We start from the raw sequence: 770,577 nt of genomic DNA on the forward strand, positions 1-770,577 counted from the left end.
AACCTCAGAAGCCTGCATTTCGGGATGAAGAATTGTATTATTTGGGGGTTATTCCGGGGGATAAATATTTTTATGCCTTGTTCAAAGGCGCGCGAACCGAAAAAGGCGAAAACCGGAGCAATACGATCGAGGTGTACGATTACGACGGCAATCCGGTCGCTTTGTACCGGTTCGATATACCGCCGTTGTATTTTTATCCGGACGAAAAAAACAATTGTATCTACGCCACGCATCCTTCCTGCATGGATACGTTGCTCCGGTATGATTTATAAATTTTCATTTCTACCCCAAGAATCGACGTTTTCTCATTAAAGCATCGTTAAAATTGACTTTTAACGATGCTTTTATTTTGCTTTTTGCGAAAGGATAATATAACTTTAAAGACAAACCAATATAAGAATGCTTATGGATGAAGTAGAAATGTAAGAGAGAAAGCGTATGTGAAATCAAAATTGATTGAAATAGTTGTATAATTTTATTAATTAAAAAAAATGAGACTGAGAAGTTTAATGGTAATGTCTATTTTGATTGTGAAGGATATATGCAATCCACTAATGATTATACGAGAGTAATCGTTTGTGGCTGATTTCGGTCGAGTGGGGTCGAAGCGTTTGTTGGGAAAGACTCTCTAAATGTGTAAAAATGAAGTTTTCTTTCTTTTGTATTTGTTTGTTCGTCTTCTGGATTTCTTGTTCTACGAATTCCGGGACGAGTGGGGTTTTACGGAATGACAGTCTGTATGTTGTCGATGTCGATCGTGCGGAGCGAGAAAAAGTGTTATTCATGTCTTCGTTATTTCAAAAAGCGAATGCTATTGTTCTGGACACATCGGTGTGGATAGGAAGTCTTGACAAAATACAAGGTTTGAATAATCGCATCTTTATATTAGATAGACATCAAGCTAAAGGAGTATTTGAATTTACGCGTGACGGTGTATTCGTACGGCAGATCGGAAGTCGGGGGAATGGGCCGGGCGAATATATCGTTCCGGGTGATTTTTCACTGGATATGGTGAACGGTCGGATTTATATACTCGACGATCAAAAACAAACGATCAGTCAATACAATATCTCCGATGGGAAATTCCAGAAAACAATTGCATTGGACAAAGAGTCCGGGATTCGGAGCCATCGGATACAGTGGGCAGACGGATCATTGTTTGTAGATCTGTATTGTTTTGATGAGCAACCGGCTACGGATGGTTTGTTGCGGCGAATTGATCTTTCGACAGCAAAGAGTGATGGTGTTTATATGAGTTCGGCATACAATAAACAGTGGCACGATCCGGAACGGATAGATAGTAAAGTTTTTTATCCGGGAGAGAAGAATGCGTACCGATTCGTGAAACAGTTTATGGATACTGTATTTTATATCGGTTCCCAAGGAGTAATGCCTTATATGGCTTTGCAAAGCGAGGATCTGTTACGTCCGCAGGATTTAAAAGTTGTGGATATGAATTCCCGATTACCGCTGGAGGCACAACTTTTTCAGACAAACAAGATCTATGGTATCCATGATTACAGGGAACATAATCATGTTATTTATTTTCGGTATATGAAGGGAGGAACGATTGTTTTTGTTGCGTTCGACACCAGAACGGGGAATACGACGTTATTTGATTTAATGACGGATGACCTGCTTTTTAGTGAAAATGCACAGGCATTAATGCCGCAATTCGGTTGTTCGACAGGTGAGGGTGAATATTATTATTTTAATAATGCCCCTTTTATAAATTTGAAAGGATGGGTTGAAGGTGGGGTGCTGTCTCCGACATTGGAAGGGCTAGATAAATTGAAAGTTTTAAATGAAAATTCGAATCCCGTGATATTTTATTATGAGTATAAGAATTAATGGTCTTTGAAAGGTGTTTAGCCTGGCCGGCGTTTTGATTTAGTGTCGGGGGGGGCGGTATCGTCCTAACGGTAAAAGCATTGCAAAAACGACTTTTTGCAATGCTTTTATTTTGCTTTTTGCGAAAGGATAATGTAACTTTAAAGACAAACCAATATAAGAATGCCTATGGATAAAGTAGAAATGTGAGAAAAAACGTATGTAAAATCAGAGTTTATTTAAATGGTTGTGTAATCTAATGAGAATTAATTTAAAAGAATGAAAAAAAATATTATTTGCCGTAATTTCTTTTATCGTTGTTGTTTTAATCAGTGTTGCGTCGAATAACAGAAATAGTAATATTCAGGACGTTTCTCTCTTGCTGAAAAATGTTGAGGTTTTGACTGCGGGTGAAGAAGGGGGTGCTTCAGGATCTTGCCAAAAAAATGTCCCTAGTATTATGCGTGCCGATTGTGATGGAGATGGGAAATTTGAATCTACGTTTGCGATAATAACAACATATAGTTGCGAGGGAGACGGTTCAGGTCCCTGTAAGTCCGGGACAGTGAGTACTACGTATGATTGTGAGGGATATGTGACCGGTTATTCCGATCTCACTTTGGATATGGATTGTTAGTTATGCATTTGGATTATGTTTATTTTGAATGTTATGCTAAGGGTATGCTGTTTTATTGTCGTCTTTATTTTATGTGCCTGTAACAATCGCACTCGGGGTGAAACTCCTTTAACTGTAAACAACGATTTGTACGTTGTCGATATTGATCACGCTGATAGGGAAAACATTGTGTATTCCGCTGTATTCGGAAAATTGAAAACGGTGGTCTTAGGTGCAAATGACAGTGTCCTGATCGGCGAGATCAGTAAAATGCAGGTGGGTCGTGACGGTATTTTCGTGCTGGACCGGAACCAAACCAAAGGCGTTTATCTGTTTTCGAGTGACGGGGCGTTTGTCCGCCGGTTCGGCAGTGTCGGAAACGGCCCCGGAGAGTATATCGCCCCGTTCGATTTCAGCCTTGATCAAAAAAACGACGAGTTGTTTATACTCGACGGGAGCAAACAACGGATTAATAAATATGATATCGGGACGGGGAAATTTATCGGATATATTACGGTTAACCCCAAAGGCGGTACCCGGAGTTATCATATTCAGTACAATGAAGGGGCTTTGTTTGCGGACGCGTTTTTCGGACAATCTTCCAAAGAGAGTTATTTGCTGCAAAAAATAGATACTGCCACGGGCGTGCAGCAGAACGCTTATCTGAATAACCTCTATAATCAGAGGTGGGAAAATCTGCAAGAAATTGAGCCTACGGTTTTTTATTCCGTCGATCGGGAGTCCTCGCGTTTCGTAGAGCGATTTATGGATACGGTTATCTATGTTAGTTCGAAAGAGGTGAAACCGTATCTGGTAGTCAAAACGGAGAAGTGGATGCGTGCGAAAGATTGGAAAAAATTTGAAAAGGATAAGATGAGTCCGACCTTTCTAATGACACTGTTTTCTGCGGGGAAAATTTTCGGCATAAGCGATTATATCGAAAAGAAAGGGAGTTTTATTTATTTCGGGTATTACGACGGACGCAAAGCCGATGCTGTCGTGTATCATGTTAAAACGAAAGAAACCAAATTGGTCGGAGGCATTAAGGATGATCTGCTTTTTAAAAAAGATGTTTCGATGACGTTGTATACTGTTCTGGGGTGTACGACCGATAAGGGTGTCTATTTTTATGACAATAATCCGTCCGGTAATTTGAAGTCGTGTGCGGTGGACGGTGTTTTGTCTCCGAAACTGGATAATCTGGATGAGTTGAAACAGTTGGATGAAAATTCGAATCCGGTAATATTTTATTACGAATATAAAAATTAGCGGTTCTTGTAGAGAGTTTAGCCTGGCCGGCGTTTTGATTTAGTGTCGGGGGGGCGGTATCGTCCTAACGGTAAAAGCATTGCAAAAACGACTTTTTGCAATGCTTTTATTTTGTTTTTCGCTTCCAAAAGAGTAACTTCACAAAAGTTTGGCAGGATACTGCTATATATAAATGTCTGCGCGGATTATGAGAAAACTTTTATGGGTATTGTCGCTTGCCGTACCGCTCTTTTCGTGCGGCGATCGCGATACGGCCGTTACGGCGAAGCGAGCTTTCCCTCAGGAAAAAAGAATTCAAGCCGTTAAATGTCCGGTGGGTGACGTGATGGATCCTAGTTACATGATCCAAAAAGGGGATTATTTGCTTGTTCGGAGCGGACAGCCAAAAAAACAATTGTTTGTCTTTACTGTGCCGGATTTGCGGTTCGTTTGTGCGACCGGAAATCAGGGGAGAGGCCCGGAAGAATTTTCTACATTTCCTACTTTGGTAGAGTCGCGTACGGATACTTTTTATGTTTTTGGATATGCTCATAGGCATTTGAAAAGTCTTGCGGTGGACTCGGCGGCTCGTGTCCATTTGACGGAGTGTTATGAAATTCCGTTGCACGAAGTTTTTAACCATATGCATTTGATTGATGATTCGGTGCTTTTGTATGAAACGGTTATGCTTCCTCAATATGCGGTTTACAAGTATGATCTGAAAAATCGTAAAAGCATAGACGAACTGAAGATCGAACGGGAAACCCCCGAAAGTGAACTTACGTTCGATACCAGCAGGGGGTATATGGCGGCTAACGATTCGGTAATGATATACGTTTATTTGTATAAAAACCAGATCGATATTTATGATGTAAAGGATTTCAGGCTGAAGCGGCGGATCGTCGGAGTTTATAAACCTCAGAAGCCTGCATTTCGGAATAAAGAATTGTATTATTTGGGGGTTATTCCGGGGGATAAATATTTTTATGCCTTGTTCAAAGGCGAGCGAACCGAAAAAGGCGAAAACCGCAGCAATACGATCGAAGTGTACGATTACGACGGCAATCCGGTCGCTCTGTACCGGTTCGATATACCGCCGTTGTATTTTTACCCGGACGAAAAAAACAATTGTATCTACGCCACGCATCCTTCCTGCATGGATACGTTGCTCCGGTATGATTTATAAATTTTCATTTCTACCCCAAGAATCGACGTTTTCTCATTAAAGCATCGTTAAAAGTCAATTTTAACGATGCTTTAATTTTGCTTTTCGCTTCTAAAAGAGTAACTTCACGAAAGTTTGGCAGGATACTGCTATATATAAATGTCTGCGCGGATTATGAGGAAACTTTTATGGGTATTGTCGTTTGCCGTACTGTTTTTTTCGTGCGGCAACCGCGATACGGTCGTTACTGCAAAGCGGGCCTTTCCGCAGGAGAAAAAGATCCGGGCCGTCCGTATTCCGGCGGGTGAAACGATGAATCCCGGACACATGCTGCAAAAGGGGGATTATCTTCTCATTGAGAGTATTCTGTCTCCGAAAATGTTGTTCGTTTACTCCGCACCCGATTTGCGGTTTGTTTGTGCGACCGGGAATAAAGGAAACGGGCCCGATGAGTTTCCGAGTATCCCCTTTCTGATAGATTCGCAAACCGACAGCATATATGTGTTCGGTTACGGTCTTCGGTATCTCAAGTCGATGGCAGTCGATCCCGCTGCCGGTGTCCGTCTCACCGAACGGTACGCTCTCCCTTTTCACGAGGCTTTTAACAGTATGCATTTGTTGAAGGATTCTGTGCTGGTTTACCAGACCGTTATGCCTCCCCAGTATTCGATTAAAAAGTACAATCTGAGGCAAAACGAGATGATCGGCGAATTGAAAATGGAAAGAGAGAGTCCTCAAGAGGAACTTGCGTGGGATCTTAGCAGGGGCAAGATGGCTGCGAACGATTCCGTGATCGTTTATGTATATCTGTATAAAAATCAGATCGATCTGTACGATCTGGAGACTCTGGAATTGAAAAAGCGGATCGTGGGGGAGTATAAGCTTCAACAGCCGACGTTTAAAGATGAGGAATTGTATTATGTAAGCGCCTTTGCCGGTAAAAAATATTTTTATGCTCTGTTCAAAGGCGAACGGAATGCGGAAGGTAAAAATCCGAGCAATACGATCGAGGTGTACGATTACGACGGCAATCCGGTGGTTCGTTACCGGTTCGATATGCCGCCGCTGTTTTTTTATCCGGACGAGAAGAACAATTGTATCTACGCCACGCATCCTTCCTGCATGGATACGTTGCTCCGGTATGATTTGTAGGACGGCTGCCCGGTCGGCGGGAGGGGAAGTGACGATTACGTATTTTTTTGCTGTGACCGGCTGGAACCGTACAGCATTTTATCGAACTGATCGGAACGTTTGCCGACGGTTTTATTCATCCGGCAGGGTTTTGTATTTATAGAAAAATATCACGGGATTGGCATCGTCCTTCATTTTTTTCAATTTATCCGATTTGTTTAAGTTTTTGGAAAATAGATTCAGGGAAAAGCCCTCCATGAAATTTCCTATTGCATTTGTATTGACATAATAATATACACCCTCGTTACCGGCGCAGCCGAACTTAGGAAACCATACGTGCATATTATCTTTTTCAAAAAGCAGGTCGTCGGCAATCGTGTCGTATAGTTTCGTTTCGTTCGTTTCCGTATCGTACGTAGTAAAAGTCGAAGTCAGGCCGTTGCGATATACGAAGTAGATACGACCGTCGTGTTCGAAATAGCTGTTGATATCGAAAATCTTATTTTTTGAAAATATGTAATCGAATACCGAATGGATTGGAGCGTCTTTTTCAATCGATTCTATATCTTCCGCGGTCATGATATCTTCGCTTTGCAAAGAAAGGTAAGGCATTACCTTTTCGCGGCTGATGTAAATAATGGTATTCATGAATACTTGCATGAACCGTGAAGATTCTTCGTTCACGGTGTAAAAAACATGGTCATGGATATAACTGGGATTCTTCCATCCTTTGTTGTACTGCGTTGCATTTAAAAAAGTACTTTGTTGTTTGCCTTTGCAGGTGTCTAATTTTTGTAATAAAAAGTCCCGTTTCGATGGAGCCAACGTATATACGTCCGTGAAAATAACTCCGTCGTTATATTGGATGTGGTAACTTCTTATTGGATCGTCTTTATTGATTTCGAAATGTCCGAGATACTTGCCCGATGTCATTTCGTATTTATTGATCCGTTGTCTTGGCCCGTCGAGAATGTAGATGATTCTGTTTTTCTGATCCAAGGTGAAATCGAAGGGTTTTATGTATTCTCCGGGACCGGAACCGATGTTTCCTATTTGCTGAATATAGTTTCCGTTGCGCGAATATTTAAAGACGCCTTTGGAAATATTGATGTCCAAAATATAAATGATGCTGTCGTCCGCTTGTATTTTGTCTATATTTCCGATGACTTTCTCTTCCGAGTCGAGAATTATAGTTTCCAAATCACAGAAAATAGATGAGAATACAAACGATCGTTCCTTTGTTGAATGATCGAGGTCGATTGAGTATAAATTTTTGTTTTCCATGAGATTATCGTCCTGCCGCGGGCCTGAGCAGGACGATAATAGAAAACATATCGAAGATAAGCGAATGAAATGATCGAGTACGGATTTAGCGTTTTTTAGATCAAGCATGTTTAACCTTTGATTAGTTGCAATAGATAACTTCTACATTTTGCGATCCCCCCTGTCCGGTTTCCTTGGCAATCGTAGGTGTAATAAGTATATCCTTCCCAGCAACTGCCTCCGTTGCCGGCTTGGCACATATCCGTAAATGTCGTAAGCGTAGTTGCATGATTCCGCTGCAATTCGTTTTGATATTTTAATTGATGTCTTTATGAAGTATTCATTTGTGATATGAATGTATAACAAATGTATAACAAATGCAAATTAATATGTTTCGATTAACAGTTCTGGTGTCAAAGCGAAAATTAGTGGTTTTTGTAAAAAGGTCGGCTTGATTGAGGTTTTGCCTATTTTATCCGTATAAAAAAAAGCCGTAAACGGGCTTCTCCGGATGCGGTTTGCGGGGGGTATTTGTCGTATCGGGAGGTTTTGTTATCTTTACCGGATAAAATTCCGAGGATATGAACGAAGTGCTGAACCGAATTCCGAATATCAAACATACCGGCAGCGGCATGTTTTTCCTGATGGCCGGACCTTGCGTCGTCGAGGACGCGGATATGTTGAAAACCGTGGCCGAAACAGCCTGCCGGATCACCGAGCGGCTGCGTATTCCCTATATATTCAAAGCGTCGTACCGCAAGGCGAACCGTTCGCGGCTCGACTCGTTCAGCGGGATCGGCGATGAAAAGGCGCTGAAACTGCTGGCCGACATCCGGCGCGGATTCGGCGTGCCGGTAGTGACCGATATCCACAACCCGGAAGAGGCTGCGATCGCCGCCGAATACGTCGACGTGTTGCAGATACCGGCTTTCCTGTGCCGCCAGACCGATCTGCTGGTTGCCGCCGCGAAGACCGGCAAGGTCGTCAATATCAAAAAGGGACAATTTCTCGCTCCGGAAGCGATGTCCTTCGCCGCCGGGAAAGTCCGCGATGCGGGCAATCCGAACGTGATGCTGACCGACCGGGGCACGACCTTCGGTTATTACGACCTGATCGTCGATATGCGCGGCATCCCTGCGATGCAGAACCTCGGTTATCCCGTGGTTATGGACATTACCCATTCGTTGCAGCAGCCCAACCAGACGAGCGGCGTGACCGGCGGGCAGCCCGAAATGATCGAAACCATTGCGCGCGCATCGGTCGCGGCCGGCGTCGATGGTCTTTTTATCGAAACGCATCCGAACCCGGCCATTGCGAAAAGCGACGGGGCGAATATGCTGGCGCTGGATCGACTGGAAAGTCTTCTCGAACGGCTGGCGCGGATTCGGGAGACGATCAACGCATTCGGAAAATAGTCTTCGGACGGAGTGCCGCGCGGCGGCGCCCGTTCGTAAAATGACCATAAAAACCTCTTTCCGGACATTGCGCGTTCGCGGGAAGGAAAGTAATTTTGCGGAATGAAAAAAAATTGGAAAGTCATTGCGGTTTCCGCGGGCGGGGTGTTGGTGCTCGCCGTACTCGTTGTTTTGGCGCTGAACCGCAGCGGAGCGCCGTCCGAATCCGACGCCCTCGTTGATGTGCCTCAGGAAGATACGACCGTCCTGCTTTACGGAATCGACGTCGGGAAATACGACCTTGCCGAGAATACCGTGGAATTCGGCGAAACGATCGGGCAGATTTTCGGTCGTTACGGCGTGGGGCCCGGCCTGGTCGATCAGATTGCCCGGAAGTCGGAGCCCGTGTTCAGCCTGCGCGGGATCAAGGCGGGGCAGAAATATACCACCTTCCAGACGAAAGACTCGGCGGCCCGGCTGGCCTATTTCGTGTACGAGGCTTCGATGACCGATTACCTGGTGTTCGACCTGAGCGGGGATTCGGTGCGGGTCTATATGGATACGAAGAACGTGACCGTCAAACGGCGGATGAAGACGGCCACCATTACGTCGTCTTTGTGGAATTGCATGATCGACAATGGGATGAGTCCGATGCTGGCGATGGATCTGTCGGATATTTACGCCTGGTCGATCGACTTTTTCGGGATTCAGGAAGGCGATAACTTTACGGTGATCTATGACCAGAAATACGTGGATACGGTTGAAATCGGTCACGGGACGATCTGGGGCGCGCGATTCGAACACGGCGGAAAGAACTATTATGCGATCCCGTTCATGCAGGACGGCAAAGTGAGTTACTGGGACGAACAGGGGCAGAGCCTGCGTAAGAACCTGCTGAAAGCTCCGTTGAAATACAGCCGGATCAGTTCGCGCTTTTCGGCTTCGCGGCTGCACCCGATATTGCGTATCCGGCGTCCGCACTACGGGGTGGATTACGCCGCGCCTTCCGGTACGCCGGTCGTAGCGGTCGGAGACGGCGTGGTGATCGCCAAAGGATATGGCGGCGGAGGCGGTAATACGTTGAAAATTAAACACAATTCGGGACAGTTGGTTTCGGGCTATCTGCATTTGAAGGGGTATGCGAAAGGGATTAATAAGGGAACCCGAGTGCGTCAGGGACAGTTGATCGGTTACGTCGGTGCGACGGGATTGGCCACCGGGCCGCACCTGGATTTCCGGTTGTGGCGCAACGGGACGCCGATCGACCCGTTAAAAGTGCCCACCGAGCCGGCCGAACCGGTTCGCGCCGCCAACAAGCAGGCGTTCGACGGAGTCCGCGACCGGATCATGGCCGAGTTGAACGGCACGTTGGCCGATAGCCTGAAAGTCACGTCGTTCGCTCCGGCCGCCGATACGTCGCGCGCGGCGAACCCCGATTCGGTGAAACAGACTCCGGCCCGATGATCGACGAACGGATCGCGAAATTTCTCGCGGAGCATCATGTGCTGACGCTGGCGACGGAGGATGAGGAGGGGCCGTATTGTTGCAACTTGTTTTACGTTTACCTGCCGCAGCGCAACTGGTTCGTGGCGACTTCGGCCGCCGATACGCTGCATGTGCGGCAGGCGACGCGGAATCCGCGGGTCGCCGCGTCCGTGGTGCTCGAAACCTCGGTCGTCGGCAAGGTGCGGGGATTGCAGTTGCGCGGTACGATGGCACGGCCGGAAGGGGAGGAGCGTCGGGTCGCCCGGAATGCTTACCTCAGGCGGTTTCCGTTTGCGGCGGTGATGGATCTGGAGCTGTGGATCATCCGCCCCGTTTTTTTCAAGTACACGGACAACCGGCTCGGTTTCGGAAAAAAAATAATATGGGAAAACGATACGAACAGTTGAATTGAATACGCTGAAAGACAAACGAATTACGGTTACCGGAGGAACCGGATTGGTGGGTAGTCACCTCGTTGCCGAACTGCTCCGCGCCGGGTGCACGGTGAGGATGTTGGTACGCGATATAAAGCGGCAACAGTTGTTGCACCGGACGCTGGAGCGCATGGGTGTTTCGTCTTTTTACGACCGGATCGAATTTCGGGAAACGGCGCTGAATAACCCGCATGCGCTGCGTGAAGCGGTGGAGGGAACCGACGTGCTGTTCCACTGTGCGGCGCAGGTTTCTTTCGATCCGGAAAGGTCGGACGAAATTATCGTTGCGAATACCGAACTGGCGACGCATGTCGTGAACGCCTGCCTCGACAGCGGGGTCGGCTTGCTGGTGCATGTCAGTTCCGTGGCGACGCTCGGCCCGGCCCGGCCCGGGGAGAAGCTGGTCGATGAAACGTGCATACCGGACAGTCTGGTCGGATTGTCGGCCTATTCGGTCAGTAAGTTCTATGCGGAAAATATCGTCCGGCGGGGCGCCCTGCAGGGGTTGCGGACGGTTGTCGTCAATCCGTCGATCGTTATCGGCGAAGGGGACTGGAAATCGGGAAGTTCCCAGTTGATCGCATTCGGTGCCCACGGGAACTTTTTCTATACGAAAGGCGTAAAGGGGTACGTGGATGTCCGGGACGTGGCGCGGGCGACGGTTTTGTTGGCCGAAGTGCCGGAAGCTGTCGGACAGCGGTATATTCTTTCCGCCGAAAACCTTCCGTTCAAAGCGTTTTTTTCGATCGTCGCCGAGACGGCCGGCCGCCGTTTGCCGCGCATTTGTATCGGAACCCGTGCGCTGAACCTGGCCGCCGCCGCCGAGCGGGAACTTCGGCGGGTGACCCGGCACAAGCAGCTCCTGTCCGAATCGATCCTGTCCAGCGCCGTCAGCAGTTCGTATTACAGCAATGAAAAGGTGTTGCGGACGCTCGATTTCGAATTTACCCCGGTGCAGGAGACGCTGCGAAGAGTCACCCGGGCCTATCTGGAAGAGAAGAAGAGATGAACCGTATCGCTGTGATTATCGTGGCCGGAGGTAGCGGCTCGCGGATGGGCGCCGAGGTTCCCAAGCAGTTCCTGGTGCTCGACGGGTTGCCGATCCTGATGCATACGATCCGGCGTTTCGCCGAGACGCTGGCGGATGCCCGGACGATCGTCGTACTGCCCGCAGCGCATATCGGCTATTGGCGGAATCTTTGCCGCGAATACGCTTTTACGACGCCGCATGAAGTCTGCGAGGGCGGAGCGACCCGTTTCGAGTCGGTGCGCCGCGGATTGGATCATGCGGGCGATGCCGGACTGGTCGCCGTACACGACGGCGTGCGGCCGCTGGTCGGCCGGGAAGTGATTCTGCGGGCCGTGCGGGATGCGCAGGCCTACGGGGCCGTGATTCCGGTCGTCGTACCGGTCGATTCGCTGCGGCGGATCGCGGACGGGGGCAGCAACATCGTAGACCGTTCTGCGTTCCGCATCGTCCAGACTCCGCAGGTTTTCCGCACGGAAATTCTCCGGAAAGCCTATCGACAGCCTTTTCGGGACTCTTTTACCGACGATGCGAGCGTGGTCGAGGCGGACGGCGGACGGATATATCTTTGCGAAGGTTCTTATATGAATATCAAAATTACTACGCCGGTCGATATCGTGACGGCCGAGGCGTTGCTGAAAGTCCGATAGTACCGCCGCGTCAGTCCGTTCCGCCCGTACCTTGGGTCTTTTTAGAGAATCCGTGGATTACTGTTTGTGCATGAATTTTTTCTTGATCCAGCGCGGGAAGATGATCGCGCCGATGGCGAGGTAGGGGTAGTAAGTTACCCCGCGCCACAGCAGGGCGATCAGCGTGGCCGCTCCCAACTGCATCGCCGGCGAAACGCTGATCAGGTCGCTGCAATAGCTCGAAAATACGTATTCTGCGAAGCCGCTTCCGCCGGGGGTAGGCATCACCAGCATCATGATCCAGATCACCAGCTGCCGCGCGAACAGCAGGAATTGGTCGCTGACTGCGAAAAAGGCCATGATCAGCGCATTGGCCACCAGGTAGCGCGAACTCCACGACAGGAAGGTCGAAGAACACGCTTTCAGCCAAAATTTGTAGTTGTAGCGCCGGATTTCGTGCGACGAGCGGATGATGTCCGTGCCGGTCTGTCCGGCCGCATGGTACCAGCGGCGCAGGAATTTCAGTTTGAAAACTTTCAACAGCAGCCATTTCAGCCCGCGCGGATTGACGAACAGCCCGTACGAAAGCACCAGCACGAATCCCAGTTTCAGGAAATAGCCGGTCAGCGCGATTCCCATCAGGCTGCGCGTAAGCACTCCGGAAGAGGTTGAAACGTCGAAAAGTTCCGACGGGCCGACGATCAGTATCAGCAGCGGGAACATCACGATGAAATAGAGTTCGTCGAGGAACGAGGTGAGCATTACGATCGCCGAGCTGCGCCCGACGCTGATCCCTTCTTTGTGGACGTAGATGATCGCGACGCTGGTGCCCCCGACGGCCGACGGCGTGATCGCCGACGTGAACTCCCACAGCATGATGACCCGGAACGCCTGCCGCCACGAAAGCTGGTTGTTGCTGAGGATGCGGATACGGATGATGTAGCCGATGTCGCGGCCGAACATGAACACCACGGCCATAACGAGCCAGAACACCATGTGCCACGAGAAAGTGATTCCGGAAAACACCTGGATGTCGAAGTCTTTCCACAGCATGTACCCTACCGCTCCCAATCCGATGAGGATCGGATAGAAAGCGTTCGAAAGCCGTATCTTGCTCAACGGGCTTTTCGGCGGATGCTGCGGCTCCGGGGTATTTTCGGGTCGGTTGTTCATTGTCTGTTTACCGGTTGTCCGGGACTTTTCCGGACGGTACCATTTTATTGAGTTTATCCCCGCGTCGTACCGGCGAAGGGGTTTTTACGGAACAATAGACGCCCTGAGGAACCCGTTCGGCGGATTTCAGGGCTACCCGGATGTCTTCGGCCGTGAATTCCAACACTCCGGTCGTCTCTCCGGTGATGAAAACTTCCTCTCCGGCTTCCAGCGGAGCCGCTTCGACCAGGATCTCCGCTACGCCGATCCGGGAGAAGTAATTCGTTACCTTGCCGACGTACACCTTGCGCATCGTGGCGGACGACCCGTAGTGACTGCTCCACTGTCCGGCCCGTTCGCCGAGGTAGTACCCGCCCCAGAAACCGCGGTTGAATACGGTCTGCAGCCGCTGCTTCCATGCCTCGGCCTTTTCCGGGGTATACGTTCCGGCTTCGATCGCCCGCAGCGCTTCGTCGTAGCATTCGACGACCCGTTTGACGTATTCCGCCGAACGGGCCCGGCCCTCGATCTTCAGCACCCGCACTCCGGCCTCCAGGAAACGGTCGAGGAAATCGACCGTGCAGAGGTCCTTCGGCGACATGATATAATGGTTCTCGATCTCCAGTTCTTCGCCGGTATCTTTGTCCCTGACCTCGTAAGCCCTGCGGCAGATCTGGCGACAGCTTCCCCGGTTTGCCGAACAGTTCGTGTGGTGCAGGCTCAGGTAGCATTTGCCGGAGATGGCCATGCAGAGCGCACCGTGCGCGAACATTTCGATTTTGACCGGTTTGCCGTGCGGACCGCGGATATCCCGCTCGAGAATGCCGCGGCGGATCGCCTGCACCTGCGCGAGGCTCAATTCGCGTGCCAGTACCACCACGTCGGCATATTGCGCGTAAAATGCGACCGATTCGATGTTCGACACGTTCAGTTGCGTGGAGATGTGGACTTCGAGACCGATCGATCGGGCGTAGAAAATCGCCGCCTGATCCGATGCGATCACGGCGTCCACGCCTTCCCGTCGGGCCCTGTCCAGAATCCGGCGCATTTCGGGCAGGTCTTCGTCGTATAGGATCGTATTGACGGTCAGGTAAGTGCGGATGCCGTTCTCGCGGGCGGTCGCGACGATCCTTGCCAGGTCGTCCAGCGTGAAGTTGAACGACGACCGGGCGCGCATGTTCAGTTGTTCGACGCCGAAATAGATCGAATCGGCTCCGGCCTGCACGGCCGCCGCCAGCGATTCGTAGCAGCCTACCGGCGCCATGATCTCGATTTCGTCGCGTTTTATCTTTTCCATCGTTTTGCAGTTGGGGCGCGTTGTCCCCGTTTTTTCGAAAGGCCCGTTATTTTTTGCGGTTCAACAGGGTTTCGCTCAGTTCCTGCAGCGGGACGATGCGTTCGATCCCGACTTCCAGGCTGTTGAGGATTCGGTCGGCATTGCGGAAATAGTCGGCGATCGCCTTTTCGGTGATCTTCCGGACTCCCAGCCGGTCGTAGATGCCACGCACGGTTTCGATTTTCTCCGCCGCCGACATGCCGCCGTCGTGCAGCCGCGCGAGCAGTTCGCCGCGGGTGGCCGCATCGGCGGTTTTCAGCGCCGTAGTCAGCAGGAACGTTTTTTTGCCGGCCAGGATATCCCCGCCGATCGGTTTGCCGAATACGGCGGCATCGCCGTACGTGTCGAACAGGTCGTCCTGCAGTTGGAAAGCCAGTCCGACGTTGATCCCGAAGTTGTATAACAGTTCGGCCTGCCACGGTTGGGCTTCCGCGCAGATTGCCCCGAGTTTGAGCGCGCCGGCCAACAGCACGCCCGTTTTCAGCCGGATCATCTCCAGGTACCGGTCGACCGTTACGTCGTCGCGCGATTCGAAGTCCATGTCGTACTGCTGTCCTTCGCAGACGCCGATGGCCGTTTCGTTGAACGTTTCGAGTAGCTGCGGCAGCACTCTCCGGTCGCATCCGCACAACAGTTTATAAGCGTAGATCATCATTGCGTCGCCGGACAGGATCGCCACGTTGTCGTTCCAGCGCGTATGCACGGCCGGTTTGCCGCGACGGGTGTCGGAACGGTCCATGATGTCGTCGTGCAGCAGCGTGAAGTTGTGGAACACTTCGACGGCGAGAGCGGCCGGTTTGGCGCAGTCGATCTCATCGCGGAACAGGTTGCAGGCCATCAGCAGCGCGACCGGACGGATTCGTTTGCCGCCCTCTTCGAGCGAATAGACGATCGGAGCGTACAGCAGTTCGGGCTGCTGCGGATATTTCAGGTTTTTGATTTCGTTCTGAACGATATCGGCCAGTTCGTGGAAAGAGTACATAATGCCGGATTTTAAGGGTCTTCCGTTTGATTCGGATGCAAAGTTAAGAAAAAAACGTTACGGCCGTACCGGGGCGTCCGGCGGAACGTTGCCGCCGGACGCGCAATCTGTCCGGATTGCGAAATAATATCGGCGCGTCGCCGTTATTTTCAAACCGGATGCTTGCAGGGATGATTTTTTTTGTATATTTGAAAGACATTTTACGTGATTCGCAACCATTTGAAATAATTAAATAATTTAAAACCTGATTTAACAGATGAAAAAAGTAGCAGTTGGCGTGGATATCGGAGGTACCAATTCCGCCTATGGTTTAGTCGACGAGCAGGGGAATATTTTGAGCGAGGGCGTATTTCCGACCCGCAATTTCCCGGATTCGGATCTTTATATCGAAGAGTTGTATATCGGAATCCAGAATCTGCTGAAGACGGCCGGAGAAGAGTACGAACTGATCGGAGTGGGTATCGGCGCGCCCAACGGCAACTTTTATAAAGGAACGATCGAATTCGCGCCCAACTTACCGTGGAAGGGCACGGTGAATTTGGTCGAAAAAATGAAGCGTTTCTTCCCGACGCTGCCGGTGATCGTTACCAACGACGCCAATGCGGCGGCCGTCGGCGAAATGGTATACGGCGGCGCGCGCGGCATGAAGGACTTTTTGGTCGTGACGCTCGGCACGGGACTCGGCAGCGGGTTCGTAGCCAACGGCCAGTTGATTTACGGGCACGACGGTTTCGCCGGCGAGCTCGGGCACGTGACGGTCAGCCATACGGGGCGCGTCTGCGGATGCGGTCGCAAGGGATGTCTCGAAACTTATGTTTCGGCGACCGGGATCAAACGAACGATTTTCAAGCTGATGGCCGACAGCATCGAGGACAGCGAATTCCGGCATGTGACGTTTACCGACCTGACTGCCGAAATGATTACCAAAGCGGCGCTCAACGGCGACCCGTTGGCAATCGAAGCGTACGAATACACCGGCATGTTGCTCGGACGCGCGCTGGCTGATGCGGTGAGCATCACCAGTCCCGAGGCGATCTTCCTGTTCGGCGGATTGGCCAAGGCCGGCAAGTATATTTTCGAGCCGACGAAGAAATACATGGAGATGAACATGATGCCGATTTTCCGCAACAAGGTGAAATTGTTGCCGTCCGGTATCGACGGGAAAAACGCCGCCGTTCTCGGGGCGTCGGCTCTCGCATGGCAGCATGTGCAAAACAAGGGATAAATATTCCCATACTGTTATGTGTGCAAACTAGAGTGAGCCTGACAGATACGACTGTCCGGTAAGAGGTCGGGCCTTTCCGGAAATTGGTTTTTGAAAGCCCTCCCCATTCGGGGAGCGGCTTTTTTTACGATTCTACCGAGATTTCTGTTAGTTAAAATACTTTCGCCATAAAAAAATGCCGATCTACCTTTTGTTCGGAATCGCTGTCCTGGAATCTTGGGAATTGCAGAAGCCCAAAGTCCGAACGGTCGAAAAGCAGGAGTTTGCCCACCTGAACTCGCTAACGCTGGAAATCGAGCGGATCGATCTCGCGGCCAGAATCGTAGGGGCGGATCGGATCGCGGATTCTTTTTCGGGCTGTGGCGTTTGAAGGACGCGTATTTGCTCCCCGGTTTGAAATGTTCGGATTTCGATATGCGATCTCTACCGATTGAGGAGTCTATGAACGCGCGGATGCGGGACGGGAAGTAGAGAATTTTCGCGCTTCGGCGATCCTCGTTTCCCGAAAATAACGTATCTTGCGAAGGTCATGTAGGCTGGAATCGGTATCCTGTTTGCTGGGTAACGATCCGGAACGCAAGAAAAATCAAATTTCGAAAGATATGAAAAGTGTTAAGGAAAGTCTGCTGGAGCGCCGGTCGATCCGGCGTTACGAACGCCAGCCGATCGAACCGGAAAAACTGAATTTTATTTACGAAGCGATCCGCAACGCGCCGACCAGTTACAACGGTCAGCAGTTTTCGGTAATCGCCGTTACCGACCAGGCTCTGAAAGAGCAATTGTACGAGATTACCGGACAGAAACAGATCAAGACGTCGGCCGTTTTCATGGTCTTCTGCATGGATTTTCATAAACTGCGGCTCGCGGCCAAACAGAAGGGCGTCGATACGCCGGCGTTCGACGCTACGATCGACGGTTATACGGTCGGCGTGATCGACGCTTCGCTGGCGATGATGAGCGCCGTGACGGCCGCCGAATCGCTCGGACTGGGCTGCTGCTGCGTCGGGTATATCCGCACGGCCGATCCCGAAAAGGTTTCGCAGATGCTGGCGTTGCCGCGGGGCGTTTCGATCGTCTGCGGACTCGCCGTCGGCTATCCGCGCGAGAAGCCCGATCTGAAACCGAAGCTGCCGTTGCCGCTGGTCGTTCACGAGAACCGGTATTGCGCCGATGACCGGATGCTGCCGCTGCTCGATCGTTATGACAAGGAGGTCACCGAATTCAACTGTTGCCGTGCGGGCGACCGTACAGACAACGACTGGGCCTGCCACATCGCCGATTATCACCGCCATTCGATGGAGCATTCGATCCGGGAATACCTCGAAAAACAGATCGGTCTGAAATAATTTCGCATCGTCGCGAAGTGTATAAACCGAACCGGGACGCTCATCGCGAGCGTCCCGGTTTTAATTTCGTCGGTTCAGGCTGTTTTTTCGAACAGGATGTGAATCCATATCGGCCTGTTGCGGCCGTACAGTTTGTACTGAATCTGGTTCAATGCGCGTGCGACGAAACAGAGCGCCCATTGTATTCGGTCGATCTTCGGTCGGACGAGTTTTTCGCCGCAGCGGATGCATCCTTCCTCCTGTTCGTAGCTGCCGTAGGGATATCCGCACAGGCGGTAGATCGCCACCGACAGCGGGTTGGTGACGGCCTGTCCGCGTCCTGTGAGCCGGATCTCGCGGGGCGTCATGCCGGGGAACAGGGCGGTCAGCCGCTGCCGGTCGAAACGGTTCAGGTGGCCGGTCGTCGGATTGACCGCGCCGCACCGTAGGCAACGGGTGCGGTTGGCGCGCAGATCCTGCCGGTAGGGAACGCCGATTACCGCGTAGCGCGATGCGACGCGGACGATCTCGTTGCAGGCCTGCTGCAATTTTTCGGGCGGGACGTGTTCCAGCACTTCGGTGCAGAAAACGGTATCGAACGCATTGTCCGCGAAACGGAGTCCGGTAACGTCGCCCTGTACGGCCGTGATGCCGGGCGCGTCGATTTCGGGTTTCGTAAGGTCGAGCGCTACCACTTCCGGGTACAGGGCGGTGAGTTTCCGCGATAGGTAACAGTCCCGCGCGCCGATCTCGAGCACCCGTTTCCCTTTCGGGGTCAGCGACATCAGGTCTGCGATGCGGAGTTGTTCGCGGACCGTGCCGCGTTGCCTGGCTATATCGAACATAGAGCGTCAGATTTCGAATGTGAAGATGCGCATCGTACGTCCGTCGATCGTCAGCAGCCGTCCGGCCAGTCCGTCGCCGATACCCGCGAGCAGCTTGATCGTTTCGAGCGCTTGCAGCGAGCCGATGACTCCGACGATCGGCGAAAGTACTCCGACGATCGGCTGTTGTACCGGCTGTTCCGGATAAAGAGAACGGTACGATCCGGCTCCCGCCGTGTTGAAGACCGAAACCTGTCCGCCGATCTGCTCGGCAGTACCGTATACCATCGGTATCCGCCGGGCCGAACAGAAATCGTCGATCGCATAACGGGTGGCGTAGTTGTCGGTGCAGTCCACGACGACGTCGCAATCCGACAGGATTTCGTCCGCATTGCCGCCGTCGAGCCGGTCGGTGCGGATTTCGATCCGGCAGGCCGGATTCAGCCGCGACAGCCGTGCCGCGGCGACTTCTGCTTTCGGAGCGTCCAGGTCGGCGGTTGTGTAGAGAATCTGGCGTTGCAGGTTGCTCAGCGATACGGTGTCGTTTTCGACGATCCGCAGGCGGCCGACTCCCGCCGCCGCCAGGTAGTTCAGCGTCGCCGAGCCGAGTCCTCCGGCTCCGACCACCGTTACGCGACTTTCCGAGAGCCGTTGCTGCCCGGTTGCCGAAAACCCTTCGACCAGCAGGTTGCGTTGATAGCGTTCCGTTTCTCGTTCGGTCATGCAGGTTTATTTTTGTTTTTTGTTATAGAGGAACCGTTTGATCTTGTGGGTCGGCGTTTTTTCGAATTCGTCTTTCTGTTCGATGACGGTCGATATTTTCGAGAAGCGGTTTACTTTCGAGTTGACGTAAGCGAGTAGCTCGTGCTTGATGTTTTCCATCCGGATGCCCAGTTCTTCCTTCATCGTCTTGTATTTGCGTTCGAGTTCTTCGCGGTTGAAGTAGACGATCGCCACCAGCTTGCCCATGTTGTCCTCCCTGACCAGCGAGTCGTTGACGAGCGCGTGACTGTTGAGGACGTTTTCGATCTCTTCGGGATAGATGTTTTCGCCGCTCGGGCCGAGAATCATGTTCGACAGCCGTCCCTTGATGTAGAGGTATCCGTCCTGGTCGAATAGGCCGAGGTCTTTCGTGCGGAACCAGCCGTCCGAGGTGAACGAGTCGGCGGTCGCTTCGGGGTCTTTGTAGTAGCCGATCATCACGTTCGGCCCTTTGACGACGATTTCGCCTTCGCCCGACTGCGGATTCACGTTGTCCAGCCGCGCCTGGACGCCTTCGAGCATCGGACCGGTCGACTGGTGGCGTACCATCGACGGGTTGACGCCGGCCAGTACCGGAGCCGTTTCGGTCAGCCCGTAGCCGATCGCGTACGGAAATTTCCCTTCGAACAGGAAGCGCTCGACGGTTCCGTCGAGTTTTGCCCCGCCGATCCCGAAAAAGCGGATGCGGCCGCCGAATAGTTTCATCAGTTTTTTGCCCGCTATGCGGTGCAGCCATTTGCGGCCCCACTCTTTCCGATACAGCCACCGCATCAGGCGGTTGGCCGACAGTTGGCGCAGGATTTTGTTTTTGTATATTTTCTCGATAATCAGCGGTACGCTCAGCATGATAGTCGGCCGTACCTCTTTGAGGATCGGCAGCAGTACGGCGGCGGTGGGCGCTTTGTCGAGATAGATCACCGAGGCTCCCCACATGAACGGCAGCAACATGCCCAGCGAGCATTCGTAAGTATGCGACAGCGGCAGGATCGACAGGAAGACGTCGTTTTGGTAAACCGGTTGCAGGATGCTGACCATCGCCAGTTCGCTGCAAAGGTTTTTGTGCGACAGCATGACCCCTTTGGGCCGGGAAGTCGTTCCGGAAGTATAGATGATGGCGGCGAGGTCTTCCTCTTTCGGATCCCTGATCGTTCCGCGCGGAGCGTCCGAATGGGAAGATATGACCCCGAGGTTCATCGAGCGAATTACGACCTGTAGCTGTGCGATAACTTCCTTGGATACTTTCGTATAGAGTTTGTCGGAAGCGACCAGGGCTTTCGCCTCGGAGTGCAGGATGATGCGGTCGATCTCCGCTCCGGAAAAGTCCGGCAAGATCGGGACGATGACCATGCCCGAAATCGCGGCGGCGAAATAAGCCGCTCCCCAGTTGGGCATGTTGTTGCTCAGCAGGGCGATCTTGTCCCCGTGGCTGAGACCGGATGCGACGAACGTTTCGATCAGGGAGTCTACCCGGTCTGCAAAATCGCGGTACGTGAGCGCCTCCCCGCCGTACATCGAAAAACACTTATTGGAACTGTAAGCGTGGATGCTGTGCTGATATAATTCCAGAAGCGTGTTGAACATAATTGATACGTTTGTTAAAAGCGATAAACACTCCCTAATGTAAAATGCAAATGTAAAGATTTTTGTTTTATAAATCGTACTTTTGCGCAAATAACCCGAACCGTAAACGGCAAAAATGACAAACTCCGAAAAAATCCGCAGGAAGGCTTTGTCGCTCGGATTCGATCTGTGCGGGATTGCCCGCTGCCGTTCGCTGGAGCGGCAGTACGATCGGTTTAAGAATTGGCTCGCCGACGGATGCGACGGCGGCTTGGAGTATTTGCGCCGGAATACCGGCAAACGGTTCGATCCGGGGGCGCTCTGCGAAGGCGCCCGTTCGGTGATCGTTTGCGGGGTCGGCTACCACCGCCCGCCGTCGGCGCACGAGGTGGCTTCCCGCATCGCTTCTTATGCGCATTCGAGGGATTACCATCTGACGATCCGCGAACGGTTGAACGAATTGTCGGCCTACCTGCGGGAACTCGTGCCCGGGGCGTCCGGACGGGTTTTTACCGATACCGCTCCGCTGGCCGAAAAGTCGTGGGCGGTCGAGGCCGGCCTGGGCTGGATCGGACGCAATTCGTTGCTGGCGAATCCCCGGCTCGGCTCGTTCCTGTTGCTGGGCGAGGTAGTTACGACGGCCGAATTGGAGTCGGACGCGCCGTTCGTGCGCGACGGCTGCGGAACCTGCCGCGCCTGCGTGGACGCCTGTCCGGTCGCGGCGATCCGTCCCGACCGGACGATCGACGCGGGGCGCTGCATTTCCCGCCGGACGATCGAAGCCGGCGACGGGGACGAAGGCGATCTGCACGGCTGGCTGTTCGGGTGCGACGTATGCCAAAGGGCCTGTCCTTACAACCGCAAAGCCCCGGTCTCCGTGCACGACTCTTTCGCACCGCTTGCGGAACTGGAACGGTTGGACATCGACGACTGGTTGGGATTGGACGAGGCCGGTTTCCGGCGGATTTTCGGCGAAACACCGCTTGCCCGGTGCGGTTTGCGCCGCCTACAAGAGCGGATACGTAGGCTGAAGTGAAGCCGGACGGATGCCGAGACGTGCGATTTTTCGCGTGCTTCGGAACAAAATCCGGCTTGCCCCTGAGGTTAACGTTTTGCCTGATAACCGATTGTATCCGGGGTGAAAAAAAACGAAAACTCGGGGCCGGCGAATGTTTGTAGGATTCATAATAAAACGTATTTTTGTGAATTGAAAACGGAAGCGTATTTTCAAAATTTAAAATAACAATTTGTAGATATGATGATCTTGTTGCAAGCAACTGAACCGGTGGCTGCCGCCACGGCCGCTGCCGCTGCGGCGACCGAGCAGGCTGCCCAAACGATGAGTTTCGGAGAGCTTTTCCTGGCCGGTGGTTTCCTGATGTGGCCTTTGTTGATTTTAGGGGGCGTGGCCGTGTTTATTTTCTTCGAACGGTTCTGGGCGATCCGCAAGGCTTCCGCCGTGGACGTGAATTTCATGAACCGGATCCGCGAGCAGATTTTCGACGGGAAAATCTCCGCGGCGATCCAACTTTGCCGTTCCACCAACACTCCGATCGCCCGGATGGTCGAAAAGGGGATCGAGCGGATCGGCCGTCCGCTGAGCGACGTGAACAGTTCGATCGAAAACGTAGGCAACCTGGAAGTGTCGAAGCTCGAAAACGGTCTGCCGATTCTGGCGACGATCGCCGGCGGCGCGCCGATGATCGGGTTTCTCGGTACGGTGGTCGGCATGGTGCAGGCTTTTATGAACATGTCGCAGGCGGGAGGAACGGTCGATATGACGGTGTTGGCCAGCGGTATGTACGTGGCGATGGTGACGACGGTCGGCGGTCTGACGGTCGGCGTGCCGGCCTATTTCGGGTATAACTACCTGGTGGCCCGTATCGAGAAGCTGGTATTTCAGATGGAGGCCAACTCGATTGCGTTCATGGATATCCTGAACCAGCCGATCGAACAGTAAGACAACACTTGTTACAAGAATTAAAATCGCACGATTATGGCCATTAAAAGAGGATCGAAAGTAGATGTAGGGTTCAGCGCTTCGTCGATGACGGACCTGATCTTCCTGCTGCTGCTTTTCATGATGCTCTCGACCACGCTGATCAATCCGAACGCCGTGAAGCTGACGTTGCCGAAGAGTTCCAATCAGTTGAAGGAGAAACCGTACACGACGGTTTCGATCAACTCCGATCTGGGCTATTTCATCGAGACGACGCCCGTTTCCTTCGATCGGCTCGAAGAGACGCTGGTCGCGAAACTGACCGGAACGGAAGATCCTACCGTGTCGCTGCACTGCGACAAAAGCGTTCCGATCGAAGAGGTGGTGAAAGTGATGAACATCGCCATGAAGAATAAGTTCAAACTGATTTTGGCAACGAGACCGGAATAACCGATGATTGACTTTCAGCCGGAAGACCGTACGCAGCAGCGCCTCGTAGGCGGAATAGCGACGCTGATTTACGCAGTGTCGGTGTTGCTGTTGTTGTTGCTGTTGAAATTTCAACTGCTTCCGCCTCCCGACAACGGCGAGGGGCTGATGATTAATTTCGGGAATGTCGAGGAGGCTGCTCCTGGAGCCGACCTCGCGATGAACGACCAGGCTGCCGAGGCTCCGCAGCAACCGCAGCAACAGGCTCCGCCGCAGCAGGCTGCCGAGGACGAGCAGTTGACGCAGGACTTCGAGGAGACCGACGTCGTAGTTAGGGAGAAGAAGAAAGACGAAAAGAAAACGCCGAAAAAAGAGGATAAGAAGGTCGAGGCCAAGCCCAAGCCCGAACAGAAGCCGGTGGAGAAGCCGCGCGAGGTGAATCGTAAAGCGCTGTTTCCGGGCCGCACCGAGGGCAGCAAAGCTGCGAGCGAAGGAACCGGAACCGGGGCCGGCAATCAGGGGAACCCGGCCGGAACGCCGGAAGGAAGCCACGAAGGAACCGGGACGGGCACCGGCGGCAATTCGGCGAGCCTGTCCGGGCGATCGCTGGTCGGAATGCTTCCGAAACCCGATTACAGCGCTAAAGACCAGGGACGCGTTGTGATCGAAATCATGGTGGATCAGCAGGGGAAAGTCACTGCGGCGACCTATCGTTCGAAAGGTTCCACGACGCAGAACAGTTCGCTGGTCAATTCCGCGCTGCAGGCGGCCCGCCGCGCGCAGTTCAACGTGGACGAGAACGCTCCGGTTTCGCAGTCGGGAACCATTACCTACAATTTCCGGATGCAGTGACGTCGTTCTCCGCAGAACGGAGTATAGCCGTAACAGCGTATGAGGTATCTGTTGATTTTGATATGTGTCGTTTTCGGAGGCGGGGAGCTTTGCGCCCAGCCTGCCGTCGCCTTCGAGACCAAAACGTACGATCTGGGCGAGGTCGGTGAAAAGGGCGGAGCCGTGAGCCGGGATTTCCGTTTCGAAAATACCGGGGACGCTCCGCTGGTGATTATAAAAGCCGAAACGGCCTGCAATTGCACGAAAGTCCGCTTTTCGCGGAAACCGGTGGCTCCGGGACGGAAAGGTACGGTGACGGTGGTTTACGATCCCGCCAAGCAAGACGGCTCTTTTCTGAAAGCCGTCAAAATCCTGACGAATACGCCCGAAAAGCAGTATATCGTTACGATCCGCGGAAACGTCGTTCCGTAGGAGGAAATTACCGGATATTTGATTATTTTTGTTTTGGCCCGCCCTTTGACGGACGGGTAGGTTATTTAGTGTCGGACGATTGTGGAACTATTGATAAAAAATTGCCTGGTGCTTCCGATGACGGAACAGCCCGGCAGACCGAAATATTACCGGGGCGCGGTTGCCATCAGCGGCGACCGGATCGCGTTGGTGAGCGACTCCCCGCAGCGGATCGAACGTTACGAGCGGGAGCGAGGAGAAGGATTGCAGGTGGCGGACGGCGCCGGACGGCTCGTGATGCCGGGTCTGATTAACCTGCACAACCACGTGTCGATGACCCTGATGCGCGGCTATGCCGACGACCTGCCGCTGATGCCGTGGCTGACCGAAAAGATTTGGCCGTTCGAGGCGAAACTGGACGGCGACGATATTTACAGCGGGGCCGAGCTGGGAATCGCCGAAATGCTGCTCGGCGGTACGACCGCTTTCGTCGATATGTACTGGTATGCCGACCGGGTCGCCGAGGCGGCGATCCGCAGCGGAATCCGGGCGGTCGTCAGTCCGGCTTTCGTCGGGACGGCGTTCGACGGTTACGTCGAACGGACGCAGCGGATGATTGAACGGTATAACGGCGCCGCCGGCGATCGCATCCGGGTTTGGGTCGCTCCGCATGCCCCGTACACCTGTACGCCCGAACAAATCCGCGAATCGCTGAAACTGTGCGAACGCAACGGGGTAGGCGTCAATATCCATGTCGCCGAGACTTTGTCGGAAGTGGAAACGATTCGCGAACGATACGGTAAAACGCCGGTGGAGCATCTACGCGATCTCGGTGTTTTCGATTACCGCGCGTTGGCGGTGCATTGCGTCCACCTGACCGAAACGGATATGGAGATCTTGTCCCGGCAGGGCGTTTCCGTCGTGTATAATCCGCAGAGCAACATGAAGCTCGCGAGCGGGATCGCTCCGGTCGCCCGGTTGCTCGAACGGGGCGCCAACGTCGGCATCGGCACCGATGGGCCGAGTTCGAACAACGACCTGGATATGTGGGACGAGATGCGTACGGGTTCGTTTTTGCAGAAAGTAGCTACCGGAGATCCGTGCGTATTGCCGGCGTACGAAGTGTTGCGGATGGCGACGACGCGGGCGGCCGATGCGATCGGCATGAAGGGCGAGATCGGCGTGCTAGCCGAAGGGGCCCGCGCCGACCTGATCGTGCTGAATCTCGATAAACCGCACCTGACTCCGTGTCACGACCTGGTCGCGAACCTGGTTTACTGCGCGAAGCCGTCCGACGTGGAGACGGTGATGGTCGACGGACGCATCGTGGTGCGGCAGGGTGCACTGGCGAACGGAGATTTCGGAGCGATCCGCCGTGAGGTCGAACGCCGCCTGGGCGTTTTGCAACGGCGCGGGGAGTAGACCGGCGGATTGCGGCCGGTTTGTGTCGGAACCTAACCAAAACTTAAATAAAAAGATGAAGTTACTACGTTTTGCATGCCTGTTTTTAGGCGCGGTTGCCGTTTTTGACGGCGCTTCGGGCGCGGTCGTTCGGCAGGATAATTCGCAGGTGCCGGGCATCCATGCGATTGGAAACGGCGGTCTGTGCGTCTATGGACAGGGCGCCGATATCCTGCAACTGTTCGGTCCGCCTTACTCTTCTCCCGGATTTTTCACGATGAATCTGCAGGGAGATTACCGGGTCGATCTGCAACGCGAGCCTCGGACGGCCGTTTGGCACAGCCTGATTACCGACGGTGGGGCGGAAGTAGCCCGTCAGACCGATTTCGTAACCGTCGGCAGCGATGGTTTCGTCCGCCGTATTCATGCGCAGCGTCCGTTCAGTTACCGGATCACCGTCAGGATGGAAGATCGGTATGCTCCGTATGAGGAGCTGATAACGGTCAGGGAGGATATGTCGGCCGCGGAATTAAAGAATGCGAACCGGCGTTACCGGATCGGCATCGCTCCCGGCGTTCCTTTTTACAGCAGTTATAAAGCCCCTTCGGGTTATCTGTACGAGGTGTTTACGACCGGTTCGGCGACGCTCGTCCCGGGAGCGGGCGGCGATAAAAGTTGGGTGCTGAACGTGACTCCGGGCGACGGAGCCTTGTACGTAGTTGCCGGACCGAACGAACGCCGGCTTGCCGAAAACAGCGCGGCGATCGCTTCCGCATCGCCCGAATCGTTGCAGAAGGCGAGTGCGAAAAGCTGGAAGAAATATGCGGCGAAGCAGCACCGGTTCAAAGCGTCGAACCTGCCGGACGACCGCCGCGACGAATTTTTCCGGGCCGTGGACGACATCGGCGTGCTGATCAAGAGCCAGCAAGGACGCGAAGGCGGCGTACTGGCCGGGATCGTTTACCACATGGGCTACGTGCGCGACCAGTACGGGGTTTCGCGGGCGCTGTTGGCGCTGGGACACAGCGAAGAGGCCCGCGGCATCCTGGAGTTCTACCATAACATATGGAAGGTTTACGGATATATCCAGAATGCGCAGGCGATCGGTTATCCCGGAATTTTCCACCGTCACGAAAACGACGAGACCGAGATTACCGGTTATTTGGTCGTGCAGGCGTTCGATTATTTCCGGAAAACGAACGATGCGGCGTTCCTCGAACGAATTCTTCCGATGCTTGAGTGGGCGACCCAGGCGCAGCAACGCAACCTGATCGACGGTATGCTGCCGTTCAACGGCGACGAGACTTACATTGCCGGCGGCGTCGTGCCGCGCAAGGTGATGTACCACGGTTCGGCCGAGGCGACGCTGCTGTTTATCGAAGGGAGTTCGCGGTTGCTGGATTTCGTCCGTACGCGGTCGCTGTGGAACGAAGACCGGATCGCCGCGCTCGAACGCGACGTGCGGCAATGCAGCGATCGTTACCGCGATAATTTTTACCGGGACGGCAAGCTGTTCATCAACAATCCGCAGCGCGAGGCGAAGGTCAGCTATCCGGCTACGCGTCCCGGCGTTTGCCTGCACCCCGATCATTTCGATTACTTTACCGAGACCTACCATTTCAAAGGGTGTCTTTATTTCTGCGAGGATTGCATGCGCAAAGACAACAGCCGGGTCGAACTGCCGCCCGTAGAGCGTTTCAGTATTCCGTCCGCCTACCTTTTCCCTATCTACATCAATGCGCAGCTCCTTTCCGATTCCGAGAAACGGGCTTTGCTCGACGAGGTGGTCGCGCTTTACCGGAAGACCGGGAAAATCTCGTCGCAGGACCGGATACTGGGCTACGATTTCGGCATGTTCCTATATGCGCTGGCCGACTGCGGGGATCCGCTCGCTGCAGATGTTTACGACCGGATGATGGCCCTGCGCGACGATTCGGGCGCATGGGTCGAATATTATGTCGATGGACAGCCGAGCGGCTGTCGGTGCCGGCCGTGGGAGAGCGGCATCAATATCGAGGCGGCGATCAAATACGCCCGGTAGATGCCTCGGCATGTCCGGATCGAACGAAGGCTTCTTCGTAAGGAGAAGCCTTTGTTATTTTGCGAACCCGGGGCTCATCGGGGAATCAGCGGATTTTTGCGCCGGTCGGCGGCAGCTCGTCCGACGACCGGTTCACTCCGACTCCGAACAGGGCGAAATCGTACCGGACGGGGTCGTCCGGATCGAGCCGCCGCAGCGAGCCGGTGATCTCTTCGACCGCTTTCCAGTCGTTTTGCCGTCGGGTGAGTAGGCCCAGCGCACGGCCGGTATTGCCGGTGTGGACGTCGAGCGGCAAGTAGAGCGCCGAGGGCGGGATCGTCCGCCACAGTCCGAAATCAACGCCGCGACTGTCGCTGCGCACCATCCATTTGAGAAACATGTTCAACCGTTTGCAGGCCGCGCCCTTGTCGATGCTGGAGAGGTGCTTTTCGCAGCGCGTCGGATGATCGCTTTCCCAGAACGTCGTGCGGAACCGCGACAGTACCGTGCGCAGATCGCCCGTGGCGGCGTATGTCTGTTCGAAATAGCCGCCGAGACTTCCGTAGCGGCTGCATAGTCGGCGCAGGGCGCGAATAAAGGCGATGCAGTCCGCTCCGTTGAACGTGCGGTGAACGAAGTTCAGCAGCGCGTTCAGTTCCTGTTCCGACGCATGGACGGTGAAATCGTACGGAGCGTCGTCCATCAGGCGCATCAGCCGGCCGGCATTGCGAACGATCGATTTGCGGTTGCCCCATGCGATCGTGGCGGCCAGAAAACCGCTGATCTCGATGTCCTCCCTGCGTTCGAAGCGGTGAGGAACGGAGATCGGGTCGTCCGCAATGAAGTCGGGCGCGTTGTAGCGGTCGTGCAGGCCGTCGAGCAGCTCTTTGAGTTCGTCGTGTTCCATCAGGGGCGAATCAGTCCGTCGATCATCTGGATTTTGCGGTCGGACATTTCGGCCAATTGTTCGTCGTGCGTCACGATGACGACCGTTTGCCCGAACGTATCGCGCAGCGTGAAGAACAGTTTGTGGATCTCTTCCTTATTTTTGGTGTCGAGGTTGCCGGACGGCTCGTCGGCCAGCAGTACGGCGGGCGAGTTGATCAGTGCGCGGGCGATGGCTACGCGTTGCTGTTCGCCCCCCGACAGTTCGGCGGGTTTATGGGTCAGACGGTGTTCCATGGCCAGCATCCCGAGCAGTTCGGCGGCCCGTTTTTCGACTTCGTGCCGTTCGCGTCCGGCGATGTAGCCCGGAATACACACGTTCTCGAACGCGGAAAACTCGGGCAGCAGGTGGTGGAACTGGAATACGAAGCCGATCTTCGTGTTGCGGAATTTCGAGATGTTCTTGTCCGACAGCGTATGCACGGCTACGCCGTCGATCTCGATCTCGCCGGAAGTGGGCCGGCTCAGCGTGCCGAGGATTTGCAGCAGCGTCGTTTTGCCGGCGCCGCTCGGCCCGACGATCGAAACGACTTCCCCTTTGTCGATCGACAGGTCGATTCCTTTGAGCACTTCGAGCGCACCGAAACTTTTGTGTATATCTTTGGTTTTTATCATGGTTTTGCGGTATTTGCAGCGGTAAAACGGTTCCACAGCGCGATGACCTGCGCGGCTTCGCGAACGTCGTGCACCCGCAGGATCGAGGCTCCCTGGCGCAGGCATTCCCAGTGCAGCGCGGAGGTGCCGGTCAGCGCGTCGTCCGGCGTCGTGTCGAGCGTCCGGTAGATCATCGATTTGCGCGAGATGCCGGCTAAAAACGGAAGCCCCGTGTCGCGGAATGTTTCGCCCATCCGGCCGAGCAGCATGAAATTCTGATCGACGGTTTTTGAAAAACCGAATCCCGGATCGAGCACGATCTGTTCGACTCCGGCGCTGCGCAGCGTTTCGGTTTTTGCTGCGAAGTAACCGCGTATTTCGCCGATCAGATCGTCGTAGTGCGTCCGGCTCTGCATGTTCTGCGGCGTGCCGCGCATGTGCATGGCAATGAATGGCACCCGGTAACGGGCGGCTACGCCGGCGATTTCCGGTTCGGCTTCCGCGCCCGTGATGTCGTTGACGATACACGGGCCGAAGTTTTCGAGTGTTTTTTCCATTACGCCGGCCCGGAAAGTGTCGATCGACACGGCGGTGTCGGGAAATTTTTTGCGGATGATCTCCAACGCCGAGGCGAGTCTGCGGAACTCCTCCCGAGGGGAGACGTCGTCCGCTCCCGGACGCGACGAATACCCGCCGACGTCCAGAATGGCGGCGCCTTCCGATACGGCCTGCCGCACCCGGCGTTCGATCGCATCCGCTTCCTGAGTCCGGCTGCCGCTGAAAAACGAATCCGGCGTCACGTTGACGATCGCCATGACGACGGGGTTTTCAAGGCTGATTTCGATTTTTCCTACGGTCAGTTTCATAATTGGCCGAATAATTCGTGCAATTTCAATACCTGGGGGATGACCAGCGTGCGGTCGTCTGAAACGATCACGTGGTCGGCCCGCGCGATGCGTTCTTCTTCGCTGAGCTGGGCCGCGATCCGCGCCCGTACGGACGCTTCGTCCGTTCCGTCGCGCCGGCAGGTACGCCGGATACGCAGCGCTTCCGGCGCAGCCACTTCGACCGTGGCGTCCATTAGCCGGTCGGCGCCGCTTTCGAACAGCACGGCGGCTTCCTGGATGACGTAATGACCCGTTTGCCGTCCGGCCCATCGCATGAAATCGACCGCGACGGCCGGATGGACGATCCGGTTCAGCCGCTCCCGCAGGAGGCAGTTGCCGAAAATTTGCGCGGCGACCGCCCGCCTGTCCAGGACTCCGTCCCGGTAAGCGGCGCTGCCGAGCAATTCCCGGATTTTTCCGATGACGGCCGGGTCGGTGTTCATCAGCCGCCTGGCTTCGGTGTCCGAGTCGTACACCGGAACCCCCAGCAACGAAAAGAGGCGGCAAACCGTGCTTTTTCCGCTTCCGATCCCTCCGGTTATACCGACCTTAATCATCGCTTCGTTTTGGAAATTCGATTTCGACCGGAGCGGCCACCGATTTGATTTTCAAGTCGGTGATCTGGGACGAAATGGTGTTTTGCAACCAGAACGGCGAGATATCGTACAGGCCCGAGGCCGTCGTCGACGGCGTTACCGCGATGTTGTCCGACGAGATGAACACTCCGTTTTTACGCGGAGCGATCTTGTGCAGCAAGATCTGGTATCCTGATCCTTCCACCTGACACCGCACCGAATAATAGACGCTGTCGATGCGGACGGGGATGTTGATATCGGCCGTATAGGAGTGACTGAGCTTGGTCACGTACCACAAGATCAGCGATAATCCCAGCAGCATGAAGAATACCGGGTTGCTGAGCCTGCGTGCGGTGACTTTCAGGTATAAGGTGAATTTATGCATTTCCCACGTTCGGTTTCTTTGCAAAATAAAGGAAAATTCGGGGAATAAAAAAATATCCGTCCTTGTCCGAAAACCGAAAGAGAAGCGAGATTAGGGTATAGGAAGACAAAAAGGCTTCGCATCGCGAAGCCTTTTTTACCGCCCGGACGGAACGGTTTATTTGTCGAGCGACAGTTTTTCGCTGTTTTTGTTGGTTTTGCCTTCCGCGGCGTATTTTTTGTTCAGTCCTTCCAGAACGATTTGCGTGATGTCCAGCGACGGGTCGGCGTTCATGACCGGGCCGCCCGAAGTCGTGCTGAGAATGATTTTGAAACGGTAGTCGCTGTTGAATTCCTTCAGGTATTCGGTGATGTTGTAGTGGATTTTGTTCAGCATGACTTGTTCCTGTTCGGCCAATTCGTTCATCACTTTGTCGCGGTGCTGAACGAACGACTGCTGTTTTTTCTCCAGATTTTCCTGCATGGTCATCGCTTCCGAACGGGTGACCAGCCCTTTGTCGATCTTGTTCTGGTAATCTTTCAGGTCGGATTCGAGGCTGCGCCCTTTCGAGGTGAGTTCCGCATCCGCTTTTTTGGCTTTGGCTTCGTACTCGGCGCGCAGATCGAGGTACATGTCGTACTTGCTGATCAGCGAATCGACGTTGAAGTAAGCGATGGTCCCGCTCGATGCCGCTGCTGCAGCGTCGCTTTCCGTGGTTTCTGCGGCAGGTTTCGTTTCGCCGCCGGCCGGGGCTTGGTTTTTGTTGCAGCCTACAGTCGTCAGGGCGACCGCAGCGAGAATTAACAGGATCTTTTTCATGTCAGATTTTAAAAATGTGTTTTATAAAATTCGGTTTTGTTTCGTGCTTGCGGATTTTCCGTACCTGTTCGAATCCGTTTGACAGAGCGTGTTTTTCCGTCGATTATTGCGCAAATATATTAATTATTTCTTTTCATTTGCTTATTTTTGCAGGTAAATATGGTAGCGTATTATGTATGAATACATCACGGGTCGGATCGAGACGCTGACTCCGGCGTCGGTCGTCGTGGAAGCTGCGGGCGTCGGGTATTTTTTGAATATCTCGTTGCAGACTTTTTCGCAGATCGGTTCCCGGACGGAGGTGAAACTGTATACCCATTTTGCGGTGCGTGAGGACGCGCAGGTGCTTTACGGCTTTTTCAGCCGCGCCGAACGCGATATTTTCCGGTCGTTGATCGGCGTTTCGGGAGTCGGGGGCAATACGGCCCGGATGATCCTCTCTTCGTTTACGGCCGAGGAGGTCTGCACGATCGTCGCGACCGGACAGGCCGACGTGCTGAAGACCGTCAAGGGACTCGGTCTGAAAACCGCGCAGAAAATCATCGTGGAATTGCGGGATAAGATCGGCGCGGGCAGCGCTGCCGCGACTTCCGTTCCGGTGCAGGGTGCGGCGGGGGAGACTTTCTCCGAGGCGGTGGCCGCGCTGACGATGCTCGGATTTACGCGGCAGGCGACCGAGAAGGCGTTGCGGGCTATTCAGCAGGAATCTCCGGCGGCTTCGGTCGAGGAACTGGTGCGGCTTGCGTTGAAGCGTTTGTGACGCCGGCCGCGGGACGCGGAACGCGGCGACGGAAAGATCGTTCCGTTTTTGCGGCCGGATCGATTTTTTTTACGGAAAATTACGGCAATCCGGCAAATTATTCTATTTTTGTTGCCAAATTCGTGGCATATGTCTATGCTTTCTGACAGTAATGGTTTGTTTTTTAGGGTTTTCGGCAGAAAGCCCCGGCGCTGTTACATGAAAATCGAATAAACATACTATCATATGGATTTATACCTGATCATCGTCATCATTATGCTTGCTCTGGCAGTCTCGGGACTGGTTGTGGGAGTCGCTAACGATGCGGTGAATTTTCTAAATTCGGCCCTGGGTTCCAAGGCCGCACCCCGTTATGTGATCATGACGGTGGCTTCGGTCGGAATCATCGTCGGAGCCATCACTTCGAACGGGATGATGGAAGTCGCCCGCAGCGGCGTTTTCCATCCGGAGATGTTTACATTCGCCGAGGTCATGCTGCTGTTCCTGGCGGTGATGTTCACCAACGTGATCCTGCTGGATATTTTCAATACGCTGGGAATGCCTACTTCTACTACCGTGTCGCTGGTGTTCGGGCTGCTGGGAGCCGCCGTAGGGATCAGTATCTTCAAAATAGCGAACGATGCGCTGGTGACGCTGCCCGACGGTTCGCTGGCCACGATGGCCGACATGATCAATACGGGCAATGCGATGGCGATTATCGGCGGAATCCTGATTTCGGTGGTAATCGCTTTTGTTTGCGGTACGGTCGTGATGTACATCACGCGGCTGATCTTTTCGTTCCGTTACCAGTCGAAACTGAAGTCGTACGGAGCCGTCTGGTGCGGGATCGCTCTGACGGCTATTTCGTATTTCGCCGTTTTCAAAGGGTTGAAAGGGACGCAGGTCATTCCCGCCGACTGGATGAGCTGGATGGAAGGGCATATACCGATGATGCTCGGCGGGCTGCTGGTCGGCTGGAGCTTGATTATGTCGATTCTCAGTATGCTGAAGGTGAATATCCTGCGGATCACCGTGCTGGCGGGCACGTTTTCGCTGGCGCTCGCTTTCGCCGGCAACGACCTGGTGAACTTCATCGGGGTGTTTGTCGCCGGAGTCGACGCTTACGACATCGTCCGGACGACCGGGGATACGAATATGCTGATGGGCGGATTGAACGATCCGGTCGTCGCCAACCTGCTGATCCTGTTCCTTTCGGGAGCGGTCATGGTCGTTACGCTGTGGTTCTCGAAAAAGGCCCAGAGCGTTTCCGACACCGAGATCAATCTGGCGCGCCAGGATGTAGGCGTAGAGCGTTTCGGTTCGACCTCTGCGTCGCGGGCGATCGTCCGCGCCACGATCAACTGCAATAAGAATTACGAGAAATATACGCCCGAGCGGATTCAGCGTTTCATCGCGAGCCGTTTCGTCCCGGTCGCCAATGCCAAGGACAAAGCGCCTTTCGATCTGATCCGGGCGACGGTGAACCTGACGGTCGCCTCGCTGCTGATCTCGATGGCTACGTCGTTGCAACTGCCGCTTTCGACTACTTACGTGACCTTTATGGTGGCGATGGGTAGTTCGCTTTCCGACCGGGCCTGGGGGCGGGAGAGTGCCGTGTACCGGATTACCGGGGTGTTGACCGTGATTGCCGGATGGTTCTTTACGGCATTGGTGGCCTTCACGGTCTCTTTTGCCGTTGCCGTTTTGCTGATGTGGGGCGGGGTGTTCGCCGTGGCTGGACTCAGCGTGCTGTGCTGTTATCTGATGATCCGGAGTACGAAGGCGCATAACCGGAAGTTGAAACGCGAAGCCGAAAAGCAGGCCGAACATAAGGCCGTTACCGACGAAAGTTCGATCGTGGATCGCAGCGTGCGGGAGATTACCGAAATGATGAACAAGGTGACGACGATCTACAACCAGACGCTGATCGGTTTGTTCAACGAAGACCGTAAGCTGCTCAAAAACATGGTTCGCGAATCGGAGGCGCTCTATCAGGTCGCGCACGAACGGAAACACGAAGTGCTGCCGACGCTGCTCGAGTTGCAGGAGAACTATGTCGAAACGGGGCATTATTACGTGCAGATCGCCGACTACCTCGACGAGGTAGCCAAGGCGCTGGTGCATATCACCCGGCCGAGTTTCGACCATATCAATAACAACCACGAGGGATTCCGCGTCGATCAGTTGGAAGATCTCAAACGGGTCAACAATCAGGTAAGCCGGATTTATCTGCATATCAACGAAATGCTGCGAACCAGCCATTTCGAGGAGTTGGACGAAATCCTGCGGATGCGCGACGAACTGTTCGATACGCTCGCTGCGGCGATCAAGAGCCAGATCAAGCGCGTGAAGGCGAAAGCCTCGACCACGCGCAGCAGCATCCTCTACCTGACCATCATCAACGAAACCAAAACGATGGTGCTCCAGAGCCGGAACTTGTTGAAAGCGCAGAAGTATTTCGTGATGAAAAAATAGGCGGCGTCCGTTTTTTTTGCAAAAGATTTCCGCCAACGGGCAATATTTCGGGCCGGACGCAGTTTGATATAATAGCGGGAGGGGCGTGTTGTTTTTGGAGGAAATTAGTCGTAGATTTGTAACCGGTTAGAGTTGCGGCAGTGAAACGAATTTTGTACATATTGGTTCTGGCGGCTGCTTTCGGCGGGTGTAAGGACGACGAGACCTACCTCGATAAGCAGCGTACTTCTTTCGAGAGTTATCTTTCGAGGATGGATTTTTCCTATACGACGCCCAACGGCGTTTACCGGTATGTGGCTAATGCGGATCGGGAGGGGTATGACCGGGAGGTGCCGGTCGAATACGGCGATTCGGTCAGTTTCGATTTCGCCGCCTACTTGTTTTCTTCGTCGATCGGCGCGCTCTACTACACCAACGTGAAAGAGTGGATTCCCGCGAAGGACCTGGAGGTGCTCAATCCGGAGTACTGGGACTTCTCGACGCGGCGGATCAAGCTGGGCAGCGCTTCGCTCGTCAAAGGTCTCGAATACGGCCTGGTGAATAGCCGTCAGAACGATTCGCTGTTGCTGTTCATGACTTCCGACCTGGTTTACGGAACCGAGAACATGGGAGTCGTGAATCCCGATCAGCCGGTCGTGTGGGCGGTAAAAATTAAAAAAGTAGTGAAACCATGATAAAAGTTATTCGGGCGATCCTGTCTGTTTTTATCGTTGCCGTGTCAGTCGCTTCCTGCGCGAAACAGCCTTCCGACGATTTGGGGGGCAGGCAACAGCTCGCCTTCGAGGAATGGATGAAATATTACGGCGACGGAGCCGTCAAACAGTCGACGGGTATTTATACTAAAAAGCTGGATTCCTTGCCCGGTAACGTGATCAGGCATCCGCAGGAAGGCAACTGGATACGGGTAAACTATACGGGGCGGATCCTCAATACGGGAAATATATTCGTTACGCGCGACAGCGCTACGGCGCAGTTGCAGGGCACTTTTCAATATTATACGCATTACGTGCCCGAATATTTCCAGTTTAAGAGCGATAACGGTTCCGTGCCGAGCGGCATGTTGTACGCGCTCGGCGAGATGAATGCGGGGGACGTCGTCCGTGCCTATATTCCTTACGGATTGGCGTACGGGACTTCGGGGACGTCGTTCGGTTCGGGCTACGAAGGCCAGGTCGCTTCCGTTCCCGGGAGCACGCCGATCATTATGGATATGGAACTGCTCGAAATTGTCGCCGATCCGGTGATTGCCGAAAACGAGTTGGTGCAGGATTTCGCTTATAACGAGTGGGGCAAGACGATCGAAGATACGGTGAGGGCCAACATTTACCGCCGGACGTTGAGTTTGGGCAAGGATACGGCTACCGTAAAAGCGGATACGACGGTCAGCGTGTATTACGTGGGACGTTTTATGGACGGTTTCGTTTTCGATACGAATATAGAGGATACGGCCAGAAAGTATAATATTTACAGCTCTTCGAACCGTTACGATTCGATCACCGTGAATACCGGCGGAACGGATACGACCTATGTGAAGGGTTTCTACCATGCGATCGTCGGGATGAAATTCGGGGAAACGGCGCAGACCGTCTTTACGTCGGCCTACGGTTACGGTTCCACGTTGCAGAGTCCCGAGAACGAGACTTGGATCAATCCCTATACGCCGCTGATGTTTACGATTATGGTGATTCCGCCCAATGGGGACGGTACGGCCTACCATCCGTACAGCATCAAAGGGGTGAAAGCGCTGACCAAGGACGAGGATGACGTGTGGATCACGGGTTACGTGGTCGGTGCGGTTGACGGCGCCAGCGTCGAGACGGGAGCCGTCTATTCCGATACGGTCAAGGTCAAAACCAATATCCTGCTGTCCGATATCCGTACTCCGGACGACGCTTCGCGGGTCGTGGCCGTCGAATTGCCCGAAGGAACGATCCGGGATAAGCTGAACCTGGTGGACAATGAGGCCATATACCGAAAAAAAATCGTCGTTCGCGGAAATATCAGGCAGTATCTCGGACAGACCGGTCTGGTCGATGTGACGCAGTATGTCAAAAAATAGGACGATATAAGAACGGACGGAGGGGGAAGGAAAGCGGTTTTCTTCCCCTTTTCCGTAGGGTTATGGCAAACGATTACTTCTCTTTCAAACGGTTTACGGTGTGGCAGCGCCGCGCTGCGATGCGGGTCGGAACCGACGGAGTGTTGCTCGGCGCCTGGTTCGATCCGGGCGGAGACGGCGCGCGGATGCTGGATGTGGGCACCGGTACCGGCGTGATCGCGCTGATGGCGGCCCAGCGGAATCCGTCGGCGCGGATCGACGCCGTCGAAATCGATGCCGGCAGTTGTGCGGATGCCGCGGAAAATTTCGCCGGGTCGCCCTGGGCGGAACGCCTGGCTCTTTTCGGTGAGTCTTTCGTGTCCTTTTGCGGGCACGCTACGCGGAAATACGATCGGATAGTCTCCAATCCGCCTTATTTCGTCGGTTCGCTGAAGTGTCCCGATCCGGGACGTACCCGGGCGCGGCATACCGATTCGCTGCCCCATCCGGAATTGCTGGCCGGAGCGGCCGGGCTGTTGACCGAAAAGGGATGCCTGAGCGTCGTGCTGCCGGCGGACGGAGCGGATGCGTTTACCGGGCAGGCGGCCCGATACGGCCTGTTTCCGGCACGGACGCTTGCCGTTTGCCCGGTGCCGGGGACGGTGCCGAAACGGATGCTGATCGAATTCCGGACATTCCGGGCGGGCGTCGAAACGGAAGTGCTGGCGATTGCGCCGGAAGGCGGAACGGGTTATACGGACCGGTACCGGGCGCTGACCGGAGATTTTTATCTGAAAATGTGAGCGTTTTTCGAAATATAGTGTATTTTTGTTCGTACCGTTTCGGCGAGAATAGCGAATTAAAAACGATAGATTATGAAAAAAGTGTTGGTTTTAGGTGCGTTGTGCGCCTTGGTAACGGGGGCTTCGGCACAGGTTAAAGCTTATAAGGCGGATCAGATGACGAATCCCAACTCGGTGGCTTATGCGCTGCCGCGCACGGTGGTCAAAGTGCGTGTCGTTGCGGAAAAAGAGAGCGTGCGCGTCGGCCCGTATGCCCGGTTCGCTCAGAAATACCTCGGCGTGATCGCTCCGCTGGCCGATAAGGATATCTATACGATCAAGAGTGCGACGCTTTGCGGCGTTCAGGAGGCCGATCCGGCGGAAGTGTACGCGCTGGACAATCCGGACAAAAGTCCGGTGCGGATTTACGATCCGACTCCCGAAGGATTCGTTGCGGCCCCGCTGGACGGCGTGGAACCGGCCGGCATCGCCGGCCCGATACGTAAGGGAGTCCGGATGCGGGGCGCCGGCCCGGATGTGATTTCCTATGTCGAATGCGATACCGCTTTTCTGAAGGTGCCGATCGACAAGCAGAGCACGGTCGAGAAAAGCGCCGAATCGATGGCGGCGGATGCGGCTAACATGATCTTTTCGTTGCGCCGGCATCGGCTCGATCTGGTGACCGGTGAAGCCGGCGAGAATGTGTTCGGCGGCGGTTTGAAGGCGGCTCTGGACGAGATCAGCCGCCTGGAACAGGAATATTTGGCTTTGTTCCTCGGTAAACAGTACCGACAGACGGTCGCGAGGGAATACAATGCGCTTCCGTCGAAAGACGAAAATACTTTGGTCGTATGCCGCTTCTCCGATACGGCGGGTCTGTTGCCCGACAACGACCTTTCGGGCCGTCCGATCACGCTGGAAATGACCCCTGAGAAAAAGGCCGAGGCCTCTCCGCTGGCGAACCGGAACAAGGAGATCAAGGGCGGAGTCTTTTACCGCATAGCCGATATGGTGAACTGCCGGCTGACCGATGGGAACCGTCAGATCGCCCAGGCACGGATGCCGATCTATCAGTTCGGGGTGGTGGTACAGGTGCCGGTTACGGCCGTTAAATAGGGTTCCCGAATGAACGATACCGCATTGATGATCCGCTTGTTGGGACGCCTGAAAAAAGAGATGAACGGCGCTGTGGCGGAAGCGATGCAACGCAGGGGACTGAATTATCCGTTGAATTACGGGGTTTCGGTTCCGACGATCCGAAGCATTGCCGGGGAGTACGGTACGTCGCACTCCCTGGCGATGCTTTTATACCGTCAGCAGGTGCGCGAGTTGAAATTGGCTGCCGCTTTCGTCGACGATCCGCAGCAAGTTACGCCGGATCAGATGCGGTTGTGGGCGGACGGGTTCGCGAATACCGAATTGGTCGAGCAGGTGGTGTATAATCTGTTCCGCAAGGCGCCCGGCGCGGAGCGGGTTGCGCTTGAGTGGCTCGACTCCCCGAAGCCGTTGTTGCGTTACGCCGGTTTGCTGACGGCCGCTTCGACGGTGCGTCCGGAGATGGAACAGACGATGAGACAGGCGTTTTTCGACCGGATCGACCAGCTCGTTTTTCGGGAAATCGACAGCTCCGCCGTCTTGCGCGGGATTGTGACGGCCTTACGGCAGTTGGCCCGTACCGGCCTGTCGATGCGCCGAATGGTGGAAGACCGGATCGCCGTTTACGGAGCGGCTGCGGAAAGTTTGCCGCAACAGGTCGCCGAAGAACTCCGGTGGCAGTTGGAATACCTCGATCCGGCCGGGTAAATTATCTGAAGTCGATTATTTCGACATCCTTGTATTTCTTTTTGTCGAATGTGAATTGATCGGGCGCGACAGCGATGTCGGGCGTGATCTTGCTGATTCTGATTTCGACGGTACCCGCGCCGTCCGTGTCGTAATCGATACCGACGGGCAGTCCGCTCTGCGGATCGAGTAGCAATCGGATCGACCGGTAGCCTGCGCCCTTGACTTTCGGCGTCAGTTCCACCCGTTCCGCCGTCCGTCCGCCGACCGCGACGCTTCCTTTATAGGCGTTATCGAAATCCTGTTCATCCATCTTGAAAAAACGGGAAGGGTTCGACAGGAGCGAATGGTCGTTCGGGTCGGGCTTTTCGATCGTCACCTCGTCTTCGTTGCTGTTGTAGGTGTATAGCAGCTTGCCGTCGCAGAACAGTTCGTAATCGTTTACATGGACGTAATAGCGGTCGCCGCTGACGACGATCCGTCCGGCTACGTCGCTGAACTCGTTCTCCATGCTGGCCGTAAAGAGTATTTCGTACGCTTTGCCGGAAGCGATCTTGTCGGACAGTGTGCGGATCAGTTTCGCGGATTTCTCGTCGGCATGAGCCGTGGTGAGCGTGAAAACGAGCAGCAGCGGCAGGATGATTCTGCGGAGCAGGCTGGATCGGTCGTGTGGTTTCATAACGGAAAAATCAGGTTTGAACTCTCTTCGAAAGCAACGGAATCGGTCGGTTCCGTTGCTCTTTTGTAAAAACGCGTTTCTGCGATTAAAAATTATCGAGCGACTTGAAAATATGTTCCAGCGACAGAATGTCCTGGATCAGTACTTCGCGCGGTTTGCTGCCTTCGGCTTTGCCGACGATGCCGGCCATTTCGAGTTGATCCATCAGCCGGCCGGCGCGGTTGTATCCGATTGAGAAACGCCGCTGGATCGACGAGGTGGACCCCTGCTGGTTCTGTACCACGAAACGGGCGACGTCTTCGAACATCGCGTCCAGTTGCGACAGGTCGTTCGGTTTGCTGCCTGCGGCTCCTGTGTCTCCGCCTCCTTCCGGCGTGTATTCCGGCAGTTCGTAAGCGCCTACGTATCCGCGCTGTCCGGCGATGAATTCGGTGATCCGTTCGATCTCGGGCGTATCGACGAACGCGCATTGTACGCGTATCAGGTCGTTGCCGGTCGAAACCAGCATGTCTCCGCGCCCGATCAGTTGGTTGGCTCCCGGCTGGTCGATGATCGTCCGCGAATCGACCATCGACGTGACCCGGAAAGCGATCCGCGCCGGGAAGTTGGCTTTGATTACGCCGGTGATGATGTTGGTCGTCGGTCGCTGCGTGGCGATCACCAGGTGGATGCCGACGGCCCGCGCCAACTGCGCGATCCGGGCGATCGGCGTTTCGATTTCGCGCCCGGCGGTCATGATCAGGTCGGCGAACTCGTCGATGATTACGACGATGTAGGGCAGGAAGCGGTGTCCCTTGTTCGGGTTCAGCTTTCGGTGGATGAATTTGTCGTTGTATTCGGTGATCTTACGCACCTCGGCGGCCCGCAGCAGGTTGTAACGGGCGTCCATCTCGATGCAGAGCGAATTGAGCGTATAGATCACCTTGTGCGTATCGGTGATGATCGCGTCCTCTTCGCCGGGCATTTTCGCCAGGAAATGACGTTCCAGCTTCGAATAGAGCGTCAGTTCCACCTTCTTCGGATCGACCAGCACCAGCTTCAGTTCCGACGGATGTTTCTTGTACAGCAGCGACGTGATGATCGCGTTCAATCCGACCGATTTGCCCTGTCCGGTCGCGCCGGCTACCAGCAGGTGCGGCATTTTGGCCAGGTCGATGACGAACGTTTCGTCCTGAATCGTTTTGCCGAGCACCACCGGGATGTCGTAGTCCGATTCCTGGAACTTCACCGATTTGATGATCGAGTACATCGAGACGATCTTCTTGTCTTTGTTCGGCACTTCGATGCCGATCGTTCCCTTGCCCGGGATCGGCGCGATGATCCGGATGCCGAGCGCGGCGAGACTCTGCGCGATATCGTCCTCGAGGTTCTTGATTTTCGAAATACGAACGCCAGGAGCCTGTACGATCTCATACAGCGTGACCGTCGGCCCGACCGTCGCTTTGATCTTGTCGATCTTGATCCCGAAATTTTCGAGCGTTTCTTTGATCCGGTTTTTGTTTTCGACGATCTCTTCGCTCGTTACGCTGACTTCGACGCTGTGGTCTTCGAGCAGTTCGATCGGCGGGCGCTGGTACGACGATAGGTCGAGCGTCGGGTCGTACAGCGCGCTTTCGATCTCCTCGTCGCTGAGGCTTTCGTCTCCCGGCAGCCGTTCGACCGTCAGATCGCGTCGTTCCTCGATATCGAGCCCGTCCGGAACGGCCGCGACGAACGCGTCGTCTTTCGCCTCGGCGCCGGAAGTCTCGGGGGTCTCGGCGGTATATGCGGGAGCGGATTGGAACTGCTGCGTTTCCTGAGCCGGCGGGCAGGCGGTCTCCGTCGCCGAAACCGGCGGTTCGGGATACGTATAGGTATCCGTTCCGATGTCCGTTTTGCCGGTCGCGGGAGCGGGCGTTTCTTCGGCTTCATCCCCGCTGGCATACTGGATAACGAATCCGTCTTCGTCTTTTTCCGGCGGCGGTGGCGCCGTTTTGGCGTTCATGTCCGTGATGACGAACCCTGCGTCGTCCACTTCGACTTTCCCGGTGCGCGCCGGTCGGGGTTCTTCTTCCGGCAGAGCCGGCGCTCCGGAACGGTCGACGATCGTAAATCCGTTGTCGTCGATCAACTCGCCCGGATAGAGCGGGGGATCGTCGTCGGCCGAACGCACGATGAACGGATCGTCGTCGTCGATCTCTTTTTTCCCTTTTTTGCTTTTGGTTTCCGGTTTCGCGTCGTCGGTCTGTTTGGCTTCGTGGCTGAGGATGCCGGCCGCGGTCGTCGATACGGCTTCGCCGACTTTACGCCCGTTGTCGACGATCCCTTTGCCGACGCGGTTGATCATCGAGATGGTGTTGCGGTTGATGTAGATGGCATACAGAACGATCGACAACAACAACAACAACCCGGTTCCGATCGTTCCGATCACCGATACCAGCCATTCGGCGATCGAAATGCCGTGCCGTCCGCCCAGTCCGGTGCCGAACACTTCCCAATTGCCCCGGAAAAGGAATCCGAGCGTCAGCGACCCGAGGATCATCAGGATCAGCGTCAGCCGCACCGATTTACGCAGCATCGCCGGTCGGAACCGCATGATCCGCAGCGAAAAGATGATCAGCACGGCCGGAATGCACAGCCCGAACAGCCCGAATCCGTCCGCTACGACGGTTTTGGCCAGGACGGCTCCGAGTTTCCCGCCCCAGTTTTGCACCCGAGCTTCGTTGACGGTTTCTTTGGAAGACATGAATACATGGGTCCAGTCCGTTACCGACTGGTCGTCCTTCCAGAAAAAGAAGAACGACAGCACCGATACCGCCAGGAACAGCGCGAAAAACAGCAAGGCGAATCCGTAGATCCACCGCTTCGTGTCGCTCATGCCCTTGACTTCCGGTTGTTTTGCCGCGTTTTTTTTAACTGCCATAGTTGCAACCCGTTTTCAGGTTTTTATTATCCGCGCCGGATGCTCCGGCGTTTTTTAATCGATGTCCATCGTCCGTACCTGCTCGCTTTTGGCGATCAACCGCTGCCGGTACGTTTCGTCGGCGCTGGTCATAAAATCGTACTGCGGGGTATGTTCCGGCTCCGCCTGCAGGTCGAATCGCCGCAGCAGGGCCTCGGCCTGCCGTTCGATCGCCGCCGCCGGATTCACCAGGTCGACCCGCCGTTCCCCGATTACCCGGCGCATGGCCGCCGACAGGAAAGGGTAGTGCGTGCAGCCGAGTACGATTTGGTCGGCTCCGGCATCGAGCATCGGGCGGAGCAGTTTGTCGACCCGTGCCAGCGCTTCGGGCGTTTGCTCGCGGTTGCTTTCGACCAGTTCGACGAAACCTTCCCCGACCTGCGTCAGGATTTTCACCCGGTCGGCATAGCGTTGCGACGTTTCGCGGAACAGACGGCCGTTCAGCGTCGCCGCCGTCGCCAGAATTCCGATCACTCCGCTGCGCGATGCCATCGCCGCCGGCTTTACGGCCGGTTCGAGCCCGACCAGCGGCAGCGCGTAGTTCCGCCTCAGGTGATCGATCGCCATCGCCGTCGCGGCGTTGCAGGCGACGACGATCAGTTTGACGCCTCGGTCGATCAGCCGCCTGACGGCCAGATCGACGTAAGCGGTCACCTCTTCGCGGTTTTTGTCTCCGTACGGACAGTTTTTCCCGTCGCCGTAGTAGATCAGCGATTCGTGCGGCAGTTTCCGGTAAAGCTCCCTCCACACGGTCAATCCGCCCAATCCCGAGTCGAAAACCCCGATCGGTGCGTTATTCATTGCGCGTCTCTCCTTTTTTACGTTCGATCCACCGGCGTGCGTTGACGAATGCCTCGATCCACGGCGTCACTTCGTCTTCGGTGCGCTCTTCCGGATAGTATGCCCAGTTCCACGGGCGTATCGCCCGTTCCAGGTGCGGCATGATCGCCAGGTGACGGCCGTCGACCGAACAGATGGCGGCCGCGTTGTAATCGCTGCCGTTCGGGTTGGCCGGATACTCGGGATAAAGGTAGCGCACCGGGATGTTGTAGCAGCTCTCTTCGTACGGCAGCCGGAATTTTCCTTCGCCGTGCGCCACCCAGATACCCAGCCGGCTACCCGACAGCGATTTCAGCATTACCGAGTCGTTCGGTTCGATCTGTACGCCGAGGAAGGCCGACTCGAACTTGTGCGAGTCGTTGTGCAGCATTTGGGGTTTTTCTTCGTGCGCCGGCGTGATCAGCCCCAGTTCGACCATCAACTGGCAGCCGTTGCAGACGCCGAGCGACAGTGTGTCGGGACGCGCGAAGAACTTGTCCAGCGCTTTTTTCGCCTTTTCGTTGTACAGGAACGCTCCGGCCCAGCCTTTGGCCGATCCGAGTACGTCCGAGTTCGAGAATCCGCCGGTAAATACGATCAGGTTTACGTCTTCGAGCGTTTCGCGCCCTGCGATCAAGTCGGTCATATGCACGTCTTTTACGTCCATACCGGCCAGGTGCATGCACCATGCCATTTCGCGGTCGCCGTTGATCCCTTTTTCGCGGATGATGGCGGCCCGGATGCCCGACGGTTTGCGGCGGCTCGCTTCGAGTTCCCACTGCGACAGTTTCCCGGTGAAGTTTTCCGGGAATTTGTAGACGAGTTCCTGGTTCTTGTAGTTTGCAAAACGCTGCGCCGCTTTCTGCGGGCCGCTCTGACGGCGGTCGAGCAGGTACGAAGTCTTGAACCATGTGTCGCGCAGATCATTCACCAACAGCGACATTTCCAGTCCGTCGTGCATGAACGCGAACCGGCGCTCCTGGTTGACGTCCCCGATTACATAGGCGTCGACGCCGGCGAATTTCAAGTCTTCGCAGACCTCCACGCCGTTTTCGACCTGCAGCACCAGCGCCGGTTTTTCGCTGAACAACAACCGTACGATGTCGCGTTCGCCGAGCGCCGCGAAACTCAGATCCATGCCGCTCGTGTTATCCGCAAAGGTCATTTCGAGCAGCGCCGTGATCAGACCGCCGGCCGATACGTCGTGTCCGGCCAGCACCTTGTCTTCGGCGATCAGACCTTGTACCGCCGCGAACGCTTTCGAGAAATAATCGGCGGACTGTACGGTCGGCACTTCCATGCCGACGCTGCCGAGCGTTTGCGCCATGCTGCTGCCGCCCAGACCGAAAGCCGAGCGGCTCATATCGACATATACCAATTGGCTGCGTCGGTGCTTGAGTGCCGGCGACACTGCCTTTTTAACGTCCGACACTTCGGCTGCCGAGGTGATAATTACTGTACCGGGGGCGTATACCAGTTCGCCGTCGCGGTATTTCTGCGTCATCGACAGCGAATCCTTGCCGGTCGGAATGTTGATTCCGAGCGCCAGCGCGTAGTCGCTGGCCGCTTGTACGGCCGAATAGAGCCGCGCGTCCTCGCCCGGATTCTTGCACGGCCACATCCAGTTTGCGCTCAGCGATACCGACGACAGCCCGCCGTCGATCGGCGCGAACACGATGTTGGTCAGCGCTTCGGTGATCGCCAGCACCGATCCTTTCGGCGCATTGGCCAGCGCCGCCGCCGGAGCGTGCCCGAGCGCCGTGGCGATGCCGTGCGTTCCCTGGTAGTCGAGCGCTACTACCGCGCAGTCGTTCAGCGGAAGCTGGATGCTGCCGGCGGTCTGCTGCATCGCGATCCGGCCGGTCACCGACCGGTCGACCTTGTTGGTCAGCCAGTCCTTGCAGGCTACGGCTTCGAGCTGCAGCACGTTTTCGAGGTATTTCACCAGGTTGCCGGCCCGGTATGCCGGCTCTTCGAACGTTTCTTCGACCGTGCGGTCGTTCAGCACCGTGCGCGGCGCCTTGCCGAACATGTCTTCCAACTTCAGGTCGATCGGTTTTTCGCCGGTTTTATGGTTGACGAACGTGAACTGCATGTCGCCGGTCGCTTCGCCGATTACGTAGAACGGGGCGCGTTCGCGTTCCGCGATGCGGCGCAGTTTCCCGATGTGTTCTTCCTTCATCACGAGTCCCATGCGTTCCTGCGATTCGTTGCCGACGATCTCTTTGGCGCTGAGCGTGGGGTCGCCGATCGGCAGTTGATCCATGTCGATTCGGCCGCCGGTCGCTTCGACCAATTCGCTCAGGCAGTTCAGGTGGCCGCCCGCGCCGTGGTCGTGGATCGAGATGACCGGGTTCATCTCCTCTTCCGATACGGCCCGGATCGCATTGTAAACCCGTTTCTGCATCTCCGGGTTCGAACGCTGCACGGCGTTCAGCTCGATCGCTCCGGCGTATTCGCCGGTTGCCACCGACGAAACGGCTCCGCCGCCCATGCCGATGCGGTAGTTGTCGCCGCCGAGCAGCACGACCTTGTCGCCCGCGTGCGGTTCGTCCTTGATGCTGTCCTGTTTGCGGCCGTAGCCTACGCCGCCGGCCTGCATGATGACTTTGTCGAATCCGTATTTCTTGCCGTTCTCGAAGTGTTCGAATGTTTGCAGGCTGCCGCAGATCAGCGGCTGCCCGAATTTATTGCCGAAATCCGACGCGCCGTTCGACGCTTTGATCAGGATGTCTTCGGGGGTCTGGTACAGCCACTCGCGGGCTTCGGTCTGCTTTTCCCATTCGCGTCCGCCGTCCAGCCGCGGGTAAGCCGTCATGTAAACGGCCGTTCCGGCTACCGGGAACGCCCCCTTGCCGCCGGCGATCCGGTCGCGGATCTCGCCGCCGGTTCCGGTTGCCGCGCCGTTGAACGGCTCGACGGTCGTCGGGAAGTTGTGCGTTTCGGCCTTGATCGAAATGACGCTCTCGAACTCCTTGATCTCGAAATAGTCCGACGTGTCGTGGGTCGCAGGGGCGAACTGTTCGGCCTTCGGGCCTTGTAGGAAGGCGCAGTTGTCTTTGTAGGCCGAAACGACGCGGCCGGGGTGCTCGTTCGTGGTTTTGCGGATCAGCCCGAAAAGGGTCGTGTCCTTCTCCTCGCCGTCGATGACGAATTGTCCGTTGAAAATCTTGTGGCGACAGTGTTCCGAGTTGACCTGCGAGAAACCGAATACCTCGCTATCGGTCAGCTTACGCCCTACGCGCCGGCTGACGTCCTCCAGGTAGGCGATCTCTTCTTCGCTGAGCGCCAGCCCTTCCTGTTTGTTGTAAGCGGCGATGTCGTCGATGTAAACTACCGGATCGGGCTGCTTGCTGATCGTGAATACCTGCTGGTCGATCGTATGGTATTTCCGCTTCAGCATCGGGTCGAACGCGGCGTTTTCGTCCTGCGCTTCGTCGAATTCCTCAATCCGCAGGATGCCGTGCAGGCCCATGTTCTGCGTGATTTCGACGGCGTTGGTACTCCACGGCGTAATCATTTCGCGGCGCGGGCCGATGAAAATACCTTCGAGGCTTTCGGCCCCGAGGTGTTCGGCTCCGCCGAAAAGCCATTGCAGCCGAGATATCTCTTCCGCAGAAAATTCCGTCGTCGCCTGAACGGCATATACGGTATCGTCTTTCTTGAAAAACAGGATCATCGTTATAGGGTTTAATGTTTATTCGTTTTTATGTCGTCCGGCCGCGCGGTCGCTACCGGCGGGCGATCCGTTTCAACAGCGGCTCGGCCTGTTCGTACGGAATCCGGTATTCGATCGTTCCGATCGCGTAAGGAGCCACCTCGTACGGATTGTACAGCATGGTCACGCCGCTGCTGTCGATGCCCACATTTTCCGGCAAAGGTAATTGATCCGTTCCAACAAACAAAGCGTCTTCGCTCAGAGCTGCGTCCGAAAGGTGCTTCGCGAAATATTGCCGGTTCAGCCGTTGCAGTCCGGCGGTATCGGAAAACAGATCGGCTTTATCCAGCGGCTTTCCGCTTTCCGTATCGAAATTGAAAAACAGGTTGGTCAGCAAACCGTGCGCCCCGCCGGTCAGGGTATAGACGGTGCACCGCAACGACGTTACCTTACCGCATTGACGGATCTCTCCGTGGAAACGCAAGTCGTAAGGAAGACGGGCGGTCTGCGGATCGCGGTTTTTGCGCGCCAATAGCGAGTCGGTCGCCTGCTGCGGCGTCATTCGGGCGTATTCTTCGTCCGTCAGGCCGAAACCGGTTTTAATTCGGTCGGCGATTTTCCGATTGATCGAATCGGCGCTTCGCCCTCCCGCCGCAACCGGATAGCTCACTTCGACATAATCGCTGTCTGCGGTGAAAGTGCTGTGTCCGAAAGTCTCTTGTCGCCACGAAAGCTGCGAACCCGACGGGGAGCATCCCGTCACGGCGGCCAGAATCAGGAGGTAAAACAGGTTTTTCATCGGATTTACTGCTCTTTTTTCGTTTCGATGTATTCGGCGATGTGATGTGCGATGTAGTCGTCCCGGACTCCGTCGCAGTCGATGATCAGCTTTGCCTGCATGTAGTACTTTTCGCGTTTTGCGACATTTTCGCGGATAAAACCGATCAATTCTTCTTCGCTTTTGTCGCGCAGCAGCGGCCGTTTCGCCTTGCCGTGTTCGAGGCGCCCGGCCAGTTTCTCGGGACTCATTTTGAAATAGACCGTCAGTCCCGCGCGGTTCATCGTTTCCATGTTGTCGAAGAAACACGGCGCGCCGCCGCCGGTCGCCACGATGGCCTCCCGTTCGGAGGTCAGCTCGGCCAGCACTTCGCGTTCGGACTGCCGGAATCCGGTTTCGCCTGTTTCTGTGAAGATTTCGGCAACGCTTTTGCCGCAGCGCTGTTCGAGCAGCGTATCCATATCCAGAAACCGGACGCCGAGTTGTTTTGCCAGTGTCCGGCCGATCGTGCTTTTGCCGCAGCCCATGTATCCCACTAAAAATATCAGCATCTTTCGGATCGGTTTTACATTATTCTTCCCCGAACAGGTTCATCTGTTTGGTGTTCTGCTGCTGTTCTTCTTCGGCGGCGATGTCGAACTCGACGGTATCCCCCGCGACGTAATTTTTCGGGGGAGCGGTTTTGCCGGCACCGCCGGCGTCGGGCGCGCTGCTGCGTTCCGGCGCGGTCTTCCCGGTCTCTCCGGAAGTCTCTTCCGCTCCGTTTTCGTCGTCCGGACGTCCGGGCGTCTCCTCCGGCCGCGGTTCCTTGTCGAGCGGTTCGGCGAATACGATTTTATCCACGTCGAGCGTCGTGACTCGTTTCCCTTTCGCCCGGTGGCTCTTCACTCCGATGAACTCGTCGACGTCGATCGTGTCGTCGGGCCGCCCGGCGTTGTGTCCGCCGTAAACGACCTGCAACTGCGGATAGGTGTCGCTGTTGATCGCCACCATGTACGATCCGGCGGTGTCTTCGACGAAATTCTGCATTTTGTTGTCGCTCGATTCGGCATTGAACCGCTTGACGTAGTAGTAGTTCTGTTCTCCGTCGAAATAGACGACCGAATAGATTCGGTCGCTGTCGTATTTTTCGACGCGGATCGTGTCCTCCGGGAAATGCAGGCCCAGGTCGTAGTTCGCCGTGTAATAAAGCCCTTTGCCGGTCATTACGATCAACTTGTCGTCGCCGACGAATTCGCCGAGCAATTCGCCGCGCCCGTCGGTGTTCAGCCGACGGATTTCGTCGTCGTACCATACGTCCACGCCGCCGAGGGTCGATGCGCCGCGCTCCTTCAATACGATCTTATGGATCGCGTAGCGCGAGAACAGGTTGCCCTGCGACTGCCGCCCTTTGATCGCCAGTTCGCTGAAGTTCAGGTCGACGATCAGCTTTTTGAGCCTCGGCCTCGGTTTGAAGTAAACCTTCAGGATTTCGGCTTCGCCGTTCGGGTTGACGCTCATGTACAAGATATCGCTTTTCGGCGTTCCTTTGGTGATGTCGTATTCGCGGTCGCGCGTGATTCCTTTGATCGCGCAACGTTTCATCATCACCGGCCCGTTGCGCCCGTCGCGGTACAGCACGTTGTAGATCGTCCGTTCGTCGTTGCGCTTGAAGATACCTATATAATAAATGTTCTTCGCGAAGAACGCCTTGTCCGACACTTTCGTGATGATGTATTTGCCTTCCTTCGTGATGACGATCACGTCGTCGATGTCCGAGCAGTCGCAGACGAACTCGTCCTTACGCATCGCCGCTCCGATCCCGAAAAATCCCTCTTCGCGGTTGACATACAGCTTGGCGTTCGCCACGACCACTTTCGTCGCTTCGATCGAGTCGAAACTGCGCAGTTCGGTTTTCCGCTCGCAGTTTTTACCGTATTTATCGCGTATCCGCGTAAAGTAGGCGACCGCGTAGTCGATCAGGTGTGCCAGGTCGTGCTTCACCTGCTTGATCTCGTCCTCTACGTTGCGGATGTGTTCGTCGGCTTTGAACGCATCGTAGCGCGAAATGCGGATCATTCGCAGTTCGGTCAGTTTGACGATGTCGTCGAGCGTGATTTCGCGCCGTAGCAGGCGGGCGAACGGTTCGAGTCCCTTGCCGACGGCGGCGTAGGCCGCTTCCCGCGAGGTGCACTCTTCCATCAACTGGTAAATCCGGTTCTCGATGAAGATCTTTTCGAGCGACGACATGTGCCAATCTTGTTCGAGTTCTTCCATCCGGATCTCCAGCTCGCGTTTGAGCAGTTCTTTGGTATGGTCGGCGCAGCGTCGCAGGATTTCGCGGACGCCCATGAAGTGAGGTTTCTCGTCCATGATGACGCAGGCGTTCGGCGAGATCGACACTTCGCAGTCGGTGAACGCGTACAGCGCGTCGATCGTCCGGTCGGACGACTCGTCGTTGCTGACGTGAATTACGATCTCGACCTTGTCGGACGTATTGTCGTCGACCTTCTTGATTTTGATCTTGCCTTTGTCGTTCGCGCGGATGATCGAATCCTTGATCGACTCGGTGGTCGTGCCGAACGGAATTTCGGTGATCGCCAGCGTCCGTTTGTCGATCTTGTTGATCCGGGCGCGCACTTTGACCGCTCCGCCGCGCAGTCCGTCGTTATAGCGCGATACGTCGGCCAGCCCCCCGGTCGGAAAATCCGGGTAAATTTCGAAGTCGCCGCCCCGGAGGTAGGCGATGCTCGCGTCGATCAGTTCGTTGAAGTTATGTGGCAGGATTTTCGATGCCAGTCCGACCGCGATGCCCTCGACTCCCTGGGCCAACAACAGCGGGAATTTGACAGGCAGCGTTACCGGTTCCTGATTCCGCCCGTCGTACGACAGCATCCATTCGGTGACTTTCGGGTTGAACACCACGTCCAGCGCGAATTTCGACAGCCGCGCCTCGATGTAACGCGGGGCGGCGGCTCCGTCGCCGGTCAGCACGTTGCCCCAGTTTCCCTGGCAGTCGATCAGCAGGTCTTTCTGCCCGAGTTGCACCAGCGCGTCACCGATCGAGGCGTCGCCGTGCGGGTGGTATTGCATCGTCGACCCGATGATGTTCGCCACTTTGTTGTACCGGCCGTCGTCCAGTTTCTTCATCGCGTGCAGGATGCGCCGCTGCACCGGCTTCAGCCCGTCTTCGACATGCGGCACGGCGCGTTCGAGGATCACGTACGATGCGTAATCCAGAAACCAGTCCTGGTACATGCCGGTCAGTTTGCGCCGGTCGGGTTTGTCGTCGGTCAGACGTCCGTATTTTCCGGCGCGGGCGTTATTTCCTCCGTCCGTTTCCGCGCCGGCCGGGAGGTCGTCCCGGCGGTTGTTGATATTTTGTTCTTCGTTCATGTCTGGTGTTGTGTTCCTTGCCTGAAAATAGTCCGGATCGCGTTTAAATCAGGTTGTCCACGTAATCGGCCTCGATCCGCAGGTTGCCGATGATGAAGCCCTGGCGTTCCATGCTGTTCTTGCCCATGTAGAATTCGAGCAGATCGGCGACCGGGTCTTCCTTGGTCAGCCGCACTTTGTCGAGCCGCATGTTTTCGCCGATGAACTCTTTGAACTCGTCGGCCGAGATTTCGCCCAATCCTTTGAATCGCGTGATTTCGGGGTTCGGGCCCAGTTGGTCGACCGCCCGTTGCCGCTCTTCCTCGCTGTAACAGTAGCGCGTTTCCCGTCGGTTGCGGACGCGGAACAGCGGCGTCTGCAAAATGTACAGGTGTCCCGAACGGATCACTTCCGGAAAGAACTGTAGGAAGAAAGTCATCAGCAGCAAACGGATGTGCATCCCGTCGACGTCGGCATCGGTCGCCACGACGATCTTGTTGTAGCGCAGGTTGTCCATGTCCTCCTCGATGTTCAGCGCCGCCTGCAGCAGGTTGAATTCCTCGTTCTCGTAAACGATTTTTTTTGTTAGCCCGAAGCAGTTCAGCGGCTTGCCCCGGAGGCTGAACACGGCCTGCGTATTCACGTCGCGCGATTTGGTGATCGAGCCGCTGGCCGAATTACCCTCGGTGATGAAGATCATCGACTCTTCGGCGCGGTCGTTCTTGTCGGTCAGGTGGATGCGGCAGTCGCGCAGTTTCTTGTTGTTCAGGCTCACTTTTTTGGCCATCTCTCGGGCCTTTTTCTGAATGCCCGAGATCGCCTTGCGCTCTTTTTCGTTTTCCTGTATTTTTTTTTGCAGGATATCGGCCGTTTCCGGGTGTTTGTGCAGGAAATTGTCGAGTTCCGTTTTCAGAAAATCGACGATGAAGTTCCGCACCGTAGGCCCGTTCGGGCCCATCTCTTTCGAACCGAGTTTCGTTTTGGTCTGCGATTCGAACATCGGCTCCTCGACTTTGACGCTGATCGCCGCGATCACCGACGTGCGGACGTCTGCCGCATCGTAGTCCTTTTTGTAAAATTCCTTGATCGTCTTGGCGATCCCTTCGCGGAAAGCGGTCTGATGCGTTCCGCCCTGCGTCGTATGCTGACCGTTGACGAACGAGTAGTAGGTTTCGCCGTAGCCGTGCCCGTGCGTGATGACCACTTCGATGTCCTCTCCGCAGAGGTGAACGGGCGGGTAGAGCGGCTCTTCGCCGAGGTTTTCCTGCAGCAGGTCGAGCAGCCCGTTTTTCGAGACGAACGCCTGCCCGTTGACCCTGATCGTCAGCCCGGCGTTCAGGTAAGTGTAGTTGCGTACCATCGACTCCACGTATTCCATGTGAAAGTCGTAGCTGCCGAAAACGCTTTCGTCGGCATGGAACGACACCATCGTCCCGTTCTTTTCGCCGACGCCGCTTTCGGACACGTCCGCGATTTCGTTCCCCTTCTCGAACCGCACGCTGCGGGCTTCGCCGTCGCGCACGCTGCGGATCAGGAAAGCGTCCGACAGCGCGTTGACCGCCTTGATGCCGACGCCGTTCAGTCCGACCGATTTTTTAAACGCTTTCGAGTCGTATTTCGCGCCGGTGTTCATCTTCGACGCCACGTCCACCAGTTTGCCGAGCGGCACGCCGCGTCCGTAGTCGCGTACGGTGACGGTCTTGTCGTCCGCGATCGTGATGTCGATGCTCTTGCCGAAGCCCATCATGTATTCGTCTACGGAGTTGTCCAGCACCTCTTTGATCAGGATGTAGATCCCGTCGTCGGCGGACGTTCCGTCGCCGAGTTTCCCGATATACATACCCGGCCGCCGCCGGATGTGCTCTTTCCAATCCAGTGTCCGGATGTGTTCGTCCCCGTAATCTGCAACCATACCCATAGTCGATTCTCGTGCTCCTATCTCTTTTATTTTTCGTTTATTGTTGTTTTCCGGTCATTTGCAGGTGCGCCGTCCGCATCCGGTTTTCCATTTCGACGGCCAGTTCGCGGGCTTCCTTCGACGCTACGTATTCCGCAGGCAGCGCGTCGAGCACCTTTACCCGGAACGTATGCGGCATCCGCAGCCGCCAGCCGTCGTTCAGGCTCCACGTGCCGTCGATCACGACCGGTTGGATGCCCACGCCGGCATGCTTGGCCACCAAGAAAGCCCCGTCTTTGAACCGTCCGATCTCTCCCGTCTTGGTGCGCGTCCCTTCCGGGAAGACGATCACCGACGTTCCGCGCGACAACCGCTGCCGGCAGCGTTCGAGCATCTGTTTGGCGCTGCCCCGCGAGCCGCGTTCGACCGGAATGTCGCCGTGCATCCACAGCACCCAACCGAAAACGGGCATTTTCTGCACCTCTTTTTTCGATACCCATTTGAACGTCGTGGGCAGTACGTACATCAGCGGGATGTCGAGCATCGACTGATGGTTCGTGACGATCACCCACGGCCGACTGCGGTCGATTTTTTCGGCGCCTTCTATCCGTATGCGCCACCAGGGGCACAACCTGAAAATCCCGTACGACCACATCCGCGAGGCCCAGTGCAGCACCACCCGTTCCCGGTCGAAAAGCACCGTCAGCAAGAATAGGACTGCGAACGGGATGAAACAGAGTAACGTGAACACAACCAAAAGGATGTAGTACAATATAGATCTTACCATAAACGCAGATTTCCCCAAATTTTAGAACCATGCAAGTTTAGCATAAATTTTCGGTTTTTCCGCCGGATTTCCGGATCATTTATCAACAATTAATCACAACCGGTCCCTACGCAAAAGCCTGTCGGGACGCTTACGGGCTTCTCTTCTAATCTGTAAAACGGACTCGGGCGGTTCGTGTTGTCTGCGCCGCGCCGCATCCGGTTTGTGTCGCATACGGTAAAAACTCCGATTAAATTTTGACGATTCGGAAAAATCTCGGATATTTGTGGTTCGATGAAAGAGACTCGGAAAATTACGCTCGAAGAGATACAGCTTCCCATAGCCGGAAAAATCCGCAGCTATGAGGAGTATATAGCTTCCATCCTTCACAGCGACAACCGCTACGTCGCTTCCATCACCGATTACATCCTGAGTAACCGGGGCAAGCAACTGCGTCCGTTGCTGGTGTTGCTGTCGGCGGCGTTGCACGGCGAAGTGGCCGATCGCAGCTACATGGGAGCCTCGCTCGTCGAGATGATCCATACGGCTTCGCTGATCCACGACGATGTGGTGGACGAGGCTTACGTGCGTCGCAGCGCTCCGTCGGTCAATGCGCTGTGGCATTCGCGCACGGCTGTGCTGATCGGCGATTATATTTTCGCCCGCACGTATCACGTGAGCTTGCAAAACGGGGGCTGGGACATGCTGACCGAGGTGACCCGTTCGATCCACGAAGTTTGCGAGGGGGAGCTGATCCAGACCGAACAGACCGAGAAACTGGCGATGACCGAAGCGATCTATTACGATATCATCTATAAGAAGACCGCTTCGCTGCTGGGAGCTTGCGCTGCGGTCGGGGCGATTTCGGTAGGTGCGCCTGCCGACCGCGTGGCGGCTCTCAGGCAGTTCGGCGATCACCTGGGCATCGCGTTTCAGATCAAGGACGATATTCTGGACTATTCGCCGATGGAGGTGACCGGCAAACCGGCCGGAGGCGATATGCGCGAACGCAAGATCACGCTGCCGCTGCTCCGTTTGCTGGACCAGAGTGCGCCCGAACGCCGCCGGAAGCTGGTCGCCAAACTCAGCGACGTGCGTAATTCGCCTAAAAACGTCGATTATCTGTGCAAGGCGGTGCTCGACAGCGACGGCATCGCGTATGCGCGGCAGTGCATGACCGAATACCGGAATCGGGCGCTGGCCTTCCTGGAAGGCTATCCGGAGTCCGACGTACTTCGTTCGCTGCATTTGTTCGCCGATTTCGTTCTTTCGCGCGATAAGTGATTTTGAAATCTTTTACGGGATCGAACGCTCGCCTTTTTCCCGAAAGGCCGCCTGTCCGACGGAACGGTTTGCGCGGCCGACTTGCCGCCGGATCGGGCAACGGGCGGAATTCATGACAAACAGAACATGGAACTCATTCTGAAATATTTTCCGGAACTTACGGCCGTACAGCGGGAACGGTTCGCCGCTCTCGGGGCGTTGTACCGCGAATGGAACGACCGGATCAACGTCGTTTCGCGTAAGGACATCGACCAGCTTTACCTGCGGCATGTGCTGCACGGGCTGGCCATCGCGAAGGTGTGTGCGTTCCACCCCGGTGCGCGGGTGCTGGACGTGGGGTGCGGAGGCGGTTTCCCGGGGATTCCGCTGGCCATCCTTTTCCCGGAGGTTCGTTTCACGCTGGTCGATTCGATCGGCAAGAAGATCCGGGTCGTGCGGGAGATTTCCCGTGCGGCGGGAATTTCGAACGTAGAGGGCGTTCACAGCCGCGTCGAGCAGATGCCCGGAAAATTCGATTTCGTCGTCAGCCGGGCCGTCACCGAAATGAAACCGTTCGTCGGTTGGGTGTGGAACAAGCTGGAACCGGTCGCCGGGGCCGGATCGCTGGCAGGGGGCATACTGTACCTCAAGGGCGGCGACCTGGACGCCGAATTGGATGCGGTGGGCAAACCGTACACGGTGTTCGATATTCCGGATTTCTTCGGCGAGCCGTTTTTCGAAACCAAAAAGGTGGTTTACTTTCCGAAATAGGGGACGGACGGCGCATTTCCCGTATCGGCTATTTCGCTGGTATGCTTATTTTTCTCAAAAAGTTTTTGTATAAATCAAAAATGTTTTACCTTTGCACTCCGTTGCGTGCGAATCGGACGCAGGACAAGAGAAACGAAAATAGATAAAAACATAAAACGCGATGAAAAGGACTTTTCAACCCTCTCAGAGAAAAAAGATCAACAAGCACGGTTTCCGTGAAAGAATGTCTACTGCCAACGGTCGCAAGGTGCTTGCCGCCCGTCGCGCGAAAGGACGCAAGAAGTTGACCGTTTCCGACGACACCCGTTGGAAATAATCGTTCCTGACAGAGAAATGAAGGGGCTGCTAAGCATTTGGCAGCCTTTTTTCGTACCGTAAATATTTTAGGAATTATGTTTGGGTTATCCGGAAAGTATGAGTCGCTGGTCGAAAAGGTCGACCGTTCGCAGCGCCTGAGCCGCGACGAAGCGTCGGTGTTGGCCGGTGCGCCGCTGGCGCTGCTGGGGTTGCTGGCCTCGCGGGTCAAGGAGCGTAAAAGCGGCCGCGAGGTCTATTATAACCGCAATTTCCACATTGAGCCGACCAATATCTGCGTTTTCAACTGCCGGTTCTGTTCGTACCGGCGACCGGCGGGAGCTTCCGACGCGTGGGATTATTCGGAAGAGGAGATCCTCGCGCAGGTGGAAGCGCACCGCGATAGCGGGGCTACCGAGATTCACATCGTCGGCGGAGTGCATCCGCAACACGACATCTATTATTATGCCGATCTGATCCGGAAGGTAAAGCGGATTCTGCCGCAGGCTTCGGTCAAGGCGTTCACGGCGATCGAACTGGCCTATATGATCGACAAGGCGGGACTGACCCCGCACGACGGCCTCGCATTGCTCAAGGAAGCCGGCATGGAGGCGATTCCCGGCGGCGGCGCCGAGATTTTCGACGAAGCGATCCGTGCGCGGATCTGCCCGGAGAAAGGGAGTTCCGAAACGTGGCTTGCGATGCACCGCGAAGCGCACCGGATCGGGATTTCGACCAATGCGACGATCCTGTACGGGCATGTCGAAAACTGGGAACACCGCATCGACCACCTCGACCGGCTCCGCACGCTGCAAGACGAAACGGGTGGCTTCAACGCGTTCATTCCGCTGAAGTACCGCAGCCGGCACAACTCCATGTCCGAAGTAGGCGAAGTGAGTGTCGTCGAAGATATGCGGATGACGGCCCTGGCGCGTGTTTACCTCGATAATTTTCCGCATATCAAAGCCTACTGGCCGATGTTCGGCAAGACGACGGCGCAGATCGCGCTGGCGTTCGGGGCCGACGATATGGACGGTACGATCGACGACAGCACGAAAATCTACTCGATGGCGGGAGCCGAGGACCAGTCTCCGGCCATGACCGCCGCCGATATGGAGCGGCTGATCCGCGATGCGGGATATCTGCCCGTCGAACGCGATACGTTTTACAATCCGGTTAAAAAGTAGTATATTTAACCCGGAATTGACCGGCCGAACCGGTCGTCTTAACCGTACGATATGGACTTTCTGAGAAAACTGGCCCGGAAGATCAACGGCAATCCGATTTCGCGCAATCTGGTGCTGGCTGCCTGTGCGATCATCGTGTTTATGTGCGTTGTGAATTTGCTGCTGAATCTTTTTACTCGCCACGGGCAAGTGCGCGACGTTCCCGATTTCAGCGGGATGACCGTCGAGGAGGCCGTCAAGGCCGGAAAGGGGGCTTCGCTGAAGATCGAGGTCAACGATTCGTTGTATGTCCCGGCCTATCCGGGCGGCGTGATCCTGGAACAGAACCCGTCGGCCGGGGCCCGGGTGAAATCCGGCCGTCATATTTTCGTGACGATCAATTCGTTCCATCAGAAGATGGTGACCGTTCCCTATGTGACCGGATTCTCGTTGCGTCAGGCGAAAAACAACCTGGAGATGGCCGGTCTGGAAATCAAGGAGCTGATCTATAAGAGCGACATTGCGACCAATTATGTGCTGGAAGAGCGTTGCGCCGGTAAGGTGGTGCAGCCGGGCAGCAAGTTGCAGACCGAAATGGGGTCGGGCGTTACGCTGGTCGTCGGCATGGGCGAAGGAGGAAACGTGCAGCAGATCCCGCAGCTAGTCGGGTTTACGGCACGGGAGGCGAAAAGCCGACTTTGGGAAGCCGGTTTCAACGTAGGCAAGATCACTCGCGACGAAGGGATTACGGCCCTGAACGAAGTGGACGCCCGGGTTCATGCGCAGTCGCCCGCCACGGGCAGCCGCCGGACGCTGGGTACGAAGGTGAATTTCTCGCTGACTCTCGACGATAAGAAGCTCGATGCAGGGCGCAAGCAGTCCGACCGGGATGCTCGAAAGGCCGTTCGGGAATTGGCCGACAGCCTGGCTGCGACGGAAAGCGAAGTCGAAGAATAAATATTCCAGTCCGGATGAACGAAGAGGATTTGCTGGGGGACGATCCCGAACTGACCGACGGGGCGGACCCGACGGAGGAGATGTACGAACACTACAGCGTGACGGTCGACAAAGGCCAGAACCTGTTGCGAATCGACAAGTTCCTGACCAACCGGATGGAAGGCGCTTCGCGGAACCGGATTCAGACGGCGGCGGACGCCGGCAATATCCTGGTGAACGGCGTGCCCGTCAAGTCGAGTTATAAAGTCAAACCGCTGGATCGGGTATCGATCGTGATGCCCTATCCGTTGCGGGAAGTGGAGATCATTCCTGAAAACATACCGTTGGACATCCGTTACGAAGACGACGACCTGATTATCGTCAACAAGCCGGCCGGCATGGTGGTGCATCCCGGTCACGGGAACTATTCGGGAACGCTGGTCAACGCGTTGACCTATCATCTGAAAGATCTGCCGCTGTTCCGCGACGGCGATATGCGGGCCGGTTTGGTGCACCGAATCGACAAGAATACGTCCGGTATCCTCGTCGTTGCCAAAAACGAACGGGCGCACGCGCGCCTGGCCAAACAGTTTTTCGATCATTCGATCCATCGGGTCTATCATGCGCTGGTGTGGGGCAATATGGAGGCCGACGAGGGCACGGTCGTCGGAAATATCGGCCGCAGCGTGCGCGACCGGCTGAAAATGGCTGTCTTCCCGGACGGCGACGGCGGCAAACACGCCGTAACCCATTACCGGGTGCTCGAACGGCTCGGTTACGTCAATCTGATCGAATGCCGGCTCGAAACCGGGCGTACGCACCAGATCCGGGTGCACATGGAATACATCGGTCATCCGTTGTTCAACGACGAACGTTACGGCGGCGATCGGATACTGAAAGGAACGACTTTCTCGAAATACAAACAGTTCGTCGAAAATTGTTTCCGGACGATGCCGCGCCACGGATTGCATGCCCGTAGTCTCGGGTTCATCCATCCGGCGACCGGGAAGGATGTTTTTTTCGAGAGCGAGATGCCGGACGATATGCGGACGGTGCTCGACCGGTGGCGGAATTACGTTTCGGCCCGCCCGGAGGAGGGCGGTTGTTGACGGCCGGTGAACAGGGCGAAATGAAACGGGCGGATTTTCTTAATCCGCCCGTTTCGTTTTTTATTCCGTGACGATCACCGGTATCTTGATGTTGGCCGCAATCGTAGGTTGCGGATCTAATGTTCTTGAATATAGCGTATTCAGGCTGATGTAGTACGATCCGATATCCTCCGTGTCCAGCGGCGCGAAAAAGATCAGTTGAAGGTACATGGCTTCCGGGGAGGTCGTACCTTTGTCGTCCTTGTATTTGAGACTCTGCCTGAAAAGGGTTCTGGCCGACGTTCCGTTTTCGTGCATGAACTGCTTGGTCAGGGTAAATCCGAGCGGCGGACGAACCTGCTGGAACAATTCCGAGGTGACGCCTACGGCGGCCATGATCTCGCCCATTTCGATGTCGAGGGTTTTGTTGGCTTCGGTAATCTCGGCGTAATCGGAAACCTTCAGGGTAATGGCAGGCGCGATGCACCGTGTCTGGTAAACTTTCACGAGAGCCGTTTTCAACACGTGGTTGGTCGTATCGTTCCGGTCCGTTAGGTAGATGTTTATATCGACCGGTACGAAGGCTTCGTCGGGTTTCGGGAAGTCGAGTCCGATCGGTTCCATCGTCCAGGTCGCGTTGTCTTTGTCGGTCAGGAAAAAATATCCGGCGAATTCGCCTCCGAGCTTGCAACTGTCGACGATCGCGTCCTCCATGTCGAATTTCGTAGCGCTGCCTTCCGAAATGGCGCACGGCAGCAATCGTACGGAAGTGGCGATCGGCGTGTTGTTCAGTTCGACGTAGGATACGGCCGGCGAAACGTCGATGTCTACCATGTCCCCGGTCAGTTTGATCCGCGTGTTCAGATTTCCGAAAGTCGCGGACGTCAGCGCCACGCGCCGGTTGTCCGCATCGGTATAATTTAGCACCAGCGTGAAGTCGATGTCGCCGTAGTAGGCGCCGTCGAGAATTTCGATCTCGGCGATCCACTGTCCTTCGCAGGTCTCTCCGGCCTGGTTTTTATAAGGCGTTACGCCGACCAGCGAACATTCGGGAATGGTCGTGACGTACGAGGCTTTGGTGATCTGCGAACGGATGGCGTCCAGTCGGAGGTCTTCCGCCTGGACGATATAATTCGATGGGTTGACCCGGAAGGGCACTTTCAGCGTCGATCCGTTCAGGACGGTGATTTCGGACTGTAGCAGCGTGATGCCGGTCGGGTAGGGCCGTTTCAGCGTATCGATGTCGTCTTTCATCTCCTTGCATCCCGGAAGAACGGCGGTCAGCAGGGCTATTCCGCAATATAACAAAGCTTTTTTCATAGTGGTCAAATGAATTACCTGATGCGATCCAGGGATCGTACCAGTTTGTCGTCTTTAACGATTCCCCGGCGAGCGAGCAGGGTCAGGATCGCAGCGACGAGGGGAAAGGCCGCGGTCACCGACAGCGCTACGGGGCCGAAGCCTTCTTCGCCGAACGACTTCAGGTAGAGCGCCGTCACGCCGGCCGTCAGCAACAACAGTACGATTTGCGCCGTGCACAAGCGCTTTTGGAGCCTGCGTTTTTTGTAGCGGAAAACGGTGATTATCTCCAGCACGATCGTTGCGCCCAGCAGCGTCGTGGCTGCGAGAGTCAGCGAGTTGACGATCGGACTGCTGCTGGCCGTCGGGTCGTCGTATCCCCAGACCATGATCCGGAAAACCGAGTTTTCCGGGCCGATCGCATGGGCCAGCGGCAGGAAGAACATCAGCCCCAGCAGCAGCGCCGACAGGAGCAGGTATACGGTTTGAATGCGTTGTATCATTGTGAAACGGATTTGTTTTGAAGTTTTTCATCGATCAGGTAGCGGTTCCTGTCCCCGGAATTCCGGCTGATCAGTTCCCCGATGAAACCCGCCAGGAACAGTTGTACGCCGATGACGACGGCCCCCATCGCTATATAGAACAGCGGTTGATCGGTCGCGCCGCGCACCGGAATCAGGTGCGCCTGTTTATACAGTTTTTCGGCGATGACCCATACGGTCGTCGCGCCGCCGACCAGGAACATCAGCGTGCCCAATCCGCCGAAGAAGTACATCGGACTTTTGCCGAAGCGGGTCATGAACAGGACGGTGATCAGGTCGAGATATCCCTTGATCATCCGTTCCCATCCGAATTTCGACACCCCGTACTTCCGGGCCCGGTGATGCACGACCTTTTCGCCGATTCGTTTGAAACCGGCTTGCTTGGCCAGGAACGGGATGAACCGGTGCATTTCGCCGTAAACCTCGATGCTTTTGACCACCTGGTTGCGGTAGGCTTTCAGGCCGCAGTTGAAGTCGTGCAGCTTGATTCCGGAAGCCAGTCGCGCCGTGCCGTTGAAGAATTTACTCGGCAGCGTCTTCCCGACCGGATCGAACCGGCGCTTTTTCCATCCGCTGACCAGGTCGTATCCCTCTTCGGTAACCATCCGGTACAGTTCCGGGATTTCGTCCGGCGAGTCCTGCAGATCGGCGTCCATCGTGATCACGACGTCGCCCCGGGCCGCTTCGAAGCCGCAGTAGAGTCCGGCCGATTTCCCGTAATTGCGCCTGAACCGGATGGCCCGGACGCACGGATTGGCGTCGTGCAGCGAGCGGATCACTTCCCACGAGCGGTCGTTGCTGCCGTCGTCCACGAAGATGACTTCGTACGAGAAGCGGTTCTCCGCCATCACCCGCTCGATCCATGCGAGCAATTCGGGCAACGATTCCTCCTCGTTGTACAGCGGGACGACTATCGAGATGTTCGGATTGTTTTCTAACATCGTGCTGTTGTTTTTATTCGGATTGCGGGGGCGTCGTGCCGTTTTGTCCGTTGTTCGCACCGGCGAACGGGTCGCCGTGGCGTTTGACGAACAACGATACGATCAGGCCGAGCAGTCCGCCGTAAATAATCATCGTACCCACGCCGCTGAACACGACGAAGAGCGGGTTCCCCATCATTCTCGCCGCGATCGTACCGGCCGACTCGACCGCTTTCTCGTCCCATCCGTTTTCCACGTAGGTCGCGATCGCCAGGTCCATCTGTTGCCGGAAAAATTCCGGGTCGATCCATTTGTAAAGCACGAACATGCCCAGTCCGCCGAGAATCCCGGCGAACAGCGACATCCGCAGGACGAAGGCCATGCTTTGGCCGAACGAAAAGCCGGCGGCTCCGCGCAGGGCCGCCATCCGGCTCGAATAGAAATAGAGAAATCCGGCGATCGAAAAGAAGCCCAGCGCGCCCGCCAGCGATGCGACGCCCGTATGCGAGCGCATCAGGTGACCGGCGATCGCAAGGATCGCATAGGTCAGGCCCATGTAGAACCCGCCGGTCGCCGCCTCCCTCCATGCAATGCTATTGAATGATTTTTCCATCGTAACGATTTTCTGATTGTCGGTTTAAACGAGGTTGCCGATGCCTTCGCGCAGGATCGAGATGTCGTCCGGGTCGGTGCAGTCGACCACCGTCGTCGGGACGTGGTTGCCGTATCCGCCGTCGATCACCGCATCCACCAGTGTTCCGTAACGCTCGTAGATCAGCGACGGGTCGGTCGTGTACTCCTCTTCCCGGCTGTCTTTGACCGAGGCCGTGACCATCGGATTGCCCAGCGCTTCGACCAGCGCGATCGGAATGCCGTTATCCGGAATACGTATCCCCACCGTTTTTTTCTTTTCCAGGAATTTGTCCGGAATTTTTCCCGATGCGTTGAGGATGAAGGTAAACGGGCCGGGCAGGTTGCGTTTCAGCAGTTTGAAGACCGTGTTGTCCACCTTGGCGTATGCCGCGACTACGCTCAGGTCGGGGCAGATGATCGAAAAGTCGGGGCCCGTTTTACCGGTGATCGCGCGGATCCGCTCGATGGCCTTGGTGCTTTTCAGCGAGCAGCCGAACGCGTAGACGCTGTCGGTCGGATAGATGATCACGCCGTCGCGTGCGAGGATGTCCGCCGCCTGCGCGACGGATTTCTCATTCGGGTTTTGCGGATAGATTTTGATGATCATAACCCTGTGTCGTTTTGTCGTGACGGTCGAAATAAAAAATGGGTAAGCTACTTATATCGCACCGCTACAACCGCCTACCCTTGCTGTCTTCCGACCCTGGGGGATTCAGCAGGAGCTGGTCGTATAAGACTTACCCAGGGACAAAATTAAACAATTTCGCTATATTTGCAAAAATATTTTTCCGGATGAAGCGAAAAGGAAAGTATTACCTGCTTGCCGCGTTTGCGGCGCTTGCGGTAACGGTTTGTGTCGGTGGTTATTCCGCATGGCAATACTTTTGGGGCGGGGCGGTGGCCCGCGACGCGGTCGTGCTGGTTCCTACCGGCAGCGATTTCGACCGGCTGACCGATTCGCTGCGGCGCAGCGGCGCGTTGCGCAACGTACGCAAATTCGTGCGGATAGCGCGTATACGCGGTCTGGACGAGACCGTTCGTCCGGGACGTTACAAGCTCGACGCGGGGATGACCTACGCCGCGCTGATCGACCGACTGAAGCAAGGGCTTCAGGCTCCGGTACGGGTTACTTTCAACAATGTCCGGACGCTCGACCGGTTGGCCGGCAGCGTCGGCCGGCGGCTGGAAACCGATTCGGCGACGCTTGCGCGGGCGCTGCTGAGCGATTCTACGGCCCGCGCATACGGATACGCGCCGCAGACCTTCATCGGGATGTTCATTCCGAATACTTACGAAATGTATTGGAACAGTTCGGCGGATGATTTTATTCGGCGAATGAAGAAAGAGTCCGACCGGTTCTGGAAAAACCGCGATGCGAAACTCGCCCGCACGGGCCTCTCCCGCGACGGGGCGATGACCCTCGCTTCGATCGTTTACGAGGAGACCAAGCGCAAGGACGAAATGCCCGTCGTGGCGGGGGTTTATATCAACCGGCTGAAGCGCGGTATGCCGCTGCAGGCCGATCCGACGGTCAAGTTCGCTGTCGGCGATTTCTCGATCAAACGCGTCCTGCATACCCACCTGGCCGTCGATTCCCCGTACAATACTTATAAATACCCGGGCTTGCCGCCGGGGCCGATCTGTATGCCGTCGATCGCCGCGATCGATGCCGTGCTCGACTACGCCGACCACGACTACCTCTATTTCTGCGCCAAGGACGACTTGTCCGGCGCCCATAATTTCGCAAAGACCCTGTCCGAGCACAACCGCAACGCGGCGGCCTATGTATGGGCGCTGAACAGGCTGAAAATCAAATAGATCGTTTAGCTGGCTCCGTTTTTCGGGGCGGGGCTAACGGAATTGCAGACTGCTCCGGCCCATGTCCCGCGACGTCGCCACGGCGATGCCGCGCCGATCGTGGCCGTTGACCGCGCAGTAGAAGTGGTATACCACTCCTTTATATTTCACTACGAACGATTTGTGGGCGAAAAGGTTGTCGTAGGATTCGGACGGGACGATCAGATCGTCGCCCGTCCAGTCCGTCCAGTGGGCCAGATCGTACGAACAGGCGAAACGATTGAAAGCCGCATACGGTTTCCCTTTCCAGAATGCGCCGAAGTAGAACATGACGTACAGGTCGCCCATCTTCTGGATCTGCGCGTCTCCGGTGATCCCTTCGGGATGTTCCAGCACCGGTCGGTCGGAGTAACGCCGCCAGGTTTTCAGGTCGTCCGACAACGCGATCCCGATACTTTCTTTGCCGTCCGCGCTTCCTTTGGCATTGTAATACATGACGAACGGGGCGCCGAGCAGCCGTTTCGGGGCCCGGATCACCGAACTTTTGTACAGCGTGTAGCGCTCCCATGGCCCGGCGTCCGGATCGGCGGGCGTCATGACCGGAGCGTCGAAGCCTTCCCATTCGTGGGGCCGGGCGATCTTCCCGCCGGTGCGGGCCATGCCTACGTTCAACATGCCGGCTTCGTATCCCTGCGTGGCTCCGCCGATGTAGGACAGCCAGTAGCGGCCGTCGTATTTTCCGGCTCGGTAGCTGCCGCCCCAGCGGTAGTCCTGCAACGCGAGGTATCCCCCGCGCTGGGCAGAATCCCAGCTTCCCCCGGCAAACGACAGGATCGGTCCGAGCGTGTTCCATTTCAGTAGGTCGTCGCTTTCGGCCAGCCAAGTCTCGTACCCCGTGCTGTCGAACAACACGTAGGTCATGTACCACTTGCCTTTTTCGCGGAACACGGTCGGGGAGTCCACCATGTCTTCGTCCCGTTCCGGAACCAGGACGAGTCCGTATTTGTAAGGCGTCTTTACCGTTTCGTAAACTTTTTTCATCGTTTCCTGCGGAACGCTTTGCTGCGCCGTCGCGGGTTGCAGGAACGACAGGGCGGCCGCTAATGCCAGCCCGGCGGGGATACGTCGTTTCATAGGTCGTAATATGGATGGATTTGCTGGTTTATCAAGTGCGGTACGGGGCAAGCCGTGTTCCGGTTCCGTAAAGTTAGCATATTTTTTATACCTTAATCAAATAAAAAGGACAGCTCGGCGCCGTTCTTTTATTTTTTCTTTGAAGTCTTATCGGGAATATCCTGATTGGCTATATTGTCAAAAAAATCCGGGATGTTTTGCTGCCTATCTGTCAGCGTTTTATGGGCAAAAATTATTGTCATTCGAATGTCGGACTTTATTTTGATGAAAATCAAAGTATTAATCGCGCGTCGAAAGTCGTCGGACAATAAAAATGTTTGGCCATTACATGAATAATTGTTATGTTTGCGCTGATAAAATACCGTTTCGTACGTTGAAAGCGGGTTTTTCGGGGTTTACGGCATTCGCACCTGGGTCAGGCGCAGAGCCGCGTTCCGGAATATCAAATCGATATTAAGCGGACAAAACTTATCTGACTGCGTGTAAAGACGATTTTCTGGCACGGGGGAATGGAAGGAATGTCCTTTTGTGAAACGGATGACAAGCGAAACCGCTTCGGAGCATTGGTACGCGCTCAAAGTTTTCTACAATAAAGTATTCGAGATCGAAGCTTATCTGAAAGATAAGGCTTTCGAAAGTTATATCCCCCTCAAAACGGTCGAGATGATGTGGCGCGGAGAGAAAAAAATCTGCCGCAAACCGGCCGTTTCTTCCCTGATGTTCGTTCGCGCGACGGAACATGCCGCGATCGGATTGCAGCGGCAGTTGAATAACCGCATTATCGTATACTGCGACCGGGATACGAAGCGCCCTGCCGCGATTCCGGAACGCGAAATGAATATCTTTAGGTTGGTGACCTCTTCGGGCGATCGGGAACTGGAGTATTTCGGCGGCGAAGATACGGTTTATCATACCGGCGACCGGGTACGCGTAACCGAAGGCATCTTCAAGGGCGCGGAAGGTTATATCCGGAGAATCAAAGGGAACAGGCGGCTGGTGGTCTCGATAGAGGGCATCGTAGCCGTTGCCACCTCCTATATTCCGGGGTGTTTTTTAGAAAAGATCTAACGCCGGATCGCCTTTTGCCGTATATTTTATCGTGTTCACTCATCGCATCACAGGTGCGGAACCATTGTTTTAACCGCACAAAAGAACCTTCCGGCCTGAATAAGAATTCGGCGGAGAACTTCTCTCTTTTTGGTAAAATACGTTTTACGGATGCAGCCTGGCAATAGAGTCATTTTAAATACAGCTATTTTATACGCTAAAATGGTTGTTTCCATTTTAGTGGGGTTGATTTCGACCCGTTTGGTTCTTAAGGCGTTAGGAGTAGAAGATTATGGTATTTATAATCTGGTGGCAGGCGTAGTGTCTATGCTGGCGTTTTTAAATACTTCATTGGCGGCGTCTACTCAACGTTTTTTATCTTTTTCTTTGGGAAAACAGGATGTTCGGCATCTTAAAAAAATATTTTACTATAGTTTAATTCTCCATATCGGCATCGGCGTATGTGTTATTTTATTAATAGAGACTGTCGGCATATACGGGATTAAACATGTCCTGACAATCGCGCCGGATAAAATAAGCAATACGCTGTCTATATTGCATTTACTGAGTTGTAGCGTTTTTTTTTCCATCGTAGCCGTTCCGTATATAGCCGTTCTCATCAGCCGGGAGAACATGCTGTTGTTATCTCTGATCGAAATTGCGGAAACCGTTCTCAAATTGCTGGGAGCGGTATATCTATTGACATATCCGGGCAACAGGCTGATCATGTACTCTGCCATCATCGTTGCCGTCATGATCATTTCGCTATTGTTGAAAATGATTATCTGTAGGATGAAATACCCCGAAACTCGTATCGTATTTCAATCATTGAACGACAGAACGCTGTTGCGCGAGTTGACTTCGTTTGCCGGCTGGTATACTTTTGCATCGGTCGGCAGTATGGGGCGGGGACAGGGAATCCCGATGATATTGAATGTGTTTTTCGGAGTGGTCGTGAATGCTGCGTACGGAATTGCCAATCAGGTCAACGGGTTGATGCAGTTTTTTGCTACGGCCATTCTGCAATCCATCAGACCGCAGATCATCAAAAGCGAAGGGGCTCAGGATCGGATCAGGGTAAAGAAATTATCGCTTGTCGCATGTCGTTACATGTTTTTTCTCTGCGCCTTGTTTTCCATTCCGCTGATTATAGAAATGCCTTACGTTCTCCACTTGTGGCTCGGAAACCCGCCTGAGTACACGGTCGGTTTCTGTCGGTTGGTATTGCTGTCCACTTTGCTGTTTATGATTACATGCGGCTTGGGAACTGCCATCGACGCTACCGGCAACATTAAATGGATGTATATTTGGATGGGAAGTTTGCATTTTCTGAATTTGCCGGTAGGTTATTTCTTGCTTAAGGCCGGGATGTCCGCTTACAGCGTATTATGGGTCGTCGTCGGCGAAGAACTCATCTGTATGTGGGTGCGGATCTACTTGGCGAACCGTATTGTCGGGATATCCGTGCGCAAATTCGTCCGACGGGTTATCGTTCCGATTACGATCGTTACGGGGGCGACGGTTCTGGCCGGCATCGTAGCTATTTTTTATATGCATACCGGATTTTTGAGATTGGTCGTCACGTCACTGCTCTGTACCTGTACTTTTTTGATAACGGGTTGGTTTTGCGGAATCGAAAACGAAGAAAAAAGCCGGTTTAAAAATATCATGCACAATATCACCGCACAATTTAAATTGGTCAAACGATGAATGCAGCCCGTCTTGTTAACGGCATTTTATGGCGCATGGAAAAATTCTTTTCCCGTACGCGTATCCGGTGGTTCAAAACTTTGTATATCAATTTTAGAACTCTTCCGTTCAGTCAGGCAATCCGATTGCCTATATACATTTACGGACATGTAAAATTCTATTGTTTATCCGGTAAAATCGTAATTTTCGGACCCATTTCAAGAGGGATGATTAAATTCGGATACCAACAAGGTTCGTTTTCCGCACCGACGAGAAGTGCTATGATTTTGTTGGATCAGGGAACCGAATTGATTTTTAACGGGCCTTGTATGTTCGATTTCGACTATGCTGTCAGATTGACGGGGAAAAGCAATGTAAATATCGGGGCTCATGTAGTATTCGGTCATGATGTGAAAATTTACAGTGAAGAATCGATCACCATAGGGGATTATTGCCGGGTCGCTTTTGGAAGTTGTTTTATAGATACCAATTATCACTATTCTATCGAATTGTCTAATGGCGCTGTCCGTAAAAAGAGCGCTCCTATCGAGATCGGTCGTTATAACTGGATCGGAAACACGTCTACGATCATGAAAGGTACAAGAACCCCGGAGGGAACTATTATCGCATCAAAAGGTTTCTTGAATAAAAATTATGTAAAGCTCGGAGAGGGTGGGACAAATATCGTTTTAGCGGGAAGTCCGGCTAATATTGTACAAAAAGGGTATGCTAGGATACTGTGTCTGGAAATGGAAAAAAATATTAATGAATGGTTTGCGACTCATCCCGGCGAGAAAGAATGTTTGGCGGGCGACTTATCGCATGATTATCGGGTCAATGACGCGTATCGCGATTTATTCAACCGAATATAATGAATAAAAAGATTCGAATCATATTGAGTCGTATCAAATGGGGGCTCGTCAAATGGTATATCGGTCGGAAATACCATGTCTCTTTCGGCCGAAGAGTTGAGGCGTACGATTGCATCTATGAAGGATATCATTCCATCGGAACCGCCAGCTTCATTAGCAGGTCGTATTTAGGATCAGGAACTTACGTTTCGGGGCATTGTGTAATTGGAGATTCGTATATCGGACGGTACTGCAGCATTGCCGACGATGTCGCGATTGGACTTGCGAGTCATCCCTCTGCCGTTTGGGTGACTACTTATCCCGCCTTTTATATGAATTTTAATCGTTGCGTGAATTTTACCTTCCATGCCGGGCCGGAGAAGTATCATCCGTTCAAAAAAGCGTCCGGGCGGTACAACTGCAAGATCGGACACGACGTCTGGATTGGCCGGGGGGCAACAATCGTATCGGGAGTGACGGTCGGCGACGGCGCTATTATCGGAGCGGGCGCTGTCGTATTGAAAGATGTGGCTCCGTATGAAATCGTCGCAGGCGTGCCCGCGCGACATATTCGCTATCGATTTACGGATACTCAGATCAAGGCGCTGTTGCAGATCGAATGGTGGAATAAAGATATGGAATGGCTCAGGGAGCACTATGCGGATTTTGAAAACATAGATATATTTATTGAAAGTTATGCGGACGGCACGTTCTCTCAGAGGTAAAAGACGCTGTCGATTGAAATCTTTTTTACGATTTTTCCCGGAAAAAGTGGCGTCGAACGAACGCCGCAGGGGATTTTATCGAATCGCACGGATGATTCATCGTGTCGCTTAACGATCTGGATAAACAGGCGGATCCCGAGCATACGGACGGCCTGATACGCTGCCGGCAGGAGGCGTAAGGTCGTTGCATATTTTCCGACAATAATCCATACATCATGAAAAACATACTTATTACCGGAGGCGCAGGCTTTATCGGTTCGAATCTCGCGCTCAAACTTTTAAAACGCGGCTATCGAGTCACGGTGCTCGATAGCCTCGCTGCTCAGATTCACGGGGACGATCCGGACAGATCTCCCCTTTACGGCAGTATTAAAAATAAGGTCAGATTCGTTCACGGGGACGTGACCGTCAGGGAAGATTGGGAAAAAGCCTTGAAGGATCAGGATGCGATCGTCCATTTGGCGGCGGAAACCGGGACGGGACAAAGTATGTACGAAATTCAGAAATATACCGGGACCAATATCGGCGGGACCTCGTTGATGTTGGATATACTGACCAATTCGAAACATCGGGTACGAAAAGTGGTCGTCGCTTCGTCGCGCGCCATTTACGGGGAGGGCAGATACCTCAGCCGAACCTACGGTTATGTTTACCCGCTGTCCCGTACGGAGGAATACATGTCGCAGGGCGATTTCGAATGTAAATATCCCGGTGAACCGGCCCCGTTGACCTTGGTCGGAACTACCGAAGATTCGCTGATACATCCGACGTCCGTGTACGGAATCACCAAACATGTCCAGGAACAACTGGTAATGACCGTATGTCCGACGCTCGGCATCGCGCCCGTCGCTTTCCGGTATCAGAACGTTTATGGGCCGGGGCAGTCGCTCAGCAACCCGTACACGGGGATTCTCTCTATTTTTTCGACCCGGATTAAAAACAAAAACGGAATCAATGTTTTCGAGGACGGAAAAGAGAGCCGGGACTTCGTGTACATAGAAGATGTCGTAGACGCAACGATAGCGGGACTCGAAAAGGAACAGGCCGACGGAGAATCCTTCAACGTAGGTACGGGCGTCGCGACGGACGTGCTGACCGTCGCCGAGACGCTGATCGAAAAATACGGGATCGAAGTCCCTGTGACGGTCAGCGGGAACTATCGTCTCGGGGATATCCGCCACAATTACGCCGATCTGACGAAAATCAAAACGAAACTCGGTTTCGAACCCCGGTGGAGTTTCGACAGGGGGATTCGGCAATTTACCGATTGGGTGAATACCCAGGATATCCAGAAAGACCGGTACGAAGACTCCATCGAAGAGATGAAAACGAAAGGACTTTATAAATAGGCGGAACGATGACTCCCAGAATTGGCATAGTGACTGTTTTGTACAACAGCGCCGGCGTATTGCCCGAGTTTTTCGAGACGCTGGGGACGCAGAGATACACCAATTTTATCCTGTATATCGTCGATAATAAATCCCCGGACGATTCGCTTGCCGTCGCGCGGAAACTTTGTGCCTCCGCCCGGTTCGAAACCGTCGTGATCGAGAATGAAGAGAATTACGGAGTAGCCAAAGGAAACAATATCGGCATTAAAGCCGCATTGAGGGACGGCTGCGATAGGGTGTTGTTGTCCAACAACGATATCGTGTTGGTTCCGGATACCATAGAGTGTCTGGTGCGTGCGCTGGAGAGCGGGAAGGCATGGATGGCGGTACCCAAAATTCATTTTCACGGGACGAATAAAATTTGGTATGCCGGAGGGTGTTACACTTATTTCGCCTGTTCGTCGCTTCATTACGGCATTTACCAGGAAGATAAAGGACAGTTCGACAAAAGCAGGTTCGTAGACTATGCGCCTACCTGTTTTATGCTTATCCGGAAAGAATTATTCGAAGAGATCGGATATATGGACGAGGCTTACTTCGTTTACTACGACGATACGGATTTCGTGTATAGGGCCCTTCGGCGCGGACACAACGTATTGTATGTGCCGGAGTCTTTCCTTCAACATAAGGAAAGCACTTCTACGGGCGGAAAGAAAAGCGATTTTACGCTCTATTACGACACGCGTAACAGGATCTACTTCACGCTTAAGCATTATACCGGGATACATTTTTTTCTGAGTAAATTGTATTATTTACTCATACCTTGCATTAAATCCGTTTACCGTTCCACGCCCCACGAAAAAGAAATAAAACGAAAAGCGATCAGAGACGGTTATCGGCTGTACGATGCGGTCCGGCCCGAAAGATCATAGAACGACCGTCCGGCTTACTCCCCGAGAATGCTTTACAGCTATACTTATTCCGTTCCGTACCTTCTCTTATTGTCGTTGTTTATTCTACTGACAGTCGTAGAGTATAACTATGACAATAACCGGAAGATTCGACAATGTGTTCGGATCTGTTGTTGCGCGCTGTTCGTTCTGTTTTTCGGTTTCAGGGGATTCGTCGGTTGGGATTGGGTGAATTATTATCCGGCGTATCAGGAAATCGTTCCTCTTTTTAGCAGGGGCTATCTGAATAATTACGATATCGGGACATTCGAGGGCGGGTTTGTAACGTTCATGTCTGTCGTAAAACTCATATCGTCGAATTATCATTTTTTTATACTCGTATGCGTTGTCATAGACGTCTCCATTTTACACGTTTTTTTCAAACGGCATTCCTCGAATTACGCATTCAGTTTCTTGATTTTTATTGCTTTGTATTTAGGGGCGGAGTTGGATATTTTGAGAAATATGAAAAGTATCGGGCTTTTCCTGCTTTCCGTAAAGTACATTCAGCAAAGGCGGTTTCTCCCTTATTTGCTTTTAATGACGCTGGCTTTCATGTTCCATTCCAGCACCCTGTTTTTGTTCCCGCTGTATTTTGTGCCCCGGACATTGCCCCGGCAGTGTTTCATCGTCGTATTTGTCGTCGGCAATCTCCTTTACCTTTCGCAGATCGCTTACATGGCCCCTTTGATTTCGGAAGGCGGGAGGCTTCTCGGGGGAAAATACGCGGCGTTGACCGGGGCTTATCTCAATTCGGATTTGTACGCGCAGGCAAGAGGCATTTCGATCGGTTACCTCGAGAGGACGCTGACCTTCGTACTGGTCGTTCTTTTTTATAAAAAACTCAATACCCGCGAACATGCCGTTTTCTTGAACATGTTCCTGGTTTATTTGTTTATAAACTTATGGATGAGCGAAATAACGATCCTCGTGGATCGGATAGGTCTCTTGTTTTTACTCTCCTACCTGGTGCTGTGGCCGGCCGTTGCGCGGTGTTTTACATTAAAATCGAACAGGATGCTGTTCGTCGGAGGAATCATGATCTACTCTTTGATCCGGGTATCGATCTGTTCGAACAATATTTTGTATCGATACGACAATGTCCTTCTGACGGGAAGCAATTATCCGGAACGCATGTATATAATGGATAGATACAAAGACCAACTCCTAAATTCAAATTGATGAACGGGAAAAAATGCTTATTGATCAGTCCGGTGGCAGAAAATAACTTCGGAGGCGGAATCGGTTTGAATAAGAGCCGGATTCTTTTGACCGAATTATTCCGGGATAACTTGTACTGTGTAGATTTCCGAATGGGTGTCCTGTCCAATGTGCAGAAATTGCGCTGGACATTGCAAGGTTATACCGTAGGGTTGACCCGGTCCGTGAAAACGGAAGCTTTGGCCGTAATGGCACGCGAAGCCCCCGATTACGTTTTTATAAATAGCTCGAATTACGGATTGCTGGCCAAAGCTATTAAAAAGCGTTATCCCGGTTGCAAAATCGTTACTTTTTTTCATAACGTCGAAATCAAATACAGTTACGACGTGGTGCGCCGGCTGAAAAAAATAGGAAACGTACTCTCTTTTTTCGCATTTGCCTACAACGAATGGATGGCGATTCGATACAGCGATACGATTATCGCCCTGAGCGAAAGGGACAGCGCCCTGTTGCATAAGATATATAAACGATCCGCCGATTTTTTGGTGCCGGTGACATTCGATGACAAGCTGGATTACAACAAACTTACCGAACGCCGGGATCAAAAGCCTCGCGGAATTTTTGCCGGCAGTCTTTTTTTTCCGAATGAGTACGGTGTCCGGTGGTTCGTTCAGCATGTCGCTCCTCATGTAAACGCAGAGATCTTGATTATAGGCAAAGGGTTCGAAACGCTGAAAAACGATTTGGAATGCGATAACGTCAAAGTGATAGGAACCGTGGAAGATGTTTCCGAATATTTTTATCGCGCGGATTTCGTAATCGCCCCCATTTTCGAAGGTTCGGGGATGAAACTCAAAACGGCGGAGGCGCTGATGTACGGGAAAACGATCTTCGGCACCACCGAAGCCTTTTCCGGATACGCGTTGGATTTCGATCGGGTGGGAGGGCTGTGCAATACGGCTCGGGAATTCATCGATAAGATCAACGGTTATCCGTATCCGCAGAGGCGGTTCAACGAGGAAAGCCGAAAAATCTACGAACAAAATTACAGCATGGAACATTCGAGGCATTTATTCAGAATGATCTTTGAGAAAATATGAAAAAAATCTTGCTGATTTCCGCATTTGTTCCCAGCCGCAAGACCGCGGGCCAGAATTATACGCGGCAATTAATCGAGGATTTGAGTGGTCGGTACGAGGTCGATCTGATCTGTTTCAGGAACAGAAGCGAGGCGGAGGGGATAGCCGTTCCCGATACGAATATGCTGAAGTGTATCGTTGTCGACAAAAAGGATAAGTTGTTCAATGCTTTAAAATTACCATTTCTGCATCCGATCTTTACGGCTCGTTTTCAATGGTCGGTCGTCCGTTACATCCGTAAAAACAAGCATCGGTACGACGCGTTGATTTTCAATTTCGGACAGGTATTCGCCTATGCGCTATTTGCCGGACACTCCCGAAAAATAGTCATTACGCACGACGTGATGATCCAGAAATTTTCCAGGCAGAAAAACATATTCGGTTATCTTGAGAATAGGTTCGTAAAATTCAGCGAGAGACTATTATACAAAACCGCGACGCTGATATTTTGCCACAGCCCCAAGGACGAAACGCTCATTCGGAATATTTACGGCGTGAAGGCGCATCACATATCGTTGTATTTCGACGAATTGTTGCTGCGCACCGATTACAAGACGATCGTTCCCAAGGACTATTTTGTAATGTACGGCGCCTGGGGCCGAAAAGAAAACACAGAGGGTCTGACGTGGTTTCTCGACGAGGTGTTTCCCCGTACGCCCCGCCTGAATATAAAAATTATCGGCGGCAACATGCCTTCCGACGTCAGGCGAAAAATAGACGAAACCGACCGGGTCGAATATTTGGGGTTCGTAGAGAATCCGTACGGATATATCGCTGAAGCGCAAGGGCTGATCGCGCCTTTGTTTCACGGAGCCGGCATCAAAGTCAAAGTGGTCGAAGCGTTGGCGCTCGGCACTCCCGTATTGGGAAGCGCGGTCGCATGGGAGGGGATCGATCTCTACCTGCCGCTCGGGGAACATACCCGCATCGTCGACACGCCGGAAGAGTACGTGCGGATTTTAGAAAACCGGCGTCCGGTGACGATTGCCGACAAAATACGTTTAGCACAATCGTTTCGTGCCAAATATCAGACGAAATCCATTTTAAATTATCTGTAACCTAATTAAGGTTTCCTATGATCATTCGAAGTAAAGCGCCTCTGCGGTTGGGTTTAGCCGGCGGCGGCAGCGACGTATCGCCGTATAGCGATCTCTACGGAGGATTGATTCTTAACGCGACGATCAATCTTTATGCTCATTGTACGATCGAAGAGACGCAGAACGGCAAAATCGAGATTATTGCAACCGACATCGGGCAGGCGGCAATTTTCGAATCTTTGCCGGTACTTCCCGTCGACGGAACGCTGAACCTGCATAAGGGGGTCTATAACCGCATTGTGAAAGATTTCCGCGTTCCGGCGCCGTCGTGCCGTATCACTACTTATTCGGATGCGCCTCCCGGAAGCGGACTCGGTTCTTCGTCCACAATGGTAGTCGCCATTGTCAAAGCTTTTGTCGAGTGGCTCAATCTACCCCTGGGCGATTATGAAATAGCCCGGTTGGCCTATGAGATCGAACGGAAAGATCTTGCATTGAGCGGAGGAAAACAGGATCAATATGCTGCTACCTTCGGAGGTTTTAACTTTATGGAGTTTCTCAAAGACGACCACGTTATCGTGAATCCGTTACGCATCAAGAAATGGATCGTCGATGAACTGGAAGCCAGTATATTGCTCTATTATACCGGAGCTTCCCGCAGTTCCGCGGAGATTATCGACGAACAGAAAAAAAACACGTCGCAAGGTAATAATCGGGCTGTCGAAGCCATGCACCGCATTAAACAAAATGCCATAAACATGAAGGAAGCATTGCTTAAGGGGGACATCTCTTCCTTCGCCAGAATCCTCGGACAAGGCTGGGAAGACAAAAAAGCAATGGCGTCGGCCATCAGTAATCCGGTCATCGAAGAGGCGATGGAGCGGGCCGTTCAAGCGGGAGCCATTACCGGTAAAGTCTCGGGCGCCGGCGGCGGCGGATTTATAATCTTTGCGGTGGAACCTACAAAAAGGTTGCAGGTGAAACGGGCATTGAATCAGCTCGATGGCAATATCGTCGAGTTTCAATTCAGCGAAGGGGGAACGCACGGGTGGAAAATTTTTCATTGATAAATAGCGGATTATGAATGTTGAACAGTGTATTGCGGATCAGATTCGGGCGTCGATATCGACCAAGCAGGCCATTTTATCGGACAAGGGGCTGATGCGGAACATTGCGGCCGCTGCCCAAATGATCGTGGATGCGTACGAACAAGGGAAAAAAACGCTCTTGGCCGGTAACGGCGGAAGCGCCGCCGATGCACAGCATATCGCAGGAGAGTTTGTCAGCAAATTCTATTTTGACCGGCCCGGTATTGCTTCCATTGCGTTGACGACCGACACGTCGATCATCACCGCCATCGGGAACGATTACGGCTACGATAAATTATTCTCCCGTCAAATACAGGCCCAGGGATCTGCCGGAGACGTGTTCATCGGCATTTCGACATCCGGAAATTCGGCAAATCTCGTGGAGGCTCTGCGCATGTGCGGGCAAAAAGGAATAAAAACGATAGGACTTACGGGATTTACGGGCGGCGAAATGGATTCGATGTGCGATTTATGTATAAAAGTGCCGTCCGGCGAGACTCCCCGGATACAGGAATCGCATATTCTTATCGGACATATCATCTGTTGCATCGTCGAAGAAAAACTTTTCGGCGACTTAAAGCCGAATCAATGATGCTTACCGCTTCGGTTGTCACATACCATACCTCGCTTCCGGAGGCGGGAGCCGTGCTGGATTGCGTCCTTCGTAGTTCTATCGATAAACTTTACATTATCGACAACTCCCGCAACGATGCCCTGCGCATTTTGGAAAAACGGTCTTCGAAAATCCGGTATATCCACAACGCCAATATCGGTTACGGCGGAGCTCACAATCTCGCTATCCGGGAAGCGATGGAACTCGGTGCGAAATACCACGTTGTTCTGAATCCGGACATTCGGTTTGCGCCGGAAACAATCGAATCCCTCGCCTGCTATATGGATGCTCACGAAGACGTGGGACAAATCATGCCCAAGGTTTTCTATCCGGACGGACGGTTGCAGTATCTTTGCAAACTGTTGCCCACCCCGGCCGATCTGATATTCCGCAGATTTTTGCCGACCGGTTGGGCTAAAAAGAGTCGGGAACGTTTCGAATTACGTTTCTCCGATTACGATAAAGAGAAGAATATTCCTTTTCTGTCCGGTTGTTTTATGTTCTTGCGCGTAGAAGCGCTCTGCAAAGTCGGGTTGTTCGATGAACGTTTTTTTATGTATGGCGAGGATATCGATTTGTCGCGCAGGATGCACCTTCAGTACCGTACGATGTATTACCCCGGAGCATCCATCGTGCATCTGCATGAAGCGGCTTCGTATAAAAACCGGAGAATGCTGCTCATTCACATACGTAATATAATCCGGTATTTCAACAAATGGGGGTGGTTTTTCGATGCCCAGCGTAGAAAGATCAATAGACGGTTGTTGAAAGATCTGAATTATAATCGCTGATATTATATCGGTTGACGGTACGTACCTTGTAATACCCGATTGCCGGAACTGTTTTCAGAACGTGCTATTCATAGCGAGGACGAACGGTTCGGTCGTTCTTTTCGGTGATACGGAAAGCGCTGGCATATTCGCTGCCGATGTCCTTGTCTTTTATCGCGATGCGGGCGTCGGCGGTGTAATCGGCTCGAAGCGAGGGGGCAGGAGGCGGTGCGATCGCTCTTACCGGCCTTGTCGTTGTTTATAGGTTGAATAACAAAAAATCCGGATGGTTTCCATCCGGATTTTTTGTTGACATTGCCGGAGAAGCAAATGACTGGCGGAGCAGACCCTTCGACGGGGGAATAACGTATGCTGGCAGAAATAGCAATATCCCGCGTCTATCATGTGATTCCTCGGGAATGAGTGTCTGATAATTAGGGTTTGATGTCTGTATAACAGCAAGGGTAATAGTTGTTTAAAAGCCGTTCCTGATTTGGGACGGATAGGGTCGCAGGAAGGTTATGCGCCCCTGCTTTTTACCGTTTTTCCTTTCAGGGCCTAAAAAAAATCCTTACATATCATGGATACATAAGGATTTTTCTATCTTTTTCAGCCTCTTTATCAGGGCTTTAAGAGCGGAAAACGAAAACCGAACCTTCGGTTTCAATCCATTATGGATCAATATATTCAGGCTCTTTGTTTGTTCTCAGGTCACTTATAAGCAGTGCTGATCTTACAGCCTATTGTATTCCTTATGCTTGTACAAAAATAGCAAATAAATCGATTATACAAGCAAAACAATCATCAAAATCAACCGAATAAAGTTAATGGAATACATTTACAGAATTTGCGGTTTCTGTGGACGTATAATCATTTCGGGCACAAATACACTATTATTTGTAAGATGTGTGATATCGTGAGTTATGTAGAATTTTATGGCATTGTCTCCACATGGATTTACGCGAAGCGCCAACGACAAGATCAAGCGAGATATGGATCATTTACGGAGCCGGATCGGCGACAAATTCCGTTTAGCGCAGTAAATCGATATATTTTCACTAAAATTATGTCATTTCCGGATTCAGGTTGGCTTGGATGAATCTTAACCCGGGTGGAAGTTGCCCCGGTTTTAATTCGGTTTGTTATCGTTGTCCCTGAAATTCGTTGCCTTTGCGAGCTTATCCCGTTCAAGGATTGACGGTACACCAGCAGACTTCTTCCGAATGCCGGACAAAGAGGTACCTAAAAAATCAACCTGCCTCGGCGATAAGTCTGCAATCGGATTCCCTCTCCGGCCGGATGATTTAGGCCCGTCGCATCGACTCGGCTCCGGAAATCCTTATCGTCTGCCCCCTTTCTGAGCTCTCTCTCTGTGAACTCGCAAAAATGTCCAGCCATATCGGACCGAAGCGCCCGAATGTAAAGTCATGTCAGGACAAGTCGTCTTCCCTGACGTTACTTCACTGCAAGCGTAGCCGGCAGGGGCGCAAACGGGGCAGATTTGTCCATTCGGTGCAGACAGTTGTAGCCGTATATTCGTGCCAGCCTTTTTCCCGGGCACCGCGGGGTTTTCCCTATAAAAAACTCGATAAGGCCCTTTTCTCCTTGAAAAACGGTTTAACAAAATCACCAACGGGTTGCACATGCGCCCAGCAAAGTTAGGTTTTCGTTTAACGAAAACATTTCGGTTTAACGAGTTAAACCGAAACTCGAAATGCTTCGGTGTCGCATTTCTTAACAGACACGACCTTGAATCGGGAGCAGTGTGGATTTGTAGCCAACCAAAACTACGTGCGATTATCCAACGACGGCATATCTGTTAATCCGCCATCCGGACTACTCCAGACTTTTTAAGACTATTCGTGACACCGGGCAGGGAAACATCCCTCGGTTATGAATGAACGATACCTCACGGGAGAAGCAATATCTGCCTACCTGCATATCTCGCTCCGCACGTTGCAGAATTTGCGCGACAGTCGGCAGATACCTTTCACCGTTATCGGCGACCGAAACATCATCTATTCCGAATCCGGTATCCGCGAAACACTTCTCAACAATATGCGGCACATTGAGAAGCCATGCTAATGCAGGCAAAGTACTGACCATTAAATAGGCTAATATAACAAATTGAAAATATGAGCACCCCGGTAGGTCGGGGGATTGCGTTATGCTAATTAACCCTTATTTCTATCTGTATTCGGCCGGGCATATTGGGCGAAAGGCTCTCCTGCCGTTTTCTCAATCGCTGCTTCGTATACTGCCTCGACGCTAACAAATTCTCTGCAGTGGCGGGATAACTCACCATCTATGCCGACGTCGAATCTCAGGCCGAATATCTGTGTCGTAGTCTGGAAATAGTTCGAGTTGGTTTTAACAGAGTCCTCAAAGTATTCCGTGAAGTTACGATACCGTAGGCCTTGTTTGCCCTATGGAAGATTGTCAGAAAGACGAGAGGGATTGTCTGCATTTGCAGACAGCCCCCCTCGTGCGGAAAGTTCGTCCTTCGTCAAAATGTCGGATCCGGCCGGAACTACGATTTGAGAATCGTTTCGAGCCAGCGGTCGATCCGATAGCAGTCGTATACCTCGGCAGGTATGTCCCGGTAGGGAGAGGTCGTGAAGCCGGGCGGCACGACGGGATTCTGCCGGTCCACGATCAGAATATTGTTCGAGTCGTAGAAGTCGTATTCGGCGATATGTCCGTTCGTGGTTATGAGTTTTCTTTTGGCGCCCATCGTTTCGATGCACCGCATCGTGAGGCCCGTTTGCCGGGGATGCTGGATATCGATTACTGCCCGCGATTTGCGGTAGAGATCGAGCAAGCCGGCTTTCGGCAGCGGGGCGAAGCGGAAATCCCTGACCGACGTGCCGCGCAGGTTCTTGTTCTGCAGCTTCATTTTCCAGTACAGAATCCGGCTCTGGAAAAACATGTAGGCGAAGCAGCGTCCGCCGGCCCGCTCGATCTGCCCGGTCACGCGGCGCAGTAGCCCGTACCGGTCGCTGTGAACCGTGCCGACGAACATCAGATCGTAGCGGTAGTCAGGCTCCTGCTGGCCGATTTCCTCGTAATCTCTCAGGTAGAACAGCGGCAGGAAGCGGATGCCGAGCTTCTCGCAGTCGGGTTTGTCGAACGAGAAGGCCCGGTCGAACACGGGCAGGATACGCAGCGCGTTGCGGTTGTTGGCAATCGAGTCCCAATGGTAGATAATCAGCTTCGCCTCGGGATGCAGTTCTTTGATTTTATCGAGATTCTCGACGGAAATGGACTCGCCCTTGATGAAAAAGACGTAGTCGTACTTCCGGTTTTTGGTGCGCTCGATGATCCGGGCATGGTAGCGGTCGATGTAGCGGGCCAGCAGATTCCGGTTGATCCGGATTGCGGCTTTGATCGCGAACGAGTTGGCCGGGCGCTCGTCGAAATAGTCCACACGGGCTCCCATGCGCTCCATCTCCGCGCGGATTTCGTTCTGATAGCCGAACGCTTGCGCGGAGAAGAACAGAATGCTTTTGTTTTCTAAAAACATGATCGTTTATAACTAAAATGGTGCAATAGACGGTTTGCGCGCGGACGCGTTCCGGGAGTCGGTCCGTTTCTCCGGGAAAGGAAATTGCTTTAAGAAGACGAGTCGAAAATTGCTCCGTAGGCGTTACGAGGCGTATCGTTACCGTATCGTTTATGGTACGCAGCGGAATGGAGCCGGAAGGACGGCTTCGTATCGATCGGGACGACTCGTATCGCGGCCCCGACTCGCCGGGCGACAGGATTATGACCAGAAGGGCGGAGGGATTTCGATGCGCCGGAGAACTGCCCGGGACAAAGTCTGCCGCCGACGCGGGGCGGAGCAGAATCTTGCCGGGACGTCCGCCGCTTGTACGGGTAAGTCCGGATTCGTCGGGGGCGACGGGGACGGACTATTTGTACAATCCTTTTCGTTTCATTTCCTCGATCGAATCTTCGTACCGGTCTGCCTGCACCTGCTGGCCGTCTACCCACCGGGCGAACCGCTCGATGCCGGCGTCGAACGACCAGCGGGGAGAGAATCCGAGCAGCCGCCGGGCTTTCGAGATATCGGCAAAATTGTGGCGGATGTCGCCCAGCCGGTAGTTCCCGCTGACCGTGAGAGGTGCTTCGGTGCCGTATTTGTCGATCAGCGTGCGCGCGACCGTCATGACGTCGGTCGCCACGCCCGTGCCGACATTGAATGCCTCGCCGTCGGCCGAGGTCTTTTCCAGACCGAGGATCGTCGCGTCGGCCACGTCGTCGATATAGACGAAATCGCGCGTCTCGCGGCCGTCCTCGAAGATATTGATTCCGTTTCCGTTTTTAATCCGGGTCGAGAAGATGGACAGGATGCCCGTGTAAGGGTTCGACAGCGACTGGCCGGGTCCGTAGACGTTCTGATAGCGGAAGGCAACCGGGGCGATGCCAATCGCGGGACAGACGGTCATCACGAGCTGTTCCTGCACCTGCTTGGTGATGCCGTAGACGGACGTAGGGTGAATCGCCGAGTCTTCGGTCGTCCCGACCAGCCGTAGCGGCTTCGTGCAGCCGGGGTACTTGCACTCGAAGTCTCCCCGTCTCATGTCCTCGTCGGCGCGCGAGAGCGGATAGACGTATCCCATCTCCTCGCTCAGATAGCGTCCCTCGCCGTAGATCGCGCGCGATGCGGCGACAACAACCTTAGATACCGAATGCTTTGTATTCGTGAGTATATCCAGCATCAGCGAAGTTCCGCCGATGTTGACGGCAGTGTATTTCTCGATCTCGTACATCGATTGTCCGGTTCCGGTCTCGGCGGCCAAATGGATCACGGCATGCTGTCCGTCGAGGGCCCGCAGCCAGTCGTCCCGGTCGGTTACGCTGCCGCGCAGGAAGCGCACGCGGTCGCGGATGCTGCGGTATAACGGGGAGGTGTTTTGGGGGTACTTACCGTGAATCTGCGGCGACAGATTATCGAGCACGGTGACTTCGTATCCTTTGTCGGCGAGCTTGAGCGCGACGTGCGAGCCGATAAAGCCCGCGCCGCCCGTGATCAGAATGTTTTTCATAGGAATATTTATTTTCGATGACGATCAAGTCGCATCCGACCGATCAATCGGCATATCAGGTAAAAACGATACTTCAGTTTAAAGCCCACTGTCGTGGTGGAAGAACCTATGCCGCCGGTCGAGGTGTTATGGGTGTGTCGACGATAGAGAATTAATTTCTCGTTCACAATTGTGCTTTTGAAAAAAGCGTTTCCTACCAAATAGAGCCAATTATCGTGGAGACAACATTTGCGATTCGTCGGAAACGGTAGAGCTACTTCCAGAATCTTGCGTCTGAAAGCCATGCAGCATCCCAAATATCCGAATTTGACAAGATTGCCTATGAGCGTTCGATGAACATGCCTCACACGGTAGAAAGAGTCGTGTAAAACGTTTTTGTTCTCGTCGACGATGACGGCATCGTGGACTACCAGATCGAATCCTCCGACCAGACGCTCCATGCAATAGGTGACTTTGGAGGGCATCCATATATCGTCTTGATCCGACAAGAATATGATCGGTTTAGTGGCATGTTTCAGGGCATTTTCGAAATTCGACGTGAATCCCTGTTCTCCCGTGTTGTAGAAAATTTTGATGCGCGGGTCTCCCAAAGCTTTAATCCGTTCGATTGTATCGTCCGATGAATGGTCGTCCGATATGACGATTTCGTCGTCGTCGTTCAATTGAGGTAAGATTGAGTCCAGTTGTTCCCGGATATAATCTGACCCATTATAGGTTGCCATGCATACAGAAACAGACGGTTTCATATAAAAATCAAATGTTTATGAATGATGTTGACCGCCAGTAGCAGAGTGCCGATTCCGATCACCGCCATCTTGGCGGCTATTCGAGGCCGGAATGCGTACATGAACAGCGGATACAGGATAATCTCGACGACGCCCAGTAATTCGGATCCCCGATACCCGAGTAACGAGATGAATGAAAGTGCGGGAAACAGAAAGAGGGCGATTCCTTCTATCTTAATCAATAGCGGGAAATAGGGATTGTGCGCTCCGATCGTGTCACGTTTCCACAGCATGCCGTAATACAGCGCACATCGGAACAAAAAGTACGGATTGAACAGATTGGCATCCGTAAACCCTTGTACGCTTTGTTCCTGAAGACGTTGATACATTTCCAGTTTGAGTCGAATACTTTCGATGGGGATGACGGAAATATCAAACATCGTACTGTGGGCCACGAATCCCAGCGGTACGATACTCCACCAGAGGTATTTGCTTTTGCTTGCAATCGGCCGGTTTTTTAGCACGACCAGCGGTAATAGCAGCAGTGCAGAATAATGGAAAAGGGAGGCTAGCAGAATCAAAGCCGTATAACGGAATATTTTGTGTTCGGCCAGAGGTCGAATGGCCAGCAAAAAAATGCCGGACGCAACTCCGGCTCTGATTTGCGTCATGTCGTGTAGCAGGTACACGTTCGATATGTAAATGACTAACGACAGAAATAATAATGAAGTCAGTCTCTTGATAGCTAAAATCTTGCATGTAACGCCGATGCTCGCGTAAATCACGAATAATAGGACGGGCCACGGACAAACTGCTTTGACCAGAGAGCCGATGAGGGTAAATGTGGGTTCTACCGTAGACGCCTCCTCTGGGTATTGGAACATGTTGAGGTAAGTCTTGTAATCGCTGACGGTATTTCCGTCTCTCAATCCGGCGGCCAATACCATCAGAAATCCGGTCAGCCCGTATATAAAATACAGTTGTTTTCGCTTTATGCTCGATTCGCCCAATGCGATAATGGCGCAGCCAACGAATAGCAACGTAACGATACCTAAAGTATGCATACGTTTGTAATGAGGGGAGCGACTATATTTGCCGACAGCCGTTTTCGATCAACGAACGAAATTTCGGATAAGATGCCTCCCATGTGAATTGTTGTATATTTCGATAGCCAGCCTCTGCGATACGACAGCGCAATTCGTCGTCCTCGAGCAAACGGATGATGTTCTCGGCCAACGCTTGTGAATTTTTGATCGGCGATACCAGGGCCGTTTCGCTATTCCGTGCCATCTCCGAATAACCCGGATTGTCCGTACAAGCAACTGCTGCGCCGCACATCATGGCTTCTCCTACGGTCAGCCCCCAGCCTTCCGACCAACTCGTTCCGATAAAAATAGCCGCTTCGTTATAAATGCGATTGTGCGTCTGCCGGTCGGGGCGCTGTACATAATGATACCATTTGGGTAAATGTCGGGGGCGGGGTGTCGCTCCGAATATGGAAACCTCTATTTGAGGATAGCGTGCTTTGACGATCTCCAATGCATTGAAGCCGTCAGCACATCCTTTCGTTTCCAAAGCGTGATACATCATGGCGATACGGAATTTGTCTCGGTCCGAGCAAGGGATTTCCCTTTTAAAATAATCGAAGTCGAATCCATTGTATATCAATGCGCAACTTTCGCCACACGACTCGACTCGTTCGACGAGCCAACGGGCGATGGCGATCTTTCGCATAGGATAGCGGTAGGATTCCATGACATGCTCAGATGTGTTGCTGCCCCAATTCTCGAATCCCTGTATGAAATAATATTTTCGTTCCGGCAAAATGCCTACATATCGTTCCAGATAACGCGAGGTTTGGACTGCCGTAGCGATGTAAACATCTGCTAAAGGAACGCACTTTTCGACGAGGGACCATACCCAATGTTCCTTAATCCGTTCATGTAGTGGAAACCATTGCCGACCCGAATACCCCTTCCACTTTCGGTAAAGAAACGTGATCAACGATTTGCTCCACTTCAGGCAGGTCACCAGCAGGCTTTGTTGGAATCGAGCTACGTAGGCGGGATAGACCAGTTCGACTTCGTATCCGTCGGCCGCCAGTCGGTTGGCGTATTCATAGACGACCTTGTATCCACCGATTGGAGTGACGCCGGATCGGGGCAGTAGAAATGCTATTCGTCGGGTAGGCATGAAAAATGAGTTTTAACGAATCGGCGACGAAAGAGCGTCGTCGATGAATGTTCGTGATTTTTCTACTTCCGATGCAAGACGCTGCTCTACTTTTTCGTACCGGACGGGATTGCATCCGGGTACCGTTCCGAGTGGAATAAACCGGTCGGTCAATCCTACTTTTTCCAACAAGGAGAGCGCTCGGAGGTCTGCCGGATTGTCCTGCTTGATCGTGTAGAAAGGTCGGTTGAACAGCAACGAGAATGCAGTGCCATGAAAAGAGGTCGTGACCACGAAGGCTGCATGTCGGAAATAGCCGAGGTATTGTTCCGGCGATGCCGTCTGGTCTTTGTATCGCATGGAGAATCCGGTCAGCGGATAGGCGTCGAGTTCCACGATTCGAGCCCCGATCTTTTCGGCGACATTCCGGGCGATCTCAAGCACCTCGCGTTTGTAAGGGCTCAAGTCGTATACGAGGACGTATTTCCGATCTGAGGCCGGGGGCGAGGCGATCTTTTCGAACATTTCGGCGCCTGCCAGAAGCGTGGGGTCGATCGTTGTGTAAACCGGTTTGGCGCTCAGCGGCTGCAACAACTCCTTCAGCGATTCCTCCCTTACGCCGATTGCGGTCATAGGGGCCAAATATTGCCGGAGGCGTTCGCGGTCTTTGTCGGAAAGCGTTCCGCGTCCCATGCTGGCCGCATAGGCGATAACCCTGCATGTTGCGTTTCCTCCAAAGAATACCTCGTCGTAACGCTGCCCGGTAATCGTTTTGTTCCAGATTTGATCGCTCCCTAAAAAAATCGCATCGAAATCGGAAAAATTCGTATGCCGGACATAGGGATGCAGGTCGAAACGGTTCCGTATGAATCGGTCGAATGCTTTGCTCCGCAATATTCTGTGTTTCCATAAAAAAGGCTCGTAGCGCAATTTATATACTATCTCCCGCGGGGTAGAGGCCATCCAGAAGCGAATATTGAACGCTTTGTAGTTTCGAGTCAGATAACCGGGACGATAATCGATTATGTACGTTTCGTGTCCTTGCGACCTAAGATATTCCTGTAGTCCGTATGCCTGTAATACTGCTCCATAATTATGGGCGCAATGGAAAGTCAGGATGCCTATTTTCATCGGTATTATATCGTTATTTTTTCAGAATGTTTTTCACGAAGTTGATCCCTTTAGGACCAAGGTATTGTTTCACTAAATGCTTCGTTTTTCCCGTCGGGTCCGATTTCATGTTCCGCAAAATCCGCAGCGCCTCGCTCTCTTCATCGCTGTTCGTCCAGACTTCGAACAACAGGGGTTTAGGTGTCTTTTCCGGGGTCAGGAACTGTTCATATACTCGTTCGAATTCTTTTTTGTCCGATGCGCACAGATAGGTAAATCCCAAATCTTCCGCATAATGTCTGACTAAGACGCGGGACCGGTTGCCGTAATGGCCGGCTGCGGCGACGTACCGGTCGGCATCGTCGCCGAGCAACATCTGTCCGGGATGGAAATAATTTCTGAACTCGGTGCCTTTCCCATTATTGATCAACATAATGCGGATGTTGTTTCCGACATGCCGGTTGCCGATCGCGTTCATGTCGTAGAAAAACGCGAGGTCTCCGATGAAACAGAAACAGAGTCTGTCGGGGTCGGCCAAAGAAGCCCCTACCAGAGTCGATACCCCGCCGTCTATCCCGAAACCGCCGACATTGGAGTTCGAGACGACCGATTCCGGCATCCGGAACATGTTCCACGAACGTAGCGTATTGAGGATTCCGAAATGCACGACAGCATGTTCCGGTATGCGAGGGGCCATCCGCGAGGCGATCCATACATTGGAAAAAGGCAGATCGGGAATCGTTGCGTACAAATTGTCGTACTCGGTCCGGCATTGCCGCAGAAAGCGGTCGGACGTACCTTCGCCGACGGTGTAATGTTTGAAAAACGACCGTTCCGACATTTCGAACACGTAACGCAACCGACGGAAAGTGTCGCGAATCTCACCGTCTTCGCTCACTCGCCACACTTGGCAACCTTTCATCCGGCCCGCCGTGAAGTAATCGCCCGACACTTCCCCGATATGGATGAGCAAGTCGACTTGTCCCAATCCCGGATCGTACTGTTCCTGTCCGGCGACGAGCGCGTACAACGCTTTGTATTTCCCGTGATAGCCGCTCGTATGGTCGCAAAATACCACGGCATCGCGCGATGCGCAAAAACGATCCACCGCTTCGGTCAGTTCGGGACTCCATCGAGCATGGCTTCCTGCAAAGACGGCGATTCGACCGGCGGGCATTTCCGGGTGAATGTCTCCGTATCCGATCCTCTCGATCATCCGTACCGCAGGAAGGTTCTTGACGCAGAAGCTGCAACTGGCTCCCGTCGCCAAATTGATATGCACGGGACCGCCGCCCTTGCGTTTGAGTTCGAGCAGAGCCGTGTTCACTTTGATCTCGCAATCCCACGCTTCCTTGTCGTCTCTGACGGACGGCAATTCGATTTTCAGTCCGACGACATCGCGCGGGGAGACCGTCCGATCGATGACCTGCGGCATGAGATGTCCCACGTTCGAAAAATCGTGTATCGAGGTGATGGCCAGTACCGGCAATTTCCGATAATACGCTTCTGTCAACCCCGGCATGTAATTGCGCGAAGCCGTGGCCCCGGTACAACTGAGTACGACGGGTTCGCCCGCTTCGGCCGCTAATCCGCAGGCCATATAGGCTGCGGAACGTTCATCCACCGCCGAAAAAATCTCGAACCACGGATCGTATTGTATGCTTCCTACCAGAGCGACATTGGTCGTGCCGGGAGACACGATTACTTTGCGGATTCCGTGCGCCTTGAGGAGCGCGATCACGATCTGGACATTCCGCTCGTTCGTATACGACTTATTCATGATATTTTATATTATATTTTTTCGAACGATTGATTACCAGTCGCATCGGTAGTGGTTCCCTTGGTTGCAAGGCACGATTTCACCTGAAATGCACATGGAAACGTCCGACAGGAGGAAAGCCGCGACTTCGGCCACCTCTTCGGGAAGGAAAACCCGTCCGGCACAGGAAGAGGGCCAATAGAGGTTGCCGTTCTTATCGACCCCCGTCATGTCGGAAGCCGTTACGCCGGGTGCGATCGCATTGACCCGAATCCCCTGAGCGATCAGTCGACGGGCGAGGCCGGTCGTGAGACTGTTGATCGCCGCCTTGGTCAACCCGTAGGGAATGTCGTCGCAATAGAGACCTCTTTCCGAAGTAATAAATAGGATGTTGCCTTGTCCGATTTTCTCTCTGTTCATGTAGTCGATGAAAGTCTGAGTCAGGAAATAGGGGCCTTTGAGGTTCGTGTCGAATTGGCGATCGAACCCCTCCTCAGTCACATCGGCGAACGATTTTTCATGCAGAGATATACCCGTATTGTTTACCAAACAATCAACTCGGCCTCCCAGCAGTCTGTCGGCTTCGGACAGGAAAGCGGCGATACCTGCCGTTCGCCGGACATCGAATACGAGATAAGGACAGTCGCAGAGCCGTTGCGACGCTTCTTGCAGCACTCGCTCGTCCCGTCCGGCGATCAAGACGGACGCTCCTTCTTGCCGACACTTCCGTGCGATGTAAAAACCTAAGCCTCGTCCGCCTCCGGTAACGATCACTTTTTTGCCTGCGAGCCTGTTCTGCGGAGCTGTTTCGACGATGTTCGCCGTAATTCGAACGTTCGGGGTTCCTTTCACTATCCATCGCAGGGCCCGTACAATGGCCTCTTTTATCATTGTTTATTAGGGTGTTAAGTATTCAACGTTTCGGTTTACCCCATTTCGAACGGACCATCGTAACGACGTACATTCTTTCTGTATCGTTCAATCCGGCGTATGCGACCACTCCTGCGGTCACGCATAAGCAAGTTGCAGTAAAAGCTACCAGCCCGACGAAACTATCGGCCGCAATGAAACGGGACAGCAGAACGGCCGACAGCCCCGAAAGAAGTAATACCGGAATGAGCCTCAATATGACGGTTTTCATAAAAAAACCGGCGCTGTACCGGACCACTTTCGTCACGATGCCGATACGAACGAACAACAGCAACATATCCGTCAGTAGAACGACCGCATATACGATAAACGGAGGATAGCCCCATCGCAGAAACAAGTAGGCCAACGGCAGCACGCACAATCGCACCGTCCCGATCCAGAGCGACATTGCCTTGATGTTGCCCGTGGCCAAAACACAAGTCGTCAAAGGGGCGGAGAGCGTATTGAGCATCGCGATACTTAACGAGAATCGGACGAAAATCACCGTATACTCCGGTACTTCTTTCAACCAAATGGACAGTACCAGCGGAGTTTCGACCATCACGGGAAGCGCTAGAAATAGGAAGAGCAGGAATGAATATTTCGATCCCCGGCAGACTAATTCCATCATGTAATCCTTGTCTTCGCAGGCATAAGATTTCGTAATCTGCGGGTTCAGGGCTGTCGTAAAGTCGTTGACGAACTTCATGATGGCTCCTTCGACCTGCAAGGCGATTCCCCGTGCTGCATTGACCGTCACGCCGAAAAACAGATTAAGCAGGAGATTGATACCTTGTCCTGCCAAGATATACGAGCTGGCTCCCAAAAAGTTCAGCCCGGCAAATTGGGAAATCTTTTTATAGTAGGATTTTTCTCGAATCAGCATGTATCGGGTTTCCGGGAAATGTCTCAAGCAGTAAGCGCCGTAAATAAAGCGGACGAACACGGCTACGCAGAGTACGAGCACCGCATAAAGGATTAGCCGGTCGACCGGCGAGATAAGCAGAAAATAAACGATAAGCAGTTTCAACGTCACCTCCAGAATATTGATGTAGGCGAAGACGTTCATTTTCTCGTGGGCGATGATCGTCGCGTTGTAGGGAATACTCAGGATATTGATCAGAAAAGTCAGAACCGAACATTGGTAGACCCAGTTGGCCGCATGCATTCTTTCCGCGGCGATATTCAACTTGGCGTTCAGAAACCACAGACCGACGGTCTCGAACAGCAACAACAGAATCAGCGCTAGGACGATATGAATCGTCATTGCGGCTCCGAATACTTCCTGAGAATGACCCTCCTTTTTTCCGAGTTCGAAAGTCAAGAACCGCTGCGTTGAGGCAACCATCGTGGCGCTGACGACCGAAAAAAATGCGACGAATCCGCCTATGATATCGTATATTCCGTAATTTTCGATGCCGAGCGTATTCAGCACGATACGGGACGTATACAACGTGATGACGAGAATGAGTATCGTCCGGAGATATAGTATGCCTGTATTTTTTGCTATTCGGCGGTTGTTCTCGGCTTTCAGCATTCCCCTTTCCCCTTTCCCCTTTCCCGGTTACCTATTTTGGTACATATCTTCGTAATATTTCTGGTATTCTCCGGAAGTAACGTTGTCGATCCACTTTTGGTTATCGAGGTACCAGCGGACGGTTTTTTCGATGCCTTCCTCGAATTGCAGCGAAGGTTCCCAGCCCAGTTCGCATTTGAGTTTCGAGGAGTCGATCGCGTAACGCAGGTCGTGTCCGGCTCTGTCTGTGACGTAGGTAATAAGTGCTTCGCCGGTACCTTCCGGCCTGCCCAGAAGGCGGTCGACGGTCTTGATGATTACACGGATCAGATCGATGTTCTTCCATTCGTTGAAGCCTCCGATGTTGTACGTTTCGGCGGTCTTCCCTTCGTGGAAGATCAGGTCGATCGCCCGGGCGTGGTCCTCGACATACAGCCAGTCGCGTACGTTCTCTCCCCTGCCGTACACGGGCAGGAGCCTGTTGTGCCGGATGTTGTTTATGAACAACGGGATCAGTTTCTCTGGAAACTGGTTGGGTCCGTAATTGTTCGAGCAGTTGGTGACGATCGTGGGCATCCCGTAGGTGTCGTGGTAAGCCCTCACGAAATGGTCCGAGGAAGCCTTGCTGGCCGAGTAGGGGCTGTGCGGGGCGTATTTGGTCGTTTCGGTGAAGAAGCCGTCCCCGTAGGGTACTCCCCCGCATTCGTTGCCGTTGGGGTCTCTGTCGGGTTTCGTGAGTTCCAGGGCCCCGTACACCTCGTCGGTGGATATGTGGTAGAACCGTTTCCCCTCGTAGTTTCCGTTCCAGTACTCTTTGGCCGCCTGAAGCAGCGAAAGCGTTCCCATCACGTTGGTCCCGGCGAACGTGAACGGGTCTTTGATCGACCGGTCCACATGGCTTTCGGCGGCGAGGTGGATCACTCCGTCGATGTCGTAGTTGCGGAATACCTCCCGCATCTTTTCGTAATCGCAGATGTCCGCTTTGACGAACGTGTAGTTCGGCGCACGCTCGATGTCCGAGAGGTTGGCCAGATTGCCCGCATAGGTCAGTTTGTCGAGGTTGACGATGCGGTAGCCGGAGTATTTGTTTACGAACAGGCGGACCACGTGGCTTCCGATGAAGCCGGCACCGCCGGTAATCAGGATGTTGTGGCTCATAAGTAGAATAAATAATCGATTCGACCGTTGTTGCGATCTATAATATAGATCTTGCTTAGAGAAGTCGGATTGCCGGCCAGCAAGCATCGTTCGGGAGGCGATACATAGTTTTTGTTTCCGCAATGCAACGATTCGGCATTCTCATTTCTTAGAGCGCGTGCTTTTTATGGCGAATCAATTCTTGTTACAGATTTGAGGTTCGTGTTTATTGTGTTTGGTAGATTGAATGTGGCATGTGTACGCCCGCATACTTTGTCATAAGGCTCTACTTAAATTTTACAGCACAAGCCGACCAATTATCATCCCCAGGCTATGACGGAACGGGCAAATCATTCGCTCTCCGAACAACCGATTTTCCGCGATATCTCGTGGACGAGCAATGCCGTTCGTGAAATGAGCAAAGTATCTCGTTACGCGAATTCTTCTATTTTTTCGCCACGCCATCGTTTGTACGCCTCGGGCGCGAGTACCGGAACCGTCAGCACTTTATGATCCGGATCAACGGTCCGCAGTATATGTCTCCGAGAGTAGGCCCGCAGCTCGCCGTCCGCAATAGATGCCATGACGACGGGGAAAGGATAAGTCGCGAAATGGAAAATCGCGGTTTCGTTTCGGGGAAACAACCGGCATAGCTGGTAGGCGGATCGTTCGAAAGCCGCCCAGTACCCGCCTGTGCCATACAAGTGGATGAATCGCTCGTTACTTTGTTCCCGAGCGAGCACTTCCGTTCGGTGAGCTGCCAGGAAGGCCATCAGACGTACTCCCGATGGTTCGGCTTCGGTATTTCGTTGCGGTCTTCCTGCCATGATTTCTGCGTTTTCCATAGGTTGTCGCATACTGGCTTCCCAGACTTAAAGTGATGTTTCGATCGAGTCCGGCTACCGGTTTATTCCGTATCTGTTTTCTATACAAGTCCGAGAACTATACCTGAAGCAGGGACTCGGAAAATTAAGTGTATAAGAGCGTAGCATTCAGTGTCCCAGCCAGCTGTCGTAATCGTCCAGCCACCGGATCAGGCGCAACTTGCTCTTCTTGGGAGATTCTTCCTTTTTCCATCGGTCGACGATCTCGTGGGCCCGTTCGTAATCAAGACTGCTGTCCGTGCATCCGTAAAGTGTGACGAGCAATCCTGCACGTGCCTGTTCCGCTTTGACCAAAGGGAGTATTTTGAGGATCATTCCGATCAGGTTTTCGCACTCGTCCGTAGCTTCGAGTATTGTGTAAGCCGAAAGCAGTATGGAATAGAGTTTGCAGCGCAATACGTCGCTATTCATTTCCAATTTGCCATACTGCCTGATCGTTTCGGAAGCCAACGTACGATCTGCGTCCGTTACACTGTTCGGAGTACAGCGACGCCCCAAAGCCTCGTGTAGGTCTTCCAGCAATTGGTCGTTATCCAGCCGGGTATATACGTGTTTCCCGCTTTCATGCAGAGCGATGATTTCGTACTCTCCCGGACGGACATGCAGCAACGGAACCCACATCCAGTTCTCTACGCATACGACGACATCTTTCCGTCCTCCGCCGGGTCGGATCGCTACGCGTGCCTCAGCACCCTTGAATCTCCCCGCGATAATACGGATGCGATCGCCTTTGGCGAGCCTCTCCGTTTCGGGCATATAGACAGGAAGCTCGTCGCAGTAGGAACGTGCAACCCATTGCAGGTTGCGCATCGCCTCGTCGGACAGGTAAGGATAGTATCCGCGTAGCCCTTCCCGCACTCGCGGCAGGAAGTTGTATTGAGGCAATTCCTGCTTCATCCGATATATCTCGCTTTCCGACGAGCGGACAAAAACGTAGTTGTAAAGCAACGGACGGCGGGTATTGACGAAATGTCCGTCCTCGTTCTTTACTTCCACGTACGAGGGAGCGAAGAACTCGAACTCCGGTTCTCCGCAACGGATGCGGCGGTCCAACTCCCTTTGCAGACCGACGGCCGGTCCCCGGTGACAGGAAGGAAGCGTCAGCACGTACCACCTTACAGCTTGGCTGTTTCTCTTGCTTTCGGATTGTTCAGCTAAGATGGGAGGATAGTCCCTAACATTTTTTTCCGGAGATCCATATCTGCTTCCCGAAAAACGATTGTTTTTTTCAGTTATAGACATTTCTATGCCATACCACTGCTATTATATAAAGCATTGGATAATAATGCATTACTTGTAATAAAGGAGATAAACCTGAAAATTTCAATTCCTTCCTTTATTTCCGTCCTGTTCCATACAAGTCCGAATTATTTTATGCGAACAATTTTTATACGCACAACCTAATCAGACAATTATGATGGTCGTCTCTACACAAGAGACCATACAAGCTGTTAAATGATTGATAATGAACGCATATATTTTATGATGTGTTTGGCCATGTCATTATTTGAAAACGAAAACTCAGATATTTCAAGGAATGCAGAAACTGAATGATGGATAATTATACTCTGACGTAAACAATCGGGTAATACGCAATTATATTTCTATTTATTAGTATGTTACATCGATGCAAAAGGAGTTTTTAACTTTAAAATTTATCCGGAAATTTGGCTGTTAACATTTATTAATATACATTTGTATGGTCTCTTGTGTAGAGACACATTTAGTCAGAATGGTTGTAATTCTTTGATTAGCAGTGTCGATTTTCTGAATTTTCCAACGCAGCCATATAGATTTGAGTCGTTCGCTCGGAAGCGTGGCCCATTCCGGCACTAATGACGGAAATGGGAATATTATGCTTTTGTGCTGCTGTAGCCCAACTATGCCGAGCCACATGTGTCGTCAGGTTTTTACCGATGTTACAGATTGCGGCGATTTCTTTGATGTAACTGTTCATCTTCTGGTTGCTCGGCACGGGCAATAGTTTGCCTTTGACCTGAAGCTCCGGATCGTTCGCATACTTGTCAAGCAGCTTGATCGGATACGGTAATAACGGAATCCGACTCATTACGGCTGTTTTCTCGCGGGGCTTGTGTATCCACTGCGTACCCTGTTCGTCGGTCGAGAGATGCTCGCGGCGCAAATGATCGGTATCGGTGAAGGCCAATCCTGCCAGGCAGCAAAAGACAAACACGTCACGGATGCGGTCGAGCCGATCGTTGGGCATTTGTCTACGGATCAACAGATCGAGCTCCGATTTAGTCAAAGGCGTTTTTACGTTGGTTTTATCGATCTTCATTTTGTAATGCCGGAACGGATTCTTTTCGATCCATTCGTTGCGGATGGCGTAGAGGATTAAAGTTTTTCAGACAGCAAAGCAGGTTCACTGCACCATTGTTATTGCAGTTATGCGCCGTTTGCAGGAAGGTATTGAAACCGTCGATATATTCATAATCCACGAGCGATAGCGGTAAGTCGTCCTTCTCGTACTGTACCCGTGTATACTCCCGCAAGTACCTGAGCAGGCGGTGGTATTTGTTTGCGGTCAGTTGGGTAATGCGGACGCCGACTTCCTTCTGCCGCTTGTCGCAATATTTGGCGAGCTTGGTAAGAAAGGGGCGGGAATCCGCACCGGGACGAAACAGCCGTTCCTTCATGGCAAAGCAGGTCGGCTCTTTGTTTTCTCAGATAAGCTGATCGTATGCCGCGAGGATATTGGCTCGATAGCTGGCAACGATCTGGTTGATCCGCATCGATACCTTGTCGCGGAACGGGATGCGTTCCAGCCGTTGATTCCATTTTTTCGGCTCTACCTGACATTGGGTATAAATCTCGGTGGACTGTCCGTTGGCGGTGATCCGGACGTAGATCGGGGCGACGCCCTTGGTGTTACCTTGGTTTTCTTGCAGAAGAAAACCACGCTGAAAGTCTTTCTTTCCATGACTGCTCGGCTTTAATAGTTATACGTTTGCAGCACAGAAATGTTACTGGTTAAGATGCAGCAATACAGCGAAATAACCCTCAAATCGTGACCTTTTTCCGCTCACGGCCGAGAGGTCGCGAACAAGGTCACGCGAAGCTGCTTTCCATTGCTTTTTCTCTCAGCGGCCCCCCAAATAAAAAATCCTTACATATCATTGATACATAAGGATTTTTCTGTCTTTTGCAGCCTCTTTATCAAGGCTTTAAGAGCGGAAAACGAGAGTCTGACCTACGTCTTCCTTATGTTTTGCTCATCAATGACTTCCCTTTGATTCGCCGGGTTGTTTTTCCAAAATGGGACACCGGCGGGGACATTTTTGCAAACCATTTCCTGATAGGATTTTACCCTCTCGGAAACTGCTTTTCTTCGGTTTACTAATGCAAATATAGTTTTATTTTTTGTGATGTGCTATCAAATCCTGTAAACATTCGTCGTTACTCTTTATGATGTGTGCCCGGAGCAATTTTCTAATCTGACCAATCTGGTAATAATACTTCCCACCCATGCAGGAGTAAGTAATCTTACCGTTTGCTCGCAGTCGTTGCAGTGTTCGTTCGCTGATCTTCAGAAACCGGCAGATATCCTGACTCCCTACCCAATTTTCATCTTCGTTCTCGACAGAGGGCTCCATCGAATAAACGTATTCCGACAACGCCTCCAGTTTATCCATTAGTTGCTTAAAAGCTCTTGATTCAATTGTTATGACCTCCATTTTCTATCCTATAATTAAACGCCCTTAAGGATAGTGTCGATTGATGAAGTAAGGTTAGATGAAGTGGAGAAGAAATTATGATTTCCTTAGTTTTCTTCTTGATAATATATTTTATAAAACTTACGACCATCATTATCAATTCCTTGTTCTATCATATTTCTATCGCCGTGAATGTATATATGAAAATTCTTATCCAGTTTTAGAACACTTTTAAAAGCACGTGCCTGTTTCTTCACGGCTTTAGCTGAAATATCGAATTGATTATTTAATTCAATCTGCTTATTTTCACGATACACATCATCAAATCGCCTGAAAGATTCAATAACTTCGTCGTTTTGAAAAATTGTATTCTCAAAATCAAGCCGATCAAAAGTATCATGAGATTTGAAATAATCTACCGACCTGTTCAACAAATCAATTTGATCAGCTTTGTCTATGTTGTACTCATCCTTTAATAACTCTTTAGAAACAAATTGCTTAGTAATAGTTAAAAATTCATTTGTTTGAAAATAGTCATCGCTCAATGGCTTTACATTTAAAAAAGCATCTTTCCAATAGCGTGTTTCTCCAAACTTATTAGCATTATCTAGAATTAATACTATATAACCATTATCCTGGTTTGCATTAAGAATTAGGCATCCTTTGTCAATTCCTTTCACATCAAAACCATAATCATGGTTTATAAAATAATGGCTATCTTTTCCGTTCATCTTCAAAAAAGGAACAGAAGTCTCGGATTTAAACAATCCTATTGCATCAGTGTAGGTGCCATTATAACACACGTTCCTGAAATACACAACATTAAATTCGCCCTCTTTAATCTTGGGATGTTGAGAATTTTCATATAACAACTTTGCAATACTTTGTGATGTTTCAATAAATGCTAGCTCATGCCGAGCAAATAAATCCGATGCTAATGCATATATTTCATTCATTTCAATGTTTACAGGATGGGTAAATGTAAATAATTCTTCCTGTTTTAATGGTAGAATGAAATATTTTAATAATATTTCTGTAGTTGCCCCATCAATGGCTGATATATCAGAGGATAAAAGGTATCCTTCATCTCTCAATTTATTTCCTATATGGTGAGTAATTATTTTATGAAATTCTATTTCGGTAAAATCGAATGCGGACATATTTATTCCCTTTGTTTCTTTATCTGGTTATACTTTTCCGTTTTAAACTTCTCAAACTCTTGTAGAAGATAAGATCTTATTTTCTCCTTGTTAAGATGTTGATATTCATCTTTAAGGCTTATTGACGATATGTCTATGGAGAACTCTATGTTGTGTAGACGTTTTTTTAAGTATTTACTAAATCCGAATCTTACAATACAACTTCCTTCTGCTACGTGATATGAGAAATCATATCGTGCCTCAATATCAGCCAATTCAACAAATTGATGATTTTCTCTTTCCCTAAGTAGAAAGTTCTCATGAAGATTTTCGCCATCTATATTAAGACTGTTAACATTTCCAGTCATTAATTTATGAACTTCTGCAGGGAGGTCTTTTGTTTTATCAGGAGCAATATCGACATTGGTAAATCGTTGAAATGTAAATACGTCATTTGCTCCTGTAAGACTCATAAAGAAAGAAACTCTCTCTTCATTAGTGAAATTACCATACAAGATTCTTTCTATATCCTTATCTGGTTTAGTGTATTTTTTATCTTTGAATTCTTTTGCTAAATATTTGACGCCAATATCTGCAATATTCATAGTTTCCGGAGATGTATAAATCATTCGAAGATAAGCTTCATCGCCTTCTCCAGTTTTTTCAACTAATATTTCTCCGTCATATTCATTTTTCGTTCTATACCATCCCGAGTTGTAGTTGTTTGTTTCACATTTAAATGTCATTTTAACTTTATTGCGATCTCCATCGACAGTAGCAAAGTTGGTTTGTTTGATGACTTTATAACGAGCACCAGACTCTTCAACCATTTTTTTTAAGTCAATGCTATCCGGAACGATTTCTATCAAATCTCTTCTATCATGCCATTCGATAGTACGAGACTGTATCTTTTGGTTTGCTTCTTTAGTTCTTATGTGTTCTTTTATATACTCAAATTCATTGGGAGAAATGAGCGTCGACAATAAAATTGGATAAGTATCATTTGGTTTACTATTCTCGATGAAGACTCCTTTAAATCTCAGAAAATATTTGATTTTGGACTCATTGAGAGATGGGTGATCCAATACCTCTTGCAATGAGGCTCCATAAGGAACTTGCTTATTAATATCTAATTTTTCCATAGATTTTATCTTAAGAGAGGCTGATTATAATTTACAATATGGAGATTAGTGGTAAATGACGGCTCTTGGAAAATTTGTTTTTTAGCTTCTACTATTGTTTTGTGCTCTGTCTCAAGGTAGTTCGGGAAGCATATTACCGTTGAACCTTGAGTATTACAACCAATCTTATTTGCAATTCCAAAATATTTCATCAAGTCATTTTCATCGAAGTCGTCTATTGTAAACAACATAACCATTGTTTCCTTTTCTTTACTAAGGCGTAGTGGCAAGATGCTGGAATTAATGTATTCAACCGGCATTATTTTCCCATTTCGCAAATTTGTATCAGCCAAGTTCAAGCCATTAATGAAGTAGATGAAGTCAATGTCGTAACCTCTATAAGCAGCTAAAGCATAGCTCATTGCGTTATATAAGAATTCGGCCCTTTTATTATCAACCAAAAATATGCCATCGTGGTTGGTTTCAGTCGTTAATTCAATCTTACCGAGCTTGGTTATAAGGTCTTTATCTCTATCGTTAGAATTATTTAACCAAAACAATACTCCTCGATCAAAACAATTATCTATAAACTCATATCCCTCACAAGTTTTTTGTTTCAATATTGATTTCTTAAATGATTCTATGGCCTTAGCAAGATCTGTATAATAGCTTTTAAATGTGTTTACAATTTGTGCCTGTGATGTAGGGTACGGCGAAGTACTATATTTACACGAGTAAATAACATTTTCAATAGTATTACTAATCATTGGATTATTGTAATGATAATACCCATCAACACCATTTGTTTTCTTTCTGAAGTCAGTATCAATACTGTCGATATCCTCATTCCTCATTATATTTTGCCAGCCAAGCAAACGTAATAAGTCCGCAACAACAGACTCACCAACTTCACCTACTCTTTTAGAATATTCGCCCATATAATTATTTGTTATATTTTAGATCATTGATGCTCCTTACTATTATTATAATGCAGCTATTTACAAATATAGCCAAATACTTTGAAATAATATGAAATAGGCTTACATAATATTAATACACAAGGTCTATCAAAACATATTATTCATCATTAGGCTTATTTTTTCTTTATCTGTTATCCCATAGTAATGCTTGTATATGGCCATTGGTGAATTGCCTGTCATTTCGGCAACTTGGTAGACATGATAGCCTTCATCAAGCATTTTGCAGATGAAACTGCTGCGAGCCGTACTCCAGGTGATGTGATGATTGATGCCGAGCTCGGCACAAATTTTCCGCAACGTTTCGGCAACCATACGGGTTGTGTAATTTACCCTGGTATACATTTTATGCTGCGACATATTCTTTAGCTTGAATATTGGGAACAAGTAGTTCATATAGGCGAGTGGTTTGTATTTCTCGATTAACGCCAACGCTTTCTCTGTCAAAATAACCCTGCATATCTTATCAGTTTTAATACGTTCATACTTAAGGCTGTCGCCGTTAATCATATGCCGTTCGAGATAACAGATGTCTATTCCCGACATTCCACCGGCATAGTAACTGAACAGGAACAGATCGAGATAAAGGTGTTCGCATTTCTTCAAAATGCTTCTATCGACTTGCTCTATCTTCATTATTATTTCATGCGAAACGGCTTTGGTCACGACCGGCGATTCTTTCATGTAAGTTTTAAACTTATCGAATGCTCCCAAATTCACGTTGTATAATTTTTTCTTCTGGGCGTATTCAACGATCTTATAGAGCATATGAAGTTTATAAAACACTCCACCCCGATTTCCATTCTTTGCTCCTTCGCGTTTTGAATAGATGATAAAATCTTCAATAAATTTTTCGGTAATATCCCGGAATAAATAATTTAAAAATGTCTTTCGATATTTTGACAGTGTAAAGCGTTCCAGGCAATTGTGCAGATATTGAAATGTTCTTGCGTTACGTCGGTTGTCAAATTCCCTTCCGTTGCGGATTCTTGTTTGTTCTGCAGTCTCTTTTTCGATTTGTTTTATAATCTCACTTACGGAAGTGTATTTATCCAATACTCCGTTCTTTTTATCGAAGCAATGTGCAAGTTCGATAGGAATCCAATTCTTTCCGGAGTATTCCCATTTCTCGGCAATCTTTAGATATTTCAGTTTCTCCTTTTGAAGTAACCTGTTTTTGGAAATGTTCTCCGCCGAGTTTGGAACAAAGCATTGTTTGTCTTTCTGCCAATCTGAATATGGCCCCGTTATGTAGAGAACTTTCGGAACTCGCGGATAACCTGTTTTGTAAAACACAATCGTTAGTTTAACCAGTTCGATGTCTTGGAGATTGCGTTCTCCCTTGATGATAATTGAAAACATAATGATCGAATTTTTGATTTAGGATTAATACCGAAACCAAAAATCCGGAGAAAAATACAATGATAAAAGGACTAATGCTGATAATGGATAAATTTGTAAGTGATTGGTGATTAATTAGGAATTACAAAAGTTGAATGATCGTATTTTCTCAAAAAAAGTTTGTATTTTTGAAAAAGAATGACCAAAAACGACCAAGATTGTGTACATTTTTCATGGAAGTCAGCTGCCAAAAAACACGGAGTGCGGATTTTAGTAACATGCTGGCTAACAGCACACAAAGCCGATTATTGCTAACAACTTGATAATTAAGTATTAAGTCGTATTAAGTAACATTAATCCATAAGAGTTAGATTAGAATTATAAAAGCATTAAGGCCAAATACTTAAAGTTTGTCTCACATACGAGCCAAAAATATTCCCTATCAGCATTGATTGTTTTCGCCTTGGTTCTAAATAATTAATCATCAATTGCCAAAGCTTTCTTGGTAATTATGAGTGCTATCAATATACAAAACATGTAAGACTACATCACGGGTTGCATTGCCTTTTAAAACGGTGAATGCTATCTGGAAAAGATTCGAGGATTTAATATCAAAATACCGGAGATTGAAAAACGAAAAATCAAAAAGAACTAAACGAGTTCTTGTGTTTAATGAATGGAGAAGACTAACCGGACTTTGTAGATCAGCCAAAACTCTTGCTGAGCTTTTGCATGTTACCCCTCAAGCTATATCAAAGTGTTGTTCTGGCAGGAGTATCATGTGTAAAGGTGTATATTTAAGATATCTGCATCCGGATATGGAGGTAAACATAGATGACTGGTTTGAATATCTTGATCTAATCCAGTATGATAAGATGTGTGGAGAGGAACATTTTTATTTCAAATACAGTAAGTCCAGAAAGAGAGATAAACTGACTGCCAATCAAATTAGATCATTGGAAAGTTCAATAAAAAATAAAGCCTTGGCTCGACTAAATGAGTTTTACCCGCATAATTTAAGAGTAATTGCTAACAACGGGTGGTTCATGGAAATGGATTCAAATCGATATTTCCCGGAAATACTTGAAACAAATGTGGATGGAGAAAGTATAAACGCACTTGACATAGAAATAGCGAACTATTACGAAACAAATCTCAAAGAAATCATCAAAGAACTTTGTGAAAGACACCCCAAAAGAAAAAATCTTATTTCAACACAAATAATGAGCAGCTATAAAAGAGGCCATTATGAATTAGCAATTATAGGAATTTTAGTACAAGTCGATTGGATTTGCAAAGATAATCTTAACAAACACTTTTTCCTCAAAAGAAAGAATGAGAACAAGGAGTATATTCCAAGTATAGTCAATGATTTACTTGATGTGCAGGATGATTATTTTAAGGTATTCATAACGCCGATTTTACATGACTGTCCTATTTTCGTGCATTATTCTCGACTTCGCACATATCCATCTGATTTGAACAGACATGAGATTATTCATGGAACAGATATTGACTTTGGAAATAAGGTAAATTTTCTGAAAAGTTTATCATTGTTGAAATATGTATCGGATATTCTCTATTTTTCTGAATTATGTAAAAAGAATAGAAGGCCACTCGAGAAGTATATCTACCCTAAAAGTGATTGGGTTTAGAATTGGTTTAGTGATTCTAAAAAATAGCAACGGCAAAGAAATATAAGATTTCTTTGCCGTTGCTATTAAAAACTTAGTTTATAAATTCGCACAGAATTTTGTATCTAGTAATTTTTCTGCCAATTTATCCATCTCATTACTCACCGTCTTATCGACGATACGAGCATAGATTTGTGTCGTACTGAGTTTCGTATGACCGAGCATTTTGCTGATGGATTCAATGGAGACACCATTGGCATAAGTAACGGTAGTGGCGAATGTGTGCCGGGCAAGGTGCGAGGTGACGCGTTTCTCGATTCCACAGATTGAGGCGATCTCCTTGAGGTATAGATTGTATTTCGCATTGCTCATTACAGGCAGTAGGAAGTTGCCGTCCCGCCTGAGTTCGTACTTCTTCAGTATGAATAATGGAATGTCGAGCAGTTTTACTTTCGATGGAGTCCCGGTCTTGATACGGTGAGTTTCGATCCACAGAGAACCTTCGTCATCCGTAACGATATTCTTTCCCGCCAGGGCAGCAGTCGTGGAATAATCAAAGCCAGTAAAGCAACAGAACAGAAATATATCGCGGACTTTTTCGAGACGTTTATTGTCGGGTTTGAAATCGATAATCTTTTCCAGTTCAGACTTCGTGAGGTAGCCGCGGTCTTTCTTGACCTTTTTAAGTTTGTGGTTGCAGAACGGATCTTTGGGCATTTGGCCGTTCTTGAAACACATGGTTGTGATGCGCTTGAAAATCCGCATCAACTTCTCCGATGAGTTGGTATCGAGTTTATATTCGATTTTCAAATAAGCTTCGAAGTCCATCACAAAATTGCGATCCACCTGGCAAAGCAGGATGTCATTTTTCCGCATCTTGACTTTTATGAACTCTTTGAGTCGCCGGTAGGTCAGGTCATATTTGTTGAATGTAGACTGGGCCAGGTCAATGCCGATAAGTTTTTCTTGCCGGTCGTTGAATTCCTCGAACACAGTAAGGAGGGTGTTGTTCTTGACATCCGTGCCGAGGAAAGCATCACGCACCATCGTTGCCGTTACCACTTCATTAGCTTCGCAGAGACGGTGGTAATGGGTTATCATCTGACCTTTGATGCTGTCGAGATAGCGGTTGAGTTGAAGAGCTTCTTTAGTCTGGCCTTTTGCTCTGCCAGATTTTGGATCCCAGATTTTTCCAGACACCTCGCTTTTGAGGCTAAACTTCACACGCTCGCCATCAATGGTAATTCGGACGCAGAGCGGTACTTGGCCATTTTCTTTCTGTAACTCCCACCTCGCAAGGAATAGGATTCTGAATGTGCTTTTCATAATTGTTTACCTGTCTTTAATTTAAGATTAGGTAAACCGAATCGAAACAGTTTACTCTTGGCAATGGACTATCTCTCAGTGAGTAACAAGCACAAGTGTCCCACCTGTTATCTCCAAAGTGTCCCACTTTTAGGTTCACTCCGCAGAGTGGGACACTTTCGGGACACTAACCTGTCCGGAAATGGCTTTTCGGTGTCCTGTGATGTCTGGGGAGAAGGCATGAAAAAACCCTCTGAAACATCGTTTCAAAGGGTTTGTCTTGATTTTGTCCTGTTGTTGCTTTGGACTCTGAGCGGAAAACGAGACTCGAACTCGCGACCCCAACCTTGGCAAGGTTGTGCTCTACATTTTCTGAGACCTCATTCCGAGATAGTTAGCAGTCCTTTGTGACCGTTTTTACTTTATATGTAAAACATTCCGTAAAACACGAATGACTGAAAGTATCGTTTGCGGGTTAAACTATGTTGTTCTTTATCTGAAGGTTTGGTCAGATTTTTGTCTAAATCGATTTGCATACGAGCGGCACGAGGATATCCCGGATATTTTCGTAACTCAAACGGTGTTCCCCATCGAATGTCATGCAGTTGCGATAATGTTGCAAATACTCTTCCCTGCAATTTACGACCGTATCGTGTGCGCCGAACAACGCCCATGTTTTTTCAACGGCTTCATCGGTCACTCCGTCGAACTGACGGTGTTCCGTCTCTTCATAACGATCGCAGAGTGCGGAGGTAATCGTGTAAGTCGTCGCGCCGTCCTTACGCGGATTCAGGAACGGACAAATACCTATCTGTTTCCGCATTGTGCGTGAAACATGAAACGCGGGATTGACGATGATTTTCTTGCAGTCGTAGAGTTGCTGTGCGAACATCCCGCCCATTGACGTACCGATAACCATGTCGGGGTGTTCTGATGCGACAAGCGTGTGCAACATTTCCAAAACCTCATCGGGATCTATCGGTAAATCGGGTGCGATTACCCGTGTTTCGGGTAACAAGTCTTGTAAATGTCTTACCGTTCCCGATTCGCCCGACGAAGATAAACCGTGTATGTAAAGTATTGTTTTCATTACCATAAAGATAGCGAAAACAATCGGCTTATCAAAACGAATTATTCGTTTATCTTGTTGATAGTTAATGGAGTTAAGTATTTATAGAGAACATATATTTTCGGTTCGATATCAGGCATGAGTCCCGAACATAAGTTTACCGAAAATGACTAACTCGATTAACTCTGAAGCTTTTGAAATAGAAAAATCGAGCAAATTATTGCATTTTTATTTGTGCGACAAGTATGTATTAATAATTTAATTAGCTGATTTAAAGGCGCTTAATCAATGAATTGATGCGCTACATAAGAAGATGACGGCGATTTTCAATATGTTCTCGTAAGAACAACTGGAGGTCTATGCATTGATCGACCGCTCATTTCTCTATGAGAAAGTCAAGCGGATGTACAAACGGTCGTATCGAGAGAGTTTGAATAGATTACGAAGGATCGATAACCTTAACTTTGCAAAAGCGAGTCGCAATATGCGGTCTTTGATTATGTAATCGGAAAAATATTGTGAGCTTGGTGTATTTCTTCTATCAGTTTGTTCAAACGAGTATTCCTATCCTCTTTATTTTGAATCTCGCATTGCCAAACAATAATTACATTCCAACCGCTTACTTGTAATTCAGAGATATGTCGGACATCTCGTTCAATATTTTTCCCGATTTTCTCTTGCCAAAATTCATAATTTGTTTTCGGCAATGCACCTCGTTTACAGGAGTGTCCATGCCAAAAACAACCGTGAATAAATACTGCTGTTTTATACTTAGGAAGTACAATATCAGGTTTTCCGGGCAAGCCCTTTACGTTTTTTCTAAACCGTAATCCTTTTGAAAACAAAAATTTCCGTACTAAAATCTCCGGTACTGTTTCCTTCCCGGTGATTTTAGACATTATATCGGAACGTTTAGATTTAGGGTAGATGTCGGACATAATTCCTCCTCATCCAGATTATAAGTGAGGTAAGTCAACACCTATTCGCATCGCATTAGAAAATACTAAATTCGCTAATCGCTGAGTAAATGTACCTTTCTGATTTCCCCAAAAAGTAGCACGTATTTTGTTCCTTTTTATTTGGAAATTTATTCCGGACTTAGGATTAAATATATTGTTGTCACCAATATCTATTGTAAGAAATTTCTTCTCCCAACAAATTATTTTATTTTCATCAACAAAGGTGTATTGGTCTTTTTCTGTTTGTTTAAGAGCTGACTTTATATCTTTGGAAGCAACCTCTTTACCTATTACAAAAGCAAAATTCTTATTCACTTTATGTGGCCTTAAACAATCACATTGCTGTGTTATGCATATAAGATATTTGTAGTCGTCTTTATTTTTTTTAATCTCACCGTTTATTTCCTCATAATGAGGGAGTGCTTTTTCTAAGCAGAAAACATCACCGAATCTTATCTTTCTTTTATCTATCGTCTTTGTGTTTTTAGAGAAAGTAAGAAAGTGATTCAATTTCATTAAATGCTCTTCCTCTGGAGCAGTATCATAAGTAGAAATATCGGGAGCCAGTAATCTTACGGATTCTATATCTTCTTTGACTTTATAAGTTATTTGACTATTCCAGCAAGACAAAATGAAATTATAAAATTCCTCATATTGAGTCTGTTGTTCGTAATTTTTAGCATGATGTATCAGGGCAGCTTCATTGATTCCCATAAAACCTCGCCCGAATGCATTAATGCTTTTACGATAGAACTGTTTTAGTTCTAATGATATAAGTGCAGAGAACTTATTAGGCACACTTTCTATTATTTTACTTATAACAGAATATAATTCAGTAGGTTTTATTAACTTTTTATCATCATCTCCATCTTTAGCTTTACTTATAATCGTAATTAAGGAATTATTAATCATTAAAGTATGAAATGGAACATCCGAGATTGGAACAACTTCTACATCATAAGAAATCTCACGAAATTCCATTTCCGAATCGGAACAATAACACTCTAACCATTCAAAAATATCAAATCCGCCCAATAAACTATCTCGTTTTAGATTTACATTTCGACAAAAGTCACTGAATTTTAGATTATCATTTAACCCGTCCTTAATTTCTTTGGAAATGGCCCCTTTCAACCCTCTTCTCTTATCGGTATTTAAGGTATAACCTTTTATGTTTTTGTTAATTATATCTTCTACCTCTGCGTCATTCTCAAAATCATCTTCGATAGAGCGCAACTCTTCCAAGCCTGCGAGAATTTGTTCTTTTTGAAAATTGGCATATTTGAAATATGAGAATATTTTCAATGCGATAGATTCGGTATCTTCAGCATGAGTATATATAGTTATAAATTGTATATGGTTCTCGTCTATCGCTTCCGACAAAATAGGCAGAGCATCTTTATATTTACATGGAGATCCTTCATTTAGTTCCCAGTCTAAAATCAGCAAATCTTTGTTACCTAACAAGTATTTTTTATCATCATTGAATTTTTCAATGGTAACAAATTTATAGATGTCAAGATCACAATCGCCATCTTTCCGAAAAGAATCATAAAGAGACTTAGTGTCTTCAAGTTTATCACCTTCTTGGACGATTTCGTAAGGGGTGACAAATTTGTCATCAATGCAAACGGCAGAAATTATTGAGTTGCGAATAATATCCTGATATGGTGAAGTTGAAGCTGTCATATTTTACGAATTAATTTCATGAGGTTTAATTACAAAGCACGCTCCTTTCAGCAAATTGTAATCTTTATCATTTGTCGCACAAATATCGTATCCGATAGAAGATAAATTCGTCTTTGCCAAATAAAGACCAATACCTCTACCGTCTTTCTTTCTTGTAAAGAACAGAATAAAAATATCTTCTAAGTATCGGTCTTCTATTTTTTCACCATTATTGAGAATTAGAATTTCATCTCCTTTACATGTAATATGAATTCTTCTATTCTCTACCGGAATCAACCAATAGATAGCATTATTGACGATATTGATGAATACCGGTTTTATAATCGACTCAAATGTAAAGAACTCATATTTTTTGAATGACTCATCCACCGTTAATTCTATGTTGTTTCGACTAAATATAGTAGCAAAGAAATCCCGCAAATTATTTTCAATATCAGATCCGGTAATAATAGTTCGTTGTCTTCTCGTTGTTCGATACAACGGTTTCAGCAGCTTATGATTCCCTTCAAGATGCTGGAATGACATCTTTAGTTGATTAAAGTTATATTCAAGCTGTGGATTTTGTTTTGAATATTGTTTGAAAAAATTTATAGCATCCGCCATTTTTGAATACATCACATTGAATTGGTGGTCGATTATTTCAATTGACATTCCTAATTGAGCCAATTCATTTGTTTGATTCAAGCGTTCTTCTATCTTTTTTTGCTGTTCTTTATACCATCCGACTAAATAATCATCATCAATTTCAAATGTAAGTCCTTCAAGATGAGATATAAATGGCGCAAATTTGCCTTCAATCTGATCTTTCGTCTCTTCGGCTAAACGAGTCAAGATAGAAATTGCATGATCCAGATCTTCTTTTGTATTTAAAGATTCGATATCCGTATTTTGCATCTCTTGTTTAAATGCATTAACATAGGATATCTGTTCTGATTTAAAATCATTATCAAATTTATCCGCAAATTCCGAGAATCGTTTTTTATAACTATTTACTAAGCCTGATATCTCCCGCACATTACTTTCATAACGCTTAATATATTCAAGTTTCAAATTTTGAATATCAAAACGCTTTCGGGTTTCACCTATCAAACTATCGCAAGATGATGTTACCGCATAAACACGATTGAAAGATTCTTGATAATATGCGTATTTTTTTTCTTGACTCGAGGAAAGACTTATCCTCTTAGGTTTTATCAATTTTAACTCACGTAACTTGGTTTTTTTTGACTCTAATTCTGAAACAATTTTATTGTACTCATTATAGGCTAACTCTACCTTTTGGGTCTCTTCCTTCAGTTTAATGTACAAGTCATTTATTTCATCCTCTAAAGATTCTATCTCTTGTTGATTGTTTTTGAGATCATTCGTAAACTTAGCTTTAGTTAATTTCCCTCTTTTCTTCTCCGCTTCAAGAATACGTTCTTTCTGTCTCTGAATTTCTGCCAATTGCTCATTTCGAGGGTTTGTTTCATCAGTTGTTTTGTCAATACTCTTAAAATAGGTCAAAGACAAATCAGTAAAGAATTGAATCAAGTCATCTTGAAATTCCCTATATGCTTTATTCGCTATAAACCCTTCTCTACCAGCCTTGTCTGTCAAGCTGCGGTTTTTCTCCCGGCTAATATCTATGTAACCATACATATTACGATGGCTAAAGAAATAATATCCGGCTCCCTTTGAGCGCCTTTCTTCAAATCCTAGAAAATCATAATCCGTTCTTCCATAAGGAAGCACACGAAACCCGTCTCTGTAAATGTATAATCCTCCGAAATTCTCGGTTTTTTTGCCAATGTAGTCCCATTGTTCTGCACTCAATTTGGAGTTTTTGAGGGTTCCTTCATTGAAGCTTAATTCAATATTAAATGAGCCATACGGAGTTTTTCCGGGAGGACGGATAGGTTTAAACGTATGTTGGAAGATTTGATTAAAGACCCGAACCTCCCCAGTAAAAAATCCGTTCTCATCAAATGCACCTTTGAACCAATGGTCTGATATTTTCAAATCTTCAGGGGTAAAAAACTCATCAAGAATATTATATTTACCAACAGAATCATAAATGTAAAATTCAGTATGGAATTCGCTGCTACCTTTAAAAATATTATACAGACCACTAAGAGACTTCCGGAATTCAAGCAATGTCTTGTCGTTTGTTAATTCGACATTCCCACTATCACTAAGTTCAAAAAGCTGTTCATGCGGGTTAAAGATTAGAAACATAGTTCCGTGTGTTTCTTCTTCTGTCAACTTAGAAACTATATCTTGGATAAAAAATTCCGGCACATACGTTTTTGTAACATCAGATAAAATGATTTCTCTGGTATCAATTTGGTCTTTCCACTGGTACTTCCAATTATCTGTTGTCAGATTCTTTGCAAAATCGTTTTTTAATTTCTGAAATTTATCCTCAAAATCCTGAATAGAATCGAACTCACTTAAGGGAATATCTATGTCATCAACAAACAGGTTATAGTTTTCCAAAATACGCCAGTCAATAAAAAGCATTTGACATGATTCGTTTTTTTTCTTGGTCAGCATTAGCATCGGACTACCTAAGTAAGCAACCGAAAGGCGTCCTATTCCTTTCTCTCCCATGGGAATTCTCGGCCGTTTACCAAACCTTTCATCTTGTGTCAAATGAGAAATTCCACGTGCCTTAGAGTCTGTCCCGAGAACAATCCATTTATCCAAAATGTCTTTCCCAGACATTCCGAAACCGTCATCCGAAAGAATAAAAAAAGGAGAATTTAAACCTTTATAGCCGGGAAGATATAGCTCACATTTCAAAGTGTCGGCATAAGCATCATATCCGTTCTTCCATAGTTCCGATATAGCAGTTGGTAAATCGGCTATTTGTCCTTTACCTAACAACTCCACAGCTCTCGCTTTCGTTCTAAATTGAGCCATAATTATCTCGTTTTGTGAGTTTCTATTAATTTACTTCCGATAAGAGCTGCAAATTGTGGAGGAACTGCATTGCCTATCATCTTTGCAATCACTCCCTGACTCTCAGAATAGAATACATAATCTTCCGGGAAACTTTGCAACATCGCTCCTTCACGTAAAGAGATTGCTCGTAACTGTTCCGGATGCCCATATCGACCATTAGAAATACTACAAAACCGAGTGGTTATAGTGGGTGATGGTCTATCCCAATGCATTCTCCCATAAACATCCGTATGCCCTTCATGACTTTTATAACACTCAAGTTGGAGATCGTCATCCCAAGATTCTCGACTACCCCCATTTAACGGAACTTGTTGCAGCCTCTTTTTATTAATTACGGACAAATCTGCGGAAGTATGAATAAAAGAGCTTTTATCTTTATATCCTGCTAATATCGGATAAAACTTGGAATAATCCCCGATAGCATCTCTCACTGTTTTGATATTCTTTTTATTTTCCTTCGGTAGGCTTATCGTCTGTTTAATTCGAGTAGCGATTAATACATATCTGCGCCTATTTTGAGGCACTCCGAAGTACTTTGCATTAATTATGTTCTCATCAAACACATAGCCGCTTTCGGTTAGAAACGCTTTAAATTTCCCTAAAGGACTATCCGGATCTTTTTGCAATCCGGGTACATTTTCTATAAAAATATATCCGGGTCTATAGTAATCAACGAATCCTTGAAAATCATCCAGCAATAATCTTGTTTCACTTGATTTGGTCTTATCCGTGTTCATATTAGAATAGTATTGACACGGGCTACAACCCACAAATATTAAATTGGATTGGTTTCTTCGAATATTAAAGATTTTAGTTAATGACTTTATGTCTAAACTTGAGACATCCGCACATAGATATTTGGCGTCATTATTTTTCTCATATGTAATTTGACAATTAGGATCAATGTCTATCCCTCCCAGCACATTTATGCCTGCTTCTTTAAAACCGCAGGTAACGCCACCCGCGGAACAAAAGAAATCAACCGCTTTTAATGTTCTTTTATTTTTCATTTGTGGGATAAAATAAGTCTCTTAAATCTACCTCCAATACGTTTGATATTTCAATAAACGTATCAATAGTCGGCTGCTTTTCATTGGTGCACCAACGAGATACCGTTGATTCGGTTCGTCCCAATTGTGCTGCCAGCCATTTGTTGGTTAATCTTTTCTCTGCAAGAATAACCTTAATCCGATTGATTGCTTTTTCAGACATATTAATTGTTCTAACGTGCAAATTTATTGTTTCCTTATGACTTGTGCAAGGATTGTGAGGATAACTTATCAACAATCAGATGAATTACTATTTCTCCTCCGTCAACCAATGACATAGTATCGGATCATTTTTGATCCGTTCCGGTTCGTCCTCGACGATCTGACGGGTTTCGGCTTTGATGCGGTCGTAATTCTCCTGCATCCTGTCCACGCCGTCCTCGTCCACAAAATTGGTGATGACGGGTATTTTTTGTAGTTAACGGGTTTCCGCTTTACCCGTTCGTTATCCGCCACAATTTCAGCATGAAAAATTTTCTGCTCGATGCGCTCATCGAAGTTGTCGGTAATCGCACCCACGAACATACCCTATGTGAGCGTTGATATTTTGCTGACGGGTATCAAGTATGAGTGTTAACTTGACTGGAATGAGATGTTTTTCGTTGCATATTCTTATATTGCCTTTTCAATGGCCGTGCGTTCGTTAATAATTTGACAGTCATTTGAATATGACTATTACTATTACATCACCTTCCCAATATCGAAGAATCGTTTTTTGAACCGTTCGATGTCGAAGTTTTCCGGCAAAGAAAAGGTCGTCATCGCTTCGGTCTCGCCCACTCCGGTAATGTATTCTATGGCAAAGATTAACACTCGATCGTCCTCCGTAGATGCGAGCAGATACCGATCGCTATCGTGCTCTTTGATGCAGATCGGGGCGACCCTGTAATACATGTTTTCCCCGTTCGCATCGAGGTATATCAACTCCATGACATGCCTTTCCCGGATGAATTCTTCTATTTCCGCCATTATCCGGCGAACGTATTTCGTCTGTCTGTCGTCTTTCATCATTATTCTTTGTTAAGTCGTCGTTTATCGATACTTTGTCCCGACACATTTACTGTCATTGTATTTCCGCGAATACATCTGCGAGGAATGCATCGATCTTACTGTCGTCGTGTAACGGATCGTTTTCCGACTTAAAATCGTTGTCTTCAAGAATTGCCCGTCGACACCGTTCGGAAATGAACCGGCCGCGACTCCACCCTGCGGGACGATGGTCGCCCTCATCGAGTATCTTACGGCGAAACTCCTCGAACGAACATTTCGCCCACCATACAAGTCCCGACCGGCCTTGCTGGTCGGCGAATTGTTGATAAGTAACATGCAACTCCATCCAGAAATCGTTCAGACGCAGCAGGTCGGGAATGGAGAAGTCGTGGTGCGAACAAAAAACGTGCGTGGCATAACAGACAAGAATGTTTTGCAATGCCGGATGATGCAGCGGGCCTTCGAACCACGGTTGGCCGTCATCAAAGAAGTTCTCTAAACGCAACTTCTTTGCTGTCATATCCGGCTTATCCTCCGGATCGAAACTTTTGCCGCAACGCACATGCGGCTCTCTGTGTTTTTTGTATTCATCGACATACTGGTCGAGGATATTGAGCATACGATCGAAATCCGACCCGTAATATTCGTTTTCTTCCAGCCACAACAGAGAGCTTTTGCCGTTGTACGAATAACGCAGTTTGCTTTCGAACTCCATATCGTCGGTAAACTCCCGGTCGTAATCGACAATCGTTTTTCGGTATAAAATACCTGTGTGGGTATAGAGTTTTTGGGTCAGATCGTACAGTAAGGCATTGACTTTCTCGAACCTTTCGAGTTCCGCAGGCGTTGCGAGAAACATCCCGTTGAGGATCTGCGCCCTTCTTAGCAATAACCGTCCGAGACACTCCTGCTGCGTCTCGGAAAGTCGGGGAAGACGGATAAAGTCATCATCGATTCCGGCAAGGATATCGCTATGTCGGAGTTCGCCTTTTTAACCGGCAAGCGTTTGCGGTCGGCTAAAATAACCGTCTTTTTTATTTCGGCTTCGATTCGTTGTAATTTCTGCCGTTTTTCGATGAACTCTTCGGTCATCTGCAATCTGTTCGTATTTTCTTCCATAACGGTTGTCCTTGTAAAATCCATCCGTTGCATAAAGCAATAAATTGCGCGTGTTTTAAGTGCGTGTCTTATGTTCGTTTATATGTTAAATATAGTGAAATTTAGTGGATTACGCAAATTTATCGACCTATTTGTCAGGCATCGAAACATCAGAAAAGCACCTTCTTTTCCGCTTTTGATGAAGAGTTAACCGAGTTAAGTATTTTCAGCAAAAACGGTATAGAGAAATGATAGAATCAAGGGAAGAACAGGAACAGAAAAGATGCGTCCGTATGTTTAACTCGGTTAACTTTTTCATGGTTTCGTCCTCAATTTATTCTATTTGCAAAATGGCGGAAACGGCGATTTTTTGAGGTGTTTTCATTCAAATTTTTGAATGACATTTAATTATGGATTTCAAAAAATTGTACACCAGTGATTTTTTCTGAGAATCGCTTATTTGTTTTCATTCCTTTCCATCCATAAAGATACGCTCTCCAGCAGAAGATAAAATGCGTCCGTACCTGCCCGATACCCTGAAAAAAGTATCGAAAAAGTTGTCTAAGTGCCATATTTTCAGTAACTTTAATATAACGAGAGTAAGAAATGGTTAAATATTAATTTTCTTATAATCAATGATATAAAGCGATGTTTATTTCTTTTCGAAAAGCGGAAAAACAACAGCGAATCGAAATTTTCAGGCGCGATTTCCGCATCGAAAAACGAGCGAAAACGACGAAATAGAGAAGAAAAATACGAACTATAAAAACGAAACGAATCTATGGCGAAAGGAATGGCGGATTATCTGTGCGAACAGAGCCGATTGGTCGAGCGGGAAATCGCCCGCGACCTCCGCAGAAAAGAACAGGAAAAGTTACAAAAGTTTATCGAAGAGAGCCGCAGGGAGATCGAGCGGACGAACCGCTGGTTGCAGGCGCAGGAAGAGGCCGAACGCATCGAACCTTCGGCGATGTTCCGCCTGTTGAAAGGATGCGGAACTCCCGATAATCTCGGAAAATTCGAGTTCCGTCCAGAGCTGGACGAAATCGCCTCCGCAATGGGACTTTCAGTCGCTTCGACGGCGACGTATATTCTCGTGGGCGGATTACGGCGCAGATGTCCCGAGGGTGTGGGCGTCGCGCATCTGGCCCGTTATGCGGACTCCGGAAACGACGTATCCGCGTGGTCGCGCTGTCTGGCCGAACTGCAAATGTTCGGTTTGATCCGTATGGCGAAAACGAATGCCGCAGGCAGATATTATTACGAACTCAATATGCAGTAAATGCGATGGATATTCGGAAAGACGACGCGCATAAAGCGTTATACGGCGAGCGGTTCTTGCGACTCGCCGAAGAGGGTAAACGATTGCCGGTCATGGACGCGATGCGTTCGCTTGTTTTGGCCTACATGAAAGAGTGCGGACTTAGTGAAACATGGGCCACGCTCTATTATTGCGCCGCCGAAGGGTGGCAGGAGGATCTCGCCGCCTCGGATCTTCCGTTGGCGGATAAAGCCCGAGAGGATCCGCTGATATTCTTTATCAGTGAAATCTGCGAAGAGTACGATCCCGAAATATACGATGAGTACGATATCTCGTGGTTTTCGAAAAACGAGTTCATCGAATATACCGTCGATCTGACCGAACGGAGCGACCCGTCGCTGGCGGGTGCGTTGTGCTACATCTGCGAAATGCTCCGGTAAAACGACAAATTTACGGCTGAAAATACGAACGGCCGGACCTGTTCCGCTCCGGGCGGAATATCATGTGCCGGCAATACCTCGCATGATGAGTGTTTGTTCGTGTGTGAAAATGTTCTATCTTTGTGATGCTTAGTGCACATAGCACGAAGCGGACATATAGAAAGTGTTTTCGCACTGTCCTGAGTGGAAAATGTGGAAGTTTTCAATGACAACGGGACGACGAACAGCACTCATTTCTTGTTTAGAGTATGGCCGGGTGCGCATTCTGCGTATCCGTACCCCATATCTATTCAAGTGTGGGGTATTGCATCGTTTGTTGTTGTCTTTGGTCCTTCCACAACCATCCACTCGACAGACGAAATCAGCTCCACACTTTTTCTTTTTGTATCATATCTTCGGAGGGGCGTGAAGAACAAAGTTTTTCAGTCATGGGATTCTTCAAGAAACTTCTGTCGCAAGACGATTCCCCTCAACAATGGGAAGTGAAAATCAAAGGAACCGTTCAACGTAACGGGGCCATTCCTGTCAACCGTACTTTCATCGTGGACGATATCAAACAGGCGCAGGCTTTTACCGGCTCTAAGCGTCACGAGGTCATCGCCGAATGGTTGCGTCAGAACTATCCGGGCGCGACGTTCAATATTCACGGTTTCGGGGCCGAGGTCAAAGCCGTCAAAGAGTAATCGACAAATATTAAATCAATTTATAAGTTATGAGGAAAATTTTACTTTTCGTCATGGCCGCGGCATTGTTCTGCGGCTGTGAAAAAGACGAACCGAGAATTGATCCTTCCGCTTTCTTTGCATCACTTAAACATGCAGACATTGCGGATGCACAATCGTTATACGTCGCTTCAGGTGTTGCCACCCGTGGAGGGGACGAGGCAGCAGACGTTCAGACCCTTTATAAAATCACATTTAACGGCGAGACGCAGAAAGTCGAATTCGTGAACGAAAACGGAAAACCGACCGATGTGAAGACGAACTACGTGATGAATCTGTCCGATAAATTCTTATTAATCAATGTTAGCGTAGCTACTGGAACTCCGTATGATGTCGACTATGCGTTTGTCGTTCGGAAAAGCGACGGCGCTATATTTGCTCCCGGTCTTCTGGCCGGAGCGGATTATCCTATGCCGCCCATGATGGGTTTCTTTCAGAAACCTTATAACGGAGATGTTGTTGGTGAAGTCGAAGAAAAAGCGTGGAAACTACAAACGGATACCAATAATGACGTGTATTTCCCGAGTGGAGGTATCGCTAAGATTTATGACGATGCTATCGGTAACGTATTCGTTGAAGAGTTGGTTTCCTTCGAAATGCTTTCCAATATTCAAACCAATGGATATATATACGATATGTATACTGTTAATGGTAACGGCGATGTATGGATATTGGGAGAGTTTTCTAACACGTCTTTATGTCGATTGAATTCCGGTACATTTGTGCGCGGAGTCGATTACAAAGGAGAATTCTCTGCAAGAGATGTCTTTACATTGCCCGGTCATCCGAACAACTATTATCGACTTGAAGTTTGGGATCGCAATTGGAGTCTATACAAATATACGGCTCAACAAAATGCACTTACGGAGGAAACGGTTATCGTAGGATCCTACGAAAGCCTTGCCCTTACACCTTCCAATGGGAGGTACAATGTCGTACGTTTGGATGAGTGTGCTGTGGTGTTTGCCGGAAGAGGTGTTTTCGTAGTCAACGGCGAAACGGACGTCCGTTTTTATAATGTAAAATTTCCTGAACGACTCGAAGATAGACCGCATCTGCATTCAGATAAATATTTGTATACTTCGGATAATCAGGGGAATATATTGCGTTTCGACCCGACGACCGGAACTGTGAGTCCGATCTATTCCAATACGCATTATGAAATTAGAAATTTAAGGCTATTTGCCGACGATCTCATGCAGTTTTCGGCGTTCGACCTTCGGACGGGGAAAACGGTTATCGTCGAGGTCGATAACGGACAAGAACGGATTATCGATATGATTGACGGACGAACCGTTATCCAAATGGAACGAATTAATTAATTGATAGGTCGTTCGATTATAATTATACATTGAAAAGATGGGAAAATCAGATTTCGACAAGATCGACGGCCTGGAGGCGTTACGGTCGCTTTTCGGCAGTGACGAGGTCCTGATCGAACACATTCTGGAACACACGCTCTTTTTCGACAAGGAGATGGTACGGGAACAGGCGCGGGATATCCGCGCCCTGATCCGTACCGGGCAGGCCATTCCCGTCCGGTTTACCTCCAACGGCAATTACTTCCTGCAACATGCCGTGAAGACCACCACGCCACGGTTCAAGAACAAAAGCGAGGCCGTTCAGTTTACAAAATACGAGCATGACGAGGACGGACATATCGACGAGACGAAATGCCTGTTCCACCGTGAAACGAAAATCCGCGTAAAGATAGATTCCGACGGCAACTATGCGCCCAAGTGCACGATCCTGCGTTATACGGGACATGCCGTGAGCTGGGGGCAGCGCAGTACGGTCGTGAACTACACGATCGCGCATATCTGGGCCAAGACGGACAATCCGCTGTTCTTCAATTCACTGTGGAATTATGCCTTGCTCCCTACGCATTGTGCGTTCATTACCGACAAGCGGGACGACTCGCACGAACTCGTAGCCCGCGTGAAACGGCTGATCCGGGCCGTCAGTTGGGAACTGTACCATCCGAACCGGTTGATGGACTGGAATCAGGACGTACTGACGGACGATGAGGTTCCCGCGGCTTCCGACCGCAGCGAGGCCAAACGGCTTATCAAAGAAGGCAAGATCCGTTTCCTGCCGAAAAACGAACGACCGCAAAATGCGGACGAACTGCTCGAAGAGGAATTTGAGGAAGAAAAATAAGGAAACTAATTTAAAGGAACGAAATTATGTACAACGAAGAATTAGAAAAATTAATCGACTATGCCTTGACAGACGGAGTGCTGACAGAAAAGGAAAAACAGGTGCTTTTTAAAAAAGCAGAAACGATAGGAGTCGATTTGGACGAATTCGAGATGGTGTTAGAAGCACGCCTTTTTGAAAAGCAGAAAAAGGCACAATTGAATGAAACGAACACAGGTGTCGCTCCGCAATCCAATAAATTCGGGGATGTAAAAAAATGTCCGGTATGCGGGGGAATTGTGCAATCTTTCCAAACTCAATGCGCGGATTGCGGATATAAATTCAGTCATATCGAAGCCAACTCTTCTATCACTAAATTATTTAAAATGCTCGAAGAGGTTGAGGCGAGTCGCAAAGAACAAACGGTGGGGAAATCCGTCGCGAGTATATTTCTACAAGCATACGGTTTGGGTGGAGATAAAACGGATAACAGAAAAAAAGAAATCATTAAAAATTTTCCGATACCGACGACCCAAGAGGATATATTGGAGTTTTTGGCACTTGCTGTTCCGAATGCACGTCAATTGGGAAATTTTTTTACGCGCAAAAACCCCGAGAACATAAAACATAATGAATTTGTCCCTGTTTGGAAAGCGAAATGCGAACAAATCATTATGAAAGCCAGATTCTCGATGAAAGAGAATAAAGAGGTTTTAGATAAGATTAATGAATACTCAAAACAATTGAAAATCAAATAATATGGGCTTGTTCGGCAAAAAATCGGAAGGCGGATTGATGGATGTCATCCGCTGTGATGAAGAAGAATATTTGGTATGGAAATGGCGTCCGAGCGGAAGCGTCAACAGTACGCACAAGGAAAATGCAATCCGCTATGGCAGTAGTCTACGGGTAAAAGACGGAGAAGTCGCCGTATTCGTATATAAACAATCGGACGGTAAGATGCAGGATTTCATTGTCGGACCCTATGACGATACGATAAAAACAGCCAATTTTCCCGTACTGACCAATATTGTTGGACTTGCTTTCGGAGGCGCTTCGCCATTCCAAGCAGAAATCTACTATATAAATCTCTCCGGAAATGTACATATCCGTTTCGGCATTCCGTATTTTGAAATTTTCGACCCTCGTTTTCTCGATTTCGGAGTTCCGATGGCTGTGCGTGGAACCATCACTTTCAATATTACCGATTATAAGGCTTTTATTAAATTAAATCGATTAATCAATTTTGAATTAATCGATTTCGAAAAGCAGGTCAAAGATGCTGTTGTCAAATATGTAAAAGGTTTTATAAGCAATGCGCCGACAGACAATGGTATTCCGGTTCTTCAATTAGAAAGAAAAATTATAGAGGTTAGCGATTTGATCCAACAACGACTTGTTATTGAGTTTGCAAATGATTTTGGGGTTAATTTAAAACGCTTAGATATCTCTGCTATAGAACCGGATAAAGAAAGTGCCGGATATAAAGAGTTGAGAAAGGTTACCGCAGAACAACAAAGTCGGACTATCGATGCACAGACGACGATTGGAATAAAAAATCTTTCGGACACTCAACGTATCAATGCTTCCAATATGGAAGAAACGCTTCGTATTCAACGGGACGAGGCGCAACGTGCCCAACGTTTACAAACGGAAACAAACTTTATGGGCGCACATGCTCTTGATCAGCAAACAGAGGTTTTAAAGACTGCGGCATCCAGTTTAGGAGACATGAGTAATATGGGAAATGGCGGAGGATTAAATCCGGCAGGATTGATGACGGGTATGATGATGGGAGGCGCTATGGGAGGGCAGATGGCCAATATGATGCAACAAATGGGGAATAATATGCAACAGCAACAGAATACCCCGCCTCCGCTTCCGAGTATACAGTTTATGATTGCCGTAAACGGACAACAAAGCGGACCTTTCACAATCGCACAGCTACAACAATTGCAACAGCAAGGGCAATTCACTTCCAGTACGTATGTTTGGAGACAAGGTATGGCGAATTGGGATCTCGCAGGTAATGTTACCGAACTGACAGCGTTGTTTGTTTCCAATACTCCGCCGCCACCTCCTGTATTCTAATAACAAATTAAAAAATTACAATATGAATGATTTTAATTCTATTGATCGCTTAGTCGAGTTTGGCTTAGGTATTGCCGTTGCAAGACAGATGATACGAACAATGAATCAGTCATTTACAAATATGGTGGTCCCAGGTGCAGGGAATCAGCCCTTCATCAATCCCAAAACATATTTTGCGGTTATTGAAGGTAAGCAGGTCGGACCGCTTTTAGTGGATGAACTGAAAAAATTGATTGCAGAAAAAAAGATGAACGGACAATCCTTAATATGGACTCAAGGATTACCGTCTTGGAAATTCGCAAATGAAATTTGTGAAATAAATAAATTATTGATAGAGTTTCCTCCTGAAATCAGCTTATGAAAATCAACATACTACGAAGTGTAATCATTTTTGTCTTTAGTCTGTTATGTAGTTGGGGCTTTGGGGTGTGTTCTTCGGGAAATGCCATAAGAATGCCTATTTCGATTGTCGTTTTCATTTGCGTTTTTGTGCCTATGGCAATGATATTAGCAGTCGAGTTCAAAGAAAAACGAGGTGGCATAATGATTAAAACAATGAGCGGTATTTTGGGATGTTGCTTATTTATTTTGAATGCAATATTTTCATGGGTACGCGCCGAGTTATCTGTTGTGATAATTGTAAATGGCTGTTTATTATTACTTCTATTATTATGTACTGATTTTATATACAGATCGAAGATGTAGATGAAACGGTTGTAATCACAAGGGAAATCATAAGTCGAAATATGAACAGAGAATCATCCGAATTATTAAAATTCGGATGATTCTCTGTTTTTATGGCATCGGTTGTAAAAAATTAGAGAGTTATATTTGATTTATAAATACATTGTAATAAAATGATATTTACTATAAAAACACAATTTAACGCCGCAACCGCGTTGTCGCCACAAGAAGCATTTCGCGCAAAAATCGTTACGCCTCAACGGTTCCTGCACGAACTGGCTGATTTCATGTCTCTGATGTTCGGAGAATCCTTGTCCGGATATATTCAAAAAGACGATTCGTCGTTTTGCCGAAAATTGAATCAGCCGCGTGAGATCCGCTATAAGAGGTTGGTCTCGGTCCTGCGTGCCTACAATCTGTTTATGGAAACGGTAAGGCATCCGCAAATTTTGAGATTCGTGAACGGAGATTTTTTCAACACCGGACAAATCACGGAAGATGAAGCCCGTGACCGGATCGTGCAAGTGTGCCGTATGGGGAATATGGACGAGAAGCTGTTTGATTTACAAAGCCCCGATCCGTTGCGACAGGGAGCCGGATTGTTCCGGCATTTGTTCGAATACCGTTTCGCACTGTATCAATCCATGATGTGGGGCAGCGGTTATTTGTCTGGTGGCTTCGGGTTATCGATGGCATACGCATTTTCCGTCGGACTGTATAAGGAATATTTACAGCCGATGATCGCCCGGACCGATAGCGCGTTGATGTGTCTGATGGGCGAAGATGTCGAACCGCTCGTCATCGGCGATTTGATCGACTTGTACGATTATCCCGCGACCACAGACGACGAATTAATGGAGATAGATTGCAGGTACATATAAGATGTACGAGAATTATATCGAATAGCAACACCCCTGAGATTAATATCTCAGGGGTGTATTTTAATATAGACCGACAATACCTAAATCCAAAGCTTGTTTTGGTGTCGGTTTTTTCATGTAAGGCCAAACAAATAATCTGTTTAGATACCCGAAATCTCCTTCATTATTTAAGGTTAAGATTACTCGTAAAACGAAATATCTAGCTTTGAATTTATTGTCCTTTATATTGGGCCATGACATACCTTGTTCTTCGAGTATTTCCCATTCGTAATTGCCAAGATATTTCAGCCGACAATATTGATTTTGTTTTTTCCATCCAATCGTGATGCATTCATCTTTTTGCATTTCATCTACATTTATCGAGTAGGGGTCAAAGTTCTCTTCATCAGGATTTGATATTGAGTCGGAGAACATTACCCAAGACTCATAACCCAATGCTTGGACACATATATTAAGCGTAGCCTCTTGAAAACTATGATTTTCTTTATATCTCCAAATTCTTTGTAGCGTTGAGGGAGATACAGTTCTATTTCCATGGTCCTCTAAGTATGTTGCAATTTTTTGATAACGATTATCATCCTTTGTCGTCTTGTTTTTCTTCTTCTTCTCCTTCTCTTTCTGTTCCGGTGTCCCGTGATAGGCCTGATAGGCCTTAGTAAGTTTTTGTTTAAGAACTTCACACTCTAAGAGTGTAGGCGATATTCTATTTGATTTTGATTTCATGTTGATTAGCATTTGATGTAAAGCTAATCAAAGGATTTAAAACATCAATGCTCTACGTCTAATGTATATTGTTTTTACTACTTTCTGACTACCCATATTCCTTGTGAAAGTGAAAAGTACCCTATACTTTTGCCATCAGAAAAATTTGCATCAACTATCTGTAAAATATTGATTTATGAAATGAATTTTTGCCGCTTATGTACTAGGAATAATATTGTCATAGAATCTGTACGTGGATTTATGTCGATTGTATGATGTAGTTTTTGACTACCTAATTATTCATTGTAATTTGAGACAGAGCCAAAGTGAAAACTTACAACAGAGTTAATAGAGTTAAGTATTTTCAATAAACATGGCTGGAAAGACAAGAGACAAAAAGGGAAACACTAAAAAGACGAGACGATATAGCTAACTAGGTTAACTGACCCAAACTAGTTGCATGAGAAACTAATCATTTTTATGCAACTAGGTGAAAGTTAGTGGTTTAGAAATAGCAAAACATCACTAGTGATAATCATAAAAAAGTACCAGAATGAAAACATCTAAACGTGCACCACCTGTTATACATTAAACCTGCTTAATGAAACAAGTCTGCATGAATTAAACACCTCGGTTCATGTAGCTGTAAATTAATACGAGGTGGAAACTTAAATCATTACGAGTTATGATTTATGTTAAAAATATTATTTCTCAATTATCTATCATCGAAAGTATGATAGAAGAAATCGATTTCATAGAAGAATTCAATTATGACATTGATGATCCAAAAGATTATGTAACGGATATTCCTATTATTGCACGATGTGCGATGATTATTGAGCAATTGTATGACGTATCACGGACTGTCCGACTGCCATTATGCAGTTTTGATGAAAATGTGTATTATTATACTGGGGCTTTTTGGCAACAAATCGAACGAACGATATTTGGCAAATTTTTATCCCGTGTTGCATGTAACTGTGGTCTTAATAAAAAAATGGCCATCTCAGCATCGATCGTGAAAATGTTGGTACAGCAGTTTCATTCGTATGCTGGTCGAACCGAACCTGAGAACAACGACGATTTCGTAAAAATCAATTTGTCCAATGGAACATTGAAAATCGATAGCGAAGGATGTACTCTCGAACCGTTTTCGGCAGACGACTTTATGAGGTATCAGCTGCCGGTGGCATACGATGAAAACGCGAAAACGAACTTGTTTCAGCAGTTTCTCGACAGAGTATTGCCGGAAAAAGAGTCTCAAGATTTCCTTGCAGAATATATCGGCTATGCGTTGACGAACAATCTAAAACTGGAGCAATGTCTGATGTTGATCGGAACCGGTGCGAACGGTAAATCCGTTGTGTTCGACATTGTAAATGCGTTGTTAGGAAACGAAAATATCACGCATTACACGCTTTCGCAACTTTGTGACGGGAATGGTTATTATCGTTCGATGATTTCCGGTAAGTTACTGAACTATTCATCCGAACTCGGAACGAATTTGTCGGATGTCGATATGATCAAAAAGCTCATAAGCGGGGAACCTGTCGATGCACGCAATCCGTACGGCCGACCATTCACAGTTCGTAAATATTGCAAATTTATGTTCAACACCAATTCGTTACCGACTTCCGTGGAAATTTCGGACGCCTATTTCAGACGAATGAATTTCATGCAGTTCGATGTGACGATACCGAAATCCGAACAAGATCCGGAACTTGCGAAAAAAATTATCGCAAGTGAGCTGAACGGCGTTCTTCAATGGGTACTGGATGGACTCAAACGGTTGTTGGCTACGCATAAATTTACGAAATCTCCGAAAATGGAAGCTGCAAAAGAACAGATTCGTCGAGACCTGGACAGTGTCGCGACATTCATGTCTGAAAGTGGATACACTCCTTCAACGAGTAACCGAATTCTGATGAAAACTCTTCGTGAAGAGTATAACGAATTCTGTAAACTGAACAACTGTCGTCAAGTAGGACACAAAAGTTTCGGACTCCGATTGAGAGCCGCCGGATTCGATGTCGTAGCCGGTACGGGAAACCGGACTTACGTCTGTTGCGAAACAATACAAAAGTCGGCTGTAGACGAGATCGGAGAAATGTTAGATAAATTATCGGTAAAATGACATGTTCGATTGAAAAAGAAGCGAGACCCGAAATTTGGGCCTCCTTTAAAAAAATGGGGTGAATGTAAAATAGCGTAAATATCACTATTACTGCAATTTAATAATACCTACCCTAAGGTGGTAAAGCGTTAAAAACGCACGAAAAGGCATAGTTCGGAAGGAGTTGCGTTACCAAATCGTTACCGCAATCTCTTTCCGGATTTTGCTTTTAATGTATTGGTTTTCCGTTTCTTGCGCCTGATTTCATAACCTCGAATAACTCTAAGTCATGTATCATTGCAAAAAGTTTTTAGAGTTATGGCAAGAAGCACATTCAAAGTCCTGTTTTACCTGAAACGACAGGCCGAGCAGAACGGCAAAGCGCCCATCATGGGGCGTATCACCATCAACGGGACTATCTCGCAGTTCAGTTGTAAACTATCTATTCCACCCAAACTATGGGACACCAAAGCCAATAAAGCGATAGGCAAAAGTGTCGTAGCCCAGCGTATCAACGAGAAACTGGAGAATATCAAGACCAATATCGGCAAGCAGTACCAGCGCATCTGCGACCGAGATTCGTATGTCACTGCCGAGAAAGTCAAGAACGCATGGCTGGGTTTCGGGGACGGCTATCAGCTCCTGCTGCAAACTTTCGATGAGTACCTGAACGATTTCGAGAAAAACCGGGTAGACAAAGACCGCAAAGCCTCCACGCTGGAAAACTACCGTAAGCAGTACAGACGCCTTGCAGCATTTCTGCAATACGAATATAAAGTGGAGGATATTCCCTTTAAAGAATTGAAGCGGGAGTTTATTGAAAAGTACGTGGTTTACCTATCGACAGTCCGGGGTATGTTACCGGGAACATTGCCCAATGCGATAAAGAAACTGAAGCTGATGAGCTATACGGCCTTTAAGAACGGCTGGATCGCATCGGACCCTTTCGCAGGATTTAGAGTGGCGGGTAAGTATCGCGACCGCCGTTTCTTGTCCGAATCGGAATTGCAGGCGGTCATGGACGTGCAAGTTCCCAATTATAAAACTGCCATTGTACGTGATATCTTCGTATTCTGCTGCTTCACGGGATTGGCCTATGCCGATGTACAGAAACTTTCCCATGACGATATTCACACGGATGAGCGGGGCGATATGTGGATTATCGACAACCGGGCAAAGACGGGTACGCAGTTCCGGGTCAAACTCCTGCCTGTAGCCAAAAGCCTTGTTGAGAGGTACAGTCGCTTGCAGTTGCCGAATAATAAGGTGTTCCCGGTCAAGGACGGTAATTCGATGAATATGTCGCTTCGCCATGTTGCCCGTCATGCCGGATTGTCGTTCAATCCGACGATGCATCAGGCGCGGCACACTTTCGCAACCACAGTTACTCTGTCTCAGGGCGTACCGCTGGAGACGGTCAGCAAGATGTTAGGGCATAATACCACCACGCAGATTTATGCCAAGATCACTAACGACAAGATTGGCCGGGATATGGATGCCTTGAGTGAGAAGATTGCGGACAAGTTCAGGATGGATCGGTAAGCTGGACGGAGCAGAGCTTAATCCAAATAAGTTAATTATTTTTTCACACTGTCTCTGTATTCCAACGGAGACATTCCCGTCATTCTTCGGAAGAAACGGCACATGTAGGGCGGGTCATCGAAATGTAGCTCCGCCGCAATATTCTTGACGGACAGGTCGGTATTCTGGAGAAGAATTTTTATGGAAACGATCACTAACCGGTCTATCATCTCTTTGGGAGAAATATTTTCAATCCGATAGAACAGTTTATACAGATAATCCGGGGTTATATTCAACTTGTCGGCATAGAATTTCACGTCATGGTGTTTCGTGTGATATCTTTCCAGCAGCGTGTAGAAATCATTATACAGTTTCCAGCTTCTGTTCTTCGAGAAATTACCAACTTCCCCGATGCCCATACTTCTCATTTCGTTGTCTATGGCGACAAACAGGTTATAAAAGTTATTCCTCACGACATCTTTCGCCTGTTCTATAGTGAAATGGTTAATAACCCAGTCGGTCTGTATGAACCAATGCTTCAGCAGACGGTTCTGCTCCGGCGTCGTGGGAAGTACGGGATACCGGTAGAGCAAATCCCAGAAAGAGGATGCCACCTTGTAGAACATCTCGTCGGCAAGTTCTTCGGGAACGGAAATATAATAAGCGTGGAAATCCTTCGACATTCCAATGGGGATGAACGGCAAATCCCCCGTAAGGACGACTAAAGAGCCGGCAGATACTTTCATTTTGCGGAAGTCTATACTGACCACACCATACCCTCTGTCACATCGGAGCAATGTACAACCGTTGATATCGACAATCTTGCCGACACCTTCTCTCAGATCCGTTTCACCCGACAGACCGTATCGGGTTATTTTCCATAATTTATATTTGGCTCTACTCATATCTGTCGCAAAATTAGCATTTTCCTCACAAAGAAACTTCTTACCGTCCGAAAAAGTACCCGACTTGTCAGAATAAAGGCACATAATGGCATCGCAAAACACGGTAATTTTGCAGCCATGATTCCGATTATAAATTAAAATCAGGTATATGCGACTCAGAACAATCATTTCATCGGCTTGTCTGGCACTCCTGACGGCGTGCGGAAACGAGCGTCCCGCTCCGGAGGAAAGGCGGGCTTATCCCGTATTCAAGGTTACGGCCACATCGGTCGATATAACAGAGTCCTATTCGGCCACGATAGAGGGCCGCCAGGATGTGGAGATCTACCCGCAGGTGTCGGGAACAATATCTGTGTTAAAAGTGAAGGAGGGCGAAAAAGTGAAGAAAGGACAGTCACTCTTCGTGATCGACCAGGTGCCTTATCAGGCAGCATTGAGGACTGCAATCGCCAATGTCCATGCAGCCGAGGCACAGGTCGAGACCGCCCGGCTCGACTATGACAGCAAGCGGATACTGTTCGATGAGAAAGTCATCTCCGAGTATGACCTTTCGACCGCAAAGAACGCTCTCTCCATTGCCAAGGCAAATTTAGAACAAGCCAGAGCGCAGGAAACCGACGCGAGAAACAACCTGTCCTATACCGAGGTCCATTCCCCTGCCGACGGTGTGGTAGGAACACTCCCTTTCCGGGCAGGAGCGTTGGTCGGCCCGTCCATTTCCAAACCGCTGACAACGGTGTCGGACACGAGACAGATGTACGTCTATTTTTCCATGAGCGAAAACCAGCTCCGCAGCCTGTTCCGCCAATACGGCTCGCCCGATGAAACGATCCGCAAGATGCCTGAAATAGAGTTGCAGCTCAATGACGGGTCCATCTACGAAAGCAAAGGGCGGATCGAGACCATCAGCGGTGTCATCAATCCCCAGACGGGTACGGCATCTGTCCGCTGCGTGTTCCCTAACGAGAAACGCCTGCTGTTCAGCGGCGGCGTGGGAAACGTGGTTCTGCCCCACAAAGAGCAGAACGTGTTTGTCATTCCACAGGGAACGACCTACGAGATTCAGGACAAGATATATGTGTACAAGGTCGTCGACAGTGTGGCGAAGTCCGCCGAAATCAAAGTGGACAAACTTAACGACGGCAAAACATACATAGTCCGCAGCGGTTTGCAGGAAGGGGATATTCTGGTCAGCGAGGGTGTGGCCATGCTGAAAGAGGGTACTCCCATATCCATAAAGAACGATTAAAGTGTAAAAGAACAAGTTATGAATCTGAAATATTTTATAGATCGGCCCATTCTCTCTGCCGTAATATCCGTGGGGATGGTGCTGATGGGGGCGTTGGCGTTGTTCTCGCTGCCTGTCGAACAATATCCGGACATCGCGCCTCCGACCGTGGCCGTTTTCACCAACTATCCCGGCGCCAATGCGGAAACCGTGCAGAAAGCGGTTGTCGTACCCTTGGAGGAAGCCATCAACGGTGTGGAGGGGATGACCTATATCACATCGACCGCATCCAACAGCGGCGATGCCGAACTGCTCGTCTATTTCAAGCAGGGGACCAATCCCGACATGGCGGCCGTCAACGTACAGAACCGCGTGGCTACCGCCCAAGGTCTGCTGCCTTCCGAGGTGGTGCAGGTGGGTGTGACCACCGAGAAACAGCAGAACGCCGAGCTGAAAACCTTCGGCATCTACGACCCCGAAGGCCGCTACGATAACAAGTTTCTCGACAATTACATGAAGATCAATGTCGAGCCCCGCATCAAGCGTATCAGCGGGGTGGGCAAATTCATGTTGTTCGGGGCCAATTACAGTATGCGTATATGGTTGAAACCCGATAAGATGGCACAGTACAAATTAGTGCCGTCGGACATATCCGCTGTTCTTGCCTCGCAGAATATCGAGGCGGCGACCGGTTCCTTCGGGGAGAACAACGACAACGTGTTCCAGTACACGATGAAATACAGGGGCAGGCTCTCCACTCCCGAAGAGTTCGGAAACCTTGTCGTCCGTTCACTGCCCGGCGGCGACGTGCTCCGCCTGAAAGAGGTCGCGGATGTCGAACTGGGCAGCGAGGCGTATAATTTCCGTTCGACCATCAACGGCAAGCCTTGCGCCCTTGCCATGGCCTACCAGACGGCAGGCTCCAACGCTTCGGCGGTCATCAACGAGATCGACGCGGTTCTCGAAGAGATGGGCAAGGACTTGCCGGAAGGCCTCGAGTTCGTCACGATAAGCGATACGAACCGTTTTCTCTATGCCTCCATCAGGGAAGTGGCGGTGTCGCTTCTGCTGGCAGTCCTGCTGGTCGTGCTTGTCGTGTACCTGTTTTTGCAGGATATACGCTCGACATTGATTCCCGCCATATCCATATTCGTCTCGATCATCGCGACATTCGCTTTCATGGCAGTGGCGGGGTTCTCCATCAACCTGCTCACGCTCTTCGCGCTGGTGCTTGCCATCGGCACGGTAGTGGACAATGCCATTATCGTGGTGGAAGCCGTGCAGAGCCGTTTCGACGCGGGGTACCGGTCGGCTTATCAGGCGACTGCCGATGCGATGGGCGGCATATCGTCGGCCATTATCGTTTCGACCATGATCTTCATGGCGGTATTCATACCCACCTCGTTCATGGGAGGAACCTCGGGTACATTCTACACGCAGTTCGGTATTACCATGGCCGTCGCGGTCGGCTTGTCCGCCATCAACGCCCTCACCCTGTCGCCGGCTCTGTGCGCGCTGATGCTGAAACCGTATGTGGATGAGAACGGTGAAGGCAGGGATAATTTCGCAGCCCGTTTCCGCAAGGCGTATAACACAGCGTTCAATGCCCTGCTTCATCACTACAAAAACGGTGTTCTCTTTTTCGTCCGTCGCAGATGGGCCATGTGGGGTACGCTCGCGGCAGGTCTGGCGGCGTTGGTATTCCTGATGAAATCCACACCCACGGGACTTGTCCCGGACGAGGATGTCGCCTCTTTGATGATCAGTCTCGACACCAAGCCGGGAAGTTCGTTGCAAGAGACGAACCGTATCATGCAGACAATCGATAAGAAGCTGGCGGAATTTCCGGAAATCGAGTATTCGAGCGGGGTATCGGGATATTCATTCAACGGTGCCGGTCCGTCGATGGGCATGTATATTATCAAATTGACCGACTGGGACAAGCGTAAAGGAGAGGGACAATCGGCGACGGAGCTGTCGGAAAGGCTTTACGGTATCGCCTCCGACGTGCCGGATGCCAACATGTTCGTGATGACGCCTCCGATGATTCCGGGGTACGGCATGGGCGGAGGCTTCGAACTCTACCTGCAGGACAAGGCCGGCGGCGACTTGTCCGAGTTCAAGAATGTATGCGACCGGTTCGTGGAGGCTTTGAACAAGCGTCCCGAAATAGAAGCGGCATACTCGTCGTTCGCAAACAACTACCCGCAATACTGGGTGGACATCGACGCCGCGCAGTGCGAGCGTGCCGGAATTACGACGGCGGAGGTACTGAACGCACTGTCGGGCTATTACGGCGGCTCTTACGCCTCGAACTTCAACCGTTTCTCCAAACTGTACCGCGTGATGGTTCAGGCGGACCCCACGAAGCGTGTCACGCAGGAGTCGCTCAACCATTTCTACGTGCGTGTGGGTGACGGGATGGCACCGCTGTCGCAGTTCGTGAAGCTGACCAAGACCTACGGGCCGCAATCCCTTTCACGCTTCAATCTCTACAATGCCATCGCGATCAACGGCAACGCCGCTTCGGGTTACAGTTCGGGCGACGCGCTCAAAGCCATCAGGCAGACCGCCGATGAAGTGCTGCCCCAGAATTACGGCTACGAGCTCGGAGGTATTTCACGGGAACAAGCGACAACGGGCAATAATGTACTTATCATCTTTGCCGTCTGCATCGTGCTCGTCTATCTTATCCTGAGCGGCATGTACGAGAGCCTGATACTCCCGCTCACGGTCATTCTCTCCGTGCCGTGCGGCCTGATGGGTAGTTTCCTGTTCGCCAAACTGTTCGGACTGGAGAACAATATCTATCTGCAGACGGGACTTATCATGCTCATAGGCCTGTTGGCAAAGACGGCCATCCTCATTACAGACTACGCGGGCGAGCGCCGGCGCAGCGGAATGTCATTGAAACAGGCAGCCGTGGGAGCGGCGAAAAGCCGTCTGCGGCCTATCCTGATGACGGCGCTCACGATGATATTCGGTATGCTCCCGCTGATGTTCGCTTCAGGCGTGGGAGCCAACGGCAATTCCACGCTCGGTACCGGTGCCGTGGGCGGCATGCTGGTCGGAACGCTGGTACTGCTGTTCATCGTTCCCGCACTGTGGATGTTTTTCCAGTCCATCGAGGAACGCATCAAACCGGTAGCTGTCAGACAGGCAGACCCGGCCATAACGGGGGAAATGGAAAAAGTGGCTTTGATGAAGCATCTGAAAGAAATGGATCAAAAAGAGGAAGAATGAAACGGATAATCATAAGTACATTGATATTGGCCGTACTGTCGGGTTGCAGCATTTACAGGAAATACCCGCGGACGGCAGAGGCGGACAGAAACCTGTACGGCAAGGAGTATAGTTCCGAAGACTCGACATCCATCGCGACGCTCTCGTGGAAAGAGTTGTTTACGGATACCTGCCTGCAACGGCTGATCGACACGGCCTTGGTGCACAATACCGATCTGGGTACAGCCCGCCTGCATGTCGAACAGGCCGAAGCCGCGTTGCTGACCGCCCGTTTGTCTTATTTGCCGTCCGTGAACGTGGGGGCAGAAGGCGGACTGGCAGGTTGGGACGGCTCGACATCCAAAACCTACAATATAAACGGGGCTGCAAGTTGGGAAATAGATATATTCGGCAAGATTACGGCTGCAAAACGTGAAGCCCGTGCTTCATTGGAGAAGTCGTATGCCTACCGGCAGGCAGTGCAGACCTCGCTCGTGGCATCGGTCGCTTCGACCTACTACACGCTGCTGATGCTGGACGAGCAGATAATAATTACGGAACAGACCTTGCAGAGTTGGGAGCGGACGGTTTCCACGCTGCGTTCGCTGATGCGGGCGGGAAAAGCCAATGACGCGGCGGTGTTGCAGGCCGAGGCGAACAGGGCGACGCTCGAAGCCTCCCTGCTGTCCATGCGCAAAAGCCTGAAAGAGACCGAAAATGCAATGTGCCTGTTGTTGGCGCAGATACCTGGAAGCGTAGAACGGGGAAAACTTGCCGGACAGACCTTTCCCGATTCGGTGTCTATAGGAATCCCTGTTCAGCTATTGGCGAACCGCCCCGATGTACGGGAGGCTGAAATGTCGTTGGCAAAGGCTTTTTATGCCACGAACGTGGCAAGAGCGGCTTTCTATCCTTCCGTCAACCTGTCGGGAAGTGCGGGATGGACGAACAACGGCGGCGGAGTCGTGCTCAATCCCGGACAATGGCTGCTCAATGCCATCGGCTCACTGACGCAACCGCTGTTCAATCACGGAACGAACATCGCCAACCTGAAAATAGCCAAGGCAGAGCAGGAAATAGCAGCGCTGGCTTTTCAGCAGAAACTGCTTGCGGCGGGCAGCGAGGTGAATAACGCACTGGTAGCTTTGCAAACAGCACGTGAAAGACTGGCGATAAATTCCCAAAGTGTCGTTTCTTTACAGGAGGCAGTTCGGAAGACGGAACTGTTGATGCGCCATTCCTCCGTGAACTATCTGGAGGTGCTGACCGCGCAACAGTCTCTGCTGGATGTCCAGAAATCATTGGCACAGGACAAATTCGACGAGATACAGGGCATCATAAGCCTGTATCACGCATTGGGTGGAGGACAATAAATTTAGGAATCATGAGTATAACATTCGATAAACTCGGTGAAAGGGATTACAAAGGATTTTGCGATGACGTGAAAGAGATTTTCTCCATTGCCGTAGTCGAGGCATTCGGGCCGCCGGAAGACGGCAGGGAAATCATACCAACCGATGAAGTCTGCCGTATTTTGCAAAACATTATGTGTGAGGCATATGCAGTATATGCTAACGGTGTAAAAGTCGGCGGCGTGGCGATAAAGGCAGATGCCTTGACAGGACATAGCTCTTTGGAGTTATTTTATGTATATCCCGAGTATCACGGCAAGGGCTTGGGCTTCCAAATATGGCAGGGAATTGAACGATTATACCCTGCTACAAAAGTCTGGCGTTTGGTCACTCCTTATTTCGAGAAACGGAACATTCACTTCTACGTCAACAAATGCGGATTCAAGATAGTGGAATTTTTCAACAAGGCTCATTGCGATCCCAATTACCCGCTTACGGGAAAAAACAGCCACGATGAATATTTCATATTTGAAAAGGTGATATAATCAAAAAATTTATGTTGAAATATTACAAGATTCGACAGAGCATATTTACCTTTGCATCGTAACCAGTTGAATAAGAACAGATGATAAATTTCCGGAACATTCCATTACCTGAGCACTGGGGCGGTATTATTAAAATACCCCGGCCAGGGCGGTATGTTCGTATGCGTAGTTTCCGATAAAAGGATAATTCACGACTATCATAGGAGATACTGCTTTCGGGCAGTATCTCTTTTTTATTGGCCATTGTTTACTATTCACTTATTAAAACCAGAAAAGATGAAACCGATTATTGGATGTACAATTTCCTTGTACCGCACGATTGGAACAATCAACCAGAAAATGAATTTCATAACCCATGAAGCGATCCGGCGGCGATCGCTTCGCAAACGACAAAAGCGATATGAATAGGATATTTTTTACCGCCGATTTACATTTCGGCCACCGGAACATACTCCGGTACCAAACGGATAGGCCTTTTGCCGACCGGGACGACACCGAGGCTCACGACGCCTGGCTGCTTGACCTTTGGCGGTCAACCGTGGACAAGAAGGATATGGTCTACATCCTCGGCGATCTTACATTCTTCAAAAGCGAAGACGCCCGGCATCTTCTGGAAAAACTGCCCGGACGCAAATACCTCATAACCGGTAACCACGACGGTTCGGTCAAAGCCTACCCGAACTATTTCCAGACCACGGCACAGATACTCGACCTGACGGTCCGTCCGAGCATGTGTTCCCGGCTGACGGAGAACATGGTGCTGAACCTGTGCCACTATCCGCTGCTGACCTGGAACCATAAGCCCCACGGCTCGGTCATGTTGCACGGACATTGCCACGGCAAGCTGGACGAGTATAACAGCCTGTCGCCCGACCTGAGGTTCGACGTGGGCATAGACGGCGAGTTGTCCCGCCGCTGCGGAGGATTTGTCAATGTCGAGGCTGTGTATGAAGCGGTCATGGAAAAAACGAAAGGAGAATCCTTTGCCCAATATGCCAGGCAGAATTATCTGCCCGAATACAGATAGAAAAGGGTTAGTTCGTTTAAAGCGATCCCCGGCCTATGATACGACGGCCGGGGACGTGCTCATGTTTTCAGTTGTTATATCAGGTTGTCTTGGGCCTTCGGTTTGAACTATTCGAAATTTTCGAATAGTTCAAGCCGAATCACTATTCAATGGGGGATCTATCCACATTAGAACGGATCTTCGGTCGGGCGCAGGTTCTTGAGGAAGGTTTCCCGGATGCCAGATTCGGGATAGATGATGTTGCGGCCGCCAATAACGGTGAAAGGGATCTGCCGACTGTTCCGTAGGTTCTGCAGCGTGCGGGGCGAGATATGCAGGTAAGCGCATACTTCCTCTCCCGTGAGGTATCGTTCTTTCATAACCGAGGGGCGGTAGTTGTCGAGGGCTTTCCGCAAAGCCTTTTCCGTTTCACTGATCTGCGAAAAGGCTTTCTTCACCTCTTTGCTTTCGCTGTTCAAAAAATCCCAAGACATGACCTACTTACTTTTAATGGTTTTACTTTTCAGGTATTCTGCCACGTCATTCTCCCGGTAGAAGAACTTGCCTCCTATCGAAGTATAGGGTAACAGTTTCTTGTCCCGGTAAGTTTGAAGGGTACGCTTGGAGACGTTCAACAGCAGGCACACGTCCTGACTGTCCAATCATCCCTCCGATACCTGCGGGTCGAATTTCTGCCGGACCTCTCCGGCGAGGGTCGATAACTCTTCCAGTCGGGCGAGGAGCTTTATCCATGTCCGCTCCCCGAGGCAAACAATTTTATCCATACTTTTTCGATTTTAAATTTTACATGGTAACCGGTTCCAGTTGGGGCTATCTTCCCTGCAGCCGGTTACGGTTGATTGCTCTTATTCTTTTTTACGGTTTCGCTCGACAAACCTTCCTCATAGGTCACGGATACGGTGCGCTCGGTTTTTCATCGGTCATTTACATTTTATGGCCGCTCGATAAAAACGGCCAATGATGTTTTGCCCGCAATATATAACCGTTTCAGGCTGGTTGTAGCGTTTCCCGGCCCGGTGTCATGAATAGTCTTGGATAATCTGGAGAAGTCCGGGGCGATGGATAAACATACAGCCATCGTCGGGCTAAATTCATGACCATTCGCATATAGGTCTGATTGCCTACAAGTCTACGCCTCTCCCGGTTCGAGGTTTTTCCTGTTCTGAAAAATGCGACACCGGAGCAAAAGGAGTTTCGGTTTAACCCGTTAAACCGAAATGTTTTGGTTAAACCAAAACCCAACTTGCTCACGCTCGACGCGTGCCGGGAAATTCGGTACATAAAAGAGATTCAGCCTTTCTGGATTGGGTTACAGAATGGACAATTGGCCGATAAGGCTTCAGGCGACCAAGCTTGATAACCGGCGAAGGTACTGTAAACTTGGAATGAAGAATAATCCTATTCCGCCGAAAAGCACACTGTATCGGCGACATAGCTCGTTTGGGCGATTCGCGGTCGGGTGTATCAGGAGAATACAGTCAGTCGGTGTTCTGTAGGGCTACAATCGTAGTCAATACTACGGTTGTAGCCCTACAGAATGATATTTTTGTCCGGTTACAATAATCTTCCGCTACAGTTTTATAGAATTAGCATGTGATAATTCGATAAAGTCAAAGATAGTTTTTTACTTTACTAATAGTAGAATGGTTGTTTGCAGAGAGGTAACAGGCTGGCATATGCCTTTTGTTTAATTTCATGCAAGTTTACCAAAGTGTAACAATATTAATTAAAAATATTTTCCGTAATTTTGTGCCGCAAGGTTTTCCGGGAATTATCTGTGTCCGGAAACAAAAAGGGAATGCCGTGAGAATCGGCGACAATACCCGTTGCTGTGAGTTTCAGTCCTTATAGGGCAACTCCGCGCACTCTTTGCCACTGGTTTTAAACTGGGAAGGCGCAGCGGAGGAAACGAGTCAGAAGACCTGCCTTGTGATAACGAAGATTTACCCCTGCGGGATCACGGGTGGTAGCTGATTGACTCTATTCGTATATTTTATCGGTTCGTTCCATTAGGTCAATTGCAGAGGTAAATCGCATTATAGAATAATTATGCGAGCGCAATTGACTGAAAAAACATTATTTCATGGCGGAGGGATGAAGTATCCTCTGCCTTTAGAGTGCGGTAAATATAGAACGTGCGGCGATCCCTTAGCGGGGAATGCCGCACGTTTTTGGTGATTGTGCGAGAACTTACGATCCCCATGAAGCTATATCCGCATATCCGAATAAAAGATTCGTCCCGCTATCTTCGATGGCTGGTCGTCTGTTGTTTGTACTTTGCCGCGAACGTGGCGTCCGTTTCGGTTGCCGCCCAGCCGAAAGACACGACGCTTCGTATAAAGCAGGACAGTGTACTCCGTAAATACGAGATCGGGGAAGTGACGGTTTACGGCCGCCGGACCTTGCCGAAGATCATTCCCGCACAGGAGTTGTCGGGCAAAGAGCTCAAACGCCTGAGCGTGGTTTCCGTGGCCGATGCCATTCGTTATTTTTCCGGCGTCCAGATCAAGGACTACGGCGGAATCGGGGGATTGAAGACGGTCAATATCCGGAGCATGGGAACCCAGCACGTCGGGGTGTTCTACGACGGCATCCAGTTGGGCAATGCCCAGAACGGGCAGATCGACCTGGGGCGCTTCTCGCTGGACAATATGGAGGCCGTTTCGCTGTACAACGGGCAGAAAAACGCCATCTTCCAGTCGGCTAAGGATTATGCCTCTGCGGGATCGGTTTACATGACTACCCGGACACCCCGTTTCGATTCTGTCAAAAATTACAACCTGAGTTTTTCTGTCAAAGGAGGGTCGTTCGGTACGATCAACCCGTCCGTGTTGTGGGAACATAGGATCAACGATAAGCTGAGCAGCTCGTTCAATGCGGAATATATGTATACGACCGGACGGTATAAGTTCAGCTATGCGAAGAAGGACGGATACGATACGACCGAAGTGCGGCGTAACGGCGATGTCAGCGCGCTTAGGGTGGAAGGCGGACTGTTCGGAAAGATCAGGGACGGAGAGTGGAAGGCCAAAGTCTATTTCTACGACTCGGAACGCGGCTATCCGGGCGCTTCGGTGCGGGAGGAGCCAGGAAAGTTCAAGCACGAAGACCGCCAGTGGGACCGCAACCTGTTCGTGCAGTCTTCGTTCCGCAAACAGTTCGGTTCGCTTTATACACTCGTGCTGAACGGCAAGTACGCTTACGATTACCTGCATTACCTGTCCGATCCACGGCTCGACGTGACGACCATGTATGTCGATAACCGTTACCGGCAGCAGGAGGTCTATTTCTCGGCCGTAAACGGCTTTTCTTTTTTCGACTGGTGGAAAGTCAATCTTTCCGCCGATTTCCAGTGGAACACGCTCGATGCCGATTTGATGGACTTTGCCTATCCGCAGCGGTACTCCGTCCTGACGGCATTGGCCACGTCCGTCCAGTTCGAAAAATTCAGTATGCAGGCCAGCCTGCTTCATACTTATATCTACGACAAAACCAAAGCCCTCGGCGAGGAAGCTCCGGAAAAGAGCCAGTTCACACCGACGGTCGTTATGTCTTATCGCCCGTGGAGCGCGGAAAATCTGCAACTCAGAGCATTTTACAAACGGATATTCCGTATGCCTACGTTCAACGACCTTTATTATACGTTCATCGGCAACAAGCAGTTGAAGCCCGAATTTACGACCCAGTACGACGTGGGGATCGTTTACAACAAATCGTTCGGTGGTCGCGGGTTGACTTATCTGGATGTATCGGTGGACGGTTATTTCAATCAGGTGGATGACAAGATCATCGCCATGCCCACATCCAATCAGTTCCAGTGGACGATGGTCAACCTCGGGTACGTGGAGATACGCGGTATCGACGCGTCGGTACAATCCGGTTTCCAATTCGGGAAGGTTGCCCTCAATGCCCGCCTGAACTACACTTACCAGAAAGCGCAGGATTTCACCGATCCCGAAAGCCAATGGTACGGCGGACAGATTCCCTATATCCCCTGGCACAGCGGATCGGCTATACTGGGCGGCAGCTATAAAAGCTGGGACTGGAATTACAGCTTTATCTATACCGGCGAACGGTACGAAGCGGTGGCCAATATTCCGGAAAACTATTCGCAACCGTGGTATACCCACGACATGTCGCTGTCCAAAAGTTTTCAGTGGAACCGTGTCGGCATGCGGGTCACGGCCGAAGTCAACAATATTTTCAATCAGCAGTACGAGGTCGTGCAGTGCTATCCGATGCCCGGGACGAACTTCAAAATCAAAATTAACCTGACATTATGAGTTTCATACGACGATTTGCGGTTTTATTGTCGCTCCTTCTCTGCCTCGGTTCGTGCCGAAAAGACGAGCCGGTCCTCCCTTCCACGAATACGAATACGGGAGGTGGATCGACCGGGACCGGCGGAACGGGTCAGGAAGGTCCGATCAAAGGCTTTTTCCTGCTCAACGAAGGCAATATGGGGAGCAATAAAGCCTCGTTGGATTATTATGACGCCGAAACCGGCGTGTATTCCAAGAATATTTATCCGGAACGCAATCCCGGCGTGGTTAAGGAGTTGGGCGACGTGGGCAACGACATTCAGATATACGGCGACAAGCTTTATGCGGTTATCAACTGTTCCCACTTCGTCGAAGTGATGGATGTCCGTACCGCCAGGCATATCGGAGTGGTCTCGATCCCGAACTGCCGTTACCTCGCTTTTAAAGGCCCGTATGCCTATGTCAGTTCTTACGCGGGCCCGGTACAGATCGACCCCAACGCCCGGTTGGGGTATGTGGCCAAAGTGGATACGGCCTCGCTGACCGTGCTCGAAACTTGTGTGGTCGGCTACCAGCCCGAAGAAATGGTCATCGTCGGCGACAAACTCTATGTCGCCAACTCCGGAGGTTACCGGGTCCCCAACTACGACAATACGGTTTCGGTGATTGACCTGAACACGTTTCAGGAAATAAAAAAAATCGAAGTGGCGATCAACCTGCACCGCATGGAACTGGACCACTACGGAAATATATGGGTCTCGTCCCGCGGCGATTACTACGGGACACGCTCCATGACCTTCGTGATCGATTCGAAAACGGACAAAGTGACCGACAAACTGGAACTGCTGCCCAACAGCAATATGACGTTGTGCGGGGATTCGCTCTATGTATACAGTACGGAATGGAGCTATATCACCAATAAAAATACGATCTCGTACGCCATTGTCAATACCAAAACGAAAAAGGTGGTTACCCGCAATTTCATTACGGACGGGACGGACAAACAGATCAAGATCCCTTACGGCATCGCTGTCAATCCCGATACGCGGGAGATCTTCGTGACCGATGCCAAGGACTATATCACCCCGGGGACACTGTATTGTTTCACCCCGGACGGAAAAAAGAAATGGTCGGTGACTACCGGCGACATTCCGGCCCACATCGTATTTACGGACAAACCGCTGCAACCTCTGCAATAATCTTTAAACTAACTTTATATTATGATGAAACATTTAACTAAACTTTCATGGGTACTCCTATTGTCGGGGTGTCTGCTGTTGTCTTCCTGTGACAAGAGCGAAGACGATCCGTTCACGGGAGGGGACAACTACATCACATCGTTCGTTCTGAAAAACGGAGATCAGACGATAACGGCCGCTATCGACGAAGACAAGATCGTGGTGACGGCCCCGGCGACATTCTCCCTGGCTTCGGCGACCGCCGAGGTGACCCTGAGCGAGAACACTTCAATTAAGCCCGACCCTGCGACCATCACCGACTGGAGCAGCGAGTACGTTTTCGTAGTAACCGCTTTCAACGGCGCCACGAAATCGTACACGTATACGATCTCCGATGCGGACAATTCCGTTCCCGGCTCCGTAGTATTGCGGACACAGGCCGAAGTCGATGCATTCGGACAGAGCGGAACGACGACGGTCGAAGGCAACCTGATCATAGGTATGGCCGCCGGACGCGATTCGATCACATCGATCGCCGCGCTGGACAAAATCAAAGAGGTCGGCTACGGGGTCATCATCAAATCGACTTACGCCAACGCAACGCTCGACGGCCTGAGTTCTCTGACGAAAGTCGGCGGAGCCTTGCAGATCGAAACTTCCCGCCTTCTCGACGCCCGTTTCCCGGCACTGGCGGAAGCGATGGGTATCGAGGTAACCTCCACGACCCTCGAAAAGCTTTCCTGTCCCGTACTTACCGGCGTTTCCGGCGGGATGACCTTCTCGACCACGAATCTTTCGGAAGTGGACATGCCCGTACTGGCGACGGTAAACGGAAACGTCTCTTTTACCGTGCCTAAACAGAATGATCCTTCGGCCCTGGCCCGTATCGCTTTCCCCGCATTGAAACAGATAGACGGGACATTCGCCTATTCGGGAATTCCGGACATCGAATCCATCGACCTGCCGGAACTGGTTACCTGCGGAACGGTTAATCTGGGCAATCCCGGCACATCGAAATTGCTGACATCGGTATCGATGCCGAAACTGGAGGAGTGCAAAGGAGAATTACGCTACCACAACCTCTCGGAATTACAACGCGTAGAACTGCCTTCGCTCAAACATGCGGGCAGCCTGGTCGTGTATTATTGCAACAACGTAGGAAGTTTCGATGTTCCCAAGCTGGAGACGGTGGACGGCGACCTCGACCTGGGGCCTTTGGGCAGCCTGTCCCCGGAAGGGCTCGCAGACTTCAGGGCGCTGGCTTCTGTCGGCGGTACTTTCCGCATCGCTTACAGCAAGGCAACATCCGTATCGGATTTGAAGTTGCCGCCGGCGCTGAAAAGTTGCAAGACGTTGAGTTTATTCGACTGTGCTACACTAAAAAATATCGACGTTACCGGAATCGAGATCGGGGAGTTGAATCTCGAACGGGCGACCTTAGTGGATTTGACGATCAAAGGGAACAGCGTTTTCAGCGGCGTGATCCGACTGAAAGCAGAGACCAGCTCGAATCTCGACAATCCGTATAGTGCGGTCTACAACTTCCCGAAATTCGACGGTATTCAGGAGATCGGCGGGCTGAATGTGGCCGATGCTCAGATGCTGAAAAACCTGCAAATCGCCGGTATTTCAAAAATCAACGGCGACATCAAAATCAACGACAACTATGCCATCAATACGCTTACCGTCCGGGATCTGACCGAGGTTACCGGCGACATCTTTACCGCCTCGCTCGCCGGTATCTCTTCGACCGCGGAGTTTGCCTCTATAGAGCGTGTAGGCGGCTATCTTCGTATAGGTGGCCTTTACCCGTTCGCCTGCGAAACGTTGTCATTCCCCGATCTGACCGAGGCCGGCGGCGTCGAGATCGTATTGGACAATATGCCCAGCCGGACGAAAAACCTTAAAATGGACAACCTTACGGGCATAACAGACTCGTTAAAAATCACTACCCAGAATCCCAATGTGTCATTCAATGACGGGGTTACGAACCTTGATGGGTTCAGCGGTCTCACCAATGTTCGCGTGGTGTCGATCAGCGGGACATATGCCTTGACCTCTTACGAAGGACTGAAGAATTGTCTGCCGTCGCTGACAAGCGACGACCAGTGGGACGTAAGCCCTAATTACAATATGTTCGCCCCTACACTGGAACAGATGAAAGCGGGAGAGTGGAATCAACCGGGTATTTAACGAACGTTCATAAAAAGCTAATCCATGAAAAAACTATATAGTATTTTGATTGCGGCCTGCTGTGCCGCACTGCTGACCGGATGCGAAAAAGACGACGAGTCGGCATTCATCGGACAAGACAATTACATTACCTCGTTTAAGCTCGCTTTGGGCGAGAACGGGTTTTCAGCACTCATTTCGGGCGATAGCCTTATCGTCCGTACGGTCGAAGGACGAGAGCTGAACGGGGCAACGGCGACAGTGTCGATCAGTGAGAATGCCAAAATTTATCCCGATCCGGCGGCCGTCAGCGATTGGGACAACGCCCATTCTTTTGTCGTGACTTCCTTTAATGGGAAGCAGCGGATTTATCAGTATGCGGTAAAAAGGGAAAAAGCGGAAGCCGTCAAGAAAGGAAATTTTACGCTGACCACCCAGACGGAAGTCGATGACTTCGGTACTTTGGGTATTGAAGTTCTGGAAGGCAACCTGACCATCGGTGTCGCACGCACGAGTATGGAGGTTGTCGAAGAGGAAGATCCGATCAAAACCCTGCTGCCTTTGGAAACATTGCAGGAAGTCAAGGGCACTATTACTTTCTATACGTTCGGATCGAGCGATCTGACCGGTCTCGACAACTTGCGCCAGGTCGGTTCTATCTCCGTCCCTCTGAATTATACGGGTCTGAAATCTTTTATCCTTCCCGAGCTACAGACCGTGTTGGGCAGCATCTCCATCCCGGGGGTGACCAATGCCATGTCGTTGAGAACGGTCTATATGCCTAAACTGACCTCTGTCGAAGGGGATATGGTTTTCGAAGGAATGCAGAATATCAGCTCTTTCCTCGTACCTGAATTGCGTACCGTGCTGGGCAATATATCGTTGGGCGGCAATGGCGGTACGAATAACCTCGACGTGCTGTCGTTCCCGAAACTCGAAGAGATCGGCGGCCGCCTGTCTTTGTATCAGTTTACCGGAAAAAATATCGACTGCCCGGAATTGGTCCGTTGCGGAGGATTCGTTTGGGATCAGACCGGCGCAACCATCGAAACGCTTACCTTTCCAAAACTCGAAGAATTATCGGGTTCCAGCACACTGGGGAGCAATTTCATGCAACTGAAAAAGATATCGTTCCCTGTGTTGAGCTATATCGAGGCTATCGAACTGCGTTCGATGAACAGCTTGAAAGAGATCGACATGCCTAAACTGAAACAGGTCAATAATCTGTCGCTCGGTTATATGCCTGCATTGGAGAATCTGAATTGTTTGGGAACGCTCGAAGCGGTCAATGGAATTTTGCGTCTGGAGTACCTCACCGGACTGGCGGAACCTTTCGCCATCCCGTCCACGCTGACCACGCTCAACGGACTTGCCATCAGCAATATGCCCGGAGTGACCGAATTGGATCTGCGAGGCACGGGCATCAAAGATATCGAGATCAACAACAGTACCTCTTCCGACCGGTTCAAACTCTCTGCCGACGATGTGGTGGAAGGTTCTCTGACACTTAACGGATTGTTCGAGCTGACAGGCATGAAAGAGGTGAAAGGCGACGTGACGATCAGCATGCCCAACACGACCGAGACTGTCGATCTGCTTTCCAATACGGAAGCGGTTAGGGGTAACTTCACGTTGACCTACAATGCGACGACGGGAGGCATCAATTTACCGGTACTGGCATCCGTCGGCGGCGCATGTACGCTCAAGGTCAAGGCTCCGGTCGCTGCACCGAAACTGAAAACCGTAGGCAAGGGGCTGACTTACGACAAGGGTGGGGTCGATAACGGTACCGTGGCCGAATTTTTCCTGCCGGAGTTGGAAAGTGTCGGAGGAGACTTTTTCATCTATACGGGACATGTTACGTCTTGTCCGCCCAATCCGTCGTCTCCGGTAGCTCAAGGTACGCCGTTCGAGATCAAAATGCCGGTACTTACAACCATCGGCGGACTTCTTAAAATCCATACCAACGAATTGGCATTTACTTCTACGCGAGGCAGTAACCGCCTGGCCGATCTGGACGGCTTTGCGTCGCTGACCAGCGTCAAAGGTGTGGATATTTACCGACAGGCCGCCTTGCGCTCTTTCGAAGGATTGCGCAATGCGATCCATTCCTTTACGGCCGATGACTGGCAAGTACAGCAAACCGGCTATATGCCTTCTTATGACGATTTGGCCGAAGGAGGTAAATACATCGACCCGACACTTTAACAAGTTAAGCGTATGAACAACAGATTTTATTATCTGATCGTATTGGTCGGCTGCATGATATTGAATTTCTCTTGCAGCAAAGAGGAGGAGGGGACACCCCTTCCTCCCACCATTACGTTGGAACAGGAATCCCCTATATACCAGGTCAAGGTGGGCGGTACGCTGACCATCTCCCCGATTGTAGAAAATGCAGGAAGCGATGCAATCTTTCTTTGGAAGATCGACGGCAAGATCGTCGGCCGGGAAAGAACCTTTACCTATCAGGCCGGGAGCGAACCGGCCATGATGTACGTCAAATTCGAAGTGACGACCGATTATGGAACGGCCGAGCAGGAATTCTCGCTCGAAGTCGTACCTTACCTGAAGCCGCAGATAGCGCTGGGTGTTCCCGAAGAGGGATATACCGTCATTGTCGAAGGTGAACTGACATTCACACCGGAAGTAACCAATGGCGAGAATGCACGATTCGTTTGGAGCGTCGACGGTAATGCGGTTGCGGAAACGAAAGACTATACCTTTTCATCCAAAACAGCGGGCAACTACACACTGGCTCTGACGGCGACCAATGAAGACGGTAGCGATAAGGTGGAATTTAAAGTAAAAGTATGCTCGCCCGAAGAGATGCCGTTCACGGCGCTGTTCGAGCAAACGACCTACAACATGTCGCTGGGGCGCACCATTTTCATCCGTCCTTACCGGATCGAAAATGCGTTCGACGCAACCTATACGTGGAGCGTGGACGGGAACGAGGTGGCTGATCTGCCCGCATTCTCCAATCCCCGGGTAGCGTCTCCCGAATGTGCGGCCTGCACTTTCGCTTATACGCCCGATTCGGAAGGGACGCATACGGTCGTCCTGACGATGAAGAACCGTTATGGGACCGTTCCCATGACCTTTACTGTCAATGTTGCTCCGCCGGAGGGGGAATCGCCGCGCGGTTATACGGGAAGCGTCGATTGTAATAAGGTTTATGAATTTACGGCAGCTCCGGGGCAGTTCGTGAACGAACATTATGACGCTTACACACCGGAAGAGGCATGTAATCATGCAATGAAATGCCTCGATGCGAAAGGCTACGTTTCATTGGGAAGCTGGGGCGGATATGTCATTGTCGGATTCGACCACAGCATCAAAAATGACGGAGACTACAACCTACAGATTCTGGGCAATGCGTTTCAGGGTTCGTCGGAACCGGGCATCGTCTGGGTCATGCAGGACGAAAACCGGAACGGACTTCCAGACGATACCTGGTACGAGCTCAAAGGGAGCGATTACAGTAGCAGTACGCAGGATTATGCCGTAACTTACTACAAACCGGCCGGGACGAACCGCCCCGTGGCATGGACGGATAACGTAGGAGGCAACGGCCAAGTCGACTATCTGGGTTTCCATACGCAGGATTACTATTATCCCAACTGGATTAAAACGGAATCTTATACGTTGGTAGGCAGCCGGCTTCAGTCCCGCACCTCCGGCGGCGGGAATGCTTGGGTAAACGGGGAATATGGATGGGGTTATGCCGACAATTTCAGTCCTGTCGACCGCCTGACGGACGATGAAAACCCCAATGCCGACGTTATGGGTAACCATATGCGCATCAGCGATGCCGTTCGTCATGACGGGAAACCTGCCAATTTGAAATACATCGACTTCGTGAAGATTCACACCGGGGTCAACGTAAAGGCCGGATGGCTGGGCGAGAACTCGACGGAGGTGTTCGGCGTGCAGGATTACAATATGATAAAAAATCAATAATAAACACATAGCGGGTTAACATATCCTACAGGGAACCATTGCAAATATCTTCTATAGAAAATGTTGTCCCGCTATGTTTTTAATTCCGGAAATCCCGAAACAAAATGACGATAAGATGCGGGAACGTCTTATCGTTTTTCCCGGAATGGCCAGAGAGGCAAGATTTATACTTGCCTCTCTATTTTTTAACTTTTCGGGGTTCTTAATCGGAATAAATATGATTATTCGAATATTGGCGGGAATGGAGAAGTAATGTACCGTAGGATCGAAAACAGAAAAACAAATAAAAACCTCTCGACATTTACGTTTGATGAGATATTTTATTACCTTAGCCTCAGTTATTTGAAGTCGTGAACCCAAACGCAAAAGACGGAAAATAGAACCGTTGCCTTTTCGTTACCTCGTCCTCCAATAAAAAATGTAACAGCCCGATTTATCGAACTGTTACATTAATTTAAAGGAAATCCCTCCGAGGGTCTCGCTCTTTAAAAGTTTTACCGAACCTCGTCCGATCGGAGAAGTGGATATTCTTCAATGGTTGTTGAAACCGCCTTATGAATTATTGCAGTTACTGAACCTTGTACGTGAAACGGATGACAAAGAGACACGCAATGCTATCAAGGCGCGTTTACCGGCCGTGACACCGAGCGGATTGTTCGAAGTTCGAAGGATCGATGCGTTGATCGCCCATTCCGGTCTGATATGTTTGGATATAGATGCCGGAGATAATCCGGAAGTATCGGATTGGGATGCATTGAAACTCTGTTTGCCGAATCCCGAACATATTCTGTATGCCGGATTGTCTGCAAGTGGACGAGGTCTGTTTTGTCTCGTGCCGATTGCAGACGGGAAACGACATCTTCAGCACTTTCTTGCTTTGGAACGCGATTTTCGGGAAGTAGGTATCGTACTCGATGCGGCCTGTAAAGACGTAACACGTTTGCGCGGATTCTCTCACGATGCCTCTGCATATGTGAATTTCGGAGCGAAATCGTATGAAAAAGTATTTGAAAACTCTGAAAAAACGGCTCGTATTCAATCTGTTTGCCCTACTGTTCACAGTCCGAATGTAAAAACGAAAGAGGTGCAGCAAGTAGAGGTGCCGACTCCTGCACAACTTCTGTTACGACCCACGGATTTGTCCCGGATCAAGGCAGTTTTGGAGCCTCCGAAGACGGCGAAACAACGGTTTCGTGATTTGTTAGAAAAGATCGAGACGAAACATATCGATATTACCGCCTCGTATTGCGACTGGTTCACTGTCGGATGTGTCGTCGCTACATTGTTCGGAGCGGACGGTATATCGTTGTTCCATCGTATTTCGGTTTTTTATCCGAGATACGATCACGAAGAGTGTGAAAAACAGTTCTTCAAAATTCTGCAAGGCGGTTATCGTTCCTCGTTCGATAAAATCGTATCGATAGCGGAACGTTATGGTCTCCGATAAAAGTAAGGAAGGGCATACGGAAGTCGTATGCTCTCCCTTTTTCTCGAATTTTTATACCAAATGCGTCATCGCTTCGTCTATTCGGTCGTTTCCGAACGAATCCAGATAGATCTGCGTCGTCGTCAGGTCGGCATGTCCTAACGATTCCGAAATCAGAGATACATCGACGCCCGCATGTTTCAATACCGAAGCGTACGAGTGTCTGGCTACGTATGTGGTCAAGGGAAAGACCAAACCCAATTCGTCCCCTATTTTCCGAAGTTCTCCGTTTACCGATTTCAATACTTTTTTGATGCGGTCTTTTCGTTGTCGCTCCGTTTTGTGAACGGTCGGATTTAAAATGGGAAATATGTAATTGTCGGTTATTCGCGTGTTTGCGTATTTTTCGATGATCGTTTCCGCTTCGCTATTGATCCTGCAATTCATCTCTTTACGGGTCTTATGCCGAGCGTACACGAGGCGTCCGTTTCGGATGTTCGAATGTCTCAGACCGGCGATATCGCAAAAATTGATACCGGCCATAAAATAGGAAAACAGAAATATGTCTCGTGCGAACTCTGCGCGATCGGATAGGTCAAGCGTCATCAGACGATGTATGTCCGTTTTCGAGATGGCTCGTTTTCGGGTTGAAGTCCATAGGCGGCCGAGTTTGAAACGAATGAACGGATTATCTTCGGAGGAAAAGATCTTTTCTTCCGAAGCTCGGTTGTAAACGGCTCTCAGTACGCTGAATTTAGTGGCGATGCTGTTGTCCCGATTCCCCTTTTGTCTCAAGAACAGTTCGAAATCCCGCAGAAACGGAAGTGTGATATCTTCGAAACGGAGTTCCTGCGGATGAAAACGACGGAGCAGGGAGCGTGTGATGCGGTATTTCGAAGCGGTTCCGTATTGATCGACGGATTCCATTCGTTCGATCGTTCTTCCGAAATAGTCATCCACGGTACAATGGATGCGTTTTTGTACGGGTTCGAATAGCGTTTCGAAATTCACGTCTATTTCCAACGCTTCGAGGCGTCTGATTTTCTTTCGGTAGTCGTTCAGAATGCGGTCTAATTCGTATTGCGTTTCGCTGCAATCCGCACGATCGCACTTCAGGCGTTGCGCCTGCTCGTCCCAATCGGTCGGATCGACGACGAGGCCCGTAGAGACCGTTTTGATTCTGCGTCGATGTGTGAAACGGATGACCAACGGGACACGTCCCTGGCCGTTCATGGCGTCTTTGCGACATACTACCTTGATGTTCATGGTTGTTTGCGTGTTGTGCAAACGACCGTTTCAGCGTTTTTGTGTAAAACATTCTGTAAAACATTTCCGGTAAAAACGGCCTTTTTCGGTGTTTCCCGTTCGTCTTGCCGATTGTCCGATGGGAACGATAGTAGGTTGCGACATCTGTGCAACATACTGACAAACAACAAAAAAAGGCAATCTTTTCAGACTGCCTTCCTGAGCGGAAAACGAGACTCGAACTCGCGACCCCAACCTTGGCAAGGTTGTGCTCTACCAACTGAGCTATTTCCGCAAAATAATAAAACGAACTCTTCTCCTTTCTATCTCTGCAAATCTCTTTCTTCGTGCTCCCTCTTCCCCTTTCTCTGCTGGTGAAGCGCTTCGTTTTGGTGATGCAAAAGTACGATTAAAATTTAATTTTACAAATTATTACGAAAAAAAAATTGCGGTTTTTACCGATTTTATGCCGAAAATTTTTGAGGGATGAAATGAAAGGCAGGGTTTTGTGCCCTGCCTTCGCGCATTCGGTCGTCGTGCGGAAATCCGCCGGCGTTCGTCTTCGGTTCGAAAATTATTTTTTCTCTCCGCAGCCGCAGTTTTTCAACGGAATCTTATCGATACGAGCCTGATGGCGGCCTCCTTCGAATTCGGTGTTCAGGAAAATATCGACGATTTCGCGGGCCGTGTCGGTGCTGATGAACCGCGCCGGCATGGTGCAGACGTTGGCGTTGTTGTGGCGGCGTGCCAACGATGCGATTTCGGGTTCCCAGCAAAGGGCGGCTCGGATTCCCTGATGTTTGTTCAGCGTCATCGTGATGCCGTTGGCGCTACCGCACATCGCGATACCGCGCGGCAGTTCCCCTTTTTCGATGGCCTCGGCCAGCGGGTGGGCATAGTCCGGATAATCGCAGCTCTCTTCCGAGTTGGTGCCGAAATCGTACACGTCGTAGCCTTTCGAGTCGAGGTAACCGATTACGAATTCTTTGAGTTGGTAGCCGGCATGGTCGCTGGCTATTCCGATTTTTTTATTGTCCATAGTTTTAGTTTTAGCGTTTCGGTTTGTAAAGATAATGAAAAGCCCCGCATTTTCTATGCCTACTTGTGTCGTTCGGCCAGTTCTTCTTCCAGGTCGGCGATCGACAGGCCTTGGTTTTCGAGCAGTACGAGCAGGTGGTAGATCAGGTCGGATGCTTCGTAAACCACGTCCGTATTGTTGTTCGCTACTGCCTCGATGACGGTTTCGACCGCTTCTTCGCCTACTTTCTGTGCGATCTTCTTAACGCCTTTGGTGAACAGTTTCGTGGTGTACGAACCTTCCGGCATTTCGCGGTGGCGCTGCTGGATTACGCTTTGCAGCTCGCCGATGAATCCTTCGTTTTCGCGTCCGCCGAAACAGGTTTTCGTTCCCTTGTGACAAACCGGGCCGACCGGTACGACGCGGATCAACAGCGTGTCGTCGTCGCAGTCTTTGACGATGCTTTTGACGTTCAGGAAGTTACCGCTGGTTTCGCCTTTCGTCCACAGACGGTTTTTCGCGCGGCTGAAAAAGGTCACGCGACCTTCGGCCACGGTTTTGTCGTAGGCTTCCTCATTCATGTAGCCCAGCATCAGGACTTGGCGCGTATTGTCGTCCTGGATGATTGCGGGAACCAGTCCCTCACAACGCTTGGTTGTGTTCAATTCACTGAATTTTATCATAATCTGACAGGTATATGCAGTTTGTTCAACTCCTGTTTCAGGCGGGGGATCGGGATCTCCCCATAATGGAAAATACTGGCGGCAAGGGCGGCGTCGGCACGCCCTTCGGTCAATACGTCGGCGATGTGCTGCGCGGTTCCGGCTCCGCCCGAAGCGATCACCGGGATCGACAGCATTTGTGATAGCCGAGCGTAGGTTTCGCACGGGTAGCCGTTTTTCGTGCCGTCGTGGTCCATTGACGTGAATAAAATCTCGCCGGCCCCGCGCCGCTGCGCTTCGGCGGCCCACGAAAACAGTTCCTTGTCCGACAGCCGGTGTCCGCCGTGCGTGGTCACGCGCCACCGGCCGTCGATCTGTTTGGCGTCGATCGCCACGACGACGAACTGGTTGCCGTATTTCGACGCGATATCGCTGATCAGATCGGGGTTATTGACGGCCGCGCTGTTGACGGTCACTTTGTCGGCCCCGGCGGTCAGCAGCCGTCCGGCGTCTTCGACCGACGCGATGCCGCCGCCGACCGTGAACGGGATGTTGATGTTCGCGGCGATGCGCGTCACCAGTTCGGCAAAAGTCCTGCGCCCTTCCATCGACGCGCTGATGTCGAGGTAAACCAGTTCGTCGGCTCCCTCTTCGGCATACCTGCGTCCCAGTTCGACCGGGTCGCCGACGCCGCGCAGTTCGAGGAAATTGATTCCCTTGACCGTCTGCCCGTCCTTGATATCCAGGCAGGGGATGATTCTCTTCGCTAACACCGTTGTTGTTTTTTGTCGGTTCGTACTGTAAGCATGTATTTTTCGAGCTGTTCGAAACGGATCCGTCCTTCGTAGATCGCCTTGCCGACGACGACGCTGCGCAGTCCGTTCCGATCGAGTTCTTCGATGTCTTCCCATGAGCTGATGCCGCCGCTGACCGTAATGTCGATCTCCGGAAACGTTTTTTGGAGTTGCAGATACAGCGGGACGGACGGGCCTGAAAGCATACCGTCCTTGGCGATGTCGGTGCAGATCACCTGTGACAGTCCTGCGTCGCGGAACGATCCGATCAGTTCTTCGACTCCCACCGTAGCGGCTTCGAGCCAGCCGTTGATCGCGATCCGTCCGTCGCGGGTATCTGCGCCGAGGATCATTTTCGCGGAGCCGAATTCGGCCAGCCACTCGCGGAACGCATCGGGCTGCGTGACGGCGATGCTGCCGCAGATCGCGCGGGCGGCCCCACTGCCGAATACGTCGCGCAGGGCTTCGGCGTTTTTGATGCCGCCGCCGTATTGCACTTGCAGCGAGGTCGAAACGGTGATCCGTTCGAGCACGTTCAGGTTGACCGGGTGCGCGGCCTTGGCCCCGTCCAGATCGACCAGGTGCAGCCGCCGGATGCCGCAGTCCTCGTAGCGTCGAGCCGCGTCGAGCGGGTCTTTGTAATAGGTGGTACGGCGGTCGTAGTCGCCCTGCGTCAGCCGGACGCACTGGCCGCCGATCAGGTCTATTGCCGGGATAATTTCAATCATAGCGTTAAAAAGTTTTGTAGGATGCGTTCGCCGACCGAGGCGCTTTTTTCCGGATGAAACTGCGTCCCGAAGAAGTTGCCGCGGTTGATCGCGCCGCTGAACGTTTCGCCGTAAACGGTCGTGGCGATCGTGTCACCGTTGACGGTCGGGGCGTACGAGTGCACGTAGTAGACGTACGAACCTTCGGCGATGCCGTCCAGCAGCGGCGAACGCAGGTTCCCGATGCTGTTCCATCCCATGTGCGGTACTTTGAGCCCTTCGGCCGTGAATTTACGCACTTCGTTGTCGAAAATTCCGATGCACTCGGCATCGCCCTCCTCGCTGCGGCGGCACAGCAACTGTACGCCGATGCAGATACCCAGTACGGGCTGCGTGAGCGAACGGATCGTCTCGACCAGTCCGCGTTCGCGCAGTTTTTCCATCGCGGTCGAAGCTTCGCCGACGCCGGGCAGCAATACCCGTTCGGCCGAACGGATCTCGTCCGGCGACGCGGTGATCCGGTATTCGGCTCCCAGTCGTCCGAGCGCGTTGGCGACGGAACGCAGGTTGCCGGTGTCATAGTCGATTACTGCTATCATAATACTCCTTTACTGCTTGGCAATTCAAATTTGAAGCCGTTGCGGGCGATGGCCATCCGCAGCGCGCGAGAGAAGGCCTTGAACACGCCCTCGATTTTGTGGTGCTCGTTTTCGCCTTCGGCCGCGATGTGCAGGTTGCAGCGCGCGGCGTCGGCGAAGCTCTTGAAGAAATGGCGGAACATTTCGGTCGGCACGTCGCCGATGCGCTCGCGGCGGAACGGGACGTTCCAGTCGAAGTCGATCCGGCCGCCGAAGTCGATCAGCACGCTGGCCCGGCATTCGTCCATCGGCAGGCAGAAACCGTAGCGTTCGATGCCGAGTTTCGATCCGAGCGCCTGGTAAACCGCTTCGCCGAGCACGATGGCCGTATCTTCGATCGTATGGTGTTCGTCCACTTCAAGGTCGCCTTTGACCTCGACGATCAGCGATACTCCGGCATGGTGCACGATCTGTTCGAGCATGTGATCGAAAAATTTCAGTCCGGTGTCGATGTGCGACGACCCGCTGCCGTCCAGGTCGATCGCCACGCGGATATCCGTCTCGCGCGTCTTACGGGCGATTTCGGCGGTGCGTTCGCCGGCGCGCAGGAATTGCCAGACGCGGTTCCAGTCGTCGGTGATCAGCACGCAGTGCTCCGCAAGGCCCCTTTCGGCCAATATCGCGCGTCCCGCTTCGACGGGCTGCAACAAGATTCCCTTTGCGCCGAGATTTCGGGCCAATTCGATGTCGGTCGTGCGGTCGCCGATGACCAGCGAATTTTTCAGGTCGTAGTCTCCGCCGAGATATTTGCCGAACATCCCGGTCAGCGGTTTGCGCGTCGGGGCGTTGTCGGCGGGCATCGAACGGTCGATCAGGATGTCGTCGAAGCGAACGCCCTCGCCTTCGAACGTTTTGAGCATCAGGTTGTGCGCCGGCCAGAACGTCGCTTCGGGGAAACTCGCCGTTCCCAATCCGTCTTGGTTCGTGGCCATCGCCAGCTCGTAACCGAGCGTAGCGATGCGGCTCATGGCCGTGATCGCCCCGGGCATAAATTCCAGTTTTTCGAACGAATCGACCTGGTAATCGACCGGCGGTTCCTTGATCAGGGTTCCGTCGCGGTCTATGAAAAGTACGCGTTTCATCGTTACAGTTTTTTCAGGGTTTCGAGCAGCCGGTCGTTCTCTTCCGGCGTGCCGATCGTGATCCGCAGGCAGCCTTCGCATCCTTTGATCCGCGAGCGGTCGCGAACGATGATGCCCGCCCCGATCAGGCGGTCGTATATTGTGCGCGGTTCGTCCACTTCGACCAGTACGAAGTTGGCGTCCGTCGGGTGGATTTTCCGGATGACGGGGTTTTTCGCGAGTCCTTCCAGCACGCGTCCGCGTTCCGAAACGATTTCGGCGATCTGCGCGTCGGGGGATTTCCGCAACTGTTCGAGGACGATTTTTTGCGTCACGACGTTGATGTTGTACGGATATTTCACGCGGCTCAGCGTATCGACGATCAGCGGTTGTGCGAAAGCCAACCCGAGCCGGAGGCCCGCCATGCCCCATGCTTTCGACAGCGTTTGCAGGATGACGAGGTTCGGGTATTCGTCCAGTTCGGACAGGAAGCCCGGCTGGCCGGCGAAGTCGATATACGCTTCGTCGAGGATCACGATGCCGTTGAAACGGCGGATGACCTTTTCGATCTCTTTTTTCGGAAAACAGTTGCCCGACGGGTTGTTCGGCGAGCAGAGGAACAGCAGTCGGGTGTTCTCGTCGGCCGCCGCCAACAACTTTTCCGCATCCAGCGTGAAACCGGGCTCCAACTGCACCTCGCGCATCTGCACGTCGTTGATCGCCGCCGCCACCTTGTACATGCCGTAAGTCGGGGCGATCGACACCGCATTGTGCCGCCGGGGTTCGCAGAACAACCGGAACACCAGGTCGATCGGTTCGTCCGAACCGTTGCCGATGAAGATCTTTTCGACCGGTACGCCCTTGATTTCCGCCAGCCTCCGTTTCAGGTTTTTCTGATGCGGGTCGGGGTAGCGGTTGTAGTTGTTGTCGTACGGGTTTTCGTTGGCGTCGAGGTAGATGCCCAATTCGCCCTGGTATTCGTCCCGCGCGGTCGAGTAGGGGGCCAGCGTGCGTATGTTTTCTCTGAGTAGTTCGCGGATATCCATCGTTCGTGTCTTTGTCTTGTTTTCGCTACTGTGTGTGCGGCAGGCGTTTCCGCAACCGGTCGCGGCCTGCCGGGCGTTTTTCGCGGCGTCGTTTACCCGAGGCTTTTCAGCCGGATCGTCACCGCATTTTTGTGCGCGTCGAGCCCTTCGGCCCCCGCCATCGTTTCGATGACGTTCCCTATGCCGCGGAGTCCGTCGGTCGTGATCTCCTGGTAGGTGATCTTGCGTAGGAAGCTGTCGAGGTTCACGCCGCTGTAAGCGTGCGCCCAGCCGTAGGTCGGCAGCGTATGGTTTGTGCCCGATGCGTAGTCGCCCGCGCTTTCGGGAGTATAGTTTCCGATGAAGACGCTTCCGGCTGCGGTGATTCTTTCGGCGATTTTCCACGGATTTTCCATCGAGATGATCAGGTGTTCCGGGCCGTAGGCGTTGCTGAATGCGATCAGGTCGTCCTCGCTGTCCATCACGACGATGCGGCTGTTGTCCAGCGCCCGGGTCGCGATGTCGCGGCGCGGCAGTTCGGCCAGTTGTCGTTCCACTTCGCGGACCACCTGTTCGGCAAAACCGCGCGACGGCGTCAGCAGAATCGCCTGCGAGTCGCTTCCGTGCTCGGCCTGCGACAGCAGATCGGAAGCCACGAAAGCGGGCACGGCGCCCGAATCGGCCATTACCAGCACTTCGGACGGGCCGGCCGGCATGTCGATCGCCACGGTCGAGGTGCTGACCTGCTGTTTGGCGACGGTGACGTACTGGTTGCCCGGGCCGAAGATCTTATCCGTTTTCGGGATGCTTTCGGTGCCGTAAGCCATCGCCGCGATCGCCTGCGCCCCCCCCGCTTTGAAAATACGGTCTACGCCGGCCAGCGAGGCGGCATAGAGGATCGCCGGGGCGATGTCGCCGTTTTTATCGGGCGGGGTGCAGAGAACGATTTCTTTGCAGCCGGCTACGCGCGCCGGGATCGCCAGCATCAACACGGTCGAGAATAACGGGGCGGAACCTCCGGGGATATAGAGCCCGACGCGCTGGATCGGCACGGCGCGCTGTATGCACTTGACGCCCGGCATCGTTTCCAGTTCGACCGGTTGCGGACGCTGCGCCGCGTGGAACGCTTCGATGTTGCGGGCGGCAGTCGCGATGGCGGCTTTCAGTTCCGGAGAAACGTTCTCCGTTGCCTGTCCGATCTCGTCCGGCGTGACGATGACCGATTTCAGTTCGATCCCGTCGATCTGCCGCGTCAGTTCGAACAGCGCTTTGTCGCCTCCGGCTTTCACCGAGGCGAGGATATCGGCTACCCGCTGTCCGATCACCGAACGGTCGATCTGCGGGCGGCTGAGCAGCGGCCCCCATTCGCGCGGGTCGGGATTTACCAGGATTTCCATTACAAGATCATTTTTTCGAGTGAGAGAACGAGGATGTCTTCTGCGCCGATCGTCTTGAGCTGTTCGATTTTGCTCCACAACTCGCGTTCGTTGATCACGACATGGATCGAACTCCAGCCTTCCTGAGCCAGCGGAAGGATCGTCGGACTCTTCATGCCCGGCAGGATGCGGATCGCCTCGTCGATTTTTTCGTGCGGCAGGTTCAGCAGCACGTACTTCATGCCGCGGCTGCGCTCGACCGATTCGATGCGGAACAGCAATTGCGACAGGATCTGACGTTTCTCTTCCGACAACGATTGGTTGGAGATCATCACCGCTTCCGAGAAGAGCACTTTTTCGACCTCCTTCAGCCCGTTGGTCACCAGCGTGCCGCCGGAGCTGACGATATCGAAGATGGCGTCGGCCATCCCGACCGACGGAGCAATCTCGACCGAGCCGGCGATCTCGTGGATCTCCGCGTTGATCCCGTTTTCCTTGAAAAAACGCGACAGGATGACGGGGTAGGACGTCGCCACCCGTTTGCCGTTGAAATAGCCGATCCCGTCGTACGCGTCGGCTTTCGGGATGGCGAGCGAAATGCGGCATTTGCCGAATCCGAGCTTGTGGGCGATTTTCACGTCGAACCCTTTCTCTTCCACTTCGTTGAGACCGACGATCCCGACGTCGGCGACGCCCATCGAAACGGCCTGCGGAATGTCGTCGTCGCGCAGGTACAGCACTTCGAGCGGAAAATCGTCGCAGCGCGTCAGCAGCTTACGTTTGCTTTCTTCGATCGATACGCCCGCTTCGGCGAGCAGTTCCACGCTCTCTTCGTTGAGTCGGCCTTTGGCCTGAATGGCAATTCGTAACATATTTTCGTTTTTTAGTTGTTTCGTACCGGATTGAACGATATAAAAAAGAGGCTTCCGTAATCGGGTAAGCCTCTTTCGTGTGATTGAATATCGGTTTCAGTTCATACAAACACGCTGTTGCCTACCGTGACGGACGTAGGTGATGATGATGCACGTGAATGTGGTTAAACTGTGACATATTCCGTTCTTTTATGCCGCAAAGTTAGCTTAAAATTTTAAGAAACAAAACATTTTTCGAAGATTTCGCTGCCGGTAAAGCTCTATTTTCCCGCAGGGCTGTATTTCAGCAGCAGCGATCCCGGCGCTTCGCCGATTTCGAGCGTCAGTCCGTCGGCGAGTTCCTTTCCGGTTTTTGCGGCGATTTTGCCGTCGTTGCCGTTCTGCACGCTGTAAACCTGTTGCGGATCGAGTCCCCTCAGTTTCACGACAGTCGAATCTTGCGGGTTGTCTTTGCGCCGGAACGCAACGACGATGCCCGTGCCGTCCGACGGTTTGTTCAGTTGATAGGCCAGCCATACGTCGTCGCCGGTCAGGTCGCCGAGTCCGGTCAGCGGATAATAATCTTCGTAGAAGTAGGGACGCAGTTCCTTGTATTCGGCGATCACCCGCTGCATGTCGGGAATCGAGCCGCGGATGCTGGTGATCTCCCAGTTGATGACCATCGCGCTGCTGAGGCTCGACCGGAAATTGTAGTCGTCGGTGCCGTAAATGCCGGTGCCGTGCAGCGGCAGGAAGAAGTTCAGCCCGTAAGTGTGGCACTGGTAGCCGTTTACCTCGCCGTACCGGTAGTCGGTGCGCCACAGCGGCGCGCTGCGGCTCATCGTTTCGAGGTCGAGCCGCCGGCCGCCGGCCGCGCAGTTGTCGATCATCAGGCAGGGGAAGCGGTCGAGCAGGTAATCCCAGAATTTATAAAGCCCTTCGACGTGACGGATCTCCTTCATACCGGTGCGGCCCGGTTCGTCGTTGGCTTCCCAGTACGGGCTGATGCCCATGTTGAAGTCCTGCCGGTAGTAGTCGATCCCGTTCTGTTCGAGCAGGTCGCCGATGTATTTGCTCAGCCAGGCGCAGGCTTCCCGGTTGCCGAGGTCGAACAATTGCACCGGATTTTTATCGGAGGACGAGAGCATCCATTCGGGGTGCGTCTTTGCGAGCCAACTGTTGACGATCGCGCGTTCCGGTTCGAACCAGACCATGAACTTCGCCCCGACCCGGTGCGCCGCGTCGGACAGCGGTTTGAGTCCGCGCGGGAAACGGGTGCTGTCGATAATCCAGTTGCCGACGCAGGTCGACCAGTTGCCGCCGGAGAAATCCGGCCCGCCAGAACCTTCGTACCAGCCCGCATCGAGCCAGAACACTTCCGGCACGATGCCGAACTGTTTGTAGCGGTTGATCAGCGCGACGGCGAACTCTTCGGTCAGGCAGCCGTACTCGTTGCACGGGGCCGGATCGCCCCAGTCGAATCCCGCCGAAAGCGGGTATTCGGCGAATTTGCCGTCGATTTTGCGGGTGTGGTGCGCCAGCATGAAGCGGCGGAAACGGTTGTTGCCGTCCATCGGGTCGTCGCCCTGCCAGAACAGCATACAGATCCGCGGCGTGCGGATCGATTCGCCGGGGCGGAGGTATAGCTTCATTTTTTCCATACCGGAGTTCAGCGTAGCGGCTTTGCCGCTTCGCGACAGGGTAGCGTACCAGCCGCCCGTCCAGCCGATGCCGACGACCACTCCTTTTTTATCCGGCGATTCGAGGTTGAAGAACGGGAAGGCGGTGCGGTCGGAAGACCGGCCGTTTTCCGGAGCCATCCGGATCGAATCCCCTGCGCCGAGTTCGGTTAGGATCGGACGGAAATCGGCCCGCGATCCGTAGCTGCCTTCGGCGTGCAACAACTTGAAATCCCCGTCTGCTGCGGCTTCCATCGTATAATCTACTACTTTTACCTGTTCCAGCGTATCGCTGTTTTCAGCGGACGTGTTCGTGAAATTCATTACCCACTCCACTGCATTGAATTCGCGGAACCCGGTCGCATGGCAGTCGGCCCGCAGTCCGGTCGCCGGGTCGAGGTACGAGATCCGGTATTTGACCACCTGCGGATCGTCGCTTTGCTCTTTTTGCATCGTATGCTTCCATTTGCGGATGAATTCGGCCGACGGTTTTCCTCCGTAAACGAACGAAAACGGCGGAACTTTTCCTTTGGCAAACGCAGTCGTAATCCACCGGCCGGCGTCTTCCGGAACGGCGATCCGTTGTTTGACCTGCGCCTGTATGCAAGGAGGCGTTGCCAGTAGTACGGCTGTCAAAGCCGGTAGCAGGACGGCGGTCCTAATCAGCGTAGAGATAGTCATGTTTTATCGTTTGAAGTTAGAGTGCGGCGTTCGCAGCGCAAAAATAGGAAAAAACGGCGGTTTTTACCTGTTTTCTCTTTCCGGAATGCGGTTTCCGAAACAATAGATCATAAAAAGGGTTTCATTCGAACAGTCTTGCAATGTGACGCCGTATTCCCGGATCGTTCCCCGCAGCGTACCGTAGACCGGATCGACAGCGTCGATCCGGATGTCCCGTAAGAAGTCGGTTTCGGGGATTCGGGCCCATTTGTAAAGCGTTTCTTTGGCGCACCAGATTTTACCCGGCAGGTCGCCCTCCGTGCCGAACCGTTGCCGTTCGTCCGGGGAAAGGTATTTCGGAGCGGCTTTCAAAAAGTTCCGGTTACGCAGTTCGATGTCTACCGCGCAGGGAGTCTTTGCGATGATGACTGCAGCGTAACCTTTCGTGTGACTTACGCCGATGTATTCTCCGCTTTTCAGCACCGGCGCTCCGTTCGGATCGTAGCCGGTTTCGGCCTGAGGCGTCGTTTCGTGCAGTAGCGCGTGCCATGCCAGCCACTCTTTGCGACGGTTCCCGGTCGTGAGGCGCTCGGAGGCGTAAATGCGCTCTTGCGGGGTGCACAGCGATCTCAATTCGGTTTCGCTTTCGTCGATTTTCCACAGCGCGATCAGCCCGTTCGGCAATTCGGATCGGTAAATCAGAGGCATGGGCGGACGGTTATTCGGGTTCGACGGTGAACAGGTCGCAAAAACCGGCCGGAACGGAAATTTCCCTGCCGCCCTCGATCTCCAGTCCGGAGAACAGGCCGCGCGCGCGGCCTTCGAAGCCGAGCGAAACGGGGCGGGCTTCCGCGCCGGGATTGCGTAGGGCGATGAAATTCAGACGATCCCGTTCGTATAGCGCATCGGCGCGAACGCCTCCCCGGGCGCCCAGCGTCGGCGCGGCATTTCCGGTGCGCAGCACTTCGCCGAGCAGCGCGTCGAAAGCCGCCTTGTTTTTGAAACTGCCTTCGCCGACGTTGGTTCCGCAGTAATACAGGGTTCCGTCGCCGATCTTTTTGCGGACGATGCAGGCCGTTCCGGGGCGGAAAGCCCCGAGCGTGTCGGCATCCGGAGCGTCCAGTTCGGCATAGCGCAGCGCGCCCCAGAGGATGTCCCCGTTTCGCATCGCGACGGGGACGTAGGGCCCTCCCGATACGCCGAAGTCGCGCAATGCTTTGGCGGCGTCTTCGCTCAGGCGGACGTTGACCCCTTCCTGCGTGTCGAGCTTGAGCCGGAACGTGGAGGTGGTATTTTTTTCGCACAGGTTCCATTTGTCGTCCAGCCCCAGGCCGGGCAGCGTGCGGCTGTGCCGGCCCGTGTCGTCGTTATAGCCTCCTGCGTGCGCTTCGACCAGTAGCGTGCCCCCTTTTCGCACCCAGGCGTCGATGGCTTCGGCTTCGCGTTGGGAAAGGTAGTAGCAGTCGGGGAGGATCAGCACGCGGATGCCGTCCAGTCGTTCCAGTCCTTCCGAATTGACGAAGCGGTAACCGTAACTGTTGCGATAGCAGTATTCCGCATAGGCGTTTACGCCGGCGGCCAGCCCGTCGAAATTGCGGAACATGCAGTAGTGGAAAATTTCGTTGCCGGCGCTTTTCCAGATGCCTATTTGCGGGGCTTGCGGGAAAGAGCGCATCAGTTTATCGGAGACGGGGACCAGTGTCCGGACGAACCGCGAAGCGGCTCGGGTGATCTCGCGGTCGGTTCCGTCGAGCTGCGTGAGACCCCACGCCGGCGCTTCGATGCCCAGCACCTCGGGTCGGTACTGCCAGAAGAGGAATCCTTTGATGCCCAGTCCGATTTGCGGAATGAAGTCGTGCAGCAAATCGTCCATGCCCAGCATGGCCTGATGCGTCGTAATTCCCCCGCCGTTGATATGGCTTTCGACGTTGTAACAGATCTTACCCCGGCCGGCCGACAGCACCTGCGGCGTGAAAAACGGCCCGTTGTTCATCGTGGCGGCGAAAACGTCGCACATTTCGGCTACTGCGAAATCGTCCGTGCAGGTGCTTACCGCATTGAACGGTTGCATCGTGTTGGGGACTACGTGCAGGTAGGCCGCTTGTTCGGGCGCAAGCTCGCGCACCATTTCCAACCGCCATTGAGCTTCGCGGGTCATCGTGTAGCTGTGGAAAAGCCGCCAGTCGATGAAGTCCTTGATCGTTTCCGTGTTGCGGGGCAGTTCGACTTCTTCCCAGTCGTTGTAGCAACGGCCCCAGATCCGGTTGAGGGTTTCGATGTCGCGGTATTTCCGTTGCAGCCAGCCGATGAATTCCGCCCGGCAGTGGTCGCAGTAGCAGACCAGGCGGTCGAGCTGCGCGTCGCGCTGCGGGAACGAAAGTTCCGGTTCGTTCCAGACGTCCCAGAAACGGACTCCTTTGCGGTCGCGGAAATGCAGGATCGCCTGTCGCATGAACGCTTTGCGGGCTTCGAGCGCTCCGGGATGGTTGTAACAGGGGCCCGGGTGGCCGCCGCCCTGACGATGCCCCACCGTATAGGGTTCGATCCTCCGTCCGTCGTTGGCGAGCTGTTTCGCGTCGGGGTATTTTTCATAAAGCCAGACGGGGGCCACGTCGAAAATGGTGTTGAACGTTACTCGCAGTCCGTTTTTTTCGGCGAGGTCTGTCAGACGATCCAGGTCGCCGAAATCGTATTCGTTTTCTCTGCGGTTGTTCCAGCGCCATTGCACCCAGAATTTAACGTCGGTGAATCCCAGTTCTTTCATTCGACTCAGATCCGTTTCCCAGCACTCCGTTTCGGGCGTCGGGGCGCGGTAGTATTGGGCCCCGAACAGGAACGGGTAGCCGTCCGGTACGGTCGCAGCGTTCGGGTGCGAGCGGGCGGACAACGCGCCGGTAAAAAGGTGTGGCAAAAGTAGTAAAAGTGCGAATAGCGGGCGCATGGTTTTTCGGGTTTAGGGTAGGAGCACAAAAATAAGTAAAAACGCCGGAATTACAATTGTTCCGGCGTTTGGAGAGGTATTCCGGAAGGTTCCCGGCTAATATTCGTTCCAGCTTTTGATCCGCACGTCTTCTTTGCTCAGCCGGCAGAACGCATTGATGAATGCGCTGGCGAGCCGGGCGTTGGTAATCAGCGGAATGTTGAAGTCGATCGCGCTACGCCGGATCGTGTAGTCGTTGTTCAGTTCGTCCTTCGACAGATTTTTCGGGATATTGACCACCAGATCGATCTTCTTTTCCTTGATATAAGTAAGCGTGTTGGGCTGTTCGTCCTGATCGGGCCAGTGCAGCACCGTGGCGTGTACGCCGTTCGTTTCGAGGAAGACGGCCGTTCCGCGCGTAGCGAAAATGTCGTATCCTTTGGCTTGTAGTGCCTTGGCTGCCGACAGCATGTCCATTTTCGACCGCGAATCGCCGGTCGACAGCAGGATGTTTTTTTTCGGAATCGTATAGCCGACCGACAGCATCGCTTTGAGGATCGCCTCGTGGAAATCTTCGCCGAGGCAGCCCACCTCGCCGGTCGACGCCATCTCGACGCCGAGCACCGGGTCGGCTTTCTGCAACCGCGAGAACGAGAACTGCGGCGCCTTGATACCGACGTAGTCGAGTTCGAACGCCGATTTATGCGGCACTTCGGGATCGACGCCGAGCATCACTTTGGTCGCGATATCGATGAAATTCACCTTCAGCACCTTCGATACGAACGGGAAGCTCCGCGACGCGCGCAGATTGCATTCGATCACCTTGATCTCGTTGTCCTTGGCCATCAACTGCATGTTGAACGGCCCGGATATGTTCAGCATCCGCGCCACTTCGCGGGCGATCTTCTTGATCCGCCGCATCGTTTCGACGTACATTTTCTGCGGCGGGAAAACCATCGTCGCGTCGCCCGAATGCACGCCGGCGAATTCGACGTGCTCGGAGATCGCGTAGATCAGCATTTCGCCGTTTTTCGCCACCGCGTCGATTTCGATTTCCTTGGCATGTTCGATGAATTCGGTCACCACCACCGGGTATTGTTTCGACACGTTGGTCGCCAGGGTCAAAAAGTGTTCGAGTTCTTCGCGGTTCGACACGACGTTCATCGCGGCGCCGGAGAGCACGTAGCTCGGCCGGATCAGCACCGGGAAGCCCACTTCGTCGACGAAACGGTAGATGTCGTCCATCGTGGTCAGTTCCCTCCATCGCGGCTGGTCGACGCCGATCCTGTCGAGCATCGCCGAAAATTTGTGGCGGTCTTCGGCGTGGTCGATGTCTTCGGCCGAAGTGCCGAGGATCGGGACGTGCTCATTCTGCAACCGCAGGGCCAGGTTGTTCGGGATCTGTCCGCCGGTCGAGACGATCACGCCTTTGGGCGTTTCGAGGTCGGTGATGTCGAGCACCCGTTCGAGCGTCAGCTCGTCGAAGTAGAGGCGGTCGCAGGTATCGTAGTCGGTCGAAACGGTTTCGGGATTGTAGTTGATCATTACCGAACGCAGCCCCTGCCGGCGGATCGTGTTCAGCGCATTGACGCTACACCAGTCGAATTCCACCGAGCTGCCGATCCGGTAGGCCCCCGATCCGAGCACGATCACCGAACGCTTGTCGTGCGCGAATTCGATGTCGTGCGACGTGCCGTTGTACGTGACGTACAGGTAGTTGGTCATCGCCGGGTATTCGGCCGCCAGCGTGTCGATCTGCTTGACGTACGGCGTGATGCCGCGCATTTTCCTGTATTTGCGGATCGTCAGCATATCGGCCTCGATGTTTTTTGCGGTACTTTTGCTCACCATGCGCGCTAACTGAAAGTCCGAAAAACCGCGCTGCTTAGCCTCCAGCAACAGGTCGTCCGGCACGTTGGCGATGTTATTGTGCTGCTCCAGTTCGTTTTCGATCCGGATGATGTTTTCGAGTTTTTCGAGAAACCAGCGGTCGATCCGGGTCAGTTCGTGGATGCGTTCGACGGTGTATCCCTTTTTCAGCGCATGAGCGATCACGAAGATCCGTTTGTCGGTCGGATGGCTCAGCGCGGCGTCGATGTCGTTCACTTCGAACTCTTTGTTCGCGACGAAACCGTGCATACCTTGTCCGATCATCCGCAACCCTTTCTGGATTACTTCTTCGAAGTTGCGGCCGATGGCCATCACTTCGCCGACCGATTTCATGCTCGAACCCAACTCGCGCGAAACGCCTTTGAACTTGCCGAGGTCCCAGCGCGGGATTTTGCAAACGATGTAGTCGAGCGCCGGTTCGAAGCAGGCGGTCGTGCTCTTGGTGACGTTGTTTTTCAGCTCGTGCAGGCCGTATCCGAGGCCCAATTTCGCGGCGATGAAAGCCAGCGGATAACCGGTCGCTTTGGACGCCAGCGCCGACGAACGGCTCAGCCGGGCGTTCACCTCGATCACGCGGTAGTCTTCCGAGTGCGGGTCGAGGGCGTATTGCACATTGCATTCGCCGACGATCCCGATGTGCCGGATGATTTGGATCGCCAGTTTTCGCAGTTTATGGTATTCCGCATTGGAAAGCGTCTGCGACGGGGCCACAACGATGCTTTCGCCGGTATGGATGCCCAGCGGGTCGAAGTTCTCCATATTGCAGACCGTGATGCAGTTGTCGTAGCGGTCGCGCACGACCTCGTATTCGACCTCTTTCCAGCCTTTCAGCGATTTTTCGACCAGAATTTGCGGCGAGTACGAAAACGCTTTGTTCGCCAACGCGTCCAGTTCCTCGTCGTTGTCGCAGAAACCCGATCCGAGGCCGCCGAGCGTATAGGCCGCGCGGATAATCACCGGATAACCCAACTCGTGCGCCACCCGTTTGGCTTCGGAAACGGATGTTACCGCTTCGCTTTTGATCGTCCGGACGTCGATTTCGTCGAGTTTTTCGACGAATTTCTCGCGGTCTTCGGTGTCGATGATCGCCTGCACGGGAGTGCCCAGCACGCGTACGCCGTATTTTTCCAATACGCCGCTTTGGTAGAGCTTGACGCCGCAGTTCAGCGCCGTCTGGCCGCCGAAGGCGAGCAGGATGCCCTGCGGCCGCTCCTTTTTGATAACCTCTTCGACGTATTCGGGCGTCACCGGTAGCAAGTACACCTTGTCGGCGATGTTTTCCGACGTCTGGATCGTCGCGATGTTCGGGTTGATCAGCACCGTGTAAACTCCCTCCTCTTTGAGCGCTTTGAGCGCCTGCGAACCCGAGTAGTCGAACTCCCCGGCTTCTCCGATCTTGAGTGCTCCCGAACCCAGCAGGATCACTTTTTCCACTTTATCTATCGTTTGCATTTTTCGATGTTTTGGATGAACTGGTCGAACAGAAATTCGGTGTCTACCGGCCCTCCGGAGGCTTCCGGATGGAACTGTACCGAGAAGAACGGCTTGCTTTTGTGGCGGATGCCTTCGCTGGTGCCGTCGTTGAGGTTTACGAAATAGGGTTCCCATTCGGGATTGAGCGTGGCGGTGTCCACGGCGTAACCGTGGTTCTGCGACGTGATGACGGCACGGTTCGTACCGACCATCAGCGCCGGCTGGTTATGGCTGCGGTGTCCGTATTTCAGTTTGAAGGTGGTCGCTCCGGCGGCGATCGACAGCAGTTGGTTGCCCAGGCAGATGCCGAAGATCGGCTTGCCGAGCGCAATCGCCTTTTTGATGTTGGCGACCGTGGCCCCGCATTGCTGCGGGTCTCCGGGGCCGTTCGACAGCATCACCCCGTCGTATTCGAGTTGCGTGAAATCGTAGTCCCACGGTACGCGGATCACCGTCGCGTCGCGGTCGCACAGGCAGCGGATGATGTTGTACTTGCAACCGCAGTCGACCAGTACGATCCGGTGCCGACCGTTACCGTAAGTCTGCGCCTGTTTCGTGCTGACCTGCGCGACGAGATTTTCGCGGTTCGGATCGACGAACTGCTCCGGCTCGGGCGTTCCTTCTACGAGCACCTTGCCGAGCATCACGCCGCGTTCGCGGATGATCTTGGTGATCTGCCGCGTATCGACGCCGCAAATGGCCGGAACGTCGTTGTCGGCGAGCCATTTGCCGAGGCTTTCGACCGCGTTCCAATGGCTGTACTCGAACGAGTAGTCGGAGATGACCAGACCCCGGATGTGGATACGGTTCGATTCGAAGAATCGGAGCATCCCGTTTTCTTCGGTAAACTGCGGAACGCCGTAATTGCCCACCAGCGGGTAGGTAATCACCAGAATCTGGCCGCTGTACGAGGGATCTGTTAAACTTTCGGGATATCCGGTCATCGCGGTATTGAAAACGACTTCTCCGGGAACGGAGGTTGCGGCGCCGAACGAGTACCCTTTGAATAGGGTTCCGTCTTCCAGAACGAGACGGGCGGTTTTTTTGTCAGACATTCTATATCAGTAAGTTATGAATTTTCGTAAACTTGCTGAAACGGTCTTCTCTTCAGAATAGTTTCTGAACTGCAAAAGTACGGATAGATTTTCGATTGTGCAAACCGATGCGGAAAAAGTTTTTCGGGAAGAGGTCGTTTTTTTGTCGTGCCGGATTTTTTATCGTGACCGGGGTATTCCGGAGCGAGTATGAAACGTTTCGGTGCAATCCGGTAAAATAATCGTATCTTTGCAGACGCGTCCCGAAGTCCGAAAATGTAAATTCAATCGCCGTAAGATGTTGACCAAAGCCGAAATCGCTTTTATTCGTTCGCTGTCTTCACGCAGGGAGCGCGCCGCCTCGGGGCTGTTCGTGGCCGAAGGGGAGAAATCGGTGCGCGAAATGCTCGCCTCTTCTTTTCCGGTGCGTCGGGTTCTTGCCGTCGGGGACGGTGCGGAATGGTTGCCGTTGCGGGCCGATACCGAACTGGTGCGGGTCTCCCCGAAAGAGATGGAGCGTATCAGTATGCTGAAAACGCCTGCCGGCGTGCTCGCCCTGGTCGAAATTCCGCATTACGCGCAGCCGGAACGTTTCGGGGACGGTGCGCTCGTGCTGGCTCTGGACGACGTGCAGGATCCGGGTAATATGGGGACGATCGTCCGGCTGGCCGACTGGTTCGGTATCCGAGATATCGTCTGTTCGGAAGCGACGGCCGATTGTTTCAATCCGAAGGTAGTGCAGGCGACGATGGGCGCGATTACGCGCGTGCGGGTGCATTACCTGCCGCTGTCCGGTCTGCTGGAGAAGGCGCTGTCGGACGGCATTCCGGTCTACGGCACTTTCCTGGACGGGGACGACATCTACGGCGCGGAGCTCTCTGCGGACGGGATTCTGGTGATGGGAAACGAGGGGAAAGGAATCGGCCCGGATGTGGAAAAATGCGTGTCCCGCCGCCTGTACATTCCGTCTTATCCCGGCGGAACGGCTACTTCCGAGTCGTTGAACGTCGCCGTGGCTACGGCCGTGGCCTGCGCCGAATTCCGCCGCAGGTTGCGTTGATCAGAGCAGTCCGATCCTGTTCAGGAACAGGATGGCGATCACGACCGGAATTACGAATTTTATCAGGAAACGGATCAGCGGAAAAATCTTTACGCCGTATTGCAGGTTGCTGGTAAATTCGTTCCTGAATTTTACGGGGGAAAATACCCAGCCGGTGAACAGGACGATCAGCAGGCCGCCCAGCGGCATCAGCACGTTCGACGACAGTTGGTCGCATAGATCGAAAAGATTCATGCCCGCGACCGAGAGTTTCGAACCGGGCATCATCGACAGCGCGCACAGCGATCCGGTGACCGTGATGGCCGATGCGGTGTAGAAAATAGCCCGCTTGCGGCTGAGGCGCAACTCTTCGGTCATGTATAGCACGATGACTTCCAACAGCGAAATCGACGAGGTGATGGCTGCGACGAACAACAGGAAAAAGAAGACGACGGAGATGATATAGCCGCCGGTCATCTGGGCGAAGACGTTCGGCAGCGTCAGGAAAACCAGCTCCGGTCCGGAAGTGGGGCTGATGCCGAACGAGAAGACGGCCGGGAAGATGGCCAGTCCCGACAGGATCGCCACCGTGATATCCGAAAAGGCCACCATGGCTCCCACGCGGGGCATATTCTCATTTTTGCGTAGGTACGATCCGTAGGTGATCATCGCGCCCATGCCGAGGCTCATCGAGAAAAACGACTGTCCGAGCGCCTGTAAGACGGTCGTGCCGGTGATTTTCGAAAAGTCGGGCTTCAGCAGGAATTCGATGCCGGCCTGCGCGCCGTCGAGGGTCAGCGAGTTGACGGCCATGCCGAGCAGCAGTACGAACAGCATCGGCATCAGGATTTTCGTATAGCGTTCGATCCCTTTTTCGACTCCGGACAGAACGATTCCCGCCGATGCGACCGTAAACAGAAAAGTCCAGATCACCGGCTTCCATCCGCTGGCGACGAATCCGTTGAAGCTGTCGCGGATTTGGTCGGCGCTCCGCCCGTTGAATTGGTTGAAAACGGATTCCTTCAGGAATTCGAACGCCCAGCCGGCGATTACGCAGTAGAACGACAGGATCACGAAGGCCGTGAGGATTCCCATGTAACCGACCAGTTTCCATTTCGATCCGGGAGCCAGTTTGTTGAAAGCCCGCATCGGGTTGCGGCGGGTCGAACGGCCGATGCTGAATTCGGACAGCATGATCGGAATCGAGATTAGAAAGCTGGTTGCCAGGTAGATCAGAATGAATGCGGCGCCGCCGTTCTCGCCGGCCACATACGGGAATCGCCAGATGTTTCCGAGCCCGATGACCGAACCTCCGACCGCTGCGACGGTTCCGAACCTGCTGCCGAATGATCCTCTTTTTGCCATGCCGAATAGTTGTCGTTTTGAAAATAATTAAACAAAGTTATTATTTTTAACGGAATTCGCGTAAAAATATTCGGTGTATTCGTACGCGGCCGGGGCGGCGGCAAAATTCCGATTGTTTGTTACCTTTGCGGCAAATATCCGTCCAAAAGCGATGAGAACGATCGAACTGCTGGCTCCGGCCAAAAATTACGAATACGGATGCGCCGCCGTCGATTGCGGCGCCGACGCGCTGTACGTCGGTGCGCCCGGTTTCGGCGCGCGGGTCGATGCGGCCGTTTCGGTCGGCGACATCGCGCGGTTGTGCGACTATGCGCACCGTTTCGGCGTGCGGGTGTTCGTGACGATGAATACGTTGGTTTTTGCCGACGAACTGCGCGAGGCCGAACGCATCGCCCGCGAAGTATGCCGCGCGGGCGCCGATGCGCTGATCGTGCAGGATACGGCTTTTCTGCGGATGGATCTTCCGCCGGTCGAGTTGCACGCCTCGACGCAGATGTGTACGATGACTCCCGACCGGGCGCGGTTTTGGAGCGACGCCGGTTTTTCGAGGATCATTCTCGAGCGCGCTGCGACCCTGGCGGAGATACGCGGGATTGCCGACGCGGTTCCGGACACCGGGATCGAGGCGTTCGTGCACGGGGCGATTTGCGTCGCGTACAGCGGGCAGTGCTACCTGAGCCGTTCGATGTCGCCGCGCAGCGGCAACCGCGGAGCCTGCTTGCAGGCGTGCCGGCTGCCGTACGATTTGGTGGACGAAAACGGAAAGCGGCTGATGAGCGGGAAGCACCTGCTGTCGCTGCGCGACCTGAATCTTTCGCAGCATCTGGACGACATGGCGAACGCGGGCGTTTCGTCGTTCAAGATCGAAGGACGGTTGAAGGATATCAACTATGTGCGTAATGTCGTCGGCTGGTATTGCAACCGGCTGGACGGACTGATCGCCGGACGCAGCGACTTGCGGAGGGCGTCGCAGGGGGTGAGCGCGCTGGATTTTTCGCCCGACCCCCGGAAGAGTTTTTCGCGCGGCGCGACTTCTTACTATATAAACGGCGCGTCGCGCGGCGCGGCGTCGTTCGATACGCCCAAATCGTTCGGCGAGCCGGTCGGGAAGGCGACCCGCGTTGCGCGGGATTTTGTGGAAGGCGCCGGTCTCGGGGTGCTGGCGGCGGGCGACGGCGTTTGCTTTGCGGGGCCGGACGGCGGTCTGGTCGGAACCCGTGTCAACCGCGTGGAAGGCGACCGGATTTTTTTGAACCGTCCGGGCGGTATCCGGGCGGGAACCGCTTTGTTCCGTAATTACGACCGCCGGTTCGTCGCGGCTCTGAACCGGGCCCGGACGCGGCGGCGGATTCAGGTTGCGGCATACGTGTCGGTCGGGCCGCAGCGGTTGGTGCTGACGTTGGACGACGGCCGGGTGTCGGCCGGGTGCTCCGTCGACGGCGATTTTGCCGCAGCGCACAACCCGTCGCAGGCAGAAGAGACGATACGGACGCAGATTTCGAAGACGGGGGACACGATCTATGCGGTTTCCGGCGTAGAGATTCGTTGCGACGAGCCGCGTTTCGTGCCGGTCGCCGTGTTGAATGCCCTGCGTCGGACATGCATCGAAAAGTTGGACGGAAACCGGAGCGCCGCATATCCGGGACCGGTTCGCCGGCCGGAGAACCGGCAGGCCGTTTTCCCGCAAACGGCGCTGACGGGCGCGGACAACGTGACTAATCCGCTGGCCGAACGTTTTTACCGCGAGCACGGCGTCGAGACCGTCGAAGCGGGATACGATCTGAACGACCGTTTCGACGGCGTGCGGGTGATGCGGATGCGTTACTGCCTGCGCCGCGAGATCGGGCAGTGCCTGCGCGAACGTCCGGATTACCGCGGCCGGCTTTTTATCGAAACCGGGCGTAGCCGTTACGAACTGATGTTTGACTGCAAGCGTTGCGAGATGAGCGTTGTCTGCCGCAACCGAACCGAATAATCCGAAAATTATGCTGAAATCCGATTTGCTGACCCCTGCCCGCTGGAACGATTACGAGTTGCTCGACAGCGGAGATTTTGAAAAACTGGAGCGTTTCGGCCGCTACGTAGTGGCCCGGCCGGAGCCGCAGGCGTTGTGGAACCGTTCGCTGAGCGATGCCGAATGGCGGCAGCGCGCCGACGCCGTGTTCCGCAAGGACAGGCGCAGCGAAGATCGCGGCGAGTGGGTGTGCAAACCGGGGATGCCGGGACAGTGGTTCGTCGAATATGGCGGCGAAGCGATGCGGTTGCGGATGCGGCTCGGGCTCACGTCGTTCAAACATGTGGGAATTTTTCCCGAACAGGCCGAAAATTGGGATTATATATACCGGCAGGTGCGGCGCGTCGGGACTGGGGCGCGGGTACTGAACCTGTTCGCCTATACCGGCGGAGCCTCGCTGGCCGCGCGGGCGGCCGGAGCCGAGGTGACGCATGTCGATTCGGTGAAACCGGTGGTCGGGTGGGCGCGCGAGAACATGGAGGCGTCCGGGTTGGACGGCGTCCGCTGGATCGTCGACGATGCGCTGAAATTCGTGCGCCGCGAAGTGAAGCGAGGCAAAACCTACCACGGCATCGTTCTCGATCCGCCGGCTTACGGGCGCGGCGCGGACGGGGAAAAGTGGGTGCTCGAAGAACATATCAACGAAATGCTTTCGCTGTGCGGGGAGTTGCTCGAACCGCAGAACGGCTTTCTGGTGTTGAATCTCTATTCGATGGGGTTGTCGGCGTTGCTGGCCCGCAGCGCGGTGCGTCAGTTGGTCGGGGCGTGCTCTGCGGAGCAGTTCGGCGAACTCTATTTCACCGATCCGTTCGGCAAGGCGTTACCGCTGGGGGTGTATTACCGGTGTGCCCGGTAGACCGATCGGGGTTTTGACCGGCTCTTTTTTCGGAAGTACTTGCTCCCGGTGCCGTTTAGCCCAGAGCTGGTACGAATTGATGAGGTTCTGCCAGATGACATATGCGGCCGGACCGACCGAAGCGATCGGCGTCAGGTAAGTCTGTGCCATCCAGATCGCCAGGATCGTATTCTTCTGTCCGAGGCCCTGTGCGCCGGCGATCTTGTTGCGATAGCGGCGTCCGATGCGGCGTCCGGCCAGGAACTGGGCGCAGCAGACCGCGAGCGCCAGCAGCGCCATCCAGATTTCATTGACATAGTTCGACGCATCCTGTTTCATGAGAAAGGCGACCGTGTTGCCCATCACGATGGTCAGCGCTACGGCCCACAGGTAGAACGAGATCTGCTGGCGTTCGCGCAGTTGCCGGTGTATGCGGGGCGCGAAGCGTTTCAGCAGCACGGCGATTACGAACGGCAGGATCAGCAGCGGGATCATTTGCCGGCAGACGATCCCGAACGACTCGAAGAACGGCAGCGCGGTCTGCGAGCCGATCAGCGAGAAGACCAGCGGCGATAGCGTGGCGACCGTCAGGTTGCTCAGCAGCGTGTAAGTCGCCAGCACGGCGATGTTTCCGCCGAGCATACCGGTGATTACGGCCGCCGAAGTGGCGGTCGGAGCCATCACGCAGATGAAAGTGCCCTGGGCCAGCAGCGGATCGAACAGCGCGATGATCCCGAACAGCGCGAGACTCCCGAGTATCTGAATCCCCAGCAGGATCACGTGCAGCCGCGTGATGCGCATGTCGTCGAACGACAGCTTGCAATAGGGCACCAGCAACATCAGGAAAATCAGGTAGGGGGTCAGGAAAGAGAGCGACGAGACGAACGGATAGAATACGCCGCCTACGATCATGGCGATCGGAAGCATCCAGTTTTTGAATTGCTGCAGGATTACGTGATTCAGATAGTCGACCATACGCCCGGATTTATCATTCCCTCCGGTGCAAAGTAACGGAGTATTGTCGTGAAATCAAAGGCTTTTTTTAATTTTTTAACAATGTCTCCGGGGGCGGTTTCGGTCGGATTTATGGCACGGATGGTACGGAATTTGTATTATATGAGGTTTCGGGGAAATGCGATTCGGAGTTTCGGGACAAGTTTGATTCCCAAAAGACCTTTCCGTCCGTGCGCGCTTTTCTACCTTTGAACCGATGATTATGGAAGCAAAGCGCAATATCGTATTTTCGGCAGCGGTCTGGGTCGCTTATGTGCTGGTATTCGCCGTGCAGAAGCCGTTTTTTCTATTTTACAACCGCGACGTGTGGACGGAGATGTCCGCCTTCGATTGGGGTCAGGCATTCGTGTCGGGGCTGTTGTTCGACGTGTTGTTGGCGGCCTGTTTCGCGCTCTTTCCGGTGCTGCTGACTTTCTTGCGTTCGAGACTGTCGGAACGAGCGGCCGAAGGCGTGTTGCGTGTCTATTTTCTCGGGACGGCATTGTATATAGCCGCCGTTTTCGCTTTTTCGGGAGTGCTTTTCGAATCGACGATTCTGAAAACGGTGCTTTTCATAGGCTATGCCGCCGCGATCGTCGGGTTGTGTTGGGAGAAGGTCGTTCCGTTGTTCGGCCGCATCGGGGCGCGTCGCCGGACGGAACGCCGCGTGTCGCTGCTGCTGGCCGGTATGCTGCTGTTCTTTTTCGGAGGAGTCGCATTCGGAAACCGGAGTCTTTCGGAGCATTACGCTTCCCGGCCCGGTCTGTATCACCTGCACATCAATCCTTACTACCAGCAGATCGCTTTTTGGGATTAATTCCGTCCGCTCCGGAAACGTTTCGCGGGATGGCCGCTACTTTCCGGATTCGCCGGCCGGTTCCGCAGAAGCGTTTTTTTTCGATTTCTGTTGTCTTTTCAAAGCTTTTCGTTCGCGGATCCGCTCGATCCGGTTGCGCATGTTGCGGATCAGATCGGCGAACGTGTCGAAGCTTTGCCGGTACGAGATGCCGATCCCGCTTTCCTGAAGGCCCTGGTTCTCGTCGAACCGGTCGATCGTGCGCGTGAAGGCCTTGACCTTGAAATTACCGGCCTCGTCGAGCAGCAGGCTCAGCGTTACGTCGCCCGTCAGGCTGTTGGCGGTACGCTTGTTCATCTGTACGCCGTTGCCGGTGTCGTAACTGACGTCGCCTTCGACGATCAGCTTGTCTTTGATCAGTTCCCCGTAAAATTCGGTGCCGAATTCGTCCGAAGTTTCCTCGCTTTTCGGGCGGTATTTCGGCGCCAGTCGGAAACGGTCGGTCGAGAGCAGGCTGCTCAATTGGTTCGACAGGAAGTCGATGCCGGTCACGGTCGCGCCCATGGCGCCGATGTTCAGGTTCTGGTTCGTGTACGAATTGTCGGCATAGAAACTCTGCGTGGCCAGCAGCCACAGGAATTGGGTCGACATCATCTCCTGCGTATTCATCGAGTTCAGGATAACGCTTTGGGTTTCCGGGTCGGCGTTCGGGACGGTCACATCGAACGTGATAGCCGGTTGCGTCAGCCGTTCGGACAGCCGGATGATGCAGTCCACCGGGACGTTGCGCCGAGAGTTCTGCTCCCCGGCCCCGAGCAGCGGGGCCAGCGAGGCCTTCAGCTTGTAGACGGCCGTGATGTCGACCAGCGCGTTGACCGGATCGCCCGTCCACTGGATGTGGCTGCCGTCTTCGATGGCAAACGTGCGCGTAGCGAAATTCTTCAGCGAAAAACGGTAGCTGCCGTCCGTGATGTCGTAGTCGCCGTAGATCGTGAAATCTTTGTTCCGCGGATTGACGTGTAGGTTGATCGTGCCGTTGCCGCGTCCTTTGAGCAGGTTGTCGCCGGCTTGGTCGAGGGTTAGTTGCATTTCGACGTTCGGCTTGACGTTCAGCGCCATCTTGATGTCCATGTTCGACGGCAGGCTGTCCATCCGGCGCATCCTGCGCGCGAGGGCCTGCCGCAACCGGTTCGTGCTGTTCGCTTTTTCCAGACTGTCCCGGATGGCTTTTTGACGCGGGTCTTCGAAGACGATGAAGTCGGCGGCGGAGATATCCGCGCTGTTGCCCAGGGGCATGTAAAAATGCGAGTTGTCGGCGGTCGTCGCGACGATGTTCATGTTGACGCCGTTTTTATTGCCTTGGATCGTGGCGTTGCCCGACGCGAAGATCGTTCCGTAGAAAAGGTCGTTCTGCTGTTCGGTCGTTTGCAGGACGAGCGTGTTCTGCGGCCGCACGTGTATGTCGTAGGCCAGATTGCGCAGGTTCCGGAAGTCGAATTTCATGTCGAATCCGGCGCGGTTTCCCCGGGGATCGGTCAGTTCGGCCGGCTGCAGGGTCATCACGTTGTCGGCTACGTCGATCGTGCCGCCGGTCAGGGCGTAGGGAACGTTCGTATAATCGACCGTCGTTTCGAAACGTTCGACGCGGATGGCGCCGTTCAGAACGGGTTGGAGGTTTCTGCTGCTCAGCGTCAGCCGGGCGCTGGCCTCTCCCTGCGTTTCGCGCAGCACGCCTTTCAGCACCGGAGCGAGCAGTGCCATGTCGATTTTCCGGATGTTCATTTCCGCGCCGTAACGGCGTTCGGTCGGGGAGTAGAAACCGGCCACGATGTTGTCGCCCAGTTTGCGGTCGGACAGCCTGAAACGGGCCCGTTTCGACTGAAAATCCCAGAGGCAGTTGAACTTCGTGTCTCGCCACGGGATTTGGTTGACGCGGATGCTGTCGAAATCGATGTCTGCGTTCAGCACTCCTTCGCCGTATGCAGCGATCAGGTCTGCAGAGCCGTTGGTGTATCCTTCGAACAGGTAGCCCCGGCTCGAAGTGATCTGCGACAACGGCTTCAGGTCGAAGTGTTGCAGGCTCAGCCGAAGGGTGTCCTGGTTACTGCGGGAGGCCGTGCCGTTGACCGAGAGGCGTTGCGGGCCGTTTTCGATCCGGAAGTTGTCTACGACGACCCGCGTGGAGTCGTAGACGATCTGCCGGGCGCCGATTCGCCAGGTCTGGTTGCCGGTCGTGAGCGTGGAAGGATAAAAGTTGATTTTGATCTGCGGAACGCCCGTTTCCGGATTGACCGACAGCGCGGAAGTGGTGCTGAGCATCGCGTAGGTGCCGTTTGCGGTGTTGTTGAACCGCATGGCCAGGTTGACCCGGTTCTCTTTGGCCCCGCCGATGACCGAAAAGTTGGGCATGTACAGGTTTTTGGCCAGCAGGTCGTTCGCCGTTACGAACATCGAGATCGAGTCGCCCTGGTTACGGGCGGACGCCTTCAGGTTCGAGACGAAGAACTGTTCGTTCTCGATGAGTTCCGAGTTCAGCGTCAGCGAGAAGACGTCGCTTTCGGGGTTGAACAGAAAGGCCAGCGTGGTTCCCTGGGCGACTTGCAGGCCAGGAATGAAGATGCCCGCCACGTTGTTGGCTTCTTTTACATTGACGTTCAGCAGGTAGTAGTTGTCGATGCTGGAAGCCCCGTCGGCCGGCGGAATCGTTTCCCGCTCCTGCCCGTCGTGTTCCGAGATGGACGGAAGGTAGGATATCAGCGTGTTTTTGAAGTAAGAAAACATTTTGTTGTAGCTGAGCCTGCCTTTCAGTTCCGCATCGGCGAACGACGAATAGAAACCCAGCAGTTTCCGGTTGCCGTGGTTGTCGGCCAGCATACGGATCCGTCCGGTTTTGACGGTGTCGATGTGGTTGATGTAGGTCATGTCGTCGATCTCGATCGTGCCGTTCAGCTCGTCGAGCCCTATGCCCGAGCCTTGCGCCGTCAGATTGCCCCGCACCACCGAAACCGTGTCCCGCCGGTTGAAATTCAGTTTGTACAGGTCGGCGTTATGCAGGGCCAGATTGAAATTGTAGGCCGGCAGCGAATCGTTGAAGTTCAGTTTGCCATCGAAATCGAACGCGATGTTCGGGTCGGTCGAGACGATGGCGCCGGTGTACTCCTTGTTCTCGAATTCCCCGTTCAGGACGATGTCGTTGTACGCGTATCCGTTGTATTCGAGCAGCGGAATCTGCGCCTGCGCTTTCATCCGCAGCGCGCTGCCGAGCTGTCCCGTCACGTCGGCTTTCAGCGCGATGCGGTCGAGTTTCGGGATGCCGAGCAGCGAGCCGATCCGGAAATCGTTCGTATTCAGCGTCCCGTTGAAACCGGTCGCGCGTTGCGTGGACTGAAGCGGCTTGATATTCAGTTTCAGGTCGGCGCTTCCCAGTTCGCATTGCAGCCGGCCGTCGGCTGCGAAGTCGCTGAATAGACCGTCGAAATGGCCCGTAAATGCGATTCGCCCCATTTTTTCGAGCGTGGCGTAATTCTTTTCGACCGATTTCCGGGCGATGTCCTGCACAATGTCGGCGATGTCGGCGGCCTCGGTACGCAGTTCCTGCACGTCGAACGAGAAATGGGTGCGGTTCACGTCCGGCAGCCCGGTCATGCGGAATTTTACGTCGACCCGCGTGTTTCTCGTTTCGACCGGCCCCACGCTCCCTCTCATGTTCGAGACCGGCCCTTCCACTTGTCCCGAAGCATTGCGGAAGACGGTTTGCCAGTTGCGCAGTCCCTGGGCGAAGTAGGCGATGGTCTGAAAGCTAACGGTCGAGGCGGTAAATTCGGAACGGATATTCACTTTATTCAGGAAATCGTTATACCCTTTCCACGTGTCGTAGTCGAAATAGAGATAGGCCATCCGTACGTCCGATTCGGCGGTCTTTAGCCGGAAATCGTCGAAGTGCATACCCGATCCGGAGATCCGGAAATGCCGCGTCGACAGGTTTTCGATGTGCAGCCCGCAGCGCTCCCGCAGCGTCAGCGAGTCGATCGCGAGGTTCACGCTGTCGTCTGCGACCGATACGTCCCGTACGAGAAGTTTGAAATTCCGAACGTCCAGATCCGTAAAGTTGACGCCGTACTCTTTCGGGCGGACGTCGAATTTCCGGTGGCGGAAATTCATGTCCCGGATCGTTGCCGAAGACGCCGTCAGCCGAAATCCTTTTTTCTTTTGTTTCTTCTCTTTCTTGAATTTCAGCAGGATCTGTTTCAGGTTGCTCGTCCGCGAACTGTCCTGCATCAAGTTGAACCGCACTCCGTCCAGTTCGACGTCCCCGAGCCGCACGGCTCCCGTGAAAACGTTCAGACTGCCCAGCGGGACGACGACGTTGCGCGCATAGAACAGCGTGTCTCCGTGGTAGTCCTCTACGTAAAGGCCTTCCAGCGACAGCCGGTTGAACAGCCGGAAACGCACCTTTTCGACCGAGAACTCGGTTTGGGCTTTTTCGCTGAGCATTTTCAGGCCCTGACCGACGATCAGGTTCTGCACCGATTGCATGTGCAGCAGCAGCGTGACGGCGACCGGCAAAAATATCACAAGCAGGATCACCGCCGACACGAAAGATCGTATTATTTTTATAACTTTGCCCATTCGGAAGCTGCGTGCGGTATTCTGTTGGTTTTCAATCGGAGCCGCTCTGCGTTACGGCGCTTCGCATGTCTCTCTGAAAAGAACTACAAGTTTACTAAATTTATTATAAATAATAAAGCCAAAATGGATATTACGATCTTGGGTATCGAATCTTCGTGCGACGATACTTCCGCCGCGGTGATTCGGGGCCGGACGCTGTTGTCGAACGTTATTGCCAGTCAGGACGTTCACCGCAAGTACGGCGGCGTGATCCCGGAGCTGGCGTCGCGGGCGCATCAGCAGAACATCATTCCGGTGGTCGATACGGCGATCAGGGAGGCCGGCATCGACCTGAAGGATTTGGACGGGATCGCTTTTACCCGCGGGCCGGGATTGCTCGGCTCGTTGATGGTCGGGGTTTCGTTCGCCAAGGGGCTGTCGCTGTCGCTGGATATTCCGATGATGGACGTCAATCACCTGCAAGGGCACATTTCGTCCCATTTCATCGATCTGCCCGACCGGCAGTTGGCACATCCGCGATTCCCGTTCCTGTGTCTGCTGGTGTCGGGCGGTCATTCGCAGATCGTGTTGGTAAAGGATTACGGCGAGATGGAGATCGTCGGCACGACGATCGACGATGCCGCCGGGGAAGCTTTCGACAAATGCGCCAAGGTGATGGGACTGCCGTATCCGGGCGGCCCGGTAATCGACAAACTGGCTAAGGAAGGAGACCCGAAACGGTTCAAATTCGCGAAGCCGTCGGTAGACGGGTTCAATTACAGCTTCAGCGGGCTGAAAACGTCGTTCCTCTATTTTCTGCGCGACGAGATGCGCGAGAACCCGAATTTTATCGGGGAGAACAAAGCCGATCTGTGCGCTTCGCTGCAATCGACGATCATCGAGATTCTGTTGAACAAGCTGGTACGGGCGGCCAGGCATTACGACATACGCGACATCGCGATCGCCGGCGGCGTTTCGGCCAATTCGGGCCTGCGCCGTGCGATTGTCGAGGAGGGCGTCCGTCGCGGCTGGAATACGTTTCTTCCCGAGTTCAAATTTACGACCGACAACGCGGCGATGATCGCCGTCACCGGGTATTTCAAATACCAGCGCGGCGAGTTCGCCCCGATGGACGTTGTCCCCGTGGCGCGGATCAGCCGGATGTGACGGGATCGATTCATTCCGGAGTCCATACGAAAGGGTCGGTATTTTTGCCGATTCTTTTTTTATTTATTTTTCACTTCTTTTGTGTAAAAGAATACGTGTGTTATGTATATATATATCAAAAACCGATGAAAAGTAAAAGAATTATTAAAATCAGTTTGGCTTTGGCCATTGTAGTAGGAGCATATATTTATATCGATCGGAGTCAGTGTAAATCTATGGATTTGTTATTTCAGTCCAATCTTGAAGCATTGGCAGGGGATGAATCGGCGGAACCTGTACAAATTCCTTGTAGTGCCAAAAAAAAGAGTAAATGCAGTTTTTCTGCTAAAGATGCGGATGGAAATACGCATTCTGATACGTGGAAAGATTCTAAACAGATCTAATTTCCAGTTATGTCGTGTTGCCGATATATTCTTAGTATGGGGAAATTAACGGTCATTTTGATCGGGATGTGTGTGCTATGCGGTTGCGAAGGGCGAAAAAACTGGGGCGAAGAAAAGTGGCAAGGTTTGGAGTACCCCTTGACGGCGACTTCTGTGAATGTGGACCGGATTATTTTCACGGAATCCGATTTGATATTTATCGATGACTATGTCATTTTCGAAAATTGGAATAAAGATAAATATTATTCTGTTTTCAGGATATCGCAGGACAGTTTGAAATTTATAGGTTCTTTTTTGACAAAAGGGAACGGGCCTTTCGAGGTGAACGCTTCGAGCATACATTTTTTGAATCGAGACAGCGTCTTGATGATCGTTGCGTATAATCCCCGAGGAAAGTCGTTTGTCATACCCGTGAACAATTTGAAAAACGTATTCGATTTTTCTGCATGGAGCGTGGTCGATTATCCTTATGTAGAATCTTTTGCCTATAATCTTTTACCGGTTACGGATTCGACTTATTTGATGCAGGGGTTCGGCGACAGCGACGATTTGTTTACATTACTGAATACCGGTAGTGAGCGGGTGTCGAGTCTGGGGGTTCGCTATCCGGATAGCGGTAACGAGGTTACTTGTTACAATAAATCTCAAATTTATTCCGGAGACTTGCGCAAACGGCCTTCGGCCAGACAGTTCGTTTATTCCTGTTCTAATTCGAAATTTGTCGAGATTTTTACGCTTGGAGATAGTACGGTGTCGAACAGGGTCAGATTATTCGATCGGTTGCCGATATGCACGCAACGAACCGATGGAACTTATAAAATTGTCGATCATTATGAATCGGGGTATCAATTATCGGTTACAGATGCGTTTATCTACTGTGCCGATCCTAAAATCGATTATTCGGAACGGGAGAGGTCTATAAAGAGAAACGGTTATTCTCCCGGGTATGTAAAAGAGGTATATCTTTGCGACTGGAATGGGAATCCGGTGCATAAATATTTATTGGACAGACCGGTATGTTATATTCAGCCGGATACGGACGATGAGTGGTTGTATGCTTTTTATTTGAATCCCGAGTCGTTCGAACCCGAAATGGTGAGATTTAAATTGCCTGATATTCATTAAATGTAGATTCTATGAAAAAAACAGTTATTTTTTCCGGTTCGGTCGTGTTAGCCGTAGCGGCTTTAGGAGCTTTTGTGCAGTATGATTGTAAAAACAGGTCGGCTGATGATCTGTTGCTTGAAAACGTCGAAGCATTGGCCGGTTCGGAGGGGGATGGCGGTGAGGAAGTTCAGATTCCCTGTGCTCAGGAAAAACGCAGAAGTTGTACTTTCAAATCCGTAGATGCGGACGGTAACGAGTATGTGAATACGTGGAATGATTACGTCAAAGCCGGTTGATTCTTTCGGCTGGTCGTTTATATGCCGGATGTAGGATTCGGTAATAAAAAATGCCGGACAGATTTTAAAATCTGTCCGGCATTTTTTACAGTTTGTAGAACTCTTCCCAGCCTTCGCGCGGCGGCAGGTCTTTCAGCAGCTTGTTGGCCCGTTCGTTGTTGGTGATCACTTTTTTCTTCGGGTCGAACAGCAGTTTCGCGTTCAGGCGCTGCGCCAGCACGCCGAGGTTGAACACTTGGCAAAGCGGCCCGGCGACGTCGAACGGCGACCGTGCTTGTTCCTGTCCCTTGCAGGCCAACAGGAAATTTTTGTAGTGATTCGACGAGCTCTGGGGGACTTCCGGCAACTGTGACGCCATCTCCCTGGCCTTTTCTTCCGGGATGATCGACAGCAGGCTGCCGTGCGAACCGCCCTTGAAGGTCAGTTCCTTGCTATAAATGATTTTGCCCGGATTCAGCTTGGCCGGCTGGATTTGCCCGGTACTCGGGGCCGGAATGTTCGGATCCAGCTCGGATACGCCGTAGCCTTCCGGCACTGGCGGGATGTTCTTCTGTCCTTCGTACCAGGTGACGTCCACCGGCGGCATGTTGCCGCGCGCTCCGAATTTGAACACCAGCGTCGAGGCCTGCGGGAAGAAGAAGTCGTTGTGCCCGTCGATCCGCACCGGGTCGATCTCGTAGGGCAGTCCCAATTCGAGGAATTGGTGGGCGGTATCCAGAATGTGAGCACCCCAGTCGCCGAGGGCGCCCATGCCGAAATCGTACCAGCAGCGCCATTGTCCGTTGACGTAGTCCTTGTTGTAATCGTGGAAACGGGCCGTCATCAGCCAGGTGTTCCAGTCGAGCGTCTGCGGGACCGGCTGTCCCGGAGGGAAACTTTTGATGTTCGTATCCCAGCCGTGCCAGCGACGCGGCGCGTTCATGTGGGCGGTGATCGCCGTAACGTCCTTGATGATTCCGGCGTCTTTCCATGCCTTGAACTGGAAATAATTCCCTTCGGAGTGGCCCTGGTTGCCCATCTGGTTGACTACCTTGTACTTTTTTGCCGCTTTCATCATCAGCTCGACCTCGTAGAACGTGCGTGCCATCGGCTTCTCGGTATAGACGTGCTTGCCGAGCGACATCGCCAGCATACAGATCGGGAAGTGCGAGAAGTCCGGAACCCCGACCGAAACGGCGTCGATCTGGTCGCCCATCTTGTCGAACATCTGCCGGAAATCCTGGAAGCGCGGCACGTTCGGGAATTGCTTCAGCGACTGTTCGGTGTGCGGGGCCCCCATGTCTACGTCGCACAGCGCGACGATGTTGGCCTCGCCCGTTTTAGCGAACTCGCGGAGAATTTCGCCGCCCCGGTTGCCGATCCCGCAGACGGCCAGGTTGACCCGTTCGTTCGGGCCGACGATCCGCGGTTTGGGCCGGGCCGCCGACAACGTGTTTTTCGTCAGGATGGTCGGCAGGGCCGCTGCCGCCGACAGCGCGAGAACTCTTTTCAGAAATTCCCGCCTCGAAAATTCATTGGAATCCATATTTCAGTTGTTTGTATCGGTTATGATTGGGTTTTTCAGTTTATCGTACAGGTAAAACGGTAGGCTCCGCTACCGATCCGGTAAGCGACTCCGGACGACTTTTTGTCCGTGATTTTCCGGATGTTTTTCGCATTTCCTTTGCAGCCGACTGCTTCGACGGCGGCGGACGGCAGCGATACGGTGGCCGTCATGTTGGCAGGGATCTGCACGTTCAGCGTTACCCGGTCGCCGTTGCGCTCCCAGGCGCTGCGGATCTCGCCGCGCTGCGAATCGTAAGACGCCTTCGCCCAGTTCAATCCGTCGACGAAAGCCGGGCGGATCAGCACGTGCCGGAATGCCGGTTGTTCCGGATCGACCTGGATGCCGGCCAGCGTTTTGTACATCCAGGCACTGACGGCGCCCATTGATGGGTGGTTGCGCGATGCGTCGCCGATGTTCCGCAGGACGTCCCACGTTTCGAACAGCGAGGTCGCTCCGCACTGTTCGATCCAGTAGCCCCATGAGGGTAGCGTGGTTTTGGTGACCATCCGGTAGACGGCGTCGGCATATCCGTAGTCGGACAACACGGCCGGTACGACCAGACTGCCGATGAAGCCGAAATCGAGGCTGTAATCGTTGTCCGCAATGCAACAGTTCAGGTTTTCGGCCAATCGTTTCTCGTATTGTTCCGGGACGATACCGACATAGAGCGGCAGCGCATACGACAGTTGCGTGCCGTTCGAATAGCAGACCTTTTCGGGATCGAAAAACAGTTCGTTGATCAGGACTTTCAGCTTTTCGGCTTTCGCTTCGTAAGGGGCGGCTTCCGGTTCGCGGCCGGTCAGCCGGGCCATCTGCGCCATCAGCACGTTATCCCAGTAATAGAAACACGTGGCCATGAAATCGACCGGCGTCTGCGCTTTGTAGAACAGCCAGTCCCCAAGTCCGTGGTTGATCGTGCCGTTCGCTTCCTCGCGCGTTTGCAAGTACTCCAGGTAACGTTTGGCCGCCGGGTAGATCGTTTCGATCGCCCGCGTATCGCCGCTGTATTGGTACAGCAGGTGCGGCGTGATGAAGATCGCGGCGTCCCACATCGGGCCGGCCCAGTTCGAATCCCAGTGCCACGAAGTCGGGACGATACCCGGCACGTTGCCGTCGGCCTCCTGCGCGTCGATCATATCGTTCACCCATTTGGCGTAGATGTTCCGGCTGTCGAAATTGATCATGCCGGCTTCCTGCACCATGTAGCCGTCGGCCATCCAGCCGTTCTTTTCGCGGTGCGGGCAGTCGGTCGGGATGCCGAACAGGTTGCTCAGGTACGAGCGTTTCGAAATGTCGAATATTTGGTTGATCAGTTTGTTCGAACAACTGAAATCGCCGGTCGGTCGCACGTCGCTGTGCATGACTATGCCTTCGAGGTTCTCGGCCGTCAGTTGCAGCGGTACGCTGGTCGTTACCTCGACGTACTGGAAACCGTGATACGTGAACGGAGGCATAAAGGTTTCGGCGCCTTCGCCTTTGAGAATATAGGTGTCGAACTGGCTGATCTCCGATGCGTTCGTCGGGCGCAGGTGCATGTTGATGTTCCTCTGATCGACCCGTCCGGCCGAATCGAGCAATTCGCCGTGCCGCATCGTTACGACGGTTCCGCGCGGCCCCTTCACGCGCAGTCGGCATACTCCGGCGAAGTTTTTCCCCAGGTTGTAGACGTATACCGTGTCGTTGATCTTCTCGACCGATACCGGTTTTACCGATCCGGATGCGGCGACGGCCGCCATTTTCTGCGCTTCGATCAGCGGCGCGGGCGATTGGACGGTCACGGCGGGCTGCCAGGCGCCGTCGTCGAATCCGGGACGGTTCCATCCCGGCTGTTCGAGCCGGGCGTCGTACGTTACGCCGGTGTACAGGTTGTCGTACAGCAGCGGGCCGGTCGCCGTTTTCCACGAAGCGTCGCTGCCGATCGTTTCGGTCGATCCGTCCCGGTAGGTGACATGCAGTTCGCACAGTAGCCGCGGGCGGTCGCGCCACGGAGCCAGATGGAAGTTCCACACGGCCGGAGTTTGTTCGTTATACCAGCCGTTACCGAGCACGACCCCGATGCAATTTTTACCTTCGCCGAGTTGAGCGGTGATATCGTAAGTTACGTAGAGCACCCGTTTCGAGAAATCGGTATAGCCCGGATCGAGCAGATGGTCGCCCACGCGCTCCCCGTTCAGGTAAAGTTCGTAGTAACCCAGTCCGCAGATATAGGCGCGGGCCGAAGCGATCTGCTTTCCGGTCGCGAATTCGCGGCGGAACATCGGGGCGGGCTTATACTGTTTGTCGTGCGAGTCGGTGATCCATTGCGCCTTCCATTCGCCGGGCGTCATCTTGCCGGTTTCGAACCACGATACCGGCGTAGTGACCGGCATACGGCCGTTGTCGTCCCACGTTTCGACTTTCCAAAAGTAACGGGTATGCGACTTCAGCGGAGCGGCGGGGCTGCATACGACCGTCTGGTCGCCGGATTTGATCCGCCCCGAGTTCCATACGTCGGCGTTCCCGGCTTCGAGCTGCTCGGGCGAGGTCGCCACGACGACCCGGTAGGCGCTCTGGGAGACTCCTCCGACCGGAGATTGCAATTTCCACATCAGGCGGGGTTCGGCGACGTCGATCCCCAGCGGCGTAGTCAGGTACTCGCACTGCAGGTCGACGGCCTGCATCGGGGAAAATCTGGCGCCCTGTACCGCCAGGCCGCACAGCATCAGTGCGAAGCTCAACAAAAGTTTCATAGGCTAATTTCGGGTTATTCGGTTCGGTTTCTGCCAAAATTAATCATTTTATCGGAAATTCGTGCCGGATGACCGGCATAAAATCGAAGCGGGCCGCCCCCGATTCGTGAGGACGGCCCGCAAAACGACGGGTTCGGCGTCGGCGAGGTTATTTTTTAACTTCGACCTGTTCGTAACCTTCGATGATATCGCCTACGTGGATATCGTTGTAATTCTCGATGTTCAGTCCGCATTCGAGCCCGTTGTTCACCTCTTTGACGTCATCCTTGAAACGCTTCAGCGAACCGAGCTTGCCGGTGTAGACCACGATGCCGTCGCGGATTACGCGGATGCTCGTATGCCGCGTAATCTTGCCTTCGCGCACCAGACAGCCGGCGACCGTGCCGACCTTCGTGATCTTGAACACTTCCATCACTTCGACCGAACATACGATTTCCTCCTTCATCACCGGGGCGAGCATACCCTCGATGGCGTCTTTGATATCGTTGATCGCGTCGTAAATGATCGAGTAGAGTCGGATTTCGATCTCTTCCTTCTCTGCCAGTTTCCGGGCCGCGGCGGAAGGCCGCACCTGGAATCCGACGATCACGGCGTTCGAAGCGGCGGCCAGGATCACGTCCGATTCGGAGATCGGGCCTACGGCCTTGTGAATCACGTTGACCTGAACTTCTTCTTTCGACAGTTTGATCAGCGAGTCGGCCATCGCTTCGATCGAACCGTCCACGTCGCCCTTGATGATGATGTTCAGCTCCTTGAAATTGCCGATCGCGATGCGGCGTCCGATTTCGTCGAGCGTGATGTGCTTCTGGGTGCGCAGGCCCTGCATCCGCTGCAACTGTTCGCGCTTGTTGGCGATGTCGCGCGCCGAACGTTCGTCGTCCATCACGTTGAACGAGTCCCCGGCTTGCGGAGCGCCGTTCAGCCCGAGCACCAGCACCGGCGTGGACGGGGGCGCTTCGGTGATCCGCGTGCCGCGTTCGTTGAACATCGCCTTCACGCGGCCGGTGTAGATGCCCGACAGCAGCATGTCGCCGACCCGCAGCGTGCCGTTCTGTACCAGCACTGTCGCAACGTAACCGCGCCCTTTATCCAGCGTGGATTCGATCACCGCGCCTTGGGCTTTCCGGTCGGGATTGGCTTTCAGGTCGAGGAATTCGGCTTCGAGCAGCACCTTTTCGAGCAACTTGTCGAGGTTGATGCCCTGCTTGGCCGAGATCTCCTGGCACTGGTATTTACCGCCCCAATCTTCAACCAGGTAGTTCATGGCCGACAGTTCCTCTTTGATCTTTTCCGGGTTGGCTCCCGGCTTGTCGATCTTGTTGATCGCGAAAACGATCGGGACCTGTGCGGCGGCCGCATGGTTGATCGCCTCGATGGTTTGCGGCATCACGTTGTCGTCCGCGGCTACGATGATGATCGCCACGTCGGTCACTTTCGCCCCGCGGGCACGCATGGCCGTAAACGCTTCGTGACCCGGCGTATCGAGGAACGTGATGCGGCGGCCGTCGTCGAGTTTCACGCTGTATGCCCCGATGTGTTGCGTGATACCGCCCGCTTCGCCGGCGATTACGTTCGCCTTGCGGATGTTATCCAACAACGACGTTTTACCGTGGTCGACGTGCCCCATCACCGTAACGATCGGCGGCCGCGGAACGGCGTCTTCATCCGTTTCGTCCTCCGTGTCGATTGCTTCCTGAATCTCAACCGCAACGAACTCGACTTTGAAACCGAACTCTTCGGCCACCACGACCAACGCTTCGGCGTCGAGGCGCTGGTTGATCGAAACCATCAGCCCCAGGTTCATGCAGGCCGTGATGACGTCGGTTACGCTGACGTCCATCATGGTCGCCAGTTCGCTGACCGTTACGAATTCGGTCACCTTCAGTACGCTTTTTTCTTTTTCCTGGCGTTCCAGCTCTTCGTTCATACGGGCCGATACCGCTTCCCGCTTGTCGCGGCGGTGCTTCGACGTTTTGAACTTCGGGCCTTTGGCCGTCAGACGGGCCAGGGTGTCTTTGATTTGCTTCTGTACTTCTTCTTCGCTGACTTCCGCTTTCACCACCGGTTTTACCGCTTTTCCTTTCCGCCTGTCCTTGAAGGCGCTTTTGCCGGAACCCGCCGCGCCCGGAGCGCCGTTCGGCGCAGCCTTCGGCCGGTTGTCCTTGCCGGTCGGCTGGTTTTGCTTCTGCGTAATGTCTACTTTGTCTTTCGAAATCCGCTTGCGTTTCTCCCGTTTGCGGTGGCTGTCCTCGCCCTTCTTCTTTTCGAAGGATTTCACGTCGATTTTCCCCAATACCTTCGGCCCCGACAGTTTGGTGCCTTCGCCCGGACGGAACAGGTTGCTTTCGTCGGCGGCCATCCGCTGGTCGTAGGTCTGGTTCTGGATTACGACTTCCGTCTTATCGGCCGTTGTTTCCGCAACGGTTTCGGAAGGCTTGGGCGCAGCGGCCGGTGCTGCATGGGGGACGGAGGCGGCAACCGGGGCGGCCGCTGCCGGCGTAGCAGGGGCAGTCGGAGCGCTGACGACCGGCTCGACAGCCGGTTTGGGCGCTTCCTGTTTCTTCACGGGAGCTGCGACGGGAGCCGCCTTCGGAGCTTCAGGTTTTTTCTCCGTAGCCGGTGCCGCCGTATTTTTCTTCTTGTGGTTGTCCGATAGATCGATCTTACCCAATATCTTAGGTGTGGCCATTCTCGCCACTTCGTCCTTGACATTGATCACGCCGCTTTTGATAATTACCTCGTTCTTGAAATCGGCGCCGTCGTCGGGGCCGTTCTGCTCGTTCTCCTTGCGGTCGTCCAGCGAAACGGATTCATGCTTCAGGTTTATCTTTTCACGGATATTCACCTTCTCGATGTGCTTGTTCCCGCCGAACTCTTTATCCAGGATGGCATACGCAGCCGGTTCGATGATCGAACTGGGCGAATTGTCCACCTTGATTCCCTTTTTTTCAAGAAATTCAATAATTGTTGTTTGTCCCACTTTTAACTCTCTTGCAACCTGATGGAGTCTAAGTCTTCTTTCATTTGACATATTGCTTCGTTTTTCGGGTTCGGATCTATATCGACTCTTATTTGTTCTTATCTAAGTTGTTTGCCGGACGGTCACCGTAGCAGGTGACCCGCTATCCCGACCAGCGTTCCCAGTACGACGGCGTTCGCCGCGATGACGGGCAACGGCTTGCGGTCGGCGTGCCCCGCCTGAATCGGCATCGGGATCGTCAGCGCGAGGCCTACCACGCCTCCCTCGATCCACCAGGGGATGTGCGGCAAATCCATGTTCACGATCACGATCGAAACGAAAAAGTAGTGCAGGAAAACGGATACCGTCGAGTGCGCCGGCAGTTTCTGCGCGATCATCGGGACGATGTCCGCAATGCCTGCGCCCAGGCCGATGCACATGGATAAAGCGAATGTATTCATTCCTCTTTCGTAACGTTCTGCGATCGTTCGCGGCCGGCTTCCTTCGTCCGGCCCGTTTCCGCGCGCTATTCGAATTCCGATTTCAAAATATTCAGTACCTCCTGCAGGGTTTCGGCGTCGATCCCCGTGCGCTTGGCCAGTTCTTCGGCCGAAAGTTCCAGTACGCTTTTGGCCGTGTCGCGGCCGATGCTCTTGAACTTATCGATGATCGCTTCGTCGATCTCATCCTTAAATTCGTCCAGGCTCACGTCCTCTTCTTCCGATTTCAGGATGTCGATGATCTCCTGCGCGGTCTCTTCCTCCAGGTCGGAACGCTGGGCCAGTTCCGCGACGGAGAGTTCCAGCACGCTCTTGACCGTGTCGCAGCCGATGCTTTTCAGCTTGTCGATAATCCAGCCGTCGATCCGGTCTTTGAACGTATCCAGGGCGATGTCTTCCTCTTCCAGTTCGCGGTAGACGTCGATATCGTATCCGGTCAGCATACTCGCGAGCCGGATATTCAGGCCGCCTTTGCCGATCGCCAGCGAAACTTCTTCCGGTTTCAGGTAGATTGCCGCGGTCTTGGTTTGCTCGTTGAGGTTGATCGACGAGATCTTGGCCGGGTTCAGCGCCCGCTGGATGAACAACTGCGTGTTGGTCGTATAGTTCACCACGTCGATGTTCTCGTTGCGCAGCTCCTTGACGATCGAGTAGATGCGCGATCCCTTCATGCCGACGCAGGCGCCTACCGGGTCGATGCGGTCGTCGTAGGATTCTACGGCGACTTTGGCGCGTTCGCCGGGGATGCGGACGATCTTCTTGATCGTGATCAGGCCGTCGTAAATTTCAGGGACCTCCATCTCGAAAAGCCGTTCGAGGAATTCCGGGGCGGTACGCGACAGAACGATGTAGGGGTTGTTGTTCTTCATCTCCACTTTCGAAACGATCGCCTTGATGCTGTCACCCTTGCGGAAGAAGTCGTTCGGGATCTGTTCCGCTTTCGGCAGCACCAGTTCGTTCTCTTCGTCGTCCAGCACGAGTATTTCCTTTTTCCATACCTGGTAGACCTCTCCGGTAATGATTTCGCCCACTTTTTCGGTGTATTTATTGAACAGATTGGCCTTTTCCAGGTCGAGTATCCGCGAGGCGAGATTCTGCCGCAGCGACAGCACGGCGCGCCTTCCGAAGTCGGCCAGCTTGATCTCTTCGGCCACCTCTTCGCCCATTTCGTAGGTCGGGTCGATTTTGCGGGCGTCGGTCAGCGAGATCTGCTGGTTCGGGTTTTCCACCGTTCCGTCCTCCACGATCGTCCGGTTGCGCCATATTTCGAGGTCTCCCTTTTCCGGGTTGATGATCACGTCGAAATTTTCGTCCGTTTCGTAAGTCTTGATCAGCAAGTGACGAAACACATCTTCCAGAACACCGATCATGGTGCTCTTATCGATGTTCTTAAGCTCTTTGAACTCCGCGAACGTGTTTACGAGATTGAGATTGTCCATATCTGTAATGTAAAATTTTAACAGGCAATACGGCCTTACGGTTTTCCGACCATTGCCCCCGGTACGTTTTGGTTAACTTTACTTTAGCTTTTTTTGTGTATGTTTTATATCCGGTTGCGGCCCTCGCCGGGCCGGCTGCCGTTTCGTTACTTGAATCGCAGGTGTTCGCGGGTCGTCTTGATCTCCGCGAGCGGGATCGTCCGTTCGCGTTCGACCGATACCCGGCGTTTTTTACCTTCTACGGCTACTTTTTCGCTGTAACTCAGCGTAAGCGCCTCTGCGGACGCGTCTTTCAGAACGGCGGTCAGTTTCGATCCGTCTTTCAGCACCGCCTCGACTTCCCGGCCGATCAGCTTGCGGTACTGCCGCAGCATCGTGAGCGGCTGACCTATGCCGGCCGACATGACCGTTAGTTCGAAATCCTCTGCATCCCGGTCGAACGCCTCTTCGACCGCCCGGCTCAGTTCCGCGCAGCGGTCGATTCCCACCGACGTGTCGCTGTCGATCGTAATTTCGATCTCGTTGGACGGCGACTGCCGGATACCGACCAGGAACAGATCCGTTCCGGCCAGTTTTTCGTCGATGATTTCACGTATCCGTTCGGTATCTATCATGGATGTATGATTTGTCGAAAGTTCCGGGGTAGGGTTAATAAAACGGGGGACTCCCGTCCCCCATCTTTCCGCTACGCTGCAAATGTAGCTTTATTTATTGAAAAAAACAACAAATTTCCGTTAATTTTCGTGTCGCGGCGACCAGCGAATACAACGGCCGGACCGGGATCCGGATCAGTCGTATGCACCGGGACGGTCGTTCGGCGCCTGTCGTTATTCGATTTCGTCGTCGCTTTTTTTCGGGTTGTACGGCTTCAGGATGCCCCGTTTGGAGCTTCGGATGAAGTCGAGCACCAGATCCCGTTCGGCAGATTGCGGCACCTGGTTTTCGACCATTTCGCAGGCGCGCGAATAGTTGTAGCCCGATTGGAAAAGGATGCGGAACATCTCCTGGATCTCGTTGATTTTTTCCGGCGAGAATCCCCTGCGACGCAAACCGATGAAGTTGGCTCCGACGAACGACAGCGGGTTGTGGGCCGCTTTCACGAACGGCGGGATATCCTTGCTGACCAACGATCCTCCGCTGAGCATCACGTGGGCCCCGATCCGGCAGAACTGGTGAACCGCCGAGTGTCCGCCGAGGATCGCCCAGTCCTGGACTTCGACTTCTCCGGCCAGCGAAACGCCGTTGACGATCACGCAGTTGTCTCCTACGGTGCAATCGTGTCCGACATGCGCGTAAGCCATGATCAGCGTGTTGCTTCCCACTTTGGTCACTCCTTTGGCCGCCGTACCGCGGTTGATGGTGGCGCATTCGCGGATCGACGTGTTGTCGCCGATCTCCACGGTCGAGTATTCGCCGCGGAATTTCAGATCCTGCGGTACGCCGGCGATTACGGCCGAGGTGTGTATTTTGCAGTTGTTTCCCAGCCGTGCGCCGTCCAGGATCACGGCTCCCGGGCCGATCCAGCAACCGTCGCCGATCACGACATCGGCTGCAATGTATGCAAAAGGTTCGACGGTTACGCCTTCTCCCAATTTTGCATTTTCGGAAACATGGGCTGATTTACTTATCATTATACTCGGATTATGGATTTCTGTTCGGGTTGTCAGTCTTTGTTGCGGGCGATCTGCGCCATCAGCGTCGCTTCGGTCGTAAAACGGTTGCCCACGTAGGCTTTCGCTTCCATGGTGACGATTCCGCGCCGGATCGGTTCGGCCAGTTTCAGTTCGAACTGCAACGTGTCGCCGGGAACCACTTTGTCCCGGAACTTCACGCCGTCGATCTTGAGAAAATAGGTCGAGTAGTTTTCCGGGTCGGGAACGCTGCTGAGCGCCAGAATCCCGCCGCACTGGGCCATCGCCTCGATGATCAGCACGCCCGGCATGACCGGCTCGTTCGGGAAGTGTCCCACGAAAAACGGCTCGTTCATCGTTACGTTCTTGATCCCGACCACGTTCTCGCTGTCCAGGTGCATTACCTTATCTACCAGCAGGAACGGAGGACGGTGGGGTAACATGCCCTTGATCTGTTTGATGTCGTATACGGGAGTCGAGTCCGGCTCGAAATGGAAACGGGGCTTAGCCGCGTCCCGCTTGATGTTCCTGCGGATTATTTTGGCCAGTTCGGTATTGGCGGCATGGCCCGGGCGGTAGGCGACTACGCGTCCGCGGATGCGCATACCGATCAGCGCCAGATCGCCGACCATGTCCAGCAGCTTGTGGCGAGACGGTTCGTTCGGAAAGCGGAGTTGGATGTTGTTCAGGTAGCCTTCGTCGACCTGAACGTCCTTTTTGTTGAAAAGTTCCGACAGCCGGGCGAGTTCTTCGTCCGGGATCTTGTTTTCGACGATCACGATGGCGTTGTCCAGGTCGCCTCCTTTGATCAGGTTGTTCTTGATCAGCGGTTCCAGTTCGTGCAGAAAGACGAACGTGCGGCACGGGGCGATCTGTTCCGCGAAATCCCCGATACGGTCGAGGCGCGCATACTGGTTGCCTATGATTTTGGAGTTGAAATCGATGTTGACGTTGATTGAAAATTCGTCGTCCGGGTATACCGCCAGCTCGACGCCGCGTTCGGGCGCTTCGAAAAGCGTTTTTTCACTCACCGAATAATATTTGCGTTCCTCGTCCTGCTCTTTGAGTCCGGTTCGCGCGATGGCTTCGACGTATTCCCGCGCCGAGCCGTCCATGATCGGGGTTTCCGGAGCGTCGATGTCGATCAGGGCGTTGTCTACGCCGCAGCCCCACAGAGCCGCCATAACGTGCTCGATCGTGCTGACGCGGACGCCGCGTTTTTCGATGGTCGTTCCGCGCGATGTATCCACCACGAAATCGGCCAGGGCTTCGATCGTCGGTTGGGCCTCGAGATCGATCCTTCTGAATTTGATGCCGTGCCCCGCTTCGGCCGGGTTGACGGTCATAGTAACATGAAGCCCCGTGTGCAAGCCTTTTCCCTGAAAAGTGATCGGAGCGTTCAATGTCTGCTGTTTCGGTGACATAACTTTTGAAAAAACATTATTTTGCGCGCAAAGGTATGAATTTTTTGAAAGAAATCGTACTTTTGTTCGGTTTTTATAGGGAAACGATGCAGGAAACAAGCAAACCGGCGCCCCCTGCGCGTCCGGTACCGCCGAATGTCCGGCCGCCGCGGCCGAGGCTGCCTTTCGAAAAAGGCCCCACCGATCTGGGCTCATGGGCTTATGAGCACCGGGTGGGACTGTGCTGCATGATTATCGCTTACCTGGCTTTCGGGATCGTATTCGTTTCGGTAAAAATCGCGATGAACCAGGAGCGCGTCGAGGGAGCGATGTACATCGACCTGACCGATATGCAGCAGGCGCTCGAAACGCTTCAGCAGCAGGTGCCCGAGCAGCAGGACGAGGGGGACGATTTCAGCAATGTCAAAAACCGGATCTCCGATGAGAACGGCCGTTCGGAGTCGGTCGGCCGTACGACGGCGTCGACTGCGGGCGGGGGCGCTTCCTCGTCGAAATCGATCGCCGATTTTATGGAGGGGCTCGACGAAGAGGCTGCGGCCGTAGCCGGACGCGTGAAGGCTTCGCAGGACGCTTTTGCGAAGGGCCGCCGCGAAGAACAGGAGATGATCGCCCGCAGCAAGGCCCAGCGCGAAGCGAAGGAGGGCGAAAAGGAGAGCGGCGTCAAGCAGAAAGGCAGCGTATTGATATCCTACTGGCTGCCGGGCCGCCGCGACGTTTCGCTGTACATGCCGGCCTACCAGTGCGAGGGCGGCGGCGAAGTGACCGTGAACATCACCGTGAACCGCAACGGCAAGGTCGTCTCGGCATCTATGAAAGAGAGCTCGACCAACAGCAGTTGCATCAACGACATGGCCATTCTGGCGGCCCGCAATTCCCGTTTCAACGTGGACGATACGGGTTCCGATAAGCAGAGCGGCACCATCACCTACATTTTCGTGCCGCAGTAATCCCCTTTTTGGAGTTCGACATATTTGACTACCTTTGCGCCGATCAAAAGTGAATAAAGATGTCGTATAATTTGTTGAAAGGAAAGAAGGGGCTGATTTTCGGAGCCCTGAACGAAGACTCGATCGCGTGGAAAGTGGCCGAGCGCGCCGTGGAAGAGGGAGCGGAGATCGTGCTGACCAATACTCCCGTGTCGATCCGCATGGGAACCATCAATCAACTGGCCGAGGCGTGCGGCGCCATCGTCGTACCGGCCGACGCCACCAGCGTACCCGATCTGGAGAACCTGATCGAGAAGACCATGGAGCATTTCGGCGGCAAGTTCGATTTCATCCTGCATTCGATCGGGATGTCCCCGAACGTCCGCAAAGGACGCACTTATGACGATCTGGATTATGATTTTCTGACCAAAACGCTCGATATATCGGCAATTTCGTTCCATAAGGTGATTCAGGTAGCCCGTAAAAAGGATGCGCTGAACGACTGGGCTTCGATCGTGGCGCTGTCGTATATTGCCGCGCAGCGGACGCTGTACGGTTATAACGACATGGCCGACGCCAAGGCGCTGCTCGAGTCGATCGCCCGCAGTTTCGGGTACATCTACGGCCGCGAAAAATTCGTCCGGATCAATACCGTGTCGCAGTCGCCGACGCCGACGACCGCCGGCAAGGGCGTGCTGGGGATGGGCGACCTGATGGATTACGCCGACCGGAACTCTCCGCTGGGCAATGCGACGGCCGACGATTGCGCGGGCTATGTGCTGACGCTTTTTTCCGACTTGACGCGTAAAGTGACCATGCAGAATCTGTTCCACGACGGCGGATTCTCGAGCATGGGTATGAGCCGCCGCGCGATGACGCTGTACGAAAAAGGGCTCGAAGTCGAATACCAGGATATTTCGAAACGGTAAGATTCGTTTCCGGAGTCTGTAAATAAAAAGTGCACCGTCCAAGGGACGGTGCACTTTTTATTTTTATTATTGCTGTCGGCCGGCCGGTTACGCTTGCCGGCTGCGCGGAACAGCCGTTTTACTGCGCATCGTTCCAGTCGTCCGTGCGGAACGGGAACGCGGGCAGTCCTCCGGTATTGTACAGTGTCGTCTGGTCGGGTACGTTGCGGAACGCGTAGCGCACGGCGACCGGATTCTCGACAATCGTCGAGCTGACGGCGATCTCCGGTTGTCCGACGATGTATTCGGCCCGTGCCGGAACGAAAATCTTGTCGGCTCCGGCGATCTCGAAGCCTTTGATCCGTCCCGAATAATCCGGGCCCAGCGTACCTTCGGTCTTGAAACGCACGATCGCCTTGCCGTCTTCGAAACGCACCGATTCGAAGCGCGGGCTTTCGCAGATCAGGCCCTTCTTGCCATAGGTTTTGCTCAGCGCCAGCAGGGCGAGACGTTCGCCTACGGGGATTTTTTGAGACGGGTGAATGCAGGGGCCGCTGCCGATATCGGTCGTCGAGGCCATACCCGAATAGGGGATTTTGTCCATTGCGGCGAGCTGCTGTTCGACGATCAGCGGTACGCTGGTTTTGTCGTCGCCTTCGTAAACGAACGGCGCGATCTGGACGTAGTAGAACGGCATCTGCTGGTTGCCCCACTCGTTTCTCCACAGCGAGACGAGCTGCTGCATATACTGGCTGTACAGGTGCGCGTTTCCGGTGTGGATGTTCGATTCGCCCTGATACCAGATGAATCCCTGGGCCGTGTAGTTGACCAACGGATGGATCATCGCGTTGTACAGTTGTGCGGTCTTATTCGGGGCCTGATGGTTTTTGTCTTTTTCAACTTGGTTTTGTTCTACTTTTTGGGCGGTTTCCATGTCCATCCAGGTTTCGATGCGGGTTCCGCCCCAGTCCGTTTCGATCAGGCCGATCGGAATGCCGAGCACTTTGTATAGGTTCAGGCCGAAGAAATAGCCGACGGCGGTGAATCCGGCGACGCTTTCGGTCGTAGCTTCCTGCCATCCGGTGTCGGTGTTGCAATCGTCCAGCGGCCGGTCGCTCACTTCGCGGCGTACTACGAACATCCGGATGTCGCTGTTCGTCCCGTTCAGAATCGCCTCGTTCGAACCGACTACCGGCTGTCCGGGGAAGCCCGTGACCGGCATCTGCATGTTCGACTGCCCGGAGCAGATCCAGACTTCGCCGATCATCACGTTGTCGAGTACGATCGCTTCGCCGTCGCTGATCCGGATCGAGTAAGGTCCTCCGGCGGCAGGCGTGGCGACCGCCGTCTTCCAGGTGCTGTCGGCGGCAGCCTGGACGGTGTATTTGCGGTTGTCCCACGAAGTGGTGACCGTTACTTTTTTCGACGGGGCGGCTTTGCCCCACAGATTGGCGTTGCACTGCTGTTGCAGCACCATGTTGCTGCCCAGTACGGACGGCAGCGTCACTTTGGCCGACATCCCGGCGGCCGTCAGCAACGACAAGCTCAGAAAGAGGATTTTTTTCATTCCGTTTGATTTGTTTGTGGTTGTTTTATAATGTTTTGTACTTGAAATTCCTGAAAACGACTTCGCCGCAGCCCGCCGCGTAGATCCCCGGCCGCAGGCTCAGGAACTCCCCGGCCATGTTGTGGTGATAGCCCGAGGTTTCGCAGCTTTTGTCTGCCTTCGTCCAATTCCGTCCGTCGGGACTGTACCAGAACGAGACGACGTGCCGGTCGTTCCGCAGCCGGAACCAGACGTGCCGGGGAAGCTGCACGTCGAACGACTCGGCCCTGCCGAGCACGTGGATTGCCAGGCGTCCTTTGTCCAGGCCGATTCCGGTATAGAGTTTCGGATTGTAAAAGAGCACCAGTCCGGCGACTGCTTCCGGCGCGCATTCCGCTTCGACCTCCATTTCATAGGCATGATCTCCGGTAACGAACAGCATCGGACAGGCGTCGGACGGGTCGTTGCCGCGGGCCTGCATCACGAGGGTACGGTTCTCTCGGCGCGCCCGCTGCGGGTCGTATTCCCCGGCGAACTGCCATTGCGTTCCGGTCCGGTCGGTCGAGAAATCGTCCGAGAAAGAAGCGGCGGTTTCCTGTTTCGCCGGCTGTTTTTTCGCAGGACGGGCAACCGCGGCGGGCCAGCCGTCTTCGGTCATGGCGACGGGTTCGATCAGCGTTTGCCTACCCAACGTGTAGAATCCCCGTTCATAGGCGTGGTAAACGACGTACCACTGTCCGTCGGGGGTGTCGATCAGCGTCCCGTGTCCTTTCGAACACCAGCGCTCGTCCGGGGAGTAGGTATGTACCAGCGGATTGTACGGGCTGTTTTCCCACGGGCCGGTCAGGCGCTCGGCCCGCGCGACGACGACCATGTGGCTGGTCGGCGGCCCGGCCGTTCCTCCCTCGGCCGTCAGCATATAGTAGTATTTTCCTATTTTTCGGATTTTGGGCCCTTCGAGGCAGAATCCTTCTACGTCCCACTCCTTCGGAAATTCCCATCCGTCGTAAACTTTTCGTGCGGGGCCGGTCGCCGAAAGCCCGTCGGCGGCCAGCGGAACCAGGTAGCCGTTGCTCATCAGCAGGTAGCGGTTTCCCTCCGCATCGACCGCGTGTCCCGGATCGATCCCGCCGATCTGCAAGTCGACCGGTTCGCTCCACGGCCCTTCCGGGGAGTCGGCCCATACGACCATGTTGGTCGTATGGGCCGGAGTGACCACCGGAAAATAGATGTACCACCGGCCGTTGTGTTTGACGATATCCGGGGCGTATACCGATCCCACGTACCGGTGCAACGCATTGACCAGCGGTTCCCAGCGCACCAGGTCTTTCGATCGGTAGATCAGCAGGCCCGGCGCGTATTCGAACGAAGAATGCACCATATAATAGGTATCTCCGTCTCGGATGATCGAAGGGTCGGGGCGGTCTCCCGCCAGCATCAGCCGTTCGGAATTTACGCCGCGTTCGGCCGCTTTTTCGGCGACGGCGGCGTTCGAAGACAGCAGCAGACTCAGGACGAGCAGCGGGAACAGTTTGCGCATGAGCGTAAAATTTTAGGGAAAAGCGACTTCTTTTTTACGGGCCGCCCGCAAAAAAGACAAACAAATTTAATAAAATTTGTCCGGAATCCGTCAGATTTTTTCGGTAAGTTTCTGGACGACGCGGAAATTGTTGAAAAATTCCTTGGCGAAGACGCGGATTACATTGTAGGCCGGGATAGCCAGTAACATACCCAGCACGCCGGCCAGCGATCCGGCGATCAGGATTACCAGGAAGATCTCCAGCGGGTGCGCTTTGGCCCGGTTCGAATAGAGTACCGGCTGGAGGACGAAGTTGTCCACGCCCTGCGCGAACAGGATCGTCCCGGCGATCCGCAGCGCCATCCCGCCGGTCGAGACGTCGCCTTGCATACCGGTGACGCCGATGAAAATGCCGATCGCGATACCGATCGTGGGACCGACGTACGGGATCACGTTCAGCACGCCGACGATCAGCCCGATCACCAACGCGTTGTGCGGCGAAAGGCCCCAGATCAGCAGGCCGATCGAGACGATCACGGTCATCAGTGCCGATTCGGTAACGATTCCGGTGAAGTAGCGCACCAACAGGTTGGTTACCGAGTCGAGCGCTCGAGAAATGTTCGCTTCGTATTTTTTCGGGAACATGATGATGACCATGTCGTAAAACAGACTGCTTTCCTTCAGGAAAAAGAAAGTGATGAACGAGATCGAGAAGGCCGCGATGACCGCGTTGCCGACCGTATTGACGATCGATGCGAGCAGGTTGTTGATCAGGTTGATGTTCAGCAGCGGCTTGATCTGCTCGGTGATGGCCTGGATGATCGAGAATTCGTCGTCCCGGATGGCGAACGTTTGTTTGATGAAGTGTTCGAGCGACATCAGCGGCTCGTGGAAATAGCCGATGAGCTGCGGGATGTCGAGCGATGAAAATTCATTGATCTTCTGGAAAACGATCGGGACGAACAGCCCGAACAGTCCGACGATGACGATCCAGATCATGAGCAGCGTGCACAGGGCGGCCAGCCAGCGGGGAACGCGCAGCCGCCGCGTCTTGCCGATGTGCAGCCTGCTGAGCAGGTCGGTCAGCGGCTTGCCGATCATCGCCAGCACCGCCGCCGTCAGGATATACGCGACCACGTTGCTGAAGTACCACACGAGGAACAGAACCACTGCCGTGATGACCCCTGCAACGATATACCGGTATATTTTAGACATCTTTATAAATTAGGTCTCAAGAGTAGGAATGTCTTTATCTCTTTTTTTGGGGAGCGGATTCCGGCATAACCCGGCCGAAACTACTGCTTTTTCAGCCGTGCGATCAGCGTTTGCGTACCGACCACCTTGTCGCCGAGCTTGACCCGGATGTCGGCGTCCAGCGGCAGAAACAGATCGACCCGCGAGCCGAACTTGATGAATCCGCACTGCGAATTTTGTTCGACGCGGTGCCCTACGCGGGCGTAAGAGACGATCCGTCGGGCCACCATACCGGCGATCTGGCGGAACATGATTTTTTGTCCTCCCATGTCCACGACCGTCGTCGTCCGTTCGTTGTCTTCCGACGATTTCGGGTGCCACGCCACCAGGAACAGCCCGTGGTGGTGTCGGAAGTAATCGACCGTTCCCGAAACCGGGAACCAGTTGATGTGCACGTTCCAGATCGACATGAAGACCGATACCACGATCCGGTTGTCCTTGAAATATTCTTTTTCTTCGACCTCCTCGAGCGCGACGATCGTTCCGTCCGCCGGCGAATACACGGCTCCGTCGTCCTGCAACAGCGGCCGCGACGGGCTTCGGAAAAAGGAGGTGATGAACAGTACGCCGATCCATGCCGCCACGGATACGATCCATGCCGCCGCTGTCGGCAGCAACCAGAAAGAAAGTACGGCAAGAACGATTGCCAGAGCCGCGGCGCACAGGATGATCGGAGCTCCCTCCTTATGGATTTTCATACTATCTCAGATTGGGTTTCAGAGCGTAAATATAATGCTAAAATAGGTGTAAACAAAAGGCAATGCCAAAATCAGCGCGTCGAAGCGATCCAGGAAGCCTCCGTGTCCCGGAAGAATGTTCCCGGAGTCTTTGATTCCGACCGAACGTTTGAACATGGATTCGACCAGGTCGCCGAAAACCCCGGTAACGGCGACGATTCCCCCGGCCCCGGCCCATGCCGGAACCGAAGCGTCCTGCCACAGCGCGACCAGCATACCCACGCCCACGGCGCAGGCTACCCCGCCGAAGAATCCTTCCCACGATTTGTTCGGGGAGATGCGCTCGAACAGTTTGCGCCGTCCGAACGCCACGCCGAACAGGTAAGCGCCCACGTCGTTGGCCCAGACGATAAACAGGATGCTCAGCAGGACGGCCGGCGAATAGTCGATCGCCGCGCCGCGGACGGCGACCGGAAGGGTCACGAACAGCGCCATCGGTACCGCCGCATAAACGATCCCTGCGATTTCCCATGCGATGTTCGTCAACGGCGACGGCTGTTTGCGATAGAGTTCGGCGATGAACAGGACGAAGACCGCCGGAAGCGCCGCCGCGAGGCAGACCGGCGCAAGCGTGCCCGTTTTTATCAGGAAAGCGAGAACGACGATCGCCGCTCCGACGACGATCGGATATGTCGTGAGCGGCCGCGCGCCGGTAAGCCGCCCGATTCGGTAAAATTCACGCATGATTCCGGCCGTGAGAAATACGCCCAATGCAAGCATACTGTACGGCGACCACAGCACCGTTCCCAGTACGACAATCAGCAGCGCGATGCCGCTCAGCGTCCGGACATACAGCGTTTTATTCAGCAGACGGCTCACTGTTCAACGGTTCTTCGATTTTGACTTCCAGTTCTTTGCGGATTTCGCCTTTGCGTTTGCCGAATATCTTTTCGAGGTCTTCTGCGAAAATGACTTCCCGTTCGAGCAGCAGTTCGGCCAACTGGGTCAGCCCGGCGCGGTGTTTTTCGAGCGTTTCCAGCGAACGCTGGAAGGCTCCGTCGATCAGCTTCTTCACTTCGGCGTCGATCTCCTGCGCCGTCCGTTCGCTGTACGGTTTGGTCAGCGCCATGTCGTTCTGTCCGGTCGAATCGTAGAAACTCAGGTTCCCCACTTCGCTGCTCATTCCGTAGTAAGCGACCATTGCATAAGCCTGTTTGGTCACGCGTTCGAGGTCGTTCAGCGCCCCGGTGGATACTTTGCCGAAGTTCAGCAGCTCCGATGCGCGCCCGCCGAGGATGGCGGCCATCTCGTCGAGCATTTGCTCCTTCGTGGTGATCTGGCGCTCTTCGGGCAGGTACCAAGCCGCGCCCAGCGCTTTGCCGCGCGGGATGATCGTTACCTTGATCAGCGGGTTGGCGTGTTCGAGTACCCAGCTTACTGTGGCGTGCCCCGCTTCGTGATAGGCGATCGTCCGTTTTTCGGACGGAATGATGATCTTGTTCTTGCGTTCCAAGCCGCCGATGATCCGGTCGATGGCGCTGAGGAAATCCTCCTTCTCGACCTGTTTCTTATTGTTGCGGGCGGCGATCAGGGCCGCCTCGTTGCAGACGTTGGCGATGTCGGCGCCCGAGAATCCCGGAGTTTGGCGGGCCAGGAAGTCGCGGTCGAGCTTCGGATCGAGCTTCAGGTTTTTCAGGTGCACGTCGAAAATTTCACGGCGCTCTTTCAGGTCGGGCAGTTCGACGTTGATCTGGCGGTCGAAGCGTCCGGCCCGCAGCAGCGCTTTGTCGAGGATGTCGGCCCGGTTCGTGGCGGCCAGCACGATCACGCCGGCGTTCGTTCCGAAACCGTCCATCTCGGTCAGCAACTGGTTCAGCGTATTTTCTCGCTCGTCGTTCGACGAATAGCCGACGTTCTTGCTGCGCGCCCGCCCGATCGCGTCGATCTCGTCGATGAAGACGATGCAGGGCGCTTTTTCTTTTGCCTGCCGGAACAGGTCGCGCACCCGCGACGCGCCGACGCCGACGAACATCTCGACGAAGTCGGAACCGCTGATCGAAAAGAACGGCACGTTCGCCTCTCCGGCCACGGCTTTCGCCAACAGCGTCTTACCGGTTCCCGGAGGGCCTACGAGCAGGGCGCCTTTCGGAATTTTGCCGCCCAAGTCGCTGTACTTGCCCGGGTTTTTCAGGAAATCGACGATTTCCATGATTTCCACTTTAGCTTCTTCGAGTCCGGCGACGTCCTTGAACGTGATGTTGACGTTCGCATCCTTGTCGAACATCTGCGCTTTGGCCTTGCCGACGCTGAAGATCCCGCCGCCGCCGCCATTGTTGCCGCGCGACATGCCCCGCCACAGGAACCACCAGATTCCGACGAGGATCAGGATCGGGAAGATCAGCGTGAATGCGTCGCCCCAGATGTTGCGGCGCGTTTCGAAACTGAGCGGAACTTCTTGATCGTATTCGGTTTGCGCGTTTTCCAGGTTGTGTTGGAAATAGTCGAGCGACCCGATATTGAACGAGAACTGGGGCCCATGTTCGGTGATCCCTTTGTACTCTTTCCGGTCGGAGTAGGACGCGACCTTGTCGGGTTTCAGGTAGACCTCGGCCGTCTCTTTGTTCACGACGACGATTTTTTGCAGGTCTCCCTTTTCGATCATCTCCTTCACGCCGTCCCATGTGGTCGTGTGCGTCACTTTCTCGTTACCCAGCAGTCCCCACGAGAGGATCACCACGGCCAGGATCATCCAAACCCAGTAGATGTTGAATTTCGGACGTTTGCCCCCCAACTGGGGCATATTGTTGTTATGATTCGGTTTCATGTTTGTTATGTGATGCTTTTATCCAAAAAATCAACGGTCGGCCCGTTGCGATATTGTCTTACGCTTCGGATTCGTAGCGGGTCGCCGGAGCGTCGGCCCAGAGTTGTTCGAGTTTGTAAAAATCGCGCAACTCGGTCTGAAAAATGTGCACCAGCACGTCCCCGTAATCCATTACGACCCATACGCTGTTGGTGATTCCTTCGACGCGCCATACTTTTTCGCCCAAATCGGCCAGCGTTTTCTCTTCGATTCCCCGGGCGATGGCCTCGACCTGCGTAGTCGAGTCGGCGTTGCAGATAACGAAAGCGGGACATACAGCCCCGTCGAAACCGCTCAGATCCAGCGATATGATGTTTTTTCCTTTTTTGTCCTGTATAGCCTCTGCGATTGTATCGATCAGTTTACTCATAGGTTTTTACTTCATTTTAAGGAGGTAAAGATACGAAAAAGTTATAAATTCAAAATTTTTTGCCCGTAGTTATACGGATAACTTCGGAGGGGCGTTCAGGCGCCCTTCCGGAAAACTGCAAATATCCTGCAAAAGATAAAACGGATCAGTTCCGCGCGACGTTCATGACCGATTCTTTCAGCGCGTCGATCAGCGACCGTTTGACGTAGGTGCGGCGAACCGCAATCGTGATTTTGCGCGATGCGGCCCCTTTGGCCAGCGTTTTGACCTGTGGACGGTGTTTTTCGTCGATGTAGTCGGCGACCATTTCCGGAATGATCGTTATCAGGTTCGGGGTGTTGTCCACGATCCGCATCAGGGTTTCGAGCGATCCGCTTTCGAAAGAGTACTGCCGGGCGATGTTTTTCTGGGCTTGGCACAGTTCGATCACCTGGTCGCGCAGGCAGTTCCCTTCCGACAGTAGCAGCAAATGGCGCACGTCGATATCTTCGATACGGATGTTGCTGCGCTGGCAGAGCGGGTGGTCGGTCGACACGTAGGCGAAGAAACGGTCGTTGAAAAGTTCTTCTTCGCGGATGCCTTCGGGCGAAGTGCCCCCGGCCATGATTGCGGCGTCGAGCATGTCGCGGTCGAGCGCGCGGATGATGTCGCCGGTCATCATTTCCCGGATCTGCAGTTCGACCTTCGGGCATTTGCGGACGAAATCCGGAATGAAACGGTGCAGTAGATAAGGAGCGATCGTCGGAATGACCCCGAGCCGCAGCGTTCCCGAAATTTCGTTTTGCAGGTCGGATACGACTTCCCGCACCATGGCGAAAGCCTGTACCGCCTCTTTTGCCTGGCGGATGACCGCCAGGCCCGCGTCCGTCGGCAATACCGGTTTTTTGCTGCGGTCGAGCACGATGACGCCCAGTTCTTCCTCGAGGTTTTTCACCTGCATACTCAGCGAAGGCTGCGTCACGAAACATTTTTCGGCCGCCAGCGAGAAACTGCCGTAGTTGGCTACGGCCAGCAGGTATTCCAGTTGGATGATGGTCATATCAGCAGTGTTGATGTCGGACTGCAAATATTATAAAAAAAAATGATAACTTCCAACTTTCCGGATTTTTTTAACGGCGGTCGGCCGGTTTGATTATTAGATCGTTCTGGCGTACGATTTTCCCTGCCAACTGTCCCGTTCCTCGAGGCGGCGTTCCAGTTCGGCCCACAGTTGTTCATTACGGATCAGTCCCCAGGCCGGGCCTGCATGGAAGCGCGGCGGCGCCTCGCCGGCGAAACGTTCGACGACCAGGTCGGGACGCAGCCGTTCGAGGATGCCGATGAAAAAGTCGATATACTCCTCTTTGCCGAAAAAGCGGAAATCCTCCGGGTGCCGTGCGTACTGCTCGGCCATCGGCGTCTCTTTGAATAACTGCAACTGGTGGAATTTGACGGTGTCGAGCGGCAGCGCGTTGATCCGTTCGGTCTGTTCGGTCATCATCCCCCGGGTTTCGCCGGGCAGTCCGAGGATGAAATGCGCTCCGGTATGGATGCCGCGCGCCGCCGTCGCCTCCACGGCCCGCTGCGCGCAGGCGAAGTCGTGTCCGCGGTTGATGGCCTGCAGCGTGCGGTCGTAGCACGACTCGATGCCGTATTCGATCACGACGTAGTGGGATTCGGCGAGCCGGGCGAAGTAGTCGAGTTTGCGTTCGTCGATGCAGTCCGGGCGCGTGCCGACGATGATCCCGGCTACCTGCGGCACTTCGAACGCCTGCGAAAAAACGGTTTCGAGCCTCTCCAGAGACGCATACGTATTCGAAAAGGACTGGAAGTAGGCCAGGTATTTTTCCGCGGTGCGGTAGCGGCGGCGGTGGAATTCGATTCCCTCTTCCAACTGCTGCCGGACGTTTTTCTGCGGCGTGCAATAGGACGGAGAGAAAGCCGAGTTGTTGCAGAACGTGCATCCGCCGGTCGAGACCGTGCCGTCGCGGTTCGGGCAGGAGAATCCGGCGTTGACCGACAATTTTTGCACGCGGGTGCCGAACAGTCGCCGGAAGTATCCGGAATAGCTGTTGTAACGTCTCGCATCCCCCCAGGGATAGGTGCTGCCGGTACCGGAGGCCGGTTTTGTTTCAGGGCGTTTCATGGATTCTAAGAGTTTGCTGCGGGGCGGCCGAAAACGGTCGGTAGCACTCCGCGAAGCGCGGCGGACGCGAATTCCCCATTGTCGAACGGCGGTCCGCGACCGGTTTACCCTTCGGCCGTTCAGTGGTTGCGCAGCGCTTCGATAAAGCCGGGAAACTGCGTCCAGAGGTGTTCGGTCTGTAGCCACAGTTCGCGGGCGAGAGTCTGGCGCAGCGGCTTTTCGCTCTCGATGTCGGCCAAGTATTCCGGAGTCACTTCGTGGACGTTCGACGTGAACTCGGCGTAAAATACCGGAAAACTTTTTTTGAAGTGAATCAATTCGCCGGCGGGGAGGCTGCCCGTCTGCCGGAATTCGCTCCAGAGCTTCAGGATCTCTTTTTCCGGATATTTGTCGCTGATGTCGTTGACGATTTCGTCGAAAAGTTCGTAGTCTTCGAGCGCCAGGTAGCAAAATGCCAGCGGCTTGGTAGTTTCGAGGTGGTCTTCCGGGTCCATGTCGAGCAGCATCTCCATCATTCCCGCCGCCATTTCGAAGTCGCCGACCAGGAAATGGTCGATCGCCGACCGTTTCAGCAGTTCCAGCACGGATTGGTTCTCCTCTTCTTCCCAGTCCAGCTGCACTTCGTCTTCGTCGGGGATCAGATCCATCAGCTTCTTGACGCCTTCGTACCGCAGGTTGCAGGCCTGTTCCACGTCGCCCTGCCGTTCACAGGTTCTGGACCTGGCCAGAATGGCCGCGAAATCGTAAGCGGCGTCCGTTCCGTGAATCGGATATGAGATGACGTAAGTGTTTTCGGCCGTCGGGACAAACTGGGGTGTATTAGCCATTTAGATAAAGATTAAACGAAAGGGTCTGCACTGTAAACCGCTGCAAAGGTACGATTTTTTGGAAAACGGCAACAAAGTCCCGAACATTATTTGACGGAAAACGGCATTTGCCGCCGCCGTTTTTTGCCGTTTGATGCGTCCGTCCGATTTAATGCATGTTAATATGTTGATAATTAATATACTGTCATCGAAAAGTCCGGCGCTTTGCAATATGGATAAGGGATCGGTTGTTCATCGTACCGGAAAAAATCTTATTTTTGCATACGCATAGCGGTCTGCCGTACAGACCGCCGACCGAACCGCCGCGCCATGAGTCTTACCGACATCAACAACGAATCCAGGTACCTGATCTCGACCGAAGAGGACGAGCTCTGGGGGCTCGTCGTGACCAGCGTGGGTAGCCAGACGATCTCCGCGAAAGAGAATTACCCTCCGTCGAGCCATCCGCAGGGCTATTTTTTCAATGTGGACGAAGGCCGGGTGCTGAGCGAATACCAATTGTTGTATATCACCGACGGCCAAGGTATTTTTACGTACGGCGATTCGCGCGAGTCGCAGCTGATTACCGAAGGAAAGGTGTTTTTTCTTTTCCCCGGCGTATGGCATACATACCGGCCTTTCGCCAATACCGGTTGGAAAGAGTACTGGATCGGGTTCAAAGGGGAGGTGATCGACCGGATCGTCGGCGAAGGCTTCTTCGTGAACCAGGCCCCGGTGTTCAATATCGGACTTAACGAGCGTATCGTCGACCTGTATATCAAGGCTTTCGATATCGCGAACGAGGAACGTTCCGGGTTTCAGCAAGCGTTGGGCGGGATCGTGATGCACATGCTCGGGTTGATGTATTACCGTCACCGCACCCGCGATTTCGTCGACGAGAACATGATCAACAAAATGAACAAGGCGAAGGTGATCATGCGCGAGGGCGTTTACGAAAACCTGTCGGCCAAGGAAGTGGCCGACAGGTTGCATATCGGCTATTCGGGTTTCCGCAAAGCGTTCAAGGAGTTTACCGGAACCTCGCCGGCCCAATATATGCAGGAGTTGAAACTGAACGAGGCGAAGCTGCTGCTCACCACGACCACGCGTCCGGTGAAGGAAATCTCGTACAGTCTGAAGTACGAGAATCCGGAATATTTTTCGATGTTCTTCAAACGGCGGACTTCGATGACGCCCGTCGAGTACCGCAACATCGGGAGCCCGGCGAAGGACGAGGAGGAGCGCATGCCGGAATAATTCGAGTACTAAAGGATTAAAGGAGAGTAAGCAATTTTACGAATCTATGGAAAACAGGAACGAAAAGGTAGAAATCATACAGATTAATATTTCCGGGGAGGACAAGCCGGGGCTGACTTCTTCGCTGACCGATATTTTGGCGCGCTACGATGCGACGATCCTGGATATCGGGCAGGCCAATATCCACCAGACCCTGTCGATGGGCATCCTGTTCAAGACCGATTCCCAGCGGGCCGGCGACATCATGAAGGACTTGCTGTTCAAGGCCTACGAATTGGGCATTCAGGTGCGTTTCAAGCCGATTACCGCCGAACAGTACGAAAACTGGGTGGGAATGCAGGGGAAAAACCGTTACATCATCACGGTGCTCGGCCGTAAGTTGAGCGCGCAGCAGATCGCGGCGGTCACGAACGTGGTGGCCGGGCAGGGATTGAACATCGACTCGATCCTGCGGCTCACGGGGCGTATCCCGTTGGATGTCGATGCGCGCGCTCCAAAATCGTGCATCGAACTGTCGGTGCGCGGTACGCCGCGCGACCGCGAGGGGATGCAGTCCGAATTCATGCGGCTTTCGACCGAAATGGGGATGGATATTTCGTTTCAGGCCGATAATATGTTCCGCCGGACGCGCCGGCTGATCTGTTTCGATATGGATTCGACGTTGATCGAAACCGAAGTGATCGACGAATTGGCCGAGCGCGCCGGGGTCGGAGAGCAGGTACGCGCGATCACCGAAAGCGCGATGCGCGGCGAGATCGATTTCACGGAGAGTTTCCGGCGCCGGGTGGCCATGCTCAAAGGGCTGGACGAGTCGGTGCTCGCCGACATTGCGGACCACCTGCCCTATACCGAGGGGCTCGACCGGTTGATGCATATCCTCAAGCGCATCGGGTTCAAAACGGCGATTCTGTCCGGCGGGTTCACCTATTTCGGCAATTATTTGCGGCAGAAATTCGGGTTCGATTACGTGTACGCCAACGAACTGGAGATCATTGACGGCAAGTTGACCGGCCGTTACCTCGGCGACATCGTCGATGGCAAGCGCAAAGCCGAATTGCTGAAACTGATCTCGCAAGTCGAAAACGTGGACATTGAGCAGACGATCGCCGTCGGCGACGGAGCCAACGACCTGCCGATGCTCAGCGTGGCCGGGCTCGGTATCGCATTCCACGCGAAACCGAAAGTAAAAGCCACGGCCGGACAGTCGCTGTCGACGATCGGGCTGGACGGCATTCTCTATTTCCTCGGTTACAAAGATTCTTATCTGGACGACAAACGGTTTGTGTGACGGGTTCCCGACAGGGGGAAACGTTCCGTTGTTTTCGACGGGTCGCGTGGCCGGATCGGCGACGGGAAGATGCGCTGTGCGTGGCCGGGCGGAGCCTTATCCGGCGCAAAACTTTGTAAACTTGAAAACTTTTTTTGTTTATTAGTTTTATTTCGTATCTTTGGAACCGGATTGTTAAGGTATTGCCATGTTGCTAAAAGATAGAATCGTAGCGGAGTCGACGAATCTGTTTGTCCGTAACGGCGTGAAGTCGGTCCGGATGGACGATATCGCGTCCCGCCTGGGCGTCTCTAAGCGGACGATTTACGAATTGTTCGGCGACCGGGAGTCGCTGATCGTCGAATGCGTGCGGCATTTTTATGCGTCGCAGGACGAAAAACACGACCGGCGTGTCGCATCGGCCCGCAACGTCATCGAGGAGTTTATCCTGCTACTGGAAGATTGGGAAAACATGATGATGACCAACATCAATTTCATGAGCGATCTGAAACGGTTCTATCCCGCCGTCTTCGAGCGGGTCTATTCCGAGATTCGCCAGCGCGGGCAGGAGCGACTGAAAGGATCCCTGAAGAAGGGGATCGACGAAGGGTTGTTTTTCCCGGAGCTCAACCTCGACTTTACGGCCGTCGCGCTGATGGCCTCGATCAATACCATTTTCGCTTCGCCTTCGGTGTACGACGAGGTGCACGTGTCGGTGTCCGATGCCTTTAAGTACATCACGATGTGTTTTTTCAGAGGCATCTCGACCAAAGAGGGGATTCACATCATCGACGATACGTTCCGGAAGCATTTTCCCGGCGGCCTTTTCGGGCAGAACAAAGTTCGGGCGTAAGACGGAGTCGACCTCGATTGTATATAATCCGGGGGGTGGCCCGCTCAGACGCCGAGGATGAAAATCGCGGGGCGTTTGTGAATATCGGGCGTTTTCGCCTTCCAGTCGCGGATCTGCGCGGTGCGGATAAGTTGGTCGGGTTGCAGGATATCCGCCGCGACCGTCAGCAGCGTATTCCCGTTGCATTCTTTCAGAAAATCTTCGAAAAGTTTCAGGTTGCGGTAAGGCGTTTCGATAAAGATCTGCGACTGGCGCTCGGTTTGCGCCCGTTTTTCGAAATGCCGGATCGCCCGGCCGCGTTCGGGTTGTTTGACCGGCAGGTAGCCGTTGAAAGCGAACGACTGCCCGTTCAGCCCGGAGGCCATCAGCGCCAGCAGGATCGACGACGGGCCGACCAGCGGAACCACTTCCACGCCGCGCAGGTGCGCAAGCGCCGCCAGGTCCGCGCCCGGGTCGGCTACGCCGGGCAGGCCCGCTTCCGAGATCACGCCGGCGTCCGTTCCGGCGAGCACCGGGGTCAGCAGTTCGGCCACCGCTTCCGGCGTCGAGTGTTCGTTCAGTTCGGCGAAACGCAGCGAGTCGATCGGCCGTTGTATGCCGGCGCGGCTCAGAAAGCGGCGGGCCGAACGGGTGTTTTCGACGATGAAGTATTCCAGGCGGTCGATTACGGTTCGATTGTATTGCGGCAGCACATCCCATACCGGCGTATCGCCGATCGGGGTCGGCAGCATGTAGATTTTCCCCTTTCCCATTACTCTTTGGTGTAGATCCGTTTGACGCGGGTCGAAATACCCGTCATGATTTCGTAGGGGATGGTTCCCAGTACGTCGGCCATTTCGCCGACCGGCGCTCCTTCGCCGAAGACCGTGACCGTGTCGCCCTCGTGCGCGTCGATGCCGGTGATGTCGATCATGCAGGTGTCCATGCAGATATTTCCGATGATCGGGGCTTTCCGGCCGTTGACGATGAAGCTCCATTTTCCGCAGCTAAGCCGGCGGTTCAGGCCGTCGGCATAGCCGATCGGGACGGTCGCCGTACGCACGGGATGCTCTGCGACGATTCCGTGGCGGCCGTAGCCGACCGTATCGCCGACCGGAACCTCTTTGATCTGGACGATGCGGCTTTTGAGCGCGCTGACCGGCAGCAGGTGCTCCTGGTGGGCGACGCTGATGCCGTACAGTCCGATGCCGAGCCGTACCATGTCGAACTGCGCTTCCGGGAAGCGCTCGATCCCGGCGCTGTTGTCGACGTGCCGCAGGATGTGCCGCTGCGGGAAGGCGGCGACCAGCCGGTCGCTCAATTCGCGGAACAGGGCGATCTGGCCGCGCGTGAAGTCGTCGTGCCGGGCTTCGTCGCTACCGGCTAAGTGCGTGAAGATCGTGCGGATGTAGAGTTCCGGGATCGTTTTCAGCGCGTCGATCAGCGGGTCGATGTCCTGCCGTTCGAATCCGAGGCGGTGCATGCCGGTGTCGAGCTTGATGTGGATCGGATAGTCGGTTTCTCCGTTCCGGCGTACCGTTTCGGCGAACGACTGCAACGACGATCGGCTGTAAATCTCCGGTTCGAGCCGGTAGTCGAGCATCAAGTCGAAGCTGTCCGAATCGGCGTTCAGCACGACGATCGGCATCGTGATGCCGGCCTCGCGCAGTGCGACGCCTTCGTCGGCGAACGCGACGGCCAGGAAGCCGACGCCCTGCTGTTCGAGCATGTTGGCGACTTCGAAAGTGCCGTTGCCGTAGCCGGATGCCTTGACCATCGCCATCACTTGTTCTCCTTCGCGCAGCAGGCTGCGGAAGTAGTTCAGGTTGTGGATCATGTGGTCGAGGTTGACTTCCAGCACGGTCGTATGTATCTTGTCTTCGAGGATGCGGCCGATCCGTTCGAACTGGAAGCGGCGTCCTCCTTTCAGCAGGATGCTTTTTTTCGAAAAGCGCGACCGGTTGACGCCCCGCAGGAAATTTTCGGTGGTCAGGTAGAACTCCTTGCGGCAGTCGAATGCCCCCGCATGTTTGAAAATCTCTTCGCCGATACCGATCAGTTCGGTCACTCCGTTCGCCTTCAGCAGTTCGGCCACCCCGGCGTACAGCCGGTCGGGTTTCAGACCGCTCTGGTCGATGTCGGACAGGATCAGCGTTTTTTCGCGGTGGCCGGCTACCGACGACAGGTATTCCAGCGCGATGCCCAGCGAGTTGATGTCCGAATTGTAGCTGTCGTTGACGATTTTGCAGCCGTTGATGCCGTCTTTGAGTTCTAGCCGCATCGCTACGTTTTGCAGCGAGCGGAGTCCGCCCCGGACTTGCGACATGTCGTACCCCATTACTCCGTACAGGGTCAGCGCTTCGGCCGCGTTTTCGCGCGAGGCGGCGTCAGGGTAGGGCAGTCCGTTCAGGTCGCAGCGGCTCGCGTCGACGGCGATCAACTGCCGGTCGGGATAGCGGGCCGGAACGAGGCGCCGCAACAGCGGGTCGCCGGCATTGTAGATAATCGTCGGCGTGTGGGCGAATAGGTTCAGTTTCTCTTCGGCCTTTTCTTCCGGCGTGTCGAAATTCTCCTGATGGGCGTCGCCGATGTTCGTGATGATGCCGATGTCGGGACGGACGATCCGTTCGAGCGACTGCATCTCGCCCTTGCGGGAGATACCCGCTTCGATCACGGCGATCTGCTCGTCGCCCGCGGTCATCAGCAGCGACAGCGGTACGCCGATCTGCGAGTTGTAGCTTTTCGGACTGCGGAACAGTTTTACGCCCGGCGGGCAGAGCTGGGCGATCCACTCTTTGGTGACGGTCTTGCCGTTGCTGCCGGTGATGGCTACCACTTTGCCGCGGATGCGGTCGCGGAGGCAGGCGGCCAGCCGCTGCAACGCCGCTACCGAATCGTCGCAGCGGACGAATCCGGCTTCCGGGTAGCGTCGGACGTCGACGGCGCCGTCGACGATGAAGGCGCGCACTCCCTTGCGGTATAACGGTTCGATGTAGTCGTGTCCGTCTCGGTTCGTTCCGCGGATCGCGACGAAAAGGGTACCTTCCGGGAGGTTGGCTCGCCGGCTGTCGGTCGTCACGCGGACGACGGTCGTGTCCGTCCCTTCGAATGCGCCCCCGACGCAAGCGGCGATATGTGTCAGTAGATCGTTCATGTTCCGAATGAATTGAAGCGACACAAAAGTACGCCATTTTCCGCAAAAAGTTTTGAACCGTGCGGAATTTTACCGGAATTACCGGCTCGTTGCCTGCGGTTCTCCGATAAAAAAGCCGGAAAAAACGGATCGTCCGTTTTTCCCGGCGTATGCGAACCGGCCGGATGCCTTTAGAAAACGTATCCGAACCCGATGTTCAGGTAGACGTTGTACATGTTGAACCCGATGCTTTTGAATCCTTTTTTGAAGATCGAGTTCGCCGCCCAGGTCAGCTCTCCGTATACCGACAGGTGGCGGTAAGCCATCCATTCGGCTCCGAATTCGCCGCCCCAGTTGAACCGCCGGATGTCGTTATCGAAATTGTACGTGGCCGACTCGACGCCGATCTTGGTTCCGGTCGGATCTCCGTCGCGGATGTATCCGTCGTAGGCGTTTCCGCTGAAGCCGCCCCGCAACAGGTATGAGAAGAAGAACCCCAGTTTCAGTTCCCAACGCGGGGAGACCTGGCGCATTGCCATCACCGGCACGGTCAGGTATTCGTTCTGCACCCGGGTTTTGACCTGTCCGGTGAATACTCCGGAGATCAGCCCTTGTTCGTCGCCGTTGTCCACGTTCATCGTCAGTTGGTAATTCTTCACCTGGGCGCCGGCCGACATCCCCTTCGTTTCGAAACGGAGTCCGCTGATCAGCGCCCATTTCGCAGTCAGGTTTCGGACGACGTTCCCTTCGATGGCGAAAGCCAGCGTCGGCGAGTACGCTTTCAGTTTCCGGATCTCGGCCGGTAGCGGAAGCGGGGTCGTGCCGCCGATGTTGAAACCTGCCTTGACGCGGTATTCGAATTTTTTGAAAGACTGGGCGCAGACGCCGCCGATACACAGCAGCGCGACCGCCAAGCAGATGATGTGTTTTTTATTCATCGTCATAGTTGGGTTGTCGGGTTAGTTTGCCGGTTTCTCTTCGCAGATCACTTCTACGTCGTCCACGAGCAGCGTGCTTCCTACGGCTCCTTTGAAATAGGCTCCGTAACGGCTGGACGAGAAGACGACGGTCAGGTTGTACTTGTAATTCTCCATTTTTTCCTCGTCGAACTGCTTGAGATAGGTGAATTCCACGTCGAAAGGAAGGTAGGTTCCCAGCGGCGACTCGACCGGGTCCGGGACGACGGCCTTGGCGACGATGTTCGGCGAAGTGAGCACGTTGTCGCCGAACAGGCATTCGACGTTGTCGTCCGTCTCGTACAGCACCGCGTAAATCTGGCAGGAATCCCGCTGTTCGGGGATCACCAGGTTGTTGTATTTATCGGTCACGTTGCCGGCCGACACGTAGCTGTAATAACCTTTCAGGCGCAGCGGTTTTTTGCCGAACGGAAGACCGAACCGGGTGGCCTCCATCGGATTTTTGGTAGCCAGCATACCGTCGAACGTTCCGATGAACAGGTTCCCGGCGGCGATCGGCATGTTCAGGGCCGAACCGAACGTCCCGGTCGATTTGGTTTCGAGTTTGGCCGCCAGCCGGCCTCCGTGGGCGATCGGGGTGGAACAAGTCGGAAATTTGCTCGGGACGGATGCGCCTCCGGTCAGCGCGTAACCCGCATTTCCGGACGACCATATCTCTTGGGCCACACCCCCGGCGATGATTTCGTAAGGCTGTTCGTATTTTCCTATCTCTTTCCAGTCTTCGAAACTGAACAGGGTCGGCAGGTCGGTTTCGATCACGCTGACCAAGTAGGATTTGTTCCAGCGCCCATCCTGCGAGGTGACTTTGTAAAGCTTCGGAGTGGTGAAATCGCGGACGGTGCCCGATGCCGGTTCGATGACGGCTCCGGGAGTCAGCTTGAACTCCGGAGCCATCCGGGTAACGTCCGTCGAGCCCGGGACGATCAGGATCATCACCGTGTTGTCGGCGATCTTGGGATCGGTTTTGACGATGTCTCCCGGAACGGTGCATTCGATGATGTCCGCTTCGGCGTTCAGCGGTTCGTCCTTGATGCAGGAAACCGTCAGCGCTGCGGCGCCCAGGAGCGTTAACAATAAGCGTATTTTCATAATTGTCGGATACATTTATCGGATTTTCTCCGCAAAGGTAATTTTAATCAGATATCTCCGCAAATCTTTGTTCCGGGGGGCGCGGAATTTCTCCGGAGATATTTACGGATTCATTTCTTCTGTCCGAGGTAATCGGGGTACGGTAAAATAATCTTATTTATTAAATAACGCATATTTCGGCGATAAGTTACATGTGTGGGTTTATTCGGTTGATACATAGTGTTATAAAAATGAGGCGGATATGGAAATGCCGAATTTCGGACGGAAATGTCCGGATTCGCCGGATCGTTTTCGTCGAAAGTTTGACGCCCTCGGCCGAAAATCATTTTCGGAAATTTGTTAATCGGCGATTTTTTTCCTACTTTGCAAAATGATTACGGAATTATTTTTAACTTAAAATTAACCTTGAAAACTTCCCTTCGGAGGTTTTGTAACCTGATTTAATTAAGATGAAACGAGTCGATTTCAAACCGAAAGGCATTTTGTCCGCGGGCGTTTTCTGGCAGCGTTCGGTTGCCGTCTGCCGGAAAGCGGTTCCCGCATTGATGGTCGCGGCGTTGCTGTTGGCGTCCTGTGGAAAGGATAACGGGGACGATCCCGGTCCGGGACCTAATCCCCCCGACCCGGATCCTACGCCGACTCCGAAAACCGAATACCTGACCTTCGCTACCAAGACGGCGAATCAGATTTCCGTCAAAGAAGTTTCGACCGGCGAGTACGAAATGTCGATGACCGGGACGGACCCCTACATTTTCACCAATTCGTTGGAGCGTACCAATCCGGCGGACTCCTGCATTCTTACCTTTCAGTACCGTTGCGATAAGGAAATTTCATTCTTACAACTGTTTTTCGCCTCGACTCCTTCTTCCGGCGTGTCGGAAGACCGTTCGGTGAAAGTGGACGGGATTCCCGCTTCGCAGACCTGGAAAACCTGGAAAGCCAACGTGAGCGAATCGCTCGTAAAATTCGCATGGGGGAAAGCCGGTAACTGTTTGCGGGTCGATTTCGGAGACAAATCGGGGATTAAACTCTATATAAAAGGGATTCATTTCCGCGGAATGACCGAGCAGGAGAAACAGGAGGCCGAAGAGGAAGAAGAGAACAGCAAGTCCGAAGCGGCGTTCGAAAACAACCTGAAATCCTATCTGTCGACGCTGTATCCGTCCTCTACGTCGGTAACCTCGGTGGAAGCCGGACTGACCAAAATTACCGTGAAAGGGAACTGTTCCGCTTCGGGCAGCTATAGCCTTTGCGAAATTCCGCCTTACGTCGATCTGCTGAAAACGACCAAATTCGAGTTCAAAACGGCTCTTACCGACGGGACGTTCAGCAAGGAAATGGACCGCTATGTCGAACGGGACGGGTTCAAATACGACCGGACCCTTTCGAAATGGGCGATCGTAGAGAACGGCGATACGAAAGATAAATTGGTGTCTCATGCGCGTTACGCTACCGAGATCGCTTCGACGCAACAATTGCCCGCAGCGAAACCCGCCAGCAAAAAGGGGCTCGGCGGATACCATTTGGGCGGTCCCGAGAGCGATCTGGATGATCTGGGGATTACCAGCATCACGATGAACGTTTCTTTCGTCGGCATGATGTCGCTCAGTCCTTCGGGCAATTCCATCGCGCACGAATACGGCGGTAAAACCTACTATTTCGATAAAGGCAGCGTGGAAAACTATGACAAAACGTTGCAGGCGGCCCAGAAACGGAATATCGTCGTTGCCGCTATCCTCCTGGTCGCTCCTTCGAGCTCGGAGGTGGGAAAACTGCTGCTGCATCCGGATTACACTTCGCGGGGGATCTACACGATGCCGAATATGACCAATCCGGAGAGCGTGAACTGTTATGCCGCCGCGCTCGATTTCCTGGCCAGCCGTTATTGCCAGACCGGCAGTCCGTACGGTCGTATCCACCACTGGATCATGCACAACGAGGTCGATGCCGGGCTCGACTGGACGAACATGGGCGTCAAGCCGATCACCATTTATACGGATACGTATCTCAAGTCGATGCGAATGTGCTACAACATCGCTCGGCAGTACGATCCGAATACCGAGGTGTTCGCTTCCTTTACGCATTCGTGGACGGAGGCCGCTTCGGACAGTTACGCTTCCCGCGACATGCTCGATCTGCTGAGGAAATTCGGTACGGCGGAAGGCGACTTCCAATGGGCGGTGGCTTACCATCCTTATCCGCAGGATCTGAACGATGCGAAAACCTGGAACGATAATAAGGCTTCGTTCAACATGAATACGAAGCTGGTGACGTTCAAAAACCTCGAAGTGCTGAGCGCCTGGGCCAAAAAATCGGAAAATAAGTACAAGAAGACGATCAAGCGTTCGGTATGGCTCTCCGAAAACGGAACCAATTCGAGAACCTATGCGGACATGTATCTTAAAGAACAGGCCGCCGGTTTCGCTTATGCCTGGAAAAAGCTGAAAAAGCTCGACGGCATCGACGCGATGCAGTGGCATAACTGGATCGATCATCCCGAGGAATACGGCCTGCGGATCGGATTGCGCAAATTCCCGAACGATCCCGACGATCCGATGGGTAGAAAACTCGTATGGTATGCCTATCAGGCAGCCGGGACGTCAACCGAGGATGCGGTTTTCGAACCTTATAAGGCGGTGATCGGAATCGACAATTGGAATATCATCCAAGAGGTTCAGTAATCCGTTCGAAAAATTACGGGGTTCGGAATTGTTCCGGACAGGAACCGAAGTAAAGCAAAGACGCTGATTGAAAGCGTCTTTGCTTTTCCGTATTCCGAGCGTAGCCGGGCCGCGCCTCCGGCGTTCGTCCGTAAACTGCGGCCCGATAAGTTTTAGGTATTACCTTTGCAGGGAGTCTAAACGATTATTATTTAAAAAAAAAAATTAGGAGCTATGAAAAAAGCGTTTGTTTTGTTGGCCTGCCTGTTCGCGATGCAACTCACCGTTTCCGCCGACGACGGCACGCCGATCGAGGTGAACAACCTGCCGGTAAAGGCGCAGCAATTTCTGAAAGCCTGTTTCCCGGATAACACGGTGTCTTACGCCAAAGTGGAAAACGAGTGGACCGGCAAAGAGTACGAGGTGTTGTTCGAGGACGGCACCAAAGTAAAATTCGACAAAAAGGGAGAGTGGGAGGAAGTAGACGGCGGATATGCCGTTATTCCGGCTAACACCGTTCCCGTTTTGATCAAAAAGCACGTTGCCGAGAAGCATCCGAAGCAGAAAATCGTGAAGATCGAACGGGATCGTAAAGGTTACGAGATCAAGTTGGATAACGGTTTCGAGCTGAAATTTGATACTAAATTCAAGCTGACCGGTTACGACGATTAGCGAAAAGCAACATGAGAAACAGGGCGTCTTTCGAAAGAAAGACGCCCTGTTTTTTTAAATCCGCTCCGGTCGTATCCGGGCGTTTGCCTGTCTCGGTCGCGATTAAAATCTCCAACCGGCGGTAATGGCGAATACGCTGTTGCGCGTGACGATGTCCTTGTCTTTGGCGAGGCTGGTCAGGCCGATGTTGTAGCGGGCGTCCAGGATCAGGCCGCAGTTGAACAAGTATGAAACGCCGACCGGTACGGCAACGTCCGCTTTCTTGTAAGCAGCCTTGACGTCGACGTCGTTGTTTTTGGCTTTGAGCAGAAAGCCCGGCTGGATACCGGCTTTGACGGCCAGTCCTTTTACGAGGTAGAAGTTCGCCAGGATCGGTATGTTCAGGTTATCGGTCTTCACTTTGACGCCTTCGCCTTTGGTTCCCTGACGCGAGTAGAGTACGTCTGCCGACAGGGCGAACAGGTTGCTGAAACGGTAGTCTGCGAATACGCCGGCCGTCAGGCCCGTTTTGTAATCTCCGTCGAGCAGGGTTTGGTTCGACAGGTTGATGCCCACTTTGGGGCCGAATCCGAATCCGGTTTCCTGGGCGGATGCATAGGTAGCTACCGTAAATAAAGCCGCGATCGATAACAGTACTTTTTTCATGACGATTAAGTTTTTTAATTAAACAATTCAAAAGCGTTAAAACACTTGGTGCGCGCCCGCTTTTGTGCGGGACGTTTCGGTTGATTTTAACGACACGCCGGCTTGGTCGTCTTTGTTGAGAGTAGAACGGCCGGAGCTTCGTTTAGTTACAAAGTCCGGTCGTTTTTGAAATGCGTAAAATGTGTTTTTTGTTCGGAACGTATGCTGTAATAGTTTTGTTGTCAGCGTATTGATACGTGTGTTGGAGAAGTGAAAAATTATATTGCGGAACTGTTTTTTCCGGTGCGGCCGTCCGCAGTACTGTGGCGTTCCGGACTTTTCCGTTCGAAAAAACGGGAGCCTGCCGTCAGTCTTCCCGGTCGTTCAGGTAACGGATGTAAAGCGCGTGCGCGATGCCGTCGGTAATGCCGATCGTCGGCACGCAGATGCTGTCCGCATGGACCCGTTCGGCGATGTTCAGGAAGATTTCCGCTGCCGGGATGATGACGTCGGCCCGGTCGGGGTTCAGGCGGAATGCGGAGATCCGCTCTTCGACCGTCAGCGCTTTCAGTTCGTCGTAGATGGCCTTCAGGTCGGCCACGTCGAGCCGGTTGTCGTTCTTATTGCCTTTGAGCCGGTAGAGCTTGTTGATGTTGCCGCCCGTGCCGATGATTTTCAGATCCGGATAATCGGCGGCCAGTACGGCCAGGTCGCGGTTCAGCGACTCGATGTCGGCGAGTTTGACCATGCCGCCCAGCGAGCGTACCGTCCCGATGTCGTACGAGTTGGAACCGATCAGTTTCCCGTTCGAGATGACGCTGACTTCGGTGCTGCCGCCGCCGACGTCGACATAAATGTAATGCCCTTCGCGGCCGAGCAGGTCGGCGATGTGACTGTCGTAAACCATCCGCGCCTCTTCGAGCCCATTGATGATTTCCAACCGGATGCCGGTCTTGTTATGCACTTTCCGGGCGATCTGCATACCGTTCGAGGCGTCGCGCATCGCCGACGTCGCGCAGGCGCGGTAGGCCGTTACGTCGTACACTTTCATCAGCAGTCGGAAAGCCTTCACCGTGCGCAGCAGTTGTTTCTCCTTTTCGTCGGAAATGCTTCCCGTGCCGAATACCTCTTCGCCGAGCCGCAAAGGGACGCGTAGCAGTACGGTTTTGGTCATTTTGTCGGGCGAGTCGCCGTCGTTGACGCTCTTGATCAGCAGTCGTACGGCGTTCGATCCGATGTCGATCGCCGCGAAATTCAGTTTTTTGTTTTGCATGGTTCGGAAAGAGTTTAAAAGTTACAGGTCTCCGCTGAGGTCGTGATAATGCTCGTATAGTTTCTGTTGCGAACGGAACGGCGGTTCCCCGTTGTCGTAAATGCGGTTTCGGCCGGTGCCGTCGACGATCCGCGCCGCCACGTTGTCGGCCAGTCCGAATTCGACGATCGTTTTCAGTTCCCGTCGGATCTCCGGATCGTAGACCGGGGCGTAGGCTTCGATCCGGTGGTCGATGTTGCGCGGCATCCAGTCGGCCGATCCGATATAGTATTGTTCGTCCCCGCCGTTGCAGAAGATCAGGATACGCGCGTGTTCCAGGTAACGGTCGATGATGCCGCGGATTTCGATGCGATCGCTTTTCGGACCGAGTCCGGCGACCAGGGAACAGTTGCCCCGCACCAGCAGGCGGATCCTGACGCCGGCCGCCGAAGCTTCGTACAGTTTCTGGACGATTTTGGCGTCGGTGATGTGGTTGATTTTACACAAGATATAGGCTTCTTTGCCGTTTTTGGCATTGAATATTTCGTTGTTTATCAGCGCGTACAATTTTTTGCGCATCCCTTGCGGCGAAACGATCAGCTTCCGGAAGGCGATCGTTTTGTATGGCTGGTGGATGAATTCGAATACCCGGTCGACTTCCCGGACGATCGTTTTGTCGGCCGTAAAAAGGACGGTGTCGGTGTAGGTGCGGGCGTTTCCTTCGTGAAAGTTGCCGGTGCTGATGCAGGCGACATTGCCTTTTGTCGAGGCGATATGGGTCAGTTTGCAGTGTACCTTCAGTCCTTCGACGCCGAAAAGCACCTGGATGCCGGCGTCCTGCATTTTTTTCGACCAGCCGATGTTCGACGCTTCGTCGAAGCGGGCCATCAGTTCTACCATGACCGTTACTTTCTTGCCGTGCTTGGCGGCGCAGATCAGCGCTTTGACCACTTTGGAATCTTTGGCGAGCCGGTAAACCGTCGTTTTGATGCTGCGCACGTCGCGGCTCAGCGCCGCTTCCCGCAGCACCTTGATATAGTTCGAAAAGCTGTGGTAGGGATAGTGCATAAAAACGTCCCGGCGGCGGATCTCGTCGAGCGCGCTGCCGAGGCTGTCCATCGACGGAACGGGGGCGGGCACCCGCTTTTCGAACTTCAGATCGCTGCGGCTGCAATCCGGGAAAGCCATCAGGTCTTTCATATTGTGGTAGCGCGACCCGCCGACGCAGGCGTCGTAGCGGTCGATGCGGAATTTGCGCTTCAGATAGCGCAGCATCTCTTCGGGCATTCGCTGGTCGTAAACGAAGCGGATCGCTTCCCCCTTTTTGCGGTTCTTGACGCCGCGGGCCACTTTTTCGACCAGTCCTTCGTCGATGTCGCCGTCCAGCGCCATCTCGGCGTCGCGCGTGAATTTCAGCGTGTAGGCTTCGAACGATTCGTAACCCAGCCCGGCGAAGATGAACGGCAGGCAGAAACGCACCACGTCGTCGAGGAAGATGATGCAGGTCGTGTCGCCGTCCGACGGCAGCACGATGAAACGGTCGAACTCGCGGGTCGGCAGTTCGATCAGCGCGAAGTCGCGCACCGGTTTTCCGGTTGCGGCATTTCGGCGAATCATTTTGATGGACAGATAGATGCTTGAGTCCGTCAGTTCGTCGAGCTTCGATCCCTGCGTCATGATCAACGGATAGGTGGCGCTGTTCAGATCCGTCCGGTACACCGTGCGGATGTAGCGCTGCTGCTCATCGGTGAGCTGCTGCTCGTTGACGATGAAAATGCCTTCGGAGGCCAGTTTTCCCTTCAGGTTTTCGAACGTTTCGTCGAATTCCTGCGAATAATCCTTGGTCAGCCGGGTGATTTCGCGCAGCTCGCGGATGGTCGATGCGGGCCGGTTCTGCGGTTCGTTGTCGTATTCCACGATCCGTTTCATCGTGGAGACCCGCACCCGGAAAAATTCGTCGAGGTTGTTCGAATAGATGCCGAGGAACTTCAGCCGTTCCAGCAGCGGAACATTGTCCCGTTGCGCTTCCTGTAGAATCCGGTGATTGAAATACATCCAGCTGATGTCGCGGTCCAGTGTCGTTTTTGCTCCCATGTCAGTCTCCGTCTTTTGATTGCCCGCCACTAAGGTAGGCTTTTCCTTCCGGAAAAAAAAGAGCGCTGCTCCCCGGATTTTGTGCGATGGCCGATCCGGTCGCATTCGTCGGGCAAAGGGGAAATCGGACGTAAGTATAAAGACGTATTTTGCGGTATCTGTGGTTGTTGCGGGGTCTGTATCCGGTCGTTTCTGTTGGCTGTTTCTTAAAATTGTCCTACTTTTGTAAAGCGTCCCGGTCGTTCGGGAAACGCAGAAACGATAGTTCATCCGATTAAGAACATGGAAAATTTTAACGCCACCAGGTATAAGTTGCAGAATGTCGCGACGAAACGGATTTTCGAAGACGAGGGCTGGACGCTCGACGATACGCAGAGTTCGCATCCGTCGCTGATCCGCGCCGTTTACGAATCGCAGCAAATCCATCCGCACGGCGAGGAGCACGGGATTTACCGTTTCGCCGAATGGTTGCCGGTCAAAAGGATGCTGGCCGGTTCGTGCGCGCCGGTAACTTACAAGAGCAAAGGACTTGCGCAGAAACTTGGGCTTAAAAATCTGTATATTACGTTCAACGGTTATTTCCCGGAGATCGGGGCCCGGATGTCCACCTGCTCGTTCAAAGAGACGGAGGCGTATTCGGTTTGCGGAAGGCTGAACGGCAGCCACAAGGACAAAGTGCTGGTGGTGGCTTCGGCCGGCAATACGGCGCGCGCTTTTGCCAAAGTCTGTTCCGATAACCGTATTCCGCTGCTGCTGAGCGTGCCGGAAGACAACATCGACGCGCTGTGGTTCGACGCGCCGCTGAACGATTGCGTGAAACTGATCGTTTCGCAGAAGGGAAGCGACTATTTCGATGCGATCCATCTGAGTAACCTCGCCCTGCAATCCGATAAATTTTTCGCAGAAGGCGGCGCCAAGAACGTGGCTCGCCGCGACGGGATGGCGACCACGGTGCTTTCGGCCGTAACGCATATCGGCCGGATTCCGGACTACTATTTCCAAGCCGTAGGCAGCGGAACCGGAGCGATCGCCGCCTGGGAAGCCAACCTGCGCCTGATCGAGGACGGTCGGTTCGGCAATCACAAAATGCGGCTGATGGTGTCGCAGAACGCGCCGTTCGTGCCGATGTACAATGCATGGAAAGCCCGCTCGCGCGAAATGCTGCCTTACAACGACGACTGCGCCCGTATCGACGCCGAAGAGATCGACGCCAAAGTGCTGTCGAACCGCAAGCCGCCCTACGGGATCAAAGGCGGGCTCTTCGATGCGTTGACCGATACCGGCGGCGATATCCTGGTTGCGACCAACGAAGCAGCGCGCGCCGCTAAAGAGCTTTTCCTGGAGTGCGAAGGCGTGGATATTTACTCCGCTCCGGCCGTGGCGCTGGCTACGCTGATCCAGGCGGTGCGCGACGGCGAGGTCGATCCGGAAAAGATCGTTATGCTGAACGTTACCGGCGGTGGGGAGAAACGCTTTATGCAGGGCAAAAAATTACATTACCTGAAGCCGTCGGCTGTCTTCCCGATCGATCCGGATGCAAAAGAGGTGGCCGAAAAAGTAGGTCGCCTGTTTTCGTAGCGAGGCGCGACTTATATAAGAACGAAAAACGACCGGCAGTCTGTCGGTCGTTTTCCTTTTTTTCGTAATTACGGGATTTCGCCCGCCGGAACGTTTTCCTGCCTGGGAAATTTTTCCAGATAGACGAGCCGCATTCCGGGATAGGCCTCTCTTTCGGGGAAAGGACGGTAGCCCAGCCGCCGATAAAGAGCCAGGTTCCGAACGCTGCTATGGCTTGTGAAGAGTTCGCATCGGTGGATACTCTTTTTCGATCGATCCGAGCAGTTCGGTGCCGATCCCTTTTCTCCGTTGTTGATGCCCGACGATCAGTTTGCCGATGAACAGCGTGCGACCGTCCGTATGCGCGCGGACGGAGCCGACGATTCTGCCGCAGCCGTCGGTCGCTTTCAGTACGACGCCCGTTTCGAATTCCGCTCGCAGCTCTTGCAGCGTTTGCAGCAAAGGGGGAATCCGGAAGTCGTTCAGCAATTCGGCTTCGCTTCGGTAAGCGAGGTATTGCAGATCCAGGATCTGTTGCAGGTCGCATCTTTCCGCCCGGGTTATCGTCGTCATATCCGTATTCACGTTCGAAGCGCCTGCACGACTCGTGCAGGCGCTTCGAACATAGGGTGAAAATATTATTTCTTATAAATGTCCGGAATCTCGGGACGCCCGACGCCTACGGTCACGTTGACGCGCCAATCCACGTTGTTCGTGTACAGGTGACGGAAATCGAACGGCTGTTGCGCCCATACGCGGAAGATATTGCCTTCCTGCCAGGTATTTCCGGCCGAGGTGTAGTCGCACATCCGCAGGATGTGTTTGTTGCCCGCTTCGTCCTTGCACGGTACGTCGAACGTCATCCAGATCGCCGGCGTTTCCGGGTTTTCGACCAACTGAACGTCGATGTAGTTGTCCGTGTCGCGCATGAATTCGTAGCGGTACATCGGCGGTTCGGTCACGCCGTCGCGACGCGGAATCAGCCGCGAGTCGAACGCCAGGACGATCGGCCCGCGGACAATGGCGGCGTCGCCTACGCCCGACGGCGCATCGACCACGCGCGCGCGCATGTCCAGTTCGACCTCGATCTTATCGTTGTCGTTCCAAGTGCGTTCGATCGAAGCGTACGTGCCCGGCAGGATGTAACCGTCGTAAGGTTCTCCGTTGATCTTGATGGCAGTGCGCTTGCTCCACTGCGGGATGCGCAGTTCGAGCGCGAAGGCTTCGCTTTGGGGCAAATTCACGGTCGCCGCCACGTTCCCCTGTACCGGGTATTCGCTTTCCATATTGATTTTCAGCGGTTGTCCGGAAGGCGTCTTGACGGTGCTGTTCATTTTGCCGTACAGGTTGATTGCGGCGCCGTCGGCGGTGGTCATCACGGCCCAGGAGGGAGTGATCATCAGTCCGCGCGGACCGTTGGCTACGCAGCAGCTCATCACCACGTCCGGGAACTGCTGGTGGCTGTGTACCCGTTCGCCCATCAGGCCGGCGTAATACGACCACCATTCTCCTTTCGGCGACATCGAGGCGAGCAGGGCGTTGTAAAGGCTGGTTTCCAGTTCGTCCGCATAGCGGCTGTCGCCGGTCAGGCGCAACATTTGATACAGGAACTTCATCCAGGTTGCCGTCACGCAGGTCTCCATCCCCTGATACATCGGTTCGGTTTGGCGCATCTTGCCATGGCACCAGATTTCGGCCATCGAACCCGATCCGACGATCATGATTTCGTCGCGGATGATCGTGTTGATCAACTTGTGGCAGGCCTCGAAATAGAGCGGATCGCCCGTAATGCGGTACATTTCGCACAGCCCTTCGAAACACGACATCATTTCGTAGGCTTTCGGCGCGCCGCTCATTTTCCATAACGGAGTGCCCGACACGGCTTCCTGAACCAGCCGTAGTCCGGTCGGCGTCAGCTTGTTCGGCGTGTCCCACGACTTGATGATATATTCGGCGAAATCGAGGTAGCGTTTATCCCCGGTTTTCTGGTACAGCAGCGCGATCGGTTCCAATACCGAGCAGGAGGCCAGCCCTTTCCAGCCGATCCATCCGGTCGCGGCGATGTTGACCCCGCTTCCCGGACCGGTTTCTGAGATCAGGTTGTCGGCCACTTTACAGGCGGCGTCGAGCACGCTTTTGTCCTGCGTCTGGTCGTAATAGGCCAGCAGGCCGAGCATGACGTATTTACGGCCCCAAATATCCCATTCGCCGAGGTGGTTCTCGTCGAGATAGGTACCGATGTATCCGTTTTTGTCCTGCGTGGCGATCAGTTCCTGCACGGCTTTATCTACCACGGCGCGGTTCTCGGCGGTCGGCGCATAACCGTAGCCCTGCATGGCCGCCGTGTACCATTTACCCCAGAATTCGGAGCGGAAGCCCCAATTTCCGTCCGGTTTGTCGCGGAACGGCTGTACGACCCGTTCGATGTCTTGGGCCATCAACCGGTTGTCGATGCACAGGTCGAGTTTTTCGCCCAGGTAGCCGCCGAAATGGGTGGCTCCGTAAGCGGCCGGTTCGAGCACGTTGCGTACTTTGATCGTGGAGGCCGGCGCGGAAGTTTTTTTCTCTTTCCCGTAAGCTTGGGGGGCGAGCAGCGCTGCGGCTGCGGCGAGAAGTAAAAGTTTTTTCATAAGGTTGATTCGGTTCTTCGTTTATTGTACAAAGATAAAAAATTGTACGGAGTTATTCCAGATAAGACAAAATGTTTCCGCTGATCTGCTGTAACGAGATTTCGCACAGCTTCGTGTTGTATTGCGCCGAGAGAATGCGTTCCTCGGCGTCCAGCAGGCTTTTCTGGGCTTCCCGCATCTCGATGCCCGACAGGTCGCCGAGCAGGTAGCGCTCCATTGCGATTTCGTGGTTCTCGGTCGCTGCGACGAGGTTCTCCTCTTCGAGTTTCAGCAGTTCGAGGTTGTTGCGGTAAGCCTGCCAGAAGTCGGCCAGGTCGGCCCGCAGCGACAGTTCGAGCTGTTGCCGGGTGAGCTCGGCGTTTTCGATCTGGATGCGGGCGTTGCGTTGTTCGCGCCGTCGGTTGCCGTCGAACAGCGTGATGCCGAGCGTCGCGCCGACGTCCGGGCCCCAGGTTTGCCGCTGCCGGTTGGCGTTGTTGCCGTAGCGGTTCAGTTGGTAACCGTATCCTGCGTTCAGTTTGACGTAAGGATAGTTTCGCGCTTGGAGCGTTTTCAGATCCAGTCCGGCGAGCGCCGTATTGCGGTCGGCTTTGAGCAGCGAGGCGTTCGTTTGCAGCATCCGCTTGAGCAATTCACCTTCTTCGAGCCGGCTGTTGACCCGGATCAGCGAGTCGCAGATTTGCAGCGGAGCGTTGACGTCCGGGCCCGCCATCAGTTCGTTCAGCCGGATCAGCGACGCCTGCACCAGTTCCTGCTGGTTGATATACTGCGAACTGTCGGCATTGAAATCCACGCGCGCTTGTTGCAGGTCGAGCCGCGAAAAGTTACCGATCCGGTAGCGGGCTTCGACGATCCGCAGCCGCTCTTTCGACAGCGAGACGGCGTAAAGAAAATTTTTCAGCCGGATTTTCTGCTGTACGTAATTGTAATATTCGGCGGTCAGTCCCGCTACGAAATCCTCGATAGCGATCCGCGCATTGACTTCGCCGAGACCGCGCAGTTCCTCCAATCGCTTGTAATTGGTTTGCACCCGGAATCCGTCGAAAAGCGTCCAGCCGAGGTCGAGTCCCGCGTTTACCGTTTGGTCGTAAACTCCGGAAACGCTGCCGCGTTCTCCTTCGGCGCTTTCGGTGCGGTTTTCGCTCAGGGCGCCCGAATAACCGGCCGCCAGGTCGAGCGACGGCAGGCGGCCGGCATTGGCCGCCGTCACGTTGTTCGCGGCGATCTGTTGTTCGTTTTTCGAAATGCGGATCGCGTAGTTCTTCTCGAGTCCCTCCTGCAGGCAGGTTTGCAGCGTGTAGGTCTGCTGTGCCGACAACATTCCGCACAGACATCCCGCTGCGATCGACAAAACGTATTTTCTCATGCTTGCTTTTTTAATCGGTTCGTGGAGACATAGGTGTATATGGCCGGGACGATGTACAGCGTCATGATCGTCGAAACCAGCATGCCGCCCACCACGGCGATCCCCATTGTGATCCGTCCGTTGGCTCCCTCGCCGGTGGCGAAGGCGAGCGGCAGCAGCCCGAGAATGGTAGAGGCGCTGGTCATCAGGATCGGGCGCAGGCGTTGCAGCGCCGCTTCTTCGATGGCCTGCATCTTGGCGACGCCCGTTCCCTGTTTCTGGTTGGCGAATTCGACGATCAGGATACCGTTCTTGGCGACCAGGCCGATCAGCATGATGATCCCGATCTGGCTGAAAATATTCATCGTCTGCCCGGTCGCGAACATAAATATCAGCGCTCCGGCGACAGCCAGCGGTACGGTCAGCATGATGACGAACGGGTCTTTGAAACTTTCGAACTGGGCGGCGAGGATCAGGTAGATCAGTACGATGGCCAGCACGAAGGCGAACATCAGGCTCGACGAACTTTCGCGGAACTCTTTCGAGTCGCCGGCCAGCGCGGTGCGGAACGTGTCGTCTAGTACCTCTTTCGCGATTTTGTCCATCTCGTCGAGTCCCTGACCGATCGTTTTGCCTTCGGCCAGGCCTGCGGAGATCGTGGCCGAAACGAAACGGTTGTAGCGGTAGAGCTGCGGCGGCGCGATGCCTTCGGCCAGGCTCACCAGGTTGTCCAACTGGATCATCTCGCCTTTGTCGCTGCGGATATAGATCGATTTCAGGTCGACCGGCTTGTTGCGCTGCTGCCGGTTGATCTCGCCGAGTATTTCGTATTGTTTCCCGTTCATGTAGAAATACCCCATGCGCTGGCCGCTGAGCCCGTATTGCAGCGTCTGCGCGATGTCGCGGGTGCTGACGCCCATCAGGTTGGATTTGTCGCGGTTGATCGAAATGCGGGCTTCGGGTTTGCTGAATTTCAGGTTGACGTCGGCCATCTGGAAAGTCGGGTTGTCGTAGACCCTGGCCATGAACTCCGGCAGTACCTCCTGCAATTTTTCGAGGTTGGTGGCTTGTAGCACGTACTGAATCGGCATCGATCCGCGTCGGCCGCCGAAAGTCGATTGTTGCTGCACGAACGCGCGGGCCATCGTCTTGCTTTTGACCGCTTTGGATAGCTGTTCGGCGATATCCATCTGCGACCGTTGGCGTTCGGTGATGTCTTTCAGCGCGATCTGCACGTTTCCGCTGCCGCTCGATACGCGGGCCGTGACGGCCCGGGATTCGGGAACCAGCGTGTCGACCAGCCGGTTGATGTCCTCGGTATAGTCGCGTATGTATTCGTAAGTGACGCCTTCCGGTCCGCGCGTATTGATCGTAATCATCGAACGGTCTTCCAGCGGCGCCATCTCGGACGGAATCCGGCTCCACAGGACGTAGATGATGCCGACCATCGCCAGCACGATCGGGAAGGCGAGCACCCTGCGGCGCAGGAACGCCGCCAGCGTGCGGCTGTAAAAACGGTTCATGCCGACGAAGAACGGTTCGGTCTTGCGGTAGAACCACCCCGGCCGGTCGCGGTGCTTCAACAGCTTGGTCGCCAGCATCGGTGTGAAAGTCAGCGCCGAGAATGCCGAAATGATCACCGCGCCGGCCACTACGAGGCTGAATTCCCGGAACAGCCGGCCGGTCATGCCCTCCATGAATACGATCGGGAAAAAGACGGCCACCAACGTGATGGTCGTCGAGATGACGGCGAAAAAGATCTCCTTAGCTCCTTCGATACCGGCCTCCTTCGGACTCATGCCGCGTTCGATGCGGATGTAGATATTTTCGGTCATCACAATCGCGTCGTCGACGACCAGTCCGACGGCCAGCACCACGGCCAGCATCGACAGCACGTTGATCGAGAATCCGGCCAGGTACATCACGAAGAACGATCCGATCAGCGAGACGGGGATTACTACGCACGGCACCAGCGTCACGCGCCAGTCGCGCAGGAACAGGAAAATGATGACGATCACCAGGAAGAAGGCTTCGTATACGGTGCTTTCGACTTCGTTGATCGAGGCGCGGATGAATTTCGTGTTGTCGAATCCGTAGCTGGTTTCCACGTCTTCGGGCAGATCCTTTTTCATCCGTTCCATTCGTTCGTAGACCGCGTCGGCGATTTCGATGTGGTTGGCTCCGGGCTGCGGGATCACGACGACGCCGACCATCGGCACCCCGTTCATCTTCATGTAGCTGCGGGTGTCCTGCGGGCCGAGCTCCGCCCGTCCGATGTCGCGGAATCGGATGATTCGGTTGTTCTCTTCTTTGATTATGAGACTGTTGAATTCTTCTGCGGAGTGCATCAGTCCGAGCGTGCGAATGGTCAGTTCCGTGGTGTTTCCCTCGATGCTGCCCGACGGGAGTTCGACGTTCTCGCGGTCTACGGCGTTTTTCACGTCGACCGGCGTAAGGCCGAAACCGGCCATTTTGACCGGGTCGAGCCACAGCCGCATCGAGTAGCGCTTTTCACCCCAGATCGAAACGCTGCTGACGTCGCTGATCGTTTGAAGTTGTTCTTTAACCGTCAGGTCGGCGATTTCGCTCAGTTCCAGCAGCGAGCGTTTGTCGCTGCGGATGGCGACCATCAGGATCGGCGAAGCGTCCGCATCGGCTTTCGATACGGTCGGCGGATCGCAGTCGCGCGGCAGGTAGCGTTGTGCGCGCGAGACTTTGTCGCGCACGTCGTTGGCGGCGGTTTCGAGGTCGACCGACAGTTCGAATTCGACCGTGATGCGACTCGATCCCTGGCTGCTGACGCTCGACAGCGAGCGGATGCCGGGGATGCCGTTGATGTTTTGTTCGAGCGGCTCGGTAATCTGGTTCTCGATTACGTCGGCGTTCGCACCCGGGTAGGAGCACGAGACTGAAATGATCGGGTTGTCGACGCTCGGATACTCCCGCACGCCGAGGTAATTGTACCCGATGAGGCCGAACAGCAGGATGATCACGGTCATCACCGTGGCGAGCACCGGCCGCCGGATACTGATTTCTGAAATATTCATACGGCGGCGGAATTAGTCGATACGGTCGAGTTTCACTTGCAGTCCGGTACGCAACTGCAACGTTCCAGAGGTAATCAGCGTGTCGCCCGTCTGCAATCCGCTGACCACTTCGACCTGAGCGTCGGTGCGCAGTCCGGTTTCGATCTGCACCGGCTGGGCTGTTCCGTTCCTGTACAGGAAGACCTTGTCTACGCCCAGTTCCGGGACGACGGCTTCGGTCGGAATGACAATGGCGTTCAGTACCTTGCGCGTTTGCGCATACACGTTGGCGAAGCGGCCGGGCATCAGTTTCCGGTCGGCGTTCGGATAGAGCGCTCTCACCGGAAGCAGGTGGTTGGCGTCGAGGCTCGAACCGATGGCGTAAACCGAGGCTTCGAACGGTTTGAGTTCCCCGGTCAGTCGGAAAGTGACGCGCGTTCCCTTACGGATCTCGGACGCGTATTGTTCGGGTACCGAAAATTCGATTTTCAGCGGAGAAGTCTTGGTCAGTTTGGCCACGACTACCGACGGCGAAGCGTAAGCCCCCTCGCTGACGTGGCGCAGCCCGATGATCCCGTCGAACGGCGCGCGCAGTTCGGTCAGGCCGATATTGGCTTTGACCAGGGCGATGTCGGCGTTCAGGGTCGCCAGTTCGGTGCGCGCCTGTTCGTAGGCTTCCTGGCTGACGGCATCCTTTTCGAGCAGTGCGCTCTGACGGTACACGCGATCTTCGGCCAGCTTCAATTGGGCTTCGAATTTCGATAGCTGGGCCTGAAGCGGCTTGTCGTTCACTTTGGCCAGCAGATCGCCTTTGCGCACGACGGTTCCTTCGGTAAAATTGATCTGCTCGATTTTGCCGGATGTTTCGAACGTCAGGTCGACTTCCTCATCCGGAAGCAGGGTGGCGATTGTGAAAATGCCGTCGCTCAGTTCCTGTTCGCGGACGATCTGCGCGTTTACGTTCAGTATGTTGGCTCTGGAAGAGGCCGGCGGCGCGTCGATACCGGCATCCGGTTTTTTTTCGCGTATCAGCCGGTAAGTGCCCAGACCGATCGCGACGACAAGAATCAGGGCGGTAATTGCCCATTTCGTCTTTTTGTGCATGCGAAGTAAAAAGTTAAGTTAAGGAAGTCAGGTTCCTGCAAATATAGAAAATTCGTTTCAAAATCGAATGTGCCCCGGACGTTTTTTCGTATTCTTTTGCCTGGCGGGCAGACGTTGCGCGGGCGTTTGTTTGCCGGTTTCCGGCATTTGTCGCGGGCGGTTCGGGCATTGGCCAAATATTTGCTCGTAAACTTCGGATAAATGTTGATTTTCAGTTTTTATGGAAGATAGTGTTCTGGTTAAATGGGCGCACAACCTGCTCGTGCAGGTCGGTATCGAGCCCGAGACGGCCCATCTGCTCGATCAGTTCGTCATCATCGCGATGATCCTGCTTTGCGCGTTGGCGGCCGACGTCATTTGTCGTTTCGTCATTCTCGCCGTCGGCAGGCGGATCATCGTCCGGACGAAGAAGCGTTGGGGCGAACTGTTGTTCAATCGGGACGTGCTGCGCAAGTTCTCGAACATCGTTCCGGTCGCATTGATCTATATCCTGATTCCGCTGGCTTTTCCGGAACATTCCGAAACGCCCGTGCTGCTCCGGAAAATCTGTTTGCTGTACGTTATTTTCGTGGTCGTCATGTTCGTCAACATGCTGCTGAAGGTGTTTTTCGGCATTTTGGAACAGAAAGAAACCCTGCACGACCGCCCGTTGAAAGGCCTGCTTCAAATCCTGCAGGTCGGTCTGTTCTTTTTGGCGGCGATCGTGGTGACCAGCCTGCTGATCGGCCGTTCGCCGCTGAAGCTGCTGGCCGGGTTGGGCGCTTCGGCGGCGATCCTGATGCTGATATTCAAGGACACGATCATGGGGTTCGTGGCCGGAGTCATGTTGTCCGCCAACAAAATGTTGAGACCGGGCGACTGGATCAGTATGCCGAAGTACAACGTGGACGGCACGGTGCTCGAAGTGACGCTGAATACGGTCAAGATACAGAATTTCGACAATACGGTTACGACCGTTCCGCCTTTCATCCTGACCGGCGATTCGTTCCAGAACTGGCGCTGGATGCAGGAGTCCGGCGGCAGGCGGATCATGCGTTCGATCAACATCGATTTGGGCAGCGTCCGGTTCTGTACGCCCGAAATGACCGAAAAATATAAGGATATAGAGCTGTTGCACGACTATGTCGTTCAGCGCGAGACCGAATTCGACCGGTACCGTAACGGTGCGGAAAACCCGAACGGCGCCGATTTTTTCCGGCTGACCAACCTGACTGTTTTCCGAGCTTACCTGAACCTCTACTTGAAAAAATTGGCCGTCGTCAACCACGAGCTGACCTGCATGGTGCGCCATCTACAGCCCACTCCGAACGGGATTCCGGTCGAGGTGTACTGTTTTTCGGTCATCAAGGAGTGGGTCGCCTACGAAAGCGTCCAGGCCGATCTGTTCGACCATATCATCGCGGTCGTGCCCGAATTCGACCTGGTGCTGTTTCAGAATCCTTCCGGCAACGACATCCAGCGGATTTTCCGTCCGGCGCGGAATGTTGCGGCCGGAGCGTAGGGTCAGCGGCGATAACTTTTGTTATTTTCCTTTTTATCGACCTTTTGCGTCCGATCCTTCTCTCGGTCGCTGCGGCGGTCGTCGTTTCTCCGCGAAGCGTCGCGCGCGCTACGTCCGGAAATGGATTTTTGGTTCCGCGGACGGTATTCGGGGCGCTGCGGCCGGTCGGTGCTCGAAGGCCGCTGCGGCCGAACCGGATGTCCCGGCGGAACGGCGGGACGGTTGCCCGGCATTTGCGGACGCGGAGGGTGCGGGGGGCGTACGACCGGGCGCGGAGGTTTGGGCGCGGGCCGGCGGTGCGGCGCATCGGGCCGGAAGTAAGACCAGCCGTGGCGGTAAACGGGAGGCGGAACCCGTCCCGGATGACGGTGCGCGTAGTATGCGTTCCAGTACCGACTGTATTCGCGGAACCTGCCGAGGATGATGCGGAAGTCCGCCGACGAACGTCCGATTCCGAAATGGAGCGAAACGTTGATCCAGTTGCGGTCTTTGCCGCGCCGGTAATAGTCCATCACGGCGCGCAACGGATATCCCGATCGGCGCGACAGTTCGATTCCGGCCAGCAGGTCGCTCGGCGAGTATCCTTTGCGGAGGTAGTACCGTAGGTCGTTGCGCGGGAAATTGTATTCCCGTGCGGCCCAGATCACGAACTGGTCGGAATAAGGGGCCGCGTAATTGTTGATTTGCACGCCCCATTCGTACAGATCGCCGTCATCGTAATCGTCGTCGTCGAAATAGCGGTCCGCCGGGTGTGCGAAGACCGCGTATCCGAGGAACAGGCTCCCCAGGATCAGTATGATTCTTTTCATGGCTTCCATTCGGTTGGTTGTTTTCCGTAAAACGTTTTCCTTCGGCAAAAGTTACGTCCGGAGCGGCTTGCGAAAGTTATTTCCGTACCGTGGGCTGATGCATCATCAATGCTTCGATCGTAGCCGTAACCTGTTCGGTCGGCATTTTCGGCAGCAGCCGCGCGTGTCGGCCGGCCGGATCGGGCGTCCAGTGATCGTTGCTGTCGGCCGGCGTGACCGTCAGCGTGCCGGTTTCGAGACCGAAATAGGGTTCGGCTCCGCGTACGGCGACCAGTACGGCCGACTGATCCCAACTGTTCCGTCCTTCCGGATTATCCTGTTCGAGACACATTTTATAGGCTTCGCGCACCGGACTCCCTTCGACCGGCATGGCCGCGGTCTGCTTGCCGGTGATGATCTTTTCGCCGATGTCGAATCCGCTCAAAACGATCGGGGTCGGCCAGTTCTCGAATACGTACTGACTGGCCGGCGCGTCCATCATCACGTTGAACTCCTTGCCTTCCGGAAAATACCCGGCCATCGAAACCAGCCGTTTCACTTTGGCCGCGACCAGTTCTTTGCCGGACAGCGGGCTGTCGGCGTCCGGCCCCGATTCGAGCAGGTCTTTCAGGTTCGTGAAAAAGCCGACCGTCACGACGACGACGCTGGTGTCCGGTTGCGCGTTCAGCACCCGCCGGTAAACCGATACGGCGTCTTCGGCCTGCGATGCGCTTTCGACCTTATGCGGGAAACGGGACGGAAGTTCTTCGGTCCACTTCAGCCCTTTATGCCAGGTATCCATACTGACCCCTTCGCCTTTCGGCGCGCCGACGGGAATCCCGGGCCGCCCGAAATAGGTGTTCAGTACGTCGATGCACGGCGCGGTGGTCTCCTGTTTATTCGACGAGACGGTGGCCAGGATATCGACTTCGCCGGAGTCGGCCAGCGCATGCAGTACGGCCATGGCGCCCACGTCGTCGTAGTCGGGAGCCATATCCGTGTCGAAAATCAGCGAAACGGGTTGCTTTTTCGGCGCGCAGGCCGCGCAGCACAGTGCCAACAGTAGGTAAAAAAACGTTTTCATAGGTTTTTCGATTAAGTTGTCGAAATGTAAAGATAACGAACGGACGCGGGATATGCAAAACGGAATCGTTTTTTTAAAATATTTTGTTTTTCCCGGGCGAAATGAGTAACTTGCCTACATGATTTTCCAAAAACAAAAAACCGAAATTATTAAACCAACTGAAAATGAGTTCTGAATCGAAATTCTCACGCCGCGATTTTCTGAAAGTTTCCGCACTCGGCGCAGCCGGGGCGTTACTGATGCCCTCCGGGCTGGCGGCTGCTGCGAAAAGCAAAAAAAATGAAAAAACCGCTGCCAACGACACGATCAACATCGGTTTTATCGGCCTCGGTCAGCAGGCGATGCACCTGCTCAACGGTTTCATTACCATCGACGGGGTGAAAGTAGTGGCCGGCTGCGACGTCTACGACGTGAAACGCGCCCGCTTCGATAAGCGCGTGAAGAAATACTACGCCGATCACGGCGAAAAATGCAAGGTCGACCTGTACGAAGATTATCAAGAGCTGCTGGCGCGTCCCGATATCGACGCGGTCGTGATCGCCACGCCGGATCACCAGCATGCGATCATCGCTATCGCCGCCTGCAAGGCCGGCAAAGACGTTTACCTCGAAAAACCGATGACGCTGACCATTTATGAAGGACAGCAGCTTCGCAAAGCGGTGCGTAAGTACAGCCGCATCCTGCAAATCGGCAGCCAGCAGCGTTCCGACGCCGAATTTATCCACGCTGCCAACCTGTGCCGCGAGGGGGAACTCGGCAAGATCGGGCTGATCAAGGTGCATGTGGGCGGTTCGCCGACTCCCTACACGCTGCCGAAACAGGAAGTGCCGGCCGGCCTGAATTGGGACAAGTGGCTCGGTCCGCTGCCCGAAACCATTTATTACAATTCGGATTTGAACCCGGTCATCACGATCGATCCCGAGCAGAACGAACAGCTCTGGGGCGCATGGCGCTGGTATCAGGGCATGGGCGGCGGCCTGATGACCGATTGGGGCGCGCACATGTTCGACATCGCGCAGTGGGCGATGGGCAAGGACGGCAACGGCCCGGTCGAGATTATTCCCGCCGGATACAGCTATTACGATCACCTGACTTATAAATACGACAACGGAACGACCGTTACCGAACAGGAGTTCGACGGAGGCAAGCAGGGACTCAAAATTTACGGCGACAACGGCTGGATCCAGGTGTGCCGCGGCGAATTCCTCGCTTCCGACCCGAAATTCATGCCGAAGGCCGAGAAACAGCAGGACAGCAGCGTGCCTTACGAGACGAAAGTCGGGCACTACCAGACCTTTATCAACTCGATGCGTTCGCGGATCGATCCGAACGTTCCGGTGGAAGTGGGACATAGTTCCTGCACGGTCTGCAATTTGGGCAACATCGCCAACGAACTGAAGCGTCCGGTGGTGTGGAACCCGATCGTCGAGAAATTCATGAACGATCCGGAAGCCACTAAACGGATGCATTACCAGTACCGCGACGGATATTCGCTGGACGTTTAGCGTTCCGGCATCAAAACGGAAGCGGAGGAAATGTCGTTTTTTTTCCTCCGCTTCCGTTTTTGTCTGTCCGCAAGGACGGTCAGTCCAGATAAACTTTTTGATAGGTAAGCTGTCCGAGTCCGTCGTTGGCTACGAGGGTTTCCGGTTCGAACAGGATCTCGAACCGGCGCTGGGGCCGGCCGGCTTCCTGAGGGTTCAGTACCAGTTCCGATTCGGAGCTCAGTCCCCAGCGTCCGTCCTCGCGCTGTTCGGTCGTTTCGGTGAAACGGACGACCGTATAGGTGTAGTCGCCCCTCAGGTGCAGCATCCGGTTGCCTTCCCCGCCGCCCGCGTTGCTACGGTACATGCCCGCGATCAGGCCGTTCGGATCGCAGTGGGTCGCCCGGTCGAAACCGAAAGGTTCACGGACGACCATCCGGACCGGGCCGTTCGACGAGTCGGCTTCTTGCCGGATCTCGGCGTGGCAGAACATGTGAACCCGCTCGTGGGGGGCCGGCCGCATTTGTTCGTAGTTTGCGATGACTTCCGGATACGCCCCGCTGCGGTCGAGCAGATAGGTACGGCCGGTCGCGCAGTCGAAAAACCGGGCCGTGTCGTCGTAGCAGACGAATTCGCCTCCGAAATAGTCGGACGGAAGCGGTTTCGCACGGTTGCATCCGGAGGCCCACAGGCCGATTCCAAGCAATCCCAGCAGGCAGTAACGTCGGTTTTTCATAGCAATTCCCGGTTTGTGTTTCGGACTATTTGATTCCCATTTTGTCGAATAGCGCCTGCGTGTCGGGTTTATGTCCGCGGAAACGGACGTACAGCTCCATCGGGTGCTCCGAGTTGCCTTTCGACAGGATGTTTTCGCGGAACGACGCGGCCGTCTCCCGGTCGAAAATGCCTTTTTCCTTGAACAGCGAGAACGCGTCCGCTTCGAGCACTTCGGCCCATTTGTAGCTGTAATACCCGGCGGCATAGCCTCCGGCGAAGATGTGCGTGAACGAGGTCGACATGCACTGTCCGTCCACCCGCGGCATCACCTGGGCCCTGGCGACTGCCTTCGCTTCGAAAGCGTCGGCCGGTTCGTTCACGGGGGCGGTAATGCTGTGCCAGGCCATGTCGCACAAACCGAACGATACCTGGCGGATATGCTGGTAGGCGGCCAGGTAGTTCTTGGCGTCGATGATCCGCCGGATCAGCTCGGCCGGCATCTTTTCGCCGGTCTGGTAGTGTACGGCCCAGAGGTCGAGGAACTCTTTCTCGGTAGCCCAGTTCTCCATAATCTGCGACGGCAGTTCGACGAAATCGCGGTAGACCGACGTGCCGGTCATGCCGGGGTAGTTTCCCTGCGAGAAAATGCCGTGCAGCGAGTGTCCGAATTCGTGCAGCATCGTGCTGACCTCGTCGAATGTCAGCAGCGACGGGGTATTCTCGGTCGGTTTCGTGAAGTTGAAAACCAGCGAGACCAGCGGGCGGGTGTCCTGCCCGTCGCGCGCCGACTGGCTGCGGAATTCGGTCATCCAGGCCCCGCCGCGTTTCGAGGCCCGCGGGAAGAAGTCCATGTACAGTACGGCCAGGAATTTCCCGTCGGCGTCGTGCACTTCGTAGGCCTTTACGTCCGGGTGGTAGACCGGGATGTCGGGGTTCTCTTTGAACGAGATTCCGTAGAGTCTGCCGGCCAGGTCGAAAATGCCGGCCTGCACGTTTTCGAGTTTGAAATAGGGCTTGGTCAGCTCTTCGTTGATGCTGTATTTTTCGTTTTTCAGTTTTTCGGAATAGTAGGAAAAATCCCACGGCATCAACTCGCCGGTAAAACCGTTCGCGGCCGCATATTCGGCGACGCTCTTTACGTCGGCATGCGCGGCGCCGATCGCCCGGTCGAGCAGTTCGGTCAGGAAAGCGTTGACCGTCGGGGCGCTTTCGGCCATCCGTTCTTCGAGCACATAGTCGGCGTAAGTATCGTAGCCGAGCAGGCGGGCCACTTGTAGCCGGGTGTCGGCGATCTCTTCGACGATCTTCGAGTTGTCGAACTCGCCGCCGAACGCGCGGGTGTTATACGCTTTCCACAGCTTCTCCTTCAGCTCGCGGTTCGACGAGTACATCATAAACGGCGACATACTCGGGTATTGCAGCGTGACGACCCACCCTTCGAGGTTACGCTCTTTGGCCTCGGCCGCCGCTCCTTCGCGGACAAGGTCGGGCAGTTCGGCGACCTGCGCCGAGTCGGTGATGTGCAGGATAAAGGCGTTGGTCGCGCCGAGCGTGTTCTGGTTGAATTTCTGGGTCAGTTGCGACAGTTTGGCGGTTAGCTCGCGGTAGGTCTTTTTATCCGTTTCGGACAGCGCCGCGCCGTTGCGCGCGAAATCTTTGTAGGTCTTTTCGAGCAGGCGAGACTGTTCGGGCGTCAGGGCGAGCGAGTCGCGTCGGGCGTAGACCGCTTTGACCCGTTCGAAAAGCGCCGGATTCAGCGTGATGTCGTTGCTGAATTCGGTCAGAACAGGCGAGATTTCCAGCGCCAGGTTCTGCATCGTGTCGTTCGTGTTCGCTTCGTTCAGGTTGAAAAAGACGCTGCTGACGTTGTCGAGGCGTTCTCCGCTGAACGCAAGCGCTTCGACGGTATTCGCAAAGGTCGGTTCGTCGGGATTGTTCACGATGCGGTCGATGTCCGCACGGGCCTCTTCGAGCGCTTTGTCGAAAGCCGGTTTGTAATCTTCGTTTGTGATTTGCGGGAACAGCGGCGCTTCGTAGGGCGCGGTGGACGTCACCAGCAGCGGATTCTTTTTTTCGCCGCAGGCTCCCAGCGTCAGGACGGGAATAGCCATACAATACAAAATTATTTTTTTCATTTCAAAGCAGTATAGAGATTGCAAATATCGTACTAACTAACGCGGCCCGCGACCGTTTAATTGTCGTAGAAGTTGTCGTAGAAGCTGCTGTTGCGGTCGTACTTGAGGTCTTTCAGCATCGAAGCCTTCACGTTGATCGTGAAGCTCCAGCTCTTGCGGAACCCGATCGGAACCCAGTTGAACGACATCTGCCAGCAGTGCAGGTCGCGGGTCAGCGTGAAGGTTCCCGGCGTGATTTTTTTCGATCCGAAGTCGTAACCGCCGTTGAACGTAACTCCCCATTTGGGCGTCAGGTTGACGCTGCCGTTGAAGCCGAGGGTTTGGACGATATTGGCCTGAAGCCCGGGCTTCGTATAGCTGAAGCTGTAATTGAATCCGAAATTCCACGGGATGCTGAAGTCGTAGTAAGTGGCCGACATCATTTGCCGCCGGGTGAACGGGTCGATTTGGTTGTAGCCGGGCTGCGTGAACATGTCGGTATATTCCGGAGGCACTTCGGTCGTCCCGCTGTTGATGTCGTTGATGGCTGCCGGCGACGAGGATCCCCGGTTTTTCGAATTGAACGAATAGCCGAACGAGGTGCTGACGCTCGTGAGCCGTCCCAGTTTCCCTTTCCGCAGCATGAACTTGTTGACCTTTCGTCCGTTGGCGTCTATCTGATAAGGATCGAGCGTCGCGTTGACGTTCAGTCCGACGTTTTTGAACAGGTTGGTGCGCAGGTTGATCGAGAAAGGAGCCAGGTTCAGCGAGTCGGCCAGGAAATTGTAGGACGACGTGATGCTGAAGTTGTCGATCAGCTTGATCTTCCGGAATCCCGAGGTGTCTTTGTTGCTGCGCACTTTCATTTCCAGCGTTTGGGTGAGTCCGAAGGATATGCCCGCGCTACGCCCCGCGCTCGGCACCCCGTACAGACCCTCCTCGAACGGCGAATAGCGCCTCATGTTACCCAGCGTATCGCTCTGCACGTATTTGTAATACCCGTATTTGGCGGCTCCGAAATCGGGGCGGTAGTTGAAGCTGATCGTCGGGGTCAGCGTGTGGCGGAACGCCTGCACGGCAGCCGTTTTTTTGAACTGGTAGGTTCCGTACAGCTTGGTCGTGGCGCTGACCGAGAAACTGTAATCGTACAGCCGGTAGAAGCCGGTGGTCGTATCGCCGTTGACGACCGACCGGGAAACCGGGTCCCACTCCTTGTCGATCTTGCGGAAGTACCAGCGTTCCTGATAGTTTGCCGAAGGACTGACGTTGATGTAGTTGAGCAGGTTCAGCGACGTGGAGATCGGAATGTTGTGGTTGACGCCGTTCTTCATCTGCTTGAACATCCGGTCGGTGAACAGATCCCTTTCTTTGACTTTTACGTTGTTGCCGAGCGTTCCCGTGTAGGTGAACGAAATTTTCTCGTACCAGCGCTGCTTGCCGACGGCCTCCTTGCGCCGGAACGGATAGACGCGCGATACGCTGAAAACCACGTTCGGGAAACTCAGCGAAACGGTCGTGTCCTGCGAGTTCTGCGAGTGCTGCATGTTGGTCGATAAAGAGAACGGCGTACCGGCCCACGATTTGGAGTAGGAGATGCTGGAGTTGGTTTGCGTGTTCAGGTAGTCGTTGATCGTCTGCGCCCCGTATTTGCTGTAACCGCTGGTTGAAAAGTTCACGCTGGCCGAGAAGGTCGAGTTCGGGCGGAACTTCGCGTCCTGCTGGTGCGTCCATTGCAGGTTGAAGTTGTTCATGTTGACGTAGTCGGGCTCGTCGCGTTCGCCGATGATGTCTTTTGAAAAGTAGAAATTCAGGCCGCCCCGGTATTTGTACCGCTTGACATACCGCGAAGCGAGGCTCGCTTGCCACGATCCCAGCGTGTAGAAACCGCCCTGGACGGTCATGTCCATGTAGTCGTTGAATGCGAAATAGTACCCGGCGTCCCGCAGGAAAAAGCCCTTTATGGCCTCCTCGCCCCAGGTCGGCATGATGAAACCGGAGTGGCGTCCGCTCATCGTCGGAAAGAAGCCGAACGGCAGTCCGAGGAAATAGATCGGCACGTCTTCCATCACCAGGTACGACGGGCCGACGATCACCTTCTTGCCCGGAATGGTCTTGGCCTTGGTCATTGCCAGGTAGAAGTGCGGGTGATCCAAGTCGCAGGTGGTGTATTTGCCGTTGGCGATGTTGATCGTGTTGTCGGGCATTTTCTTGACGCGCGAGCCTTTCAGGTAGCCTTCGCCGTCCTGCGTCGTCACGCCTTTGATACGGGCCTTTTCGGTGGCGATGTTGTAGGTGATCGTGTCCATCTGGTAGGTCGATCCTCCGTCGGTGAATTCGGGCCGGGTGTTCGTCTTGGTGGTCGTATCTTCGCGTCCGTAGGCGAAGATGATCTTGTCGTCCATGTTGATTTTCATGAAGTCCGCCTTCAGGTTTTTATCCTGGTAGTCGACGTCGCCTTTCTCGTAGATGTAGACCGTTTTGTTACGAAGATCGTAAACCAGCGAATCCTGGTTTTTCCCCGAAATTACGTCGTCGAGGAACGATTTGCGCTGCGCGGTGTCTTTCTTGGAAGTATCCCGCGCGGCGACGGCCGCACTGTCGGCCGCCGCATATTGCGGCGTCGCGGAAGAATCCAGTCCGGGGACGGAGTCTGCGGCCGCGTGCGCGATCGCAACGTTTTCCGTCAGCGAATCGCGTCCTGCGGTATCCTGCAAAAAGGATTCGTCCGAAGAGGCCGGATAAGCCCTCTCGCGGCTGAAAACAAGCTGTCCAAACGGGATCAGACATAGCAGGAGTAAGATATATTTCGCTTTTTTTAGCCGCAAATCCCAACAAATAATTTAACTTTGCAAAGTTATCAAATTTCGTCCGCAAAAATAGTTAAAAAAAAAGAGTTCTCTAACGTTTGCCGTAATGAAAGTTTCAAGCCTCACGTTTTTAACGGTTTCGGTCGTTTTTCTTTCGCTTTTCGGCGTCGTTATTACTGCTAACGCGCAAAAGAAGGAAATCGGTATAAATACCGTCGTAATTGATGCGGGACACGGCGGACGGGACGCGGGAGCCGTCGGCCGGATTTACAAGGAAAAAGATATCAATCTGGACGTTGCGCTCCGTTTGGGAAAGATGATCGGCCAGAAATATCCCGATGTCAAAGTGGTGTATACGCGCAAGACCGACGTGCTGATCCCGTTGAACGAACGGGGAAACATCGCCAACAAGGCCGGAGCGGATCTGTTCATTTCGATCCATATCAACAGCAACAAATCTTCCGCGCCGTCGGGCACGTCGACTTACGTGATGGGGGTCGACAAGGCCGGCAAGAACCTCGATGTCGCGATGAAGGAGAACGACGTGATTTCGTACGAAGACGATTATTCGACCAAATACCAGGGATACGTGCCCGGCTCGCCGGAATCGTTCATTATCTTTTCGCTGATCCAGTCCGCTTACTTGTCGCAAAGCTGCACGTTCGCGGATATGGTGCAGAAACAGTTTGCCAGTCAGACCAAAATGCAGAACCGCGGCGTGCACCAGGCCGGTTTTTTGGTGCTGTGGTCGGCGGCGATGCCGAGCATCCTGGCGGAGTTCGGGTTTATTTCGAATCCCGCGGAGGAGAAGTTCGTCGGTTCTGACAAAGGGCGCGAGACGTATGCGCGCTGTTTGTTCAACGCATTCAGCGAGTACAAGGTGCGCAGCGAGGGACGTGGCACACGGATTGTTTTGAGTGACGACGACGGGGACGATTCGCAGCCGAGGAACGATTCTGCGGCGGATTTCGCCCGGGACGAGCCGGAAACGGCCGCAACGGAGAGCGTCGCGGACGACAGCGGCGGGGAGATCGTCTACCGGGTTCAAGTCGCTTCGGCCCCGCAGAAACTGCCGAAGAATTCGTCCCGTTTCGGGCCTTATCGCGGCGAGGTGCAGGAGATCGTGATCGGCGGCACGTACAAATATTTCGTCGGCGGCACGTCGTCTTACCACGAAGCGTTATCTTTGCAAACCCAGGTGCGCAAGAGTATCCGGGACGCGTTCCTGGTCGCATTCGACGGCGATAAAACGATCCCGGTCGGCGAAGCGCGCCGCAGGCAGCAGTGATTGAACGAACGATTGTGAATAACGGACAGATAAAATTTTAGGCATGAAATTGAAACTGAGCAGAGAATTTAAGATAGGCTTTTTCGGGATACTGATGATCGCGGCGTTGTATTGGGGGATCAATTTCCTTAAGGGACGGGATTTGTTCACGTCGTCGGTGCATTACTATGCCGTATACGATCAGGTGAACGGCCTGCAGTCGTCGGCCGCCGTGCTGATCAAAGGTTATAAGGTGGGGTCGATCAGCGATATCAGCTTCGATCCGGAACGGTCGGATAAGGTGGTCGTGGAATTTTCGATCAAGTCGAAATTCAAGATTCCGGACGATACCAAGGCGCGGATTTTCAGCGACGGGCTTATGGGCGGCAAGGCCGTCGAACTGGAACTGGGCAAGTCGGCCAAATACCTGCAACAGGGCGATACGCTCTTTTCGGAGATCAACAAGGATTTCCTGGAGGTGGCCGGCAGCGAGTTCGAGTTCCTGAAACAGCGCGCCAACGACGTGATCAACCAACTGATGATTACGCTCGGACATATCAATACGCTGATGGCCGACAACAAGGACAACCTGAATGCGACATTTACGAACATCGCTTCGATATCGGGCAATCTCAACGAAGTGATCGCCGGGGAGAAAAATAACGTCCGCGAGATCGTGCAGAACCTGAACGAGTTGTCCAAAACGCTGAACGGCAAGTCAGGACAGATCGACCGGATCGTCACCAACGTCGAGAATTTCAGCGATTCGCTAAGCAAGTCGAAGATTCCGACGATGATCGCGCAGGTGACCACGACGCTCGAATCGCTGAACACGACGCTCGAAAAAGTCAACCACGGAGACGGCACGGTCGGTCGGTTCCTGAACGACCAGGCGTTGTATGACGAACTGGTGGACGCCACGGCGAATCTGTCGGCCCTGCTGGAAGATCTGAAAGCGCACCCGAGCCGTTATATCAACGTGTCGGTGTTCGGCCGGCGCAACCGGGACGAATAGCGCGTCCGTTTACCGTATTAATTTTTTTCCGAAAGTTTTGGTTTATCCCGATAATTTTGAGAATAAGATCGGTTTCGATCGTATCCGTAGCCAGGTCAAGGCGCTCTGCGTGACGCAGGGCGCAGTCGATAAACTTTTTGAGGCGGCGTTCAGTGACGACTACGAGTCGGTCGTCGCGCGTCTCGGTCAGGTTTTCGAGATGCGAACGGTGTTGATGATGGACAACGGACTGCCCGAAGGCAGCTTTGTCGATATGGACGCGTTCCTGAAAAAAGGGGCCGTCGAGGGCTCTTTCCTGGATGTCGGCGAGTTGGCGGCGTTGCGCAAAGGGTTGGCGATGGTCCACGGGCTGGTCGCCTTTTTCAATGCCCGTACCGACGAGCAGTATCCGCAGTTGAGGGCCCTGTGCAGCGGGGTCGACGGTTTTCCGGAGATCATCAACCACATCGACTCGATCGTCGACAAGTTCGGAAAGGTGCGGGACAACGCTTCCGCGGAACTGTTCTCGCTGCGCCGGACGATCCGCGACCGGGAGAGCCAGGTGTCGCGCCGCCTGCAACAGATCATGGGACAGGCGCAGGCTTCGGGCATCGTGGACGGCGACGTGTCGGTCTCGATCCGCGAAGGGCGCGCCGTGATCCCGGTGGCCGCCGCCAATAAAAAGAAAATCAAAGGCCTGATCCACGACGAGTCGGCGACCGGCAAGACGGTCTATATCGAACCGATCGAGGTCGTGGAGCTCAACAACGAACTGAAGGCGCTCGAATACGAGGAGCGCCGCGAGGTCGTGCGTATCCTGACCCGTTTTACCGATGCGATCCGTCCCGACCTGCCCCGTATCCGCGAGTCGGGCGATTTCCTGACGACGATGGATTTCATCCGGGCCAAGGCGCGTTTCGCGTTGGCCAACGATTGTACGTTGCCGATCGTCGAGAACCGCAGTTCGATCCGCCTGATCCGGGCCCGGCATACGTTGCTCGCGCAGACGTTGCGGCGCGAAGGGAAGGAGATCGTTCCGCTCGATCTGACCCTGACCGACGACAAGCATATCCTGGTGATTTCGGGGCCGAACGCCGGCGGCAAATCGGTCTGTTTGAAAACGGTCGGGCTGCTGCAATACATGCTTCAGAAGGGGTTTCTCGTGTCGGTTTCCGAAAATTCGGAGATGGGGATTTTCAAAGATATCTTCATCGACATCGGCGACGAGCAGTCGATTGAAAACGACCTGAGTACTTACAGTTCGCACTTGCTGAATATGAAGAATATCCTCCGCAGCGCGGGGGAGCGTTCGCTGATTCTGATCGACGAGTTCGGCACGGGTACCGAGCCGATCATCGGCGGAGCGATTGCCGAGGCGCTGCTTGAGAAGTTCGAACAGCGGCACTGTTTCGGCGTGATTACCACGCATTATTCGAATCTGAAATACTACGCCAGCAATGCGCGCGGCATTCAGAACGGCGCGATGACGTTCGACGTGCAGAACATCCGCCCGTTGTTCCGGCTCGAAATGGGGAAGCCGGGCAGTTCGTTCGCCGTCGAGATCGCCCGCAAGATCGGGCTTCCGGAAGAGATCATCCGCAGCGCGTCGGAAAAAGCCGGCAGCGACCATATCAACATCGAGCGCCAGTTGCGCGAGATCGCCCGCGACCGCCGTTACTGGGAGCAAAAGCGCGATAAAATCCGTCAGGCCGAAAAGCGCGTGGACGAACTTTCCGAAAAATATCAGTCCGAGCTGGAAACGCTGAAGGCGGAGCGCAGCCGGCTGTTGCGCGAGGCGAAGGCCGAGGCGCGGCAGATTACCGCCGAAGCGAACAAACAGATCGAAAATACGATCCGGGTGATCCGCGAGTCGCAGGCAGATAAGGAAAAGACGTTGGAGGTGCGGCGCAAAATGGAGGAATTTAAAGAGACGCTGGAACAGGATTCCGCCGGAGACGAAGCGATCGACCGGAAAATCGAGCAGATCCGCCGGCGCGAACAGCGCCGTGCCGAACGCCGCAACCGCAAGCCGGAGACCGGGAGTGCGACGCCTGCGCCGCCCCCCGAAAAGCCCCGGATCGTAGAGCCGGGCGTTAAAGTGCGGATCAAAGGGCAGGATGCCGTAGGCGAGGTTGTTAGCGTGAGCGGTAAGCGGGCCACCGTCGGTTTCGGGCAAATTCTGACGACTCTCGACGCCGAGCGGCTGGAACCCATCTCGAATGCCGAATATAAAAAGGCGGTGCGCAACGAACGTTCCGCGCCCGTTCCGGTCACGAATTACAGTACGGCCGAACGCCGGCTGCAATTTACCCAGCAGATCGACGTGCGCGGTATGCGGGTGTCCGAAGCGCTGCAGGCTACGCAGGATTTTGTCGACGAGGCGATCATGCTGGGTTTTTCCGAAATCCGGATTTTGCACGGCAAAGGTACCGGGGCCCTCAAAGAGGAGATTCGCAATTACCTGCGCGCGGTCGATCTGGTCAAAAGCGCCCGGGACGAGCACGAAGAACTCGGCGGGGCCGGCATTACGGTCGTCAAGTTGGATTTATAGATTGAATTTTACGGGAAGCGGTCGTCGCCCTGGCGGACGTCGCGGCTGCTTTCGGTTTGCAGTGCATTCTTACTGAGATGTTTCCGATAACGCTCGGATGGCGGTCAGAAAAATCCGGTGAAAAAATATCCGCAGAGGTATCTTCGAACGCGATTATTTATACTTTTACTATCGGACTGCTATCCAAAAAGTGTGACATGAACGAAAACGACCGCTTTTTTCCTCCTGAAAAGCACGATCATTCGATCGAAAACAAATACCGAAACGTCATTTCCGTTCTGGCGGCTCACCGGATCGCCCTGTGGGAATACGATATCCCGACGGGAGCCTGCTGTTTCGACGACGATTATTTCCGGGTGCTGGGGCTCCGGGATGCCGGCATCGAATTCGCGGATATCGACGATTTTTACCGTTTCGCGCATCCCGACGACGTCGATTCTTACAGAAACGCTTTCGAATGCATGTTGGCATCCGATACCAAAGTATCCAAGATACGGGTGCGCTGCGTCGGCCGAGAGGGGCAGGCGGTTTGGCTGGAAGACTGTTTTTTCTCCTGCGAGCCGGACGAACAGGGTCGTCCCCGCAAATTGATCGCCTATACGTCGAACATCACTTCCCGCTGCGAAAAAGAGGCCCGCATCCGGAGCCTCGAAGAGCGGAACCGGAAAATCGTCGAGGCATTGCCGGAATTTATTTTTATCCTGGACGACCGTTTTGTTATTACCGACGTGTTGATGTCTCGGGGCACGATCCTGCTCCATCCGGTGAACGAGCTGATCGGAGCGGACGGGCGGACGATCTATTCGCCGGAGGTGAGCGATCTGTTCGTTCGCAATATACGGGAGTGCCTGCAGGACGGTCAGATTAAAGAGATCGAATATCCGCTGGACAAGGACGGACGGCACTATTTTCAGGCGCGGATCGCCCCGTTTGAAGGGAACAGGGTGCTCGCGCTGATCCACGACGTGGGCGACCGCGTCCGGCACACCGAGGAACTGATCGTCGCGAAGAAAAAAGCGGTGGAGGCCGACCGGTTGAAATCGGTTTTTCTGGCCACCATGAGCCACGAAATACGGACTCCGCTGAATGCGATCGTCGGGTTTTCGGAGTTGCTCGCCGCCGACGACTGCGATGCGCACAGGGAGGAATACCTGGATATCATTCGCAAAAACAGCAACCTGTTGCTGCAGTTGATCAACGATATTCTCGATCTCTCGCGGATCGAATCCGGACGGGCGGAAACCCATTTTCAGCAGGTGGAAATTACCGGATTGCTCGAGGAGGTGGAGAAAGTGCACCGGCTGAAAATGAAGGAAGGAGTCGGTTTCAGAATAGAGTGCCCGCGGCTGCCGGTATGGATCTCTTCCGACCGCAATCGGTTGACGCAGGTGCTTTTCAATTTCCTTTCGAACGCGATCAAAAATACGGATCGGGGGTGGATCACCCTCGGAGCGAAGTTGCGGAACGATTGGTTGGAACTATTTGTGACCGATACCGGACGGGGTATCCCGCAGGAGAAAGTCCCGCTTATTTTCGACCGTTTCGAAAAGCTGAACGATTTTGTGCAGGGGACGGGGCTGGGGCTTTCCATCTGCCGGAGCATCGCCGAGCGACTCGGCGGACGGATCGAGGTGCGTTCGCAGGTCGGCGAGGGGAGTACGTTTACGCTTTGTTTGCCTTGCTGTTCGGCCACGGCCGTATGCACGGATGCGGAAGGCTCGGCGGACAGACGGCGGAAAGTGATTCTGGTCGCCGAGGATGTGGAAACCAATTTCAAATTGCTCGAAGCCGCGCTGTCCAAAGAATACGTGCTTCGGTGGGTGCCGAACGGGCAGGAGGCGGTGCTCAGCTTCGTGCGCGAACGTCCCGACCTGATCCTGATGGATATCCGGATGCCGGTGATGAACGGGATTGAGGCGACCGAAAAAATCCGCGCGATCTCGCCCGACGTTCCGATCGTCGCCGTGACGGCGCACGTCTTTTACAGCGAGAAGGAACAAGCTTTGGCCGCCGGATGCAATACGGTCGTTTCGAAGCCTTATTCGCCGGACGATTTGAGAAAAACGGTGCGAAGGCTACTCGGAACGGATGCCTGAGGCGTTTCGTTTTCAAAATGCCGGCCGGCGCTATTCGTAGCGCCGGCCGGTGTTCGTGATAGGCTGCATGTCGGCGATTGTCCGGCATGAATCGGGGCGTTGCGAACCGGCTGCGGCATTTGCAGGCCGGCCGCGTCGGTGCGGATATTCGTTTCGGATGACGATCCGTATTTTCAGCGCGGACGCAGGAACGATTTTATTTCGTCTCCCGCATCGAATCGCTGATGTGCTGGGCCTTCTCTTTGACGGAATCCGCCGCTCGGGCTACTTTTTCTTTTACGGCATGTTTTACGTGCGTCGCATGCTGCTGGACGCTGTCGGATACATCCGAAATCTTTTCGGCCGTCCGGTCGATGCCGGCATCGATTTTCCGTTTTACCTTTTCGGCCTTTTCCTTGACGCGGTCGTTCATGGTTGTAAATTTTAAAGGTTCTGTGATTTTTTTCGGGACGGTCATGCGACGGCACGGGCGCGGAGCAAACCGCGAGCGGCTGTCCTTCGGACGGTTCCGATCCTGAAATTTCCAAGAACCGCGCCATTTTTGATCCCTGCGGAAAGTCCGAGATGTTTCGTCGTTCATTTTACGATTTCGGCGAATTGTCCGTTGGACGATAATATTTCGATATCGCGTTTGCCGTATTTTTAATAAATAATGTTATATTTGTCTACGGTCGTCCGTTGACGTACAGACTTGTCCGAAGAATCGACATCGGAAACGACAAAATCCGGTATTATGAAAAAATTACTGTTCTGCCTGTGTCTGTTCGGGAACCTTTCCGCGTTTGCCCAACATAAAGTTACTTTCGAAGTCGAGGAACTTTCGAAACCCGAGGGGCCGGTTAGAATGCAATCCTACGGGGAGGTTTGGGAGAGGCTTATATTGTCCGACGTCGAATTGAGGCCCTTTGATGTGAAACAAAATAATATACGTTATCCGTTCGGCATTCTTGCCCGAAGCGAAGCTCCGGACAGTTTGATCTATTGTAAGAATAACCCTTTTTTCAATGGGATGTACGGGGCATACGCTGAACACAGACCGTTCGTTTTGTCTCCGGATATGATTTGGCTGTTGATCAGCCAGGGGTTTGCACGGCATGTGAAAGCCAATCAAGACTCTCTGAGGCATTGTTTCGTCGATTTTTCCGGAAAATTGTCTTTGATCGTGGAAGCGGATATGAGGCCGGAAGATCCTGCTTTCCCGTGGGAACGGACTCTTTGCGGATTTACCGGACAGATCGAAAAATATACCGGGAAAAAACTGGCCGGATTGCTGACCGGCGATTTTTCGACGACGACCCCGTCGGAGCGAATTGCTTCCGAGGTGACGGTCATGGAAGCGGTGAAGCCTTATTTCGAATTTATCGTGATGTATATAGTTTGCGGGATTCCCGAAATAACGCTCGAAGGTACCCCCGGGGATTGGAAAAAAGTGCTGAACAAAGCCAGAAAGTTGAAGGAGTACGGACTGGAATGGTGGATTTCCGAACTGGAGCCCCTTTTGGAGGAGTTCGTCAAAGCGTCCAAAGGCGAAGTAGACAAAGCGTTCTGGCGTAATATGTTTAAATATCATTCTCAGGAAAAATACGGAGCGCCCGAAATCATCGACGGATGGATCGTCAAATTTTTCCCTTATGATAAAGACGGGAAAAGGAACAATCTGGAGCGGCTCGAAGGACGCGATTGTTTGCCCAGCGAGATCGTAAAAGTCGATCTGAAATTTCTGGAAGTACGCGACGGCGAAGCGGTCGAAACCCCGTTGGAACTTTGGGCCGGTTTCGTAGGCTTGGAGCAAAACAAGGATAATTTTGCGCTGAGGCCCCGGATAGGCTGGATGGTCAGAAAGAAAGACGTTCGAAACCGGGGATTGAAAAGTAAACTGGAAGCCGATGCGGATTCCGGCATCTCGATCAGGGTTAAAGAATTTCCAGCCGTTTTGTTGGAACTGAAAAAAATCAGAAAACTCGAAATAGCCTTCGTCGATGAAATCGATATACCGGATGAATTGGCCGCAGTGCAAATCAAACTGTTGATGTTATCCGGGAAAATCACCGAGGAGGGAGTGGAGCGTATCCGGCGGCTGTTCCCGGATACGGCAATCCAAATAAACGGCAATCGGATCTCAGAACGACAATAACCTCAAAACAGCGAACGGCTTTACTTTTCGGTAAAGCCGTTCGTCTTGTTCAATACGCTGATGTTCCGCGAGTCCGTGGAGCTGGAGGCTCCCGAATGGCTATTTTGTGTGATTTAGCCGAATCTTATAACTTCTTATTTTCAGGTACTTTACAAAAGTGATGATTTAATAAAATATACCCAAATTCATTATGATAAGTCAAAATTAGTCCCTACTTTTGTAGGGTAGGGACTAAACCGGATTTTGACGGATGCGGTTTAATCCCAAAGCAGGGACTTGTAACAAATGTAGGGAATCAATGGCAAGCATCAAAATCAAATACAATATTCTATTCTTTCCGGATAAGGAGATTGACAAAGCGTTTTCGGGCCCCGGTGATCCCGTTTATAAACCGGATGCGAAATTGCGAGTCCGGGTGCGTTGGCCGGGAAATAAGGTCGATTTCAATGTGGGGTATCGTGTGAAGATCTCGCAGTGGGATAACCAGGCGCAACGGTGTAAGGCCAAAACTACCAACCTGCAAAAGCAATCAGCAACGCTTATCAATAGCCGTATCCAGCAATACGAGGATGTTATAGATGGTATTTTTAAGTCCTACGAGTTGAGGGGTATAGTCCCCGGCCCGGACGAAATAAGGGCCGAGTTTAACGAGGCTGCCGGACGTGTGGAGAAAGTGGTCGAGATAAAGGAAAGGAACCTTTTTTACTATTTTGATAAGTTTACCCATGAAATGGGAGGCGTCAACAACTGGACACCGGCAACCTATCAGAAGTTCGCCGCCGTCCGCAATCACCTCGAATCCTATAACGCTAATCTGGCATTCTCCGATCTTACCGAGGCCGGACTATCCGGCTATATTACCCACCTGCGAGAAGTCAAGCAGATGCGGAACACTACCATAGGTAAACAAATGGGATTCCTCAAATGGTTCCTGCGTTGGGCGACCGCTAACGGGTATTGTCAGACAAACGACTACATGACATTCAAACCCAAACTAAAGACCACAGAGAAAAAGATAATATTTCTGGATTGGGAGGAACTTATGACGGTCTATAATCACCGGTTCCCGGATAAACAGAAACATTTGGAGCGGGTGCGGGATGTATTTTGCTTTTGTTGTTTCACTTCATTGAGGTATTCCGATGTGGCCAACTTGCGCCGTACCGATGTTTTCAATACTCATATTACCCTTACAACCGTAAAGACGGCGGACACTATTAGAATAGAGTTAAACAAGTATAGCCGAGCTATATTGGATAAATACACCGGCGACCATTTCAAGGGGAACCTTGCATTGCCGGTTATTAGCAATCAGAGGATGAACGACTACCTGAAAGATGTGGGTAAGGTTTGCGAGATCGATACGCCGATAACGGTCACTTACTACAAAGGCAACGAGCGAATAGACGAGGTTTTTCCGAAATGGCAACTACTCGGAACTCATGCCGGGCGGCGGACATTCATTTGTAATGCCCTCTCTTTGGGTATATCCCCGCAGGTTGTGATGAAGTGGACGGGACACAGCGACTACAAAGCAATGAAACCATACATAGATATTGCCGATACTGCTAAGGTTGAGGCTATGAAACTGTTTGATAGGTAAAGCCAAATATAAAACATAACAAGCAATGGAAAGAGAATACCGAACCCCGTTTCACATTTTTTACAACTTCCTATCGTCAATGCGTACTTTTGCCGAGGATTTAGAATTGACACCCCTAGAGGATAGCGGGGAAGATATCGACGAAATAGAATCTTTATCCATTATGCGACAAGTCAGGGGTTATATTGTTTTGCAATACGAGCGGAGCGAATTTCCCATTTTTGACTTTTGCGATGAAATTATAAGTAGAACAGAGAACAAATTAATGCGGCTGGATGATAAGGCACGTTCTGCGCTCCTGACACGTGAAGTGCGTTTTTTGCCGTTGATATTAATTACTGAAATGATTGGTAACGACACCATACACAAAGTCGAGGAGAAACTAAAGAAGAAGTACCCGCACGAACCAGGGGATGATTATGTAGATATATTTGATCTTATAGTGGAATATGCATCGACCATAAAAACGTTTACTGTCGATTATGATTTAATTGACAGCATAAGGGTTAGCGATGAGCAAATGGATCATTTGCTATCGTTGCCCGAACCGAAACTAATTCCTTTTGACGACGGCTCCCCCCGCAGAAGAGACAAGGAAAAACGCCCGGGACACAAAATATACCCTGCCACCTATCGCCGAGCCGCTGTTATGGCATTAATCGACAAATCGGGCCTTTGCAAAAACATAGATAGAACTAAAAAGGCCGCATTTGTTGAGGCTGTAACAGGCGGAAATATAAGTGTAGAACCGCAGAATACCCTTTCATATAAAGCTCCTGAGCGAAATGCAATCAAGGCAGCCGCCGAGTTATTAAAGACGATAGGCATAGAATAAGGATGGACGCTCGAACTATAAACGCACGGTTTACGCCGTGCGTTTTTTTATGTTCTGTGGCAAAATATAGGATGTCTTACGCTTAGTCCTACGTGAAATATATTGGGTTCTTTGCATTATCAAATTTGATTTAGTGGAATAGTTACCACGCCAATGTAAAATCAAAAAAAAGATAATGTTATGTATACCAATGTCACAGGGGAAACCCCTATCGCCGCCTTGACCGTCTCACAGTTTGTGGAACTGCTTGAGAAAAGCAAAACGCCTGAACCCGCCTCAACGAATCCCGTTGATTATACGCAGGGTTACGTTTATGGACTCAAAGGCATTCGCCAACTATTCAGCGTATCCCATGCCACCGCCCAACGTTACAAAGACACTTTCCTAAAACCGGCTGTAAAGCAGAACGGGCGCAAAATCGTTGTGGATAAGGCCAAAGCAATCGAACTGTTTGACCAATACAACAAGTAGGGCTATGGGTACAAAAAGAAAAGCCGCCCCAAGCGGGAACGGCAATCCTTATTCTATCGGTGTGCATAGCAAAGATAGTCAAACTTTACCCCAACTGCAAACTGTCCGCCTCTGTTTCTCGACTCGTCCTAAAACGATGCTTGAAGTTTCGGCGGAAACCGGAATACGTCGGGCTAATGTGTGCCGATATGTGGGTAAACTGCGAATGCGGGAACAGATAGCCGTTGTGCGTTACGGGTTGTGTCCTATCTCTAAATACCGTGCCGGGTTCTATACGACCGATCCGGAACTAATCAGAGGGCAAGTCAATGAATAGCGCACAATCAGCGGGAAACGGAGCGGCCAACTGTATGCCGGACTATATCGGCCTAATAGGGGCGGAACTGGAGAAAGCCAAACGGTTGCACGTTGATGTTCAAAAGGAAGCCCTTACCGGCAAGACCTGTCAAAAGGTATTGCGGGAACTGCTTGCCCAGATCGAGCCGGTGGACTTCCGGGAGCGGGCCGGACTTGACGAGGACACCAAGATCACCCGCAAACTCTATGTAGTGATCGCCATTGATGAAATAATCGACACAGCTATCCGTAATAATTGGGGACTATGCACCAAAGACGGGTTTATCTATGTCTTTAACGGTAAGTATTGGCAAGTAGTGAACGCAGAAGATTTTAAACCTTTTTTAGCGGATGCCGCTATGAGAATGGGAGTACCGGTACTGGAGGCGAAATACCATCAGTTCAAGGACGAGCTTTATAAGCAATTCCTTTCGGCCTCGAACCTGCCAACACCGGAAACCAAGAAGAATGTCCTGATAAACCTGCTTAACGGCACTTTCGAGATTGCAGACGATAAGCAGGAGCTCCGAGGGCAACGCCGGGAGGATTTTATCAAATACCAACTTCCATTCGAGTATAACCCGGATGCCAGGTGTCCGATGTTCGATAAATATCTGGGCCGTGTCGTACCTGATGCCGACTGCCGGAAAGTGTTGGCCGAATACCTCGGATACATATTTATTAATAATCTGAAACTTGAAAAGGCCCTAATCTTGTACGGTTCCGGGGCCAACGGCAAATCGGTATTCTTCGAGATCGTGAACGCTATTCTGGGAGACGAGAATATTTGCTCCTATTCTTTGCAGAACCTTACCAAATACGACAGCTACCAGCGAGCGGAACTATCCAACAAGCTATTGAATTACGCCTCGGAGATCAACGGGAAACTGGAAGCGTCGATATTCAAACAGTTGGTAAGCGGCGAACCCGTTGAGGCCCGGCAGATATACGGTAAGCCTTTCGTAATGCGGGACTATGGCAAACTGATGTTCAACTGCAATGAGTTGCCGAAAGAAGTAGAGCAAACCAATGCGTTTTTCCGCCGGTTCATCATCATTCCGTTCAATCAAACTATCCCGGAATCGGAGCAAGATCCGGAACTGGCAAAAAAGATCATAGCCTCGGAACTGAGTGGCGTATTTAATTGGTTGCTCGATGGGTTGCGCCGGGTATTGGCTCAAAGGAAATTTACTCAGTCCGAGATGGTGCAGGATCAGGTCGATGCCTATCGCCGGGAATCCGACAGCGTGGCTATGTTCATCGAAGAAGAGGGGTATAGTCCGGCAATAGATGATTTTGTTTTCCTAAAGGCCCTGTACGGTGATTATAAGACATTTTGTTGTGACAATGGTTATAAGACTTGTTCTATAAGGACATTTTCCGAGCGAATCAAGATGATAGGCTTTTTGACGGAAAGGAAAACGCCGGGTAATGTAGTTTATGCAAAAAAATAAAATCTTTTTTCACCTACATATCCTACATTATCTACATAACGAAAATGCTATATCATTGATTATGTGCAATATGAAAAATCATCTATGTAGGATATGTAGCAAATGTAGCAGGAAAAACAAATTATTTTTTCACTATGATACGACAACACAACCAACCATATTTAGAGAAGTACGCAGGTCGTAAGTCCCGGCACGAATGCCCGGCCTGCCATGATAAGCATTCTTTCACATGGTATCTCAACGGGGACACGGGCGAGGTTATCCATCCAAGCGTTGGCCGGTGTAACCATGAAAGCGGCTGCGGCTATCACTACACCCCCAAACAATATTTTGAAGATAATCCGCAATTATCGGAGTTTGGGGGCACTATAAAAAACGGCAAGGTTACGGTAAGGGTAAAACAGAATCACCCCAAGTTTACCCAAAGGGTTGAAGAAAAAGAACCGGGCCGGATACCAAAGCAGTATATCATTCAGTCATTGGGATATAATAGCAATTTTGTAGCGTTCCTATGCTCGATCTTCGACCGCTACACTCTCGAATCTCCGACCATCAGGCGAGTAATGGCAGACTACTATTTGGGCTGCACTAAAAACGGCTCTATTATCTATTGGCAGATAGATGAACGCAACCGCATCCGAACGGGAAAGGTAATGCAGTACGACCCTGTAACGGGCAAGCGGGTAAAGAACGCTAACGGTGCGATAGACTGGGTTCACGCCAAACTGAAGCGGGACAAGGTATTGCCGGATGATTTCAATCTCGTGCAATGCCTGTTCGGGGAACACCTGTTGAAGCGCTATCCGGATAAAGTAGTGACTTTGGTCGAATCGGAGAAATCGGCGCTTATCGCCGCCGGGGTCTATCCCGAATATCTATGGGTGGCGACCGGTGGGCGCTCGCAGCTCTCTATTGATAAACTCCGAGTGTTGATGGGGCGCACCGTGATAATGTTCCCGGATACCGACACAGACGGCAAAACCTACTCCCTTTGGGCAGATAAGGCAAAGGAACTAGCGACGATAAGATGCACCGTAACGATCTCTAACCTACTGGAGACGGTGGCAACCGACGAGGATAGGATAAACGGACTCGACATTGCCGATTACCTGATCCGTCAACTCAAAGCCTCGATACCAGAACTGAACAACATCCCCGCAACGGAATCGGCCAAAGCTCCTATCCGGCCTCTCAACCGTGAAGAACAAGCATTACAACACCTCGGCAATCTCAACCCGAATATCTACACCCTGATAGATAGTTTGGGGCTTGTAAGCGTAATGACAGGCGAACGCTTACGAACGATCATTAATTAACCATAGCGGGCAGATTCCGTGCATGACAAACATCCATCCAAGACAACCGAAATTAAACCGTTTTAACCAACTAAATAAAAAAAACAATGAAGCAGAACAAGAAAAAGACGGCATTTTTGCCATGTAAGATTTTCAAACATGACGGTGCAACCTTGACTGTCGGGGTAAGTGAAACCACGATTAATGACAAGCCCGCCCCCTCAGAAGTGTATTTCCTCGTCGAAGGATATGGAAACGGAGAAGATGATCCCGAAGCCGTTGCCACTTTCACGCCAGACCGAGCGGTGGAGATCGCTGAGGCCCTACTAAAGTTTGCAAGGCTGGCGAAAGAGTAATTAACCCCAAAATCAAATATCATGAACAACGAAAAATTAAGAAAGATGCTGCAAGCAGCAGAAAAATACGGTGCTGATGTCGCTTACGAAATGGCTGTCAACCAAGACAGCGAGGGCGATTCGAATGACAACGCAAATGAAGGCGCCGAAATTGCGACATTTATCAACAAGGGCACCCGTCGTATCATCGAAGGCAGAGATAACACCGGCAATTCCGACGGTTCGCTGGCAGTAGATCCTATCACAAATTTACCTATGTAAGCGATGAAAACAATTTGCATTGGACAAATACCCCAGGAACACACACGCTATTTATTCGATCAGGCGATAGCCAAATTGCGGGAACTTGTAACCGCCGACAGGGTAGGTGAATACGGGGAGGAACTGACAACGGCGTTTATCCAGGAATTATTGCAAGGCGGCTGCGCTATCCGCTCCCGGATGCTCGACAAATTCAATGCCTCGCTGTCCGCTGTATTATTCCCGGCGGAACGCCGGCAGAAGGAGGCGTTATATGACGCCCTGCTATCACAGTTCGACGAACTGACCCGAAAGGCTTGCAAGACAATCGAGGATTTCAAGTATATCCCCATAGAAGCCTATACGGTGGGGGCTGACAGCGGTATAGGGTGCGACCCCGAAGTGATTGATAAGGCTTTCGCAGAAGCCGGAAACGTGTGTATCTCGCATCCATCGCAGGTTGAGGTGTATAATGCGGCTCAGAAAGCCATTGCAGCTATCCACGAGCTCGATGCGCTGGCCCAGAATTACGGGATGTATGCGGTCAACAAAAACAATTACCGCTCGATCATAGACATAGATTTGGAGATGGATGCTACCATTGGAGTACTGGGAGCCAAAAGGGTTGTGCAACTCAATCCTTTTGCCATACAACAGGCGTACGATGGTGGTTTGTTCAATAATCCGAAAGGTTAACGGGGTATTTATTAGGCGGACTATACATCCGTCTATCCCTAATAATTTAGGTTATGGCAAAGCGAAGAACGTGGCCTACACTTTTTGAGGAGTGCAATCGCATAGAACTTTCGTATTTGTGGAAACGATATGCAATGTGGATACCTCGGCGTATCGCTGCCTCGATGTCATGGAGCTGTCGAGGTAGGCCGGCCGGCAATATCGACCTAATCATTGACACCCGGGAAATGTATATCGAACTCGATTACAGATTCGGAGACGAACCTCGTCATTATCGGGTGCAACTGGCCTCGGTTACATCGAATCTTGGCAAGGGGCGGATATGGTATTTCTTATGCCCTCAAACCGGTAAACGTTGCCGGATTCTTTACGGAGTGGAAGGCTGGTTTTTCCACCGCTCAGCGTTCCGTGGGTGTTGCTATGATCGGCAAACCCTTTCAAAGCAATATCGATTACTCGATTATGTGATATTTCCTCGACAGATCGAGATCAACGAGCAACTGCGCAAATGTCGTAAAACCTATCGAGGCAAACCGACACGACAATACGAGAGATTATTGCGACGACTGAGAAAATGCGACGATATGCAACGTGCTATCGGGAATAGCTTGGGATTGCTCGGAAAATAAAGGGAAAGCCTCTCGAAAGCAGCTTTCCCAATTTTTTGATTCTTGACAAGTCAAAGATAGCAAAAATCGGGGATATGAACAATACACGACAGGTACGAGAACGCCGAGGTGGAGCACGGGACGACAAATGCGACAATGTGACTATAAACATGACACGGGACGAACTGATAATACACCTCCAGCGAATCAAGCGAAAATGCGAAATTTTGATGCTGAAGCACAAAATTAAATCGTAACACAATATCCCGTAAATACCCTTGCAACAAAGGGGCAGACGATCCGATCTGCCCCTTGAATCATCCCTGGGGATATGTTTTTGGATATGGTTGAACGGGTGGAATAACTTCACAAATCTTACACTATAAAAAAATATCAAAAAGAAGATATAGCAATCTGAAAGGGTATCCGTTGAGGATTACGAGCGGGTAATGGCCGGGATATTTTGAGCATGATTCAACGTTATGTAATTTCTGCATAGTGCCGGAAAAGTAAACTCCTATAAAGTAAATAGCCACCTCAACCAGGTGGCTATTCTTTTGGGAGCTATTTCCATTTTGGAAACAACTGAGATATTCGAGAAATTGGAATAACTGAAACCGAACTTGTAAAGATTCCTTACATGCTCATTTCTTGAGAACCTTTTTAGCGCTTAACGGACTAACGACCTTTTGACCGGTTTGGGCCTCCAGTTCTTTCCGGGCGGCACCGGCAACCTTTCCGCCTCGATGTGCAATTTGCTTGCTATGCTCAAAGGTTTCGGGTTCTTCCTTTTGGGAAATCTCGGTTGTTGATGCTTCTGCCAACATATTAAGCACTAATTCAAGGTTCGTCATATTATCTCGCAAGCTTTCGGTTTTCAGCCCTTTGAATTGCTTATACTGCTTTGTAGTAAGCCCCGACCATCCCTTAGTAATAACGTCGGTAAGTATGGCATATTGTTGGCCTTTTTGTATTCCCCGGCGTTCCCATTCATCGGTAAGTTCTTTGCGCACCTCAATAGACTTTAATCGCTGATTGATCCAGTTGGCGGAATATCCTTTGCGATGATAATACTCCATTATTCGGTCAATACCTTGTTCCGGATCGTCTATTTCCTCAAGGCGCTCCCGTCCCAATTGCGCTAACCATTGTTTGAATGGCTCCGCTTTCGGAGATGGGATAGATTGAATAAGCCTGAAAAGCTGTTCGGCATCGGCAACATCGGTTAAGCGCATCTTCCCATCCGGAGCCTCCATTTTCAACTGTACGATATTCTCGTACACTTCGCTCCCTTCTTTTTCAAGTTTGATTTTGAGATCGCTCCAATAACGACGGGGATTTGCACTATCAGTTAACACCTCAATCACATCGACAATAGAAATGTACCATTTCTCAGCCTCGGAATCCCACACGGAACGCACTTGCTTGTCTTCAAAAAGCTTTATAGCGTCTTTTTTTGTCATAGTCTTACTCCTTTCCTATCTTTTCAGCCGTCAACCGCAATTCCGTGCCGCAATATGGGCAGGTAAAGTTCCCGGCCTTTGGCTCGTCTATCAACTCCGATACCGGTACATCTAAAGCGTTGGCGATCTTTTCAATAGTATCAAGGGATGGGGTTACTTTGTTATTTACGATATTACTCATGCTCGGTTGGGCGATACCTATTTTTTCAGCAAGGGATAACGCCGTTACCTTTTTCTCCTTTAAGACCTCTTTAATTCTCAGTTTCATTTTATAACGAATTAGATTATAGGGCAAATATAGTCATTTATAATGTATAAAAATATATCAACGCAAAAAATATTACGTTTTTGGTTAACTTTTTTTATCAAACGTTTGGTTGTTATAATTTATTACATTATATTTGTGGTGTAAAAATAATTGAAAACATTATAGACCATGCGAGCACACTTCACCACATCAGACTACCGGGCGATAGTAAACAAGATTTACGGCGAGATATCGGATGAAAGCGCCGAATCTGTGATAGAATTTGAGAACGGCGATTGCCTGCTGGTCGTTCAGGTAAATCACCGAATAGGGTACAAGGATGAGATAGGCGGTTCTTACGAGGGTTACGACTTTGAGATGCTGGCGGTGGTGGATGAAGAAGAATTTGACGTACTGAGCGCCGATTGCTATGACAGCGAGGGCAACGAAGTGGACAGCGACTTTGACGCTAACGAATTATACAAACTCTTAAACTAATATAACGATGAGAAAAAGTGATTTGAGGAACATTATGTTGCGGGCCTGGGAGATGTACCGCACGACCGGCAAAGCCTTTGCCGTATGCCTTTCCCGTTCTTGGGTTATTTTCCGCCTTATACAGCGAATGCGATCCAGTGTAGTACAATTCTCCTATGAAAAGATAAACGGGGCACTACGCAAAGCAAAAGGCACGTTACGGGGCGTTTCGTCTATTATCAAAGGCACAGGAACGGAAACACCCAAGACAGTGAAATATTACGACATTGAGGCGGCCAACTGGAGGTCATTCAAAATCGAGAATCTGATAACAATTTACTGATATGAAAGGATTGACAACCAAACAGACGTTACAACTGTTAAGAATCGCCCAAAATGTCCAGCGGGGCACCGGCCTCGACGAGGTAGCATTTGTCACTCTGATGCGCATTTGCCGAGATTATGTAACCCCCGGACTTTATCCAGCTATTCCGGACGATGAGCGAGACAAATGGTTTATGGATCGCCTCAACAAATTCCGTGTCCGGTTCTTTGAGAAAATATAGACCGTTATGGAGCAGGCAAAGATGATGATTTACGAACTTTCTTATTGATGGTTATTTGCTGGGGATGTTCCCCACCGAGGCCGGAGCCGTCCGCCGTGCGGACTACTTGCCGAAAAGTCGATACACTCTCCGTGAATGGGAAAAGGACGGCGAATTTTTAACGTTTGATACATTAACCAAATAAACCAAATAGTTATGACAACAATCACATTTAACACTGAAGAACTGGCAATTATCACATCTGCGTTACACTGGCGCAATCGTTACCACGCCTACCGTATTGAGAAACTGGAGCGCAAACTACTTTCGGGCAAAGCTTCTGATCCTGAAACAGCAGAACGTTCCTTGCTTGAAAAAAAACGATACCAAAATCTCCGTGCAGATTTGGAATTAAAAATCAAGATGGCGGCAGGTTCAGCCTATCGTGGCGACCGAGAGAACAACTATCGTACAACTGAAACGTATAACATAGAATGAAAAATGAACCTTAAGAGTAATATTTAAGTGTACCTTCAAAGGGCATCAAAAAGGGCAATAAAAAAACAGGGACTAACCGTATTTAGTCCCTGTTTTAGTCCCTTAGCTTTTTAAGGTGCTGAAAATGAAAATTAATTGTGGAGCTGGAGGGAGTCGAACCCTCGTCCAAACAAGGAACCCAAAAGCTTTCTACACGCTTATCCTTCGGTTGATCCTTCTGCCGCAACCTGGTCGAAGGCGACCCAGTTACGGCCCCAGCCTATTGATTTTCGCGAATCGTTATAGGCATCCGATCCGCTATTTCCGTTTGAATGATACCCCGGTGCCTTCCGCTACGGAACGAAGCTTCGGCGGGGTACTCGTCCGACAGCCTCCTTGGACTGCCGGATTAAGCCATTTTACTCTGTAAAATTAAGCAGCGAGTTGATAGCTATTATCGCCATTTGTAGTTTGAGCATTCAGTTTTACGAGAGTCCACACAACGCTCGGCGTGCTTACAATCAGACTCTGCCTGCTGTCAAAACCGGTCAGCCCCTGATCGGGATCGCACGGTAGTACGATCCCGGTACAAAGATATACGTTTTTTCGGAAGAATTATTTTTACGGGCAATATAAATTCGTCCGGAGATATCCGGGGACGTTTCGGGGACGTGAAAAATATCAACACTTCATCAACAAACGGGAGATGCTGTCCAAACAATCGGTATCTTTGTTTTGTTAAATGTGCCCGCACGGAAAATGTGTGTCGGCGGGCCGGATCAAATTTGAAAGCGATGAATCCGAATGCGGTGATAGAACTACGGGATGTGGCGATTTTCCATTTCGACGATGCCCTGCGGGAGGCCAGTTTCCGGGGTAACGGCAGAACCAGCGATATGGTGCTGTCGGATGTCAATCTGACGGTGTTTCCCGGCGAACTGGTCTATCTGATCGGCCGGGTCGGGTCGGGCAAGAGTTCGTTGCTCAAGACGCTTTACGCCGAACTGCCGCTGCGCGAAGGAGGCGGGATGGTCGTCGGGTTCGACCTGCGGCGGATGCGCCGCAAAGACGTGCCGTACCTTCGGCGCCGGATCGGAATCGTGTTTCAGGATTACCAATTGCTGACCGACCGGAACGTTTTTCAGAACCTGCATTTTGTGCTGAAGGCGACCGGGTGGAAAAACGAATTGCAGATCCGCAGCAAGATCGCCGAAGTGCTCGACATGGTAAGCCTGCAAAACAAGGAGTATAAGATGCCGTTCCAGTTGTCGGGCGGCGAACAGCAGCGGTTGGCGATCGCCCGGGCCCTGCTGAACAACCCGCAGGTGATTCTCGCCGACGAGCCTACCGGCAACCTCGATCCCGCCGCCGCAGACGGGATCATGCAGTTGTTCGCGTCGATCGTCGCACGCGGGTGCGCCGTGCTGATGTCGACGCATAACATCAGCAATATCCAGCAGTATCCGTCCCGTACGCTGCGTTTTCATCAGGGAAAAGTGGCCGAGATTGATCTCCATTCGATCCTTGGAATTTAGCGGAAAAATGACTATCTTTGTTCGAATCGTTCCGGGCGTTTCGGTGGGCCGGAATGCCGTGCGCCGGGGCGGGATCCGTTCGGCCGGAACGGTTCTGGCCGGCAACTTTTTGGCAGAGTAAATTAATAGAAAGGAAAAATATATGAGCGTAGAGGAAAAAGATCAGATCCAACAAACCGGGGAGGCGTACTCCGCTTCCAGCATTCAGGTGCTCGAGGGCCTCGAGGCGGTGCGCAAGCGCCCCGCGATGTATATCGGGGACGTCGGAGTCCGGGGGTTGCACCATTTGGTGTACGAAGTGGTCGACAACTCGATCGACGAGGCGTTGGCCGGGTACTGTTCCCGCATCGACGTTTTCGTCAACGAGGACAACTCGATCACCGTTAAGGACGACGGGCGCGGTATTCCGACCGATATGCACGAGAAGGAAGGGCGTCCCGCCCTCGAAGTGGTGCTTACGGTGCTGCATGCCGGCGGTAAGTTCAACAAGGACAGTTATAAGGTGTCGGGCGGTCTGCACGGCGTCGGCGTGTCCTGCGTGAATGCGCTCTCCACGCTGCTGGTCGCCGAAGTGCACCGCGGAGGAAAAATCTTCCGGGAAAACTTCAGCAAGGGCGTTCCGCAGGGAACCATGGAAATCATCGGCGAGACGACCGAGGACGATCACGGAACGATCATTACCTTCAAACCCGACAGTTCGATCTTTACGGTCACCGAATACGATTATGAGACGCTGGCCTCGCGCCTGCGCGAATTGGCTTACCTGAACAAGGGAATTAAGCTCAATATCACCGACCTGCGCACGAAGAACGAAAACGGGGAGTCCGTTCACGACGAATATTACTCGACCGAAGGGTTGAAAGAATTCGTCAAGTTCCTCGACGCCAGCCGCGAATCGCTGATCGAAAACACGATCTATATCGATACCGAAAAAGACGGCGTTCCGGTCGAGGTGGCGATGCAGTACAATACGAGTTTCTCCGAGAACGTGCATTCGTACGTCAACAATATCAATACGATCGAGGGCGGTACGCACCTGACCGGTTTCCGCCGGGCGCTGACCCGGACGCTGAAGAAATACGCCGAAGATTCGGGTATGCTGACCAAGCTGAAATTCGAGATCAACGGCGACGACTTCCGCGAAGGGCTTACCGCGATCGTCTCGGTCAAGGTGCAGGAGCCGCAGTTCGAAGGACAGACCAAGACCAAACTCGGCAACGGCGAAGTCGCCGGCGTCGTCGATCAGGCGATTTCCGGCGCGTTGACGCATTATCTGGAAGAGAACCCGAAAGACGCCCGCGCCATCGTGTCGAAGGTGATCCTGGCCGCCACGGCCCGGCATGCGGCCCGCAAGGCGCGCGAACTCGTACAGCGCAAAACGGTGCTGTCCGGATCGGGGCTGCCCGGCAAGCTGGCCGACTGCGCGTCGCGCGATCGCGATCAGGCCGAGATTTTCTTCGTCGAGGGCGATTCCGCAGGCGGTTCGGCCAAACAGGGCCGCGACCGGAATTTTCAGGCTATCATGCCGTTGAGGGGTAAGATACTGAATGTCGAGAAGGCGATGGAGCACCGGATCTTCGAGAACGAGGAGATCCGCAATATCTTCACTGCGCTCGGCGTGACGATCGGAACCGAAGACGACAGCAAGGCGCTGAACCTCGATAAGTTGCGTTACGGCCGCGTGATTATTATGACCGATGCCGATGTCGACGGCAGCCACATCGCGACGTTGATGCTAACGTTCTTCTTCCGCTACATGAACAACCTGATCAAAAACGGACACGTCTATATCGCGACGCCGCCGCTCTATCAGGTCAAAAAGGGTAAGAATAGTCGCTATTGTTGGACGGAAGAGGAGCGCGAGGCGGCTTTGGCGGAATTCGGGTCGAAAGGGGCCCATGTACAGCGTTACAAAGGTCTGGGGGAAATGAATCCCGAACAGTTGTGGGAAACGACCATGTCGCCCGAAACGCGTATCCTGCGTCAGGTGAATATCGAGAGCGCCGCCGAAGCGGATCGTATCTTCTCGATGCTGATGGGCGACGACGTGCCGCCGCGCCGGGAATTTATCGAAAGGCATGCCAAGTATGCCAACATCGATATTTAGCGGCGTGCGGCCGGAGCCGGACAAATCGTTGAACATAGAAATTAAAAAATACCGATATGAGTCTGGAAAAAGAGATTAACGACGGAATCAAAGCGGCGATGCTCGCCAAGGAGAAAGTGCGTCTGGCAGGCCTGCGGGCCGTGAAGGCGGAGATCCTGCTGGCCAAAACGGCCGATGGATCGGACGAAATCAGCGACGGCGCCGTGCTGAAAATTATTCAGAAGCTGGTAAAACAGCGCAAGGAGTCGGCCGCCGTTTATACGCAGAACAACCGACCGGAACTGGCCGAAAACGAATTGGCCGAGGCGGCCGTGCTGGAAGTGTTTATGCCGAAACAATTGAGCGGAGAAGAACTGGAGACCGTCCTGAAAGCGATTATCGCGCAGGTGGGAGCCGCTTCGCCGGCGGATATGGGAAAGGTGATGGGAGTGGCCACCAAACAGCTTGCCGGGCAGGCCGACGGCCGCGCGATTTCCGAGGCGGTCAAAAAATTATTGCAGTAGCGCTCACAGCGTAATAAACCGATCGAACGGCGTGGGAATGTCTGTAAAAGGCATTCCCACGTTTGTTTCGTATCCTTGCGGAATCGTGTGAAATGTTGCTGTAAAGCAAAATAATGTTCTAAAAAGTTGTATAAATCGTTCGGTTTGCGTAACTTCATAGCCCGGACGGTTTTTTTGCGTGCTTGCTCGATCGGAGAGAGAGCGGTGGCGGAGGTGTTTTGCCGGAAGCGGAGGGGCCGTGCGCCCGTGCGGGTTAAAACTGTCTGCCATGAACAAACGGTGGTTGCCGATTCTCGGGATGCTTGTTTTTTCCGTGTCGCTGCACGGGCAGGGCAGCGTCGTGGTTTTCGACGAACAGCAGCGTTTCGATGTCGTCGACCGTTACGAACCGGACGGCGATACCGTTTCCTTGTGGTTGTCCGTGCCGCTTTCGGCTTACGACGGGCCGTTCGCTTCGCTGTCGCGGTATCGTTTTTCGTTCGTCCGTTATGCGAGGCGCGGTTATGCGTGGAATTGCAGCCGCCGGTTGCTGAACGGGATCGATCTGGACAATCCGGTTACCGGCGAGCCGTTCTGGAATGTGCTAACGGCCGTTCGCCAGGCTCCCGTCCGGCTGGATGAACAGCCGGGGATCGCGCCGTCCGTTTCGACGGTCGGCAATGCCGGTAACATTTGCGAATACGATCTCGACGTTTTGCACGAGCCGCCCGGCGGCCGTGCAGGCTGGATGTTTACCGACCGCCGTTTCCGGCAGGGTTTGCGTGCGGGAATCGCGACCGGAACCTTGGGCGGCGGCTGGGCTTTCGCAGCGACCGGAACCCGGCGCTGGGGGCGTGACCGGCATATCCGGGGCGTCTACGCCGACGAGTGGTCGCTGTGTCTTTCGCTCGGGCGCCGGCTCGGCGCGAAAAATTCCCTTTCCGCCGTGTTCCTGATGGCCCCGTCCGAGCGGGGATTGCGCAGCGCTTCGACCGGCGAAGCATTCGAAGCGTCCGGAGATCGTCTTTACAATCCGGCCTGGGGATACCAGCAGGGACGCGTCCGCCCGTCCCGCGTCCGCTGCGAACGGACGCCGATGGCGCTGATTACCTGGCGTTGCGGAGCGGACACCCGCTGGAACCTTACTACGACCGTTTCGGCTCTGTGGGGCACCTCTTCGCGTTCGGCGCTCGACTGGTACGACGCGCGCAATCCGTTGCCCGACTATTACCGCTACCTGCCCGGTTCCTACGAGAATCCGGAGGTGTCCGGGGCCGTCTCCGCGGCATGGAGGCAGCGCGACGTCCGGGTTACGCAGATCGATTGGGAGGAGTTGTACCTCGCCAACGGAAATCGCGATACGCTGCCGGCCGCCTATGTGCTGGGCAGCGCCGTAGATCGGTTCCGGAACTGGCAGTTCGTTTCTTGTTTCGATTACCATCCTTCCCGGACGCTGCGATTGCGGGGAGGGGTGCGCGTGCGGATCGACCGGACGACCGCTTACAACCGGCTGGACGACTTGCTCGGTGCCGCTTTTCTGTTCGACATCGACCCGTACCTGATCGACGATCGCTATTTCGGCGACAAATTGCAGAATAACCTGCGCGCGCCTGACCGCCGGGTGGCCGTCGGGGAGCGGTACGGGTACGACTACGACCTGGATTACGTCTGCGGCGAAGGGTGGCTTACGGCCGATCTGAGGAACCGCTCCGACGAGCGTTTCGGCGGATACGTCGCGTTGCGGGTAGCCCCGGTCGGATATTCCCGCAACGGGCGTTATGAGAAGGAATTGTTTCCGGGAAGCGACTCCTACGGGCGCTCCTCCCGGCTGCATTTTACCGAATATACGCTCAAGGGCGGGATCGATTGCCTGTTCACGCCGGCGCATACGTTGCGCCTCGACCTGCTGTACGAGGACGTCGCTCCGGCCGCGCGCGATGTGTTCGTGTCGATCGATTATCGGAACCGTACGGTTGGCGATCCGCGTACGGCGAACCGGTTCGGCGGCGAGCTGAGCTACCGGTACGCGGGCCGGACCGTTCGACTCGAACTGTGCGCGTATGCGACGGTTTCGCGCGGCGAATCCGAAGTGCGCCGCTACTACGACGATATCGCGTCGGTCTATTCCGACATGGAACTTTCGGGGATCGGGAAACTGTATGCAGGAGTCGAGTTCGGGGCCGAGGTGCTGCTTACGCGGCGGTTCGCTCTGCGTGTCGCCGCATCGCAGGCCCGTAACAGTTACCGGAACGATCCGTCGGTACGCATCCTGTCCGACAAGGATGGCAGTGTGATCGCCGACCGCGCCCGTTCGTTGTTGAAAGGGTATCGCCTGAGCGGGTCACCGCAGCGGATCGCTTCGGCTGAATTGAGCTACCGGGGGGCGAAACTGTGGATGGCTTCGCTGTCGGTCAATTATGCGGCCGACCATTACACGACGGTCAGTCCGCTGAACCGGATGGGCCGGGTGTACGATTATGCCGCTTCGCCGGAAGACTTGCGAGCGCTGACGGAGCAGGAGCGTTTTCCGGAGGCTTTTACGATCGATCTGTTCGTGTCGAAATCGTTTCGACTCGGCAGTCGTTACCTGTCGGTAAGCGCGGCGGTGAACAACCTGGCCAACCGCAAGGAGATCGTTTACAGCGGTTACGAGCAGATGCGGCTGCGCAAAAGCGGGACGGGGTTGAACCAGAGCATCACGGCTTTCGGATCGAAGTACCTGTACGCCTATCCGCGCACCTATTACCTGACTGTGAATTTCCGTTTTTAGATTTGACGAGGTCGAAAATGAATGGATTTATAAAAATATGGATCGGATGCGCTGCGGCGCTGTTGGCTGCCGGGTGCGGTTATGACGATTTCGGCGAACCGCATCCTGCGGATGAAACCGCGCCGTTGCCCAACATGTCGGTCGCCACGCTCCGCGAACGGTGTGCGGTGGGCCCGGTTGCGTTTTCCGGCTCCGGGGTTGTGTTGTCGGGGTATGTGACCACATCCGACCGGGCCGATAATTTCTACCGGACGCTGATGCTCGAGGACAATTCCGGCGCGGTCGAGGTCTGCGCCGGACTGTACGATCTGCACAACGATTATCCGGTCGGTTGCCGGTTGACGTTGTCCGCCGACGGCCTGACCGCGGCGCTGGACGACGGGTTGTTGCGGATCGGTTTGCGGGGCGGTTCGGCGACGGAACCCGTCGCCCCGATGGAGAGTCCGGCGATCGTGCGGCGTCATCTGTTGCGAACCGGCGAAACGATCCTGCCGACAGCGCTGCCGACGACGATCGCCGGGTTGAACGACGACCGGATCGGCTGTTTGGTGCGGATCGCCCGGCTGTGCCTCGATACGCCGTCGGATACGACCTGGGCCGTCCCTGCGGCGGTATCGGCCGACGGTACGCCGCGCAGCGCCTTGTTGAAATTCCGGTGCGGAGCGGATTCTGTTTATGTCTATACGAGCGGTTACGCTTCGTTTGCCGGCGAACGGGTTCCGCACGGGCCGGTTTCGGTGACCGGTATTCTGCTGCCCGGAAAAGTGGGCGGACGCCGGGTGTATGAACTTAAAATGCGTGATTTGAATGATGTACAGGTTGATTAGCTGCTGTCTGCTGTTGCTGTTGGCCGGCTGCGTGTCCAAAAACGGTTTCGATCGGGACGACGGAGAGAGTCCCGGGGGCGATCCGGTGTCGGTCGCTTACCTGAAATCGCTGTATCGCGGTTATCCGCTTCGTGTGACCGATGACGTCGAACTGCGCGTCGTCGTAACGGCGAACGATGCTTACGGGGCGTTCCGCAATACGCTGGTCGTGCAGGATGCCACCGGAGGAATCGAGGTCAAAGTCGGCGGACGCGATCTCTTTACCGTATTTCCGGTCGGGCAGAGCGTACGGATCCGTTGCCAGGGGCTGGTGCTGGGCGACTACGGAGGCGTGGTGTCGCTGGGCGCGGCGTCGGACGATTCCGCTTACGAAAACGGGTTCATTCCGCAGTCGGTCTGGCCTCAATTTCTGAAAAAGCAGGGCGGCGTGACCGATATTCGTCCCGATACCCTCGTTTTTTCCGATCTGGCGGCCGCCTGGATAAGCCGTTACGTGGCTTTCGAACGGGTGCAGTTCGTCGATGCGGAGTGCTCGGAGAACTGGTGCGATACCATGTCGGATACCGATCGGCATCTGGTCGATCCCGCGGGGGATACGCTGATCGTGAGAACCTCTGCGAAGGCCGACTTCGCAGATTGGCCGCTTCCTTCGGGCAGCGGTTATATCGAAGGGATTCTGAGTTGGTTCAACCGGAATTACCAGTTGAAAGTCGTATCGCCGAAAAATGCGGTGATGGAATCGCCCCGTTTCCGGCCCGCGTATGTTTTCGGTTACTGATTGTCGCGTTGCAGGGCTTCCCAGAGCATGTCTTTGAGTTGTCGGATGTGGTACCCGCTGACCGACGAGATAAAGATCGACGGAATGTCCGGCAGATCGGCGGCGATGGCTTCTTGCAGTTCTTCGTCCAGCAGGTCGCTTTTGGTGATCGCCAGCAGGCGCTGCTTGTCGAGCAGTTCGGGGTTGTATTGTTCCAGTTCGTTCAGCAGGATGCGGTATTCTTCGCGCACGTCTTTCGTGTCGGCCGGGATCATGAACAGCAGGATCGAGTTGCGTTCGATGTGACGCAGGAAGCGCGTTCCGAGCCCTTTGCCGGTATGCGCCCCTTCGATGATGCCGGGGATGTCGGCCATCACGAACGACTTGTGGTCGCGGCATTCGACGATGCCCAGATTCGGTTCGAGGGTCGTGAAAGCGTAATTCGCGATTTTGGGCTTCGCCGCCGAAACGGCTGCCAGCAGTGTCGATTTCCCGGCGTTCGGGAATCCGACCAGCCCGACGTCGGCAAGCACTTTCAGTTCGAGGATGAACCATCCTTCGACGCAATCCTCGCCCGGTTGCGCATACCGCGGAGCCTGGTTGGTCGCCGTTTTGAAGTGCCAGTTGCCGAGTCCTCCGCGGCCTCCTTTCAGCAGGACAGCCTCCTGTCCGTCTTCGGTGACTTCGCAGACGATTTCCCCGGTTTCCGCATCGCGTGCGACGGTGCCTAGCGGCACGTTGATGACGACGTCCGTCCCGTTCTTCCCCGAGCAGCGCGCCCCGCTGCCCGCTTCGCCGTCCTCGCCGAAGATGTGACGCTTGTACTTGAGGTGGATCAGCGTCCAGTACTGGCTGTTGCCGCGCAGGACGATGCTGCCTCCGTTGCCTCCGTCTCCGCCGTCCGGGCCGCCGAATTCGATGAATTTCTCGCGGCGGAAATGGCGGGAGCCGGGGCCGCCTTTACCGGAGCGGCCGAATATTTTCACGTAGTCGACGAAGTTGGACGATGGCATAGATTCTGATTTATCGGATGTCTGATGCGTCAAAGATAATATTTTTTTACCTTTGGTGCGGTTTACGCGGCCATGAAAAAACGAACCCCCATAAAAATATCGAGGCAGACCCATTGGAAAATCGTGTTGTTGCTGGTGTTGGCGATCGTCGTGCTGGCGATCGTTTCGCAGGTCGTCGCGGTGCGTCCCTGGACGGGCGGACGGCAAGCGGAACGCGGCGCGCGCTCCGGCGGATTGCCGGAAACCGATCCCGAGATTCTCGCCTGTCCTTTTTTCGCGAACGACGAGTTTGTCGTCCGTTGTCCGGAGGGACGCTATACGATGCTGTACGATACGGCTTATCGTCAGGCTGCCTGGGTAGCTTACCTGCTGACGCGCAGGGATGTATCCGGTAAAGGGGTGAAGCGCAGCGGGGTTTTCAAGAGCGATCCGGAAGTGATCGCCCGCGGGTGGCCTTCGGCCGCAGACCGGGATTATACGGGTAGCGGTTTCGATCGGGGACACCTGCTGCCGTCGGCCGACCGGAACGATACCCCGCAGGAGAACGGGGCTACGTTCCGTTTGTCGAACGTTTCGCCGCAGCGGCCGGGACTGAACCGCGGGACGTGGCGCAGGCTGGAAGAACGGGTGCGGCGCTGGGCGGCGCGTTACGATTCGCTCTACATCGTGACCGGCGGCGAACTGACCCCGTCGCTGCGACGCATCCGGGGCGGCGTCGGGATTCCGCAGCGGTTTTTTAAAACGATTCTGGTGCGGGACGGCGGTACTTTCCGGGCGATCGCTTTCCTGATCCCGAATACGGAGCGTCCGGCCGGGGATTGTTTTCGCTATGCGATCAGCGTCGACAGTCTCGAACGGGTGCTCGGCATGGATTTCTATTCAGCGCTGCCCGACAGCGTCGAAATGCGCGTCGAGGCCTCCTTCGACCGTTCTTTCTGGCGTTAGTTCCGCGTCCGACAGGGCGTTTTGCCGTTCCGTCCGGTCGTTTCGCCGCGCCGATTCGGCGTTTCGCCGATTTCTCGGAATCGCTCTGCGCCGTTGGAATTATTTTTGCGGAACAGGATTCCTGTAAACATTAAATTTTGAAATTATGAAAGCGAAACATTTTTTTGTATCGGCATTCGCAATGCTGTTTGCCGCGATCGGTGCGACGGCTCAGCCGCAGCACCGCGAACAAATGACTCCCGAGCAGCGGGCCGACCGGATGACGCAGCGCATGACCGAACAGCTTTCGCTGTCGACCGACCAGGCCGAGCAGATCCGCCGGATATTCCTCTCCAATTTCGAAGAGATGAAAGCGGATCGTGCGGCGCGGGCCGACTCTGCGAAGATGAAATCCGACCGTCCGAAGAAAGGCGACCGTCCGAAACAGGGAGACAAATCCGACGGCCGTAAGGGGCAGGGCGGTCCGCATGCCGAACGGATGGCCAAAATGGACGAATCGATCAAAAAGGTGCTGACCGAAGAACAGTATGAAAAATGGACGGAACAACGCGCCAAAATGCAGACCCGACATCGTCCGCGCCCGGAAGTGCAGCCTCAGGGCGAATAAGATGTCCGGCGGAAAGCAGGATGAACGGGAGGACGACGATCGATCGCCGTCCTCCTTTTGCGTGCACATTGCGCCGGATGTTTTTATCGTTTCCGGAAATAAAGCCGTATCTTTGTCCGAAACACATCGATTATGCATAAATCAGGATTTGTCAACATCATCGGGAACCCGAACATGGGAAAATCGACCCTGATGAACGCGCTGGTCGGGGAACGCCTGTCGATTATCACGTCGAAGGCGCAGACGACCCGCCACCGGATCATGGGGATCGTCAACGGAGACGATTTCCAGATCGTCTATTCCGATACGCCGGGGATACTCAATCCGAATTATAAGTTGCAGGAGTCGATGATGCGTTTCGTACGGAGCGCGCTCTCCGATGCCGACGTGCTGCTGTATGTGACCGACGTGTTCGAAAAACCGGAAGACGACAACGGGATCGTTTCGAAGATCGCCGGCGGCGGGACCAAAACGATCCTGGTGATCAACAAGATCGACCTGACTACGCAGGAGACGCTCGACGCCCTGGTGGAACGGTGGCGGAAAGTGCTGCCCGACGCCGAGATCGTGCCGGTGTCCGCGCTGAACAATTTCAACATCGGCGGGCTGTTCGACCGTATCCTGGCGGCCCTGCCCGAGGGCGAGCCCTATTACCCGAAAGATACGCTGACCGACAAAACGCTGCGCTTTTTCGCGTCGGAGATCATCCGCGAGAAAATCTTGTTGAATTACCAGAAAGAGATTCCGTACTGCACCGAGGTCGTGATCGACGAATACAAAGAGGACGCGGATATGGATCGGATTGCGGCGACGATCTACGTGGCACGGGAAAGCCAGAAGGGAATCGTTATCGGCCATCAGGGCGGTAAGCTCAAAAAGGTGGGCACCGAGGCCCGCGAGGAGCTTGAACAGTTTCTCGATAAAAAGGTTTTTCTGAAATTGTACGTCAAAGTGAACGACAACTGGCGGAACGACGAACGTCAACTGCGCCGGTTCGGGTATATCGAATCGTAAACTTCGGTTTCATAATAAAAGCAAGGCGGATACCGATCGGTATCCGCCTTGCTTTTTGATGGACGCGTGCTATTCGATAACAATCGCGTAGTGTCCCGACGGGAAGCGGTACAGCGGATTTTCCGCGCCTTGTCCGGCGGTCGGATAACGGTTCTTGTCCAGCGGCTGGCCGTTGACCGTAACGGTTTTGCCGTCTGGCAGGGCTACCAGTCCGGAGGCGTTCGCCGGAATTTCGATCTTCCAGTCCATTTTGCCGCCTTCCTGTTTCCAGTCGCTTTTGACTTCGCCGTACGGGGTTTCCAGCGTCGCTTTCGCCCACGGCAGGTAGGCCGTCATCGTCGGTTCGAAACGGGTCACTTTGAAACCGGGGCCCGAAGCGTCCGGACGGATGCCGGCGATGTCTTCATAGAACCACGTGTCGTAGACGCCCTGCATCGGGTGGCTCAGCGAACTTCCTCTCAGGCAGAGTTCCTTGCTGGCTGCATTGACCGGCAGCGTTTCCCACAGCGTCGTGGCGTCGGCGTCGGTCCACATGTAGGCGAAACTGTTTTCGCCGGTTTTGGTGAACATGTCCCAGGCTGCCTGGCTGTTGCCGTAGCGCGACAATGCCTGGCCGATGTGGCCCAATCCGAAGATACCGGTATGCATGAAGTTGTCGTACTTCTCCTTCATGTTGCGGACGGTGGCGTCGGAAACCGCTTTTTCGTCGCCGGCCGGCACCATGCCGTAAGCCAGCGCCATCGCGTTTGCGGTCTGGCTGCCGAACGTTTTGTTCGTTTTGTCGTAGAATTTATCGACGAAAGCCTTGCCGATCCGGTCGCGCAGGGCGGCATAATGCGCCGCGTCTTCCGTTTTGCCGAGTACGGCCGCCGCTTGCGAAACGAGGTCCGCGTCGTGATAGTGGAACGCTGTCGAGCTGACCGGGATCGGGCAGTCGATCGCCGCGTTTCCGTTCGGCGGACACCAGTCGCCCAGACCGTAGGGAACGATGTCGTTCTCGGTCAGCGCCGCGATGTGATCGACCCATTGTTTCATTTCGCCGTAGTAGGTTTCGAGCGCTTCCTTGTTGCCGAAATAGAGGTAGATATCCCACGGGATCTGGACGACGGCGGTGCCCCAGTCCGGCGATGCCACGCCGCACAGGCGGCGTCCCGGGGAGATCATGAACGGAATGCCCGGTTGCTTGTCTGCAAAGTAAAATTCACTGTTGTGCAGCTTCTGATGCAGCGTGTTTTCGAGGAATACCGACGACGAAGAGCTGACGTCGCCCATGTATTTCATCCAGAAGTTATTCATGCCGTAATTCATACTTTCGAACGGCGCTACCGCATGGGCGTCGCCGAGCCAGCCGCAGCGTTCGCGGTGCGGGCAGTCGGTCGGCAGGCCGTGAATGTTGCTCAACATCGTCCGGACGGCCAGTTCGTGCAGGCGATTGATTTGCGGGTCGGCGCATTCGAACGTACCGATTCGTTCGACGTCGGTGTGTACGACCACCGCTTTCAGCCAGTCTTTTTCGGGTTGGGTCGCCGCGCCCGATAGTTCGAGGTAGCGGAATCCGTGGTACGTGAACCGGGGCGTCCATTTTTCCTTGCCTTTTCCGGTGCAGACGTATTCGTCGGTCTGTACGACGCCGGTCGCGGCTACGCCGGTCGTGTTGTATTCGATCGACTTGTCGGCGGCCAGCGTTTCGCCCATCCGCATTTTGATCCGGGTGCCGGCCGGCTGTTCGACGGTCAGCAGCGGGATGGCTGCCACGTTGACGCCGAAATCGTAGATCCAGTTGCCCTGCGGATCCTGCCACAACGCTACCGGAGCGATCTCCTGTTTCATTCGGATCGGTTCTATCAGTTGCGGTTTCAATTCTTTCGGAATAACGCCTCCGGCCGGCAGTGCGGACTGCCAGTCCGCGCACGGAGTTTTCGCATCGGCCCAGCCGGCGATCTCCTTGTTCGCGTCGTATACCTCGCCGGCGTAGAGGTTCGAGCTGAGTACCGGCCCGGGCGCCCATTTCCAGGTTTCGTCCGTGCCGATGATCTTTTTCGAACCGTCCTTATAAGTAATTTCCATTTGCGCCAGCAGGATCGGTTTGCCGTAGCTGAACCCGGGGCCCCATACCTTGCCCTGGTTGTACCAGCCGTCGCCGAGCATCACGCCGATGCAGTTGTCCCCTTTTTTCAGCCGGTCGGTCACGTCGAACGTGCTGTACAGCGCATACAGTTCGTAATTGCTCTGAGCTGGGTCGAGTATCCGGGTCGAGTCTACGCGGCGGCCGTTGAAAAACAGGTCGCTGCACCCGAGGCCGGAGAGGTAGATCACGGCGCGTACCGGTTTCGTACCCGGTTGATCCGCGTTGAAAACGGTGCGGAAATAGGGCAGCGGACTGCCTTCCTCCCATTGGGCGGTGATCCATTTCGCTTGCCATTGGTCGGCTGCGGGACCCAGCGAGAACGATGCGGGATCGCTCCACGAAGTCGGTCGGTCGGCGCCGTCCCAGATGCGGACGCGCCACCAGTAACGCTCGCCCGGTTTCAGGTCGGCGCCCTGCGGACGGACGTTCAGTTGCTGGTCGGAAAGTTGTTTGCCGGACGACCATACGTCGGCTTTTCCATTCTTCAAAGCCTTTTCGTCGGAAGCGATTTCGATCTCCCAGGCCGTTTGCACGACGCTGTCGGCTTCCGATTCGATCTGCCAACTGAATACGGCCCGATCGATGCCTTCCGGATCGTCCAGGTCGCGGCAGCGCAGTTCGGTCACTTCCGTGTCGCCTCCGGCGCGTTTCGCTCCGCCGGATCCGTTGCAAGAGTTCAGCGCCGGCAATACCGACAGCAGGATTCCTGCGAGAAACAGTTTGAATTTCATAGTTGTCTGTTGGTTTTAAGTTATTTGGTTTGTCGTATGATCATGCCGTCGTACGGGCCGAAGGGTAGCGGCGCGCCGTTTTCCAGCGGTTTGACTTCGCCTGTCTGCGGATTCCATCCTTCGAGCGATTTGGCGCCGGGAAAGTTTGCTTTGACCGTTTTCGGGGCGTTCGTATCGTTGACGATGAAATAGACGTTCCGTCCGCCGATCCGTTTGTGGCTGTGCAACACCCCGGCGTAGGAGTCCAATACGATATCGCGGTCGAGCACCCCTTCGAGCAGGTAGTTCAGCAGCCGCGCGTTGAACGTCGGTTCGTAGTAGACCGCAGGGGTGAGGGTCTTGTCCCCGACCATCTGGGCGACGGCGCTTTCGACCGCTTCGGACGGGAACGCGTCCGGCGTATTTTTCGGCAGCGCTTCGAGCAGGATCACGCAACCTCCGGCCCGGGCGAACTCCGTGATGCGGGTCAACATCTGCGGCGTAATCGTCTCGACGCCCGGCAGGATCAGCACATCCCAGCGCAGTTCGCCGTGCGCGAGACTTTTGTTCTCCACCTTGGATTGTTCGATCCCGGCCGCGTCGACGTACGAAAATTCCCAGCCGTTGTCGTACAGGCAGTCGCTGACGCGGTCGAACAACTGCGACAGCCGCTGCGCTTCGGGGGCTCCTCCGGCGACGTTGTCCCAGCTTTGCAAGCAGGACGGCAGCGGACGGTATTTCGACCACAGCGTTTCGACCGGGTAGTAGACGGCGATGCGCGAAGCCCGCACGCCTCCCGCCAGCATCATTTCGACGCGGGCGATGTAGTCGTTGAACGCTTTGCGACCGTTCGAATCTTCGTGCTGAAGTTGCAGGTAGTTGTTGAAGTCGGTCACTCCGCCGACGATCTGGCGGTTCAGCGATCCTTTGATTTCGATCGTGGGAGCCTCTTTGCCGTCATAGAAATTATAGTCCGAGATCGGGCACGATTCGCACATGACCATCGAATTGCCTTGCAGTTCGGCGGCCGACGACGCCAATCGCGAAGAGTACAGGTAGCGGCGCGTAAAGCTCGGCATACCGGTCAGCACGTCGATGCCCGGTACGTCCGTCTCGCGGTAGCAGGCCATGATGCTGCCGTACAGCGGAACCTGCGCCATCATCGTCTCTTCGACGAGCAGGTGTCCGCCCGATTTGAGCTTTTGCGTGGAACAATATTCCCGTATCTGACGAAAATAGTTCCGGCTCATGAAATCCGCGATGATCCGGAAATACCGGTAGCGGAGTTTCTCCCCTTCCGGCCCCCGATCCAGCATCATCGGCAGCAGCACGTCTTTCAGGTCGGCGCTGTAACGGGTCATGAATTCGGTCGATACGTTTTCTTTCCACGGGTAGACGCCGTATCCGAGGTTCGGGAACGGCAGAGCCATCGACGACGGTTCGTCGGTAAACGTGGAGGTGAAAAGGGTTCCGAGTTTCTCTGTAAAAGCCTGCGCGTAGCGCCGGTGCGTCAGTTCGATGAACCGTTTGGTTACTTCGGGCATCAGCAGACTCGGGTAGCGCGGCGTCGTTCCGCCCCGGTCGGTGCCGGCCTGGAATCCGGTGTAAAGCGGCGCGTGCGAAATCTGGGCGATCGTCCACGTGCCGTCGGGAGCCGTCCACCGGATCCGACCGTCGCGAATCGACGACAGCAGGCTCCGCGCCCGGTCGTATTCCAACTGCCCGTCGACCGAAGGCACCGCTTTGACCAGGATCGGCTGTCCCGGCAGCAGCGGCAGGTCGACGGCGGTTCCGCCGTTGACGGTCGTATCTTTAAAAAGAAGGCCTTCCGCCTCCCACTCCGGATGTTCGTCGAGCACGTAGGTGTCGGCCATTCCGGACGGATAGCTTCTTTCGTCGTACAGCCACAGGTCCAGTCCGCGCGCTTTCGATGCGTGGACGAACCGATTGAATACTTTCAGCTCTTCGTCGCTTTTGAGGTATTCGTTCGGGTTGACGTTGGTCGCCATGCCGCCGTACCCGTTGGAGATGATCCACTGGATCATCGAGTCCTGCTCCCGGTCGTCGCGCGGCATACTGTGTCGGTTGACGTTCATCCGGTATTCGAGCGTGGGTTTCAGGAAATCGGCTTGCAGTTTCTTTTCGTTCTGTGCGCAGGCGACCGTGCTTCCCAGCAACAGCGCTACGGCGAGTTTGAATCTGATCATCGTTTTTCTGTCGTGTGTTATGTTACTCGGCTGCTGTCGGCGCGGCCTGTCCGAAGACGGCTTTGATCGCTTCGAGATATCCCGTCCCGTGGATCGAGTCCGGTTCGATGTAGCTGCCTTCGGTCCATTCGTTCCAACTGTTGATGTTCAGGATGCGCGGCCCGTTCGGGTCGGCGAGCAGTCTGTCCTTGGTCCGCTGCAGCGCTTCCCGGAAATTTTCGGGGGTGTTGTTGCCGATCGTATAGGTTACCAGGTAGTTTTTAATGCCCTCGGGCGTTTGTTCCACATAGCGCGGAGACGGGTCCCAGCCCATCGTTACATTCGGGTAGTACGGCACGCCGTATTCCGCCCGCGCCTTGTCCCAGAACGCGAAATAGTCGTCCATGGCTTTGATGTAGTCCGTTTGCAGATCGGGCAGCGGCGTGTGGTGGATCCAGACGTACGAAGTTCCCGAGTCGAATCCGAGTTTTTTCAGCAGTTCGGGCGTATTCTCGGCGGCTTTTTCGCCCGGAAGCACCGGATTGCCCCACGTTACCAGGTTCCAGTGAACTCCCGGCAGGCCGGCCGCCACGGCTTTTTCGCGCAGTTTGTCCATAGCTGCGCGGGCCGCTTCGACGGAACCGAAGTTCTCGACGAATTTCTGCACGTCGTAGACCGAAAAGTAGGGCTTGCCGTCCACCGTCCAATAATTCGGTTTCGTAAAATATTCTTTGATAATCAGGTCGCCGATCTTGTCGAACGTTTCGGGCGTCACCCGTCCCGGATAGAGGATTTTCTGTTCGTCGCCTTTCGTGTAGGGGTGGATGTCGAGCCAGTCGTGATTGGCCCACATCAGCGCGAATTTCAGTTTTTCGGTATTCGGCGCTTTCAGGAAGCCTTCGTCCAGCGCGCGGTTCAGGAACGGCCCGTCGTCGTAGTAATACCAGTCGAAAATGAAAACGTCGACCCCGTTGTCGGCTGCCGCGTCGATCTTACGGGCCATCTCCGCCGGGTCTTTTTCGTCGGTATATCCCCAGGCCGGCACTTTGGGCTGCTGCTGGCCGTCGAAACAGGGACGGGCTTTCTTGACCAGTTCCCATTCGGCCCAGCCGTCGCCCTTGAGGCTGTCGTTACGTCGGTCGTGGGTGTGGTAATTCGGGAAATAGTAGCAGGCTACCGTGATCCGGTCGGGGTCTTCCGTCTTTTTCGGAGAGGAGCCGCAGGATGCGAATGCAACAGCCAGCGCGGAGCAGGCGATCGTGGTAAAGATTTTCATTTTGAGTCGGTTTTAGATCGGGTTATATTCGTGGACTAAGGTACGAAAAACTGTGCATTCTCCCAAAAAAAAGTGCGGCGGATTCCGCCGGGGAGAGGAGCCGACTCCGGCCGCGTTTCCCGAATTCGGATATTTTATTTTACATTTGTCGTTTCGAATACCTAACCCTGACCTAACCCGATTAACCGAACTGCATGAGACTGCTTTGCCTGTTGCTGTTGACTTTTTTCGCGGCGCCCGCGGCCGCTTCTCCGATCTGCGTGGCGGGAAGACTGGCTGAAACCGGCTCCGGAAAGGCGATCGATTTCGCCGAAATCTACCTTTTTACCGGCGGGAATGTCCGGCCGGCGCGTCAGACGCTGCCGGACGAGCAGGGCGGTTTCCGGCTGGATTCCGTCGATCCGGGCGCTTATACGCTGATGATCCGCCTGATAGGATACGACGTGCTGACCCGCGAGGTCGCGCTGGAACATTCGGCCGGCACGGTCGATTTGGGCGTGCTGTACCTTACCCCGCTGGAGAACGGGATCGCCGAAGTGGAGGTCGTCGCCGCGAGAAAACAGCTCGTTTACAAGCTCGACAAAAAAGTGGTGGACGCTTCGTCCAACATCATGGGCGGCGGCGGGTCGGCCGTGGATATTCTGGAGAATACCCCTTCGGTGCGCGTGGATGCGGAGGGAAACCTGTCGTTTCGCGGCAGCAGCGGGTTTACGGTCTACGTGGACGGCAAGCCCAGCGTGTTTTCCGGTTCGCAGGCGCTCGAACAGATTCCCGCCGGGCATATCGAGAACATCGAAATCATTACGACTCCGTCGGCGAGGCACGACGCGGAGGGCGATGTGGGCATTATCAACGTCATTACCAAAAAGCATACGCAACGCGGGCTCAGCGGCACGGTGAACCTGTCCGGCAGCACGGCGTTGTCGCGCAACGTCGATTTCCTGTTGACCCGTCAGAACGAGGCTTCCCGTTGGTATGCCGGCGGCGTGTGGTTCGACAAATTGCGCAAAAGCGATTTCGAGCAGCAGAAGACGACGGTCGTGGACGACCTTACCACCACGTCGCGTTCGAAAGGGCCGCGCGTCGGGGATAATTACAATTATACGCTGAAGGCGGGATGGGCGTACGCGCTTCTGCGCACGTCGTTCTCGGTGGACGTCGAAGGCGGATACCGGGGCAACAAGCGCAACGGCCGACTGGATTACCGGGAGAGCCGCTTTTCGCAGGGAACGGGCGACGGCGAGATCGGCGACTATCGAAGCCTGGACGATTACGACAACCGCGAAACCATCGGCCTGGGAACCGTGGCCGTCGGACACAGGTTCAACGACAAAGGACACGAGCTTTCGGCCAGTTTTTATTATAAATACGGCGGAGGCGCGGTCGAATATTTCCAGAGCGATCTCTTCAATCTGCAGGGCGAACGCGAGCAAGGGCACCGCGCCTGGGAATCCGAGTACCGCATCACGGCCCGCGGAAACCTGGACTACGTGCTGCCGTACAGCAAAACCGGGAAGATCGAGGCCGGTTACCAGTATTACTCTTACCTGGAGGACAGCAAGTACGAAATGCAGTTCTGGAATCCCGAGACGAAAACGTTTTACTGGCGCGACGACATTTACAATACTTCTTATTTCCGCGAGAACGTCAATTCGGTCTACGCGATTCTGTCCGAGAACCTGCGCGCGCTGGAGATCCAGGCCGGCGTCCGGGGCGAATATACCCACACCCGCCTGCGCAGTTCGATCGCCGGGGCCAGCCGCGACAAACGGCGTTTCGAGGGGTTTCCGTCGATGCACTTGGGATATACGTTTCCGCGCGGCCACCGGCTGCTGGTTTCCTATTCGCGGCGAACCACCCGCCCGCAGCTTTTTTACATGGAGCCCTATATTACTTTCCGCGATTACTATACGGCCGAGATCGGCAATCCCGATATCCGTCCCGAATACATCCATTCGTACGAACTGACCTACCGGAAAAGTTTCCGGGACAACAACGTTTCGGCGACTTTTTTCCACCGTTCGCGCAGGGACAAGATCGAACGGCTCCGGGTGCCTTACGAGGCGGGCGTCACGCTCGACTCGATGGCCAACGTGGGGCACGACTATTCGACCGGCGTGGAGCTGACCGCCGTCGTTCGCGTCGCGCGCTGGTGGAATACCTCGCTGAACGGCAATCTGTATTATTATAAGATACGCAACGAGTTGGCCGCCGGGGGCGGACGCGAATCGAGTACGAATTACGACATCATGTGGAACAATGCCTTCGATGCCGGCAAAAATACGCGGATTCAGTTGGACGCCAACTTCGTAGGGCCTTCGGTCACGACCCAGGGGCGTACCGATGCTTTTTGGTACGTCAATCTCGCCGTCCGGCAGCAGTTCTTCAAACGGAAGCTTTCCGCGACGCTCTCCTGCCGGGATCTGTTCGGCAGCGCGCGTTATGTCAGCGATATCCGTACGGCCGACCTGCAGTCGTTGACGCGCATCCGTCCCAAATATCCGCTGATCGCCCTGACGTTGGGGTATGTTTTCAACAGTTTTAAGGCAAAAACGGATCCGGCGAAGGAGAGTCATGACCTGTTCGAGGGCACCAACCATTGACCGGAATGTCTTATTTTCCTATAAAACCGGCCTGAAAATTTCGAAAAAGGGTTCGTTTTTCGGAACGGGACGGAACGGCCGTTCGGCGCGGCGCGGGATTGTAAGGGGGTGAGAATGTTCGCTGTTTCCGTCCGGCGCGACGCTGCGAAAGGGTGCAAAATAATTTTTCCCGACAAATTTCGAGTCAATTTATCGTATTTATTTGATTAATTATGAAAAAATTCTTTATATTTGTTCAATCTAAAATCTCTAAATGCTCAAACTATGAAAAAATTTACTTTATGCAGTTTATTATTGCTGTCTTCGGTAATATTCTGGCGGTGCGAGGATGATTTCCAGTCGTCTATGAAGTTGGGCGACTTCTCATTCATGCTCGATACGACCACCTGGAAAGTTCCCGTCGACGGTGGACGGGATTACCGGGTGATCGAGGCGCCGGGCGATTGGACTGTAAAGATCCAATATCCGGAAGGAACCACTGACAAGTGGGTGAAGATCAGCGATACCACGGGTAGTTTCGGTAAATATAAACTGACTCTTGTCGCCGGCGCGAACACTTCCTACGAGTTTGCCCGCGAGGCTTCTTTGGTTTTCTCCAGCGGAGAACAGACCGAAACCATGAGGATTTACCAGCCGACCCCGATCGGAGCCGTGGTTAAACAGGACACCTATAACGTGGAAGCGGGCGATACGGTGATCAAAGTCGAATTCACGGTGAACGTGCCGTACGACTATTCGATCAGCGACAACGCGCAGAAGTGGATTATCCCTGTGTTGGGTAAAGCGGTGGACAACGTGATGCTTCAGTTCCAGATTCTGGCCAGCAACCGGAGCCGCGAACGCGTCGGGACGATCACGATCTATCCGGAAGGAGGCGAAGCCGTACCGGTTACGGTTACGCAGGCCGGCGCTTCGGAACTGATCGAGTACCCGATCTACGAAGAGACCGATCTCCGCGGAAACGTTTCGTTCGTGAAGAACAGCGACGGATCGATGGATGCGTGGTTCCTGCGTTCGACTCCGATGAAGTTCCAGAGCGAACCGCATATGTATAATAAGACGGGCTGGTGGTATGCTGTTACCGATAATACCAACAACGCACATTGGGGTAAAGACGCGTACGATCTGGGCAGCGGCCCCATTGCATTGAAATTCTACGCTTCCACGGCATTCAATCAGTTGTGCTACATGGGCAGCGGTTCTTGCACCTTTACCTTGTATCCGTGGGATACGGATTATGCGACGAGTATGGCCAAAACGCCGGTCTTCCAGAAGACTATGACTTATGACGGCGGATGGGCTTATCCTACCGGAGCGGGCGAATACCTGCCTGCCGGAAATTATCTGGCTGTTGTCGAAGGAAGCGCGGGCAACTCGGTAATGGTAACGACGAACGAACCGGACGACGAAGTTTGGGCTTACGCCAACGGCGCTTCGACCAAGAAATTCCTGGCGCTGTCTTACGAAGTGTACTTCCAGAATCCTGGCGTAGAGTTCGATAATTTCAACGCATACGACTTCTCGGCGATGGTTAAGGCGCATTCGGCTGACGGTCAGTCGTGGGATGAACCCGAATTTGTCTTCACTGCGAACAATGCGATGCTGTCGCAGCGAGATAACCTGGGATATGCTAACAATATGGCGATAGCCAAAGTCGGTTCGGATTATTTCATGGCGTTGTCTCACGATGAAAACGGAATCTGGATGGCTAAATCCGCCAACGGAAAAGATAACTGGGAGATTCTGGGCGACAAGAGTATCCTTGAAAGCGGTAAGGTAGTTTCGATGTTCATCAACGACGCGATGATTTACCTCTACTTCCAGGTCGGCAGCGACATTCACGTCGCAACGACGAGCGCCGGCAGCAGTGATTGGTACACGACGCTGAAAGATAACGGATCGGTACTGACGGTTCCCAGCGGTGTAGGCGGCGTTTCGGTCGTGTACAATGCGAACATCAGTAAATACCAGATTCTCTATTCGCAGAGCGACGTGATCTCTTCTTACGTAGCCGATGCCGGTACCGATAAATTCGAAGCGGGCGACATCGTTGTGGACGGAACCAGAGCGGGGGCAACCCAGGTAGGTTACTTCACGAATGAAGCCGGTATCGTTCCGGACGAAGCTAAGACGTGGGTCGGCTATCAGTACTCTCGGGGACTTATCGCGATGCCTTTGTAATAAGGATTTAAAGGGTTTTTAAATCCTGTCTATAAAACTAAGGGGTTCGGCAAATTTGCCGAACCCCTTAGTTTTATATTTGTCGGGGAGGCGACGTCCGCAGCCTGCCGGCTTTCGTCGGACGGACCGAACGGCCGGCGCGGGAATGAATCCGGCGGGATTGTGCCGACAGTTCTTGCCGGAAACGGTGATATATAAAATAAACGATTATCTTTGTACCGGACGTCGAGCGTATGAAGCAGGGACTGGTGAAAATAGCGAAATGGCTGATGGTGGTGCTCTTTATGAGTTACTACTTCAGTACTACGCTTTTTTACCATACCCATCATTTCCAGTGGGGAACCGTTACGCACTCCCATCCTTACATTCCGTTCGAAGGCGGGATGCCTTCGCATTCCCATACGGCCGAACAGTGCGCGACGATCGGTTTGTTGTCGGCAATCGTTTTGTGGATCGCTGTCGCTCCGGCTCTTCTTTTCGCAAGGACGATCGTTACGCCGATTTATGTTTTCTTTTCGCGGTACGTTTCGCACCTTCGTTTGCCTGGCATTTTGCTCAGGGCCCCTCCTGTTTTCATTTGCGGGTGATTTACCGACAGGTTTTCGTAAGTCACGGTTTCTCCGGAAATTCGTTCCGGAGAGGAAAAAGCGTATGTTTTTTATAATTCGAGCAAATGAAAAAAATAATTTTTTCCATTGGTCTTGTATTGCTGTATGCCTGCGCGGACAGGTCGCAGGGGCAGCGGCATGCAGACGACCGGGGAGTCCGGGTGGAGGAAGAGTGCGTCGTGCTGGCGGCGGATTCTCCGATCCGGGAGCGCATTAAAACCCAATCGATTCATTTTTCCGATTACCAGGCTGCGTTTACGACCTCCAGGGTCGTGCAGGCTATTCCGACCGGTTATGCCGAGATCGCCTCGCCGTTTGCCGGGCGTATCGTCAAGTCGTTCGTCCGTCTCGGCCAGCAGGTTGTGCCGGGAAGTCCCGTTTTTTCGATCAGTTCTCCGTCGTTTTTCGAGACAGGAAAGGCTTATTACCAGGCCAAACAGGAGATGGAACTGGCCCTGAAAAGCCTGAACCGAGAGAAAGACCTGCTCCGTAACAATGTCGGCGTCGCCAAGGAGGTCGAGGAGGCGGAGGTAAACTACGAACTCCGGAAGAAAGATTACGAGAACGCTCTCGCCGCATTGAGCGTGTTCCAGATCGAACCTGAAAAGATGACGTTGGGACAGCCGTTGGTCATTACTTCGCCGATCGCCGGCGAAATCGTGAAAAACAATATCGTTATCGGGCAATATATCAAAGAGGACGCCGGTCCGCTGGCTCTGGTGGCGGATCTGAACAAGGTTTGGGTGGTAGCCCATGTGAAAGAAAAAGATATCCCTCTGATCCGTCGGTTGAATCGGGCGGATATTCGTCTGATGGCGGTTCCGGATACCGTTTTCAGCGGTACCGTTTATCATGTCAGCGAATTGCTCGACGAGGAAACCCGTTCGGTGGAGGTCATTATCGAGTGCGACAACCGTGACCGGCGGCTGAAACCGTTCATGTACGGGACCGTACAGCTAACCGATACGCCGTCGCGCGCGCTGGTGATTCCGACCTCGGCCGTCCTGCAGCGGGAGGACGATTGTTACGTGCTGGTACGCGAGTCCGAGGATCGTTACCGTAAAGTCCGGATCTCCGTATCGTCTTCCGACGAGCGGCAGACGGTCGTGTCTTCCGGCCTCGGCGATGGCGACGAGGTCGTTACCGAGGGGGCGTTTTACCTGATCGACGCGCGGTAGCTTATGAAAAAGTTGATTTATGAGGCCATTCATCGGCGGGCGCTGATGTTTGTGCTGTTCGGCCTGTTGGCCGTGATCGGCTACTACGCGTGGACTCGGCTGGCTATCGACGCTTATCCGGATATCGCCGACGTAACGGTGCAGGTCGTTACGCAGGTTCCTGGACTGGCGGCCGAAGAGATCGAGCAACAGATTAGCATTCCGATCGAGCGGGCGATGAACGGCCTGCCCGGCCTGCATGTGATGCGGAGCAAAAATACGTTCGGCCTGTCGACCGTGATCCTCGTGTTTCAGGACGGGGTGGACGATTATTGGGCCCGGCAGCGCGTGCAGGAGCGGTTGGTGGACGTGGAACTTCCCTACAATGCCGTTCCGGGCCTGAATCCGCTGACTTCGCCGACCGGCGAGATATTCCGTTACGTGGTCGAAAGCGACCGGCACGATCTGCGAGAGCTGACCGACCTGCATAAATGGGTGATCATTCCGCGCCTGAAACAGGTGACCGGCGTGGCGGACGTCAGCAATTACGGCGGGATCACGACGCAGTACCAGATCGAGATCGACCCGCACAAACTCGAACAGTACGGAATTTCGCTCGCCGACGTGGTCGAAAAGGTGGAAAAGAACAACGTCAATGCGGGAGGCAGCATGATTTCGCACGGCGATCTGAGCTATGTGATCCGTGGAATCGGACTGGTCAAAGGGCTCGAAGACCTCGGGAACATCGTGGTCAAGACCGAGAACGGCGTCCCGGTCTACCTGAGCGACATCGGCCGGTTGAAATACGGCAACCTCGAGCGCAAGGGGGTGCTGGGATTTACGGACGATACGCGGGACTATCAGGACGGCGTGGAAGGGATCGTGCAGATGCTGCGCGGACAGACTCCTTCGCAGGTGCTGCAAGGAGTGCACGAAGCGGTCGACGAACTGAACGGCGATATATTGCCCGAAGGGGTTTCGATCCATCCGTTCATGGACCGCACCGACCTGGTCAATACGACGCTGCATACCGTGTCGCATACGCTGTTCGAAGGGATGCTGCTGGTCGTGCTGGTGTTGATCCTGTTCCTGGGTAGCTGGCGGGGCGCGCTGCTGGTGGCCGTAACGATCCCGTTGTCGCTGTTGATCGCTTTTATCCTGATGAAGATTACGGATATTCCCGCCAACCTGCTGTCGCTCGGGGCGATCGACTTCGGGATACTGGTCGACGGGGCGATCGTGATGATGGAGACGATTCTCAAAGGACGTGAAAGTCGTCCCGACGTTGAGCTTTCCAAGGACGGCGTGGTCCGGCGTGCCACCGAAGTGGCGCGTCCGATCCTGTTCTCGACGCTGATTATCATTACGGCTTACCTGCCCCTGTTCGCTTTCGAACATATCGAGCAGAAGATGTTTACCCCGATGGCCTATACGGTGGGATATGCGCTGCTGGGAGCGTTGGCCGTCGCGTTGTTGTTGACTCCCGGCTTGGCGTTCCTCGCTTACCGGATGCCGCGCAAAACCTACCGGAACCGGTGGCTCGAAAGGCTGACCGAAGCTTACGACCGCCGGATAAGGGACATTATGAAGCGTCCGAAGCGTATTTTCGCTCCGCTGGCTGCGATTCTGGCCGGGGCCGTCGTGCTTTCCGTTACGGTCGGCAAGGACTTCTTGCCGCCGATGGACGAAGGGGCGATCTGGATACAGGTGCAGCTTCCGCCGGGCATTTCGATCGAAAAGTCGAAAGAGATGGGAGCCGAACTGCGCAGGACGCTGAAACGGTTCGACGAGGTCTCGTACGTGATGACCCAGGTAGGACGCGACGACGAGGGGGCGGAGGCGTTCTCGCTGTCGCACGTCGAATGCGGCGTCGGGCTGAAGCCCTATAATACCTGGAAAAGCGGGCGCAGCAAGAGCGAACTGATCGATGCGATGGCGGTCGAGCTGCAGAAGATGCCGGGATATTCGGTCGGTTTTTCGCAGCCGATCATCGACATGGTGATGGATCAGGTGGCCGGAGCGCACAGCGACCTTGCCGTAAAAATCTACGGCGAAGACCTGCACGAAACCCGCCGCATCGCCGAGCGGATCGAACAAACGCTCAGGACGGTGCCGGGCGCCGTCGACGTGGCGGTGGATCAGGAACCGCCGCTGCCGCAGTTGCAGATCATTGCCGACCGCGACCGGATCGCGCAGTATGGGCTGAACGTTTCGGATGTGACCGAGCTGATCGAGTTCGCGATCGGAGGAAGCGCCATCTCGCAGGTTTTTGTCGGCAGCAAGTCGTACGACGTGACCTGCCGGCTGAACGAAGAGTACCGGAACACGCCCGAAAAGATCGGGTCGCTGATGCTGACCAACGGCAGCGGTACGAAAATTCCGCTTTCGCAGGTCGCCGAGGTCAGGATGACCACCGGGGCCAGCACGATCACACGGGAGATGAACAGGCGTCACATGACCGTCCGCGTGAACCTGCGCGGCGTGGATTTGAGCACGTTCCTGCGCGATGCGAACCGGGCCATCGCCCGGAACGTGGACTACGATCGCGAAGAATTTCACCTGAAATGGGCCGGACAGTTCGAAAATCAGCACCGGGCTTACGCGCGGCTGGCCTTTGTCGTTCCGCTGGCGCTGTGCATCATGTTGCTGCTGCTGATCGTCGTTTGCGGAAAATTCCGGCAGGCGGCCGTACTGATGAGTGTCGTTCCATTGGCGCTGTTCGGCGGCATGTTGGCCCTGAACGTGCGCGGTATGACGCTGAACGTCTCGTCGGCGGTGGGATTCATCGCGCTGTTCGGCGTGGCGATCCAGAACGGGGTCATCATGATCTCGCACATCAACAACCTGCGCAGGCAGCAGGGGAAGGAGCTGTTCGATGCGGTGGTTTCCGGCGCGCGTCACCGTTTCCGTCCGGTGCTGATGACCGCGACGGTGGCGGTGCTCGGCTTGCTGCCGGCGTCGCTGTCGACCGGGATCGGTTCTGACGTGCAGCGACCGCTGGCCACCGTCATCGTCTACGGACTGTTGTTCGCGACCGTCGTGACGCTGTTCATTCTGCCGGCGCTCTACTACATGGTCGAAAGTTATCATCTCAAACGTAAAAGACCGGAACCGGATCAAGCATGAAAAAGAGAATCATTTTATGGATAGCATTGCTGCCGGGCGTCGCGGCCCAGGCGCAGACGCTCCACCGGACGGAATGTCCGCTGGGGTACGACCAGTACATCGGTCGGGTTTGGCGGGAAAATCTTTCCTATGCCGCCGAGAAGCTGAATGTCCGCATCGCCGATGCCGAGGTGAAAGCCGCGGGCGTATTCAACGATCCGCAGTTCGGCGTCGAGTACGGCAACAACGCCGACCGGCGGATGCAGATGGGGCAGAGCGTGTCGGCCGAGCTGAGCAAGACCTTCTCGCCCGGCAAGCGCGCCGCGCGGATCGACCTGGCCCGCAGCGAACAGGAATTGAGCGGGGCGTTGCTGGAAGACTATTTCCGTAACCTGCGGGCCGAAGCGACGCTTGCCTATCTCGATGCGGTCAAGCAGGCCGAGTTGTTCCGCGTGAAGCAGGACGCTTACGAGAACATCCGCAAACTTGCCGAAGGGGACAGCGTCAAATACACGCTGGGCAAAATTACCCGCGTGGACGATATCCAGAGCGGGCTCGAAGCCGGCATGATGTACAACGAACTGCTTCAGGCGCGTACCGACCTGCACAACGCTTTTTTCGCGCTGAATTTGCAGACGGCGACCTTCGACCGCGATACGCTCTACGTGCCGTCGGGCTCGTTGCACATGCCGGAACGGACGTTCGATCCCGATCGGCTCGTACAGTCCGCGCTGGACAACCGAGCCGACCTGGCCGCCGCGCTGAAAGACACGGAGGTTGCCCGGCGTGCGCTGACGGTAGCCCGGCGCGAACGGAATATGGATTTCGACGTATCGCTCGGTGTGAACCATAATACCGAAGTGCGTAACGAAATCGCTCCGGCGCCGCGTTTCAACGGCGTTACGGTGGGGCTTTCCGTACCGCTGAAATTTTCGAACCTAAACAAAGGTACCGTGCAGGCGGCCAAGTACCGGATCCAACAGGCCGAAGCCCGCTACCGGCAGGCCGAATTGGAGGTGCAGACCGAAGTGTTGCAAAACCTGCGGCAGTACCTTTCGCTGGCCGAACAGGTCAGACGTTACGAAACGGGGTTGCTGGAGAAAGCCAAATCGGTCATCGACGGTAAAATATACAGTTACGACCGGGGCGAAACGCCGTTGCTTGAGGTGTTGAACGCGCAGCGGACTTACGACGACCTGCGGACGGCCTATATCGAGACGTTGTACGACCATGCGGCGGCGCTGGTCGAACTCGAACGCAGCGCCGGCATCTGGGACGTCGTTGTCGAGTGATCGTGCCGGATGCGTCGGTGTCGGTAAAAAGAGGAAGGGCGAACCGTGATCGGTTCGCCCTTCCTCTTTGAAAATTTCGGCGGCGTTACTTCATCGCCTCTTCGATGGCTACGGCGACCGCCACCGTAGCGCCGACCATCGGGTTGTTGCCCATGCCGAGGAAGCCCATCATCTCCACGTGAGCGGGCACCGACGACGATCCGGCGAACTGTGCGTCGGAGTGCATACGGCCCATCGTATCGGTCATCCCGTACGAAGCGGGGCCTGCGGCCATGTTGTCCGGGTGCAGCGTGCGTCCGGTGCCGCCGCCCGAAGCGACCGAGAAGTATTTTTTGTTTTGCTCGTAGCACTCTTTCTTATAAGTGCCGGCTACCGGGTGCTGGAAGCGGGTCGGGTTGGTCGAGTTGCCGGTGATCGACACGTCGACGCCCTCTTTGTGCATTACGGCCACGCCTTCGCGCACGTCGTCCACGCCGTAGCAGCGCACTTTTGCGCGGAGCCCTTTCGAGTACGGGGTTTCCTTGACGATTTTCAGTTCGCCCGAAGCATAGTCGAACTCGGTCTGCACGTAGGTGAAACCGTTGATGCGCGAGATGATCAGCGCGGCGTCCTTGCCCAAGCCGTTCAGGATCACGCGCAGCGGATTTTTACGCACCTTGTTGGCCATTTCGGCGATCTTGATCGCGCCTTCGGCGGCGGCGAACGATTCGTGCCCGGCCAGGAATGCGAAGCACTGGGTCTCTTCGCGCAGCAGGCGGGCGGCCAGGTTGCCGTGTCCGATGCCCACTTTGCGGTCGTCGGCTACTGAGCCCTTGATGCAGAAAGCCTGCAAGCCGATTCCGATCGCTTCGGCTGCTTCGGCTGCGTTTTTGCAACCTTTTTTAAGGGCGATCGCCGCGCCTACCACGTAAGCCCATGCCGCGTTTTCGAAGCAGATCGGCTGCGTCTCCTTGCAGGTGGTGTAGGGGTCGATTCCCTTTGCGGCGCAGATCGCCTTGGCGTCCTCGATGCCGTTGATCCCGTATTCTTTCAGTACCGCATTGATATGGTCGATTCTGCGGTCGTATCCTTCAAATAAAGCCATGTTTTTAAATTTTAACGGTTTTTACAAAACGGGTTATTCCTGGCGCGGGTCGATGTATTTGACCGCTTCGGCGAAACGGCCGTACGAACCTTTGGCCTTGGCCAGCGCTTCGTTGGCGTCGACGCCCTTTTTGATCATGTCCATAAATTTGCCGAGGTGGACAAATTCGTAACCGATCACCTGGTCGTCTTCGTCGAGCGCCATGCGGGTGCAGTAACCTTCGGCCATTTCGAGGTAACGGGTGCCTTTGGCCACCGTGCCGAACATCGTTCCCACCTGGCTGCGCAATCCTTTGCCGAGGTCTTCGAGCGAAGCTCCGATCGGGAGTCCTCCTTCGGAAAAGGCCGACTGGCTGCGTCCGTAGACGATTTGCAGGAACAGTTCGCGCATCGCCGTGTTGATGGCGTCGCACACGAGGTCGGTGTTCAACGCTTCGAGCAGCGTTTTGCCCGGCAGGATCTCGGATGCCATTGCAGCCGAGTGCGTCATGCCCGAGCAGCCGAGGGTTTCGACCATCGCTTCCTGGATAATGCCGTCTTTGATGTTCAGCGTCAACTTGCAGGCGCCCTGCTGCGGCGCGCACCAGCCCACGCCGTGCGTCAGTCCCGAAATATCCTTGATCTCTTTGGCGCGCACCCATTTGCCCTCTTCGGGGATCGGGGCGGAGGGATGGTTGGCTCCCTTTTTCACGCAGCACATGTGCTGCACTTCGTGTGAATAAATCATAACGGTAAATTTATGTGTTAAACGTTTTGTGGATGTATTCCGATCCGCGCCGGGCGGCTGCGCAGCGCGGGTATTGTTGCCGTGTATTTCTCCGTTTTTCGCATGACTCGTTCGTTCAAAAGATTTTGACGATCAGATGCCCCAGGCAGGCGGCGGCGAGTCCGAGTCCGAAACTCAGCGTCGTGTAGAGGATAAAATGCAGGAGGTTGCCGTTCTGGAAAAGCGAAAAGTTTTCGTGAACGAACGTGGAGAACGTCGTGAACCCGCCGCACAGCCCTACGGTCAGGAACAAGCGCAGGTCGGGATTCATCAGGTTGCCGCGCTCGAAAATTCCGTACAGCAGGCCGATCGCCAGGCAGCCCAGCACGTTGACCGCCAGTGTCCCGAACGGGAACGACGACCCGGTTCCCCCCTGCACCCAGCGCGCGAGCAGAAAACGGGCGATCCCTCCGATAAAACTACCCATGCCGATAAAAAGGAGCGTCCTCAGCATAAGGCTTCGCTCTTTGACATGGAACGATAAAAGTGTTTGTTTGTTACCGTCATAGCTGATTTGCAAAGTGGATTCTAATTCCCGTAGGTATCATCAGCTCGCCTGGAAAGGCGGCGGTTCAAGGCAGATACCATTGCCGAACTTCGGCGCAAAGATACCTAATGTTAGGTAAAAAGCAAAACCTTGTCCGGTAAAATAGCGTCCGATCCGGATATGGTCCGCATACGAACCGCGTCTTCCGATTTTGATACCGGAGCCGGGAATGTTTCGGACGGGAAGCGCTGTATTTCGGTGAGACCGGCGAAAATGGAGTCGGATGGCGGATGTTATCGGAACTTTTGTTTATTTTGTAATGTTTTTGGTCGTGCGGGTCGAACCGAAAGACCGCCGACCGCGCGATTGCATGGTTTTTAATCGTATTCTCAAATATTCGTTTGCTGATGGAAATGCAAGGGAGGGAACATATCGGCTGGATCGACCTGCTGCGTGTCGTCGCCTGTTTTCTGGTGGTTTTGTCGCACTGCTGCGACCCGTTCGTCGCCCGGTTCGATGCCGACCGGGGAGCATTTTTGACCGGGGTATTCACCGGTAGTTTCGTCCGGGCCTGCGTCCCGCTGTTCGTGATGATGACGGGGGTGCTGTTGCTTCCCGTACGCGCGGAGCTCGGGGATTTTTACCGGAAGCGTATCGGACGCATCGTCGTTCCGTTGGTTTTCTGGTCGGTCGTGTTGCCGCTGTCGTATTTCGTTTACCTGAATTACGTCGTTTCGACCGGTAATCCGATGGTCGTCGCCGACGACCATACCCTGGGAGCTACTCTGACCCGGATCTATACCTTTATTTTTAATTTCAATTACGATACGACCCCGTTGTGGTATCTCTACATGCTGGTCGGCCTTTATCTGATCATGCCCGTGATCGGCGCATGGCTGCAGCAGGCTTCCCGAAGGGATATCCGGCTCGTTCTGTACGTATGGGGCGTTACCCTGCTGCTGCCCTATATAAAAATGGTCGCTCCGGCGCTGGGGTATACCGGCAATTACGGCAATATGGGGATTCTCGGTGTTTGCGACTGGAACAGTTACGGAACTTTCTATTACGTGTCCGGGTTCATCGGTTACCTGATCCTGGCCTATTACCTGGCGAAGTACCCGCCGCAGTGGAGCTGGAAGCGTACGCTGGCCGTTACCGTTCCGATGTTTCTGGGCGGCTACTTGATCACTTCGTTCGGTTACGTGCTGACCCAGCAATATTTTCCGGGCGATTACGCTTACCTTGAGATCGTGTGGCTTTTCACCGGGATCAACGTTTTTATGATGACTTTCGCGGTGTTCGTCGTTATCCGCAAACTGAAGGTGCGCGCGTCGGTCGGTCTGTCGCGCCTCGCCTCGCTGACGTTCGGCATTTACTTGTGTCACTTTATTTTCGTGCAGGTGGGATACGATCTGATGGGGACGCTGGATGCGCTTCCTGTGTTGCTACGTATTTTCTGCGTCGCGCTTTTTGCCTTCGGGATAAGCTGCGCGTTGGTCTGGATCATGTTCCGGTTTCGCCCGACACGCCGTTTCGTCCGGTAGAGGCGTTCTTCGAAAACGGCTTCGCTTTGCTATCCGGGCGATACCGTGCCGGGACAGCCTGTTCTGGTTCGGTATCGTGCGATCCGGAGAACCGAATCCGTCGGTATCGGGATGATCCCTGTTTTCAACGAACTGTTTCTCTTTCTCGGGATTTCGAAAAGACCGACTGACATTTTTCCCTTTTCCGGCTTTCGCGTATTGCCATATTTGTTGACGTCTTTTGATCCGTACCACGCTGCGGTCGATTTTTTGCCGTCCGGCGGCCGGCTGTGCCTTCCGGGCCGATTTATGGTGAATTTAGACGGAAGGACTGCTTGTTTGAGGTGGTAAATCGTTTGATTATCAGTGTGTATAAATCAGATGATTCGTTTTGGGACACTCGTGTAAATTTTGTAACTTTGTCGCATAATTAAGCGTTATGAGTGTTATAATTGATATATACCGGGACGACAGCGCAGAAAGATTAAAAAAGATTCCGGACAATTCGGTCGATTTGATCGTAACATCCCCGCCTTACGCGGATCAACGGAAAAAAACTTACGGAGGGATCCATCCCGACCGGTACGTCGAGTGGTTTTTGCCGATCTCGGCAGAGTTGCTGCGGGTGCTGAAGCCTACGGGGACTTTTATCCTGAATATTAAAGAAAAAGTCGTGAACGGCGAACGCAGTATCTATGTCATGCAACTGATCCTGGCGATGCGGCAGCAAGGCTGGATTTGGACCGAAGAGTTTATCTGGCATAAGAAGAATTCGTATCCGGGCAAATGGCCGAACCGGTTCCGCGATTCGTGGGAACGGTTGCTTCAGTTCAATAAGGAGAAAAAATTCAATATGTACCAGGAGGAGGTGATGGTGCCGATGGGCGATTGGGCGAAATCGAGGCTCAAGAACCTTTCCGAAATCGACAAAAGCAGGGATAATTCGAAAGTGGGCAGCGGCTTCGGTAAAAACATATCCAACTGGATCAACCGGGACAAAGCCTATCCGACCAACGTGCTGCATCTGGCCACCGAGTGCAATAACAAAAATCACAGCGCGGCCTTTCCCGAAGAACTGCCCGAGTGGTTCATTAAGCTGTTTACTCGGGAGGGCGATTGCGTGCTGGATCCGTTCATGGGTTCCGGTACGACGCTTCTTGTTGCCAAAAGAATGAACCGGAATGCGATCGGAATCGAAATTATTCCGGAATATTGCGAGATGGTGAGCGAACGGTTGGACGTGGAGGTTAAAGAGTGAATCGCGGCGCATTGAATCCGGAACGAATACACTGAATTAAAGTGCGGACAGTCGGACTTCGAAAACGAATGAGAAGTTCCGAAATATCCTGAATCCGTATTTGAAAGATCGAATCATCCCGTATCGGTTGGATTGCGGGACGATTCCGTGCGTATATCCTTCAACGAGAATATTGTACCGGAGTCGAAACGGTCGAAAAAACGAATATTTTTGGAATCTAATAACAATATAATTCATAAATTTGTAACAAAAAGTTTATAACCGGACTCCGGTAGGAGACGGGTCCGGCCGGAAGAATCGGTGCAATTTAATTCACACTAACCAAAATAGAATATATTATGGAAAAATGTATTATTCCGGGTTGTCCTCACGAAGGAGGAAACCAGCTGGGAATCAGATGTCGCAGGCCGGATACGACGGCCGTTTGGGCTCCGAACTGCAATGTTTTTTTGTGCAACGAACATGCCGAAAGCGGATGTCGCATCGACATCAGGATTACTCCCGCCAACGATGGGAAAATTACGACGAACGTTTCCGTGTCCGGTTGCGACGAGAGTATTTCGCGGGTGACGATGATCCGGCGGAAATAACATGAACGGAATCTGAAAGAGCGAAAAATCCTTATTTTTGCCGCTGTTTCAATATAAAAGCCATGAATCGAATGTGATTTCATGGCTTTTATTTTTCGCAATGTGGTATTCTGCATCTGTTCCGGTTCCGCGTTTTCTTTATCTGCAGAGAAAAGGACTCGTAACATAGGTATAAACGGAAGGAACAGCGCATAATTGCCGGAACAATTATCAACTTTACAAAAAAACGGGCGAAGTTGCGAATGTGTAAAATGAAATTAAGGCTTCGAATAATTGAATATCAATTATTCGAAGCCTTAAAAGTACCCGGAGCCGGGATCGAACCGGCACGGATTGCTCCACTGGTGTTTGAGACCAGCGCGTCTACCTATTCCGCCATCCGGGCAAGATGTGTTTCGAGAGTGCAAATATAGCGCTTTATTCCTTATCTGCAAACCGTTTTCGGGAAAATGCCGCCGGAATGCGTAAAGGATTGCGTTTATTCGTGGCTGGTTCCGTTATTTGCCATTGATGTCCCGCAGGCGGATCGCCGTGATGACTTTTTTCGTATACTGCGGGAAATCGCCGTTCATCATCCACGAGTAATAACTCGGTTCCGTTCGGAACACTTCCGACACGGACCTGCCTTTGTGCTTGCCGAAATTGAACACTTCGACTCCCTTGTCGTTGTATACGATACGTCCGGCATAGTCGACGTTTTGGTCGCGGCACGAAAATTCGGCCAGAAAACCGATGTCGTTTTTCAGGTCGTCGGGGTAACGGTCGAGCTGGGCTTGCAACACTTCCAGGGTGGCCAGCGTATCGGCTTCGGCCGAGTGGGCTTCGGTCAGGTCTTTCTGGCAGTAGAATTTGTATGCGGCGACCAGCGTGCGTTGTTCCATCTTGTGGAAAATGTTCTGCACGTCGATGAAACGGCGTTTTTTCAGGTCGACGTCTATACCGGCTCGCAGGAACTCTTCGACCAGCACCGGGATGTCGAACTTGTTGGAATTGTATCCGGCCAAGTCGCATCCTTCGATGTAGCTCCACAGCGATTTGGCGATCATCTGGAAAGTCGGACAGTCGGCTACGTCCTGGTCGTAGATATGGTGGATGGCCGATGCCGCTTCGGGAATGTGCATCTCCGGGTTCAGCCGGCGGGTTTTGGTCTCCTGGCTGCCGTCGGGCATTACTTTTGCGAGCGATATTTCGACGATCCGGTCTTTGGCAGGATCGACTCCGGTCGTTTCGAGGTCGAAGAAGACGATCGGATTTTTCAGATTCAGTTTCATGGGGTGCGCGTTGTTTTCCGTGTCTCAGGTACGTATATAATACGGCACGGACTTTCCTGCGGGTACGCCGCGGGGGGATGTCCGTGCCGCAGATTCGGTTATGCGTTGATCATCATCGGCATCAGCAGCATCAGCGTGTCGGTGGCCGGCGCTTCGTCGTAAATGGGTTTGAACACTCCGGCGCGGGTCGAGTCAGCCAGCTCCAGCACGACGTTTTGCGTATCGATATTCGCCAGAATCTCGACGAGGAAAGTCGATTTGAAACCGATCGAGATAGCCTCTCCTTCGTACTCGCAGGCCAGCGATTCTTGGGCCGATACCGAAAAGTCCAGGTCCTGCGCCGTCAGGTTGATCGTGCTCGATTCGATGTCCATCTTGATCAGGTTCGTAGATTGGTTCGAGCAGACGGCCACGCGGCGGATGCCGTTGAGCAGCTCGACGCGGTCGACCCGCACGTGATTCGGGTTGTTGCTCGGGATGACGGCGTTGTAGTTCGGGTAGTTGCCTTCGATCAGCCGGCAGATCAGCGTATGGCTTTTCAGCCGGAACGTCACGTTTTTGTCGTCGAATTCCATGCGGATACTTTCGTCTTCTTTACCCAGCATACTGCGCAGCAGGTTGGCCGGTTTTTTCGGCAGGATGAACGAGGCGGCGATTTCGGTTTCGATCGGCGATACGTATTTGACGAGCTTGTGCGCGTCGGTCGCCACGAACGTAATGCTCTGCGATTCGATGTTGATGTAGACGCCGTTCATCACCGGACGCAGTTCGTCGTCGGCCGTCGCGAAGATCGTTTTGTTGATGCCCGTAAGCAACATGTCCGCGTCGGCGTCGAGTTCCCGGCGGGATTCCGGATTCAGTTCCGGCAGGTTCGGATAGCTCAGCCCCGAAGTGCCGGGAATGGTCAGCTTACCGGTTTTCCAGCTTACCTGGATCTCCCAGGTCGATTCGTTGGCTTCGATCGTCAGCGGCTGTTCCGAGAACTCTTTCAGCGAGTCGAGCATCAGTTTTACCGGGACGGCGATCAGTCCTTCTTCTTCCATATTGTCCACTTTCAGCGATCCGATCAGCGTGGTTTCCAGATCCGAAGCGGTGATTTTGAGGACGCCTTCCTTCAGGTCGAACAGGAAGTTGTCCAGAATGGGCAGCGTGTTTTTGTTGCTGACGACTTTACTCGAGGTTTGCAGCACGTTCAGCAGCGCGGTAGAAGATACGACGAATTTCATATGTTATACATTTTAGTGTTTTATATGCATTTGAACCAAATTCCAACTTCAAAGATAATTCAAAAAATTACAATCCGGCCAGCTTTTCGAGGGACATTTTGATCATCTTATCAACAAAAGGCCGGTAGTCGGTGTCCATTTCGAGGGCAACTCGCTGTGCGATAACCGTGCAGATCGTGGCGGCGTCGTGCCCCAGCAGCAGCGACAGTCCGGCCAGCGCCGAACCTTCCATTTCGAAATTGGTAAAGCGTCGTCCCCGGTATTCGAACGATTCGATCTTGCCGTTGAGCGACGGATCGGCCGGCGAGAGCCGCAGGAAGCGGCCCTGCGGGGCATAAAACCCGGGGGCCGAGATCGTCATGCCTTCGACCGTCCGGTCGGCGAACAGTTCGGCCAGCCGATCCGAGCACCGGACGAAATAGGGGGCGGTCAGCAAGCGGCTCCAACCGGTGTGCTCGACGAAGTCCTGTTCCATTTCGAGATCGCAGACCGCGTTGCGCCCTTTGTAAAAATTTAGCAGCCCGTCGAAGCCGGCCGAGATGCGCGACAGCACCAGGTCGCCGATCTTCAGTTCGGGCTGGATGCCGCCGCAGGTTCCGAGCCGCACGAGTGTCAGCCGCGTTTTTTCAGCTTTTTCGGTACGGGTCTCGAAGTCGATATTCGCCAGCGCGTCCAGTTCGTTGACGACGATGTCGATGTTGTCGGTGCCGATGCCGGTAGACTGTACGGTCATCCGTTTGCCGAAACACTCTCCGGTCACCGCAACGAATTCGCGGTTTTCCGCACGGCATTCTACCGAGTCGAAGTATGCGGCGACCTGCTCTACCCGTCCCGGATCGCCGACGAGGATCACGGTATCGGCCAACTGGCCCGGTTTCAAATGCAGGTGGAAGATCGAGCCGTCGCCGTTGATAATCAATTCCGAGGGGGCGATAATACGCATGGTTTTCAGGTTTTGGATTTTTATTATTGCTATAAAAGTAATTAATTTGCGTTAAATTTCATAGGTTATGACACTGATAAAATCAATTTCCGGAATACGGGGGACGATCGGCGGACAGCCGGGCGACAACCTGACGCCGATCGATCTGGCGAAGTTTACGTCGGCCTACGCCCAGTGGCTGAAAGAGACCAGCGGTGATAAGAGACTGACGGTCGTGGTCGGTCGCGACGCGCGGCTGTCGGGCGAAATGGCGGCTTCGATCGTCGAAGGGACGCTGTGCGGTTGCGGTATCGACGTGATCGATATCGGTCTGGCTACGACGCCGACCGTCGAAGTGGCCGTGACGGGCCGTAGGGCCGACGGCGGGATTATTCTGACGGCCAGCCACAACCCGAAACAGTGGAATGCGCTGAAGTTGCTCAATGCGCGCGGCGAATTTCTGAACGATGCCGAAGGCAAGCGGGTGCTCGCTATCGCCGCATCGGACGGTTATACGTTTCCGGACGTGGATCGCATCGGACACGTGCTCGATCGCACAAGTTACGATAAGACGCATATCGACCGGGTGCTCGCCCTGAAGTTGGTCGACCGGGACGCGATCCGCGCCGCCCGTTTCAAAGTGGTCGTCGATGCGGTCAATTCGGTCGGCGGCGTGGTGATCCCCGCGTTGCTCCGGGAACTGGGCGTCGAGGTGGTGGAACTGAACTGCGCTCCGGACGGGCATTTCGCGCACAATCCGGAGCCTATTCCGGCGAATCTGACGGAGATTTCGGCGCGCGTGCCGGCCGAAAAAGCCGATCTGGGGATCGTGGTCGATCCGGATGTCGACCGCCTGGCGCTGGTGTGCGAGGACGGGACGATGTTCGGCGAGGAGTATACGCTGGTCGCCGTGGCCGATTACGTGCTGTCGCATACGAAAGGGGCTACCGTGTCGAACCTGAGTTCGTCGCGGGCTTTGCGCGACGTGACCGAACGGCACGGCTGTCGGTATTACGCCGCTGCGGTCGGCGAAGTGAACGTCGTGACGAAGATGAAAGAGGTCGGCGCGGTGATCGGCGGCGAGGGCAACGGCGGGGTGATCTATCCCGAAATCCATTACGGACGCGATGCGTTGGTCGGCGTGGCGCTGTTTCTGACGCATCTCGCCCGCAAAGGGATGAGCGCGTCGGCTCTGCGCGCCACCTATCCGCCGTATTACATTTCGAAGAATAAAATCGAACTGACGCCCGAGATCGACGTGGACGACGTGCTCCGCCGGATGAAAGCGAAATATGCGCACGAACAGGTCAACGATATCGACGGCGTGAAGATCGACTTCCCGACCGAGTGGGTACACCTGCGTAAATCCAATACCGAACCGATCATCCGCATTTACAGCGAGAGTCGCGACGAGGCGGCGGCCGATGCGTTGGCCGAAAAGATCATCGCCGATATCCGTTCGGTGATCGCCGGCTGACCGGCGGAACCGTTCCCGTATCGAAAAAGCCCCGTTCCGGATTCCGGAGCGGGGCTTTTCTTACTAAATTTGGAAACAAAACAGGTAGTTTTTAGGTTAGAGTACGGTACATACATTAAGTTCCGGCTCCGGGTAGTTCGGATCTGTATCGGAAAATATCCATAACCGTGCCGTGTTTTTTTTATAAGTCGGTTGCTCCGTTGGGCGTAGGCGTCGATATTTCATACTTCCGGCGACTTTTCGTGCGATCGATCCGCCGTGTTTTGATTTGTGCGCAAAGCGTATTATATTCGTCGTATGATAACCGATTTCCGACTGAAAGTTTTCCGGGCCGTGGCCGAAAGGCTCAGCTTTACCCGTGCGGCGGACGAGCTGTTCGTCACGCAGCCGGCCGTGACTAAACATATCAACGAACTGGAGAAGCAGCTCGGCGTGCCGCTTTTCGTCCGACGGCGCAATGCCGTCGCGCTGACGCCGCAGGGCGAGTTGCTGCTGGGCTATGTCCGCCGATTGCTGGCGTTGTATGCCGAACTGAACGACGCGTTCGCCGGGGACGGCGAGACGTTCGGCGGTGAATTGGCGGTCGGAGCCAGTACGACCATTTCGCAATACGTGCTTCCGGCCATTCTGTCCCGTTTCAAAAAACGTTATCCGGAAGTCCGCCTGACGCTGTGCAACGGGAATACCGAACTGATCGAGCGGATGGTGGCCGATGAAAAGCTCGATTTCGGGGTGATCGAGGGCAATGCCGGAAATCCGCAACTGCATTACGAGACGTTTATGGAGGACGAGCTGGTGCTCGTGACCGCTTCGTCGAACCGTTCGCTGCGGCAGGAGGAGATTGCGGCCGCCGATCTGAAGAAACTGCCGCTGGTGATCCGCGAAACGGGATCGGGGACGCTCGACGTCGTCGAACGGGCGCTCGCTTCGCGCGGAATTTCGTTGCGGACGCTGCCGGTCGAGATGCAGTTGGACAGCACCGAGAGCATCAAGCACTACCTCTACGGGTCGGATGCCGTCGCCTTCGTTTCGGTGCAGGCCGTGTTCGAGGAATTGCGGCACAACCTGCTGCGGGTGATCGAGATCGCCGACCTGTCGGTGGTGCGCCGTTTCAGTTTCGTGATGCGGCACGGCCGCAATAGCCGCCTTTGCGAGTTGTTCAAACAGTTCTGTATCAATTATTATAACCAAAAGTTATAGGAGAGCACTTTTCGTGATTGGCTTTGAACGGATCGGCGGTCTATTTTTGCGGCGTAATTCAAAAGATGAAACGACGTATGCAAACACGATCCGCCCGAAAAACCGCTGTTCTGAAAGCCTGTTTTATTCTTTGTATCGCCCTTTGCGCGACTCCGTACGTATCCGCTCCGATCGCTCTGGTCGGCGGTTTTTTATTCTCCTTGTTTTGGGGGCATCCTTTCGCCAAACTGAACCATAAGGCCACCGGACTGCTGCTGAAAGTTTCGGTCGTGGGGCTCGGCTTCGGCATGAACGTCCACAGCGCGTTGCAAGTCGGTCGCGAAGGGCTCGAACTGACGGTCGTTTCGATCGCGTTGCTGTTAACGCTCGGTTATTTCGTCGGCCGCTGGCTGCGGATGCCGCGCAAATCGTCGCACCTGGTAGCTTCCGGGACGGCTATCTGCGGCGGCAGCGCGATTGCGGCGGTGGCTCCTGCCGTGGACGCTTCGGAGAAGGAAATTTCGGTGTCGCTCGGCGTAGTGTTCCTGCTCAATTCGGTGGCGTTGATCCTGTTCCCGGCGATCGGACATCTGCTGGGGTTGACGCAGCACCAGTTCGGAATGTGGAGCGCCATCGCCATTCACGATACCAGTTCGGTGGTCGGCGCGGCGTCCGCCTACGGCAGCGAAGCGCTCGAAGTGGCCACGACCGTGAAACTGGCCCGCGCTCTGTGGATCATTCCGGTATCGCTGCTGTCCGCCCTGCTGTTCCGCAGCAAGGGGAAGAAGATCTCGATTCCGTGGTTCATCGGGTTCTTTATCCTGGCGATGTTGGCCAATAGCTACCTGCCGTTCGTCGACGATTTCAATACGGCCGTTGTGACCGTGTCGAAGGCCGCGCTGGTCGTGACGCTGTTCCTGATCGGCGCAGGGCTTTCGGTTTCGAAAATCCGCGAGGTCGGTTTCAAACCGTTGTTGCTCGGCGTCACGTTGTGGGTCGCGATTTCGGTGCTGTCGCTGGTGGCGATCTGCCATCTGTAGACCCCCGTTCCTATTTTCGGAAACCGTTGCGGATTGTCCCCGATATTTTTTATCTTTATCCCGACCTCTTAAATGCAGACTTATGGATAAAGCGAAAGCGTATATCGACGAACACAAGGAGCGTTTCGTCGGGGAGCTGTTCGAACTGTTGCGGATTCCGTCCGTCAGTGCGCAGAGCGTGCATGCGCCCGACGTGGTGCGTTGTGCCGAATTGTTGGCCGGATTGCTGGTGCGTTCCGGAGCCGACCGCGCCGAAGTGATGCCCACTGAAGGAAATCCGATCGTTTACGCCGAGAAAATCGTCGATCCGGCGGCTAAGACCGTGCTGGTCTACGGCCATTACGACGTGATGCCGGTCGATCCGCCCGACCGGTGGGAGACCGATCCGTTCGAACCGGTCGTCCGCGACGGCCGGATCCGGGCGCGCGGCGCCGACGACGACAAGGGACAACTTTATATGCATGTCAAGGCGCTGGAAACCATGTTGCAGACCGGCACGCTCGCGTGCAATGTGAAATTTATGATCGAAGGCGAAGAGGAGATCGGTTCGGGCAGCATCGCCCGATGGTGCGGCCTGCACCGGGAGTTGTTGAGAGCCGACATCATTTTGGTTTCGGATACCAGCTTGCTGTCGTGGAAGGTGCCGTCGATCACCTGCGGCCTGCGCGGTCTGTGTTACGTTGAGGTCGAAGTGACGGGGCCGAACCGCGACCTGCATTCCGGTCTGTACGGCGGAGCGGTAGCCAATCCGATCAATGTGCTCTCCGGGATGATCGCTTCGCTGATCGATGCCGAAGGGCGCATTACGATTCCCGGCTTTTACGACGGCATCCGTGAGCTTGCTCCGCAAGAGCATCGGGAGTTTGCCGCCGCGCCGTTTTGCGAGGCGGCCTATTGCAAGTCGCTCGGTATTCTCGAAACGCAGGGCGAAAAAGGATATACGACGCTGGAACGCACCGGGATCCGGCCGTCGCTCGACGTGAACGGCATCTGGGGGGGCTATACCGGCGAAGGGGCCAAAACGGTGATTCCGTCTTCGGCGTATGCGAAGATCTCGATGCGATTGGTTCCCGGCCAGGATTTTCATAAAATAGGGGAGCTGTTCGCGGCTTATTTTCGGGACATCGCCCCGCGCAGCGTGAAAGTGCGGGTCAAAGTGCTGCACGGCGGCGCTCCGTACGTGTCGCCGACCGATCTGCCGGCTTACCGGGCTGCTTCGGCGGCGTTCGAGCAGACTTTCGGCCGCAAGCCGGTTCCGTTCTATTCGGGCGGCAGCATCCCTGTAATCAGCGTTTTCGAAAAGGAACTCGGCGTAAAGTCCATCCTGATGGGATTCGGACTGGACGAGGATGCGATCCACTCGCCGAACGAAAGTTATCCGCTGGCCAATTTCTACCGGGGAATCGAAACGATCGTTCGGTTTTACGCGAACTACGCTGCGATGGGAACGGCATAATTTCCTTCGCGGCATAAAGATAAAAAGTGACTTTAACCTGTTGTTTGTTTATAAGAAGAAATACGCGACGCAAAACAGAGCCAGGACACACAAACGTCCGATCGTCTCATATTTTCTTTTATACTTATTATGCAGCACTAAAGATATAACCAACGATATAACCGATACGACAAGCGCTATCAATGCCAAATTATAATTTTTCTCAAGGGGATTTCCGATATATAGGTAGAGAGCTAAGATAATAAATACCCATATCCCTGTTTGTATCGGCACTTTTTTCAAGACGGTTTATTTTTGGCGGTTAACGGCGGCGGCGCAATGATGTCGGGTCATTTGTTGATGGATGATATAGAAGATGAATAAAGATAATTATTACCTACTTATATCAAAGCACAAAAGGCGGCATTTATTAAATGCCGCCTTTTAGGCGTTGTTTCTTCCTGCATTTCACATGCAATTCGGAGATAAAGAGCCGGATAATTAAGCTTCGGCTACCACTTCGAATTTAACGGTTGCGCTGATGCCTTTGTAAAGCTTCACGGCGGCTTCGTAAGCGCCGATCGTCTTCACGGGGTCTACGCTGATGCTCTTGCGGTCTACGGCGATCCCTTTTTCGTTCAGGGCCTCGGCCACGTTCGCTGCGGTTACCGAACCGAAAATGCGTCCTTCCTCGGCTTTGGCGGTGATGGTCAACGCGATCTCTGCCAGCTTGGCTGCCAGCGCTTCGGCGTCGGCGATCAGCTTGGCCTCTTTGTGCGCCTGCTGTTTCAGGTTTTCGGCCAACACCTTGCGGGCGGAAGCCGTCGCGCTTTTGGCGTATCCCTGCGGGATCAGGTAATTATTGGCGTAACCGGGGCGAACTTCCACGATGTCGTTGGCATAACCCAAGTTCTCGACGTCTTTGATAAGAATTACTTGCATGATATTTCCTCCGGTTTTAGATTATTTAAACATATCGGTAACGAAAGGCAGCAGAGCCAGGTGGCGTGCACGCTTTACGGCGGAGGCTACCTTTTTCTGGAATTTCTGCGAAGTTCCGGTCAGGCGGCGAGGCAGAATCTTGCCCTGTTCGTTGAGGAACTTTTTCAGGAATTCGGCGTCTTTGTAATCGACGTATTTGATGCCGGATTTTTTGAAACGGCAGTATTTTTTCTTTTTGACCTCTACGGTAGGAGGGTTCAGGTATCTGATTTCGGATTGATTCTGTGCCATGACTTGTTATTCCTGTTTTGATTTGTATTTGTTTCTGCGTTTTTCTGCGTACTCAACGGCGTATTTATCCATTTTGAAAGTCAGGAAACGGATCACGCGTTCGTCGCGGCGATACTGAGTTTCGAGGATGTCGACGATGTCGCCTTCCGCTTCGAACTCGATCAGGAAGTAAAAGCCGGTGGTCTTTTTCTGGATCGGGTAGGCGAGTTTCTTGAGTCCCCACTCTTCGCCGCTTACGATCCGACCGCCGTTCTCGGTGATGACACCCTGGAATTTGCCGAACACCTCTTTGGTCTGAACGTCAGACAGCACCGGCGTGGCAATGAAAACGGTTTCGTAATGATTCATAACGATTTGATTTAATTTGTTTTGTGAAAATGTGCCGCAAAGGTAATAAAAAACAGGGAAATCCCAATGCTGTCCGCCGTTTTTTATGGGTTTTGCCGTTTAATTGTCTTTCAGCAGACGGTCGATCGCCGCGCCGGCGCTGGAAATCCCGACCGGGGCATAGCGGGTGACGATCCTGCCGCTGCGGTCCATCAGCAGGTGGGACGGGAACATATAAAAGTCGCAAACCGTACTGAAGACAGTCGCCGAAGCGAAGTCGAACAGGAAACATTCGCCGGGGATTTTACCCTCGCCGACCATTTCGACCCACCTCTCCCGGGGCGACCATACCGCCAGGGTAACGAATACGACCTCTTTCCCTTCGTATTTTTTTTGCAGTTCGGTCAGCTCCGACATTTGGGCGATGCAGGGAGAGCACCACGTGCCCCAGACGTCGATGTAGACTACTTTCCCGGCATACCGGGAGCGAAGCAGGCCGAAAATGTCTTTTCCTGAGACGGTGTCGACCGTGCCGCCCTGTTTATCGAAATAGCAGATCTCTTTCAGGGGCGTTTCCGGGAACCGGATGTCCGTTCGCTCCCGTTCCGCCCGTACTGCCCGTACCGTCCGGTCGGAAAAATAGGGCGATTCGAAAAAGGAAGCGGGTTCCGTATCGGGTATGTCCGGGGCGCCTTGTTCCTGCAGCGTTTGGGCTACCAGTTGGAAAGTCATAAAGTCCCGGCGCGGAGAAGCGGGTTGCGTGCCGGCGAAGCGCGCGATCCGCTCCCACGGGGTGAGCGCCTTGTTTTCGGGACGGTCCGAAAAGAGGCCGAAACCGCGTTGCGCGTAATCCGTCAGAAAAGCCTGAGCGCCGGAAAAAGTCAGGCTTTGCAGATCGTTCGAAGCGATCTGGGACAGAAAGGGAAAATCTATTTGGTAGAAGCCCAGCGTCTCTCGGAGCTGGATATACACCCGCGCCGGAATGCTTTGCCGGGCCCACTCTTTCGCTGCTTTGGATAATTTGGCGCGCGCGCTGTAACGGGCCAGCGAATCTTGCATTTGCGCCGTTTTTTCCGGATACAGCCCGTAGGCGGACGAATCCCGGGGGAACCGGATCGTTTCCGACAGTTGCGATAGGTATTTTTCGCACGCGTTGATCTGGGCGTTCAGCGAACCCTGTTTGCCGCCGAAGACGAATCCCGTGTCGTCGTTGTCGCAGATTTTGCCGAAATCCAGCGTCAGCGATGCCGAATCCCCCGGGGCGGAGAGCAGGACGGCGTGGTGGGTGTCCATCCGGGCGCCGACGCCGATGCGGATGTCTTGGCGCCACGGCATTTCCCGTTTCAGGGTGAAGCTCGTGTCGCTGTCTATGAAAAAGGCTTGTTTGCCGTCTGTGCAGGGCGAATAAAGCGCATTGAGCGGGTCCCGGTAGCAGGTCGGGTCGTGGAAATCGACGGTAAGGACGCCGGTCGGGTTCGTTCCCGTGTTGATGATTTTCAGATGCAGGGTCGACAGGGAGCGGGAGGCTTCGGAGGCCCGGAGCGTGCAGGAAATGCTGCCGGCAATCATTGCCAGGGCGATCAGTTGTAAACGTTTCATGGCGGCGAGTTTTAAAAGGTTGCGATTATAGACTGTATATTCAAAATTAAAGACTTTTTGTGGTATTTCCAAGGAGGGCGGACTTTTTATCCGGTGAAATTTACTGAGAAGATTCCCGGCGGCGGCGATCCGTTTTTCAGAGTTTCTTTTTACCTTTGTAAAATTGAAATTAATTTAAACCGCAGATAGCGCTATGTCAGAATTTATTTATCAGGAGCCTTTTCCGATTTCGGAGGATACCACCGAGTATCGCCTGCTCACCAAAGATTATGTCAAGACGGTCGAATGCGACGGCCGCAAAATCCTGAAGATCGACCCGAAAGGACTGGAACTGCTTTCGCGCGAGGCGTTCGCCGACGTATCGTTCTACCTCAGGGCTTCGCACCTGCAGAAACTGGCCGATATCCTGAACGATCCGGAGGCCACCGATAACGATAAATTCGTCGCTTATACGATGTTGCTGAATCAGGCGGTGTCGGCCGAGGGCGAATTGCCTACCTGCCAGGATACCGGCACGGCGATCGTGATCGGGAAGAAAGGCGAGGACGTATATACGGGCGCGAACGATGCCGAAGCCTTGTCGAAAGGCGTTTACGAAACGTATCGCGACCGCAACCTGCGCTATTCGCAGGTGGTGCCGTTCACGATGACCGAAGAGAAAAATTCGGGGACGAACCTGCCGGCGCAGATCGACTTGTACGCGACGCAGGGCAACAAATACAGCTTCCTGTTCATCACCAAAGGAGGCGGATCGGCGAATAAGACGTTCCTGTACCAGCAGACCAAGGCGCTGCTGAACGAGGAGTCGCTGACCAAATTCATTCGGACGCACATTATGGACCTCGGTACGTCGGCCTGTCCGCCGTACCACCTCGCGCTGGTGATCGGCGGTACGTCGGCCGAAGCGAACCTGGCGACCGTCAAGAAAGCGTCGGCCGGTTACCTGGATCACCTGCCCACTTCGGGCAACGAAGGGGGGCGCGCGTTCCGCGACCTGGAATGGGAAGAAAAGGTGCTGAAGATCTGCCGCGAGAGCGGCGTGGGCGCTCAGTTCGGCGGTAAATACCTCGTACACGACGTGCGGGTGATCCGCCTGCCGCGCCATGCGGCATCGTGTCCGGTAGGCATCGGCGTGAGCTGCAGCGCCGACCGGAACATCAAGGCGAAGATCACCGAAGAGGGGATTTTCCTCGAACAACTTGAGAAGAATCCGGCTCGTTTCCTGCCGAAGACGGCTCCCGGCATGAAACCCGCCGTTGAGATCGACCTCGACGAGGGCATGGATAAAGTGCGCGAAATCCTGTCCAAATACCCGGTTAAAACGCGCCTGAACCTCAAAGGCACGCTGATCGTGGCCCGCGACATCGCCCATGCCCGCATCAAACAAATGCTCGACGAAGGCAAGCCGATGCCCGAGTATTTCAAGAAACATCCGATTTATTACGCCGGCCCGGCTAAGACGCCGCAGGGAATGGCTTCGGGCAGCTTCGGCCCGACGACCGCAGGCCGTATGGACCCGTACGTCGACCTGTTCCAGGATCGCGGCGGATCGCTGGTGATGGTGGCCAAGGGAAACCGCACGCAGGCCGTGACGGACGCCTGCAAGAAGCACGGCGGGTTCTACCTCGGTTCGATCGGCGGCCCGGCCGCCGTGTTGGCGAAGAACAGCATCAAGAGCGTCGAGGTGGTCGATTTCCCGGAACTGGGAATGGAAGCCGTCCGCAAAATCTATGTCGAGAATTTCCCGGCGTTCATCATTGTCGACGACAAAGGCAACGACTTTTTTGCCGAGTTCAAGAAAGACGGCTGCGGGAGCGGACATTGATTGCCGCGCACCGTGTAAATGAAAAGCGGCGCCGTCTCCCGAAAGAGACGGCGCCGCTTGTATAGCGTCTGCCGTTTGATTGCATTTATTCTTCTTCTACCCGTTCGAACCAGGAGATCATGCCTCCGTCCGTATCGGCGTATCGGATGATGTCGAACTTGCGGACGTTGGATGCGGGAATCATGTAACTCCGGAATTTCCCCTTGATCGTTTCTCTGTATAAACCGCGTTCCGGGTCGATAAGGCTGAAATCCGCTTCCCGACCCGGAAATCCGATCGTGAAGTTACCGGCGGAATCGGATTGGAAAGAGGTGATCAGATCCGGTTCGGGGCCGTCCATATTTAAAAACGAAAAGGTTGAGTCCGAGAGACAATAGACGAATTTCCATGTACGGTTGTCATCCAGGTAGTAGTCTTCCCTGCCGGGGTATTTATAGACGCACACCCAGTATCCCCGGTATCGTTCGATGGTCGAGTCCAATCGGATGATCAGTGTGTCGCGTCCGCGCTGAAGCGCTTCGTCGAACAGCGCGGCGGAACCGTCCCGAATCATATCTTCACGGTACGAATCGAATCTTTTTTGCAGCGAGTCGGGTTCGAACCACCTGTAGGCAGGGGCCTCCCGGTTGTGGTTGATGTAGACGTAAGTCCGGGATAACCCGTAGACGGAATCCTGATCGTAATAGGTTTCGAGAACGGTAATCGAATCGGCCGGGTCGGCCGCATCGTATAGGGCGCCGCCCAATTGAAGGCGAATTGTATCGGCTACGGCCCGCATGTAGGCCGGATTCCTTAGGTCGGTTAGCGTACCCGGGGCGATCCTATCGCTATCGGTTGCGTCGGTTATCGTATCGATTACTACGGCGATTGGACCGGACGGGGTCGTCCGGGAGTTCCTGTTTCCCGATCCGGTGCAGGCGATCGAAAAGCCCGCGATCAGGAAAATAAAGCATAAATATTTCATAAGTTGGAGTTTTTGAGTTTCAAAGTTACGTAAGATTAAGGATAAAACGGCGTTCGCGAAGGTCTGTTTCTATGAATGCCGGATACTAAAGCGGGATTCGGACGCGTTTCTAAAACACGGCCGGGACAAGAATGTCAGTACCCGTTGCGGGTTTTGATTAAAAACAGTTATTTTTGCGGTTAAATTGATCCGATAGCAATATGTTACGTTTGATGAAGCATCTGTTTTGGGCGGCGGCTTTCCTGTTCGTTTCGGTGGCCGCTTTTGCTCAGAAAGTCGAGTTCGAGGCGAATGCGCCGGCCGTCGTGGCCGTCGGGGAGGCTTTCCGCATCGAGTTTTCGCTCAATGCCAAGCCCGAGGAGTTCGTGCCGCCGACGTTCGACGGATTCGACGTAGTGGCCGGGCCGACCCTGTCGGAAGGCACTTCGGTGTCGATCGTCAACGGCAACGTGACCAAGACTTCGTCTTTTACCTACACTTATGTCATTCAGGCTTCGTCGGTCGGCAAGGCTTCGATTTCGGCGGCGTCGGTCAGGGTGGACGGGAAGAGCTACGGGACGCAGCCGTTGACGATCGAGGTGATCGCCGACGAAGCTTCGGCCCGGCCGGGCGCCGCCGGAGGCGAAAAGCAGGCGGGGGAGGCGCGGTCGGCGAAGCTGGGGGCCGACGATTTGCTGGTGCGGGTTGCGGTCAATCGCAACAACGTATTCAAAGGACAGCCGATCCGGGCCACATTCAAAATTTATACGCGGGTGCAGTTGGGAGGATTGGATAATGTTAAGTATCCGGCATTCAATGGTTTCTGGGTGCAGGATCTCGATGTGCAGGGATACGGCTGGCAGCGGGAGACGTTGAACGGGAAAGTGTACGACGCCAAGATTATCCGGGAAGTGCTGCTCTATCCGCAGCAGGCCGGGCTGTTGCACATCGAGCAGTTCAGCCTGAATGCCGTCGCGCAGATCGTTATGCAGACCTCGCCGCGCGGGCAGTCGTTGTTCGACGACTTTTTCGGAGGCGGGCAAACGGTGCAGGAGGTGCGGAAAAACCTGTCGACCGCGCCGGTAGCGATTACGGTCAAGGATTTCCCCGCGGGGGCTCCCGCTTCGTTCAACGGAGCGGTCGGACAGTTCCAGATGAGCGGTGGGATCGACAAGAAAACGATGTCGGCCAATGCGTCCGACAATTTTACCCTGAAGATATCCGGCAGCGGCAACTTGCCGCTGATCCAGGCTCCGACGGTCGAAATGCCTACGTCGTTCGAGCAATACAACAAGAAGACGACCGAGAGCCTCGCGCACAATGCGAACGGGATTACCGGTTACCGCCAGTTCGAATACCCGTTCATCCCGCGCGCAGAGGGTAGCTATACGATCAATCCGGTGGAATTCAGTTATTTCGATCCGGATGCGGCCAAGTATGTGACGCTGAATACTTCGTCGTTCAACATCGAGGTGCGTCCCGATTCGACCGGCGGAGGCGGGGTGTCGGGGATCGTCAGCGGAATCAATAAGGAGGATCTGAAGATTCTGGACAAGGATATCCGTTTCATCCGTATCGGCGATCCGTGTTTGACGCGGCGCGGGAACCTACTGTTCGGCAGTACGGCCTATTTTGCGGCGCTGGCGCTGATCCTGCTCGTTTTCGCCGGAGGATATCTTTATCTGAAAAAACGCCTGAGCGAGATGCAGAATACCGTGCTGGTGCGTAACCGGAAAGCGAACAAAGTGGCGTTGCAGCGTTTGCGGGCCGCCTTCCAGCACATGAACGCAGGGAGTGAAAAAGCGTTTTACGAAGAGATGCTGAAGGCGTTGTGGGGTTACATGAGCGATAAGCTGAACATTCCGGTCGCCAACCTGACGAAAGACAATATCCGCGAGGAACTGCTCAAGCGCAACGTTTCGGCCGAATTGACCGGGCAGTTTATCGATACGATCACCCACTGCGAGTATGCGCAGTATTCGCCGTCGTCTTCGGGGCGGATGAGCGAACTTTACGGCTCTGCGGCGGGGATTCTTTCCAAATTGGAATCGGTAATTAAAAAGTAACATGCATAAGATGAAAAAGATCATTCTGATCGTATTTCCGCTGGTTGCGCTGTGTTGCGGCACGGTTGTCGCGCAGGCGGATGCCGATAAAATCTGGGACGATGCCAATACGGCGTATATCAATGCCGATTACGTAGCCGCCATCGACGGTTATGAAAAGCTGCTCGATTCGGGACTCGAAAGCGACCGGCTTTACCTGAATCTCGGGAACGCCTATTTCAAACGCGGCATGAACGGCAAGGCGATCCTGAACTATAACCGGGCGCTGAAACTCGCGCCTTCCGACGACGATATCCGTTACAACCTGTCGATCGCCAACGCTTATGTGCAGGACAAGATCGATGCGGTTCCCGTTTTTTTCGCGAAGCGTTGGCTGATCGGATTGGGGGACAGCCTGAGCAGTAACGCGTGGGCGGCATTGAGCCTGCTCTTTTTCGCGCTGACGCTCGTCGGACTCGGCGCTTACCTGCTGCTGCGCCGCGTCGCGCTGCAGAAGGCCGGATTTTACGGGGCTCTGGTTTCCGTCGCGGCGTTCGCGCTGGCGGTCGTTTATGCGGCCGTCGGGCGCAGCCAGCGCATCCATCCCGCAGAGGCGATCGTGATGAGTACGGCGGCTCCGGTCAAGAGTTCGCCCGATCCGCAGAGCAAGGATATTTTCGTATTGCACGAGGGAACGAAGGTGGCGGTCGGCGATTCGCTGGGCGACTGGCGTGAAATACGTATCGCCGACGGTAACAAGGGCTGGGTTCAGGTTTCGGCCATCGAAATGATCGATTAGCGGGGAGATGTCGAAACTACTGGACGACGTGGTGAGCGAGCTGTCGCGGTTGCCGGGCGTAGGCCGGCGTACCGCGATGCGCCTGGCGATGCACATGCTGCGGATGGAAGAGCATGACGTGATGTTGATGACGCAGGCGATGGCCCGTTTCCGTTCCGATATCCGCTATTGTTCCCGATGCAACAACCTCTCCGACGGCGATGTCTGCGAAATATGCTCCGATGCGACGCGCGACCGGTCGACGGTCTGTGTGGTCGAACAGGTCAAAGACGTGCTTTCGATCGAAAATACGCGGCAGTATAACGGTCTGTATCACGTTTTGGGGGGCGTCATTTCGCCGATGCAGGGGATCGGTCCGTCCGACCTGAAGATCGACCTGCTGCTCGACCATCTGGCGAGCGGGGAGGTCAGGGAGGTGATCCTTGCGCTGAGTACGACGGTCGAAGGAGAGACCACTTCTTTTTATATATCGAGACGGCTGCAAGCGTGCGAAGGAGTCCGTCTGACTTCGATCGCTCGCGGGATCGGGTTCGGGGACGAGTTGGATTATGCCGACGACCTGACCATTGCCCATGCGCTGCATAACCGCCGGCCGCTGTAATCTTTCTGCGGCGTTTTTTCATTTCTTCAGTCCGATGAAACCGGGCGTTCGCTCCGGAGGTTTTCCGGGGAGTTCCATTTGTCGTGGTTTGCATCGTTCGGAATGTTGCGGACGGCTCGGTAAATGGTATTTGCGATTTCTTTACGGCCGGATTTCCGGTTAGCATCCCGAACTGTCGGAATGTCCGTGACAGGCCGGCATGTCAGAATGACCGGGGCGGTCGAAGCGTTTTTCGCCGGGTATGATAAAAAGAGAAGCACTTACGCAATACGTAAGTGCTTCTCTTTCATTGTCGGGGTACCGGGATTCGAACCCGGGACCTCCAACTCCCGAAGCTGGCGCGCTAACCGGACTGCGCTACACCCCGCGACAAATCGAGCGCAAATATAGTAATTATTCGTTATGTGCCAAAGAAATATTCCGTTTTATTTTGCGATTGTCCGGAAAAAGAGGATGCGATTTTTTTTTGTTTCATTTAAAGTATTGGTACGTAGTTTGTTGTTGTTCGCTTTCTAATATCGAAAAAAAGTGAAAAAAATGATCTTTCAGTTGATGGAGCCGGTGGAATTTGATATTTTTGAAAAAAGTTTTATAAATTTGCACACGTGGCAGAAAGTTTGAAGTAAGTATGTGAAAATAAGATACAACATTGGACGAGGTTTGGAGCCTGCCACCTTGGAATATAACGGGGATGGATTTGAAGTTCGATGATTTTATGGTTAAATCATTTTTAAAAAAATTTTACTATTAAAACAGATTGATTATGAAAAGATTTTTCATTGCAGTGGCGTTGACGGTCGCATGTGCGCCGGCTTTTGCTCAGGAGGTAGTCGGACTTCAGGAAGCCCAGACCCGCAGAGGCCCCTACCTGACCAATCGTTTGTTCGACAACATTTTTATCAGTGTTGCCGGAGGTATCAATATTTATGAAGGAGAGAATGACAGTTACGGCGGTAAGCGCCTTGCGCCGGCTCTGGACGTGGCTGTCGGTAAATGGGTCACTCCGAGCGTGGGACTGCGTTTGCAGTATTCGGGCCTGAAAGCTTACGGCTGGACGAACGCCCGTACCATGTACGCGGTCGCATCGGAATCTGCCGATTCGAGGGGAATGTTCCGTGAAAAGTTCAACGTATCGAACTTGCACGCCGACGTAATGTGGAATATCTCCAACGCGATCGGCGGTTATAAGGAAACCCGTACCTGGAATTTCGTACCTTATGTCGGTTTCGGTTGGGCCCGTTCGTTCGGAAACCACGCCTATAACAACGAGTTCGCCTTCACGTACGGTTTGCTGAACAACATCCGTCTGGGCGGTCTGGTAGACCTGAACCTCGAAGTGAAGCAGATGGTCGTTAACCAGCGTTTCGACGGCGTCGTTCGCGGCAGCAAGGGCGAAGGAATGACGACCATTACGGCCGGTCTGACCTTTAAGTTGAACCGTCGCGGCTTCAGCCGTCCGATCGTTCCGGTTCCGGTAGACCTGACTCCGTATAACAACAAGATCGCTTCGCTGGAAGGGGATCTGGCCGATGCGCAGGCCAATGCGAAACGTCTGGCCGACGAACTGGCAGCCGAAAAGAACAAAGTGAAAACGACGCCTGCTCCGGCTCCCGAAATCGAAGGCCCGATCATGGGTACGTTCTTCAATATCGGCAGCTACACCCTGTCTGCGAAAGAGATCATGAACCTGGGTTATGTAGCCAAATTCATGAAGGCTTATCCGGACAAGAAGTTCAAGATCGTGGGTTATGCCGACAGCGCTACCGGTTCTGCAAAACGCAACCAGTACCTGAGCCAACAGCGAGCCGAAGCCGTTTACAAAGTGCTCGTCGACCGTCTGGGCGTGAAAGCTTCCCAGTTGGAGATCGTAGCGAAGGGCGGTACTAACGAATTCCCGGAAATTCCGTTGAATCGTGTGGCTATCGTGGACGCCGACTGATAACGTCGATCGTTTAACCGAAATATCCGGGATAAGTCATTATCCCGGATATTTTTGTTTTCCGGCTGCCGGTAAGCAACGATCGGACGGTCGCAGGCATCCTTAAAGCAGGGCCGGCGTTTCGAGTCGGATATCCGTGTGTTTTTTTATCTATTCCGTGCGAATTGCTTCGGTTTGATTTGCAAATTCGTTTAATAATCGTTTCTTTGTTATACGAAAAGGGTCAAACGGGATAGGTTTGAGGAATATTCGGCCTTGACAATGATTTTTGTCCGAGTAAAGACGCCGGAATGAAACGGTTTGCGTACGAACGAATAGGAGGAAATTTATCGATTACTTTTGACGGTTTTGCATTGGATGGAAAGAACAAAGGATGTGCCCGGGATCAGCCTCGTAGTTCCCGTATACAACGTGCAGGAATATTTGCCCGAGTGCCTGGATTCTCTGTTGGGGCAGAGTTTTGCGGCGATCGAGATCATCCTGGTCGATGACGGTTCGACCGATGCCTCTGCCGAAATCTGCGATCGCTATGCGGCCCGGGACGGCCGCATCCGGGTCGTTCATCAGCAGAATGCCGGCGTAAGCAAGGCGCGCAACGTCGGGATCCGTCTCGCCCGCGGTAAATATCTGGGATTCGTCGACGGCGACGATTGGGTCGACCGGGATTATTGCAAGCGGCTGTATGAAACGTTGATCGATTACCGGGCGGATATTTCGATCTGCTCTTATTACGTGGCGCGGTCGCGGAAAACCAAACCCGAGGCGGCGGACGGAAAAATAACGATTTACGACCGGAAAGAGGCTATCCGGATGCTGTATGAAGATGTCCGGATCAGGAGTTTCAGTTGGAACAAGTTGTTCCGGCGCGAGTTGTTCGACGGGATCGGGTTCCCCGAAGACCGTATCATGTGTGAAGATATGGCCATTATGCATAAGCTGTTTTACCGGACCGGGGCGGTCGTGCAGATGAATGTTCCGTTGTATTATTACCGGATGCGGGGCGATAGCTGTACGAACGAGATGTCCCATCCGTTGAAAGAGTATCAGTTTTTTCTGGCGGTCTGCGAACAGGCGCTTTTCGAGAAAGAGAAAAACCTGCTGCCCGAAGAGCGCGAAAAACTGGAGGCCAAGGTGCTGAAAAGGGCGATCCGCCTGATCGGGCGAATCGTATCCCGTGAAAATTATACCGCATTCGAAAGCTTGTACGGCGATGTGATTGCAAGGATGCACGGTTATGACCATCTGGGGATCGGACGAATCGGTATCGGCGTTTGTCTCAGGCGGAAGATGATTTATGATCATTTCGACGGATATGCGAATCTGATCCGAAGTTGCCGGAAACTGACCGGCCGAAAATGCCGTTAACATCCAAAGGAATGAGCGTACCGGAGATAACCGTCGTAGTTCCTGTCTATAACGTGCAGGCTTATTTGCCGAAGTGCATAGACTCCCTTTTGGCGCAGACTTTCGGTGAAATCGAGATCATTCTCGTCGACGACGGTTCGACGGACGCGTCGGGGGCCGTCTGCGATTCTTATGCGGAGCGGGATAGCCGGATCCGGGTCGTCCACCAACGGAATGCCGGGGTCAGCGGAGCCCGCAATGCGGGTATTCGGCTTGCGCGCGGCAGGTATTTGGGTTTCGTGGACAGCGACGACTGGGTGGATCGCGATTTTTGCCGGACATTGTACCGGGGGGCGACGGATTACGGGGCGGATATTTCCATTTGTTCGTATTACGAGGTCGGGGAGCAAGGGATGCGGTGCGGGGCTTCCGGGGACGGCGGCGATACCGTCGTTTATGACCGCAGGGAGGCGCTGAGATTGTTATACGAAGACTCCCTGATAAGAAGTTATTTCTGGGATAAACTGTTCAAACGGGAGTTGTTCGACGGGGTGCTTTTCCCGGAAGATCATACGGTCTTTGAGGATATGGCGATCATGTACAAACTGTTTTACAGAGCGAACCGGATCGTGCAACAGAATGTGCCTCTATATTATTACCTGCTCCGGACCGGAAGTATCCTGCACAGCGGATTTGATCCGCAGGCCGAATATCGGTTCTTTTTGGTGATCCGTGAGAGGGTGCTGTTCCTGCGCGAAAAAAATGTTTTCCCCGAAGACCAGGATCGGTTCGAAGCCGAAGTGTTGAAACGAGGCGCCCATGTGATCAATCACATCTCCGTTTTCGGCGAGGCGTTCGAATTCGACGCCGTTTGCAGGGGTATCGTATCTAAGATGCATGATTTCGATCGCCTGAAATTCAGCCGAATCGGTTGGGGAACTTGGTTCAGACGGCGGATGCTGTACGGTCATTACGGGCTTTATATCAGGGCGTACCGCGTATTTCGGAAAATATTCAAAAGCAAAAGCCGGTAATGCCCGACGGAAAAGAGCGAACGGTTTGAAAATAAATAAACCGAGCGGCGGCAATTATTTTGCCGCCGCCCGCATTTTCCATTTGTCGGGGTACCAGGATTCGAACCTGGGACCCCCTGCTCCCAAAGCAGGTGCGCTAACCGGGCTGCGCTACACCCCGAATATCCTTCTCCGGACGGAAAAGTCAGGGCAAAAGTAATTTATTTTTCCGGATTTGCAAAAGCGGCGCGCTGCGAAGTCCCGTGATGCGATAATTTACCGCGGCGGAATCCGAACGACGTCTCGCCCGTACTCCGGAAGCGCGGGACATTTCCGGAATTCATGCCGGAGACTTTTCCGTTGTACGGTAGGAGAGATCAAATAAAATTGGTATCTTCGTCGAATAATCCGCGATTGGACTATGGAACACTACGAAGATATACACGGCAGGGAGCACGACAGCGCGCTGGCGGTGAACCGGGGCGTCGAACAGCCTCCCGTCGTAAACCCTTATTTCCGCCGGGCGAAACGGCATCGGATGACGACCGACGAATACATGCAGGGAATCCTGGCGGGTAATATTACGGTGCTTTCGCAGGCGATTACGCTGGTCGAGAGCCTGTTGCCCGAACACTACGCGCAGGCGCAGGAGATCATCGAGCGCTGCCTTCCCCATTCGGGCCGGTCGGTGCGGATCGGGATCACCGGGGTGCCGGGCGCCGGCAAGTCGACGTTTATCGAAGCGATCGGCGACATGGTGGCCAACCTCGGGCACAAGCTTTCGGTGCTGGCGATCGACCCGAGTTCGGAGCGCAGCAAAGGTTCCATCCTGGGCGATAAGACCCGGATGGAGACGCTTGTGCACAATCCGAGCGTTTTCATACGCCCTTCCCCTTCGGCCGGTTCGCTCGGCGGGGTGGCCCGCAAGACGCGCGAAACCATCATTCTGTGCGAAGCCGCCGGGTTCGACGTTATTTTCATCGAGACGGTCGGGGTGGGGCAGTCCGAGACGGCCGTGCATTCGATGGTCGATATGTTTTTGTTGTTGCAGATCGCCGGCGCCGGCGACGAACTGCAAGGGATCAAGCGCGGCATCATGGAGATGGCCGATATGATCGCGATCAACAAGGCCGACGGCGGCAATCAGCAGCGTGCCGATGTAGCCCGGAGTCATTTCGCCAATGCGCTGAACCTGTTTCCGATGCCCGATTCGCAGTGGCGGCCGCGGGTTTACACCTGTTCGTCGGTCGAGCACACCGGACTGTCCGAAATCTGGAACGGCGTCGAAGATTTTTTGAAATTTACCGGAAAGAACGGTTATTTCCAGCGCAACCGTCACCGGCAGGCTAAATACTGGATGTACGAAACGATCGACGAAGCGTTGCGCGAGCATTTTTACCGGAACGAAGAGGTCGCGGCCCGGATCGGCGAATTCGAGAAGATGGTGCTGGCCGACCGTAAAAGTTCGTTCGTCGCGGCCCGTGAGTTGCTGAACGATTATTTCGGCAAGATCGGGAAATAAATTCCGTCGGGAAGGCGGATAACGATTGCCGGCTGCGGGTCAGATGATCCGCAGCCGGTTCGTCATATAATATTGCAGCACCCCGCGCATCACCAGAAATGCCGTGAATGCGAACCAGAGGGCGTTATTGCCCGCTATGCCGCGCAGTCCGTAATAGGCGGCGAAGAAGACGACCGTCGAGACGAAGACGGAGTTGCGCATCACCGCCGTCCGGGTCGCTCCGATCAGGATGCCGTCGATCATGAACGGCGCGAAAGCGATCAGCGGAATGACGATCAGCCATTCGACATAGGCTCCGGCTCCTGACAGGATGGCCGTGCTGTCGGTGAACAACGACAGGATCGTCCGCCAGCCGAAGGCGTAGACGCCGACGTAGAGTATCGCCACAACGAGGCTCCATGCGAGCAGGTAGCGGATGCATTTGCGCAGCATCTCGGGATTCCGGGCGCCTACGTAGCGTCCCGCCAGCGATTCCCCGGCATAGGCGAAGCCGTCCATCAGGTACGAGAACAACGTGAAAAGCTGCATTAGCAGCATGTTGACCGCCAGCAGCGTGTCTCCCATGCCGGACGATGCGGAGGTGAAAAAAGTGTATACGGCGACGATGCAGGCCGTCCGCAGGAAAATGTCGCGGTTGATTCGGAAAAATCCGAGCATCGGTTTGATCTTCAGGCTCTCTTTCAGGTCGATGTAGCGTAGAAAGCGCCGGTAATACCGGAGCCACAGCCCGGCGGAGATCAGCAGACCGCAATATTGCGCGACGACCGTTCCCCAGGCTACGCCGGCGATGCCCCAGCCGAGTCCCAGCGTGAACCACAGGCAGAAGACGATGTTGATCAGGTTGATGACGATGGCGATGTACATTGGGAAGCGCGAGTTCTGCATACCGATGTACCATCCCTGGAAAGCGAACAGCGAGATGGTGGCCGGGGCCGCCCAGATGCGTGCGAAAAAATATTCGGCCGCATAGCGCATCGTGTGCGGCGTGCCGTCCATCATCATCAGCGTCAGCCGGCCGGCTGGACGCTGCAGGATCAGCAGCGCCATCGCTGCCGCCAGCGCGACCGAAAGAGCCCGTACCAGAATGGCGGCGATTTCGCGGAAATCGTGCGCGCCGTAGGCTTGTGCCGCCAGGCCGCTGGTTCCCATTCTCAGGAAAGCCAGGTTCCAGTATATGAAGTTGAAAACGGCCGTCCCGATGGCGATTCCGCCGATCAGCGCGTCGTCGCCGAGGTGACCGACGATGGCCATGTCGACCATGCCCAACAGCGGGATCGTGATGTTGGAGATGATGTTCGGAATGGCCAGCGCGAGGATTTTACGGTTCATACCGCAAAGGTACGGCTTTTTTGCATCCTGTCGGCGGCATTCCGTCCATTCCGGTCATAAAAAGGACTTTACGGCTTTCCTGCAAGGTAGTCGGCGGCGCGGTCTGCGCACCGTTCGCCGTCGATGGCGGCCGAGATGATTCCCCCGGCGTATCCGGCGCCCTCGCCGGCCGGGAAAAGCCCCGCGGTCTGCGGGTGCATCAGCGTCGCCGGATCGCGCGGGATGCGTACCGGCGAAGAAGTGCGCGATTCGACGCCGACGACGAGCGCCTCGTTCGTTACGAATCCGCGCAGTTTCTTGTCGAACGAGGCCAGGCCGCCCCGCAGCGCGTCGGAAATCGTGCCGGGCATCCACTGTTCCATTCGCGTCGCGGCGATGCCCGGCACGTAGGAGCAGCGCGGCAGCGATCCGGACGCTTTTCCGGCTACGAAGTCGGCCAGCCGTTGCGCCGGGGCGATCTGCCGGTCGCCGATCTGCCGGTAGGCCAGCTCTTCGAATTGCTGCTGGAAACGCAGCCCGGCCAGTTCCCCGTGTTCGGCCCGCAGGTGTTCGAAGTCGGAAAGGCGGATTTCGGTGACGATGCCCGAATTGGCGAATACCGAGTTGCGGCCCGACGGCGACATGCCGTTGACGACCGACTCTCCGGCGCGCGTCATGGCCGGCACGATAAAACCTCCCGGACACATGCAGAACGAGTAGACGCCCCGTCCGCCGACCTGGCTGACCAACGAGTACGAGGCGGCGGGCAGGTATTCGCCGCGTTCGGGCAGGTGGTATTGCGCGCGGTCGATCAGTTGTTGCGGATGTTCGGCCCGGACGCCCATCGCGAACGGTTTGGCTTCGATCCGTACTCCCCGGCGGTGCAGGATTTCGTAGATGTCGCGCGCCGAGTGTCCGGTCGCGAGAATTACGGCGGCCCCTTCGACCGTCGTGTCGCCGAGGCAGACCCCGGCGATTTTTCCGTTCCGGATTCGGACGTCGGTTATTTTCGCCCCGAACAGCACCTGTCCGCCGGCGTCGACGATCGTCTGTCGCATCGCGGCGATGATGCGCGGCAGCCGGTCGGTGCCGATGTGCGGGTGCGCGTCGTACAGGATCGACTCGTCGGCGCCGTGGAAGCGGAAAACTTCGAGCGCCTTGCGGTAGTCGCCGCGTTTTTTCGAGCGCGTGAAGAGCTTGCCGTCGGAATAGGTGCCCGCTCCGCCTTCGCCGAAAGCGTAGTTCGATTCCGGATCTACCGGGCCGTTGCGGTTGATCCGGGCGATGTCCCTTTTGCGCGCCGAGACGTCTCGTCCGCGTTCGAGTACGATCGGGCGCAAGCCGCGTTCGATCAGCCGCAGCGCGGCGAACAGTCCGGCCGGCCCCGATCCGACGACGACGACCGGCGTGCGACCCCCGACCTGCGGATAATCGAAGCGCACCGGCGGCGGAGCCTGTTCTCCGTCGACATAGATCTGTACGCCGAGGTTGACGCGGATCTGGCGGCTGCGCGCGTCGATCGAACGGCGAACGATGCGTACCAGTGCGATCCGGGATTGCGGAACGGCTATCCGGTCGGCGATCAGCGGCAGGTAACGGGCCTGGTCGGATGCCTGTTTCGGCGTGAGTTCCAGCGACAGTTCGATGGGCATAATTTTTAAGGATAAAGTTACATATTTCGCCAAAATTACTACTTTTGTTTTAAAATTAGCGTGTCGCGTGCAACATCGCGGCGCATAGCAACTGAATGTATGAGAAACCTGGTGATTATTCCGACCTACAACGAGCTTGACAACATCCGGCCGATGATAGACAAAGTCTTTTCCCTGCCTGAAAAGTTCGACCTGTTGATTATCGACGACGGCTCTCCGGACGGTACGGCGAAAGTAGTCCGGGAGCAGCAGCGGGTCTATCCCGGCTCGCTGCACCTGATCGAGCGTTCCGGCAAGCTGGGACTCGGCACCGCTTACCTTGCGGGATTCCGCTGGGCGCTTGAGAACGGGTACGACTACGTTTTCGAAATGGACTGCGATTTTTCGCATAATCCGGACGATCTGGTGCGGTTGTCGCAGGCGGCGGTCGCAGGGGCCGACCTGGTGATCGGGTCGCGTTACGTGACCGGCGTGAACGTGGTGAACTGGCCGATGAAGCGGGTGCTGATGTCCTATTACGCGTCGGCGTATGTGCGTTTCGTGACCGGGATGCCGGTGCGCGATGCGACGGCCGGTTTCGTATGTTACAGCGCGAAGTTGCTGCGGACGATGGATATGGATGCCGTGCGGATGAAAGGTTACGGTTTTCAGGTCGAAATGAAATATACCGCGTGGAAGTTGGGTTTCCGTGTCAAGGAGGTGCCTATCATTTTCACCGAACGGACGCTCGGCGCGTCGAAAATGAGCGGCGGGATTTTCCGCGAAGCCTTTTTCGGGGTGCTGAAACTGCGTTTCCGTTCGATCAAACCGAAAGCCGTATGAGCCGGGGGCTGCTGATTCGCGGAGGGACGGTCTTCGGTGACGGGGAGCGTTTCGAAGGATACGTAGTCGTCCGCGGCGAACGGATCGCCGAGATCGGCCGGGGCGCATATCCGCACGACCGTTTCGAAGGCGAAACGATCGACGCCCGGGGACAGTGGGTGTTGCCCGGCGTGATCGACGATCAGGTGCATTTCCGCGAACCGGGGCTTACCTACAAGGCCGATATCCACAGCGAGTCGGCCGCCGCCGCCGCCGGTGGAGTCACTTCTTTTATGGATATGCCGAACGTCAAGCCTCCGACCGTAACGCTCGGCCTGCTCGACGAGAAATTCGAACGGGCCGCCGAAACGTCCGTAACGAACTATTCGTTTTATTTCGGGGCGACGAACGAAAATGCCGCCGAGATCGAACGAATCGATCCGAAATGGGTGTGCGGCGTCAAAGTGTTTATGGGTTCTTCGACCGGGAACATGCTGGTCGACGACGATCGCGCGCTGGCGTCGATATTCGCCCAGTCCCCGGTGCCGGTGGCGACGCACTGCGAGGACGAGGCGACCGTGCGCGCTAATATGGAGCGTTTCCGGGCTGGGTACGGCGATGAGATAACGGTGGCGATGCATCCGCTGATCCGGTCGGCCGAGGCTTGTTACCGGTCGTCGGCGAAGGCCATCGAATTGGCGACGCGCTACGGGGCGGACCTGCACGTGCTGCACCTGAGCACGGCCCGCGAACTCGATCTTTTCGACCGGGGGCCGCTCTCCGGTAAACGGATTACGAACGAGGTGTGCGTGCATCACCTGTGGTTCAGTGACGCCGACTACGCCCGCATGGGGAATTTTATCAAGTGGAATCCGGCTATCAAAAGCGAGGCCGACCGCGATGCGTTGCGCCGCGGAATCGCGGACGGACGCGTAGACGTCGTAGCGACGGATCATGCCCCGCACACGCTCGATGAGAAGAAGCTGCCTTACCTGAAAGCTCCGTCCGGCGGCCCGCTGGTGCAGCATTCGCTGGTGGCGATGCTCGAAATGAGTCGCAACGGGGTGTTCCCGGTCGAAACGGCGGTCGAAAAAATGTGTCATGCGCCGGCTGTCCGGTTCCGGATCCGGGAGCGCGGTTACCTGCGTGAAGGGTATTTCGCCGATATCGTGTTGGTCAGGCCCGACGATCCGTGGACGGTGTCGCCGCAGAATATCCTATCCAAATGCGGCTGGTCGCCGTTCGAGGGCGTTACGTTTTCGAATCGGGTGACCCATACGCTGGTCAACGGGAAAATCGTTTTTCGGAACGGGGCGGTGGATCGCGACGCCCGGGGCCGGGCGCTGGAGTTCGACCGGTAATTGAGGATAACGTGTCCGTCTGGACGTAAAACAATAACCATTGAAAGTATCGTTAAAAGATCGTATTCGCCGGTTCGTTGGCCGATTGGCCGAGACGTTCCGGTATGCGCCGGCCGAAACGGCCGTAGCCGTTTATGCCTTTCTGATCTGCGCGTTGATCCGGGAGGAAGTGATCGAAAACGATGGTTATGCGTTGCTGCTGCCGCTGTTTTTCACGTTTTCGTTCGTGACGAACCGGTGGTGTCGCCGCGGCGCATGGCGGATCGTCTATTATCTGTCGCCGTTGCTGGCGCTCCCGTTGCTGGCGGCCGACGTCGGCGACTGGACGAGGACGGTGGCTTATCCCGTGACGCTGGTCGTCTGCGCGTTGACGGTGCTGGCCAGCGATTGGCAGAGCGATAACGAACGGTTCGTCGAGCGCGCGCTACGCTACGTGTACGACCTGCTGTCGGCCTTACTGCTGGCGTTGACGGCTTTCCTGGCGCTGATGGCCATTTTCCATTCGATCGTATACATATTCAATATTTTCACCGGGATATCGTCCGGTTTCACGACCTATGCCGCGATGTCGGCGTTCGTGCTGCTGGCGCCGGTTTGTTTCCTGGCATTCAACCGGACGAGCGACCGGGAGCAAGGCGTTCGGCCGAATCCGTTTTTCGATGTGCTGCTCAATTACGTGTTGAGCCCCACCGTGCTGATCTACACGGCGATCCTGTACCTCTATTTCGCAATGATCGTGCTGCGGTGGGAACTGCCCAAGGGCGGAATCGCTTACCTCGTGTTCGGTTATGCGATCGTCGCGACGGTGTTGAGAGCCTGCCAGCCGATGCTGCTCCGGCGGATGTACGACTGGTATTACGGCCGGTTCAGCCTGATCGCGCTGCCGGCGCTCGCGATGTTCTGGACGGGAGTGGGTTATCGCGTGCAGCAGTACGGGTTTACGCAGGACAGGGTTTACCTGGCGGTTTGCGGGGCGATCATGACGGTGACGATCCTGCTGTTTTTCAGCCGTCGGAGCGGACGTTACCTGTATGTCGCGGCGCTGTCGGGCGTTTTACTGGCCGTTTTCACGTATATACCGGGAGTTACGGCGGCGGCTATCGGCATTCGTTCGCAGATGCAGCGCGCCGAACGGATCGTCGTCCGTCTCGGATTGGCCGATGCTTCGGGCCGGTTGATTTTGCAGAAACGTCCCGATGCCGACTCGGTTTACCGCGAGGATTACCGTCGTCTTTACGAATCGTTCGAATACCTCGCCCGGAACTGTCCCGCCGGATTTATGGCGGAACGTTACGGGGTGGACGACTCGTTCGCTTTGCAGAACGAGGTGATTCCTCAGGTGTTGGAATGGTATGTAAGCGTGCCGTGGGCCACCGAACTGACTCCGCAGGAGGATCCGCAGCGGAACTCCGTGCTGCTCGAATCGGACGGGGCTCCGGTCGATATATCCGGATACCGCACGTTGCGGGCCGTGCAGAATTACGAGAACGGGCAGCGCCTGTATGCCGATCTGAGCCGGGATACGCTGTCGATCAAAGACAATGACGGCAGCCTTCTGTTCCGGCGGGGACTGGAAGATATGCTGCGAGAAAAGCTGTCCGGGAGCGGTTATGCCGTGCGGGATACGGTTCCCGTCGCGGCGTTGGATTCGATGAAGAGCGCGCTTCTGCAATACGAAACGGATTCGGTCAAAGTCGTTTTCGACATGGTGCGCCTGTCCCGCTTTCCCGAACTGCGTATCGAATACGTTTCGGTCGGTTTTTTCCTGGAAAAATAATCCGGTCAGTTGACGGCGTGGTCGGCCGGCAGGTCGATGCCTTTCCACAGCTTCAACGAAGTCCAGTCGGCGTCGGGGGCGTTCCAGAACGGATCGTCGGCCGGCAGTCCCAGCGGCAAGAAACCGGCGCAGCACAGATACAGACTACCGGTATTGATGTAGCCCTCTCCGATACCCGGCTGCGCTCCGCAGAAACCGATTTTCAGCCATCCTTTTTCGTCGAAAGTGCCCGGGGCTTCCATCATGCGTTTCATCACTGCCGTCAGCGCGCAACGCACCTGTGCGGGGGCGACTTCGGCGGGCAGCAAATGTCCGAGCGCGACCTGTCCGAGCGCTTGGAACGCCCCGATCCGGTAGGCCAGCGACCGGCCGATCGGCGGGAACGCTCCTTCCGGCGAGATTAGCCGTTCCTGTACGGCGGCATAGCGTTGTATCCGCCGCTGCACGTCCTGAAAGGTTTTGTCGGAAACGAGTTTCCGTTTATGCAGGATACGCACCACGTCCAGCAGCATCGGCTGGATCACGAAGCTGTTGTAATAGTCCCATTGGAACAGGTCGCCGTCGCTGTACGTGCCGTCGCCTTTGTAGCGTTCGAGGTGTTTGTTGACCGCGAAGTCTATTCGCATCAGGTCGCCGCCGTAGTCGTTGTCGAGCAGGAACGCTTCGATGATGCCGCTGAAAAGCAGCCAGTTGTTGGTCGGAGTGCGGATCGTGCGGGTGGATTTCAGGGCATCGACGACCTGCCGTTTGACTCGTTCGTCCAGACGCCCCCAGATTTGTTTGGGCGCCCGCACCAGCCCGTGCGCGAGGAAGGCCGCATCGACCAGCGGTTGCTGGTATTCCGTGAAGTTCATGCAATCGGCCGACTCCGGGTTGGTCGCGTTGTCGAGGCATTTCAGTACCAGTTCGATGTAGCGCGCCCGTTTCCGGCCTTCGACGGTGCTGTCCGGGCCGAGTTCGAGCCACGGGGCGATCCCGGTCAGCGTGCGGCCGAACGCTTCGAGGTAGCCCACGTGTTGCGCTCGGTCGATCTTCGTTTCGAGCGGCATCGCCGCTTTCAGGCGCTGTTCGCTCAACGCGGTCAGTACCGGCAAAGCCGTCCGGTCGAGCGTGGCGATCCAGTATTCGCGGGCCGCGGGTTCGGCCGGTTGCGGAGTTTTGCGTTTGCCGGACAAAGGGGAGCAAAACAGGCAGGCGAGCAGCGTCGCCGCATTCAGCAGGAGGTAGATCCGTTTCATGACTCGGTAGGGTTAGGTTTGCGATGTTGTCGGACTAATGCAACCGTTTGCACAAAACTAACGATATTTTGCCGGAAATCAAAATGTCGGGAAAACGGGGCGGTTCGTTTTTGCCGTTTGGCCGGGAAAAAACGTATTTGCGTCATTCATGCAAAATTAGGTCGAAAATTTGCAGCCTGATGAAAAATGTGCTATCTTTGTGGCGCTTCTGCGGATATGGCGTAATTGGTAGCCGCGCCAGACTTAGGATCTGGTGCCTCACGGCGTGGGGGTTCGAGTCCCTTTATCCGCACGATGTCGGAAGGCCGCCGGACATTGTCGCAGGGCGGCCATCTTGTTCGCGTTAACGATCAAAATATTACGGATAAATGAATATTGTCAGAGAAAATCTTGAAAATCTCACCACGCTGCTGAAGGTGACCGTGGGTGAGGCCGATTACAGTGAAGCTGTAGATAAGGCGCTGCGCACCTACAAACGCAAAGCGAACGTTCCGGGTTTCCGCCCGGGGATGGTTCCGATGGGGATTATCAATAAAATGTACCGCAAAGGAGTCGTTGCCGAGGAGTCGTACCGCGCCGCTTCGAAAGCCTGCTTCGATTACATCGAAAAAGAGAAGCTCACGCTCGTCGGCGATATGATTCCGAGCGACAAACAGCAACCGCTGGATTTCGACGACAGCACCGAATACGAGTTCGTGTTCGAAGTGGGTCTGGCTCCGGAGATCGGTATCGACCTGAGTAAAAAAGATAAAGTAACCCGGTATTCGATCCGGATCGAAGATAAGATGCGCGACGGTTATCGCACCAACTTCTTGAACCGTTTCGGGAAACTGACCGACGTCGATACGGTCGAGAAGGAAGACGCGCTCGACGTAACGCTCGAACAGGGCGATACGAAAGTCGAGGAGGCTTACGTAGGTCTGATCGGCATGAGCGACGAAGACCGCGCGCCGTTTATCGGCAAGAAGGTCGGCGATTCGCTGGACGTCGATGTGACCAAGTTGTTCAAGACGCCGTCGCAGCGTGCTGCCGCGCTCGGCGTGAAGGAAGCCGACCTGGAAGGGATGGACCCGAATTATAAGTTGACGATCAATAAGATCCGCCGTTTCGTCGCTCCCGAAATGAACGAGGAGTTTTTCAAAACCGCTTTCCCGGACGGCGGCGTCGCTACGCCGGAAGCGTTCGAAAAATACATCGAGGAACAGATCGCCCGCGACTTGTCGCGCGAAACCGATTTCCTGTTGCACCTCGACGTGCGCAAATTCCTGTTGAAAAAAGCCGGACTCGTAATGCCGGAAGCGTTCCTGAAAAACTGGCTCTATACGATCAACGAGGGCAAGTTCTCGATGGAGGAGATCGACAAAGACTTCGACCGTTTCCTCGATATGATGCGCTGGAATCTGATTCAGAAACATTATATCGATGCGCTGAAACTCGAAGTGACCCCGGAAGAGGCTACCGAGGAAGCCAAGAAAATGGCCGCCGCCCAGTTCGCTTACTACGGGATTCCGAATGTAGACGGCGAGACGTTGGCGAATTATGCGAAAAATATTCTCGGCAACAAGGAGGAAAATCGGAAAGTCTACGAAAAACTGTTCGAAAATAAAGTAATCGACGCGGTGATTCCGCAGATCACGGTTTCCGAAAAAGCCATTTCGGCCGAAGATTTCGGCAAACTGGCTCAGGACGCGCAGTAGTTTCGGCAATGACGTAAAAAACGAAGGCGCAGGTAGTACGACCTGCGCCTTCGTTTTTCGATCCGTACCGGCAGACGTATGCGGAATTGTAGAGTAATGTTGTATCTTTGTAAATATTTGTGACCAAAACGGGACGACGATGAAAAAATCCGGGGCGTTTTTCGTTTGCCTTTTGCTGACTCTGCTGTGCTGTGCGCCGATAGCCCGCGCGCAGGATACTTTGCGGCTGAAAGCGATCACCTACAACCTGCGTTTCGGGGAGTTGGCGTCGCTGGAAGAGCTTGCGGCGCGAATCGCGTCCGAAAAACCGGATATGGTGGCGCTTCAGGAAGTGGACTGCCATACTCGCCGGGAGGGAATCCCGCATCAGCACGGCAAGGATTTCGCTACGGAGCTGGGCTTCCGTACCGGGATGTTTCCATTGTACGGCAAGACGATCGCTTTTGCCGGAGGCTGGTACGGGATCGGGCTGCTGACGGCCAGGCCGTACCTCGGGGTGCGGAAGCTGATGTTGCCGCAGGCTTCCGCGCAGGAAGAATCCCGGGCGTTGCTGCTCGTTACGGTCGAAGTCGGACAGGATACGGTCGTGTTTGCATCGACCCACCTGGGACTGAGCGAGGAGAGCCGACGGATGCAGACGGAGTGCATTCTGAACGAACTGAAACGGTCGCGCTATCCGGTGTTGCTCGGCGGAGATTTCAATGCGGAGCCCGATGCCGCCGAGATCGCTGCGATGACGTCCGGTTGCGATCTGTTGTGCGGGATGCAGCCGACCTTTCCGGCCGACGCTCCCGACGTCAAGATCGATTACCTGTTCGGTTATCCGGCCGGTCGGTGGACGCTCGAATCGACGCGGATCATGCCTTCCGGCCTGTCCGATCACCGGGCGATCGTTTCGGTCGTCGCGCTGGCACGTTGAGCGGAAGTCCGGAAAATTCGGGTCGGATCGCTTTTTGGTTCGGGGTTTGCAGAGAAATACCGGATAGGCTTTCGATAAAAGACAGTAACGGTAAAATGAAATAATTATGAGTAAGAGCGAGTTTGAAAAATATGCGACCGGTCATGCCGGGATCAGCAGTCTTAAACTGCATCAGTTCAAAGCGGCGGCGCAAGGCTCCATCTCCCCGACGATCATCGAGGAGCGGCAGATGAACGTGGCCGCGATGGATGTCTTTTCGAGGTTGATGATGGATCGGATCATTTTTCTGGGTTGCCCCGTTTATGACGACGTGGCCAATATCATCCAGGCGCAGTTGTTGTTTCTCGAATCGACCGAGCCGGACAAAGACATTCAGATTTATATCAACTCGCCCGGAGGATCGGTGACGGCCGGTTTGGGAATCTACGATACGATGCAGTTGATCAGTTCGGACGTGGCTACGATCTGCACCGGGCTGGCTGCCAGCATGGGGGCCGTCTTGCTGACGGCCGGAGCCAAGGGAAAACGTTCGGCGCTGCCGCATTCGCGGGTGATGATCCACCAACCGCTGGGCGGCGTCGAAGGACAGGCCTCGGACATCGAGATCACGGCGCGTCAGATTCTTCGCACCAAACAGGAGTTATACGAAATACTCGCTCTGCATTCGGGCGTAACCATCAAAAAGATCGAGAAGGATGCCGACCGCGATTACTGGATGACCGCTCCCGAAGCGCAGAAATACGGTCTGATCGACGAAGTGCTGTCGGCCCGGAAGAAATAGGGCGACGGAACGGAAAACGACTGCAATCTAACGAATATACGAATTTCCGCATCGCGCGGATATTTTTGAATAGAAAATGGAGAAAAAGGATACGAAACGGCCGGCGGATCATTGTTCGTTCTGCGGGCTTTCGCGTTACGAGGTGGCTATGCTGTTCGACGGCGACAACGGAGCCCGCATCTGCGACCAGTGCATCGAGCGCGGGCATGCGCTGTTGGCCGAGAACCCCAAAAAGACGGTGCGCAAGGCGCCTTCCATCCGCATGGAGGAGCTTCTGAAACCGATTCAGATCAAACAGTTTCTCGATCAGTATGTGATCGGGCAGGAGAGCGCCAAGCGGCATATATCGGTGGCGGTCTATAATCATTACAAGCGGTTGCTGCACGAGGAGAGCAACGACATGCAGATCGAGATCGACAAGTCGAATATTATGATGGTCGGGCAGACCGGTACCGGGAAGACGTTGTTGGCCCGGACGATCGCCAAATTGCTCAAAGTGCCGTTTACGATCGTCGATGCGACGGTGCTGACCGAGGCGGGATATGTCGGCGAAGACGTGGAGAGCATCCTGACGCGGTTGTTGCAGGTGGCCGACTACGACGTGGCGCTGGCCGAACGCGGGATCGTTTTCATCGACGAGATCGACAAGATCGCGCGCAAAGGGGATAACCCGTCCATCACGCGGGACGTGTCGGGCGAAGGCGTGCAGCAGGCGTTGCTGAAGATCCTCGAGGGTACGGTCGTGAACGTACCGCCCCAGGGGGGACGCAAGCATCCCGACCAGAAATTCATACAGGTCAATACGTCGAACATTCTGTTCATCTGCGGCGGAGCGTTCGACGGCATCGAGAAGAAAATCGCCCAGCGGCTCAATACGCAGGCGCTCGGTTACGGACAGCTTCACAGGGAACGGATCGATAAGGACAACCTGATGCGGTACGTCATGCCGCAGGATCTCAAATCGTTCGGACTGATCCCCGAACTGATCGGGCGTATTCCGGTGCTGACCTACCTCGAACCGCTCGACCGGGTTGCGCTGCGCTCGATTCTGACCGAGCCGAAAAACGCGATTACGCGCCAGTACGTCAAGCTGTTTGAAATGGACGGCATCAAACTGACGTTCGATGAGGACGCTCTCGATTACATTGTCGATAAGGCGATCGAGTACAAGCTCGGCGCGCGCGGCCTGCGGTCGATCTGCGAAGCGATCATGATGGACGGCATGTTCGACCTGCCGGGCCAGGAGGGACGCAAGTCGCTGCGCGTGACGGTTCCGTATGCGAAAAGCCGCCTCGAAAGCGACAAATTCCGGCAATTGAAGGCCGTTGGCTGACGCGCCTAATAATCTAACCGAAACCGAAATACAGTGCCGGCCGGCGACGGAAAGTTTCCGACGGTACGTATGATCCGATAAGGAGTGTGCAAGGACATGCTCCTTTTTTTTGTGCTCGTTTGTTGCTCGTCGGAAATTTGCTTTAGCTTTTAAAAGAACGGATATCCCGCGTTTTTATCCACGGGTCCGCTTCCGAAATAAACCGTCCTGAAAAGAGATCTTCCCTTCGTCCGCCGTTTCGTCCGGCCGCGTTATCCGTTGAATGCGCGGCAAGGGGGCACCGGGAGGAAATACGGGCCGATCGAACGTTATTCGGATAAATTACAACAATTTGCCTGGATCGGTCATGAAAATGCGCGTGGAGATTTTGTATTGCCGGCCGTCGTCGGTACGGTAGATCAGATCTACGTAACAAGCTTTGAAACCGGTTTCGGGCAACGGTACGTCGACCGTGTATTTTTCGCTTTCCGGTTCCGGCAGCGGAGCGGAATTCCATTCCGCTTTGCGAAAATCGCGGGTCGGCGAGACGGCGCTCCACAGCTCTGCGCCGACAAGATTTTCGCGGGACATCTCCAGCGCGATTTTCAGATTCTTGCCTCCGGTTTTCGCCTGCCATGCGCAGGTCGGGAAAAGATTATCCGACAACAGCGAAGCGAAAAAAGCATCCAGCGTCAGCATCGCTTCGGCTCCGCCGCCGAGGTTATGCCCGGCGTTCGGGATGTAATGCAGCCGGTTGATCCCCGGGATCGAGTCGATGTAGTTCTTGACGTTGTCGGCCACCCAAAATTCGTCGTTGGTTCCCATCAGCAGCAGTTTGGGCTGCGACAATTTGCGGCGGTAGCTGTACGGGTCGATCATCTCGACGATGGCGCGCCCCTTTTCCGAAGAGATCGATTGCAGGATGCCCAAGTCGCTGTAATCCTTGATTTGTTCGCTGTAAGCGCCGTACGCTTCCAGTTGGTAACGGATGCTTTTGGGCATGTTCAGGATGTCGATCACCATCGGCGCGGCTGCCGCCACGCGGCTATCCTGCGCTGCGGCGAGCCAGGTCGTCCAGCCCCGTTTCGACGCTCCGGCCACGACGAATCCTTCCACTTTGCGCTGCAACCGCTCTGCGCAGAATTCCGTCACGGCGTCCATTGCCCGCACGGCGCTTTTGGTCATCGGGAACAGCAGCGGCCAGGTGTAGTCGCCGTCCTGCTGGAAACGGTGCAACGTATAAGAGATCAGCGCGTCCTCCTTCAGGCTGTCGTACAGCGGTTGGTTCGGAACCTGCCTCAGGACGGCTGTGACGGCGCGGTTGTCCTGCGCTATTTTTCCCATCGGCGCGAGCAGGCCTTCCTGTATGCCTCCGTTCCAGTTCGGTTGTCCGTCCTTGACCGAGCCGCCGGTAATCATCAGCAGCGCGCCGGGATGCGTGATCCGATCCGGTACGATGACCGAAAGCTGGTGCGTCCAGGTGATGTCCTGCCATTTCTGCGAAGTCAACAGCAGGTGGTAGACGGTCGCATTGCCGTCGCGCACCGTTTCCCGGACTTCCCAACCGTAGGTTAGGTCGCCGTTGTGCAAATAGGATTCCAAAGCCGTCGAGGGCGTTACGGCAGGGTCTTCGGCACGCGTCCCGGCGGCGAAGACTGCAACGAACAAGATTCCCGGCAATATCCGTCGGAATAGCAATCTTAACATAGGTTATTAAATGATTATCGGATCAATCTCTTCGTCAGGGCTACTCCCACTCCAGCGTCTTTTTCAGCTCCTCGGCACCGAATTTCGACGAATTGCCGAACCAGAGCACTTTCCCGCGCGCATCGAGCAAAACGCCGTACGGGACGAACTGCGCTCCGTAGGCGGTGAACGTCTTGTGTTCGTTGTCCACCGCGACGGCGAACGCATATCCTTTTCCGTCCATTACGCTTTGGATCTTATCTTTCGTTTCGCAGCCGATGACGACTACGTTCAGTTTTTTGCCGTAATTCCGCGCGAAGTCGTCCACGGTGGGCAGGCGCTTCATACTCAGGTCGCTGCGCGAGAAAAAGAACTCGATCAACGTGGGCTTTCCGCTTTGCAACTGGTTCTTGCTGATCCACTCGCTGAGTTTCAGTTCCGGAGCTTTTTCCCCGTTGATCAGTTGTTGCGCTTTGACTCCTGAAAAGGCCAGCAACAAAATGCCTGTTATAACGATGATCTTTTTCATGAGCACGACAATTAAACAAATATACGTATTCTTATTAATAAAACGAAAATCAGTATCAAAAGTTGCACCGATTTTAGCGACTGTATGTTTTTTGGACAGAAACTTTCCGGTAGATACTGGATTTTAAAGAATAAAATCCTAAATTTGTGAGATTCGGATTTGAATAATCCCCTTATTGCATACGGCAGCTATTAACTTACTTAAAAATAAAAATCTGTATCATGAAAGTATCGCACATCGAACACCTCGGTATCGCAGTGAAAAGCTTGGATACCGCCATCCCGTATTGGGAAAAAATGCTCGGAACCAAATGCTATAACATCGAAGAGGTCGCCGACCAGAAAGTGAAAACCGCTTTCTTTAAAGTCGGAGACACGAAGATCGAGCTGCTCGAATCGACCTCTCCCGAAGGTTCGATCGGCAAGTTCATCGAAAAGAGGGGCGAAGGCGTGCACCATGTGGCTTTTGCCGTCGACGGGATCGAAAACTGTCTGGCCGAATGCGAGGCGAACGGCATCCAACTGATCGACAAGGCTCCGCGCGGAGGCGCCGAAGGGCTTAGCATCGCGTTCCTGCACCCGAAGTCTACCGGCGGCGTGCTGACCGAACTGTGCGAAAACAAGAACAAATAATTTACCTGAAACCGTATATAACTGCAAAACTAAAATGAGCGACATTCAAGAGAAAGTCAAAGAATTGATGGGGTATCGCGAACAGGCGAGACTCGGAGGCGGTCAGAAAAGGATCGATTCACAACATAAAAAAGGGAAAAAAACGGCGCGCGAACGCATTAAGCTACTGCTCGACGAAGGTTCCTTCGAAGAGTTCGATATGTTCGTAAAGCACCGCTGCAATAATTTCGGCCTCGAGGAAGAGACCTATTTCGGCGACGGCGTCGTAACCGGCTACGGTACGATCAACGGCCGTCAGGTGTACGTGTTCTCGCAGGATTTCACCGTGTTCGGCGGTTCGCTGTCCGAAACCTTCGCCGCTAAGATCTGCAAAGTGATGGATATGGCGATGAAAAACGGGGCTCCGGTGATCGGAATCAACGATTCGGGCGGCGCACGTATCCAGGAGGGCGTGAACAGTTTGTCCGGTTATACCGAAATCTTCCAGCGCAACATCCTCGCTTCGGGCGTTATCCCGCAGATCTCGGCTATCTTCGGACCTTGCGCCGGCGGCGCGGTTTATTCGCCCGCGTTGACCGACTTCATCCTGATGAGCAAGGGCAGCAGCTATATGTTCGTTACCGGCCCGAAGGTCGTGAAGACCGTGACCGGCGAAGAGGTGACGCAGGAACAACTGGGCGGCGCTTCGATTCATGCGGCCAAGAGCGGCGTGGCCCATTTCGTTTCCGAAACCGAGGAGGAGGGGATCGAAATGCTGCGCAAGCTGCTGAGCTTCCTGCCGTCGAACAACATGGAGGACGCTCCGGTAGCCGCCTGCACCGATGCGATCGACCGGATGGAAGACGTGCTGAACGACATCATCCCGGACAACCCCAACAAGCCGTACAACGTGCTGGACGTGATCCATGCCGTAGTCGACGGCGGGGATTTCCTGGAGAGCCAGGCGAAATTCGCCCCGAACATCGTGACCGGTTTCGCCCGTTTCGGAGGCCAGAGCGTCGGGATCATCGCGAACCAGCCGAAGTTCCTGGCCGGGGTGCTCGATATCAACGCTTCGCGCAAGGCGGCCCGTTTCGTGCGCTTCTGCGATGCGTTCAATATTCCGATCGTGACGTTTGTCGACGTGCCGGGCTTCCTGCCGGGGACGGCCCAGGAGTACGGAGGAATCATTATCCACGGTGCGAAACTGCTGTTCGCTTACGGCGAGGCGACCGTTCCGAAAGTGACGGTAATCCTGCGCAAGGCCTACGGCGGAGCTTACTGCGTGATGAGTTCGAAACACTTGCGCGGCGATATCAACTATGCGTGGCCGACCGCCGAGATCGCCGTTATGGGGCCGAAAGGCGCTACCGAGGTGTTGTCGTCGAAAGAGATCGCTGCGATCGAGGACGAGCAGAAGAAAGCGGAATTCATAGCCCAGAAGGAGGAGGAGTACCGCGACAAGTTTGCCAATCCGTACGTGGCTGCCCGGTTCGGTTATATCGACGATATCATCGAGCCGCGTAACACCCGTTTCCGCATTGCGAGGGCGTTGCAGTCGTTGGCCAACAAGCGTCTGGCGAACCCGCCGAAGAAACATTCTAATATTCCGTTGTAGCGATGAAGGGATTTTTCAGCAGATTGTTTGCATCCAAAAAATCCGGATCTTCATCTTCCGAAAACGAAGTGGTTGCGGCGATTGCCGTCGCTCTCGAACTGTACGGCAGGGAGACCCGCACGGCTCCCGCTGCCGTCGTTCGGACGGCGAAAGCGGCTTCCGGATGGAATTGCAAAAGTTACGGGATGACCCGCCTGCCGCAGCGCAACCGCCGCTGGTAGGGAATGATTGCAGGGCGCCGCGGCCGGTCCGGTTTCCGGGGAGTCGGGACGCCCGTTCATACAAACGACAAATCGAATCATCATGAAGGAATATAAACTGAATATCAACGGAAACGATTACCAGGTCGCCGTCAACGACCTGAACGGAAACCGCGCTGACGTGACGGTGAACGGAACGAACTATACGGTGACGCTCGACCAGGGAAAAGCCGTCGCTGCGAAACCGGTCGCTGCCGCCGCGCCCGCTCCGGCACAGCCGGCGCCTGCCGCAGCCGCGAAACCCGCCGCCGGCGGAGGCGCTGTCAAGAGCCCGCTGCCGGGCGTGATCCTCGACATCAAGGTTGCGGTCGGCGATGCGGTCAAAGTCGGACAGCGTCTGATGGTGCTCGAAGCGATGAAGATGGAAAACAACGTCGATTCGGACAAGGAAGGCACTGTTGCGGAGATTCGCGTCGGCACCGGAGATTCCGTGCTCGAAGGAGACGTATTGATCGTTATCGAATAGGCATCCGGTCCGGCAGGTTGCTGCCGGGGCGCTGTCGCAAAACATTTCGGCTATGTATAAGATCAACCGTTGGGGTGCCGCGTTCCTGCTGTTGGCGGGGATGGCTTGTTGGGTTTGTTCCCCGCTCGGCGCGCGCGCGCCGGAAAAGATGCGGGCGAATTCCGGGCAAATCGGGCAGTTTTCCCGCGAGGGCGAATACGTCAAGGATTATTTCGTCATCAAGAAGGGGCGTACGTTCCATCTGTTCTACAATGTGGGCGTGGCCAACGATACGCAGGACTGGCAGGAACCGGACAGCGAAAAGGCGTTCGGACACGCCACTTCGACCGATCTGGTGCATTGGGAGCATCACCCGCGCATCATCCGGGTCGTTCCCGGTACGTGGGAGGGGCAGGTCGTATCCGCTCCGTCCATCGTGAAGCACAAGGGAACGTACTACATGGTTTATACCGGGTTCGACGACCGTTGGCTGGGCAAGCAAACCGTCGGTCTGGCTACCAGCAAAGATCTGTTCGACTGGAAACGTTGTCCGGAAAATCCGGTCTATACGGCGCCGGAGTGGGCGATGCGCAATCCGACCGGTTGGGAGGATTGCCGGGATTCGCACATCCTGCGATATGGCGGGCAGTTCCTGATGTTTTCGATGGTCACTACCGCCGACGGCAAAGGCGCGATCGCGCTCGCTTCGTCGGACGATGCGATCCGTTGGAAAGACCTCGGGCCGGCGCTGATTACGTTTACGACGCCCGAAAGTCCGCGGGTTTTCGAGCATGATGGCACATATTATATGTTCGCTACCAGCGGACACGGGAAAGTGCTCTGCAAGACCAAAGACCCGATGTCGAACCGCTGGGAAGAGGTGCCGTTCGACTGGCCGCCGGACGGATTGTGGTCGGGCTGGGAGATCGTCGAAGATAAAGGCCGTCTGATTTTTTCTGCTTTCAAGTGGGAAATGAACGGCAATTTTATCCGTTTCTGGGAAGTCGAGTGGGACGGCGAAACGCCGGTTATCCGCTACTGACCGTTTTCGGAACCGGTTTGAATGACTTAAATTAACCAAGCATTAAAACGCTTCTTTATGAAAAAACTTTTTATCGGCCTGGTTGCCGCGGCGCTGTTCGCCGTAAACGGAACACGGGCGCAGAACCACCCGATCGAGATACTGCCGAAGCCGGTCAAGATCGTCGCTTTCCAGAACGCAGCCGTATTGAGCGGGGAGACTTCGGTTTATCTCGATCCGAAAGCGAACCTGAATCAGGATTACGTGACCGGGGTGCTGAAAGAGGCCGGGATCGATCCGGTCTATACGACCAAAGCCAAGAAAGCCAAACTGGCGTTTAAACTCAATGCCGTGCCGTCGAATAACAACGACGAGGCGTATCGTCTGGCCGTGATGTCCCCGGACAGCAAAAAGCAGATCGTGGCTACGGCCGACGCCCGTGCGGGGTTGCTCTATGCGTTGCAGACGCTGCGCCAGATGACCACGCCGCAGAACGGCCTGGTGACGATACCGGCCTGCGTGATTACCGATGCGCCGGCTTTCCCGTGGCGCGCTTACATGCAGGACGAAAGCCGTCATTTCCAGGGCGCTGAAACGGTCAAGAATCTGCTGGACGAGATGGCCCGGCTGAAAATGAATACGTTCCATTGGCATCTGGTAGACGATCAGGGGTGGCGTATCGAGATCAAAAAATATCCGAAGTTGACCGAACTCGGTTCGAAACGCGATTTCGACCACATGAACGTTACGTCGGAAGAGTGGGACGAGTTGTTCCCGAAACGCGCTTATTATACGCAGGACGAGATCCGCGACATCGTGAAGTATGCCGACGACCGGGGGATCAAGGTGATTCCCGAGATCGAGGTGCCGGGGCACGCTTCCGCTTCGATCTATGCCTATCCGTGGATCGGCGCCACGAGCCGCAGGGAAGGGAAAGCCGTCGTAGGCGATCTGTACGACGTGACCGACCCGAAGGTCGAGGAGTTCCTGCACGATATTCTCGATGAAGTGGTGGCGCTGTTCCCGTCGAAGATCGTGCATATCGGCGGCGACGAAGCGAATTACACGCACTGGCAGAATTCGGAGGAGATCCAGGCTTTCATGAAGGCCAACGGCCTGCCGACCTGCTCCGATTTGCAGGTATGGGCGATCAACCGGATGTCGAAATACCTCGCCTCGAAAGGGTGTCGGATGATCGGCTGGAACGAGATTACCGGCGACAATGTTCGCGGCGAAGCGCACGTACAGGCTAGCCAATCCGAGAGATTGGCTCCCGGTACGATCGTGCAGTTCTGGGACGGGGATATCAGTCTGGTGAACAAAGCGATCGAGAAAGGGTACGACGTGGTCAATTCGAACCGTTTCTTCACTTACCTGGATTATCCGTACGAAGTGACCCCGTTCGAAAAGGCTTATTCGTTCAACCCGATTCCGGACGGCCTGGCCGATGCCGATAAAGAGAAAATTCTGGGAACCGGTTGCCAGATGTGGGGCGAATTCACGCCGAACCTCGACCGGCTTTATTATCAGATTTTCCCGCGTATCGCGGCTTATGCCGAGTGCGGCTGGACGCCTGCGGACAAGAAATACTACGAAGATTTCCGCAAGCGGTTGAAAAAGATCGAGAATATCTGGAAAGAAAAAGGTTATCTGAAAACCCAGTTGGATAAATATTGATTTTCCATCCGATCCGTTGTCGTTCGTAGCGGAACGCGCGGGTCGGACCGTAAAAAAGAGTCCGGGAAAACGGAGACGATTTCGTCATACCGTTTTCCCGGACTCTTTTGGGGCGTTCCGGAAGCGGCGCTTATCCGAGTTCGACGGTTTTCGTGATTCCTATTTCGTCGGTGAAGTTCCGGTCGTGGGAGATAACGAGCAGGGTGCCCCGATAATCGCCTATCGTATCGGCGAGCACGGCGAGGCTCGACAGGTCGAGATTATTGGTCGGTTCGTCGAGAATAAATAGATCGGGAACATGGTTCGAGATCATCAGGCAGCACAGGCAGAGCCGCATCTTTTCGCCGCCGCTCAGCGCGTTGCAGCTTGTGTCCCACGTGTCTGCGGCGAATAGGGCCCGCTTGAGCCGCATCTTGATCTCGTGGTCGCAAAGGTTGCTGCGGTTGTATTTTTGCGCCAGTTCCAGTACCGTCTGCGGAGTGTCGACCAGACTGTATTCCTGGTCGAGGCAGACGTACGAGAAGTCGGTTCTGCGGATTTCGCCCGCTGTCGGGAACAGTTCTCCTGTCAGCAGCCTGACGAGAGTCGTTTTGCCGCTGCCGTTGTTGCCGGTAAGACGTATCCGTTCGCCGCTGCGGATCTCCAGGTCGAGCGGCATTCTCCACAACGGGCGCTCCCGGTCGTAACCGAAGTTCACTCCGTCCGCAGCGATCAGCAGTTTCCCGTTATGCAGCAGCGCATCGTCGAAATCGATTTTGAACCGGCACGCCGTTCCGCGCTGTCGCCGCAGATCGTTCAGCCGCTTTTCGTTCAGGCCGACGATGTCCGAATGTTTTTCCCGGAGTTTCGAAATCGTTGTTTCACCGCGGTCTTTCGCCCCTTTGCGCAGGATGCGGGGAAGCCGGTCTTTGTTCCGTTCTCCTTGGTTGAACCTTTTCTGCTGTCGTTCCGCGATTTCTTGCGCTTTTTTACGGGCCAGCCGCAGCGCGGCCTGTTCCGAATCGATCCGCTGCTCCAGGGCGCTGTCTTCGATTCGTTTTTGTTCCCGGTAGAAATTGTAGTTTCCTCCGTATGTTTTGAGCCCTTTCTTGGAGAGTTCGCAGGTGCGGTCGAGCAGATTGAGCAAGTAGGTATCGTGACTGACTACGATCAACGTAGCCTTGCAGGTGCGGATGTAGTCGTAAAGCCGGTCGCGGCCCGTGCGGTCGAGGTGGTTCGTGGGTTCGTCGAGCAGTACGATGGCCGGTCGGTGGATCGTCAGTCCAGCCAGAGAAAGTCTCGTTTTCTCCCCGCCGCTCAGCGAATCGGTCGATGCGGTTAGTTCTACGTGCGGCAGGCCCCAAGCGTCGAGAGCGGAACGACAGCGGGATTCGATGTCCCAGTCGTCCGCCAGCGTGTCGTAGTGATCCGGGTTGGCGCTGCCGTCGCAGATGGCGCGCAGTGCGTCGAGTTTCTCCGCGACGCCCAATGTCCGGCCGACCGATTCGCTCCGGATGTCCGTTTGCTGGGGAACGTAATAAGGGGAGACGGAACGGCCGATGCTTCCGCAGGAAGGAGCCAGTTCTCCGGCGATCAACCTTAGCAAGGTCGATTTTCCGGTTCCGTTATTTCCGACGATCGAGATTTTCTCGCCCGGAAGTACCGATAGGTTGACCGGTTCGAAAAGAGGTTGCCGGTTGGTATAGCGGTAATTTACACCGCTTAGGATAATACTCATCAAAGTACGATTAATAGGGGTCTTGCATGAGACCGGGTTGATAAACCGAAAAATGTTAGTTGCTTCGAGGCGTCGGTTTAACAGTACCGACTATCAATCGTTTATTCTCATCGGAGTATTTTTTGATTCGGGTGCAAATCTAAGCATTAAAATCCGGTTAACCTAACCGGGCGCGGAATTTCAACGGAATGGATTTTTTAGATGATTGCTCCTCGGGTGGTCGTTTAAGCGCGGCGAATAAATAAAAAAAGAGGATGACCGAAGTCATCCTCTCCGTCCCGGAAGACCCGGTCTTATTCCATGTAGAATACCTCTTTCAGCGGAATCGAAACCGGCGAGTTGTCCGGATTCACGTCCATGATGTCGGCCATGTAGTCCCACCATTTTTTTACGATCGGATTCGTGCCGAGATCCTGCGAACCGCTCTCGCCTCCCTGTTCCTGAACGGCGAACAGCAGGTTCGTCTCCTTGTCCCAGAAGATGTAGTAGTCGCTTACGCCGGTTTCTTTCAGCAGTTTGACCAGTTCGGGCCAGATCGCGCGGTGGCGTTTTTCGTACTCTACCTCGCAACCGGGTTTGAGTTTCATTTTAAATGCGCATTTCATAATATTGAAGTTTTATTGGTTAAGAATTCCGGAACCGGAGTCGGTTCCGGAATTCGAATAGGTTTTATCCGGTTTAGTATCCGAACGCCATGTTCATCAGCGACGGTGCGAATACCGAGAATACCAGGATCACCAGACCGATGACCAGTACGGAGATCGTTTTCGAATTGCAGCCTTTCCATTCTTTGAGCAGGATGCCCCATACGTTCGAGAACGTTACGTTCAGCGACATCAGGATGCTCCATGAGAAGGCCATCAGCAGCGGCGAATCCACCAGGAAGCTCTTGCCCATTTCCAGTCCGAAGAACTGTGAATACCACAGCACTCCGGCCAGCGCGCAGAACAGCACGTTGTTTACGAAAATGCCGCCCGGAACGGAGAAATAATCTTTTCCCGTTTTGTTTTTGATATTTTGCTGGATACAGTAAGCGGCATTCGTAAGGAATCCGCCGAAAGTCACCAGCAGGATAACCGGCAGACCGGCGAACAGCGGTTTCACGCCGTTGGTGAGCGCAGCTTCTTTGATCGGTGTTCCGGCGTCGAGACCGAGTGCGAAACAGGCGCTCATTACGCCGGCCAGCAGGGCTACGAGCAGACCTTTGGTCAACGCGAAATCTTTGATAGCGGCTTTTTTCTCCTCTTCGGTCATGTTTTTCGAGCGCAGCGAACCGGCGTAACCGATCACGGCGATACCGGCTAGCGTGATGCACACGCCTACCAGCAGGATCAGACCCTGGCCCTGGAACAGGTTCGTGCCGGCGAAAATGGCCGGCAGCAGCGTACCGAATCCGGCACAGGTTCCCAGCGAGATCGACTGCCCGAGCGCAACGCCCAGGTAGCGCATGCTGAGTCCGAACGTCAGACCGCCGACGCCCCACAATATGCCGTAAACGATGGCTTTTGCAGCGCCGCCGTTTCCGAGCAGTTCGAACAGTCCCATTCCTTCGGGAACGCCCAGCAGCGCGCCGAGCAGCGGAAATACGAGCCATGCGAAAATGCCCTGGACGATCCAGAAGCTTTCCCAAGCCCAGTTCTTCACTTTATTGATCGGCACGTACGAGCTTGACTGCCCGAAACTGCCTATCGCGATGATAAGTAAACCCAGTAAAATTTCCATATGAATCAGTAGTTTTTAACAAGCTATCCGCACATGTCGTTTTTCGGGAGAAAAACACATGCACGGACAGCTCGCTTGGTTAATATCGGATATTATCTCTTAGAGGTAATTTCCTTTTCGTATTTTTCGATTTCCGTGATGTAGTCTTCGGCAACGGGAACGTTGTTCTTGTAGCAGAAGTAGTCGTACACGGCAGCCCACGGCATACTCTTGGCTTCTTCGAGCACAGCCATGCGCTGGAACAACTGGCCGTTCGCTTCATACTGGCGCAGTTTGCTGATCGGGGTCAGCAGTGCCTGCAGGAACGCTTTCTGCGTAGCGCGGCTACCTACCACGTATGCGCCGATCCGGTTGATCGAAGCGTCGAAGTAGTCGAGACCGATATTGGTCTTGTTCAGTGCGTTGGCCCATACGATTTCCTGTGCCAGCAATTGTACGCTGTCGTTCAGGATAACCACGTGGTCGCTGTCCCAACGTACCGGACGGCTTACGTGCAGCATGATTTCCGGCGTGAAGAGCAGCAGCGACGAGATCTTGTCGTAAGTCTCTTCGGTCGGGTGGAAGTGACCCATGTCGAGCGTGCACATGATGCCGTTCTGTACGGCGTAACCCATGTAGAACTCGTGCGAACCTACCGTGTAGCTTTCGAGGCCCACGCCGAATACTTTGCTCTCGACGGCGTCTTTCACGTTTGCGAATTTGTGGGCGAAGATCTGATCGAGCGAGTCTTTCAGCAGCGAACGGTACAGGTAACGGTCGACGGTCATATCTTTCGAACCGTCGTGGATCCACAGGTTGTGGCAGGCTTTGTCGCCGAGCTGTTTACCCATTTCGTCGGCGATCTTACGGCTGCGGATGGTGTGTTCGATCCAGAAGTCGCGGATGCCTTTGTCGCGGTTCGACAGCGACTGGTCGCCGCTCTTCGGGTGCGAGAAGCTGGTGCTGTTGAAGTCCAGTTTCATGTTGTTGGCTTTCGCCCAGTCGATCCAACTCTGGAAGTGTTTCGGTTCGATCTGATCGCGGTCTACCTTTTGACCGCCGAAGTCGCCGTAGATGGCGTGGATGTTCAGACGGTGATTACCCGGCAGCAGGCTTTTCACCTTTTCGATGTCTTTGCGCACTTCTTCGATATTGCGGGCTTTGCCGGGATAGTTGCCGGTGGCCTGAATACCGCCCGAAAGCTGTCCGTCCGGGTTTTCGAAACCGGTTACGTCGTCCGTCTGCCAGCAGTGCAGCGACAGGGATACTTTGGCGATCTGTTCCAGTACGGCGTCGGTATCGACACCGATTTCGGCATAGCGTGCTTTGGCGGCCTCGTAGGCTTGCTGGATTTTTGCGTCTTTCATGGTTTTTGTTTTAAGTTAAAGAGTATTGAATGATTGTTGTTTTCTGTCGTTACCGAATCCGGCGGAACGGAATTATTTGATCAGCGATTTGATGCGTTCGTAAGCGGCGTTCCATGCGTCGGTATCTTCCGGCGTGAACGTTTCGATCTCGATGGCTTCGCCGATCATGTCGCGCATCTCCTGCAGCGAATTGACGCAACCTGCGGCGCGCGCCTGCAGCATGATGTTGCCGATGGCCGTGCCTTCCGACGGGCCGGCGACGACGGTTACGCCGGTCGCGTTGGCCGTGAACTGGTTTAGCAGGCGGTTCTTTGCGCCCCCGCCGATAATGTGCAGCCGTTCGATCGGGAACGGAGCCAGCGAACGGAACTTATCGAGCACGTTCTTGTATTTCAGCGCGAGGCTTTCGAAGATGCAGCGGATCAGTTCGGAGTGGTTGCGCGGAACTTTCTGGCCGGTTCTGAGGCAGAAGTCCTTGATCGCCTTGATCATGCTGGGAGGATTGGCGAACGATTCGTCGTCCGGGTCGATGAACGACTGGAACGGAGCGGCGTCGCGCGCCATTTTGACGATTTCGGGGTAAGTGTATTCGATCGCTTCCTTACGCCACTCTTTGATGCACTGTTCGAGAATCCACATGCCGGTGATGTTCTTCAGCAGTCGGGTAGTGCCTTCGACGCCGCCTTCGTTGGTGATGTTCAGGCGCGAAGTTTCTTCGGTGATGATCGGGTCTTTGACTTCGATCCCCATCAACGACCAGGTGCCGGAGCTCAGATAAGCGAATTTTTCGTTTTTGGCCGGAACGGCTGCCACGGCCGATGCGGTGTCATGACCGGCAACGGCTACCACCGGCAGTTTGCCCAGTCCGGTTTCTGCGGCCAGCGCATCGGTCAGCGTACCGATCACGTAACCCGGCATCACGATGTCGCCGAACAGGTTGGCCTTCACGCCCATTTTTTCGAGCAGGCAAGTTTCGAACTTCTTGGTGCGCGGGTTCAGTATCTGCGACGTGGATGCGATCGTATATTCGACCACTTTCTTGCCGGTCAGCATGTAGCTCAGCGCGTCCGGAATGAACAGCGCTTCTTTCGCGGCGTTCAGCAGCGACGAGTTGTCGCGCTTCATCGCGTAGAGCTGGTACAGGCTGTTGAAGTTCATGATCTGGATGCCGGTGATATCGTATACCTCTTTGCGGGGCAATACTTTCTCGAAATATTCTTCCGGCGCTCCTGCCGTGTGCTGGTCGCGGTAAGCGTGCGGAATACCCAGAATCTGACCGTCTTCGCCGAGGAATACGAAATCGACGCCCCAGGTGTCGATGCCGATCGAGGTGATCTCCACGTCTTCCTTGGCGGCGGCGATCATGCCGGCCTTCAGGTGTTCGTACAGCGAGAAGATGTTCCAGTAAGCGTGTCCGTTCAGTTCGAGGATCTGGTTCGGGAAGCGGGTCAGTTCCTTCATCTGGAGTTTGCCTTCGTTCAGCGTCCCCAGGATGGTACGGCCGCTGGTTGCTCCAAGGTCGAACGCCAGAAATGAAATTTGTTTCATCGGTTTTCGGTTTTTAAGTTTATTTAATTTGTTTGGCTTAATAAGCTGTCCGAACAGCCGTCGCAAATCAAATTTCCGAAAACCGAACACGCTGAGATCGTTTTTCGGAGTTTGCAGATTGTGCGGGGGAATCCCCGCGTCCTCGTTGCTCCGGCTTTTCGCGCCGTCCCGACCGTCCCGGTTTTTAGCCCCGGTTGCTCGTTCCGTCTGCGATACGATTTCTTTCGTGTCTCTCTGTCGCGTTGCCTCTTTGTAACCTCCATGTCTTTCGGCGCGCCGTCGTTTTCCGCCGCATGTCCGAAAGCTGCATCCGTATCTTATTGTCCGGCTGTTGCCGACGGATGCCGTGTTTTTGTGAAAGCAAATGTACCTAAAACAAGGGATATGCCTGTGAAAATAATGATATAAAAAATATATTTTTTGATACCCTTATTTTCACAGGCTGCCTCCCTGGCGGCCGAATCGCTTCCCGCGGTTCGTTATTTTACCACTTTCACGCCTTTCGGGACTTCGATCTTCGATTTGATCTTCCCGTCGGCCTGTTTCTCATGACGTACCTTGATCACTCCGTACGGCGTCGGAACGGTTCCTTCGACCCATTCGAGACCGCCGAGGTTCGGTTCGATCTTCACGGCTTTGCAACCCGGTTCGACGATCTTCACGCCGAGCACGTATTCGCTGAGCCATGCCGTCGGCCCCGATGCCCATCCGTGCGCCAGGCTGTGACGGTAGCCTTTGTAGCAGTAGTCGCCGTAAGTGCGGTGAACGTCCACTTTACCGGCCGGGATCAGCTCGTCGATCCGTGCGGCGTTTTTCTTCCAGTTGATGTCGAAGTCTTCCCAGAAAGTCGTAGCGCCGAGGTCGAGCATACCGCCCCAGTAGTCCTTCATGTTCTGGATCGCATCGGTATAGTCTCCGGCCAGGGCTTGGGCTTTCAGCATGTAATAGCCGTAGAAGGTCGAGAAACCGTGGGCGCCGCCCACTTCGAGCACTTCCTTGTTGGCCGTTTCGGCCGGAACGATGCCGGCCAGGGCGATCAGTGCGGCGGACTGTTTCGACGTTTTGTAGTCGGGCGTTACTTTTTTCATCCGGTCGGCGGTTGCGGTGCATTGTGCGGCCAGTTCTTTGTCGCCCAATGCGTTCAGCATTTCGGCTCCGGCTTCGAAAGTCATCAGCATCAGCGCGTGCAGGCCGGCGTTGACGGCCAACGTGTCTTCGCTGGTCGGCCAGTCGAGGAAGCGTCCGCCGCCGTCGAGGTGTTCACGGCCTTCGGCGTCCACCTTGCTCATCAGGATCTTCATCAGGTCGCTGAGGTATTGTTGCTGCTGTTTCAGGTAATTCAGGTCGCCGCGGTACATGTAGTAGTCGCGGTGGATCAGCACCCACCACAGCGAATAGGAGCACATGCCGTTCATCCAGCCCGGTAGCGGGGTTTCGTCGCGGGCGAAGTCCAGGCCGCGCGAAAGCGCCTCGTTGTCGCCGAATACGGCCAGCGCGGTACGCACTTCGGGATGCAGGTCGCCGAGCCATACCAGGCGGTCGCGCTTCGGGGCCTCTACGAGATATTCCTGCAGGTTCAGGTGCAGCGTGTAGGCGCCGGTCGCCCAGATGCTGTCCACGCGCGGATCGTTCGAACGGAACGAGCCGAGGTACGGGATGTCGCGGTATAACAGGCTGGCGCGGATCTCCTTGATCGGCAGTTCGACATCGTCTTCGAGCATGTCGATCCGGACGAAACGGAAGCCGGAGTTCCCGACTTCGCAGACGCCCAGCCACGGCAGTTCGATCGTGTAGTCGCGCATCGCGTGGTCGTTCGTCGCGCCGTTTTCCTTCGTGATCTCGCACATCGCTTCGCCGACCGATTCGCCGAGGCGCACGCGTACCTTGACGGGTTTGGTCGATGCGCGAATGCAGGTTACGAACTGCAGTCCCCCGTGGATTTCACGACCGAAATCCAGCAGGATCGACGGACGCTTACCCTCTTTGGATACGAAAACGGTTTTCGGAGTATTGGCCGTCGTAGCCTGCCCGTTGCCTTGCAACAACAGGTTCTCGGAGCCGGTGATCAGGTCGCCGTTCTGCGTCCACATCACGCGCACGGGCGAAATATACGCACGCGTACGGGTATCGAATTGTGTCTTTTCGGCCACTTCTTTCGGGAATACGGGGGGCAGGTTGCCCTTGCCCATCGGTTGCGCCTGAAGCGAAGCGGCATACACGAGGAATGCACAGATAAAAAGTTTTTTCATTTCGGTTGTTTGTGTTTGGTTTGATTAAGTTATTTAGTGTTCAGAATATATGCGTTTTTTCCGGAACCCTGATCCGCGATCTTTATAAAATTTCCTTCGCGGACGGTCTGTCCTGCAGGCTTCCCGTTGACGGTCACGTCGTAATTTTTGGTGCCGGCGGGCAGCGGCAGGTAGACATCGGCTTTCACGTTGGCCGGTACGACGGTCGTCAGCGTGAAACGGTCGGGCGTGTTTTCGAACGCCGTTTCCACGTCGCCCCGTATCGTGGGTATCCGCAGCGAGGCTTTTTCGAGTCCGGCCGGCTGCGGGCGGATTTCGATGCGCGAAAAACCCGGTTCGGTCGGTACGACGCCCATCAGCCTGCGCGGGATGATGTTGGCCGGGGCCGCGCCCCAAGCGTGGTTCCAGTCCTGATTCGGTTTGTATTTGTCGTCCCAGGCTTCCAGCGAAATGGTCGAGCCGACGCGGATCATGTTGTACCAACTGCGTTCGGCGTCCGACGTGAGCAGTTGCAGCGCATAATCGGCTTCGCCCGCTTCGTACAGCCCGTCCATCAAGAATTGCGAACCGTAGACGCTGCAGGCCATGCCCCGCGTCTTGACGAAATCCGCAACGGACTGCGCCCGTTTTACGTCGGCGAGTCCGAAGCAGAGCGGGAACATGTTGGCGTGCAGCGAGCAGTGGTCGGTGCCGATGCCGTCGCGGTAAGCGCCGGTTTTTTTATTGAACAGTTGTTTGTTGAAATTGTCCGCCAGACGGCCGGCCGCCCGGGCGTATGCGGCGGAATCTTCCGACTCTCCGGCGGCTCCTGCCATGCGGGCCATCAGTTCCAGCGCGCAGTAGTGGTAAGCGTTGACCACCGTGTTGACGTCGCGGAATACGAAACCGTCGGTTTCGCCCCCTTCCGCCTTGCCGAGTCCCAGGATCCCCGTGTGCGGCCAGTCGACGATATTTTTCAGCGTTTGTCCCCGCAGGTTGATCGACGCGTACAGTTCGGGCGTCAGTTTCTCCGGCGTGAGGCTGACGAATCCGTCCGTGCCGGACAGTGCGGTCAGCGTCTTGTTTTTCAGCGTCTCGTAATGCGTTTTTACGGCCCGCAGGTCGCCGGTGTACAGGTAGTCGTACCAGGCGATCAGCACCGATTGCAGGATCCATTCGGTCGGCCAAGTGGCGTTCCCGAGCAGGTATTCGTGGCTACGCCGCGCCATCGTGTATTCGCGGTCGACGCAGTAGTGCGACAGTTGGTTGATCAGCGCGTCGGCTTCGTAAGGGATGCGTTCGCGGTCGCCGTCCACATATAATCCGGCGAAAGAGGTCGCTTTGATCGAGTATTTGCACAGTTCCCATACCTGGTTCAGCGTCGTGTCGGAACTGGCGAATTCCGCCGCGAGATCGTCGAACGGGTAGTTTACGACCTGCCGGCTGATGATACCCGTGCCGTTGCCGATCGCATCGCCTTCGATCTCGCAGTAGCGGAACGGATAGACTTCCCCGATATAGTCCGGCATCCGAACGGCCTGAGGGCCGGTGTTGCGCGCGTCCGCCGGTATTTTTACGGTGTAAGTGCGTATGCCCGGCAGCAGTGCGAGGCGCTGGCTCAGGAAACGGCGGGAGCCTCCCGGAGCCGGGTCGATGCGTCCGTCTTTCAGGCATTCGCCGAGGCGGACGGTCACCGTGTCGCCGCCGGCGTGCGAGCAAAGCGTCAGCCGGAGCTGTCCGAACGCGTCGTAACCGAAGTCGGCGAAAACGAGCCGATCGGAGAGTTTTTGGGTCGTTTTCGGTAAGCCGTTGTCCGTTTTTTCGAGCGGGTAGGCCGGCGTGGCGTATTCGGTCAGCGAATCTGCCGTGCGGAACGCCTTGACGGCCGACCACGGCTGCGGATTGCCGTTGTTGAAAGTCATCACTTTCCAGTAGTAGATTTTGCCGGGCTCCAGTGCCTTGCCGGCATACGGGACGGCTACGCTGCGGTCTCCCGGAATTACGCCGCTGTCCCACAGGTCGGCCGAGTCGGTTGCGAGCGTTCCGGGCGACGAAGCCAGCAGGATGCGGCAAGCGGTCTGCATTACGTCGCTGCGCGAATCGTTGACCTGCCAGCCGAACGACGGCCGCCGGCTGCCGATCGTAACGAACCGGGCCGGTTCGACGATCTTGTCCGCCTGTTCCAGCGTCACTTGCGACGGATAACCGCCGATCCAGACTCGGTCGGTATGTTCCGCGAGGTCGGTCGTTAGCCGCGAAGGGGCTTCTCCCCGCAACGACAGGCACAACAATACGCCGACACACAGCGCCGGGACCGGCAACAGGATCTTTTTCATGATACGAAGTCTGGATGAAACGCCACAATTCACAATGTACAAAATAAACAATCATTTGCCAATATTGCAAATCCGGACGGGAAAAGTGTCCGGAAAAACGTTTCGGACAAGGCGTGCGGGTGTCGCGGATACGGAAATTTTGGTATCTTTACCCCTCGGAATATCCGATCATGAAATTCATGCGGTTCATTTTTTAAGGTATTCGATGATGAAAAATTTGTTTTGCGTAAAAGACCGGGTCGTGGCGATTACCGGGGCTACCGGGGTGTTGGGACGCTCGATGGTGCTCCATTTCGCCGAACAGGGCGCCCGGGTCGTGCTGATGGGCCGCAAGGCCGAAACCGGGCTTGCCCTTCAGCGGGAAGCCGCGGCGGCCGGCGGGGACGCGTTGTTCGTGGCGGCCGACGTGCTGAATAAGGAGGACATCGAACGGGCGTATTCGGAAATCATGGAACGTTACGGCCGGATCGACGTGCTGATCAACGGGGCCGGCGGCAATATGCCCGGGGCCACGATCGCGCCGGATAAGACGATCTTCGACCTGGATATGAAGGCATTCCGGGACGTGGTCGATCTGAACCTGTTCGGGACGGTGCTGCCGACGATGGCGTTCGCCCGCGCGATGGTTGCGGCCCGCGGCGGTTCGATCATCAACATCGCGTCCGAATCGGCGATCCGCCCGCTGAGCCGGGTAGCCGGGTACGGAGTGGCTAAGGCGGCGGTAGTCAACTTTACGAAGTACCTGTGCGGCGAACTGGCGCTGAAGTACGGCGACGGCTTCCGGGTGAATGCGATCGCTCCGGGCTTTTTCCTGACCGAACAGAACCGTGCGCTGCTGACCAATCCGGACGGCAGCTTGACGCCGCGTTCCGAGGCGATCCTCGGCCATACGCCGTTCCGCCGCTTCGGCGAACCCGAAGAGTTGCTCGGTACGCTGCAGTGGCTCGCCAGCGATGCCTCGCGTTTCGTCTCGGGCACGGTCACGGTTATCGACGGCGGTTTCGACGCTTTTTCGATTTAGAACGGAAATCGTATTTTTGCGATAGGGAATCCATAAAACGGATAAAGAATATGTATTTGTGTAAACAGGCATGGCGCTGGTACGGGCCGGACGATCCGGTCGGCCTTTGGGATATCCGGCAGGCCGGGGCTACGGACGTGGTAACGGCGTTGCATCATATTCCCAACGGGGAGACATGGAGCGTCGATGAGATCCGCAAACGACAGCGGACGGTTGCCGATGCCGGGTTGGTATGGAGCGTCGTCGAGAGTGTTCCGGTCCATGAGCGGATCAAAACCCGCACCGGGGAATTTCAGCGGTATATCGAAAATTACAAGCAGAGCCTGCGCAACCTGGCCGCCTGCGGTATTCGTACCGTTACCTATAATTTTATGCCGGTGCTGGACTGGACGCGCACCGACCTGGCCTATACGCTGCCGGACGGCTCGAAAGCGCTTCGTTTCGAACGGGCGGCGTTCGTGGCGTTCGACCTGTTTATTCTGCAGCGTCCGGGGGCGGAGGCGGAATATACGTCGCAGGAGCGCGCGAAGGCGAAAGCACGCTTCGACCGGATGGATGCGGTCGAACGCGAGCGGCTGACCCGGAACATGATCGCCGGATTGCCCGGCGCCGAGGAAAGTTTTACGATCGAACAATTCCGCGGGGCGCTCGGCCAGTACAAGGGGATCGACGCCGCCCGGCTGCGCGAACACCTGGTCGCTTTTCTGCGCGAGATCGCTCCGGTGGCCGATGAAGCGGGCGTCGAACTGGTGATCCATCCGGACGATCCGCCTTATCCTATTCTCGGCTTGCCGCGTATTCTGAGCACGGCGGACGATTTTCGTGCATTGATTGCGGCCGTTCCGAACCGTTCGAACGGACTTTGCCTTTGTACCGGATCGTTCGGCGTTCGCAGCGACAACGAACTGGCCGCCATGATGGAAGAGTTCGGCGATCGCGTCGGGTTCGTCCATCTGCGCAGTACCTGCCGCGACGACGAAGGTAATTTTTACGAGGCGAACCATCTCGAAGGCGACGTGGATATGTACGGCGTGATGAAGGCGTTGTTGGCGTTGCAGCAACGTCGCGGCGTATCGATTCCGGTGCGTCCCGATCACGGGCATCAGATGTGCGACGACCTGCGCAAGAAGACCAATCCGGGCTATTCTTGCATCGGCCGCCTGCGCGGCCTGGCCGAACTAAGAGGGCTCGAAATGGGAATCGCGCGCAGCCTGTACGGGAAGTAAGTTCAGAGTAAGGTTCTGGGAAACGGCGGCGCGTTACGTGCCGGGTTTTCCAAAAAATAGCATGGATGATGAAACGATTTTTTTTACTGTTGTTATCGGTCGTCATTGCGGTGACGGCGGTAGCGGAAAAAACGGCCAAACGCCTGAAGCCGTTGAAAGGCCGGATCGTCGTGCTGACGTTCGACGATGCGACGGCGGGCCAGCGGGAAGTGGTCGCTCCGTTGCTGCATAAATACGGATTCGGCGCGACGTTCTACGTTTGCGAATTTCCGGGTTTCGAGGACAAAACCAAGTATATGAGCTGGGATCAAATCCGGGAGTTGGACGAAATGGGCTTCGAGATCGGGAACCACAGCCGCAGTCACGGGCAGATGAGTCAAATGACCCGTAAGCAGATCGGTTCGGAAACGGCCTACATCGAAGAGAAATGCGCGTTGTACGGCATTCCGCGCCCGGTGACTTACGCTTATCCCGGTTACGACAACAGTCCGGAGGGGATCGCCGTCCTGAAAGAGCGAGGCTATAAGCTGGCCCGTCACGGCGGGGATAAGCCTTATGTGAAAGGAGTGTCGGATAAAATGCTGATGCCGAGTTACGGCGTGGTCGACGCGCGGTTCGAGACGCCCGAATTTTTCGAAAAAGCGCTGGACGAGGCCCGCGACGGGCAGGTCGTGATTTTCTGCCTGCACGGGGTGCCCGACCTCGCGCACGATTTCGTCAGCACTTCGCCCGAGAATTTCGAAAAATTATTGAGCATGTTGAAGGAGCGCAAATGTAAAGTGATTTCGATGCGCGACTTGCTGAAATACGACCTGTAACATGACAGTCAGAGGTCGAGGCTCAACTGCCGGTACAGTTCGTGCTGCACCGGGTGGGTCGGGTTTCCGACCGACAGGCCGAGCAGCCGTACCGGATGTCCTTCGATGCCGGCATCGCGCAGCAGCGCAGTCGCCAGCGGGAAAATTTCGGCCGATGCGAACAGCTCGTATCCCGGGCTCAGGCTGCGGGTTTGCAGCCGGAAATCGGCGAATTTGATTTTCAACGTCAGCGTATTGCCGCGAAATCCGGCCCGGTCGAGACGCCCGTTCAGTTTGGCGGCGAGTTTATACAGTTCGTCCGTCATCGCGTCGAACGAGGTCAGGTCGTACGGGAAGGTGGTTTCGCATCCGACCGATTTGCGGACGCGGCTCGCTTCCACCGGTCGCAGGTCGATGCCGTGGGCGAATTCGTAATAAAGGCGTCCTGCTTTTCCGAACCGTTCGGTCAGAAAATCCGGCGGGCACTCTCGCAGCGCAGCGCCGTCGTGGATTCCCATTTCGTGCATCTTGCGTGCCGTGACGCGGCCGATCCCCCAGAACGCTTCGATCGGCAGGCGCGCGATGAAAGCGGCGGCGCGGTCGGGATGGATCGTGCAGAGTCCGTCCGGTTTCCGGTAGTCCGAAGCGATCTTGGCGAGAAATTTATTGTAGGATACTCCGGCCGATGCGACCAGTCCCAGTTCGTCGCGGATTTGTCGTTTGACGGCCCGGGCGACGTCCACCGCCAGCGGGATTCCCTTTTTGTTCCGGGTAACGTCCAGAAAAGCTTCGTCGAATGCGATCGGCTCGACCAGGTCGGTGTATTCGCGGAAAATCCGGTGAATCTGCCGCGATACTTCGCGGTAGACTTCCAGCCGTCCGGGAATGAAAATCAATTCGGGACACAGCCTTCGGGCCGTAACGGACGGCATGGCCGAACGGATGCCGTAGCGCCGCGCCTCGTAGCTGGCCGCGGCGACCACGCCGCGGCCTTCGGGACGGCCGACCGCCAACGGACGGCCCCGGTATTCGGGGTGGTCGCGCTGTTCGACCGACGCGTAGAATGCATCCATGTCGATGTGTATGATCTTCCGCTGCTCCATTCAGCGGTAAAAATAGGAAATATATGATTCATTATTCCGCCCGTCCCGGCAGTTGGGTGAAATAGTCGTCGTGCATGTAATCGTTGTGTTTGGAGCAAACCAGCAGATTCTCTGCGCGGAAGTCCGGCGATAATGTGAACATATACGAGCCGATAAAGTTTTTCAGGTCGAGACACAGTTCCAACTCCGGGATATTGAACAAACGGAACCCGCCGAGGTCGTATCTCCGAACGAATTCGGCGACCTCGCCGTCGTCGTGGAATTCGGTGACCAGAATTATATTTGTCGTACCCAACCGGTTTTCGTTTCTTTTCAGGCTTCGGACGAGTTGTGATATGCAGCGTTCGCAGGAAGGGAATTGTATGCGCACGAACAGTTTCGACGAGTCGGCCGAATAGGGGGCCAGCAACGCCCGCGCGCTGTCCGAAATGAAAAACGGGCGGCCTGCATACCGGACGCTCAACAGCGTACTCTCCCTGATGTCCCATTTTTCCATCGCACAGACCGAGGTGTCTGCGCCGGCGATCATCCGTTGTTTTGCGGCCGATCCGGTCCGGATCAATGCATAAAGCAAAAAGGCATTTAGCAATATCATGCCTACGATGAATGCGTTCTTCATGGCGTGTTCGGCATTTAGTAAGAAAACCGGTAAAGTTGCGTATGCTCGATGTCCGGCATATCGAGCAAGCCGTATATTTTTTTACCGGTTTCGTCTACGCAAAACTGCGTGATCGAGCGTGGGCAGTCGTAAGCGGCGGTCAGGCGGCCGTCCCAGTCGAAAGCGAGGATCGTCGGCGTGGCGGTTCTGTTTTTGATTTCGCCGTAAGGATTCGTGTAGCGCAGCACGAAAAAGCGATCGGGCGTGCCGAATAACCCGAGCGCATAGTTTACGGCGGACGATTCCGGCCAATTCCCCTGCGTGTTCAAAATGGGTAATTGCGGTTCAGAGAAGCAAATGCTTTTCACAAGACGACCTTCCTGGGAGAATAGTTGGATCATGTCCAGGTATTTATAGGCTCTCGCCATGATCCCTTTCCCCGGGTTAGCGCATAGGAAACCGTAGCATATCCCGTAAGGATTAGCCTTTACGGGCATTGCGAACCCCAGGTCGTATTCCCCCCACAAGGTTTGATCGTTTTTCGTGTCGTAAATTGCAACGGGGCCCAGGGGAGCGTCTGCTAAAATTCCTGCGTATAACGTATCGTTCAGGCGGTTGATATCTTTGTTGTATCGTAAGGCTTTGTAGGTATGTTCTCCTTGGATATTGAGAACAGCCGTGTCGCGCAGTAAAGATCGCACGTGGATCTCTTTCGTAAAGACCAGATGCGCATCGTAGATCCTGAGAACGGAATCTTCGGCGGAACCTGTCGAACGGTCGCGTTGCGGCATCTGGAATTCGTTCGGGCCTTTTCCTTTCGTTCCGAATGAGCATATCGGTTTCAGCGACCCCGTTTCGAAAAGGCTGAAGAATTTCCGTCCGCAATAATTGACGAGGACGATCGCCGAATCGTATAAAGCCATGTCGTAGGCGCAATTGTTTTCGATTCGTACGGAATCTTCGACCCGTAGTAGTTCTGGTTTTTCGATCGGCAGAATAACGTGTCGATGCCGGTTATTGCATCCGCATAAAAGAACCATCCCCATTATGCCGATAATCGTTTTGAATGATTTCATGGATGAGGCGTAATGTGACAAAGCGCCTTTGATAAACGCGTTCTTCATGGCGTATCAGTATGAAAAACGAAAGAGTCGGTTGTATTCGATTTCGGATGTCCCGGATATTCCGTATATCTTGCGGTTGGTTTCATCCACACAAAATTGCTGTATGGGCCGCGGGCAATCGTAAGCGGCGGTCAGATTGCCGTCCCAATCGAAAGCGAGGATCGTCGGCGTGGCGGTTCCGTTTTTAATATCGTTGTAAGGATGGGCGTAATGCAGCGTATAGATACGTTCCGGCGTGGCGAACATTTCAAGATGATATAGGTTGTGCTCCGGTTCGAGGCAATTTTTTTGAGGATCGAACGGTGGGCATTCGGGTTTCGACAAACAAATGTTTTTAACCAGGCGGCCGTCGAATCCGAAAAGTTGAATCATGTCAATATTTCGGTACGATCGAACAATGATCTGTTTCTTGGTATTGGCGCACAGGGAACCGTAGGTGATCAAATAAGACAACATTTCGCTGCGTTGAGGCATGGTGAATCCCCAATCGGATTCGCTCCAGACGGTTTTGTCGTTTTTTATATCGAGGATCGCGAACGGTCCTTCGTATTTACTCATCGGGATTCCGGCATATAACGTATCGTTCAACCGGTTGACGTCCTTGTTTGCAAATAATATTTTGGGTAAATTTTCGGAATGAAAGTTATAAACAACCGTGTCCCGGAGCAAAGCGGGGATCTCGAGTTCTTTTTTTGCGAGCAGATTTCCGTCGTATATAAGCAGTGAGGTGTTATCGTTGATACTTTGCAAAGAACGGTCTTGCATAGGGTACTGAAATTCGTTCGGACCTTTACCTTTTGTTCCGAACGAGCAAACTGGTTTTAACGAAGAGGGGTCGAAAATACTGAAAAAATGGTTACTGCAATGATTGAACAGGATGATCGAGGAATCGATCAGGGTCATATCCATCGTACAATTGTTTCCCAACCGTACTGAATCTTCCGTAATTAAAGGTTTGGTCTCCCGGATAACCAAGATCTCATGCGGGGAACGGCATCCCCACAAAATGGACAACACCCCCATTATTATTAAGAATTTCATGTCGAAATACATATTTGAATATAAAAGTACCCTTTGGACAGCAAGGGGTACTTTTGCATGATTTCTAATTGCTCCGGCAAAGTCCGTCTCCATTGGGAATAATGGTTGATATGGAGCAGGTGCCACAGTAAAAAGCAATTACTACCTCACCTTGTGTACCTCCTCCGACGATGCACCCCGTGTAACTTTCTCCTTCTTCCACTGTTGCGGTCAAGGCTTCCGGATTAACACAAAATACCTTTTTCGTGTCTGCATTTTTCATAAAAACGATGCCGCTGAGTATGAAAATACCACCAAATAACAAGATAAACAAAAAATTTCGTTTCGTCATAAGTTTATTGAATTTAAAGTTAATTTATATTCAATATGCAAGGTCTGAATGTGAAATTTTAAATTCAAGTGTGTTATGTGTTTTTTTTGTTATGTTTGTCTGTGTCTTTTCGGTAGAATAGCGTGTTTATTTACCCGATAACTGTTTTTGAGAAGATCGCGATATGCGAGAAATTAAAAAACGGGTCGGATGGATTATGAGGAGTCGTGAGTCGTGGCGTTAGGGACCCTATTTGATCTCCAGTACGGCCGGGCAGTGGTCCGAATGGCGCACGTCGGGCAGCAGCCAGGCGTTTTTCAGCAGCGGGCGCGCCGCTTCGGACGCCATCGCGTAGTCGATCCGCCAGCCTTTGTTGTTCGCCCGCGCGTTGGCGCGGAAACTCCACCAGGTGTACTGATTCGGTTCGTGGTTGAACAGCCGGAACGTGTCGATGAAGCCGCTGTCCAGGAAGCGGCTCATCCATTCGCGTTCTTCGGGCAGGAAACCGCTGCTCGAGGCATTGCGCACCGGGTCGTGGATGTCGATCGGCCGGTGGCAGATGTTGTAGTCGCCGCACAGGATCAACTGCGGCCGCTCTTTTACGAGTTCCGATACGTATCGCTGAAAATCTTCGAGCCACTGCATTTTGAACGCCTGGCGTTCGTCGCCTGAAGTTCCGGATGGGTGATAGACGCTGACGACCGACAGCTCGCCGTAGTCGGCGCGCAGGAAACGCCCTTCCGCATCGTATTTTTCGATACCCATGCCCGCCGCCACGCGGTCGGGTTCCCGGCGGGTCAGGATCGCTACGCCGCTGTACCCTTTTTTGACGGCCGAGAAGAAATAGCAGCGGTATCCCAGCGCTTCCAGTTCGAGGGTCGGGATCTGCTCCGGCTGCGCCTTGGTCTCCTGCAGGCACAGGATGTCGGGCCGTTCGGCGGCGATCCAGTCGGTCAGTCCTTTCGACAGCGCGCTGCGCAGTCCGTTGACGTTGTAGGTGACGATTTTCATGGCTTTATATTTTTTTGTGCTGCCAGTCGGCTTTTTTCAGGTATCGGCAGGCCAGCAACAACATTACGATCGCGTATACGTGCTCCGTCGTCCAGCAGACCGCGACGTCGGCCCGCAGGTAGATCACTACGTAGAGCGTATAGAGGATATAGATCAGCAGCGTCGTCATTTCCAGCGCCAGCGCCGAGCGGGTGTTTCCCGTTCCCGAAACCGTGTTGAACAGGATGATCGCCGGCACGGTCAGCAGGTAAGCCGACAGCATGACCCACAACGAAGACACCGAGCTGTCGATCAGCGGGATGCTGTCGGTGTAAATACGCAGTACGGCGGTCGGAAACAGCGCGAACAGCAGAGCCGCGGGAGCGATCGTCAGGTAGCACATGCCGACGATCCGACGGACGGTAGGCATTACGAGCGTTTGCTGTCCCGCTCCCATCTGGTTGCTCACGAGCGAACTGGCGGTCGAGGCGAAGGCGCTGACCGCCATGAAGATAATCCCGGATATGCTGCGTACGATGTTGCTGACGGCCAGCGGCCGCTCGCCGAGGTGTTCGACCGCGAGAAAGAACAGGAACCACGTGGCGACCGAGACGAAGGATTGCAGCATCGTCCACACCGAGACGTTCAGCATCCGTCCGAGCAGCCGGGGACGGGGACGGGCGAACCGGAACAGCCCGTATTTGCGATGGTCGGTTTTCAGCCACGAGTAGAGGATGAAAAAGAGCGCCGAAGCCAGTTCCGAGGCCGACGATGCGATAGCGGCTCCGGCGATGCCCATGGCCGGAAGTCCGAATTTACCGAAGATCAGCGCGTAATTCAGCGCCACGTTGGTCAGCACCATCGTGACCGAATTGGCCGTGAGTATCTTCGTATTGGTCGTGCCGACGTAGAACGCCCGGAACATAACGGCGACGAACGAGAAGAAAAAGCCGTAAACGCGCCAGTTCGTATAGCTGATCGCCGCGTCGCAGACCGGGCCGGAGTCGATGACCCAGCGCAGCACGACCGGCGTGAACGTCCGCGAGACGACGAACATGACGGCGGCCAGCAGCAACAGGAACAGGATTCCCTGTTGCAGCAGCGGGCCGATATCCGCGTATGCTTTTTCGCCGTTCCGCCGTGCGATCAGAATCTGCGTTCCGATGCTGAACCCGAACCCGATCATGAAAATAGCCATGTAATAGACTCCCGCGAGCGCCGAAGCGCCTAGTTCCACTTCTCCGACGCGGCCCAGGAAAGCGGTGTCGGTCAGTCCGATCAGGTTCTCCATCAGCAGGCTGATCAGGATCGGATAGGTAATGAGCCAAATCTGTTTGTAGGTCGGTTTCATCGGGAAAAGCGATTGTTGTTCGGCAGTCGATTTTTGTGCGAAAAAAAAGCGGATCGCAAAGGTAATGCTTTTTTTGATTTTTTTTGAGGATTGCCGTCGAAAAACGAATCTCGAAAAAAGATTGCCTTTGTTCGCTCCGGCAGATTGTGCCGGAACAGGTAAAACGGCGGATAAACGCAAACGATATGACGCGTTTCGAATCCGGAGCCCGGGAAACGGAAAACGACTTGCGGGCGGAAATTAGGGTTGCGAAAAGGCGCGGAAACGGAGTGCGGAACGGTCCGGGAGGGCGACTCGCTGGGAAAGACGTCGGAACGGAGTACGATCGGCTCGATGGGCAGACGGGTATGGAATTCTTTTTGCGGTCGATCCGTCCGGTTTCCCGGAAATTGGCTAAATTTGCAGCGGGATGGCGCTACGGATATTGTAAATCAGACGATTGATGATCCGTTGAGACCGATTCCGTCGGTGCGGAAGCCGGAATGCCGTTGGGAGCGTTCGATTTTCGCCGGTTTCGTCCTACTTTGTTTTTTAATTTTGGTTTCGAATGTCGAATTTAATCGAAGATAAAAATTTCAGGGGACATGCCGCGATGCTCGGGGCGTGCATTACGTTCGGCCTGCTCGCGCCCGTTTCGAAATCGCTGTTCGGGACGGGACTCGTCAGCGCTTATGCGCTGACGATGATGCGGATGGGCGGAGGAACCGTCGTGTTCTGGATCGCGTCGCTGTTTACGCGCCGCGAGCACGTGCCGCCGCGCGACCTGCTGCTGTTTTTCTTCGCGTCGTTGCTCGGGATCGTGCTGAATCAGGGAACTTATGTGCTCGGCGTGTCCAAGACCTCACCGATCGACGCCAGCGTCGTGACCACTACCACGCCGATCTTCGTGATGATCATTGCCGCGTTGTACCTGCGGGAACCGATCACCGGCAAGAAAATCCTGGGTGTCGTCGTCGGCGCCGCCGGCGCGCTGCTGCTGATCCTTTCGGGCGCGCACCTGGTTTCCGGCCGGACGGGCAGCGGTTCCGTTTCCGGCGACCTGCTGTGTCTTTTCGCCCAATTGTCGTTTGCGACCTATTTCGTGGTATTCAAAAAACTAATTAGCCGCTATTCGCCGGTTACGTTGATGAAATGGATGTTTCTCTATGCGACGGCGTGCTGCCTGCCGTTCGGTTACTCCGACCTGAAGGCGGTCGGCTGGGCGGAACTCGGCTGGGCGGATTACGCCCAGATCGCTTACGTCGTGCTGGGCGCCACGTTCCTGGCCTACCTGCTGATGCCGATCGGCCAGAAGAACCTGCGCCCGACGGTGGCCAGTTCCTACAATTACGTGCAGCCGCTGGTCGCCACGCTGGTCGCCGTTTCGCTGGGAATGGATACGTTCGGATGGCTCAAGGGCGTTGCCGTGCTGCTGGTGTTCGCGGGGGTGTATATCGTGACGATCAGCAAGTCGAGGGCGCAGTTGGAAGCCGAGGCCGGACGCGGTTCCGCTTCCCGTTGATTCGTCCGAAAAGGAGTATTTCGCCCTTGTAAAAGTTCCGAAATAAACTTACCTTTGTTGGAACGGGAATCCCGACGGAACAGGTCTATGAAGGCAAAACGCAACTACATAATCTACGGGCTGATGCTTGCCGCGTTTGCGGCGCTGCTGCTGTGGATCGTGCATTTGGGTCATGCTTACGACGGTCTCGGGCCGGGAGCGGCGCCTTCCGGGGAGGATTCGCCGGTCGGCTTGCTGTACGACACGCTGACGATAAACCTGAAGCACCCGCTGTCGCTGTTGCTGCTGCAGGTCATCGCTATTCTGATCACGGTACGTATCTTTTCTTATCTTTTCAAATACCTCGGGCAGCCGGGGGTGATCGGCGAGATCGTCGCCGGTATCGTGCTCGGACCGTCCGTACTCGGGCACCTGTCGCCCGAGACGTTCGCTTTTCTGTTCGATCCCGATTCGCTCGTTCCGCTCAATATCATCAGCCAGATCGGCTTGGTGCTCTTTATGTTCGTAATCGGGATGGAGCTTGACCTGGGCGTCATCCGCCGCAAAGCCAGCGAAACGCTGGTCATCAGCCACGCCAGCATCATCGTGCCGTTCCTGATGGGAATGGGGCTCGCCTATGTGGTCTATCCTGAGTTCGGGGCGCGGCACGCTTCGTTCGTGCCTTTCGCGCTGTTCGTGGCCATCTCGGTCAGCATTACGGCGTTTCCGGTGCTGGCGCGGATCGTTCAGGAGCGGAATCTGAGCAAGACGCCGATGGGGATGCTGGCGATCGCCAGCGCCGCCAACAACGACGTGACGGCATGGTGCCTGCTGGCGGCGGTGATCGCCGTGGCCCGGGCCGGCAGCGTGACCAGCGCGTTTTTCACCATCGTGCTGACGGCGCTGTATATTTTGTTCATGTTCTACCTGGTCAAGCCTTTCCTGCGCAAGATCGGGGAGTTTTATAACAAACAGGAGACGGTCAGCAAAACGCTGGTCGCCTTTATTTTTCTGGTGCTGATCATTTCGTCCTACATTACCGAAATCCTCGGGATCCATGCGCTGTTCGGCGCTTTCCTGGCCGGGGTGGTGATGCCGGCGAACCTGAGTTTTCGCCGCGTGATGACCGAGAAGATCGAGGATGTCGCATTAGTGCTTTTTCTGCCTCTGTTTTTCGTCTTTACGGGTTTGCGTACGGAGATCGGCCTGCTGAATACGCCTCACCTGTGGGGAATCTGCGCGCTGTTCATCGTCGTGTCGATCGCCGGTAAGATGATCGGCGCCACGTTCTCGGCCCGGTTGGTCGGCGAGTCGTGGAAGGACAGCCTGTCGATCGGCGTGCTGATGAATACGCGCGGACTGATGGAACTGATTGTGCTGAACATCGGTTACGAGATGGGGATCATCCCGTCGTCGCTGTTCGTGATTTTCGTGATCATGGCGCTGTTCACGACCTTTATGGCTACGCCGCTGCTGGCGCTGATCGAAAAGATCGCGGGGTATAAATCGCGCAAGGTGAGGCCGACCCGCAACGGGCATCCGCGTATCCTGATTTCGTTCGCCAATCCCGAAAGCGGGCCGCTGTTCCTGAAATTGGTGCGCCTGCTGTACGGTCGTGTGCTGAAAGACGCTAAGGTGACGGCGATCCACTATACGATAGGCACCGAGACCAACCCGCTCAATGCGAGCGACTATTCGAAAGAGAGTTTCAGCCTGCTCGAGCCCGAGGCCAAACGTCTCGGGTTGCGGGTGGATATGCGTTACCGCGTTACCGACCACTATACCGAAGACCTTTGCGCGCTGGCCGACGACGAACATTACGATTTCGTGCTGACGGGCGTAGGGCCGGCTTTCCTACGCAGTTATCTCGATCCGCCGCGTCGGCTGAACGCCCTGCTGTCGAAGGGCGGCAAATGGTTGTCGCCGGGACTGACGCAGGACAAAATCCGCGTGTTGTTCCAGAATATGCACTCCGCTTTCGGAGTCTTCGTGAACCGCGACATCGACTCCGTTACCGACGCCGGCGTGATCCTGCGCGACGAGCGCGACCGGAGCCTGCTGTCGCTGGTTGGGTCGATGTCCGACCGGCTGCGGGTGGAACTGAGTTCGGTCAACGGCGACTCCCCGTTCCTGGACAAGGATTCCGCAGGCAAATCCGGTCGTTTTACGATAGGCGATCCGCAGGAACCCCTGGCCGCGCGGCTGAAAGGCAAGCAATTGGTATTGATCAGTTATTCCGCTTGGCAGTACATCCTGCGCAACGAACGGGCGCTGTTGCATGCGCTGCCTTCCTTTATCATCGTAAAACCGCAGGAAGGCGACCGTTGACGGCGACCTTCCCGCGGTTTTTGCACGGAACCGGGAAATCCGGCTATTTCAACTCCCTGACCACTTTCAGCGCGGCTTCGTAATCGGGTTCGTGCGTCACTTCCGGCACGTATTCGATGTAGCGGATCAGCCCTTTCTTATCGATCACGACGACTCCGCGCGACAGCAACCGCAGTTCTTTGATGACGAATCCGTACTTCATGCCGAAGTCCAGGTCGCGGTAGTCCGAATAGACGTACACGTTGTCGATGTTCTCGGCGGCACAGAAACGTTTTTGCGCGAACGGCAGGTCGACCGATAGCGACAGGATCGCCACGTCGCCGTCCAGTTTGGTGGCTTCGCGGTTGAAACGGATGTTTTGCAGGGCGCAGACCGAAGTGTCCACCGACGGGAATACGCTGATGACGACCGTTTTGTCTTTGTATTGCGTCAGCGATACGGGCTGCAGGTTCTGATCGATTACTTCGAAAAGCGGAGCCCGGTCTCCGGCGGCGAGGTGTTTGCCCACGAGCGTCATGGGTTTGCCCCCGAACGTGATTTTCCAATTATCCATAATTTTAAAATTTAAAGGTTTGTACTCGGTGAAAAACACCCTCCAAGATACAACTTTAATACCGGAATCGGTACGCCTGTTTTCGATTTTCGACGAATAAGTTTTACCTTCGTGCGAAAGAGTCGTAAGCCGTGTCCGTAAAAATCAATAAAACCAATGCCGCCCGCCTGCTCGACCGGGCGAAGATCGCCTACGAGTTGATCCCTTACCGGGTGGACGAAGAGAATCTGGCCGCCGCGCACGTCGCCGAAGAGCTCGGCGAGCCGGTCGGCCAAGTGTTCAAGACGCTGGTGTTGCGCGGCGATCGCAACGGGATTCTGGTGTGCGTGATTCCCGGCGATGCCGAGGTCGACCTGAAAGCCGCCGCGCAGGCGTCCGGCAACAAACGCGTCGAGATGTTGCACATGAAGGAACTGCTGCCGGTAACGGGATATATCCGCGGCGGATGTTCGCCCGTCGGGATGAAAAAAGGGTTTCCGACGTTTATTCATCGCAGTTGCCTCGATTACGATACGATTTATGTCAGCGCCGGGGTGCGGGGATTGCAGTTGAAGCTGGCTCCCGGCGATCTGATTCGTTTTACGCGGGCCGTGACGGCCGACCTGATCGGATGACGGACGGTTTCGCAGACATACTGATCCGCTGGTATGCGGACAATCACCGCCGATTGCCGTGGCGCGAAACGTCCGATCCGTATCTGATCTGGTTGTCGGAGGTTATCTTACAGCAGACCCGCGTGGCGCAGGGACTGGATTACTTCCGCCGGTTCGTCGCCCGTTTTCCGGACGTGCGCTCGCTGGCCGAAGCTCCGCAGGACGAGGTGCTGAAACTGTGGCAGGGACTCGGCTATTACAGCCGCGCGCGGAGCCTGCATACCGCAGCGAAAGACATCATGGCGCGTTTCGGAGGCCGGTTTCCGGAGGACTACGAGGCGGTGCGTTCGCTGTGCGGGGTGGGGGATTATACCGCTGCCGCGATCTGTTCGTTCGCTTACGAGCTGCCTTATGCGGCGGTCGACGGCAATGTTTATCGGGTGCTTTCCCGCGTGTACGACGTGGATTTGCCGGTGGACGATGCGGCGGGCAAACGCTACTTCGCCGAATTGGCGCAGTCGTTGCTCGATCCGGTACGTCCGGGCCTGCAGAACCAGGCTACGATGGAGTTCGGAGCTCTGCAATGCGTGCCGCAGCGTCCCGATTGCGGGGCGTGTCCGCTGGCCGACCGCTGTCTGGCGCAGGCGCACGGCACGGTTGGCCGGCGTCCGGTGAAACGCGGCAAAGCGGCCGTGCGGCCGCGTTACTTCAATTACTTGTGCATCCGCTGCGACGGGACATTGTTGTTGCGGCAGCGTACCGAGAAGGATATCTGGCGCAACCTGTACGAATTTCCGCTGATCGAGACCGATGCGGAGACCGAGTTCGACGCGTTGCAGCGGACTTCCGCATGGAAAGCGTGGTTCGGCGGCGAACGGCGGATGCGGATCGGGGAACGGACGGCGATGCCGCGGCACGTACTGTCGCACCGGATTATTTACGCTTGCTTTCAGGAGATCGAACTGGAGCGGATTCCGGATTCGCTGTCCGGCTTTCTGAGGGTGCCGGAAGCGGAGCTGGATCGTTATGCCGTTTCGAGGCTGACCGAACGTTACCTGGAGCGGAGGCGTGCGGCCGGCGTGAATGTTAAAGTTGGCAAACTATTTGATAGTTGACAGGTTATATATTGAATATTAATATTTCAGAATTATGAATATACTGTTGCACAAAGCTCCTACGCGGGGTTATTTCGATCACGGATGGCTGAAGACCCACCATACGTTCAGTTTTGCGAGTTATTACAATGCCGCGCGCATCCATTTCGGGGCGTTGCGGGTTTTGAACGACGACGCGGTCGCTCCGGGAATGGGGTTCGACCTGCATCCGCACCGCGAGATGGAGATCGTTTCGATCCCGCTGAGCGGGACGCTCGAACATAAAGACAGCATGGGGAACGTTTCGGCGATCACCACCGGCGAAATCCAGGTGATGAGCGCCGGCACCGGGCTGCACCACAGCGAATACAACCAGAGCCGCGAGCAAAATGTCGAATTTCTTCAGATATGGGTATTCCCCGATCGGGAAGGCGTGAAACCCCGCTACGAAAATGCCGTGATTTCCGACCTGATCCGTCCGAACGAGCTCTGCGTGATCGTCTCGCCTTATCCGGGCGACGGACACGGCGGGCTGTGGATTTACCAGCAGGCTTGGTTCTCGTGGGGAGAGCTCGAAGCGGGTACGCGCGCGGAGTATGCGCTCAAATCGCCCGGCAGTTTCGGGGTTTACGTGTTCGTAATCGACGGGGAAGTCGAGGTGGCCGGACAGTCGCTATCGCCGCGCGACGGGCTCGGCGTCAGCGAAATGGACCGTTTCGAAATTCATGCGAAGGAGAAGGCGCGTGTCTTGTTGATCGAAGTTCCCGAAGCATAATATCAGGAAAGAGTAAAAAGTACGGCCGCGGAAAACGTTCCCGCAGCCGTGCTTTGTTTGTTTTCAGAGAACTCAGAAACCGCCCCGTTTCATGATCCGTTCGGCGTCCCGGACGGTCGTTTTCATCCAACGCAGCAGGATTTCGTCCCGCTCGTCTTCCGGAATCCGCCAGTCGACGGACGACTCCCGGAGCCGCGTCGACAGCGTGTACAGCAGGATCGCCGCCGATGCCGAGACGTTGAGGCTTTCGACGAATCCGCACATCGGGATGCGGATGAATTCGTCGGCACAGCGCATTACTTCGTCGCTGATGCCGGCGTGCTCCGTGCCGAAAAACAGCGCGAACCGTCCGGCGGTCACGTCGAAATTTTCCGGCGTACGGTCGTCGGCATGCGGCGAGGTGGCTACGATACGGTAGCCTTTTGCCCGCAGCGCGGCGATCAGATCGCCGGTGCTTCCCGTTTTGTGGATATCGACCCACTTGTCGGTTCCCCGGACGATGTTGACGTTCGGCGAGAACTTGCACAGCGCTTCGACCGTGTGGATATCCTGTATGCCGAACGCTTCGCAGTTGCGCACCAGCGCGCTGGCGTTCTGCGGATGGAACGTATTCTCCATGCATACGGTCATGTAGCGGGTCCGGCGGGCGAGCGTGGCGCGCAGCACTTCGGCCCGTTCCGGCAGCATGAAACCGGAAATGTATTCGATCTTGCGGGCCAGCAGTCCGTCGTTATTTTCGGTATTTTTGGTCATCGTCCAACAGTTTGAGGTAGCTTTCGTAACGGGAGAGGCCGATCTCTCCGGCGCGCAACGCCTCCCGCACCGCGCAGGCGGGTTCGTGGGTATGCGTGCAGTTGTAGTAGCCGCACCGGGGGGCGTAACGGAACAGATCCGGGAAATAGCGGCATATCTCGTCGTTTTCGATGTCGATCAGTCCGAATCCCTTGATGCCCGGCGTGTCGATCAGGTAGCCGCCTCCGGCGAGCGGGTACATTTCCGAAAAGGTCGTCGTATGTTTTCCTTTGCTGCTGCTGGCCGATACCGCGCCGATGCGGATGTCCAGCGACGGGTCGATCGCCCGGATCAGCGTCGATTTGCCGACGCCCGAATTGCCCGAGAGCAGCGACGTTTTTCCCGGTAACATTTTTTTGAACGCGTCGATGCCGGTCTGCTGCGTCGCCGACAGCTCGATTACTTCGTATCCCGCCGACCGGTAAATTTTCAGAAATTCGGTCTGGGCGTCCTGCAATGCATCGGTCGCGTAGAGGTCGCATTTGTTCAGCAGCAGCGTGACGGGAATGCGGTAGGCTTCCGCCGTGACCAGAAAGCGGTCGATGAACTCGCAGTTGGTGGACGGCAGGAAGAGCGACACGACCAGAAAGGCCTGATCGACGTTCGCGGCGATGATGTGCGACTCTTTCGACAGGTTCGATGCGCGGCGGATGATGTAATTGCGCCGCGGCAGGATTTTCGTGACGACGCCCGTCGCTCCTTCCGGCTGTTCGTATTCGACGCGGTCGCCCACCACGACCGGATTGGTCGTGCGGCTTCCTTTCAGCCTGAGATTCCCGCGGATGCGGCAGGTTACGGTCTGCCCCGACGCGTCGTCGCGCAGCGTGTACCAGCTTCCGGTACTTTTGATTACCAATGCCGAACGTGCGGATTCCATAGGCGTCAGTCGTTATTGCCGGTTATTTTGTTTTTCATCAGGTCGAGGTACGGGAAAAGCAGCGCGGTCGTGCTCCGTACCGGCTTGTAGAGCGCGGCTTCGGTGTAACGGTCGTTTTCGACCCATCGGGTCGTGCTGTTGACGGTTTCGAACGCATATAGCAACAGGCTGAGAATGACGGCCATTTTGAACACGCCCAGCAGAATGCCGCCGATCGCGTCGATCGGGCCGAGTCCGGCGAGTTTGAAAATTCCTTTGATCAGGTGTCCCAACAGCGCCATGACCAACAGTACCGCCAGCAGTATTACGACGAATCCGACGGCTGCGGCGATCGGCGGATCGGTATGCAGCCATTGGCCTACCGCGCTGCTGTGGCGGAATGCGAAATAGACTCCGATGAAGAGTCCCGCGATTCCGCCCAGTTGCACGATGATTCCTTCGCGGAATCCCCTGTATGCGGCGTAGAGCAATGGAATGCCCAGGATGATATCGAATCCGTTCATGCTTGCGTTCTCGTGCGTCCGTGTTCCGTATCCGGCTGCGGGCTGCCCGGCGATCGGCCCGGTTCCCGTATTTCCGGACGGCGCCGGAAGACGGGACGGCCGAATATTTGTACCAAATATAGGGATTTATTCGTTATTTATTAAATTTGCTCTCAAATGCAACGCATATGAAAAGAATCTGGATTTTGATCGCAGGGGTGTTTATGCTGACGCAATTGTCTGCAAGAGACGTGATTAATATAAACAGGGATTGGCGTTTTTTCAGCCATACCGAAGGTTCCAGCGACCGGGCGCAGGGCGTGAACCTGCCGCACATGTGGAACAACGACGCCCTGAGCGGCCGGAACGACTATTTCCGGGGGGTAGGCAATTACATGAAAGATATCGCCGTACCGAAAGAGTGGGCCGGTCGGCGGATTTTCGTCCGCTTCGGCGGGGCCGGAACCGTGGCCGACCTGATCGTCAACGGGCGCTATGTCGGCGAACACCGGGGCGGTTACAGCGCATTTACGTTCGATCTGACCGATTACTTGAAATACGGCGAGAACAACTCGCTGTGGGTGATCGTCAATAACGCTCCGCGGCTCGACGTGCTTCCGACCGCCGGGGACATCAACGTTTACGGGGGATTGTACCGCGATGTCGAACTGATCGTAACCGATCCGTCGCATATCGCCGTGGACGATTACGCGTCTGAGGGCGTTTATGTCCACCAGAAAGAGGTCTCCCGCGAAAAGGCCGATCTGGAGACGGTCGTGAGGGTGCGCGGCGCGGCCGGTAAGACCCTTACGGTCAATCTGGCCGTCGAAACGCCGAACCGCGATACGGTGGTCGTGCAAGGTGCGAAAGTCAAAATCGCGGGGGACGGCCGGGGATCGGCGACCGTACCGGTGATCGTAGGAAATCCGACGTTGTGGGATGGCATCGAGAATCCGTATATGTATACCGTGCGCGTGCAGCTGGCCGACGAGGGACGCGTGTGCGACGAGGTTACGGTGCCGCTCGGACTGCGCTTTTTCAGCGTCGATCCGAAGCAGGGATTCCTGCTGAACGGCCGTCCGTATCGGATTCACGGCGTGGTGCATTACGAAGACCGGGCGTCGGTGGGGATCGCGTTGAAACAGTACCAGATCAAAGAGGATCTGGATCTGATTACCGAGATGGGCGCCAATGCCGTCCGGGCTGCCGGTTATCCGCACCATCCGGGCTTTTACGACGAGTGCGACCGCCGCGGGATCTTGGTCTGGAGCGAAATGCCGTTTATCGGGCCGGCTTATATGACCGATAAGGGGTATATCCATACGGACGATTTCCGCCGCAACGGCGAGCAGCAGCTTTACGAAATGATTTTCCAGCAGTTTAACCACCCTTCGGTCGTATTCTGGGGTATTTTTTCGGATCAGGATCCGCGGGGCGACGATCCGACCGACTACATCAAAGGGCTCAACGCGATGGCGATGCAGGAAGACCCGTCGCGGATGACGACGGCAACAAGCAATCAGGACGGCCCGATCAATTTCGTGACCGACCTGATCGTCTGGGATCTTCCGTTCGGATGGAAGGAGGGGATGCCGGGCGATCTGAAGATATGGCTCGATCAGTTGCAGAAAAAGTGGGGGAGCCTGTGTTCCGGGATCACGTACGGAGCGGGGGCTTCGATCTATCATCAGGAGGATTCGCTCTACCGGCCCAACTACCTCGGCAACTGGCATCCGGAGCGTTGGCAGACCAGTCTGCACGAGCAGTATTTCCCGCTGGTCGACGCGTCGCCGTTTCTATGGGGCTGGTTCGTGGCCAATATGTTCGATTACGGGGCGGCCGGGCGCGACTGGGGCGAGGGCACCGGGATCGACGACCGGGGATTGGTGACTTTCGACCGCAAGTACCGCAAGGATGCGTTCTATTTCTATAAGGCCAACTGGAACAAGGCCGAACCGATGGTTTATATCGCGCAGAAGCGCTGGACGCCGCGCGTGAAAACGACCCAGACGATCCGGGTCTATTCGAATGCTCCGGAAGTGGAACTGCTGGTCAACGGCGCTTCGCTCGGCAGGAAGACGGGGGCCAACGGGGTGTTCCTGTGGGAAAACGTCGAACTCAAACGCGGCGTGAACGCGCTCGAGGCGCGCAGCGACACGAGCATCGACTATGCTGACATTCGGGTGTTGTAGATCGGGACGCAGGAACGGCTTAACGTACGGTCGAGTCCCGCAGAATCCCGGTCGAGTCAGGCCCTTCGCAGAACAACAGGTCGATGATCGACAGGTTCGCCGCGAAAGGATAGCGTTCGGTGAAAACCTGGTAATAAGGTGCGGCCCGGAATGCCGGGTCGGGACGTTGCAGGCGCGGCTTCGGGGATAGCGCGTCTCGGAAATCTTCGGCGGGATCGGGGTTTTGCACGTAACTTTCGGAGTACGCGATGCGCGGTTTCATTCGTAAGAGATCGAGTACCGTTTGTTGCAGTTCCGCATTCAGGTCGACCAGAAAATCGTACCGTCGCCGGTAGAACGGGGCGAACCGCTCTTCGTAATGGACGAAATAGGGCGAACTCCGGTAAGCCGATACGATCGCTTGCCAATGTTGGTGTTGCCATTTTTTCGACGAATCGATCCGGATATCCCGGGTCGGTTTTTTTATACCCGACGGTTGGAGTACCGGTACGATCAGCGGACCCGTCCCGTTGGCCGTCAGGATGTCGCATCGGTTTCGGTAGCTCTGTTTCCGATAATGTTCGTATAGGTCGATTACGGCTTTTCCGCTCAGTAGTTTGGCGTAATACTGGACGTTTCCGAGATAAGCGGTCGAAAGGATCACGGTCGGCGGATTTCGGGTTATTTTTTCGGGCCGAACAGGTCGGTCTCGCCGCGTTCGACGGCGTGGAATACGGTGGCCAGTTCGGCGACTGCCGGCGAGATCAGGCCGATGACGTTGCGGATGTCGTTCTCCTTGCTTCGATCGCCTTTGATCCGGTACAGCATAACGGCATACAGAGCCCGGAAGAACAGTTCCACGTCGGAGATGTCCTGTTTGCCGAGTTTGCTTTTGAGCGTCGGGATTTCGGGGGCTACCGCGGCGTAGAGCGCACGGTATTTCTCGCCGACGGGCAGCGTCAGCAACTGTTTGTGCAGGTTATCCAGATCGTCGATCAGATGCAGGGTGTGTTCCAGATGGCCGTTTTCCTCCTTGCCTTCTTTGCGCAGCAGGTTTACCAGATCCATGTACCAGAAGAAAACCTCCTGTTTTTTGGCTTCGTCCAGTTCGCTTTTCTGCACCAGTTGCGAATAGATCGCTTCGGGACTGAACTGCAGGGCGCGTAGCAAATCCTCCAACTGCCACAGATAGAGGATGTACTCGGCGATATTCTCTTTGCGTTTGCGTTGTGCGATATACATTTCGGTCGTTTTTCGGTGAACGGATCGTGTTTCCGACCGCTAATATACCGATTCCTTTCGAAAAACGGATGACGTCGTCCCGTTCGGAATGCGTTATTGCATCCGGATGTGCTCTTCGATCCTCTTTTTCAGGCTCCCCTTGCCGTAATCGAGCCACCGGTCGATCAGGATGCCTTCGGGATCGAACAGCAGGCCGAGCGCCGGGGAGAGTTGTCGGTCGCCCCGGCTATCGGGCGAATGGCGTTAAATCTCCACGTCCGTTTCGCGTACGATCCGGAGCACGTTTTCCGTAGCGGGCGCCACTTTGTAGCGGTCGTCGATGCGCCGTCCGACCACCCATACGATGTCATTCCCGCTGGTCACGACGAATTGGCGGCGTTTGTCCGGGAGCGATACCTTGTTGTTTATCAGGAAATCGCTGATTTTCTTGCGGCTGTCCATGCCGAACGGAACGAATGCGTCCCCTTCGTTCCAGCGGCGCACCGTCAGCGGATAGGTCAGCTTGTCCGCATCGAGCAGCGCTACGTTTTCGGGCTGGCGGAGCGATTCGACGTCGTCTGCTTCGAGGCGTTCGAAGGTCAGCAACGCGCCGCCGCAGTAGATGTGGGTCGTTTCGGGAGTCACTTCCGTCGTGCAGCCCTCGTCGTCGGGGATCGGGGTGATCAGGATGCGACCGCGGTCGATGTAAGCTACGCTGTCTTTCGAAAAGAAACGCTTGCCGGAGCCGTGTCCTTCGCAGAATGCCCGGTAAAGGCTGTTGATGACTTCCCCGTTGAACCCGAAACCGCGCAGCAGTTCGAAGATGACGAAATCGGCAGGCAGCGACGGATCGATCCGCGACAGATCGACGACGGTGCGCGTTTCGTCGCGTATGAGCGCCTGGCGGCGGATCACTTCCATGCTGCGGTCGATGAAATTCTGGGCCGAGGTCAGCCGTTCGACGTTGGCCGCCATCGTGTCGGTGAATTTCGGAGAGATCTCCTTGATGCGCGGCACGATGCCGAGCCGGAATTTATTGCGTAGGTATTTGGTCGACGCGTTGGTCGAATCTTCGCGGTAGGGGATTTTGTTGGTCAGCGCGTAGTCGATGATCTCTTTGCGCTGCGAAAACAGCAGCGGCCGGATCAGGCGCCCGTTCACGACGCCGATGCCCGTCAGCCCCCGGAGCCCCGTTCCCCGGATCAGGTTGATGAAAAAGGTTTCCACCGAGTCGTCGGCGTGGTGTGCGATTGCGACCCGGTCGTAGCGGCGCTCTTCGCATAGCTTGTCAAACCATTCGTAGCGCAACCGCCGCGCGGCCATTTCGACCGATTCGCCGGTCGCGGCGACTTCCGCCATCGTGTCGAAGCGAACGCCGTAATACGGGATTCCGTAGCGGGTCGCCTCGCGTTCGACCAGTAAGTCGTCTTCGTCGGCTTCGGCTCCGCGAAGCTGGAAATTGCAGTGCGCCACGCCCACTTCGTATCCGCCGCGGACGAACAGCGACAGCATGACCATCGAATCGACGCCGCCGCTTACGGCCAGCAGAATGCGGTTTTCGTGGGTGCACAGACCCCGTTCCCGGATGTAGGCCCGAAATTTATCCTGTAGCATATCTATATCAGATTTACTTCCATGTCGATCGTTACGCCGAACCGTTCGAGCACATCCTGCTGAACGGCACGGGCGAGGCGGACGATATCGGCTCCCGTAGCGCCGCCGTGGTTGACCACTACGAGCGCCTGGCGTTCGTGGATGCCGGCCGGGCCGAGCCTTGAGCCGCGCCATCCGCAGCGGTCGATCAGCCAGCCGGCCGCCAGTTTCACCCGGCCTTCTCCGGTCGCGTAGCGCGGCATGTCCGGGTATTTCTTCGTCAGGAAATCGGCCTGCGCTTGCGACACGACCGGATTTTTGAAAAAGCTGCCGGCGTTTCCCAGCACTCTCGGATCGGGCAGCTTGCTGCTCCGGATAGCGATAACCGCCCGACGGATATTTTCCAGCGATACGCCGCCGAGCGCTTCGACCTGTTGCTCCACGTCTCCGTAGCGCAGCCGGAACTGCGGATCGCGCGCGAGGACGAATTGAACCGCCAGGATTACGGCGCGGCCTTTCAGCTCCCGTTTGAAAATGCTGTCCCGGTAACCGAAACGGCATTCCGCGTTGGACAGCGTCACAGTTTCCCGCGTGTCGATCAGCAGGCACTCGACGCTTTCGATCGTATCTTTCGCTTCGGCCCCGTACGCTCCGATGTTCTGTACCGGTGCGGCCCCGACATAGCCTGGGATCAGCGACAGGTTTTCGATGCCGCCCAATCCGTTGCGCACCGCCCAGGCGACGAGGTCGTCCCATTCGACGCCGGCTCCGGCTCGGACGCGCACCGTCCTGCCGTCGTCCGAAATCTGCGCGATGTCGCGGCACGCGGGATGCAGCACGGTGCCGTCGTAATCGCCCGTGAACAGCACGTTGTTGCCGCCGCCGAGGATCATCCATTTCTCGCCGGGCGGCAAGCTGTCCAGCAGAGCGGTCAGTTCGGCCCGGTCGCTGAATTCGGCGAAACGTCGCGCCGAAACGTCCACCCCGAAACTGTTCAGTCCGCGGAGGGATTTGTTTTCTTCCATCATACACGCTATTGTTAAACAAACATACGACAATAAATCAGATTTTGCAAAACCGACTGCCGACGGAGCGGTTCCGCTACAGACCGACGGCCGGTAAAAAACCCGGATGCGGATATTTGCGGAAAAATGATTACTTTTAATGTGAATTTTTAAATCCGACGAAAAATGTTTACCGAACAGGATATCGAACAGATCGGCGCTCACGGCCTGTGCGTCGCCGATGCGGAGCGGCAGATGCTCCGTTTCAGAGAAGGGTTTCCATACCTGGATATTTGCCGTGCGGCAGTGGCCGGCGACGGGATTCTGCAAGTCGACGGGGCTGCTGCGGAGCGTTACGGCGCGGTTTACCGGGAACTCCGTCCGCAGCGCAAGGTCGTGAAATTCGTTCCGGCGTCGGGTGCGGCGACCCGTATGTTCAAGGCGTTATTCGAATTTTTGAACGACGGCGTTCGCAGCCGCGAAGTCGACGAATTGTTGGCCGGTCTCGACCGTTTCGCTTTTGCCGAACGGCTTGCGGAGTTTACCGGAGGCAGCCGCGATCCGCGAACCGTGGTCTCGAATATCCTGACCGAAGGGCTCGGTTACGGGACGCTGCCGAAAGCGCTGATCCTTTTTCACCGTTATCCCGACCGCAACCGGACGGCCTTTGAAGAACATCTGGCCGAAGGGGCGCTGTATGCGGCCGGAGCAGGGAGCGAAGTATGCATTCATTTTACCGTATCTGCGGAGCACCGGGAGCAGTTCGAACGCCTGGCCGCCGAAACGGTTCCGTTTTACGAAGCCCGTTTCGGGGTGAAGTATCGGATCGGTTATTCCTGCCAGAAGCCTTCGACCGATACGCTGGCCGTCAATCCCGACGATACGCCGCTGCGCGACGGGCAGGGGCGCCTGCTTTTCCGTCCTGCGGGGCACGGGGCGCTGATCGAGAACCTGAACGAGATCGATGCCGACCTGGTTTTCATCAAAACGGTCGACAACGTGGCGCCCGACCGTCTGAAATCCGATACGGTGATCTATAAAGAGATGCTCGCCGGGTTGCTGCTCGATTTGCAGCGGCAGGCGTTCGGGTATTTGCGCCGGCTGGATGCCGGGGAACGGGTGTCTGCGGAGGAGATGGCGTCATTCGTTTCCGGCAGGCTGTGCCGTCGGCTGCCGTCGTCGTTCGCTGCGTTGGAACCGCAGCGGCAGGTCGGTTTGCTGCGCGAATTGCTGGATCGTCCGATCCGGGTGTGCGGTATGGTGAAGAACGAAGGCGAGCCGGGCGGCGGGCCGTTTTGGGTGCGGGAGGCCGACGGCGGCGAGTCGTTGCAGATCGCCGAATCGTCCCAGATCGCGCCGCAGCAAAAGGGTCTGATGACCGCGGCGACGCATTTCAACCCGGTAGATCTCGTCTGCGGGGTGCGGGATTATCTCGGCCGTAAATTCGATCTGACGCGTTACGTCGATCCGCAGACCGGTTTTATTTCGTCGAAATCGCAGCAGGGGCGGCCGCTGAAGGCGCTCGAATTGCCGGGTCTGTGGAACGGAGCGATGGCGCGGTGGAACACCGTGTTCGTCGAGGTTCCCATATCGACTTTCAGTCCGGTGAAAGTTGTGGGCGATCTACTGCGGCCGCAGCATCGGAACGGATAGTCCGGGTTTTGAAAGCCCCGTTTTATTCGTTACCTTTGCGTAAAAGATCAGATTCCGTACGAGCGATGGCGAAAAGCAGTAAAAAGAGCTTTAAGGAGAGTGTGGCCGATTATGCGGCGTTGTCCGAACGGATCGGCCGGAGGCAGTTCGCGCCGGTCTATCTGCTGATGGGCGAGGAGCCCTATTTTATCGATATGCTGGCCGAACGGCTCGGCGAGACGATCCTGTCGCCCGAGGAGCGGGCCTTCGACCAGACGGTCGTTTACGGCAGGGATACCGAAGCCGGGGCGATCGTCAATTTTTGCCGTCAGATGCCGATGATGGGGGCTTTTCAGGTGGTGATCGTCCGCGAAGCGCAGACGTTGCGCCGGATCGACCAGTTGTCGCTGTATACGTCGGCGCCCTCCCCGACTACGATCCTCGTGCTGTGTCATAAAGAAAAAGGACTCGATAAACGTAGTCAGCTCTACAAGCAGATCGAGGCTAAAGGAGCGGTTTTCGAATCGGTCGCTCCGCGCGATTACGAGATCGCCGGTTGGCTCGGCGATTTCGTCCGCAGTAAAGGATGTTCGATCGACCCGAAAGCGGCAGCCATGTTGACCGACCACCTCGGCGCCGATATTTCGAAGATCAGCAACGAACTGGGCAAACTGCTCACCTATCTGCCCGAAGGAACGAAGCAGATCACGGCCGCGCACATCGAACAGAATATCGGCATCAGCAAAGATTTCAATAATTTCGAGCTGACGCGGGCGATGTCCGAGCGGAACGTGGCCCGGGCGATGCTGATTGCCGATCATTTCGCCCGCAATCCGAAAGAGAATCCGTTGCTGGTGACCGTCAGCGCGCTGTTTACGCATTTTCAGCGGATTTTTATACTGAATTACCAAAAGTGGTATTGCCGCCGCAAAGGCGCGCCGATGCCGCCGGATGCGGAATTGGCAAGGATGTTGAAGCTGCCCACGGCGTTCTTTCTGAAGGAGTACCAGCAGGCGGCTGCGCTCTATCCGAACAACAAGGTTTTTGCGATTCTCGGCCTGTTGCGCGAGTATGACCTGAAAAGCAAAGGCATGAATACCGGGCAGGCCGACGGCGGCGAGTTGCTGAAGGAGTTGCTGTTAAAAATATTTTTACTCTGATGACCTATATCCTGATTTTCATAACGGCGATCGTTTCGATAGCGGCGTTCAACAATCGGCAATTGTTCGACCGGCTCGCGTTCGTCCCCTACCGTGTCGTGCATCGGCGCGAATGGTACCGGGCCGTGTCGTACGGTTTTGTGCACGGCGATTACATGCACCTGATCGTCAATATGCTCGTGTTGCTGTCGTTCGGGCAGTTCCTTGAGCAACTGTTTAAGGCTTACCAGCAGGCAGGGACCATTTTCAGCGGCTACCTGAGCTACGGACTGCTCTATTTCGGCGGGTTGCTGTTCTCCGTGCTTCCCGACCTCGTGCGTCGGCGCGACGATCCGCAGTATGCGTCGATCGGGGCTTCGGGAGCGGTGTCGGCCGTAATCTTCACCTCCATTTTTTTCAATCCGTGGAGTAAGATTTATTTCTTCGGTATCCTGCCGATCCCGGGGATTCTGTTCGGAATCCTTTATGTAGGCTACGAGCAGTACATGAGCCGTCGTCCGGGCGATCATATCAACCACAACGCCCACCTGTTCGGGGCGCTTTTCGGATTCGTGTTCCCGCTGCTGATGGAGCCGTCGCTGTGGCACGTATTCGTTAAGAACCTGACGTCGTTCTGATCCTGCGATGGATACGGTTTGTTACAACGGGGCGTTCGTCGTTCCCGGAGAGCGGGGATTCGCGCCGGAACGGTTGCTTTCGACGAATTACGTCTATCAGCAGATGCATGCCTTCGATCGCCGGATTCTTTTCCCGGATGCGCATTTGGAAATTCTCGGGCAGGCCGTGGAGCGGGTTTGCGGCGTGCCGTTCGTCCTCCCCGAACCGACGTTGCGACAGGCGGTCGGGGCGTTGCTCGACGCCAATCGTTATCCGCACGGCAGCAGTCGGATTACGTTGCGCGTTTTTCCGCACGGGCTGGAATCCGATGCCGAAGAACCGTCTTGGCTGCTGGAGACCGCTGCTCCGCTCTATTATCCGCGTTACGTGCTGTGGCATAAGCGTCCGCTGCTGGACGTGTTTCCGTGCGATTGCGCCTGGCCGGGATATCCGACTTCCGTTTCGCTGCTTTCGGCGGCATTCGGACGCGATGCGGCTGCCCGAGCCGGAGCGGAACTCGCCGTTCTCGAGAACCGGGACGGGACGCTGACCCACGTCGACGACGAGCCGTTGTTCCTCGTCTCCGCCGGCGAGGTGTTTACGACGCCGCTGGCAGCCGGGGCGACCGATTCGGTGATGCGGCGGCTGGTGCTTGCCGTCTGCCGCGCCGAAAAGATCGCGGTGTGCGAATGCCCGCTGACACGGGGTATGCTGACCCATTGCGAAGAAGCCTTTACCGTTTCGGTGCAGGGAATCGTGTCGCTGCTCGGTTACGGGGATTACCGCTACTTCAACCTGATGGCCGTGAAACTCGCCGAACGGATCAACGACGTGCGGCTCTGAAGCGTTTCGTCCCGTTCCGGCTACGGCTTTTTCCGCCGTTTGGCGCTCTCCTTATCGAATTCTTCCTGATCGAACTTCGCCCCGAGGATCTCTTCGGCCCGGCGGGCGTCCGCCTCGTTGACGACCAGCCGGACGGGCATCATCTCGTTGCGGATCGGCAACACCTCGGCCGTCAGTTCGTTCAGCAGTTCGCACGGTACTCCGCTGCTTTCCAGCAGGCTTTTGTAAATGGAGGCTTCCCCTACCGAGGAGAAGCTCCGGATTACTACCAGTTTCGAATCGTCCATCGCATTCGGTTTTTAGTACGACATTGATAATCAGGCGGAAATATCGGATCGTCGCCGGTTGTTCCGCATGTTCTAAATATAGGGATAATTTGTGAATAAATTCCCGCCGGGGATGCCGCGGGACAACTATTTTTTCGTTATTTTTGTCGGGATACATCATTAAAAGCGAATCTGAAATGGCTCAATTTACACATCTGCACGTACATACCCAATATTCGATCCTGGATGGGGCGGCTGCGATCAAACCGTTGCTCAAACGCGCCAAAGAACTGGGCATGACGTCGCTGGCGATTACCGATCACGGCAACATGTTCGGCGTGAAGGAGTTTCACGATGCGGCCGAAAAAGAGGGGATCAAACCGATCCTCGGATGCGAGGTGTACGTTGCGGGCGGCAGCCGTTTCGACAAAAGCGGCAAGGACGACCGCGGCGACCACCTGATCCTGCTGGCCAAGAACCTGGAAGGGTATCATAACTTGGCGCGTATCGTTTCGTACGCCTTTATCGAGGGATTCTATTACCGTCCGCGTGTGGATAAAGAGTTGTTGAGGCTGTACCATGACGGGATTATCTGCTGCTCGGCCTGTCTCGGCGGGGAGCTTCCGCAGGCGATCATGCACGGGAATATCGACGAGGCGCACCGCGTCGTCGAGGAGTTTAAGTCGATTTTCGGAGAGGATTACTACCTCGAACTGCAACTGCATCCGAGCGGTAACGCGCGGATCGACGCGCAGGTGTACGAGAACCAGAAAAAGGTCAACGAAGTGATCCTGCGGCTGGCGGCCGAACACGGCGTCAAGTACATCGCGTCGAACGACGTGCATTTCATCATGGCCGACGATGCGCCGGCGCACGACCGGCTGATCTGCCTGAACACGGGCCGCGACCTGGACGATCCGAATCGGATGCGGTACACGTTCCAGGAGTATCTGAAGAGCGAAGAGGAGATGGCCGCGCTGTTCCCGGATCATCCCGAAGCGCTCGCTACGACGGCCGAGATCGCCGCTAAAGTGGAGTCTTATTCGCTGGAACACAAGCCGCTGATGCCGAACTTTCCGATCCCGGACGATTTCGAAATACCGCTCGACAAACTGAAAGAAACCTTCCTGAAAAAGCTGGAAGACGAGGCGCTGCGCGCGGAAGTGAACGATTGCGCGTCGCTCGACGACGTGATCGCGCGTCATCCGGAACTGTCCGAACGGTTGATGATCTCGAAACAGTTCCGCTACCTGGAATACCTGACCTACCTGGGTGCCGAAAAACGTTACGGCACGCTTTCGGAGGCGGTGCGCAAACGGATCGAATACGAATTGTCGACGATCGAGTGGATGGGGTTCCCTGGTTACTTCCTGATCGTGTGGGACTTTATTCGTGCGGCGCGCGAGATGGGCGTGTCGGTCGGGCCGGGTCGTGGGTCGGCGGCCGGGTCGGTGGTTGCCTATGCGCTGAAAATCACCAGCATCGATCCGATGAAATACGACCTGCTGTTCGAACGTTTCCTGAATCCGGATCGTATTTCGCTGCCGGACGTCGACGTCGATTTCGACGAGGACGGCCGCGCCGACGTGCTGCATTACGTGACCGAAAAATACGGCAGCAAGCGCGTCGCGCAGATCATCACGTTCGGGACGATGGCTCCGAAAATGGCCATCAAAGACGTGGCGCGGATTCAGAAGCTGCCGCTTTCGGAAAGCAACCGCCTGGCGAAGCTGGTTCCCGAAAAACCGGGGATGTCGTTCCCGAAAGCCTATAAAGAATCTCCCGAACTGCTGGCCGAGAAGGAATCGCCCGACCCGCTGGTGCGCGATACGATGCGTTATGCCGAGAAGCTCGAAGGGTCGGTGCGCCAGACCGGCGTACATGCCTGCGGCGTGATTATCGGGCAGGATGACCTCGAACTGTTCGCCCCGATCGCGATCGCGAAGGACGCCGAGCTGAACGTGGTGCAGTACGAAGGCAAGCTGGTCGAGAGCGTCGGCCTGATTAAGATGGACTTCCTGGGACTCAAAACACTGTCGATTATCAAGGATGCGCTCGAAAATATCGAATCGACGACCGGGCGGAAGCTCGATATCGACGCGATCCCGTTGGACGACGGCCCTACGTACGAATTGTACAGCCGCGGCGAGACGACCGGCCTGTTCCAGTTCGAGTCGCCGGGCATGAAAAAGCACCTGCGCAACCTGAAGCCGAACCGGTTCGAAGATTTGATCGCGATGAACGCGCTGTACCGCCCGGGCCCGATGGAGTACATCCCGAACTTCATCGCCCGCAAGCATGGGCTGGAACCGGTGACCTACGAGATTGCCGACATGGAGGAGTACCTGAAGGACACGTACGGGATTACGGTCTATCAGGAACAGGTCATGCTGCTGTCGCAAAAGCTGGCCGGTTTTTCGGGCGGCGAGGCCGATACGCTGCGCAAGGCGATGGGGAAGAAAAAACGGGACGTGCTGGATAAGATGAAGCCCAAGTTCATCGAAGGGGCTAAAAAGAACGGTCACGACCCGAAAATCTGCGAAAAGATATGGGGCGATTGGGAGGCGTTCGCATCGTATGCGTTCAACAAGTCGCACTCGACCTGCTACGCCTACGTTTCGTACCAGACGGCCTACCTGAAAGCGCATTATCCGGCCGAATTCATGGCGGCGCTGCTGAGCCGCAACCTGTCGGATATCAAGAAGATCAGCTTCTTTATGGACGAGTGCAAGCGGATGGGGCTGTCGGTACTGGGCCCGGACGTCAATTACAGTAAGTCGCGCTTCTCGGTCGATGAGGACGGCAACGTGCGTTTCGGCATGGCGGCGATCAAAGGCGTGGGCGAGGCCGCCGTCCAGAATATCATCGAGGTGCGCAAAGAGGGCGGTAAGTTCACGTCGATCTACGATTTCGTCGAACGGGTGAACCTGCAGGCCGTCAATAAGAAAACGCTCGAAAACCTCGTGCTCGGCGGAGCGTTCGACACGATCAGTTCGTTCCCGCGGAGCGCTTACCTGGCCAAGGACGACCACGATATGACGATGCTCGACGCGCTGATCCGTTACGGAAACCGCATCCAGAACGACAAAAACAACGTGCAGCAAAGCCTGTTCGGCGAAACGGCCGCCGAGTCTTCGGTGCAGAAGCCGGAGCCGCCGCAGCATACGCCGTGGTCGAAGCTGGAAATGTTGAACCGCGAACGCGAGGTAATCGGTATCTACTTGTCGTCGCATCCGCTGGACGATTTCTCGGTTATTATCCGTCACTATTGCAACTGCTCGCTCGGCGACCTGTCCGACCTGTCGTCGATGAACGGGCGCGACTTCATGGTCGCCGGCATGGTGACATCGGTGATGCACCTGACGACCAAAACCGGCAAGCCTTACGGACGGTTCACGATCGAGGATTACAACGGTTCGCACGAATTCGTGCTCTTTTCGAAGGAATACGAGAATTTCCGCCGCTATATGTTCGAAGGATATTACCTGTTCATCCGGGGGAAGGTGGGTCCTCGCATCTACAATCCGAGTGAGCTCGAAGCGAAAATCACGTCGATGATGATGCTTTCCGAAGCGCAGGAAACGCTGATGAAAGAGGTTACCGTAATGGTACCGGTGAACGATCTGACCGAAGAGTTGATCGGGAAGCTTTCCTGTACGGTGAAGGACAACCGCGGTAAGGTGATGCTCCGCGTCAAGGTGTACGATCCGGCAGCCGATGTGGCAGTAAATTTGTATTCGAAGAGCGTGAAGGTCGATATGACCGGTGACATGGTGCGGTTTCTGGAAGACTATGCGTTGCAGTATACGCTGATGTAACTATTTGATCCGTAAGTGTGTATTCGTCTGCCAGTCGGAATGTTGAATAAGTTGTTGATTACTTTTGCCGTCGCCGCGTGCTTTTGTCGGATGTTATTATGACCTTTGTACGACCACAGTGAAACATAAACTTTAAAAATACCGAAATTATGGCACTTACTATCACATCCGAAAATCTGCAGGGATTGCTCGATTCGGGCAAGCCGCTGGTAATCGATTTCTGGGCCGAATGGTGCGGCCCCTGCCGGATGGTCGCTCCGATCATCGACGAACTGGCCGGCGAATACGAAGGCAGAGTGACGATCGGCAAATGCGACGTCGATTCGAACAATGCGATCGCCGTGCAGTATGCCGTCCGCAACATCCCGACGATTTTGTTCATCAAGAACGGGCAGATCGTCGACAAGCAGATCGGCGCGGCTCCGAAAAACGTATTCGCGGAGAAAATCGCAAAACTTCTGTAAACTCGTATTCTGTTTTCATGGCGATAGGGGGGCGACTCTCCCTATCGTTTGTTTTGTGCGATCTCCTATCCGCCGAACGTATTTTCTCCGTAGTATTTTTGAGCCGTACGTGCGACGATGTCCGCATCGTATTTCCATTCGTCGTTGCGGTACCATATCTTTTTGCGCAGCGAACGGAGATAGCGGGATTCCTTTTTCTTTCCGCTGTCGGTAAAGTACATCTTCAATGCCATGCCGACACGGTCTTTTTTGGTGATAACCACACCCGTACAATACACATAACCTTTCTTGTATGGGTCGTCTACCGGCAAAGTATAGATACACTGTACCGGCATTGAACCACCTACGGGCTTTGTTTCCGGAAACGGTCGTAACGTAGTCGTCGAAACGAAATTCTTTATCCGACGCCGAATCGAAGCCCCCGTTCTTTTTCTTCTTGTGACCGTAAACCGTCGTCTTCAATTCCCCCGATTTATACAGGTAGCGAGGCGCTCCGCTGATTGTTGTCGGGAGAAGATGATTGATATCGGATGATGGAACAGAGGGGAATATACGACGACAAAGCCTGGAGACCGTATTTACAATGTCTCCAGGCTTCTGTGTATTGCCGGCAGGTTCCGGCCGCTTTGTGAAATCGATTGCGCGCGGAATTACCAGCCCAGCACGTATGCGAAAATCAGCGGGGCCACGATCGTAGCGTCCGACTCGACGATGAATTTCGGGGTGTCCGGAGCGAGTTTGCCCCAGGTGATCTTTTCGTTCGGAACGGCGCCCGAATATGATCCGTACGAGGTCGTCGAGTCCGAAATCTGGCAGAAGTAGGCCCAGAACGGCACGTCTTCCCATTCGAGATCCTGGTACATCATCGGCACCACGCAGATCGGGAAGTCGCCCGAAATGCCGCCGGCGATCTGGAAGAACCCGACGCCTTTGCCGCCGCTGTTGGCGCGGTACCATTCGGTCAGGAAGATCATCGTTTCGATGCCGCCCTTGACGGTCGAGGCTTTCAGTTCGCCTTTGATGACGTACGACGTGAAGATGTTGCCCATCGTGCTGTCTTCCCATCCCGGAACGATGATCGGAATGTTCTTTTCGCAGGCGGCCAGCATCCAACTGTTCTTCGGGTCGATTTCGTAGTACTGCTCCAGTACGCCGCTGCGCAGCAGCTTGTACATGAATTCGTACGGCAGGTAGCGTTCGCCTTTGTCGTCGGCGTCTTTCCATATCTTGAAAATATGTTGTTGCAGGCGGCGGAACGCTTCCTCTTCCGGGATGCAGGTATCCGTCACGCGGTTCATGTGGTTTTCGAGCAATTCCCATTCGTCCTGCGGCGTCAGGTCGCGGTAGTGCGGCACGCGTTTGTAGTGCGAGTGGGCGACGAGGTTCATGATGTCTTCTTCGAGGTTGGCGCCGGTGCAGGTGATGATCTGCACTTTGTCCTGGCGGATCATTTCGGCCAGCGAGATGCCGAGTTCGGCGGTACTCATCGCACCGCCGAGGGTGATCATCATTTTACCCCCTGCCTGCATGTGGGCTTCGTATCCTTTGGCGGCGTCGATCAGTGCAGCCGCGTTGAAGTGGCGGTAGTGGTGCGTAATGAATTGAGAAATAGGTCCCTTTTCCATTTTTTTGATTGAGTTTAATATGTAATCGTATTATTTAGGTCGTCTCGAACACGGGTTTCCGCTGTTGTTGCAGCGGACCTCCGCAAAGGTAGGAAATTCCGCCGTGAATTATTCCTTAATTATATGGGAAACTCTTTATTTGCGGATTTCTTCGAGCCAGCGGCCGAGCGCGGCGCGCAGTTCGTCCTTGTAGCGGAACGATTCGCTCCAGCCCCAGCCGTGACCGCCGGTCGGGAAAATGTGCAGTTCGGCCGGAACGTTGCGGCTTTTCAGCGCCGTGTAGTAGCGGGTGCTGTTGCCCGGCAGGACGTTGTCGTCGTCGTCGCTGAGGGCGATGAATGCCTGCGGCGTTCGTTCCGTCACCTGTTTTTCGCAGGAATAACGGAACGTCTCCGGGGCGGAAGCGTCCGGGCCGATCAGGTTGCCGAAGGTCTCCTTGTCGATGATGTCCGGATCGTCCGAGGTGGCCGCGTAACACAGGATCGTGAAATCGGGACGGTTGTCCGCTCCGGTGAACAGCGTCGAGGCGGCTGCGGCAAGGTGTCCTCCGGCCGAGAATCCGATGATGCCGACCCGGTGCGGATCGACGCGCCATTTCGGGGCCTGTTTGCGTACCAATTCCAGCATTTGCTGCGCGTCTTTCAGCGGGATTTCGGGGTGGCCGTTCGGCATCCGGTAACGCAGTACAATGGCCGTTACGCCCTGCGTATTAAACCATCGGGCGACCTGTAAGCCTTCGTGATCGAAGCAGATGGCTCCGTATCCTCCGCCGGGACAGATGACGACGGCCTGGCCGGTCGCCTGCGTCGGATCGGCCGGCAGCACCAGGTAGTCGGCGTCGACCGCCCCGAAAATCACGTCGGGTAATACTTTGACGCTGTCCGCCGACAGGCCGTTGCTCTCCGGCGCGCCTTTCGGGTAGAGCGGCAACGCTTCGGGCGTTCGGTTCGGTTCGGGTGTCCGGCCCGGGCTTTCGGCGGCGGACAACAGCAGCGGAAGGACTGCCAGCCATACCATTTTTTTCATCGTAACGGGCTTTCGGCGATTCTTATTTGCGGATTTCTTCGAGCCAGCGGCCGAGCGAAGCGCGCAGTTCGTCGTGGTATTCGAACGAATCGCGCCAGCCCCATCCGTGTCCGCCGCTCGGATAAACGTGCAGTTCGGCCGGCACGTTGTGCTTTTTGAGCGCGGAATAGTAACCGATGCTGTTGGCGGGCGGTACGCCGTTGTCGTCGTCGCTGAGCGCGATAAATGCCCGCGGCGTTTGGTCGGTAACCTGTTTTTCGTTCGAATAGCGCTCGGCCAGCTCCGCCGGGGCGTTCGTGCCCAACAGGTTGTCCTTCGACCCCTGATGCGTGATCGAATCCATCGAGATGACCGGGTAGATCAGGATTGAGAAATCGGGCCGGTCTTCCGGGCCGGTGAAGTGGGTGGCTGCGGTCGCGGCGAGGTGCCCTCCGGCCGAAAATCCCATGATGCCGACCCGGTTCGGGTCGACGTGCCAGTCGGCGGCCTTCTGCCGCACCAGTTTCAGGGCCGTCTGCGCGTCTTTCAATGGAATTTCGGGATGCCCGTTCGGCATCCGGTAACGCAGTACGACGGCGGTTATCCCGTGCTCGTTCATCCATTCGGCCACGTCGAGTCCTTCGTGACCGTAAGCCAGCGAGATATACCCGCCTCCGGGACAGATGACGACGGCCTGTCCGGTCGCTTGCGCCGGATCGGCCGGAAAAACGAAATAATCGGCTTCCGCGCATTTGTCGAGGTTCGTGGCGGTCAGCCGGACGTCGGCTGCGGAGAATCCGTTGCTTTCCACGGCCCCGTCGGGGTACAGCGGCAGCGCCTGCGGTGTTTGGGCGAATCCGCCCGGAGCGCACAGCAGCGCGCCGACGGCGGTCAATAGTTGTTTTTTCATAGTATCTAAAAATCCGATTTTAACAAAGGTAGCTAATTTGTACGGTTCGTCAAAGCGCTTGCGTGCGGTACGTTAAAATTCGACGGTGATGCCAAGCGTCGGCAGTACGGTGCCGCCGATGTCGTGCGCGACGGTCTTCATTTTGTAGTGTCCGGGGCGCTGCGGATCGGGGACGTATTGCCCCGAAGCGTCGGTCTCGGGCATCAGGATATCCTGTCCGGCCGCTTTGAAGTTGTAGAGATTCTGAATGTCGACGTAGAATCCGAGCCGCCATTTCGCGAAGTACCATACTTTGTCCGCCCGCACGTCGAGCTGATGGAAAGCCTGCAGTCGCCGCGAATTGTACAGCGCGTAATCGTAGTAGGGCCGCTGTCGGGCGTCCCAGGCTCCGGTTTGCGACGAGAGGCCGAAATCGTAGGGCGTGAAGGGGCTGCCGCCGGTCAGATACCATTTGGCGCCGAGCGTCCAGTTGCGCCCGAACTTGTGGATCGCCGAGACGTTCAGGATGTGCCGCACGTCCCAATCGGAGGAGACGTACTCGTCCGTCGGGCGCAGGTCTGCGCCGGGACGGTTGAATTGCGAGTGCAGGAACGTGTACGAAACGTTGACGACCGTGTTCGCGAGGTTCGTGTTGCGGTACGAGAGTTCGACCCCGTAGGCGCGTCCTTTGCCGACCGACCGCACCGGAACGTCCCCGATCGTATAGTCGGCGAAGTCGCCGGTCGATACCGGCAGCGAATCGATCAGCGATACCGGATAGTCCGAGTAGCGCTTGTAGAAGCCTTCGATCGAAATGCGCGAGTGCGCGTCGGGCGTAAAGGCGATTCCCGCGATGAAATGGTCGGAGGCGATGTATCGCAGTCCGTTCGCTTTGTTGATCAGTACGCCGGTGCTGTCCCTGTATCCCATCGACGTGTAGGGCGGTTCCTGGTAATATCGCGCGACCGAAGCGCTGAACGTCCACTGCGGCCGGAAGTTGTAAGAGAGGTTCAGCCGCGGCGAAAGTTGTCGCAGCGGGTTGTGCATTTCGGAAGAATAGGTCGTTCCGTCGGCCCGTAGCCCGAGCAGCACTGAAAAGCGTTCCCCGAAAAATTCCCGGCTCAGCGTGGCGAACAGTTCGTAGCGTCCGAACGAGAGCCGGCTGTCGAACCGTTCCGTGCGGAGCTGGCCGCCGGTGTAAGCCGGCCGCCGGGTCGTATTGTCGTAGTGCCCGCTGCCGCCTCCGACGCCGCCCGTAAAGCGGAAGCCGCCGACCGACCGCAATTCGATTTCGGCCCGCACCCGGTTGTCCGATTGCTCGGTATTGTAGTCGATCGTGCGCGGCAGCGACTTGTCGTTGCGTTCGTGCTTGTAGAGTTTGTTCGTAAAAGCGTTACGACTGACCACGACGCGCAGTTGCCCGGCCCGGAAACGGTGCACGTATCCCGCGCCGAACACGTAGCTTGACTGCCTGTTTTCGGGCAGGTAGCCGAGGATGTACTTTTGATCGTCGTCGGGGTCTTTCAGTCCGGTATTCAGCCGGTTGTAGTCGAACGATCCGAGTCCGATCAGGTAAAATTCGTCCGACGCGCCGAGTTTCGAGGCCAGTTTGAACTGGTAGTCGTTATAGGTCGGCAGGAAGGGCAGGCCGAGTACGCTGAACAGCATTTGCAGGTAGCTGCGACGATAGGAGGCCAGCAGCGTGGTCTTGCCGTTTCTCGAAACCGGCGTATCGAAGTTGATCCCGAAATCCGACGCTCCGAGGATCAGTTTGCCTTTGAACCGCGTCGGGTTGCCGTCGCGCATCCGCATGTCCATCACCGAACTGAGGCCGTTGCCGAACGCGGCCGGGAACGCCCCGGTGTAGAAGTTGACCGAACGCAGCAGGTCGGTGTTGACCAGCGAGGCGTTGCCGCCCGATCCGCCCTGCACGGCGAAGTGGTTCAGCACCGGGATTTCGATGCCGTCGAGGTAATATTTGTTTTCGTTGGCCCCGCCGCCGCGTACGAGCACGTCGTTGCGCTGGATGGCCGTGGCGATGACCCCGGGGGCTGATTGCACCACTTTCGAGATATCGCGGTTCGCGCCGGGCGTCATATCGATCTCTTCGGTTCCGATCCGCCGCATCGACACGGGGGATTCGGTCGTCGCCGCGAGCGGCGAAACCGCCACGACGACTTCCGACAGCGCTACTTGCATCGTGTCGAGGGCGATGTTTACCACGGCGGTGTCCGATGCCGTGACCAGGAACGATTCGGTGGTGACCGCGTGGAATCCTTCGGCGGCGACATACAATGTGTTGTATCCCACCGGGACGCGGCGGATCAGGAACAGCCCGTTGCCGTTCGACGTTCCCGCGAGAGTGTCGCCCGCGAGCCGCACGGTGATGCCTGCGATCGGCCGGTCGTCGCCGCTGCCGGTCACGCGGCCCTTGACGGTGCCCGTTTTCGGCATCGGTTTTGTCTGGGCATAAGTTGTGGCGCATAGAACGATCGGAAACAGCCATAAAAGGCCGTAAAGGCAAAGCTTTTTCATTGCGGCGTGCGAAGTTTCCGGCAAAGATAACGTCTAATTCCGATAAAGCGATGCGATTGTGGTCGATACATCCGAAGTATCTGGATCCGGCCGGTCTGACGGCCTGCTGGCGCGAAGGGTTGCTGGCGCGGGAGGTGCTTTGCGGCCGGACGTCCGGTTACCGGAACCATCCGCAACTGGCGCGTTTCAAGGAGGCGGAAGACCCGGTGCGGGCGATCGACCGCTATCTCGAAGCCGTCTGGGAAGAATCCGTGTGCAGGGGGTACCGGTTCGATGCGACGAAGGTCGTGCCCGGCATTGCCGTCGTCCGTCTGACGGTCTCCTGCGGACAGCTCGATTATGAATTCGAACATTTAAAAAGAAAGCTGGAACTCCGTTCCCCGAAAAACTATATGCGGCTGATTGCCGTGCGCAGCATCGAGCCGCATCCGTTGTTCCGGGTTACGACGGGGGGAGTGGCCGTTTGGGAGATCATCCGATGAAAATTGCGATTTCGGGAGCAACCGGGTTTATCGGTACGCATCTGACGGCCTATCTGACGGGATTGGGGCATCGGGCCGTTCCGCTGGGACGTCCGGCTTTCCGGTCGCAGGAGTCGCTCGCGGCGGCGCTTGCCGGCTGCGGGGCCGTGGTCAATTTGGCCGGCGCGCCGATCGACCGGCGGTGGAGCGACGCCTATAAAAAGCAACTGTACGACAGCCGGATCGGGACGACCCGTAAGCTGGTGGCCGCAATCAACGAAATGAATCCCGCGCCGAAGGTTTTCGTTTCGGCGTCCGCTGTCGGTTATTACCCCGACCAGGGTTGTTACGACGAATACACGGCGGTCAAGGGAACGGGCTTCCTGTCCGACCTCTGCGAAAGCTGGGAGCGGGAAGCAAGCCGGGTGGTTCCGGGGATACGGTTGGCGGTCGCCCGTTTCGGCGTAGTGCTCGCCCCGGACGAAGGCGCTTTCGCAAAAATGGCTTTCCCGTTTCGCAAAGGGATCGCCGTCCGTATTGCGTCGGGCGCGCAGATTTTTGCATGGATCGACATCGGCGATCTGGTGCGTGCGCTGACTTTTATCCTTTCGTCGGATATGCTGGCCGGGGCGATCAACCTGACGGCTCCCGAACGGCTGACCAATGCGGCGTTCGCCCGAGCCGCCACCCGCCATTACGCCGCCCGTCTACACGTGGCGGTTCCCGGTTGGGCGCTCCGGCTGCTTTATGGAGAGGCTTCCGGTATGCTGGTTTCGGGCCCGTGCGCGATTCCCCGGAAACTGCTGGATGCCGGATTCGTTTTCAATGCGCCGGAGATCGCCGCGTTTATGTCGAAACTCGGCAAAACGGCCGAGAAGTGAGCGTCCGTGTCGGGTCCCGTCCGGGGGGAGCGAAAGCAAACGGAGCATCCCTTTTTGAGGACGCTCCGTTTGTCGAATTTGTTGTCGAAAACTATTTTTTTGCTTCTTCAACAGATACTTTACGAAAATCTTTCAGCAGTTTGGACAGTTCCAGCGCTGCTTTGCGCGCACGGGTTCCGGCTGCTTTGTTGTTTTTTTCAACCTGCAGATCTGCATTGGCCATAAAGACGTCAATTTGTTCTTTGATCTGGTTAACCAACTCTTTCATAAGCTTTTACGATTAATAGTTAGACATTCGGAAATACATGGAGGCAACCGGAATTCGACTTTTTTGAAGCAAAGCGACGACAAGGCAGTTCCCTCTGTGCTGAGTTTCCGTTTGATTTTCACCTGCAAATATAACAAATATAATGATACTTGAAAGAAAAGCCCCCGCTTTTTTGAGGCGGGAGCTTTTTTCCGTCTATCTGCTCCAGATGCAGCGGTAGTTGAACCGGCGGTTCGGAGCCGTGTCCCCGTTCAGGCACAGCGAGATCGGATCGTTCAGGTCGGCCGGGTTGTCGCTCCACTTGAAATCGAACACGAAACGGTCGCCGCCGAGTCCGAGCAATTCGCGCGGAACGGAAACTTCCAGTTGGTTGCCTGCGTAGCGCATCGGCAGATCGGCCACTTCCGTCCAGTCGCCTTTGGCGCTGTCGTAACGCATCAGCGTGGTGGTCTGATCGTTTTTGATCCGCTTGTTGATCAGGTAATCGTATCCGTACCATCCCGTTGACGGATCGTTGTCCGCGTCGATCAGCAGCAACATCCAATTGTTGTCGGTGCACGGGGTCAGCGCGTCGGCCGTTTCGGCGTAGAACGCCACCTGCTTCTTGTCGACGGCCACTTTGGCGGTGATGATGTCGTTGCGTCCCGAATTGTTGACGTAATGGATTCCCGCGTAACCTTTGGCGTCGCGGTGGAAAACGTCGCCCTTGGTATCGCGGTATTCGGTGGTAGCCCCCGCCCAGTCGTCGAACCGGCCGTCGATCTTAGTTTTTACGTAGCCGGCCAGTTCCGGGATCGGACGGATTCCTTTGTAGCGGCGGATGTTCTGCGCCATTTGCATGTAATAGTTATCCGTGTATCCGCCTTTCATCGGCTGGATGCCCCGGTTGAATTCCATGTTGTACTGGTCGACGAAGAAGAACGGGCTGTCGCGGTTCAGCCAGACGGTGGTCTTGCCTTTGCCCGGATGGTATTTCCCGGCGGTCCATTCGTTCCAGTCGTTGATATACAGGAATTCGGGGTTGGCCTGCAGGGCGTCCTCCCAGCGTTCCTGGAAATAGATTCCGTAGTTCACCGGGTCTTTTACGGTTTTCCCGAGCCAGGGCACATAGGCCGATTTGGGCATGTCGTGTTCGTCCAGCTCCGGCTCGCCGTACTTTTTCGACCACGATTTGCCGACTCCCATGCGTTCGCCTTCGATCATCGTGACCGGATGCTGGGCCGGCGTGACGGCGGCCTGTTCGCGTTTGCCCTTATGGGTCGAGAGCAGTTCCTCGGGTTTCATATCTTTGATCCGGGGATCGGCCATGTTGTATCCGAAGCTCCAGTTGTCCTCGGTTCCGATGAAACGCTCGTTGGCCCATTCGTAGTAGCCCCACCACATCGTGCGCAGCGTGAAGAAGTTTTTCACGTCGTCGGAATAATCCGTATAATATTTAGCGGTATAGTACGGGTCTCCGTAATGCGGATTGTTTTTGTTGGTCACGGCGTCTTCGTCGTAGTGCAGATTCGGGTGCGGCGTATCCTGTCCGTTGGCGTCGTATTTCGGGGTGCCGTTATAGAGCAGCAGCGGTTTGCCGTCCCAGTAGAACCACAGGTCGGGGTATTGGTTTTTCTCGTAGATGCGTTCGTAGAGATCCTGCACGACGGTGATGACCGGGCCGTTGAACGCCCAGAAACAGAATTTGGGCACTTTGTTGCCTTCGGCCTTCATCTTTTCCATCGTTTTGAAGATCACGTCCCATTCGTCCCAGTAGCGCACCGCGTTGGTGACGTCCATGATCATCACGTCCACGCCGGCGTCTGCCAGCATCGAGATGTCCTTGCGGATCACCCATTCGTCCTGGCTGAGGAAGTAACCCATTTCCGGTTCGGCGTAGTGGTACGAACCTTCCGTCCACAACGGATTGTCGGCCTGCAGGCGCGCGTTCGGATCTTTTTCGAGGATTTTGGTCACGTCGGCCGTGTAAGGGCTTTTCAGTCCGGCCAGTCCCTGGGTATGCCAGGTGATGTAGAAGATGCCGACGATGCGGCGCTGGTCGTTTTTCACGGCTCCGACCTCTTCGTAAGAAGGCATCGTGCGTCCCACGGCGTCGGTGGCTACCCAGGTGTCGGGATAGATGTCCCGGTATCCGGCGGTGTCGGCGGCGCTTTGCTGCGCGGGATTACCCGCCGCGAGCAGCCCCGGGGCCAGCAACAATGCCGGAAGCGACAGCAATTTGTAGATGTTTTTTTTCATCTTGCGGTTAAGTTATCGGTTAATAATATCAAAATAGGCAGATTCGACCTGCCGGCGTTTCCGCGCTTTAAAGATAATGATTTATTGCGAGTGCGAAAAACGGAAGATGCAGATCGGCGTTTTTTGCGATTTCCGGGACGGATTTTTTGGGGATTCTTCAAAAAAATTCCCCCAAAGATATCGGATTTAGAACAAGTATGTTTAAACTTGCACAAACAAGGAAGCCGGATGTTTCATTAAATGTCGGATTTATGGGAGGATTGTTTAGAGAAATCAGAAGAAAAGACCGTGTTTGGGACGACGGGCGGGCCTGGGAATTGCTGGCCCGAGGCGAATACGGTTTTCTGTCGCTGTGCGGAACGAACGGTTACGGTTACGGAATCCCGATCAGCTATGCGCTGTCGGGAAAAAGCGTCTATTTTCATTGCGCGCCCGAAGGGTACAAACTGGAGTGCGTCCGGGCGAACAATCGGGCGTGTTTCTGCGTCGTCGGGCATACCCGGATCATTCCGGAAGGGTTCACTACCGAGTACCGGAGCGTGATGGCGTTCGGAACGGTCGCCTGCTCGCTGCCCGAATCGGAACGGCTGTCGGCCCTCGATCTGCTGGTGGATAAATACAGCGCCGATTTTAAGGATATCGCGGCTAAATATATCGCCGGATCGTTTCACCGGACCGAGATTCTGAGGCTGGATATCGAGCACCTGTCCGGAAAACATAAAGAACTGCATAAATAAAATCTGATCGTCTATGGAAAAAATCGATCCCGCCTGGATTACCGAAAATTTTATTTCGCTGATCGGCAGAGAATGGATGCTCGTCACGGCTGGCGATGCGTCCCGTTTCAACACCATGACCGCCTCGTGGGGCGGGGTGGGGTATCTGTGGAATAAGCCCGTGGTGTTCGTATTCGTTCGTCCGGAACGGTATACGTTCGAATTTATCGAACGCTGCGACTGTTTTACGCTGTCGTTCTTGTGCGAGGAGTACCGGGAAGCGTATAAAGTTTGCGGTTCCCGTTCCGGGCGCGATACCGATAAAGTGAAGGAAGCGGGGCTCGTCCCGTTCGTTACGCCGTTGGGAAACGTCACCTTCGAGCAGTCCCGCCTGACGCTGGAGTGCCGGAAACTGTACACCGGGATAACCGCCGAGGAGCGGTTTATCGATAAGAGTATTTACCGGAAGTGGTACGGAGGGTCCCAGGGCGGAGACCATCGGTTGTACGTGGCCGAGATCGTGGACAGTTGGATCAAGTAAGCCGTCCGTCCGCTGTTTTCGCCGGCTTCGCACGAATCCCCGTTCCCGGAAAAAGTGTTGTTTTTACGCTTATTTGTTTGGTTTATTAAATAAAAAAAGATAAATTTACAGACAGAAACGAATTGTTTAACCAAAAGTCAACTTTAACGATTAAAAAACTACTTGATTATTATGAAAAAACTTTTGTATGCGGCTTTATTCGTCTTGGGGGCTACGGCTTTCTGGCAATGTGACGATCCTGAATGGGAATCTGCGGCGATCGGAACGTGGGGCGCGCCTGAAGTGTCCTTCCCGATTGCAGGCGGGTCCACAGCAGTGAAATTTACGGCGACCAAAGGATGGTCCATTTCCATCGACTATCCGGAAGGGGCGATTCAAAAAGATTGGTGCACCGTATCTCCGATGAGCGGCGGCGCAGGAGACAATGAAATTACCATTACGGCTGCCCAGAACGAGACTTTCGAGGATCGTACGGTCGACGTCGTGGTGCATTCCGGTTCCGCTTCGAAAGTTTACAAGGTTACGATGCCGGCGAAGAACGAACTGGCGGCCGAGGTTCACGAGTTCAAGGATCTGTCTTATGAAGAGCAGATCATCGAAGTGCCGTTGGTCAGCAACGTCGAGTACAAGGTGAATATCTCGGCGGAAGCGCAGGAGTGGATTTCGCAGGTGGAATCGAAGGCCGAGCCGGTGAAAGACACGCTCTATTTCAAGATCGAAACTTACCGGACGGGGCTTCTCCCGCGCGAAACGAGCATTACGCTGACCAACACGGCGCTGGGGGCTTACGAGCAGATCGATATTTCGCAGAATCCCGGCCCGACCCTTGTCGTAGATCCGGCGCTTTCCGAAATCGACGGGAAGAAACAGGAGGTGACCGTTTCGCTGGTATCGAGCGCTGCGTGGAAATTGACGCAGGAGGAAGCGACTGCTTGGTGTAAGTTGACCGGGACCGGTCCGGAAGGAGAAAAAGGCGAATATGAGTTGGTCTTCTCGGTTGAGGAAGCGCTTACCAAGGCACGTACCGCCGTATTCACGCTGACGGCCGACACGATGGTGCGAACCATTACGATCCAACAGACCGAACTGGGCGTTGAAAACGGAGCCTTTATTTATAAAGGGGATGCAGCGACGTATTCCAATCCTTCGGTATTCGAAAAGAGCGGCAACCTGATAGGGCTTTATACTTATCCTTATAAGTTGAGCGCTTCGCAGGCTGAATTGTGGGCTGCCAACTCAGGCGTTACTGGCGGAGAGTTCAGAAAGGGAACCTTATACGTGCATTTCGTGCTGGATCTGCCTGCTAGCAATATGAAGCAGTCTATCCGTGGGGAAGGTTGGGGAAGTACTAGCAAAATGGTCTTCAAGTTGTACCGTTGGGATACCGATTACAACACGACGCTGGCCGGTGATCCGATCATTACCAATACGATTCCGTACACCGAAGGTAAGCACTACGATATGCTGCCGAGCGGCAAGACCGTAGCTCCGGGCGAATATATGCTTTCGCTGGAAGCCACCGATATCGATATCAATAACCCGCAATACTGGTCGTGGGGTAAGGCGAATGAAGAGTTCGTCAAAGGGGCTTGGTGCGGAAAAGAGGAAATGACTGCTAATTTCCCCGAATTCTATTGCGTTTACGACACGAAGGTGAACGGTTCGGGACAGGTGGCCTGCAAAACTTCCACCGACCTGGGCAAAACGTGGAAAGATCAGGCCGACGAATCTTTCGCGGCTCTCAGCAAGAAATGGCTCGGCGATTATACGGTCGCTTCCAATTTCAATATCACGACATTCGACGGTTATTATTACGTGACTTTCGATAAGGCCGGTGATAAGGGTATTTGCGTAACCCGGTGTAAAATAGCCGGCGGCGATTGGGAATCGTGGAACGGTTCGGGCTGGTCGGCCGACGGAAAAGCTACCGTATGGACGAGCTCGACCCCCGTTTCGCTGGTCGGGAAAGACGGAGCCGTGTACGCTTATTATATGGACGGCGACAATGTGGTGTCGGTTAAATACGCCGGCGGCGACAACTGGCCGGCTTCCGGACAGCAGAGCGTAGGCTACGCGTTCACCGAAGACGCTCCTGCCGAAATCGACGTGAAATACCATGCGGGCAGCAGCGAATATGTTGCGACTTACGTGACCGCCGACCGCGAAATCGGGACGCTCACATCGACCGACGGCGTTCGGTTTACCGTAGCCGATCCGCTGCCGGTAGATTCGTACTACCTGTGGGCCGGCGCTTCTGGCGTGCGTTATGCCGTCGATGCGGCTACCGGTACGGTGAAGGCGAAATCTTACATCTCCTATAAACGTGGAGAAGGTACGAAAGGATTGTATGCGTTCCCCGAGAAATAGCATACGTTCGTAATTCCTAACGAAGAGGAGGTTGTCCGTCGGGATAATCTCCTCTTCCCTTTTATTCGGATCGCCTGCCGGGGAAATTCCGAAAAAACGGGTGCGCTTTTGGTGCGATTCCGTAGGGTGCGCCCCTGTCCAGGCCTGCGCCGGACGGGAAAAATCCGTGCATAAAAACGAACGGGACGAATCCTCTGCGGCGGAAATCGGGCAATCGCCCGGAAGAAATGCGAATATTTTTTTGTTTTCGGAAAAATCACTATCTTTGCAAGCCCGTAAAAGCGGGCACGGATCACATAATTAAACAAGTATTAATTTTTTAAACCTTAAAAACAGTGGAGTCACTAAGCTACAAGACAATCTCCGCCAACGCTGCGACCGTCACCAAGGAATGGGTTTTGATCGACGCAACGAACGCGGTATTGGGACGTCTTGCCGCCCAGGTAGCCAAAATCCTGCGCGGAAAAGACAAGCCGAGTTTCACTCCTCACGTTGACTGCGGTGACAATGTCATCATCATCAACGCCGAGAAGGTGAGACTGACCGGGAAGAAGCTCACGGACAAGGAGTATGTCCGTCATTCGGGCTATCCGGGAGGCATTCGGTTGACCACGCCTGCCGAATATCTCAAAAAAAATCCCGAATTCATTATCGAGAAAGCCGTGAAAGGCATGTTGCCCCGCACGCGTCTGGGGGCTGCGCAGATGCGCAACCTGAAGGTGTATGCAGGCGGCGAGCATCCGCACGCCGCTCAAGCTCCGAGAACAATCAATTTAAACGAGATTAAGTAATGAGTATGGAAGTTGTAAACAGCGTTGGACGTAGAAAAGCTGCTGTAGCTCGCGTTTACGTGAAACCCGGAAAAGGCAACATTACGATCAATTCGAAGCCGCTGGCTACCTATTTTCCGTTGGAAATTTTCCAGTATGTCGTAAAACAGCCGTTGCTGGTTACCGACAATACCGAAAATTTCGACATCACGATCAATCTGGATGGCGGCGGAATCAAGGGTCAGGCCGAAGCCGCCCGTCTCGGGATCGCCCGTGCACTCTGCGAAATCGATGCGGAGATGCGACCGATCCTCAAGAAGAACGGTTTCATGACGCGCGACCCGCGCGAGGTTGAACGTAAGAAACCCGGACAACCCGGAGCACGTCGCAAGTTCCAGTTCAGTAAACGTTAATCACTGCGTTCACCGGGCACAGAACGGGAACAAATACCGGAGACTGCGATTTTCGTACTACTCTGTTATTGCCCGTCTGCGGAAAACCGCGGGGATTGTCCAGGACACTACCGCCGCGGTTGATGTAAAGAGAATTTTAATCAGAGATTTATTAACGATCAGAAAACAATGTCAAGAACTGATTTTAATCAATTGTTGGAAGCCGGAGCCCACTTCGGTCACCTGAAAAGAAAATGGAATCCCAAAATGGCTCCTTATATTTTCATGGAGAAAAACGGGATTCACATCATCGACCTGCACAAAACGGTGGTAAAGGTCGATGAGGCTGCCGCAGCCCTGAAGCAGATCGTCAAAAGCGGTCGCCGCGTGCTTTTCGTCGCTACGAAAAAGCAGGCCAAGGAGATTGTCGCAGAAAAAGTATCGACCGTCAACATGCCTTACGTCACCGAGCGTTGGCCGGGCGGTATGCTTACAAACTTCCCCACTATACGTAAAGCCGTCAAGAAGATGGCTACCATCGATAAATTCACTGCCGACGGAACCTACAACAACTTCTCCAAACGCGAAAAGTTGCAGATCAGCCGTCAGCGCGCCAAACTCGAAAAGAACCTCGGTTCGATCGCCGATCTGACCCGTCTTCCGGCGGCTATTTTCGTGGTCGACATCCAGAAGGAAGCCAATGCCGTGAAAGAGGCGAAACGTTTGAACATCCCCGTATTTGCAATGGTTGATACTTGTTGTGATCCGACAGATATCGATTATGTGATTCCCGCCAACGACGACGCGACCAAATCCATTGCCGTAGTGCTGGATGCCGTTGTCGGCGCCATTGCAGAGGGGCTGACCGAACGCAAGCTGGAAAAGGAAAAAGAGGCTGCCGAGGCTCCGAAAAAAGAGGAAAAAGAGGCTAAGCCGCGTATCCGGAAAGTAGCCAGAGCCGAAGCTGCGAAAGCGGAAGTTCCAGCCGAAGAAGTCGCTGCCGAAAGCGGAGCTGCGGAAGCTCCTGCCGAAGAGGCCGCCGCCGAGTAATGACATTTTAATAAAAACAGAAGATCATGGAAATAAAAGCTGCTGATGTCGCCAAACTTCGTAAAATGACCGGTGCAGGTATGATGGACTGCAAAAAGGCATTGATCGAAGCCGATGGCGATTACGACAAAGCGCAGGATATTATCCGCGAGCGTGGAAAGTTGGTTGCCGCCAAGCGCGCCGACCGTTCGGCTACCGAGGGGGTGGTCGTTTCCAAAATCGTGGGTCAGAAAGGGTATATGCTTTGCCTTGCCTGTGAGACCGACTTCGTGGCGAAGAACTCCGAGTTTTCGGCGACCGCCAATGAAATACTGGATATAGCCATTGCCGCCGATGCCGCCGATTTGGAGGCGCTGAACGCCGTGGCTGCCGACGGACGCACCGTTGCCGACAAAGTGACCGAGAAATCGGGCCAGACCGGCGAGAAGGTGGAACTGGTTTACTACGCGAAGATCGAAGCTCCGATGTGCGTAACCTACATTCATACGAACCACAAGCTGGGTACGTTGATCGGGTTCAACAAGGAGATCGGGATGGAAGTCGCCAAGGACGTTGCCATGCAGGCTGCGGCTATGGCTCCGATTTCGATCAGCCGGGAGGATTGCGATCCGGCGGTGATCGAGCACGAACGTTCGATCGGCCGCGAACAGGCCCGTCTGGACGGAAAGCCCGAGGCCATGTTGGATAAGATCGCCGAAGGAAAGGTGAATAAGTTCCTGACCGAAAATACGTTGTTGAGCCAGCCGCTGGTGAAGAACAACAAGTTGTCGGTGGGCGCTTATATCAAACAGGACGATCCGCAGGCTACGGTCGTCGCTTACAAACGTTTTTCGCTGAACGATTAATCGTTTCGGCGGGATTTCATGTACGGCCGGACACCGATCGGTGTCCGGCCGTATTTTTTTGATGACAAAAATGCATATTTTTGTTGTCCGTTTCGAATAATGAATTATTTTTGTCCGAAAGAAGACCCCGTATTTTGCGATCGGTTTCGTGAAAAAGGCGGTTTTATAGTCCGATTTTATCGGAAAGAATAGGGAATTTGGTTGAATGAATGAACCAGGGGAAAGTCTCGCTATTTTTATTTCGGCGGGTAAAATAATAATACAAGTTATTGCCGGATTAAAAAAAAAAGTTTAACTTTGGTTTTGATTTGAAGCCAAATTAATGCATTATACTAAATTAAAAACCTTGTTTTATGAAAAAGTGCCTACAACTTAGCGTTTTACCTCTTTTATTGTCGGCAGTGCTTTTTTGCTCGTGTAAGGACGACAATCCGGGGAATCCCAACCCGATCGTCGACGCTTCCGTGCAGGATGCAAAAGTGACAATCGATCAGGCAAACAAAAGGATTGATGTTCTGTTCTACGAATACAATCCGCTCTCGGCCGTCGAGATCACATTTAAGTTCGTCGATGGAGCTTATCTGTATACGCCTCTGATGAAGAATCCGGCTACGCTGGATCTGTCGAACACGAAGTACGGTTCGACGATCGTCGTACAGACTGGCGACGATTTGGTGTATTACGACGTATACGGCGCAGTCGATTACCCGATCATGGGGATGGTTGCCACCGCCGATGACGGAGCGATCGAAGGACGTGTCGTATTCGACCAGAATACGCGTGAAATCACGGTCGAATTCAACTATGTGATCGATCCGACGCAAGTCAATTGCGAGTTCACTCTGAGTCCGGAGGGCGGCAAGTTGATCGGCTTGACTAACCCGTGCGTTTTGGATATGTCGAAAGACCAGACGATCACTGCCGAATCGGATAAGAGCGGCGGCCCCGTTACTTATAAACTGAAAGCGGTGGAGAGTGCGGACGCTTCGATCGTTCCCGACGGTTGGGAAAAAGTGTCGGGCTATACCATGCCTTCGTATATGGCACTGTACAAAACCAATATGTTGTATGAAAACGAAGCTTATGTGCTTGTTGCGGATAAGCGGGCCAAATTCTCCGTGCTGAGTAACGGTTACAAATTCCTGACGACCCTTCCCGAATTTTACCAGCAGGATCCTACCGCGACGGTGATTATCAACGGCAGTGCGACCGACGATATGATCGTTGTCGACGGGCAGGTGATCAACCAGGGCCGGCAAACGACTACTGCGGGTTTCGGCGTAACCAAGGCGGGGACGATTCTGATCGGCGATAATTTTAAAGTCGAATGGGATAAGGTTAAACAGAACGATAGCACGGCACACTATGCGATGTATGCAGTTCAGTCGTTGATTGAGAAAGGTACCCTACAGGATGGACTGGATGCCGAAACCAAGGATGCGCGTGCCGCCATCGGGGTTACTTCCCGCGGATATTATGTATTCTTCGTTTGCCAGAAATACACTTCGCCCGGTATTACGGTGGAGCAGCAACGCGATATCATGGCCGACTGGGCATGTTATTACGCTGTCGGTCTGCAGGGCGGATCGGGTTCGTGTATGCTCGTCGGAGGGCAACGGACGATCTATTCGTCGAAGACAGATGCGTCTACCGGACTTACCGATAAGGATTACTACAAACCGGTCGGATGCGTAGGTGTCCTGAAATAATCGAGCTATAGAGATTCGTCGGAAAGAGGATGCAGTGTCTGAATTGCATCTTCTTTCTGTTTTGCACAACAATATCACAAAGAGAAGGAAAATAAGTTTAAAAAGTCCTTTTTTGTGTTTCTTTGTCGAATTAAAACGAAAATGGCTTGCAAAGTTGAAAAAATGATTTATTTTTGATTCTAAGCTACGACAAGGATTATACCTTGTGACATTAAAAAAACCTTATTGATAATTTGTCTATGAAAAAGTATTTACAACTCAGCGCCTTATGTTTGGTCGTATTGGCGGCGGGCATTTTCAGTTCCTGCAAGGACGACGAGTCCGGCTCGTCGAGCCCGTTGCTCGGGATGTCCGTGCAACTGGCTGCGGCGGACAGTACCGTTTCGACACGGATCAATATCGATCATGCCAACCGCCTCGTGACCGTTTCGCTTAGCCAGGAAGCGCGCGATCTGAGTCATGTTCTCTGTACGTTCGACCTGGTCAACGGTGCGTCTCTTTATACGCCGAGCGTTACGAATCCTGTCGAGATGGATCTGAACGACGTGACCGGCGTAAATATCCTTACGGGCGGCAGTATCGTTTGCTATAAGATCGTAGCGGAGGTGGACAGCCCGATCAAGGACGTGAAGGCATCTTACGGGGGAGCGGAAGCGGTTACCAGTATTGATACGAAAACGCGTTTGATCAATGTTTATTTCGGCAGCGATCCCGTGGACTTCACGCAGGTTCAGGTGGAATTCGTGATTTCGGCGATCTCGTCGATGGTCGATCCTACGAGCACGAATCTAACGATGGATCTGTCGGCCGATACGACTTATGTGAAGGTTCAGAACGACCTGGTGGGTACGGCTACCTACAAGATGATCTGCTGGAACGATCCTTCGGATAACAATCTTGCGATTAAGCGGAGTGCGGACGTGGAAGTCACCGACAACGGCGGCGGCAGCTATACGCTGAATACGACGGGTACGGCTCCGACCGTCTCTACGTCGATGTTCCCGGTATCGGCCGGTTCTGTGGTTTCGTTCTCGTACAAGGCAACCAAAGCGATCGGTCGCCCGAGGTTGAGTCTGGATGTGAATAACAAGAAATTGCAGATGCTCGGTTACGAGATGAACCAGGCTGACGATTGGACGGAATATGCCGTAGATTTGGGCGGCGTTTACTTCGATATGGGATCGGAACTTGCACCGGGTTATCCGTTGACGCTCTCGTTGGGCAGCGAATCCGGCGTGACGATCGAGATCAAGGATATCCAGGTACGCGAAAAGAACTATGAGGAACAGATGTTCGCCGACAACGCTTATTACTTCAAGTTTGAAGACGGCAAGACCGGAAACAATTTGAAGGTGAACGATGTGACTACGGATGAACAATTCCTTACCTATAAGTTCACTCCGAGCGGCACTTCCGATCCGTATGTTTCTGCGAAGAGCCGTGAAAAAGCGGTAACGATCAATGACAATCAGATCTATTTCGAATACAAGAGCGAATCACCGTTCGAACTACAGTTGTTCTGGCAGGCAGTAGCCGATTCATGGAGCGGCCGCGCCGGGTATATGCTTCCCGTTTCGGATGTTTGGGTTGCCGTTCATATGGATTGGACGGATCAGGTGAAGAGCATCTTTACGACCAATCCGACGGCCGGGGATGCGGGAGCTCCGTTCCGCTTCGACTTGGAAGACCTGAAAGATCATAGCGGCGGAATGATTGCTAACGTACCTATTTACGTTCGTAACCTGAGAATAGGTCAAAAGAGTTACGAATAGTCCGGACCAAAGGTCCAGTTAATAAATCAAACGAATCCCCGCAAGATCTTGCGGGGATTCGTTTGATTTATTTTGCAATATGGGATGGTGTGGAAACCAATGACGTGCCGGATGCTGCAGGAGCCTGTCGTATTGTCCGTTTCCGGAGAATCACGCTGCGTACATCCTGTTAGGAGGTGTTCGAAGATTCGTAATCCATACCTGTTTTTTTGAAGATATGGATGGTTTTTTTAGGTTGAAAAATCGTGTTTTTTATTGTTTTTTTGCAACAATGCGCTAAATTTGTCGAGGATAATTTATGTAATTTGAAAAATTAATCCTAAATTTGATCGTGCTTTGAAATCGAAACAATGAATAATACTAAACTTAAAACCTTGTCTATGAAAAAGTATTTACAAATCAGCGCCTTATGTTTGGTCGTATTGGCGGCGGGCATTTTCAGTTCCTGCAAAGACGACGAGTCCGGCTCATCGAGCCCGCTGATCGGGATGTCCGTGCAACTGGCTGCGGCGGACAGTACCGTTTCGACACGGATCAATATCGATCATGCCAACCGCCTTGTGACCGTTTCGCTTAGCCAGGAAGCGCGCGATCTGAGTCATGTTCTCTGTACGTTCGACCTGGTCAACGGAGCGTCTCTTTATACGCCGAGCGTAACGAATCCGGTCGAGTTGGATCTGAGCGACGTGAACGGCGTAAATATCCTCACGGGCGACAACATCGTATGCTATAAGATCGTAGCGGAAGTGGACAGCCCGATCAAGGAGGTGAAGGCGTCTTACGGAGGAGTCGAAGCCGTAACGAGTCTCGACAAAAAGTCTCGTTTGATCAATGTTTATTTCGGCAGCGATCCCGTGGACTTCACGCAGGTTCAGGTGGAATTCGTGATTTCGGCGATCTCGTCGATGGTCGATCCTACGAGCACGAATCTAACGATGGATCTGTCGGCCGATACGACTTATGTGAAGGTTCAGAACGACCTGGTGGGTACGGCTACCTACAAGATGATCTGCTGGAACGATCCTTCGGATAACAATCTTGCGATTAAGCGGAGTGCGGACGTGGAAGTCACCGACAACGGCGGCGGCAGCTATACGCTGAATACGACGGGTACGGCTCCGACCGTCTCTACGTCGATGTTCCCGGTATCGGCCGGTTCTGTGGTTTCGTTCTCGTACAAGGCAACCAAAGCGATCGGTCGCCCGAGGTTGAGTCTGGACGTGAATAACAAGAAATTGCAGATGCTCGGTTACGAGATGAACCAGGCTGACGATTGGACGGAATATGCCGTAGATTTGGGCGGCGTTTACTTCGATATGGGATCGGAACTTGCACCGGGTTATCCGTTGACGCTCTCGTTGGGCAGCGAATCCGGCGTGACGATCGAGATCAAGGATATCCAGGTACGCGAAAAGAACTATGAGGAACAGATGTTCGCCGACAACGCTTATTACTTCAAGTTTGAAGACGGCAAGACCGGAAACAATTTGAAGGTGAACGATGTGACTACGGATGAACAATTCCTTACCTATAAGTTCACTCCGAGCGGCACTTCCGATCCGTATGTTTCTGCGAAGAGCCGTGAAAAAGCGGTAACGATCAATGACAATCAGATCTATTTCGAATACAAGAGCGAATCACCGTTCGAACTACAGTTGTTCTGGCAGGCAGTAGCCGATTCATGGAGCGGCCGCGCCGGGTATATGCTTCCCGTTTCGGATGTTTGGGTTGCCGTTCATATGGATTGGACGGATCAGGTGAAGAGCATCTTTACGACCAATCCGACGGCCGGGGATGCGGGAGCTCCGTTCCGCTTCGACTTGGAAGACCTGAAAGATCATAGCGGCGGAATGATTGCTAACGTACCTATTTACGTTCGTAACCTGAGAATAGGTCAAAAGAGTTACGAATAGTTCGGACCGGAGGTCCCGTTAATATTCAAAGAAAGCGCTGCGGCATTTGTCGCAGCGCTTTCTTTTTAGTTCGCGAACGTTTGCAAGGAATCCTATCGGATATAAGCCGGCTTCGATCATCATGATTAAGACCTTCGAGAGCATAACGGTACCGTTTCGGGCGATTTCCGATTTGTAGGTGGGATCGGGAAGAGGTGGGCAAGGGGGAAGCCGTTTCCGTACCTTGTCGCTATTGGTTCTGCTGGGAGGAGTTGCCGGCGTAGGAGCGGTTGCTTTAGGCCCTTCTAACCTACCGCGTTTGCTGCGACCCGTTCGATCTCCTGGAGTTCGACATACCACAGGTATCCCGTTACGGAACGGTATCCCATATCCCGGAGCAGCCGCATGTAGGCTTCGATTTGCCGGGTGTGTGCCGTTCGTTTTTTGCGTCCGAATTTGTAGTCGATCACGACGGCTTCGGTTCCCCGGGTCAGTACCCGGTCGGGTCGCCGTACGGTCGGGGCGTTCGGGACGAGAATCGTATTTTCGTTCCGTACGGCGCTCCAACGGCTGTCGAACCACGACGCGATCAACGGATCGTCCAGCGCTTTGTCAAGCAGGGCCTGTACCTGCTGCGCTTCGTTGTCCGACAGAAGACCGTTTCGGCGCATCTGCTGCAGCCGGGGCATGATCTCCGTGCGGTCTGCGACCTGTTCGAACAGCCGGTGCATGAGGATGCCGTGGTCGCGCAGCGACGGGGCAGGAGGATCGTCCTGTTCGAAATAGCGTTGCGAACTCAGCCTGAATTTCAGTTTGCTGTGGTTTTTCTCTACCGGGTAGGAGGCCGGGTAACCGGTGGCGGCATGTTCTTCTGCAGGGGAGACGGCGGGAGTGCCGAAATCGTAGGTCAGTCCTTGTTCCGTTTCCGAAAAATGTCCCTGAAGCGTTCCGATCTTCGCATTGCCCTCGCCGTCGGTTTCGATGGAACCGAGAATCAACTGGTGAATGCGCGCCGTGTTCTCCTGCGCGCTCCGGGGGAACTGGATGTGCAGTTCCTCTTCGGCGCGGGTCGCCGCCACGTAGAATAGGTTGATGTTATCGATTTGGGCGAGAACCGTTTCGCGGAAATAGGCTTCCGAAAAGTAGGATTCGGCCAGCGCTTTGTTCCATTCGAGAGGAACGTGCTCCAGTGTGTCGAACGGAGCTTCGGGGCTTCGGGCCCACAGCAAACTGCCCGTTTTGGGTTGCAGGCTCCAGTTACAGTAGGGAATACATACGGCTTTGTACTGCAGTCCTTTGGACTTGTGTATCGTGATGATATTGATGGCGTCTCGGTTGCGCGGCAGGTGGATCGATTGGGTGCGTCCCGATTCGTCCCACCATTGCAGGAAAAGCGGGATATCGGCGATCCTGGAAGTTCCGAATGCGTGGATCTGTTCTTCCAGCGCCTGTATGTAGGCGATCTCGTCTTTTTTCTCCGCGAGCCGGTAGAAAAGGACGATTTCGCTGAACGCTTCTTCGAGGAAAAGCAGCCGCAACCGGCCGATCCATGCGCTCTCGTCCGGCGTCGGCGGTTCGTCCAGGTTGCGCCCCAGGTAGCGGTTGTAGAAAGCTATGCGGATCCTGTCGTCCGGAGACGATGCGATTTGCAGTACGGCGATGATGAAGCCGACGGTGTCGGAGTTGTCTATTTGTAGGGCTTCCTGCGTAACGACGTCGTAACAGTACGGCGTGTCCGGGCGGGAGGCCTTGTAGTCGAGCAATTGCCTGGCTACGGCTACGCCCTGGGCGTTGGTGCGTACCAGTACGGCGATGTCGCCGGGCGCGTAACCGCGCCGTTGCAGTTCTTCGACCGTTTCGATGACCGGCGTTCGCGCCGTTTCTTCTTCCGGCGGATCGTATGCCGTGATCCGGACGTATCCGGCCTGCGGAGCGCGGTGCTGCTTTTGCTTTAGGTCGCTGTAAGCTTCCGCCAGCATGTCGGTCAGTTCGCGGCGCAGGGAGGCCGATATGGTTCCCTCCCCGGCGGACGCGTCGAGCAGCCGGTTCAGCGATTCGTTGGCCGACCGGACGCACCGTTCGATCAGGTTGTTGTTGAAGGCGACGATCGTTCCCGAACTGCGATAGTTCGTGTCCAGAGTCTGCTCGGCGATCTGCCCGAACGCTTCGCGGACTTTCCGTCCCAGAATCTGCCAGTCGCCGCCCCGCCACCGGTAGATCGACTGTTTGACGTCGCCTACCAGCAGGACGGGAAATTCGTCCTGCTGCGCCACGGCGTTTTCGAGTAGCGGGACGAAATTCTGCCACTGCTGCGACGAGGTGTCCTGGAATTCGTCGATCATGAAGTGCGAGAACGTATTGCCCGTTTTTTCGTAAATAAACGGCGTATCGTTGCCGGCGATCAGCTTGTTGATGATCGAGTTGGTTTCGGAGATCGGGATCAGGTGCTGTTCGGCGCAGACTTCCGCGATTTTTTCGTTCAGGTTGTTCAGCAGCGCGAAGCTGCGATAGTTGGTTTGCAGCAGCCGGGTCGTGTTCAGAAAACGGAAATTGCGGTCGAACGTTTCGCAAAGCCGCCCGAACAGTCCGCGCAGTTGCGGAACGAGGCTCAATATCTTCGCTCGGTGCGGCGATTTGGCGCTGACCCATTTGTCGTCCGAACCGAGGGCGTCCTGCACGCGTTTACCGTAAGGGACGATCTCCCCGTTGTTTATCCGCGTCAGGTAACCGGTGCAGCCTTGGCGGCCGTAGGCGAAATCTTCCGGACGCAATCCCGCGTCGGCGATCACCGCCAGCGCTTCGGAGGCGGTTCGCCGCATTTCGTCTTTGACGGCCCGGCTTCGGGCGATCGCCTCGCCTACGACGGCCGTCAGCTTTTCCGGCGTGACCGGTTCGCTTTGCAGTGTTTTGTACTGTTCCCTGAAAAGTTCCCTGCCTAAGGCGACGATTTCGCTGCGAACGTCCCATTTGCCGTTCCGGTCGATCTGCTCCTCGGCGAAACGGACGATCCATTTCCGCAGTTTGTCGTCCGTGGCGATCGCTTCGATCAGACGGTCGGCGGCCGTATCGAGCAGCGGATCGGTTTGCAGTTCGAGGTTGAAGTTGATGTCGATGCCCAGCTCTTTGATGAACGAACGGATGATGCGCTGGAAAAATTTATCGATCGTGACGATGGTGAAATGGCTGTAATCGTGCAGTATTCGGGTGCGCGCTTCCCGGGCCCGCCGACGGATCGTGTCGGGGGGCAGTTCCAGGTCGCGCACCAGTTCGGGCAGGTATCCGTCCGGCGCGCCGCAGGCCAGGCGGTTGATCTCGCTGATGATCCGTTGTTTCATCTCCTCGGTAGCCTTGTTGGTAAAGGTGACGGCGAGGATATGCCGGTAGCGTCCGGGATCGCGAATCACGTTGCGGATATAGGCGTAGGCCAACTGGTAGGTTTTACCGGAACCGGCCGAAGCTTTCAGGATTTTGACATTTCCCATGTAACAAAAAAACGCTTGTATGCGTTAAAGGTATAGAAAAGATTGATAATCTCGCATAAAATAGTATTTTTGTATCATAAAAACCGGATGCCATGAAAAAGTTTTTGGCGCTGGCCGTGCTGATGGGAATTGCAGTGTTGCCGGCTTTTGCACAACAGGAGATTAGAAGCGAGGGATCGCTGGATTTTTCGAAAGCGGATCTGAGCGGGAACCTGACCGTGAAGATGATTCGATCCGACACGGCGCGGATTGCGATCAAACTGCAGGATGCGGAGATCAATCGGTTGAATTGGGGCGTTAAGGACGGTCTGCTGACCGTTCGGCTGAAACCCGGGATGAACGGCAAGGGTAGCGCCGACGTGACGCTCTATTACGACAGCCTGTCGTCGGTGAAAGTTTCCGGAGCCAACGTATCGGTTGCGGGGGTATTGTCGGCCGTTATGCTGGACATAGACCTGTCGGCCGGAGCGACTTTCGGCGCCGAGCTTGCGACGAAAGACACTTATATGAAAGTAGCCGGCAATTCGGTCGCCAACGTGACCGGAACGACGAAATATTTTACGCTCGTGGCCGGGGCCAGGTCGAAGGTGGATTGCCGGGCGCTGACGGCCGAAGATGTGCGCGTCGAAGCCGGATCGGCTGCCGAAGTTTATGTGAACGTGACCGAACGTCTTCAGATGACTGCCGATACCGGGGCCGCGATTTTCTACAAGGGTTCTCCGGAGATCCTCCGGTCTTCGTCGAAAATGCTGGGAACGATCAACAATATCGGGCAATAAGGATATTTCCGGTTGCCGAATGGAATTTACGGTGCCGTCCGGTTTGCGGGCGGCATTTTTTAACAATACGATCCGATGCGGGGATTCATAACGGAAGTGGCCGATGCGCTGTACCGGCGCTACGGGGACGACATATCGTCCCTACGGTTGGTATTCCCGAACCGCCGGGCGCAACTTTTCTTTTGCGATGCGTTGAGTTCGTTGATTCACAGGCCGCTGTGGCAGCCCGCTTTCGTTAGCATCGGCGAACTGATGGAACGGTTGTCGGGCCTGCGCGGCAGCGACCGGGTCAAGCTGATTACCGAACTTTACAAGGTTTATTCCCGTGTTCACGACGAGAGTTTCGATACCTTCTATTTCTGGGGGGATATGCTGTTGGCCGATTTCGACCAGATCGACAAATACCTGATCGATGCGGATATGCTGTTCTCGAACATCGGCGATTTGAAAGCGCTCGAAGGCGATCATTCGTATCTGACGGACGATCAGATCCGGGTGATTCGGCAGTTTTGGCAAAGTTTCGGCTCCGGGAGTTCCTGTTCCGACGAACAACGGCACTTCCTGACGATCTGGGAGTCGCTGGCCGATATTTACCACCGGTTCCGCGAGTCGCTTTCGGCGCAGGGATTGGCTTATGAAGGCATGGTTTACCGGGCGGCTGCCGAGAGACTGCTCGACGACGAAGCGGTCGCCTTGCCCGGCGATGCGGACGGCCGTTATGTCGTGGTCGGATTCAATGCGCTGTCGGCCTGTGAGAAACGATTGTTCAACCGACTGAAAAAAAGCGGCCGCGCCGAGTTCTACTGGGACTACGATTCGTATTACGTCGATCATAAAGATTACGAGGCGGGGATGTTCCTGCGGGACAATATCCGGGATTATCCGCCGCCGCCGGAGGCGCGGATCGGGCACGACCATTTCGGAGCTCCCAAAGAAACGGTCGTCGTTCCCGCGCCTTCCGACGCTTTGCAGTGCAAGTACGTCCATACTTTTTTGCAGGAACTGATCGACCGCGGCGAAACGCCGGATAAGGAGACGGCCATCGTGCTGACCGACGAATCGCTGTTGCTGCCGGTGCTGTACGCCGTTCCCGGCGCGGTCGATCAGTTGAACATTACGATGGGGTATCCGCTGCGGCAGACGACGGCTTATTCGTTCGTCGAGCGTCTGATCGGGCTGCAGGGGCGCAAGCGGGTGCGGAGCGGAAATACCTGGTTTTATCACAACGACGCGCTCGGCCTGCTGGAGCATCCGTACATCCGGCAGAGCCAGCCCGAAATCGCTTCCGCGTTGGCGGACGGTATCCGGCGCAGCCGGTCGGTGTACGTCCGTTCCGGGCTTTTCGAGGTCGGGGGGACGATCGGACAGGTGTTCCGGACGACCGGTTCATGGCAGTCGCTGTCGGACTATATACGCGGCTGCCTGGCGCATGTCGTCGCGCAACCGGCCGGGGAGGGACAGGAGGATGCCGCGCAACGGCGCGAGTTTTTCACGGTGATCGACGAACACCTGGTGCGGATCGTCAATTCACTGGCCGATTCCGGGTTGGAAATTCCGATGCCCGTGTTCGCTTCGCTGCTGCGGCGGACGCTGCAAACGTTGCGCGTTCCGTACGAAGGCGAGCCGTTGGCAGGCGTCCAGATCATGGGAATCCTGGAGACCCGGAACCTCGATTTCAAAAACGTGCTGATTCTGTCGGTCAACGACGATACGTTTCCCGGCAACCGGGCCGTCTCGTCCTCCTTCATTCCTTACAACCTGCGCTACGCTTACGGCTTGCCGACGCCGCAGCACCACGAAGGGGTTTATGCCTACTATTTCTATCGGCTGATCCAGCGCGCCGAGCGGGTGCATCTGGTCTATTGTTCGCGCAGCGACGACAAACGCACCGGCGAGCCCAGTCGCTACATTTACCAGCTCGAATACGAGTCGCCTCACAAGCCCGTTTACCGTCCGATCCGGCTGGGGGTCAATCTTTCGGCCCGGCAGCCGCTTTCGGTCGATAAGACCGGGCGGGTGGCCGATGCGCTGCGCGCTTACTTGGACGGCGGACAGAAGCGTCTTTCGCCGACGTCGTTCTACCATTACGTCGAATGTCCGCTGAAATTCTATTTCCGCAGCGTCGCCGGATTGTCGCCGCAGCAGGAGATTGCCGAAGAGGTCGATTTGCCGATGTTCGGCACCATCCTACACCGGACGATGGAGCTGCTGTACGCGCCGTTGCTGGGCGATCCTGCCGCCGGGCCGAAGATCGGAGCCCTTGTCGGATCTGCGGCGGTGAAGGCCGCCGTCCAGCGGGCGATCAACGAAGAGTACCTGCGCGACGAAGGGGCGGGGGAAGAGGAGTACGGAGGGAACCTGATTCTGGTGCGGGATGTGGTCGCCAAGTACGTCAACAGTTGCATTCTGCCGTACGACGCTTCGCAGACCGGTTTCGTGATGCGGGGGCTGGAAGTGCCGGTAAGCTGTCCGTTTGGATTCGGGGAAGGGAACGGGGAGCATACGGTCGTTTTCGCAGGAAAGTCCGACCGGATCGACCTGCTCGCCGACGGCCTGCTGCGCGTGGTCGATTACAAAACGGGCAAACGGCATATCCGGTTCAAAGATCTCGAATCGCTGTTTTTCGGCGATATCCGCGAACGGAGCGCGGCCGTGTTGCAAACGCTGCTTTATTCGCTGATGCTGACCCGTTCGGAGAAGTGCGACGTGCAGCCGGCGCTTTACTATGTCAGAAATATGCAGGAACCGGATTTTTCGCCGCTGCTGCTGGAGGGGAATACGCCGGTCGTCCGTTTTTCGGAGTACCGCGCGGAGTTCGAAGGTCTGCTTCGGCGCGTATTGATCGAACTGTTCGATCTCTCGAAGCCGTTCGTGCAGTGCAGTAGGCAGGAGACCTGCGCTTTCTGCGATTTCCGCGAAATCTGCCGGCGGTAACTCAGAAGTCGAGCCGGCGGATCACCCGCGCCGGGTTGCCGGCGACGACGACGTCGTCCGGAAACGATTTGGTGACGACGCTGCCCGCCCCGACGACCACCCGTCGTCCGAGGATTACTCCGGGACAGATAACCGCCCCGCCTCCGATCCAGCAGTCGTCCCCGATGGCGATCTCTTTGCACTGCTCGATTCCCTGCCGCCGCTCGCGGTAGTCCATCGGATGGGTGAACGTATAGATCTGTACGGCAGGGCCGATCAGCACGTGGTTTCCGATCCGGACGGGGGCTCCGTCCAGAATAACGCAGTCGAAATTGATGAAACCTTCCGAACCGATATAAAGGTTGTAGCCGTAATCGCAGTGGAACGGCGGCCGCACCAGGCAGTCGGCTGCGGCGTTGGGCATCAGTTCGGTCACGGCTTTCCGGTATCCTTCCGCATCGATCGACAGGGCGTTCAGCCTGCCAAGCCGTTCGGACGCCAGCCGCCGCTCTTCGGCCAACTGCCTGTCCATCGTTTCGAACGGTTCTCCGGCGAGCATTTTCTCTTTTTCCGTCATGCCGCTATTATTTTCCGGTGAATGTGAAATAATAATTCATAAAGAAGTTCCACAGCGTGACGAGTCCGATGGCGATCAGTTTCGACAGGTAGAAATTCAGGCGCGCTTTGTCGTTCAGCAGGTAAATGATGATGTTGTTCAGGATCAGTCCAATGGCCGAAATGCCGACGAACTGGACGTACTGCTGCGCCACCTCCGGGTCATGGCTGCGGAATGTCCACCAGCGGTTCAACAGGTAATTGGTCGAGGCGGCGGCCATGAATCCCAGCGAGTTGGCGATGTATTTGTTCAGTTTCAGTTTTTCTTTGAACAGGAAAGTGATGCCGAAATCCACCACCACTCCGGTGCCGCCGACGACGCAGAATTTTATGAATTGCAGGAACATGTCGCTTATTTTTTCAGGTTTATTTTTACGGTTTTGCCGTTGAACCAGGTTGTTGCGGGCAGGTTGGCGATCGTGAATCCGACCTGGAACGTGCGAGGCGTCAGTGCCGGTACCACGAAGTCCGCGGTTCCTTGCAGTTCGCCGTGCGGGGGTAGCGTGCCGGTTATCGGCAACTTATATCGGTGGGTCGGTTCGCTGCGGTTACGCCATACGATGCTGACCGAAACCGAATCTCCGTCGATTTGGTATTCGTAGGGGTAAGGATTGTGCAGCGTCAGGCGCAAATGTAGCGTGTCTCCCGCCGCGACCTGTCCGGGAAGCGCGTCATAGGCGACGTCGATCCTGCGGACGGGAGTGAAATGCTCCGTTTCGATGTATTCGAACCGCTTCCCGTTACTCAGTTTCAAGCGTCGTTTGCCGGGAACGCTGTCCCAAACCTGCAGGATCGCCGGTTTCCCGGCCATCCGGTCGTCATCGTCCTTCAGTTCGTACTGGCTGGTACGGTAGCGGATCGACGGTTGGGCGTATGCCGTTTGTCCGGTATAAAAACCGTATTTCGCGGCATCCGTATAACTGCCGTCGAAAATAACGGGCCGGCCGTCGGCCGCTGCTGCTATTTCGTTGTAGGAGGCACGGTTGTCGAATACTTCGAACTTCAGTCCCAGCGGATTGAATATCATTTCGATGCGCACCAGCGCGATCAGCGCGATCGTAATCCATCCGACGCGGACGATGTAGCGGCGCAGCCGTTCGCGCCCCTGCGTGAACAGGTACAGTACGGCGATCACGCCGAACGTGGCGGGGATTTCCCACTGCGGCTGTACGTATCCGCGTGTCGTGGAAGCGAGGAAAAACAGAATGAATCCGGCCGAAATACAATTCAGAGCTCTCAGTACCGGAGTGTGGCCTTTGGTTTTCCACCATCCTTTCAAAAATACGGGGAATAGGAACGGGTTGAAAATAGCGAACAGATTCAGCAGGTATTCCGTAACGAACGAGTATTCGAAATCGCGGGTGCGTCCGTCCAGGTGGTAACGGAACGAAATCCAGTCGTGCTGGTACTGCCACCACAGGTGCGGGGCGATCAGTGCGAGCGTCAGCAGGCAGGCTACGTAGAATTTCGGATTCTTCAGTAGCCGGAGGTTCGAAAGCACGATGAACAGCACGACCAGCGCTCCGTGGTATTTGCTGTAAGCCAGCGCTGCGATCATGACCCCCATCAACAGTGCGCTCGACCAGCGGTCGTCCTCGGTAAACTTTTTATAGAACCACAGCAGCAGCGCGGTAAAAAGCATCAGCGGCCCGTCCGGAACGGCGATGAATCCGTACAGTTGCAGGATCGGCATGGCTGCGGCGATCAGTGCGAACAGTCCTGCTTCGCGGCTGTCGGCCGAAGCCGGTCTGACGATTTTCCACAGGACGAACAGGTACAGCGGTTGCAGCAGCGTGAACAGGAAACGAACGCCCAGTTCCCCGCCCAGAAAACCGCCCAGTCTGACCAGCAGCGCGGTCATCGGCGGATGATCGAAATAGCCCCATGCCAGGGACTCCGAAAACATGTGATAGTAGGCCTCGTCGTTGGCCAGTTCGGTGCATCCGGCTTGGATCAGGTTGACGATCCACCATCCGCCGAGCAAAAGTCCCAGCAGCGTATCCGGGTTTTTGGGAACAGGTATGTTTTTTATGCTGTTGTGCATACGGAACCGTTTCGTTCGTCGTTCGTTACGGGCAATGTCCTGCCGCCGGCGAATTTTTCGCAAATGTAACAAAAAAACAGGAATTCGACGTCGGCGGAGAACCGGAGCCGGAGACAGGCGCCGGCGGTTATCCTTCGGCCAGCTCTTTCAGCAGCGCGATCTCCTGCGGCCAACGGGATTCGTCGGGCGTTTCGAGGATCAGCGGCATGTCGTCGAAACGCTTGTCGCGGGCGATGTAACGGAATACCGTCATGCCCAGCGTCCCTTCGCCGAGGCTCTGGTGCCGGTCTACGCGGCTTCCGAGCGGTTTCATCGCGTCGTTCAGGTGCATCCCCCGCAGGTAGCCGAATCCGACGACGCGCTCCAGTTCGTCGAACGTCCGGTCGCAGGCCGCCTCGCTGCCGAGGTCGTATCCGGCGGCGAAGGCGTGGCAGGTGTCGATGCAGACGCCCACCCGGCTTTTGTCTTCGACCCGTTCGATGATGGCGGCCAGATGTTCGAATGCGAAACCGACGTTGCTTCCCTGACCGGCCGTGTTTTCGATCACGGCCGTGACGCCCCGCGTCGCCGCGAGCGTCAGGTTGATCGATTCGGCGACCCGCCGGAGGCATTCTTCGATCGTGATTTGTCCCAGGTGGCTGCCCGGGTGGAAGTTCAGCCGGTCGAGGCCGAGCTGTTCGCACCGCCGCATTTCGTCGAGGAAGGCGGTGCGGGATTTGCGCAGCCCCTCTTCGTCCGGATGCCCCAGGTTGATCAGGTAGCTGTCGTGCGGGAGAATCTGTGCCGGTTGGTAATGATCCGTCCGGCAGTTCTCGCCGAACGCTTCGATCGATTTGGGACTGAGCGGCGCGGCCGTCCACTGGCGCTGGTTCTTGGTGAAAAGGGCGAAAGCGGTCGCCCCGATGGTATGCGCGTTCAGCGGGGCGTTTTCTACGCCCCCCGATGCGCTGACGTGTGCTCCGAAGTATTTCATGACAAACGTTTAATTAGTTCGTTGACGCTGCCGGCAATCCGGGTCGTGTTTTCGCCGTTTTTCACGTCGCCTGCCGTCGGGATTCCGCAGGCGGCGACGTCGCCGGGAGACCGGCGTCGAACAAAGCTACGACTTTTTTGCAGAAAAACCGATGAACGGCAAAACACTGGCCAAATATTGTTATCTTTGCCCAAATCCAATCCGGAAATTATGAAACGGCTGAATTTACTTCTGATACTTGCAGGATTCATAATGGTTTCGAACCAGGGTTTGGCGCAATTTTCCATTTCGAAAGTCCCCAGCGAAGCCGATACGCGGCTCAAAAAGGACTCCGTGAAACCCATCTCCGCCGTCAGCAACGAGTTTTTCAGCGAGGCCCGGTTCCGCGCTGAGAAAAGACGGTTGCGCAAGGAGCGCAATACGCTTACCTGCACGGTGGGACTGAACCTGAACCAGACTAAATTCGACAACTGGGCACCGGGCGGCGTCAATACTTTTTCCGGGGTGGCCTCGTTGCTTTTTAATCATGTTTATCAGCGTGACCGGCTGCGCCTGGCGACCCAGTTGGATTCGAAATACGGGATGAACGTTATCTCGGGCAAAACCTTTAAAAATATCGACTATTTCATTCTCAACGTAAACAGCGCGTGGAACATATCGCGTTGCTGGGCCTATAGCGCCAGCGTCGACCTGCGCAGCCAGTGGACCAAAGGGTTCCGATCGGCGGACGATAAAACGATGGTCAGCAACATCATGTCGCCGGGTACGCTGGCGCTCGGCGTCGGTTTTACGTTCCGGGCGCTGAAAAAGGACAATACGGCGTGCAAAGTTCCGATCGTGATTACGGTCAACCCGTTGAGCGGTAGCATGACGTTCGTGCTGAGCGACACGCTGTCCAAACAGGGGGTTGCCGGAGTCGAGCCGGGCAAGCACCAGAAGAGCGCCCTGGGCTCGACGATGCGGATCGACCTGAACCAGCCGATCGCCAAAAGCAAGCTGAATTATATCACCTATTTTTACGTTTCCACCAACTACGAGAAAAATAATTACGTGGAGTGGCAGAACACGTTGAATATCAAAATTACCCAAATCATCAACGCGAGCGCGTTCTGTCGGATGATCTACAACGAAGTGCAACCGACTCCTCGCAATAAGCCGTTGCAATGGAACTATACGTTCGGGTTGGGTGTTGCGTATACGTTCAAGAACAAGTGATGACGGAACGGTTTCTGCATAGGTGGCACGATGCAAAAGAGATTTGAAGTATGTATAAAAACAGTAAATTCACCATTATTCTGCCGGCGGTCGTAGCCTGTTCGCTGGTGGCGGGGGTTCTTTTGGGCGGCCTGGTTTTTCGCACGAGTCGTCCGGTCGTCCGGCGGCCCGCCCTGACGGCTCCGGGCAGCGACAAGATCAATCGGCTGCTGTCGCTGATCGGGACGCAGTACGTGGACTCGGTTTCGATCGATTCGCTGACCGAACGGGTCATTCCGCTGATCCTCGATGAGCTGGATCCCCATTCCACGTACCTGTCGGCTCAAGATCTGTCGCGGGCGAAGGAGAGCATCGAAGGGGAATTCGACGGGATCGGGGTCGTTTTCAATATGGCGACCGATACGGTGATCGTGCTGAACGTGGTCAACTCGGGGCCGAGCGCCAAGGCCGGAATACAGGCCGGGGACCGCATCGTGACGGTGAACGATACCGTGGTGGCCGGCATTAAGATGCCGCAGGACAGCGTCGTGAAACGGTTGCGCGGGCCGCGCGGCAGCCAGGTGACGCTCGGTATCCAGCGGGCGGGCGTAAAGGATCTGGTTCCGTTCGTCGTGACCCGCGACGCCATTCCTATCAAAAGCATCGTCGCCGCCTACATGATCCGTCCCGAAACGGGGTATATCAAGTTCGAACAGTTCTCGATGAATGCTCATAAAGAACTGGCCGAAGCGATCGCTCGGTTGAAGGAGCAGGGTATGAAAAAACTGATCCTCGACGTGCGCGGCAATCCGGGGGGATTGCTCGACCAGGCGATTTTGATATCGCGGGAGTTTCTTCCGAAAGGCAAAATGATCGTTTATACGCAGGATCGTGACGGGAACCGGGAGATCGAATACAGCGAAGGGAACGGCAAGTTTATGGACGAGGAACTGGTCGTTCTGATCGACGAGAACAGCGCTTCGGCGAGCGAGATTCTGGCCGGCGCGCTCCAGGATAACGACCGGGGAACGATCATCGGTCGCAGATCGTTCGGTAAGGGGCTGGTGCAGAATCAGATTCCGTTTCCGGACGGTTCGGCGGTACGGCTTACCGTCGCCCGTTACTATACGCCGACCGGACGTTCGATCCAGAAACCGTACAGCAACGGACGCGAAGATTACTACAACGAATTGTTGTCGCGTTACCAGCACGACGAAATGTTTTCGGCCGACAGCATCCATTTTGCCGACAGCCTGAAATATACGACCGAGTCGGGACGCGTGGTGTACGGCGGAGGCGGGATCATGCCGGATATTTTCGTTCCGGTCGATACGACGGATATGACGCCCTATTTCCGCGAGGTCGCCGGGCGCAGCATCTTGTACAAGTTTACGCTGGAATTTTCCGACCGTTACCGCGGGCAGTTGAACAAGATCCGTTCGCTGGAAGAACTCGACCGGTTTTTCGACCGGCAGCCGAATCTGTTGAACGAGTTCGTAAGTTACGCGGCAAAAGCGGGCGTGGCGCCAAAGCCCGCCGAGATCGAGCGTTCGAAAGCGATCCTGCTGGCGCAGCTCAAGGCTTACATCGGCCGGAATACGGAGTTGGAGGACAATGCGTTCTATCACGAAATCCAGGGAATCGACAACGTGATTGCCCGGTCGATCGAAGTGCTCGATTCCGCCGGGCACGCCGGATCGTGACCGATTGCGCATCTATAAAACGAACGGGCTACCGCTGCGGTAGCCCGTTCGTTTTATAGATCCGTTCCGTTTTCTATTTCAGGAGCGGGTCGATCTCGGCGCATAGGTTTCTGAATATCCCGTCGATATCTCCGGTGCCGTTAACGGCGCGGTATTTCCCCTGTTTTTTATAGTGTTCGGCTACGATGGCCGTTTGAGCTTTGTAAACGTCGATCCGGTTCCGGATGACCGATTCGCAGCGATCGTCGGCCCGGCCGCTGTCCTTGCTGCGGAGCAGGATCCGTTTGATCAGTTCTTCGTCGGGAACTTCCAGCGACAGTATCAGGTTGATCGGCGCGCCGTGCATTTCCATGATTTTGTCGAACGCTTCGGCTTGCGGCGTGGTTCTCGGGAATCCGTCGAAAACGTTTCCCTTGCAGTCTTTGTGCTTGCAGACATACTCGGTTATGATGTCGATAACCAATTCGTCCGGAGCCAGATGCCCCTTGTCGATGTAACTTTTCATACTTCGGCCCAGCGGCGATTCCTGCCGGATCTCTTCCCGGATGACTTCTCCGGTCGAGATGTGGTGAAAACCGTATTTTTCGATCAGTTTGGCTGCCTGCGTTCCCTTTCCGGCCCCCGGCGGGCCGAACAATACAATGTTCAACATCGTGTTAAAATTTAATGATTCACTCTTTTAAATGTTAACAAAAGTAGTGTATTTTTTTGCCGGAACAAAAGATAAAGTACCTTTGTGTTTACTAAAACGCAATAAAAATGGATGATACGAAGCGAACGGAGATCGCCGAACTGGGCGAATTCGGCCTGATCGACCGGATCTGCGCCCCTTTCGAGCCGCAGCAGAAAACCACGGTAAAGGGATGCGGAGACGACGCCGCCGTACTCGATGCGGGAGATCGTTACGGATTGGTTTCGACCGACCTGATGTTGGAAGGTGTACATTTCGACCTGACCTATTTCCCGTTGCAGCATCTGGGGTATAAAGCGGTCGTGGTGGCCGTGTCGGATATTCTGGCGATGAACGGGACGCCGCGGCAAGTACTGGTATCGCTCGGGATATCGTCGCGTTTCTCGGTCGAGATGATCGACCGGTTCTACGAAGGGGTGCGGGCCGCCTGTTCCGATTTCAAGACCGACCTGGTCGGAGGAGATACGTCGGCCTCGGTTAACGGCCTTACGATCAGCGTGACCGCGACCGGCGACGTGGACAAGGACAAGATCGCGTACCGTAGCGGAGCCGGAGCGAACGACCTGATCTGCCTGACGGGCGACTTGGGAGCCGCTTATATGGGGCTTCATCTGCTGGAACGCGAGAAACGGGCCTGCGACGGGCATCCGAATCCGGAGCCGAAGTTCGAAGGGTACGAATATATCCTGCGCAGGCAGTTGAAACCCGATGCGCGGGTGGATGTCGTCGAAAAACTCGCCCAAAGCGGAATCGTGCCTACGTCGATGATCGATATTTCGGACGGGCTGTCGTCCGAACTGCTGCACCTGTGCAAAGCGTCGGACAAGGGAGCGCGGATCTACCTGAACCGGCTGCCGATCGCCAAGCAGACCTATGCGATGGCGGACGAACTGCACAGCGATCCGGTGGTTGCCGCGTTGAACGGCGGCGACGATTACGAGTTGTTATTTACCGTGCCGCTCGCCCGGCGGCAGGAAGTCTTCGCGCTCGGGGTGGACGTGATCGGTCATATGACCGAAGCGGGAACCGGAGCCGCGTTGGTCACACCTGACGGGCAGGAAATTGCGTTGCAGGCGCAGGGCTGGAAATAGCGGGGTACTCCGGGTCATTGCGCCTGCGGTACGACCGGCGTTGCCGCCGCGACGCTGTCCGCCGCGGGTTCGACCGGTTTGATCAGTCCCCGTTTGACCATCATCGGCGTAATGTCCGGGTCCTTGCCGCGGAAATTGCGGTAGAGTTCGGCTCCGTCCTGCGTGCCGCCGCGTTCGAGAATGTTTTTCCGGAAAGAGAGGGCGGTCGCTTTATCGAAAATGTCTCCGCTTTCGACGAATGCTTCGAAGGCGTCCCGGTCGAGTACCTCGGCCCATAAATAACCGTAATATCCCGCCGCGTAGCCGCTGTTGAAAATATGGTTGAAATAGGGGTAGCGGTAACGCGGTTCGATCTGTCCGATCAGTCCGCGCTTGTCGTTCAGCGCCTCTTTTTCAAAAGCTTCCGGATCGAACGGTTTGTAGTCTTCGATCGTATGGATGTCTATGTCGGACAGCGCCGCGGCTACCAGTTCCGTGGTGGCGAATCCCTGGTTGAACTGCCTGCTTTTGCGGATTTTCCGGATCAGGCTTTCGGGCATCGGCTCCCCGGACACGAGGTGCTTGGCGTAGAGCCGCAACATTTCGGGTTCGGTCGCCCAGTTTTCCATGATCTGCGAGGGCAGTTCCACGAAGTCGCGCTCTACCCGGTTCAGTCCGGCGTAGCGTACCTGCGAAAATAGTTTGTGCAAGGCGTGTCCGAACTCGTGAAACAGCGTTTCGGTTTCGTCGAGCGTCAGTTGGGCCGGATCGCTTCCGTTCGGACGGGTGAAGTTGCAGACGATCGTGACGATCGGGGCGATGCGCTTGCCGTCCGTACCGTAGGATGCTTCGCGAAACGTGCCGCACCAGGCGCCTCCCCGCTTGCCGTCGCGCGGATAGAGGTCGAAATAGAGGACTCCCAGATGGGTATTGTCTTTGTCGAGCACTTCGTAGGCGGAACACTCCTTGTTATATACCGGAACCGAAACCGGGCGGAAGGTCAGCCCCCACAGCCGGTTGCTAAGCTGAAAAACGCCCGATCGGACATTGTCCAGCGAGAAGTAGAGGTTGAGCGACGTCTGGTCGAGGTTATATTGCGATTTGCGGACTTTTTCGGCATAATACCGCCAGTCCCATGCGGCGAACGCGCTGTCCTGTGTCTCCTTCGCCTTGATCGCGCGCAGGGTCTCCAACTCCCGTTTCGCCGTATCGAGGGCGGGTTTCCAGAGTTTGTCGAGCAGGTCGTACACCCGTTCGGGAGTTTTCGCCATCCGGTCGTCCAGCACGAAGGCGGCGTAGGAAGGGTAGTCCATCAGGCGGGCTTTCTCGGTGCGGAGCCGGATGATGTCGTTGACGATCTGCCGGTTGTCGAACTGGTTGCCGTTGCTGCCGCGCTTTACGTAGCCGGTGTACAGCTTTTCGCGCAGTCCCCGGTTTTCGGCATAGGTTAGGAACGGGATCATGCTGGGCGGACTGAGCGTGAAAACCCATTTGTCGGTCATTCCCATCTCTTTGGCCTTGTCTGCCGCCGCGTCGGTGACGGTCTGGGGAACCCCGCTGATGTCTTTCGAACTTTCGACGACGAGGGTAAAATCCCGCGTCTCGGCCAGCAGGTTGTTGCCGAATCGGACGCTCAGCAACGACAGTTCCCGGTTGATGTCGCGCAGCCGCTCCTTCTGCCGCGCATTGAGCTGCGCTCCGGCCCTGACGAACTGTTTATAGGTCTGTTCGGTCAGGCGGACCTGTTCGGCCGACAACGCGCTGCCGCCGATCTGTTCGTGCACGGCGCTGATTTTATCGAATAACTTATCGTTCAGGTAGATGTCGTCGTAATGGGCCGATACGGCCGGCGCGATCGCGAGGTCGGCCGCCTGCAGTTCGTCGTTGCTGTCGGCCGCTTTGACCTGCGCGAACGCGGCATACGCCTTTTTCAGCAGTTCGCCGCTACGGTCGAGCGCGGCGATCACGTTTTCGAAACTCGGCGCATCCGGGTTGGCGACGATCGAATCGATTTCGGCGGCGTGGTCGGCGATACCCTTCTCGATAGCGGGCTTATAGTGCCCGTTTTTGATTTTGTCGAACGGAGGAACTCCGAACGGCGTATCCCACACGGTGAAAAACGGATTGGCGTCGGCCTGTTTCTTTTCACAGCCCGAGCCGGCTGACAGAACGGCGGTCATGAATGCGGCAATTAAAAAAAATCTCATGGATCTTCGGATGACGTTGTTTGTTCCTCGGTTGTTTCGTACCTTTGTCAGGACATGCAAAAGTAACCATAATCCAGTATATAACGCCTCTGCCGATGCAATTATTTTACGCTCCGGACGTCGATTTCAGTACCGGCCGCTACCTGCTTTCCGGGGAAGAGTCGCGTCATTGCGCCCGGGTGCTGCGTTTGCGCAGCGGCGACTTCGTGCATATTACCGATGGCCGGGGAACGCTTTGCCGGGCCGAGATCGTTTCCGTTTCGCCGCACGGCTGCGAGTTGTCTCTCGGCGAGCGTACCGAAAATTTCGAAAAGCGCGGTTATTTTCTGCAAGTAGCCGTGGCGCCGACCAAAAACATGGACCGGTTGGAATGGTTCGCCGAGAAGGCTACCGAAATCGGTATCGACCGGATCACGCCGTTGCTGACCGATCACTGCGAACGGCGGACGGTCAAGACCGACCGGTTGATACGGGTCGTGACCGGCGCCGTCAAGCAGTCGTTGAAAGCCTGGCATCCGCAGGTGGACGAGCTGACCCCGTTTCGCGAGTTGATCGGACAACCGTTCGACGGGAAAAAGCTAATCGCCCATTGCGAGGCCGACGCGGGGAAGATCCTGCTGAGGGATTGCGTTCGCCGCGGAGAGAACGTGCTGGTGCTGATCGGCCCGGAAGGCGACTTTTCGAAAGAGGAGATTGCCCTGGCGTACCGCAACGGTTTCGTTCCGGTTTCGCTGGGGAACAGCCGGCTGCGTACCGAGACGGCCGCCGTCGTAGCGACGCATTCGGTCGCTTTCCTGAATGAAAAATGATTTGAAATTTGATGAATACCGTTTTTACGATGCGTAAGTCGTTCGATTTGTTCTGGTCTTTCCTGAAGATAGGGATTTTTACGTTCGGCGGAGGATATGCGATGGTGGCCCTGATCGAGAAGGAGGTCGTCGACCGCCGGAGATGGGTCGAACGGACGGAATTTCTCGACCTGCTGACATTGGCCCAAACCTCGCCGGGAGCGTTGGCGCTCAATACCGCCGTTTTCGTCGGTTATAAGGTCGATGGGTACCGCGGGGGAGTGTGGTCGGTGTTGGGCGTAGTGGTTCCTTCGTTCGTCATTATTCTGGTCATCGCATTGTTTTTTGCGGAGTTCCGGCACGATCCGGTGGTCGAAGCCGTTTTCAAAGGGATGCGGCCGGCGGTCGTCGCCCTGGTGCTGGCCCCCGTATTCAATCTGTCCCGGGGGATCGGGCCGGTGCGGCTGGGTCTTGGCGCACTGGCGCTCGGCGTAACATGGTATGCGGGATTCTCTCCCGTCTACCTGATTCTGGTGGGAGCCCTGGCCGGGATCGGGTACGGGGTTTATCGCAAAAAGAAAGGGAAAGGATTATGATTTACCTGCAACTGTTTTTATCCTATCTGAAGATCGGCTTTTTCGGTTTCGGCGGCGGTTATGCGATGTTGTCGTTGATCCAGCACGAGGTGGTGATCAGCCACCAGTGGATTTCGAACAGCGAACTGACCGATATCATCGCCATTTCGCAGATGACGCCGGGGCCGATCTCGATCAACAGCGCGACCTACATCGGCTATGTCGTGACGGGGAATATCTGGGGCGCGATCCTCGCTACGTTCGCGGTCTGCCTGCCGTCCATAACGCTGATGATCGTGATCACGCGGTTTTACCTCGCTTTGCAGGACAACCTGTATATCAAAAGCGCGATGTTCGGAATGCGGCCGATGATCCTTGCGATGATCGGACTGGCCGGCGCGGTGCTTTTCACGCCCGATACGTTCATGGACGCGGCGAGCTGGGCGATCTTCGGCGTAGTGTTCGTGGCTACGCTGCGAAAGGTCGATCCGATCTGGCTGATCGTGCTGTCCGGCGTGGCAGGCTATCTGATATACGGATAGCGTCGTTGGTTGGTAATGCGTTGATTCGTTATTTGGCTCCGATTCCGATGCCTTGAGTCTTCCATAAATGTTACTTGTTTTATATTTGTCCGGGATAGAAAAAACGAAGAAGTTGCATTCGATCGAATGCAACTTCTTCGCAAAATTTCGATGCAGGAATAAAAGATAATTTGGTGCAAAATTATTTGATAAAGCGGAACTTTTTAATCCGTATTGTCAACGATCTCTTTTTTTAACGTGAAAAAAGAGATGACGGGATTGTCGTCTTCTTTTATTGTTTGAGCTATTCTTCGTACGGTCGTATCGTTGCTCTTTTCCAGAATAACATGCATGTTTGTTCCGAATGTCAAAGGGGAGATCGCCGTGATAAAGGTATTTTCCGAATAGCATGTAGACGGACTATTCAGGTTGAGGCACGTTGATAGCGTCAATAGGTTGTCATCGAAATACCGGTAATAGTAAGTTCCCCGCTTTTTTTGTTTGTCCCAGATCAGTGTGTAATCCTGAATCGAAGGAGAATCTTTTGTTTTGCCGAAAGTAACTAACAAGTATTGCGGCGTTTCGAACAGGTTGGTAACTCCCGAACTGTATCCGCTATCGAATAAGGTCTGCAACAATTCGAAGTAGTTTTTATGATTGTTTTGTTGCAAAAAACGCTCGTCCGGCAACGGATCTATCATTTCTATCGAATACATTTCTGTTATTTGTTCCCCTTCGATCTGGTATATCTTGTTCGAAACAGATTGAATGAATGATAAGTTGTGACTACAGCGGGTGATCGGATGGTTGGAGAATGTCAACAGTCCGGTATTCATAGACAGATTGCTTTGCAGAAAAAGATTCTTGACCTGATAACCGACTGCATCGGCCAAGCCGTATTGAAATGCCGTATTGTCTTCGAGCGAGGGATTGGTTATAAAAAAGTTGCATAGCAGGGAAGTGCTGTCAGCCATCTCGATATCGGCCATGTAATTATAGATAGGATCGATTGGTGTTTTGCTTTTAAAATTTCCGGAATAATCGTACTCCAACGCTTTACGCGTATATCCGTCGATCAATATGATGCTTTTGCGGTACCGATTCAGAAAAAACGCAGATATTGTATTGTATTCGTTTCCGGATCTTCCTCGTTCCCCGATTTGGGCTATGAATCTTCCTTCGTTGCTGAAGGCGTATATGGCCCGTCCGTCGTAAATAAATAATGTGCTATCCTGATATTTGATTTTTTGGATGTCTTTCAGCAAGCATTTTTCATGTGTTTCCAAAGGTACATATTTGATCTGGTCGATCAATGCGGCGCTGTGTACTTCTTCGACTATATTGCATTGCCCTCGGGAGATAACGATTGAACGGTCGCTGTTTATTTTGATATTTTGTCCCGGCGTACAACTTTGCCATCCGATGAAGCTAAATAATATTCCAATGCAAACCCGTATTCTCATGACTTTTGAGAATTTTGAATTAAGAATTTATACAAAAATAGATATAAATACATGTGCTTTAACTTGTTTTTGTTTTTTTTATGAGAAATTTGTGGTTGTGGATCAAATGTCCATTGCTTTCAGATCTTGATTGCCTGCCAGATCGTCTGTTTTGTCTCGTCCTGTAGCAATCTGTATATCAAAAGCGCGATGTTCGGAATGCGGCCGATGGTACTTGCGATGATCGTGCTGTCCGGCGCGGCAGGCTATCTGATATACGGTTTGTAAAAAGTGTATAACCTGTTTATAAGTTGTTCGACTCTGTTCATAAATCCGGGAGATACCGGAGGAAGCTGTTGGAAATCTTTTCCGTTTTTCGGATCGGGCATGTGTAAAACGGCGATATCCAGTTGTTTATCCGTATGTAGGTTATGAACCGTTTTCGTTTTTCGCTTTAAGATTGTTTTTCGCCCCCCGAAACGACAAAAATTAATCGATTAAAAGATTGCTTCCGATACCGCAATGTGTTACTTTTGCCTCGTTATTCATGTATTACCCGATAAAATGACAAGTTTATGAAAAAGTATTTTCTGGATGTGCTGAAATTGCAGTATGCTGATTTTAAGGGCAGGGCGTCGCGCAGGCAGTTCTGGATGTTCGTTTTGTACAATGTGATCGCCGCCGTGATCGTCGGGATTATCGGCGGTATCGTCGGACTGAACGCGATCCTGAGCGGTTTGTACAGTTTGGCGTTGTTGATTCCGTCCCTGGCTATCTCCGTAAGGCGGTTGCAGGATATCGACAAGGAGTGGTACTGGATTTTGATCAGTTTGATTCTGCTGGTGGGGAGCATCTGGTTGATCGTTCTTTACTGCCAGCCCGGCACGCCGTCGGACAACCGGTTCGGAAAAGTGCCCGACGCCGAATAAGGGGTCGAGGAACCCAAGAAACAGGCCGGGGCGTTCGAATGGGACGCCCCGGTTTTTTGCGGCATAATCGGGCCGTCCCGGTAAAATAAACCCGGTAACCGCTGTCCGGTACCGGGTTTGCATGACTTACGATATTTCGACGGATCAGGTATTCATCGCTCCGCAAACGTGGATTACCTGTCCGCTGACGTACGACGACAGGTCGGATGCGAGGAACAGGGCTACCTTGGCCACGTCTTCGGGCGTACCGCCGCGACGCAACGGAATCTGTTTGGCCCATTCGGCCTTTACTTCGTCCGACAGCGCATTGGTCATATCGGTAATGATGAAACCCGGCGCGATCGCGTTGGCGCGGATGCCGCGGGGACCCAGCTCTTTGGCGATCGACTTGGCTAGACCGATCAGGCCGGCTTTCGAAGCGGAGTAGTTGGTCTGTCCGGCATTGCCCGAAACGCCCACCACCGACGCCATGTTGATGATGCTGCCGCTTTTCTGCTTCATCATCACCGGCGTTACGGCATGGATGAAGTTGAATGCGGATTTCAGGTTCACGTTGATAACCATATCCCACTGCTGTTCGCTCATGCGCATCATCAGGCCGTCGCGGGTGATCCCGGCGTTATTGACCAGTACGTCGATGCGACCGAAATCCTTCACGATCTGAGCCACCACGCCGGCCGTATCTTCGAAGTCTGCGGCGTTGGAGGCATATCCTTTGGCCTTGACGCCGAGCGCCTGCAACTCTTTTTCCGTGTTCTGGAAATTTTCGTCCACTTTCAGGTCGGTAAAGACGACCGACGCGCCCTCTTCGGCAAACCGCATGGCGATTGCCTTCCCGATTCCCCGGGCGGCTCCGGTCACGATAGCGACTTTTCCTTCAAGTAATTTCATTCGTCTGTTTTTTAGTGTCTAACAAAATGGTTCGTTTTCGGCGGCATCCCGCCTGGACGGTTCTCGCTTTTTGCCGGGAGCAACTTTAAGCAGAGCCTTTTAGCTATGCCCGTTTCCCCGTCGAAAGCCATACAAAGGTAATAATTTATTTTGGTTCGGAGATGATTCGGTGGGTTTTATTGCTCTTTTTTACTACCTTTGGAGCGTTCTTCAAGGCTATTAAACTTTAAAGATAAATCTTATGGTAAGGGATGAAAAACTATTCGGATTGATCGAGAGCGAAAAGCAGCGGCAGTTGCACGGTATCGAGTTGATCGCTTCCGAGAACTTTGTAAGCGAGCAGGTTATGCAGGCGATGGGTTCCGTGTTGACTAACAAATATGCCGAAGGGTATCCGGGGGCGCGTTATTACGGCGGTTGCGAAGTGGTGGATCAGGTGGAGCAACTGGCCATCGACCGTCTGTGCGAGTTGTACGGCGCCGAATACGCTAACGTGCAGCCGCACTCGGGAGCGCAGGCGAACATGGCCGTTTTCCTGACGGTGCTCAAGCCGGGCGATACTTTTATGGGGCTCGATCTGGCGCACGGCGGTCATTTGTCGCACGGTTCGCCGGTCAACACGTCGGGTATCCTTTACAATGCGATCGGCTACAAGCTGAGCGAAGAGACCGGAACGATCGATTACGATGCGATGGAACGTCTCGCCCTCGAACACAAACCGAAAATGATTATCGGCGGCGCGTCGGCGTACAGCCGCGAGTGGGATTACAAGCGGATGCGCGAGATCGCCGACAAAGTGGGCGCGCTGCTGATGGTCGACATGGCGCATACGGCGGGCCTGATTGCCGCCGGGCTGCTCGACAATCCGGTGAAATACGCTCATATCGTTACTTCGACCACCCACAAAACCCTGCGCGGCCCGCGCGGCGGCGTGATCCTGATGGGTAAGGACTTCGAGAATCCGTGGGGAGTCAAGACTCCGAAAGGGGAGATCAAGAAGATGTCCGCTATGTTGAACTCGGCTGTTTTCCCCGGCATCCAGGGCGGCCCGTTGGAACATGTGATCGCCGCCAAAGCGGTCGCTTTCGGCGAAGCGCTCGATTCCTCTTACAAGGAGTATCAGGCGCAGGTGCAGAAAAATGCGAAGGCGATGGCTGCCGCATTCGTAAAGCGCGGTTACAAAATCGTATCGGGCGGTACGGATAATCACCTGATGCTGATTGATCTGCGTACCAAGTTCCCCGACCTGACCGGAAAGCAGGTCGAGAAGGTGCTGGTAAAAGCCGATATCACGACCAACAAGAATATGGTGCCGTTCGACAGCCGCTCGCCGTTCCAGACTTCGGGTATCCGCGTCGGGACGCCGGCCATTACGACCCGCGGTTTGAAAGAAGACCAGATGGAAACGATCGTAGAACTGATCGACCGGGTGTTGTCGGATATCGACAACGAGTCGAATATCGTTGCCGTACGGAAAGAGGTCAATACGTTGATGGCGAAATATCCGTTGTTCGCCTGGTAGAGCGGCAGAAAACGTACGAATGACAAAGGGAGGCGTCCGGTGCGGATTGCCTCCCTGTTTTTTGCCTGCGGATCATTTCGAAAAGATAATCAATACCGATCCGACGATCATAATTACGGCTCCGAGCAATTTACGCCCGATGGCCTGCTCCCGGAATATTTTGTAGCCGAGTAGGATACTGACGATTGTCGAGAGTTGGAAAAGCGCCAGGGCGTATCCCACGTTCATGCGGTCGAATACGTAATTGGTCGTGTACTGCATCGTGCCGATGCAGAGCACCAGCCAGACGTAGCGCGAAAAATCTTTGCGCCGGATCCGCAGCGGCGATTGCGAACGTCCGGCCAGTAGTGCCAGCGCCAGTGAAAACAAGGCTCCGAACCAGCACCAGGTGATAAAAGCGGTCGTGGCCGAAGCGTACAGGATGACCTTTTTGATGAATACCGCTTCGACGGCCGTCAGCACCATGGCCCATATCCGGTACCGGATGTCTTTTCTGCGCAGGATGGCCGGAGAAAACTTTTCGTTCAGCGTGTCCAGTACGAAATAGCTGCCTCCGACGATTAGCGCGATGCCTGCAACGCCCCATAATCCGGGAATTTCGCCCAGCAGCAGGATGCCGGCGATCATTCCGACGACCGATTTGTAGGAATTGATCGGTCCCAGCACCGATAGGTCGCCCCCTTGCAACGCTTTTACCAGAAAGCCGTTTCCGGTGGCGCCGAATATGCCGGCGACCGTGCACCAGACCCAGAACTCCTTCGGCAAAGCCGCCCACTCGATCCGGGTGGCAGGAACGATGCAGACCGCGCTCAGCAGCAGGAATGTGATGAAGTTGACCTTCAGCGGCGGCTCCGAGCGCTCGGTGAGCTGTTTCTGGAAAACGTTCGCCAACGGGTTCGACAAAATACGCAGCAGAACGGCTATTGCGGTTAACGCCATGTTCGCAAAGATTGTACGGATCGCTGTTTACCGGACGGGGAGAAGGAGTTTTTTAGAAATTCTCCATCCGAATGTTTTTATTTCTGGTTTTTTCCCGGTTCGATGGAGCCGGACCCCTTATATGAGCCGAATCGTTAAGGGCGAAGGATTCTTTCCCTGTCCACCTGCCTGATCCACAGATCGGCCATGCGTTGGTGTCCCGCCGCCGTCGGATGAACGCCGTCCCAGATCCAGTAAGTGTTTTGCGATGTGGGATCGCGCTGCAAGAGGTCGTTGAACATCTGTCGGTAGGGCAGGTAGACGGCCTTGTAATCTCGTGCTATCTTTTCTACGATCGCGCTGCAACGCTCCACGATTTTGTCATACTCCCCGAAATCTTTGTTTTCGCTCATGTTTCCCGTGGGGGCGACGAACGGCGAGGCCAGTACGATTTTCAGATTCGGATTTTCCTGACGCGTCCGGTCGAGCAGTTCGCGATATTTTTTGTCCCAAGCGTCGAAATCGAACGGCGAGGTTCTGTCGCCGTGCAGGTACCGGTTGATGTCGTTGATGCCGACGAGTATCGACAGCACGTCGGGGTTTATGTCCAATACGTCTTCCTGCCAACGTTTTTCCAAATCGTACAGCGAGTTTCCGCTGATTCCCCGGTTGAAAAATTCATATTCGTATTGCGGATATTCTCCCAGGTAATGGGAAGCGCACAGGTACATGAATCCGTGTCCGTATATATGGTTCATATCCCATAGAGTGCGTTCGGAAGAGGGCTTGCCGTCTCCGCTGCCCCAGTTGCCGTCGGTAATGGAATCCCCGATGAACAGAATTTTTAGTCCGCCTGCCTGCAAAGTGGCGGAAATAAGCATCAGGATGAGCGATGCGATTACGAATAAACCTCTTTTTTTCATGTTATGATTTATTTTATGTTGATCGTTTGCGTGCCGCCCCGCAGCGGACGGGTTTCCCCCTTCCAGACGAAAGTGCCTTCGACCGCATCGGGCAGCGAAATTTCGGCGAACAGTTCTCCGCGTTTGCCGACGTGGTAGCGGACGGCGACGTCGCCCTGAGGATGCGGGATCGATCCGGAGGCTTCTTTCAGTTTGCCGAGCGACGGTGCGATTCGGACTTTCGAGAATCCGGGGCCGTCGCTGTCGATGCCGAGGACGATCCGGAAAAATTCGATGTTCGGGCTGGCTCCCCAGGCATGGCAGTCCGAACGCGACGGTTCGGGTTGCTCGGCCCACGTAGTCAGTCCCAGCGCCATCTGGTCGTCCCAGACTTTCAGGTTGTCGAGCAGCCGGTCGCCGAGCCCGGCCTTTTGCAATGCCTGGTTCAGATAGTACCGGAAATAGATCGTGGCTTGCGTCAGGGTCGTGTCGGACAGCGTACGCTCCATCACGGCTTTCGCTTCGTTCCCGCTTACGGCGCCCAGCAGGACGGCCAGTACGTTGACGTGTTGCGAGTAGTTGCGCCGGTCGTACGTGTCGGCGAACAGACCTTTGTTTTCGTCCCAGTATTTCGGACGGATCGTTCCTCGGATCGCATCGGCCATTTTACGGAACCGCTCCCCGTACATCGGGATGCCGAAAGCCTGTTCCATTTCGGCCATTGCATCGAGCCCCATGACGAACAGCAGATCCTGGAACGCCGAATTTCCCTCTTTTTCGCGGATCGGTTCCCCGCCGTCGAAGTTCGACGCCCAGTCGGCGAAGAACCAGTGCGGGATATAGCCCAGCGAATGATCTTCGCGCAGGAATCCTTCGTACCACGACAGCACGCCGCGGAAAGCGGGCAACAGCGTTTTCAGGTACTCTTCGTCGCCGCGGTAACGCCAGTAGTCGTATCCGGTGCAGATCCAGTAAAGCGAGAAAGACGAAATGAACTGATGCAATCCCGACGGATAGCGGCTCATCGTGATTCCGTCGGCCACGATCGACTGCCGGCCCTGCTCCAGCGCATTGCGTACCATGTACGGATCGCGCGTGTTATACAGCGAGATCATCGCTTGGATCCGCGTGTCGCCGAAATATTGCAGTTGCTCGTAATAGGGACAGTCCATGTAGGTTTCGTTGGCGCACAGCCGGGCGGTGCGCCAGCCGATATCCAGCATCCGCGACAGTTTCTCGTGTCCCGGCGCCGCGAACGACGATGCCCTTTCGAACGGATAGGCGGTGAATGTCCCGTAGATGTCTTGCAGTTCCAGCGGTTCGTCCTGCGTCGTGACGGTCAGTTTGACATACCGCCATGTACGCCACCACAGTGTCGTATAGAGCCGGCCGTTACCGCCGTCCGGACGAACGATATCTTCGTAGCCGAGGAACTGTTTGTTTTTTACTTCGTTGCGGTCGTCTTTGAAAAAGGTCTGCGTATCGCGGTAGAGCGCTTCGGCATAAGCGACGGTGATCTGCGAGCCTTTTCCACCGCTAAACAACAGCGATAGGTAGGCGGTCGTCAGCGAGTCGTTGTCGAGCAGGATTTCGGCGGTCGTATGGGCCGGAACGGTCACCGTCGCGGCCCGGCCGGGAAATCCTTCCGGAATACGCACGCCGTCGCTCCGCCGCACTTCGGCGAAACGCTCGGTACGGTTTTCCATCGGCGGGATCGGCGTAGGCACCAGCAGGCGTCCCGGATAGTCGCGCGCTCCTTTGGCTCCGCCGGTCATGCCGGCCTGCGCTTTGTTCCATGCCGAGTCGTCGAATCCGGGCGTTTCCCAGCCCCAGGGGTAGGCGGCCGCGTCGACCTGCTCGCCCGGTCCTGCGGCATAATAACCGTAGACGCGCGCCTGGTGCGGTTTGTAGGAGTCGTTGTGGCTGCACAGCCAACTGTCGTTCGTATTGACGGCCTCTTCGGCCGCCGTGTTGCCCTGTACGATCAACCCGGTCTGGTTGAAGCTGACCTGGGCGACCGGTTTCATTTCCGCGAAGTTCCATACGACGGCTGCCAGCGTATTTTTGCCGGGTTTCAGCCACCGGGCCAGATCGACCGTTTCGAAGTTCCAGTTGAATACGTCGCCGCGGGCCGGGCCGACCGAAGCCAGCTCGCCGTTGACGTACAGCTTGTAACGGTTGTCGGCCGAGACGTGCACGACGAACCGTTCCGGTTGCTCGGGAAGGTCGAACGTTTTTCGGAAATGGTAAATCCCGTAAGCGTTTTGAGGTTCTCCGGGGACGGAAATCCATTGAGCCGTCCAGCGTCCGTCGAGCCATTGCGGCGCAATGTCGGCCTGGCGGTATCCCTCCAGATGGATCTGGGCCGCAACCGGCGCGGCAAGCGTGCACAGGACGAAGCAAATCGGCAGGTAAAATTTTTTCATCGGTTTTCGTTATTTTCGACGTAAGCGTTTCGTATTTCGTCGCGTATTGTTTTCGGCAAGCTTTTTACGACCAGCAGGTAGGAGTCGCGGATCCATTCCCTGATCAGACCGGCCGGCAGGTCGCCGTCCGTGCGGACGGTGTTCCAGTGGCGTTTGTTCATGTGCCATCCGGGCGAGACTTCTTCGTAAGTCTCCCGTAGTTCCACGGCCCGGTCGGGATCGCACTTGACGTTAATCCACCGGCTGTCGGTCATATCGGTCAGCAGAAACATTTTACCGGCTACTTTGTAGACGAGCGTCGTTTCGTCGAACGGAGTGGTTTCTTCGGTCGCAGGCAGCGAGAGACAAAACTCTCGCAGTTCGAAAATGTCCATTTCGGTCGTGTCTTTGGTTAGGACGGCTCTTTTTGCCGTCGAATAGTGGGGTTCGGATCGCGGGGCAGGAACCCGGTCGTGTTACCTTGCCGAAAGCAAATATACCAATAAAAAAGGGTTTTGCAACGGCTTTTATTCCGATTTGTTCCGATTCTGGTCGGTTTCGTTTTCCGGGTTCGGCGGTATGGGCGCGACGGGGGAGACGACCGGATCGGGCAACGGCGATTTGTCTGTGCGATTTTTGCAGCATACTGCCGGTGTATCCGGTTCAGTCCGGTAATCAGACGATTCGATGTTGAACAAATTTAATAACCTAATTCAAAAAACGATGAAAAAAATTATCACTCTTCTGGCAGTTGTCGCATTCGTCGTGTCCTGTTCGCAGTCCCGCAAGTGGACCGACAAGGAACGCGAAGAAGTACGCAAAACCCTCCGCGATTACCGCGATCGTTCGGCGATCCGACACATGGAAGCCGCCAATTACGGCAACCTCGAACAGTGCGTGCTGACGACGATCGAAGGCACTTATCCCGATTACAACAAGTACGATCAGCTTACGGCTAAGGAGGATACGCTCAACGCTGCGATGGTCTCCTGCGTCGGTTTCTCGATCGGCGATAATTTCGAGAATCTGCCGTTGCTGTTTCCGGCGGCCGAGTTGCAACAGGCCGGTATCCTGCCCGCAGGCGCGACCGACGAACAGATCCAGGCCTTTTATACTTGCCTGGCCGGAAAGGTGAAAGAACTGTACGTGACGCCGCAGCAGTTTACCGTCGCTCTGTTCGTGCAGCCGGGCGTACCGACCGAGCTGGCCGACGCGATGCAACAGTGCGCCGCTTCGGTGGCGGCTCCGGCCGCCGATTCGACGGCCGTGAAACCGGCCGCTCCGGCAAAGAAATAGCCGTTTGGCGAAAAGTAAAAAAAGGACTGCTCTGTGAGCAGTCCTTTTTTTGTGGATTTAATAGAAAAAATCAGTATTTTGATGAATACAAAATCTTATCCTATTACAGAAACGTTTACAGCTTGTTCGCCTTTCTTGCCTTCGTTGACTTCGAATTCGACGTGCTGTCCTTCTTCCAGGCCGCGGAAACCTTCTTTGTTAATACCGGTGTAGTGAACAAAGATGTCGCTACCTGTTTCGGTTGTGATAAAGCCATAACCTTTGGCCGAATCAAACCACTTTACTGTACCTTTCATAAAAAATGTAATTAAAGAAATAAATCAACACAAAGGAAAACAAAAAGTTCGGAAAAACAATAGCATGCGCGTTTTATTTTTATTTTTTTGCGTTTTATTTTTCCGGAACCCCGAATGACCGCTCCCAGAGTGCGTTATCCGTATTTCTCTTGTGCGATCCTACGGACTTTTTCGACGATTTGCGACGGAACCGGACGGATCGGATCACAGTCGTAGTAGGCTGACAGGAAGTCTGTTAATCTCGAAAGGAACGTTTCGGTCGTCTCTTCCGTACCGGTGATCGAGGCGATGTTGGTCACCGGACTCGGTACCGAAGCTACGCTTTTGCCTCGCAACGAGCGATCCCCGCGCAGCGTGTAGTCCAGCCGTTCCAGGTCGGTACGGTGCAGCAGCGTGCCGTGGAAGAGTTGGCTGGTGCGCGTCACGTGCGAAGCGGTGCCCGATATTTTGTATCCGGCCGCCAGCAGTTCTTTACGCGCGCCTACCGTGGCTTCGATTCCGTTCGCCCGCAGCGCGGCGACGATCGGAACGCCGAAGTCCCGGTCGAGCACCGGGACGGAGCCTTTGTCCGCAATAAAGGCGTAGTTGATGTTCCCGTAGTCGTGGAAGACGGTTCCGCCTCCGGACAGCCTTCGGACGACCTCGATGCCGTGTTCGCAGCAATATCCGGTGTCTACTTCCGCCTCGATGCGCTGGTTGCGCCCGACGATGACCGACGGCCGGTTGATATAGAATAACAGAACGTCCCCTGCGGGACGTTCTGTCAAAAGATACTCTTCCAGGGCGCAATTGAATGCCGGAGAGTCGGATATGCTCCTAAGCAGCAGCATACCGCGTGTTATTTTACGTGGAATGCCACGCGCAAGTCTTCCACTTCCTTGTCCGTGATCGGTTTCAGTTCGCCGATCGGAGCGGCCATAATCAGCGATTTCGCGCTGAATTCGGCTACTTCCAGCCGGTCGAACGTTTGCAGCAGACCGTCGCCGGTGATCAGCACCGAGTCGTTGGCCAGCAGTACTGCCGGTACGCTCTTCAGCGCTTCCGAGATCTTCTTGCTGTCCTCGTACTGAACGCCGAACGGAATGATCGGGGTATCCTTCAGGAAGATCCAGCTTTCCGGGATCGTCCGTACGTTGAACTTCACGCCCGAAGTGCAGAAACCCATCAGGTGAGGAGGCTGCGTGATGATGATCGAGTTGATCTCCGGATGGTTCTGGTAGATCTCCTGGTGCAACGCTACCGAGCGGCTCGGGATCTTGCCTGCTTCCACCATGCCGTTTTTCACCTGTACGATGTTGCTCGGTTCGATGTCCCAGCGCGGAACGCCCGGAGGGGTGATCAGGAAGTCGTTGCCTCTCCAGCGTACCGATACGGTACCGTAGGTGCTGATCATCAATCCCTGGTCGCAAGCGCGGCGCACCATCTTGACGATCAGGCTGCGGATCGCGCGTTCGTCGGACGGATAGGTGACCCCCATGAAGTGTGGGAAATCGGTCGGCAGCGAACGTTCGTGCTGGTCGATCTGCTCGTCGGTCAGGTAAGTCGGCTCGCCGAGCGTCTTCGCGTTGATGACCGTGCGGGCGCAGAATTCGAGCGTCTCGAAACGCTGATAAGCGTCCATCAGGTCTTCGCCGCAGAGCACCACGCCGTGGTTCTCCATGATCACGGCCTTATAGTCGGGGTGATTTTTGAATTCGGTAGCGATTTTCTTGCCCAGTCCCTGACTTCCCGGGACGTCGTAAGGAGCGAACCCGATCGTTCCGCAGACGCGTTTTGCCTGGGGAATGATGTTGGTGTTCGGAATCTGGTGCGTGATACTGAACGATACGAGTGCGGGCGGATGCGCGTGGATCACGGCGGTCATCTTCGGACGCATTTCGTAAATCGCCTTGTGGAACGGGAATTCCGAGGACGGTTTGTGCGGTCCGATCACCGTACCGTCCGCTTTTACGCAGACGATGTCTTTCGGGGTCAGCGAACCCTTGTCCACTGCTCCCGGCGTGATCCAGATGTCACCGTTTTCGTCCTTGATCGAAATGTTACCGCCCGAGGTGGTCGTCATTCCGCTCCGGTAAATGCGACCGATCACGACCGTAATCTGGTCGGCGGGGTGCATCAACTTAGTGTCTAACTGTTTCATAACCTAACTAATTGTTTTTTTAGCTCGAATGCTAAACCTGTTGTTTATCTAACTAACCTAATCGTGTTGCCTTTTTTGTAAGCCCGGCGGAAAACTTCCGTCCGCCGCCGGGCTTTGTTTTACAGTTTGACGCTAACGTTTCCCGTAACGCGCGTTTCGTGCGCGCTTACAGTTTATCGGCGTTGGCCAGCAGGTAGGCCTCCGCTTCGGGATTCCACAAACCCTTGTGCTTTTCGCAAAGTTTGTGCAGTTCGGCGTAAACCGGATTCGATTTGCCTTTTTCCCCGAATTCTGCGATCGGGGTCAGCGGCATTTCGATATGGGTGTATATCAATTTCTTTCCGCCGGGGATGCTCGGCAGGTTCAACGTCGTTTCGATCACAGCGTTGATACCGCCTACGTGCGTTACCAGGCCGGCCGGATCGAGTCCTTTGCCCATCATCTCGATGGCTTCCTTCATGTCGTCCGTATTGCCGCCGCTGGTGCCTACGACGTGCGTGTAGGCGTAGTGTACGTTGTAGAAGTTGAATTGCGCCTTGAAATCCGTTTTGGCCGGGCCAGCGAAGAAGTTCAGGCAACCGTCGAATCCGAGGATCGCGTCTCCCTGTTCCACGACCGGAGCGACCGGAGCGAATACGAACACGTCGTCGTAGCCTTTGCCGCCGTTCAGCGCTTTCAGTTCCGCTGCCGGATCGGCCATTTTGCCGGTGTTGACGTATTTCAGTTCGATGCCGTTTTTAGCGGCTTCCGCGGGCGAATAGAGCGATGCGGCGCGATCCAGACGCGTCTGGTCGATATCGGTCACCACGATCAGCTTCGGTTTGCGGTCGGTGCGGTGGATGGCGTAGTTGATGGCGGCCAACCCCATCGGGCCCACGCCGGCGAGTACCGCCATGCTGCCGCCTTGTTTGATCTCCATCGCGTGTTTGTACGACCCGGGCGTGATGTGGTAGTTCGCATGCATCGCGCCGATCACGCACGACAGCGGTTCGGACAGCGAAGCGGGGTAATATCCGGCGCCGGTATACGGCAGCAGGCAACCGTTTTCCATCACTTCGTTCGGGATTACCACGTAGGTGGCGTCGCCGCCGATGAATTGGTACGAATAGCCCGGAGCGCTCAACACGCCGACCGGCCCTTTTTCGTAATTCAGCGCGGGTTGGATCGAGAATTTGTCGCCGGCTTTGAATTGTTTGCTCCACTTGCTGCCCACTTCGACCAGTTCCCCTGCGAATTCGTGGCCGATAATGACCGGACGCTGCGCGATGTCGCGCGGAACGCGTTTGTGGATGTCGGCCTCGTGGGAGGCTTTGTACGACGACATGCAGATGCTGTCGCATACGACTTTGGCGAGTATTTCGTTATCTTTGATCTTCGGCAGTTCGAATTCCTCCAATCGGAGGTCGTTTTTGCCGTACAGTCTTACAGCTTTTGTTTTCATGTGTTTTGGTTTTAAAAGTTCACGACGACAAGGTTTCACATGAAAAATCTAAATTTTCTGCAAAGATATACATTAAATTCATATCATGCGAATTTTTGTCATACTTATATAGGTTAAAGGCGTTACGAAACGGTTAACTGTCGGGCCCGCACCGTCCGTATTCGTACGGGCCCGATAGTCGGTGTGTTCCGTCTTCCGTTAGCTCAGCATCACCTGACCGCCGGTGACCGGTACGGCCTGCCCCGTTTCGCAGGTCTGTTCGATCAGGTACAGCACGGCTTTGGTAACGTCTTCCGGGCCGGTTCCCTTACGCATCGGAACCTGATCCATGTAGAACTTGCGGACGTCTTCGACGGTCTTCGCTCCCGGCACTTTGCCTGCGTGCAGGTATTGCAGGAACAGTCCGTTCTCGGGGTTCGACCACAGCGGCCCTTCGTAGAAGTTGCCCGGACATACCGAGTTCACTTTGATCCGGAACGGAGCCAGTTCCAGCGCGAACGACTGCGTCAGCCCGATTCCGCCGAACTTGCCGCCGGCATAGGCGAAGTTCGCCTTCGAACCGCGCAGACCCGATTTCGAGTTGATTTGGACGATGTCGCCGTAATTGTCCGGCGCGTATTTGTTTTGCAGCTTCATCACGCGCGAAGCGGCTTGAGCGCAGTAGAAGTAAGCGTTGTAGTTGATTTTCGTGACGAATTCGAAGTTTTCGGGCGTCATCTCTTCGAGACCGCCGGCGCGCAGAACGCCCGCGTTGCTGACGAATACGTCCAGGCCGCCGAAGTTGCACACCGTTTCGTGGATCAGGTTGCGCAGGCTCGCCGTATCGGCTACGTTCGTTTTGACGAAGATCGCGCGGTTGCTCTTTGCCATACCGCAGAGCCGTTCTGCGGTTGCCGCGCCGACCGTTTCGTTCAGGTCGGCCACCACGATGTTCGCCCCTTCTTTGATCAGACAGGCGGCGATTCCTTCACCGAACCCCTGGGCGGCTCCGGTGACGATGATCGTCTTGTTCTCGACGCGGCCCGAAGCTCCGCCGGCGCTTACTTTGCGGCGGTAGTTTTCCACTTCCCAGTTGTCGATGAAGTCGATCTGTCGCTGGGTCATCGGGTGTTCGCCGCCGAATGCCTGCGCGATCAGGGCGATCTTCATCATGTCTTCGTAGACGTCGAGGATGATGTCGCAGCCCGCGGCGTTGTCGCCGACGGCTACCAGGCCGATCCCTTTGATCAGGATCACTTTCGGCGTGTAACCGTTCTTATTTACATACGCTTCGATCTCTTTTTCGGCCGTTTCCAGCAGCGCTTCCTTGCTATCGCAGTCGAAATAGAGGTATTTCGATTTGCAATATACGATCGCGTCCGGCGAGAACGGAGCGGCTACCTTGGCGTACTCGGCCGCCGAAGAGAGGAAGTGTTTGGTCAGTTCGTTATTGCGTACTTTCAGCGTTTTGAGACCCTGCTTGCTGAGCATCATCCGGATGGCGGGCAGCACTTCCTGAGCGCATTCGCATACCGGAACGTCTCCTTCGGGCAGTTTCGCGCCGGCCGCCTTTTCGATCGTTCCGAGCACTTTTTCGTAGATGGCTTCCACCTCTTTGGTCGTATTCGCTCCGACGAAGATGCCGTGGTTCTGCAGCAGCAGGATTGCGGGCTCCTTGCCGAATTTCGCTTTGTAGGCGTTGATCCGGTTTTCGACTTCTTTGAAGAGCACGTAACCCGGGTCGGTGTACGGAATGTAAACCGCATCGTCGCCGAACAGCTTTTGCGTTTCGGCCTCTGCGTTTTGGCCGCACATCAGGCCGTTGACCATCGTCGGATGCAGGTGTACGATGAAGTTAGCTTCCAGCGCGTTGTGCATCGACGTCTCGACCGACGGACGGCGATCTTTGGTGATGCAGGCGGCCGCCAGGTCGTTTTTGACCTCTTCCTCGCGGGCTGCCGTGTCGCTGCTGTACGTTTTTTCCGAGATCACGTTCAGCTTTTTACGGTCGAGCACCGCAAAGCCGTCCTCGGTAATGGTGGCCAGCGCGCATCCGCTCGCTTTGACCCACAGTTTTTCCGCATTTTTGTACGAAGTGTTTCCGCCGCCGGCGATGACATAGCGGCTGTCTTTGCCGTATTTGCGGGATATCTCGATCAGTTCTTCTATCTCTTTCATGATTGGTTTACGGGTTTAAAGGATGATGGATTTGATAACGCGGTCGCCGTGCTTGACGTATTCGTCGCGTTTGTCGATATCGGCCTTTCCACGACTATCTACGTAGCCTTGCATACCGCTGCGGACGATGTCCTGATGGGCGGCCACGACGCAGGCGCCGCAGTAGTTGATGAATTTGAGCCGTTCGGTCAGCGGCGCGCCGCCGCGGGCGAACAGTTCGATCGGTTCCATCGCGGGCGTGTTGTGTTCCGAGCCGAACGTTACGACGAAACCGTTGTCGTGCAGGTAGCCGGCGTACTTCTCAAGCACTTCGACGCTGTTGCGCGTCGTGATGAATTCTACCGAGAAAATACCGCGCTGGCGTAGGATCTCGGCCGTTTTCACGACGTCCTGTTCGAAGTCGGTGAATCCGCCCTTCGCATCGTCCGCCAGGAACGGGTAGGTCGGGATGCCCCCGGCGGCCAGGATGATCTTGCGTACCGTGTCCATCGGCAGGAATGCTTTCGGGTCTTCCGGGACGAAAGCCGCTCCGCCCGCTTTGAGCAGGTTGCCGCGAATTTCGTTCTCGACGGCGGCGAGGTCGTCTACATTCGATTTCAGCGCCTTGCCTCCGAAAATCGTTTCGAAGAATTTAGCGATGGCGGCCTTGTCGTTGTTAAAATGCGCGTATGCGGCGATCCGCAGCGCTTTGGCCAGATGGCGTTCGCGGATCGAACCTTTGGTCAGCGTCTTCTCGATCAGGTCGAAGTCGAGCCTGAACGGGGCGTCGTACGATGCGAGCACGTCGTTCAGCTTGCCGCACATGGTTTTTACCTGCGCGTTCGATTCGGCGCGGACGTTGGCCAGTTGCGAGGCGTACGGTTCGGGCAGGTCGATCGGGTAGGCGAGGCCTTTGCCGCTGAGGTAGGTGCGGCCCGGGTTGTTCGGGTCGTTCACCCGTATGCCGGCGGCTTGGTCTTCTTCTTGCAGGCTGATGAACTCGATGTTGAACAGCGGGAACAGCTTGCGCTGAATACATCCGTCGTTCCACTCTTTGTAGCCGTCCATCGAATAAAAGTCGTTGATGCCGACCACTTTCACGTTTTCGTTGACGGCGCGATCCAACGCGTCGGTCAGTTTATCGAAAGCGCTGAACGAGTACGGCGTGTGCAGGTGTGCGTTGACGTCGACGCATTCGAGCTTATGTTTTTTTGACACATCCATGATTGTCGGTAGTTTTACGTTTATTAGGTTTTGACATGTTTCGTTAAGAACGAAAGGTCACACGGACTTCGATATCTATGCGACCTTTCGGAAATCGGTGTTATGTTACACGTCTTTAGATACCTTCTTTAGCTCGGCGGATCTGTTCGGCATCGGTGTAGTTACGCGTCGGAACGTATCCCTGTAACGGAACGATCTTTTCGTGGATGATGTCCAAGAAGCTGTCCGGTTGCGGGAAGAACGCGTATTCCAGCTCGTAGGCCGGCGTGATCCAGTCGCGCGATCCCAGAACGACGGCGGGCGCGTCCAGGTAATCGAACGCCAGTTCGGTGATGTTGCGGGCCAGGTCGTTCAGGAACGAGCCGCGCGCCGTAGCGTCGCCGGCGATGACGATCCGTCCGGTTTTCTTCACCGAAGCGAGCACTTTCTCGTAGTTGAACGGAACGAGGCTGCGCGCGTCGATCACTTCGGCGCTCATGCCGTATTTCTCTTCGAGCGTTTTGGCCGCTTCGAGCGCGCGGTACAGCGTGGCGCCGATGGTCAGGATCGTGATGTCCTTGCCTTCGCGTTTCACGTCCGGTTCGCCCAGCGGAATTTCGTAGTATCCTTCCGGAACGCCGCCTTCGTGGAACTGCTCGCCCACGTCGTAGATACGCTGGCTTTCGAAGAAAATCACCGGATCGGTGCCCTGCAGAGCCGCATTCATCAAACCTTTGGCGTCGTACGGAGTAACCGGGAACACCACTTTCAGGCCCGGGATATGGGCTGCCAGCGACGTCCAGTCCTGCGAGTGCTGCGCGCCGTATTTCGAACCTACCGATACGCGGACGACTACCGGCATCTTCAGGATGTTGCCGCTCATGGCCTGCCATTTGGGCAGCTGGTTGAACACTTCGTCGCCGCAGCATCCGAGGAAGTCGCAGTACATGATTTCGGGGATTACGCGGCCGCCGCACATGGCGTATCCGATAGCCGTTCCGATGATGGCGGCTTCGGCGATCGGCGAGTTGAACAGGCGGTGGTACGGCAGTGCTTCCGTGAGACCGCGGTATACGGCGAACGCGCCGCCCCAGTCGCGGTTTTCCTCACCGTAGGCGACCAGCGACGCGTCTTTGTAGAAGCGGTCGATGATGGCTTCGAAGATACCGTCGCGCAACTGGAACTGTTTCATCTTCGAGAACGGCTTGCCGTCCTTGTCGAACGCGAAACGCTCTTTCTTGGCGATCTGCTGTACGCGCGGGTTTTCGCTCATCGGGTGGTTCACTTCCGGCTTAGCGTCCGACAGCGAGTCGATCGACTGGTTCGAGAACATCATCGTGCCGAGCAGTTCCTGATCTTTGTGCAGGTCCATACGCGGGGAAAGTTCGTCGTCGATAGCCAGTTTGAAGGTATCGAACATGATGTCCTTCACCTCTTTGGTCGTGGCGTCCAAGTCGGCCTGCGTTGCGATGCCGGCGGCGATCAGTTCCTTGCCGTAGGCTGCGATGCAGTCTTCCGCTTCCCAGGCTTCCACCTCTTCTTTGGTACGGTACGACGAAGCGTCGGAAGGCGAGTGGCCGCTGTAACGGTACGTCAGCACGTCGATCAGTACCGGGCCGTCTTTTTCCTCTTCGAGGATCGCTTTCTTACGGCGGTAGCAGTCGATCACGGCCAGCGGGTTGAAGCCGTCCACGCGTTCTGCGTGCATCTGGGCCGGGTTGACGCCAGCGCCGATGCGGGCCGCGAAGTCGAAGCCCATCGTTTCGCCGCGGGTCTGACCGCCCATGCCGTACTGGTTATCCATGATGTTGATGATCACCGGCAGGCCGCCTTTCATATCGTCCGCCCACAGTTGTTTGAACTGATCCATCGCAGCGAAGGTCATGCCTTCCCAAACCGGGCCGCGGGCCATCGACGCGTCGCCGAGGTTGGCAACCACCACGCCCGGCTTGCGGTTCACTTTCTTGTACAGGGCCGCACCTACTGCGATGCTGCCGCTACCGCCTACGATGGCGTTGTTCGGGTAGATGCCGAACGGCGTGAAGAAGGTGTGCATACTTCCGCCGAGGCCTTTGTTGAACCCGGTCGTGCGGGCGAATACCTCGGCCAGCGCGCCGTACAGCAGGAAGCGGATACCCAGTTCTTTTACGGAACCGCCCTTGAAAGCTTTCTTGGCGACGTTTACCGTAGCGCCGTCCCAGAATTCGTTCATCACCTTCTCCAGATCCTTGTCGTCGAGTAGCTCGATGGCGCGAAGACCTTTGGCGAGAATTTCGCCGTGGCTGCGGTGCGAACCGAAGATAAAGTCATTGATATCGAGCATGTAAGCCATACCTACGGCGGCGGCTTCCTGACCGGCCGACAGGTGCGCCGGGCCCGGGTTGTTGTATTCCACGCCGTTGTATCCGCCGGTCGTTTTTACCAGTTGCAGCATGGTTTCGAATTCGCGGATCACGACCATGTCGTGGTAAATGCGTTTCAGATCGTCCTTGGTGAAGTTCTTCGCCTTGAGCTCTTCCTTGATCGTCTTTTTGTACTGATTGACCGGAATCGGGGTGAAGGTGATCTCACCGGCTTTCCGCATCTCTTTCGGGTCGATATATTGCGACTTAGGCATAATATATGATTTTTAAGTTTTTAATTAGTTGTTATTCGGTTAGAAAGCAAAAATGGTTTCTTTGAAAATTTCGGATACGGTCGGGTGCGGGAATACGACTTCCTGCATCTCTTTGAGCGTCATTTCCTGTTCGATGGCCATGCAGGCGCCGTAGATGATCTCGCTGCACGGGTTGCCGAGCATGTGTACGCCGAGCACTTCGCCGTATTTGGCGCCTACCAATACTTTGCACAGGCCGCTACCGCCTTCGTTTTCGGCGACGAAGCGTCCGGCATAGGCCATCGGCAGTTTTGCGATGCGGTATTCGATACCTTCTTTTTTAGCCTGTTCTTCGGTCAGTCCGACGCCGGCTACTTCCGGATTCGTATAAACTACGCCCGGGATCGCGTTGTAACGCATGACGTCCGGACGGCCCGTCAGGTTGTTAACGACTACTTCGCCCTCGCGGCTGGCCGTGTGCGCCAGCATCGAGAATCCGGTCACATCGCCCGCGGCGAAGACGTTCGGCACGTTCGTGCGCATCTTGTCGTCCACTTTGACCGCGCCGCGGTTCAGTTCCAGACCGAGGTTTTCGAGGCCGATGCCCGCCGTAACGGCGCGACGACCGACGCTCATCAGGATCTTGTCGCCTTTGGCCGACAGCGTTTTGCCGTCTTTGTCTACATAGACCACTTCGTTGCCGCGAATTTCGGTCACTTTGCAGTTGAGATTGAACTTGATCCCTTTCTTTGCGTAAATATCTTGCAACATCGAGCTGATTTCGCCGTCCAGTCCGCCGAGGATTTTCGGCAGCATCTCTACGACGGTCACTTCGGTGCCGAGGCTGTTGAAGAAGCTCGCGAACTCCATCCCGATCACGCCGCCGCCGATAATTACCAGCGATTTGGGCTGCTCTTTCAAGTCGAGGATTTCGCGGTTCGTAACGATCGCGTCGCCGGCTTCTTTGACGCCCGGAATCGGCGGAACGAAGGCTTCCGAACCGGTGCACAGTAGCAGGTTCACCGCATAGTACGTTTCGCCGTTGCACTCGATCTCGATTCCGTTGGCCGAGCGTCCTTTGATTTTGGCTTCGCCCTTGACGACCCGCACCTTGTGCGCTTTCATCTTCGAGCCGACGCCGCCCACCAATTTTTTCACCACTTTATTTTTGCGGTCGACGATCTTGCCGAAATCGAACGTCGCGCCCGGCGCGCTGATTCCGTATTTGTCGCCGTGTACGGCGTAGTCGTATACTTTGGCGCTGTAAAGCAGGGTTTTGGTCGGGATGCATCCTTCGTTCAGGCAGACGCCGCCCAATTCCCTCTTTTCGAACAGCACGACGTTCAGCCCTTTCGCACCGGCGCGTTCCGCAGCCACGTAGCCGCCGGGACCGCCTCCGATAATTGCTAAATCAATCATTGTATTTCGGTTTATAGTTTTAAGTGATGAACTCCGAAACGCCTGCAGTGGCGTTTCGGAGTCCGGTTGGTTTTACAATTCGAATTCGAGGTTTTCGATCTCCGTGGCGATCTGTTTCACGAAACGGGTCGCTTCGCCGCCGTCCAGCGCGCGGTGATCGTAGGTAAGGCTCAGTCCGATGTGCGGAACGAAACCGTAGACTCCGCCGCCGAGGTCTTTCGGACGCGGAACGATCGTGTTCACGCCGAGGATCGCAACCTGCGGCAGATTGATGACCGGGGTAAAGATCTCTACGCCGTAGTTGCCGAGATTCGATACGGTGAACGAAGCGGCTTCCGAAGAGAGCAGATCCGGATCGATCGAGCCTTTCTTGCAGGCTTCGGCGACCTCTTTGAGCTGGCTGGCCAGCCCCTGGATCGACAGGTCGTCGGCATTCTTGACGGTCGGAACCATCAGGCCGCGTTCGGTATCGACGGCCAGTCCGAGGTGCACCTTCGAGAAGTTGCGGGTGCTGTCGCCGAGGAAGTGGGCGTTGACCTGCGGGAACTTCTTGAGAGCCTTGATAACGGCCATACATACCATGTCGTTGAGGGTGATGTTGGTCGGGTAGCCGTTTTCGACCGCTTTTTTGACCTTCTTGCGCAGCGCCATGATGCGGCGGGCGTCGGCGCTGAGGTGGTGGGTAAGCTGCGCCGAATTCTGCAACGAAGCGTGCATCGCCTTGGCGATGATTTTGCGCATGTTCGAGATCGGCTTGATTTCGCTGTCGGTGGCGTAAACCGAATTCTTCAGCGCGCCTACGTCGGCGCCTTTGGCCATGCCGGCCAGTCCGCTTCCGGCCGTCGGAAGGGCTGCTCCCGTCTCTTTGATAATGGCTTTGGCCAGGGGCGTGGTTTTCGGAGCGGCTTCCGCGGCGGCTTTTACGTCGCGTTCGATCACGCGGCCGTGAGGGCCCGTTCCGGTCAACGCGGCAGCGTTGACGGCTTCTTTTTCTGCCAGCGCTTTGGCGCGCGGGGATACCGGCGACATTGTCCCCGAAGGAGCTGCCGCAGGCGCTGCCGCCGGTGCGGGCGCTGTCGTTTTTACTTCGGCGGGCGCTACCGTGGCCGCTGCCGGCACCGCAGGAGCGGCAACTTCTGCGGCGGCTGCGCCGCCCGGGCGGAATTCGTCGGTGGATTCGCCTTCGTTGCCGATCACCATCACGTTGGTCAGCACCGGTATTTCATCGCCGTTGTCGAAAAAAACGTCCAGAACCGTTCCGGCTACCTGGGCTTCTTCCTCGAAAGAGGCTTTGTCCGTTTCATAGGCGAAGAGGATATCTCCCACCGCTACGGTGTCGCCTTTTTTCTTTTTCATTTCGGTCAGGATACAGCTTTCTACGGACTGTCCCTGCTTCGGCATGATAACTACTGTTGCCATAATTTAGGTTTAAGTATGTTGGTTTTAAATTGTAGTTTTTGGAAAATCATTGCAAAGTTACAACAATAACTTAGATATACAAGTGATTTTGATAATTTTTTTTAAGCGTTGATAACAAGCGTGTTATTGAAAATATTAATACTTACAAGTTTGTAGCTTGTATATACAAATTTGTTGACTTGGAATTTGGAATAACAGAATACTTTGTCTACTTTTGGACTGCCCGGCGTGCGGTTCGGACGGCAGTCCGGTCGCAGTATTCGGTTGACCGATAAGTCGGTTCGGCGGTGTGCGGGGCGGTTAATTCAGAGAAATTGTTATGGGCAATTTGCCGCAGTATAAACAAATGTACGAAACGTTGCGCGGACAGATCGCGTCGGGGGAATTCCGTCCGGGCGATTTGCTGCCGTCCGAGCACGATCTTTGCCGGCGGTACCGCCTGGCGCGGCCGACCGTGCGCAAGGCGCTCGACCAGTTGGTCGCCGACGGGTTCATTGTCAAACACCAGGGTAAAGGCAGTATCGTCAAAGGGGCGCCCAAAGGAATCGGTATCTTGTCGCTGACCGGAACGACCTCGGCGCTGAGCAGCGCGAATCTTTCGACGCACATCATACTGAAGCCGGAGTCCCGGCCGTTGGACGAGGCGTTTTCATTCCCGGTCGAACCGCAGGAGCAGCGGGCCGGCTGTTTTTATTTCGAGCGGCTGCGGCTGGTGAACGGCGAGCCGGTGTTTTTCGATATAACGATGCTGCCCGATATCAACCTGCCCCGTTTCGCCGAATACGATCTCGAAAACCGTTCGCTGTTCGATTCGCTGCGAACGCGCTATCAGATCGTCGTGACCGGCGGAACGCAGCAGCTTTTCGCGATCCGCGCCGACAAGCGGCTGCAGGAGTACCTGAACGTGCGCGCCGGCCATCCGATCCTGCAGTTGAACCGGAAGATCGAGACTAATCGTCCCGGTTTCCATATTTACAGTCAGGTTTTCTGCGCCACGCAGGGCTACGGCCTGATCGGAACTTTTTGAGAAGAGGGGGATTCATTGCATAATCGACCGAATTTATTATGAAAAACGATACGAATATGAGTCAGATCAAGCAGTATGCGATCGATACGTTCAACGCCGAGGCGGACGCCATTCGCAACCTGAGCAACCTGTTGACCGACGATTTCGACCAGGCGGTCGAGGCGATACTGGTTTGTACCGGCAAGGTCGTCGTTACCGGCATGGGCAAATCGGGTATCATCGGTAAAAAAATCGCCGCTACGCTGGCCAGTACCGGGACACCGGCTTTTTTCCTGCATCCGGGCGAAGCCTATCACGGCGACCTGGGTATGATCTCGAAGAACGACGTGGTGCTGGCGATCGCCAATTCGGGACAGACCGACGAGGTGCTGAAGCTGATCCCGTTCATGCAGAACAACGGCAATACGATCATCGCCATTACCGGCAACCCGCAGTCAACGCTGGCTAAAAATGCGCATTTTCATTTGAATATCAATGTGGGGCGCGAAGCGTGTCCGCTGAATCTGGCTCCCACGTCGTCGACGACCGCGATGCTTGTGATGGGCGACGCGCTGGCGATCGCGCTGATGAAGATGCGGAATTTCAAGGCGGAGGATTACGCCGTGTTTCATCCGGGCGGAAGCCTCGGACGCCGGCTGTTGACCCGCGTGCGCGACGTGATGCGCAAGGACGGCGTTCCGTGCGTTCCGAAGACGATGACCCTCGGCGAGGTCATCATTGCGATCAGCGACGCCCGGCTCGGGATTGCCGCGGTCGTCGAGAACGGCAAGTTGATCGGTGTGATTACCGACGGGGACGTGCGCCGGGCGATGGCTAAATACAAGGAGAATTTTTTCCGGATCGAGGCGCAGGAGATCATGTCGCGCAATCCGAAAACCATTTCGCCCGATGTCCGCATTACGGCGGCCGAAGAGATGATGCGCGTCAATAAGATCCATTCGATCATCGTGGTCGACGATGCGGGCGCCGTGGCGGGCGTCGTCGAATTTTTCAACGTGTCGGTGCTCGGATAGCGTTCCGGAATGCCGTAAGCGACCGTCGAAAAGCCCGCGCAGAATTATTCTGCGCGGGCTTTTCATCGGGTCGTGGTATGGGCATTGCGGCGGCTCGGTTGCCGTCTGCGACCGAATAAGCGGCTTCCGGGGCGGCCGTTTTTGCATTTGCGAAAAAAGAATTAATTTTGAGGACGGCGGCGGGCATCCGCGGCCGCTAAACCGGAATCCGATGGCAACGAAGGATCAGAGCGAGTTCAAATACCTGGTGGCGAACGATCGGGACCGGCTGTGGGGAATTACCGTCACGTCGGTCGGTTTTCAGCGCATCGACGCGGACGAAGCCTATCCTCCGGCCGACCACCCGGCCGGTTATTATTTCAACGTGACCGCCGGCCGGGTGCTCGACGAATACCAGTTGATCTACGTGGTCGACGGAGAGGGCGTTTTCGAATCCGACGGCAAGACATACGCGCTGGCTCCCGGGGCGATGTTCTTGATCTTTCCCGGATGCTGGCATACGTACCGTCCGAACCGCAAAACCGGTTGGAGCGTCTATTGGATCGGTTTCCGGGGCAAGGTGGTCGACGAACGGGTTGCCGGCGGCTTTTTCAGCGGGCGTTCGCCGGTCTACAACGTAGGGATCAGTACGCTGGCGATCGACGTTTACCGCGGCGCGATGCAGGCGGCCGGACAGGAGGGCCCTTATTACCAGCAGATGCTGTCCGGCGCCGTTTCGCTGTTGATGGGGGTGGCGCTGAACCTGAATTCCGGCCGGAAATCCCCGAACGACGAGACGTGCGATAAAATCGCCCGGGCGAAGGTGATCATGCGCGATAACCTGTCCGAAAATATCAGCGCGCAGGAGGTGGCCCGGCGGCTGCACGTCAGCTACTCGTGGTTCCGCACGGCGTTCAAACGGCACGCCGGGATGGCGCCGGCGCAGTATATCCTCGAACTGAAACTGTTCCGGGCGATGGAGTTGCTTTCCGATCCGGCGATGACGGTCAAGGAGGTTTCCTATGCGTTGGATTTCAACTCTTCGCGTTATTTCTCCAGCTTTTTCCGCAAGCGCACCGGGTACAGTCCGCAGGAGTACCGCTGCCGGCTGCGCGGCAGCGAAGCCACGGACGATCCGCTCGACTGACGGATCAAAAATCAGAACTTATATATCAATTTTGGAACACGATCCGCGTCCGGTCGTTTTACTTTTGTATGAACGAGGGAGATCGTGCGTAATTTTTTAACCCGAACAGAAATCGTTATGAAAAAGAAACTGTTTGTCGCCGCGGCCTTGCTGGCGGCGATGGGCGCGTCCGGCAAGGGACGCGATGCCGCTCCGAAACGGATCGCCGATTCCGACGGAATCGTCCGGATCGAGGTGCTCGCCTGCGAGGATACGATCCTCCGCCGCGGTTCTCCGGATACGGAAGATATCAAATACGGATTCGAGGGCGGCCGGGTCGTGAAAATCGGAAACACTTATCACATGATTACGTCGGAGATGGTCGGCGATCCGTACTGCGTGCGGATGCGCACCGGCTACTGGACTTCCGAGAACGGGACGGACTGGCGCCGCCGGGCCACGATCCGCGAGTCGGACGCCGATTTTACCGGCGCGTCGCAGCGCGCGGCGATCTGGGGGCCGATGATGGTCTACCATAAAAAAGACAAACGGTGGCATCTCTTTTACGTATGCTATAAGGCGCTTCCGCAGCAACCCGACGTCAATAACCTGAATTTTGACGGCGTGATTCAGCACGCCGTTTCCGATGTAAAAGGAATCGAAGGGATCGGCGGTCCCTATACCGACCGCGAAATATTGATGCGCTACGACGAGAATCCCGATCCGTGGGAGGGACATCAGGGGGTCGATTCGTTTTTCCCGTATCGAATCGGAAAGCAGTGGTACGCGCTGTACGGCAGCGCGACGACCCAGCAGATGTCCACCTGCAGGTGGATGGTCGGGATGGCCCGGGCCGACCGAATCGAAGGGCCGTGGACGCGGATGAGCGAACTGAACCCGGTAGGCCTGGAGAGTTTTGCCGAGAATCCGATCGTGATGCGGCTCGAAAACGGAGTTTATATCGCGATCGTCGACGGCGGTCCGTGGGTCGATAAGCTGGGATATACGTTGTCGTGGGACGGTGTGCACTGGTCGAAACTGCGCCACATCGACATCGAACCGGTCGTGAAAAAATGGTGGACCGCGCTGCGGACGCCGATTTCGCTGATCAAGGAGAAGGACGGCACGTATACGATGTTCTTCACCGCATTTAAGGATTACGACGGCCTGTCGTACGGGGTGGTCAGCAAGTTGAAACTGAAACTTACCTTTTTAGATAAATAACCGTGTCGGGGGGAGACGAAGGCGCGCGCCGGTACGGAACGGGGGCTCTTTTCGGTGCGGGCGGCATAACCTACAAATATTGGACGAATGAAAAAAATCCACTTGACCATCTTGTCTTTGATGCTTGCCGTCGGCGGAACTGCCGACGCGCAGGACGGAGCCGACGCCCAATCGGCGCAGCGGCTTTTCGATCAATTCGCCGATCCCGGCAGCGAGTTCCGCACCAAGCCGTTTATGGTGTGGAACACCGAGATTACGCCGCACCGGATCGACCGTATCCTTTCCGAATATAAGGAACAGGGCTGCGGCGGCGTATTTATCCATCCGCGGCTCGGACTGATTACCGAGTACCTGTCGCCGACGTGGAACGAGATGGTGAAATATACGGTGGACAAGGGGCGCGATCTGGGACTCGAAGTGTGGCTTTACGACGAAAATTCCTACCCGAGCGGTTTCGCCGGCGGGCATGTGCCGCGCGAGATGCCGGAAGCGTTCAACCAGGGACAGGGCCTGAAACCGACGGCGGCCGATACGATGCCCGCCGATGTTTCGAAATATTTCGTGATTGTCGCCGAGGAGGACGGTAAATTCGAAAACGTTACCGAGCGGGCCGCTTCGATGGCCGGACGGCCGGGCCGGTTTTACCTGTATGAAAAGACTTTTTACCAGCCGTCGCCGTGGTATGCCGGCGGGCCGTATGTCGACTTGCTGGCGCACGGGGTGACCGACAAATTCATGGAGATCACGATGCAGGGTTACGAAAAGACGTTTGGAGGCGACCTGAAGGGAAATGTGAAGGGCGTTTTTACCGACGAACCCGAGATCGTGTCGCCCGGCGGCGTGCGTTGGACGCCCGATCTGTTCGACGTTTTCCGTAGCGAGTACGGTTACGATCTGAGCGACTGCTTGCCGCAGTTGCACGAGGAAATCGGGGATTGGCGAAAGGTGCGTCACGACTATTTCCAGTTGCTCAACCGCCTGTTTGTCGAGCGCTGGGCCAGGCCGTGGTACGATTACTGTGCCGGGAAAGGGATTTCGTGGACGGGGCACTACTGGGAGCATAACTGGCCGCTGGTGACCGGCGTTACGGACAACATGTCGATGGCCGCGTGGCAGCAGGTTCCGGGGATCGACATGCTGTTCAACCAGTTCAATGAAAAGAGCACCGGCGCGCAGTTCGGGAATATCCGGTCGGTGAAGGAGGTGCGGAGCATAGCCAACCAGCTCGGGCGGCGGCGCGTCCTGAGCGAAACTTACGGCGGCGGCGGATGGAACGTGACGTTCAAAGATATGAAACGGCTGTGCGACTGGCAGATGGTGCTGGGCGTCAACTTGGTCAATCAGCACGTAGGGCACATGAGCATGGCCGGGGTGCGTAAGTTCGATTATCCGCCGATGTTCAATCAGAGCGCCGCGTGGTGGAACGACTACCGGGCGCTGAACGATTACATCGCCCGCATTTGCGCGGCGATGAGCCTCGGCGAACAGCGAAACGATATTCTGGTGCTGGAACCTACGACCTCGGTATGGATGTATAACCAGTATTACGGGACTGCGTCTTTGAACCGGGCGATGGAGATCGGGCAGGCGTTTCAGGATTTGGTGACGGAACTCGAACACGCGCAGGTGGAATTCGACCTGGGATGCGAAAATATTTTCCGGACGAACGGAAGCGTCCGCGACGGAAAGTTCGTCGTTGGGCAGCGGGCGTACGGTACTTTTGTCGTTGCGCCGCAGACCGAAAACCTCGAACGCGAAACGTTCGATATGTTGCGCGGGTTCGTGCGCACCGGCGGCCGGCTGATCGCTTTCGGGCATCCGTCCCGCGTGGAAGGCGAACCGTCTGCGGAAGCGGAAGCTTTTTTTGCGTCGGACAGCGTGATTTCGCTGGCGGAATGCACACCGGAAGCGATCGACCGTTATTTGCGCAGCGAGGGCATCCGGTTTGTCCGCCGGGAAGGGGGCGATCTGCACCATCACCGCAGGGAGTTCGACGGCGGCCAGACGCTGCTGCTGGTGAATGCTTCGCTCGACGAAGCATCCGACGTGGAAGTCGCGCTGAACGGGAAACATGCGGTGCGGATGGATGCGCTCGACGGGAAGGTATATGAAATGCCGGTCGAAACGGCAAATGGTGCTGTGACCGTAAAAACCCGTGTCGAACCGGCCGGCAGCGTGCTGCTGTATGTTTCTAACGATCCGGTCGAAGCCCGGAAACCGCAGGTGTCGACGGGCGGTACGCCGTTGCAGGCCGACGGTCCGATGCGGATCGCACGCCACAGGGACAACGTGCTGCTGATCGATTTTATCGATTTGCAAAACGGGGACAAGCAGTACAAAGATATTTATTACAACAATGCAGGCGCGGAAGTATTCCGCAACGCCGGGCTGAGCGGCAATCCGTGGTTCTGGGCGATGCAGTACAAGCAGGATATCGTGAACATGGATCTTTCTGCCGCGCCGGGCTTTACGGCCGCCTACCGTTTTACCGTTTCGGGTACCGGGGTGGACACGAAGTCGATGAAGATTCTGGTGGAACGCCCCTGGCTGTATACCGTTAAGGTGAACGGCACGCCCGTGCAGGCCGGCGAAGATTGGCTGCTGGACGAAGAGTTCAAGTTGATCCCGGTCGGGAAATACGTGCATTCCGGAGAGAATACGGTCGAACTGGTCGCCGCTAAAACGACCGTCCATACCGAATTGGGCGCCGTCTATGTGCTGGGCGATTTCGAGGTCGTGCAGCGCGGCGACCGCTGGACGATCGTGCCGGCGGCCCGTTACGGTTCACTGCGGAACTGGCAGGCGCTCGGCGCGCCGTTCTACCCGTGGGAGATGAAATACGCGAAACGCTTCAAAGTGAACGGCGTTGCCGGGAAAAGCTATTACGTAAAGGCCGACCGCTGGACGGGGTCGCTCGTCGAGGTATGGGTCAACGGCCGTAAGGCGGGCGTCGTTTTCGCCGAGCCGTACACGCTCGATGTCACGCCTTTCGTCCGGAAAGGGAAAAACGACGTCGAACTGCGCGTGGTGGGAAACATGGAAAACCTGATCGGTCCGCACCACGTCGCCTACGACGGCATTGTCGATCCGAACCGGTGGAACGTGCCGCAGTTGCGTAAGGCGTCGGAATATTTCCTGACGCCGTTCGGGTTGCAGGAGGATTTTGCGCTCGTCGAATGCGAATGATTATTTTTTGAAAACGAATAAAAAAACATGAAAATCGGACTTTTTGGAATCGGACTGAATACTTATTGGGGGCAGTTCGACGGTTTGCTGGAACGTTTGCAGGGCTACCAGCGGCAGATCGCGGAAAAAATGAGCGGCATGGGGGCCGAGGTGGTCGACGCCGGGATGGTGGACGACCCGGCGAAAGCGGACGCCGCCGCGCGGCGGCTGAAAGAAAACGATGTGGAACTGGTGTTTCTGTACATATCGACTTACGCGCTGTCGTCGACGGTGCTGCCGGTGGTGCAGCGGCTCGGCGTGCCGGTGATCGTGCTGAACCTGCAGCCCGCCGCGGCGATCGACTACGATTACCTGAACGGCATGGGCGACCGCGGTCGGATGACCGGCGAGTGGCTGTCGCACTGCCAGGCCTGCTCGGTGCCGGAAGTGGCCTGCGTGTTCAACCGGCTGGGACTGAAATACGACATCGTGACCGGATACCTGGCCGAGGAGTCCGTCTGGGAGCAGATCGGAGCGTGGATCGAAGCGGCCGGTGTAGCCGCCGCGATGCGTCGGAACCGGATGGGGGTGCTCGGCCATTACTATTGCGGGATGCTCGACGTATATACCGACCTTACGCGGATGTCCGGCGTATTCGGGACGCATGTCGAACTGCTCGAAATGTGCGAACTGAAAGAGCTGCGCGACCGCGTGACCGATGCTGAAACCGCCGCTAAGATCGAGGAGTTCCGTTCGACTTTCGACGTAGCCGCCGATTGCGAACCGTACGAGGTGGAACGCGCCGCGCGGACTTCGGTCGCGCTCGACAAATTGGTGGAGGCGCACCGGCTCGGCTCGATGGCTTATTATTACGAAGGGGCCGCCGGCAACGAATACGAAAATATCGTGACGTCGGTGATCGCCGGCAATACGCTGCTGACCGGCCGTAACATTCCGGTCGCCGGCGAGTGCGAAGTGAAGAATGCTCATGCGATGAAGATACTGGCCGAATTTGGGGCCGGCGGGTCGTTCTCGGAGCCTTATGCGATGGATTTCGACGACGACGTGGTGCTGTGGGGACACGACGGTCCGGCGCATTTTGCGATCGCCGAAGGCCGCGTGGGACTGGTGCCGCTGCCGATCTATCACGGCAAACCGGGCAAAGGACTTTCGATCCAGATGAGCGTCCGCCGCGGACCGGTGACGCTGCTGTCGGTGGTCGAGGGCCGCGACGGGGTGTTTTTGCTGACCGCCGAAGGAGAGTCCGTCGAGGGTAAGGTGCTGCAGATCGGCAATACGAACAGCCGGTATCGTTTCCCGATCGGCGCCCGCGCCTTTATGGACGGATGGGCCAAGGCCGGGCCTGCCCACCACTGTGCGATCGGTATCGGTCATCTGGGCGATAAAATCGAAAAACTGGGTTTCCTGCTGGGCATCCCGGTGGTGAAGGTATGCTGAGCCGGCGGAAAATAACGGGCGACTTGCTCGTTCTGTTGACCGGCGGACTGTTGGCGCTGGCGCCGGCGGGTTGCTCCGTATCCGGCGCCGCCGGGCGGCTGACCTGGGATCGTAAGCCGGTGCTGGATCATTCGCCCCGGTTTCCTGCCGGGGAGTGGGAGCGTCCGCAGCGGGCTGTGCTGGAGGGCTTTCTGCACGCTTATCAGCCCTGTGTGATCGAGACGGACGATTCGGAATATCCTTACCGGATGTGGTTTTTCGGCTGGATCGTCGATCCGACGAATCCCGAATATCCCGGCTGCGATGCGATCTACCATGCCCGTTCGCGCGATCTGGATCGTTGGGAGGTGCTTTGTAAAGACGGCAGTTGGAGCGGCGACCGACCGGAGGATTGGGCCTCGACGCTGTTCGCTTCGACCGACGGCGACCGGCATTATTACCATGCGTGGCATGTGGGCGATCCGTCGGTCGTCTTTCGCGACGGGGTGTATTACATGGCTTTCAGTTCGACGTCGAAACCGCTGGACGGGCCGCTTGCGGGGTATCCTTCCGGGATGATGTTGTGCGTAATGGGGGCTACGTCCGTCGATGGGGTTCATTGGCACAAGCGCGAAGAGCCGCTGCTGATCGCGCAGTGCGATTCGGTGTTCCCGCCCCGGGCCGCCGCCGCCCGGGTAGGCGACTTTCACCGGCCGACGCTGATGTGGGACGAGCAGCAGCAGGCGTGGAAGCTCTATTTCGACTATTACAACGCTTCCCTTCCGGGGAACTGCCATATGGGGCTGGCCGAGTGTCGGGGCGATTTCCGGACGGGGCGTTTCGATTTTGTCCATTCCCTCGACGAACCGCTGCTCGACAATTGGCCCAATCCGGAAGTGGTTAAGATCGGCACGGGTTACTACTGTTTTTCCGATCCGCCCGGTTACGCTCCTGCGGATAAGACTCCCGGGCGCTTCGAGGGATGGGACAGCCGCCAGCTCCGGACGGCTTTTTCGGCCGACGGGCGGCATTGGGAGAAGGGCGAATTTATCCCGCCCGATCCCGGAATCGCCGCCTGCCAGGTGCCGCAGACCTTCGTCTGCCGCCGCGACGGCAAATGGTGGCTCTACCTGTTCTATGCCACGCAGATCGGCCGCCGGGACAACGGCCGTCGGTACGAATGGTTCCGCGAAGGGGAGTACAATTGGTTTTACGACCAGATCCGCTATATGCGGCAAGAGATCAAATGACAGAAACGTCGGGAGAACGTTTCGTAAATCCGTCGGCGGGATTTCGAATGAAAAACTGAACTTAAACCTAATATCAAAAATGAAATCGTTGAAAATAATTTGCGCGATCCTGTGTGCCGGACTATCGTTTCCGGCTGCTGCTGCGGGGTCGCAGATCGGAGAACGGTTGATGTGGACCGACGCGGCAACGGCCGCGCCCGATATCCATGTCGGTTTCCGCGGAACGTTTACGCTTGACTCGGACGCCCGCGTCGACCTGCGGCTGAGCGGGGCTTCGTGGTATGTGGTCTGGATCGACGGGGAGTATTTTACCGAAGGGCCCGACCGTTATACGGCGGCTTATCCGGAGTACCAGCTTCGTAGCGTCGATCTGAAAAAAGGAAAACACACGATCGCCGTGCAGTTGCAGTACGAAGGGGTCGTTACCCGCATTCTGCACCCGATACAGCCGTTCCTCTACCTGGAGGCTGCGGTCGGAGGCAAGGAACTGCTGATCGACTGGCGCTGCCAGCGACTTGCCGGTTATAGCTCGCAGGTGCGCCGGATCAACCCGCAGTTGGGGTGGATCGAGTGGCTCGATACCCGCGCCTTGCAAAAGGATTGGCAGCAGCCCGCCTACGACGATTCGTCGTGGGGAAAGCCCGTTTTCGTCGAACGCGCGATCGGGGAATTCGCCGCATCGAAGATCGCTCCGGTCAAAAGCTTGAAGATCGAACCGAAGCTGATCGCCTCCGGCGAACTGGCCGAAGTGTTCGGTTATCCGGGCGATAATCCGGGGGCCAGCTTTTTCCTGCGCGACTTGTCGCCGGAACGTTATCCGGGGCAAGGCGTTTGGCGGCGTTACGATCTCGGCCGGGTACGCCTGGCGCGTCCCGACCTGGTGCTCGATCTGCCTGCCGGAGCTGTCGTGGAGATCGCTTCCAGCGAATTCCTCAGCGACGGCCGCGTCGCCCCGTGGATCACGCTGTCGGCCGGGGATTCCTATAATATGTACCGCTTTATCGCCCGCGGCGGCGAGCAGCGTTTTTTCCCGCTGATCCCGCACGGGGGCCGTTTCGTCGAAGTGCATGTGATCGCGCCGAAGGACAGCGTGCGTTTCGTCGACGAGTCGTTCGTCGAAAGGGGGTATTACGACCGTGCGGACGGCTGTTTTTCGAGCGCGGACGATCTGCTCAATACGATTTGGAACACCGGGATCGAGACCTACAAAGCGTGCAGCGAGGATGCCCTGATCGACAATCCGACCCGCGAGCGCGGACAGTGGCTCGGCGATGTCGGTATCGTCGGCATGGAGATCGGGGCTGTCGGTTTCTCCGATATCGGTATCGTGCGCCGCGGCTTGGTGCAGTCGGCCCAGTGCGCCAATCCGGAAGGCCTGGTGGCCGGACTGTGTCCCGGCGGGGAATCTTACATGGCTTCCTATGCGCTGCAATGGGTTCCGGCCTGCCTGAATTACTGGCGGCTGACCGGCGACCGCACGGTGCTCGACGAATTGTTCGCCGCGGCCGAAAAGAACGTCGCCGCATTCGATCCGTACCTGACCGATCAGGGAATTACCAACGATTGCCCTTACTGGAACTTCATCGACTGGGGGTACGTAGCCAACGATGGCGGCAGCGATATGGCGCTGAACCTGCACTATATGATTGCCGTGCAGACGATGACGCGCTGGGCGGCCGAACTGGGACTCGAAGACAGGGAGGCCTACTACCGCGAAAAAGCCGCGAAGTTCAGCGGAATACTGGATCGTTACTACGCGCAGTACGGGTACGATTGGGATAAGATCGGATACCACCGCACGGTACTCGGCATGAAGGCCGGACTGATTCCGCAGCAGTACCGTCCGGCGGCGGTCGCTTTTATCAAAAAACATATCTTAAACTGCTTTCCGAACAACCCGGACGCTCCTCGGTTGAGCGATCCGGCTGCGAACAACCCGCAGTTGATTACGCCCTATTTTTCGCATTACGCTTTTCCGATCCTGTTCGAGAACGGGGAGACGGATTTCGTCCTCGATCAGTACCGCAAATGCTGGGGCTGGGCGTTGGGCGAAGGGCGCACGACTTGGGTGGAAGTGTTCGATACGCGTTGGACGCATTGCCACCAGTGGGCGGGAGCGCCGACCTGGCAGCTTTCGCGCTATGCGCTAGGGCTGAATCCCCGGTTCGACCGCGCAGTGAATTCGTTCGACCTGACGCTGCACGTCGGTTCGCTCGATCGCGCCTCGGGTAAAATTCCGTTGCCGTCGGGCGCCGTCGTCGGGGTCGACTGGACGCTGAAAGACGGTACGGTCTATTATACGGTCACCGCTCCGGACGAAGCGGTCGAGATTTTCACCGGGCAGGGAAAGAAAAAAGTGCAGGTGAAAGCCAACACTTCCCGGACGCTCGAACTGCCTGCGGTTTCGTCCCGGTAACCGGGGCTTCGGGTTTGGTTTCGGAGTGCGGATCATTTTACAGGATCCGCACTTTTTTATTGTAACTTTTTTCCGGCTTTCCCGTTTAATTCAGATAAAGCGGTTGGCTCGTGTGAGGATTGTTTTAAAGGGATGAGAAAATAGTCGAAAACGGGAAAACTTTTTTAGTTTTCCGTTTTTGGCCTATATTTGTGAATCCATTTAAAAATAAAATCGTATGAAACGTTTAAATTACCTGATTTTCATGTTCATGATGGTCTCCCCGGCGTTCTTGTCCGCTCAGACTGCTACGGTCGGATCGAAAGTAGGTCCTGTTAAAATATGCGATCCGAGCAACGAGCCTGTGGAGCTGCCGTATTTGGGCAAGAAAAACCTGCTGATTTTTTACGTGGACCCCGATAAGGCCAATCAGAATAAGGAGTTCCGCGAGAACCTCGAAAAGAACCAGATCGAGAGCGACAATATATACAGTTTCGGCGTGGTCAATCTCAAGGATGCTCCGTTGCTGCCGAATGCGATCGTGCGGGCTATGATTCGCAAAAAAGTCAAACAAACGGGAGCCGCGATCTATACCGATCCCGATTACATGCTGCGCGACGGGTGGAATCTGGGGGACGTGAACGATATGTTCGTGTTGATTTTCGTGAACAAGGACAAAGAGATCGAGTTTTTGTCGAAGGGGGAGCTTTCGCAGAATCAAATCGATGAATTTTACAGAGTTATCAATAAATACAAGTGATAGCTGAATTGTGGCGATTATTCACTACTTTTGCCCGCAAAACGAACGGGGGACAATGTTTTCTCTGTTGAAAAGTTCCTGAATATGGAGACCACGAAGAAAATTTTGTTACTTGTATTGACAGTTTGTATGAATTTTGCGACGGTTTCCGGCCGGACGGCTGCGACCGGCGGATCGGAAGGAGAGACGGCGGAGGCTGCGGCCGATTCGACGTTGTACCTTTCGAACGACACGATCGTCAAACCGTCGGGGGATACGACGGTGAAGCATCTGTACGTGACGCGGTTGAAGAAATCGGGGGATACGGTGGTGAGGAAGAATAATTTCTTCAGGCGTTTTTATCGCTATTTCGAAACCGCCAACGAAGATAAGACCCAAACGAAGAAGCTGGACTTCAGTATTATCGGGGGACCGCACTATTCGTCCGATATCAAACTGGGAATCGGGATCGTGGCTGCCGGATTGTACCGGGTCGATAAAAAGGACCTCAGCATACAGCCGTCGAGCGTCTCGTTGTTCGGGGATATTACTACGACCGGTTTTTATCTGCTGGGCGTGAGTAACAATACGCTGCTCAAAGGGGGAAAGTACCGGGTCGGTTTCTCGACCTATTTCTTTTCGTTCCCGAGCGCGTTCTGGGGAATCGGCTATGACAACGCTACGTATGCGACTCCCGGCAGCTACAAGCGGTTGCAGAACCAGGTGAAGGCGGATTTCATGTTCCGGGTGGCGAAGAATTTCTATCTCGGCGTCGATGCGAGTTTCAACTACATCGAAGGGAAGGATTTTTCGGACGTCGGTTATCTGAGAGGGGAAGCTACCCGTTATATCAATACCGGCGTGGGAGGCTACCTGATGTACGATACGCGGGATTTTATTCCCAATCCGTGGCGAGGGGTTTATGTGAAGCTGGAACAGCGGGTTTTCCCCGGTTTCTTCGGGAACAAAGGGGCGTTTTCGCGTACCGAACTCCAGGTGGACGCCTATCATCAGGTGTGGAAAGGGGGCGTTATGGCCTACGACCTGTACGGGGTGTTCAACTACGGCAATACGCCGTGGACGATGCTCGCCCTGATGGGGGGATCGACCCGGATGCGCGGATATTACGAAGGCCGTTACCGGGATAAGCAGATGATCGAGATCCAGGCCGAACTGCGGCAGAAGATTTACGGGCGCAGCGGGATCGCCGTTTGGGTGGGAGCCGGCAACGTCTTCCCGAGCCTGAACAAGTTCAACCCGGCGCATACGCTGCCCAACTACGGGATCGGTTACCGCTGGGAGTTCAAAAAGCGGGTGAACGTCCGGTTGGACTACGGTTTTGGAAAGAAGGGACAGAACGGATTTCTGTTCAGTATTAACGAAGCATTTTAATGAAAAAGATGATAAATCGGTTTTTCAGCGGATTGAAACGGGCGCTCGGGCTACAGGAGACCATATCGGTCGTTTACGTGGCGATCATGTTGCTGCCGAACCTGTTTTTGGCCGTTACAGAGCCCTATTCGTGGAGTACCGTGCTGGGGTCGATCCTGCTGCCGGCTACGTTTTATTTGTTGGTGTCGGTATCGCTGCCCCGTCCGGGCGGCGTGATGCTGTGCACGCTGCCGCTGATGATCCTCGGCGCGTTCCAGATCGTACTGTTGTATCTGTTCGGCGGGTCGATCATCGCGGTGGATATGTTCACGAACCTGTTTACGACCAATGCGTCCGAGGCCGGCGAGTTGTTGGCGAACATCTGGCCGGCGGTCGTGTTCGTCTGCGTGATCTATATTCCGCTGCTGGTGTTGGGGGTGCGCTCTCTGGTTATCAAACGGCGGCTCAGCGGGGTTTTTCGCCGTCGCGCGCTGTGGGCGGCGGCGGCGTCTTTCGTGCTCGGCGTGATTTTCGTGCTCGTTTCGACGTTCGCCCATCCGGGATTCGGCATGAAATACCATGTTTTTCCGATCAACGTGATTTATAATATCGACCTGACGCTCGACCGCTGGTCGCAGAGCGAAGCTTATCCGGAGACTTCCCGCGATTTTCGTTTCGACGTGACGCGAAGCCGGCAGGCCGACGGCCGCGAAATCTATGTGTTCGTAATCGGCGAGGCGTCGCGCGCCGCATCGTGGAGTCTGTTCGGCTACGAACGCGAAACCACGCCCCGTTTACAGCAGCGGGTCGGCGACGGCCTGGTGCCGTTCCGCGATATGCTGACGCAGTGCAATGCGACCCATAAGAGCGTGCCGATCCTGCTCAGCGCCGTTTCTGCGGCTAATTACAATGATATTTTTCAGGAGAAAAGTATTATTACGGCTTTCAAAGAGGCCGGGTTCAGGACGCTGTTCATATCGAATCAGGTTCCGAACCGTTCGTTGATCGACTTTTTCTCGGAGGAAGCCGATAGTCGCATCGACATCAGTCCGCGCGAAGGGCAGCTCTATACGGACAACCGTCCGGACGGGGATATGCTGTCTTATCTGCGGGATGTCATCGCAGAGAACGACGATAACCTGTTCATCGTATTGCATACTTACGGATCTCACTTCGATTATACGAAACGCTATCCGGCCGAATTCGCCCGTTTCGTGCCCGATCATGCGTCGGCGGTAAACCGCGAGAACCGGGATGTCGTTTGCAACGCTTACGACAACAGCGTGTATTATACCGATTATGTATTGGATCGGGTGATTTCGTTGCTGGACAGCGCGCGGGTTTGTTCGGCGTTGTTCTATTGCGCCGACCACGGCGAGGACCTGATGGACGACGACCGCGGACGGTTCCTGCACGCTTCGCCAACGCCGACCTATTATCAGTTGCACGTGGCTGCGCTCGCATGGTTTTCGGACGAATACCGGGCGCAATTCCCCGAAAAGTATCGGAATGCCGTGGCGAACCGCGATAAGCCGTCGACGACGGGTTCGGTTTTCCACGATCTGGCCGACATGGCGTTCCTGCAGAGCCGTTACATGGATTCGACGCAGGCCTTTACCAGTTCGGGTTTCGTGTTCAATCCGCGCAGGATGTACCTGAACGACCATAACAAGGCGGTGGAATTTTATAATTCAGGCCTGCGTCCCGAGGATTTCGAGATGCTCGACCGACATCATATCGAATACGACAAGGCTCATGTCCGGGATATCCTTTATTAGGAAGTACGATTTATACGTCAAATAATTTTAACAAAAACCAATTTTATTATGAGAAAAATTTTATTAGCGTCGCTCGCGGCCGTTTTCACGCTGGGGCTGATGAGTTCCTGTTCCAAGGACGATGACGGTCCGGGACCTGATCTGACCGATTATGCAGCCAAGATCGCCGGTATTTTCAAAGGCGATATGACCGTAGCGCTCGGAGAGGCGCAGCCCGGCGCACCGACTACGGAAAAGATTTACGTTACCCGGACCGGGGAGAACAAAGTGACCATGGAGATCAAGAATTTCACGTACGAAGGCATGAGCCTGGGAAATATCGAGATCGAGGACGTTGCCGTGGCTGCGACCAAGGCGACGGACGCTTCCGCTGCCTATAAATGCGCGGTAACCGGAAAAGGCACCGTTTCGATCAACCTGAACGGGGTGCCGTTGACGGCCGATGTGGAGGTTTCCGGGACGGTTGCCAACGATAAGGCCGATATCAAGATCGTCGTGGACGCTGCGGGTCTGAAAGTCAACGTCGGTTTTGCTGGCGACAAGATCGGCGCGGATACTCCGGACTATGCGCTGGATATCGCCGGGACCTATACCGGGAAAATGATCGTTACCGTAGGCGACACCCCCGTCGGCCCGACCAAACAGGAGATCGTTTTCGCGCGTCAGAACGAGAATGTGGTGCAGATGTCGATGGAGGATTTCTCTTTCGGCGGCGCCTCCCTCGGCAAGATCGTTTTGAGTGACGTGAACGTTGCCAAGAAGGATGCCGGATATACCGTTGCCGGCGAAGGCGACGTAAAAGTGTCGCTCGGCGGAAACCCGCTGACCGTCAAAGTGACGTTGGAAGGTACGGTGGAAGATAAGGCGACCGAGTTGGTGATGACGATTAACGTCCCGGGCGTGGGCGATGTCAAAGCCGAATTTACCGGCGCGATCGAATACGTTCCGAGCGACCAGGCCGAACTGCTGTCGATCGAATTCGCCGACAATGCGAAAGTTGCCGTGCAGCCTGCGACGACGGACGGTAAGAATTATACTTTTGCGATGACGGCCGACGCTACGGCCGACGACCTGAAAGGATTGGTTCCGACGATCGTGGTATCGGAAATGGCTACCGTCGTACCGGCGTCGAACAAGACCGTCGATTTCTCGCAAGGCGCCGTGGACTTTGTCGTTACGGCCGAGGACGGAACCACTACGGCTACCTATACGGTATCTTGCGTCGGAAAACAGACCAGTCTGGCCAGCTTCGAAGAGTGGGAAGAAGAAAAATTATGGGGTAGTCCGGTTGGTATGAGGCCGGTTCTTTCTTCGGGATGGGCGACCAGTAATTCTGCCGCCGTTGTTCTGCAGGATGCGCCTTATAAACCCGTTGGGCCGGTTGATGCCGGTTATAAGGGCAAAGGTGCACAGATTTATTCGATCGATGCCCGTACGTATTACGAAGCGTTGCCGACGATGGTGCCCGCTCTTGCCGCAGGTTCGTTATTCATAGGCGAATTTAAGCTGAATATGACAAATACGTTGGCAAGTACTCGTTTTGGTGCTCTTTGCGATACGAAACCTACATTCGTAAGCGGATATTACAAATATGCGCCGGGCGATAGTATGATCAACAATATCGGCGAAGCTCTCAAAGATGCCGGAACGGACGAGTGTTCGATCGTGGCCGTATTGTATGAAGTGGAAAACGAGGAGGACGAAACGCTCGATGGTAGCAATGTCCTGAATGATTCGCGGATCGTTGCCAGTGCAATTATGACTTCCGGTGAACAGAAAGATTTCAAGCAATTCGGTCTGGAACTGAATTATACCGGAGAATACAATCCCGCGAATAAATATAAATTTGCGATCGTATGTTCGTCGAGTAAGAACGGAAGCGGCTATAAGGGTCCGGAAGGAACGGTACTCGGTGCACGGGGAAGTATGTTGATCGTCGATGAAATTTCCGTTTATTCTGCATTTTAAGACTCTCCTTTGATCAATAAAAACAGGCGAAAGAAATTTCGCCTGTTTTTTTATGGGGATCTTCCGGAAGATTTCTGCCTATTTTTGAAGGTTGTACGATTCCGTTTACATCTGTCGTCTTCCGGCGGAAGTGAGATTTGCGAATGCGTTTATTTGTTGTCCGTTTATCCGAACGTTTCGGCGAACTTCCACAGGTTGTCCTGCTGCGGTACGGGAGCCGTGACGCGTAAGGGTTCCTTGCGCACCGGATGGATGAATTCGATACTCCGCGAATGCAACGAGATGCTGCCGTCGCGGTTCGAACGCGCGGCGCCGTACTTCAGGTCGCCGCGAATCGGGCAGCCGATCTTAGACAGTTGCGCCCGGATCTGGTGGTGACGGCCGGTCAGCAGTTCGATTTCGAGCAGGTGGTAGTGCGTGCCGCTGCCTTTCAGCCGGTACCTCAGTCGCGCTTCCTTGCTTCCCGCTGTCGGACGGTCGTACACTCTCGATTTATTCGTTTTGCCGTCGCGGACGAGGTGGTGCACCAATTCTCCTTCGGGTTGTTGAGGCCGGTTCTCGGTCAGAGCCCAGTAGATTTTACGGATTTCGCGGTTTTTGACCAATTCGTTCATACGCGTCAACGCCTTGCCGGTCTTGGCGAAAAGCACGGCTCCGCTGACCGGACGGTCGATGCGGTGCACGACGCCGAGGAACACGTTGCCCGGTTTGTCGTCGCGCACGTGGATGAACGCTTTGATTTCGTCTTCGAGGGTCGGATCGCCGGTCGTGTCGGGCTGCACCAACTCTCCGGAACGTTTGTTGACTACGATCAGGTGGTTGTCTTCGTACAGGATAGATTCGGGATTGAACATGGTTCGGGTTGAGATGATTATTCCAGTTCGAATGTAAACGGCAGCAGCAGTTTCGCTTCTTCGACGACGATCGCCCGGCCCGCTCCGCTCATCACGATCCGAATCGGCGCCTGTTGCCTTTTTTCGGCGTCGGCGATCACTTGCCGGCATGCGCCGCACGGGGTACACTCCCTCGGCGACGGCGCCGAGGCGATCGCCATCGTCCGGATCGTTCGGCCCGGACGGTTCGCCTGTACGTAATAGAGCAGGCTGCGTTCAGCGCACATGCCGGACGGGAATACCTCGCTCTCCTGGTTCGAAGCCGTCAGGATTTCGTCGTCATCGAGCAGCACGGCCGCCCCGACGCGGAATCCCGAATAGGGCGCATAGGCCGAACCGCAGGCTTCCGCGGCTTTGCCGATCAGCAGGCGTTCCTGCTCCGGTAGCTCCTGCTGCGTCCGGTATTGCCGGAAATCGAAACAATGCTTTTTTGTCTCCATCGTCGTTCGGTTTAGTCTTCTGAGCCGGTGTCGGATCGCTCCGGTTTAACGGCGCGTACCATGTGGCGTTTGCCGAGCGCTCCCGGCAACCGCCTGACTTCGAAGCCGGCCGCGCGCAGGTTCTCCTTTACCAGGCCTTTTGCCGAGTAGGTGACCAGCGTGCCGCCCGGGGCGAGACAGGCATACAACCGTGCGAATAGTTCTTTGCTCCACAGTTCGGGCTGGGTGTCCGGGGCGAATGCGTCGAAGTACACCAGATCAAAGGTAGTGTCAAATCGGTAATCCTCCAACGCCGCCTCTACTTTTTTCAATGTAAAGCGTTCGTCGACGCCGACCGGGACGTTCCACGCCGCGTCGTGCAGCGCCCGGAACAGCGGATCGGTCGCATAACTCAGTTTTCGGGCAGTTTGCGGATCGACCGGATAGCGCTCGACGGCTTCGTAAAAAACCGTACGGCCTTCCCGCCGTGCGGCCTGCGCCGTCAGCCAGGCGTTCAGACCGCTGCCGAATCCGGCTTCGAAGATCCGGACGTGCGGCGACTCGCTGCATAAAAATCCTTCGCGGATAAAGACGTGTTCGGATTCGCCGACCGCGCCCCGCACGGAATGATAAGCGTCACCCGTAACCGGGTGACGCAGGGTCGGGGAACCATCCCCGGTAATTTCTATTTCGGGCCGGATCAAAGTCCCAGGATAAAGCGCACCATGACCGAGTGCTCGATCTTGATTTTCTGGAATTCCAACTGCGGAGCGGCTTCCTCTCCCGCAGCGTCGGCTACGGCCATGCTTTTGGCCATCAGTACGTTCGCATAGGGGCGCATGTTGAATCCGTAATCTTGTACGAAAATCGCTTCCTTAGCCTGCTGTCCGAGCGCCGCCGCCAGCACTTCCGCGTTTTTGCGGGCTGCTTTGGCCGCGTTCGTGCGTACTTCCTGGCGCAGCTCCTCGATGTTCGAAACGTCCGTCTTTTCGATGTTCACGTCCGAAATACCGGCCGTCTGCAACGCCTGGAACGCCTCGCCGAGTTGCTGGGCGCTGTTTACCTTCAACTGGTAGGCCTTGGTCGAAAGGATTGCGTTCTTACGCAGGAAGTAGGTTTGCAGATCGCTGGACATATCTTGTACGACGAGGTTCTTTTCGAGGTCGATGCCGATTCCCTTGAGTTGTTTGAACATCTCTTTTTCCTGCTGGTCGACCGATACTTTGCCTTTGTTGTCCTTTTCGTTGATGACGATACGCAGGTAGATTTCGTCTGGAACGACTTCCATTTCGGCCTTGCCGGTCACTTCGATATAGGGTTGGTCGATGTAATTCTTTTCCTGTGCGAACAGCGATCCGGCGAGCAATACGGCCGCCACGGATACCATCAGTTTTTTCATAGTCATTCTTTTTTAGAGTTTGTAACTGTATATAAGATCGTTTCCGATCCCTAAACGTTGCATCGACGCATCAATTGTACCACATTTTCGACATGGTGCGTATGCGGGAACATATCCACCGGCTGGATTTTCGTCACCCGGTACGCCCCGTCGAGCAGCGCGACGTCGCGTGCCTGCGTGGCCGGATTGCAACTGACATAGACGATTCGAGCGGGCGCTGCCGTCAGGATCGTGCGGGCCACGTCTTCGTGGATACCGGCTCGCGGCGGATCGAGGATCACCACGTCGGGCCGCCCGTTTTCGGCAATGAAACGCTCGTTTAACACATCCTTCATGTCGCCGGCATAGAAAACGGCGTTGCCGATGCCGTTCAGCCGCGCGTTGACTTTCGCGTCTTCGATCGCTTCGGGTACGTACTCGACGCCGACTACTTTCCGGCATTGCCGCGCCACGAAATTGGCGATCGTCCCGGTTCCTGTGTAGAGGTCGTAAACCGTTTCTGCGCCGGTCAGCGCGGCAAAGTCGCGGGCGATCTTGTAAAGCTCGTAGGCTTGCAGCGAATTGGTCTGGTAAAACGACTTCGGCCCGATCTTGAACCGCAGTCCCTCCATTTGTTCGAAAATATGGTCGTTGCCTTTATAAAGCAAAATGTCGAGGTCGCCGATCGTGTCGTTCAGTTTGGTGTTGACGACGTACATCAGCGACGTGATCTGCGGAAATTTTTCCGCCGTGTGTTGCAGCAACGCGTCGATCCGTTGCGGATCGTTTTCGCCGAAAACGACGATCGCCATCACCTCTCCGGTCGTGGAAGTGCGGACGATCAGGTTGCGCATCAGCCCTTTGTGCTCGCGGATGTTGTAGAACGAATACCCGTTTTCGAGACAGAATTCCCGCACGGCCAACCGGATCGGGTTCGACGGATCGTCCTGCAACCAGCATTTGCGGATGTCGAGCACTTTGTCGAACAGGTTCGGGATGTGAAACCCCAGCGCGGGGCTGTCGGCGATTTCGTCGCCCGAAGCGATCTCTTCGGCGGTCAGCCACCGTTTGTTCGAAAAAGTGAATTCGAGTTTGTTGCGGTAAAAGAGCGTTTTCGCCGAACCCAGGATCGGACTGACTGCGGGCAGTTCGATTTTTCCGATCCGGCCGAGCTGGTCGGCGACCTGCTGTTGTTTGAATCGCAATTGTTCGGAGTAGGGCAGGTGCTGCCATTTGCATCCCCCGCAGGTGCCGTAGTGCTCGCAGACAGGCTCCTCGCGCAACGGCGATTTTTTTACGTAATTTACGATGTATCCCTCCATGAACCGCCGCCGTTTGCTGCGTATCTGTACGTCCACCACGTCGCCCGGAACGGCCATCGGGACGAATACCACGATGTCGTTCCACCGGCCGAGCGCCTTGCCCTCGGCGGCGATGTCGACGATTTCGAGCCCTTCGACGAGCGGGTAGTTCGCTTTTTTTCTTGCCACTTTGTCCTGTTTTATTTCTTACAAAGGTAATGATAACTATCTTTGTGTAAAATTTTGGAACCGACAATCTATGATAACCGTTAAAATTATCGTTTCGAACCCGTTTCAGGAGAATACGATCGTATTGTCCGATCAGACGAAAGAGTGCATCATCATCGACGCCGGCGGTTATACGCCGCAGGAAAACAAGGCGCTGTCCGATTATATCGAGTCGAACGGTCTGAAGCCGGTGATGGCCGTCAATACGCACGGTCATGTCGACCATATGCTCGGCGTGAACTACGTCAAGGAGCGGTACGGGATTCCGTTCGCAATCGACGGGCGCGACGCTTTCCTGATTGAGTCGGCCCCGACGCACGGAGCGATCTACGGCTTCAAAGTGGATTCCGTGCCGACGATCGACATCGACCTGCAAGGCAAAAAGGAGGTTCGTTTCGGCGATACCGCGATGGAGATTATCGAGACTCCGGGCCATACCCCGGGCCATATCTGCCTCTACAACAAAGACGAGAAATTGCTGATTACCGGCGATACGCTGTTCCGCGAAAGCATCGGCCGCACCGACCTTCCGGGCGGCGACTACAGTTGGATCATGCGTAGCATCCTCGATAAACTAATGCCGCTCGGCGGAGACGTGCATTTCTATCCCGGGCACGGGCAGGACAGTACGATCGGCCACGAGGCGCTCTACAATCCGTTCGTAACCGAGGTGCTCGGCGGGGAGGTCAATTATTAATCTTTCGAATGCCGGATACGATGGGACAGATGGGAAATGCGATCCGCAAATTGTTGTATAAAAACCTGTCGCTGGATAGTTACTTGCGGGTGCTCAGCGGCATGTACCTGCAGGGATACCGGTGGGGCGTTTCGCCCCGCTCGGAGGTGTACGAATATCCGCGTTTTCTCAAATACCTCGTTTCACCCGGCGATACGGCGATCGACATCGGCGCGAATCTGGGATATTATTCTTATGTGCTGGCCGGGCTCGCGGGCCCGTCGGGAAAAGTGTACGCCGTCGAGCCGGTGCGTCCGATCTTGAATGTGTTGCGCCGTAACCTGCGGAAATACCGCAATGTCGAAATCCTGAATTATGCGCTCGGCGACGCTGAAAAGACGATCCGGATGGGGAACAGTTCGGTCGGCGAGAACGGCTATTTCGGCACCGGGCAGAATTTCGTGATGGATCGGCCTACGGACGGCCTGCCGGTCGTCGAGTTCGAGGCCGAGATGCGGCGCGGCAGCGTACTGTTCGCCGATTTGCCGAAGATCGACTTCATAAAGTGCGATATAGAAGGATACGAGGGCGTCGTGATCCCGGAACTGCGGCCGTTGATCGAGCGGCACCTGCCGACCGTACTGATCGAGACGGGCGGCGATACGCGCACGGCGATCGCCGACTTTTTCGAATCGCGCGGTTATCGCGGGTTTACGCTGTGCGACGGACGGATGAAGCCGCTCGCGCCGGAAGATACGAAAGACATTATTTTCATACACGGGTCGAAGATCGAGCCGTATCAAACGCTGATCGGGCCATGCGCATAGATATCCTTACGGTCGTTCCGGAACTGTTGCAAAGCCCGCTGAATGAATCGATTCTGAAGCGGGCGCAGCAAAAAGGACTGGTCGAAATCCATATCCATAACATCCGGGACTATACATTCGACAAACACCGTCAGGTGGACGATTACCCGTTCGGCGGCGAAGCCGGCATGGTGATGAAACCCGAACCGATCTTCCGCTGCGTCGAAGCGTTGCAGGCCGAACGCAGCTACGACGAGATTATCTATACTTCGCCCGACGGCGTTCGGTACGACCAGCACGAGGCCAACCGCCTGTCGACGCTCGAAAATATCGTCATCCTGTGCGGTCATTACAAGGGAATCGACTACCGGGTGCGCGAACACTTGATTACGCGCGAGATATCGATCGGCGATTACGTGCTGACCGGCGGGGAACTGGCCGCCGCGATCATCGCCGACAGCGTGATCCGGATCATTCCCGGGGCGATCGGCGACGAGGCTTCGGCGCTGACGGACAGTTTTCAGGACAACCTGCTCGCGCCGCCCGTCTATACCCGTCCGGCGGAGTTCCGCGGATGGCGCGTGCCGGACGTGCTGTTGTCGGGCAATTTCGCCGAGATCGACAAATGGCAAGAGCAGCAGGCGCTGGAACGCACCGAACGGCTGCGGCCCGATCTGCTGAAGTGATCCGGGTCGAAGGTTGCGGAATGGAATTCAACGAGATAAAAATCATATAGCGATGAAGTATTACCTGATTGCCGGGGAAGCGTCGGGCGACCTGCACGGCGCGAACCTGATGAAAGGATTGCTGAAAGCCGATCCGCAGGCGCGGTTTCGTTTCTGGGGCGGCGACAAGATGGCTGCCGTCGGCGGTGCGGAAAATCTGGCGATGCACTATAAAAAGGCATCGTTCATGGGTTTTGTCGAGATAGCGAAAAACCTGCGCACGATCTTGGGACAGATCGCCGCCTGCAAGGAAGACGTCGCCGCTTACCGTCCGGACGTGCTGATCCTGATCGATTACGCCGGGTTCAACCTGAGGATGGCGAAATTCGCTAAAGAGAACGGCATCCCGACCTATTATTATATCGCGCCGAAAGCGTGGGCGTGGAAAGAGTCGCGCGTCGAAAAAATCCGGAAGTACGTCGACCGGCTGTTCGTTATCTTCCCGTTCGAGACGGCCTGGTTCCGCCGTCATGGGATCGAAGCGATCTACGAAGGCAATCCGCTGATGGACGCGATTGCGGAGCGCCGGCAAAACCTGCAACCGTACGCCCGTTTTATCGAAGAAAACGGACTCGACGACCGCCCGATCGTAGCGTTGCTGGCCGGTAGCCGCCGTTCGGAAATCAAATTCAACCTGCCGTTCATGGTGGAGTTGTCCGCGGAATTTTCGCAATACCAATTCGTCGTGGCGGGGGTATCGTGGCTCGACCGCGAGGTGTATGCGCCTTACCTGGCTGGCAGCGACGTCCGCTACGTGTGCGACAAAACTTACGAACTGCTGGCCGTCAGCGATGCGGCGGTCGTGACGTCCGGTACGGCGACGCTCGAAACGGCTTTGCTCGGCGTTCCGGAGATGGTGTGTTACCGCCGCGACCTGCCGACGATGCTGATCGGCAAAATGTTCCTGAAAACGAAGTACGTGTCGCTGGTAAACCTCGTGCTCGACCGCGAGTGCGTGCGCGAACTGTTGCAGTACCAGATGAATATGCCGAATGCGACGGCCGAACTGCGGGCGATCCTGCCCGGCGGAGCGAAGCACGACCGGATGATATCCGATTACGCCGAGCTGGGTCGGCTGATCGGCGGCAGCGGAGCCTCCGACCGTGTCGGGGCGCGAATGGTCGAACTGCTTAAAGAAGATAAGAAATGAAAATCATCTGCATCGGACGGAACTACGCCGAGCATGTCGCCGAACTGGACCATACGCGCGATCTGCCCGGGAAACCGCAGTTCTTCATGAAGCCCGACACGGCGCTGTTGCGCAACAACGATCCGTTCTACGTGCCTGCGTTCAGCCGGGATCTGCACTACGAGACGGAACTGGTCGTCCGGATCAACCGCGTGGGCAAGGCGATCGAAGAGCGTTTCGCCCCGCGTTATTACGACGAGGTGGGGCTCGGTATCGACTTTACGGCCCGCGACCTGCAACGCGAGTGCATTGCAGGAGGTTTGCCGTGGGAGATCGGCAAGGCGTTCGACCATTCGGCGGCGCTGTCGCCGCAGTTCGTTCCGCTGGCCGAACTGGGCGGCGACGTGCAGCGGTTGCATTTCGAGATGTCGCTCAACGACGAGGTGCGCCAGCGCGGCGATACGTCGCAGATGATTTTCGGCGTGAACCGGGTGATCGCTTACGTGTCGCAGTTCGTGACGCTGAAAATCGGCGACCTGATCTATACGGGCACGCCGGTCGGCGTCGGTCCGGTGCGTCCCGGAGATCGTATCCGGGCCTCGCTCGAAGGACGTTTGCTACTCGATTTCGACATCAAGTAAAATTTGGACGAGTACCTTTGTCGCGTTTATGAACCGATTCAATCGTTATGCCGACCGGCTGGATGTCTCTTTGTTGAAACCGCTTTTTACGGAACGAGGCGAGCGCCGGGTTTACGGACGGGGCGAACCGTTCCTGACGGCCGGAAGCGTTCCCCGTTTCGTCGCTTTCGTCGAGAGCGGCGTGTTTCGCTATACGTGCCTTGACGGGCGCGGAAACGAGCATGTGGTGGGATATGCCTTCCCGGACGAATACGTTTGCGATTACCGGTCGTTTATCTGCGGTACGGCTGCCGTGGTCGATATCCGGGCGGTTGCGGAGTCGGTGTCGTACCTGCTCCCCTGCACGGAGCTCGAACGTTACTGGGAAAGCGGTATCGAAGGGCAGCGCCTGGGGCGCCGGGTCGCCGAGGAACTGTTTGCCATAACTTACGACCGGCTGCTCGATTTCTATTGTAAAACGCCCGAAGAGCACTATCTGAATCTGATCGACCGTTATCCGGGGCTTGTGGACGTTATTCCGCTCAAGGAGTTGGCTTCGTTTATCGGCGTGACGCCGGAGACGGTCAGCCACATTCGCCGAAAATTGTCATCGAAAAGAAAATCTTGAATTTTTTCAAGAAATTCCGCGCCGAGCGTATGTATTTTTGGCCGTAGTTAATTATGGAACGCATACGATGACGAGAACAAACGATGTTTCGAAAACGGCGGTCGTGATCGGAGCTACTTCCGGGATCGGCCGCGAAGTGGCGGCGCAGCTCGCCTCGCAGGGTTACCGCGTGGGGATTACCGGCCGGAGGGAGGCTTTGCTGGAGGAACTGGCGCGTTCCGCTCCGCAACGCTATGAAACGGCCGCTTTCGATATTGCGCAACCCGATGCCTGCGACCGGCTCGCGGCGTTGACCGGCTCGCTGGGAAGTCCGGAACTGATTGTTTTTTGCTCCGGGACGGGCGACCTGAACGACGGATTGGACTACCGGATCGAGGAGGCGACCAACCGGGTGAATGTGGACGGATTTACCCGCACGGTGGATTGGTGTTACCGTTATTTCGAATGTCGCGGCGGGGGATGTCTCGCGGCGGTTACCTCGGTGATGGGACTGCGCGGCAGCCGCACGGCCCCGTCTTATGCCGCGTCGAAAGCCTATCAGATCAATTACCTGGAGAGTCTGCGCCAGAAGGCTTGCCGTCAAAAGCTTCCGATTCGGGTCGTCGATATCCGTCCCGGATCGGTGCGCACGGCGATGATGAAAGGCGAAGGCCATTTCTGGATCGCTTCGCCGCAGCGGGCCGCGCAGTGCATTTGCCGGGCCGTTCGCAAAGGACGTTCCGTGCAGTACGTCACCCCGCGCTGGCGGTGGATCGGCTTGGCGCTGAAAATAATCCCCCGGAGCCTGTATCGCAGGATGTAAGCCTGGCCTTCTGCCGAATAGCGAGGTATAAAACGAATGGGAAAAGAGGATATTCAGGATGTTTTTGCGTAGTTTTGCAAGGTATCTCATCGGATGCGTCCGATGATAATCGAAAATCCTGCATATGTTTTTTATCGAAGAATTAAAAGAATACGATTTGATCCTGGCCAGTCGCTCTCCGCGGCGCAGGCAATTGCTCGCGGATTGCGGATTGGAGTTTTCGCTGGCCGGCGATTACGAAGTCGTCGAGGAGTATCCTCGCGACCTGCCGGCGGACGAAGTGGCCGCTTTCCTTTCGCGGTTGAAGTCGGAAGCCTATCCGGAGCCGCTCGGCGGGAAGGATATCCTGATTACGGCCGATACGGTCGTAATTGCGGACGGCCGTATTTTGGGCAAACCCGCCGGGCGGGAGACGGCGCTGGACATGTTGCGGAGCCTTTCCGGACGCAGTCATTCGGTGATTACCGGGGTTACGCTGCGCAATGGAAGCCGCAGCCGCACGTTCGATTCCCGGACAAAGGTTTTTTTTAAACAACTGTCCGACGAAGAGATCGACTATTACGTCGACCGCTACCGTCCGTATGACAAGGCGGGCGCTTACGGCATTCAGGAATGGATCGGTTATGTGGCGATCGAGCGGATCGAAGGTTCGTTTTACAATGTAATGGGGCTCCCTGTGCAAAAATTATTAACGGAACTTGAAATTTTTATCGAATTGAAAGAAAAATAAGTACCGATCCTTTAAAAATGCTCTACATTTGCATTGAATATTTAAAGGATTGTTAGTATGAGGAAAAATAAAGGCGGCTTCAATGCGGGACGGGTTCTGCTTTGCTGCATGGCGTCGGTCGTTGCGACCGGTTGCGTCAAAAATCCGAGCGACGGCCCGAAACCGGACGATCCGTCTGCGGGCGATTATCAGACGTTCGCGACGGCGCAGTCGTATGCCGCGAACATCGATTACCGTCTGAACGGTTATCAGATCGGTTTCGAGGTGTTCGGTGAAAATCCCTATGAAGAGAATGCCGACGGCGCTTTGACCAAGAAAGAGGTCGAACCTTATTTCCGGGGATATACCGACGAGACGGGGCATTTCTCCGGCAATCTGACGATGCCTTCGCTGGTGACGGAGGTCTGGTTGTCGTCCGATGCGATCGGTTCCGTCGGAACGGCGCATCTGAAAGTTTCCGGAAACCGGATCGATTTCGACCAGAACGAGTATATCGCGCAGCATGCCGGATCGAAAGCGATGACCGGGAGCGGTTACACGTATCCGGACGATTGCAAAGTATTGTCCGAATGGACGGATGTATACGGAACGTTGCCTAATGTGCTGTCGGATAATGAACTGCCTGCCTCATTCGTTGCGAGGGTGGATAAGGTCTATTCGGGAGTCGTCGGCAAATTCATCACTACCGTTTATCCCGAATTGTTCGAAGATGAGGCCAGTGCGGATATTTCGATCGAGTCGCCGACCAAGATCAATATGGTCTTTCTGAAAAGCGGCGCTTCGTGGCAGAACGTCGTGGGATATTTTACCTATCCGACCGGAACGGTTCCTGCGGCGGACGCCCTGACGAAAATCATCGCATTCCCGAATGTAACCAAGTATTACAAAGGTAATTCGGATGTGCGTGTCGGGTCGTTGCTTGCCGGCGATCGGGTGCAGCTCAAGTACTGGGACGGAACGGCTTTTCAGGATGAATTCCCGGCCGGGGTCAGCATCGGATTTTTCCTGATGGGACACTGGTTTGCCAGTGGGAATATCGCATCTTACGATTATGCGAAGGATATCCGTTATTCGAAGCCCGATTTGAACCCGATGGCGGACGGGAAGCGCCAGCAGCGCACGGTTTCTCTGTATGACCGGCAAAGCGGATGGGTAGCCGTCGGATTCGAGGACAACAAGGACTGGAATTATACGGACGCGCTGTTCGGTCTACAGATGGAACACCAGAACGCGATTCCCGGCGTTCCTGATCTGCCGGAACCGGGCGCCGACCCCGATACCTACACCGAATACCGGGGAACGCTGGCGTTCGAGGATCTGTGGCCTTACGAAGGGGACTACGATATGAACGACGTGGTCGTATTGTATAAAAGCCGGGTTTATACGGACAGAAGCAACAACGTGTCCCGTACCGTCGATGAATTTACCGCTAAACACAATGGCGCGGCTTATACCGACGGTTTCGGTTATCAGTTGCACCTGCTCGGGGCGGATGCGGTTCGGAGCGTGCAGATCGAAAGCGACCTGGCGCCGTCTTCCTTCATGAAAGGGAAGAGCCTGGAACCGGGTCAGGATCATCCGACGGTCGTGTTGTTCGACGATATCGGCGTTGCGCTGGGACATACGTTTACAGTGACGACTTCGTTTACCAGCGGGATCGGTTACGAGCGGGTCGTACCGCCTTACAATCCGTTCGCCGTATTGAAGACCGACGAAGGACGGGGATCCGAAGTGCATTTGGTCAATTATCCTCCGACGGCGCTGGCCGACAGGACGCAGTTGCATTTCGGACACGACGTTTCGCAGCCCGACAAGGGCCTGTATTACGTGTCGAAAAACAATCAGTTCCCGTTTGCGATCCATATCGCCGGTTACGACTTCCGGTGTCCGAAGGAAGGAACGCGGATCGATGAGGCTTACCCCGATTTCAGCAGTTGGGTAGCTTCCGGGGGGCATAAGGATTGGTATCGGAATCCGGAAACATCGCTCGTTTACTGATAATCCGAAAGCGTATAAAGACAGCCGGGAGGCTTCCGTGCGGAAGCCTCCCGGCTGTCTTGGCGTAGGATCAGAGATTTCCGAACTCGCCGATCAGCCTGTCCACAAGCAGCGGAGTGCCTTGCGCCGAGTTCATCCGGATAAGTTCTGTCGGGTTGCGGATACCGGACATATCCGGCTCGTTCGGGTCGATCAGGTAAACCGGGACATCCGGTCGGATGTAGCGTACCAGCGAGGCGGCCGGATACACGGCCAACGAGGTGCCTACGACGATCAGTAGATCCGCCGTAGCGGCGATTCGGGCCGCGCGGTCGAACATCGGGACGCCCTCGCCGAAAAAGACCACGAACGGACGTAGCAGCGATCCGTCCGGGGCGCGGTCGTCGAGGTGTTGTTCCCAACCTTCGATCGGTACGACCAGCGATTCGTCGGCGCTGCTGCGCAGTTTACGCAGTTCGCCGTGCAGGTGGGTGACGTGCGTGCTGCCGGCCCGCTCGTGCAGGTCGTCGATGTTCTGCGTGACGACCTCCACGTCGAAATGATCTTCCAGTTTCCGGATCGCGTAGTGTCCGGCATTCGGCTCTTTCGACAGCAACTCGCGCCGCCGGATGTTGTAGAAGTCGATAACCGTTTTGCGGTTGCGAGCCAATGCTTCGGGGGTGCATACGTCCTCGATGCGGTATTTGTCCCACAGCCCGTCGGAGTCGCGGAAAGTCGAGATGCCGCTGTCGGCACTGACTCCGGCGCCGGTGAAGACAACGATTTTTTTCCGGTTTTTCATAACTTTTATTTTATATTACTAATAAACGAAACGTTCCGGCGGGCGTCGCAAGACGTTCCCACTCTCCTGGCTGTCGGTTTCGGACAGCGTGAGGTCAGGGTTCTACCGGATTGCATCGGATCGTTTCCAGCGCCGTAACATCGCCTTTTTTCAGCGTCACGTTGCCGCCTTCGGTGAATAGTTCGATGATATCGAACGGTTTGCCGGGGAAAAATACGTCGGTGAAGACGATCCGGCCGTCCGCCGCGAACAACTCCATTGACGCGACGTCGACGAGCAACCGCCAGCGCATCGTTCCCGTTTCCGGTTCGTAGGGGGCGGTCTGTACGGAGGCGAAAGGATCCGAAAACCGGACGGCCGCCGCTTGCGTGCGGTCGACCCGGAACAGCCGTTTCTTCCGGTCGTATTCCATCGAGACGTACTCCCCGAGGTCGTTGCGGAGCCGGATGCCGTATCGCGACGGAGCATCCGGGCCGTCGATGCCATCGAAAGTCAGGTCGAGTTCGATGGGGGCTTTGTCGAACGGAATCCGGTCGGACAGCGTCGCCGTACGGTTTATTTTCTGCCGTTTCAGTTTCACCGATCGGCCGCGAAGCCGTTCCAGTTCCCGCACCGGCTTCGATTTCAGCCGGTAGCCGTCGGCGCTGCGGACGATGCTCAGTTCGCGCGGGAAAGTGGCGGCTCCCGACCAAGACTGGGTCGTATGCCCCTGCGCGGCCGCCGCATATTGGTGCGAGTGCATCCAGCCGACGAAAATCCGGCGGTCGTCCGGCGCGTTGTCGAACGTGATGCCCGCGTAATTATCCTTGCCGTAATCGATCCACAGCGTATCGGTTTGTTCGCTGGTAAAATGTTTTCCGTCGAAATCTCCGATAAAATACTGGGTCGCCGTAGCGAGCTTATCGGGCGTTTCGGTAAAATTCACGACGCTGGCCAGCAGCACCCATTTGATTTCTTTCGACCCTTCGACCCGGAGCGGAAACAGGTCGGGGCATTCCCACGGCCCGACGTGCGATCCGCGGTCGTGCCCGAATTCGCTGAGGTATTCCCAGTGCAGGCAGTCGGGCGATCCGTAGAACCGGACGGCTTTGCCGGCGGTCAGCACCATGATCCATTGTCCGGAAGGTTCGTACCGGACGATATGCGGATCGCGGAAGTCGGCGATGCCGGGATTCGGCAGAACCGGATTGGCGGCGTATTTGGTCCACGTGTGTCCCCGGTCGGTGCTGTATGCCAGTCCTTGCGACTGGGTTTCGATCCGTCCCTGGGCGGCGGCGACCGGATCGTAATAGGTGAAGATCGCCAGAATCGGCGGATCGGCGGCGGTTCCGAGTCCGGACGTGTTGTTCAGGTCGGCTACGCAGCATCCCGAAAAGATATAGCCCAGGCTGTCCGGAGCCAGCGCGATCGGCATGTGCTGCCAGTTCAGCAGATCGCGGCTGACGGCATGTCCCCAGTACATCTCTCCCCAAGGGAGGTTGCCGTTTTCGTCGAACGGGATGTGCTGGTAGCAGAGGTGGTACTCGCCGTCGTAATAAACCAGTCCGTTCGGGTCGCTCATCCAGCCTTCGGCCGGCGAGAAGTGGATTCTCGGACGGTAATTTTCGGGCGGTTGCGGTTGGCCGCTTTGCGCTGCGAGCGTCGTGACGCAGCAGGCGAACAGCAGGGCGGTGATTTTTCGTTTCATCGAGTCGTCGGTTTTATACAAATTTATACAAAAATATCCCGGAAAGGAAACCTCTCCGGGATGAATATCGAAACGGACGACTCCCCGAAACGGGAATCGTCTTGGATTTACTTTTCTTCTTTTTTGACGGTCAGCGACAGTTCTTCGAGCTGCGCGTTCGAAATGTTCGAAGGCGAGTCGATCATTACGTCGCGGCCCGAGTTGTTTTTCGGGAAGGCGATGTAGTCGCGGATCGAGTCGGCTCCGCCGAACAGCGCGCACCAGCGGTCGAACCCGAAGGCGATACCCCCGTGCGGCGGCGCGCCGAACCGGAATGCGTTCATCAGGAATCCGAACTGGTTCTCCGCCTCTTCGTGCGTAAAGCCGAGCGTTTCGAACATCTTTGCCTGCAGTTCGGCATCGAAGATACGGATCGACCCTCCGCCGACTTCCACGCCGTTGACGACGAAGTCGTAGGCGTTGGCCCGGATTTTTCCCGGATCGGTGTCGAACAGGCCGATGTCTTCGGGATTCGGCGACGTGAACGGGTGGTGCATCGCGTAGAAACGCTGCGTCTGGTCGTCCCATTCGAGCAGCGGGAAATCGACTACCCACAGCGGCGCGAACTTCTCGTGCGACCGCAGTCCCAGCCGATTGCCCATTTCGAGGCGTAATTCGCACAGGGCGGTCTGCGTTTTTCTGCGCGGCCCGCTGAGGATCAGCAGCAGGTCGCCCGCTTTGGCGCCGCACTGCGCCGCCCATTTCCCGAGGTCTTGCTGTCCGTAGAACTTGTCTACGCTCGATTTGTAGTTGCCGTCGGCTTCGCAGCGCACGTACACCATGCCTTTGGCGCCGACCTGCGGCCTTTTGACGAATTCGGTCAGTTCGTCCAGCTGCTTGCGGGTATAGCCTGCGCACCCTTCGGCGCAGATCGCGCCGACATATTCGGCCGAATCGAATACGCCGAATCCCTTACCTTGGGCGGCTTCGGTAATGTCGTTGAACGTCATGCCGAACCGGATATCGGGTTTGTCCGATCCGTATTTATCCATCGCTTCGTGCCAGCCGATCCGCGGGAAGTTCCCGTCGAACTCTTTGCCGAGGATGTTTTTGAACAGGCGCTTTGCCAGGCCTTCGAACATATTCAAAACGTCTTCGCGTTCGACGAACGACATTTCGCAGTCGATCTGCGTAAATTCCGGCTGACGGTCGGCCCGCAGGTCTTCGTCGCGGAAACAGCGCACGATCTGGAAATAGCGGTCGTAACCGGCCACCATCAGCAGTTGTTTGAACGTTTGCGGCGACTGCGGCAGCGCGTAGAATTCGCCCGGGTTCATCCGCGACGGAACCACGAAGTCGCGCGCGCCTTCCGGCGTCGATTTGATCAGATAGGGCGTTTCTATTTCGAGAAAGCTATTTTCGTCCAGGTAATTGCGAATTTCGTGCGCCATCCGGTGACGCAGTATCAGCGCGTTTTTCAGCGGGTTGCGGCGCAGGTCGAGGAAACGGTATTTCATCCGCAGTTCATCGCCGCCGTCGCTGTTGTCTTCGATCGTGAACGGAGGGGTTTGCGATACGTTGAGCACCTTCAGTCCGTCGACCGCCACTTCGATCTCGCCGGTCGGGATCTTCGGGTTTTTCGCGGCCCGGGGGATCACTTTCCCGCTGGCCTGTATCACGTATTCGCGTCCCAGTCCGGCGGCCGTGGCGCGCACTTCGTCGGACGAATGTTCTTCGACTACCAATTGGGTGATGCCGTAACGGTCGCGGATATCGATGAACGTCATGGCGCCGAGATTTCTCACTTTCTGTACCCAGCCGGCCAGCGTAACGTTTTGGTCTGAATTTTCGATGCGGAGTTCTCCGCAGGTATGCGTTCTGTACATTACCTGATTTTTTATATTTTTGTCTTTTGAAATGCGGGAATGTGCCGGGAAATCAGTTCCTCCGATCCTGCAAAACAGGTTTCAAAGATAGTAAATTTCTGGCGAACGGGATGCAAAACGGCGATGAATTTTTCATGCGGCAGGCTCTGGACGAAGCCCGCAAAGCTTTTAATAAAGGAGAAGTGCCCATCGGGGCGGTGGTCGTGTACGGCGACCGGATCGTGGGACGCGGCCACAACCTGACCGAAACGCTGGCCGATCCGACGGCGCACGCCGAGATGCAGGCGCTGACGGCGGCGACCGGAGCGATCGGCGGGAAATACCTGAACGAATGCCGTTTGTATGTGACCGTCGAACCGTGCGTCATGTGTGCCGGGGCTTGTTTCTGGTGTCAGGTGGGGCAGGTGATTTATGGCGCGCCCGATCCGAAACGGGGGGCGTCGCTGCATACGCCTTCGCTGTTCCATCCGAAAACGCAGGTTCGCACCGGCATTCTCGAACAAGAGTGCCGCGAATGGATGGAGCGGTTTTTCCGAAAGCTACGGTTTTAATTTTCTCTCTGCAACAGGACCCTCTCCACCGTTTACAGTATATCAGTCAATAAAGAAGTATGCTGAATTATGAATACGAAAAAAATTCTACTTGAGGTCGGATTTTGGTTATTTTGCGGATTGTATTTGTATTTATACATAAAAGATCCGCTGCAAAGGCTTGGGTGGGAGGATGATTCCACGGCTTCTTCGGAGTGGCTTATCATAATAATCGCTGTTGCCTATATCCTTGTTTATAAGCGGGATATTGATCCTGAGAAAAAGAAAATATACAAAAGGTCGATTGTTCTTTGTTACCCGCTCTTGTTGTGTTTACTGTATTTTTTTAACTAAAACATCAGTTTGTAACTTCTATGTACACAATGATTTAAAGTAGTAGGTTGGTCTCGACTCCGAAAACGCAGGTTCGCACCGGCATTCTCGAACAGGAGTGCCGCGAATGGATGGAAACCTTCTTTCGCAAGTTGCGTTTCTAGTTCTCTCTTTCCCGAATAGCAGAAAATAAAAATAGTTTGGTATTATTTGAGATTTTATCGGACTATTTATTTGTAAATAGTTGATTGTTAGTGTGTATTTATATTAACTATATTTTTTAGTTAAATAATTATGTAAAATAGTTTGTGAACTATTTTTTTTAGTTATATTTGTGTCGTAGCTCTCCGTTTGAAAAATCAATCATTAAAAACAGGAACCATGAAACATTTGACAAACCGCGAAGAAGAGATTATGGAGCAGTTCTGGGACCGAGGACCGCTGTTCATCAATGATATCCTGAAAGCGCTCGGCGATTTGAAACTGCACTATAATACGGTGTCTACGGTCGTGCGCGGCTTGGAGGACAAAGGATTTGTCGATCACGAGCAGTTCGGAAACACGTACCGTTACTTTCCGGTCATCTCGCGCGAAGATTTCAGCCGGATGTCATTGCAGAACATCGTAGGCAAGTATTTTAACCATTCCTATGCATCGGTGCTTTCGATGTTCGTCGAGGAGGAGAAAATCTCTGCGGAGGAGATCCGGGAGTTGATCGCACAGGTGGAGGCTCACTCCCAAAAAGAAAAGAAATGAAAGCGTTATTGATCTATTTGCTCGTTACGAGCGTTTGCACCGGCGTTTTTTATGGTTGTTTCCGGTTGCTGATGCGGAAAGAGACGTGTTTCGCTTTTAACCGGGCGACGTTGCTGCTGATCGTGATCCTGCCGCTGGCGATTCCCTTCCTTCCGTCGCCGGGCGGGTGGAGCTGGACCGGCGCGACGATTCCGGAAACGACGTTCGCGACTCGTTTGAACGGGTATTCTACGGCGTCTCCGCTGCCGGTCGCTAATTCGGGAATATCCCGTACCGGCGTTCCGGAAGATCGGGGAGCGAAAGAGCGTCCGGTGGTTCGGGATAGGGAGACGGTCGCCCGGGCGGCCGAAATTGTCGATGTCCCGGTCGTTTTGGTCACTCCGGTCGGGATCGTATTCTGGATCTACCTTTTCGGGGCCGGGGTGTCGTTTTTCATATTCGTTGTGGGGATGTTCCGTCTGTTCGGATGGCTCAGGCAAGCGCGTCCCAGGAGAGAGAACGGGGCCGAGGTGATCGTCTTGCCGGGGATGGTGTCGGCGGCTTCTTTCGGAAAATACGTGGTCATTTCCGACGAAGATTACGCGAACAACCGGGAGGAGATCCTGACCCACGAGCAGGGACACCGGCAGTTGGGACACGTGTTCGATCTGACGTTGCTTACCGTGGCGCAAATCGTCTTCTGGTTCAATCCGGTGATCTATCTGATCAAGCGGGATCTGCGTGAGATACATGAATACCAGGCCGACGATTATGCGTTGAAGCGTGGCGTTGACGCCCGTAAATACCAGATGCTGATTATCCGTAAAAGCGTCGGCCTGCAACATTTTGCACTCGCAACCAATTTCAATAACACCTATTGTCAAACCAAAAAACGAATTGCTATGATGAACACGATGAGAAAAAACGGAAGGATTTATTGGAAGTCGCTGGTTTACCTTCCAGTAGCGGCTTTGGCGCTGATGTCTTTCGGAATGGCCGGAAACAGCGATGCCGCCGGATCGCTGACCGTGCCGGAAGGGTGGATCAAAGCGGGCACCGCACCTGAAAATTATGAAATGGGAGTCGATCCGTCTGCGAAAAAAGATGGGAAGAACGTAGCTGTGATTCAGTCGGTCGAGGCTTTTCAGTCAGGCGTTGGAAAGTTCGGTACATTGATGCAGATGTGTCTTCCCGGCCAATATGCCGGTAAACGCGTTAAAATGACTGCGGATATCAAATCGGAAAATGTTACCGGTTGGGCTGGCATGTGGTTCCGGGTCGATGCGAAAAATTCCAGAAACAGTCTCGCTTTTGACAATATGCAGGATCGTCCGATAAAAGGAACTACGGATTGGAAGCAATGTCAGATCGTACTCGATGTCCCTGCCGATGCGGGAAAGCTGGCCTACGGCGTATTGTTGGACGGAGAGGGAAAAGTCTGGTTCGGTAACGTGTCGTTCGAAATCGTCGGCGATTCGGTTCCGTTGACAGGCATGGATATGAATCCAAATATTCCCGAATCTCCTGAAAATCTGGATTTCAGTAAATAGAATCCCGTGTCTCGAAACGGATCGGGCGGAGTCGGTTGCCTCCGCCCGATCCGGCGTGTTCAGTCGATAGGCGTTAATATTTTACGGGCTTCGGCGGTCGGCATGATGTTGAAGTGCCACCACTCCTCGGAGATGGTCGTGAAGCCCGCTTCGGTCATTACCCGGCGCAGCAGCAGTCGGTTTTCCAGTTCCCGCCGGGTGATACGCGCCGAGTCGAGCAACTGCCGCTCGTCGGTAATGCGCGCTTCGTCGCCGAAAAAGTCGTAACACGATCCCATCGGCAGCGGTTGTCCGGTGCAGTCCATTAGCGTCAGGTCGACCGCTGCTCCGAAGTTGTGCATACCGGGGCCGTTGTTCGGGTTGGCTACGAAATCTTTCATCGCGGTTCCTTTGACCATATCCCACATTTCCCGCTGTACCGAAAGGGGGCGTGCGGCGTCGTAGACCAGCAGGTTCAGGTCGGGACGGATCGCTTTGAGCCGGTTTTTCGCATCGATCAGCATACCGGCCGTTTCGGGCAGCATGAAGGCTTTCGTCAATCCGTGATAGAGCCGTTTGCCCATGAAGTTGTAGGGTGTCGCATAGACCAGGCGCACGGCGATCGACGAATCCTGTTCGGCGATGTCGACCAGTCCCTGGTCGCGCATTTTCTTCTCGACGGGCGTATCGTTCGACTCGTGGTTGCTGAACAGCGATTTTACGGTGTCGGCCGGGATGATCTGTATCTGTTCCACCGTGTTTCGGCGGAGGTTGCAGCAGGCGCAACCCATCAATAGGCTGATCAGAAGTCCGGTTTTCAGTGCGGTAAATTTGTATTTCATGGTCTTTTCGCTTTGTGTCGTGTCGTATATGCCGGTACGATGCCGTATCGGAACGCGGGACAAAGATAACCGGAAATTCCGGTTATCTTTGTCCCGCGGTTTGTCTTGGGGTTCGATTCTTTTTAAATGTTCGGGTATTTATTTTTCCGGTTTTTCGTTTTCTTCCGGATTTCGAGCAGGCTTATCGGATCGATCAGACGTTATGACGGCGGGTATCTCTACGATTTTGACGCGGGAGTTTTTCGACAGGGATTTGGTCTTGATTAGAATCACTCCGTTTTTGCCTCTGTCGCCGTAGACGCCCACAAGCGTCGGGTCTTTGAGCACCGATACCGTTTCGACGTCGTTTGGATTCAGTCCCTTGATATTGTCTACTTCTTTCTCGTCGATGAGAATGATGGGGCGGGGTTTCCCGAATATTGAAGTATCGGAAGAGGCTCTGTTTGTTGAGTCTGAGAATCTTGCCATTCGGTTGGCCAGCGCATGGGACAGATTGGCCGATTGCCTGTTGAGCGCAGCCATACGGGATGCTATGGAACGGGTTTGTTCGGACGAGAGGTTGTTTGTCAATGCATGGGCCAACTGGGCCGATTGTCTATTGAGCTCAGCCGTACGGGAGGCCAAAGCATTGGCTTGTTTGATCAGATCGGTCGATTGCCTGTCGAACGCAGTCGTACGGGATGCCGTATCGGTCGTATGCTCCCGGGCGTTTTGCGATGTCTCGGTAGGCTGTTCCGGTTGTTTCGAAACGGTCGGGCGCGCTGCGTTTTTTTCGTTCTGTTCATCGGCTGTCGAAGGCGGCGGCGCGGGGGAGGTAGGTGCGATCGCATTTCCGCCATTCGTCCCGGTTGCGGAGGAAGAGGACATTTGTTGCACGGCGGATAACCTCTGGGGGCTTTCCCCGTTGTTCGGAGAGTACGGTTGTTCGGTGTCGGCGGTCTCCGTAAGTACGGATTGCCGTACCGGGCGTTCGGTAAAGGAAAAGCAAACCGTCAGGAGCGCGGTTAGCGGTAATGCCAGCAAAATTCTGAATTTCGACCGGCGTTTTTGTTTGTTTCGAGCGATCATGATAAGGCGTTTTTTGATGAGTGAATAACAGAACCCGCTGACAAACTCCGGACGGATGACGGTAAGTCCTCCGAGGATCAGCGCGATGTATTGTTCCGAATCGAAACCGTTGTTCAGTACCGCATCGTCGGCCTGGAACTCGTGCACCTCTCTGAGCGAACGTTCCCACAGCCACACGAACGGATTCCACCAGAATAGAATCCGCAGTACGGACGACAGCAGAATGTCCCAACTGTGGCGCAGTCTCGCATGGTGCGTCTCGTGCGCGACGATCTGCGCGATGTCCTGCGGCTTCGTCCCCAGTTCGTTGATATAGATGCGATTGAAGAAGGTGAAGGCGGAACCCTGCATGTTGAGGCCGTAAATACGGATTTTGCCCGGTTGTAGCAGCGTGGCGCGACGGGTGATTCTCCACAGCCGGAATCCGCCTGCCGATAACGCCAGCAGCATGATCAGATTGCCTGCGTAGCAAAACAGTCGGAGTCCCTGCGGAATACCGCCCGGTCGGGTGCCGGGGAGCGTTTCGGGTTGTATTCCGGTGAAGATCTCGGCCGGAATGCGGAAACCGTACGGTTCTCCTCCGGTTGCCTCCGGCGTCCATACCGGAACGGAAAGCGCCGGAATGACAAAAGCCGCCGCTACTGTCAGCAGCAGGTAGGCCCGGTTGCGTGCGAACGCCTTGTCGCGTGCGAACAACAGCCGGTAGGCGATCCAGAATGCTGCGAGGCAAATCTGTGTTTTGACGAGGTAGGGTAGTTCAGTTTCCATAGTTTTACGGTTGAGGTACCGTCGGATCGGGGTGCGCCGTGCGGTTCCGGGTTACTCGGTTCGTTTTTTTGTTCGGGCGATGGCTTCCTGCGCGATTTGCAGGATTTTTTCGGACTCGTCGGCCGGCAAGTGTTCCTTCTCGCAGAAAAACGAGACCATTCGGGCGAATGAGTTGCCGAAGAAATTGCGGACGACTCCCTGCATCAGGTTTTGCGTGTAGGCTTCGCGCCCGAACAGCGGGTAGTAGCGGTGGCTTTTTCCGAGGACTTCGTGCCCGACGGCGCCTTTCTTTTCGAGGATGCGCACGATCGTCGAAACCGTATTATAAGCAGGTTTCGGTTCGGGCATCCGTTCGAGGATATCGTTTACGAAAGCGTTTTTTTCGTCCCACAGGATTTGCATTATTTCGAGTTCCGCCCGGGTCAGTTCCCGCATGTTTTCCCGCTCCGTCTCTTTTTTCATAATATACCGGTTTGATTTGAAAACAAACATATAACTAAAATTTTAGTTGTGCAAGTTTTTTAACTAATTTTTTAGTTGTTGTCGGGTGTTTTTACTGTATGTTGTTTATTTACAGGTTTTTTGTGTGGTCTGTTTTCCGGGTGCGGTTTTCCGGGACTTTTTGTATTTTTGCGTCGGGTATAAAATCCGTTTCCCGGCGTGTTCGGAAAACGGGCGGATAAACCGAAAAGATCGGGATGTAAATAATTTGTTATGAACGGAAAATATAAAGTGCTTTTTGTCTGTCTCGGGAATATATGCCGTTCTCCGAGTGCCGAAGCCGTGTTTCGCGAGGCCGTTGACAAAGCCGGAATGAGCGGAAAGGTCGAGGTGGATTCGGCCGGAATAATCGGTTACCATGCGGGGGAGGGGGCCGATCCTCGAATGAAGCGACATGCGTCTCAACGGGGATATCGGCTGACTTCGATATCCCGTCCGGTGATTGCGGAAGATTTCAACCGTTTCGATTTGATCGTCGGTATGGACGATCGGAACATCCGGGACCTGCGCCGCAAGGCTCCGGCGGATGGCCGGGCCGAGATCCGGAAAATGACCGATTTCTGCACCCGTTTCGACGAAACGGAGGTTCCGGATCCCTATTACGGCGGGGCGGCAGGGTTCGAGCGGGTGCTCGATCTGTTGGAAGACGCCTGCGACGGATTGTTCCGCTATGTGAGCCGGCAGGCGGAGACGGAACGGTAGATGCCGTCTTCGGGTTTCCCGGAATCTTATTCGCCGGTTTTACCGGTCAGCCAGAGTAGCTCGTCGATCATCGGGCGCAGCAGTTTCTCGGTCGCTGCGGGAGAAGCGGCCGTCCCTTTTTCGTCGAAAGTCTCCCCGGCCGAAATCACCGTGCACAGCATCGGTACGACCAACGCCCCGAGTTTCAGCAGCAAAGCCTGGAGTTGCTGTACCGTCGCGATTCCCGGCACTTTGCCCGAGGTGACCGAAACGACCGCCACCGGTTGGCGGCGCCACTCCTGCAGGTACAGGTCGATGACGTTTTTCAGCGCGGCTGAGAAGGAGGCGTTGTAGACCGGGGTGACGATGATCAGCGCGTCGGCCGCCACGAGTCGTTCGGTGAAATCGATCACTTTCCCGGACGGATTCGGCAGGAAGGCGAAACGTTCCTCGAACAGCGGAAAATCGTACGCTTTCAGGTCGAGTATTTCGGTTTCGGCCAGTTCGTTGGCCGTCAGATAGTGTTGAAGATAGAGGGCGACACGGTGACTGAGGCGTCCCGTCCGCACGCTGGACGATAGAATGGCAATCCTTTTCATAGTAATTCGATGTTCAAAACGGTGCTTTTCAAAGATACCGTTTTATCCGTGAATAAAAAATACCGAACGATCCGAATTTTAGTCGTTCCTGAAGCGGACGATGGCGCAAAAAGAGCGTATGGAATCAAATATTTTTGAATTATGGCAATTATTTTTAACTTTACGACCGGTCATAGCATTTTTTTATGTGCTGAATATCGTCATTTAATCTCCTCGGATTATGAAACGTATCGTATTCTTTTTGTTTTGTATGCTGTTTTCCTTTTCTTTTTCCGCCCCGGGAAAGGACCGGTCGTTCTTTTTCGTTCAGTTGAGCGATCCGCGGTTGGGCCTTTGTAGTGAGGACGGCGGTTTCGAGCGGGAAAAACAGCAGTTCAAGCAGTTTATCGACGCGATCAACCGGTTGAAGCCCGCATTCGTGGTGATTTCCGGGAATCTGGTGAACGACCGCGGGAACGCCGCCCAACTGGCCGGGTTCCGGGAGTTGTGCCGCCGGATCGATTCGAAAATCCCGATTTATCTGTTGCCGGGCGCTTGCGACGTAGGGGACGAAGCCTCGCCCGAAGCGGTGCAGGATTTTATCGGCCGGTACGGCAGCGATCGTTTCGTTTTCCGTAAGGAAGGGTGTTGCGTGATCGGCCTGAATACGCCGGTCGTAAAAGCGGGGAACTCCGGGCAGCGCCGGCAGCAATACGATTGGCTCGAAAAGCAGCTCCGGCACGCCGGGAAATACCGGCGCCGGATACTGATCGGACATCATCCGTTTTTTGTAAACCGGCCGGACGAACCCGACGCCGACGAAAACATTCCGTCGCAGGAACGGCAGCGATACCTCGATCTCTGCGCCCGTTATCGCGTCGATCTGGTGCTGGCCGGACACCTGTGTCGCCGGATGGAATCCGATTTTAACGATACGCATTTCTCGGTAGCCGGTTCAGCCGGCCACCCGGCGGGAAAAGAGAAACCCGGTTTGCAGATTGTGATCGTTCATCCGGAGCGGATTCATGCGGTTTATTACGAGATCGACCGGATCCCTTCCTGCGTGGAATTATTTCGTCATTAATCCGGACCGAAATTGTTTCTGCCTGAAAATGTGATTAAAACGGGGCGATAGCGTAGAAATTCGTAAATTTCCGTAACTTTATCGCGCCGATTGTGCGACGCAGGAAGCGCCGCAACGATCGGTCGTATCTAAAAGCATCAGAACAGTTATGGAGAGTACCGAACAGATACTTTTTCTCGGGTTGGGCTATATCGGCCTGCCGACGGCGGCCGTGGCCGCATCCAAAGGATTGCAGGTCATCGGAGTCGATATCGATCCGCAGGTCGTGGATACCGTCAACCGGGGCGAGATTCACATTGTCGAACCGGGATTGCGGGAGGTAGTCCGCGAAGTCGTGCGGGCGGGACGGTTCCGGGCCGCTACGAAGCCGGTCGCGAGCGGCGTTTACCTGATCGTCGTGCCGACTCCGTTCAAAGGGAATCACGAGCCGGACGTTTCGTACGTGGAGGCCGCTACGCGTTCGGTCGTTCCGTTGCTGAAAGCGGGCGACCTTTTTATCATCGAATCCACTTCGCCGGTCGGAACGACCGACCGGATGGCGAGGCTGATCTTTTCGGAGCGGCCCGAGCTCGAAGGGCAACTGCACGTCGCCTACTGTCCGGAGCGGGTGCTGCCGGGCAACGTGTTGCACGAGTTGGTGCACAACGACCGGGTGATCGGCGGGATCGACGAGGCTTCGACGCAGCGGGCGATGGCTTTTTACGCCCGTTTCGTGGAGGGCGCGCTGCATCCGACCAATGCCCGGACGGCCGAGATGTGTAAGCTGACCGAAAATTCGTCGCGCGACGTTCAGATTGCCTTTGCCAACGAACTTTCGCTGATCTGCGCCAAGGCGGGGATCAACGTCTGGGAATTGATCGAACTGGCGAACAAACATCCGCGCGTACATATCCTGCAACCCGGCAGCGGGGTGGGAGGCCATTGCATTGCGGTCGACCCTTATTTTATCACGGCCGATTTTCCGAGCGAGTCGCAGTTGATCGCCAAATCGCGCGAGATCAACAATTATAAGGCCTTCTGGTGCGCCGGGCAGGTCAAAGCCGCTATCCAGCGGTTCAAAGTGACGCAGGGGCGTCCCCCGCGGGTAGCCCTGATGGGACTGGCTTTCAAGCCGAATATCGACGACCTGCGCGAGAGTCCTGCCAAGTATATCGCTTCGAAAGTGATGGAGGGGGAGGATGCCGATTACCGGATCGTCGAGCCGAACGTGCGGGAGCATCCGGTATTCAAACTCGCCGATTACCGGAAGGCTTATGCCGAATCCGATATCATCGCTTTTTTGGTGGCGCACAAAGAATTTAAAACTCTGGAATATCGGGACAACGCCGTTATTCTCGATTTTTGCGGTGTTTTTAAAAAACAGTAACGGAATGAAAAAAATCATGCTGGTTTTCGGCACCCGGCCGGAGGCGATCAAAATGGCCCCGCTGGTCGGAGCGCTCCGGGAGCGTCCCGACCGGTTCGAAACGGTCGTCTGCGTCAGCGGACAGCACCGCGAGATGCTGGATCAGGTGTTGCGTCTGTTCGGGATCGTTCCCGATTACGACCTGAATATCATGAAGCGGGGGCAGGATCTCTACGATATTACGACGGCCGTGCTGGCCGGGATGCGCGGCGTGCTGGCCGAAGCGAAGCCGGACGTGGTGTTGGTGCACGGCGATACGACCACTTCCGCGGCCGCCGCGCTGGCGGCTTTCTACGCGCGGATTCCGGTGGGGCATGTCGAAGCGGGCCTGCGTACGCACGATATGTACAACCCATGGCCCGAGGAGATCAACCGTCAGTTAACCGGGCGGCTGGCGTCGTTTCACTTCGCGCCGACCTCGCTGGCCCGCGAAAACCTGTTGCGGGAGGGCGTTCCGGACGACCGGATATTCGTGACCGGCAATACGGTGATCGATGCGCTCCATGCGGTGGTCGGACGGATCAAGTCGGACGAGGCCCTGGCCGGGAGACTGGCAGGGGAGCTGCGGCGGGCGGGATACGATGCCGCGAGGCGATTGTCCGATCGCCGGCTGGTGCTGATTACCGGACACCGGCGGGAAAATTTCGGGGACGGCTTTTTGCGTATTTGTACGGCGATCCGGACGCTGACCGGCAGGTTCCCGGAGGTCGATTTCGTCTATCCGATGCACTTGAACCCGAACGTGCGGCGCCCGATCGGCGAGGTTTTCGGGACGGACGCGCCGCAGAACCTGTTCTTGATCGAACCGCAGGAATACCTGCCTTTCGTATACCTGATGGAGAAAAGCGCGGTCGTGCTGACCGACAGCGGAGGCATTCAGGAAGAGGCTCCGGGGCTCGGTAAACCGGTGTTGGTGATGCGCGAAACCACCGAACGGCCGGAGGCCGTGCAGGCCGGTACGGTCAAGTTGGTCGGTACGGACGAGGCCCGGATCGTTTCCGAGGTTTCCGCTTTGTTGACCGACCCCGTTTATTACCGGGCAATGAGCGAGGCCGTGAATCCCTACGGGGACGGGGAGGCCTGCGGACGGATCGTCCGGTTGCTGGAATAGACTGTTGGCAAAACCCGAAGTCGGGATATCTGTTTAGCGAAAAGCGCGACTATTTGCGTCTTTTCGGAATAATTTTACGGATGAATTTGTTATTTCAGAAAAAATAATTTAATTTTGATATTAAGGCCGTCTGGAACGGTTTTTGGGTCTGAATACGATATTTGCGCATCCTTAAATTTTTGACCTATGAAAAAGAGAATGAAATTGGTTTTGGCAATGATTCCGGCGCTGGCTTTGGGCGGTTGCAAGTCGGCTCTGGAAATTCCCGTCGTCGAGACGGGGTGGGATATTTACACCGGCGGACAGTACCGTTACGGACCTTCCATCATCGTCAACAAAGACGGCTCGGTCGATGCGTGGTTCGCCGCTCCGGGCGGTTATCACGACGACGGCAATCTGAAATTCGATGCCGATGCCGTCATGAAGCCGGTCGTGCTGGGCAAAGGCATGACGGCCGCCCAGCGGTTCGCCGAAACCAAACCGTTCTATTCGGTACGCGTGATCTGCCCGAATCAACAGGCGAAAAACGCATCGCTTACGTTCAGCCTGTACCGGTGGGATACCGACTATAAAACGACCCTGCGGCACCGTCCGGTGGCCACGCAGCGCTATGAAAATTATAAGGACAACCAGAGCCTGGAGCTGGTCAACAAGGATAAGTTTCCGTACGGCGAATACTTGTGGACGCTCAGCGACGGCAACAACGACCAGTGTATGGTCTGGCAGTCGGATAAGAATATGGAAGGGGTGACCAACTATTTGAACGGAGAAGAGGTCGCCGGTAGCTTCCGGGCACGCGTGTCGCAGGACTTTTCGGACGGAACCATATTCTGGGATCAGGCTTCCTATCAGCATTCGACCGACGGAGGCAAAACGTGGACTCCGGAGCAGATGGTGCTGCTTCCGACCGAATTTGCTTCCGATCATTTTTCGGTATGCGACCCGGCCGTAGCCCAGTGGGGCGATTATTACTATGCGGGTTATACTTCTACTGAAAACGAGGGGATGGTCGAAAACCATGTTTATATCGCCCGTTCGAAATCGCCGGTAGGCCCGTGGGAAAAGTGGAACGGTTCGGGCTGGACTACCGGGACGGACGTACAGCCGATGATCCGGTACACGGACGATCCGAAGAAGTTCGGAGCCGGGGAGCCGTCGTTCGTGGTGCTCGGCGACAGCGTCTATTGCTATTATACCTGGAATGCGACGGGCGACGAGTCGATAACGACCCGGTTGGTTACGGCCGATGCGAACGATCCGAATTGGCCCGCCCATCTGAATTTCCACGGGACGGTGATCAATAAGAGCGACATCAAAGGGGCCGATCATTGCGATGTGAAATACCGTGACGATCTCAAGAAATTTCAGGCGATCCATGCCGCCCAGCGGATGGGTCCCGACAGCTATATCGTGTTGTGGGAATCGGAGGACGGAATCCATTTTACCCGGAAAGGAGAGATTCGTGATAATTTGAAGCCTTACCTGCACAATTGCGGGTGGAGCGGCGACGGCCGGGGACACATGCGCAAAGGGGTGCAGCAGTATATCTCCTATGCGTACGGTACGCCGGAAGCTGCGTGGGGACAATGGAATACGTGGTGGAGTCCATTGAAACTGACCGAATAACCAAACTACTATGAAAAGAAGGAACCTGTTGTTCCCATTGCTGATAACGGCGATGGGCTGGGGATCGTGCGCTAAAAACGATCCCGGAAATGTCGGAAACGGATCGCTTGTTGTCCGCCTGGATGTCGATCCGACCGTGAGAGTCGTAACTGCGTCGGCAACCAAAAGCGCGGATGCCGCCACCTTCACGCTCGAGATCCTGCAAAACGAAACGGTGATTAAAAAGCTGTCGCCCATCGGCGTCGATCCGGGGCCTATCGAATTGCCTTCGGGAGTTTATACGGTGCGGACCTATTCGCAGTCTTTTACTGCGCCGGCTTTCGATACGCCCGTTTACGGCGGATCGGCGGGGGTGTCGATCGCCGTTGACAACGAAACCCCGGTTTCGATCGGCTGCAAGCAGACCAATGCCGGCGTCCGGGTCAGCTATTCGGAAGCTTTTCGCGCCAACCATTCGACGCGTTCAACGACGATCCGGCAGATCCAGGGCGCTCTGACATTTACTGACGACGACGTTTCCGGTGGGCGAATCGGCTATTTTCCGGCCGACCGGGCGACGATCGTCGTTACGGCCGACGGAGTGGAATACGAGCAGGAGCTGACGCTGGATGCCCAAACCGTCTATAACGTGAGCGTCGACGACGCGCCTCAGTCGGTTTCGGGAAACCTGAAACTCGATATTACGGTTTCGACCGATGTGAGCGAGCAGGACGTGGCGGTCGTTTTCCCTTCCGGCGTGGTCGATTATACGGAGACGATGGGCGGCGTTCCCGTTTCGGTCGAGCAAAATGTCAGCGGGTATGCGAAATGGTCGTACCTGAAAGCTTCGTATGCGGGATCGGGCGCTTTCGTTTCGTCGGCCGCTCCTTCCGATTACAACGGCGCTTCCGGCGGAAATTACCTGTTGTTCAAGACGTCCGGCGCCTATTTTACGGTTTCGGGCCTGAATACGTCGATGGCGGCGAACGATCTGGTGCTGTCGTTCGGATGCTGTAGTTTTTCGCAGGCTTACGATGTGAATAACCTGACGGTCAGCGTGAGTCAGGATGAAGGGGCTAATTTTACGCAGCTTCCGATCGCGTCCGATGCTCGTCCGGCGAATAAAAAATGGGCTCAGGTCTCCGTTACGGAGGGAATCCCGAAGACCAAAAATCTGGTGATTCGTTTCGATTGTCTCGGAACGAATTACGGAATCGACGATATCCGGTTGAAAACACTGTAAAAAGCAGCGAAAACAACGGGCGTTCCTCCCACAGGAGGAACGCCCGTTTCATGCCGGATATCGTTCCGGACGATTATCTCCAACGGGTCGTATAATTTTTCAGTTCCTGTCTCAATTGCGGATGTTTACCGCCGGTCAGCCGGTTGAGAAGCTGGTGAAATTCGGCCCCGTGGTTTTTATGTAGCGTGTGGCAGAGTTCGTGAACGATGACGTAGTCGATCAGGTGGTCGGGCAATTTCATCAGATGGATGCTCAGCGACAGGTTGTTTTCCGACGAGCAACTGCCCCAGCGCGACCGGGTGTTGCGGATCGTCACGGTTCCGCAACGGAATCCGAATGTTTTACAAAGTGCGTCGACCCGTTGCGGCAGGTAGGCTTTCGCTTCGATACGCCATGCTTCCTCGATTCCCTGCTGGATGATCCGCTGAACCTCCGGAGCGTCGTATCGCAGGGCGGCGGGATAACTGACCCGGATGATTCCGTTTCCGATCCGAGCCGAAGGGCTCAAGCAGGGACAGGGGTTCAACTGCAATACGTGACTGCGCGTAGCGTAGGGCAGTTCGATCGTTTCGTGCGGGTAGCGCCTGGCGAGCCGTTCCCGGGTACGGACGGCCCATTGTTCCTTTTCGTTCAGAAATTGGATCGCCTGCTGGTCGCTGACCCCCGAAGGGATCGACAGGCGTATTTCACCCGTTGCCCGGATGCTGATGCCGAGCCTGCGTAACCGCGACGAGCGGACGACCGTGATCGCACCGAGCGACGGATGGTGATATTCCGCCATGAACTTTGCTTATTTAACCAGTTCCGTTTCGGCCCGGTCGACCCGGTCGAAATGGAACTTATCGAGCGTTTGCTGCATCAGGGCCGAAATTTCGTCGGTACACAGGTTGCCGATACTCCCTTCGTGGGTGTGGTGTACGGTTTTTTCTGCTTTAAAATTCCCGTTTTCGATGTCGATCCCTACTTTTTTGTAGGCTTCCCGGAATGGAACTCCGTTGAGCACCATGTTGTTGACCACTTCGACACTGAACAGGTAATCGTATTTCGGATCGTCCAGAATGTGCTCTTTAACCTGCAGGTTTTCGAGCATGTAAACTGCCATATGAATGCAGCTCCGCAGTTCGGCGATGGCCGGGAAAAGCACTTCTTTGAGCAACTGCAGGTCGCGGTTGTATCCGCACGGCAGGTTGGTCGTCATCATTGCGATCTGGTTCGGAAGTCCTTGGATCAGGTTGCATTTGCCCCGGATCAGTTCCCATACGTCCGGATTTTTCTTGTGCGGCATGATGCTCGATCCGGTGGTCAACTCGGCCGGATAGGAGATGAATCCGAAGTTCTGGTTCAGGAACAGCGTGTTGTCCATCGCCAGCCGCGCCAGCGTAGCGGCGACCGACGACATGGCCTGCGCCATGATCCGTTCGCTCTTTCCGCGCCCCATCTGGGCATATACGACGTTGTAACTCAGCGTGTCGAAACCGAGCAACTGCGTGGTCATCGTACGGTTCAGCGGGAACGACGAGCCGTATCCGGCGGCCGATCCGAGCGGATTCTTGTTGCAGATGCGGTAGGCGGCGTGCAGCATTTCGGTATCGTCCACCAGGCTTTCCGCATAGGCTCCGAGCCACAGCCCGAACGAGGACGGCATTGCGATCTGCAGGTGGGTGTATCCCGGCATCAGCACCTCTTTGTACTTTTCCGAAAGTTGTTGCAGCCGGTGGAACAACTGCTCCACGTCCGCTACGATCTCCCGGATCTGCCGCCGCAGGAAGATCCGCAGGTCGACCAGCACCTGGTCATTGCGCGAACGGCCGCTGTGGATCTTTTTGCCGGCGTCGCCGATGCGCTGCGTCAGCAGGAATTCGACCTGCGAGTGCACGTCTTCGACGCCCTCTTCGATCGTAAATTTTCCGGCCGTGATGTCCCGGTAAATGTTTTTGAGTTCGCGCTGCACGTTTGCGAGGTCTTCGCTGCCGAGCAGTCCGATGGATTCGAGCATGCGCGTGTGCGCCAGCGATCCCAGGACGTCGGCTTCGGCAAGAAAGAGGTCCATCTCGCGGTCGCGCCCGACGGTGAACTGTTCCACCGCCTTATTCACGTCGTTGGTTTTTTGCCACAACTTCATCTGTCTGTCGTTTTTGGGTTTTAAACAGGGAGCGTACGGGCATTTGCGGGTACGCCCCGTAATTCTATTCTTGTTTGGCGATTCCGTTCATCACTACTTCCACCCGGTTCGGCGAATCGGAAATCTTCTTTGCGAGCCGGGCGATGTCTTCCGGGGTGATCGCGTTCAGCGTTTTCAGGTATTCGGTGTGCGAGTCGGTTCCGTAGCGGTAGAAAGAAGTGAGCTGCCCCAGCCAATAGCCGTTTTCCTTGATCGACTGCGCATAGCTTTTCTGTAAGAACTCTTTCACTTTGTCGAAAGCGGCTGCGGTCGGGCCTTCGTCGCCCACTTTTTTCAGTTCGGCCAGCGCCCGGTCGGCCAAAGCTTCCGATTTCTCGTTGCTCGTATCGAAACTGATCGTGAACGCATACCGGTTGTACGGTTCGCGCAGCAGCGAAGCCTGCGTGCTGACCCCATAGGTACCTCCCTCCTCGGCGCGGATCGTTTCGACATAGACGATGTCCATGATCTGTTTGAGAAAGGTCATTTCGAGTTGGTCTTTCAACGAATAGCGTTCGTCGCCGCTGATCGTGACGACGACCGTCGCTTTCGGTGTGGATACTTCTTTGTCGAAGCGGGATTCGCGGTTTCCCGGCACGATGAATTCGATGTGCCGAGCCGTTTCTTTCTGCGCTGAACCCGGCAGCGAGGCGATATACCGTTCGATGTCGGGACGTATGCTCTGCGGATCGACGTTACCGACGAAGATGAACGTGAAATCCGCCGCATTGGCGAAACGCTGTCTGTAAAGTTCCAGAATCCGGTCGTACGAGTAGCCGTCGAGACGCTGCGGCGTCAAGCGGCGGTAGCGCGGGTTGTTCCCGTATATCGCCCGGTTTAACGTATCCTGCATCGTTATCGAAGGATTGGCTTCCTGGTTGGCCAGGACGGTGCGCGTCTGGTTTTTCCAGGCCGAGAACAGGACGGTGTCTTCGCGCGGTTCGGTGAACAGCAGGTGGGTGAGTTGCATCAATTCCGAAAAATCTTTCGGCGAACAACTGCCCGAAACGCCTTCCGACGTGCTGCCGATATAGGGTTGGTAGGAGATCCGTTTGCCGGCGAGTTTCTTTTGCAAGTCGGTCGGCCGGAATTTGCCCAATCCGCCGACGAGCGCCGTACCGGTCGGGAAATTCATGTACAACGAATCGCCGTCTCCGTAGGCGGAAGTTCCTCCGAGGCTGATCGCTTCGAATAGGATTTCGTCGCTCTTGAAATCGGTCGGCTTGAATACGACGCGCGCTCCGTTGCTCAGCGTCCACACTGTCGTGCCGAATACCGGGTCGGTCTGCTCGGAAACGACGGTTCCCGCCTGCGGTTCGCGGTCGAGAAATCCGCCTTCGTCCAGTTTCTCCTCGTACGGGGTCACCGGGGCTTCGTACGCTTTGCGGTAGGCTGAGACGAATTCTTTTTCGGTCGGGAAGTTCAGCGAGTCTTTGGACGGGGCCATCATCATCAGCGCGATGTTGTGATCCGGGAACATCGTCCTGAAGATATCGTTGATGCTGTCCAGAGTGATCTCCGGAGCGCGTTTCAGATAGTAATGATACAGGTATTCGGCGCTCGCAAGCGGTTCGTTTTCGAGGAAATTATCGAGGCACTCCTGCACGTAGGTATCGTTTTTGACCTTGTTCCGTTCGTTGTATTTATTCTCGAAGTAGCTGGCCAGTTTCGCCTGCGCCCGCTGGTATTCGGGTGCGGTGAAGCCGTATTCGCGGGCCCGCTTCAGTTCGCCGATCCCGGCGTCGAGCGCCCGCTGCCAGGCGTCGTCCCGGAAGGCCACGTAAAGCTGATAAGCGCCCTTGGTTTTGGCCAGGAAATAATCGTCGTCGCCGAATCCCGCATACAGGTACGGAGGGTCGGCCTGTTGGGTCAGTTCGGCCAGTCGCGCGTTCAGCATGATCGAAAACGTAGACTGAATATAATCGTTGTCGAGCGCTTCGGTCGTTTTCATTCGTTCGGGCGTCAGCTTGTCGTGTTTGTAGAAAACGGCCAGCGACGAAGAGGTCGCTTCCGGATCGGTGGCGATGGCTGCGATCGGTTCCGCATTGTCTTCTACCGGGAAATATTTCCGTTCGGCGGCGCGCTTGTGGCGCGGGATATCCTGCCACATTGTTTTGATCCGCGCCTCGACGCTGTCCACGTCGATGTCGCCCACGACGACGATCGCCTGCAAATCCGGACGGTACCATTTTCTGTAATAATTTCTCAGCACTTCGTACGGAAAATTGTCGACCACTTCCATCAATCCGATCGGCATTCGGCTCGCATAACGATTGCCGTTCGGGTAGAGTTTCGGCAGCAGGCTGTCGTACATCCGGAGCGTCGCGTTGCTGCGCGTGCGCCACTCTTCGTGGATCACTTTGCGCTCGCGGTCGATCGCGTCGTCTTCGAGCAGGATGAATCCCGACCAGTCGTGCAGGATCAGCAGGCAGGAGTCCACCAGTCCCGGCTTTACGGTCGGCACGTCGGTAATGTTGTAGACCGTTTCGTCGACCGAAGTGTAGGCGTTCAGATTCGCGCCGAACTTGATGCCGTTCTGTTCGAGGTAACCGGTGAGTTTCCCGTCCGGGAAGTTTTTGGTTCCCGCGAAAGCCATGTGTTCGAGGAAGTGCGCCAGTCCGCGCTGATTCTCCTCTTCGAGAATCGATCCGACCCGCTGGGCGATGTAAAAGTTGGCCCGTTCTTTCGGCAGGTCGTTGTGCCGGATGTAATAGGTCAGACCGTTCGGCAGTTTTCCGACGCGCACCGCCGTATCGACCGGAACGGGCTGGTATTTCGGTGCGCGGTGGCCGTACATACTCGCAGCGGCGAGCACGACGGCGGCAGTCAGAATCAGTTTTTTCATACGTCCGAATTTTAGGTTTGTCCGATCCGTTTCGTCGGCGTGGTCGGATTCGTTACAATATCGCGGATAACATCTTTATATACAGTTCGATCCCTTCGCGTATTTCGCTCAAATGGACGAATTCGTCGGCGCTGTGCGACCGGGCGCTGTCCCCGACGCCGAGCTTCAGCGACGGGATGTCGAGCAGCGCCTGATCCGACGTCGTCGGCGATCCGTAAGTCGTGCGTCCGAGCGCCAGGCCCGCTTGTACGATCGGATGATCCGGCCGGATGCTCGACGGTCGCAGGCGCGTGGAACGCGCTTTCACTTCGCAGCTCACATGCTCCTTAATAATCTCTAAAACCTCCTCGTTCGTGTAACGGTCGGTGACGCGGATATCCACCGTGAAGCGGCATTCGGCCGGAACCACGTTGTGTTGCGTTCCGGCCGAGATGATCGTCACGCTCATCTTGACCGCACCGAACAGGTCGGACACCTTCGGGAAACGGTACGTGCGGAACCACTCGATGTCCTGCATCGCCTTGTAGATCGCGTTGTCCCCCTCCTCGCGCGCCGCGTGTCCGGCTTTGCCGTGCGCCGTACAGTCGATGACCATCAGTCCGCGTTCGGCGATGGCCAGTTGCATCAGCGTCGGTTCGCCGACGATCGCGAATTCCAGCGGCCCCAATTCCGGGATCACGCATTCGAGTCCGTCGTGCCCGCTGTTCTCCTCCTCGGCCGTGATCGCTACGCATAAGTTATACTTCAGGTCTTTCCGGTCGTAAAAATGCAAAAAGGCTGCCAACAGCGATACCCCGCTGGCCCCGGCGTCGTTGCTGCCGAGCCCGTACAGCCGGTCGCCCTCGACGGTCGCTGCGAACGGGTCGCGCGTGTAGGCGCCGTTCGGTTTGACGGTGTCGTGGTGCGAGTTCAGCAGAATGGTCGGTTTGGCCGGGTCGTAGTGGCGGTTGAACGCCCAGACGTTATTCTTTTTCCGGTGCACTTCCACGCCGCGTTCTTGCAGGAATTCGGCCAGCAGCCCGGCGGTTCCGGCTTCTTCTTTGCTGAACGAAGGGGTTTGGATCATCTGTCGCAACAGAGCGACCGCATTTTCGTATAATTGTTCCGTTTCCATAGCGTTATCGATTGTTTATCCGTTGCCGCGCCGTTTCGAACAGCATGACGGCGGCGGCGGCCGAAACGTTCAGCGACTCGATGCTGCCGACGATCGGGATCGCCAATTGGAGATCGCACATCTTGAGCACCTCTTTCGAAATGCCTACGTCCTCGCTGCCCATTACCAGCGCGGTCGGCTTGGTCAGGTCGGCCTCGAACAGCAGCGTGTTGCTCTTTTCGGTGGCCGCTACGATCTGCAGTCCTTCGCTTTGCAATATTCTCAGCGTGTTGCGGACGCTGCCGACCCGACTGACGGGAATGACGCTCAGCGCTCCGGCCGAACTTTTCATCGACTCGGCGTTGACCGGCGCGGAGTTCTTGACCGGCATGATCAGCCCGTGCGCTCCGGCGCATTCGGCGCTGCGGGCGATCGCCCCGAAGTTGCGCACGTCGGTCACCCCGTCGAAAACGACGACCAGCGGCGTTTCGTCCTCCGGAATCCCAGCCAGCATGTCGTACACGTCGACATATTCGATCGCCGCCGTCAGCGCGACGGCCCCCTGGTGGTTGCCGTTGCGGGTCAGGTAATTCAGTTTTTCGATCGGAACCCACTGCACGTGGATGCGCTTGCTGCGGCACAGTTCGGCCAACTCGTTCAGCAACACGCCGTCGGCGCCCTTTTTCAGGTACACTTTTTCGAGCTGTTTGCCCGCCTCGATCGCCTCGATGATCGGGCGTAGCCCGAATATCATGTTTTTCTTTTCCATCGTTTTTCTTTTTTCGGGCTTTGGTCGCCCCGGCGTTGCCGCCGGGTCTACGAGGCCAGCGTTTCTTTCAGGTTTTCCAGCGTGATGCTGAGTTCTTCCCAGCGGTACGTCAGTTTATTGAGTTTGTCTTTCAGTTCGTTGTAATGCGCGTAGAAGCTGCCGTCCGCCAGGTCGATGCCGTGTGCGGCGGGGTCGGCCAACTGCCGGTCTTTTTCGGCGATCTCCTTTTCGAGCGCCATGATCTCCTGTTCGGCCTTTTCGACGTCGCGTTCCGCTTTGCGGAGCTGTTTTTCGGCTTCCCGTTTCTGTTCGTACTGCGCCTTGCCGGACGGCCCTTTGGGCTTTTGTTCGGCTGTAACGACGGGAGCTTTCTGTTCGATTTCGCGCATCGACTCGATTTGCCGGTCGCGTAGGAAATCGTAAATGCCGCCCAGGTGCTCCTTGACCCGTCCGTCGCGGAATTCGTATACCCGTTCGACCAGCCCGTCGAGGAACTCGCGGTCGTGCGAAATGACGATTACCGTGCCGTCGTATTTTCTGACGGCGTCTTTGAGGATGTCCTTCGAACGCATATCCATGTGGTTGGTCGGCTCGTCGAGTACCAGCAGGTTGTATGGTTCGAGCATCAGCCGGGCCATAGCCAACCGCGCCCGTTCTCCTCCGGACAGTACGCGCACCTTCTTGTCGATGTCCTCGCCGCGGAACAGAAATGCCCCCAGGATATCGCGCAGTCGCGTCCGAATGTCGCCGACGGCCACCCGGTCGAGCGTGTCGAATACCGTGAAATCGCCGTTCATCAGGTCGTCCTGATTTTGTGCGTAGTAGCCGATGCGGACGTTGTGTCCGATGCGGACGCTGCCTTCGGTCGGCTCCAGTTGCCCGATCGCCATCCGCGCGAACGTGGTTTTCCCTTCGCCGTTGCGGCCGACCAGCGCGATTTTTTGTCCGCGTTCGATCGTAAACGTCGCGCCCGAAAAGACGTGCTTTTCGCCGAAACTTTTGCCGGCGTCTTTCGCTTCCACGACGATCTGTCCCGAACGCGGGGCCGGCGGAAACTTGATGTTCAGCCGGCTGAGGTCTTCCTCGTCCACTTCGATCCGTTCGATCTTTTCGAGTTGCTTGATGCGCGACTGCACCTGGTTCGATTTGGTCGGCTTGTAACGGAAGCGTTCGATGAAGTCTTCGGTCTGTTCGATCATCTTTTGCTGGTTCACGTAGGCCGCCATCTGCTGCTCGCGCCGTTCGCGCCGCAGCTCGACGTACCGGCTGTACGGCACGCGGTAGTCGTACACCTTGCCGAGCGATATTTCGATCGTCCGCGTGGTGACGTTATCGAGGAATGCGCGGTCGTGCGAAATCAGCACGACCGCGCCGTTGTACTCCTTCAGGTAGTTTTCGAGCCATCCGATGCTCTCGATGTCGAGGTGATTCGTGGGTTCGTCGAGCAGGAATACCGACGGCCGGCGAAGCAGCAGCTTCGCCAGTTCGATGCGCATCCGCCATCCGCCGCTGAACTCGCTGGTCGCCCGTCCGAAGTCGCTTCGTTGGAAGCCCAGTCCGAGCAGCGTCTTTTCGACCTCCTCCTCGCGGTTCATCCCGCCGAGAATGTGAAAGCGGTCGGTCGCATCGTTCAACCGGTGCAGCAGCTTTTCGTACCCCTCGCTTTCGTAGTCCGTCCGCTCGGCGATCTCCCGGTTCAGTTGCTCGATTTCGCGTTCGAGTCCGATCACTTCCGAAAAGGCCGATTCGGTTTCGGCGAACAGCGTGGTCGTGTCGGCCACCTTCATCTGTTGCGGCAGGTAGCCTACCGTGCAGTCGCCGTTGCGCGAAACGGTTCCCGACGAGGGCGGCTGTTCTCCGATCAGCACTTTCAGCATCGTCGATTTTCCCGCTCCGTTCTTGCCCACCAGACCGATCCGGTCTTTGGCATTGATCAGGAACGATACCTCCCTGAACAGATCCCAACCCCCGAAGCTGACCGTAAGATTGTCTACCGATATCATCGTTTGTCTATACGTTCAACAGTTTGTGGATTGTCTCTTCCGGATTCGGGCTGGCGAATACCGTGCTTCCGGCAACCAGTACTTCGCATCCGGCGGCATACACCTCGGCGGCGTTATCCAGCGTGATTCCGCCGTCGATCTCGATCACCGCCTGCGACCCGCAGCGGTCGATCTCCCGACGCAGTTCGGCCACTTTCTCGGTCGATCCCTCGATGAACGACTGTCCGCCGAAGCCCGGTTCGACGCTCATGATCAGCACCAGGTCCAGTTCATTGAGATAGGGTACGATTGCCGATACCGGCGTTTTCGGCTTGATCGAAACGCCGGCTTTGACGCCCGCCTTTTTGATCGTCGCGATCGCGCCGTGCAGGTCGTCGGTCGCTTCGAGGTGGATCGTGACGATGTCCGCGCCGGCCTTGGCGAAGCGTTCGATGTATTTTTCCGGATTGACGATCATCAGGTGCGTGTCGAGCACCTTTTTCGTTCCTTTGCGGATCGGCGGCATCAGTGGAAATCCGAACGAAATGTTCGGCACGAATACGCCGTCCATCACGTCGATGTGCACCCATTCCGCTTCGCTGCGGTCGAGCATCGCGATATCATCGGCCAAATGTCCGAAGTCCGCCGAGAGCACCGAAGGGGATATGATTCTTTTCATGTTTTCTGAAGTTTTGGTTTTGTAAATGTCAAATTTGTACAAAGGTAATGATTTTATAGCTATTTTTGTTCTGCGGCCGGCGTTGCCGGCTAAATTTAAAGGACAGGAGAATGATCGAAGCGGGTTTGTTGTTCATCGGATTGGTTGCGGGAATCGCTGCGGCGGCGTTGGCTTTCCGGCCGGCGTTCAGGCGGTATGCGCGGACGGAAGAGGCGTTGAAAGCGGATAATGAAGCCAAAAACGCACAGTTGATCGACCTGAACCGCCAGGCCGCCGAACGGGCGGCCCGGTGTGCGGCCCTCGAGGAGAAATTGCTCTATCAGCAGGCCGAAGCCGAGCGCGAGCGCGCCCGCCGCACCGAAGAGATCGCCGCGCTGCAAGAGCAGCAGCGTCTCGCTTTTAAAAATCTGGCTAACGACATTCTGGAGGAGAAGAGCCGGCAGTTCAAGCAGAGTAACCGGGAATCGCTGGAGTCGTTGCTGAAGCCGTTCCGGGAAAATATCGAAGGATTCCGCAAACGGGTCGACGAAGTGTACGACAAGGAGGCGCAGCAGCGTTTCTCGCTGAAAGAGGAGATTCGCAGCCTGAACGAGATGAACCGCCGGATGTCCGAGGAGGCCAACAACCTGACGCGCGCGCTGAAGGGCAATTCGAAGGTGCAGGGCGATTGGGGCGAAATGATCCTCGAAACGATCCTCGATAGTTCGCACTTGGTCAAGGGGATTCATTATTTTACGCAGGAAAACCTCAAAGACGCTGCGGGCAACAACCTGCGTCCGGACGTGATCCTGAACCTGCCCGATCGCAAGCAGATCGTCGTCGACTCGAAAGTGTCGCTGACGGCTTATGTCGCCTATACCGAAAGCGCCGATCCGGACGAAGCGTCGCGCGCGGTGAAGAATCACCTGCGGTCGGTGCGCAGTCATATCGACGAGCTGGGCAGCAAGCGTTACCAGGCGCTCGTAGACTCGCCGGATTTCGTCATCATGTTCGTGCCGAACGAGCCGGCGTTCTTGCTGGCGATGCAGCACGACCCGACGCTGTGGAGCGACGCTTATAATAAAAAGGTGATCGTCAGCAGTCCGACGAACCTGTTCGCGCTGCTGAAATTGGTCGACGACCTGTGGAAGCGGGACAAGCAGAACAAGAATGCGATCGCGATCGCCACCGAAGGGGCGAATCTGTACGACAAATTCGTCGGTTTCGCCGAGACGCTGACCGATCTGGGGCGCAGCGTTTCGGCTGCCGGGGAGAAATACGAACGGGCGATCAAACAATTGAAAACCGGCAGCGGCAACCTGATCCGGCGTACCGAGCGGTTGCGTGAGCTGGGGGTGAAAGCCACCAAAGACCTGCCTGCGCAGTTGTCCGATTACGACGATGGCGACCCGTTGCCGGGGGCGCAGGACGGCCGCTCGGGGCTTCAGGTTGAAAAAAATAACGGTATCGGTTAAATTTTTCTTGTTTTTTCCCGTTTTTGTCGTACATTTGCACAGTTAAAAAATAAAGTATAACAAGCTAATCAGTTCAGAGGGACGATGAATCAGCTTTCGCTTTTTTGGGGTTATTATTTTTACTTCTACTTTTTTACCAAAAGCGGACTGGGGTTGCGTTGCCGATAGCGAAGATAAGTGCTTGTGCGAAAAATAATAAAAATCCCGGTCCGTAAGGAGCCGGGATTTTTTGTCGATACGGAAGATGTAAAAGAGACAGGAAGATGAACGGAAAGATGAAAGTGGCCATACAGGGTTACGAGGGGAGTTTCCACCACATTGTCGCCGAACGGTATTGGGGCGAAGGGATCGAGATCGTGCCGTGCCCGACATTCCGCGAAGTGGCTCGCCAGGTCGAAAGCGGCGACTCGGACTGCGGCGTGATGGCGATTGAGAACTCGATCGCCGGCAGCATCCTGCCGAATCTCGGCATCCTGCATAACAGCCGCCTGCAGGCGGTCGGCGAGTATTACCTGCATATCAGGCAGAACCTGATGGCGCTGCCCGGCGTGCGGTTGGAAGATATCGAAGAGGTGCACTCGCATCCGATGGCGTTGTTGCAGTGCGTCGATTTCCTCGATCCGCACGGCTGGAAGCTGGTCGAAACCGAAGACACCGCGCTCAGCGCCCGCCGGATCGCCGAACGGGGCACGCGCAACGCCGCCGCGATCGCCGGCGAACTGGCGGCCCGGCTGTTCGGACTCGAAATTTTGGCTCCCGACATCCATACGATCAAGAACAACTGCACCCGCTTTATGATTCTGCGCCCCGACCACCAGCCGATCGACGAAAAGGCCGATAAGGCGTCGCTGTGCCTGATGACCGACCACCGGCAGGGATCGCTGCTGCAAGTGCTGCGGGCGATGGAGGATTCGTCGATCAACATGACCAAGCTGCAATCGTCGCCGATCCCGAGCGAACCGTGGCACTATATGTTCCATATCGACATGGAATTCGCGTCGATGGACGATTATAACGAAGTGATCGAACGTATGCGCCGCGCGAGCCGCGAGCTGCACGTATACGGCGTTTACCGCAGAGGAGAACATTCGTAAATTTTAAAATAGCAAAAGATGAATCCGATCAAAGTGGAACTGGCCGAACGGCTGGGCAGCGTCGAGGAGTACTACTTCTCGAAGAAGCTGCGTGAGATCGACGAGATGCGGGCCGCCGGACGCGAGGTAATCAACCTCGGCATCGGAAGTCCCGATCAGCCTCCCCATCCGGAGGTGGTGGCCACGCTTGCCGCCGAAGCGGCCAAACCTGGGAATCACGGTTATCAACCCTATAAAGGCGCCGCCGTGCTGCGCAACGCATTCGCCGCTTGGTATCGGGATCGTTACGGCGTAACGCTCGATCCTGTGAGCGAGATCCTGCCGCTGATCGGCTCGAAAGAGGGGATCATGCACGTTTGCATGACCTACCTGGACAAGGGCGATAAAGTGCTGGTGCCGAATCCCGGTTATCCGACTTACCGCTCGGCGGCTACGATTGCCGGCGGGGTCTGCGTCGATTACAAATTGCGCGAGGCGACCGGCTGGATGCCCGATTTCGACGAGATCGAACGGCAGGGGATACAGGGCGTCAAAATGATGATCGTCAATTATCCGCACATGCCGACCGGGGCGATACCCCAAGAGGGTTTGTTTCAGAAACTGGTGGATTTCGCGAAAAAGCATAACATCCTGCTGCTGCATGACAACCCGTACAGTTTCTTGCGTAACCCGCGTCCGGCGAGCCTGCTTGCGGCCGACGGGGCGATGGATGTGGCCATTGAACTGAACTCGCTGAGCAAAAGCCACAGCATGGCCGGTTGGCGTATCGGGATGATCGGAGCGGCGAAACAGCGGATCGACGAGATCATCCGATTCAAGAGCAATATGGACTCCGGAATGTTTTACCCGATGCAGGCGGCTGCGGCCAAAGCGTTGAGCCTCGGCGACGACTGGTACCGTTCGATCAACAAGTTGTACGGCAGCCGCGAAGCGAAAGCCTATGAAATTCTGAACCAGATCGGGTGTTCGTACGATGCGGGCCAGGCCGGTCTGTTCGTCTGGGGACGCCTGCCGGAGGGCGCGGGCGACTGTTACGAGTTTTCGGATAAAATACTGAACAGCTGCGGCGTCTTCCTGACTCCGGGCGGTATTTTCGGTTCGGAAGGGAACCGGTACGTCCGGATCAGCCTTTGCGCGACGGAAGAGTTGTTGCAGCGTTCGATCGATAAAATCAAGACATTGCTATGAAGGCGGCGGTAATAGGTATCGGGTTGATCGGGGGATCGTTCGCACTGACCCTGAAAGATAAAGGCATTTGCGAGGAAGTGATCGGAGTGGATAATTCCGAGCGCAACCGCGCCAAGGCGGTCGAATTGGGACTGGTCGATCGCACGCTTCCGCTGGACGAAGCGATTCCGGCTGCCGATCTGATCGTGCTGGCCACGCCGGTAGATTCGATTCCGCTGCTGGCCGTGAAAGTGCTGAACAAGGTCGACCGGCAGGTGGTGATCGACATGGGATCGACCAAACAGGAGCTTTGCGAGGTGATCGCCCAGCATCCCAGGCGCGGGCGCTTCGTAGCGACCCACCCGATGTGGGGTACCGAGTACAGCGGCCCGGAAGCGGCCGTTCACGATGGATTTGAAGGACGTACGGTGGTGCTTTGCGACGGTGCGGAGAGCGATCCGGACGCACTGAAACTGGTCGAGGATATCTACCGGAAAATCGGAATGCCGATTAAATACATGAGTTCCGAGGAGCAAGATACGCATACGGCTTACGTCAGCCACATTTCGCACATCACGTCGTTCGCGCTTGCGCTGACCGTGCTTGAGAAGGAGCGCGAAGAGGAACATATCTTCGATCTGGCGGGCGGCGGTTTCGAGAGTACGGTGCGTTTGGCGAAAAGTTCGCCGGAAACCTGGGCTCCGATTTTCATGCAAAATAAATATAATGTGCTCGACGTGCTGCGCGAGCATATCCATCAGTTGCAGATTTTCCGGCGCCTGCTCGAAAAGGACGACACCGAAGGACTGAAACAGATGATGCAGCGCGCGAACCGGATCAACCGGATTATAAAATAGGGCGTCCGGCGCCCGTTCGCCGGAATGAAAACAGAAAACGTAAAAAACATAAGGATATGAAACCGTTTGATATCAAAGCGAAACGTCCCTTGATTATCTCCGGCCCGTGCAGCGCGGAGACGGAGGAACAGACACTCGAGACTTGTCGGCAAATCGCTGCGACCGGCCTGGTCGACGTACTGCGCGCCGGCATCTGGAAACCCCGGACGAAGCCCGGTTCGTTCGAAGGAGTGGGCCTCAAAGGTCTGGCGTGGATGAGTAAGGCCCGCGAACTGACCGGCCTGCCGATCGGAACCGAAGTGGCCACGTCGAAACACGTCGAGGCCGCCCTCGAATTCGGGGTGGATGTGATCTGGGTGGGGGCCCGTACGACGGTCAATCCGTTCAGCGTGCAGGATATTGCCGATGCGCTGAAAGGGGCCGACGTGACGGTGCTGATCAAAAACCCGATGAACCCCGACATCGAACTGTGGAGCGGGGCGATAGCCCGGATGCAGAATGCCGGAATCACCAAGCTCGGCCTGATCCATCGGGGTTTTTCGGCCTACGGAGCCTCGCTGTACCGCAACAATCCGATGTGGCATCTGGCTATCGAAATGCGGAGCCGTTTCCCGGAACTGCCGATGATCTGCGATCCGTCGCATATCTGCGGTTGCCGGACGTATCTGCAGGAGGTTGCGCAGAAGAGCGCCGACCTCGACTACGACGGGCTGATCATCGAAAGCCATATCTGTCCGGACAAGGCGTGGAGCGACGCTTCGCAGCAGGTTACCCCGGACGGGTTGAAGGAGTTGCTGGGTAAGATCGTATGGCGTCGTTCGACGACCGACAGCCCGGATTACCAGCAGGCATTGGCGAAACTGCGCAGCCAGATCGACCAGATCGACGCCGAAATTTTCGAATTGATCAGCAAGCGGATGCGGGTGGCCGAGCAGATCGGACTCGTCAAACGCGACAACAACGTGACGATCCTGCAGGGCGGCCGATGGCAGAGCATCGTAGACCGCGTGGTTTCGCAGGCTCCGAAGTTGGGCGTCAGCACCGAATTCCTGAAAACGGTGCTCGAAGCGATCCACCTCGAAAGTATCAACCGCCAGAATATGGTGATGAACCGGTAGATTGCCGGAATCCGGTCGTGACGGGGCGTTCGGCATACGGTCGGACGCCCCGTCGCGTTCTGGGTGGAAATAATATTGTGTTACCGTGTTTGTATTCAGGATAATGACTTGTGAGATCGGCGATGCGTCAGACAGGAGGGATCTTCCGCGTCATGTATAAATATTCGTTATTTTCACGGTTTTTATTTTCCCTCGCCGCAATTTTTACATAACTTTAAAAACTTTATCGTAGATCCCGAATTTGAACGATTATGTTGAGAAATCCGATTATCGGCCAGTATGTAGAAGCGTTGACCGATCCGTTTCGTATTTTCAGGACGCTGGGGGAGGTTGTCCCCGAGCGGGATGCATACGGAGAACCGTTGTTCTGGTCGGGGAATTATTCGGTGATTTTCAAAGTCCGCTGCGCGGACGGAAAATATTACGCCCTGAAATGTTATACGCGCCTGCCGCGTCATGCCGCTGCGGTCTATGCGTCGCTCGGCGGCGGAACGGTTCCTTATTTGGTGCCGGCCCGTTTCCTGCCGGACGAGATTTATCTGTGCGAGCACTCGGGCGGAGGAGCTTATTATCCGGTAACTTTGATGGAGTGGGTCGAAGGCGAGTCGCTTGGCGGCCGGTTGGCTCGACTGTGCCGTAACGGCGACCGTACGGGGCTCAAGGAATTGGCCCGGGCGTTCGACCGGATGGCGCTGTGGCTGTTGGAATCGGATTTCGCGCACGGCGATCTGAAACAGGACAATCTGATGGTCGATCGGCAGGGGCGGTTGCGGCTGATCGATTACGACGGAGCCTATATCGGAGAACTGGCCGGACGGAAGGCAGAAGTCATCGGCTCGCCGGCTTACCAGCATCCGTCGCGCGATGCGGATTTTTTCGGGAAGGCGATCGACGATTATCCGATCGCCCTGATTAGCCTGAGCCTGCATGCGCTGGCACTCGATCCGTCGCTTTTCGGGCGTTATCACGACGGGGAGAATATTATTTTCGACGCTGCCGAGGTGAATCGGGGGAAGTCGGCCCTTTTCGACCGACTGATGCGGGAGTGGGCGCGCTGCGGCGCGTCGGCTTTGGTCGTTCTGGGCGGCTGGATGCAGCATCCGACGCCGGAAGTGAACGGATTGCCTGGGTTGTTGAGGGATTTATCGGGCAATGTGCCGGACGGATTGTCGGACGGGATCGAGATAGTCGACGACGAAAACCCGCGTTGCGCCGTATTTCGCTGCGACGGGCGGTTCGGGTACGCCGATTTGCAGGATCGGCGCATCCTGTTGCAGAACATCTATCTCGACGCGAAACCTTTCCGTGAAGGATTGGCCGTCGTGCGTCTCGAAGAGGGGTTTTGGATGATCGACCCTCGGGGACATTGTCGGATCGATTGCCGCGATTACCGGAGCGTGGAACCGTTGAGCGAAGGCCTGGCCCTGGTTTCTGACGGGAGCCTGTACGGTTTTATCGACCGGGAGGGCAGACGGGCGATCCCGCTGCGGTACGTGTTCGCAACCAGTTTCCGGGAAGGGCTGGCCGCCGTGCGGATCGGGGATAAATTCGGATATATCGACGTGTCGGGCGAGCTGGCGGGGCCGCCGGTTTTCGACTATGCCGGTTGTTTTCGGAACGGTCGTGCGCGGGTCGAAAAAAACGGAGAATCGTTTTTTATCGGGCGTTTCGATCGAAAGTGGCAGATTCGGGTCTGAAATGATCGCTACGGTTTGTTTATCCGGACAGGAATTGTAATTTTGTTAGAGCCTTAGCTAAATCGCAATTCTATGTATTCAGCCAGAATCAGCCGGAACTCTCCGGCAGCTTTCATTATCCTGATCGATCAGTCCGGATCGATGGCCGAAACGGTGGTAATCGATCGTAAAGAAGTTGTCAAAGCCAAAGCGGTGGCTTTTATTGTCAATATGCTGATCGCCGAGCTGCTCAACCGCAGCAGGCGGGAAGAGGGGTACCGCGATTATTTCGATATCGCCGTACTGGGGTATCACGGAGACGAGGTTGCTTCCCTGTGGAAGAACCCGAATAGAATGTTTATGCGTCCCAACGATTTGATAGGAAACGAACTGTCTCGCGTGCCCGTTCAACGGGAGCGCCGGTTGCCCGACGGCAGTACCGTCGTATCGTCGGTTTGCCAGAAGATCTGGGTGGAGCCTTATGCGGGCGGAAAGACGCCGATGTATCATGCGCTGACCGAGTGTTACCGGCTTTGCAAAGCGTGGTGCGGCGCGAAGGCGCACCGGAAGAGTTATCCGCCGACGATCTTCAACATTACCGACGGGGAGTCGTCCGACGGGGACGATTTCAAGTTGCAGGAGATCGCCGACAGTATCAAAGGACTCTCTACCGAGGACGGTGCTGCGCTGCTGATCAACATCCATATCTCTTCCGATGCGGAGCGTTCGCCCGTGTTGTTTCCCGAATCGAAAAAAGAGCTTCCCGATCAGCGTTACGCCCGGTTGCTGTACGATATGTCCAGTGAAATGCCGGCAATCTATAACGAAAGCATCGTCCAGCTGCGGGGACGCGACGGGGAGCGTTTCAGGGGGATCAGTTACAACGCGGCGATGACCGATCTGGTCAGTATGATGAATATCGGCTCCGTAAGTGCGAACCTTTTATTCTAAAACCTATGGCTTTATCGATATATAATTTGATTGAATCCGTTTGCAATCCGGCGGGCCGTTTCAAAACGTTGCGGGAGATCGGGGTAAAGACGGACGAAAAGGGCGATCCCGTTTTTTCATATTCGGGAACGACGATCAGTTTCTCGGTCGTGTGGAAGGGCAGGAGCTACCTGCTGAAATGTTCGCTGCGCGAGGAGCAGGAGAATACGTTGTCGTGGCGGCGGATTGCCGCCTATCTCCAGAGGATACGTTCCTCGTTTCTGGTCGGTTATTATTATCTGAGCGGAGAAATGCTGGTTTTCAACGACCGGGGAGCTGCCGGTTACATCGACGTGGTGTTGATGGAATATCCCGATCATATGCAGCCGTTGGATGAGTTTCTCGAAAAGGCCTGCATGGAGGGCGACAAAGAACGTATCCGTAAATTATTGACGGAATTTTGCCAGATGGCCGTGTGGCTGATCAACGACAACCTGGTTCACGGGGCGATCCGCGCATCGAACGTGATGATCGACAAGGATTGTTCGGTGCATCTGGTCAATTACGAGTACATGCAGATGCCGCGATCGGACGCTCCGGATTACGAATCGATTCGGGACGCCGACAACGTGATGGTAGCCAACCTGGCGTTGGGTATAAAAGCGGTCGCATCCGATCCGGCCGCTTTCCGGTATTTGAGGGGCAATGCGATATTCCGGTTTCCCGTGGTGCGTTCGCCCCTGCTTCCGATGTTTGCCGATGTCGCCAGGGAGGCGGGATGCGAACCGGTGTTGCGGATCGTCGAAATGCTTTCGTGCAGCAATCATACGTTGCACGGTCGTTTGGCGTTGAGCGAAGCGTTGCGGAAATTGTCAGGCGACCGTACGGAACTGGGTGTCGATTTGTCGGTAAAACTGGCGAACGGAGACCGTCCGCTGCGGAGCCGGACGACAGCGATGCCCGGCGGGAGGAGTACCTGCTGAACCGTACGCAGCTTCAGTCGTTTTATTGTTGGGTCGGGCCGGTTTGCGAATCGTTGATCTGCGTCCGCAAGGGCGATCTGTGGGGCTATGTGGATTGTTCCGGGAATGAAGCGCTTCCATTGCGTTACGAGTGGGCGAGCGATTTCATGGAGGGGCGCGCCGAGGTCATGCGCAACGGTTGTTACGGGTTAATCGACAAAACCGGAAAGGAGATCCTGCCGGCGATTTACGAATTGGTCGAATGGAACAGCGAGCGCGGAATCGCCAAAGTCGCTTGCGACGGGCTTTTCGGATTGTGCGACCGCGACGGGAAAGAGTTGGTTCCGTTTATTTACCGTTGGATGGGCGGCACCGAGAACGATTTGATTCTGGTCTTTTCCGAAAAACATTACGGTTATATCCGTCAGGACGGGACGGCCGTTATCCCGTTTCGTTATGACGATGCTTATGACTTTAAGGATGGAACGGCATTGGTCGTGCGCGGCGGAAAAAGTTACAAGATCGACATGCAAGGCCGTGAGGAGGAGACGACCGAAGAGTAGGCCGCGGGCATAAGGTACTGAAAATAAAAAGCGGGCGTGTCGGCAGACACGCCCGCTTTTTCAGGTACTCGGTCATTTATTTCACCAGGCGCATTTCTTCGATCAGGCCGGAGGCGCCGGCGTACCGGTCGATGATCCAGAGAACGAAGCGGATATCGACGCAGACGGTCCTCGCATATTCGGGATGGAAATAGATGTCGCCGGACATCGATTCGCGGTTGCCGTCGAAAGCCAGCCCTACGAGGTTGCCCCGGCCGTTGAGAACGGGGCTGCCCGAGTTCCCTCCGGTGATGTCGTTATTGGTGATGAAGTCCGTGTAAAGGACTCCCTTTTCGCCCCATCTGCCCCAGTCTTTGGCCCGGATCAGCGAGAACATCTTGTCGTCCACCCGAAATTCGAAATCTTCCGGGTCGTTTTTTTCGAGGTATCCGTCTACCGTCGTGCGGAAGTCGTATTTTACCGCGTCGTACGGGCTGATCGACTCTACGTTGCCGAACGTGATCCGCATCGTGGAGTTGGCGTCCGGGTATTGCGGGAGCCCTTTCGATTCCCGCATCCGGTACAGCGCTTTGGCGTACAGGGATTCGGTTTTGTCGACGTCGGTTTCCGCCTCTTCTTCGGCGTTGCGGACTCCGTCGCTGAACGTCATCGTCGAAACCGAAGCGGCGAGAGCTACCAGCGGATCTTGCATGATCTGGTCGGCCGTGCGCGGGGTTTCGAAGTATTCGCAGAGTTTTTCGAGGGTGGCGCACGCGCTGTTACGGAACGCGTAGTCGGCGATCGCTTCGGCATTGCCGTCGTAGCGGGTATAAACCTGTTGCAGATAGTCGCCCCACATCTGCGGCGGTACGTTGTCCGTGAATAGTTTCAGCATGGCGGCGAAAATCTCCTGATCGGTGGCCGGATCGTAGGCCGCGTACATTTTTTTCGTCAGGTTCAGCGCGTAGGCGAACGCTTTGTCTGTGACCCGCACGCTGTCGATCTTCTCTTTCCGCATCCGGTTGACCATCGACGCTACTCGGAAACCGGTCATCAGCGCGTCGCTCGGGCTGATCCAGGCCTCCTGGAAGTAGTTTTTCCGGCGGACGGCCTCCGCACGGGCCGCATACCCTTTTTTCAGGTCGGCCAGAACGCGGCCGTATTCGGTCTGCCGTTCGGGCGTTTCCGCGATCCACCGTTGCAGTTCGGTTTCTTCCGCTTCGCGGATGCCGGCGACGTCGTAACGACGCAGGCAGATGTTCTCCCAGGTCGCGTAATCGGCGTAATTGCTGAGGTTGAAATATTTGTCGCTGTACAACAGGCGTACTTTCGGATCGGCTTCCATGTGCTTTTTGATGATCTCCATCCGCTCGTGCCGCGCCCGGATCACGACCGGGTTGACGACCTGCTGTTTTTCGGCGACGGCGAACGACGACATGTACCGGTTGGTACGTCCCGGGAAGCCCAGCACCATCGTATAGTCTCCTTCGTGGACGCCGCCCGTCGATATGTCGAGCACTTTCGCCGGTTTGATCGGAACGTTGTCTTTCGAATACGGGGCGGGCTTTCCGTCTTTGTCGCCGTATACGCGGTATAGGGCGAAATCGCCTTTGTGCTGCGGCCATCCCCAGTTGTCCTGGTTGCCTCCGAACGCTCCGATCTTTTCGGGCGGAGCCCCGACGAGCCGGACGTCCTTATAGACTTCGTAATAGAACAGCAGGTATTTTTCCCCGCGCCACATCGAAGCGCAGGAGACTTCGTAGGGAGTGTCCTTCCCGTATTTCTTTTCGATTGCGCCGTATATCTTCCGGGTGCCGAATACGCCGAATTTTCCTTCCCGGATCATGCTGTCGCGCATTTCCATCGCTTCGTCGGTAACGTCGGCGATCCGGCGCAGGAACATCACCGTTTTGCCTTTGACCGGGAGTTCGTCCTGTTCGGTCGCCGCCCAGAATCCGTTTTCAAGGTAGTTGTTTTCCGGGGTGCTCAGATCGTGTATGTCGCCGTAAGCTACGTGGTGGTTCGTGATGACCAGGCCCCGGTCGGAAATCACGCTTCCGGTTCCCATCCCGTAGTCCACCGCTACGATCGCGCCGCTGAGTGCGGTACCCCGCTCGTTGTAGATCTCGCCCGGTTTCAGCTTCAATCCCTTTTTTTTCATTTGGGGATAGATCGAACTTTCGAACAGGTTCACCAGCCACATCCCTTCGTCGGCCATGGCCGACGCGGGAGCCAGCAGCGCCAACAGGGCGTAAATCAAGATTTTTTTCATCGGTTTTCTCTATTTTTAAACGGGAGAGTCTGCGAAGACTCTCCCGTCCGTATCGGTTACTCGGCCGGAGCTCCGGGAGATTCCGGAACTGTACGCCCTTCGTTTTTGAACTTGAGTTTGGGTTCCTCCTCCTTTGTCGAACCGTCCGTGTATTTGATCGTCCATTTCGGAGCGTTGAAAAGTTCGGTCCAGATTTTGACGTCGTCCCACATTCCGGTAACGTAAGTGATTCGCAGTACGGGGGTGGTGTCTTTCAGTTGCACGTCGATGCGCAGGATGCCTTCCTGCGTCGAAAGGAAACTCTTGAAATAAGGAAATCCCTTTTTAATCAGCGTTTTTTCGATCGCCGGGTATTCGACTTCGTAAACCGCCGTTTCGTAATTCCGGCCGTCGAGTTTTTTCATATTGTCGAGGAACTTGCCCGACATCGCCGCCGTAGGCTTGAACATCAGCTCGACGAATTCACGACTCGAAATCCGGTCTCCGTTGCGTTCGTACGAAACGAGTTTGTAGTCCACCGGGAACCAACGCACTTTGCCGCCCGCCGCAAGCATGTGCGTCTGTTCGACTTCGATCGAGTCTTTCAACAGTTTTTCGGAAAGTTCGGCCGACGGGTCGGCGTAAAGTTTTACGGTCACCGGGCACGAATATTCGGCGTCGAAGCCGTAAATCCCCGGGATCTGTTTCAGGATATTCCCGAAATAGACCATATCCATCCGGTCGAACAGCTTGTCGACCCCGAGGGTCAATACCTCTACCGAATCGACCTGCGGTTCGGGATTCGAGAATTTCATGATGGTTGGGATGAAAATGACCTCGCGTATTTTGTCTTCGTTGGTCTGGGCCGGGTCGTACGAGATTACTACCGCATGGCGCTTGACGAATGTTTTGACGCCGTACACACCGGGCACTTTCTGCATTTTGGCGGAGAAGGCCTTCGAACTGCCGTAACATTTGATCGAGGTGAGCCCTTCCATTTCGAATGTCTTCATCTCTCCGACCTGTTCGGTATTGCCCCACCGTTCGTCGATCGTAGGCAATTCCCACTGGTTCCCCAGGATCAGCGCGAGTACGAACAGTACGATCGTCAGTATGCCGGGCAACCAGCGCAGCGACTTTTTGCCGCCGACCTGCAGGGAGCCTTTCGGACAACTCGATACGCAATCGCCGCACAGCGTGCAGTCGATGTGCCGGACGGTTTTCAGCTCCTTCAGATCGATGTGATAGGGACATTTTTTCGTACAGGAGCCGCAGCCGTTGCAGCTCTCCGCGTCGCGGACGATGCGCAGCAACGGGAATACTTTGCTACGCAGGTAGATCATTTCGTACAGGTAGCCGATCAAGCAGGCTGCGCCCAGCGCCCATACCCATGCCGACGGAAGCCCGGCCCATCCGAGCAGCCAGAACAGCAGGAGGAGCCCCACGAACGTGATCGTGAATTTGAAAATATTGCTCAGCGCTCCGAGCGGGCAGATGTATTTGCACCAGAACATTTTGATGAAGAAACTGCCGAGGAACAGCAGCACGATCGAGATGCTGGTCATCCAGGCCGTGATTTCACCCTTGAAACCGGTCGCCATTGCGTAGTAAGGGTCGAAATTCTTGCAGAACAACTCGCTCGAAGAGACCGACATGTAGAATACCACGAACAGCAATCCGTATTTGACGATCCGCAATCCCCGATCGGCGATGCCGCCCGGTTTCAGGTCGAAGTTCATTTTCAGCTTGCGGCCGCCTTTGCCGAGGTATTCCCCGATTGTCCCCAGCGGACACAGATAACCGCAGAATAGCTTGCTGAACAGGATGACGCCCACGGCCAGTACGACTCCCATCATGATCTGCGCCATCGACATGCTGCATGCCAGCGAATTGTTATGCAGGTAACTGCCGATAGCCTGCAAGCCTCCGAACGGGCAGTAGGCTTCCGGATCGGCGCGTTGTTCTCCGAAAAAGATCCCATAGAGAATAAATGCCACGATCGCCAGCAGCGTGCCGCCTTGCAGCGAAAGTTTCAGCCAGTTGCGTTTTTTTGATTTCATTGATCGAATTTATTAGAATATAAAAAGTGCAATCCCTGCCACAAACATAAAGATTCTTGCGAAGAATTACAACGGAAGCGTTATGAATCGCCGTAAAAACGCCCTTTTCCGGTCCGACCGGGGGATCAGTAGGCGGCGAGATCGATCTTCGTCGGCTGCCAGCGTCCGCCCGTCAGTTGCATGACCGTATCGATGCCGGCTTCTTGCAGTGCAGCGAGCGCTTCCCGGCGGCCGCTGTCGATCGTTTGGGGCAGGTGGGCGTCCGAATTGACGAGCACGGGAATGCGCAACTCCCGCAGCAGCCGGAAGTGCGATCTGTTCGGGAAAAATACGCCGCCGGCGCCGGCATGGTATTTTTTCGTGTTGATTTCGACCATTGCGCCGTGCCGCGCGATCGTTTCGAAATATTCCCTGATTTTCTGCCGGTACCATGGCTGTTCCGCAATGTCGGGCTGGCATCGGGAGGCATTGTAGACGATCTTGTCGGCATGTCCCACGAAGTCGAATCCTCCGGTCGAGACCATCCGCATCAGTTTGTCGAAATAGTCCGTAACCAGCTTGCGCAGGTCGTCGCCGAAATGAAGGCGCAGGTTTTCTGCAAACGTCTCCGCGTCGGTGTCTATATCGACATATTTCCCACGGGACTCGATCAGGTGCACCGATCCGATCCGGTAGTCCAGCGGCAGTTTCTGAAAGTAGTCCGAAGCCGGATTGCTCTGTTCGTTCAGGTAGTCGATTTCGAGTCCGGCGTACAGTTCGATCCGATCCGCGTATGCGGCTTTCAGCCGGTCGATTTCCGCAAGGTAGGCCGCCATCCGTTCCGCTTCCAGCGTCCAGCGGGCCGGGAAAGGGAGCGGTGCGTGCGACGAGATTCCGTAAGCGGCGAATCCTTGCCGCACGGCCTCCTCGACGAAATCCTCCATCGGAGCTTTCCCGTCGCAGAACGAGCAATGGCTGTGGTAGTTGGTGCGGTTGTTCGGTCTGTCGGTAGTCATGTGCGGATTACTGTTTTTGTTTGAAAAGGCGGCGCTGTCCGAGGTTTACCGAGAAAAGCACTTTTTGCTGCCAACCCCATTTCCTGCCGTCGTAATGGTGCACCGATGCCACGCGCAACTTCATGATTTCGGTATGTACCGGCTGCCAGTAGATTTCCAGCCGGTCGTAGATGTTATGCCGGGTGCGGTACCACGGCTCGCCCCAATAGAGTCCCGGGCCGTAATCGAGCGACGGGTCGGCCATGTAGTAGGGCATCAGATCCTTGCCGGCGTACAGCGTGTTGAAGATCCCGAAATTCCATTTCTGCACTTTCAGCTCGATCTGTACGCCGCCGGGCGTGACGTAGTCGCCGACGTATTTGCGGTCGTTCTGGAACGCCTGGAGCCACCCGGCTTGCAGCGACAGTTCCTGCATACCCGTTTTTCCGCTCAGGTCGATCCCTACGTGCGGATGCAGCAGTACGTTGTCCACTACGCCGTCGTCGAGGTAGGTGCCCGCATGGTGGTACATCGACAGGTGGTAACCGGCATAGAAAAGCCCGTGGCGGATGCGGCCTGCCGAGAAAAGTAGGAATTTTTCGCGTTTTTCGTTAGTTATCATGCTGTTCCAGTCGCATCCGAATTCGACGTAACCCTTTTCGCCGACGTATTGCAGCAGCAATCCGGTCAGATTCGGGTCGTAATATTTCACCGAATCGCTGAAAAAGGCGCTGGGGTAGTCCCCGATCACTTTACGGCGCGGAACCACGCCGGCGAACGCCTTGAATTTCGGGGCGTTGTATTGGTAGTAGCCGAAAATCTCGTTATCGGTCTGGAACGGTTTCGCTCCGAAGTTCGCCAGCAGATCGATCCCCATCATCAGCGAATGACGTTCCGCCCACCGGATACCCAGTTCGGGTGCGATGCGGGCTCCGAATAGCGTTTGCGGCCAGTTGATTTCGCTTTTGTATTCGCGGTTGTCGAAAAAGAAGTCGAACGACGCTCCCCATACCACTTCCTGGGCCATGGATTTGGGTGCGGTCAGCAACAGGGCGGCCAGAGCCGTCATCAGTAATCTGAGTGTAGATTTGATCATCGGGTTATTGTTTTTAGTGGATTTTATCGTCGTTTGAAAACCGAATTCTGCAAATATACGGGATAATCCCGAAGAACGAATCGTGTCGACGGGTAAATTGTTGTGAAGCGTCTGCCGGAACGTTCTGTGCGGGGATTGAAAAATCCGGAAGGACGTTCGTGTCGCGCAAGGAATTATGGATTTCGTTTTTTGGAGAAGTTAAATAAAAATTCTACTTTTGGGGCGGAAAATCCGGTTCCGTAGCTCAGTTGGATAGAGCAACAGCCTTCTAAGCTGTGGGTCGCGCGTTCGAACCGCGCCGGAATCACCGAGTTAATTGACGGGTTGCAGTGGAACTGCAACCCGTTTTTTATGAATACGCGTACGATTTTCACGCGATTTTCCGATTCTTCGTTTTTTTCAAAAAACGGTTTATTCCGGCCGGATGTCCGGTTCGGCAATGTTGCGCCGAGGGGCACACTCCGGGCGATGCAGTGCTGGAAATCAATACGGAATCCCGATATTCAGGTATGCCGTCCGGTTTTTTTACTGGATATTGGGGATTGTCGTCTCTTTGCGGGCGCTCTAATTTTGCAGCGATTAAAAAGCTGTAAATGAAAAACATCTATCCCATTCTTATTTTATCTGTTTGTTGCAGCGTTTGGGCGCGCCCGGTATGCTCGCAAAAACTTACGGCCGATTCGGCAGCCCGTAAAACGCCGTTCGAGTGGAACTTCAAAAAGTATCGTGTCGGCGGATACGGGGAAATCTTGTTCCAATACATGACTTACGGAACGAACCGGTATACGAATCCGGTCGGGGCGACGCGGGACAACCGCGCCGAGGTGTCGTTGCCCCGGGCCGTCTTTGCATTCGATTATCACTTCGGCAAAGGGTGGTACCTGGGTACCGAGGTTGAGTTCGAGCACGGCGGAACCGGTGCGACCAAGGAAATCGAGTACAATAAAGAGGGCGGCGAGATCGAAACCGAGATCGAAAAAGGCGGTGAAGTGGCTCTGGAACAGCTCCATATCACGAAACATTTTTCGAATGCGTTCAACCTGCGGATCGGCCATATGATCGTACCGGTGGGGTTGACGAACTCGCACCATGAGCCGACTCTCTTTTTTGGGACGGTGCGGCCCGAGAGCGAAACTTCGTTGCTGCCATCGACTTGGCACGAGACCGGCGTTTCCGTACTCGGTTATCTGGGGGACTTCCGTTACGAGGTGATGCTCGTCAGCGGACTCGACCCGAACGGTTTCTCGTCGGAGAATTGGGTCGGAAGCGGACGGCAGAAGATTTTCGAGATTTCGAAAATGACCAATCCGGCCGTTGCGGCGCGGGTCGAATATTCCGGCGTGCGCAACCTCCGGCTGGCCGTGTCGGGTTACTGCGGCAATACGGCGAAAAACTCGTCGAAACCTTATGCGATGACCGGCGTGAAAGGAACGGTGGCGATCGGTTCGTTCGATGCGCAGTACGTGGGACGCAACCTGATCGCGCGGGGTAATTTCCTGTACGGAACCGTTTCGGATTCCAAGGCGATTTACGATATCAACCGCAAGTATTTCAATAGCACGGGTTATCCGATCACGCCGTTCGGTAAGGCTGCCATGGCTTACGGCGCCGAGGTCGGATACGACGTGCTCTCTTTTGCCCGCACGAACAACCGCCTGTTTCCTTTCGTGCGTTACGAATACTACAATACCGGTCAGAAGATCGAGCGGGGAGCGCAGGAGTTGCCGCGTTACAAACGCGATGTGTTTACCGTAGGGCTCAACTATTTTCCGATTCGCGACTTGGTCATCAAATTCGACTACTCGTACCGCCGGATCGGCGGCGACCGGTACAACAGCGAAGATACGTTTGGTCTGACGGTGGCTTATTCAGGGTGGTTTTGCTCCAAATAAATGAATATCAAACTTCTAATTTTAAATAATCATGTACGGAATGAAAACGAAATGGATGGGTGCGGCTTTGCTGGCCGCACTGATCGGAGCGACGGGATGCAGTAAAAATGAAGACGGCGGCGACGGTGGCGACGGTGGCGGAGGCAGTAACGCTTCCAAACTGGAGAGTTATGCGATGACGCCCGAGTGGATCAACTACGCGACGGCCGTGTCGTCGGAACTGCTCGACGACTGTATCGGCCTGTGGGCTGCGTGGAACGGTCCGACGGGGATTCCGGACGAAGATTGGGAACGGATCGGCCGCGACTTTTTCAGCAAAAATACGGTTGTCGGCGCGAACGGTTACGCCGAGTACATGAGAACGGCCGATGCGGGCAACGCTAAATTCACCAGCGGAGTCGATGCGATCCGGACGATTCTCGTCGACGGTTTCGCCAACATTTCGAACGAAGTCGGCTCCTCGAAGATCGGTAATCCGAACACGTTGGCCAAAGACGGCAAAACGGCGGAAGCCGTGTTGCAGGTTGAATCGTGGTATAGCTGGAACTCGATCACCGACTATTCGGACAACATCATCAGTATCAAAAACGGATACGCCGGCCGGATCGGCGCGATCGGGGACGCAGCCCATGCGAACAGCATTTCGGCCTATGTCAAGAGCCGGAATGCCGACTTGGACGCACGGATGACCGCGGCGATCGACGGAGCTTACAATGCGATCAAAAGCATGCAGTCGCCTTTCCGTAACAACCTGACCGGAACGAAGGTGGATGCCGCGATCGAGGCTTGCGCCGATCTGACCGAACTGACCGAGGGCGAGCTGCTCGGCGCGTTCCGCGATGCGGGCGACTACGATTTTACATCGATACTGACCCAGTATGCCGACCAGGTCGTAACTCCCACCTACAAGGATATGAAGGAGAAAGCCTGGATGCTTTACAAGGCGATGCAAGCTCTGCAAGCCGACAATAAGAGCCAGGCCAAAGTCGATGCCGCCTGTGCCGCCTGGCGTGCGATGCGCGTGCCCTGGGAACAGAGCGAAGCCGTGCTGTTCGGTCCCGCCGGCGAAGAGACGGGACTCGGATTCGACCCGTCGATGGACAGTTGGCCGCTGGATCAGGAGGATATCGCTACGATCATAACCAACAAGAACCTGTCTACCGTAGAACAGTACATCGCGGCGATCGGCAGCGAGTCGGTTCGCGGATTCCACACGATCGAACTGCTTCTGTTCAAAGACGGGCAAAACAGGAAGGTACTCGCCGAGTAATTCCGGAAGGGAACAGAACTTTTTCATACGCAAGGTTATGTCCGCTTTTATACAGAAGCATTCGGTTTATGTGACGGCGTTGCTATGCGTCGTCACATTTTCCGCATGTAAAGACGGCGATTTTTACGAGATCCGCGACGAATATGGCAATGTCGCCGATTCGCGTACGTTATCGGCCGGTATATCCACCGTTTATCAGTCGGGCGTAACGGCCTACGATACGCCGGCCGGCTGGGTGACGGGTAACCTGAATACCCGTTTCTACCGGGGGGACGCGCTGTACGACAATCCGCGCGTCAGCGGCGACGATCCCACGCAGGGCGGCAAAGGGCCGCTTTACGCCGGTTCGTCGTGCGGAAGCTGCCATTCCAATGCCGGACGAACTTATCCGACGCTCTATTCGGAAGGCGGCACCGGTAGCGGGGGCTTCTCGTCGCACCTGATCTACATTACGAAGAAAAACGGAGGCTTTTTCCGCAATTACGGCCGTGTGCTGCACGATCAGGCGATCACCGGCGTCGAACCGGAGGGGAAACTTTCCGTTTCATACACCGAGGAGACCTACGCTTTTCCCGACGGGGAGAAGTATTCGCTGATTACGCCTTCCTATTCCGTTTCGGCTTGGTATGCCGACAGCATCGCTCCGCAGGATCTGATCGTCGACGTCCGCATTCCGCTGCGCCATGTCGGCATGGGGCAGATGATGGCGCTTGACCCGATCGAGCTCGAAGAGCTCGCCCGACGCAGCAACTATCCCGAATACGGGATTTCCGGCCGGCTGAACTACATTACCGAGCGCGGCCGGCAGTATATCGGCGTGTCGGGCAATAAGGCGCAGCATGCCGACCTGACGATCGAACTGGGATTTTCGTCCGACCTGGGCGTCACGAACGACCGTTATCCGCTGGAAGTGGCCGAAGGGCAGTCGCAGATGCTCGGATACAGTCATTACGGGATACAGATTTCGACGCAGGATATGGAACACGTCGACTTCTACCTGCATGCGCTGGGTGTTCCGGCGCGCCGCAATGTTGACGATCCGGTCGTGCAGCAGGGCGAGAAGGCGTTTTACCGGGCCCGCTGCGACCTGTGCCACGTTCCCACGCTGCATACGCGGCAGGACGCTCCGGCGCTTATCAACGGAACCCGACTGCCGTGGCTGGCCAATCAGACGATCCATCCGTACAGCGATTTCCTGCTGCACGATATGGGGCCCGATCTGGACAGCCATTATACGTCGGGATTGGCGCAGGGCTGCGAATGGCGCACGACGCCGCTGTGGGGGATCGGTCTGCAGCAACGGGTCAATCAGCATACCTATTTTCTGCACGACGGCCGTGCCCGCAACCTGAAGGAGGCGATTATGTGGCACGGGGGCGAAGGCGCCGTGTCGCGCGAACTGTTCGCCCGGATGTCGCGGGACGACCGCGACGCGCTGATCAAGTTCCTCGAATCATTGTAAACGACAACCGAACACTATCGACATGAAGATAAAAATTATATTTTTACTGACCCTGTGTGCAGCGGCCGTTCAGGCGGCGGCCCAGATCAAGCAGGCCGAAGTCGCTGCGGACAAATACGACGATGCGGACAAATACATCGAAAGCGCCGTGATCCCGATGGGGGGCAAAAAAGGATTCAGTTTTCAGACCAAGGCGGGCGATTTCATGCTGAAGCCTTACGTGCTGCTGCAAACCGCCGGAAAATTCAACTGGTACGACGACGAACAACTCGGCCTGGACGACCAGGACAACGTGGCGAACAGCGGTTTCGAGATCCCGTATGCGATTTTGGGTTTCTCGGGCCGGGCTTTCAATAAACTGACCTTCAATCTGACGCTGAATGCGGCCAAAACCGGCGGGGCGCTGCTCCAGCAGGCGTGGGTCGACGTGAATCTCAAAGACCAGATCCGGTTCCGCGTCGGTAAGTTCAAGACGCCGTTCAGCCAGGCTTACCTGGTGACGCTGGGCGAAACGCTGTTCCCGATGCTGCCCACTTCGCTCACTTCGTCGGTCTATATGGACCGCAGCCTGAACTCGACCCCGCCGACCTTCGCTACCGGCTTCGACCTGGGCGTCATGATGCACGGCCTGCTCGGCGGCAAATGGGAATACAACCTGGGCGTGTTCAACGGTACAGGCATCGACGTGAACCTGGCCCAGAAAACGCTCAGCGACGACCTGGGCATTCCGTCGCTGCTGTATGCCGCGCGGGTGGCCTATATGCCCAAAGGCCCGATCCCGTCGCATCAGGGCCGTATCGACGACTTGCATAACGATAAGATCATGTTCGCGCTGTCGGCTTCGTATAACGTAGAGGCTAACTGGCAGACGACCAACGATCTGCGGCTCGGCTTCGAATTCACTTACCTCAAAAATCGGCTTTATTTGTCGGCCGAAGCCTATTACCTGAGTTCCGACCTGGTCAAGCGGCAGCGGGTGAACCATACTTACCGTTACATTGGGGGATACGCTCAGGTCGGTTATTTCGTGACCCGGAAGTTGCAGCCTGCGCTGCGGTGGGATTTCATGGACCGCAACTCGACCGAAACGGACGGTTTCCTGAACATGCCGGCCGTCGGACTGAACTATTATATCATGGGGTATAACCTGAAACTGCAGGCGATGTACCAGTTCCTCGGTCGTTGGGGGCATGCGACGCAGGATGCGCGCGAGCTCGACGATCTGGGACTCGCCCAGCATACGGCCATGGTCATGCTGCAGTTTTCATTCTAACGATGCGCCGAAATGAATAAACGATATCGTCGCCCGGTTTGGGCTGCCGTCCTGTGTTCGCTGTTTGCGGTTTCTTGCGACAGCGGGGATATTTTCGAGAAGGACAAAACGGCGGATGGGGGAGTCGCCGTACGCGGAACTTTCGAATTGCTCAATCCGGAGGTCTTCCCGCAGCAGTACGACCTGATTTTCGGAGTTTTCGCCGCCGACGGCACGTCGGCGCTTTCGTCGGTCAACGTGTTGAAACCGGCCGACGGAGAAAAAGTGCAGTTGTCGATCGACAACGTGCCCGACGAGGCTCGTTCGGTACGGTTCAGCCTGATTAATTCGGGCCGCCAGGTCGTTCATACGTTTTTCGAATACGATCTCGACGACGACCGGACGTCGGATGTCGATCTGCCGGCCGTTCAGATCGACCTGCTGGAGTACGACCGCATTCAGCGGATGGTTTTTCAGCAATATAACTGCATTTCGTGCCATCAGGGAACCAGCGGGGCAGGCGGCTTGCTGCTGACCGAAGGAGACAGCTACCGCTCGCTGGTCGGCGTGCCCGCGACGCACTCGGACAAGCCGCGCGTCGAACCGTCCGATCCCGACGGCAGCTTTCTGTTGGACGTGTTGACTGCCGAAGGGGCGGTCGCCTATCCGCATACCGGCCTGGTTACGCGGAGCGAAGACATCAACCTATTGCGGGTATGGATCGAAAAAGGATGCCCGCAGAATTAACCCTATGCCTATGTGTTTTTCAAGCAAAGTATTGTTTTATAGCGATGTGCGCATCGAAATCGGATATTTCGAACGCAGCGGCGGTATCGGCGAATGCCATGCGATGCTGCACGTGACCGATACGCAAGCCCCGTTCGCCAAGCAGTTCGGGGATATTTCCGCCGCTTATTTTTACCTGCTGTCGAGTTACGGCGGCGAGCTGCGTCCCGTTTTCAAACGCTATTTTCTGAGCGATGCGGCCAATCAGATCGCCGTGTTGCGGGCCGGGGAAAAGCCCTATCCGCCCTGTGCGACTTCCGTCGTGCAGCAGCCTCCGCTCGACGGCGGTAAGATTGCGCTGTGGGTCTACCTACAGTCGGATGTCGAAGTCGCTGCGATTCCGTCCGGAGTCACGGCCGATCATAACGGTTACCGGCATATTTGGACAGCGGAGGGAACCTCCCTGTGCGGCGCTTCGGCCGATCAGACCGAGACATTGCTGGCGCGTTACGCGGACTTGCTGGCCGGACTCGGATGCGCGTTAGAGAACGATTGCGTCCGCACCTGGTTTTTTGTGCAGAACGTGGACGTCAATTACGGGGGAGTCGTCCGGGCTCGTCGCGGGCTTTTCGAACGGCATGGACTGACGCCGCAGACCCATTACATTACGAGTACCGGGATCGAAGGCCGTCACAGCGACCCGCGATGCACCGTCCTGTTCGACGCTTACGCCGTGCAGGGGCTGCAACCCGGACAACAGACTTACCTGCATGCCCGGGATTATCTGAATCCGACCTACGAGTACGGCGTGACGTTCGAGCGGGGGGTGCGCGTCCGGTACGGCGACCGCAGCCATGTCCTGCTGTCCGGAACGGCCAGTATCGATAACCGGGGAGAGATCGTGGCTCCGGAAGACATCGCGGGCCAGACCGTGCGGATGCTCGAAAACGTCGAAGCGTTGCTCGCCGAGGGGGAGGCGTCGGCGGACGACCTGGCTCAAATGATCGTCTATCTGCGCGATGCGACCGACTATCCGGCGGTGCGGAAGATATTCGACGACCGGTTCGGACCGGTTCCCAGGGTGTTCGTGCATGCTCCGGTCTGCCGCCCCGGATGGCTGATCGAAACGGAATGCATTGCCGTTCGGCAGGAGTGCAATCCGCAGTTCGCTCCGCTTTAGCCGATGAGAGCGCTTACCCGGTTCGCATTCGCGCTTTTCGTCGGCATGACGCTCTGTCTGGCCGCCGCGACTTTCGTCGAAAAAGCGGAAGGAACCGAATTCGCCGCCCGGACGATCTATCACAGCGGATGGTTCGTCCTGTGGTGGGCTTTACTGGCCGTTTCGGCCTTGACGGTCGTCGCGGGCCGGGCAGTTGCCGGCCGCCCGGCCGCCGCGGCGCTGCACTTTTCATTCGGTTTGATTTTACTCGGGGCGTTGCTGACCTTTATGACCGCGCGGAAAGGATACGTCCATCTGCGGGAGGGGAGAACCGTAAACGCTTATTTCTGCGAAACGTCCGCCGAGTCGCGGTCGCTTCCGTTCGGACTCCGGCTCGACCGGTTCGAAATTGCGTGCTATCCGGGAACGCAGGCTCCGGCGGACTACCTCAGCCGGGTGACGGTGGTCGACGGACAGGATACCCGCGCCGCCGTCGTGTCGATGAACCGCGTGCTGTCGTACCGGGGTTACCGTTTTTACCAAACGTCTTTCGACGAAGACCTGCGCGGGAGCATTCTGTCGGTCAACCGGGACCCGTACGGCATTCCGGTTACTTATGCCGGTTATCTGCTGCTCGGGTTTTCGATGATCGGTACGTTGTGCTCGAAACGGTCGGGGTTCCGCCGGCTGCTCCGTCATCCGTTGCTTCGGCGGACCGGTTGCCTGTTGTTTTTTGTATTCGGCGCATACGGAGCGGCGGCCGCTCCGGCGACACTGAGCCGTGAAACTGCCGATGCGCTGGGACGGCTGCGCATATTGTACGACGGGCGGATCGCGCCGGTACAGACGTTCGCCCGCGATTTTACGCTGAAAATCTACGGAAAACCGTCTTATCGGGGGTTCTCGGCCGAACAGGTGCTCGCCGGCTGGATTTTTTATCCGGAACAGTGGCAGTTCGAGCGGATGATCCGGGTCGGGCAAGACACTGTGCGCAGGTCGATCGGGTCGGGAAAAACGGCTGCTCTGGTCGATTTTTTCGGCACAGGAAGAGATTACCGGCTGGCCGGAATGCTCCGTCTTCCGGCCGATCGGAACGATTCTGCGCTGAAAGCGTTTGTCGAAGCGGACGAAAAGGTGCAATTGATAGCGATGCTCCAGTCCGGCCGGATGCTGAAGTTGTTCCCCGTCGTCGTCGGAGACGGTGTGCGTTGGTTCGCGCCGACCGATTCCGTCCGCGGTTTGCCGCGGGGCGATTCGGTTTTTATCAAAGGAATTTTCCCGTTGTTGTACGAGGCCGTGCAAAGCGGTCGTGATGCCGACATCCGGAAATTGATCGACAAAACGGACGCTTTTCAGCGGGAACGGGGCGGCGAACGGTTTCTGCCGGACGCGCGGCTTCGCGCCGAGTTGTGGTATAACCGGTTCGATCCGGTTTCGCTGCTTTGCAGAATCAACCTTGGTTTCGGCCTGCTGGCGTTCGTTCGTTTCGTGTGGAGCCTTGCTGCCGGAAGGCGGCGACGATGGGTCGAAAAGATATTTCTCTTTCCGCTGATTCTGTCGGCTGTGGCGCTGACCGCAACGCTCGCGCTACGGAGCTATACGGCCGGACACCTGCCGCTGAGCAACGGATACGAGACGATGCTGTTCGTCGCCTGGTGCGTGCTGCTGATTGCGCTCGGACTCCGGCGGCGTTTCCCGATCGTGACGGCTTCGGGGTTGTTGTTGTCGGGATTTGCGCTGCTGGTGGCATGGCTCGGGATGACCAACCCGCAGATCACGCCGCTCGTGCCGGTGCTCCGTTCGCCTTGGCTCAGCCTGCACGTGTCGCTGATCATGGCGTCCTATGCGTTGTTCGGATTGATTATGTTGAACGGGACAGCCGCGCTGATCTTTGCGTCCGTCGTCCGTTCGGATGTTGCGGCGAAACGAACGGTTCTGCTGTGCAGGTTGCAATTGACCGGACGGTTGTTGCTTTATCCGGCCGTTTTCCTGCTGGCCGCCGGTATCTTTATCGGAGCCGTATGGGCGAATGCGTCGTGGGGCCGTTACTGGGGTTGGGATCCGAAAGAGGTGTGGGCGCTCGTTACGCTGATGTTGTATGCCTTGCCGTTGCACGGACGGAGCATTGTCCGGTTTCGTGATCCGCTGTTTTTTCACGCTTACTGTCTGTGGGCGTTCGGGGCAGTGCTGATGACTTACTTCGGGGTGAATTATTTTCTCGGTGGCATGCACAGCTATGCGGGGGCATTCGCTTTCGGCTCTGCGCTGACCGTCACGGTGGCGGTTGTCGTTGTTTTTGTGTTGCTGACGGTCGTTGCGCGGGTGCGGTACAAAAATCCGGTTCCGTATTCGAGGCACCGCCGCTATCCGGGATCAGGAAGCGGAAACTGAATTCGTTTTTTCGGTTTCCGCTTCGTTTCGGGTGTAAGGTCATTGCAGGCGGCCCCAATACTTACAGGGTTTTCCGTCCCGGGTGACGCCTTCGATCGCGATGTCGTACCGGGGCGAGTCGTTGTCGTCCGTATAAAAATAGATATCGCCCGTGCCGTCGGAGCCGATTTTCAGGGTGGGATTCCAATAAACGGTTGTCCGGACGTCCGGTTTTTCGCTCTCCCGCATTTGAGGCAGGCTGTAAATCGGGCAATAGAATTGTACGCTTTCGGCATAACCGGCCATTTTACAGATTTCCGCTCCGACGGCCCGCGCCCTTCGCTGTAATTCCGCTTCTGGTTTGAGTACCGCCTCTACGACCAGAGCCTGCCCATTATGGTCGATTTTTACATAAGAGGCATCCCGGGTCGTAAATCCGTTGTATTGCGAATAAAAGGTCGGGCTTCTCATCCCTGTTCGCGTATTCATCTGAAAGGTTCTGGCCATGAAATGCGGCAACGGGATGGGTTTGAACATGGATAATCTCGCAGAGTCGTACAGGGTACCCTGTACCGATATTCTGGGGCGTCTTTTGTCGATTCCCCGCACGACGGCTCCTTTGAGGTAATAGATTTTCTTGCCGCCTTCGATATAGTATTTTTCTTTCGCATTTTCCAGGTAGATTTCCTGTTCCTTTTTTTGTTCGGAAGTGCGTTCCGTAAACGGATGCATCCTTTCGAATCCGGGCCGAGAATAGTAGCTGTCGATTTCTATTCCCTGCATGGGTTTTCCTTTTGCCGTTTGCGAATAGACGAAAAATTTTGCCGTGTCGTGGAATTCGAGTCCTCCGATACGGAAATCGCCTTTTTTGTCCGTTTTTACGGATTGTGAAATGATTCCGTTTTTTCCCGACGATACGGCTATGACCGGGGCGTTTTTGGCTTTCATCCCTACGATCCATTTGACGTGCCCGCTGATGAACAAGTCCCGCTCTACGGGTTGCGTCGGCCGGAACCGGGCGGTGTCGTTGATTTTGTTCAGGTCGAATCTTCTCCATCCGTTGGTCATCATGACCATATCCAGCCGGCGTCGGGTATCCGGAGCGTCGTTTAAGAAGTAATATCCCGGGTTCTCGACGTGTCCTTTGAGGTCGGAACTCAGTAGCAGGTTCGACCGGATGTTGTCGGAAAGGGAGTCCGGTTTTACGGAATTGCTGTCGGTGACGCTGACGGAACAGTCTGCTTCGAGCGGAATCGCGTTGGCATCGGTAAGCGCGATCCGGACGTGAACCTGTTCCCTGCGTCCGTATTTCGGTTTATCAGGAGCGATCGACCATACTTCCCTCTGGTGGGGATGAGAGACGAAAACGAGTCGTTCGCTGCGGGGCTTTCCCCGGGCGTCGAGCAGAATTAGGTGCAGGATTCCTTCTGGAAGAGAATCGGTCGGCCATCCTCCGATGAGATTCCCGGAATCGACGGATACGATTGCCGTGCAGATTCCGCGTACGTGAGTCACGAGAATCATCGAATCGCATGTCGATCCGGGAGCGGCGGCGATCTTGTATCGTATTTCCCGAGGGGACTGGGAGACGACGATGGCATATCCATCCTCTTTTACGGTGGGTAATTGCGTCCGCAATTTTCTTCCGTCCGAAGCGGTCACTTCGGCCCGGTAGTCTTGTCCGCTTTGGGGCGACATCGTGAATACGCCCATTCCGTCGTGCTCGCTTACGATTCTTGCAACGGTGTCGCCGTTGCTGCCGAATACGGTTCCGCTGAACGATATCGGAGAGCCGTCCGAACTTTCTCCCTTAAAAGCAATCCGTTGCGGTTGTCCTGCGATGAGATCCCCGCCTTCGGGAAAAAACTGTATGCCGAAAGGGGAAAAACTGCCTGGAAAGAAAAACGTGCGTTTGTAATACATCCGGTCGTTGTCAATCTCCAGATCTATACGGCCGCCCTCGCAGGCCGAGATTACGGGCAGTTCGGCGAAAACGGAGCCTGTGGCGGAACTTCTTTGCTGTCCCGAAGAGAGACGCTTCCCGTTCCTATCGAAGATTTTGAACTGGATGTTTATGTCGGAATACGGCCTGTCGTTTTCGTCACGGAATCGTACGACGGCCTGTTTTTTTGCTGCGCTCAGATCGGTATAGCTGATTTCCGCGTCGATCTGGTCTGCAATCGGGTTTCCGATCGGGATGTTTTTTTGAAAGAAAAATGCCGGATCGAAATTCAGCATCCATCCGGTGTATGCTCTAAGAGTATAGTCTCCTGTCGGAAATGTTGCCGGAATTATGAAATTATTGGTAAATCCGTACCGGTCGCGTTTGATTTTTTTTGAAAATACGATTTCTCCTTTCCGGTCGATCAGGTCGACGTAGATAAAGTTCGACAAGGTGTCGCTACAGTGGTTCACGGCGTCGACGAGGTACGCTTTGAACCACATTTCGTCGCCTGCGGCATAATAGGGCTTGTCGAGGTGCAGCCACAGTTTTTCCATGTGCGCCGACCGCTGCCTTTCGAAGAAGGAGTCGATCCGTGCCGTCAGGCACGGCAGACTGTCCGCGGCCGAAGATTTTTCCCCTTTCGCGCAAAGCGTCGTCGTCGTCCACGATATGGCGATCAATAAAATACTTTTGAAAAAAAGTCGCTTTGTCATGCCGGCGCGGTTTTTTAATGATGCTTTCGTTTTATAAAGTTATTTATATAATTCGGTTTTACCAAATAGTTTTATGTAGAAATTGCGATAATGGCGGACGGATTATAAAATAAGGCTTACGGGATATTCCGTAAGCCTTATTTTCCCGGCATTTTTCGCCGGATGCAACTGCCCGCCGTCCGTTGTTATTCGTCGTAAATCAGTTCGAAATCGTCGACCCACATTTTACTGTCGCGGCTACCGGTGAAGTAGTCCCCGTATCTTGAGGCCGAGCATACCAGTACGAGGTGGGTCGGAACGATGTTCGTCGCGTTGTATTCCAGTTTGATCGTGAACTCCTGCCAGCCTTCGGTGGATTGCGAGAATACCAGTTCTCCGTAAGCGACTACCGCCGGGCTGTTCGGGTTGAAGAAGGTGTTTTTGTCCCGCGTGTCGATGCAGATCGGTATCTCGTCGGTGCCGACCAGCGGATCGCCGTCTTCTTTCTCGCAGACGCCGTATTCCTGGGGAGTCCACGTGCCCAGCGCGAAATAAATGATTCCGTTGTCGGGATCGCCTTTGGCGATGGTCGTTCCCGGGGGCTGGGTCGTGCCGACGTCGGTAATGTTTCCGCAGGTATATTTTACCCATCCGTGCAGTGCGGTGGGCCGCAGCGTGAACGGGCGGCCGAAGCCGACGATGCCGTTCGTGCCCCGGGTACCTATATACTTGCCTACGAACAGGTTGCCTGCGGCCAGCTTGCCTACTCCGGCGATGCCGACGAGTTTCGATTCGAGCCGGGCGGCGTATTGCCCCGGGCTGCCCGGCCGCGTTTCGGCGACTTTGTCGGTCAGCGTCGTGCCGGCAATGGCGGCGCCCGTATTGCCCGTGCCCCAGTAGGCCCCGTCCCTGGTCGGACCCGGGTAGACGATGTCTTTTTCCGTGCACCATTCTTCGAACCCTCCGCCGGTCAGTACGGCTTCGGGATCGGTCGTCAGCGTCGTTACCGGCGAGAGGTCGTCGTCCGAAACGGCCACCACTTCGTAGGCCGTTTCGGGTTCCAGCCCGGCGATGCGGGTATGGAACGCCCCGCCCGACACCTGGATCTTGTCGGAGGGCACTTCGATCCACTGAGCGTCGCCTTGTTTGCGGTAACGGAATCCGAGCGCCGCGCCGCTGCGTCCTTCGGCATAGAGCCAGATGATCCGCGACCAGGCGTCGGTCTGCGTGAACTGCACGGTCACTTCGGTCGGAACGACGTACAACATCCATTGTTCGGTGAAGTCGTGGTATTTGATTTCTACCGACCGGAACGTTTCGAACGAAGTCAGTTCTTCGGCCGCGGGGGTCATGGTCGTGATGTCTTTCGGGCCGAGTTTGAGTCGGGTGATCCGGATGTGCTGCATGTCGGTTCCGGTAGGGACGTACGCGCGGGCGATTCGTTTGTCGGGGTCGAATTCGGCGGCGCCGATCTGCGACTCGACCGTGAAAAAGCGTTCGATCGGTTGGTCGGCCCGCAGTGTCCAGTCGTAGTCCTGGTAGAGCGACAGAACGACGGACAGGTCGGCCCGCAGGTCGAATTCGCCCGACAGCGGAATCGACGAACGTCCTCCCTCGGTAATCGTTATTTCGCTGATCGGAACCCGGCTGATGTCGGTCGTCTCGTCCAGGTGCAGGGTGACGATCCGGTTTTTTGTGTCGATGTCGGAACTTTCGCAGGTGAAGCCCTCGCCCTGTACCGACAGGATGTCGATGGATACGACCGGATACGGGATGTCGTTGCGGATACAGGCCCCCAGCGTCAGCGTCAGTAACAGGATACAGTAGCGTCGAATGTTCATCATGGTATCGTTTACAGGTGTATGTTCAGCCCGATCCGGATGTTGGCCAAGTTCAGGCGGAAAAGCATTTTCGAGGCGTGGCGGGTTCCGACGACGTTTCCTTCGGGGTCTTTCTGCGTCACTTTGTTGAACTGGATTCCTCCGAGTCCGAACGAGAGCGTGCCGCACACGTTGGGAAAAATATAGACGGCCACGCCGGGATTGAACGAAAAGCGGAACTGCAGGTTGTCGCTGTTGGTGTATTTCATCTTTCCGTCGGATTCGTAGGCCAGGCTCGTCGAACCGGTCTTGACCGCGAACTCCAGTTCGGCGAAGAACCCGAAATGGCCTTTGGCATCGATCCCGGCGTACGAACGTAGGAACGCCCCGTAGGAAGCGGAGTGGCTCTTGAGGCTGACGTTTGCGAAAGACATGTTCACGTCGTTGACTTCGCCCAGGTCGAGCGTGGCGCTTCCCAGATTGCCTTCCATCTGCGTATAGCCGAAACGGGCGCCGACGCTCAGGTTGTCTTTGATGAAGTAGCCGAACGACGGGTTGACCGTAAAGATGCTGCCGCTGAGGTTGATCCCGTCGAGGATCAGCATGTAGTCGGTATCGTCGCTCGACAGGGTGCCGTACGAAACGGTGATACCGGCCGCCATCTCGCCTTTGTAGACGAACTTGATCTTGTTGATCTCCCGGTCGATGCGACGACGGGTGGGTAAAAACGGTTTGGTTTGGGCCGTTGCGGATTCTGCGGGCTGCAACCCGGCCTGCGGGACGGGGGACAAGGCGACCGTATCGTTTTCGGCTGCGGGCGTTTCGGGGGAAGCCGCTGCCGCGGGCGACCAAACGGCGCCGAGTCCGGCCAGTATGCTGAGAAAAAGGATTCGTTTTTTCATCGTGTCTGCCGAATTAAAGATAGAACGCCACCCCGAGGCCGATGGAGAAAATATTGACCTTGAAATTCATCATGCTGCTCGACCGTTTACCGACGGTTACCTGGTTGTGCACCTGCTTGATGCTGCTGTAACTGATCCCCATGACGCCCACGTTGACCTCGAAGGCCATGTTGTTGGTGGCGAATGCGACCAGCCCGGGCGAAATACCCAGCGACAGCAACAACCCCGTTTCGTAAGTTCCCTTTACCGGAGAACCGGATGCGAACTTGGCCTGCGAGCCGCCGATGGCGAACTGCATCTCGTTGAACAGTGCGAAACGCTTGTTGTTGCCCAGCGGGATATACTGCCGCCAAATCAGCGCCCCTTCGTAGACATGCTTCAGCGAGTAGTACGAATCTACTTTCAGGTCGATGCCGGTGTCGTCGTCGCCGAGCTGGATGCTGCCGCTGTCGATCCGCAAGTAGGTGCGCGAGTAGGTGAACCGGGCGCCGAGGGCCATATTGTTCGCTACGGCGTAGGCCAATACCGGGGCGATCTTCACGGTATGCCCTTCCGAGTTGATTCCTTCGATCACGACGAACGTGTAGTCTTTGTTCGAGTGCGTCGAAAAGGAAGCGGTCATTCCGGCGACCCACTGGCCTTTGGGAACGAACGTGTTGGATAGGCTGATGAGCCCGCGTTCTTTTTTCAACGGCTGCCCGGAAGCTCTATCCGCGGCCTCATACGCCGCCGGAGCGGATGCCGGCGACTCTTGCGCCAGCATCCGCCCCGGGCAGGACAGACATAGCAGGATCAGGGTGAAGATTCCTCCTTTCATGCTATGATTTAATAGATAAATTCGACATCGTCCAAAAACAGGTTACTGTCGGTGCTTCCCTCGAAATAGTCGCCCCGGTAACTGGCCGACGCCGTTACCATCAGAACGTTTGGTTTTTCGGAATTGTACTGTTCGCGGTAGTTGATCGGGATGGTCACTTCGGTCCACTGCGCTACCGACGATTCGATCATCAGGTCGCCGTAACCGAGGATGTGGCCTTCCAGCGTCGAAGCGTCCGACTTTTGGGTATAGAGGAATTCGTCCGAGGGCGAGAAGGCCGTTTCGTCGGCATCGTTCGTGTTCACCACGTGGCAGGTGGCTCCGGCTTTGGTCATCCGGATCAGGCAGACGAAGATCCGCCCCTTGTCGCCGCTGCCGACGTTGCATTTGTACCATACTCTGAGTCCGGTCGGCTTTGCGTTGAACGTAAAAGGACGTCCCATGTTGACGGTTCCGCCCATGCCCGACACTGCGCCGAAAGAGCCGACGAAAATATTCCCGGCGGCCAGTTTACCGATACCCGCCATGTTCGGGAATTGCGTTTGCAGTTTGGCGCAAGTCGTTCCGGAAGATCCCGGTCGGGGGTCGGCTTCGCCGGTAGTGAGATTGAATTTGTCGCCGAGCGAAGTGGCGCCCGGGTTGCCCGTACCCCAGAATTCGGTTCCGCCGCTGGCATAGGGATACCATGCCTTGCCGGACTTCTGCCACTCTTCGAATCCTGCGTTCGGCAGTTGGATGCCGGCTTCGGTGTTGACGCTCCGCACGGCTCCGTTCTCGGCTCCGTTTTCGAGCAACTGGCATTCGTAAGTGCGGCCGGCTTTGAAATCGGTCGCTTGGGCCGTATAAGTGTACCCGTCCGCGCCTTTCGATGCGTTCAGTTCCGTCCAGGCGTCGGTGCCGGCGATCCGGTAACGTATCTTGATATCCGTGCCCGAGGGGTTGGTGACGATGGCGTTCAGGTTCGCCGTGCCGAACCACAAGTCGGTCGACGAAGCTCCCGTCGCACCGGCTACCGCGACGCGCGCCGTGGCTTTGCCTTCGCTGTTGTCCGTATCGGTCATCAGGAAACTCAGTTCATTGACGCCGCTGGTCAGTTTCGCGAAGAAAGTGCCGTCGAGCGACAGCGAACTGTTGTATTCGTCGATTTTTTTGAAGGCGATTCCCTCCGCTGCGATTCCGTCTACTGCTGCGCCCCCGGCCACGACGTCGTACTGCTGCCCCCCGGCCGTCATTTTCAGCGACGAGAGCGGGTTGATCGAAGCGATTTTGAACTTCACCGGGTCGAGATAGTATCCCGTAACGTTTCCGATCGGGAATCCGTCCCCGGTCAGCGTCGGTTGCGGGCTGAACGTGAAGCTGTCGTCGTGCGCGCTCTCATACTCCCGCACTTTGACGTTCACGGTCAGGTAACCGTCCGGGGTTTTCGAATATTTGAGCGTCAGCGTGTACTGCATACCTTGCTGCGGCAGTTGGATTTTTCCGGTTTTCGTGCCGTTCTTGTCGATCTCCGGGTCGGAACTTTCGCCGAAAAATCCCCAGCTCAGGTTCTGCGTCCCTTCGGGCAACAGGAAATAGCCTACCGTGTCCTCCGTATATTCCAGCGTCGGAACCAGGTTGTTTTCAGCGTCCGTCCGCGAAAATTCGTCGGATGCGCAGACGTAAAGCCGGCGGCTTTTGTCGAATTTCTGCGTGATGGTCGCATCGAATACGGCACGTACCACGATGTTCGTTATCTTGCACACCACCGGGACGATCTTCGTCTCGTGCGCGGCCAGGTCGAACTCGGACGTTCCTGCGTAGCTTTTGTGCGTGAAGGAGGCTTCGCTGTTGTCGCCCGCTTCGATGGTTACCTTGTATTTCCCGGCGGCCAGGTAAAGGTTGGCGGGCACGTCGGTGGCGGGTTTGTATTTGCGGATCAGACTTTCGGTCGCGCCACCCTGGCCGTCCGGTTCGACTTTGTACAGCCGCAGCGTGCTGATGGCCAGTGCGTCGTATTCGGCGGCTTTGGATTGTCCCCCGTATCCGGGAATATCGAAACTCAGTTGCAGCATTCCCTGTCCGTTTGTCGGCAGGCTGCCGTCGGCATCGCTTTTACCGCACGATGCCAGCGCCAGCGCCAGGCAGGAAATCAACGCGATGACGGGATTGATATGTTTTTTCATCTTCGTATCGTTGTCCGGTTAATTTTTCGTTACATACAGTCGGATAGTCTTCGTATTGGTGCCCGACGCATCGGTGACCGTCAGACGGAAGTCGCAGTTGCCTTCCTTGTTCAGCAGCGACAGCAGATCCATAAATCCGGAGATGTCGAACGATAACGTTTTCTGTCCGGACACGGCCGCTCCGGTCGGGAATCCGAATCCTTCCAGTTTGGACTGGAATTCTCCCGGATTGATCAGGTCGAGATGCGAAGCCAGGCCTACGCTTTCCAGTTCGCTGGCCGGAAGTACGTTTTCGCTGATGATGTCCACCGTGAATCCGGTAAATCCGGTTTGCGAGGTCACTCCGATCAGGATCTCCATGCCGATGTGGTTGTAACGGGTGTCGAAGTCGTAGGTCTTCGAACCGCTTTTGTTTGTCCATACGATGCCCGGTCCCGATTCGGTGGAACCGCTTTCGGTCACGCGGATATTCAGTTTCGTGTAGGAAGTGCGGCCCTTCGAATCGACGGTCACGAATTTTGCGGTATGCGTTCCTTCGTATTGATAGAAGCCCGACATGCCGGCGTCTTTCACGGTGGCCGTCAGTACGGAGGTAGAGGCCTCTTTCATCACGACATACGGCGCGTTCGCTTCGTTCTCGGGCCACAGGGGTACGGTGCGGTTCTTGTATCCTGCGGCATCGACGGCGGCCAGGAAGTCGGCGTTGTCCGACTCGAAGACGAGGTTGACCGATTTGACGGTCGCGCCGTCTTCCGGCGTAACGACGGCTTTCAGGTTTTCCGTCCATTTGCCGAGCAGCTCGTCGTACATCGACCCGGAAATGGTGTACCCCTGCGCGATGTCCTTGCCGTCGAGCGTCACAACCGGCGATCCTTCGTCGGAGATATCTTCGTCCGGGATCGTCTCCTCGGCGAAGGCGTACAGTCGCATCACGTCGACGTCGATCTTCTGGTCGTACACCCAGTTTTCGACGGTGATCTGGAATTGCACGTTCCCTTCGTTGGCGTTCAGTACGTTGATGGTGATTTTGCGCCATTGTCCGGCCTTGCAGTTGGTGATCTCTTTCGACCAGTTGACCGTCACGTATTCGGGCGTCGCGTCGCCGGGCGCTTTGTTATATTGGCCGGATAACAGGATTTTCAGCGTATTCGCCGTTTCGACCGCCTTGAAATAGCCCGCTTTGCCGGCGTTGGCCGCCTCGCGGTCGAAAACCAGCGCGTTGTCGCCGATCGACAACGTGACCGCCAGCTTCTCTTTACCCGCGGCTTCTGCATCGGCGTCGGACATGAACAACTTCTGGAGATCCTGCGTGAGAGTTACCGTCGTGCGGATGTTCGCCAGCGTGCAGACCAGATCGTCGACCGTCGTTTCGTTGTTTTTGATCACGCTTTTGGTCACCGAACCGGCGTAAACCGGTTTTTCCCAGTCGGCATAGGTCGTGCCGGCCATGTAGTCGGCGTAATCCGGCGATTCGGCGGAGACTGTGTAGGAGCCCGGTGTCAGCGGCATACGCTGGTTTTCCGCTTTTTTGAGGTCTGCATAGACGTGGTTCGTCTGTTCGCCGGTTTTGGCGTTGCGGATGCTCACCTTGTAGTTGTCGGGGGCTTCCGAAACGGAACCCGCTGCACGGGTCATCGCCGCTTTCGTGCCGTTGGAGTAGGGGATTACTTCGGCATCGTCCGCCACCGTAACGCTCATCGCGGACATGACCAGATAGCCCGTTTCCGTCTGCGGGTCGCCTCCGTCGCCGTTGCCGCCGAAATCGACCGATTCGTCCTTGCAGCCGGACAGCATCAGCGTCATTGCCGTCAGCGTTACTAAGGTAAAGGTTTTCATATCGTGTCAGTTTTTTATTGTTTCGTTTTCGGTCAGGCGTCGGGGTTCAGTTCCACGTCCACCTCTTTGATTTCGATCGGGGAGTCGTCGAGCGAAACGGTGATGCTCGCCTGTCCCACCGCCCCTGCGTCGAGCAGGATCGTATGCCATGTCCGGGCCGCGGTCGTGCCGATTTCCGTTTCGGGGAATTCTACTTTCACGCCGTTGGTTTTCGTCGCCGAACCGCTCAGGAAGAGTTTGGTGGCCGCTTTCACGAAAACGGGGAGCGTGCCGGTAAGCGGTTTTGCGGTCGATCCGGAAAAGCCCGACCGGAAGCCCGATTCGGTGCGGACGGTCAGGTCGTAATCGGTATAATATTGCCTGAACCATTCGGAACAGCTCAGCGAATAGACCGAGTTGACCAGCGACAGCGAAACCTGCTCGGTCGTGGTCTTGCGCGCCACGACGGTAAATTGTTTGGTTCCCTTGAAGCAACCGGCGTTTTCTCCTTCGGTATCCGGATTTCCGTAAGAAAAATCGGCCTGATAGTCGCCCGCCTGTAGCAACGGCTGGTCGTAGTCGGACATTACGTCGTACGAAGCGACGGTGCCGATGCCGCTCGAAATTTCCAGCCGCAAGTTTTCCGTACCCGGGATATATTCGGCGGGTAGCGTCCGGGTATCTGCTTTGCTGGTTTCCGCGATGTCTACCGCCGGTGAAATCGTGCAGTAGAAACCGACCGAGCCGTTTCCTGTCGCCTGCGGACCGGACCCGACGTCTTTCGAACAGCCGGAGGCCCATATTGCCGTTATGGTCAGGATCGTTAAAAGTTTGCTTTTTTTCATTATCCTAGCTGGTTTGGTTCTGTTATTTTATGGAAACCCGTATATTGTCTATGTAAACGTAGGTATCGCCTGCTGTTATCGTGGATAAGCCTTGCCCGTCTACCCGAAATGAAGCTCTCCACGATAGGCGGTGTTTGTTGGTGCATCCGGTTACGGTGATGTTCCTGTGAACAGGCAGATTCGTATAACTGCCGTTCGTACCGGGTTCTTCGGTCAGAAATATGTTCTCGATCGCATTGCCGTCCCCTTTGATCGTTCCCGTCTTGGTGTCGGTGCCGAAGTCGTATTTGGAATACATGACGGTTGTTTTATTCAGTATTGTGTTTCCGTTTTTTTTCGTTCCTCCCACGTCGTATGAAACGAGCAAAGAGACATTCGCGCCTTCCTTGAGACCGGTCAGGTGGGGAGTGTCGATCCGCCCCCGGTGATTGTCTCCTTTGTCGGGATCCGTCACAATGGATGATCCCAGGTAACCGAATATCATGGCCGAGGTGTTGGCCTGGATTCCGAACCGGGAAGCCGACCAGCCCGTAAGGTTGTATTTTCCCAAGTCTTCCGTGTTGTTGTTCCTGTCGCTTCCGCCCGCTCCGCCGAAGTCTTCATAAAACAGATACGGTACGGTCAGGCTGATTTCAGTGTGGGCTTCCGCTGTGAAATCGACGGCCTTGTGTGAAGTTACGATGGCATGTTCCGAATCGTATGAAAAAGATAAACCGCCGTTGCGGATCAGGTCGCCGTTGGCCCGGCCGTCCACTTCGTTGTAGAAACCGAGCATGTATTTATTCTCCGCATTGACCGTGAACGACTGTTTGTTCGTTCCGTTGCGGAACGTCGCCCCGTCCGGGGCCGTTACGGTGAAAGAATTCGGTTCTTCGCCGAGATTGTTGCCCGTGATCGAGAAGTCGAGCCACGTGACCGGCAGTTCGTCCGGAACCGTCAGCGTGACCGGCGTGATCCGTCCGGCTTCCAGCGTTCTGTCGATCGGCACGCTGAGGCTTCCCGACTGGTAACCGTTCTCGTCGTAAGCCGTGAAACGGACGTCGCCGCTGATGTTGCCCGGACACAGGAATAGCCATACGTAATTTCCGTCCGGATTATCCTCGGTCGATTCGGTCAGCGGATTTTTCAGTTCGGCGATGACCGTGTTGCCGCCTTCGGTCAGCTGCGGCGCAGCGGTCGGGTCGGCCAGATCCATCGTCATTCTTCCCACTACGGCTGCGGGAAATTCGACTCTCAGCCGGCTCACCCGTTCGCCCCATTGGTTGCGGCCGACCGGAACCTGTACTCGCATGACGTGGCACTGGTGAATGAAGTGCATCGCCAGGGTTTCGCTCCCGGCCGTCAGCGCCGCTGCGGTTACCGGACGGGCCAGCATGAAATCGCAGTTTCCTTTATAAGCGCCGTGCGAGGTTTGATCTTTGATGTCGTAATCGCGCATGTCGTAGGTTCCGTCCTGCACGGCGGGCAGCGTATAGGTCGCCCGGGTGCCGTCCACGGACTCCGGCGCGGGATAGGCGGCGTAATAGGTATAGTCGCCGGCTTCGAGGTCGGACATCTGCGTGGAAAACAACGCTCCCCACGGGTAGGGACGGAAACATTCGAACGTCTGTCCGTTCAGCGCGTCGTCGCTTCCCGCCGGCCGCCAGTAGACCCGGATCGCATCCAGTTCCGACCAGTATACTTTATCGAGATTGTCGCCGCCGATGATCGTTTTCGAATGACTTTCCTGTTCCGGGGGTGCGAAAGAGGCCGTTTCCTGAGCGGCGCGAATGAAGATTTCGGTTTTGCCCGGTTTTTTGTCGGACGGACAGTCGTCTTTGGCGCACCTCGTGGCAAGGAGTGCTACGAGCGGCAAAATAATAAACGGCAGCGTTTTTTGTCTGGCAGTTTTTTTCATCATCTGGTTTCACGTCGGAAAGCGAATCCGGCATTCGCTGTCTTTCCGAGGTTTTGTCGATACGGACTTCGGGCTTTTGTCTGTATGAATGTGTAAGTTACACTGTCAAATTTATTTATTATAACGGAGTACGCTCGTAAAAGTTACAAAAATGATAGAAAATGTCTTGATGTCTTGTGAGGGGGACGCAACGATAAAGCCACGATCGAAACGATCGTGGCTTTGCATAAAAACGCGCCGTTTGATCTATGCGGCGGGAATGGATGGAACGATCAGTACTGCTCCTTTTCGTTCGGGAAATCGCCGCTTTTGACGTCCGACACGTAACGGCTCACCCCGTCCGTCATAACCGAATACAGGTCGGCGTAACGGCGGAGGAAACGCGGCGAAAATTCGTTGTTGATCCCCAGCATGTCGTGAATCACCAGCACTTGTCCGTCGACGCCGTTTCCGGCCCCGATGCCGATCAGCGGGATTTTCAGTTCCGAGGCGACCTGCGCGCCGAGCGTCGCAGGGATTTTTTCGAGGACGATTCCGAAGCAGCCGACCGCTTCGAGCAGGTGCGCGTCGCGGATCAGCTTTCGGGCTTCGGCTTCCTCTTTGGCCCGGACGCTGTAGGTGCCGTATTTATGGATCGACTGCGGGGTAAGTCCCAGGTGTCCCATGACCGGAATTCCGGCGCAAAGGATGCGCTGTACCGACTCAAGGATCTCTTCGCCCCCTTCCAGTTTGATGGCGTCGGCTTCGGACTCCTTCATGATCCGAACGGCCGAGGCGAGGGCTTCCTTCGAATTGCCCTGATAGGTTCCGAACGGCATGTCCACCACGACCAGCGCTCGTTTGACGGCCCGGGTTACGCTACGGGCGTGATAGATCATGTGTTCGAGCGACATCGGCACGGTGGTTTCGTAACCGGCCATTACGTTGGCGGCCGAATCGCCGACCAGCACCACGTCCACGCCGGCGCTGTCCACGATCCGCGCCATCGAATAATCGTAGGCGGTCAACATGGCTATTTTTTCCCCGCGGCTTTTCATCTCCTGCAGGCGGTAGGTGGTCACGACCCGCGTTTTATTATCTGTCGACATAATTTTCACAGTTTAGACAGGGCAAATGTAAAATTATAATTTGCAACGGGCAACGATTTTTCGTTTTTTCGAACGGACTTCGTTTCCGTGTCGCCGCCGGTTACTGTGCCGCTTTCGATGCCCTCCATTGCCGGAAAACTTCCCACAGCACCACGCCGCCCGATACCGAGACGTTCAGCGAATGTTTGGTTCCCCGCTGCGGGATCTCGATGGCTCCGTCGCACAAGTCGACTACCTGTTGCCGTACCCCGTTCACCTCGTTGCCGAAAACCAACGCATAGCGCTTTTCGGGCTTGTAACGCCAGTCGTCCAACATGACGGCGCCTTCGACCTGTTCGACGGCCAGGATCGTATACCCCTGCGCTTTCAGTTCGTTCACCGCATCCGCGGCATCCCGGAAATACGTCCACTCTACGGTCGTTTCGGCTCCCAGCGCGGTCTTGTGGATCTCCCGGTCGGGCGGGGTGCCGGTGATCCCGCACAGGCAGAGCCGTTCGATGGCGAAAGCGTCGCCGGTGCGGAAGAAAGAGCCTGTGTTATTGCCGCTACGCACGTCGTCCAGCACGACCGTGACGGGACATTTTTCCATCGCAGCGAACGCTTCGGCCGAAGGACGCCCCAATTCCTGATTTGAAATTTTACGCATATTTTCGATTGAATATCCGCTGCAAAGATAGTTTATCTTAAAATAATTTATTAACTTTGAGCAATTTTGTTCGTTCGACGAAACGGTTTGGTGCGTAACGGGTCTGAAAAACGGCGGACTGAAGAGTATCGGAAATTTTCATAAAAATTCAGATAATCTAATACTATTAACCGTTATGAGTAACACACCACTTATTTTCTGGCTCGTGCCGGTCGCCTCGCTGATAGCGTTGGGCTTCGCATGGCACTTTTTCCGCTCGATGATGAAAGAGAGCGAAGGCACTCCCCGTATGAAAGAGATCGCCGCGCACGTCCGTAAAGGGGCGATGGCCTACCTCCGGCAACAGTACCGGGTGGTTGCGATCGTATTTCTGATCCTCGTGTTGTTCTTTGCGTTTCTTGCCTATGGCCTCGGTGTGCAGAATCCGTGGGTGCCGTTCGCGTTCCTGACCGGCGGCTTGTTTTCCGGGCTGGCGGGTTTTATCGGGATGCGTACGGCGACGTTCGCTTCGGCGCGTACGGCCCATGCCGCCAGCCAATCGCTGAATAAGGGGCTGAAAGTCGCTTTCCGCAGCGGAGCCGTGATGGGACTGGTCGTCGTAGGACTCGGTCTGTTGGATATTTCGGTGTGGTACCTGATCCTGAATCATTTCATCGACGCCACCGGGACGCAAAAGCTGATGATCATCACGACGACCATGCTGACGTTCGGGATGGGGGCTTCGACGCAAGCGCTGTTCGCCCGCGTGGGAGGAGGTATTTATACCAAAGCGGCCGACGTGGGCGCCGACCTGGTCGGTAAGGTGGAAGCCGGGATTCCGGAAGACGATCCGCGCAACCCCGCTACGATCGCCGACAACGTAGGCGATAACGTGGGCGACGTGGCCGGTATGGGCGCCGACCTGTACGAAAGTTACTGCGGCTCGATTCTCGCGACGGCCGCACTGGGCGCAGCCGCCTTCGCGAGCAGCGGTATGCAGATGCAGGCCGTGCTGGCTCCGATGTTGATCGCGGCGGTGGGCATCCTGTTGTCGGTGATCGGTATTTTCCTCGTGCGGACGAAAGAGGGGGCTACGATGAAACAGTTGCTCGGCGCGCTGGGCATCGGCGTCAACGTCAGCTCGGTGCTGATCGCTATCTGTACGTTCGGGATACTGTACGTGTTACAGATCGACAACTGGCTCGGGATTTCGTTTTCGGTGATCGTCGGCCTGCTGGCCGGTATCATCATCGGGCAGTCTACCGAATATTATACTTCCCACTCTTATAAACCGACTCAGAAGATAGCCAAAAGCTCTGAAACGGGACCAGCGACGGTAATCATTTCCGGAATCGGAATGGGTATGATCTCGACGGCGATCCCGGTAATCACGATTGCGGTAGCGATCATCCTCGCCTTCCTGTGCGCGATCAATTTCGACGTGCAGCACATGATTTCGGCCGAGAACATCAGCAAAGGGCTTTATGGGATCGGTATCGCGGCGGTGGGGATGCTCTCTACGCTCGGGATTACGCTGGCGACCGACGCTTACGGCCCGATCGCCGACAATGCGGGCGGTAACGCCGAAATGAGCGGACTCGATCCGGATGTGCGCAAACGCACCGATGCGCTGGATGCGCTCGGTAATACGACGGCCGCCACCGGTAAAGGGTTCGCGATCGGTTCGGCCGCGCTGACGGCGTTGGCGCTGCTGGCTTCCTATATCGAAGAGGTCAAGATCGGGATGCAGCACATCGGGGAGACGACCCTGCAACTGGCCGACGGTACGACCAAAGCCATTGCCGACGCCAATATCCTGGATATGATGGACTATTTTCAGGTGACTCTGATGAATCCGAACGTGCTGGTCGGCGCCTTTATCGGCGCGATGATGGCGTTCCTGTTTTGCGGACTTACGATGAACGCCGTCGGCCGCGCCGCGCAGAGTATGGTCGAGGAGGTGCGCCGCCAGTTCCGGGAAATCAAAGGTATTCTCGAAGGCAAGGCGACTCCGGATTATGCGCGTTGCGTCGCTATTTCGACCAAAGGGGCCCAGCGCGAAATGCTGTTCCCGTCGATTATAGCGATCGTCGTTCCGATTCTGGTCGGCTTCATTTTCGGCGTGGCCGGGGTGATGGGGCTGCTGATCGGCAGCCTGAGCGCCGGATTCGTGCTGGCCGTGTTCATGGCCAATTCGGGCGGGGCTTGGGACAATGCCAAGAAATTTATCGAGGAAGGTAATTTCGGCGGCAAGGGTTCCGACAACCATAAAGCTACGGTCGTGGGCGATACGGTGGGCGATCCGTTCAAGGATACGTCCGGCCCGTCGCTGAACATCCTGATCAAACTGATGAGTATGGTTTCGATCGTGGTGGCCGGCTTGACCGTTTCGATGCATTTGCTTTAGGCGGTTTCCGTTTGTGACAGTAAATAAAAGGCTCCGGTCAGCAACCGGAGCCTTTCGTATTGTTCGTGCGCGGGACGAACCGCAGTTCAAAGGCTTCCTTCCGATACTTCGTACCGGTCGTTTACCTCCAGCCACCGGGCCTGCGGATGAAACTCCCGCAGGTACGTTTTCAGGTAATCCCGCGTGCCGTCCGTGATCGGCGCGTCGGTCGGTGGATAGAGGTTGTAGACCACTTTGGCGACTTCGATATTCCGGTTGCGGCACGCTTCGAGACTCAGCAGCGTATGGTTGATGCTGCCGAGTCGCGGCGAGGTGACCAGTATGACCGGCAGCCGACGCTCGGCGACGTAATCGATCGTATTGTACAGCCCTTCCAACGGAACGAATAGCCCGCCGGCTCCTTCGAGCAGGACGACGTCGTATTTTTCAAGCAGTTTTTCGGTGCATTTCCCGATCAGCGACAGATCGATCCTGCGGGAATCGATCGCAGCCGCCAGGTGCGGCGAGGCCGGGTAGGTGAAGACGATCGGACAGGTCGTGCCGTCGAGGTCTTCCGGCAACAGCCCGGTTCCCATGATCCGGCGGTGGGTTTCGATGTCTTCCGACAGTCCGGGGCAGCCGGTCTGGATGAATTTTTGGGTGACGACGCGCCGGCCCCGTCCGGCCCAATCGCGCGCGAGAACTCCGGTAACGATGCTTTTGCCGGCATCGGTGTCGATGCCGGTGACGAAATATACTTTTTTCATAAAAGGGGAAACGTAAAATTCAGATCAAATGTAGTACCTTTGCAGATAACAAGCAAATAAAATGGGATGGAAATGATCGGTCGTCTGAAAGAGAGAATCGAACAGGGGTATCGTCTGGGATACGACGAAGCGCTGGAATTGCTGAGAACGACTCCGGAAACGGAACTGTGCGCGTTGGCTCATGCGTTGCGCACGCGTTATCAGGGGAAAACGATCGACATGTGTTCGATAATGAACGCCCGCAGCGGCCGTTGCAGCGAGGACTGCAAGTGGTGCGCTCAGTCGAAATTTCATAAAACGGAAGTCGAGGTCTATCCGCTGGTAGGAGCCGGGGAAGCGGTCGAAGAGGCGGCCGGCAATGCACGCAAGGGCGTGAAGCGCTTTTCGCTGGTAACCAGCGGTCGGACGCTTTCCGATGCCGATACCGACCGGATCTGCGCGATCTATCGCCGGATCGGCTCCGAGGTGTCCGTTTCGCTTTGCGCGTCGCTCGGGTTGCTGAACCTGGAACAAATGCGCCGGCTCAAAGAGAGCGGCGTGCGGCGTTACCACTGCAACCTCGAAACGGCCCCGTCCTATTTTCCGAAACTTTGCTCGACGCATACGGTGGCCGAGAAGCTGCGGACGATCGGGTGGGCGCGGGAAGCCGGCCTGGAGATATGCAGCGGCGGGATCATCGGCATGGGCGAGAGCGAGGAGCAACGCGTCGAATTTGCCATCGCTCTGCGGCAGACCGGGGCGGTTTCGATTCCCGTCAACGTGTTGAATCCGATTCCCGGAACGCGGCTTGCCGGGGCGCCGCCGCTGACCGATTCGGAAATCGTTCGGGCGGTGGCCGTCATGCGGATCCTCAATCCCGAAGCGGCTATCCGGCTGGCCGGCGGCCGTACGCGGATCAAGCATCTCGAAGAGCGGTTGTTGCAGTGCGGCGTGAGCGCGCTGATCGTCGGAGATATGCTGACTACGACCGGATCGGATATCGAAACCGATAAACGGATGTTTATCCGGTGCGGATTCGAGGTGTAACGTCCGTTATGCGCCTGAATTGCGAATTTCGCGGGAAATGCTTAATTTTGCGCACCGATCGTCCGAACCGATGAAAAGCTGGAAAATAGGGTTGATATTGCTGGGTTGTTTGTGGACGGGAATGCTTCCCGCCCAAAATTCCGTATTGGAATTTCCGCAGCAGGTGTGGAATTTCGGAACGATCCGGGAGGCGGACGGAGCGGTGTCGCACGAGTTCGAATTCGAGAACAAAGGGAAATCGCCGGTCGTGATCGAAAAAGTGACGGTGACGTGCGGTTGTACGACGCCGCAGTACAGTCGGGAACCGGTACGTCCCGGAGGCCGCGGAACGATCCGGATCGCCTACAACCCGGAGGGACGTCCGGGCGCTTTCCGCAAAGACATCACGATTCAAAGCAGCGGAGGGGGGCGTAATGTCATCAGCATTACCGGCGAGGTGACCCCGCGTCCGCAGGAGGTCGGCGAGTTGTACCCCGTTCGGGCCGGCGCGCTGCGGCTGGCGACCCGTACGGTGAATCTGGGATATGTGCCGCGCGGTTCGATCAAAGCGAAAACCATCGAATACTATAACGATACGGAGCGTCCGCTCAACATGACGGTCGTCTATCCGAAAGCGAAACCCTACCTGGACGTAGCTTTGTCCGCCACCCGGATCGAACCGAAGCAGAAAGGCGTTCTGACGGTCACTTACGACTTGCGCGACTGCGACGTGTGGGGAGTTCTTTCCGGCGTTTTTTCGCTGATGGTGAACGACGAGCTCGCCGATACCGAATTTTCGGCTACCGGAATCGCTACGGATGATTTCTCGTCGCTGACGGCTGCCGAGTTGGAGCAGGCTCCGAAAGCGGCTTTTTCGTCCCAGTATTACCATTTCGGCAATCAAAAGGCGGCCGGGGAACTGCGCCGCGACTTTACGCTGACTAACGACGGAAAAGAGCCGCTGGTTTTCCGCGATATGAAATTGGGACAGCGCATGTCCACGACGCTCGATCCCGAACGGGAGATCGCCCCGGGCGAGAGCGTCACGTTCAGCGTTATGCTGAATACGAAAGGCGCCCCCGCCGGGAAGCTGATGGATCATATCGTATTGATCGTCAACGATCCGTCGCGGCCGATGCGCGAAATCCGGCTGGCGGCGAACATTGCGGAATAAATTTTTTAAATCGGAAGATAAAGACCTAAACCAAACAAACGGAAATGTATAAAATCATTAAAAAGGAGCTGCTCGCGCCCAATATTTACCGGATGGACATTGCGGCTCCGCGTGTCGCCTGTTCGGCAAAGCCGGGGCAGTTCATCATCCTGCGACTGGACGAAAAGGGGGAACGTATCCCGCTGACCATCGCCGATTACGATGCGGCGGAGGGGTGGGTAACCATCGTAACGCAGACGGTGGGTTATTCGACGACGAAGTTGTGCGCTATGAATCCGGGCGACGAACTGGCCGATTTCGCGGGCCCGCTGGGCCGGCCGTCGGATTTCGTGCACGAAGATATCGAAACGCTGCGTTCGCGGAAGATACTGTTCATCGCCGGCGGCGTCGGGACGGCCCCCGTCTATCCGCAGGTCAAATGGCTCTCGCAGCATGGGATCAAAGCCGATGTGATTATCGGCGCCAAGAATAAGGATACGCTGATTTTCGTCGACATGATGAAGCAGGTTGCCGGAAACGTATATATCGCTACCGACGACGGTAGCGCCGGTTTTCACGGCATGGTGACCGACCTGATGCGCGACCTGATCGATAAGCAGGGGAAACGCTATGACGAAGTGATCGCCATCGGTCCGATGATTATGATGAAGTTCGTGGCCAAGACGACGAAGCAGTACGGTCTGAAGACGATCGTCAGCCTGAATACGCTGATGGTCGACGGTACGGGCATGTGCGGGGCCTGCCGGGTAACGGTCGGCGGCAAGACGCGCTTCACGTGCGTGGACGGCCCGGAGTTCGACGGGCACGAGGTCGATTTCGACGAAGCGATGCGCCGTCAAGGCATGTACAAGACCATCGAAAGCCGCAAGGCGAAAATAGAGCAGGAGCGTGCCGAAGGGCATGTCTGCAAGGTGGGGCTCGACCGGTAGGTCTCCCCGGACGATCGAACGGTATTCCGGCCGCCGTGGCCGGAGCAATTGTTTTCAGAATAAAAATGGCAAATAAAATACCCCGTGTTCCCGTTCGGGAGCAGGACCCGAAAGTGCGGGTCACCAATTTCGAGGAGGTTTGTTACGGTTACGACCTTCAGGAGGCTCAGCTCGAAGCGAGCCGTTGTCTGGATTGTAAAAAGCCGCGTTGCGTAGAGCACTGCCCCGTTTCGTTGCAAATACCGAAGTTTATCGAGCAGGTTGTCAAGGGCGATTTCGCCGAAGCTGCGCGCATCATCGGTCAGGACAGTTCGCTGCCGTCGGTGTGCGGGCGCGTATGCCCGCAGGAGAGCCAGTGCGAAGGCTCCTGCATCCTCGGTATCAAGGGCGAGCCGGTCGCGATCGGCAAACTGGAACGTTTCGTCGGCGACTGGAGCATTGCCAACGGCGGCGAAGCGGTTGCGACGGCTGCGCCCAACGGTAAAAAAGTGGCCGTCGTCGGCAGCGGCCCGGCCGGTCTGGCCTGCGCTTCCGACCTGGCTAAAATGGGATACGGCGTCAAGATTTTCGAAGCGCTGCATAAGGCCGGCGGCGTGCTTCAATACGGAATTCCCGAATTCCGCCTGCCGAAAGAAAAGGTCGTGGCCAAAGAGATCGAGAACGTATTGAAGCTGGGCGTCGAGATCGAAACCGACGTGATCGTAGGACGTACCGTGACGGTCGATTCGCTGCTCGACGAAGAAGGCTATTCGGCCGTGTTCATCGGGTCGGGCGCGGGACTGCCGCGTTTTATGGGTATTCCCGGCGAGAACCTGAACGGGGTGGTTTCGGCGAACGAATTTTTGACCCGGGCGAATCTGATGAAGGCTTACGACGATCGTTACGATACGCCGATCTATGTCGGCCAACGGGTCGTGGTGGTCGGAGGCGGTAACGTCGCGATGGACGCCGTTCGGACGGCGGCCCGTCTCGGCGCCGATGCGCATATCGTCTACCGCCGCAGCGAAACGGAGCTTCCGGCGCGCGTCGAAGAGGTGCATCACGCCAAACAGGAAGGGATCGCTTTTCAGATGCTGACCAATCCGGTCGAGGTACTCGGCGACGACAAAGGCTGGGTGCGGGGAATCCGCTGCGTGCGGATGGAACTCGGCGAACCCGATCAGTCGGGGCGCCGTTCTCCGATCGAAATCGAGGGCTCGGAGTTCGATATCGAGTGCGACGTGGTGATTATGGCGCTCGGGACCTCGCCGAACCCGCTAATCGCATCGACCACGCACGGTTTGGAGACCAACCGGCGCGGCTGTATCGTGGCCGACGACGAGCGGGGACAGACGTCCCGCGAAGGTATTTTTGCCGGCGGGGACACTGTGACCGGTGCGGCGACGGTGATTCTCGCCATGGGCGCGGGTCGTCGGGCCGCCAAAGCGATCGACCGGTACCTTCAAGGCAAGGTCTGATCCGGTACTCTGGGAATCGAATGGGATATTCGGACGCAAATATGCGTCCGAATGTCTTTTTGAAGTATCGGGTAGGAAGAATCGTTGCGGCGTTTGCAGGTTATAGCGAAAAAATATAACTTTGTGTGAGGACTTGAAAACTGAATCATGGGACAATTGTTTACCGATTTGCAGGCGGTCCGGCTGGATGTAGAGGCGAATGCCGTTATCATTCTGGATCAGACGAGCCTGCCCGGTGAGAAAGTTTACCTGTCGCTATCGACGAAGGAAGCGGTATGGGACGCTATTCACCGGTTGAAGGTTCGCGGTGCGCCGGCGATCGGCATTACGGCGGCTTACGGGATTTACGTGTGTTGCAAATCGCTGCGTGCGAGGAAGTTCGATGACTTTTACAAGGGGTTCGTCGAAATCCGCGATTATTTCGAATCGTCCCGTCCGACGGCGGTGAACCTGTCGGCAGCGTTGGAGCGGATGGAACGGTGCGTACTACGCAACCGGGAACTGCCCGTTTCCAGAATTAAACGGCAAATGCTGCGCGAAGCTCTGGCGATTCGGGACGAAGATGCCGCCTCGTGTCACCGGATCGGCGTGTACGCCCTATCGCTGCTGCGTCCCGGAATGGGGATACTGACGCACTGCAATGCCGGTCATTTGGCGGTTTCGGAATACGGAACGGCTTTGGCTCCGGTCTATTTGGGGCAGCAGCAGGGTTATAATTTCAAAGTGTATGCCGACGAAACGCGTCCGTTGCTACAAGGCGCGCGCCTGACCGCTTACGAGTTGCGTTACGCCGGAGTCGATATCACGCTGATATGCGATAACATGGCTTCCGTAGTGATGCGGAAAGGCTGGGTACAGGCGGTTATCGTCGGTTGCGACCGGATCGCGATGAACGGGGATACGGCTAATAAGGTCGGTACGTCGGGACTGGCGATCATGGCGCGGCATTACGGGATTCCGTTCTACGTGCTGGGGCCTACGTCGACGATCGACCGGCGCTGTCCGGACGGGAATGCGATCGTCATCGAGGAGCGCGGATCGGAAGAGGTGACCGACATGTGGTATGCCCGGCGTATGGCTCCGGACGATGTCAAAGTCTACAATCCGGCTTTCGACGTGACCCCGGCCAACCTGATCACGGCGATCGTTACGGAACGCGGAATCGCCCGTGCCCCGTACAACGAAACGTTCGAACGGTGGTTCGGGGAGGAGGAAAAGGACTCCGCCGAGACCGGTTCGAAAACGGAGGAATAAGGTTATTTCAGAAAACAAGAAGATGGTTGAACGAGCCCTTTAAAACTTCATGCTATGGAAATATTGGACGATCATGGAAATCCGGTGCAGAACGTTCCGGTGCAACAACAACCCGCAGAACAAACGCCCGTCGTCTCGGTGGGCGAATGGATGTTGGTCATGCTGATACTCGCGATTCCGCTGGTTAATATCGTGATGCTGTTCGTCTGGGCTTTCGGCGGCGGGGTTAACAAGACGAAAGCCAATTACTGTAAGGCGTCTTTGATCTGGATCGCGATTGCGATCGCGATGTGGATCATTTTCTTCTCGTCGATCATGGGGATGATGGCCGGTCTGAAAGCGCTGGGCAGGTAAATTATTCCGGTATTGAAAAGCGGGGCGGAAAATTTTGGTTCTCCGCCCTGCTTCTTGTTTTGCCGGTTTCTTGTTCCGATTCCGACGTTATGTTATGCCGGTTCGCCGTTCGCAGCCGGTTTCATGGATACGAGGACTTTGTCGATTCGGGCCGCATCCATATCCACGATCTCGAAGTTGAAATTGCGCCACGAAAGCTTTTCGCCGGTTTGCGGGATATGTTCCAGCTCTTCGAGGATCAGCCCGCTGAGCGTGTTGTAATTGAATTCGTTGTACAGTTCCTCCTGGTCGAAGAACGCGAGGAAGTCGTAGAACGGGATCTGTCCGTCGATCAGATAACTGCCGTCGTCGCGGGCGACGATGTCCTGTTCTTCGCCCGCTTCGGGCATCGAGCCTACCAGCGCCTTGATGATGTCTTTGAACGTTACGATCCCTTCGATACTGCCGAATTCGTCGGTGACGATGCCGTAGCGTCCGCCGGTCGTCCGCATCAGTTCGAGCGCATTGTAAACGCTCAGGTTCTCCGGAATGTATTGGGCCGGGCGAATCACTTTCGACAGCGAGAATCCCTCTTCGTCCAACCGTCCGAACAGGTCTTTGAGGTACACTACGCCGGCGATCGAGTCGAGATTCCGGTCGGCCACCGGATAGGTGTTGAACAGGTTGTTTTTGACGATTTGTTCGATCTCGTCGTTCGTGGCGTCGATGTTCAGCCACACCAGTTCGCTGCGGTGCGTCATGATCGACCCTACGTTGCGGTCGCCGAGGTTGAATACGCGTTCCACGATGTCCTGTTCGACTTCCTGGATCTCGCCGCCGACGGTTCCTTCCTGGATGATCGCTTTGATCTCGTCTTCGGTGACTTTGCTTTCTCCCAGCGTATTGATTCCGAGCAGGCGCAGCATGCCGGAAGTGCTCTTTGACAGCAGCCATACGAATGGCAGCGCGATTTTCGACAGTACGTTCATCGGCCGCGCCACCAGTTTGGCGACCTTTTCGGCAGCCTGCATCCCGATTCGTTTCGGGACGAGCTCCCCGACGATCAGCGTCAGGTAAGTGACGATCGCAACGATCAGCGTCTGGGCGATGGCTACCGCGTGCGTCCGCAGCGGCTCGATCGTTGCGATCACTTTGCCGAAACTCTGCGCCAGCACCTCGCCGGAATAGAGACCCGTCAAGATGCCGATCAGCGTGATGCCGATCTGGATCGTAGACAAGAATGTATCGGGGCTGTTGGCTAATTTGAGGGCGGTACGCGCCGCCCGGCTGCCTTTCTTGGAGTCCGCTTCGAGGCGGGATTTCCGGGCTGACACCATCGCGATTTCCGACATCGACAATAAGCCGTTCAAAAGGATCAGCCCGATAATTATGACAATTTCCATTCAGATATGAGAATAGTTACCGCGCTAAGATAAGCAAGTTTCGCAGAAAAACAAAGGGGCCGCGGTTTCGAAACCGCGGCCCCTTTGTTTGAAATCCGGTAACAGATTATTTCGAAAAACCTTTGCCGATGCCGATAAAGTCGGACGCTACCAAAGCGGCGCCTCCGATCAGGCCGCCGTCGACGTCTTCCTTGGCGAAAAGTTCGGCAGCGTTGCTCGGTTTGCAGCTTCCGCCGTACAGGATCACGGTATTGGCTGCGGCGTCGCCGAATTTTTCGGCCAACACCTTGCGGATGAACGCATGGATTTCCTGAGCCTGTTCCGCGGTAGCTGTTTTACCGGTTCCGATCGCCCATACGGGTTCGTAAGCGATGATCAGTTTCGAGAACTGTTCCGGGGTCAGGTTGAAAACCACTTCTTCGATCTGCGCGCGCACCACGTCGAAATATTTGCCGTTTTCGCGTTCTTCGAGTTTTTCGCCGACGCAATAGATCGGGATCAGGTTGTTTTCGTAGGCCTGAACCATTTTCTTGTTCAGCGTAGCGCTGGTTTCGCCGTAATATTCGCGGCGTTCGCTGTGGCCGAGAATCACGTATTCCACGCCCAGCGAGGCGATCATCTTAGCCGAAACTTCGCCGGTGTAGGCGCCTTTGGCTTCGGCGGCGCAGTTCTGCGCTCCGACGGCGATGCCGGTTCCTTTGGCGTTCTTTACGATCTCGGACAGGTGCGTAAACGGCGGAATTACGATGAAGTTCACGCACGAGCAAACGTCGCCTTTCAGTGCGGCTACGCCTTTCAACAATTCTACGCCTTCCGCAGGGGTGGTGTTCATTTTCCAGTTACCTGCTACTACTTTCTTTCTCATAATTTTTCGGTATTTAATCCTTGATGTCTTTTCGTTGATCGGTACTGCCGTTACTCCACCCATGTTTTTACTTCGTCGGCAGTCGGGTTTTTCAGTCCCAGCTTGTTTTTCTTGTTATAGCCGCACAGGTCGTTGAACAGCTTGCCTGCCGACAGTTTTTTCAGTGCGTCGACGGTCAAAAAGCCCATTTTCTGCAATACCGGAACCCATTCGGCCGGAATGCCGGCCGCCGCGTATTTCTCTTCCGGATCTTTCTGCGCCGCTTTTTCGGGCCGCATTTGCGGGAAGAACAGCACGTCCTGAATCGTCGTCTGTCCGGTCATGAACATCGTCAGTCGGTCGATTCCTATTCCCATTCCCGAGCAGGTCGGCATACCGTATTCGAGCGCTCGGACGAAATCCATATCGATAAACATCGCTTCGTCGTCGCCTTTTTCGCTGAGCCGCAACTGTTCCTGGAAGCGTTCCAGTTGGTCGATCGGGTCGTTCAGCTCGGAATAAGCGTTGCACAATTCTTTGCCGTTGACGAACAACTCGAACCGCTCGGTCAGGTCGGGGTTGTTGCGGTGGCGTTTACACAGCGGCGACATATCGATCGGGTAGTCCGTTACGAAAGTAGGCTGGATCAGATCTTCTTCGCAGTACTGTCCGAAGATCGCGTCGATCAGCTTGCCTTTGCCCATCGTCTCGTCGGTTTCCACGTTCAGCTTTTTGCAGGCTTCGCGCAGCTCGCCTTCGCTCTTGCCGGTGATGTCGAAGCCGGTTTTCTCGCGGATCGCATCGGTCATCGTAACGCGGCGGAACGGCCGGGCGAAACTGATCTCACGACCGTCGATCATAACTTCGGTCTTGCCGTGCAACGCTTTTGCCACGCGTTCGAGCATCTCTTCGACGAATCCCATCATCCAGATGTAATCTTTGTACGCGACGTATATCTCCATTACGGTGAACTCCGGATTGTGCGTACGGTCCATACCTTCGTTGCGGAAGTCCTTGCCGAATTCGTATACGCCGTCGAATCCGCCGACGATCAGTTTCTTCAGGTACAGCTCGTTGGCGATCCGTAGGTAAAGCGGGATGTCCAGCGCATTGTGGTGCGTGACGAACGGACGGGCCGAAGCTCCCCCCGGAATCGACTGTAGGATCGGCGTTTCGACCTCCACGTATCCTTGCTCGTTAAAAAACGCGCGCATCGTGTTGACGATCTTGCTGCGTTTGAGGAATACTTCGCGTACCTGCGGATTGACGATCAGGTCGACATAACGTTGGCGGTAACGCAGTTCCGGATCGCTGAAGGCGTCGTATACCTGCCCGTCCTTTTCTTTGACGACCGGCAGCGGGCGCAACGATTTGCTCAGTACCGTGAGTTCTTTGCAATGCACCGACAGTTCTCCGGTCTTCGTAATGAAGGCGAATCCCCGGATGCCGACGATGTCGCCGATATCGAGCAGTTTTTTGAAAACCTTGTTGTACAGCGTGGATTCGGGATCGCCGTTGCAGATGTCGTCGCGTTTGACGTACACCTGAATCCGGCCGGTGTGGTCCTGCAGTTCGAAAAACGAGGCGCTTCCCATGATCCGCCGCGACATGATCCGTCCGGCAATCGAAACCTCCTGGAAATTTCCTTTGTCGGGATCGTACTCCGCAGCGATCCGCGCGGCGGTTGCCGTCACTTCGTATTTGGCCGCCGGGTAAGGCTCTATGCCCAGTTTACGCAGTTCGGCCAGCGAGTTGCGCCGGATCTGTTCCTGTTCGCTAAGTTCAGAGATGCTCATAGGGTGTGGATTGATTGCAAAAGTCCGTAATAATAGGCTGCAAATGTACGAAATTTCCGGTTGTTTTTAAAAAAGTTTAGCAAATTCTTGTTTTTCCCGTTCCGGCGGTTTCCGGATGCTAATCTCTCTTTTTCAGTTTTCCCGTTTTGTCGAATTTGTAACTGAGTTTCAACATCAGATAGCGTCCGGAGCGTTGCGTCCAGTTGTAACTGATGTAGTCGGCCAACATGCTGGTCGAGAAGTTGGCGGTGCGGTTCAGCAAGTCGTAGGCGGTGATGTTGATGTCGCCCTGTCGTTTTTTGAACAGCTTGCAGCCGAACGTTAGGTTCAGGATGTGCGTGTTCACGTCGCCGTCGGCGTACGAGAAGTTGTGATAGAGCGAGTAGTTGTAGTTGGCCGTGACGTATATCTTTTTGACGATGTTGACGGTCAGGTTCGTCGCTACGGTCTGGTTGATTGTGTTGTTGTCCGATTTCCGGGAGTTCGACGTGCGGTTGTACGCCGTATTGGTGTACAGCGAAAACTGGTAGACGAGGGATTTGTTGCCGATCAAGCTGAGGCTGAGGTTCGGAGAGAGGCTGTTCGTGTAGTTCAGCTCGTCGCCGATATAGGTGGGGCGCCGGCTGTAAGCGCATCCGGCGTTGGCGCTGAACGTGATGTCGAGCGCTTTGACCGGTAGCGAGTAGCCGGCGCCGAGCCGCATCGATCCGGCGCCGTTCACGTTGACCGGCGTGGTCAGCGTAGCGCCTTTCGGAGCGATGTAGCCGTTGTATTCGGGCAGCGGCGTGTCTTCGGTGAAGAATACCTGTTTGGTGGCGATCTCGCGGGCGGTGACGCTACCGTTGAAGTTGAGACTGAACGTGCGCGATTTTTCGGTTTTGGCGGCGGTATATCCGATGTATACCGAGTGCATGTTGCTTTGTTTCAGATCCGGATTGCCGCCCGACAGACTGAGCGGATTCTGGTAGTTCAGTTCGTTGCGGAGCTGTTCGACCCCGGGCTGTTGCGCGTTGGACGAGTAGTTGACGTAGATGCGCCGCGTCGGGCTGATCGTATAGTTCAGCGACGCCGAAGGCTGGAAGCTGCGGAACGTGATTCGGTCGCGCCGTTCGTCCGGGAACGCTTCGTCCTTGTTGAGCCGGGAAGACCGGTATCCGGCATTGACGGCGAAGTAGAGCTTCTCGGTGAAATGGCTGATGTTGAAGGTGTAGTTCTGGGTCGTATAGTTGCGCGAGTAGTCGTAGGTCAGCGAGGTGTCGACCTGCCCGGTGAAACGGTCGACGGCAAGCCGTTTCGACCGGCTGTTTTCATAGGAAATGTGATAATTGACCCCGACCGAGTATTTTTCCTTGAAACGGTAGAAGTAGCCGATGCCGCCCGAAACGGAACGGTTGTGGCCTTCGGCCGTGTTTTCCAAGTAGGTGCGGTCGCTGGTTGAAGAGAGCGAATCGACCTGCCAGCCGTCGTCGTTGTTTTTGCTCAGCGTGCCGTCCGCGGACAGGTTGAATCCGTGCTTCCCTTCTTTGAACGCATGCGACCAGGCCAGGTTTTCGGAGATGTTGTAACTGTCGCCGTCGCTGCGTTGCGAGGTGGCGACCCGGTTCAGCGTTTCGCCGTCGAGCATGTTCAGCGCGCCGCGGTAACTCCGGGAGACGCTGCGCGAGAAACGGGCGTTCGGGGCGAAAAACAGAAAGTCGTTTTTCGTATTGTAGCGCATGTGCAGCGAGACGTGGTGGTTCTGCGATCCGTTTTCGGTTCTGGACGTATCGTCGTAAGTGCGCGACTGGTAATCCTCGGTCGGAAAATAAACCTGCCGGGAGATCGACTGCGAGCGGTTGAAATCGTTGTTGTAGCTGTAGTTGCCGTCGATGAAAAATTCTTTCCCCCAGCGCTTCGAAAAGTCGGCCGAGGCGTAGGTGTTTTTATTGTAGCCCGACCCCTGGCTGCTGTTGTTGGTTCCTGCGCGTACGCCCATGCTTCGTTTTTCCGAGAAATAGCGGTATGTCCCGCCGGCCCGGTAACGCTCTCCGTGCCGACCGTCGGCCCCTTCGTCCAGGTCGGTTCCGTAGCCGCCCTCGACGCGGACGTTGATGCTCTTTTCGGGTTTGCTGCGGGTTATGAGGTTCATGACCGTGCGTTTTTTCCCGTTCGCGTTGTTCTTGATTTTTTCCTCTTCGACCAGCTCTTCGTATACCTGGATATCGATCACGTCGCGGGCTTCGAGGTATTGCAGCGCCGATTCGGAATTTTCCCCGAACAGCGGCCTGCCGTCGACGTAGGTGCGTTCGACGACTTTCCCCATCACGGTGATCTTTCCGTCTTTGACTTCCATGCCGGGCATCCGCAGCACCAATTGCATACTCTCGTCGCCGGGCAGCACTCGTATCGCTTCGGCGTGGTAAATCAGCGTGTCGCCGCGCTGCCCCATCAGCGGGCGTTCGCCCTGTACGACGGCCGCTTCGAGCTGGTAATCGGCTGTTCCGAGCGCCACCGTATCCATCCGCGTGCCTTTCGGCTCGATCCGTACCCGGCTCGAAAAATCCCGGTAGCCGATGTATGAGATTCGGGTGCGGACGAGCGTATCGCGTATTCGTCCGATCGAGAAAGCTCCTTGCCTGTCGGTGATTACGGTGACCGTGTCGAAAGGCGAAGCGACGGTTACGGTCGCTCCGATCAGCGGGACACGCTGCGCCGAATCGACCACTACGCCGTGCAGTGATCCCGTTTTGGTTTGGGCGAGCGCGGTACCTGCCGACAGAAGCGATAAAAAGGCGAAGGTAAAGCGTATGTAGGGTTTCAAAGGTGTTAGGTTTGGTTGCCAAGATATAGTTTATCCGGCGGTTTTCCAAAGAAAACGGACGTTGTTAATAGGAATTTCTATAATTTGAAAATTCGGCGTACGGAGCTGTATAGGAATGTATGTTTTTGGAAGGTGTTTACTCTCCCTTTTCGAGTAATTTTCCTATCCGGTATCGTATCAGAGATACGGTTTCCGAAGGAACTTTTACTTTCATATCGATCATGTGCCGGGCCAATGAGACGGCTTCTTCTTCCCTTGCGGTTTTGTCGTAAATTTCAACCAGTTGATATAATGGAACAAAACGGTTAGGGCACATATTTGAAGCCAGTTTTGCATGTATTTCGGCCTGTTTGTAATTTCCGATCCGGAAATAGTTGTCCGCTTGGATTATTTGTAAGTCGCAGTCATTGAATTGCTTTTCGCATTCGGTTAAAATCAGGCGGCTTTGTCTGTATTTTCCGATACGGTTGAGCACGGCTCCGTAATTATATAAAAACAACGGTTCGCCGCCTAAATCGGAATACAAATCGTCGTATCCTCTGGAATTTGCTTCTGCGAGGATCGTTTGCTTCGATTTGTTCCAATGTATTTCCGATTTAATCCGCCTGACAGTTGTGGAGATCGAGAAAAGGGCGAAAGGAATTACCGATAACCGAATTATCCGGATCGGAATCCTGCGTTCGGGCGTTTTTTCCTTTCCGGTCACCAGGAACAGATCGAGCGTTAGGAAACAGAGCATGATCGTATAATGCAACGGGTAGCTGAACAAGGCAAGAACAGCTATTGCCGCAATCGAGGTCAAACCCGTTTTTTTGTATGGAGTTTTTTTCGGAGATATGAGCAACATAGCGATGAAAAGACCGCCCAGGAGCAGGATTCCCAATAGACCGAAACTTACCGCACATCCGAGATACTCATTGAAAGGGTGTTTGGTATTGTCTGCCAGCGGAGCCAAGCGGCTGTCCGGTTTTTCGGCGAAATAATCGGCCTGGTATAACATGTATTTGGCGGTAAATCCGTTTGGCCCGTGCCCCAGCAGTGGCCGGTCCCGGATCATATTCCAGGAGCACTGCCAGATCAGCAGGCGTCCGTCCGCCGAATCTTTTTTGTACTGGTATAGTAAAACCGTACATGCGATCAGGAAAAAGAGCAGGAAAGCGCCGGATACAATCCGGATGCGGCGGCAGAAGCGGCGAAACAGCCCCCGGGGCAGCGATAATAGTCCTATGGTGATGGCGGCTACGATACCGGCTCGTGATTCCGATACGACGATGGCGGTGATAAAAAGCAGTGTGCCGCTGATGCCGACTGTTCGATTCAGCGTTCCGGTTTCCCGGATCAACAGGATTGCGAACGGCAGCAATGCGACCATCGTTGCGGCGAATCCGGCCGGGTTATCGAAGTGCCCCTGCGCTCCCAGAACGGATTTGTTTTGTAACAGTCCGTAAGTGGCTTCGCAGCAACCGGTGGCGACCAGCGGAATAAACAGCCTGCGGATCGTCGTTTCGTTAAAACAATATTTTAGCAGTAAAAACAGGCTTCCGATCAAACCGGCGGAAAACAGCGGTTCGGCGGACGGCTGTCCGGACAACAAGCAGAGGCATCCTATGGCGGTTAGCCATATATAGAGAAACTGTTCTCCGCGGTTTAGCGAAAGAACTTTGCGCGGGAATATTCCGCACAATCGGATAGACACTACCGATAAGACCAGAGCGGTAACCAATCGCAGTGTCATGGATTGTTCCGTATTCCAATCGAAGTAATGCGGCAACAACACACTTCCGATGCAACTCACTAACATAAGTACGATGCCTACTATTTGATACATGTCAGTCTGTTGTATGAGGTAGCGGATTTTAATCGATCGTCAAATCAAGATCCGGCTGAAACCGATTTCAGCCGGATCCTGAAAAAGTGCAATAACGAAAGTCCTAACTGCCAAAAATTTTATCGCGAAAAATAATAAAAGATCTACACGACTGCCAGGCTCCATCTTATGGCACGTGAAATGATTTTATTTTTAATAAAGATGTAACAAATAAATAACTATTAACAATTAGGCTGGTTGAAAAAGCTCTAAACCAAAAATGAGACTGGATACTACTTATTACTAATACTATTCCCAATATCATAAATAGGATATAGAGGAGCTTTTCTTTGTCTTTTGTTATTTTGCAATCATGATAATTATTAGTTAATCCCGGTTTATCATCTATCCGAAAACATTTTCATAAAAAACTTAACGGCCAAAAAGTTCCTTATGATAAATAAGATTTATAATCGCGATTGCAAATAATACCATTCTGACAATCCACAAAATCGTTTTATTTTTAATGAGTCCATTACATATAAAACAAATCGATAAAAAAACAATTAGAAATACCCCATCCCATGCTTTAGACAGAATACTTTCAATCAACAGTAACACTGCAATTATTGTTATCGCAAGAACTGTCAGTAAATCTTTGTATACCATGATTTTTTTTGATATCATAATACCCAATCATCTAAATCTACAATGTCGCCAGGATTTTGACCGCTTTCACCGATCTTAATGACTCCGGCGACTTCTGATATGACTATTCCATTGGGATTATTTTCTGCTGCCTTCGCATATTCCCTTGCTTGCCAGTTTAATAAACAGCTTGTGACTGCGGCCGGTATAAAGCCGAATCCTCCTAATAAAGCACTAAGATCACCTCCCGTATTTAATATATCAGCCGCTTCTTTTAAATCAGCATTGGAAAAATAAGTTTTACTTCCCCACCAGAAAGATTGAACTCCGGTAATTCCACCTTCGGGAATCTCGGTATCTGTTTTTGTTAATGCAAAAGGTATCTGTTTGTCAGGATTGATGATCTGAAGACTTTTTGAGCCTGTCTGAATAACGGCAAATCCGGCAGATTGTGCTTTACGAATATTTTCGTTGCTGGATTTCATGCAGTTGGAGAAAAAATTGAATATTTCTTCCGACATGCCCGCTTCTTTTCCCGATTGAATGTCCATCGAAAACTGTCCGTTCGAAAGGCGGATGTGCTTGTCGATTCTTTTTTGCGCTTTTTGTAATATAACGGATTCGGCGTTGTTAAGCTGTGAGAAATTCACGTTACCGCTGAATTGGAGAAATTCGTCGGGTTGATAACTTTCGCTGTCTTTGGAGCATGCCCAAAATGTAATGACTGTAAATACGGCGCAAATGAATCCTAGTAATTTGATCTTTTTCATAATAGATAATTAGGTTGAAGTTTTTAATACACATTAATTTATAGCGATAGATATTGAGTATGCAACAATCGGTTACATCTTGAATTATGTGCTTTCATTCATCTCAAAGAATAATGTATTTTTTATTTCATAAGCAATAATATATAATATTCAGGAACTAAAATTAAAATAAATAATCCGGATAACAAAATTTTTTATTGTGATTTTGTTATCCGGATTATTATAAACTATCGGCGTATCTTAAAATTCGGATGTGAAGTGGAACCGGATGTCCGGAAATTTCTCCTGGGCCAGCGACAGCGCGTACGAAGTGTCTGCAAGGAAGACTTCGCGGCCGTGCTTGTCGAGCGCCATGCTGTTGAACTTCCGTTTGCGGAAATCCTCCATTTGCGCCTCGTTATCCGACTCGACCCAGCAGGCTTTGTACACCTGCACCGGTTCGTAGCGGCACAGCGCGCCGTATTCGTGTTCGAGCCGGTACTGAATCACTTCGAACTGCAACGCCCCGACCGTGCCGATGATCTTGCGGCCGTTCATCTTGCTGGTGAACAGTTGGGCCACGCCTTCGTCCATCAGTTGGTCGATCCCTTTGGCCAGTTGCTTGAATTTCATCGGGTCGCCGTTTTCGATGTAACGGAACAACTCCGGCGAGAAGCTCGGGATGCCGACGAACTGCAACTGTTCGCCTTCGGTAAACGTGTCGCCTATTTTGAAGTTGCCGGTGTCGTGCAGGCCGACGATATCGCCCGGGAAGGCTTCGTCGATCACCGATTTCTTTTCGGCCATAAATGCGGTCGGCGCGGCGAACTTGATGTTTTTGCCGGAGCGTACATGCAGGTACGGTTTATTGCGTTCGAAAACTCCCGAACAAATCTTCAGGAAGGCGATCCTGTCGCGGTGGTTCGGGTCCATGTTCGCATGGATTTTAAAGACGAATCCGGTCAGTTTGGGTTCGTACGGGTCGATGTCGCGTTGCGCCGTATGCGATTTCCCCGGCGACGGGGCGATGTCGATAAAACAGTCGAGCAACTCGCGGACGCCGAAATTGTTCAGCGCGCTGCCGAAGAAAACCGGCGCGACCGTTCCGGCCCGGTAACTGTCCAGTTCGAACGGCGGATAGACCCCTTCGACCAGTTCCAGGTCGTCGCGCAGATGCTGCGTGAACGGTTCGATGTACCTGTCGATAGCCGGATCGTTCAGTTTGACGTCGAGCGTTTCCCCTTCGGCCGACTGCTTGTCGGCGCCGAAGAATAGCGACAGCCGGTCGCCGTACAGGTCGTACACGCCTTTGAACGTCGGCCCGGTGCTAATCGGCCATGCTAGCGGACGCACCTTGATTTTCAGCTCTTTTTCGATCTCGTCGAGCAGGTCGAACGGATCTTTGCACGGCCGGTCGAGTTTGTTGATGAAAACCATTACGGGCGTATTGCGCATCCGGCACACTTCCATCAGCTTGCGGGTCTGCGTTTCGACGCCTTTGGCTCCGTCGATCACGATGATCACACTGTCGACGGCCGTCAGCGTGCGGTAGGTGTCTTCGGCGAAATCTTCGTGCCCCGGCGTATCCAGAATGTTGATTTTTACATCCTTATATTCGAAGCCCATGACCGATGTGGCGACCGAGATTCCTCGCTGTCGTTCGATCTCCATGAAGTCCGACGTGGCTCCCTTTTTGATTTTGTTCGATTTGACGGCCCCGGCCACGTGGATGGCCCCGCCGAAGAGCAGCAGTTTTTCGGTTAGCGTCGTTTTCCCTGCGTCCGGGTGGCTGATGATGGCGAATGTCCGCCTGCGTCGTATTTCCTGTTCTAATTCCATCGTTTCGTTCGTTACGGTGTTACGGTTGTTTTTCCGGAGCCGGCCCGGCGGCGACCCAGCGGAGTGCGCCGAGCACCTGCGCCCGGTATTGCGGGTCGTCGTAATTTTGGCTGTCGTGTCCCAGGGCGGTGTACCAACTGCGCCCGCCGTCGAACTGATTGCACCATACGGCCGGGATACTCGGCGTCAGCGCTTCCGGTTCGCGGCCGGCCCAGTCCACGCCGGCGGTTTCCCAGATGGCCAGGATCCGCGCTTCGGGGTTCAGCCGTTTGAATACGTACAGTTCGTCTTCGGTTTGTAGCGTATCGGGCAACTGTGCGGTCGAAGGATGGGATTGGTCGACCACTTTCAGCGTCAGTCGTTGCAGCGGCGGATGAAAGTCGAATCGTCCGCCGATCATCTGCGTGAACCATTCCCAGCCGCGTCCGGTACAGGCTGCCGCATGCAGGCCGACGAAACCGCCGCCGCGCCGGACGAACCGCTCGAAAGCGCCGCGCTGCGCCGTGTCCAGCAACGGTTCGACATAGCTCGCGTTCGCGTAGACGATCGCGTCGTATTTCGACAGCGAGTCGTCGCAGAAAACGGCTGTGTTCGACGTAGTATCGGCTGCAAAGCCGTTTTCGGCGGCCATCTCCTGCAGCATCCGCGCCGACGCCGCGATATTTTCATGTACATAGCCGTCGCCATGCCCGGTGAATACGAGCACGCTTTTGCCGCGCAGGTCGGCCGTCCGGTCGTCCTGCCGTTCGTTCGCGCACGAGCCGAGCAGCGCCAGCGCGCACAGTAGAAAGGCGGTTATTCTGAACATTATTCCATGTTTACGGGTTTGGCCGGATAGTCGATCGAGTAGTGCAGCCCGACGCTTTCGTGCATCGCCTCGGCTTGCTTGATGATCAGATAGCCCACGGCGATCATGTTGCGCAGTTCGCACAGGTGCTGACTGAGGGTCGATTTCAGGTACAACTCCTCGGTCTCTTTGAAAATGATTTCGAGGCGGCGTTTGGCCCGTTCGAGCCGCAGGTTCGAGCGCACGATGCCGACATAATTACTCATGATCAGCTGCATCTCCTTGTAATTCTGCGTAATCAGTGCCATCTCTTCCGGGATGGCCGTGCCTTCGTAGTCCCAGGCCGGAATATTGCGCTGCAACTCGATCGTATTCAGCAGCGAGATGGCGTGCTGCGCCGCTACGTCGGCATAGACGGCGGCTTCCATCAGCGAATTCGACGCCAGGCGGTTGCCGCCGTGCAGACCGGTCGAAGAGGTTTCGCCGAGCGCGTACAGGTGCCGGATCGACGACTCCCCGTTCAGGTTGACCTTCACGCCGCCGCAGCAGTAATGCGCCGCCGGCACGACCGGGATCATATCCTTGGTCAGGTCGATGCCGACCGACAGGCATTTCTGATAAATGTTCGGGAAGTGGTTGATGACCTCTTTCGGGTCTTTGTGCGTGATGTCGAGGTAAACGAATTCGTCGCCCGATATTTTCATTTCGTGGTCGATGCTGCGCGCCACAACGTCGCGCGGCGCGAGCGACCCCATCGGGTGGTATTTGTGCATGAACTCCTTGCCGTTTTGCAGCCTGAGCAGCGCGCCGAACCCGCGCATCGCCTCGCTGATCAGAAACGACGGCCGTTCGCCGGGGTTGTACAGCGAGGTCGGGTGGAACTGTAGGAACTGCATGTTTTCGACCGCTCCCTTCGCGCGGTGTACCATCGCGATGCCGTCGCCGGTCGCTACGGCCGGGTTGGTCGTCGTATGGTAAATATTGCCGACCCCGCCGGTGGCCATGACCGTTATTTTGGCCAGCACCGTATAGATTTCATGCTTTTTCAGATTCAGCACGTAAGCGCCGAAGCAGGTGATGTCCGGCGTGCTTTTTTTGACCAACTTGCCCAGGTGGTGCTGCGTCAGGATGTCGACCGCGAAATGATGCTCGTAGATTTCGATGTTGTGGTGGCGCTTGACGCGGCGCATCAGCGCGCGTTCGATCTCGTGGCCGGTGATGTCTTTGTGGTGCAGGATGCGGTGCTCGCTGTGCCCTCCTTCGCGGGCCAGTTCGTAGCGTCCCGAGCCGTCCTTGTCGAATTTCGCGCCCCAGTGGATCAGTTGTTTGATGACCGTCGGCGCATGCGTCACGACCTGTTCGACCGCCGCCCGGTCGCAAATGCCCGCGCCGCACACCAGCGTGTCGTGGATGTGTTTCTCGAACGTGTCGGGATCGTACATTACCGATGCGATGCCGCCCTGCGCGTAATCCGTGTTGCATTCGCCGAGCTCGCCTTTGGTGACGATCATTACCTTTCCGTATTCGGCGGCTTTCAGCGCGAAGCTGAGTCCGGCGATACCGCTGCCGACGACCAGAAAATCCGTTTCTATATTCATTGCAAAATCAGCTTTTGAAGTTCTTGTTCACTGCCTCGGAAGACGTTCCGGTCGACCTTGCGCCGTATGCCGGAAATCGTATGCGAATCGGTATGCTGCCAGATTTGCCAGTCCAGCTCGGGGCACCCGCGGTAATCGGCGATCCAAAGCGGGTAGTTTTTTGCCTTGAAGTCTCCGTGCAGGTATGTTTCGTAAAAATTCGTCGAGCAGTATATGATCGGATTGGTTCCGTAATAGCGTTTGATTTCGTTGCAAAAGGCTTTCGCCTCTCGGACCATTTTTTTCGGATCGGTCATGAAACGGTGCGGTTCGATGTCGAGCACCGGAAGGAAGTTCCCCTTTTGTAGTTTGGCCGTTTTAATAAAATTCCGCGCCTGCTCCTTGCCGGAGGTGCGGTGTCCGAAAAAATGATAGGCTCCCCACGGGATACCTGCCTTTTCGAGTTCTTTGCGGTGCTGTTCGTAGGTCGGATCGACGATCAGCGTTCCTTCGGTGGCCTTGATCAGTACGAAATAAGGTTTTTCGCTTTCGATGACTTTTTCCCAGTTGACATTTTGCTGGTGCCGCGAGACATCCAGTCCCCAGATTTCGAAATCGCTCGCGGTCTTTTCGCGGCAGGCCGGCGCGAGAAACAGCATACCCAGCAGGAAAATGTAATATCGAACGTTCGGCATAAAAGAATTTTCGGCGTTAAGCGCCTTGTTAAATATTGGCCGGATAGGGGCTCTGCGTATTCCGACGTTTGTTTCGACCTTGTCCGGGTGCGCAAAGTTACAAAACGGTTTTGTTTTTCTTTCATCGCGTATACCATTTTTCCATAAAATAGTTTTAGCTTTGCAAAAATTGAGAGCTCGGTAACCCAAATTTTGAGAGAGCAAATGAAGAGACGGATTTTATGCCTTGTCCTGTCTGTCGTAGCGGTATCCCGCGGATTTGCGGCGGAAACCGGAAAAGTTTCCGCATTGCCCCCCGACAGTTTATCCTACAATATGAATGAAGTGGTGGTGACGGCTACGCGCACGCCGCTGATGTTGAAAGACACCCCGATTATCACCCGGGTGATTACGGCCAAAGACATCCAGCGGCGCGGCGTGGCGACTTTGCAGCAGGCGCTCGAAGGGGAGCTTGCCGGCGTCGAGTTCCACCAGGCCGGTTACGGTTCGTCGCTGTCGTTCCAGGGGTTGGACGCGCGCTATGTGCTGTTCCTGGTCGATGGGGAGCGTATCGCCGGCGAAACTTACGGCAACATCGACTATGCGCGGATTCCGATGGACAACATCGCCCGGATCGAGATCGTCCGCGGCGCTTCTTCGGTGCTGTACGGTTCGAACGCGATGGGCGCCGTCGTAAACCTGATTACCCGGATGCCGGTACAAAAATACGAAATCAACGCCTCGCTGCGTTACGGCACGCCGTTCCAGCGAAACGGAGGCGACAGCCTGGCCGGCAGCGCTACGCCGCGCGACAGCCGATTTTACCGCGACAAGCTCGATCTGCCGAACCTGAAGGGCGATTTCTCGATCGGTTTCAACCTTGGGAAGTTCAAGTCGCTGACCGCTTTTTCGTACCGGTCGACCGATGCCTACCGGTTGGTGGGAACCAAAAACGAAGTGCGCCATTACGATTCGCTAAACATGATGACGCCGAAGATGATTCCGGTGCTCGGGCCGGAAGGCAACGTCGTCGGTATGCGTCCGCAGATGGATCCGGCGACCGGCATGCCGGTATTCGTCGTCGGACGGACGGTGCGCGATACGACGGTCAGCGTTGCGCCCGATAAGCGGGGACTGAGCGTCAGCGGGTGGCGCGACATCAATGTCAGCCAGCGTTTCGATTACGAACTGTCCGATAAGTTCAGGTTTCAGGTGACCGGAAGTTATTTCAGCAAGAACCGCTACGATTTCAACGGCAGCATCCTCGACGAGAACCCGATGTCGAACAATTCGAAACCGTGGACCTACGAGTCGTACAGCGGCTACAACGTGAAGGCTCAGATGGAGCACTCGCCGAACAGGAACAATAAGATTTACCTGTCGTTCATGCACGACGGCTATTACCGCAACCTGGACAGCCTTTCGTCGGCGACGGTTCCCAAGCAACGGCATTCGTACAACATCCCGCGTCTGCTGTGGACGTTTCAGGCCGGCGAGTACAACCGGCTGACGACCGGCGTCGAAATGGTCAATGAGCGGCTGCGTTTCGACTTGAATCGCGATTCGCTCGGTTTCGACGCGCCGGAAAGCATGACCTCCGGATCGCTGTACGTCCAGGACGAAATTCTCAACGGGCATGCGCTCAGTTTCGTAGCCGGCGTGCGGGGCAACTACAACAACCGTTTCGGATGGAGCGTCACGCCGAAGCTGTCGGCCAAATATACGGTCGGTCACTGTTCGCTCAGGGCGAATTACGCCAGCGGCTACCGGACTCCGTCGCTGAAGGAGATGTATATGGAATTTACGGTGCCGATCCCGGGGCAAACCACCGTGATCCGCGGAAACGACCGCCTGCGCCCCGAAACGAACCACTACGTCTCGCTGGCCGCCGAATACAACCGCGAGGGCGTCAATTTTTCGGCTACCGCTTATAAAAGCTTTTTCCGCAATAAGATCGACGTGCGCGGACATGCCGAAGGAGTGGAGACGATCTTACAGTACGAGAATATCAACCGCAGCCAGTTCGCCGGCGTGGAAGTGATGGCTAACGTGCGGTTGGCGCGCGGGTTGTTCGTCCGGGCCAATTATAACTATATCTACCAGACGGACGACGCTCCGGAGAGCTCCACCCAGTATATCTTCCCGAGTCCGCATACCGCGACGTTCCAGGCCGATTACGGTTTTATGATCCGCAAATGCTACATCGGACTGAATGCCGCCGTGCGTTACGTGGGAGCCAAGGATTACGAAGACTTTATGCCGGTGCTGGACATGACCGGCTCTTCGATGGCGAGTATGAAATATTGGACGGGAACCTATACGGCGCATCACGACGGATATGCGGTCTGCGACGCCGTCGTCAATGCTACGTTCCCGCAGCGGGTTACGCTGTCGGTCGGCGTGAACAATATGTTCAACCGCCAGCCGTCGATCGTCAATTTCAATTCCGATATCACGTCGCCCCGGAACATGTTCGTGCGGATCAGTTACGCGTTCGGACACGATTGATCGTGCCGCGCCCCTGCGGAGTGTCCGGCGAAAACCGCGCGATCTTCGGGGGCGGGGCAGTAAGGCATTTTTTTTGCGTGGGATTGAGTATTCAACCAATTACGCAATCGTTATGAATAATTCTGTTTCCGTTCCGTCCCGGACGGCGGGGGGCGATCCGGCCGCCTTTTCGAAACCTCCGGTCCGCGCCCGCATCGAGAAGGCGATCCGCAATCTGCTGAACGTGCTGGTGTTGTTGGGCAGCGTGCTGGTGATCGCTGCGCTGTCTTTCGAAGTTTTCCACGATTCGCAGCAGCTTTACTATAAGTCGTACATGAAAATACAGTTTTGGGTCTGTATCGTTTTTTTGATCGACTTTTTTTACCGGCTGTACCTGAGTCCGAAAAAGATGAGGTTCGTCTGGCGAAATTTCCTCTTCTTCCTGGTCGCGATTCCCTACCTGCATCTGGTTCCCTATTTCCAGATGAACCCGGCTTCGGAGATTTCCTACATTTTCCGGTTGATGCCCTTGGTGCGCGGCGGATACGGGTTGGCTATTACGGTGGGGTGGATCACGCGCAGCAAACTGACCAGCCTGCTGGTTTCCTACATTCTGATTATCCTGTCGCTGACCTATTTCGCCAGTCTCGTATTTTTCATGCTGGAGCATCCGGTCAATCCTGCCGTCACTTCCTACGGCGAGGCTCTGTGGTGGGCTTTTATGAACGTCACCACCGTCGGGTCGAATATCTTCGCGAGGACGGGTACCGGCGAGGTGCTTTCCGTCGTGCTGGCCGCGTCGGGCATGATGCTGTTCCCGATTTTTACGGTATACATTACGAGCCGTTTTCAGTCGCATAAGCAGCAAGGCGGGCAATCCGGTGCGGATGAAGCCGGTTCCTGAGGTTTCCGGCCGAACGACGTTTCGGCCGGGTCATAATTTACGTTTTCCGATGTCGGATTTCGGGTCATATGCAGTATCTTTGCCGATATAATCGTTGTTTCATGTTCAAATTAAAAAAACAGATGAAAAGGATATTGTATTGTGCGATGGCGGCCGCTCTGTTCGTGGGAACGGTCGGCTGTGCGGACGAAAAGGAAGGGACGGACGATCCGACGGTGGACAATGCGGTGGACCCGGATTTGTACGACGTCGATCCGCAGCCGGAAACGGATCAGGAAGAGGTCAAAATGAATACGACGCTCTATTTCTTTTCCGATGCGGATGCGGCGACGGATAGTTGTTCGCTGAAAGACAATTTCGTATCGCGTTTCGCTTCCGCTCAGAAATGGGACGGCGTTTCGATTCCGTCGCAGGGAGACTGCCTGCTTTTCAACGTGGATGAAGCGTCTTCCATCGTAGGGAACGCGGCGGGACTGGACGCCCTGAAAAAGATGCACGAAGCGGGGGTGCTGTTGGTTATGGAAGGAGGTTCCGAAAAGGATTTCGAACGGGTTTGCCGCATGGTGGAGAATTATAATCCGTATGCGGTCGGAGATGCGGAAGAGGAGCCTAACGGCGGGGAACTGCCCCTGTGGATATGGACCGGTCCGCTACCCGGAGCGGCGAGCCTTGCGATGCTGCTCGAACCGACCGATACGGACGGCGATTTTACCGACGATTTCAGTCAGGGGGAGTTGTGCGATATGGCGCTGACCGAAATTAAAGATGCGCTGGCTGCTGTAAACGGAACAGCCGGAATGTCGGTCGCGAACGGGACCAAAAGCGGGGACGAGCAGAAAGAACTGACCCAACTGATGAATGCGACCAAATTCTATATTTACAAATCCCAGAAGATCGAGTCGAGCGACTACCGGAGTTCGAAAAAAGGATCGCATACGAATAACTACCAGGTGGAGTTCGACGTGTGGTATGCATTCAGCGAAGACGAACAGCGTAATTACTATTATATCCACGAGGAGATTTCCTGCCCGTTTAAAAATACGTACGTGGGAGTTTATAGTAAAAGCGTCAGCGGAATCGCCAAGGTATGCGAATGGTTCGGCCGGCAGGTGGACGTTACGTTCGAGCCGGTGAGCAATGCGAACGATGTGAAGATTCACCGCAGTTCGCCCACTTCCACGCAGTCGAGCCAGTCCTATACGTCCGGATTCTCCTGGAACCTGGGCGGGAACGTCTCCTATAAATTCGGAGGTGAGAGTGCCGGGGCTACGGTCGGGCTGAGCGGAGGAATTTCCGTGTCCAACAGCCATACCTACACGGTAAACGACGTAACGATTGCCGATAACGGGGATAACGGTTCGGAATGCAAGGCTTCGTGGTCTTTTATCCTGAGCGGCGTGCGCACGACTTACGCCCCGTTCTCTACGGCCTGTGTCAATATGTACGAAGGCAGCCTGACGGGGAGGACCAAACTTCAGGCCGGTACGGACTTTATTATTTCGACGCCGGTGAAAAGCCGGACTCCGCAGTTCAAAGGCACCCTGTCCGTGCAGCTTAAATCGAGTTGCGGAAAGATGGGGACAACCTGCTGGGAACGGACGAGGAATGCCGATCATTCGGAAACTTTTACTTTGCCTGCCGTGAAATAAGATTCTGTTCCGCAGGTCCGAAAAAATGCGGGGAAGGTTATACGTTGCGTATAACCTTCCCCGCATTTCGATTCCGGAGCGGGGGCGCGCCGCTATTTTTTCAAATTCCGGATGTCTTCCGGTGTGATCTGCGTAAAGTCGTCGATCAGGATGTCGTAATCGGACAGGTCTTCGCGGCGGAAGGTCGAAGCGATGGCGACGACCGATTCTCCGGCGCTGCGGGCGGCCCGGATGCCTACCGGGGCGTCTTCGACCACGATGCATTCGCCGGGAGCGAGTTCCAGTTTTTTAGCTGCCAGCAGGTAGACCTCCGGATCGGGCTTGCCGCGGGTGATCATGTCGCCGTTGGCAATGGCGTCGAAGTATCCGGCGATTCCGCAACGGTCGAGCACGAAGTTGACGTTCGGCGTGTTGCCCGACGATCCTACGGCGGTTTTATACCCTTCTTTTTTCAGCGCTTTCAGGAAATCGACCAGTCCTTTGGCCGGAGCGATCGTGCGCTCGAAGATTTCGCGGTAGATGTTTTCCTTTTCGACGGCGATCTTTTTCCAGTCCGTCGTCTTGATTACCTCGGGCATCAGCCGTTCGAGGATCAGGTCGTTGGTCATGCCGAACGTAGGCATGAATTTTTCGCGGTCGAACGGAACCCCGTATTTCCTGCAAATGATTTCGAATGCCTCGATGTGTGCGTCGCGGTTGTCCACCAGAACGCCGTCCATGTCGAAAATTACTCCCTTGATCATAGCCTTCTTTGCTTATTGAATTTGCGGCAAAGATAATGTTTTTCCGGGTTTTGCCGGTTTCCCAGGACGGATTCCGGACTCCGGTTTGGGCATTGGCGGCGAAAAATGCTATCTTTGCGTATTCTTTATCCGCTGCCGCATGAGTGAAATTCCCGAAAAAACCATCGAGCGTCTGAGCGAATACCGCCGCACGCTGCTTGCTTGCCATAATCAGGGCATCACGCATATCTTTTCGCACGTACTTGCCGGTATTCATGGCATTACGGCCGTTCAGGTGCGGCGCGACCTGATGCTGATCGGCTTTTCGAGCGATACGAAAAAGGGTTACGACGTCGAGGTGCTGATCGATTTTATCAGCGGGATACTCGACAGTCCGAACGTTGTCAATATCGGGGTGCTCGGGATGGGGAATCTCGGACAGGCACTGACGAAATATTTCAACGGCCGCCGGTCGAAACTGCGGATCGTAGCGTCGTTCGACGTCGACGGGGATAAAGTGGGGCACGAGATCGACGGCATCCCGTGTTACGGCATGGAGAGTTTCGAAGAGCAGGTGCAGAAGTCCGACATCAAGATCGTGATCCTGTCGTCGCCGACGTCGATCGCGTCGGAACTGGTCGTGCCGATCATCAATGCCGGGATCAAGGGAGTGCTGAATTTCACTTCGATGCCGCTCAATTTCCCGCGCGGGATTTTTGTCGAAAATTACGATATCACGACCGTACTCGAAAAGGTCGCCTATTTTGTCAAGGAGGCCGAGGAAAGTACGGACGCTCAAAACTGAAAACGATCATCCGGATGCGTGTTTTTTACGGTTTCGAAAGGACGGACGCGATCCGTCGGCCGGTGGTGACGATCGGTTCTTACGACGGCGTGCACCGCGGTCACCGGACGATCCTCGCGCGGATCAATGCGCTGGCGGCCGAACGGGGCGGCGAAAGCGTGGTCGTTACGTTCCATCCGCATCCGCGTACGATCGTGGGCGGCGAACCGGTGATGTTGCTCAGTACGCTACCCGAAAAACTGAGTCTGCTGGAGTCTGTGGGAGTCGGCGCTACGGTCGTCGTGCCTTTCGACAAAGCGTTCAGCCGGCGCAGTCCGCGTGATTTCGTCTGCAACGACCTGGTCGGAAAACTGCATATGGATGCGTTGCTGGTCGGCTATAATCACCATCTGGGGCATAACAAGGAGGGCGACTACGATTCGCTTTCCGCATTGAGCGCCGAATGCGGTTTCGCGCTGGAACGGATGCCGTGTCAGCAGGTCGGCGAGAGCAAAGTCAGTTCGACGGCGATTCGCCGGATGATTCTTTCGGGCGATGTTTACCGTGCGGCGGATTATCTGGACGCTCCTTATTTTATCTGCGCCCGGCTTGAAGGGGACGGGGCGCTGTCCGGCGTGGAACCGGTCAAGCTGCTGCCTCCTGCGGGCGAGTATCCGGTGTTTTGCCGGCCGAAAGAGTTTTCGGAGGCCGGTTTTGCGGCCCGCCTGGCCGTTTCGGCCGACCGTCGGTTGCGTCTCGACCGGACTGACGGGGTGCCGGCTTCGGCTGCCGTAGCCATCGAATTCCGGTAAAAAGTTGGGTCGCGTAGTGTGGATTTTAGCGGATATTTATTAATTTTGCACAAATTTACTTGGATGTATCGAAATTACCGGTCGGCGATAAGCCCGCCGGACGTTGCGTTATATACCGAATAAGCGAGCCGAAATTATTTATTTAAACAGATCATACCATGCCGTTCCTAACAGACAGAGTACAGACAGAAGGATTGACTTTCGACGATGTGTTGCTCATCCCGGGCTATTCGGAAGTTCTTCCCCGTGAAGTCAGCATTGCTTCGCGTTTTTCGCGCAACGTTCAGATCAATACGCCGATCATTTCGGCGGCTATGGACACGGTGACCGAGGCCGATATGGCGATCGCGATCGCCCGGGCAGGCGGTATCGGCGTGATCCACAAGAATATGACTATTGCCGAACAGGCAGCCCAGGTGCGCAAGGTGAAGCGCGCCGAAAACGGCATGATCTACGATCCGATCACCATCGGCAAGGATAATACCGTGGGGGATGCGCTGGTGCTGATGAAGGAGAACCGGATCGGGGGTATCCCGGTCGTGATGCCGGACAACACCCTGATCGGGATCGTTACCAACCGCGACCTGCGCTTCCAGCGCGACATGTCGCGCCGGATCGAGGAGGTGATGACCAAGGACAATCTGATCACCACGCACAATCCCGATCTACAGACCGCTTCGGACATCCTGTTGCAAAACAAAATCGAGAAATTGCCGGTCGTGGACGACAACAACCGCCTGATCGGGTTGCTGACCTACAAGGATATTACGAAGGTGCAGGCCAACCCGAATGCGGCCAAGGACGATAAAGGGCGTTTGCGCGTAGCCGCCGGCGTCGGGGTTACCTACAACACGATGGAGCGTGTGGCCGCGCTGTACGAGGCGCAGGTGGACGCCATCGTAATCGATACGGCGCACGGACATTCGATCCATGTGATCGAAATGTTGAAAAGGGTGAAAAAGGAGTATCCCGACCTGGATGTCGTGGTGGGAAATATCGCTACGGGCGAGGCTGCGAAGATGCTGGTTGCCGCCGGAACCTCCGGCGTGAAGGTCGGAATCGGCCCGGGGTCGATCTGTACCACGCGCGTGATTGCCGGGGTGGGGGTTCCGCAGCTTTCGGCGATTTACGACGTCGCCAAGGCCGTTGCCGGTACGGGCGTTCCGGTGATCGCCGACGGCGGGCTGCGCTATTCGGGCGATATCGTCAAGGCGTTGGCCGCCGGGGCCGATGCGGTGATGGCCGGATCGTTGCTGGCGGGCGTCGAGGAGTCGCCCGGCGAGACGATCATCTACAACGGACGTAAATTCAAGGCTTATCGCGGCATGGGTTCGCTCGAGGCGATGCAGCAGGGATCGAAAGACCGTTATTTCCAGGACATGGAGGACGATATCAAAAAGTTGGTTCCGGAAGGGATCGCCGCCCGCGTACCGTATAAGGGGACTTTGGCCGAAGTGGTCTACCAGATGATCGGCGGTCTGCGCGCCGGCATGGGGTATTGCGGCGCAAAAGACATCGCGACGCTGAAAACGGCTCGCTTCATCCGGATCACCAACTCGGGAATGCTCGAAAGCCATCCGCACGACGTGAGCATCACCCGCGAGGCTCCGAATTACAGCCGGGGCGAATAACGATTGTGAAACAGGAAGCGCCTCGTTGCAGAGGCGCTTTTTATTTTTATAACCGATGCGATTATGATTACGAGGGACATTCAGATACGGGTGCGTTATTACGAGACCGATTGCATGGGAATCGTACACCATTCGAATTATATCCGTTATTACGAAGTGGCGCGAACCGAAATGCTGCGCGAGTTCGGGACGACTTACCGGCAGATGGAACGGGACGGGGTGATGCTGCCGGTGCTCGACGTGCACAGCAGCTACGGGGCTCCCGCCTACGACGATGATCTGCTGACCGTGCGGGTCACGCTGGCCGAACTGCCTAAGGTGCGGATGCGTTTCGATTTCGAGATTTACCGGGAAAACGGCGAGCGGATCAATACCGGTTCGGTGACGCTCGCCTTTATGAACAGCGCCACGCGCCGCGCCTGCCGTGCCCCGCAGCGGTTTTTGAAACTGCTGGAGCCTTATTTTTGATTTCGCAAGCTTGCGCCGGCTTGTACAACGGGGCGGTTCCGGTTTCCGATTAGTCCTGCCTGCCGGCGGTTAAGGGATTCGTTCTTCTCCGAGTTCCATTTTCAGCCGAATCATGTGCCGGCACTCGATGCCGTTTTCGATGATTTTTTCACGGTAGTGTCTGCTGAAAAAATCTTTGTCGATCGAATCGATCGAGAATCCGCAGCGTTGGTAGAGGGCCAGTTGCGCGATTCCGGAGTTGCCCGTTCCCACTTCCAGGACGGTACATCCTGCGTTGCGGGCCGTCTCTACGGCATGCCGGATCAGGCGCTTCCCGACCCCGCGGCCCTGGCAGGACTCCTCGACGGCGAGGTTGACCAGTTCCATCGTAAAAGGGCGCGTGCGTAGCAGTACCGATACGCCTATGATTTTTCCCGATTCCCAGGCGCCGAAGCAGACGCCCCGGGCGGTATAGTCCGCCACCGCTTCCCGCGACGGATCGGCCGTGTACAACAGTTTCCAGGGAAAGGGTTCTCTCGGATTGAGTTGTCGTATTTCGATCATAACCTGTGTTTTTCTTTGCAATAAAGATAAGTATTCGGTTTTGATTTTCGCTTTTATTTCGGTAATATTGTAAGCTCCGTTTACGGATCTAACTTAATCTGATATGATGAAACGATTCATTTTGGCCGCGTTGTCGCTGGTCGTGGCGCATGGTTTTTCTTTGGCGCAGGATCAGTCTAACCTGAGCTATCCGTCCGATCCCGACACGCAGGTACAACCCGGCGTTCCGCAGGGCGAAGTATTGCATTTCACGCTCGACGATTCGAAGATTTATCCCGGCACCCAACGCGAATATTGGGTCTATGTGCCGGCTCAGTACGATCCGGCTCAACCCGCCTGCTTGTTTTTCGATCTGGACGGCGTGCAGTTCAATGCGCCGGTCGTATTCGATAACCTGATTCACAAAAAAGAGATTCCGGTGACGATCGGCGTTTTCGTCGGTTCCGGGACTGTAATCGATAGCGCCGGTTTTCCCGTGCGTTATAACCGCAGCTTCGAGTTCGACGCCGTCAACGACGATTTCGTCCGGTTCATCGAAACCGAACTGCTGCCCGACGTCGAACTTAAAAAGGCTTCGGACGGTCGGCCGATCCGGATCTCCAAAAACGGAAAGGACCGCGCCATCGCCGGATGCAGCAGCGGAGGGATCGGGGCCTTCACGGCGGCGTGGGAACGTCCCGACCTATTCAGCCGCGTATACAGTTGCATCGGTACGTTCGTCGGGATGCGCGGCGGGGATCGCTATCCGGTGCTGATCCGCAAAACGGAGCCCAAGCCGATCCGCGTTTTCCTGCAGGACGGGTCGAAAGATACGTGGAACCCGCTGTTCGGCAGTTGGTTCAAAGGGAACCTCGATATGGAGGCGGCGCTCAGCTTTGCCGGTTACGAAGTGGGACATGCGTGGGGCGAAGGCGGTCACGACGGCGTGCAGGGCACGGCGATTTTCCCGGACGTGATCCGCTGGCTGTGGCGCGGCTGGCCGAATCCGGTCGGCGGGGGGCAGTCCGGCAACGATATGCAGCGCAGCATACTGGTCCCTGGGGAAACGTGGGTTTCGATCGATTCGTCGTATCGTTCGGTGAAGGCCGTGGCTGCCGACCGGCAGGGCGATGTTTATTTCAGCGATTCGCTTTCCCGGAGCGTTTGCCGTTTGGATTCGGCGGGGACGGTTGTGCCTTTTGTTGCGGACGCCGCTCCCTGCGACGGTTTGGCGGTAGCGAAGGACGGACGATTGTTGGCTTTCGGCAGCGGTAAAACCGGGATTACGGCTTACGGCCCGGAGGGAAAGCCGTCGCAAATGTTGAAGAAAATCCGCCCGTCCGGTCTGTTTGCCGTCGGCGACGGAAATTTGTATGTTGCTGAAGCGGGCGCGGGGAGAGAGCCGGGCGGAACGATCGGTCTGTTGCGCGCCGACGGCGATTGGGGAAAGGTCGCCGACGGTTTGAATGCCCCGTCCGCCCTGGCGATGTCTCCCGACCGGAAGTTGCTTTTTGCCTGCGACCGGCAGTCTCACTGGATATACGGCTATCTGGTCGGCCCGGACGGGTCGTTGCGTTACGGCCAGCGTTTTTACTGGCTGCACGTGTCCGAAAGCAACGACGGGACGCCCGACAGCAGCGGAGCCTCGGCGATGGCGGTCGACCGGGACGGGAACCTCTATGTGGCTACCCGGATGGGGGTACAGGTGGCCGACCGTAACGGGCGGGTGCGTGCGATCCTGACGCTGCCCGAAGGCGGAGTCACGTCCCTTTGTTTCGGCGGAGCCGATTTCGATACCTTATATATCGTTTGCGACGGCCGGCTTTATAAACGGAAGATGAAATTGCCGGGCGTACCGCCGTTGGCGGAACCTTTCGAGCTGTCCCCCGGCGGCGCGGGTTAAGTAGCTGCTGCGATCTCGGGACGTCACACGGTTCCGGGATTGCCGCAACAGGCGTACAGCAATTTTCGGACATCATTCAACTGCCCGTCGTATTCGCGCTGGAGTTCCAGAGTCCGGTTTCGGAGCGTGGCCAGTTTTACGGAAAGCCCGATCCAGGATGTGATCGTGCGTACCAGTTGGTGACGGTCGGGAGCGGAAAAGCTTTCCTGAATCATGAACTGGATGCAATGACGGTTCCCGATGTTTTTAGGCCCGGACGCAGTATGTTCGTTCAGGTGCGCCATGAGTTTCACCGTGCCGTGAAGCAACGAGTGCAATTCCCACAGCCATTCGGTTTCCGATTGGGGATTGTCGGGAGGCGTGCAGAAGCGGTGCGCGAGATCGAGATAGTGTTTTTTCAGGGTATTTAGGCCGGGTTCCCCGTTTTCCTGTTCAGCCGGATTTTTGCTTTTCGTTGAGTCCATGACGATCAAGCGTTTAGTGACAGGCGGGAATATAAAAAAAGACGGTCCCACCTTTCCCGTTGAACTCCACCTGAAGGCAGTGGGTGCATTAACACTCCACACGGGGGTACGGGACCGCCGTATGAAGCATACGGGCGCAGAAAGCGCCCTGTACGAGAAGCGGCAGGTTCCCCTGCCTTCAGTATGGAGTTCACTACAAATGTATAAAAAATCCGCGTAACAGAAAAGCGCGGGTCCGTTTGCCGTCTTCGTAACTCGCGGGCATCCAGTCGACTCGTTTGTCAGATTCCGTGTCGTTTGCTCCGGTTTGTCAGTCGGAGTGCGGGCATTCTTCTGACAATCTGTCAGGCTTTCGGTGCTGGCACATTAATTGATTCGGTTTTGTTCGTAAAAACGAATACTGTTTAAAACGATAAAAGCTATGCAAAACGGGAAAATTGGAGTTACAACGGAAAATATCTTTCCGATTATTAAAAAATTTCTCTATTCCGATCATGAAATTTTTCTGCGCGAGTTGGTTTCGAACGGCGTAGACGCCACCCAGAAGTTGAAAGCGCTCGCATCGATGGGCGAATTCAAAGGGGAACTGGGCGATTTGACGGTCCGCGTATCGCTCGATACCGACAAACGGATACTGACGATTTCCGATTCGGGGATCGGCATGACGGCCGAAGAGATCGACAAATATATCAACCAGATCGCTTTTTCGGGCGCCGAAGAATTTTTGGAAAAATATAAAAACCAGACGATTATAGGGCATTTCGGATTGGGGTTCTATTCCGCTTTCATGGTTTCCGACAAGGTCGAGATCGTGACTCGTTCTTACAAGGAGGGTTCCAAAACGATGCACTGGACCTGCGACGGATCGCCCGAATACACGATGGAGGAGGCTTCTACGGAACGTAGTCGCGGTACGGACGTCATCCTGCACCTGAGCGAAGACAGCAAAGAATTCGCCGACAAGGCGCGGATCCGGGAGATACTGAAGAAATATTGCAGCTTCCTGCCCGTGCCGATCGCTTTCGGCAAAAAACAGGAGTGGAAAGACGGTAAATACGTGGATACCGACCAGGACGACATTGTCAACGCGACCGATCCGTTGTGGACGAAAAAGCCGACCGACATTACCGAGGAGGATTACATGGAGTTTTACCGGACGCTCTATCCGATGGCCGAGGATCCGTTGTTCTACATTCACCTGAACATCGACTATCCGTTCAACCTGACCGGTATCCTCTATTTCCCGAAGATACGGAACAATTTCGAGATTCAGAAGAACAAAATACAACTCTATTCGAATCAGGTGTTCGTGACCGATTCGGTCGAAGGGATCGTGCCGGAGTTCCTGACCCTGCTGCACGGCGTGATCGACTCGCCGGACATCCCGCTGAACGTATCGCGAAGTTACCTGCAGAGCGACTCGAACGTTAAGAAGATTTCGAGTTACATTACGCGGAAAGTGGCCGACCGCCTGAGCGAACTTTTCGCGCAGCACCGCGAAGAGTTCCAGAAAAAGTGGGACGATCTGAAGATATTCATTCAGTACGGAATCATCACCGACGAAAAGTTCGCCGAAAAAGCGGCCGATTTCGTGCTGCTGAAAAATACGGAGGGCAAATACTTCACGCTGTCCGAGTATGCCGCGCTGGTCAAGGAAAATCAGACCGACAAGAACGGCAACGTGATTTACCTCTATACGAACGATCCGGTATCGCAGAATTCGTTCGTCGGCGCCGCGCGCGACAAAGGGTACGACGTGCTGGTGATGGACGGACAGTTGGATACCCATTTCATCGGTTGGTTCGAGAATAAGAATCAGGGGACGCGTTTTGTGCGGGTCGATGCCGACGTGGTCGACAAGCTGATCGAGAAGGAGAACAACCTGAAGATGGCGCTCAGTTCCGCCCAGCAGGATTTGTTGCGTCCGGTATTCGAAGCGCAATTGCCCGCCGAGGACAAGATCCGTTACACCGTGTCGTTCGAGCCGATGGCCGAAAACCAGATGCCGGTGATGATTACTCAGAACGAGTTCATGCGTCGTATGAAAGATATGGCTGCGATGGGAGGATCCGGGATGCAGTTCTACGGCCAGTTGCCCGATAACTTCAACGTGGTAATCAACGGCAATCATCCGCTGGTGGCGGAGATACTGGGCGAAGTCGAGGCCAGCTACGGCGACAAGCTCAAGACGACCAATAAAAAATTGGATGCGGCGATCGCCGAGCAGCGCAGTTTCGAAGAGTTGGTCAAAGACAAGAAGGCGGAAGATTTTTCGCAGGAAGAAAAAGACAAGCAACAGGAGGTCGATAAGAAAGTGGAAGACCTGCGCCGCCAGCGTACCGAGCGCCTGACCGAGATCGGCCGCGAGAACAAACTGGTCAAGCAGGTAGTCGATCTGGCGTTGTTGTCCAACAGTATGCTGAAAGGGGAGAATCTGACCAACTTTATCCGTCGCAGCGTGGAACTGATCGGGAAATAGGTTTTTCGCATTTTCGTTATGTAAAAGCCCGTATTTTGGTGGTGGACTATGTTTTCTTCATCGAATCCGAGGGAACAAAGAGGAACTCTCGCGGCGGACTGAGGGAGTTGTAAAATTCCATTCGTTCTACCAAGTGGTCAAGAAAGCCTCGAAAAAGAACGTTCCGGGGACGGATGTGGACGTATTCATCTGCACCAACGACAAGTTCCGGGAAGCGGAAACCACGCCGAGTACGGTCTCTATGGATTGCTGCGGGCTATGGACTCCATGGCCCGCAGCCTGATTTCGAAATCGGAGAGCTACTACCTCGACCTGTTCCTGTTCTGCTTCTATTACGGGGGTATGGCGCCTATCGACACGGCCTAATCCCGTCATGCGCCTGACACCCGAACAGCAATTCGTGTGTCTTTGTGATTTCGATTTGCTGGAACTGCACAGCAAAGATAAGTAGCATCGGTTCTACCGCGAAGTGTTGAGCCATGCTGACGGCTGGCGGACGGACACTATCACAATACATACAGCGATCTAATCGGCGGGATCACGTTCCCGTATGCTCGATATTTGGCAAATCCTTGTAAGCAAACTTGCCCGTGATAAATTTATAGCTGATATGTTCGTCTTGCTAAAATGAGCAGCGTTTTTTGATTTTTAGAGCGATATAATTTATTTTTGTCTTACCCAAAATAGCGCGTACAGTCATGGTGCCGTGCAAAATGGACTGCATGTATCGTATAATAAAAAAGCAATCGGAGTAATGCAAAAGAAGCTGCTTTTATCTGTCAGACATATTGTTTTCATATTTGCCGGACTAAGTTTTTCTTTCACTTCGCAGGTGGCTGAAGCCAGGGAGCACCGCTTGCTCATCATCAACTCCTATAATGAGGCGGCTCCGTGGAGCCAAGAACTGATCACCCCGATCGCATTGCTGACCGCCCGGACGGATGGCGTGCGTGCCGATATCATCCATATGAACGGTACGTTCATCCGTAACGAGTCGATGTACCGTCAGGTTGAGAATGGTATATTTCAGCGTTTCGAGGATCGAAAACCCGACTATCTGGTACTGATCGGCAACATGTCCTTTACTCTAAGGGAGCGCATCGTGAAGGAATGGGGCGATATTCCGATGGTGTTGATTTCCAAAACTAAAGTATGCGGTCCGCAGGAATTTTATATAACGGGCGAAACATCCGATGTATCGGACGATATGCTTAAACCGTTGATCGACCTGCAAGGCAAATACAATTTCACAATGATCGAAGTGCCTGATTTGTACAGGGAGACGATCGATATGATGGTGAGGATGTTGCCCGGAATGCGCAAGGTGGTGTTCATGGCCGATGAATTTTACTTGAACCGCTACCTAAACGGGCTTATCCGCCAGTATATAAAGGAGACCTACCCTGACCTGGGGTACGAATGGCTCGTAGGCAATGAGCACAATAGTGATCTTATGCGGCAGTATCTGAACGACCGTGATCCTTCGGTTGGGCTATTGCTTTCTACCTGGTTCTACGAACGCATCAATGTGCATGGGTTTCCAATGCTGATCTCGGGTGATGCCCGGATGATCTCGGCAGCTAAACGTCCGGTTTTCGCTCTCCGGAGCGCTTATTTGAGTAACGGCATTGACGGCGGGTATTTCCCCGATCCGCAGCAGACTCAGGCAGCCGTCATGAATGCCGTCAACCAAATGTTGGATGGCGTACCTATGCGCACGGTTCCTTTCGCCTATGCAACAGAGGCGTTCCCCATCGTCAATTACCCCAAGCTCGTTCGGGATGAGATCCCTGTGGACAGATGCCCCGAGAGTACGGTGTTTCTTGATAAACCCAAAACATTCTGGCAATTATACAGTTGGTACATCATCGTAGCACTTGTCATTTTTGTAGCGACGATCATTATCGCTATCCTCAATACGGTATTCCAACGCAAAAAGATGGCTCTTTTCAGAACGCATGCCAACCTGGTCGAGCATATGCCGATCGCCTATACGCAGGCCACCGTGTGTTACGGGGCCGACGGACGTGTTGCTGACATCGAGTATCATTCGGGAAACGAGGCCTTTGCCAGTCTGGTCCGGCAAAATGTCCTGCCGGGCGCTTCCTATAAACTGTTCGCTCCTGAATATATTTCGAACATGGCCGAGACCGCTCTGAGGAACCGTTTCCCCGTTACTTTTTCACACTACTTCAAACAGACCGACACTTATTACGAGTTTTTGATGTATCTCTCGGAGAGAGATCGGGAGATGGATATTTTCGCTATCGATATCACGGCCAAAAGTAAGGCGGCCAATGAGTTGAGGGAGTTTGCGGAGAAACTGGACATTACCCTGAGCGTGGCCCATATTATTCCGTGGCGTTGGGATCTGGAGAGCCATAAAATCGCTTGCGAGGCTCAGCGCATATTGAGGCACATGAACTTTACCGCACAACGCGGATCGACCCACCTGGTCCACATTATCGAGGATGCCGAGTATTTCGAGCGCATCCATCCCGACGACGCGGCGCACATAAAACAGACCTACCGCGATTTTTTGGACGGGAAGCTCAAGTACATCAAGACCGAGTTCCGGGTGGTTACCGACAAGAACGGACAATCGCGCACCGACTGGCTGGAAGTACATGCTGCCGTAGTTGAAAGTGACGACCGGGGACGGGCGAAAGCGCTTATCGGCTCACTATTGCTGATCACCGAGCGCAAAAAACAGGAGCAGACACTTGTTGCGGCCAAAGAGAAGGCCCGAGAGTCAGACCGCTTGAAGTCGGCGTTTCTGGCCAATATGAGTCACGAGATCCGCACACCGCTTAACGCCATCGTCGGATTCTCAAGCCTGCTGCTCACCACCGAGGACGAACAGGAGAAACAGCAGTTTGTGAACATTATCGAGAACAATAACCAGTTGCTGTTGCAGTTGATCGGCGACGTACTCGATCTGGCTAAGGTCGAATCCAATACGCTCGACTTCATATACAGGGCTACGGACCTCAACGATCTGATCCGTACGATAGACAGTACGGAGCGTCTGCGCTTGCAGCCCGAAGTCGTACTCAACTTTATGCTTGGTGCGACCGATTGTGTCGTCCGTACCGAACCCAACCGTTTGTCGCAGGTGTTGATCAACCTGATCTCCAATGCCCGAAAGTTCACAAAGAGCGGAAGCATTGTTTTCGGATACGAATTGCGCGGAGACGAGATTTACTTTTTCGTGAAAGACACCGGCATGGGGATCTCTCCTGAGGGCCAGACCCGACTTTTCCAGCGTTTCGTCAAACTGAACGATTTCATGCCGGGCAATGGACTTGGACTCTCTATCTGCAAAGGAATCGTCGAGAAGATGAACGGGTCGATAGGCGTCGAATCTGCGGGTGAGGGCAAAGGCTCTACATTTTGGTTTAAAATTCCGTATCTGCCCGCCAAGATCGTAAAGGCGGAACAAGTCGTTGTGGAGACTCCGAAAGTTCCACTGGGGAGGAAGAACATCACGATCCTTGTTGCCGAGGACTGTGAAAGCAACTTCCTGCTGTTCCAATCCATCCTGAAAACGGAATACAAACTCATCCACGCTTGGAACGGACGCGAAGCGGTGGCACTCTGCCGGGAGCACAGTCCCCAGTTGATCATCATGGATATCAATATGCCGAACATGGACGGTTACGAAGCTACCCGGGAGATCCGTAAATTTTCCAAGACGGTTCCCATCATCGCCGTGACGGCTTATGCGTTCGCATCGGATAAGGAAAAAATCCTCAAAAACGGTTTCAACGGTTATGTCGCTAAGCCGATCAATCCGACAAAATTGGGGATTGAGATACGAACTATGCTCAACAAGAACTTTACGCTAATTTGACCACGGGAACATATCGACCGAACATTCGGGGTGCTTTAATAGCTACAACTGTAACATCCTATAAAAGAGAGAAAACATGAAGTATCGTTTACTATTACTGTTTCTATTCGCAACAACAGCACCGTTACGTGCAGCGGCCCTTGTTGAAGGACGCATCTATTTGAAAAACGGATCGGTCGTCGAATGTACGGGCGACGACCGATTGCAACTCCCCCAAAAATCCGGCAAACTGAAAATATTTCGAGACGCTTTCCGGAAAACTAAAACCAAAGATGTATTGCCGGCCGGAGATATAGACTCGGTGATTTGCTGGCATGCCAAGACCCCGGAACACGTCCGCAAGTTGGTTTGGGCGTCCGATCCGGGCTGGATGTGGGTTTACGTCGAGACGCCGCATATTAGGGCCTGCATTTATTCGAAAAAAGGTTACTGTGTCGACACGAACGGCGGTATGCTGGTTCGGCAGAGAAGCGGATGGTTCAGTAGCTCGCGTGTGGCCTATTTCCTTCAGAAACATGACGAAAGTGAATTTCAAAACATTGGCAGTACATACCGCCGTTCGAAAGACGTTTTCCGCGAACGCATCGCCCGTTATATAGACGACGATCCCGAACTTGCCGAGCGCATACGCCGATCGAATGCCTACCGGGACAAAACGATTCTTATGCTGCGAGACTACGATCCGACTAAATATTAACCCCTAAAATAAAGCATATGAAACAGTTTTTACTTTTCGCTGCCACCGTGCTGGTCACGTTGGGCACAATCAGTCAGGCACAGGCCAAGAAGCCGGAAGATCAGGAGTTCCGCCGGGTAATAGTAACCCTTACATCCGGCGAGAAAGTCGACGGTTACCTGCAGCGCAGTTGGCACGCCGAATCCTCCGTACTGAAAAAGGAAAATTACTCGTTCAAGCTCGCCAAGACACCCGACGACAAGGAGCCGGTCAAGTACACGGCCGACGAGGTCGAAAGCATCGAATACGTCGAGAAGACCGAAGCCCATCCGGACGGCATCCGCTGGGAAGCCCTCGATATCGCTTCTCCCGGACTCAAGGACCGTTATCGCACATTCCGCAGGTTGGTCTGCCTGAACAAAGCCAGCCAGAACGCCACTACCTATTGGTGGAAGATATGGACAACAGAGCGGGTCGGCAATATCGACCGCCGGGTGTTGAAGACCGTATACGGCATCCGTTTCCACGACGATCCCGACCGGACCGTTTATCCGTATATGTTGGTCAACACCATGCTGGTGGAAAAACAGCATCCCGGATTGCAGAAGTTCTGCAAAACATGGTTCAAAGGCTCCGAAGGCAAGGTGCGCAAAAAAGAGGCTAAAGAGAACGACGCGTGGATGTTGGATATGTACGACGCTTACCTCGCCGCCCAGGCGGACAAATAAGTCGGCATTCAGAGACAGAGTGAATATACGAAGATTATTTCATTGCGAAAGCCTCTTTCTTACCAGAGAAAGAGGCTTTCGTTAGGTAACAGGATTTATATCTTCAATAGTTTTTAATCTTAATTATCCAGTACCGCATCCGCAGGCTTCCGTTTACAAAGCTCGTCGTAGCGGGATACCGTCAGCTCGAAATCGGTAATGTCGAAGTCGAGCACTTTCCACCAGTAGCGGAACGAGAGCCCGGTCTCCTGCGAGGGCCGTTTGATCTTGCATAGCTTATTTATCGCCTCGGCCCGCAGGTTATACAGCCGTGCCGTATCCTTCAGTGGGGGATGGATTCCTTTGAGCCGCATCGACGCATCGAATACCAGCACTTTGTAGTTCTTCGGCTCGCGTTTGCGACGCTTCCCATCCGGCTCGATCGTCGTCACCGGACTGGCTTTGGATTTACGCCCCTGCCGCCGTGGCTCTAATTTCCCAGGGAATCATACTTTACGGCCCTGCGGTCCGTTACGCTTACCGACAGATCGGCCTCTATCGGTTTTCCACCGTCGTCTTTCAGTCCGATCTCGACGCGCACCTTTTCCCGTTTGCCGTTCCGGTCGAACAGTTCGTAGTCGGCTTCCGCGTCGCGTATGGGTCGTCCGTCCGCATCGGCGAACCGCACGATTGCCTGAGCGGAAGTATAGGTTATGTCGGTTCGTATGCGGTCTGAACGGGTATTTCCCACGTTGATGTTGCGCCGGAAGAAGAATGCGGGCTCGAAGTTCAGCATCCATCCGGTATACGCCCTGAGGGTGTACTCTCCCGCGGGCAGCGTATCGGGCAGGGGGAGCCCGTTCGCAAACCCCAGCGAATCGCGCTTGATCTTCCGTGCCGCGACGACCTTCCCTCACCTGTCGGCCAGGTCGACATATATGAAGTTCGAGAGCGTATCGGGCCTGTGGGATACGGCGTCCGTCAGATAGGCCTTGAACCACATGGTGTCTCCGGCTCCGTAGTAGGGCTGGTTCAGATGAAGGTAGAGCTTCTCGGGATGACGGGACTGGACCCCGGCGAAGAAAGAAGCGAGGCTGTCGAGTTCCGGAGAGGATACCGTGTCCGGCTCAGAGCCATCGGATACGGAAGGGCGTACCCCACCGAATCCTGCCGTAATACCCAGCAGCAGCAACATTACACGAAAAACGCCCTGTTTCATATCCTTGTTTTTTTTACAATCCGTTTATAACAAATGAAATAGACATCCTATCCGATCAAATTTCCTATTTCTGAATCACTCCAATCTTTGTAGCGTTCTGCATACCGATCCGTCCGTCGCAATACCCTCGATTACGACCTCCAAACGAGACTTATCTTTATCGTTGGTGTAAAACTCGATCGTACCCTTGCCGTCGTCCCCGATCCGTAGGTAGGGCTCCCAATAGAGCGTCGTCCTACGATCCGGGGTTTTATTCGCCAGTCGCTCCGGAGTGTCGTAAACCGGATGGTAAAACTCGGTATGCTTGGCATATCCATTTGTCCTATAAACGACAAAATTTCGGATGCCGTTAACATCTTCTCTCAAGAAAATATGAAGCCGACAGGGATAGTTATCCCAAAAAATAGCTCTCGGCGTTAGCGGCGGGTTCATAATAGAGGGAACCTCCAATTTGAAATAATCAACCTCTTTTGCAAAAAAACGGTACAACTGGGCCATGCCATAAATAATCTCGTTGTCGATTCTTATTTGGGCCGGATAAGAAAAACCGGATGGCGATCTCAAGCTAATCCAATCGCCATTGTTCACAACTCCGGGTAAAAATTTTATATAATGCTCCAAAGACATAGACCCGAATTTTGCGATGCGAGCAGTATCGTCAATTATTTTTTTGTAAATGGCGACTGCGGGACGGTTCGGATCTTTTGCTGTCACGGTTACTTCTTCAAGTTCGTATTCCCCAAGACCGTCGTTATTGGGTTTCGGGAACGAAGCCAGGTAACGCTGTAAATCGTCGCTGCGACTCCGTAGCGAGTCTTCTGTAAAAAATGGATGCAAGGGTTTGAATTTCAATCCCGAGTAAAGCTTGTCGGCTTTAACCTCACATGGAATCCTTCCGCCTCGTTTGTTTTTCGAAGAGATAAAAAACACGGTGCTATCCTGAAAATCCAATCCTTCGATAAGAAACCGTCCCATGCTGTCAGTTACCGTACTGCCGACCACGTTGTCTTTATTGAATGCAAAAGCGGTAACCGACGCTTGCTTTGCAACTTTTCCTCCGGCAGTAGAGACATATCCGGAAATATACTGTCCACGTTCGATATAATGTTTCGGCGTGAACGGTTCCGGATGGAACAGGTCATCCGTTTTGAACCTCCGCCAACCGTGAGTCATCATAACCAGATCGAGATAATGCCGCCGTGCAGGGGAGTCGTCCAGAAAATAATAGCCCGGATTATGGATATAGCCTTTCAGATCGGAAGTCAGCAGCAAATTAGTACGGATGTTGTCCGAGAGGGAATCCGTTTTGACGGTATTGGCATCGGTTACGCTGACCGAGAAAGTTCCTTCGAGAGGCTGTCCGCCTTTTCCCACGGTAATGTCGATCCGGACTTTCTCCCGTTTCCCGTAGGACGGTTTATCTTGTGTTACCTGCCACTGTTCTTGAGGACGGGACAGGTAAACCAATCGTTCTGTTTTAGGAATACCGGACGAATCGGCCAGCAGTAAATGTAAGATTCCTTCGGGCAGCGAATCTGTTTTAATCAGCCCTTCGGGATTGTTCGGGGGTACCGAATGGACAAAATGACAAAGCCCGCGTGTATGGGCTACGAGCACGCTCCCTTCGGGAATTGTTCCCAGAACCCGGTAACGCAGATTGTTTTCGCTTTGGGTAACGGTCAATGCACAGGCGTTTTCATGTATCGAGGGGAGCGGGGTGGATACGCTGAGCGTATCGCAAAAAGTAACGGCCCGGTACGTTTCTGCGGACTGCGGGGTCAGCAGAAATATTCCCATACCGTCGTGTTCGCTGCTAAAACGGGCTACGGTATCCCCGGCAGAGTTCAATATAGCTCCGCGGACTTCGGCTGGATATCCGTTCGACTGCACAGCTTTAAAGGCGACGATCTGCGGTGTTCCCGGAACTAAATTTCCGCCTTCGGGCAGGAACTGGATATCGAACGAGGCCGTCCGAGGTTCGGGAAAGAACGTGCGTTTGTATAGGGTGCCGTTTCCCAGTTTCAGCCGGGTTTCGGCATAAGCGCCGTTTAGGGTGGAATCGGTCGGAAGGGTAACGAACAATGCTCCAGAAGGGGAGGTGGGTTGCTGGCCCGAAGAAAGTTGTTTGCCATTGCGGTCGAAAAGTTCATAGGAAGCTTCGTTGCCGAAAAGCGGAGAACCTGATTTGTCGGAGAAACGGATAACCATCATATCCTTATCGGTGTATGTGATATCGGTGCGGATGTCGGATGCCGTCCTGCCGATCAGGATGTTTTTCTGAAAGAAACAGGACGGATCGAAATTAAGCATCCAACCGGTGTAGGCTTGCAGGGTATATTCCCCGGCGGACAGCGTGTCGGATATATACAGATTGTTGGCGAATCCGACGGAATCGCGTTTGATCTTTTTGGATGAGATCAGTTTGTTTCTTCGATCGAACAGATCGACATAGATAAAATTGGATAACGTATCGGGACAAAGTGTCATGGCATCGCTCAGGTAGGCCCGGAACCGGATCGTATCCCCGGCTGCGTAATACGGTTTGTCGAGATGAAGCCATAGTTTCTCCTCATGACGGGACTCGATATCCGAGAAAAAAGAAAAAATACGGTCTTGCTGTTCATTTTGAGACATAGGGCCGTTTTCGCCTTTCAGAAAAGGCGAACTTCCCAACATCAACAAAATGTATAAAACTATCTTTTTCATAATAAAATACCGATTAAAATCTAAATTGTTTTCCTTGTCCTTTTTACGGATTTTCGGGTTTCTCCGGTTGTTTATAATAAAAATAAGTCCGCCCATTCGCTTTTCCGCTCCATATCGAGCGTCGATAGCAGGATTAGGCCGATGCCCGCGATTCCTTCGAGCATCGTATAGGAATCTTTCCAGAGCGGCGTCGTTTCCAACATATACCGTTATGCAGCGACAGCTCTTCGATATACAGGGGATCGCGTTCGATGATTTTTTTATCGATGTCCTCCAGCACATCGTCCGAATCGCCTTCCAACAAAGCGTTTTGGATCAGGTGTTCGACGCCCCAGCCGATACCGCACAGTCCGTCGACGAAGTTGATAGGGATGTTTTCGTGAACCATGTCGAACACTTCGTCCAGCAGTTCTTCCGCGTATTCGCGGAAGTAGGCTTTGCCGGTATGTTTGGCATATTGTCCGAAAAACGCCACGCCTCCCATTTTCCCATTGAGCAATCCCGCATTGGGGGCGAAATGGTAGCTGAGAATCAAATGACGGGTCTGTCTGTCGAGTAACATAGACATCAGTTTTATAAGTTTTTTATAAAACTACAATGTGATTAGAACTTCTTCTCTCTCAGATCTTATGATCCAAGCTATCACAATGCTCTTCACAATCGCACGGATATTTATATTCTCTTAAAAAGTTCCGTGCCGTTTTATGCCCTCTCTGTTATTGAATAACTTTACATAAGCTGTATTTCCCTTCTCTTTCGACTAATCGATTCTGTGTTTTTATCAGGTTACGAGTATTCCCCGACCGAATACAATAAATTATTCGTCCGGAAATAATTAGTATTGCTTTAAATGTAAAAAGGAAATCTCGATGAAGTGTTATTATCCGACCTTTCCCCAAGAATGTCAAGAGTCCAATGCGGATTAGCATACCCATGAAGCGCAATGCAATCGAAAATCAGAGATATAGAGTATGTTATATCCATTGGTATATAACTGGTTATGCAAAATGCAACTGTAAAACGACTTAACGACTTTAAGTATTCTTTTATGAAGTTCTTGCAAATTAGATAAATTTTATTAAAAATCAATATTATCAGTCGTTTTTTGTGCACGATAAAGTCAGAGAAAGTCGTAATACAGAAGGGATATATGCGGAAAAACGGCTAAACTATGGACAATAATGTGTTACATGCGTTTGGAATAGCATTTTCTGAATATATTCTGCCACCGAAAAAACGTTTAAAACCGCATTTTTCGCCATAGGCTTAAAAATAACACATCCTGTAAATCAACCTATTATTCTCCAAGATTTCAAATAGGTAACGAAACGGTAACGATTTTTACAGAGTCATCTGTCCAACTCACTGATTTGTCATAGAAAAACTTTACAGATTATATTACTTTGTCCTATTTGAGCTAGACGTCGGTCGAGCGTTGGGAGGTGCAGTCTTTGGTCCGGCCGTGCATGAAAAATCTTGACCGCACGGTACGCAGCCTGACGCGAGTTGAAAAAAGCGGCCGGGGCGGGCACGGTCTACTGGAGGCGGGGATATGCCTCGACAGGCTGCCAGGGGAGGCAAACGACGACGTGCGATTGTTACGGCATCCGTTTCCGGGGCGATAGCGCGGTTCATAATTTCCTGACAGTCGGCGGCGCCTCTACCGGTTGGAGTGAAATGATGTTCGTGTTCAAGAAAAAAATCCCGAATTGCGAGGCGCTCAAAGAGTGTTACGAGAAGGGGGTGGAGAGTAAAGAGCATGTTCGCGAACTGAAAAAAGACCCCTTTTCGATACTGAATTTCTGCGACGCGTTTTTCGCAGAGTAACGGTCGGGGCGATAAGTCGCTTTTGTATGTAAGGATCGATCTACCTAAGCGATCTGAAGTTCGTGTATTTTTTTTTGGTAAGGAGTGTCGGGAAATCGGGCGATCGTTTGGTTCTCCGACGGTTTGTTATATGGAGAATCGGCGATCCGGAATCCGGGCCGCCGTAACGTCGATGTCCGGAATACCGCGAGATTTCCGGTTCGGATACGGAATGGAAACGACAAAGCCGGAGTCTTGAGACTCCGGCTTTGTCGTTCCGAGCGATGTTTCAGGAACTGCGATTACAGCGCCAGTTTGTAAATCCGGTAAATGTCTTCGACGTGCAGGGCCCGGAAATTTCCCAGCCCGTTGCGTCCGTCGCGTTCGGCGAGGCATTTTTCGGCCATTTCGCGCAGGTGCTCTTCGCCGATCCCCACGTCGCTCAACCGGGTGGGCAGGCCCATTTTCCGGTACCAGCTTTCGAGACGGGCGATCATTTCGAAAACAATCTTTTCGGGATCGTCGAAAGCCAGCGAAACGTCGAATACGCGCACGGCGAATTGAACGAACTTGTCGATGTCCGTTTTGTAAACGTATTTCATCCACGCCGGGAATACGATCGACAGGCCCGCCCCGTGCGCGATGTCGTACTGCGCGCTCAGTTCGTGCTCGATGTCGTGGCTGGCCCAGTCGCCGATGCGTCCCGTGTTCAGCAGGTTGTTGTGCGCGACGGTGCCCGCCCACATGATCTCGGCGCGGACGTCGTAATCGGTCGGATTTTCGAGGGCCATCGGGCCGTGGTAGAGAATGGTGCGGATGGCTCCCTCGATCAGGCGGTCGGTGAAATCGACGTGTTTTACCCGCGTGAAATAACGCTCCATTAAGTGGGCGACAATGTCCGAGCAGCCGTTTGCAATCTGGTGCGGCGGCATCGTGAAAGTCACTTCGGGATTCATGAACGCGAATTTCGGGATCAGGCATTCGCCGCCGATGTAGCGTTTGTAGTTGCCGTCCTCGTTGGTGATGACCGAACTGTCGGACGATTCGGAACCGGCTGCCGGAATGGTCAGCACGACGCCTACGGGCAGCGCTCCCTCGATCGGCTTGTCGTCGTACAGGTAGTAGTCCCAGATGTCGTCTTTGCAGCGCATCGCGGCCGCGATGGCCTTCGACGAATCGATCGTGCTGCCGCCGCCTACCGCAAGGATGAAATCGATCCGGTTTTCCCGGCAGATTTCGACGCCTTTGCGGACGAGCGACAGGCGGGGATTGGGCTGTACTCCGCCGAGTTCGGCGACGTACAACCCTTCGGCTTTGAGCGATGTTACGACCCGGTCGTACAGGCCGTTGCGCTTGATCGACCCGCCGCCGTAATGCAGCAGCACCCGTTTCCCATATTTGGCGACTTCCCGGCCTACGCCGTTCTCGACGCCTTTGCCGAAGATGATTTTTGCCGGATTGTAATATTCGAAATTGATCATTGGATTAGTATTGAGTTAAATAGGGAATGTGTAGCTATTTCCGTTCGGTCAGCGACAGGATGAGTCCGTCGCGCATCGTGAGCGTGGCTTCGCGGCCTTTGCCGCGCAGATCCATCATGTCGTTCTTGTATCCGAAACCGTCGGCGGTCACGTACTGCGTCAAGTCGAATACCGTCCCGTCGAGGGTGACCCGCGCCAGATCCGGTTCGAAAACGACGTCGATCCGGTAGCATTTTTTCGTCTTGCCGTCCGTGCCGTCGAAAACGACGTTGATCGGATAGGGGTCTTGCACGTAGATCGTATTGCCGCGCTGTTCGATCACCCAATGTCCATCCGCCTGCCGGACGTTTTTCGTGTCGTCGTCCTCGACATTCCAAGCGTGCCCGCCGCCGGGCAAGTCGCGCCGGTCGAGCACTTCGGTTTTTTCGTTGCCGGGCAGGAACAGTTCCGCCTGGGCCGAGTCGGCGCTGAATACGATGTAAGCGGCATATACGGCGCCCGTATCGGATTGGGTCGTCGGGAGCATTTTGACGCCGTCTTCGAACGGACGGATGCAATCCTTACGCGCCTCCGACCATTGGTAGCCGGCCGATCCGATGCAGTCGTGGCCGTCCCTGTCCGCTCCGGTCGCCTGCCCCGTTTTTTTCGTCCCGTTCTGTCCGCAGCCGCAAAGCGCCAGCGCCGCGACTGCCATGAAAATCGTGTTTTTTATCATGTCTGTCTGTTTTGGTTTCGAGAATTATGCCCGTACAATATCCCGGCCAAACGGAGTAAAGGCCAGACTCATCAGTTTGAAATGCTGCCGTCCGAACGGGATGCCGATGATCGTGATGCAGAGCAGCACGCCCCAGAACAGGTGCGACAGCGCGATCCAGATTCCCCCGACGAAAAACCAGAGGATGTTCATCAGGGTGCTGAGGCATCCGCTGCCCTGTTCGGTGACGACCGTCTGCTGTCCGAATGGAAACAACGCTAACAGTCCCATTTTGAACGCCTGCAGCCCGAACGGGATGCCGATGATCGTCAGGCACAGCACCAACCCGCCGATGAAGTATTCGACGGCGATCGCCAATCCCCCAAACACCAGCCAGATAATATTGCCCAGTAAGTTCATTGTTTTTCCCTGTTTTAATTATAATTACAAAGATAGTATATTTTCATGCGGCTCCAAATCCGGGACGGTCGCTTCCCGGGGCGTTCGGATTCGTTAAAAACGGGACTTTTCTTCGGCGGCTCCCGATTCGACGTTTCTGACCTTGACTTCTTTACCCGTTTTGAAATTGTAACGCAGCGATACGGCGATCTGACGCCAGTTCTGGCGCTGTTCGACGGTGCGTTCGAAGGTCGGTTCCACGATCCGGATGTTTTCCTTGTTGTAATTGATCAGGTTGTGGACGGTCAGCGATGCGGTCAGCCGTTTTTTCAGCAGCGACCGCCGGAGGCCGGCGCCGACGTTGAACTGTCCGCTCATACGCATGTTGCCCCATAACCGGGGAGTCCGGTAGTTCAGATTCAGGTCGAGCGTCCACTCTTTGCGGATCGTCAGCGCGTTGTTCAGGTATCCCTGTACCGTATTCTGGCGGCCGGCCAGACTGCTGAAGCAGTTCATCGCCGTCAGATTCAGATTCAGCATCCACCACGGAGTAATGTTTGTCGGAACATTGACGTTCAGGTTGAAATTTCGTCCGATCGGGACGTTTTCGTAACGGTACAGGATGATATCCGGGTCGTCCGGATCGGTCGTTGCGACCTGTTCCGAACTTCCGTTGACCGATTCGAATCCGACGGTCAGCGAATATTTGTGCCGGATGATCCAACTGACCGAATAACTGTTTTGATAGGCCGGCCTCAGGCGCGGGTTCCCTTCGAGAAACGAATACTCCGACAGCGGCATACGGTACGGATTGAGGTTCCAGAACGACGGGCGGCTGATCTTCCGGTTGTAGTTGAAGGCCAGCATTTGCGTCGCTTTTTTGTTCAGCGGCAGCGACAGGTTGGCCGACGGGAACAGCCCGAAATAATTCTGCCGGTCGGTAATCAGCGTACTGCTGGTCGCCGGGATTGCATAGGTATATTCGCCGCGCAGGCCGACGTTCAGTCCGATCCCGTTTTTGAATTTAGTCGAAAAATCGGCGTACAGCGCCCCGATGTTTTCCGAATACCGGTTCAGGTTGCTCTGCCGGTCGATCCGGTGCCAGGCGTCGTCGCGGAGAAATTCGTACAGGATAGCGGTGTTCATCCGGTTCAGCGTGTACTTGGCCCCGGTACGGAGTTTCGAAACCGGACCGAGCGCGATTTCGAAAGCGGCGGTGGCCGCATAAAGGTCGTTGACCGTATGGATGTCGCCCCGGTAGGTGGTGTCGAACGCCTGCGACCCGGTATAACGGCTGAAGTAATCGGTCGGATCGTCGTTGTCGCGCCGGTAGTAATCCAGCAACAGTTTGAACAGCGAACCGGTGGTATCCATTTTGAAAATATAGTTCGCCGAAATCCCCAGGCCGTATCCCTGTTGGTTTTGCAGAAAATGGCTCGCTATCCGCGTCGAATCCGCCTTGTCCTGTTTTTGAAGTCGGTTATGGGTTTCCGATCCGCCGGGCAGATTGCGGAAGTAGCTGACTTCCAATCCGGCGCTGTGCCGGTCGTTGAATTCGTACAGCGCTCCGATGCGCGGCGAAACGGATTTCCAGTGCCCGTCGAGCCTGCTTTCGGAGCGAATCGACGCGTCGTTTTGCCCGAATGCGGACGATTCGGTAATTCGTACGATCTGTTTGCCGAACCAGGTTCCCATCGAAGCGTAGAGGCTCAACCGGTCGTTCCGGTAGTTCAGGTTGAACGACGGAGAAGTCGTCGAAGAAGCGTTTGAAAAGGCGTGCGAATAGTAGATGCCGACCGCTCCGTCGATCCCGTTGTCGCGTTTGCGCTTCAGCGTGATTTTGATGATGCCGGCGGTCATGTCGGCGTCGTATTCGGCCCCGGAGTTCGGCACGATCTCGATGCGCAGGATGTCTTCGGCCGGGATCTGGTTTAGGTAGTTGATCAGATCTTCGCCCGTTTCGCGCAACAGTCGGTTGTTAATCATTACTTTAGCGCCTTTTTTGCCGAAGATGGCGATGTCGTCTCTGATCCATACGCCCGGCGACAGTTTCAGCATTTCGACGGCCGTGCGCCCGATTGCCTGCGGCATGTCGGCCACGTTGACGATGAAGCGGTCGGCTTCGCGGACGATCGGGGCGGCCTTGACTTCGACGCCTTGCAGCGAAATTTCGGACGGGTCCAGCACGATGCGTCCCAGATCGGTGTCGTGCGCGATCGTTATGCCCCGCTGTTTTTTCTCGTAACCGAGCAGAGCGATCTCCATCCGGTAGTTTCCGTGCGGGATCCGCACGGAGAATCTGCCCGTGCTATCGGCCAGGGCTCCATAGACCGCCGAAGAGTCCGTTTCGGAAAAGAACGAGACGGTGGCGAATCCGATGGCGGAGCCCTGTCCGGTACAGGTCTGTCCGGTACAGGTCGCTGCGTCGGGTTGAGCCGACAGGGTAACGGCCGTAAGCAGCAGAACGATAGTAGATAAAATTTTCATAATCATCGGTAGATTTAGGTTGGTATGTTTGTTTTGAAAGATGCTTGTTCTGCAAATATATGTATAAATATTAGTATTATGTAATACATAATAATATTATTTTCGATGTATTTTGTTGTTTTGTGATATCATGTATGGCATTTTACCTGGACGGCAAGAGTTGTTCAGTACTGTCAATGAATGTTTTGACGGAAACGGATCCGAAGGTTTATGCGATAAGTTGAGCCTGTAAATTCTTTTGTTCCGATATTTTGATTTACTTTGCATCTGTTTTATTACCGGGCGTTGGTATATAATTTGCGATGCTTTTTTGCATATCCTAAAAGCATACACGATGGCAAAGAACAAAATGAAAGAAAAAGTAATTGATACAGAGCCTATTAAGGACGACCGTGAAGAGGTTGCCGAAGCGGCTCAGGAGATGGTCGAGGAGCAGACGGGTGACAAGGTGACAGACCAGGCGGCCGAAGAAGATGACAAATCGGCACGGATGGCAGCGGCCGAGAGCGAGTGGCAGGACAAATACCTGCGGCTGGTGGCCGAGTTCGACAATTACCGCAAACGGACGTTGCGGGAAAAAATGGATCTGATCGCCTCGGGCGGCGAAGACGTGATCAAATCGTTGCTGACCGTGATGGACGATATCGACCGGGCGCTCGACGCGATGTCGAAATCGAGCGATATCGATTCGATCCGCCAGGGGATCGTGCTGATCCATCAGAAATTGCTCGAAACCTTGCACGCGAAGGGTGTCGAGGAGATCACGGCGATCGGCAAGGAACTGGATACCGACCTGCACGAAGCGGTCGCCAAGTTCCCGGTTTCCGACGAGAAGAAGGGAAAGATCATCGACGTAGTCCAAAAAGGCTACAAACTGAAAGATAAAGTGGTTCGTTTTGCTAAAGTTGTTGTAGGAGAATAATCTGTTATGGCGAAAAGAGATTACTACGAGGTGCTCGAAGTACAGCGCGGAGCCAGTGCCGACGAGATCAAGAAGGCTTACCGGAAGGCGGCGCTGAAGTATCACCCGGATAAGAATCCGGGGGACAAAAGCGCCGAGGAGAAATTCAAGGAGGCTGCCGAGGCTTACGACGTGTTGAGCAACCCCGACAAGCGGGCGCGGTACGACCAGTTCGGCCATGAGGGAATGAGCGGCGCAGGCGGTTTCGGCGGCAGCGGCGGCGGTGCGGGCGGCTTCGGCGGCGGCTTTACGATGGAGGATATCTTCAGTAATTTCGGCGATATTTTCGGCGGGCATTTCGGCGGCGGTTTCAGCGGCGGCGGCTTTAACAGCGGCGGCGGGCGCAACCGGGTGAATCGCGGTTCGGATCTTCGGATCAAGGTGAAACTGACCCTCAAAGAGATCGTTAACGGGACGACCAAGAAGCTGAAAATCAATAAACAGATCGCTTGCGATCAGTGTGGGGGAACCGGAGCGAAGGACAAGGATTCGTATGCTACGTGTACGACGTGTAACGGTTCGGGTTATGTGACGCAGGTGGTCAACACCTTTTTCGGCCGTACGCAGACTTCGCAGCCGTGTCCGACCTGTCACGGCGAGGGCAAGATCATTACCACGCCGTGTTCGAAGTGTCACGGCGAAGGGGTCGTTCGCGGCGAGGAGGTGATCGAAATCAAAATTCCGGCCGGAGTGGGCGAGGGGATGCAGCTTTCGGTCAGCGGCAAAGGCAATGCCGCGCGTCACGGCGGCGTGAACGGCGACCTGCTCGTGCTGATCGAAGAGGAACCCGACAAGGATCTCGTTCGCGACGGGAACGATTTGATTTACAATCTGAATATTACCTTCCCGCAGGCTGCGCTCGGCGCTTCGGTGGAGGTGCCGACGGTTGACGCGAAGGCCAAAATTAAAATCGAACCGGGCACGCAGGCCGGCAAAGTGCTGCGACTGCGCGGAAAAGGCGTTCCGGATGTGAACGGTTACGGACGCGGCGACCTGCTGGTGGTCGTGAATATCCATGTGCCCGCCTCGGTGAACGCTTCCGAAAAACAACTGCTCGAAAAGCTGGCCGAGAACGACCATTTCAAAAAGGCGGAACAGAGCCGGGATATGAATATTTTCGACCGAATGCGCAGTTTCTTCCGTTAACGGAGAGCCGGGCGCGGGGTTGCCGGACAGCGTGCATGAGGAAAACTTTCGGACGGTTTTCCGGGACACAATATAAAGATAAATGGAGAACGATAAGATCAGAGTGCTGCCTGACGGGGTTGCCAACCAGATCGCTGCGGGCGAGGTGGTAGGCCGCCCCGCTTCTGTCGTAAAGGAGTTGATGGAGAATTCGGTCGACGCCGGTAGCAGGACGATCACGGTGAACTACAAGGACGGCGGGCGTTCGCTGATCCAGGTGGTCGACGACGGATGCGGCATGAGCGAGACCGATGCGCGGCTCGCTTTCGAACGTCATGCGACGTCGAAAATACGCCGTGCCGAAGACCTTTATCAGCTAGCATCGTTCGGTTTTCGCGGCGAGGCGTTGCCGTCGGTCGCTTCGGTGGCGGAAGTCGAACTCCGTACCCGGACTGCCGATCGGGAGATCGGCACGCAGGTCGTGATTCACGGAGGGCGGTTTGTTTCCCAAGAGCCGGTGCAGACGGCCGTCGGCACGCAGTTTCTGGTAAAAAATCTGTTCTACAATACGCCGGCCCGGCGCCGGTTTCTCAAGGAGGCCAACGTCGAGGGAAGACACATCCGTTCCGAATTCTTGCGGGTGGCCCTCTGTAATCCGGAAGTGGCTTTTTCACTGTACGACGACGATGTGCTGATCGCTACGTTGCCCGCTTCGAACCTTCGCCAGCGGATCGTTTCGGCGATCGGCGGCAAGGATATCGCTAAAAATTTGCTCGAAGTAGGCGCCGATACTTCGATCGTCAGGATCGAAGGATTCGTCGGCCGTCCTTCGGCCGCCAAAAAAACGAACCGGGAGCAGTACCTGTTCGTCAACGGCCGTTATTTCAGTTCGCCCTATTTCCGCAAGGCGATCCTGCAGGCTTACGAGAAACTGATCGCTCCCGATACGCAACCGTCCTACTTTTTGTATCTGACGATCGATCCGCAGCGGATCGACGTGAATGTGCATCCGCAAAAGACCGAGATCAAGTTCGACGACGAACAGGCCGTCTGGCAGATTTTCAACGCCGCCGTGCGGGAGTCGCTCGGCAGACTGGGAGTCGTGCCGATGATGGATTTCGAGATGGACAGTTCGATCGACATTCCCGTATTCCGGGAGGATGCCGCTTTCAGGATTCCCGATCTGGGGATCAATCCGGACTTCAATCCGTTCCGGGAGGAGAAGACGGCGGCGCCGCATGTTTCTCGGGCGTCCGACAACCGGGCCCCGAAACATTGGGAGAACCTTTATCCGGTGCGGGAAGACGATGCGACGGAACCGGGTTTTCCGGAACAGCGTTTCAAAGAATACGACAGCGCCGAACTGGAATTTATCGACGGGAGCGATTCGGGAACGGTGCAGCAGACGCTGGAGTTGGATGCGGAACGCCCTTTTTCGGGAGTATTGCCGTTCGGGAAGCGCTATTGCGTCGCCCGGTTGCGCGAAGGATTGGCGGTCGTCGATCTGCGCAGGGCGTTCGAGCGGGTGCTTTTCGAACGTTACCGGGGGCTACTGGGCAACAATGCTTCGGTGACCCAGCAATTGCTTTTCCCCGAACAAGTCGCGCTGACCCGTGAGGAGCAGGCGTTGATCGCGGAGAGCGGCGGGGAGATCGAAGCGATGGGCTTCGATTTCAGAACGGAACGGGACGGCGTGTTGGTGTTCGGTATCCCGGCCGACCTACCCGACGCGCAGATCGCCGGTACGTTGCGCGAACTGTTGGCCGAGCTGCGGGAGACCGGGGCGTGCACCGATGAGAAACGGCATGAGCGGATGGCGGCGATACTCGCGCGGAGGGGAGCCCTTTCGCTGGGCGAGGCGGCCGACGCCGACGCTGCCGGGCGGTTGCTCGGGGAGTTGTTCGCATGCGGTTCGTTCAATTACACGCCGGACGGGGCTTCTGTGCTGATTTATATAACGGACGAAGAGATCGCCGGAAGATTTAACGCGTAACCCGGAAGATCCGTCCGGGATAATTATTGACGAAGATTTGGTAAATAGACGATGATGAGATTTCAAACGGCTTATTCGACCCCTCCGGTGGTCAAAAACCTGATTATCCTGAACGGCCTGTTTTTCCTGGCCGAAATCGTGCTGCCCGGACGGATGGGCGACTGGCTGATCGAGCGGCTGGGGCTGTTTTTCTGGGAGAGCGGTAATTTTCAGATTTACCAGCTCGTGACCAGCATGTTCCTGCATGCCAATTTCATGCATCTGTTCATGAATATGTTCGCTTTGTGGATGTTCGGCCGGACGTTGGAGTACGAGATGGGCAGCAAGCGTTTTTTGCTTTACTACATGGTGACGGGGATCGGCGCCGGACTGCTGCAATTGGGCGTGACCTGGATCGAGGTGAGTTCGCTGCATTCGGCCGTCGCCGCAGGGACGGCGAGTCCGTATGAGTTGGCCGCCCGCATCGGATCGGTTACGATCGGCGCTTCGGGAGCGGTGTTCGGCGTGTTGCTGGCATTCGGGATGATGCATCCCAATGCGATGTTGATGTTGCTGATTCCGCCGATCCCGATCAAAGCCAAATATTTCGTGATCGGATACGGACTGATCGAACTTTTTCTCGGCGTGTCCGGGGCCCAAAGCGGCGTCGCTCATTTCGCGCACGTCGGCGGTATGCTGTGGGGTTTCTTCCTGTTGCGTTACTGGAAAAAGAAAGGAGATATTTACTATTGACGTCGAACTGAATCGCAGGATTTCGGAATGAAAAAACGAACGTTGTGTTGGATGGCTGCCGTTATGCTGGCGGCCGGCGTCGCGGAAGCCCGGTCTCCCGTGCATCCGTTTAACGGAAAGAACCTGAAAGGGTGGGTCGGTTATGTCGGGGACTCCACGCTCGATGCGGCTGAAGAGTTCGGCGTCGTGGACGGGATGCTGCGGGTAAGCGGAGCGCTGGGTTATATCCGGACGACGCGCGCTTATTCGGATTACCGGCTGACGCTACAATACCGCTGGGAAGGCGAGCCTACCAACAGCGGAATCTTCATGCATATCCAGCCCGGCGAAGACCGGTTATGGCCGAAGTGTTACGAGTGCCAGTTGTGGGCCGGGCATGCCGGCGACGTGAACGATGCGGGGGATTCGCAGAGCGACGAATTCCGCAGGATCGGCGCCGCGACCGTTCCGAAGTTGCAGCCCGCCAGCGAAAGGCCTGCGGGGGAATGGAACGATGTCGAAATCGTGTGCGACGGAAACTCCATGACCATATTCATCAACGGCGTACTCCAGAACAAGCTGACACGTATGAATAACGACCGCGGGTATATTGCCCTCGAAGGGGAGGGAAGCCCGATCTTGTTCCGTAACATCGAGGTCGCGCCGCTGAAACGAAAACGATAACCTATGTCCGGCAAACAAAAAGAACACAGACGGCACGGTATCCTGCTCGGAGTGGCCGACGGGGTGGTTTTCCTGATCTCGGTCGCGTTGGCCGTGCTGCTGATGCTGGCCTATGCGGCTCCCCGGGTAGATCCCCACGATTCGCTGTGGTTCGCTTATCTCGGTCTTGCGGCTCCTTTTCTCTACCTGGCCAATCTGGTGTTGATGCTCTATTGGACGGTGCGTTGGAAATGGATCGCGGTCGGGCTGGCGGCAGTCGCCGTGATCGGACTCGGACACGTATCCAAATTTTTCAGGCCGGCTTTCGGGAAAGCTTACGAACAGGTGCGGCTGCCGGGGTCGTTCCGGGTGCTGAGCTATAACGTAGAGGGCTTTTTCGGCAGGGATTCGCTCGGGAAACGCGAAAATCAGGTTGCCGAGATCGCCCGGTTTATCCGGGAATCCGAGCCGGATATCATCTGTATGCAGGAGTTCGAACTGAATCGGATCAATCCTCGCGTGAAGTTCGATTCGCTGCTGGAAGCGTGGAAATACAGCGCTTTTTTCTTTACGTCGGGCAGTCCCGACCAGAACGGGCGCGGACTGGCCATATACAGCAAGTATCCGGTCGTCCGGCGCGGCGGGATACATTATCCCGAATCGAACAATGCCTCGATGTGGGCGGACGTGATTATGCACCGCGATACGTTGCGCGTCTATAACAACCATATGCAGAGCACCCAGGTCAACGAGAGCGACCGCGAATACCTGTCGGGGACGGGCCTGTCCGCGGACTCGCTCGGAGACGAGCGGCTGAAAGACATTCTCCGCAAATTGGGCCGCAACTTCAGGGTGCGTGCCGCGCAGGCCGATTCGATCGCCGGGATTATCCACGACGGGACGCCTCGGGTGATCGTTTGCGGGGATTTCAACGACACGCCGATGTCCTATACTTACCGGCAGTTGCGGGGCGACCTGAAAGACGCTTTTTGCGAAAAGGGACGCGGGATCATTTTTACGTACCGCGGGCTGCTCGGGGTTTTCCGGATCGATTACCTGTTCCATTCGAACGACTTGGCGACCGTCGGATACGATTCCGAGCAGCCGCAGTGGAGCGATCATAATCCGGTGCTGGTCGATTTGAAACTGCGGTAATATCCCGTCCGTCATGATTGCCCCGATCCCGGATGCCCGGGCCGGAAAAGAACCGAAACCGTTCGCGGCGTTGTCGGAATCCGCTTCGCGGGCCTACCCAAAAAAACGTCTCCGCAAAATACTTTGCGGAGACATTCCACTTTACTTGTTGGCTTACAAAAATGGGATTGGAACTCTTATTATTCCTGACACAAAGATCGGGATCCGTACCTGTTCCGGCAATACCTGAACCGCGTTAAAAAAGGGGCGGCGTATCCTCATTTCGAGGGATGGCGCTATTTGCCGGCGTTCTGTCCGCGCGGTTGCTGCGCTGCGGGCGGCGTTCCGACTTTCGGCACCGGGAATTTGTACCGGGCGTAGGTGATCATCACCAGGATGATGCCGACGAAAATCAGCGCGGCGGCGACGATGTTGTCGTAACCGACTGTCACTTGGTTGCGGTAGATGCCCAGTACGGTCGCGGCCACCGGTTGCAGATAAGAGTACAGGCCCGTATGCACAGAGGTAAGCTTTTCGGTACCGTAGTAGAGCAGGTAGTTCGGCAGCATGGTTCCCAGGATCAGAATGTAGGCGATCTCGGCGACCCCGATGGCCGGCAGGGAGCTGAAATCGAAATCGACCAGCTTTTTGCCGAAAAACGGCGCGGCGATCAGCACGCCGATGATGTAGTACCATCCGGTGACGGTCATCGTGCCGAATTTCATCAGTTCCGGTTTGATGAAGACCGTGTTGGTCGCGGCGGCGAATACGCTGATCAGGATCAGCAGGTTGCCGATCTCTTCGCTCTTCTGTTGCGGCCAGCCGTTGCCGAGAATCAGCACGGCGCTTCCGGCAACGCCCAGGATGATCCCGATGATTTTCGCCCGGTGGATCTTTTCGCGCATCAGCAGGGCCGATACGCTGAGCGTTACGATCGGAGCCATCGTGGCCAGCGTGGAGGCGTCGACCGGGTTGGTATATTTGGCGCCCCACAGCATCAGGAATTCGTGCCCGTAAATCACCAGTACCGTCGGGATCAGAATCCAGATGAAGTCGCGGAACGGAATCCGGAACCGTTTGAAAAGAATGGCCCACGGAACGAACCAGACCGCCGAGACGACTACCCGCAGGAAAAAAAGGGTTTCGAAAGGCATGTAACGCCGGATGATGGAGATAAAGAACGAGAAGTTCATCCCCAGCAGAATGTTGGCGAAAATCAGCGCCATGTGTGCGATTACATGTTCTTTGTGCGTATGCGGCTTGTCGGTCATAACGTGCGGGTAGGGACAGCCCGGGGGCCGTTTGAAAAAAGCGGTCCCGGAAAGGAGAATGTTCATTGCGGAAAACATTCCCGAATCCGGAGCCGCTTTTCGTGACTGAAGTGCCGGATTTAACCGAATAGGTTTAATCCCAGTTTGTTGGTGATGTACTTAATGGCGTTTTGCGCCCGTACCGAGTTACCCGATCCGTCGAGTTTCGGCGAAAAGGCCGCGATGCCCATCACTCCGGGCAGCACGCCGACGATTCCGCCGCCGACGCCGGTTTTGGCCGGAATGCCGGAGGTGAAGATCCAGTCGCCGGTGTGTTCGTAGAATCCGACCGAAGCGATCATCGCGACGATCTTCGAAGTCAGCTCGGCGTCGAAGACCTTCTTCTTGGTGACCGGGTTGACGCCGCGGTTGGCGATCGTGCCGCTGCAGATCGACAGTTGGCGTGCGGTCACGCCCATCGAGCACTGGCGGGTGTAGATATCCAGCGACATATCGGGATCGTCGTAAATCCGATTGTAATTTTTCAGCAGCCAGGCGATCGATCGGTTGTTGAAATTGGTCGCCGATTCCGATTTGTAGAGTTCGTCCTGCAGTACCAGCGGACTGCCGCAGAGTCCTGCCAGAAAATCGGTGATCGATTTCCATTTGCCGTCCGAATTGCCTACGGGCTTGACCATGCTGCACGCCGTGATGGCTCCGGCATTGACCAGCGGGGTCGAGGGATGGTCGTTCTCGAGTAGGATCGCCATGATCGAGTTGAACGGCAGTCCGGTCGCGTCGGCCCCGATTTTTTGCAGGATCGTGTCGGCTCCGTATTGCTGCATCGCCAGGATGGCGGTAGGCACTTTCGAGACCGATTCGATCCCGAATACGTAATCCGTGTCGCCCGCCTCGACGATCTCTCCGTCGGAGAGGCAGACCGATATGCCGAACAGTTTCGAAGGTACCTTGGCCAGGAACGGAATGTAGTCGGCGTTGTTGCCGCCGTCGTCGCCCTTGATTTTTTCGTAGGCTTCGTTGACGACGTCGTTCAGTTGTTTCGTATCGAATTTTTGCATAGTCGTTTAATTTTTAGTCGGTTCGTTATGGTCCGTCGCCGAGCCGGTCGTCGCGCCTGCGTTCGAAGCGTCGGCGGCGGTTCCCGTCGCAGTCGGCGTTACGGCCGGTTGTGCGGTTGCGGCAGCCGGCTGCGGTTGTTTTTCCCAGGAGAACGGCTGAAATTCTTTGGCCGCTTCGGGATCCTGCCAGGACGGTTTACGCGAAGCGTAGATGATGAACGGGGCGCCGACTACGATGATACAGCCGATAATCAGTACGGAGAACCATACCGTGTTGCTGCCCGTCGAAATCTGGCTGGGCGGGATAAAGCTGAGAATGAAGGCCAGCAGGGCGCCGCAGAAGCCGAGTCCGGCGATGAACCAGATCAGGCCGTTGCCTTTTCCGATCCGGAACGGGCGTTGCTGTTTCGGCATTTTGTAACGCAGTACGATGGCCGAGCTGAACATCAGCAGGTACATGATCAGATACAGCAACACGGTCAACTGCGACAGGATTTGATAGAAAGACTGCACGGAGGGCATGACCACGAACAGCAAGCTCAGTACCGTAACGACGCATCCTTGGATGAGCAGGATGTTGCGCTGTACGCCGGATTTGTTGGCCTTTTGGAAGAACGGCGGCAGATACCCGGCCTTTCCTACCGTGAAGATACCCTTCGACGGGCCGGCGACCCATGTCAGCACGCCGGCCAGTACGCCGAACATCAGCGCGATGGCGATGATCGGGGAAGCCCAGCTCATATGCAGGTAATGGAAATAGTTGTCGAATCCGATCAGCAGACTCTGCGTCAGGTTGATGTCTTTGGCCGGGATGATAAAGCCCAGCGAGAAGGTACCCAGTACGAAGATCAGCACCGTAATCAGCGACCCGATGAAGATAGCCTTGGGGTAGTTCTTGCTCGGATTTTTCACGTCCATCACATGGATACCCATCATCTCCATACCGGCGTAGAACAGGAAGATACCCGAAGCCAGCACCAGGTTGTCGAATTTGGTCAGGTCGGGGAAGAATCCCTGGCTCATGTCCATGTTATTATGTCCGCCGGTACTGAGGTAGATGATCCCGAGGACGATCAGCAGGCCGGCCGGGATAATCGTCCCGATCATACCGCCGATTTTCGAAATCTTGCCGACCCACGTCAGCCCTTTCAGGGCGATGGCCGTGGCGGCCCAGTAGATGACCAGTACGACGATCAGTGTGAAAACTTTGTTCGACGCCAGCATCATGTCGTGATGCGGGTCCATGCCGATAAAGGCGATCGAGACGGCTCCGAAGGTCAGCACGGTCGGATACCAGATCGTACTTTCGATCCATTGCAGCCAGATGGCCAGGAAACCCGTGCGGGCGCCCATCGCTTCGCCGACCCAGCGGAACACACCGCCCTGTTTGTCGGCGAACATCGCCGCCAGCTCGGCTGCGACCAGCGCGGTCGGGATCAGGAAAACGATCGCCGCGAACAGGTAATAAAATGCTGAAGATGGCCCGTAAACCGCTTCCGAAGGGAGTCCCCGGAGACTTACGACGGCCGTAATGTTCATAATTGCAAGTGTCATTACACTCAATTTGAACCCTGTACTTTTTGTTGTTGCCATACGATCATACGATTAAATTGCTTGTTAACTGTGGTGTCATTAACAACCGGCGGTTATCCGCTCTATATTCATGTTGCGGATAACCAGCCGTTTGCATAAGAGTAAGCTATTTCTTCGCCGTTTTGACGTGCGTGTGCGTGAAGACCTTGCCGACTACTTTCTGATTCTTGTCCTGCGCGATGCGCGTCTGCGTCGGGTATTCCAGCTTTTCGAACTCGTTGATCGCATTCTGCATGTCCGTCAGCAGCATATCGGTCATGTCGCGGCTCATACCCTGGCGGAAAACGATGCGCATGACCACGTAGTTATCCAGCTTTTCGGGCAGGGTATAGGCCGGAACCATCCAGCCGCTCTGCTGCAGGGCCGCCTGCAGGTCGTAGAGCGTCCATTTGGCCGTTTTCGCATATTCCGGTTTCATGTACCAGATGAACAGCGGGTTCACCACGTCGTTGCTGTAATTGACGAACGGTTTCATCTTGCCGATTTGCTCGTGTGCATAGCGGGCGATCTCCATGCTGTTGGTCTGCACCTCTTTGTAGCCTTCGAAACCCAGACGGATGAACTGATAGTATTGTCCGAGGATCTGTGCCGCCGGGCGCGAGAAGTTCAGGCCGACCTGCGTGATGTTGGCTCCCAGGTAGTTCACGCTGAATGCCATTTCGTCGGGCAGGTATTTTTTGTCTTTCCATACGACCCAGCCCAGGCCCGGATAAACCAGACCGAACTTATGTCCTGAGGTACTGATCGACAGCACCCATTTCAGGCGGAAGTCCCATTTTTTCTCGGGTTCGAGGAACGGTAGGATGTAACCGCCGGTGGCGGCGTCCACGTGGATCGGAATATCGTATCCGGTTTTGGCGTTGTATTCGTCCAGGGCTTTGTCCAGCGCTTCGACGTCGTCGTTCAGGCCGGTCCAAGTCACGCCCTGGATGGGAACTATGCAGATCGTATTTTCATCGCACATGGCCAGCGCGTCTTTCGGATCGAGCGTCGTTTTTTCCAGGCTCAGGGGCACGGTACGCATTTCGATTTGCCACAACTGACCGAATTTTTCCCATACGACCTGGAAACCGGTCGAAATGACGAAGTTCGGTTTGTCGTACGGTTTGCCCTGCGCTTTGCGTTTCGCACGCCAGCGCAGCCATGCGGCTACGCCGCCCAGCATACAGGCTTCGGACGAGCCGATCGCCAGCGCGCCGGCTTTCCACTGCGCCTGTTCGGGCGAATTCCACAGGTTGGCCATGATGTTGACGCAACGGGCGGCCATGACGGCTACGCGCGGATATTCCGTTTCGTCGATGTAGTTCACGTCGATCGATTCGTTCATCAACTTGGTGGCGTAATCGTCCATGTAGGTCGTTACGAATGTGGCGAGGTTCAGTCGCGGCTGCGTCTGCGGGAACGTTTCATCCTTCACCATCTGGTAGGCGATTTCAGGAGCGGTGGGTTGCATCGGAATCTTTTCCGTAGGAGCTGACGTTCTCATTTTCTGGGAGCCGTAGACCGGAGTTTCGATGTCGGCCCGTTGTTTGTTCGAATTGTTCATAACGTTAAAATTTAGTATTTTATAAAATGTTGGAAAGTGAATTTTTAATCGGATTGATAACGTTGTTTTCAGAGAACGTCTCTGCCGTTCCACGGACGAAGTTTCCCCGCGATATCCCCGAATAAGGCAAGAATTATACCAAGCGGGGCCGCCCGTTCGGATTCGGAGCCCTCTGCGCCGCGGGTTTCGGGACGCGTTTTGCGAATTACCCGTTGATTCTTATATTTGTATCGTATGCCTAAAAAATTAACCCGATCATGAGATTATCCGCTTTTTTTATTTTCACGGCGATATTTTTCGCCTCGACCGTCGCGGGCCGGAATGTCCCGTTTTCCACCGAACAAAAGATAACCGGCCTGTATCCGCCCGTGAGCGGCGTTTTGTCCGGGAAACCGGTGCCTGAGTCGCCCGATCCGCTGGTTGCTTACCGCTGGACGAACCCCCGTGCTTCCGACGGTCTCGAATCCTATCTGCTCACTCCCGTTTCGGTCGGGATCGACCGGCCGGAGAACGTGAAACGGATCGGGAAAAAGACGGCGGCGATCCGGGTCGACGGCCCGTGCGACCTGATGTTCGACTTCGGCCGGGTCAGCGCCGGCTGGCTGGAGTTCGATTCGGACGACCTGGACGGGGAGGTCGAAATGAGCATCAGCGAATATACCGAACCGGCCGTATTGAATGCCGGCGCGCAGCATCCGCACAAGACGGCCGTACCGGTGCGTTACGGCAATACTTACCGGCTGGAACTGAATACGGAACTTTACGAAGGGGTGCGCTACGGTTGGATTCACGTCCGGTCGCTCCGCCGCCCGGCCACGATTTCCGCCGTCCGATTGGTTTGCCAGACCAAGCCTGCCAATTACGAAGGCAGTTTCCGTTGTAGCGATCCGACGCTGACCCGGATCTGGTACACGGGCGCCTATACCGTCAAGCTGAACCTGCTGAAAGAGTATTTCGGGGCGATCCTGATGGAGCGCAGCGACCGTCATTCGTGGACCGGCGACGCCCATCCGTCGCAGGCCGCTTCGATGGTGGCGTTCGGCAATTACGACTTCGTGAAACAGAACTTGTATTATACCTCGACGCAGTTCAACGGCATCGCCGGTTATTCGCTTTACTGGGTGTTGAGCCTGATCGATTACTATAATTATACGGGCGACAGGCAGACGCTCGACAGCCTGACCGACAACGCCTGCAAAAAGCTGGATGTCGCTTATGCCCACTACGGGACGAATCCCGACCTGCAGTTTCACGGTTGGGACGAACGGCTCGGCGCCGGGTTCGAGAACCCGAATTGCGACGAATCGCAGAATACTTATAAGATGTTGTCGATCCGGGCATGGAACGAGTTCGCCGCGGCGATGGATGCCTGCGGCCGTTCCGACCTGGCGGCGAAGTACCGCGCTTATGTCGACGAAAAGAGCCGGGAGTTGCGCGATGCGGGCGGTTGGTACGACTCGTTCGGTATTTTTGCGGCTTCGGACGCCGTGAATGCCGGTTTTACGAACTCCGGCGAACGACAGGGATTGTGGCGGACGGCTTTTACGGATCGTCAGCAGCGGTTGTCGTATTCGCCGTTCAATCAGTATTTCGTGATCCAGGCTATGGCGCGGATGGGACGTTATCCCGAAGCGTTGACTACGATCGACGATTGCTGGGGAGGACAGTTGCGTTACGGCGGAACGACTTTTTTCGAGGTTTATCGACCGTCGTGGAACGATGCGCTCGCCCCGAACGGCGCTCCGGTCAATAATCAGTGCGGTTACACGAGTTTCACGCATCCGTGGAGCGCCGGAGTGACCAAGTGGTTGACCGAAGAGATCCTCGGTGTGAAACCGGTTCTGCCGGGATTCGGGCGATTTTTGATCGCCCCGCATTTGTCGGAGCGGGTCGCTTCGGTCGAAGGCTGCGTCCCGACGCTGCACGGAACGATCCGAGTGGCTTTCGATATAAAGACCGGTAAGGGGCGTATTACGGTTCCCGACGGGACGGTCGCAGCCGTCGGTATTCCGAAAACGGGCCGCGTCGTCCGGCGGGTCTCGTTCGATGGGAAAGAGATGCCGCCTGCCGCGCGTCAGGACGATGATTTCGTCTATTACGAAGGGATAGTCGCCGGGGATTACCGGCTGCGGGTCGAATACGACGGCGCGTTGCAGCCTGTTCCGCAGGAAGCGTTTTCGTACGCCTGCTCGCAACCCGTCGTACAAGATTCGCTGACGCGCGGCGACTGGAAGGGAAAGTACGGTAGCCGGGGGTATATCCTGTGCAGTTACGACGGGGCGGGGAACGATCGCGTCAACCTGCCCGATTTTACCGATTCGGTCGTATCCGCCAAGATCGGCGCCCGCCTGATCGCGTCGGAGACCGACGATCCGCGGGCGCTGGCGTCCGACCGCAGCGGCGATCCGTTCCGCCGGCTCGGGGCCGCCGTGACGCTCGATCCGCTTCCGTGCAATCAGACGATGACGTTCGACTTATATAACAACCGGAATTGTCCTTACCGCGTGGCGCTCTATTTCGTCGATTGGGAACGAGAAGGGAGGCGCTCGGCTATCGAGGTTTTCGATTTGAAAGACAAGCGGTTGCTGATGCCCGTTCGGTTCGTGGAAAATTACGGCGAGGGGCGTTACGTGATCCTGCAACTCGACCGTCCGGTGCGGTTGCGGGTCGATCAGGTGCGCGGGACGAACGCTTCGCTCAGCGGGATTTTCTTCGACTGACGCCGGCGGTCGCCGCCGAACGATTGGCGGGAGCGGTTGCGGAACGGTGAAATTTAATCCGATTCTAAAAACGCATCGGATTTTTTGGTACTTTTGTCCCGCAAAATCAATCCGGAAGGAGTATGCGGGAACGCGGCGCGGGATTTTATCATGGGCTGGCCATCGCGGCGGTCGTGATCTGGGGTACGACATTCGTTTCGACGAAGGTGTTGTTGACCGAAGGATTGTCTCCCGCTGCGATCATGTTCCTGCGCTTTCTGATCGCTTACGCGGTTTTGAGGACGGTCTGTCCGCGAAACGAACGCCCGGTGCGGTTCAAAGACGAACTGATGTTCGCCGCGGCGGGGATTACCGGCGGATCGATGTATTTTCTGACCGAGAACATGGCGCTACAGATCACGCTGGTGTCGAATGTCGCGTTGTTGCTGACGACTTCCCCGATCATGACCGTTCTGTTGTCCCGTCTGTTCTTCCGGCGGACGGAACCGTTCGGCCGGCCGGTCGTGCTGGGGATGTTGGTGGCGTTGGCCGGAGTGGCGCTGGTGGTTTACAATGGCAATTTTATCTTGCAGATTCGCCCGTGGGGCGACCTGCTGACGCTGACGGCCGCGTTGATGTGGGCGTTTTACAACATCGTATTGAAAAAAATAGACCGGCGTTATACGACGTTGGAAATTACCCGCAAAGTGTTTTTTTACGGTCTGGCGACTTTGTTGCCGGTGTTTTTTTTCACGCCGCTGCGACTCGATGCGGAACTGTTGCTGCGACCCGCGGTGTGGGGAAACCTGCTGTTCCTGGGGCTGGTCGCTTCGTTGTTCTGCTTTGTAATCTGGAACATGGCCGTCAAACGTCTCGGTACGGTGCGTACCAATAATTACATTTATTTCGTACCTTTGGTCGCGCTTGCCAGTTCGGCGCTCGTTCTGCACGAAACAGTGACGGTCGTGGCGCTGGCAGGAGCGGTATTGATCCTGGGAGGGGTCTATGCCGCGGAAAAGGGAGGAGGAACGAAACCAAAAAACGATGCATACGATGAATGAACCGATGACCGTTCGTTTCGCCACGGAAGAGGATGCTCCGGTCGTCTACCGGTTTATCCGTAAGATGGCGGAGTACGAGAAGCTCGAACACGAAGTCGATACATCCGAAGAGGCATTGCGCCGTTCGGTGTTCCGGGAACGGCAGGCCGAGGTGATTCTGGGCGAGGTGGCCGGCCGGCCGGTCGGGTTCGCTCTTTTTTTTCACAATTTTTCCACGTTTCGCGGTCAGAGGGGACTTTACCTGGAGGATATTTTCGTAGACAGGGAGTTCCGGGGAAAGGGGTACGGCAAAACGTTATTCCTGCACCTGGTCGGATTGGCCGCCCGGAGGAAGTGTCGCCGGATGGAGTGGGTGGCGTTGAACTGGAACGCTCCTGCGATTGCGTTTTACGAATCGCTCGGAGCGGTTCGGATGGAGCAGTGGAGTATTTTCCGGCTGACCGAGGAGCGTATACGGGAATTATCCGGTAAGCAATGACATAAAACAATAAAAGTATGGTTATCGACGAAAGGGAGTGCCGCCGCGAAGAGATGGCGGCGATCGCCAGGCAGATCATGATCGCCGGGCGGACGGCCCCTAAAGGCAAGGGGATCGATATTATCGAGATCGTAACGGTTACAGGGGAAACGATCGCCGAACTGGCCGGGGCCGTTCGCGACGCATCGGCCGCGACCGGGATGAAATTTTTTCTGCGCGATGCGGAGAACATCCGACAGGCCGACGCCGTGATTCTGGTCGGCTCCCGCAGTTCGGTGATGTCGCTGAACTGCGGCTATTGCGGTTACCCGACTTGCGTTGCGAAAAACGAGCATCCGGACGTCCCTTGTGCGATCAATATGACCGACCTGGGGATCGCGATCGGTTCGATGACGGCCAAGGCCGCCGATCTGCGGGTCGACAGCCGGGTGATGTTCTCGGTAGGATTCGCCGCACGGCGGATCGGCCTGCTGACCGATTGCCACGCAGTCTACGCCATTCCGCTCAGCGCATCTTCCAAAAATCCGTTTTTCGACAGACCATCGACACGCTAATAATCGCTTTATATGTATAACGAACAGATGATTCAGGAACTGCGCAAGCGTTGGAACGCTTTGCAGCAGGCGTTGGCACGGGAAGGGGGCGACGCGATCCTGATAACGACCAATGTGAACCTGTTTTACGTATCGGGAAGAATTTTCAGCGGGGCGGCCTATGTGCGTCCCGAGGGCGATCCGCTTTTTTTCGTCCGCCGCCCGGTCGGGCTGAAAGGCGGTAACGTGATCTATATCCGCAAACCGGAGGAGATCGCCGGCCATTTGCAGCAGCGGGGAATCCCGATGCCCGCGAAGCTGTTCCTCGAAACCGATTCCATTTCCTACAACGAGTATCGGCGCTACGAAAAGATCTTCGATCCTCGCGTCGTTTGCAACGGAACGCAGTTGCTGCGCGGGGTGCGGAGCATCAAGACCATTTACGAGATCGGCCGGATCATGCGTTCGGGCGTGCTGCATGCCCGGCTTTACGAGCGGATTCCGTCGCTTTACCGTCCCGGCATGACCGATACCGAACTGTCGATCGAGATCGAGCGCGAAAGCCGCCGGCTCGGGTCGCTCGGTATTTTCCGGATTTTCGGGCAGAGCATGGAGATCTTCATGGGGAGTCTGCTGGCCGGGGACAATGCCGATGCGCCGTCGCCGTACGATTTTGCGCTCGGCGGGGCCGGTCTGGACGCCTCGCTTCCGGTCGGCGGAAACGGTACTCCGTTGACCGACGGAACCAGCGTGATGGTCGACATGGGCGGGAATTTCACCGGTTATATGACCGACATGACCCGTGTTTTTTCGGTCGGAAAGCTGACCGATCGGGCTTATAGAGCGCATGACACTGCGTTGGAGATTCAACGGCGGATCGAGCAGACGGCGGCGCCGGGAGTTCCGGCGGCCGATCTTTACAACCTGGCCGTGCGGATCGCCGCCGACGCAGGGCTGTCCGATTATTTTATGGGACACCGCCAGCAGGCCGGATTTATCGGCCATGGGATCGGAATCGAGATCAACGAAGCGCCCGTACTCGCGCCGCGGTCGAAGGAAGCGCTGGTTCCGGGTATGGTTTTCGCGCTCGAACCGAAGTTCGTCATTCCGTCGGTCGGAGCCGTCGGCATCGAAAACAGTTTTCTGGTAACCGATAACGGCGTCGAGAAACTGACCCATTGCGAAGAGGCGATCGTGCCGCTGCAATAGCCGGAGAAGACCGATAAAAAAAGGGGTGTCGGAGAAGACATCCCTTTTTTATCGGTAACAAAAACTCGTTATTTTCTGGCCGGACAAGCTTTTTTACTGTGGCAGCAAGCTTTGTTTCCTTCTTTGCAGGCTTCCTTCTTGCAGCACTCTTTTTTGCAATTTTCCTGACATCCTTCTTTGCAGACGCCTTCTGCACATCCGCAGGCTTTCTCACAATTTTCACCGCAAGCGTTCTCGCATTTTACATCGCAGGTCTTTGCGCATTTGGCTTTCTGGCAGCATTCGGTTTTCGCTTTGGTCGCTTTTTCGCTCTGCGGGGCCTGCGCCAACGCTACCGTGAACAGGGCTACGGCAAACAGCGAAATCATGAATAACACTTTTTTCTTCATCTTTCTTCGGTTTTAAAAAATTAAAATCAATCGTCCTTATTCAGCAGGACAGCCCTATTCGGGATATCCAACAAAACAAACGGGCTTTTATCCGGCGGTAGTATCCGTCTCCACAAAAATACGTAAAATCTCTGGAAAAGACGAATAAAAAGGGACAAATGTCTTCGTAATGCCTGTCAATAAGGCGTTTGCGAAGACAAATGAGGACAGGCGAAAAATCGAGGTAACGTAAAGGAAAGCGGATTTATGAAGAAGAACGGTCTCCAAATCATTACCCGCCGAATGGTGATTTTTAACACACCGTGTTGTATTTGGCAGCTTGTGGCACAGGTTGGCATATCAAGGTCTAACTCGTTGAGTAATAACTTTGCAAACAAAAAACGAGTATGGCAAGAAGCACATTCAAGGTTCTGTTCTACGTGAACGGCAGCAAGGAGAAAAACGGTATTGTCCCCATCATGGGACGAGTGACAATCAACGGGACTGTGGCGCAGTTCAGTTGTAAGCAGAACATCCCGAAAACGCTTTGGGACGTGAAAGGAAACAAGGCGAAAGGCAAGAGCCGCGAGGCACGAGACATCAACCTTGCCCTTGACAACATCAAGGCGCAAATCATCAAACATTACCAGCGCATTTCAGACCGCGAGGCATTTGTTACGGCTGAGATGGTGCGCAACGCCTATCAGGGAATCGGCAGCGAGTATGAGACGCTGCTAAAAGCATTCGACCGTGAGAACGAAGTGTTCAAGAAACGGGTAGGCAAAGACAGGGTAATGGCTACCTATCGGGCACGTGTACGGGCAAGAAACCATGTAGCCGCCTTTATCAAGTCGTTTTACAGACGCAGCGATATGTCTATGTTGGAACTTACTCCCGATTTCATCAAGGAGTTCGCCGCATACCTCTCGACTGAAGCCGGATTGCGGAACGGTTCGATATGGGCAAACTGTATGTGGCTGAAAGGCGTGGTCATGAAAGCGCATTATAACGGGTTGATACCGCGCAATCCTTTCATCCAGTTTCATATCAGCCCCAATGTGAAAGAACGGGAATATCTGACGGAGGATGAACTGAAAGCGGTCATGACACATGAGTTTGCAGACAGCAAGCTCGCATACATCCGTGACATTTTCATCTTTGCCAGTTTCACCGCCTTGTCATTCGTGGACATTCAGGAACTGACGAATGACAACATCGTGGAGGTGAACGGCGAGAAGTGGATATTGTCCAAACGCCACAAGACAAAAGTCGCCTTCCAAGTGAAGCTGCTGGATATACCCTTGCAGATAGTCGAACGCTACCGACCGATGCAGAAAGACAATCGTATATTCCCCGGCTTGAACTATTGGTCTATCTGCAAACCGTTGAAACGGATGATAAGGGAATGTGGCATAACCAAGTCAATATCATTTCATTGCAGTCGTCATGGCTTCGCAACATTAGCTTTGAGCAAGGGGATGCCCATTGAAAGCGTAAGCCGTGTGTTGGGACATACGAATATAGTCACGACCCAACTCTACGCAAAGATAACCACGCAGAAGCTCGACAACGACCTGACCATGTTCGGCGACAAACTGAGTAAGACGTTTAACGGAATAACGATGTCATGAGTATGAGAAGAAACAGCATAACAGTGAATGAATCCGGCAATATCATCATGCCGGAGAATGTCTCAAACATTTGGATGAGCGAGCCGGAATTGGTGGAACTGTTCGGAGTAATTGCTCCGACACTTCGTTCTGCCATCAGAAACATCTATAACAGTGGAGCATTAAAAGAATACGAGGTACAGAAGTATGTTCGGCAGGAGAACGGGTATCATGCCGATGTGTTCAGCTTTCCGATGATAGTCGCACTTGCTTTCCGCATTGACAGCTTCGGTGCGGAACAGGTGCGCAATGCCATATTTAAAAGGCTGTACTTGCGAAAAGAGAAAACAAATATCTTCTTTTCGCTGGGTATAAATGGTTGGGATATGTCTAATTATCAGGCATAAGTTCTAATGATATGACGACATGAAGTAGTGAGACCTATGCGTATTCCCATTGCCAACAATGTATTTATACGAGTATGTGAATAGGTGTATTGCCATTCATACGTACGATTACGACAAACCCGAAGAAAAATCCATTAGAATGGCATTTCTTCGGGCTTTTGTTGTATGTCATAAAGCCAAATCCAAGAAAATCTTACGTGAGGTATGCGTGAGTTGTTAATCCGTTCTGCGCTAATTGCCGAGTTTTGCACTGATTAAACAAAAAAATGAAGTGCTAATGAAACAAGGCAACTTTGAAAATGAGGAGTTTATCCGTGTGGGTACTACCCTCTACAAGTTAGTGAACCAGCCCCGTCTGAACGGAGGCTATGTGAAGAAGCGCATCGTGTGGAACAACGAAACACTGCGGCAGGACTACGGCAAGGACTATCTCGCCACCGTGCCGAAGTACGACGGCTTCTGCACCGTCCCCGACCATGTGGACTACCGTCCCGTGGTGGACAAGTTCCTGAACCTCTACGAGCCGATAGGACACCGTCCGCAACAAGGCGAGTTTCCCTGTATCCGGTCATTGGTGCGCCATATCTTCGGTGAACAGTATGAATTGGGCATGGACTATCTTCAATTGCTCTACCTGCAACCCGTGCAGAAACTGCCTATCCTGCTGTTGGTATCAGAAGAACGCAACACGGGCAAGAGTACATTCCTGAACTTCCTGAAAGCTGTGTTTCAAAACAATGTCACTTTCAATACCAACGAGGACTTCCGCAGCCAGTTCAATTCCGACTGGGCAGGAAAACTGCTCATCGTGGTGGACGAGGTATTGCTCAACCGCAGGGAGGACAGCGAGCGGTTGAAGAACCTCAGCACCACACTTTCCTACAAGGTGGAAGCCAAAGGCAAAGACCGTGACGAGATAGCGTTCTTTGCCAAGTTCGTGCTATGCTCCAACAACGAGTATCTGCCTGTTATCATTGATGCAGGTGAAACACGCTATTGGGTGCGCAAGATAGACCGTCTGCAATCCGATGACACAGACTTCCTGCAAAAGCTGAAAGCTGAGATACCTGCCTTTCTGTATTACCTGCAATACAGACAACTTTCCACCGAAAAGGAAAGCCGTATGTGGTTTGCGCCCTCTTTGCTGCATACCGAAGCCTTGCAGAAGATTATCCGCAGCAACCGCAACCGATTGGAGATAGAGATGTGCGAACTTATCCTTGACATTATGGAAAGTGTCGGCACGGACACATTCTCGTTCTGCCACAACGACATTCTTCTTTTGCTGGTACATTCGCAGGTAAAGGTGGAGAAGCACCAAGTCAGAAAGGTATTGCAGGAATGTTGGAAACTTACTCCTGCCTCTAACGGGCTTACATATACCACTTACCAATTCAATTACAATCGGGAGTGCCGATATGAGCCGATAAAAAGAGTCGGTCGTTTCTACACCGTCACAAGGGAACAACTTGAATCCCTGTAATACTATTCTTTTTTTGTTGAATTGATGAATAATGATATAACCATACTGATAATAAACAGCATACACTCTCAACAAATTCTCAACAATCGAAAAGAAAAGTTGAGAGGGAAACAGCATCAGTTTGTTGGATTCTCTATTTGTGAGTGGTTTGTTGAGAAGATGTTGAGAATATAAAGCATTAACGTATAGGACAATACATATCTCATTCATCAAATCAACGTTTTTACAGTCATCATCAAATCCATAGAAATTATATCATGAACATCCAAGAAGCAAAACAAATCAAAATTGCGGACTATCTGCAAAGTTTGGGTTATTCGCCCGTAAAGCAACAGGGAAACTGCCTGTGGTATAAATCCCCGTTCCGTCAGGAAACGGAAGCCTCGTTCAAGGTGAACACCGACCGCAACCTGTGGTTCGATTATGGACTGGGAAGAGGTGGTAACATCATCGCACTTGCAGGGGTACTGTACGCATCCGACCATGTGCCTTATCTGCTTGGCAAGATAGCGGAACAGGCACCACACATCCGTCCCATATCTTTCTCTTTTCGCCAGCAGGCATCCGAACCGAGTTTCCAACATTTGGAGGTGGGCGAACTCACCCATCCGGCATTGCTCCGATACTTGCAGGAACGGGGCATAAACATCGCTTTGGCAAAGGCGCAATGTAAAGAGCTCCACTTCACCCATAACGGCAAGCCCTATTTCGCCATCGGTTTTCCGAATGTGGCGGGAGGATTTGAAGTGCGTAACCGTTTTTTCAAAGGCTGTGTCGCACCCAAAGACATCAGCCATATTCGGCAACAGGGAGAAGCGAGAGAGAAATGCCTTGTATTCGAGGGCATGATGGACTATCTTTCATTCCTCACGTTGCGGAAGAGGAACTGCTCGAACTTGCCCGACCTTGACAGGCAGGATTACGTCATCCTCAATTCGACCGCCAATGTTTCCAAAGCTATAGATGTGCTGCACGGGTATGGACGTATCCACTGCATGCTCGACAATGACGAGGCGGGAAGAAAGGCGTATCGGGAATTGGAAAGGAAGTTCGCCGGACGCATCCGCGACTTCTCCGACAACTACAAAGGGCATAAAGACCTGAACGATTACCTGCGTGGAATCCGGCAGAAATTAGCCGTTAGTCCACCGCCAAGAACTATCGTAAAACCCAAGAAGAAAGGGTTGGGATTATGACATCCCGAATGAGAAAAACGGGAGATGCCCGAAACTCATTCCTTAAGGATTGGGAGGTAGCAAGTTTGTGTTTCGGGTGTACCGAAACCGCTTGCCACCCACCATCCAAATTGCAGGAGGTGGCATCCCGTCGGTCTATACAGTTGAATCAGTAACCGAATTAAAAGGAATAAAATATGGAACAGACAAAGGAACACAAGGAACGCAACAAGGGAGGTCGCCCCAAGAAGGAAGCAACCGAGAAACTGAAATACCGTATCGCAGTGAAAATGACGGCAGCCGACTACTTCCGCCTGCTGACACGATCGCATGAGGCGGGCGTATCACCAAGCGAGTACATGAGGGAATGTTTCCGTAACGGTCATGTGAAAGAACGGCTGTCGGAGGAACATGCCGGATACATCCGCCAACTCTGCGGCATGGCTAACAATCTCAACCAGCTTGCGCGTAAGGCAAACGCCGGAGGCTTCCACGATGAACGGTGGGACTGCAAGGTGGCAGTGGCAAGGATTCATGAACTTATAACCAAGATAGGGATATGATGGCGAAAATCGTAAAAGGAAGCGACTTCAAGGGTGTGGTGGATTACATCATCGACAAGAAGAAGGATACGCAGATAGTAGCAAGCGAAGGCTTGTTTATGGAAAATCTGGAAACTATCGCCATGAGTTTCAATGCCCAGTCACGGATGAACGATAAGGTGACAAAACCTGTCGGACATATCGCGTTGAGTTTTTCCAAAGAGGATGAGTTACGGCTGACGAACCGTATCATGGCAGGCATCGCGCTTGAATATATGGAACGGATGGGAATCAAGAATACGCAGTTCTTCATCGCCCAGCATTTCGACAAGGAGCATCCGCACGTGCATATTGCTTTCAACCGCATAGACAACAACGGCAATACCATATCGGACAGGCACGAGCGTCTGCGCAGTACCCGCATCTGCAAGGAATTGACCTTGAAATACGGCTTGCATATGGCTGGCGGAAAGGACAATGTCAAACGCAACCGCCTGAAAGAGCCAGACAGGACGAAATATGCGCTTTACGACATCATCAAAATGGAAGTCGGCAGATGCGGCAACTGGAACGTGCTTATCGCCAACCTGAAACGGCAGGGAGTGGAAGTACATTTCAAGCATAAGGGGCAGACCAGCGAGGTGCAGGGTGTTGTATTCTCCATGAATGGCTACCATTTCAACGGCTCCAAAGTGGACAGGCGTTTCAGTTATTCCAAGATTGACGCGGCTTTGCAGCACAACAGATGCAGGGAACGTATGGGAATAACAGCCGGAATATATGAAACGGCTACACCAAGCGCACCGTCCGGCACGGCACAAAGCGAGTTGTTCAACGGCTCTTGGGGATTGCTAAAAAGCAGTGGCTCATCTTATAACGCTGCTGATGCGGAAGCCAATCAGGAAATGGTGGATATACTTCGCAGAAGGAAGAAAGTTAAGCGCAAGAGAGGTGTTGGGTTCTAATATTCTGTACTAATCCAATTCTCACGACACTTGCGCTCTATATTCATTCGGAGTGTAACCTACCTCTTTCTTGAACAGTCGGGTAAAATGTTGCGGGTACTGAAAACCGAGATTATAGGCGATTTCATTAACGGTGTCGTCTGTAGATGCAAGTTCCGTCTTGGCTATTTCAATAGACTTGTCATGAATGAAATGCAGGGCGGTTGAACCTGTTTCTTTTTTCAATAAATCACTGAAATAGTTGGGCGAGAGGCAGAGCTTGTCTGCACAATACTGTACAGTGGGCAAGCCTATCCGTTTAGCAGCCCCATCATGGAAGTATTCGTCAAGCAACCGCTCAAATCTTGCGAGGATGTCTCGGTTTTGGTTGTCGCGTGTGATGAACTGGCGGTCATAGAAACGTGTGCAGTAATCAAGGAACGTCTTGATGCTGTCTGTGATGAGGTTCTTGCTGTGACGGTGTATCGGATGGTTCAATTCATATTGAATCTTGTGGAAGCAATCCATGATGATTTGCCGTTCTTCCACACTAAGGTGCAATGCCTCGTTTGTCTCGTAGGAAAAGAACGAATATTCACGCATTATCCGCCCGAGAGGTGTATTCCGCAGCAGGTCGGGATGGAACATAAGCAGGTAGCCATCTGGTTGGAACTGCATGCCGTCATCTTCCGCACCGAACACCTGTCCGGGCGCGATAAATATCAGTGTGCATAATTATTCCTAAGTCTGTGAAACCGGAACGCATGAAGCAGAATCTCGACATATTAGACTTCACCCTGTCGGCCGACGACATGGCACGGATAAAGACGCTGGATACCGACAAGCCTTTCTTACTCGGCTCGCACGAAGATCCAGAAATCGTAAAATGGTTCATGCAGTACAAAAACGCCTGAACATCAACAACCATATTTCGATAGCCGCTATCGACTATATTAAGAAGTTATTCGTATATGCCTTTATTGTAATCCGTCATGTACTGAGTAAATGTTTTGCCTGTTTGCTGTTTGAAGAAGCGCATGAGATGGCTCGGATCAGAGAAATTGAAATCATCCGCCATTTCACTGACAGTGCGGTTGGAGAATAGCAATTCGTTCTTCAGTTCCTCAAGCAGACGTTGTTTTATCAAATGGGTAGCTGATACTCCGAATTGGGCTTTTACTGAGTTATTGAGTGTGATGCGACTGACATGAAGCATGTCTGCATATTCCTGCACCCGCTGGTGGGTGCGGATATTCTGTTCCAACAAGTCCTTGAACCGAAAAGCGAAATTGTTTTTAGCAATTTCAGCGGGCAAGCAATAGGCGGCAGCGTATGTACGATTGATAATCAGCAAAAGATAATATAGTAAGGAAACAATGATATTGTACGTATCGGACACTGGATTCATCAGCTCATACTTAATCTTTCCGAGCAGCCGCATATATTCCTTCATTTCGTCATGTGTGGCATTGATGTAAGGCGGCGTATCTGTCTGGTAACAATACAAAAGGCGAAAAACGAAGAACTTGTCGGCGATAAAAGTACGCATGAAATCTTCGCGGAATATAAGGAACGTGTAATCCAACGCCGTCTCATCTACATGCCACTCTTGTTGCTGATGGGGTGAAAGCAGGAGAACCATGCCGTCGCGCAGTTCAATCTTGCGGAAGTTCAGTAGCAAATATCCGTTTGCCTTACGGAAAAAGTAGAAGCTGAAGAAGTCTGTCTTAAACCGCTTGTTTTCTGTCAGCACAAGTCCGATGTCCTTGTTTATGGCAGTATTGATGTAAAAATCCACGCCGCAGCGTGTCTTGTTGAACGGTACGCTGACCAGTCGATCAGGGTTGATTATCTCGTCCATATCCTTGTCGTTTTTGCAAAGATAATAATTTCATTTATCAAAATGGCATAATTACCGTTTTTTCAGGCATAGATGTTTCGCCGGATTCTTCCGAACTTTGCACCCGTAATCAATAACAAGACATATAGTCATGAAAAAGACATCCACAGTACAATTGGTGCGCAATGCCACCTTGAAAATCAGGTATGCGGGACACACCATGCTAATTGACCCCGTTTTAGCCGACAAAGGCACTTTGATATCGGCCCTCGGTGTGAATAAAACACCGAGGGTACACCTCACCATTCCTATTCAGGATATTATCGGAGGCGTGGACATGGTGCTCCTGACCCACAATCACATCGACCATTACGAGCCGAGTGTCCCCACACATTTGCCCAAAGAAATTCCTTTCTACGTTCAGCCCCAGGACGCGGACGCCATCAGAAACGACGGATTTACAAATGTGATACCCATCGAAGAAATAAAAACAATAGACGGCATATCCATTTACCGCACGACCGGACATCATGGTTTCGGGCAGATCGGGCAGATGATGGGACCTGTATCAGGTTATGTGCTAAAAGCCGAGGGCTTCCCGACCGTTTATATAATGGGTGACTGCCGATGGGAAGCATGTATCCGAGACACCGTGGAACGGTTCAATCCTGACTATATCGTGGTAAACTCCGGAGGTGCAATCTTTCCCGAATTTTCCAAAACGGACGGTCCTATCATCCCCGACGAGAACGAAGTGATGCAGATACTTGACGAATTGCCTTCGCATATCAAGCTGATAGCCGTACACATGGATGCCATCGACCATTGCCAGACCACCCGTGCAATTCTGCGCAATGAGGCAACGCATCACGAAGCCGACATGAGCCGGCTGATTATCCCGGAGGACGGAGAAACAGTTGTGTTATGAGTGTCTGCATTAAATCCCTGATAAAAAACATGAACATAGTGGTAGGGTGCACTATAGGATGCCCTTACTGCTATGCCCGTAACAACTGCCGCCGTTTCCACATTACCGACGACTTTTCCGTGCCTGAATACATGGAACGAAAACTGCGCATCATCGATACGTCCCGTCCTCATGTGTGGCTCATGACAGGAATGAGCGATTTCTCCGATTGGAAGCCTGAATGGAACGCAGAAATTTTCGAGCGGATCAGCAGCAATCCCCAGCACGCCTATATCTTTCTGACGAAGCGCCCTGACAAAATCAGTTTCTCCTCTGACGACGAGAACGTATGGATGGGCGTGACCGTCACGCGCAGTTCCGAGAAAAGGAGGATTGATGATTTGAAAAAGAATATCAAAGCACGACACTACCATGTCACGTTTGAACCTCTCTTCGATGATATCGGCGAGATTGATTTCGAGGGAATTGACTGGATTGTCATAGGCACAGAGACCGGAAACCGAAAAGGAAAGTCATATTCGCGCCCCGAATGGGTGCTTAGCATTGCAGAACAGGCAAAGGCTCATGGCATACCGGTGTTCATGAAAGAGGATTTGCTGCCGATTATGGGCGACGAAAGAATGATTCAGGAATTGCCGGAACAATTTACCAGACGAATACAATGAATATGGATACAATAAAGGAAATAGATGTAAAGAGTGTAATGACCAAATCCTCTCTGCCGGTGGGAGGATATTCGGTCAACCCTTATGTAGGGTGTCCCCACGCCTGCAGGTATTGCTACGCATCGTTCATGAAACGGTTCACCGGGCACACCGAGCCGTGGGGTACGTTTTTAGATGTAAAAAACTGGAAGCCGATAACGAATCCTCATAAATACGACGGTGAACGTGTTGTAATAGGGTCTGTGACGGACGGTTACAATCCGTATGAAGAAGAATTCCACCGTACCCGAAGGCTGCTCGAAGAGCTGCGAGGAAGCGATGCCGAGATTATGATATGCACAAAGTCCGATCTTGTCCTTCGCGATCTCGACCTGTTGAAGAGTTTTCCCAAAGTGACTGTGTCATGGTCTGTCAATACGCTCGACGAGCAGTTCTGCGCAGATATGGACAACGCCGTAAGCATTGAACGCCGTCTGAAAGCGATGCGTCAGACATACGAGGCAGGTATCCGCACCGTATGCTTCGTCTCGCCCATATTCCCCAGAATAACAGACGTGAAGGCAATAATAGAGGAGGTAAAAGATTATGCTGATTTAATCTGGCTTGAAAACCTGAATTTACGCGGGCAGTTCAAAGGCGGGATAATGACGTATATCCGTGAGAAGTATCCTGACCTCATACCGCTTTACGAGGAAATTTACAATAAAAAAAGGCTTGAATACTGGCAGGCATTGGAGCAGGACATTTCAAATTACGCCAAGGAGCAGGGCTTCCCGTATCGTATAAACGATCTGCCATACGGACGCTCGGAAAAAGGCAAACCTGTCATCGTAAACTACTTCTACCACGAAAAAATACGATTGACAAAATGAGGCTATGCCGGACTGATGCAGAAAAGTTGTAGCGCGGATAAAAGCACCATGTATGTGGATAATATCCGGCAATCTTCCGAGCGTATGCGGGAGATGCTCAACACGCTGCTGGATTTCTTCCGTCTGGACAACGGCAAGGAGCAACCCAACCTTTCCCCTTGCAGGATTTCCGCAATCACGCATATTCTTGAAACGGAGTTCATGCCCATTGCCATGAACAAGGGGCTGACTTTGATAGTGGAGAGCCACACCGATGCGGTGGTTTTGACCGACAAGGAACGTATCCTGCAAATCGGCAACAACTTGTTGTCAAACGCCATCAAGTTCACGGATAACGGTAGTGTATCATTGGCAGCGGATTATGATAACGGTTTGCTGAAACTTATCGTTGAAGATACCGGTACGGGCATGACCGAAGATGAGCAACAACGAGTATTCGGTGCATTTGAACGTCTTTCAAATGCCGCCGCAAAAGACGGCTTCGGATTAGGATTGTCCATCGTGCAGCGTATTGTGGCGATGCTCGGTGGAACTATACGCTTGGAAAGCGAGAAAGGCAAAGGGAGCCGCTTCACGGTGGAAATTCCCATGCAGACAGCCGAGGAACTGCCGGAACAGACAATTCAAGCGCAAATGCGCCATAATCATATCTGCCATGATGTGATTGCCATCGACAATGACGAGGTACTTCTCCTTATGTTGAAAGAAATGTATGCCCATGAAGGGATGCACTGCGATACCTGTACCAATGTTTCGGTACTGATGGAGCTGATACGAAAAAAGGAATACAGCCTGCTTCTGACGGATCTGAATATGCCTGAGATAAGCGGTTTTGAACTGCTGGAACTGTTGCGCTCATCCAATGTAGGCAACTCGAAGAGTATTCCCATAGTCGTGACAACCGCTTCGGGCAGTTGCAGCAAGGAGGAACTTATAGGGCGTGGATTTGCCGGATGCCTGTTCAAGCCGTTCTCCATATCCGAACTGATGGAGATTACGGATAAATGCGCATTAAGCAGCATATTGGATGAAAAGCCGGATTTTTCCACTCTGCTATCTTATGGCAATGAATCCGTCATGCTGGACAAACTGATAGCGGAAACCGAAAAGGAAATGCAGGCGGTCAAGGATGCAGAACAGCGTAAAGACCTCCAAGAACTGGACACACTTACACACCATCTGCGAAGTTCATGGCAGATTCTCCGTGCCGACCAGCCATTGAGGGAACTTTACGCCCAACTTCATGGAAGTGCCACTCCAGATGACGAAGCGATATGCAAAGCGGTGACCGGCTGTGCTGGATAAAGGTGCTGAAATTATCCGGCAGGCAAAAGAAGAAAGGAAAAATACGAAAATGGATAAAACAAGAATCATCGTGGTGGAGGACAATATCGTGTATTGCGAGTTTGTCTGCAACCTGCTGGCACGGGAAGGATTCCGTACCGTGCAGGCTTACCACCTCTCGACCGCGAAGAAACTTCTGCAACAAGCCTCAGACGGGGACATCGTGGTTTCTGACCTACGACTACCCGACGGTGACGGCATCGACCTATTACGATGGATGCGCAAGGAAGGCATGACACAACCGTTAATCATCATGACCAACTATGCCGAAGTGCATACGGCAGTCGAAAGTATGAAACTCGGCTCGCTGGACTATATCCCCAAGCAGCTTGTGGAGGATAAACTTATGCCTCTGCTTCATACCATCCTGAAAGAACGGAGTATCGGACGAAATCGTATGCCCGTTTTTGCCCGTGACAGTTCCGCCTTTCAGAAAATCATGCAACAGATAAGATTAGTTGCCCCTACTGATATGAGCGTGCTGATATTCGGAGAGAACGGCACGGGCAAGGAGCATATCGCCCACCATCTGCATGATAAGAGCAAAAGGGCAGGGAAACCGTTTGTGCCTGTGGACTGCGGTTCACTCTCCAAAGACCTTGCGCCCTCGGCATTCTTCGGACATGTCAAAGGCGCGTTTACGGGTGCGGACAGCACAAAGAAAGGATACTTCAATGAGGCAGAGGGTGGCACATTGTTCTTGGATGAGGTAGGCAATCTCGCATTGGAAACCCAGCAGATGTTACTCCGTGCCATACAGGAACGGAGATACCGCCCTATAGGTGACAAGACGGACAAGAGCTTCAATGTCCGCATCATCGCCGCCACCAACGAGGATCTGGAGAAAGCGGTCATTGAAAAACGTTTCCGACAGGATTTGCTGTACCGTTTGCACGACTTCGAGATAACTGTTCCGCCTTGCGTGACTGTCAGGAGGACATCATGCCGTTGGCGGAGTTCTTCCGTGAGATTGCCAACAATGAATTGGAATGTAGCGTGACTGGGTTCGATGCGGAAGCCCGTAAGACATTGCTGACCCATCCGTGGCCGGGTAATGTCCGTGAGCTTCGGCAGAAGATAATGGGCGCGGTGTTGCAGGCACAGACGGGAGTTGTCATGAAAGAGCATCTGGAACTTGCCGTAACGAAACCGACCTCACCTGTCAGCTTCGCCTTGCGAAACGATGCGGAGGACAAGGAACGCATCTTACGCGCGTTGAAGCAGGCAAACGGAAACCGCAAGGTTGCCGCCGAATTGCTCGGAATCGGACGTACAACGCTGTATAGCAAGTTGGAAGAGTATGGATTAAAGTATAAATTTCAGCAATCATAGCCCGCAACTTGCCGAAAATAGAAGTAACGGTTAAACCGGATTATTCAGCGAAGATAAAAAACGTCCTGTGATAAAAATCATGGGACATTTTGATGTGTATCCGATTTTTATTGCTACTTTTGTACCAAGACGAGAGACATTGACAGCAACTCACAGCAGAACGTAGAAATAGACAGGGTTGCCAAATCATTACCTCATTTTTACCTTATCCTCAGAACTGCTTGCTAATAAAGTGGTTATAAAAATCTTCCAGAATTACGAAAAAATTTTTGGAAACGCCTTCAAATTCGTATCTTCGTCGGGAAAAATCCATGAATCCGATAAACGATCCGATGTGCGATGAATGAATTCCCGTATCCGCGATATTCCTATCAGGTGCAGCCGCGAGAGGTGGATCTGACCAAAAAAGCCACGATTTTTACGCTGGGCGATTGTATCCTGCACGCCGCCGGTGAAGACGCCGATCAGATCGGGTTCGGGGTCAGGGAACTGCAGCGGAAGAATATGACCTGGGTGCTTTCGCGCATGGCGGTCGAAGTGTACCGCTTTCCGGAAGAGTACGAGCGCTATACGATCGGGACGTGGGTAGGCGAGATCAGCCGGCTGATGACTACGCGTAATTTTGTGGTGCACGATGCCGACGATCGCCGGATCGCCGCGGCGTCGACCTGTTGGGCGATGATCGACATGCAGAGCCGTCTGCCGCTCGATCTGCGCGAAAACGTGGATTACAACCGGGCGCTGATTTCCGAACCGTGTCCCGTCGGCAAACCGCTGAAAATCGCGCGGGTGGATGGACAATTGGCCGACGACCGCCGGGTGCGGTACAGCGACGTCGACTTCAATCAGCATACCAATACGATGAAGTATATCCAGTGGATGATCGATACGTTGCCGCTGGAGCGTTTGACCGAAGGACAGATGAAGCGACTGGACATCAATTTTATACATGAGACGCGTTACGGTCAGCAAGTGCAGGTTTATTACGAAGAGGGCGAGTGCGGCGACCGTTTCGAAGTGCGTTTGATGCCGGAGGGCACGACGGCCTGCAAGGCAGTTTTTCAGTGGAATAAAAATCGATAACCCCGGCTTTGCGTGCAAAGCTGAAATATGAATGAAAATGAAAAAAACAGGCTCGTTTGTCGCAGTCGCCGCTGCGCTTGCATTGTTCTCCTGCACGGAGAAAAAGGCGGATTCCGTCCGGCTCTTCAACGGAACGGATCTGACCGGATGGGTACTTTACATGCAGGATTCGACGTTGAATCCGCAGCAGGAATTCGTCGTTCGCGACAGCGTGATCGCTCTGTCCGGACCGTTCGGATACGTACGTACCGACAAGGCTTATTCGAATTATAAGCTGAACGCCCAGTGGCGCTGGCCCGACAGCGCGACCAACAGCGGGATTTTCGTCAACATCCAGCAGGACGGTATCTGGCCCGATTGCTACGAGTGCCAGTTGTGGAACGGCCGCGCCGGCGACCTGATCAATTCGGGCGGAGCCGATTGCGCCGAATACCGGGCCGATTCGACGCTGATGATCGTGACCAAAATGAACGCATCGAACGAAAAGCCGGTCGGGGAGTGGAACAGCGCCGAGGTGATCTGCGACGACAGTACGGTGACGGTTTATATCAACGGCGAGTTGCAGAACCGGATTACCGGCGTGTCGAATAACAAGGGCTATATCGGCTTGCAGAGCGAAGGCGGCCCCATCGAATTCCGCCGTGTGGAACTTACGCCGCTCGAATAGGCGGAAAGCCGCTGCCGGATTGTAAAAATTGCCGGAACGAAAAGTTCCCCGGGTCGTACGACCCGGGGAACTTTTCGTTTATCCGGTAGGGAAATCGGGAGTTAAATTCTCGCTTCATTTTACGGATTAGAATCGTTTCGGATAAAAGAATGTAATAATCGGATTGTCTTCTTTCTGCATGGATAAGCCCAAATCCGTTCTTGCCCGGCCGAATTGTTTTACGAGTGAATCGTAAGGAAGACTTTTCCAGCCCGCCACGTCATTGGTAACCATGATCGGAAACATATACCCGATAAATGCGTCTTCGGTCGACCCGATTATATTGGCAAAAAACAGCGGAAAAAAACCGTATTTTTTACCGAAGGATATCAATTTTCCCGTCGAAAGGGAATAAATACAATCGAATTTACGATGCGCTCTGGAATAACTGAAGTGAAGATAATCTTTTGTCAGGTAAAAATCGCCGTTCATGAATAGAAATTTGGTACCGTCCTGCGCTTTTCTCAAATCTCTTTTCCGTTTTCCGTTCCGGTATTTTTCCGGTACGGTACGATCTCCGAAATTCACGGCGAACTCGACCCGGATACTTCCGTTCTCGTGAATCGAATAAATCGTATCGTTGTAGACCGGGCGGTAATAAACGATATTGTTTTTCGGGAAAAAATTGTGTCTGTTCACCAGGCTTTGATAGGTATTCTTTTTTCTGTAAAATCCGCGGGAAGTAAATGTTCCGGTAGAATCGGTCTCGAAAACAGAATAGTTGAAGATCGATCTAAATTCGTCGTTATCGCAGCTTATCGAGTTGAAAAGATATTGATTGTCGTTGAAAATATGGAACTTCATGCTATAAAAAGGAAATTTGACCGATTTGAGAAACTTTCCCTCGAGATTATAAAACTGTATGCGACGCATAAATTGATCGTATATGGCTATCTTATTACCGTAAAGTTCCATAAACGTCGGTTCTATGTATTCGCCCGGCCCTCTTCCGTGACTCCCGATAGAGCGTACGAACTGTCCCGATTTGGAGAACATCTTTACCGATTTGGAGGTGTATCCGTCCCGTAATATCAATACGCTGTCCAGAAAGATAATCTGATCAATTGCTCCTATCGTCGCTTCTGTATCGCTACTGAGTCTTATAAATGAAACGGAATCGCAAATTTCTTCTACGTTAAATGCTGAACTCCCGTCAATTTCCTTCACGTCGATAGTTCGAAACGAATCTCGATAGATTTTCATTTCAGAGACGGGGCGGCCATCTTCTTTGATTCCCTCTTTTGAGATATTCGAACAACCCCCAAAAAGGAATATCAGAAATGTAATTCCGAATAATTTTTTTGTCATAAACGATTTTTAATCTAAAAAGATTGTTTTTCGCAAAAGCGTTTGTCCGGTGCTGCGCATAAGTTCTGCTTCTCTTTCGTTTACAATCGTTACCGGATCTTTGCATGTCCGTGTAGGATGATTTTCCCAATTATTATCCGCTGTCCTAATTAGTTATAAAGTATTATGTTTATTGCTTATATCAAATGTCTTTTGACGGATGACCGACAGTCCTGCGCGATTATCGTATTGAAAAAATACCGGCGCCCATCGTGAGCGCCGGCATTGTAGTGGAAAATTCGAATTACAAACCCGGCGTTTCGACTTCGTAATTTTGTGTTCCGGTTATATTTTCGATCCAGACCCAGTAGGCCGGCTGCCCGTGAAAGCTGCCCGAGCGTTCGACCCGCACGTCGGCCCCGCCTTTTGCGCGTACCGCTTCGGCGATCCGGTCGGCCTCAGCCTGCCCGGTATAGGGGCCGAAGCGGATGTCCAGCGCCGGCACCGGTTTGTCGCACCGCAGCGTGAAACGTTGGCCGCGCCGGTAGGCGTAGTCGATCGTGGCGCTCTCCAGTCGGTCGCCGCTGCGGGTCATCACGCGGGCTCCGGTTACTTCCAGTCCGTTCAGCGGGTCGGGGATACGCGGCAGCAGCCGTACCCGGTCGTCGCGCGAGTCGTCCACGCCGGCACAGATTTCCAGCGCGTTCATGGCCGGTCCCTGATTGGCTCCGTTGCTCAGGTCGCAGATGCGGTACCAACGGCCGTCGGGCATGATGTTCGCCCCTTCGGGGATGATCCACATCCATTTTCGCCAGTCGATCCCGCGCGTGCTGTCTGCGTAATTCATGTTTTTGTCGTACGTGTAGCGGGCGATGCTGACCAGCAGCCGTCCGGCATTGTCCATTTGGTCGAGCACCAGCGCCGAGTGGGTCAGCCACCCGATACCGTATCCCATGCCGAGCACCGGGGTATCGCCGTAGCGTTGGTTCAGTTGGCGTCTGAGCGTGTGACGCGTGATCGGCGTTAGGTCTTCGTCCATCCGCTGCGGGTCGAGCCCTTCGCGATAGAGCGAGAACCAGGCCTGTACCAGGCAGTCCTGCAGGCTCGGCAGCACGGAGTTGCGGGCTACGCGCCACATCCGGTCGTGATCCGGCCCGACGGCCAGCATTCGCAGCATTCCGCCGCGGATGCGCTCCGCATAGGCCCTGTATTTTTCTGCCAGCGCCGTGTCGCCCATCGCTTCGGCCATTTCGGCCGAGCACAGCAGCGCCGTCATCGACGTATAGCTGGCGTACACTTCGTACATATCGCAGTTAGCGTAATTATCCCGGATTTTCCGCGGGTCGGTTTCGGTATCCATGTTTTTCGGGATCTGGCTGATCTTGCTGAATTTCGCCGCCCATCCGGTGAATTCGCCCTCGCTGTACACAACGTCGCGGCCGGTATAGTCGAGCAGCCAGCAGATAAAGTCGGTGGCGTCTTTGGTCGATTGCCAGCGGCTTTTGCGGTAGACGCTGTCGCGCGTTTCGGTGAGCCACTCTCCGGTCGGTTTACCGAGCTGCTTCCAGGCGAACCAGCGGCTGACGATCGTCGAGGAGTGTCCTTCCATCTCTTCGTCTCCCGGAATTTCGTTGATCTCGTAAGGGATTGCGGCGGGGCCGTTCATCACGAACGCCCAGTGCGGGGGCGCGTCTTTCGGATATTTGGAGACGTCGATCGGCCCGTTGTCCGGTCCGTTCTGCGGATCGCGGTCGGCCCGGTAGAAATAGAGCCATTTGTCGCAGTAGTCCACGTAGCTGGTAAGCCGTTGCGGGTTGTCGATGCAGCGCAGCGCCTGCCGCACGTAGTGATCCGAGGTACGGGAGTAGGGTTCGCGGTAGATGCCGATCGGCTCCCAAGTTCCGATTCCCTGGTAGCCGCCGTAGAACGGCGATCCGACACCTGTTTCATAAAAGCATCCGGTCGCCGGGTCGAATTTTTCGTCGATGTTGGTCAGGTTAGCCACCCAGATGTTCGACAGCATGTCCCCTTCGACCGAATCGGAAAGGAAGCGGATGCCCGTTCCCTTGAATCCCTGCGGGAAGTCGATTCGTTCGACCTTTTTCGGCAGGTCGTCGAGACTGGTATAAAGGATGTCCGACAGGGCTTCGAGTTTCGGTCCGAAGTCGGGAATGTCGTCGGTCGCGAAAGCGGGTTGCAGGTCGCCTTTCATAACGGTACGTTTACCAAATGCGGTCAGCCGTTCGGTCGGTTTCGCACCCCGGGGCAGTTGCAGCGTGATTCCCGAAATCAGGATCTCCCCCCGTTTTTCGGTGTTGTTGTGAACGACGATCGATTCGATCGGCAGTTCGCGCGGCGTAACCGGCAGGTAATAGGCGCGGTAACTGTCGCCGGCTTCCATGTATTCGCCGGTTTCGCGCACTTGCAGCGCATCGCGCAGCACCTGCATGTATTCGGGGCGCGAGGCGAACGGTTCGCGGATCACCCGTCCTGCGTTGTGCGACGGATTTTTCCATTGGTTGAAAAACCAGATCGTACTGCCGACGATCATCGGGATACGGTCGGAGGAGCCGTCGGCGTAGCGGATCTCGATTTCGCCGATGGAAGTGCCGATCTGCACCTGGTCTTCGCGGGTTTCTCGCAGTTCGAAATGCTCGCCCCAGTGAGCCAGCCCGCTGTCCCAGCCGTCGTTGATCATGCCGAGCAGATACAACGTGCGAGCCGGCGATCCCACCGGGATGGTTTCGTCGGCGCCGTTGCGGACCCGGACGGTATTTTCCCGTTTGGAAACGGGGGCGGCCAGGAACGGGATCGTCCGGCAGAATACCAGCGAGTCGCCCGATTCGATTTTTAAGCCGTACAGGTCGGAGACCGACGTCCGGGCGTCGGGCCGCTGCGCCGAGACGGTCGTCGAAAGCAGTAGCAGCAGCGCGGCGCTGCAAAAAAGTGAAAATTTTTTCATGGTAGGTAAGTTAGGATTTTAGCCTCGTTAAAATTAATAAAATAAATTTTCTTTTAACGGATTTCCTGCGGAAAGTTTTGAATAAGTGCCTCGGGATCGTTTTCCGGGTTGGAATAACGCCCGGTAAATCGTACCTTTGGGGCGTAAAATAAAACGGAACAGACGCATGATTACAGTTTCAAACTTGGAAGTACAATACGGGAAACGAGTTCTTTTCAAAGATATCAACCTGAAATTCACACCCGGAAACTGCTATGGGGTGATCGGTGCGAACGGCGCCGGCAAATCGACTTTTCTGAAAGTGCTCAGCGGCGATGTGACGCCGACGCGCGGGTCGGTCGCATTCGGGCCGCACGAACGGCTGTCGGTGCTGAAGCAGGATCACTTCGAATTCGACGAGTGTACGGTGCTGGATACCGTGCTGATGGGACACCAGCCGCTGTGGTCGCTGATGCAGGAGAAAAATGCCCTATATGCGAAACCCGATTTCTCGGAAGAGGACGGAATCAAAGTCGGCGAACTGGAGGAGAAATTCGCCGAGATGGACGGCTGGAACGCCGAAAGCGACGCTGCCAACCTGTTGAGCGGGCTGGGGATCAAGGAAAATCTGCATTACGAACTGATGGGACGGCTGAACGCCAAAGAGAAGGTGCGCGTGCTGTTGGCGCAGGCCCTGTTCGGCAAGCCGGACAACCTGCTGCTCGACGAGCCGACGAACGACCTGGACGTCAACACGATCATGTGGCTCGAAAACTACTTGGCGAATTATGAGAATACGGTGTTGGTCGTTTCGCACGACCGCCATTTCCTCGATTCGGTCAGTACGCACATCGTCGATATCGATTACAGCGACATCAACCTGTTCTCCGGAAATTACAGTTTCTGGTACGAATCGAGTCAGTTGGCCGCCCGTCAGCAGGCCAACCAGAACAAAAAGGCCGAGGAGAAGAAAAAGGAGTTGCAGGAATTTATCCAGCGGTTCAGCGCCAACGTGGCCAAATCGAAGCAGACGACCAGCCGCAAAAAAATGCTCGAAAAACTCAATATCGAGGAGATCAAGCCTTCGATGCGCAAATATCCGGGGATCATTTTCCAGCCCGAGCGCGAGCCGGGAACCAAAATTCTGGCGGTCGACGGCCTCAGCAAGACGGTCGGCGGCGAGACGTTGTTCCGAAACGTATCGTTCACGATCGAAAAGGGAGACAAGGTGGCGTTCCTGTCGCGCGAGCCGCGCGCGATTACCGCGCTGTTCGAGATCGTCGCCGGCGACGACAAGCCCGACAGCGGTATGGTCGAGTGGGGCGTAACGATCAATCCGGCCTATTTGCCGTTGAACAATGCGCCGTTTTTCGACAATCAGCTGACCATCGTGGACTGGTTGGCCCAGTTTTCGCAGGATACCAGCGAATTGTACCTGCGCGGGTATCTGGGCAAGATGCTGTTCAGCGGCGACGAGATTTACAAGCAGGTCAACGTGCTGTCCGGAGGGGAGAAAATGCGGTGCATGATCGCCCGGATGATGATCCGCCAGGCCAATACGCTGTTGCTCGACTCGCCGACCAACCACCTCGACCTGGAATCGATCCAGGCGTTCAACAATGCGTTGGTCGCCTTCAAGGGCGTCGTGCTGATGACTTCGCACGACCACGAGTTCATCAATACGGTGGCTAACCGGATCATCGAGATCACGCCGAACGGAATGATCGACAAGTACATGGAGTACGACGACTACCTGTTCGACGAGCGGGTGCAGGAAAATCTGAACCGCCTGTATACGAAATAGCGGACTTGCGCCGTTCGAAAATTGTTTATTATGAGATTGAAATCGCTTATACGGATCGTGCTGTTACTGCTCTGCTTTTCGGGCGGCGTTTCCGCGCAGAGTCCGGCCGATTCCGCGGCTTTGGCAAATGCTTCGTGGCGGACGGTTTACGATGCGGACGGGATGACTGTCCGTAAGTTGTCGATCCGCCTTTTCGATTCCGATCAGCAGATTTCGTGCATCGAGATCGCCCCGGAAAAATACCGTTTGGCCGTGATTCAGGATTCGCTTCGTACGAAGACTTCCCGGATCGGGAAGCAGTCCGGCGGGGTAGCGGCGATCAACGGGGGCTTTTTTAAAACCCGTACGAAACAGGCCGTAGCCATGGGTTTCATAAAAACAGGAGGATATCGGCCCGCCCAGATAGGGGCCGAAACCGGCGTCGCCGTGGCGGTCGATACTGCGGGAGTACTGCGGTTGATCGATTGGAGTCTGGCGATGGAGCAGGCGGACGCTCCGCATCGGGATCGGTATCCCGATGTGATGGTAACCGGCCCGATGCTGCTGCGCGGCGGCCGGTCGTTGATTCCGTGGGATTCGACGGCTCCCCGCCATCCGCGATCCTGCGTCGGGACGAAAGCCGACGGAACCGTCCTGCTGATGGTCGTGGACGGACGGCAGAGCCGCGCGGCGGGGATGGCCCTGTGCGAATTGGCTTATGCGGCCCGCCTGATGGGAGCGGCGGATGCGATAAACCTCGACGGGGGAGGATCTTCGACCTTGTGGACGAAGGGGCAGGGGATCGTCAACGCTCCTTCCGACCGGATGCTCTTTTTTCGCTCGGAACGTCCCGTCTGCAATGCGATCGTCGTGAAACGTAAATAAGGAATGATACTGTACTTGATTGTTATACTGTCTGTTGTGTCCGTGACGCTGGATCTGCTGATCCTGCGCCGGATTCGTCGGCGGTTACCGGACAAGCGGTGGCTGCGGAGACTCTATCTGGCGCACTTCCTGTTGCTCGATGCGGGGATCGTCGCCGCGCTGCTTTTTTACCGCTGCTGCTCCGAGGCGGGGGCGGAAAGTTACATGCACGTTATCCTGTGGGTGATCTGCCTGTTCTTTATGAGCGTCGGGCCGAAGTCGGTCTACATGTTGGTTTCGCTGCTGGATTATCCGGCCGGTTGGGTACGAAGAAAAAAGGTGCGGTTGTTTTCGAGGATCGGTCTGGCGGCTGGTGCGCTGACCCTGCTCGTGATGATATGGGGTGCGACAGCCGGCCGGTCGCGGATCGTGGAGGAAGACCTGATCGTCCGTTCGGATAAGATTCCGGCCGCTTTCGACGGTTATAAGATAGTACTGTTTACCGACCTGCACGCCGGCAACGAACCCGGGAACCGCCGCTTTATCCGGCGAATGGTGCGGAAGATCAACGAACAGCATCCCGATCTGGTTGTCAATGCGGGCGACCTGGTCAATATAGACGCCCGCGAGCTGACCGATTCGGTGATGTCCGTATTGTCCGGAATCCGTGCGAAAGACGGGGTCTATTCGGTGTATGGCAATCACGATCTGGGGATCTACCTGAGCCGGGACAGCGACCTGACTCCGCGGCAGAGTTTCGACGAATTGGCCGTCCGGCAGCGGGCGATGGGATGGAACCTGTTGGATAACGAGTCTCGGTACGTCCGGCGCGGCAGCGACAGCATCTCGGTGACGGGGGTGAATTTCCCGATCGGGAAAAAACTGAACGGACGGCAGAACGTCGATTTCGCACGCTGCGATTTCGACGCAGCCTACCGGGGAGTGCCCGACAGCCTGTTCAACCTGTTGATCGCCCATACTCCGGAAGTGTGGGACGAAGCGCTGGCTACCGGACGGGCCGATCTGACCCTGTCGGGGCATGTACATGCGATGCAGCTCAAAATCCGGCTCGGCGGATGGGCGTGGTCGCCTGCCGAATGGATGTACGATCGATGGAGCGGTCTGTACGAAGAGGACGGGAAATACCTTTTCGTCAACGACGGAATGGGGTATGTGATGTACCCGATGCGTATCGGAACGTATCCGTCGATTACGGTAATTACGTTGAAATCCGAGTAAGGCGGACGGGAACCTACGAGGAAAGTTTCATGCCGATCACCCCGAGGACGATCAGCGCCGCGGAGAACAGCCGCCAGAATCCGGCCGAGTCGCCGAAAAAGAAAATTCCCATCAACAGCGTTCCGACCGCGCCGATACCCGTCCAGACGACGTAGGCGGTGCCGATGGCGATCGTCCGCTGGGCGACGTAAAGCAAGAACATGCTCAGCGCCATTGAAAAAATGGCGATCAGGATACCCCATATCTTGACCGGCATACTCTGCGACAGTTTCAGCCCCACTGCCCATCCCATTTCGAAAAGTCCCCCGAGGATCAAATAAAACCAAGCCATAATTCGTTCGCTTCAATAATTGACGCGCCGAAGGTAGTGAAATTTCCGGCCGTTATGAAATTGTCGAAAAAAAATTGTATTTTTGTCCGTAATCTTTTTAGACGGATCGACGGGATAACCGACCAGAAATGAAAAAACGCATATCCGCCATATTCGTACTGCTCACGGGAACGCTGTTGCTGGCGTTGTCGGCGTTGCCGCATCACCATCACGGCGACCGGATCAGTTTCGTCGCTCCGGAACGGTGCGTCGAATGTTTCGGGCACGTTCCCTGCTGCGGAGGGAACGACGATCACGGCGGATCGGACACGGACTGCGATCTGCGGTATCTGTTCGTGATGTACGGACGGGGCGGCAGCCAGCTCGTACAGGCGGTCGATCAACAGGACGATCCTACGGGCGGTTATCATTTTCCCGTCACGCTTTTCTTCGATTCCGTTTTTACGTTCGACGCCCGCGTTTATGCGATGGCGACGGTCTCTTTCGCACCGTTTGCCGAACCGGCTGCCCGGCCGGATGCGGCGGCATTGCCGCTGCTGCGGGCTCCTCCCGTTTTCATTGCATAGTTTTTGTTTCCGCACGGCGGAAAGACGACTCTTTCGTTTGCAAACGAGGGAGCGTGTTCACATGATTCAAACAAAAAATCCATGCAATGAATAAAATATTGTTAGCAAGCATACTGTCCGTAGCCCTGATGACGGGTTGCGGGAACCGGCCTTCGAGCGCCGGAGCGTCCGGGGACGGACATACGTCCGAAGCGGAACACGGCGATCACGACGGCCATGACCATGAAGCCGAAGGGCACGATCACGAGGCCGAGGAGGCCGGGCGCGCGGGACACGATCACGGAGCCGGAGGGGATACCCATGCCGGTGAAATCGTCTTTACGAAAGCGCAGGCCGCGCAGACCGATTTCGAACTGTTCGAAGTGCAACCCGTTACGTTCAATGAAGTGATTCCTACCAGCGGTCGGATCATGGCAGCGCAAGGCGACGAGGCTTCGGTCGTAGCGCCGGTCGGCGGCGTCGTGTCGTTCACCAATAAGAAGATCGCCGACGGTACGCCGGTCGGCCGCGGGGAAACGCTGTTTACGATTTCGTCCAAAGAGATGGCCGAAGGGGATTACGTGGCCCGCACCCGCTCAACGTACGAGCAGGCCAAAGCGGCTTTCGAACGCGCCGAAAACCTCGTGAAAGACAAGATCATTTCACAGTCGGATTACGAACAGAGCCGGCTCGCTTACGAAAATGCCAAAACCGCCTACGATGCGGTTGCAGGCAAAACTTCCGTCCGGGGAACGCGGGTTACGGCCCCGATCGGCGGTTTTATTAAGAATGTCGCCGTGAGCGAAGGGGCCTTCGTCGAAGTGGGACAGACGCTGGCCACCGTTTCGCAGAATAAACGGCTCGTACTGCGCGCCGAAGTGTCGCAACGGTACCTGAACGATCTGCGTTCGGTGTCGGGCGCGAATTTCCGTACGCCGTACGACGACAAAGTCTATTCGCTCTCCGAAATGAACGGGCGGCTATTGTCGGTCGGTAAGAGTTCCGACGGCAGTTCGGTTTTCATTCCGGTTATTTTCGAATTCGATAACGGCGGGGACGTGATCCCGGGATCGTTCGTCGAGATTTATCTGATATCGTCGCCGCAGCGCGACGTGCTGACCGTGCCGCTGAGCGCCGTAACGGAGGATCAGGGTGTTCACTTCGTATTCGTGCAACTCGACGACGAGGGGTATGCCAAACGGGAAGTGAAGCTCGGCGCGGACGACGGCAGGAACGTACGTGTGTTGTCGGGTCTGAAAGCCGGCGAGACGGTCGTCAGCAAAGGCGTCGCGCAGGTAAAAATGGCTTCGTTCTCCGGGGCGATCCCCGAAGGCCATTCGCACTCCCACTAAATCGCCTGCGTCATGCTGAATAAAATCATAAACTTTTCATTGCACAACAGGCTGTTGGTGATGATTGCGGGCGTCGTGCTGCTGGCCGTGGGCACGTTTACCGCCCGCCATATGGAGGTCGACGTTTTTCCCGACTTGAATGCGCCGACCGTGGTCGTGATGACCGAGGCGAACGGAATGGCCGCCGAAGAGGTCGAACGCACCGTGACGTTCCCGATCGAAACGGCCGTCAACGGAGCGACCGACGTGCGCCGCGTGCGTTCGTCGTCGACGACCGGATTTTCGGTCGTCTGGGTCGAGTTCGACTGGGGAACCGATATTTACCGGGCGCGCCAGATCGTTTCCGAAAAGCTGGCTACGCTCAGCGAGACGCTGCCGCAGAACGTCGGCACGCCGACGCTCGGGCCGCAGTCGTCGATCCTCGGCGAACTGCTGATCGTCGGACTGACGGCCGATACCACTTCGTTACAGGAACTGCGGACGCTGGCCGATTGGGTGATCCGCCCGCGGCTGCTGGCTACCGGCGGCGTCGCCCAGGTAACGGTGATCGGCGGCGACATCAAGGAGTACCAGGTGCTGCTCGACCCGGCGCGGATGCGCCATTACGACGTTTCGATGCAACAGGTGCTCGACGTGGTGGCCGACCTGAGCCGCAATTCCAGCGGCGGTATCCTGAACCAGTACGGCAACGAATACATCATCCGCGGGGTGCTTTCCACGGCCGACGAGCAGGAGTTGGGGAAAGCCGTCGTTAAGACGACGGACGGCATTCCGGTGCTGCTCGAAAACGTTGCGGATGTGAAAATCGGAGCGAAATCGCCGCGGCTGGGCGTCGCTTCGGAGCGCGGCAAACCGGCCGTTCTGATGACCGTGACCAAACAACCGAATACCAATACGCTCGAACTGACCGACAAACTCGATCGGACGCTCGCCGAAATCCAGCGCACTCTGCCGCCGGACGTGCATGTTTCGACCGACATTTTCCGGCAGTCGCGGTTCATCGAAAGTTCGGTGGACAACATTCAGAAAGCGCTGTTCGAGGGGGCTATTTTCGTCGTGATCGTGCTGTTCGTCTTCCTGATGAATTTCCGCACGACGGTCATATCGCTGATCGCGCTGCCGCTGTCGTTGCTGGTGTCGGTGCTGGCGCTGAAGGCGATGGGGCTTACGATCAATACGATGAGCCTCGGCGGTATGGCCATTGCGATCGGCTCGCTGGTCGACGATGCGATCATCGACGTCGAGAACGTATTCAAGCGACTCCGACAGAACTTTTTGAAACCGAAAGAGGAACGGCTTCCGACGCTTACGGTCGTCTACGAGGCTTCGAAAGAAATCCGTACGTCGGTCGTCAATGCGACGATCATTACGATCGTGGCTTTCGTGCCGTTGTTTTTCCTCGGCGGGCTCGAAGGACGCATGTTGCGTCCGCTCGGGATTTCGTTCATCGTGGCGCTGTTCGCGTCGATGGTCGTCGCCGTGACGCTGACGCCGGTGCTGTGCAGTTACCTGCTGACCGGCGATCGGGTGTTGCAACGCAGCCAGAAAGAACCGATCGTTTCCCGTTTCCTGAAACGAATTTACAAAAAGGCGCTCGAATGGGTGCTTTCGCATAAACGGCTCGTAATCGGTTCGACCGTCGCGCTGTTCGTCGCTTCGCTGGTCGTATTTTTCAGCCTGGGACGGAATTTCCTACCGCCGTTCAACGAAGGTTCGCTGACGATCAATACCTCTACGATGCCCGGCATTTCGCTCGAAGAGTCCGATAAGATCGGGCGCGAGGTGGAACGTATCCTGCTCGAAATCCCCGAAATACAGACGGTCGCCCGCAAAACCGGGCGCGCCGAACTGGACGAACACGCGCTCGGCGTGAATGTTTCGGAAATGGAGGCTCCGTTCGAACTGGACGAGCGTTCGCGTCAGGAGTTTCTCTCCGACGTGCGGGCTCGGCTCGGCGTGCTGAAAGGCGTCAATATCGAAATCGGCCAGCCGATTTCGCATCGGATCGACGCGATGCTGTCCGGCACGAGGGCCAATATCGCGATCAAACTGTTCGGGCCCGACCTGAACCGGCTTTTCTCGCTCGGAAATCAGGTCAAAGGCGCCGTTTCGGGCGTCGCCGGCGTAGCCGACCTGAACGTCGAGCAGCAGGTCGAGCGGCCGCAGTTGCAGATCCGCCCGAAACGCGAAATGCTCGCCAAATACGGCATTCCGCTGCCCGAGTTTTCACGATTCATCGAGGTGGCGCTGGGCGGCGAAGTCGTTTCGCAGGTCTACGACCAGGGGCGTTCGTTCGACGTAACGGTCAAGATGGACGATGCCGATCGATCCGACATGGAGCGTATCGGGAATCTGACGATCGACGGGACGTCCGGTAAAGTGCCGCTCAGTTACGTGGCCGATATCGTATCGACCTCGGGGCCGAATGCGATCAGCCGCGAGAACGCACAGCGCAAGATCGTCGTATCGGCCAACGTGGCCGACCGCGACCTGCATAGCGTGGTGGGCGATATCCAGGAAATGATCCGGGAGAAGGTCGATCTGCCCGAAGGATACCATATCGAATACGGCGGCCAGTTCGAGAGCGAGCAGGCCGCGTCGCGGGTGCTGTCGCTTATGTCGATCATTTCGCTGCTCATTATCTTTTTGCTGCTGTTCCAGGAGTTCCGCAGCCTGTCGGTGTCGGGCATCATCATGCTGAATCTGCCGCTGGCGCTGATCGGCGGGATCGTTAGCATCTGGCTGACCAGCGGGGAGGTCAGCATCCCGGCGATTATCGGCTTCATTTCGCTGTTCGGCATTGCGACGCGCAACGGCATACTCCTTGTATCGCATTACAATCAACTGCGCAGCGAGGGCATGTCGTTGCACGACAGCGTGGTGAACGGATCGCTCGACCGGCTGAACCCGATCCTGATGACGGCGCTGTCGTCGGCGCTGGCGCTGATTCCGCTGGCGCTCGGCGGCGACTTGCCCGGTAACGAAATTCAGAGTCCGATGGCCAAGGTGATTCTGGGCGGACTGCTGAGTTCGACGCTGTTGAACGGGTTTATCGTTCCGGCAGTTTACCTGATTATTAACCGTAAAAACAGCAACGTATGAAATGCATCCTGATATTTGCGGCCGCCCTGTTTGCGGGGACGGCTTACGGTCAGCGCAGCGTTGACGACGTATTGCGCGAGGTCGAAGCCGCGAGCAAGGAACTGAAAGCCCAGCGCGAACTGACCGCCGCCCAGAAGATGGAAGCCCAGACCGGCAAGTACCTCGCCAATCCGAGCGTCGAGTTCGAAAGCCTGTGGGGCGGGGCCGAACGGATCCGTAATTCCGAGTTGACGGTGATGCAGGCTTTCGATTTTCCGTCGGCTTACGCATCGCGCAACAAGATTGCGAAACTTCGTTCGTCGTATTACGATACGGAAGGCGCCGCGTTGCGTCAGCAGTTGTTGCTGGACGCTAAGACGTTGTGCATCCAGATCGTCCACCTGAACCGGATGAAGGAGTTTCTGTCCGAACGGGTCGTCAATGCCGAACGGCTGGATTCCGCTTACCGTCGGAAGTTTGCAATCGGAGAAGCCAATATTCTGGAATGTAATAAGATCGGAGTCGAGCTGATCTCCGCGAAAACCGAGTATAACCTCAATGAAGCCGAACTGCTGGCCAAATGTCAGCAATTGGCTACGCTGACCGGAACCGAAAGCGACCGGTTTTCCGGTCTGGTCTATCCGACCGTGGAGAGTTTGCCTGCATTCGAACAACTGAGCGCGCTGTATATGGAGCAAAATCCGCAGGTGCAAAGCCTGCAGCAGCAGGTGTCGGTCGATAAGCAAAGCGTATCGCTGAACCGTTCGCTGTCGCTGCCGAAGTTCGAAATGGGTTATCGGCACGATTTCGGCGGGGAAGGACGTTTCAAAGGGTTCAAGGTGGGAATGTCGATTCCGCTTTTCGAGAACAAGAACAAGGTGAAGGCCGCGCGCGCCCAGGCGGCTTCGTCATCCGCTCAACTGGAAAGCGTTCGGCTGAATGCGGCGTCGGAGCTCCGGCAGTTGTACGACCAGGCCGTTACGCTGCGGGAATCGATGCGGTCGATGGAGTCGGTGTTGCAGGCGCAGAATAACCTGTCGATGCTGAACAAAGCGCTGGATGCCGGACAGATCACGGTGATCGAGTATATTACCGAGATCGGCGTGCTGTACCAGAGCCGCCAGATGCAGTTGCAGCTCGAACGGGATTACAATTTGATAACAGCCCAACTTTTCCGGTTCGAATTGTAGGAACGCGTTCCTACAATTCGAACTTTATTTTCCGAATAACACGCTTACGGTTTTGTCCGTAAGCGTGTTATTTTTTATTTAAATTTGTGTGTTTTTATACAAATAAAATATTTTTTAAACATTTATTTCAAATGTCAATTTAAATACCTATCTTTGGCACGGTGAAAATATGTCTTTTGCGCGGATGTCGAGGCATTTAGTAATCAGAGTGATAGCAGATCGCCGGGAACGAACGGCATAAAACGAATAGAATCGGAAAGATGAAAATTGTAGGTGAACCGAAAGCATTTTTGAGCAACGAAGCATTGCAGCTCTTGAATCTTTATGAATCGCTGGGGCCGAGGGCGGAGATTTTCCTGCCGCGCCACATTTTTGACAACCTCACGAGTTTCGTGAGCCTTTGCATGGAGGAGCCCGACGATCCGGCCAAACAGCAGGCCGAGATCAACCGTTACCTGTTGAAATTCAGGGAGGATATTCCGGGTTATACGGACGTTTCGCTGATGCTCATTCCGCACAGCAATTCGAAAGCGTTCGAACTGAGTAACCGCCGCGGCAAATTCGTCAAAAAAATCAACGCCCTGCTCGATACCGACGGTACCACCACCGAAGTCAAAAACGTGCTGCGGAACATCCGCGATACGCACGACCTCTCGGTCGGAACGCCTCCGATCAACAGTTTCCACATCGACTTCATGTCGCAGGTGCAATTGGGCGGCCATGTCCGCGATCTGCGTAAATACCGCGACGTGATCGGCGTGACGGGCGATATCAACGAGGCGCACTGGAATTACCTGATGGACACGCTCGAGCAGATGATCAGCCAGAGCACCCACTATACGACCAAAGCCGAGATCAACGACTTTTTGCACCGCAGCCAGTGGGCCGTGAATTTCAAGGGGATGAACGGCATGATCCGCACGGTCGTTTCGGGCAATGCCGACAAAGCCGTGTCGCTGCTCAGGGGCGACGTGTTCAACAAGGATGCCGTCGTGGTGCTCGAAAGTCCCGCGCCGGAGGATCTGTACGACCGGATGACGGTCGACACCACGTCGATTTTCGTGGTAAAGGTGAAGCATGCCCGGATCAACCACTATTCCGGGCCGAAGTGGTTCCCGCTGCTGACCCGTCTGGTGATCGTCGACGATTCGAAGGAGTCGCGCAGTTCGAACACTTCGCTGGTTTTCTGTTTTCACAACGGGATTATCAATACGCTGAATAAAGTACACACCAAAAAGCTGGGTTCCCCGGCCAATACGCAGTTGAACCTACGGTTGATCCTTGAGAACGTGAATCCTTCGTTCCTGATGGAGTTCCGCGAGAAACTCGAGGTGCAAATCGAGGAGTACGGCCGCGAGATCAAGTCGCTGCTGGTCGAGCAAACCGGCGACGACGCCGACGTCGAAAAGCGGATTACGCTGTTCAAACTCGACGCCTTTTCGCGCCAGGTCGTACAAGACAAGTATTCGCTTGAGAAACTGCGCGATTTCATTTTCTTCCTCGAAAACTGCCACAAGCAGGAGAATAAGAAGATCCAGACGCAGGAACTGATCGACGAGTTCGAAGGCCGGATGCGGAACTATTTTTACGCCGGCAATAAGCTGATCGACGTCATCACGATTCTCGAAGGAGGCGGACGCCACCAGATCAAGACTTTCGGCGATTATCTGCGCAGCCGGACGTTCAATAACCTCAGCAGCAAGATCCGTTACGCCTGCCAGTTGATCCTGGACGTTATTCCGAGCTGTTACGAACGCACCCTCAAGAACCATTTCCATAAGAATTTCGGAATCAACTTGTTCCTTGAAAAGTATCAGGAGTACCTGACCAAGGTGGGCAAGGACGCCGACAACAAGGGGCGTTTCGAAAAATTCCTGATCGATTTGGGGATTCGCGACAAATATTTCGCATTAAGCGACGACGACAAGGATATCGTCAAGAATTTCCTGTCGGCGCTCGGCAATATGGATCAGACTTCGGTATCGGATTCGGTGCAGATGATTATCCGCGACCTGTTGTTCAATCCGAACGGCCGTCCGAAACCCTATATCATTTACAACGGCGTACAGGCTTGGGAGTATAAGGATCTGCTGCCGGACGACTGTTTCGACGTCAATCCGTTCGACATCGAGATCGAGAACGACGCAGACGGCCGCCTGGCTTACGATCGGCTGATCGACCGCCTGTCGCGGATCAAATCGACGCTGGCGCTGTTCGACGACAGCGGCAGCCTGTGGGATCTGTTCTGCGAGAATACTACGATCATTATCAACGACCCGAACAATCCGACCGGTTATACCGATTTCAATACCGAGTCGGTCAATAACTTCCTGCGTTTCCTGAACAGTTGCAAGATCACGCTGTTCCTCGACGAGGCGTATGCCGAAAGCGTGAAGATCGAAGATACCACGATGCCCAAGTGGCGGACGATTTCGCGCTACATCATGAACAATATCAACGCGCAGTCGCGAATCAAGGCGATTTCGTCGCTGTCGACGACCAAAAACCTGGCGGCGACCGGCGAACGTCTCGGAGCCATCGCGCTGACGCCGCAGGCTGCCGATTTCGCGAAATACGCCCGCAGTTGCAACAGCGCTGCGCACGGCAACAACAATTCGTTGCTGATGTTGAACAATACGCTCGAAACGGCCCAGGTCGCCAAAAGTATCAAGGACCGCGTCGAAGCCGAACTGCCGAAAAACGCGTCTCGGTCGAAGATCAAGAAGACGATCGTCAAATTCATCGTCGACCAGATCGGCAAAACCGAGCAGAACAACGAGATCAGCAAAACCAACCGCCAGTTGCACAAGACGGCCGGATTCGAAGGATCGCCGCTGTACCTGTTCCTGCTCGACGAACTGGTTTCGCTCGATAAGCTCGACGTGCTGGGCTTGCCCGACGACTTCAAGTACCATAACGAGCCGTTCTTCATGTACTACCAGTCGCGCCTGGTCGAAAACCTGAACCGTTTCCGTGTCAACAAGAATTTCCGCAAAGAGTCGTTGACGCGGCTGAAGATGGCCCTGTCGGTCGCTTCGCGGCTACTGGACGGCACCGCGGAAGGCAAATACCTGAATTATATCAAATCGGACGGTTCTTATCTGTTCAATTTCCGTATTCGCGGCAAGTTCAGCTATGCCGACATCCTGCTGTTCTGCCAGTCGCTGGCCCGTTACCGGGGGATCGCTACGGTTCCGTATCCGACCGGCGTAGTACGCTTTTCGCTGGGCGGTTACATTTCGGCCGGGAAGGAGGGGATGAAGGTGTTTACCGCCGAGATCGAGGATGCGTTCTCCATTTTCATCAAGTATTGGATCCGGTTCGCCGATGCCCGCAACGATGTTGCCAACAAGGAGGTCGAAACGGCCGATTTGTTGCAGGGCGTTTTCGGTTATGCGAAGGATCAGGACTTTATCGACAGCGTGATTGCGGATTACAAACTGTCGGGCAAATACAAAAAGGACAAAGCGCCGTCGTTGCAGATCCGCGACGTACGATCGCTGTACCATACTTCGCCCGAACGCAGCGGCGTGACGATCACGACGATCGGTCGCTCGGCCAATTCGGTGATCGAACTGCACGGCGATATCGTCGGCAGTTGCAAGGACGTGTTCGAATTCATCAAAAGCCCGGCCTTCACGAAGGTCTATGAAAACTTGTTGGCGCAGGTGTACAAGCGGGTTCCGGCGTTGGCCGACCTCGATTTCAATACGGTCAGCTCGCGTTACGGCAAGGCTGTGATCCTGAAGTATATCACCAACAAGCGGACTTTCCAGCCGAATCACCACGTGCTGGATAATCCCGAGGAGAAGAACGTGATGCGCGAGATCCTGATCGAGATGGAGAACCTGCTGTTCTCGGATAGCAAGATGAAAATCCTGGCGATCAACGCGACCGGGAACCCCGAACTCGACAAAGCCAAGCTGGAAGGACTGAATTCGATCCTGAAAAAGTATATCCGCGAAATCCTGCTGCACTTCAACCTGCCGTTCGAGAAGGAGAGTCTCGAACCGAGCCGCAAGGAGATCATCCGCGTAGCCGGGGAGTGTTTCGAGGAGATTACCGGAATTAAGCTTTCGGAACTGAACCTGAATATCTGGGTGGACGAGTTCATGCAGAACCTGCGCGACCTGCCCGAATTCAAGTCGCTGCGGATTTCGCAGAAGTGCATCGGTTACATTACCGACAGCGTGGCCGCCGGGATCGCCAAATCGCCGGGAATTACCGACAAGATCTTGTACCTGTATTTGCTGAACAACGACAATTCGTTCTACAAGCTGGTTTGCAAGAAGCTGAAATATTTCGACGACAAGATCAGCAACTGCGACGATTCCGAACTCAAGATGTTTACCGAAGAGTTCGTTTCGAGCATCCTGCCGATGGAGTTGGAAGAGTTGAGCAACTACATCATGCGCAAGAAAGACATCAAGATCGCCGAGAGCGAGATTTATGCCGTTTCGCGCCGCGTAGTGCGGTTTTACATCAGCATGATCAAGCGTACCCGCGGTACGGACTATTACAACCGTTATGCCCACACGATGGTGCGTATCGTCGAAACGGCGTTCAAGAAGCAGAATTCGAGCGTCAACGAGATGGTGCAGCACGGTATCTCGCTGTACAAAGGATTCGAGATGGACAACAAATCGCTGGAGTCTTTTGAAAACGGCAAGATCGGGTGGATCAATGAACTGATGATCAAATGCGGCGTGATTTCGTCCGAACAGCCCGTTCAGGAACATACCCGGATCGTGACCGATGCGAAGAAGCGCGAGTATCCGTTCCACAAGGTAGATCGCGTGGTGAGCCGCAAGGAGAATGCCGGAACGCTCGCCGAAACCCCGACCGAATATATCAAGCACATCGACACCCGGCCGGATTCGTCGTTCTTTACGAACCGTCTGGCCCGTTTCGTCGCCAACATGGACTCGGACGACTACCGTTGTAAAGTAGTGAAGCACGGGATCGTCAAGGAACTGGTGATTTTCCAGAAGGGATACATGAAGTACCTGACCGATAACTTCCGGTTGAATTATACGGAAGATATCAGCCTGAAAGATATCAAGAATTTCGTGCCGGACGTAATTTCGCTGTTGGGCGCTCCCGAAAAGCTGATCTCGTTCCCGCAGATCGGGTATTTCGATATCAAAGGGCCGGCCGGCAATATCAAGACGATCGTGACGCCGTTGAAATCGGAAGCCGACTACTTCGGCGACGTGAAAAAGCCGCGTCTGACGGTCATCAACGAGAAGGTCAAGGAAATCGGCGGCGTTCCTCGCCACGGTTCGCTGTTCTTGGTCGAAGAGAACGACGGCAGCGTGTTCGTGGTCGAGATCGACGGCGACAGCGGAGTCGGCAAGAGCGAGATGATCGCGGCTTTCGTACTCAAGTGGCTGCGCAACAACCTCGAAGGTATCCGTTCGGTGAAGATGATCGCCGGGGATATGTTCCACGAGTTCCAGGATGCCGAAGGCAATCTGTACGGGATCGGAACCGAGGTGGGCGATTTCTCGCGGACGACCGACTTCGACCCCGATTATATCAAGTATTACAAGTACCTGTTCGAAAACAGCGCCGACAGCAATGTGGAAGACCGCAACGCCCGCAGCACGGTGGGCGGCATGTGCGACATCACGATGCCGTTCAAGATCGACATCATGCTCAGTGCGAGCAACTATTCGAAAGAAGAGGGCGGTATTACGCGCGCCGACAATCCGGAAACGTTCCTGCTCTATACCGACGCCCACGGCGAACGGAAAGAGAAAGCGACCAGCGGCGACGGTCCGAACTTCCAGCGTACGTTGAAGCGCTATACGGCCGATAAGGGAATCGTCGAAGTGATTTCGCGTCACGGCAACTACTTGGACGATATCCTGGACTGGGACTACAATCCGTCCGACAAGCAGTATTACCTGGCTTCGTCGTTCAAGCTGCTGGATAAGATCGACGTAACCGAAGTGGTGAAAATGATTTTCGTCAACCGCAGATTCGTGCGCGACGGCATCAGTTACCTGATCGAGGACGTATCGTTCGATATGATCCAGAATCGGTTTATCGCAACGGCCGTTTACGAAAGCGATAACGAAAAGATCTATACCGACGTCGTGATCGACCGGAAGATCTTCAGTTCGATGTTCGACTCGCTGGCGAGCACGCCGGGCGGACAGCCGTTCATTTCCGAGGAAGGGCAGGTCGAATGCGTCGAGAATCTGATTCTCTGTCTGCGCGGAGGCAAAGACGGCAAGGGCAAGGCGCGCGAGATCCAGTGCGGCGTTCTTTCGACCGAAATCGGCAAAAAGGGGCGCGAGATCACCGGGCCACAGAAAGCCGCCGCCGCTCTGAAGCAACTGATCCAGGAAGTGCGCGTCAACAAGCCGGAGATCAACGAGGGCAAGATCAAGGTCAAGAAGCTGATCAACGAGAAATACCGTCATATTTTCAACGGAGAGATGAACAGTTCGGAACTGTGGCGTTACAACTTCTACCTGTACCAGCTCGAAAACATGCGCAAAGCCGATCTGCGCCGAATCGACAACCGGAACAAAAAGGTGGATATCAGCAACCTGGTGAACTTCCGCCCGTCGGACAAGCACAGGGAGTTCAGTCCACTGCTGGTCAATCCGAACCTGAATATCGAACTGTCGAGTTTCAGCGAAACATTCGAGGAGCTGATGAGTTTCCCGAATTACCCCGACTTTGCCGAGGAGTTTGCGGCGAAAGTGGGTACGCTATATATTGCCGAGGGTTATAGCGAGGAGACGAATATCAACAATATGATCGTTCAGTTGCTGATCTTGGAGGGTTACATCAACAGCGACGATATCGCCCGCGGTAACGTAATCGAGAAGGTAAACCGCGAGACGATCGCCGCCGCGAAGTATGCCGTCGTACAGTTCCTCAATCAGAAGAAGGAGAGTGCGCAGCAGGCTCCGGCTCCGGTCGCCGAGAAGCCGTCGCCGAAGAAAAAATAGGCACGGATCGATCCGAATAGAAAGGGGGCGTAACCATTGGTTACGCCCCCTTCCGGTTGTGAAGAAATTATTTGAAACAGTGGTCTGAGCTTATTGAAAGAAGATCGGCCGTTCGAACTATCGGATGGTTACGGATTTGGTACGGACATCGTTGCTTCCGGCCGGGCGCGTTACGGAGAACGACGAGTTTTGCTCCCGGAGTTTGAAAATACCCGACGCGCTGTCCGGAACTCCGCTGTATCCGGTCCATTGCAGAGTGACTTTGATCTGGTCCTTGCCGGCCGGAACGAGCCCGGCGATGTCGAAGCTGACGCGTCCCCAGCCTTTCTGCCGCGTTTCGTCCTTGAATGCGTTGTGGCGCAGTGTGACGAATACCTCTTCGGGCGTCGATTTTTCCTCGTCGACCACCAGGTTCAGGAAGTGGGCTTTCTGCGGATCGTTTACGAAAATGATGAACTCGATGTTCAGGTACTCTCCCGCTCCGAACCAGGCGTTTTCGATGTCGATCGGATCCGTCCCGAGGCTGTCGATTTCGTCCGGAGTCAGTTCCGACAGGTAGACCGGCATTTTCGTCAGCAGTTTTTTCATGGCGTTTACCCGGATGTCGAAGCTATTCTCGCCCGTCTGTTCGAGCGGCGTGAACGTAGCGACTACCCGTAGGCTATCTTCCACGGGGAAAGACGGGTCGAGGTTCTCGGTTACCCGGAGCGTGTTGCCGTTGTCGGTCTCTATTTTGAAATTCTCCGGAGTGCCGACAATCGTTCCCCAACTTTCGTTGGGGTGGAAATAGGCGTATTTGTTATCGTCCAAACACGAAGTGAGTCCCCACAGCGGAATGGCCGCCAGCATGGTTATTTTCAGAAATTTGTTCATGAATAAATAAGTTGTTTTGTTAGCTATTCGTTCGATATGGCACCTGTCCGGGCAATGTCGTTTCGGACGGTGCTCTGTAAAGTAGATGAAAGGGGATTGTCAAACGTTGCTTCGGAGAGCGTAAAAACGTGCGGCCCGGTTAGAAATTGTACCGCAGACCCATCCGCAGGTTGACATTCCAACGGTTTTCGGTGCGATAGGAGAGCGGCTGGCGGTCATTGCGGAAATAGTAGCTGATTTCCGGCTGGACGAAAAGTCCGAAATGATCCGCGAAGTTATAGCTGACCCCGGTTCCCAGGTGGGCCGACCAGAACAGCCCTTTGGCCGACAGTTTATCCGTAACCGAGGAGGCCAGCGTCGAACCGTCGTAAATTTTCGTAGTGCCCCGTGCGGCAATGGCTTTCTCCGCCATAAAACCGCCGATGAAATAAATGTCGAAACGTTTGTTGTCCAGTACCGAGTAGGTCAGCGACAGCGGAATTCCCAGGTAGTGCACTTTTTGCGAGTAGCGGTAACTGAAAGCGCCCTCGATCTCGGCCTGAGAACTCAGGTAGGAGTATACCAGCCCCGTTTCGATACCCAGTCGCGGCGCCAGGTACTTGCGCACGTTCAGTCCCACCGAAACAGGGAACTTGTGATCCATGTTGCCCCGGCCGAATTCCGGAACTCCCCCTTTCGTATAGGCGAAACTGCTGTTTCCGTCGAGCAGCGACGTGAGTCGCGCCGGAGTCGGACCGCTTCCGGAAGCGGCCGACGAGAATGTCGAAGCGTTCGCGAAAGCCGAAGCGATCCATCCGTGGCGCGGACGGCGTTTTTGGGGATCCGGCGTGTCGAACAGGCGGCTGTGATCGGCGAGACGTTTCGGAGCGACCGTTTTGGCCGCCGTTTCGTTCTGCGGCGATGCTTGCCGGTCGGACACGGTTGTTTCGCTCGCGGGTTCGGGAGCGGCCGTCTTCCGCATATCGGAGGCTCCCGAATGCGAATCGGTATTCGCGGCCAGTACGGTCGTCGCGCTTCCGTCGGCCTGCGGGGTGATAACCTCGATTTTGGCGGCCGATTGCAGTAGTTTGGCCAGCACCGGATCGTTCCCTTTCGCAGGGGCGGGGAGTTGCGCCTTGTCCCCGCCGCTCGCCGTGTATGTTTGTTCCGGGATATCCTGCAGAGACGGGAGTCCCGACCGGTAGACCCCGATGCCTGCGGCGATCAGCAGCAGAGCGGCGGCCGTCCCGTATCCGAGACGTCTTCCCAGGTTGCGCTTCGGACGGATTTCCAGTTCCGGATGGGCGTTCGCATGGAGCTGCATCCGTCGTTGCATCTGCTGCCACGACGGTACGGACTGTGCAGGCGTATAATCCTGCAATCTCTTTTTCAAGGCGTCTTCCAGCGAATCGCTCTTCATGGTTTTATATAATCTCTTCTTTCTGAAGTAATTTCTGTAAAAAAACTTTGGCCCTTAAATATTGCGACCGGGACGTTCCTTCGCTGATGTTCAGCATAGCGGCGATCTCTTTGTGCGAATATCCTTCGATGGCAAAGAGGTTCAGCACGGCCCGGTAGCCGTCCGGGAGCTTGGCGATGCAGCGCAGCAGTTCCGCTTCGGTCATCTGTTCCACGGCGGTTGCTTCGGCGCTGCCGAATTGCCCGGCCGTCTCTATTTCAGCCGCGTGGCCGACGATATCGGTTTTACGCAGATATCCCAACGCCGTATTGACGAATATGCGGCGGAGCCATCCTTCGAACGAGCCTTCCCCGCGGAAACTGCTTATCTTCGAAAAGACCGTGATAAAGCCGTCGTGCATTAGATCCTGTGCGATCTCTTTGTTGCAGGCATAACGCAAGCATACACCGTACATTTTGGGTGCATACTTTTCATACAGTTCCTGCTGTGCTCGCGGATCATTCTTACAACAGCGTTTTATCAGCTCTTTCTCGGTCACCAAATTGCAGGCTAATACTCCGATCTTTCAAATAGATGCGCAGTGGTTCGGTTTTGTTGCATCAATAACGGTTTTTTCCCGGAAATATTTTCAGCCCGGACGTATTTAATGTTCCTGTCGAGTGCAAATTTAATGAAATTTGTTCGTTTTAAAAAATAACGTCATCTTTGTCGAAACATCCATTCCAAAATACATGATTGTTCAAGCTTCCGCAGCGCTCTCCGCAGACGGTTATACGGACGATACTTCGCCCGGACGCCTGGTGCTTTCGCATCCGGCCGACTGGCAAGAGGTGTATCGTTTACGAGCCGGTTGCGATGCCGTTATGGTCGGGGCGGAGACCGTCCGCCGCGACGATCCTTCGTTGCTGTTGAAAGATCCTTCCCTGCGGCATCGGCGGGAGTCGCTCGGGATGAGTCTCGATCCGGTGAAGGTGACCGTTACCCGCAGCGGAGATCTGGATTCGGAATCCCGTTTTTTCTCGACGGGGGCGGGCGATAAAGTCGTAATCGCCGCGGGGGACGCGCCGGGCGAAAAACTGGAACGGCTCGGACGGGTCGCGACGGTCGTTCGGGTCGGGGTTCCCGTGACTGCGGAGGAAATTGTCGGCGTTTTGGAAACGATGGGGATTCGTTCCCTTTTTTTGGAAGGCGGAAGCCGACTGATGACGCTGTTTTTGACCGGGAACCGGGTCGATCTGTTGCGGATCGCCGTGGCGCCGTTTTTCGTCGGGGAGTCCGGCGCGCCCCGTTTCGTGCGGGCCGGCGCGTTTCCGTTCGGCAAGGATCGCCGCATGGAGGTGTTGCAGGTTAGGCAGGTCGGCGATATGAGCGTGACGGACTATTCGTTGAGTCGGCGGGGAACCGATTATTTCCGGCTGCGGCAGGCCGTTGCTCTGGCGTTTGACTGTCCCCGTTCGGATTCGGCTTATTCGGTCGGCGCGGTGGCTGTGACCGCCGCCGGGCAGGTATTTACCGGATACAGCCGCGAAACGGCCGCCGATAACCATGCGGAGGAAGAGGCCATTCTGAAAGCCGAAAAGGCCGGCGTTTCCCTGAAAGGCGGCGTGATGTACAGTTCGATGGAGCCGTGTTCCACCCGAAAGTCGAAACCGCTGTCATGCAGCGCATTGATTACGGCTCATAAGATGGCGCGGGTCGTGTTCGCCGTCCATGAGCCCGATCATTTCGTACAGTGCCGCGGCGCCGCGGTGTTGGAGGAAGCGGGGATCGAAGTCTCCGTGATCGGGGGTCTGGCGGCGGAAGCGATGCTGGCCAACGCGCATATCCGGTTATAACGTCCTTGCGGATAAGAATAAAGCGGCCCGGTCTCATGTCGAGACCGGGCCGCTCTGATACGTTGGGAAACCGGGATTATTGTTCCATATCGGCCGAGTAACGAGCGACATATCCCTCCTTGGTGACGCCTTCGATGTTGATCCGATACGATTCGGGATCGTCCGAGGTGTAGAACAGCACCGAAGCCTTGCCCGTTCCGTCGAATCGAAGCGAGGGATTCCAGTAGATCGTCGTACGCAGGTCGGGGCTGGATGCGGCCTTTTGTTCCGGCGTTTCATAGACCGGATTGTAGAAATCGGCGATCGTGCGGCAGCCGAGCGGTTTGATGAACGCTACGCCCGGAGCCGGCAGGTCGGCGATGGGTTCCGATCCGTCTTTACGCATGATACTGATAACGCCTCCTGCGCCCTTGATCCCGAAAAACGATGCGCTTCCCCCTTTGATAATGCTGATCGAACTCACTTCGTTCATGTATATCCGCGTCAATACGTCGTTATCGTAGTAGGGTACTTCGTCGATTAGGATCAGCGGTTCTATATCGCTTCCCCGGATGCTCAGTTTGGCTTCCGACAGTTTCCGAATACCGGGCACGGTACTTAGATAGTCCGTCACCAGGCGGCTCTGCATGTTTACGGGCACTTGGTCGCTGGTAATTGTCTTTTCGGCCATCGTTGCGTAGAAATTCCGTTGCTTTTGCTTCGCTTCCACGATTACCTCTTTCAACTGAATGACCCGCATCCCGCCGCTGTTGTAATATTTGTCGCGGACGTTGGCCAGGTACTTGCCGATGCCGGCCAGGTTGTCTTTGCCGTATGGGAAAGGCATACTGTCGGCCTCGGGGAACGTTTCGGGATCGACAAGGATATCCACGCCCGATCCCCCTTTACGGGTGGTCGCCTGCAGGATCAGCGATACGGTGTCGCTGAACTGGATGCTGTCGATCAGGAAACGTCCGTTCTCGTCGGCCCGTTTCATCATAAAACAGTCGGGCGAATAGGCGACGATCGAGGCGTCGGAGGCTCCCTTGCCGAACGCATTTTTCACCTGTCCGGATACGGCCTGTCCGGCTTCGATAAAGTATTTCGCTTCGAATTGCGGTGTCTGGGTCAGGTTTTCGATCCGGAACCTCCGCCAGCCGTGGGTCAGCATGACCAGATCCAGGTGGCGTTGGACGGCGGGCGTGTACGGGCCGTTGAAATAGTAGCCGGGGTTTTCGATGTACCCTTTCAGGTCGGAGGTCAGCAGGATATTCGACAGGATGTTGTCCCCGAGCGAATCCGGATAGACGGTATGATTGTCGGTGATGCTCATCGAGAATTCTCCTTCGGCGGGTTGTCCGCCCAGATCGGCCAGCGAAATTTCCATCCGTACCGGTTCCCGTTTGCCGTATTTCGGCTTGTCGGTCGCGACGTTCCATTCCACGGCGTCCGGATGGCGGACGAACAGCAGCCTCTCGCTGATCGGCGTTCCGCTTTCGTCCGCCAGCAGGAAATGGACGATTCCGTCCGGGAAGGCGTCCCCGCTCAGCTTGCCGGACGTTTTTTCCGCGCTCAGCGGGAGCATCAGCCGGATGTCTCCGCGCAGGTGCGCGATCAGGAACAGGGAGTCCGGCCAAACGGCTTCGGCAGCCTTCTGCACATTGTAAAAGATAGCCCCGTTGCGGAAAGCCATTTGGAGTCCCATTCCGTCGCTACGTACTTCGGGCAGCGGAAAACGTTTGACGATGCCTTTCTCCGACCGGGTTTCGGCGGTGTATCGCTGCCCGGCTTCCGGAGTCAGCATCAGCGTACCCATGCCGTCGTGTTCGGTGGCGAACGACGTTAGCGTGTCGCCCTGGGCGTTCGTTACGAAACCGGTTACCGGTAGGGAGAATCCAGTCGCGGCCTGCGCTTTGAAAGCTACGTGCTGGGTTATGCCGTTCAGCAGACTGCCCCCTTCGGGGAAAAACGATACGGCGTATTCGTTTTCCGGAGCATTGTTGATGTTGAACGTATTCGAATAATCCAGCGTTTCGTCTTCGAATTTGACGGCGATGCGCATGTTGCCCGGCGAGAGTTTCAGGTTTTGAACGGTCAGGACTCCCTTGTCGTCGGTCGTTTGCTGCCCCGTTACGGTTTTCAGGTCTTTGCCCGATACGTCGTACGATACTTTGATTCCGGAATGCACGCCGCCCGCAGCGTTGAAAAAGCGGATACGCAGGGTGCCTCCGTTGTCCGGCGCCGGGCGTTCGGTCACTTCCGAAAGGATATCGGTGACGATGGAATTGCCGATTTGCAGGCCGTGTCGGTAGAAAAATGCCGGATCGGTATTCTGCATCCAACTGGTGTATCCCCTCAGGTAATACTCTCCGGCCGGCAGGTCGGCCGGCAGCGGGATGCTTCCCCGGAATCCCAGCGAGTCGCGCCTGAATTTGAACCGTTGCAGCACCGAATCGCCGCGGTCGGTCAGTTCCACGTATATGTAGTTGCTCGGGCTGTTGTCCATGTGCGTGATGGCGTTCAGCAGGTATCCCCGGAACCATATCTCTTCTCCCGCTCCGTAGTAGGGCTTGTCCAGGTGGAGATACAGTTTTTCCTGCGGGGTTTTCCCGATGGTCTGGAAATAGTTGATTACCGAACCGCCGAAATCGGGCTCCGGGGCCAAAGCCGAAAAGGAGCCGAAAAGCAGGATAACAAACACGGCGAGGAGTGTCGTCCCGGAAACGCGTAGTCTCATACGAATAAGTTTTAGGTTTAGGTGTATTCGACAATATGCGGCATGATTGGTGCCGCACATCGTTACTAATAATAAAATTAAATCTTTTTAGCGTATAATCCAAGCGTTACGATCGAAAATGTCGGCTGAGAGAGAATTTTCGGTTGGAATTTTCAAAATAGTTTTGGATATTTGCAGTCCGAACAAATGAATGTTCATTCATTATTTAACGAGGACGGAAAGGAATGGCCAAGAAAATGGATATGACCAAACTGGATCGGATCCGGGAGGCTTCCGTGGAGATCATCAGCGAACACGGGATTCTGAACAGTTCCGTGGCGTCGATCGCCGAACGGGCCGGCGTTTCGGTGGGTTATCTGTACCGTCATTATCCGGGGAAGGTCGATCTGATCAACGACCTGCTCGAAGATGCGCTCAGGACGATCACCGACCGGATCTATGCGTTGGCCGACGAGACGAACGACATCCGGAAAATCGTGCGCGGGATCGTGGAGTTCATTATCGAGAGCGCTGCGACTAACCGCCCGAAACATAAGTTTCTGATCATGCTGTTGAACGACTTTTCGGTGGAGATCAATCCGGATATCCGGGAACGGATCCGGAGCATCGGGGATACGCTGATTGCGGTGGGACGAAAAAATAATGTTTTGCGTGACGATACATCCGTTGAAGATTTGTATATTGCATTGGTCGGAATCCCCATGCAGTACCTTGCTTCGCGGTATAAGTTCGGTTTCGGGGACGAGACCGACGATCAGCGGGGACTGATCGAAAAGATAACGGCTATATCATTGAGTGCCATTCAATAACAGTCAAGGAGTATGAGGAATTTTTGGATAGCGGTTAGTATTGCTACCGGGCTTGCGACGGCAGTTTGCGGGCAGGATGCGAAATCGTTGACTTACGATCAGGCGTTGGAGATGACCCTGACGCGGAATCCGGAGCTGAAGGCGGCTTCCTATGAACAGGAAGCGGCTCTGCGGGAGCGGAAAGCGGCTTACGGACTGAGACTGCCGCAGGCGAGCGTTACCGGTACTTATGTTTATATGGGCGACGACATGTCGGTCGGCATGAATGACCTGAAAGGGCCGGTCGGCGGAATCCTCGGCAGTTTGCCGGAAGGACTGCTTCCTCCGGCCGTTTTGCAGCAGGCCCAGGCTTTGCTGGCAAAGGATTGGGCGATGAAACTGCAGGATCGCAGTTTCGGAACCGTCGCGGCCAACATCACCGTTCCGGTCTATACCGGCGGTAAGATCAACGCGGCGAACAACGCGGCGAAGATCAAGGTCGAAAATGCGGCGCAGAAAGAGACGCAGGCGCGTAACGGGCTGGTGTCGGAACTTACCGAACGTTATTACGGACTCGCCCTTGCGATGCAGGTGGTCGAAGTGCGCAAGCAGGTGCTTGACGGAATGCGCCACCATTTGTCGGATGCGGTCGCGCTGGAAAACAACGGGATCATCGCCAAGGGCGAGCGGCTCTATGCGGAGGTGCATACCGCCGAGGCCGAACGGGAATACCTGAAGGCGCAGAAAACCGTCGAAACCCTGAAAAGCGCATTGGGCAGCACGCTCAACAGCGAGGAATCCGTCGCTCCCGCCAGCGATATGTTTATCCTCAGCGATATCGAAGGGGCGGATTATTTCAAGCAGTGCGCTCTCGACCGGAACCCGCTGTTGCGGCAGGTATCGTACGCGAAACGCCTTGCGACCGAGAATATGCGATTGCAGCGTTCCGAGTTCGCTCCCCAGGTGGCGCTGATGGGTATCGCTTCGCTGTATAATTACCAGGTGTCGTCGATCATGCCGAAATGGGCCGTCGGGGCCGGCGTATCGTTCAAGATCTTCGACGGTCTGCACCGCGAGTATAAGTTCAGCGCGGCGCGCTGGCAGATCCGCCAGGCCGAGGCGGTCGGCGAGCAGGCGCACAACAATATGTTGACGCTGATCGACAAACTGTACAACGAAATGGTCACTTATTCGCAGCAACTTCCTTCGGTGGACGCTTCGTATCGTTTTGCGACGGAATACCTGCGGATCAAGGACGAGGCTTTCAAGGAGGGGGCGGCTCCGTCGTCGGACGTCGTGGACGCTCGGTTGAACCTGGCCAAGATCAAGATCGAGCGGTTGCAGGCGGCCTATTATTACGACCTGATGCTGGCGCGGCTGCTGGAAGCGGCCGGAATCAGCGAGGCGTTTTCCGATTATGCCAAACGGTCGGCCGCCATGCCGATCCGGTTCGAGGACGAATCGAACTGATGAAGGGCCTGTGTATTTGAAAAAATGCCGAGAAAAAACGTAAAAATAATAATCGTATGAAAAAGAGTAATGTCATCGGATTGACCATCGGGATCGTGGTCGTGATCGTGACCGTTTCGCTGATCTGCTGGTTCGCGATCAAGCCCGTGCCTACGCTGATTCAGGGCGAGGTCGAAGTGAAGAGCATCAAGATCTCGTCCAAGTTGGCCGGACGTATCGAGCAGATGGACGTGAAAGAGGGACAACAGGTGAAAAAGGGAGAGCTGCTGTTCGTGCTCAGTACGCCGGAAGTCGAAGCTAAATTGCGTCAGGCCGAGGCGGCCCGCAACGCGGCCGGCGCGCAGAGCGCCAAGGCCAGCCGGGGCGCCCGCATCCAGGAGATCGAGGGAGCGCTGAATATGTGGAAAAAAGCGCAGGCGGGGGTCGAACTGGCCCAGAAAAGTTTCGACCGGGTGAAAAATCTATACGAGTCGGGAGTCGTTCCCGCCCAAAAATACGACGAAGCGCTGGCGAACCTGAAAGCGATGCAGACGACCGAATCGGCCGCTAAAGCGCAGTACGACATGGCGGTCGAGGGCGCCCGCCGCGAAGACCGGGAGGCCGCCGCCGCGCTGGTCGACCAGGCTTCGGGAGCCGTTTCCGAAGTGGAGTCCTATATTTCCGATGCGATGCAGTATTCGCCGATCGACGGCGAGGTGTCGTCGGTGATCGCCGAAAAAGGCGAACTAATCGGGTCGGGCTATCCGGTGATTACGTTGCTGGATATGAACGATCTGTGGATTACTTTTAATATCAAAGAGGATCTGTTGCCGAAAATCAGGATCGGGTCGGTGCTGAAAGCCTACGTTCCGGGACTGGGCGGAGCGATCGAGCTAAAGGTCGATTATATCGCCGTGCAAGCCGAATATGCGACCTGGTCGGCCACTCGGACCAAAGGCGATTTCGATATCCGCACGTTCGAGGTCAAGGCGCGCCCCGTAGCTAAAGTCGACGGTTTGCGTCCGGGGATGACCGTCACGGTGAACTGGGACGAAATCCGGTAAATCAAAGGTTGCCGGAGCGACGGATTTCCGGCGGCCGTTCGCGTTTCCGTCCGGCGGAGATGCGGTTTCAAATTTCGGAAAAAATGGAATATATCAGAGCATTCTGGCGGGTATTTGTCCGGGAAGTCCGGACGTTCGGCAACCACAAGGTCTTTTACAGGCTTTCGGTGGGGCTGCCGATCCTGTCGTTCCTGTTCTTCGTCGTGCTGTTCCGCAGCGGAGTGCCGCACGACATGCCGGTAGCCGTGCTCGATCAGGACAATACGCCGCTGTCGCGTCAACTCGTCCGGATGATCGACGCTACGCCGTCGGCGAAGGTGGCCTACCGGATTGCCGGTATGGACGAGGGCGAACGGATGATGAAGGAGGGTACGATCGATGCGATCGTCTTTATCCCCCGCGATCTGGAAAAGAACGTGTACAGCAATACGCAGACCGGAGTCGTGGCTTATATCAACGACCTGAACCTCGCCAAGAACGGTATGCTGAACAAAGATATCCAGACGACCGTTACGACCTTTTCTTCCGGGATACAGATCCAGACGCTGATGAAAAAAGGATTGTCCGAAAAGGAAGCCTACGAGCAGATGATGCCGATCTATTTCGAAAAGCACGTCCTGTTCAATCCCTATGTCAATTATACATACTACTTGCTGCCGGTTTTTCTGCCGGTCATGTTGTTGATATTTACGCTGATATCGACGGTATTTACCATCGGGGTGGAACTGAAGAACGGCACGGCGCGGCAATGGCTGTCGACCGCGGGAGACAATGCGCTCGTCGCGCTGGCCGGCAAGCTGACTCCGTATACGATCATTTTCTTCGCTCTTTGTATGCTGATGAATACCATTCTGTTCAAATTCGTCGGCGTTCCGCTGAACGGCAGCGTTCCGCTGCTGTTCGCGTCGGGCCTGGTCTTCGTGCTGGCCTATCAGGCGATCGGCGTGGCGATCAGCGCTTTGTTGAGCAACCTGCGGCTGTCGCTGTCGATCGGCGGAGGGTATTCGGTGCTGGCGTTCACCTTTTCGGGGCTTACGTTCCCGTTCCTGGCGATGGATCTTCCGGTACGGATCATCGGTTATGTTTTTCCGTTGACCTATTACGTGGACATCTTCATCGACCAGGCGATGCGGGGCGCTCCGCCCGTCTATACCATTAACTACCTCGGATACATGTCCGTTTTCATCCTGCTGCCGGTCGTCCTGCTGCCGCGGCTGAAGCGGATCTGCACCGATGAAAAATACTGGGGGAGGTTGTAGTCATGGGTTTATCGAAATTCAAAATAAAATACCGGGAGTTCGTCGATATCCTGCGTCACGAATACCATTATATTTTTCACGACGGCGGGGTGCTGCTGGTCGTGGTCGGAGCGATCCTGATCTATTCGACGGCCTATTCGTTCGCCTATAAGAACGAGGTGCTGCGCGACATTCCGATCGCAATCGTCGATAACAGCCAGACCCCGTCGAGCCGTCAGATAATCCGTTCGTTCGATGCGACGCCGAACCTGCGCGTGGCTTATAAGCCGACCAGTCTCGAAGAGGCGAAAAAGCTGTTTTACCAGCGCAAGGTCAACGGAGTGATCGTGATTCCGTCGGATTACGAAAAAAAGCTGCAGCGGGCCGAAAAGGTGAATCTGGCGATCTATGCCGACGCCAGTTACTTTCTGATGTACCGGCAGGTGTTTTTCGACGTCACGAACAGCGTGCTCCATTCGAACGGCAACGTGGAGTGGGTGCGGTTCGTTTCGAAAGGCGCCCAGCCGAAACAGGCCGAGGCGCTGAGCAATCCGGTGACGATCTCCGTAAAGAACCTGTACAATCCGTCCGGCGGTTATGCGACTTTCATCATGCCGGCCATCATCATGGTCATCATCCAGCAGACGCTGCTGATCGGGATCGGCATGGTCGGCGGAACGTGGCGCGAGCTGAAAATGTACCGGACGCTGATACCCGCCGGCGAAAAACGGCTGGCCGTGCTGCCGATGGTTTCCGGTAAAACGGTCGCCTACCTGTCGGTGTACTGCCTGACGCTGCTCTATGTGCTGGGCGTTCACTACCGGATCTTCGGTTATCCGATGAACGGGTCGTGGGGAACGGTGATGCTGTTCCTGCTGCCGTACCTGCTGTCGTGCATCTTTCTCGGTATCGCTCTATCCACGTTGTTCCGTTACCGCGAGAATTCGTTGCTGTTGCTGTTGTTTACTTCGATTCCGTTCCTGATGCTCAGCGGGGCTTCGATTCCGAAGGAGTGTATGCCCGAATGGCTTTACGCGATCGGGAAGGTGGTGCCGAGTAGCAGCGGCGTGGACGGGTTCGTGCGAATCCAGACGATGGGGGCCACGCTATCCGAGGTTTCCGTGCAGTGGTGCACGCTGTGGGTATTGACGGCGGTCTATTTCGGCTTGGCCTGCCTGGGTATGCGCAATATCATCCGGCGCGTGGAGAACCGACAGGAGTGACGATTCGGCCCGTATATTGCAGAGAGTTAAACGATCAATCATCCTAAGAATGCGAATCAAAACAGGTATTGCAGGTTTCGGCCTTTCGGGGCAGGTGTTCCACGCCCCGTTCATCCACGCCAATCCCGGTTTCGAACTGACGGCCGTCGTCGAACGCCGGACGAAAAAGGCGTTCGCAAGTTATCCGGACGTCCGCTCGGTCGCCTCGTTCGGGGAACTGTTGGAACAGGACGTCGAACTGGTCGTCGTCAATACGCCGGACGCCACCCACTTCGATTTTTGTCGCCGCGCCCTCGAGGCAGGTAAACACGTCGTGGTCGAAAAACCGTTCGTGACGACCTGTGCCGAAGCCGAATCCCTGGTCGAACTGGCCGAACGGAAGGGACTTATGCTGACGGTGTACCAGAATCGCCGCTGGGACAACGACTTTCTGACGGTACGGCAGGTGCTCGAAACCGGAGCGCTGGGGCGTGTCGTCGAACTACAGTCGTCTTTCCAGCGTTACCGGCCGTTTCTGGCCGAGTCGGTTTGGAAAGAGGATCCGGGCGAGACAAGGGTAGGGATCACCTACAATCTCGGTTCGCACCTCTGCGATCAGGCGGTGGCCCTGTTCGGCAAACCGCGCGGCGTATGGGCTACGTTGGGCAGGCTGCGCGACGGCAGCCGGATCGACGATTACAGTTTCGTCGAATTGCTTTATCCGGAGTTGAAAGTTTCGTTGCGCGCGAGTATGCTGGTGCGTGAAGAGGCTCCGCGGTTCGCCGTGCACGGTACGGCGGGATCGTATGTAAAATACGGAACCGACCCGCAAGAGAATGCGCTTCGATACGAAAATGCGACGCCGGACGACGGAGTCTGGATCGTCGAGGACGAACGGCAGTGGGGCGTTCTGCATAACGACAGCGGACGTTGCAGGTATCCGACCGTTCCGGGGAATTACATGCGGTTCTACGACAATGTCTACCGCGTCCTGCGCGAAGGGGACGAACCGGCCGTCACGCATGCGGAAATGCTGACCGACATGAAGATCCTGGATGCTGTTTTCGAAAGCGACCGGACGGGGAACGCCGTTTCGCTGTAGGGTTTTCCGGAGGCGGCAGACCTTCGTGTGGATACCGTTGTATAACTTAATATAAAGAACGATTATGAAAATTAAGATCTTAGAAGAGTTCAAACAGTTTGCCATGCGCGGCAACGTAGTCGATATGGCGGTCGGTATCATTATCGGCGGCGCATTCGGCAAGATCGTGTCGTCGTTGGTGGCGGACATCATCATGCCGCCGATCGGGCTGTTGATCGGCGGGGTAAACTTTACCGAATTGAAAATTCCGCTGAAAGCGGCCGTCTTTTCCGAGGCCGGCAAGGAGGTGACTCCCGCCGTAGCGATCAATTACGGCACTTTTTTACAGACGACGCTCGATTTTATCATCATCGCGTTCTCTATTTTCCTGATGGTCAAATTGCTTAACCGCTTCCATACGCAAAAGAAGGAAGAGGCGGCTCCTGCGGCCCCTCCCGCCGACATTCAATTGCTTACCGAAATACGGGATCTGTTGAAAAATAAATCGTAGTCCGGTCTTCTTTTCCGGAAACAGAGCGCCCGCCGGGAAACCGGCGGGCGCTTTTCCTATTTGACTGCTAAAACTGCATTATGAAAAAATGTGGTGTCGAAACGGTTAGAAGGGGGGCATTCCTCCGCCGCGCGGCGGGCCCGTCGGATGATCGCCCGGAGGAGGACCGTCCCGGCGGAAATCGTCGCGGCCTTCGGGTCGGCTGTACGCTTTGCCGTCTTTGCCGGTGAGCGTCCGCAGGTTGTAGACCAGGCTGATGCTCACGTAGCGTCCCAGTACGTTGGTAGTGACATTCTGGATATAGTTTTCGCTGACGTTGCGGACGAAGCTTTTGTTTTGGTTCAGAATATCGTAAACCTGTACGCTGATCTCCCCGCGCTGGTTTTTGAACAGTTTTTTGCCGATACCGGCGTTCAGTAGGAAGAACTCCTCGGTGAACTTATCGGTAACGCCCCGGTATTTGGAGTAGCTGCCGTTCGCTTCGAGCGTGATCCCTTTCCACGTGATCCATTTGATCCGTCCGGTTCCCACGCCGTTGAAATACTCGTTGTTATTGGTCGAGTGGGCGATGTTGTACCCGGCCCGGTAGGTAAACGTAAAGTCGAGTTGGTCGCTGAAATTGCTGCCCAACGTGATACCGCCGGTGTAGGAGGCTGTGGTAGTCGTGCTCCGCACCAGGTTGTAGATGGTCGGCATCGCGGTGTACGAAGCCCTTAGATCCAGATTCAGGTTGCTGCCGAGCCAACCGACCGGAAATCCGTAGTAGGCGCCGCCGTCGATCGTCCAGTAACCGTTCAGGTTGACCGGCCGGGAGTACTGCGCTCCGCGGTCGAGTACGACGACCGTATTGCCCGTTTCGTCCTTGACTTCGTAGCCGTTCCGATCGGCGCGTTCCACCGAATTGGTGATCGAATTGTTCTGTATCCCTGCCGTCATTTGCGCTCCGAGGGTGGTGCCTTTCCCGACGTTGACCCGCGTGTAGCGGATATTCATACGTTGCGCGTATACCGGTTTCAGGTTCGGATTGCCCTGCGATATGAACAGCGGGTTCGATACGTCCAACACGTTTTGAAGTTGGGTGACCGACGGGTTGTCCGTCCCGGAGAACAGCCTGACGCGCATCGAATTGCTGCGGTTGAATTTGAGATGCAGCATGGCCCTGTAGACGATGTTGTCGAAATTGGCCGCCATTTTCGAACGGGCTACGGTCGGGAACTGCTGATCCCCGGTGAGCGTGGCGTACTGGTAGTTCAGGTTGACGACCAGCATCGTCTTATCGCTGTGCAGGCGGAAGCCGGGACCGACGCGGTGGGTCAGGTAGCCGCTGTTGTACGTGTTCGACAGGCTGTCCAGGAACAGGTCGCCGGGCAGTTCGTACGAACGTTTGTCGCGGTCGGAATAGTTGTACGAGATGTCGTAATTGGCGAGCAGTTGAACCCGTTCGGAAACCGGTTCGGAATACGAGACGCGGCCGCCGACCCGATAGCCTTTCGAGTGGTTCAGAATCAACTGGTTCAACTGCGAAGTCGAGTCCGGATTCAGGTAGCGCGTCAGCGAATACTTGGTGTTGTCCCGGTCGTTTTTCGAGGCTCCTCCGTTGATCGAAACCGTCAGCACCCGGCCGTCCCTGCCGCCGAATTTGTGCATGAAATTCAGGTCGCCCGAAATGTTGTACCCCGCCGAATTGGCCGCGTTGTTGCTTTTGAAAAAGTTCAGCAACGTATTGCCCGCGTCGCCGTCGGTGGCGGCGGTCGCCGACGTGTCGGCGCTGTACGTGTCGTTGGTCTGGAAACTGAGCGACGGACGGAACATCAACTGGTTGTTGTCGTTGATTTTGTATTCGACCAGTCCGTTGATCCGGTGGTTGAAGTTGCGGGAGTTGTCCCGGCCGGTCTCGTCGTATAGTTGGTCTGAAAAGTACTCCCTTTGCGTCAGCGCTTCGGTGGTGTTCTTGGTCGTGTTGAACGAATAACTGCCCTGGACTTTCAGCTTGTCCCACCACTGGTTCGCATAGTCGACGCCGAACATTTTGACGGTCGAAACGCCGCTCTGATTGCCGATCATAAAGGCATTCCCGCCGCGTCCGCCGGGTCCGCCACGTCCGCCGCCGGAACTGAGCACACCCAGCAGGTCGTCGGTAGCGAAGTTCTGCTGATTGACGTTGTTGGCCATGCCGAGCAGCGTGAGCCTCCGGTTGTCCTTGAGCAGGTTGATACTCGCGCTGACGTTATACAGTTCGTCGAATCCGTAACTTCCGTAAAAACGACCGAATTTGGCATGGTTGAGCCCGCGTTGCGTGACGATATTGATCGCTTTGTATCCCTGGCCGTCGTCGACGCCGCTGAATGCGGCCTGGTCGCTCAGTTTGTCGAACACTTCGACCCGGTCGATCACTTCGGCCGGCAGGTTTTTGATGGCCGTCGTAACGTCCTCCCCGAAAAATTCCTTACCGTCGACAAGCACTTTTTTAACCTGTTCGCCCTGCGCTTCGACGCTGCCGCCTTCCACTTTGATACCCGGCATTTTTTCCAGCAGTTTTTCGGTCGACGCGTCCGGAGTCACTTTGAAAGCTCCCGCATTGTACACCAGCGTGTCTCCTTTTTGCGTCGTGCGCATGGTCAGTCCTTTGACGACGATTTCGTCCATTTGTTGAATGTCGGGCGTCATCGTAATCGTGCCGAGGTCGGTCTTCGGTTTTGCGACCTCGACCTGCGAAGTGTGGGACGTAAGTCCCAGGTAGGTGATCGTAACGTCGTAAGAGCCGTAGGCGAGTTTCGGGAAAGTGAAAGCGCCGTCCTTGTCCGACGTGGTATAGAGTTTTTTCGTGCTGTCGGCCGGACTGCATTCGATGACGGCTCCGATGACCGGCTCCTGCGCCGTCTGGTCGATGATTTTTCCGGTTATGCTGCCCGATTTGGGCGTTGCCGCCGAAACCGGCTCCGGAAGGAACGGCAGTGCGAACAGCAATAAGAGTAGCAGCGTCGTATATTTCATAGTTCGTGTCATTTCCGGTTGCAAAGAAAAGCGTTTCACCATAGAAAACATGCTTCTGTCCGGTAAAACGGAAAATATAGAGGGTGAAACGCCCGCATCGCATCCCAATCGAAAAGCGGGGAGCGATTTGCTCTCCGCTTTTACGAACCGGGACGTTTCCTGTGTTTTCCGTTATTCGAATACCGACATGACCGGTCGCCCGATCCACACCTGCGGCTGGTCGATCGAAAAGATATGGCCGATCGTCGGGGCGCAGTCGAACACCATGACGCTTTCCGGGATTTCGTGCCCCTGTTTGATCCCCTTGCCGCAAACGACGAACGGGGTTTCCATCTCTTTCATCGAGATGCCGCCGTGTCCTTTGCCGGTACCGCCGTGATCGGCCGTGAAGAATACGATCGCATCGTCCTTCATATCGTTTTTTTCGAGGGTTTCCATAATCTTGCCGACATAGCCGTCGATCTGTTTGCACATTTCGAAATACTCGTCGCTCTCCCAGCCGCACCGGTGTCCGGTTTCATCCGGTTCTCCGAAGGCGATGAACGTAAAGAGCGGTTTCTCGCGTCCGATATAGAGGCACATACTGTCGGCCAGCGCCGGATCGCTCGGTACGTTGCTGTTGATGTTCACGGCTTTTTGTTCATACAGGCAGCCGATGGTCGGCCAGTTGTAACCGCACGCCATCACGGCGTCGGGCCGCGCGTCGCGGATCGCTCCGCAGATACCGGGGAAGAGTCCGTATTTACCGATCACGCGCGACGGCAGGTCGGGAACCTGACTGCCCCATGTCGTATAGCCGTGCAGTTCCGGCCCGGCTCCCATCAGCATCGAGGCCCAGTTGACGGCGCTCGACGACGGAAGCACGCTGCGCCGTTCGAGCGTATAGCTGCCGTTTTTCATCAGGGCTTCGATGTTCGGGAATGCTCCGGGATGCGCGCGCACGACGTCCGAACTGAATCCGTCGCTGCCGATCAGCACGACGTATTTGGCCTTTTGCGCTTCGCATTTTTTCCCTTTCGCGACGGCTCCGGTCAGCGAAGCGGTTGCGATAACCAACAGTAAAAGCGTAATTTTTCTCATAGTTTGTAGGATTAGTTATACAACTTAGGTATTATAAAAGTAGGTTTTTTGTTTTAAAACAGCGACAAAAAACCGGCAGGCAGTATTTTCGGTTTAGCGCGCCGTCAGTTACCGGTAAACCATTTTTTGAAATCCGGAACCCGCGCCTTGCTGACGACGATGCGTTCCGGGGTTTTGACGGTCAGGTTGACCGACAGCCGGCTGCCGAACCATACCGACAGGTCGCGGACGGCGCGGCGCGAGACGATGAATTGCCGGTTCGCCCGGTAAAAGTCGCGTTCCGGCAGCAAGGCGATCAGCGTGTCCAGCGGTTTGTCCATCGGCAGGCTCCGGCCGTCGAACGTGACGACCGAGACCTTCTCGTCGGCGGTGTAGCAATAGGCGATCTCGTCCGGGGTCAGCGGAACCAGTTTGTCGCGAAACGGAATCAGAAAACTCTGCGCCCGCGCCGAGAGATAACGCTGGGTCTGTTCGACGTATTCGGCTTTTTCGCGGCCCGACAGCCGTTTGAATTTTTCGAAAGCCCGTTCGAGTTCCTGTTTTTTGATCGGCTTGAGGATATAGTCGATGCTGTTGACCTTGAATGCGTCGAGCGCGTAACGGTCGTAAGCCGTCGTAAAGACGATCGGGCAGGGAATATCGACTTGTTCGAAAATCTTGAAAGCCTGTCCATCGGCCAGGTGGATATCCATGAAGACGATGTCCGGCAGCGGGTTGGCGCGTATCCAGCCGATCGAGTCAACGACCGTGTCGATCACGTCGACGATCTCGACCGACGGGTCGATTTCCCGCAGCAAGCTTTTCAGGTTGGTTGCCGCCGCCGTTTCGTCTTCGATGATTAACGCTTTCATTGTTGGGAGGTTTCAGAATTCCGGGGTTCCGCCTGACGGTCGAGCCAATCCAGGACGTAACGGATGTTCAGTTGCTTTTCGAGCAGGTCTTGCGGGACGTAAAAATAGTGGTTCGACGATTCGTAGCCGATCGTAGGGTCGTTCCGGACGATCGGCAGCAGATCGGCGGTCAGTTCGGCTTCGGCTTCCGCCGCCCGGCGCATCGTGTCGATGTACCGGCGCCGTTCGTCGCGGTCGGTCGATGTCAACAGGCGGTTGCGGGCTTCGGTGAACCGGGCTTGGTTCGCCGACGAAGCGCAGTGGATGCCGACGGTACGGGCGCGTCCCAGGTCGTCGGTCAGTTGCTTGCGGTATTTTCCTTTCGAAACCGCTACGGCTTTTTGCAGCAGTTCGCAGCCTGCCGCGAACCCGTCCGCCACTTTTTGCATCTGGGCGACGAACGTTTCGGTCGGGTAGACCGACCGCCAGTTGTCCAGCGCGTCGTAGGGGATACCTACCATGCTGGCCGGCCAGCCGGTCGGTTCCGTATACAGCGGATTGGCGGGGCCCATGTGCTGCGGCCCGCTATAAAGCGTTCCCCCGTTATAGGGAAATTCCTTGAACGCTTCGGAAAAGAGGTGCCATGCCCGGCATACCAGCGGTGCGGCCTGTTTGCCGTAATGTTTTTCGGCCAGTTGACGCAAGCAGGTTTCTTGCTGCTGTCCCGGACGGAAGGACTGGAACAGTTCCAGGTTGGTCGACGGATAACCGCCCAGACTCCAGCTCAGCATCACGCCGTCCGTAGCCTCCGACGTCAGGTTCTCGGCGTGCTGCGCCACGAGTTCCAATACGGGAACAGCCGGTACGACGGCCATTTCCCACGAGGCGTTCACCTGTATTTTGGCGACGGTTTTCAGACCTGCCTGCTTGGCGTATCGCCAGTGTGCGAGCGCCCGCGGTCCCGGGCCTACGGCTGACAGCGCGTATTCGCCCACGGCCGACCGGATCCCTCCGCGTTCGATCGGCAGCGCCCATTCGCTGACCGACATCAGCCAGCAGCTTTTGGGCAAACGGCCGATGATCTCTTCGGCGTAAGAATCGTTCCATCCCCAGTCCCATACCAGCACTTTGGCGTCGGGACTGCCGCTCCTTACGCCTTTCTCGATCGCCGTGTTGACCTCTACGATCAGGTCGGCGTACGAGCGGTTCCGGCAGCGTTCGCATTGGCCCTGTCCGCCGCGCGACGCACAGTTGGTCAGGTTTTCCGATGCGGTGATCGTAAATACGCCGGAGAGTCCCGGAACCTGCCGGAATACCGATTCCAGCGACCGGCTCGTCCAGTCGAGCACTTCGGGCACCGACGTGCATAGGGCGCGCTGGTCTCCTTCGGCCGATCCCATCAACGCTTTCCTCTGGGGATCGGATTCGAAAAACGAGAGGTTCATCGCACGGGGTTCGTTTACATACAGGTAGATGCCGATCCCGTATTTGGCGGCGCGTTCGACCAGCCGTTTCAGCCCTTCGATGCGCAGTCCGGCATCGTCCGCCCCCGGGAAAATGCCGTCCGGCGGAACCAGCGTCCGCAGTACGGAGTGCATCCAGATTCCGTTCACGCCGGCCTCGGAGAGCCGCTGCAACAGTCCTTCCGGATAGGACGACAGTTCGGGATCGGTCAGCGGATCGCCGAACGTCGCGCAGTAAGGGTAGATGATCCGCAGCGCGAAACCCTGTCCGCCGGTATCGGCCGTTGCCGGTTCCTGTCGTTTGCGGGCGGGTTTATGACTTCGGGAAAATTCGTCGATGAATGCGAACCGGGGCGTCTCGGCAACGGCGGTTGCCGGCCGGATATCCCGGACTTGCGCGGCGATCCGGGCGGCTTGTCGTTCGGCCTGTTCGGAAGGCTTTTCGTAATGCAGCGGCGGGCAATAGGGTTTCCTGTAACCCAGTTTTACGAACAGGTAGTCGTCTTCGATCAGCCGCCATGCCAGTTCCTCGCGCGTGATGCCGAGCAGCGTGAGCAGTTGGTCGTATGGCAGCAGGTGCCAGTTCCGCCGCAATACGGTGATATATCCCTGCGGGGAGTTCCATTCGGGTTCGATCGCCCGTTGCGGAGGAAGGCCCATCGATTCGGCCAGCGCGCGGACATTTTCGACCGGGGTTTCGAGCACTTCGGCCAGTTTCCGGGCCGGGACGAGCGTCCAGTTGCGCCATACGAACGCGTATTGGCGTCCCGGGAACCAGGGCGATTCGACGGCGGGCGCCGTTCCGTTTTCATCGGGCAGCGGTGCGGCCGTCGATACGGGTAGTGCGGCTGCGGCAGAGCCGAACAGCAGAAGCAGGGATACGATCAGTTTACGGGTCATGACAGGGATTTGATTGGGTTCGGGGATTCGATGAGCGGAAGGATCACTTCGAACGCGTCGTCGGTACGGATGATACGCACCTGTTGCGACGTGAGCAGCAGGTAGCGGGACGACAGGTTTTTAAGTCCGATCCCTGTTCCGGTCGTTTCGTCGATTTTAGGGATCAACGGGTTCGACACTACGAGCGTGCCGTCGTCCGTGCGGATGGCGATCCGCAGCGGTTTCGTCCGCGAGATGCTGTTATGCTTGACGGCGTTTTCGATCAGCGGCTGTAGCGACAGTACCGGCAGTTTCCAATCCCGGTAACGGTCTTCGATCCGGATGTCGCAGAACAGTTTGTTTTCGTAGCGGATCGTCAGCAGGTAGAGGTAGGCTTCGGTGAAGCGCAGCTCTTCGGACAGCGTGGTCAGTTCTCCCTGGCCCGATTGCAGCATGTAGCGGAACGTGTCGGCCAGCCGGTCGATGTACAGCAGCGCTTTGTCGTTGCTTTTTTCACGCACCAGCATCGACAGCGAGTTCAGCGAGTTGAACAGGAAGTGCGGGCTGATCTGGTTGGCCAGCATGTTGTAGCGCGTTTGCAGGTTTTCGTTTTTGAGCTGCTCGTTTTCGATCGTGATGTGCTGTTTCTGGTAAATCAGTTCGAATATCAGTCCGTACAGCACCGAAACGATCAGCACGAACGAGCATTTCATGATGTGCAGCGGATTATACAGCCGGCCGGTCATCAGCGGGATGTTCCAATTGCCGCCGCGGCTCAGCGTCGGGATGAACAGGTAGAAAAGCACCGTGATCGCAATGGTTAACAGGATTTTGCGCGTCAGCGACAGGCTGCGTACGGTGTTCAACATGACGATCGCGATCGCCATGGCATAGAAGTAGAACAACTGGAAAGCGATGAATCCGGGAGCCATCGTCATCATCGGAGGCGGACGGTGACCGCGCACGTCGTTTCCGTTCAGCAGGAACGAAAAATTGACGATCAGCGTCAGCGCCAGCGCTACCAGCAGGTTGATGACGATTACTCGATGCTTTCCGGTCTGTTTCATGGCTTTCCGGCTATTTGTACCACGAAGCGTACATCATGTAGTCGCGGGCCGTGCGTTCGATGATGTCGCGCACCTGTTCCGGCGTCACGTCCTTCACGCGCCGCGCCGGTACGCCGGCGTAGACGCTGCCCGGTTCGATAACGGTTTTCGACAGTACCAGCGAATTGGCCGCGACGATCGATCCCGTGCCTACGACGGCATGATCGAGCACGGTCGCTCCCATGCCGATCAGGCATTTGTCCTCGATCCTGGCGCCGTGAATGTTGGCGTTGTGGCCGATCGAGATGTCGTTGCCGATGACCGTCACCGAACGCTGGTACAACGTGTGGACGACTACTCCGTCCTGGATGTTGACCCGGTCGCCGATCGTGATTTTATTGACGTCGCCGCGCAGCACGGTGCTGAACCAGATGCTACAGTCCCGGCCGATCGTGACGTCGCCGATGATCGTGGCGTTTTCCGCCAGAAACGTATTTTCTCCGATTACGGGCGTAAAGCCCCGCAGCGGTTTGATAAGTGCCATAATTCCGTTTTTTAAGTTATTCGCCGATAAAGTTAACGATTTTCCCGGATTTTCGCTTCGTCCCACAGGGCGTCCATCTGTTCGAGCGTCATTTCGCGCAGGGTCAGCCCTTGTTGTTCGGCGCGGTCTTCGATGTGGGCGAACCGTTCGATGAATTTGCGGTTGCTCTGTTCGAGCGCCGCTTCCGGATCGACGCCGTAGAGCCGCGCCGCATTGATCAGCGCGAAGAACAGGTCGCCGAATTCGGCTTCGGTGCGCCGCCGGTCGCGGGCGTCGATCTCGTGCTGTACTTCGCCGATCTCTTCGCGGACTTTCGCCCAGACGTCTTCGCGCTTTTCCCAGTCGAATCCGGCCGAAGCTGCCTTTTCGCCGATCCGGTAGGCTTTGACCATCGCCGGCAGCGAACGCGGCACGCCCGAAAGCACGCGCTTTTTCTCGTGCGCCTGCGCTTTTTCTTTCAGTTTGATGTCCTCCCAGTTTTGTTTTACTTGTTCGGCATTGTCGGCTTGCGTGTCGCCGAACACGTGCGGATGCCGGAATACCAACTTGTCGCAAATGCCGTTCGCCACGTCGCCCAGGTCGAACGCTTGCTGCTCGGAGCCCATCTTCGAGTAGAATACCACGTGCAGCAGCAGATCGCCCAGCTCTTTGCGGATTTCGTTCAGGTCGTGGTCGAGGATCGCGTCAGCCAGTTCGTAGGTCTCTTCGATCGTGTTCATCCGCAACGAATCGAACGTCTGCTTCCGGTCCCACGGGCATTTTTCCCGCAATTCGTCCATGATGTCGAGCAGGCGGCCGACCGCTTCGAGTCTTTTATCCATAGTCTTTTCGGTGTTTGATAGAGCAAATATACATTAATCCGAGGGAAAATCGTTAACTTTGTAAATCGGGGATATCCGATAAAATGAAAGAGGAGGTGCGGAATTTATCGGTACTATCGGCGAGAAGGGGGGCTTGTCCGATTTCGATAAAGAGTCTGAGCCGGTTTGCTCGCCATGCCGATGCGAATGATATCAGGGTGTGGTGGATCGGCCCCGAATTTTGCTAAATCCGTTATTGTTGAATAAATTGAGACTACTGATCGTTGTTTTTGCGTTGCTGGCCTGCCGGGTTGCGGGGAGCGACCGCGTGGTCGTCGGGGCCGAGCGTACCGACCGGTACCTGCCGCTGATCGAAGGCAAGCGGGTGGGGATACTGACTAACCATACCGGCCGTATCGGTCGGACGCATATCGTGGATTCGCTGTATGCGCTGGGAGTGGATCTGAAAATGGTTTTCGCGCCGGAACACGGGTTTCGCGGCGATGCCGACGCAGGCGAACACGTTTCCGACGGCCGGGACGCCCGGACGGGGATCCCGATCGTTTCGGTTTACGGGGCCAATAAATGCCCGCCCGCCGAGTATATGAAACAGCTCGACGTCGTGCTGTTCGACATCCAGGACGTCGGCCTGCGCTATTATACGTACCTGTCGTCGATGCATTACATGATGCAGGCCTGTGCCGACAACGACGTGCGGATGATCGTGCTGGATCGTCCGAATCCGAACGGCTTTTACGTCGACGGCCCGGTGCTCGATCCGAAATACCGGTCGTTCGTCGGTATGCATCCGATTCCGGTCGTGCACGGGATGACTCTCGGCGAGCTGGCCGGGATGATCAACGGCGAAGGGTGGCTCGACGACGCTGCCGTCTGCTCCCTGACAGTGATTCCGTGCCTGAATTATACGCACCGAACGCGGTATGTACTGCCCGAAAAACCGTCTCCGAATCTGCCGAACATGCGCGCCGTTTACCTGTACAGTTCGCTGTGCTTTTTCGAAGGAACGCCGGTCAGTCTCGGACGGGGCACCGATTTCCCGTTTCAGGCTTACGGGCATCCGGATCTGAAAAGGACTTCGTTCCGCTTTACGCCGCACAGCAACGCCGGAGCGAAAAATCCGCCGCTGAAAGACCGGCTGTGCTACGGCGTCGATCTGCGGAGCGTCCCGTCCGACGAACAGGTGTGGCGCGAAGGGGTCAACCTGGCCTACGTGATCGATTGTTACCGGCAACTGAACCTGGGCGAAAAGTTCTTTACGCCGATGTTCGAAAAGCTTATCGGGGTCGATTACGTTCGCCGTATGATCGTCGAAGGAGCCGACGCCGGGCAGATCGAGGCCCGCTGGAGGGAGGATGTGGAACGTTTCAAACAGAGCCGTAAACCGTATTTGCTGTATGAAGAGTAGCCTGAGCCTGTTATTCGTTTTGCTGGGTCTGTTTTGTCACGGCCAGAACCTGATTCCGCGACCCGAACGGGCGGACAAGCGGGAGGGGGAGTTCCTGGTCGCCAAGCAGACTGAAATTTACAGTCCCGCTTTTCCGGATTTGTTCGATTACCTGAACGACCACATCGAGCGGGTGTGCGGCTACCGCCTTGCCGCCGGCGGACATCGCCGCAGCATCCAGCAGATATCCATCGAAAAGCACGAGGGCGGATTGTCCGAGGAGGGCTACCTGTTGGATATCTCCCCGAGCAGGATCACGATCCGGGCGAACGACCGGGGCGGAGCGTTCTATGCGCTGCAAACCCTGTTTCAACTGATGCCGGTATCGGTTTACCGGCCGGACGCCGCGCAACATGCCGAAACGTTCGCGATCCCCTGTTTTCATATCGAGGATGCGCCCCGTTTCGCTTACCGGGGCGTTATGCTCGACGTGTCTCGTAACTTTTCGGACAAGGCGGCCGTGATGCGGTATATCGACTGGATAGCGCGTCATAAGCTCAATACGCTGCATTGGCATTTGACCGACGACAACGGCTGGCGGGTCGAAATTAAAAAGTATCCGGAACTTACGTCCCGGGGAGCTTGGCGGGGGCCCGGCGAAGTGCTACCGCCTTCCTACGGCTCGGGGAACGAGCGTTACGGCGGATTCTATACGCAGCAGGATGTCCGCGAGATCGTGGATTACGCCGCGTTCCGCAACGTGGAGATCATCCCGGAGATCGACCTGCCCGGACACAGCCAGACGCTTACGTCGGTTTATCCGGAAACGTTCTGCCGGACGTCCGGTTCGGTTACCTACAAGCCGGAGGAGATGCGGGAAACGCTTTGCGCCGGTCGCGAAGAGAATTTCGAAATGCTGCGCGACATTCTGCAGGAGCTCGCCGGACTTTTTCCGTCGAAATACATCCATATCGGCGGCGACGAGGTCAGCGTCCGCTATTGGCGGAATTGTCCCCGCTGCCGGGCGCTGATGACGGAGAAAAAGATGAAAACGCCCGCCGAGCTGCGGGGATATTTCGTACACCGCCTCGAAGACCTCGTCCATAGCGTCGGCAAGACATGCGCGGCCTGGAACGAGGCCGTTCAGGCCCGCAATTTGCGTCCGGCGACGCTGATTTACGGTTGGGAGAACGTCGACGTATGTCGGCAGGCCGCCGCGGCCGGACAGCCTGTCGTGATGATGCCCGCTTCCTATTGCTACATTGACATGAAGCAGCATCCGTGGGACCGCGGCCATACCTGGGCCGGTCGGGTCGACGTGCGGCGGGTGTACGATTTCGAGCCGGCGGATTTTCTTTCGGCCGAACGGTTGGAACGGGTGCGGGGCGTTGAGGCGGCGCAGTGGGCCGAATTGCTGAACGAGCCGGAACGTTTCGCCGAGTATCAAGGCTATCCGAGGCTTTGCGCGTTGGCCGAAGTGGGGTGGACGCAGCCCGGACAGCGCGACTGGAACGATTTTTACCGGCGGTTGACCTCCGGGCACCTCGAACGGTTGGGTGCGATGGGCATCCGGTTCCGCATGTTTCCGCCGCAGACGGAGTACCGCTCGGGCGTCGTTACCGTTACGCCGGAAATCGCCGGCGTCGAGATTCGTTATACGACCGACCTGAGCGAGCCGGACGAGTCGTCCGCGCTCTATACCGAGCCGCTGCGCACGGATCGTCCGGAGCGCTACCGGTTTCGGGCGTTCGGCTGCGGCGGGTACAGTACGGCCGTTTTCCCTGTCGCCGAGCTTTTCCGGGCGGAGCTGGCTCCAGCCGAACAACGGGTTTTCAGGGTGCCGTTGAAAGATTACGTGACCCGCGACGGGCTCTGGCTGTTGTCGTTCACGCAGCGGCGGGACAATGCGATGATCGTGCGGCTCGAAGTGAGCGGCCCGGATACGGCTTATACGATTATTCGAAACGGGCAAAAAATCAATCCGCTGCGCGATCTGAGATTGTACGCCGATTCGGCGAACCGCACGGCCGACCTGCTGGTCACGCTGAAAAACAACAGTTCGAAACGGGAAGAATTGACGCTGAACCTCAGGCCTTCGCCCTATATCGAGCCGGCGGTTTCCGTAACCAGTTCGCTGACCTGTTCCGGGAAATTTCCGATCCGCAACAGCGCCGATTACCAATTTTCATCTTACGTACGTACGGTTTCCCCCTGCAAGGCGGGCGATTATATCCTGTTCGCGTTCGACGAGCCGGTCGATTGTGAGGCGATCGATGTCCGGACGGGACTTCCGGACGTTACCCGTTACATCGTGACCGACGGTACGGCCGCTTGTTCGGCCGACGGCAAGACGTTCGGGGAAGAAATTCCGTTGAAGCCGGACGGAAGCGTCGTGCTGCGCCCTTCGGCGCCGGTTCGGGCCGTCCGCATCTCGATCCGGGGAGGCAATGGCGAAACGATTCTCGGATGGCAGGATTTGCGGGTAGTTCCCCGGTTGTAATTTAAAAAAGATTCGATGGTTCGAAAGATTGTTTTATGTTTTATCGTATGGGCGTCGGCTCTGTCGTCGTCTGCCCGGGATATTCCGGAGTGCGTGCGTGTGAAACTGGATTCGATGATCGACGACGGGCTGAAATGCCGGGCCTTTCCCGGGGCTTCGCTCGTCGTGGGCGACCGGGACGGGATCTGCTATGCCCGCCATTACGGCTGTCACGACTATTCCGGAAAACGACCCGTAGCGGACGGAGATCTTTTCGACGTAGCTTCATGTACCAAGGTGCTTTCGACGACTTTCGCCGTGATGCGGTTGTACGATCAGGGTAAATTGAAAGTTATGGAAGCCGTCGGGCGTTACCTGCCCGAACTGGCGGCTACGCCGGTCGGAGGGATTTCGCTGCGGGAGTTGCTGACGCACACTTCGGGACTGCGCGCGCAGGTTTTTTATACGCCGTTGGTGCGCAATGCCGCCGGCGGAAGCATGTTCAGCGGCAAACGGACGGCCGCCTATCCGCATCAGGTCGGCAAAAACTATTACGTGGCCGGGGAGATCGCTTACGATACGGCTTACCTTTGTTCGGCTTCGCGGCCCGGCTGGCGGCAGGCGGCCGACGACCTGTATGTCAATCCGGCGGTCGATACGCTGATCCTCGGACAGATCGTGCGGGATTATAAGCCGGCCCGTCGCGGCAGTTACCTGTACAGCGATACGAATTTTTTGCTGTTGAAGATGATCGTCGAACGCGTTTCCGGTCGGCCCCTCGACGAACTGACGCGGGAACTGTTCGCCGAATTGGACTGCACGGACACTTATTACAATCCGTTGCAATACCGCGATAAGAGGAACTGCCTGCCTACCGAGACCGACTATATCCTCGGACGCGGAACGGTGCAGGGGTATGTGCACGATGAACTGGGAGCTCTGATGGGCGGCGTGGGCGGCAACGCCGGACTGTTTACGACGGCGCGCGACATGGCTCGTTTCTGCGAGATGATCCTCGGGGGCGGAACTTATGCCGGACGGCAGGTGCTGACCCGCAAGACCGTCGAGCTTTTTACGGAGTCGCCCTATACGGAACAGGGCGTTTGGCGCGGCCTCGGGTTCGATAAGCGGGACCCGAAAACGGGCGAATTGGGCGGCGAGACCCGTTTCGGCCATACCGGGTTCACCGGGACGATTTTCTGGATGGACAGCCGGACGGGCGTTTACATGGTTTTCCTGACCAATGCCGTGCACCCGACCCGGGTGAACAACAAGCTGAACGCTTCCATGCTGCGTACGAAAATCTGGGAAACGCTTTGCTGTATGCCGGACAGTTCCGGTAGTTTTTGAAAAATGCCCGGAGCGCCCGTGCGAACGGAGGTGCGATGATAAAAGACGCCCGGCCTTTCATTACAGTGAAAGGCCGGGCGTCGTATTTGTCAGGGAATCCGCTTATTGATTCATCGTAACGAGCAGTTCTTCGTTCGAACGCGTGGATTCCATGTGTTTTTTGATGATCTCCATCGCTTCGCTCGAGTTCATGTCGGCCAGGTAGCGGCGCAACACCCAGATTTTCTGCAGAACCTCTTTGCTGAGCAGCAGGTCTTCGCGGCGCGTGCCGGAAGCGATGATGTCGACGGCCGGGTAAACCCGCTTGTTGGAGAGTTTGCGGTCGAGTTGCAGTTCCATGTTGCCGGTGCCCTTGAACTCCTCGAAGATCACCTCGTCCATTTTCGATCCGGTATCGATCAGTGCCGTTGCGATGATGGTCAGCGAACCGCGCTCCTCGGTGTTGCGGGCCGCGCCGAAAAACCGTTTGGGTTTGTGCAGCGCGTTGGCGTCCACCCCGCCCGACAGGACTTTGCCGGATGCCGGCTGTACGGTGTTGTAAGCTCGCGCGAGCCGCGTAATCGAGTCGAGCAGGATCACGACGTCGTGTCCGCATTCGACCATCCGTTTGGCTTTCTCAAGCACCATTTCGGCGACTTTTACGTGGCGCGAGGCCTGTTCGTCGAAGGTCGAGGCGACGACTTCGGCTTTGACATTGCGGGCCATTTCGGTCACTTCTTCGGGACGTTCGTCGATCAGCAGGACGATCAGGTAGACTTCCGGATGGTTGTCGGCGATTGCGTTGGCGATCGATTGCAACAGCATCGTTTTACCGGTTTTCGGCTGTGCCACGATCAGTCCCCGCTGGCCTTTCCCGATCGGAGAGAACAGATCGATCACCCGGGAGGACAGGTTATTGTGCCCGTTTCCGGTCAGGTTGAACTTTTCGGACGGGAACAGCGGGGTCATGTATTCGAATTGTACGCGGTCGCGGGTTTCGTCGGGACCGAGTCCGTTGATCCGGTTCACCTTGACCAGCGGGAAATATTTTTCGCCCTCTTTCGGCGGCCGGATGACGCCTTGTACCGTGTCGCCGGCTTTCAATCCGAATAGCTTGATCTGCGACGGCGAGACGTAGATGTCGTCCGGGGAGTTCAGATAGTTGTAGTCCGGCGAACGCAGGAAGCCGTATCCGTCGGGCATGATCTCCAGTACGCCTTCTCCCTGTACGCTGCCCAGGAACTCGTCTTTCGCATCCTTCTTGGAACCCGTTTTCGGGGATTCGTGCTGCGGTTCCGCGTGGCGTTCCGCATGATCCGTTCCCGGCAGGGTTTCCGGAACGGTCTCGGTCGGAACGATCTCCTGGCGTACGGGGGATTCGTTGTCATGGACGGGTTGTTTTACAGCGTCGTTCTGATCCGCCGTCGGCGTTTCCGGTTTCGTATAAACGATCCGGTTTCTTTTCCGGTCGCGTTCCATTTTGTTTTTTTCCGGACTGGCCGTGTAATTCCGCGCTTTCTGGTTTTCGCGGGGGGCTTCCGGATGGGCCGTTTTTTTCGCGTTCCGGGATTGTTCCGTTTCGGCCGCCGCAGGCTGCGGGTCTGCCGTTTCGGCGCGTGCCGCGTCTTCCTGTTTTTTCTCTTTTCCTGCGGCATTTTCCGCGAAGAACGGTTCGGATGGAATCGGGAGTTCGGTTTCCGGCTTTGTATCGGAGCCGACTCCGGTTACTTTGACGGCATTGATCTTTTTGCGTCTTTCCCGTTTTTGCGGCACCGGATGGTCGCTTTGCGGAGTTTCCGCGGGACTCGTTTCCTGGAGGGGGCTTTCGCCGCTTTCCGGCCGTTCCGACTGTTCGAGGATTTTATCGATGAGGGCCTGTTTGCGCATCTGGGCTTTGATACCCAACTTTTTCCCTATTTCACGCAATTCGGCAAGACTCTTTCCGCTCAATGCTTCTGCGTCATACATAGAATATGCTGTTTTTATTTATTTCAGTGATTTACGTTTGTCCGAACGGACAACGAAGACCATCGTTTAATGATGATACAAATGTAGCGGATTTTTTGAGAATAACAAAACGGAGGTCTATTTTTCGCTTCGCCGCAGGAATTCGACGGCTGCTTTCAGGTCGTCGGGCGTGTCGATCGCCAGGCTTTCCGAATGCGTTTCCGCCGCTTTGATGCGGAAGCCGTTTTCGAGCCAGCGGAGTTGTTCGAGCGATTCCAGTTTTTCGAGCGTGCCCTGCGGTAGTTCGGCGATCCGCCGCAGCACGCTGCTCTTGTAGGCATACAGGCCGATGTGCTTCAGGAATTTGTGGGATCGTTGCCACCGATCGCGCTCCGTGCCGCGCAGGTAGGGGATCGCCGAACGGCTGAAGTAGAGCGCATAGCCGTCGGTCGAAAGCACCACTTTCGGCGAGTTGGGGTTGAAGATGTCTTCGTGCGCGTCGAACGCTTTAACCAGCGTCGCGATTTCGGTGGCAGGATCGTCGAAACATCCGGTAATCAGCCGCAGTTGTTCTTCGGCGACGAACGGTTCGTCGCCCTGGATATTGACGACCGCGTCGAATCGTTTGCCGGTCGAAGCCTCGATGCGGTCGAGGGCTTCGCGGCAGCGGTCGGTTCCGCTGCGGTGTTCGGCGGAGGTCATAACGGCCTGTCCGCCGAATCCTTCGACGGTGCGGACGATCCGTTCGTCGTCGCTCGCCACGTAACAGTCGGGGAAAAAGGCGTGCGCTTTTTCGTAGACGTGCCGGATCATCGGTTTGCCCGCGAGGTCGGCCAGCGGTTTGCCTGGGAATCGGGTCGATGCGTACCGTGCCGGTATCAGTGCCAGGAATTTCATGTTTTTCGTTTTTTTAACGGCCGGAGAGCAGCGGATGCGGAAAGTTTTACCGGCCTGAATGCGTTGCAAATTTAACTTTTTTATAGTTTTGCGCCTACGGATATGGAAACAAATTATCGGATAAGCCCTTTTGTCGAACTGGGCAGGAGGTTGGCTCGGCAACTTGCCGGCGGGGAACTGGATGCGGTCGTCGCCCGTGCGATTGCCGAAAACGGCTGGTTTACGCGGCAGAGCGTCGCGCAGGCGATCGAAGCCATTTGCACCGATCTGCTCGACGAGACCGTGCTGCGGGACTGGCTCGCCCGTTATCCCCGTCCGGACGCTTCCGCCGTTCGGCGCGTCGGGATCGTTTTGGCCGGCAACATTCCGCTGGTCGGCTTTTTCGACCTGCTGTGCGTTTGCATTTGCGGGCACCGCTGTTTCGTAAAACCTTCCTCGAAGGATCGCGTGCTGACGGGTTATGTCGTGGAGCAGTTGCTTCGGATCGAGCCCGCAATGCCGGTCGTTCCGCTGGAAGAGGATACGCCGCTGGACGCCCTGATCGCGACCGGAAGCGATTCGACCCGGAGTTATTTCGGGAAGCGTTACCGGGAAATGCCGTCGCTGTTGCGCGGTAGCCGGTACAGTATTGCCGTACTGGACGGAACCGAAACGGAAGCGCAGTTGGAAGGACTTTCGAACGACGTTTTCCAATATTTCGGTTTGGGGTGCCGCAATGTCGGCCGGATTTTTGTTCCTCGCGGTTACGATCCGACGTTGCTGCGCGATGCGTTGTCGCGCTATCCGATGTCGCATCCGGGCTACCTGAACAATTACCGCCAGGCGCGGGCGCTGCGGATGCTCGACGGAGAGCCGCTGCTGGACGGCGGTTTTTTCCTGCTCCGCGAGAGCGACGAGCAGAGTCCGAACCTCAGCGAGATCGGGTATGCGTATTACGATGATCTGGACGGAATGGAGTCCTGGATACGGCGGCACGACGACCGGCTGCAGTGCGTCGTTTCCGAAGTCGTGGGCCACCCGCGCCGGGTCGGTTTCGGCCGGGCGCAGCATCCTTCGCTTACGGATTATCCCGACGGGACGGATGTGATCGCTTTTTTGCGGCGGATTTAAATAAGTTTGATTATATTTATTGGATATTAAAACGAACAGACCATGTCGATGATTTTTCAATTCAGGATGCTGTGCGACGAAGACGATTATTTCCTTCGCGAATACGAGGTGCCGTACGATATGACGCTCGCCGCTTTCCGGGATTTTATCAATAAGGATCTGCAATACCGTCCGGAAGAACTGACGTCGTTCTTCACGGCGGACGACCGTTGGAACAAGTTGCAGGAGTTTACGGCGATGGATATGGGCGCGACGGAGTCGGACGGGGAACTGTTGCCGCAGGCGATGGACCGCACGTTGCTGTCGCAGGTGGTTCGTAAAAAACGCGACCGGTTGATTTACCAGTTCGACGTGCTCGGCGACCGGGCGTTTTTCTTGGAACTGACCGAGGCCATGAAGGCGGAACCGGACAAGCGCTATCCGGCCGTAACGCTTGCCGAAGGCGATGCTCCCGACCAGTATCGTGCAGGGGCGGGAAGCGGAAGCGGTTCCGTTTTCGACGACGCGATGGGCGATTTCAGCGATTTCGCAGGCACCGACGGCTATGGCGATGACGAGTAACGTGGCAGGACGTAAGACGTTGGTGGTCGTTCTGGGAGCGACCGCAACGGGCAAAACCGGGGTCGGGATCCGTTTGGCGCAGGCGTTCGGCAGCGAGATCGTCTCTTCCGATTCGCGTCAGATCTACCGGGAGATGAGTATAGGCACGGCCAAGCCTACGGCCGAAGAGCTCGCTGCCGTGCCGCACCATTTCATCGATACGCGCAGCGTGAGCGAGGATTACTCAGCCGGACGCTACGAGGAGGATGCGCTCCGCCTGCTCGGGGAGTTGTTCGCAAAGCACGATCTGTTGTTTCTGGTGGGCGGATCGGGGCTCTACATCGATGCGGTTTGCGACGGAATGGACCCGTTGCCGGCTGTCGACGAAGAGTTGAGGCGGCGGTTGACCGAACGTTTCCGTGGGGATGGGCTGGCTCCGTTGCTGGAGGAACTCGAAAAATACGATCCTGCGTATTACCGGCAGGTCGACCGTGAGAATCCGCACCGGGTGATCCGTGCGCTGGAAGTGTGCCTGCAAACGGGGCGGCCTTACAGCTCCCTGCGCCGGGGAGAGGGTAAACAGCGTCCGTTCGATATCCTGAAGATCGGGATCCGGATGCCGCGCGAGACGCTTTACCGGCGGATCGACGATCGGGTCGACGGGATGGTGGCCGAAGGTCTGGAACGGGAGGCGAGGGCGCTTTACCCGTTGCGGGACTGCAATGCGCTGCAAACGGTCGGCTACCGCGAGTTCTTCGGGTATTTCGACGGGAAGATCACCCGGGACAAGGCGATCGAGCTGATTAAGCGCAACAGCCGCCGGTATGCCAAGCGCCAGCAGACCTGGTTCGGCCGTGACGACCGGATCGAATGGTTCGACGGCGGGGAGGGATGCGCCGAATCGATCGAAAAGTACCTGCGAAAGTTTGTATAATCCCCGAATATCCCTATATTTGCGCTCCATGCGTAGAAATAGGGCGATGATGCTCGGATGGTGGAATAGGTAGACACGCAGGACTTAAAATCCTGTGGACAGCAATGTCCGTACGGGTTCGATTCCCGTTCCGAGCACTGTAAATAAAGTAGTTGCGATTTGCTTCGCAGCTACTTTTTTATTTGTCCCGCTATGTACATGAAAAATGCGCACAAGAGAGGTTTATTATATCATCTATTTGATAGTTTTTGTCTATTAAAACGTAATTGTACTTTCTCGAAACAATTGTGATTATATCTATTGGTTTTACTTATTTTCTCTCTTCAAATCAAATAGTCTATTGATAAATAGGTATATTTGTATTTCTCTGACAGCCTTTGTGCCGATAGGGTTTTCCTGTGTGTATTTTCTGCAATTAAAATAGCCGTGTTTCAAGTGTAAATATATGAAAATTAACGTGTTTGGTGTTTTTATGCAGTCTCTGTCTCCAGTACGTTAGCCGTAGGGACTGCGTCGGCTTACAGTATGTTCAATTCAAATAGGGAGGGGATTTCCCGTTTCTTCCCGGATAATTGGAAAGTCTCCGCGATACAGGAATGTATCGCGGAGACTTTGTTTTGCAACAGATCCGTTTTCCGGGGAAAAGTATTCCGTTTACAGCGAGATGCAGCAGTTGAGCGCTTCGAGGGCTTTCTTTTTGTCATTCCGGCGCAGTACGAACGAGATATCGCAGTTGTCGCCGTAAGAGATCATGCGCACGGGGATGTCTTTCAGCGAATCGACTATGCGGTGTTCGAATCCCACGTTGTACCATTTCAGGTCGCCCACGACGCATACCACGACCATGTCGTCTTCCACCGTAACGTCGGCATAACGGCTCAGGGCGGCGGCGATTTCCGGCAGGTGCTTCCGGTTGTCGATCGACAGGGATATCTCCGTGTCGGAAGTGACCATCAGGTCGATCGGGGTGTGCGAACGAGCGAAACAATGGAATACCTTGTCGAGGAAGCGGTAGCCCGGTACCTTGTAGGTGGAGCGTATTTTTAGGTAGGTTATATCGTCCTTGGCGGCCACCGCTTTGATTCGTCCCGTGTCGGCCGCCTCGGAGATCAGCGTGCCGGGTGCCTGTGGATCCAGCGTATTCAACAGTCGTACCGGGATGTTCTTTTGCCGGGCGGGCAGGATGCAGGTCGGGTGCAGGATTTTCGCGCCGAAATGGGCCAATTTGGAAGCTTCGTCGAAAGTGAGTCTGCGTACCGGAGAGGTTGCGGATACGATCCTCGGATCGTTGCTGTGCAGTCCGTCGATGTCGGTCCATATCTGGATCTCGCAGGCGTCCAGCGCGGCGCCGAGCAGCGAAGCGGTGTAATCGCTTCCGCCCCGTTGCAGGTTGTCTATTTCGCCCGAAGCGTTGCGGCAAATGTAGCCCTGGGTAATGAAAATCCGGTTGAGGGGATAACCGTTTATGGCTTTGCGCGCATGTTTCCGGATAAATCGCATGTCCGGCTCCCCGCATTTGTCCGTCCGTATGAAATCGACTGCCGGCAGCAGGGCGGCATGTACTCCCGTCTCCGCGAGATAAAGGTACATCAGCCGGGTTACGATCAGTTCCCCCTGGGCCAGAATGATTTTTTCTCCGGCGGCGGAAAAGGGTTTCCGGCAGATTTCTCTCACCAGCGAAAAGCTGTTCTGGATATGTTTTTTCGCCTTTCCCGCGCTTCCTGCGCGGCGGTAAAGCGCGTCGGCGACCGCCGAATACTTGTTTTCCAGGCGGGCGGCGTCGTCCAGCGCGCCGTCCATATCACCGCCGGACAGTTTCGCCGCGATCCCGGCCAGCGCGTCGGTCGTTCCCGACATGGCCGAAAGTACGACCACTTTGGGCTGTTCGTCGCTGATAAGTCGTGCGACGTGTTTGATTCTTTCGACGGAGCCTACCGAGGAGCCTCCGAATTTCAGGATTTTTATTTTCCCTTGCTCGTGATTCATTGGTTTGTTTTTTTGTTTGCGATTTGGTTCGCGGTTCCTATCGGACAATTGGAGTGCCGTTTTCCGGTGTCTTAGTTTGTGCTTTGAATGTCAGTGTTGTACGGGAACGAAAGGGAGCGTGCCGGTCTACCGAAATGAAAGGGTGCCTGTCGTTTTGATATACTTCGATATGGTTCCCGATTCGCCGTATGACAAATATTGTATATCTTCGCGGCATGACGACGACGTTTAAATCGGATTTGGTGCGGTAAACAATCTGTGTTTTTGATACGGATTGTCCTTTCGTTCGCTCTCGGATCGTTCTTTCCGGGAACAATTTTCGTATTGCTGTAATTTTAATTTTTAATCTGCGTGCGGTGGTGAACGGTATGGTTATGCCTTCACGCGTGCGCTAACATACCGAAGTAATGAGTAACGAGTATAAAACGATTCACGAATTTGATTTCAATTTAATCTGCGAATATTTTTCGAACGTAGAACGTCAGGGACCGGGCAGTCCCGAAGTGACTGTCCGGGCGCTGGGCTTTATCGACGGCCTGACCCCGCAATCCCGCATTGCCGATCTCGGTTGCGGGACGGGCGGACAGACAATGACGCTGGCGCAAAGAGCGCCGGGGCAGGTCACGGGGCTCGATCTCTTTCCCGATTTTATCCGGATATTCAACCGGAACGCCCGTGCGCTCGGCCTCTCCGACCGGGTGAAAGGGATCGTCGGCTCGATGGACGACCTGCCCTTCGGGAAGGAATCTCTGGATCTTATCTGGTCGGAAGGCGCTATCTACAACATCGGTTTCGAGCGGGGATTGAAAGAGTGGCGCGACTATCTGAAAACGGGCGGATATATCGCCGTTTCCGAATGTTCGTGGTTTACCGCCGAACGCCCCGCCGAAATCCACGACTTCTGGATGGCGCATTATCCCGAAATAGATACGATTCCGAACAAAGTCGCCCGGATGCAGGACGCCGGTTATGTTCCCGTCGCGACCTTTGTTCTGCCGGAAAACTGCTGGACGGAGCATTTCTTTTTTCCGTGCGTCCGGATACAGGACGCGTTTCTGCAAAAACATGCGGGCAGTAGAACCGCTGAAGAATTTATTGCCGGTCAACGCCGCGAAATGGAATCGTACCGCAAATACAAGGAATTTTACGGTTATGCGTTTTATATCGGGAAGAAAATTTAAGTAACTTATCGCGGAGATCGTCGCCGGAGACGGTCGCATACGACCGTAGAGGGGCTTGGACGTAAGGACACTTTCCGTATGAAGGCTCGCGAGGCCGACAGGAAAGGAATGTCCGGGCGTTCTCTCCCTTTCTTTTTTATAGTTTTGCCGTAGCGCCTTGTCGCGGACGCATGGGCGGAGGTTTCCGACGCTCGGCTCGATCGTCGTCGGGTTTCTTTCGCACCGGGAGCTGCTGTGGATCGAGGCCCGGCTCCGCGACGCGGTTTCCCGTTTCGTCCGTTCCGCTTCGTCGTCTTCCGGATACGCTTCCCGCGGTCAGGGCTTGTGCCCGCAAACGCGGCTGCGCCGGGGATTCCCCCGGCGGACGGGTAGTCCCGTCTGGGGAAGGACGTGCCGGCCGGAAAGTCCGACCGGAGCGGAATCCGGTCCGTTTTTGCCGGGCGGCAGCGCAACACGGTTGCGTCCGGATACGTTCCTGTAAAAAAAGAGGCAATATTTTTGCGGGAATGATGAAGTGGATTTTAATCGTACAGGCGGTACTGATGCTGTCGTGTACCCAATCGAATGGGCAGACTATGAAAAAAGAACTGACTCCCGAGGAGAAGCGCGTGATCGTCGGCAAGGGAACCGAAGCGCCGTTCTCCGGCGAATACTACCGTTTTAAAGGAAAAGGAACTTACTGTTGCAAACAGTGTGGCGCGCCGTTGTACCGCTCTTCGGACAAGTTCGACTCCGGATGCGGCTGGCCGAGCTTCGATGACGAGATCGCGGGGGCCGTCAAGCGGGTTCCCGATGCGGACGGGCGTCGGACGGAGATCGTCTGCGCGAAATGCGGCGGCCATCTCGGTCATGTTTTCGAGGGCGAGGGACTCACCCCGAAGGATACGCGACACTGCGTCAACTCGGTTTCGTTGCGGTTCGTGCCGGAAGAGACCGAAGGAGCGGAACGGAAAACCGAAACTGCCGTTTTCGCCGGCGGTTGTTTTTGGGGCGTGGAGCACCTGATGGGCAAGACGCCCGGCGTCCTTTCGATCGAGTCGGGCTATACCGGTGGAAAGACCGGGCATCCGACTTACCGCGAGGTCTGTTCGCATACGACCGGCCATGCCGAGGCCGTTCGTATCCGGTTCGATCCGGCCGTCGTGTCTTACGAGACGCTGGCCCGTCTGTTTTTCGAAATACACGATCCGACGCAGGTCGACCGCCAGGGACCCGACGTCGGGGATCAGTATCGTTCGGAGATTTTTTACACGACTCCCGAGCAGAAACGGACGGCTCTCGAACTGATCGGGCGGCTCCGAGCGAAAGGGTACGACGTGGTGACGAAACTCTCTCCCGCGACCACGTTCTGGAAGGCCGAAGATTACCATCAGAATTATTACGACCGCAAAGGCGCGTCGCCCTATTGCCACCGGTATGTCAAGCGCTTTTAGGCCCCGGACACCGTTTTCGGGCGGATTCTGTCCGGATTCGTTAAAAAGAGGACATAATCCGTTATGATTTTACGGATGTCTCTGTGGAACATGCCGGTAATAATATTTAACTTGTGCTCTGTTCTTCCGGGGTGTCCGCAGCGGGGGCGATTCGCGAATTCCGGCCCGGAACTCGGGGCTTCGGGAGAACGGATATTTTTATAACTTTTATAAAATATAACTATTGAATCAGGGCAAAGTTTACCTTAAGTTTCGTTGTACTGCGAAAGTCGCCGCTCGCGTTGCGATCGAAGGTTTGAATCCTAAGTGGCGGCTCGAAGACATATCCGGATCGTAGCGGATATCGAGGAATGAAAGGGGGGCCGGATCAGAATGAATCCGACCCCCTTTTTCGCGCTCTTTTTTGCATTTTCGCGAAGAAAAGGTTATATTTGTAAATGTCATATAACCTACTGACCCATGAAAGAGGATTTTAAATTAAGTCGTAGAGATTTTATCAAAAGTTCCGCGTTGGGAACTTTGGGCGTTTTGAGTACGGTCGGCGTGCCCGCTTTGCTGACGGGTTGCTCGTCGCCGAAGAAAAAAGTAACGGTAACGGTTCCCGAGATACTGGCCAGCGCGCCGGAAGGCCGTCCGCTGAAAGCGGGGCTGGTCGGCTGCGGAGGCCGCGGCACCGGAGCGGCTTGCAATTTTTTGGATGCCGGTCCCGGTTTGCAGATCACGGCTCTGGGAGACGTGTTTCCCGACAAGCTGGACGCGTGCCGGAAGACGCTGAAAGATAAGGGACAGGAGATAACCGACGAAAATTGCTTCCTCGGTTTCGACGCCTACCAAAAAGTGATCGACTCGGGCGTGGACGTCGTGCTGCTGTGTACGCCTCCGGTATTCCGCCCGATGCATTTCGAATATGCCATCGAAAAGGGCAAGCACTGTTTTATCGAGAAACCGTGCGCAGTGGATCCCGTAGGGGCCAAGCGGGTTCTGGTTACGGCTAAAAAAGCCGATCAGCAGGGACTGTCGGTTATCAGCGGTACGATCCGTCGTTCGCAGAAGGATTGCATCGAGACCTACCGTCGCGTAGCCGAAGGCGCTATCGGCGACATCGTATCGGCGCACGTGACGCGTTTGGGCGGGGCGCTGTGGTACATCAACCGCAGACCCGAATGGAACGACATGGAGTACATGCTGCGCAACTGGGTGAATTTCTGCTGGACTTCCGGAGATCTGGTGGTCGAACAGTTCGTTCACGAGATCGACATGATGAGCTGGTTCATGGGCGATAAGACGCCTGTCCGGGCTGAAGCCACCGGTGGCCGCCAGCGCCGTGTCACGGGCGATATGTACGACTTTTTCAGCATCGAATACGTATATGACAACGGCTTGCGCGCGCACTGTACGTCGCGCCAGATCAACGGTTGCGATACGACGCACAACGTGATGGTGTACGGAACGCAAGGGTACACGAATTGTTTCGATACGATTTACAACCTTGACGGCACCATTGCCTGGCAGTACCCGAAGCCTGCGCCGGAGGATCCCGACCAGTCGATGGCCGTTCCCGATCCGTATGTGCAGGAACTGATCCGCCTGGTGACGGCTATCCGTACCGATACGCCGGTGAACGATGCCGAGCAGCACGTCAAATCGACGCTGATGGCGATGATGGGACGGCAGTCGGCTTATACGGGCAAATTCGTAACCTGGGACGAGATCATGGCTTCCGAAATGAAACTGGGTCCCGAAACCTACGAGTTCGGTCCGGTGCCGGGGATTCCCGAAACGCCTCCGGTAGCAGGATCGCCGGCTTGATAATCTGAAACCTAAAACGATACAGTTATGCACCGCAGAGATTTTTTGAAAAACGCCCTGCTGGCCGCAGGAGTTCTGTCGTTTCCGTATTTGCGCGCCGGTGTGCTAGCCGATTCCGTGTCGGTTCCTGCCGATGACAAGGAGCCGGTTTCCGGCGATTTCCGTAAGTCGATCATGTGGGGAACGGTGGGCATGGAGGGTTCCGTGCTGGACAAGTGCAAGGCGATCAAAGCCGCGGGTTACGACGGAATCGAGCCCAATAGCCACATGGATCGCGATGAAGTGCTGGCCGCCATGCGGGAGACCGGTCTCGTGGCGTCGAGCGTCTGCAACGTCCACCATTGGGCGAAACCGCTCTCGCATCCGGATGCCGCCGTGCGGCAGGAGGGGATCGACGCGATGATCGTCGCGATGGAAGACGCGAAGGCGTACGGTACCGACGCCGTGCTGCTGGTGCCGGGTATCGTCAACGAGGAGGTTAGCTATGACGATTGCTGGAACCGTTCGACCGAATGTATTAAAGAGTTGATCCCTACCGCCGAAAAGCTGGGGGTCAAAATCTGCATCGAAAACGTGTGGAATAATTTTCTGTTGAGTCCGGTCGAGGCGTGCAATTACGTCGATCAGTTCGAAAGCCCGTATGTGAAGTTTTATTTCGACTGCGGCAATATCCTGGTTTACGGATGGCCCGAGCAGTGGATCGACATTCTGGACAACCGGATCGGACGTATCCATATCAAGGAATTCAGCCGCAAGGAAGCGGACTCCAAAGGGAGGGGAGCCGGGTTCGGCGTGTCGTTGACCGAGGGCGACGTGAATTGGAGCAAAGTGATGGAAGCGGCCCGCAAGCATTACCGGGGCGGATGGCTTACCACCGAGCAAGGGAACAGCGCTTCGGCGGAAGCGCTGGCGGATCTTTGCGCCCGGCTCGACCGGATCGTTGCTTTGTAGTTTATTGATTGAATCCGATAAACCGATGGAAAAAAGAGCGGTCACCGCCGTCGTGCTGGGAGCCAGCGGGCGCGGAAAATTGTACGGCGATTATGCGCTGGAGCATCCCGAAGACCTGAAGATCGTCGGCATCGCCGAGTTAGTCGATCTACGCCGTACGATGTACGGGGACAAATACGGCGTTCCGGTCGAAAACCGGGTCGCAACGTGGCAGCAGATGCTCGACCGGCCTAAATTCGCCGATGCGGTCATTATCGCGACGCCCGACCACCTGCATTACGAACCCTGTATGAGGGCGCTCGACCTGGGTTACGATATCCTGCTCGAAAAGCCGATCGCGCAGACGTTCGACGAGTGCCGCCGGCTGGTCGCCCATGCCCGCGACAAAAAGAAGATCGTCTGCCTGACGCATGTGCTGCGCTATTCGCCCTATTTCCTGAAGCTGAAAGAGATGATCGATACCAAACGGATCGGCGACCTGGTGAGCATCCAGCATTTCGAGCCGGTGGATCATATCCATATGTCGCATTCGTATGTGCGCGGAAGCTGGCACGATTCGGTCAAAAGCACGCCGCTGGTGCTTGCCAAATCGAGCCACGACCTCGATATTCTGTACTGGATGATCGGGAAGCCCTGTCGCCGGATAGCGGCCTTCGGCGGCCTGAAACATTTTAAGTCGGAGAACGCTCCGAAAGGGAGTACCGAACGTTGCACGGACGGATGCGCCGCAGAGGCGACCTGCCCGTTCTCCGCGTTGAAAATCTACTATCGCGACCGAACCTGGCTGTACGTATTCGACCTGCCGGAGGAGGAGCCCGAACGCGGCGAAGCGATTCTCCGTTACCTGCGTACGACCGATTACGGCCGTTGCGTTTACCGTTGTAGCAACGATCAGCCGGATCATTACGTGACCAGCATGGAGTTCGAAGGCGGCGTGACGGTAAACTTTTCGATCGAGGCTTTTACCTCTTACATGGGGCGTCGTACCCGCATCATGGGAACGCGCGGCGATATCGTCGGCGATATGGAATCGTTCACGCTGACCGATTTCGCGACCGGCGAAAAGACGGTTTACGATGCGAATGCGATCGATGCGGAGAATTACAAAGGAGCCGGTCACGGCGGCGGCGACGCCGGCATGATCCGCGATTGGATCGAAGCTGTCCGCAGGCAGGATGCGACGATCATGAGCACTCCGCTCGACGACTCGCTCGAAAGCCATGCGATCGCTTTTGCCGCCGAACGGAGCCGCAAAGAGGGACGTATCGTCGAGCTCGAATAACTAACGGCGGTAAAGGAAGGGGGGGCGGTCGGTTTCCCGAAGTGTGGAGGAAAATCCCTCGCGCGAAATTTTCCGACCGGATAAGGTTTCCGGTTTTTTCTGTTCTGAATTTAAAACGGCCGCAGGATTTTTAAATCCTGCGGCCGTTTTCAGTCGGTTTTGCGTCCGGCTTATTTCAAAAAATCTTTTACGGCCTGCCAGGCCCGTAGTTTCTTCTCCAACGGAACGGCGTGTGCCGGACTGGTCGACGGCAGGATGATCCGTGTGATTTCCGGATCGACATTCGGAAAATAACGTTTGAAAAGCCGCGCGGCATACTGCCCGTTGAAAGCGATTGTGCGGATCTGCGGGTATTGCCGTAGCAGTTCCCCGATGCGGTTCGGTGCTTCGTTGCTGATGTTGCTGTCGAGGCTGCCGTCGCGCTCGCACCGGCGGCAAACGTCCCAAAGCGCGATTCGCGTCTCCAGCAGCATAGCTTTCCGATGCTGGTACGCGTCCGGAAGTTCCTGTCCGCAGAGTGCGGCCATGATGGGCCAGAATGCGTTGCGCGGGTGTCCGTAATATTGTTGTTTGCGCAACGACTCTTCGCCGGGCATCGTTCCGAGTACCAATATCCGGCAGCCTCCGTCGACGATCGGGTCGAAACTGTGGATCAATTTTCCCATGTTCTCTGTTTTTACGGCCTGAAGTCCGGTCGTTCGGACTTCAGGTCGATACAAAGATACGGAAAAACAGGGCAGCCGGGAGGTTCCCGTCTATTTTTTGCCAGGGGTTGGCATACAGGGCCGTAGTAGACCGCGCCGCCGAGGTGAGCCTCTTTTACGATCGTACGGCCGGACAAAAAAGAGGCGACTTGTTCGCTGATGGCGGTGGTTTCGGGGATTTCGAGCATGACGAGGACGGGTTGGTTGTTCCCCGAGATAAGAAATAATTTCGGGTTTATCCGATCGTTTTACGGATCGTGTCGGCGACTCGCTGCATCAGCCATTTCGGGGTGGATGTCGCGCCGCAGATGCCGACCGATCGGCAGTCGTCGAACCACTCTCTTTGCAGTTCTTGTTCGTCCTCGATGTTGTAGCAGCGCGGATTGGCTTCCGTACAGGTTTGATACAGCACTTTCCCGTTCGAACTTTTCCGGCCGCAGACGAAGATTACGACGTCGAACCGCCGGACGAACTCTTTTAGGTGCGGGTTCCGGTTCGAAACCTGCCGGCAGATCGTATCGTTGACGGTCACCTGCGACGGGTCGGCGGAGCGTTCCAGGATGGTTCGGTGCACCTCTTCGAACAGGGCAAGGCTCTGCGTGGTTTGCGACAGCAGGTAAACGGGTCTCGTGAAGTCGATGTTGTCCAGGTCGTCGAGCGTTTCGATGACGATCGCATCCCCGTCGACCTGTCCGGTCAGGCCGACCACTTCGGCATGACCCCGTTTGCCGAGGATCACGACCTGGCCGTTGCAACCGCTCATTTGTTCGTGCGCCTTTTTGACCAGCGTTTGCAGGCGGGCCACCACCGGGCACGTAGCGTCGATCAGGCGGATACGGTGGGCCGCTGCCAGCGCATAGGTCGTCGGCGGTTCCCCGTGCGCGCGGATCAGCACCGTCTGTCCGTCCAACTCTGGAAAATGGCTGTGTGCGATGGTTTCAAGCCCGAGCTTCTCGAGTCGCTGGACTTCGACGCGATTGTGTACGATATCTCCCAGCGAAAAGACCTTGCCGAGTTCTGCGAGCGATTCCTCCGCCTTGGTGATGGCTTTGACCACTCCGAAACAAAATCCCGATTTGTCGTCTATTTCGATGTACATGGAGCGCAGGTTATTTTTTCGATCCGCCGCATCACCCAATCCATTTGCTCGGGGAGGGTCATGTGGCTGTTGTCCAGGACGACGGCGTCTTCGGCCTGCCTGAGCGGGCTGACGGCGCGCGTCTGGTCGGCATGGTCGCGCTCGCGCAGGTTTCGTTCGACCTCTTCCAGCGACACTTTTTCGCCTTTGACTTCCAGCTCCTTGTAGCGCCGTTGCGCGCGGATCGCCGGGTCGGCCGTCATGAAGATTTTCAGTTCGGCGTCCGGGAATACGACGGTGCCGATATCGCGTCCGTCCATCACGATCCCTTTCTGCCGTCCCAGTTGCTGCTGCTGCCGGACGAGTTGCTCGCGTACGGCAGCAATGCCGCTGACTTTGCTGACCAGGTCGCTGACTTCGATGCTGCGAATCCGTTTTTCGACGTTTTCGCCGTTCAGGAAGATATCGCTCGCTCCGCGTTCGGAGTTGAATGCGAACGTGATCTCTATCTCGGGAAGCATCGCGATCAGCAGCGCTTCGTTCACGTCCCCGTCCTGTACGGCGCCGTGCCTCAGGCCGTACAGCGTTACGGCCCGGTACATCGCTCCGGTGTCGATGAATACGTAGCCGATCCGCGCGGCGATCTCTTTCGCAAAAGTGCTTTTGCCGCACGATGAAAAACCGTCGATCGCGATAACGATCTTTTTAGTAGGGGAATATTTCATGGACAGGTACTTTCATGTGAATGAAGATGGATAAAATGGCTGCGGCTCCGAGCATCACGATGACGCTTCCCGATATCCGGTTCATCCACAGCAGGTGGCGGGGCCGGAATTTGCGACGCAGAAAGCTGATGCAGAACGTCAGCAAGAACCACCACAGCGAAGTGCCGCACAGCACGCCGAGGATCATCAGCAGGCCGTTGGCGTACGGGATTCCTTCGTGGTTGACGCCGAGCGCCGCGAACAGCGCGACGAAGATCAGGATATAAGCCGGATTGGCCAGCGTAATCAGCAACACCGACAGGTAGTCGCTCCACAGGTTGCTGCCTTTGCCGGCCCGGTTGCGGCGGATCTGCCCGACCGGATTTTTCAGCAGGATGGTCATGCCTACGATAATGACCGAGATGCCTCCGAGCACTTTGATGATAACCATGTTGTCTTCGATGAAAGAGAGCACGACCGTCAGCGAAAACAAGGCGACGGTAGCGAAAAGCGTGTCGGCGGAGGCGGCTCCCAGACCCGATACGAATCCCGAACGCTGGCTTTTGCTCAGTGTCCGCTGGATGCACATCACGCCGATCGGCCCCAATGGAATGGAGGCCAGAAGTCCGATAACGATTCCTTTCAAAAAAACTTCAAAACCCATAAATCATGCGTTTTCACGGAGATTTCGCAGTTGCGGCCGCGAAATCTTTCATGCAAAAGTAATAAATATAATCTATCTTTGCAGAACAGAAAAAGCGAAAAGATGGGAAAACGTATTCTTTGTTTGCTGCTCAGCGTGGCGTTGTTTTCGATCCCGTGGCTCGGGGGAACTTCCCTGACGCTGTTCGTGGCTTTCGTCCCGCTGTTGTGGATTCAGAGCGACGTGGCCGCGAAAACGGGACGAAGGGGGAAGCCGTTGCGATTCTGGCCCTATGCGGTGGCGACTTTCACGCTGTGGTGGCTCGCGACGGTCTGGTGGGTCGGTTTCGCGGCCGTGATCGGGGTCGTTGCGGCGACGGTGACCGGAACGGTATTGATGTCGGGGGCCTTTCTGATCTACCATGCCGTCTGGCGCAGGGCCAAACGGGCGCTGGCCTACACGGTGTTGGTCAGCGGTTGGATCGCTTACGAATATCTTTTCCTGAACGGCGAGATCTCGTTCCCGTGGCTGGTGCTCGGCAACGGGTTCTCGATGGACGTGAAGTTAGTGCAGTGGTACGAATACACCGGTGCGCTCGGCGGATCGCTGTGGGTGCTGGTGGTGAACCTGCTTGTGTTCGAAGCGTGGAAACGGCGACGCGAGCCCGTCCGGTGGATCGCTCCGGCGGTGGCGTTGCTGCTGCCCGCGGTCGTTTCGCTGATTATGTATGCCACATACGAAGAGCCGTCCGAACGGACGAAAATAACGGTCGTTCAGCCGAATATCGACCCTTACCATGAAAAATTCGTTTTGAAGCAGAGCGAACAGAACGAACTGTTGATCGGGTTGATGGACCAGGCGCCGCAAGACGCCGACCTGATCGTGGCTCCGGAAACGGCGATCGATGAATATTTCTGGGAAGAATACCTGGAACGGACGCCTTCGATGCTGCTGTTTCACGATTTTATCCGGCAGCGCAAACCGGGGACGATGGTGGTGACCGGTGCGAATACGTATGTTCCTTACGATTCCGAAGAGACCGCGTCCCCTACGGCGCGCGAGCGGGGCGGACAATGGTACGATGTTTTCAACACGGCGTTGGGGCTCGATTCGACGGAAGCGATCAAAATACACCATAAAGGGAAACTGGTGATCGGGGCGGAGATGCTCCCTTATTATTCGGTGATTCGAAAATGGAAATTCTTATTCGTCGATCTGGGCGGATTGTCCGGACAGATCGGATACGGGAAAGTGCGCGAGGTGTTTACCGCTCCGGGCGGCGTCCGTGCCGGGCCGGCGATCTGTTACGAGGCGGTTTACGGCGAATATTTCACCGAGTTCGTTCGCAACGGGGCGCAGGTGATGTGCGTGATTTCGAACGACGGCTGGTGGCGGGATACGCCCGGACATCGCTATCTGTTCGCTTATTCGCGGTTGCGGGCCGTCGAAAACCGGCGTAGCATCGCCCGCAGCGCCAATACCGGTATTTCCGGATTCATCGACCAGCGCGGCGACGTGTTGCAAAAACTCGGATGGGACCAGCGCGGAGCGCTGACCGATTCGTTGAGCCTGAACGACAGGATGACTTTTTATACCCGTTACGGGGATGTGATCGGTCGGGTGTCGAGCTATGTGTTCGTGCTGGGCCTGCTCTATTTCATGGCCTACCGTTTCCGGCGGAAGAGCCATATCGTCGATTAAAAGTGTACCTTCCGGTTTTTGCCCGGAAGGTTTTGTTTGTCCAAATAGTATTCGAATGACTTATCAGCAGACGCTCGATTTTTTGTATAATTCGCTGCCGGTGTTTCAGCACGTCGGCGGTAGCGCTTACAAGGCCGGATTCGATAATATCGTGGCGCTGGAGGAGGCTTTGGGGAATCCGCACCGCAAAATCCGCAGCGTTCACGTAGCCGGGACGAACGGTAAAGGCTCCGTGTCGCATATGGTCGCTTCGACGCTGACGGCGGCCGGATATCGGACGGGGCTTTTCACTTCGCCGCACCTGAAGGATTTCCGGGAACGCATCCGGATCGACGGACGAATGATTTCCGAGGAGGAAGTGATCGGTTTCGTCGAACGGAATCGCGGGACGATCGACCGGGTGCAGCCTTCGTTTTTCGAGATCACTACGGCCATTGCATTCGATTGTTTTGCGCGGCACGAGGTCGATGTAGCGGTGGTCGAAGTCGGAATGGGCGGCCGTCTCGATTCGACCAACATCATCCGTCCGTTGGTGAGCGTCATTACCAACATCGGTTACGATCACACGCAGTTTCTCGGCGATACGCTCGAAGAAATCGCCGGCGAAAAGGCCGGGATCATCAAGGAGGATACGCCGGTGGTCGTCGGCGAAAGCCGGATCGAAACGCAGCTCGTTTTTATCGACAAAGCCAAAGCATCCCGCGCCCCGATTCTCTTTGCCGACCAGACCTACCGGGTGCTCGGACAGATTTCCCGGCCGCAGGGACAGTCTTTCGAAATCGAAAACCGGCTGGACGGCTCTCGCTTCCGGATCGACAGCGATCTGCCGGGACTGTATCAGCGCAAGAACGTATTGACGGCGCTGACGGCGCTGGACGTACTGAACGGGGCGGGCGGGCTTTCCATCTCACGGGAACAGGTGTTTCGGGGAATTGCGACGGCGGCCCGGACGACCGGGTTGATGGGACGCTGGCAGCAGTTGGGCGAACGCCCGCTGGTTGTGTGCGATACCGGTCACAATGAAGCCGGAATTACGGAAGTGGCGGCGCAGCTTGCCGCGCAGCATTATCGCAAACTCTTGATGGTCGTCGGCTTCGTCGAGGACAAGGACTTGTCGAAGGTATTGCCGCTGTTGCCGAAAGACGCTTACTATTTTTTTACCCGGGCGGCGATCCGGCGCGCGCTCGACGAAAAAGAACTGGCGCGGCGCGCGGGAGCGTACGGATTGCGCGGGGAATGCGTCGGAAGCGTTTCCGAGGCGCTCCGTTTGGCCAGGTCGCAGGCCGGCCCGGAAGATCTGATATTCGTCGGCGGTAGCACGTATGTCGTGGCGGAGATCATCTGATCTTTGTCGGGGATAAAAACGATCAGGCCGGCACTCGTTGGGGTGCCGGCCTGATCGTTTTTCGAGAAGAGTCTATTTGACCGTGTAGATAAAATTGAAACGCGCTCCCGGCGCAGCGTCGCCGCAGGTATAAAACTGCGAGGCGTTGTATTCGGGTTTGCCCGATTCTGTATTTTTCGGCATGTTGTCCACCCATTTGAATTCGAGGTCGATTTTATCCTTGATTCCGAGTATCGACCGTTTCATCCGAATCGCCATTTTGTTGCCTTTGACGACGTAATCGAAATCTCCGGCTTTATCCCATTCGCATTTGCCTCCGACGTTTTTCGAGACGGTTCCGGTCGATGCGTCCGGCGTTTCGTAATTGACGACGTAGTCGTAGCCTTCCCATCCGGTCGATTTGTTCCGGTCGATGTCGATGAAAAGCATCATCCAGTTTTCGTCCTGCGGAGAGGTCATCGCCGAAGCGGTTTCGACATAGAAGTAGATGTATTCGGCATCGCGGGCGATTTTCGCATCGACGATATCGTTGCGTCCCAGCGAGCTGTTGTAATACTTGTCGGCATGCCCGGCGTGGGCCCGCTTGATCGCGTTTCCCTTGTAGTGCCTGAAGTCGGGTTTCACGTCTGTCCAAGCTGCCATCGAGTCGAGTTTGATCGTTTTGGCTTCCGACGCATATTCGCGCTGGGTCATGCCTTTGAATTTACGCACGTTCTGGATCAGTTGGTAATAATAGGTGTCTCCCCTGTAATTGCCGTCGGCGTCCCACCATTCGTTGTTCGGTTCGATGTCCCGGCTGTGTTCCCAATCGAATTGGTCGACGAACGAGAACGGGTCGCCCTGCCATCCCGTATCCCATTTCCCGGCGATGTATTCGTTCCATCCGGTGACGAAAATCAGGTACGGATCGAGCTGGATGCCGCGGTCCCATTGTTCCTGGAAATTGGCTCCGTACAGGTAAGAGTCCGGGCGCGTGTCCCAACTTTTGTTCTTTCCCGTGTAGCTTCGTCCCAACGTACCGGGAATATTGAATGCGCTGGCATGGTAGTAGTTCGAAGCGCAGGTATTCTGGGCTACGCCGACCGCTACTTCCTCGTTATAGGCGTATTTGTTCTGCGGGTAAATCTCCAGCCAGCCCCACTGGGTGTTGTTCGAAGGGCCGTTGACGTAGTCCGCCTGACCGGGCCGGAATGTGAAGAAATTCTTCATTTCACGGTCTTCGGCGTTGTTCGTCGGGATGTTGTCGTTATAACCCATCAGCATCGGCTTGCCCTGCCAGGTGAACCAGAGGTTCTGGTATTTGCGGACTTTATACACGTCGTTGTACAGCCTTTTGATCATGTCGTACGATGCGTCGCTCGGCCCGAAAGGAAGCAGGAACGAAATTTTCGGGACTTTCACGCCGTCCTTACGCGCCTGATCCCAGGTTTTCATCAGGGCATTGTAAGACTCGTCCCACAGGAACGGCGCGTTCGTGCAGTCGAAGAACACGACGTCGACTCCGGCGTCGGCGAGCATTTCGGCATGTTTGCGCAGTACGTACGGGTCGGTCGTCCGGTAATAGCCGAACAGCGGTTCGCCCCAGAAGTGCGTATTGCTGCCTCCGCGGTCCCATACCGGGTTGTCCTTCTCCTTGATGGCATTGGGGTTCTCTTTCAAAATTTGGGAAATATTTCCGACCGTACCGTAACTGACCATGTTGGGGTTGTGCCACGTCCAGTAGAACATGGCTATGTATTTGTTTTTCTTTTTTGTGCCGGCCTGTTCGTAGTCGGGCAGTTTGCGTCCCAGCGGATCGGTGGCCGTCCACAGGTCGCTGTTTACCTGCGCTTCTTCGTAAACAGGACCGGGCGTATTGCCGCCGTTATCGCCTCCTTCGCCGCCGTCGCCTTTCTCCGGTTCGTCTTTCGAGCAGCCCGCCAGCAGAGCCAGCATCATCGCCAGAACGGATAGCCTTAAAAAATTTTTCATACGTATCATACATTTGAAATTTTAGGGAAATTGGTTAATAGTTGTATTCGTAAAATTACAAAAATATTTTTTCGGGACAACCGGATTCCGGCAAGAAACGTTCTGCCGGAATCCGGCCGATCCGAAGATTTTACTTTTTGAATTGGTAACGGTAACGGAACCGCCCGTTCGGGGCGGCGTCTCCGTCGGTCAGGCACTCTTGGATGTCGCCTTTGGATACGGCGTTGTCGATCCATTTGAAGTCGATCTTGAAGTCCCGGACGTTTTTGATTCCGAGGCTCGCCATCGGGATCGCGAGTTCCATTTCGCTGCCTTCGACCCGGTAGCTGATCTCCTGCTGCGTTTCCCAGTTCCAATTGCCGCGGCATACGGCCAGCGAGGTGGTCGTTTCGTCGGTCACCTCGCCGTTGATCATATACTGGAAATGTTCCCAATTCGGCTTGTCGCTTCCGATTACGTTGATAAACAGTCGCATCCAGTTCTTGTCCTTGTACGGCGTGATATCCGACGCGGTTTTTACGTAAAAGTAGAGGTAAGTGCCGTCATTAGCGACTTTCGCCTGGACGATGTCGTTGCGGCCGGTCGTATTGACCAACTGTCCCATGCGTCCGTATCCGAAATGATTCCGGAAAGCGATGTCGCCCTTGTCGTCGGCGTAAGCCGCCTGCACCGGTTTCCATTCGTCGGTTTGGCCGTCGATCCGGATGGTGTCCGTCGTCGTGAACGTAGGCGACGGTTTGGTTCCTTTGAAACGACGGATGAAGTCGGCCATCTGGTAGTAATAATTATCTCCGTAATCGCCTCTCAGCGGTTCGATGTCGCGGCTGAACTCGTGGTTGTACTGGTCGACGAAGTAGGAGCCGCCGGCGGGCAACGGTTTGCCCAGCATGTAATCTCCGCCGCTTTTGGAGATAAACCGTTGGGCGACCCATTCGTTCCAACCCGTAAAGAACAGGAATTGCGGATCGAGGGTATACGCCCTTTCGAACTGCGCCTTGAAATGGATGCCTTCTCCCGAACGCAGGGCGCTCGGTCCCGGCTGCACCTGGGTGTTTACGTTGTAACTGCGGCCGATGTTCGAGGTGGGGTGGGTCGCCGGCATCACCGAAACGCATTCGCGGACGCCGTTGTGCGTGCCTACTTTTTGCGGGTAGACCGATCCCCAGGGCCATTTGTCTTCTCCGTTGCCGAACCAGGCGTCCGCCGAACTGTTGTTGCTCAGAAACCAGGCGTGGCGGATCGTAAAGAATCCTTTGACGGTCGACGAAACTTCGTCCGGGTTACAGAGCAGCAGCGGTTTGTGATCCCATTGGAACCAGAGGTCTTTGTACAGTCCCCGCAGGTAAATGTCCCGGTACACGGAATGTGCTGTCTCAGATGCGCCGGAGTGCACAACGAACGCGAATTGGGGCGTTTGAGAGCCTTCTTTGCGCATCGCCGTATAGACGTCTCCTACCTTTTTGACTACGTCGAGGTAGGTGAATCCGTTGGTTACGTCGAACAGCACCACGTCGACGCCGGCATCGCTGAGCATCTGGGCGTGTTTGCGGATGACCCATTCGTCGTCGGATACGTAGTACCCCATGTAGGGTTCTCCCCAGTGATGGAAAATGTTTTCGGGCCCCAGTGCCGGATCGGTCGGATTCGCATTGAGCAGCTTCTGGATGTCGTAAGGACTTTCCACATCGGTTGCGGACGGCTTCTGAACGCCGCCCGTGTAGGTCGGCAATCCGGTGTCGTACGAGTGGCATCCCAGCCACAGGAAGTAAAAAATGCCCACTGTTTTTTCTCCGCGGGTTTCGGGCGTTTCGTAATTCACGCCGGGTTCGATGGTTCTGTCGAGGCCGTCGACCGACGTCCACGACAGGGGATCCACTTCGGCGATCACTTCTTCGGCGGGAGGCGTGGGATCGGGTCCGGGGTCTGGCCCTGGACCCTGGTTATCGGAATTTGTCTTGTCGTCTTTGCACCCGACGGTCAGCAGCGTGCAAAGGAGCACGCAAACGAATTTGTTCATGGGTGTGTTTTAGGTTATTAAAATTCAGACGTTTTTATTTTTTAAATTGGTAGCGGTAGCGGAAGCGTCCGTTCGGCGCGGCGTCTCCGTCCGAGAGACATTCCTGGATATCGCCTTCTTCGACCGCATTGTCGATCCATTTGAAGTCGATCGCGAAATCGTTCGCATTCGCGATTCCGATCGCCTGGGCGGGAACCGCCACGACCAGTTCGTTGCCGGCGACCCGGTAGTCCAGATCGGCGATTTTCTGCCAGTTCCAGCCGTTCAACGACTTTTCGAGGCTCGTTTTATTGTCGGTCACGTCGTTGTTGATCCGGTACTGGAAACCTTCCCAGTTACCCGATTCGCTGCCTTTGACATCCAGGAACAGCCGCATCCATTTCGGATCGGAGAACGGGGTTACCGGCGCTGCCGTGCGGACGTAGAAATAGAGCGTTTTGCCGTCGTTGGCGACTTTTGCGGTCAGAATGTCGTTCCGTCCCGTGTTGTTGACGTACTGTCCTACGCTTCCGTAACCGTAATGGTTCCGGTGGAAGACATCCCCTTTGTCGTCGGCGAATTCCGCTTTTACTTTGTTCCATGCCTGCATGTCGCCGAGGTCGATCGTCTGGTAAGCCGAATAGACCGGCGTCGGTTCCACGCCTTTGTAGCGGCGGATGAAGTCGCAGAGTTGGTAGTAATAGTTGTCGCCGAAGTCGCCGCGTAGCGGTTCGATGTCGCGGCTGAACTCATGGTTGAAAAGATCCACGAAATAGCTGTCCCCTTTTTTGCAATCGTATTCGCCTACTTTATGGATGCCGCCCGGATTGACGAACCGCATGGCCGTCCACTCGTTCCAGCCGGAGAAGTAGATGAATTCCGGGTCGACCTCCATGGCGCGTTCGAACTGTTCCCGGAAACAGAGCCCTTCGCCGGAGCGCCAGTGCTCTTTGTCCGGCTGCGCGCCGTCATGATAGCTGCGTCCCACCTGTTTCATGTCGTTCGTAACGATCGGGTGCGTCGCGGGCGATACCGCGATCATCTCGGGTTTGTCGGGACGGTCGTGCCAGCCGTATTTCTGCGGATAGATATCCGCCCACGGGCATTTGTCGTGTCCGTCGCCGAACCAGTCCCATGCCGAGCAGAACCACGAATGACGCACGGTGAAAAAGCCGGCCATGTCCGGCGTGATTCCTTCCGGCGGACAGAAGATCAGCGGCTTGCCTTTCCAGCGGAACCACAGCTCTTTGTACAAATTTTTACCGTAGAAGCTGTCGAACAGGTTTTCCAGCGTTTCCTTGGCGTTGGTGTTGAAGATAAACGAGATTTGCGGGGTTTTGTTTCCCTCCTTACGCATTTTGGTGTAGACGTCGCAGATTTGTTTGACCACAGGCAGGTAGATCGCCTGGTTGGTTACGTCGAACATGATCATGTCCACGCCTGCGTCGGACAGCATTTGAGCATGCTTGCGGATGACCCATTCGTCGTTGGCGACGTAATAGCCCAGGTAGGGTTCGCCCCAATGATGCATCGCGTGTTCCGCGCCATATTGCGGATTCTGCGGGTTCGCATCGATGATTTTCTGGTTGTCGTACGGACTCAGCGAGTCGGCTGCGGTGGGAACCATCACTGCATTGTCGGGGTTCGATGCCGGTCGGTCGTATCCGTGCACGCCGTGCCAGATGACGAAAAACATGCCGACGACCTTGTTTTTGCGGGGTTTGCCGTATTGATCCGTCGTACCGATTTTACGACCCAGCGCATCCTGCGCCGTCCAGGTATCCGGTTTGGTCTGCGCCGGGGCTTCCGTCCCGATTGCCGTCAGCAAAGCGGACAGCAAAAGCGCCGAGATAGTGGTTTTTTTCATGATTATCGGGTTTTATCAGGTTGTTGTTCGAAAATATATCGGTATCTGAACCGTCCGTTGGGCGCGGCGTCTCCGTCCGAGAGGCACTGTTGGATGTCTCCCTGGTCGACCGCGTTGTCGATCCACTTGAAATCCACGGTGAAGCTCTTCGGATTTTTCATTCCGATCGCGGCGAACGGAACCGCAACGACCATTTCGTTGTCCGAGACGCGGTAATCCAAGTCGGCGATCTTTTCCCAATTCCATCCGTTGCGCGACCGCGACAGCGCGGTTTTCGATTCGTCGGCGGCCGGATTTCCGACCGCATACTGGAATCCTTCCCAGTCGGGCAGCTCGGAGCCTTTCACGTCGATGAACAGCCGCATCCATTTCGGGTCGGTGCAGGGCGTGATCGGCCGGTCGGTGCGGACGTAGAACCACAGCGTTTTTCCGTCGTTGGCCATTTTCGCTTCGACGATGTCGTTGCGTCCGGTCGTATTGATCAACTGTCCGATCCGTCCGTAACCGAAGTGGTCGCGGTGGAACGTGTCGCCCCGGTCGTCCGCGTAAACGGCTTTGACCTGCTGCCAGGTCGTCATGTCGCCCGGGTCGATTCGGTGAATGTCCGAATGTACCTCGATCGGTTCCACGCCTTTGTAGCGGCGGATGAAGTCGCAGAGCTGGTAGTAGTAGTTGTCGCCGAACCCGCCGCGCAGCGGTTCGATGTCGCGGCTGTATTCGTGATTGTAGTCGTCGCAGAAATAGCTGTCTCCGATTTTACACTCGTTATTTGCCAGGGTCAGGATCTCGCCCTGATTGATGAAGCGCATCGCGCTCCATTCGTTCCATCCGGTGAAGAACAGGAAATCCGGATCGACCTCCATGGCCCGCGAAAACTGTTCGTTGAAATGGAGTCCTTCGCCGGAGCGTTGTTCCGCTTCGGTCAGCGGTTGGCGGCCGTTGTGAAAGCTTCGGCCGATCCTCTGTACGCGATCCCGGCGATCGGTAGGATGGGTGGCGGGAGCGACCGACATCATTTCGGCGACGTTCGGGTCTTCGTCCCATCCGTAGTTCTGCGGATAGTAGTCCGCCCAGGGGCAGCAGCGCTGGCCGTCGCGGAACCAGGGTTCCCGCGAGTCGAACCAGCAGTGGCGCGTCGTGAAAAACGCATCCATTTCCGGAGTCAGCGCTTCCCGGGGGCAGAATACCAGCGGTTTGCCCTGCCAGCGGAACCACAGTTCTTCGTACAGTCCTTTCGAATAGATGTTGTCGTACATCTTTTTCAGCGTCTCTTTGCCGTTGGGCAGCAGCGTGTGGAATACGCACGAGATCTGCGGCGTCCGGTTTCCTTCGCTGCGCATTTTCCGGTAAACTTCCATCAGCTTGGTCACGATCGGCAGATAGATCACTTCGTTGGTCATGTCGATGATGATAACGTCCACGCCGGCGTCGGAAAGCATTTGCGCGTGTTTGCGGATGACCCACTCGTCGTTGGCGACGTAATAGCCCAGGTAGGGTTCGCCCCAGTGGTGGAAAGCCCCGACCGGTCCGTACTGCGGGGCGTCCGGACGCTCGTCCAGCAATTTCTGGATGTCGTACGGACTTAGCGTGTCGTTTTTGCCGGGGACGATCACATCCATGTCGGGGCGCGCTTCGTAGTGGTCGTATCCGTGCGCACCGTGCCAGACGACGAAGAACATGCCGACCGTTTTGCCCGGACGCGGTTTTCCGTACTGAGCGTCCGTGCCGATCGTGCGTCCCAGCGCGTCCTGCGCCGTCCAGGTCGGCGGCACGACCTGCGCCGCAGCCGCCCCGCCCGTTATACTCAGCAAGCAGACGAGGCGTAGTATTCTGAATTTTATCGTTTTCATAGATAGGTTTGTTGGGTTTGTTTGCCGGGTTATCTGCTGAAGGCGTATCGGTATCTGAACCGTCCGTTGGGCGCGGCGTCTCCGTCCGAGAGGCACTGCTGGATGTCTCCCTGATCGACCGCGTTGTCGATCCACTTGAAATCCACGGTGAAGTTCTTCGGATTTTTCACTCCGATTGCGGCGAACGGAACCGCAACGACCATTTCGTTGTCCGAGACGCGGTAATCCAGGTCGGCGATCTTTTCCCAATTCCATCCGTTGCGCGACCGCGACAGCGCGGTTTTCGATCCGTCGGCGGCCGGATTTCCGACCGCATACTGGAATCCTTCCCAGTCGGGCAGCTCGGAGCCTTTCACGTCGATGAACAGCCGCATCCATTTCGGGTCGGTGCAGGGCGTGATCGGCCGGTCGGTGCGGACGTAGAACCACAGCGTTTTTCCGTCGTTGGCCATTTTCGCTTCGACGATGTCGTTGCGTCCGGTCGTATTGATCAACTGTCCGATCCGTCCGTAACCGAAGTGGTCGCGGTGGAACGTGTCGCCCCGGTCGTCCGCGTAAACGGCTTTGACCTGCTGCCAGGTCGTCATGTCGCCCGGGTCGATTCGGTGAATGTCCGAATGTACCTCGATCGGTTCCACGCCTTTGTAGCGGCGGATAAAGTCGCAGAGCTGGTAGTAGTAGTTGTCGCCGAACCCGCCGCGCAGCGGTTCGATGTCGCGGCTGTATTCGTGGTTGTAGAGATCCCAAAAATAAGTGTCACCCTCTTTCAGATCCCGGTCGCCGCACTTGAGAAAGTCGTTGTGGTCGATGATCCGGATCGCCGTCCATTCGTTCCATCCGGCGAAGAAGACAAATTCCGGATCGAGCTCCATTGCTCGCGAGAACTGTTCGGCGAAACAGAGCCCCTGCTCCGAATGTTGATGCGCCTTGTCGGGTTGCTGTCCGTTGTGGTAGCTGCGTCCGACGCGGCGTACGCGTCCTCCGTCGGTGATCGGGTGGGTGGCCGGAGCGACCGAAACCGCTTCCGGCTTATCGGGCGATTCGTGCCAGCCCGCATTCTGCGGATAGTAGTCGGCCCACGGCCATTTGTCGCGTCCGTCGCCGAACCACTCCCACTCCGGAAGCGAGCAGAACCACGAATGCCGGATCGTGAAAAAGTCGGCGAACTGCGGCGTTACGTCCTGCGGAGGGCATAGGATCAGCGGTTTCCCTTTCCAGTAGAACCATAGATCTTTGTACAGTCCTTTTGCGTAAAAATTGTCGTACAGACGTTGGACGGTCTCCCGGGCCTGCGTGTTGAAGATGAATGACAGTTGCGGGGTTCTTCCGCCTGCTTCCCGGATCTGCGTATATACTTTGCAGAGGTTTTTCAACTGCGGCAGGTAGATCACCGCATTGGTCAGGTCGACGATGATGACGTCCACGCCCGCATCGGTCAGCATTTGCGCGTGTTTGCGGATTACCCAATCGTCGTCGGCCAGGTAGTAACCCAGGTAGGGTTCTCCCCAGTGATGGAATACCCACTGCGGTCCGTATTGCGGATTCTGCGGATTTTCGGTCATCAGTTTCTGGTTGTCGTACGGACTCAGCGTATCGGTCGGCTGCGGAATGCGGACGCCTTCGTCGGGCAATTGCTTCATGTAGGTGTCGTAACCGCTCGTGCCGTGCCAGATGACGAAGAACATGCCGACCGTTTTGCCCGGTCTCGGAGCGCCGTACTGTTCGGTCGATCCGATCGTGCGTCCCAGTGCATCCTGCGCCGTCCATGTCTGCGGGCGCGTCGCGGGGGGAGCGCAAAACAGCGTTTGCGGCGTCGTCAGAGCAGTTGCCAGTAAGATGCTTAGGTAGAGTTTTTTCATAGATTAGGTTTTAAGGTCGTAGGTTTGCAGGTTAAAGGAACAGCCGGAGTCCGACTCCGGCTGTTCCGGTCGTATCGGGTCGTCTACTGCTTTCCGAAACGGAACGCGTCGACCGTAAACAACTCGTCTGCGTCTTTGTCGCCGGTGAAACGCAGCGTCAGGGCATGTACCCCCTTGACAGGCTGTATTTTTGCGGTCAGCGTGACCGGTTTCCCGTCGTCCGACGCCGGAACATCGACGACGCCTACCGGCGGGGTCCACAGGTTGTCGATCCATACTTCGATCTTGCCTCCGGCTTTCGGGGTGACGTCCACCGTAAAGCTGTCGGCCCCGTCTCCGAAATCGAGGTATTTATAGACGGCGTAATTTTCGTTCTGTATGCCGCTCAGTTCTTCGTTATCCGGTGCGCAGAGGCGTATCCGCGTATTTCCCCACAGCAGACACGCCCGTTCCGCCCCGGTTTTGTCGAATGCGTTCAGCGGATCGCCGGCTCCCTGAGAGGTCATTTCCACTTCGTTGATGCTTCCGTCTTCGTTGAATGTGATCGGTTCCATACAGGCTTTGCGCATCGACCGAGCGCCGTTCGTCGTCCGGTGGTAGAGTACGTACCATTGTCCGTTGAACTCGCAGATCGAGCCGTGGTTGTTCCACGATTCGGGATCGCATCCGGCGTTATCGACGATTACGCCGCCGTATTTGAACGGTCCGAGCGGCGATTTCGACGTCGCATAGCCGATGCAGGTCGGACGTCCTTTGCGCAGGTGAGCGTAAACCATGTAATAGATTCCGTTGCGCTTGCGCATACTGCTGCCTTCGTGGAAAAAGTGATCTTTTTCAGTGACCAGTCCGTCTACTATCGTCGTAGTGTCCACTTCCAGCATGTTGTCTTTCAGTTTGGCCCCTTTGGCCGAGAATTGCCCCCAGTAGAGGTACGCCTGTCCGTCGTCGTCGACGAAGACCGCCGGGTCGATCTGCGAAATACCTTTCATCGGCTGACCGTTTTTGAACGGTCCGTCGGGCGAGTCCGATACAGCCACGCCTTCGTCGATCGCGTCCCGCATACTGTAATATAAATAGTATTTGCCGTTTTTGTAAGCGGCGTCCGAAGCGTAGAGTTCGCCGTCGCTGTACGGAACCTGGTCGTTCGGCCCCTTCGAGGCGAAAGCGTTTTTGGTGATCTTCCAGTTTTTCAGGTCGGATGTCGACAGCAGGTCGTAACTCCACGAACAGTAGTAGTCCGGGCTTTCGTCGCGCGAAACGTAGAGGTACAGTTTCCCGTCCTTCCATTGGTGTCCTTCGGGATCGGCCAGGTATACTCCCGGCGGAACGATCGGGTTTTGTCCGTAAAGCGTGCCGCAAGCCAGCAGGCCGGCAATAAACAGTGATTTTTTCATTTCCAGATGGTCTATTGGGTAAAGTTAATAAAAATCGGATTAAAACGATAACGTATATGCGATCGATTTTACGGTACCGGCTGCGGCGTCGAAGTCGGGCCGTCCGTCTTCAGTTTGCCGTTTTTGTCGAAGAACAGCCGGTCGATGCACACCACCCGGTCGAACGATGGTTTCCGGCAGTCGGGATCGGCGTGACGGTGATAGACGATCCATAGTTTCCCGTCCTTCGTTCGGACGATCGAGTTGTGTCCCGGAGACGATACTCCTTTACTCAGGTCGGTCGTCATCAGCGGGTTGTCGTCGTATTTCGTCCACGGGCCGAGCGGGTGGGGGGCCGTCGCGATCCCGATTCCGTAGAACTCGAATCCGGTATCGTTGGCCGAGTAGGTCATATAATAGGTTTTCCCTTTTTTGATGACGGTGACCCCTTCGTTGCAACGGTTTACGTTCCAGCGCACTTTTTCCCACGGTTGCGATGCACGTGAGACCAGCCGCGGTTCGCCGACCATTCCCGAAAGATCCTTTTTCAGTTCCACGACGTAGTTCTCTCCGTATCCATAACCGTCCTGATTTCCGTTTTTGCTGAAGTACAGGTAGGGCGTTTTCGCTTTGTCGTCGTCCACGAAAATATGGCAATCGATGGCCGAATATCCCAGGTCGAACCACGGCGTATAAAGTTCTTCGAACGGCCCGTCCGGCGTGTCGCTGACGGCCAGGCACGACAACAGTACGCCCCGTTCGGCGTTCAGGCAACTGTACGTCATGTAGAATTTTCCTTTATAGTACTTTACCTCCGGAGCCCAGAATGCCCCGGCGCCGAAATGCCCGGCCGATTTGCGAAACAGCGGCCCCCCGTATTCCCACGTCACGAGGTCTTTCGAGGTATAGTAATCGAAACCGCAGTCTCCGGCCGTGGTTCCGGTCATGTAATAGGTACCTTTGTATTCGTATACGAACGGGTCGGCGACTTGCAACACTTCTCCGTCGGTCGTCCGTACCGGATTCGTGTACGTGTCTTTTTCGGATTCCGGATTTCGGGCGCTGCCGTGCGTAGCAGGCGCCAGTAGACTGCATAATAAGAAAACGAGGATTGTGTTTTTCATGGGTCGTATCGGATTTGCGTTATTGAATTGCAGAATTGGTGCGGTTTTGCGGAATTCCGTATGCCTTACATGCCCAGTCGTAACCTTCGTCCGGCACGTCGTTGCAGCGGACGGCGATCGTATTCGGGTTCGTTTCCCAGAAAGCCTTTACCGTTTTGCCGCCCATCGCCTCTTCGGGTTTCGTGTCGTCCGGGTTGACGATTACGCGCAGACCGACCGATTCGAGCATCATCTCCATGTCTCCGCGCGAGTTGCCGCCGACCAGGATCGGCCGGGCCTTAATAAAGGTGTTGAGCGCTTCGGCTTTACCGGCGTCCTGCGGGATCGGACGCACCGTTTCGTCGGTGACGATCCCGTCGCGGATGCAGGATTTGACTCCGATGATCCGGTCGACCGGAATCCCCAGCTCTTCGTGGATAAACCGCTGGTACAATAGTTCAGGAGAGGCCGTAATCACCCAGATTTCGATGCCGTATTCCTCGAGGTTTCCGAGCAGTTCTTTCATCTCCGGATAAAATTTCCGCTGGAATTTGTCGTGGAAACACTCCCAGCCGACCCGGCACATCTCGTCGGGAGTCATTCCGGCATAGAACCGGATGTAATTTTCGATGTAGGAGAAAGTGACGTTGTCCCCGTCGATCAACTGCCGGCAGACCGCCCACTTCGTTTTCGAATTTTCATCCTTTTTGCCTTCGTAATTTTTACGGGCGAAATCGTAAGTGGCTTCGTCGGCGAGGTAGTACGGCGTTTGGCCGAGCAGCGTGCCGTCGCAGTCGAAAACGGCTACCTTGCGTTCTTTCATCGTGCGGGTGGAGTTCAGAAACGATTCCAGTTTCCGGTTCGTTTCGGCGGAGAAGCCGGCGATCGGGCGGTAAGTTTGGGCGTTGACGCTCCATGCCAGCATCGCGAAAACGAGCGGTGCGATCGACCGGAAGGTTTTTTTGATCATGTCGGTTCGGGTTTGAAACAATATACGGATTACAGATATGGTATAAGTCGATTCTGAAAAACGATTCGGATGTCAAATATACAAAAAAGGTCCGGTATAAATACCGGACCCAACCTAACTTAACCCAACTTTACCTAACTGCATCGCAGCTAACCTAACCTAAAACTAACCTTAACATTAACCTTTTTCGCTGAGAACCAATTTGCTTAAGCCGTTCGATTTCGTTCCGCCATACGCTTACCGGTTTATCAACTTTTCCTACGTGCAATATTAGACCTTTTGCGAGGCATTTTTTTTCATGAGCTATCCATTTTTTTGCAATCCTGTTCCGATTTACGGGTTTAACGGTTAAAATTCGCGAAAAAGAAAAACAAATTCGGGTTTTGTAAGATTTTAATGAATTAGTTGTAACTTTGGTTCGTCATCCGGCGGACGTATCCGGCAACCGGGGCAAAAGCTGCCGGATACGTATTTCTGCGGTTGCAAAAATGGAGTTTATGAAAGGAAAATGGATGCTTGGTGCCGTCCTGATTTTTATTTTTCTCTCAGGAGGGTGCGATAAGACGGACGATTCGAGTTTTGTTACGGATGTTTATTGGTTCCGGACGGCGACCCAGACGGTCGATGTCGATACGTCGTTGCGGGTTCCCGTCGAGCAGCCCATTTATGTCTACCGCCTGGGAGGAGTCGAATATGCCGTCGACACCCTCGCTTTCGAGGTGCTGCCGGAATACACTACGGCCGTCGATCCCGACAACTATCAGTTGGTTAATTCGGTCGTGCGGTTCGTGACTGCCGATACGCTGCGTTCGGAGATCGTATTGAAGATTTATCCGGAGACGCTGCTGAAGCCCGATACGGTCGCTCTGAAACTGCTTTACACGCATCCGGCCAATACCGGAAACAACCGTCGTCACGACCGGATCCGGGTAATCCTGAATCCTGTCAAGCCGCCGGAACCGGATCCCGAGCCCGAAGAGCCTGAACAACCCGACGATCCGGATAATCCCGATGATCCGGATAACCCGGACGATTCCGGAACTACGGAAACGCCGGCCGAATGAGCGGAACATTTACCGAACATTAACCAATACATTAAAAAATGAAACATTTATTATTGTTGAGTGCCTGGTGCGTGGGGGTATGCGCGGGCGCCGCCGGTCAGGATGCCAAAAAATACCCCGATCCCGCGCCGATGACGCACGACATGTCCGAGTTCTGGACGCCGCAACCGAAAATCGTTACGCCTCCGGATATGGACAATGCGGTGGTTGCGCCGCCGTCCGACGCCGTCGTTCTGCTGGGGCTGAAAGACAACGCGATTAGCGAATGGGTAAACTGCGAGGAGGGCAAGCCCGTCGGCTGGCAGATCGAGAATGGGATCATGACCGTCAAGCCGCACTCCGGCAGCATCCGCACGAAAAAGGATTTCGGCGACTTCCAGTTGCACCTCGAGTGGAGCGCACCGACCGAAATCGTCGGCGAAAGCCAGGGACGCGGCAACAGCGGCGTGTTTATGCAAGGCATGTACGAAGTGCAGATTCTCGACAACTACCAGAACGAAACCTATGCGAACGGCCAGGCCGGGAGTATCTACAAGCAGACTCCGCCGCTGGTGAACGCCTGCCAGAAACCGGGCAAATGGAATACTTACGATATTATCTATACCGCTCCGCGTTTCAAGGAGGACGGCTCGCTGCAATCGCACGGGCGCATTACCGTGCTGCATAACGGTGTTTTGGTGCAGAACAATACGATGATTCTCGGAACGACCGAGTTTATCGGTTTCCCGCGGATCGTCGCGCACGGCAAGGGCCCGATCATCTTGCAGGATCATTTGAATCCGGTGCGTTTCCGCAATATCTGGATCCGCGAACTGTAATCCGGAGGACTTACCGGCAAAGGGAGGCGGATTCCGGCTCCCTTTCGCTATCTTTAGGAATCACCTGAACGTTAACCTTATGTATAGAAAAACGATTTTGAAGGCTGCGCTGCTGCTGGCATGCGTCGTCTGTTTTCCCGGTGTGTCCTGCGCCCGCAGACCGATCCGGGCGTTGATCGTCACCGGGCAGAATAACCACAACTGGCCCGTCAGCCACCGGGCGTTGCAGGCCATCCTGCAAAATTCCGGACTGTTTGCCGTCGATCTGGCGGTTTCTCCGCCGCAGGGCGGCGATATGGATGCTTTTGATCCCGATTTTAGCGCCTACCGGGTGGTGATCCTGGATTATAACGGAGACCGCTGGAGCGCTTCGACCGAGCGGCGTTTTCTGGATTATGTCCGCGACGGAGGCGGGGTGGTGCTCTACCACGCCGCCGACAATGCTTTTCCCGATTGGGAGGAATTTAATCGTATTGCCGCTCTCGGAGGTTGGGGAGGCCGCGACGAGCGTTCCGGCCCGTACCTGTACTGGAAGGACGGAAGTTTGGTAAGAGACACGACGAAGGGGCCCGGAGGCTCGCACGGCGAACAGCGCGAATACTCGATGAATGGCCGTAATGCCGAACATCCGGTTGTCCGGGGATTGCCCGGGCGGTGGATACATGCGACCGACGAGCTGTACGATCGGATGCGCGGTCCGGCCAATGTCGCGGAATTGCTGTACACGGCCTATGCCGATCCCGGACGAGGAGGTTCCGGACGCGAGGAACCGTTGGTTTTTACCGTCGATTACGGGAAAGCCCGCATATTTCACTTGATGATCGGTCATGCGGGACCGAGTCTCGAAGACAATCCGGCCATGCAGTGCACGGGGTTTCAAACGTTGTTGCTGCGCGGGTCGGAATGGGCCGCTACCGGGAAAGTCCGTCAGCGGGTCCCCGACGACTTCCCGACGGAGCGGAAAAGCAGTTTGCGTAAGGATTATCGGAAGCCTTGAATGCTTTGCTGTATGGTTTGTTCACCAGATAAAACGGGCGGCCCAATCTTGAGGGGCCGCCCGTTTCGGTTTTGCGGGATTCCGGTTATTAATTTTCGCCGGACGACTGTTGATTGAGGATGTTTTCGACCTTGTTCAACATTTTGAGCGTCGCCTTGATAGCGGCTTCCGTCTGGTCGGCGTCCAGCCCGCGGGTCTTGAACGTTTCGCCGCGGTATTCCCACGTGATGTAGGTTTGGACGAAAGCGTCGGTGCGTCCTCCCGGAGGAATCGATACCGAATAGTTGACCAGCATCGGGAAATCGCGTTTTAGTTGCTCCTTGTAGATTTTCCGGATGGCCCGCATGAATGCGTCGTACTGCCCGTCTCCCGACGAGGTTTCCTCGTAATCCCGATCGTTGATCCGGATTTTCACGGTCGCCACCGGCCTAAGGCCATACGACAGAGACAGATTGTAATTCAGGATATGCACCTTTACGTCGTAAACGTCCTGTTTCAGGATGTCCGCGATGATGTAAGGCAGGTCTTCCGACGTTACGGCCTGTTTCTTGTCGCCCAGTTCGATGATCCGTTCGGTCACTTTGCGCATCGCTTCCTCGTCGAGGTCGATGCCCAGCGTATCGAGATTTTTTTTGATATTCGCCTTGCCCGACATCTTTCCGAGCGCGTATTCGCGCACCCGTCCGAACCGTTCGGGCAACAGGTCGTTGTAGTACAGGTTGTCCTTATTGTCCCCGTCGGCATGGATGCCGGCGCACTGCGTGAATACGTTTTCGCCGACGACCGGTTCGTTGGCCGGGATGTGGATGCCCGTGTAGGTTTCCACTATCCGGCTGACGTGGTTGATGCTCTTCTCGACGATCGTATTACGCACTTTCAGGTGGTCGTTCAACACGGCGATTACGCTCGACAGCGGCGCATTCCCGGCCCGTTCGCCCAATCCGTTGACGGTCGTATGGATGCCCTGCACTCCGGCTTTTACGGCTGCGGCGACGTTGGCGACCGCCAGATCGTAGTCGTTGTGCGCGTGGAAGTCGAAATGCAGCTCCGGATAGCGTTCCACCATGTCGCGGCAAAAAGCGTAGCAGTCGTCCGGGTTCAGCACCCCGAGCGTGTCGGGAATCATAAAGCGCCGGATAGGCTCTCTTTTCAGCGTATCGACCATCTCGTAAACGTAGTCGGGCGAAAAACGCATCCCGTTCGACCAGTCTTCCAGATAGATGTTGACCGCGATGCCCATTTCGGTCGCTTGCGCGATGGCCGTTTTGATATCGGCGAAGTGTTGCTGCGGGGTTTTGCGTAGTTGAAGTTCGCAATGACGGCGCGAGCCTTTCGCCAGTAGGTTGACTACCCGGCAGCCGGCGTCTGCGATCCATTTCAACGATACCCCGTTGTCGACGAATCCCAGTACTTCCACACGATCCAGATACCCGCGTGCGGCAGCCCACTGCGCAATCCTGCGCACCGATTCGAATTCGCCCTCCGACACCCGTGCCGAAGCGATTTCAATCCGGTTTACGTGCAGTTCGTCGAGCAGCAGGCGGGCCATACTGAGTTTTTCGCGTACCGCGAACGAAACCCCGGAGGTCTGTTCGCCGTCGCGCAACGTCGTATCGAGTATCTCAATCTCTTTTACCATAAGCGTAAGGAAGTTAGGCCCGGGCCTTTTCGAAACGGGCGATATCGTCTTGGATGCTCAACAGATAGTCTACGTCGTCGTACCCGTTCAACAGGCATTCTTTTTTGTATCCGTCGATTTCGAACGAAGTTTTTTCGCCGGTCGAGCAGATCGTGAAGGTCTGATTCGGCAGGTCGACTTCGAATTGAGCCTTCGGATCGGCAGCGATGGCGGCGAATATTTTGTTTAAGAACTCGTCGCTGACCTGTACCATTACCAGGCCGTTGTTCAGCGCGTTGTTGCGGAAAATATCGGCGAAAAAGCTTGATACCACCACCCGGAATCCGTAGTCGAAAATCGCCCACGCGGCATGTTCGCGCGACGAACCGCAGCCGAAGTTTTTTGCGGCCACCAGGATCTCGCCGCCGAATTTCGGATCGTTCAGCGGGAAGGAGTCCACCTTGTTGCCGGCCTTATCGTAACGCCAGTCGCGGAACAAATTGTCCCCGAAGCCTTTGCGTTCGACCGCTTTCAGGAAGCGGGCGGGAATGATCTGGTCGGTATCGACGTTCTCTATATTCAGCGGACAGGCCGTAGTCGTTAATTTCGTGAATTTTGGAATAGCCATGGTATTTGAAAATTATGCACCTCGTGCTTGTTATCGGATTAAAGGTTGAATACTTCGCGCGGATCGGAGATCACGCCGGTTACGGCGGCGGCGGCGGCTACCAGCGGTCCCGCCAGCATCGTGCGGGCTCCCGGACCCTGGCGTCCCTCGAAATTGCGGTTCGAGGTCGATACGCTGTACATGCCCGAAGGAATTTTGTCCGCGTTCATCGCCAGGCAGGCCGAGCAACCGGGCTGTCGCAGTTCGAAACCGGCTTCGTTCAGGATCGTTTCCAGTCCTTCGGCTTTGGCCTGCGCTTCGACCATCTTCGAACCCGGAACGAGCCATGCGGTTACGTTCGGCGCTTTCTTGCGGCCTTTCACGGCGTTGGCGAACTGCCGGAAGTCCTCGATCCGACCGTTGGTGCAACTACCCAGAAACACGTAATCGACCTTTTTGCCGAGCATCTTCTCGCCGCTGTGGAAGCCCATGTAATTCAGCGATTTGTCGAAGCTGACCTTGTCGCTGCCGCTGAGTCCTTCGCCCGACGGAATCGTGCCGGTAATGCCCATTCCCATGCCCGGGTTCGTACCGTACGTGATCATCGGCTCGATATCGGCGGCGTCGAACGCGTATTCGGTGTCGAAATGCGCGTCCTGATCCGAATAAAGTTCTTTCCAGGCGGCTACGGCTTTGTCGAAATCGGCTCCCTGCGGGGCTCGGTTGCGGCCTTTCACGTAGTCGAACGTCGTTTGGTCGGGGGCGATGATGCCGCCGCGCGCGCCGCATTCGATGCTCATATTGCAGACGGTCATCCGCTCTTCCATCGACAGGTCGCGGATCGCTTCGCCGGCGAACTCGATAAAATGTCCCGTTCCGCCCGACGCCGATATCTTCGAGATGATGTACAGGACGATGTCTTTGGCCGTCACCCCTTTGCCGCGCTTGCCGTTCACGGTAATGCGCATTGTTTTGGGCTTCGGCTGCAGGATGCACTGCGAAGCGAATACCATTTCGACTTCCGACGTGCCGATTCCGAATGCGACGGCGCCGAAAGCCCCGTGCGTCGAGGTGTGGCTGTCGCCGCATACGATCGTCATGCCGGGCTGAGTGATCCCCTGTTCGGGCCCGACGATATGCACGACACCGTGTCCGGGACTGCCCAGCTTGAAGTATTCCACACCGTTCTCCTCGCAGTTGCGGCTGAACGATTCGAGCTGTTTGCGGCTCTGTTCTTCGGCGACGGGTCGATCCTGGTTCAGGGTCGGCACGTTGTGATCCGGCGTTCCGGTCGTCTGCTGCGGCCGGGCTACTTTGATCCCGCGGTTTTTGAGTCCCAGAAAAGCGACCGGCGAGGTTACTTCGTGAATATAATGACGGTCGATATATAATACGCTGCGGCCGCCGTCCAACTGACGGACTACGTGTGCATCCCAAACTTTGTCAAAAAGTGTTTTTCCCATTTTCGTGTGTTTATGATTATTCTGTTTTTTCCGTTACATTGAGCAGGTTCAGTCCGTCCACGAAAGCTTCGACGGCCGCTTTTACGACGTCCGTATTAGCCGAAAAACCGTGGACCAGCATCGACCCGCATTTGACCTGTACGTGTACGCGGCCTACGTCGTCGCTGCCCTTGTTCATCGCCTGGATCAGGAATTCGGTGATCTGTACCGTTTCGTTGATCAGCGTTTTGATCGCTTTGACCGCCGCGTCCACCGGGCCGTTTCCGGTGCAGGTGGCCGTGCGTTCGCTGTCGCCGATCTTGACGATGACCGTCGCGGTGGGGATCAGCGTGCCGGTCAGGATTTGCAGGTATTTCAGTTTGATCCGCTTGCCGACCTTTTCGCCGGTGGCGGCCCCGACCAGATAGAGCAGGTCGTCGTCGCGGACGTCCTTCTTCTTGTCGGCCAGTTCGAGGAACTTGGCGTATACTTCGTCCAGTTCTTTCTGTTCGAGTTTGAATCCGAGCAGTTCGAGCCGGTGGTTCAGCGCCGCGCGGCCGCTGCGGGCCGTCAGGGCGATCACCGATTCGTCCAGTCCGACATCGACCGGATTGATGATCTCGTAGCTTTCGCGGCTTTTCAGCACGCCGTCCTGGTGGATTCCCGACGAGTGGGCGAAGGCGTTGCGTCCGACGATCGCCTTGTTGGCCTGTACCGGCATGTTCATCATGCTGGCTACCATGCGGCTGGTCGAAGTCAACAATTTCGAATTGATCGACGTATCGACATTCAAGTGCTTGTGGCAGCGCAGTGCCATTACCACCTCTTCGAGCGAGGTGTTGCCGGCGCGTTCGCCGATCCCGTTGATCGTCACTTCAGCTTGGCGGGCGCCGTTGATGACGGCTTCCAGCGTGTTGGCCGTCGCCATTCCGAGGTCGTTGTGGCAGTGCGTTGAGATGATCGCCTTGTGGATGTTGCCGACATTTTCCATCAGGTATTTGATTTTCCGCCCGTACTCTTGCGGCAGGCAGTATCCGGTCGTGTCGGGGATATTGACCACCGTAGCGCCCGCTTTAATGACCGCTTCGATGACGCGCGCCAGGTATTCGTTGTCGGCCCGGCCGGCGTCTTCGGCGTAAAATTCGACGTCTTCGACATATTTCTTCGCGTGTTTCACGGCGGCTACGGCCCGTTCGATGATCTCTTCGGGGGTCGATTTGAGCTTGTCGTAAATATGCGAGTGGGACACGCCGATCCCGGTATGGATACGCTTATGTTTGGCCAGCGCCAGCGCGTCGGCGGCTACGTCGATGTCTTTCTGTACGGCGCGGGTCAGCGCGCAGATCGTGGGATTCGAAACCGCCTTCGAAATTTCGCGCACCGAATTGAAGTCGCCCGGACTCGAAATCGGGAAACCTGCTTCCAGGATATCTACGCCCAGTTCTTCCAGGGCGCGGGCTACTTCTATCTTTTCAATCGTATTCAACTGGCAACCGGGAACCTGTTCTCCGTCGCGCAACGTCGTGTCGAAAATAAATAATTTCTCACTCATGGCATCAAGTCTTTTAAACCGTAATTCTACATTCTTTCATTTACAAAATTAGCGGTTTCATTTCGAAAGTAGTCAAGTCGCAAATATACAAATACGACGGCAAAAAAGCAAAACGGCGCGACTAAAGAGTCCATAATAAATGCGATACGCTCCCGTGCCGCCGCAAAATGTACGACGTCAACCTGTCCGGGGGAAAAGCATGAAGGATTACTGTTCCGGCCTGGTATTCAGCAGCAGCCGCGCCTGTTCGCGTGCGGCTGCGGTGACGTCCGTACCGCTGAGCATTTTTGCGATTTCGTCGATGCGTTGCTGCTGATCGAGTTTGCGGATGCGGGTGGTCGTGGTCGATCCGGATTCTTCTTTGTATACGAAGAAGTGATGGTCGCCTTTGCTGGCGATCTGCGGCAGGTGCGTGATGTTGACGACCTGCAAGTCTTCCGACAGGCGGCTGATGATCTCGCCCATCCGGTCGGCGATCGATCCGGATACTCCGGTGTCTATTTCGTCGAAGATGATGGTCGGCAGTTGGCTGTGGTGCGCGACGATTGCTTTGAGGCTCAGCATCAGCCTCGACATTTCTCCGCCTGAGGCTACCCGTTCGATCGGCTGAGGAGGCATGTGGCGGTTGGCCGTGAACAAAAAACGGATGTCGTCCGCGCCGTCGGGTCGCAGTTCGGCGGCCGGCGTGATCTCGATACGCAGTTCGGCGGCCGGCATTCCCAGTTCGGCGAGCATCTCTTTGACCTGTTTTTCGACGTGCGGGGCGGTTTTTTTGCGTCCGGCGGTGATTTCTGCGGCCTGCTTCGCGGCTTTTGCGCGTAACTCTCCGATCCGCCGCGATAGCGTTTCGATGGCCTGCGCCGATCCTTCGAGCTGCGCGAGGCGCTTTTGGTAATCGTCCTGCAGGGCGAGCAACGTTTCGACGGAATCCGCCTTGTGCTTTTGTTGCAGCGAGTAGATCAGGTCGAGCCGCTGCGACACCGATTCGAGTCGTTGCGGATCGGCTTCCAAGCGATCTCCTTCGGAGGCGATCTCGGAGGCCATGTCTTTCAGGTCGAGCGCGGCGCTGTGCAGCCGGGTATAGAAGGCGTCGGCCTGCGGATAGACCCTGGCGATCCGACCGAGCGACACTTCGATCTCTTTGATCCGACCGAGCAGGTTTTCATCGGCTCCGGTCATCTCCTGCGAGATCCATAGCAGCGTATCCTTGATTTCGGCCGCGTGGGACAATTCGGTCTGTTGCGCTTCGAGTTCAGCCTGTTCTCCCTCTTTTAATTTGGCTTTTTGCAATTCGTCCGACTGGAAGGCGAGGTATTCTCGGTCGCGGTCGTTCGCTTCGGCCTGTTGCCGCAGCCGGTTCAGTTCGCGTTCGGATTGTTGCAGCGCAGCGAACGTCTCCTTGTAACGCGACAGCAGACCGTCGTGCGAAGCGACGCTGTCCACGATACCGGTCTGGAAACGGTTGTCCGCGAGCAGCAGGGTTTGGTGCTGCGAATGAATGTCGATCAGCCGGCTGCCGATCTCGCGCAAGGTGTTCATCTGTACGGGAATGTCGTTCACATAGGCCCGGCTTTTTCCTCCCGGCGTGACGATGCGCCGGATGATTGTCCGGTTTTCGTAGTCGATGTCCAACGATTCGAACAATGCCTCCAGTCCGTATCCGTCGATGTCGAATTCCGCTTCGATGACGCAGTTGCGCTGGCTGTTCTTAATCGCCGCGGCATCGGTGCGATTACCGAGAATCAGGCCGAGAGCCCCGAGCAGGATCGATTTTCCGGCTCCGGTCTCTCCGGTGACGATATTCAGCCCGGCGGCCAGTTCGATGTCCAACCGGTCGATCAGCGCGTAATTTTCAACCGACAAACGATTCAGCATGGCGATTTCAAAAGTTTATCCAGACGGTTTATAGGTATTGTTGAGCGTTCGGTTATTCGGGACGGGCGTTTTTCGGCGCCCAGAACGCTTCGATTTCGTCGACGATGTCCGCGGCTACTTCAGTTTTGCTTTTCAGCCCGAATACGGTTTCGCTTCCGTCGCGGCGAAGTATCGTGATCTTGTTGGTATTGCCTCCAAATCCGGCGCCGTCGTCCTGCAAAGAGTTCAGTACGATGAAATCCATGTTTTTGCGTTCCAGCTTGGATTGCGCGTTGGCTCGTTCGTGGTCGGTTTCGAGCGCGAATCCGGCCACGAGGCGCGTTCCTTTGACCGCTCCGATCGCAGCGGCGATATCCCGAGTCGGCTGCAGGGCGATGTTCCATGCCGATCCTTCCTTTTTGATTTTCGTGTCGGCGACCGCCTGCGGCGTATAGTCGGCCACGGCGGCGCACATGACCGCCGCGTCGCATCGGTCGAAAGCTTTCGTAGCGGCCCGGAACATCTGCTCGGCCGTCACCACGTCGACCGTCTGCACGCCGTCCGGCGGCGTCAAGGCCGTTTTCCCGGTTACGAGGATCACTTCGGCGCCGCGTTCTTTCAACTCGGCGGCGATCGCATACCCCATTTTGCCCGACGAGAAGTTTGAAATGTAGCGTACCGGGTCGATCGGTTCGATCGTCGGGCCGGCCGTTACGAGGATCGTTTTGCCGGTCAGGTTGCGTTTCTTGGCGAAAAAATCCGATACGAAAGCGACGATCTTCTCCGGTTCTTCCATGCGGCCTTTGCCCGACAGGCCGCTGGCCAGTTCGCCTTCGGCGGGCTCGATCACCTGGTTGCCGTAGCTTTTCAGCGAGTCGAGGTTGTATTGCGTGGTAGGGTGGGAGTACATGTCCAGATCCATCGCCGGAGCGACGAAAACGGGACACCGCGCCGACAGATAAGTGGTCAGCAGCAGGTTGTCCGCCACGCCGGTCGCCATTTTCGCGATCGTGTTGGCCGTAGCCGGGGCGATCAGGTAAGCGTCCGCCCACGTGCCGAGACTGACATGGCTGTTCCATTCCCCGTTCTCCGGATTGAAGAATTCGACCGGAACGGGATGTTTGCACAGGGTCGCCAGCGTCAGCGGCGTGATGAACTGTTTGGCCAGCGGGGTCATTACGACCCGCACTTCGGCTCCTTCGCGCACCAGCAATCTGACGAGTATCGCAGCCTTGTAGGCTGCGATACTTCCCGTTACCCCGACGAGTATTTTTTTCCCTCTGAGCATCGTATTTGAAAATTGTCGGAACGATCCGGTTTATTCTGCCGGCAGCTCCTCGGTTGCGTCCGCTTTCGTATCCCGGAAATAGATCTCTCCGGAGAGAAATTCTTCGGTAGCTACGATCGCCGGTTTCGGCAGGCGTTCGTAATATTTCGATATTTCGATCTGTTCGCGGTTCTCGAAAGTCTCTTCCAGCGAGTCGTTAACGCTCGAAAAATCGGCCAGCTTGCGCGTCAGTTCCTGTTTTATTTCGCTGGAGATCTGGTTGGCGCGGCGTGCGATGATGACTACCGATTCGTAAATGTTGCCCGTCGGAGCGTCCAGATCCGTCAGTTTACGCGTTACGGTGTTGGTCGGAATACTACTTTTCTTCAGTTCCATTGCTTGTTTCGGAATTATCGGATTTATTTGATTTTTCGCTCTTTTCTTTTTTCGGCTTGGGCTCCCGGGCCGCTTTGGACTCTTTGGCCGGTTTGTGCTCTTTCTCGACAGCGGCTTTTGCTTCTTTCTTTTCTTTCCGTTCCGCTTTCCCGCGTTTTGCCGTCGTGCCGGTCTGGTCGGAGAAATTGAGGGACGGAGCCGATTCCGTTACCTCTTCGCTGTCTTCCGCTTCGGTGCCATCGGGCTTCTCTTTGTATTTCTCCAGGAATTTTTTAGCCTCGTCCTGCATTTTGTCGGCTTCTTTGCGGTATTTGCTTTCCGGATATTCGTCGATAAAGCTGTAATAAGCGTTCTGAGTATCCAGATAACGCTGACGCTGTAAGGCAGGAACGCTGTTGCGGGCATAGAGACACTGCGCGCTGACGATCAGATAAGCCAGTTCCTCGCGGTGGTTGCTTTCCGGATATTTCAGGATCGCGTTGCGCAACGCCGTAACGGCCGAATTGTAATAACCTACGTCGTAATAGAGTTTGGCGTTCAGGAAAGCTTTGTCGTAAAGCTTCTGACGCAGTTCGATCATGTTTTCGAGCAGCTCGTCCCGTTTTTGGCTTTTGGGATACCGATCCAAATATTCGCTGATGGCCTGCATGGCCTGGAACGTGAACGATTGATCGTTTTCGGGCTTCGGCGACAGGTAGTAGAACCCTTTGGCGAAATAGTATTCCGACTCTTCGAGGAACGGGCTTCGCCCGAAACGCCGGCGAAATTCGTCGAATTGCTGGGAGCTGGTTTCGAAATCCCCCATTTTGTAGGAGCACAGGCTTGTGTAGAAAGCGACGGTATCGGCCTGATCGGATTGACTGAAGATGTGTTCGATGTCCTTGAACAGGGTGAGCGACCTGCTGTATTTCCCAGCATTGAAGTATTCGAGAGCCTTGTCGTACTTTTGCTTGTTGCTGCCGCTTTTCAGGAGTTTGTTGTACTCGCTGCACGACACGGTCGTCAAAAGCATTAACGCAATAAAAATTTTCGCAGGATAAAATTTCATCGTTATTTACAGGGTTTAAACGCTTCGCACGGAAAACACCATATTTACCGGACGGGCAAAGTTATGTATTTTTAACGATTTGGGAAAACATATATTGTTTTTTTTCGATTTATATTTTGTATGCGGGCACGGAGCGTTCCGATGCCGGTCTCCGGTAGGGAGGGCTGCTTCCCGCGGATGCGGCGGCGCGGGCGGGAAGCGTTCCGATGCGGATGCGGCGGGTGCGTTTTGCGTTCGATTGCCGGGCGGAAAAACGGAAACGGAACATAAAAAAAGGTTAAATTTTTTATGCTTTGTAGAAAAAGGTTAACTTTGTGTGATTTTTTGTGGAATTCAACCAAACAAATTATACTACAGTGGATATTTTTGAACGAATACACGAGAACGCCGGCGGCCCGATCGGTCAGTATCAGAAATTGAGTCACGGTTACTATTCTTTCCCGAAACTGGAAGGAGAAATCGGTCCCCGGATGATGTTCCGCGGGCGGGAAGTATTGAACTGGAGCCTGAATAACTACCTGGGGCTGGCCAACAACCCGGAGGTGCGGAAGGCCGATGCCGAAGCCGCCGCCGAATTCGGTATGGCGTATCCGATGGGGGCGCGTATGATGAGCGGGCAGACCAAATGGCACGAACAGCTCGAACGGGAGTTGGCCGCCTTCGTCGGCAAGCCCGACGCGTTCCTGCTGAACTACGGGTATCAGGGGATGATCTCGATCATCGATTCGCTGCTGACCCGCCGCGACGTGGTGGTTTACGATTCGGAGGCGCACGCCTGCATCATCGACGGGCTGCGGTTGCATACCGGCAAGCGTTTCGTTTATCCGCATAACGACATGGAGGCCTGCCGCAAGCAGCTCGGTCATGCCACGAAGCTGGCCGAAGAGAACGGCGGCGGCGTGCTGGTAATCACCGAGGGCGTGTTCGGCATGAAAGGCGACCTGGGCAAGCTCGACGAGATCGTCGCCATGAAGAAGGATTTCAAGTTCCGCCTGCTGGTCGACGACGCGCACGGGTTCGGAACGATGGGGAAGACCGGCGCCGGAACGCCCGAGCATTTCGGCGTGATCGACGGCGTGGACGTACTGTTCAATACGTTCGCCAAGTCGATGGCCGGGATCGGCGCTTTCGTTTCGTCTGAAAAATATATCGTGGATTACCTGCGTTACAACATGCGTTCGCAGACCTATGCGAAAGCGCTGCCGATGCCGATGGTCAAAGGGGCGTTGAAGCGTCTGGATATGATCCGCAAGCATCCGGAATTCAAGGACAACCTTTGGACGATCGTCCATGCGTTGCAGAGCGGCTTCCGCAAGCGCGGGTTCGATATCGGCGGCACCTTGTCGCCCGTTACGCCCGTTTACATGAAAGGCGGGGTGGACGAGGCCTGCAATATCGTGGTCGATCTGCGCGAGACCTATAACCTGTTCTGTTCGGTGGTCGTGTATCCGGTGATTCCGAGAGGGGAGATCATTCTGCGGATTATTCCTACGGCCGTACATACGCTCGAAGACGTGGAGTATACGCTGGATTGCTTCGAAAAGTGCCATGCGAAACTTAAGAACGGCGATTACAAGAAGCCGATGCCGGACATGGGCGAAAAATAGTTTGATGCGAAGGCGGTCTCCGAACCGCCGGAAAACAGCTTCGAATTCTGAAGGGCGGCGTTTTCGGATTGCCGCCCTTCGTATTTCGATTTCTGATGTTATTGTCCCGGCGACCGTATGCCGATAAAAAGCGAAGCCGCCGGAAATCTCCCGGCGGCTTCGCTTTTTACAGGTCGTCGCGTATGCCGTTTTGCGGCGGCATTAGTTGATCGTCATCATTTCGCGGTATTTGGGCAGCGGCCAGAGTTCGTCGTCCACGATCAGCTCGAGCTTGTCGATGTCGTGGCGGATTTTGTCGAGATAGATCAGCACGTCTTCCGAGTAACCGGTCGCCCGCGCCACCAGGTTGTCCATGTGGTTGTATTTTTTACGGGCTTCGACCATCAGGTAAGTGTTCTCGCGAATGGCCTTCACGTGCTTGGCGATCGTCTGGATCGTACGGATTTCCTCGGCCGCCAGGTCGAGGTACTCGTTCGGCAGGATGTCCTTGAGTCCCTGGACGTTCTTAATCAGGATATTCTGGTAATGAATAGCTGTCGGAACGATATGGTTGGCCGCCATATCCGCCAGTACGCGCGATTCGATCTGGATTTTCTTGATCAGATTTTCCATGTTGATTTCGTAACGGGCGTGGATTTCCGATTCGTTGAACACTTTGTGTTTGTCGAACAGTTTCGAATAGGCTTTGCTGCTGAAAATCTTGAATGCGTCCGGAACGCTCTGGATGCTTTCGAGCCCGCGTCTGTCGGCTTCGCGCAGCCATTCGGCGCTGTATCCGTTGCCTTCGAACCGGATTTTTTTCGATTCGATGATGTATTTGCGGATGATCTGTAGGATCGCTTCGTCTTTTTTCACCCCTTTGTCGATCAGCTTGTCGACTTCGGCTTTGAATAGGGTGAGCTGTTCGGCGACCGCCGTGTTGATCGGAATCAGCGGCGCGGCGCAGTTGTTCGACGAACCGGTCGCCCGGAATTCGAACCGGTTGCCGGTGAAGGCGAACGGCGAGGTGCGGTTGCGGTCGGTGTTGTCGAGCAGAATTTCCGGGATCTTTCCGATGTCGAGTTTGATCTCGGTTTTTTCGTCGGGAGTCAGTTTCTTGTCGCTCAGGCGTTCTTCGAGCGAGTCGAGGATGGCCGACAGGGTCGAGCCGGTGAATACCGACATGACGGCCGGCGGCGCTTCGTGCGAGCCGAGCCGGTGCGAATTCGACTGGGTGGCGATCGACGCCATGAACAACGGACCGTAATTGTGGGCGGCCATGATCGTATTGACGAAAAAGGTCAGGAATTGGATGTTGTTTTTCGGTGTTTTGCCCGGCGCAAGCAGGTTTACGCCCGTGTCGGTCAGCAGCGACCAGTTGCAGTGCTTGCCCGATCCGTTGACGCCGGCGAACGGTTTTTCGTGGAACAGCACGCGCAGCTTGTGTTTTTGCGCCAGCCGGCGCATCAGGGTCATCAGCAATGTGTTGTGATCGACGGCGATGTTGGCTTCCTCGAATACAGGCGCGCATTCGAATTGATTCGGGGCCACCTCGTTGTGCCGGGTCTTGATCGGGATGCCGAGGCGGTAGGCTTGCAGTTCGAAGTCTTTCATGTATTCGAGCACGCGGCTCGGAATGGCTCCGAAATAGTGGTCGTCGAGTTGCTGGTCTTTGGCCGCGATGTGCCCCATCAGCGTACGTCCGGTCTGCGCCAAGTCGGGACGGGCCAGAAACAGCGCTTCGTCCACCAGGAAATATTCCTGCTCCCAGCCCAGCGTGACATTGACCTTCCTTACGTCCTTGTCGAACAACTGACACACTTCGACGGCGGCTTTATCAATGGCCTGCAGCGACTTGAGCAGCGGCGTTTTGAAGTCGAGCGCTTCGCCGGTGTAGGCGATGAATATGCTGGGGATACAGAGTGTCCGGTCGAGAATGAACGCGGGCGACGAAGGGTCCCAAGCCGAATAACCGCGCGCTTCGAACGTGTTGCGGAGGCCTCCGGTCGGGAAACTCGATGCGTCGGGTTCCTGCTGTACGAGCAGCTCGCCTTTGAACGCTTCGAACGATCCGCCTCCGAACATCGGTTCGAAGAAGGCATCGTGTTTCTCGGCGGTGGAGTCGTTCAGCGGCTGGAACCAGTGCGAATAGTGGGTTGCTCCTTTTTCCATGGCCCACGTTTTCATCCCCTGGGCGACCTGGTTGGCGATCTTGCGGTCGATCCGCCGTCCTTCGTCGACAGCGGTGCAGAGGCTTTCGTAAGCTTCTTTCGGGATGTATTGACGCATTTTTTCGCGGTCGAATACGTCCGCGCCGAAATAATCGGATATCTTTTTGTCCGGCAGGTCGGCTTTTACCGGCTCCCGTTTTGACATTTCGTCAAGCGCCTTGAAACGTAATATTGCCATGTCGATTCGTTGTTTGTATTTGAACGGACAAAAGTAGCAAATATTCGCGAATGCCCCTATTTTTTTGCAGGGGTATTCGCGAAAAAAATGTTTTTTCGGACGCTTAGTCGAACGATTGCATCCCGGTTTGGGCGATCCGGATGATTTTTTGGTAATCTTGGTAATTCAGTTCCATGAAAAAATAGTGGATCGGGTCTACCCGCATACCGTCGTGCTTGACTTCGTAATGCAGGTGGGGCGCCAGCGACAGACCCGTGTTGCCGGATTGGGCGATGATGTCGCCCCGTTTGACGAATTCGCCTTTTTTAGCGTAGATTTTTCCCAGGTGGCTGTAAGTCGTTTCGTAGCCGTTCCCGTGGTTGATGACCACGGTATTCCCGGACGTGGTGTTACGCGTAACGACGTCCTTGATCCGGCCGTCGGCCGTCGCGAAAACGCGCGAACCTTCGCTCACCGTATAGTCCACGCCTTGGTGGGCGGTTAGAATTTTATAGAACGGGTGGATCCGCATACCGTACGAGGCGGTCAGCAGCGTCAGGTCTTTGTTGATGACCGGCTGGATCGCCGGGATGTTGTCGATTCGGTCTTTCAGCGAATCGGCGGTTTGTTCGAGGGTCGCCAGCGTGTACAGGTGTTCGCCGGCGCGTTTTTCGAGGGTATTGAGTTTCCCGAAAAACTCCTTGCCCAGTTCCTTGTTGGATTTGGTCAGCAGTTTTTCATGGGTTTCCCAGCGTTTTTTCTCGAATTCCGTGTCGAAATTGTACGGGTCGGATTCGAACAGCGTCCGGAACACCTGCTTGTCGCGGTCGATGACGTTGTACAGCACTTTTTCGACCGTCGCATAGCGTTCGCTCAACGAGTCGTATTCCTGGCGCAGCTTGCGCGTGGAGTGTTTCATCTGGTACTCCAGCGGCGTGTCGAAAAAGAACGAGAAGGCGGCGTAATAGATGACGGCGATCCCGATCCATGCGAACAGATGGATCACGCCGCGCCAAAATTTCTTCTTGAATTTTTCGCGTTGCTCGTGCCAGCGGGGAACCAGCTCCTTGAATTTCGGGGTTCGTTTGTTGTCCATCGGATTAATCGCCTTCGTAAGTCGTGTACTGCGCCGATTCGATGATCTTCTGGAATTCGGCTTCGGTCATGTCGCGGCTCAGGTAGTTGATCGGGTCGACATGGACACCTTTATATATAACTTCGTAATGCAGGTGGGGGCCTTTCGACAGTCCCGTATTGCCGACCTCCCCGATCTTCTCGCCGCGCTTCACCTTTTGCCCCGGCATCACTTCGATTTTGCTCAGGTGGGCGTAACGGGTTTTGTAGCCGAATCCGTGGTTCAGCAGGATCTGACGCCCGTATCCCCGCGTCCCTTCGTTGTTGAAGGCGACGAATCCGTCCCCGGTGGCATAAACCGGCGTTCCGATGTTCGATCCCAGGTCGACGCCCTGGTGTCCTTTCACCCGTCCTGTGATCGGGTGTACCCGCGTGCCGAACGCGCCGATGTTGCCGCGCAGTTTCCGGCGGTCGAGCGGCCAGATCGCGGGAATCGCTTCGGCCATCAGCGCTTTGTTTTTGGACAGCACCTCGAGTTCGTCGAGCGATTTGGACTCCAGGTACAGCATCCGGGTCATTGCGTCGAGGTCTCTCCACGTGCCGATCATCTCCGGCGTGTACATGTCTCCTTCCAGGAAGCTGTATTTCGTGTCGGGATAGGGCGTATAGATTCCGTGCAAGTTCAGCGAGTCGGCGGCGAACAGCGAGCGGTACACGTTGTTGTCGCGGTGACGCAGTTCCTGCAGTTTGGCGGTCGCCGCGCGGATTTTGTCGTTCAGGATGTTGTACTTCAGCATCAGTTCGTTGTTCCGTTCGCCGATGCGGTACATCTTCGGCGTGTAGAAGAAAAAGGAGAAAAGCAGGTTGACCACCGAAGCCAGGATAAAGCCGATCAGCACCTTCCGCAGAATCCGGTAGAACCGGATGCGGAACGGGATCGCCATCACCTCGTAGGTCAGGGTTTGTGGATTGAATTTATACCGCTTTTTTGCCATGCATTCGATGATCGGTCAGATATTGGGAGGCTTTCTTCCGGATGCCGCCGCAAGTTCGGACACTAAAAAAGTATTTTATCAACGGGAAATGTGACAAAATTAGACTAATTTACTTAATTTTGCAATTTCCTACAAGATAACGCATCGCAGTACGCAGATATTATAAGTAAGGTATGGATTCTAATCAAATCAGAAAAACTTTTCTCGATTTTTTCCGCAGCAAAGGGCATGTGATCGTGCCGTCGGCTCCGATGGTCGTCAAGAACGACCCGACCCTGATGTTCACCAACGCCGGGATGAACCAGTTTAAAGATTTGTTCCTGGGGAACTCTCCGATCAAAGACCGCCGGGTGGCCGATTCGCAGAAATGTCTGCGCGTGTCGGGCAAGCACAACGACCTGGAGGAGGTCGGCCACGACACTTACCATCACACGATGTTCGAAATGCTCGGCAACTGGTCGTTCGGGGATTATTTTAAGAAAGAGGCGATCTCGTGGGCGTGGGAGTTGCTTACCGACGTGTACGGCCTGCCGAAAGAGCGTTTGTACGCGACGATTTTCGAGGGGAGTCCCGATGAAAATATCGACCGTGACAACGAGGCCTACCAGTATTGGAAGCAGTTCCTGCCCGAAGACCATATCATTCTCGGAAACCGTCACGATAATTTCTGGGAAATGGGCGATACGGGGCCTTGCGGCCCGTGCAGCGAAATCCATTACGATCTGCGCTCGGACGAGGAGCGGGCCGCGTTGGACGGACGCGAGTTGGTGAACCGGGGGCACCACCTGGTCATCGAGATATGGAACCTGGTTTTCATGCAGTTCAACCGCAAGGCCAGCGGCGAACTGGAACTGCTGCCGGCCCGCCACGTGGATACCGGCATGGGCTTCGAACGGCTTTGCATGGTGTTGCAGGGCAAACAGAGCAATTACGATACCGACGTATTCCAACCGACGATCCGGCGTCTGGCCGAACTGTCCGGAAAAGTTTACGGTCAGGATCGCAGGGCCGATATCGCGATGCGGGTGGTTGCCGACCACCTGCGGGCGATTGCTTTCTCGATTGCCGACGGGCAGCTGCCGTCGAACGTGAAGGCCGGGTACGTGATCCGGCGTATCCTGCGCCGCGCCGTGCGGTACGGATATACTTACCTCGGTTTCAACGAGCCGTTTATCTGCCAGTTGGTCGACGGACTCGTCCGGCAGATGGGCGAACAGTTCCCCGAACTGGCGGCGCAGCAGGATCTGATTACCAAAGTGATCGCCGAGGAGGAAGCCGCATTCCTGAGGACATTGGCTACCGGGATCAATCTGCTCGACAATGTGATCAAAAAGGAACAGGCCGCCGGCAGCCGGGTGATCAGCGGCAGCGAAGCGTTCCTGCTGTACGATACTTACGGATTCCCGATCGACCTGACCGAACTGATCGCTCAGGAAAACGGCATGACGGTAAACGGCGAGGAATTCTCTGCCGAACTGCAGAAACAAAAAGAGCGTTCGCGCAACGCGGCGGCGGTCGATACCGACGATTGGGTCGAACTGTTCCCGATCGCCGAGAGTCGCTTCATCGGTTACGATACGCTCGAAAGCGACGTGCGGATTTCGCGTTATCGTCGCGTTACCGCCAAGAACAAGACTTACTATCAGTTGGTTTTCGACCAGACGCCTTTCTACGGTAATTCGGGCGGGCAGACCGGCGACCGCGGGTACATCGAGAGCGACGAACAGAAGATTCCGGTCACCGATACCCAAAAGGAGAACAACCTGACCGTCCATCTGGTCGATCGGCTTCCGGACGATCTTTCGGCGAAGTTCCGTGCGGTAGTGGACGGCGAAGCGCGGGCGAACACGGCGGCTAATCACACGGCCACGCACCTGTTGCATAAAGCGCTGCGTACGGTGCTCGGCGATCATGTCGAACAAAAAGGGTCGCTCGTATGTTCCGATTACCTGCGTTTCGACTTTTCGCATTTCCAGAAGGTAACCGACGAGCAGATCCGCGAAGTCGAAAAGTTGGTCAACCGGGATATCCGCAGCAACTTTCCGTTGCAGGAACGCCGCGAATACCCGATCGAAGAGGCCCGTAAACTCGGGGCCATGATGTTGTTCGGCGAAAAATACGGCGACCGCGTGCGGGTGATCCAGTACGGAAAGTCGGTCGAACTCTGCGGCGGAACCCATGTTCCTGCGACCGGCAGCATCGGTTTTTTCAAGGTCGTTTCCGAAAGCGCCATTTCGGCCGGCGTGCGGCGTATCGAAGCGCTGACGGGCGACCGGGCGATGGAATACGTCTATTCGCTTGAGGATACCCTGCGAGCTGTTCAGCGGTATGTGAATAATCCTTCGGTGACTCAGGCGATCAAAAAGCTGGTCGAGGAGAATTCGGAACTGAACAGACAGATGGAGCAGCAGCGCAAGGAGCGTATCCAATCGCTGGTGGCATCCATTGAGCCGAACCTGACCGAGGAGGACGGCGTCGTACTGGTCGCTCGCCAGTTGGATTTGATGCCCGACGTCATTAAAGGAATCGCTTTCGGGCTGAAGCCGAAATTTCCGAATCTCGTGTTCGTGACCGGATCGGCCTTCGGCGACAAGGTGACGTTGACGATTATGCTGGGCGACGAGATCGTGGCCCGGGGTGTGAATGCGTCGAAAGTGATCCGCGAGGCGGCTAAAGAGATCGGCGGCGGAGGCGGCGGGCAGCCGTTCTTCGCGACGGCCGGCGGTAAGAAACCCGAAGGACTCGAAAAGGCTATTTTCAGAGCCGTGGAATTGATCAAAGGAGAATTGAAATAAGTGGAAGAGCGGGAAACGGACAGGTTTCCCCGAAAAAAGAAAGACGATGGCAAACAAAGTATTACTGATGATTTTGGACGGCTGGGGCAAAGGCGATCACGGCCACGACGATGTGGTTTATTCGGCCGACCCGGTCTATATCAACGGCCTGGAGGCCAAATATCCGTCGGCGCAGTTGCTGACCGACGGCGAAAACGTCGGCCTTCCCGACGGACAGATGGGTAATTCGGAAGTAGGTCACCTGAATATCGGCGCCGGACGCGTCGTATACCAGGATCTGGTGAAGATCAACCGGGCCTGCCGCGACAATTCGATTCTGAAGAATCCGGAGATCGTGAAGGCGTTCACCTATGCGAAGGTGAACGGCAAGCAGGTGCATTTCATGGGCCTGCTGTCGGACGGCGGCGTGCACAGTTCGCTCGATCATTTGTTCAAGTTGTGCGATATTTCGAAAGAGTACGGGATCGACAAGACGTTCGTACACTGTTTTATGGACGGCCGCGATACCGACCCGCGCAGCGGAAAGGGATTTGTGGAGAAATTGCAGGGGCACCTGAAGCATTCGGCCGGAAAAATCGCTTCGGTCATCGGCCGTTATTATGCGATGGACCGCGACAAGCGCTGGGAACGGGTCAAGGAAGCTTACGACCTGATCGTGAAAGGCGTGGGCGAAAAGGCGACGGACGCCGCCGCCGCCGTGCAGAAATCCTACGACGAAGGGGTGACCGACGAATTTATCAAGCCGATCGTCTGCGTTGACGGACAGGGCGATCCGGTCGGTACGATCCAGGACAGGGACGTGGTGATCTTCTTCAATTTCCGCAACGACCGGGCGAAGGAGCTGACGGTCGTGCTGACGCAGGAGGATATGCCCGATTACGACATGAAGAAGCTGTCGCTGTACTATTGCTGCATGACCCCTTACGACGCCAAGTTCACCGGCCTGCGCATCCTTTTCGACAAAGACAACGTGGCCAATACGATCGGCGAATATGTATCGTCGCAGGGCCTCAGTCAGTTGCGCATCGCCGAAACGGAGAAATACGCGCACGTGACGTTTTTCCTGAACGGCGGCCGCGAAGAGACTTTCGGCGGAGAGGAACGGATTCTGATCCCTTCCCCGAAAGTGGCTACTTACGATCTGCAACCCGAGATGAGCGCTTATCAGGTAAAGGACGCTCTGGTCGAGCAGTTGAACAAGAAAAAATTCGATTTCATCTGCCTGAACTTCGCCAACGGCGACATGGTGGGACATACCGGCGTTTACGATGCGATCGTCAAGGCGGTCAAAGCGGTGGACGCCTGCGTGCGCGACGTGGTCGAGGCGGCGAAGGCGAACGGTTACGAGGTCGTCGTTATCGCCGATCACGGTAATGCCGACCATGCCGAGAATCCGGACGGAACCCCGAATACGGCTCATTCGTTGAATCCGGTGCCCATTATAGTGGTGTCCGACCGCGTTAAGAGCGTCCGCAACGGCGTGTTGGCCGATGTGGCCCCGACCGTGCTGAAATTGATGGGCCTGTCCCAGCCGCCCGAGATGACCGGGAAAGTTTTGGTCGAAATGTAACGCATGAACGCCGTTTTTGATCTCTTGATTGAAAACGGCGTAATTTATACCTGCCGGATGGATCGCGTCATTGGGTATTTATAATTGGACGATCGGAGTCGTCTCGGAGAAGGGCGAAGGCAGCGCTTTCTGGGTCGAACTGCCTTGCCGGGTCAAACCGATCGAAAAGTAAGAGTAAAGGAACGGTTTTTGGGGCCGCCGCCGGTATTTTTTATCGAAGCCGGTTATAATTCCCCGATCAGCCCCCGGATGACGACCGATGCGCAGTGACAGCCGAACAGTGCGGGCATGTAGGATATCGTGCCGACATTGGATTTTTTGTTGGTTTCCTCGCATAGGATCATGGCGCCTTCGCGGACCGCTTCGGGTGAAAAAACGACCCGGAACCCCGTCCGGATTCCCGCTTTATGCAATCTTTTTCGCAGCATGTGCGCCAGCGGACAGTGATGCGATTTCGCAATGTCTCTGATTTCGATCAGCGTAGGATCGGTTTTGGCTCCGGCCCCCATCGAACTGACCAGCGGAATCCCGCGGTCGAGGGCTCCCTTGATCAGATTTACTTTCGGCGACAGCGTATCGATCGCATCGACCGCGTAATCGAACTTTCCTCCGTCGAGCAGCCGGTCGGTCGCTTCGTCCCGGACATACTCCCGGAGTACGGTCAGGCGCAACTGCGGGTTGATATCTTGCAGGCGAGCAGCCAGTATTTCCGCTTTCGGCCGTCCGACCGTACTATGCAGGGCGACCAGTTGCCGGTTGATATTCGTTTCCGAAACGTCGTCGGCGTCTACGATCGTCAGCGCGCCGATGCCGCTGCGGGCGAGCATTTCGGCGGCATAGGCACCCACGCCTCCCAGCCCGACCACCAGTACGCGCGCGTTTTGCAGCCGTTTCGTCTTTTCGCTGCCCAGCAGCAGTTCCGTTCGTTCGAGCCAATGAGTCATGCGGCGAATATTTTTCGATAGTTTTTACGGATTTCGGCGGCCAGTTCCGCGACGGAGACTCCCCGGATCGCCGCCGCTCGTTCGTAGATGGAACCGATCCCGGCCGCGCTTTCGTCCGTTTCGAGGAAAAGACGGTCGGATGGGGTATTGCGCAGCGCGTCCGCCGTTTTCGAAGAACGGAATGCCGTTTCGCCGAACGACAGGTAATATCCCGCTTTCAACACCTGTCCGGCCAGTTGTTTCGATCCGGCGAATCCGTGGAAAACGGCCGGTATGTCGAACGGGCGCAGGGTCGGCAGCATTTCGTTGTAGGCTTTGACACAGTGCAAGATAACCGGCAGCCCGCGTCTGCGGGCGATCTCCAGTTGCCGAACCAGCCATTCGCGTTGTGCCGTTCGGTCGACCGATACGGCGTAGTCGAGCCCGATTTCGCCGATCGCCGCGCAGGGCAGCGTTTCGAGCTGCCGCAGTCCTTGCGGATCGGCTTTTTCGCTGTCCCACGGGTGGATGCCCGCCGAAAAGAGCGAACCGTCGGAAGGCACGGCATCCGTGCCGAGCCGTATCGACCGCAGGGCGGCGGCGTCCGGTTCTTTCCGGTGCGTATGGATGTCGATAAGCGGGTACATCTGCGAAAAATGATTAGCTTTGCGGAGCAAAGGTAATAAACGGTATCCAATGAGCAAACGGTCCCTCGTCTGGTTGGTGTGCGCGATCATCGTTACGGTTTCGGTCGGAACGTTTTCCGTGTACCGGATAATCCGGCATTCCGGGGCGCCGGACATCCCGGCGTGCGTTGCCGTTCCGGCTGAGGACGACCGACAGTTGACGCTGATCTTTACCGGAGACCTGATGCAACACCTTCCGCAGGTGCAGGCCGCCTTCCGACGAGACGGCGGAATCGACTACACCGCCTGTTTTTCGCGGTTGAAAAATTATTTCGCTTCGGCCGACTTCGTAATTGCCAATTTGGAAACCACGCTCGGCGGGGAACCCTATTCGGGGTATCCTCAGTTTCGCTCGCCCGGCGCGTTGGCCGGGGCGATGCGCCGGGTCGGTATCGACGTGGCCGTCGCGGCGAACAACCATATCTGCGACCGCGGCGGGGCCGGAATCCGTTCTACGCTCGATACGCTCGTGCAGGCCGGCCTGGAGTATACCGGGGTATTCGCCGATACGCTTCCCGATCCGGCCCGCCACCCGCTTTGGTTGCGGAAAGGGGATTTTCGGGTGGCATTGCTGAATTATACTTACGGGACCAACGGACTGTCCGTCCCGCGCGGTTATACGGTGAACCGGATCGATACGCTCCGTATCCGGCAGGATATCGCCGGCGCGCGCGGCAACGGGGCGACGCACGTGGTGCTGTTTCTGCACTGGGGCAACGAGTACGAGACGTTGCCGAATCGCTGGCAGCGCGACTTGGCCGCCCGGAGCCATCGCTGGGGGGCCGATCTGGTGATCGGTTCGCATCCGCACGTCGTTCAGTCGGTCGAAACGGTATCCGATTCGTCGGGCAGGATTTGCGGGGCGACCGTTTTTTCGATGGGCAATTTTGTTTCGAACCAGCGTTTTCCCGGTACGGACGGCGGCATATCGGTGCGGATCGGGCTGTCGCTCGGCGCAGACGGGCGGACGGCTTACCGTCCCGAGTACCTGATTCACTGGACGTCGATCTCATCCGACCCGGGGAGTCGCTCGGGGCATCGTTACGAGATCGTTCCGGCCTATTCCCGCGAAACGGTTTCGCCGCAACAACGGCCGGGGCTGGATCGCTTCGTCCGGCGGACGAGGGATTATATGCAGCGTTACAGTCGCGGCTTTACCGAGATAACGGACGATTACCGGAAAAGCGGGGACGCCGGAACGTTGCCTGGCGATTGACGACCGATTGTTGATAAATAGTGCCGGATTCGGCGACTGCATCCGTCCTGGAAAAGAAAAATAAAATAATTATTGTTATATTTGTAACGCAAAATTAAATTTTGTGTCGAACGCATGAAAAAATATCTGCTGTGTGGGGTGTTGTGCGCACTGCTGATCGGTGTCGCCGGTGCGAAAAATACGTCGAAACAGACCAAGGAGGACGGAAAGGATACCGGAGCCTATGTATTTACCGATAAAGTGCTGGTGCCCGTGACGCCGGTGAAGGATCAGGCGAAGTCCGGCACCTGCTGGAGCTTTTCGGGCACGGCGATGGCGGAGAGCGAGTTGCTTCGTCGCGGGAAAGGCGTTTACGACCTTTCCGAAATGTGGATCGTCCGCCATACTTACCTCGAAAAAGCGATCAAATACGCCCGCCTGCACGGTAAAGCCAATTTCTCCGAGGGGGGGACGCTGGATGACGTCGTATACATCGTCGACCGTTACGGAATCGTGCCCGAGACGGTCTATTCTGGACTGAAGGACGGTGCGTCGAGGCACTCGCACGAAGAACTGAGCGTTGCTCTCAAAGCCTATACGGATGCGGTGATCGGGAATCCGTCCAAACGGCTTTCCGCGTCTTGGATCGACGGTCTGAACGGGATACTGGACGCTTACCTGGGCCCCTGTCCCGAAAAATTCGTTTACGACGGAAAAGAATATACTCCGAAAAGTTTTGCGCAGGAGCTGGGTATTCGCCGCGACGATTACGTAGTGTTCACGGCAATGACGCACCATCCGCTTTATACGGCTTTTCCGCTCGAAATACCCGATAATTGGAACTGGTCGCCGTTCTGCAACGTAACGATGGAGGAGCTGGGCCGGATCGTCGACGTTTCGCTGCGGAAAGGATATGCGGTCAACTGGGCGTCCGACGTCAGCGAGAACGGATTCGGCTTTCGGGAGGGCCGTGCGATCGTTCCGGTCGAGTCGGCGGCGGAAATTCCTGCGGCGGACAGCGCGCGCTGGAAAGGGCTTACCGACGACGAGATTCGGAAACGGACGCTCCTGAAAACGGGCGTGCTTCCCGAACGCCAAATCACGCCCGAAATGCGGCAACAGGCTTTCGATCGTTACGAGACGACCGACGATCACGGGATGCTGCTGGTGGGGATCGCGGCGGACCAGCACGGCCGGAAATTCTACAAAGTGAAAAACTCCTGGGGCGAAACGGGTTTGTATAAAGGTTATTTTTACGCTTCGGAACCTTTCCTGCTTTATAAAACGGTCGGTATCCAGGTACATCGCGAGGCGATTCCGCAGGATATAAAGGATAAGCTGGGAATCCGCTGACCGAAAAACGAATGAAAAAGACACCTTAATAAATTACTATCAATAATCTACCGAATATGTCGCAAGTCATAAAGTTGAAAAAAGGCCTTGATATCCGGTTGCAAGGGGAAGCCCGACGCGAGTTGACCCGGCTGCCGCTGGTACATGCCTATGCGCTGAAACCGGACGATTTCAAGGGGGTCATCCCGAAGATGCTGGTTCGGGTGGACGACGTCGTGAAGGCCGGAACGCCGCTGTTTTACGACAAGTACCGTCCGCAGGTGTTGTTCACCTCGCCGGTCAGCGGGAAGGTGACCGCCATAAACCGCGGGGATAAGCGTAAGATCCTCGACGTGGTGATCGCTCCGACCGCCGAACAGGTTTACGAGCCGTTCGAGGTTCCCACCGAAGAGTCCGCCGACAAGGAAAACGTCACTTCGGCGCTGTTGAGTTCCGGTCTGTGGCCGATGATCGTTCAGCGTCCTTACGGAATCATCGCCGATCCGGGACAGACGCCGAAAGCCGTTTTCGTTTCCGGATTCGATTCGGCGCCGCTGGCTCCCGATATGAATTACGTATTGGAGAAAGAGCTGGATAATTTGAATACCGGTTTCGCCATGCTGTCGAAGCTGACGCCGGGGAAAGTCTACCTGGGTTTGAAAGCCGGAACATCCGGGGTGTTGGATCGGGTGAAAGGCGTGGAAGTGCGCGCGTTCGACGGGCCGCATCCGGCCGGGAACGTGGGCGTTCAGATTCACCATATCGATCCGATCAACAAAGGCGACCTGGTGTGGACGGTCGATATTCAGCATGTGGCGATGATCGGACGGTTTTTCCGTACCGGCCGGGTCGATATGAGCAAGATCGTTGCGCTGACCGGTTCAGAGACGACCGATCCGCGCTATTTTAGCGTGCTGTCGGGCATTCCGGTCGGCAGCATCGCGCGCCAGGTCGAGATCCGTCCGCAGCGCGCGGGCGATCGGGTGCGCCTGATCAGCGGCAACGTGCTGACCGGTAAAAAGGTGGAACCGGACGGATACCTCGGATTTTACAGCAACCAGGTGACCGTGATCCCCGAAGGGAACAAATACGAGTTCCTCGGTTGGGGTATGCCGCGGCTGGATAAGTTCTCGGTGTCGAAGAGTTATTTCTCGTGGCTGACGCCCCGCAAGCGTTATAATCTCGATACCAACATGAACGGCGGCGTCCGCGCTTATGTGGTAACCGGGCTGTATGACAAATACCTGCCGATGGACATCTATCCGCTCTATCTGTTGAAGGCGATTCTCGCCGGAGATATCGACAAAATGGAGAACCTGGGCATCTACGAGGTGGTCGAGGAGGATTTCGCGCTGTGCGAATTCGTCGATCCGTCGAAAACCGAGATGCAGGATATCGTCCGCCGCGGGATCGAACTGATGATCAAAGAGCTTAACTAACCTGAACGACCCATGAAAGGATTAAGAAATTTTATAGATAAGATCAAGCCGAACTTCGAAAAGGGCGGCAAGTTCGAAAAACTTCATTCGACGTTCGATGCTTTCGAGACGTTCCTGTTCGTACCGAATCACGTAACCCGCAGCGGCAGCCATATCCGCGACAGCATCGACCTGAAACGGGTGATGATCGTGGTGGTCGTGGCATTGATGCCGGCTTTGCTGTTCGGGATGTACAATACCGGATTGCAGCATTTCCGGGCCATCGGCGCGGGTGACGCTCCGTTCTGGACGTGTTTTTGGTTCGGTTTGCTGAAAGTGCTGCCGATCATCATTGTCTCGTACGTGGTCGGTCTGGGGATCGAATTTATTTCGGCGCAGATTCGCCATCACGAGGTGAATGAAGGGTTTCTGGTCAGCGGAATGCTGATTCCGCTGGTGATGCCGGTCGACGTGCCGCTGTGGATGGTGGCCGTTGCGACCGCTTTCGCCGTGATTATCGGCAAGGAAGTGTTCGGCGGTACCGGAATGAACATCTTCAACCCGGCCTTGCTGGCCCGGGCGTTTATTTTCTTCGCTTATACGCCCTATATTTCAGGCGAAAAGATCTGGATCGCCGGCCTGACCAAAGGCGAGGGCGTCGTAGACGGTTTTTCGGGGGCGACTCCGCTGGCCGATGCGGCGTCGGCCGTGCTGACCGGCTCGCAGCAGATACACTGGACGCAGGGCGGTCCGCTGGACTGGTTCCTCGGGACGATACCCGGATGTATCGGCGAGACTTCGACGCTGGCGATCCTGATCGGCGCGGCGATCCTGCTGTGGACGGGCATCGCCAGTTGGCGCGTGATGCTCAGCGTGTTTGCCGGCGGCTATCTGATGGGCTTGCTGTTCAACTTGATCGGCGCGAATGCCTACATGGATATTCCGGCATATTACCACCTGATTATCGGCGGGTTCGCCTTCGGTGCGGTCTTTATGGCGACCGATCCGGTGACCGGCAGCCAGACGAACGTCGGCAAGTACATTTACGGATTCCTGATCGGGGTGATGGCGGTGCTGATCCGGGTGCTGAATCCCGGTTATCCGGAAGGCATGATGCTGTCGATCCTGTTTATGAACGCGGTGGCTCCGCTGATCGACTACTATGTGGTGCAAGCCAATATCCGTCGCCGGAACCGTCGTTTGAAATTAGCTAAATAGAGTAGGGGTATGAATAAGAACAGTAATACGTATATTATCACTTATGCTTCGGTCATGGTGGTGATCGTGGCGGCGGTGCTCTCGTTTGCTTCGCTGTCGCTGAAAAATATTCAGGCCGAGAACGTGAGAATCGAGAAAATGGGCGATATCCTGCGCTCGATCGGCGAAGGCGGCGATGCGGACAAGGCGCCGAACAAAGCGGCCTATATCAACGAGCAGTATAAAAAATACATTGTGGACAGTTATGCCGTCAACGTCGAAGGAGATAAGGTCGAAGGGGCGGACGCGTTCGCTCTGTTGACGAACCTGAAAGCCGAATACGACAAGCCGGCCGCCGAAAGGGAACTGCCCGTATTCGTCAGCAAAAACGACGAGGGGAGTGTCAGCTACGTGATCCCGGTTTGGGGCGCCGGACTTTGGGGGCCGGTCTGGGGGTATGTCGCGCTGGCGGACAACTGGGACACGGTCGAAGGTATCGTATTCGACCACAAGAGCGAAACGCCGGGGCTGGGCGCCGAAATTTCGACTGCGCAGTTCCAGGCTCAGTTCAAAGGGAAACAGATTCTCAAGGACGGTAAAGTCGTGGCGATCCGCCTGCAGAAAGGCGGCGCGCAACAGGGCGATCCTTATGCGGTGGATGCCGTTTCGGGCGGTACGCTGACCAGTATCGGCGTCGAGAACATGCTGAAAAGCTGCCTCGGCGATTATGACGCCTATATCCGGAAACAGCTTGCGGCGTCTCCGGGTAAAACGGCGGAAGTAGTAACCAATAATTCGGAAAACAATGAGTAGCCAGGAAAAAGAGCCGATTTTTTCGGTTAAGAATTTGAAGTTGCTGACCTCGCCGTTCGGTCAGAACAACCCGATCACGGTGCAGATACTGGGTATCTGTTCGGCGCTGGCGGTCACGGCGAAATTGAAACCCGCTTTCGTGATGGCGTTGTCGGTAATCGTCGTCACCGGGTTTTCGAGTCTGATTATTTCATTGATCCGCAAAGGGATTCCGTCGCGGATCCGGATCATCGTGCAGTTGGTCGTCGTGGCCGCGCTGGTGATTCTGGTGGATCAGGTGCTCAAGGCGTTCGTTTACGACGTCAGCAAACAGCTTTCGGTGTTTGTCGGGCTGATTATTACCAACTGTATCATCATGGGGCGGATCGAGGCGTTTGCGCTGGGTAACAAACCCTGGGCGTCGTTCCTCGACGGTATAGGCAACGGCCTGGGATACGGGCTGATCCTCGTGATCCTCGGCTTTGTCCGCGAGTTGCTGGGATCGGGCAGCATCTGGGGGTATCCCATTTTCGAGAAGCTCGGGCTTTACAGCGTAGGTTACGTCAACAACGGTCTGATGATCCTGCCGCCGATGGCGTTGATCTGCGTCGGCCTGATTATCTGGGTGCAGCGCAGCCGTAACAAGAACCTGATCGAGAAATAATAAAGCGAAGCACGTATGGAAAACATTATCAGCATATTCGTAAGGTCTATCTTCATAGACAACATGGTGTTCGCGTTCTTTTTCGGCATGTGTTCGTACATTGCCGTCAGCAAGAGCGTCAAAACCGCGATGGGACTCGGTATCGCCGTTATCTTCGTGATGGTGATGACCGTGCCGATCAATTACCTGCTCAACGAGTTTATCCTTTCTCCGGGAGCCCTCGGCTGGATAAATCCGGCTTACGGGCCGGGCGGCGAGAGCGAGATCGACCTGAGCTTCCTCAGTTTCATCGTTTTTATCGCCGTGATCGCGTCGTTCGTGCAGTTGGTCGAAATGGTGGTCGAGAAATTCGCGCCGGCATTGTACAATCAGTTGGGAATTTTCCTGCCGCTGATCGCGGTGAACTGCGCGATCATGGGCGGTTCGCTGTTCATGCAGGAGCGCGATTACGCTTCTCTGGGCGAAGCTACCGCGTTCGCGGCCGGTTCGGGGATCGGCTGGTGGCTGGCGATCATTCTGATGGCCGCTATCCGCGAGAGGCTGTCTTATTCGAACATTCCCGCCCCGCTGCGCGGCGCCGGGATTACGTTCATCCTGACCGGCCTGATGGGGATCGCCTTCATGACGTTCATGGGGATTCAGTTGTAAACCGTAAAATAGTGAAATAGAGATGGGATTATCAATCATTATAGCGATCGTAGCATTCCTGGTAGTAACCTTGATCCTGGTGGCGTTGCTGCTGTATGCCAAGGCGAAACTGACCCCTTCGGGAGAGGTTAAAATCGATATTAACGACGGCGAAAAATCATTGACTGTGGAACCCGGCAGTACGTTGCTGTCGACGCTCGGCAACAACGGCATATTCCTGCCTTCGGCTTGCGGAGGCGGCGGTTCGTGCGGCATGTGCAAATGTCAGGTGCTCGAAGGCGGCGGCGATATCCTACCGACCGAGGTGAACTTTTTCACCCGTAAGCAACAGGCCGAGAAGTGGCGCCTCGGATGCCAGGTAAAAGTGAAGGAAAACCTGAAAATCAAGGTGCCCGAAGCTGTCCTGGGCGTTAAAAAATGGGAGTGCGAAGTGGTGTCGAACCACAACGTGGCCACCTTTATCAAGGAGTTCGTCGTGAAGTTGCCCGAAGGCGAACATCTGAAATTCCGCTCGGGCGGTTATATCCAGATCGACATTCCGAAATACGACGAGATCAAGTTCAGCGATTTCGACATCGAACAGGAATACCATGAGGACTGGGATCACATGAAGATGTGGGGGCTGGTTACGAAAAATCCGGAGCCGACGTTCCGCGCTTATTCGATGGCTAACCATCCGGCCGAAGGGAATATCATCATGCTGAATATCCGTATCGCCACGCCGCCCTGGGATCGGGCCGCAGGGGCTTTTATGAAGGTGAACCCGGGAATTTGTTCGTCGTATATTTTCTCGCGCAAGCCGGGCGACAAGGTGACGATTTCGGGACCCTACGGCGAATTCTTCGTGAAGGATACTCCGAACGAAAAAATGTTTATCGGCGGCGGCGCCGGTATGGCGCCGATGCGCTCGCATATCTTCCATTTGTTCAAGACCGAGAAAATCGACACTCCTGTAACATTCTGGTACGGGGCGCGTTCTAAGCGTGAAATTTTCTACGAGGAGCAGTTCGAGGAGATCGAAAAAGAATTCCCGAACTTTAAGTTCCACATCGCGCTGTCGGAGCCGAAGGAAGAGGATAACTGGAAAGGCTACACCGGATTTATTCACCAGGTTATTTTCGAAAATTACCTGAAGAATCACGACGCGCCGGAAGATATCGAATACTACCTGTGCGGACCGCCGATGATGACGGCCGCAATGACCAAGATGCTCGACGGACTCGGCGTGCCGGAAGAGAATATTATGTACGATAACTTCGGGGCTTAATGTCCGGAAGGCGTTTGAACTGGAAGGCTGCCGGCGGTTGTTTATCGCCGGCAGCCTTCGTATAAATCGAGGGATTATTATGAAACGATTTTTAGGATTGTTTATCGTCGGGTTCTGCTCGGTGCTCTGCGCCTGCGGCTCCCGGCCGGAATCGCGGGTTCCGGTGATCGGAATTTCCGATTTTTGCAACGGAGGCACGGTGACCGTGTCGCGCACCTATTTCGATGCGGTATTGCGGGCCGGGGGAGTCCCCGTGTTGATTCCGCTGATCGGGGACGAACAGAAGCTGGACGGACTGTTGCAGTCGATCGACGGACTGATTCTGACCGGCGGCGGCGATGTCGATCCCGCCTATTTCGGCGAGGAGCCGTCTCCGCATCTCGGGCATGTCAATGCGCCGCGCGATACGTTCGATTTCAGGCTGATCGAACTGGCCGCCCGACATAAGATCCCGGTGCTGGGCATTTGCCGCGGAATACAGATGATCAACGTGGCCTTCGGCGGAACGCTGTATCAGGATTTGCCGTCGGAATATGCCGATACTTCGGTGTGTCACATGCAGGCGGTGCCGGGGTACGTACCGACGCATACCGTGCGTGTCGAGAAAGGCTCGTTTGTTGCAGTGGCGACCGGTATGGATACGTTGCGGACGAACAGTTTCCACCATCAGGCCGTCAAACGGGTGGCCGATGGATTCCGTGTGGCCGCTACGGCGACGGACGGCGTGGTCGAGGCGATCGAGGACCCGGACAGGGGGGTCTTCGGTACGCAGTTCCATCCGGAGGATCATACGGTCGCCGGGGATACCGTGATGGTGAAATTTTTTGAATTTCTGGTTCGCGAAGCGGGCAAAAAAGCCCGTTGATCCGCGGGCGTTAAAAAATGATACGATGAAAATTCTGACAGGATCGCAGATACGCGAGGCCGACCAGTATACGATCGAACACGAACCGATCGAGAGTCTCGCGCTGATGGAACGGGCTTCGGAAGTGATCGCCCAGTGGATTTGCAACAACATTCCGCAGGAGCAGCCTTTGGCTTTTTTTATCGGAAAAGGAAACAACGGCGGAGACGGCCTGGCGGTTGCGCGCATGTTGCACAACGTGGGGTATTCCTGTTCCGTGTACGTTTTGTTCGATAAGCGGCAACTGTCGGTCGAGTGCCGCTACAACCTCGAACGGCTGCCGCACGGCGTGCGGGTGCAGGGCATGGATCGGGTGGAAGTTGCCGAGGATGCGGTGGCGATCGACGCTTTGCTCGGTACGGGCGTCCGCGGCGGGCTCTCGGAGCCTGTTCGCGGCGCGATCGCCCTTGTCAACGGGCTCGGCTGCCGGGTGATTTCGATCGACCTGCCTTCGGGAATGTTGTCCGAATACGGCAATGCGGGGCGCGAGATCGTGTATGCCGACGTTACGCTGACGCTGGAGTTCCCGAAGCTGGCGCTGTTGCTGTCCGAGGCGGGGGAGGCTGCCGGCGAAATCGTTATTCTGCCGATCGAACTGGACGAGAACTATAAACGACAGGCACGGTCGCCGTATTATTATGCGGACGGTCGGTACGTATCGGAACTGGTATTGCCCCGTAGCCGTTTTGCCCACAAAGGAACCTATGGGCACGCCTTGCTGGTTTGCGGCTCGCAGGGCATGATGGGGGCTGCCGTATTGGCGACAGGGGCCGCGCTGCGTTCCGGATGCGGATTGGTGACGGCGCATGTTCCTGCCGAAGAACGGTTCGTTCTGCATACGTCCTGCCCGTCGGCGCTGGTCAGCGGCGATCCGATGTCCGTGTTCTCCCGGTTGCCGGACGATATGACGAAGTACGCCGCCGTAGGGATCGGCAGCGGGGTGGGGAAGCACGACTTGTCCGTGCGGGCTTTCGAGGCGTTGTTGTCGTGCGGGATGCCGATGGTGATCGATGCCGATGCGTTGAATATGTTGGCGGCACGTCCCGAATTGGCCGGGTCGATGCCTCCGGGATGCGTACTGACTCCCCATTTGGGCGAATTGCGCCGCTTGGTCGGAACGTGGAACGACGATCAAGACCGAATCGAAAAGGTGAGGACGTTCGCGGCGCGCTACGGATGCTGTATGGTCGTGAAAGGAGCGCATACGATGGTCTGCTCTCCGGACGGACAGCTTTATTTCAATGCGACGGGGAATCCGGGAATGGCCAAAGGAGGCAGCGGCGACGTGCTGACCGGCTATATCGCGGGACTGCTGGCGCGGGGATACGAACCGCTGTCGGCGGCTTTGCTCGGCGTGTATGTCCACGGCGCGGCCGGCGATAAGGCTGCGGCCTATTACGGACAGGAGGGTATGAATGCCGCCGACCTGATCGATTTTTTGGGAGAGGCTTTGGCTGAGATTCAATAGTTTTTATTACCTTTGTACAATCATTAAAAAACAATAGGTTATGGCAAGTCTCAGAGGAATTAAAAACGATATCGATTACCTGGTGAGCGAGGTGATCTCGGATTGTTACATGGCTCTTTATTTCAACGATCAGAGCAAACGCGAGGGGATCGTCGCCGTCATCGAGGAGGCGGTCGATTTCCGTAACGAGATGATCCATCGGGCCAATCATCCGGCCGATAAACAGAATAAAAGTCTGGTGAAGAAACATTACGCGCAGATGCGCCGGGATATGATGACCCGCATCGACGCCCTGTTCGGGAAGCTGAGCGATATCTGTAAATAACAGAAATTTCAGGCCGTTTTGCAGGCGGCCCGTATTTATCCTCCGTCCGGGTTGTCCGGACGGATTTTTTATGACCGCGCGTTCGGGTGTTTCGCCAGCACGGTGTGCGGAACGTCTCCGTGGGAGACGATCTGTATCGGGCAGTTGTAATTGTGCAGTTGTTCCGCCGTAATGATGTTCGAATCGTGTCTGTGTACGCGACGGTTGACGCAGACGATCGATCTGACGTAACTTGAGATCGTTCCCAGGTCGTGGGAAACCATTACGATCGCCATTTTTTCGTTGAAACGCTTCAGTAGCAAGTACAACTCTTTTTCGAACTGGTTGTCGACGAAATTGGTCGGTTCGTCGAGAATCAGCAGTTCCGGGTCGGAGATCAGGGCGCGGCACAGCAACGTGCGCTGTATCTGTCCGCCGGACAGAGTCCCGATCGGTTTCCGGGCGATCTCTTCGATCCGGCAGGTGTGCAGCAGTTCGTCGGCTTTTTGCCGATCCTCGGCAGTGTACCGGCCGAGCAGTCGCTTCCTGGCCTGTAAACCCGATAGAACCACCTCCCGTACGGAGATCGGGAACGATTTGTCGATCTCGGATATCTGGGGCAGGTATCCGATCCGCCGGCATCCCCGGTTTTCGATCTCCGGGGCGTAAATGACCTCGCCGGAGTAGGGAACCGCCTTCAGGATAGCTTTTACCAACGTGGTTTTACCGCCTCCGTTCGGGCCGATCACTCCGATGAAATCGTCGTTCCGGATATCCAGGTCGACGTCGGTCAGTACCGGAACCTTGTCGTAGCTGACCGACACGTGATGCAGGGATACCAGTTTCATGGGTTCGCTATTAATTGGGCGATATGCAGTATATTGTCGGTGACGTTTCCGTCCAGCGGGTCGATCGCTACCGCTTCGAGTCCCAGTTCGGCGGCGATCGCATCGACCGTATTTTTGCTGAACTGCCGTTGGAAGAATACCTTCCCGATTCCGGAATTGCGGCCGGTTTCGATCAGGTTGCGGAGGTGCGCCGCCGAAGGCTCTTTCCCTTCGTTTTCGAGTGGAATTTGCGTCAGTCCGTAATCGTGCGCCAGGTAGGTCAGCGCCGGATGGAAGATCATAAAGGCGGTTTGCCGTCCGGCGAAAGTCTCTTGCAATGCGCGGTCCAGTGAATCCAATTGCCGGTCGAAACGTTCGTAACCGGCTTTGTATTCGACCGAGTCGGGATATAGTTCCGACAGTTGACCGTAGACGTTCTCTGCCATGATTTTCAGGCATTTCGGAGAGAGCCAGATATGGGGATCGGTTCCGTGTCCGTGATCGTGCGCTTCGTGCCCGCAGGTTCCTGCCAGCAACGGGACGTTTTCTGAGGTATTGATAACCCGGACGCTCGGCATATTCTCGCGGATGGCGTTTTCCAGGTTGCGTTCGAAATCGATCAGGCCGATATCGATGTATGCCAATGAATTGGCTACCTGCTTCATCTGCTCGGGCGTCGGCTCGTAGGTTTCGGGACTCGATCCGGGAGGAACCAGCACCCGGATGTCGAAATCGTTTCCGGCGATCTGTTCGGTAACGTAGCGCAGCGGTTCGATGCTGACTGTGATCCCTTTTTGCGGAGCGTTGTCGGGTGCAGTACAGGAATACATGCAGATTGTTGCGCAAATGATTGATATGTAATATTTTAATTGTTTCATTCGATGCGGTTTAATAAAAGAGGGTTTATTGTCATAACCTCTGCATATGTCGTGCAAAAATAGGGAATTTATCGGTATGCGCCCAATGAAAACGGGTCGGAATCGCACAATTCCTGCGCCGAAAATCTGTCGTTTTCCGGTAAGGAGCAGAACTGCCGAAAGGTTTTTGTTTCCGGGCGTTCCGTTTCAGGGCAGAAACCGGTTGTGGATTTCGTGAAAAAAGAGTTCCTGTTCCCGCTTATTCGTACTGCCCAGATTTACCTGTATCAGCTTGATTGTCGGGCCGTAGCCATTTTCGGCCGAATTGACCGGGTCGTTCCGGTCGAGTAGGTACAGTATTTTTCCGGCCAGCGTTTTCGCCCATAGCCAGGCTTCTTCGTTTATTTCGAAAGCTTCCAGTCGATCTTCCAGCCGGATCGGTTTTGCCTGCTCGATCGTCTTTAGGAACGACCGCGGTTTATAGATAATTTTCAGTTGGTCCGTCCGGTCGATTGCAACTATTTTACGGCGTTCGTTCGTATTGAAGCAGTAATGGTCGAACCAGATTCTGATATCTTTGCTTCGGGATACCATCAAAAACGAGATCGGCCGATGGTCATATATGGAGTCGTTGTCGTTCCTGATATCTTCGTATCTACCGACGCCTTCCGTGACCGAATCGATCGGCAATGAGTTGCATATTAAGTATAGGTCGGATTTTGTCTGAGCCGATCCCGTTTGCCATGCAATTACGTTGACAAACAGTATAAGAAGTAATTTTTTCATAGAGGGAAGTTTACTATAAAAATAATAAAAACAGCCGGAATGACGATGCATTTCGGCTGTTTTTATTTTGTTTTTCAATTATTCGGGTTGGATAACGGTTCCCTGTTTGGGTTCGTTGGTATCCAGCAGCATAACCTGTATCAGCTTGATCGTCGATCCGTCGCCTTCTTCGACGCAGTTGATCGGGTCGTTCCAATCGAGCATGTAGAGCACTTTTCCTTTCAGGTTATTTGCCCACATCCATGCTTCTTTGTTGTTTCTGAACGATTTCAGTTTTTCTTCCAGGTGGATCGGTTTCGCCCGTTCGATGGTACTGAGAAACGTCCTCGGTTTATAGATGATCTTCAATTGGTCGTACCATTTGGGCTCTCTGATTTTACGCAGTTCGGTTAGATTAAAATTGACGTGTATAAAATCAATATTAATGTCTTTACTGTCAGAATGCATTAAGAACATAACGGCCCGATAATTATAGGTAGGATCGTCGTCGTCACTGGGGTCTTCGAATCTTCCGATCCCTTCGGTTATATGATCTTTCGATAATGAGCTGCAGGTCAGGTATGTATCGGAACCTGATTGAGCCGATCCCGTTTGCCATGCAAGTGCATTGACAAGTAGTATAAAAAGTAATTTTTTCATATTGATTGTTCCGTAAATGCAATATACTGATAATAATTAAAAAACAGAGCCGGTTGAAACCGGCTCTGAAGAAGAAAAACGTGATTTTTTAGTCCGGAAATACCAATTCCTCTCTGGGCTCATTGGTTGCTACCATTCTGACTTCGATTAATCGGATGGTTGTCCCATCTCCTTCTTCCCCCCAGTTCATCGGATCGCTTCCGTCGAACAGATAGATTGTCTTTTCTCTTAGTCCGTCTGCCCATGCCCAAGCCTCTTTTGCTGTTTTGAAGGTCTCTTTTATTCGATCTATATAGATCGGATTCGCTTTTAATATAGTGTTGTTATAGAATGATTTAGGCTTAATTAAGATTTGCATTTGGTAATCGTCTTTTTGAATGGGTCTTTCTTTCTTTAATTTGTCGAGGTTGAAACTATAATGAGTAAACCATATCGTATATCCTACGTTTTTAGATTCAAATAAAAAGGTAATAGGCGGATGATTATATACGGGATCGTTATCATATTTAATATCACCTCTCCACATTCCTTCCGAAATCTCGTTTTTAGAAGAGTTGCAGATGAGATATATGTCGGATCTTGTTTGGGCTGTGATATTTTGATATAAAGAACAAAACAGTATTGAATAAATGATTTTTCTCAATGATGTTCCCATAGTGACGATTTTGTGTTGTTGTTCGATAATTATAAAAATAATAAAAACAGCCGGAATGACGATGCATTTCGGCTGTTTTTATTTTGTTTTTCAATTATTCGGGTTGGATAACGGTTCCTTGTTTGGGTTCGTTGGTATCCAGCACCCTGACCTGTATCAGCTTGATCGTCGATCCGTCGCCTTCTTCGACGCAGTTGATCGGATCGTTCCAGTCGAGCATGTAGAGCACTTTTCCTTTCAGGTTATTTGCCCACATCCATGCTTCTTTGTTGTTTCTGAACGATTTCAGTTTTTCTTCCAGGTGGATCGGTTTTGCCCGTTCGATGGTACCGAGGAAAGTCCTCGGTTTATAGATGATTTTCAACTGGTCGTACCATTTGGGCTCTCTGATTTTACGCAGTTCGGTTAAGTTTAAATTAGAGTGCAAAAACCAGATACAGATGTCTTTACTATCGGAATTCATTAGGAACATGACGGCTCGGTAATTATAGAGAGGATTTTTGTCATCTCGGGAATCTTCGTACCTTCCGATACCTTCGGTTATGTTGCTTTTTGATAATGAGTTACAAGTCAGGTATGTATCGGAACCTGATTGAGCTGATCCCGTTTGCCATGTAATAACACTGGCAAATAGTATAAAAAATAATCTTTTCATATTGATTTGTTTTTTATTTTGCTTTTGCGTCGACAATTATTCCTTGATCGGAAAGAAATTTTTTGTAAAACCCTTGTTCTGGCTTAGTTAATTCATCTTTAAATACAGGGCTATCTTCCGTCCCGGCATATCTCAGCATTTCGTATTTCTCCTCGGTAAATCCTGGAAATAGCTTTTTAAGCCAGCTATTGATGTTTTGATCTTTCACCATTTTTTCGTGATGTTCATTGTCGTAATCTTTGAAAGATTTGTTCGGATTCATCCACTTCAGACTGTCGAACAGAATGACATGGACGACTTCGTGAAAAACCAGCATCCTTTTACCTAATGAAGATGCATCTCCGAACAATGTTTCGTCATAGGTCATTACATAGCCGTTGATTTGACGGGTCTGAGTATTATATCTTACGTTAGTCGTTCCCGCTTTGGAAATACGCCCGAATTTTATAGTCAGCTTCCCCTCAGCCTGAAGATTTCTGAGCATCTGGCTGCAAGCCCATGGAATGCCCAGGTTCACTTCGTTCCAGGCTGCGGTCAGTTGATCCGGTTTGGGATCCGAATGCCCTGCGGTGGGGATGTTATCGAGTTCTTCGCATTCGCCGTTGCAGAATTGGAACAGACATCCCGGATTCGTGCATTTGAATTCCCCGCCGTAACCGACGTCGATGCTTCCTTCCTGGGAGAAGCAGGTGCACGGGTGATGTTTGCAGATCGGGCAGCAGACGCATCTTTCCGAAAGGAATCCGCATACCGAACAATAGGAAGGGGTTACTTCGATCCCACATCCGTTCGGACAGACTCCCCAAACGGAGATCGAATTGCAGAACGGGCAGTATCCGAAACCTTCGTTGCCGTCGCTTTCCGAGTCGGAACTGCGGGTAACCAGAGCAAGGGTAGGGGTTGACATATACAGCCGGTCGATGACGTCCGTCGTATCGGCGTTTTCGTCGGTCGAACGCTGTCTCATGCCGACTTCCATCCGTCCTCCGTTGCGGTGCAGATAGGATGCGAGGTATCGGCCTTCCACGTCCGAAATAATTACATAACCCGAATAATCGCGGTCTCTCATAAACCGATAGGGGGTTTTCATGTCTTTCCGTTTGTTGTAGCAGGACGAATCCGGAATAAAGGTAGCGATAAAATAGCGTTTATTTCCGGTTTCGATGTTTTTTTGCAGAATCAATTTCATCGTTACGGTCGAGCCGTCGACGCTTCCGGCATGTCCGTCGGCTTTTCGCGGCGACCAGGCTTTCAGCGGAGTGCCTCCGACGCGCAGCGGAACTTCGAGGGTAACGACTTTGCCGTTTTCGTAGGTTTGCCGCAGGTCATTCCATAGAGGCGTCATTAGGGCGGCCTGTTCCACCTCGTTGAGTATCCCTTTGGTCGACTGTCCGTGACCGTGTCCGCAGTCTCCGTGTTCGTGTCGGCAGCCTATATGCACCATGCGCAGGTCTTCGGCCGTTTGTTCGAAATAGGCGCGGGCTTCCTGCGCCGGAAAATGTTCGGATGCCTTTTCTCCGACATCCCCTCCATAATCGCACGGATCGTTCGTGCAACAATGGAAAAATAAGACGACGGCCGTAGTACCAGCCAGCCACCATAGTCGGTTCTTCCTAAATTAAGTTTTGGTTCGTAAATAAATTTTAGGGTAGTTTTTTTCCCGTTTCCAGGAAGGGAAGCGCGTAACTTCCCGATGCGATAGTTGATTTTTTACAAAGTTTCCACCTCCTTTTATTGATAAATTATTGTATATTATATGTTTGGATTACGAATATAAAAAGCAGGGGATCTATTTAGGTTCCTTATAAGAGTCTTTTTTATTCTTCGATGACGTAATCCTTAAGCATTATTTAACATAATATATATTATAATCAAAAATATTTCCGAATCGTAAGAGCGCCGCAAACGATCGAATCATGTATGAATTATGCAAATCGATTCAGAGATAACTGTCCGTATTTTCAGGCGAACCGCGATCGGTCGGCGAATCGTGAGATCGGCCGCCGACTCTTGTTATTATTAATGGGAGATCTTTTTTAGCATAAAATAAAGATGTCCGGAATATCGGGATGTAATCAATGAAATACCGGGCAAGAATCGTTTTCTCCGAACGCAATAATCCGGTCTATAAGGGAATCGTAGAAAGGTCTATCAGGGGTTACATTATGTTAAATTATTTTCTGTTTTTTACCGGGGCTTGTAAGAGATGCAGGTGCCGTTCTTCAGGAAGATTACGATGCGCTCGATGTCTGGCTCCGAGAACTCGGTTTTCGATATCTGTTTTTTTGTATCTATGGATGGATGGTTGGTTGGTACTTCCGGGGAAGTCGCACCGGGAGTTCCCGGAATCTTTCGTTCCGGTTGGCCGACCGAAGATTCCGTTGCCGGGATATTCGCCGTTTCAAAAAGATTCGCGGACAGCCGGAATTCCTGCGACGGATTCGGATTCGGCGAAGACGAAACATCCGGACGGTATGCGGAACCTTTCCCCAGTAGAAACCATTCCGGATTTACTTTCGGGAAACGTAACAGCATTTTTTCGATAAACTCGAAACTGGGTTTATTGCGTCCGCTGATGATGTGCGATATGGTCGCCGGTTGCACTCCCAGAATTTCAGCCAGACGGGAAGCCGATAGCTTCTCCATTTCCATAAATTTCAGCAATCTTTCCCGCATATTCGGATTTTTTACAAAGTTAAACAGTTTTACAAAAATAAACAAACCGTATTTCACGAATGTAAATACATATGTAAAAAAGGATAAGTTACATGTGTGAAATATTGGAAACGGAAGAAGACCTCGAAAAGGAAGGTCTTTTATTTAATATAAATTTATTATTTATTTTATATAATATATAATACTGATTTTCAATGACTATAATCTTTAATTGTCGTTGTAATAAGCCTTTTGTATGACGGTTAAATCATGTTTCGATTGATTATATCATTATTAAGTTTATGTAATATGATTTATAGTACTGATTTTTATGTATTTGTATATATAATATAAATATTTTTACATGAATTTGTCGTGTTTGATATTCGATCTTTATTTCATATTTTACAGATGTATTTATAGTTGACAAAATCGAGTTGCATCGATGGTTTGGTTACATTTGTGATTAAACGCCCGGTATTTACAAGTGTTAATTTTACAAAAGTGGAAATACCAGGGCGGTTTTATCCTATTTTTTTACAAGAATAATCCCTACCCTGCGGGACTTCGATTGGATTCTTATATGGAGAGATTTCCTGTTTAATTATGTTAAATAAAAAACGGAACCTCTTCAGGCTCCGTTTTTTGAATTTAAGTGTTTTATTATAAGCTGATTGTCTTTGCTATTCGTTGGAATTCCTCCGGGGTGAGTTGGAGTTTTTCCCGATGAAAATCGACGTCTTTTTCGCTGTTAATCGGTATCAGGTGGATATGGGCATGCGGAACTTCGAGCCCGAGAACGACGACGGCGACTTTTTTACAAGCTATATTAGCCTGTATTTTACGCGCGATCCGTTTGGCGAAAACCATCATGTCCGCCAGCGTCCGGTCGTCCAAGTCGAAAATATTGTCGGTCTCCTCTTTCGGGATGACCAGCGTGTGACCCTTTGCAAGCGGATTGATATCCAGAAATGCAAAATATCTGTCGTCCTCGGCTACCTTGTAGCACGGGATCTCCCCTTTTACGATACGTGTGAATACGGAAGCCATTTTTTACGGTTTTTGGTTCGGTTTAAATCAGTTTCATCTCCTGTTTGATCGATTCGATCTTACGTTCCATCGTTTGGCGCGTTTCTTCGAATTTATCTTCGCAGCACAATTCTCCCCGGACGCCGAAATAGAATTTGATTTTCGGCTCGGTGCCCGACGGACGGATTGATACGATGGTCGAATCCGCTGTGATGAACTGCAATACGTTCGATTTTTCCATATCGATGGGCGTTTTGCGGCCGCTCTTTACGTCGAGCGATTCTCCGGTCAGATAATCCTTCACGGTGATTACGGGCGATCCTCCGAGGCTTTGCGGCGGATTGTTCCGGTACTGGGTCATCATTCGGGCGATTTCCTCCTGTCCCTCTTTGCCCTGGCGGACGATCGAGACGAGCGCTTCGTCGAAGAAGCCGTATTTTACGTAGATTTCCTTCAGTAGGTCATACAGCGTCATTCCTTGGCTCTTGGCCCAGGCTGCGGCCTCTGCGGCCAGCGAACAGGCGCTGACGGCGTCCTTGTCGCGGACGAAATCTTCGGCGAGAAATCCGAAGCTCTCTTCTCCGCCGCAGACGTACTGCATTTTCCCTTCGAGGTTGCGGATGACCGTGGCGATATACTTGAAGCCGGTCAGGCATTCGAAATGTTTCACGCCGAACGATTCGGCGATTCGGGCGACCAGTTCCGTCGTAACGATCGTTTTGACGATGTACTCCCGGCCGTGAAGTTTTCCCAGTTCGCTCCACCTTCTTACGATATAATATACGAGCAGGGCGCATGTCTGGTTGCCGTTCAGCAAGATGTACGATCCGTCGCGGTCGCGCAGGGCCATCCCGATGCGGTCGGCGTCGGGGTCGGTGGCCAGGACGATCTCCGCCTGTTGCCGGGCGGCCAGGTCGATCGCCATTTTCATGGTCGCGCGTTCTTCCGGGTTCGGGGACGCTACGGTCGGAAAGTTGCCGTCCGGGATATTCTGTTCTTTTACCGTGACGACGTTCGTAAAGCCGAATTTGCGGAGCGATTCGGGGACGAGGATGACTCCGGTTCCGTGTATCGGCGTGTAGACGATTTTCAGGTCGTGATGGGCGGCGATGGCTTCGGGCGACAGCGACAGCGAATGAACGGCGTCGAGGTAGATCGCGTCGAAGGTTTCGTCGAGAATGACGATGTTGTCTTTGTGTCCGTTGGTGAGCACCTGATCCGGAGACGTGATCTTTTGCACCTCCGCGATGATGTTTTTGTCGTGCGGAGCCACTACCTGAGCGCCGTCGTTCCAGTACGCTTTGTAGCCGTTATACTCTTTCGGGTTGTGCGAGGCGGTGATGACCACGCCGCTGTCGCATTCCAGCTTGCGGATGGCGAAGCTCAGCTCGGGCGTCGGACGGAGCGAGTCGAACAGGTAAACCTTGAATCCGTTCGCTGCGAAGATGTCGGCGACGCGTTCCGAAAACAGCCGGCTGTTGTTGCGGCTGTCGTGCCCGATAGCGACCTTGATCTGCTTACCCGGAAAGGCTTTTTTCAGGTAGTTCGCAAGGCCTTGCGTAGCCATGCCGACCGTGTAGACGTTCATCCGGTTGGTGCCTACCCCCATGATGCCGCGCAGGCCGCCCGTGCCGAATTCGAGGTCTTTGTAGAAGCTCTCGGTCAGCTCGCCCAAGTTGTTATCCATAAGATATTTGACTTGCTTTTTCGTGTCTTCGTCGTAGTTTCCGGAGAGCCATTTTTCGGCTCTCTCCTTAACGATTAAATCCAAATTTCCACTCATAATCTTATTTGTTTTATTTATACGAATGCTTGTTTCGGTTGAAAAAAGTTATAAACAAAGATACGGATATTTTTTTGAATATTCTATATCAAACGGTTAAGTTTTGACTCTGCGGGAACCCTTATTTTTCTATATAAATATTTGCACAACAAACAATAGAGAAGAAAATTTTTTTTAATGAATTTATTTACAATTTTGTCTTCCGAAACAGACAGGATG

626 protein-coding genes, 8 tRNA genes, 2 other RNA genes, 5 pseudogenes and 2 riboswitches (1 of these 643 only partly in view) are annotated in these 770,577 nt (G+C 54.5%); of the genes and pseudogenes, 328 read left to right on the forward strand and 313 right to left on the reverse strand.

Annotated features, from left to right (window positions below; all coding sequences use genetic code 11):
* The 5 genes from GFH31_RS09605 to GFH31_RS09625 form a co-directional block, all read left to right on the forward strand.
* Nucleotides 1-272 carry the 3' portion of a BF3164 family lipoprotein gene (locus GFH31_RS09605; protein WP_172970734.1) on the forward strand. 706 nt of this gene lie to the left of the window's left edge, so only the last 272 of its 978 coding nucleotides appear in the window; its start codon lies off the left edge, out of view; its stop codon occupies nt 270-272.
* Between the two features lie 370 nt (nt 273-642).
* Nucleotides 643-1,851 (forward strand): 6-bladed beta-propeller, encoded by a 1,209-nt coding sequence (locus tag GFH31_RS09610; protein ID WP_153497823.1) that lies wholly within the window; start codon nt 643-645, stop codon nt 1,849-1,851.
* A gap of 742 nt (nt 1,852-2,593) precedes the next feature.
* A complete protein-coding gene (locus tag GFH31_RS09615) occupies nt 2,594-3,715 on the forward strand; it encodes a 6-bladed beta-propeller (RefSeq protein WP_220452665.1) in 1,122 nt (373 codons plus the stop codon).
* A 187-nt stretch (nt 3,716-3,902) separates the two neighbouring features.
* Nucleotides 3,903-4,880, forward strand: coding sequence for a BF3164 family lipoprotein (locus tag GFH31_RS09620; protein ID WP_194285229.1), 978 nt, complete (start codon nt 3,903-3,905; stop codon nt 4,878-4,880).
* A gap of 153 nt (nt 4,881-5,033) precedes the next feature.
* The gene (locus GFH31_RS09625) at nt 5,034-6,011 is read left to right on the forward strand and encodes a BF3164 family lipoprotein (protein WP_172970737.1); all 978 of its coding nucleotides are present in this window, start codon (nt 5,034-5,036) and stop codon (nt 6,009-6,011) included.
* Between the two features lie 111 nt (nt 6,012-6,122).
* Here GFH31_RS09625 and GFH31_RS09630 read toward each other — a convergent pair whose 3' ends face one another.
* Entirely contained in the window at nt 6,123-7,274 is a 1,152-nt protein-coding gene (locus tag GFH31_RS09630) for a 6-bladed beta-propeller (RefSeq protein ID WP_228385754.1), read from the reverse strand.
* A gap of 560 nt (nt 7,275-7,834) precedes the next feature.
* Between GFH31_RS09630 and kdsA the strand changes: the two genes are divergently transcribed.
* From kdsA to GFH31_RS09655, 5 genes are all read left to right on the forward strand, one after another.
* Nucleotides 7,835-8,668, forward strand: coding sequence for a 3-deoxy-8-phosphooctulonate synthase (kdsA, locus tag GFH31_RS09635; RefSeq protein ID WP_101571481.1), 834 nt, complete (start codon nt 7,835-7,837; stop codon nt 8,666-8,668).
* Between the two features lie 102 nt (nt 8,669-8,770).
* Complete coding sequence (locus tag GFH31_RS09640) at nt 8,771-10,111, forward strand: peptidoglycan DD-metalloendopeptidase family protein (RefSeq protein ID WP_101571479.1); 1,341 nt, start codon at nt 8,771-8,773, stop codon at nt 10,109-10,111.
* Complete coding sequence (locus GFH31_RS09645; RefSeq protein WP_101571477.1) at nt 10,108-10,539, forward strand: pyridoxamine 5'-phosphate oxidase family protein; 432 nt, start codon at nt 10,108-10,110, stop codon at nt 10,537-10,539. The genes GFH31_RS09640 and GFH31_RS09645 overlap by 4 nt, the downstream gene beginning before the upstream one ends.
* 1 nt (nt 10,540) lies before the next feature.
* Complete coding sequence (locus GFH31_RS09650; protein ID WP_153497827.1) at nt 10,541-11,575, forward strand: NAD-dependent epimerase/dehydratase family protein; 1,035 nt, start codon at nt 10,541-10,543, stop codon at nt 11,573-11,575.
* Nucleotides 11,572-12,243 carry a 2-C-methyl-D-erythritol 4-phosphate cytidylyltransferase gene (locus tag GFH31_RS09655; protein ID WP_055202245.1) on the forward strand — a complete coding sequence of 224 codons (672 nt, stop codon included), beginning with the start codon at nt 11,572-11,574 and terminating at the stop codon, nt 12,241-12,243. Before GFH31_RS09650 ends, GFH31_RS09655 begins: the two co-directional genes overlap by 4 nt.
* Before the next feature lie 57 nt (nt 12,244-12,300).
* On the opposite strand, the gene GFH31_RS09660 is transcribed toward GFH31_RS09655, so the two are convergent.
* Genes GFH31_RS09660 through GFH31_RS09670 form a run of 3 tightly spaced genes read right to left on the reverse strand, consistent with a single transcriptional unit; the run spans nt 12,301 to nt 15,692 of the window.
* Complete coding sequence (locus GFH31_RS09660) at nt 12,301-13,395, reverse strand: YbhN family protein (RefSeq protein WP_081032486.1); 1,095 nt, start codon at nt 13,393-13,395, stop codon at nt 12,301-12,303.
* Nucleotides 13,396-13,402: 7 nt separating this feature from the next.
* Nucleotides 13,403-14,662, reverse strand: coding sequence for a peptidase U32 family protein (locus GFH31_RS09665; protein ID WP_101571651.1), 1,260 nt, complete (start codon nt 14,660-14,662; stop codon nt 13,403-13,405).
* 55 nt (nt 14,663-14,717) lie between these two features.
* Nucleotides 14,718-15,692: a polyprenyl synthetase family protein gene (locus GFH31_RS09670; RefSeq protein ID WP_055202243.1), complete on the reverse strand. Its 975-nt coding sequence runs from the start codon at nt 15,690-15,692 to the stop codon at nt 14,718-14,720.
* A gap of 256 nt (nt 15,693-15,948) precedes the next feature.
* On the opposite strand from GFH31_RS09670, the gene GFH31_RS09675 reads away from it, so the two are divergent.
* From GFH31_RS09675 to GFH31_RS09685, 3 genes are all read left to right on the forward strand, one after another.
* Nucleotides 15,949-16,917, forward strand: coding sequence for an ROK family protein (locus GFH31_RS09675; protein ID WP_055202241.1), 969 nt, complete (start codon nt 15,949-15,951; stop codon nt 16,915-16,917).
* A 175-nt stretch (nt 16,918-17,092) separates the two neighbouring features.
* The gene (locus GFH31_RS09680) at nt 17,093-17,287 is read left to right on the forward strand and encodes a hypothetical protein (RefSeq protein ID WP_153497829.1); all 195 of its coding nucleotides are present in this window, start codon (nt 17,093-17,095) and stop codon (nt 17,285-17,287) included.
* Between the two features lie 232 nt (nt 17,288-17,519).
* A complete protein-coding gene (locus GFH31_RS09685; protein WP_153497830.1) occupies nt 17,520-18,263 on the forward strand; it encodes a nitroreductase family protein in 744 nt (247 codons plus the stop codon).
* Nucleotides 18,264-18,337: 74 nt separating this feature from the next.
* On the opposite strand, the gene GFH31_RS09690 is transcribed toward GFH31_RS09685, so the two are convergent.
* Genes GFH31_RS09690 through GFH31_RS09700 form a run of 3 tightly spaced genes read right to left on the reverse strand, consistent with a single transcriptional unit; the run spans nt 18,338 to nt 21,412 of the window.
* A complete protein-coding gene (locus GFH31_RS09690) occupies nt 18,338-19,087 on the reverse strand; it encodes a class I SAM-dependent methyltransferase (RefSeq protein ID WP_055202237.1) in 750 nt (249 codons plus the stop codon).
* Between the two features lie 6 nt (nt 19,088-19,093).
* Nucleotides 19,094-19,789, reverse strand: a complete 696-nt coding sequence (locus GFH31_RS09695) for a HesA/MoeB/ThiF family protein (RefSeq protein ID WP_055202235.1) — start codon at nt 19,787-19,789, stop codon at nt 19,094-19,096.
* Nucleotides 19,790-19,795: 6 nt separating this feature from the next.
* Nucleotides 19,796-21,412 carry an AMP-binding protein gene (locus tag GFH31_RS09700; RefSeq protein ID WP_101571467.1) on the reverse strand — a complete coding sequence of 539 codons (1,617 nt, stop codon included), beginning with the start codon at nt 21,410-21,412 and terminating at the stop codon, nt 19,796-19,798.
* Between the two features lie 112 nt (nt 21,413-21,524).
* Between GFH31_RS09700 and queG the strand changes: the two genes are divergently transcribed.
* The 7 genes from queG (at nt 21,525) to GFH31_RS09735 (ending at nt 28,440) form a co-directional block, all read left to right on the forward strand.
* The gene (gene queG / locus GFH31_RS09705) at nt 21,525-22,424 is read left to right on the forward strand and encodes a tRNA epoxyqueuosine(34) reductase QueG (RefSeq protein ID WP_153497831.1); all 900 of its coding nucleotides are present in this window, start codon (nt 21,525-21,527) and stop codon (nt 22,422-22,424) included.
* Between the two features lie 219 nt (nt 22,425-22,643).
* Nucleotides 22,644-23,348, forward strand: coding sequence for a MotA/TolQ/ExbB proton channel family protein (locus tag GFH31_RS09710; protein WP_055202228.1), 705 nt, complete (start codon nt 22,644-22,646; stop codon nt 23,346-23,348).
* Nucleotides 23,349-23,384: 36 nt separating this feature from the next.
* Nucleotides 23,385-23,777 carry an ExbD/TolR family protein gene (locus GFH31_RS09715; protein ID WP_055202226.1) on the forward strand — a complete coding sequence of 131 codons (393 nt, stop codon included), beginning with the start codon at nt 23,385-23,387 and terminating at the stop codon, nt 23,775-23,777.
* A gap of 3 nt (nt 23,778-23,780) precedes the next feature.
* Nucleotides 23,781-24,608, forward strand: coding sequence for a TonB family protein (locus GFH31_RS09720; RefSeq protein ID WP_101571463.1), 828 nt, complete (start codon nt 23,781-23,783; stop codon nt 24,606-24,608).
* 39 nt (nt 24,609-24,647) lie between these two features.
* Complete coding sequence (locus tag GFH31_RS09725; RefSeq protein ID WP_101571461.1) at nt 24,648-25,019, forward strand: DUF1573 domain-containing protein; 372 nt, start codon at nt 24,648-24,650, stop codon at nt 25,017-25,019.
* A gap of 117 nt (nt 25,020-25,136) precedes the next feature.
* On the forward strand, nt 25,137-26,420 hold the full coding sequence (locus GFH31_RS09730; protein ID WP_118657140.1) for an amidohydrolase: 1,284 nt from the start codon (nt 25,137-25,139) through the stop codon (nt 26,418-26,420).
* A gap of 55 nt (nt 26,421-26,475) precedes the next feature.
* Nucleotides 26,476-28,440 carry a hypothetical protein gene (locus tag GFH31_RS09735; protein WP_153497832.1) on the forward strand — a complete coding sequence of 655 codons (1,965 nt, stop codon included), beginning with the start codon at nt 26,476-26,478 and terminating at the stop codon, nt 28,438-28,440.
* 85 nt (nt 28,441-28,525) lie between these two features.
* Here GFH31_RS09735 and GFH31_RS09740 read toward each other — a convergent pair whose 3' ends face one another.
* From GFH31_RS09740 to GFH31_RS09765, 6 genes are all read right to left on the reverse strand, one after another.
* Entirely contained in the window at nt 28,526-29,326 is an 801-nt protein-coding gene (locus GFH31_RS09740) for a TIGR02757 family protein (protein ID WP_118457739.1), read from the reverse strand.
* Complete coding sequence (locus GFH31_RS09745; RefSeq protein ID WP_055202215.1) at nt 29,326-29,979, reverse strand: ABC transporter ATP-binding protein; 654 nt, start codon at nt 29,977-29,979, stop codon at nt 29,326-29,328. Before GFH31_RS09745 ends, GFH31_RS09740 begins: the two co-directional genes overlap by 1 nt.
* Nucleotides 29,976-30,824: a dihydropteroate synthase gene (gene folP, locus GFH31_RS09750; RefSeq protein ID WP_228385755.1), complete on the reverse strand. Its 849-nt coding sequence runs from the start codon at nt 30,822-30,824 to the stop codon at nt 29,976-29,978. Before folP ends, GFH31_RS09745 begins: the two co-directional genes overlap by 4 nt.
* Nucleotides 30,821-31,402: a dephospho-CoA kinase gene (gene coaE / locus GFH31_RS09755; RefSeq protein WP_118457735.1), complete on the reverse strand. Its 582-nt coding sequence runs from the start codon at nt 31,400-31,402 to the stop codon at nt 30,821-30,823. Before coaE ends, folP begins: the two co-directional genes overlap by 4 nt.
* The gene (locus tag GFH31_RS09760) at nt 31,395-31,805 is read right to left on the reverse strand and encodes a hypothetical protein (protein ID WP_055202211.1); all 411 of its coding nucleotides are present in this window, start codon (nt 31,803-31,805) and stop codon (nt 31,395-31,397) included. Before GFH31_RS09760 ends, coaE begins: the two co-directional genes overlap by 8 nt.
* A 156-nt stretch (nt 31,806-31,961) precedes the next feature.
* Nucleotides 31,962-32,603 (reverse strand): OmpH family outer membrane protein, encoded by a 642-nt coding sequence (locus GFH31_RS09765; protein ID WP_055202209.1) that lies wholly within the window; start codon nt 32,601-32,603, stop codon nt 31,962-31,964.
* A 172-nt stretch (nt 32,604-32,775) separates the two neighbouring features.
* Here GFH31_RS09765 and ruvA point away from each other — a divergent pair, with 172 nt between their 5' ends.
* The 7 genes from ruvA to GFH31_RS09800 all read left to right on the forward strand — a co-directional run bounded on the left by ruvA (nt 32,776) and on the right by GFH31_RS09800 (nt 40,440).
* On the forward strand, nt 32,776-33,363 hold the full coding sequence (ruvA, locus tag GFH31_RS09770) for a Holliday junction branch migration protein RuvA (protein ID WP_055202207.1): 588 nt from the start codon (nt 32,776-32,778) through the stop codon (nt 33,361-33,363).
* A 225-nt stretch (nt 33,364-33,588) separates the two neighbouring features.
* Nucleotides 33,589-35,817 (forward strand): inorganic phosphate transporter, encoded by a 2,229-nt coding sequence (locus tag GFH31_RS09775; RefSeq protein WP_118657098.1) that lies wholly within the window; start codon nt 33,589-33,591, stop codon nt 35,815-35,817.
* A 152-nt stretch (nt 35,818-35,969) separates the two neighbouring features.
* Nucleotides 35,970-36,491 (forward strand): FKBP-type peptidyl-prolyl cis-trans isomerase, encoded by a 522-nt coding sequence (locus tag GFH31_RS09780; RefSeq protein ID WP_118457731.1) that lies wholly within the window; start codon nt 35,970-35,972, stop codon nt 36,489-36,491.
* Nucleotides 36,488-37,876 carry a DUF6359 domain-containing protein gene (locus GFH31_RS09785; RefSeq protein WP_101571451.1) on the forward strand — a complete coding sequence of 463 codons (1,389 nt, stop codon included), beginning with the start codon at nt 36,488-36,490 and terminating at the stop codon, nt 37,874-37,876. The genes GFH31_RS09780 and GFH31_RS09785 overlap by 4 nt, the downstream gene beginning before the upstream one ends.
* A gap of 62 nt (nt 37,877-37,938) precedes the next feature.
* Nucleotides 37,939-38,658, forward strand: a complete 720-nt coding sequence (locus GFH31_RS09790; RefSeq protein WP_153497833.1) for a tRNA1(Val) (adenine(37)-N6)-methyltransferase — start codon at nt 37,939-37,941, stop codon at nt 38,656-38,658.
* A gap of 72 nt (nt 38,659-38,730) precedes the next feature.
* Nucleotides 38,731-39,753, forward strand: coding sequence for a DUF4831 family protein (locus GFH31_RS09795; protein WP_101571449.1), 1,023 nt, complete (start codon nt 38,731-38,733; stop codon nt 39,751-39,753).
* Nucleotides 39,754-39,762: 9 nt separating this feature from the next.
* Nucleotides 39,763-40,440: a DNA alkylation repair protein gene (locus GFH31_RS09800; RefSeq protein ID WP_101571447.1), complete on the forward strand. Its 678-nt coding sequence runs from the start codon at nt 39,763-39,765 to the stop codon at nt 40,438-40,440.
* A gap of 1 nt (nt 40,441) precedes the next feature.
* On the opposite strand, the gene GFH31_RS09805 is transcribed toward GFH31_RS09800, so the two are convergent.
* The 9 genes from GFH31_RS09805 to GFH31_RS09845 all read right to left on the reverse strand — a co-directional run bounded on the left by GFH31_RS09805 (nt 40,442) and on the right by GFH31_RS09845 (nt 55,332).
* A complete protein-coding gene (locus tag GFH31_RS09805; RefSeq protein WP_153497834.1) occupies nt 40,442-41,098 on the reverse strand; it encodes a LolA family protein in 657 nt (218 codons plus the stop codon).
* Nucleotides 41,099-41,183: 85 nt separating this feature from the next.
* Nucleotides 41,184-44,000, reverse strand: a complete 2,817-nt coding sequence (locus GFH31_RS09810; protein ID WP_101571443.1) for an FtsK/SpoIIIE family DNA translocase — start codon at nt 43,998-44,000, stop codon at nt 41,184-41,186.
* Between the two features lie 54 nt (nt 44,001-44,054).
* Nucleotides 44,055-44,840 carry a glutamate racemase gene (gene murI, locus GFH31_RS09815; protein ID WP_055202188.1) on the reverse strand — a complete coding sequence of 262 codons (786 nt, stop codon included), beginning with the start codon at nt 44,838-44,840 and terminating at the stop codon, nt 44,055-44,057.
* Nucleotides 44,833-48,537, reverse strand: coding sequence for a phosphoribosylformylglycinamidine synthase (gene purL, locus GFH31_RS09820; RefSeq protein ID WP_153497835.1), 3,705 nt, complete (start codon nt 48,535-48,537; stop codon nt 44,833-44,835). The genes murI and purL overlap by 8 nt, the downstream gene beginning before the upstream one ends.
* Nucleotides 48,538-48,589: 52 nt before the next feature.
* Nucleotides 48,590-49,315, reverse strand: coding sequence for a DUF3298 and DUF4163 domain-containing protein (locus GFH31_RS09825; RefSeq protein WP_101571439.1), 726 nt, complete (start codon nt 49,313-49,315; stop codon nt 48,590-48,592).
* A 5-nt stretch (nt 49,316-49,320) separates the two neighbouring features.
* On the reverse strand, nt 49,321-49,845 hold the full coding sequence (locus GFH31_RS09830) for a shikimate kinase (protein ID WP_055202182.1): 525 nt from the start codon (nt 49,843-49,845) through the stop codon (nt 49,321-49,323).
* 19 nt (nt 49,846-49,864) lie between these two features.
* Complete coding sequence (locus GFH31_RS09835; RefSeq protein ID WP_118457718.1) at nt 49,865-52,669, reverse strand: DNA gyrase/topoisomerase IV subunit A; 2,805 nt, start codon at nt 52,667-52,669, stop codon at nt 49,865-49,867.
* 43 nt (nt 52,670-52,712) lie between these two features.
* Nucleotides 52,713-54,566: a DNA topoisomerase IV subunit B gene (locus GFH31_RS09840; RefSeq protein ID WP_101571435.1), complete on the reverse strand. Its 1,854-nt coding sequence runs from the start codon at nt 54,564-54,566 to the stop codon at nt 52,713-52,715.
* 37 nt (nt 54,567-54,603) lie between these two features.
* Nucleotides 54,604-55,332, reverse strand: a complete 729-nt coding sequence (locus GFH31_RS09845; protein ID WP_101571643.1) for a lysophospholipid acyltransferase family protein — start codon at nt 55,330-55,332, stop codon at nt 54,604-54,606.
* A gap of 273 nt (nt 55,333-55,605) precedes the next feature.
* On the opposite strand from GFH31_RS09845, the gene GFH31_RS09850 reads away from it, so the two are divergent.
* From GFH31_RS09850 to GFH31_RS09875, 6 genes are all read left to right on the forward strand, one after another.
* Nucleotides 55,606-56,595 carry a polyprenyl synthetase family protein gene (locus tag GFH31_RS09850; protein WP_055202178.1) on the forward strand — a complete coding sequence of 330 codons (990 nt, stop codon included), beginning with the start codon at nt 55,606-55,608 and terminating at the stop codon, nt 56,593-56,595.
* Between the two features lie 126 nt (nt 56,596-56,721).
* The gene (gene rsmG, locus GFH31_RS09855; RefSeq protein ID WP_101571433.1) at nt 56,722-57,345 is read left to right on the forward strand and encodes a 16S rRNA (guanine(527)-N(7))-methyltransferase RsmG; all 624 of its coding nucleotides are present in this window, start codon (nt 56,722-56,724) and stop codon (nt 57,343-57,345) included.
* 160 nt (nt 57,346-57,505) lie between these two features.
* Nucleotides 57,506-57,661, forward strand: a complete 156-nt coding sequence (gene rpmH / locus GFH31_RS09860) for a 50S ribosomal protein L34 (RefSeq protein ID WP_055202174.1) — start codon at nt 57,506-57,508, stop codon at nt 57,659-57,661.
* A 76-nt stretch (nt 57,662-57,737) separates the two neighbouring features.
* The gene (locus GFH31_RS09865; protein ID WP_118657113.1) at nt 57,738-58,826 is read left to right on the forward strand and encodes a CofH family radical SAM protein; all 1,089 of its coding nucleotides are present in this window, start codon (nt 57,738-57,740) and stop codon (nt 58,824-58,826) included.
* Between the two features lie 51 nt (nt 58,827-58,877).
* Nucleotides 58,878-59,762 (forward strand): PASTA domain-containing protein, encoded by an 885-nt coding sequence (locus GFH31_RS09870; protein WP_118657115.1) that lies wholly within the window; start codon nt 58,878-58,880, stop codon nt 59,760-59,762.
* A gap of 14 nt (nt 59,763-59,776) precedes the next feature.
* Complete coding sequence (locus GFH31_RS09875) at nt 59,777-60,850, forward strand: RluA family pseudouridine synthase (protein WP_118657117.1); 1,074 nt, start codon at nt 59,777-59,779, stop codon at nt 60,848-60,850.
* Nucleotides 60,851-60,910: 60 nt separating this feature from the next.
* Here the strand turns inward: GFH31_RS09875 and GFH31_RS09880 are convergent, their stop codons facing one another.
* From GFH31_RS09880 to ffs, 6 genes are all read right to left on the reverse strand, one after another.
* Nucleotides 60,911-62,149 (reverse strand): hypothetical protein, encoded by a 1,239-nt coding sequence (locus GFH31_RS09880; RefSeq protein ID WP_118657119.1) that lies wholly within the window; start codon nt 62,147-62,149, stop codon nt 60,911-60,913.
* Between the two features lie 14 nt (nt 62,150-62,163).
* On the reverse strand, nt 62,164-62,631 hold the full coding sequence (locus tag GFH31_RS09885) for a DUF4293 domain-containing protein (protein ID WP_118457710.1): 468 nt from the start codon (nt 62,629-62,631) through the stop codon (nt 62,164-62,166).
* The gene (locus GFH31_RS09890; protein ID WP_118657121.1) at nt 62,628-63,611 is read right to left on the reverse strand and encodes a glycosyltransferase family 2 protein; all 984 of its coding nucleotides are present in this window, start codon (nt 63,609-63,611) and stop codon (nt 62,628-62,630) included. The genes GFH31_RS09885 and GFH31_RS09890 overlap by 4 nt, the downstream gene beginning before the upstream one ends.
* A 13-nt stretch (nt 63,612-63,624) precedes the next feature.
* Nucleotides 63,625-64,203: a DUF4199 domain-containing protein gene (locus tag GFH31_RS09895; protein ID WP_055202160.1), complete on the reverse strand. Its 579-nt coding sequence runs from the start codon at nt 64,201-64,203 to the stop codon at nt 63,625-63,627.
* A gap of 24 nt (nt 64,204-64,227) precedes the next feature.
* A complete protein-coding gene (locus GFH31_RS09900) occupies nt 64,228-64,830 on the reverse strand; it encodes an L-threonylcarbamoyladenylate synthase (RefSeq protein ID WP_055202158.1) in 603 nt (200 codons plus the stop codon).
* A 37-nt stretch (nt 64,831-64,867) separates the two neighbouring features.
* An RNA gene (gene ffs / locus GFH31_RS09905) (signal recognition particle sRNA small type) lies at nt 64,868-64,966 on the reverse strand.
* Nucleotides 64,967-65,015: 49 nt separating this feature from the next.
* Between ffs and mltG the strand changes: the two genes are divergently transcribed.
* Nucleotides 65,016-66,041, forward strand: coding sequence for an endolytic transglycosylase MltG (gene mltG, locus GFH31_RS09910; RefSeq protein ID WP_101571421.1), 1,026 nt, complete (start codon nt 65,016-65,018; stop codon nt 66,039-66,041).
* A 33-nt stretch (nt 66,042-66,074) separates the two neighbouring features.
* Here the strand turns inward: mltG and GFH31_RS09915 are convergent, their stop codons facing one another.
* Nucleotides 66,075-67,154 carry a glycosylase gene (locus GFH31_RS09915; RefSeq protein WP_101571419.1) on the reverse strand — a complete coding sequence of 360 codons (1,080 nt, stop codon included), beginning with the start codon at nt 67,152-67,154 and terminating at the stop codon, nt 66,075-66,077.
* A 537-nt stretch (nt 67,155-67,691) separates the two neighbouring features.
* Here GFH31_RS09915 and GFH31_RS09920 point away from each other — a divergent pair.
* The 13 genes from GFH31_RS09920 (at nt 67,692) to GFH31_RS09980 (ending at nt 81,640) form a co-directional block, all read left to right on the forward strand.
* Complete coding sequence (locus tag GFH31_RS09920) at nt 67,692-68,222, forward strand: UpxY family transcription antiterminator (protein ID WP_055202152.1); 531 nt, start codon at nt 67,692-67,694, stop codon at nt 68,220-68,222.
* A gap of 150 nt (nt 68,223-68,372) precedes the next feature.
* On the forward strand, nt 68,373-69,911 hold the full coding sequence (locus GFH31_RS09925; RefSeq protein WP_145996508.1) for a hypothetical protein: 1,539 nt from the start codon (nt 68,373-68,375) through the stop codon (nt 69,909-69,911).
* Nucleotides 69,908-70,762 carry an acyltransferase gene (locus GFH31_RS09930; protein ID WP_055202148.1) on the forward strand — a complete coding sequence of 285 codons (855 nt, stop codon included), beginning with the start codon at nt 69,908-69,910 and terminating at the stop codon, nt 70,760-70,762. Before GFH31_RS09925 ends, GFH31_RS09930 begins: the two co-directional genes overlap by 4 nt.
* On the forward strand, nt 70,762-71,466 hold the full coding sequence (locus tag GFH31_RS09935; RefSeq protein ID WP_055202146.1) for a CatB-related O-acetyltransferase: 705 nt from the start codon (nt 70,762-70,764) through the stop codon (nt 71,464-71,466). Before GFH31_RS09930 ends, GFH31_RS09935 begins: the two co-directional genes overlap by 1 nt.
* A 215-nt stretch (nt 71,467-71,681) precedes the next feature.
* The gene (locus GFH31_RS09940) at nt 71,682-72,815 is read left to right on the forward strand and encodes an NAD-dependent epimerase/dehydratase family protein (RefSeq protein ID WP_101571415.1); all 1,134 of its coding nucleotides are present in this window, start codon (nt 71,682-71,684) and stop codon (nt 72,813-72,815) included.
* A gap of 8 nt (nt 72,816-72,823) precedes the next feature.
* Complete coding sequence (locus GFH31_RS09945; protein WP_101571413.1) at nt 72,824-73,729, forward strand: glycosyltransferase family 2 protein; 906 nt, start codon at nt 72,824-72,826, stop codon at nt 73,727-73,729.
* Nucleotides 73,730-73,756: 27 nt separating this feature from the next.
* Complete coding sequence (locus tag GFH31_RS09950; RefSeq protein WP_055202140.1) at nt 73,757-74,929, forward strand: EpsG family protein; 1,173 nt, start codon at nt 73,757-73,759, stop codon at nt 74,927-74,929.
* Nucleotides 74,930-75,156: 227 nt separating this feature from the next.
* Nucleotides 75,157-76,008 (forward strand): glycosyltransferase, encoded by an 852-nt coding sequence (locus GFH31_RS09955; RefSeq protein ID WP_180951513.1) that lies wholly within the window; start codon nt 75,157-75,159, stop codon nt 76,006-76,008.
* Entirely contained in the window at nt 76,005-77,105 is a 1,101-nt protein-coding gene (locus tag GFH31_RS09960; RefSeq protein WP_153497836.1) for a glycosyltransferase, read from the forward strand. The genes GFH31_RS09955 and GFH31_RS09960 overlap by 4 nt, the downstream gene beginning before the upstream one ends.
* A gap of 17 nt (nt 77,106-77,122) precedes the next feature.
* Nucleotides 77,123-78,151, forward strand: coding sequence for a dehydrogenase (locus GFH31_RS09965; RefSeq protein WP_055202135.1), 1,029 nt, complete (start codon nt 77,123-77,125; stop codon nt 78,149-78,151).
* A gap of 13 nt (nt 78,152-78,164) precedes the next feature.
* Nucleotides 78,165-78,764 (forward strand): SIS domain-containing protein, encoded by a 600-nt coding sequence (locus GFH31_RS09970; RefSeq protein WP_101571405.1) that lies wholly within the window; start codon nt 78,165-78,167, stop codon nt 78,762-78,764.
* The gene (locus GFH31_RS09975) at nt 78,764-79,576 is read left to right on the forward strand and encodes a glycosyltransferase family 2 protein (protein WP_101571641.1); all 813 of its coding nucleotides are present in this window, start codon (nt 78,764-78,766) and stop codon (nt 79,574-79,576) included. Before GFH31_RS09970 ends, GFH31_RS09975 begins: the two co-directional genes overlap by 1 nt.
* 1,872 nt (nt 79,577-81,448) lie before the next feature.
* Nucleotides 81,449-81,640 (forward strand): helix-turn-helix domain-containing protein, encoded by a 192-nt coding sequence (locus GFH31_RS09980; protein ID WP_180951512.1) that lies wholly within the window; start codon nt 81,449-81,451, stop codon nt 81,638-81,640.
* Nucleotides 81,641-82,085: 445 nt separating this feature from the next.
* Here the strand turns inward: GFH31_RS09980 and GFH31_RS09985 are convergent, their stop codons facing one another.
* From GFH31_RS09985 to GFH31_RS10070, 20 genes are all read right to left on the reverse strand, one after another.
* Nucleotides 82,086-83,078 (reverse strand): lipopolysaccharide biosynthesis protein, encoded by a 993-nt coding sequence (locus GFH31_RS09985; RefSeq protein ID WP_153497837.1) that lies wholly within the window; start codon nt 83,076-83,078, stop codon nt 82,086-82,088.
* A gap of 388 nt (nt 83,079-83,466) precedes the next feature.
* Nucleotides 83,467-84,603, reverse strand: coding sequence for an NAD-dependent epimerase/dehydratase family protein (locus tag GFH31_RS09990; RefSeq protein WP_118457695.1), 1,137 nt, complete (start codon nt 84,601-84,603; stop codon nt 83,467-83,469).
* A gap of 8 nt (nt 84,604-84,611) precedes the next feature.
* Nucleotides 84,612-85,349, reverse strand: coding sequence for a glycosyltransferase family 2 protein (locus GFH31_RS09995; RefSeq protein WP_153497838.1), 738 nt, complete (start codon nt 85,347-85,349; stop codon nt 84,612-84,614).
* Nucleotides 85,346-86,392, reverse strand: a complete 1,047-nt coding sequence (locus tag GFH31_RS10000; RefSeq protein ID WP_101571397.1) for an EpsG family protein — start codon at nt 86,390-86,392, stop codon at nt 85,346-85,348. The genes GFH31_RS09995 and GFH31_RS10000 overlap by 4 nt, the downstream gene beginning before the upstream one ends.
* A 22-nt stretch (nt 86,393-86,414) precedes the next feature.
* Complete coding sequence (locus GFH31_RS10005; RefSeq protein ID WP_153497839.1) at nt 86,415-87,521, reverse strand: glycosyltransferase family 4 protein; 1,107 nt, start codon at nt 87,519-87,521, stop codon at nt 86,415-86,417.
* Nucleotides 87,522-87,533: 12 nt separating this feature from the next.
* Nucleotides 87,534-88,631 carry a polysaccharide pyruvyl transferase family protein gene (locus tag GFH31_RS10010; RefSeq protein ID WP_101571392.1) on the reverse strand — a complete coding sequence of 366 codons (1,098 nt, stop codon included), beginning with the start codon at nt 88,629-88,631 and terminating at the stop codon, nt 87,534-87,536.
* Nucleotides 88,632-88,644: 13 nt separating this feature from the next.
* Complete coding sequence (locus GFH31_RS10015; RefSeq protein ID WP_101571390.1) at nt 88,645-90,390, reverse strand: thiamine pyrophosphate-binding protein; 1,746 nt, start codon at nt 90,388-90,390, stop codon at nt 88,645-88,647.
* Between the two features lie 33 nt (nt 90,391-90,423).
* Nucleotides 90,424-91,260 (reverse strand): SDR family NAD(P)-dependent oxidoreductase, encoded by an 837-nt coding sequence (locus GFH31_RS10020; RefSeq protein ID WP_153497840.1) that lies wholly within the window; start codon nt 91,258-91,260, stop codon nt 90,424-90,426.
* A 22-nt stretch (nt 91,261-91,282) separates the two neighbouring features.
* Nucleotides 91,283-92,815 (reverse strand): oligosaccharide flippase family protein, encoded by a 1,533-nt coding sequence (locus GFH31_RS10025; protein WP_194285230.1) that lies wholly within the window; start codon nt 92,813-92,815, stop codon nt 91,283-91,285.
* 27 nt (nt 92,816-92,842) lie between these two features.
* Nucleotides 92,843-93,952, reverse strand: a complete 1,110-nt coding sequence (rfbB, locus tag GFH31_RS10030) for a dTDP-glucose 4,6-dehydratase (RefSeq protein WP_101571384.1) — start codon at nt 93,950-93,952, stop codon at nt 92,843-92,845.
* Between the two features lie 410 nt (nt 93,953-94,362).
* A complete protein-coding gene (locus tag GFH31_RS10035) occupies nt 94,363-94,758 on the reverse strand; it encodes a hypothetical protein (RefSeq protein ID WP_101571639.1) in 396 nt (131 codons plus the stop codon).
* Nucleotides 94,759-94,923: 165 nt separating this feature from the next.
* Complete coding sequence (locus GFH31_RS10040; protein WP_101571638.1) at nt 94,924-95,976, reverse strand: transcriptional regulator; 1,053 nt, start codon at nt 95,974-95,976, stop codon at nt 94,924-94,926.
* A gap of 589 nt (nt 95,977-96,565) precedes the next feature.
* Nucleotides 96,566-97,114 (reverse strand): site-specific integrase, encoded by a 549-nt coding sequence (locus GFH31_RS12900; RefSeq protein WP_228385756.1) that lies wholly within the window; start codon nt 97,112-97,114, stop codon nt 96,566-96,568.
* On the reverse strand, nt 97,101-97,472 hold the full coding sequence (locus GFH31_RS12905; protein ID WP_228385757.1) for a phage integrase SAM-like domain-containing protein: 372 nt from the start codon (nt 97,470-97,472) through the stop codon (nt 97,101-97,103). The genes GFH31_RS12900 and GFH31_RS12905 overlap by 14 nt, the downstream gene beginning before the upstream one ends.
* Nucleotides 97,473-97,499: 27 nt before the next feature.
* Nucleotides 97,500-97,724: an Arm DNA-binding domain-containing protein gene (locus GFH31_RS12910; RefSeq protein WP_228385828.1), complete on the reverse strand. Its 225-nt coding sequence runs from the start codon at nt 97,722-97,724 to the stop codon at nt 97,500-97,502.
* Between the two features lie 465 nt (nt 97,725-98,189).
* On the reverse strand, nt 98,190-98,510 hold the full coding sequence (locus GFH31_RS10050; protein ID WP_153497842.1) for a helix-turn-helix domain-containing protein: 321 nt from the start codon (nt 98,508-98,510) through the stop codon (nt 98,190-98,192).
* Between the two features lie 86 nt (nt 98,511-98,596).
* Complete coding sequence (locus GFH31_RS10055; protein ID WP_153497843.1) at nt 98,597-99,649, reverse strand: nucleoid-associated protein; 1,053 nt, start codon at nt 99,647-99,649, stop codon at nt 98,597-98,599.
* 2 nt (nt 99,650-99,651) lie between these two features.
* A complete protein-coding gene (locus GFH31_RS10060; protein ID WP_153497844.1) occupies nt 99,652-100,770 on the reverse strand; it encodes a hypothetical protein in 1,119 nt (372 codons plus the stop codon).
* 5 nt (nt 100,771-100,775) lie between these two features.
* Nucleotides 100,776-101,687, reverse strand: coding sequence for a hypothetical protein (locus GFH31_RS10065; protein ID WP_153497845.1), 912 nt, complete (start codon nt 101,685-101,687; stop codon nt 100,776-100,778).
* 129 nt (nt 101,688-101,816) lie between these two features.
* Nucleotides 101,817-103,088, reverse strand: coding sequence for a phage integrase SAM-like domain-containing protein (locus tag GFH31_RS10070; protein ID WP_153497846.1), 1,272 nt, complete (start codon nt 103,086-103,088; stop codon nt 101,817-101,819).
* Nucleotides 103,089-103,642: 554 nt separating this feature from the next.
* Between GFH31_RS10070 and GFH31_RS10075 the strand changes: the two genes are divergently transcribed.
* Nucleotides 103,643-104,722, forward strand: a complete 1,080-nt coding sequence (locus tag GFH31_RS10075) for a hypothetical protein (RefSeq protein WP_153497847.1) — start codon at nt 103,643-103,645, stop codon at nt 104,720-104,722.
* 78 nt (nt 104,723-104,800) lie between these two features.
* Here GFH31_RS10075 and GFH31_RS10080 read toward each other — a convergent pair whose 3' ends face one another.
* From GFH31_RS10080 to GFH31_RS10130, 11 genes and pseudogenes are all read right to left on the reverse strand, one after another.
* Complete coding sequence (locus tag GFH31_RS10080; RefSeq protein WP_153497848.1) at nt 104,801-106,027, reverse strand: site-specific integrase; 1,227 nt, start codon at nt 106,025-106,027, stop codon at nt 104,801-104,803.
* A gap of 293 nt (nt 106,028-106,320) precedes the next feature.
* Nucleotides 106,321-106,393, reverse strand: a tRNA-Gly gene (locus GFH31_RS10085).
* A gap of 133 nt (nt 106,394-106,526) precedes the next feature.
* A complete protein-coding gene (locus GFH31_RS10090; RefSeq protein ID WP_153497849.1) occupies nt 106,527-107,102 on the reverse strand; it encodes a YqiA/YcfP family alpha/beta fold hydrolase in 576 nt (191 codons plus the stop codon).
* Nucleotides 107,103-107,572: 470 nt separating this feature from the next.
* On the reverse strand, nt 107,573-108,013 hold the full coding sequence (locus GFH31_RS10095; RefSeq protein WP_153497850.1) for a very short patch repair endonuclease: 441 nt from the start codon (nt 108,011-108,013) through the stop codon (nt 107,573-107,575).
* Nucleotides 108,014-108,031: 18 nt separating this feature from the next.
* Nucleotides 108,032-109,723, reverse strand: a complete 1,692-nt coding sequence (locus GFH31_RS10100; RefSeq protein ID WP_153497851.1) for a response regulator receiver domain — start codon at nt 109,721-109,723, stop codon at nt 108,032-108,034.
* 3 nt (nt 109,724-109,726) lie between these two features.
* A complete protein-coding gene (locus GFH31_RS10105; RefSeq protein WP_153497852.1) occupies nt 109,727-112,627 on the reverse strand; it encodes an ATP-binding protein in 2,901 nt (966 codons plus the stop codon).
* Between the two features lie 2 nt (nt 112,628-112,629).
* Entirely contained in the window at nt 112,630-113,679 is a 1,050-nt protein-coding gene (locus GFH31_RS10110; protein WP_153497853.1) for a DNA cytosine methyltransferase, read from the reverse strand.
* Entirely contained in the window at nt 113,669-113,881 is a 213-nt protein-coding gene (locus GFH31_RS10115) for a helix-turn-helix transcriptional regulator (protein WP_153497854.1), read from the reverse strand. The genes GFH31_RS10110 and GFH31_RS10115 overlap by 11 nt, the downstream gene beginning before the upstream one ends.
* Nucleotides 113,882-113,968: 87 nt before the next feature.
* Nucleotides 113,969-114,282, reverse strand: a pseudogene (locus GFH31_RS10120) (conjugal transfer protein TraG); the annotation flags it as partial.
* Between the two features lie 117 nt (nt 114,283-114,399).
* Nucleotides 114,400-114,726, reverse strand: coding sequence for a WYL domain-containing protein (locus GFH31_RS10125; RefSeq protein WP_172970741.1), 327 nt, complete (start codon nt 114,724-114,726; stop codon nt 114,400-114,402).
* A 55-nt stretch (nt 114,727-114,781) separates the two neighbouring features.
* Nucleotides 114,782-115,567, reverse strand: coding sequence for a hypothetical protein (locus GFH31_RS10130; RefSeq protein WP_153497856.1), 786 nt, complete (start codon nt 115,565-115,567; stop codon nt 114,782-114,784).
* A gap of 1,020 nt (nt 115,568-116,587) precedes the next feature.
* Between GFH31_RS10130 and GFH31_RS10135 the strand changes: the two genes are divergently transcribed.
* The 9 genes from GFH31_RS10135 to GFH31_RS10175 all read left to right on the forward strand — a co-directional run bounded on the left by GFH31_RS10135 (nt 116,588) and on the right by GFH31_RS10175 (nt 124,024).
* On the forward strand, nt 116,588-117,088 hold the full coding sequence (locus GFH31_RS10135) for a hypothetical protein (protein WP_153497857.1): 501 nt from the start codon (nt 116,588-116,590) through the stop codon (nt 117,086-117,088).
* A 5-nt stretch (nt 117,089-117,093) separates the two neighbouring features.
* Nucleotides 117,094-117,507 (forward strand): hypothetical protein, encoded by a 414-nt coding sequence (locus GFH31_RS10140; RefSeq protein ID WP_153497858.1) that lies wholly within the window; start codon nt 117,094-117,096, stop codon nt 117,505-117,507.
* A 428-nt stretch (nt 117,508-117,935) separates the two neighbouring features.
* Nucleotides 117,936-118,190 carry a hypothetical protein gene (locus GFH31_RS10145; protein ID WP_153497859.1) on the forward strand — a complete coding sequence of 85 codons (255 nt, stop codon included), beginning with the start codon at nt 117,936-117,938 and terminating at the stop codon, nt 118,188-118,190.
* A gap of 29 nt (nt 118,191-118,219) precedes the next feature.
* Nucleotides 118,220-119,551 (forward strand): hypothetical protein, encoded by a 1,332-nt coding sequence (locus GFH31_RS10150; protein WP_153497860.1) that lies wholly within the window; start codon nt 118,220-118,222, stop codon nt 119,549-119,551.
* A gap of 37 nt (nt 119,552-119,588) precedes the next feature.
* Entirely contained in the window at nt 119,589-120,389 is an 801-nt protein-coding gene (locus tag GFH31_RS10155; protein WP_153497861.1) for a hypothetical protein, read from the forward strand.
* Nucleotides 120,390-120,415: 26 nt separating this feature from the next.
* A complete protein-coding gene (locus tag GFH31_RS10160; RefSeq protein ID WP_153497862.1) occupies nt 120,416-121,126 on the forward strand; it encodes a hypothetical protein in 711 nt (236 codons plus the stop codon).
* A 1-nt stretch (nt 121,127) separates the two neighbouring features.
* A complete protein-coding gene (locus GFH31_RS10165; RefSeq protein WP_153497863.1) occupies nt 121,128-122,459 on the forward strand; it encodes an SPFH domain-containing protein in 1,332 nt (443 codons plus the stop codon).
* A gap of 22 nt (nt 122,460-122,481) precedes the next feature.
* A complete protein-coding gene (locus tag GFH31_RS10170; protein ID WP_153497864.1) occupies nt 122,482-122,820 on the forward strand; it encodes a DUF4339 domain-containing protein in 339 nt (112 codons plus the stop codon).
* 496 nt (nt 122,821-123,316) lie between these two features.
* Nucleotides 123,317-124,024 carry a hypothetical protein gene (locus tag GFH31_RS10175; RefSeq protein WP_153497865.1) on the forward strand — a complete coding sequence of 236 codons (708 nt, stop codon included), beginning with the start codon at nt 123,317-123,319 and terminating at the stop codon, nt 124,022-124,024.
* A gap of 60 nt (nt 124,025-124,084) precedes the next feature.
* Here GFH31_RS10175 and GFH31_RS10180 read toward each other — a convergent pair whose 3' ends face one another.
* Nucleotides 124,085-124,747, reverse strand: a complete 663-nt coding sequence (locus GFH31_RS10180) for a hypothetical protein (protein WP_153497866.1) — start codon at nt 124,745-124,747, stop codon at nt 124,085-124,087.
* Between the two features lie 664 nt (nt 124,748-125,411).
* Between GFH31_RS10180 and GFH31_RS10185 the strand changes: the two genes are divergently transcribed.
* Nucleotides 125,412-126,860, forward strand: a complete 1,449-nt coding sequence (locus tag GFH31_RS10185) for a phage/plasmid primase, P4 family (RefSeq protein WP_153497867.1) — start codon at nt 125,412-125,414, stop codon at nt 126,858-126,860.
* 297 nt (nt 126,861-127,157) lie between these two features.
* Nucleotides 127,158-128,381: a site-specific integrase gene (locus GFH31_RS10190; protein ID WP_153497868.1), complete on the forward strand. Its 1,224-nt coding sequence runs from the start codon at nt 127,158-127,160 to the stop codon at nt 128,379-128,381.
* A gap of 35 nt (nt 128,382-128,416) precedes the next feature.
* Here the strand turns inward: GFH31_RS10190 and GFH31_RS10195 are convergent, their stop codons facing one another.
* Nucleotides 128,417-129,265 carry an AraC family transcriptional regulator gene (locus GFH31_RS10195; RefSeq protein ID WP_172970742.1) on the reverse strand — a complete coding sequence of 283 codons (849 nt, stop codon included), beginning with the start codon at nt 129,263-129,265 and terminating at the stop codon, nt 128,417-128,419.
* A 148-nt stretch (nt 129,266-129,413) separates the two neighbouring features.
* On the opposite strand from GFH31_RS10195, the gene GFH31_RS10200 reads away from it, so the two are divergent.
* The 5 genes from GFH31_RS10200 to GFH31_RS10220 all read left to right on the forward strand — a co-directional run bounded on the left by GFH31_RS10200 (nt 129,414) and on the right by GFH31_RS10220 (nt 136,639).
* Complete coding sequence (locus GFH31_RS10200) at nt 129,414-130,514, forward strand: efflux RND transporter periplasmic adaptor subunit (protein WP_153497870.1); 1,101 nt, start codon at nt 129,414-129,416, stop codon at nt 130,512-130,514.
* Between the two features lie 18 nt (nt 130,515-130,532).
* Nucleotides 130,533-133,736, forward strand: coding sequence for an efflux RND transporter permease subunit (locus GFH31_RS10205; protein WP_153497871.1), 3,204 nt, complete (start codon nt 130,533-130,535; stop codon nt 133,734-133,736).
* A complete protein-coding gene (locus GFH31_RS10210) occupies nt 133,733-135,088 on the forward strand; it encodes an efflux transporter outer membrane subunit (RefSeq protein WP_153497872.1) in 1,356 nt (451 codons plus the stop codon). The genes GFH31_RS10205 and GFH31_RS10210 overlap by 4 nt, the downstream gene beginning before the upstream one ends.
* An 11-nt stretch (nt 135,089-135,099) precedes the next feature.
* Nucleotides 135,100-135,612, forward strand: coding sequence for a GNAT family N-acetyltransferase (locus GFH31_RS10215; RefSeq protein WP_153497873.1), 513 nt, complete (start codon nt 135,100-135,102; stop codon nt 135,610-135,612).
* A 400-nt stretch (nt 135,613-136,012) separates the two neighbouring features.
* A complete protein-coding gene (locus tag GFH31_RS10220) occupies nt 136,013-136,639 on the forward strand; it encodes a metallophosphoesterase (RefSeq protein ID WP_172970743.1) in 627 nt (208 codons plus the stop codon).
* Nucleotides 136,640-136,806: 167 nt separating this feature from the next.
* On the opposite strand, the gene GFH31_RS10225 is transcribed toward GFH31_RS10220, so the two are convergent.
* The 3 genes from GFH31_RS10225 to GFH31_RS12925 are packed head-to-tail and all read right to left on the reverse strand — an operon-like array spanning nt 136,807 to nt 137,403.
* A complete protein-coding gene (locus GFH31_RS10225; RefSeq protein ID WP_153497875.1) occupies nt 136,807-137,112 on the reverse strand; it encodes a helix-turn-helix domain-containing protein in 306 nt (101 codons plus the stop codon).
* Between the two features lie 3 nt (nt 137,113-137,115).
* Nucleotides 137,116-137,280, reverse strand: coding sequence for a helix-turn-helix domain-containing protein (locus GFH31_RS10230; RefSeq protein ID WP_153497876.1), 165 nt, complete (start codon nt 137,278-137,280; stop codon nt 137,116-137,118).
* Nucleotides 137,281-137,403, reverse strand: coding sequence for a hypothetical protein (locus GFH31_RS12925; RefSeq protein ID WP_262884475.1), 123 nt, complete (start codon nt 137,401-137,403; stop codon nt 137,281-137,283).
* 976 nt (nt 137,404-138,379) lie between these two features.
* Nucleotides 138,380-138,584, forward strand: a riboswitch (cobalamin riboswitch).
* Nucleotides 138,585-138,840: 256 nt separating this feature from the next.
* Here GFH31_RS12925 and GFH31_RS10235 point away from each other — a divergent pair.
* From GFH31_RS10235 to GFH31_RS10260, 6 genes are all read left to right on the forward strand, one after another.
* Entirely contained in the window at nt 138,841-140,922 is a 2,082-nt protein-coding gene (locus GFH31_RS10235) for a TonB-dependent receptor (protein WP_153497877.1), read from the forward strand.
* Nucleotides 140,919-142,100 carry a YncE family protein gene (locus GFH31_RS10240; RefSeq protein WP_153497878.1) on the forward strand — a complete coding sequence of 394 codons (1,182 nt, stop codon included), beginning with the start codon at nt 140,919-140,921 and terminating at the stop codon, nt 142,098-142,100. Before GFH31_RS10235 ends, GFH31_RS10240 begins: the two co-directional genes overlap by 4 nt.
* A 21-nt stretch (nt 142,101-142,121) precedes the next feature.
* The gene (locus GFH31_RS10245; RefSeq protein WP_153497879.1) at nt 142,122-144,272 is read left to right on the forward strand and encodes a DUF5018 domain-containing protein; all 2,151 of its coding nucleotides are present in this window, start codon (nt 142,122-142,124) and stop codon (nt 144,270-144,272) included.
* Nucleotides 144,273-144,296: 24 nt separating this feature from the next.
* Nucleotides 144,297-146,459, forward strand: coding sequence for a hypothetical protein (locus GFH31_RS10250; RefSeq protein ID WP_153497880.1), 2,163 nt, complete (start codon nt 144,297-144,299; stop codon nt 146,457-146,459).
* A 12-nt stretch (nt 146,460-146,471) separates the two neighbouring features.
* Nucleotides 146,472-148,214 (forward strand): PKD-like domain-containing protein, encoded by a 1,743-nt coding sequence (locus tag GFH31_RS10255; RefSeq protein ID WP_153497881.1) that lies wholly within the window; start codon nt 146,472-146,474, stop codon nt 148,212-148,214.
* A gap of 520 nt (nt 148,215-148,734) precedes the next feature.
* Nucleotides 148,735-149,661 carry a BT4734/BF3469 family protein gene (locus GFH31_RS10260; protein WP_153497882.1) on the forward strand — a complete coding sequence of 309 codons (927 nt, stop codon included), beginning with the start codon at nt 148,735-148,737 and terminating at the stop codon, nt 149,659-149,661.
* A 51-nt stretch (nt 149,662-149,712) separates the two neighbouring features.
* Here the strand turns inward: GFH31_RS10260 and GFH31_RS10265 are convergent, their stop codons facing one another.
* Nucleotides 149,713-150,906 carry a site-specific integrase gene (locus GFH31_RS10265; protein ID WP_153497883.1) on the reverse strand — a complete coding sequence of 398 codons (1,194 nt, stop codon included), beginning with the start codon at nt 150,904-150,906 and terminating at the stop codon, nt 149,713-149,715.
* A 201-nt stretch (nt 150,907-151,107) separates the two neighbouring features.
* A tRNA-Gly gene (locus tag GFH31_RS10270) sits at nt 151,108-151,180 on the reverse strand.
* On the opposite strand from GFH31_RS10270, the gene GFH31_RS10275 reads away from it, so the two are divergent.
* Nucleotides 151,154-151,375 carry a hypothetical protein gene (locus GFH31_RS10275; protein WP_145996507.1) on the forward strand — a complete coding sequence of 74 codons (222 nt, stop codon included), beginning with the start codon at nt 151,154-151,156 and terminating at the stop codon, nt 151,373-151,375. The genes GFH31_RS10270 and GFH31_RS10275 overlap by 27 nt on opposite strands.
* An 84-nt stretch (nt 151,376-151,459) precedes the next feature.
* Here the strand turns inward: GFH31_RS10275 and rpiB are convergent, their stop codons facing one another.
* The 14 genes and pseudogenes from rpiB to carA form a co-directional block, all read right to left on the reverse strand.
* On the reverse strand, nt 151,460-151,924 hold the full coding sequence (rpiB, locus tag GFH31_RS10280; RefSeq protein ID WP_101571382.1) for a ribose 5-phosphate isomerase B: 465 nt from the start codon (nt 151,922-151,924) through the stop codon (nt 151,460-151,462).
* A gap of 59 nt (nt 151,925-151,983) precedes the next feature.
* Nucleotides 151,984-152,586 carry a bifunctional phosphoribosyl-AMP cyclohydrolase/phosphoribosyl-ATP diphosphatase HisIE gene (gene hisIE / locus GFH31_RS10285; RefSeq protein WP_118457664.1) on the reverse strand — a complete coding sequence of 201 codons (603 nt, stop codon included), beginning with the start codon at nt 152,584-152,586 and terminating at the stop codon, nt 151,984-151,986.
* The gene (gene hisF / locus GFH31_RS10290) at nt 152,583-153,338 is read right to left on the reverse strand and encodes an imidazole glycerol phosphate synthase subunit HisF (RefSeq protein ID WP_055202127.1); all 756 of its coding nucleotides are present in this window, start codon (nt 153,336-153,338) and stop codon (nt 152,583-152,585) included. Before hisF ends, hisIE begins: the two co-directional genes overlap by 4 nt.
* Nucleotides 153,332-154,087 (reverse strand): 1-(5-phosphoribosyl)-5-[(5-phosphoribosylamino)methylideneamino]imidazole-4-carboxamide isomerase, encoded by a 756-nt coding sequence (gene hisA, locus GFH31_RS10295; RefSeq protein WP_101571380.1) that lies wholly within the window; start codon nt 154,085-154,087, stop codon nt 153,332-153,334. The genes hisF and hisA overlap by 7 nt, the downstream gene beginning before the upstream one ends.
* Nucleotides 154,084-154,665, reverse strand: coding sequence for an imidazole glycerol phosphate synthase subunit HisH (hisH, locus tag GFH31_RS10300; protein ID WP_055202123.1), 582 nt, complete (start codon nt 154,663-154,665; stop codon nt 154,084-154,086). Before hisH ends, hisA begins: the two co-directional genes overlap by 4 nt.
* Nucleotides 154,662-155,786: a bifunctional histidinol-phosphatase/imidazoleglycerol-phosphate dehydratase HisB gene (hisB, locus tag GFH31_RS10305; protein ID WP_055202121.1), complete on the reverse strand. Its 1,125-nt coding sequence runs from the start codon at nt 155,784-155,786 to the stop codon at nt 154,662-154,664. The genes hisH and hisB overlap by 4 nt, the downstream gene beginning before the upstream one ends.
* A 2-nt stretch (nt 155,787-155,788) precedes the next feature.
* The gene (gene hisC / locus GFH31_RS10310) at nt 155,789-156,811 is read right to left on the reverse strand and encodes a histidinol-phosphate transaminase (protein WP_055203472.1); all 1,023 of its coding nucleotides are present in this window, start codon (nt 156,809-156,811) and stop codon (nt 155,789-155,791) included.
* Nucleotides 156,812-156,903: 92 nt separating this feature from the next.
* Complete coding sequence (hisD, locus tag GFH31_RS10315; protein WP_153497885.1) at nt 156,904-158,187, reverse strand: histidinol dehydrogenase; 1,284 nt, start codon at nt 158,185-158,187, stop codon at nt 156,904-156,906.
* The gene (gene hisG, locus GFH31_RS10320) at nt 158,187-159,038 is read right to left on the reverse strand and encodes an ATP phosphoribosyltransferase (protein ID WP_055202117.1); all 852 of its coding nucleotides are present in this window, start codon (nt 159,036-159,038) and stop codon (nt 158,187-158,189) included. Before hisG ends, hisD begins: the two co-directional genes overlap by 1 nt.
* Nucleotides 159,039-159,298: 260 nt before the next feature.
* A complete protein-coding gene (locus GFH31_RS10325; protein WP_153497886.1) occupies nt 159,299-161,377 on the reverse strand; it encodes a glycoside hydrolase family 36 protein in 2,079 nt (692 codons plus the stop codon).
* 63 nt (nt 161,378-161,440) lie between these two features.
* The gene (locus GFH31_RS10330; RefSeq protein WP_153497887.1) at nt 161,441-162,064 is read right to left on the reverse strand and encodes a 4'-phosphopantetheinyl transferase family protein; all 624 of its coding nucleotides are present in this window, start codon (nt 162,062-162,064) and stop codon (nt 161,441-161,443) included.
* Between the two features lie 1,309 nt (nt 162,065-163,373).
* Nucleotides 163,374-164,297, reverse strand: a pseudogene (locus GFH31_RS13070) (beta-galactosidase); the annotation flags it as partial.
* Nucleotides 164,298-164,393: 96 nt separating this feature from the next.
* Nucleotides 164,394-167,618, reverse strand: coding sequence for a carbamoyl-phosphate synthase (glutamine-hydrolyzing) large subunit (gene carB / locus GFH31_RS10340; protein WP_101571369.1), 3,225 nt, complete (start codon nt 167,616-167,618; stop codon nt 164,394-164,396).
* Nucleotides 167,606-168,694 (reverse strand): glutamine-hydrolyzing carbamoyl-phosphate synthase small subunit, encoded by a 1,089-nt coding sequence (gene carA, locus GFH31_RS10345; RefSeq protein ID WP_153497889.1) that lies wholly within the window; start codon nt 168,692-168,694, stop codon nt 167,606-167,608. The genes carB and carA overlap by 13 nt, the downstream gene beginning before the upstream one ends.
* A gap of 277 nt (nt 168,695-168,971) precedes the next feature.
* Here carA and GFH31_RS10350 point away from each other — a divergent pair, with 277 nt between their 5' ends.
* Nucleotides 168,972-169,733, forward strand: coding sequence for a TrmH family RNA methyltransferase (locus GFH31_RS10350; RefSeq protein WP_172970744.1), 762 nt, complete (start codon nt 168,972-168,974; stop codon nt 169,731-169,733).
* On the opposite strand, the gene GFH31_RS10355 is transcribed toward GFH31_RS10350, so the two are convergent.
* Nucleotides 169,734-171,077, reverse strand: coding sequence for a sodium-dependent transporter (locus GFH31_RS10355; protein WP_055202105.1), 1,344 nt, complete (start codon nt 171,075-171,077; stop codon nt 169,734-169,736).
* Nucleotides 171,078-171,228: 151 nt separating this feature from the next.
* Here GFH31_RS10355 and GFH31_RS10360 point away from each other — a divergent pair, with 151 nt between their 5' ends.
* Nucleotides 171,229-173,052: a peptidase U32 family protein gene (locus GFH31_RS10360; RefSeq protein WP_153497890.1), complete on the forward strand. Its 1,824-nt coding sequence runs from the start codon at nt 171,229-171,231 to the stop codon at nt 173,050-173,052.
* A 10-nt stretch (nt 173,053-173,062) separates the two neighbouring features.
* Nucleotides 173,063-173,947 carry a class I SAM-dependent methyltransferase gene (locus GFH31_RS10365; protein ID WP_055202101.1) on the forward strand — a complete coding sequence of 295 codons (885 nt, stop codon included), beginning with the start codon at nt 173,063-173,065 and terminating at the stop codon, nt 173,945-173,947.
* Here the strand turns inward: GFH31_RS10365 and GFH31_RS10370 are convergent.
* Nucleotides 173,912-174,901: a bile acid:sodium symporter family protein gene (locus GFH31_RS10370; protein ID WP_228385758.1), complete on the reverse strand. Its 990-nt coding sequence runs from the start codon at nt 174,899-174,901 to the stop codon at nt 173,912-173,914. The genes GFH31_RS10365 and GFH31_RS10370 overlap by 36 nt on opposite strands.
* A 241-nt stretch (nt 174,902-175,142) precedes the next feature.
* On the opposite strand from GFH31_RS10370, the gene GFH31_RS10375 reads away from it, so the two are divergent.
* Nucleotides 175,143-175,736 carry a hypothetical protein gene (locus GFH31_RS10375; protein ID WP_055202100.1) on the forward strand — a complete coding sequence of 198 codons (594 nt, stop codon included), beginning with the start codon at nt 175,143-175,145 and terminating at the stop codon, nt 175,734-175,736.
* A gap of 36 nt (nt 175,737-175,772) precedes the next feature.
* Here the strand turns inward: GFH31_RS10375 and GFH31_RS10380 are convergent, their stop codons facing one another.
* A complete protein-coding gene (locus GFH31_RS10380) occupies nt 175,773-180,311 on the reverse strand; it encodes a translocation/assembly module TamB domain-containing protein (RefSeq protein WP_228385759.1) in 4,539 nt (1,512 codons plus the stop codon).
* 156 nt (nt 180,312-180,467) lie between these two features.
* Between GFH31_RS10380 and tsaD the strand changes: the two genes are divergently transcribed.
* The 4 genes from tsaD to GFH31_RS10400 all read left to right on the forward strand — a co-directional run bounded on the left by tsaD (nt 180,468) and on the right by GFH31_RS10400 (nt 183,276).
* Nucleotides 180,468-181,490, forward strand: a complete 1,023-nt coding sequence (gene tsaD / locus GFH31_RS10385) for a tRNA (adenosine(37)-N6)-threonylcarbamoyltransferase complex transferase subunit TsaD (protein WP_101571361.1) — start codon at nt 180,468-180,470, stop codon at nt 181,488-181,490.
* Between the two features lie 125 nt (nt 181,491-181,615).
* Nucleotides 181,616-181,873 (forward strand): NVEALA domain-containing protein, encoded by a 258-nt coding sequence (locus tag GFH31_RS10390; protein ID WP_147386966.1) that lies wholly within the window; start codon nt 181,616-181,618, stop codon nt 181,871-181,873.
* Nucleotides 181,874-181,909: 36 nt separating this feature from the next.
* On the forward strand, nt 181,910-182,998 hold the full coding sequence (locus GFH31_RS10395; RefSeq protein ID WP_172970745.1) for a BF3164 family lipoprotein: 1,089 nt from the start codon (nt 181,910-181,912) through the stop codon (nt 182,996-182,998).
* An 11-nt stretch (nt 182,999-183,009) separates the two neighbouring features.
* The gene (locus GFH31_RS10400) at nt 183,010-183,276 is read left to right on the forward strand and encodes an NVEALA domain-containing protein (RefSeq protein WP_118457639.1); all 267 of its coding nucleotides are present in this window, start codon (nt 183,010-183,012) and stop codon (nt 183,274-183,276) included.
* 85 nt (nt 183,277-183,361) lie between these two features.
* Here GFH31_RS10400 and GFH31_RS10405 read toward each other — a convergent pair whose 3' ends face one another.
* From GFH31_RS10405 to GFH31_RS10440, 8 genes and pseudogenes are all read right to left on the reverse strand, one after another.
* Nucleotides 183,362-184,801 carry a Gfo/Idh/MocA family oxidoreductase gene (locus GFH31_RS10405; protein ID WP_101571359.1) on the reverse strand — a complete coding sequence of 480 codons (1,440 nt, stop codon included), beginning with the start codon at nt 184,799-184,801 and terminating at the stop codon, nt 183,362-183,364.
* A 35-nt stretch (nt 184,802-184,836) separates the two neighbouring features.
* Entirely contained in the window at nt 184,837-187,551 is a 2,715-nt protein-coding gene (locus tag GFH31_RS10410) for a glycoside hydrolase family 78 protein (RefSeq protein ID WP_153497893.1), read from the reverse strand.
* A gap of 148 nt (nt 187,552-187,699) precedes the next feature.
* On the reverse strand, nt 187,700-190,582 hold the full coding sequence (infB, locus tag GFH31_RS10415; RefSeq protein WP_153497894.1) for a translation initiation factor IF-2: 2,883 nt from the start codon (nt 190,580-190,582) through the stop codon (nt 187,700-187,702).
* Between the two features lie 71 nt (nt 190,583-190,653).
* A complete protein-coding gene (locus GFH31_RS10420; RefSeq protein WP_118457636.1) occupies nt 190,654-190,971 on the reverse strand; it encodes a hypothetical protein in 318 nt (105 codons plus the stop codon).
* Nucleotides 190,972-191,222: 251 nt separating this feature from the next.
* Nucleotides 191,223-192,449: pseudogene (gene nusA / locus GFH31_RS10425) on the reverse strand (transcription termination factor NusA); the annotation flags it as partial.
* A 146-nt stretch (nt 192,450-192,595) separates the two neighbouring features.
* On the reverse strand, nt 192,596-193,063 hold the full coding sequence (gene rimP / locus GFH31_RS10430; protein ID WP_055202081.1) for a ribosome assembly cofactor RimP: 468 nt from the start codon (nt 193,061-193,063) through the stop codon (nt 192,596-192,598).
* Nucleotides 193,064-193,276: 213 nt separating this feature from the next.
* Nucleotides 193,277-194,080 carry an acyl-ACP--UDP-N-acetylglucosamine O-acyltransferase gene (gene lpxA / locus GFH31_RS10435; RefSeq protein WP_055202079.1) on the reverse strand — a complete coding sequence of 268 codons (804 nt, stop codon included), beginning with the start codon at nt 194,078-194,080 and terminating at the stop codon, nt 193,277-193,279.
* Between the two features lie 32 nt (nt 194,081-194,112).
* Complete coding sequence (locus tag GFH31_RS10440) at nt 194,113-195,504, reverse strand: bifunctional UDP-3-O-[3-hydroxymyristoyl] N-acetylglucosamine deacetylase/3-hydroxyacyl-ACP dehydratase (protein ID WP_118457632.1); 1,392 nt, start codon at nt 195,502-195,504, stop codon at nt 194,113-194,115.
* 86 nt (nt 195,505-195,590) lie between these two features.
* Between GFH31_RS10440 and GFH31_RS10445 the strand changes: the two genes are divergently transcribed.
* Together GFH31_RS10445 and GFH31_RS10450 are read left to right on the forward strand one after the other, a co-directional pair.
* Entirely contained in the window at nt 195,591-196,451 is an 861-nt protein-coding gene (locus GFH31_RS10445) for an energy transducer TonB (protein WP_172970746.1), read from the forward strand.
* A gap of 59 nt (nt 196,452-196,510) precedes the next feature.
* Entirely contained in the window at nt 196,511-197,359 is an 849-nt protein-coding gene (locus GFH31_RS10450; RefSeq protein WP_101571347.1) for an enoyl-ACP reductase, read from the forward strand.
* Nucleotides 197,360-197,477: 118 nt separating this feature from the next.
* Here the strand turns inward: GFH31_RS10450 and GFH31_RS10455 are convergent, their stop codons facing one another.
* From GFH31_RS10455 to GFH31_RS10500, 10 genes are all read right to left on the reverse strand, one after another.
* Nucleotides 197,478-198,905: a sialate O-acetylesterase gene (locus GFH31_RS10455; protein ID WP_101571346.1), complete on the reverse strand. Its 1,428-nt coding sequence runs from the start codon at nt 198,903-198,905 to the stop codon at nt 197,478-197,480.
* A 25-nt stretch (nt 198,906-198,930) separates the two neighbouring features.
* A complete protein-coding gene (locus GFH31_RS10460) occupies nt 198,931-200,424 on the reverse strand; it encodes a family 43 glycosylhydrolase (protein ID WP_153497895.1) in 1,494 nt (497 codons plus the stop codon).
* A 90-nt stretch (nt 200,425-200,514) separates the two neighbouring features.
* Nucleotides 200,515-201,618 (reverse strand): AI-2E family transporter, encoded by a 1,104-nt coding sequence (locus GFH31_RS10465; RefSeq protein ID WP_101571342.1) that lies wholly within the window; start codon nt 201,616-201,618, stop codon nt 200,515-200,517.
* An 80-nt stretch (nt 201,619-201,698) separates the two neighbouring features.
* A complete protein-coding gene (locus GFH31_RS10470) occupies nt 201,699-202,355 on the reverse strand; it encodes a phosphatidylserine decarboxylase family protein (RefSeq protein ID WP_101571340.1) in 657 nt (218 codons plus the stop codon).
* An 18-nt stretch (nt 202,356-202,373) separates the two neighbouring features.
* Nucleotides 202,374-203,213: a phosphatidate cytidylyltransferase gene (locus GFH31_RS10475; protein ID WP_228385760.1), complete on the reverse strand. Its 840-nt coding sequence runs from the start codon at nt 203,211-203,213 to the stop codon at nt 202,374-202,376.
* Nucleotides 203,194-205,158 (reverse strand): ATP-dependent zinc metalloprotease FtsH, encoded by a 1,965-nt coding sequence (gene ftsH / locus GFH31_RS10480; protein ID WP_153497896.1) that lies wholly within the window; start codon nt 205,156-205,158, stop codon nt 203,194-203,196. The genes GFH31_RS10475 and ftsH overlap by 20 nt, the downstream gene beginning before the upstream one ends.
* Nucleotides 205,159-205,216: 58 nt before the next feature.
* The gene (rsfS, locus tag GFH31_RS10485) at nt 205,217-205,567 is read right to left on the reverse strand and encodes a ribosome silencing factor (RefSeq protein WP_055202057.1); all 351 of its coding nucleotides are present in this window, start codon (nt 205,565-205,567) and stop codon (nt 205,217-205,219) included.
* A gap of 145 nt (nt 205,568-205,712) precedes the next feature.
* Nucleotides 205,713-206,606 (reverse strand): hydrogen peroxide-inducible genes activator, encoded by an 894-nt coding sequence (locus tag GFH31_RS10490; protein ID WP_055202055.1) that lies wholly within the window; start codon nt 206,604-206,606, stop codon nt 205,713-205,715.
* A 96-nt stretch (nt 206,607-206,702) separates the two neighbouring features.
* Nucleotides 206,703-207,692 carry a TIGR01212 family radical SAM protein gene (locus tag GFH31_RS10495; protein ID WP_118457629.1) on the reverse strand — a complete coding sequence of 330 codons (990 nt, stop codon included), beginning with the start codon at nt 207,690-207,692 and terminating at the stop codon, nt 206,703-206,705.
* Nucleotides 207,693-207,811: 119 nt separating this feature from the next.
* Nucleotides 207,812-208,519 (reverse strand): hypothetical protein, encoded by a 708-nt coding sequence (locus GFH31_RS10500; protein ID WP_101571338.1) that lies wholly within the window; start codon nt 208,517-208,519, stop codon nt 207,812-207,814.
* A 309-nt stretch (nt 208,520-208,828) separates the two neighbouring features.
* Here GFH31_RS10500 and GFH31_RS10505 point away from each other — a divergent pair, with 309 nt between their 5' ends.
* The 3 genes from GFH31_RS10505 (at nt 208,829) to GFH31_RS10515 (ending at nt 211,875) form a co-directional block, all read left to right on the forward strand.
* The gene (locus GFH31_RS10505; RefSeq protein WP_153497897.1) at nt 208,829-209,755 is read left to right on the forward strand and encodes an AraC family transcriptional regulator; all 927 of its coding nucleotides are present in this window, start codon (nt 208,829-208,831) and stop codon (nt 209,753-209,755) included.
* Between the two features lie 46 nt (nt 209,756-209,801).
* Nucleotides 209,802-211,043 carry a phosphoserine phosphatase SerB gene (serB, locus tag GFH31_RS10510; protein ID WP_055202046.1) on the forward strand — a complete coding sequence of 414 codons (1,242 nt, stop codon included), beginning with the start codon at nt 209,802-209,804 and terminating at the stop codon, nt 211,041-211,043.
* A 187-nt stretch (nt 211,044-211,230) separates the two neighbouring features.
* The gene (locus GFH31_RS10515; RefSeq protein ID WP_101571334.1) at nt 211,231-211,875 is read left to right on the forward strand and encodes a TetR/AcrR family transcriptional regulator; all 645 of its coding nucleotides are present in this window, start codon (nt 211,231-211,233) and stop codon (nt 211,873-211,875) included.
* A 44-nt stretch (nt 211,876-211,919) separates the two neighbouring features.
* On the opposite strand, the gene GFH31_RS10520 is transcribed toward GFH31_RS10515, so the two are convergent.
* From GFH31_RS10520 to GFH31_RS10535, 4 genes are all read right to left on the reverse strand, one after another.
* The gene (locus tag GFH31_RS10520) at nt 211,920-212,627 is read right to left on the reverse strand and encodes an SAM-dependent methyltransferase (RefSeq protein WP_118656435.1); all 708 of its coding nucleotides are present in this window, start codon (nt 212,625-212,627) and stop codon (nt 211,920-211,922) included.
* Entirely contained in the window at nt 212,627-215,008 is a 2,382-nt protein-coding gene (gene alr / locus GFH31_RS10525) for an alanine racemase (RefSeq protein ID WP_153497898.1), read from the reverse strand. Before alr ends, GFH31_RS10520 begins: the two co-directional genes overlap by 1 nt.
* Before the next feature lie 170 nt (nt 215,009-215,178).
* Nucleotides 215,179-215,925 carry a porin family protein gene (locus GFH31_RS10530; RefSeq protein WP_153497899.1) on the reverse strand — a complete coding sequence of 249 codons (747 nt, stop codon included), beginning with the start codon at nt 215,923-215,925 and terminating at the stop codon, nt 215,179-215,181.
* A 21-nt stretch (nt 215,926-215,946) separates the two neighbouring features.
* The gene (locus GFH31_RS10535) at nt 215,947-217,053 is read right to left on the reverse strand and encodes a PCMD domain-containing protein (protein WP_153497900.1); all 1,107 of its coding nucleotides are present in this window, start codon (nt 217,051-217,053) and stop codon (nt 215,947-215,949) included.
* A 449-nt stretch (nt 217,054-217,502) separates the two neighbouring features.
* Here GFH31_RS10535 and GFH31_RS10540 point away from each other — a divergent pair, with 449 nt between their 5' ends.
* The gene (locus GFH31_RS10540; RefSeq protein ID WP_153497901.1) at nt 217,503-219,734 is read left to right on the forward strand and encodes a DUF5722 domain-containing protein; all 2,232 of its coding nucleotides are present in this window, start codon (nt 217,503-217,505) and stop codon (nt 219,732-219,734) included.
* Nucleotides 219,735-219,947: 213 nt separating this feature from the next.
* A complete protein-coding gene (locus GFH31_RS10545) occupies nt 219,948-220,385 on the forward strand; it encodes a PepSY-like domain-containing protein (protein WP_118458781.1) in 438 nt (145 codons plus the stop codon).
* Nucleotides 220,386-220,487: 102 nt separating this feature from the next.
* Here GFH31_RS10545 and GFH31_RS10550 read toward each other — a convergent pair whose 3' ends face one another.
* From GFH31_RS10550 to GFH31_RS10560, 3 genes are all read right to left on the reverse strand, one after another.
* Nucleotides 220,488-221,030: a porin family protein gene (locus GFH31_RS10550; protein WP_153497902.1), complete on the reverse strand. Its 543-nt coding sequence runs from the start codon at nt 221,028-221,030 to the stop codon at nt 220,488-220,490.
* A 346-nt stretch (nt 221,031-221,376) separates the two neighbouring features.
* A complete protein-coding gene (locus GFH31_RS10555; RefSeq protein WP_118458779.1) occupies nt 221,377-222,282 on the reverse strand; it encodes a Ppx/GppA family phosphatase in 906 nt (301 codons plus the stop codon).
* A 21-nt stretch (nt 222,283-222,303) separates the two neighbouring features.
* On the reverse strand, nt 222,304-224,355 hold the full coding sequence (locus GFH31_RS10560; RefSeq protein WP_153497903.1) for an RNA degradosome polyphosphate kinase: 2,052 nt from the start codon (nt 224,353-224,355) through the stop codon (nt 222,304-222,306).
* Nucleotides 224,356-224,637: 282 nt separating this feature from the next.
* On the opposite strand from GFH31_RS10560, the gene GFH31_RS10565 reads away from it, so the two are divergent.
* Nucleotides 224,638-225,933, forward strand: coding sequence for a cysteate synthase (locus tag GFH31_RS10565; RefSeq protein ID WP_101571317.1), 1,296 nt, complete (start codon nt 224,638-224,640; stop codon nt 225,931-225,933).
* A 207-nt stretch (nt 225,934-226,140) separates the two neighbouring features.
* Here GFH31_RS10565 and GFH31_RS10570 read toward each other — a convergent pair whose 3' ends face one another.
* From GFH31_RS10570 to GFH31_RS10590, 5 genes are all read right to left on the reverse strand, one after another.
* Entirely contained in the window at nt 226,141-226,485 is a 345-nt protein-coding gene (locus GFH31_RS10570) for a GNAT family N-acetyltransferase (protein WP_216645966.1), read from the reverse strand.
* Nucleotides 226,486-226,550: 65 nt separating this feature from the next.
* Complete coding sequence (locus GFH31_RS10575; RefSeq protein WP_118458773.1) at nt 226,551-228,542, reverse strand: glycoside hydrolase family 127 protein; 1,992 nt, start codon at nt 228,540-228,542, stop codon at nt 226,551-226,553.
* A gap of 52 nt (nt 228,543-228,594) precedes the next feature.
* Nucleotides 228,595-229,908: a TolC family protein gene (locus GFH31_RS10580; RefSeq protein ID WP_101571313.1), complete on the reverse strand. Its 1,314-nt coding sequence runs from the start codon at nt 229,906-229,908 to the stop codon at nt 228,595-228,597.
* Entirely contained in the window at nt 229,905-232,934 is a 3,030-nt protein-coding gene (locus GFH31_RS10585) for an efflux RND transporter permease subunit (RefSeq protein WP_101571311.1), read from the reverse strand. Before GFH31_RS10585 ends, GFH31_RS10580 begins: the two co-directional genes overlap by 4 nt.
* Before the next feature lie 12 nt (nt 232,935-232,946).
* Nucleotides 232,947-234,017 (reverse strand): efflux RND transporter periplasmic adaptor subunit, encoded by a 1,071-nt coding sequence (locus tag GFH31_RS10590; protein ID WP_118458769.1) that lies wholly within the window; start codon nt 234,015-234,017, stop codon nt 232,947-232,949.
* A 220-nt stretch (nt 234,018-234,237) separates the two neighbouring features.
* Between GFH31_RS10590 and GFH31_RS10595 the strand changes: the two genes are divergently transcribed.
* Nucleotides 234,238-235,518: a mechanosensitive ion channel family protein gene (locus GFH31_RS10595; protein ID WP_118458767.1), complete on the forward strand. Its 1,281-nt coding sequence runs from the start codon at nt 234,238-234,240 to the stop codon at nt 235,516-235,518.
* Nucleotides 235,519-235,520: 2 nt separating this feature from the next.
* Here GFH31_RS10595 and GFH31_RS10600 read toward each other — a convergent pair whose 3' ends face one another.
* A complete protein-coding gene (locus GFH31_RS10600) occupies nt 235,521-236,327 on the reverse strand; it encodes a hypothetical protein (RefSeq protein ID WP_147387391.1) in 807 nt (268 codons plus the stop codon).
* 76 nt (nt 236,328-236,403) lie between these two features.
* A complete protein-coding gene (locus GFH31_RS10605; protein WP_055202015.1) occupies nt 236,404-237,390 on the reverse strand; it encodes a nucleoside hydrolase in 987 nt (328 codons plus the stop codon).
* 164 nt (nt 237,391-237,554) lie between these two features.
* Between GFH31_RS10605 and GFH31_RS10610 the strand changes: the two genes are divergently transcribed.
* Nucleotides 237,555-238,895: a Gfo/Idh/MocA family oxidoreductase gene (locus GFH31_RS10610; RefSeq protein ID WP_118458763.1), complete on the forward strand. Its 1,341-nt coding sequence runs from the start codon at nt 237,555-237,557 to the stop codon at nt 238,893-238,895.
* Between the two features lie 79 nt (nt 238,896-238,974).
* On the opposite strand, the gene GFH31_RS10615 is transcribed toward GFH31_RS10610, so the two are convergent.
* From GFH31_RS10615 to GFH31_RS10625, 3 genes are all read right to left on the reverse strand, one after another.
* Nucleotides 238,975-239,610 carry a hypothetical protein gene (locus GFH31_RS10615; RefSeq protein ID WP_118656422.1) on the reverse strand — a complete coding sequence of 212 codons (636 nt, stop codon included), beginning with the start codon at nt 239,608-239,610 and terminating at the stop codon, nt 238,975-238,977.
* Nucleotides 239,611-239,635: 25 nt separating this feature from the next.
* Nucleotides 239,636-241,702: a M3 family metallopeptidase gene (locus GFH31_RS10620; RefSeq protein ID WP_153497904.1), complete on the reverse strand. Its 2,067-nt coding sequence runs from the start codon at nt 241,700-241,702 to the stop codon at nt 239,636-239,638.
* 80 nt (nt 241,703-241,782) lie between these two features.
* Nucleotides 241,783-244,530, reverse strand: a complete 2,748-nt coding sequence (locus GFH31_RS10625; RefSeq protein ID WP_228385761.1) for a putative LPS assembly protein LptD — start codon at nt 244,528-244,530, stop codon at nt 241,783-241,785.
* Between the two features lie 88 nt (nt 244,531-244,618).
* Here GFH31_RS10625 and GFH31_RS10630 point away from each other — a divergent pair, with 88 nt between their 5' ends.
* The 4 genes from GFH31_RS10630 to GFH31_RS10645 all read left to right on the forward strand — a co-directional run bounded on the left by GFH31_RS10630 (nt 244,619) and on the right by GFH31_RS10645 (nt 251,420).
* Complete coding sequence (locus GFH31_RS10630) at nt 244,619-245,800, forward strand: N-acetylmuramoyl-L-alanine amidase (protein WP_101571301.1); 1,182 nt, start codon at nt 244,619-244,621, stop codon at nt 245,798-245,800.
* Between the two features lie 43 nt (nt 245,801-245,843).
* Nucleotides 245,844-246,794, forward strand: a complete 951-nt coding sequence (locus tag GFH31_RS10635; RefSeq protein WP_101571299.1) for an MlaD family protein — start codon at nt 245,844-245,846, stop codon at nt 246,792-246,794.
* A gap of 37 nt (nt 246,795-246,831) precedes the next feature.
* On the forward strand, nt 246,832-249,324 hold the full coding sequence (locus tag GFH31_RS10640) for an endonuclease MutS2 (protein WP_101571297.1): 2,493 nt from the start codon (nt 246,832-246,834) through the stop codon (nt 249,322-249,324).
* A gap of 197 nt (nt 249,325-249,521) precedes the next feature.
* A complete protein-coding gene (locus GFH31_RS10645; protein WP_101571295.1) occupies nt 249,522-251,420 on the forward strand; it encodes an ATP-binding protein in 1,899 nt (632 codons plus the stop codon).
* A gap of 196 nt (nt 251,421-251,616) precedes the next feature.
* Here the strand turns inward: GFH31_RS10645 and GFH31_RS10650 are convergent, their stop codons facing one another.
* A complete protein-coding gene (locus GFH31_RS10650) occupies nt 251,617-251,832 on the reverse strand; it encodes a hypothetical protein (RefSeq protein WP_055202000.1) in 216 nt (71 codons plus the stop codon).
* A 321-nt stretch (nt 251,833-252,153) separates the two neighbouring features.
* Here GFH31_RS10650 and GFH31_RS10655 point away from each other — a divergent pair, with 321 nt between their 5' ends.
* The 9 genes from GFH31_RS10655 to GFH31_RS10695 all read left to right on the forward strand — a co-directional run bounded on the left by GFH31_RS10655 (nt 252,154) and on the right by GFH31_RS10695 (nt 260,840).
* Nucleotides 252,154-253,554, forward strand: coding sequence for a DUF4419 domain-containing protein (locus tag GFH31_RS10655; RefSeq protein WP_153497905.1), 1,401 nt, complete (start codon nt 252,154-252,156; stop codon nt 253,552-253,554).
* 307 nt (nt 253,555-253,861) lie between these two features.
* Entirely contained in the window at nt 253,862-255,157 is a 1,296-nt protein-coding gene (locus tag GFH31_RS10660) for a phage integrase SAM-like domain-containing protein (protein WP_410488886.1), read from the forward strand.
* A gap of 25 nt (nt 255,158-255,182) precedes the next feature.
* On the forward strand, nt 255,183-255,992 hold the full coding sequence (locus GFH31_RS10665) for a hypothetical protein (RefSeq protein ID WP_153497907.1): 810 nt from the start codon (nt 255,183-255,185) through the stop codon (nt 255,990-255,992).
* 180 nt (nt 255,993-256,172) lie between these two features.
* Nucleotides 256,173-256,463: a DUF3853 family protein gene (locus tag GFH31_RS10670; protein ID WP_153497908.1), complete on the forward strand. Its 291-nt coding sequence runs from the start codon at nt 256,173-256,175 to the stop codon at nt 256,461-256,463.
* A 308-nt stretch (nt 256,464-256,771) separates the two neighbouring features.
* A complete protein-coding gene (locus tag GFH31_RS10675) occupies nt 256,772-258,253 on the forward strand; it encodes a phage/plasmid primase, P4 family (protein WP_228385762.1) in 1,482 nt (493 codons plus the stop codon).
* A gap of 134 nt (nt 258,254-258,387) precedes the next feature.
* Nucleotides 258,388-259,569 carry a DUF6371 domain-containing protein gene (locus tag GFH31_RS10680; RefSeq protein WP_153497909.1) on the forward strand — a complete coding sequence of 394 codons (1,182 nt, stop codon included), beginning with the start codon at nt 258,388-258,390 and terminating at the stop codon, nt 259,567-259,569.
* Nucleotides 259,570-259,655: 86 nt separating this feature from the next.
* Nucleotides 259,656-259,904, forward strand: coding sequence for a hypothetical protein (locus GFH31_RS10685; RefSeq protein WP_153497910.1), 249 nt, complete (start codon nt 259,656-259,658; stop codon nt 259,902-259,904).
* 21 nt (nt 259,905-259,925) lie between these two features.
* Nucleotides 259,926-260,165: a hypothetical protein gene (locus GFH31_RS10690; protein WP_153497911.1), complete on the forward strand. Its 240-nt coding sequence runs from the start codon at nt 259,926-259,928 to the stop codon at nt 260,163-260,165.
* Nucleotides 260,166-260,168: 3 nt separating this feature from the next.
* Nucleotides 260,169-260,840 carry a hypothetical protein gene (locus GFH31_RS10695; RefSeq protein WP_118456826.1) on the forward strand — a complete coding sequence of 224 codons (672 nt, stop codon included), beginning with the start codon at nt 260,169-260,171 and terminating at the stop codon, nt 260,838-260,840.
* 1,252 nt (nt 260,841-262,092) lie between these two features.
* Here GFH31_RS10695 and GFH31_RS10700 read toward each other — a convergent pair.
* Together GFH31_RS10700 and GFH31_RS10705 are read right to left on the reverse strand one after the other, a co-directional pair.
* Nucleotides 262,093-262,911, reverse strand: coding sequence for a Bro-N domain-containing protein (locus GFH31_RS10700; RefSeq protein WP_153497912.1), 819 nt, complete (start codon nt 262,909-262,911; stop codon nt 262,093-262,095).
* A 4-nt stretch (nt 262,912-262,915) separates the two neighbouring features.
* Nucleotides 262,916-263,179: a helix-turn-helix domain-containing protein gene (locus tag GFH31_RS10705; RefSeq protein WP_118456831.1), complete on the reverse strand. Its 264-nt coding sequence runs from the start codon at nt 263,177-263,179 to the stop codon at nt 262,916-262,918.
* Nucleotides 263,180-263,347: 168 nt separating this feature from the next.
* On the opposite strand from GFH31_RS10705, the gene GFH31_RS10710 reads away from it, so the two are divergent.
* The 4 genes from GFH31_RS10710 to GFH31_RS10725 all read left to right on the forward strand — a co-directional run bounded on the left by GFH31_RS10710 (nt 263,348) and on the right by GFH31_RS10725 (nt 264,678).
* Nucleotides 263,348-263,656 carry a hypothetical protein gene (locus GFH31_RS10710; protein WP_153497913.1) on the forward strand — a complete coding sequence of 103 codons (309 nt, stop codon included), beginning with the start codon at nt 263,348-263,350 and terminating at the stop codon, nt 263,654-263,656.
* Nucleotides 263,657-263,663: 7 nt separating this feature from the next.
* Nucleotides 263,664-263,978: an SH3 beta-barrel fold-containing protein gene (locus tag GFH31_RS10715; protein ID WP_153497914.1), complete on the forward strand. Its 315-nt coding sequence runs from the start codon at nt 263,664-263,666 to the stop codon at nt 263,976-263,978.
* A 1-nt stretch (nt 263,979) separates the two neighbouring features.
* On the forward strand, nt 263,980-264,201 hold the full coding sequence (locus GFH31_RS10720; RefSeq protein ID WP_118456837.1) for a hypothetical protein: 222 nt from the start codon (nt 263,980-263,982) through the stop codon (nt 264,199-264,201).
* A gap of 195 nt (nt 264,202-264,396) precedes the next feature.
* Nucleotides 264,397-264,678 carry a hypothetical protein gene (locus tag GFH31_RS10725; protein WP_153497915.1) on the forward strand — a complete coding sequence of 94 codons (282 nt, stop codon included), beginning with the start codon at nt 264,397-264,399 and terminating at the stop codon, nt 264,676-264,678.
* A 135-nt stretch (nt 264,679-264,813) separates the two neighbouring features.
* Here GFH31_RS10725 and ssrA read toward each other — a convergent pair.
* Nucleotides 264,814-265,213, reverse strand: a transfer-messenger RNA (tmRNA) gene (gene ssrA, locus GFH31_RS10730).
* 238 nt (nt 265,214-265,451) lie between these two features.
* Here ssrA and GFH31_RS10735 point away from each other — a divergent pair.
* From GFH31_RS10735 to GFH31_RS10760, 6 genes are all read left to right on the forward strand, one after another.
* Nucleotides 265,452-266,192: a cell division ATP-binding protein FtsE gene (locus GFH31_RS10735; protein WP_055203458.1), complete on the forward strand. Its 741-nt coding sequence runs from the start codon at nt 265,452-265,454 to the stop codon at nt 266,190-266,192.
* 142 nt (nt 266,193-266,334) lie between these two features.
* Nucleotides 266,335-268,299, forward strand: coding sequence for a DNA topoisomerase (ATP-hydrolyzing) subunit B (gene gyrB / locus GFH31_RS10740; RefSeq protein ID WP_101571289.1), 1,965 nt, complete (start codon nt 266,335-266,337; stop codon nt 268,297-268,299).
* A 56-nt stretch (nt 268,300-268,355) separates the two neighbouring features.
* Nucleotides 268,356-268,802: a GatB/YqeY domain-containing protein gene (locus tag GFH31_RS10745; protein ID WP_101571287.1), complete on the forward strand. Its 447-nt coding sequence runs from the start codon at nt 268,356-268,358 to the stop codon at nt 268,800-268,802.
* Nucleotides 268,803-269,070: 268 nt separating this feature from the next.
* Nucleotides 269,071-271,551: a hypothetical protein gene (locus GFH31_RS10750; protein WP_101571285.1), complete on the forward strand. Its 2,481-nt coding sequence runs from the start codon at nt 269,071-269,073 to the stop codon at nt 271,549-271,551.
* Nucleotides 271,552-271,568: 17 nt separating this feature from the next.
* Nucleotides 271,569-272,378 (forward strand): DUF5689 domain-containing protein, encoded by an 810-nt coding sequence (locus GFH31_RS10755; protein ID WP_101571283.1) that lies wholly within the window; start codon nt 271,569-271,571, stop codon nt 272,376-272,378.
* Nucleotides 272,359-273,156, forward strand: coding sequence for a DUF5689 domain-containing protein (locus GFH31_RS10760; RefSeq protein ID WP_153497916.1), 798 nt, complete (start codon nt 272,359-272,361; stop codon nt 273,154-273,156). Before GFH31_RS10755 ends, GFH31_RS10760 begins: the two co-directional genes overlap by 20 nt.
* Here GFH31_RS10760 and obgE read toward each other — a convergent pair.
* A complete protein-coding gene (gene obgE, locus GFH31_RS10765; RefSeq protein WP_055201960.1) occupies nt 273,150-274,148 on the reverse strand; it encodes a GTPase ObgE in 999 nt (332 codons plus the stop codon). The two genes, GFH31_RS10760 and obgE, sit on opposite strands and share 7 nt — an antisense overlap.
* Before the next feature lie 72 nt (nt 274,149-274,220).
* On the opposite strand from obgE, the gene GFH31_RS10770 reads away from it, so the two are divergent.
* The 3 genes from GFH31_RS10770 to era all read left to right on the forward strand — a co-directional run bounded on the left by GFH31_RS10770 (nt 274,221) and on the right by era (nt 276,714).
* A complete protein-coding gene (locus GFH31_RS10770; RefSeq protein ID WP_153497917.1) occupies nt 274,221-275,093 on the forward strand; it encodes a DNA/RNA non-specific endonuclease in 873 nt (290 codons plus the stop codon).
* 145 nt (nt 275,094-275,238) lie between these two features.
* The gene (locus GFH31_RS10775; protein WP_055201956.1) at nt 275,239-275,700 is read left to right on the forward strand and encodes a DUF4890 domain-containing protein; all 462 of its coding nucleotides are present in this window, start codon (nt 275,239-275,241) and stop codon (nt 275,698-275,700) included.
* Between the two features lie 132 nt (nt 275,701-275,832).
* Complete coding sequence (era, locus tag GFH31_RS10780) at nt 275,833-276,714, forward strand: GTPase Era (RefSeq protein WP_055201954.1); 882 nt, start codon at nt 275,833-275,835, stop codon at nt 276,712-276,714.
* 69 nt (nt 276,715-276,783) lie between these two features.
* On the opposite strand, the gene GFH31_RS10785 is transcribed toward era, so the two are convergent.
* The 3 genes from GFH31_RS10785 to GFH31_RS10795 are packed head-to-tail and all read right to left on the reverse strand — an operon-like array spanning nt 276,784 to nt 283,014.
* A complete protein-coding gene (locus GFH31_RS10785) occupies nt 276,784-279,573 on the reverse strand; it encodes an alpha-L-rhamnosidase (RefSeq protein WP_153497918.1) in 2,790 nt (929 codons plus the stop codon).
* Between the two features lie 20 nt (nt 279,574-279,593).
* Nucleotides 279,594-281,759, reverse strand: coding sequence for a glycosyl hydrolase (locus GFH31_RS10790; protein WP_153497919.1), 2,166 nt, complete (start codon nt 281,757-281,759; stop codon nt 279,594-279,596).
* A gap of 22 nt (nt 281,760-281,781) precedes the next feature.
* Nucleotides 281,782-283,014: a glycoside hydrolase family 99-like domain-containing protein gene (locus tag GFH31_RS10795; RefSeq protein WP_101571271.1), complete on the reverse strand. Its 1,233-nt coding sequence runs from the start codon at nt 283,012-283,014 to the stop codon at nt 281,782-281,784.
* Nucleotides 283,015-283,208: 194 nt separating this feature from the next.
* Here GFH31_RS10795 and GFH31_RS10800 point away from each other — a divergent pair, with 194 nt between their 5' ends.
* The 6 genes from GFH31_RS10800 (at nt 283,209) to GFH31_RS10825 (ending at nt 293,960) form a co-directional block, all read left to right on the forward strand.
* Entirely contained in the window at nt 283,209-285,617 is a 2,409-nt protein-coding gene (locus tag GFH31_RS10800) for an outer membrane beta-barrel family protein (protein WP_118458739.1), read from the forward strand.
* A gap of 264 nt (nt 285,618-285,881) precedes the next feature.
* Nucleotides 285,882-287,798 (forward strand): BACON domain-containing protein, encoded by a 1,917-nt coding sequence (locus GFH31_RS10805; RefSeq protein ID WP_153497920.1) that lies wholly within the window; start codon nt 285,882-285,884, stop codon nt 287,796-287,798.
* Between the two features lie 233 nt (nt 287,799-288,031).
* Nucleotides 288,032-288,385 carry a hypothetical protein gene (locus tag GFH31_RS10810; RefSeq protein WP_118459072.1) on the forward strand — a complete coding sequence of 118 codons (354 nt, stop codon included), beginning with the start codon at nt 288,032-288,034 and terminating at the stop codon, nt 288,383-288,385.
* An 86-nt stretch (nt 288,386-288,471) separates the two neighbouring features.
* A complete protein-coding gene (locus tag GFH31_RS10815; RefSeq protein WP_153497921.1) occupies nt 288,472-289,584 on the forward strand; it encodes an efflux RND transporter periplasmic adaptor subunit in 1,113 nt (370 codons plus the stop codon).
* A gap of 3 nt (nt 289,585-289,587) precedes the next feature.
* Complete coding sequence (locus GFH31_RS10820; RefSeq protein WP_153497922.1) at nt 289,588-292,689, forward strand: efflux RND transporter permease subunit; 3,102 nt, start codon at nt 289,588-289,590, stop codon at nt 292,687-292,689.
* Nucleotides 292,686-293,960, forward strand: a complete 1,275-nt coding sequence (locus GFH31_RS10825; RefSeq protein WP_101571259.1) for a TolC family protein — start codon at nt 292,686-292,688, stop codon at nt 293,958-293,960. The genes GFH31_RS10820 and GFH31_RS10825 overlap by 4 nt, the downstream gene beginning before the upstream one ends.
* An 85-nt stretch (nt 293,961-294,045) precedes the next feature.
* On the opposite strand, the gene GFH31_RS10830 is transcribed toward GFH31_RS10825, so the two are convergent.
* The 3 genes from GFH31_RS10830 to crcB all read right to left on the reverse strand — a co-directional run bounded on the left by GFH31_RS10830 (nt 294,046) and on the right by crcB (nt 296,263).
* Complete coding sequence (locus tag GFH31_RS10830; protein WP_153497923.1) at nt 294,046-295,044, reverse strand: GGGtGRT protein; 999 nt, start codon at nt 295,042-295,044, stop codon at nt 294,046-294,048.
* A 33-nt stretch (nt 295,045-295,077) separates the two neighbouring features.
* Nucleotides 295,078-295,770 carry an iron-sulfur cluster assembly scaffold protein gene (locus GFH31_RS10835; RefSeq protein WP_055201943.1) on the reverse strand — a complete coding sequence of 231 codons (693 nt, stop codon included), beginning with the start codon at nt 295,768-295,770 and terminating at the stop codon, nt 295,078-295,080.
* 115 nt (nt 295,771-295,885) lie between these two features.
* Nucleotides 295,886-296,263 carry a fluoride efflux transporter CrcB gene (gene crcB / locus GFH31_RS10840; protein ID WP_055201941.1) on the reverse strand — a complete coding sequence of 126 codons (378 nt, stop codon included), beginning with the start codon at nt 296,261-296,263 and terminating at the stop codon, nt 295,886-295,888.
* 77 nt (nt 296,264-296,340) lie between these two features.
* A riboswitch (Fluoride riboswitch) is annotated at nt 296,341-296,410 on the reverse strand.
* 293 nt (nt 296,411-296,703) lie between these two features.
* Between crcB and GFH31_RS10845 the strand changes: the two genes are divergently transcribed.
* From GFH31_RS10845 to GFH31_RS10855, 3 genes are all read left to right on the forward strand, one after another.
* Nucleotides 296,704-297,840, forward strand: coding sequence for an acyltransferase (locus GFH31_RS10845; protein ID WP_153497924.1), 1,137 nt, complete (start codon nt 296,704-296,706; stop codon nt 297,838-297,840).
* 418 nt (nt 297,841-298,258) lie between these two features.
* Nucleotides 298,259-299,077, forward strand: a complete 819-nt coding sequence (locus tag GFH31_RS10850) for a DNA-methyltransferase (protein WP_101571253.1) — start codon at nt 298,259-298,261, stop codon at nt 299,075-299,077.
* A 338-nt stretch (nt 299,078-299,415) separates the two neighbouring features.
* Complete coding sequence (locus tag GFH31_RS10855; RefSeq protein ID WP_055201933.1) at nt 299,416-299,667, forward strand: hypothetical protein; 252 nt, start codon at nt 299,416-299,418, stop codon at nt 299,665-299,667.
* A 303-nt stretch (nt 299,668-299,970) separates the two neighbouring features.
* Here GFH31_RS10855 and GFH31_RS10860 read toward each other — a convergent pair.
* The 4 genes from GFH31_RS10860 to GFH31_RS10875 all read right to left on the reverse strand — a co-directional run bounded on the left by GFH31_RS10860 (nt 299,971) and on the right by GFH31_RS10875 (nt 303,107).
* Nucleotides 299,971-300,052 (reverse strand) — tRNA-Leu (locus GFH31_RS10860).
* Nucleotides 300,053-300,164: 112 nt separating this feature from the next.
* A complete protein-coding gene (locus tag GFH31_RS10865; RefSeq protein ID WP_055201897.1) occupies nt 300,165-300,938 on the reverse strand; it encodes a 3'-5' exonuclease in 774 nt (257 codons plus the stop codon).
* Nucleotides 300,939-301,036: 98 nt separating this feature from the next.
* On the reverse strand, nt 301,037-302,164 hold the full coding sequence (gene dnaN / locus GFH31_RS10870) for a DNA polymerase III subunit beta (protein ID WP_101571251.1): 1,128 nt from the start codon (nt 302,162-302,164) through the stop codon (nt 301,037-301,039).
* Between the two features lie 67 nt (nt 302,165-302,231).
* On the reverse strand, nt 302,232-303,107 hold the full coding sequence (locus tag GFH31_RS10875) for a nucleoside phosphorylase (RefSeq protein ID WP_055201892.1): 876 nt from the start codon (nt 303,105-303,107) through the stop codon (nt 302,232-302,234).
* Between the two features lie 67 nt (nt 303,108-303,174).
* Here GFH31_RS10875 and glmM point away from each other — a divergent pair, with 67 nt between their 5' ends.
* The 4 genes from glmM (at nt 303,175) to GFH31_RS10895 (ending at nt 308,238) form a co-directional block, all read left to right on the forward strand.
* Nucleotides 303,175-304,563 (forward strand): phosphoglucosamine mutase, encoded by a 1,389-nt coding sequence (glmM, locus tag GFH31_RS10880; RefSeq protein ID WP_101571249.1) that lies wholly within the window; start codon nt 303,175-303,177, stop codon nt 304,561-304,563.
* 297 nt (nt 304,564-304,860) lie between these two features.
* Nucleotides 304,861-305,763 (forward strand): LysR substrate-binding domain-containing protein, encoded by a 903-nt coding sequence (locus GFH31_RS10885; RefSeq protein WP_101571246.1) that lies wholly within the window; start codon nt 304,861-304,863, stop codon nt 305,761-305,763.
* A gap of 77 nt (nt 305,764-305,840) precedes the next feature.
* A complete protein-coding gene (locus GFH31_RS10890) occupies nt 305,841-306,782 on the forward strand; it encodes a YeiH family protein (RefSeq protein WP_118458458.1) in 942 nt (313 codons plus the stop codon).
* An 82-nt stretch (nt 306,783-306,864) separates the two neighbouring features.
* Entirely contained in the window at nt 306,865-308,238 is a 1,374-nt protein-coding gene (locus GFH31_RS10895; RefSeq protein ID WP_101571244.1) for a dipeptidase, read from the forward strand.
* A 480-nt stretch (nt 308,239-308,718) separates the two neighbouring features.
* Here the strand turns inward: GFH31_RS10895 and rplI are convergent, their stop codons facing one another.
* The 4 genes from rplI to GFH31_RS10915 all read right to left on the reverse strand — a co-directional run bounded on the left by rplI (nt 308,719) and on the right by GFH31_RS10915 (nt 311,376).
* Nucleotides 308,719-309,159, reverse strand: coding sequence for a 50S ribosomal protein L9 (rplI, locus tag GFH31_RS10900; RefSeq protein ID WP_055201881.1), 441 nt, complete (start codon nt 309,157-309,159; stop codon nt 308,719-308,721).
* Nucleotides 309,160-309,180: 21 nt separating this feature from the next.
* Nucleotides 309,181-309,450, reverse strand: coding sequence for a 30S ribosomal protein S18 (gene rpsR / locus GFH31_RS10905; protein WP_055201879.1), 270 nt, complete (start codon nt 309,448-309,450; stop codon nt 309,181-309,183).
* A gap of 6 nt (nt 309,451-309,456) precedes the next feature.
* On the reverse strand, nt 309,457-309,798 hold the full coding sequence (gene rpsF / locus GFH31_RS10910; protein WP_055201877.1) for a 30S ribosomal protein S6: 342 nt from the start codon (nt 309,796-309,798) through the stop codon (nt 309,457-309,459).
* A gap of 99 nt (nt 309,799-309,897) precedes the next feature.
* On the reverse strand, nt 309,898-311,376 hold the full coding sequence (locus tag GFH31_RS10915; RefSeq protein ID WP_153497925.1) for a TlpA family protein disulfide reductase: 1,479 nt from the start codon (nt 311,374-311,376) through the stop codon (nt 309,898-309,900).
* Between the two features lie 193 nt (nt 311,377-311,569).
* On the opposite strand from GFH31_RS10915, the gene GFH31_RS10920 reads away from it, so the two are divergent.
* Complete coding sequence (locus tag GFH31_RS10920) at nt 311,570-313,201, forward strand: fumarate hydratase (protein WP_153497926.1); 1,632 nt, start codon at nt 311,570-311,572, stop codon at nt 313,199-313,201.
* An 85-nt stretch (nt 313,202-313,286) separates the two neighbouring features.
* On the opposite strand, the gene GFH31_RS10925 is transcribed toward GFH31_RS10920, so the two are convergent.
* On the reverse strand, nt 313,287-314,165 hold the full coding sequence (locus GFH31_RS10925; RefSeq protein WP_101571233.1) for a hypothetical protein: 879 nt from the start codon (nt 314,163-314,165) through the stop codon (nt 313,287-313,289).
* 212 nt (nt 314,166-314,377) lie between these two features.
* On the opposite strand from GFH31_RS10925, the gene GFH31_RS10930 reads away from it, so the two are divergent.
* From GFH31_RS10930 to recR, 3 genes are read left to right on the forward strand one after another with little or no spacing between them, the layout of a single operon-like run.
* On the forward strand, nt 314,378-316,210 hold the full coding sequence (locus GFH31_RS10930; RefSeq protein WP_153497927.1) for a BatD family protein: 1,833 nt from the start codon (nt 314,378-314,380) through the stop codon (nt 316,208-316,210).
* Nucleotides 316,211-316,220: 10 nt separating this feature from the next.
* On the forward strand, nt 316,221-316,988 hold the full coding sequence (locus tag GFH31_RS10935) for a tetratricopeptide repeat protein (RefSeq protein WP_153497928.1): 768 nt from the start codon (nt 316,221-316,223) through the stop codon (nt 316,986-316,988).
* Between the two features lie 7 nt (nt 316,989-316,995).
* Nucleotides 316,996-317,589, forward strand: coding sequence for a recombination mediator RecR (gene recR / locus GFH31_RS10940; RefSeq protein ID WP_153497929.1), 594 nt, complete (start codon nt 316,996-316,998; stop codon nt 317,587-317,589).
* 292 nt (nt 317,590-317,881) lie between these two features.
* Here recR and GFH31_RS10945 read toward each other — a convergent pair.
* Nucleotides 317,882-317,956 (reverse strand) — tRNA-Pro (locus GFH31_RS10945).
* Between the two features lie 396 nt (nt 317,957-318,352).
* Between GFH31_RS10945 and GFH31_RS10950 the strand changes: the two genes are divergently transcribed.
* The 3 genes from GFH31_RS10950 (at nt 318,353) to GFH31_RS10960 (ending at nt 321,906) form a co-directional block, all read left to right on the forward strand.
* A complete protein-coding gene (locus GFH31_RS10950) occupies nt 318,353-319,528 on the forward strand; it encodes an OmpA family protein (protein ID WP_055201862.1) in 1,176 nt (391 codons plus the stop codon).
* 357 nt (nt 319,529-319,885) lie between these two features.
* Nucleotides 319,886-320,893, forward strand: coding sequence for a glycosyltransferase family 2 protein (locus tag GFH31_RS10955; protein WP_153497930.1), 1,008 nt, complete (start codon nt 319,886-319,888; stop codon nt 320,891-320,893).
* 11 nt (nt 320,894-320,904) lie between these two features.
* The gene (locus tag GFH31_RS10960; RefSeq protein WP_172970747.1) at nt 320,905-321,906 is read left to right on the forward strand and encodes a glycosyltransferase family 2 protein; all 1,002 of its coding nucleotides are present in this window, start codon (nt 320,905-320,907) and stop codon (nt 321,904-321,906) included.
* An 85-nt stretch (nt 321,907-321,991) separates the two neighbouring features.
* Here GFH31_RS10960 and GFH31_RS10965 read toward each other — a convergent pair.
* Nucleotides 321,992-322,066: transfer RNA gene (locus tag GFH31_RS10965), tRNA-Pro, on the reverse strand.
* A 240-nt stretch (nt 322,067-322,306) separates the two neighbouring features.
* Here GFH31_RS10965 and meaB point away from each other — a divergent pair.
* On the forward strand, nt 322,307-323,407 hold the full coding sequence (gene meaB, locus GFH31_RS10970) for a methylmalonyl Co-A mutase-associated GTPase MeaB (protein WP_055201856.1): 1,101 nt from the start codon (nt 322,307-322,309) through the stop codon (nt 323,405-323,407).
* Nucleotides 323,408-323,446: 39 nt separating this feature from the next.
* On the opposite strand, the gene GFH31_RS10975 is transcribed toward meaB, so the two are convergent.
* Both GFH31_RS10975 and GFH31_RS10980 read right to left on the reverse strand, forming a co-directional pair.
* On the reverse strand, nt 323,447-324,736 hold the full coding sequence (locus GFH31_RS10975) for an MATE family efflux transporter (protein WP_055201854.1): 1,290 nt from the start codon (nt 324,734-324,736) through the stop codon (nt 323,447-323,449).
* A gap of 68 nt (nt 324,737-324,804) precedes the next feature.
* The gene (locus GFH31_RS10980; protein WP_153497932.1) at nt 324,805-326,367 is read right to left on the reverse strand and encodes an NAD(P)/FAD-dependent oxidoreductase; all 1,563 of its coding nucleotides are present in this window, start codon (nt 326,365-326,367) and stop codon (nt 324,805-324,807) included.
* A gap of 99 nt (nt 326,368-326,466) precedes the next feature.
* On the opposite strand from GFH31_RS10980, the gene GFH31_RS10985 reads away from it, so the two are divergent.
* Genes GFH31_RS10985 through GFH31_RS10995 form a run of 3 tightly spaced genes read left to right on the forward strand, consistent with a single transcriptional unit; the run spans nt 326,467 to nt 330,306 of the window.
* Nucleotides 326,467-327,189 (forward strand): polyprenol monophosphomannose synthase, encoded by a 723-nt coding sequence (locus GFH31_RS10985; protein ID WP_101571210.1) that lies wholly within the window; start codon nt 326,467-326,469, stop codon nt 327,187-327,189.
* Entirely contained in the window at nt 327,186-328,529 is a 1,344-nt protein-coding gene (locus GFH31_RS10990) for a dihydroorotase (RefSeq protein WP_153497933.1), read from the forward strand. The genes GFH31_RS10985 and GFH31_RS10990 overlap by 4 nt, the downstream gene beginning before the upstream one ends.
* A 40-nt stretch (nt 328,530-328,569) precedes the next feature.
* Nucleotides 328,570-330,306, forward strand: coding sequence for a DUF4153 domain-containing protein (locus GFH31_RS10995; RefSeq protein ID WP_153497934.1), 1,737 nt, complete (start codon nt 328,570-328,572; stop codon nt 330,304-330,306).
* Between the two features lie 5 nt (nt 330,307-330,311).
* Here GFH31_RS10995 and GFH31_RS11000 read toward each other — a convergent pair whose 3' ends face one another.
* The gene (locus GFH31_RS11000) at nt 330,312-331,544 is read right to left on the reverse strand and encodes a DUF2264 domain-containing protein (protein ID WP_101571204.1); all 1,233 of its coding nucleotides are present in this window, start codon (nt 331,542-331,544) and stop codon (nt 330,312-330,314) included.
* Nucleotides 331,545-331,754: 210 nt separating this feature from the next.
* Between GFH31_RS11000 and GFH31_RS11005 the strand changes: the two genes are divergently transcribed.
* From GFH31_RS11005 to clpX, 5 genes are all read left to right on the forward strand, one after another.
* Nucleotides 331,755-331,836, forward strand: a tRNA-Leu gene (locus GFH31_RS11005).
* A gap of 76 nt (nt 331,837-331,912) precedes the next feature.
* Nucleotides 331,913-333,241: a trigger factor gene (gene tig, locus GFH31_RS11010; RefSeq protein ID WP_153497935.1), complete on the forward strand. Its 1,329-nt coding sequence runs from the start codon at nt 331,913-331,915 to the stop codon at nt 333,239-333,241.
* Nucleotides 333,242-333,380: 139 nt separating this feature from the next.
* A complete protein-coding gene (locus GFH31_RS11015; protein ID WP_101571201.1) occupies nt 333,381-334,160 on the forward strand; it encodes an endonuclease/exonuclease/phosphatase family protein in 780 nt (259 codons plus the stop codon).
* A gap of 106 nt (nt 334,161-334,266) precedes the next feature.
* Nucleotides 334,267-334,941: an ATP-dependent Clp endopeptidase proteolytic subunit ClpP gene (clpP, locus tag GFH31_RS11020; protein WP_055201840.1), complete on the forward strand. Its 675-nt coding sequence runs from the start codon at nt 334,267-334,269 to the stop codon at nt 334,939-334,941.
* Between the two features lie 76 nt (nt 334,942-335,017).
* On the forward strand, nt 335,018-336,274 hold the full coding sequence (gene clpX, locus GFH31_RS11025) for an ATP-dependent Clp protease ATP-binding subunit ClpX (RefSeq protein WP_055201838.1): 1,257 nt from the start codon (nt 335,018-335,020) through the stop codon (nt 336,272-336,274).
* Between the two features lie 321 nt (nt 336,275-336,595).
* On the opposite strand, the gene GFH31_RS11030 is transcribed toward clpX, so the two are convergent.
* Complete coding sequence (locus GFH31_RS11030; RefSeq protein WP_153497936.1) at nt 336,596-337,960, reverse strand: PhoPQ-activated pathogenicity-related family protein; 1,365 nt, start codon at nt 337,958-337,960, stop codon at nt 336,596-336,598.
* 40 nt (nt 337,961-338,000) lie between these two features.
* On the reverse strand, nt 338,001-338,468 hold the full coding sequence (locus tag GFH31_RS11035) for a TlpA family protein disulfide reductase (protein ID WP_055201834.1): 468 nt from the start codon (nt 338,466-338,468) through the stop codon (nt 338,001-338,003).
* A gap of 221 nt (nt 338,469-338,689) precedes the next feature.
* On the opposite strand from GFH31_RS11035, the gene mce reads away from it, so the two are divergent.
* The 6 genes from mce to GFH31_RS11065 all read left to right on the forward strand — a co-directional run bounded on the left by mce (nt 338,690) and on the right by GFH31_RS11065 (nt 344,100).
* A complete protein-coding gene (gene mce / locus GFH31_RS11040; protein WP_055201831.1) occupies nt 338,690-339,100 on the forward strand; it encodes a methylmalonyl-CoA epimerase in 411 nt (136 codons plus the stop codon).
* Between the two features lie 34 nt (nt 339,101-339,134).
* Nucleotides 339,135-340,697, forward strand: coding sequence for an acyl-CoA carboxylase subunit beta (locus tag GFH31_RS11045; protein WP_055201829.1), 1,563 nt, complete (start codon nt 339,135-339,137; stop codon nt 340,695-340,697).
* Nucleotides 340,698-340,699: 2 nt separating this feature from the next.
* On the forward strand, nt 340,700-340,918 hold the full coding sequence (locus GFH31_RS11050; protein ID WP_055201827.1) for a hypothetical protein: 219 nt from the start codon (nt 340,700-340,702) through the stop codon (nt 340,916-340,918).
* Nucleotides 340,919-341,000: 82 nt separating this feature from the next.
* Complete coding sequence (locus GFH31_RS11055) at nt 341,001-341,423, forward strand: biotin/lipoyl-containing protein (protein ID WP_153497937.1); 423 nt, start codon at nt 341,001-341,003, stop codon at nt 341,421-341,423.
* Between the two features lie 52 nt (nt 341,424-341,475).
* A complete protein-coding gene (locus GFH31_RS11060) occupies nt 341,476-342,444 on the forward strand; it encodes a family 43 glycosylhydrolase (RefSeq protein ID WP_153497938.1) in 969 nt (322 codons plus the stop codon).
* Between the two features lie 57 nt (nt 342,445-342,501).
* Nucleotides 342,502-344,100: a beta-N-acetylhexosaminidase gene (locus GFH31_RS11065; RefSeq protein ID WP_153497939.1), complete on the forward strand. Its 1,599-nt coding sequence runs from the start codon at nt 342,502-342,504 to the stop codon at nt 344,098-344,100.
* A gap of 130 nt (nt 344,101-344,230) precedes the next feature.
* Here the strand turns inward: GFH31_RS11065 and GFH31_RS11070 are convergent, their stop codons facing one another.
* From GFH31_RS11070 to GFH31_RS11100, 7 genes are all read right to left on the reverse strand, one after another.
* Nucleotides 344,231-345,817, reverse strand: a complete 1,587-nt coding sequence (locus tag GFH31_RS11070) for an ABC-F family ATP-binding cassette domain-containing protein (RefSeq protein ID WP_118458430.1) — start codon at nt 345,815-345,817, stop codon at nt 344,231-344,233.
* Between the two features lie 293 nt (nt 345,818-346,110).
* A complete protein-coding gene (rhaM, locus tag GFH31_RS11075; RefSeq protein WP_055201816.1) occupies nt 346,111-346,425 on the reverse strand; it encodes an L-rhamnose mutarotase in 315 nt (104 codons plus the stop codon).
* A gap of 70 nt (nt 346,426-346,495) precedes the next feature.
* Nucleotides 346,496-347,539: an L-rhamnose/proton symporter RhaT gene (rhaT, locus tag GFH31_RS11080; RefSeq protein ID WP_101571193.1), complete on the reverse strand. Its 1,044-nt coding sequence runs from the start codon at nt 347,537-347,539 to the stop codon at nt 346,496-346,498.
* A 92-nt stretch (nt 347,540-347,631) separates the two neighbouring features.
* On the reverse strand, nt 347,632-348,885 hold the full coding sequence (locus tag GFH31_RS11085) for an L-rhamnose isomerase (protein WP_055201813.1): 1,254 nt from the start codon (nt 348,883-348,885) through the stop codon (nt 347,632-347,634).
* Between the two features lie 72 nt (nt 348,886-348,957).
* The gene (locus GFH31_RS11090) at nt 348,958-350,433 is read right to left on the reverse strand and encodes a rhamnulokinase (protein WP_055201811.1); all 1,476 of its coding nucleotides are present in this window, start codon (nt 350,431-350,433) and stop codon (nt 348,958-348,960) included.
* A 479-nt stretch (nt 350,434-350,912) separates the two neighbouring features.
* Nucleotides 350,913-352,622, reverse strand: a complete 1,710-nt coding sequence (locus tag GFH31_RS11095) for an alpha-L-rhamnosidase C-terminal domain-containing protein (RefSeq protein ID WP_101571625.1) — start codon at nt 352,620-352,622, stop codon at nt 350,913-350,915.
* Between the two features lie 89 nt (nt 352,623-352,711).
* Nucleotides 352,712-354,997 carry an alpha-L-rhamnosidase C-terminal domain-containing protein gene (locus GFH31_RS11100; protein ID WP_118656371.1) on the reverse strand — a complete coding sequence of 762 codons (2,286 nt, stop codon included), beginning with the start codon at nt 354,995-354,997 and terminating at the stop codon, nt 352,712-352,714.
* A gap of 208 nt (nt 354,998-355,205) precedes the next feature.
* Between GFH31_RS11100 and GFH31_RS11105 the strand changes: the two genes are divergently transcribed.
* From GFH31_RS11105 to GFH31_RS11115, 3 genes are all read left to right on the forward strand, one after another.
* Entirely contained in the window at nt 355,206-356,018 is an 813-nt protein-coding gene (locus GFH31_RS11105; protein ID WP_055203440.1) for an SDR family oxidoreductase, read from the forward strand.
* 50 nt (nt 356,019-356,068) lie between these two features.
* Nucleotides 356,069-357,244, forward strand: coding sequence for a mannonate dehydratase (gene uxuA / locus GFH31_RS11110; RefSeq protein WP_101571188.1), 1,176 nt, complete (start codon nt 356,069-356,071; stop codon nt 357,242-357,244).
* Between the two features lie 65 nt (nt 357,245-357,309).
* The gene (locus GFH31_RS11115; RefSeq protein WP_101571186.1) at nt 357,310-358,062 is read left to right on the forward strand and encodes a polysaccharide deacetylase family protein; all 753 of its coding nucleotides are present in this window, start codon (nt 357,310-357,312) and stop codon (nt 358,060-358,062) included.
* Nucleotides 358,063-358,070: 8 nt separating this feature from the next.
* Here GFH31_RS11115 and dinB read toward each other — a convergent pair whose 3' ends face one another.
* The 7 genes from dinB to GFH31_RS11150 form a co-directional block, all read right to left on the reverse strand.
* Entirely contained in the window at nt 358,071-359,144 is a 1,074-nt protein-coding gene (dinB, locus tag GFH31_RS11120; RefSeq protein WP_101571184.1) for a DNA polymerase IV, read from the reverse strand.
* 31 nt (nt 359,145-359,175) lie between these two features.
* Nucleotides 359,176-359,763, reverse strand: a complete 588-nt coding sequence (locus GFH31_RS11125; RefSeq protein ID WP_153497940.1) for a hypothetical protein — start codon at nt 359,761-359,763, stop codon at nt 359,176-359,178.
* 14 nt (nt 359,764-359,777) lie between these two features.
* Nucleotides 359,778-360,665 (reverse strand): hypothetical protein, encoded by an 888-nt coding sequence (locus GFH31_RS11130; protein ID WP_153497941.1) that lies wholly within the window; start codon nt 360,663-360,665, stop codon nt 359,778-359,780.
* A 207-nt stretch (nt 360,666-360,872) separates the two neighbouring features.
* Nucleotides 360,873-362,000 (reverse strand): BF3164 family lipoprotein, encoded by a 1,128-nt coding sequence (locus tag GFH31_RS11135; RefSeq protein ID WP_101571180.1) that lies wholly within the window; start codon nt 361,998-362,000, stop codon nt 360,873-360,875.
* The gene (locus tag GFH31_RS11140) at nt 361,972-362,238 is read right to left on the reverse strand and encodes a hypothetical protein (RefSeq protein ID WP_145996499.1); all 267 of its coding nucleotides are present in this window, start codon (nt 362,236-362,238) and stop codon (nt 361,972-361,974) included. Before GFH31_RS11140 ends, GFH31_RS11135 begins: the two co-directional genes overlap by 29 nt.
* 228 nt (nt 362,239-362,466) lie before the next feature.
* Nucleotides 362,467-363,228 (reverse strand): exodeoxyribonuclease III, encoded by a 762-nt coding sequence (locus GFH31_RS11145; protein WP_101571178.1) that lies wholly within the window; start codon nt 363,226-363,228, stop codon nt 362,467-362,469.
* Nucleotides 363,229-363,232: 4 nt separating this feature from the next.
* Nucleotides 363,233-364,558, reverse strand: a complete 1,326-nt coding sequence (locus tag GFH31_RS11150) for an MATE family efflux transporter (RefSeq protein WP_153497942.1) — start codon at nt 364,556-364,558, stop codon at nt 363,233-363,235.
* A 559-nt stretch (nt 364,559-365,117) separates the two neighbouring features.
* Between GFH31_RS11150 and GFH31_RS11155 the strand changes: the two genes are divergently transcribed.
* Both GFH31_RS11155 and GFH31_RS11160 read left to right on the forward strand, forming a co-directional pair.
* The gene (locus GFH31_RS11155; protein WP_153518058.1) at nt 365,118-366,059 is read left to right on the forward strand and encodes a DMT family transporter; all 942 of its coding nucleotides are present in this window, start codon (nt 365,118-365,120) and stop codon (nt 366,057-366,059) included.
* 87 nt (nt 366,060-366,146) lie between these two features.
* Nucleotides 366,147-368,366 (forward strand): cation:proton antiporter, encoded by a 2,220-nt coding sequence (locus GFH31_RS11160; RefSeq protein ID WP_101571174.1) that lies wholly within the window; start codon nt 366,147-366,149, stop codon nt 368,364-368,366.
* A gap of 43 nt (nt 368,367-368,409) precedes the next feature.
* On the opposite strand, the gene tpx is transcribed toward GFH31_RS11160, so the two are convergent.
* The gene (tpx, locus tag GFH31_RS11165) at nt 368,410-368,919 is read right to left on the reverse strand and encodes a thiol peroxidase (RefSeq protein WP_055201787.1); all 510 of its coding nucleotides are present in this window, start codon (nt 368,917-368,919) and stop codon (nt 368,410-368,412) included.
* A 131-nt stretch (nt 368,920-369,050) separates the two neighbouring features.
* Between tpx and ybaK the strand changes: the two genes are divergently transcribed.
* The 3 genes from ybaK to GFH31_RS11180 are packed head-to-tail and all read left to right on the forward strand — an operon-like array spanning nt 369,051 to nt 371,381.
* Complete coding sequence (ybaK, locus tag GFH31_RS11170; protein WP_055201785.1) at nt 369,051-369,533, forward strand: Cys-tRNA(Pro) deacylase; 483 nt, start codon at nt 369,051-369,053, stop codon at nt 369,531-369,533.
* Nucleotides 369,530-370,627: an A/G-specific adenine glycosylase gene (gene mutY, locus GFH31_RS11175; RefSeq protein WP_055201783.1), complete on the forward strand. Its 1,098-nt coding sequence runs from the start codon at nt 369,530-369,532 to the stop codon at nt 370,625-370,627. Before ybaK ends, mutY begins: the two co-directional genes overlap by 4 nt.
* Before the next feature lie 34 nt (nt 370,628-370,661).
* Complete coding sequence (locus tag GFH31_RS11180) at nt 370,662-371,381, forward strand: pirin family protein (RefSeq protein WP_055201781.1); 720 nt, start codon at nt 370,662-370,664, stop codon at nt 371,379-371,381.
* A gap of 72 nt (nt 371,382-371,453) precedes the next feature.
* Here GFH31_RS11180 and GFH31_RS11185 read toward each other — a convergent pair whose 3' ends face one another.
* The 3 genes from GFH31_RS11185 to GFH31_RS11195 are packed head-to-tail and all read right to left on the reverse strand — an operon-like array spanning nt 371,454 to nt 373,553.
* The gene (locus GFH31_RS11185) at nt 371,454-372,134 is read right to left on the reverse strand and encodes a TrmH family RNA methyltransferase (RefSeq protein ID WP_101571169.1); all 681 of its coding nucleotides are present in this window, start codon (nt 372,132-372,134) and stop codon (nt 371,454-371,456) included.
* The gene (rsgA, locus tag GFH31_RS11190) at nt 372,112-373,050 is read right to left on the reverse strand and encodes a ribosome small subunit-dependent GTPase A (protein WP_101571167.1); all 939 of its coding nucleotides are present in this window, start codon (nt 373,048-373,050) and stop codon (nt 372,112-372,114) included. The genes GFH31_RS11185 and rsgA overlap by 23 nt, the downstream gene beginning before the upstream one ends.
* Nucleotides 373,051-373,055: 5 nt before the next feature.
* Nucleotides 373,056-373,553 (reverse strand): CvpA family protein, encoded by a 498-nt coding sequence (locus GFH31_RS11195; RefSeq protein ID WP_101571165.1) that lies wholly within the window; start codon nt 373,551-373,553, stop codon nt 373,056-373,058.
* Nucleotides 373,554-373,720: 167 nt separating this feature from the next.
* Between GFH31_RS11195 and GFH31_RS11200 the strand changes: the two genes are divergently transcribed.
* Complete coding sequence (locus GFH31_RS11200) at nt 373,721-375,724, forward strand: glycoside hydrolase family 2 protein (protein WP_153497944.1); 2,004 nt, start codon at nt 373,721-373,723, stop codon at nt 375,722-375,724.
* Nucleotides 375,725-375,743: 19 nt separating this feature from the next.
* Here the strand turns inward: GFH31_RS11200 and GFH31_RS11205 are convergent, their stop codons facing one another.
* From GFH31_RS11205 to murB, 4 genes are all read right to left on the reverse strand, one after another.
* On the reverse strand, nt 375,744-376,367 hold the full coding sequence (locus tag GFH31_RS11205) for a WbqC family protein (protein WP_055201771.1): 624 nt from the start codon (nt 376,365-376,367) through the stop codon (nt 375,744-375,746).
* Nucleotides 376,368-376,384: 17 nt separating this feature from the next.
* Nucleotides 376,385-376,945 (reverse strand): DUF4924 family protein, encoded by a 561-nt coding sequence (locus tag GFH31_RS11210; RefSeq protein ID WP_153497945.1) that lies wholly within the window; start codon nt 376,943-376,945, stop codon nt 376,385-376,387.
* Between the two features lie 243 nt (nt 376,946-377,188).
* A complete protein-coding gene (tilS, locus tag GFH31_RS11215) occupies nt 377,189-378,538 on the reverse strand; it encodes a tRNA lysidine(34) synthetase TilS (RefSeq protein ID WP_055201768.1) in 1,350 nt (449 codons plus the stop codon).
* Between the two features lie 2 nt (nt 378,539-378,540).
* Entirely contained in the window at nt 378,541-379,542 is a 1,002-nt protein-coding gene (gene murB / locus GFH31_RS11220) for a UDP-N-acetylmuramate dehydrogenase (RefSeq protein WP_153498096.1), read from the reverse strand.
* A gap of 165 nt (nt 379,543-379,707) precedes the next feature.
* Between murB and GFH31_RS11225 the strand changes: the two genes are divergently transcribed.
* The 4 genes from GFH31_RS11225 to GFH31_RS11240 all read left to right on the forward strand — a co-directional run bounded on the left by GFH31_RS11225 (nt 379,708) and on the right by GFH31_RS11240 (nt 383,753).
* The gene (locus tag GFH31_RS11225; protein WP_153497946.1) at nt 379,708-381,174 is read left to right on the forward strand and encodes a DUF4301 family protein; all 1,467 of its coding nucleotides are present in this window, start codon (nt 379,708-379,710) and stop codon (nt 381,172-381,174) included.
* Nucleotides 381,175-381,239: 65 nt separating this feature from the next.
* Nucleotides 381,240-382,313 (forward strand): DNA polymerase III subunit delta, encoded by a 1,074-nt coding sequence (holA, locus tag GFH31_RS11230; protein ID WP_055201763.1) that lies wholly within the window; start codon nt 381,240-381,242, stop codon nt 382,311-382,313.
* Nucleotides 382,310-382,930: a rhomboid family intramembrane serine protease gene (locus GFH31_RS11235; protein WP_101571157.1), complete on the forward strand. Its 621-nt coding sequence runs from the start codon at nt 382,310-382,312 to the stop codon at nt 382,928-382,930. Before holA ends, GFH31_RS11235 begins: the two co-directional genes overlap by 4 nt.
* 7 nt (nt 382,931-382,937) lie before the next feature.
* Nucleotides 382,938-383,753 (forward strand): aminotransferase class IV, encoded by an 816-nt coding sequence (locus GFH31_RS11240; protein WP_101571155.1) that lies wholly within the window; start codon nt 382,938-382,940, stop codon nt 383,751-383,753.
* A 20-nt stretch (nt 383,754-383,773) separates the two neighbouring features.
* Here the strand turns inward: GFH31_RS11240 and GFH31_RS11245 are convergent, their stop codons facing one another.
* A complete protein-coding gene (locus tag GFH31_RS11245) occupies nt 383,774-384,040 on the reverse strand; it encodes a DUF2007 domain-containing protein (RefSeq protein ID WP_055201758.1) in 267 nt (88 codons plus the stop codon).
* A gap of 176 nt (nt 384,041-384,216) precedes the next feature.
* On the opposite strand from GFH31_RS11245, the gene dnaE reads away from it, so the two are divergent.
* Nucleotides 384,217-387,837 (forward strand): DNA polymerase III subunit alpha, encoded by a 3,621-nt coding sequence (dnaE, locus tag GFH31_RS11250; RefSeq protein WP_101571153.1) that lies wholly within the window; start codon nt 384,217-384,219, stop codon nt 387,835-387,837.
* A gap of 149 nt (nt 387,838-387,986) precedes the next feature.
* Nucleotides 387,987-388,301: a thioredoxin gene (gene trxA, locus GFH31_RS11255; RefSeq protein ID WP_101571152.1), complete on the forward strand. Its 315-nt coding sequence runs from the start codon at nt 387,987-387,989 to the stop codon at nt 388,299-388,301.
* A gap of 65 nt (nt 388,302-388,366) precedes the next feature.
* Here trxA and GFH31_RS11260 read toward each other — a convergent pair whose 3' ends face one another.
* The 5 genes from GFH31_RS11260 to GFH31_RS11280 form a co-directional block, all read right to left on the reverse strand.
* Nucleotides 388,367-388,534, reverse strand: a complete 168-nt coding sequence (locus tag GFH31_RS11260; RefSeq protein ID WP_153497947.1) for a hypothetical protein — start codon at nt 388,532-388,534, stop codon at nt 388,367-388,369.
* A gap of 417 nt (nt 388,535-388,951) precedes the next feature.
* Nucleotides 388,952-389,926, reverse strand: a complete 975-nt coding sequence (locus tag GFH31_RS11265; RefSeq protein ID WP_055201750.1) for a deoxyhypusine synthase family protein — start codon at nt 389,924-389,926, stop codon at nt 388,952-388,954.
* Between the two features lie 135 nt (nt 389,927-390,061).
* Nucleotides 390,062-390,952 carry an alpha/beta hydrolase gene (locus tag GFH31_RS11270; protein ID WP_153497948.1) on the reverse strand — a complete coding sequence of 297 codons (891 nt, stop codon included), beginning with the start codon at nt 390,950-390,952 and terminating at the stop codon, nt 390,062-390,064.
* A gap of 22 nt (nt 390,953-390,974) precedes the next feature.
* Nucleotides 390,975-391,841, reverse strand: coding sequence for an alpha/beta hydrolase (locus GFH31_RS11275; RefSeq protein ID WP_055201748.1), 867 nt, complete (start codon nt 391,839-391,841; stop codon nt 390,975-390,977).
* Nucleotides 391,842-391,913: 72 nt separating this feature from the next.
* On the reverse strand, nt 391,914-394,355 hold the full coding sequence (locus GFH31_RS11280) for a TonB-dependent receptor (protein ID WP_153497949.1): 2,442 nt from the start codon (nt 394,353-394,355) through the stop codon (nt 391,914-391,916).
* A gap of 50 nt (nt 394,356-394,405) precedes the next feature.
* Here GFH31_RS11280 and GFH31_RS11285 point away from each other — a divergent pair, with 50 nt between their 5' ends.
* A complete protein-coding gene (locus GFH31_RS11285; RefSeq protein ID WP_153497950.1) occupies nt 394,406-394,837 on the forward strand; it encodes a pyrimidine dimer DNA glycosylase/endonuclease V in 432 nt (143 codons plus the stop codon).
* A complete protein-coding gene (locus GFH31_RS11290) occupies nt 394,834-395,697 on the forward strand; it encodes a TIGR01777 family oxidoreductase (RefSeq protein ID WP_153497951.1) in 864 nt (287 codons plus the stop codon). The genes GFH31_RS11285 and GFH31_RS11290 overlap by 4 nt, the downstream gene beginning before the upstream one ends.
* A gap of 91 nt (nt 395,698-395,788) precedes the next feature.
* On the opposite strand, the gene GFH31_RS11295 is transcribed toward GFH31_RS11290, so the two are convergent.
* Nucleotides 395,789-395,965, reverse strand: a complete 177-nt coding sequence (locus tag GFH31_RS11295) for a histone H1 (RefSeq protein WP_055201742.1) — start codon at nt 395,963-395,965, stop codon at nt 395,789-395,791.
* 195 nt (nt 395,966-396,160) lie between these two features.
* Nucleotides 396,161-398,203: a hypothetical protein gene (locus GFH31_RS11300; protein WP_118458478.1), complete on the reverse strand. Its 2,043-nt coding sequence runs from the start codon at nt 398,201-398,203 to the stop codon at nt 396,161-396,163.
* Nucleotides 398,204-398,463: 260 nt separating this feature from the next.
* Here GFH31_RS11300 and GFH31_RS11305 point away from each other — a divergent pair, with 260 nt between their 5' ends.
* The 10 genes from GFH31_RS11305 (at nt 398,464) to GFH31_RS11350 (ending at nt 410,278) form a co-directional block, all read left to right on the forward strand.
* The gene (locus GFH31_RS11305; RefSeq protein WP_101571619.1) at nt 398,464-398,940 is read left to right on the forward strand and encodes a pyridoxamine 5'-phosphate oxidase family protein; all 477 of its coding nucleotides are present in this window, start codon (nt 398,464-398,466) and stop codon (nt 398,938-398,940) included.
* A 13-nt stretch (nt 398,941-398,953) separates the two neighbouring features.
* Nucleotides 398,954-399,460 carry a flavin reductase family protein gene (locus GFH31_RS11310; RefSeq protein ID WP_055201738.1) on the forward strand — a complete coding sequence of 169 codons (507 nt, stop codon included), beginning with the start codon at nt 398,954-398,956 and terminating at the stop codon, nt 399,458-399,460.
* 171 nt (nt 399,461-399,631) lie between these two features.
* On the forward strand, nt 399,632-401,827 hold the full coding sequence (locus tag GFH31_RS11315) for a BACON domain-containing protein (RefSeq protein WP_101571139.1): 2,196 nt from the start codon (nt 399,632-399,634) through the stop codon (nt 401,825-401,827).
* 335 nt (nt 401,828-402,162) lie between these two features.
* The gene (rplM, locus tag GFH31_RS11320; RefSeq protein WP_055201734.1) at nt 402,163-402,618 is read left to right on the forward strand and encodes a 50S ribosomal protein L13; all 456 of its coding nucleotides are present in this window, start codon (nt 402,163-402,165) and stop codon (nt 402,616-402,618) included.
* A 5-nt stretch (nt 402,619-402,623) separates the two neighbouring features.
* Nucleotides 402,624-403,010, forward strand: a complete 387-nt coding sequence (gene rpsI / locus GFH31_RS11325; RefSeq protein ID WP_055203430.1) for a 30S ribosomal protein S9 — start codon at nt 402,624-402,626, stop codon at nt 403,008-403,010.
* A gap of 168 nt (nt 403,011-403,178) precedes the next feature.
* Nucleotides 403,179-404,039, forward strand: coding sequence for a 30S ribosomal protein S2 (gene rpsB / locus GFH31_RS11330; RefSeq protein WP_153497952.1), 861 nt, complete (start codon nt 403,179-403,181; stop codon nt 404,037-404,039).
* A gap of 26 nt (nt 404,040-404,065) precedes the next feature.
* Nucleotides 404,066-404,884: a translation elongation factor Ts gene (gene tsf / locus GFH31_RS11335; protein WP_101571136.1), complete on the forward strand. Its 819-nt coding sequence runs from the start codon at nt 404,066-404,068 to the stop codon at nt 404,882-404,884.
* A 353-nt stretch (nt 404,885-405,237) separates the two neighbouring features.
* Nucleotides 405,238-406,593, forward strand: coding sequence for a phosphodiester glycosidase family protein (locus tag GFH31_RS11340; protein ID WP_101571135.1), 1,356 nt, complete (start codon nt 405,238-405,240; stop codon nt 406,591-406,593).
* 239 nt (nt 406,594-406,832) lie between these two features.
* Complete coding sequence (locus GFH31_RS11345; RefSeq protein WP_153497953.1) at nt 406,833-408,365, forward strand: hypothetical protein; 1,533 nt, start codon at nt 406,833-406,835, stop codon at nt 408,363-408,365.
* A gap of 380 nt (nt 408,366-408,745) precedes the next feature.
* Nucleotides 408,746-410,278 (forward strand): hypothetical protein, encoded by a 1,533-nt coding sequence (locus tag GFH31_RS11350; RefSeq protein WP_153497954.1) that lies wholly within the window; start codon nt 408,746-408,748, stop codon nt 410,276-410,278.
* 284 nt (nt 410,279-410,562) lie between these two features.
* On the opposite strand, the gene GFH31_RS11355 is transcribed toward GFH31_RS11350, so the two are convergent.
* A complete protein-coding gene (locus GFH31_RS11355) occupies nt 410,563-413,739 on the reverse strand; it encodes a UvrD-helicase domain-containing protein (protein ID WP_153497955.1) in 3,177 nt (1,058 codons plus the stop codon).
* Between the two features lie 92 nt (nt 413,740-413,831).
* Here GFH31_RS11355 and GFH31_RS11360 point away from each other — a divergent pair, with 92 nt between their 5' ends.
* Nucleotides 413,832-414,518, forward strand: a complete 687-nt coding sequence (locus GFH31_RS11360; RefSeq protein WP_101571128.1) for a GIN domain-containing protein — start codon at nt 413,832-413,834, stop codon at nt 414,516-414,518.
* Nucleotides 414,519-414,593: 75 nt separating this feature from the next.
* A complete protein-coding gene (locus tag GFH31_RS11365; protein WP_118458491.1) occupies nt 414,594-417,452 on the forward strand; it encodes a PD-(D/E)XK nuclease family protein in 2,859 nt (952 codons plus the stop codon).
* Between the two features lies 1 nt (nt 417,453).
* Here the strand turns inward: GFH31_RS11365 and GFH31_RS11370 are convergent, their stop codons facing one another.
* From GFH31_RS11370 to nfo, 4 genes are all read right to left on the reverse strand, one after another.
* Nucleotides 417,454-418,008: a sugar O-acetyltransferase gene (locus tag GFH31_RS11370; RefSeq protein WP_153497956.1), complete on the reverse strand. Its 555-nt coding sequence runs from the start codon at nt 418,006-418,008 to the stop codon at nt 417,454-417,456.
* Nucleotides 418,009-418,015: 7 nt separating this feature from the next.
* Nucleotides 418,016-418,393: a GtrA family protein gene (locus GFH31_RS11375; RefSeq protein ID WP_055205433.1), complete on the reverse strand. Its 378-nt coding sequence runs from the start codon at nt 418,391-418,393 to the stop codon at nt 418,016-418,018.
* A 5-nt stretch (nt 418,394-418,398) separates the two neighbouring features.
* Nucleotides 418,399-420,090: an ArnT family glycosyltransferase gene (locus GFH31_RS11380; protein WP_153497957.1), complete on the reverse strand. Its 1,692-nt coding sequence runs from the start codon at nt 420,088-420,090 to the stop codon at nt 418,399-418,401.
* Between the two features lie 127 nt (nt 420,091-420,217).
* Nucleotides 420,218-421,063 (reverse strand): deoxyribonuclease IV, encoded by an 846-nt coding sequence (nfo, locus tag GFH31_RS11385; protein ID WP_118458495.1) that lies wholly within the window; start codon nt 421,061-421,063, stop codon nt 420,218-420,220.
* A 210-nt stretch (nt 421,064-421,273) separates the two neighbouring features.
* On the opposite strand from nfo, the gene GFH31_RS11390 reads away from it, so the two are divergent.
* Complete coding sequence (locus GFH31_RS11390) at nt 421,274-422,278, forward strand: DUF3078 domain-containing protein (RefSeq protein WP_172970751.1); 1,005 nt, start codon at nt 421,274-421,276, stop codon at nt 422,276-422,278.
* A 50-nt stretch (nt 422,279-422,328) separates the two neighbouring features.
* Nucleotides 422,329-423,960 carry a S41 family peptidase gene (locus GFH31_RS11395; RefSeq protein ID WP_118458499.1) on the forward strand — a complete coding sequence of 544 codons (1,632 nt, stop codon included), beginning with the start codon at nt 422,329-422,331 and terminating at the stop codon, nt 423,958-423,960.
* A gap of 73 nt (nt 423,961-424,033) precedes the next feature.
* Here the strand turns inward: GFH31_RS11395 and GFH31_RS11400 are convergent, their stop codons facing one another.
* Entirely contained in the window at nt 424,034-424,612 is a 579-nt protein-coding gene (locus GFH31_RS11400) for an adenylate kinase (RefSeq protein ID WP_118458501.1), read from the reverse strand.
* Between the two features lie 107 nt (nt 424,613-424,719).
* Here GFH31_RS11400 and thiL point away from each other — a divergent pair, with 107 nt between their 5' ends.
* A complete protein-coding gene (gene thiL / locus GFH31_RS11405) occupies nt 424,720-425,742 on the forward strand; it encodes a thiamine-phosphate kinase (RefSeq protein WP_118458503.1) in 1,023 nt (340 codons plus the stop codon).
* A 14-nt stretch (nt 425,743-425,756) separates the two neighbouring features.
* On the opposite strand, the gene GFH31_RS11410 is transcribed toward thiL, so the two are convergent.
* Entirely contained in the window at nt 425,757-427,928 is a 2,172-nt protein-coding gene (locus GFH31_RS11410) for a M3 family metallopeptidase (RefSeq protein ID WP_118458505.1), read from the reverse strand.
* A gap of 95 nt (nt 427,929-428,023) precedes the next feature.
* Between GFH31_RS11410 and GFH31_RS11415 the strand changes: the two genes are divergently transcribed.
* The 3 genes from GFH31_RS11415 to GFH31_RS11425 are packed head-to-tail and all read left to right on the forward strand — an operon-like array spanning nt 428,024 to nt 429,833.
* Nucleotides 428,024-428,737, forward strand: a complete 714-nt coding sequence (locus GFH31_RS11415; protein WP_101571113.1) for a 16S rRNA (uracil(1498)-N(3))-methyltransferase — start codon at nt 428,024-428,026, stop codon at nt 428,735-428,737.
* 11 nt (nt 428,738-428,748) lie between these two features.
* Nucleotides 428,749-429,312: a chromate transporter gene (locus GFH31_RS11420; protein ID WP_306345968.1), complete on the forward strand. Its 564-nt coding sequence runs from the start codon at nt 428,749-428,751 to the stop codon at nt 429,310-429,312.
* Nucleotides 429,309-429,833: a chromate transporter gene (locus GFH31_RS11425; protein WP_055205443.1), complete on the forward strand. Its 525-nt coding sequence runs from the start codon at nt 429,309-429,311 to the stop codon at nt 429,831-429,833. The genes GFH31_RS11420 and GFH31_RS11425 overlap by 4 nt, the downstream gene beginning before the upstream one ends.
* Nucleotides 429,834-430,036: 203 nt before the next feature.
* Here the strand turns inward: GFH31_RS11425 and GFH31_RS11430 are convergent, their stop codons facing one another.
* A complete protein-coding gene (locus GFH31_RS11430) occupies nt 430,037-431,275 on the reverse strand; it encodes a 6-bladed beta-propeller (RefSeq protein ID WP_101571112.1) in 1,239 nt (412 codons plus the stop codon).
* A 554-nt stretch (nt 431,276-431,829) separates the two neighbouring features.
* Between GFH31_RS11430 and GFH31_RS11435 the strand changes: the two genes are divergently transcribed.
* Nucleotides 431,830-432,183, forward strand: a complete 354-nt coding sequence (locus GFH31_RS11435; protein ID WP_153497958.1) for a DUF805 domain-containing protein — start codon at nt 431,830-431,832, stop codon at nt 432,181-432,183.
* 144 nt (nt 432,184-432,327) lie between these two features.
* Here GFH31_RS11435 and fabG read toward each other — a convergent pair whose 3' ends face one another.
* Entirely contained in the window at nt 432,328-433,074 is a 747-nt protein-coding gene (fabG, locus tag GFH31_RS11440) for a 3-oxoacyl-[acyl-carrier-protein] reductase (RefSeq protein WP_055205446.1), read from the reverse strand.
* A gap of 241 nt (nt 433,075-433,315) precedes the next feature.
* On the opposite strand from fabG, the gene glyA reads away from it, so the two are divergent.
* Nucleotides 433,316-434,596: a serine hydroxymethyltransferase gene (gene glyA / locus GFH31_RS11445; RefSeq protein WP_101571110.1), complete on the forward strand. Its 1,281-nt coding sequence runs from the start codon at nt 433,316-433,318 to the stop codon at nt 434,594-434,596.
* Between the two features lie 72 nt (nt 434,597-434,668).
* On the opposite strand, the gene GFH31_RS11450 is transcribed toward glyA, so the two are convergent.
* The 4 genes from GFH31_RS11450 to GFH31_RS11465 form a co-directional block, all read right to left on the reverse strand.
* A complete protein-coding gene (locus GFH31_RS11450) occupies nt 434,669-435,535 on the reverse strand; it encodes an EamA family transporter (RefSeq protein WP_055205448.1) in 867 nt (288 codons plus the stop codon).
* Between the two features lie 134 nt (nt 435,536-435,669).
* Nucleotides 435,670-436,437 carry an SGNH/GDSL hydrolase family protein gene (locus GFH31_RS11455; protein ID WP_101571108.1) on the reverse strand — a complete coding sequence of 256 codons (768 nt, stop codon included), beginning with the start codon at nt 436,435-436,437 and terminating at the stop codon, nt 435,670-435,672.
* Nucleotides 436,438-436,445: 8 nt separating this feature from the next.
* Nucleotides 436,446-438,842, reverse strand: a complete 2,397-nt coding sequence (locus tag GFH31_RS11460; RefSeq protein ID WP_153497959.1) for an alpha-L-rhamnosidase C-terminal domain-containing protein — start codon at nt 438,840-438,842, stop codon at nt 436,446-436,448.
* Complete coding sequence (locus GFH31_RS11465) at nt 438,839-439,216, reverse strand: MmcQ/YjbR family DNA-binding protein (protein ID WP_055205451.1); 378 nt, start codon at nt 439,214-439,216, stop codon at nt 438,839-438,841. Before GFH31_RS11465 ends, GFH31_RS11460 begins: the two co-directional genes overlap by 4 nt.
* A 328-nt stretch (nt 439,217-439,544) precedes the next feature.
* On the opposite strand from GFH31_RS11465, the gene GFH31_RS11470 reads away from it, so the two are divergent.
* Complete coding sequence (locus GFH31_RS11470) at nt 439,545-440,117, forward strand: hypothetical protein (protein WP_055205452.1); 573 nt, start codon at nt 439,545-439,547, stop codon at nt 440,115-440,117.
* Nucleotides 440,118-440,212: 95 nt separating this feature from the next.
* Here GFH31_RS11470 and GFH31_RS11475 read toward each other — a convergent pair whose 3' ends face one another.
* The 9 genes from GFH31_RS11475 to GFH31_RS11515 form a co-directional block, all read right to left on the reverse strand.
* A complete protein-coding gene (locus GFH31_RS11475; RefSeq protein ID WP_081032628.1) occupies nt 440,213-440,413 on the reverse strand; it encodes a cold-shock protein in 201 nt (66 codons plus the stop codon).
* Between the two features lie 134 nt (nt 440,414-440,547).
* Nucleotides 440,548-441,243 carry a biotin/lipoate A/B protein ligase family protein gene (locus tag GFH31_RS11480; protein WP_153497960.1) on the reverse strand — a complete coding sequence of 232 codons (696 nt, stop codon included), beginning with the start codon at nt 441,241-441,243 and terminating at the stop codon, nt 440,548-440,550.
* An 8-nt stretch (nt 441,244-441,251) separates the two neighbouring features.
* Nucleotides 441,252-442,553, reverse strand: coding sequence for a class II aldolase/adducin family protein (locus GFH31_RS11485; RefSeq protein ID WP_055205455.1), 1,302 nt, complete (start codon nt 442,551-442,553; stop codon nt 441,252-441,254).
* A 166-nt stretch (nt 442,554-442,719) separates the two neighbouring features.
* Nucleotides 442,720-443,994, reverse strand: a complete 1,275-nt coding sequence (locus GFH31_RS11490) for a zinc-binding dehydrogenase (protein ID WP_101571101.1) — start codon at nt 443,992-443,994, stop codon at nt 442,720-442,722.
* A gap of 198 nt (nt 443,995-444,192) precedes the next feature.
* Nucleotides 444,193-446,151, reverse strand: coding sequence for an SDR family NAD(P)-dependent oxidoreductase (locus GFH31_RS11495; RefSeq protein WP_118656323.1), 1,959 nt, complete (start codon nt 446,149-446,151; stop codon nt 444,193-444,195).
* A gap of 15 nt (nt 446,152-446,166) precedes the next feature.
* Nucleotides 446,167-447,354 carry a hypothetical protein gene (locus tag GFH31_RS11500; RefSeq protein ID WP_118457960.1) on the reverse strand — a complete coding sequence of 396 codons (1,188 nt, stop codon included), beginning with the start codon at nt 447,352-447,354 and terminating at the stop codon, nt 446,167-446,169.
* Between the two features lie 115 nt (nt 447,355-447,469).
* Nucleotides 447,470-449,950, reverse strand: coding sequence for a thiamine pyrophosphate-dependent enzyme (locus GFH31_RS11505; RefSeq protein WP_055205459.1), 2,481 nt, complete (start codon nt 449,948-449,950; stop codon nt 447,470-447,472).
* A 39-nt stretch (nt 449,951-449,989) separates the two neighbouring features.
* Nucleotides 449,990-451,348, reverse strand: coding sequence for a dihydrolipoyl dehydrogenase (gene lpdA / locus GFH31_RS11510; protein WP_118457962.1), 1,359 nt, complete (start codon nt 451,346-451,348; stop codon nt 449,990-449,992).
* A 72-nt stretch (nt 451,349-451,420) separates the two neighbouring features.
* A complete protein-coding gene (locus GFH31_RS11515; RefSeq protein WP_153497961.1) occupies nt 451,421-452,767 on the reverse strand; it encodes a dihydrolipoamide acetyltransferase family protein in 1,347 nt (448 codons plus the stop codon).
* A gap of 319 nt (nt 452,768-453,086) precedes the next feature.
* Between GFH31_RS11515 and GFH31_RS11520 the strand changes: the two genes are divergently transcribed.
* The 12 genes from GFH31_RS11520 to GFH31_RS11575 all read left to right on the forward strand — a co-directional run bounded on the left by GFH31_RS11520 (nt 453,087) and on the right by GFH31_RS11575 (nt 471,239).
* On the forward strand, nt 453,087-453,794 hold the full coding sequence (locus GFH31_RS11520; protein WP_153497962.1) for a GntR family transcriptional regulator: 708 nt from the start codon (nt 453,087-453,089) through the stop codon (nt 453,792-453,794).
* A gap of 56 nt (nt 453,795-453,850) precedes the next feature.
* Nucleotides 453,851-454,807 carry an SIS domain-containing protein gene (locus GFH31_RS11525; RefSeq protein WP_055205463.1) on the forward strand — a complete coding sequence of 319 codons (957 nt, stop codon included), beginning with the start codon at nt 453,851-453,853 and terminating at the stop codon, nt 454,805-454,807.
* A 211-nt stretch (nt 454,808-455,018) separates the two neighbouring features.
* Nucleotides 455,019-455,933 (forward strand): AraC family transcriptional regulator, encoded by a 915-nt coding sequence (locus tag GFH31_RS11530; protein ID WP_055205464.1) that lies wholly within the window; start codon nt 455,019-455,021, stop codon nt 455,931-455,933.
* A gap of 117 nt (nt 455,934-456,050) precedes the next feature.
* Nucleotides 456,051-457,136, forward strand: coding sequence for a hypothetical protein (locus tag GFH31_RS11535; protein ID WP_153497964.1), 1,086 nt, complete (start codon nt 456,051-456,053; stop codon nt 457,134-457,136).
* An 87-nt stretch (nt 457,137-457,223) separates the two neighbouring features.
* Nucleotides 457,224-460,322 (forward strand): glycosyl hydrolase, encoded by a 3,099-nt coding sequence (locus GFH31_RS11540; RefSeq protein ID WP_153497965.1) that lies wholly within the window; start codon nt 457,224-457,226, stop codon nt 460,320-460,322.
* A gap of 27 nt (nt 460,323-460,349) precedes the next feature.
* Nucleotides 460,350-461,759, forward strand: a complete 1,410-nt coding sequence (locus tag GFH31_RS11545) for an L-fucose/L-arabinose isomerase family protein (RefSeq protein WP_101571086.1) — start codon at nt 460,350-460,352, stop codon at nt 461,757-461,759.
* A 23-nt stretch (nt 461,760-461,782) separates the two neighbouring features.
* Nucleotides 461,783-462,988, forward strand: a complete 1,206-nt coding sequence (locus GFH31_RS11550; protein WP_153497966.1) for a hypothetical protein — start codon at nt 461,783-461,785, stop codon at nt 462,986-462,988.
* Between the two features lie 79 nt (nt 462,989-463,067).
* Nucleotides 463,068-465,404 carry a hypothetical protein gene (locus GFH31_RS11555; RefSeq protein ID WP_172970752.1) on the forward strand — a complete coding sequence of 779 codons (2,337 nt, stop codon included), beginning with the start codon at nt 463,068-463,070 and terminating at the stop codon, nt 465,402-465,404.
* 217 nt (nt 465,405-465,621) lie between these two features.
* Nucleotides 465,622-466,143 carry a YtfJ family protein gene (locus tag GFH31_RS11560; protein WP_055205470.1) on the forward strand — a complete coding sequence of 174 codons (522 nt, stop codon included), beginning with the start codon at nt 465,622-465,624 and terminating at the stop codon, nt 466,141-466,143.
* Nucleotides 466,144-466,272: 129 nt separating this feature from the next.
* A complete protein-coding gene (locus GFH31_RS11565; protein WP_055205471.1) occupies nt 466,273-467,514 on the forward strand; it encodes a BamA/TamA family outer membrane protein in 1,242 nt (413 codons plus the stop codon).
* Nucleotides 467,514-469,271: a phosphoethanolamine transferase gene (locus GFH31_RS11570; protein ID WP_101571079.1), complete on the forward strand. Its 1,758-nt coding sequence runs from the start codon at nt 467,514-467,516 to the stop codon at nt 469,269-469,271. Before GFH31_RS11565 ends, GFH31_RS11570 begins: the two co-directional genes overlap by 1 nt.
* Before the next feature lie 48 nt (nt 469,272-469,319).
* A complete protein-coding gene (locus GFH31_RS11575) occupies nt 469,320-471,239 on the forward strand; it encodes a PCMD domain-containing protein (protein WP_153497968.1) in 1,920 nt (639 codons plus the stop codon).
* 164 nt (nt 471,240-471,403) lie between these two features.
* On the opposite strand, the gene GFH31_RS11580 is transcribed toward GFH31_RS11575, so the two are convergent.
* Genes GFH31_RS11580 through rlmD form a run of 5 tightly spaced genes read right to left on the reverse strand, consistent with a single transcriptional unit; the run spans nt 471,404 to nt 475,419 of the window.
* Complete coding sequence (locus GFH31_RS11580; protein WP_101571076.1) at nt 471,404-472,093, reverse strand: RluA family pseudouridine synthase; 690 nt, start codon at nt 472,091-472,093, stop codon at nt 471,404-471,406.
* Between the two features lie 17 nt (nt 472,094-472,110).
* Nucleotides 472,111-472,572: a cytidine deaminase gene (locus GFH31_RS11585; RefSeq protein WP_101571074.1), complete on the reverse strand. Its 462-nt coding sequence runs from the start codon at nt 472,570-472,572 to the stop codon at nt 472,111-472,113.
* Nucleotides 472,573-472,583: 11 nt separating this feature from the next.
* Nucleotides 472,584-473,255 (reverse strand): tRNA (5-methylaminomethyl-2-thiouridine)(34)-methyltransferase MnmD, encoded by a 672-nt coding sequence (gene mnmD / locus GFH31_RS11590; protein WP_153497969.1) that lies wholly within the window; start codon nt 473,253-473,255, stop codon nt 472,584-472,586.
* Nucleotides 473,252-473,950, reverse strand: a complete 699-nt coding sequence (locus GFH31_RS11595; protein WP_101571617.1) for an SIMPL domain-containing protein — start codon at nt 473,948-473,950, stop codon at nt 473,252-473,254. Before GFH31_RS11595 ends, mnmD begins: the two co-directional genes overlap by 4 nt.
* Before the next feature lie 50 nt (nt 473,951-474,000).
* Entirely contained in the window at nt 474,001-475,419 is a 1,419-nt protein-coding gene (rlmD, locus tag GFH31_RS11600; protein ID WP_101571072.1) for a 23S rRNA (uracil(1939)-C(5))-methyltransferase RlmD, read from the reverse strand.
* Nucleotides 475,420-475,489: 70 nt separating this feature from the next.
* On the opposite strand from rlmD, the gene GFH31_RS11605 reads away from it, so the two are divergent.
* The 9 genes from GFH31_RS11605 to GFH31_RS11645 all read left to right on the forward strand — a co-directional run bounded on the left by GFH31_RS11605 (nt 475,490) and on the right by GFH31_RS11645 (nt 483,572).
* Nucleotides 475,490-476,155: an MBL fold metallo-hydrolase gene (locus GFH31_RS11605; RefSeq protein WP_101571070.1), complete on the forward strand. Its 666-nt coding sequence runs from the start codon at nt 475,490-475,492 to the stop codon at nt 476,153-476,155.
* A gap of 20 nt (nt 476,156-476,175) precedes the next feature.
* Nucleotides 476,176-476,961, forward strand: coding sequence for an FkbM family methyltransferase (locus tag GFH31_RS11610; RefSeq protein ID WP_306345967.1), 786 nt, complete (start codon nt 476,176-476,178; stop codon nt 476,959-476,961).
* Nucleotides 476,952-477,626, forward strand: coding sequence for a tRNA (guanosine(37)-N1)-methyltransferase TrmD (gene trmD, locus GFH31_RS11615; RefSeq protein ID WP_055205480.1), 675 nt, complete (start codon nt 476,952-476,954; stop codon nt 477,624-477,626). Before GFH31_RS11610 ends, trmD begins: the two co-directional genes overlap by 10 nt.
* 52 nt (nt 477,627-477,678) lie before the next feature.
* Entirely contained in the window at nt 477,679-478,815 is a 1,137-nt protein-coding gene (gene lpxB / locus GFH31_RS11620; protein ID WP_055205481.1) for a lipid-A-disaccharide synthase, read from the forward strand.
* Nucleotides 478,812-479,435 carry a fumarylacetoacetate hydrolase family protein gene (locus GFH31_RS11625; RefSeq protein WP_101571066.1) on the forward strand — a complete coding sequence of 208 codons (624 nt, stop codon included), beginning with the start codon at nt 478,812-478,814 and terminating at the stop codon, nt 479,433-479,435. Before lpxB ends, GFH31_RS11625 begins: the two co-directional genes overlap by 4 nt.
* 28 nt (nt 479,436-479,463) lie before the next feature.
* Nucleotides 479,464-480,042 (forward strand): Crp/Fnr family transcriptional regulator, encoded by a 579-nt coding sequence (locus tag GFH31_RS11630; RefSeq protein WP_118457985.1) that lies wholly within the window; start codon nt 479,464-479,466, stop codon nt 480,040-480,042.
* Nucleotides 480,043-480,109: 67 nt separating this feature from the next.
* Nucleotides 480,110-480,844, forward strand: a complete 735-nt coding sequence (locus GFH31_RS11635; RefSeq protein ID WP_101571062.1) for an SDR family NAD(P)-dependent oxidoreductase — start codon at nt 480,110-480,112, stop codon at nt 480,842-480,844.
* Nucleotides 480,845-480,968: 124 nt separating this feature from the next.
* Nucleotides 480,969-481,574 carry a Maf family nucleotide pyrophosphatase gene (locus tag GFH31_RS11640; RefSeq protein WP_101571060.1) on the forward strand — a complete coding sequence of 202 codons (606 nt, stop codon included), beginning with the start codon at nt 480,969-480,971 and terminating at the stop codon, nt 481,572-481,574.
* A gap of 57 nt (nt 481,575-481,631) precedes the next feature.
* Nucleotides 481,632-483,572, forward strand: a complete 1,941-nt coding sequence (locus tag GFH31_RS11645; RefSeq protein WP_118457987.1) for an LruC domain-containing protein — start codon at nt 481,632-481,634, stop codon at nt 483,570-483,572.
* Between the two features lie 70 nt (nt 483,573-483,642).
* On the opposite strand, the gene GFH31_RS11650 is transcribed toward GFH31_RS11645, so the two are convergent.
* The 3 genes from GFH31_RS11650 to aspS form a co-directional block, all read right to left on the reverse strand.
* Complete coding sequence (locus GFH31_RS11650) at nt 483,643-484,353, reverse strand: SIR2 family NAD-dependent protein deacylase (RefSeq protein ID WP_118457989.1); 711 nt, start codon at nt 484,351-484,353, stop codon at nt 483,643-483,645.
* Between the two features lie 94 nt (nt 484,354-484,447).
* Nucleotides 484,448-486,040 (reverse strand): glycoside hydrolase family 32 protein, encoded by a 1,593-nt coding sequence (locus GFH31_RS11655; RefSeq protein WP_153497970.1) that lies wholly within the window; start codon nt 486,038-486,040, stop codon nt 484,448-484,450.
* Nucleotides 486,041-486,147: 107 nt separating this feature from the next.
* On the reverse strand, nt 486,148-487,905 hold the full coding sequence (gene aspS / locus GFH31_RS11660) for an aspartate--tRNA ligase (RefSeq protein ID WP_101571053.1): 1,758 nt from the start codon (nt 487,903-487,905) through the stop codon (nt 486,148-486,150).
* Between the two features lie 110 nt (nt 487,906-488,015).
* On the opposite strand from aspS, the gene GFH31_RS11665 reads away from it, so the two are divergent.
* The 3 genes from GFH31_RS11665 (at nt 488,016) to GFH31_RS11675 (ending at nt 491,053) form a co-directional block, all read left to right on the forward strand.
* Complete coding sequence (locus tag GFH31_RS11665; protein WP_228385763.1) at nt 488,016-488,456, forward strand: nucleoside deaminase; 441 nt, start codon at nt 488,016-488,018, stop codon at nt 488,454-488,456.
* 693 nt (nt 488,457-489,149) lie between these two features.
* Entirely contained in the window at nt 489,150-489,524 is a 375-nt protein-coding gene (locus GFH31_RS11670; protein ID WP_055205490.1) for a BlaI/MecI/CopY family transcriptional regulator, read from the forward strand.
* Nucleotides 489,521-491,053, forward strand: coding sequence for a M56 family metallopeptidase (locus GFH31_RS11675; protein ID WP_153497971.1), 1,533 nt, complete (start codon nt 489,521-489,523; stop codon nt 491,051-491,053). The genes GFH31_RS11670 and GFH31_RS11675 overlap by 4 nt, the downstream gene beginning before the upstream one ends.
* Before the next feature lie 59 nt (nt 491,054-491,112).
* Here GFH31_RS11675 and GFH31_RS11680 read toward each other — a convergent pair whose 3' ends face one another.
* The 3 genes from GFH31_RS11680 to GFH31_RS11690 form a co-directional block, all read right to left on the reverse strand.
* On the reverse strand, nt 491,113-491,874 hold the full coding sequence (locus GFH31_RS11680; RefSeq protein ID WP_118656292.1) for a M15 family metallopeptidase: 762 nt from the start codon (nt 491,872-491,874) through the stop codon (nt 491,113-491,115).
* A gap of 138 nt (nt 491,875-492,012) precedes the next feature.
* Nucleotides 492,013-493,710, reverse strand: coding sequence for a M56 family metallopeptidase (locus tag GFH31_RS11685; RefSeq protein ID WP_153497972.1), 1,698 nt, complete (start codon nt 493,708-493,710; stop codon nt 492,013-492,015).
* 51 nt (nt 493,711-493,761) lie between these two features.
* Complete coding sequence (locus tag GFH31_RS11690; RefSeq protein ID WP_228385764.1) at nt 493,762-494,172, reverse strand: BlaI/MecI/CopY family transcriptional regulator; 411 nt, start codon at nt 494,170-494,172, stop codon at nt 493,762-493,764.
* Nucleotides 494,173-494,424: 252 nt separating this feature from the next.
* On the opposite strand from GFH31_RS11690, the gene GFH31_RS11695 reads away from it, so the two are divergent.
* Entirely contained in the window at nt 494,425-494,913 is a 489-nt protein-coding gene (locus GFH31_RS11695) for a low molecular weight protein-tyrosine-phosphatase (RefSeq protein ID WP_118656284.1), read from the forward strand.
* 26 nt (nt 494,914-494,939) lie between these two features.
* On the opposite strand, the gene GFH31_RS11700 is transcribed toward GFH31_RS11695, so the two are convergent.
* The gene (locus GFH31_RS11700) at nt 494,940-495,491 is read right to left on the reverse strand and encodes an NADPH-dependent FMN reductase (RefSeq protein ID WP_101571043.1); all 552 of its coding nucleotides are present in this window, start codon (nt 495,489-495,491) and stop codon (nt 494,940-494,942) included.
* A gap of 220 nt (nt 495,492-495,711) precedes the next feature.
* Between GFH31_RS11700 and GFH31_RS11705 the strand changes: the two genes are divergently transcribed.
* The 5 genes from GFH31_RS11705 to GFH31_RS11725 all read left to right on the forward strand — a co-directional run bounded on the left by GFH31_RS11705 (nt 495,712) and on the right by GFH31_RS11725 (nt 501,918).
* A complete protein-coding gene (locus tag GFH31_RS11705; protein ID WP_153497973.1) occupies nt 495,712-496,554 on the forward strand; it encodes a metallophosphoesterase in 843 nt (280 codons plus the stop codon).
* Nucleotides 496,555-496,702: 148 nt separating this feature from the next.
* The gene (wecC, locus tag GFH31_RS11710) at nt 496,703-497,920 is read left to right on the forward strand and encodes a UDP-N-acetyl-D-mannosamine dehydrogenase (RefSeq protein WP_153497974.1); all 1,218 of its coding nucleotides are present in this window, start codon (nt 496,703-496,705) and stop codon (nt 497,918-497,920) included.
* Between the two features lie 4 nt (nt 497,921-497,924).
* A complete protein-coding gene (gene wecB, locus GFH31_RS11715; RefSeq protein WP_118458009.1) occupies nt 497,925-499,070 on the forward strand; it encodes a non-hydrolyzing UDP-N-acetylglucosamine 2-epimerase in 1,146 nt (381 codons plus the stop codon).
* Between the two features lie 186 nt (nt 499,071-499,256).
* Nucleotides 499,257-500,696: a hypothetical protein gene (locus tag GFH31_RS11720; protein WP_101571036.1), complete on the forward strand. Its 1,440-nt coding sequence runs from the start codon at nt 499,257-499,259 to the stop codon at nt 500,694-500,696.
* A gap of 10 nt (nt 500,697-500,706) precedes the next feature.
* Complete coding sequence (locus tag GFH31_RS11725; RefSeq protein WP_101571034.1) at nt 500,707-501,918, forward strand: DUF4493 domain-containing protein; 1,212 nt, start codon at nt 500,707-500,709, stop codon at nt 501,916-501,918.
* 73 nt (nt 501,919-501,991) lie between these two features.
* Here GFH31_RS11725 and GFH31_RS11730 read toward each other — a convergent pair whose 3' ends face one another.
* From GFH31_RS11730 to rpe, 7 genes are all read right to left on the reverse strand, one after another.
* A complete protein-coding gene (locus GFH31_RS11730) occupies nt 501,992-502,699 on the reverse strand; it encodes a M48 family metallopeptidase (RefSeq protein WP_153497975.1) in 708 nt (235 codons plus the stop codon).
* A gap of 9 nt (nt 502,700-502,708) precedes the next feature.
* The gene (argH, locus tag GFH31_RS11735; protein WP_055205502.1) at nt 502,709-504,040 is read right to left on the reverse strand and encodes an argininosuccinate lyase; all 1,332 of its coding nucleotides are present in this window, start codon (nt 504,038-504,040) and stop codon (nt 502,709-502,711) included.
* 64 nt (nt 504,041-504,104) lie between these two features.
* On the reverse strand, nt 504,105-506,924 hold the full coding sequence (locus GFH31_RS11740) for a M16 family metallopeptidase (RefSeq protein WP_101571029.1): 2,820 nt from the start codon (nt 506,922-506,924) through the stop codon (nt 504,105-504,107).
* Between the two features lie 52 nt (nt 506,925-506,976).
* Nucleotides 506,977-508,038, reverse strand: a complete 1,062-nt coding sequence (locus GFH31_RS11745) for a M20 family metallo-hydrolase (RefSeq protein ID WP_055205504.1) — start codon at nt 508,036-508,038, stop codon at nt 506,977-506,979.
* Nucleotides 508,039-508,042: 4 nt separating this feature from the next.
* Nucleotides 508,043-508,786, reverse strand: coding sequence for a 23S rRNA (guanosine(2251)-2'-O)-methyltransferase RlmB (gene rlmB / locus GFH31_RS11750; protein WP_153497976.1), 744 nt, complete (start codon nt 508,784-508,786; stop codon nt 508,043-508,045).
* Nucleotides 508,787-508,833: 47 nt separating this feature from the next.
* Nucleotides 508,834-510,789: a ribosomal protection-like ABC-F family protein gene (gene abc-f, locus GFH31_RS11755; RefSeq protein ID WP_101571025.1), complete on the reverse strand. Its 1,956-nt coding sequence runs from the start codon at nt 510,787-510,789 to the stop codon at nt 508,834-508,836.
* A 7-nt stretch (nt 510,790-510,796) separates the two neighbouring features.
* Nucleotides 510,797-511,447: a ribulose-phosphate 3-epimerase gene (gene rpe / locus GFH31_RS11760; RefSeq protein WP_118458065.1), complete on the reverse strand. Its 651-nt coding sequence runs from the start codon at nt 511,445-511,447 to the stop codon at nt 510,797-510,799.
* A 110-nt stretch (nt 511,448-511,557) separates the two neighbouring features.
* Between rpe and GFH31_RS11765 the strand changes: the two genes are divergently transcribed.
* The 9 genes from GFH31_RS11765 (at nt 511,558) to GFH31_RS11800 (ending at nt 521,268) form a co-directional block, all read left to right on the forward strand.
* The gene (locus GFH31_RS11765) at nt 511,558-512,901 is read left to right on the forward strand and encodes a DNA recombination protein RmuC (protein ID WP_118458017.1); all 1,344 of its coding nucleotides are present in this window, start codon (nt 511,558-511,560) and stop codon (nt 512,899-512,901) included.
* Nucleotides 512,902-513,164: 263 nt separating this feature from the next.
* Nucleotides 513,165-513,995 (forward strand): prephenate dehydratase, encoded by an 831-nt coding sequence (locus tag GFH31_RS11770; protein ID WP_055205506.1) that lies wholly within the window; start codon nt 513,165-513,167, stop codon nt 513,993-513,995.
* Between the two features lie 18 nt (nt 513,996-514,013).
* Complete coding sequence (locus GFH31_RS11775) at nt 514,014-515,183, forward strand: pyridoxal phosphate-dependent aminotransferase (RefSeq protein WP_118458019.1); 1,170 nt, start codon at nt 514,014-514,016, stop codon at nt 515,181-515,183.
* The gene (locus tag GFH31_RS11780) at nt 515,180-516,019 is read left to right on the forward strand and encodes a prephenate dehydrogenase (protein ID WP_055205508.1); all 840 of its coding nucleotides are present in this window, start codon (nt 515,180-515,182) and stop codon (nt 516,017-516,019) included. Before GFH31_RS11775 ends, GFH31_RS11780 begins: the two co-directional genes overlap by 4 nt.
* A 56-nt stretch (nt 516,020-516,075) precedes the next feature.
* Entirely contained in the window at nt 516,076-517,137 is a 1,062-nt protein-coding gene (locus tag GFH31_RS11785) for a chorismate mutase (RefSeq protein WP_055205509.1), read from the forward strand.
* Between the two features lie 251 nt (nt 517,138-517,388).
* Nucleotides 517,389-518,834 (forward strand): WG repeat-containing protein, encoded by a 1,446-nt coding sequence (locus GFH31_RS11790; protein WP_101571020.1) that lies wholly within the window; start codon nt 517,389-517,391, stop codon nt 518,832-518,834.
* A gap of 72 nt (nt 518,835-518,906) precedes the next feature.
* Nucleotides 518,907-519,764 carry a hypothetical protein gene (locus GFH31_RS11795; protein WP_055205511.1) on the forward strand — a complete coding sequence of 286 codons (858 nt, stop codon included), beginning with the start codon at nt 518,907-518,909 and terminating at the stop codon, nt 519,762-519,764.
* A gap of 5 nt (nt 519,765-519,769) precedes the next feature.
* A complete protein-coding gene (locus tag GFH31_RS12820) occupies nt 519,770-520,726 on the forward strand; it encodes a hypothetical protein (protein WP_172970753.1) in 957 nt (318 codons plus the stop codon).
* A 53-nt stretch (nt 520,727-520,779) separates the two neighbouring features.
* Nucleotides 520,780-521,268 carry a WG repeat-containing protein gene (locus GFH31_RS11800; protein ID WP_172970754.1) on the forward strand — a complete coding sequence of 163 codons (489 nt, stop codon included), beginning with the start codon at nt 520,780-520,782 and terminating at the stop codon, nt 521,266-521,268.
* A gap of 76 nt (nt 521,269-521,344) precedes the next feature.
* On the opposite strand, the gene GFH31_RS11805 is transcribed toward GFH31_RS11800, so the two are convergent.
* The 4 genes from GFH31_RS11805 to GFH31_RS11820 all read right to left on the reverse strand — a co-directional run bounded on the left by GFH31_RS11805 (nt 521,345) and on the right by GFH31_RS11820 (nt 527,628).
* The gene (locus GFH31_RS11805; protein WP_153497978.1) at nt 521,345-523,519 is read right to left on the reverse strand and encodes a S46 family peptidase; all 2,175 of its coding nucleotides are present in this window, start codon (nt 523,517-523,519) and stop codon (nt 521,345-521,347) included.
* A 56-nt stretch (nt 523,520-523,575) separates the two neighbouring features.
* Complete coding sequence (locus tag GFH31_RS11810) at nt 523,576-525,558, reverse strand: 4Fe-4S binding protein (RefSeq protein WP_153497979.1); 1,983 nt, start codon at nt 525,556-525,558, stop codon at nt 523,576-523,578.
* A 125-nt stretch (nt 525,559-525,683) separates the two neighbouring features.
* Nucleotides 525,684-526,553 carry a histidinol-phosphatase gene (locus GFH31_RS11815; RefSeq protein WP_101571012.1) on the reverse strand — a complete coding sequence of 290 codons (870 nt, stop codon included), beginning with the start codon at nt 526,551-526,553 and terminating at the stop codon, nt 525,684-525,686.
* 7 nt (nt 526,554-526,560) lie between these two features.
* Nucleotides 526,561-527,628 (reverse strand): hypothetical protein, encoded by a 1,068-nt coding sequence (locus tag GFH31_RS11820; protein WP_228385765.1) that lies wholly within the window; start codon nt 527,626-527,628, stop codon nt 526,561-526,563.
* A 233-nt stretch (nt 527,629-527,861) separates the two neighbouring features.
* On the opposite strand from GFH31_RS11820, the gene GFH31_RS11825 reads away from it, so the two are divergent.
* The 8 genes from GFH31_RS11825 (at nt 527,862) to ccsA (ending at nt 537,780) form a co-directional block, all read left to right on the forward strand.
* Nucleotides 527,862-527,935 (forward strand) — tRNA-Arg (locus GFH31_RS11825).
* A gap of 286 nt (nt 527,936-528,221) precedes the next feature.
* Complete coding sequence (locus tag GFH31_RS11830; protein WP_118656938.1) at nt 528,222-529,520, forward strand: hypothetical protein; 1,299 nt, start codon at nt 528,222-528,224, stop codon at nt 529,518-529,520.
* A 40-nt stretch (nt 529,521-529,560) separates the two neighbouring features.
* Nucleotides 529,561-530,790 (forward strand): imelysin family protein, encoded by a 1,230-nt coding sequence (locus GFH31_RS11835; RefSeq protein ID WP_172970755.1) that lies wholly within the window; start codon nt 529,561-529,563, stop codon nt 530,788-530,790.
* Between the two features lie 37 nt (nt 530,791-530,827).
* Nucleotides 530,828-532,252, forward strand: coding sequence for a di-heme oxidoredictase family protein (locus GFH31_RS11840; RefSeq protein ID WP_101571006.1), 1,425 nt, complete (start codon nt 530,828-530,830; stop codon nt 532,250-532,252).
* A 22-nt stretch (nt 532,253-532,274) separates the two neighbouring features.
* The gene (locus GFH31_RS11845; protein WP_118656942.1) at nt 532,275-533,525 is read left to right on the forward strand and encodes a porin; all 1,251 of its coding nucleotides are present in this window, start codon (nt 532,275-532,277) and stop codon (nt 533,523-533,525) included.
* Between the two features lie 12 nt (nt 533,526-533,537).
* Nucleotides 533,538-534,251 (forward strand): hypothetical protein, encoded by a 714-nt coding sequence (locus GFH31_RS11850; protein ID WP_055205520.1) that lies wholly within the window; start codon nt 533,538-533,540, stop codon nt 534,249-534,251.
* A 10-nt stretch (nt 534,252-534,261) separates the two neighbouring features.
* On the forward strand, nt 534,262-535,410 hold the full coding sequence (locus tag GFH31_RS11855; protein WP_153497981.1) for a Rid family hydrolase: 1,149 nt from the start codon (nt 534,262-534,264) through the stop codon (nt 535,408-535,410).
* Nucleotides 535,411-535,413: 3 nt separating this feature from the next.
* On the forward strand, nt 535,414-537,780 hold the full coding sequence (gene ccsA / locus GFH31_RS11860; protein ID WP_153497982.1) for a cytochrome c biogenesis protein CcsA: 2,367 nt from the start codon (nt 535,414-535,416) through the stop codon (nt 537,778-537,780).
* Nucleotides 537,781-537,819: 39 nt separating this feature from the next.
* Here ccsA and GFH31_RS11865 read toward each other — a convergent pair whose 3' ends face one another.
* The 10 genes from GFH31_RS11865 to GFH31_RS11910 all read right to left on the reverse strand — a co-directional run bounded on the left by GFH31_RS11865 (nt 537,820) and on the right by GFH31_RS11910 (nt 552,388).
* The gene (locus GFH31_RS11865; RefSeq protein ID WP_153497983.1) at nt 537,820-540,417 is read right to left on the reverse strand and encodes a hypothetical protein; all 2,598 of its coding nucleotides are present in this window, start codon (nt 540,415-540,417) and stop codon (nt 537,820-537,822) included.
* A gap of 185 nt (nt 540,418-540,602) precedes the next feature.
* On the reverse strand, nt 540,603-542,240 hold the full coding sequence (locus GFH31_RS11870; RefSeq protein WP_101570997.1) for a PCMD domain-containing protein: 1,638 nt from the start codon (nt 542,238-542,240) through the stop codon (nt 540,603-540,605).
* 8 nt (nt 542,241-542,248) lie between these two features.
* The gene (locus tag GFH31_RS11875; RefSeq protein ID WP_101570995.1) at nt 542,249-543,118 is read right to left on the reverse strand and encodes a hypothetical protein; all 870 of its coding nucleotides are present in this window, start codon (nt 543,116-543,118) and stop codon (nt 542,249-542,251) included.
* Between the two features lie 13 nt (nt 543,119-543,131).
* Nucleotides 543,132-543,935, reverse strand: a complete 804-nt coding sequence (locus GFH31_RS11880) for a hypothetical protein (RefSeq protein WP_153497984.1) — start codon at nt 543,933-543,935, stop codon at nt 543,132-543,134.
* A gap of 8 nt (nt 543,936-543,943) precedes the next feature.
* A complete protein-coding gene (locus tag GFH31_RS11885; protein ID WP_153497985.1) occupies nt 543,944-546,097 on the reverse strand; it encodes a PCMD domain-containing protein in 2,154 nt (717 codons plus the stop codon).
* Between the two features lie 18 nt (nt 546,098-546,115).
* The gene (locus tag GFH31_RS11890; RefSeq protein ID WP_101570989.1) at nt 546,116-547,933 is read right to left on the reverse strand and encodes a DUF4493 domain-containing protein; all 1,818 of its coding nucleotides are present in this window, start codon (nt 547,931-547,933) and stop codon (nt 546,116-546,118) included.
* Between the two features lie 32 nt (nt 547,934-547,965).
* Nucleotides 547,966-548,757 carry a DUF4493 domain-containing protein gene (locus tag GFH31_RS11895; protein WP_055205529.1) on the reverse strand — a complete coding sequence of 264 codons (792 nt, stop codon included), beginning with the start codon at nt 548,755-548,757 and terminating at the stop codon, nt 547,966-547,968.
* A gap of 22 nt (nt 548,758-548,779) precedes the next feature.
* On the reverse strand, nt 548,780-550,657 hold the full coding sequence (locus GFH31_RS11900) for a fimbrillin family protein (protein ID WP_118458047.1): 1,878 nt from the start codon (nt 550,655-550,657) through the stop codon (nt 548,780-548,782).
* Between the two features lie 269 nt (nt 550,658-550,926).
* Complete coding sequence (gene panB, locus GFH31_RS11905) at nt 550,927-551,742, reverse strand: 3-methyl-2-oxobutanoate hydroxymethyltransferase (protein ID WP_055205531.1); 816 nt, start codon at nt 551,740-551,742, stop codon at nt 550,927-550,929.
* Between the two features lie 100 nt (nt 551,743-551,842).
* Entirely contained in the window at nt 551,843-552,388 is a 546-nt protein-coding gene (locus tag GFH31_RS11910) for an RNA methyltransferase (RefSeq protein WP_055205532.1), read from the reverse strand.
* Between the two features lie 175 nt (nt 552,389-552,563).
* Here GFH31_RS11910 and GFH31_RS11915 point away from each other — a divergent pair, with 175 nt between their 5' ends.
* Nucleotides 552,564-554,774 (forward strand): sodium-translocating pyrophosphatase, encoded by a 2,211-nt coding sequence (locus tag GFH31_RS11915; protein ID WP_101570984.1) that lies wholly within the window; start codon nt 552,564-552,566, stop codon nt 554,772-554,774.
* Nucleotides 554,775-554,860: 86 nt separating this feature from the next.
* Here the strand turns inward: GFH31_RS11915 and bioD are convergent, their stop codons facing one another.
* A complete protein-coding gene (gene bioD / locus GFH31_RS11920; protein WP_101570982.1) occupies nt 554,861-555,520 on the reverse strand; it encodes a dethiobiotin synthase in 660 nt (219 codons plus the stop codon).
* 66 nt (nt 555,521-555,586) lie between these two features.
* On the opposite strand from bioD, the gene bioB reads away from it, so the two are divergent.
* The 6 genes from bioB to GFH31_RS11950 all read left to right on the forward strand — a co-directional run bounded on the left by bioB (nt 555,587) and on the right by GFH31_RS11950 (nt 561,693).
* Nucleotides 555,587-556,546 carry a biotin synthase BioB gene (gene bioB / locus GFH31_RS11925; protein ID WP_153497986.1) on the forward strand — a complete coding sequence of 320 codons (960 nt, stop codon included), beginning with the start codon at nt 555,587-555,589 and terminating at the stop codon, nt 556,544-556,546.
* 70 nt (nt 556,547-556,616) lie between these two features.
* The gene (locus GFH31_RS11930; RefSeq protein WP_172970756.1) at nt 556,617-557,699 is read left to right on the forward strand and encodes a DUF1573 domain-containing protein; all 1,083 of its coding nucleotides are present in this window, start codon (nt 556,617-556,619) and stop codon (nt 557,697-557,699) included.
* A gap of 44 nt (nt 557,700-557,743) precedes the next feature.
* Nucleotides 557,744-558,628 carry a sulfide/dihydroorotate dehydrogenase-like FAD/NAD-binding protein gene (locus tag GFH31_RS11935; RefSeq protein WP_118458055.1) on the forward strand — a complete coding sequence of 295 codons (885 nt, stop codon included), beginning with the start codon at nt 557,744-557,746 and terminating at the stop codon, nt 558,626-558,628.
* Between the two features lie 65 nt (nt 558,629-558,693).
* Nucleotides 558,694-560,085 carry an NADPH-dependent glutamate synthase gene (gltA, locus tag GFH31_RS11940; protein WP_055205538.1) on the forward strand — a complete coding sequence of 464 codons (1,392 nt, stop codon included), beginning with the start codon at nt 558,694-558,696 and terminating at the stop codon, nt 560,083-560,085.
* A gap of 147 nt (nt 560,086-560,232) precedes the next feature.
* On the forward strand, nt 560,233-561,339 hold the full coding sequence (mtnA, locus tag GFH31_RS11945) for an S-methyl-5-thioribose-1-phosphate isomerase (RefSeq protein ID WP_055205539.1): 1,107 nt from the start codon (nt 560,233-560,235) through the stop codon (nt 561,337-561,339).
* A gap of 54 nt (nt 561,340-561,393) precedes the next feature.
* Entirely contained in the window at nt 561,394-561,693 is a 300-nt protein-coding gene (locus GFH31_RS11950; RefSeq protein WP_101570975.1) for a hypothetical protein, read from the forward strand.
* 92 nt (nt 561,694-561,785) lie between these two features.
* On the opposite strand, the gene GFH31_RS11955 is transcribed toward GFH31_RS11950, so the two are convergent.
* The 10 genes from GFH31_RS11955 to GFH31_RS12000 all read right to left on the reverse strand — a co-directional run bounded on the left by GFH31_RS11955 (nt 561,786) and on the right by GFH31_RS12000 (nt 576,617).
* Nucleotides 561,786-563,075 carry a hemolysin family protein gene (locus GFH31_RS11955; RefSeq protein ID WP_055205540.1) on the reverse strand — a complete coding sequence of 430 codons (1,290 nt, stop codon included), beginning with the start codon at nt 563,073-563,075 and terminating at the stop codon, nt 561,786-561,788.
* Nucleotides 563,076-563,181: 106 nt separating this feature from the next.
* On the reverse strand, nt 563,182-563,940 hold the full coding sequence (gene tpiA / locus GFH31_RS11960) for a triose-phosphate isomerase (RefSeq protein ID WP_055205541.1): 759 nt from the start codon (nt 563,938-563,940) through the stop codon (nt 563,182-563,184).
* Between the two features lie 50 nt (nt 563,941-563,990).
* Nucleotides 563,991-565,715, reverse strand: a complete 1,725-nt coding sequence (lysS, locus tag GFH31_RS11965; RefSeq protein WP_153497987.1) for a lysine--tRNA ligase — start codon at nt 565,713-565,715, stop codon at nt 563,991-563,993.
* Nucleotides 565,716-565,833: 118 nt separating this feature from the next.
* A complete protein-coding gene (locus GFH31_RS11970; RefSeq protein WP_153497988.1) occupies nt 565,834-568,515 on the reverse strand; it encodes a TonB-dependent receptor domain-containing protein in 2,682 nt (893 codons plus the stop codon).
* A 136-nt stretch (nt 568,516-568,651) separates the two neighbouring features.
* Complete coding sequence (locus GFH31_RS11975) at nt 568,652-570,250, reverse strand: O-antigen ligase family protein (protein WP_172970757.1); 1,599 nt, start codon at nt 570,248-570,250, stop codon at nt 568,652-568,654.
* Nucleotides 570,251-571,005: 755 nt separating this feature from the next.
* The gene (locus GFH31_RS11980) at nt 571,006-571,740 is read right to left on the reverse strand and encodes a hypothetical protein (RefSeq protein ID WP_055205546.1); all 735 of its coding nucleotides are present in this window, start codon (nt 571,738-571,740) and stop codon (nt 571,006-571,008) included.
* 240 nt (nt 571,741-571,980) lie between these two features.
* Complete coding sequence (locus GFH31_RS11985; protein WP_118656954.1) at nt 571,981-573,558, reverse strand: peptide chain release factor 3; 1,578 nt, start codon at nt 573,556-573,558, stop codon at nt 571,981-571,983.
* Nucleotides 573,559-573,577: 19 nt separating this feature from the next.
* Nucleotides 573,578-574,366: a ThuA domain-containing protein gene (locus GFH31_RS11990; protein WP_118656956.1), complete on the reverse strand. Its 789-nt coding sequence runs from the start codon at nt 574,364-574,366 to the stop codon at nt 573,578-573,580.
* On the reverse strand, nt 574,366-575,943 hold the full coding sequence (gene nadB / locus GFH31_RS11995; RefSeq protein WP_153497989.1) for an L-aspartate oxidase: 1,578 nt from the start codon (nt 575,941-575,943) through the stop codon (nt 574,366-574,368). Before nadB ends, GFH31_RS11990 begins: the two co-directional genes overlap by 1 nt.
* On the reverse strand, nt 575,940-576,617 hold the full coding sequence (locus GFH31_RS12000; protein WP_101570963.1) for a glycoside hydrolase family 25 protein: 678 nt from the start codon (nt 576,615-576,617) through the stop codon (nt 575,940-575,942). The genes nadB and GFH31_RS12000 overlap by 4 nt, the downstream gene beginning before the upstream one ends.
* A 315-nt stretch (nt 576,618-576,932) precedes the next feature.
* Between GFH31_RS12000 and GFH31_RS12005 the strand changes: the two genes are divergently transcribed.
* The 3 genes from GFH31_RS12005 (at nt 576,933) to GFH31_RS12015 (ending at nt 581,636) form a co-directional block, all read left to right on the forward strand.
* Nucleotides 576,933-579,104 (forward strand): TonB-dependent receptor plug domain-containing protein, encoded by a 2,172-nt coding sequence (locus GFH31_RS12005; protein ID WP_228385766.1) that lies wholly within the window; start codon nt 576,933-576,935, stop codon nt 579,102-579,104.
* 112 nt (nt 579,105-579,216) lie between these two features.
* On the forward strand, nt 579,217-579,987 hold the full coding sequence (locus GFH31_RS12010) for a potassium channel family protein (RefSeq protein WP_153497990.1): 771 nt from the start codon (nt 579,217-579,219) through the stop codon (nt 579,985-579,987).
* A 122-nt stretch (nt 579,988-580,109) separates the two neighbouring features.
* Complete coding sequence (locus tag GFH31_RS12015) at nt 580,110-581,636, forward strand: hypothetical protein (RefSeq protein WP_147387408.1); 1,527 nt, start codon at nt 580,110-580,112, stop codon at nt 581,634-581,636.
* A gap of 92 nt (nt 581,637-581,728) precedes the next feature.
* On the opposite strand, the gene GFH31_RS12020 is transcribed toward GFH31_RS12015, so the two are convergent.
* On the reverse strand, nt 581,729-582,379 hold the full coding sequence (locus tag GFH31_RS12020) for an HAD family hydrolase (protein WP_055205552.1): 651 nt from the start codon (nt 582,377-582,379) through the stop codon (nt 581,729-581,731).
* Between the two features lie 139 nt (nt 582,380-582,518).
* On the opposite strand from GFH31_RS12020, the gene GFH31_RS12025 reads away from it, so the two are divergent.
* The 4 genes from GFH31_RS12025 to GFH31_RS12040 all read left to right on the forward strand — a co-directional run bounded on the left by GFH31_RS12025 (nt 582,519) and on the right by GFH31_RS12040 (nt 586,053).
* Entirely contained in the window at nt 582,519-583,163 is a 645-nt protein-coding gene (locus GFH31_RS12025; RefSeq protein ID WP_055205553.1) for a redox-sensing transcriptional repressor Rex, read from the forward strand.
* Between the two features lie 14 nt (nt 583,164-583,177).
* A complete protein-coding gene (locus GFH31_RS12030) occupies nt 583,178-583,954 on the forward strand; it encodes a hypothetical protein (protein ID WP_055205554.1) in 777 nt (258 codons plus the stop codon).
* Between the two features lie 158 nt (nt 583,955-584,112).
* Complete coding sequence (gene guaB / locus GFH31_RS12035; protein ID WP_153497991.1) at nt 584,113-585,585, forward strand: IMP dehydrogenase; 1,473 nt, start codon at nt 584,113-584,115, stop codon at nt 585,583-585,585.
* Nucleotides 585,586-585,648: 63 nt separating this feature from the next.
* Nucleotides 585,649-586,053, forward strand: coding sequence for an acyl-CoA thioesterase (locus GFH31_RS12040; RefSeq protein ID WP_101570958.1), 405 nt, complete (start codon nt 585,649-585,651; stop codon nt 586,051-586,053).
* 69 nt (nt 586,054-586,122) lie between these two features.
* On the opposite strand, the gene GFH31_RS12045 is transcribed toward GFH31_RS12040, so the two are convergent.
* Nucleotides 586,123-586,596 (reverse strand): GNAT family N-acetyltransferase, encoded by a 474-nt coding sequence (locus GFH31_RS12045; protein ID WP_055205557.1) that lies wholly within the window; start codon nt 586,594-586,596, stop codon nt 586,123-586,125.
* Nucleotides 586,597-586,699: 103 nt separating this feature from the next.
* Between GFH31_RS12045 and GFH31_RS12050 the strand changes: the two genes are divergently transcribed.
* Nucleotides 586,700-588,478 (forward strand): SMP-30/gluconolactonase/LRE family protein, encoded by a 1,779-nt coding sequence (locus GFH31_RS12050; protein WP_216645967.1) that lies wholly within the window; start codon nt 586,700-586,702, stop codon nt 588,476-588,478.
* Nucleotides 588,479-588,501: 23 nt separating this feature from the next.
* Here GFH31_RS12050 and GFH31_RS12055 read toward each other — a convergent pair whose 3' ends face one another.
* Entirely contained in the window at nt 588,502-588,942 is a 441-nt protein-coding gene (locus GFH31_RS12055) for a hypothetical protein (protein ID WP_055205559.1), read from the reverse strand.
* Between the two features lie 421 nt (nt 588,943-589,363).
* Here GFH31_RS12055 and htpG point away from each other — a divergent pair, with 421 nt between their 5' ends.
* The 4 genes from htpG (at nt 589,364) to GFH31_RS12075 (ending at nt 596,678) form a co-directional block, all read left to right on the forward strand.
* A complete protein-coding gene (gene htpG / locus GFH31_RS12060; RefSeq protein ID WP_118656966.1) occupies nt 589,364-591,421 on the forward strand; it encodes a molecular chaperone HtpG in 2,058 nt (685 codons plus the stop codon).
* An 832-nt stretch (nt 591,422-592,253) separates the two neighbouring features.
* A complete protein-coding gene (locus GFH31_RS12065) occupies nt 592,254-595,274 on the forward strand; it encodes a response regulator (RefSeq protein ID WP_228385767.1) in 3,021 nt (1,006 codons plus the stop codon).
* 277 nt (nt 595,275-595,551) lie between these two features.
* Nucleotides 595,552-595,971, forward strand: coding sequence for a hypothetical protein (locus tag GFH31_RS12070; protein ID WP_228385768.1), 420 nt, complete (start codon nt 595,552-595,554; stop codon nt 595,969-595,971).
* 17 nt (nt 595,972-595,988) lie between these two features.
* On the forward strand, nt 595,989-596,678 hold the full coding sequence (locus GFH31_RS12075; RefSeq protein WP_101570949.1) for a hypothetical protein: 690 nt from the start codon (nt 595,989-595,991) through the stop codon (nt 596,676-596,678).
* 119 nt (nt 596,679-596,797) lie between these two features.
* On the opposite strand, the gene GFH31_RS12080 is transcribed toward GFH31_RS12075, so the two are convergent.
* The 5 genes from GFH31_RS12080 to GFH31_RS12100 all read right to left on the reverse strand — a co-directional run bounded on the left by GFH31_RS12080 (nt 596,798) and on the right by GFH31_RS12100 (nt 601,144).
* Entirely contained in the window at nt 596,798-597,109 is a 312-nt protein-coding gene (locus GFH31_RS12080; RefSeq protein ID WP_153497993.1) for a hypothetical protein, read from the reverse strand.
* Between the two features lie 38 nt (nt 597,110-597,147).
* Nucleotides 597,148-597,453: a hypothetical protein gene (locus GFH31_RS12085; protein ID WP_153497994.1), complete on the reverse strand. Its 306-nt coding sequence runs from the start codon at nt 597,451-597,453 to the stop codon at nt 597,148-597,150.
* 117 nt (nt 597,454-597,570) lie between these two features.
* The gene (locus tag GFH31_RS12090) at nt 597,571-597,876 is read right to left on the reverse strand and encodes a hypothetical protein (RefSeq protein WP_101570942.1); all 306 of its coding nucleotides are present in this window, start codon (nt 597,874-597,876) and stop codon (nt 597,571-597,573) included.
* A gap of 75 nt (nt 597,877-597,951) precedes the next feature.
* Nucleotides 597,952-600,582, reverse strand: coding sequence for a carboxypeptidase-like regulatory domain-containing protein (locus GFH31_RS12095; RefSeq protein WP_147387409.1), 2,631 nt, complete (start codon nt 600,580-600,582; stop codon nt 597,952-597,954).
* Between the two features lie 133 nt (nt 600,583-600,715).
* Nucleotides 600,716-601,144: a hypothetical protein gene (locus GFH31_RS12100; protein WP_145996492.1), complete on the reverse strand. Its 429-nt coding sequence runs from the start codon at nt 601,142-601,144 to the stop codon at nt 600,716-600,718.
* Between the two features lie 944 nt (nt 601,145-602,088).
* Here GFH31_RS12100 and GFH31_RS12105 point away from each other — a divergent pair.
* Nucleotides 602,089-602,409 (forward strand): hypothetical protein, encoded by a 321-nt coding sequence (locus GFH31_RS12105; RefSeq protein WP_101570936.1) that lies wholly within the window; start codon nt 602,089-602,091, stop codon nt 602,407-602,409.
* A gap of 281 nt (nt 602,410-602,690) precedes the next feature.
* Here the strand turns inward: GFH31_RS12105 and GFH31_RS12110 are convergent, their stop codons facing one another.
* From GFH31_RS12110 to GFH31_RS12125, 4 genes are all read right to left on the reverse strand, one after another.
* Complete coding sequence (locus tag GFH31_RS12110; RefSeq protein WP_101570931.1) at nt 602,691-603,869, reverse strand: iron-containing alcohol dehydrogenase; 1,179 nt, start codon at nt 603,867-603,869, stop codon at nt 602,691-602,693.
* Between the two features lie 34 nt (nt 603,870-603,903).
* Nucleotides 603,904-604,584, reverse strand: coding sequence for an MliC family protein (locus tag GFH31_RS12115; RefSeq protein ID WP_118458306.1), 681 nt, complete (start codon nt 604,582-604,584; stop codon nt 603,904-603,906).
* A gap of 24 nt (nt 604,585-604,608) precedes the next feature.
* Nucleotides 604,609-604,983, reverse strand: coding sequence for a YccF domain-containing protein (locus GFH31_RS12120; protein WP_101570930.1), 375 nt, complete (start codon nt 604,981-604,983; stop codon nt 604,609-604,611).
* Nucleotides 604,984-605,076: 93 nt separating this feature from the next.
* Nucleotides 605,077-607,449 carry an outer membrane beta-barrel family protein gene (locus GFH31_RS12125; protein WP_172970758.1) on the reverse strand — a complete coding sequence of 791 codons (2,373 nt, stop codon included), beginning with the start codon at nt 607,447-607,449 and terminating at the stop codon, nt 605,077-605,079.
* A gap of 334 nt (nt 607,450-607,783) precedes the next feature.
* Here GFH31_RS12125 and GFH31_RS12130 point away from each other — a divergent pair, with 334 nt between their 5' ends.
* From GFH31_RS12130 to GFH31_RS12155, 6 genes are all read left to right on the forward strand, one after another.
* Entirely contained in the window at nt 607,784-608,371 is a 588-nt protein-coding gene (locus tag GFH31_RS12130) for a nucleotide exchange factor GrpE (RefSeq protein WP_101570926.1), read from the forward strand.
* Nucleotides 608,372-608,377: 6 nt separating this feature from the next.
* Nucleotides 608,378-609,556 carry a molecular chaperone DnaJ gene (dnaJ, locus tag GFH31_RS12135; RefSeq protein ID WP_055203767.1) on the forward strand — a complete coding sequence of 393 codons (1,179 nt, stop codon included), beginning with the start codon at nt 608,378-608,380 and terminating at the stop codon, nt 609,554-609,556.
* An 82-nt stretch (nt 609,557-609,638) separates the two neighbouring features.
* Nucleotides 609,639-611,528 carry a DNA mismatch repair endonuclease MutL gene (gene mutL, locus GFH31_RS12140; protein WP_153497996.1) on the forward strand — a complete coding sequence of 630 codons (1,890 nt, stop codon included), beginning with the start codon at nt 609,639-609,641 and terminating at the stop codon, nt 611,526-611,528.
* Nucleotides 611,529-611,582: 54 nt separating this feature from the next.
* Nucleotides 611,583-612,260 (forward strand): rhomboid family intramembrane serine protease, encoded by a 678-nt coding sequence (locus GFH31_RS12145; protein WP_373419253.1) that lies wholly within the window; start codon nt 611,583-611,585, stop codon nt 612,258-612,260.
* A gap of 27 nt (nt 612,261-612,287) precedes the next feature.
* Complete coding sequence (locus GFH31_RS12150) at nt 612,288-612,923, forward strand: DUF1080 domain-containing protein (RefSeq protein ID WP_101570922.1); 636 nt, start codon at nt 612,288-612,290, stop codon at nt 612,921-612,923.
* Nucleotides 612,924-612,926: 3 nt separating this feature from the next.
* Entirely contained in the window at nt 612,927-614,057 is a 1,131-nt protein-coding gene (locus tag GFH31_RS12155) for an endonuclease/exonuclease/phosphatase family protein (RefSeq protein WP_118656982.1), read from the forward strand.
* Nucleotides 614,058-614,332: 275 nt separating this feature from the next.
* On the opposite strand, the gene GFH31_RS12160 is transcribed toward GFH31_RS12155, so the two are convergent.
* The 4 genes from GFH31_RS12160 to GFH31_RS12175 form a co-directional block, all read right to left on the reverse strand.
* Entirely contained in the window at nt 614,333-615,307 is a 975-nt protein-coding gene (locus GFH31_RS12160; RefSeq protein WP_055204508.1) for a DMT family transporter, read from the reverse strand.
* Nucleotides 615,308-615,426: 119 nt separating this feature from the next.
* Nucleotides 615,427-616,365, reverse strand: coding sequence for a glutaminase A (glsA, locus tag GFH31_RS12165; protein WP_153497997.1), 939 nt, complete (start codon nt 616,363-616,365; stop codon nt 615,427-615,429).
* A gap of 6 nt (nt 616,366-616,371) precedes the next feature.
* A complete protein-coding gene (gadC, locus tag GFH31_RS12170) occupies nt 616,372-617,958 on the reverse strand; it encodes a putative glutamine/gamma-aminobutyrate antiporter GadC (protein WP_055203778.1) in 1,587 nt (528 codons plus the stop codon).
* Nucleotides 617,959-618,064: 106 nt separating this feature from the next.
* Nucleotides 618,065-619,504, reverse strand: coding sequence for a glutamate decarboxylase (locus GFH31_RS12175; RefSeq protein WP_101570916.1), 1,440 nt, complete (start codon nt 619,502-619,504; stop codon nt 618,065-618,067).
* Nucleotides 619,505-619,761: 257 nt separating this feature from the next.
* Here GFH31_RS12175 and GFH31_RS12180 point away from each other — a divergent pair, with 257 nt between their 5' ends.
* From GFH31_RS12180 to GFH31_RS12200, 5 genes are all read left to right on the forward strand, one after another.
* A complete protein-coding gene (locus tag GFH31_RS12180) occupies nt 619,762-622,224 on the forward strand; it encodes an alpha-L-rhamnosidase C-terminal domain-containing protein (protein ID WP_118458312.1) in 2,463 nt (820 codons plus the stop codon).
* Nucleotides 622,225-622,346: 122 nt separating this feature from the next.
* Complete coding sequence (locus tag GFH31_RS12185) at nt 622,347-623,264, forward strand: DMT family transporter (protein ID WP_118458314.1); 918 nt, start codon at nt 622,347-622,349, stop codon at nt 623,262-623,264.
* Nucleotides 623,257-623,742 carry a GNAT family N-acetyltransferase gene (locus GFH31_RS12190; RefSeq protein ID WP_101570910.1) on the forward strand — a complete coding sequence of 162 codons (486 nt, stop codon included), beginning with the start codon at nt 623,257-623,259 and terminating at the stop codon, nt 623,740-623,742. The genes GFH31_RS12185 and GFH31_RS12190 overlap by 8 nt, the downstream gene beginning before the upstream one ends.
* 17 nt (nt 623,743-623,759) lie before the next feature.
* Nucleotides 623,760-624,296: a ferredoxin domain-containing protein gene (locus GFH31_RS12195; protein WP_055203785.1), complete on the forward strand. Its 537-nt coding sequence runs from the start codon at nt 623,760-623,762 to the stop codon at nt 624,294-624,296.
* A gap of 12 nt (nt 624,297-624,308) precedes the next feature.
* Nucleotides 624,309-625,484 carry a M24 family metallopeptidase gene (locus GFH31_RS12200; RefSeq protein ID WP_118458316.1) on the forward strand — a complete coding sequence of 392 codons (1,176 nt, stop codon included), beginning with the start codon at nt 624,309-624,311 and terminating at the stop codon, nt 625,482-625,484.
* Between the two features lie 68 nt (nt 625,485-625,552).
* Here the strand turns inward: GFH31_RS12200 and GFH31_RS12205 are convergent, their stop codons facing one another.
* The gene (locus GFH31_RS12205; RefSeq protein WP_153497998.1) at nt 625,553-625,873 is read right to left on the reverse strand and encodes a hypothetical protein; all 321 of its coding nucleotides are present in this window, start codon (nt 625,871-625,873) and stop codon (nt 625,553-625,555) included.
* A gap of 386 nt (nt 625,874-626,259) precedes the next feature.
* Between GFH31_RS12205 and GFH31_RS12210 the strand changes: the two genes are divergently transcribed.
* The 6 genes from GFH31_RS12210 (at nt 626,260) to GFH31_RS12235 (ending at nt 632,034) form a co-directional block, all read left to right on the forward strand.
* Nucleotides 626,260-627,483: a site-specific integrase gene (locus tag GFH31_RS12210; RefSeq protein ID WP_005775881.1), complete on the forward strand. Its 1,224-nt coding sequence runs from the start codon at nt 626,260-626,262 to the stop codon at nt 627,481-627,483.
* Nucleotides 627,480-627,869: a hypothetical protein gene (locus GFH31_RS12215; protein WP_004328110.1), complete on the forward strand. Its 390-nt coding sequence runs from the start codon at nt 627,480-627,482 to the stop codon at nt 627,867-627,869. Before GFH31_RS12210 ends, GFH31_RS12215 begins: the two co-directional genes overlap by 4 nt.
* A 277-nt stretch (nt 627,870-628,146) precedes the next feature.
* Nucleotides 628,147-629,352 (forward strand): primase-helicase family protein, encoded by a 1,206-nt coding sequence (locus GFH31_RS12220; RefSeq protein WP_004328112.1) that lies wholly within the window; start codon nt 628,147-628,149, stop codon nt 629,350-629,352.
* Between the two features lie 257 nt (nt 629,353-629,609).
* Nucleotides 629,610-630,548 carry a toprim domain-containing protein gene (locus tag GFH31_RS12225; protein WP_005775883.1) on the forward strand — a complete coding sequence of 313 codons (939 nt, stop codon included), beginning with the start codon at nt 629,610-629,612 and terminating at the stop codon, nt 630,546-630,548.
* A 176-nt stretch (nt 630,549-630,724) separates the two neighbouring features.
* On the forward strand, nt 630,725-631,090 hold the full coding sequence (locus GFH31_RS12230; protein WP_004329306.1) for a MobC family plasmid mobilization relaxosome protein: 366 nt from the start codon (nt 630,725-630,727) through the stop codon (nt 631,088-631,090).
* Nucleotides 631,087-632,034 carry a relaxase/mobilization nuclease domain-containing protein gene (locus tag GFH31_RS12235; RefSeq protein ID WP_007560543.1) on the forward strand — a complete coding sequence of 316 codons (948 nt, stop codon included), beginning with the start codon at nt 631,087-631,089 and terminating at the stop codon, nt 632,032-632,034. The genes GFH31_RS12230 and GFH31_RS12235 overlap by 4 nt, the downstream gene beginning before the upstream one ends.
* A gap of 21 nt (nt 632,035-632,055) precedes the next feature.
* On the opposite strand, the gene GFH31_RS12240 is transcribed toward GFH31_RS12235, so the two are convergent.
* Nucleotides 632,056-632,715 (reverse strand): helix-turn-helix domain-containing protein, encoded by a 660-nt coding sequence (locus GFH31_RS12240; protein ID WP_004329304.1) that lies wholly within the window; start codon nt 632,713-632,715, stop codon nt 632,056-632,058.
* Nucleotides 632,716-632,777: 62 nt separating this feature from the next.
* On the opposite strand from GFH31_RS12240, the gene GFH31_RS12825 reads away from it, so the two are divergent.
* Nucleotides 632,778-632,927, forward strand: a complete 150-nt coding sequence (locus GFH31_RS12825; RefSeq protein ID WP_004329303.1) for a hypothetical protein — start codon at nt 632,778-632,780, stop codon at nt 632,925-632,927.
* Nucleotides 632,928-632,974: 47 nt separating this feature from the next.
* Here GFH31_RS12825 and GFH31_RS12245 read toward each other — a convergent pair whose 3' ends face one another.
* Entirely contained in the window at nt 632,975-633,874 is a 900-nt protein-coding gene (locus tag GFH31_RS12245) for a helix-turn-helix domain-containing protein (protein WP_004329302.1), read from the reverse strand.
* 130 nt (nt 633,875-634,004) lie between these two features.
* Between GFH31_RS12245 and GFH31_RS12250 the strand changes: the two genes are divergently transcribed.
* The 7 genes and pseudogenes from GFH31_RS12250 (at nt 634,005) to GFH31_RS12280 (ending at nt 640,744) form a co-directional block, all read left to right on the forward strand.
* Complete coding sequence (locus tag GFH31_RS12250) at nt 634,005-634,781, forward strand: MBL fold metallo-hydrolase (RefSeq protein ID WP_004329300.1); 777 nt, start codon at nt 634,005-634,007, stop codon at nt 634,779-634,781.
* A complete protein-coding gene (locus GFH31_RS12255; RefSeq protein WP_004329299.1) occupies nt 634,778-635,446 on the forward strand; it encodes a radical SAM mobile pair protein A in 669 nt (222 codons plus the stop codon). The genes GFH31_RS12250 and GFH31_RS12255 overlap by 4 nt, the downstream gene beginning before the upstream one ends.
* The gene (locus GFH31_RS12260; protein WP_004329298.1) at nt 635,443-636,318 is read left to right on the forward strand and encodes a radical SAM mobile pair protein B; all 876 of its coding nucleotides are present in this window, start codon (nt 635,443-635,445) and stop codon (nt 636,316-636,318) included. The genes GFH31_RS12255 and GFH31_RS12260 overlap by 4 nt, the downstream gene beginning before the upstream one ends.
* A pseudogene (locus GFH31_RS12265) lies at nt 636,319-637,680 on the forward strand (hybrid sensor histidine kinase/response regulator); the annotation flags it as partial.
* Nucleotides 637,673-638,994, forward strand: a pseudogene (locus GFH31_RS12270) (sigma-54-dependent transcriptional regulator). The pseudogenes GFH31_RS12265 and GFH31_RS12270, both read left to right, overlap by 8 nt.
* A gap of 339 nt (nt 638,995-639,333) precedes the next feature.
* Nucleotides 639,334-640,077: an acyl-[acyl-carrier-protein] thioesterase gene (locus GFH31_RS12275; protein WP_101570905.1), complete on the forward strand. Its 744-nt coding sequence runs from the start codon at nt 639,334-639,336 to the stop codon at nt 640,075-640,077.
* Nucleotides 640,078-640,114: 37 nt separating this feature from the next.
* Entirely contained in the window at nt 640,115-640,744 is a 630-nt protein-coding gene (locus GFH31_RS12280) for a DUF1080 domain-containing protein (protein WP_172970759.1), read from the forward strand.
* A gap of 126 nt (nt 640,745-640,870) precedes the next feature.
* Here GFH31_RS12280 and GFH31_RS12285 read toward each other — a convergent pair whose 3' ends face one another.
* A complete protein-coding gene (locus GFH31_RS12285) occupies nt 640,871-642,091 on the reverse strand; it encodes a 6-bladed beta-propeller (protein ID WP_101570904.1) in 1,221 nt (406 codons plus the stop codon).
* A 283-nt stretch (nt 642,092-642,374) separates the two neighbouring features.
* Nucleotides 642,375-645,032 carry a hypothetical protein gene (locus tag GFH31_RS12290; RefSeq protein ID WP_118458322.1) on the reverse strand — a complete coding sequence of 886 codons (2,658 nt, stop codon included), beginning with the start codon at nt 645,030-645,032 and terminating at the stop codon, nt 642,375-642,377.
* Nucleotides 645,033-645,198: 166 nt separating this feature from the next.
* On the opposite strand from GFH31_RS12290, the gene GFH31_RS12295 reads away from it, so the two are divergent.
* From GFH31_RS12295 to GFH31_RS12305, 3 genes are read left to right on the forward strand one after another with little or no spacing between them, the layout of a single operon-like run.
* Nucleotides 645,199-646,815, forward strand: coding sequence for an ABC-F family ATP-binding cassette domain-containing protein (locus tag GFH31_RS12295; RefSeq protein ID WP_055203800.1), 1,617 nt, complete (start codon nt 645,199-645,201; stop codon nt 646,813-646,815).
* 30 nt (nt 646,816-646,845) lie between these two features.
* Nucleotides 646,846-647,679: a phosphodiester glycosidase family protein gene (locus tag GFH31_RS12300; RefSeq protein ID WP_118458324.1), complete on the forward strand. Its 834-nt coding sequence runs from the start codon at nt 646,846-646,848 to the stop codon at nt 647,677-647,679.
* 36 nt (nt 647,680-647,715) lie between these two features.
* A complete protein-coding gene (locus GFH31_RS12305) occupies nt 647,716-648,897 on the forward strand; it encodes a metallophosphoesterase (RefSeq protein WP_228385769.1) in 1,182 nt (393 codons plus the stop codon).
* Between the two features lie 13 nt (nt 648,898-648,910).
* Here GFH31_RS12305 and GFH31_RS12310 read toward each other — a convergent pair whose 3' ends face one another.
* Complete coding sequence (locus GFH31_RS12310; RefSeq protein WP_055203806.1) at nt 648,911-649,228, reverse strand: DMT family transporter; 318 nt, start codon at nt 649,226-649,228, stop codon at nt 648,911-648,913.
* Nucleotides 649,229-649,356: 128 nt separating this feature from the next.
* Between GFH31_RS12310 and GFH31_RS12315 the strand changes: the two genes are divergently transcribed.
* The 5 genes from GFH31_RS12315 (at nt 649,357) to GFH31_RS12335 (ending at nt 662,364) form a co-directional block, all read left to right on the forward strand.
* Nucleotides 649,357-649,794: a hypothetical protein gene (locus GFH31_RS12315; protein WP_118458327.1), complete on the forward strand. Its 438-nt coding sequence runs from the start codon at nt 649,357-649,359 to the stop codon at nt 649,792-649,794.
* 86 nt (nt 649,795-649,880) lie between these two features.
* Nucleotides 649,881-651,125 carry an efflux RND transporter periplasmic adaptor subunit gene (locus GFH31_RS12320; RefSeq protein ID WP_228385770.1) on the forward strand — a complete coding sequence of 415 codons (1,245 nt, stop codon included), beginning with the start codon at nt 649,881-649,883 and terminating at the stop codon, nt 651,123-651,125.
* A 12-nt stretch (nt 651,126-651,137) separates the two neighbouring features.
* Entirely contained in the window at nt 651,138-654,227 is a 3,090-nt protein-coding gene (locus GFH31_RS12325; RefSeq protein ID WP_153497999.1) for an efflux RND transporter permease subunit, read from the forward strand.
* Nucleotides 654,224-655,396, forward strand: a complete 1,173-nt coding sequence (locus GFH31_RS12330; RefSeq protein WP_055203814.1) for a TolC family protein — start codon at nt 654,224-654,226, stop codon at nt 655,394-655,396. Before GFH31_RS12325 ends, GFH31_RS12330 begins: the two co-directional genes overlap by 4 nt.
* 260 nt (nt 655,397-655,656) lie before the next feature.
* A complete protein-coding gene (locus tag GFH31_RS12335) occupies nt 655,657-662,364 on the forward strand; it encodes an aminotransferase class I/II-fold pyridoxal phosphate-dependent enzyme (protein WP_055203816.1) in 6,708 nt (2,235 codons plus the stop codon).
* Nucleotides 662,365-662,481: 117 nt separating this feature from the next.
* Here GFH31_RS12335 and GFH31_RS12340 read toward each other — a convergent pair whose 3' ends face one another.
* The 3 genes from GFH31_RS12340 to GFH31_RS12350 form a co-directional block, all read right to left on the reverse strand.
* Nucleotides 662,482-663,237 carry a hypothetical protein gene (locus GFH31_RS12340; RefSeq protein ID WP_118656474.1) on the reverse strand — a complete coding sequence of 252 codons (756 nt, stop codon included), beginning with the start codon at nt 663,235-663,237 and terminating at the stop codon, nt 662,482-662,484.
* 139 nt (nt 663,238-663,376) lie between these two features.
* On the reverse strand, nt 663,377-664,636 hold the full coding sequence (locus GFH31_RS12345) for a porin family protein (RefSeq protein ID WP_153498000.1): 1,260 nt from the start codon (nt 664,634-664,636) through the stop codon (nt 663,377-663,379).
* Between the two features lie 4 nt (nt 664,637-664,640).
* Complete coding sequence (locus GFH31_RS12350; RefSeq protein WP_101571607.1) at nt 664,641-665,174, reverse strand: RNA polymerase sigma factor; 534 nt, start codon at nt 665,172-665,174, stop codon at nt 664,641-664,643.
* 193 nt (nt 665,175-665,367) lie between these two features.
* Between GFH31_RS12350 and GFH31_RS12355 the strand changes: the two genes are divergently transcribed.
* Nucleotides 665,368-666,471 carry a dihydrofolate reductase family protein gene (locus GFH31_RS12355; protein ID WP_153498002.1) on the forward strand — a complete coding sequence of 368 codons (1,104 nt, stop codon included), beginning with the start codon at nt 665,368-665,370 and terminating at the stop codon, nt 666,469-666,471.
* Nucleotides 666,472-666,547: 76 nt separating this feature from the next.
* On the opposite strand, the gene GFH31_RS12360 is transcribed toward GFH31_RS12355, so the two are convergent.
* Nucleotides 666,548-669,187, reverse strand: coding sequence for a Plug domain-containing protein (locus GFH31_RS12360; RefSeq protein ID WP_172970760.1), 2,640 nt, complete (start codon nt 669,185-669,187; stop codon nt 666,548-666,550).
* A 224-nt stretch (nt 669,188-669,411) separates the two neighbouring features.
* Here GFH31_RS12360 and GFH31_RS12365 point away from each other — a divergent pair, with 224 nt between their 5' ends.
* The 7 genes from GFH31_RS12365 to mscL all read left to right on the forward strand — a co-directional run bounded on the left by GFH31_RS12365 (nt 669,412) and on the right by mscL (nt 676,520).
* Nucleotides 669,412-669,996 carry a TetR/AcrR family transcriptional regulator gene (locus GFH31_RS12365; protein ID WP_153498003.1) on the forward strand — a complete coding sequence of 195 codons (585 nt, stop codon included), beginning with the start codon at nt 669,412-669,414 and terminating at the stop codon, nt 669,994-669,996.
* 12 nt (nt 669,997-670,008) lie between these two features.
* Nucleotides 670,009-671,445 carry a TolC family protein gene (locus GFH31_RS12370; protein WP_101570879.1) on the forward strand — a complete coding sequence of 479 codons (1,437 nt, stop codon included), beginning with the start codon at nt 670,009-670,011 and terminating at the stop codon, nt 671,443-671,445.
* A 56-nt stretch (nt 671,446-671,501) separates the two neighbouring features.
* Complete coding sequence (locus GFH31_RS12375) at nt 671,502-672,488, forward strand: HlyD family secretion protein (protein WP_101570877.1); 987 nt, start codon at nt 671,502-671,504, stop codon at nt 672,486-672,488.
* Between the two features lie 83 nt (nt 672,489-672,571).
* Nucleotides 672,572-673,747, forward strand: a complete 1,176-nt coding sequence (locus tag GFH31_RS12380) for an ABC transporter permease (RefSeq protein ID WP_101571605.1) — start codon at nt 672,572-672,574, stop codon at nt 673,745-673,747.
* Between the two features lie 2 nt (nt 673,748-673,749).
* A complete protein-coding gene (locus GFH31_RS12385) occupies nt 673,750-674,949 on the forward strand; it encodes an ABC transporter permease (RefSeq protein WP_153498004.1) in 1,200 nt (399 codons plus the stop codon).
* A gap of 49 nt (nt 674,950-674,998) precedes the next feature.
* The gene (locus GFH31_RS12390) at nt 674,999-676,030 is read left to right on the forward strand and encodes a Gfo/Idh/MocA family oxidoreductase (RefSeq protein ID WP_118458344.1); all 1,032 of its coding nucleotides are present in this window, start codon (nt 674,999-675,001) and stop codon (nt 676,028-676,030) included.
* Between the two features lie 64 nt (nt 676,031-676,094).
* Nucleotides 676,095-676,520: a large-conductance mechanosensitive channel protein MscL gene (mscL, locus tag GFH31_RS12395; protein ID WP_055203836.1), complete on the forward strand. Its 426-nt coding sequence runs from the start codon at nt 676,095-676,097 to the stop codon at nt 676,518-676,520.
* Nucleotides 676,521-676,625: 105 nt separating this feature from the next.
* Here the strand turns inward: mscL and GFH31_RS12400 are convergent, their stop codons facing one another.
* From GFH31_RS12400 to mazG, 7 genes are all read right to left on the reverse strand, one after another.
* Nucleotides 676,626-679,514, reverse strand: coding sequence for a TonB-dependent receptor (locus GFH31_RS12400; RefSeq protein WP_153498005.1), 2,889 nt, complete (start codon nt 679,512-679,514; stop codon nt 676,626-676,628).
* 171 nt (nt 679,515-679,685) lie between these two features.
* Nucleotides 679,686-680,594, reverse strand: coding sequence for an alkaline phosphatase (locus GFH31_RS12405; protein WP_101570868.1), 909 nt, complete (start codon nt 680,592-680,594; stop codon nt 679,686-679,688).
* 104 nt (nt 680,595-680,698) lie between these two features.
* The gene (locus GFH31_RS12410) at nt 680,699-681,445 is read right to left on the reverse strand and encodes a LytR/AlgR family response regulator transcription factor (RefSeq protein ID WP_118458348.1); all 747 of its coding nucleotides are present in this window, start codon (nt 681,443-681,445) and stop codon (nt 680,699-680,701) included.
* On the reverse strand, nt 681,442-683,787 hold the full coding sequence (locus GFH31_RS12415; protein ID WP_153498006.1) for a hypothetical protein: 2,346 nt from the start codon (nt 683,785-683,787) through the stop codon (nt 681,442-681,444). Before GFH31_RS12415 ends, GFH31_RS12410 begins: the two co-directional genes overlap by 4 nt.
* Entirely contained in the window at nt 683,784-684,833 is a 1,050-nt protein-coding gene (locus tag GFH31_RS12420) for a sensor histidine kinase (RefSeq protein ID WP_101570863.1), read from the reverse strand. The genes GFH31_RS12415 and GFH31_RS12420 overlap by 4 nt, the downstream gene beginning before the upstream one ends.
* Nucleotides 684,834-684,843: 10 nt before the next feature.
* Entirely contained in the window at nt 684,844-685,356 is a 513-nt protein-coding gene (locus tag GFH31_RS12425; RefSeq protein ID WP_101570861.1) for a gamma carbonic anhydrase family protein, read from the reverse strand.
* A 32-nt stretch (nt 685,357-685,388) separates the two neighbouring features.
* Nucleotides 685,389-686,177 carry a nucleoside triphosphate pyrophosphohydrolase gene (mazG, locus tag GFH31_RS12430; protein ID WP_101570859.1) on the reverse strand — a complete coding sequence of 263 codons (789 nt, stop codon included), beginning with the start codon at nt 686,175-686,177 and terminating at the stop codon, nt 685,389-685,391.
* Nucleotides 686,178-686,415: 238 nt separating this feature from the next.
* Here mazG and GFH31_RS12435 point away from each other — a divergent pair, with 238 nt between their 5' ends.
* From GFH31_RS12435 to GFH31_RS12445, 3 genes are read left to right on the forward strand one after another with little or no spacing between them, the layout of a single operon-like run.
* Nucleotides 686,416-687,582: an exo-beta-N-acetylmuramidase NamZ domain-containing protein gene (locus tag GFH31_RS12435; protein WP_101571603.1), complete on the forward strand. Its 1,167-nt coding sequence runs from the start codon at nt 686,416-686,418 to the stop codon at nt 687,580-687,582.
* Entirely contained in the window at nt 687,572-690,061 is a 2,490-nt protein-coding gene (locus GFH31_RS12440; RefSeq protein WP_101570857.1) for a beta-N-acetylhexosaminidase, read from the forward strand. Before GFH31_RS12435 ends, GFH31_RS12440 begins: the two co-directional genes overlap by 11 nt.
* A gap of 15 nt (nt 690,062-690,076) precedes the next feature.
* Nucleotides 690,077-691,390, forward strand: a complete 1,314-nt coding sequence (locus GFH31_RS12445; protein WP_101570855.1) for a serine hydrolase domain-containing protein — start codon at nt 690,077-690,079, stop codon at nt 691,388-691,390.
* A gap of 102 nt (nt 691,391-691,492) precedes the next feature.
* On the opposite strand, the gene rho is transcribed toward GFH31_RS12445, so the two are convergent.
* A complete protein-coding gene (gene rho, locus GFH31_RS12450) occupies nt 691,493-693,337 on the reverse strand; it encodes a transcription termination factor Rho (protein ID WP_101570853.1) in 1,845 nt (614 codons plus the stop codon).
* A 117-nt stretch (nt 693,338-693,454) separates the two neighbouring features.
* Entirely contained in the window at nt 693,455-694,213 is a 759-nt protein-coding gene (kdsB, locus tag GFH31_RS12455; protein WP_055204518.1) for a 3-deoxy-manno-octulosonate cytidylyltransferase, read from the reverse strand.
* Nucleotides 694,214-694,315: 102 nt separating this feature from the next.
* On the opposite strand from kdsB, the gene GFH31_RS12460 reads away from it, so the two are divergent.
* The 4 genes from GFH31_RS12460 (at nt 694,316) to GFH31_RS12475 (ending at nt 696,934) form a co-directional block, all read left to right on the forward strand.
* Nucleotides 694,316-695,323, forward strand: a complete 1,008-nt coding sequence (locus tag GFH31_RS12460) for an acyl-CoA reductase (RefSeq protein ID WP_153498007.1) — start codon at nt 694,316-694,318, stop codon at nt 695,321-695,323.
* Between the two features lie 42 nt (nt 695,324-695,365).
* Nucleotides 695,366-695,884, forward strand: coding sequence for an IS1096 element passenger TnpR family protein (locus GFH31_RS12465; protein ID WP_101570850.1), 519 nt, complete (start codon nt 695,366-695,368; stop codon nt 695,882-695,884).
* Nucleotides 695,868-696,797 carry a tRNA (adenosine(37)-N6)-dimethylallyltransferase MiaA gene (gene miaA / locus GFH31_RS12470; protein WP_153498098.1) on the forward strand — a complete coding sequence of 310 codons (930 nt, stop codon included), beginning with the start codon at nt 695,868-695,870 and terminating at the stop codon, nt 696,795-696,797. The genes GFH31_RS12465 and miaA overlap by 17 nt, the downstream gene beginning before the upstream one ends.
* Nucleotides 696,798-696,848: 51 nt before the next feature.
* Nucleotides 696,849-696,934 (forward strand) — tRNA-Leu (locus tag GFH31_RS12475).
* 517 nt (nt 696,935-697,451) lie between these two features.
* Here GFH31_RS12475 and GFH31_RS12485 read toward each other — a convergent pair.
* Nucleotides 697,452-698,783 (reverse strand): aspartate kinase, encoded by a 1,332-nt coding sequence (locus tag GFH31_RS12485; RefSeq protein ID WP_153498008.1) that lies wholly within the window; start codon nt 698,781-698,783, stop codon nt 697,452-697,454.
* A gap of 407 nt (nt 698,784-699,190) precedes the next feature.
* Here GFH31_RS12485 and GFH31_RS12490 point away from each other — a divergent pair, with 407 nt between their 5' ends.
* The 6 genes from GFH31_RS12490 (at nt 699,191) to GFH31_RS12515 (ending at nt 705,439) form a co-directional block, all read left to right on the forward strand.
* The gene (locus GFH31_RS12490) at nt 699,191-699,964 is read left to right on the forward strand and encodes a class I SAM-dependent methyltransferase (RefSeq protein ID WP_101570846.1); all 774 of its coding nucleotides are present in this window, start codon (nt 699,191-699,193) and stop codon (nt 699,962-699,964) included.
* A 157-nt stretch (nt 699,965-700,121) separates the two neighbouring features.
* A complete protein-coding gene (locus GFH31_RS12495; RefSeq protein WP_101570844.1) occupies nt 700,122-700,445 on the forward strand; it encodes a hypothetical protein in 324 nt (107 codons plus the stop codon).
* 28 nt (nt 700,446-700,473) lie between these two features.
* Nucleotides 700,474-701,397, forward strand: a complete 924-nt coding sequence (locus tag GFH31_RS12500; protein ID WP_081032569.1) for a bifunctional methionine sulfoxide reductase B/A protein — start codon at nt 700,474-700,476, stop codon at nt 701,395-701,397.
* Nucleotides 701,398-701,856: 459 nt separating this feature from the next.
* On the forward strand, nt 701,857-703,206 hold the full coding sequence (locus GFH31_RS12505) for a Gfo/Idh/MocA family protein (protein ID WP_101570842.1): 1,350 nt from the start codon (nt 701,857-701,859) through the stop codon (nt 703,204-703,206).
* A gap of 27 nt (nt 703,207-703,233) precedes the next feature.
* Nucleotides 703,234-704,157 carry a sugar phosphate isomerase/epimerase family protein gene (locus GFH31_RS12510; protein WP_055203871.1) on the forward strand — a complete coding sequence of 308 codons (924 nt, stop codon included), beginning with the start codon at nt 703,234-703,236 and terminating at the stop codon, nt 704,155-704,157.
* Between the two features lie 25 nt (nt 704,158-704,182).
* On the forward strand, nt 704,183-705,439 hold the full coding sequence (locus GFH31_RS12515; protein ID WP_118656496.1) for a Gfo/Idh/MocA family protein: 1,257 nt from the start codon (nt 704,183-704,185) through the stop codon (nt 705,437-705,439).
* A 170-nt stretch (nt 705,440-705,609) separates the two neighbouring features.
* Here the strand turns inward: GFH31_RS12515 and GFH31_RS12520 are convergent, their stop codons facing one another.
* The 4 genes from GFH31_RS12520 to GFH31_RS12535 all read right to left on the reverse strand — a co-directional run bounded on the left by GFH31_RS12520 (nt 705,610) and on the right by GFH31_RS12535 (nt 708,589).
* Entirely contained in the window at nt 705,610-706,104 is a 495-nt protein-coding gene (locus GFH31_RS12520; protein ID WP_101570837.1) for a DNA-deoxyinosine glycosylase, read from the reverse strand.
* Nucleotides 706,105-706,378: 274 nt separating this feature from the next.
* Nucleotides 706,379-707,242 (reverse strand): 4-hydroxy-3-methylbut-2-enyl diphosphate reductase, encoded by an 864-nt coding sequence (locus GFH31_RS12525; RefSeq protein ID WP_172970761.1) that lies wholly within the window; start codon nt 707,240-707,242, stop codon nt 706,379-706,381.
* Nucleotides 707,227-707,946, reverse strand: coding sequence for a (d)CMP kinase (cmk, locus tag GFH31_RS12530; RefSeq protein WP_101570835.1), 720 nt, complete (start codon nt 707,944-707,946; stop codon nt 707,227-707,229). The genes GFH31_RS12525 and cmk overlap by 16 nt, the downstream gene beginning before the upstream one ends.
* The gene (locus tag GFH31_RS12535; RefSeq protein WP_055203885.1) at nt 707,927-708,589 is read right to left on the reverse strand and encodes a LysE family translocator; all 663 of its coding nucleotides are present in this window, start codon (nt 708,587-708,589) and stop codon (nt 707,927-707,929) included. The genes cmk and GFH31_RS12535 overlap by 20 nt, the downstream gene beginning before the upstream one ends.
* Nucleotides 708,590-708,691: 102 nt before the next feature.
* Here GFH31_RS12535 and lnt point away from each other — a divergent pair, with 102 nt between their 5' ends.
* On the forward strand, nt 708,692-710,269 hold the full coding sequence (gene lnt / locus GFH31_RS12540; protein WP_153498009.1) for an apolipoprotein N-acyltransferase: 1,578 nt from the start codon (nt 708,692-708,694) through the stop codon (nt 710,267-710,269).
* 55 nt (nt 710,270-710,324) lie between these two features.
* Nucleotides 710,325-711,614: a bifunctional folylpolyglutamate synthase/dihydrofolate synthase gene (locus tag GFH31_RS12545; protein WP_101570834.1), complete on the forward strand. Its 1,290-nt coding sequence runs from the start codon at nt 710,325-710,327 to the stop codon at nt 711,612-711,614.
* A gap of 72 nt (nt 711,615-711,686) precedes the next feature.
* Here GFH31_RS12545 and GFH31_RS12550 read toward each other — a convergent pair whose 3' ends face one another.
* The 8 genes from GFH31_RS12550 to GFH31_RS12585 form a co-directional block, all read right to left on the reverse strand.
* Nucleotides 711,687-713,585 (reverse strand): hypothetical protein, encoded by a 1,899-nt coding sequence (locus GFH31_RS12550; protein ID WP_228385771.1) that lies wholly within the window; start codon nt 713,583-713,585, stop codon nt 711,687-711,689.
* A 130-nt stretch (nt 713,586-713,715) separates the two neighbouring features.
* Complete coding sequence (locus tag GFH31_RS12555) at nt 713,716-715,602, reverse strand: hypothetical protein (RefSeq protein WP_118656500.1); 1,887 nt, start codon at nt 715,600-715,602, stop codon at nt 713,716-713,718.
* 34 nt (nt 715,603-715,636) lie between these two features.
* Nucleotides 715,637-717,448: a hypothetical protein gene (locus GFH31_RS12560; RefSeq protein ID WP_101570830.1), complete on the reverse strand. Its 1,812-nt coding sequence runs from the start codon at nt 717,446-717,448 to the stop codon at nt 715,637-715,639.
* Nucleotides 717,449-717,450: 2 nt separating this feature from the next.
* Nucleotides 717,451-719,298, reverse strand: coding sequence for a hypothetical protein (locus GFH31_RS12565; RefSeq protein ID WP_118656502.1), 1,848 nt, complete (start codon nt 719,296-719,298; stop codon nt 717,451-717,453).
* A gap of 29 nt (nt 719,299-719,327) precedes the next feature.
* Nucleotides 719,328-721,157: a hypothetical protein gene (locus GFH31_RS12570; protein ID WP_153498010.1), complete on the reverse strand. Its 1,830-nt coding sequence runs from the start codon at nt 721,155-721,157 to the stop codon at nt 719,328-719,330.
* 83 nt (nt 721,158-721,240) lie between these two features.
* Complete coding sequence (locus GFH31_RS12575) at nt 721,241-722,551, reverse strand: family 43 glycosylhydrolase (RefSeq protein ID WP_101570824.1); 1,311 nt, start codon at nt 722,549-722,551, stop codon at nt 721,241-721,243.
* 68 nt (nt 722,552-722,619) lie between these two features.
* Nucleotides 722,620-723,654, reverse strand: a complete 1,035-nt coding sequence (locus GFH31_RS12580; protein WP_118458861.1) for a glycoside hydrolase family 43 protein — start codon at nt 723,652-723,654, stop codon at nt 722,620-722,622.
* A 19-nt stretch (nt 723,655-723,673) separates the two neighbouring features.
* On the reverse strand, nt 723,674-724,603 hold the full coding sequence (locus tag GFH31_RS12585; protein WP_153498011.1) for an HAD family hydrolase: 930 nt from the start codon (nt 724,601-724,603) through the stop codon (nt 723,674-723,676).
* Between the two features lie 497 nt (nt 724,604-725,100).
* Between GFH31_RS12585 and GFH31_RS12590 the strand changes: the two genes are divergently transcribed.
* The 3 genes from GFH31_RS12590 to GFH31_RS12600 all read left to right on the forward strand — a co-directional run bounded on the left by GFH31_RS12590 (nt 725,101) and on the right by GFH31_RS12600 (nt 727,482).
* Nucleotides 725,101-725,667, forward strand: coding sequence for a hypothetical protein (locus tag GFH31_RS12590; RefSeq protein WP_153498012.1), 567 nt, complete (start codon nt 725,101-725,103; stop codon nt 725,665-725,667).
* A gap of 38 nt (nt 725,668-725,705) precedes the next feature.
* On the forward strand, nt 725,706-726,485 hold the full coding sequence (locus tag GFH31_RS12595; protein WP_055203906.1) for a DUF1080 domain-containing protein: 780 nt from the start codon (nt 725,706-725,708) through the stop codon (nt 726,483-726,485).
* Between the two features lie 79 nt (nt 726,486-726,564).
* A complete protein-coding gene (locus GFH31_RS12600) occupies nt 726,565-727,482 on the forward strand; it encodes a ThuA domain-containing protein (RefSeq protein ID WP_118458857.1) in 918 nt (305 codons plus the stop codon).
* 88 nt (nt 727,483-727,570) lie between these two features.
* Here the strand turns inward: GFH31_RS12600 and GFH31_RS12605 are convergent, their stop codons facing one another.
* From GFH31_RS12605 to GFH31_RS12640, 8 genes are all read right to left on the reverse strand, one after another.
* Nucleotides 727,571-729,121, reverse strand: a complete 1,551-nt coding sequence (locus GFH31_RS12605) for an alpha-isopropylmalate synthase regulatory domain-containing protein (RefSeq protein WP_101570814.1) — start codon at nt 729,119-729,121, stop codon at nt 727,571-727,573.
* A 13-nt stretch (nt 729,122-729,134) separates the two neighbouring features.
* Nucleotides 729,135-729,728: a 3-isopropylmalate dehydratase small subunit gene (leuD, locus tag GFH31_RS12610; RefSeq protein WP_055203912.1), complete on the reverse strand. Its 594-nt coding sequence runs from the start codon at nt 729,726-729,728 to the stop codon at nt 729,135-729,137.
* 38 nt (nt 729,729-729,766) lie between these two features.
* Entirely contained in the window at nt 729,767-731,170 is a 1,404-nt protein-coding gene (leuC, locus tag GFH31_RS12615) for a 3-isopropylmalate dehydratase large subunit (protein ID WP_055203914.1), read from the reverse strand.
* Between the two features lie 16 nt (nt 731,171-731,186).
* Nucleotides 731,187-732,701, reverse strand: a complete 1,515-nt coding sequence (locus tag GFH31_RS12620; protein WP_055203916.1) for a 2-isopropylmalate synthase — start codon at nt 732,699-732,701, stop codon at nt 731,187-731,189.
* A 207-nt stretch (nt 732,702-732,908) separates the two neighbouring features.
* Entirely contained in the window at nt 732,909-734,576 is a 1,668-nt protein-coding gene (recN, locus tag GFH31_RS12625) for a DNA repair protein RecN (protein ID WP_153498013.1), read from the reverse strand.
* A gap of 52 nt (nt 734,577-734,628) precedes the next feature.
* Complete coding sequence (gene coaBC, locus GFH31_RS12630) at nt 734,629-735,843, reverse strand: bifunctional phosphopantothenoylcysteine decarboxylase/phosphopantothenate--cysteine ligase CoaBC (protein ID WP_101570810.1); 1,215 nt, start codon at nt 735,841-735,843, stop codon at nt 734,629-734,631.
* 30 nt (nt 735,844-735,873) lie between these two features.
* The gene (locus tag GFH31_RS12635; protein WP_101570808.1) at nt 735,874-736,218 is read right to left on the reverse strand and encodes a DNA-directed RNA polymerase subunit omega; all 345 of its coding nucleotides are present in this window, start codon (nt 736,216-736,218) and stop codon (nt 735,874-735,876) included.
* Nucleotides 736,199-737,266, reverse strand: a complete 1,068-nt coding sequence (locus tag GFH31_RS12640) for an outer membrane protein assembly factor BamD (RefSeq protein WP_118656511.1) — start codon at nt 737,264-737,266, stop codon at nt 736,199-736,201. Before GFH31_RS12640 ends, GFH31_RS12635 begins: the two co-directional genes overlap by 20 nt.
* Nucleotides 737,267-737,622: 356 nt before the next feature.
* Between GFH31_RS12640 and GFH31_RS12645 the strand changes: the two genes are divergently transcribed.
* Complete coding sequence (locus GFH31_RS12645) at nt 737,623-738,873, forward strand: aminotransferase class I/II-fold pyridoxal phosphate-dependent enzyme (protein WP_055203922.1); 1,251 nt, start codon at nt 737,623-737,625, stop codon at nt 738,871-738,873.
* Nucleotides 738,874-739,074: 201 nt separating this feature from the next.
* On the opposite strand, the gene GFH31_RS12650 is transcribed toward GFH31_RS12645, so the two are convergent.
* The 3 genes from GFH31_RS12650 to GFH31_RS12660 all read right to left on the reverse strand — a co-directional run bounded on the left by GFH31_RS12650 (nt 739,075) and on the right by GFH31_RS12660 (nt 743,309).
* Nucleotides 739,075-741,261: a glutamine synthetase III gene (locus GFH31_RS12650; protein ID WP_055203924.1), complete on the reverse strand. Its 2,187-nt coding sequence runs from the start codon at nt 741,259-741,261 to the stop codon at nt 739,075-739,077.
* 103 nt (nt 741,262-741,364) lie between these two features.
* The gene (locus GFH31_RS12655) at nt 741,365-742,336 is read right to left on the reverse strand and encodes a M23 family metallopeptidase (RefSeq protein WP_118458847.1); all 972 of its coding nucleotides are present in this window, start codon (nt 742,334-742,336) and stop codon (nt 741,365-741,367) included.
* 4 nt (nt 742,337-742,340) lie between these two features.
* Entirely contained in the window at nt 742,341-743,309 is a 969-nt protein-coding gene (locus GFH31_RS12660) for a peptidoglycan DD-metalloendopeptidase family protein (protein WP_055203928.1), read from the reverse strand.
* A gap of 173 nt (nt 743,310-743,482) precedes the next feature.
* Here GFH31_RS12660 and alaS point away from each other — a divergent pair, with 173 nt between their 5' ends.
* Together alaS and gpmI are read left to right on the forward strand one after the other, a co-directional pair.
* On the forward strand, nt 743,483-746,104 hold the full coding sequence (alaS, locus tag GFH31_RS12665; RefSeq protein ID WP_055203930.1) for an alanine--tRNA ligase: 2,622 nt from the start codon (nt 743,483-743,485) through the stop codon (nt 746,102-746,104).
* Nucleotides 746,105-746,150: 46 nt separating this feature from the next.
* Nucleotides 746,151-747,674, forward strand: coding sequence for a 2,3-bisphosphoglycerate-independent phosphoglycerate mutase (gene gpmI / locus GFH31_RS12670; RefSeq protein ID WP_055203932.1), 1,524 nt, complete (start codon nt 746,151-746,153; stop codon nt 747,672-747,674).
* A gap of 224 nt (nt 747,675-747,898) precedes the next feature.
* Here gpmI and GFH31_RS12675 read toward each other — a convergent pair whose 3' ends face one another.
* Together GFH31_RS12675 and GFH31_RS12680 are read right to left on the reverse strand one after the other, a co-directional pair.
* Nucleotides 747,899-748,618, reverse strand: a complete 720-nt coding sequence (locus tag GFH31_RS12675) for a ThiF family adenylyltransferase (RefSeq protein WP_153498014.1) — start codon at nt 748,616-748,618, stop codon at nt 747,899-747,901.
* Nucleotides 748,615-749,244 (reverse strand): TatD family hydrolase, encoded by a 630-nt coding sequence (locus GFH31_RS12680; protein ID WP_172970762.1) that lies wholly within the window; start codon nt 749,242-749,244, stop codon nt 748,615-748,617. Before GFH31_RS12680 ends, GFH31_RS12675 begins: the two co-directional genes overlap by 4 nt.
* 49 nt (nt 749,245-749,293) lie before the next feature.
* Between GFH31_RS12680 and GFH31_RS12685 the strand changes: the two genes are divergently transcribed.
* From GFH31_RS12685 to GFH31_RS12735, 11 genes are all read left to right on the forward strand, one after another.
* Nucleotides 749,294-750,499, forward strand: coding sequence for a CapA family protein (locus GFH31_RS12685; protein ID WP_101570797.1), 1,206 nt, complete (start codon nt 749,294-749,296; stop codon nt 750,497-750,499).
* A gap of 114 nt (nt 750,500-750,613) precedes the next feature.
* Nucleotides 750,614-751,831 carry an aminopeptidase C gene (locus GFH31_RS12690; protein ID WP_055203940.1) on the forward strand — a complete coding sequence of 406 codons (1,218 nt, stop codon included), beginning with the start codon at nt 750,614-750,616 and terminating at the stop codon, nt 751,829-751,831.
* A gap of 56 nt (nt 751,832-751,887) precedes the next feature.
* Entirely contained in the window at nt 751,888-753,249 is a 1,362-nt protein-coding gene (locus GFH31_RS12695; RefSeq protein WP_101570794.1) for a Na(+)-translocating NADH-quinone reductase subunit A, read from the forward strand.
* Nucleotides 753,250-753,261: 12 nt separating this feature from the next.
* The gene (locus tag GFH31_RS12700) at nt 753,262-754,446 is read left to right on the forward strand and encodes an NADH:ubiquinone reductase (Na(+)-transporting) subunit B (protein ID WP_101570792.1); all 1,185 of its coding nucleotides are present in this window, start codon (nt 753,262-753,264) and stop codon (nt 754,444-754,446) included.
* Between the two features lie 9 nt (nt 754,447-754,455).
* A complete protein-coding gene (nqrC, locus tag GFH31_RS12705) occupies nt 754,456-755,238 on the forward strand; it encodes an NADH:ubiquinone reductase (Na(+)-transporting) subunit C (RefSeq protein ID WP_101570790.1) in 783 nt (260 codons plus the stop codon).
* Nucleotides 755,231-755,881: an NADH:ubiquinone reductase (Na(+)-transporting) subunit D gene (locus GFH31_RS12710; RefSeq protein ID WP_118458837.1), complete on the forward strand. Its 651-nt coding sequence runs from the start codon at nt 755,231-755,233 to the stop codon at nt 755,879-755,881. Before nqrC ends, GFH31_RS12710 begins: the two co-directional genes overlap by 8 nt.
* Nucleotides 755,882-755,896: 15 nt before the next feature.
* Nucleotides 755,897-756,529 (forward strand): NADH:ubiquinone reductase (Na(+)-transporting) subunit E, encoded by a 633-nt coding sequence (nqrE, locus tag GFH31_RS12715; protein WP_055203950.1) that lies wholly within the window; start codon nt 755,897-755,899, stop codon nt 756,527-756,529.
* A 22-nt stretch (nt 756,530-756,551) separates the two neighbouring features.
* Nucleotides 756,552-757,796, forward strand: a complete 1,245-nt coding sequence (gene nqrF, locus GFH31_RS12720) for an NADH:ubiquinone reductase (Na(+)-transporting) subunit F (RefSeq protein ID WP_055203952.1) — start codon at nt 756,552-756,554, stop codon at nt 757,794-757,796.
* Between the two features lie 79 nt (nt 757,797-757,875).
* On the forward strand, nt 757,876-758,661 hold the full coding sequence (locus GFH31_RS12725) for a gamma-glutamyl-gamma-aminobutyrate hydrolase family protein (RefSeq protein WP_153498015.1): 786 nt from the start codon (nt 757,876-757,878) through the stop codon (nt 758,659-758,661).
* 25 nt (nt 758,662-758,686) lie between these two features.
* Nucleotides 758,687-760,168, forward strand: a complete 1,482-nt coding sequence (locus tag GFH31_RS12730) for an NAD(P)H-hydrate dehydratase (protein ID WP_153498016.1) — start codon at nt 758,687-758,689, stop codon at nt 760,166-760,168.
* Nucleotides 760,169-760,208: 40 nt separating this feature from the next.
* Nucleotides 760,209-760,493, forward strand: a complete 285-nt coding sequence (locus GFH31_RS12735) for a hypothetical protein (RefSeq protein ID WP_153498017.1) — start codon at nt 760,209-760,211, stop codon at nt 760,491-760,493.
* 68 nt (nt 760,494-760,561) lie between these two features.
* On the opposite strand, the gene GFH31_RS12740 is transcribed toward GFH31_RS12735, so the two are convergent.
* From GFH31_RS12740 to GFH31_RS12785, 10 genes are all read right to left on the reverse strand, one after another.
* Nucleotides 760,562-761,320, reverse strand: coding sequence for a metal ABC transporter ATP-binding protein (locus GFH31_RS12740; RefSeq protein WP_153498018.1), 759 nt, complete (start codon nt 761,318-761,320; stop codon nt 760,562-760,564).
* The gene (locus GFH31_RS12745; protein WP_172970763.1) at nt 761,317-762,177 is read right to left on the reverse strand and encodes a metal ABC transporter solute-binding protein, Zn/Mn family; all 861 of its coding nucleotides are present in this window, start codon (nt 762,175-762,177) and stop codon (nt 761,317-761,319) included. Before GFH31_RS12745 ends, GFH31_RS12740 begins: the two co-directional genes overlap by 4 nt.
* 186 nt (nt 762,178-762,363) lie before the next feature.
* Nucleotides 762,364-762,942 (reverse strand): hypothetical protein, encoded by a 579-nt coding sequence (locus GFH31_RS12750; protein ID WP_153498019.1) that lies wholly within the window; start codon nt 762,940-762,942, stop codon nt 762,364-762,366.
* Between the two features lie 78 nt (nt 762,943-763,020).
* Nucleotides 763,021-763,290: a hypothetical protein gene (locus GFH31_RS12755; protein ID WP_153498020.1), complete on the reverse strand. Its 270-nt coding sequence runs from the start codon at nt 763,288-763,290 to the stop codon at nt 763,021-763,023.
* Between the two features lie 379 nt (nt 763,291-763,669).
* Nucleotides 763,670-764,236 carry a hypothetical protein gene (locus GFH31_RS12760; RefSeq protein ID WP_147387394.1) on the reverse strand — a complete coding sequence of 189 codons (567 nt, stop codon included), beginning with the start codon at nt 764,234-764,236 and terminating at the stop codon, nt 763,670-763,672.
* 94 nt (nt 764,237-764,330) lie between these two features.
* Entirely contained in the window at nt 764,331-764,600 is a 270-nt protein-coding gene (locus tag GFH31_RS12765; RefSeq protein ID WP_118656527.1) for a hypothetical protein, read from the reverse strand.
* 304 nt (nt 764,601-764,904) lie between these two features.
* Nucleotides 764,905-766,335 carry a hypothetical protein gene (locus GFH31_RS12770; RefSeq protein ID WP_153498021.1) on the reverse strand — a complete coding sequence of 477 codons (1,431 nt, stop codon included), beginning with the start codon at nt 766,333-766,335 and terminating at the stop codon, nt 764,905-764,907.
* A gap of 743 nt (nt 766,336-767,078) precedes the next feature.
* Entirely contained in the window at nt 767,079-767,567 is a 489-nt protein-coding gene (locus GFH31_RS12775) for a helix-turn-helix domain-containing protein (protein WP_055203977.1), read from the reverse strand.
* Nucleotides 767,568-768,209: 642 nt separating this feature from the next.
* The gene (locus GFH31_RS12780) at nt 768,210-768,596 is read right to left on the reverse strand and encodes an HIT family protein (protein WP_055203979.1); all 387 of its coding nucleotides are present in this window, start codon (nt 768,594-768,596) and stop codon (nt 768,210-768,212) included.
* A 22-nt stretch (nt 768,597-768,618) separates the two neighbouring features.
* Complete coding sequence (locus tag GFH31_RS12785; RefSeq protein ID WP_055203981.1) at nt 768,619-770,358, reverse strand: phospho-sugar mutase; 1,740 nt, start codon at nt 770,356-770,358, stop codon at nt 768,619-768,621.
* Nucleotides 770,359-770,577: the final 219 nt, after the last annotated feature.

Origin of the sequence: Alistipes sp. dk3624, from assembly GCF_009557455.1 — a bacterium.
Taxonomy (GTDB): Bacteria; Bacteroidota; Bacteroidia; order Bacteroidales; family Rikenellaceae; genus Alistipes_A; species Alistipes_A hominis.

Excerpts from the sequence above, each read along its gene's own strand:
- GFH31_RS09610 (WP_153497823.1), top strand. The coding sequence starts at position 643 with ATGAAGTTTTCTTTCTTTTGTATTTGTTTGTTCGTCTTCTGGATTTCT.
- GFH31_RS09620 (WP_194285229.1), top strand. The coding sequence starts at position 3,903 with ATGAGAAAACTTTTATGGGTATTGTCGCTTGCCGTACCGCTCTTTTCG.
- GFH31_RS09625 (WP_172970737.1), top strand. The coding sequence starts at position 5,034 with ATGAGGAAACTTTTATGGGTATTGTCGTTTGCCGTACTGTTTTTTTCG.
- GFH31_RS09630 (WP_228385754.1), bottom strand. The coding sequence starts at position 7,274 with ATGGAAAACAAAAATTTATACTCAATCGACCTCGATCATTCAACAAAG.
- kdsA (WP_101571481.1), top strand. The coding sequence starts at position 7,835 with ATGAACGAAGTGCTGAACCGAATTCCGAATATCAAACATACCGGCAGC.
- GFH31_RS09640 (WP_101571479.1), top strand. The coding sequence starts at position 8,771 with ATGAAAAAAAATTGGAAAGTCATTGCGGTTTCCGCGGGCGGGGTGTTG.
- GFH31_RS09645 (WP_101571477.1), top strand. The coding sequence starts at position 10,108 with ATGATCGACGAACGGATCGCGAAATTTCTCGCGGAGCATCATGTGCTG.
- GFH31_RS09655 (WP_055202245.1), top strand. The coding sequence starts at position 11,572 with ATGAACCGTATCGCTGTGATTATCGTGGCCGGAGGTAGCGGCTCGCGG.
- GFH31_RS09660 (WP_081032486.1), bottom strand. The coding sequence starts at position 13,395 with ATGAACAACCGACCCGAAAATACCCCGGAGCCGCAGCATCCGCCGAAA.
- GFH31_RS09670 (WP_055202243.1), bottom strand. The coding sequence starts at position 15,692 with ATGTACTCTTTCCACGAACTGGCCGATATCGTTCAGAACGAAATCAAA.
- GFH31_RS09675 (WP_055202241.1), top strand. The coding sequence starts at position 15,949 with ATGAAAAAAGTAGCAGTTGGCGTGGATATCGGAGGTACCAATTCCGCC.
- GFH31_RS09680 (WP_153497829.1), top strand. The coding sequence starts at position 17,093 with ATGCCGATCTACCTTTTGTTCGGAATCGCTGTCCTGGAATCTTGGGAA.
- GFH31_RS09685 (WP_153497830.1), top strand. The coding sequence starts at position 17,520 with ATGAAAAGTGTTAAGGAAAGTCTGCTGGAGCGCCGGTCGATCCGGCGT.
- GFH31_RS09690 (WP_055202237.1), bottom strand. The coding sequence starts at position 19,087 with ATGTTCGATATAGCCAGGCAACGCGGCACGGTCCGCGAACAACTCCGC.
- GFH31_RS09695 (WP_055202235.1), bottom strand. The coding sequence starts at position 19,789 with ATGACCGAACGAGAAACGGAACGCTATCAACGCAACCTGCTGGTCGAA.
- queG (WP_153497831.1), top strand. The coding sequence starts at position 21,525 with ATGACAAACTCCGAAAAAATCCGCAGGAAGGCTTTGTCGCTCGGATTC.
- GFH31_RS09710 (WP_055202228.1), top strand. The coding sequence starts at position 22,644 with ATGATGATCTTGTTGCAAGCAACTGAACCGGTGGCTGCCGCCACGGCC.
- GFH31_RS09715 (WP_055202226.1), top strand. The coding sequence starts at position 23,385 with ATGGCCATTAAAAGAGGATCGAAAGTAGATGTAGGGTTCAGCGCTTCG.
- GFH31_RS09720 (WP_101571463.1), top strand. The coding sequence starts at position 23,781 with ATGATTGACTTTCAGCCGGAAGACCGTACGCAGCAGCGCCTCGTAGGC.
- GFH31_RS09725 (WP_101571461.1), top strand. The coding sequence starts at position 24,648 with ATGAGGTATCTGTTGATTTTGATATGTGTCGTTTTCGGAGGCGGGGAG.
- GFH31_RS09730 (WP_118657140.1), top strand. The coding sequence starts at position 25,137 with ATGACGGAACAGCCCGGCAGACCGAAATATTACCGGGGCGCGGTTGCC.
- GFH31_RS09735 (WP_153497832.1), top strand. The coding sequence starts at position 26,476 with ATGAAGTTACTACGTTTTGCATGCCTGTTTTTAGGCGCGGTTGCCGTT.
- GFH31_RS09740 (WP_118457739.1), bottom strand. The coding sequence starts at position 29,326 with ATGGAACACGACGAACTCAAAGAGCTGCTCGACGGCCTGCACGACCGC.
- GFH31_RS09745 (WP_055202215.1), bottom strand. The coding sequence starts at position 29,979 with ATGATAAAAACCAAAGATATACACAAAAGTTTCGGTGCGCTCGAAGTG.
- folP (WP_228385755.1), bottom strand. The coding sequence starts at position 30,824 with ATGAAACTGACCGTAGGAAAAATCGAAATCAGCCTTGAAAACCCCGTC.
- coaE (WP_118457735.1), bottom strand. The coding sequence starts at position 31,402 with ATGATTAAGGTCGGTATAACCGGAGGGATCGGAAGCGGAAAAAGCACG.
- GFH31_RS09760 (WP_055202211.1), bottom strand. The coding sequence starts at position 31,805 with ATGCATAAATTCACCTTATACCTGAAAGTCACCGCACGCAGGCTCAGC.
- GFH31_RS09765 (WP_055202209.1), bottom strand. The coding sequence starts at position 32,603 with ATGAAAAAGATCCTGTTAATTCTCGCTGCGGTCGCCCTGACGACTGTA.
- ruvA (WP_055202207.1), top strand. The coding sequence starts at position 32,776 with ATGTATGAATACATCACGGGTCGGATCGAGACGCTGACTCCGGCGTCG.
- GFH31_RS09775 (WP_118657098.1), top strand. The coding sequence starts at position 33,589 with ATGGATTTATACCTGATCATCGTCATCATTATGCTTGCTCTGGCAGTC.
- GFH31_RS09785 (WP_101571451.1), top strand. The coding sequence starts at position 36,488 with ATGATAAAAGTTATTCGGGCGATCCTGTCTGTTTTTATCGTTGCCGTG.
- GFH31_RS09790 (WP_153497833.1), top strand. The coding sequence starts at position 37,939 with ATGGCAAACGATTACTTCTCTTTCAAACGGTTTACGGTGTGGCAGCGC.
- GFH31_RS09795 (WP_101571449.1), top strand. The coding sequence starts at position 38,731 with ATGAAAAAAGTGTTGGTTTTAGGTGCGTTGTGCGCCTTGGTAACGGGG.
- GFH31_RS09800 (WP_101571447.1), top strand. The coding sequence starts at position 39,763 with ATGAACGATACCGCATTGATGATCCGCTTGTTGGGACGCCTGAAAAAA.
- GFH31_RS09805 (WP_153497834.1), bottom strand. The coding sequence starts at position 41,098 with ATGAAACCACACGACCGATCCAGCCTGCTCCGCAGAATCATCCTGCCG.
- GFH31_RS09810 (WP_101571443.1), bottom strand. The coding sequence starts at position 44,000 with ATGGCAGTTAAAAAAAACGCGGCAAAACAACCGGAAGTCAAGGGCATG.
- murI (WP_055202188.1), bottom strand. The coding sequence starts at position 44,840 with ATGAATAACGCACCGATCGGGGTTTTCGACTCGGGATTGGGCGGATTG.
- purL (WP_153497835.1), bottom strand. The coding sequence starts at position 48,537 with ATGATCCTGTTTTTCAAGAAAGACGATACCGTATATGCCGTTCAGGCG.
- GFH31_RS09825 (WP_101571439.1), bottom strand. The coding sequence starts at position 49,315 with ATGAAAAACCTGTTTTACCTCCTGATTCTGGCCGCCGTGACGGGATGC.
- GFH31_RS09830 (WP_055202182.1), bottom strand. The coding sequence starts at position 49,845 with ATGCTGATATTTTTAGTGGGATACATGGGCTGCGGCAAAAGCACGATC.
- GFH31_RS09835 (WP_118457718.1), bottom strand. The coding sequence starts at position 52,669 with ATGAACGAAGAACAAAATATCAACAACCGCCGGGACGACCTCCCGGCC.
- GFH31_RS09840 (WP_101571435.1), bottom strand. The coding sequence starts at position 54,566 with ATGGGTATGGTTGCAGATTACGGGGACGAACACATCCGGACACTGGAT.
- GFH31_RS09845 (WP_101571643.1), bottom strand. The coding sequence starts at position 55,332 with ATGGTAAGATCTATATTGTACTACATCCTTTTGGTTGTGTTCACGTTA.
- GFH31_RS09850 (WP_055202178.1), top strand. The coding sequence starts at position 55,606 with ATGAAAGAGACTCGGAAAATTACGCTCGAAGAGATACAGCTTCCCATA.
- rsmG (WP_101571433.1), top strand. The coding sequence starts at position 56,722 with ATGGAACTCATTCTGAAATATTTTCCGGAACTTACGGCCGTACAGCGG.
- rpmH (WP_055202174.1), top strand. The coding sequence starts at position 57,506 with ATGAAAAGGACTTTTCAACCCTCTCAGAGAAAAAAGATCAACAAGCAC.
- GFH31_RS09865 (WP_118657113.1), top strand. The coding sequence starts at position 57,738 with ATGTTTGGGTTATCCGGAAAGTATGAGTCGCTGGTCGAAAAGGTCGAC.
- GFH31_RS09870 (WP_118657115.1), top strand. The coding sequence starts at position 58,878 with ATGGACTTTCTGAGAAAACTGGCCCGGAAGATCAACGGCAATCCGATT.
- GFH31_RS09875 (WP_118657117.1), top strand. The coding sequence starts at position 59,777 with ATGAACGAAGAGGATTTGCTGGGGGACGATCCCGAACTGACCGACGGG.
- GFH31_RS09880 (WP_118657119.1), bottom strand. The coding sequence starts at position 62,149 with ATGAAAAAAGCTTTGTTATATTGCGGAATAGCCCTGCTGACCGCCGTT.
- GFH31_RS09885 (WP_118457710.1), bottom strand. The coding sequence starts at position 62,631 with ATGATACAACGCATTCAAACCGTATACCTGCTCCTGTCGGCGCTGCTG.
- GFH31_RS09890 (WP_118657121.1), bottom strand. The coding sequence starts at position 63,611 with ATGTTAGAAAACAATCCGAACATCTCGATAGTCGTCCCGCTGTACAAC.
- GFH31_RS09895 (WP_055202160.1), bottom strand. The coding sequence starts at position 64,203 with ATGGAAAAATCATTCAATAGCATTGCATGGAGGGAGGCGGCGACCGGC.
- GFH31_RS09900 (WP_055202158.1), bottom strand. The coding sequence starts at position 64,830 with ATGATCATCAAAATCTATCCGCAAAACCCGAATGAGAAATCCGTCGCG.
- mltG (WP_101571421.1), top strand. The coding sequence starts at position 65,016 with ATGAAGCGAAAAGGAAAGTATTACCTGCTTGCCGCGTTTGCGGCGCTT.
- GFH31_RS09915 (WP_101571419.1), bottom strand. The coding sequence starts at position 67,154 with ATGAAACGACGTATCCCCGCCGGGCTGGCATTAGCGGCCGCCCTGTCG.
- GFH31_RS09920 (WP_055202152.1), top strand. The coding sequence starts at position 67,692 with ATGACAAGCGAAACCGCTTCGGAGCATTGGTACGCGCTCAAAGTTTTC.
- GFH31_RS09925 (WP_145996508.1), top strand. The coding sequence starts at position 68,373 with ATGCAGCCTGGCAATAGAGTCATTTTAAATACAGCTATTTTATACGCT.
- GFH31_RS09930 (WP_055202148.1), top strand. The coding sequence starts at position 69,908 with ATGAATGCAGCCCGTCTTGTTAACGGCATTTTATGGCGCATGGAAAAA.
- GFH31_RS09935 (WP_055202146.1), top strand. The coding sequence starts at position 70,762 with ATGAATAAAAAGATTCGAATCATATTGAGTCGTATCAAATGGGGGCTC.
- GFH31_RS09940 (WP_101571415.1), top strand. The coding sequence starts at position 71,682 with ATGAAAAACATACTTATTACCGGAGGCGCAGGCTTTATCGGTTCGAAT.
- GFH31_RS09945 (WP_101571413.1), top strand. The coding sequence starts at position 72,824 with ATGACTCCCAGAATTGGCATAGTGACTGTTTTGTACAACAGCGCCGGC.
- GFH31_RS09950 (WP_055202140.1), top strand. The coding sequence starts at position 73,757 with ATGCTTTACAGCTATACTTATTCCGTTCCGTACCTTCTCTTATTGTCG.
- GFH31_RS09955 (WP_180951513.1), top strand. The coding sequence starts at position 75,157 with ATGGCACGCGAAGCCCCCGATTACGTTTTTATAAATAGCTCGAATTAC.
- GFH31_RS09960 (WP_153497836.1), top strand. The coding sequence starts at position 76,005 with ATGAAAAAAATCTTGCTGATTTCCGCATTTGTTCCCAGCCGCAAGACC.
- GFH31_RS09965 (WP_055202135.1), top strand. The coding sequence starts at position 77,123 with ATGATCATTCGAAGTAAAGCGCCTCTGCGGTTGGGTTTAGCCGGCGGC.
- GFH31_RS09970 (WP_101571405.1), top strand. The coding sequence starts at position 78,165 with ATGAATGTTGAACAGTGTATTGCGGATCAGATTCGGGCGTCGATATCG.
- GFH31_RS09975 (WP_101571641.1), top strand. The coding sequence starts at position 78,764 with ATGCTTACCGCTTCGGTTGTCACATACCATACCTCGCTTCCGGAGGCG.
- GFH31_RS09980 (WP_180951512.1), top strand. The coding sequence starts at position 81,449 with ATGAATGAACGATACCTCACGGGAGAAGCAATATCTGCCTACCTGCAT.
- GFH31_RS09985 (WP_153497837.1), bottom strand. The coding sequence starts at position 83,078 with ATGTTTTTAGAAAACAAAAGCATTCTGTTCTTCTCCGCGCAAGCGTTC.
- GFH31_RS09990 (WP_118457695.1), bottom strand. The coding sequence starts at position 84,603 with ATGAAAAACATTCTGATCACGGGCGGCGCGGGCTTTATCGGCTCGCAC.
- GFH31_RS09995 (WP_153497838.1), bottom strand. The coding sequence starts at position 85,349 with ATGAAACCGTCTGTTTCTGTATGCATGGCAACCTATAATGGGTCAGAT.
- GFH31_RS10000 (WP_101571397.1), bottom strand. The coding sequence starts at position 86,392 with ATGCATACTTTAGGTATCGTTACGTTGCTATTCGTTGGCTGCGCCATT.
- GFH31_RS10005 (WP_153497839.1), bottom strand. The coding sequence starts at position 87,521 with ATGCCTACCCGACGAATAGCATTTCTACTGCCCCGATCCGGCGTCACT.
- GFH31_RS10010 (WP_101571392.1), bottom strand. The coding sequence starts at position 88,631 with ATGAAAATAGGCATCCTGACTTTCCATTGCGCCCATAATTATGGAGCA.
- GFH31_RS10015 (WP_101571390.1), bottom strand. The coding sequence starts at position 90,390 with ATGAATAAGTCGTATACGAACGAGCGGAATGTCCAGATCGTGATCGCG.
- GFH31_RS10020 (WP_153497840.1), bottom strand. The coding sequence starts at position 91,260 with ATGATAAAAGAGGCCATTGTACGGGCCCTGCGATGGATAGTGAAAGGA.
- GFH31_RS10025 (WP_194285230.1), bottom strand. The coding sequence starts at position 92,815 with ATGCTGAAAGCCGAGAACAACCGCCGAATAGCAAAAAATACAGGCATA.
- rfbB (WP_101571384.1), bottom strand. The coding sequence starts at position 93,952 with ATGAGCCACAACATCCTGATTACCGGCGGTGCCGGCTTCATCGGAAGC.
- GFH31_RS10035 (WP_101571639.1), bottom strand. The coding sequence starts at position 94,758 with ATGGCAGGAAGACCGCAACGAAATACCGAAGCCGAACCATCGGGAGTA.
- GFH31_RS12900 (WP_228385756.1), bottom strand. The coding sequence starts at position 97,114 with ATGAAGATCGATAAAACCAACGTAAAAACGCCTTTGACTAAATCGGAG.
- GFH31_RS12905 (WP_228385757.1), bottom strand. The coding sequence starts at position 97,472 with ATGAAGGAACGGCTGTTTCGTCCCGGTGCGGATTCCCGCCCCTTTCTT.
- GFH31_RS10050 (WP_153497842.1), bottom strand. The coding sequence starts at position 98,510 with ATGGAGGTCATAACAATTGAATCAAGAGCTTTTAAGCAACTAATGGAT.
- GFH31_RS10055 (WP_153497843.1), bottom strand. The coding sequence starts at position 99,649 with ATGTCCGCATTCGATTTTACCGAAATAGAATTTCATAAAATAATTACT.
- GFH31_RS10060 (WP_153497844.1), bottom strand. The coding sequence starts at position 100,770 with ATGGAAAAATTAGATATTAATAAGCAAGTTCCTTATGGAGCCTCATTG.
- GFH31_RS10065 (WP_153497845.1), bottom strand. The coding sequence starts at position 101,687 with ATGGGCGAATATTCTAAAAGAGTAGGTGAAGTTGGTGAGTCTGTTGTT.
- GFH31_RS10070 (WP_153497846.1), bottom strand. The coding sequence starts at position 103,088 with ATGTTTTCAATTATCATCAAGGGAGAACGCAATCTCCAAGACATCGAA.
- GFH31_RS10080 (WP_153497848.1), bottom strand. The coding sequence starts at position 106,027 with ATGAAAAGCACATTCAGAATCCTATTCCTTGCGAGGTGGGAGTTACAG.
- GFH31_RS10090 (WP_153497849.1), bottom strand. The coding sequence starts at position 107,102 with ATGGTAATGAAAACAATACTTTACATACACGGTTTATCTTCGTCGGGC.
- GFH31_RS10095 (WP_153497850.1), bottom strand. The coding sequence starts at position 108,013 with ATGTCCGACATCTACCCTAAATCTAAACGTTCCGATATAATGTCTAAA.
- GFH31_RS10100 (WP_153497851.1), bottom strand. The coding sequence starts at position 109,723 with ATGACAGCTTCAACTTCACCATATCAGGATATTATTCGCAACTCAATA.
- GFH31_RS10105 (WP_153497852.1), bottom strand. The coding sequence starts at position 112,627 with ATGGCTCAATTTAGAACGAAAGCGAGAGCTGTGGAGTTGTTAGGTAAA.
- GFH31_RS10110 (WP_153497853.1), bottom strand. The coding sequence starts at position 113,679 with ATGAAAAATAAAAGAACATTAAAAGCGGTTGATTTCTTTTGTTCCGCG.
- GFH31_RS10115 (WP_153497854.1), bottom strand. The coding sequence starts at position 113,881 with ATGTCTGAAAAAGCAATCAATCGGATTAAGGTTATTCTTGCAGAGAAA.
- GFH31_RS10125 (WP_172970741.1), bottom strand. The coding sequence starts at position 114,726 with ATGAAAGACGACAGACAGACGAAATACGTTCGCCGGATAATGGCGGAA.
- GFH31_RS10130 (WP_153497856.1), bottom strand. The coding sequence starts at position 115,567 with ATGTTTCTCGCAACGCCTGCGGAACTCGAAAGGTTCGAGAAAGTCAAT.
- GFH31_RS10135 (WP_153497857.1), top strand. The coding sequence starts at position 116,588 with ATGGCGAAAGGAATGGCGGATTATCTGTGCGAACAGAGCCGATTGGTC.
- GFH31_RS10140 (WP_153497858.1), top strand. The coding sequence starts at position 117,094 with ATGGATATTCGGAAAGACGACGCGCATAAAGCGTTATACGGCGAGCGG.
- GFH31_RS10145 (WP_153497859.1), top strand. The coding sequence starts at position 117,936 with ATGGGATTCTTCAAGAAACTTCTGTCGCAAGACGATTCCCCTCAACAA.
- GFH31_RS10150 (WP_153497860.1), top strand. The coding sequence starts at position 118,220 with ATGAGGAAAATTTTACTTTTCGTCATGGCCGCGGCATTGTTCTGCGGC.
- GFH31_RS10155 (WP_153497861.1), top strand. The coding sequence starts at position 119,589 with ATGGGAAAATCAGATTTCGACAAGATCGACGGCCTGGAGGCGTTACGG.
- GFH31_RS10160 (WP_153497862.1), top strand. The coding sequence starts at position 120,416 with ATGTACAACGAAGAATTAGAAAAATTAATCGACTATGCCTTGACAGAC.
- GFH31_RS10165 (WP_153497863.1), top strand. The coding sequence starts at position 121,128 with ATGGGCTTGTTCGGCAAAAAATCGGAAGGCGGATTGATGGATGTCATC.
- GFH31_RS10170 (WP_153497864.1), top strand. The coding sequence starts at position 122,482 with ATGAATGATTTTAATTCTATTGATCGCTTAGTCGAGTTTGGCTTAGGT.
- GFH31_RS10175 (WP_153497865.1), top strand. The coding sequence starts at position 123,317 with ATGATATTTACTATAAAAACACAATTTAACGCCGCAACCGCGTTGTCG.
- GFH31_RS10180 (WP_153497866.1), bottom strand. The coding sequence starts at position 124,747 with ATGAAATCAAAATCAAATAGAATATCGCCTACACTCTTAGAGTGTGAA.
- GFH31_RS10185 (WP_153497867.1), top strand. The coding sequence starts at position 125,412 with ATGATTTATGTTAAAAATATTATTTCTCAATTATCTATCATCGAAAGT.
- GFH31_RS10190 (WP_153497868.1), top strand. The coding sequence starts at position 127,158 with ATGGCAAGAAGCACATTCAAAGTCCTGTTTTACCTGAAACGACAGGCC.
- GFH31_RS10195 (WP_172970742.1), bottom strand. The coding sequence starts at position 129,265 with ATGAGTAGAGCCAAATATAAATTATGGAAAATAACCCGATACGGTCTG.
- GFH31_RS10200 (WP_153497870.1), top strand. The coding sequence starts at position 129,414 with ATGCGACTCAGAACAATCATTTCATCGGCTTGTCTGGCACTCCTGACG.
- GFH31_RS10205 (WP_153497871.1), top strand. The coding sequence starts at position 130,533 with ATGAATCTGAAATATTTTATAGATCGGCCCATTCTCTCTGCCGTAATA.
- GFH31_RS10210 (WP_153497872.1), top strand. The coding sequence starts at position 133,733 with ATGAAACGGATAATCATAAGTACATTGATATTGGCCGTACTGTCGGGT.
- GFH31_RS10215 (WP_153497873.1), top strand. The coding sequence starts at position 135,100 with ATGAGTATAACATTCGATAAACTCGGTGAAAGGGATTACAAAGGATTT.
- GFH31_RS10220 (WP_172970743.1), top strand. The coding sequence starts at position 136,013 with ATGAATAGGATATTTTTTACCGCCGATTTACATTTCGGCCACCGGAAC.
- GFH31_RS10225 (WP_153497875.1), bottom strand. The coding sequence starts at position 137,112 with ATGTCTTGGGATTTTTTGAACAGCGAAAGCAAAGAGGTGAAGAAAGCC.
- GFH31_RS12925 (WP_262884475.1), bottom strand. The coding sequence starts at position 137,403 with ATGGATAAAATTGTTTGCCTCGGGGAGCGGACATGGATAAAGCTCCTC.
- GFH31_RS10235 (WP_153497877.1), top strand. The coding sequence starts at position 138,841 with ATGAAGCTATATCCGCATATCCGAATAAAAGATTCGTCCCGCTATCTT.
- GFH31_RS10240 (WP_153497878.1), top strand. The coding sequence starts at position 140,919 with ATGAGTTTCATACGACGATTTGCGGTTTTATTGTCGCTCCTTCTCTGC.
- GFH31_RS10245 (WP_153497879.1), top strand. The coding sequence starts at position 142,122 with ATGATGAAACATTTAACTAAACTTTCATGGGTACTCCTATTGTCGGGG.
- GFH31_RS10250 (WP_153497880.1), top strand. The coding sequence starts at position 144,297 with ATGAAAAAACTATATAGTATTTTGATTGCGGCCTGCTGTGCCGCACTG.
- GFH31_RS10255 (WP_153497881.1), top strand. The coding sequence starts at position 146,472 with ATGAACAACAGATTTTATTATCTGATCGTATTGGTCGGCTGCATGATA.
- GFH31_RS10265 (WP_153497883.1), bottom strand. The coding sequence starts at position 150,906 with ATGAACATCAAGGTAGTATGTCGCAAAGACGCCATGAACGGCCAGGGA.
- rpiB (WP_101571382.1), bottom strand. The coding sequence starts at position 151,924 with ATGGACAATAAAAAAATCGGAATAGCCAGCGACCATGCCGGCTACCAA.
- hisIE (WP_118457664.1), bottom strand. The coding sequence starts at position 152,586 with ATGATAAAATTCAGTGAATTGAACACAACCAAGCGTTGTGAGGGACTG.
- hisA (WP_101571380.1), bottom strand. The coding sequence starts at position 154,087 with ATGATTGAAATTATCCCGGCAATAGACCTGATCGGCGGCCAGTGCGTC.
- hisH (WP_055202123.1), bottom strand. The coding sequence starts at position 154,665 with ATGATAGCAGTAATCGACTATGACACCGGCAACCTGCGTTCCGTCGCC.
- hisB (WP_055202121.1), bottom strand. The coding sequence starts at position 155,786 with ATGAAACGCGTACTTTTCATAGACCGCGACGGAACCCTGATCAAGGAA.
- hisC (WP_055203472.1), bottom strand. The coding sequence starts at position 156,811 with ATGGATATCCGCGAACTACTCAGAGAAAACATACGCACGCTGGCCCCC.
- hisD (WP_153497885.1), bottom strand. The coding sequence starts at position 158,187 with ATGGAAATCCTGGTAAATCCCGACCCGCGCGAATGGGGGCCGCTGCTC.
- hisG (WP_055202117.1), bottom strand. The coding sequence starts at position 159,038 with ATGTTACGAATTGCCATTCAGGCCAAAGGCCGACTCAACGAAGAGAGC.
- GFH31_RS10325 (WP_153497886.1), bottom strand. The coding sequence starts at position 161,377 with ATGACTATCTCTACGCTGATTAGGACCGCCGTCCTGCTACCGGCTTTG.
- GFH31_RS10330 (WP_153497887.1), bottom strand. The coding sequence starts at position 162,064 with ATGCCTCTGATTTACCGATCCGAATTGCCGAACGGGCTGATCGCGCTG.
- carB (WP_101571369.1), bottom strand. The coding sequence starts at position 167,618 with ATGCAAACGATAGATAAAGTGGAAAAAGTGATCCTGCTGGGTTCGGGA.
- carA (WP_153497889.1), bottom strand. The coding sequence starts at position 168,694 with ATGTCTGACAAAAAAACCGCCCGTCTCGTTCTGGAAGACGGAACCCTA.
- GFH31_RS10350 (WP_172970744.1), top strand. The coding sequence starts at position 168,972 with ATGTTGACCAAAGCCGAAATCGCTTTTATTCGTTCGCTGTCTTCACGC.
- GFH31_RS10355 (WP_055202105.1), bottom strand. The coding sequence starts at position 171,077 with ATGGCAAAAAGAGGATCATTCGGCAGCAGGTTCGGAACCGTCGCAGCG.
- GFH31_RS10360 (WP_153497890.1), top strand. The coding sequence starts at position 171,229 with ATGAGAACGATCGAACTGCTGGCTCCGGCCAAAAATTACGAATACGGA.
- GFH31_RS10365 (WP_055202101.1), top strand. The coding sequence starts at position 173,063 with ATGCTGAAATCCGATTTGCTGACCCCTGCCCGCTGGAACGATTACGAG.
- GFH31_RS10370 (WP_228385758.1), bottom strand. The coding sequence starts at position 174,901 with ATGGTCGACTATCTGAATCACGTAATCCTGCAGCAATTCAAAAACTGG.
- GFH31_RS10375 (WP_055202100.1), top strand. The coding sequence starts at position 175,143 with ATGGAAGCAAAGCGCAATATCGTATTTTCGGCAGCGGTCTGGGTCGCT.
- tsaD (WP_101571361.1), top strand. The coding sequence starts at position 180,468 with ATGGATATTACGATCTTGGGTATCGAATCTTCGTGCGACGATACTTCC.
- GFH31_RS10390 (WP_147386966.1), top strand. The coding sequence starts at position 181,616 with ATGAAAAGTAAAAGAATTATTAAAATCAGTTTGGCTTTGGCCATTGTA.
- GFH31_RS10395 (WP_172970745.1), top strand. The coding sequence starts at position 181,910 with ATGGGGAAATTAACGGTCATTTTGATCGGGATGTGTGTGCTATGCGGT.
- GFH31_RS10400 (WP_118457639.1), top strand. The coding sequence starts at position 183,010 with ATGAAAAAAACAGTTATTTTTTCCGGTTCGGTCGTGTTAGCCGTAGCG.
- GFH31_RS10405 (WP_101571359.1), bottom strand. The coding sequence starts at position 184,801 with ATGGATTCCAATGAATTTTCGAGGCGGGAATTTCTGAAAAGAGTTCTC.
- GFH31_RS10410 (WP_153497893.1), bottom strand. The coding sequence starts at position 187,551 with ATGAAACTTTTGTTGAGCTTCGCACTGATGCTGTGCGGCCTGGCGGTA.
- infB (WP_153497894.1), bottom strand. The coding sequence starts at position 190,582 with ATGTCAAATGAAAGAAGACTTAGACTCCATCAGGTTGCAAGAGAGTTA.
- GFH31_RS10420 (WP_118457636.1), bottom strand. The coding sequence starts at position 190,971 with ATGAATACATTCGCTTTATCCATGTGCATCGGCCTGGGCGCAGGCATT.
- rimP (WP_055202081.1), bottom strand. The coding sequence starts at position 193,063 with ATGATAGATACCGAACGGATACGTGAAATCATCGACGAAAAACTGGCC.
- lpxA (WP_055202079.1), bottom strand. The coding sequence starts at position 194,080 with ATGATAAGTAAATCAGCCCATGTTTCCGAAAATGCAAAATTGGGAGAA.
- GFH31_RS10440 (WP_118457632.1), bottom strand. The coding sequence starts at position 195,504 with ATGTCACCGAAACAGCAGACATTGAACGCTCCGATCACTTTTCAGGGA.
- GFH31_RS10445 (WP_172970746.1), top strand. The coding sequence starts at position 195,591 with ATGCAGGAAACAAGCAAACCGGCGCCCCCTGCGCGTCCGGTACCGCCG.
- GFH31_RS10450 (WP_101571347.1), top strand. The coding sequence starts at position 196,511 with ATGTCGTATAATTTGTTGAAAGGAAAGAAGGGGCTGATTTTCGGAGCC.
- GFH31_RS10455 (WP_101571346.1), bottom strand. The coding sequence starts at position 198,905 with ATGAAAAAAATCCTCTTTCTGAGCTTGTCGTTGCTGACGGCCGCCGGG.
- GFH31_RS10460 (WP_153497895.1), bottom strand. The coding sequence starts at position 200,424 with ATGCGCAAACTGTTCCCGCTGCTCGTCCTGAGTCTGCTGCTGTCTTCG.
- GFH31_RS10465 (WP_101571342.1), bottom strand. The coding sequence starts at position 201,618 with ATGTCTAAAATATACCGGTATATCGTTGCAGGGGTCATCACGGCAGTG.
- GFH31_RS10470 (WP_101571340.1), bottom strand. The coding sequence starts at position 202,355 with ATGAAAATCCATAAGGAGGGAGCTCCGATCATCCTGTGCGCCGCGGCT.
- ftsH (WP_153497896.1), bottom strand. The coding sequence starts at position 205,158 with ATGAAACCGAATCATAACAACAATATGCCCCAGTTGGGGGGCAAACGT.
- rsfS (WP_055202057.1), bottom strand. The coding sequence starts at position 205,567 with ATGAGTAAACTGATCGATACAATCGCAGAGGCTATACAGGACAAAAAA.
- GFH31_RS10490 (WP_055202055.1), bottom strand. The coding sequence starts at position 206,606 with ATGACCATCATCCAACTGGAATACCTGCTGGCCGTAGCCAACTACGGC.
- GFH31_RS10495 (WP_118457629.1), bottom strand. The coding sequence starts at position 207,692 with ATGAAACGCCCTGAAACAAAACCGGCCTCCGGTACCGGCAGCACCTAT.
- GFH31_RS10500 (WP_101571338.1), bottom strand. The coding sequence starts at position 208,519 with ATGGCTAATACACCCCAGTTTGTCCCGACGGCCGAAAACACTTACGTC.
- GFH31_RS10505 (WP_153497897.1), top strand. The coding sequence starts at position 208,829 with ATGAGTCTTACCGACATCAACAACGAATCCAGGTACCTGATCTCGACC.
- serB (WP_055202046.1), top strand. The coding sequence starts at position 209,802 with ATGGAAAACAGGAACGAAAAGGTAGAAATCATACAGATTAATATTTCC.
- GFH31_RS10515 (WP_101571334.1), top strand. The coding sequence starts at position 211,231 with ATGTTGCTAAAAGATAGAATCGTAGCGGAGTCGACGAATCTGTTTGTC.
- GFH31_RS10520 (WP_118656435.1), bottom strand. The coding sequence starts at position 212,627 with ATGGGAAAGGGGAAAATCTACATGCTGCCGACCCCGATCGGCGATACG.
- alr (WP_153497898.1), bottom strand. The coding sequence starts at position 215,008 with ATGAACGATCTACTGACACATATCGCCGCTTGCGTCGGGGGCGCATTC.
- GFH31_RS10530 (WP_153497899.1), bottom strand. The coding sequence starts at position 215,925 with ATGAATAAAAAACACATCATCTGCTTGGCGGTCGCGCTGCTGTGTATC.
- GFH31_RS10535 (WP_153497900.1), bottom strand. The coding sequence starts at position 217,053 with ATGAAAATACGCTTATTGTTAACGCTCCTGGGCGCCGCAGCGCTGACG.
- GFH31_RS10540 (WP_153497901.1), top strand. The coding sequence starts at position 217,503 with ATGAAACGAGTCGATTTCAAACCGAAAGGCATTTTGTCCGCGGGCGTT.
- GFH31_RS10545 (WP_118458781.1), top strand. The coding sequence starts at position 219,948 with ATGAAAAAAGCGTTTGTTTTGTTGGCCTGCCTGTTCGCGATGCAACTC.
- GFH31_RS10550 (WP_153497902.1), bottom strand. The coding sequence starts at position 221,030 with ATGAAAAAAGTACTGTTATCGATCGCGGCTTTATTTACGGTAGCTACC.
- GFH31_RS10555 (WP_118458779.1), bottom strand. The coding sequence starts at position 222,282 with ATGCAAAACAAAAAACTGAATTTCGCGGCGATCGACATCGGATCGAAC.
- GFH31_RS10560 (WP_153497903.1), bottom strand. The coding sequence starts at position 224,355 with ATGGGAGCAAAAACGACACTGGACCGCGACATCAGCTGGATGTATTTC.
- GFH31_RS10565 (WP_101571317.1), top strand. The coding sequence starts at position 224,638 with ATGGAAAATTTTAACGCCACCAGGTATAAGTTGCAGAATGTCGCGACG.
- GFH31_RS10570 (WP_216645966.1), bottom strand. The coding sequence starts at position 226,485 with ATGACGACGATAACCCGGGCGGAAAGATGCGACCTGCAACAGATCCTG.
- GFH31_RS10575 (WP_118458773.1), bottom strand. The coding sequence starts at position 228,542 with ATGAAAAAACTTTTACTTCTCGCCGCAGCCGCAGCGCTGCTCGCCCCC.
- GFH31_RS10580 (WP_101571313.1), bottom strand. The coding sequence starts at position 229,908 with ATGAGAAAATACGTTTTGTCGATCGCAGCGGGATGTCTGTGCGGAATG.
- GFH31_RS10585 (WP_101571311.1), bottom strand. The coding sequence starts at position 232,934 with ATGAATATTTCAGAAATCAGTATCCGGCGGCCGGTGCTCGCCACGGTG.
- GFH31_RS10590 (WP_118458769.1), bottom strand. The coding sequence starts at position 234,017 with ATGCACAAAAAGACGAAATGGGCAATTACCGCCCTGATTCTTGTCGTC.
- GFH31_RS10595 (WP_118458767.1), top strand. The coding sequence starts at position 234,238 with ATGGAAGATAGTGTTCTGGTTAAATGGGCGCACAACCTGCTCGTGCAG.
- GFH31_RS10600 (WP_147387391.1), bottom strand. The coding sequence starts at position 236,327 with ATGAAAAGAATCATACTGATCCTGGGGAGCCTGTTCCTCGGATACGCG.
- GFH31_RS10605 (WP_055202015.1), bottom strand. The coding sequence starts at position 237,390 with ATGAAAACGTTTTTTTACCTACTGTTGGCACTGTGCTGCGCGGCCTGC.
- GFH31_RS10610 (WP_118458763.1), top strand. The coding sequence starts at position 237,555 with ATGAGTTCTGAATCGAAATTCTCACGCCGCGATTTTCTGAAAGTTTCC.
- GFH31_RS10615 (WP_118656422.1), bottom strand. The coding sequence starts at position 239,610 with ATGAAAAACCGACGTTACTGCCTGCTGGGATTGCTTGGAATCGGCCTG.
- GFH31_RS10620 (WP_153497904.1), bottom strand. The coding sequence starts at position 241,702 with ATGGCTATTCCCGTCCTGACGCTGGGAGCCTGCGGCGAAAAAAAGAAT.
- GFH31_RS10630 (WP_101571301.1), top strand. The coding sequence starts at position 244,619 with ATGAAAGTTTCAAGCCTCACGTTTTTAACGGTTTCGGTCGTTTTTCTT.
- GFH31_RS10635 (WP_101571299.1), top strand. The coding sequence starts at position 245,844 with ATGAAATTGAAACTGAGCAGAGAATTTAAGATAGGCTTTTTCGGGATA.
- GFH31_RS10645 (WP_101571295.1), top strand. The coding sequence starts at position 249,522 with ATGAACGAAAACGACCGCTTTTTTCCTCCTGAAAAGCACGATCATTCG.
- GFH31_RS10650 (WP_055202000.1), bottom strand. The coding sequence starts at position 251,832 with ATGAACGACCGCGTCAAGGAAAAGGCCGAAAAGGTAAAACGGAAAATC.
- GFH31_RS10655 (WP_153497905.1), top strand. The coding sequence starts at position 252,154 with ATGAAAAAATTACTGTTCTGCCTGTGTCTGTTCGGGAACCTTTCCGCG.
- GFH31_RS10665 (WP_153497907.1), top strand. The coding sequence starts at position 255,183 with ATGGAAAGAGAATACCGAACCCCGTTTCACATTTTTTACAACTTCCTA.
- GFH31_RS10670 (WP_153497908.1), top strand. The coding sequence starts at position 256,173 with ATGTATACCAATGTCACAGGGGAAACCCCTATCGCCGCCTTGACCGTC.
- GFH31_RS10675 (WP_228385762.1), top strand. The coding sequence starts at position 256,772 with ATGAATAGCGCACAATCAGCGGGAAACGGAGCGGCCAACTGTATGCCG.
- GFH31_RS10680 (WP_153497909.1), top strand. The coding sequence starts at position 258,388 with ATGATACGACAACACAACCAACCATATTTAGAGAAGTACGCAGGTCGT.
- GFH31_RS10685 (WP_153497910.1), top strand. The coding sequence starts at position 259,656 with ATGAAGCAGAACAAGAAAAAGACGGCATTTTTGCCATGTAAGATTTTC.
- GFH31_RS10690 (WP_153497911.1), top strand. The coding sequence starts at position 259,926 with ATGAACAACGAAAAATTAAGAAAGATGCTGCAAGCAGCAGAAAAATAC.
- GFH31_RS10695 (WP_118456826.1), top strand. The coding sequence starts at position 260,169 with ATGAAAACAATTTGCATTGGACAAATACCCCAGGAACACACACGCTAT.
- GFH31_RS10700 (WP_153497912.1), bottom strand. The coding sequence starts at position 262,911 with ATGACAAAAAAAGACGCTATAAAGCTTTTTGAAGACAAGCAAGTGCGT.
- GFH31_RS10705 (WP_118456831.1), bottom strand. The coding sequence starts at position 263,179 with ATGAAACTGAGAATTAAAGAGGTCTTAAAGGAGAAAAAGGTAACGGCG.
- GFH31_RS10710 (WP_153497913.1), top strand. The coding sequence starts at position 263,348 with ATGCGAGCACACTTCACCACATCAGACTACCGGGCGATAGTAAACAAG.
- GFH31_RS10715 (WP_153497914.1), top strand. The coding sequence starts at position 263,664 with ATGAGAAAAAGTGATTTGAGGAACATTATGTTGCGGGCCTGGGAGATG.
- GFH31_RS10720 (WP_118456837.1), top strand. The coding sequence starts at position 263,980 with ATGAAAGGATTGACAACCAAACAGACGTTACAACTGTTAAGAATCGCC.
- GFH31_RS10725 (WP_153497915.1), top strand. The coding sequence starts at position 264,397 with ATGACAACAATCACATTTAACACTGAAGAACTGGCAATTATCACATCT.
- GFH31_RS10735 (WP_055203458.1), top strand. The coding sequence starts at position 265,452 with ATGAATCCGAATGCGGTGATAGAACTACGGGATGTGGCGATTTTCCAT.
- gyrB (WP_101571289.1), top strand. The coding sequence starts at position 266,335 with ATGAGCGTAGAGGAAAAAGATCAGATCCAACAAACCGGGGAGGCGTAC.
- GFH31_RS10745 (WP_101571287.1), top strand. The coding sequence starts at position 268,356 with ATGAGTCTGGAAAAAGAGATTAACGACGGAATCAAAGCGGCGATGCTC.
- GFH31_RS10750 (WP_101571285.1), top strand. The coding sequence starts at position 269,071 with ATGAACAAACGGTGGTTGCCGATTCTCGGGATGCTTGTTTTTTCCGTG.
- GFH31_RS10755 (WP_101571283.1), top strand. The coding sequence starts at position 271,569 with ATGAATGGATTTATAAAAATATGGATCGGATGCGCTGCGGCGCTGTTG.
- GFH31_RS10760 (WP_153497916.1), top strand. The coding sequence starts at position 272,359 with ATGATGTACAGGTTGATTAGCTGCTGTCTGCTGTTGCTGTTGGCCGGC.
- obgE (WP_055201960.1), bottom strand. The coding sequence starts at position 274,148 with ATGCCATCGTCCAACTTCGTCGACTACGTGAAAATATTCGGCCGCTCC.
- GFH31_RS10770 (WP_153497917.1), top strand. The coding sequence starts at position 274,221 with ATGAAAAAACGAACCCCCATAAAAATATCGAGGCAGACCCATTGGAAA.
- GFH31_RS10775 (WP_055201956.1), top strand. The coding sequence starts at position 275,239 with ATGAAAGCGAAACATTTTTTTGTATCGGCATTCGCAATGCTGTTTGCC.
- era (WP_055201954.1), top strand. The coding sequence starts at position 275,833 with ATGCATAAATCAGGATTTGTCAACATCATCGGGAACCCGAACATGGGA.
- GFH31_RS10785 (WP_153497918.1), bottom strand. The coding sequence starts at position 279,573 with ATGAAATTCAAACTGTTTCTCGCAGGAATCCTGCTGTCGGTATTGCCG.
- GFH31_RS10790 (WP_153497919.1), bottom strand. The coding sequence starts at position 281,759 with ATGATCAGATTCAAACTCGCCGTAGCGCTGTTGCTGGGAAGCACGGTC.
- GFH31_RS10795 (WP_101571271.1), bottom strand. The coding sequence starts at position 283,014 with ATGAAAATCTTTACCACGATCGCCTGCTCCGCGCTGGCTGTTGCATTC.
- GFH31_RS10800 (WP_118458739.1), top strand. The coding sequence starts at position 283,209 with ATGAGACTGCTTTGCCTGTTGCTGTTGACTTTTTTCGCGGCGCCCGCG.
- GFH31_RS10805 (WP_153497920.1), top strand. The coding sequence starts at position 285,882 with ATGAAAAAATTTACTTTATGCAGTTTATTATTGCTGTCTTCGGTAATA.
- GFH31_RS10810 (WP_118459072.1), top strand. The coding sequence starts at position 288,032 with ATGAAGCAGGGACTGGTGAAAATAGCGAAATGGCTGATGGTGGTGCTC.
- GFH31_RS10815 (WP_153497921.1), top strand. The coding sequence starts at position 288,472 with ATGAAAAAAATAATTTTTTCCATTGGTCTTGTATTGCTGTATGCCTGC.
- GFH31_RS10820 (WP_153497922.1), top strand. The coding sequence starts at position 289,588 with ATGAAAAAGTTGATTTATGAGGCCATTCATCGGCGGGCGCTGATGTTT.
- GFH31_RS10825 (WP_101571259.1), top strand. The coding sequence starts at position 292,686 with ATGAAAAAGAGAATCATTTTATGGATAGCATTGCTGCCGGGCGTCGCG.
- GFH31_RS10830 (WP_153497923.1), bottom strand. The coding sequence starts at position 295,044 with ATGGCTTTATTTGAAGGATACGACCGCAGAATCGACCATATCAATGCG.
- GFH31_RS10835 (WP_055201943.1), bottom strand. The coding sequence starts at position 295,770 with ATGATTTATTCACACGAAGTGCAGCACATGTGCTGCGTGAAAAAGGGA.
- crcB (WP_055201941.1), bottom strand. The coding sequence starts at position 296,263 with ATGCTGAGGACGCTCCTTTTTATCGGCATGGGTAGTTTTATCGGAGGG.
- GFH31_RS10845 (WP_153497924.1), top strand. The coding sequence starts at position 296,704 with ATGGAAATGCAAGGGAGGGAACATATCGGCTGGATCGACCTGCTGCGT.
- GFH31_RS10850 (WP_101571253.1), top strand. The coding sequence starts at position 298,259 with ATGAGTGTTATAATTGATATATACCGGGACGACAGCGCAGAAAGATTA.
- GFH31_RS10855 (WP_055201933.1), top strand. The coding sequence starts at position 299,416 with ATGGAAAAATGTATTATTCCGGGTTGTCCTCACGAAGGAGGAAACCAG.
- GFH31_RS10865 (WP_055201897.1), bottom strand. The coding sequence starts at position 300,938 with ATGAAACTGAATCTGAAAAATCCGATCGTCTTCTTCGACCTCGAAACG.
- dnaN (WP_101571251.1), bottom strand. The coding sequence starts at position 302,164 with ATGAAATTCGTCGTATCTTCTACCGCGCTGCTGAACGTGCTGCAAACC.
- GFH31_RS10875 (WP_055201892.1), bottom strand. The coding sequence starts at position 303,107 with ATGCGTATTATCGCCCCCTCGGAATTGATTATCAACGGCGACGGCTCG.
- glmM (WP_101571249.1), top strand. The coding sequence starts at position 303,175 with ATGACACTGATAAAATCAATTTCCGGAATACGGGGGACGATCGGCGGA.
- GFH31_RS10885 (WP_101571246.1), top strand. The coding sequence starts at position 304,861 with ATGATAACCGATTTCCGACTGAAAGTTTTCCGGGCCGTGGCCGAAAGG.
- GFH31_RS10890 (WP_118458458.1), top strand. The coding sequence starts at position 305,841 with ATGCAAACACGATCCGCCCGAAAAACCGCTGTTCTGAAAGCCTGTTTT.
- GFH31_RS10895 (WP_101571244.1), top strand. The coding sequence starts at position 306,865 with ATGGATAAAGCGAAAGCGTATATCGACGAACACAAGGAGCGTTTCGTC.
- rplI (WP_055201881.1), bottom strand. The coding sequence starts at position 309,159 with ATGCAAGTAATTCTTATCAAAGACGTCGAGAACTTGGGTTATGCCAAC.
- rpsR (WP_055201879.1), bottom strand. The coding sequence starts at position 309,450 with ATGGCACAGAATCAATCCGAAATCAGATACCTGAACCCTCCTACCGTA.
- rpsF (WP_055201877.1), bottom strand. The coding sequence starts at position 309,798 with ATGAATCATTACGAAACCGTTTTCATTGCCACGCCGGTGCTGTCTGAC.
- GFH31_RS10915 (WP_153497925.1), bottom strand. The coding sequence starts at position 311,376 with ATGAAACGTTTACAACTGATCGCCCTGGCAATGATTGCCGGCAGCATT.
- GFH31_RS10920 (WP_153497926.1), top strand. The coding sequence starts at position 311,570 with ATGTCAGAATTTATTTATCAGGAGCCTTTTCCGATTTCGGAGGATACC.
- GFH31_RS10925 (WP_101571233.1), bottom strand. The coding sequence starts at position 314,165 with ATGAAATATTTATGCTTTATTTTCCTGATCGCGGGCTTTTCGATCGCC.
- GFH31_RS10930 (WP_153497927.1), top strand. The coding sequence starts at position 314,378 with ATGAAGCATCTGTTTTGGGCGGCGGCTTTCCTGTTCGTTTCGGTGGCC.
- GFH31_RS10935 (WP_153497928.1), top strand. The coding sequence starts at position 316,221 with ATGAAAAAGATCATTCTGATCGTATTTCCGCTGGTTGCGCTGTGTTGC.
- recR (WP_153497929.1), top strand. The coding sequence starts at position 316,996 with ATGTCGAAACTACTGGACGACGTGGTGAGCGAGCTGTCGCGGTTGCCG.
- GFH31_RS10950 (WP_055201862.1), top strand. The coding sequence starts at position 318,353 with ATGAAAAGATTTTTCATTGCAGTGGCGTTGACGGTCGCATGTGCGCCG.
- GFH31_RS10955 (WP_153497930.1), top strand. The coding sequence starts at position 319,886 with ATGGAAAGAACAAAGGATGTGCCCGGGATCAGCCTCGTAGTTCCCGTA.
- GFH31_RS10960 (WP_172970747.1), top strand. The coding sequence starts at position 320,905 with ATGAGCGTACCGGAGATAACCGTCGTAGTTCCTGTCTATAACGTGCAG.
- meaB (WP_055201856.1), top strand. The coding sequence starts at position 322,307 with ATGGAACACTACGAAGATATACACGGCAGGGAGCACGACAGCGCGCTG.
- GFH31_RS10975 (WP_055201854.1), bottom strand. The coding sequence starts at position 324,736 with ATGAACCGTAAAATCCTCGCGCTGGCCATTCCGAACATCATCTCCAAC.
- GFH31_RS10980 (WP_153497932.1), bottom strand. The coding sequence starts at position 326,367 with ATGCCCATCGAACTGTCGCTGGAACTCACGCCGAAACAGGCATCCGAC.
- GFH31_RS10985 (WP_101571210.1), top strand. The coding sequence starts at position 326,467 with ATGAGAAACCTGGTGATTATTCCGACCTACAACGAGCTTGACAACATC.
- GFH31_RS10990 (WP_153497933.1), top strand. The coding sequence starts at position 327,186 with ATGAGCCGGGGGCTGCTGATTCGCGGAGGGACGGTCTTCGGTGACGGG.
- GFH31_RS11000 (WP_101571204.1), bottom strand. The coding sequence starts at position 331,544 with ATGAAACGGATCTACCTCCTGCTGAATGCGGCGACGCTGCTCGCCTGC.
- tig (WP_153497935.1), top strand. The coding sequence starts at position 331,913 with ATGAATATTGTCAGAGAAAATCTTGAAAATCTCACCACGCTGCTGAAG.
- GFH31_RS11015 (WP_101571201.1), top strand. The coding sequence starts at position 333,381 with ATGAAAAAATCCGGGGCGTTTTTCGTTTGCCTTTTGCTGACTCTGCTG.
- clpP (WP_055201840.1), top strand. The coding sequence starts at position 334,267 with ATGAGTAAGAGCGAGTTTGAAAAATATGCGACCGGTCATGCCGGGATC.
- clpX (WP_055201838.1), top strand. The coding sequence starts at position 335,018 with ATGGAGAAAAAGGATACGAAACGGCCGGCGGATCATTGTTCGTTCTGC.
- GFH31_RS11030 (WP_153497936.1), bottom strand. The coding sequence starts at position 337,960 with ATGTTAAGATTGCTATTCCGACGGATATTGCCGGGAATCTTGTTCGTT.
- GFH31_RS11035 (WP_055201834.1), bottom strand. The coding sequence starts at position 338,468 with ATGAAAAAGATCATCGTTATAACAGGCATTTTGTTGCTGGCCTTTTCA.
- mce (WP_055201831.1), top strand. The coding sequence starts at position 338,690 with ATGAAAGTATCGCACATCGAACACCTCGGTATCGCAGTGAAAAGCTTG.
- GFH31_RS11045 (WP_055201829.1), top strand. The coding sequence starts at position 339,135 with ATGAGCGACATTCAAGAGAAAGTCAAAGAATTGATGGGGTATCGCGAA.
- GFH31_RS11050 (WP_055201827.1), top strand. The coding sequence starts at position 340,700 with ATGAAGGGATTTTTCAGCAGATTGTTTGCATCCAAAAAATCCGGATCT.
- GFH31_RS11055 (WP_153497937.1), top strand. The coding sequence starts at position 341,001 with ATGAAGGAATATAAACTGAATATCAACGGAAACGATTACCAGGTCGCC.
- GFH31_RS11060 (WP_153497938.1), top strand. The coding sequence starts at position 341,476 with ATGTATAAGATCAACCGTTGGGGTGCCGCGTTCCTGCTGTTGGCGGGG.
- GFH31_RS11065 (WP_153497939.1), top strand. The coding sequence starts at position 342,502 with ATGAAAAAACTTTTTATCGGCCTGGTTGCCGCGGCGCTGTTCGCCGTA.
- GFH31_RS11070 (WP_118458430.1), bottom strand. The coding sequence starts at position 345,817 with ATGAGTATTATCCTAAGCGGTGTAAATTACCGCTATACCAACCGGCAA.
- rhaT (WP_101571193.1), bottom strand. The coding sequence starts at position 347,539 with ATGGAAATTTTACTGGGTTTACTTATCATCGCGATAGGCAGTTTCGGG.
- GFH31_RS11085 (WP_055201813.1), bottom strand. The coding sequence starts at position 348,885 with ATGAAAGACGCAAAAATCCAGCAAGCCTACGAGGCCGCCAAAGCACGC.
- GFH31_RS11090 (WP_055201811.1), bottom strand. The coding sequence starts at position 350,433 with ATGAAACAAATTTCATTTCTGGCGTTCGACCTTGGAGCAACCAGCGGC.
- GFH31_RS11095 (WP_101571625.1), bottom strand. The coding sequence starts at position 352,622 with ATGGGCAAGGGCAACCTGCCCCCCGTATTCCCGAAAGAAGTGGCCGAA.
- GFH31_RS11100 (WP_118656371.1), bottom strand. The coding sequence starts at position 354,997 with ATGAAAAAGATCCTGTTGCCGGTCCCGGCGCTGTGTGTCGGCGTATTG.
- GFH31_RS11105 (WP_055203440.1), top strand. The coding sequence starts at position 355,206 with ATGAAAAATTTGTTTTGCGTAAAAGACCGGGTCGTGGCGATTACCGGG.
- uxuA (WP_101571188.1), top strand. The coding sequence starts at position 356,069 with ATGTATTTGTGTAAACAGGCATGGCGCTGGTACGGGCCGGACGATCCG.
- GFH31_RS11115 (WP_101571186.1), top strand. The coding sequence starts at position 357,310 with ATGATGAAACGATTTTTTTTACTGTTGTTATCGGTCGTCATTGCGGTG.
- dinB (WP_101571184.1), bottom strand. The coding sequence starts at position 359,144 with ATGGAGCAGCGGAAGATCATACACATCGACATGGATGCATTCTACGCG.
- GFH31_RS11125 (WP_153497940.1), bottom strand. The coding sequence starts at position 359,763 with ATGAAGAACGCATTCATCGTAGGCATGATATTGCTAAATGCCTTTTTG.
- GFH31_RS11130 (WP_153497941.1), bottom strand. The coding sequence starts at position 360,665 with ATGGCTTTATACGATTCGGCGATCGTCCTCGTCAATTATTGCGGACGG.
- GFH31_RS11135 (WP_101571180.1), bottom strand. The coding sequence starts at position 362,000 with ATGGAGACGGACTTTGCCGGAGCAATTAGAAATCATGCAAAAGTACCC.
- GFH31_RS11140 (WP_145996499.1), bottom strand. The coding sequence starts at position 362,238 with ATGACGAAACGAAATTTTTTGTTTATCTTGTTATTTGGTGGTATTTTC.
- GFH31_RS11145 (WP_101571178.1), bottom strand. The coding sequence starts at position 363,228 with ATGAAAATCGTCACCTACAACGTCAACGGACTGCGCAGCGCGCTGTCG.
- GFH31_RS11150 (WP_153497942.1), bottom strand. The coding sequence starts at position 364,558 with ATGAAACCGACCTACAAACAGATTTGGCTCATTACCTATCCGATCCTG.
- GFH31_RS11160 (WP_101571174.1), top strand. The coding sequence starts at position 366,147 with ATGAAGGCAAAACGCAACTACATAATCTACGGGCTGATGCTTGCCGCG.
- tpx (WP_055201787.1), bottom strand. The coding sequence starts at position 368,919 with ATGGATAATTGGAAAATCACGTTCGGGGGCAAACCCATGACGCTCGTG.
- mutY (WP_055201783.1), top strand. The coding sequence starts at position 369,530 with ATGACGGACGGTTTCGCAGACATACTGATCCGCTGGTATGCGGACAAT.
- GFH31_RS11180 (WP_055201781.1), top strand. The coding sequence starts at position 370,662 with ATGAATATACTGTTGCACAAAGCTCCTACGCGGGGTTATTTCGATCAC.
- GFH31_RS11185 (WP_101571169.1), bottom strand. The coding sequence starts at position 372,134 with ATGACCAAAAATACCGAAAATAACGACGGACTGCTGGCCCGCAAGATC.
- rsgA (WP_101571167.1), bottom strand. The coding sequence starts at position 373,050 with ATGGAATCCGCACGTTCGGCATTGGTAATCAAAAGTACCGGAAGCTGG.
- GFH31_RS11195 (WP_101571165.1), bottom strand. The coding sequence starts at position 373,553 with ATGAACGGATTCGATATCATCCTGGGCATTCCATTGCTCTACGCCGCA.
- GFH31_RS11200 (WP_153497944.1), top strand. The coding sequence starts at position 373,721 with ATGAAAAGAATCTGGATTTTGATCGCAGGGGTGTTTATGCTGACGCAA.
- GFH31_RS11210 (WP_153497945.1), bottom strand. The coding sequence starts at position 376,945 with ATGTATATCGCACAACGCAAACGCAAAGAGAATATCGCCGAGTACATC.
- tilS (WP_055201768.1), bottom strand. The coding sequence starts at position 378,538 with ATGCTACAGGATAAATTTCGGGCCTACATCCGGGAACGGGGTCTGTGC.
- murB (WP_153498096.1), bottom strand. The coding sequence starts at position 379,542 with ATGGAAGAAAACAAATCCCTCCGCGGACTGAACAGTTTCGGGGTGGAC.
- GFH31_RS11225 (WP_153497946.1), top strand. The coding sequence starts at position 379,708 with ATGTTTACCGAACAGGATATCGAACAGATCGGCGCTCACGGCCTGTGC.
- holA (WP_055201763.1), top strand. The coding sequence starts at position 381,240 with ATGGCGAAAAGCAGTAAAAAGAGCTTTAAGGAGAGTGTGGCCGATTAT.
- GFH31_RS11240 (WP_101571155.1), top strand. The coding sequence starts at position 382,938 with ATGGATACGGTTTGTTACAACGGGGCGTTCGTCGTTCCCGGAGAGCGG.
- GFH31_RS11245 (WP_055201758.1), bottom strand. The coding sequence starts at position 384,040 with ATGGACGATTCGAAACTGGTAGTAATCCGGAGCTTCTCCTCGGTAGGG.
- dnaE (WP_101571153.1), top strand. The coding sequence starts at position 384,217 with ATGGCTCAATTTACACATCTGCACGTACATACCCAATATTCGATCCTG.
- trxA (WP_101571152.1), top strand. The coding sequence starts at position 387,987 with ATGGCACTTACTATCACATCCGAAAATCTGCAGGGATTGCTCGATTCG.
- GFH31_RS11260 (WP_153497947.1), bottom strand. The coding sequence starts at position 388,534 with ATGGCATTGAAGATGTACTTTACCGACAGCGGAAAGAAAAAGGAATCC.
- GFH31_RS11265 (WP_055201750.1), bottom strand. The coding sequence starts at position 389,926 with ATGGAAAAGGGACCTATTTCTCAATTCATTACGCACCACTACCGCCAC.
- GFH31_RS11270 (WP_153497948.1), bottom strand. The coding sequence starts at position 390,952 with ATGAAAAAAATGGTATGGCTGGCAGTCCTTCCGCTGCTGTTGTCCGCC.
- GFH31_RS11275 (WP_055201748.1), bottom strand. The coding sequence starts at position 391,841 with ATGAAAAAACAACTATTGACCGCCGTCGGCGCGCTGCTGTGCGCTCCG.
- GFH31_RS11280 (WP_153497949.1), bottom strand. The coding sequence starts at position 394,355 with ATGAAAAAGCTTTGCCTTTACGGCCTTTTATGGCTGTTTCCGATCGTT.
- GFH31_RS11285 (WP_153497950.1), top strand. The coding sequence starts at position 394,406 with ATGCGATTGTGGTCGATACATCCGAAGTATCTGGATCCGGCCGGTCTG.
- GFH31_RS11290 (WP_153497951.1), top strand. The coding sequence starts at position 394,834 with ATGAAAATTGCGATTTCGGGAGCAACCGGGTTTATCGGTACGCATCTG.
- GFH31_RS11295 (WP_055201742.1), bottom strand. The coding sequence starts at position 395,965 with ATGAAAGAGTTGGTTAACCAGATCAAAGAACAAATTGACGTCTTTATG.
- GFH31_RS11300 (WP_118458478.1), bottom strand. The coding sequence starts at position 398,203 with ATGAAAAAAAACATCTACAAATTGCTGTCGCTTCCGGCATTGTTGCTG.
- GFH31_RS11310 (WP_055201738.1), top strand. The coding sequence starts at position 398,954 with ATGGAAAAAATCGATCCCGCCTGGATTACCGAAAATTTTATTTCGCTG.
- GFH31_RS11315 (WP_101571139.1), top strand. The coding sequence starts at position 399,632 with ATGAAAAAACTTTTGTATGCGGCTTTATTCGTCTTGGGGGCTACGGCT.
- rpsI (WP_055203430.1), top strand. The coding sequence starts at position 402,624 with ATGGAAGTTGTAAACAGCGTTGGACGTAGAAAAGCTGCTGTAGCTCGC.
- rpsB (WP_153497952.1), top strand. The coding sequence starts at position 403,179 with ATGTCAAGAACTGATTTTAATCAATTGTTGGAAGCCGGAGCCCACTTC.
- tsf (WP_101571136.1), top strand. The coding sequence starts at position 404,066 with ATGGAAATAAAAGCTGCTGATGTCGCCAAACTTCGTAAAATGACCGGT.
- GFH31_RS11340 (WP_101571135.1), top strand. The coding sequence starts at position 405,238 with ATGAAAAAGTGCCTACAACTTAGCGTTTTACCTCTTTTATTGTCGGCA.
- GFH31_RS11345 (WP_153497953.1), top strand. The coding sequence starts at position 406,833 with ATGAAAAAGTATTTACAACTCAGCGCCTTATGTTTGGTCGTATTGGCG.
- GFH31_RS11350 (WP_153497954.1), top strand. The coding sequence starts at position 408,746 with ATGAAAAAGTATTTACAAATCAGCGCCTTATGTTTGGTCGTATTGGCG.
- GFH31_RS11355 (WP_153497955.1), bottom strand. The coding sequence starts at position 413,739 with ATGGGAAATGTCAAAATCCTGAAAGCTTCGGCCGGTTCCGGTAAAACC.
- GFH31_RS11360 (WP_101571128.1), top strand. The coding sequence starts at position 413,832 with ATGAAAAAGTTTTTGGCGCTGGCCGTGCTGATGGGAATTGCAGTGTTG.
- GFH31_RS11365 (WP_118458491.1), top strand. The coding sequence starts at position 414,594 with ATGCGGGGATTCATAACGGAAGTGGCCGATGCGCTGTACCGGCGCTAC.
- GFH31_RS11370 (WP_153497956.1), bottom strand. The coding sequence starts at position 418,008 with ATGACGGAAAAAGAGAAAATGCTCGCCGGAGAACCGTTCGAAACGATG.
- GFH31_RS11375 (WP_055205433.1), bottom strand. The coding sequence starts at position 418,393 with ATGTTCCTGCAATTCATAAAATTCTGCGTCGTCGGCGGCACCGGAGTG.
- GFH31_RS11380 (WP_153497957.1), bottom strand. The coding sequence starts at position 420,090 with ATGCACAACAGCATAAAAAACATACCTGTTCCCAAAAACCCGGATACG.
- nfo (WP_118458495.1), bottom strand. The coding sequence starts at position 421,063 with ATGAAATACTTCGGAGCACACGTCAGCGCATCGGGGGGCGTAGAAAAC.
- GFH31_RS11390 (WP_172970751.1), top strand. The coding sequence starts at position 421,274 with ATGAAACGGCTGAATTTACTTCTGATACTTGCAGGATTCATAATGGTT.
- GFH31_RS11395 (WP_118458499.1), top strand. The coding sequence starts at position 422,329 with ATGTATAAAAACAGTAAATTCACCATTATTCTGCCGGCGGTCGTAGCC.
- GFH31_RS11400 (WP_118458501.1), bottom strand. The coding sequence starts at position 424,612 with ATGTTGAACATTGTATTGTTCGGCCCGCCGGGGGCCGGAAAGGGAACG.
- thiL (WP_118458503.1), top strand. The coding sequence starts at position 424,720 with ATGGATGATACGAAGCGAACGGAGATCGCCGAACTGGGCGAATTCGGC.
- GFH31_RS11410 (WP_118458505.1), bottom strand. The coding sequence starts at position 427,928 with ATGAGATTTTTTTTAATTGCCGCATTCATGACCGCCGTTCTGTCAGCC.
- GFH31_RS11415 (WP_101571113.1), top strand. The coding sequence starts at position 428,024 with ATGCAATTATTTTACGCTCCGGACGTCGATTTCAGTACCGGCCGCTAC.
- GFH31_RS11420 (WP_306345968.1), top strand. The coding sequence starts at position 428,749 with ATGAATACCGTTTTTACGATGCGTAAGTCGTTCGATTTGTTCTGGTCT.
- GFH31_RS11425 (WP_055205443.1), top strand. The coding sequence starts at position 429,309 with ATGATTTACCTGCAACTGTTTTTATCCTATCTGAAGATCGGCTTTTTC.
- GFH31_RS11430 (WP_101571112.1), bottom strand. The coding sequence starts at position 431,275 with ATGAGAATACGGGTTTGCATTGGAATATTATTTAGCTTCATCGGATGG.
- GFH31_RS11435 (WP_153497958.1), top strand. The coding sequence starts at position 431,830 with ATGAAAAAGTATTTTCTGGATGTGCTGAAATTGCAGTATGCTGATTTT.
- fabG (WP_055205446.1), bottom strand. The coding sequence starts at position 433,074 with ATGAAATTACTTGAAGGAAAAGTCGCTATCGTGACCGGAGCCGCCCGG.
- glyA (WP_101571110.1), top strand. The coding sequence starts at position 433,316 with ATGGTAAGGGATGAAAAACTATTCGGATTGATCGAGAGCGAAAAGCAG.
- GFH31_RS11450 (WP_055205448.1), bottom strand. The coding sequence starts at position 435,535 with ATGGCGTTAACCGCAATAGCCGTTCTGCTGCGTATTTTGTCGAACCCG.
- GFH31_RS11455 (WP_101571108.1), bottom strand. The coding sequence starts at position 436,437 with ATGAAAAAAAGAGGTTTATTCGTAATCGCATCGCTCATCCTGATGCTT.
- GFH31_RS11460 (WP_153497959.1), bottom strand. The coding sequence starts at position 438,842 with ATGAAAAAATTTTACCTGCCGATTTGCTTCGTCCTGTGCACGCTTGCC.
- GFH31_RS11465 (WP_055205451.1), bottom strand. The coding sequence starts at position 439,216 with ATGGACATTTTCGAACTGCGAGAGTTTTGTCTCTCGCTGCCTGCGACC.
- GFH31_RS11470 (WP_055205452.1), top strand. The coding sequence starts at position 439,545 with ATGAAAAAAATTATCACTCTTCTGGCAGTTGTCGCATTCGTCGTGTCC.
- GFH31_RS11475 (WP_081032628.1), bottom strand. The coding sequence starts at position 440,413 with ATGAAAGGTACAGTAAAGTGGTTTGATTCGGCCAAAGGTTATGGCTTT.
- GFH31_RS11480 (WP_153497960.1), bottom strand. The coding sequence starts at position 441,243 with ATGCTGCTGCTTAGGAGCATATCCGACTCTCCGGCATTCAATTGCGCC.
- GFH31_RS11485 (WP_055205455.1), bottom strand. The coding sequence starts at position 442,553 with ATGAAACAGTTAGACACTAAGTTGATGCACCCCGCCGACCAGATTACG.
- GFH31_RS11490 (WP_101571101.1), bottom strand. The coding sequence starts at position 443,994 with ATGAAAACAAAAGCTGTAAGACTGTACGGCAAAAACGACCTCCGATTG.
- GFH31_RS11495 (WP_118656323.1), bottom strand. The coding sequence starts at position 446,151 with ATGAAAGAGATAGAAGAACTGATCGAGATATCCCGCAAATACGGCAAA.
- GFH31_RS11500 (WP_118457960.1), bottom strand. The coding sequence starts at position 447,354 with ATGGATGTGTCAAAAAAACATAAGCTCGAATGCGTCGACGTCAACGCA.
- GFH31_RS11505 (WP_055205459.1), bottom strand. The coding sequence starts at position 449,950 with ATGCCTAAGTCGCAATATATCGACCCGAAAGAGATGCGGAAAGCCGGT.
- lpdA (WP_118457962.1), bottom strand. The coding sequence starts at position 451,348 with ATGATTGATTTAGCAATTATCGGAGGCGGTCCCGGCGGCTACGTGGCT.
- GFH31_RS11515 (WP_153497961.1), bottom strand. The coding sequence starts at position 452,767 with ATGGCAACAGTAGTTATCATGCCGAAGCAGGGACAGTCCGTAGAAAGC.
- GFH31_RS11520 (WP_153497962.1), top strand. The coding sequence starts at position 453,087 with ATGGGCAATTTGCCGCAGTATAAACAAATGTACGAAACGTTGCGCGGA.
- GFH31_RS11525 (WP_055205463.1), top strand. The coding sequence starts at position 453,851 with ATGAGTCAGATCAAGCAGTATGCGATCGATACGTTCAACGCCGAGGCG.
- GFH31_RS11530 (WP_055205464.1), top strand. The coding sequence starts at position 455,019 with ATGGCAACGAAGGATCAGAGCGAGTTCAAATACCTGGTGGCGAACGAT.
- GFH31_RS11535 (WP_153497964.1), top strand. The coding sequence starts at position 456,051 with ATGAAAAAGAAACTGTTTGTCGCCGCGGCCTTGCTGGCGGCGATGGGC.
- GFH31_RS11540 (WP_153497965.1), top strand. The coding sequence starts at position 457,224 with ATGAAAAAAATCCACTTGACCATCTTGTCTTTGATGCTTGCCGTCGGC.
- GFH31_RS11545 (WP_101571086.1), top strand. The coding sequence starts at position 460,350 with ATGAAAATCGGACTTTTTGGAATCGGACTGAATACTTATTGGGGGCAG.
- GFH31_RS11555 (WP_172970752.1), top strand. The coding sequence starts at position 463,068 with ATGAAATCGTTGAAAATAATTTGCGCGATCCTGTGTGCCGGACTATCG.
- GFH31_RS11560 (WP_055205470.1), top strand. The coding sequence starts at position 465,622 with ATGAAACGTTTAAATTACCTGATTTTCATGTTCATGATGGTCTCCCCG.
- GFH31_RS11565 (WP_055205471.1), top strand. The coding sequence starts at position 466,273 with ATGAATTTTGCGACGGTTTCCGGCCGGACGGCTGCGACCGGCGGATCG.
- GFH31_RS11570 (WP_101571079.1), top strand. The coding sequence starts at position 467,514 with ATGAAAAAGATGATAAATCGGTTTTTCAGCGGATTGAAACGGGCGCTC.
- GFH31_RS11575 (WP_153497968.1), top strand. The coding sequence starts at position 469,320 with ATGAGAAAAATTTTATTAGCGTCGCTCGCGGCCGTTTTCACGCTGGGG.
- GFH31_RS11580 (WP_101571076.1), bottom strand. The coding sequence starts at position 472,093 with ATGTTCAATCCCGAATCTATCCTGTACGAAGACAACCACCTGATCGTA.
- GFH31_RS11585 (WP_101571074.1), bottom strand. The coding sequence starts at position 472,572 with ATGGAGACAAAAAAGCATTGTTTCGATTTCCGGCAATACCGGACGCAG.
- GFH31_RS11595 (WP_101571617.1), bottom strand. The coding sequence starts at position 473,950 with ATGAAAAAACTGATGGTATCCGTGGCGGCCGTATTGCTCGCCGGATCG.
- GFH31_RS11605 (WP_101571070.1), top strand. The coding sequence starts at position 475,490 with ATGATAACCGTTAAAATTATCGTTTCGAACCCGTTTCAGGAGAATACG.
- GFH31_RS11610 (WP_306345967.1), top strand. The coding sequence starts at position 476,176 with ATGGGACAGATGGGAAATGCGATCCGCAAATTGTTGTATAAAAACCTG.
- trmD (WP_055205480.1), top strand. The coding sequence starts at position 476,952 with ATGCGCATAGATATCCTTACGGTCGTTCCGGAACTGTTGCAAAGCCCG.
- lpxB (WP_055205481.1), top strand. The coding sequence starts at position 477,679 with ATGAAGTATTACCTGATTGCCGGGGAAGCGTCGGGCGACCTGCACGGC.
- GFH31_RS11625 (WP_101571066.1), top strand. The coding sequence starts at position 478,812 with ATGAAAATCATCTGCATCGGACGGAACTACGCCGAGCATGTCGCCGAA.
- GFH31_RS11630 (WP_118457985.1), top strand. The coding sequence starts at position 479,464 with ATGAACCGATTCAATCGTTATGCCGACCGGCTGGATGTCTCTTTGTTG.
- GFH31_RS11635 (WP_101571062.1), top strand. The coding sequence starts at position 480,110 with ATGACGAGAACAAACGATGTTTCGAAAACGGCGGTCGTGATCGGAGCT.
- GFH31_RS11640 (WP_101571060.1), top strand. The coding sequence starts at position 480,969 with ATGTTTTTTATCGAAGAATTAAAAGAATACGATTTGATCCTGGCCAGT.
- GFH31_RS11645 (WP_118457987.1), top strand. The coding sequence starts at position 481,632 with ATGAGGAAAAATAAAGGCGGCTTCAATGCGGGACGGGTTCTGCTTTGC.
- GFH31_RS11650 (WP_118457989.1), bottom strand. The coding sequence starts at position 484,353 with ATGAAAAACCGGAAAAAAATCGTTGTCTTCACCGGCGCCGGAGTCAGT.
- GFH31_RS11655 (WP_153497970.1), bottom strand. The coding sequence starts at position 486,040 with ATGAAACGAAAAATCACCGCCCTGCTGTTCGCCTGCTGCGTCACGACG.
- aspS (WP_101571053.1), bottom strand. The coding sequence starts at position 487,905 with ATGTACAGAACGCATACCTGCGGAGAACTCCGCATCGAAAATTCAGAC.
- GFH31_RS11665 (WP_228385763.1), top strand. The coding sequence starts at position 488,016 with ATGCAAAACGGCGATGAATTTTTCATGCGGCAGGCTCTGGACGAAGCC.
- GFH31_RS11670 (WP_055205490.1), top strand. The coding sequence starts at position 489,150 with ATGAAACATTTGACAAACCGCGAAGAAGAGATTATGGAGCAGTTCTGG.
- GFH31_RS11675 (WP_153497971.1), top strand. The coding sequence starts at position 489,521 with ATGAAAGCGTTATTGATCTATTTGCTCGTTACGAGCGTTTGCACCGGC.
- GFH31_RS11680 (WP_118656292.1), bottom strand. The coding sequence starts at position 491,874 with ATGAAATACAAATTTACCGCACTGAAAACCGGACTTCTGATCAGCCTA.
- GFH31_RS11685 (WP_153497972.1), bottom strand. The coding sequence starts at position 493,710 with ATGGAAACTGAACTACCCTACCTCGTCAAAACACAGATTTGCCTCGCA.
- GFH31_RS11690 (WP_228385764.1), bottom strand. The coding sequence starts at position 494,172 with ATGAAAAAAGAGACGGAGCGGGAAAACATGCGGGAACTGACCCGGGCG.
- GFH31_RS11695 (WP_118656284.1), top strand. The coding sequence starts at position 494,425 with ATGAACGGAAAATATAAAGTGCTTTTTGTCTGTCTCGGGAATATATGC.
- GFH31_RS11700 (WP_101571043.1), bottom strand. The coding sequence starts at position 495,491 with ATGAAAAGGATTGCCATTCTATCGTCCAGCGTGCGGACGGGACGCCTC.
- GFH31_RS11705 (WP_153497973.1), top strand. The coding sequence starts at position 495,712 with ATGAAACGTATCGTATTCTTTTTGTTTTGTATGCTGTTTTCCTTTTCT.
- wecC (WP_153497974.1), top strand. The coding sequence starts at position 496,703 with ATGGAGAGTACCGAACAGATACTTTTTCTCGGGTTGGGCTATATCGGC.
- wecB (WP_118458009.1), top strand. The coding sequence starts at position 497,925 with ATGAAAAAAATCATGCTGGTTTTCGGCACCCGGCCGGAGGCGATCAAA.
- GFH31_RS11720 (WP_101571036.1), top strand. The coding sequence starts at position 499,257 with ATGAAAAAGAGAATGAAATTGGTTTTGGCAATGATTCCGGCGCTGGCT.
- GFH31_RS11725 (WP_101571034.1), top strand. The coding sequence starts at position 500,707 with ATGAAAAGAAGGAACCTGTTGTTCCCATTGCTGATAACGGCGATGGGC.
- GFH31_RS11730 (WP_153497975.1), bottom strand. The coding sequence starts at position 502,699 with ATGGCGGAATATCACCATCCGTCGCTCGGTGCGATCACGGTCGTCCGC.
- argH (WP_055205502.1), bottom strand. The coding sequence starts at position 504,040 with ATGAAGTTGTGGCAAAAAACCAACGACGTGAATAAGGCGGTGGAACAG.
- GFH31_RS11740 (WP_101571029.1), bottom strand. The coding sequence starts at position 506,924 with ATGAAAAAACTGATTCTGACTGCCGCCGTCGTGCTCGCCGCTGCGAGT.
- GFH31_RS11745 (WP_055205504.1), bottom strand. The coding sequence starts at position 508,038 with ATGGAAACGGAACAATTATACGAAAATGCGGTCGCTCTGTTGCGACAG.
- rlmB (WP_153497976.1), bottom strand. The coding sequence starts at position 508,786 with ATGGAAAAGAAAAACATGATATTCGGGCTACGCCCGATCATCGAGGCG.
- abc-f (WP_101571025.1), bottom strand. The coding sequence starts at position 510,789 with ATGATATCGGTAGACAATCTTACGGTCAGCTTCGGGGGTTGGGATCTG.
- rpe (WP_118458065.1), bottom strand. The coding sequence starts at position 511,447 with ATGAAAAGAATCATATCCCCTTCGGTGCTCTCGGCGGACTTCGGACAT.
- GFH31_RS11765 (WP_118458017.1), top strand. The coding sequence starts at position 511,558 with ATGATCGAAGCGGGTTTGTTGTTCATCGGATTGGTTGCGGGAATCGCT.
- GFH31_RS11770 (WP_055205506.1), top strand. The coding sequence starts at position 513,165 with ATGAACGGAAAGATGAAAGTGGCCATACAGGGTTACGAGGGGAGTTTC.
- GFH31_RS11775 (WP_118458019.1), top strand. The coding sequence starts at position 514,014 with ATGAATCCGATCAAAGTGGAACTGGCCGAACGGCTGGGCAGCGTCGAG.
- GFH31_RS11780 (WP_055205508.1), top strand. The coding sequence starts at position 515,180 with ATGAAGGCGGCGGTAATAGGTATCGGGTTGATCGGGGGATCGTTCGCA.
- GFH31_RS11785 (WP_055205509.1), top strand. The coding sequence starts at position 516,076 with ATGAAACCGTTTGATATCAAAGCGAAACGTCCCTTGATTATCTCCGGC.
- GFH31_RS11790 (WP_101571020.1), top strand. The coding sequence starts at position 517,389 with ATGTTGAGAAATCCGATTATCGGCCAGTATGTAGAAGCGTTGACCGAT.
- GFH31_RS11795 (WP_055205511.1), top strand. The coding sequence starts at position 518,907 with ATGTATTCAGCCAGAATCAGCCGGAACTCTCCGGCAGCTTTCATTATC.
- GFH31_RS12820 (WP_172970753.1), top strand. The coding sequence starts at position 519,770 with ATGGCTTTATCGATATATAATTTGATTGAATCCGTTTGCAATCCGGCG.
- GFH31_RS11805 (WP_153497978.1), bottom strand. The coding sequence starts at position 523,519 with ATGAAAAAAATCTTGATTTACGCCCTGTTGGCGCTGCTGGCTCCCGCG.
- GFH31_RS11810 (WP_153497979.1), bottom strand. The coding sequence starts at position 525,558 with ATGAAATCAAAAAAACGCAACTGGCTGAAACTTTCGCTGCAAGGCGGC.
- GFH31_RS11815 (WP_101571012.1), bottom strand. The coding sequence starts at position 526,553 with ATGACTACCGACAGACCGAACAACCGCACCAACTACCACAGCCATTGC.
- GFH31_RS11820 (WP_228385765.1), bottom strand. The coding sequence starts at position 527,628 with ATGATCAAATCTACACTCAGATTACTGATGACGGCTCTGGCCGCCCTG.
- GFH31_RS11830 (WP_118656938.1), top strand. The coding sequence starts at position 528,222 with ATGAAAAACATCTATCCCATTCTTATTTTATCTGTTTGTTGCAGCGTT.
- GFH31_RS11835 (WP_172970755.1), top strand. The coding sequence starts at position 529,561 with ATGAAAACGAAATGGATGGGTGCGGCTTTGCTGGCCGCACTGATCGGA.
- GFH31_RS11840 (WP_101571006.1), top strand. The coding sequence starts at position 530,828 with ATGTCCGCTTTTATACAGAAGCATTCGGTTTATGTGACGGCGTTGCTA.
- GFH31_RS11845 (WP_118656942.1), top strand. The coding sequence starts at position 532,275 with ATGAAGATAAAAATTATATTTTTACTGACCCTGTGTGCAGCGGCCGTT.
- GFH31_RS11850 (WP_055205520.1), top strand. The coding sequence starts at position 533,538 with ATGAATAAACGATATCGTCGCCCGGTTTGGGCTGCCGTCCTGTGTTCG.
- GFH31_RS11855 (WP_153497981.1), top strand. The coding sequence starts at position 534,262 with ATGTGTTTTTCAAGCAAAGTATTGTTTTATAGCGATGTGCGCATCGAA.
- ccsA (WP_153497982.1), top strand. The coding sequence starts at position 535,414 with ATGAGAGCGCTTACCCGGTTCGCATTCGCGCTTTTCGTCGGCATGACG.
- GFH31_RS11865 (WP_153497983.1), bottom strand. The coding sequence starts at position 540,417 with ATGACAAAGCGACTTTTTTTCAAAAGTATTTTATTGATCGCCATATCG.
- GFH31_RS11870 (WP_101570997.1), bottom strand. The coding sequence starts at position 542,240 with ATGATGAACATTCGACGCTACTGTATCCTGTTACTGACGCTGACGCTG.
- GFH31_RS11875 (WP_101570995.1), bottom strand. The coding sequence starts at position 543,118 with ATGAAAAAACGAATCCTTTTTCTCAGCATACTGGCCGGACTCGGCGCC.
- GFH31_RS11880 (WP_153497984.1), bottom strand. The coding sequence starts at position 543,935 with ATGAAAGGAGGAATCTTCACCCTGATCCTGCTATGTCTGTCCTGCCCG.
- GFH31_RS11885 (WP_153497985.1), bottom strand. The coding sequence starts at position 546,097 with ATGAAAAAACATATCAATCCCGTCATCGCGTTGATTTCCTGCCTGGCG.
- GFH31_RS11890 (WP_101570989.1), bottom strand. The coding sequence starts at position 547,933 with ATGAAAACCTTTACCTTAGTAACGCTGACGGCAATGACGCTGATGCTG.
- GFH31_RS11895 (WP_055205529.1), bottom strand. The coding sequence starts at position 548,757 with ATGAAAAAAAGCAAACTTTTAACGATCCTGACCATAACGGCAATATGG.
- GFH31_RS11900 (WP_118458047.1), bottom strand. The coding sequence starts at position 550,657 with ATGATGAAAAAAACTGCCAGACAAAAAACGCTGCCGTTTATTATTTTG.
- panB (WP_055205531.1), bottom strand. The coding sequence starts at position 551,742 with ATGTCGACAGATAATAAAACGCGGGTCGTGACCACCTACCGCCTGCAG.
- GFH31_RS11910 (WP_055205532.1), bottom strand. The coding sequence starts at position 552,388 with ATGCGTAAAATTTCAAATCAGGAATTGGGGCGTCCTTCGGCCGAAGCG.
- GFH31_RS11915 (WP_101570984.1), top strand. The coding sequence starts at position 552,564 with ATGAGTAACACACCACTTATTTTCTGGCTCGTGCCGGTCGCCTCGCTG.
- bioD (WP_101570982.1), bottom strand. The coding sequence starts at position 555,520 with ATGAAAAAAGTATATTTCGTCACCGGCATCGACACCGATGCCGGCAAA.
- bioB (WP_153497986.1), top strand. The coding sequence starts at position 555,587 with ATGGAAATGATCGGTCGTCTGAAAGAGAGAATCGAACAGGGGTATCGT.
- GFH31_RS11930 (WP_172970756.1), top strand. The coding sequence starts at position 556,617 with ATGAAAAGCTGGAAAATAGGGTTGATATTGCTGGGTTGTTTGTGGACG.
- GFH31_RS11935 (WP_118458055.1), top strand. The coding sequence starts at position 557,744 with ATGTATAAAATCATTAAAAAGGAGCTGCTCGCGCCCAATATTTACCGG.
- gltA (WP_055205538.1), top strand. The coding sequence starts at position 558,694 with ATGGCAAATAAAATACCCCGTGTTCCCGTTCGGGAGCAGGACCCGAAA.
- mtnA (WP_055205539.1), top strand. The coding sequence starts at position 560,233 with ATGGGACAATTGTTTACCGATTTGCAGGCGGTCCGGCTGGATGTAGAG.
- GFH31_RS11950 (WP_101570975.1), top strand. The coding sequence starts at position 561,394 with ATGGAAATATTGGACGATCATGGAAATCCGGTGCAGAACGTTCCGGTG.
- GFH31_RS11955 (WP_055205540.1), bottom strand. The coding sequence starts at position 563,075 with ATGGAAATTGTCATAATTATCGGGCTGATCCTTTTGAACGGCTTATTG.
- tpiA (WP_055205541.1), bottom strand. The coding sequence starts at position 563,940 with ATGAGAAAGAAAGTAGTAGCAGGTAACTGGAAAATGAACACCACCCCT.
- lysS (WP_153497987.1), bottom strand. The coding sequence starts at position 565,715 with ATGAGCATCTCTGAACTTAGCGAACAGGAACAGATCCGGCGCAACTCG.
- GFH31_RS11975 (WP_172970757.1), bottom strand. The coding sequence starts at position 570,250 with ATGACACTGCGATTGGTTACCGCTCTGGTCTTATCGGTAGTGTCTATC.
- GFH31_RS11980 (WP_055205546.1), bottom strand. The coding sequence starts at position 571,740 with ATGAAAAAGATCAAATTACTAGGATTCATTTGCGCCGTATTTACAGTC.
- GFH31_RS11985 (WP_118656954.1), bottom strand. The coding sequence starts at position 573,558 with ATGGAATTAGAACAGGAAATACGACGCAGGCGGACATTCGCCATCATC.
- GFH31_RS11990 (WP_118656956.1), bottom strand. The coding sequence starts at position 574,366 with ATGTTCAGAATAACCGCCTTTCTACTGTGCGCGCTGGCGCTGCTCGGC.
- nadB (WP_153497989.1), bottom strand. The coding sequence starts at position 575,943 with ATGAATATAGAAACGGATTTTCTGGTCGTCGGCAGCGGTATCGCCGGA.
- GFH31_RS12000 (WP_101570963.1), bottom strand. The coding sequence starts at position 576,617 with ATGCCGAACGTTCGATATTACATTTTCCTGCTGGGTATGCTGTTTCTC.
- GFH31_RS12005 (WP_228385766.1), top strand. The coding sequence starts at position 576,933 with ATGAATGAAGTGGTGGTGACGGCTACGCGCACGCCGCTGATGTTGAAA.
- GFH31_RS12010 (WP_153497990.1), top strand. The coding sequence starts at position 579,217 with ATGAATAATTCTGTTTCCGTTCCGTCCCGGACGGCGGGGGGCGATCCG.
- GFH31_RS12015 (WP_147387408.1), top strand. The coding sequence starts at position 580,110 with ATGAAAAGGATATTGTATTGTGCGATGGCGGCCGCTCTGTTCGTGGGA.
- GFH31_RS12020 (WP_055205552.1), bottom strand. The coding sequence starts at position 582,379 with ATGATCAAGGGAGTAATTTTCGACATGGACGGCGTTCTGGTGGACAAC.
- GFH31_RS12025 (WP_055205553.1), top strand. The coding sequence starts at position 582,519 with ATGAGTGAAATTCCCGAAAAAACCATCGAGCGTCTGAGCGAATACCGC.
- GFH31_RS12030 (WP_055205554.1), top strand. The coding sequence starts at position 583,178 with ATGCGTGTTTTTTACGGTTTCGAAAGGACGGACGCGATCCGTCGGCCG.
- guaB (WP_153497991.1), top strand. The coding sequence starts at position 584,113 with ATGCCGTTCCTAACAGACAGAGTACAGACAGAAGGATTGACTTTCGAC.
- GFH31_RS12040 (WP_101570958.1), top strand. The coding sequence starts at position 585,649 with ATGATTACGAGGGACATTCAGATACGGGTGCGTTATTACGAGACCGAT.
- GFH31_RS12045 (WP_055205557.1), bottom strand. The coding sequence starts at position 586,596 with ATGATCGAAATACGACAACTCAATCCGAGAGAACCCTTTCCCTGGAAA.
- GFH31_RS12050 (WP_216645967.1), top strand. The coding sequence starts at position 586,700 with ATGATGAAACGATTCATTTTGGCCGCGTTGTCGCTGGTCGTGGCGCAT.
- GFH31_RS12055 (WP_055205559.1), bottom strand. The coding sequence starts at position 588,942 with ATGGACTCAACGAAAAGCAAAAATCCGGCTGAACAGGAAAACGGGGAA.
- htpG (WP_118656966.1), top strand. The coding sequence starts at position 589,364 with ATGCAAAACGGGAAAATTGGAGTTACAACGGAAAATATCTTTCCGATT.
- GFH31_RS12075 (WP_101570949.1), top strand. The coding sequence starts at position 595,989 with ATGAAACAGTTTTTACTTTTCGCTGCCACCGTGCTGGTCACGTTGGGC.
- GFH31_RS12085 (WP_153497994.1), bottom strand. The coding sequence starts at position 597,453 with ATGCTGAACTTCGAGCCCGCATTCTTCTTCCGGCGCAACATCAACGTG.
- GFH31_RS12090 (WP_101570942.1), bottom strand. The coding sequence starts at position 597,876 with ATGAAACAGGGCGTTTTTCGTGTAATGTTGCTGCTGCTGGGTATTACG.
- GFH31_RS12095 (WP_147387409.1), bottom strand. The coding sequence starts at position 600,582 with ATGAAAAAGATAGTTTTATACATTTTGTTGATGTTGGGAAGTTCGCCT.
- GFH31_RS12100 (WP_145996492.1), bottom strand. The coding sequence starts at position 601,144 with ATGTTACTCGACAGACAGACCCGTCATTTGATTCTCAGCTACCATTTC.
- GFH31_RS12110 (WP_101570931.1), bottom strand. The coding sequence starts at position 603,869 with ATGATCAATTTCGAATATTACAATCCGGCAAAAATCATCTTCGGCAAA.
- GFH31_RS12115 (WP_118458306.1), bottom strand. The coding sequence starts at position 604,584 with ATGATAAAAAACACGATTTTCATGGCAGTCGCGGCGCTGGCGCTTTGC.
- GFH31_RS12120 (WP_101570930.1), bottom strand. The coding sequence starts at position 604,983 with ATGAACTTACTGGGCAATATTATCTGGCTGGTGTTTGGGGGATTGGCG.
- GFH31_RS12125 (WP_172970758.1), bottom strand. The coding sequence starts at position 607,449 with ATGAAAATTTTATCTACTATCGTTCTGCTGCTTACGGCCGTTACCCTG.
- GFH31_RS12130 (WP_101570926.1), top strand. The coding sequence starts at position 607,784 with ATGGCAAAGAACAAAATGAAAGAAAAAGTAATTGATACAGAGCCTATT.
- dnaJ (WP_055203767.1), top strand. The coding sequence starts at position 608,378 with ATGGCGAAAAGAGATTACTACGAGGTGCTCGAAGTACAGCGCGGAGCC.
- mutL (WP_153497996.1), top strand. The coding sequence starts at position 609,639 with ATGGAGAACGATAAGATCAGAGTGCTGCCTGACGGGGTTGCCAACCAG.
- GFH31_RS12145 (WP_373419253.1), top strand. The coding sequence starts at position 611,583 with ATGAGATTTCAAACGGCTTATTCGACCCCTCCGGTGGTCAAAAACCTG.
- GFH31_RS12150 (WP_101570922.1), top strand. The coding sequence starts at position 612,288 with ATGAAAAAACGAACGTTGTGTTGGATGGCTGCCGTTATGCTGGCGGCC.
- GFH31_RS12155 (WP_118656982.1), top strand. The coding sequence starts at position 612,927 with ATGTCCGGCAAACAAAAAGAACACAGACGGCACGGTATCCTGCTCGGA.
- GFH31_RS12160 (WP_055204508.1), bottom strand. The coding sequence starts at position 615,307 with ATGACCGACAAGCCGCATACGCACAAAGAACATGTAATCGCACACATG.
- glsA (WP_153497997.1), bottom strand. The coding sequence starts at position 616,365 with ATGCAAAAATTCGATACGAAACAACTGAACGACGTCGTCAACGAAGCC.
- gadC (WP_055203778.1), bottom strand. The coding sequence starts at position 617,958 with ATGGCAACAACAAAAAGTACAGGGTTCAAATTGAGTGTAATGACACTT.
- GFH31_RS12175 (WP_101570916.1), bottom strand. The coding sequence starts at position 619,504 with ATGAACAATTCGAACAAACAACGGGCCGACATCGAAACTCCGGTCTAC.
- GFH31_RS12180 (WP_118458312.1), top strand. The coding sequence starts at position 619,762 with ATGAGATTATCCGCTTTTTTTATTTTCACGGCGATATTTTTCGCCTCG.
- GFH31_RS12185 (WP_118458314.1), top strand. The coding sequence starts at position 622,347 with ATGCGGGAACGCGGCGCGGGATTTTATCATGGGCTGGCCATCGCGGCG.
- GFH31_RS12190 (WP_101570910.1), top strand. The coding sequence starts at position 623,257 with ATGAATGAACCGATGACCGTTCGTTTCGCCACGGAAGAGGATGCTCCG.
- GFH31_RS12195 (WP_055203785.1), top strand. The coding sequence starts at position 623,760 with ATGGTTATCGACGAAAGGGAGTGCCGCCGCGAAGAGATGGCGGCGATC.
- GFH31_RS12200 (WP_118458316.1), top strand. The coding sequence starts at position 624,309 with ATGTATAACGAACAGATGATTCAGGAACTGCGCAAGCGTTGGAACGCT.
- GFH31_RS12205 (WP_153497998.1), bottom strand. The coding sequence starts at position 625,873 with ATGAAGAAAAAAGTGTTATTCATGATTTCGCTGTTTGCCGTAGCCCTG.
- GFH31_RS12210 (WP_005775881.1), top strand. The coding sequence starts at position 626,260 with ATGGCAAGAAGCACATTCAAGGTTCTGTTCTACGTGAACGGCAGCAAG.
- GFH31_RS12215 (WP_004328110.1), top strand. The coding sequence starts at position 627,480 with ATGAGTATGAGAAGAAACAGCATAACAGTGAATGAATCCGGCAATATC.
- GFH31_RS12220 (WP_004328112.1), top strand. The coding sequence starts at position 628,147 with ATGAAACAAGGCAACTTTGAAAATGAGGAGTTTATCCGTGTGGGTACT.
- GFH31_RS12225 (WP_005775883.1), top strand. The coding sequence starts at position 629,610 with ATGAACATCCAAGAAGCAAAACAAATCAAAATTGCGGACTATCTGCAA.
- GFH31_RS12230 (WP_004329306.1), top strand. The coding sequence starts at position 630,725 with ATGGAACAGACAAAGGAACACAAGGAACGCAACAAGGGAGGTCGCCCC.
- GFH31_RS12235 (WP_007560543.1), top strand. The coding sequence starts at position 631,087 with ATGATGGCGAAAATCGTAAAAGGAAGCGACTTCAAGGGTGTGGTGGAT.
- GFH31_RS12825 (WP_004329303.1), top strand. The coding sequence starts at position 632,778 with ATGAAGCAGAATCTCGACATATTAGACTTCACCCTGTCGGCCGACGAC.
- GFH31_RS12245 (WP_004329302.1), bottom strand. The coding sequence starts at position 633,874 with ATGGACGAGATAATCAACCCTGATCGACTGGTCAGCGTACCGTTCAAC.
- GFH31_RS12250 (WP_004329300.1), top strand. The coding sequence starts at position 634,005 with ATGAAAAAGACATCCACAGTACAATTGGTGCGCAATGCCACCTTGAAA.
- GFH31_RS12255 (WP_004329299.1), top strand. The coding sequence starts at position 634,778 with ATGAGTGTCTGCATTAAATCCCTGATAAAAAACATGAACATAGTGGTA.
- GFH31_RS12260 (WP_004329298.1), top strand. The coding sequence starts at position 635,443 with ATGAATATGGATACAATAAAGGAAATAGATGTAAAGAGTGTAATGACC.
- GFH31_RS12275 (WP_101570905.1), top strand. The coding sequence starts at position 639,334 with ATGAATGAATTCCCGTATCCGCGATATTCCTATCAGGTGCAGCCGCGA.
- GFH31_RS12280 (WP_172970759.1), top strand. The coding sequence starts at position 640,115 with ATGAAAAAAACAGGCTCGTTTGTCGCAGTCGCCGCTGCGCTTGCATTG.
- GFH31_RS12285 (WP_101570904.1), bottom strand. The coding sequence starts at position 642,091 with ATGACAAAAAAATTATTCGGAATTACATTTCTGATATTCCTTTTTGGG.
- GFH31_RS12290 (WP_118458322.1), bottom strand. The coding sequence starts at position 645,032 with ATGAAAAAATTTTCACTTTTTTGCAGCGCCGCGCTGCTGCTACTGCTT.
- GFH31_RS12295 (WP_055203800.1), top strand. The coding sequence starts at position 645,199 with ATGATTACAGTTTCAAACTTGGAAGTACAATACGGGAAACGAGTTCTT.
- GFH31_RS12300 (WP_118458324.1), top strand. The coding sequence starts at position 646,846 with ATGAGATTGAAATCGCTTATACGGATCGTGCTGTTACTGCTCTGCTTT.
- GFH31_RS12310 (WP_055203806.1), bottom strand. The coding sequence starts at position 649,228 with ATGGCTTGGTTTTATTTGATCCTCGGGGGACTTTTCGAAATGGGATGG.
- GFH31_RS12315 (WP_118458327.1), top strand. The coding sequence starts at position 649,357 with ATGAAAAAACGCATATCCGCCATATTCGTACTGCTCACGGGAACGCTG.
- GFH31_RS12320 (WP_228385770.1), top strand. The coding sequence starts at position 649,881 with ATGAATAAAATATTGTTAGCAAGCATACTGTCCGTAGCCCTGATGACG.
- GFH31_RS12325 (WP_153497999.1), top strand. The coding sequence starts at position 651,138 with ATGCTGAATAAAATCATAAACTTTTCATTGCACAACAGGCTGTTGGTG.
- GFH31_RS12330 (WP_055203814.1), top strand. The coding sequence starts at position 654,224 with ATGAAATGCATCCTGATATTTGCGGCCGCCCTGTTTGCGGGGACGGCT.
- GFH31_RS12335 (WP_055203816.1), top strand. The coding sequence starts at position 655,657 with ATGAAAATTGTAGGTGAACCGAAAGCATTTTTGAGCAACGAAGCATTG.
- GFH31_RS12340 (WP_118656474.1), bottom strand. The coding sequence starts at position 663,237 with ATGAACAAATTTCTGAAAATAACCATGCTGGCGGCCATTCCGCTGTGG.
- GFH31_RS12345 (WP_153498000.1), bottom strand. The coding sequence starts at position 664,636 with ATGAAGAGCGATTCGCTGGAAGACGCCTTGAAAAAGAGATTGCAGGAT.
- GFH31_RS12355 (WP_153498002.1), top strand. The coding sequence starts at position 665,368 with ATGATTGTTCAAGCTTCCGCAGCGCTCTCCGCAGACGGTTATACGGAC.
- GFH31_RS12360 (WP_172970760.1), bottom strand. The coding sequence starts at position 669,187 with ATGAGACTACGCGTTTCCGGGACGACACTCCTCGCCGTGTTTGTTATC.
- GFH31_RS12365 (WP_153498003.1), top strand. The coding sequence starts at position 669,412 with ATGGCCAAGAAAATGGATATGACCAAACTGGATCGGATCCGGGAGGCT.
- GFH31_RS12370 (WP_101570879.1), top strand. The coding sequence starts at position 670,009 with ATGAGGAATTTTTGGATAGCGGTTAGTATTGCTACCGGGCTTGCGACG.
- GFH31_RS12375 (WP_101570877.1), top strand. The coding sequence starts at position 671,502 with ATGAAAAAGAGTAATGTCATCGGATTGACCATCGGGATCGTGGTCGTG.
- GFH31_RS12380 (WP_101571605.1), top strand. The coding sequence starts at position 672,572 with ATGGAATATATCAGAGCATTCTGGCGGGTATTTGTCCGGGAAGTCCGG.
- GFH31_RS12385 (WP_153498004.1), top strand. The coding sequence starts at position 673,750 with ATGGGTTTATCGAAATTCAAAATAAAATACCGGGAGTTCGTCGATATC.
- GFH31_RS12390 (WP_118458344.1), top strand. The coding sequence starts at position 674,999 with ATGCGAATCAAAACAGGTATTGCAGGTTTCGGCCTTTCGGGGCAGGTG.
- mscL (WP_055203836.1), top strand. The coding sequence starts at position 676,095 with ATGAAAATTAAGATCTTAGAAGAGTTCAAACAGTTTGCCATGCGCGGC.
- GFH31_RS12400 (WP_153498005.1), bottom strand. The coding sequence starts at position 679,514 with ATGAAATATACGACGCTGCTACTCTTATTGCTGTTCGCACTGCCGTTC.
- GFH31_RS12405 (WP_101570868.1), bottom strand. The coding sequence starts at position 680,594 with ATGAGAAAAATTACGCTTTTACTGTTGGTTATCGCAACCGCTTCGCTG.
- GFH31_RS12410 (WP_118458348.1), bottom strand. The coding sequence starts at position 681,445 with ATGAAAGCGTTAATCATCGAAGACGAAACGGCGGCGGCAACCAACCTG.
- GFH31_RS12415 (WP_153498006.1), bottom strand. The coding sequence starts at position 683,787 with ATGACCCGTAAACTGATCGTATCCCTGCTTCTGCTGTTCGGCTCTGCC.
- GFH31_RS12420 (WP_101570863.1), bottom strand. The coding sequence starts at position 684,833 with ATGAAACAGACCGGAAAGCATCGAGTAATCGTCATCAACCTGCTGGTA.
- GFH31_RS12425 (WP_101570861.1), bottom strand. The coding sequence starts at position 685,356 with ATGGCACTTATCAAACCGCTGCGGGGCTTTACGCCCGTAATCGGAGAA.
- mazG (WP_101570859.1), bottom strand. The coding sequence starts at position 686,177 with ATGGATAAAAGACTCGAAGCGGTCGGCCGCCTGCTCGACATCATGGAC.
- GFH31_RS12440 (WP_101570857.1), top strand. The coding sequence starts at position 687,572 with ATGAAGAGTAGCCTGAGCCTGTTATTCGTTTTGCTGGGTCTGTTTTGT.
- GFH31_RS12445 (WP_101570855.1), top strand. The coding sequence starts at position 690,077 with ATGGTTCGAAAGATTGTTTTATGTTTTATCGTATGGGCGTCGGCTCTG.
- rho (WP_101570853.1), bottom strand. The coding sequence starts at position 693,337 with ATGTATGACGCAGAAGCATTGAGCGGAAAGAGTCTTGCCGAATTGCGT.
- kdsB (WP_055204518.1), bottom strand. The coding sequence starts at position 694,213 with ATGAAATTCCTGGCACTGATACCGGCACGGTACGCATCGACCCGATTC.
- GFH31_RS12460 (WP_153498007.1), top strand. The coding sequence starts at position 694,316 with ATGGAAACAAATTATCGGATAAGCCCTTTTGTCGAACTGGGCAGGAGG.
- GFH31_RS12465 (WP_101570850.1), top strand. The coding sequence starts at position 695,366 with ATGTCGATGATTTTTCAATTCAGGATGCTGTGCGACGAAGACGATTAT.
- miaA (WP_153498098.1), top strand. The coding sequence starts at position 695,868 with ATGGCGATGACGAGTAACGTGGCAGGACGTAAGACGTTGGTGGTCGTT.
- GFH31_RS12485 (WP_153498008.1), bottom strand. The coding sequence starts at position 698,783 with ATGAATCACGAGCAAGGGAAAATAAAAATCCTGAAATTCGGAGGCTCC.
- GFH31_RS12490 (WP_101570846.1), top strand. The coding sequence starts at position 699,191 with ATGAGTAACGAGTATAAAACGATTCACGAATTTGATTTCAATTTAATC.
- GFH31_RS12500 (WP_081032569.1), top strand. The coding sequence starts at position 700,474 with ATGAAGTGGATTTTAATCGTACAGGCGGTACTGATGCTGTCGTGTACC.
- GFH31_RS12505 (WP_101570842.1), top strand. The coding sequence starts at position 701,857 with ATGAAAGAGGATTTTAAATTAAGTCGTAGAGATTTTATCAAAAGTTCC.
- GFH31_RS12510 (WP_055203871.1), top strand. The coding sequence starts at position 703,234 with ATGCACCGCAGAGATTTTTTGAAAAACGCCCTGCTGGCCGCAGGAGTT.
- GFH31_RS12515 (WP_118656496.1), top strand. The coding sequence starts at position 704,183 with ATGGAAAAAAGAGCGGTCACCGCCGTCGTGCTGGGAGCCAGCGGGCGC.
- GFH31_RS12520 (WP_101570837.1), bottom strand. The coding sequence starts at position 706,104 with ATGGGAAAATTGATCCACAGTTTCGACCCGATCGTCGACGGAGGCTGC.
- GFH31_RS12525 (WP_172970761.1), bottom strand. The coding sequence starts at position 707,242 with ATGTACATCGAAATAGACGACAAATCGGGATTTTGTTTCGGAGTGGTC.
- cmk (WP_101570835.1), bottom strand. The coding sequence starts at position 707,946 with ATGAAATATTCCCCTACTAAAAAGATCGTTATCGCGATCGACGGTTTT.
- GFH31_RS12535 (WP_055203885.1), bottom strand. The coding sequence starts at position 708,589 with ATGGGTTTTGAAGTTTTTTTGAAAGGAATCGTTATCGGACTTCTGGCC.
- lnt (WP_153498009.1), top strand. The coding sequence starts at position 708,692 with ATGGGAAAACGTATTCTTTGTTTGCTGCTCAGCGTGGCGTTGTTTTCG.
- GFH31_RS12545 (WP_101570834.1), top strand. The coding sequence starts at position 710,325 with ATGACTTATCAGCAGACGCTCGATTTTTTGTATAATTCGCTGCCGGTG.
- GFH31_RS12550 (WP_228385771.1), bottom strand. The coding sequence starts at position 713,585 with ATGAAAAATTTTTTAAGGCTATCCGTTCTGGCGATGATGCTGGCTCTG.
- GFH31_RS12555 (WP_118656500.1), bottom strand. The coding sequence starts at position 715,602 with ATGAACAAATTCGTTTGCGTGCTCCTTTGCACGCTGCTGACCGTCGGG.
- GFH31_RS12560 (WP_101570830.1), bottom strand. The coding sequence starts at position 717,448 with ATGAAAAAAACCACTATCTCGGCGCTTTTGCTGTCCGCTTTGCTGACG.
- GFH31_RS12565 (WP_118656502.1), bottom strand. The coding sequence starts at position 719,298 with ATGAAAACGATAAAATTCAGAATACTACGCCTCGTCTGCTTGCTGAGT.
- GFH31_RS12570 (WP_153498010.1), bottom strand. The coding sequence starts at position 721,157 with ATGAAAAAACTCTACCTAAGCATCTTACTGGCAACTGCTCTGACGACG.
- GFH31_RS12575 (WP_101570824.1), bottom strand. The coding sequence starts at position 722,551 with ATGAAAAAATCACTGTTTATTGCCGGCCTGCTGGCTTGCGGCACGCTT.
- GFH31_RS12580 (WP_118458861.1), bottom strand. The coding sequence starts at position 723,654 with ATGAAAAACACAATCCTCGTTTTCTTATTATGCAGTCTACTGGCGCCT.
- GFH31_RS12585 (WP_153498011.1), bottom strand. The coding sequence starts at position 724,603 with ATGATCAAAAAAACCTTCCGGTCGATCGCACCGCTCGTTTTCGCGATG.
- GFH31_RS12590 (WP_153498012.1), top strand. The coding sequence starts at position 725,101 with ATGAAAGGAAAATGGATGCTTGGTGCCGTCCTGATTTTTATTTTTCTC.
- GFH31_RS12595 (WP_055203906.1), top strand. The coding sequence starts at position 725,706 with ATGAAACATTTATTATTGTTGAGTGCCTGGTGCGTGGGGGTATGCGCG.
- GFH31_RS12600 (WP_118458857.1), top strand. The coding sequence starts at position 726,565 with ATGTATAGAAAAACGATTTTGAAGGCTGCGCTGCTGCTGGCATGCGTC.
- GFH31_RS12605 (WP_101570814.1), bottom strand. The coding sequence starts at position 729,121 with ATGGTAAAAGAGATTGAGATACTCGATACGACGTTGCGCGACGGCGAA.
- leuD (WP_055203912.1), bottom strand. The coding sequence starts at position 729,728 with ATGGCTATTCCAAAATTCACGAAATTAACGACTACGGCCTGTCCGCTG.
- leuC (WP_055203914.1), bottom strand. The coding sequence starts at position 731,170 with ATGGGAAAAACACTTTTTGACAAAGTTTGGGATGCACACGTAGTCCGT.
- GFH31_RS12620 (WP_055203916.1), bottom strand. The coding sequence starts at position 732,701 with ATGAGTGAGAAATTATTTATTTTCGACACGACGTTGCGCGACGGAGAA.
- recN (WP_153498013.1), bottom strand. The coding sequence starts at position 734,576 with ATGCTGAATCGTTTGTCGGTTGAAAATTACGCGCTGATCGACCGGTTG.
- coaBC (WP_101570810.1), bottom strand. The coding sequence starts at position 735,843 with ATGCTCAGAGGGAAAAAAATACTCGTCGGGGTAACGGGAAGTATCGCA.
- GFH31_RS12635 (WP_101570808.1), bottom strand. The coding sequence starts at position 736,218 with ATGGAACTGAAGAAAAGTAGTATTCCGACCAACACCGTAACGCGTAAA.
- GFH31_RS12640 (WP_118656511.1), bottom strand. The coding sequence starts at position 737,266 with ATGAAATTTTATCCTGCGAAAATTTTTATTGCGTTAATGCTTTTGACG.
- GFH31_RS12650 (WP_055203924.1), bottom strand. The coding sequence starts at position 741,261 with ATGGCAATATTACGTTTCAAGGCGCTTGACGAAATGTCAAAACGGGAG.
- GFH31_RS12655 (WP_118458847.1), bottom strand. The coding sequence starts at position 742,336 with ATGGACAACAAACGAACCCCGAAATTCAAGGAGCTGGTTCCCCGCTGG.
- GFH31_RS12660 (WP_055203928.1), bottom strand. The coding sequence starts at position 743,309 with ATGGCAAAAAAGCGGTATAAATTCAATCCACAAACCCTGACCTACGAG.
- alaS (WP_055203930.1), top strand. The coding sequence starts at position 743,483 with ATGGATTCTAATCAAATCAGAAAAACTTTTCTCGATTTTTTCCGCAGC.
- gpmI (WP_055203932.1), top strand. The coding sequence starts at position 746,151 with ATGGCAAACAAAGTATTACTGATGATTTTGGACGGCTGGGGCAAAGGC.
- GFH31_RS12675 (WP_153498014.1), bottom strand. The coding sequence starts at position 748,618 with ATGACTCATTGGCTCGAACGAACGGAACTGCTGCTGGGCAGCGAAAAG.
- GFH31_RS12680 (WP_172970762.1), bottom strand. The coding sequence starts at position 749,244 with ATGTACCCGCTTATCGACATCCATACGCACCGGAAAGAACCGGACGCC.
- GFH31_RS12685 (WP_101570797.1), top strand. The coding sequence starts at position 749,294 with ATGAGCAAACGGTCCCTCGTCTGGTTGGTGTGCGCGATCATCGTTACG.
- GFH31_RS12690 (WP_055203940.1), top strand. The coding sequence starts at position 750,614 with ATGAAAAAATATCTGCTGTGTGGGGTGTTGTGCGCACTGCTGATCGGT.
- GFH31_RS12695 (WP_101570794.1), top strand. The coding sequence starts at position 751,888 with ATGTCGCAAGTCATAAAGTTGAAAAAAGGCCTTGATATCCGGTTGCAA.
- GFH31_RS12700 (WP_101570792.1), top strand. The coding sequence starts at position 753,262 with ATGAAAGGATTAAGAAATTTTATAGATAAGATCAAGCCGAACTTCGAA.
- nqrC (WP_101570790.1), top strand. The coding sequence starts at position 754,456 with ATGAATAAGAACAGTAATACGTATATTATCACTTATGCTTCGGTCATG.
- GFH31_RS12710 (WP_118458837.1), top strand. The coding sequence starts at position 755,231 with ATGAGTAGCCAGGAAAAAGAGCCGATTTTTTCGGTTAAGAATTTGAAG.
- nqrE (WP_055203950.1), top strand. The coding sequence starts at position 755,897 with ATGGAAAACATTATCAGCATATTCGTAAGGTCTATCTTCATAGACAAC.
- nqrF (WP_055203952.1), top strand. The coding sequence starts at position 756,552 with ATGGGATTATCAATCATTATAGCGATCGTAGCATTCCTGGTAGTAACC.
- GFH31_RS12725 (WP_153498015.1), top strand. The coding sequence starts at position 757,876 with ATGAAACGATTTTTAGGATTGTTTATCGTCGGGTTCTGCTCGGTGCTC.
- GFH31_RS12730 (WP_153498016.1), top strand. The coding sequence starts at position 758,687 with ATGAAAATTCTGACAGGATCGCAGATACGCGAGGCCGACCAGTATACG.
- GFH31_RS12735 (WP_153498017.1), top strand. The coding sequence starts at position 760,209 with ATGGCAAGTCTCAGAGGAATTAAAAACGATATCGATTACCTGGTGAGC.
- GFH31_RS12740 (WP_153498018.1), bottom strand. The coding sequence starts at position 761,320 with ATGAAACTGGTATCCCTGCATCACGTGTCGGTCAGCTACGACAAGGTT.
- GFH31_RS12745 (WP_172970763.1), bottom strand. The coding sequence starts at position 762,177 with ATGAAACAATTAAAATATTACATATCAATCATTTGCGCAACAATCTGC.
- GFH31_RS12750 (WP_153498019.1), bottom strand. The coding sequence starts at position 762,942 with ATGAAAAAATTACTTCTTATACTGTTTGTCAACGTAATTGCATGGCAA.
- GFH31_RS12760 (WP_147387394.1), bottom strand. The coding sequence starts at position 764,236 with ATGGGAACATCATTGAGAAAAATCATTTATTCAATACTGTTTTGTTCT.
- GFH31_RS12770 (WP_153498021.1), bottom strand. The coding sequence starts at position 766,335 with ATGGTGCATATAGGCTGCCGACACGAACACGGAGACTGCGGACACGGT.
- GFH31_RS12775 (WP_055203977.1), bottom strand. The coding sequence starts at position 767,567 with ATGCGGGAAAGATTGCTGAAATTTATGGAAATGGAGAAGCTATCGGCT.
- GFH31_RS12780 (WP_055203979.1), bottom strand. The coding sequence starts at position 768,596 with ATGGCTTCCGTATTCACACGTATCGTAAAAGGGGAGATCCCGTGCTAC.
- GFH31_RS12785 (WP_055203981.1), bottom strand. The coding sequence starts at position 770,358 with ATGAGTGGAAATTTGGATTTAATCGTTAAGGAGAGAGCCGAAAAATGG.